This window comes from Flavobacterium sp. CFS9 (genome assembly GCF_041154745.1).
Classification (GTDB): domain Bacteria; phylum Bacteroidota; class Bacteroidia; order Flavobacteriales; family Flavobacteriaceae; genus Flavobacterium.
In genome coordinates this window covers 57,672-980,417 of record NZ_AP031573.1, presented here as the reverse complement: position 1 = coordinate 980,417, position 922,746 = coordinate 57,672, and the positions used below count along the sequence as shown (strand labels likewise).

Annotated in this window: 791 protein-coding genes, 23 tRNA genes, 6 rRNA genes, 3 other RNA genes and 2 riboswitches (2 of these 825 running past the window's edge); of the genes, 376 read left to right on the top strand and 447 right to left on the bottom strand. The window is 36.1% G+C overall.

Annotation, left to right across the window (positions count from 1 at the left end; all coding sequences use genetic code 11):
• The 4 genes from ACAM30_RS04245 to ACAM30_RS04230 all read left to right on the top strand — a co-directional run.
• A protein-coding gene (locus ACAM30_RS04245) for a DPP IV N-terminal domain-containing protein (RefSeq protein ID WP_369617376.1) crosses the window boundary here: on the top strand, positions 1 to 275 show its 3' end. Its footprint begins 1,888 nt before the window's first position; the window shows 275 of its 2,163 coding nt (coding positions 1,889–2,163); its start codon lies off the left edge, out of view; its stop codon occupies positions 273 to 275.
• A gap of 532 nt (positions 276 to 807) precedes the next feature.
• Positions 808 to 4,014 (top strand): SusC/RagA family TonB-linked outer membrane protein, encoded by a 3,207-nt coding sequence (locus tag ACAM30_RS04240; protein ID WP_369617375.1) that lies wholly within the window; start codon positions 808 to 810, stop codon positions 4,012 to 4,014.
• An 11-nt stretch (positions 4,015 to 4,025) separates the two neighbouring features.
• Positions 4,026 to 5,483, top strand: a complete 1,458-nt coding sequence (locus ACAM30_RS04235) for a SusD/RagB family nutrient-binding outer membrane lipoprotein (RefSeq protein ID WP_369617374.1) — start codon at positions 4,026 to 4,028, stop codon at positions 5,481 to 5,483.
• A gap of 409 nt (positions 5,484 to 5,892) precedes the next feature.
• Positions 5,893 to 9,741, top strand: coding sequence for a M43 family zinc metalloprotease (locus ACAM30_RS04230; protein WP_369617373.1), 3,849 nt, complete (start codon positions 5,893 to 5,895; stop codon positions 9,739 to 9,741).
• 75 nt (positions 9,742 to 9,816) lie between these two features.
• On the opposite strand, the gene ACAM30_RS04225 is transcribed toward ACAM30_RS04230, so the two are convergent.
• Positions 9,817 to 11,037: a M24 family metallopeptidase gene (locus ACAM30_RS04225; RefSeq protein ID WP_369617372.1), complete on the bottom strand. Its 1,221-nt coding sequence runs from the start codon at positions 11,035 to 11,037 to the stop codon at positions 9,817 to 9,819.
• A gap of 179 nt (positions 11,038 to 11,216) precedes the next feature.
• On the opposite strand from ACAM30_RS04225, the gene ACAM30_RS04220 reads away from it, so the two are divergent.
• Positions 11,217 to 12,527, top strand: coding sequence for a S28 family serine protease (locus ACAM30_RS04220; protein ID WP_369617371.1), 1,311 nt, complete (start codon positions 11,217 to 11,219; stop codon positions 12,525 to 12,527).
• A gap of 397 nt (positions 12,528 to 12,924) precedes the next feature.
• Here the strand turns inward: ACAM30_RS04220 and ACAM30_RS04215 are convergent, their stop codons facing one another.
• The 6 genes from ACAM30_RS04215 to ACAM30_RS04190 form a co-directional block, all read right to left on the bottom strand.
• A complete protein-coding gene (locus tag ACAM30_RS04215; protein ID WP_369617370.1) occupies positions 12,925 to 13,542 on the bottom strand; it encodes a WbqC family protein in 618 nt (205 codons plus the stop codon).
• Between the two features lie 90 nt (positions 13,543 to 13,632).
• Positions 13,633 to 15,186 (bottom strand): signal peptidase I, encoded by a 1,554-nt coding sequence (lepB, locus tag ACAM30_RS04210; RefSeq protein WP_070907763.1) that lies wholly within the window; start codon positions 15,184 to 15,186, stop codon positions 13,633 to 13,635.
• 66 nt (positions 15,187 to 15,252) lie between these two features.
• On the bottom strand, positions 15,253 to 15,954 hold the full coding sequence (gene dapB / locus ACAM30_RS04205) for a 4-hydroxy-tetrahydrodipicolinate reductase (RefSeq protein WP_369617369.1): 702 nt from the start codon (positions 15,952 to 15,954) through the stop codon (positions 15,253 to 15,255).
• A gap of 39 nt (positions 15,955 to 15,993) precedes the next feature.
• Positions 15,994 to 16,554 carry a DUF5683 domain-containing protein gene (locus tag ACAM30_RS04200; RefSeq protein WP_369617368.1) on the bottom strand — a complete coding sequence of 187 codons (561 nt, stop codon included), beginning with the start codon at positions 16,552 to 16,554 and terminating at the stop codon, positions 15,994 to 15,996.
• Positions 16,554 to 17,456 (bottom strand): ParB/RepB/Spo0J family partition protein, encoded by a 903-nt coding sequence (locus ACAM30_RS04195; protein ID WP_369617367.1) that lies wholly within the window; start codon positions 17,454 to 17,456, stop codon positions 16,554 to 16,556. Before ACAM30_RS04195 ends, ACAM30_RS04200 begins: the two co-directional genes overlap by 1 nt.
• A 5-nt stretch (positions 17,457 to 17,461) precedes the next feature.
• The gene (locus tag ACAM30_RS04190; RefSeq protein ID WP_369617366.1) at positions 17,462 to 18,229 is read right to left on the bottom strand and encodes a ParA family protein; all 768 of its coding nucleotides are present in this window, start codon (positions 18,227 to 18,229) and stop codon (positions 17,462 to 17,464) included.
• Positions 18,230 to 18,561: 332 nt separating this feature from the next.
• Between ACAM30_RS04190 and ACAM30_RS04185 the strand changes: the two genes are divergently transcribed.
• From ACAM30_RS04185 to ACAM30_RS04175, 3 genes are all read left to right on the top strand, one after another.
• Positions 18,562 to 18,636, top strand: a tRNA-Pro gene (locus tag ACAM30_RS04185).
• 407 nt (positions 18,637 to 19,043) lie between these two features.
• Positions 19,044 to 20,741, top strand: a complete 1,698-nt coding sequence (locus ACAM30_RS04180; protein ID WP_369617365.1) for a cadherin-like beta sandwich domain-containing protein — start codon at positions 19,044 to 19,046, stop codon at positions 20,739 to 20,741.
• A 404-nt stretch (positions 20,742 to 21,145) separates the two neighbouring features.
• Positions 21,146 to 22,087 carry a pentapeptide repeat-containing protein gene (locus tag ACAM30_RS04175; RefSeq protein WP_369617364.1) on the top strand — a complete coding sequence of 314 codons (942 nt, stop codon included), beginning with the start codon at positions 21,146 to 21,148 and terminating at the stop codon, positions 22,085 to 22,087.
• A gap of 65 nt (positions 22,088 to 22,152) precedes the next feature.
• On the opposite strand, the gene ACAM30_RS04170 is transcribed toward ACAM30_RS04175, so the two are convergent.
• The gene (locus ACAM30_RS04170; protein WP_369617363.1) at positions 22,153 to 24,042 is read right to left on the bottom strand and encodes a prolyl oligopeptidase family serine peptidase; all 1,890 of its coding nucleotides are present in this window, start codon (positions 24,040 to 24,042) and stop codon (positions 22,153 to 22,155) included.
• A 327-nt stretch (positions 24,043 to 24,369) separates the two neighbouring features.
• On the opposite strand from ACAM30_RS04170, the gene trxB reads away from it, so the two are divergent.
• A complete protein-coding gene (gene trxB / locus ACAM30_RS04165) occupies positions 24,370 to 25,317 on the top strand; it encodes a thioredoxin-disulfide reductase (protein ID WP_017494826.1) in 948 nt (315 codons plus the stop codon).
• 264 nt (positions 25,318 to 25,581) lie between these two features.
• On the opposite strand, the gene ACAM30_RS04160 is transcribed toward trxB, so the two are convergent.
• From ACAM30_RS04160 to ACAM30_RS04140, 5 genes are all read right to left on the bottom strand, one after another.
• Complete coding sequence (locus ACAM30_RS04160; protein ID WP_369617362.1) at positions 25,582 to 26,457, bottom strand: DUF2807 domain-containing protein; 876 nt, start codon at positions 26,455 to 26,457, stop codon at positions 25,582 to 25,584.
• Between the two features lie 87 nt (positions 26,458 to 26,544).
• Positions 26,545 to 27,279, bottom strand: a complete 735-nt coding sequence (locus ACAM30_RS04155; protein ID WP_369617361.1) for a head GIN domain-containing protein — start codon at positions 27,277 to 27,279, stop codon at positions 26,545 to 26,547.
• 3 nt (positions 27,280 to 27,282) lie between these two features.
• A complete protein-coding gene (locus ACAM30_RS04150) occupies positions 27,283 to 29,040 on the bottom strand; it encodes a PspC domain-containing protein (RefSeq protein WP_369617360.1) in 1,758 nt (585 codons plus the stop codon).
• A gap of 3 nt (positions 29,041 to 29,043) precedes the next feature.
• A complete protein-coding gene (locus tag ACAM30_RS04145) occupies positions 29,044 to 29,376 on the bottom strand; it encodes a PadR family transcriptional regulator (RefSeq protein WP_017498072.1) in 333 nt (110 codons plus the stop codon).
• 256 nt (positions 29,377 to 29,632) lie between these two features.
• Positions 29,633 to 30,112, bottom strand: coding sequence for a DUF4870 domain-containing protein (locus ACAM30_RS04140; RefSeq protein WP_369617359.1), 480 nt, complete (start codon positions 30,110 to 30,112; stop codon positions 29,633 to 29,635).
• A 232-nt stretch (positions 30,113 to 30,344) separates the two neighbouring features.
• Here ACAM30_RS04140 and ACAM30_RS04135 point away from each other — a divergent pair, with 232 nt between their 5' ends.
• Together ACAM30_RS04135 and ACAM30_RS04130 are read left to right on the top strand one after the other, a co-directional pair.
• Positions 30,345 to 30,797, top strand: a complete 453-nt coding sequence (locus ACAM30_RS04135) for a DUF4442 domain-containing protein (protein WP_369617358.1) — start codon at positions 30,345 to 30,347, stop codon at positions 30,795 to 30,797.
• 615 nt (positions 30,798 to 31,412) lie between these two features.
• Positions 31,413 to 31,649: a hypothetical protein gene (locus ACAM30_RS04130; RefSeq protein ID WP_369617357.1), complete on the top strand. Its 237-nt coding sequence runs from the start codon at positions 31,413 to 31,415 to the stop codon at positions 31,647 to 31,649.
• A 147-nt stretch (positions 31,650 to 31,796) separates the two neighbouring features.
• On the opposite strand, the gene ACAM30_RS04125 is transcribed toward ACAM30_RS04130, so the two are convergent.
• The 6 genes from ACAM30_RS04125 to ACAM30_RS04100 form a co-directional block, all read right to left on the bottom strand.
• Positions 31,797 to 31,991: a hypothetical protein gene (locus tag ACAM30_RS04125; RefSeq protein ID WP_369617356.1), complete on the bottom strand. Its 195-nt coding sequence runs from the start codon at positions 31,989 to 31,991 to the stop codon at positions 31,797 to 31,799.
• Between the two features lie 198 nt (positions 31,992 to 32,189).
• On the bottom strand, positions 32,190 to 34,427 hold the full coding sequence (locus tag ACAM30_RS04120; protein ID WP_369617355.1) for a multicopper oxidase family protein: 2,238 nt from the start codon (positions 34,425 to 34,427) through the stop codon (positions 32,190 to 32,192).
• 317 nt (positions 34,428 to 34,744) lie between these two features.
• A complete protein-coding gene (locus ACAM30_RS04115; protein ID WP_369617354.1) occupies positions 34,745 to 35,305 on the bottom strand; it encodes a helix-turn-helix domain-containing protein in 561 nt (186 codons plus the stop codon).
• A 2-nt stretch (positions 35,306 to 35,307) separates the two neighbouring features.
• On the bottom strand, positions 35,308 to 35,838 hold the full coding sequence (locus ACAM30_RS04110; protein WP_369617353.1) for a DUF3347 domain-containing protein: 531 nt from the start codon (positions 35,836 to 35,838) through the stop codon (positions 35,308 to 35,310).
• A gap of 165 nt (positions 35,839 to 36,003) precedes the next feature.
• The gene (locus ACAM30_RS04105; protein WP_369617352.1) at positions 36,004 to 36,390 is read right to left on the bottom strand and encodes a hypothetical protein; all 387 of its coding nucleotides are present in this window, start codon (positions 36,388 to 36,390) and stop codon (positions 36,004 to 36,006) included.
• A 67-nt stretch (positions 36,391 to 36,457) separates the two neighbouring features.
• The gene (locus tag ACAM30_RS04100; protein ID WP_369617351.1) at positions 36,458 to 37,291 is read right to left on the bottom strand and encodes an AraC family transcriptional regulator; all 834 of its coding nucleotides are present in this window, start codon (positions 37,289 to 37,291) and stop codon (positions 36,458 to 36,460) included.
• A 102-nt stretch (positions 37,292 to 37,393) separates the two neighbouring features.
• Between ACAM30_RS04100 and ACAM30_RS04095 the strand changes: the two genes are divergently transcribed.
• From ACAM30_RS04095 to ACAM30_RS04080, 4 genes are all read left to right on the top strand, one after another.
• Positions 37,394 to 38,560 (top strand): MFS transporter, encoded by a 1,167-nt coding sequence (locus ACAM30_RS04095; protein WP_369617350.1) that lies wholly within the window; start codon positions 37,394 to 37,396, stop codon positions 38,558 to 38,560.
• Positions 38,561 to 39,271: 711 nt separating this feature from the next.
• Entirely contained in the window at positions 39,272 to 42,502 is a 3,231-nt protein-coding gene (locus ACAM30_RS04090) for a SusC/RagA family TonB-linked outer membrane protein (protein ID WP_369617349.1), read from the top strand.
• Positions 42,503 to 42,520: 18 nt separating this feature from the next.
• Positions 42,521 to 44,317, top strand: coding sequence for a RagB/SusD family nutrient uptake outer membrane protein (locus ACAM30_RS04085; RefSeq protein ID WP_369617348.1), 1,797 nt, complete (start codon positions 42,521 to 42,523; stop codon positions 44,315 to 44,317).
• Positions 44,318 to 44,351: 34 nt separating this feature from the next.
• On the top strand, positions 44,352 to 45,905 hold the full coding sequence (locus ACAM30_RS04080; protein WP_369617347.1) for a DUF5123 domain-containing protein: 1,554 nt from the start codon (positions 44,352 to 44,354) through the stop codon (positions 45,903 to 45,905).
• 145 nt (positions 45,906 to 46,050) lie between these two features.
• On the opposite strand, the gene ACAM30_RS04075 is transcribed toward ACAM30_RS04080, so the two are convergent.
• From ACAM30_RS04075 to ACAM30_RS04050, 6 genes are all read right to left on the bottom strand, one after another.
• Positions 46,051 to 46,251, bottom strand: a complete 201-nt coding sequence (locus ACAM30_RS04075; protein WP_369617346.1) for a hypothetical protein — start codon at positions 46,249 to 46,251, stop codon at positions 46,051 to 46,053.
• 69 nt (positions 46,252 to 46,320) lie between these two features.
• Positions 46,321 to 47,241: a helix-turn-helix domain-containing protein gene (locus ACAM30_RS04070; RefSeq protein ID WP_369617345.1), complete on the bottom strand. Its 921-nt coding sequence runs from the start codon at positions 47,239 to 47,241 to the stop codon at positions 46,321 to 46,323.
• A gap of 3 nt (positions 47,242 to 47,244) precedes the next feature.
• Positions 47,245 to 47,808: a DUF6642 family protein gene (locus tag ACAM30_RS04065; protein ID WP_369618636.1), complete on the bottom strand. Its 564-nt coding sequence runs from the start codon at positions 47,806 to 47,808 to the stop codon at positions 47,245 to 47,247.
• A 178-nt stretch (positions 47,809 to 47,986) separates the two neighbouring features.
• Positions 47,987 to 48,385 (bottom strand): hypothetical protein, encoded by a 399-nt coding sequence (locus ACAM30_RS04060; RefSeq protein ID WP_369617344.1) that lies wholly within the window; start codon positions 48,383 to 48,385, stop codon positions 47,987 to 47,989.
• A gap of 442 nt (positions 48,386 to 48,827) precedes the next feature.
• A complete protein-coding gene (locus ACAM30_RS04055) occupies positions 48,828 to 49,085 on the bottom strand; it encodes a hypothetical protein (protein WP_369617343.1) in 258 nt (85 codons plus the stop codon).
• 225 nt (positions 49,086 to 49,310) lie between these two features.
• Positions 49,311 to 49,384 (bottom strand) — tRNA-Met (locus ACAM30_RS04050).
• Between the two features lie 155 nt (positions 49,385 to 49,539).
• Here ACAM30_RS04050 and ACAM30_RS04045 point away from each other — a divergent pair.
• Positions 49,540 to 49,932 (top strand): START-like domain-containing protein, encoded by a 393-nt coding sequence (locus ACAM30_RS04045; RefSeq protein ID WP_017498093.1) that lies wholly within the window; start codon positions 49,540 to 49,542, stop codon positions 49,930 to 49,932.
• Between the two features lie 54 nt (positions 49,933 to 49,986).
• The gene (locus ACAM30_RS04040; protein ID WP_369617342.1) at positions 49,987 to 50,826 is read left to right on the top strand and encodes an aminotransferase class IV; all 840 of its coding nucleotides are present in this window, start codon (positions 49,987 to 49,989) and stop codon (positions 50,824 to 50,826) included.
• Here ACAM30_RS04040 and ACAM30_RS04035 read toward each other — a convergent pair.
• From ACAM30_RS04035 to ACAM30_RS04010, 6 genes are all read right to left on the bottom strand, one after another.
• Positions 50,823 to 51,383, bottom strand: a complete 561-nt coding sequence (locus ACAM30_RS04035; RefSeq protein WP_026110149.1) for a YqgE/AlgH family protein — start codon at positions 51,381 to 51,383, stop codon at positions 50,823 to 50,825. The two genes, ACAM30_RS04040 and ACAM30_RS04035, sit on opposite strands and share 4 nt — an antisense overlap.
• Positions 51,384 to 51,511: 128 nt before the next feature.
• Positions 51,512 to 51,784 carry an HU family DNA-binding protein gene (locus tag ACAM30_RS04030; RefSeq protein ID WP_017498096.1) on the bottom strand — a complete coding sequence of 91 codons (273 nt, stop codon included), beginning with the start codon at positions 51,782 to 51,784 and terminating at the stop codon, positions 51,512 to 51,514.
• A 179-nt stretch (positions 51,785 to 51,963) separates the two neighbouring features.
• Entirely contained in the window at positions 51,964 to 52,911 is a 948-nt protein-coding gene (fmt, locus tag ACAM30_RS04025; RefSeq protein ID WP_369617341.1) for a methionyl-tRNA formyltransferase, read from the bottom strand.
• A complete protein-coding gene (locus tag ACAM30_RS04020) occupies positions 52,911 to 54,806 on the bottom strand; it encodes an ATP-dependent DNA helicase RecQ (RefSeq protein ID WP_369617340.1) in 1,896 nt (631 codons plus the stop codon). Before ACAM30_RS04020 ends, fmt begins: the two co-directional genes overlap by 1 nt.
• A 65-nt stretch (positions 54,807 to 54,871) precedes the next feature.
• Entirely contained in the window at positions 54,872 to 55,405 is a 534-nt protein-coding gene (locus ACAM30_RS04015) for an AAA family ATPase (protein WP_369617339.1), read from the bottom strand.
• 219 nt (positions 55,406 to 55,624) lie between these two features.
• Positions 55,625 to 56,536 (bottom strand): alpha/beta hydrolase, encoded by a 912-nt coding sequence (locus ACAM30_RS04010; RefSeq protein ID WP_369617338.1) that lies wholly within the window; start codon positions 56,534 to 56,536, stop codon positions 55,625 to 55,627.
• 253 nt (positions 56,537 to 56,789) lie between these two features.
• Between ACAM30_RS04010 and ACAM30_RS04005 the strand changes: the two genes are divergently transcribed.
• The 4 genes from ACAM30_RS04005 to ACAM30_RS03990 all read left to right on the top strand — a co-directional run bounded on the left by ACAM30_RS04005 (position 56,790) and on the right by ACAM30_RS03990 (position 60,242).
• Positions 56,790 to 57,086, top strand: coding sequence for a DUF493 family protein (locus tag ACAM30_RS04005; protein ID WP_369617337.1), 297 nt, complete (start codon positions 56,790 to 56,792; stop codon positions 57,084 to 57,086).
• A 3-nt stretch (positions 57,087 to 57,089) separates the two neighbouring features.
• Positions 57,090 to 57,812 carry a DUF4290 domain-containing protein gene (locus ACAM30_RS04000; protein ID WP_369617336.1) on the top strand — a complete coding sequence of 241 codons (723 nt, stop codon included), beginning with the start codon at positions 57,090 to 57,092 and terminating at the stop codon, positions 57,810 to 57,812.
• 90 nt (positions 57,813 to 57,902) lie between these two features.
• Complete coding sequence (gene murA / locus ACAM30_RS03995; protein ID WP_017498103.1) at positions 57,903 to 59,216, top strand: UDP-N-acetylglucosamine 1-carboxyvinyltransferase; 1,314 nt, start codon at positions 57,903 to 57,905, stop codon at positions 59,214 to 59,216.
• Positions 59,217 to 59,366: 150 nt separating this feature from the next.
• Complete coding sequence (locus ACAM30_RS03990) at positions 59,367 to 60,242, top strand: cation diffusion facilitator family transporter (protein WP_369617335.1); 876 nt, start codon at positions 59,367 to 59,369, stop codon at positions 60,240 to 60,242.
• 93 nt (positions 60,243 to 60,335) lie between these two features.
• Here ACAM30_RS03990 and ACAM30_RS03985 read toward each other — a convergent pair whose 3' ends face one another.
• The 3 genes from ACAM30_RS03985 to ACAM30_RS03975 all read right to left on the bottom strand — a co-directional run bounded on the left by ACAM30_RS03985 (position 60,336) and on the right by ACAM30_RS03975 (position 64,258).
• Positions 60,336 to 62,825 carry a DUF5686 and carboxypeptidase regulatory-like domain-containing protein gene (locus ACAM30_RS03985; RefSeq protein ID WP_369617334.1) on the bottom strand — a complete coding sequence of 830 codons (2,490 nt, stop codon included), beginning with the start codon at positions 62,823 to 62,825 and terminating at the stop codon, positions 60,336 to 60,338.
• Positions 62,826 to 63,143: 318 nt separating this feature from the next.
• On the bottom strand, positions 63,144 to 63,557 hold the full coding sequence (gene aroQ, locus ACAM30_RS03980) for a type II 3-dehydroquinate dehydratase (RefSeq protein ID WP_369617333.1): 414 nt from the start codon (positions 63,555 to 63,557) through the stop codon (positions 63,144 to 63,146).
• Between the two features lie 140 nt (positions 63,558 to 63,697).
• The gene (locus ACAM30_RS03975; protein ID WP_017498107.1) at positions 63,698 to 64,258 is read right to left on the bottom strand and encodes a porin family protein; all 561 of its coding nucleotides are present in this window, start codon (positions 64,256 to 64,258) and stop codon (positions 63,698 to 63,700) included.
• Between the two features lie 403 nt (positions 64,259 to 64,661).
• Here ACAM30_RS03975 and ACAM30_RS03970 point away from each other — a divergent pair, with 403 nt between their 5' ends.
• From ACAM30_RS03970 to ACAM30_RS03960, 3 genes are all read left to right on the top strand, one after another.
• A complete protein-coding gene (locus tag ACAM30_RS03970) occupies positions 64,662 to 65,243 on the top strand; it encodes a porin family protein (RefSeq protein WP_369617332.1) in 582 nt (193 codons plus the stop codon).
• A 79-nt stretch (positions 65,244 to 65,322) separates the two neighbouring features.
• Positions 65,323 to 66,219, top strand: a complete 897-nt coding sequence (gene xerD, locus ACAM30_RS03965; RefSeq protein ID WP_369617331.1) for a site-specific tyrosine recombinase XerD — start codon at positions 65,323 to 65,325, stop codon at positions 66,217 to 66,219.
• Between the two features lie 152 nt (positions 66,220 to 66,371).
• A complete protein-coding gene (locus tag ACAM30_RS03960) occupies positions 66,372 to 67,892 on the top strand; it encodes a PAS domain-containing protein (protein WP_369617330.1) in 1,521 nt (506 codons plus the stop codon).
• Positions 67,893 to 68,301: 409 nt separating this feature from the next.
• Here ACAM30_RS03960 and rny read toward each other — a convergent pair whose 3' ends face one another.
• The 3 genes from rny to ACAM30_RS03945 all read right to left on the bottom strand — a co-directional run bounded on the left by rny (position 68,302) and on the right by ACAM30_RS03945 (position 70,668).
• On the bottom strand, positions 68,302 to 69,864 hold the full coding sequence (gene rny, locus ACAM30_RS03955; protein WP_369617329.1) for a ribonuclease Y: 1,563 nt from the start codon (positions 69,862 to 69,864) through the stop codon (positions 68,302 to 68,304).
• A gap of 209 nt (positions 69,865 to 70,073) precedes the next feature.
• Complete coding sequence (locus ACAM30_RS03950; RefSeq protein ID WP_369617328.1) at positions 70,074 to 70,367, bottom strand: cell division protein ZapA; 294 nt, start codon at positions 70,365 to 70,367, stop codon at positions 70,074 to 70,076.
• A gap of 10 nt (positions 70,368 to 70,377) precedes the next feature.
• On the bottom strand, positions 70,378 to 70,668 hold the full coding sequence (locus ACAM30_RS03945; RefSeq protein WP_369617327.1) for a hypothetical protein: 291 nt from the start codon (positions 70,666 to 70,668) through the stop codon (positions 70,378 to 70,380).
• A 179-nt stretch (positions 70,669 to 70,847) separates the two neighbouring features.
• Between ACAM30_RS03945 and ACAM30_RS03940 the strand changes: the two genes are divergently transcribed.
• The 3 genes from ACAM30_RS03940 (at position 70,848) to ACAM30_RS03930 (ending at position 75,831) form a co-directional block, all read left to right on the top strand.
• The gene (locus ACAM30_RS03940) at positions 70,848 to 72,542 is read left to right on the top strand and encodes a M23 family metallopeptidase (protein ID WP_369617326.1); all 1,695 of its coding nucleotides are present in this window, start codon (positions 70,848 to 70,850) and stop codon (positions 72,540 to 72,542) included.
• A gap of 53 nt (positions 72,543 to 72,595) precedes the next feature.
• Positions 72,596 to 75,013, top strand: coding sequence for a TonB-dependent receptor plug domain-containing protein (locus ACAM30_RS03935; protein ID WP_369618635.1), 2,418 nt, complete (start codon positions 72,596 to 72,598; stop codon positions 75,011 to 75,013).
• Between the two features lie 95 nt (positions 75,014 to 75,108).
• Positions 75,109 to 75,831, top strand: a complete 723-nt coding sequence (locus tag ACAM30_RS03930) for a hypothetical protein (protein ID WP_369617325.1) — start codon at positions 75,109 to 75,111, stop codon at positions 75,829 to 75,831.
• Positions 75,832 to 76,003: 172 nt separating this feature from the next.
• Here the strand turns inward: ACAM30_RS03930 and ACAM30_RS03925 are convergent, their stop codons facing one another.
• The 6 genes from ACAM30_RS03925 to ACAM30_RS03900 all read right to left on the bottom strand — a co-directional run bounded on the left by ACAM30_RS03925 (position 76,004) and on the right by ACAM30_RS03900 (position 82,504).
• A complete protein-coding gene (locus ACAM30_RS03925) occupies positions 76,004 to 76,705 on the bottom strand; it encodes a hypothetical protein (protein ID WP_369617324.1) in 702 nt (233 codons plus the stop codon).
• 132 nt (positions 76,706 to 76,837) lie between these two features.
• On the bottom strand, positions 76,838 to 78,667 hold the full coding sequence (locus ACAM30_RS03920; protein ID WP_369617323.1) for an ABC transporter ATP-binding protein: 1,830 nt from the start codon (positions 78,665 to 78,667) through the stop codon (positions 76,838 to 76,840).
• A 49-nt stretch (positions 78,668 to 78,716) separates the two neighbouring features.
• Positions 78,717 to 79,148, bottom strand: a complete 432-nt coding sequence (locus ACAM30_RS03915) for a DUF1016 N-terminal domain-containing protein (RefSeq protein ID WP_369617322.1) — start codon at positions 79,146 to 79,148, stop codon at positions 78,717 to 78,719.
• Positions 79,149 to 79,152: 4 nt separating this feature from the next.
• Positions 79,153 to 80,880, bottom strand: a complete 1,728-nt coding sequence (locus ACAM30_RS03910; RefSeq protein WP_369618634.1) for a phospho-sugar mutase — start codon at positions 80,878 to 80,880, stop codon at positions 79,153 to 79,155.
• Positions 80,881 to 81,009: 129 nt separating this feature from the next.
• Positions 81,010 to 81,966 (bottom strand): glycosyltransferase family 2 protein, encoded by a 957-nt coding sequence (locus tag ACAM30_RS03905; RefSeq protein WP_070907617.1) that lies wholly within the window; start codon positions 81,964 to 81,966, stop codon positions 81,010 to 81,012.
• A 7-nt stretch (positions 81,967 to 81,973) separates the two neighbouring features.
• Positions 81,974 to 82,504, bottom strand: coding sequence for a DUF4199 domain-containing protein (locus ACAM30_RS03900; RefSeq protein ID WP_369617321.1), 531 nt, complete (start codon positions 82,502 to 82,504; stop codon positions 81,974 to 81,976).
• A gap of 261 nt (positions 82,505 to 82,765) precedes the next feature.
• Between ACAM30_RS03900 and ACAM30_RS03895 the strand changes: the two genes are divergently transcribed.
• The 3 genes from ACAM30_RS03895 (at position 82,766) to ACAM30_RS03885 (ending at position 86,295) form a co-directional block, all read left to right on the top strand.
• Positions 82,766 to 83,020 (top strand): type B 50S ribosomal protein L31, encoded by a 255-nt coding sequence (locus ACAM30_RS03895; protein WP_008464817.1) that lies wholly within the window; start codon positions 82,766 to 82,768, stop codon positions 83,018 to 83,020.
• A gap of 201 nt (positions 83,021 to 83,221) precedes the next feature.
• Entirely contained in the window at positions 83,222 to 84,397 is a 1,176-nt protein-coding gene (locus ACAM30_RS03890) for a GlmU family protein (protein WP_369617320.1), read from the top strand.
• Between the two features lie 263 nt (positions 84,398 to 84,660).
• Complete coding sequence (locus ACAM30_RS03885) at positions 84,661 to 86,295, top strand: ABC-F family ATP-binding cassette domain-containing protein (protein ID WP_369617319.1); 1,635 nt, start codon at positions 84,661 to 84,663, stop codon at positions 86,293 to 86,295.
• A 76-nt stretch (positions 86,296 to 86,371) separates the two neighbouring features.
• Here the strand turns inward: ACAM30_RS03885 and ACAM30_RS03880 are convergent, their stop codons facing one another.
• The 3 genes from ACAM30_RS03880 to ACAM30_RS03870 are packed head-to-tail and all read right to left on the bottom strand — an operon-like array spanning position 86,372 to position 89,880.
• A complete protein-coding gene (locus tag ACAM30_RS03880; RefSeq protein WP_369617318.1) occupies positions 86,372 to 87,529 on the bottom strand; it encodes an ABC transporter permease in 1,158 nt (385 codons plus the stop codon).
• A gap of 2 nt (positions 87,530 to 87,531) precedes the next feature.
• Complete coding sequence (locus ACAM30_RS03875; RefSeq protein WP_369617317.1) at positions 87,532 to 88,485, bottom strand: HlyD family secretion protein; 954 nt, start codon at positions 88,483 to 88,485, stop codon at positions 87,532 to 87,534.
• A 12-nt stretch (positions 88,486 to 88,497) separates the two neighbouring features.
• Positions 88,498 to 89,880, bottom strand: a complete 1,383-nt coding sequence (locus ACAM30_RS03870) for a TolC family protein (RefSeq protein WP_369617316.1) — start codon at positions 89,878 to 89,880, stop codon at positions 88,498 to 88,500.
• Positions 89,881 to 90,147: 267 nt separating this feature from the next.
• Here ACAM30_RS03870 and ACAM30_RS03865 point away from each other — a divergent pair, with 267 nt between their 5' ends.
• From ACAM30_RS03865 to ACAM30_RS03855, 3 genes are all read left to right on the top strand, one after another.
• Positions 90,148 to 91,296 carry a hypothetical protein gene (locus ACAM30_RS03865; protein WP_369617315.1) on the top strand — a complete coding sequence of 383 codons (1,149 nt, stop codon included), beginning with the start codon at positions 90,148 to 90,150 and terminating at the stop codon, positions 91,294 to 91,296.
• 98 nt (positions 91,297 to 91,394) lie between these two features.
• Positions 91,395 to 92,474, top strand: coding sequence for a porin (locus ACAM30_RS03860; protein ID WP_369617314.1), 1,080 nt, complete (start codon positions 91,395 to 91,397; stop codon positions 92,472 to 92,474).
• 20 nt (positions 92,475 to 92,494) lie between these two features.
• Positions 92,495 to 93,925, top strand: a complete 1,431-nt coding sequence (locus ACAM30_RS03855) for an anion permease (RefSeq protein WP_369617313.1) — start codon at positions 92,495 to 92,497, stop codon at positions 93,923 to 93,925.
• On the opposite strand, the gene ACAM30_RS03850 is transcribed toward ACAM30_RS03855, so the two are convergent.
• Positions 93,922 to 94,233, bottom strand: coding sequence for a GNAT family N-acetyltransferase (locus tag ACAM30_RS03850; protein ID WP_369617312.1), 312 nt, complete (start codon positions 94,231 to 94,233; stop codon positions 93,922 to 93,924). The genes ACAM30_RS03855 and ACAM30_RS03850 overlap by 4 nt on opposite strands.
• A 288-nt stretch (positions 94,234 to 94,521) precedes the next feature.
• Here ACAM30_RS03850 and ACAM30_RS03845 point away from each other — a divergent pair, with 288 nt between their 5' ends.
• Positions 94,522 to 95,181 carry an alpha/beta hydrolase gene (locus ACAM30_RS03845; protein WP_369617311.1) on the top strand — a complete coding sequence of 220 codons (660 nt, stop codon included), beginning with the start codon at positions 94,522 to 94,524 and terminating at the stop codon, positions 95,179 to 95,181.
• A 200-nt stretch (positions 95,182 to 95,381) separates the two neighbouring features.
• On the opposite strand, the gene ACAM30_RS03840 is transcribed toward ACAM30_RS03845, so the two are convergent.
• The gene (locus tag ACAM30_RS03840; protein ID WP_202701444.1) at positions 95,382 to 95,897 is read right to left on the bottom strand and encodes a DUF2892 domain-containing protein; all 516 of its coding nucleotides are present in this window, start codon (positions 95,895 to 95,897) and stop codon (positions 95,382 to 95,384) included.
• A gap of 165 nt (positions 95,898 to 96,062) precedes the next feature.
• Here ACAM30_RS03840 and rpmH point away from each other — a divergent pair, with 165 nt between their 5' ends.
• A complete protein-coding gene (gene rpmH, locus ACAM30_RS03835; RefSeq protein ID WP_008464848.1) occupies positions 96,063 to 96,224 on the top strand; it encodes a 50S ribosomal protein L34 in 162 nt (53 codons plus the stop codon).
• Between the two features lie 148 nt (positions 96,225 to 96,372).
• A complete protein-coding gene (gene carB, locus ACAM30_RS03830; RefSeq protein WP_369617310.1) occupies positions 96,373 to 99,228 on the top strand; it encodes a carbamoyl-phosphate synthase large subunit in 2,856 nt (951 codons plus the stop codon).
• A gap of 62 nt (positions 99,229 to 99,290) precedes the next feature.
• Here the strand turns inward: carB and ACAM30_RS03825 are convergent, their stop codons facing one another.
• The 6 genes from ACAM30_RS03825 to ACAM30_RS03800 all read right to left on the bottom strand — a co-directional run bounded on the left by ACAM30_RS03825 (position 99,291) and on the right by ACAM30_RS03800 (position 103,260).
• A complete protein-coding gene (locus ACAM30_RS03825) occupies positions 99,291 to 100,418 on the bottom strand; it encodes a T9SS type A sorting domain-containing protein (RefSeq protein ID WP_369617309.1) in 1,128 nt (375 codons plus the stop codon).
• A 241-nt stretch (positions 100,419 to 100,659) separates the two neighbouring features.
• Complete coding sequence (gene yiaA / locus ACAM30_RS03820) at positions 100,660 to 101,058, bottom strand: inner membrane protein YiaA (protein WP_017498692.1); 399 nt, start codon at positions 101,056 to 101,058, stop codon at positions 100,660 to 100,662.
• 162 nt (positions 101,059 to 101,220) lie between these two features.
• On the bottom strand, positions 101,221 to 101,760 hold the full coding sequence (locus ACAM30_RS03815; protein ID WP_369617308.1) for a DUF4252 domain-containing protein: 540 nt from the start codon (positions 101,758 to 101,760) through the stop codon (positions 101,221 to 101,223).
• Between the two features lies 1 nt (position 101,761).
• The gene (locus ACAM30_RS03810) at positions 101,762 to 102,289 is read right to left on the bottom strand and encodes a DUF4252 domain-containing protein (RefSeq protein ID WP_369617307.1); all 528 of its coding nucleotides are present in this window, start codon (positions 102,287 to 102,289) and stop codon (positions 101,762 to 101,764) included.
• A 16-nt stretch (positions 102,290 to 102,305) separates the two neighbouring features.
• Positions 102,306 to 102,764: a hypothetical protein gene (locus ACAM30_RS03805; protein WP_369617306.1), complete on the bottom strand. Its 459-nt coding sequence runs from the start codon at positions 102,762 to 102,764 to the stop codon at positions 102,306 to 102,308.
• Positions 102,751 to 103,260 (bottom strand): RNA polymerase sigma factor, encoded by a 510-nt coding sequence (locus ACAM30_RS03800; RefSeq protein ID WP_202701435.1) that lies wholly within the window; start codon positions 103,258 to 103,260, stop codon positions 102,751 to 102,753. Before ACAM30_RS03800 ends, ACAM30_RS03805 begins: the two co-directional genes overlap by 14 nt.
• A 163-nt stretch (positions 103,261 to 103,423) precedes the next feature.
• Here ACAM30_RS03800 and ACAM30_RS03795 point away from each other — a divergent pair, with 163 nt between their 5' ends.
• The gene (locus ACAM30_RS03795; RefSeq protein ID WP_369617305.1) at positions 103,424 to 104,896 is read left to right on the top strand and encodes a S41 family peptidase; all 1,473 of its coding nucleotides are present in this window, start codon (positions 103,424 to 103,426) and stop codon (positions 104,894 to 104,896) included.
• Between the two features lie 152 nt (positions 104,897 to 105,048).
• Here the strand turns inward: ACAM30_RS03795 and ACAM30_RS03790 are convergent, their stop codons facing one another.
• Positions 105,049 to 105,918 (bottom strand): pirin family protein, encoded by an 870-nt coding sequence (locus tag ACAM30_RS03790; RefSeq protein WP_369617304.1) that lies wholly within the window; start codon positions 105,916 to 105,918, stop codon positions 105,049 to 105,051.
• A 291-nt stretch (positions 105,919 to 106,209) separates the two neighbouring features.
• On the opposite strand from ACAM30_RS03790, the gene ACAM30_RS03785 reads away from it, so the two are divergent.
• Positions 106,210 to 106,572, top strand: a complete 363-nt coding sequence (locus ACAM30_RS03785) for a winged helix-turn-helix transcriptional regulator (protein WP_369617303.1) — start codon at positions 106,210 to 106,212, stop codon at positions 106,570 to 106,572.
• 154 nt (positions 106,573 to 106,726) lie between these two features.
• Here the strand turns inward: ACAM30_RS03785 and ACAM30_RS03780 are convergent, their stop codons facing one another.
• The 7 genes from ACAM30_RS03780 to ACAM30_RS03750 all read right to left on the bottom strand — a co-directional run bounded on the left by ACAM30_RS03780 (position 106,727) and on the right by ACAM30_RS03750 (position 114,144).
• Positions 106,727 to 107,782, bottom strand: coding sequence for a YncE family protein (locus tag ACAM30_RS03780; protein WP_369617302.1), 1,056 nt, complete (start codon positions 107,780 to 107,782; stop codon positions 106,727 to 106,729).
• A gap of 4 nt (positions 107,783 to 107,786) precedes the next feature.
• Positions 107,787 to 109,640, bottom strand: coding sequence for a TonB-dependent receptor plug domain-containing protein (locus ACAM30_RS03775; RefSeq protein WP_369617301.1), 1,854 nt, complete (start codon positions 109,638 to 109,640; stop codon positions 107,787 to 107,789).
• Positions 109,641 to 109,666: 26 nt separating this feature from the next.
• Positions 109,667 to 109,870, bottom strand: a riboswitch (cobalamin riboswitch).
• Positions 109,871 to 109,937: 67 nt separating this feature from the next.
• The gene (cobC, locus tag ACAM30_RS03770; RefSeq protein ID WP_369617300.1) at positions 109,938 to 110,471 is read right to left on the bottom strand and encodes an alpha-ribazole phosphatase; all 534 of its coding nucleotides are present in this window, start codon (positions 110,469 to 110,471) and stop codon (positions 109,938 to 109,940) included.
• Positions 110,456 to 111,241: an adenosylcobinamide-GDP ribazoletransferase gene (locus ACAM30_RS03765; RefSeq protein ID WP_369617299.1), complete on the bottom strand. Its 786-nt coding sequence runs from the start codon at positions 111,239 to 111,241 to the stop codon at positions 110,456 to 110,458. Before ACAM30_RS03765 ends, cobC begins: the two co-directional genes overlap by 16 nt.
• 71 nt (positions 111,242 to 111,312) lie before the next feature.
• The gene (gene cobT / locus ACAM30_RS03760; RefSeq protein WP_369617298.1) at positions 111,313 to 112,992 is read right to left on the bottom strand and encodes a nicotinate-nucleotide--dimethylbenzimidazole phosphoribosyltransferase; all 1,680 of its coding nucleotides are present in this window, start codon (positions 112,990 to 112,992) and stop codon (positions 111,313 to 111,315) included.
• A gap of 124 nt (positions 112,993 to 113,116) precedes the next feature.
• The gene (cobU, locus tag ACAM30_RS03755) at positions 113,117 to 113,626 is read right to left on the bottom strand and encodes a bifunctional adenosylcobinamide kinase/adenosylcobinamide-phosphate guanylyltransferase (RefSeq protein WP_369617297.1); all 510 of its coding nucleotides are present in this window, start codon (positions 113,624 to 113,626) and stop codon (positions 113,117 to 113,119) included.
• 155 nt (positions 113,627 to 113,781) lie between these two features.
• On the bottom strand, positions 113,782 to 114,144 hold the full coding sequence (locus ACAM30_RS03750) for a DUF5522 domain-containing protein (protein WP_017498679.1): 363 nt from the start codon (positions 114,142 to 114,144) through the stop codon (positions 113,782 to 113,784).
• A 178-nt stretch (positions 114,145 to 114,322) separates the two neighbouring features.
• On the opposite strand from ACAM30_RS03750, the gene ACAM30_RS03745 reads away from it, so the two are divergent.
• The 3 genes from ACAM30_RS03745 (at position 114,323) to ACAM30_RS03735 (ending at position 117,396) form a co-directional block, all read left to right on the top strand.
• Positions 114,323 to 115,465, top strand: a complete 1,143-nt coding sequence (locus ACAM30_RS03745) for an ABC transporter substrate-binding protein (protein ID WP_369617296.1) — start codon at positions 114,323 to 114,325, stop codon at positions 115,463 to 115,465.
• Positions 115,466 to 115,530: 65 nt separating this feature from the next.
• A complete protein-coding gene (locus ACAM30_RS03740; protein WP_369618633.1) occupies positions 115,531 to 116,499 on the top strand; it encodes an iron chelate uptake ABC transporter family permease subunit in 969 nt (322 codons plus the stop codon).
• A 120-nt stretch (positions 116,500 to 116,619) separates the two neighbouring features.
• A complete protein-coding gene (locus tag ACAM30_RS03735; protein ID WP_369617295.1) occupies positions 116,620 to 117,396 on the top strand; it encodes an ABC transporter ATP-binding protein in 777 nt (258 codons plus the stop codon).
• Positions 117,397 to 117,458: 62 nt separating this feature from the next.
• Here ACAM30_RS03735 and ACAM30_RS03730 read toward each other — a convergent pair whose 3' ends face one another.
• The 4 genes from ACAM30_RS03730 to ACAM30_RS03715 all read right to left on the bottom strand — a co-directional run bounded on the left by ACAM30_RS03730 (position 117,459) and on the right by ACAM30_RS03715 (position 119,390).
• Positions 117,459 to 117,917 (bottom strand): tRNA (cytidine(34)-2'-O)-methyltransferase, encoded by a 459-nt coding sequence (locus ACAM30_RS03730; protein WP_369617294.1) that lies wholly within the window; start codon positions 117,915 to 117,917, stop codon positions 117,459 to 117,461.
• A gap of 109 nt (positions 117,918 to 118,026) precedes the next feature.
• A complete protein-coding gene (locus ACAM30_RS03725; protein WP_369617293.1) occupies positions 118,027 to 118,608 on the bottom strand; it encodes a pseudouridine synthase in 582 nt (193 codons plus the stop codon).
• A 53-nt stretch (positions 118,609 to 118,661) separates the two neighbouring features.
• Positions 118,662 to 118,874, bottom strand: a complete 213-nt coding sequence (locus tag ACAM30_RS03720; protein ID WP_369617292.1) for a hypothetical protein — start codon at positions 118,872 to 118,874, stop codon at positions 118,662 to 118,664.
• 39 nt (positions 118,875 to 118,913) lie between these two features.
• A complete protein-coding gene (locus ACAM30_RS03715; protein ID WP_264531155.1) occupies positions 118,914 to 119,390 on the bottom strand; it encodes a copper resistance protein NlpE in 477 nt (158 codons plus the stop codon).
• 419 nt (positions 119,391 to 119,809) lie between these two features.
• Between ACAM30_RS03715 and ACAM30_RS03710 the strand changes: the two genes are divergently transcribed.
• Positions 119,810 to 123,253: a T9SS type A sorting domain-containing protein gene (locus tag ACAM30_RS03710; RefSeq protein ID WP_369617291.1), complete on the top strand. Its 3,444-nt coding sequence runs from the start codon at positions 119,810 to 119,812 to the stop codon at positions 123,251 to 123,253.
• 73 nt (positions 123,254 to 123,326) lie between these two features.
• On the opposite strand, the gene ACAM30_RS03705 is transcribed toward ACAM30_RS03710, so the two are convergent.
• Genes ACAM30_RS03705 through ACAM30_RS03685 form a run of 5 tightly spaced genes read right to left on the bottom strand, consistent with a single transcriptional unit; the run spans position 123,327 to position 127,577 of the window.
• Complete coding sequence (locus ACAM30_RS03705; RefSeq protein ID WP_369617290.1) at positions 123,327 to 123,848, bottom strand: MepB family protein; 522 nt, start codon at positions 123,846 to 123,848, stop codon at positions 123,327 to 123,329.
• A gap of 51 nt (positions 123,849 to 123,899) precedes the next feature.
• Entirely contained in the window at positions 123,900 to 125,696 is a 1,797-nt protein-coding gene (locus ACAM30_RS03700) for a hypothetical protein (protein WP_369617289.1), read from the bottom strand.
• Positions 125,693 to 126,244 carry an RNA polymerase sigma factor gene (locus ACAM30_RS03695; RefSeq protein WP_202702918.1) on the bottom strand — a complete coding sequence of 184 codons (552 nt, stop codon included), beginning with the start codon at positions 126,242 to 126,244 and terminating at the stop codon, positions 125,693 to 125,695. The genes ACAM30_RS03700 and ACAM30_RS03695 overlap by 4 nt, the downstream gene beginning before the upstream one ends.
• Before the next feature lie 50 nt (positions 126,245 to 126,294).
• Entirely contained in the window at positions 126,295 to 126,693 is a 399-nt protein-coding gene (locus ACAM30_RS03690; protein ID WP_369617288.1) for a hypothetical protein, read from the bottom strand.
• A gap of 8 nt (positions 126,694 to 126,701) precedes the next feature.
• Positions 126,702 to 127,577, bottom strand: a complete 876-nt coding sequence (locus tag ACAM30_RS03685) for a protease complex subunit PrcB family protein (RefSeq protein ID WP_369617287.1) — start codon at positions 127,575 to 127,577, stop codon at positions 126,702 to 126,704.
• Between the two features lie 179 nt (positions 127,578 to 127,756).
• Between ACAM30_RS03685 and rmuC the strand changes: the two genes are divergently transcribed.
• The 4 genes from rmuC to ACAM30_RS03665 all read left to right on the top strand — a co-directional run bounded on the left by rmuC (position 127,757) and on the right by ACAM30_RS03665 (position 131,080).
• The gene (gene rmuC, locus ACAM30_RS03680; RefSeq protein ID WP_369617286.1) at positions 127,757 to 129,130 is read left to right on the top strand and encodes a DNA recombination protein RmuC; all 1,374 of its coding nucleotides are present in this window, start codon (positions 127,757 to 127,759) and stop codon (positions 129,128 to 129,130) included.
• Between the two features lie 63 nt (positions 129,131 to 129,193).
• A complete protein-coding gene (locus ACAM30_RS03675; protein ID WP_369617285.1) occupies positions 129,194 to 129,742 on the top strand; it encodes an acyl-CoA thioesterase in 549 nt (182 codons plus the stop codon).
• A 121-nt stretch (positions 129,743 to 129,863) separates the two neighbouring features.
• Positions 129,864 to 130,256, top strand: coding sequence for a VOC family protein (locus tag ACAM30_RS03670; protein ID WP_369617284.1), 393 nt, complete (start codon positions 129,864 to 129,866; stop codon positions 130,254 to 130,256).
• Between the two features lie 254 nt (positions 130,257 to 130,510).
• On the top strand, positions 130,511 to 131,080 hold the full coding sequence (locus ACAM30_RS03665) for a YceI family protein (RefSeq protein WP_369617283.1): 570 nt from the start codon (positions 130,511 to 130,513) through the stop codon (positions 131,078 to 131,080).
• On the opposite strand, the gene ACAM30_RS03660 is transcribed toward ACAM30_RS03665, so the two are convergent.
• On the bottom strand, positions 131,081 to 131,992 hold the full coding sequence (locus ACAM30_RS03660) for a TIGR01777 family oxidoreductase (protein WP_369617282.1): 912 nt from the start codon (positions 131,990 to 131,992) through the stop codon (positions 131,081 to 131,083).
• A 98-nt stretch (positions 131,993 to 132,090) separates the two neighbouring features.
• Here ACAM30_RS03660 and ACAM30_RS03655 point away from each other — a divergent pair, with 98 nt between their 5' ends.
• Together ACAM30_RS03655 and ACAM30_RS03650 are read left to right on the top strand one after the other, a co-directional pair.
• Positions 132,091 to 132,750: a TetR/AcrR family transcriptional regulator gene (locus tag ACAM30_RS03655; RefSeq protein WP_369617281.1), complete on the top strand. Its 660-nt coding sequence runs from the start codon at positions 132,091 to 132,093 to the stop codon at positions 132,748 to 132,750.
• Positions 132,750 to 134,054 (top strand): ABC1 kinase family protein, encoded by a 1,305-nt coding sequence (locus ACAM30_RS03650; protein WP_369617280.1) that lies wholly within the window; start codon positions 132,750 to 132,752, stop codon positions 134,052 to 134,054. The genes ACAM30_RS03655 and ACAM30_RS03650 overlap by 1 nt, the downstream gene beginning before the upstream one ends.
• Positions 134,055 to 134,113: 59 nt before the next feature.
• On the opposite strand, the gene ACAM30_RS03645 is transcribed toward ACAM30_RS03650, so the two are convergent.
• The 14 genes from ACAM30_RS03645 to ACAM30_RS03580 all read right to left on the bottom strand — a co-directional run bounded on the left by ACAM30_RS03645 (position 134,114) and on the right by ACAM30_RS03580 (position 143,529).
• Positions 134,114 to 135,409 (bottom strand): deoxyribodipyrimidine photo-lyase, encoded by a 1,296-nt coding sequence (locus tag ACAM30_RS03645; protein ID WP_369617279.1) that lies wholly within the window; start codon positions 135,407 to 135,409, stop codon positions 134,114 to 134,116.
• 45 nt (positions 135,410 to 135,454) lie between these two features.
• Complete coding sequence (locus tag ACAM30_RS03640) at positions 135,455 to 135,919, bottom strand: hypothetical protein (protein ID WP_369617278.1); 465 nt, start codon at positions 135,917 to 135,919, stop codon at positions 135,455 to 135,457.
• A 199-nt stretch (positions 135,920 to 136,118) separates the two neighbouring features.
• Positions 136,119 to 136,559 carry a carotene hydroxylase gene (locus tag ACAM30_RS03635; RefSeq protein WP_369617277.1) on the bottom strand — a complete coding sequence of 147 codons (441 nt, stop codon included), beginning with the start codon at positions 136,557 to 136,559 and terminating at the stop codon, positions 136,119 to 136,121.
• A 65-nt stretch (positions 136,560 to 136,624) separates the two neighbouring features.
• Positions 136,625 to 137,464 (bottom strand): phytoene/squalene synthase family protein, encoded by an 840-nt coding sequence (locus tag ACAM30_RS03630; protein WP_369617276.1) that lies wholly within the window; start codon positions 137,462 to 137,464, stop codon positions 136,625 to 136,627.
• Between the two features lie 3 nt (positions 137,465 to 137,467).
• Complete coding sequence (locus tag ACAM30_RS03625; RefSeq protein ID WP_369617275.1) at positions 137,468 to 138,934, bottom strand: phytoene desaturase family protein; 1,467 nt, start codon at positions 138,932 to 138,934, stop codon at positions 137,468 to 137,470.
• Between the two features lie 37 nt (positions 138,935 to 138,971).
• Positions 138,972 to 139,871: a MerR family transcriptional regulator gene (locus tag ACAM30_RS03620; protein WP_017498457.1), complete on the bottom strand. Its 900-nt coding sequence runs from the start codon at positions 139,869 to 139,871 to the stop codon at positions 138,972 to 138,974.
• A gap of 72 nt (positions 139,872 to 139,943) precedes the next feature.
• The gene (locus ACAM30_RS03615) at positions 139,944 to 140,906 is read right to left on the bottom strand and encodes an ion channel (protein ID WP_369617274.1); all 963 of its coding nucleotides are present in this window, start codon (positions 140,904 to 140,906) and stop codon (positions 139,944 to 139,946) included.
• Between the two features lie 127 nt (positions 140,907 to 141,033).
• The gene (locus ACAM30_RS03610) at positions 141,034 to 141,534 is read right to left on the bottom strand and encodes a tetratricopeptide repeat protein (protein WP_369617273.1); all 501 of its coding nucleotides are present in this window, start codon (positions 141,532 to 141,534) and stop codon (positions 141,034 to 141,036) included.
• A 125-nt stretch (positions 141,535 to 141,659) separates the two neighbouring features.
• On the bottom strand, positions 141,660 to 142,604 hold the full coding sequence (locus tag ACAM30_RS03605) for a DUF4421 family protein (protein ID WP_369617272.1): 945 nt from the start codon (positions 142,602 to 142,604) through the stop codon (positions 141,660 to 141,662).
• A gap of 273 nt (positions 142,605 to 142,877) precedes the next feature.
• Positions 142,878 to 142,953 (bottom strand) — tRNA-Lys (locus ACAM30_RS03600).
• A gap of 38 nt (positions 142,954 to 142,991) precedes the next feature.
• Positions 142,992 to 143,064: transfer RNA gene (locus tag ACAM30_RS03595), tRNA-Lys, on the bottom strand.
• Between the two features lie 156 nt (positions 143,065 to 143,220).
• Positions 143,221 to 143,303: transfer RNA gene (locus tag ACAM30_RS03590), tRNA-Leu, on the bottom strand.
• 42 nt (positions 143,304 to 143,345) lie between these two features.
• A tRNA-Lys gene (locus tag ACAM30_RS03585) sits at positions 143,346 to 143,418 on the bottom strand.
• Positions 143,419 to 143,456: 38 nt separating this feature from the next.
• Positions 143,457 to 143,529, bottom strand: a tRNA-Lys gene (locus ACAM30_RS03580).
• 127 nt (positions 143,530 to 143,656) lie between these two features.
• Between ACAM30_RS03580 and ACAM30_RS03575 the strand changes: the two genes are divergently transcribed.
• Positions 143,657 to 144,175 carry a shikimate kinase gene (locus tag ACAM30_RS03575; RefSeq protein ID WP_369617271.1) on the top strand — a complete coding sequence of 173 codons (519 nt, stop codon included), beginning with the start codon at positions 143,657 to 143,659 and terminating at the stop codon, positions 144,173 to 144,175.
• Here the strand turns inward: ACAM30_RS03575 and ACAM30_RS03570 are convergent.
• The gene (locus tag ACAM30_RS03570; RefSeq protein ID WP_369617270.1) at positions 144,167 to 144,667 is read right to left on the bottom strand and encodes a phosphoribosyltransferase family protein; all 501 of its coding nucleotides are present in this window, start codon (positions 144,665 to 144,667) and stop codon (positions 144,167 to 144,169) included. The two genes, ACAM30_RS03575 and ACAM30_RS03570, sit on opposite strands and share 9 nt — an antisense overlap.
• A gap of 146 nt (positions 144,668 to 144,813) precedes the next feature.
• On the bottom strand, positions 144,814 to 145,203 hold the full coding sequence (locus tag ACAM30_RS03565; RefSeq protein ID WP_017498451.1) for an RNA-binding S4 domain-containing protein: 390 nt from the start codon (positions 145,201 to 145,203) through the stop codon (positions 144,814 to 144,816).
• Between the two features lie 79 nt (positions 145,204 to 145,282).
• On the opposite strand from ACAM30_RS03565, the gene ACAM30_RS03560 reads away from it, so the two are divergent.
• Positions 145,283 to 146,470 carry an FKBP-type peptidyl-prolyl cis-trans isomerase gene (locus ACAM30_RS03560; RefSeq protein WP_369617269.1) on the top strand — a complete coding sequence of 396 codons (1,188 nt, stop codon included), beginning with the start codon at positions 145,283 to 145,285 and terminating at the stop codon, positions 146,468 to 146,470.
• Positions 146,471 to 146,938: 468 nt separating this feature from the next.
• Here ACAM30_RS03560 and ACAM30_RS03555 read toward each other — a convergent pair whose 3' ends face one another.
• The 3 genes from ACAM30_RS03555 to ACAM30_RS03545 form a co-directional block, all read right to left on the bottom strand.
• On the bottom strand, positions 146,939 to 147,892 hold the full coding sequence (locus ACAM30_RS03555; RefSeq protein ID WP_039120506.1) for a transketolase family protein: 954 nt from the start codon (positions 147,890 to 147,892) through the stop codon (positions 146,939 to 146,941).
• 75 nt (positions 147,893 to 147,967) lie between these two features.
• A complete protein-coding gene (locus ACAM30_RS03550) occupies positions 147,968 to 148,816 on the bottom strand; it encodes a transketolase (RefSeq protein WP_369617268.1) in 849 nt (282 codons plus the stop codon).
• Positions 148,817 to 149,065: 249 nt separating this feature from the next.
• Entirely contained in the window at positions 149,066 to 149,926 is an 861-nt protein-coding gene (locus ACAM30_RS03545; protein WP_369617267.1) for a polysaccharide deacetylase family protein, read from the bottom strand.
• Between the two features lie 257 nt (positions 149,927 to 150,183).
• Between ACAM30_RS03545 and tgt the strand changes: the two genes are divergently transcribed.
• The 10 genes from tgt (at position 150,184) to ACAM30_RS03495 (ending at position 160,421) form a co-directional block, all read left to right on the top strand.
• Positions 150,184 to 151,314 carry a tRNA guanosine(34) transglycosylase Tgt gene (gene tgt, locus ACAM30_RS03540; RefSeq protein WP_369617266.1) on the top strand — a complete coding sequence of 377 codons (1,131 nt, stop codon included), beginning with the start codon at positions 150,184 to 150,186 and terminating at the stop codon, positions 151,312 to 151,314.
• A gap of 67 nt (positions 151,315 to 151,381) precedes the next feature.
• Entirely contained in the window at positions 151,382 to 152,470 is a 1,089-nt protein-coding gene (locus ACAM30_RS03535) for an LptF/LptG family permease (protein ID WP_369617265.1), read from the top strand.
• Entirely contained in the window at positions 152,457 to 153,344 is an 888-nt protein-coding gene (locus ACAM30_RS03530; protein ID WP_369617264.1) for a DMT family transporter, read from the top strand. The genes ACAM30_RS03535 and ACAM30_RS03530 overlap by 14 nt, the downstream gene beginning before the upstream one ends.
• 112 nt (positions 153,345 to 153,456) lie before the next feature.
• Positions 153,457 to 154,410, top strand: coding sequence for an acetyl-CoA carboxylase carboxyltransferase subunit alpha (locus ACAM30_RS03525; protein ID WP_369617263.1), 954 nt, complete (start codon positions 153,457 to 153,459; stop codon positions 154,408 to 154,410).
• A 140-nt stretch (positions 154,411 to 154,550) separates the two neighbouring features.
• A complete protein-coding gene (dnaB, locus tag ACAM30_RS03520; protein ID WP_369617262.1) occupies positions 154,551 to 156,095 on the top strand; it encodes a replicative DNA helicase in 1,545 nt (514 codons plus the stop codon).
• Between the two features lie 138 nt (positions 156,096 to 156,233).
• Complete coding sequence (locus ACAM30_RS03515; protein WP_369617261.1) at positions 156,234 to 156,611, top strand: hypothetical protein; 378 nt, start codon at positions 156,234 to 156,236, stop codon at positions 156,609 to 156,611.
• 144 nt (positions 156,612 to 156,755) lie between these two features.
• Positions 156,756 to 157,256, top strand: coding sequence for a hypothetical protein (locus tag ACAM30_RS03510; protein ID WP_369617260.1), 501 nt, complete (start codon positions 156,756 to 156,758; stop codon positions 157,254 to 157,256).
• Positions 157,253 to 158,044, top strand: a complete 792-nt coding sequence (locus ACAM30_RS03505; protein ID WP_369617259.1) for a sensor histidine kinase — start codon at positions 157,253 to 157,255, stop codon at positions 158,042 to 158,044. The genes ACAM30_RS03510 and ACAM30_RS03505 overlap by 4 nt, the downstream gene beginning before the upstream one ends.
• A 114-nt stretch (positions 158,045 to 158,158) precedes the next feature.
• Positions 158,159 to 158,824: a response regulator transcription factor gene (locus tag ACAM30_RS03500; protein ID WP_017498438.1), complete on the top strand. Its 666-nt coding sequence runs from the start codon at positions 158,159 to 158,161 to the stop codon at positions 158,822 to 158,824.
• 337 nt (positions 158,825 to 159,161) lie between these two features.
• Positions 159,162 to 160,421: an asparagine synthetase B gene (locus ACAM30_RS03495; RefSeq protein ID WP_369617258.1), complete on the top strand. Its 1,260-nt coding sequence runs from the start codon at positions 159,162 to 159,164 to the stop codon at positions 160,419 to 160,421.
• Position 160,422: 1 nt separating this feature from the next.
• Here the strand turns inward: ACAM30_RS03495 and ACAM30_RS03490 are convergent, their stop codons facing one another.
• The 11 genes from ACAM30_RS03490 to thrS all read right to left on the bottom strand — a co-directional run bounded on the left by ACAM30_RS03490 (position 160,423) and on the right by thrS (position 170,751).
• On the bottom strand, positions 160,423 to 161,226 hold the full coding sequence (locus tag ACAM30_RS03490; RefSeq protein ID WP_369617257.1) for an endonuclease/exonuclease/phosphatase family protein: 804 nt from the start codon (positions 161,224 to 161,226) through the stop codon (positions 160,423 to 160,425).
• Positions 161,227 to 161,360: 134 nt separating this feature from the next.
• Complete coding sequence (locus ACAM30_RS03485) at positions 161,361 to 161,615, bottom strand: hypothetical protein (protein WP_017498435.1); 255 nt, start codon at positions 161,613 to 161,615, stop codon at positions 161,361 to 161,363.
• Positions 161,616 to 161,694: 79 nt separating this feature from the next.
• A complete protein-coding gene (locus ACAM30_RS03480; protein ID WP_369617256.1) occupies positions 161,695 to 162,363 on the bottom strand; it encodes a response regulator in 669 nt (222 codons plus the stop codon).
• 10 nt (positions 162,364 to 162,373) lie between these two features.
• Positions 162,374 to 164,152, bottom strand: coding sequence for a tetratricopeptide repeat protein (locus tag ACAM30_RS03475; RefSeq protein WP_369617255.1), 1,779 nt, complete (start codon positions 164,150 to 164,152; stop codon positions 162,374 to 162,376).
• A gap of 2 nt (positions 164,153 to 164,154) precedes the next feature.
• Positions 164,155 to 165,753 (bottom strand): tetratricopeptide repeat protein, encoded by a 1,599-nt coding sequence (locus ACAM30_RS03470; protein ID WP_369617254.1) that lies wholly within the window; start codon positions 165,751 to 165,753, stop codon positions 164,155 to 164,157.
• A 290-nt stretch (positions 165,754 to 166,043) separates the two neighbouring features.
• Entirely contained in the window at positions 166,044 to 166,478 is a 435-nt protein-coding gene (locus ACAM30_RS03465; protein ID WP_369617253.1) for a carboxymuconolactone decarboxylase family protein, read from the bottom strand.
• A gap of 220 nt (positions 166,479 to 166,698) precedes the next feature.
• Positions 166,699 to 167,271 carry a Crp/Fnr family transcriptional regulator gene (locus ACAM30_RS03460; RefSeq protein WP_369617252.1) on the bottom strand — a complete coding sequence of 191 codons (573 nt, stop codon included), beginning with the start codon at positions 167,269 to 167,271 and terminating at the stop codon, positions 166,699 to 166,701.
• 134 nt (positions 167,272 to 167,405) lie between these two features.
• On the bottom strand, positions 167,406 to 167,750 hold the full coding sequence (gene rplT, locus ACAM30_RS03455; protein ID WP_017498429.1) for a 50S ribosomal protein L20: 345 nt from the start codon (positions 167,748 to 167,750) through the stop codon (positions 167,406 to 167,408).
• Positions 167,751 to 167,927: 177 nt separating this feature from the next.
• Complete coding sequence (gene rpmI / locus ACAM30_RS03450) at positions 167,928 to 168,125, bottom strand: 50S ribosomal protein L35 (protein ID WP_007810722.1); 198 nt, start codon at positions 168,123 to 168,125, stop codon at positions 167,928 to 167,930.
• A 105-nt stretch (positions 168,126 to 168,230) separates the two neighbouring features.
• A complete protein-coding gene (gene infC / locus ACAM30_RS03445; protein ID WP_072974136.1) occupies positions 168,231 to 168,782 on the bottom strand; it encodes a translation initiation factor IF-3 in 552 nt (183 codons plus the stop codon).
• Positions 168,783 to 168,804: 22 nt separating this feature from the next.
• Positions 168,805 to 170,751: a threonine--tRNA ligase gene (thrS, locus tag ACAM30_RS03440; protein ID WP_369617251.1), complete on the bottom strand. Its 1,947-nt coding sequence runs from the start codon at positions 170,749 to 170,751 to the stop codon at positions 168,805 to 168,807.
• A 911-nt stretch (positions 170,752 to 171,662) separates the two neighbouring features.
• On the opposite strand from thrS, the gene ACAM30_RS03435 reads away from it, so the two are divergent.
• From ACAM30_RS03435 to pafA, 6 genes are all read left to right on the top strand, one after another.
• Positions 171,663 to 173,176, top strand: a 16S ribosomal RNA gene (locus ACAM30_RS03435).
• A gap of 128 nt (positions 173,177 to 173,304) precedes the next feature.
• Positions 173,305 to 173,378 (top strand) — tRNA-Ile (locus ACAM30_RS03430).
• 142 nt (positions 173,379 to 173,520) lie between these two features.
• Positions 173,521 to 173,594: transfer RNA gene (locus ACAM30_RS03425), tRNA-Ala, on the top strand.
• A gap of 187 nt (positions 173,595 to 173,781) precedes the next feature.
• A 23S ribosomal RNA gene (locus tag ACAM30_RS03420) occupies positions 173,782 to 176,663 on the top strand.
• Between the two features lie 175 nt (positions 176,664 to 176,838).
• Positions 176,839 to 176,948 (top strand): 5S ribosomal RNA (rrf, locus tag ACAM30_RS03415).
• The 16S, 23S and 5S rRNA genes sit together here with 2 tRNA genes alongside, the layout of an rRNA operon.
• A 534-nt stretch (positions 176,949 to 177,482) precedes the next feature.
• On the top strand, positions 177,483 to 179,099 hold the full coding sequence (gene pafA / locus ACAM30_RS03410; RefSeq protein ID WP_369617250.1) for an alkaline phosphatase PafA: 1,617 nt from the start codon (positions 177,483 to 177,485) through the stop codon (positions 179,097 to 179,099).
• Positions 179,100 to 179,228: 129 nt separating this feature from the next.
• On the opposite strand, the gene ald is transcribed toward pafA, so the two are convergent.
• A complete protein-coding gene (ald, locus tag ACAM30_RS03405; protein WP_369617249.1) occupies positions 179,229 to 180,347 on the bottom strand; it encodes an alanine dehydrogenase in 1,119 nt (372 codons plus the stop codon).
• A 200-nt stretch (positions 180,348 to 180,547) separates the two neighbouring features.
• Here ald and ACAM30_RS03400 point away from each other — a divergent pair, with 200 nt between their 5' ends.
• Positions 180,548 to 181,006, top strand: coding sequence for an Lrp/AsnC family transcriptional regulator (locus ACAM30_RS03400; RefSeq protein WP_017498637.1), 459 nt, complete (start codon positions 180,548 to 180,550; stop codon positions 181,004 to 181,006).
• Positions 181,007 to 181,076: 70 nt separating this feature from the next.
• Here the strand turns inward: ACAM30_RS03400 and ACAM30_RS03395 are convergent, their stop codons facing one another.
• Positions 181,077 to 182,525, bottom strand: a complete 1,449-nt coding sequence (locus ACAM30_RS03395; RefSeq protein WP_369617248.1) for a glyceraldehyde-3-phosphate dehydrogenase — start codon at positions 182,523 to 182,525, stop codon at positions 181,077 to 181,079.
• A gap of 290 nt (positions 182,526 to 182,815) precedes the next feature.
• Positions 182,816 to 184,216 (bottom strand): trypsin-like peptidase domain-containing protein, encoded by a 1,401-nt coding sequence (locus ACAM30_RS03390; protein WP_369617247.1) that lies wholly within the window; start codon positions 184,214 to 184,216, stop codon positions 182,816 to 182,818.
• A 140-nt stretch (positions 184,217 to 184,356) separates the two neighbouring features.
• Between ACAM30_RS03390 and dapF the strand changes: the two genes are divergently transcribed.
• From dapF to ACAM30_RS03365, 5 genes are all read left to right on the top strand, one after another.
• A complete protein-coding gene (gene dapF, locus ACAM30_RS03385) occupies positions 184,357 to 185,139 on the top strand; it encodes a diaminopimelate epimerase (RefSeq protein WP_369617246.1) in 783 nt (260 codons plus the stop codon).
• A gap of 84 nt (positions 185,140 to 185,223) precedes the next feature.
• Positions 185,224 to 185,757, top strand: a complete 534-nt coding sequence (locus tag ACAM30_RS03380) for a GNAT family N-acetyltransferase (protein ID WP_369617245.1) — start codon at positions 185,224 to 185,226, stop codon at positions 185,755 to 185,757.
• 10 nt (positions 185,758 to 185,767) lie between these two features.
• The gene (gene mltG / locus ACAM30_RS03375) at positions 185,768 to 186,808 is read left to right on the top strand and encodes an endolytic transglycosylase MltG (RefSeq protein ID WP_369617244.1); all 1,041 of its coding nucleotides are present in this window, start codon (positions 185,768 to 185,770) and stop codon (positions 186,806 to 186,808) included.
• Positions 186,809 to 186,810: 2 nt separating this feature from the next.
• Entirely contained in the window at positions 186,811 to 187,731 is a 921-nt protein-coding gene (locus tag ACAM30_RS03370; protein WP_369617243.1) for a DUF2279 domain-containing protein, read from the top strand.
• A gap of 99 nt (positions 187,732 to 187,830) precedes the next feature.
• The gene (locus ACAM30_RS03365) at positions 187,831 to 188,478 is read left to right on the top strand and encodes a peptidoglycan-binding protein LysM (protein WP_369617242.1); all 648 of its coding nucleotides are present in this window, start codon (positions 187,831 to 187,833) and stop codon (positions 188,476 to 188,478) included.
• Positions 188,479 to 188,697: 219 nt separating this feature from the next.
• Here the strand turns inward: ACAM30_RS03365 and scpA are convergent, their stop codons facing one another.
• The 10 genes from scpA to dnaA form a co-directional block, all read right to left on the bottom strand.
• Positions 188,698 to 190,839, bottom strand: coding sequence for a methylmalonyl-CoA mutase (gene scpA, locus ACAM30_RS03360; protein WP_369617241.1), 2,142 nt, complete (start codon positions 190,837 to 190,839; stop codon positions 188,698 to 188,700).
• Positions 190,840 to 190,882: 43 nt separating this feature from the next.
• Complete coding sequence (locus ACAM30_RS03355) at positions 190,883 to 192,247, bottom strand: methylmalonyl-CoA mutase subunit beta (protein ID WP_369617240.1); 1,365 nt, start codon at positions 192,245 to 192,247, stop codon at positions 190,883 to 190,885.
• A gap of 16 nt (positions 192,248 to 192,263) precedes the next feature.
• Entirely contained in the window at positions 192,264 to 192,596 is a 333-nt protein-coding gene (locus tag ACAM30_RS03350) for a septum formation initiator family protein (RefSeq protein WP_017498627.1), read from the bottom strand.
• Between the two features lie 132 nt (positions 192,597 to 192,728).
• Complete coding sequence (gene udk / locus ACAM30_RS03345; protein ID WP_017498626.1) at positions 192,729 to 193,337, bottom strand: uridine kinase; 609 nt, start codon at positions 193,335 to 193,337, stop codon at positions 192,729 to 192,731.
• A 218-nt stretch (positions 193,338 to 193,555) separates the two neighbouring features.
• Positions 193,556 to 194,437, bottom strand: coding sequence for an SDR family oxidoreductase (locus ACAM30_RS03340; RefSeq protein ID WP_369617239.1), 882 nt, complete (start codon positions 194,435 to 194,437; stop codon positions 193,556 to 193,558).
• Between the two features lie 77 nt (positions 194,438 to 194,514).
• Positions 194,515 to 195,642: a methionine aminotransferase gene (locus ACAM30_RS03335; protein WP_369617238.1), complete on the bottom strand. Its 1,128-nt coding sequence runs from the start codon at positions 195,640 to 195,642 to the stop codon at positions 194,515 to 194,517.
• 49 nt (positions 195,643 to 195,691) lie between these two features.
• Positions 195,692 to 196,108, bottom strand: coding sequence for an energy transducer TonB (locus tag ACAM30_RS03330; RefSeq protein ID WP_369617237.1), 417 nt, complete (start codon positions 196,106 to 196,108; stop codon positions 195,692 to 195,694).
• A 5-nt stretch (positions 196,109 to 196,113) separates the two neighbouring features.
• Positions 196,114 to 196,827: an SAM-dependent methyltransferase gene (locus ACAM30_RS03325; protein ID WP_369617236.1), complete on the bottom strand. Its 714-nt coding sequence runs from the start codon at positions 196,825 to 196,827 to the stop codon at positions 196,114 to 196,116.
• Positions 196,828 to 196,861: 34 nt separating this feature from the next.
• Complete coding sequence (locus tag ACAM30_RS03320) at positions 196,862 to 197,329, bottom strand: low molecular weight protein-tyrosine-phosphatase (RefSeq protein ID WP_369617235.1); 468 nt, start codon at positions 197,327 to 197,329, stop codon at positions 196,862 to 196,864.
• 9 nt (positions 197,330 to 197,338) lie between these two features.
• Positions 197,339 to 198,766: a chromosomal replication initiator protein DnaA gene (dnaA, locus tag ACAM30_RS03315; RefSeq protein WP_017498620.1), complete on the bottom strand. Its 1,428-nt coding sequence runs from the start codon at positions 198,764 to 198,766 to the stop codon at positions 197,339 to 197,341.
• A gap of 187 nt (positions 198,767 to 198,953) precedes the next feature.
• Here dnaA and ACAM30_RS03310 point away from each other — a divergent pair, with 187 nt between their 5' ends.
• Positions 198,954 to 199,358, top strand: a complete 405-nt coding sequence (locus ACAM30_RS03310) for an acyl-CoA thioesterase (protein ID WP_369617234.1) — start codon at positions 198,954 to 198,956, stop codon at positions 199,356 to 199,358.
• A 31-nt stretch (positions 199,359 to 199,389) separates the two neighbouring features.
• On the opposite strand, the gene ACAM30_RS03305 is transcribed toward ACAM30_RS03310, so the two are convergent.
• Genes ACAM30_RS03305 through ribD form a run of 3 tightly spaced genes read right to left on the bottom strand, consistent with a single transcriptional unit; the run spans position 199,390 to position 201,714 of the window.
• A complete protein-coding gene (locus ACAM30_RS03305) occupies positions 199,390 to 200,022 on the bottom strand; it encodes a YigZ family protein (protein ID WP_369617233.1) in 633 nt (210 codons plus the stop codon).
• 47 nt (positions 200,023 to 200,069) lie between these two features.
• Complete coding sequence (locus ACAM30_RS03300; protein WP_369617232.1) at positions 200,070 to 200,672, bottom strand: HAD family hydrolase; 603 nt, start codon at positions 200,670 to 200,672, stop codon at positions 200,070 to 200,072.
• Positions 200,665 to 201,714, bottom strand: a complete 1,050-nt coding sequence (ribD, locus tag ACAM30_RS03295; protein ID WP_369617231.1) for a bifunctional diaminohydroxyphosphoribosylaminopyrimidine deaminase/5-amino-6-(5-phosphoribosylamino)uracil reductase RibD — start codon at positions 201,712 to 201,714, stop codon at positions 200,665 to 200,667. The genes ACAM30_RS03300 and ribD overlap by 8 nt, the downstream gene beginning before the upstream one ends.
• A 109-nt stretch (positions 201,715 to 201,823) precedes the next feature.
• Here ribD and ACAM30_RS03290 point away from each other — a divergent pair, with 109 nt between their 5' ends.
• Complete coding sequence (locus ACAM30_RS03290) at positions 201,824 to 202,309, top strand: GNAT family N-acetyltransferase (protein ID WP_369617230.1); 486 nt, start codon at positions 201,824 to 201,826, stop codon at positions 202,307 to 202,309.
• Positions 202,310 to 202,394: 85 nt separating this feature from the next.
• Complete coding sequence (gene prmC / locus ACAM30_RS03285) at positions 202,395 to 203,249, top strand: peptide chain release factor N(5)-glutamine methyltransferase (RefSeq protein ID WP_369617229.1); 855 nt, start codon at positions 202,395 to 202,397, stop codon at positions 203,247 to 203,249.
• A gap of 85 nt (positions 203,250 to 203,334) precedes the next feature.
• On the opposite strand, the gene ACAM30_RS03280 is transcribed toward prmC, so the two are convergent.
• Positions 203,335 to 204,579, bottom strand: coding sequence for an ABC transporter permease (locus ACAM30_RS03280; protein ID WP_369617228.1), 1,245 nt, complete (start codon positions 204,577 to 204,579; stop codon positions 203,335 to 203,337).
• A 209-nt stretch (positions 204,580 to 204,788) separates the two neighbouring features.
• Between ACAM30_RS03280 and hisS the strand changes: the two genes are divergently transcribed.
• From hisS to ACAM30_RS03220, 12 genes are all read left to right on the top strand, one after another.
• The gene (gene hisS, locus ACAM30_RS03275) at positions 204,789 to 206,216 is read left to right on the top strand and encodes a histidine--tRNA ligase (RefSeq protein WP_369617227.1); all 1,428 of its coding nucleotides are present in this window, start codon (positions 204,789 to 204,791) and stop codon (positions 206,214 to 206,216) included.
• A 422-nt stretch (positions 206,217 to 206,638) separates the two neighbouring features.
• Positions 206,639 to 206,709: transfer RNA gene (locus ACAM30_RS03270), tRNA-Trp, on the top strand.
• A gap of 486 nt (positions 206,710 to 207,195) precedes the next feature.
• Positions 207,196 to 207,774, top strand: coding sequence for a nucleotide exchange factor GrpE (locus ACAM30_RS03265; RefSeq protein WP_017495096.1), 579 nt, complete (start codon positions 207,196 to 207,198; stop codon positions 207,772 to 207,774).
• 107 nt (positions 207,775 to 207,881) lie between these two features.
• The gene (gene dnaJ / locus ACAM30_RS03260; protein WP_369617226.1) at positions 207,882 to 208,994 is read left to right on the top strand and encodes a molecular chaperone DnaJ; all 1,113 of its coding nucleotides are present in this window, start codon (positions 207,882 to 207,884) and stop codon (positions 208,992 to 208,994) included.
• A gap of 169 nt (positions 208,995 to 209,163) precedes the next feature.
• The gene (locus ACAM30_RS03255; protein WP_369617225.1) at positions 209,164 to 210,084 is read left to right on the top strand and encodes an ABC transporter ATP-binding protein; all 921 of its coding nucleotides are present in this window, start codon (positions 209,164 to 209,166) and stop codon (positions 210,082 to 210,084) included.
• A 99-nt stretch (positions 210,085 to 210,183) separates the two neighbouring features.
• On the top strand, positions 210,184 to 211,500 hold the full coding sequence (locus ACAM30_RS03250; RefSeq protein WP_369617224.1) for an ABC transporter permease: 1,317 nt from the start codon (positions 210,184 to 210,186) through the stop codon (positions 211,498 to 211,500).
• 111 nt (positions 211,501 to 211,611) lie between these two features.
• Entirely contained in the window at positions 211,612 to 212,775 is a 1,164-nt protein-coding gene (locus tag ACAM30_RS03245; protein WP_369617223.1) for a sigma-54-dependent transcriptional regulator, read from the top strand.
• Between the two features lie 101 nt (positions 212,776 to 212,876).
• Positions 212,877 to 213,539, top strand: a complete 663-nt coding sequence (locus ACAM30_RS03240; protein WP_369617222.1) for a DEAD/DEAH box helicase — start codon at positions 212,877 to 212,879, stop codon at positions 213,537 to 213,539.
• A 53-nt stretch (positions 213,540 to 213,592) separates the two neighbouring features.
• Positions 213,593 to 214,378 carry an alpha/beta hydrolase gene (locus ACAM30_RS03235; protein ID WP_369617221.1) on the top strand — a complete coding sequence of 262 codons (786 nt, stop codon included), beginning with the start codon at positions 213,593 to 213,595 and terminating at the stop codon, positions 214,376 to 214,378.
• A gap of 30 nt (positions 214,379 to 214,408) precedes the next feature.
• Entirely contained in the window at positions 214,409 to 214,630 is a 222-nt protein-coding gene (locus ACAM30_RS03230) for a DUF2007 domain-containing protein (RefSeq protein WP_369617220.1), read from the top strand.
• Positions 214,631 to 214,720: 90 nt separating this feature from the next.
• On the top strand, positions 214,721 to 215,524 hold the full coding sequence (locus ACAM30_RS03225) for a Cof-type HAD-IIB family hydrolase (protein ID WP_369617219.1): 804 nt from the start codon (positions 214,721 to 214,723) through the stop codon (positions 215,522 to 215,524).
• Between the two features lie 5 nt (positions 215,525 to 215,529).
• Positions 215,530 to 216,057 carry a GNAT family N-acetyltransferase gene (locus ACAM30_RS03220; protein ID WP_369617218.1) on the top strand — a complete coding sequence of 176 codons (528 nt, stop codon included), beginning with the start codon at positions 215,530 to 215,532 and terminating at the stop codon, positions 216,055 to 216,057.
• A gap of 112 nt (positions 216,058 to 216,169) precedes the next feature.
• Here ACAM30_RS03220 and ACAM30_RS03215 read toward each other — a convergent pair whose 3' ends face one another.
• On the bottom strand, positions 216,170 to 216,685 hold the full coding sequence (locus tag ACAM30_RS03215; RefSeq protein ID WP_026109828.1) for a hypothetical protein: 516 nt from the start codon (positions 216,683 to 216,685) through the stop codon (positions 216,170 to 216,172).
• Positions 216,686 to 217,187: 502 nt separating this feature from the next.
• Here ACAM30_RS03215 and mtaB point away from each other — a divergent pair.
• Positions 217,188 to 218,522, top strand: coding sequence for a tRNA (N(6)-L-threonylcarbamoyladenosine(37)-C(2))-methylthiotransferase MtaB (gene mtaB, locus ACAM30_RS03210; RefSeq protein ID WP_369617217.1), 1,335 nt, complete (start codon positions 217,188 to 217,190; stop codon positions 218,520 to 218,522).
• Between the two features lie 190 nt (positions 218,523 to 218,712).
• Here mtaB and ACAM30_RS03205 read toward each other — a convergent pair whose 3' ends face one another.
• From ACAM30_RS03205 to ACAM30_RS03165, 9 genes are all read right to left on the bottom strand, one after another.
• Positions 218,713 to 219,219 carry a hypothetical protein gene (locus ACAM30_RS03205; RefSeq protein WP_369617216.1) on the bottom strand — a complete coding sequence of 169 codons (507 nt, stop codon included), beginning with the start codon at positions 219,217 to 219,219 and terminating at the stop codon, positions 218,713 to 218,715.
• A 93-nt stretch (positions 219,220 to 219,312) separates the two neighbouring features.
• Positions 219,313 to 220,029: a 3-ketoacyl-ACP reductase gene (locus tag ACAM30_RS03200; protein WP_369617215.1), complete on the bottom strand. Its 717-nt coding sequence runs from the start codon at positions 220,027 to 220,029 to the stop codon at positions 219,313 to 219,315.
• A gap of 111 nt (positions 220,030 to 220,140) precedes the next feature.
• Positions 220,141 to 220,728 carry a phospholipid scramblase-related protein gene (locus tag ACAM30_RS03195; protein WP_369617214.1) on the bottom strand — a complete coding sequence of 196 codons (588 nt, stop codon included), beginning with the start codon at positions 220,726 to 220,728 and terminating at the stop codon, positions 220,141 to 220,143.
• Between the two features lie 130 nt (positions 220,729 to 220,858).
• Positions 220,859 to 221,182, bottom strand: a complete 324-nt coding sequence (locus ACAM30_RS03190) for a TonB-dependent receptor plug domain-containing protein (protein ID WP_369617213.1) — start codon at positions 221,180 to 221,182, stop codon at positions 220,859 to 220,861.
• Positions 221,183 to 221,187: 5 nt separating this feature from the next.
• Positions 221,188 to 223,353 carry a von Willebrand factor type A domain-containing protein gene (locus ACAM30_RS03185; RefSeq protein WP_369617212.1) on the bottom strand — a complete coding sequence of 722 codons (2,166 nt, stop codon included), beginning with the start codon at positions 223,351 to 223,353 and terminating at the stop codon, positions 221,188 to 221,190.
• Positions 223,354 to 223,446: 93 nt separating this feature from the next.
• A complete protein-coding gene (locus ACAM30_RS03180) occupies positions 223,447 to 224,412 on the bottom strand; it encodes a hypothetical protein (protein WP_369617211.1) in 966 nt (321 codons plus the stop codon).
• Between the two features lie 2 nt (positions 224,413 to 224,414).
• Positions 224,415 to 224,915: an RNA polymerase sigma factor gene (locus ACAM30_RS03175; RefSeq protein ID WP_369617210.1), complete on the bottom strand. Its 501-nt coding sequence runs from the start codon at positions 224,913 to 224,915 to the stop codon at positions 224,415 to 224,417.
• A gap of 311 nt (positions 224,916 to 225,226) precedes the next feature.
• The gene (locus ACAM30_RS03170) at positions 225,227 to 227,380 is read right to left on the bottom strand and encodes a prolyl oligopeptidase family serine peptidase (RefSeq protein WP_369617209.1); all 2,154 of its coding nucleotides are present in this window, start codon (positions 227,378 to 227,380) and stop codon (positions 225,227 to 225,229) included.
• Positions 227,381 to 227,393: 13 nt separating this feature from the next.
• The gene (locus ACAM30_RS03165) at positions 227,394 to 228,233 is read right to left on the bottom strand and encodes a hypothetical protein (RefSeq protein WP_369617208.1); all 840 of its coding nucleotides are present in this window, start codon (positions 228,231 to 228,233) and stop codon (positions 227,394 to 227,396) included.
• Positions 228,234 to 228,340: 107 nt separating this feature from the next.
• Here ACAM30_RS03165 and ACAM30_RS03160 point away from each other — a divergent pair, with 107 nt between their 5' ends.
• The 6 genes from ACAM30_RS03160 (at position 228,341) to ACAM30_RS03135 (ending at position 235,846) form a co-directional block, all read left to right on the top strand.
• Positions 228,341 to 229,222, top strand: a complete 882-nt coding sequence (locus tag ACAM30_RS03160) for a PPK2 family polyphosphate kinase (protein WP_369617207.1) — start codon at positions 228,341 to 228,343, stop codon at positions 229,220 to 229,222.
• Positions 229,223 to 229,579: 357 nt separating this feature from the next.
• Complete coding sequence (locus tag ACAM30_RS03155) at positions 229,580 to 231,031, top strand: hypothetical protein (RefSeq protein WP_369617206.1); 1,452 nt, start codon at positions 229,580 to 229,582, stop codon at positions 231,029 to 231,031.
• A gap of 94 nt (positions 231,032 to 231,125) precedes the next feature.
• Positions 231,126 to 232,898, top strand: a complete 1,773-nt coding sequence (locus tag ACAM30_RS03150; RefSeq protein ID WP_369617205.1) for a cytochrome-c peroxidase — start codon at positions 231,126 to 231,128, stop codon at positions 232,896 to 232,898.
• Positions 232,899 to 233,071: 173 nt separating this feature from the next.
• The gene (locus ACAM30_RS03145) at positions 233,072 to 233,665 is read left to right on the top strand and encodes a porin family protein (RefSeq protein WP_369617204.1); all 594 of its coding nucleotides are present in this window, start codon (positions 233,072 to 233,074) and stop codon (positions 233,663 to 233,665) included.
• Positions 233,666 to 233,870: 205 nt separating this feature from the next.
• Positions 233,871 to 234,839 carry a sensor histidine kinase gene (locus ACAM30_RS03140; RefSeq protein WP_369617203.1) on the top strand — a complete coding sequence of 323 codons (969 nt, stop codon included), beginning with the start codon at positions 233,871 to 233,873 and terminating at the stop codon, positions 234,837 to 234,839.
• 293 nt (positions 234,840 to 235,132) lie between these two features.
• Entirely contained in the window at positions 235,133 to 235,846 is a 714-nt protein-coding gene (locus ACAM30_RS03135; RefSeq protein ID WP_369617202.1) for a LytR/AlgR family response regulator transcription factor, read from the top strand.
• A 2-nt stretch (positions 235,847 to 235,848) separates the two neighbouring features.
• Here the strand turns inward: ACAM30_RS03135 and ACAM30_RS03130 are convergent, their stop codons facing one another.
• Together ACAM30_RS03130 and ACAM30_RS03125 are read right to left on the bottom strand one after the other, a co-directional pair.
• A complete protein-coding gene (locus tag ACAM30_RS03130) occupies positions 235,849 to 236,784 on the bottom strand; it encodes a DUF6268 family outer membrane beta-barrel protein (protein ID WP_369617201.1) in 936 nt (311 codons plus the stop codon).
• Between the two features lie 168 nt (positions 236,785 to 236,952).
• Positions 236,953 to 237,456: a hypothetical protein gene (locus ACAM30_RS03125; protein ID WP_083342548.1), complete on the bottom strand. Its 504-nt coding sequence runs from the start codon at positions 237,454 to 237,456 to the stop codon at positions 236,953 to 236,955.
• A gap of 189 nt (positions 237,457 to 237,645) precedes the next feature.
• On the opposite strand from ACAM30_RS03125, the gene ACAM30_RS03120 reads away from it, so the two are divergent.
• The 4 genes from ACAM30_RS03120 to ACAM30_RS03105 all read left to right on the top strand — a co-directional run bounded on the left by ACAM30_RS03120 (position 237,646) and on the right by ACAM30_RS03105 (position 242,151).
• Entirely contained in the window at positions 237,646 to 239,031 is a 1,386-nt protein-coding gene (locus ACAM30_RS03120) for an MATE family efflux transporter (RefSeq protein ID WP_369617200.1), read from the top strand.
• 93 nt (positions 239,032 to 239,124) lie between these two features.
• Entirely contained in the window at positions 239,125 to 239,352 is a 228-nt protein-coding gene (locus tag ACAM30_RS03115; protein ID WP_017495128.1) for a hypothetical protein, read from the top strand.
• 60 nt (positions 239,353 to 239,412) lie between these two features.
• The gene (locus ACAM30_RS03110) at positions 239,413 to 241,353 is read left to right on the top strand and encodes an LTA synthase family protein (protein WP_369617199.1); all 1,941 of its coding nucleotides are present in this window, start codon (positions 239,413 to 239,415) and stop codon (positions 241,351 to 241,353) included.
• Between the two features lie 252 nt (positions 241,354 to 241,605).
• Complete coding sequence (locus ACAM30_RS03105) at positions 241,606 to 242,151, top strand: hypothetical protein (RefSeq protein ID WP_369617198.1); 546 nt, start codon at positions 241,606 to 241,608, stop codon at positions 242,149 to 242,151.
• Between the two features lie 16 nt (positions 242,152 to 242,167).
• On the opposite strand, the gene meaB is transcribed toward ACAM30_RS03105, so the two are convergent.
• The 5 genes from meaB to ACAM30_RS03080 all read right to left on the bottom strand — a co-directional run bounded on the left by meaB (position 242,168) and on the right by ACAM30_RS03080 (position 245,744).
• Positions 242,168 to 243,259 carry a methylmalonyl Co-A mutase-associated GTPase MeaB gene (gene meaB, locus ACAM30_RS03100; protein WP_369617197.1) on the bottom strand — a complete coding sequence of 364 codons (1,092 nt, stop codon included), beginning with the start codon at positions 243,257 to 243,259 and terminating at the stop codon, positions 242,168 to 242,170.
• Positions 243,260 to 243,409: 150 nt separating this feature from the next.
• The gene (locus ACAM30_RS03095) at positions 243,410 to 244,051 is read right to left on the bottom strand and encodes an NAD(P)-dependent oxidoreductase (protein WP_369617196.1); all 642 of its coding nucleotides are present in this window, start codon (positions 244,049 to 244,051) and stop codon (positions 243,410 to 243,412) included.
• Between the two features lie 57 nt (positions 244,052 to 244,108).
• Positions 244,109 to 244,516 (bottom strand): Rrf2 family transcriptional regulator, encoded by a 408-nt coding sequence (locus ACAM30_RS03090; protein ID WP_017495133.1) that lies wholly within the window; start codon positions 244,514 to 244,516, stop codon positions 244,109 to 244,111.
• Between the two features lie 128 nt (positions 244,517 to 244,644).
• A complete protein-coding gene (locus ACAM30_RS03085; RefSeq protein WP_369617195.1) occupies positions 244,645 to 245,124 on the bottom strand; it encodes a hypothetical protein in 480 nt (159 codons plus the stop codon).
• Positions 245,125 to 245,177: 53 nt separating this feature from the next.
• Positions 245,178 to 245,744 (bottom strand): Crp/Fnr family transcriptional regulator, encoded by a 567-nt coding sequence (locus ACAM30_RS03080; protein ID WP_369617194.1) that lies wholly within the window; start codon positions 245,742 to 245,744, stop codon positions 245,178 to 245,180.
• A gap of 108 nt (positions 245,745 to 245,852) precedes the next feature.
• Here ACAM30_RS03080 and ACAM30_RS03075 point away from each other — a divergent pair, with 108 nt between their 5' ends.
• The 4 genes from ACAM30_RS03075 (at position 245,853) to ACAM30_RS03060 (ending at position 249,946) form a co-directional block, all read left to right on the top strand.
• Positions 245,853 to 246,764 carry an AEC family transporter gene (locus ACAM30_RS03075; protein ID WP_369617193.1) on the top strand — a complete coding sequence of 304 codons (912 nt, stop codon included), beginning with the start codon at positions 245,853 to 245,855 and terminating at the stop codon, positions 246,762 to 246,764.
• A 112-nt stretch (positions 246,765 to 246,876) separates the two neighbouring features.
• Positions 246,877 to 247,515: a peroxiredoxin gene (locus tag ACAM30_RS03070; protein ID WP_017495137.1), complete on the top strand. Its 639-nt coding sequence runs from the start codon at positions 246,877 to 246,879 to the stop codon at positions 247,513 to 247,515.
• 310 nt (positions 247,516 to 247,825) lie between these two features.
• Complete coding sequence (locus ACAM30_RS03065; protein WP_369617192.1) at positions 247,826 to 248,773, top strand: hypothetical protein; 948 nt, start codon at positions 247,826 to 247,828, stop codon at positions 248,771 to 248,773.
• Between the two features lie 9 nt (positions 248,774 to 248,782).
• Entirely contained in the window at positions 248,783 to 249,946 is a 1,164-nt protein-coding gene (locus ACAM30_RS03060; protein WP_369617191.1) for a chitinase, read from the top strand.
• A 90-nt stretch (positions 249,947 to 250,036) separates the two neighbouring features.
• Here the strand turns inward: ACAM30_RS03060 and ACAM30_RS03055 are convergent, their stop codons facing one another.
• From ACAM30_RS03055 to ACAM30_RS03045, 3 genes are all read right to left on the bottom strand, one after another.
• Entirely contained in the window at positions 250,037 to 252,271 is a 2,235-nt protein-coding gene (locus tag ACAM30_RS03055) for a cation:proton antiporter (RefSeq protein ID WP_369617190.1), read from the bottom strand.
• A 229-nt stretch (positions 252,272 to 252,500) separates the two neighbouring features.
• The gene (gene purB / locus ACAM30_RS03050) at positions 252,501 to 253,847 is read right to left on the bottom strand and encodes an adenylosuccinate lyase (protein WP_369617189.1); all 1,347 of its coding nucleotides are present in this window, start codon (positions 253,845 to 253,847) and stop codon (positions 252,501 to 252,503) included.
• A 197-nt stretch (positions 253,848 to 254,044) separates the two neighbouring features.
• Positions 254,045 to 254,743 (bottom strand): NAD-dependent deacetylase, encoded by a 699-nt coding sequence (locus ACAM30_RS03045; protein ID WP_369617188.1) that lies wholly within the window; start codon positions 254,741 to 254,743, stop codon positions 254,045 to 254,047.
• Between the two features lie 174 nt (positions 254,744 to 254,917).
• On the opposite strand from ACAM30_RS03045, the gene cysC reads away from it, so the two are divergent.
• The 4 genes from cysC (at position 254,918) to ACAM30_RS03025 (ending at position 257,964) form a co-directional block, all read left to right on the top strand.
• A complete protein-coding gene (gene cysC, locus ACAM30_RS03040) occupies positions 254,918 to 255,451 on the top strand; it encodes an adenylyl-sulfate kinase (protein WP_369617187.1) in 534 nt (177 codons plus the stop codon).
• 122 nt (positions 255,452 to 255,573) lie between these two features.
• Entirely contained in the window at positions 255,574 to 256,254 is a 681-nt protein-coding gene (locus tag ACAM30_RS03035; protein ID WP_369617186.1) for an aspartyl/asparaginyl beta-hydroxylase domain-containing protein, read from the top strand.
• A 13-nt stretch (positions 256,255 to 256,267) separates the two neighbouring features.
• On the top strand, positions 256,268 to 257,236 hold the full coding sequence (locus tag ACAM30_RS03030) for a sulfotransferase family protein (protein WP_369617185.1): 969 nt from the start codon (positions 256,268 to 256,270) through the stop codon (positions 257,234 to 257,236).
• Positions 257,237 to 257,301: 65 nt separating this feature from the next.
• Complete coding sequence (locus ACAM30_RS03025) at positions 257,302 to 257,964, top strand: TrmH family RNA methyltransferase (protein WP_369617184.1); 663 nt, start codon at positions 257,302 to 257,304, stop codon at positions 257,962 to 257,964.
• A 298-nt stretch (positions 257,965 to 258,262) separates the two neighbouring features.
• Here the strand turns inward: ACAM30_RS03025 and ACAM30_RS03020 are convergent, their stop codons facing one another.
• The 8 genes from ACAM30_RS03020 to ACAM30_RS02985 all read right to left on the bottom strand — a co-directional run bounded on the left by ACAM30_RS03020 (position 258,263) and on the right by ACAM30_RS02985 (position 267,287).
• The gene (locus ACAM30_RS03020; RefSeq protein WP_369617183.1) at positions 258,263 to 259,222 is read right to left on the bottom strand and encodes a transporter; all 960 of its coding nucleotides are present in this window, start codon (positions 259,220 to 259,222) and stop codon (positions 258,263 to 258,265) included.
• Between the two features lie 166 nt (positions 259,223 to 259,388).
• A complete protein-coding gene (locus tag ACAM30_RS03015) occupies positions 259,389 to 260,429 on the bottom strand; it encodes a cytochrome-c peroxidase (protein ID WP_369617182.1) in 1,041 nt (346 codons plus the stop codon).
• A gap of 229 nt (positions 260,430 to 260,658) precedes the next feature.
• Positions 260,659 to 261,462 (bottom strand): MbnP family protein, encoded by an 804-nt coding sequence (locus tag ACAM30_RS03010; RefSeq protein ID WP_369617181.1) that lies wholly within the window; start codon positions 261,460 to 261,462, stop codon positions 260,659 to 260,661.
• A gap of 118 nt (positions 261,463 to 261,580) precedes the next feature.
• Positions 261,581 to 261,925 (bottom strand): hypothetical protein, encoded by a 345-nt coding sequence (locus ACAM30_RS03005; protein ID WP_369617180.1) that lies wholly within the window; start codon positions 261,923 to 261,925, stop codon positions 261,581 to 261,583.
• Positions 261,926 to 262,098: 173 nt separating this feature from the next.
• A complete protein-coding gene (gene secA / locus ACAM30_RS03000; protein WP_369617179.1) occupies positions 262,099 to 265,440 on the bottom strand; it encodes a preprotein translocase subunit SecA in 3,342 nt (1,113 codons plus the stop codon).
• An 87-nt stretch (positions 265,441 to 265,527) separates the two neighbouring features.
• Entirely contained in the window at positions 265,528 to 265,749 is a 222-nt protein-coding gene (locus ACAM30_RS02995) for a DUF2795 domain-containing protein (protein ID WP_007138072.1), read from the bottom strand.
• 196 nt (positions 265,750 to 265,945) lie between these two features.
• Positions 265,946 to 266,515, bottom strand: a complete 570-nt coding sequence (locus ACAM30_RS02990; protein ID WP_369617178.1) for a cob(I)yrinic acid a,c-diamide adenosyltransferase — start codon at positions 266,513 to 266,515, stop codon at positions 265,946 to 265,948.
• 67 nt (positions 266,516 to 266,582) lie between these two features.
• Positions 266,583 to 267,287, bottom strand: coding sequence for an ABC transporter ATP-binding protein (locus ACAM30_RS02985; protein WP_369617177.1), 705 nt, complete (start codon positions 267,285 to 267,287; stop codon positions 266,583 to 266,585).
• Between the two features lie 303 nt (positions 267,288 to 267,590).
• On the opposite strand from ACAM30_RS02985, the gene ACAM30_RS02980 reads away from it, so the two are divergent.
• Positions 267,591 to 268,250, top strand: coding sequence for a DUF6565 domain-containing protein (locus ACAM30_RS02980; RefSeq protein ID WP_017495158.1), 660 nt, complete (start codon positions 267,591 to 267,593; stop codon positions 268,248 to 268,250).
• A gap of 77 nt (positions 268,251 to 268,327) precedes the next feature.
• On the opposite strand, the gene ACAM30_RS02975 is transcribed toward ACAM30_RS02980, so the two are convergent.
• From ACAM30_RS02975 to ACAM30_RS02960, 4 genes are all read right to left on the bottom strand, one after another.
• Positions 268,328 to 269,179 carry an alpha/beta fold hydrolase gene (locus tag ACAM30_RS02975; protein WP_369617176.1) on the bottom strand — a complete coding sequence of 284 codons (852 nt, stop codon included), beginning with the start codon at positions 269,177 to 269,179 and terminating at the stop codon, positions 268,328 to 268,330.
• 49 nt (positions 269,180 to 269,228) lie between these two features.
• Entirely contained in the window at positions 269,229 to 270,020 is a 792-nt protein-coding gene (locus ACAM30_RS02970; RefSeq protein ID WP_369617175.1) for a class I SAM-dependent methyltransferase, read from the bottom strand.
• A 164-nt stretch (positions 270,021 to 270,184) separates the two neighbouring features.
• A complete protein-coding gene (locus ACAM30_RS02965) occupies positions 270,185 to 270,643 on the bottom strand; it encodes an FKBP-type peptidyl-prolyl cis-trans isomerase (RefSeq protein ID WP_369617174.1) in 459 nt (152 codons plus the stop codon).
• A 152-nt stretch (positions 270,644 to 270,795) separates the two neighbouring features.
• Positions 270,796 to 272,658, bottom strand: a complete 1,863-nt coding sequence (locus tag ACAM30_RS02960) for an ABC-F family ATP-binding cassette domain-containing protein (RefSeq protein ID WP_369617173.1) — start codon at positions 272,656 to 272,658, stop codon at positions 270,796 to 270,798.
• 158 nt (positions 272,659 to 272,816) lie between these two features.
• On the opposite strand from ACAM30_RS02960, the gene ACAM30_RS02955 reads away from it, so the two are divergent.
• Entirely contained in the window at positions 272,817 to 273,959 is a 1,143-nt protein-coding gene (locus tag ACAM30_RS02955; protein ID WP_369617172.1) for a helix-turn-helix domain-containing protein, read from the top strand.
• A 60-nt stretch (positions 273,960 to 274,019) separates the two neighbouring features.
• Complete coding sequence (locus tag ACAM30_RS02950; RefSeq protein ID WP_369617171.1) at positions 274,020 to 274,865, top strand: alpha/beta fold hydrolase; 846 nt, start codon at positions 274,020 to 274,022, stop codon at positions 274,863 to 274,865.
• A gap of 50 nt (positions 274,866 to 274,915) precedes the next feature.
• Here ACAM30_RS02950 and ACAM30_RS02945 read toward each other — a convergent pair whose 3' ends face one another.
• The gene (locus tag ACAM30_RS02945; protein WP_369617170.1) at positions 274,916 to 275,881 is read right to left on the bottom strand and encodes a T9SS C-terminal target domain-containing protein; all 966 of its coding nucleotides are present in this window, start codon (positions 275,879 to 275,881) and stop codon (positions 274,916 to 274,918) included.
• 158 nt (positions 275,882 to 276,039) lie between these two features.
• On the opposite strand from ACAM30_RS02945, the gene ACAM30_RS02940 reads away from it, so the two are divergent.
• Positions 276,040 to 277,458, top strand: coding sequence for an undecaprenyl-phosphate glucose phosphotransferase (locus ACAM30_RS02940; protein WP_369617169.1), 1,419 nt, complete (start codon positions 276,040 to 276,042; stop codon positions 277,456 to 277,458).
• A 6-nt stretch (positions 277,459 to 277,464) separates the two neighbouring features.
• Here ACAM30_RS02940 and ACAM30_RS02935 read toward each other — a convergent pair whose 3' ends face one another.
• Positions 277,465 to 278,202, bottom strand: a complete 738-nt coding sequence (locus tag ACAM30_RS02935; protein ID WP_369617168.1) for a tyrosine-protein phosphatase — start codon at positions 278,200 to 278,202, stop codon at positions 277,465 to 277,467.
• 115 nt (positions 278,203 to 278,317) lie between these two features.
• On the opposite strand from ACAM30_RS02935, the gene ACAM30_RS02930 reads away from it, so the two are divergent.
• A complete protein-coding gene (locus tag ACAM30_RS02930; protein ID WP_369617167.1) occupies positions 278,318 to 279,502 on the top strand; it encodes a DUF5009 domain-containing protein in 1,185 nt (394 codons plus the stop codon).
• Positions 279,503 to 279,572: 70 nt separating this feature from the next.
• On the opposite strand, the gene ACAM30_RS02925 is transcribed toward ACAM30_RS02930, so the two are convergent.
• Together ACAM30_RS02925 and ACAM30_RS02920 are read right to left on the bottom strand one after the other, a co-directional pair.
• Positions 279,573 to 279,974 (bottom strand): hypothetical protein, encoded by a 402-nt coding sequence (locus tag ACAM30_RS02925; protein WP_369617166.1) that lies wholly within the window; start codon positions 279,972 to 279,974, stop codon positions 279,573 to 279,575.
• Between the two features lie 11 nt (positions 279,975 to 279,985).
• On the bottom strand, positions 279,986 to 280,567 hold the full coding sequence (locus ACAM30_RS02920) for a hypothetical protein (RefSeq protein WP_369617165.1): 582 nt from the start codon (positions 280,565 to 280,567) through the stop codon (positions 279,986 to 279,988).
• 218 nt (positions 280,568 to 280,785) lie between these two features.
• On the opposite strand from ACAM30_RS02920, the gene ACAM30_RS02915 reads away from it, so the two are divergent.
• From ACAM30_RS02915 to ACAM30_RS02865, 11 genes are all read left to right on the top strand, one after another.
• Complete coding sequence (locus tag ACAM30_RS02915; protein WP_369617164.1) at positions 280,786 to 281,949, top strand: glycosyltransferase family 2 protein; 1,164 nt, start codon at positions 280,786 to 280,788, stop codon at positions 281,947 to 281,949.
• 84 nt (positions 281,950 to 282,033) lie between these two features.
• A complete protein-coding gene (locus ACAM30_RS02910) occupies positions 282,034 to 283,347 on the top strand; it encodes a dihydrolipoamide acetyltransferase family protein (RefSeq protein WP_369617163.1) in 1,314 nt (437 codons plus the stop codon).
• A gap of 217 nt (positions 283,348 to 283,564) precedes the next feature.
• Positions 283,565 to 284,335 (top strand): 3'-5' exonuclease, encoded by a 771-nt coding sequence (locus ACAM30_RS02905; RefSeq protein ID WP_017495175.1) that lies wholly within the window; start codon positions 283,565 to 283,567, stop codon positions 284,333 to 284,335.
• A 92-nt stretch (positions 284,336 to 284,427) separates the two neighbouring features.
• Positions 284,428 to 285,039 carry a fumarylacetoacetate hydrolase family protein gene (locus tag ACAM30_RS02900; RefSeq protein WP_369617162.1) on the top strand — a complete coding sequence of 204 codons (612 nt, stop codon included), beginning with the start codon at positions 284,428 to 284,430 and terminating at the stop codon, positions 285,037 to 285,039.
• The gene (locus tag ACAM30_RS02895) at positions 285,039 to 285,383 is read left to right on the top strand and encodes an Hpt domain-containing protein (RefSeq protein WP_369617161.1); all 345 of its coding nucleotides are present in this window, start codon (positions 285,039 to 285,041) and stop codon (positions 285,381 to 285,383) included. Before ACAM30_RS02900 ends, ACAM30_RS02895 begins: the two co-directional genes overlap by 1 nt.
• A gap of 120 nt (positions 285,384 to 285,503) precedes the next feature.
• A complete protein-coding gene (locus ACAM30_RS02890; RefSeq protein WP_369617160.1) occupies positions 285,504 to 286,757 on the top strand; it encodes a CinA family nicotinamide mononucleotide deamidase-related protein in 1,254 nt (417 codons plus the stop codon).
• A gap of 71 nt (positions 286,758 to 286,828) precedes the next feature.
• The gene (gene rpmB / locus ACAM30_RS02885; protein WP_008468080.1) at positions 286,829 to 287,065 is read left to right on the top strand and encodes a 50S ribosomal protein L28; all 237 of its coding nucleotides are present in this window, start codon (positions 286,829 to 286,831) and stop codon (positions 287,063 to 287,065) included.
• A 27-nt stretch (positions 287,066 to 287,092) separates the two neighbouring features.
• Entirely contained in the window at positions 287,093 to 287,275 is a 183-nt protein-coding gene (rpmG, locus tag ACAM30_RS02880) for a 50S ribosomal protein L33 (protein ID WP_007805817.1), read from the top strand.
• Between the two features lie 50 nt (positions 287,276 to 287,325).
• Positions 287,326 to 287,478, top strand: coding sequence for a DUF4295 domain-containing protein (locus tag ACAM30_RS02875; RefSeq protein WP_008468081.1), 153 nt, complete (start codon positions 287,326 to 287,328; stop codon positions 287,476 to 287,478).
• A gap of 168 nt (positions 287,479 to 287,646) precedes the next feature.
• Positions 287,647 to 288,600: a signal recognition particle-docking protein FtsY gene (gene ftsY, locus ACAM30_RS02870; RefSeq protein WP_369617159.1), complete on the top strand. Its 954-nt coding sequence runs from the start codon at positions 287,647 to 287,649 to the stop codon at positions 288,598 to 288,600.
• A gap of 6 nt (positions 288,601 to 288,606) precedes the next feature.
• A complete protein-coding gene (locus ACAM30_RS02865) occupies positions 288,607 to 288,786 on the top strand; it encodes a hypothetical protein (RefSeq protein WP_369617158.1) in 180 nt (59 codons plus the stop codon).
• Between the two features lie 87 nt (positions 288,787 to 288,873).
• Here ACAM30_RS02865 and ACAM30_RS02860 read toward each other — a convergent pair whose 3' ends face one another.
• Entirely contained in the window at positions 288,874 to 289,944 is a 1,071-nt protein-coding gene (locus tag ACAM30_RS02860; RefSeq protein ID WP_369617157.1) for a serine hydrolase domain-containing protein, read from the bottom strand.
• Positions 289,945 to 290,207: 263 nt separating this feature from the next.
• Here ACAM30_RS02860 and ACAM30_RS02855 point away from each other — a divergent pair, with 263 nt between their 5' ends.
• From ACAM30_RS02855 to ACAM30_RS02845, 3 genes are read left to right on the top strand one after another with little or no spacing between them, the layout of a single operon-like run.
• Positions 290,208 to 290,648 (top strand): hypothetical protein, encoded by a 441-nt coding sequence (locus ACAM30_RS02855; protein WP_369617156.1) that lies wholly within the window; start codon positions 290,208 to 290,210, stop codon positions 290,646 to 290,648.
• Positions 290,629 to 290,925: a DUF721 domain-containing protein gene (locus ACAM30_RS02850; protein ID WP_369618632.1), complete on the top strand. Its 297-nt coding sequence runs from the start codon at positions 290,629 to 290,631 to the stop codon at positions 290,923 to 290,925. The genes ACAM30_RS02855 and ACAM30_RS02850 overlap by 20 nt, the downstream gene beginning before the upstream one ends.
• A gap of 25 nt (positions 290,926 to 290,950) precedes the next feature.
• Entirely contained in the window at positions 290,951 to 291,424 is a 474-nt protein-coding gene (locus ACAM30_RS02845; protein WP_369617155.1) for a hypothetical protein, read from the top strand.
• A gap of 109 nt (positions 291,425 to 291,533) precedes the next feature.
• Here ACAM30_RS02845 and ACAM30_RS02840 read toward each other — a convergent pair whose 3' ends face one another.
• From ACAM30_RS02840 to bshC, 3 genes are all read right to left on the bottom strand, one after another.
• Positions 291,534 to 291,953 carry a nucleoside-diphosphate kinase gene (locus tag ACAM30_RS02840; RefSeq protein WP_369617154.1) on the bottom strand — a complete coding sequence of 140 codons (420 nt, stop codon included), beginning with the start codon at positions 291,951 to 291,953 and terminating at the stop codon, positions 291,534 to 291,536.
• Positions 291,954 to 292,163: 210 nt separating this feature from the next.
• Positions 292,164 to 293,435: an acyltransferase family protein gene (locus ACAM30_RS02835; protein WP_369617153.1), complete on the bottom strand. Its 1,272-nt coding sequence runs from the start codon at positions 293,433 to 293,435 to the stop codon at positions 292,164 to 292,166.
• Positions 293,436 to 293,542: 107 nt separating this feature from the next.
• Positions 293,543 to 295,132, bottom strand: a complete 1,590-nt coding sequence (gene bshC / locus ACAM30_RS02830) for a bacillithiol biosynthesis cysteine-adding enzyme BshC (RefSeq protein ID WP_369617152.1) — start codon at positions 295,130 to 295,132, stop codon at positions 293,543 to 293,545.
• Positions 295,133 to 295,475: 343 nt separating this feature from the next.
• Here bshC and ACAM30_RS02825 point away from each other — a divergent pair, with 343 nt between their 5' ends.
• Entirely contained in the window at positions 295,476 to 296,753 is a 1,278-nt protein-coding gene (locus ACAM30_RS02825) for an MFS transporter (protein ID WP_369617151.1), read from the top strand.
• Positions 296,754 to 296,832: 79 nt separating this feature from the next.
• On the opposite strand, the gene ACAM30_RS02820 is transcribed toward ACAM30_RS02825, so the two are convergent.
• Complete coding sequence (locus tag ACAM30_RS02820) at positions 296,833 to 300,435, bottom strand: T9SS type B sorting domain-containing protein (protein ID WP_369617150.1); 3,603 nt, start codon at positions 300,433 to 300,435, stop codon at positions 296,833 to 296,835.
• A gap of 135 nt (positions 300,436 to 300,570) precedes the next feature.
• Here ACAM30_RS02820 and ACAM30_RS02815 point away from each other — a divergent pair, with 135 nt between their 5' ends.
• Complete coding sequence (locus tag ACAM30_RS02815; RefSeq protein ID WP_369617149.1) at positions 300,571 to 302,805, top strand: radical SAM protein; 2,235 nt, start codon at positions 300,571 to 300,573, stop codon at positions 302,803 to 302,805.
• A 24-nt stretch (positions 302,806 to 302,829) separates the two neighbouring features.
• Here ACAM30_RS02815 and ACAM30_RS02810 read toward each other — a convergent pair whose 3' ends face one another.
• The 3 genes from ACAM30_RS02810 to ACAM30_RS02800 are packed head-to-tail and all read right to left on the bottom strand — an operon-like array spanning position 302,830 to position 305,591.
• Positions 302,830 to 303,594: an MBL fold metallo-hydrolase gene (locus ACAM30_RS02810; protein WP_369617148.1), complete on the bottom strand. Its 765-nt coding sequence runs from the start codon at positions 303,592 to 303,594 to the stop codon at positions 302,830 to 302,832.
• Between the two features lie 54 nt (positions 303,595 to 303,648).
• Positions 303,649 to 304,332, bottom strand: coding sequence for a response regulator transcription factor (locus ACAM30_RS02805; protein ID WP_369617147.1), 684 nt, complete (start codon positions 304,330 to 304,332; stop codon positions 303,649 to 303,651).
• Positions 304,329 to 305,591 (bottom strand): sensor histidine kinase, encoded by a 1,263-nt coding sequence (locus ACAM30_RS02800; RefSeq protein WP_369617146.1) that lies wholly within the window; start codon positions 305,589 to 305,591, stop codon positions 304,329 to 304,331. Before ACAM30_RS02800 ends, ACAM30_RS02805 begins: the two co-directional genes overlap by 4 nt.
• Before the next feature lie 151 nt (positions 305,592 to 305,742).
• On the opposite strand from ACAM30_RS02800, the gene ACAM30_RS02795 reads away from it, so the two are divergent.
• From ACAM30_RS02795 to ACAM30_RS02780, 4 genes are all read left to right on the top strand, one after another.
• The gene (locus tag ACAM30_RS02795; RefSeq protein ID WP_369617145.1) at positions 305,743 to 306,159 is read left to right on the top strand and encodes a DUF1573 domain-containing protein; all 417 of its coding nucleotides are present in this window, start codon (positions 305,743 to 305,745) and stop codon (positions 306,157 to 306,159) included.
• Positions 306,160 to 306,409: 250 nt separating this feature from the next.
• Positions 306,410 to 307,792: a sialate O-acetylesterase gene (locus ACAM30_RS02790; RefSeq protein WP_369617144.1), complete on the top strand. Its 1,383-nt coding sequence runs from the start codon at positions 306,410 to 306,412 to the stop codon at positions 307,790 to 307,792.
• A 71-nt stretch (positions 307,793 to 307,863) separates the two neighbouring features.
• Positions 307,864 to 308,820: an aldo/keto reductase gene (locus ACAM30_RS02785; protein WP_369617143.1), complete on the top strand. Its 957-nt coding sequence runs from the start codon at positions 307,864 to 307,866 to the stop codon at positions 308,818 to 308,820.
• A 723-nt stretch (positions 308,821 to 309,543) separates the two neighbouring features.
• Entirely contained in the window at positions 309,544 to 310,617 is a 1,074-nt protein-coding gene (locus tag ACAM30_RS02780) for an outer membrane beta-barrel protein (RefSeq protein ID WP_369617142.1), read from the top strand.
• A 285-nt stretch (positions 310,618 to 310,902) separates the two neighbouring features.
• Here ACAM30_RS02780 and ACAM30_RS02775 read toward each other — a convergent pair whose 3' ends face one another.
• The 5 genes from ACAM30_RS02775 to ACAM30_RS02755 all read right to left on the bottom strand — a co-directional run bounded on the left by ACAM30_RS02775 (position 310,903) and on the right by ACAM30_RS02755 (position 316,554).
• Positions 310,903 to 311,808, bottom strand: a complete 906-nt coding sequence (locus ACAM30_RS02775) for an N-acetylmuramoyl-L-alanine amidase (RefSeq protein ID WP_369617141.1) — start codon at positions 311,806 to 311,808, stop codon at positions 310,903 to 310,905.
• Positions 311,809 to 311,844: 36 nt separating this feature from the next.
• A complete protein-coding gene (locus ACAM30_RS02770) occupies positions 311,845 to 312,402 on the bottom strand; it encodes a hypothetical protein (RefSeq protein WP_369617140.1) in 558 nt (185 codons plus the stop codon).
• Positions 312,403 to 312,445: 43 nt separating this feature from the next.
• A complete protein-coding gene (rimO, locus tag ACAM30_RS02765; RefSeq protein WP_369617139.1) occupies positions 312,446 to 313,759 on the bottom strand; it encodes a 30S ribosomal protein S12 methylthiotransferase RimO in 1,314 nt (437 codons plus the stop codon).
• 213 nt (positions 313,760 to 313,972) lie between these two features.
• On the bottom strand, positions 313,973 to 315,475 hold the full coding sequence (locus ACAM30_RS02760; RefSeq protein ID WP_369617138.1) for an OmpP1/FadL family transporter: 1,503 nt from the start codon (positions 315,473 to 315,475) through the stop codon (positions 313,973 to 313,975).
• 44 nt (positions 315,476 to 315,519) lie between these two features.
• On the bottom strand, positions 315,520 to 316,554 hold the full coding sequence (locus tag ACAM30_RS02755; protein ID WP_369617137.1) for a hypothetical protein: 1,035 nt from the start codon (positions 316,552 to 316,554) through the stop codon (positions 315,520 to 315,522).
• A gap of 101 nt (positions 316,555 to 316,655) precedes the next feature.
• On the opposite strand from ACAM30_RS02755, the gene proS reads away from it, so the two are divergent.
• The 5 genes from proS to rpsT all read left to right on the top strand — a co-directional run bounded on the left by proS (position 316,656) and on the right by rpsT (position 318,920).
• Complete coding sequence (gene proS / locus ACAM30_RS02750; RefSeq protein ID WP_369617136.1) at positions 316,656 to 318,134, top strand: proline--tRNA ligase; 1,479 nt, start codon at positions 316,656 to 316,658, stop codon at positions 318,132 to 318,134.
• An 80-nt stretch (positions 318,135 to 318,214) separates the two neighbouring features.
• Positions 318,215 to 318,286 (top strand) — tRNA-Glu (locus tag ACAM30_RS02745).
• A gap of 38 nt (positions 318,287 to 318,324) precedes the next feature.
• A tRNA-Glu gene (locus ACAM30_RS02740) sits at positions 318,325 to 318,396 on the top strand.
• A gap of 44 nt (positions 318,397 to 318,440) precedes the next feature.
• Positions 318,441 to 318,512: transfer RNA gene (locus ACAM30_RS02735), tRNA-Glu, on the top strand.
• 156 nt (positions 318,513 to 318,668) lie between these two features.
• Positions 318,669 to 318,920 carry a 30S ribosomal protein S20 gene (rpsT, locus tag ACAM30_RS02730; protein ID WP_017495211.1) on the top strand — a complete coding sequence of 84 codons (252 nt, stop codon included), beginning with the start codon at positions 318,669 to 318,671 and terminating at the stop codon, positions 318,918 to 318,920.
• A gap of 137 nt (positions 318,921 to 319,057) precedes the next feature.
• Here rpsT and ACAM30_RS02725 read toward each other — a convergent pair whose 3' ends face one another.
• Positions 319,058 to 319,471: a response regulator gene (locus ACAM30_RS02725; RefSeq protein WP_369617135.1), complete on the bottom strand. Its 414-nt coding sequence runs from the start codon at positions 319,469 to 319,471 to the stop codon at positions 319,058 to 319,060.
• 5 nt (positions 319,472 to 319,476) lie between these two features.
• Positions 319,477 to 321,186, bottom strand: a complete 1,710-nt coding sequence (locus ACAM30_RS02720) for a PAS domain-containing protein (RefSeq protein ID WP_369617134.1) — start codon at positions 321,184 to 321,186, stop codon at positions 319,477 to 319,479.
• Between the two features lie 168 nt (positions 321,187 to 321,354).
• On the opposite strand from ACAM30_RS02720, the gene typA reads away from it, so the two are divergent.
• Complete coding sequence (gene typA, locus ACAM30_RS02715; protein WP_369617133.1) at positions 321,355 to 323,151, top strand: translational GTPase TypA; 1,797 nt, start codon at positions 321,355 to 321,357, stop codon at positions 323,149 to 323,151.
• 116 nt (positions 323,152 to 323,267) lie between these two features.
• Here typA and ACAM30_RS02710 read toward each other — a convergent pair whose 3' ends face one another.
• Genes ACAM30_RS02710 through ACAM30_RS02700 form a run of 3 tightly spaced genes read right to left on the bottom strand, consistent with a single transcriptional unit; the run spans position 323,268 to position 327,389 of the window.
• Complete coding sequence (locus ACAM30_RS02710) at positions 323,268 to 325,622, bottom strand: choice-of-anchor L domain-containing protein (RefSeq protein ID WP_369617132.1); 2,355 nt, start codon at positions 325,620 to 325,622, stop codon at positions 323,268 to 323,270.
• A 15-nt stretch (positions 325,623 to 325,637) separates the two neighbouring features.
• The gene (locus ACAM30_RS02705; RefSeq protein WP_369617131.1) at positions 325,638 to 326,474 is read right to left on the bottom strand and encodes an ABC transporter permease; all 837 of its coding nucleotides are present in this window, start codon (positions 326,472 to 326,474) and stop codon (positions 325,638 to 325,640) included.
• A 3-nt stretch (positions 326,475 to 326,477) separates the two neighbouring features.
• Complete coding sequence (locus ACAM30_RS02700; protein ID WP_369617130.1) at positions 326,478 to 327,389, bottom strand: ABC transporter ATP-binding protein; 912 nt, start codon at positions 327,387 to 327,389, stop codon at positions 326,478 to 326,480.
• A 110-nt stretch (positions 327,390 to 327,499) separates the two neighbouring features.
• On the opposite strand from ACAM30_RS02700, the gene ACAM30_RS02695 reads away from it, so the two are divergent.
• Together ACAM30_RS02695 and ACAM30_RS02690 are read left to right on the top strand one after the other, a co-directional pair.
• Positions 327,500 to 328,552, top strand: coding sequence for a hypothetical protein (locus ACAM30_RS02695; RefSeq protein ID WP_369617129.1), 1,053 nt, complete (start codon positions 327,500 to 327,502; stop codon positions 328,550 to 328,552).
• A 70-nt stretch (positions 328,553 to 328,622) separates the two neighbouring features.
• On the top strand, positions 328,623 to 329,483 hold the full coding sequence (locus ACAM30_RS02690; protein WP_369617128.1) for an SdiA-regulated domain-containing protein: 861 nt from the start codon (positions 328,623 to 328,625) through the stop codon (positions 329,481 to 329,483).
• Positions 329,484 to 329,729: 246 nt separating this feature from the next.
• Here the strand turns inward: ACAM30_RS02690 and ACAM30_RS02685 are convergent, their stop codons facing one another.
• On the bottom strand, positions 329,730 to 333,464 hold the full coding sequence (locus ACAM30_RS02685; RefSeq protein WP_369617127.1) for a metallophosphoesterase: 3,735 nt from the start codon (positions 333,462 to 333,464) through the stop codon (positions 329,730 to 329,732).
• Positions 333,465 to 333,490: 26 nt separating this feature from the next.
• On the opposite strand from ACAM30_RS02685, the gene ACAM30_RS02680 reads away from it, so the two are divergent.
• The gene (locus tag ACAM30_RS02680; protein ID WP_369617126.1) at positions 333,491 to 334,669 is read left to right on the top strand and encodes a Pycsar system effector family protein; all 1,179 of its coding nucleotides are present in this window, start codon (positions 333,491 to 333,493) and stop codon (positions 334,667 to 334,669) included.
• 15 nt (positions 334,670 to 334,684) lie between these two features.
• Here the strand turns inward: ACAM30_RS02680 and ACAM30_RS02675 are convergent, their stop codons facing one another.
• A complete protein-coding gene (locus ACAM30_RS02675; RefSeq protein ID WP_369617125.1) occupies positions 334,685 to 337,054 on the bottom strand; it encodes a GAF domain-containing protein in 2,370 nt (789 codons plus the stop codon).
• 226 nt (positions 337,055 to 337,280) lie between these two features.
• Here ACAM30_RS02675 and ACAM30_RS02670 point away from each other — a divergent pair, with 226 nt between their 5' ends.
• Both ACAM30_RS02670 and ACAM30_RS02665 read left to right on the top strand, forming a co-directional pair.
• The gene (locus ACAM30_RS02670; RefSeq protein ID WP_369617124.1) at positions 337,281 to 338,033 is read left to right on the top strand and encodes an SDR family oxidoreductase; all 753 of its coding nucleotides are present in this window, start codon (positions 337,281 to 337,283) and stop codon (positions 338,031 to 338,033) included.
• 73 nt (positions 338,034 to 338,106) lie between these two features.
• Positions 338,107 to 338,688 (top strand): TetR/AcrR family transcriptional regulator, encoded by a 582-nt coding sequence (locus ACAM30_RS02665; protein ID WP_369617123.1) that lies wholly within the window; start codon positions 338,107 to 338,109, stop codon positions 338,686 to 338,688.
• An 85-nt stretch (positions 338,689 to 338,773) separates the two neighbouring features.
• On the opposite strand, the gene ACAM30_RS02660 is transcribed toward ACAM30_RS02665, so the two are convergent.
• The 9 genes from ACAM30_RS02660 to ACAM30_RS02620 all read right to left on the bottom strand — a co-directional run bounded on the left by ACAM30_RS02660 (position 338,774) and on the right by ACAM30_RS02620 (position 344,917).
• Complete coding sequence (locus ACAM30_RS02660; protein WP_369617122.1) at positions 338,774 to 339,832, bottom strand: nucleoid-associated protein; 1,059 nt, start codon at positions 339,830 to 339,832, stop codon at positions 338,774 to 338,776.
• Between the two features lie 44 nt (positions 339,833 to 339,876).
• The gene (locus tag ACAM30_RS02655; RefSeq protein WP_369617121.1) at positions 339,877 to 340,236 is read right to left on the bottom strand and encodes a four helix bundle protein; all 360 of its coding nucleotides are present in this window, start codon (positions 340,234 to 340,236) and stop codon (positions 339,877 to 339,879) included.
• Between the two features lie 94 nt (positions 340,237 to 340,330).
• Complete coding sequence (locus ACAM30_RS02650; RefSeq protein ID WP_369617120.1) at positions 340,331 to 340,870, bottom strand: hypothetical protein; 540 nt, start codon at positions 340,868 to 340,870, stop codon at positions 340,331 to 340,333.
• 114 nt (positions 340,871 to 340,984) lie between these two features.
• Complete coding sequence (locus ACAM30_RS02645) at positions 340,985 to 341,590, bottom strand: HPP family protein (RefSeq protein ID WP_369617119.1); 606 nt, start codon at positions 341,588 to 341,590, stop codon at positions 340,985 to 340,987.
• Between the two features lie 6 nt (positions 341,591 to 341,596).
• Entirely contained in the window at positions 341,597 to 342,877 is a 1,281-nt protein-coding gene (locus tag ACAM30_RS02640) for a chloride channel protein (protein WP_369617118.1), read from the bottom strand.
• A 137-nt stretch (positions 342,878 to 343,014) separates the two neighbouring features.
• Positions 343,015 to 343,404, bottom strand: a complete 390-nt coding sequence (locus ACAM30_RS02635) for a VOC family protein (protein WP_369617117.1) — start codon at positions 343,402 to 343,404, stop codon at positions 343,015 to 343,017.
• Positions 343,405 to 343,411: 7 nt separating this feature from the next.
• Positions 343,412 to 343,978 carry a sugar O-acetyltransferase gene (locus ACAM30_RS02630; protein WP_017495231.1) on the bottom strand — a complete coding sequence of 189 codons (567 nt, stop codon included), beginning with the start codon at positions 343,976 to 343,978 and terminating at the stop codon, positions 343,412 to 343,414.
• Positions 343,979 to 343,987: 9 nt separating this feature from the next.
• The gene (locus ACAM30_RS02625; protein WP_369617116.1) at positions 343,988 to 344,446 is read right to left on the bottom strand and encodes a YciI family protein; all 459 of its coding nucleotides are present in this window, start codon (positions 344,444 to 344,446) and stop codon (positions 343,988 to 343,990) included.
• A gap of 12 nt (positions 344,447 to 344,458) precedes the next feature.
• Positions 344,459 to 344,917, bottom strand: a complete 459-nt coding sequence (locus ACAM30_RS02620) for a DinB family protein (RefSeq protein ID WP_369617115.1) — start codon at positions 344,915 to 344,917, stop codon at positions 344,459 to 344,461.
• Positions 344,918 to 345,054: 137 nt separating this feature from the next.
• Here ACAM30_RS02620 and ACAM30_RS02615 point away from each other — a divergent pair, with 137 nt between their 5' ends.
• From ACAM30_RS02615 to ACAM30_RS02570, 10 genes are all read left to right on the top strand, one after another.
• Positions 345,055 to 347,214, top strand: coding sequence for a TonB-dependent receptor (locus tag ACAM30_RS02615; RefSeq protein ID WP_369617114.1), 2,160 nt, complete (start codon positions 345,055 to 345,057; stop codon positions 347,212 to 347,214).
• 299 nt (positions 347,215 to 347,513) lie between these two features.
• The gene (locus tag ACAM30_RS02610) at positions 347,514 to 347,921 is read left to right on the top strand and encodes a DUF2141 domain-containing protein (protein WP_369617113.1); all 408 of its coding nucleotides are present in this window, start codon (positions 347,514 to 347,516) and stop codon (positions 347,919 to 347,921) included.
• Between the two features lie 43 nt (positions 347,922 to 347,964).
• Positions 347,965 to 348,588 carry a hypothetical protein gene (locus ACAM30_RS02605; protein WP_369617112.1) on the top strand — a complete coding sequence of 208 codons (624 nt, stop codon included), beginning with the start codon at positions 347,965 to 347,967 and terminating at the stop codon, positions 348,586 to 348,588.
• Between the two features lie 21 nt (positions 348,589 to 348,609).
• Positions 348,610 to 349,968, top strand: a complete 1,359-nt coding sequence (locus tag ACAM30_RS02600; protein ID WP_369617111.1) for a 2TM domain-containing protein — start codon at positions 348,610 to 348,612, stop codon at positions 349,966 to 349,968.
• A gap of 2 nt (positions 349,969 to 349,970) precedes the next feature.
• Positions 349,971 to 350,285: a 2TM domain-containing protein gene (locus ACAM30_RS02595; RefSeq protein ID WP_369617110.1), complete on the top strand. Its 315-nt coding sequence runs from the start codon at positions 349,971 to 349,973 to the stop codon at positions 350,283 to 350,285.
• Positions 350,275 to 350,604 carry a 2TM domain-containing protein gene (locus ACAM30_RS02590; protein ID WP_369617109.1) on the top strand — a complete coding sequence of 110 codons (330 nt, stop codon included), beginning with the start codon at positions 350,275 to 350,277 and terminating at the stop codon, positions 350,602 to 350,604. Before ACAM30_RS02595 ends, ACAM30_RS02590 begins: the two co-directional genes overlap by 11 nt.
• Before the next feature lie 2 nt (positions 350,605 to 350,606).
• Positions 350,607 to 350,912: a 2TM domain-containing protein gene (locus ACAM30_RS02585; protein WP_369617108.1), complete on the top strand. Its 306-nt coding sequence runs from the start codon at positions 350,607 to 350,609 to the stop codon at positions 350,910 to 350,912.
• Between the two features lie 10 nt (positions 350,913 to 350,922).
• Complete coding sequence (locus ACAM30_RS02580; protein ID WP_369617107.1) at positions 350,923 to 351,294, top strand: 2TM domain-containing protein; 372 nt, start codon at positions 350,923 to 350,925, stop codon at positions 351,292 to 351,294.
• A gap of 18 nt (positions 351,295 to 351,312) precedes the next feature.
• A complete protein-coding gene (locus ACAM30_RS02575; RefSeq protein ID WP_369617106.1) occupies positions 351,313 to 351,681 on the top strand; it encodes a 2TM domain-containing protein in 369 nt (122 codons plus the stop codon).
• Positions 351,682 to 351,718: 37 nt separating this feature from the next.
• Positions 351,719 to 352,486: a LytR/AlgR family response regulator transcription factor gene (locus tag ACAM30_RS02570; protein ID WP_369617105.1), complete on the top strand. Its 768-nt coding sequence runs from the start codon at positions 351,719 to 351,721 to the stop codon at positions 352,484 to 352,486.
• A 435-nt stretch (positions 352,487 to 352,921) separates the two neighbouring features.
• On the opposite strand, the gene ACAM30_RS02565 is transcribed toward ACAM30_RS02570, so the two are convergent.
• On the bottom strand, positions 352,922 to 353,947 hold the full coding sequence (locus ACAM30_RS02565) for a COX15/CtaA family protein (RefSeq protein ID WP_369617104.1): 1,026 nt from the start codon (positions 353,945 to 353,947) through the stop codon (positions 352,922 to 352,924).
• 23 nt (positions 353,948 to 353,970) lie between these two features.
• Entirely contained in the window at positions 353,971 to 355,398 is a 1,428-nt protein-coding gene (locus ACAM30_RS02560; protein WP_369617103.1) for a CCA tRNA nucleotidyltransferase, read from the bottom strand.
• Between the two features lie 328 nt (positions 355,399 to 355,726).
• Here ACAM30_RS02560 and yaaA point away from each other — a divergent pair, with 328 nt between their 5' ends.
• On the top strand, positions 355,727 to 356,485 hold the full coding sequence (yaaA, locus tag ACAM30_RS02555) for a peroxide stress protein YaaA (RefSeq protein ID WP_369617102.1): 759 nt from the start codon (positions 355,727 to 355,729) through the stop codon (positions 356,483 to 356,485).
• A 245-nt stretch (positions 356,486 to 356,730) separates the two neighbouring features.
• Here the strand turns inward: yaaA and ACAM30_RS02550 are convergent, their stop codons facing one another.
• The 27 genes from ACAM30_RS02550 to ACAM30_RS02420 all read right to left on the bottom strand — a co-directional run bounded on the left by ACAM30_RS02550 (position 356,731) and on the right by ACAM30_RS02420 (position 383,187).
• Entirely contained in the window at positions 356,731 to 358,317 is a 1,587-nt protein-coding gene (locus ACAM30_RS02550) for an MDR family MFS transporter (RefSeq protein ID WP_369617101.1), read from the bottom strand.
• 4 nt (positions 358,318 to 358,321) lie between these two features.
• Positions 358,322 to 359,401, bottom strand: coding sequence for an HlyD family secretion protein (locus ACAM30_RS02545; protein ID WP_369617100.1), 1,080 nt, complete (start codon positions 359,399 to 359,401; stop codon positions 358,322 to 358,324).
• A 12-nt stretch (positions 359,402 to 359,413) separates the two neighbouring features.
• Positions 359,414 to 360,733 (bottom strand): TolC family protein, encoded by a 1,320-nt coding sequence (locus tag ACAM30_RS02540; protein ID WP_369617099.1) that lies wholly within the window; start codon positions 360,731 to 360,733, stop codon positions 359,414 to 359,416.
• Positions 360,723 to 361,352, bottom strand: coding sequence for a TetR/AcrR family transcriptional regulator (locus tag ACAM30_RS02535; RefSeq protein ID WP_369617098.1), 630 nt, complete (start codon positions 361,350 to 361,352; stop codon positions 360,723 to 360,725). The genes ACAM30_RS02540 and ACAM30_RS02535 overlap by 11 nt, the downstream gene beginning before the upstream one ends.
• A gap of 129 nt (positions 361,353 to 361,481) precedes the next feature.
• Positions 361,482 to 363,161: a M1 family metallopeptidase gene (locus ACAM30_RS02530; RefSeq protein ID WP_369617097.1), complete on the bottom strand. Its 1,680-nt coding sequence runs from the start codon at positions 363,159 to 363,161 to the stop codon at positions 361,482 to 361,484.
• 43 nt (positions 363,162 to 363,204) lie between these two features.
• Positions 363,205 to 363,966: a tryptophan synthase subunit alpha gene (trpA, locus tag ACAM30_RS02525; protein ID WP_369617096.1), complete on the bottom strand. Its 762-nt coding sequence runs from the start codon at positions 363,964 to 363,966 to the stop codon at positions 363,205 to 363,207.
• Between the two features lie 80 nt (positions 363,967 to 364,046).
• On the bottom strand, positions 364,047 to 364,784 hold the full coding sequence (locus tag ACAM30_RS02520; protein WP_369617095.1) for a carbon-nitrogen hydrolase family protein: 738 nt from the start codon (positions 364,782 to 364,784) through the stop codon (positions 364,047 to 364,049).
• A 9-nt stretch (positions 364,785 to 364,793) separates the two neighbouring features.
• On the bottom strand, positions 364,794 to 365,114 hold the full coding sequence (locus tag ACAM30_RS02515) for a gamma-glutamylcyclotransferase family protein (protein ID WP_369617094.1): 321 nt from the start codon (positions 365,112 to 365,114) through the stop codon (positions 364,794 to 364,796).
• A gap of 13 nt (positions 365,115 to 365,127) precedes the next feature.
• A complete protein-coding gene (gene trpB / locus ACAM30_RS02510; protein ID WP_369617093.1) occupies positions 365,128 to 366,309 on the bottom strand; it encodes a tryptophan synthase subunit beta in 1,182 nt (393 codons plus the stop codon).
• Positions 366,299 to 366,961 carry a phosphoribosylanthranilate isomerase gene (locus ACAM30_RS02505; protein ID WP_369617092.1) on the bottom strand — a complete coding sequence of 221 codons (663 nt, stop codon included), beginning with the start codon at positions 366,959 to 366,961 and terminating at the stop codon, positions 366,299 to 366,301. The genes trpB and ACAM30_RS02505 overlap by 11 nt, the downstream gene beginning before the upstream one ends.
• Before the next feature lie 100 nt (positions 366,962 to 367,061).
• A complete protein-coding gene (trpC, locus tag ACAM30_RS02500) occupies positions 367,062 to 367,841 on the bottom strand; it encodes an indole-3-glycerol phosphate synthase TrpC (protein ID WP_369617091.1) in 780 nt (259 codons plus the stop codon).
• A 70-nt stretch (positions 367,842 to 367,911) separates the two neighbouring features.
• Positions 367,912 to 368,904 carry an anthranilate phosphoribosyltransferase gene (gene trpD, locus ACAM30_RS02495; protein ID WP_369617090.1) on the bottom strand — a complete coding sequence of 331 codons (993 nt, stop codon included), beginning with the start codon at positions 368,902 to 368,904 and terminating at the stop codon, positions 367,912 to 367,914.
• 86 nt (positions 368,905 to 368,990) lie between these two features.
• Positions 368,991 to 369,398, bottom strand: coding sequence for a GNAT family N-acetyltransferase (locus tag ACAM30_RS02490; protein WP_369617089.1), 408 nt, complete (start codon positions 369,396 to 369,398; stop codon positions 368,991 to 368,993).
• Between the two features lie 72 nt (positions 369,399 to 369,470).
• Entirely contained in the window at positions 369,471 to 370,037 is a 567-nt protein-coding gene (locus ACAM30_RS02485) for an aminodeoxychorismate/anthranilate synthase component II (RefSeq protein ID WP_369617088.1), read from the bottom strand.
• A 79-nt stretch (positions 370,038 to 370,116) separates the two neighbouring features.
• Positions 370,117 to 370,566 (bottom strand): hypothetical protein, encoded by a 450-nt coding sequence (locus ACAM30_RS02480; RefSeq protein WP_089076425.1) that lies wholly within the window; start codon positions 370,564 to 370,566, stop codon positions 370,117 to 370,119.
• Positions 370,567 to 370,686: 120 nt separating this feature from the next.
• Positions 370,687 to 372,087, bottom strand: coding sequence for an anthranilate synthase component I family protein (locus ACAM30_RS02475; RefSeq protein ID WP_369617087.1), 1,401 nt, complete (start codon positions 372,085 to 372,087; stop codon positions 370,687 to 370,689).
• A 299-nt stretch (positions 372,088 to 372,386) separates the two neighbouring features.
• Positions 372,387 to 373,667: a hypothetical protein gene (locus ACAM30_RS02470; RefSeq protein WP_369617086.1), complete on the bottom strand. Its 1,281-nt coding sequence runs from the start codon at positions 373,665 to 373,667 to the stop codon at positions 372,387 to 372,389.
• Between the two features lie 209 nt (positions 373,668 to 373,876).
• Positions 373,877 to 374,443: a YceI family protein gene (locus ACAM30_RS02465; RefSeq protein ID WP_369617085.1), complete on the bottom strand. Its 567-nt coding sequence runs from the start codon at positions 374,441 to 374,443 to the stop codon at positions 373,877 to 373,879.
• Positions 374,444 to 374,473: 30 nt separating this feature from the next.
• On the bottom strand, positions 374,474 to 375,106 hold the full coding sequence (locus tag ACAM30_RS02460) for an NAD(P)H-dependent oxidoreductase (protein ID WP_369617084.1): 633 nt from the start codon (positions 375,104 to 375,106) through the stop codon (positions 374,474 to 374,476).
• A 4-nt stretch (positions 375,107 to 375,110) separates the two neighbouring features.
• Positions 375,111 to 375,572, bottom strand: a complete 462-nt coding sequence (locus ACAM30_RS02455) for a MarR family winged helix-turn-helix transcriptional regulator (protein ID WP_369617083.1) — start codon at positions 375,570 to 375,572, stop codon at positions 375,111 to 375,113.
• A 435-nt stretch (positions 375,573 to 376,007) separates the two neighbouring features.
• The gene (locus tag ACAM30_RS02450) at positions 376,008 to 376,739 is read right to left on the bottom strand and encodes an MIP/aquaporin family protein (RefSeq protein WP_369617082.1); all 732 of its coding nucleotides are present in this window, start codon (positions 376,737 to 376,739) and stop codon (positions 376,008 to 376,010) included.
• Between the two features lie 28 nt (positions 376,740 to 376,767).
• Positions 376,768 to 378,264, bottom strand: a complete 1,497-nt coding sequence (glpK, locus tag ACAM30_RS02445; RefSeq protein WP_369617081.1) for a glycerol kinase GlpK — start codon at positions 378,262 to 378,264, stop codon at positions 376,768 to 376,770.
• Positions 378,265 to 378,292: 28 nt separating this feature from the next.
• A complete protein-coding gene (locus tag ACAM30_RS02440) occupies positions 378,293 to 379,870 on the bottom strand; it encodes an FAD-dependent oxidoreductase (RefSeq protein WP_369617080.1) in 1,578 nt (525 codons plus the stop codon).
• Between the two features lie 157 nt (positions 379,871 to 380,027).
• Complete coding sequence (locus tag ACAM30_RS02435) at positions 380,028 to 380,549, bottom strand: N-acetyltransferase family protein (protein WP_369617079.1); 522 nt, start codon at positions 380,547 to 380,549, stop codon at positions 380,028 to 380,030.
• Between the two features lie 74 nt (positions 380,550 to 380,623).
• Positions 380,624 to 381,100, bottom strand: coding sequence for a DUF6691 family protein (locus ACAM30_RS02430; protein ID WP_369617078.1), 477 nt, complete (start codon positions 381,098 to 381,100; stop codon positions 380,624 to 380,626).
• Positions 381,101 to 381,110: 10 nt separating this feature from the next.
• Complete coding sequence (locus ACAM30_RS02425) at positions 381,111 to 381,674, bottom strand: YeeE/YedE family protein (protein WP_369617077.1); 564 nt, start codon at positions 381,672 to 381,674, stop codon at positions 381,111 to 381,113.
• A gap of 97 nt (positions 381,675 to 381,771) precedes the next feature.
• Positions 381,772 to 383,187 (bottom strand): rhodanese-like domain-containing protein, encoded by a 1,416-nt coding sequence (locus tag ACAM30_RS02420; protein ID WP_369617076.1) that lies wholly within the window; start codon positions 383,185 to 383,187, stop codon positions 381,772 to 381,774.
• 210 nt (positions 383,188 to 383,397) lie between these two features.
• Here ACAM30_RS02420 and ACAM30_RS02415 point away from each other — a divergent pair, with 210 nt between their 5' ends.
• From ACAM30_RS02415 to ACAM30_RS02400, 4 genes are all read left to right on the top strand, one after another.
• Entirely contained in the window at positions 383,398 to 383,991 is a 594-nt protein-coding gene (locus ACAM30_RS02415) for an HD family hydrolase (protein ID WP_369617075.1), read from the top strand.
• A 299-nt stretch (positions 383,992 to 384,290) separates the two neighbouring features.
• Positions 384,291 to 385,634, top strand: a complete 1,344-nt coding sequence (locus ACAM30_RS02410; RefSeq protein ID WP_369617074.1) for a cytochrome ubiquinol oxidase subunit I — start codon at positions 384,291 to 384,293, stop codon at positions 385,632 to 385,634.
• 2 nt (positions 385,635 to 385,636) lie between these two features.
• On the top strand, positions 385,637 to 386,713 hold the full coding sequence (cydB, locus tag ACAM30_RS02405; protein WP_369617073.1) for a cytochrome d ubiquinol oxidase subunit II: 1,077 nt from the start codon (positions 385,637 to 385,639) through the stop codon (positions 386,711 to 386,713).
• A 1,087-nt stretch (positions 386,714 to 387,800) separates the two neighbouring features.
• On the top strand, positions 387,801 to 388,247 hold the full coding sequence (locus tag ACAM30_RS02400; protein ID WP_369617072.1) for a GNAT family N-acetyltransferase: 447 nt from the start codon (positions 387,801 to 387,803) through the stop codon (positions 388,245 to 388,247).
• Positions 388,248 to 388,524: 277 nt separating this feature from the next.
• On the opposite strand, the gene ACAM30_RS02395 is transcribed toward ACAM30_RS02400, so the two are convergent.
• Both ACAM30_RS02395 and ACAM30_RS02390 read right to left on the bottom strand, forming a co-directional pair.
• Positions 388,525 to 389,310, bottom strand: coding sequence for a sulfite exporter TauE/SafE family protein (locus tag ACAM30_RS02395; RefSeq protein WP_369617071.1), 786 nt, complete (start codon positions 389,308 to 389,310; stop codon positions 388,525 to 388,527).
• Between the two features lie 391 nt (positions 389,311 to 389,701).
• Positions 389,702 to 390,319: a Crp/Fnr family transcriptional regulator gene (locus ACAM30_RS02390; RefSeq protein ID WP_369617070.1), complete on the bottom strand. Its 618-nt coding sequence runs from the start codon at positions 390,317 to 390,319 to the stop codon at positions 389,702 to 389,704.
• Between the two features lie 453 nt (positions 390,320 to 390,772).
• On the opposite strand from ACAM30_RS02390, the gene ACAM30_RS02385 reads away from it, so the two are divergent.
• The 11 genes from ACAM30_RS02385 to ACAM30_RS02335 all read left to right on the top strand — a co-directional run bounded on the left by ACAM30_RS02385 (position 390,773) and on the right by ACAM30_RS02335 (position 404,403).
• Positions 390,773 to 391,084 carry a rhodanese-like domain-containing protein gene (locus tag ACAM30_RS02385; protein WP_017495279.1) on the top strand — a complete coding sequence of 104 codons (312 nt, stop codon included), beginning with the start codon at positions 390,773 to 390,775 and terminating at the stop codon, positions 391,082 to 391,084.
• Positions 391,085 to 391,161: 77 nt separating this feature from the next.
• Positions 391,162 to 392,742 carry an NADP-dependent glyceraldehyde-3-phosphate dehydrogenase gene (locus tag ACAM30_RS02380; RefSeq protein WP_369617069.1) on the top strand — a complete coding sequence of 527 codons (1,581 nt, stop codon included), beginning with the start codon at positions 391,162 to 391,164 and terminating at the stop codon, positions 392,740 to 392,742.
• Positions 392,743 to 392,942: 200 nt separating this feature from the next.
• A complete protein-coding gene (locus tag ACAM30_RS02375; RefSeq protein ID WP_369617068.1) occupies positions 392,943 to 394,814 on the top strand; it encodes a M1 family metallopeptidase in 1,872 nt (623 codons plus the stop codon).
• Between the two features lie 106 nt (positions 394,815 to 394,920).
• Positions 394,921 to 396,177 (top strand): alpha/beta hydrolase-fold protein, encoded by a 1,257-nt coding sequence (locus tag ACAM30_RS02370; protein WP_369617067.1) that lies wholly within the window; start codon positions 394,921 to 394,923, stop codon positions 396,175 to 396,177.
• A gap of 12 nt (positions 396,178 to 396,189) precedes the next feature.
• On the top strand, positions 396,190 to 396,582 hold the full coding sequence (locus ACAM30_RS02365; protein WP_369617066.1) for an ACT domain-containing protein: 393 nt from the start codon (positions 396,190 to 396,192) through the stop codon (positions 396,580 to 396,582).
• 176 nt (positions 396,583 to 396,758) lie between these two features.
• Positions 396,759 to 397,379, top strand: coding sequence for a tol-pal system YbgF family protein (locus ACAM30_RS02360; RefSeq protein WP_369617065.1), 621 nt, complete (start codon positions 396,759 to 396,761; stop codon positions 397,377 to 397,379).
• Between the two features lie 85 nt (positions 397,380 to 397,464).
• On the top strand, positions 397,465 to 397,869 hold the full coding sequence (locus ACAM30_RS02355; protein WP_369617064.1) for a GNAT family N-acetyltransferase: 405 nt from the start codon (positions 397,465 to 397,467) through the stop codon (positions 397,867 to 397,869).
• Positions 397,870 to 398,129: 260 nt separating this feature from the next.
• Positions 398,130 to 398,513 (top strand): hypothetical protein, encoded by a 384-nt coding sequence (locus tag ACAM30_RS02350; protein ID WP_369617063.1) that lies wholly within the window; start codon positions 398,130 to 398,132, stop codon positions 398,511 to 398,513.
• A gap of 173 nt (positions 398,514 to 398,686) precedes the next feature.
• Complete coding sequence (locus tag ACAM30_RS02345) at positions 398,687 to 399,769, top strand: efflux RND transporter periplasmic adaptor subunit (RefSeq protein WP_369617062.1); 1,083 nt, start codon at positions 398,687 to 398,689, stop codon at positions 399,767 to 399,769.
• Positions 399,770 to 399,794: 25 nt separating this feature from the next.
• On the top strand, positions 399,795 to 402,962 hold the full coding sequence (locus tag ACAM30_RS02340) for an efflux RND transporter permease subunit (protein WP_369617061.1): 3,168 nt from the start codon (positions 399,795 to 399,797) through the stop codon (positions 402,960 to 402,962).
• Entirely contained in the window at positions 402,955 to 404,403 is a 1,449-nt protein-coding gene (locus tag ACAM30_RS02335; protein ID WP_369617060.1) for a TolC family protein, read from the top strand. Before ACAM30_RS02340 ends, ACAM30_RS02335 begins: the two co-directional genes overlap by 8 nt.
• Positions 404,404 to 404,498: 95 nt before the next feature.
• Here ACAM30_RS02335 and ACAM30_RS02330 read toward each other — a convergent pair whose 3' ends face one another.
• From ACAM30_RS02330 to ACAM30_RS02320, 3 genes are all read right to left on the bottom strand, one after another.
• Positions 404,499 to 405,056 carry a hypothetical protein gene (locus ACAM30_RS02330; protein WP_369617059.1) on the bottom strand — a complete coding sequence of 186 codons (558 nt, stop codon included), beginning with the start codon at positions 405,054 to 405,056 and terminating at the stop codon, positions 404,499 to 404,501.
• 170 nt (positions 405,057 to 405,226) lie between these two features.
• Positions 405,227 to 406,036 carry a DUF6597 domain-containing transcriptional factor gene (locus ACAM30_RS02325; RefSeq protein ID WP_369617058.1) on the bottom strand — a complete coding sequence of 270 codons (810 nt, stop codon included), beginning with the start codon at positions 406,034 to 406,036 and terminating at the stop codon, positions 405,227 to 405,229.
• A gap of 170 nt (positions 406,037 to 406,206) precedes the next feature.
• Complete coding sequence (locus ACAM30_RS02320) at positions 406,207 to 406,956, bottom strand: DeoR/GlpR family DNA-binding transcription regulator (protein ID WP_369617057.1); 750 nt, start codon at positions 406,954 to 406,956, stop codon at positions 406,207 to 406,209.
• Between the two features lie 84 nt (positions 406,957 to 407,040).
• Here ACAM30_RS02320 and ACAM30_RS02315 point away from each other — a divergent pair, with 84 nt between their 5' ends.
• Positions 407,041 to 407,589, top strand: coding sequence for a 5'(3')-deoxyribonucleotidase (locus ACAM30_RS02315; protein ID WP_369617056.1), 549 nt, complete (start codon positions 407,041 to 407,043; stop codon positions 407,587 to 407,589).
• Between the two features lie 147 nt (positions 407,590 to 407,736).
• On the opposite strand, the gene ACAM30_RS02310 is transcribed toward ACAM30_RS02315, so the two are convergent.
• Positions 407,737 to 409,446, bottom strand: a complete 1,710-nt coding sequence (locus ACAM30_RS02310; RefSeq protein ID WP_369617055.1) for an ATP-binding protein — start codon at positions 409,444 to 409,446, stop codon at positions 407,737 to 407,739.
• A 56-nt stretch (positions 409,447 to 409,502) separates the two neighbouring features.
• A complete protein-coding gene (locus ACAM30_RS02305) occupies positions 409,503 to 409,685 on the bottom strand; it encodes a hypothetical protein (protein WP_369617054.1) in 183 nt (60 codons plus the stop codon).
• 258 nt (positions 409,686 to 409,943) lie between these two features.
• On the opposite strand from ACAM30_RS02305, the gene ACAM30_RS02300 reads away from it, so the two are divergent.
• Positions 409,944 to 410,636 (top strand): hypothetical protein, encoded by a 693-nt coding sequence (locus ACAM30_RS02300; protein WP_369617053.1) that lies wholly within the window; start codon positions 409,944 to 409,946, stop codon positions 410,634 to 410,636.
• Between the two features lie 313 nt (positions 410,637 to 410,949).
• Here the strand turns inward: ACAM30_RS02300 and ACAM30_RS02295 are convergent, their stop codons facing one another.
• The 12 genes from ACAM30_RS02295 to ACAM30_RS02240 form a co-directional block, all read right to left on the bottom strand.
• Complete coding sequence (locus ACAM30_RS02295; protein ID WP_369617052.1) at positions 410,950 to 412,302, bottom strand: GH1 family beta-glucosidase; 1,353 nt, start codon at positions 412,300 to 412,302, stop codon at positions 410,950 to 410,952.
• Between the two features lie 215 nt (positions 412,303 to 412,517).
• On the bottom strand, positions 412,518 to 412,751 hold the full coding sequence (locus ACAM30_RS02290) for a hypothetical protein (protein ID WP_369617051.1): 234 nt from the start codon (positions 412,749 to 412,751) through the stop codon (positions 412,518 to 412,520).
• Positions 412,738 to 413,793, bottom strand: coding sequence for a type I restriction endonuclease (locus ACAM30_RS02285; protein WP_369617050.1), 1,056 nt, complete (start codon positions 413,791 to 413,793; stop codon positions 412,738 to 412,740). Before ACAM30_RS02285 ends, ACAM30_RS02290 begins: the two co-directional genes overlap by 14 nt.
• A 164-nt stretch (positions 413,794 to 413,957) precedes the next feature.
• A complete protein-coding gene (locus ACAM30_RS02280) occupies positions 413,958 to 414,857 on the bottom strand; it encodes a hypothetical protein (protein ID WP_369617049.1) in 900 nt (299 codons plus the stop codon).
• Positions 414,858 to 414,862: 5 nt separating this feature from the next.
• Positions 414,863 to 416,131 carry an ABC transporter permease gene (locus ACAM30_RS02275; RefSeq protein ID WP_369617048.1) on the bottom strand — a complete coding sequence of 423 codons (1,269 nt, stop codon included), beginning with the start codon at positions 416,129 to 416,131 and terminating at the stop codon, positions 414,863 to 414,865.
• Between the two features lie 3 nt (positions 416,132 to 416,134).
• On the bottom strand, positions 416,135 to 416,530 hold the full coding sequence (locus tag ACAM30_RS02270) for a hypothetical protein (protein WP_369617047.1): 396 nt from the start codon (positions 416,528 to 416,530) through the stop codon (positions 416,135 to 416,137).
• Between the two features lie 13 nt (positions 416,531 to 416,543).
• Positions 416,544 to 416,807, bottom strand: a complete 264-nt coding sequence (locus tag ACAM30_RS02265; protein WP_369617046.1) for an excalibur calcium-binding domain-containing protein — start codon at positions 416,805 to 416,807, stop codon at positions 416,544 to 416,546.
• Positions 416,808 to 416,911: 104 nt separating this feature from the next.
• The gene (locus tag ACAM30_RS02260; protein WP_369617045.1) at positions 416,912 to 417,142 is read right to left on the bottom strand and encodes a DUF4236 domain-containing protein; all 231 of its coding nucleotides are present in this window, start codon (positions 417,140 to 417,142) and stop codon (positions 416,912 to 416,914) included.
• Positions 417,143 to 417,148: 6 nt separating this feature from the next.
• A complete protein-coding gene (locus tag ACAM30_RS02255; RefSeq protein WP_369617044.1) occupies positions 417,149 to 417,355 on the bottom strand; it encodes a hypothetical protein in 207 nt (68 codons plus the stop codon).
• A 158-nt stretch (positions 417,356 to 417,513) separates the two neighbouring features.
• Entirely contained in the window at positions 417,514 to 418,182 is a 669-nt protein-coding gene (locus tag ACAM30_RS02250) for a response regulator transcription factor (RefSeq protein WP_369617043.1), read from the bottom strand.
• Between the two features lie 7 nt (positions 418,183 to 418,189).
• Entirely contained in the window at positions 418,190 to 419,893 is a 1,704-nt protein-coding gene (locus tag ACAM30_RS02245) for an ATP-binding protein (RefSeq protein ID WP_369617042.1), read from the bottom strand.
• A gap of 58 nt (positions 419,894 to 419,951) precedes the next feature.
• Positions 419,952 to 420,131, bottom strand: coding sequence for a hypothetical protein (locus ACAM30_RS02240; RefSeq protein ID WP_369617041.1), 180 nt, complete (start codon positions 420,129 to 420,131; stop codon positions 419,952 to 419,954).
• Positions 420,132 to 420,487: 356 nt separating this feature from the next.
• Here ACAM30_RS02240 and ACAM30_RS02235 point away from each other — a divergent pair, with 356 nt between their 5' ends.
• Positions 420,488 to 421,495, top strand: a complete 1,008-nt coding sequence (locus ACAM30_RS02235) for a hypothetical protein (protein WP_369617040.1) — start codon at positions 420,488 to 420,490, stop codon at positions 421,493 to 421,495.
• 96 nt (positions 421,496 to 421,591) lie between these two features.
• Here ACAM30_RS02235 and ACAM30_RS02230 read toward each other — a convergent pair whose 3' ends face one another.
• Entirely contained in the window at positions 421,592 to 423,940 is a 2,349-nt protein-coding gene (locus tag ACAM30_RS02230) for a mechanosensitive ion channel family protein (protein WP_369617039.1), read from the bottom strand.
• A gap of 118 nt (positions 423,941 to 424,058) precedes the next feature.
• The gene (locus tag ACAM30_RS02225) at positions 424,059 to 424,874 is read right to left on the bottom strand and encodes a helix-turn-helix domain-containing protein (RefSeq protein WP_369617038.1); all 816 of its coding nucleotides are present in this window, start codon (positions 424,872 to 424,874) and stop codon (positions 424,059 to 424,061) included.
• 285 nt (positions 424,875 to 425,159) lie between these two features.
• Between ACAM30_RS02225 and ACAM30_RS02220 the strand changes: the two genes are divergently transcribed.
• From ACAM30_RS02220 to ACAM30_RS02165, 12 genes are all read left to right on the top strand, one after another.
• Entirely contained in the window at positions 425,160 to 425,288 is a 129-nt protein-coding gene (locus ACAM30_RS02220; RefSeq protein WP_369617037.1) for a class IIb bacteriocin, lactobin A/cerein 7B family, read from the top strand.
• A 14-nt stretch (positions 425,289 to 425,302) separates the two neighbouring features.
• Positions 425,303 to 425,437 carry a hypothetical protein gene (locus tag ACAM30_RS02215; protein WP_369617036.1) on the top strand — a complete coding sequence of 45 codons (135 nt, stop codon included), beginning with the start codon at positions 425,303 to 425,305 and terminating at the stop codon, positions 425,435 to 425,437.
• A 174-nt stretch (positions 425,438 to 425,611) separates the two neighbouring features.
• Positions 425,612 to 426,853, top strand: coding sequence for a hypothetical protein (locus tag ACAM30_RS02210; protein ID WP_369617035.1), 1,242 nt, complete (start codon positions 425,612 to 425,614; stop codon positions 426,851 to 426,853).
• 155 nt (positions 426,854 to 427,008) lie between these two features.
• Positions 427,009 to 427,167 (top strand): hypothetical protein, encoded by a 159-nt coding sequence (locus ACAM30_RS02205; RefSeq protein WP_369617034.1) that lies wholly within the window; start codon positions 427,009 to 427,011, stop codon positions 427,165 to 427,167.
• Between the two features lie 15 nt (positions 427,168 to 427,182).
• A complete protein-coding gene (locus tag ACAM30_RS02200; RefSeq protein ID WP_369617033.1) occupies positions 427,183 to 427,335 on the top strand; it encodes a hypothetical protein in 153 nt (50 codons plus the stop codon).
• Positions 427,336 to 428,130: 795 nt separating this feature from the next.
• Positions 428,131 to 428,295, top strand: a complete 165-nt coding sequence (locus ACAM30_RS02195; protein ID WP_369617032.1) for a hypothetical protein — start codon at positions 428,131 to 428,133, stop codon at positions 428,293 to 428,295.
• Between the two features lie 23 nt (positions 428,296 to 428,318).
• The gene (locus ACAM30_RS02190; RefSeq protein ID WP_369617031.1) at positions 428,319 to 428,486 is read left to right on the top strand and encodes a hypothetical protein; all 168 of its coding nucleotides are present in this window, start codon (positions 428,319 to 428,321) and stop codon (positions 428,484 to 428,486) included.
• 84 nt (positions 428,487 to 428,570) lie between these two features.
• Positions 428,571 to 429,038: a lysostaphin resistance A-like protein gene (locus ACAM30_RS02185; protein ID WP_369617030.1), complete on the top strand. Its 468-nt coding sequence runs from the start codon at positions 428,571 to 428,573 to the stop codon at positions 429,036 to 429,038.
• 42 nt (positions 429,039 to 429,080) lie between these two features.
• Positions 429,081 to 429,890 (top strand): lysostaphin resistance A-like protein, encoded by an 810-nt coding sequence (locus ACAM30_RS02180; protein ID WP_369617029.1) that lies wholly within the window; start codon positions 429,081 to 429,083, stop codon positions 429,888 to 429,890.
• Between the two features lie 704 nt (positions 429,891 to 430,594).
• Positions 430,595 to 431,737 carry an HlyD family secretion protein gene (locus ACAM30_RS02175; RefSeq protein WP_369617028.1) on the top strand — a complete coding sequence of 381 codons (1,143 nt, stop codon included), beginning with the start codon at positions 430,595 to 430,597 and terminating at the stop codon, positions 431,735 to 431,737.
• A gap of 1 nt (position 431,738) precedes the next feature.
• On the top strand, positions 431,739 to 433,889 hold the full coding sequence (locus ACAM30_RS02170; protein WP_369617027.1) for a peptidase domain-containing ABC transporter: 2,151 nt from the start codon (positions 431,739 to 431,741) through the stop codon (positions 433,887 to 433,889).
• A 489-nt stretch (positions 433,890 to 434,378) separates the two neighbouring features.
• On the top strand, positions 434,379 to 435,833 hold the full coding sequence (locus ACAM30_RS02165) for a glycosyltransferase family 2 protein (protein ID WP_369617026.1): 1,455 nt from the start codon (positions 434,379 to 434,381) through the stop codon (positions 435,831 to 435,833).
• Between the two features lie 324 nt (positions 435,834 to 436,157).
• Here the strand turns inward: ACAM30_RS02165 and ACAM30_RS02160 are convergent, their stop codons facing one another.
• The gene (locus ACAM30_RS02160; RefSeq protein ID WP_369617025.1) at positions 436,158 to 437,192 is read right to left on the bottom strand and encodes a hypothetical protein; all 1,035 of its coding nucleotides are present in this window, start codon (positions 437,190 to 437,192) and stop codon (positions 436,158 to 436,160) included.
• Positions 437,183 to 438,409, bottom strand: a complete 1,227-nt coding sequence (locus ACAM30_RS02155) for a hypothetical protein (RefSeq protein WP_369617024.1) — start codon at positions 438,407 to 438,409, stop codon at positions 437,183 to 437,185. The genes ACAM30_RS02160 and ACAM30_RS02155 overlap by 10 nt, the downstream gene beginning before the upstream one ends.
• Before the next feature lie 400 nt (positions 438,410 to 438,809).
• Between ACAM30_RS02155 and ACAM30_RS02150 the strand changes: the two genes are divergently transcribed.
• The 3 genes from ACAM30_RS02150 to ACAM30_RS02140 are packed head-to-tail and all read left to right on the top strand — an operon-like array spanning position 438,810 to position 440,938.
• On the top strand, positions 438,810 to 439,406 hold the full coding sequence (locus ACAM30_RS02150; RefSeq protein WP_369617023.1) for a TetR/AcrR family transcriptional regulator: 597 nt from the start codon (positions 438,810 to 438,812) through the stop codon (positions 439,404 to 439,406).
• A 6-nt stretch (positions 439,407 to 439,412) separates the two neighbouring features.
• Positions 439,413 to 439,640: a hypothetical protein gene (locus ACAM30_RS02145; protein ID WP_369617022.1), complete on the top strand. Its 228-nt coding sequence runs from the start codon at positions 439,413 to 439,415 to the stop codon at positions 439,638 to 439,640.
• 20 nt (positions 439,641 to 439,660) lie between these two features.
• Positions 439,661 to 440,938 (top strand): MFS transporter, encoded by a 1,278-nt coding sequence (locus ACAM30_RS02140; RefSeq protein WP_369617021.1) that lies wholly within the window; start codon positions 439,661 to 439,663, stop codon positions 440,936 to 440,938.
• A 330-nt stretch (positions 440,939 to 441,268) separates the two neighbouring features.
• Here the strand turns inward: ACAM30_RS02140 and ACAM30_RS02135 are convergent, their stop codons facing one another.
• The 16 genes from ACAM30_RS02135 to ACAM30_RS02060 all read right to left on the bottom strand — a co-directional run bounded on the left by ACAM30_RS02135 (position 441,269) and on the right by ACAM30_RS02060 (position 470,292).
• Positions 441,269 to 441,649 (bottom strand): DUF5367 family protein, encoded by a 381-nt coding sequence (locus ACAM30_RS02135; RefSeq protein WP_369617020.1) that lies wholly within the window; start codon positions 441,647 to 441,649, stop codon positions 441,269 to 441,271.
• A gap of 10 nt (positions 441,650 to 441,659) precedes the next feature.
• Complete coding sequence (locus ACAM30_RS02130; protein ID WP_369617019.1) at positions 441,660 to 442,487, bottom strand: SDR family oxidoreductase; 828 nt, start codon at positions 442,485 to 442,487, stop codon at positions 441,660 to 441,662.
• Positions 442,488 to 442,559: 72 nt separating this feature from the next.
• A complete protein-coding gene (locus ACAM30_RS02125; RefSeq protein ID WP_369617018.1) occupies positions 442,560 to 443,438 on the bottom strand; it encodes a helix-turn-helix domain-containing protein in 879 nt (292 codons plus the stop codon).
• 461 nt (positions 443,439 to 443,899) lie between these two features.
• Entirely contained in the window at positions 443,900 to 445,828 is a 1,929-nt protein-coding gene (gene nagB, locus ACAM30_RS02120) for a glucosamine-6-phosphate deaminase (RefSeq protein ID WP_369617017.1), read from the bottom strand.
• A 46-nt stretch (positions 445,829 to 445,874) separates the two neighbouring features.
• Positions 445,875 to 446,669 carry a gluconate 5-dehydrogenase gene (locus ACAM30_RS02115; RefSeq protein WP_369617016.1) on the bottom strand — a complete coding sequence of 265 codons (795 nt, stop codon included), beginning with the start codon at positions 446,667 to 446,669 and terminating at the stop codon, positions 445,875 to 445,877.
• Between the two features lie 214 nt (positions 446,670 to 446,883).
• Entirely contained in the window at positions 446,884 to 448,020 is a 1,137-nt protein-coding gene (locus ACAM30_RS02110) for a DUF4861 family protein (protein ID WP_369617015.1), read from the bottom strand.
• 236 nt (positions 448,021 to 448,256) lie between these two features.
• Entirely contained in the window at positions 448,257 to 452,300 is a 4,044-nt protein-coding gene (locus ACAM30_RS02105) for a two-component regulator propeller domain-containing protein (protein ID WP_369617014.1), read from the bottom strand.
• Between the two features lie 119 nt (positions 452,301 to 452,419).
• The gene (locus ACAM30_RS02100) at positions 452,420 to 455,104 is read right to left on the bottom strand and encodes a DUF4962 domain-containing protein (protein WP_369617013.1); all 2,685 of its coding nucleotides are present in this window, start codon (positions 455,102 to 455,104) and stop codon (positions 452,420 to 452,422) included.
• Positions 455,105 to 455,126: 22 nt separating this feature from the next.
• Entirely contained in the window at positions 455,127 to 456,503 is a 1,377-nt protein-coding gene (locus ACAM30_RS02095; protein ID WP_369617012.1) for a sulfatase, read from the bottom strand.
• A gap of 334 nt (positions 456,504 to 456,837) precedes the next feature.
• Positions 456,838 to 457,803 carry an ROK family protein gene (locus tag ACAM30_RS02090; RefSeq protein WP_369617011.1) on the bottom strand — a complete coding sequence of 322 codons (966 nt, stop codon included), beginning with the start codon at positions 457,801 to 457,803 and terminating at the stop codon, positions 456,838 to 456,840.
• Positions 457,804 to 458,049: 246 nt separating this feature from the next.
• Entirely contained in the window at positions 458,050 to 459,936 is a 1,887-nt protein-coding gene (locus ACAM30_RS02085; protein ID WP_369617010.1) for a RagB/SusD family nutrient uptake outer membrane protein, read from the bottom strand.
• A gap of 16 nt (positions 459,937 to 459,952) precedes the next feature.
• A complete protein-coding gene (locus ACAM30_RS02080; RefSeq protein ID WP_369617009.1) occupies positions 459,953 to 463,105 on the bottom strand; it encodes a SusC/RagA family TonB-linked outer membrane protein in 3,153 nt (1,050 codons plus the stop codon).
• A 646-nt stretch (positions 463,106 to 463,751) separates the two neighbouring features.
• The gene (locus tag ACAM30_RS02075; RefSeq protein WP_369617008.1) at positions 463,752 to 464,012 is read right to left on the bottom strand and encodes a hypothetical protein; all 261 of its coding nucleotides are present in this window, start codon (positions 464,010 to 464,012) and stop codon (positions 463,752 to 463,754) included.
• A 31-nt stretch (positions 464,013 to 464,043) separates the two neighbouring features.
• The gene (hepC, locus tag ACAM30_RS02070; RefSeq protein ID WP_369617007.1) at positions 464,044 to 466,026 is read right to left on the bottom strand and encodes a heparin-sulfate lyase HepC; all 1,983 of its coding nucleotides are present in this window, start codon (positions 466,024 to 466,026) and stop codon (positions 464,044 to 464,046) included.
• A 9-nt stretch (positions 466,027 to 466,035) separates the two neighbouring features.
• A complete protein-coding gene (locus ACAM30_RS02065) occupies positions 466,036 to 468,819 on the bottom strand; it encodes a polysaccharide lyase family 8 super-sandwich domain-containing protein (protein ID WP_369617006.1) in 2,784 nt (927 codons plus the stop codon).
• Between the two features lie 270 nt (positions 468,820 to 469,089).
• A complete protein-coding gene (locus ACAM30_RS02060; protein WP_369617005.1) occupies positions 469,090 to 470,292 on the bottom strand; it encodes a glycoside hydrolase family 88 protein in 1,203 nt (400 codons plus the stop codon).
• A gap of 366 nt (positions 470,293 to 470,658) precedes the next feature.
• Between ACAM30_RS02060 and ACAM30_RS02055 the strand changes: the two genes are divergently transcribed.
• Together ACAM30_RS02055 and ACAM30_RS02050 are read left to right on the top strand one after the other, a co-directional pair.
• Positions 470,659 to 471,531, top strand: a complete 873-nt coding sequence (locus ACAM30_RS02055; RefSeq protein WP_369617004.1) for a helix-turn-helix domain-containing protein — start codon at positions 470,659 to 470,661, stop codon at positions 471,529 to 471,531.
• A 96-nt stretch (positions 471,532 to 471,627) separates the two neighbouring features.
• Complete coding sequence (locus ACAM30_RS02050) at positions 471,628 to 472,995, top strand: amidohydrolase (RefSeq protein WP_369617003.1); 1,368 nt, start codon at positions 471,628 to 471,630, stop codon at positions 472,993 to 472,995.
• 136 nt (positions 472,996 to 473,131) lie between these two features.
• Here the strand turns inward: ACAM30_RS02050 and ACAM30_RS02045 are convergent, their stop codons facing one another.
• Positions 473,132 to 474,115, bottom strand: coding sequence for a beta-ketoacyl-ACP synthase III (locus ACAM30_RS02045; RefSeq protein WP_369617002.1), 984 nt, complete (start codon positions 474,113 to 474,115; stop codon positions 473,132 to 473,134).
• A 425-nt stretch (positions 474,116 to 474,540) separates the two neighbouring features.
• A riboswitch (cobalamin riboswitch) is annotated at positions 474,541 to 474,741 on the top strand.
• A gap of 114 nt (positions 474,742 to 474,855) precedes the next feature.
• Here ACAM30_RS02045 and ACAM30_RS02040 point away from each other — a divergent pair.
• A complete protein-coding gene (locus ACAM30_RS02040; protein ID WP_369617001.1) occupies positions 474,856 to 476,904 on the top strand; it encodes a TonB-dependent receptor in 2,049 nt (682 codons plus the stop codon).
• On the top strand, positions 476,901 to 478,046 hold the full coding sequence (locus ACAM30_RS02035) for a YncE family protein (protein WP_369617000.1): 1,146 nt from the start codon (positions 476,901 to 476,903) through the stop codon (positions 478,044 to 478,046). The genes ACAM30_RS02040 and ACAM30_RS02035 overlap by 4 nt, the downstream gene beginning before the upstream one ends.
• A 168-nt stretch (positions 478,047 to 478,214) precedes the next feature.
• Here ACAM30_RS02035 and ACAM30_RS02030 read toward each other — a convergent pair whose 3' ends face one another.
• The 21 genes from ACAM30_RS02030 to ACAM30_RS01930 all read right to left on the bottom strand — a co-directional run bounded on the left by ACAM30_RS02030 (position 478,215) and on the right by ACAM30_RS01930 (position 494,154).
• Positions 478,215 to 478,406 (bottom strand): hypothetical protein, encoded by a 192-nt coding sequence (locus ACAM30_RS02030; protein WP_369616999.1) that lies wholly within the window; start codon positions 478,404 to 478,406, stop codon positions 478,215 to 478,217.
• Positions 478,407 to 478,442: 36 nt separating this feature from the next.
• A complete protein-coding gene (locus ACAM30_RS02025) occupies positions 478,443 to 479,954 on the bottom strand; it encodes a hypothetical protein (RefSeq protein WP_369616998.1) in 1,512 nt (503 codons plus the stop codon).
• 79 nt (positions 479,955 to 480,033) lie between these two features.
• The gene (locus ACAM30_RS02020; protein ID WP_369616997.1) at positions 480,034 to 480,444 is read right to left on the bottom strand and encodes a hypothetical protein; all 411 of its coding nucleotides are present in this window, start codon (positions 480,442 to 480,444) and stop codon (positions 480,034 to 480,036) included.
• A gap of 41 nt (positions 480,445 to 480,485) precedes the next feature.
• A complete protein-coding gene (locus ACAM30_RS02015; protein ID WP_369616996.1) occupies positions 480,486 to 480,959 on the bottom strand; it encodes a phage holin family protein in 474 nt (157 codons plus the stop codon).
• A 15-nt stretch (positions 480,960 to 480,974) separates the two neighbouring features.
• The gene (locus ACAM30_RS02010; protein ID WP_369616995.1) at positions 480,975 to 481,439 is read right to left on the bottom strand and encodes a hypothetical protein; all 465 of its coding nucleotides are present in this window, start codon (positions 481,437 to 481,439) and stop codon (positions 480,975 to 480,977) included.
• 72 nt (positions 481,440 to 481,511) lie between these two features.
• Entirely contained in the window at positions 481,512 to 483,755 is a 2,244-nt protein-coding gene (locus ACAM30_RS02005) for a fibronectin type III domain-containing protein (protein ID WP_369616994.1), read from the bottom strand.
• A gap of 84 nt (positions 483,756 to 483,839) precedes the next feature.
• Positions 483,840 to 484,505 carry a hypothetical protein gene (locus tag ACAM30_RS02000; RefSeq protein ID WP_369616993.1) on the bottom strand — a complete coding sequence of 222 codons (666 nt, stop codon included), beginning with the start codon at positions 484,503 to 484,505 and terminating at the stop codon, positions 483,840 to 483,842.
• 15 nt (positions 484,506 to 484,520) lie between these two features.
• Positions 484,521 to 485,495: a hypothetical protein gene (locus ACAM30_RS01995; protein ID WP_369616992.1), complete on the bottom strand. Its 975-nt coding sequence runs from the start codon at positions 485,493 to 485,495 to the stop codon at positions 484,521 to 484,523.
• A gap of 198 nt (positions 485,496 to 485,693) precedes the next feature.
• Complete coding sequence (locus tag ACAM30_RS01990) at positions 485,694 to 485,996, bottom strand: hypothetical protein (protein WP_369616991.1); 303 nt, start codon at positions 485,994 to 485,996, stop codon at positions 485,694 to 485,696.
• Positions 485,983 to 486,270 carry a hypothetical protein gene (locus ACAM30_RS01985; protein WP_264530896.1) on the bottom strand — a complete coding sequence of 96 codons (288 nt, stop codon included), beginning with the start codon at positions 486,268 to 486,270 and terminating at the stop codon, positions 485,983 to 485,985. Before ACAM30_RS01985 ends, ACAM30_RS01990 begins: the two co-directional genes overlap by 14 nt.
• Positions 486,271 to 486,491: 221 nt before the next feature.
• Positions 486,492 to 486,824: a hypothetical protein gene (locus tag ACAM30_RS01980; protein WP_369616990.1), complete on the bottom strand. Its 333-nt coding sequence runs from the start codon at positions 486,822 to 486,824 to the stop codon at positions 486,492 to 486,494.
• A gap of 4 nt (positions 486,825 to 486,828) precedes the next feature.
• Positions 486,829 to 487,299 (bottom strand): hypothetical protein, encoded by a 471-nt coding sequence (locus ACAM30_RS01975; protein WP_369616989.1) that lies wholly within the window; start codon positions 487,297 to 487,299, stop codon positions 486,829 to 486,831.
• 5 nt (positions 487,300 to 487,304) lie between these two features.
• On the bottom strand, positions 487,305 to 487,787 hold the full coding sequence (locus tag ACAM30_RS01970) for a M15 family metallopeptidase (RefSeq protein WP_369616988.1): 483 nt from the start codon (positions 487,785 to 487,787) through the stop codon (positions 487,305 to 487,307).
• Positions 487,788 to 488,238: 451 nt separating this feature from the next.
• A complete protein-coding gene (locus ACAM30_RS01965; protein WP_369616987.1) occupies positions 488,239 to 488,709 on the bottom strand; it encodes a hypothetical protein in 471 nt (156 codons plus the stop codon).
• A gap of 103 nt (positions 488,710 to 488,812) precedes the next feature.
• Complete coding sequence (locus ACAM30_RS01960; RefSeq protein ID WP_369616986.1) at positions 488,813 to 489,544, bottom strand: hypothetical protein; 732 nt, start codon at positions 489,542 to 489,544, stop codon at positions 488,813 to 488,815.
• A 3-nt stretch (positions 489,545 to 489,547) separates the two neighbouring features.
• Complete coding sequence (locus ACAM30_RS01955) at positions 489,548 to 490,492, bottom strand: hypothetical protein (protein WP_369616985.1); 945 nt, start codon at positions 490,490 to 490,492, stop codon at positions 489,548 to 489,550.
• A 35-nt stretch (positions 490,493 to 490,527) separates the two neighbouring features.
• On the bottom strand, positions 490,528 to 490,872 hold the full coding sequence (locus ACAM30_RS01950) for a hypothetical protein (protein ID WP_369616984.1): 345 nt from the start codon (positions 490,870 to 490,872) through the stop codon (positions 490,528 to 490,530).
• 249 nt (positions 490,873 to 491,121) lie between these two features.
• On the bottom strand, positions 491,122 to 491,547 hold the full coding sequence (locus ACAM30_RS01945) for a hypothetical protein (protein WP_008461938.1): 426 nt from the start codon (positions 491,545 to 491,547) through the stop codon (positions 491,122 to 491,124).
• A gap of 140 nt (positions 491,548 to 491,687) precedes the next feature.
• Complete coding sequence (locus ACAM30_RS01940; RefSeq protein WP_369616983.1) at positions 491,688 to 493,016, bottom strand: DUF2586 domain-containing protein; 1,329 nt, start codon at positions 493,014 to 493,016, stop codon at positions 491,688 to 491,690.
• 286 nt (positions 493,017 to 493,302) lie between these two features.
• Entirely contained in the window at positions 493,303 to 493,482 is a 180-nt protein-coding gene (locus ACAM30_RS01935; protein ID WP_017498028.1) for a hypothetical protein, read from the bottom strand.
• 96 nt (positions 493,483 to 493,578) lie between these two features.
• The gene (locus ACAM30_RS01930) at positions 493,579 to 494,154 is read right to left on the bottom strand and encodes a hypothetical protein (protein WP_369616982.1); all 576 of its coding nucleotides are present in this window, start codon (positions 494,152 to 494,154) and stop codon (positions 493,579 to 493,581) included.
• Between the two features lie 284 nt (positions 494,155 to 494,438).
• On the opposite strand from ACAM30_RS01930, the gene ACAM30_RS01925 reads away from it, so the two are divergent.
• Entirely contained in the window at positions 494,439 to 495,239 is an 801-nt protein-coding gene (locus ACAM30_RS01925) for an XRE family transcriptional regulator (protein WP_369616981.1), read from the top strand.
• 108 nt (positions 495,240 to 495,347) lie between these two features.
• On the opposite strand, the gene ACAM30_RS01920 is transcribed toward ACAM30_RS01925, so the two are convergent.
• From ACAM30_RS01920 to ACAM30_RS01880, 9 genes are all read right to left on the bottom strand, one after another.
• A complete protein-coding gene (locus tag ACAM30_RS01920) occupies positions 495,348 to 495,596 on the bottom strand; it encodes a hypothetical protein (RefSeq protein ID WP_369616980.1) in 249 nt (82 codons plus the stop codon).
• Positions 495,597 to 495,600: 4 nt separating this feature from the next.
• Positions 495,601 to 496,449 carry a hypothetical protein gene (locus tag ACAM30_RS01915; RefSeq protein ID WP_369616979.1) on the bottom strand — a complete coding sequence of 283 codons (849 nt, stop codon included), beginning with the start codon at positions 496,447 to 496,449 and terminating at the stop codon, positions 495,601 to 495,603.
• A gap of 12 nt (positions 496,450 to 496,461) precedes the next feature.
• On the bottom strand, positions 496,462 to 497,760 hold the full coding sequence (locus tag ACAM30_RS01910; protein WP_369616978.1) for a hypothetical protein: 1,299 nt from the start codon (positions 497,758 to 497,760) through the stop codon (positions 496,462 to 496,464).
• Positions 497,753 to 498,310: a DUF6046 domain-containing protein gene (locus tag ACAM30_RS01905; protein WP_369616977.1), complete on the bottom strand. Its 558-nt coding sequence runs from the start codon at positions 498,308 to 498,310 to the stop codon at positions 497,753 to 497,755. The genes ACAM30_RS01910 and ACAM30_RS01905 overlap by 8 nt, the downstream gene beginning before the upstream one ends.
• A 13-nt stretch (positions 498,311 to 498,323) precedes the next feature.
• Positions 498,324 to 498,794 (bottom strand): hypothetical protein, encoded by a 471-nt coding sequence (locus tag ACAM30_RS01900; RefSeq protein ID WP_369616976.1) that lies wholly within the window; start codon positions 498,792 to 498,794, stop codon positions 498,324 to 498,326.
• A gap of 27 nt (positions 498,795 to 498,821) precedes the next feature.
• Entirely contained in the window at positions 498,822 to 499,016 is a 195-nt protein-coding gene (locus tag ACAM30_RS01895; protein WP_369616975.1) for a hypothetical protein, read from the bottom strand.
• A gap of 382 nt (positions 499,017 to 499,398) precedes the next feature.
• On the bottom strand, positions 499,399 to 501,468 hold the full coding sequence (locus ACAM30_RS01890; protein WP_369616974.1) for a hypothetical protein: 2,070 nt from the start codon (positions 501,466 to 501,468) through the stop codon (positions 499,399 to 499,401).
• Positions 501,469 to 501,551: 83 nt separating this feature from the next.
• Positions 501,552 to 502,241: a hypothetical protein gene (locus ACAM30_RS01885; protein ID WP_369616973.1), complete on the bottom strand. Its 690-nt coding sequence runs from the start codon at positions 502,239 to 502,241 to the stop codon at positions 501,552 to 501,554.
• Between the two features lie 100 nt (positions 502,242 to 502,341).
• Positions 502,342 to 502,956 carry a hypothetical protein gene (locus ACAM30_RS01880; protein ID WP_369616972.1) on the bottom strand — a complete coding sequence of 205 codons (615 nt, stop codon included), beginning with the start codon at positions 502,954 to 502,956 and terminating at the stop codon, positions 502,342 to 502,344.
• 338 nt (positions 502,957 to 503,294) lie between these two features.
• Here ACAM30_RS01880 and ACAM30_RS01875 point away from each other — a divergent pair, with 338 nt between their 5' ends.
• Both ACAM30_RS01875 and ACAM30_RS01870 read left to right on the top strand, forming a co-directional pair.
• Positions 503,295 to 507,134 (top strand): peptidoglycan DD-metalloendopeptidase family protein, encoded by a 3,840-nt coding sequence (locus ACAM30_RS01875; RefSeq protein WP_369616971.1) that lies wholly within the window; start codon positions 503,295 to 503,297, stop codon positions 507,132 to 507,134.
• Between the two features lie 41 nt (positions 507,135 to 507,175).
• Positions 507,176 to 508,048 (top strand): hypothetical protein, encoded by an 873-nt coding sequence (locus ACAM30_RS01870; protein ID WP_369616970.1) that lies wholly within the window; start codon positions 507,176 to 507,178, stop codon positions 508,046 to 508,048.
• Between the two features lie 128 nt (positions 508,049 to 508,176).
• Here the strand turns inward: ACAM30_RS01870 and ACAM30_RS01865 are convergent, their stop codons facing one another.
• The 11 genes from ACAM30_RS01865 to ACAM30_RS01815 all read right to left on the bottom strand — a co-directional run bounded on the left by ACAM30_RS01865 (position 508,177) and on the right by ACAM30_RS01815 (position 523,071).
• Positions 508,177 to 508,923 (bottom strand): ThiF family adenylyltransferase, encoded by a 747-nt coding sequence (locus ACAM30_RS01865; protein ID WP_369616969.1) that lies wholly within the window; start codon positions 508,921 to 508,923, stop codon positions 508,177 to 508,179.
• A 314-nt stretch (positions 508,924 to 509,237) separates the two neighbouring features.
• Positions 509,238 to 511,211, bottom strand: coding sequence for a cytochrome c biogenesis protein CcdA (locus ACAM30_RS01860; RefSeq protein ID WP_369616968.1), 1,974 nt, complete (start codon positions 511,209 to 511,211; stop codon positions 509,238 to 509,240).
• Positions 511,212 to 511,259: 48 nt separating this feature from the next.
• Positions 511,260 to 512,066: a hypothetical protein gene (locus ACAM30_RS01855; RefSeq protein WP_369616967.1), complete on the bottom strand. Its 807-nt coding sequence runs from the start codon at positions 512,064 to 512,066 to the stop codon at positions 511,260 to 511,262.
• Positions 512,067 to 512,068: 2 nt separating this feature from the next.
• On the bottom strand, positions 512,069 to 512,596 hold the full coding sequence (locus tag ACAM30_RS01850; protein ID WP_369616966.1) for a heavy-metal-associated domain-containing protein: 528 nt from the start codon (positions 512,594 to 512,596) through the stop codon (positions 512,069 to 512,071).
• A 1-nt stretch (position 512,597) separates the two neighbouring features.
• Positions 512,598 to 513,086, bottom strand: coding sequence for a TlpA family protein disulfide reductase (locus ACAM30_RS01845; RefSeq protein WP_369616965.1), 489 nt, complete (start codon positions 513,084 to 513,086; stop codon positions 512,598 to 512,600).
• Between the two features lie 63 nt (positions 513,087 to 513,149).
• Positions 513,150 to 513,530 (bottom strand): heavy-metal-associated domain-containing protein, encoded by a 381-nt coding sequence (locus ACAM30_RS01840; RefSeq protein ID WP_369616964.1) that lies wholly within the window; start codon positions 513,528 to 513,530, stop codon positions 513,150 to 513,152.
• A 158-nt stretch (positions 513,531 to 513,688) separates the two neighbouring features.
• Positions 513,689 to 514,042, bottom strand: a complete 354-nt coding sequence (locus ACAM30_RS01835; RefSeq protein WP_369616963.1) for a hypothetical protein — start codon at positions 514,040 to 514,042, stop codon at positions 513,689 to 513,691.
• A 385-nt stretch (positions 514,043 to 514,427) separates the two neighbouring features.
• Positions 514,428 to 516,440, bottom strand: a complete 2,013-nt coding sequence (locus ACAM30_RS01830; RefSeq protein ID WP_369616962.1) for a hypothetical protein — start codon at positions 516,438 to 516,440, stop codon at positions 514,428 to 514,430.
• 106 nt (positions 516,441 to 516,546) lie between these two features.
• The gene (locus tag ACAM30_RS01825) at positions 516,547 to 517,980 is read right to left on the bottom strand and encodes a hypothetical protein (RefSeq protein WP_369616961.1); all 1,434 of its coding nucleotides are present in this window, start codon (positions 517,978 to 517,980) and stop codon (positions 516,547 to 516,549) included.
• Positions 517,981 to 518,133: 153 nt separating this feature from the next.
• Positions 518,134 to 519,834, bottom strand: coding sequence for a RagB/SusD family nutrient uptake outer membrane protein (locus ACAM30_RS01820; protein ID WP_369616960.1), 1,701 nt, complete (start codon positions 519,832 to 519,834; stop codon positions 518,134 to 518,136).
• 24 nt (positions 519,835 to 519,858) lie between these two features.
• Complete coding sequence (locus ACAM30_RS01815; protein WP_369616959.1) at positions 519,859 to 523,071, bottom strand: SusC/RagA family TonB-linked outer membrane protein; 3,213 nt, start codon at positions 523,069 to 523,071, stop codon at positions 519,859 to 519,861.
• Between the two features lie 760 nt (positions 523,072 to 523,831).
• On the opposite strand from ACAM30_RS01815, the gene ACAM30_RS01810 reads away from it, so the two are divergent.
• On the top strand, positions 523,832 to 526,030 hold the full coding sequence (locus ACAM30_RS01810; RefSeq protein ID WP_369616958.1) for an alpha-galactosidase: 2,199 nt from the start codon (positions 523,832 to 523,834) through the stop codon (positions 526,028 to 526,030).
• A gap of 290 nt (positions 526,031 to 526,320) precedes the next feature.
• Here the strand turns inward: ACAM30_RS01810 and ACAM30_RS01805 are convergent, their stop codons facing one another.
• Positions 526,321 to 529,035: a S8 family peptidase gene (locus ACAM30_RS01805; RefSeq protein ID WP_369616957.1), complete on the bottom strand. Its 2,715-nt coding sequence runs from the start codon at positions 529,033 to 529,035 to the stop codon at positions 526,321 to 526,323.
• Positions 529,036 to 529,604: 569 nt separating this feature from the next.
• On the opposite strand from ACAM30_RS01805, the gene ACAM30_RS01800 reads away from it, so the two are divergent.
• The 7 genes from ACAM30_RS01800 to ACAM30_RS01770 all read left to right on the top strand — a co-directional run bounded on the left by ACAM30_RS01800 (position 529,605) and on the right by ACAM30_RS01770 (position 536,259).
• The gene (locus ACAM30_RS01800; RefSeq protein WP_369616956.1) at positions 529,605 to 530,435 is read left to right on the top strand and encodes a M57 family metalloprotease; all 831 of its coding nucleotides are present in this window, start codon (positions 529,605 to 529,607) and stop codon (positions 530,433 to 530,435) included.
• A 244-nt stretch (positions 530,436 to 530,679) separates the two neighbouring features.
• Complete coding sequence (locus tag ACAM30_RS01795; protein ID WP_369616955.1) at positions 530,680 to 531,663, top strand: hypothetical protein; 984 nt, start codon at positions 530,680 to 530,682, stop codon at positions 531,661 to 531,663.
• Positions 531,664 to 532,361: 698 nt separating this feature from the next.
• The gene (locus ACAM30_RS01790) at positions 532,362 to 533,150 is read left to right on the top strand and encodes an SDR family NAD(P)-dependent oxidoreductase (protein ID WP_369616954.1); all 789 of its coding nucleotides are present in this window, start codon (positions 532,362 to 532,364) and stop codon (positions 533,148 to 533,150) included.
• Positions 533,151 to 533,376: 226 nt separating this feature from the next.
• Positions 533,377 to 534,183, top strand: coding sequence for a phytanoyl-CoA dioxygenase family protein (locus ACAM30_RS01785; protein ID WP_369616953.1), 807 nt, complete (start codon positions 533,377 to 533,379; stop codon positions 534,181 to 534,183).
• Between the two features lie 153 nt (positions 534,184 to 534,336).
• Positions 534,337 to 535,023: a CDP-alcohol phosphatidyltransferase family protein gene (locus tag ACAM30_RS01780; RefSeq protein WP_369616952.1), complete on the top strand. Its 687-nt coding sequence runs from the start codon at positions 534,337 to 534,339 to the stop codon at positions 535,021 to 535,023.
• A gap of 1 nt (position 535,024) precedes the next feature.
• Positions 535,025 to 535,456 (top strand): GtrA family protein, encoded by a 432-nt coding sequence (locus tag ACAM30_RS01775; protein ID WP_369616951.1) that lies wholly within the window; start codon positions 535,025 to 535,027, stop codon positions 535,454 to 535,456.
• A gap of 224 nt (positions 535,457 to 535,680) precedes the next feature.
• Complete coding sequence (locus ACAM30_RS01770) at positions 535,681 to 536,259, top strand: DUF4833 domain-containing protein (protein WP_369616950.1); 579 nt, start codon at positions 535,681 to 535,683, stop codon at positions 536,257 to 536,259.
• A 719-nt stretch (positions 536,260 to 536,978) separates the two neighbouring features.
• Here the strand turns inward: ACAM30_RS01770 and ACAM30_RS01765 are convergent.
• Both ACAM30_RS01765 and ACAM30_RS01760 read right to left on the bottom strand, forming a co-directional pair.
• Positions 536,979 to 537,344, bottom strand: a complete 366-nt coding sequence (locus ACAM30_RS01765) for a hypothetical protein (protein WP_369616949.1) — start codon at positions 537,342 to 537,344, stop codon at positions 536,979 to 536,981.
• A 37-nt stretch (positions 537,345 to 537,381) separates the two neighbouring features.
• On the bottom strand, positions 537,382 to 537,774 hold the full coding sequence (locus tag ACAM30_RS01760; protein ID WP_369616948.1) for a helix-turn-helix transcriptional regulator: 393 nt from the start codon (positions 537,772 to 537,774) through the stop codon (positions 537,382 to 537,384).
• Between the two features lie 164 nt (positions 537,775 to 537,938).
• Here ACAM30_RS01760 and ACAM30_RS01755 point away from each other — a divergent pair, with 164 nt between their 5' ends.
• From ACAM30_RS01755 to ACAM30_RS01520, 48 genes are all read left to right on the top strand, one after another.
• The gene (locus tag ACAM30_RS01755) at positions 537,939 to 538,196 is read left to right on the top strand and encodes a hypothetical protein (RefSeq protein WP_369616947.1); all 258 of its coding nucleotides are present in this window, start codon (positions 537,939 to 537,941) and stop codon (positions 538,194 to 538,196) included.
• Between the two features lie 11 nt (positions 538,197 to 538,207).
• Positions 538,208 to 538,435, top strand: coding sequence for a hypothetical protein (locus ACAM30_RS01750; protein ID WP_369616946.1), 228 nt, complete (start codon positions 538,208 to 538,210; stop codon positions 538,433 to 538,435).
• Between the two features lie 287 nt (positions 538,436 to 538,722).
• Positions 538,723 to 538,890 carry a hypothetical protein gene (locus ACAM30_RS01745; protein WP_369616945.1) on the top strand — a complete coding sequence of 56 codons (168 nt, stop codon included), beginning with the start codon at positions 538,723 to 538,725 and terminating at the stop codon, positions 538,888 to 538,890.
• Between the two features lie 9 nt (positions 538,891 to 538,899).
• On the top strand, positions 538,900 to 539,385 hold the full coding sequence (locus tag ACAM30_RS01740; RefSeq protein WP_369616944.1) for a hypothetical protein: 486 nt from the start codon (positions 538,900 to 538,902) through the stop codon (positions 539,383 to 539,385).
• 1 nt (position 539,386) lies between these two features.
• Entirely contained in the window at positions 539,387 to 539,869 is a 483-nt protein-coding gene (locus tag ACAM30_RS01735) for a hypothetical protein (protein WP_369616943.1), read from the top strand.
• Positions 539,870 to 539,880: 11 nt separating this feature from the next.
• A complete protein-coding gene (locus ACAM30_RS01730) occupies positions 539,881 to 540,258 on the top strand; it encodes a hypothetical protein (RefSeq protein WP_369616942.1) in 378 nt (125 codons plus the stop codon).
• Positions 540,259 to 540,385: 127 nt separating this feature from the next.
• Positions 540,386 to 541,432, top strand: coding sequence for a reverse transcriptase domain-containing protein (locus ACAM30_RS01725; RefSeq protein WP_369616941.1), 1,047 nt, complete (start codon positions 540,386 to 540,388; stop codon positions 541,430 to 541,432).
• Positions 541,419 to 541,715 (top strand): hypothetical protein, encoded by a 297-nt coding sequence (locus ACAM30_RS01720; RefSeq protein ID WP_369616940.1) that lies wholly within the window; start codon positions 541,419 to 541,421, stop codon positions 541,713 to 541,715. The genes ACAM30_RS01725 and ACAM30_RS01720 overlap by 14 nt, the downstream gene beginning before the upstream one ends.
• A gap of 11 nt (positions 541,716 to 541,726) precedes the next feature.
• Complete coding sequence (locus ACAM30_RS01715) at positions 541,727 to 542,146, top strand: hypothetical protein (protein WP_369616939.1); 420 nt, start codon at positions 541,727 to 541,729, stop codon at positions 542,144 to 542,146.
• 14 nt (positions 542,147 to 542,160) lie between these two features.
• Positions 542,161 to 542,859 carry a hypothetical protein gene (locus ACAM30_RS01710; protein ID WP_369616938.1) on the top strand — a complete coding sequence of 233 codons (699 nt, stop codon included), beginning with the start codon at positions 542,161 to 542,163 and terminating at the stop codon, positions 542,857 to 542,859.
• A gap of 10 nt (positions 542,860 to 542,869) precedes the next feature.
• Positions 542,870 to 543,166 (top strand): hypothetical protein, encoded by a 297-nt coding sequence (locus ACAM30_RS01705; RefSeq protein WP_369616937.1) that lies wholly within the window; start codon positions 542,870 to 542,872, stop codon positions 543,164 to 543,166.
• Positions 543,144 to 543,863: an HNH endonuclease signature motif containing protein gene (locus ACAM30_RS01700; RefSeq protein ID WP_369616936.1), complete on the top strand. Its 720-nt coding sequence runs from the start codon at positions 543,144 to 543,146 to the stop codon at positions 543,861 to 543,863. Before ACAM30_RS01705 ends, ACAM30_RS01700 begins: the two co-directional genes overlap by 23 nt.
• Entirely contained in the window at positions 543,850 to 544,305 is a 456-nt protein-coding gene (locus ACAM30_RS01695) for a hypothetical protein (protein ID WP_369616935.1), read from the top strand. Before ACAM30_RS01700 ends, ACAM30_RS01695 begins: the two co-directional genes overlap by 14 nt.
• 44 nt (positions 544,306 to 544,349) lie before the next feature.
• The gene (locus ACAM30_RS01690; protein WP_369616934.1) at positions 544,350 to 545,021 is read left to right on the top strand and encodes a helix-turn-helix domain-containing protein; all 672 of its coding nucleotides are present in this window, start codon (positions 544,350 to 544,352) and stop codon (positions 545,019 to 545,021) included.
• Positions 545,021 to 546,544: a replicative DNA helicase gene (gene dnaB / locus ACAM30_RS01685; protein ID WP_369616933.1), complete on the top strand. Its 1,524-nt coding sequence runs from the start codon at positions 545,021 to 545,023 to the stop codon at positions 546,542 to 546,544. The genes ACAM30_RS01690 and dnaB (ACAM30_RS01685) overlap by 1 nt, the downstream gene beginning before the upstream one ends.
• Before the next feature lie 2 nt (positions 546,545 to 546,546).
• Positions 546,547 to 546,873 carry a hypothetical protein gene (locus ACAM30_RS01680; RefSeq protein ID WP_369616932.1) on the top strand — a complete coding sequence of 109 codons (327 nt, stop codon included), beginning with the start codon at positions 546,547 to 546,549 and terminating at the stop codon, positions 546,871 to 546,873.
• Positions 546,874 to 546,986: 113 nt separating this feature from the next.
• Entirely contained in the window at positions 546,987 to 547,448 is a 462-nt protein-coding gene (locus ACAM30_RS01675) for a P27 family phage terminase small subunit (RefSeq protein WP_369616931.1), read from the top strand.
• An 11-nt stretch (positions 547,449 to 547,459) separates the two neighbouring features.
• A complete protein-coding gene (locus ACAM30_RS01670; RefSeq protein WP_369616930.1) occupies positions 547,460 to 548,332 on the top strand; it encodes a DNA cytosine methyltransferase in 873 nt (290 codons plus the stop codon).
• Between the two features lie 18 nt (positions 548,333 to 548,350).
• A complete protein-coding gene (locus ACAM30_RS01665) occupies positions 548,351 to 548,560 on the top strand; it encodes an AP2 domain-containing protein (RefSeq protein ID WP_369616929.1) in 210 nt (69 codons plus the stop codon).
• Entirely contained in the window at positions 548,557 to 549,378 is an 822-nt protein-coding gene (locus tag ACAM30_RS01660; RefSeq protein ID WP_369616928.1) for a phosphoadenosine phosphosulfate reductase, read from the top strand. The genes ACAM30_RS01665 and ACAM30_RS01660 overlap by 4 nt, the downstream gene beginning before the upstream one ends.
• Positions 549,379 to 549,551: 173 nt before the next feature.
• The gene (locus ACAM30_RS01655; RefSeq protein ID WP_369616927.1) at positions 549,552 to 549,797 is read left to right on the top strand and encodes a hypothetical protein; all 246 of its coding nucleotides are present in this window, start codon (positions 549,552 to 549,554) and stop codon (positions 549,795 to 549,797) included.
• 9 nt (positions 549,798 to 549,806) lie between these two features.
• The gene (locus tag ACAM30_RS01650) at positions 549,807 to 551,540 is read left to right on the top strand and encodes a terminase large subunit (protein WP_369616926.1); all 1,734 of its coding nucleotides are present in this window, start codon (positions 549,807 to 549,809) and stop codon (positions 551,538 to 551,540) included.
• 16 nt (positions 551,541 to 551,556) lie between these two features.
• Positions 551,557 to 551,817, top strand: a complete 261-nt coding sequence (locus ACAM30_RS01645) for a hypothetical protein (protein ID WP_369616925.1) — start codon at positions 551,557 to 551,559, stop codon at positions 551,815 to 551,817.
• Positions 551,814 to 552,002 (top strand): hypothetical protein, encoded by a 189-nt coding sequence (locus ACAM30_RS01640; protein ID WP_369616924.1) that lies wholly within the window; start codon positions 551,814 to 551,816, stop codon positions 552,000 to 552,002. The genes ACAM30_RS01645 and ACAM30_RS01640 overlap by 4 nt, the downstream gene beginning before the upstream one ends.
• Positions 551,995 to 552,147, top strand: a complete 153-nt coding sequence (locus tag ACAM30_RS01635) for a hypothetical protein (RefSeq protein WP_369616923.1) — start codon at positions 551,995 to 551,997, stop codon at positions 552,145 to 552,147. Before ACAM30_RS01640 ends, ACAM30_RS01635 begins: the two co-directional genes overlap by 8 nt.
• 243 nt (positions 552,148 to 552,390) lie before the next feature.
• Positions 552,391 to 553,602: a phage portal protein gene (locus ACAM30_RS01630; protein ID WP_369616922.1), complete on the top strand. Its 1,212-nt coding sequence runs from the start codon at positions 552,391 to 552,393 to the stop codon at positions 553,600 to 553,602.
• Complete coding sequence (locus ACAM30_RS01625) at positions 553,602 to 554,273, top strand: HK97 family phage prohead protease (protein WP_369616921.1); 672 nt, start codon at positions 553,602 to 553,604, stop codon at positions 554,271 to 554,273. The genes ACAM30_RS01630 and ACAM30_RS01625 overlap by 1 nt, the downstream gene beginning before the upstream one ends.
• 1 nt (position 554,274) lies before the next feature.
• Positions 554,275 to 555,585: a phage major capsid protein gene (locus tag ACAM30_RS01620; protein WP_369616920.1), complete on the top strand. Its 1,311-nt coding sequence runs from the start codon at positions 554,275 to 554,277 to the stop codon at positions 555,583 to 555,585.
• Positions 555,586 to 555,615: 30 nt separating this feature from the next.
• Positions 555,616 to 555,969, top strand: a complete 354-nt coding sequence (locus ACAM30_RS01615) for a hypothetical protein (protein ID WP_369616919.1) — start codon at positions 555,616 to 555,618, stop codon at positions 555,967 to 555,969.
• A 25-nt stretch (positions 555,970 to 555,994) separates the two neighbouring features.
• Entirely contained in the window at positions 555,995 to 556,555 is a 561-nt protein-coding gene (locus ACAM30_RS01610) for a head-tail connector protein (protein ID WP_369616918.1), read from the top strand.
• A 4-nt stretch (positions 556,556 to 556,559) separates the two neighbouring features.
• Positions 556,560 to 556,892 (top strand): head-tail adaptor protein, encoded by a 333-nt coding sequence (locus ACAM30_RS01605; RefSeq protein WP_369616917.1) that lies wholly within the window; start codon positions 556,560 to 556,562, stop codon positions 556,890 to 556,892.
• On the top strand, positions 556,885 to 557,391 hold the full coding sequence (locus ACAM30_RS01600; RefSeq protein WP_369616916.1) for an HK97-gp10 family putative phage morphogenesis protein: 507 nt from the start codon (positions 556,885 to 556,887) through the stop codon (positions 557,389 to 557,391). The genes ACAM30_RS01605 and ACAM30_RS01600 overlap by 8 nt, the downstream gene beginning before the upstream one ends.
• Positions 557,392 to 557,460: 69 nt before the next feature.
• Entirely contained in the window at positions 557,461 to 557,763 is a 303-nt protein-coding gene (locus ACAM30_RS01595) for a hypothetical protein (RefSeq protein WP_369616915.1), read from the top strand.
• 13 nt (positions 557,764 to 557,776) lie between these two features.
• Entirely contained in the window at positions 557,777 to 558,196 is a 420-nt protein-coding gene (locus ACAM30_RS01590) for a hypothetical protein (protein WP_369616914.1), read from the top strand.
• Entirely contained in the window at positions 558,196 to 558,555 is a 360-nt protein-coding gene (locus ACAM30_RS01585; RefSeq protein ID WP_369616913.1) for a hypothetical protein, read from the top strand. Before ACAM30_RS01590 ends, ACAM30_RS01585 begins: the two co-directional genes overlap by 1 nt.
• A gap of 194 nt (positions 558,556 to 558,749) precedes the next feature.
• Complete coding sequence (locus ACAM30_RS01580) at positions 558,750 to 558,935, top strand: hypothetical protein (RefSeq protein ID WP_369616912.1); 186 nt, start codon at positions 558,750 to 558,752, stop codon at positions 558,933 to 558,935.
• Positions 558,936 to 559,071: 136 nt separating this feature from the next.
• Positions 559,072 to 561,699: a hypothetical protein gene (locus tag ACAM30_RS01575; protein ID WP_369616911.1), complete on the top strand. Its 2,628-nt coding sequence runs from the start codon at positions 559,072 to 559,074 to the stop codon at positions 561,697 to 561,699.
• Positions 561,699 to 564,485, top strand: coding sequence for a hypothetical protein (locus ACAM30_RS01570; protein ID WP_369616910.1), 2,787 nt, complete (start codon positions 561,699 to 561,701; stop codon positions 564,483 to 564,485). Before ACAM30_RS01575 ends, ACAM30_RS01570 begins: the two co-directional genes overlap by 1 nt.
• Before the next feature lie 10 nt (positions 564,486 to 564,495).
• Complete coding sequence (locus ACAM30_RS01565) at positions 564,496 to 564,708, top strand: hypothetical protein (RefSeq protein ID WP_369616909.1); 213 nt, start codon at positions 564,496 to 564,498, stop codon at positions 564,706 to 564,708.
• A gap of 4 nt (positions 564,709 to 564,712) precedes the next feature.
• Positions 564,713 to 565,228: a hypothetical protein gene (locus tag ACAM30_RS01560; protein WP_369616908.1), complete on the top strand. Its 516-nt coding sequence runs from the start codon at positions 564,713 to 564,715 to the stop codon at positions 565,226 to 565,228.
• Between the two features lie 8 nt (positions 565,229 to 565,236).
• On the top strand, positions 565,237 to 567,132 hold the full coding sequence (locus tag ACAM30_RS01555) for a hypothetical protein (protein WP_369616907.1): 1,896 nt from the start codon (positions 565,237 to 565,239) through the stop codon (positions 567,130 to 567,132).
• A 41-nt stretch (positions 567,133 to 567,173) separates the two neighbouring features.
• Positions 567,174 to 567,593, top strand: a complete 420-nt coding sequence (locus tag ACAM30_RS01550; protein WP_369616906.1) for a phage holin family protein — start codon at positions 567,174 to 567,176, stop codon at positions 567,591 to 567,593.
• 3 nt (positions 567,594 to 567,596) lie between these two features.
• Complete coding sequence (locus ACAM30_RS01545; RefSeq protein ID WP_369616905.1) at positions 567,597 to 568,073, top strand: M15 family metallopeptidase; 477 nt, start codon at positions 567,597 to 567,599, stop codon at positions 568,071 to 568,073.
• A gap of 1 nt (position 568,074) precedes the next feature.
• Positions 568,075 to 568,692, top strand: coding sequence for a hypothetical protein (locus tag ACAM30_RS01540; RefSeq protein WP_369616904.1), 618 nt, complete (start codon positions 568,075 to 568,077; stop codon positions 568,690 to 568,692).
• A 209-nt stretch (positions 568,693 to 568,901) separates the two neighbouring features.
• Entirely contained in the window at positions 568,902 to 569,207 is a 306-nt protein-coding gene (locus ACAM30_RS01535) for a hypothetical protein (protein ID WP_369616903.1), read from the top strand.
• Positions 569,208 to 569,259: 52 nt separating this feature from the next.
• Positions 569,260 to 569,544 (top strand): hypothetical protein, encoded by a 285-nt coding sequence (locus tag ACAM30_RS01530; protein WP_369616902.1) that lies wholly within the window; start codon positions 569,260 to 569,262, stop codon positions 569,542 to 569,544.
• Positions 569,545 to 569,641: 97 nt separating this feature from the next.
• The gene (locus ACAM30_RS01525) at positions 569,642 to 569,842 is read left to right on the top strand and encodes a helix-turn-helix domain-containing protein (protein ID WP_369616901.1); all 201 of its coding nucleotides are present in this window, start codon (positions 569,642 to 569,644) and stop codon (positions 569,840 to 569,842) included.
• Between the two features lie 118 nt (positions 569,843 to 569,960).
• Positions 569,961 to 570,356: a hypothetical protein gene (locus ACAM30_RS01520; RefSeq protein WP_369616900.1), complete on the top strand. Its 396-nt coding sequence runs from the start codon at positions 569,961 to 569,963 to the stop codon at positions 570,354 to 570,356.
• A 51-nt stretch (positions 570,357 to 570,407) separates the two neighbouring features.
• Here the strand turns inward: ACAM30_RS01520 and ACAM30_RS01515 are convergent, their stop codons facing one another.
• The 3 genes from ACAM30_RS01515 to ACAM30_RS01505 all read right to left on the bottom strand — a co-directional run bounded on the left by ACAM30_RS01515 (position 570,408) and on the right by ACAM30_RS01505 (position 573,513).
• Entirely contained in the window at positions 570,408 to 571,568 is a 1,161-nt protein-coding gene (locus ACAM30_RS01515; RefSeq protein WP_369616899.1) for a tyrosine-type recombinase/integrase, read from the bottom strand.
• A 120-nt stretch (positions 571,569 to 571,688) separates the two neighbouring features.
• Positions 571,689 to 572,086, bottom strand: a transfer-messenger RNA (tmRNA) gene (ssrA, locus tag ACAM30_RS01510).
• 224 nt (positions 572,087 to 572,310) lie between these two features.
• Positions 572,311 to 573,513: a serine hydrolase domain-containing protein gene (locus ACAM30_RS01505; protein WP_369618631.1), complete on the bottom strand. Its 1,203-nt coding sequence runs from the start codon at positions 573,511 to 573,513 to the stop codon at positions 572,311 to 572,313.
• Between the two features lie 240 nt (positions 573,514 to 573,753).
• Here ACAM30_RS01505 and ACAM30_RS01500 point away from each other — a divergent pair, with 240 nt between their 5' ends.
• Positions 573,754 to 574,956, top strand: a complete 1,203-nt coding sequence (locus tag ACAM30_RS01500; RefSeq protein ID WP_369616898.1) for an NAD(P)-dependent oxidoreductase — start codon at positions 573,754 to 573,756, stop codon at positions 574,954 to 574,956.
• A 121-nt stretch (positions 574,957 to 575,077) separates the two neighbouring features.
• Here the strand turns inward: ACAM30_RS01500 and fumC are convergent, their stop codons facing one another.
• The 3 genes from fumC to arsC all read right to left on the bottom strand — a co-directional run bounded on the left by fumC (position 575,078) and on the right by arsC (position 580,066).
• A complete protein-coding gene (gene fumC / locus ACAM30_RS01495; RefSeq protein WP_369616897.1) occupies positions 575,078 to 576,463 on the bottom strand; it encodes a class II fumarate hydratase in 1,386 nt (461 codons plus the stop codon).
• 691 nt (positions 576,464 to 577,154) lie between these two features.
• Positions 577,155 to 579,626 (bottom strand): TonB-dependent receptor, encoded by a 2,472-nt coding sequence (locus tag ACAM30_RS01490; protein WP_369616896.1) that lies wholly within the window; start codon positions 579,624 to 579,626, stop codon positions 577,155 to 577,157.
• A gap of 89 nt (positions 579,627 to 579,715) precedes the next feature.
• Positions 579,716 to 580,066: an arsenate reductase (glutaredoxin) gene (gene arsC / locus ACAM30_RS01485; RefSeq protein WP_369616895.1), complete on the bottom strand. Its 351-nt coding sequence runs from the start codon at positions 580,064 to 580,066 to the stop codon at positions 579,716 to 579,718.
• Positions 580,067 to 580,179: 113 nt separating this feature from the next.
• On the opposite strand from arsC, the gene ACAM30_RS01480 reads away from it, so the two are divergent.
• The 3 genes from ACAM30_RS01480 to ACAM30_RS01470 all read left to right on the top strand — a co-directional run bounded on the left by ACAM30_RS01480 (position 580,180) and on the right by ACAM30_RS01470 (position 582,615).
• Positions 580,180 to 581,112 (top strand): lysostaphin resistance A-like protein, encoded by a 933-nt coding sequence (locus ACAM30_RS01480; RefSeq protein WP_369616894.1) that lies wholly within the window; start codon positions 580,180 to 580,182, stop codon positions 581,110 to 581,112.
• An 11-nt stretch (positions 581,113 to 581,123) separates the two neighbouring features.
• Positions 581,124 to 582,164 (top strand): AMP-binding protein, encoded by a 1,041-nt coding sequence (locus ACAM30_RS01475; RefSeq protein WP_369616893.1) that lies wholly within the window; start codon positions 581,124 to 581,126, stop codon positions 582,162 to 582,164.
• A gap of 250 nt (positions 582,165 to 582,414) precedes the next feature.
• Positions 582,415 to 582,615: a bacteriocin gene (locus ACAM30_RS01470; protein ID WP_369616892.1), complete on the top strand. Its 201-nt coding sequence runs from the start codon at positions 582,415 to 582,417 to the stop codon at positions 582,613 to 582,615.
• Positions 582,616 to 582,703: 88 nt separating this feature from the next.
• Here the strand turns inward: ACAM30_RS01470 and ACAM30_RS01465 are convergent, their stop codons facing one another.
• The 3 genes from ACAM30_RS01465 to ACAM30_RS01455 all read right to left on the bottom strand — a co-directional run bounded on the left by ACAM30_RS01465 (position 582,704) and on the right by ACAM30_RS01455 (position 587,386).
• Positions 582,704 to 583,924, bottom strand: a complete 1,221-nt coding sequence (locus ACAM30_RS01465) for an RsmB/NOP family class I SAM-dependent RNA methyltransferase (RefSeq protein ID WP_369616891.1) — start codon at positions 583,922 to 583,924, stop codon at positions 582,704 to 582,706.
• Positions 583,925 to 584,067: 143 nt separating this feature from the next.
• Positions 584,068 to 586,041, bottom strand: a complete 1,974-nt coding sequence (locus ACAM30_RS01460) for a KUP/HAK/KT family potassium transporter (protein ID WP_369616890.1) — start codon at positions 586,039 to 586,041, stop codon at positions 584,068 to 584,070.
• A gap of 133 nt (positions 586,042 to 586,174) precedes the next feature.
• A complete protein-coding gene (locus ACAM30_RS01455; protein WP_369616889.1) occupies positions 586,175 to 587,386 on the bottom strand; it encodes a hypothetical protein in 1,212 nt (403 codons plus the stop codon).
• A gap of 117 nt (positions 587,387 to 587,503) precedes the next feature.
• Here ACAM30_RS01455 and ACAM30_RS01450 point away from each other — a divergent pair, with 117 nt between their 5' ends.
• Positions 587,504 to 588,565 (top strand): oxidoreductase, encoded by a 1,062-nt coding sequence (locus tag ACAM30_RS01450; RefSeq protein ID WP_369616888.1) that lies wholly within the window; start codon positions 587,504 to 587,506, stop codon positions 588,563 to 588,565.
• A gap of 65 nt (positions 588,566 to 588,630) precedes the next feature.
• Here ACAM30_RS01450 and ACAM30_RS01445 read toward each other — a convergent pair whose 3' ends face one another.
• The 5 genes from ACAM30_RS01445 to ACAM30_RS01425 form a co-directional block, all read right to left on the bottom strand.
• On the bottom strand, positions 588,631 to 589,089 hold the full coding sequence (locus ACAM30_RS01445) for a sensor of ECF-type sigma factor (RefSeq protein WP_369616887.1): 459 nt from the start codon (positions 589,087 to 589,089) through the stop codon (positions 588,631 to 588,633).
• Positions 589,090 to 589,106: 17 nt separating this feature from the next.
• Positions 589,107 to 589,520: a hypothetical protein gene (locus tag ACAM30_RS01440; protein WP_369616886.1), complete on the bottom strand. Its 414-nt coding sequence runs from the start codon at positions 589,518 to 589,520 to the stop codon at positions 589,107 to 589,109.
• A gap of 33 nt (positions 589,521 to 589,553) precedes the next feature.
• A complete protein-coding gene (locus ACAM30_RS01435; RefSeq protein WP_369616885.1) occupies positions 589,554 to 590,096 on the bottom strand; it encodes an RNA polymerase sigma factor in 543 nt (180 codons plus the stop codon).
• Between the two features lie 61 nt (positions 590,097 to 590,157).
• Positions 590,158 to 591,291 (bottom strand): transcriptional regulator, encoded by a 1,134-nt coding sequence (locus ACAM30_RS01430; protein WP_369616884.1) that lies wholly within the window; start codon positions 591,289 to 591,291, stop codon positions 590,158 to 590,160.
• Positions 591,292 to 591,449: 158 nt separating this feature from the next.
• Positions 591,450 to 591,638: a hypothetical protein gene (locus tag ACAM30_RS01425; protein WP_369616883.1), complete on the bottom strand. Its 189-nt coding sequence runs from the start codon at positions 591,636 to 591,638 to the stop codon at positions 591,450 to 591,452.
• A gap of 83 nt (positions 591,639 to 591,721) precedes the next feature.
• On the opposite strand from ACAM30_RS01425, the gene ACAM30_RS01420 reads away from it, so the two are divergent.
• Entirely contained in the window at positions 591,722 to 592,102 is a 381-nt protein-coding gene (locus ACAM30_RS01420; RefSeq protein ID WP_369616882.1) for a hypothetical protein, read from the top strand.
• A gap of 58 nt (positions 592,103 to 592,160) precedes the next feature.
• On the opposite strand, the gene ACAM30_RS01415 is transcribed toward ACAM30_RS01420, so the two are convergent.
• Positions 592,161 to 593,231 carry a branched-chain amino acid aminotransferase gene (locus tag ACAM30_RS01415; protein WP_017496119.1) on the bottom strand — a complete coding sequence of 357 codons (1,071 nt, stop codon included), beginning with the start codon at positions 593,229 to 593,231 and terminating at the stop codon, positions 592,161 to 592,163.
• Between the two features lie 317 nt (positions 593,232 to 593,548).
• Here ACAM30_RS01415 and mnmD point away from each other — a divergent pair, with 317 nt between their 5' ends.
• Together mnmD and ACAM30_RS01405 are read left to right on the top strand one after the other, a co-directional pair.
• Positions 593,549 to 594,214, top strand: a complete 666-nt coding sequence (gene mnmD / locus ACAM30_RS01410; RefSeq protein WP_369616881.1) for a tRNA (5-methylaminomethyl-2-thiouridine)(34)-methyltransferase MnmD — start codon at positions 593,549 to 593,551, stop codon at positions 594,212 to 594,214.
• A 166-nt stretch (positions 594,215 to 594,380) separates the two neighbouring features.
• Positions 594,381 to 594,578, top strand: coding sequence for a hypothetical protein (locus ACAM30_RS01405; protein WP_017496117.1), 198 nt, complete (start codon positions 594,381 to 594,383; stop codon positions 594,576 to 594,578).
• 34 nt (positions 594,579 to 594,612) lie between these two features.
• On the opposite strand, the gene ACAM30_RS01400 is transcribed toward ACAM30_RS01405, so the two are convergent.
• Positions 594,613 to 595,554, bottom strand: a complete 942-nt coding sequence (locus ACAM30_RS01400; RefSeq protein ID WP_369616880.1) for a LysR substrate-binding domain-containing protein — start codon at positions 595,552 to 595,554, stop codon at positions 594,613 to 594,615.
• A gap of 107 nt (positions 595,555 to 595,661) precedes the next feature.
• Between ACAM30_RS01400 and ACAM30_RS01395 the strand changes: the two genes are divergently transcribed.
• From ACAM30_RS01395 to can, 4 genes are all read left to right on the top strand, one after another.
• Positions 595,662 to 596,141 carry a Dps family protein gene (locus ACAM30_RS01395; RefSeq protein WP_264530826.1) on the top strand — a complete coding sequence of 160 codons (480 nt, stop codon included), beginning with the start codon at positions 595,662 to 595,664 and terminating at the stop codon, positions 596,139 to 596,141.
• A 133-nt stretch (positions 596,142 to 596,274) separates the two neighbouring features.
• Positions 596,275 to 596,559: a hypothetical protein gene (locus ACAM30_RS01390; protein ID WP_070907274.1), complete on the top strand. Its 285-nt coding sequence runs from the start codon at positions 596,275 to 596,277 to the stop codon at positions 596,557 to 596,559.
• Positions 596,560 to 596,638: 79 nt separating this feature from the next.
• Positions 596,639 to 598,279, top strand: a complete 1,641-nt coding sequence (locus ACAM30_RS01385) for a SulP family inorganic anion transporter (protein ID WP_369616879.1) — start codon at positions 596,639 to 596,641, stop codon at positions 598,277 to 598,279.
• A 128-nt stretch (positions 598,280 to 598,407) separates the two neighbouring features.
• Entirely contained in the window at positions 598,408 to 599,043 is a 636-nt protein-coding gene (can, locus tag ACAM30_RS01380) for a carbonate dehydratase (RefSeq protein WP_264530823.1), read from the top strand.
• A 33-nt stretch (positions 599,044 to 599,076) separates the two neighbouring features.
• Here the strand turns inward: can and ACAM30_RS01375 are convergent, their stop codons facing one another.
• Positions 599,077 to 600,279, bottom strand: a complete 1,203-nt coding sequence (locus tag ACAM30_RS01375; protein ID WP_369616878.1) for an LETM1-related biofilm-associated protein — start codon at positions 600,277 to 600,279, stop codon at positions 599,077 to 599,079.
• Between the two features lie 116 nt (positions 600,280 to 600,395).
• Complete coding sequence (locus ACAM30_RS01370; RefSeq protein WP_369616877.1) at positions 600,396 to 600,923, bottom strand: superoxide dismutase family protein; 528 nt, start codon at positions 600,921 to 600,923, stop codon at positions 600,396 to 600,398.
• A gap of 208 nt (positions 600,924 to 601,131) precedes the next feature.
• On the opposite strand from ACAM30_RS01370, the gene ACAM30_RS01365 reads away from it, so the two are divergent.
• Genes ACAM30_RS01365 through ACAM30_RS01355 form a run of 3 tightly spaced genes read left to right on the top strand, consistent with a single transcriptional unit; the run spans position 601,132 to position 602,643 of the window.
• A complete protein-coding gene (locus ACAM30_RS01365; RefSeq protein WP_369616876.1) occupies positions 601,132 to 601,569 on the top strand; it encodes an META domain-containing protein in 438 nt (145 codons plus the stop codon).
• Positions 601,570 to 601,605: 36 nt separating this feature from the next.
• Positions 601,606 to 602,124 carry a DUF4251 domain-containing protein gene (locus ACAM30_RS01360; RefSeq protein ID WP_369616875.1) on the top strand — a complete coding sequence of 173 codons (519 nt, stop codon included), beginning with the start codon at positions 601,606 to 601,608 and terminating at the stop codon, positions 602,122 to 602,124.
• Between the two features lie 30 nt (positions 602,125 to 602,154).
• Positions 602,155 to 602,643: a hypothetical protein gene (locus tag ACAM30_RS01355; RefSeq protein WP_369616874.1), complete on the top strand. Its 489-nt coding sequence runs from the start codon at positions 602,155 to 602,157 to the stop codon at positions 602,641 to 602,643.
• A gap of 73 nt (positions 602,644 to 602,716) precedes the next feature.
• On the opposite strand, the gene ACAM30_RS01350 is transcribed toward ACAM30_RS01355, so the two are convergent.
• The 7 genes from ACAM30_RS01350 to ACAM30_RS01320 all read right to left on the bottom strand — a co-directional run bounded on the left by ACAM30_RS01350 (position 602,717) and on the right by ACAM30_RS01320 (position 612,176).
• Positions 602,717 to 603,811, bottom strand: a complete 1,095-nt coding sequence (locus tag ACAM30_RS01350) for a glycoside hydrolase family 18 protein (RefSeq protein WP_369616873.1) — start codon at positions 603,809 to 603,811, stop codon at positions 602,717 to 602,719.
• A 228-nt stretch (positions 603,812 to 604,039) separates the two neighbouring features.
• On the bottom strand, positions 604,040 to 605,845 hold the full coding sequence (locus ACAM30_RS01345; RefSeq protein WP_369616872.1) for an acyl-CoA dehydrogenase family protein: 1,806 nt from the start codon (positions 605,843 to 605,845) through the stop codon (positions 604,040 to 604,042).
• Positions 605,846 to 606,025: 180 nt separating this feature from the next.
• A complete protein-coding gene (locus tag ACAM30_RS01340) occupies positions 606,026 to 607,207 on the bottom strand; it encodes an acetyl-CoA C-acyltransferase (RefSeq protein ID WP_369616871.1) in 1,182 nt (393 codons plus the stop codon).
• A gap of 93 nt (positions 607,208 to 607,300) precedes the next feature.
• A complete protein-coding gene (locus tag ACAM30_RS01335; protein ID WP_369616870.1) occupies positions 607,301 to 609,691 on the bottom strand; it encodes a 3-hydroxyacyl-CoA dehydrogenase NAD-binding domain-containing protein in 2,391 nt (796 codons plus the stop codon).
• A gap of 50 nt (positions 609,692 to 609,741) precedes the next feature.
• On the bottom strand, positions 609,742 to 610,200 hold the full coding sequence (locus ACAM30_RS01330; protein WP_017496101.1) for a MarR family winged helix-turn-helix transcriptional regulator: 459 nt from the start codon (positions 610,198 to 610,200) through the stop codon (positions 609,742 to 609,744).
• Positions 610,201 to 610,421: 221 nt separating this feature from the next.
• Positions 610,422 to 611,459 (bottom strand): helix-turn-helix transcriptional regulator, encoded by a 1,038-nt coding sequence (locus ACAM30_RS01325; protein ID WP_369616869.1) that lies wholly within the window; start codon positions 611,457 to 611,459, stop codon positions 610,422 to 610,424.
• A gap of 102 nt (positions 611,460 to 611,561) precedes the next feature.
• Positions 611,562 to 612,176 (bottom strand): hypothetical protein, encoded by a 615-nt coding sequence (locus tag ACAM30_RS01320; protein ID WP_369616868.1) that lies wholly within the window; start codon positions 612,174 to 612,176, stop codon positions 611,562 to 611,564.
• A gap of 399 nt (positions 612,177 to 612,575) precedes the next feature.
• Here ACAM30_RS01320 and ACAM30_RS01315 point away from each other — a divergent pair.
• The 7 genes from ACAM30_RS01315 to ACAM30_RS01285 all read left to right on the top strand — a co-directional run bounded on the left by ACAM30_RS01315 (position 612,576) and on the right by ACAM30_RS01285 (position 620,737).
• Positions 612,576 to 612,693, top strand: a tRNA-OTHER gene (locus ACAM30_RS01315).
• Between the two features lie 239 nt (positions 612,694 to 612,932).
• Positions 612,933 to 615,173 (top strand): hypothetical protein, encoded by a 2,241-nt coding sequence (locus tag ACAM30_RS01310; protein ID WP_369616867.1) that lies wholly within the window; start codon positions 612,933 to 612,935, stop codon positions 615,171 to 615,173.
• A 341-nt stretch (positions 615,174 to 615,514) separates the two neighbouring features.
• A complete protein-coding gene (locus ACAM30_RS01305) occupies positions 615,515 to 616,075 on the top strand; it encodes a hypothetical protein (protein WP_369616866.1) in 561 nt (186 codons plus the stop codon).
• A 72-nt stretch (positions 616,076 to 616,147) separates the two neighbouring features.
• Positions 616,148 to 617,569, top strand: coding sequence for an RtcB family protein (locus ACAM30_RS01300; protein WP_369616865.1), 1,422 nt, complete (start codon positions 616,148 to 616,150; stop codon positions 617,567 to 617,569).
• 459 nt (positions 617,570 to 618,028) lie between these two features.
• On the top strand, positions 618,029 to 618,829 hold the full coding sequence (locus ACAM30_RS01295) for a TatD family hydrolase (protein WP_369616864.1): 801 nt from the start codon (positions 618,029 to 618,031) through the stop codon (positions 618,827 to 618,829).
• A gap of 91 nt (positions 618,830 to 618,920) precedes the next feature.
• Positions 618,921 to 619,682: a nucleotidyltransferase domain-containing protein gene (locus ACAM30_RS01290; RefSeq protein ID WP_369616863.1), complete on the top strand. Its 762-nt coding sequence runs from the start codon at positions 618,921 to 618,923 to the stop codon at positions 619,680 to 619,682.
• Positions 619,679 to 620,737, top strand: coding sequence for a nucleotidyltransferase domain-containing protein (locus tag ACAM30_RS01285; RefSeq protein ID WP_369616862.1), 1,059 nt, complete (start codon positions 619,679 to 619,681; stop codon positions 620,735 to 620,737). The genes ACAM30_RS01290 and ACAM30_RS01285 overlap by 4 nt, the downstream gene beginning before the upstream one ends.
• A gap of 22 nt (positions 620,738 to 620,759) precedes the next feature.
• Here the strand turns inward: ACAM30_RS01285 and ACAM30_RS01280 are convergent, their stop codons facing one another.
• The 4 genes from ACAM30_RS01280 to ACAM30_RS01265 are packed head-to-tail and all read right to left on the bottom strand — an operon-like array spanning position 620,760 to position 623,578.
• On the bottom strand, positions 620,760 to 621,587 hold the full coding sequence (locus ACAM30_RS01280; RefSeq protein WP_369616861.1) for a sensor histidine kinase: 828 nt from the start codon (positions 621,585 to 621,587) through the stop codon (positions 620,760 to 620,762).
• Positions 621,584 to 622,231, bottom strand: a complete 648-nt coding sequence (locus ACAM30_RS01275) for a hypothetical protein (RefSeq protein ID WP_369616860.1) — start codon at positions 622,229 to 622,231, stop codon at positions 621,584 to 621,586. The genes ACAM30_RS01280 and ACAM30_RS01275 overlap by 4 nt, the downstream gene beginning before the upstream one ends.
• Before the next feature lie 4 nt (positions 622,232 to 622,235).
• Complete coding sequence (locus ACAM30_RS01270) at positions 622,236 to 622,943, bottom strand: hypothetical protein (protein ID WP_369616859.1); 708 nt, start codon at positions 622,941 to 622,943, stop codon at positions 622,236 to 622,238.
• Positions 622,944 to 622,948: 5 nt separating this feature from the next.
• The gene (locus tag ACAM30_RS01265) at positions 622,949 to 623,578 is read right to left on the bottom strand and encodes a response regulator transcription factor (protein ID WP_017496092.1); all 630 of its coding nucleotides are present in this window, start codon (positions 623,576 to 623,578) and stop codon (positions 622,949 to 622,951) included.
• Positions 623,579 to 623,803: 225 nt separating this feature from the next.
• Between ACAM30_RS01265 and ACAM30_RS01260 the strand changes: the two genes are divergently transcribed.
• The 4 genes from ACAM30_RS01260 (at position 623,804) to ACAM30_RS01245 (ending at position 629,908) form a co-directional block, all read left to right on the top strand.
• Entirely contained in the window at positions 623,804 to 624,100 is a 297-nt protein-coding gene (locus ACAM30_RS01260) for a hypothetical protein (protein ID WP_369616858.1), read from the top strand.
• 11 nt (positions 624,101 to 624,111) lie between these two features.
• Complete coding sequence (locus ACAM30_RS01255; RefSeq protein WP_369616857.1) at positions 624,112 to 625,272, top strand: hypothetical protein; 1,161 nt, start codon at positions 624,112 to 624,114, stop codon at positions 625,270 to 625,272.
• Positions 625,273 to 625,580: 308 nt separating this feature from the next.
• On the top strand, positions 625,581 to 627,776 hold the full coding sequence (locus ACAM30_RS01250) for an ATP-dependent endonuclease (RefSeq protein ID WP_369616856.1): 2,196 nt from the start codon (positions 625,581 to 625,583) through the stop codon (positions 627,774 to 627,776).
• Positions 627,758 to 629,908 (top strand): UvrD-helicase domain-containing protein, encoded by a 2,151-nt coding sequence (locus ACAM30_RS01245; protein ID WP_369616855.1) that lies wholly within the window; start codon positions 627,758 to 627,760, stop codon positions 629,906 to 629,908. The genes ACAM30_RS01250 and ACAM30_RS01245 overlap by 19 nt, the downstream gene beginning before the upstream one ends.
• 494 nt (positions 629,909 to 630,402) lie before the next feature.
• On the opposite strand, the gene ACAM30_RS01240 is transcribed toward ACAM30_RS01245, so the two are convergent.
• Positions 630,403 to 630,804: a helix-turn-helix domain-containing protein gene (locus ACAM30_RS01240; protein ID WP_369616854.1), complete on the bottom strand. Its 402-nt coding sequence runs from the start codon at positions 630,802 to 630,804 to the stop codon at positions 630,403 to 630,405.
• A gap of 184 nt (positions 630,805 to 630,988) precedes the next feature.
• Between ACAM30_RS01240 and ACAM30_RS01235 the strand changes: the two genes are divergently transcribed.
• From ACAM30_RS01235 to ACAM30_RS01200, 8 genes are all read left to right on the top strand, one after another.
• The gene (locus ACAM30_RS01235) at positions 630,989 to 631,615 is read left to right on the top strand and encodes a hypothetical protein (RefSeq protein WP_369616853.1); all 627 of its coding nucleotides are present in this window, start codon (positions 630,989 to 630,991) and stop codon (positions 631,613 to 631,615) included.
• A 150-nt stretch (positions 631,616 to 631,765) separates the two neighbouring features.
• The gene (locus ACAM30_RS01230; RefSeq protein ID WP_369616852.1) at positions 631,766 to 632,728 is read left to right on the top strand and encodes a multicopper oxidase domain-containing protein; all 963 of its coding nucleotides are present in this window, start codon (positions 631,766 to 631,768) and stop codon (positions 632,726 to 632,728) included.
• Between the two features lie 17 nt (positions 632,729 to 632,745).
• A complete protein-coding gene (locus tag ACAM30_RS01225) occupies positions 632,746 to 633,174 on the top strand; it encodes a hypothetical protein (RefSeq protein WP_089078027.1) in 429 nt (142 codons plus the stop codon).
• 40 nt (positions 633,175 to 633,214) lie between these two features.
• Positions 633,215 to 634,678, top strand: coding sequence for a tyrosinase family protein (locus tag ACAM30_RS01220; RefSeq protein ID WP_369616851.1), 1,464 nt, complete (start codon positions 633,215 to 633,217; stop codon positions 634,676 to 634,678).
• A gap of 343 nt (positions 634,679 to 635,021) precedes the next feature.
• Positions 635,022 to 638,114 carry a DUF6493 family protein gene (locus tag ACAM30_RS01215; protein WP_369616850.1) on the top strand — a complete coding sequence of 1,031 codons (3,093 nt, stop codon included), beginning with the start codon at positions 635,022 to 635,024 and terminating at the stop codon, positions 638,112 to 638,114.
• Positions 638,115 to 638,119: 5 nt separating this feature from the next.
• Positions 638,120 to 639,448 carry an SWIM zinc finger family protein gene (locus tag ACAM30_RS01210; RefSeq protein WP_369616849.1) on the top strand — a complete coding sequence of 443 codons (1,329 nt, stop codon included), beginning with the start codon at positions 638,120 to 638,122 and terminating at the stop codon, positions 639,446 to 639,448.
• A gap of 1,225 nt (positions 639,449 to 640,673) precedes the next feature.
• On the top strand, positions 640,674 to 641,177 hold the full coding sequence (locus ACAM30_RS01205) for a hypothetical protein (RefSeq protein WP_369616848.1): 504 nt from the start codon (positions 640,674 to 640,676) through the stop codon (positions 641,175 to 641,177).
• Between the two features lie 53 nt (positions 641,178 to 641,230).
• Positions 641,231 to 641,383 (top strand): hypothetical protein, encoded by a 153-nt coding sequence (locus tag ACAM30_RS01200; protein ID WP_369616847.1) that lies wholly within the window; start codon positions 641,231 to 641,233, stop codon positions 641,381 to 641,383.
• Positions 641,384 to 641,515: 132 nt separating this feature from the next.
• Here the strand turns inward: ACAM30_RS01200 and ACAM30_RS01195 are convergent, their stop codons facing one another.
• The 3 genes from ACAM30_RS01195 to ACAM30_RS01185 all read right to left on the bottom strand — a co-directional run bounded on the left by ACAM30_RS01195 (position 641,516) and on the right by ACAM30_RS01185 (position 646,427).
• Complete coding sequence (locus ACAM30_RS01195; RefSeq protein ID WP_369616846.1) at positions 641,516 to 643,294, bottom strand: long-chain fatty acid--CoA ligase; 1,779 nt, start codon at positions 643,292 to 643,294, stop codon at positions 641,516 to 641,518.
• 167 nt (positions 643,295 to 643,461) lie between these two features.
• Complete coding sequence (locus tag ACAM30_RS01190; protein WP_369616845.1) at positions 643,462 to 643,893, bottom strand: hypothetical protein; 432 nt, start codon at positions 643,891 to 643,893, stop codon at positions 643,462 to 643,464.
• Positions 643,894 to 644,024: 131 nt separating this feature from the next.
• Positions 644,025 to 646,427 (bottom strand): TonB-dependent receptor, encoded by a 2,403-nt coding sequence (locus ACAM30_RS01185; RefSeq protein WP_369616844.1) that lies wholly within the window; start codon positions 646,425 to 646,427, stop codon positions 644,025 to 644,027.
• 479 nt (positions 646,428 to 646,906) lie between these two features.
• Here ACAM30_RS01185 and ACAM30_RS01180 point away from each other — a divergent pair, with 479 nt between their 5' ends.
• Positions 646,907 to 648,322 (top strand): hypothetical protein, encoded by a 1,416-nt coding sequence (locus ACAM30_RS01180; protein WP_369616843.1) that lies wholly within the window; start codon positions 646,907 to 646,909, stop codon positions 648,320 to 648,322.
• Between the two features lie 123 nt (positions 648,323 to 648,445).
• Here the strand turns inward: ACAM30_RS01180 and purL are convergent, their stop codons facing one another.
• The 3 genes from purL to ACAM30_RS01165 form a co-directional block, all read right to left on the bottom strand.
• On the bottom strand, positions 648,446 to 652,099 hold the full coding sequence (gene purL / locus ACAM30_RS01175; RefSeq protein ID WP_369616842.1) for a phosphoribosylformylglycinamidine synthase: 3,654 nt from the start codon (positions 652,097 to 652,099) through the stop codon (positions 648,446 to 648,448).
• A 247-nt stretch (positions 652,100 to 652,346) separates the two neighbouring features.
• Complete coding sequence (locus ACAM30_RS01170) at positions 652,347 to 654,200, bottom strand: endonuclease (RefSeq protein ID WP_369616841.1); 1,854 nt, start codon at positions 654,198 to 654,200, stop codon at positions 652,347 to 652,349.
• Positions 654,201 to 654,563: 363 nt separating this feature from the next.
• Positions 654,564 to 656,081: a hypothetical protein gene (locus ACAM30_RS01165; RefSeq protein ID WP_369616840.1), complete on the bottom strand. Its 1,518-nt coding sequence runs from the start codon at positions 656,079 to 656,081 to the stop codon at positions 654,564 to 654,566.
• Positions 656,082 to 656,329: 248 nt separating this feature from the next.
• On the opposite strand from ACAM30_RS01165, the gene ACAM30_RS01160 reads away from it, so the two are divergent.
• The 4 genes from ACAM30_RS01160 to ACAM30_RS01145 all read left to right on the top strand — a co-directional run bounded on the left by ACAM30_RS01160 (position 656,330) and on the right by ACAM30_RS01145 (position 658,830).
• The gene (locus ACAM30_RS01160) at positions 656,330 to 656,761 is read left to right on the top strand and encodes a PaaI family thioesterase (protein ID WP_017496067.1); all 432 of its coding nucleotides are present in this window, start codon (positions 656,330 to 656,332) and stop codon (positions 656,759 to 656,761) included.
• A gap of 3 nt (positions 656,762 to 656,764) precedes the next feature.
• Positions 656,765 to 657,844, top strand: a complete 1,080-nt coding sequence (locus ACAM30_RS01155; RefSeq protein ID WP_369616839.1) for a chorismate-binding protein — start codon at positions 656,765 to 656,767, stop codon at positions 657,842 to 657,844.
• A 127-nt stretch (positions 657,845 to 657,971) separates the two neighbouring features.
• Positions 657,972 to 658,688: a bacillithiol biosynthesis deacetylase BshB1 gene (bshB1, locus tag ACAM30_RS01150; RefSeq protein WP_369616838.1), complete on the top strand. Its 717-nt coding sequence runs from the start codon at positions 657,972 to 657,974 to the stop codon at positions 658,686 to 658,688.
• Between the two features lie 68 nt (positions 658,689 to 658,756).
• A tRNA-His gene (locus ACAM30_RS01145) sits at positions 658,757 to 658,830 on the top strand.
• Between the two features lie 1,011 nt (positions 658,831 to 659,841).
• Here ACAM30_RS01145 and ACAM30_RS01140 read toward each other — a convergent pair.
• The 9 genes from ACAM30_RS01140 to ACAM30_RS01100 all read right to left on the bottom strand — a co-directional run bounded on the left by ACAM30_RS01140 (position 659,842) and on the right by ACAM30_RS01100 (position 672,139).
• Positions 659,842 to 660,690 (bottom strand): neutral zinc metallopeptidase, encoded by an 849-nt coding sequence (locus tag ACAM30_RS01140; protein WP_369616837.1) that lies wholly within the window; start codon positions 660,688 to 660,690, stop codon positions 659,842 to 659,844.
• Between the two features lie 92 nt (positions 660,691 to 660,782).
• Positions 660,783 to 664,835 (bottom strand): PAS domain S-box protein, encoded by a 4,053-nt coding sequence (locus ACAM30_RS01135; protein ID WP_369616836.1) that lies wholly within the window; start codon positions 664,833 to 664,835, stop codon positions 660,783 to 660,785.
• Positions 664,836 to 664,930: 95 nt separating this feature from the next.
• The gene (locus ACAM30_RS01130; protein ID WP_369616835.1) at positions 664,931 to 665,719 is read right to left on the bottom strand and encodes a hypothetical protein; all 789 of its coding nucleotides are present in this window, start codon (positions 665,717 to 665,719) and stop codon (positions 664,931 to 664,933) included.
• 126 nt (positions 665,720 to 665,845) lie between these two features.
• Positions 665,846 to 667,174: an aldehyde dehydrogenase gene (locus ACAM30_RS01125; RefSeq protein WP_369616834.1), complete on the bottom strand. Its 1,329-nt coding sequence runs from the start codon at positions 667,172 to 667,174 to the stop codon at positions 665,846 to 665,848.
• 77 nt (positions 667,175 to 667,251) lie between these two features.
• Positions 667,252 to 667,941 carry an RluA family pseudouridine synthase gene (locus ACAM30_RS01120; protein WP_369616833.1) on the bottom strand — a complete coding sequence of 230 codons (690 nt, stop codon included), beginning with the start codon at positions 667,939 to 667,941 and terminating at the stop codon, positions 667,252 to 667,254.
• A gap of 64 nt (positions 667,942 to 668,005) precedes the next feature.
• A complete protein-coding gene (locus ACAM30_RS01115) occupies positions 668,006 to 668,356 on the bottom strand; it encodes a four helix bundle protein (RefSeq protein ID WP_369616832.1) in 351 nt (116 codons plus the stop codon).
• A 137-nt stretch (positions 668,357 to 668,493) separates the two neighbouring features.
• Positions 668,494 to 669,312: a 3-methyl-2-oxobutanoate hydroxymethyltransferase gene (gene panB / locus ACAM30_RS01110; protein ID WP_369616831.1), complete on the bottom strand. Its 819-nt coding sequence runs from the start codon at positions 669,310 to 669,312 to the stop codon at positions 668,494 to 668,496.
• Between the two features lie 50 nt (positions 669,313 to 669,362).
• Positions 669,363 to 670,562, bottom strand: a complete 1,200-nt coding sequence (locus ACAM30_RS01105; protein WP_369616830.1) for an SH3 domain-containing protein — start codon at positions 670,560 to 670,562, stop codon at positions 669,363 to 669,365.
• 149 nt (positions 670,563 to 670,711) lie between these two features.
• Positions 670,712 to 672,139, bottom strand: a complete 1,428-nt coding sequence (locus tag ACAM30_RS01100; RefSeq protein WP_369616829.1) for an L-serine ammonia-lyase — start codon at positions 672,137 to 672,139, stop codon at positions 670,712 to 670,714.
• Between the two features lie 318 nt (positions 672,140 to 672,457).
• Between ACAM30_RS01100 and ACAM30_RS01095 the strand changes: the two genes are divergently transcribed.
• From ACAM30_RS01095 to ACAM30_RS01085, 3 genes are read left to right on the top strand one after another with little or no spacing between them, the layout of a single operon-like run.
• Positions 672,458 to 674,605, top strand: a complete 2,148-nt coding sequence (locus ACAM30_RS01095) for a cation:proton antiporter (protein WP_369616828.1) — start codon at positions 672,458 to 672,460, stop codon at positions 674,603 to 674,605.
• A 23-nt stretch (positions 674,606 to 674,628) separates the two neighbouring features.
• Positions 674,629 to 675,372 (top strand): DUF2625 domain-containing protein, encoded by a 744-nt coding sequence (locus ACAM30_RS01090; RefSeq protein ID WP_369616827.1) that lies wholly within the window; start codon positions 674,629 to 674,631, stop codon positions 675,370 to 675,372.
• A 35-nt stretch (positions 675,373 to 675,407) separates the two neighbouring features.
• Positions 675,408 to 675,770, top strand: coding sequence for a glyoxalase (locus tag ACAM30_RS01085; RefSeq protein WP_369616826.1), 363 nt, complete (start codon positions 675,408 to 675,410; stop codon positions 675,768 to 675,770).
• 26 nt (positions 675,771 to 675,796) lie between these two features.
• Here the strand turns inward: ACAM30_RS01085 and ACAM30_RS01080 are convergent, their stop codons facing one another.
• From ACAM30_RS01080 to ACAM30_RS01020, 13 genes are all read right to left on the bottom strand, one after another.
• Positions 675,797 to 676,165, bottom strand: a complete 369-nt coding sequence (locus ACAM30_RS01080) for an iron chaperone (RefSeq protein ID WP_369616825.1) — start codon at positions 676,163 to 676,165, stop codon at positions 675,797 to 675,799.
• 49 nt (positions 676,166 to 676,214) lie between these two features.
• On the bottom strand, positions 676,215 to 676,682 hold the full coding sequence (locus tag ACAM30_RS01075) for an SRPBCC family protein (RefSeq protein WP_369616824.1): 468 nt from the start codon (positions 676,680 to 676,682) through the stop codon (positions 676,215 to 676,217).
• A gap of 97 nt (positions 676,683 to 676,779) precedes the next feature.
• The gene (locus tag ACAM30_RS01070; protein WP_369616823.1) at positions 676,780 to 677,286 is read right to left on the bottom strand and encodes a DUF1772 domain-containing protein; all 507 of its coding nucleotides are present in this window, start codon (positions 677,284 to 677,286) and stop codon (positions 676,780 to 676,782) included.
• A gap of 114 nt (positions 677,287 to 677,400) precedes the next feature.
• Entirely contained in the window at positions 677,401 to 677,982 is a 582-nt protein-coding gene (locus ACAM30_RS01065) for a TIGR00730 family Rossman fold protein (protein WP_369616822.1), read from the bottom strand.
• Positions 677,982 to 678,509, bottom strand: coding sequence for a GNAT family N-acetyltransferase (locus ACAM30_RS01060; RefSeq protein ID WP_369616821.1), 528 nt, complete (start codon positions 678,507 to 678,509; stop codon positions 677,982 to 677,984). The genes ACAM30_RS01065 and ACAM30_RS01060 overlap by 1 nt, the downstream gene beginning before the upstream one ends.
• Positions 678,510 to 678,536: 27 nt before the next feature.
• The gene (locus ACAM30_RS01055; protein ID WP_369616820.1) at positions 678,537 to 679,067 is read right to left on the bottom strand and encodes a GNAT family N-acetyltransferase; all 531 of its coding nucleotides are present in this window, start codon (positions 679,065 to 679,067) and stop codon (positions 678,537 to 678,539) included.
• A 29-nt stretch (positions 679,068 to 679,096) separates the two neighbouring features.
• Positions 679,097 to 680,203 (bottom strand): MBL fold metallo-hydrolase, encoded by a 1,107-nt coding sequence (locus ACAM30_RS01050; RefSeq protein WP_369616819.1) that lies wholly within the window; start codon positions 680,201 to 680,203, stop codon positions 679,097 to 679,099.
• 1 nt (position 680,204) lies between these two features.
• On the bottom strand, positions 680,205 to 680,627 hold the full coding sequence (locus ACAM30_RS01045) for a DUF1801 domain-containing protein (protein ID WP_369616818.1): 423 nt from the start codon (positions 680,625 to 680,627) through the stop codon (positions 680,205 to 680,207).
• Between the two features lie 70 nt (positions 680,628 to 680,697).
• Positions 680,698 to 681,066: an ester cyclase gene (locus ACAM30_RS01040; RefSeq protein WP_369616817.1), complete on the bottom strand. Its 369-nt coding sequence runs from the start codon at positions 681,064 to 681,066 to the stop codon at positions 680,698 to 680,700.
• A gap of 66 nt (positions 681,067 to 681,132) precedes the next feature.
• A complete protein-coding gene (locus ACAM30_RS01035) occupies positions 681,133 to 681,813 on the bottom strand; it encodes an aspartate/glutamate racemase family protein (RefSeq protein ID WP_369616816.1) in 681 nt (226 codons plus the stop codon).
• 19 nt (positions 681,814 to 681,832) lie between these two features.
• Positions 681,833 to 682,255 carry a hypothetical protein gene (locus tag ACAM30_RS01030; protein ID WP_369616815.1) on the bottom strand — a complete coding sequence of 141 codons (423 nt, stop codon included), beginning with the start codon at positions 682,253 to 682,255 and terminating at the stop codon, positions 681,833 to 681,835.
• A 76-nt stretch (positions 682,256 to 682,331) separates the two neighbouring features.
• Entirely contained in the window at positions 682,332 to 682,820 is a 489-nt protein-coding gene (locus ACAM30_RS01025) for an SRPBCC domain-containing protein (RefSeq protein ID WP_369616814.1), read from the bottom strand.
• Positions 682,821 to 683,040: 220 nt separating this feature from the next.
• Positions 683,041 to 683,826, bottom strand: a complete 786-nt coding sequence (locus tag ACAM30_RS01020; protein ID WP_369616813.1) for a hypothetical protein — start codon at positions 683,824 to 683,826, stop codon at positions 683,041 to 683,043.
• Positions 683,827 to 684,202: 376 nt separating this feature from the next.
• Here ACAM30_RS01020 and ACAM30_RS01015 point away from each other — a divergent pair, with 376 nt between their 5' ends.
• On the top strand, positions 684,203 to 686,710 hold the full coding sequence (locus ACAM30_RS01015) for a M14 family zinc carboxypeptidase (protein ID WP_369616812.1): 2,508 nt from the start codon (positions 684,203 to 684,205) through the stop codon (positions 686,708 to 686,710).
• 101 nt (positions 686,711 to 686,811) lie between these two features.
• On the opposite strand, the gene ACAM30_RS01010 is transcribed toward ACAM30_RS01015, so the two are convergent.
• The 15 genes from ACAM30_RS01010 to truA form a co-directional block, all read right to left on the bottom strand.
• A complete protein-coding gene (locus ACAM30_RS01010; protein WP_369616811.1) occupies positions 686,812 to 687,243 on the bottom strand; it encodes a GNAT family N-acetyltransferase in 432 nt (143 codons plus the stop codon).
• Positions 687,240 to 687,899: a DUF2306 domain-containing protein gene (locus ACAM30_RS01005; RefSeq protein ID WP_369616810.1), complete on the bottom strand. Its 660-nt coding sequence runs from the start codon at positions 687,897 to 687,899 to the stop codon at positions 687,240 to 687,242. Before ACAM30_RS01005 ends, ACAM30_RS01010 begins: the two co-directional genes overlap by 4 nt.
• Positions 687,900 to 687,964: 65 nt before the next feature.
• Positions 687,965 to 688,354 carry a DUF1801 domain-containing protein gene (locus ACAM30_RS01000; RefSeq protein ID WP_369616809.1) on the bottom strand — a complete coding sequence of 130 codons (390 nt, stop codon included), beginning with the start codon at positions 688,352 to 688,354 and terminating at the stop codon, positions 687,965 to 687,967.
• Positions 688,355 to 688,417: 63 nt separating this feature from the next.
• A complete protein-coding gene (locus ACAM30_RS00995; RefSeq protein ID WP_369616808.1) occupies positions 688,418 to 689,326 on the bottom strand; it encodes an arginase family protein in 909 nt (302 codons plus the stop codon).
• A 192-nt stretch (positions 689,327 to 689,518) separates the two neighbouring features.
• Complete coding sequence (locus ACAM30_RS00990; protein WP_369616807.1) at positions 689,519 to 690,010, bottom strand: YgcG family protein; 492 nt, start codon at positions 690,008 to 690,010, stop codon at positions 689,519 to 689,521.
• 260 nt (positions 690,011 to 690,270) lie between these two features.
• Positions 690,271 to 691,020 (bottom strand): DUF2314 domain-containing protein, encoded by a 750-nt coding sequence (locus ACAM30_RS00985; RefSeq protein ID WP_369616806.1) that lies wholly within the window; start codon positions 691,018 to 691,020, stop codon positions 690,271 to 690,273.
• Positions 691,021 to 691,124: 104 nt separating this feature from the next.
• On the bottom strand, positions 691,125 to 692,084 hold the full coding sequence (locus ACAM30_RS00980; RefSeq protein WP_369616805.1) for a DUF6620 family protein: 960 nt from the start codon (positions 692,082 to 692,084) through the stop codon (positions 691,125 to 691,127).
• Positions 692,085 to 692,111: 27 nt separating this feature from the next.
• Positions 692,112 to 693,044, bottom strand: coding sequence for a hypothetical protein (locus tag ACAM30_RS00975; protein ID WP_369616804.1), 933 nt, complete (start codon positions 693,042 to 693,044; stop codon positions 692,112 to 692,114).
• A 12-nt stretch (positions 693,045 to 693,056) separates the two neighbouring features.
• Positions 693,057 to 693,299: a hypothetical protein gene (locus ACAM30_RS00970; RefSeq protein WP_369616803.1), complete on the bottom strand. Its 243-nt coding sequence runs from the start codon at positions 693,297 to 693,299 to the stop codon at positions 693,057 to 693,059.
• Positions 693,299 to 694,252, bottom strand: coding sequence for an SPFH domain-containing protein (locus ACAM30_RS00965; RefSeq protein WP_369616802.1), 954 nt, complete (start codon positions 694,250 to 694,252; stop codon positions 693,299 to 693,301). The genes ACAM30_RS00970 and ACAM30_RS00965 overlap by 1 nt, the downstream gene beginning before the upstream one ends.
• A 294-nt stretch (positions 694,253 to 694,546) precedes the next feature.
• On the bottom strand, positions 694,547 to 695,527 hold the full coding sequence (locus ACAM30_RS00960) for a hypothetical protein (RefSeq protein ID WP_369616801.1): 981 nt from the start codon (positions 695,525 to 695,527) through the stop codon (positions 694,547 to 694,549).
• Between the two features lie 175 nt (positions 695,528 to 695,702).
• Positions 695,703 to 697,091, bottom strand: coding sequence for a dihydrolipoyl dehydrogenase (lpdA, locus tag ACAM30_RS00955; protein WP_369616800.1), 1,389 nt, complete (start codon positions 697,089 to 697,091; stop codon positions 695,703 to 695,705).
• A gap of 348 nt (positions 697,092 to 697,439) precedes the next feature.
• A complete protein-coding gene (locus tag ACAM30_RS00950; protein ID WP_369616799.1) occupies positions 697,440 to 698,024 on the bottom strand; it encodes an NUMOD4 domain-containing protein in 585 nt (194 codons plus the stop codon).
• Between the two features lie 143 nt (positions 698,025 to 698,167).
• A complete protein-coding gene (locus ACAM30_RS00945; protein WP_369616798.1) occupies positions 698,168 to 699,922 on the bottom strand; it encodes an ABC transporter ATP-binding protein in 1,755 nt (584 codons plus the stop codon).
• 91 nt (positions 699,923 to 700,013) lie between these two features.
• Positions 700,014 to 700,748, bottom strand: a complete 735-nt coding sequence (gene truA, locus ACAM30_RS00940; protein ID WP_369616797.1) for a tRNA pseudouridine(38-40) synthase TruA — start codon at positions 700,746 to 700,748, stop codon at positions 700,014 to 700,016.
• A 299-nt stretch (positions 700,749 to 701,047) separates the two neighbouring features.
• Between truA and ACAM30_RS00935 the strand changes: the two genes are divergently transcribed.
• Complete coding sequence (locus ACAM30_RS00935; protein ID WP_369616796.1) at positions 701,048 to 701,542, top strand: metallophosphoesterase; 495 nt, start codon at positions 701,048 to 701,050, stop codon at positions 701,540 to 701,542.
• A gap of 7 nt (positions 701,543 to 701,549) precedes the next feature.
• Here the strand turns inward: ACAM30_RS00935 and ACAM30_RS00930 are convergent, their stop codons facing one another.
• The 3 genes from ACAM30_RS00930 to ACAM30_RS00920 all read right to left on the bottom strand — a co-directional run bounded on the left by ACAM30_RS00930 (position 701,550) and on the right by ACAM30_RS00920 (position 703,732).
• A complete protein-coding gene (locus ACAM30_RS00930; protein WP_369616795.1) occupies positions 701,550 to 702,461 on the bottom strand; it encodes a sensor histidine kinase in 912 nt (303 codons plus the stop codon).
• Between the two features lie 24 nt (positions 702,462 to 702,485).
• Positions 702,486 to 703,148 (bottom strand): response regulator, encoded by a 663-nt coding sequence (locus ACAM30_RS00925; protein WP_369616794.1) that lies wholly within the window; start codon positions 703,146 to 703,148, stop codon positions 702,486 to 702,488.
• Positions 703,149 to 703,315: 167 nt separating this feature from the next.
• Entirely contained in the window at positions 703,316 to 703,732 is a 417-nt protein-coding gene (locus tag ACAM30_RS00920) for a DUF4293 domain-containing protein (RefSeq protein ID WP_369616793.1), read from the bottom strand.
• A gap of 183 nt (positions 703,733 to 703,915) precedes the next feature.
• Between ACAM30_RS00920 and rho the strand changes: the two genes are divergently transcribed.
• The 3 genes from rho (at position 703,916) to ACAM30_RS00905 (ending at position 707,143) form a co-directional block, all read left to right on the top strand.
• Positions 703,916 to 705,820, top strand: a complete 1,905-nt coding sequence (rho, locus tag ACAM30_RS00915; protein ID WP_369616792.1) for a transcription termination factor Rho — start codon at positions 703,916 to 703,918, stop codon at positions 705,818 to 705,820.
• A 192-nt stretch (positions 705,821 to 706,012) separates the two neighbouring features.
• A complete protein-coding gene (locus tag ACAM30_RS00910; protein WP_369616791.1) occupies positions 706,013 to 706,597 on the top strand; it encodes a TetR/AcrR family transcriptional regulator in 585 nt (194 codons plus the stop codon).
• Positions 706,598 to 706,651: 54 nt separating this feature from the next.
• Complete coding sequence (locus ACAM30_RS00905) at positions 706,652 to 707,143, top strand: acyl-CoA thioesterase (protein ID WP_369616790.1); 492 nt, start codon at positions 706,652 to 706,654, stop codon at positions 707,141 to 707,143.
• Positions 707,144 to 707,353: 210 nt separating this feature from the next.
• Here the strand turns inward: ACAM30_RS00905 and ACAM30_RS00900 are convergent, their stop codons facing one another.
• From ACAM30_RS00900 to ACAM30_RS00870, 7 genes are all read right to left on the bottom strand, one after another.
• Positions 707,354 to 708,376, bottom strand: coding sequence for a M28 family peptidase (locus ACAM30_RS00900; protein ID WP_369616789.1), 1,023 nt, complete (start codon positions 708,374 to 708,376; stop codon positions 707,354 to 707,356).
• A gap of 7 nt (positions 708,377 to 708,383) precedes the next feature.
• Positions 708,384 to 709,361 (bottom strand): DUF3667 domain-containing protein, encoded by a 978-nt coding sequence (locus ACAM30_RS00895; protein ID WP_369616788.1) that lies wholly within the window; start codon positions 709,359 to 709,361, stop codon positions 708,384 to 708,386.
• 220 nt (positions 709,362 to 709,581) lie between these two features.
• The gene (locus ACAM30_RS00890) at positions 709,582 to 710,355 is read right to left on the bottom strand and encodes a dienelactone hydrolase family protein (RefSeq protein ID WP_369616787.1); all 774 of its coding nucleotides are present in this window, start codon (positions 710,353 to 710,355) and stop codon (positions 709,582 to 709,584) included.
• Positions 710,356 to 710,457: 102 nt separating this feature from the next.
• Positions 710,458 to 712,644 carry a penicillin acylase family protein gene (locus ACAM30_RS00885; RefSeq protein WP_369616786.1) on the bottom strand — a complete coding sequence of 729 codons (2,187 nt, stop codon included), beginning with the start codon at positions 712,642 to 712,644 and terminating at the stop codon, positions 710,458 to 710,460.
• A 2-nt stretch (positions 712,645 to 712,646) separates the two neighbouring features.
• Positions 712,647 to 713,510, bottom strand: coding sequence for a cyanophycinase (locus tag ACAM30_RS00880; protein ID WP_369616785.1), 864 nt, complete (start codon positions 713,508 to 713,510; stop codon positions 712,647 to 712,649).
• A 15-nt stretch (positions 713,511 to 713,525) separates the two neighbouring features.
• Entirely contained in the window at positions 713,526 to 715,019 is a 1,494-nt protein-coding gene (locus tag ACAM30_RS00875) for a M20/M25/M40 family metallo-hydrolase (protein WP_369616784.1), read from the bottom strand.
• Between the two features lie 21 nt (positions 715,020 to 715,040).
• Positions 715,041 to 715,493: an Lrp/AsnC family transcriptional regulator gene (locus ACAM30_RS00870; RefSeq protein WP_369616783.1), complete on the bottom strand. Its 453-nt coding sequence runs from the start codon at positions 715,491 to 715,493 to the stop codon at positions 715,041 to 715,043.
• Positions 715,494 to 715,789: 296 nt separating this feature from the next.
• Here ACAM30_RS00870 and rocD point away from each other — a divergent pair, with 296 nt between their 5' ends.
• On the top strand, positions 715,790 to 717,043 hold the full coding sequence (gene rocD / locus ACAM30_RS00865) for an ornithine--oxo-acid transaminase (protein WP_369616782.1): 1,254 nt from the start codon (positions 715,790 to 715,792) through the stop codon (positions 717,041 to 717,043).
• 63 nt (positions 717,044 to 717,106) lie between these two features.
• Here rocD and ACAM30_RS00860 read toward each other — a convergent pair whose 3' ends face one another.
• The 9 genes from ACAM30_RS00860 to ACAM30_RS00820 form a co-directional block, all read right to left on the bottom strand.
• Positions 717,107 to 718,504 (bottom strand): RagB/SusD family nutrient uptake outer membrane protein, encoded by a 1,398-nt coding sequence (locus tag ACAM30_RS00860; protein ID WP_369616781.1) that lies wholly within the window; start codon positions 718,502 to 718,504, stop codon positions 717,107 to 717,109.
• Between the two features lie 10 nt (positions 718,505 to 718,514).
• Entirely contained in the window at positions 718,515 to 721,523 is a 3,009-nt protein-coding gene (locus tag ACAM30_RS00855) for a SusC/RagA family TonB-linked outer membrane protein (RefSeq protein WP_369616780.1), read from the bottom strand.
• Between the two features lie 346 nt (positions 721,524 to 721,869).
• Entirely contained in the window at positions 721,870 to 723,525 is a 1,656-nt protein-coding gene (locus ACAM30_RS00850) for an arylsulfatase (protein ID WP_369616779.1), read from the bottom strand.
• Positions 723,526 to 723,718: 193 nt separating this feature from the next.
• Positions 723,719 to 724,981: a YeiH family protein gene (locus ACAM30_RS00845; protein ID WP_369616778.1), complete on the bottom strand. Its 1,263-nt coding sequence runs from the start codon at positions 724,979 to 724,981 to the stop codon at positions 723,719 to 723,721.
• 30 nt (positions 724,982 to 725,011) lie between these two features.
• On the bottom strand, positions 725,012 to 725,731 hold the full coding sequence (locus tag ACAM30_RS00840; protein ID WP_369616777.1) for a thioredoxin domain-containing protein: 720 nt from the start codon (positions 725,729 to 725,731) through the stop codon (positions 725,012 to 725,014).
• 5 nt (positions 725,732 to 725,736) lie between these two features.
• On the bottom strand, positions 725,737 to 726,807 hold the full coding sequence (locus ACAM30_RS00835; RefSeq protein WP_369616776.1) for a sterol desaturase family protein: 1,071 nt from the start codon (positions 726,805 to 726,807) through the stop codon (positions 725,737 to 725,739).
• Positions 726,808 to 727,002: 195 nt separating this feature from the next.
• Positions 727,003 to 728,922, bottom strand: a complete 1,920-nt coding sequence (locus tag ACAM30_RS00830; protein WP_369616775.1) for an arylsulfatase — start codon at positions 728,920 to 728,922, stop codon at positions 727,003 to 727,005.
• 27 nt (positions 728,923 to 728,949) lie between these two features.
• Positions 728,950 to 730,422, bottom strand: coding sequence for a RagB/SusD family nutrient uptake outer membrane protein (locus tag ACAM30_RS00825; protein WP_369616774.1), 1,473 nt, complete (start codon positions 730,420 to 730,422; stop codon positions 728,950 to 728,952).
• Between the two features lie 15 nt (positions 730,423 to 730,437).
• Positions 730,438 to 733,569, bottom strand: a complete 3,132-nt coding sequence (locus ACAM30_RS00820) for a SusC/RagA family TonB-linked outer membrane protein (RefSeq protein ID WP_369616773.1) — start codon at positions 733,567 to 733,569, stop codon at positions 730,438 to 730,440.
• Between the two features lie 1,031 nt (positions 733,570 to 734,600).
• Between ACAM30_RS00820 and ACAM30_RS00815 the strand changes: the two genes are divergently transcribed.
• Together ACAM30_RS00815 and cobA are read left to right on the top strand one after the other, a co-directional pair.
• Complete coding sequence (locus tag ACAM30_RS00815; RefSeq protein ID WP_369616772.1) at positions 734,601 to 735,173, top strand: molybdenum cofactor guanylyltransferase; 573 nt, start codon at positions 734,601 to 734,603, stop codon at positions 735,171 to 735,173.
• Positions 735,174 to 735,179: 6 nt separating this feature from the next.
• Complete coding sequence (gene cobA, locus ACAM30_RS00810; protein ID WP_369616771.1) at positions 735,180 to 735,968, top strand: uroporphyrinogen-III C-methyltransferase; 789 nt, start codon at positions 735,180 to 735,182, stop codon at positions 735,966 to 735,968.
• Positions 735,969 to 736,824: 856 nt separating this feature from the next.
• Here cobA and ACAM30_RS00805 read toward each other — a convergent pair.
• Positions 736,825 to 737,046, bottom strand: coding sequence for a hypothetical protein (locus ACAM30_RS00805; RefSeq protein WP_369616770.1), 222 nt, complete (start codon positions 737,044 to 737,046; stop codon positions 736,825 to 736,827).
• A 4-nt stretch (positions 737,047 to 737,050) separates the two neighbouring features.
• On the opposite strand from ACAM30_RS00805, the gene ACAM30_RS00800 reads away from it, so the two are divergent.
• Complete coding sequence (locus ACAM30_RS00800; protein ID WP_369616769.1) at positions 737,051 to 737,548, top strand: hypothetical protein; 498 nt, start codon at positions 737,051 to 737,053, stop codon at positions 737,546 to 737,548.
• A 301-nt stretch (positions 737,549 to 737,849) separates the two neighbouring features.
• Here ACAM30_RS00800 and ACAM30_RS00795 read toward each other — a convergent pair whose 3' ends face one another.
• The 4 genes from ACAM30_RS00795 to ACAM30_RS00780 form a co-directional block, all read right to left on the bottom strand.
• A complete protein-coding gene (locus ACAM30_RS00795) occupies positions 737,850 to 738,473 on the bottom strand; it encodes a class I SAM-dependent methyltransferase (protein ID WP_369616768.1) in 624 nt (207 codons plus the stop codon).
• Between the two features lie 3 nt (positions 738,474 to 738,476).
• Positions 738,477 to 739,190, bottom strand: coding sequence for an endonuclease/exonuclease/phosphatase family protein (locus tag ACAM30_RS00790; RefSeq protein WP_369616767.1), 714 nt, complete (start codon positions 739,188 to 739,190; stop codon positions 738,477 to 738,479).
• Positions 739,191 to 739,352: 162 nt separating this feature from the next.
• The gene (locus tag ACAM30_RS00785; protein WP_369616766.1) at positions 739,353 to 740,012 is read right to left on the bottom strand and encodes a response regulator; all 660 of its coding nucleotides are present in this window, start codon (positions 740,010 to 740,012) and stop codon (positions 739,353 to 739,355) included.
• Between the two features lie 127 nt (positions 740,013 to 740,139).
• Positions 740,140 to 740,724, bottom strand: a complete 585-nt coding sequence (locus tag ACAM30_RS00780) for a DUF4202 domain-containing protein (protein ID WP_369616765.1) — start codon at positions 740,722 to 740,724, stop codon at positions 740,140 to 740,142.
• Positions 740,725 to 740,994: 270 nt separating this feature from the next.
• Between ACAM30_RS00780 and ACAM30_RS00775 the strand changes: the two genes are divergently transcribed.
• Complete coding sequence (locus tag ACAM30_RS00775; RefSeq protein ID WP_369616764.1) at positions 740,995 to 741,759, top strand: META domain-containing protein; 765 nt, start codon at positions 740,995 to 740,997, stop codon at positions 741,757 to 741,759.
• A gap of 182 nt (positions 741,760 to 741,941) precedes the next feature.
• On the opposite strand, the gene ACAM30_RS00770 is transcribed toward ACAM30_RS00775, so the two are convergent.
• Entirely contained in the window at positions 741,942 to 743,222 is a 1,281-nt protein-coding gene (locus tag ACAM30_RS00770; protein ID WP_369616763.1) for a DUF2130 domain-containing protein, read from the bottom strand.
• A gap of 550 nt (positions 743,223 to 743,772) precedes the next feature.
• Here ACAM30_RS00770 and ACAM30_RS00765 point away from each other — a divergent pair.
• A complete protein-coding gene (locus ACAM30_RS00765) occupies positions 743,773 to 747,456 on the top strand; it encodes a PKD domain-containing protein (protein WP_369616762.1) in 3,684 nt (1,227 codons plus the stop codon).
• 180 nt (positions 747,457 to 747,636) lie between these two features.
• Here the strand turns inward: ACAM30_RS00765 and ACAM30_RS00760 are convergent, their stop codons facing one another.
• The 4 genes from ACAM30_RS00760 to ACAM30_RS00745 all read right to left on the bottom strand — a co-directional run bounded on the left by ACAM30_RS00760 (position 747,637) and on the right by ACAM30_RS00745 (position 750,606).
• Positions 747,637 to 748,617, bottom strand: a complete 981-nt coding sequence (locus tag ACAM30_RS00760; protein ID WP_369616761.1) for a zinc-dependent alcohol dehydrogenase family protein — start codon at positions 748,615 to 748,617, stop codon at positions 747,637 to 747,639.
• Positions 748,618 to 748,629: 12 nt separating this feature from the next.
• Positions 748,630 to 748,908: a putative quinol monooxygenase gene (locus ACAM30_RS00755; RefSeq protein ID WP_369616760.1), complete on the bottom strand. Its 279-nt coding sequence runs from the start codon at positions 748,906 to 748,908 to the stop codon at positions 748,630 to 748,632.
• Between the two features lie 2 nt (positions 748,909 to 748,910).
• Complete coding sequence (locus ACAM30_RS00750; protein WP_369616759.1) at positions 748,911 to 749,516, bottom strand: NAD(P)H-dependent oxidoreductase; 606 nt, start codon at positions 749,514 to 749,516, stop codon at positions 748,911 to 748,913.
• 103 nt (positions 749,517 to 749,619) lie between these two features.
• Complete coding sequence (locus ACAM30_RS00745; RefSeq protein ID WP_369616758.1) at positions 749,620 to 750,606, bottom strand: aldo/keto reductase; 987 nt, start codon at positions 750,604 to 750,606, stop codon at positions 749,620 to 749,622.
• A gap of 119 nt (positions 750,607 to 750,725) precedes the next feature.
• Between ACAM30_RS00745 and ACAM30_RS00740 the strand changes: the two genes are divergently transcribed.
• A complete protein-coding gene (locus tag ACAM30_RS00740) occupies positions 750,726 to 751,571 on the top strand; it encodes an AraC family transcriptional regulator (protein WP_369616757.1) in 846 nt (281 codons plus the stop codon).
• Positions 751,572 to 751,767: 196 nt separating this feature from the next.
• Here ACAM30_RS00740 and ACAM30_RS00735 read toward each other — a convergent pair whose 3' ends face one another.
• The 4 genes from ACAM30_RS00735 to ACAM30_RS00720 all read right to left on the bottom strand — a co-directional run bounded on the left by ACAM30_RS00735 (position 751,768) and on the right by ACAM30_RS00720 (position 754,835).
• Complete coding sequence (locus ACAM30_RS00735) at positions 751,768 to 752,238, bottom strand: RES family NAD+ phosphorylase (protein WP_369616756.1); 471 nt, start codon at positions 752,236 to 752,238, stop codon at positions 751,768 to 751,770.
• Complete coding sequence (locus ACAM30_RS00730; RefSeq protein WP_369616755.1) at positions 752,238 to 752,738, bottom strand: antitoxin Xre/MbcA/ParS toxin-binding domain-containing protein; 501 nt, start codon at positions 752,736 to 752,738, stop codon at positions 752,238 to 752,240. The genes ACAM30_RS00735 and ACAM30_RS00730 overlap by 1 nt, the downstream gene beginning before the upstream one ends.
• Positions 752,739 to 752,826: 88 nt before the next feature.
• Entirely contained in the window at positions 752,827 to 753,588 is a 762-nt protein-coding gene (locus tag ACAM30_RS00725) for an NlpC/P60 family protein (RefSeq protein WP_369616754.1), read from the bottom strand.
• Between the two features lie 68 nt (positions 753,589 to 753,656).
• A complete protein-coding gene (locus ACAM30_RS00720; protein ID WP_369616753.1) occupies positions 753,657 to 754,835 on the bottom strand; it encodes an acetyl-CoA C-acyltransferase in 1,179 nt (392 codons plus the stop codon).
• 239 nt (positions 754,836 to 755,074) lie between these two features.
• Between ACAM30_RS00720 and ACAM30_RS00715 the strand changes: the two genes are divergently transcribed.
• The 13 genes from ACAM30_RS00715 (at position 755,075) to ACAM30_RS00655 (ending at position 764,006) form a co-directional block, all read left to right on the top strand.
• Positions 755,075 to 755,158, top strand: a tRNA-Ser gene (locus tag ACAM30_RS00715).
• Between the two features lie 14 nt (positions 755,159 to 755,172).
• Positions 755,173 to 755,247, top strand: a tRNA-Pro gene (locus ACAM30_RS00710).
• Positions 755,248 to 755,277: 30 nt separating this feature from the next.
• Positions 755,278 to 755,351, top strand: a tRNA-Arg gene (locus tag ACAM30_RS00705).
• A 1,193-nt stretch (positions 755,352 to 756,544) separates the two neighbouring features.
• A 16S ribosomal RNA gene (locus ACAM30_RS00700) occupies positions 756,545 to 758,058 on the top strand.
• Positions 758,059 to 758,186: 128 nt separating this feature from the next.
• A tRNA-Ile gene (locus ACAM30_RS00695) sits at positions 758,187 to 758,260 on the top strand.
• Positions 758,261 to 758,402: 142 nt separating this feature from the next.
• A tRNA-Ala gene (locus ACAM30_RS00690) sits at positions 758,403 to 758,476 on the top strand.
• A 187-nt stretch (positions 758,477 to 758,663) separates the two neighbouring features.
• Positions 758,664 to 761,545, top strand: a 23S ribosomal RNA gene (locus tag ACAM30_RS00685).
• A gap of 175 nt (positions 761,546 to 761,720) precedes the next feature.
• Positions 761,721 to 761,830, top strand: a 5S ribosomal RNA gene (gene rrf, locus ACAM30_RS00680).
• A 74-nt stretch (positions 761,831 to 761,904) separates the two neighbouring features.
• Positions 761,905 to 761,977: transfer RNA gene (locus ACAM30_RS00675), tRNA-Phe, on the top strand.
• A 6-nt stretch (positions 761,978 to 761,983) separates the two neighbouring features.
• Positions 761,984 to 762,069, top strand: a tRNA-Leu gene (locus tag ACAM30_RS00670).
• Between the two features lie 162 nt (positions 762,070 to 762,231).
• Positions 762,232 to 762,305: transfer RNA gene (locus tag ACAM30_RS00665), tRNA-Arg, on the top strand.
• Between the two features lie 332 nt (positions 762,306 to 762,637).
• On the top strand, positions 762,638 to 763,234 hold the full coding sequence (locus ACAM30_RS00660) for a hypothetical protein (protein WP_369616752.1): 597 nt from the start codon (positions 762,638 to 762,640) through the stop codon (positions 763,232 to 763,234).
• A 106-nt stretch (positions 763,235 to 763,340) separates the two neighbouring features.
• The gene (locus ACAM30_RS00655; RefSeq protein WP_369616751.1) at positions 763,341 to 764,006 is read left to right on the top strand and encodes a M15 family metallopeptidase; all 666 of its coding nucleotides are present in this window, start codon (positions 763,341 to 763,343) and stop codon (positions 764,004 to 764,006) included.
• Here the strand turns inward: ACAM30_RS00655 and ACAM30_RS00650 are convergent, their stop codons facing one another.
• From ACAM30_RS00650 to tsaD, 8 genes are all read right to left on the bottom strand, one after another.
• On the bottom strand, positions 764,007 to 764,573 hold the full coding sequence (locus ACAM30_RS00650) for a hypothetical protein (protein WP_369616750.1): 567 nt from the start codon (positions 764,571 to 764,573) through the stop codon (positions 764,007 to 764,009).
• A 2-nt stretch (positions 764,574 to 764,575) separates the two neighbouring features.
• A complete protein-coding gene (locus tag ACAM30_RS00645) occupies positions 764,576 to 765,757 on the bottom strand; it encodes a class I SAM-dependent methyltransferase (RefSeq protein WP_369616749.1) in 1,182 nt (393 codons plus the stop codon).
• Positions 765,758 to 765,759: 2 nt separating this feature from the next.
• Positions 765,760 to 766,851, bottom strand: a complete 1,092-nt coding sequence (locus tag ACAM30_RS00640) for an AI-2E family transporter (protein WP_369616748.1) — start codon at positions 766,849 to 766,851, stop codon at positions 765,760 to 765,762.
• Between the two features lie 114 nt (positions 766,852 to 766,965).
• The gene (locus ACAM30_RS00635) at positions 766,966 to 767,916 is read right to left on the bottom strand and encodes a zinc metalloprotease (RefSeq protein WP_369616747.1); all 951 of its coding nucleotides are present in this window, start codon (positions 767,914 to 767,916) and stop codon (positions 766,966 to 766,968) included.
• Positions 767,917 to 768,372: 456 nt separating this feature from the next.
• Complete coding sequence (locus tag ACAM30_RS00630) at positions 768,373 to 768,870, bottom strand: TrmH family RNA methyltransferase (RefSeq protein ID WP_369616746.1); 498 nt, start codon at positions 768,868 to 768,870, stop codon at positions 768,373 to 768,375.
• Between the two features lie 109 nt (positions 768,871 to 768,979).
• The gene (locus ACAM30_RS00625) at positions 768,980 to 769,618 is read right to left on the bottom strand and encodes a DUF4159 domain-containing protein (RefSeq protein ID WP_369616745.1); all 639 of its coding nucleotides are present in this window, start codon (positions 769,616 to 769,618) and stop codon (positions 768,980 to 768,982) included.
• A 128-nt stretch (positions 769,619 to 769,746) separates the two neighbouring features.
• Entirely contained in the window at positions 769,747 to 770,454 is a 708-nt protein-coding gene (locus tag ACAM30_RS00620; protein ID WP_369616744.1) for a 16S rRNA (uracil(1498)-N(3))-methyltransferase, read from the bottom strand.
• A 2-nt stretch (positions 770,455 to 770,456) separates the two neighbouring features.
• On the bottom strand, positions 770,457 to 771,479 hold the full coding sequence (tsaD, locus tag ACAM30_RS00615) for a tRNA (adenosine(37)-N6)-threonylcarbamoyltransferase complex transferase subunit TsaD (protein ID WP_369616743.1): 1,023 nt from the start codon (positions 771,477 to 771,479) through the stop codon (positions 770,457 to 770,459).
• Between the two features lie 206 nt (positions 771,480 to 771,685).
• Between tsaD and ACAM30_RS00610 the strand changes: the two genes are divergently transcribed.
• From ACAM30_RS00610 to ACAM30_RS00590, 5 genes are all read left to right on the top strand, one after another.
• On the top strand, positions 771,686 to 776,182 hold the full coding sequence (locus tag ACAM30_RS00610) for a translocation/assembly module TamB domain-containing protein (RefSeq protein ID WP_369616742.1): 4,497 nt from the start codon (positions 771,686 to 771,688) through the stop codon (positions 776,180 to 776,182).
• Between the two features lie 310 nt (positions 776,183 to 776,492).
• Positions 776,493 to 777,479: a 6-phosphofructokinase gene (gene pfkA / locus ACAM30_RS00605; protein ID WP_070908891.1), complete on the top strand. Its 987-nt coding sequence runs from the start codon at positions 776,493 to 776,495 to the stop codon at positions 777,477 to 777,479.
• A gap of 83 nt (positions 777,480 to 777,562) precedes the next feature.
• Complete coding sequence (gene gap / locus ACAM30_RS00600) at positions 777,563 to 778,567, top strand: type I glyceraldehyde-3-phosphate dehydrogenase (protein WP_017497660.1); 1,005 nt, start codon at positions 777,563 to 777,565, stop codon at positions 778,565 to 778,567.
• A 129-nt stretch (positions 778,568 to 778,696) separates the two neighbouring features.
• Positions 778,697 to 779,548, top strand: a complete 852-nt coding sequence (locus tag ACAM30_RS00595; RefSeq protein WP_070908889.1) for an N-acetylglucosamine kinase — start codon at positions 778,697 to 778,699, stop codon at positions 779,546 to 779,548.
• A gap of 12 nt (positions 779,549 to 779,560) precedes the next feature.
• Positions 779,561 to 779,935: a methylglyoxal synthase gene (locus ACAM30_RS00590; RefSeq protein WP_369616741.1), complete on the top strand. Its 375-nt coding sequence runs from the start codon at positions 779,561 to 779,563 to the stop codon at positions 779,933 to 779,935.
• Between the two features lie 123 nt (positions 779,936 to 780,058).
• Here ACAM30_RS00590 and ACAM30_RS00585 read toward each other — a convergent pair whose 3' ends face one another.
• Positions 780,059 to 780,439, bottom strand: coding sequence for a RidA family protein (locus ACAM30_RS00585; protein ID WP_369616740.1), 381 nt, complete (start codon positions 780,437 to 780,439; stop codon positions 780,059 to 780,061).
• 24 nt (positions 780,440 to 780,463) lie between these two features.
• Positions 780,464 to 783,220 (bottom strand): putative LPS assembly protein LptD, encoded by a 2,757-nt coding sequence (locus ACAM30_RS00580; protein ID WP_369616739.1) that lies wholly within the window; start codon positions 783,218 to 783,220, stop codon positions 780,464 to 780,466.
• Positions 783,221 to 783,269: 49 nt separating this feature from the next.
• Here ACAM30_RS00580 and ACAM30_RS00575 point away from each other — a divergent pair, with 49 nt between their 5' ends.
• The 7 genes from ACAM30_RS00575 to ACAM30_RS00545 all read left to right on the top strand — a co-directional run bounded on the left by ACAM30_RS00575 (position 783,270) and on the right by ACAM30_RS00545 (position 790,118).
• Positions 783,270 to 784,397, top strand: coding sequence for an N-acetylmuramoyl-L-alanine amidase (locus tag ACAM30_RS00575; RefSeq protein WP_369616738.1), 1,128 nt, complete (start codon positions 783,270 to 783,272; stop codon positions 784,395 to 784,397).
• Positions 784,398 to 784,447: 50 nt separating this feature from the next.
• A complete protein-coding gene (locus ACAM30_RS00570; protein WP_369616737.1) occupies positions 784,448 to 785,413 on the top strand; it encodes an MlaD family protein in 966 nt (321 codons plus the stop codon).
• A gap of 5 nt (positions 785,414 to 785,418) precedes the next feature.
• Complete coding sequence (locus ACAM30_RS00565; protein ID WP_369616736.1) at positions 785,419 to 786,750, top strand: 4Fe-4S dicluster domain-containing protein; 1,332 nt, start codon at positions 785,419 to 785,421, stop codon at positions 786,748 to 786,750.
• A 129-nt stretch (positions 786,751 to 786,879) separates the two neighbouring features.
• Entirely contained in the window at positions 786,880 to 787,671 is a 792-nt protein-coding gene (locus ACAM30_RS00560; RefSeq protein ID WP_017497653.1) for a (Fe-S)-binding protein, read from the top strand.
• A gap of 107 nt (positions 787,672 to 787,778) precedes the next feature.
• Entirely contained in the window at positions 787,779 to 788,261 is a 483-nt protein-coding gene (locus ACAM30_RS00555; RefSeq protein ID WP_369616735.1) for an ABC transporter ATPase, read from the top strand.
• Positions 788,262 to 788,516: 255 nt separating this feature from the next.
• Positions 788,517 to 789,671, top strand: a complete 1,155-nt coding sequence (gene bshA, locus ACAM30_RS00550; RefSeq protein ID WP_369616734.1) for an N-acetyl-alpha-D-glucosaminyl L-malate synthase BshA — start codon at positions 788,517 to 788,519, stop codon at positions 789,669 to 789,671.
• Between the two features lie 18 nt (positions 789,672 to 789,689).
• Complete coding sequence (locus ACAM30_RS00545) at positions 789,690 to 790,118, top strand: protease complex subunit PrcB family protein (RefSeq protein WP_369616733.1); 429 nt, start codon at positions 789,690 to 789,692, stop codon at positions 790,116 to 790,118.
• 212 nt (positions 790,119 to 790,330) lie between these two features.
• On the opposite strand, the gene ACAM30_RS00540 is transcribed toward ACAM30_RS00545, so the two are convergent.
• Both ACAM30_RS00540 and ACAM30_RS00535 read right to left on the bottom strand, forming a co-directional pair.
• Positions 790,331 to 790,828, bottom strand: coding sequence for a hypothetical protein (locus ACAM30_RS00540; RefSeq protein ID WP_369616732.1), 498 nt, complete (start codon positions 790,826 to 790,828; stop codon positions 790,331 to 790,333).
• A gap of 152 nt (positions 790,829 to 790,980) precedes the next feature.
• Positions 790,981 to 791,805, bottom strand: coding sequence for a UDP-2,3-diacylglucosamine diphosphatase (locus ACAM30_RS00535; protein ID WP_017497648.1), 825 nt, complete (start codon positions 791,803 to 791,805; stop codon positions 790,981 to 790,983).
• A 188-nt stretch (positions 791,806 to 791,993) separates the two neighbouring features.
• On the opposite strand from ACAM30_RS00535, the gene aroC reads away from it, so the two are divergent.
• From aroC to ACAM30_RS00520, 3 genes are all read left to right on the top strand, one after another.
• Positions 791,994 to 793,055: a chorismate synthase gene (gene aroC / locus ACAM30_RS00530; protein ID WP_017497647.1), complete on the top strand. Its 1,062-nt coding sequence runs from the start codon at positions 791,994 to 791,996 to the stop codon at positions 793,053 to 793,055.
• A 50-nt stretch (positions 793,056 to 793,105) separates the two neighbouring features.
• Positions 793,106 to 794,392, top strand: a complete 1,287-nt coding sequence (locus tag ACAM30_RS00525; protein ID WP_369616731.1) for a dicarboxylate/amino acid:cation symporter — start codon at positions 793,106 to 793,108, stop codon at positions 794,390 to 794,392.
• 127 nt (positions 794,393 to 794,519) lie between these two features.
• Positions 794,520 to 796,706, top strand: coding sequence for a response regulator (locus ACAM30_RS00520; protein ID WP_369616730.1), 2,187 nt, complete (start codon positions 794,520 to 794,522; stop codon positions 796,704 to 796,706).
• Here the strand turns inward: ACAM30_RS00520 and ACAM30_RS00515 are convergent.
• Both ACAM30_RS00515 and ACAM30_RS00510 read right to left on the bottom strand, forming a co-directional pair.
• Positions 796,703 to 797,953 (bottom strand): DEAD/DEAH box helicase, encoded by a 1,251-nt coding sequence (locus tag ACAM30_RS00515; protein ID WP_369616729.1) that lies wholly within the window; start codon positions 797,951 to 797,953, stop codon positions 796,703 to 796,705. The genes ACAM30_RS00520 and ACAM30_RS00515 overlap by 4 nt on opposite strands.
• A 137-nt stretch (positions 797,954 to 798,090) precedes the next feature.
• Positions 798,091 to 799,128 carry a formimidoylglutamase gene (locus tag ACAM30_RS00510; protein ID WP_369616728.1) on the bottom strand — a complete coding sequence of 346 codons (1,038 nt, stop codon included), beginning with the start codon at positions 799,126 to 799,128 and terminating at the stop codon, positions 798,091 to 798,093.
• 97 nt (positions 799,129 to 799,225) lie between these two features.
• Here ACAM30_RS00510 and ACAM30_RS00505 point away from each other — a divergent pair, with 97 nt between their 5' ends.
• Entirely contained in the window at positions 799,226 to 800,104 is an 879-nt protein-coding gene (locus ACAM30_RS00505; RefSeq protein WP_017497642.1) for a hypothetical protein, read from the top strand.
• A 74-nt stretch (positions 800,105 to 800,178) separates the two neighbouring features.
• Here ACAM30_RS00505 and hutI read toward each other — a convergent pair whose 3' ends face one another.
• Both hutI and ACAM30_RS00495 read right to left on the bottom strand, forming a co-directional pair.
• Positions 800,179 to 801,417: an imidazolonepropionase gene (gene hutI / locus ACAM30_RS00500; protein ID WP_369616727.1), complete on the bottom strand. Its 1,239-nt coding sequence runs from the start codon at positions 801,415 to 801,417 to the stop codon at positions 800,179 to 800,181.
• 100 nt (positions 801,418 to 801,517) lie between these two features.
• Positions 801,518 to 802,570, bottom strand: coding sequence for a glutaminyl-peptide cyclotransferase (locus ACAM30_RS00495; protein WP_369616726.1), 1,053 nt, complete (start codon positions 802,568 to 802,570; stop codon positions 801,518 to 801,520).
• Positions 802,571 to 802,658: 88 nt separating this feature from the next.
• Between ACAM30_RS00495 and ffs the strand changes: the two genes are divergently transcribed.
• The 3 genes from ffs to fsa all read left to right on the top strand — a co-directional run bounded on the left by ffs (position 802,659) and on the right by fsa (position 804,546).
• An RNA gene (ffs, locus tag ACAM30_RS00490) (signal recognition particle sRNA small type) lies at positions 802,659 to 802,756 on the top strand.
• Positions 802,757 to 803,041: 285 nt separating this feature from the next.
• Complete coding sequence (locus ACAM30_RS00485) at positions 803,042 to 803,845, top strand: SDR family oxidoreductase (RefSeq protein WP_369616725.1); 804 nt, start codon at positions 803,042 to 803,044, stop codon at positions 803,843 to 803,845.
• A 44-nt stretch (positions 803,846 to 803,889) separates the two neighbouring features.
• Entirely contained in the window at positions 803,890 to 804,546 is a 657-nt protein-coding gene (fsa, locus tag ACAM30_RS00480; RefSeq protein ID WP_017497638.1) for a fructose-6-phosphate aldolase, read from the top strand.
• Positions 804,547 to 804,744: 198 nt separating this feature from the next.
• On the opposite strand, the gene ACAM30_RS00475 is transcribed toward fsa, so the two are convergent.
• The 3 genes from ACAM30_RS00475 to ACAM30_RS00465 form a co-directional block, all read right to left on the bottom strand.
• Positions 804,745 to 806,214 (bottom strand): MFS transporter, encoded by a 1,470-nt coding sequence (locus ACAM30_RS00475; RefSeq protein ID WP_369616724.1) that lies wholly within the window; start codon positions 806,212 to 806,214, stop codon positions 804,745 to 804,747.
• 176 nt (positions 806,215 to 806,390) lie between these two features.
• Positions 806,391 to 807,092: a LytR/AlgR family response regulator transcription factor gene (locus ACAM30_RS00470; RefSeq protein WP_369616723.1), complete on the bottom strand. Its 702-nt coding sequence runs from the start codon at positions 807,090 to 807,092 to the stop codon at positions 806,391 to 806,393.
• Complete coding sequence (locus ACAM30_RS00465; RefSeq protein WP_369616722.1) at positions 807,082 to 808,134, bottom strand: sensor histidine kinase; 1,053 nt, start codon at positions 808,132 to 808,134, stop codon at positions 807,082 to 807,084. The genes ACAM30_RS00470 and ACAM30_RS00465 overlap by 11 nt, the downstream gene beginning before the upstream one ends.
• Before the next feature lie 421 nt (positions 808,135 to 808,555).
• On the opposite strand from ACAM30_RS00465, the gene ACAM30_RS00460 reads away from it, so the two are divergent.
• The 9 genes from ACAM30_RS00460 to ACAM30_RS00420 all read left to right on the top strand — a co-directional run bounded on the left by ACAM30_RS00460 (position 808,556) and on the right by ACAM30_RS00420 (position 829,600).
• The gene (locus ACAM30_RS00460; protein WP_369616721.1) at positions 808,556 to 811,588 is read left to right on the top strand and encodes a SusC/RagA family TonB-linked outer membrane protein; all 3,033 of its coding nucleotides are present in this window, start codon (positions 808,556 to 808,558) and stop codon (positions 811,586 to 811,588) included.
• A 10-nt stretch (positions 811,589 to 811,598) separates the two neighbouring features.
• Positions 811,599 to 813,182 carry a RagB/SusD family nutrient uptake outer membrane protein gene (locus tag ACAM30_RS00455; protein ID WP_369616720.1) on the top strand — a complete coding sequence of 528 codons (1,584 nt, stop codon included), beginning with the start codon at positions 811,599 to 811,601 and terminating at the stop codon, positions 813,180 to 813,182.
• A 116-nt stretch (positions 813,183 to 813,298) separates the two neighbouring features.
• Entirely contained in the window at positions 813,299 to 815,236 is a 1,938-nt protein-coding gene (nagB, locus tag ACAM30_RS00450) for a glucosamine-6-phosphate deaminase (protein ID WP_369616719.1), read from the top strand.
• Between the two features lie 159 nt (positions 815,237 to 815,395).
• On the top strand, positions 815,396 to 817,462 hold the full coding sequence (locus tag ACAM30_RS00445) for a beta-N-acetylhexosaminidase (protein ID WP_369616718.1): 2,067 nt from the start codon (positions 815,396 to 815,398) through the stop codon (positions 817,460 to 817,462).
• Positions 817,463 to 817,963: 501 nt separating this feature from the next.
• Positions 817,964 to 822,940, top strand: coding sequence for a glycosyl hydrolase family 18 protein (locus ACAM30_RS00440; RefSeq protein WP_369616717.1), 4,977 nt, complete (start codon positions 817,964 to 817,966; stop codon positions 822,938 to 822,940).
• A 291-nt stretch (positions 822,941 to 823,231) separates the two neighbouring features.
• Positions 823,232 to 823,597, top strand: a complete 366-nt coding sequence (locus ACAM30_RS00435; protein WP_369616716.1) for a helix-turn-helix domain-containing protein — start codon at positions 823,232 to 823,234, stop codon at positions 823,595 to 823,597.
• Positions 823,598 to 823,718: 121 nt separating this feature from the next.
• Entirely contained in the window at positions 823,719 to 824,486 is a 768-nt protein-coding gene (locus ACAM30_RS00430) for a TlpA family protein disulfide reductase (protein ID WP_369616715.1), read from the top strand.
• Between the two features lie 197 nt (positions 824,487 to 824,683).
• A complete protein-coding gene (locus tag ACAM30_RS00425) occupies positions 824,684 to 826,303 on the top strand; it encodes an ABC-F family ATP-binding cassette domain-containing protein (RefSeq protein ID WP_369616714.1) in 1,620 nt (539 codons plus the stop codon).
• A 549-nt stretch (positions 826,304 to 826,852) separates the two neighbouring features.
• Entirely contained in the window at positions 826,853 to 829,600 is a 2,748-nt protein-coding gene (locus tag ACAM30_RS00420; RefSeq protein WP_369616713.1) for a fibronectin type III domain-containing protein, read from the top strand.
• A 61-nt stretch (positions 829,601 to 829,661) separates the two neighbouring features.
• Here ACAM30_RS00420 and ACAM30_RS00415 read toward each other — a convergent pair whose 3' ends face one another.
• From ACAM30_RS00415 to ACAM30_RS00395, 5 genes are all read right to left on the bottom strand, one after another.
• A complete protein-coding gene (locus ACAM30_RS00415; RefSeq protein ID WP_369616712.1) occupies positions 829,662 to 830,234 on the bottom strand; it encodes a DinB family protein in 573 nt (190 codons plus the stop codon).
• A gap of 57 nt (positions 830,235 to 830,291) precedes the next feature.
• Positions 830,292 to 830,801 (bottom strand): Crp/Fnr family transcriptional regulator, encoded by a 510-nt coding sequence (locus ACAM30_RS00410; protein WP_369616711.1) that lies wholly within the window; start codon positions 830,799 to 830,801, stop codon positions 830,292 to 830,294.
• Positions 830,785 to 831,426: a class I SAM-dependent methyltransferase gene (locus ACAM30_RS00405; protein ID WP_369616710.1), complete on the bottom strand. Its 642-nt coding sequence runs from the start codon at positions 831,424 to 831,426 to the stop codon at positions 830,785 to 830,787. The genes ACAM30_RS00410 and ACAM30_RS00405 overlap by 17 nt, the downstream gene beginning before the upstream one ends.
• A 207-nt stretch (positions 831,427 to 831,633) precedes the next feature.
• On the bottom strand, positions 831,634 to 832,710 hold the full coding sequence (locus ACAM30_RS00400) for a DUF418 domain-containing protein (protein WP_369616709.1): 1,077 nt from the start codon (positions 832,708 to 832,710) through the stop codon (positions 831,634 to 831,636).
• A 72-nt stretch (positions 832,711 to 832,782) separates the two neighbouring features.
• The gene (locus ACAM30_RS00395) at positions 832,783 to 833,349 is read right to left on the bottom strand and encodes a Crp/Fnr family transcriptional regulator (protein ID WP_369616708.1); all 567 of its coding nucleotides are present in this window, start codon (positions 833,347 to 833,349) and stop codon (positions 832,783 to 832,785) included.
• A 326-nt stretch (positions 833,350 to 833,675) separates the two neighbouring features.
• Between ACAM30_RS00395 and pyrR the strand changes: the two genes are divergently transcribed.
• The 6 genes from pyrR to ACAM30_RS00365 all read left to right on the top strand — a co-directional run bounded on the left by pyrR (position 833,676) and on the right by ACAM30_RS00365 (position 838,235).
• The gene (gene pyrR, locus ACAM30_RS00390) at positions 833,676 to 834,215 is read left to right on the top strand and encodes a bifunctional pyr operon transcriptional regulator/uracil phosphoribosyltransferase PyrR (RefSeq protein WP_099708618.1); all 540 of its coding nucleotides are present in this window, start codon (positions 833,676 to 833,678) and stop codon (positions 834,213 to 834,215) included.
• A gap of 185 nt (positions 834,216 to 834,400) precedes the next feature.
• The gene (locus tag ACAM30_RS00385; protein ID WP_017497616.1) at positions 834,401 to 835,330 is read left to right on the top strand and encodes an aspartate carbamoyltransferase catalytic subunit; all 930 of its coding nucleotides are present in this window, start codon (positions 834,401 to 834,403) and stop codon (positions 835,328 to 835,330) included.
• 165 nt (positions 835,331 to 835,495) lie between these two features.
• Positions 835,496 to 835,828: a ribonuclease Z gene (locus ACAM30_RS00380; protein WP_369616707.1), complete on the top strand. Its 333-nt coding sequence runs from the start codon at positions 835,496 to 835,498 to the stop codon at positions 835,826 to 835,828.
• Positions 835,829 to 835,923: 95 nt separating this feature from the next.
• Complete coding sequence (locus tag ACAM30_RS00375) at positions 835,924 to 836,829, top strand: ribonuclease Z (RefSeq protein WP_369616706.1); 906 nt, start codon at positions 835,924 to 835,926, stop codon at positions 836,827 to 836,829.
• Positions 836,830 to 836,906: 77 nt separating this feature from the next.
• Positions 836,907 to 837,551 (top strand): pyridoxamine 5'-phosphate oxidase, encoded by a 645-nt coding sequence (pdxH, locus tag ACAM30_RS00370; protein WP_369616705.1) that lies wholly within the window; start codon positions 836,907 to 836,909, stop codon positions 837,549 to 837,551.
• A gap of 171 nt (positions 837,552 to 837,722) precedes the next feature.
• Positions 837,723 to 838,235: a CAP domain-containing protein gene (locus tag ACAM30_RS00365; RefSeq protein ID WP_369616704.1), complete on the top strand. Its 513-nt coding sequence runs from the start codon at positions 837,723 to 837,725 to the stop codon at positions 838,233 to 838,235.
• 283 nt (positions 838,236 to 838,518) lie between these two features.
• Here the strand turns inward: ACAM30_RS00365 and ACAM30_RS00360 are convergent, their stop codons facing one another.
• The 3 genes from ACAM30_RS00360 to ACAM30_RS00350 all read right to left on the bottom strand — a co-directional run bounded on the left by ACAM30_RS00360 (position 838,519) and on the right by ACAM30_RS00350 (position 849,941).
• Complete coding sequence (locus tag ACAM30_RS00360; RefSeq protein WP_369616703.1) at positions 838,519 to 840,459, bottom strand: OmpA family protein; 1,941 nt, start codon at positions 840,457 to 840,459, stop codon at positions 838,519 to 838,521.
• 11 nt (positions 840,460 to 840,470) lie between these two features.
• On the bottom strand, positions 840,471 to 841,388 hold the full coding sequence (locus ACAM30_RS00355) for a type IX secretion system membrane protein PorP/SprF (RefSeq protein ID WP_369618630.1): 918 nt from the start codon (positions 841,386 to 841,388) through the stop codon (positions 840,471 to 840,473).
• A gap of 156 nt (positions 841,389 to 841,544) precedes the next feature.
• Positions 841,545 to 849,941 (bottom strand): choice-of-anchor L domain-containing protein, encoded by an 8,397-nt coding sequence (locus ACAM30_RS00350; RefSeq protein WP_369616702.1) that lies wholly within the window; start codon positions 849,939 to 849,941, stop codon positions 841,545 to 841,547.
• 501 nt (positions 849,942 to 850,442) lie between these two features.
• Between ACAM30_RS00350 and ACAM30_RS00345 the strand changes: the two genes are divergently transcribed.
• From ACAM30_RS00345 to ACAM30_RS00315, 7 genes are all read left to right on the top strand, one after another.
• Positions 850,443 to 850,928, top strand: a complete 486-nt coding sequence (locus tag ACAM30_RS00345; protein WP_017496680.1) for a histidine phosphatase family protein — start codon at positions 850,443 to 850,445, stop codon at positions 850,926 to 850,928.
• A 5-nt stretch (positions 850,929 to 850,933) separates the two neighbouring features.
• Positions 850,934 to 853,003 (top strand): polyphosphate kinase 1, encoded by a 2,070-nt coding sequence (ppk1, locus tag ACAM30_RS00340; protein ID WP_369616701.1) that lies wholly within the window; start codon positions 850,934 to 850,936, stop codon positions 853,001 to 853,003.
• 49 nt (positions 853,004 to 853,052) lie between these two features.
• The gene (locus ACAM30_RS00335) at positions 853,053 to 853,943 is read left to right on the top strand and encodes a Ppx/GppA phosphatase family protein (RefSeq protein ID WP_026110010.1); all 891 of its coding nucleotides are present in this window, start codon (positions 853,053 to 853,055) and stop codon (positions 853,941 to 853,943) included.
• Positions 853,944 to 854,071: 128 nt separating this feature from the next.
• The gene (locus tag ACAM30_RS00330; protein ID WP_369616700.1) at positions 854,072 to 854,653 is read left to right on the top strand and encodes a TMEM175 family protein; all 582 of its coding nucleotides are present in this window, start codon (positions 854,072 to 854,074) and stop codon (positions 854,651 to 854,653) included.
• A 17-nt stretch (positions 854,654 to 854,670) separates the two neighbouring features.
• On the top strand, positions 854,671 to 855,231 hold the full coding sequence (locus tag ACAM30_RS00325) for a Crp/Fnr family transcriptional regulator (protein ID WP_369616699.1): 561 nt from the start codon (positions 854,671 to 854,673) through the stop codon (positions 855,229 to 855,231).
• A gap of 61 nt (positions 855,232 to 855,292) precedes the next feature.
• Positions 855,293 to 856,321, top strand: a complete 1,029-nt coding sequence (locus tag ACAM30_RS00320; protein ID WP_369616698.1) for a saccharopine dehydrogenase — start codon at positions 855,293 to 855,295, stop codon at positions 856,319 to 856,321.
• 6 nt (positions 856,322 to 856,327) lie between these two features.
• The gene (locus tag ACAM30_RS00315; RefSeq protein WP_369616697.1) at positions 856,328 to 856,906 is read left to right on the top strand and encodes an NAD(P)H-dependent oxidoreductase; all 579 of its coding nucleotides are present in this window, start codon (positions 856,328 to 856,330) and stop codon (positions 856,904 to 856,906) included.
• Positions 856,907 to 856,910: 4 nt separating this feature from the next.
• Here the strand turns inward: ACAM30_RS00315 and ACAM30_RS00310 are convergent, their stop codons facing one another.
• A complete protein-coding gene (locus tag ACAM30_RS00310; protein ID WP_264530646.1) occupies positions 856,911 to 857,255 on the bottom strand; it encodes a DNA polymerase III in 345 nt (114 codons plus the stop codon).
• A 287-nt stretch (positions 857,256 to 857,542) separates the two neighbouring features.
• A complete protein-coding gene (dnaX, locus tag ACAM30_RS00305; protein WP_369616696.1) occupies positions 857,543 to 858,628 on the bottom strand; it encodes a DNA polymerase III subunit gamma/tau in 1,086 nt (361 codons plus the stop codon).
• A 187-nt stretch (positions 858,629 to 858,815) separates the two neighbouring features.
• On the opposite strand from dnaX, the gene ACAM30_RS00300 reads away from it, so the two are divergent.
• The gene (locus tag ACAM30_RS00300) at positions 858,816 to 859,280 is read left to right on the top strand and encodes a nuclear transport factor 2 family protein (RefSeq protein ID WP_369616695.1); all 465 of its coding nucleotides are present in this window, start codon (positions 858,816 to 858,818) and stop codon (positions 859,278 to 859,280) included.
• A gap of 105 nt (positions 859,281 to 859,385) precedes the next feature.
• On the opposite strand, the gene ACAM30_RS00295 is transcribed toward ACAM30_RS00300, so the two are convergent.
• On the bottom strand, positions 859,386 to 859,679 hold the full coding sequence (locus ACAM30_RS00295) for a hypothetical protein (protein WP_369616694.1): 294 nt from the start codon (positions 859,677 to 859,679) through the stop codon (positions 859,386 to 859,388).
• A 124-nt stretch (positions 859,680 to 859,803) separates the two neighbouring features.
• Here ACAM30_RS00295 and rnpB point away from each other — a divergent pair.
• From rnpB to ACAM30_RS00280, 3 genes are all read left to right on the top strand, one after another.
• An RNA gene (gene rnpB / locus ACAM30_RS00290) (RNase P RNA component class A) lies at positions 859,804 to 860,123 on the top strand.
• A 31-nt stretch (positions 860,124 to 860,154) separates the two neighbouring features.
• Entirely contained in the window at positions 860,155 to 861,405 is a 1,251-nt protein-coding gene (locus ACAM30_RS00285; protein ID WP_369616693.1) for a cation:dicarboxylase symporter family transporter, read from the top strand.
• A gap of 112 nt (positions 861,406 to 861,517) precedes the next feature.
• A complete protein-coding gene (locus tag ACAM30_RS00280; RefSeq protein WP_369616692.1) occupies positions 861,518 to 862,441 on the top strand; it encodes a ketopantoate reductase family protein in 924 nt (307 codons plus the stop codon).
• A gap of 125 nt (positions 862,442 to 862,566) precedes the next feature.
• Here ACAM30_RS00280 and ACAM30_RS00275 read toward each other — a convergent pair whose 3' ends face one another.
• The gene (locus ACAM30_RS00275; protein ID WP_369616691.1) at positions 862,567 to 863,172 is read right to left on the bottom strand and encodes an RsmD family RNA methyltransferase; all 606 of its coding nucleotides are present in this window, start codon (positions 863,170 to 863,172) and stop codon (positions 862,567 to 862,569) included.
• Positions 863,169 to 863,990 (bottom strand): DUF3822 family protein, encoded by an 822-nt coding sequence (locus tag ACAM30_RS00270; RefSeq protein WP_369616690.1) that lies wholly within the window; start codon positions 863,988 to 863,990, stop codon positions 863,169 to 863,171. The genes ACAM30_RS00275 and ACAM30_RS00270 overlap by 4 nt, the downstream gene beginning before the upstream one ends.
• A 245-nt stretch (positions 863,991 to 864,235) precedes the next feature.
• On the opposite strand from ACAM30_RS00270, the gene ACAM30_RS00265 reads away from it, so the two are divergent.
• Positions 864,236 to 865,660, top strand: a complete 1,425-nt coding sequence (locus ACAM30_RS00265; protein WP_369616689.1) for an ATP-dependent RecD-like DNA helicase — start codon at positions 864,236 to 864,238, stop codon at positions 865,658 to 865,660.
• A gap of 82 nt (positions 865,661 to 865,742) precedes the next feature.
• Positions 865,743 to 866,573 carry a 4,5-DOPA dioxygenase extradiol gene (ygiD, locus tag ACAM30_RS00260; protein ID WP_369616688.1) on the top strand — a complete coding sequence of 277 codons (831 nt, stop codon included), beginning with the start codon at positions 865,743 to 865,745 and terminating at the stop codon, positions 866,571 to 866,573.
• 274 nt (positions 866,574 to 866,847) lie between these two features.
• On the opposite strand, the gene ACAM30_RS00255 is transcribed toward ygiD, so the two are convergent.
• Positions 866,848 to 868,254 carry a PQQ-binding-like beta-propeller repeat protein gene (locus ACAM30_RS00255; protein ID WP_369616687.1) on the bottom strand — a complete coding sequence of 469 codons (1,407 nt, stop codon included), beginning with the start codon at positions 868,252 to 868,254 and terminating at the stop codon, positions 866,848 to 866,850.
• A 71-nt stretch (positions 868,255 to 868,325) separates the two neighbouring features.
• Here ACAM30_RS00255 and kdsB point away from each other — a divergent pair, with 71 nt between their 5' ends.
• Entirely contained in the window at positions 868,326 to 869,060 is a 735-nt protein-coding gene (gene kdsB / locus ACAM30_RS00250) for a 3-deoxy-manno-octulosonate cytidylyltransferase (protein ID WP_369616686.1), read from the top strand.
• Positions 869,061 to 869,274: 214 nt separating this feature from the next.
• On the opposite strand, the gene ACAM30_RS00245 is transcribed toward kdsB, so the two are convergent.
• The 8 genes from ACAM30_RS00245 to ACAM30_RS00210 form a co-directional block, all read right to left on the bottom strand.
• Positions 869,275 to 871,686: a thiamine pyrophosphate-dependent enzyme gene (locus ACAM30_RS00245; RefSeq protein WP_369616685.1), complete on the bottom strand. Its 2,412-nt coding sequence runs from the start codon at positions 871,684 to 871,686 to the stop codon at positions 869,275 to 869,277.
• Between the two features lie 188 nt (positions 871,687 to 871,874).
• Complete coding sequence (locus tag ACAM30_RS00240) at positions 871,875 to 874,625, bottom strand: aminopeptidase (protein ID WP_369616684.1); 2,751 nt, start codon at positions 874,623 to 874,625, stop codon at positions 871,875 to 871,877.
• 301 nt (positions 874,626 to 874,926) lie between these two features.
• A complete protein-coding gene (locus ACAM30_RS00235; protein WP_017496653.1) occupies positions 874,927 to 875,655 on the bottom strand; it encodes a TIGR00730 family Rossman fold protein in 729 nt (242 codons plus the stop codon).
• A gap of 668 nt (positions 875,656 to 876,323) precedes the next feature.
• A complete protein-coding gene (uvrA, locus tag ACAM30_RS00230; RefSeq protein ID WP_369616683.1) occupies positions 876,324 to 879,155 on the bottom strand; it encodes an excinuclease ABC subunit UvrA in 2,832 nt (943 codons plus the stop codon).
• 100 nt (positions 879,156 to 879,255) lie between these two features.
• Positions 879,256 to 880,209: a Fic family protein gene (locus tag ACAM30_RS00225; protein ID WP_369616682.1), complete on the bottom strand. Its 954-nt coding sequence runs from the start codon at positions 880,207 to 880,209 to the stop codon at positions 879,256 to 879,258.
• A 62-nt stretch (positions 880,210 to 880,271) separates the two neighbouring features.
• Complete coding sequence (locus tag ACAM30_RS00220; RefSeq protein ID WP_369616681.1) at positions 880,272 to 882,056, bottom strand: chloride channel protein; 1,785 nt, start codon at positions 882,054 to 882,056, stop codon at positions 880,272 to 880,274.
• 65 nt (positions 882,057 to 882,121) lie between these two features.
• Positions 882,122 to 883,807: a gamma-glutamyltransferase gene (ggt, locus tag ACAM30_RS00215; protein WP_369616680.1), complete on the bottom strand. Its 1,686-nt coding sequence runs from the start codon at positions 883,805 to 883,807 to the stop codon at positions 882,122 to 882,124.
• A gap of 55 nt (positions 883,808 to 883,862) precedes the next feature.
• On the bottom strand, positions 883,863 to 884,447 hold the full coding sequence (locus ACAM30_RS00210; protein WP_369616679.1) for an ACP phosphodiesterase: 585 nt from the start codon (positions 884,445 to 884,447) through the stop codon (positions 883,863 to 883,865).
• Positions 884,448 to 884,643: 196 nt separating this feature from the next.
• On the opposite strand from ACAM30_RS00210, the gene glmM reads away from it, so the two are divergent.
• Positions 884,644 to 886,032 carry a phosphoglucosamine mutase gene (gene glmM / locus ACAM30_RS00205; protein WP_369616678.1) on the top strand — a complete coding sequence of 463 codons (1,389 nt, stop codon included), beginning with the start codon at positions 884,644 to 884,646 and terminating at the stop codon, positions 886,030 to 886,032.
• 145 nt (positions 886,033 to 886,177) lie between these two features.
• On the opposite strand, the gene ACAM30_RS00200 is transcribed toward glmM, so the two are convergent.
• The gene (locus ACAM30_RS00200) at positions 886,178 to 887,050 is read right to left on the bottom strand and encodes a lysophospholipid acyltransferase family protein (RefSeq protein ID WP_369616677.1); all 873 of its coding nucleotides are present in this window, start codon (positions 887,048 to 887,050) and stop codon (positions 886,178 to 886,180) included.
• A 113-nt stretch (positions 887,051 to 887,163) separates the two neighbouring features.
• On the opposite strand from ACAM30_RS00200, the gene ACAM30_RS00195 reads away from it, so the two are divergent.
• Together ACAM30_RS00195 and ACAM30_RS00190 are read left to right on the top strand one after the other, a co-directional pair.
• Entirely contained in the window at positions 887,164 to 887,802 is a 639-nt protein-coding gene (locus tag ACAM30_RS00195) for a rhomboid family intramembrane serine protease (RefSeq protein WP_369616676.1), read from the top strand.
• A 53-nt stretch (positions 887,803 to 887,855) separates the two neighbouring features.
• Entirely contained in the window at positions 887,856 to 888,548 is a 693-nt protein-coding gene (locus ACAM30_RS00190; RefSeq protein ID WP_369616675.1) for an SIMPL domain-containing protein, read from the top strand.
• 170 nt (positions 888,549 to 888,718) lie between these two features.
• On the opposite strand, the gene ACAM30_RS00185 is transcribed toward ACAM30_RS00190, so the two are convergent.
• Positions 888,719 to 889,135, bottom strand: a complete 417-nt coding sequence (locus ACAM30_RS00185; RefSeq protein ID WP_369616674.1) for an acyl-CoA thioesterase — start codon at positions 889,133 to 889,135, stop codon at positions 888,719 to 888,721.
• A 419-nt stretch (positions 889,136 to 889,554) separates the two neighbouring features.
• Here ACAM30_RS00185 and ACAM30_RS00180 point away from each other — a divergent pair, with 419 nt between their 5' ends.
• On the top strand, positions 889,555 to 894,063 hold the full coding sequence (locus ACAM30_RS00180; RefSeq protein WP_369616673.1) for a zinc-dependent metalloprotease: 4,509 nt from the start codon (positions 889,555 to 889,557) through the stop codon (positions 894,061 to 894,063).
• Between the two features lie 301 nt (positions 894,064 to 894,364).
• Here ACAM30_RS00180 and ACAM30_RS00175 read toward each other — a convergent pair whose 3' ends face one another.
• A complete protein-coding gene (locus ACAM30_RS00175) occupies positions 894,365 to 895,033 on the bottom strand; it encodes a response regulator (protein WP_369616672.1) in 669 nt (222 codons plus the stop codon).
• A 218-nt stretch (positions 895,034 to 895,251) separates the two neighbouring features.
• Between ACAM30_RS00175 and ACAM30_RS00170 the strand changes: the two genes are divergently transcribed.
• The 8 genes from ACAM30_RS00170 to ACAM30_RS00135 form a co-directional block, all read left to right on the top strand.
• The gene (locus tag ACAM30_RS00170) at positions 895,252 to 895,485 is read left to right on the top strand and encodes a hypothetical protein (RefSeq protein WP_369616671.1); all 234 of its coding nucleotides are present in this window, start codon (positions 895,252 to 895,254) and stop codon (positions 895,483 to 895,485) included.
• Positions 895,486 to 895,589: 104 nt separating this feature from the next.
• A complete protein-coding gene (locus ACAM30_RS00165) occupies positions 895,590 to 897,614 on the top strand; it encodes an ATP-binding protein (protein ID WP_369616670.1) in 2,025 nt (674 codons plus the stop codon).
• A 338-nt stretch (positions 897,615 to 897,952) separates the two neighbouring features.
• Entirely contained in the window at positions 897,953 to 898,462 is a 510-nt protein-coding gene (locus ACAM30_RS00160; protein WP_369616669.1) for a UpxY family transcription antiterminator, read from the top strand.
• 250 nt (positions 898,463 to 898,712) lie between these two features.
• Positions 898,713 to 905,597, top strand: coding sequence for an amino acid adenylation domain-containing protein (locus ACAM30_RS00155; RefSeq protein WP_369616668.1), 6,885 nt, complete (start codon positions 898,713 to 898,715; stop codon positions 905,595 to 905,597).
• A 70-nt stretch (positions 905,598 to 905,667) separates the two neighbouring features.
• Positions 905,668 to 911,391 carry an amino acid adenylation domain-containing protein gene (locus ACAM30_RS00150; protein ID WP_369616667.1) on the top strand — a complete coding sequence of 1,908 codons (5,724 nt, stop codon included), beginning with the start codon at positions 905,668 to 905,670 and terminating at the stop codon, positions 911,389 to 911,391.
• Between the two features lie 54 nt (positions 911,392 to 911,445).
• Positions 911,446 to 917,958: an amino acid adenylation domain-containing protein gene (locus ACAM30_RS00145; RefSeq protein ID WP_369616666.1), complete on the top strand. Its 6,513-nt coding sequence runs from the start codon at positions 911,446 to 911,448 to the stop codon at positions 917,956 to 917,958.
• A 37-nt stretch (positions 917,959 to 917,995) separates the two neighbouring features.
• Positions 917,996 to 919,612, top strand: coding sequence for an MBL fold metallo-hydrolase (locus tag ACAM30_RS00140; protein ID WP_369616665.1), 1,617 nt, complete (start codon positions 917,996 to 917,998; stop codon positions 919,610 to 919,612).
• A gap of 62 nt (positions 919,613 to 919,674) precedes the next feature.
• Positions 919,675 to 922,746 carry the 5' portion of an amino acid adenylation domain-containing protein gene (locus ACAM30_RS00135; protein ID WP_369616664.1) on the top strand. The gene runs 1,665 nt beyond the window's last position, so only the first 3,072 of its 4,737 coding nucleotides appear in the window; its start codon is at positions 919,675 to 919,677; its stop codon lies beyond the right edge, outside the window.

Genomic DNA, 922,746 nt, shown 5'->3' with positions numbered 1-922,746 from the left:
AGAGTGAAGCTGCTTACATTCAGGCTTCACCTGTAACACACGCAAAGAACTTAAAAGGAAATCTGCTTTACATTCACGGAACCGGCGACGATAATGTGCATTATAAAAATGCAGAAGTTTTGATTGATGAACTGATAAAATACGACAAAGTTTTTAATTTAATGATCTACCCAAATCGTACCCACAGCATTCATGAAGGCGAAGGAACCCGAAAACATTTAGTGGATACTTTTATAAAATTTATTGAAGAAAAATGTCCTCCGGGAGCAAAATAGTTTAATATCAAAATCTCAAATTTTAAATTCCAAATTCCAAACTTCGATGAACGTTTGGGATTTGGAATTTTTTTATTGGAATTTTAGCACTCTCTTTCGTGTTTTGGAGCTGCTTATTCGGAATCAAAAAAACGCAACAAATAATGAAGACGAAGAAAGCTGAAAATCTTTAATCTATATTTTGATAAAATTTATTGAAGAAAAATATCCTCCGGGAGTGAAATAGTTTAATATCAAAATCTCAAATTTTGAATTCCAAATTCCAAACTTCGATGAACGTTTGGGATTTGGAATTTTTTTATTGGATTTTTTAACACTCTCTTTAGTGTTTTGAAGTTTATTTAGAAGCTAAAGATATTAAAAGTAAGAAAATAAATACATATGTTGCACGAATTTGAAAGGGTAAGATAATACATGTAAAATATTAAATGTGTAACAAAAGGGTAATATAATAGGTTTTTGCGATAATATATTATCATAAAAATTATCAAAAAAGCAAAACATTTGCCAATACTAATTATAAAACCTTTTTATGAAATTCAAGTTTTTTCAAAGAAAAACGGTAGTACTTTTTTTTGTACTGCTAGCACAATTTGCGCTCGCACAAGAGCGGGTTGTATCGGGAATTGTTTCAGATAATGCAGGGCTGCCTTTGCCGGGTGCGAGTGTATTGATCAAAGGAACAAAAACAGGAGCTCAAACTGATTTTGACGGTAAGTATTCTATAAAGACAAGTCAAAACGCTGTTTTAATCTTTAATTATATCGGGATGAAGGCTGTAGAGGTAACCGTTACAGGGAACACTGCCAACGTTTCTTTATCCCCTGCTTCAGAGCAGCTGCAGGAAATTGTCGTTACCGCTCTGGGGTTAAAAAGAGAAAAGAAATCTTTAGGATATGCCACTCAGGAGATTAAAGGAGAAGATCTGACTAAAGTAAACAATGGTAACGTAGCCAATGCGATTTCAGGTAAAATTGCCGGTGTACAAATCAGACGTAACAACAATATTGGAGGTTCAACGAATGTCGTGATTCGTGGTACTACTTCTTTGACGGGAAACAATCAGGCTTTATGGATTGTAGATGGTATTCCGTTGAATAATGACAATACCAATAGTGCCGATCAGAAAAGCGGAGGTAACACAGGAGGATACGATTACGGAAATGCCGCTTCGGATATCAATCCTGACGATATCGAGACGATGAACGTACTAAAAGGAGCTGCGGCTTCGGCGCTGTATGGTTCAAGAGCTTCAAATGGGGTAATCCTTGTAACTTTAAAAAAAGGAAGTAAATCTAAAGGAGGTTTAGGTGTAAGTTTTAGCTCCGGAGTTACCGTTGGTGTAGTCGATAAAAAAACGTTACCGGAGTATCAAAATCAATACGGTGGAGGATATGGTGATTTCTATGGAACAGTAGATTTAGGTAGTGGAGTACATCCGTATGCTGCTACTGATGATGCATCATGGGGACCTAAATTTGATCCTAATTTGTTAGTGTACAACTGGAGTTCTTTCTATCCTGAGTTACCGGGTTATGGAAAAGCGACTCCTTGGACGGCAGTAAAGAAAAATCCAAATGATTTTTACCAAAAGAGCTTAACGTTCATTAATAATATTGCTTTTACCGGATCAGGTGAAAAAGGAGATTTCAGATTTGGTTATACAAACTATAACATGAATCAGGGAATTTTGCCAAACAGTAACAACCGTAAAGACAATTTCAACTTTTCAGGAACCTATAACATTCTGCCTAAAACTAAAATTTCGGCATCTGCGAATTATTTAAAAGCAAATGCGAAAGGAATGAATGAAACTGGTTATGGTGACGGTGGAAATAACTATTTGAGCAGTATCAGACAATGGTATTCTACAAGTGTAGATTTTCAGGATTTAAAAGATGCTTATAACCTTACAGGAGAAAATACAACCTGGAGTGTTGGCGGACCAAATGATTTAACGATTCAGTTTCATGACAACCCGTATTTTCAAAGATATAACAACTACAATACTTTAAATCGTGATCGTTTTTTTGGAAATTTTGCTTTGAATACACAAATCACCGATTGGTTTGATATTACAGGTAAAGGTGCTGTAGATACCTATAGTCAGTTACAGGAGGAGCGCATTGCCGTGGGATCAAAGAGAACACCAAATGCACTTGGACAGTATACCAGATTTGATAAAACGTTCAGAGAGATCAACTTCGATTTAATCATGAACTTTAAAACGAATATTACAGACGGAATTAAGTTCAACGGAATGCTTGGAGCTAATTCAAGACGTTCAGTGAGTAAATCAATTTTTGCAGCAACAAATGGCGGACTGGTAGTGCCTGGGATTTATGCTTTGAGTAATTCTATTGATAAAATCAACAGCCCTGGTGAGTCAGAAGTGACCATCGGAACAAACAGTGTTTATGCTAATGCAAGTTTCAATTTTATGGAAACTTATTTCTTAGAAGGAAGTTATCGTGTAGACAAGTCTTCTACGTTACCATCAAGCAATAGTACTTATACGTATCCTTCGATTACAGGAACTTATATTTTTAGTAATCATATTAAAACAAATTGGTTGTCTTTTGGAAAACTGCGTTTGAATTATGCAGAAACAGGTAATGATGCTCCGTTTGCTGTAATTGCATCAACTTATCCTAAAGGTGATAATTTTGGACCTGACGGAATTCGTTTCTCTACAGAAAACAATAAAAGTAATGCTAATTTAAAAAGTGAGCTGACCAAAGGTCTTGAAGCTGGTATAGAACTTAAATTGTTCAATAATCGTGTAGGTCTTGATTTCTCTTACTACAAAAGCAATACAACCAATCAGATTCTTTCAGTTGAAACACCTACACAAACCGGATACACCAGAGCCTGGATAAACGGAGGGGATGTTCAGAATAAAGGATATGAGGTAACCTTGTCTGTAATTCCGGTGAAGACAGCAAATTTCAGCTGGGAAGCAAAAGTTAACTGGTCTACCAATAAAAATGAAGTGATTTCATTAGGAGGAGCTGACAGAATTTCGTTAGGATCTTTCCAGGGAGTTGGATATGTTGCTGAGGTTGGAAAACCAATTGGACAGCTGATAGGTTCAGGATTTACCTATTTAAACGGAGAAAAAGTAATTCGTTCAAACGGAAGATATCAGCAAACTGCCGGAGCTACAATCGGAGATATAAATCCGGACTGGATTGGTGGTTTGAATAACGTAATTACCTATAAAAATTTCTCATTGAACTTCCTGATTGATGTGAAAAAAGGCGGAGATGTTTACTCATTAGATCAACGTTACGGACATACTACAGGTATTTACGAAAGTACAGTTTCCAACAACCATTTAGGTGTTCCGCAAAGAGAGCCGCTGGCAAATGGAGGAGGTGTTTTGTTGGCAGGTGTTAAGGCAGACGGAACTCCAAACGACAAAATTGTAAGTGTAGAAGGAGCAAATGGATATTCTTTTTATAATTCCATGCCGGAACAGCAATATGTTTACGATGCTTCTTATGTGAAATTACGTGAGTTAGGATTAAGCTACAGATTGCCATCAAAATTCCTTGCAAAGACTTTTATCACCAATATGATTTTGTCAGTTAATGGGAGCAACTTATGGATCATTCATAAAAATTTACCTTATGCTGATCCGGAAGCGGGACTTTCTTCAGGAAACCTTCAGGGCTTTCAAACCGGAGTTTTGCCTACATCAAAAGAGTATAACTTTAATATGAAAGTTCAATTCTAAAAACAAAAAAAATGAAAATAGTAAAAACGATATTTTTTGCAGGAGCCATTTTACTTTCAGTAGCCTCTTGTGATAACTTAGAAGATTTAAATCAGGATAAAAAAGCGTATACCACTATTTTGCCGGGGGCACTCATGACCAATGCACAGGTAAATTATGCTTACTTTCTGACCAATGCTTCGGTAAACAGTAACAATTTTAGAGGATATGCTCAATATTGGTCTACCACAACTTATACAGATGAGGTAAACTACAATATGGAGAGAAGGAATTTAGGAAGTTCCCTGTCAACTTTATTATACAGAGACGTTTTGCAGGATTTGGTAAACGCTCAAAAAGCCATAAAGAGCAAAGAAGCTTTAGGGGCTGTTGATACAGCCATTAAAAAAAACAAAATCGCAATACTTGACGTTCAGATTGTGATGGCTTATCAGGCACTTGTAGATTTATTTGGGAATGTACCTTACAGTGAAGCTTTGGATATCAATCTGTATCCTTATCCTAAATACGATGATGCCAAAACCATTTATTTAGATCTGGCTGCGAGATTAGATACGGCTATTGCAGCTATGGACGGCAGTAAAGAGAGCTTTGGTAAAGCTGATTTAATTTACAAAGGCGATGTAGCAAAATGGAAAACATTAGCCAATAGTGTGAAATTGAAACTAGGATTACACCTTGCTGATATTGAGCCTGCCAAAGCAAAAGCAATAGTAGAAAGTGCTTACAATTCAGGAGTAATGACCAATGAAGATGAAACCGCATTGTTTCAGTATTTTTCATCACTTGTTGATATGAATCCGTTGTATGATACTCTGGTAAACGAAAGTCAAACCATTCCGACTGAATATTTTGTGAATGAGTTAAATGGAAAAAGTGATCCTAGACGTGATATATTCTTTAATCCAAGCTCTAAAAAAGGCGGTAGCTATAAAGGAGCTCCTTATGCCAAACAAGTAAGTTATGGCGATTTTTCAAACATGGGATCAAGATTGAAAGAGAGAACAAATCCGGGAGTAATTTTTGATTACACCGAAACCTGTTTCCTTTTGGCGGATGCTGCAAACAGAGGATTTAGCGTAGGAGGAACTCCGGAAGAATATTATAAAAAAGGAATTTTGGCGAGCATGAACTTTTGGGGAGTTGCGAATGCCGATGTACAAACTTATGTAAACAGAACAGATGTTGACTTTGCAACCGCTGCCGGAACGACTAAAGAAAAAATCGCCTACCAGCTTTGGATCGCTTATTACAACAGAGGATTTGAAGCCTGGACAGAATACAGAAGGTTAGATTTCCCTGTATTGGTAGCTCCTTCAACTGCTGTTGATGCAGCGAAAGGAAAAGTACCGGTTCGTAATATTTACTCTCTTTTTGATAAAACCTTAAATAAAGAAAATTATGAAGCGGCCTCTGCTGCCATAGGAGGAGATTTAATGACTACAAAAATTTTCTGGGATAAATTTTAATTTGAATTAGTTTTCCTGTTTTTAACCGGGGCCTTTAATTAGGTTCCGGTTTTTTTTGTTTAATCCTACTGCCCGACTGAGCAAAGCCTGGTCTTTATTTTGAACCGCATGGTCAGACTGAGCAAAGTCCAATTTTTATTTTGAATCACAATGTCAGACTGAGCGAAGTCGAAGTTCTGGTTTCGCTTATAGAGCTATATAGTCAGACTGAGCGAAGTCGAAGTCTTGGTTTTGTTTAATAAATACTCTATTTTGTTTGTGAATGCGCTGTTTATTTGGTTTATTTTTTAATTATGTGTTTTTTTAAAGTTAAAAAGTTGTTAATTATATATTATTTTTAAATAACATAGTATCAATAAAATAGAAGCTATGCTGGTAATTTTGGTGGCAACAAATTAACCCAAAAAAAATGAAAACAAAACTACTAGTATTAATGCTCGTTTTTTCGATAGGGAAAATGAGCGCGCAGGGACTTCCTTGCCGGACGACAGAAGAAAACGCCAAAGTGTATCGGAATAGCCCCAAATCACTTCAGGAAAAAAAAGATTTTGAAGCCTTTACCAAAACATTTACCCTCCAGCGTAAAAGCAAAACTTCAAAAACAGCAGCAACACCTACTTATGTTATCCCCGTGGTTTTCCATATTTATGGAGACGTGCAAAGCGGAAAAACCATTACCTACGAAAAAATCGTCAATCATCTGGCTCAACTAAATGACGATTTTAATGGCAGGAATGCCGACTATCAAACAGTTGAACCCTTTTTTCAAGCGAGAAGAGGAACACTAAACATCGAATTTAAACTGGCAAAAAAAGACCCTAATGGTGGATGTACCACAGGAGTTGTTTTCCATGCGGCCAAAAACGGTTACGGAAATGGCGGTGGCTACGACGATCAGATTGCTGCCGATGCCTGGGACAATAAAAAATATATGAACGTTTATATTCAGAACGATTTGTATAACGAAGGAGTTTTTAACAACTCAGGGGTTGCGTGGTATCCTGATTCAGGTATGACAGCCAATAACACAGCACGTGTGGTTTTTAACGGAGCTTACCTTTATGACAACTCCTACAGCAAAGAATTTTCAGCAACCCTTACACATGAATTTGGACATTTCTTAAACCTGATTCACACTTTTGAAGGAGGCTGCTCCGGCACAGATGAAGTTGCCGACACCCCTGCAGAAGACGGACAGCATACCCTGGCCTGTACACCGGGAACCAATTGTACTGGAGACAAAGTAAATATTGAAAACTACATGGGGTACAATGGCGCACAAGGCTGTTATAAAATGTACACCCAGGGTCAGATTGACAGAATGCTGGCAGCTTTACAGCATCCGGCAAGAATAACACTCTGGCAGCCACAAAACTTAATTGATACCGGAGTGAACACAACGGAAAGCAGTTTAGTGGCAACCGGAACTACTTTTAAAGAAGCTGTTATTAATGATGGATCTTTCGATACAGCCTCAGTGGTAACCTTAAGCGGAGGAAAAACTTTTGCACTAAGTTCAGGAACTTTAGCAGCAGGAACCCATTTTACACATACTTTTCCAGCCGGAATCACACCAGTTGTTACTGTAAATTCAAATGGTCAGGTGACGGTAACACTTTCAGGAAAAGCAACAAATCATGCGGCAGCGCAAAATACAACTGCCGGAATTACATTCTTGCCTGCGGCATTTACAGGAGGAACCACAGGATTGTCTTGTACTGCTCTGTTTTACAATTTAAGATTTACAGATCCTTATGGAATCTTCTTTGTAGACATGCCGGATATTAACATCTCTTCAAATTTGACATGGAAGTTTTTTGATATTGCAAAAGGAGACGACACTTCATTCGGAGGGTGGCGTTATGCAGCTAATGCATTAAAAATTGAAACGTACGGCAAAAGATTAACTTGCGAGAGCGGCAGCCGAAACATTACCTTATTAGCTCAAAACACTGCAGTTGGTCCGACAAGTAATATGACCGTTCCGGGAGCATACCCAAATCAATTAGATCTTAGAACTGCGAGTTATACCGCCTGGGATGGAAAATCCGGATATGTAGGTTTTGAATACAAAATCGATGGATTGCCTTGCTATGGCTGGTTCAAAATAAGTGTTGCGGCAAATGGAGACGGTTACACCATTTCTGAATATGCCTATAATACACAACCTAATGCACCTATTTATACCGGTGTAACTAACAAAACGGCCGTTGTTTTATCAGAAAGTATACTCTATGAAGCAGAGGCAAATGACGGTGGTGTTACTACTACCAGTACAATTTCGTTATCGACTAACAACGGAACTTTTACGAAAAGCACAGGAACCTTAACTGCGGGAACTGATTATACGATTACAGGAGTTCCTTCGGGATTAACAGCTGTATTGACACTTCAGGGAAATAATAAAGTAGTGGTTTCCTTTACCGGAAAAGCAACCGCACATCTTCCTGCAAATGATGCTGCTGTGACGATTACCTTCAAAGATGCTGCAATCACAGGAGGAATTGCAACTCTTGATATGGCATCAAAAACAATCAATTTGAAATTTGATGCACCTTATGGAGTTTTCTATGTAAACAATCCTGATTATGTAGCTTCAGCAGTCCAAACCTGGCAATATTTTGATTTAGGAATCGGAGACAATACGGAGTATGGAGCGTGGCAGTTTGCTGCTGCAGCTTTAAAAGTAGAAACTTATGGCAAAAGACTGGTTGGACCTGCAGGTACACGTAACATTAGTTTAATTACAGAGGGAACTACAATTGGTGCCTCAAGTAATTTTGTAACCCCTGGAGCGGCATATCCGGATCAGTTAGATTTAAGAACGGCAAGTTATACAGCTTGGGACAATCAAACAGGTTATATCGGTTTTGAATATAAAAGCAGAGGGCGTACTTGCTACGGGTGGATGCATGTTAAAGTAGAAGCAGGTGGAGTTGGTTATTCCGTTTTGGACTATGCTTACAATACAAAGCCAAACGAATCCATTCAGGCCGGAACTCAGGCATCTGTAACCGTTTTGGCACCTACAAGTCTGACAGCTACAGTGAACAACACCAGTTTGCAAGCACAATTGACATGGGTAAACAACGCAACTAATGCGACAAACATTGTAGTAGAAAGAGCAGGAGCTGATAACGTTTTTGCCGAGATTACAACATTAGCAAGTACAGCAGTTACTTATACCAACACAGGTTTGACAGCCGGAAGTACTTATAAATACAGAGTACGTGCAAAAGCAAATAGTATTTACTCAGCCTATTCTAATGAGGTTACAGCCACTCTTACGGCAGGATCAGCGTATTGTACTGCTCAGGGGAATAATAATTACGAATACATCAATTCAGTAACTATTGGAAGTTTTACCAATACATCCGGTAAAGATGCAGGCGGTTATGCGAACCTTACTTCTAAAACTATAACCGTAACTCCGGGTACAGCTACAAGTGTTAGTCTGGCGGCAGGTTTTTCAGGCGGATCTTATTTAGAATATTGGGGAGTTTGGATCGATTACAATAAAAACAATGTTTTTGATGCTTCTGAAAAAGTGATTGACGGAATCTCTTCTACCGGAACAGCGACAGGCAGTTTTACGCCAGTTGCATTTACCGGAACAACCAGAATGCGTATTGTAATGAAATATTATTCGAACCCATCAGCTTGTGGAAACATTGGAGATGGTGATGTAGAAGATTATACAGTTGTTGCGGGTACAGCACCTAATCCGACAACTTTGCCAACACCGACAAATATTGGAAATTCAGGAGTATATTCATCAGGATTTTATGCTTCATGGGGCACAGTGGCGAATGCAACAAGTTATGAAGTACAGTTGAACAATGCTACTACAGGCTGGACCACTTTCGGAACTTCAACGACTTATTATTTATGGATTCCGAAACAAGGTACGCAAACGGTTTATCAGTTTAGAGTTAGAGCGAAAAATGCAACTGACACAAGTAACTGGAGCGCTCCGTTGACTATTGATTTGCAAAATGGAAGTGCAGGAGCAGATCAGACTGATTTTACGAAATCATTTACGATGTATCCTAATCCGGCTTCAGATGTGGTTAATTTTAACTTCGCTAATTTAAACCTGACGGATATTAAAATCACCATCTACGACACTACAGGAAATGTTGTTGATGTTGTAAAAAACACAGTTTCTTATCCGGTAAACCGTCTTAGAAAAGGAGTTTATATAGTGGTAGCTACAGATGGAAGCTTCACAGATACGAAAAAGTTATTGGTTAAATAAATAATTTGGTTTGTAAAGAAGAAAAGGGAAACGATATTGTTTCCCTTTTTTTATGCTTTTAAAATTAAATTCAGTTTAATTGACGTCAATGCCAAATGGATTGTCAATACTGTGCATTGGAGTCGTGAACCATTTTGGACCTTCAGCCGTCATGTAAAAATGATCTTCATGACGAATTCCAAATTGACCCGGAATACAAAGCATAGGTTCGTTACTAACCACCATTCCTTCTTGCAGAATAGTAGGATTGCCTCTTACTAAATAGGGGTGTTCGTGAATATCCAGTCCCGTTCCGTGGCCAACGCGATGAGGTAAGCCCGGCAATTCGTAATCGGCACTCAAACCGCCTGCTGCAATTACTTTGCGTGCGGCATCATCGACAGAACCACAAGTTGCTCCTAGTTGTGCAGCGTCAAAAGCGGCTTTTTGTGCAGCCTTTTCTAAATTCCAGATTTTGATGTGTGCTTCCGTTGGAGTTCCGTACACATAAGTTCGGGTGATATCGGACAGATAGCCTTCAAGACGACAGCCAGTGTCAATAAGTACAACATCATTATCTTTTAAATCCTGAGGAGTGGTAACCCCATGTGGATATTGAGAGTCATCGGCAAAGAGTACAATACAAAAGTAAGATCCCGAAGAAATTCCCGCTTTAATATGTGCCTGATTGATGAAATCGACAACCGTTTCGGCTTTTATACCCGGATACAAAATACGTGCTGCGGCACGCTGAACCACCATTGTAATTTCTTTGGCTTGTTGGATGATGGCAATTTCATTTGCTGACTTCTGTATACGACAACCGGTTGTAACGGATTGAGAATTTTCGAATTCATAATTTGGATTGGCTTTTACAATAGCATCTGCTAAAAAATAACCCGCAGATTCGTCCAGTGCAATTTTACCGCTATTGACACCTTTCTCCTGAAGTATTTTTCCAAATAAAACAGAAGGCGATTCATGTTCCTCCCAGCAATTCAAATGGCCTTCAATTTTCATGAATTTTCTGAAAGTACCTTCTTCAAATTTTGGAACAATATATTCCAGACTGCCGTCTTCAAATAGTAAGGCGCCAACCATTCTTTCAGAAGGATTCCATTTAGTTCCGGTGAAGTAGTATAAATTGGTTCCTGCGTTCACGAATAAGGACTTAAATCCTGCTGTTTTCATAAGCGACACTGCCTTCTGAATACGCATTTGATATTCCTCCGGCTGAATGGGCTTTACATTCAGGGTCATGTTTTGTATTTTTTCTAATTCTGCAATTGCGTTAGATCCGCCAACTCCAATGGTCATATTTGTTGTTTTAAGGTTAATAGTTTTTTGTTGTTTTTCTGGATTAAAAATAAGCCAATATTTTGGGATAGTGTTATTTTAACTTAAAGTAGATAAAATAGAATAATTTAAGGGTAATATACTATTGGATTTTGGATTGCAATGCCTGTATTTTTAAAAGATCAATTAAAACTTAAAAAATGAAAAGTATACAGCGTTTAGTATTGGTTCTGGGGGTTGTTCTGAGTTCGTATTTTGTATCAGCACAGGGTAAATCAGATTTGTACCAGAAGCTCACGGTATTGTTTCCGAAAGCCGAAATCACTACAATAGAAAATTTAGAAGGTTATGCAGAATCCTATCAATTGATTTTAGACGAACCTTTAGATCATAAAAACCCGCAGAAAGGAACTTTCAAGCATTATGTTTACCTCTCGCATCTGAATTTTAATAATCCTACGGTGATTGAAACTCATGGTTACAATACCAATAATATCAAAAGCGAGGTGAGTAAATTGTTAAACGCAAATCAGATTGCAGTCGAATACCGATTCTACGGAAAGTCACGACCGGAACCGCTTCCATGGGAATATTTAACAAATGATCAGGCCATTGCGGATTACCATGATCTTGTGACAAAACTGAAACAGCTGTACACCGGAAAATGGATTTCGACCGGAATAAGCAAAGGCGGAGAAACAGCTTTGATTTACAAATCAAAATATCCAAATGATGTTGATGTGGCCATGCCTTATGTTGCTCCGCTAATTAATACGCAGGAAGATCCCCGAACAGTAGAGCATACTAAAATAGTGGGGACGGCAGAATGCAGGGATAAAATTACAGCCTTTCAGAGAGCGGTTTTAGAAAACAGAGTAGCTGTTTTAAAGGAGTTCAAACAATATGCAGAAGAGAAGAAAATGACTTTTACAGAAGTGCCTCTTGCTGAAGCATTAGAATATGCGGTTTTAGAATTCCCTTTTTCTTTCTGGCAATGGGGAGGGAAATGCGAGGCTATCCCGGCAGTAACGGCAAGCCCGAAAGAATTGTTTGCTTATTTGGATGAGGTTTCAGGTGTGAGAACTTATAATGATAAGATGTATTTTCATTATCTGCCGTCTTATTACCAGCATTTAAAAGAATTGGGATACTATGGTTTTGATTTTTCTCCGGTTGCCGATTTGCTTCAAGTGGTAAAAAGTACTTCCAATGATCGATTTGCGCCTAAAGGAGTAGTGATCAAATACAATCCAAAATACATCAAAGAAGTGCGAAAATATGTAGAAAACAAAGGAAGCAAAATTTTGTACATCTACGGTGGTTATGACACCTGGTATTCTTGTGCTCCAGCACCTGATTCCAAATTGGATGCGTTAAAAATGGTTCTCCCTGGAGGAAGTCATACTACGAGAGTAAAAGATTTTCCGGAGAGCGATAAGAAGCGAATCATGGAAACATTGTCAAGATGGCTCGATTTAAAAACACCTAATGATAAAGCTGAAATAAATTAAAAAGAAAAGTTGTGATGGGGCGTTCTTGTTAGTTTAACCGCAAAGTACGCCAGGATTTTTAATTTTAGATGCTGTACAAACGCAAAGTTCGCAAAGCTATGTAGATAAACTCTGCGAACTTTGCATAAACCCTTGCGTGCTTTGCGGTTAAGTTTATCACAAGGAGTACGCCAGGATTTTTAATTTTAGACGCTTTACAAACGCAAAGTTTGCAAAGCTATGATAATAAACTCTGCGAACTTTGTGTAAACCCTTGCGTGCTTTGCGGTTAAGTTTATCACAAGGAGTACGTCAGGATTTTTAATTTTAGATGCTGTACAAACGCAAAGTTCGCAAAGCTATAATAAATAAACTTTGCGAACTTTGCGTAAAACCTTGCGTGCTTTGCGGTTAAGCTTTAAACCAGTAATTTTTGTGTTTTCAAATAATCCATAGCAAATTTCCCCTCATTAAAAAGCAAATCCAAAACACTTAAATTGTTGATAAAGCCATGTTTGTCGTCAAAAACCTGAGTGTATTTTTCAAACGAATTGAGGTCTTTTTTTCCGTTAGCCAAAATTCTGAAATCGGAGATATTTTCTACTTCATGGAAATACTCTGTGGTTTTGCCAAATTCTAATTTCATACGCAAACACTTAGTGGTGATGTCCAGAACTTCCAGATTCAAATCCATTAAAAAAGTGTATTGCTTTTCAAAAATCGGGTAGATGTCATCTTCAAAAAACTCAAAAAAAGGAGAGCTTCTGTAGGCAGCTTCCAGCGATTTGAAATGCTGTTTTTGCCAGTCAAATTCATTTTCGATGATAACATCCTTGGTTTTCTGATGACCTGATTTCGAATGTTTAACGGGGATATTTAATAACTGAATTCCGTTCGGACTATAAATGTATGTACGGTTTCTGTTGGTTTGTTTCTGAAAATTATCTTCCATCTCAAAAGTAATATTTTCAGATTGTGCCATAACTGCAAAGTGGCTGATCGATGGAAAATAAGTAGGAAGTAATAGAGAGTTCATCTTTAATTGCTTTAAAAGTTTCAGGTTTCAAGTTTCAGGTTGTGAATGAACCTGAAACTTGAAACCTGAAACAAAAATAACTTTTTTTATTTATGCTTTGTTTTGTTTTCTTTTTTTCCAGAAATATTCTCCAACAAAGTATGCTGCAAGAATAAATAAGAAGTATTTAAAGTAAGATTGAGGTTGTCCTTCACCATCAACGGTAGTGAAAACTCTGCTCCAACGAATTTTGTTGATTCCTTTACCGTTGGTATCCCAGCTCATCCAGATGAAAACCGGTTTTCCTACGATGTGATTTTCAGGAACGTAGCCCCAGTAGCGGCTGTCTTCAGAGTTGTGACGGTTGTCTCCCATCATCCAATAGTAATTCTGCTTAAAAGTATAAGTTGTAGCGGGTTTACCATTGATTAAGAATTTAGAACCATCCAGCTGTAAAGTGTTTCCTTCGTAAGTGGTGATAATGTCTTTGTAAAATGGTAATGATTCATTGGTTAAAGCAACTGTTTTTCCTGCTTCCGGAATATAAATCGGACCAAAATTATCCTGATTCCATTTGTTGATGTGCGGGAAAATAGCGTTGTCATTTCCGTGGTCAATTTCTCTTGTAACGGCAGTAATACCAGGAGTGTTTTTCAAACGTTCTGCACTGGCTTCAGTCAAAGCTCTGAAATAAAGAGTGTCTCTTTTTTCACTTTTAAATCCTGCTCCGTCCGTAATATCAAGTTCTCTTACCAAAGATTCAAAATCAATAGGAATTTTTGGGTCTATGGCTACTGAATAGGAGTATTGTGGTTTTGCTCTTTCCGGTAAAACTAATTTCTTTCCATTAATGAAAACAAATCCGTCTTTAATCGATAAGCTGTCTCCGGGAATACCTACGCATCTTTTTACATAATTTGATTTTTTATCAATTGGTTTGATAACACCCGGTCTTCCTTTTGGTTCGTAAAAATAGTGAACCGTATCTACCGGCCAGTTGAAAACGACAATATCAGTTCGTTTGATTTTTTCTAAAGCAGGCAATCTGAAATAAGGCAATTGGGGCCATTTCAAATACGATCTTTGTTTTACAAATGGAATAGAGTCATGTACCATTGGTAATGCAACCGTGGTCATAGGGACTCTTGGGCCATAATTTACTTTGCTTACAAATAGGAAATCTCCAATCAATAAAGATTTTTCTAAAGAAGAAGTAGGAATTGTATAAGGCTGTACTAAATATGTGTGTACCAATGTTGCCACAATAACTGCAAAAAGTAAAGAACTTAGAGTGTCTCCCGCTTTATTTTCAGAAGTTAATTTTCTGTCAGCATTGTATACTAATTTTTGAGTATAGCTAACATAATAGATGTAGAAACCTAAAGTAAAAATACCTAAAAGAGTATCTAAAGTTGTTTTTTTGCCAAACGTTCTTAAAGTTTCTACCCATACAACCGGAAACATAATCAGATTAATAATAGGAATGAAAAGTAACAAAGTCCACCAGGTTGGTCGGCTGATTATTTTCATTAAAACGATTGAATTGTATACCGGAATTGCAGCTTCCCAGCTTTTTCTTCCGGCAGCCTGATATAATTTCCAGGTTCCGATAAAATGAATAACCTGAACGGCTAAGAAAAATACAAACCAAAGATATAGTGTCATAATATTTTATTTAAAGTTTTAGATTCAGGATTTAATTCGAAATAGGGCCTAAACCTTTATAACTGTTTATTTTAAATTTAATACGTCTTTCATAGAATAGATTCCTGTTTTTCCGGCAAGCCACTCTGCCGCGATTACCGCTCCAAGAGCAAACCCTTCTCGGTTGTGCGCAGTGTGTTTTAATTCGATGCTGTCTACAGGGGAATCGTAAGTTACAGTATGAGTTCCCGGTACCTCGCCAATTCTTTTAGCTTCAATATGAATTTCGTTATTTTTTGCTTCGTCTAGAGTCCAATTAGTGTATTGACTGTTTTCGATAACTCCTTTGGCTAAGGAAATTGCCGTACCACTTGGAGCATCCAGTTTGTGTATATGGTGAATTTCTTCCATTGTAACTTTGTACGAATCCAGTTGAGACATGATTTTGGCTAAGTATTCGTTCAGTTCGAAGAAAATGTTAACCCCTAAACTAAAGTTAGAGCTCGAAATAAAAGCGCCTTTCTTTTCGTTGCAAAGCGATATCATTTCGTCATAGTGTTCTAGCCATCCTGTAGTTCCTGAAACCACAGGGACATTAGCATGAAAGCAATTGGAAATATTGTCAACGGCAGCAGTAGGGACGCTGAAATCGATCGCAACATCAGCTGTTGAAAGTCCGTCGTAAGTACTGAATTCGTCTTTTTTCAAAACAATTTCATGACCTCTTTCCAAAGCAATTCGCTCGATTACTTTACCCATTTTTCCGTATCCTAAAAGCGCAATTTTCATTTCGTGTATTTTTTTTAAAATTCAAGTAACCGGAGTTACTTAAAAGTGGTAGTTAAAAGTTAGTCCAACATTAGGTCTGAAAGTTACAGCGTCAGGATAAATTTCCGGACGTAATGATAATCTTTCGTTTACGTTAAACTGAATCAGTGCAGCGTCAACATTGGCATCAATAATATTTAAGGCATAAAAACCAACGACAAATAATAGTGATAAATCTCTGTTTCGCTGATAAAATTTCTGACCGGCAATAAGTCTGCTGTCGTCCAGGAATTTATAGTTATCGTCGTTGTAGCCTTCCAGTCTTCGTTTGTAGGCGTCACGATAATTGTGGTATTTTTTATTATTGTCAAGATAGAAGTATAAACTCGTACCAATCGCTCCGTAGACCAAAGGGATTTTCCAGTACTTTTTATTGTATGCCTGACCTAAACCCGGTAAAATTGCCGAGTAGAATGCTGCTTTTGCAGGTGTAAGCGGATCGATTTCCTGCAATTTGCTAGTGTCTTTAACAACCAAAACCGTGTCTTTTTTTACCTGAGCAAAAAGAGAAACGGTTCCTATGAGAAAGAACAATAGACTTATGGGGACAATTTTATTCACTATCCGTTTATTAATTTTATTATTCTGTTAAAGTCGGCTTCAGAATCAAAAGGAATGGTGATTTTTCCTTTACCCGAACCAGCGACTTTGATATCAACTTTCGAACCAAAATAATCGTTGAAAGTATTTTTTTGTGTTTCTCTAACCACAAAAGAAGACTCTGCTTTAGGTTTTCCTTCCGCTTTTGGTTTCAAACTTTCGTGATAGTTTTTTACCAGAGTTTCAGTTTCACGAACCGATAGATTCTGACTTACTATTTTTTGGTAGATATCAGTCTGAATATCTAAGTCTTCAATATTAATGATCGCTCTACCGTGTCCCATACTGATAAAACCGTCACGAATACCCGTTTGAATGATCGGATCCAGTTTTAAAAGACGTAAATAATTGGCAATTGTAGAACGTTTTTTTCCAACACGCTCACTCATTTGCTCCTGTGTCAGTTGAATTTCGTCAATTAGACGTTGGTAGGAAAGTGCGATCTCGATTGGGTCTAAGTCATGACGCTGGATGTTTTCAACCAAGGCCATAACCAATGATTCGTTGTCATTGGCAATACGAATATAAGCAGGAACATGCGTTAAGCCTACTAAAGTAGAAGCGCGTAAACGACGCTCTCCTGATATTAACTGATATTTGTTGAAATCTAATTTACGAACAGTAATAGGTTGAATTACACCAAGTTCTTTAATAGAAGTGGCTAATTCGCGTAACGATTCTTCATTAAAATTGCTTCGGGGCTGAAACGGATTTATTTCGATAGCACTTATTTCAAGCTCAATGATATTTCCAACAACCTTGTCAGCATTTTTGTCTTCTACTGATGTAATGTCGTTTTCCGGATCTTTTAATAACGCTGATAATCCTCTTCCTAAGGCTTGTTTTTTAATTGCTTTTGTCATAAAAACTATTTGCTGTTTTTCTTTATAATCTCCTGAGCTAAATTAATGTAATTAACAGCTCCTTTACTGGTTGCGTCATAATTTATGATGCTTTCTCCAAAACTTGGTGCTTCGCTCAGTTTAACATTTCGTTGAATAACGGTATCAAAAACCATATCATTAAAGTGTTTTTGAACCTCTTCTACAACCTGATTAGATAAACGTAATCTCGAATCGTACATGGTTAGTAACAATCCTTCAATGTCAAGATCCGGGTTGTGTATTTTTTGAATACTTTTTATGGTGTTCAATAATTTTCCTAATCCTTCAAGTGCAAAATATTCACATTGAATAGGAATAACTACAGAATCAGAAGCAGTTAAGGCATTCAGGGTTAATAAACCCAGAGAAGGAGCACAGTCGATAATGATATAATCATATTCGTCTCTTACACTTTCTAATGCTTTTTTAAGCATGTACTCTCTGTTTTCTTTGTCAACCAATTCGATTTCGATGGCAACAAGGTCAATGTGTGCAGGTATCACATCGACATTTGGAGATGTACATTTTAATACAGCTTCTTTTGGTGTTATACTGTGTTCCAGGATTTGATAAGTTCCGGCTTCAACTGATTCTACGTCAATCCCAAGGCCAGATGTAGCATTGGCTTGTGGATCGGCATCGATCAATAATACTTTTTTTTCTAAAACACCTAATGAGGCTGCAAGATTTACAGATGTTGTAGTCTTTCCAACGCCTCCTTTTTGATTAGCAATCGCAATGATTTTGCCCATTTATTTTCTGAATTTTGAACCGTAAAAATACAATTATTTATGGTTTCTGAAAATCTATTTTGTTAACATTTGTGAATCTTCGGTTAATCGTTGTATGGTGCGTGTTTTGCCAGATTTAAATGTTAAAGTAAATCGATAGAACTGCGAAATTTCGCTCTCTTTTATGGTAGGCTCTGCAACAAAATGCGCAGTTTTAAAAAAAATGTTCTAAAAATATTAAGTTTATATACGCTGATTTTCTCTCAATTAGGATTTACAGGAAATATTTTTTGTGATATTTCGCAAATTGTTTTTGGATAAGCGAAAAATAGTTCTATCTTTGCACCCGCTTACGGGGTGTAGCGTAGCCCGGTTATCGCGCCTGCTTTGGGAGCAGGAGGCCGCAGGTTCGAATCCTGCCACCCCGACAAAAGTCTTTTCATATTTTGGAAAGACTTTTTTTTTGCTTTAAACTTAAATCATACATCAGAACAGTAATCGGGAAGGCCGCAGGTTCGAATCGGGGCACCCCGATAAAATTCCTCCCATTTTTTTGTTTTTTACAAATAAGCATCTCAAGATAGCCAGTACTCCAAACCTTCTTCATTACTCACTTTCCCGTTTATTACATGAATCACCCAATTATTACATCTGGGGTTGTGTTTATTGAATTGCGAACTCTTCCTTTTTTTTTACTTCTTACTTTGTTTTTTATTGTAATAATTTAACTATTAAATAAAACGGAGTTGCATTGTCAAAAGTGCCAAAAGTATTAAAAATGGCACTGCAGGAAATTTCGATTATAGATTAAAAATTTAAAAAAAAACATTTTGACATGAATCGTATTTTTACTTTCTTATTTCTGAAAAGGTCATCTTTAGTTTATATGATCACTTTTTTGTGGGTTTTTCAAACGGTGGTAGCACAGAAGACCACGCCTACTATACAATGTTCTAATCTTGTTGTTACGAATACTACAGGAACATCAGCGACTATTAGTTGGCAATCTGGGGATGGACTATATAGTACAGTATTTATCCGTAAAGGAACAAGTACCAGCCCCAATGCAATTCCGCTAGATAATGTTAATTACGTACCTAATAGTTTTTTTGGTTCAGGAGACCAAATTGGGACATCTGGCTGGTATTGTGTAGCAGATACTAGGTCGAATAATAGTTTAAGAATAAACGATCTGACTCCTGAGACTACCTATCAGGTACAGGTGTTCGCTAGTAACTACTATATAAGTAGTAACCATACATTTTATTTAAGAACAATCAACTCTGGTAATTCTGTAACATTGACGACACCAAAAAAAAGCAATGTGGCTACTTTGAGCAATTTGAGTAGTAGTGACGGAACGCTGGATCCGGTTTTTTCATCAGAAACTACAGATTACAAAGTGAGAGTGTCTAACGAAGTCAGCAGCATAAAAGTAACACCGGTTGCTACCAATGCTAATGCGGCGATAAAAGTAAATGGGCTAACAGAGTATAGTGGAATACCTTCAGATAGAATAGATTTGATCGAGGGAGAGAATACGATTGGCATAGAAGTCACAGCTGAGGATGGTACTGTGAAAAAGTATAGTATAAGTGTTTTTAGATTTTTGCCGCAACCTACGATTCAGGCCAGAGACCTTAATTTTACTAATACAACAGCAACAGGTACGACCTTGAACTGGACCAATGGTAATGGAAAAGGGAGGATAGTTTTTATGCGCGAAGGAGCAAATTCCGGTTCTGCTCCTGTACCGGATAATATTTATTTTGCAGAGAATAAGGTTTTCGGTTTAGGAGATCAGATAGGTACAACAGGCTGGTATGCCATTTGCAAGATTAATACCGATAATAAGATAGAGATAACTGGTTTGACCACAGGAAAGACTTATCAGGCAATCGTGATGGAGTTTAATGGCTTCCCAGACTATCCTTCCTATTTAACCACAACAAGTACCGGTAATCCCGCAGCAGTTACTACAATAAGTAATATCGCTAGTTTGAGTAATTTGAGTTGTAGTGTCGGAACTCTGGATCCGTTTTTTTCATCAGAAACTAAAGATTACAAAGCGAGAGTGTCTAACGAAGTCAGTAGCATAACAGTAACACCGGTTGCCACCAATGCTAATGCGACGATAAAAGTAAATGAGGTAGCAGTGGTTAGTGGAAGCCCTTCGCAAAAAATAGATTTGGTCGCCGGTGCCAGTACCGTTGTTAAGATAGAAGTTACCTCTCAGGATGGTACCGTAAAAACCTATACGGTAACGGTCGAAAAAAGTAGTTTAGGAGTAGTCAATAATAAAATTGAAGGTTTTGTAGTGTACCCCAATCCTGTACAACATGGAAAAGTTTATATAGAAACTAAATCAACTTTTATAAAGGATATAAAAATATTTGATGTGTCAGGAAAAAAGGTTTTATCTGTTCAGACAACAGACAGGGAAGTAAATATTGGGGACTTGCAGAAAGGAGTTTATATCATGAAAGTAAATCAGGATGGAGCTGAATCAACTGAGAAACTTGTTGTTCAATAAGATTGAGTTTGTTTATTGAATTCTGTTTGGTAAGAAAAACTGGCGTCGAATTCTGAATTCTTTATTAGGTCGTGTATTTTCAGGAACTAAAAATGAATTGGTTTAGAATCCCGACAAAAGTCTTTTTTGTTTTTTACCCGTTTTGTTTTATTGTGGAAAATATTCAAACGCTTTTATGTCTAGTGTACTTTGTTATTAGGACAAAAAAATATTCTTTAATTGCTTCTTATTTTTTTCTGAGATTACAGTTTGTTTGGAGGGTATAGTCTTTAAATTTGTTACCGGCTACCGTCAGTTGCGAAATACAACTATAAGTAGTGTGATAACAACTATAAGGAGCGGTATTTTTAAGGCTTCAGAGAATAAGTCAAACTAATTTTGCGGTATCACAAAAGATAGTATTTATGAAAGCTAACAAAATCGGCAACAAGATTGCCAAAGCACGAAAAGAGCAAAACATGTCTCAGGCGCAACTTGCTCAACTTTTATTTATCAGTCCGCAGGCAGTAGGGAAATGGGAACGAGGAGAATCCTTTCCGGATATTGCTACTTTAGACCGACTTGCAGAAATTTTAAACGTAGATCTTAATTATTTTTCAGAAAATCTTCAATCTTCTGAAAGTATGCCAATTTCTAAGATAATTAATGATACTAACGTACAGGAACAAAAAGGATCTAAAGAAGTGGATGCTTCTGACAGACCGGAGCGGCCATTATTGATCAATTTTAGTGGCAGTGCCCTTGCAAAAACGGACTTAGCGGGAGTTAGTCTGGTCAACAGAAGATTTGTTGGAAGTGATTTGCGTGACAGCGACTTTTCGAATGCCGATCTAACCGGTAGTGTATTTAAAGGTAGTGATGTGCGTGAAGCTAATTTTACCGGAGCGAATCTGACAGATTGTACTTTTTCTGCACTTGATCTTTCCAATGCCAGTTTCATCAAGGCGACTCTCGTGCGCACCGAATTCAGTGCTTCAGAGTTGAGCGGAGTAAAGTTTATGGATACAGAACTGGTAGATGTAAAGCTAACCAGAGCTGATCTTCGTAAAATAACCTTTATAGATTGTATTTTTAATGGGGTCGATTTTAAATATTCAGATTTGTCGGGGCTTTGTCTTGATGGACATATTTTTATGGATGTGAACTTTTCTAATGCGGCATTGAATAAAGTTTCATTTAAGGGAGCAGTCTTCAGAAATGTTTCGTTCCGTCCGACGTTTGCATTGACAAACAGATATTACAAAACGCTTCAGACCATCTGTTTTGAAGGGGCAGTGATGGATAAATTAACTTATGCAGCACTCAAAGGTGTTGGAGTCGATTTGTCGAAGGTAACCACGATTTAGTTTAAAAATTTTAAAATCCGTAAAGTTTGATTGAAGCTTTACGGATTTTATGTACATCTCAATGACTACTTTTCTGTGATCTTAGTCAGCCATTCAAAGTAGATTTTATTGGTTTCCGCGTCAGGGTATTCGTGGGTTTTGTCTTCAATTATTCTTCTGATGACAGGAACTCCATTCGAATTTAGTTTTTGTATTAATTTTTCTGCGACCGATACGGGTAAAGCTCCATCTTTTTTTCCATGATAAACAAAAACAGGAGTTTTTAAAAAGGGAACCAGAAATTGATCCTCTAAAAAATTCGGATGTCCTGTGCCCAGCCACTCATTTGCCAAATCGGGATGCCCTGCAAAAACGGCTACTCCTTTATAAAGTTCAGGATGCTGGTAGTAGGTTCGCAAGGCACCATAGCCACCCATCGAAAATCCGGCAATAACGATTTTGCTTTTATCACCTGAAAAGTGCAGCACTACATCTTCAATGGCTTCCATAATGTCATTTTGCGAACTTTCAGAATCATAACAGTTATACCTATCTCTGGCAAACGGAGCAATCTCAATAAAATTACCACCGCTTCTGGCCTGGCTTAAGACGGTCTGTTCATCTTGCCCGCTGCCATGAAGAAAAACCAGTAGAGGGTATTTTTTTTCAGGGTTGTAATCTTGTGGTAATTTTATAGTGTAAGGTTGAAAAGTAGCATCGTATTTTGATTGGAAGGCTCTTCGATAAGGTTTTGCAATTCCCTTGTAAGGATCGCCGCCTTTTAAAAAGGAATTCAATTCCGTTTCAAATTGGAGATATTCTTTCAATACATTTTTCCCGTTTTCGTAGGATTTCAAATTGTTGAAATGCTGTTGGACCTCGTTTGTTTTAAACAACAGGGTATTTATAGTACCTTGCTGTAAATGGTATGGATTTCTGGTAATTTGTGAACGAATGCTGTCGAAGTTAAACTTAGGGAAAATAACAAAATCATATGGTGCAATTGTATCAGAGGCTGAACGAATGAGAAAATTATAATGACCCGGTTTTAAATTATGGGAATCAAAGGGAATTGATTCTCGCTGTAGTTTATTTTTAAAACTGACTTTTATTTTTTTATCAAGAAATATTCTGGAAGAATCATTTTGGATTGTAACGTCAATAGTTTTATTCAGAACTGTTTTTGCTATTGTTATTAGATTTAATTGCAGAGGTTCGTCAGCCTGAATATTTCTTTTGAATAGCTGAGCTACTATAATGGGTTGGTTTACCTTTTTAGGTTCTTCAAAAGCGATTGGCATGAAATTCCTTTTTGGAATTTCTTCGTCCCAGATGCCTTCATCCTTAACAACCGAGTAGCCATTTGCAGCATTGTTTGGTATGGCTTTTGCAAAATACAGATTATATCCTAATGGGTTAGAAAACCAGGGATGATAAGGGTATGCGTCTTTCCATGTCAGCAGTACTTCGAAACCGCATTTCCCATTATGAGAAATCTCTTCGAAGCGGGTTTCGCGGCTTAATTTTTTACCATGGTTTTGGTTTCGATTGTAGTCCCAGATTCTTTTTCGGGCCCAGTATTTTTTGTCTTTAGAAGGAGAGAAGACAATGTCATAGTATTCATCTGTAAGCGAATCATTTTGACGTTTTGCCAGTAATAATTTAAAGCCGTCACCATTAATAAATCCTCTATCGCGATAAGTAATACTATCCGCTTTAGCTTCGATATATAAATAAAGATGTGTTGCGGTATATCCCAACAGATAATTTACTTTAGTGGGTGTGACCGCAGGATTGTCAAACTGAAAAAAATGATTGAATTCTTTTTTCTTAAGATTTAGTAGTTTGTCGTCCAGCTTTCCGTCAATAACAGGAGTGAAATCCAGAAAGCGTATCTCTTCTGATTTCGAAGATTGTGCCTGCATCAGTTGAAAAATAAACAGTACCAGACATATCAGTTTTTCTTTTGTTCCCATATCCTGAAGGTATAATTTGTGAATTAACGTTACATTTTATAAGGATTTAAGATAGAATAAATGGGGTTGAGGTTTGTTAAGGCGTTGAAATGGATTGGTTAAGTTTTTGAAAATGAGTATTATTGGTGGTCAAATATAGTCAAAAGAAGAAAGTCTTCTGTAATTAGAGGGTGGCTTTTTAAAGCAGTAGTATTCTGTTTCCATTTTTAATTTTTCTTGGAAGGTTAAAACCTCTATTGAGAAATAGTTAAAACTGATTTAATCTGTTCCGTTTTCCAACAATAAAAACTTATTTTTGTGACCATTAATTAATAATACAATCATATTATGTCAGATACAATCGAAAAAATTAAATGCCTTATTATTGGTTCAGGTCCGGCGGGTTACACTGCTGCTATTTATGCTGCCAGAGCAAATATGAATCCGGTTTTATATCAGGGAATGCAGCCAGGGGGGCAATTGACTACAACTAATGAAGTAGAAAATTTCCCGGGTTATGTGGATGGAGTTACAGGACCGGAGATGATGATTCAATTACAAGAACAAGCAAAACGTTTTGGTGCTGATATTCGTGACGGATGGGCTACTAAAGTTGATTTTTCGGGAGATATTCATAAAGTTTGGATTAACGATACGATAGAATTACACTGTGAAACTGTTATTATTTCTACAGGAGCTTCGGCTAAATATTTAGGATTGCCTTCAGAGCAGCATTATTTACAAATGGGTGGAGGAGTTTCTGCTTGTGCTGTTTGTGATGGATTCTTCTACCGCAATCAGGAAGTGGTTATTGTAGGAGCCGGAGACTCAGCTTGTGAAGAAGCACATTACCTGTCTAAACTTTGTAAAAAAGTAACGATGTTGGTAAGAAGCGAGAAATTCAGAGCTTCAAAAATTATGGAAGAACGCGTTCGTAAAACCGAAAATATCGAGATTTTGATGAACCACGATACCGTTGAAGTTTTAGGTGACGATAATGTAGTACACGCTATAAAAGCAAAAAACAAAACGACTGGTGAAATTTTCGACATTCCGGCAACCGGATTTTTCGTTGCCATTGGTCATAAACCGAATACAGATATTTTTGCAGATTACATCACACTTGATGAAACCGGTTATATCGTAAATGTTCCGGGAACTTCTAAAACTAATGTAGAAGGTGTTTTTGTAGCCGGAGATGCTGCTGATCATGTATACCGTCAGGCCATTACTGCTGCAGGTACAGGATGTATGGCTGCTTTGGATGCTGAGAGATATCTTGCTGCGAAAGAGTAGAGGAAAGGTTCTAAGGAGCTAAGGCTCTGAGGTTCTGAGCTGTAGAGGAGCTTCAAGTCTGAAAGTTTCAAGTTGTTGGAACTCTGATAAGAGAAAAGTCCATTCGTTTTTGCGAATGGACTTTTTGTTTTTGTTTACGAGTTAATCAGTTCGGTATATTTTAGAAAGTAAAAACTTTGAGTCTTTGTGCTTCTCCGAGATTAGTAGGTTGGGTAGGTGTTCATTATCGTTTTATCAATTCCCCTCATTCCAACCATATAAGCTCTATCCTTGTAATGGTGTCGTTGCTTTAGCTTTTACAGGGACAGGACTTGGTTTTTTGATGAGTTTTGCTTCCTCGCTAAAACGGGTTAGTTCGATTTTAGGATTTCCAAACAGTGATACCTCCGACTTATCTCCGGCAGCAATTGCTAAATTGTTCTCCGCTAAAATTGTAGCCACAGAATAGCCTTCTGTGGTAACGTTAGCATCTTTTAAAGTAAATTTTATTCCGGTAAAAACAGAGTTGTTGTCTAAACGGATTGTTGCTTTTTCGGCAATACCTTCAATGGCAGCAGTTGTTTTTTGGTACAAATCACATTTGAATTTTATGGCAGAAACTAATGTTTTAATCGAAGAGTTTTTACTTAGTTGTAAGGAAGCGTCTTCTGATTTTAAGTTTAGCTCGGTTTTGGATCTGTCATCTGCAAACAAACTGAACTTTTTTGAATTTACGTTGAGTAATAATTTAGCGTAATCGAAGCTATGAAAAGTGATATCGTCTAATTTAAGCTCCTGAATAGCATAGACTACAGTCTCGTTTTTGGCAATTACGGTTTTTAATGTACCGGTATAAATAACGTGAACGACCAGTTTTTTGAAGATCGTACTTTCTTTGGCAGTATAGAGACGAAGTACTTTTTCTCTTAAATCCGTTCCAATGATTTCATGCAGATTGTCATCGGCTTCAATTCTGATTTCGTTTTTTTCTCCTGGTTCCAGGTAAACTTCCAGATTATCATCGGCTTCAATACCGTCAAATTCACCAACTTCTTTTACCGAGGTGGTTACAATTTTAGATCCTTTTATTTTTTCTCTTCGCTGGGCAAAAGTTAAGGTCGTAACCAATAATAATAGAAGAAGGGCCGTATTCTTTTTCATTAATTCTAAGATTTGATTTGGACAAATATAAAAAAATCATCCACTTTTGATGAATGATTTTTCTATATTTTAACAGATTAATAAGGTTTATCCCTGACTGATTGTTCCTCCTGAACTTGAAGTCTTTTCAATTGTTTTAGGAGTATTGTCGTAATTGATACTTCCACCACTGCTGGCTGAAGCTTTCAGACTTATTATTGGGTGAACGTTTACGCTGCCTCCGCTTGAAGCTTCAGCGTGAATTTCATTTGCCCATAGTTTGTGTGCATTGATGCTGCCGCCGCTTGAAGCTGAAACCTGAGTTTTTAACGCTTTCCCTTCCATTCCAATAGAGCTTCCACTGTCTGAATCACAAGTAATATTGTCAGATTCAATATTCACTGAAATAGTAGCGGCACTTGAAGCTTCCAGACTAATGTCCTGGCCCTGAATCAAATCTTTGCCCACGATAGATGCCGCAGTTGAGGCTTCTAATTTATCTATAATTGGCATTTTTACAGTTACCCTTTTCTTGGTGATATCCTGAAAACTATTGAATTTACATTTGATGTATAGTGTTCCATTTTCCACCTTTGTGATAATTTCCTTTTGGATGTTATCATCTGCTTCCACAACAATTTCGGTAGAATCAGATTGGATAATATCCAAATCTATTGCATTGCTCACCGCTACTTTTGTAAAATTGCCTTGTACGGTTCTTTTTTCAGTAGTAACATTTCCACTTCCTTTAATCGTATTTACATTAAAGTTACAAGAGGCGAACAGTAGTGCGGTAACAGTTGCAATAATGAATTTTGTAATGTGAATGATTATTTTTATCATGGCTTAGTTAATTTTGATTATAACTCCGTTTTGATCAGTGGTTAATTTTCCTTTGGTTTTCTTTCCGTTTAAAACTTCTTTTCCGTTAATTTTAATCGAAACTTCTTTTACAGTATCGTTTTCAATGCGGTTTCCCTCATTGTCATACTCATAGTTGTTTTCGTAGTCATTCTCGTAATTATTCTCGTCGTCATTCTCGTCTGCCGGGCAGTTCAAACATTTTACTTTTGAACCTGCTACTTTGTAATTGTAGTTGCCGCTATAATGCAAGTTGAAAAAATCATCGTCAGAATCGTCATAATCTTGTACAGATGAATCCGGCTTGAACAATTGTCCTTCAGGTAAGTACAAATATACATCAACTTCCTGTCCTCTGAATTTATTTTTTACATCTGTCAGAAAATAATTGTCTAAAATCAAATGGTTTCCGTTAAGCTGAAATTTATAGTTGATTTTTTCTGCTCTTTGTTTGGCATTGATAAACGAGTTCCCTCTGGCTGTTTTTTCAATTTGAATGTAAGGAGCAGCTTCATCTGTACGTAAAACATGTAAGCGAACATCGTTAGAATAGATTAACTGATTGTTGGCAGAATCTTGTACAAACTCAAAATCACTACGGTGGTTCAGGTCTTTAGCGTAATAATCATTGTATCTGAATTTTACGAAAAGAGTATCTTTTGGAGTAATGTTGATTGCTTTTTTCTCGACCATTTTGTTGTCGTATGAAAGCTCTGTCGCTTGTTTGATTCCGATGCTGATCGCGATAGCAACCGCTATAATCCAAATTGCTAACAAAGTATATTTGGTGATATTTCCAATGGACTTCAGATTTGGAGATAACAATTTGAAACCTAAAAGTGTCAAGAAGAAAAATGGAATTCCAACAGCAAAGAACATTAACAAACCAAATGACCAAAGCGGATAATCTGTAAAGTTTCCGGCATCTACAAAGTTTTGCCAAGGGAAATCAACAAAAACATTAGTTCCTAAAGTAAAAACTCCAATCAATAACATAATCAAAGTACTGATTCCGGATATGATTAAAATGACTCCTAAAAATTTAGCGAATATTTTGAAAATCGTCATGATAAAGTCTCCAAATGAACTACTTATTCTCTCAGCTCCCGACTTTACCTGGTTTCCCATCGCATCATAATTGGCATTTTTAAATTTATCCGATAAGTTTTCAATTTCTTCACGAACTTTTTTTTCAATGTTCGAGATCGTTACCGGCTCTCCAGTCATTTCCAGTTTCTCCGAAGTGGTAACCGCTTCAGGAGTAACAATCCAAAGAACGAAGTACGCTAAGATTCCCGTTCCAAAACCTGCGAAAACAAATACCAGGAAGATAATTTTGATCCACACAGCATCAATCCCAAAATAATGTCCCAAACCGGTTGCTACACCACCAATCATCCCTTTTTCTTTGTCACGATACAATTTTTTGTGCTTTCTTGTTCCGTAATCATTAAAAGACTGACTTGTTTTTTCTTCATCTTCCAGAATATAGTCTTCAGGCTGTCCCATAACGGCAATCACCTCATCAACATCTTTCAGTCCTACAACATGTTTATCGCTTTTTTGTTTCTCAATTAATAATTCAGAGATACGCATTTCGATATCTTTAATGATTTCATCCTGTCCGGACGAATTAGTAAGAGATCGTTTTATGGCGTCAAAATAGCGTGTCAGTTTTAGATATGCATCTTCATCGATGTGAAAAACCATACCGCCTAAGTTAATATTTACTGTTTTGTTCATGACTTATTGATTTTGATTGGTGATTAGTTTTACGGCGTCAGACAATTCTGTCCAGGTACCGCTAAGTTCGTTTAAAAATGTTTGTCCTATTTCGGTTAATCCATAATATTTTCTTGGTGGTCCTGACGTAGATTCTTCCCATCGATAATTAAGCAAACCGTCGTTTTTCAGCCTAGTCAAAAGTGGATAAACTGTTCCCTCAACAACTAGTAATTTTGCGTTTTTTAAAGTGTCTAATATTTCTGATGTGTAGGCATCTTTTTCTTTTAATACAGATAGGATGCAAAACTCAAGAACACCTTTGCGCATCTGTGCTTTTGTGTTTTCAATGTTCATAATTTCATTTTGTTTTTTTTTGATTGAACAATTCGTTTTTTGATTGATGATTGATTGATGATTGATGATTGATTTGCCGGTTTACCCTTCCGGCCTGGGTGATTGATGATTGATTTTTTTAAAGGAGCTGGTTCCTGCTATCCGTTTCAATCTTTTGTGCCGAACCCCGACACAAAAGGATTTTCACTTCTATCAGGGCTAGATCCTTTTAACCTATAACTTTTAATTTTTATGTCAGGCTGAGCGAAGCCGAGGCCTACTTAATAAAAGGAATCGTAATTGGATATTTGTATAATTCTCCGTTTGAAGCTTTTATTGAAGCGTAAATCACTAAAAAGAACTCAACAAATTTTAATAATCCAAAAAGTAAAACTGCCGTTGCTCCAACTGTTAGTAAACCAATATTACCTTCGAAGTTGAAATTGCGAATCACATAATTGTCATCATACATTAAAGCTTCGATTGGAATATTTTGCAGTACGACAGTAATGAAAATCGGAATAGCGATTAGAGCCAAAACAAGCGTGTAAAGCAAAAGACTCAGTTGAAAGTTTAAAGTCTGTTTTCCGTGGTGGTTTACAAATTCTGATTTGTCTTTGTAAGTCGTCCAGATTAATATCGGGAAGATGTAATTTCCAAACGGAATGATGTACTGACTTAATGTACTTAAATGTGTGAACGTTGCAGTGTTCTTTTCTGATGAAGTTTCCATGATGAGTGGTGTTGTTGTTTCCATGATTAAAAGTATATAGTAATTTCTTATGCAAATATATATCTAAAAGACAGTATCTTGTTTTGCACAGTACCATATATTAACAAAATTTTAACAAGTTTAAAATTGTTTGAATGGATATAAAACGCTGAAAATCATCCGGAGTGCCTGATTTTATTGGTAGTCCTTGAAAGTAGCTGTAATTTATTGTGCGTGCATAGTTTTTTTGTATTTTTACATAAAAAAAACAAATACCATGGCATTATCCGTTTCCAAACTCAACAAATTTGTATTATTCAAACTGCCGTCGGCCTACATTTGTGGCGTGCGTGTAAAGGCAATCGACAAAGACAGATGTGTCGTAAGCGTAAAGCACCGATGGATCAATCAGAATCCGTTCAATTCGATGTATTTTGCCGTTCAGGCAATGGCGGCAGAGTTAACTACCGGAGCATTAGTAATCTCTCAGATTCAACAAAGCGGGAAGAAGATTTCGATGTTGGTCGCCAATAATAAAGGGAACTTCACCAAAAAGGCCACGGGAAGAATAACATTTGTTTGTAATGACGGACACTTAATTGCTGATGCAATAAAAAAGACAATCAAAACCGGTGAGGGGCAAACCTTCTGGATGAAATCAATTGGAACAGACGAAAGCGGTACTCAGGTTTCTGAAATGGACTTTGAGTGGAGCGTTCGCGTTAAATAGTTTTTCGCCAAATTCCGCCAAAGGGAACGCACGAAGTGATTTCGCAAATTATTTTTTGCAAATGTTCAGATATCTGGGAGGAGCAATGATGGCCTTTGATGAAATTTAGAGCTTGGTTAAGGGAATAGAGACAGACATTTGATCATGAATTAGTATGCAATTTAAAGTCAAATGATAAATGTCGAATGTAGTTTATGACAATCACTTTACGCGTTCCCTTTGGTTGGGGCGTTTTTTTTACACGAAGATTGCTTCGCCTGTTCGCTATCGCTCGGGTTAGCGGATTTCGCAGATTTTTTCTTTTAGTCTCAATCTTGTTATTTTCGACCGAAGGGAGATTTAAGAGATAGTGAACAAACGAAACAAATCACATCTATCGTCAGGCTGAGCGGAGTCGAAGCCCCTCTCAATCAAAGTTATTAAGTTAAAAACTAAGAAAACTACTGCTGGTTTTTTCTGTTTTCGTATGTTTGCAGTCCTAAATGCAAGAACTTATGATCTCAGAAAAACTTTGTGCCCGTGTGGCATGGTGGCGGTATTGGAAACAACTGCAACGCTCTTGCAGCGTAGGACACCTAACCTGCGCGGGTTTTTATAATTCCTAAATGCAAGATTATGAGTACAAACACCTTTTCCAAAGAAACCGAATTACGGTTAGCTGATTTTTTCAACAATTCAATTGATCCGAGAAGTATGGCGAAAACTATTCGTCAGGCAAATTATGTGCTTGCTTTGCATGCAATGCAAGAAAATCAAGCCCTTCAATCTGAAACAATAAATCTTGAAGATTGTTTCTATTGGCTCAATCAATTAGCCGAAACTTTAAATCCGTATCTGGATTTGAATGATTAATAAAAATGAAAAGCCACTGTAAAAAGTGGCTTTTTTTTGCACGCAGATTTAGTAGATTTTTTACTGTTATCGTTAGTCTTAGTCGAAATGACAGGAAACAAAAAAGAGGCTGTTATTAGCCTCTTTTTGTTTGAAATTAAGTTTCAATTATTTTTTTGCGCAACAAGATTTTTTATCTGCTTTTGCTGTATCATTCTTAGCAGTATCTGTTTTCGCATTATCCAATTTTTTGCAGCAGGATTCTTTTTTAGCTTTTTCTTTTTTTGGAGCTGGTTTAGTGTCTTGAGCCTGAACACCAATTGTAAATAAAGCTACTGCTAAAACGGCAAATAAGTTTTTCATTTTTGTTTAATTTAAGGTTTTACGATTTTGTTTTTTAATTGAAGATAGAAGTTCAAATATAGAAAGACTTTCTAAAGTTAACTCCTACGGTTTAGTTAATGTTTTTGTAATAATTCGTTCTCAAGTGTACTGAAAAGAGAAGATTATTTCATGTTTTTAATCCCGTAAATGGTGATGAAAATAAAAGAGGTGTTTTGTTTAATAGTTCAGACCAATACCAAAACCAACTCCCATATCACTGTCATAATGCGTTGTGATTCCGAAGTTTCGTCCAACGATGTATTTCAAACCTGCCATGTACTCCTTATCTGTATTCCACATCAAATTCATGCGCAGACGTCTGGACAGGGGAATGTCTTTTCGTTCAAACTGAATTCGGACATTTCCATCAGTAAAAACCTCAACCTGTGCTTTTACCAGCATAGGTAAGGTATACTCGATACCCGCGCTTAAAACCGAACGATTGTCTTTGGTGTTTTTTTGTCCGAACATATTTTGTTCCTGTTCGTCGATTCCCATTTTTCTGTAACGCCAGTCAAAACCAATGAAGGGCATAAACCATTGCATTTTTCCTATGTAGCGCCCAATGTGTGTCTCCGTCTCGAAACCGTTTTTGTTGTTATAACCCAATCTCCATTCGGTACCAATGCTCCAACGCGTACTGCTTAAAAGAGCTTCTCCGTCATTTCCGTTAGAGGCAAAGTCATTTTCGGCTCTAAAATGAAACATACGATCGTCCATCTTTAGCATCTTATCCGCCATTTTTTTGTCGTGAATTAACGGATTAGGTGCCTGATTCTCGTACGTAAAAATACGTCCCATTCCGGCCATCATGTGGTACAGAATATGACAATGAAAAAACCAGTCTCCTTCGGCATTGGCCTGAAATTCGATCGTATCGGTTTCCATCGGCATAATATCGATCACATTTTTTAACGGAGAATAATCGCCATGTTCGTTCAAAATTCTGAAATCGTGTCCGTGTAAATGCATCGGGTGACGCATCATGGATCCGTTGTACAATACAATTCGGACGTTTTCGCCTTTTTTGATCAGGATTTTATCGGTTTCAGAAATAACTTTATTGTCTAAACTCCAAACATAACGGTTCATGTTTCCGGACAACTCAAAGCGCAGTTCTTTTACCGGTGCATCTTTAGGCAGTGTTGTTACAGTTGGCGATTTCAGCATTCCGTAATTTAGAGTAGTGATTCCGGCAGTTTCGGTCGTATCTGCAGCCATGTTCATGCCTTCCATGTTGTGACCGGAATGATCTTCCATTTTCATAGGTTCGCCACCTCCTGTAATTTCGGGATACATAACAGCATTCATGTCCATTTTGTTCAGAGACATTTGCATGCCCATATCGTTCATGTCGCCGTTCATCTTCATCATATCATTCATCATTTTCATCCCTTCGAAATATTTTAATTTCGGAAGATGTTTTACAGGCTGTTTTGTTCCTGCTCCTAAAAACAGTGAAGCCGATCCGGTTCTGTCTTCGGCTGTAGCCAAAAAGGCAAAAGATTTTTTATCTTCCGGAATGGTAACCACCACATCATAAGTTTCCGAAACCGAGATAATCAGTCGGTCCACTTCTACGGGTTCAACATCATTTCCGTCACTCGCCACAACGGTTATTTTTCCACCGCCGTAAGTCAGCCAGAAATAACTCGAAGCCCCTCCGTTTGCAATTCGCAGTCTGACTTTATCGCCTGCTTTAAATTGTGAAAGCTGTTGTTCGTTTTTACCGTTGATCAGAAACTTTTCGTAATAAATATCACTAACGTCCATGGCATTCATACGTTTCCATTCGTTGGTTACCTTTGTTACAAAGTGACCTTGTTTAATGGCTTCCGCATAACTTTGTGTCGTTCCTTTTTTTATGGCAAACCAATCGTCGGCATTGTGCAGCATTCGCTGTACATTTTCAGGTTTCAGATCCGTCCATTCGCTTAGAATAACGGGAATTGTCGGTAAATCATCAATTCCTTTTCTAATGGTTGGATCGTCTTTCTTTTTGTTGATGATAAAAAGACCGTACAAACCAATTTGCTCCTGCAATCCCGAGTGGCTGTGGTACCAATACGTTCCGTTTTGAATAATAGGAAAACTGTATTTGTGCGTTGTTCCGGGTTTTATAGGCATTTGGGTTAAATAAGGAACACCATCTTCCTTATTCGGAAGGAATAATCCATGCCAGTGCAGTGCGGTGTTTTCTTTTTTTAAGTCGTTGTGGACGTAAATTTCGGCTATATCGCCTTCTGTAAAAGTCAGAGTAGGCATCGGAATTTGTCCATTGACCGTAAGGGCTCTTTTTTCTTTTCCGGAAAAATTCACAATAGTGTCCCGAACATGCAGATCGTAACGAACCACTTTTTGTGCTTTTGCACTTAAAGTGATTAAAAAGAGTAGTATAATAGTATGTAGTTTCATATTGATTTTTTAAAGGTTTGGATTTCGTAATCGTAAAGTGTACAATTACTAAAGCCGAACTTGATTTTTACCTGCGTTATTTTGGTGCTCTCGATTTCCGCTTCGGCTCAGATTCCCATTGCTGTAATTTTTTCCTCGGGCTGTAAATGTCATTTTTTCAATGTTTTAAGTATTACAATGCAAATTTCCGAAGTAAAGATTACTTAGGGGTTGTACAATTTTGAGAATGATTTGTAAGATTTCAAAATCTAATCGTAAAGCCTGCAAATACTCTCGTGTATTTACGTAAGCAGCCCGTATAACCACATCAAAGTGTTTTACAGATCCTTAATCTGAGTACTTTTTTTATCCTTCAATTGTTTAAAACCAGTAGGAGTAAAGCCTGTGATTTTCTTGAATTGATTGCTTAGATGTGCTGCATTACTATAGTTTAGAGCATCCGCAATCTCACCTAACGACAGTTCGTTACAAAGGAGCAGCTCCTTTACTTTTTCTATTTTTTGGCTGATAAAGTATTTTTCGATAGTTGTGTTTTCAACTTCTGAGAATAAATTGCTTAGTGTGCTGTAATCCTGGCTGAGGTTTTTAATTAAGTGATCAGACAAGTTGACTTTGGGGTCGTTGTTTTTAGAATGAATCAGGTCAGCGATGCCTTTTTTTATGTTCTCAACCGTCTTGCTTTTTTTGTCATCAATAAAATCAAAACCCAGAGCCTGCAAGCTTTTGAGCAGTATTTCTTTTTGATTTTTGGAAATAGAGTTCTCTAGTTTGACTTCGCCTAAGGCAACAGAAATTGGATGAAGTCCGAGTTTTTTAAACTCAGACTCCACAACCATTATACATCGTCTGCACACCATGTTTTTGATGCAGAGTGTCATATTTATTGGATCGTTTCTACCACACTTCCACAAGTTAACATTGACGAACCGTAATAAGGATTTTTAATCGTCTTTTCTTTGCTCAGCCAGTCGGCATCGACCATCGGGCAGTGTTGTTTGTATACAGCCTGATTTGATTTTGACACTTTAATAAGTTCGTAAGTGTTTTTGGAGAGCGATTTGAAAGTTTCGCGCTGTTTTTTAAGATCTGTTGTAGTCGAAATACTTTTAGCGTCAGCTGTTATTTTTTTCATGACTTTCATCCAGGCATTGTGTTCGTCACCCTTTAATTGGTCCATTTTTATAGCTGTAATGGCGTCCAGTAAATCTTTGGCTTTTGCCGAAGTAAGTTTGGCATCGCTTTTAATTAAGGCATCTTTTACCGTAAAATAAGCGTCATAAACAGTTTGTAACTGACTTGAATCGGCAACTTCTATTGCAGTGGTTTCTCTTTTTATGGAAGTGGCCAGAATAATATTAGCAGAAAAAGCGACTAAGATTACTATAACTATGGTTAAAATTGATTTTTTCATTGTATCTGATTTTATTAGAGCGTTAAATTCCCTCTAAGTTAAATAATTTAAAATTGTTATTGCTAATTATAATCTCATAAATAATCTGAAGCACAGTGTGTTAGTTTTTTTTATGAGAAATAAAAGCTTCGTTACAAGGCGTAACTTTGGCTGTCAGAAATACAATTATTTTATTTTTGGGGGTGACCAGATAGAAGTAAAACCATCAGAAATACTGATGTTTTTGTAGTAAGGAATTGTTTTCTCCAAAGAGAAATTGAATAGATTTTCAGTGAATTCAAATTCATTTTTTATCATTAAGCTGAATTGAAGTCCCGATGGGGTACAGCCCGAATGGTCACATTTTCGGTTGCAGCCGTGCTCGTCATTTTTGGAGCCGTTGTCTTTTTGGCAACAGTTTTTTTGAGAAGCATTTGAAGTTTCCGGTTTTGAAACCGCTTTCTTTTCGCAGGAGCTTTTTTCATTCGTTTTTCCGCAGGCATAACCTTCACTTGGCATCAGTAAGAAGCCAAAGGTCATGATTAGAAACACTATGTAGATTTTTCCTGTCAACGAAAATGCTTTAGAGTTACAAATTTAGGTATTTTTTTTTACTCTTGAGTTTTTTGAATTTCAATCCTCACAGTTTTTTATAATCGGTAGGTTTCATGTTTTTCCTTTTTTTAAAATAATTGGAAAGGTGGCTTTCATCAGTAAAGCCAAATTCATGAGCAATTTGTTTAATCGGGAGCTGATTGTTGTGAATTCGTTTTTCGATTAAAGTAGTTCTCAGGTTGTGAATGTACTCGCGATAGCTTATGGCAAAAGTTCTTTTAAAGTATGCGCTGAAATAAGTCTGGGCAATATTAAAATGATCTGCAATAACTTTAATCTGAACCAATTTGGGGTTGTAAATGTTTTGATGGATATAAGTTGCGATTTGCTCGGTATCAATATGAGTCGATTTCAGTTGCAGATTCATACAGCGGATGGTTTCTTTGATCAATCCAAAAATGGAAAGAATCTGATAAAAAACAATAGGAGAACTCGAAACATCGGTTTTGCAATTGTAAGCGGTAATGTTTTCGATGGTGTTTTTTAAGATGGTTTTACAAGGATCGTCTACTTTTAAAACCATTTCCTTCAAGAGTTTGTTCCGCATAAAATCCTCCGGGCTATTCAGCAGTAAATCATCACAAAAAAGATTCCTGTTTGAATCAAAATAGTTGTCAGTGAACTTGATGTAAACAAAACGCGTTCTTTTTTTAATATCGAAATAATGTTCGTCTTCCGGAGAAATCACAAACAGATCTCCCGCTTTATAAGAAAGTAGATTGTTGTTAAGATGATGAATTCCGCTGCCTCTTTTGATGTAAATAATCTCATAATAGGTGTGAGTGTGCGGAACATGAGGAAATACGTCATCTTCGAACTCATGAATGACAAGCTTTTCAAACTGATTGAATTTAGGCATAACTTAAATTTACAAGTTTATGTCGCAAATGTACAATTTATTTTCCGCTTAACGGTGTTAAATTTGCAGCATAGAAATTCTATTCCTTTCTATTACAAACAAATGAAAAAAAGTCTTATTGCACTCTCATTAGGAGGTTTGACTATCGGAATTACCGAATTTGTCATGATGGGTTTGCTGCCTGATATTGCTTCAGATATGAAAGTTTCGATTCCGGTTGCCGGATATTTAATCTCTGCTTATGCACTTGGTGTTGTCATTGGTGCGCCTTTACTGGTTATTCTGGGAAGAAATTTTGCACCCAAAAAAATGCTTTTAATTTTGGCTTTGATGCTGACGGTATTTAATGCTCTTTCGATTATTGCGCCTGACTATAATTTTCTATTCGCTTCAAGATTTCTATCGGGATTACCGCACGGAGCTTTTTTTGGCGTAGGAGCTGTAGTCGCGAGCCGTTTGGCCGATAAGGGTAAAGAAGCTCAGGCGATCGCCATTATGTTTTCGGGTTTAACACTGGCGAATTTAATCGGTGTGCCTATTGGTACTTATATTGGACATAACTTTATCTGGCGCTATACATTTGTTTTAATTGCCGCTGTAGGTTTGTTAACGTTTTTATTTATTTCGCTATGGATGCCAAATCTGGAAAAGAGCGGAAGTGTCAATATGAAAACCCAGTTATTGTTCTTTAAGAAAACAGAAGCCTGGTTAATTATTGGAATTACAGCTATTGGATTTGGAGGTCTTTTTGCATGGATTAGCTATATCGCACCTCTAATGACAAATGTTTCGAAGTTTGCACCTGAGGATGTGTCCTATATTTTGATTCTAGCCGGTTTAGGAATGCTGGTAGGTAATTTTGCCGGAGGTAAACTGGCGGATAAATATTCTCCTGCACCCACTGTATTGGCATTGCTTTTTGTGATGGCGATTGATTTAATTATGGTGTACTTCTTCTCATTCAATCAATATGTGTCCTTATTCCTGACTTTTTTAACGGGTGCTGTTTCTTTTTCGGTGATTGCTCCAATCCAAATGTTAATGATCAAAACAGCCAAGGATGCCGAAATGATTGCTTCGGCCGCGCTGCAGGGAAGTTTTAATATTGGAAATGCGTTGGGAGCCTTTTTAGGAGGTTTGCCTTTGTCTGCTGGGTACAGCTATGCTTCGCCAAATTTAATTGGTTTGGTTATGGCGTTAAGCGGTATGGTGATTACATTTGCTTTAATGCAGAAACATAAAGGGAATTTACAGTTGCAAAAAGCGTAATGCTCCTGTTATAACTAGTCAGATTTAGGCTATGTGAAAGAAGAATAAGCAGTAAAAAGTTAGCTGATATTAATTTTTGCAAATTATATGAAAAGAGTCTTTGAACTTATCGGGTTCAAAGACTCTTTTTTTTGCCTTTTATTGTTTTTGGATTCATTCTAACCAGGGTTGTGGTATGTAGTGTTTCTTTTTAGTAAGAATATGGTGTCTTTGTAGCGGTGGCGTGACTTCGGAAGTAATAATTTTTGTGACAGGAATTCGGTTTTTTGTTATTTTTTTTGAAAAAACGGCCATTAAAAAAGCAGGAAAAAGAAGTTAACAATATGGCAATGAGTTTTCTTGTAATCGATTATTTTTTTTGTGAAACCGCAGGAATTCACTAAAAAAATAAAAATATATTTACTATTTATATCAAGCTTAAATTGCATTTGTGATATAAAAAGGCGGTTTTATTTTTGGTATGTTATTTATTTTGGGAATTTTTTGTGATTTTTAGTTTTTTATGTCAAAAAAAGATTTATGTTTGTGTAATCGATTACAAATTTTTTATTGATGAAAAAAAGACTCCGAAAAGGATACGTAAAAACAACTGAAAAAATGATATTGCAGTTGAAGAAGAACGGTTTTCTAAATTGAGAGGAAAGTACACCGTAAAAAAAATGAATAACCACAAATAGTACCTAAAACAATTAATCACTTAAACCATTAACCATGAATTTTAAAGATTTATTTAACAAAGGAGCAAATTGTTGCTTTGCAGTTGTTTTCTTATTGTGCTTACTGGCCGGCAATCAAATGCATGCGCAAAGTATTACACTCGAAGGAACCGTTAAGGATGCTGCAGGACTTACGTTGCCGGGTGTTAATATAGTAGAGAAAGGAACCAAAAACGGAACTTCTTCAGATTTTGACGGACGCTATAAGTTAAAATTGACCAATCCTAAAGCGGTTGTAACTTATTCCTTTATAGGTTTTAAAACTAAAGAAGTCAATGCTACCGGAAAAACGAAAGTTGATGTTGTTTTGCTCGAAGATTCAAATGCTTTAAATGAAGTGGTGGTAGTGGGTTACGGTACGGTTAAAAAATCAGATCTGACAGGGGCAGTTTCTTCCATTTCAGGAAATGATCTGAAAAAAGTTCCGGTTTCTAATATTGCTGAAGCTTTAACAGGTAGAATTGCCGGAGTTCAGGTTACTTCAAGCGAAGGTTCACCGGATGCCGATATTAAAATCAGAGTACGTGGTGGCGGGTCGTTAACACAAGATGCTTCTCCATTAATTATTGTAGATGGTTTTCCGGTAAACAGCATGAGTGATATTGCGGCTTCTAATGTCGAATCGATGACGGTGTTGAAAGATGCGTCTTCTACTGCAATCTACGGATCTAGAGGAGCAAACGGGGTTATTATTATTACGACTAAAACAGGTAAAGACGGAAAAATGGCTGTGAGCTATAATATGTTTTACGGAATGAAAACCATGGCCAAAGAAATTGAGGTTCTTCCGGTTGATGATTTTGTAAAATGGCAATACGAGTATGCTTTATTGGATCAGACGGATAAAACGATTTTGAGTAATCCAAGTTCTTATACCAAGTATTTTGGGAACTGGCAGGATCGCGATTTGTATAACGGTTTAAAAGGAACGGATTGGCAAAAGCAGGTTTACGGCCGTCGCGGTGAAGTAAACAGCCGTGATTTAGGAATTCGTGGAGGGAATGAAAAGCTTAGTTACAACTTCAACTATGCGTATTACGATGAAAAAGCAATTATGGCAGGTTCGAATTTTAAAAGAAATAACCTTTCATTGGCCTTAAAAAATAAAGCAAGCGAAAAAATTGACCTTGGATTTACAGTGCGTTACTCTGATACTGATATAAATGGTGGTGGTGCAAACGATCAGAATCAGGCTTCGTCATTAGACAGCCGTTTGCGTCATAGTGTTGGTTACGCACCAATTCCAATGCCGGGATTAACTACAGATAATGACGACCAGTCGGTGAACAGTTATCTGGTAAATCCATTTTTAGCCATAACAGACAATGACCGTCAGCAGTACCGAAAAAATTACAATTTATTGGGAAGCTTTGGTTGGAAACTGGCCAAAGACTTAAAATTTCAAAGTGATTTAGGATTGGATAATTCTAATTATTCGGATTATCGTTTTTACGGTTCTTCTACTTATTTTTCCAGTACTGCCAAGATTGGTGCAGGAAAACCGGGTATGGTCATGAGCGATCGTAAAGACGTACGTTTCAGAAATGCGAATACTTTAAACTATGATTTTAAAAATATTCTTGGAGACAATCATCATTTAACAGCGCTTTTAGGAGAAGAGATGATTACGACAACCTCAAACACCGTAACCACCACGATTTTAAATTACCCGGAATTTTTTGATTTAGATCAGGCCAAGAAATTAACGACACAGGGAACCCCTTTTTCGGTGGATAATTTTTACAGTCCGGACGATAAATTACTGTCCTTTTTCGGGCGTTTAAATTATGATTTTAAAGATCGTTATTTATTAACGGCTTCTTTCCGTGCAGACGGTTCCAGCAGATTTTTAGGAGACAACCGTTGGGGGTATTTCCCGGCAGCAGCGGCAGCATGGAAAATTTCTGAAGAGAATTTCCTGAAAAATGCTTCGTGGTTAAATCTTCTAAAGCTAAGACTTAGTTATGGTGAGGCGGGTAACAATAACATTCCTGTGGGGCAAACGGTTCAGAGTTATTTGTCCAGTACAAATGGGTTCATCAACGGTTTCGACAGCTATTGGTCTCCATCGAGTGTTTTGGCAAATCCGGATTTGAAGTGGGAGACTACCGTAACGCAAAATATTGGTCTTGATTTCGGGTTTTTCAAAAATCGTCTGAACGGAACTTTTGACGTGTACAAAAATGTAACGAAGGACTTACTGATCGAATTCCCGGTAGGAGGTACAGGATACAAAACCCAGTTTAGAAATATGGGTGAAACACAAAATACCGGTTTTGAAGCCACCCTGAATTTTATCGCCCTTGAAAAGAAAAATTATGGTTTGAGTTTTTCTGTGAATATTGGAATGAATAAAAACCGAATCAACTCTCTTGGAGTAATGGATAATTTTGGGACCAATACCAATTGGGCGTCTACTGATGTTGGGAATGATTATGTGGTAAATGTAGGTTCTCCAATGGGATTAATGTACGGGTATCAAAGTGACGGACGCTATGAAGTTTCAGATTTTGATTATGCAGGAGGAAAGTACACCTTAAAAGCCGGAGTTGTTGATGCAAGCAGTGTAGTAGGTGCTTTACAGCCGGGGATGATGAAGCTGAAAAATACAGATGGTTCTGCTGATAATAAAGTGACAGCATCGGATCAAAAAGTAATAGGGAATTCTAACCCTAAACATACCGGAGGTTTGGTTGTTAATGCAAATGCTTACGGTTTTGATCTTTCTGCAGCTTTTAACTGGAGTGTGGGTAATGATATTTACAATGCCAATAAAGCCGAGTTTTCAACAGCAAACCGAAACGGGCAATACAAGAATTTAAGCACCGAGATGGCAGATGGTAAAAGATGGACCAATTTAGATCCTGCTTCGGGACAATTGGTAACAGATCCTGCTGCTTTAGAAGCGCTGAATGCCAATACTACGATGTGGTCTCCTTACATGCAAAAATTCATGTTTACAGACTGGGCGGTAGAAGATGGTTCGTTCTTCAGACTGAATACGCTGACTTTAGGTTATAGTACACCGCAAGCCTTAACGTCTAAGCTGGGAGTAAGTAAATTGAGATTTTATTTTACAGCAACGAACGTGTTTGTAATTACAAATTACTCCGGTCCGGATCCTGAAGTATCAACAAGAAGGAAAACTCCGTTAACACCGGGAGTTGATTATTCGGCTTATCCGCGCAGCAGGCAGTTGGTTTTTGGTTTAAACCTTAATTTCTAATTTAAAACGTATCACAAAATGAAATATAAAGTAATAATAGCAGGATTGATAATCTCAGGTTTGTTGACTTCTTGTCAGGATTTTGGGGAGGAATATTTTGACACGCCGGCACAGTCAACCTTAGACGAACAGCTTATTTTTTCTACTGCCGGATTAGCTCAGGGTGCTGTCGATGGAATAAAAGTTTCCTTTGGAGAGGAGCAATCTTATCGAGGAAGACTTTTGACTTATCAAGGATTAAATACCGATACAGAATGGCTTTTGACTTCTTCAAGTGATAATGTCAAATCGGATCTCGTAGTTTATGACGCAAAAGCGGATAATACGGAAATGAACTCGCCAAAGAATGCCTGGGCCATGATGTATGAAGGAATTGAACGTGCTAATTTGTGTATCAGAGGGCTGCGAAAGTACGGCAATCCATTACCCAATACAGAGATGGGGCAGCTGCTGGGAGAAGCACTGACTTTACGTGCGGTTTATTATGCCGATCTGATCAGAAACTGGGGAGATGTCCCTGCTCGTTTTGAGCCTGTTTCTACTTCGACAATCTATGTGCCTAAAACAAGTCGTGACGAAATTTACAAACAGTTAATTGCCGATTTAGGCGAAGCTTCAACTTTAGTCGCATGGCCTAATGAAACTGCTGCAACAACAAGCACAGAGCGTGTAAACAAAGCTTTTGTAAAAGGATTAAGAGCCCGTTTGGCTTTGATGGCCAGTGGTTTTCAGCAATATCCGGATGGAGTGAGAAGAAGTACGGCTCCGGAGCTTTCGGTAGCTGCGATGTATAAATTGGCGTTAGACGAATGCCGTTCCGTAATTGCCAGTGGTTCTGCGCGATTAGAGCCTACTTTTGAAGGTTTATGGAGAAAATACAATCAGGAAAGTGTAACAGCCGGAGGAGAATCTCTTTGGGAAATTCCTTTTGCAGCGACACGTGGCAGAATGTTGTTCACTTTTGCGGTGCGACATGATGCATCCGATCAGTTTCAGCAGATGGGAACCAATAAAGGAGGGGTAAACGGACCATTACCGTTTGTTTTTTATGACTACGATCAGGCCGACAGCCGCAGAGATGTTACCTGTGTGCCTTACAAATGGGGAGCTGCGGTAAATGGTAAATCCAAACAGGAACTTACAGATTTACAAACTTGGTATTTTGGTAAATATCGTTTCGAATGGATGAATCGTATCGTTTCGGCACCAAATGACGATGGGGTAAATAAGATTTACATGCGTTATGCCGAGGTGCTTTTAATGGCCGCTGAAACGGCAAATGAATTAGAAGGCCCGGGATCTGCCGCAGTCTACTTAAAAGAAATCCGCCGCAGAGCGTTTGCTTCGCAAAATCAGGCAGTAAAAGTAGAGGCGTATGTAGACGGTCTGAGCAGTAAGCAGGCCATGATGAACGGTATTGTCGAGGAGAATAAATATGAGTTTACCGGAGAAATGGAACGTAAGTTTGCGCTGATTCGCTGGAATTTATTGAAAACAAAATTAGACGAAGCAAAAGTTAAAATGACCCGTTTAAAAGCACGCACTGATGAATATGCTAATGTGCCTTCAACCCTTTATTACAAATACAAAGCAGATAATACGACACTGGAGATTTATGGTTTAAACCGTGGAGAAACTCAGGCGCAGGGTGCAGATTATACCTCAAAAAGCTGGGATAAGCTGGACGATAACAAAATAAGTACACTCTACAAAGCGGGAGTTAATCCTGATAAAAGACAATTTTGGCCAATCTGGCAAACGTTTATTGACGGAAGTAATGGCCAGTTAGCAAATGACTGGGTTTTCGGAAACTAAAAACAATTTACAAATAAACTATAGTTTTAGAATTATGAACGCAAAATATACATTTAAAGGATTGCTGGCTATGTTTTTATTGGTAATTGCCGGTTGCGAAAGTTACAATGAAGCAGTGCTGGAAGATATAGGAGCCAATAGAGTATTCTCTCCAATCGAACTGAAAGCGGCAGTTAAAAATCAAACCACGGTCGAATTAAACTGGACAACAAAAGAGGATGTTGATCATTATACGGTAGAATTCAGTGCTGATGATCCCGATTTTAAAACAATTTACAAAACGATTAATGTTACCGCCAAAGAGCTTCCCGTAAAAGTAGCATTGGAAGGTGAAACCGTTTATTCGATAAGAGTAAAAGCAGTCAGTGCTTCAGGGCTAGCCGATTCGAAATGGTCCGTAACAACGGCAGCAACATTAACAGAGCAAATCTTCTTCCCTGTGCAGCCTGCCGATATCGAAGCGAAACAAGTGACGTTAAGATGGACGCCTAATAGTTCGGTTACCCAAATTACTGCGGGTCCGGGCGGAATTACTCATACGATCACAGCAGCTGAAAAAACTGCCGGTGCAGCGATAGTTTCAGGACTTACAGGAGAAACGGCCTATACCGCCACTTTGTTTAACGGATCCAAAAAGAGAGGAGTGGTTACTTTTACAACAGGAATTGATATTGGAACCGCTACTTTGGTTAAGCCTACGGATGACCTGAATGCAAAAATCGCAGCCGCAGATCCTGATGCAGTATTGGTATTGATGCCGGGAGAATACAATGTTTTTGTGGGTGAAATTATTTTGAATAAATCAATTACGATTAGAGGTCTAAGAAGCGATAATAAACCCTTGCTTCATAATAAGTTTACGCTCAACGCAGGAGCTAAAAATGTTAGTTTAATTGATTTGGATATCAATGGAGACAAAACTCAAAGTGATGCGGTGAAATACAATGAAGTAAGTACTGCTTACGGTGCACTTTTAATTAGTGGTTGTAATGTTCATGATTTTGTGAAATCATTTATAACACAAACGGCAACCGGGATTACTAAAATTGTTTTGGTGACGGTTGAAAATAGTGTTGTGACAAATATATTAACGGTACAAGGAGATTGTATCGATTTTAGAACCTCGCATTTGGCATCGTTGACTCTTAAGAATAGTACTTTTAATAATTGTGCTACAGGCCGTGATTTTATTCGTATCGATAACGCGCCTAACATTACCGGAACAGGTTTAACAACTACGGTATTGGTAGATGCCTGTACCATTTCAAATAAAGCGATGACAGCTTCTAACAGAATTTTGTACGTGCGTTTTGCCAGTAATGCTTCAACAATTCGCAACACGCTTTTTGAAACACCATTAGCGATGTATACCAATCAGACCTCGACAACAGCACCTACTTTCTTAAATAACAACTATTTTAATTCGGCTGCATTGTATACGGCCGGTGTTGCTGCGGTAAAATATGATGCTTCGGGAACTTACGGAACGTTAGATCCTCAGTTTGCGAATAGTGCGACTGGAAATTTTACTCTTAAGAATCAAATGTTAATCGATAAAAACGTAGGAGATCCACGCTGGAGACAATAGTCAGTTTATAAATGGTTTAAAAAGAAACAGGGATGTAATTAGTTTTGTATCCCTGTTTTTTGGTATAGAGGAGAAAATTGGGTACTATTCAAATTAAGTTTTTCTAACAAACAGGCAAGTGTTGTATGATGTACTTTTTTTGAATTTATTCTAATTCGACACAATCGAAAATCTCATTCCTGAGAATGTTTTCATTGATTTCGGCCTCACTGTCAATTCTTAAAATATTATCACAGTCTTCAAGGTCAAAATTCCATATCGCATTTGGTATCAGTTCATCAAGTAATGCACTTGCGAATTCCAGCTTTGATGGTGTGTCAACGGATGTTTTGAAAACGTAAATCATAATTTGCTTTTTTAACGGAACAAATTTCAATAAACGTTTTTCAAGTTTATAGGATGCAGGAAGCAATAATTAGGACTTATCAATCAATTTTCGATATTGAATAGGAGTGATTCCTTCGTGTTTTTTAAAGAAACGGCTAAAGTAAGAATGATCCTCGTGTCCTACCTGCATAGCGATTTCACTTACAGAAAGGGTAGTTTGATACAGCAGGTATTTTGCTTCTGTTAAAATGGTTTCATCAATCCATTTTACTGCAGACTTGCCGGTTGCCGATTTGACCGATTTGTTTAAATGATTGGGAGTGATATTAAGCAAAGAGGCGTAATAATTTACCTGATGATGCGTCCTGATATTAGCGTAAATGAGTTTTTTGAACTTAGCAAAAATAACAGCTGCAGCGGTATTACTTTTGGATGTTTTGGGAGCATTTTTATTCATCTCAAAGAACAGAGCCATTAAATAAGCCTGAACAATATCAGAATTATCAATTTCAGTTTCAAGATAAGCGGCCTGTAAACGCTCAAAAAGATTAACTATAAAAGGGAAGTTGTCCGGAGCGATTATAATTTTTGGATTTCCTCCAATTTTAAGAAAGTCGAAATCATTTAGCATTTCACTGTTGCCGTATTTGCCGATCAAAACATCCGGATGAAACTGGCAAATAAAACCAATATGCTTCGTATTAATGTGCTCAATAGAGAAAATCTGCCCGGCCGGAACAATAAGCATTTCATTTGGACTGGTTTGATATTCTTCGAAACCAACCTTTGCAATGTGAACTCCGGAAGTCACAAAAAGTATAGTATGACAACTGTGTTTTGAAGGAGGAACAGCATAACGAAGCTGCATCATTTCTTCCATTTCCAGACAAAAAAAATGATCAGAGCTGGATTTAAATAACAAATGCATTGGATTTTCCTGTCCCAGAAATTTTTCACGAAACACTTTCGCGCCATAGGTTTTTATCTCTCCGTCGGCATTGCTTTTCATAATTTAATAATACAGTCTAAAATCTAGTAATTTGCAAAGAGCATAATGTTTCTGATAAAGCTCTTCTACCACTTCTGTAATGTCATCATTTTCCTGATACAGACTAAAAAAAGCTTTGTCGATTGTACTGCAGCTGGCGATCTTATTATAAGTAGAGCCGTAACCCGAAATCGCCCGTGCACCGGTAATGTCCAAAAAGTACTGCGCTTCTTCGTCGTTTAAATCAAGTACTTTTAAATTGGCAAAATGAATAATTTTTCCTTTCATCTTTCCTTCAAAAAGTTCTGCGATTTCTTCCAGACTATAATAGTAATCGTGCAGACAGATGTTGTTGGGCTCACCCGGCATTACCAAATATATAATTTCGTAATCCTTAAAATTGTGATCTTCATAAAGCAAAACATTCAGGCTTTCTTCCAGGCCCTCAATCGTGTCGCAAGTTTTGTAAATACTGGCAATACCCTGATCAATAGCGATTTCTTCCAGGTTTTTTACGACCTGGGTAACAGAGTGGTTTTCGATGTCGGGAACGCCTTCGAGGCAGAAGATGAATTTTTCGGAATCCATACCAATGTGTGTTTTCGTTCTCACAAAAGTATTTTTAATTGTCGAAGAATTGCTGTCCGAAAGCTATTTTAACGCATTTTTTACATTAAAGAAACAGCTGCATATTCCTGAAAGCAGAAAATCCACTTTTAGTACAACTAAAAATGGATTCCAGGATTGAGTTCGTTTTTTTTGATTTTTATAAATTTAAATCCAGTTTTGCCATTAAAGCACTAACAGCAAGCACTGGCTGGCTAAAGGTGTTTGATTCCAATAATTTTTGCCACCATTTTTGTTCCTCTTCTGTAAAAGTGTGATCACTGTTGGTTACTGTCGTTGTTCTTTTGTGTCCGCAGGCTGCGCAGAATGTTGCCTGAGGAGTTCGGTAAGGTTTAGAACAACATTCGCAAGGAGGGCCGTAAAGATCAATTCGATGATGCATAATCGCATTGGGATTGGTTTCTTTAAATCCGGTTAGTTGCTTATAGTAATTAAGTAGTTCACTGAATCGCTCTGTTCTGGTCATATTACATTTCCCATGTTCAAAGCCATTACGATAGAGTTTAGTTGCAATTTGATATTCTTCTGGATGTAACATAGGAACTTCTGTTTTGCAACGCCAACACCAAAGTTTTTCCATGGTTCGTTTTTTTTTGGTTTTTATTTTATGGTTAAGTGTTATAGTTTTCTTTTTGTGATTTTTGCTACGCTAAGTTATATCAGTTTTCAGAGAATAACTTACGGTTTCACGTAATTTGAAACAAAAATCGTTTTTTAATGGATTAATTCACTAAGTAGAAATACCTGATTTTAGTCTGGATTTTGAAGTAAATTTTTGATTTTGGTCCCGTGAAAGACGGTGTGGGCCTCAGATTAAGGTTTTAGAGAAGTTATTTTTGAAAACAAAAATTGTAGATTGGAATTTTGTTTTACTAAAATTGTTTAGAATCTAACAAAAAAATAAAAAAAAGAGAAAATCTCATGTTGCGGAGACTTCCTCTTTTTGAGAAATAAATTTCCAACGATAAACTAACGATGGTTTATTTTTCCTGCTCCAGATTATCAGCAGCAGAAATCTGATCCAAAATGTTAGTTTGATTGGGTGAAATATAGTTTTTAATCTCAGGATGAGTTTCTTTTTTAAAAAGAAGGTCCAACGCATTGTACAGTCTTAATAAAACGTCTCTGTCTTCTTTTTCAATCTCTAAAGCAGTGTTGAAATTAAAAACGTAGTTATTCGAATTGCGTACTTCTACTTTTATCGTTTTTGACGTGATTTTAAATTTAACTATATCCATGTTTTTATAAATGATTTAGCTTATAAAATACTATTCTGACCTGTCCGCATACTTTTCTTATAAAAAAGAAGAAGTACAAAGTCTGAAGTCCGCTGTCGTATTGTTTACATTGTTCGAATTCCAGTTGCTTTTTTTTTAATTTCCTCATTCTAATTAGCTGGTTAGAGTGAGTGTAAATTTAAATAAAAACCCCTAATCAATTGATGATTAGGGGTTTATTTTTTGTAGCGAGGACGGGAGTTGAACCCGTGACCTCAGGGTTATGAATCCTGCGCTCTAACCAACTGAGCTACCTCGCCAAGACTGCAAGTAGAACCGTGTTCCTCATTGCGGGTGCAAAGATAGAAATAATATTAAAGCATGCAAGCATAAAATGAAGAAAAAAAAATATTTTTAAAAACGTGTTGTTTTTGGACATATATTCTTATATTTCCAAAAAAATTAAAAGTAGCACATGGATCCAAAAATACGTTACGAAATCGAGTTTCCGATCAATTCTTCGCCGCAACTATTGTATCAATATATATCAACTCCGTCAGGATTATCAGAATGGTTTGCTGATAATGTAAATTCAAGAGGAGAATTTTTTACTTTTATCTGGAACGACTCACAGGAAAAAGCACGTTTGGCTTCCAAAAAAACAGGTGAAAAAGTCAAATTCAAATGGGTGGATGAAAGTAGTAAAGACACTGAGTATTTTTTTGAATTGCACATTTTGGTTGATGAACTTACCAAAGACGTGTCGTTAATGGTAGTAGATTTTGCTGATAAAGAGGAAGTGGGAGAAGCTAAACAACTGTGGGAGAATCAGATCTCAGACCTGAAACATCTTATCGGATCTGTTTAGTAAAATTCTATTTTATACCTTATATTTGCCCTGAACAAAATTCAGGGTTTTTTTATGATTAATTTTAACGGAAATATAGTAGCAGAAGAAGATAATATATTAACTCAAAACCGCGCATTTTTATACGGAGATGGTGTTTTTGAAACAGTAAAAATTATCAATAATAAAATCTTGTTCCTTGAAGATCATTATTTCAGATTAATGGCTTCTATGCGTGTGGTTCGAATGGAAATTCCAATGAATTTTACGATGGAATATTTTGAAGAACAAATTTTAAGTCTGGTTCAGCAAAAAGGTATTTCGGCATCTGCCAGAGCCAGAATTACTGTTTTTAGAAAAGAGGGCGGACTTTACTTGCCTAAAACAAATGAGGTTTCGTATTTGATTCATGCGACAGTACTTGAAGAAGTTTTATATTCCTTAAATTCAGTTGAATACGAAGTGGATTTGTATAAGGATTTCTATGTGACCAAGCAATTGTTATCGTCTATCAAAACTACTAATAAGATGATAAATGTTACCGGAAGTATTTTTGCTCACGAAAATGGCTTGGCCAATTGTATTTTGCTTAACGATACTAAAAATGTTGTTGAGGTATTGCAGGGGAATTTGTTTATGGTAATGGGGAAGAAATTAATTACCCCGCCAATTTCTGAAGGTTGTTTGAACGGTGTGATGCGCAAGCAGATTTTAGCTTTGGCTAAAAAAGTAGAGGGCATAGAAGCAGTGGAAGAAATAATTTCACCATTTGATCTTCAAAAAGCAGATGAATTATTTCTGACTAATGTAATCATGGGGATACAGCCGATTACGAAATATCGAAAAAAGGACTTTACAAGTAATTTGGCTCATCTGTTATTACAAAAGCTGAACGAATCCATTTCTGAAAATTAATTCAGATATGGATTTTCAGGTGCATTTGACCAAATAAGATAGTCACCTCCAAGTTCAATGATTTGCTCTTTCCAGAAATGAGTGGTCGATTTTCCGATAATTTTGTTTTTATAACTATTATCGGCAATGATCCAGGAGTTTCCCTGCATTTCATTCTCAAGCTGATTTTCATCCCAACCGGTATAGCCTAAGAAAAAACGAATGTTATTTTTACTGATAGATCCGTTGTTTATTAAGTCTTTGGTCGATTCAAAATCACCTCCCCAATAAATTCCATTAGAAATCTCAACACTATTCGGGATTAACTCTGGAATATTGTGAATAAAATAAAGGTTATCCTGTTCAACAGGACCTCCGTTATATATCTTGAAAGAGGCTTCAATCTCAGGAATCAGGTCATTAATAGTATACTTTAAAGGTTTATTAATGATAAATCCTATTGATCCTTCTTTGTTATGGTCTGCTAATAAAATTACCGATCTATTAAATGATAAATCTCCAATTATAGAAGGCTCGGCAATAAGCAGGTGTCCTTTTTTTAATTTTTCTGAAATCATACGGCTACAATTTTTATTAAATTTAATCATAAAATTTCTAAAATCCCAAATAAAATCGTTGAAGCGCAAAAAAAAACCCTTCATAAGAAGGGTTTTGATTATATTATTAGTTTAGAGAACTTTCTTACTTAGTTCACTGCACCTTCTAATTCAGCTCCAGCTTTGAATTTTACAACATTTTTCGCAGCGATTTGAATAGTTTTTCCTGTTTGCGGGTTTCTACCGTCTCTTGCAGCTCTAGCAGATACAGACCATGATCCAAAACCTACTAATGAAACTCTCCCACCTTTCTTTAGAGTAGCTCCTACGTTCCCTAAAAATGACTCTAAAGCTAATTTTGCCGCAGCTTTTGTGATTCCTGCATCAGCAGCGATAGCATCGATTAATTCTGATTTGTTCATAATATTAGTTATTAATTGTTGGTTAAAAAAAATTGTTAATACACAAATTTAGTAGGAAATCCGTTCCTTGCAAGTGTTTTCTTTAATTTTAGCAAAAATTGTTAATAACTTGCTTTTTTTGTTCATAAAGCAGAGTGTTAGATGGTCAAAATCAGGTAGAAACCCCTGTTTTATTGACCTTAATAGACTTTGGCGCTTTCAGAAAAAGTGATTCCATTTAGTAATTCTGTCACCTGCATTCTTTTTTTTCCGGGCAGCTGTAAACTTAAAATTTGAATATAGCCGTCGTGAACTGCAATTTTGATTTCTTTTTTACTGCAAATCAGACTTCCTGCTTCATGAGAATGTGTATCGGAAAGCAGTTTTGCTTCATATATTTTGATGGTTTGTTCTTCCTCTTTGTCTTTTAAAAAGCACCAGGATGCAGGATACGGACTTAAACCTCGAATGAGATTGTTGATTTCTGCACCGGATTTGGTCCAGTCGATTTTGCAGTTTTCTTTGTTTAATTTGTAAGCGGTTTTTATTTCGGCATTGTCTTCCTGAATGGTAGTTTTTACATTTCCGCTTTCGATAACTTTTAAAGTATCAATAACCGTTTCGCTTCCTAATACCATAAGTCGGTCGTGTAATTGTCCGGCATTTTCTTCCGGTTCAATTGCAATTTCTGAATTCAGAATCATTGCTCCGGTATCTATTTTATCGTCTATAAAGAAGGTGGTTACTCCGGTTTTGGTTTCTCCGTTAATAATGGCCCAGTTAATTGGTGCAGCACCGCGGTAATTTGGTAATAAGGAAGCATGGAGGTTAAATGTTCCAAATTCCGGCATTTCCCAGACTACTTTTGGAAGCATTCTGAAGGCAACTACAATTTGTAAGTTGGCGTTTAAAGCTTTTAATTCCGCTAAGAAACTTTCGTCTTTTAAGTTTGTAGGCTGAAGTAAGGTAAGATTGTTTGCCAGTGCATATTCTTTTACTGCAGAGTATTTTATTTTTTGTCCGCGTCCTGCAGGTTTGTCTGCTGCAGTAATTACGCCAACGACATTGTAGTTGTTTTTAAGAATGGTGTCCAAAATGCCAACAGCAAATTCGGGAGTCCCCATGAAAATAATTCTCAATTTTTCCATTATGATTTTAAAGTGTATTTATTGTTCCCCAGTATGGTGATATGATTGTTTTCTAATAATTCCTGAAGTACCAAAATAATATCGTTGGCATCCAGTTTAATTTGTGACTGAATTTCTCTGGAAGTCAGAGCGGTTGATTTTAATAAATACAGAATTTTATCTGCAATCGAATCGGCTTCAGTGATTTTTCCTTTTAGCGTAATGCAATAGGAGCAAACACCACAGTTTTCATTGGTTTCTTCTCCAAAATAATCCAGAATCAATCTGTTTTTACAAGTTTTGTTTTCCTTTATATAATATAGGACAGAGGAAAGTTGTTCTTTTTTAAGTTCATTCTGCTTTTCCAGGTATTTAGAAACACGATTTATGGTTAACTCGTCTTCACGTACTTCATTAAATAGTACAGTCGAATCGTTGTTTTTGGCTTTGTATTCGATAATTTCTTTCTCTTTTAATTTTTCTAAAAGAGATAAAACCTGTTCTTCTGTGTGATGTGATTTTTTTGCAATTAGCGAAAGATTAAAAGGAGTTTTAATTTCGTACACTCCGGGGTAAGTTCTTAGAATTGCTAATATAATTTCCTCGTCGTTTGGATTGAGGCTCATGTATCGAATTACTTCTTTGGATTCAATGATAAATTGTAAAGTAATTTTTTCTGAAAATTCCTGCGACAAGGTAATGATTCCCTGCTGGTTTAAAAATTGCAATGCATTGTATGTCTTTAAGGTAGGGAAATCGTATTTGTTGCAAAAATTATTTAGTTTAAAAGAAAAGGACTCGTCTAAACCTTCTCCGTAAGCGATTTGAAAATAGTTACAGAGTTTGATGTACATCGTTTTTAAAAACTTTTTATCGGGCAGAATACTTAAAAACTGCTGTTCAGTCTGCGTGGCGTCTGAATTATTAAAAAGCAATACTGAAAAAGCTTTTTCTCCATTTCGTCCCGCTCTTCCGGATTCCTGATAATAGTTTTCTAAGTTTTCCGGTAGTTGTGTATGAATAACCGTTTTTACATTGTCTTTGTCGATTCCCATTCCAAACGCATTAGTTGCTACAATAACCTGTGCTTGTTCTGACATCCAAAGCTGCATGTTTTTGTCTTTTTCTTTAGCTGAAAGTCCGCCGTGGTAATAGGTCGCAGTAAAACCTAATGATTGTAATTGAGTGGAAAGGTTGATGCACGATTTTCTGTTTCGTACATATATAATAGAAGGCTGCGGGTTTTTCTTTAAGATTTGTTCGGTGCGGTACAATTTGTCTTCGACTTCAAAAACCATGTAGGCAATATTTTTTCTTTCAAAAGATTGCTGAAAAAGTACGGGTTCTTTTAATCCCAATTCTGTTTTAATGTCTTCGATGACTCTGGGTGTTGCTGTTGCGGTTAAAGCTAAAAACGGAATCTTTGGAAAATGCTTTTTAAGTTCTGAAATTTTCAGGTAAGCTGGACGAAAATCGTGTCCCCATTGCGAAACACAATGCGCTTCGTCGATTGCAATTAAATTAATCGGAAGGTTTTTAATGCGCTCCAGTATCCAGTCTGATTGCAGTCTTTCGGGAGAAAGATAAAGAAACTTGTAATTTCCGTATTGACAATTGTCAAGAAGATCTATAATTTCTTCGGTATGAATGCCTCCGGTGAGTGCAATGGCTTTTATGTTGCGTTTCTGCAGGTTGGCAACCTGATCTTTCATAAGAGCAACTAAAGGTGAAATGACTAAGCAAATGCCTTCCAGCATCATGCTTGGCACTTGAAAACAAATCGATTTTCCTCCACCTGTTGGCAGCAGGGCAAAGGTATCCTGACCGTCCAAAACAGAGTCAATAATCTCCTTTTGCAACGGTCTGAAACTGTCGTGTTTCCAGTATTTCGAAAGAATTTCCTGCGCTTGTGGCATTGGTCGTGTTTTAAAGTTAAAAAATTTAGAAATCAGTTTCTAGTTTTGCAACTTTAAACGCCTGCCTAAATTTTATCTAAGATATAAAGAATTCTGTTTTCAACCGTATCTTTAGGTACTTCAATTAAGTCGTAGCCGTATTTTTTATAGGTATCAACAAGATGTTTCTGAATTTTTTCGGCCTGCTCAAAATTTTCGTAGCGCTCAGTGTCGCTTTCGTAAATTTCTTCCCATGGCGGTAAAATGAAAGTTTTTGAATATTTGTAATCCTCACAGGCTTTTACAAAACTCTCAGGATAATCATCATTAATGTAATCCATGTAAGCTGTTACATCAGGAATTCCGCGATCTATAAAGACTACTTCATGTGGTTCTTCAACTGCGTCTTTATATTGTTTAATTCGACCGTTCAATAACATTTCACTAAACAGTAAAGGTTGTTCTAGGAACAATTGTTCGATGCCTCTTTGTTGGGCTTCGAGTGTAACTTGTCTTGAAATTTCAGGGTAACAGCAGTAGCCACGAGCTACCAATTCGTTGATGAGAGTAGATTTTCCCGTTCCCGGGCCTCCAATGAGAACTATAATTTGTTTTTGCACTTTCTAAAAATAAAGCGCAAATTTACCTAAACTTATTGGTATTTAAAAAGATTATTTTGTCTTAACCGGATGATTTTGCCATTTAAAATAAATATAAGGTTCAGGAAACTGTTGGAAAAGTAAATATGTTTTAGAAAATATTGATAAGTCCCATCAGGACGCAATATTTATAGAACCCCATTCGGGCGTAATATTTATAACCCCATCGGGGTAAAATGATTATTCACAAAATAAATAATTTCCAGAGCTTTTCTTTTGGGAAGGAATAATCAAATGTGATTCGAATTTTTTGCCTTTCAAAACGTTATTTGCAAAATCCAGAACGTATTGCTGTCCTTCATGAAATAAATATCCGGAAAATTCATGTCCGCCTCCGCAAAAAGTAATCAATTCTATATTTTTATGCAAGTCCGTCATATGATTGTATACAGCATAAGATCCGAATAAAATCAGCCAGCCGGAGGCATTTGTTGGACAGGAGCGATGCGAGCCTGCATTGTAAGGAACCGTTTCGTCATTGTTTCCGTGTGCTAACAGCATCGGAATGGCTTTTTCTTTGGAAATTAAATTAATATCCATGATTGCACCCGAGCCTCCAATGAAACCGGCATATTTGAAATCAGGAGCTAAATTGTTTTGGTACAAATTCATCAATTTGTAATCCCAAAACGAAGCATGAAAACCAATTTCGGCACCTGCACTAATTCCGGAAATAAAGAATTTTGAAGTGTCGAGGTTGTATTGATCTGCACTTTTAATTAAAAAGGAGGTAGCCTGCCACATATCACTAACGCCAATTTGAATGGCTTTTATCTTTTCGGTTAAAGTTCCTTTGCATCCAAAATCTTTTCCTTTCATGTACAGGCTGTAGGAGATGCTGGCAACCGCGTATCCGTTTTTCGCCATAAAAAGCCCAAAATCTTTTTCACTGGTTCGTTCTCCACCAGAGAATCCTCCTCCAAATGCGAATATAATTAATGGAGTTTTCTCATTTGCTTTTTTCTTAGGCAGGTATAAATCTAAATCCAGTTTGAGTGTGTCGTTTTGGAAATAGGTTAAAGTTTTGATTTCTTGCGCGTGAATATTGTGAAAAGCGAGAGTGGTAAAAAGTAAGAGGATAATTTTTTTCATTATGGTATGGTTCAATCTTGCAGCGCTATAAGAAAATGATCTGAGTTAAAAAACTTTGTGGCTCTGTAACTTTGTGATGAATTTCGCTGTATTCTTTTTTTCAAATATAGGAGTAAAGTTTACAATGAAATAATCTTCAGTTGCTTTTTTCTCTGCACCTTTATGCCTTTGTTGCTTTGAAGCTTTTTTCAAAAGAAAAAATCTAAAAAGTCTGAAATCAAAACCGTATATTTGCGTTTATTTTTAATTACGAATGGAGAACGATAAAGAAAAAAACACCGCTGAATTTTACGAAAGATTAAAAGTTGAGTTAGACAATTCAAATACCTGGCCAGCAGAATATTTGTATAAATTCATAGTACCTTCAGTAGACGATAATGTTGAGCGAGTTGAAAAAGCTTTTGACAGTATGGGAGCGGTTATCAAAACCACAAAATCTAAAACCGGTAAATTTACCAGTGTTTCGGTTGATGTTACCATGCATAGTGCCGATGAAGTGATTGGCAAATACAAAGAAGTTTCTACTATAGAAGGTATAGTTTCATTATAACTTATGAACGAAAAATATAAAAAAGAAAGTGCGAGTGACGTTGTTTTTAATTTGGAATACAATTCTGAAAGACAACGATTAATCATTCCGGAATACGGTCGTCATTTGCAAAAACTGATCGATCAGGCTACTGCAATTGAAGATGCTGAAACACGCAACAAGGCTGCCAAGTACATTATTCAGGTAATGGGAAGTCTGAATCCGCATTTGCGTGATGTGCCGGATTTTCAGCATAAATTATGGGATCAGCTTTTTATTATGTCTGATTTTAAATTGAATGTTGATTCACCATATCCGATTCCGTCTCGCGATGTTTTACAATTAAAACCAGATGCTTTACAGTATCCGCAGAATTTTCCAAAATACAGATTTTACGGAAACAATATCAAGTACATGATCGACGTTGCCAATAAATGGGAAGATGGCGAGATGAAAAATGCTTTGGTAATGGTGATTGCCAATCACATGAAAAAGTCTTATTTAAGCTGGAACAAAGATACGGTTAAGGACGACGTGATTTTTGAGCATCTGTATGAGTTGTCGGGTGGCAAAATCAATTTGCTTCAAAGTTCGGAAGAGCTTTTAAATACAACCGATTTATTGCGTACCAATAAGCGTATGTCAAATAAAATTACACCGGCAGGACAGCCAAAAATCCAAAGCAATAAAAACAATAAAGGTTCAGGAAAATCGAAACCTTTTCAGAAAAATAATAATCAGAAGTAAAAAAAAGGAGCTAAGATGCTTAGGGGCTAAGATGTTAAGTTTTTTCTTAAATCCTCAGAATCTCAGAACCTTAGAACCTAAAATATATATATGGGAATTTTTAAAATCGAAGGAGGAACACCTTTAAAAGGAGAAATCACTCCGCAAGGAGCAAAAAATGAAGCGTTACAAATTTTATGCGCCGTGCTTTTGACGGGGGATAAAGTAAGAATTAATAATATTCCCGATATTATTGACATTAATAAATTAATTACTTTATTGGGTAATTTAGGTGTAAAAATCCAACGAAATGAGCCGGGTTCGATTACGTTTCAGGCTGATGAAGTTAATGTTGGTTATTTAGAAACTGAAGCTTTCAAAAAAGAAGGAGGAGCTCTTCGTGGTTCTATTATGATTGTTGGACCGCTTTTAGCACGTTTTGGTAAAGGATACATTCCAAAGCCGGGGGGAGATAAAATTGGACGTCGCAGATTGGATACACATTTCGAAGGATTCATTAATCTTGGAGCAAAATTCAGATACAACAGAGAAGATCATTTTTACGGGGTGGAATCTCCAGAAGAAGGTCTTACCGGAACAGATATGCTGCTTGATGAAGCATCAGTTACCGGAACAGCAAATATCGTAATGGCTGCTGTTTTGGCAAAAGGAACAACAACTGTTTACAATGCTGCGTGTGAGCCTTACTTACAACAGTTGTGTAAAATGTTAAACTCTATGGGAGCTAAAATTACCGGAGTTGGTTCGAATCTTTTAACTATCGAGGGTGTTGAAAGCCTTGGTGGATGTGAGCACAGAATTCTTCCGGATATGATCGAGATTGGTTCGTGGATTGGTCTTGCGGCTATGACAAAAAGCGAAATTACGATCAAAAATGTAAGCTGGGAAAATCTAGGTTTGATTCCAAATACATTTAGAAAACTGGGAATTACTATTGAAAAACGCAATGATGATATTTACATTCCTGCTCATAAAGACGGGTACGAAGTAAAAACAGATATTGATGGTTCTATTTTAACGATTGCTGATGCACCATGGCCAGGATTTACTCCAGATTTATTGAGTATCGTTTTGGTTGTAGCAACACAAGCTAAAGGGGATGTTTTAATTCACCAGAAAATGTTTGAAAGTCGTTTGTTCTTCGTAGATAAATTAATCGACATGGGAGCAAAAATTATGTTATGCGATCCGCACAGAGCGGTGGTTATGGGACATAATTTTGAGTCTCAATTGAAAGCGACAACCATGTCATCTCCTGATATTCGTGCAGGAATCTCATTATTGATTGCAGCTCTTTCAGCAAAGGGAACAAGTACGATTCAAAATATCGAACAAATTGACCGTGGATACGAGCGTATCGACGAGCGTTTGAGAGCGATTGGCGCAAAAATCGTAAGAGCGTAGAAAAGGTTAGCCACGAATTTCACGAATTATACGAATATTAAGATCGTGTTTTATTGCACAAATTTCTTAAAATAAAATTTGTGACATTGAATTTTGAAATCTGAAATTAGTGTAATTCGTGAAATTCGTGGCGAAAAAAAAATAGTCTAAATGACAGATGAACAAAAAGCTGTAAAAGCTACTTATTTCAGTATTATAGGGAACACCTGCTTAGCCATTTTAAAAGGGCTGGCAGGTTTTTTTGGCAATTCTTATGCCCTAATTGCCGATGCAATCGAATCAACAACCGATATATTTTCGTCATTTTTGGTTCTGTTCGGAATCAAGTATTCGAATAAACCGGCAGACGAGAATCATCCTTATGGTCACGGTCGCGCAGAACCTTTAATTACTTTTTTGGTGGTTGGTTTTTTGATTACCTCGGCTACTATTATCGGCTATGAGAGTATTGCTAATATTCAGACTCCGCATGATTTGCCAAAATCCTGGACACTTTATGTTCTGGGAGGGATTATTATATGGAAAGAATATTCGTTTCGTTTGGTGATGAAACGAAGTAAACAAACCAACAGCTCTTCATTGGCGGCAGATGCCTGGCACCATCGTAGTGACGCGATCACTTCGGTAGCGGCATTTACCGGAATTTCGATAGCGTTGATCATGGGGCAGGGGTATGAATCAGCAGATGATTGGGCGGCACTTTTTGCTGCTTTTTTTATCTTATACAACAGTTACAAAATTTTCAGACCGGCCTTAGGTGAAATAATGGACGAAAATCTGAACGATGATTTAGTTGAAGAAATCCGCGTAAAAGCTTTAACTGTTCCCGGTATTTTGGGTACCGAAAAATGTTTTATCCGCAAAGCTGGTATGCGATATCATGTAGATCTTCATGCCATAGTTTCAGCGAAAATTTCGGTGAAAGAAGGGCATGAATTATCACACAAACTACAAGATACTTTAAAAGAAAAAATTCCGCAATTAGGCAATGTGCTGATTCATATTGAACCGGATGATTATCATTGAGAAAAAAGGCTCTAAGAGGCTAAGGTTCTAAGGTACTAGGTGCTAAGGGAAAAAACTTAGCATCTTAGAGCCTTAGTTTCTCAGTAACTTCTTCTAATCTAACACATTCAGAATCTTCAATCCGAAAACGACACCATTCTGCTGGATTCCTCCCTGATACGAATGTACATAATCTACTCTGAAGATTTTAAATTTACCAAACCCCAGATTGTCCAGGCCGGCAGTAAATTCGGTATAAGGCTTTCTTTGAGGTATGGCCAACGAGTGAAAACCAATATTCAGAGTTGATTTTAAAAGATTTAACACGGGTATTTTATTCATAATATAGCCTTTGTCGTTGTGTTCCAAATGCATTTCTAAATAACGATCATTAGTACTGTTGGAATAGTAAGGCATTAGGTTGAATACATTCAGGTAACGGCCGCTTGTACCAATGTGAGTCTGGTTTCCGTTAAAATGTTTGTAATCGATAAACGAAATGTTATCGGCATTAAAGAATTTGGCGGCTTTGAAGCTCATTCCCAAAACGCCTTTATTCCCTAAAGATAAATCGTAAAGTACAGCCGCGCCAACTTTTTCAAACTCATATTTCTTTTTACTTGCTGCAAATGTTTTTTCAACATTTAAGAAGAGTGTTGGAAATTTGTCGTTTTTGAAATTATATCTTCCATCTGGTCTCGAAATGTATTTGTTTCCAAAGTTAATTCGGGCACTTAAGGCTGTTTTGAACAAATGATGCTTTTCAAATGCCGGAGTGGTAAAATCGTTTGGAGCTAATGGATTATTGGAAGAGTATAAGTCATCCTTTTTAAAGAAAGAATAATCGGTGGTATTAAAAAGTGGTTTTCGCTGTTCATAACCCAATTTGGCATTGAGGTTGACACCATTCAGTACGTTTTGTGAATAGTTGATCTGTGCAAATTCTAAATTATACAGTTTCATGTAATTGTCTTTGAAAAATAAAGAACTAATAGAATTGACTAACTTGGTTATGGGTTCGGCACTATTGAATTGTGCTACTTTAGTCCCTCCTGAGGTGCTGATCGTAGCATGATTTATATTGTTAAATTTATGACTGAATTCTCCGGTAACTCTAAAGCGTTGATCTGAAAAACCATAATTAAAAGTGGTGCTTAGCGAAGTTGTTTTGCTTTCGTCTTCATTCCATTTCTTAAAAGAGAACCCGGAATCCAGATTAAATCCCTGTACGGTATTAAAACTTAGAGAAGCCAAATTTAGTAATCCTTTATATTCGAAAGAATGTCTTTTGTAGGTGTTTTTGTAATCGTAACCCATTAAGATATCCGGAACTTTAAATTTGTTGTTTTTTGCATCAACGGAGTCAGTATATTTTTGAGATTTTCGGATAACCTGAAGGCTGTCTTTTTTAGTATAATCGTTACTTTCTTCTATGGTTAGAGGAATTGGACGGATGTTGTTCCAGAAAGCATCGTCTTTTTTGTTTGCGTTGAGTTCAAAAGAGACAATTTCATTCCCGAATGTCTTCTTTTCAAACGAAGCAGGAAATTCATAATTGGAATATACATAAGCGAATTTCCCGGAGAATTTAATGCCAAAAAGACCCGCAGTGAAATCTAAGGTTTGTGCGTTTTTAATCCAGATTTTATTTTGTGTATTGTAACTAAAATTTTGTTTTAGGTTCATTACCTCCGTGAATTCGTTTTTCATACTATAGCCTTTGATGTCCAAATCGATGGCATAAATGGCAAAACTGTCATCAACAATGTAAATGTAGCCTTCAAAAACGGGCTCCTTATCACGTTTTGGGATTACTTTGATTTTGTAAATCTGCTGTTTGTTGTCATCATAAAAAGTACCTTCGAGTTTGTATTTGTAATAAGCGAAAGCATTGTCGGCAATAGGCGATATGAGTTTGGTATCGAAGTCTATCGTGTTTTCATAAAAATCGTAAGTCGATCGTGAGGCAGTATTGTAGCTGTATCCTCTGTTGTTGCCTGAGATTTTAGAAGCGATAATGCGTTCTTTTAATTTGTTGGGTTTTTCAAAAGTAACCTTAGAAATGGTTTCGGATAAATATAAAATACCGGTTCCGGTAGAATCTAAATTCGATGCAAGATCGTCGCCCAGATCTACTTTTTGTCCCAGAATCTTTTTCGGTAAATCTTTTACTTTAAACATTCCTTTGGAGTAGAAATCGGCTGTGTATCGGGCAATTTTGTCAGAGTTGTCTTTTTTGACCGCAATAGCACTTTTAATAATGGTGTTGGCAGGATTATTTTTCGGGTCAATCACTACTTCGTTTAAAGCAAAGCTTTCCTCAGTCATTTTTACATCTGGCAATGTCGCTTTTGTGTCAGCTGGAATTGTTATTTTTTGAGTTTTATAGCCCAGATATTGAAAAACGATTTTGTTTTTGCCCGGCTCTTTTACGGTAAGCTGATATTTTCCCTGCTCATTAGAAGTAGTTCCGCTATAAGTATTCTCTTCAAAGATGGATACAAAGGGCAAAGGAGTTCCTTTATCATCGGTTACAGTTCCCTTAATTTGGGCGAAATTTGAAATGGAGAAAAATAAAAAGGCAAGTAAAGTATAGTTTTTCATGAGAATAGTATCTCTCACAAAAATAGAATAAGTTAAAAATGAGGCTATTAATTATTTGTTAAATGTAAGGGGGGAATGTAAGATGTGAAATGTAAGATGTGAAATGTAAGATGTGAAATGTGAGATGAGAAATGTGTAGGATAGGTTAATTGTATCGATAAAGAATTTTTATTACCGATTTTTGATTCTTATAACGGGACCAAATGGATTAAGTTTTTGGATTTACAATCTAAACAAATGAAACACTTGAGATGGAATCTCACATCTTAACATTTCACATCTTAACATTTCACATTTTACATTTCACACCTAAACATTTTACAAAAAAGACTGAATAGCCAGTTCGTAACTTTTTAAGCCAAAACCAAGGATAACCCCTTTAGCATTTCCTGATAAATACGACTGATGTCTGAAACTTTCACGGGCATAGGTGTTTGAAATGTGTACTTCGATTACCGGAGTTGTAACCGCTTTCATGGCATCGCCTAATCCTATAGAAGTATGAGTGTAAGCTCCTGCATTCAGAATAATTCCATCAAAACTAAAACCGCATTCCTGAATTTTTCCGATCAGTTCGCCTTCAATATTACTTTGATAATAAGAAAGTTCAATGTGTGGGAATTTTGCCTGTAACGTTTCGAAATAATCTTCAAAAGTCTGACTTCCGTAAACTTCAGGCTCTCTTTTTCCTAAAAGATTCAAATTGGGTCCATTGATGATGCAGATTTTCATAAGTAGTGATTTGTGAGATGTAAAATGTAAAACAATTGGTAGTGGCATTGATTTTTGACTTTGCCCTTGAATAGTTGTAAAAATAAAAAAAACCGCTCTAATTAATAGAACGGTTTTGGTAAAAGTATGTGATATATTTTTTAGAACAAGAATCCGGCAGAGATCTGGAAAGTTGAGTTTTTAACATCAGCATTTTTAGAAGCTTCAGTTAATCCTAGACCATAACGGCCCTGAACAAAAATGCTTTTAGTAAGTTTTACTCCTAATCCGGCATTAAGTCCAAATTCAAAAGTCTGTGCATCTTTAACATCAAACTTATTTTTTTCACTTAATAAAAAGGAAGCCTGAGGACCTACTTCTAAGCTAAAAGTATCGTTTAGGTAAAACTTAGCCATTACTGGAATAGATAAGTAGCCTAATTCATTTTTAAATTCATTTACAGCATTCTTGTAAGTTGCTCCCTGAGTAGAGTATAAAAGCTCCGGTTGAATAGCAAATTTGTCTAATAATTTAAGTTCTGCAACAACCCCTACGTGATAGCTAGTGATTCCTTCTTTGTCAAATGCTACACCTTGAAGACCTGCATCTCCGGTTTGGCTTGCAAAGTTAACCCCTGCTTTAACTCCAAATTGTACTAATTGTGCCTGAATTGTAGCTGAAGTTGCGATAAACAATACAGCTGCTAAGATTATCTTTTTCATAAAAGTGTTTTTAAAATTTGATTTTTTTAAATGTTATTTATTAGTCAAAACTACAGAATTAGGAATTTATTGTTTTATATTTTGCTTTAAATAATTACTAAAATTCTCATTTTTGTTGATTTTAGGCCTGTAATTGGCTCTATTTAAGAAGTTTATTTGTGATCGGTTTTTTAGGTTGTATTTATTATTTAATCAGATTTATAGTTCAAAATTGATTTTATAACTTTTTTATTTTGTACGTTTATTTTGATATTCTAGATTTAAAAGTATGCTAAAATGTAGAAGAAAGGTCTGCTGATCATAACATAAAGCTGTATTTACCAATTTATTAATTAGCATCCAAGTTCTTTTTTAATAAGGATATCTTTATATTTGTTTTGAATAACACAAAAAACAAATTGTAATGAAAAAAATAATTTTGGCTGCTATGGCAGTAATGGTATTTGGTTTTGCTAATGCACAAAAGACCAGATTTGGAGTAAAAGGAGGTCTTAATATTTCGACAGTAGTTGGAGGAGATGTGGATCATGTTAAATCTCTTGTAGGTTTTCACGTTGGAGGTTTTGCAGAAATTCATGTGATTCAAAGATTTTTTATTCAGCCGGAGCTTTTGTTTTCTGCTCAGGGAACTAAAGTAGACGGACCTGTTGGTAATGATACTGATATTAAATTGAATTATTTGAATATTCCTGTATTAGCAAAGTATTATATTGTTGATAAAAAATTCAGCGTTGAAGCTGGTCCGCAATTAGGTGTTTTATTGTCAGCTAAAGCAGATAGTCAGAATATTAAAGATTTTACCAGATCAGCAGATTTAGGATTTAATCTTGGAGCCGGATATAATTTCACAGATAACCTTTCAGTAGGTCTTCGTTACACAATCGGATTATCTCCGCTTTCTGATAAAGATATTGATAATTCAGATGATTACTATGACAGTGCTAAAAACAGTAACCTTGCGTTATCTTTAGCATACAAATTCTAATTTTATCCAACAATAAATTTTAGAACCTTCCCTAACCCGGAAGGTTTTTTTATGCCTGAAAATGTTTTACTTTGTAGCTATGAATTGGAACCGTTACATAAAAGATTATCAGTCGTATTTACGCATCGAGAGAGGTTTGTCTAAAAACACGATCGAAAACTATGGTTTTGATATCGAGCGTTTGTGTCTTTTTCTGGAAACAAACAGAATAGAAATTTCTCCCGTAAAGATTGATGACGAAACGGTTCAGCAGTTTATTTATGCGGTAGCTAAAGAAGTCAATCCACGCTCACAGGCAAGAATTATTTCGGGCCTGAAAAGTTTTTTTAATTATCTGGTTTTTGAAGATTACAGAAACGATAATCCGATGGAACTGATCGAAACTCCCAAAACAGGACGGAAATTGCCTGATACGCTGTCTTTAGATGAAATTGATGCTCTTATTGCGGCAATTGATCTGAGTACCAATGAAGGCGAACGGAATCGGGCAATGTTGGAAACTTTGTACGGTTGCGGACTTCGGGTTTCGGAATTGGTTTCCTTAAAAATTTCTGATCTATTTTTTGAAGAAGGGTTTGTTAAAATTACCGGAAAAGGAAATAAAGAACGTTTTGTTCCGGTGGGTAAGTTCGCTCAGAAATACATTCAGATTTATCAGAAGGAAATTCGGGTAAATCTTAAAATAAAAAAAGGCTGTGAAGATACTTTATTTTTGAACAGGAGAGGAAATCAGCTTACACGTGCCATGATTTTTACCATTATAAAAGATTTGGCAGTAAAGATTAATCTTCAAAAAAGTATTAGTCCGCATACCCTGAGACATTCTTTTGCAACCCATTTACTTGAAAATGGTGCTGATTTAAGATCGATTCAGTTGATGTTAGGACACGAATCGATCACTACGACCGAAATTTATGTGCATTTAGACAGACGCTTTTTGAAAGAAGTAATGTTATCTTTTCATCCAAGGAAGTAATTTTTGAAGCAGGAAGTCGTTTTTAAGTCAAAAAAGTAATATATTGTATCATATTTTGTGGTTATTAGGGAATAAAAGAGCCAGTTTCAGCTTTTGTTTTTTACTATTGAGATCATTGTTTTAATATTTCAATCTACATAAATAAGTGATATATGGTTTTTGATTTATATGGAAATGAGAATTGCTTAGAGGTAAATAATTTTTATAAAAAATTGCTTGCCGAAATGCCGGACTTGCTGTTTCAGTTTGTTGTTGACAGCGAAAACAGGTATACTTTCCCTCTGGTCAGTAAATCAGCTGACGATATTTTTGAAATTAGTGTAAAAGAGTTTACCAATGATATTAAATTGGTAATTTACGACCGAATTTTTCCTCAGGACCGTGATCTGTTTTTTCAGTCTTTAGTCAAAGCACGCAAAGAAATAAAACCCTGGAATGTCGAATTTAGAGCTGTTTTGCCTATAAAAGGATTGCGATGGTTTAAGGTTTCTGCAAAAACAGAGCAGTCCGCTGACGGGCATGTTAGCTTTTTTGGACATGTTTCGGATATTACGGAACTAAAAGATAAGGAAGAAAAATTGCGTATTTCTGAAGAACGATTTCAATTTGCTCTTGAAGCTTCTACTGCCGGAATTTGGGATTGGGATATGGTAACCAATAGAGTTTTCTATTCGTCATTGTCGTTAAAGATTCTGGAATTGGATTCTACTGATATTTTTGATGATCCGGAACGTTGGGATAAGATTGTGCATCCTGAAGACCTTCCAAAGTACTATTCGGATATACAGGAGCATTTTGATAATAAGATCCCATATTACGAAAACTACCATCGTGTCATGACTTCAAGCGGTAATTATAAGTGGATTCTGGATCGTGGAAAGGTTATTGAAAGGGATGAAAATGGAAAGCCGTTGCGTGTGATCGGAACGCATACCGACGTTTCTTTGCAAAAAGAGAAGGAGTTGGAGCTCTTAAAAACGATGAAATTGTACAGTGATCAAAATAGCCGATTGGTGAATTTCTCGCATATTGTTTCGCATAATCTGAATACACAGGCTGGAAATATAAAGTCGATTCTGGATTTTATTGATGCGGATGTTGATAAACAAACGGTAAACGAAATGCTGGAACATTTGCGAACTGTTTCTAATGATCTGAATGATACGATTGCAAATTTAACCCAAATTGTAAAGACGCAAAGTAATATCAATATTGCTGTGGCGCCGTTAAAGCTTTCAGAATACATCGAGAAAACGATTTCAACGATTAAAGGCTACGACAAGGACAAGAAGGTCACAATTGTAAATAATGTTCCAAAGTATCTTACAATTAACTTTAATCCGGCTTATCTGGAAAGTGTTTTGTTGAATCTTACAACAAACGCTATAAAGTACGCGCATCCGGACAGAGATCCTGTTATTGTTTTTGATTTTTCAATCGAACCGGACGGTTACAAGTCATTAAAAATTACAGATAATGGTTTGGGAATCGATTTGGCGGTGTATGGTGATTTGTTATTTGGGATGTATAAAACTTTTCACAAAAATCAGGAAGCAAGAGGAATTGGACTCTATATTACCAGAAATCAAATTGAGGCTATGAAAGGAAGTATTTCGGTAGAAAGTAAGGTGGGAGTAGGAACGAGTTTTAAAATTATTTTTAACGATATTTAACGATGGTGTTGTAGATAGAGTTTGGTTTGTACGAGGAGCTGTAATCACGGTTTTCAGTTATAGTGGTAGTCTCAGTCTCGGTCTCCAATATCTATGATGGTTTTAGTCGTTGTTGCAGTTTTATTGGTAGTTATAATCTCTGCATTTGGGAAGGTTTGTCATGATTTGTCGTCCTGAGCGAAGTCGAAGGACTTTCATAATATAAAGATCTTAATGTCGGTTTTGGCGAAGTTCAGAATGTCAGTCTGAGTGAAGTCGAAAATGTCAGTCTAAACGAAGATGCGAATGTCAGTCTGAGCGAAGCCGAAGACTGATGAGCTAAGTGTAAATCGCCAGACCGTAGTGTTATAAAAAAACAAAGGCTATCTTGTTTTAAGATAGCCTTTGTTTTATGAATAGAATGAGAAGATTACTTCGCGATATTTACCGCTCTGGTTTCTCTAATTACAGTAACTTTTACTTGACCCGGATAAGTCATTTCAGTTTGAATTTTTTGTGAAATCTCGAAAGATAAATTCGCAGCATTGTCGTCAGAAACTTTTTCGCTTTCTACAATTACACGAAGTTCTCTACCAGCCTGAATTGCATATGCATTTTTTACACCGCTAAACCCGTAAGCAACATCTTCAAGGTCTTTCAAACGTTGAATGTATGAATCTAAAACCTGACGTCTTGCGCCTGGTCTTGCACCTGAAATAGCATCACAAACCTGAACAATCGGAGAAAGTAAAGACTTCATTTCGATCTCGTCGTGGTGAGCTCCAATAGCGTTGCAAACTTCATCTTTTTCGCCGTATTTCTCTGCCCACTGCATACCTAATAACGCGTGAGGTAAATCACTTTCAGTATCCGGAACTTTACCAATATCGTGAAGTAAACCGGCTCTTTTGGCCAATTTTACGTTTAAACCTAATTCGGCAGCCATGATACCACAAAGTTTAGAAACTTCTCTCGAGTGCTGCAATAAGTTTTGTCCGTAAGAAGAACGGTATTTCATTCTACCTACAACTTTGATCAATTCAGGGTGTAAACCGTGAATTCCTAAGTCGATAACAGTACGTTTACCAACTTCGATAATTTCGTCGTCAATCTGTTTAGCAGTTTTAGCCACTACTTCTTCAATTCTTGCAGGGTGAATACGTCCGTCTGTAACCAGTTTATGCAAAGATAAACGAGCAATTTCTCTACGAACAGGATCAAAACAAGAAAGGATGATCGCTTCAGGTGTGTCGTCAACGATGATTTCAACTCCTGTAGCTGCTTCAAGGGCTCTAATGTTACGTCCTTCACGTCCAATGATTCTACCTTTTACATCGTCAGATTCAATGTTGAATACTGAAACGCAATTTTCAACTGCTTCCTCAGTTCCAACTCTCTGGATCGTATTGATAATAATTTTCTTAGCTTCCTGCTGAGCGGTAAGTTTAGCCTCTTCAATGGTTTCCTGAATGTGAGACATTGCTTTACTTTTAGCTTCGGCTTTTAATCCTTCCACTAATTGCTCTTTTGCCTCTTCGGCAGAAAGCCCTGAAATTACTTCAAGCTGCTGTAGCTGGCTTTTGTGTAATTTGTCAACTTCAGTTTGTTTTTTGTCTAAAACTTCAATTTTATTGTTGTATTCCTGTGTTTTAGATTCAAACTCGTCGTTTACTTTTTTAGCTTTCGAAAGTTCGTTAGAAACTTGTGATTCTTTATCGCGTACTCTTTTTTCTACCTCCGCTACTTTTTTGTCTCTTGCTAAAATAACTTGTTCATGCTCTGATTTTAGTTCGATAAAACGCTCTTTTGCCTGAAGAATTTTATCTTTTTTGATATTTTCTGCTTCTAAATTGGCATCTTTTAAAATGGAAGCTGCTTCTTTTTTGGCATTTTTAATGAGGTTAGAAATATTGCTTTTTTCGATAATTTTAGCAATTGCAAAACCTACCGCAATTCCTATAATACCTGAAATAATGATTGTTATTATGTCCATGTTTGTAAAAATTTATATATAAAAAAAGCCTACATTAATTGCTTGAATAAACTCGTAAAGACAAGTTTTGAGCTAACTCACTGTTCAAGTTTCCAAGCCGAAGCATGGCATACTATAGTAGCGACGATTTGCTCATTCTAAATTGTTAGTGTTGAGTTTACCAATTGTGAACTAATGTAGGCAGTATCTTAGTTGTTGTAAAAGAACGTTTAATTTTCGAGATATTGATCTAATAGCGAATTTAATCTTTTAATTCTTTCGATAGTTTCTTCGCCATCGATTGCGTTGTCAATTTGTTTTTGTTCGACTTGCGATGCAAATTGCAGGGCACACATCGCCAGAACATCTTGTTTGTCACGAACCGCGTAACTTTCTTCGAATTGCTTAATCATAGCATCAATTTTTTTAGAAGCACTTCTTAGTCCTTCTTCCTGAGCAGGTTCAACCGTTAAAGGATAAACTCTGTCTGCAACTGATATTTTAATTTTAAGCTTTCCGTCCATGTCGTCTTTGTTAATCTGATAACTGTGCTATACAGTAGTCAATTTCGCGAATTAATGAATTTATTTTAAGCTTTGTCTCTCTCTTGTTGTTGTCACTGCCGAGTAACGAATTGGCGATCTTAAGTGTTTCATGTTGCTTTTTCAAAGCTTCAATTTCTTCAGATTGTTTCCGGATAATTTGCGCAGCTTTGGCTAATTCTAATTGTAAAGCCTGATTATTATGCTCCAAGCCTTTCGATTTCTCAAAAAGCTTTTCGACTTTATATTCAAGAGTATCAATTATTTCGGCAATTACACTCATTATAAATCCTATTCATTACTTAATCCTACAAAGTTAATATTCCTTTTTATTAATGCAATTTTTTATCGATTTTTTTACATTAAAAATAAACAAACCGATGAAATTCAATCGATTGTATTTTTGTGGCGTTATGCTCGGTTTTCGCCTCTTAATTTTTTATCTTAGCAAAAATGTTACTTATGAGATTTTCGTTACTTGCCCTGCTTTTTAGTCCGTTTATTTTTGCGCAGACGCAATATCCAAAAGATTATTTTCGTCCGCCGCTGGATATCCCGATGCAACTTTCCGGTAATTTCGGGGAGTTGAGGCCGAATCATTTCCATGCGGGGTTTGATTTGAAAACGAATCAGAGAGAAGGATTAAATGTGTATGCTATTGCCGACGGATATGTGTCGAGAATTAAAATTTCGACTTTTGGGAACGGTAAATGCATCTACATTACGCATCCAAATGGATACACTTCGGTATACGGACATTTACAAACTCCGGTTGGGCCAATTCTGGATTATGTAAAAAAAACGCATTACAAAGAAAAGGCCTATGAAATTGAAATGTTTCCAAAACCCAACGAACTGCCAGTTATAAAAGGTGATCTGATTGGGCTTTCCGGAAATACAGGTTCATCAGAGGGACCGCATCTTCATTTTGAAATTCGGGACACTAAAACAGAATTCGTAATTAATCCTATATTTTTTGGCTTCGATAAAAATCTAAAAGACACTAAAAAGCCAAATATCTCAAGTGTTTACGTTTATCCTATGGATAATGCGACAGTAAATCAGTCCAAGCAGCCTCTATTGTTAAATGTTGCCTTGCAAAAGGACGGGACTTATCTGGCGAGTAAAGTAAAAGCTAATGGTAGAATTGGTTTCGGAATTTCCGCTGTAGATTATGATGATGTTTCGTTTAATAAAAATGGGGTTTTTAATGTTGCTACTTTTCTAAACGGAAATCAAAATTATAATTACCAGTTCAATACCTATTCCTTCGATGAGATGCGATATATAAATGCTTTTATTGATTATGGTAAATATAAAAAGTCGGGTCAGCGGGTTCAGAAACTCTTCATGAAAACACCTTATGCGTTGAGCATCATCAAGACCGATTCTTTGCGAGGAATTGTTTCGGCCGAACCTAATTTAGCATCGACTTACAGAATCGAGGTTTCGGATTACTTTGGAAATTTAAGCACGGTTACTGTACCCATTGAATACGATGCCGCGACACCAATAGTAAAAGAAGTGCCGGTAGCTTCGAAGTATTTTGTTAAAGCCAATAAAGATTCAAATTTTGAAAAAGACAATATGTCTGTGTTTTTCCCGGCTGGAACTTTTTATGACGATTTTAATTTAAATTTTGATGTTAAAAACAATCGTATTTATGTTCATGACGATACTGTTCCGGTGCATTCGAATTTTACCATTACGATTAAAGACAGTTCGTTTCCGGAAACTTTAAAGGATAAAGTTTTTATTGGAAGATTAAGCGGAAACTCCGCCAGTTATAACGGAACGGTGAGAAAAGGTGATGTTTTTACTGCCAAATCAAAAATATTAGGACAGTTCGGATTAGTGCTGGATACTATCGCACCGACAATTAAAATCGCAAAACCAATTCAGGACAAGTGGATTACCGGAGTTAAAAAGATAGAATTTACTATTAATGATGCTTCTTCCGGAATTAAATCGTACAACGGTTATCTGAATGGAAACTGGATTCTGTTTGAATATGAAAGTAAATCGAGAAAAATAACACATACTTTTGATGATACTCTCCTTGCCGAAGGAGCAAATGATTTAAAAATTGAAGTGATTGATAATGTAGGAAATTCTGCTATCTTTGAGACTCATTTTTTTAGAAGCCAACAAAAATAAAACCCAAGCACTTGAATCAAATTAAGTTAATAGCCGTTTTTCTTTTTTTATGCATGACCTGTATTTCATTTGCTCAGAAAGCTCATGTGAAAGGTCTTATTCTGGATGAGCAGAAACGTCCTGTTGCTGGAGTAAATATCAGTTCTTCCGGAAATGTTTCTCAATCTGATTCAAATGGTTTTTATGAAATTGTAGTGCCATCCGATAAAAAGATTTCATTGATTTTTACCCACGTTTCTTTAAAAATGATGAGTCTGACGGTGCATTTAACCTCAAATGAGATTTTTGTTTTTAATCCACTAATGAGTAGTTCCGAAGAACAGATGGGAGAAGTTTTTGTTTCTTCTAAAAACAAAAAAAGGATTCAGGGTATTGCAAATGTTGATGTCGCTACTATTAAGAAAATACCCGGAGCCAATGCCGGAATTGAAAATATTTTGAAAACACTGCCGGGTGTAAATTCCAATAATGAACTGAGTACGCAATATGCGGTTCGGGGTGGAAATTACGATGAAAATCTGGTTTATGTGAACGAGGTCGAAGTCTACCGCCCGTTTTTAATTCGTTCCGGACAACAGGAAGGATTAAGTTTTACCAATACCGATTTGGTACAGAATGTTGACTTTTCGGCAGGAGGATTTCAAGCAAAGTTTGGAGATAAATTATCCTCTGTTTTAGACATCACTTACAGAAGACCAACGCAGTTTGGAGCTTCACTTGAAGCCAGTTTGCTTGGAGGAAGCGTATCGGTCGATGCTGTTTCTAAAAATAAAAAATGGTCGGCCGTAACCGGAGTTCGTTATAGAAATAACAGCTTGCTGGTGAATAGTCAGGATACGCAGACAAATTATACGCCAACTTTTGCGGATATTCAGACCAATGTTAATTATGATATTTCTGCAAAATGGCAAGTGAGTTTTTTAGGGAATATCTCTCAAAACAAATATTTGTATCAGCCTTTAATCCGTGAGACAAAATTTGGAACTATAGATCAGCCTATGGCGCTTGCCGTGTATTATGAAGGCAGGGAACGCGATCAGTACAATACCTATTTTGGTGCCTTGAAAACAACTTATAAAGCTTCGTCAACTTTGACTTTTAAATTAATTGGCTCTCTCTTTCATACCATAGAGCAGGAGCATTTTGATATTTTGGCACAATATCGTTTGGGAAGTATAGAAAATGAAGATACCTCAAATGTTGATTTTACACGCGGAATAGGTTCACAACTGAGCCATGCCCGAAATGATCTCGATGCTTTGATCGCCAATGCAGAAATCAAAGGTTTTAAAGAATGGAAAAATGACAGCCAGCTGGAATTTGGGTTGAAATATACCCGTGAATCGATTCGGGATCGAATTGTAGAGTGGGAGATGATTGATTCGGCTGGATTCTCGATTAATCCGCCAATCGCTTTTTTACCGAAGAACAATCAGCCATACGAACCTTATGCCGGGCCTTTACTGCCGTATCAGGAGGTACGAGCGACTAACTTTAATAACATAAATAGGTTTTCGGGATATGCGCAATGGAATAAAAAATCAGAAATAGGATCCAGTCAGGTTTGGTATAATCTTGGTGCTCGTTTTCAGAGTTGGAATGTTTCCGGTGCCGCTGTAGAGGGTAAAACTCAAACGGTTTTTAGTCCGCGTGCTCAGTTTGCTTTAAAGCCGGATTGGGATATGGACATGCTTTTCCGACTTTCCGGTGGATTGTATCATCAGCCCCCTTTTTATAGAGAGCTTAGGGATTTAAATGGTGTGGTAAATCCAAATGTGAAAGCGCAGGAATCGGTTCATATCGTTTTGGGGAACGATTATAATTTTAAAATGTGGAGCCGTCCTTTCAAATGGGTTACGGAACTTTATTATAAATCACTATCAGACGTAAATGTGTATTCGATTGATAATGTCAGAATTCGATATGTTGCCAATAATAATGCAAAAGCCTATGCACAAGGAATTGATTTCAGACTGAATGGGGAGTTTGTACCCGGAACAGAATCATGGATTAGCTTTGGATATTTAAAAACCGAAGAAAACTATGAAAATAAAGGGTATATCGCAAGGCCGACAGATCAGCGATTGAAATTTGCGATGCTGTTTCAGGATTATATGCCAAGTATTCCAAGTGTAAAATTGTATTTGAATCTGGTTTACAATACCGGTTTACCCGGAGGAGCGCCTGCTTATTCAGATCCATATCTGTACCAAAGAAGACTGAATGATTATCGCAGAGCCGATGTGGGTTTTGCAAAAGTTTTTGTAGATGGAAATACGAAAGTGGCTAAGGCAAAATGGTTGAAGAATTTTAAAGAATTGTCTGTTGGAGTTGAAATTTTCAATCTTTTCAATAACCAAAATGCAATTACCAATACCTGGGTACGCGATGTATATTCCAAAAATCAATACGCAATTCCAAATTATATGACCTCGAGGGTTTTTAATGTGAAGCTGAATGCGAGATTGTAAAGGGAGCTCGTAGGTATAGCTGACAGTAAAATTCAATAAAAGTAGATAATACAATCAAAAATACTATATTTGATATTCTAATATAATGAGCATACATGAAAAAATCCTTAACCTATATAGCTCTGGCAATCATTGGGACACTAGTGAGTTGTAAAGATGAAGTGAAGAAACCTAAAGTAATTTACGATACTGCCAGTAAAACGAATACTGTCGCAAAAACAGATTCCACACAGATAGAGATTGCCGATTTGCCTATTCAGATGGAAGGAACGAGTTATTTGATTCATCCGGTTGGAGATCTGCGCGTTTTTGAAAAAGGTTCGAAAGCCCGTTATGGTTCTTCAAGTGTAAATGATGTAAGCTTTACCATTTCTAATTTGGGAGAATTTGAAATCACCGGTTATTTGCAGAACCTGAAATTCCAGAAAGTTGATTCAGATTCCATACGTCCTTTGACAGATAAACCAGCCCTGATTTTAACGGCTACTTATTTAAAAACGGTTGCTGATAAAACACAGAATCAGATTATGGTATATACTCTGGCGGATTCAGATACCAATAAAGATGGTAAAATTGACACCAGTGATATTAAGACCTTGTATTTAAGTAATATCAGCGGTGAGCGTTTTACTAAAATTTCAGAAGATTTTCAGGAGTTGGTAGACTGGAATTTAATCGAATCAAGAAATCGTTTGTATTTCAGAACGATTGAAGATACTAACCAAAACGGACAGTTTGATAAAAATGATGTTTTGCATTACAATTATATTGACTTAGCTTCAAAAAAGTGGGAGGTTAAAAGTTATAAGCCTATTTAGAGGTTCTAAGACGCTAAGGCACTAAGGTGCTAAGGTTTTGGAATTTGTACGAATAAAAAGGACTTTAAAAATTGTTGATCAATTTTAAAGTCCTTTTTATTTTAATCGGTAGAATTTGTGGTGAAAAAACTCAGAACCTTAGTGCCTCAGTACCTTAGCCCCTTTAAAAAACCTATATCAAAATATCACTTTCCAGATCCGATTTCTCGATATCCAGATCAAATCCCAGGCGTTCCGTTAAATCGATTACTAATTTTTTGTACCAGTTTTCAGATTTTGGATGAATGTAGATCTTTTCGATCAATTGCTTGAGATCAACGTTGATTTTTAGGCCATCGTTTAGTTTAATGTCGCTTTTTGAAGTATCGGTAAGAATTCTAACTTCGCGCTCATACTGAAAACTTTTACGCTTGAATAAAAAGGGAAAAAATAAATCTTCAAAGGGAATGTACTCTTTTTTGTAGTCGATGTAGTTTACCTCGCCAATGTATTGATCGAAATTGTTTTCCGGTTTTACAGCATTCTGTAATCTTCCAATGGTAGACTGAATGGCTAAGCCCTCGTTGTTTTTGGTGAAAATCTGCCACATTGCAAACGATTCATATTCGTTAATGTGCCAGCTGCTTATGGCTACCTGTTCGCGATGAGTTTTGTAGTAATTTAAGAAATCCGGATTGTCGATGGCCAGTTTTTTAATCTCTTCAAATGTAGGCTCGCTAAAAGTACCTTCGTACTGATCCTCAAACTTGTCAGAACGGGACATGAATAGCTTTTTGGACATTAATAAATCAAGGAATTTAGATAAGTCTAAGTATTTCCAGACAATGGTATCCGGATCATCCGGAAGTTTTATGTTTGAATTATTAAGGTACATCTTTTCGGATTTAAGATTATTCGAAATAAAAAAGCCACAAATTATACAGATAAATATAAGATTTTAATTCGTTGAGAGAAAAATAATCTGTGGTAATCTGTATAATTTGTGGCTAAGCCTGTCTTCTTATGTCTATGATTCGAAAGACTGCATGGTCACCAGTTTGTTGTAGGTTCCGTTATGGGCAATCAGTTCGTCATGTGTGCCTTGCTCTACGATTTTTCCTTTTTGCATGACTACAATCAGATCTGCTTTTTGAATGGTTGAAAGTCGGTGGGCAATTACAATCGAAGTTCTGTTTTGCATCATGTTCTCTAAAGCCACCTGAACAAATTTCTCGCTTTCTGTATCCAATGCTGATGTAGCTTCATCCAGAATCATAATTGGCGGGTTTTTCAGAACTGCTCTGGCAATCGATAAACGTTGTTTTTGTCCACCTGAGAGCTTGTTTCCGCTGTCGCCAATGTTAGTGTAAATTCCTAAAGGAAGTTCTTTTACAAATTCAAAAGCATTTGCGATTTTTAATGCCTCGATAATTTCATCGTCTGTAGCATCAAGTTTTCCTAAAGCAATATTAGCTTTGATGGTATCGTTGAATAAGATACTGTCCTGCGTTACCAATCCCATTAAACTGCGAAGTGATTGCAGATTCATGTCTTTAATATTGATGCCGTCAATCGAAATTGTTCCGTCGTTCACATCATAAAAACGGGTTAATAAATTGGCAATCGTACTTTTTCCACTTCCGGATTGCCCAACAAGTGCAACAGTTTGTCCTTTTTGAATGTCAAGAGAAAAGTCTTTCAGAACCGTTTCGTCTTCGTATTTAAAGTTGATGTTCTGAACGCTAATGTTACTGTCGAATGTTGTTTTTTCAACTGCTTTGTCTTTAGAGGTAATAGTGTTTTCCTGCTCTAAAATTTCAAGAACACGTTCTGCAGCGGCATTTCCTCTTTTTACTCCGTAAGAAGCTTTAGAAATCGCTTTTGCGGGAGTTAGAATGTTATAAGCTAATCCCATGTAGGCAATAAAAGAAGGACCGTCAAGTGTTTTCTCAATTAAAACCATTTGACCTCCGTACCAAAGTAATATCGCAATTACAGTAATTCCCATGAACTCACTGGCAGGGGACGCCAGATTCTGACGATTTCCAATACTGTTGGAGAGTTTGAAAAAACGCTCCGTTGAATTCTGGAAAATAGTATTAAAGTAGTTTTCAGCATTGTATCCTTTTACGACTTTTAAACCGCCAATTGTTTCTTCAATAGTCGATAAAAAGCTGCCTTGTTCCTGTTGTGCTTTACCCGATTGTTTTTTTAATTGTTTTCCGATTAATGAGATAATATATCCGGAAACAGGAATAAAAATAAAGACAAACAGAGTAAGTTTTGCGCTGATGATCAACATGGCGCCAATGGTGAAAATAATCGTTAAAGGTTCTTTTACGATAAGTTCTAAGATGGCTAAAAAGGAAGTCTGAACTTCATTTACGTCAGCGGAAATTCGGGAAATGACATCTCCTTTTCTTTTTTCAGAATAAAAGGCCAGAGGAAGTTCCAGTGTTTTTTTATACAATGCATTTCGCATGTCTCTCAATACGCCATTTCGTAAAAAATTGATGAAAAACATGGCGAGATAATCGGCTAAATTTTTCAATAAGAAAATCGAAATAATTAATGCGACCATTACCGAAAGTATAAATCCCGGATTATTGGGATCTGCATTTGTTGTGATGTAATAGCTCAGATAATTTTCTCCGAATTCTTTTATGTGTGCAATCCCTTCGTAAGTGGGCATAACATAATTCTTCTTCGTTTTGTCAAACAAAACCTGAAGCATCGGAATTAATGCCATGAAAGAAAGTGTGCTAAAAAGTGCATACAAAATATTAAAAAAGATATTTAAGAATGCATATCTTTTGTACGGATATATAAAAGGAACTATTTTTTTGAAATTACTCATTTATTTTTGATGTTATTTTCTGCTATAGGAAAGATGTTTTGAGCTTTTTTTAGCAATAATTTGTTTTAGGTAATTGATAAGATAGGTTTTTTAGATCTTTCTTGGAGTACCTTTTTATATCATCTTCAATGTAAATTAATGATCTGATATGAGACCAAGTCAATTTTGCACACAGTGTGTGCAAAATTTCAAAGTCCTGTATTTCAGAGTTTAGCTTGATAAAGCTTTGTAGGTTTCTTTTATTGAAACCTATTCCATATCTTTTGGTTAAAGCTTCGTTTAATGAAGGAATTATTTTTTTTCCATAATCGGCCCGATCATTTTTTAGAATCTCTTCATTAATCGTTTTTCCGATTTTCCAATATAAGAGTGTTAATTCCTGATTAACCGTTTTGGCAACAGAATGACGCGTCTGATCTATTAGTCCAATTATCGAGTCTAATAGTTCAGGTTTGTCATTTGTGTCAGGTTTGTCACTCATTTTTTTAGTTCAATTGCATACCTGCAATAATGCTTTGTATCTTTTCGTCCAGGTAGCTTTCTGCCGCATCAAAATCCTCAACAGAATCCAACTGTGCATTAACACTAATGTAGAATTTGATTTTTGGTTCAGTTCCGCTTGGTCTTGCACAAATTTTAGAACCGTCTTCGGTATAATAAATCAATACATTTGATTTTGGAATATCCATTACAGATTCTTCTCCGGTCAATAAATTCAAGGCAATTGAAGACTGATAGTCTTCCATCACGATCACACGTTGTCCGCTGATTTCTTTCAAAGGATTTTCACGTAAACTGATCATCATCTGATTGATTTCTTCCAGACCTTGCATTCCTTTTTTGGTTAAAGAAATCAGATGTTCTTTATAGAAACCGTTTTCAACATAAAGCTGTTGAAGTTCTTTGTAAACACTGCTTCCTGCTGCTTTTGCCTGAGCGGCTACTTCGCAGATTAATAAGGTTGCAGCAACAGCATCTTTGTCTCTTACGGCATCGCCAACCATGAAACCAAAGCTTTCTTCACCGCCTCCAATAAATTGAAGTTGAGGAAAATCTTTAATCATTTTGGCAATCCATTTAAAACCGGTTAATCCTATTTTACATTCAACGCCATAATTGGTGGCTAATTCCATCATCATCGGAGTTGAAACAATGGTAGATCCAATGAATTGTTTTCCGTTAATTTTGCCTGCTTTTTTCCATTGTTTCAATAAGAAAGCAGTCATCATAACCATGGTTTGATTTCCGTTCAGTAAAATCAGTTTGCCTTCGTTGTTTCTAACAGCAACCCCAAGACGGTCACAATCAGGATCCGTTCCAACTACAATATCCGAATTTGTTTTATCAGCCAAAGCCAAAGCCATAGTTAAAGCTTCAGGTTCTTCAGGATTTGGAGATTTTACCGTTGGGAAATTTCCATCAGGAATAGCCTGCTCCGGTACGATGTGTACGTTTTTATAACCTGCCTGAGATAAAGTATCAGGAATAGATTTTATAGAGGTTCCGTGCAAAGAAGTAAAAACAATATGTAAGTTGTCTTTTGCTTTAGCAGGAGTATTGAAGCTTGCGTTTTCGATAGACGATTTTACAAAAGCTTTGTCAAGTTCAGTGTCGATATACTCGATCAGACTTTCGTTAGCTTTAAATTTAATTTTATCGTAACTTAAGTTTTCGATCGTGTCGATGATTGCGTTATCTTGTGGAGGTACAATTTGTCCGCCATCTTCCCAGTACACTTTATAACCGTTATATTCCGGTGGATTGTGAGAAGCAGTTAATACAATTCCGCATTGGCAGCCTAAATATTTAAGTGCAAACGATAATTCCGGAGTTGGTCGTAAATCTGAAAATAAATACACGTGAATTCCGTTTGCCGAAAAAACATCCGCAACAACCTTTGCCAGGGTATTACTGTTGTGACGGCAATCGTAAGCGATAACCACTTTTAAAGGTTGGTTTGGGAACGCAATATGTAAATAATCAGATAAACCCTGTGTGTTTTTTCCCAGAGTGTATTTGTTAATTCGGTTGCTTCCAACACCCATCACACCACGCATTCCACCAGTTCCAAATTCCAGATTTTTATAAAAACTTTCCTCCAGTTCCTTTGGTGAGGTTGTCATTAATTCTTTAACAGCAGCTTGCGTTTCGCTGTCAAATGTAGGGGTTAGCCATTCGTTTACTGCATTTAGAATATTAGGTGCTATATTCATCATTCGTGTCTTTTTGTATTAAAATAATAAGTTTTTTATAGAGCTTATTCCCGCTATTCGTTTCAATCTTTTTCTTTTTAAAGGAAAAAGAAAAAGGATTTTCACTGCTATCGGGGCTAGGGTTTTACGTTAAAAATTAACCTCTCGGGCTACTTTATAACGAGCTTCGTTATTTTTGGTTCTCAGGATAATTTCACCCAGAAAACCTGCCAGAAACAATTGTGTTCCCAGTATCATGGTAGTCAAAGCAATGAAAAACCATGGATTATTGGTGATTAGGCTGTATTTCATTCCATTATACATATGGTATAATTTTGAAATTCCGATATAACCCGCCAGTAAAAAACCAATGATAAACATCAAAGATCCAATGGCACCAAACAAGTGCATAGGTCTTTTCCCGAATCGGGACAAGAACCAAATGGTAATTAAATCCAGAAAGCCGTTTATAAAACGTTCCATTCCAAATTTAGTTTCTCCATATTTGCGGGCCTGATGAATAACCACTTTTTCTCCGATTTTATTAAAACCGGCATTTTTAGCCAAAACCGGAATGTAACGGTGCATTTCGCCCGAAACTTCAACGTTTTTAACTACTGCATTTTTATAAGCTTTTAATCCGCAGTTGAAATCATTTAACTCGACACCTGAAGTTTTTCTGGCGGCCCAGTTGAATAGTTTTGAAGGAAGGTTTTTAGCTACTACAGAATCGTAGCGTTTCTTTTTCCATCCTGAAACCAAATCAAATTTCTGAACTGTGATCATTTCATATAAACCCGGAATTTCGTCCGGGCTATCTTGTAAATCAGCATCCATGGTGATGATAACATCTCCTTGTGCTTTGGCAAAACCGGCATGCAGAGCCTGCGATTTTCCGAAGTTTTTCATAAAACGAATTCCTTTGACATTCGGATTTTCGTTAGAGAAACTTTCAATAATATTCCAAGAATCATCCGTACTTCCATCATCCACAAAAATGATTTCATAAGAGTAATTGTTAGATTGCATCACTTTAATAATCCACGAATAGAGTTCTTTTAGTGATTCCTCCTCATTAAGAAGCGGTATAAGTATAGATAAATTCATTTATTTTTTATTCTTGTGTAGTTTTGCTTTTAAAAAATGCTGCGAAAATTAATCCAAAAATGGCACTGATAACGATTGCAAAAACAGATCCTTTTAATAATTCAAAAGTCGAATAAGGACTGCTGTCTTTCATTTTGGTAATAGCCTCATTAATTGCTGAAGCCGGAGCTCCAAATTTTTGCATCATGTTAGCAGTATATTTGATCATGATTTCGTTTAAAGTATCTTTTGCGCCCGGATCAATAACATTAAATAAAACAATATTAAATAAGGTAGAAATTAGAACTCCAATTACTGCAGCTATAAAGTAAGTGGTAAAAGCATCTTTGAAAGGGAAAACTCCTTTTAATTCTTTCTTGGTTTTAGAAAGTAAAACAATGCTGATTGTCAGACTGATTACAATACCGATGATACCCATCCACCAGGCTGTGAACAGATTTAGATCAATCGCGTATATCGTAGCAGTAAATAATGCAGATGCAATTCCAATCATTACACCGTAAGTAATTCCATTCTTTTTAATAACTTCATTGATCATATTTCTATATGTTTTAAAATTAATCCACAAATATAGTAATTACGAGTACACAGCAGATAGATATTAAAAATTTTAATGCAAATCGCCGACTCGTTAAAAATATTGATTAAAAGATTTGTTAATTCGAAAAAAGTTGTAAATTTGCGCACTTAAAAATAATTAAAAGTTTTAAACAAAAAAGAGTATTGTTGTTTACACCTTTTTCTAACCATGGAAAAGCTTCAAAATAAAAATGCTCTAAACAATAAATAAAATAAAAAGATGAAAAAAGGAATTCACCCAGAAAATTACAGATTAGTTGCATTTAAAGACATGTCAAATGACGAAGTTTTTATCACTAAATCTACTGCAGATACAAAAGAAACAATTGAAGTTGACGGAGTTGAGTATCCAGTTGTAAAAATGGAGATTTCTAGAACATCTCACCCATTTTATACTGGTAAATCTAAACTTATCGATACTGCAGGACGTATTGATAAATTCAAAACTAAATATGCAAAACACGCTAAAAAATAATAGCGGTTTAAAATCATACAAAAGCCTTCCATTCGGGAGGCTTTTTTTATGGAATAATTTTATTTAAGGAAGAGTTATAGAAAAATAATTCGTGAATTCGCGGTTATCAGAAAAAACATATTTAACGGAACACATAAATATTTGTAACTTTGATCCCGATAACCAAATCAAGATTTTAACAAGTATCAAATTTAATTATTTATGAATTACATTCTTTTTGACGGTCCCGTCCGGAATGCATTATTACCTTTTACTTTTACACGACCTGTTGCCGACATATTAATTGGAATTATGACGATTCGCCAGAAATGGGAAGCACGTTTAGGTTCGACTATAACTACGATTACCGAAGACTATTTGTCGGAAAAATTTCCGATGGTAGAAATGGAGGAAAATGTAATGATCAATGCAGCGTATTTGCCAAATGATACACTTGCTGAGATGGTTTCGAATTTGACGACTAATCAGGCTATTTTTAAAGGGGATGATGTAATTGCTTTTTTTACCAATGAAAATCAGGAAGAAGTTGATTTTGATTCGTATGAAATCATTCAATACAATGATGCTTGTCTGACCGTAGAACATACCTGGGATATTTTTTCTAAAAACGATGCTGCGATCCGTGAAGATTTTCAGTATTTGACCGAAGACAGAAAATCGCAGCCAATCCCAAAAAGTGTAAACGTTATTGCTTCTGAAAACATATTTCTGGAAGAAGGCGCAAAATTAGAGTTCGTAACATTGAATGCTTCTAATGGACCAATATATATAGGTAAGAATGCAGAAATTATGGAAGGAACCGTAATTCGCGGACCTTTTGCTTTATGCGAGAATGCACAGGTAAAACTAAATGCTAAAGTTTACGGAGCAACAACAGTGGGTCCGGGATCAAGAATTGGCGGAGAAGTGAAGAATTCGGTGCTTTTTGCGAATTCTAACAAAGGTCATGACGGGTTTTTAGGAGATTCTGTTTTGGGTGAATGGTGTAACATTGGTGCCGACAGTAACAATTCGAACCTGAAGAACAACTACGAAGAAGTAAAATTATGGAGCTACGAAACCGAGGGGTTTGCGAAAACCGGACTTCAGTTTTGTGGGTTAATGATGGGAGATCACAGTAAATGTGGTATCAATACCATGTTCAACACCGGAACGGTAGTTGGAGTAAGTGCTAATATCTTCGGAAGCGGTTTTCCACGCAATTTTGTTCCAAGTTTTTCCTGGGGCGGGGCAGCTGGTTTTACCACTTATGTGACTAAAAAAGCTTTTGAAACAGCGAAATTAGTTATGGGACGTCGAAATATTGAATTTGATGCAACAGAGGCTTCAATTTTAGAACACATTTTTGAAGAAACTAAAAAATGGAGGAAAGATTAAATTTAGACTTCTTGGATTTTTAGATCTTTAGAATGTTTAGATTTTATGACTATAAGATAATTTATTTAAAAGCTTCGCAGATTTATACTCTGCGAAGCTTTTCTTTTAATTTGAAATTGGAGAAACCAAAGGTCTAATAGTCTAAGAAGTCTAAAAATCCAACAATCTAATTGCCTAATTATCTAATTAATCTATCTTTGCACCACGAAAAAAATGGGTTATCAAATAAACGATTAACCGATTAAACAAATTCACAGAAGATAATGATTACAGTTAACGATATTTCGGTTCAGTTTGGTGGAACTACATTATTTAGCGATGTTTCTTTTGCTATCAATGAAAATGATAAAATTGCCCTTATGGGTAAAAATGGTGCGGGAAAATCGACACTTTTAAAAATAATTGCCGGTCAAAGCAAACCTTCTACCGGAAGTGTTTCGACTCCGAAAGATGCTGTTGTGGCTTATCTGCCGCAGCACTTGTTAACGAAAGACGGCTCAACTGTAATGGAAGAAGCTTCTAAGGCTTTTGGAGAAATTTTTAAAATGAAAGCTGAAATCGATGAAATCAATGAGCAATTAACCGTTCGTACCGATTATGAAAGTGATGCTTACATGAAGTTAATCGAGAGAGTTTCAGACTTAAGCGAGAAATATTATGCAATTGAAGAGGTAAACTACGAAGCTGAAGTTGAAAAAATATTAACAGGTTTAGGTTTTGAACGCGAAGATTTTACGCGTCAGACATCTGAATTTTCAGGAGGATGGAGAATGCGTATCGAATTGGCTAAAATTCTTCTTCAAAAACCGGATTTGATTTTACTGGATGAGCCAACCAATCACATGGATATTGAAAGTATTCAATGGTTGGAAGAGTTTTTGGTTAATTCGGCAAAAGCAGTAGTTGTGATTTCGCACGATAGAGCATTCGTAGATAATATCACCAATCGTACTATTGAAGTGACGATGGGAAGGATTTACGATTACAAAGCAAAATATTCTCATTATTTAGAATTGAGAAAAGACCGTCGTATACACCAGCAAAAAGCATACGATGAGCAGCAAAAAATGATTGCTGATAACAGAGCTTTTATTGAGCGTTTTAAAGGAACATTCTCGAAAACAGACGCAGTTCAGTCTCGTGTAAAAATGCTGGAGAAACTTGAAATTGTTCAGGTGGATGAAGTAGATACTTCTGCATTACGTTTGAAATTCCCGCCAGCGGCACGTTCCGGACAATACCCTGTTATTGTAAAAGAAATGTCTAAGACTTACGGAGATCACGTGGTGTTTAAAGATGCTAATATCGTAATCGAACGCGGTCAGAAAGTAGCATTTGTGGGGAAAAATGGAGAAGGAAAATCGACTATGATCAAAGCGATCATGAAAGAAATTGGTGTTGATTCCGGAAGTGTTGAGATTGGACATAACGCGCAAATTGGATATTTTGCACAAAATCAGGCATCATTACTAGATGAAAATGCTACTATTTTTGAAACGATTGATGCTATTGCGGTAGGAGATATCCGTACTCAGATTAAAAATATTCTGGGAGCGTTTATGTTTCAGGGAGATGATATTACCAAAAAGGTAAAAGTACTTTCAGGAGGAGAAAAAACTCGTCTGGCAATGATTAAATTATTGTTGGAACCGGTAAACTTATTGATACTGGATGAGCCTTCGAATCACCTGGACATGAAAACCAAAGATATTATTAAAGATGCCTTACGTGATTTTGACGGAACTTTAATTTTAGTTTCTCACGACCGTGACTTCCTTGACGGCTTGGCAACTAAGGTATTTGAGTTTGGAAACAAACGTGTAAAAGAACACTTTGAAGATGTTGCTGGATTCCTGGCACATAAGAAAATGGATTCTATGCGAGAAATTGAAAAGTAATTTTCGTTTACGCTTAAGATACAAAAGCACAGAAATTGAATTTTCTGTGCTTTTTTTATGTCTCCTAGTGAAGGAACTAAATTTCTTTAAGTGCTTCTTTCTTTTTAAAGTATAAGGCAATATAGGAAGCTATGCCACATATGAGTCCGATGATGATCATGTTGCGGATTGAGGCTGTGGTTTGTGAAAATGTACCATTCTCTATAATTAATATTCTGAAAGCTTTTAAAAAATGGGTGAGCGGAATTATATTGGCAATGGCTTGTATGGCTTGTGGCATCTGACTTAGTGGCCAGGTAAAACCGCTTAGGATAAAGCTTGGTGTGGCTATTACCATTAAAATCTCGGTTGCTTTTAACTGATTCGGAACTACGATGCTGACCAGAATTCCGATGAAAGAAGCCGCCAGAACAAAAATTCCGGCAATAAAAGTAAGAGCGGCTAAGTTTTCGTAAAAGGGAAGTCGGAACCACAAAGTGAAAAGCCAGTAAATGATCCAGACTCCAAAGCTCATGATCAGGTAGGGGATTATTTTTACTGCCAGCATTTTCAGAACAGAAGGGCATTTTTTTACAAGTTCTTTAAAAGTTCCATTTTCAAATTCTGATGCAAAAGAAAGGGCTAGTCCCAGGAGTAAAACCTGTTGCAGAACAGTAGCGAGAACCCCCGGCCAAAGAAAGTACATATAATTGGTACTTCGGTTGTATTTTTTGATAAACGTAGTTTTGAAAGGTTCGTATTGTGAGGCAAGCAAGTTTTCCGGAACACCTTGTTTTCTTAAGGTTTCGATCTGAACGCCAGCCTTTAGAGTACCCAGACAAATTTGTATGGCTGTTGAGGCATAGTTAGCAGTGAGTACGTTCGAGGTGTTAACGATAGTCGTAATTTCAGGATATTTTTTAGTGAGCGTCATTTTCTCAAAATCTTTCGGAATGATAACAACACAAGTGGCATCTTTTTGTATGGCAAGTTGAGAAAGATTGTTTTGATCGTATAAGACAGATGAAACGGATAGTACTTCATTATCTTCAAACATCTGAATGGCTTTTGAGCTTAGTTCAGAACGGTCCTGATCGACTACAAGAATAGGTAAGTCGGTCACTTTGCCCTTTCCGTAAACATAACCTAATAAAACACCGTATAAAATTGGTGCACCGATAAAAAGAATTCTCAGGACTTTGTTTTTCCAGAACAATTGAAATTCCCGTTTAAGCAATGAAAAGAAATTTTGCATAGTTAATGAGATAAGGTGACAGTTGTTTTCGTAATCAGATCCTTGGTTTGTTCAACATTAATAGGGGTTATTTTTATTTCGAACAAGCTTTCCTGCATTTCATAGTCAGGATAGGCTGTAGCAATATTTCCATAGGCTCCCAGTTGTTTTATCGTTGAAATTTTTCCTTTAATGTCCTCTTTTTTATAAGGAACATGAACCGTAATTTCCTGTCCTTTTTTAAAATTTCCTAATTGGTTTTCGGGAATCGTAAAACGAAAATAAATACTGTTATCGATATACCCATTGAATAAAGTATAACCGGGCAGGGCCAGTTCTCCCAAATTTAAGGTGATAGTTTCGATACTCATATTTTGTGGTGCAATGATATAACGTTCTTTGTTGGCAGTTTCTACTTCCTGTAAAGCTCCAAGTGCCCGGTCCTGTTGTCCGAGTGCCATGGTTTGCTGTTCGATTCGGGCTCCTTTTTTGGCATCGTCTAATTCTGCGACAACAGCATTGTATTGTGCTTGTGCGCCTTGGTATTTAGCAAAAGTTTCATCATAAGTTTGCTGTGATACGAGAGAATCTTTAAGCATGCTGGTCAGTCGTCTGATTGATTTTTGAGCAAATTCATATTGTTCTTTCAGTCCCGTTTTTTTAGCTTCCAATTGCTTGATCTGGTTTTCTGTGGCCCCTTTTACGGCCATTTTGTATTGGGCTTTTGCGGAGACCACAGCTCCTTCTGCCTGACTTTTTTTAGCGTCTACTTCGGGAATATCCAGAACAGCGAGTGTGTCTCCTTTTTGAACCAAATCACCTTCTTTGACCAATATTTTTAAAATCTTGCCCGGAATTTTACTAACAACGGCAATTTGTTCTTTTTCGATTTTTCCCTGAATTAAATTTCCTTTTTCTGTCTTTTGACAGGCTGTGAAAAGAAAAATGATTGCGGTGCTAAGGATTGCTTTTTTCATAAAACAGAACTTTTATTTGGATATTTTTTTCGACAGATCGCCAGTGGCAATTATGGTTTCAATAGCGGCAAGTCTCTGCTCGATTAAAGTGGTGGTTTTATTAACTGCCGCTTTATAAGAATCGTTTTCTGCTTCAAGCCGTTCCGATATGTTGATGAGACCTTCTTTGTATTGTTTTATAGCCAGATTCAAATTATTACTGGCGACTTTTTCCTGTTGTTGAGTGATGTCTATTTTTTGAGTTAGTACGGTATAATCGACAAGATTTTTTTCAAGAAGCAGTTCCAGTTTTTCTTTTGTATCATCAATTTGATTTTGGACCTGTTCAATATTAATCTTCGCTTCGTGAACTTTGTGCTTTCTTTCAAAACCGGAAAAGACTTCCCATTTCATAGCGGCTCCCACAATCCAGTTCTGACTTATGGTCAGTTCATTGAGACCTAAATATAGGGCCTGATTGATTCCTGTAACAATGGGAGTTGTAGCATTAGCATTGAACAAACTTGAATAAGATACACCTCCAAAGGCTCCGAGCGTGGGTAAGTAAGTTCCTTTTTCCTTCTTTAATAAATATTCATAAGCCGATTTGAAAGATTCCAAAGCTTTTATTTCCTGCTTGTTTTGTGTACTCAATTTCTCGTCAGTGATCAGATAAGGAGTTAAGGTATATTGAACTTGATCTATTTCGCTAATTGAATAACCGGTTAAATATTGAATTTTTTTATAAATCAGTTTTCGTTTTCCATCCAGTTCAATTTTTTTGGAGGAAAGTTCCAGTGCCGCTAGTTTGATCTTATCCCGGTCATACGGAATAGCAAGTCCTTGTTCAATTGCTTTTGTAACACGTTTGGTTTCCGTGTCCAGTCGGTTTTCGCTTTCTTTAATGAGTTTGTCTACTACTTTTAGTAGTTCCAGTTGATCAAAAGTGTTGATGACCTCTTTTGTGATGGCATCTTTTTCGGATTCTTTTAAAAATATGGTTCCTTTTGTTTTCTCTTCGATGGCTTTCGCTCCGTTTGGAATTTGCATGCCGCTGAATAAAACGGTTTTGGCCATGACACTTCCTGTAAAAATGTTGCCGTAATTTTTAAAAGCGGTTTTTCCGTCAAACAAAGGATAGTTTACAATCGGAATGGTAGCTGTAGGAAGATCGACTGTAAGTTTGTTATCAAAATAAGAATATAATGCACTGGCTTCAACGGTTGGAATGTATTTGTTCCAGATGCCTTTCTCCTGAAGATTTAATTTTTCAATATCTAAATCTTTATTTTTTAAAGAAGTGCTTTTTTCAATAGCCTTCTGAATGGCTTCTTCCAGAGTTGAAGAAACTGCAATCTGACTTTGTACAGAGTGGAGAGAAAGAAAAAATAGAAAATGGAATAAGTGTTTTTTCATTGCAATTTTTATTTCTGTTATTGGACAAATCATGAAACAGGTTTTGTAAGACAGTACAGGAGATGGGAGGGAATCGAAAGAGCGATTGTTACAAAGTTAAGAATATAAGTCTTACATTATATAGGTTAAAGCGATTAAAAAGCAAACAGTGATTGAAACTTTTTTAGTAATTTATACTTGGTTAACAGAAAGTTACAATGTTGTGTTGAAGTTTGTCCGTTTTTTCATATCTTAGTAGATGTGTTTTTAAATTAACTTATTTTTAACATGAAAAGAGGTCTTTTGTTTTTGACGGTTTTGCTAACTCATTTGTTTAGTTTTTCGTTGTTTTCACAAAATGATAACGAACCGGTTGCTCTGGGTTTGCCTGGAGATAATCTTAATTTGTACGCTGTTTTAGATGTTTTTCAGAAATCAAAAACTTTAGAAGAATTTGAAAAAGTCTTAAATGAACAGGATAGTAAGGTAAATAATCTGGACTTGAATAATGACGGCGAGATTGATTATATCGAAATCGAAAGTCAAAAGAAAGGGAATACGCATGTGATTGTACTTCAGGTAGCGGTAAACAGCAAAGAAAAGCAGGACGTTGCTGTTATTGAGGTGGATAAGGATAAAAAGAATAACGTACATGTTCAGATCATAGGAGATAAGGATTTGTACGGCAAAAATTATATTGTAGAACCTTCAGATACTACAGCCGGAACACCTAATCCCGGATATAAAGGAGATGCTCCCGTAATTGTAAATAATAACACAGTCAATAATTATAATACAACAGCCGGTAATCCGGGTTATGTGACAACAAACATAAACGTGTGGCCGGTAGTATTATATTTGTTTTCTCCTGTATATGTAGTGTATCGATCTCCTTGGTATTGGGGATATTATCCTCCTTATTGGCGTCCGTGGCGTCCGGTTTATTATCATGATTATTGGGGATATCATGGACATTATTATAGAAATCCTTATTATAGAAGGACTATCATTATAAGAAACGAGCGATATTATAACAATTATACAACCAGAAGGAATTCGTCTACTGTAGTTCGAAATTATAGAACCAGCGGCCGTTACAATACAACTTACAACGGAAGGGATTATAAGAGACCTGCTCCGGTTACCAATACAAGACCAACGAGACCCGTTACCACCCGTCCCGTCAATCCGTCAACAAGACCGGTAACACGCCCGACAAATCCGTCAGCGACGAGACCAACAACGCGGCCGGTGACCCCAACAAATCCATCAACCCGACCAGTGACGAGACCATCTCAGCCCGTGAATCGGCCAACAAATCCAACTACAAGACCAACGACCCGACCGATAACACGTCCTGCGACCCGACCGGCAGGTAATAGAAGTACAGCAGCGCCACCAAATTCCAATCGGGGTTCTGGTGCCAATAGAAGGTAAAGTTAAATTATAAATATTAGACTAATTTCTGATTTACAGCATTTATGAATAAAACTCTACTACTAAAAATTATTTTTTTCTTTATAATGTCATTTTTTATGAATGCGCAAACAGCCGCTGATAAGGAAAGTGATGTTAAATACCCACAATTTCAGTTAAAAGGGCTTTTTCAAGCGCGTTATTTGGAAAGTACTGGTAAAAATGTTGATGTTTTGGGAGCTCATCATTCTACAGGTCAAGTAACACAAAGCTCCTTTGATATTAAAAGAATGCGTGTTGGGCTCAATACCAAATTAAGCGAAGCTACAGAAGTCGTAATTCTGGTAAATCTTGCCGATTTTAAATCTGATCCAAAATCTAAAGTGCTGGAAAATGCCTACGGGAAATATACTTTTAGCAAATATTTAGTCTTAACAGGAGGGCAGTTTCGTCCTGCATTCGGTATAGAAGAGCTGGTACCTGTTGATATTATAAAGTCATTTGATTTTTCCAATCAGTACTATGAGTTTGGTAAAAACGGATGGACGAGTTTTCAAATCGGAGCTTCGGCGACGGGAGCATTTGATATTGGAAAGATTCCTGTTAACTATGCAGTTTCTGTTTTAAATGGTAACGGGAAAAATCAGGAAATGGATAACGATAATGGAAAATTGTACACGACCAGATGGGGTTTTGGTCTGTCTAAAGAACACAAGATCAATCTGGGGCTAAATGGCGGAATCGGGAAAAGATCCAATCAGAAAGTTTTCGCTTTAGGGATTGATATTACCAGTGATTTTAAGCTTACTGACAGACTGACTTTTGATTTACAGATTGAATACAAGCAGGGAACCAATCATAATTTGTATTTTTCCTTACCTGCAGATGCCAGAACGCCAAATGTTGACGATTATCAAATGCGGGGAATTTATTTTTTACCTAACTTGAGATATCTGGTCGATTATAAAAAATTGACTTCACTGGAACTATCCTGTCGTTTTGAATCATTTGATAATAACTATAAAGTCAATTCAAATGTACGTCAAACGTATACACCTATGTTGAGTCTGGAGTTTGGAAAAGCTTATACAGGACGAATAGAATTGGGATTTGAAATTGATCGTTTCGACAAAAATATTCCGGATACCACATTCTATAATGATAATTTATTCCTGCTTCAGTTACAACTTCGTCTATAACACAATTTAATTTCTCTTTTATGAAAGAAGTACAAATACCTCAAACCCTGATTACCCTCGCTGTTGGACTTGCAATTTGGTTTATTCCGGCACCGGAAGGTGTTGTTGCAGAAGCCTGGTATTTGTTTGCGATTTTTGTGGCAACCATTCTTGGAATCATTTTAAAAGCAGCTCCCATGGGGACTATGTGTATGATTGCGATTGCATTAACTGCTTTTACACAGGTACTGGCTCCCGGAGATGCCGGAAAATCAATCACTCTGGCTTTGAAAGGGTTTGGAGATAAAGTAATTTGGCTTATCGGAATTTCGTTTTTTATTGCGAGAGGATTTATAAAAACAGGTTTGGGGAACAGAATTGCGTTTTTGTTTATCAGGATATTCGGGAAGAGTTCGCTTGGACTTGCTTATGGACTTGGGCTTGCTGATTTAGTTTTGGCTCCGGCAGTACCAAGTAATACAGCAAGAGGAGGAGGGATTATTTATCCTATTATGAAATCAATGTCGATGAGCTTTGGTTCGATGCCGGATCAACCCGAAACACACCGAAAATTAGGATCGTATCTTACCCTGAGCAGTTATAATGCAAATCTGATTGCATCATCAATGTTTTTAACAGGAACGGCAAGTAACCCGATGTGCCAGAAGTTTGCACTGAATTTGGGAATTAAAATAAGCTGGATTTCGTGGGCAACAGCAGCGATAGTTCCGGGTCTGGTAGCTTTTTTTGTAATTCCTTTAGTACTGTACAGGATTTATCCGCCTGAACTGAAAAAAACGGGAGATGCTCCGCAAATTGCAGCTCAGAAACTAAAAGAAATGGGAGCAATCACCCGTAACGAATGGATGATGCTGTTGACCTTTTTTATCCTGTTGTTTCTTTGGATGACCGGCGATCTGTTTTCTATTGATGCCACAACTACCGCTTTTATTGGATTGGTTATTTTATTATTGACTTCAGTTTTAACCTGGGATGATGTAAAAGCCGAAAAAGGAGCCTGGGATACCATAGTGTGGTTCTCGGTCTTGGTGATGATGGCAAGCTCGCTTAATGAACTTGGATTTATTGGTTGGTTTAGCGATGTGGTAAAAGCTGAAATAGGAGGTTTGAGCTGGCAAATGGCATTTCCTATTATTGTATTAGTATACTTTTTTAGTCATTACCTTTTTGCAAGTGCAACAGCTCACGTGGCTGCTATGTATGCTGCATTATTAGGTGTTGGAATTTCGCTTGGAATTCCGGGCTTGTTATTGGCTTTTATGCTGGGGTTTGTGGGCTCTCTTTACGGAACGTTAACCCATTACGGACACGGGCCGGCACCAGTTTTCTTCGGAAGCGGTTATGTCGACCTGAAAAGCTGGTGGGTCAAAGGTTTGATAACCGGTTTGGTTATGCTCTTTATTTATATGGTAATAGGAGGCTTATGGCTCCGATTAATTGGTGATTTCTAAATACGGATTCCCGGAGGAAGTAATTCTTTATATTCCGGATTTTTTTTAATAAACAATACAATTTTTGGGTGGATAGGCATTATTCGGAATTTCTTTTCACTAACCACTTCCATGATACCTTTTAGTAAAGCGTCGATCGTGCTTTGATTGTCAAAGCCTTCAGGGGTATTGATTTTGGTTAAGAAAATTTTCTTTTCCTGAAAAGAATACTCCACAGAAAGTAAGCCTTCAGGGACTATGGTTTCAAATTGTCTTGCAAAAGTATTGTCTTTGATTTCCATAGTTTCAATGTGTTCCATATTTGTCATGTTTTGGGGATTGAATTAAAAAAATAATAGAAAAGAACATTTGGTAACTTTATAAAGAACATTGTGGAAAAAATGTTTCGATATAAGTTAACGGGATTGCAAAGTTAATCAATTGATTTTCAATATAAAATTATTTTTTAATCCCTTAGAATAGTTCTGAATTGCGCATGTTTGCTGCTTTTGTTTCGTTAGGGGAGTAATTTATGGTGTGAGATTTGTATTGGATATTGCTAAAAAAAGTAATTTTAGCTTAAAAAAAGCGGTAACCTTAAATTCTCTTGTAATCAAATGAGTAAAATTCCAGTATACTTTATGCCCGGCCTTGCGGCAAGTCCCGCTATTTTTGAGAGAATCAGTTTAGACGAATCTGTTTTTGAAATGTGTTTGCTGGAATGGGAAATTCCGCAGCCAAAAGAATTGTTATCAGATTATGCTCTTCGAATTTCTAAAAATATTAAGCATGAGAATCCGGTTTTGGTAGGGGTTTCATTCGGAGGAGTTTTAGTTCAGGAAATAGCCAGACATATTAACGCCCGTAAAGTAATTATTATTTCGAGTGTAAGAAGTAATAAAGAATTTCCAAGGCGAATGAAAATCGGAAAAACAACAAAAGCCTATAAGCTTATTCCGATGAAGTTAATTTTGAATATCGAAAATCTGGCGAAATATTCTTTTGGAGAAAAAGTAAACAAACGTATTAAGTTGTATGAAAAGTTTCTTGCGGTACGGGATCTCAATTATTTGCAATGGGCTGTCGAATCGATTATTTTATGGAACAGAAGTGAAATCGATCCTAAAGTGATTCATATTCACGGAGATCAGGATGATGTTTTTCCTATAAAGTATATTAACAGCTGTATTGTAGTCAAAGGAGGAACACATATTATGATTCTTAACAAATACAAATGGCTGAATGAAAATCTGCCTGCGATTATATTGGAGTCTTAAAACCCAAATTGTAAAAAATCCAAATTCCAAGTATACCTGATCTTGTCATACCGAGGCATACGGATGGCTCATTTAATCATAAATTAAGCTTCCATCTCACATTTCACATCTCACATCTTACACTTTACCCAGAAATAAAAAAAATCCCAAACTCTTGTCGAATTTGGGATTTGGAATTTCCAATATTGGAATTTGAAAAATTAGATTTTTTTCATTTGCTCTTTCATCATTGAGATTTGCTCTTTTAGCATTCCCTGTTTGTCTAATTTTTTAGCTTCGTTTAATAAATTAGTCGCTTCAAGTTTTCTCCTGCGTGACATGGCAACTCCGGCAAGGTTTAATTTTGCAACGGCAAGATCCATATCCATTGATAATCCAAGTTCGATTGCTTTTTTGAAATGTTTCTCAGCCAGATTGATATTGGTTTGAGATAACATGATACCGTGCAGGTAATTGAAGTATCCTTGTTGCTTTCTTACTAAGGCTGCTTCCGGGTTTTTGATATAGGCAAGCCATTTTTTAGCTCCTTCAAAGTCCTGTTTTCTTAATTTAAGGAAAGCCAAAAGGATAAATTCGTTTTTGAAGTAAAGAAAAATTGGAATTGCAGTTAATAATATAAGGAAAATACCATTCCCGATGTTGCTCTCTGTAAATTGCCAAATACCAGCGACTACAAGAAGTCCGGCTAAAATAAGTTTAATATTTTTGTGAAACATAATTATTGTAAATTTGTGATTGCAAAGATAGCAAAAGGAATTAAAAATATTTTTATAAAACTACTTGCCAGAAAAAAAAGTCTTTGTATATTTGCACTCGGTTTTGGAATAATGATATTCAAAAACAGAAAAAGATATTAGATACCATTTTAAAGATACAAAACAATGAGCAAAAGAACATTTCAACCATCGAAAAGAAAAAGAAGAAATAAGCACGGATTTATGGACAGAATGGCTTCAGCGAATGGAAGAAAAGTTCTGGCGCGTAGAAGAGCTAAAGGAAGACATAAATTAACTGTTTCTAGCGAACCTAGACACAAGAAATAATGTTTCTATAAACATAAATAAGGCGTTACTTTTTTAGTATCGCCTTTTTTTATACCTTGTCGGTAAAAAAATCCGCAACGTTCTAGTTTAGAATACACTACGAATGTTTTTTAAAGTACTTTTATAATAACTACACAATACAAATAAAATGCCTAAAGACACATCAATAAAATCAGTTTTAATAATAGGGTCAGGACCTATTGTTATTGGCCAAGCTTGCGAATTTGACTATGCAGGTTCTCAATCTGCACGTTCTATTCGTGAAGAAGGGATTGAAGTTATCTTGATAAACTCGAATCCAGCGACAATTATGACCGATCCAAGTATGGCCGATCATATTTACCTGAAGCCATTAACTACAAAATCGATTATTGAAATTCTGAAAGAACATCCACAAATTGATGCTGTTTTGCCTACAATGGGAGGACAGACTGCACTGAATTTGTGTTTGGAAGCTGAAGAAAAAGGAATTTGGCAGGATTTCGGAGTGAAATTAATTGGAGTTGACGTTAATGCAATTAATATTACAGAAGACAGAGAGCAGTTCAAGCAGCTTTTAGAAAGAATAAATGTACCAACAGCACCTGCAAAAACGGCTACTTCTTATTTAGAAGGTAAAGAAATTGCACAGGAGTTTGGTTTTCCGTTAGTAATTCGTCCTTCTTTTACTCTTGGAGGAACCGGAGCTGCGGTAGTTTATAAAAAAGAAGATTTTGATGAGCTTTTAACCAGAGGTCTTGAGGCTTCTCCAATACATGAGGTTTTAATTGATAAAGCTTTAATGGGATGGAAAGAATACGAGTTAGAGCTTTTAAGAGATAAAAATGATAACGTTGTGATCATCTGTTCAATTGAAAATATGGACCCAATGGGAATTCATACCGGAGATTCGATTACAGTGGCACCGGCGATGACATTATCAGATACAACATTCCAAAAATTACGTGACTATGCAATCCTGATGATGCGTAGTATCGGAAATTTTGCAGGAGGCTGTAACGTACAATTCGCAGTTTCACCGGACGAAAAAGAAGATATAGTAGCGATCGAGATCAATCCTCGTGTGTCGCGTTCATCAGCTTTAGCATCAAAAGCAACAGGATACCCAATTGCTAAAATCGCTTCTAAACTGGCTTTAGGATACAACTTAGACGAATTACAAAATCAGATTACAAAATCAACTTCGGCTCTTTTTGAACCAACTTTAGATTATGTAATCGTAAAAATACCACGTTGGAACTTCGATAAATTTGAAGGTGCCGACAGAACTCTAGGACTTCAGATGAAATCTGTTGGAGAGGTAATGGGAATCGGACGTTCGTTCCAGGAAGCATTACACAAAGCTACCCAGTCTTTAGAAATTAAAAGAAATGGTTTAGGTGCTGACGGAAAAGGATATAAAAACTACGAGCAGATTATCGAAAAACTGACTTATGCAAGTTGGGATCGTGTTTTCGTAATTTATGATGCAATTGCAATGGGAATCCCATTGAGCCGTATTCATGAAATCACAAAAATCGATATGTGGTTCCTGAAACAATACGAAGAGCTTTATACTTTAGAGAAAGAAATTTCAAATTATAAAGTAGCGACTCTTCCGAAAGAGCTTTTGCTTGAAGCCAAACAAAAAGGTTTCGCTGACAGACAAATTGCTCATATGATGAATTGTCTGGAAAGTGAAGTACATACTTTGCGTATGGACCAGAATATCAACCGCGTGTTTAAACTGGTAGATACTTGTGCGGCGGAGTTTAAAGCTAAAACACCTTATTACTACTCGACTTTTGAGGCAGAAATTGAAAAAGCAAACGGTGAGCGTTATGTAGATAACGAAAGTATCGTAACAGAGAAAAAGAAAATCATCGTTTTAGGTTCAGGACCAAACAGAATCGGACAAGGAATCGAGTTTGATTATTCTTGTGTGCACGGAGTTTTAGCTGCGAAAGAATGCGGTTACGAAACCATCATGATCAACTGTAATCCTGAAACGGTTTCAACTGATTTTGACACGGCGGATAAATTATACTTCGAACCGGTTTTCTGGGAGCATATTTACGACATCATTCAGCATGAGAAACCGGAAGGTGTTATCGTACAGTTAGGCGGGCAGACTGCTTTGAAACTGGCTGAAAAATTATCTAAATACGGTGTAAAAATCATCGGAACCAGTTTTGATGCACTTGATTTAGCCGAAGACAGAGGAAGATTCTCAGATTTGTTGAGAGAATTACACATTCCTTTCCCACAATTCGGAATTGCAGAAACTGCTGACGAAGCTTCTGCACTGGCAGATCAGTTGGATTTCCCACTATTAATTCGTCCTTCTTATGTATTAGGAGGTCAGGGAATGAAAATCGTAATCAACAAGAAAGAGTTAGAGGAGCATGTGATCAATTTATTGAAAACTATTCCAGGAAATAAACTGCTTTTAGACCACTATTTGGCCGGAGCAATTGAAGCGGAAGCGGATGCGATTTGTGATGCAGACGGAAACGTTTACATTATCGGAATTATGGAGCATATCGAACCTTGTGGAGTTCACTCCGGAGACAGTAATGCTACATTACCTCCTTTTAACTTAGGAGAATTCGTAATGCAGCAAATCAAAGATCACACGAAGAAAATTGCCAGAGCTTTAAAAACAGTGGGTCTGATCAATATTCAGTTTGCGATAAAAGACGATACTGTTTACATTATCGAAGCCAATCCAAGAGCTTCCAGAACAGTACCGTTTATTGCTAAAGCGTATGGTGAACCTTATGTGAACTATGCTACAAAAGTAATGTTAGGGCACAATAAAGTAACTGATTTTGATTTTAATCCACAGTTGAAAGGATACGCGATTAAACAACCGGTCTTCTCCTTCAGTAAATTCCACAATGTAAACAAAGCATTAGGACCTGAAATGAAATCGACAGGAGAGAGTATCTTGTTTATTGATGACTTAAAAGACGATCAGTTCTACGAATTGTATTCCAGAAGAAAAATGTACCTGAGTAAATAATCTCAAGTCTTACTATAAAAAAAGCTCCAGTTATGGAGCTTTTTTTTAGTTTAATAGGTATATTAATTGATTATAATCTTTTTAGAAGTATTGTTAATTTTTAAAATATAATTTCCGGAAGTTAAAGCCGGTAAAGCGATTTTATCCTCTTTGACTTCAAAAGGTTTGTAGCTTTTAAGTAGGTGTCCGGTAAGGTCGAATAATTGGATTGATTCAACAACTTCGTTTTTACTGTCAATAGACAAATAGTCGATTGCAGGATTTGGGTAGACTATAATGTCTTTGGTAATAGATTTGGTTGCGTTTTCAACTCCCAGAATTTTATCTGTTATTTTTACTACTTTACTTTCGGCGTTTACATATAAACTTGCATAAAGATTTCCATTGTAAATAGTTATTCCATTAATGCTACCATAAGAAAAATCGTAAAATAGTATTGGCTTATCACTTACATCAGCAGCAGGTAAACGAAAAATTTTAGCCTTATAATCATTTGTAATTGCAGAAATGTATAAGTCGCCATTTGAAGCAAAAGAGAGGTATCCATTTCCTTTTATTTGTGATGTATTTTCAAAAGTCGCAGGAATTTTTGTAAGGACACCGGCTGGATTTATTTTTCTAAGGGGATTATTACCATCACCTTCATCAATAACGAATAAATTTCCGGCCTTATCAAAAGTTAATCCTGATGGGGATTTAAGAGTAGCAGGATCTGAAAAAAAGGTGCTAATTTCTCCTGTTGTACTTATTTTTTGAATTTTCCCGGTCCTTTCTGAATAAAAAACGTTTCCCGTTGCATCGATAGCAATTCCCCATATGTCTGCAGGAGTAGTATAACTTGTTACATCGCCGTCAGGGGTTATTTTTGTAACTTCGTTTTCACCTGAAAAAGTTTTATAACCATTACTAGTACGACTGATTACCCAAAAATTTTTGTTAGTATCAAGAGCTATTTGCCTAGGAAATTTTTTTAATAAAATAAAAGTACTTTGAACCAGATTTGGAGTTATTTTGGTAATTCCTAAAGAATTATTATAATCATTATTAGCAACATATAAGTTTCCAGTTGAATCAAACACAAGACCATATGGGATGGGGTATACATCTTGACGAAATGTCGAATAATCTGAGACGGTTTGTGCATTAAGGCCAAAGGCTGATAATAATGCTAAGAGGAGAATTTTTTTCATAAAAGAAAGTATTTACTTATAAAAATAGTTTTATCAGGAATAATCTTTTATTTATTTGTAATAAATGGAGGTAATGATGTAATTTCCGGCAAGAAAACGGATTTATCTGGTAGCTGAAATTGTTTAGTGAAACAATAGTAAAAGATGTTGTAAATAATTTTAACCACAAAAAAAAGCTTCAATTAAGAAGCTTTTTATGGTTAATTTTGGAAGTTGTTTTTGATTAATTCTAGTTAAAATATTATTCATTTGAAGAGTACGCCATATTGTCTCTCGTGTTTTTTTGTACCGAAATAGCTCCAAAAAGAGCCAATAAAAAAGCAAAAGCATAAAAACCTTTTTCACTTGGTAAGATCGTAGCATTCCATAGGCCAACGATTAGTAATACAATAGATAAAAGAGTTCCGAACCAGCAGATTCCATAATACATATCGGTTACCGGAAGTTTTTCCAGTCTGTCTCTCACACTTTTTTGTAAGGAGACAACGGCAAAAAGGCCAAACATTAAAACGGTGAAATAATATCCTTTTTCGTTTAAAAGCATTTCGGCTCTTGCAAGTCCTACTATAAATCCAACTGTTCCTGCTCCAAGAGCTACCCATGATGCCGCTATAAAGGCATTCGATGTTTTTTGTACCATACTTAGTTTAATAATTTTGTTTTGGTTGATAAACAAATATAAATAAATTCGGGTCATCTCAAAACAAACGCAAGCGATATTATTCAGTATAATCTTCTAAAAATGTTAAATAAAAAAAGCCCCGGATTACGGAGCTCTCTTGTTTTAATATAAAGTAAGATGTTATGGTTTCATTAATTGCTGCAAAGGTTTTAATTGATCCATATTAATATTGGATTGTTTCATAACCGACATCAAGGTCATAATGTTATTAGGGTTCATGTTTTTTCCTAACACGCGCACTACTACAAAACCACTTTCTTTTTTGTTGGCAAAAACCACAAATTCTTCGATGTTGTCGTCAGCTCCTACATAACTTATCGATGCTCCGTCTTTACCTGAACCGACCTTCATTAATTCCTGATATTTTGGATTTTTTAGGATCTCTTTCAGTTTGCTGCGTTCTGTTTCAAATTGTGCCTGATTTTTAGACGTTTCTTTGAAAGCCAGAATATTCATTTTATCGAATGATTTTAAAGCTTCATTTTGCTCTGCAGATAATTTTGCTTTCTCTACATTTAGAATCGATGATGAAATGTCAAGTGCAATAAAATCTTTGTTGTCTGTGTTCTCAACAAAATACTTCTGCAATGAAGGGGTAGAATTACAACTTACTAAAGTCAGTAAAACTAACAGGGCTGAGGTAATAACGGTTGCTTTCATCTTATTTTCTGCCTTTAGAAGCTTTTTTTAAGTCAGAACCACCAGGAAGCTGCATCTTGTCTGTCAGTACTGAGATTTCGTTTAAGTCAAAGTTACCAATAAGAGACAGTAATACAGTTTCACTGCCCTTAGCTCCGTCGATGTACATAAGCAATTCTTTTACCTGTGTATCACTTGATCCGGATTTGATTAGGATTCTAACATTTTTACCGCCATCGTTTACTCTCATAAGTTCCTCTAAACCGGCAGTTTTTACATATTTGTCTGCAGAAGCTTTCATATCAGCTTCAATTTTAGGGTTTTTAGTGGTAAACACTTTTAAGTAGTCTAATTTTTTAATCAGATTAATGTACTGTTGTGTTTCTTTATCAGAAGTATCGGCCTTTACCTTGCTCATTAAATCAAACATTTTTTTGTTTACGATTACTGAGGTTACATCGTCCTGACCATCATATTTATCAAATGCTCCCTGAGCATAAAAAGTGTGGCTAATGAATGCTAAAACTAGTGTTATGATGAAATTTTTCATTTTGATTGAGATTTAATTACTGTTTAAAAATTTTGTTTTTTGAATGTTCGTATTCTTTAATGTATTGTACACTTTCGATACCTACATTAACATTATTTGATAACAAGGCCAAAGCTTTTTGCGTTGCTGCAAGTGCTTCTTCCGGATCATCGTAGGTTCCTAGTTCTGATTGAGCTGTAACCGGAGCTGCATTTTTTTCGCTCGTATAGAAATAGGTTCCAATTCCCAGTAAAACAACAGCTGAAGCTGCAATCGATAACCACGCCACATTTCGTTTTTTAGTTTTTAGTGGGATCGTCTGCGTCGATTTCTGTTCTTTTACCTGAGAGAAATAACCAAACATTGGTTTGTATTGCTCCAAATGCTGCGCAACATCCGGTGAAGAAAAATATTCTTTTAATTGATTTTCTTCGGCAATCGTGGTTTCTCCCTGAAAGTATTTTTCTAATATATCTTCTATTTTATTGAATTCCATAACTGTGTGTATTAACCATTGATTCTCTTATTTTTTTTCTCGCTCTTGAAAGGGCTACACGTATAGCCGTTTCGTTCATGTTGACAATTTTCGCAATTTCATCAAATTCATATTGCTCGACATCCCGCAACTGAATTAATATTTGTAATTGTTCAGGTAATTGGCTTATAATTTTTTCAACCCATTCTAAACTATTCGAATCCTCCAGTTTTTTGTCCAGTTGAGGTTCCCGGTCTGTATAATTATTATGTACAATTTTAAGATTTCCGGCCCTTTTCGATTTCAACTGATCCAGACAATAATTTTTGGTCATTGTCATTGCAACAGCTTCAACACTATTATAGGAGTCCAGAGTATCTTTTTTGTTCCATAACTTTACCATAACTTCCTGAGTGGCATCTTCAGCCTCTTCGGTGCTGGTTAATAATCTTTTTGCCAGACGAAAAACTTTGTCTTTGAAAGGATTTATTAATTCTATAAACACATTCTGATTCATAAAATTTGTTGGTTATTCGTTAGCTTATATAGTGAAGACGAGACACTATTATTTTTGTTACACGGGATATTAAATTTTTTTTACAATAAAAAAAGCAATAAAATTCTTAGAGTTAAAACTAAAGATAGTATTTTTACGTTACTACTACATAGATATTTACTATATGAAGACAATATTAAGAAGTGTACTGTTATTATTTTTGCTTGCTTTTTCTTTGCAATCTTGTGAAGATCAGGATGATGTAGCGGCTCCGGCCTCGTTGCAGGTTAATGATTTTGTTTGGAAAGGACTGAATCAGTTTTATTTATGGCAAGCTGATGTTCCTACTTTGGCAGATGACCGTTTTAGCAATCAGGAAGCATTAAATGCTTTTTTGAGAGGATATTCTAAACCGGAGGATTTATTTCAGGATTTATTGAACAAACCTATAAGCAAATTTCCAAAAGGTCAGGCAATTGATCGTTTTAGCTGGATTGTGGACGATTATACAGTTTTAGAACAGGAACTTCAGGGAACTTCTAAAAATAATGGTGTAGACTTCAGACTTAGTTACAAACCGGGAAGTACTACAGATTTAGTGGGCTATGTACGTTATATTATTCCGAATTCTGATGCTTCTAAAAAAGACATCAAAAGAGGGGATCTTTTTACCGGTATTAACGGAACTTCTTTGACGGTTTCAAATTATCAGTCGCTATTGGCGGCAGATAGTTATACACTGAATATGGCTACTTTTAACGGTACTGGTTTTGATAGTAACGGAAAAACAGTTGCATTAGTAAAAACAACTTTAGACGAAAATCCTGTTTTTATCAATAAAGTGATTACATCCGGAAGCCGCAAAATAGGTTATTTGATGTACAATGGTTTTTATGCTAATTATGATGCACAGCTTAATGCGGCTTTCGCAGAACTAAAAGCGCAGGGGGTTACTGATTTGGTTTTAGATTTAAGATATAACGGAGGAGGCTCAATACAAACTTCAACGCGTTTAGCCAGTATGATTACCGGACAGTTTACCGGCAAAGTTTTTTCGAAAGAGAAATGGAATGCAAAAATCAACGAATATTATCAAAGTGAAGACCCTGAGTCGCTGCTTAACAAATTTGTTGACAAAATGGACGGTGCTGCGATTAATAGTCTGAACATGACTAAAGTTTATATTATAACCACAAGTGGTACAGCATCGGCAAGTGAATTGGTTATAAATGGTTTGGTACCTTATATTTCTGTAGTTCAGGTGGGAGAGACTACTGTTGGTAAAAATGTGGGATCGGTAACTTTATATGATTCTCCGACTTTTGGAAAAACGAACCGTAATCCAAATCATAAATATGCGATGCAGCCTTTGGTTTTAAAAATTGTAAATGCATCTGATTTTGGAGAATACACAGACGGTTTGAAACCAACGTATGAAAAATTAGAGCGTATTACGAATTTAGGAGTTCTGGGAGATCCAAATGAACCTTTGCTGAGTGTAGCAATATCTCAAATAACAGGAATCAGTGCGAAAAAAGCAGGGGATGACAGTGGAATAGCGTTGAAAGCGTTTACAGATGCTAAAGCAATGGACGGAATTAAAAATCAGATGTATCTTGAAAAAGCTCCGGAAGGACTTTTACGAGCATTGAAATAAAAAGAGAGGAGCTTATTGATTACATCTAAGAATTAAACAAATTTATAATTTATCAAAAGGAATGAGCCCGATCTATATCGGGCTCATTCCTTTTAGTGAAGTTTTATTCTGTTGGTATACTTACTTTACGAAGATAATACTGATACTTTGTTTTATAAAGTACCAAATTTTCCGGACTTGTATTCTTCGAAAGCTTTTGTCAATTGTTCCTGCGTGTTCATTAAAAAGGGGCCGTAATGAGCAATAGGTTCGTTTAAAGGTTCACCACTCATTACTAGTACAATTGTGTTGTTTTCTAAAGCTTGGATCGTAAAGTTTTCGGCACCATCATTTTCAAACATGGCAAAACTGTCAGTGGCCAATGTTTCAGTATCATTTACTTTTATGCTACCTTCTATAACCAGAAGAGCGGTATTGAACTGATTGGAAAATCGAAAGTCGGCATAACCATCTTTATTCAAATAGGTATTGTATAAATGGATTGGAGAATAGGTAGTGGCAGTTCCTTTTTGTCCTTCGTACTCACCAGCTATCACATTAATAAAGCCGGCATTATTTTCAAGGGTAACCCGGGTCATTTTGTCGAAAGCTAAATCCTGATAATGTGGTGTTGTTTCCTTGTCTTTTGCTGGCAGGTTTACCCACATCTGCACCATTTGAAAAGTGCCTCCCTGTTGAGAAAATTCTTTTTCATGAAACTCTTCGTGCAAAATACCTGCCCCGGCTGTCATCCATTGTGCATCACCGGTACCAATTATTCCCTGATTGCCCCGACTGTCGCGATGTGCGATTTTTCCTTTGTAGGCAATCGTAACAGTTTCAAAACCTTTATGCGGATGTGGACCAATACCTCTTTGATGATCACCGGGCTCAAATTCATAATCAGGGCTATATCCCACGGCAAAAAAAGGGCTCATTCTTCGTCTGCTGATTTCTGTACCTATAAATGAAGAGGTATAAAATCCGTCACCTACCCAAACAAATGTTTCTGGGGTAAGCGTTTTTTCTATTTTTCTGTTCATAATTTCTTTTTTATTGTTTTTAATTAGATTCGTGTCTTCCGGATGCTACGAAGGGGAATCGTTATGCGTAAAATTCGATTAGCATAGGAGGTTGTTCGCAGGCTCTTGAAACTAAAAGTCTATTTCTCACTATGCCTGTCTATTTATTTTTTGTAACTTTCTGAAAGGTATATCGTATTTGTAAGGAATATAAGATTCTTGAATTACTTTTCTGATAACAAAGTTCAAAGAAATAATCGGTATATCTGCTATGGGTTAATAAGAGGTTACTAGTAACTAAAAGGTAAGTTGATGATTAAGAAACCAAAAACAGATCCTGAGGGATGTACTGGCGATATTCGTTCGATGCAGGATGCGATAGATATATTGAGCAGCAAATGGAGTCTGTTGATTGTTCATTACTTAATAACGCGTCAGGGGGATAACAATACATTTAAAAAAATGGAAAAGGATATCGAAGGCATTTCAGCAAAGATGTTGTCGAAGGAGTTAAAGAACCTTGAAATCAATAAAATTGTTCATCGGGAAGTGATGGATACCAAACCGGTTACGGTCCAATATTCAGTTACCCCATATGGTCTGGAAACAAAATCTGTAATCGCGGCATTGGTGTCTTGGGGCAGAAAGCATAGAGGGATGATGTTTGAACAGTAAAAGTACGATGATTGTTGAAGCCGATACATTTTTCTAATCCTGATGTTTCTTTTTTGTATCACTAATTTGCATTCCGGTGAATAAAATAAAAAAGGGATTGCCCTTTAAGACAATCCCTTTTTTATGAAGGTAAAAATCAAATGAATTCTAAAAATTAATCATTGAAATAGAAACCGTTTGGTCCAACACCAACTGTTAATTCCTTTTGTAATGTTCCGCTTAAATTGTAGATGTAAGCTTTGCTGTTTGATTTGAAATCACCTCCGTCAGCAATAAAAATTCGGTCGTCATTTACTGCAAAACCATACATTTTACCGTACTCAGAAGTTGAGCTGTATTCAAAAATTGGAGTAGTTGAAGCTGTAGTTGCAGTATAATCTATTGCATAAACTGCAGTGTTTAAAGTGTAGTATATCTTGTTATTGTAAATGTCTAAGTTCTTAACCCCGTCAAGTGACTCCGGGAAAGTGATTTTTGTGATAGAGTTGTCCGATAACTTTACTTTTACAATTTCGCTTCTTTCCCCATAAGAGCTTCTGATAGTGTACAAAATACCATCTTTTACTTCCATAGTATCTGCGCCATATCCAATCGTTACAGGAGTTTCCAGTTTATTTGTAGTTGGATTAATCACAAGTAATTTATCGTTGTTGTAAGGCTCTGTTACATAAAGTTTGTTGTTGAAAATTTCAATATGATTTCCGGTTGTATTTAACGGTATGGTAGTTTCGACTTTGTTTGTAGACAAGTTGATTACAGCGATGAAATCGTCGGTGTTACCGGCCGGGTTTGTTTTAGACCAATAGGTATTTGCATTGGTTACATAAGCTTTTCCGTCTTTTACAACCCCATATCTTGGCGCTGCTAAACCAGTTTCAACTTTAGCAATCAATTTAAAACTATAGCGGTCGACTACATTAATAACATTTGAACCACCGGCAATAATATATGCCTTGTCTCCGTCAAAAAAGATGTTTTGAAGATATTTTCCAACGAAATCACTGCTGTTTACTGTTTTATAAACATCTTTCGTGAAAGTATTTAAATCGTCAGATATGAAAGAAACGGAGCCACCGTCAGTAAAGTTACCTTCATTTAAGATGAAAACGCCATTATCATAAACTCCCTTAGGTCCGTCAGAGTCGTCATTAGAGCAAGAAACAAAAAGCGATGCGCTTAATGCTAATAAGAATAATCTAGTTAGTTTCATTATATTAAAATTTAAAGTTTAAGTACAAGTTGTAATTTCTTCCCGGCATTGGTCGGTGTTCCAGACTTTGGTAAAATGTATTCCATACATTCAGAACCTGAAAACCTACTTTGAAAGAAGATAAAAGTTTAAAATCGTAATCTATGCCAATGTTTGAAACAGTGTAAGCTGATACAGTTTTTTCAGGATCATTGTCAGCTTGTGTGTAAACAAATCCATTATAAAGAAATTGATAATGAGCTGAAAAGTTGTTTCTTGTGTAAGCGATGGCAGCAGTTACTTTATGAAAAGGAACAAAAAATAATTGCTTTTTAGTTTCTACATTTTCTGAAACAGAATAAGCATAAGTAGCATTTGCCGTCAGGTTGTTTTTACCAAAATTCTTCTTCCAGCTTAATAATGTTTCAGCACCATAACTGTTTACTTTATCTGTGTTTTGAGGCATCCAGATCCCATTTGTTCCGGGAACCCATTGCAATAGATCTTTTATTTTGATGTAGTAAAAAGTTTGAGTCAAAGAAAAATTCTGAACGGTAAAAACATTTCCAATTTCGGCCTGATAAGAACTTTCCGGTTTTAAATTACGATTTCCGCCTTCTTCCCAATACAAATCATTGAAAGTTGGGATTCTGAAATTTCGAGACACATTCAATTTCAAATTGTACAGTTTCCCAAATTGATAAGAAGTACCTGCCGAAAACAGAACCGGTGATTTATAATTGTCTGTAAATTCTTTTCGAACCCCGAATTCGTTTTTCCAGTTTGGGGAAACATCTTGTTTGATAAGTAAAGCTGCAGAACTTATTTCTCTCACATTATCGCCAAAACCACTTCCGTATCCTTTAGTTCGATTGTAGTCCAGGATACCATTTACTTGCAGTGATTCCAGTAGTTGATATCCTAAATCGGCTTTTGTAGTCAGGCTTTCTGTTTTTCCGTACGTATAAATATTGCTCGAATTGTCGGCATAATATTTATAGTTCTCAAAAATATAGGCTGTTTTTAAATTGGTTTTGAATCTGCCAAAATCACCATCATATTCCAATAAGTTCCGATTAAAACCATTGACATATTTGCTTTTAGTTTCAGATTCCGAAACTAATGAGGTATTTCGGTCTGTGTTTGAAGTTTGGGTGTATAGCTTTAAACTGTTTTTGGCATCGATTTTATATCCTGCATTTGCGCTTAGGGTAATAACATCATATTGGCCGTTTTGATTCCAGCGCTGTTCGCCTTTCCAGTTGTATTGGTTCAGGTATTTATAATCGTTTGTAGAGCTGTTTTTAGAAAAACCAATTTGAGTACTCCATTTTTTATTGGAGATACTTGTTTTGTAATTGATTCCGATAGTATTGAAGCTTCCGTAATCCAATCTTAAGCTGTTTTCAAACTTATTGTAAAAGGCGAGATCCGTATTCAGGTGTACGGTTCCTCCAACGGCTCCACTGCCGTAAATAACACTTCCTCCACCTGCTTTTACACTGATAGAATTGTAATCGGATCCGGAAATGGTATTAAAATCGGTACTTCCGTTCATCTGAGAGTTAATGTTGATTCCGTTCCAAATCACCGCCGTTTGTGAGGCTGTTGTACCTCTAAACGCTACGGTAGAAAGCATTCCACGACCGTATTCTTTAAAATAAATGGTTGAATTAAAGTTTAATAAATCCGTTAGTAAGGCTTCATTTTTACCAATAACAGAGTCATTTAATTTTAAAACCGATTGTGAATTGGAGTATTTTTTAAGATTGGCGTCAGAAACGACGACCGTTTTAAGTTTCGTAATAGAATCGTTCTGCGCCACGGTAATCTGGCACAACAATAAGAAACAAAGAGCAAAAAGTTTTTTTAAAGTCATAATTTCTACACTCTTTTTCCCGAGAGCTCGATATTGATTACAAAGGCAGGTCTCCTGGCTTGCGTCTTATTGTTTACCTTCCCATTCGTCAGAGCGAGCAGTGGTTTTGTAGTTAACAACAAGCATTCTTTTCAGAACAAAGCTTACAGTTGCGGGTACAGCTCAAGATTTATGACTTGATTCCCTTTTAATGTGTATGAATGAACACAACCTTAATTTTGTGCAAAGATAAAGTTAAAATTATTGAATTTTCAAATTTGTTTTCGTTTTAGGGAGTGATTCTGAAGAAATGATAATTTAAATCACTATTTTAATAACCTGTCCGAACGCTACTTTATTGGTAAAAGCGTCTTTTAGTGGTAATCCGGACTGATGACATAAAATACTTCTGATCACACCTGCATGTGAGACAATGACTACAGGACCAGTTTGGTTGGAAACAGAATCCTGTAAAAATGTACCTACTCTTTCATGAAGTGCTGTAAAGGACTCCCCATTTGGGACTTGCGTGGTAACAAAATCTTCCATCCAGGGATTAAGTTCTTCCGCCGGAATTGTATCCCAGTTTTTCAATTCCCAATTGCCAAAATTCATTTCCATCAGACGATCGTCAGTAATAAAGGAAACGGGTTTTATAGTATTCTGAATGTATTCTGCCAGTATAGTACAACGCTTCAATGGACTTGAAAAGAGTAAGGCTCCGTGAGGTAATTGCGAGACAATATCCTTAAAGATTTCTTCGAATGGAATAGCCAAATCTACATCAGTCTGACCGTAGCAGATTCCTTTTTCACAGGTTGTTTCCGTATGACGAATTAGATAAATTTCCATATCAACAGAATGCTTAAATAGTAAACAACTTCACAAACCTGTTGCGTTGCTCCCAAACAGTCGCCTGTGTAACCATCAATCCATTTTTGGAAATAGCGGGCTAGAAAATAACGCATGATAAATACCGGAAGAATCGCTAAAAGAAATTGGTGCTGAAAAAAAGAAAGTACCAGTATTGGAATCAATCCGAAGAAGAACGAGCCTGTAATTTCTTTCCAACTGTGTTTCTTGGCTATAGGTTTGCTTTTACTCGTAGCATCATCACGGGAATATTCATGTGTGAAAATAATAGATATTGCTGCGAGACGGCTTAAGGAATGGGCCGAAATGAATAAGAGGAAAATTAGAAAAATGTTAGTAGTAAAAAGTGAAATGGATTCAGAAAGCAGTTTGAATTTCAATAGAAATAATAAAACTAAACCAATGGCTCCGTAAGCACCAATTGCACTGTCTTTCATAATAAGAAGGATTTTTTCTTTGGTCCACCCGCCTCCGAAACCATCACAGACATCAGCGAAACCGTCTTCATGAAAAGCTCCCGTGGTTAATATTGAGGCGATAATAGCCAAAAGAACGGCACTTTCAATAGATAGAAAAAGAGAGAAAAGATAAAAAGCCAGAAAGGAAATGCTCCCAACAATCCAGCCAATAAAAGGAAAATAACGTGTTGCCTTATTTAAATAGTCAGGATCATGATTGATGTTTTTAGGACACGGGATTCTGGTGTAAAACATTAAACAGGTAAAGAAAATATGCAGTTCTTTTTTCATTTAAGATAATTGATTAGGGCAAAATTAAAGGATAAAATTATAAACTGAGATTGTAATCAGAGACTGAAAACTTATTTCCTGCTCACTCCCGCGCTTTCAAAACTGGCCATTTCATTCAGAAAAACTTCAGCTGATTTCAGAATTGGAAAGGCGATCGCGCAGCCTGTACCTTCACCCAACCGTAAATCCAGATTCAGAATAGGTTTAGCATTTAAATAATCTAATAATTTCTGATGCGCTTTTTCAGCGGAACAATGACAGAAGATTGCATTTTTATGAATAGCAGGATTTATTTTTGAAGCGATTAAAAAGGCCGTACTGCAAATAAAGCCATCCACCAGAAGGAGCATGTTGTTCTCAAAAGCAGTTAACATTCCGCTGGCAATTTGTATAATTTCAAAACCTCCAAAATAAGCCAGCTGTTGTTTTAACTCGGCCGGACCGGTATAATTTTCAATAGCTTTTCGCAGTAAGTTTTGTTTTTGAAGTAATTTTTCATCTTCAACACCCGTTCCTTTTCCAACACATTCTTCGATAGAGAATCCGGTTAGAAGACTCATCAATACCGAGGCGGTAGAGGTGTTTCCAATTCCCATTTCGCCAAAACCAATACAATTGGAGCCTTTTCTTGCAAGGTCTTCCACAATCGTTTTTCCTTTTTCAAAACACAATTGTAACTCTGCTTCACTCATTGCGGGAAGGTGTAGAAAGGATTGCGTTCCTTTGGCTATTTTGGCGTTAATCAGGTTGGCATTGGTTGGAAAATCATAATTAACACCAGCATCAACAATGGATAACTGAATGTCATTTTGCTTACAGAAGACATTAATAGCAGCTCCGCCTTCCAGAAAATTAGTCACCATTTGTCTTGTGACATCCTGCGGGTAAGCGCTTACGCCATGATTGGCAATGCCATGATCGGCAGCAAAAACGACGATAGCAGGATTTATGATTTTTGGGTTTAACGTTTCAAAAACAGTTCCCATCTGAAAGGCTAAAGTCTCAAGAGTTCCCAGAGCGCCAATGGGTTTGGTCTTCGAATCTATTTTGTCTTGTAGCTGAGTGCTGAAATTAAAATCTTTTGACTGTTCTGTTTTTGGACTTAAATTTAAATCCGGAATTAGATTTTCAACGGTAGTTTTGATTTCTGTACAATCCGGAGCCTCTGATTTTTGTTTCCAGTGCAATTGCTGCAGCATGGGTTGATTATCATAATTCGTAGCAGGTTTTCCGATGCAGAAGTACCCTAACGGCTCAATATTTTCAGGTAAATCGAGAATCTTTTTAAATTGATAATAGTTTAGAATAGACACCCAGCCCATTCCGTAACCCTGCTCAGTGAGAGAGAGCCAAATATTTTGAGCAGCACAAACCGAACTGAATTTTACCGCTTCATTGCTGCCAACCGTTCCAATGGTAAATTGGTTCAGTACAGATCGGTCATAGGCAATAATGAGCCCGATTGGAGCTTCTTCGATTGCCTCCAGTTTTAAGGATTTATAGTGCTCCTTTTGTTCGTGACTGTCAGTAAGTTCCTCGGCCTTTTTGTTATAATCTAAAAAAAGATTTTTGATGGCACTTTTAACAGCAGGAGACTTAATAAGATAATATCGGGTAGCATCTGTTAATCCAACTGACGGTGCCCAATGTCCGGCCTGAAGTGCTTTCTGAATGACTTCATCAGGAACTTCGTCATTTGTAAAATGGCGGGTATCACGACGTGATTTTAGGATATCGTCTAAATGGCTCATAAAAAGATTATTTTACAAATTTTAAATTCCAAATTCCAAAACTCTGGGGTTGGAAAATAGTAACCGTAAAGATAAAGTATCGTATTGGAATTTGGAATTTAAAATTTGGAATTTCTTTTCATCACTATCCTTTTATCTTAACCGGAATTCCGGAAACCATGAGAACCACTTCATCTGCTTGTGAGGCTAAAAACTGATTCATCCAGCCCTGTAATTCTGTAAATTTTCTGCCAATATGAGTTTCGGCATGGACACCCATTCCGATTTCATTGGTGACAATAATCAGAGTAGTATTTTCCTGTTGCGATATGGATAGGAACTCTTTTTTTGCTTCCTCTAAACTTAAAGTAACGTCATTTTTATGGTCGACAAAAAAGTTGGTCAGCCAGAGGGTAACGCAATCGATTAAAGCCACTTTTCCGGAAAAATCAATTTCGCTTAAGTATTTTTCTTTTTCAATATTGGTCCAGCGTTCGTCACGTTCCTGTTGGTGTCTGTCGATTCTGTTTTGAAAATCAGAGTCCCATTTTCGGGCTGTCGCTACATATATAGGTGTATCTGAAAGTTGTAAGGCCAGATTTTGAGCGTAACTGCTCTTTCCTGATCGTTCGCCTCCGGTAATTAGGTAGATCATTTTTAGTTATGAGTTATGAGTTGTAAATTGTGAGTTGTTTGGGTTAGTCGAATGTCAGGCTGAGCGAAGTCGAAGCTTTTGTTGAGTTATGAGTTGTGAGTTATGGTTTTAAGATTTTAAGGGATCTGTATGTAATAACTCACAACTCATAACTGTTAATAAGGGCAATGCCGGCATTCGTTTCCGCAGCAGCTTCCTCTTTTTAAGTGAAACCAGGCTTTAAAAACATAATTTCCGTCTTCTAAATAATAATCAATTCCCTCGATTAGCTTTTCTTGTTTGGGTAAAGATATGGCTTTATTTTTAAGTGCTTTTTGCGGGGTAAGCGTTTCTACGTAAGCGTCAATTTTATCTTCACAGGCTTCTTTAAAGCAAACGGGGCAAAGGCAATCGCCTCCTTCGGAAAGATTAAAAATAGGGGGGAAATCATTACACCAACACTTGTTTTCATTTGAAGTATCTCCACAGCTGAAAGAAGATTCACAGCTCGAGCAGACTTTGGTTTTTATGGGATTCATTAGGGAAAAATGATGTTTATTTGATTTTGTAGGAATAAAGGTAGATAAAAAAAATAGAAATTGCGTTACCTTTGTCAGTAATGAAATTGTAAAATTTATAAGGAAGACGAGTCAAATTATGTGCCATAAAAGCAGCGTGATGAAACTGAGCCCTTTAAAAAAATAATAGAACTTATATATGAGACATTTACTGCCAAAAATGATTTTTGTTTTACCTTTTTTTCTTCTAATCGGATGCAAAAAAAAGGAATCTTCGGAGATTGTAAAAACAGAAACTGAAAAAAATAGTATCGAATATGCATCGGGACTTTCGATTATAAAGCACGAAGGATATTCGGTAGTAACTGTTTCAGATCCCTGGCCGGATGCCCATACAAAGTTTACTTATGTACTGAAAGAGAAAGAAGCGAAAGTACCGGACAGTTTACAAAAGTATACCACTATCAAAGTTCCTTTGGAGTCAATCGTGGTGACCTCAACTACTAACATTCCGTTTTTGGAAATGTTGGAAGTAGAAAATAAATTGGTCGGTTTTCCGCATACCGATTACATTTCCTCAGAAAAAACCAGAGTATTAATAGACAAAGGTACCGTTAAAAATGTGGGGCAAAATGAAAAATTAAATATCGAGCAGTTGATAGAGCTTTCTCCGGATTTAATAGTGACTTTTGGAGTAGACAATAACAATGCGATGCTTGATAATTTGAAAAAAAGCGGTCTAAATGTTTTGATTCAGGCCGACTGGATGGAGCAATCTCCTCTTGGAAAAGCAGAGTGGATCAAACTTTATGGTGCTTTATTTGGAAAAGAAGAGCAGGCGAAAGAGTTGTTTGATAAAATTGTTTTGAGTTATGACCAGGCTAAAAAATTAGTAGCGGGCAAACGGGCAACTTCAAGTGTTTTATACGGTTCTATGTACGAAGATATCTGGTATGTGGCCAAAGGGAACAGCTGGGTGGCGCAGTTTATGAAAGATGCTCAGGCGAATTATTTATGGGCCGATTTGAAAGGTACAGGAAGCGAAGGCTTGTCTTTTGAAAAAGTTTTAGTGAAAGCCAAAACAGCCAATTTTTGGATTGCTTCAGGTTCTTTTAAGAGTTTAGATGAATTTGGAAAAATTAACCCGCATTATGCTGAGTTTGATGCTTTCAAATCTAAAAATGTGTATACTTTTGAAGGTAAGGTTGGCGCGACCGGTGGAACAGTTTATTATGAGCTGGCACCAAGCCGTCCTGATTTAGTACTGAAAGATTATATCAAGATTTTTCACCCGGAGTTACTGCCAAGTTACGAATTCACTTTTGCCTCTAAATTAAACTAAGTTCATTGATTCATAAAAAACGAAATATAATACTGTTTTCGGTACTTGGTCTGGCATTAGTGTTTATGTTCTTTTTAGACATTAGCTTGGGATCCGTAATCATACCTTTTAAGGAAGTGTATAACAGTATGACGGGAAGCCATGCCAGTAAATCGACTTGGGAATATATTATTGTCAATTATCGTCTGCCTAAGGCTATTACAGCCATGTTGGTGGGTATTGGTTTATCGGTGAGCGGTTTGCTGATGCAGACTTTGTTTAGAAACCCGTTGGCAGGACCAGATGTTTTAGGTTTAAGTTCGGGAGCAATTCTGGCAGTTGCGATAGTGATTTTAGGGGCAGGTTTTCTGCCTTCATTTTTAAACTCGATTTTATTGTCGCCGTATGCAATTGTACTGGCTTCGACAATAGGAAGTGTTTTGGTTTTATTACTCGTTTTACTGGTAGCACAGCGTTTACGAAATACGATGGCAATTTTAATTGTCGGATTAATGTTTGGGAGTTTTACCAGTGCTATTGTTGGGGTGCTGACCTATTTTAGTTCGGCAGAACAATTACAAAAATTTACCTTCTGGTCTTTGGGAAGTCTTGGAAATCTTTCGTGGACTTCAATTTCGATTTTGGCGGTTTGTGTTGCTTTTGGTCTGTTTTTGAGTGCCGGAAGTATTAAACCTTTAAATGCCTTGCTTTTAGGGGAAAATTATGCCAAAAGTATGGGGTTGAATTACAAGAGAGCCCGATTGATAATTATTTTCGCTACAAGTATTCTGGCCGGAAGTGTCACTGCTTTTGCAGGACCGGTTGCTTTTATTGGTCTGGCAGTGCCACACATTGCAAAACTCACTTTTCAGACGAGTAACCACACGGTTTTATACTGGAGTACATTTTTTTACGGAGGAATAATTATGTTGTTTTGCGATATGGCCTCACAAATGCCGGGACTAGAAACCACACTGCCTATTAATGCAATTACTTCTATAATTGGTGCTCCAATTGTTGTTTGGCTGCTCATGCGTAAAAGAAATTTCCAGTAAATAAATTAGCCACAGATTAAGCGGATTCAACGGATTTTCGCAGATTGATTTTTAAAAATTAAAGGAGGTGAAGAAGAAACTCAGAACCTTAGCAGCTTAGAACCTTAGTACCTTTAAACAATGACTACTATTTTAAAAACAAAAGATCTCGATATCGGCTACAAGTCCAAGAAAGGAACTGTAACCATTGCCGAAAATTTAAATTTGAATTTAAGTTCGGGAAAACTCATCTCGTTAATTGGTGCAAACGGAATTGGGAAATCGACTTTGCTTCGCACGATTACCGGAATTCAACAGCCGTTAAAAGGACATGTTTTTCTAAATGAAAAAAATATAAGTGCCTATAAGCCTTTGGAATTGGCTCAAAATTTAAGCTTAGTTTTAACCGAAAAGCTACCGCCAAGTAATTTGTCTGTTTTCGAATTAGTAGCTTTAGGACGTCAGCCTTACACTAATTGGATTGGTACTTTAAGTCAGACTGATATCGAGAAAGTTCAGGAAGCTTTAGAGTTGACTCAAATCGAGCATCTGGCTCGGAAAAAACATTTCGAAATTAGTGACGGACAATTACAGAAGGTTTTAATTGCGCGAGCTTTGGCACAGGATACTCCGTTGATTATTCTGGACGAGCCGACAACACATCTTGATTTACTGCACAAAGTTTCGCTGTTCAAACTCCTCAAAAAACTAACAGAGGAAACTCAGAAATGTATTTTATTTTCGACTCATGATATCGATCTGGCAATTCAGTTGAGTGACGAAATGATTATCATGACTCCTGAAATGGTAGTACAGGATGCACCATGCAATTTAATTTCAAAAGGGAGTTTTGCAACGCTATTCAAAGACGAGCATATTATTTTTGATGCCGAAAAAGGAAAGTTCGTAATTACGTAGCAGACTCGTTGAATACTTTACAAAGTGACCGGAATAACGTTTAAAACTAAAGGAATTACCGATTAGCTATTTTTTAGTCCGATTTGTCTTTTTGCTTCTCCCACCACAAAAGCCACAGAATTGGCAATATTAAAGCTTCGGATTAATTTTGACATGGGAATGGTTAGGTGATTCTCAAAACGTGCCAGAACTTCTTTACTTAAACCTACACTTTCTTTACCAAATACCAGCCAGTCTCCATCCTGAAAATCGGTTTCGAGATATGATTTTTCGGCATGGGAACTCATCAGAAAAACACGTGACTGATCCGGAATCTGCTGAATCCATTCTTCTATATTTTGGTATTCGGTAACGTCAAGATGTACCCAGTAATCCAGTCCCGAACGCTTCAGGTTTTTATCGTTAATTACAAATCCGAAAGGGTGAATTAAATGTAATCTGCTTTCTGTACCCACACACAAACGTCCAATGTTTCCGGTGTTATTAGGGATTTCAGGCTCTACAAGAACTATGTTTAGCATTTTTTTGAGTTATGAGTTATGAGTTATGAGTTGTGAAATGTGAGTTTTGGGCAAGTGTTTTGTTTTTTTAATAATTATCACATTATCTAATTATCGAATTGTCTGATTTTCAAATTACCCCATTATCTAAGTTAAAATCAGTCACTTCCAGTACTTCTCCAGCTTTTAAGTTTTGCAAAGATACATTTCCTATGCGAACACGAACCAGTCTTAAAGTTGGAAACCCAACCGCCGCGGTCATTTTTCGAACCTGACGAAATTTTCCTTCTCTTATCGTAATCGAAGCCCAGGAAGTTGGGCCATGACGTTCATCTCTGATTTTTTTGGCTCTTGGACCAAAGTCAGGAATTTCAGTAACGATAAAAGCAGTGCAGGGTCTGGTTTTGTATTTACCGCCATCAAAACCTATTTCAACGCCTTTTTGTAAGGCCTCGATTGCTTCTGGAGTGATGATTCCGTCGACCTGAACATAATATTCTTTGTCTACTTTTTTGCTTCTTACCAGTTCGCTTACCATACCGTCTGTCGTCAATAATAGTAAACCTTCAGAATCTTCGTCTAGTCTTCCGATGGCCATAGTACCTTCAGGGAAATGGTATAATTCACCTAAAAGCTTTTTCTTTCTCTTCAATTCATAAATAAACTGACTTAGATAGCCGTAAGGTTTAAAAAGAATGAAATGATGATGCATATTTGTTTTTTGACTGCAAAGATAACTTTGTTTGCAGAGTTTAAAAGGAAATCTTAAGATTTAGATTTTTCATGCTTCATTTTTTTTAGCCATTGCAGGACAAACCAGATTGCCGTAATTGCAAATAGGACTAGAATTGGGAAATAATAATTTTTGAAAAAATCATGAAAGTAACTTCCGATTAATACGTAAGCTGAAGCGATGCACAATTTGATTCCAATAAATTCAGCATTAGACCAGGAAGTTTTGATTTTGAAGAAGTTCATAATTCTGTATTGAATCGTTAGTAACTATTGTTAAAGAAATTATTTCTTTAAAGTCAAAAAGTAATTTAGATTAGATTTAATCCTTTTTCTGTCTTTATCCAGTAGATAGATCTTTTCAGGATTTGAACTATAATAGCCATAGTACAGTTGTTTTTCCTCCGGCTGATCCCAGTTTAAGACATAAATTGTACCGTCCGGATCTTTATCTAATCCTCTTTCGGTATTAAAATTACCTTTCTGGGTAAAGACATTTCCGGGTTCTTTTCCCTGATAGACACTTATTAGTTCAAATTTATTGTTCTGTGAAACGCTATAATCGGTGTAGATTTTCAAGGTCATTTGAATTCCGCTACAATCAGCGCACGGAATTATTCCTTCATAGATTGCTGTTTTGCTGAAACTGTTGTTGGTTTTAGTGACCGTTTCCTTGTTTGTAGTGTTGTTTTCTTTAGTTGTTTTTGTATTGCAGGACAGTAGCAGAGAAAATAGAGCCGAAAAGATAAATAACTTTTTCATGTTGTATCATATTAGTTAAACCTAAAACGATTTAATGGTGAAGAAAATTGTATAAATAGAAAGCGAAATTAAATGATTCATTTTTCAGTCTTAGATGCTCTAATAGTTTAGACTAATGAGACAAAGTAATATTGTTAGAATACTTAGCAGGTAAATCAAGCCGTATAGATTTTTCAGACAAAGAAATTTAAAAAAGAAATAACGTGTTAAATTTTAATAACCTCTTAATTCGTACAAAAACAAAATGTCTTGTGAAGCCCCGTTAGTTCTGAGGATAATTAGAATAATAAACGGATAATTTGTTTTTTGTTTGAAAATTTTCACAAAACTGCAATACAATAAGTTTAAGTTTTCACAATATTCTGTTAACTTTAAAGAATATAAATTTGACTTCTAAAAACACTATTTTATTAAGACGTATGAAAAAACTTTACCTTTCTCGCCAGCTTCTGGCTTTTTTATGTTTTTTTGGTTGTTGTTCGCTAAGTCTTGTTGCGCAGACAATGCCGGCAGCTCAGACCTTGCCTTACACACAAAATTTTGATGCTTTAGTTGCCGGCTCAACAGCATACCCGGCAGGATTTCAGGGATGGTCAGCTGCCTCTACTCAGAATACAGGAGTATACAATACTACCTTAGTTGGTGACAAAAATTTAACAGCAAACGGTACAGCGGCTGTCAATGGCGGAAACATCTACAATTACAATGGCAAAATAGGTTTCTTAAATACAACTTCCGTTGATTTAACAATAGGATTTGCATTTTCGAGTCTTAATAATAAAGCTATAAAAGTGGAGTACGACGCGATGATAATTCGTAATGTTTTTGACGGTACAACTAACAATCGTCTTCAGGAACTGGCTTTGCAATATCGAGTTGGAACTACTGGTGCTTTTGTTACTGTATCCTCATCCTCTCAAGTTTATTCTAATAGCAGTACGACACAGCAGACTTCAGCTGTTACAACTCCTTTGGATAATAAAACAACAAGAATTATAGTAACCTTGCCTTCAGATTGTGATAATCAGGCGATAGTTCAGATAAGATGGATTGCAAGATTGAAGTCAGGTTCAACAGGATCGCGTCAGTCTTTTGCGATTGATAATATTGATGTCAGAAGTGATATTGTTGCGCCTATAAATGGGGTGGGGTATCCTAAGACAGATACTGTTTTGTCAGACAGTTTTAATTTTTTAAATCAATTAAATGAAACAGGGAAAACTTATTTTGTTTTATTGCCTTCAGGAAGTGCTGAACCGACAGCCGCTCAGATAAAATTGGGTCTTGATGCCAACGGAACTGCTGCTTTGCAGTCTGGTATTTTAGATGTTACAGATGCTTCTCAGGTATATACAAAAAGTTTTACCGGCTTGACAAGTAATACTTCTTATTCGGTTTACTCTGTTTCAGAGGATACTGCAGGGAACATTCAGGCGACAGTAAATAAAATAGATGTAACCACTTCAAATGTTGTAGTTCCTGTTTTATCCACTTCAAGCAGTACACTTGATTTAGGATTTTCGGAGTCAAATTTTGACTCCGATAATTTTAGTTATCAAATTCAGGGAACCAATATCTCGACTCCGGTTACAGTAACAGCTACTGGAAAATTTACCATTTCAAAAGACGGAACTACATTTGGCACTTCGGTTTCTTACCCTGCGGTTGATTTTGCTTCCGGAGCTACACCAACGGTTTATGTGAGGTTTACACCGGATGCTATTGGAAGTTTTTCAGGACAAATAACACATGACGCGACCGGAGCCACAACTAAAACAGTGACGCTTACAGGAGTAGGAATTGATCCGTACCAACAAGGTTTTAACGATGCAAATGTTTTAAGCAATAGCGGGTGGACGCAATACAATGTTGCCGGTACTGCAAATAAATGGACTTCAACGACTGTGGCGAGAAACATAAATTCGGGAACAGGAGCGGTAATCATGAATGGCTATTCCGATAGCGGAGCTAGTAAAGACTGGCTGATTTCTCCAAAATTGCGTTTAGATAATACTGCTAAATTTGATAAAGCAATTTTACTTTCTTTTTACTCCCGTAAATTTTATGCGGGTACTGATCTGAAATTAATGGTTTCTACCGATTATGATGGAAAAAGTAATCCTGAAAATGCAACCTGGACCGTAATTGACGGTAAATTTCCGACTATAACAGGAACCTATACACAATCGCAATACATTAAATTAGACAGTTACAAAACAAGTCATACTTATCTGGCCTGGGTGTATGAAACTACAGCCGGAGGAGCAAACAATGCTGCAGAATGGTCATTTGATGATTTTGCTATCACCAATGCAACGGGTTATATAGATGCAAATCCTGTTTTAGATTTTGGAGATGTAAATGTAAATGGAGTTTCGGGAACTGAAGCTTTTTCACTTAAGGCCGAAGGCTATGGAGATATTACCGTTACTGCTCCCGCAGATTTTCAGTTGTCCTTAGACGGTACTTCGTTTCAATCGACTGTAGTAGTAAGTTCAGCTGATGCTGCAACAAACAAAAAGATTTATGCGAGGTTTGTACCATCTGTAAAAGCATTAACAATTTCAGGTGTGTTAACAGTTACAGGAACTGCTTTAAACAAGCAAATTGGTTCGTTTACCGGTTCTTCTATTCCAAAAGCAGATACGTTTGATATCGTAACCTATAATTTAGAGTTTTTTGGTACAGATGTAAAAGACAAGTCTAATAAAGAATTTGGTCCTATTGATGATGCTTTGCAAATTGAGAATGTGGCTAAAGTAATGAACAAATTAAATGCCGATGTTTATGTAGTTCAGGAGGTTTCTGATGAGCCGGCTTTAGATGCTTTAGTGCAAAAAATTAGCGTTAACGGGAAAACGTTCGACAAAGTAATTTCACCTTCATGGTCCTATTCGTTTAATCCCGCAGATCCAAATTTTCCACCTCAGAAATTGGTAGTGATTTATAATACACAGACAGCAACGGTAAAAAATACCAAAGTGATGTTTAAAGATTTATACGATCAACTACGTGCTAAAACGGTTACACTAAACAATTATCCAAGTCCTGATGGTGATAATGGAGATTTTTTCTCATCAGGTCGTTTGCCTTACATGGTACAAATTGAAACAAACATTGGTGGTGTAAAAAAGCTGCTTAATTTAGTAGATCTTCACGCACGTGCCAACAGCGGATCTGATATGAATAAATACAATATGCGTAAATACGATGCGCAAGTATTGAAAGACAGTTTGGATCGTTACTATGCCAACTCTAATCTGATTATTTTGGGAGACTATAACGATGATGTAAGTAAATCAGTTATTAGTCCAAATCCTTCTTCTTATAAGATGTTTGTTGACGATCAGACCAATTATAATGCGCTTACTTTAGAAATCAGTAAAGCAGGAGCCTACAGTTATTTAAGCTCAGGCGGATTTTTAGATCATATTATGATTTCAAATGAATTAAATGACCAGTACATTGCAAATTCAACTGCCGTTTATGATCCGCGTAATGATATTAACAATTATACGAATACCACTTCAGATCACGGTCCGGTAATTGCCCGTTTTGAATTGAAAGCGTCGAATCTGTCGACTATCGATTTTGAGACCAAAAACGGTTATGCGGTTCACGCTTATCCGAATCCAACTACTGATGTGGTGAATGTGGTTGTAAAAACGAATACAGATAAAAAACTAAAGTTGAAATTCTACGATGTTTCAGGTCATTTACTGGGAAATCCGGTTGACATTAATGCTACACAGGATGCAAGTACTACGGCTGTTCCGGTAAGTTATTTGCAAACGGGGATTTACTTTTATACCCTAACTGAGAACAATAAAGTAGTTTATAAAGGGAAGATTATTAAAAAGTAAAACGTAATGTAAAATGTAAAAAGTAAGAAGTAAGAAGCAGTCCAGAATTAAATTTGGACTGCTTTTTTTATATTTAAAATACCGCTTTGAATTGTGACAGATTGGCTTCGGGTGTAATAGAGTAAAAATAATTCAATTGCCATTGCTGAGTTTTCTGAGCTTGTTTGTTTGTTGTTTCATCCCATGGTGGATATACTCTTGTGGCTCTTTTGCCTTCTTTTGTCGGAGTGGTAAAAATACCTTTCTCTAATAAAACAGCTTTCGGAAAAACAAATTGCCCAAAGAATTCGTTCTTTCGAACACTGACAATTACAAAGTCAATAGCGTCTGTGAAATCAAAGGGCTCAATAATTCCTGCCGTATTGCGTTTCCATAAAGTTACAAATTGCCCTGTTTTGGTGGGCGTGATTTTCGCTTTCCTGTAACAAATGTTTTTCTGATTCAATCGAAAACGGTAAGCATCGTACTCGCTACTTTCTTCTTCCGGTTCAGGTTGAGTGACATCAAAATTGCAACAATCGTAAAGTATTTCTTTGGCAATAGTAAGATCTTTCGGTAATGACTCCGGATCAGTCCATTTGTTTTTGAGGATCATTTTTTTGTTTCTTTTTAAGTAATTGTTGGTAAAACTACCACAAAAAGAACTCTAAAAAGTAACATTCAATCCAAAATTTAATCCCCATTGAAACTGATTAAAAGATTGATTGTTTAACGGATTGATATAATAATTCATGGCCGGCTCTACAAAAACACTCGTTTTCTTGTAAACACGATATTGTAAAGTACTGCTCAGGGTAGAACCGTAAATAAAATCATTAGCATCAACATTCTGACCGATCGAATTTCCGTTTAAAGCCATGTTGTTGGAAATCAGTTTGCCCACAAAACCACCTGTATTGATGTTGATATTGGCTCTGTTTTTACTGAAAACAGAATAAGAAACCTCCAAAGGCATTTCGATATATCTTAAGTTTTGGTCCAGTTTTCCGCTTTCAATAGTATTACTTTCAATATTGTTTTGCTTTAATGCATTCGTAGTGGCTTTAGAAACAAATATATAACCGGAATTAGTACTAATTTGAGGGGATGCCGCAACTACGGTTGCATTTTGATTGAAATAGTCATTAGATGTCAAAGCAGCATTCGACGGACCATTACTTATATACGAAACATCAGCAACACTTTGTCCCAGTTCGTTGATTTTAAAACCTGAACCAACAGCCCATTTTTTGTTGATTTTATATTTTGTTTTAACACCGTAAGTGCTTCCCTGTTTCGAGTCGTTTACATTACCCAGCGTTTTGTCATTTTTATAATTCTCCGAGTTAGCTAATCCGGCAAAAACTTCAACTGCCCATCTTTCTCCTTTTGAAAGGACTGTTTTCTTTTCTTTCTCGTTTTTCCCCTCCGGATTAATAATGCCTTTTTCTAAGTTTTGAAGTTCTGCCAGCTGAACCGAATCCTGCTTGCTTAAAACCGTACTGAATTTCGAATTGTTTTTTGAATTACCCGTTAACTCTCTGCCGGGAAATGCATTTTCAGTAGCAGTTTTTTGATGCTTGTCAGAAAGCGGGTTCACAGTGCTTAAAGCGGTACTAAAGTTATTTTTAGTGGTCAATGGCGTTTCGAAAACAGAACCAGAAACCTTGTTTTTTGAATTTGAATGGAAAGGATTTGTCTTTCCTGCGTTAAAAGTTTGTTCCGCTAATATTTGATTAGCAGCTTTTTTGTCAGCACTTAAAGGTTGATTTTTTGAATAAGAACCAAATCCATTGTTTTTACTGACAGTATATACTTTCTCAGCCACATTTTGATTTGAATTTTTTGGTTCTGTATTTAAAAATTGATTTGATGAAGCAGAATTGAATGCATTTAACGGATTTGACTGAGCCGTATTTGTTTTTGCAGAAACCATTACTTTTTGGGTTGTAGTAGGATCTTCATTTCTCTTTTGAAGAGTTGAGTTCAGATTCGCATTCCCTGAATTAGCTTTATTAGTTACATCAGAATGAGCAACTGCCGTTTTTTGATTGTGATTTTTGATGGTAAGCTCAGGCGAATTAGTACTGTTCTTCAGAGAAGAATTACTAACTGTATTGTTTGATTTTTCCTGAGGGGTATTTACAACAGGGTTTTTTTCTTTACTTTGAATTGTTCTGTTAGAGTTTTCATTGTCTTCTTTCTCGTCAAGAACCACACTATTGTTTTCTATCGAGCCATTTTTTACTGTTTTGATTGCCGACGTTGAGGTAAAATGTAAAACAGAAGGAAGTAGTAAGCCCAATAATAAGCATGCAGCAGCCGACCACCAAAGAATAGCTTTCTTCTTTTTCTTTTTGGGTTGGTCTAATTTTTCTTCAATCTGACTCCATAATTCAGGAGGCGGAACACTTGAAAAGTTTTCCATTGATGAAAAAAGATCTTCTATATTTTGCTTTTTCATGCTATTTTAAAATTTTTTATGCTCATTATTTTTTTTTGCAAAATGCTTTTGGCCCGATTTAGATTTGATTTTGATGTTCCTTCAGAGATTTTTAAAAGTTCGGCTATTTCTTTATGCTTTAGTTTTTCAAAAACATACAGGTTGAAAACGGTGCGGTACTGATCCGGCAGATCCCGAATGTATTCCAGTAGTTTCTCCTGTTCGACCGGAGCAATATCCAATTCTTCCTCTTCAACAAAATCAGTATCCGGATCAAAAACATCCAAAAAGAAACTCTCTTTTTTCTTCTTGTTCAGGGTTTCAATCAACTTGTTAATGAAAATACGTTTTAGCCAGCCTTCAAAACTTCCTTCAAATTTATATTGGCCGATTTTCTGAAAAACGATGACAAAAGCCTCCTGAAATACATCTTTGGCATCGTCTTCATTTCTCATATACTTCAGGCATATACCATATAAAACAGGAGAGAACAACTGATAGATTTTCAGTTGTCCTTCTCTGTCATTTTTGATGCACAGTCGTATGTATTTTTCTAAATCGTCTTTCAAAAAAGTGGTTTATTTGGTTTTGCAAAAATAGTTTTTATAAGCGTATAAAACTATCTTTTGTAAATAGTACGAGATGCATCGGTATTATTGCTGACAATGGTTAGGTTTTGATTGTCAAGGTTTTCTATGATGTAAGTCTTGCCTTCAAAAGTGATTAAGTCATGTTGGGCCTGATCAAAGTAACCTATACCTTTTTCAATGGTATAGGAACTATTTCTTATTTCAACATTGTTTTTGTACGTGATTACTCTTCCGTTTGGTGTAAAAACGACTTTTTTGTTAAATCCGATTGTTTTAGGAGTTGCCGTATAAGGATTACTGCTTCCTCCAATCGATTTTTCCCAAATCCAGGTGTTTACAATCGAACCCGAATTCATACCCGTAGATTCTACTGAATAGGCCGATGAAAAGAGACCGCATGCGATGATAAATAAGAAATATTTTTTCATAAATCAGATTATTTTAGACTTGTTATTTTATCCTGAATAGCCTTTTTGAATGCTTTTATTTCGGCACTTTGATCGGCAGTATCTTTGTTGTCGATTGTAATTTTAGTAACCGTTATACCCTGACGCAATTCAAAATATACTCCTCCCTGATCTGCAACGTCCGGTGAACCATACGTTTTAGTTTTTCCTTTTAAAGCTAAAATTTCAGCAGGTACCGATTTTAGGAATAGTGTGTAATCTCCTTTTTTAGTAGTTGCCGTATATCGGTATTGATCGAAATCGTAAGCACCGGCTTTAACGTTTAAGAATTTTTGAATATTAAAATCGTTGATCTGATAGAATTTTTGACAGTCAGCACCTGTACACTGACCGCTGAAACTTCCAATTACGATATTGTCACGGTTGTCTGCTACTTTATTGAACAGTATTGTTTTTGTCGTTTTTGGTATCAAAATGAAATCTGACGGATACGTTGCCCCGGGAGCAACTGTCTCGCCTACTTCAGGTTCTTTTTCGTAGTAATTAACCAGAATCTGACATTTGTTTTGAATAATACTGGTTATTTTAATTTTAAAACCGCCTGTAGGTTTAAGTCCTGAGAAAATACCAACGATCATTTCTTTATTAAAATCGATTGGTGTAATAGTAGCGTTTGGACATGTATTCTCTTTTTTGGTGAAGTAAGCATTCAATCTTTCTTCAGAGGCTGCTAAAAATGCAACAGGATTGGTAGGTAAAGATTTAACACTATAGTTGCATAAAAGTGGTATTCCTGTAAAAGCTAAGTCTTCACTTTCTCCGCAAACCACATTCATATCTTCATTATTAAGGGAGCAGGCACTGAATCCAAAAGCTATAAACAAGCTTAGCATTAATTTTTTCATAACAATATTTTAATAGTTTATAATTAGTAGATGTCTTCTTTTGGAAATGGTTGCGTGATTTTTTTAATTTATTTTAAATAATGATTTAATTTTTCGGGATTAGGGATTCGTGAAATTTCTAATTTAGAATAAAGCACTGCGTATTATTGTGTACTTTTACTTTATATAAAAATGTAATTATGTTTGAATTTCTTCCGTATTTGTTAGCCTTTGTAGCCGCATTATTTTTAGGGATATATTTAGGAAAGACGTTGTTTGCTGCACGATTTCAATCTGAAAGAGTGAGTTTGGAAGAAAGGCTGAATGCCATCACAAATCAATTGCAAATTCAGAAAGAGCAGTTTGAAAACGAAAGAAGAAGTTTCGAAAAACAGCTTCATCTGAGCAGTTCTGAAAAAGAGAATATCCGAACCGAAAAAGACAGTCTCGCGATTCAGCTTTCTAAAAAAGAAGTCGATTTTGAAAACTTGTGGGAACGTCATAAAGAACAAAAGAATGAAGTAAGCGAACTTCAGGAGAAATTTACCAAAGAATTTGAAAACCTGGCGAATAAAATTCTGGAAGAGAAATCGGCAAAGTTTACGGAGCAGAATAGTGAAAATATGAAAAATATCCTGCTGCCTTTGCAGGATAAAATTCAGGGATTTGAAAAAAAGGTAGAGCAAACTCACAAAGAAAGTATTGATTATCATGCTGCTTTGCGTCAGCAGATTTTGGGATTGAGCGAAATGAACGCCCAAATGAGTAAAGAAACTTTGAATTTGACCAAGGCACTGAAAGGTGACAGTAAAATGCAGGGGAACTGGGGTGAATTGGTTCTAGAACGTGTTTTAGAAAAATCTGGTTTAGAAAAAGGAAGAGAATACGAAGTACAGCAAAGTTTTACAAATGCTGAAGGAAATAGAGTTTTGCCCGATGTTGTAATCAATTTACCCGACGGTAAAAAGATGATCGTCGATTCGAAAGTTTCTCTGGTTGCTTATGAAAAATGGATTAACGAAGAATCTGAAATCCTTAAAATTGACTTTCTGAAAGAGCATGTAAACTCTATTAAAAGACATGTCGAGCAGTTGGGAAGCAAAAATTATCATGATTTGTATCAAATCGAAAGTCCGGATTTTGTTTTATTGTTTATCCCGATTGAACCCGCATTCGCGATTGCTTTAAATGAAGATTCGACGCTGTACAATAAAGCATTTGACCGCAATATCGTTATTGTAACTCCTACAACCTTATTGGCGACTTTAAGAACTATTGATAGTATGTGGACCAATCAAAAGCAACAGGAAAATGCTTTTGAAATTGCCAGACAGGCAGGAGCACTTTACGATAAATTTGAAGGCTTTGTTACCGATTTGGTGCGCATTGGAAATAAAATAAAAGACACAAAAACGGAATATGAAAATGCCATGAGCAAGTTGGTAGACGGAAGAGGAAATCTGATTTCAAGTGTTGAGAAATTGAAAAAAATGGGAGCGAAGGCTAAAAAATCACTTCCTGAAAATATTATCACCAGAGCTTCTAATTCAGATGAAAATCAATCTTTAAATTAAAAACGGAGTTTCATCAAGGCAGTTTGAAAAGAAACTTTCCCATTCAAATACAAATAAATAATTATGACCGCAGATTTCAAACACGTTTCTTCATCGAAAATAAGTATATCAGAATTAATGCTGCCTTCACATACTAACTTTAGTGGAAAAATTCACGGAGGGTATATTTTACAGCTGTTAGACCAGATTGCTTTTGCATCGGCCTCAAAATTTAGCGGCAACTATTGCGTGACGGCTTCGGTGGATACTGTAAACTTTTTAAAACCTATTGAGGTTGGAGAATTAGTAACCATGAAAGCATCAGTAAATTATGTAGGAAGAAGTTCTATGATTGTGGGTATTCGTGTAGAAGCAGAAAACATTCAGACCGGAGCTGTCAAACATTGCAACTCTTCTTATTTTACCATGGTGGCCAAAGATAATGAAGGGAAAAGCGTACCGGTTCCGGGGCTTATTTTATCCAATTTAGAGGAGGTGAGACGCTTTAGAAAATGCATCAAACAAATCGAATCTAAAAAAGAAGTTGAAGAACACGCAAGAATGACAGATGTTAATTCTATCGAAGATCTGGCAAGTTTAAATCAGTATAATGTGCTTTTAGAAATTCATTAAGAGATTTGGAATGTAAAATGTGAGATGTGAAACGTCCTTTCAGTGAAAAATTTTGTGTTCCTGTTTTGTTGTTAATTACCCCCAACAGATTAAGTTATTTTACAATTAAATCAAAAAGACAATGGTAAAGTTTGGCTATACAATTCTATATGTTGACGATGTAGAAAAATCAATTTCGTTTTATGAAGCGGCATTTGGGTTTTCAAGAAAATTTGTAACTCCCGAGGCTGATTATGGTGAATTGAGTACAGGTGAAACCACCATTTCGTTTGCTTCAAAAGAATTAGCAGCTCAAAATCTAAAAGACGGCTTCATCGAAAGTAAACAGGAGCAGAAACCTTTTGCAATCGAATTGGGGTTTATAACCGATAATGTCGAAGAATTAGTGAAGAAAGCAATTGCTGCGGGAGCAACACTGGTCAAAGAACCTACTCCAAAACCATGGGGGCAAGTAGTTGCCTATGTACGTGACCCGGATGGGTTTTTGATTGAAATCTGTACACCAGTGCAATAAGATATTGTAAATTTCGGGTGGTATAATCCTTATCAAAATCAGATTCTCCACTGGGTAAAACATTCACAAATATTTAGCAATAAATCGGCAACCGTAATGCTGAAAAAATCGTAACTTTAAGTATAAATGATTGGGTTACTGTTTTTTCACGGAGTACTGCCATTCTATTTTTTAAACTTATCTTAAGTCCAGTTATTTCTCTTCTTAAAAATAGAAAAAGATCGAATGACATAATTGTTTAATGGTTAACGATTATGAAAAAAATTACATTACTTATTTTACTGTTTACATTTTATTCCGCTATGGCCCAGGATAAATTTTTTACCAGTACGGGAACCATAAATTTTGAAGCATCAGTGCCCCTTTTTGAAGATGTAAAAGCTGTAAACAGACAGGTCACAATTATTGTTGAGCCCAAAACGAGTACTTTTATCTGTACCGTTTTTATTAAAGATTTTCGTTTTAAATTAGACCTGATGCAGGAGCATTTTAACGAAAATTATATGGAAAGCCATCGTTATCCGAAAGCTGTTTTTAAAGGAAAAATTCAAAAATTTGATCTCAAAAACATAGACGAAATCGAAAAGCAATATCAAATTAAAGGAAAACTTTCGATGAAGGGAAAATCAAGAGAAATTCTGGTCAATGCACTCATTAAAAAAGTGGGTGACGGAATCCAGATCATTTCCGATTTTCCGATCTTGATTTCTGATTATAATATTGAAATTCCAAACAGAATAGCCGCTAAGATTGCTAAAACGGTGAATACCGAATTAACCGGAATAATCAAAAGTGATGATCCGGTATATCTAACGCTAAAATGACTAATTAAGGCAGTTGACCAGCGCGCCTTCTAAATCGGTAAATTGAAACTCAAATCCTGTCTTTTGGATTTTTTCAGAGGAAACCCTTTGTCCTTTTAAGACAGCCTCGCTCATTTCGCCTAAAACAATTTTAAGAATAAAGGCGGGTACTTTTGGGAGCCAGATTTTGTAACCGTATAAGTTGGCAAGCGTTTTTGAAAAACTAAGGTTCGTAGTATTGTCTGTCACGCAGGCATTGTACGGACCTTTTATCGTTTCATCAGTAAGTGCTTTTAAATAGATCTGACATAAATCGTCAATATGAATCCAGGGAAGGTATTGTTTACCTGTACCCAAAATGGCACCAAAGCCGGCTTTGAAACCAGGTCCCAGTTTTTTGAGAAAACCTTCATTTCTTCCCAAAACAATCCCCGTTCTGATTTTAGCAGTCCGGATTCCTAATGAACTAATTTTATCTACGGCCTGTTCCCATTTCACGCAGGTTGTTCCTAAAAAATCAGTCGCAGGGGACAAGTCTTCTGTACAAATAACAGAACTGGTAACAGCTCCGTAAATTCCAACTGCCGAAGCTGAGATAAAAGCATCGGGAACTTTATTGTTTTTCTTTAAGATCGAGTAAATAAGATCGATGGGCTGTACACGACTTTCTAAAATGATTTTTTTACGTCTTTTAGTCCATCTTTTCTCTACAATTCCTTCACCTGCTAAATGGATAATATAATCAGCCTGAAGAATTGCTTCTTCGTTGATATAATTCGTTTTTAAGTTCCATTTATAATAAGTGATTAATGAGGTGTTTTCTCGTGCGCTACGGCTCAAAATTGATACCGTAAAACCACTGTCAGTGAGTAGATCGGTAAGTTGTTTTCCAACAAATCCAGTGCCTCCGGTTAATAAAACATTTTTTGCCATGATAGTTTATAATATATTTAACAGTGCATTTTGTTTAAGGCAAAGTAAAGGTACTTAAACATTCCTTACCTTTAAGGCAAATTCTAAATTTTAATGAAATGGCAACTAAAAATAAGGCTATCACAAGAGAGGATATCGTTTCAAAATACATGGATGAAGTTTTAGAAAAGGGGCAAAAACCAAAATCGGTTTATCATTTTGCAAAAGAAAATGGTCTTACGGAAGCGGAGTTTTATACTTTTTTTGGAACATTAGAAGGTTTAGAAAAAGAAATATTCAGATTGTTTTTTGCGAATACAGTTGATTTGCTGCACAAAAATGCAGATTATCAGGAGTATGATATGAAAAACAAGATATTAAGTTTCTATTATACTTTTTTTGAGATTTTAACGGCCAACAGAAGTTATGTGCTGCAGTCTCTTAAAATAGACAGGAATCCCCTTAAAAATTTAGTACAGCTGACTTCGCTTCGCGAGGCGTTTAAAGAATATGTTTCGGAAATATTGACTGACGATTACAGACTGGAACAGGAGAAATTTCAAAAATTTCAGGAAAAAGCTCTTCAGGAATCGGCCTGGCTGCAATTAATGATGACCATAAAATTCTGGATGGAGGATTCTTCGGCGGCATTTGAAAAAACGGATATTTTTATCGAAAAATCGGTTAATGCATCTTTCGAATTGATGAATGTAGCCCCAATGAATCATTTAATTGATTTTGGAAAATTTCTGTTTAAAGAAAAAATATACAGTAAGTAATGAAAACGATCGATTATATACCTACCTCAAAAATAGAAAGAGCCAGTAAATTAGTCCAAACCGGTGCAAAGATCGGAGTCAACTATATCAAGCATTATGCGGAGAAGATGGTAAACTCAGATTTGACCCGTGATAAGTTGAATGAAAACAATGCGGAAGATATTTACGACGGACTTAAAAGTTTGAAAGGAAGCGCTCTTAAAGTGGCTCAAATGCTGAGCATGGACAAGAACTTTCTGCCTCAGGCTTATGTAGAGAAATTTTCATTATCGCAGTTTTCAGTTCCGCCGCTTTCGGCACCTCTGGTTTTGAAAACGTTTAAAACCAATTTCGGAAAAACACCCTATGAAATCTTTGATGAATTCAATGCCAATTCTGTCAATGCGGCTAGTATTGGTCAGGTACATTTGGCGGTTAAAGACGGTAAAAAATTAGCCGTTAAAATTCAATATCCGGGTGTCGCCAACAGTATTTCGTCAGATTTAGCACTGGTAAAACCCATTGCGATCAGAATGTTCAATTTGCAGGGAAAAGATTCTGATAAATACTTTAAAGAAGTCGAAGATAAACTGATTGAAGAAACCAATTATTTATTGGAACTTCAACAAAGTCAGGAAGTGGTACAGGCCTGCAGCAAAATCGAAAACATACTTTTTCCGAATTATTATCCTGAGTTTTCGTCAGAGAAAATCATTACTATGGACTGGATGAGCGGTCTGCATCTTTCGGAGTTTACCGCTAAAAATACAGATCAGGCAGTGGGTGACCAATTGGGTCAGGCGCTTTGGGATTTTTATATGTACCAGATTCATGTTTTAAGAAAAGTGCATGCCGATCCGCATCCGGGAAATTTTCTGGTGGATGAAAACAATCAGTTAATTGCATTGGATTTTGGCTGTATGAAACAAATTCCGGATGATTTTTATGTACCTTACTTTGAATTGATCAATAAAAATGTAATCACAGACGAAACACTTTTCAATCAGAAATTATTTGAACTGGAAATCCTTCGTCCTGATGATTCGGCTTCTGAGATTACCTATTTTACCGAAATGTTTCATGATTTATTGTCTCTTTTTACTCAGCCTTTTCAGAAGGAGACTTTCGATTTTTCAGACGAGACTTTCTTTGACAATATTGCTAAATTAGGAGAGCGCTTTACCAATGATACGAATCTCAAAAAAATGAATGGGAATAGAGGTTCCAAGCATTTTATTTACATGAACAGAACTTTCTTCGGATTGTACAATCTGATGTTTGATTTGAAAGCGAAGATTGTTGTGGAAAATTATGTGAAATATTAAGATAGAGTTTCAGGTTTCAGGTTTTATTGCAACGTGAAACCTGAAACCTGAAAAAAAAACTATTTCAAAATCCCTTTTTTATAAGTTTCAATCGCGCGATCTCGTGCAAACGCATGATCTACCATCGGTTCGTTATAGCCCAAATCAAATTCCGGAATCCATTTGCGGATGTAGATTCCTTTTTCGTCAAACTTCTTTTGTTGAATTTCGGGATTGAAAACTCTGAAATAAGGTGCGGCATCACAGCCTGTTCCTGCTGCCCACTGCCAGTTGCCTACATTGGAAGCCAATTCGAAATCCAATAATTTTTCAGCAAAATAAGCTTCACCCCATTGCCAGTTGATGAGTAAATGTTTGCATAAAAAACTCGCCACCACCATACGAACCCGATTGTGCATATACCCCGTTTCGTTCAGCTGACGCATTCCGGCATCGACCATTGGGTAACCCGTAGTTCCTGTACACCAGCGTTTAAAATCTTCTTCGTTATTGCGCCATTGAATGCCGTCGTAAGCCGATTTAAAATTATGATTCACAACTTTTGGAAAGCTGAATAGAATCTGGATGAAGAATTCTCTCCAAATCAGTTCGCTTAAAAAGGTTTGGTTTTTTCGATTGGCCCAATTAACCAGTTTACGAATGCTAACCGTTCCAAAACGCAAATGTGGTGAAAGGTAGGAAGTACTGTCTTCAGCAGGAAAATCACGTGTTTCTTTATAATTAGAAATTTGACTAAGATCCGGAGGGAGTACTTTTATAGGGCTTTTTTCAAAACCAATTTCGGCTAATTCCGGAAAAGTAAATTGATTTTTACTGAAGTTTTCATAACCAATTTTGGTGTCAAATTCCGGAGCCTGTCCTGAAAGATGGTATTTTTCCAGCCACTTGTTTTTGTAGGGTGTATAAACGGTGTAAGGAAGTCCGTCCGCTTTTGTAATTTCTTTTTCTTCAAAAATCACATGATCTTTGAATGAGGTAGCTGTGATATGGTGTTGTGCTAATAATTGCTGAATAGCAGCATCCCGTTTGATGGCAAAAGGTTCGTAGTCTTTATTGAAAAAAACCTGCTGAATGTCAAATTCCGTTCTAAGTGATTCCCAAACCTTACTTGTAGTTCCTTTTTTAATCAGAAGTGAAGAACCAATTGCTTTTAGCTGCTCGTTTATCTTTTGAAGTGACTCAAAAATAAACTGAACGCGTGCGTCATTTTTGGGTAGATTCTCCAGAATTTCATCGTCAAAAATAAATAGCGGAATTACCGGAAAATCCGATTGCAGGGCATGGAACAGTCCGGTATTGTCTTCTAAACGCAAATCGCGTCGGAACCAGAATAAGGAAACTTTTTGTTTTGTCATTGTATGATGTGCAGCTTGATTTTTTATCAAAGCCAAAAGATTTATTTAAGCCTTAGAATTGAATAGCTCTTCGATTTTATTGTAGCGATAATCAAAAATAGTTTTGAGTTTATTTTTAACAATAAGTGTGTTCATGATTCTGCCCAGATACCCCAATGGTAAAGCGTAGTGCACCACATCAACCATTTTTGTTCCGGTTGCTGTGGGCTCGAAAAAGTGCTTGTGATGCCATAAAGCGTAAGGGCCAAATCGTTGTTCATCGACAAAGTATTGGTTCTCTTTTGAAACCGTGATGATGGTCATCCAGTTGATTTTAATACCCAAAAGAGGTTTTAAAGTATAGGTGATAATTTGTCCGGGATACATACGTTTGTTGTCAAAATCCTGAATTTCGAAACTCATATTGTCCAGTGTTATCGTTTGGAGATTTTTTGGACTTGAAAAAAAATCCCAGCATTCTTCAACAGTAGCGTTTACATGCTGTACGGTTTCTATTTTGTATACTTTCATAAAATTAGGTTTAATTTTAACTCGTTGAATGCAATTTATTTAAACACATAGAGACATAGATTTAGCTATCTAAAAAAGGCGTTCCACTTATTTTTAAAAACACCTTAGCTATGTGAGAGAAAAATAGTTCTTTTTGTATTCTTTTTACATTAAAACTATGTTTCTATGTGTTGAATTTTATTTGTTTACACCCGATGGGTTAAATTTTATAATATTTAAAAGGAACAAACAACATTCCGAAACATTCCCCGTCTTCTTTGCCTAAGTGCTTGTGGTGTATTTTATGTGCTTTTCGCAAGCCAATCAGGTATTTGTTTTTGGTATTTTTAAACCATTTAAAACGCTGATGAATCAAAACATCGTGAATCAAAAAATAACAAGCGCCATAGAGTGTTACGCCACAGGCAATAAAAAACAAGTAGTTGAATCCGCCCTCAACACCAAAATAAAATAGAATAATGCTGGGGATGGCAAATAGGACAAAGAAAATATCGTTGCGTTCAAAAGTGTTTTCGTATTTGGGTTGGTGGTGATCCGCATGAAAATACCACATCAGCCCGTGCATGATGTACTTGTGTGTAAACCAGGTAACACATTCCATGAATAAAAAAACACCTAAAAAAATTAAAAAAGAAATCATTTTGTATGTTTTGAATTTATGTTTTAGCTTGTAAAAGTTAATTTTCGCTGTATTAGAAATTGATTTTAAACTAACTTTAATTTGTAGGTTACAAAAGACTGTGCTAAAAGTCCGGCTTTGGTATAATTAGAAACTCTGATTCTCGAATTTCCAATTTCGTAATAAGGAGTGTTCTTAAGCTTCTGAAGCAGTTTTCGGTAATAAATGTAAGCGGTATAAACACCAAATTTAGCGTCGATAGGCAGTTTTACAATGCCCTGAAAAGCGATTCTGAAATCTTCTTCGATTTCAGCAATAATACTGGTTTTAGCTTCTTCGTCAAAAGAGTTTAAATCAATTCCCGGAAAGTAATTTCGGTTTAAGACCAAATTGTCTTCTTTTAGGTCTCTCAGGAAATTAACCTTCTGAAAGGCCGATCCCAATCGCATGGCTTCATTTTTGAGCTGTACGTATTTTTGTTCGTTTCCTTTTACAAAAACCTTGAGACACATTAAACCAACTACATCTGCCGATCCGTAAATGTAATCTTCATATTCCGTATGGGTAGGATAACTTGACTTCACAAGATCGAGCTTCATACTTTTTAAAAAGGCCTGAATCAGATCATCCGTGATGTTATACTGCTTTACAGTATGCTGAAAGGAGTTAAGAATAGGGTTAAGACTGATACCCGTTTGCATCGCTTTGTAATATTCTTTTTCAAAATCATTGATGAGGTTCTCTTTTTCAAAGTCATGAAAAGAATCGACAATCTCGTCAGCAAAACGCACAAATCCGTAAATGCTGTAAATCGCATCACGAATACCCGGTGACAGCATTTTAACGGCCAGAGAAAATGAGGTGCTGTAACTCTGAGTAACCAGTTTGCTGCATTTGAAAGAAACAGTGTCGAATAGTGATTTCATTGGTTAAGATCTAAAAGATTTCTGAATTAACTCAGCTGCCAATTTTCCTGAAATTAAAGCAGGCGGAACACCGGGACCGGGAACGGTTAATTGTCCCGTAAAATATAAATTACGAACTTTTTTACTTTTTAGTTTGGGTCTGAGAAAAGCGGTTTGCAATAATGTATTGGCCATTCCGTAAGCATTGCCTTTAAAGGCATTGTAATCGTCAACAAAATCGTTCTTACAAAATGATCTCTTAAATATAATGCTATTTTTTATTTGTTGATCGGTTAATTGTTCAAATCTGGAGATTATTTTTTCGAAATAGACTTCACGAAGTTGTTCGTTGTCTTGTATTCCGGGAGCTAACGGAATGAGGAAAAATCCGCTTTCCATTCCTTCCGGAGCAGCGGTTGCATCTGTTTTAGAGGGGAAATTGGCATAAAACAAAGGTTGTTCGGGCCATTTCGGATCGTCGTAGATGTCGGCTGCATGTTGGTTAAAATCAACGTCAAAAAACAAAGAGTGATGTGTGACGTTGGCTATCTTTTTATTGAATCCCACAAAAAAGAGAAGAGAAGAAGGAGCAAAAGTCCGGCTCTCCCAATATTTTTCTGAATAAGCGCGGTGTTCAGTATCCAGCAAAGTTTCTGTGTGATGATAGTCGGCACCACTCAAAATAATATCCGCTTCTATCGTTTTTCCGTCTATTAAAAGTCCTGTGGCTTTTTTGTCTTTAACGATAATCTTTTCAATAGGAGAGTTGGTTTTAAACGTAACTCCTAATTCCAATGCCAGTTTTTCGATGCCGCGTACGACATCGTACATTCCGGTTTTAGGATGCCAGGTTCCTAAGCCAAAATCGGCATAATTCATAAAGTTGTAAAAAGACGGGGTTTTTGTTGGTTTTGCACCTAAAAACAAAACGGGAAACTCCAGTATCTGGATGAGTTTTTGATTCTTAAACTGCTTTCGGATATCGGCGCTAACAGTACTGATAAACTGATTGAGTTTGAAAGCTGTTTCGACTGTGATTAATTCCAGTGCCGAAACTCCGGGACGATAGACTAAATCTTTGATGGCAATGTCATAATTGCTTTTGGCGTGATTGATGAATTTTTGAAGTTTCTCACCACTTCCTGTTTCGATCTCTTCAAAAGTGTTTTTTATTTCTTCTAAATTGTCATAAATACTAATGAAGTCATTCAAACCAAAATACACCCGGTAAGCCGGATTCAGTTTGATGAGTTCATAATAATCGGAAGAGTTTTTGTTGAAATCCTGAAAAAAACGTTCGAAAACATCCGGCATCCAATACCAGCTTGGTCCCATGTCGAAAGTAAAGCCTCCTTTTTTAAATTGTCTGGCTCTGCCTCCAATAGTTTCGTTTTTCTCATAAATAGTTACCGTATTACCTTGCTGTGCGAGATAACATGAAGCGGCTAGAGAAGAAAAGCCTGAACCTATTATTGCTATAGTTTTTTTCATTTGTTTAACAAATATACAAAAACTTTAAACAAAAATATTACAGCATACTGATTGTTTCGTCCATAGAATCAAAAACGCGTATTCTTTCTGATAAAATTTTCTGATCGATATGTTCGACCATGTTTCCCATAAGCCAAATCTCGTTGTTCTTTTGAAGCAGCTTTTGTCCCATCGATTTGACATATTGGTTGATTACATTGCGATCCGGTTGAACCGTCATGAAAGATACAAAGGTAATGTTCTCGAAATGTTTGGTTAAATCTTGCAAGTTTTCAATAGGCATGCTTTCGCCCAGATAAATGGTTTTGTATCCTTTTAATAAAATCTCGTACTGCAAATAAAGTAAGCCTATTTTATGAATTTCATTTAAAGGAAGAGAAAGTACAAAAATTCGATCAGTTTTCGTGGGTTTTAGAATCTGCAGGCTTTCGGTATAAATTAATATCTTCTGTTTGATCAGATGGCTCATAAAATGCTCGTTCGCCGGAGTTATGGTTTCGGATTGCCATAGTAAACCTAATTCTTTTAACAGGGGAAGAAAATTGTCTTTGAAAACTTCTCGAAATGATTTTTCAGAAATAAGCCAGTCGAAAGTATTGAAGAAGATTTCCTGATCAAAATTCATCATTGCCATTTTGAACGAAGTGATGGCGTAATTTTGTGAGTTTTTCTTTGAGATGATTTCGCGAACTAATTGTGGAATTTTTTCTTCAGGATAGGTCGCTATTTTAGATATTTTATAACCGTATTCGTGTAATAATGTGATGTTTAAAAGTTTCTGAAGATTCTGCAGATTATAAAGCCTGATGTTGGTGTCAGTACGCATGGGTTCTAAGATATTGTATCTTTTTTCCCAGATGCGAATGGTATGTGCTTTTATTCCGGATAAGTTTTCAAGATCTTTTATGCTGAAAACAGTTTTAATATTGTTTATCATTTTTCGCTAATTGGTGAACAAAAATAGAATAAAATCTCAAATTACCTTTATAACTTGGCTGAAATCCACAGGTTACGAGAGATTTACAGATTGGTAATGGTTTAATTTGTCTAAATGAAGGATCGTTTTGGAGCCATCCTTACTTCTGTTATACATGGTCTCAAATTTAGCGCCATAAATTACTTCATCAAAAGTATAAGAAGTTCTTGCAGCTACAGTATTGCTGTACATATCGTCGAAAGTGGTAATAAAAACCAATATTTCGCCATGTACTTTTTTAAAATCTTCTTCTGTAAAATTATAGAGAGGGCTGTTTTCTGTAATGGGGTGTACCAATGTCCAGCTTAAAGAAAGAGCATTTATGCGTTCCAGTTCAAGGTCTAAGTTGTAGAATTTATTGGTTTTTTGGCCATTTTCCTCCAAACCTAATCCCAGAGTCATTCTGGCGGTAGCATCCGTAAAATTGGTGTTTTTAAAAGGAACAAGACGCACCATGAGGCCTCTCTTGTCCTGGTAAGGTGAAATTAAAGCATGATCGGCAAACTTTAAAAAAGCGGTTGGTTTGCTAAATCTTCCAAAGAATAAACCGGTGGCTATGGCAAAGCTCAGTAATCCAATCAAAGCTTCGGCGGCAGAAAGAGCACTCGTTAAAAATCCGGTAGGGCTAATATGTCCGTATCCTACAGTCGTAAAAGTCTGCGCACTAAAAAAGTAAGCCTGTCCGAATTGAATTAGTATGCCCTCTGATTGCTTAATTCCGTCAAGATGTTCAATTCCGATGGCATAATAAGCAAGTGCAAAAATGAAATTGATGCCAATATAAAACGTGAAAAGGATAAACATGAATTTCCAGTTGGGCATATCGATCATGGTATGGTACCAGCTGATGCGACGAAGTACATGCATTCCTCTTTTTTCGATGTTAGGAGTTCCGTTTTTGTTCACAAAACGATTTCCGTAGCTGTTTGCATTTGATCCGAAACCGGAATTAATATCGGGTTGAGCTTTCTGGTTTATTTTTTTGAGAAGCGCCATTACAGATTGGTTTAAACAACAAATGTAAAAATATCTGCGAGATCAGGAAATGGGCTGTAAAGAAAAAGCAATCTGTGAGTTGGAACTCTACAGATTGCTTTTGTATGTATTGCTTTAAGATTTTACTCTATTTGCAAAAAGTTGATTTGTTTTTGATTGCGCTTTGGCTGCCTAATTCTATTGCTTTTGTGAAGTCTTTGCAGGCATTTTTCTGATCTCCGATTTTGTTATAAGCCAAACCTCTCAGGTTGTAAGCGATATAATCTTTTGGATTTAAGCCCAGAGATGAGGTGCAGTCCGCAACCGTTTCTTTAAAGTTTGTTAATTTGTAGTTTACGTTTGCTCTTCCGGTATAGGCGTCGGCATTCATGCTGTCTAAATCGATGGTTTTGCTAAAATCAGCAAGGGCACCTTTAAGATCATTGAGTTTTAGTTTTGCAACACCGCGATTTTGATAGGCCTCTACAAATTTAGAATTCATGCTGATGGCTTTTGTGTAATCGGCGATCGCTCCTTTTGTATTGCCGGCTTCAGCTTTTTTAAGGGCTTTATCAAAATAGCCGGTTGCAGATTGTGCCCAGGTAGAGCAGGTGATCATAATAAATGATACTAATAGAAATTTTTTCATAAACCAATTTGGGATTAGTTAGTAGGTTAATAATTCAGGAAACGAATTTAATGAAGTTTTGTTTTGTAAGAGAAGTACTTTTGTCAAATATTTATTATTTTTTTTCGAAGAGAAGTAGAGCTATTTTATTCCGATTGCTTCTTGCTTAAAAAAGGATTGGTGTTTAACCTCCAGATGGCACCAATCTGGAAGTTTCCCGAAGACAAACCAATGTTATTTTTGTTGTTGTCAGAGAAAGCGGAGAATGTAGAATTATTTAAATATGACAGACCAAGTGACCATCTCTCTTTGTTATAGCCCAAAGCTATTCTGGGGAAAAATGTGGGGTAAATTTCGATTTTTTGTTTTCCGAAGTCATTTATTCTTTCGGTGCCAACGTTTGCGCCTACGGTCACTGATCCGCTGGTAAACCATCTTTTGCTAATTGCCCAGGTGTAGGCATAGCCTCCGCTAATTCCAAATTGAAAATTACGCAGTGAATTTTTAGATTTATGTACAAAAGAACTGTCAGAACCTATTTTCGAAAAATAAACGCCTCCGCCCACCAAGAAGCTTCCGGCCGATTTTAATTGTCTTTCGTTTTGAACAAAGGCGGCTTTATAGGAGAATTTCTTGTTGTTAAAAACATATTGTCCAAAAGCGCCATATTGCTGGATTTTTAAATCAGGGTACAGTTGTATGTTTTTATCAGCATCATCAGCAGTATAGAAACCATGATATTTTTGAATGAAAAGATCAATTATGAATTTTCTTCCATAGTTATGAATTTGAAAATCGAGTGCTTTGGTTCTTCCTTTTTCCTTGTCTTTCAGAAAGCTTAGTCCGTAACCGTAACTAAAGTCGATTATAGTATTTTTTACAGAAACACCAAAACCTAAGCTCATAGGGGTATTGGGCATGAATCTTTTCATATCTCCTTCTGTTTCCTGTTGCAGTGAAATGAATTTCATAGACAAATAGGTTCTTACGGAAGCCTTATTCTCAAAAGGTTTGATGTAAGATGTGTCAATCTGGGCAGTGCCGAAATACGGAAAAACAAAAATAAGCAGCAGTGAAAAATAGAATTTCATTAGATTCTCGGAAAGTAGATAATTAAGGTTGTGCTTTTTTTTAATTTGTTTTTGGTTGTGTTGATGTGTTTGTAGTTCAAAGATATTTAAAACATTCTATCTTTTATTAAGTTTTCTGGCTTCACATCGGGATTTGTTGATTTCAAGGTTGTAATGTTGAAAGGCTTTAAATGATTGTAAACTTTTGGTTTAATCTGTCGTTATATAGGCTAACGTTTTAAGGTAAGAGCTGGAAATAAAAAAAAGGTCAAGTAAATTAATACTTGACCTCTTTGGTGACCCGACTGGGGCTCGAACCCAGGACCCCATCATTAAAAGTGATGTGCTCTACCGACTGAGCTATCGAGTCATTGCTTTCAGGAAAATTTTATTGTGAATCACAGTTTGTGACCCGACTGGGGCTCGAACCCAGGACCCCATCATTAAAAGTGATGTGCTCTACCGACTGAGCTATCGAGTCATATTCTTTTCTTGAACGCGGGTGCAAATATAAGAAGTTATTTTGGATATATCCTACCTTATTTCAAGTAAAATTTAATAAAGAATTAATGTGCTGAAACAGAGGTTGTAAATAAAAAAAAGGTAAATTACAATTTGCGTAATTTACCTTTTTTAGTGACCATGGAGGGATTTGAACCCTCACGCCCTTACGAGCACCACCCCCTCAAGATGGCGAGTCTACCGTTTCTCCACATGGCCGAAAATTAAAAAAGGTCAAGTAAATTAATACTCGACCTTTTGTGACCCGACTGGGGCTCGAACCCAGGACCCCATCATTAAAAGTGATGTGCTCTACCGACTGAGCTATCGAGTCTTTGCTGTCAAGAAACTTGTATTGTGAGTCACAATTTGTGACCCGACTGGGGCTCGAACCCAGGACCCCATCATTAAAAGTGATGTGCTCTACCGACTGAGCTATCGAGTCATGTTCGTTTCTTGAACGCGGGTGCAAATATAAGAAGTTTTTTTTATTATTTCCAAGCTTATTTATTATAAATTTGTCTTTTTTTAAGTAAAATTTACAACCTCTTAGTTTATAAGGTATTATTAAAATGAAAAAAATTATATTGTTAGGTTATATGGGGTGCGGGAAGTCAACGATTGCCCAAAATATGTCAAAAATTACAAATATTCCGTTTCTGGATTTGGACAAATGTATCGAAGACAGAGCCAATTTATCAATAAATGAGATTTTCGAGAAACATGGAGAGATTTATTTTAGAAAACTGGAACATGAAATGTTTGTAGAATTACTCCAGTCTCCTGGAAAAAGTGTAATAGGTTTAGGAGGAGGGACACCTTGTTATGCCAATAACCACGAATTATTAAAAGGAGAAGATGTTATTTCAATCTATTTAAAGGCTTCTATTGAAACTTTATATGGAAGATTGGTACATAATAAAAGTAAACGTCCTTTGATTGCTGAGATGAGTGAAGAGGAAATGAAAGAATTTATCGCGAAACATTTGTTCGACAGGAGCTTTTATTACAACCAGGCTCAATATAAGGTTACGGTTGATGATAAAACTGTCGAAGAAACGGTTCAGGATATCTTAGCTATTTTAGCTTAAAAAAGCATAGTTGTCGCCGTTATCGTCAAAAACAACCTGTACGTGCTCTAATAAGGAAGTAGATAAAGAGATTCCTTTGAAATCGGCTTTTACCGGATACTTCTTGTGATTTCTGTCAACCAATACTGCTGTTTTGAATTTCTTAAGCGGAACATCCAGGAAATGACGAACAGCATATATTAAAGTAGTACCGGAATTTAAAACGTCGTCTACTAGTACGAGACCTTTATTTTCGTACTCTTCTTTGGTTAATGATGTGTGTATAGGTAATTGCGGATTTTGTTTGTCGATTTTAACTTCGCAAAGGGAGACCTTAAGAGTTGAAATACTTGCTAAAGATAAAGCAAGCTTTTGAGCAAAAACAGAACCATTTGAAGCGATTCCCGCAATTACAACTTCATCTTCATCAACAAAAGTTTCGTATATCTGATAAGCGATACGCTTTATTTTGTGTTCGATTTCCTGATTGGTTAAAATGATATTTTTGCTCATGATTTATTTTTTTTGCTAATATAATTAATTTAAATTCCAATATGAAAAATCCAAATTCCAATTTTGATAATGGAATTTTATGATTTTATCTGTTTGAAATTTTTAGGAATGTAAGTTTTGGAATTTGGGATTTAAAAAATTGGAATTTAAACGTCTTCTTCCTCATCAAATATTTCGTTGCCGTATTCGTCAATATCACGACGGTCTTTTTTGGTAGGCCTTCCGGTACCGCTTTTGCGATAATGTTCTTTTGATAGTTTTAGTAATTCCAGATGAGCATACGCTTCAGGCGGAGTTTCGTTTTTTCGGTATATATCAACCAGTTTTGCTCCAACACGGCTTTCGGGGATATCAAGTACAGTTATAATTTGTGTAATCTGATCCTTTCTAAAAGTAATTCTGTCAGTTGGAAAAACTTCTTTGGATGGTTTGGCAACCTGCCCATTTACAGTGATATGGTTCTTTTTGCAGGCCTCCGTAACCATGTTTCTGGTCTTGTAATATCGTACACACCAGAGGTATTTATCTATTCTCATAATTTTTCTAAAATCGAAGTTAAAATCTTTACAAAAATAAATCAATATTGTATCTTGCGCACCTAAAAAATTAACAATAATGAATAAATTTAAATATTATTTTATTTTATTGCTTGCAGGTATTTCGTTTGTTTCTTGTAGTAAAAAGGATGATGATGAGGTGGTGGTTACTCCGTTAAGAGATTATGCTACGCAATATAAAGCTGATAATGATTCTATTGTCAAATATTTAAAGACAAATTATATCATTGTTACGAATAGTCCGGGTAATCCTCAGGATCAGGATGTAGTAATAAAGAAAATAGTTCCCGGTGACGGAAATGTTTCCATTTGGGATCAGAAAACGTATGTTTTAGATACAAGAGACGTATATAGTAATGATGTTACTTATAAAGTCTATTATTTAACCTTGAGAAAAGGAGTTGGTAGTTCTCCAACAAATACAGATAAAATTGTAGCTTCTTATTCTGGTAATTTATTGAATGGGACAGTTTTTGATACTTCTAACAATAATCAGGTAGTTTTTAACTTGTTTCCATATGCGGTTGAAAAGACAGTAATTGAAGGCTGGTCAGAGATTTTTCCGAAGTTTAAAACGGGTACTTCAAGTACAGATAACAATGGAGTTATTACCTATAGTGGTTTTGGTGCAGGAGTAATGTTTTTGCCTTCAGGACTGGCGTATTATGGAGATGTTAAAGATGCTATTCCTGCATATTCTCCAATAGTTTTTAGTTTTAAATTATACGATCTTCAAAGAATGGATAACGAGGTTACTACTTCAGCAAATGGTGACAGACTTGTAGTTGGAGATGGTATTCCGGATTATTTAGAAGATCTTAATGGCGATGGTTATTTGTATGATTTTGGTATCAATAAAACAAAATATCCAAATCCTCCAGCCGGATTAGCAGATGATACAGATGGTGACGGAATTTCAGACTTCCTTGATCTGGACGATGATGGAGACGGTTTTACAACCCGATATGAAATCACAAAACCAGCTACTGAGGTAGGGATCGTAAATGGAATTAATTACGGTGCCAGTAAATATTACCCTTGGGAGCCAACTGTAGATAATCCTCTGACTCCAAATGTTGATGAAACAGAACCGAGAGGTATTCCCAGAAGGCCAACAGGAGCGCTTACTGATCCTAGTAAGCCGGAATCGTATACAAATTCCAGGAAATTTATAGAAGCAGATTATACAGACAAGCCAAGATTAAAGATTCATTTGGATAAAACGTACCCTTTTAAACAGAACTAATTTTTAGCTTGTATAAAAGATAAAACCTCGAAAGTGATTTCGAGGTTTTTTTATGACTTGAAAGACGATGCTTTTTATCTGCTTAATCAGGGAATTGAAGATTTGTTTTCAATCAGATTTTGCAGATTCGGCAGATTTTTGCTTAAAAAATATAAATCAGTTTTGATATTTGGTCTGAATCTCTGTGAAAATATATTTGAAATAAAAGCGTATTACAAAGTGTTGTAAACTTTAATTTCAATAGATACAGAGTCTTTTTTGTGCTATACAGATTTAGAAAGAGACATTACGAGTTTCAAAAAATAAAATCTACTGAATCTGCAAAATCTGCGTGAAGTAAAAAGAAATTTTATAAAGATGGAGGTAAGATGAAATATGTTCTAATTCTCTCTTAAGGAGAGGTCTTAAAATGAAAGACCCCGAAAATTGCTTTTCGGGGTCTTTTTATAAAGTAAGAAAATGAAATAATTATTTTCTTTTGATTACTCTTTCTACAGCTTCAACGATCGCCTGATTGTTTAATTTGTATTTTTCCATTAGCTGCTCCGGAGTTCCGGATTCACCAAAACTGTCATTAACGGCTACAAATTCCTGTGGTGCAGGATTGTTTAGGGCTAATACTCTTGAAACGCTTTCTCCAAGACCTCCAAGAATGTTGTGCTCTTCAGCAGTTACAATGCATTTTGTTTTAGCTAATGATTTTAGAATAGCTTCTTCGTCAAGAGGTTTAATGGTGTGGATGTTGATTACTTCAGCAGAGATCCCTTTTGCTTCAAGAGCTTCAGCAGCGATAAGAGCTTCCCAAACTAAGTGTCCTGTTGCAACGATAGTTACATCAGTTCCTTCGTTTAATAAAATGGCTTTTCCAATTACGAAAGGCTCATCAGCAGGAGTGAAGTTAGGTACTACCGGACGACCGAAACGTAAGTAAGCCGGTCCGTGGTGATCTGCTAATGCTAAAGTAGCTGCTTTAGTCTGATTGTAATCACAAGTATTGATTACAGTCATTCCTGGCAACATTTTCATTAATCCGATATCTTCAAGAATTTGGTGTGTTGCTCCGTCTTCACCTAGTGTTAAACCGGCGTGAGAAGCACAAATTTTTACGTTTTTGTCAGAATAAGCAACTGATTGACGGATTTGGTCATAAACTCTTCCTGTAGAGAAGTTGGCGAAAGTTCCTGTAAAAGGAATTTTTCCTCCAATAGTTAAACCTGCAGCGATTCCAATCATGTTCGCTTCAGCGATTCCGATTTGAAAGAAACGTTCCGGGTGGTTTTTTTTGAAATCATCAAATTTTAATGATCCAATTAAATCAGCACATAATGCCACAACATTTTCGTTTTTTTGACCTAGTTCAGTCATTCCCGCTCCAAAACCCGAACGAGTATCTTTACTTCCTGTATTTGTATATTTTTTCATTTTTGTTTTTTTGCTGTACGCAATAGGCTGTGGGCAATAGGCGTAAAGCTTACTGCTTAAAGCTTAAAGCTGTTTTTAATAGTCTGCTAAAGTTGATGTATTTTGAGCCAGAGCACTTGCCAACTGATCGTTGTTTGGTGCTTTACCATGCCATGCATGTGTGTGCATCATAAAATCAACTCCGTTACCCATTTCTGTATATAGCAAAATACAAACTGGCTTTCCTTTTCCGGTTCTTGATTTTGCATCGTTTAAACCTGCAATAATAGCTTCGATATTGTTTCCTTCTTTAATTTCAAGAACGTCCCAGTCAAAAGCTTCAAATTTTGCACGAAGGCTTCCCATTGCTAAAACTTCGTCAGTTGTTCCGTCAATTTGTTTTCCGTTAACGTCTACAGTTGCAATAAGGTTGTCTACTTTTTTGGCAGAAGCATACATGATCGCTTCCCAGTTTTGACCTTCCTGTAATTCACCGTCTCCGTGTAAGCTGTAAATTAAATGATTGTCTTTGTTTAGTTTTTTTGCTTCAGCAGCACCAATAGCTACAGATAAACCTTGTCCTAATGAACCAGAAGCCATGCGAATTCCAGGTAATCCTTCATGAGTGGTTGGATGTCCTTGCAAACGAGAGTTTAGTAATCTGAAAGTGGCAAGTTCTGAAACAGGGAAATAACCGCTACGTGCTAATACGCTATAAAAAACAGGAGAAATATGTCCGTTTGAAAGGAAGAAAATGTCTTCTCCAATTCCGTTCATATCAAAACCTTCTTTGCGTTCCATAATGTTTTGGTAAAGTGTTACCAAAAATTCAGTACAACCTAATGAACCACCTGGGTGACCTGAGTTGACAGCATGTACCATTCGAAGAATGTCTCTTCTTACTTGGATAGTTAAATCGCTTAATTGTTGTGTGTTAGGCTTCATTTTATGTGTAAAAGTTAAACTGGTGCAAAAGTAATTTTTATTTTGCGGGGAGACAAATGATTTTTCGCTTTAGTTTCCGGTAAAAACGAAAATTTCGCCTTTTTTTGACCAAATATTGCGAAAAGCTGATTGTTTTGGGTTTATGAAATCAAAAAGACCTGTGATCTGAATTTGTAAGGTCATTTTTTTTGCGGTCAGGATCTTTCTGAGAGTTGGAAAAATAATTGACTAATTGCCGAATTTTCTAATTTATAGAATTGATCCAATCTCTCGCCAGGTTACCAGTTGAATGTTATTTTCTTTCAGTTTTGCACCGCATTCTTCACTGGTAAAAAAGTCAAAGTCGATTTGTCGCCAAACTGAACCAAAATTAGGGTGATTTAGAGTGATACCCTGCATTTCGAAATCGTCAAAAGCGGGATGAAGAAGAAATACATTCAAACCTGGGATAGCATTGTCCAACGCCTTGGAGTATGAATCTCTTAATTCTCCTTTTTCAAAGTCCGAAAAATATCCAATCAATAAATGATCGGCAAGAAGAATGTCTTCAAAATTGTATTTTTCGGAAGATAAACTGATGGATTCAACAAATTGTTTGTTGATAAAAACCGGAAGATTGTACTGTCTTCCAAGTTCTGTATAAATTTCTAAAATTTCGGGAGTTACACCGACGTTGCACATGTGTGAATCAAGATGAGTAGGCTGTATTCCGAATTGGAGAGCTTTTTCGATTTGAGCAGTAAGTTCTTTCCTGATTTCAGGAAGTTTGGCATTGTTTTTAAAATCAGTTCTGTTTTTGTAGAAATGACCATTCTGATCTGTTAAACTTGAAACCTCAGAAAGCGGAAGAACCGGACCAAATTTGTAATTCTCCCATTCGCAGGTTAATGTGAGGTGAATGCCACAATCGTATTGCGGATTGTCTTTGGCAAAATTAGCCATTTCGTAAAACCATGGACAGGGTACCATTATGCTGTAAGAGTTTACAAAGCCATTTTGCAGCGTTTTTATGGTTGCCTGATTTTCAGAATGTGATAATCCGGCATCATCAGCATGTATAATTAATAGTTTGGTGTTTTCAGGATATCCAAGTTTTTGTGCTAGGTTCATTTTTTATTGTCTTTTTGTAGAGAGGAGATTAAGAGGCTTTTCTATTTTATCAAATTTAGACTTTTTTTTATGATAAATTGGTAATATGGTTTCAAGTTTCAGGTTTCTTTCGCGTTAAAAATAAAGTTATCTAAAATTCCAGCAATCTAACAATCCAGTAATCCAAGAATCTAAATGATCTAATTTTCTAATTGCCAAATTATCTAATTAATTTTCTCTGAAATTAGCTTATCTTTGCCGACTGAAAAAAGAAACAGATGAAGTTTGATTTATTACAAAGAGATCCGCAATCTAAAGCAAGAGCGGGAAGTATTACTACAGATCACGGCGTAATCGAAACGCCTATTTTTATGCCAGTCGGAACGGTGGCTTCGGTAAAAGGAGTACATCAGCGAGAACTTAAAGATGATATCAATCCGGATATTATTCTTGGAAATACCTATCATTTGTATTTACGTCCGCAGACTGAAATTCTGGAGAAAGCAGGTGGATTGCATAAATTTATGAATTGGGATCGTAATATTTTAACAGATTCTGGAGGATATCAAGTGTATTCCCTTTCTAATAACAGAAAGATTAAAGAAGAAGGAGTAAAGTTCAAATCTCACATTGACGGTTCATACCACTTTTTTTCGCCGGAAAGCGTAATGGAAATTCAACGTACCATTGGAGCTGATATTATTATGGCTTTTGATGAATGTACGCCCTACCCATGCGATTACAGATATGCGCAGCGTTCGATGCACATGACTCACCGTTGGTTAGATCGTTGTATTACTCATTTGGATAAAGTACCATACAAATATGGATACGAGCAAACCTTTTTTCCAATTGTTCAGGGAAGTACTTATAAAGATTTACGTCGTCAGTCGGCAGAATATATTGCAAATGCTGGACAGCAAGGAAATGCAATTGGAGGTTTGTCTGTAGGGGAACCTGCAGAAGAAATGTATGCCATGACCGAAGTAGTTTGCGAAATTTTACCTGAGGACAAACCACGTTACTTAATGGGAGTTGGAACTCCGGTTAATATCTTAGAAAATATTGCTTTAGGGATTGATATGTTCGATTGTGTAATGCCAACGCGTAATGCCAGAAACGGTATGTTGTTTACAGCAAACGGAACCATCAACATCAAGAATAAAAAATGGGAAGCAGATTTTTCCCCCATCGATGAAATGGGACATACTTTTGTAGATACAGAATATACAAAAGCGTATTTACGTCACTTGTTTGCGGCTAACGAGTATTTAGGAAAACAAATTGCGACTATTCACAATCTTGGTTTTTACATGTGGTTGGTTCGTGAAGCCAGAAAACATATCTTAGCAGGCGATTTCAGACCATGGAAAGAAATGATGGTTAAAAATATGAGTCAAAGACTTTAAAATAGGTTTATTTGTTTAATCGTTTATTCGGTTAAACGATTAAACAAATGAACAATTAAATTTTACTATGCTCTCGATAATAGATAAGTATATTTTAAAAAGATATTTAGCCACTTTCTCGGTGATGATTTTGTTATTTATTCCAATTGGAATTGTAATTGACGTCTCTGAAAAGGTGAATAAGATGCTGGAAAATAAAATTCCATTTACCGCAATTGCGATCTATTATTACAATTTTACGGTTTATTTTGCGAATTCCTTATTTCCGATCTTTTTGTTTTTATCTGTAATTTGGTTTACTTCAAAACTGGCCAATAATACAGAAATTATTGCCGTTTTGAGTTCCGGAATTTCATTTACCCGTTTTTTAAGACCTTATATTATAGGTGCCTCGATCGTTTCGGTTTTTGTACTTCTAATGGGGTTTTTTATTGTTCCTGCGGCCAGTGAAGGTTTTAATAATTTTAGGTATACCTACCTGAAAGGAAACGGAAAGCAGCTGATGCGCGGTGAGAATACCAACGTTTACCGTCAGATTAACGATAACGATTTTATTTTTGTAAATAGTTTTAATGAAGAGTCTAAGACAGCTTTTAATTTTACATTAGAGCATTTCGAAAATGAAAAGCTGACTTATAAAATTACTGCCAGCCGTATCAAATGGGATCCTAAATCTAAGACTTATGCGTTGTATGATTATACCAAAAGAACTCTTGGAGAATTAAACGATCAGATAGAAAAAAGCCCTGAGAAAAGAGTCGCTTTCAAATTTGAACTAGCCGATTTAACTCCTGTAGTGTACATCGCAGAAACCTTACCGTTGGGAAAACTGATCGATTTTATTGAAAAAGAACGCAAAAGAGGTTCGGGGAATATCAATACCTATTTGGTTGTACTTTATAAAAAATACAGTGTACCCGTTTCTGCTTTTATCCTTACTATTATTGCTGTAGCAGTTTCGTCGATGAAGCGCCGTGGAGGTATGGGAATGAATCTGGCGATTGGAATTGCAATTGCCTTCTCCTTTGTGTTTTTTGATAAAATATTCGGAACATTAGCCGAAAAATCTACCTTCTCACCTTTATTTGCTGTCTGGTTCCCGAATATAGTTTTCGGAATTCTGGCGGTTTACCTATTACGTAATGCGAAACGATAATTTAAAAAGTTATTTAAATCTTCATTTAATTGTTTTTATCTGGGGTTTTACAGCCATTTTGGGCGCTTTAATAACCATTGACGCCGAAAATTTGGTTTGGTTCAGAATGCTTCTTGCAGGGGTTTTTCTGGCGGCATTTATTGTGTACAAAAAGCAATCTTTTATCATTTCAGCTACTTCCTTCGCAAAACTGATTTTTGTGGGATTACTGATTGCGCTTCACTGGATTTTCTTTTTTCGGGCGATACACGTTTCCAACGTTTCTATAACACTCTCGATATTTTCACTTGGTGCATTTTTTGCGTCGTTGCTGGAACCCCTTTTTTACGGAAGAAAGATCTTATTCTACGAAGTTTTTTTCGGATTGATTATTATTGCCGGTTTAGCATTGATTATGCAGGTCGAGGTAAAGTATCTGCACGGGATGTATTATGCATTGGCAGCTATTATTCTGGGAGTTTTATTTACTTTAATGAATGGGAAATTAATAACAGAACACGATCCTTCAGTAATTACTTTTTATGAGTTCGCTGCCGGAGTTTTCTTTATTTCAATTTATTTTTTAGTACAGGGAAAATTTACTGCCGACTTTTTTACAATGTCATTAAACAACTGGGCTTTATTACTTGTTTTGGCTTCGGTTTGTACGGCTTATGCCTTTACAGCTTCGGTAAAAGTGATGCAGAAATTAACACCTTATACCGTGATGTTAACGACTAATTTAGAGCCTGTTTACGGAATTATGCTGGCTTATTTTATACTTGGCGGAAAAGAAAAAATGAGTACAGAGTTTTATATTGGCGCCCTGATAATTGTGATTACGGTTATTTTAAATGGCGTTTTGAAACATTATAAAAACAAGAAACAAGTGTAATAATTTCCTTATTTTTAAATTACATTTTTATATTTTAAATACGATTTAATTCAACCAATGGTATAATATTTTTATATTTGCGGTTCGATTTACAAACAAAATTCAAAAATCCATGGAATATTTAGATTTTGAGCTTCCAATAAAAGAACTTGAAGAACAGTTAGAAAAGTGTGTCATAATTGGAAAAGAATCTGATGTTGATGTAACACCAACCTGCAAGGAAATCAATAAAAAATTAGAGCAGACTAAGAAAGAAATATACAAAAATCTTACAGCCTGGCAACGTGTTCAGCTGTCAAGACATCCAAATAGACCTTATACTTTAGATTATATCAAAGCACTTTGCGGAGATACATTTTTAGAGCTTCACGGAGACAGAAGTTTTAAAGACGATAAAGCAATGGTGGGCGGATTAGGGAAAATAAACGGACAGTCGTTTATGATCGTAGGTCAGCAAAAAGGGTTCAATACTAAAACCCGTCAGTACCGTAATTTTGGTATGGCAAATCCTGAAGGATATCGTAAAGCTTTGCGTTTGATGAAAATGGCAGAGAAGTTTGGAATCCCGGTTTTAACTTTAGTAGACACTCCGGGTGCATATCCTGGACTTGAAGCTGAAGAAAGAGGACAAGGAGAGGCAATCGCCAGAAACATTTTTGAAATGGTTCGTTTGCAAGTGCCAATTATTACCATTATTGTGGGTGAAGGAGCTTCAGGAGGAGCATTAGGAATTGGTGTGGGAGATAAAGTATATATGTTAGAGAATACCTGGTATTCTGTAATTTCTCCAGAATCTTGTTCTTCAATTTTATGGAAAAGCTGGGAGTACAAAGAACGTGCTGCCGACGCTTTAAAATTGACTTCATCTGATATGAAAAAACAAAAATTAGTGGATGATGTGATTCCTGAACCATTAGGAGGAGCACACTACGACCGCGAAACAACTTTTAAAACAGTGGCGGAGTACATCACTAAAGGATATAATGAATTGAAAGATTTATCAACACACGATCTGATTGCCCAAAGAATGGACAAATACAGTAACATGGGGGAGTATAAAGAGTAAATTCTTACAAAACGAATTAAAATCCGAAGCCTTACAGTTTCGGATTTTTTTTTGGTTATGAACAATGAAATCTTATTTATAAACAATTTTTAGTTATAACTCAATAGCAATTTTTTTTTAAATTTTGTTACTTTCGCTATATGGAAAATTTCAAAAATGTAAATCCTGTAAAGGTAGATAAAACCACGATTATTAATTTAGAAAAGGGGAAACTTCCGCCGCAAGTGCTTGATTTGGAGGAGGCTGTTCTTGGGGCGATGATGATTGATAAAAAGGGGGTTGATGATGTAATTGACATTTTGCAGGCTGATGCTTTTTATAAAGATGCACATAAATTTATTTTTGAAGCGATCGTTCAGCTTTTTACCGAAACACAGCCAATCGACTTGCTGACGGTTTCGGCCCAATTGAAGAAGAATGGAAAATTAGAATTAGCCGGAGGAGATTTTTATTTGATTCAGCTTACTCAAAAAATTGCTTCTTCTGCGCATATCGAATTCCACTCTCGTATTATCCTCCAAAAATTCATTCAAAGAAGTTTGATTCGAATTTCGTCCGAAATTATCGAAGCGTCTTATGATGAAACTGCGGACGTGTTTGATCTTTTGGATCAGGCCGAATCCAAACTGTATGAAGTAACACAAGGAAATATCAAACGTAGTTCTGAAACAGCTCAGAGTTTAGTACTTCAGGCTAAAAAGAAGATTGAAGAGATTGCGAAAAAGGAGGGATTAAGTGGTGTTGAAACCGGTTTTCATAATCTGGATAAACTAACTTCAGGATGGCAGCCGAGTGATTTAATTATTATCGCGGCGAGACCTGCGATGGGTAAAACAGCCTTCGTACTTTCAATGGCGAGAAATATTGCCATTCAGTACGGACATGGGGTGGCTTTGTTCTCTCTGGAGATGGCATCCGTACAGTTGATTACCAGGTTAATTTCGTCAGAAACAGGATTGTCATCCGAAAAACTTCGTACCGGTAAATTAGAACCCCACGAATGGGAAATGTTGAGTACCAAAGTAAAAGATCTGGAAAAAGCGCCTTTGTTTATTGATGATACGCCTTCGCTTTCGATTTTTGACTTGCGAGCAAAATGCCGTCGTTTGGCTTCACAGCACGGAATTAAAATTATTATTATTGATTATTTGCAGCTGATGACTGCCGGAGGAAATAATAAAGGAGGAGGAAATCGTGAGCAGGAGATTTCTACCATTTCCCGAAACTTAAAAGCCCTGGCAAAAGAGCTAAACGTTCCGGTAATTGCACTTTCGCAGTTATCGCGTGCCGTTGAAACGCGTGGATCCAGTAAACGTCCGTTGCTTTCGGATCTTCGTGAATCCGGAGCTATTGAGCAGGATGCCGATATCGTTTCGTTCTTGTACCGACCGGAATACTACAAAATTGAAGAATGGGATGACGATGAAGCATCGCCAACTACTGGTCAGGCAGAGATTATGATCGCAAAACACCGTAACGGGGGTATCGAAAACATCAGATTGAAATTCTTAGGACACCTTGGAAAGTTTGATAACCTCGATGACTTTTCAGGTAGTTATGACGATTTACCGTCTAAAATGAATCATGACGATAATGCTTTTATAACCAAAAGCCTGCCTTCGGCCAATGAAGCTTTCGGCAGTAATTTAAATGACGACGATGACGACAACGATGTTCCGTTTTAATAAAACAATTTAGCCTCATTTCGAGGCTTTTTTTATGCCTTTATATTAATACTTTTCCTAGAAAATTCTGTAGTTTAGCTAAACGATTGCGCAAAGCGATTAATAAATTAAACTTTAACCCAAAAACAAATTTTAATTATGTCAGAAGAGAAAAAATTAGGATCAGTAGAAGTCAGTTTGGCTGTTGGTCAGGAATGGGCTCGGAAATTTAGAAAGTCCGAGGCAGGTAAAGGAAAAGTAGATGCCTATCTAATTCCGTTAGAGAGTATAAAATTAGTATTGGATCAGGATATTGATGCCGTACGTGCTTATGTAGGGATTAATAATGCCGGAGAGCAAAACTTAATGCTTGTGGGTACAAAACTAGACCCAAAAACGGGTATTTATGTAGATGTTTTCAAACAACAGCAAGCTGCAGCAGGAGCAAGAACTGCCGGTGACGGAGAAGAAGTACTTTACGATGCTTCTCGCCCTTGCCCACCATACACCGACCCAAATAGTCCAATGAACCAATAATTGATGGATAATTTTCTAATATATTCAGGTTATTTTGTGCTCTTACTTAACCTGATTTTATATACATATAGCTTTTTCCTACGGGAAAAAGCTAATGTTTTTTTTACGGCTTATGTGGTGTTTTTATTTGTTATTCAATTCACCATGGAGCTGTTATACCGTTTGCATATTAAAAATTTACTGTGTGTAAATGTCTATTTTATTGGTCAGATGGTTTTATTAGGATTGTTTTACAAATCAATTTTAGGAATTAAAAGACAAAAAGCATTTGTAGACTGGAGTCTGACTTTAATGTTGTTAGTTTTAGTCGTTCAGTGTTTTATCAATACAGAACAATTTTTTAAGTTTAATTTGTTCGCTATTACAGCGACTTCCTTGTTGAGCGTAGTATATGCGTTGTTGCATTTTTATAATATGCTGACTGATGACAGGAAGTACTATTATTTTACAGTCGGATTGTCTTCCTATTTACTGGTTAGTACAGTCCTTTTTTTAGTGGGTAATCTTACCCTCGGATTAAGCGATGATTTAAAATATTTTACCTGGAGACTAAACGCTTTTTTCGTAGTGTTGTTTTATTTATTTATTTTGTATGAATGGAAAGTAAGTTTTAATCCAAAAAAGAAAATTAATAATCAGATATGAGTGGAAGCCCGGTTTACGAAAAAGAGATAGTTGCCATAATCCTGTACACATCATGTTTTTTTATGGTTGTGGCATTCTTTCTGGTGGCCTTCTTTTATTTTTCCCGAAAGAAAATTATTCAGAAGGAAGTAGAAAAAAGAGATTTGGAAATTCAGTATCGAAAGGAACAATTGCATGCGGTTATTGTTACTCAGGAAGAGGAGCGAAAAAGAATTGCTCAGGATTTGCATGATGACATCAGTTCTAAACTCAATATAGTTTCATTAAATTCACATTTATTATCATCCCCAAATTTAACAGAAGCCGAGACAAATGAAATTACGGATACAATTATAAGTCTAACGGCAAAAGCATTAGAGAATTCCCGAAAAATTGCCCATAATTTATTGCCCCCGGTTTTTGAAAAGTTTGGTTTGAATGCCGGAGTCCGGGAACTTTGTGATGAATTTGAAAGTTCTAAGGCGGTAAAAGTGCATTATCATAACGGAATTGATTTTGACTCGAATCATAATGACCGGCATTTGCATATTTTTCGAATCCTGCAGGAATTAATGAACAATTCTTTGCGCCATGGAAAAGCGACTGAAATTTGGATTGATTTTAAAGTAGAAGACGAAATTCAGACTTGCTATTATAAAGATAATGGAATTGGTTTTGACAGCGAAAATGCCGAAAATCAGAAAGGATTGGGTATGAAAAATATAGATAGCCGTATTTCGTTTTTGAAAGGAACAATCGAAATTCATTCGGAAATTGGTAAAGGGATTAACGTAGTTTTTACTTTTTAAGTTAAAAAAGGACAATAAATTACGTTTTTACCTAATATATTGTGGTTGTAGTACTTTTTTCTGATTCATATTTTGTAATTTCGGTGTACCAAAAAGACCAAAAACAAAAATCAAATGAGTGCCGCTATTAAAATTGCTTTAGTAGATGACGAAGTTTTGTTCCGTAAAGGAATTTCTTTTTTGTTGCAAAGAGAAGATAATATCGATATTATTTTTGAAGCATCAAACGGAGAAGAACTTCTGTTGAATTTAGACAACAGCGTAATCAAACCTGATATTATTATCATGGATTTGAAAATGCCTATTTTGAATGGTGTCGAGGCTACAAAAATTATCCGGAAATCATTTCCCGAAATCAAAATTATTGCTTTGACCAGCTATGATACTAAATCATTTATTGCCAACATGATTCAGGTGGGAGCTGTAGCTTATTTGATAAAAAATACTACTCCAAAAGATTTAATTCATACCATCAATCAAGTAGCAAAGAAAGGTTTTTATTATAATGAAAGCGTACTGCAAACTATTCAGGAAACCATTATCTCCAGTAAAACTTCAAAAGGAAATCTGGAAACCGGTTTTCTTTCACAACGGGAAATAGAAATACTTCAGCTTATTTGCCAGCAAAAAACAACTTCAGAAATTGCAGATCATCTTTACTTGAGTCCCAGAACTGTAGAAGGGCATCGTAACAATTTATTGCTTAAAACAGAATCCAAGAATATTGCCGGTTTAGTAGTATATGCGATTCAGAATGAAATCGCTGTTTTAACGCTTTAAATCTAAGCTTGCTAAATATTGAATGGAGAGTACGTAGTATAAAATTATAATTAGCACGAGTATAACTATTCCTATTTTTTGTATCATACTTAATCCCTTAGGTTCTTGGTTGCTGTCATTAAGCTTCATGCCTTTGTCTTTTTCATTGATTAAATTTACGCCCGGGGGACAGCAAATGTAAGAATAATGTGCTGTTACAAAATAGGTGTTTCTACGTGATTTTAGACGTGTATTTAATTATTTTCAGGTATTTTTTAACATTTATCTATCTATAAAAGGGAAAGAACAGTGGTGTTTTTTGAAGGTTCCTTTATATCTTTACTAAAATAATTTTCTAATGAAGAAGTGCTTAGTTTATATTTTCATATTGCTACTTTCATTCACGGCAAAAGCCTCGTTTATCTTACTTCCGATGGACGAAACCACACAGCAGAATCATCTTAAAGCATACGGAATTACCTATTGGTGTTTAAGCAGAGACTATAAAGCAAGTTGGTTGTTAAATTACCGCGGAGGTTCATTTTTACTGCCGGATGCAGATGAAATTCGTAAAGAATGTAAAATTAGAGGAGTAAGCTTTGAAGTTCTTTCAGATGCTGAAGAGGCTTCAATATTAAATGATATTTCAAGTCCGTCCCAAAATATGGAATCTGTTATTTTAGAAAAAGCACCTAAAATTGCTGTCTATACACCAAAAGGGAAGCAACCTTGGGACGATGCCGTAACTTTAGTTTTGACTTATGCCGAAATTCCTTTTACGCCAATTTACGATGAAGAGGTTTTAAGTGATCAGCTGCTTCTTTATGACTGGCTTCATTTGCACCATGAAGATTTTACCGGACAATACGGTAAATTTTACTCTGCTTATAAAAATACACCCTGGTACATTGAACAAAAAAAAGATGCTGAGGCGTTGGCAGCAAAATTAGGGTATCCTAAAGTGTCTCAGGAAAAAGGAGCAGTGGCAAAAAAGATCAGAGATTTTGTGATTGGTGGTGGATTCATGTTTGCCATGTGTTCTGCAACAGATAGTTTTGATATTGCACTTTCGGCAGATGGAGTTGATATCTGCGAAGCCATGTTTGACGGAGATGCGAGTGAATCCAATTATCAGTCAAAATTGAATTATGGAAATTCGTTTGCCTTTAAAGATTTTACTTTAGAGAGAAGACCGGAGGTATATGAATTTTCAGATATTGATATGACTGGAAAACGTAGAGTTCCTATGGAGAAAGATTATTTTACTTTAATGGAGTTTTCAGCAAAATGGGACCCGATTCCTAGTATGTTGTGCCAGAATCATACACAATTGGTGAAAGGTTTTATGGGACAGACTACTGCATTTGATACCAATTTGGTAAAATCAAATGTACTGATAATGGGTACTTGTGAATTGAATGGAGAATCAAGATACATTCATGGTGAAAAAGGAAAAGGAATGTTTACTTTTTTTGGAGGACATGATCCTGAAGATTTTCAGCATCAGGTTGGAGATCCGCCAACCGTTTTAGATTTACACCCCAACTCCCCGGGTTATCGTCTCATTTTAAATAATGTTTTGTTTCCGGCAGCAAGAAAGAAGAAGCTGAAAACATAATTTAGTTCAGTGAAAATTCAATCCAGATTGGAATATGATCGGATATTTTTCGGGCTTCCTGTAGCGAGTTAAAGTTTTTATAGAAAGAAACAATGCCGGAGTTTATATAATTAATAGACTTTTTGTGATAAAAAATATTGTCAAATTCTGATGCCAGACAAACTGTTTCTTTACATTGTTGTTTTAAAGTAGTCTTTTGATTCTGTAAAGTAGAGTTGTACCCCATTTTTTTTAATGGAGTAAATACAGAGTGAGATTGCGGACAGTTGAAATCGCCAACAAACACCAAATTTAAATTTGAATACTGCTCAGGCAGAAATTTAAAATATTTAATTTCCTTCTCAGGCTGCTTCGTCTTAGTGATAGCATGAAAATTGACTAAAGTAATGCTCTTTTTATTGATTTCAAAAGTGCCCAGATAAGGTTCACGGTCAATTTCTGAATGGTATTTTTTTTCCAGCCAGGCACTTCCTTTCAATTTTACCTTACTGGTTTTCCAGATATAAGCGTATCGTTCGGTTTTATAACTGTTTCCGCTTGTTGGATTACTTATCGTATAATCCCATTTTGATCCCTTATTGTTTAAAATTGCGGCAAGTTTGGCAACAGCCTGCGAACCGCCATATCCGGCAACAACTTCCTGAATTGCAATAATATCATAAGCAAGAACAGTATTTGCAATGAAATTCAGTTCTGATTCGGATTTTGATTTTCCTAAGTTTTCAATATTCCAGGATAGAATTTTAGTTTGTGAGTACGTGAGAACAGAAAAAAGGAGGAAAGTAAGACTTAATAAGTATTTCATGCTGTATTTAAAAATTCAAATATAGGCATTTCAAAATTCGATTATTGTGGGATCGGATTCTGTTTTTAATTTCAATGAGAACCTGTCTTTAAAAAAAGATTCTCATTGAAATTTCAGCATTAATACATTTAAAACTAATGCTTTTTATACCTGTTTTTTAGAGCGGTACCAATTATAATGATTTGCAGAACAAGCAGAGCCGGAATAAATATAATTTTCCAGTCTACTTCCAGCCATCCTGTTTTTTCAGAAACGAAAGCAAAACTTAAGGATAGAAAAAGACAAAGTAACATTGTTTTCATTATGATTTTGTTTTTAGTTGTATTAATCTTCGAAACAAAAATCTGTAGAAAATTTCTTTTAGAGCTATTTTTGTATTTGATTTTCATTAGTTGACTAATAGATTACAGACAAAAATAGATTTATAAAAAAACATTTCCTTACGGGAAACCGTAAAACAGTTAAAAATTAAATCAGTCCAAAATCTTTTGCAATAGCAATCAAATGAACATTGTTATTTGCCTTAAAATAAATCTTTAGTTTATTAATGCGTTTTTCGATACTGCTTGTTCCGTTTGGAGTGATCGAAGTTGCTTTAAATTCGTTTGAGATGTTGTCTAAAATATAGCCTTGTGCCAAAAGCTTTAAGATTGAAATGTCGTAGGATTCGATTTCAAATAATGCTTTTTCGTTGAAACTAAAAGACAAATCAGAAGAAAGTATTTTTTCTTCATTTCTAAAAGTTCCTTCAATTGCTTTTTTTAATTCGACGATACTATTACGTCCTTTAGAAACATAAGCACTAATGCCTAAATCATAAAAAAGAGATTTTATACGATAAGATTTGTCTTCTATAGAAAATACTATCTTTTTTATTGCAGGCTGAACTTCATTAACGGCTTCGATTAATTCTTCGCCACCGTTTAAGGTAGTTTTGCGATGATCTTTTTTAAAAGACAAATCAGTGATTAATAAATCATATGGTTCATTATCCATGATGGCTTTTTTTACTTTATTTAATCCGTCGTCGCAATATTTGACATGGTCAATTACAGGAACGTTTAGTTCTTCAAGTGCTTGAATTACGGCAATACTGATGCTGTCTAAATCTTCGGCAACTAAAACTTTTTTGAACATATTATTTTGTTTATTTGGGGAAATTGAAACTTAATTTAAAACCTGTTTTAGAATTAGAGTCAAAAATAATATTTCCATTAATGGTTTTAATACGGTTTTCCACATTTTGTAGTCCATTTTTTAAAATTATTGATCTGTTATAGGCTCCAACCCCGTTGTCACTGTAAATTATAATTATTTTTTTTTCAAAATTTTTAAAAGTCAGACTAACTAATGTGGCCTGACTGTGTTTTTTCATGTTTACAAATAGTTCCTGAAGGATTCTGTAAAGTATAATTTTTTTACTTTTTTCAAGTTCGTTCCAGGCAATTGCATCAAAACCATTGAGAATAATATTTAATTCGGCAGTTTTAAATCCTGAAACCATTTCTTTTAAAGAAGCAGGGTAGTTTTCATTTGTGGGTACCGAGCCATTTTCTTTTGAAATGTTTCGGGTTTTGGTGTAAATCGCATGTAAATTATTTAAAAGCCTTTCTTTATTTTCGCGTTTTTCCAAATCGACAGTTTCAGCAAACGTTAAGCTGTGATAAACATCATTGGTAAGTTCATCTTTCAATTTTTGCGATATCCGTATTTCACTCTCAAAAACAGCATCGTCTTTTTGTTTTGTTCCTTTTGATTTGAGATAGAAGTAAACAAATGCAATAAGACTCAGAATAAGTACGATGATCATATACAAATAGATGTTACGTCTTTTTTGCCTTGCCAGTTCCAGTTCGTTTTCTGCTTTTTGTGCTTTAAGCTGTAGGTTTTCTGTTTTGTCTATTCGGGAAATGTATTTAATATTGGTGAATTGATTCTTTGTTTTGCACCTTGCATGAGTAATGCTGTCTATAAGTTTAATATAGGACAAGGAATATTTTTTTAGATCCGATCCTTCGCTGGTTTTAATTAATAGTGATAAAGAACTAATTCTGTCCGTTAGTATTTTGATTTTTGTTGCTATTTTATGTGATTTTAGAGCATATTCTTTTGCTAATTTAAGATTGGTTTTCATGTAAAAAAGGCAAAGATGTCTGTAAATTCCAACCAATGAGTATTCGTATTCTGACGAAAGTGAGAGTCGGATCTTTAAGGCCTCATTTACATATCTGAGTGCTTTTTCAGGATCTCCCAATCTGAAGTAACACAGGCCTAAATTATCAATTGCCCGGGCATAATTATCTTTATCAATATCCTCATATTTTGAAGTCCTTTTTTGTGTCGATAAGATAAATAAAATTTGTTCCGCTTCCTTATATCGATGTTGATCCATATAAACTGTGGCCAGATTGTTTAAAGCCATATATCTTCTCCAGGTACTTGATTTTAGATGTATCGCTTTTGTTAGATAAAGAATAGCATCACTATAATTATAGGTATTAGAGTAGTTAATTCCTAGTTGATTATAAAGAATTGACGCATGTTTGGGATCTCTAATGTGTTTTAAGTACGGCAAAGCTTCGGTTGCATGTGCTTCACTGGTAATATAATCTCCCTGATCGTATTTGATTTGAGACATCGAGTATAAAGCGTAAACATAATCGGTAGTGTTAATTTTAGGATTGCAAAGAAGCTTAGCTCTATTGTAGTAATAGTAGGAGCTGTCTAATTTATAAGCATCATACAAAGAGTCGGCAAGATCTGAAAATTTTAGAATTTCTGTTGAATTATCTTTTTGGACAGAATTTGATGGTGTGTCGAATTCGTCGGATTGTAATAATGTTATACCGGCAATTGCTATTGATAATAGCAGTATCAAACGCTGTAAAAAAGCTCTTCTATGAAGAAAGTAAAGTGTTTTCTTCATTTTTAAGCCGGAAAATTAATAGAAACTTTAAAACCTCTTTCAGGGGTAGAGTCAATAATGATTTCTCCTTTTATGGAGAGAATTTTGTTTTCTATATTATAAAGGCCATTTTGAAATTTTATGGCAGCAAGGTCAATTCCTATTCCATTGTCAGTATAGGTTATCATTACATTATGATCTGTTTTTTTAAAGGTGATAGTAACAAGAGTTGCAGCACTATGTTTTTTCATATTTACAAGTAACTCCTGCACAGTTCTGTAAACAGTCATTTTTTTATTCTTTTCAATTTCATCCCAATCTATAGTTTCTAAGCCATTTATCAAAATATGGATGAGGGGAGTATTAAATCCTTCAATCATTTCCTCTAAATTAAGAATGAAATCTTCTGAAGTTATAGTTCGATCACTCTCTTTAGATATATCTCGCGTGCGGGAATATATGGCTTCCAGATTGTTTAATAATTGTATTTTATTCTCTTTTACAGAAAGGTTTTTACTTTCAGTAAAAGCCATCGTGTGGTAAATGTCGTTAGCTAATTCGTCATGAAGTTTTTTTGCAATCCTGGTTTCGCTTTTATAAGCAGCTTCTATTTTTTCTTTATTTCCTTTTGAGGACAGGTAGAAATAAAGTACCGTAACTAAACTTAAACTAAGGGTGATTATGATATAGGAAATTATATTTCTGTTTCGTTGCTTTTCTATCTGTATTTCATTTTCGACTTTATATGTTTTTAGTCTTAAATTTTCATTCTTCTCTTTTGTCGAGTCGTATTTAATTTTGGCATATTGATTTTTAGCTTTTTGTTTGACTTCGAAAATACTGTCGATTAGATTCACATAAACAATAGAATATTTCTTTAATTCACGATCGGAACTATTTTTGATAATTAGTTTTAAAGAAATCAGACGCTCGTCGATAATATTGGCAAGACTAAATTTCTCATAGCTTAAGTGCATGTATTTTTTGGCTAGTAAAGGATTGCTTTCTTCGTAAAATTTAGCAAAGTGCAGATAGCTTTTTCCCAGGCCGAAAGAATCGTTTTGTTTATGTCTTATTTCAAGACTTTTTTGAAAATAATACAGAGCCTTATCTGAGTTGTGTATTTTAAAGTAGCAGTATCCAATATTGTCTAGTGCTTTCCCTTGAAATTCATCGTTAGTAAGAACTTCTTTCTTTGTAATTAAAGAAAGAAAGATCTGGAGAGCCTCATTGTATTTTCCTTCTTCCATTAAGATCACAGCAATGTTGTTTCTTGCAGCTAGTTTTCGCCACTCTTCTGTTTGTAACTTCAATGCCTTTTGATTGTAGCGTATAGCATTTTCATAATCGTAGGTATTCAAATAATTGATACTTAAAATTACGTATGCGTTCCATATCTGAGATTGTTTTTTTGCATATCTCAAATAAGGAAGTGTTTCTTTAATAGTGTTTTCACTGCCTGCATAATCTGCGTGATCTTGCTGTATCTCTGCCATTCGGTTCAGAGAAGTAATGTAGTTTTCCGGATCTGTTACCGGATTGCAGATCGATCGTAGTTTGTTGTAATAAAAAAAAGCGCTGTCAAATTCTTTCTGATTGTAAAAGCGATTTGCGGTTATCATCGCTTGTTCAATTATGGGTTTTGTGTTTTTTAAATTGAGAGTATTTGAGGTTTTTTTCTGACAGGATTGCAAGGATAAAAAAGTGAATATAATAAATAGGAAAGCTCGCATTCTGTAAGGTATCATGCGCCAAAAGTAAAGAATTAAAGTTCTTAAAAAAGCGTATAAATACCTGTTTTTTGATAAATTTTAATTTTATTTTTTAGGATTGATTTCCAGGTAGATACAAAGAAAGCCTTCAGTTATTAAAGCTTTCTTTGTATTGTGGTAATTAAGTGTTTTGTATTTAATTACGAGACTCTTAATCCTGTTGTGATAGCGATTCTGTTCCAGGAGTTAATTGTAATAATAGTCAGGATAATTTCGGCAAGGTATTGATCGTTGAATAGACTTGCGGCATTTTGATAGGTTTCATCAGAAACGTGATGGCTTATTAGTGTTACTTCTTCGGTCAGAGCTAAAATTGCCTTTTCCTCCTCAGTATAAATATCCGTATCACGCCAGGCGCTTAATAAATAAATGTACTGTTCTGATATGCCATGTTTTCGGGCGTCGGTTGTGTGCATGTTAATGCAGTGTGCACAGCCGTTTATTTGAGAAGCACGAATTTTAATTAGTTCTTTGTGTACTGGTGTAAGCGAAGTAGAAGAAATGTATTTTTCTAAATTAAGTAATGCTTGGTAAGCCTGCGGAGCAACTGTTGGGATAACGATTCTTGGTTTCATTTGAAGTGTTTTTAAAAGTTTGATACAAAGATCATATATATCACTTTTGAAAAACTTGAACTACTTCAAGAAAACTATTGAGCTGCTGAGTTTTTGAGATACTTAGGTTCTGAGTTCGCTAACGATGTATAAAAAAATAAAGGACTTGATGTTTTTTTGATACTCTAAAAACCAAAAGAAGCTTAGTGACTTAGTATCTGATAATCTTAGTTTCTCTGAATTAGACTTTACCTGCTCTGATTTTACTCATAAATTCAGCCGAAAAGTCAAGATAGGAGGCAAGCATGTATTGCGGAACACGCTGAACAAATTCGGGATTAAGATTGTTGAAATGATGGTATCGTTCTTCTGCAGACATGGTGAATAGAAATTTAATTCGCATTTGTGCCGCCCCAAATGATTTCTGAGAAACGATACGAAAATAACGTTCCAATTTCGGAACCTGAATTAATACAGACTCCAATACAGACTGTTCTAAGGCAATAACCTCAGAGTTCTCTACAGCCTGAATATAAAAATGAGAAGGTACGTGGTTGTGGTAACTTAAGTAATCAGTAATCCACCAGCTTTCTATTCCAAATTGAAGCGTTTGTTCGGTCCCTTTCGAATTAATGATATATTGACGCATGCATCCTTTAATGATAAAATAAAGAGTGTTGCATACCTGACCTTCCTGAAGTACATGATCTTTTTTTTTGATACTTGATAAACTTAGAACAGATTCTAAGAGATCAATCTCAGAAGCTTCCAGAGTTACAAATTTTTCGATGTGTGCAAAAAGAGCAGTGTACATTGCTATAAGTTTTATACAAATGTACCTTTAAAAATTAGAATTTAGCAAATGGGTATAAAGTAAAAAACCATCCCGTTTAAGCGGGATGGTTTTTCTATGATAAGTAAGTAATCTAAATTGAGTTTATAAAACGTTTATTTTACTTTATTAAGTATTGCTTTGAAAGCTTCAGGGTGGTTCATCGCTAAATCTGCAAGAACTTTACGGTTCAATTCGATTCCGTTAGCTTTTACTTTCCCCATGAATTGAGAATATGACATTCCTTCTAATCTAGCTCCAGCGTTGATACGTTGAATCCATAAAGCACGGAAATTTCTTTTATTCTGTTTTCTGTCACGGTAAGCGTAGCTCATCGCTTTCTCTACCGCGTTCTTAGCAACTGTCCAAACGTTTTTACGTCTACCAAAGAAACCTTTGGCTTGCTTCATTATTTTTTTTCTTCTTGCTCTTTTAGCAACTGAATTTACCGATCTTGGCATAATTTTAATGTGTTTTTGTAGCAGGCGTCCTGAATTAAATCAAAGGAACTTAAAAGCCATACTCCAAGGTTATATAAATAATTTTAAACCTAAAGAATTCTTTATGTTGTATAGTGTAGTTTGTATAGTGTACAATGTACCAGACATTTTACTATATACATTTTACATTTTACAATATTAGATAATTCTTAATTGTTGTTTGATGCTTTTCATATCTGTTGAGTGAACTAGCGCTGAGTGTGTCAAAGCTAATTTACGTTTTTTAGATTTTTTAGTCAAGATGTGACTTTTAAAAGCATGCTTTCTTTTAATCTTTCCAGAACCAGTAACTTTGAAACGTTTCTTGGCGCTAGATTTTGTTTTCATTTTAGGCATTTTTCCTAGTGTTTTAATTTATTCTTACTTACTTATATTTTTTAGTTTCAGGTTTCAAGTCTCAGATTAAGTGATACACTGTTCACCGATACCGTAAACTGAAGACTATTTCTTTTTCTTCGGAGCAATGAACATAATCATTCTCTTTCCTTCTAAAACAGGCATCGCTTCAACTTTACCGTGCTCTTCAAGGTCTGTCGCCAAACGTAAAAGCAAGATCTGACCTTGATCTTTATAGATGATAGAACGTCCTTTAAAGAATACAAATGCTTTTAGTTTAGCACCTTCTTTAAGGAACTTTTCAGCATTTTTTCTTTTAAATTCGTAATCATGCTCATCCGTCTGAGGACCAAATCGAATTTCTTTTACGACAACTTGCGTAGACTTAGCTTTTAACACCTTATCACGTTTCTTTTGTTCGTACACGAATTTCTTGTAATCCATGATTTTACAAACCGGTGGCTCAGCGTTCGGCGAGATCTCAACTAAATCAAGTTCAAATTGATCTGCTAATCGTAAAGCTTCAGCAAGCTTAAATACACCTGGTTCGATGTTTTCGCCTACTAATCTTACTTCTTGTACGCCACGAATATTATTGTTTATTCTGTGGGCATCCTTTTTTTCTACTCGAGGTTGGTAACCTCTGTTGCTTCTTATTGCTATGACTTTATAATTTAAGTTAAACTGTAAAAACTTTTAATGTCTTTTTTATTTCTTCGTTTACAATAGCGACAAATTCATCGATTGTAACTGTAATATTACCTTTTCCTTCTTGCCCGTGACGACGGATAGAAACAGTTCCGTTTTTCTCCTCTTCCTCACCTACAATTAGCATAAATGGAGTTTTTTGCATCTCAGCATCTCTAATTTTCTTACCGATAGTCTCGTTTCGGTTGTCAATTAGGGCGCGAATTTCGTGATTTTCTAGCAAATCTAAAACTTTTTTAGCATATATTTCGTATTTCTCGCTCAAAGACAAGATTATAGCTTGTTCAGGCATTAGCCAAAGCGGGAAATTTCCTGCAGTATGTTCTAGTAAAATTGCTATAAAACGTTCCATTGATCCAAAAGGAGCTCTGTGAATCATAACCGGACGGTGTAATTCATTATCGGCACCTTTATAAGTCAATTCAAAACGTTCCGGAAGGTTGTAATCTACCTGAATAGTTCCTAATTGCCATTGTCTGCCTAAAGCATCTTTAACCATGAAGTCAAGTTTCGGACCATAGAAAGCAGCTTCACCATATTCTACAACAGTATTTAATCCTTTGTCGGCTGCTGCATTGATAATAGCGTTTTCAGCTTTTTCCCAGTTCTCGTCAGTACCAATATATTTCTCTCTGTTTTCCTGATCTCTTAATGAAATCTGAGCTGTAAAGTTTTCAAAACCTAAAGAACCGAATACATAAAGTACCAGATCGATTACCTTTTTGAATTCTTCGTCCAACTGTTCCGGAGTACAGAAAATATGTGCGTCATCCTGAGTAAATCCTCTCACGCGAGTTAGTCCGTGTAACTCACCAGATTGTTCGTATCTGTAAACTGTACCAAATTCTGCGTAACGTTTTGGTAAATCTTTGTAAGACCATGGTCGTACATTGTAGATTTCACAGTGGTGAGGACAGTTCATTGGTTTCAATAAGAATTCTTCACCTTCAGCAGGAGTGTGTATAGGCTGAAAACTGTCAGCTCCATATTTTGCATAGTGTCCGGAAGTAACATAAAGCTCTTTTTGGCCAATATGAGGGCTGACAACTTGTTCGTAACCGGCTTTCTTTTGAGCTCTCTTTAAAAACTGTTCCAGACGATCTCTAAGAGCAGCGCCTTTTGGTAACCACAATGGTAAACCTTGTCCGACTTTCTGAGAGAAAGCAAACAGCTCAAGTTCTTTACCTAATTTACGGTGATCGCGGCGTTTTGCTTCTTCTAAGAGTTCAAGATATTCAGTCAGGTCTTTTTGTTTAGGGAAAGAAGTTCCGTAAACACGCGTTAACTGTTTGTTTTTTTCATCACCTCTCCAGTAAGCACCGGCCACACTCATCACTTTCATGGCTTTGATAATTCCTGTGTTCGGAATATGTCCACCACGGCATAAGTCAGTAAAAGTAGCATGATCGCAAAATGTAATTGTTCCGTCTTCAAGATTTGAAATCAATTCAGTTTTGTAAACGTTGTCTTTGTATATTTCTAAAGCATCAGCTTTGCTAACCGGGCGCATTTTGAATTCGTGTTTTCCTCTTGCAATTTCAAGAACACGATCTTCAATCTTTTTGAAATCAGCGTCAGTGATTTTTTGATCTTCAAAATCAACATCGTAATAAAAACCATTTGCAATTGCAGGCCCTAGAGTTAGTTTAATTCCAGGGTACAATTCTTCAAGGGCTTGCGCCATTACGTGTGAAGTGGAGTGCCAAAAAGCCTTTTTCCCTTCTGCATCATTCCATGTATATAAAGTAAGACTACCGTCGGTCGTCAATTGGGTTTCGGTTTCAATTGTTGTACCATTAAAAGATGCAGAAATCACGTTTCTTGCAAATCCTTCACTAATGCTTTTTGCAACCTCCATCGGAGTTACGCCTGAAGCGAACTCTCTAATTGACCCGTCGGGTAAAGTAATCTTAATCATTGTTTATAATTTTGTGAATGCAAATATAGCGCATTAGGTAAATACATACAATATATAAGTGCATGTTTGTACTATAATATATATGTAGTTGTGGGGTGGGGTGGTTTTCTTTGTGTTTTAGGTCCTATTATATATGGTGTCTTTAATTAGTTGAATGGTGATAATTATGATTTGAGTGGTTTTAAAATCTGTTTTGTTTGGTTTAAGGCGGGTTTTAGTTATTAATTGGTGAAGGAGGTTGGTAAAAGGAGGTGGGTTGTTGTTGTGTGTGGATGGAATTTTGGCAATAAATGATGGAATATATTGAAGAAGGTGTAGAAATGAAGTAGTGTGGAGGGGTGAAATTATGATAAATAGGTGTGTTTGGAGAAAAATCTTATAATTGTAAAAGAAATAAGAAATCGTAAAGCTTGTGTTATCAGAAGGTTAAGTAAAAATTTGGAAAAATTTCAAAAATAAGTTTAGAAAAAGCTTGTAAAAGCGAATAAAGTGACTACTTTTGCACCCGCAACAGCGATAAACGTTCACAGAGATACTGATAAGCAAAACGAATCAAAACGAAAATTTATTTTCAAAAAAAGATTCCAAAAAGCTTGCGAGATTTAAAAACGGGTATTACATTTGCACCCCGCAAAACATGGGAAGTTCATTGAAAAATTGGTAAGGATAGAGGTTGAAAAGGAAAAGAAATTTTCTAAAAAAACTTCAAAAATCTTTTGCCAGTTTGAAATAAGTTTTCTACTTTTGCACCCGCTTTGAGAAACAAGCGATAATAAGAAAAAAGAATACGTTCGTAGACATATTGAATTGACAGCCGTCCCGATTAATCGGGACAAAAGAATAAGAGTAATAGAGTCGTAAGATTCGAAAAGAACCGATAGATATTCGTCGCGATATAATATAAAAAATATACGATGAAGAGTTTGATCCTGGCTCAGGATGAACGCTAGCGGCAGGCTTAACACATGCAAGTCGAGGGGTATATGTCTTCGGATATAGAGACCGGCGCACGGGTGCGTAACGCGTATGCAATCTACCTTTTACAGAGGGATAGCCCAGAGAAATTTGGATTAATACCTCATAGTATAACACAATCGCATGATTGAGTTATTAAAGTCACAACGGTAAAAGATGAGCATGCGTCCCATTAGCTAGTTGGTAAGGTAACGGCTTACCAAGGCTACGATGGGTAGGGGTCCTGAGAGGGAGATCCCCCACACTGGTACTGAGACACGGACCAGACTCCTACGGGAGGCAGCAGTGAGGAATATTGGACAATGGGCGCAAGCCTGATCCAGCCATGCCGCGTGCAGGATGACGGTCCTATGGATTGTAAACTGCTTTTGTACGAGAAGAAACACCTCTACGTGTAGAGGCTTGACGGTATCGTAAGAATAAGGATCGGCTAACTCCGTGCCAGCAGCCGCGGTAATACGGAGGATCCAAGCGTTATCCGGAATCATTGGGTTTAAAGGGTCCGTAGGCGGTTTAGTAAGTCAGTGGTGAAAGCCCATCGCTCAACGGTGGAACGGCCATTGATACTGCTGAACTTGAATTATTAGGAAGTAACTAGAATATGTAGTGTAGCGGTGAAATGCTTAGAGATTACATGGAATACCAATTGCGAAGGCAGGTTACTACTAATGGATTGACGCTGATGGACGAAAGCGTGGGTAGCGAACAGGATTAGATACCCTGGTAGTCCACGCCGTAAACGATGGATACTAGCTGTTGGGAGCAATTTCAGTGGCTAAGCGAAAGTGATAAGTATCCCACCTGGGGAGTACGTTCGCAAGAATGAAACTCAAAGGAATTGACGGGGGCCCGCACAAGCGGTGGAGCATGTGGTTTAATTCGATGATACGCGAGGAACCTTACCAAGGCTTAAATGTAGTTTGACCGATTTGGAAACAGATCTTTCGCAAGACAAATTACAAGGTGCTGCATGGTTGTCGTCAGCTCGTGCCGTGAGGTGTCAGGTTAAGTCCTATAACGAGCGCAACCCCTGTTGTTAGTTGCCAGCGAGTAGTGTCGGGAACTCTAACAAGACTGCCAGTGCAAACTGTGAGGAAGGTGGGGATGACGTCAAATCATCACGGCCCTTACGCCTTGGGCTACACACGTGCTACAATGGCCGGTACAGAGAGCAGCCACTGTGTGAGCAGGAGCGAATCTATAAAGCCGGTCACAGTTCGGATCGGAGTCTGCAACTCGACTCCGTGAAGCTGGAATCGCTAGTAATCGGATATCAGCCATGATCCGGTGAATACGTTCCCGGGCCTTGTACACACCGCCCGTCAAGCCATGGAAGCTGGGGGTGCCTGAAGTCGGTGACCGCAAGGAGCTGCCTAGGGTAAAACTGGTAACTAGGGCTAAGTCGTAACAAGGTAGCCGTACCGGAAGGTGCGGCTGGAACACCTCCTTTCTAGAGCCTTAGTGTTAGTTTTCGGACACGCTAAGGAAAAAAGATGATTATTTATAGGATTCTGAATTGGAGATTGTATTACTCTTGCTGTTAATTTAAAAAATGAAAAAAGAATTAAGTAAAAACAGAGTCTCGTAGCTCAGCTGGTTAGAGTACTACACTGATAATGTAGGGGTCGGCAGTTCGAGTCTGCCCGGGACTACTTTTTTAAAGAGTTATAAGTTATGAATTATAAGTTATAAGTTTAAAAAGGCTGAAAAACTTGATTTAAAAGGAAATTTTAGAGGTTGAGTAACCGTTTTAAGTAGTGTTAACTGAAAACTGTTAACTGACAACTAAAAAATGGGGGATTAGCTCAGCTGGCTAGAGCGCCTGCCTTGCACGCAGGAGGTCAACGGTTCGACTCCGTTATTCTCCACAAGGCCTAAAGCTTTAAGCTATAGGCAAAGGCTAAGAAAGCTTAAAGTGTATTGCTTAAAGCCTAAAGCGAAACAAAGTTCATTGACATATTGAGATAAGAAAATAATAAGAAAGTAGAAAGCGTTTTTTATTAGCAATAATAAGAAACAAAAAAAACGGTCTTGTTTTAAATAACAAGATTGGTACAATAAGCAAAATAAGGGCGTATGGGGGATGCCTAGGCTCTCAGAGGCGAAGAAGGACGTGATAAGCTGCGAAAAGCTACGGGGACGAGCACACATCGATTGATCCGTAGATATCCGAATGGGGCAACCCACTATGTTGAAGACATAGTACACCGATAGGTGGGCAAACCCGCTGAACTGAAACATCTAAGTAGGCGGAGGAGAAGAAAACAAAAGTGATTCCGTAAGTAGTGGCGAGCGAACGCGGATTAGCCCAAACCAATGATGTTACGGCATTGTTGGGGTTGTAGGACCACGACATTTCATGTACAAGGAACCGGAATTGACTGGAAAGTCGAGCCATAGAGAGTGATAGCCTCGTATGGGTAACAAGTATAATGGATAGTGGTATCCTGAGTAGGGCGGGGCACGTGAAACCCTGTCTGAATTTGGCGGGACCATCCGCTAAGGCTAAATACTCCTGAGAGACCGATAGTGAACCAGTACCGTGAGGGAAAGGTGAAAAGAACCGTGAATAACGGAGTGAAATAGATCCTGAAACCATACGCTTACAAGCGGTCGGAGCCCTTTAGTGGGGTGACGGCGTGCCTTTTGCATAATGAGCCTACGAGTTAACGTTGCTGGCAAGGTTAAGTGATTAAGTCACGGATCCGTAGCGAAAGCGAGTCTGAATAGGGCGCTTTAGTCAGTAGTGTTAGACGCGAAACCGTGTGATCTACCCATGGGCAGGATGAAGCGCTGGTAACACAGTGTGGAGGTCCGAACCGGTTGACGTTGAAAAGTCTTCGGATGACCTGTGGGTAGGGGTGAAAGGCCAATCAAACTCGGAAATAGCTCGTACTCCCCGAAATGCATTTAGGTGCAGCGCTGATAATAGTTATATAGAGGTAGAGCTACTGATTGGATGCGGGGGCTTCACCGCCTACCAATTCCTGACAAACTCCGAATGCTATATAATGTTTTACAGCAGTGAGGGCTTGGGTGCTAAGGTCCAAGTCCGAGAGGGAAAGAACCCAGACCATCAGCTAAGGTCCCCAAATATATGCTAAGTTGAAAGAACGAGGTTTGTCTGCCCAGACAGCTAGGATGTTGGCTTGGAAGCAGCCATTCATTTAAAGAGTGCGTAACAGCTCACTAGTCGAGCGGACGAGCATGGATAATAATCGGGCATAAGCATATTACCGAAGCTATGGATTTTGCAGCAATGCAAAGTGGTAGGGGAGCATTCCAGCAGGGTTGAAGGTGTATCGTAAGGTATGCTGGACTGGCTGGAAAAGAAAATGTAGGCATAAGTAACGATAATGCGGGCGAGAAACCCGCACACCGAAAAACTAAGGTTTCCACAGCTATGCTAATCAGCTGTGGGTTAGTCTGGTCCTAAGGCGAACCCGAAAGGGACAGTCGATGGCCAACGGGTTAATATTCCCGTACTACTAATTACTGTGATGGGGTGACGGAGTGATGAAAGCGCCGCGAACTGACGGAATAGTTCGTTGAAGTACCTAGCTATATTCTCTATAGGCAAATCCGTAGAGAATGGTGAAATACGATAGTACTCGGAGTCTTCGGACAAAGAGATAGTGCGCCTAAGGGCTTCCAAGAAAAACCTCTAAACTTCAGGTAATTAGTACCAGTACCGTAAACCGACACAGGTAGTTGAGGAGAGAATCCTAAGGTGCTCGAGAGATTCATGGCTAAGGAATTAGGCAAAATAGACCTGTAACTTCGGGAGAAAGGTCGCCCCGAGCAATCGGGGCCGCAGTGAAGAGGTCCAGGCGACTGTTTATCAAAAACACAGGGCTCTGCAAAATCGTAAGATGACGTATAGGGCCTGACACCTGCCCGGTGCTGGAAGGTTAAGAGGAGATGTTATCTTCGGAGAAGCATTGAATTGAAGCCCCAGTAAACGGCGGCCGTAACTATAACGGTCCTAAGGTAGCGAAATTCCTTGTCGGGTAAGTTCCGACCTGCACGAATGGTGTAACGATCTGGACACTGTCTCAGCCATGAGCTCGGTGAAATTGTAGTAACGGTGAAGATGCCGTTTACCCGCAGTGGGACGAAAAGACCCTGTGCACCTTTACTATAGCTTAGTATTGACCTTGGATAAATGATGTGTAGGATAGGTTGGAGACTGTGAAGTGGCGTCGCCAGGCGTTGTGGAGTCATTGTTGAAATACAACCCTTTGTTTATCTGAGGCCTAACCCCGTGTTGCGGGGGACAGTGCTTGGTGGGTAGTTTGACTGGGGTGGTCGCCTCCAAAAGAGTAACGGAGGCTTCTAAAGGTTCCCTCAGTACGCTTGGTAACCGTGCGTAGAGTGCAATGGCATAAGGGAGCTTGACTGAGAGACATACAGGTCGATCAGGTACGAAAGTAGAGCATAGTGATCCGGTGGTTCCGCATGGAAGGGCCATCGCTCAAAGGATAAAAGGTACGCCGGGGATAACAGGCTGATCTCCCCCAAGAGCTCATATCGACGGGGGGGTTTGGCACCTCGATGTCGGCTCGTCACATCCTGGGGCTGGAGAAGGTCCCAAGGGTTGGGCTGTTCGCCCATTAAAGTGGCACGCGAGCTGGGTTCAGAACGTCGTGAGACAGTTCGGTCTCTATCTACTGTGGGCGTTAGAAATTTGAGTGGATCTGATTCTAGTACGAGAGGACCGAATTGGACAAACCTCTAGTGTATCTGTTGTCCCGCCAGGGGCACCGCAGAGTAGCTACGTTTGGAAGGGATAAGCGCTGAAAGCATATAAGCGCGAAACCCACCACAAGATGAGATTTCTTTTAAGGATCGTGGAAGATGACCACGTTGATAGGCTATAGATGTAAAGGCAGTAATGTCATAGTCGAGTAGTACTAATAATCCGTAAGCTTATGTACGCACTTTTCCCTCCGAGCAATCGGAGGGAGGAAACTTTCTAAAACTTAAAATACTTATTTGTTTCTTTATCTCAGTATGTTAAAATATTTGCAGCGAAGCTGCAGTTGAAAGTTGAAGGTTGGTAGTTGATGGAAACACCAACAACCATAAACCAACAACCGCCAACAATAATCTTAAGGTGGTTATTGCGGCGGGGCTCACCTCTTCCCATCCCGAACAGAGAAGTTAAGCCCGCCTGCGCAGATGGTACTGCAGTTATGTGGGAGAGTATGTCGTCGCCTTTCTTTTGAAAACCCTATCCAAATCGGATAGGGTTTTTTGTTTTTATATCTTTTTGAGAAATCCTTGCGTCCTTTGTGTAAATCCTCGCGCTCGTCGCGGTTAGAAATAGTCCACAGATCAAACGTTTTTTTTGATTTACAGGAGTGAGAATGGCTTTTGCCCTTTCAGGGCGGTTTTACACTAGGTATTATCAGTCATAGCGCTACGCACCATGCTGATGTCTTTCGGGCTTTCAGCCCTTTTACTTTAGGGTGTTTTTGAATGTCTCTGAGTAGTTTTTCTTTAAATATTTTTTTGTCGTGGATCGCGTTAGGGATGGGAGCGGTATCCTTTTGCGATAACCGTGCTCTTAAAAATTCCCCTGGAACTTCTATCGCAAAAGATTTAGCGGACAGCCCGACCCGGAGGGGAACGCCATAATTACTCTATTAATTTTGTTTTTGTTAAAATACAGTCATTTTTTGTTTTTTAAGATAGTGTGATAACCTTTATTGAATGCTATTGAGTATTTTTGTTTGAAACATTATAATTTAAGTATGAAAAAAACTATTGTATTGTTGACACTGTTTGTGATCTCAAATTTAAGTGCTCAGCAGCGCCCTAAGTTGGTGGTAGGTATTGTGGTAGACCAGATGAAAATGGAATATTTGTATCGGTTCTCAGATGATTTTTCGTCTAATGGATTTAAAAGATTGATGAATAATGGATATATTTTTCAGAATATGCATTATAATTATATGCCTACTTATACTGCTCCTGGTCATGCGTCTATTTATACAGGTACTACACCGGCAACTCATGGAATTGTGGGAAATGAATGGTTTAGCAGAACACTTGGTAAAGATACCTATTGTACGGATGATGCTGGTGTGAAAACAGTTGGCGATGGTACTGCTGAAGAAGGCGCAATGTCTCCTAAAAACTTGTTAAGTACTACTATTACTGATGAAGTAAGAATGGGGACTAATTTTGAAGGTAAGGTGATTGGGATGAGTTTGAAAGATCGTGGTGCGATTTTGCCAGCGGGACATTTTGCGAACTGGGCTTTCTGGTACAGTAAAACTGGTTCTTTTATTTCGAGTACTTTTTACGGTGAAAAGTTGCCGGAATGGGTTTCTGAATTCAATAATGAGAAGCGTTATATGACGTATATCAATAAAGGATGGGATTTGTATAAGCCACTTTCAGTTTATAATGAAAGCTTACCGGATAATAATCCATACGAAGGGAAGTTGTACGGAAGTGCTGCGCCAGTTTTTCCTTATGATTTAAAGAGTATGTATGAGAAAAATGATGCCGGGGTTTTAAGAGCAACTCCTTATGGAAATGACTTGTTGGCAGAATTTGCGATGAAAGCTATTGAGAAGGAAGAGTTAGGAAAAGATAGTATAACTGATTTTTTAACGGTTAGTTTTTCTTCTACAGATTATGTGGGGCATTTACTTGGGCCTAGATCGATGGAACTTCAGGACACTTATTTAAGATTGGATCAGACAATTGCTGACTTTTTAAATTATTTAGATAAGACAGTTGGGAAAGATAATTATCTGTTGTTCTTGACTGCTGATCATGCTGGGGCTGAGAATGTGATCTATTTAAAGGACCGAAAATATAATGTAAACAATTATCCGGTTAAGGATGTTAGAAAGAGTCTTCAGGATTTTTCAGTGAAAACATTTGGTGTGGATTTGATTTTAAATTACTCAAACTTTAATGTGTTTTTGAATAAACCGGTTCTTAAGAAAAAAGGACTTGATTTGGTAAAAGTGAAGCAGAGTTTTAAAGAGTTTTTAATGGCGCAGCCACAAGTTAAGAGGGTATATACAGAAGAGGAAATTTTAGCAAATTCCGGAAAGGATTATTACCTTGATTTTATAGCGAAAGGTTATGATGTAACTCAAAACGGAGATTTGATTATCCTTGATAAGCCTGGAAATATTGAATATTCTACTACGGGAACATCACATGGAACTCCTTATAGTTATGATACTCATGTGCCGGCTATTTTTTATGGATGGCATATTAAGAAAGGAGAGTCATATGACAAAAAGGCTATAACTGAAATTGCTCCGACAATAGCGCAAAAGATTAAAGTAACTTTTCCAAATGGAACAGAAGCAAAAGTATTGCAGGAAGTTCTGGATGAAAAATAGTTATTTGTTAGATAACGATAAAGAACCTGTCATGTTTTGTGACAGGTTTTTTTATGCGTAAAAAAAGGCTTTTCAATTAAGAAAAGCCTTTTGATAGTGATTTAGTAAGCACTTATTTTAATGTTAGCATTATGCGTTCGCTAACACTATTTCTTCGTTGAAAGGTAAATTCCAAGCTTCTGCAACTCCTTTGTAAAGGATTTTTCCATTAGCGATGTTTAATCCTTTTTTCAATTCTTCGTTTTCGTTACAAGCTGTTTCCCATCCTTTGTTTGCTAATTGTACAGCATAAGGTAAAGTAGCGTTTGTTAATGCTAAAGTAGAAGTGTATGGAACAGCTCCCGGCATATTTGCTACACAATAGTGAACAATATCGTCAATAATGAAAGTTGGGTTTTCGTGAGTTGTTGGAGTACAAGTTTCGATACATCCACCTTGATCTACAGCTACGTCAACAACAACAGTTCCCGGACGCATTAATTTTAACATATCGCGAGTGATCAAGTGAGGTGCTTTTGCTCCTGGGATCAAAACAGCACCAACAATTAAATCAGCTGTAGCAATTGCTTTAGTGATGTTGTAGTGGTTAGACATTTCCGTGTTCACGTTAGCTGGCATGATATCATCTAAATAACGTAAACGTGGTAAGCTTAGATCCATGATAGTAACCTGAGCACCTAAACCAGCAGCCATTTTAGCAGCCTGAGTTCCTACGATTCCTCCTCCTAAAATCAATACTTTTGCCGGTGGAACACCTGGAACACCTCCTAAAAGAATTCCTCTTCCTTTTAATGGTTTTTCAAGGTATTTTGCCCCTTGTTGGATAGCCATACGACCTGCAACTTCAGACATTGGTACTAATAATGGTAAACTACGGTCTGCTTTTTCAACAGTTTCGTAAGCTAAACATACGGCACCTTTTTCAAGCATAGCATGAGTTAATGGCTCTGATGAAGCAAAGTGGAAGTACGTGAATAATAATTGATCTTTTTTGATTAATGGGTATTCAGAAGCAATAGGCTCTTTTACTTTAATAATCATTTCGGCAATTGCATATACTTCTTCAATAGTTCCTAAAACTACCGCACCTGCATTTGCATATTCATCATCACTGAAACCACTTCCTAAACCGGCTGTAGCTTGTACGTAAACAGTATGTCCGTGTTTTTTCATTTCAGAAACTCCGGCAGGAGTTAATGCTACACGGTTCTCATTGTTTTTGATTTCTTTTGGAACACCTATTATCATTTTGTTATCTTTTTTATTTTTTGTTGAAATTGTTTTACAAAACTACAGATAGAGAATATATTATTGATTAATGTGGAATAAATAAGAAAATATTATTTTATTTGATACTTTTACAGAAAAATATACTGTTTGAGGAAAGTAAATTGCCTTTAAAAAGAAAAAATGACTAAAATTTATAAATCAATGAAAACGTTTTCGCTATGGCTTTAGATGAAATTGACAAGAAAATCTTACGACTTTTGCAGGAAAATGCACACTATACTTTAAAAGACATCGCAAACAAAATTAATCTGTCTCTTACACCAGTGCATGACAGAGTGAAACGTCTTGAAAAAGAAGGTGTTATAGAAAAATATGTTTCTATTTTAAACAAGAAAAAACTCGGAAATAATTTAACGGTGTATTGTCAGGTCACGCTTACGAAGCAGACTTATGATACTTCGGAAGGATTCAATCAGTCGATTTTGAATTTACCGGAAGTGGTGGAATGTAATTATGTTTCCGGAAATTTTGATTATATGTTGAAGGTTGTCATTCCAGATATGGAAAGCTTTCATCATTTTCATCAAAAAAAATTGGCGGTTCTGCCTGAAGTTTCTCTTATCAATACGGTCTTTGTGATTTCTGAAGTGAAGAGTACGACAGTTCTACCGATATAATTTGAAATTAAAAAGAAAAGCCACCAAGAAAAACTTGATGGCTTTACAGTATTAGCGGTTTTGATGTATCCTAGTAGTAAGTAAAACGTCTTACTTTGGCAATGTATTTTGCCAGACGAATTACCTGGTGACTATAGCCGTACTCATTATCGTACCAAATGTATAATACAATGTTTTTTCCGTCTTTAGAAACAATTGTAGCGTTACTGTCATAGATTGAAGGAGCAGAAGTTCCTACGATATCAGATGAAACCAATTCGTTGTTCAGTGAATATTTAATTTGCTCAACTAATTCGCCTTCCAGAGCATATTTCTTCATGATCTTGTTGATCGCCGGGATCGAAGTTGCTTTGTTAACTTCTAAGTTTAAAACTACCAATGAACCGTTTGGAACAGGAACTCTGATGGCGTTAGAAGTTAATTTTCCTTCTAATGATGGTAATGCTTTTGCAACGGCACTTCCTGCACCGGTTTCAGTAATAACCATGTTTAAAGCAGCAGCTCTTCCACGACGGTATTTTTTATGCATATTATCAACCAAATTCTGGTCGTTGGTGTAGGCATGGATAGTTTCTAAGTGTCCTTTTACTACTCCTAGAGTATCTTCAACAGCTTTTAATACTGGTGTGATAGCATTTGTCGTGCAGGATGCAGCAGAGAAAATATCAATTTCGTCAGGATTGTACTCGTTGTGGTTTACTCCGTGTACGATATTTGGAACTCCTTTTCCAGGTGCAGTCAATAAAACTTTGCTTGCTCCTTTAGAAGTTAAGTGTCTTTTTAAAGCTTCTTCTGTTGTAAAAGCTCCGGTATTGTCAATAACTAAGGCGTCATTGATTCCGTATTGTGTATAATCAATTTCTTCCGGAGAATTTGCTGTAATGATATGAACGGTAGTTCCGTTGATAATTAATGCATTGTTCTTTGGGTCAGCAGTAACAGATCCTTGAAAATCTCCGTGGATAGAATCGTATCTTAAAAGAGAAGCTCTTTTCTCTAATGTTGAAGCATCGTTTTTGTCTCTGGTCACAATTGCTCTCAGTCGCAATTGATTTCCTTTACCGGTTTTAGACATTAATTCTCTCGCTAATAAACGGCCAATTCTTCCGAAACCATATAAAACAACATCTTTTGGCTGAATTTCTTCTGAAGATTTTGCTTCTTTCAATTTATCGATTACAAAATATCGCGCATCAGGATACTTTTCATCTTCTAAACGATACTCGTAAGTCAGTTTTCCAAGATCTAATTTTGCAGGCGGAAGATCTAAAGATAAAATAACTCTAGCGATTTCAACTGAATCAAAAATGGTGATAGGCTTGCCTACGAATTCACCTGCGTATTGATGTAAATTGATAATATCGCTGACATTTTGATCCAGTAATTGGTTTTTGAAAAGAACCATTTCGATGGATTTGTCATACCATAAATCGCTTATGATTTTGATTAATTCGACACCAGCTCTTCTTCGGTCGACTTGTAATGATACCTCTTTTTGGTACAAAGATTTTTTGCTCATAATTGATTAAATTGAAAAAATAAATAGACAACTATTTTTAAATTTTGCGCAAAAGTATCCATTTCAATCGATTTCGTAAGCTATTTTATGATTTATTTTTGAAATTTATATAAAAAATAATTTTTCCCAATTAGTTAAAAATTGAGCTAATGATAATGAAAATGGGAGCTCATTTGGGATGGAAAATAAAAAAAGTCACCTTATTTCTAAGATGACTTTTTTAGGCGTTTTCAGTTTTCGGTCGCAGTTTTCATCAAGAAAAACTGAAAACTGCGACCGTAAGGAGAGGCTTAAATAATAATTCTAAGAATTTCTCCCTGCTTACTGATCATTTCAAGACGTACACTTTGTCCGTCATTTTTTCTGTTTAAAAGTTTGGAAACAGTTTCAATATTGGTTGCTTTAACATTATCAATGCTTAGAATGATATTGCCCTGTAATTCATTTTGATACTGCATTAAGTTTTCATTAGTGATACTTCTGATTTTTACCCCATAGTCAATTTTGAATTTCTTTTTATCAGAGGCATCGATGTTTTCCAGCTCGATTCCTTTAAACTCAGTACTAAAAAATTCATTTTTGCTTAAAGTTACAGGAACTGTTTTTGTTTTCCCATCTTTAATATAAGTTACTTTTACAACATCATTTGGACGTTTGGTGTTAATATAACCGGACAAATCTGCATAAGTGGCAATGTTCTGGTCGTCAAGTTTGATAATAATATCTCCTTTACCCAATCCCGCTTTTTCGGCTCCGGAATTTTTAGAAACTTTACTAATATAGAAACCTTGTGTTTCGGTAATTCCCAGTTCTTTAGATGCGGTGCTGTTTAATTCTCCTCCTTCAACACCTAAAATACCTCTTTGTACATTTCCGAATTCCATAATGTCTTCGATTATTTTTCGGGCAATATTAGAAGGAACGGCAAATGAATATCCAACATAAGAACCGGTCATAGAGGAGATCATAGTATTGATTCCAATCAATTCGCCTCTTGTGTTTACTAACGCACCACCACTATTACCCGGGTTTACGGCTGCATCTGTCTGAATGAATGACTGAATTCCGTTCGTGTCCAGATTTCGGGCTTTTGCCGAAACAATTCCGGCAGTAACCGTAGAAGTTAAATTATACGGATTTCCTACTGCCAAAACCCACTCTCCGATTTTTACAGAATCAGAATTGGCAAAAGCGGTATAAGGCAATTTTTCATCAGCATTAATTTTCAGTAAAGCGATGTCCATTTTAGAATCAGTACCGATTAATTTCGCTTTGTATGATTTTTTATTGTTTAAAGTAATTTCGATTTCTGTAGCATCTTTAATCACGTGATTGTTGGTTACAATGTATCCGTCTTCCGAAATAATAACTCCGGATCCGGTTCCAACTTGTTCCTGCTGCTGTTGACCTCCATAACCGTAGAAAAATTCCATCATAGGATTGCTGACGGTTCTTCGAGAGACATTTTTTACGTGAACAACAGTGTGAATGGTTTTGTCTGCGGCTGCTGTAAAATCAACCGTTTCAGCAGATAATGCTACGTTTCTTCCAAAGGAGTTGGGGGCAAGAGTAACAACAGAATTTCCTCTTCCAAAAAAAGAATTGCTGCTTTCAAATAATAATTTGTAAGCACCAAGGGTAGTTGCACCGCTAAGCAGTGAAACTAAAAATAAGGTTGAAAATCTTTTCATATTACAGTTTATATTATTGGTTATTTTAACGTAAAAATACTTCAAAAAATTATCTGAGAAAATGGTTTAACGCTCTTTAACAATGATTAACATTTCATTAATTATTTGTTCGTACTTTTGTGTCAGTTAATGTAAAAAAAATGCAAATAGAATTTTATAAATATCAGGGTACCGGTAACGATTTTGTTATGATTGACAACCGTTCGGAGTTCTTTCCAAAAGACAATATTAAATTGATTGAACGACTGTGCGACAGACGTTTCGGGATAGGTGCTGACGGACTTATCTTGCTCGAAAATGATACTGAAACTGACTTCAGAATGGTCTATTATAATTCAGACGGAAACCAAAGTTCGATGTGCGGAAATGGCGGCCGTTGTTTGGTAGCTTTTGCCAATCAGTTGGGTGTTATTGACAACAAAACTACCTTTATAGCAACAGATGGATTGCATCATGCTTCGGTGGGAGAAGATGCTATTATTTCGTTACAGATGATTGATGTGGATGAAGTAAAAAAATACGATTCTTATACTTTTTTAAATACAGGTTCACCGCATCATGTGCAGCTTGTAGAGGATTTAGAGCATTATAATGTGAAAGAGAATGGAGCCGCAATTCGTTATGGGGAATTATATGGTGAAAAAGGAAGTAACGTTAATTTTGTAAAAAAAGTAGACGATAGTACTTTTTCATTGCGTACTTATGAAAGAGGAGTTGAAGATGAAACTTTGGCTTGCGGGACCGGAGCGACGGCTGTGGCAATTGCAATGAATGCTATTGGTTTGACCGATAAAACGTCAATTGATCTGAATGTTGAAGGCGGAAAATTGGTGGTTTCTTTTGACAAGTCAGATGACCATTTTACCAATGTTTTTTTAACCGGACCAGCTAAATTTGTTTTCAAGGGAACTATTACAGTTTAAAGTGAAATGTAGCATGTCAAATGTAAAAAGTTGAAAGATCAAAAATGAACAATTGACAATATACAATCAAAAATCTACAATCAAATGATAACACTCAAAGGCGATTCGATTTATCTGCGGGCACTGGAGCCTGACGATCTGGAATTTGTATATGAGATGGAGAATGATGAGAACATTTGGGAAGTCAGTAACACGCAAACACCCTACAGCAGGTTTCTGATTCGCCAGTATCTCGAAAATGCACAGCAGGATATTTATGAGGCCAAGCAATTACGTCTGGCGATCTGCCAGGATCAGGACTTTCCGGCGATCGGATTAATTGATTTGTTTGAATTTGATCCAAAAAATAACAGAGCAGGCATTGGGATAGTCATTCAAAAAGACGAAAACAGAAATCAAAAAGTTGGATCTGAGGCATTAGGGCTTTTAATTAAGTATGCATTTCATAATTTAAATTTGCACCAATTGTATGCAAATATTGCTATGGGAAATGTAGCAAGTGTAGCTCTTTTTACTAAATTTGGCTTTGAGAAAATAGGAATTAAGAAGGACTGGGTTTTGCTCCATAACCAGTATCAGGACGAAGCAATGTTTCAGTTAATTAATAAACACATTTAAATTTAAAACTTTGAGCATAAAAAAAATCATCACGTTAACTGCTGTTGCCGTAATTTCAGTTTTATTGGTTTACGGATTTATTTTAATTAGTAAAATCTTCAGCGCCAATACTAAATTCGAGGAGAAAGAATTGTACGTGTATGTTCCGACAGGAGCAAATTATACAGATGTTAAAAAAATATTAGAGCCTTATATCAAGAATTTTGAAGATTTCGAGATGGTGGCCAGTAAAAGAAGTTATCCTGAAAATGTAAAGTCTGGTCGTTTTTTGCTTAAAAAAGACATGAATAATATGGATTTGGTTCGTGCTATGCGTTCGAATGTTCCTGTAAAATTAGCTTTTAATAATCAGGAACGTCTGGAAAATTTTGCCGGTAGAGTGGGATCTGAGATCGAGGCAGACAGTTTATCACTATTGAAAGCCTTTAGAGATCCGCAATTTTTGGCAGCAAATGGTTTTAATGAAGAAAACGTCTTCGCTATGTTTATTCCAAATACTTATGAAATTTACTGGAATACTTCAGCAGAGAAGTTTCGTGATAAAATGATCAAAGAATATCACAAATTCTGGACTTCTGAGAGAATCGAAAAGGCAAAAAAACAAGGATTAACTCCGGTTCAGGTTACTATTTTAGCTTCTATCGTTCATAAAGAGTCAGTAAAGAAAGATGAAAGACCTCGTATTGCAGGTGTTTATTTGAACCGTCTGCGTTTAGAAATGCCATTACAGGCAGATCCAACGGTAATTTACGCTTTAAAATTGAGAGACAATAATTTCGATCAGGTAATCAAAAGAGTTTTTTACAACGATTTGATTATGAAATCACCTTACAATACTTACGTGAATATCGGACTTCCCCCGGGACCTATTGCAATGCCTGATATTACAGCCCTTGATGCCGTTTTAAACCCGGAGAAAAACGATTATATTTATTTTTGTGCGAGCGTTGAACGTTTCGGATACCATGAATTCGCTGCTACTTTGGCAGAACACAATGTAAATGCAAAAAAATACTCAGACTGGATTGCTAGTCAGGGTGTAACAAGATAGTTTTGAATTTTAAAAGCCTATTTTTTTTATCGGTTTTAGGGTTATGGAGTGTTTTTTCTGTGAATGCTCAAAGTAGGGTTGAACGTTTTTTAACACCTTCGGATACTTTAAATAAAAAAAGACAAAATACAGTTATATTTACCGAAGCTGCTTTGGCTTCGGTAACTTTACTGGGTTTGAATCAGCTTTGGTATGCTGATTATCCTCGTTCGAATTTCCACTTTATAAATGACAATAACGAATGGCTTCAGATGGATAAGGTGGGGCATATGTATTCGGCTTATCATTTGGGAAGATTTGGTGCTGAAATGATGAAATGGAGCGGAGCTGATCAAAAAAATCAATTAATTTACGGAGCAGGTTTCGGTTTTGCCTTTTTGACGGCTGTCGAAGTATTGGATGGATTTTCATCAGAATGGGGTGCTTCTTCAGGAGATGTTATTGCTAATGCCACCGGTACTGCCTTATATGTTTCTCAGGAATTACTTTGGAAAGAACAGCGTATCGTTCCAAAATTCTCTTTTCATACGACACAATATGCGAATTTAAGACCTAAAGTATTGGGAAGTTCGTTAAACGAACAGCTTTTGAAAGATTATAATGGACAAACCTATTGGCTCTCTGTAAATCTTCATTCCTTCGCAAAAGAAAGTAAAATTCCAAAGTGGTTAAATTTGGCTTTTGGATATGGAGCCGATGGAATGTTAACCGGAAATTTACAAAATGATAATCCTGATTTCACACAAAACCCGAAAAGATTTCGTAAGATTTATCTTAGTTTTGACGTAAATTTGACGAAAATTGAAACAAAATCACATTTTTTAAAGACTATTTTTTCCGTTTTTAACACGATAAAAATTCCGGCGCCAACGCTCGAATACTCCGCCAATAAAGGGCTTAAAGCACATGCCTTCTATTTTTAGAAAACATTAACTTGTTGATTATCAGTGTAATTTGTTTTTTATTACCTTTGCACCGTAGAAATTTCAAAAAGGTGACAGCGTTTTGAAGAAAAACAATTTATGATAAAGAAGTGGTATTTTTATGCGAGTTTGATCGTTATTATTACATTTTTGACTTTGGGTTTTAAACCCTTTAATCTGGAAACCAAACCGTGGTTTCTAATAGAAAAAACAGATGGATCTGAATACGTATATCCATCATTAGAAGAGGATGATTATCCTACCTTACACAAATTAAACACCCCATTTACCGGAAAACGCCTTATTGGATTCAAAGAAGCTGTAGCTTTTAAGGAATCTCAAGGGAAATATCGTTTGGTAAATTCACTTGGTTACATGGGGAAATATCAATTTGGGACTCAGGCACTGAGAGCTATTGGTGTTCAAAACAACAAAGCCTTTTTAAAAGACCCTGCCTTACAGGAAAAAGCATTTCTGGTGTTATTGTCTAAAAACAAATGGATTTTGCGCAATGAGATCGAGAAGTATGAAGGGAAAATTATTAACGGTATTGAAATTACAGAGTCTGGTATTTTAGCTGCCGCGCATCTTGGTGGTGCAGGTTCAGTTAAAAACTTTTTTAAGAACAAAGGAGGTCAGCACTTTAGAGATGCCTATGGGACTTCGTTGAAAAGCTACCTGAAAGCCTTTGGAGGTTATGATCTTTCTTATATTGAAGCGGATAGTAACGCTACAATACACAATTAATAAGGTGTAAACTTTATGAAGAAACCTGCTGTAAAAAGCAGGTTTTTTTGTGGCTGTTTTTAATCGATAATAGGGCATGATATTTTAGATGTCAATTGAAGCGCCTGTTAATGTCATTTCGAAGAAGGAGAAATCACAAATTAAAGGTTTTCTCTGTTGGAGTGAAGATAGCGTATAAAAAAAGAGAGGCAATTGCCTCTCTCCTAATGAATTTATCTTTTAATCAATTAAAATTTCTAAGATTTTAATGGCTGCTTCACTAATTTTGGTTCCCGGACCAAACACTGCTACTGCTCCGGCATCAAAGAGAAATTGGTAATCCTGAGCAGGAATTACTCCTCCCACAATAACCATAATATCTTCTCGTCCGTGTTTTTTAAGCTCTTCAATCACCTGAGGGACTAAAGTTTTATGTCCGGCTGCGAGCGATGAAACTCCTAAGATGTGTACGTCATTTTCAACCGCTTGTTTGGCAGCCTCGGCGGGAGTCTGGAAAAGCGGACCTATGTCTACGTCGAAACCTACATCGGCATAACCGGTAGCGACCACTTTTGCACCACGGTCATGTCCGTCCTGTCCCATTTTGGCAATCATAATTCTGGGACGTCTTCCTTCTTGTTTGGCAAAAACGTCTGCTAGTTGTTTTGCCTTTTCAAAATTCTCGTCGTTTTTTATTGCTGCACTATACACACCGCTAAAGGATTTAATTTGTGCTTTGAATCTGCCGAATACACTTTCAAGGGCATCGCTAATCTCTCCTAAAGTTGCTCTGTATCGGGCAGCTTCAGTGGCGATTGCTAGTAAGTTACCTTCTCCGGTTTTTGCACAATGAATTAATTTTTCGAGTGATTGATTTACTTTTTCAGTATCTCTGGTTTCTTTAATTTTTTTAAGCTGATCCACTTGCTGCTTGCGAACCATTTGGTTGTCAACATCCAGAATGTGTAGCGGATCTTCTTTTTCTAATCTAAATTGATTTACACCTACAATGATATCCTGCCCGCTGTCTATTCTGGCCTGTTTTCTTGCTGCAGCTTCTTCGATTCTTAATTTCGGAATTCCGGCTTCAATGGCTTTGGTCATTCCGCCTAATTCTTCCACTTCTTCGATAAGTTTCCAGGTACTTTTGAGAATTTCGTCCGTTAAGCTTTCCACATAATAACTTCCTCCCCACGGATCAACAGTCTTGGTAATTTTAGTTTCTTCCTGTAAAAAGATCTGAGTATTTCGGGCGATTCTTGCCGAGAAGTCAGTTGGCAAAGCAATAGCCTCATCTAATGCGTTTGTATGCAGTGACTGTGTTCCTCCAAAAGCAGCTGCTGTGGCTTCGATACAGGTTCTGGCAACATTATTAAACGGATCTTGTTCGGTTAAACTCCATCCACTGGTTTGACAATGAGTTCTAAGCGCCAAAGACTTGTCACTTTTAGGATTGAATTGCTGTACCAGTTTTGCCCAGATCATTCGACCTGCTCTCATTTTGGCAATTTCCATAAAATGATTCATTCCGATAGCCCAAAAGAAAGACAATCGGGGAGCAAAATCATCAATACTCATTCCGGTGGAGAGACCGGTTCTAATGTATTCCAGACCGTCGGCTAAGGTGTAGGCCAATTCGATATCGGCAGTGGCACCCGCCTCCTGCATGTGGTATCCTGAAATAGAAATAGAATTGAATTTAGGCATCTTTTGACTTGTAAATTCGAAGATGTCTGCAATGATTTTCATCGAAGGAGTCGGAGGGTAAATATAAGTATTACGCACCATGAATTCTTTTAGAATATCGTTTTGGATAGTTCCGGATAACTTTCCAATAGGTACGCCTTGTTCTTCGGCCGCAACGATATAAAAAGCCATAATAGGTAAAACGGCTCCATTCATAGTCATTGAAACGGACATTTCATCCAATGGAATCTGATCGAATAATATTTTCATGTCTTCAACAGAATCGATGGCTACTCCGGCTTTTCCAACATCACCAACCACTCTTTCATGATCGGAATCGTAACCACGGTGGGTAGGTAAATCGAAGGCAATCGAAAGTCCTTTTTGTCCTGCAGCTAAATTTCTTCTGTAAAAAGCATTACTCTCTTCAGCGGTCGAAAATCCGGCATATTGACGAATAGTCCATGGACGTCTCACATACATGGTAGCATAAGGTCCGCGCAAGTTGGGTGTAAAACCGGCTCCAAAATCAAGAAATTCTAAATCTTCAAGATCCTTTTCGGAATATCTTTTTTTGAGTTCAATTCCTTCGGCCGTGCTGAAGTTATGAGTTACGGATTCTGAGCTATGTGTCAGTTCGTCTAACTCTTCACGGTTAACATCTAACTTAATATGTGTAAGGTCTTTTCTAATCATGGAGACTCTTCGTTGTATAGTTTAATTAATTACTTTAAAAAGATTATTCAAGTTCTAAACGTTCCTGCTCCAGTTTTTCGGCTAATCTTTTTTCTATTATTGGAGTAATTAATGTTTTTCTTGGTTTTATTTTTACGAAAGGAAACAATTCTAAATCATGTTTCATTTTGTCTTCTTTGTTCGGATGTTTGTTGGTGCCTAACAGGATTTCTTTTTTAGAATCGAATAATTCCTGTTCTTTTGCGGCACTTTCCTGAATTTTCTTCTTGATCGTTCCGTCATTCAAAAGTTTTAAGAAACCTCCGTTTGCTTCAATGTCTTTAAACAACGTTAAACTTTTTTCGGCTAGCTGCATCGTTAGACTTTCAATGTAATAACTTCCGTCTGCCGGATTATCTACCTTGTCAAAGTAACTTTCGTGTTTTAAAACCAGTAACTGATTGCGGGCAATACGATCGCCAAATTCATTGTCTTTATGATACAAAGCATCGTAAGGCAAGTTGGCTACAGCATCTGCACCGCCTAAAATAGCCGACATGCATTCTGTGGTTGTACGCAACATGTTGACATTGTAATCGTAAATCGTTTTATTTCGTTTGGTAGGAGTTACCAATAAATGACATTCTAAGTCAGAATTATATTCGGCAGCAATTAGTTTGAAAAGCATACGCAATGCACGAAGCTTGGCAATTTCAAAGAAATAATTAGTTCCTACTGAAACTTCAAAAACAATTGGTTTTGATGTATTCGGAAAGCGATTCAGGTATTCATTGGCATGTGCCAGGCTATAAGCAATTTGCTGCGTAATATTAGCACCTGCATTTTGATACAAACCGGAGTCGATACTTAAGAATGAAACATTGGCTGTTGCTTTTGAAATTTTTTCCAGTGTTTCAAAATTGTTTTTATCTGGCGTGGAAAACCAGTTTCCTTCTCTTGCCAATTGTCCAATAGGGTCAATATTGCAATAAAAAGTAGCCTTCTTCTGAATTGAAATCTGGTCCAGTAATTTTACGAAATCGATTGAAATGAAATTCAAATTAAAGTAAACAATTCTGTTTTCTAAAGGAAGTGTTTCCAGTAATTTTTGAACATCAGTGGTTTTGTCTTCAATGGTGAAACGCAGGCTTTCAGCACCTCTTTCAAGTGTATTGATGGCTCTTTGAATTGATTTCTCAACATCATAAACAAAAATGTTCTGGCAAATTTTAAAGTTGGATACCTGAGTTTTTACTGTTACAGCCTTTGAAGCTTCATCAATGTGGTAAAATGGTTTTACCTGAATGTCTTCGGGAGAATTCCAAATTACAGTTTGGTTGTAATCGGCTCCATCTAATTCAAACTGAATTTTTTGTTTCCATTGTTTGGATGAAATCGGACTAAAATCGTCGAACAGGGTAGTGGCCATTGCGTATTTTTTCGGGTTATTCTTTATCTTGAATGGTATCTCCTTCAAAATGTATGATGTAAATATCTTCGCTGTCTTTTTTCATAAAGTACTTTTCGCGGGCATATTTTTCAATTTGTTCAGGATTTTTGAGCTGTTTGATCTGTTCCTGATCTTTTTTTATTTCGTCCTGATAGTATTTTTTATTGTCTTGTAATTCGTGGATCTGGTTGTCCAGAAAACGATGATCAAAATAAGAATAATTATCTAAGAATAACATCCATATTACAAAAAAGAGTAGCACCCAAACGTATTTGTTGCCTAGGAGTTTGAACCATTTTTTGTCTTTATATGGGTTTTTTATTTTCATTTAACCGATTGCGTTTTATAATTTCGATTGGTGTTTTGATTTTGATAGAAGTTATTATCCTTTTGTGCCATTGTCAGGCACAAAAGGTGAAATGGATCTTCTAACTTTGATGCATTAAAATTACAATAAAAATTATAAAATTCTCTGATTAATTACAGCCCGGACTACATCAATTGCCACAGTATTGTATTTGTCGTTTGGAATTATAATGTCGGCGAAAGCTTTAGAAGGTTCTATAAACTGTTCGTGCATTGGTTTTAAAGTGTTTTGATAACGTGTTAAAACCTCGTCAATATCACGTCCGCGTTCTGAGATGTCTCTTTTTAAACGACGGATTAATCTTTCGTCTGAATCGGCATGAACAAAAATTTTGATGTCAAAAAGATCACGTAACTCCGGATTGGTTAGAATTAAAATTCCCTCAACAATCATTACTTTTCTTGGGTGAGTTGAAACCGTATCGTCGGTTCTGTTGTGCTGTATGAAAGAATATACAGGCTGGTCGATGGTTTCACCTGCTTTTAACGCTTTAAGGTGTTTTACCAGTAATTCAAAATCGATAGCACGAGGGTGGTCAAAATTGATTAATGCTCTTTCGTCAAATGACAAATTGTTAGTCTCTTTATAATACGAATCCTGAGAAATTACACCCACTTCTGTGTCCGGTAATTCATTCATGATTTGGTGTACTACTGTTGTTTTTCCACTTCCTGTTCCTCCTGCAAGTCCAATAATGAGCATAAAATTTGTGTTATATATTTGTTTGGCAAAAATAATAATTTAAGTGGATTCATAATGGTATCCGAACTTTAAAATTGAATTTATGAGGATAAGTTTAACTAAGGTTTCGAGAGGATTACAGGAACTATTCAAAAAAAATCCCGGTAGCAATGCCATCGGGATTTGGTGCAATCAGTATAGTTTTAATAAAATATTCTGAATTTAGTAAGCACTTGTAATTATTTATTCTTTTTTGCTTTAATCATCATTTCAAGCTGATCCCAAAGTTCTTCCGGGATGGCTTCCAGTAGATTAAACTGTCCGGCACCTTTTAACCACTCTCCACCATCAATGGTAATAACGTCTCCGTTGATATAAGCTGAAAAATCTGAAACTAAATAAGCAGCCAGATTAGCTAATTCCTGATGATCTCCAACACGTTTCAACGGCACTTTTTTGGCCATATCGAATTTTTGGGCAAGATCCCCCGGTAATAATCGGTCCCAGGCTCCTTTTGTTGGGAATGGTCCCGGAGCAATGGCGTTAGAGCGGATTCCATATTTTGCCCATTCAACAGCTAAGCTGCGGGTCATTGCCAGTACTCCGGCTTTTGCAGTTGCGCTAGGTACTACATAGGCTGAACCTGTCCAGGCATAAGTCGTTACAATATTTAAAATCGTAGCAGAGGTTTGTTTAGTATCGATCCAGTGTTTTCCAAAGGCAAGTGTACAGTTTTTAGTACCTTTCAATACAATATCAATAACCGTATCAAAAGCATTTGCAGATAAACGTTCTGTTGGTGAGATGAAATTTCCGGCAGCATTGTTCAATAGAACATCAACCTTTCCAAAAGTTTTTAAAACTTCCTGAAGCATGTTTTCAACTTCTTCGTAATGACGAACGTCACATTGAAGCGGTAAACATTTTCCTCCTGTTTCAGTTTCAAGTTCAGCGGCAGTGTTTTTAAGCTTTTCTAAATCTCTAGAAGTAATGGCTACCTGAGCCCCTAATTCTAAGAAGTATTTGGTCATGGCTTTCCCTAAACCGCTTCCTCCACCTGTAACAACAATGACTTTGCCTTTTAAAGCATCATCTCTTAACATTTTATCTGTATAGCTCATATGTATTTCTTTTTATTACAATATTAATTAAATAAATAGGATGCACGCATAATAATGTTATAAAATTTTAATAAACTTTAAATATTGCCCAATTTTTTTGCGGCTGCTTCCAGTGTAAAATTGTCTTTAGCAAAGCAGAAGCGGATTAGCTTTTGATCTTTGTGATCAGAATAAAAAGTAGAAATCGGAATTGTGGCAACGCCATGTTCTGTGATTAATTTTTTACAGAAAGTGACATCGTCATCGTTTGAAATAGTAGCATAAGAAGCCACCTGAAAATAAGTGCCTTCGCAGGGTTTCAATTCAAATCGACTATTTTGAAGAAGTTTTTGAAAATAATCCCTTTTTTCCTGATAGAACTTTCCAAGTAAATTGACATCAACGATCTCCAGATATTGGCTAATGGCAGCCTGTGAAATGCTATTCACACTGAAAACCAAAAATTGATGTACTTTTTTGATTTCTTTCATTAAATATTCGGGAGCAACAGTGTAGCCAATTTTCCAACCCGTAATATGAAATGATTTCCCAAAAGAAGAAACCATGATACAACGGTTTAAAAGAAAATCTTTGGTATGGGCTGAAATATGTTTTTCCTCGAAAGTAATGTATTCATAAACTTCATCAGAAAGAACAAGAAGATCAGGATATTTGGATAATAGTTTTTCTAAGTGAGAAAAATCATCCTGAGTTAAAATTTTACCTGTTGGATTATGTGGATTGTTGATGATAATCATCTTCGTTTTTGAAGAACAGGTTTTTTCTATCGTTTCCCAGTTTGGGGTATAATCGTCGTTTAAAGCAACACGAACAGGTTTTGCGTTACACAATAAAACAGGAGACTCATACGAATCATAGCTCGGATCCAGAATGATGACTTCGTCACCGGTTTTGACCAAAGCCAAAATGGTAGTGAAAATTCCCTGAGTGGCTCCCGCGGTTACCAGAATTTCAGTTTCCGGGCGAATGGTTCTGTCATAGGATTTTTGAACCAATTGCGCTATCTGCTCCATCAATGGAGGAAATCCGGCCATTGGAGTATATTGATGCACGTTTTCTTTTGCTAATCTCGCAATGATATTGGTCAGTCTTTCATCAACTGGAAAATTTGGAAATCCTTGTGAAAGATTTATTGCGTTGTATTCCGTTGCCATTTTTGACATGACAGTGAAAATGCTGGTGGTTACATTGGGTAGTTTACTCATGATAAAGTTTGATTAGGGAAAACTTGTGAGTGATGTAAAAAAGTGCTGTCTAGTTGATACTTATCTTGCCAGTATTCAGAGTTCTTATTACTTTATTTTGATGCTTGCCGGGTGTCCATTTTGGAGCTGATTTTAAAACACGTATTGCCTCATCTCCAGTTTTAAATCCCAGATCTCTTATAATCTTTATGTCACTTATTGATCCGTCTTTTTCAATGATGAAGGTGAAATAGATCGTTCCTTTGAGAGTTGGTTTTTCAGCAGGGTTTATAAAATTTTTGCTCAGGAAAGTATTAAATTGAATGATACCGCCCGGGAATTCAGGTTTAACATCTATGCCTGCAATGTTGTAGATTTCATTGTTGTCTGAAACAGAATTTGTTGTGGTCTGCTCAGATTCTTTATTGGTCTGTGAAAATGTAACTTGTGCAAAGCAGATCAGAAGTAAAAGGAAAAATTTATTCATTATGATTACATTTTATGAATGATAAAAATCGTAGGACGTTTGTCTATATCAATTTTTAGTTTTTTCCAATCCGAAACCCGCATCGTTTTAATGAACTCGGTTGGCAATGTAATGTCTGTTGCAATACAAAGATGTGTTGACGGATTTAAAATCTGTAAAAGATCTTCGATTAATTTGTTGTTTCTATACGGAGTTTCAATAAAAAGCTGCGATTGGTTTTTATCTTGCGATAATCTTTCGAAATGACGAATCGCTGATTTTTTTTCGTCTTTGTCAATCGGTAAATACCCGTTAAAAGTAAAACTTTGTCCGTTCATTCCCGAAGCCATCATCGCCAGTAAAATAGAAGACGGACCTACTAAAGGGACTACCTGAATTCCTTTTTCATGAGCCAGTTTTACAATTACAGCGCCGGGATCAGCAACACCGGGACAGCCGGCTTCGCTCATTAATCCAACATTTTTTCCTTCTAGCAAAGGTTTGATAAAGTCTAAATGTTCGCTTGGTTCCGTACGTTTATTAAGGGTAAAAAGAATCAGTTCAGATTGTTTTTTCTCCGGCGAGACCGCTTTTATGGATTTACGGGCTGTTTTTTCGTTTTCAACGATATAGTGATCTATAAAATCGATACTTCTTTTTACTGTTTGAGGTAAAACATCCATAGGGTCGCTTTCGCCCATTGTTGTTGGAATTAAATATAGTTTTCCCAGAAGTTTCATAGATGTCTTTTTATTTTGTTAGGAAAAGAAGAACTTATGAATGTTTTTCGATAAGTTTCTTCGAGATGATATCGGTTACTTCATCTAACATTTGATATACATTTTCAAATCCGTTGGTAACGCCAAAGTAAGGATCCGGAACATCTACGTTTTCATCGGGAAATAATTCGTCTAAAATCAGACGGACTTTGTTTTTATGTTCTTCAGTCTGAGCCAGTTTTATAACGTCGTCATAATTAGAAGAATCCATCACATAGATGTAATCAAAAGTATTGAAGTCAGCAGGTTTGAATTGTCTTCCTTTTTGGTTTCCAATGTCTATGCCGTTTTTTTGGGCTACTGCTATAGATCGTTTATCAGGGGAGTGTCCTACATGCCAGGATCCGGTTCCGGCTGAGTCAACGATGAAATTATTTTTGGGTAATTTTGAAGCTAAAATACCTTCAGCTAAAGGTGATCTGCAAATGTTTCCCAAACAAACCATTAAAATTTTTACTGGCATGATGCGCGTTTATAGCGTTAGTTTTTTGTTGATGTCTTCGACAAATTTTTTGAATTGTTTGTCTGTAGAAACTAAATTGTCAACTGTTTTGCAAGCGTGTAATACGGTAGCGTGGTCGCGATCTCCAATTTGTGAACCAATGTTTGCCAAAGAAGCTTTTGTGAATTTCTTTGCAAAAAACATGGCCAATTGTCTCGCCTGTACCACGTGCCTCTTTCGGGTTTTCGATTGAAGTGTTTCAACATCCAACTGGAAATAATCAGACACAATTTTTTGAATATAATCGATAGAGATTTCTCTTTTTACGTTCTTAACAAATTTTTCTACTACGCTTTTGGCTAACTCAATAGTAACTTCTTTTTTGTTGAAAGAAGACTGAGCAATTAAGGAAATAATAGCGCCCTCTAATTCTCTAACGTTACTCTTGATGTTACGTGCCACATATTCGATAATATCTTCCGGCATTTCAACACCATCACGATACAATATGTTTTTTAAGATAGAAATACGGGTTTCGTAATCCGGTTGGTGCAGTTCGGCAGAAAGACCCCATTTGAAACGGGATAATAAACGCTGCTCGATATCCTGCATATCAACAGGTGCCTTGTCGGAAGTAAGGATTACCTGTTTTCCGTTTTGATGCAAATAATTGAAAATATGGAAGAATACATCCTGAGTTCCTGATTTTCCTGATAAGAACTGAACATCGTCAATAATTAAAACATCGATTAACTGATAAAAATGAATAAAATCATTACGATTGTTCTTTTTTACAGAATCAATATATTGCTGTGTGAAAATTTCGGCAGAAATGTATAAAACCGTTTTTTCAGGATATTTGTCTTTTACTTCTACTCCTATAGCATGTGCTAAGTGGGTTTTTCCTAATCCAACTCCTCCAAAGATCAATAACGGATTAAAGGAAGTTCCTCCAGGCTTGTTGGCAACTGCCATACCCGCAGAACGGGCCAAACGGTTTGAATCTCCTTCAAGGAAATTATCAAAACTGTAATTTGGATTTAACTGAGATTCAATTTTTAAATTTCGGATTCCCGGAATTACAAACGGATTCTTAAGTTCAGGATTTAGGTTTTTAAACGGAGCATCAACCTCTTGCGGTTTCATTGGAACTCTGTTGGAACTTGGCAGCTGCTCGGTAAACGGCTGTTTATTTCCATAAGTGTTCTCCATTTTAATTTTATAGAGTAACTTTGCGTTTTTTCCCAGTTCTTTGGTAAGTGCAACTTTCAATAATTTTACGTAATGCTCTTCGAGCCATTCGTAGAAAAATTTACTTGGTACTTGAATGTATAACGCGTTATCGGTTAGTTCAACTGACTTGATTGGCTCAAACCAAGTTTTGTATGCTTGATCTTGAATATTGTCCTTTATAAAAGACAAACAGTTTTCCCATACCGATTGAGCAGTTTTAGTCATAGATTCAAATAAATTTTCTTATTATTGATAAAGATTCTCCTAATAAAAAAGGAGCAGTTTTATTCCGTATTTCGGGATAACAAATATGTGAACAAATTTCTGTAAAAAAAAATATTTTGAAGTCTAATTTTATAAAAAAAAGTTGTAAGTAAACTTTTTAAACTTAATTTTTTTTAATCTGAAAATAATGAAAAATCATCAAACGCAAGTGCGTGTTCGTTACTCGGAAACCGATCAAATGGGGGTTGTTTATCACGGAAATTATGTGCCATATTTTGAGATTGGACGCGTGGAATGGCTTAGAAATAAAGGGATTTCATATAAAAGCATGGAAGAAAGCGGTATCGGATTGCCAATTGTTTCAATGCAGATAAATTATAAAAAATCGGCACGTTACGATGAGCTTCTTACCATTCATACAACTTTCAAAAGTCAAACATCTGTTAAGATTGAATTTGATTGCGCAATCTACAATGAAGAAGATGAGTTATTAACAACTGCCGTGTTTGTTTTAGTATTTATTTCGTTAAAAACGGGTCGTCCTACAGCACCTCCGGATTACATTTTAGAATTATTTAAAACGCTGGTATAATTGTTAAAATGTGATGGCTTTTAATGTCAAATTATATAATTTTAATATCGATTTCAAACATTAAATTAAAAATGTCGAATATTGTTTCGGCATTTTTTTTACGTGTTTTGGTTATTATTTTGCCAATTGGAAGCCCTGAGTCTTCATTAATCTCCATTTCCTGAGCTGTAATTTCCAGTTTTTTTTCTTTTATAACCCGCATTACCCGATTCATATTTTTGTAATCAAAGGAGATTAGAAAGTGAACGTCTATTGTCTTTTCTATAATCTCACAGGCTTCCAGCGCCATTTGTGCTGTTGTTTTGTAAGCCGTGATCAGGCCGCCAACGCCCAGTTTAATTCCTCCGTAAATCCGAACTACTACTATTAAAACGTTGGTTACGCCAAAAGATTGTATCTGTCCGTAAATTGGTGCGCCTGCTGTGTTGCCGGGTTCTCCGTCGTCATTGGCACGGTAGGAGATTTTAGGCGCGGTTCCTAGTTGATAGGCATAACAATAGTGGACCGCATGGGGATGCTGTTTTTTTAGGTTCTCAATAATAGGTTTTACCTCGTCTTCACTTTCGATAGGATAGGCATAGCCGAAGAATTTGCTGCTTTTTTCTTTTAAAAGCACTTCTTCAGATTCGAAAGCAATGGTTTGGTAAGTATCGTTAATTTCCAAAAGTTAATTTCTAAAATTATTTTTTTAATCTGTGGCTAAAACAATAGCTAAAGTATTTGTTTGTCAAATAAATCAATAACATCTTCTTGTCCAACTTGTAAATTCCAGACATGAAATCCCAGTGCTGCGGCTGAATCTGTATTTTCTTTTTTGTCGTCTACAAACAAAGTTCTTTTTGGAGATAACTCGTGTTTGTTAATGAGATATTGAAAAACTTCTGCATTTGGTTTCCGCATCCCAATTTCAAATGAAAAATAAACTTTTTCGAAGCATTGGTAAAAATCACTGTAAAACGAAATGCCACTTTTGTTTTCGAAAGTTTCGATGTGAATAGAATCGGTATTGCTCAATAGAAACAATCGGTATTTTTGGGATAGCAGTTGTAAAAATTCCAGTCGGTATAAGGGGAAATCTGCTAAAATAGCGTTCCATGCTTCCAAAATTTGTTCGGTAGTGGCGTTTGGAAGTTGTTTTTGAAAGCCTGACAGAAAATCCTCTCGTGAAATATCTCCGGTTTCAAACAAAAGATTCAATTGATTCAATTCTGCATTCCATTCTTTTAGTCCTAATTTCTGCAATCCCGAAATAGTTGCCTGTTTGTCCAGATTGATGAAAATATCTCCAAAGTCAAAAATTATAGTATCAATCATGATTTCTAATGTTTAGTAATTCGTCGTCGAGAATATTGGTTCTTGTTGCATTTTTTTTGGGAATAAGTGGTGCTTTAGTTCCGTTTTTGAAAGAAGTTTTTCCGATGAAAATGCGGGCTTCATCCCAAATATTCTGGTCGATAAAGGATTGCAAAGTCTGAGTACCTCCTTCAATGATAACAGACTGAATTTGATTTTGATACAGAGCAGCTGCAATCTGCGGTACAATGCTATGATTAAAATCAATTATTATAAAGGTAGTGTTTTCTGTTGAAAGGCTGGTTTCAGATTTCGTAAATACAATGGTTTTTACAGTGTCGTCAAAGACAGAACTATCTTTTGGTATACGGTTATTTTGATCCAAAACTACTCTCACGGGATTGTTTCCTGACCAGTCTCTGGTATTTAATTTCGGATTATCATCAATAACGGTTTGCGTACCCACTAAAATGGCCTGTTCTTCACTTCTCCATTTGTGAACCAATTGTCTGGAATAAGAATTGGTGATCCAAATTGGTTCTCGTTCTGCATTTTTCTGTTTTTCAGGGGATAAAAAGCCATCCTGACTTTCGGCCCATTTTAATAATATATAAGGTCTCTGTTTTTGATGAAAAGTAAAAAAGCGTTTGTTAAGCTCGAAGCATTCTTTTTCTAAAACTCCAACAGTAACATTTGCTCCGGATTCGATTAGTTTTTTAATACCGTTTCCTGCCACTTTTTCATTGGGATCAACAGTTCCAACCACCACGTGTGGAATTTTATGTTCTATAATTAAGTCACAGCAGGGAGGTGTCTTCCCAAAATGGCTGCAAGGTTCTAAACTAACGTATATTGTCGCTTTGCTTAACAGCGATTTGTCTTTTACAGAACGTACAGCATTAACCTCTGCGTGTGGTTCTCCCGCTTTTTTGTGCCAGCCTTCTCCGATGATCTGATTGTCGTAAACAATTACGCTTCCAACCATTGGGTTCGGATAAGTAGTCCCAAAACCATTTTGAGCCAGTTCGATGCAGCGTTTTATGTATTTTTCATGTATATTCACGATACAAAAGTAGTTAATTTTGAGTTTAGTCTCGATAGTTTTGGGGTAGTTACCCCACTATCGAAAAAGTATTTTTACTTTTGTAATGATATTTAAGCAGTAATAGAATATGGAAAATTGGACTATAAGAGTCATTAAAAAAGAAGACAATCAGGCAGTTGCGCAGTTAATACGATCTGTATTTGATGAAATGGAAATACCGAAAGTAGGGACTGCTTATGAAGATCCGTATTTAGATTTAATGTTTGAAGAATACAATAAGCCAAAATCGGTTTATTATGTGGTTGAAAAGGAAGGTGAAATTATAGGCTGCTGTGGAGTTGCGCCTTTGGAAAATGGTGCTCCGGAGATTTGTGAGCTGCAGAAAATGTACTTTTTGCCAAAAACTCGTGGCTTGGGAATTGGAAGTGTGATGATGGAGAAGTGTTTAGAGCAGGCGCGAATTTTTGGTTTTGAAAAATGTTATATCGAAACGATGCCTTTTATGCACGCCGCGCAAAAGCTATATGTAAAATCTGGTTTTGAATATTTAGAAGCTCCTATGGGGAATACCGGGCACAGTTCTTGCCCAGTCTGGATGCTGAAAAAATTATAGGAGAATAGTGTAGTGAATTTACTTTACAATGTTTACCTTGTAGTACAGTTGCCCTTGACTGAAAATTAATGTTCAAATACCCAAAATGAAAATCAAACAATATCGGACTCAGTTCATTAAAGATTTATCGCCCTTTTACGATGCGTATGAAGCAGAGAGTTTTTTTTATTTAATTTTAGAAGATAAGCATCAATTACGACAAATTGATTTGGCATTAAATCATGAATTGGCTTTTTCGGAAGATGATTTTCTGATTTGGGATTTTTTAGTACTGCAATTAAAGAAAGAAGTTCCAATACAGTATTTATTAGGTAAAACTCATTTTTACGGCTTAGATTTCGAGGTCAATGAGAATGTTCTGATTCCTCGTCCGGAAACGGAAGAATTGGTGGAATGGATTATTAATGAGAATTCAGGAGGAACTAAATCAAAAAAAATCAAGATCCTTGATATCGGAACCGGCAGTGGCTGCATTGCAATTTCTTTGGCAAAAAATCTTCCCCATGCAGAAGTATATGCAATCGACGTTTCAAAAAAAGCAATAGCAACAGCTAAAAGAAATGCAGTCAGAAATAAAGTTGATGTTACTTTTATGCTTCAGGATATTTTAGAGGCAGAAGAATTGAAGCAAAACTTTGATGTCATTGTTTCAAATCCGCCTTATGTACGGAATTTAGAAAAACAAGAGATTAAAAAGAATGTTTTGGACTATGAGCCGCATCTTGCTCTTTTTGTAGACGATAATGATGCCTTGATTTTTTACAGAAAAATTGCTGAACTGGCAAAGAAAAATCTCTCGGAAAAAGGACAATTGTACTTCGAAATTAATCAGTATCTGGGGAAAGAGATGATTGATTTATTAGAAAAAATGAATTTCAAAAATATTGAACTGAAAAAAGATATTTACGATAATGATCGTATGATTAAGGGAATTGTTTGAGTTTGCAGTCGCAGTCTCAATTTTTAGTCTCAGTCTCAGTTTTCAGTCTTACAACTAACTGCAAACTGTAACTGTAAACTAGAAATTATTCATATCGTAATGCTTCAATAGGATCCAGTTGTGATGCTTTTATGGCCGGATACAAACCGGAAACAATGGCGACCATAAAACTGGTAGCAAAAGCAGCAAAGATGGCCACCCACGGAATTACAAAAGCAAAACTCATTGCAGCTGCGAAAGCAAAACCAACAAGAATTCCTAATACAATACCGACCAAACCGCCTATTTGACCAATTAATAGGGTTTCGATGAAAAACTGTACTGAAATTGTTACTTTGGTAGCTCCCAGAGCTTTTCGTACGCCAATTTCGCGGGTTCGTTCTGTAACCGAAACAATCATGATGTTCATCAAAGCAATTGATGATCCTAAGATGGTGATGATACTGATGATCCAGGAAGCCCATCCTAAATATTTGGTGATCCCTAAAATACGGTTAATTAAATCGTCACTTCTTCCAATACCAAAATTGTTGTCGCGAACAGGGCTTAATTTACGAACCCTGCGCATCGTACTTGTGGCATTATCTATAGCTTCGTCCAAAAGTTCTTTTTTTGAAACCATCACACTAATGGTATAGTTGATTTTCGGAGTCGTAAACAAAGATCGTGCGACCTGAATTGGAATTAAAACACGTAAGTCCTGACTGTTCCCAAAGGTCGAGCCTTTTTCCTTTAGAACACCGATCACTTTGAATCGGGCACCACGGATAGAGATAATTTTATCGATTGGGTTAACGTCTTTTAGTAAGCCTTTTTCAAAATCAGAACCTACAACGCAGGAGTAAGTGTTGTTTTCAATATCGAATTGGTTGAACGAACGTCCTAAAGTGGTTTCAAGACCTGAGTTAGCGATAAAATGCTCGTCGACACCAACAATCGTAATTTCCGGATCGGTTTTTTGATCTGAATATTTTACTTCAGCTTTGGAGGTGGCAGTAAAAGAAAGTGAAGTTTCGGTAAAAGGATATTTGTATTTGTTTTTGAAGGCTACAGCCTCAGGGTAAGAAATAATCGGATTGATGATTTCACGTTCATTTCCTCCACGATTTTTAAGGTTGTTTTCGTATTGATTGATGTTAAAGGTGTTGGCACCCATTGATGCAAAATTGGTCGAAACCGTATTTTCAAGAGCCGTAACGACCGTGAGGATTCCCACCAGAGCAGTAATTCCGATAGCAATAATTAAAACGGTAAGAATGGTACGCAGCAATTGAGTTTTGATAGAACCAAAAGCAATTCGGATATTTTCTTTAAATAATTTTAGCATCATGATCTATTTGTCACGAAAATACGTTTTTTGTTACAAGTTTGTTTTCGAAGTGGTATTATTTATTTTAAAAAGTAAGATATTTGCAGTCGTTCAGAATCTGAGAAAAAGAAGTTCTGAAAAGACAGTAATTCATAAGGAGATTTTTAAATTTTAAGATTTAAAAAAAAATCTAATAATCTAAAGATCCAAAAAACTAATAATCTAAAAAAATGGCTTCAAAACCGAGCATACCACAAGGAACAAGAGATTTTTCACCAGCGGAGGTGTCAAAACGTCAATATATTATTCAGGTTATCAAACATAATTTTGAGAAATTTGGCTTTCAGCCGATTGAAACTCCTTCATTTGAAAATTCAGATACTTTGATGGGGAAGTATGGAGAAGAAGGAGATCGTTTGATTTTTAAAATATTAAATTCAGGAAATTTTTTCTACAATAAAAGTAAAATTGAACTGCCAAAATCTATTGAGCAGCTTCAGGCTGTTTCTGCTGATAAAATTACTATTGCAGAAAGAGTTGAATTAAATTCGTTTACAAAACAAATTTCTGAAAAAGCGTTGCGTTATGACTTAACAGTTCCGTTTGCGAGATATGTGGTGCAACACCAGAATGAAATCGAATTTCCGTTTAAAAGATATCAGATTCAGCCGGTTTGGAGAGCTGATCGTCCACAGAAAGGACGTTTTAGAGAGTTTTTTCAATGTGATGCCGATGTGGTTGGCTCAAAATCGTTATGGCAGGAAGTGGAACTGGTACAATTGTACGATACCGTTTTTACAGCATTAGGTTTAGAAGGAGTGACCATTAAAATCAATAACAGAAAAATATTATCAGGAATTGCTGAGGTGATCGGTGCTTCTGATAAATTAATTGATTTTACTGTGGCTCTTGATAAACTGGATAAAATTGGTGAAGATGGCGTGAAAAAAGAAATGATCGAGAATGGTATTTCTGAAGAAGCATTGGTAAAAGTACAGCCTCTTTTTAGTTTTAGCGGAACTTTTGCAGATAAAATCAATCAGCTTTCCCATTTATTAGCAGCGTCAGAAGAAGGAATGAAAGGTGTGGAGGAGCTTAAATTTATTTGTGACAATGTGGCAACTTTAGGATTGTCGACAGCTACTTTAGATTTAGATGTGACACTTGCCCGTGGATTAAATTATTATACCGGAGCTATATTTGAAGTAGCGGCTCCAAAATCAGTTTCGATGGGTTCTATCGGAGGTGGTGGAAGATACGATGATTTGACGGGTATTTTTGGTTTGAAAAATATGAGCGGCGTTGGAATTTCTTTTGGACTGGATCGTATTTATTTGGTTTTAGAAGAACTTCAGTTGTTTCCTGAAACCGTTTCTGCGACTTCAAAAGCATTGTTTATTAATTACGGAGATGCAGAGGCTTTGTATGCGTCACAGGCTATTCAGAAATTACGTCAGGAAAATATAAAAGTAGAGCTTTATCCGGATAACGTAAAAGTTGGAAAGCAGTTTCAATATGCTGATAAAAGATTGATTCCTTTTGCCGTAATTGCTGGAGATCAGGAAATTGCTTCGAATTCGTATTCACTTAAAAATCTGGTAACAGGCGAGCAGATTACGGTAGATTTTGAAGGATTGAAAAATGCTTTGCTAGCTTAGATTTTTATTCTGAAATAAAATGTTTTTTGCGCAGATTCAGCAGCCGAATCTGCGCATTTTTTTTGTGTAAGCTTGTAAAGAATTAATTCGCGAATTAGGGGCAAAAAAAAGATAAGCTTGGTGTGGTTTTGTTTTACGCAGATTCGGCAGATTTAGCAGATTTTTTGGTTTTTATATAAGCTCATTAAGAAATAATTCGGGAATTCGTGGCAAAAAAAGATGAATGCAGCGTGATTTTTACTCTAAACACATTTGTTTTTAAATCCGATGCCAAATAGTTCGTTCAAAGAATGTTTTCTGTAATTCATTGCAGAAGAAAATGTTAGGTGAATAGCTGTAGAGTTGCTGTTTTTTTATTGAATTAAAAGCGATGAAATAGTTGCCGGAAGAGAAAAAAAGCGTTTAATTTGCCACTTCAAAATACGGGCGTAGTTCAAGGGTAGAATAGCGGTCTCCAAAACCGTTGATGGGGGTTCGAATCCCTCCGCCCGTGCAATAATAGTCTTGCTTCCTCTGTTGAAGATTATTGCTTTACTGACTTAGTTCTTTATGTCAGTTGGATAAGTTGGAGGTTTTTTGTCTCTCATAGATTCTGTAAATTTATTTTGGTTGAAAAGCTGCATTAGAAATAATTCGCGAATTCGAGGCAATCAAAAAAATGTTCCAAGACAATCACAAAAGAAATCATAAAAAAAAAGCTTCGTCTCATAAGGCGAAGCTTTTTTTAATATAAGGTAAACTTGAATTAATAATTATTTATAAAGCCGAGGCTAACCCTTAAATTCAATTTTGATAGGTAATAATTTAGTTTTCAATTGGATTTCAAATATACTATAATCTATATCGTGATAGTCTTAAAATTATACTAAATTTTAAATGGTGGTTTTAGCTTTTTAAATGACTCAGTCTTAAGAAAGTGACAATTTGACATTTTAGAAGATTTGGCAGTACTTTTGCAATCCAAAAGAAAGAATAAAAAATGAAGTTTAAGAATATTTTTAAAAATAAAAGTAATATGACTACGGAAAATACAGAATTCGATCAGGAATTAGATGATGTAACGTTAGAGAACAACGCCAACGGTGAGCAGTTAATTGTTGAAGAATTAAGTGTTGAAGAGCAATTGGCTCAAGACTTGGCAAAAGAAAAAGATAAGTTTTTGAGACTATTTGCTGAATTCGAAAATTACAAAAAAAGAACTTCAAAAGAGCGTATCGATTTGTTTAAAACTGCAAATCAAGATGTTTTATTGGCGATGTTGCCAGTTTTAGATGATTTTGACAGAGCTATAGTAGAGATCAATAAATCGGAAGATGAAACTTTGACAAAAGGAGTTGAATTGATTCACGAAAAATTAAAAAATACTTTAGTTTCTAAAGGTTTAGAGCAAGTTGAATTAAAAGCAGGTGATGCTTTTGATGCTGATTTTGCTGAGGCAATTACCCAAATCCCGGCTCCGTCTGAGAAATTAAAAGGGAAAATTGTTGACGTTATCGAAAAAGGTTACAAATTAGGAGACAAAATTATTCGTTTCCCTAAAGTTGTTATCGGGAACTAAGAAAGCAAATGACATATTCTGAAAGTCAATTTTTAAAGTATTGGAATTCGGAATTTTAAATTTGGATACAAGCGCTGGCAAACTGGCGAAGCAATTTAACCTAAATTATGAAAAAAGATTTTTACGAAATACTAGGCATTTCAAAAAATGCTGACGCTGCCGAAATTAAAAAAGCTTATAGAAAAAGTGCATTGAAATATCATCCGGACAAAAATCCGGGCGACAAAGAGGCAGAAGAAAACTTTAAATTAGCGGCAGAAGCTTATGAAGTACTAAGCGATCCTAATAAAAAAGCGAAATACGATCAATACGGACATCAGGCTTTTGATGGTTCTGGCGGATTTGGCGGTGGTCACGGTGGTATGAATATGGATGACATTTTTAGCCAGTTTGGTGATATTTTTGGCGGTGGATTTGGTGGCTTCGGTGGAGGCGGAGGCGGTGGCCCTCGTCGTGCTAAAGGAAGCAATCTTCGAATTAAAGTTAAACTGACTTTAGAAGAGATTGCAAATGGTGTTGAGAAAAAAGTAAAAGTAAAACGTAAAGTTCAGGCTAAAGGAGTTACCTACAAAACATGTTCGACTTGTAACGGTCAGGGACAGGTAATGCGTGTAACCAACACTATTTTAGGAAGAATGCAATCTGCGTCAACTTGTCCTACTTGTGGCGGGTCTGGTCAGATTTTAGATAAACGACCATCTGAAGCAGATGCTCAGGGAATGATTTTAGAAGACGAAACCGTTTCAATCAAAATTCCTGCGGGAGTGGTAGACGGCATGCAGTTAAAAGTTTCTAATAAAGGAAATGATGCTCCGGGAAACAGCGTTCCTGGTGATTTAATTGTGGCTATTGAAGAATTGGAACACGAGTTTCTGAAACGTGAAGGCGAAAACATTCATTATGATTTATACATCAGTTTCCCGGAAGCCGTTTTAGGAGTTTCTAAAGACATCGAAGCAATTAATGGAAAAGTTCGTATTAAATTAGAAGAAGGGATTCAGTCCGGAAAAATCTTAAGATTAAAAGGAAAAGGTATTCCAAGCATCAATGGTTACGGAAGTGGAGACTTGTTGGTTCATGTAAATGTGTGGACACCAAAAACGCTGAACAAAGAGCAAAAACAATTTTTTGAAAATGCACTTAACGACGATCACTTTATTCCGAGCCCTGAAAAATCAGAAAAATCATTTTTTGAAAAGGTAAAAGATATGTTTTCATAAACCGGACTTTTTTGAAAAGGAATCCATAATAAATTTAAGAAACCCATTCTATAGCAAATTGTAGAATGGGTTTTTTGTGTGAATAGTACAAGATTTCGATACTATTTATTTACTTTTACATCCATAATGCCACAATGGTCAAACTGACGCAGAAAATCTTAATTATAGCATGAGCAACTTACTCGAAGTACATAAAGTCGTAAAACAGTACGGTGATTATGTAGCGCTTAACGAAGTTTCATTAAACGTACCAAAAGGTAGTATTTATGGACTACTAGGTCCCAATGGAGCCGGAAAAACTTCCCTGATCCGAATTATAAATCAAATTACTTTACCTGATGGCGGTGAAGTGATTTTGGATGGAGAAAAATTACAGCCCAAACACATACAGAATATAGGTTATCTTCCCGAAGAAAGAGGATTGTATACTTCGATGAAAGTTGGAGAACAATGTTTGTATCTGGCTCAAATGAAAGGGCTTTCTAAAGCTGAGGCAAAATTACAATTGGAATACTGGTTTGATCGTCTTGGAATTCAGGGCTGGTGGAACAAGAAAATTCAGGAACTTTCTAAAGGAATGGCGCAAAAAATTCAGTTTGTAGTTTGTGTGCTGCACAAGCCTAAATTGCTAATTTTTGATGAGCCTTTCTCCGGATTTGATCCTGTGAATGCAAACGTAATTAAAGATGAAATTCTGGCGCTTAAAGAACAGGGAGCTACAATTATTTTCTCGACACACCGCATGGAAAGTGTAGAAGAATTATGTGATCATATTGCTTTAATTCATAAATCGAATAAACTGATTGAAGGAAAAGTAAGCGATGTAAAGCGTCAATTTCGAACCAATAGTTTTGAAGTGGGGATTCTAACGGATAATGTAGAAGGCCTGATGTATGACATTACACAAAAATTCACCGTGTCGCCGGCAAGTTTTAAATCCTTAAATGACGATCTGAAACTGGATATTCAAATTGGAGACGCAGCGCCAAATGAGCTATTGCATTTACTAACGCAGCGTGGACAAGTAACCCATTTTGTAGAAAAAATACCAAGCATAAACGATATTTTTATTCAAACAGTAACCGGATAGATTGTTGGATATTTAGATTTCAGGATTCTATGAATGAATCCGGATCTAAAAAAAAAATCTAATAATTTAAGAAGTCTAAAAATCTTATAATCTAAATAAATGAGTATAATTTCATTAATTATAAAAAGAGAGTTTATTGCAAAAGTGCGCAATAAGTCTTTTGTTGTCATGACCTTTTTGAGTCCGTTATTGTTTGTGGCAATCGCAGGATTCATTGGGTATCTGAGTTCAATGAAAGCAGAGACGAAAAGAATTGCCATTCATGACGAAACAGGTTTGTTTGCACAGGATTTTCTAAAACAGAATAAAGAAGAAGCTGAGTTTAAATACCTCAATTTGTCTGAAATTGATACAAAAGCCCTAAAAGACAGTATTACTAACGAAAGCTTTGATGGTTTAATTGTTATTCCAAAAACAGGTAATTTATCAGATTTAGAAAGTAAAATTGAGTTTATTTCGAATAACAGTCCCAGTATTTCTTTTATTGAAAAAACGCAGGATGTAATCGCATCAAAAATTACCAGAATAAATCTTGAAACGGCAAAACTGGACACCTTGGCCATTCAAAAAGCGCAGTCAGATGTGAATATTCATTTGGTAAAAGCATCCGGAGAAGAGAGTTTAAAAGGACTGAATGAGATCAAAATAGGAATAGGAGGTGCTTTTGGTTATCTGATTATGATGTTTATTATCATTTACGGTAATATGGTCATGCGAAGTGTGATTGAAGAAAAAACCAACCGAATCATCGAAATCATTATTTCTTCGGTAAAACCATTTCAGTTGATGATTGGTAAAATTGTGGGAACTTCACTTGCAGGATTACTTCAGTTTATGATTTGGGCCATCATAGGTTTGGGATTAATGTTTGCGGCATCGGCTTTTTTTGGAGTGAATGTTGGTCCAACAGCCAGAATTTCGCCGGAATTAATGCAGTCTGCTCAGCATGAAATGTCAGGAACAGCCCAAATGTACATTCGCGAATTATGGAATTTACCAATTGCCAGTATCATAATTGGCTTTGTAATTTATTTCATTGGAGGATATTTTTTATACAGTTCGTTTTACGCAGCGATTGGTGCTGCAGTGGACAACCAAACGGATTCGCAGCAATTTCTTTTGCCAATCATTATGCCATTGATTTTGAGTGTCTATGTTGGTTTTTTTACCGTTGTGAATGATCCTCACGGAACCATTGCAGTAGTATTCTCGATGATTCCGTTAACATCGCCAATTGTTATGTTGATGAGACTTCCGTTTGGTGTGCCGTGGTGGCAAATTGCAATTTCGGTATCATTATTGTTTGCTAGCTTTTTCCTTGTAGTATGGTTCGCTGCCAAAATTTACCGAATAGGGATTTTAATGTATGGCAAAAAACCAACCTGGAAAGAATTGTATAAATGGCTTAAATATTAATTTTTTAAGTTGCTAAGGTTCTGAGTCTATAAGTTGCTAAGGTTTCTTAGCTTCATAATAAAAAAAAACTCAGAACCTTAGCGACTCAGAACCTTAGCACCTTAAAAAAGAATGAGTAAAATACTAATTATAGAAGACGAAGCGTCCATCAGAAGAGTTTTGGTAAAAATTTTATCAGAAGAAAATGATACGTATCAGGTAGATGAAGCAGAAGATGGTGCGGCAGGTCTTGAGAAAATAAAAAACAACGATTATGATTTGGTTTTGTGTGATATCAAAATGCCAAAATTAGATGGAGTTGAGGTTTTAGAAGAAGTAAAAAAGATTAAGCCGGAAATTCCGATGGTCATGATCTCGGGGCATGGCGATATGGAAACCGCGATTCATACGATGCGTTTAGGGGCTTTTGATTATATTTCGAAACCACCTGATTTAAACCGATTGCTGAATACCGTTCGTAATGCTTTAGATAAAAAACAGCTCGTAGTAGAGAATAAGATTCTGAAGAAAAAGGTTAGTAAAAACTACGAAATGATAGGGGAAAGCGAAGCAATCAGTCATATTAAAGTAATGATTGATAAAGTAGCCCAAACCGAAGCCAGAGTTTTGATTACTGGACCAAACGGAACCGGAAAAGAGTTGGTAGCACATCAACTACATGAAAAGAGTGAGCGTTCCAATTTCCCTTTGATAGAAGTAAACTGTGCCGCTATTCCAAGCGAACTAATCGAAAGCGAATTGTTCGGACACGTAAAAGGAGCCTTTACGTCGGCAGTAAAAGATCGTGCAGGAAAGTTTGAAGCGGCAGACAAAGGGACTATTTTCCTGGATGAAATTGGAGACATGAGTCTTTCGGCACAAGCCAAAGTGCTGCGTGCATTACAGGAAAATATGATCACAAGAGTTGGGGCTGAAAAAGACATCAAAGTGGATGTACGTGTGGTAGCAGCGACCAATAAAGACCTGAAAACTGAAATTGCAGAAGGGCGTTTCCGTGAAGATTTGTACCATCGTTTGGCAGTAATCTTAATTAAAGTACCGCCATTGAACGAGAGACGTGATGATATTCCGGCATTGATTACTCATTTTACCGAGAAAATTGCATCAGAGCAAGGCAATTCGGTAAAAGTGTTTTCACCAAAAGCCATAAAACTATTACAGGAGTACGATTGGACTGGAAATATCCGTGAACTTCGAAATGTAGTGGAAAGATTAATCATTTTAGGAGGAAGTGAAATCTCGGAAACTGACGTGAAAATGTTTGCAAGCAAGTAGTGCTTCGCGCAATATGCTTTAAGCTACACGCTTTAAGCTTTTATAAAAATGAAATAAATTTTTGCTTGGAGCGTACAGCTTAAAGCTTAAAGCATAAAAAAATGAAACTAAAAAAAATAAACGAGAAATTACAAGACGCTTTAATTGAAAATGGTTTAACAGAGGCAAATGCGTTGCAGCAGGAAACTTTTTCGACCATTAAAAGTGGAGCCGATAGTGTCATTATTTCTCCGGCCGGGAGTGGAAAATCTACTACAATTGTATTAAATGTCATTCAGCAATTGGCAGGGAAAACCGAAGAATCGCCGCGGGCTTTGATCATTGTAGAAGATAAAGCCAAAGTGTTGGAAATGGAAGAACTTTTTGAAAAATACGGAAAGTATACCAACCTTGAAGTTTATGGGGTACACGATAAAGGTGATATGGATTACGATAAAAACTACGTTTCTACCGGAATTGACGTTTTAATCGGGACACCAAATAAATTGAGTGATATGTTTACAACAGCGGGCTACAACGTAAACCGACTGAAAATGTTTATTCTGGATGATGCTGATCCGATTCTGAAATTACGTCATGAAACTAAAATTATGCGTATTTCAAACAGTATCGCTAAAGTACAGCGAATCATTTTTGCTGAAGAACTGACAGAGCGTATTGAAATCCTGGCCGAAAAAATGTTAGTAGAACCTTATTTATTTGATATGGATGAAGAAGGAGAAGAGGAGCTTGATGAAGAAGAGGATGATATTGAAGAGGAATAAAATTCTGAAATAATAAGTTTTGTATGGAGATTCTCAAAACGCTTAAATTTTTAATGATTACACTTTTAGGATTTTTTGTTGTAATTTATGTTTTGGTTGTTTCTTATATTTATTTCAATCAGGTTGAAATGGTTTTTAAAAGCGCTTCACTTCCGAAAGATTATAAGTTTGATTATCAGCAAAAGTTTGAAGAATTGAATGTTAAATCTTTTGATGATGTGAATTTGAATGGTTTACTTTTTAAAACCGAAAATTCTAAAGGTTTAGTTTTTTATCTTCACGGAAATGCAGGAACATTAGAAACTTGGGGGAAAATTGCCAAAATCTATACTAATCTGGGATATGATATTTTTATTTTGGATTATAGAAGTTTTGGAAAAAGTGAAGGTGAAATAGAAGATGAAGATCAATTGAATAAGGATGTTGCAGTCGTTTATAAGGCTTTGTGCAAAAGATATCCTGAAAATAAAATAATTATTGCGGGCTATTCTATTGGTTCGGGATTGGCAACAATTTTAGCTTCTGAGAATAAACCAAAAGCCTTATTGCTTCAATCGCCTTATTTTAGTTTTACTGAATTATCAAGCAGTAAAGTGCCTTTTTTTCCAAATATTATGAAGAAGTTTCATTTAGAGACTTTTAAATATGTGACTAAAGTTAAAGCACCGATTTATATTTTTCACGGTATTGATGATGAATTAATTTCATGTGATAATTCTGTTAGGTTAAATAAATTGTTAGATTTTAAAGGGCATTTTTGCGGATTAAAAAATCAAGGGCATATTGGGATGAATGAAAATGAAGTTTTTCAAGAAAAGTTGAGAAAAATATTAGAATAAAAATATAATATAATAATAAAAAAAAATGTCATGGGATTAATGAAGGTGTTTTCAGGAAGTGAAGTCTTAGCAATTGCTTTGAAGGAAAGATTAGAAGAAGCCGGAGTGGATACAGTTAAAAAAGATAATATCCAGTCGGCTCGTATGGGAGGTTATGGCGGATCTGATTTAGCAGTAGAAGTTTTTATTCAGGAAACTGATTTTGCAAAGGCAAATCCGGTTATTGAAGAATTTAGAATGAATATTCAATAGTCTCATTTTTTTGTAAGATGTAAAATGTGAGATGTGAAAAGTTTTAGTGTAGAGAGACTGAACACTGAGACTGCAAACTGAAAAAAAAATATGCAATATAAAATGTTAGTGCTCGACATGGATGATACCTTGTTGACAGACGATCATAAAATTTCTGACCTTAATAAAAAAGTATTGTTGGAGGCACAGGCAAAAGGCGTATACGTCGTTCTGGCTTCAGGCAGACCAACATCGGCGATGACTGCTTATGCTAAGGAGTTAGAGCTGGATTTGAATGATTCGTATATGATTTCGTTTAATGGAGCGATCATCAGTACGGTTAAAGATGATGTTGTTTTGTTCGAACAAAAATTAACTGTTGAGCAAATTCATGAGTTGTATGACTACAGTGTAAAAAAGAATACCCATATCATTACGTATCTGGACGGTGAAATTATAAGCGAAACTGATTCGGAATATATTGACGTGGAGAAAGAAATTACCGGATTGCCGCATAATAAAGTGTCTGGTTTTAAAGAAGCGGTTACAGAACCTGCGGTAAAATGTATTTTGCTGGCAGAACCTTCTTATCTAAAAGAAGTAGAAGCTGACTTAAAAGCAGCAATGCCTCATTTAAGTGTTGCCATGTCAAAGCCTTTCTTTTTGGAAGCAGCACAGAACGGAATCGATAAGGCGGCCAGCTTAAAGCTTTTAGCCGAAAAACTAAACATTCATCAAAGTGAAATCATTGCCGTAGGAAATGCCGGAAATGACCTGACTATGATCGAATATGCAGGTTTAGGAGTTTGGGTCGATAATGTGACACCTGAATTAAGAGACAGAGCAGATGTAATCGTAGCTTCAAATAACAATGATGGAGTTGCTGAGGTGGTGCAGCGTTATATCTTAAATTAATTTGTATGAAAGAACCAATTGAAACAAAACGTCTAATTTTAAGAGAATTACTTCTTTCGGATGCTGATGGAATGTTTGAATTGGATTCGAATCCGAATGTGCATCTTTTTGTTGGAAAAAAGCCTGTAACAACTATTGAGCAAAGTATTGCTCAAATCGAAAATATTCGGCAGCAGTATAAGGATTTTGGAACGGGCCGCTGGGCTGTTGTGCTAAAAGAAACGAATGAGTTTTTGGGCTGGTCCGGAATAAAATTCATAAACTATGAAATTAATGGTCACAAAGAATTTTATGAAATAGGATATCGTTTCATCGAAAAACACTGGGGGAAAGGCTATGCTACGGAAGCCGGAAAAGCATTTGTTGATTATGCGTTTAACAAGATGAAAGTCAAAGCGCTTTACGCTTATGCCGATGAAGGAAATGAGGCCTCAAGAAAAGCGTTGGAAAAATTAGGTTTTCGCTACGTGAATTCTTTTGAATATGAAGGGGAGCTGGAAGTTTGGTACGAATTGAAGAATCCAGACTTGTAAAGAGATAAAATGAAATGTGTCCCAAATCTTTGTAAACTCAATTTGCTTAAGATTTGCAAAGATTTGGAAAACAGTTCTTGGTTTTTAATACTTTAGAAAGAAGTACTAAATATTATTTTTTAGCTACTGAAACAAAATACTTGTTTCCGTCACCCATTGTCAATTTTACACGTTCGTCGCAAAGATCGATAGCGAAATTAGCGCTTTCGTAGCAAGTACAAGTTGTGTTTTTGTCTTTAGACATTTCAGTTTTACAATTGTTGTTTTTAAAAGTAGACAATTGCGGAGTGTACAAGCTTACTAAATCAGTTGAAGCAGTTACTAACGAAATGATACTTGCTGAATTGTTGTTTGTAATTCTGTAAACGATTCTATCCGTGTAGTTTACTTCATTTACGGTTACTTTACGAATATAAGTGTAAGCCGTTGAGCCTTCACCCGGTTCTTTTACTTCAAATTTAAATCCAACCGCACGAATTGCAATATCAAATTGAGATTGAGAGTTTAAGCTCGCCCAGTTTGTCAATGTGCTGATAGATGGAAATGGATTAGCAGCCGGAGCAGTTTGAGCCTGAGCGCTAAAAAGGGTTAAGAACATCAAGCAGATTGTGGGTAAAAATGCTTTCATATGGAGTTTTAATTTTTAATTTTTGCCTACTCTTTATGGTTTTCGGCCTGCCCATTTTTATGATAACAAAACAACAACATAACGATGGAAAATCAAAATTGTTATGCGCTATTTATGATTTTGATGCTATAGTTTTCGTCTCCTGTTTTTTGACGAAGTGAAATTACTTCTAAAATTATTTCCAGCAAAGTTAAATGTAAGAAAATTTTAATTTAATAGCTTAAAAAACGCATTTAATCGATGTTATTTGCGTTTAATCGATCAATTTGTCGTTTTATTCTTATCGAATTGGGTTGTGTTTTTTTCAGATCAATTATTTTTTCCTGATGATTTGGTTTGATTTAACAGTTTTTTGAAACGAATTAAAATAGTAGGTTCTTGCAAAATATTGATATATAGTATATTATTGATTTTATTTTAAAGAATATTGTATGTAAATTTGCAAACTCTTCAAAAGAGATGTAAATATAATATCTTACTACTTAAAACGTAGTTTATTCCTATGGAAAATAGAAAAAAAGTTGCCTTTTATACGCTTGGTTGCAAACTGAATTTTTCAGAGACTTCAACTATTGCCCGAAATTTTAACGATGAAGGTTTTGATCGTGTTGATTTTGAGGAAATAGCCGATATCTATGTTATCAATACCTGTTCGGTTACAGAGAATGCTGATAAGCAGTTTAAGCAGGTGGTGAAAAAAGCAATGAAACTGAATGAGAAAGCTTTTGTAGCGGCGGTAGGCTGTTATGCCCAGTTGAAACCAGAGGAATTAGCGGCTGTTGATGGAGTTGATTTGGTTTTGGGAGCTACAGAAAAGTTTAAAATTACAGATTATATTCATGACCTGAGCAAGAATGACATGGGTGAAGTACACTCTTGTGAAATTGCTGAGGCCGATTTTTATGTTGGAAGTTATTCTATTGGAGACCGTACCCGCGCTTTTTTGAAAGTTCAGGACGGCTGTGATTATAAATGTACGTATTGTACCATTCCATTAGCTAGAGGGATTTCGAGAAGTGATGCTTTGGAAAATGTATTGAAAAATGCCAAAGAAATCTCTGCTCAGGACATCAAAGAAATTGTTTTAACGGGAGTTAATATCGGAGACTACGGAAAAGGGGAGTTTGGGAATAAAAAACACGAGCATACTTTTCTGGACTTAGTTCAGGCTTTGGATAAAGTCGACGGGATTGAGCGTTTGAGAATATCTTCTATCGAACCTAATCTGCTAAAGAATGAAACGATTGACTTTGTTTCTAAAAGCCGAACTTTTGTACCGCATTTTCATATTCCGTTACAATCCGGAAGTAATGATATTTTGAAATTAATGAAGCGCCGTTATTTGCGTGAAGTGTATACAGAACGTGTTCATAAAATTCGTGAAGTAATGCCACATGCCTGTATTGGTGTAGACGTGATTGTTGGATTTCCGGGTGAAACAGACGAACATTTTTTAGAAACCTATCATTTCCTTAACGAAATGGATATTTCATATCTACATGTGTTCACGTATTCCGAAAGAGACAATACAGAAGCTGCAAATATGCCGGGGATTGTTCCGGCAAATGTAAGAGCGAAACGCAGTAAAATGCTTCGTGGATTATCAGTTAAAAAACGTCGTGCTTTTTATGAAAGTCAGTTAGGATCTAACAGAACTGTTTTGTTCGAAGGAGAAAATAAAGAGGGATACATTCATGGCTTTACGGAGAATTACGTAAAAGTAAAAACACCTTGGAATCCTGAACTGGTAAATACCCTTCAGGAAATAAATCTGACAAAAATTGACGAAGATGGAAGTGTTCGTCTGGAGTTTTTAAATAAACTGACAGAGGCTTAAGTTTTTTGTTTCGCAGAGATACACAAAGATTAGCACGGAGATACACAAAGTTTAGAGATAAAGTTTGTCATTTATGACAAAAACGAAAAAAGCCTCATTAATGAGGCTTTTTTCGTTTTTATATGAGAAGTCTCTGTGAATCTCGGCGAGAAACTCAGCGTATCTTCGCGGAATATTTTCAAATTCAAAGTTAAAGATTCTCTCCAACCATTAATTTCAGAGAATTAATGTAATCGGTATCAAATTCAATTACCCTTATCTTTTGTGGATTAAAGCTTAATTCACCACCAAACTGACCTTTTGTGTCCAGGAAATCGATGATAAGTTCTTCATCCGTTAGTTCGATTAGTTTTCCCAAATAAGCTGATTTTGCTGATTTTTTAGCAATCTGGAAAATACCGTATTTGTTTGTGATATAATTGATGATTGAATTCAAATCACGTATTGGAATGATATCCTCGGCATTTGTTCTCAAACCTTTTAAACGGATTACTTTTTCGGTAAATTCCAAATCCTGATCTCTGTGAATGGCTTCAATGTTTTTATTTTTTAATAGTACAAAACCATCCAGAACAAAATCTACAGGATTGTTTCGCAATAAAATCCAATCATCCGAATAATCAATAAGAAATCCGGTGTAAAGTTCTTTCTTATCGGTAAATTCTATGGCAATTAATTGTCTTAAATAGTTTTCCATCGTATAAAATTTTTGAAATCCCAATACTAAAATCCCAAATTTCAATTTTAAAGTAACGGGAATTTGGAATTTCAAAAGATTGGAATTTATTTTTTAGGGATTAGTAGACCAGATACTGCTGTTTTTAATGAAAACGCGACGGCTTAGTTTCAGTTGTGCCACAATCAGTTCGGCAATATCTTCAGGCTGCATTACTTTTTCAGGATTTCCGTCCGTCAGATTCAAATCTTTAGCCATATCGGTAGCTACTGTACTTGGGGTTAAAGCAGTAACGCGGATATTGTGTTTTCTCATTTCCTGCATCAAAGAATCGGTTAGACCTAAAACGGCAAATTTTGAAGCGCTGTAAGCGCTGGTAAGGGCGTTTCCGTTTAAACCTGCTGTCGATGAAATATTGATGATGTCTCCTGTTTGTCTTTCGATCATATTCGGAATAACGGCGCGGGTGGTATAATAGGTTCCCATAAGGTTGATCTGAATGATTCTTTCCCAGTCGTTTGGTTCTAATTCCAGAAATTTCCCAAAAGCACCAATTCCCGCGTTGTTGATTAAAATATCAATATTTTTAAATTCAGCTAATGCTTTTTCTACAGCACTATTTATCGAATTAATATCAGAAACATCAGCAGCTAAAGCCAAAGATTTTACACCTAAATTATTGATTTCGATGGCCAGTTGGTCAACATCAGCCTGGGTTCTTGAAATTAAAATTACATTTACTCCCTCGTTGGCAAGTGCAAGTGCGATTGCTTTTCCTATTCCTTTTCCGGCTCCTGTAATTAGGGCATTTTTATTTTTTAAGTCTGTCATGATTGTCATATTAGAAATGCGAAAGCATCATTTTAGTACCACAAAAATAAGGTTTTTGCTTCCTAAAATGATGCTTTAGATGTTTTCTTAATCTAAGTTTAACAACTTTTTCTATTCTTTCAAAACCATGTCAATACACATTACAGCGGCCAGAATTAATTGTCTTTGCGGACTGTCCTGTGCTACAGTTTCTTCAATTTGAAGAACATAATTATCGGCACTGGTAAAAAGTTCTTTCCCCATTCCTGCCCACTTTTTACTTACCTGAGCCAGCTGCTTATTTTCGTGGGTAAATTTGAAATCCCAGCCTGTCCATTTTCCCTGAAGTGTAGCAACCGGTTTTTCGTTTTTATCTAAAATTTCAAATTTACCTCCAAAAGAAAAGAACTTTTGTTTAAAGGTTCCTATCAGTCTCTCTTTTTCGTCAAAAACTTCAACATTCGATCTGAAAACAGCAATACCTCTTTTTACTGAGATTAGTTTTTCACCTGAAGCTGCTGCGATTTCAACATTAAAAGGTGTCATTCTTTTGTAATCGGTGAAGCGTAACATTTTAGTGAAGAATCCCAGATTATTTTCTCTGCAGTTCAGGATGATCTGATTGCTTTCCGGATTATAAATGTCATAGTTGTTTGATGCTTTAAACATGCCAACATGCTCTTTTACAAGAAATAAATTCTGATTTAAAATAGGGCTCATTAATTGATTGTGTGAAAATGATTAAAAAATATGATTGATCTCCTTCTGAAAGGGTTTCAAAAGGAGATCAAATGTAAAAATAATTTTGTTAATAAACCGCTGTTAAAAATGAAATCTGTGTTATCAAATTTCATTTATTTTCCTTTGTTGTGATAATTATAGCACCATTTATTCCTTTATTTCCGTAGAGTGAAGCTGCTTCAGTTTCCTTTAAAACTTTCATCTCTTTGATAGTATTCGGGTTTACTTTAGGAAAATCTTTGAAATTGATTATAACTCCATCAAGAATTACCAAAGGTGGATTAATAATAGATTTTTTTGATGGTGCACATATTATGATCTGACTATCGGTATTTACAGGTTTTGTATGAGATACCTCTTTTTCCTGTGCATGTGTTACGAGACAGATAAACATAGAAAAAGCCAATGAAGCAAGTTTTACATTTTTCATCATAAAATTTAATCGAATTTTGCAGCCTCAATTAAACGGATAAATTCAGCTTTGTATCCTTCCGGATCATTAGAGAGTCCTTGTTTAGCTAATTTCAAAATGGCATAAGAAGATTTATCTGAAATTAATTTTGAATCTCTTAGCTTCAGACCGAACCAGGCCACTGAGGTACTGAATTTAAAATCATCAGAGGTTTTTTCCAATGCAACCGATTTGTTTTCGATTACCTGTACCAGTTCAATGCTTTTATCTCCGTCCGGTTTTTTATAACGGAATTTTATAGTTGCCAGTTCATTGCTGTAATTTGTTCCGCCTTCTTCGACTTTGGTATATTTTAAAGCATCTGGCTGTTCTGCCAAATAATCGCTTTTTACTCCGGCAGGAATAATTTCATAAAGCGCCGTAACGGTATGATTGCTTCCAAGTTCTCCCGCATCAATAGCGTCATTTTTGAAATCTTCCGGACGTAATTTTCTATTTTCGTAACCGATTAAACGATAAGCCTGAATTTGTTTCGGATTGAATTCGATTTGAATTTTTACATCTTTGGCGATTGCAAACATCGAACCTTTGAACTCTTTTCCTAAAAAACGATTGGCCTCCTGGATGTTGTCGATATAAGCGTAGTTTCCATTTCCTTTATCGGCTAAAGTTTCCATCTTACTGTCTTTGTAGTTTCCCATTCCGTAACCCAGACAGGTAAGGAAAACGCCGGTTTTTCTTTTGTCCTCAATTAGCTTTTCCATGTCAGCGTTAGAAGTCTCTCCCACATTAAAATCTCCGTCAGTAGCCAGAATTACTCTGTTGTTTCCATTTTTGATAAAGTTTTCTGTCGCAATTTTATAAGCCAGTTCAATTCCTGCTCCTCCTGCAGTACTTCCTCCTGCATTTAATTTTTCAAGAGCATCAATAATGGTTTTCTTCTCGTCACCGGAAGTTGGAGGTAAAACCATTCCTGCTGCCCCGGCATAAACGACCATGGCAACTTTGTCTTTCGGACGTAATTCATTTACCAGTATTTTTAATGATTGTTTTAGTAAAGGCAATTTATTCATGTCGCTCATTGATCCTGAAACATCAATTAAGAAAACTAAATTAGACGCAGGCAAATTTTCGGTTGGGATGTTTTTTCCCTGTAAACCAATTTTAAGCACCTTGTTTTTGGCATTCCATGGTGAATCGCTTACTTCAGTATTAATAGAGAACGGATTTTGATCTTTTGGCTGTGGATAATTGTATTTAAAGAAGTTAACCATTTCTTCTACGCGAACGGCATCTTTTGGAACTGCTTGTCCGTTATTGATAAAGCGTCTCACATTGGTGTACGAAGCATTGTCAACATCAATAGAAAATGTAGAAAGCGGTGCTGTTTTTGGGCTTTCGAAGGCATTTTCGACAAAAGTATCGTAATCTTCCTCATTAGGTTCTACCGGTTTCGGAACCGTTATTTTTTTCAGTTTAGCATTTAGTTCCTTTTCGGTAAGACCTTTGTAGATGCTGTTTTTGGTAGCAATAATTATCGCTCCGTTTGAGGCTTTGCTTCCGTAAAGTGCAGTAGCTTCTGCTTCTTTTGCAACTTTTACTTCCTCCACATCATTCGGATTGATTTTCGAAAATTGATCGGATTTAACCGGAACACCATCGACAATATACAAAGGTTCATCTTTAGAAGAAATAGGTGCAGTCCCTCTTATCAGCACGTTTTGATTGGGTGAAGGCTGGACATAATTAGGTGTAACGGATAACCCCATGACTCTTCCCTGAAGTGTTGAGGTAATAGTTTTGGCAGCCATTTTCTTGTCACGATGGCTGTAGCTGGAGCTTTCGTAATCAGCATTTGAAGATCCATAACCCACGACTACTACTTCGCTAAGGGATTGCTGTTGGCCAATTAGTTTAACATTAATCACATTTTTATGGCCCACAGTTTGGGTTTGCGAGTTGAATCCAATATAACTAAAGATCAAAATGTCGCCTTTTTGCGCCTTGATGGAATATTTTCCGTCAAAATCAGTTTGTGTTGTTTTTTGGGTATTTTTAATCACTATAGTTACCCCCGGAAGCGGTATGCTAGCCTCGTCTGTAACGTTTCCTGTAATGATTTTCTCCTGAGCTGATGCTATGAAACATATAAGCATAGATAGGGCTAATGAAATAAGTTTTACGTTTTTCATGATAGTAATTTTTAGATGAATAATCGGGTGGATCGTAGTCTAAACGTTAAGCTTTAGAAACGACTTCTTGAAATTAAATTTGAGTTTTTACCGTTAGTTTTTCGCGGCGGGTTTTCCTTTTCGGGTGGTGATAATTACGACTCCTTTTTTTTCTTTATCGCCATATTTAGAGGTGGCTTCAAGGTCCTGAAGAACGGTGATCGTCTTGATTTCCTGTTTGTTTAAAGGGGCATACGGACTGGTTGGATTATTGCCAAATAATTCACTTTCGGAATAATAAATACCGTCAATAATGTACAAAGGAGCATCCAGTACTACAAGAGAATCTACATTTTCGGGCTGTAAATTTGGAAGCTCTGTCTGCATCATTTTGTCTCTTTTTGCATCGTCATTGTGCGACATGGCATTTCCGTTTAAAACAATTAGCGGAGCACTTTTTTTAGCCATTTGTACTGGTTTTTCGGCATAAGCCATTTTGGCTGACTCTCTTCGCGCTGCTCCGGCATAACCATAGTTTTGAATAGCTTTGTCTTTGGCAATGTTGTTTTCTGCCTCTTCTTCCTTAAGATATTCAGATGACGCAGCTACCGGAGGGATTGCCTGAGTTGCTACAGGTGCAGGAGCAGCTTCTGTTATTATCGCATTGTCGGCAGCATATTGTATTTCCTGTACCGCTACTTTTTGCTGTTGTTTGATTTGCTGATCCAGGATTTTTACAGCTTCGGCTTTAGGTAGTATTGGAGAATCTGAAGAAACAATGGCTTCTTTTTTCTCTAAAATAGGCTGTGTTGCTTTTTCTTCTTCGTTCACTACAACTTTAGGAGCCAGAACAGGAACCGTTTTGTCAGATTTTAGAAATTGTGCTCCCAAAGAAAGAAGTAATAAAAGAGAAGCTGCGACCGCAATTTTTTTCCATAACGAAATGGTTTTTTTGTCTTCCTTTTTGTCCAGTTTGTCTTCAAGGCGTGACCAGACTTTTTCCATTCCTGGAAAATCTTTAGATTCCGAGTTGTGTGCGGCCTCTTTAAATTTATCGAATATTTTATCTTGATTGTCCATGACTATTTTGCTTTTTGGTAATACAATTTATTTACTAATTCCTTTAATTTGGTTTTAGCGGCATTCAATTGTGATTTCGATGTGCCCTCAGAAATGTTTAACATAGCGGCTATTTCTTTATGTCCGAAACCTTCGATAATAAAAAGATTAAAAACCGTTTTACAACCGTCCGGAATATGATTTAGTAAATTCAGCAAATCTTCTTCTTCCAATGCGTTCACTTCTTCGGTAAAAGGCTGCGAAAGCAATTTGACGTCATCAAGGTACATGTTGAAATTGGTGTTTTTCTTGATGGTTGCCAAACAATGGTTGACGGTAATTTTTCGCGCCCAGGCTTCAAAAGCTAAAAGTTCTTTAAGTTGATCCAGCTTTGTAAATATGGTATAGAAAGCATCAGCCATAGCTTCTTCAATTTCTTCTTCCTTCTTAAGGTATCGTTTGCAAACGCGATACAGTTTTGGAGCCATATGCTCATAAACCTGACGCTGAGCATCGCGGTTCATTTTTTTGCAGTTGGATATGAGAGTTTCGTTTATCACAATTGTTGTCTTTCTTATATAGAGGGATAAAAAGATAAAAAGGTTGGGAGAGAAATGAAAAAAAGTTTAAAAAAGGCTTTTATTTTCTTAATAGATGGTTTTAAAGGTACGATTTTCTTCGTAAAAAAGAATTTAGTCATATTGCATCGCTTTAGATCTTTGCAAGATTATGGTAAAAAAGAATTCCGCAGCGACACGATATTTTGTGTTGTTGCGGAATTCGTTTTTAGAGGATTTAAATATAGGAATCCCTTCCTTACGGAAAATAGTTGAGGTTATTTAATTTGAAATTTTGAGTTACCAACCTGCCACAACGCAAAAGCAAACATATCGGCATCATCACCGTAGGTAATATCTAAATCATTAGAAAAATGTCCGTTAGCATAATTGACATGTAATAAGACAGGTTTATCTGAACCAGTGCTATTTTGTAAAGTAGCGGCAAACTTTCCAGGCTCCCAAGGAGAAACTCTAGGATCATTGATTCCGGTACGAAGTAATATTGCTGGATATTTTTCTCCCTTTTTAACTTTATTCTGAGCATCCATTTCTAATATATGCTTGACATCTTCTTTATTTTTTAAAGAACCAATTTCTGGAATCTGATTGGGACCATTTGGAGTTGTTTCCATTCTTATGGCATTTGTACAGCCAACCTCAATAAGAGCCACTCTAAAAAGATCTGGGCGTTCTGTAACTGCCCTTCCAATCAATACGCCGCCCATACTAACTCCATTTCCAATAAGTTTATCCGGGGAGGTATATTTTTCTTTGATCAAATATTCTGAACAGGCAATAAAATCTTTCCAAGTGTTTGGTTTTGTAGCCTTCATGCCGCCTTTGTGCCACTCATTGCCTTTTTCGCCACCACCACGTACATGAGCGATTGCAATTACAACGTTTTGTTCTAACAACGTCATTAGCGAAGGGCCAATAAAATAAGGAGTTGAACTAGATCCGTATGCGCCGTAACCAGTAATATAGCATGGTGTAGAACCATTCATTTTTATGTTTTTTGGATATATAATAGATAGCGGAACCATTACACCGTCATGGCTTGGTACTTCTATTTCTTTTACGGCATATTGTTGCGAATAATCAGGATAAGCTTTACTCGATATAAACTGTTCCGCTTTTTTTAATTTACCCGATAAAGCATTATAGTCATAATCTGTGGAGGGAGTAATCCAGCCATTGTTGGAAAAACTCATATTGTCATTCTCACGGGGATTTAAGGCAGCTCCTCCATTAGAACCTTTTGGCAAAGGGATCATTTTGATTTGTAAAGTCTTTGCATTAATCTGATATTTGTCCTGATTGATTCCGTCACTCAATGAATAATAAATAAAGTTTTTAGATTTTTGCATTCTTCGAAGTACTTTGTTCGTTTCAGGAACGACAATTGTAGCTTTTTTAAAATCAGGGTTTTTAATGTCAATAAAACCTATTTTGTAATTTGGAGCATTTTTATGAGAAAGGAAAAAAACTTTGTCACCAATTATATGACTGCTTGTTACTTCGTCTTCGAATTTAATTAGAGGTTTCCAGTTTATTTTAATATTATTTAGTTCTGAGAACGGGGCATAAAAAGATAATTCTTCATTTTTTGTAGATCCAATACGAAGAATAATATATGAATAATTATCAGAAAAGGAGATGTCTGGAAACTGTTCCGAAAGAATATTCAAATTAGGATTATTATTTTTTGAGGCCAGAACTTTGTCGGTTTCCGGATTGGTACCAATAATATGAATCAAAGCTTTCATGTTTTTTAAAAAATCATCGCTATTACTGTCACCACTACTCATTTTTGTGTAGGTTATTGCTTTGCTGTCCGGAGTAAAATCAAAATTAAATTCGCTCCAAACGGGAGTCAGTTTATCTGAAAGAAATGTTTTTGATTCGAGATCCATGATTCGAAGTTCACAAACTTCACTGCCATTTTCGGCTAAAGTAATGGCTAATTTCTTTTGGTCAGGGCTTACCTCATAGTCCGTAATTGTTGCCCCTTTTTTGAAGGCTTCAGGGTCTAGTAATAGAATTTCGGCTCCATTAATTCCTTTTCTAAAGTACAATTTATAAATGCTTTCTCCTTTTTTGTTTTTGGTATAGTAATAGTTTTCACCTAGTTGACTAACAACGCCATAACTATCCCCGCCTAAAGACTGAATTTCTTTCATTCTGCTAAAAAGAGCATCACGTCCGGGAATCTTTTTAATAACAGTATTGGTGTAATCCCCCTGATCTTTGAACCATTTTTGAACCTCAGGGTTTTTCATGTCTTCAAGCCAGCGATATGAATCAGTTATCTTAGTGCCAAAATAATCATCCACTACAGGATGCTCGGGAGTAGCTGGATATTGGTATTGTGCCTGCGTAGTTTGACTTGTAATAAAAATTAGAAGAGCTAAAGTGGTTTTCCGGATCATTTTTTTTGGTAGTTTATAGTTTGTTTGGTAAAGTTAGTTTGTAAATCTTCGTTTCTAAAAGCTCCGTATCATTATCCTCGCATAGCAAAAACTCGATTGTATTGTTTTCTTTTTTATAGAAAGTCAAACCTTCAAATTTATTAGTTGAGGTAATTTTTTGAGTGAAATCAATTTTCATCGTTTTAAGATCAATTCTTCCAATGAAGCTCCCCAGAATTTCACCGTCATCATAAGTCGATTTGGTGTTTTCTACTGTAGAAAGGAAATAGATTTTATCTTCCACCAGAATAGCATCAGTAAAACTGGAGCGAATGCCTTTTATTTTTGGAAGTTTATAATTGGTTGCAACCAGAGCAAATTCTTCTCCCAGGCTTTTAGCATGGATGGTAAAAATGGTGTTTTTGTTAGAGATTCCGTTACCACGATTGAACAGGTACCAATTCTCACCATCAAAAATAGAACCTTCCAGATTAAAGTCTTCCGGTTTTATTTCGCCAAAACTTTGCATTAAAGCATATAAATCGACCAGATTGTTTTTTTGCAGTATGGCTTTCTTTTTAAGATCGAAGGCAATCATTTTGTTTCGGTTTTCGGTAGAACCGGAACCAAAAACATAAAGCGTATCGTTATGGTTGGTTAAAGACTCAAAATCAGGTTTAAGATTTTTGGCGATATTTTTCGTTGGATTGTCAATTAAAGGGTGTTCGTTCAATTGCTGATTCTGCATGTTGTATTCGTACAGGAAACCACTGTTATCCCCAACAAGGTAAAGTGAATTGTCAGTAAAAAATAATCCGGATGCCGATCCGATTCCGATGATTTGAAATAATATTTCTAAGGTAAATTTTTCCATGAATGCTGTTTTGTAAATAAAATCGCTGTCCCTGAAAGTATTAGAAGGGATAGCAGGGATATGCTTTGTAAAAATAGTATATTTACTAGTATAAAAACTCACAAATTATGAAATCGATAGATCCGAATGATTTTAAAGTTACAGAAAAAATAAGACTAGCAAAGATTCCAACTTTACTTGACATCGATGCTGATAGTGATGAAAAAGAAGCCAGACTGGATAAGGTACAGGCCAAACTAAGCAATTTGCAGGATGTAATGTATGCGCACAATAAGTACGCGGTTTTAATCTGCCTGCAGGGAATGGATACTTCAGGAAAAGACAGCCTGATCAGGGAAGTTTTTAAAGAGTTTAACCCGCGTGGGGTAGTGGTGCACAGTTTTAAAACTCCTAATTCGACTGAATTGGAACATGATTATCTTTGGAGACATTATATTGCTTTGCCGGAAAAAGGGAAGTTTGCAATTTTTAACCGTACGCATTACGAGAATGTTTTGGTTACGAGGGTGCATCCGGAATATATTTTGGGAGAAAATTTACCGGGAATCAACTCGGTGGAGGATATTACACCGAAGTTCTGGAAAAGGAGAATCGAGCAGATCAATAATTTTGAAAGGCATATTGCCGAAAATGGAACTATTGTGCTGAAGTTTTATCTTCATTTAAGTAAAGAAGAACAAAGACAGCGTTTGCTGCGTCGCTTGGAAGAGGAGAAGCACCACTGGAAATTTTCGCCTGGTGATTTAAAAGAACGCGAACATTGGGACGAATACCAACAATATTATGAAGAAGCGATCAACAGAACTTCGACTGAACACGCACCATGGTATGTTGTTCCGGCAGATGATAAGGAAATGGCACGTTACATAGTGGCCAAGACCATCTGGGAGGAAATGCAAAAACATACCGACATCAAAGAACCTGAATTAGACGATAAAATAAAAGCCAATATTGAGCTTTATAAACAACAGCTTAGAAAAGAGTCTTAGGGCTTGTTTAGAATTTATTTTTGAGATTTATTATCAAAGGATTTGTGAGCGAAACAAGGCAAATTTTTATAGAATAGCAGCGCTATTGTATAAAAATTTAACGAAGTTGCAGCCAGAAATCATCATAAGAAAGCCAATAAATAAATTCTAAACAAGCCCTTAAATAAGACTCTTTTTTTTGCACTAATGTTAATGGAAGTTTATGAGTGTTTTGTAGTACTAATTTAATGTTAACGTTTTTTTGTTTTATAACGCTTTTTAGGAAAACTGTTGATTTTTTGATAATATCTAAATCATTTTAAGTTAAAGAGCAGGGGGTTACTTTGTAAAAAAAATAAAAACCCAATTTTTAACTACATGAAAAGAATTATTTTACCTCTATTTGTGCTCGGTTCGTTGCTTACATCTTGTAATAACGATTCTAAAGACGAAGCAGAAACAACAAGTGTTGTACTGAAGGATCAATCTGTAACACCAAGTTTAATAAAAGCTCAGGCAGGATTTGAAAGTTTGAAAATTTACTCTCTTTTTAGTTCAGATGATGTTTTTGCAGACAGTCCTAAATTTGTTTTTGGAGGTTCTGCTGATGGTTCAGGTTTATTGAAAAACACAGACGGGACTTTTACCTTCTTAGTAAATAACGAAGACAATTTTGCAGTTTCGAGAATTACTTTAGACAAGACATTCAAACCTACAAAAGGAGAGTATTTACTAAACTCCAGCGGAGGAACATGGAGATTGTGTGGCGCTACTATGGCTACTCAGGCTGAACACGGTTTCGGACCTCTTTATCTTACTTGTGGAGAGTCTGGAGAAGAATCCCGTACACATGCTTTAGATCCTTACGCAAGTGCAGGAGGAGCATCGGTTTCTAAAGAATTGGCAGGATTTGGACGTTTAAGTGCTGAAAATGCTTTACCATTGCGTTCTACTGCTTACAAAGGAAAAACGGTTGTAGTAATTGGTGATGATGACTCAGGAACTTACGGAGGTCAGGTTTTCATGTATGTATCCAATACAGTTGGTGATTTGAGCGGAGGATCTTTGTACATGCTAAAAAGAAATGACAGCAATCAAAGAGAAAAAGACATGACTGTGGACCAAACCTATCCTGTTTCTTTTGTGAAAATTGACAACCACACTACTTTAACAGGAGCTCAGATCAATGCATCTGTAAATACTTTGAAAGCAATCAAATTTGGTCGTGTTGAAGATTTAGATTACCGCAAAGGAGGTAACAATGCTGACCGTGAATTGTATTTTAACGTAACCGGACAAGATATCACAGGAACAAATGCCGATGCTTCCAGAACAAAATACGGTAGAGTTTACCGATTAAATCTTGATGCTGCAGATCCGTTAAAAGGAACTTTAGAGCTGGTTTTAGATGGTGACAACCGTAGTGGAAAAGCAGGGAAATTTCAAAACCCGGATAATATCTGCGTAACTTCAAATTATGTTTATGTTCAGGAAGATGCAAACGGATACGGTGACGAAACACACGATGCTTATATCTATCAATACAATATCGCTACAAAAGAATTAAAAGTGGTATTGGAACTAGATCACCGTCGTACTCAGACTGATGCTGCCAAATACAACGTAGGGAAACTATCTAAATTTGGAGATTGGGAATACGGTGCTATGATCGATGTATCAGATCAGTTGGGTATTCCGGATACTTTCATGTTGAGCATCCAGCCTCATACCTGGACTGGTGAAAAATACAAAGGAGTTGACGGAGGAACAAATCGCCCGAACGAGCAACAAGCAAGTCAAATTGTAGTGATTAAAGGTTTAGCGAGATAAATTTTAAAGCATTATAAAAACAGTCATCCACTATCTCAATTTGAGGTAGTGGTTTCTGTTTTTCTGAATATTTCCCTTTTAATTTTTAAAACACATGAAAAAAATATACGGTTTGTTTTTCCTGCTGGCATTGGTAGCCTGTCAGAAAAAAGACAAACATCAGGAAGTAAATGAACTGTTTCAGTCTGATATTACTTTACTGATTGAGAAGGTTGCCAAGTTGAAATATTCCGTACAGTCGGATTCTACTGCAGTACAAATTCAGAGACAATTTCTTGAAGCACATCAGAGTTACAAAAGTGTCGAAATGATAAGTGAGTATTATTCGCCTGCGGTTTCTAAGGCAATAAACGGCCCTGCAATACCGGAGTTTGAAGAAAATGATAAAGTGACTGTTCCGCCGGAAGGATTTCAGGTTATTGAAGAATTGGTTTTCCCTAAATATGACAAAGAACATAAAAAAGAATTGCTTCAGGAGTTAGGTGTCTTGTCGGCTAATTTGACTCGTTTAGAGAAAGTTTCAAAAAACAATCAATTGACAGACGCGCATGTTTTTGATGCGATGCGATTGGAAGTATATCGAATGGTTACTTTAGGAATAACGGGATTTGATTCCCCTGTTGCACTGAACTCACTTCCTGAAGCTATGGCAGCTTTAGAAACTATCGAGAAATATTACAAAGTGTATGTCGAAGATAAAGCGGTTTCAAATTCGAATGAAGTGCTTGAAATATTGAAGAAAGGACAGCAATATTTAAAAACAAATACCAATTTTAATGCCTTTGACCGGGCGTATTTTATCAAAGAAATCGCCAATCCATTAAACAAAGGACTCTTTAAAACCAGATCAGAATTGGGTATTCCGCTGATGAAAGAACAACGAGGCTTAAAAGCAACAGCGCAGACTCTATTTGATTCAGCAGCATTTGATCCCGAGGCATTTTCAGGTTTCCCGGATTATGAAACAACGCCCGAGAAAATTGCGTTAGGAAAAAAGCTGTTCAATGATCCGGTTTTATCAGGAAACAACACCCGTTCCTGTGCTTCGTGTCATCATGCCGATAAAGCTTTTACCGACGGATTGGAAAGAGCCGTTTCATTAGACGGAAAATCGATGCTCCAGCGCAACACACCGACACTTAATCATATTGCTTTTCAGCGTGTATTTTTTGATGATTCCAGAGTCAGTTATCTCGAAGATCAGGCCATTGCTGTAATTAAAAATGAAAACGAAATGCACGGTTCGTTGGAGAAATCAGCTTTAGTGCTTCAAAAGAATCCGGACTATGTGCGAGATTTCAAAAAAGCTTTCCCAAAAGGCACTATCAATGAATTTGAGATCAAGAATGCTTTGGCTTCTTATATTCGGTCATTGAGTCAGTACGATTCAAAATTTGATGCTTATATGCAAAATAAAGAGAATTTCACGCCGGATGAAAAAGCAGGTTTTAATTTGTTTGCCGGAAAAGCTAAATGTGCGACCTGTCATTTTATTCCGTTAACCAACGGAACAGTTCCTCCTAATTTTGACCGATCGGAGAGTGAAATATTGGGTGTTCCGAATAAAAGCAAAAAGCTGGACGGAGATTTAGGAAAGTTTGTCATCACACAGGCGGCTATTCATAAACATTCTTTTAAAACGCCAACGATCCGAAACATTACACTTACCGCTCCTTACATGCACAATGGAGTTTACAACACTCTTGAAGAAGTAATCGACTTTTATAATGAAGGAGGAGGTTTAGGTTTAGGATTCGATCTTCCGAATCAAACTTTACCTGAAGACAAGTTAAACTTATCAGAGTTGGAGAAAAAACAGCTCATCGCCTTCATGAGAACTTTGACGGACAAAAAGTATCTGAAGTAATAGAATACTTTTAATTATATTCAAACCCGACAGGTTTCAAAAACCTGTCGGGTTTCTTTCGTAAAGTAGATTAGGAAGTCCGTTAGTCAAAACGTAACTACCGTTCATCAAACTAATTTTAATAGCGTTTCAGGTTTGTGCTCCTTTGTATCAAATTAATAAACACTATTATCATGAACACGTACAAATTATTATGGTTGACAGCTTTTTTTACATTAATCTCTTTTAAATTGCAGGCACAATCTCCGCTTCCTATTCATGTTGGAATAAAAGCAGGATCAAACTATTCCGAACTTCCGACTTCAAAAGGTCTAGATTCAAAGTATGCAGCAGGTTTTTTTGGAGGTGCGATGGCACGATTTGATTTCAAGCGCTTCTATATTCAAAATGAAATTCTCTACAGCGAGAAATCTTCGAAAATCGAAAAAACAGCTTCTTTACCCTCTAAAAATTTAAAATGGAGAAGCCTCGAAGTACCGTTGGTAATTGGTTACAAAATAATCGATCAATCGTTGCTCAACGTAAGAGTTTTTGGAGGAGGAGTTTATTCTTATGTGTTGGATGAAAATGTTTCCTCTGTAAGTCAGTTGAAAACTACCTATGGAAAATTTAACAAGTCCAATATAGGCTATCAGGTTGGAGCAGGAATCGAAATTTCGAAATTTACATTAGATATCACTTATCAGGGAGGGTTGAACAACGTAAGTAAGGAGTTTAGTTCGAAGCCAAATTCGTTTAACATTGGGGTTGGTTATTTCATATTTTAAACAGGCTTTTTTGGTTTGGCCTTGTCAGCAGCAAAGAATCTTTTTTGGTTCTTTGCTGTTTGTTTGAAAAATATAGGGCTATTTTTGAACAGGAAGCTTCTCATCAATTTTTTATTCTTTTAGAATGGTTGTACTAAATAAATACAGGCACCGAATATTTTTAGTTTTTTTCTGGTGCTTACTCGGAATAACGATCTGGTCGCAGATGATAGAGGCTTACGGTTTTCTATCGGCTGCTTTTCAGGCGTTTTTGATTTTACTGTGTTCGGGTCTTCTGGCACATTTTCTTAGTGATATGGTATTGCCTGTTGCATTGCGTGAAAGAAGAATGGCGCTATTTGCAGTGCAAAGTGTTATTATAGTTTTGATACTTTCATTTTGTCTGGCCGTTATTTATGCTGTCTTTTCAAATTCACATACCCGTGCACGATTGTATCCCGAAGAAGCAAACATGACCATGATTCAGTTTTTATTTGCACGATTTTTTGGCAGCATCCCCGCAGCTATTTTAATTTGCGGTACCGCTTGTGGGCTTCGTTTTTATCAGGAGCATAACGTAATCGAAAGAAACCATGCTCAGCTACAACAGGTTCATCTCGAGGCACAAATCAAGATTTTGCAGGATCAGATTAATCCACATCTCATGTTTAATGTGCTCAATCATATTCATATTTTGATGCAGAGTGACGTAAAACTGGCTTCGGATTTACTGATTCGGTTCTCGGATATTTTGAGGTATCAATTGTATGAATGTAACAAAGAATACGTACCGCTGCATCTTGAAATAAAATACCTGAAAGACTTAATTGGAGTCGAAGAAACGAGATGGGGCAATGAATTAAAAGTAAAATGCAAGTGGAGTATCGAAGATGCTCAGCTTCAGATCGCACCATTGCTTTTAGTTCCTCTAATAGAAAATGCATTCAAGCACGTTTCAAGGCTTCCGGGGCAAAAAGGATATGTGCATTTGTCGTGTAAGCAAGCTGAGAAACAATTGCATTTTAAGATCGAGAATTCTTATACAGAACAATACAAAATCCCTTCAAAGAATCAAGGACTCGGACTTGAAAATGTAAAAAAAAGACTGGCAATTCAATATCCCGACAAACACCAGTTAAACATCATTAAAACCGATTTTGATTTTACAGTAATTGTGGTTTTAGATCTGAAGTAAAAAGTTTTATTGTTTTTAGATAGTTTAATGTTATTATGTTAAGAGATTTTAGACTGAAGATTAACGATTGCAGATTTCTGACTTGGTATTGGTGAAAAGGAATATTATCTATTTTTAGACATCTGAAATTAAAAATCGTTAATCAAAAATCGACAATCATTTTTAGCTGTTTTTCTTTAACTTAAGGGCATGGCTCTGTAGTTATTGGTACATATTGAAGAAAAAAATAAAAAAAAAACTGTTTAATCTGCACAATCTGCGTGGCAAAATAAACCAGTAAAAAATATCAAAATATGAAAATGAAATGCCTTGTTATCGATGATGAACCTATTGCAAGAAACGGAATAGTAGATTTTGTTTCTAAAATTGATTTTCTTGAAGTGGCAGGTACCTGTGCCTCCGCATTAGAAGCTACTTCGTACATTCAGGAAAAAGAAGTTGATTTGTTGTTTCTGGATATTAATATGCCGTATCTCACGGGATTGGAGTTTCTGGAATCGCTGGACAATCCGCCTTTGGTTATTTTTACGACCGCTTATTCTGAGTATGCTCTTGAAGGATATCGTTTGCAGGTGGTCGATTATTTATTAAAACCCATTACGTTTCAGCGTTTCTATCAGGCAGCTTTAAAAGCGAAACAATGGCATCAGATGCTGGATACCCCAAAGCAGGATCAATTAGATCCCTATTTGTATGTGCGTCAGGAGGAAGGATTTCAGAAGATCTCCTGGCTTGATATTCTCTATATTGAAGGAATGCAGAATTATGCAAAGCTCCATTTTAAAGATAAGGTTCTCGTAATTCATCAAACAATGATCTCTTTAGAAGAAACGCTTCCAACGGAAATTTTCTTTAGAATTCATAAATCTTTCCTTGTAAATATTACCCATATTGACTCCGTTTCCGGTGGACGATTATTTGTAAAAGGACAAGAACTACCCATTTCAAGAACACGCCGCGAAGCATTACTGAAAGAGGTAGTCTATAAAAATTTATTAAGCCGATGATCTTAGAATTGCCATTTTAGGGCTACAGCTCCGTAAAATGTAGTGGTAAATCTGGGATTAGCCATGTCTTTTTCTCTGAAGATATCCTTAATTTTTCTGTTGGTACTGGAGAAGCTGCGTAAAAGTGTCGATCCTGCCGTTGGCTGCAGGGTCCAGTGTTTGCCAAGCTTAATTTCAGGCTGTATACCGGCAATAATTTGCTGATACCCCAATAGTGATGTTCTGTTATTCACTTTTGTTTCTGCTGTCATTCCGCTTAGTTCGACCACCGCTTTCAGGTCAAAATTTTCCGAGATTCGATATCCAAATTGCAGACTTTCCGGAAAGGTGATTTTAAAATGCCACGCACCTCTGGACTCCCAGTTGAAATAAATTCCCGGAAGCACCATCGGAACACCAAAACTATTGGTTAGTACAGGCCCCATACCAAATGCCATATTGGGATTGAAATGTTTGATGAAAAACACACCGCCCTGTAGCAATACATCATCTTTGTTGATCTCGACCATATCCGTGTAAACCCCCACAGAAGCCATTATCATTAACGACCAGGTTGGTGAGATAGAACGTAAATGTTTGACTCCGATTTGCGCATTCAGCATTTCATTAGGAAATCCACCCTGAAATTCTACCGGAAGAGATTGAATTTCATAATTCTTGTTTTCCATTTTGGCATAACTTCCGTTTGCAAAAAATGACCATAATTTTGGACGGTCGTATTGGTCCATTTCCAGAGAAAGAGGTATTTCAAAAGCAATTTGCGACCTTTTGAAATTACTTTCAGCGCTTGTTTTGGTACTGTCCATTGGACGGACATAATTGGAGAATGGAACGTAGTCAATTTTAAGTTCTCCTGCTATTTTGGATTGTGATTGTGCAGCAAGACTTGTTAATAAAAAAAGGAAAAGCTGCGATAGATAAAAGATTGTTTTGTTCATGATTTGATTAATTTTTCTGCGAATTACCGCGTTCTAAACCAATCACGAAAAATCATTTGACTACCGGCAGTTCTCTTTTGACCAATGGTATAAAAAACACCAAACCCGATAGATTTTGATCTCTACCGGGTTCATACCAAAAACAAAAAAATAAATTAAACTTAATCTTTATAAATCAAAACCATAGGCTAGACGTAAAGCAACCTGATTGGTTTTGAATTTATTATAATCTTCATAACGGACACTGATATCAATGTATTTGTTGGCATAACCAATTCCCGGTGCCCATAAAAAAGTAGTGTCGTCATATCCGTTTGTGACAGCAAAACCGGCACCTACTTCTCCCAAAACATAAAACTGATCTTCCCAGATAAAAGCTTTAAAACCTGCTTTCGCCGGAATGAATCCAAGATCTTTTGCGTCATTTTTCATAAACAGATTTGTAAAACCTGTTGTTAAGGTTAGCGATGTTTTTTTAGATAAATCGTACTGCAGACGAACATCTCCTCCAAGTGACCATTTATAGTCATTATCCGTCGGGATACCACCATTTAAACCAAAGCCTAATCTAAAACCCTGATTATAATTCTTAATGGTACTGTCCTGAGCGAAAGTTGTATTGGCGTATAAGAAAGCGAAAGCAGCGAGGCATAACATTTTTAAATTTCTCATGACAATCATTTTTGAATTTCTAATATTGTAAAAGTAGTTTCAGGATCTTAACATTCTGTTATATAATTTTTAGGATTTGTTATATAATATCAGGGTCTCTTAAAAAGCACTTAATATTAGCTTATGTTTTTAATCGTAACAAAGAATCCAAAGCTTCTGATTATCTTTGCCGACTAAAAAAGAATAGAAGTGAATTTTAAGCAGTATACCAAAGAGTTTTCATATAATTTAAGATTAGCATACCCTATTATATTAGGAATGGTTGGACATACCCTGATTGGAATTGTCGACAATATAATGGTAGGGAAGTTAGGAAGTACAGAATTGGCAGCAGTCTCTCTGGGAAACAGTTTGATTTTTATCGCCATGTCGTTAGGAATTGGTTTCTCTACCGCTATTACACCAATTGTAGCAGAAGGTGATGCCGAAAAAAATGATGGTAAAATTCGTTCTGCCTTTCACCATGGACTGTTTTTATGCATTTTGTTAGGACTAATACTTTTTGGAGTTATTGTTTTAGCCAAACCGTTAATGGAATTACTGGAACAGCCTGCTGATGTAATTGCTCTTGCGAAACCCTATCTGGATTGGGTAGCTTTTTCTTTGATCCCGTTAATTGTGTATCAGGGGTACAAACAATTTGCGGATGGACTTTCGCTGACTCAATATTCAATGTATGCCATGGTTATGGCCAATGTACTGCACGTTGGAATCAACTATATGCTGATCTACGGAATTTGGATTTTTCCAAAAATGGGAATTATCGGAGCAGCATTAGGGACTGTGATTTCAAGAATATTTTTAGTAATGTTCATGCACATCATGCTTTCGAGAAGAAACGATTTGAAACGGTTCTTTAAAAACTTCAGTTTCAATCAAATCAAAAAAGAGACTCTGAAAAAAATAATCAGTATCGGATTTCCTTCGGCAATGCAGATGCTTTTTGAAGTGGTTTTGTTTACTGCGTCGATCTGGCTTTGCGGAAACATTGGAAAAACCAGTCAGGCCGCCAATCAAATTGCTTTAAGTCTGGCGTCTATGACCTTTATGTTTGCTATGGGATTAAGTGTAACATCGATGATTAGAGTAAGCAATCAAAGAGGTTTGATGGACTATAAAAACTTAGTTGTGGTAGCGCGTTCGATTTTTTTATTGGCAATTATAATCGAAACATTCTTTGCGATTCTGTTTGTAGCGTTTCATGATTTCCTGCCTCATATGTTTTTGAATATGGAAAACGGAGGGCAGCTTCTGGACAACAACGAGGTAATCGGTATCGCGTCAAAATTACTTTTAATAGCAGCCGTTTTTCAAATTTCTGACGGAATTCAGGTAGTTGTTCTGGGAGCATTACGTGGATTGCAGGATGTGAAAATACCGATGTACATTACATTTGTAGCCTATTGGATTGTGGGTTTCCCGATTTCCTATTATCTGGCAGAATATACGGAACTAAAAGCACAGGGAGTTTGGATTGGACTTTTGGCAGGATTAACGACTGCTGCAATATTTCTTTATCTGAGATTTCATTACCTGACTAAAAAATTAATCAAAAATTCAGTTTCAAATACTTAAATTTGACAGCAAAAGAATCAGTTGCAGCTAAAAAGGATTTCTGAAACCGCTGCAATCTGTGAGCCAATACATAAAAATAATAAATCAATACAAATGGAATTACCTAAATTTTTACTCGGAGACAATACTGATTTTCCAGATGATATTTTCATCATTCACCTGGATTACCCAAGATTCATTATCAATTTAAAAGATGATGAGGTAGAATTCATGGAAGAAGCGGAAGATCTTGATGAAGCAGAATTAAATGCTGAAATGGAAGGTTTGATTGTTTTGGCAAACGAGTTTTACGATCGTGAAATAAACCGTTACGAAGAGTAAAGCCATCGAGAGGTATGTCTTAAGGATATGCCCCAATCTAAAAACATTTAAATCTTTCTAATGAAAAAATTAAGTTTTTTAAAACCTATCATCAACTTCATTGCAGTCGGATTGTTGATTACCACTTTAAGCCGATTGTTTTTGTTTTTTATTTTTAAAGACAGAGTAACGGAAACACCAAATTTCTGGTACATTTTTCCAATCGGACTTCGAATGGATTTGATTTTACTTTGTTATATGTCTTTCCTGCCGGCAGTTTTAATTACTTTTTTGCCTGATAAAGCATTGAAGTTTACCAATAAATTCCTTGTAATTTATAGTTTTTTATTGCTGTTTCTGATTCTGTTTGTAGAGTTGGCAACGCCCGATTTCGTAAAACAATACGACACCCGCCCCAATAAAATTTTCTTAGACTATCTGATTTATCCAAAAGAGGTAGTCGGAATGCTGCTTAAAAGCTATCTGACTTCAATCATCGTGACTTTTTTGATCTTAGGAGTAGTCTTGTATTTTGCTTTCAAAAAAGGAAAAAAATACTTCTACACGAGCAGTGCTGACTATAAATTTAAACTAATGGTTTTTCCATTATTGGCTTTTTTATTGTTTTTTGGAGCACGTTCAAGTCTTACCTCAAAACGTCCGATCAATGCCAGTAATGCTGTTTTCTCAACAGATCAGTTGACCAATACTTTGGGATTGAATTCTTTTTATACTGTTGCTTTTGCGGCATATTCTATTAAAAATGAAGGAAACACCAAGATGTACGGTAAAATGGAAGAAGCCGAGGCTATCGCCCGTGTTAAAAAATACATGATCGCAGGACCTCGTGATTTTACAGATGCCGAAATTCCGTTTCTGCATGTACAGCAGCCGGACACACTTTTGAAGAAACCTTATAATTTAGTTATTTTTCTGCAGGAGAGTTTAGGAGCAGAGTATGTTGGAATTTTAGGAGGAAAGCCTTTAACGCCTGAATTTGATAAGTTATCAAAAGAAGGTTTATTGTTTACCAACTTGTATTGCACAGGAACCCGAAGCGTACGTGGAATTGAAGCTGTAGTAACCGGATTTTTACCTTCACCTTCAGAAAGTGTTGTGAAATTAGGAAACTCCCAGCAAGGATTTTTTACACTGGCTGATGCTTTAAAACAAAAAGGATATGAAACCAGTTTTATTTACGGCGGAATGGCGAATTTCGACAATATGGCTTCCTTTTTTAATGGAAATGGATTTCAGGACATCGTAGATCAGGAAGATTTTGAATCAGACGGAAACAAATATGCTTTTAAAGGAACCTGGGGATATTCAGATGAAGATTTGGTAACCAAAGCCAATAATTATTTCAAAGCAAAAGGGGATAAGCCATTCTTTTCTTTGATGTTTTCGACTTCCAATCATGAGCCTTTCGAGTATCCTGCGGGACGTATCAAACCTTACGATGCCAAACCGGCTACGGTAAACAATGCTATGAAATATGCCGATTTCTCGATTGGTAAATTTTTCGAAATGGCTAAAAAAGAGCCTTATTTCAAGAACACCATTTTTATCGTAATCGCGGATCACAATACCAGAACCTACGGTAAAAATTTAGTACCAATTAATAAGTTTCATATTCCGGCATTAATTATGGGACCAGGAGTTAAAAAAGGAACTGTTTACAGTAAATTGGCAAGCCAGATTGATATTCCGCCAACTTTGTTGAGCTATTTGGGATTACCGTTTGAAACTCCGATGGTAGGAAGAAATCTAAACCAATTAGATCCAAAAACGCAAGGAAGATCGATTATGCAGTTTAATGATATCAATGCTTTTAGAGTCGAAAATCAGGTCGTAATTATGCAGCCTAATTTGAAACCGTTACAGTTTGAAATCAAAAACGACACCACTTTAGTTCCTGTTAAATTAAACGAAGAACTGGCAAAAGATGCTTTGGCACATGTGATTACAGCAGGAAATTTATATAAAGAAAATAAATATAAACTTAGGAATACAAAAAAATAATTTTTAGTTCATTTAAAAAAAAGCTGCTGGGTATGTAATTTCATATCCAGCAGCTTTTTTGTTTAAAAAATGATGTATTTGCTGACGGTTTAGACAGGTAGTGAATAAAAGAAATGTGATAATTCTGATTTTTTTTTGAAAAAAAAGCCAAACTATGGGGTAACAAAAAATAAATTTAATTGATCTGTACTAAACCAAAAGGCGTAACCTGAAAAGCCTGTGATAGAGTAGGGACAATTAAATTTATTTATTATGAAAAAATTACCACAAAAAAAATTAAAAAAATCTGAAGTGTTAAAAGTAATGTTAGTTTTTGTGTCTGCCGCTTTTTTTATGAGTTGCAGCAAAGAATCTATTGAAGATCAAAATGTTCAGTTATCCAACACTGAGCAGCAAAATCAACCCAATACTCAAAGAATCTACTACCACGATTCATTTATTGTACGAAATTGGGGATCACATAATGTTGACTGCAGTCAGCCAAACGGGTTCTGTCCTGATATTTATACCTTTGATTGGCACTACCTTAACCTTTTTAAGCCAGATGCTAAGGGAACACCAGTACGTGTTAGAAATGAAAAAGGAAATTTTGTTATGGAAATTCAAAAAAGTGCTTTAACCCCGGAACATAAAAAAGTATTATTACAAAATGGAGAAGTTTATGTAATACCTGAAGGTCAAATTATAGCTCCGGAATTAGTTAAAGATTTAAAATTCAATTCAGGCATTTTAGTTCCCGGTAAATACCCTATTCAAGAAAGTGAAGAAACTTATACAATTTCAATTAATGTAAAATAAAGATAGCTTTAAAAAGTTAAAGGCAATTTTTATATTCATTTAATAAGAACTGAGCGGCTGCAAAAGGTGATATTTCATTGTTTTGCACCGCTTTTTTGATTTGTACCAATTGCTGAATAATCTCAGGATGATTGTAAAAGTTTGATTTCAAATGTTCATCAATGGTTTCCATCATCCAGAATTGGTTTTGTTCTTTTCGTCTTTCCTGAAAGAAACCAGTTGTAGAGGTTGTTTCCGTATAATCTGAAATAGTATTCCAGATTTCTGAGATGCCTTCTTTGGTAATAGCACTGCAGGTAGTAACTTTTGGCTGCCAGTTTGATTTTTTGGGAGGGAATAAATGCAGAGCTCTGTTGAATTCCAGTTTGGCCTGATTGGCTTTTTTGATGTTATCGCCGTCCGCTTTGTTGATTACTATAGCATCTGCCATTTCCATGATTCCGCGTTTGATACCCTGAAGCTCGTCGCCCGCACCTGAAATTTTCAGTAGTAAGAAAAAGTCAACCATACTGTGAACAGCGGTTTCACTTTGTCCTACGCCAACTGTTTCTATAACAATCGTGTCAAAACCTGCGGCTTCGCATAAAATAATTGATTCTCGTGTTTTACGTGCTACACCACCCAAAGTATCTCCCGATGCGCTAGGTCTGATAAAAGCATTTTCGTCTTTTACCAATTCTTCCATGCGGGTTTTATCACCTAAAATACTACCATGTGAAATAGAACTGCTGGGATCAACTGCCAGAACTGCAACTTTTTTACCCAATTGAGTCAGGTAACTGCCAAAACTTTCAATAAAAGTACTTTTTCCAACACCGGGAACTCCCGTGATTCCAATTCGGATCGATTGATTGGCATGTGGCAGACAACCTTGTATAACCTCGTTTGCTTTTGCGGTATGTTCCGGATTGGTACTTTCAACCAGTGTGATAGCACGACTCAGAGCCGTAATGTTTCCGGATAGTATGCCATCAATTAACTCCGTTGAAGAAGGTTGTTGTCTTCTGTTTTTTTTAATTTGCTGAATAGCAGAAACATTGGTGATTTCTGGAGGAGAAATTCCGGCTTTTTCGTGTAAACTGCTTGATCGTTTTTTTGAACCTGACAAAGTATACTTTTTGGTAGTGTAAAAGTACAGAAAACAAAAACAGTTTCAAAAAGGATTTTCTTTTGTGGAGGTACAAAGGTACAAAGGGGCAGAGGTACAAAGAAGCAAAGTAATAAAACCTTTGCCACTCTGCACCTTTGCCTCTTAAGATTAATATGCCGCCGTAAACCTCACCTGATGATGTTTTGGAGTTTCAGCTTCATCAGCGATAACTACTGCTAAATCTTCTACTGAAAGGATACTTCTCTGCTCTTCATTAAAAACCGGATTTTCTAAACCTAAACGGTATTTTCCGGTTCTTCCGGTGGTGATTCCTTGGTGCATTTCAAAAGCAGGACTAAAGAAAGCCCAATCGAGTTCTTTTTCTTCTTTTAAAATATTCAGATAATCTCTTGCTGCTGTGGCTCCTGCATGGTATTCTTTTGGGAAATCAGGTGTGTCAACCGCTTGCAGTCCCGGAGCTACAAACAAACTTCCTGCTCCTCCAATAGTAATAAAACGTTTTACTCCCGATTTTTTCACCGCTTCCTGAATGGCTTTTGATCCGGCAATAAAATCATCATAGATATTTGGATTGGTCCATCCCGGATTGTAAGCATTGATAACGATGTCATTTCCTTTCAAAATTTCAGACAAAGCTTCTTCATTAAAAATGTCTGCACTTTTCCACGTTGCAGTAGAAGTATTCTTTGGGTTTCTGGCAATAGCCGTAAGGTCATGATTTCTGTTAGCCAGTTCATTTAAGATTGCGGTACCTACAAATCCGGTTGCTCCAATAATTGCGATTTTCATAATATATTAATTTATTTAGTAATAAAAAATGTTACAGTTTTGTGTAAAAAAATAGTTTTAGAATTGATTAGAAAAATCTTCCAATGAGACTCCATCTAATTGTAAACTAACTTTTTGATTCATTTCAGCATACAAAGAGCTCAAATTTTGATTGATCTTTTTTCCAACCGGACAATCCGGATTAGGCTGATTTTTGGCATAACCCAGATTGATCGTTTCAAAAGTCATTTCAAATATTTCTTTCAATGTAATTTTCGAGGGATCAACCGCCAGTCTTGTACCGCCGTTTTTACCTTCTTTACTTTCAACAACATGATGTGCTTTTAAATTGGCAATTTCTTTTCGCACCAAAACCGGATTCAGATTGATACTTCCTGCAATAAATTCCGACGACAAAAAATCGTTCGGGAATTTAGTGAGCAAAGTTAAAATGTGAATCGTTATGGCAAACTTACCTGAAATCATACTGTAATAAAATATGTTACAAATGTATGTTGATTTTTGAAATAAAAAAAAGTTTTAACTAAAAATTAATTCTATTTTGAATCTATCCTGCAAAAAAGTTCAGGTTAAAGTGATACAAAATACAGGTTTTAGTAAACTGTAATGCCTTTATTACCCGATTGTTTTTTGATGGAAGAGAAGTATACCCAGCTGATAAACAAAAGCTGCAGCGGTACTCTGAACCATAAGTAAGAAATCCCTTTTCCGCTATAATTGGCCGTTTGTAAATTGATACTGTGTACGGCTGCATAGATATTGGCAGGAAGTAAAACGATAAAAAATACAATCAGCAGTTTAGCGGTAAGCACTCTTGTTTTTGGAATCAATAAGCCCACTGCTGCCATAATTTCTATAATTCCTGTTGCATAAACTACCATCGTAGGCCAGGGCAAAAAAGAGATCATCATCGCCATTCCTTTGGTAAATACAAAATGACTCACGGCTGTAAATACAAGCATGACAGCCATAGCAATTCTGGCTGACTGAAAGATTTCAATTTTTTTTGAGATTAGTTTTATAAAAAGCAACGTAATCGCAAAAACACTTATTAATACAATTAAAGTTTCCATATCTTTTTTTAACAAAGTTGCACAGTAAAGAGATTGAAAACAATGAACCCAAGTTAATAAATACGTTTTCTGATTCTGCTCAAAGCTTGCGGAGTGATACCAATATAAGAGGCAAGATATTTTTGAGGAATCCGTTGTATAAGTTGAGGCTGTTCTGTAAACAGATTCAGATAACGCTGTTCGGCAGATTCGTTCAGCAATGAAAGCTCTCTTTTGGTTTTTTTAAGAAATAATCCTTCACTGGCAAAGCGTCCGATGGTATTGCCAATCTTAGTTTCGGCATAAATGTCCTGAAGATCTTCGTAAGATATGCGCCAAAGAACAGTTTCTGCGAGGGTTTCAATCGTATAAGTGACCGGTAGTCTTGTGATAAACGAATCGTAACCACTGGTGAATTCACCATCGAATACAAACGTAAAAGTACGGTCGTGATCCTCACCGGGAATGTAATATCTTACCAATCCCTTTTCGACAAATGAAAGATAATTTTCGATGGTACCCGCTTTCAGTATTGGATTTTTCTTTGGAAATTCTTCCCGAATGAGCTTAGATGAAAAAATATTCCATTCGGCATCTGAAAGTTTTACCATTCGTTCAAAATTGTCTCTTATCGATTGCATTTGTTTTTGTAATTAGATCTTAAAAGTAGCAAAAAAAAATGAGAGATGTGGCCTGAATTGTGTGACGCATCCCATAATAAATGTCTATTTTTGTGACTACTAAATGATATGAATAACTTTATACAAATATTTCTATTTCTTGCACTAGGTTTGATTTTGCAGCACATAAGGCAATTTCCAACTCACATTTATAAGGTTTTAAATAAGGTCGTTCTTTATGTCTGCCTGCCCGCAATTACCTTGTATCATATTCCCAAAATAAAATGGAGCAACGAATTACTCTTTCCCATACTATCGGGCTGGATTGGTTTTTTACTGGCGCTTGTCTTTTTTCATTTTCTGGGAAGAAGATTAGGCTGGTCAAACAAACTGATTGGCTGTTTGATTTTAACAGCGGGACTATGCAATTCCTCTTTTTTAGGTTTCCCTATAATTGAAGCTCTGTTTGGTAAAAAGGGCTTAGAAACGGCTATTCTTGTAGACCAGCCCGGCACGTTTGTGGTGGTTTCTACCCTTGGAGTCTTTGTAGCAGCTTTTTACTCTAAAGGAAGTGCAGATGCTCTAAGTATTTTGAAAAAGGTCATTTTATTCCCTCCGTTTATTACTTTTTTAGTAGCCTGTTTGCTGAATGTACTCCAATACGATTTAGAAACGAATGTTCAGTCTGTTTTACTCAAAGTGGGTAGCTTGGTAACACCTTTGGCCTTACTTTCGGTTGGATTACAGCTTACTTTTGATCGAAAAAGCCAGCATTGGCAATTTCTGCGTCTCGGACTTTTCTTTCGGCTTGTAGTAGTTCCGTTTGTCATTTTGTTTTTATACGTTTTTATCTTAAAGCAGCATTCCGAAGCCATTAAAATAACCATTATGGAAATGGCTATGGCCCCCATGATTACAGGTGCGATCTTGGCTTCGACTTACGGTTTGAAACCGAGACTGAGCAGTATGATGATTGGTTTCGGAATCCCGATTTCATTTATTACCCTTAGTATTTGGTACTGGATTCTGAGTTTAATTTAGTTTTAAATACTAATTAGATAGAGAATGTAGAACTTTAACTTTTTTTTAGAAAATCGGTGTTTTCTTTGTGGTTTTTTTGACTAATTTTAGAGAAACTAAAAAATATATTATTATGTCAACATTAAGATTAGGAGATATTGCTCCGGATTTTCATGCAGAAACCACTGAAGGACCAGTTAAATTTCATGAATGGCTGGGGGATTCCTGGGGTGTTTTATTCTCGCATCCTTCAGATTTTACTCCGGTTTGCACTACCGAGTTGGGAACAGTTGCCAATTATCTTCCGGAATTTACCAAAAGAAATACAAAAGTTATCGCGTTAAGTGTAGATGGTTTAGACTCGCATTTAGAATGGATCAAGGATATTAACGAAACTCAGAATACAACAGTCAATTTTCCGATCATTGCGGACGAGGATAAAAGAATTGCAACTTTATACGATATGCTGCATCCAAATGCAAGTGATAAATTCACGGTGCGCTCTGTGTTTGTAGTAGGTGCTGATAAAAAGATAAAACTCACTTTGACTTACCCGGCTTCAACCGGAAGAAATTTTGACGAGTTACTGCGTGTTATTGACAGTTTGCAATTAACAGCCAATTATAGTGTGGCCACTCCCGCTAACTGGAAAGACGGAGAAGATGTGGTGATCACACCGGCTGTTCCGGATAGTGATATCCCTGCGAAGTTTCCAAAAGGGTATACACCCATAAAACCTTATTTGCGTATTACTCCGCAGCCTAATAAGTAAGCGGCTAAGAGGCTAAGTTTCTTAGGTACTGAGTTTTTAATCATTAAGTTTTATTAAAGATTCCGAGTTTTTAAGAGTTTTTTCTTAAGGGTTCGGAATCTTTATTTTTGTAAGATTGGGAAGTAGAATAATAATTTTGGGATTATACTGTTTAGAGTAGACACAAAAAGTGATTAATTGTCCGCTTATGAAACGAAAGTTACCAGCTATTGAATTGCTTTTCGCCATAAAAGATTTGTATTGTAAGTTCGCTGTATGAATGCTAAATCTTTATGGTATTCAAAAAAATGTAATTAAACCCCAAACCAATATGATTTCTAAAACAAACCTCAAAACGATCAGTTCGCTCGTAATTATGCTATTTCTTTTCAATAGTTGTGATAAAGGAGATAGTCCGGTTGATTCTGAATCAAAGACACCTGAGACTACAAATCCCGGGACACAGACACCTCCACCAGCTGTTACCACAAACCTGAGTATAGAATCCTCCAATACGTTTGGAATTTTAAAATTATCACAAGACGATTTTAATTATTGGAACAGTCATACGGTAAGTGAAACAGCAACTGTCGAAAAACTTAAAACGCTTTGTAAAACTGAAATTTATCCGGTTTTGAAGGATGATTTTGATTTCATAGTGATCGTATTGAATAATGCAACAAGTACTCCTCCTACAGGAATGCCTTATGGTATTTATCAAAGTGTAAAAAATGATACGCAGGGTATCGGGCTTAATTTATCTGATAATACAAAAGATTATGGTTCTTCGGGTAAACTGCAAGGAGTTTATTTTCTTTATCTAAACAATATTCAGGGTGGGCCCATTTTACATGAGATGTTTCACCGATGGGCCAATTATGCTGTTCCGCAAGATTATGTATACCATTGGGATAAAGTAAAAGGAATACTTAGCGGAGTATCCAATAACATTGCCGATATTGAATTGTATCTAGCGGGAGCAATTCCTGCTTCAGAGATTAAAGATGCTGAGAGTCTGGCTATTTATAATGATCCCCGTTTTACCAATAAAACAAGAATTCCGAACAGTACTAATTCACAAAAAAGTTTTAAATCACTTTTGGTAGTCATGAATCCAACAACTCTGACAGATGCCGAAATAAAATCATACAAAGATCAAATTGCTAATGTCACCCGTACACCTGCACAAGGAGTCACTACAGGCTATCAGAATTTGTATAATAAAAGCAGAGGATTGCTAACGTTAACCATCGGTAATTTGGATAAATCCAAAAGATAAAATTGAATTATGATTAAAAAATACAATACGAATTGTAAAGGCAATGTTATAAAAAAACAAACCTTATTAATGAAGTATACGCCACTTGTCTTTTTACCTGTTTTATTTTGTTTTTCTTCTGTGCTGTTTTCTTGTAGTCATGATGATTTGGAAAAGAAGAAGGATCCCACGACAGAAAATCCTAAACCTGATGAAGGACCTCAGAATCCGGATACTCCAGGTACCCCGGGGAATAATGCAGGTGTTAAAGATCTTATAAGCAAACAGCAATTTCTGGAGTTGTTTCCTTATCGTTATGGAGCAGAGCAGAGCAATAACTGGATAGTGAACCCTTCAAAAGATTTTTATACCTACGATGCACTGATGAAAGCAGTTGATCTTATGGCAGACCTAAAGGTTGTTATCGAAAGAAAAGGATGGTTTCAGAAAATAACCCGTACTAAAAAATCGACTAACGAGACCAAAGTGATTAGAGAAGATGCTGATTTCAGTGCTTCCTGGAACAACAATGTAGTTGTTAGACAAGAAGTTGATTATGCAGATTTTATAAGCATTGGTTCTTTGGAAGTACGAAAAAGAGAACTGGCCGCTTTTCTTGCTAATATATCTCATGAAACTACGGGTGGCTGGTCAACGGCACCGGGAGGAGCCTATTCATGGGGCTTACACTTTCGTGAAGAGGTAGGATATGACGAAAATAGTACAACTGGTTACAGAGAGGAGAATAATGTGGATTATCCCCCAGTAGCAAAGAAATCCTACCACGGTAGGGGGCCTATACAGTTGAGTTGGAATTATAATTATGGACAGATCAGTGAATTTTTATATGCAGATAAAAACGTACTGCTTAAAAATCCTGAAAATGTAGTCAAAGATGCGGCTTTGGCGTTCCAGACTGCCATATGGTTTTGGATGACACCACAGGCTCCTAAACCTTCGTGTCATGCTGTAATGGCTGGTCTGTGGCTGCCTACCCAGCAGGATATTAATGAGGGACGTAAACCTGGTTTTGGAGCGACGATTAATATTATCAATGGTGCTTTAGAATGTAATAAAGCAGATAATGATAAAACACAATCAAGAAGAGGTTTTTATCAAAGATATTTAACTGTTCTCAACACCAGTGACCCTAATTGCGAATGTCAATGCGATAAAATGCAACCGTTTAAATAAAGTATTACTAAATAAAAAGCTCCATACAATTTTTTGTATGGAGCTTTTTATTTTCTTAGCATCTTAGTGCATTAGTATCTCAGCACCTTACTAACTTTTGACCAATTCGGCCATTTTCTTTTTATCTCCTACAACCCAAAGGATATCATTTTTTTCTAAGATTAAGCTTGATTCCGGATTCAGAACCCTATTTCCATTTCGCTCAATTCCAACCACCATGCCATTGGTTTTTGATCGGAACTGACTAATACTTTTTTGCACAAAATCTTCCTGAGAAACTTCGAATTGACGTAAAACAATATCCGTTTCTTCTACTTTTGCCGGAGCCTCGATTTCATTTTGATTGAGGTATTTATTAAATTCAGTCACCTGAGCATCGGTACCAATAACACAAATTTCATCACCCGGGAACAGACGTTCATTTTTAGTTGGAATTGGAATCGTAATATCTCCTCTTTTGATGTAAGCAATATTAATTCCCATTGATTCACGAATGCGCAGTTCTTCTAAAGTTTTGCCCACTAAATTAGATTCTGTTCCAATATCAAAAAAAGACATGTGACCGTCCCACGGCATTAAATTAGCGTAACGCCTGTCGATTTTTTTGTTTTCACGATCATTTAAATTTTTAAGAAAGTGACTTTCAATTTTATGGTATTGCTCGTTTAGTTTTTTAGGGAATATCTGATAGACCACGATGGCAATAACCAAAGCAATAAAGGCAACTAAAGGAGAGAAGAAGATGTTTAGTAAAAATCCGATTAAGAACAATCCGAGACTCATTCTAATCAGAATCAGCATCAATATTGCACCACGGTATTTACGTTCTTCCCATAAAGAATCTACTTCTTCTACTGCAACTCTGCGAAGAGAGAGTGCCCATAAGAACGGCGCAATAATTACCAGAGTGATTAGTGCCGCCAATGTATTTCCAAATCTTGTTTCAGCAACTAAAGGCGCAACAAATTTTACAGATAATAAAATAATAGCGGTAATAATAATAGTATGCAGAACGACTTGTATGATATAAGCATTAAGTACTTTTTGCCAAACACTTACTGATTTTATAGCCTGTGCATTGACACTGTAACGATTGATGTTTTTAACCCATCTTTTAGGAAGTTTTCGTTCCAGAAAATCAGAAAATGGTACGGCATATTTTACCATGAAGGGTGTTGTAAAAGTTGTAATGGCCGAAACGGCAACAACTACGGGATATAAAAAGGAGCTGGTTACATTGAGTGTCATTCCCAGTGTAGCAATGATAAAAGAGAATTCCCCGATTTGAGATAAACTCATCCCTGTTTGTACAGATTGTTTTAAAGGTTGTCCGGCCAGTAATGCACCAATAGTCGAACTGACAGACTGGCCAATGATTGTCACAAAAGTTAAAATAGCGACCGGCAGTGCATGTGTGTATAACATTTTAGGGTCGATAAGCATTCCCACTGATACAAAGAAAATAGCTCCAAATAAATCTTTTACAGGTTTTATAAGATGTTCGATGTGTTCAGCCTGAGTAGTTTCGGCAATGATAGATCCCATGATAAAAGCACCTAAAGCAGGTGAGAAACCAACATTTGCGGCAAAACTTACCATTGTTAAACAAAGGGCAAGCGAAATAATCAGCAACATTTCGTCTGTTAATAAATGCTTGGCTTTTTTAAGTAAGGTTGGGATAAAAAAGATTCCGCCCAGAAACCAGACTGTCAGGAAGAAAATCAGTTTTAGCACAGACATCATCAGTTCGCTTCCTGAAAATTGCTGACTTACTGCAATGGTAGAAAGTAACACCATCATCAAAATAGCCACAAGGTCCTGCACAATTAAAGACCCAATTACAATTCCGGCGAATTTTTGAGCTTTTACACCCAGTTCGTCAAAGGTTTTAAGGATAATAGTCGTCGAAGAAATAGAGAGGATGACACCTAAGAAGATACTGTCCATTTGTTCCCAGCCCATCCAGCGACCGACCATGTAACCCATGACGACCATGGTTATAATTTGAGTAATAGCTGTTATAGAAGCGGTTCCTCCAACTTTCATCAGCTTTTTAAAACTAAATTCAAGACCCAGGCTAAATAGTAGAACGATTACACCAATTTCTGCCCAGACTTCAACACTTTTCATTTCGGTAATGGTAGGAAAGAAATCAAAGTGATTCCCGGCCAGAAAACCGGCAATTAGATATCCTAAAACCAGAGGCTGCTTGATTAATCTAAATAACAGAACAGCAATCCCTGCAGTCAGAAGGATGAGACCTAAGTCGCTAATTAGAGGTTGTAAGTGGTGGGTAGATGCGGTGGCGGCGTTTAATGCGATCATAGAGTAGTGTTTTTTGTTAAGAAAATCATCCGGCTTTTTGTTTCAGTGTTTTGCTAAAAAAGATACGGCGTTTGGAAATAACAGTTTTTCATGGCAAATAAATTCACTGAACTCCTTTGAAAAATAAAAGTGGAGTGAATCAGCAGGACTAATTTTTTTAATACAATTTGTAAATAAAAAAAGCTATCGATAAAGATAGCTTTTTTTGAGAAAATATTCTAGGTTTTCTTTAAATACCCACATAATTACTAGGGGTAATGGCTAATAATTCAGCTCTGACAGCATCAGTAACCTCTAAAGTTGCAATAAAATTATGAATAGCGTTTTTGTCAATTGCTTCATTTGTTCTGGTCAAACCTTTCAAAGCTTCATACGGATTTGGATAAGCCTCACGACGAAGGATTGTTTGGATTGCTTCGGCTACAACAGCCCAGTTTTTCTCTAAATCTTCAGCAAATTTAGCTTCATTCAGCAATAGTTTGTTTAAACCTTTTAAAGAAGCTTCAAAAGCAATAATGGTGTGTCCCATTGGAACTCCGATGTTACGTAAAACAGTACTGTCTGTTAAATCACGCTGTAATCTTGAAACCGGTAATTTAGCGGCTAAATGTTCAAAAATAGCATTGGCGATTCCTAAGTTTCCTTCTGAATTTTCGAAATCAATAGGGTTTACTTTATGTGGCATAGCAGAGGAACCAATTTCTCCCGCTTTGATTTTTTGTTTGAAATAATCCATCGAAACGTACGTCCAGATATCACGATCTAAATCGATGATGATCGTATTGATTCTTTTTAAAGCATCAAAAAATGCAGCAAAATGATCATAATGTTCGATTTGAGTGGTAGGGAAGGAATGGTGTAAGCCAAGATCCGTTTCTACAAATTTATTACCAAACTGTTTCCAGTCGATTTGTGGGTAAGCTACGTGATGTGCGTTGTAATTTCCGGTTGCACCGCCAAATTTAGCAGCAAACGGAATATTAAATAACAAACGCATCTGCTCTTCTAAACGTTCTACAAAAACTAAAATTTCTTTTCCTAAACGAGTAGGCGAAGCTGGCTGTCCGTGCGTGCGTGCCAACATTGGAATAGCTGCCCATTCTACGCTTAGTTCTTTCAATTTAGAAATTAAAGCAATTAACGAAGGCATATAAACCTGTTCAAACGCTTCTTTTGTTGAAAGCGGAATAGCAGTGTTGTTAATATCCTGAGAAGTTAATCCGAAGTGAATGAATTCTTTGTATTGAGATAAACCCAGTTTTTCGAAAGCATCTTTGATAAAGTATTCTACGGCTTTTACGTCGTGATTGGTTACTTTTTCGGTTTCCTTAATCCAAAGAGCATCTTCAGTAGAGAAATTTTTATAGATGTTTCTTAAACTTTCAAATAGATCAGGATTTACGTCTGAAAGCTGTGGCAAAGGGACTTCGCATAAAGCGATGAAATATTCAATTTCAACCAGTACGCGGTATTTGATTAAAGCTTCTTCAGAGAAAAATGGTGCTAATGAAAGGGTTTTATTTCTATACCTTCCGTCAATTGGAGATATAGCATTCAATTCGTTTAAAGTAGTCATTGTTATGTTGTTTGTTCGAAAGGCACAAATATAAACAGAATTTGTGGATAAAAAAGAGTTAAAAGTTAGATGTTGGATGTGAGAAGTAAGATGCGATAAGTAAGATGTAAGAAGTTTGCTGGTTACATTTTGCGTTTTACTTCTAACATCTTACTTCTCACATCTAAATCTCACACTATTGATTAATCACTAAGAACTTAAAAACTAAGACCAGATTCTAAACGATTCCTTAAAGCTGCCACACCTTTTGAGGCTACTTCGGCAATTACTTCTACTTTATTACGGAGGTTTGGAATGCTGATTGGATTTGGATCAATATAGAAAACAGGGGTGACAGAGGGCGTGTATGAAATTAATCCTGCTGCGGGATATACCTGTAACGATGTTCCGATAACGGCAAAATAATCGGCTGTTTCGGTAATGTCGATGGCTTCTTCAAGAGCAGGAACCTCTTCGCCAAACCATACAATATGAGGACGCAGCTGATGTCCGTTTTGGTCCAGATCGCCTGTGTATAAATCTTCTGTCCAGTCTAAAATTAAATTGCGATTTTGAGTGCTTCGTACCTTTAGTAATTCTCCATGCAAATGCAGGACTTTGGTGCTTCCGGCGCGTTCGTGCAGATTGTCTACATTCTGAGTGATGATGTGCACATCAAAATCACGCTCTAATTCAGCCAGAATAGTATGTCCTGCATTGGGTTCTACTTCCTTAAGCTGTTGGCGTCTTTTGTTGTAAAAGTCCAGAACCAATTCCTGATTTTTTCTCCAGCCTTCAGGAGAGGCAACTTCCATCACGTCATGACCTTCCCATAAACCATCACTGTCGCGAAAAGTTTTGATGCCGCTTTCAGCACTGATTCCGGCTCCGGTTAAAACCACTAATTTCTTTTTCATTGTATTGTAATTAAAGGATAAAAATAGTGATTTCCTCATTTAGTTTCAGAAAAGCTATATTGCCTTTACCATTTTTTTTAATAGTTTAGATGACGGATAAAAGCGTATTTATACTTATTGTTTCAGTCTTGCAAATTATCTAGTTTTAGCGGGCAATAAAAAAAGAGTTTTTCAATGATTTTAATTCAATTTACAGGATTATCGGGTTCGGGTAAAACAACATTAGCTGAAAATGTTCGACATCTTTTAGTAGAAAAAAAGTATAAAGTCGAAATCATTGATGGTGATGTCTATCGGAAAACCATCTGTAAAGATTTGGGATTCTCCAAAGAAGACCGTTGTGAAAATGTCAGACGTCTTTTTAATGTCGGACGAAATTTTGTTATAGCGGACACGATCGTTCTGATGTCAGTTATAAATCCATACGAAAACCTGAGAAACGAATTGCGCAATCATGAATTTGTCAGAACCGTATATTTAGATTGTTCGATCGATAATTTAATTGAAAGAGATCCTAAAGGCTTGTATAAAAAGGCATTGTTATCGGACAATGATCCTGATAAGATAAAGAATTTTACGGGAATAAGCGATGTTTTTGAAACACCTTTAAAAGCAGATTTGGTGCTGAAAACCGATAGCGAAACCGTTCCTGTTTCAACTCATAAACTGTATGATTTTATTTTAAACAGTTTACCTGATTTGGCTTAGCCTTTAAAAATCAGATTTCCGATTTGGATTTATTTTACTTATTTCTTTGATGATAAAGCGTTTGTATTTTTTATATTTACAAACCCCAAAGAATACTGTCTAATTTAATTTTTTAAATGCCTATGAACCCTTCTTCCAGTAAACTTCCTGTTTCTTTTTCGATAGATAAACTGCAAAAAGATCTTGCAATATGTGAAAATGATTTGTGGACACCTCACTTTAACACAGGTGACTATAGCGGTAATTGGACAAGCGTGTCTTTAAGGTCACAGTCCGGTTTGGCAAACGATATTACTTCATTTGCCAATAAAGGTTACAAGAATACAGAATTGCTGGACAAATGTCATTATTTTAAAGAGGTGATGGATTGGTTTCAATGTGAAAAGGAAGCTGTGCGATTACTTCGATTAGGACCTAACAGCGAAATAAAAGAACATACCGATAACGATACTTCGTATGAAGAAGGTTTTTTTAGAATTCACGTTCCCATAATCACAAATCCTGAGGTACTTTTTTATGTAGACCAAAAATTGGTTCCGATGAAAACAGGGGAGTGCTGGTATGCTAATTTTCAGCTGTTGCATAGCGTAGAAAATAAAAGTTCTGAGGCACGTATCCATCTTACGCTTGATTGTGTGAGAAATGAGTGGTCTGATCAATTGTTTGCTGAAATGGGTTTTGATATTCATTATGCTCCAAAAAAAGAACCCTATTCTGATGAGGTAAAACAGCAGATTATCGCGGAACTCTCCAGAAACCCATCAGCAGCTGGAGCTCAGATTATTGCCGATTTACAATCATAATAAGTATTGAAGAATGGAAAACACTACTCATCCTTTACTCAATTGGATTCCTTATAAGTTAATCGAAAAAGAGAACGAAGTCTATATCGAATGGCTTTATCTGGACGACAAAAAGTATATCGATCCTTTTTTTGACGAAACCATTTCGAAATGTAAGAGTCATGCTTATAATTCAACATCATTTAAAATTGTTAGTACGGTAGAAAATTTAGTAGACTGGTCAGACGAATTAGTTTCGGCAGATTTAAAATCATTGGTATTTCACGTGTCCCGATGCGGTTCTACAATGCTGAGTCAGTCACTGGCAACTTCGAATGAGAATATTATGGTTTCGGAGGCCCCTCTTATCGATGAAATTTTAAGAAGTCATAATTTTGGGACAGATAAAAAAAGCGAACTTTTACGATCGGCTTTGAAATTCTTAGGTCAAAAAAGATTTCCGGAACAAAAGAATTTAATTGTAAAACTGGATGCCTGGCATATTTTTAAAGCCGGATTTCTGAGATCATTATTTCCCGAACTGCCTTTTGCTTTGTTATTTAGGAATCCGGGTGAAGTTTTAAAATCACATCAAAAAATGATGGGGATGCATATGGTTCCCAATTTATTGCCGCCTGATGTTTTTGGAATCTCTGCTACAGAAATAGGCGAGATCAGTTTTCAGCAATACGGAGCCTTGGTTTTAGGGAAGTATTTTCAGGGTTTTCTGGATTTTTATGAAACAGATCAAAATGTCGTAAAACTCAATTATAACGATGGTATGAAAAGCGTCATCGAAAAGTTTATATCCTTTATTAATATTGATTACAGTGCCAGTGAACTAGAAAAAATGTACGAACGACTCAACCGACACTCTAAAAATGAAAATGCCATTTTTAAAGGCGATTCGTTCAAAGAAGAAGTTCTGGAGATCGATTTGACATTGGTAAACAGTTTGCATGAAAAGCTGGAGAATATTCTTCTGGAGGATATAACAAATTGAAAATAGTTCTTAATTTTTCTTTCTGTTTTATTTAAAATGTATTTTTGTGGCAAATTAAGATTGAAATGATTGATTTAGATTACCTCGCTTTCCTTGAAAATATATTAACAGACAACCGCAAAGAACGATTTTTAGAGGTTCTGGCCAATCGTACCAAACATTTTACAGTTGCTGTAGAAGATGTTTTTCAGATGCACAATACAAGTGCCGTAATGCGCAGTTGTGAGGTTTTCGGGATTCAGGAACTTAACATTATTGAACAGCGTTTCGGAAAAAGAATCGATAAAGAAATCGCTTTGGGTGCACAAAAATGGGTTGATATCAATCGTTTTGATACCGTAGACGGCTGTGTAACTTCTTTGCGAAACCAAGGGTATCAAATTATTGCGACAACTCCGCATGAGAACGATTGTTTAATTCAGGATTTCGATATCACAAAACCAAGTGCCTTATTCTTTGGAACTGAAAAAGACGGATTATCTCCTGAAATTATGGAAAAAGCAGATGGTTTTCTTAAAATTCCAATGGTTGGTTTTACAGAAAGTTTAAACATCTCCGTTTCGGCAGCGATCATCATTCAAAATCTGACCAACCGATTGCGAAATTCAGATATCAAATGGCAGTTGTCAGATGAGGAAATCATGGAGAAACGTTTACTTTGGGCAAAAAATTCCATCAAAGATATTAAGCGTATCGAAGCCAGATATTATGAGGATAATCCCCGATAGAAAATAGTTAGCCACAAATTTCTAAAAAGTATTCATGAATTCGCGGTCAAAAACCTTTGTCCCTCTGAGCCTTTATTTCTTTGAACCTTTTGAAGATAATCCTGATGAGAAAAAAATAGCCACGAATTCACGAATTTTCTAAAAAGTATTCATGAATTCGCGGCCAAAAAAATTTGTCCCTCTGAACCTTTGCAACTTTGTGCCTCTACAAATTTATAAATGATCAAAAAACATTCATGAATTCGTAGCTAAAAACCTTTGCAGCTTAGAATCTTAGAGACTCAGAACCTTAGCGCCTTTATAAAGTATAATTCAAATTAATACTCCATCTGTAATTGGCCTCCATATTCCCATTGGAAAGGTTTTGAGTAATTGGCAGCATTGCATTTACACCAATCGAAAACTTATCTTTCCCGGCCTCCAGACCAAATTTTCCAAACAAAATGTCGCCGGCTGTATTCGGTAAATTCAGATTATGCTGTTTGTTGGTTTGGTAAAGTTCACCTGCCAGTCCTGCTTGAGGAACAATCTGAATTGATTTAGTATTAAACAAGTAAAAGAAAGTGGCAGCATAATTAAACTGGTCCCCGTATTGATAATTTTTGTTGTTTTGGGTTTTAAAGATATAATTTAAAGTAGTGTTTAATCCCAGATTTTTGCGTTTTACTACATATTCAGTGGCCAATGGAAAATCCCAGCTCCCGGTTCCCAATTGAAAACTCTGGTTGACACTTCCGGCGTTATTGGCTTCAGTAAATTTTCCGGTCGGAATTTTAACACCACCACCCAAGCTTACTTTATGCGTAAAAACAGTGCTGTCTTTTTGAGTTTCAAAAACCGTGTACAAAGCCATTACTGTAATATCACCCAAACCGGCAATACTTTCCGTTCCGGCAGTTAATTGTCTTTCATGAAAATGATACGGAATCAATGCCGAAATCTGTACTTTCTCCGTAATCGGTATACGTGCCCATGCCTGAATAGTGTTGAAATTTTCGTCAATCCATGGAGAGTTTGCAAAGATTCCGTCACGGCTGGTATAACTTTGTTTGAAATATCTCAAACCCACAAAATTATTGTTCAGCATCGAGCTAAATCCCATGCTTCCGCCACTTGCCGAACAGCCGCAGGCATCACAATCAAAATCTTCCATCAACGCCATACGTTGGAAAGTGAAGGCGGAAATACTATCTTTTGAAGTAAAACTAAAAGCTGATAAACCAGCTAGAAGGGTGAACATTACTATTATCTTTTTCATCTTAATTATTTTTAGAAGCTAATCCCGCTTTCGGCTTTATCTTTTTAGGTGAAGAAAAATCACCCAAAAAGGATACCGCCTCTATCGGGGCTAGGACTTCGGTTTTCATTATGTTTTTTGTCGTAGCTTATACATCTCTGAAAGGCAATAAGCTGCGTCCGTATTTTTAAAATTCTGCGAAACGTTTATCGGTTAAATATTCTGTATCGGTTAACGTTTTCAGGAAAGCTATGATTTGCTTTTTGTCGGTTTCGGAAAGTGTGATTCCAAATTTCCCGTTTTGTTTTAATATCGGATCCAGCGTTGGCGAAGATTCTATACCTCTTACATAGTGATCCAGAACGCCTTCCAGAGTTCCGAATCGGCCGTCGTGCATATAAGGTCCGGAAACTTCTACATTTCGTAAACTGGGTACTTTAAATTTGTAATAATCACTTGCCAGTTCGGTGACTTTATATCTCCCGACATCATTTACCGCTGGGTTCACAGCCAGGCCATTGTTTCGAAACGAATTGTCGGTTTGTAAATCAGTTGCATGGCAGGAAGCACATTTCGATTTGAATAAATCATATCCTGCCAATTCGTCTGTAGTTAAAGTTCCGCCGGCTTCCTTACGTCTGTATTTGTCAAATTTTGAATTAGAAGAAGTAACCATAACCATAAACTGCGAAAGCGCTTTCAGCATGTTTTCGGTTGAGATTTCTTTGTCAGCAAAAGCCTGTCCAAATAACTTTTGGTATTCCTTGTCGGCTTTCATCATTTTCAGAATAGCATTCAGATTCCCATTCATTTCTATAATACTCGTTAACGGAATTATAGGCTGCAGGTCTAAATGATCTGCGGAACCGTCGTACATAAACACAGACTGGTAAGCCAGATTTTGAATTGGTGGTGTATTTCGTGTTCCCTGAGCATCATTCACACCATGACTAACCGTGTGTCCGTGATGTGTAAAGGCATTGGCCTGTATGTGACAAAAGCCGCAGGAAACAACTCCGTCTGACGCTAAACGTCCGTCATAGAAAAGTTTTTTGCCCAGTTCGAACCCTTTTACTGTTGGAGGATTCTGAGCAATATTGTACGCTAAAGCGGGGAAATTAGAAGGGACTTTAAATTCTAAAGGAATATTTACATATTCTTCCTCCTCATTCGAGCAGCTCCATAGTAACGGGATTAATAGCCAAAGAAAGTATTTTATTTTCAGCATGATATTTTGAGTGTAAAAAGAGTAAAGAGTATTTTTTAGTACGACCTGCACTAGTCAGCACAAAGTAGAATCAATTATATTTTTACCGGGATTACTCTTTGATTTGCAGAAGTATCAATGTGTTTTGCATTACCAATATGCTCTTGTGTCCATTTTAGCGGACACAAAAGATACGGTATAGCGAATTATTTAGGGTTTGCCTAAAAATTTGTACTTCTAAAAAAATAAATTAATCGTTGTGTACGTGGTCAACTCTAAACATGGTCGAAATGTTCTGAGTGATTAATGGCAGTTTTGCACCACCCATAATCATGGCCCCCATACCACCCATGTTGTTATCGGAAAGTTTGATTTTGTTCTGACCGTCAATTATTTTTGAAAGATCTGTAATAATATGAACAGCCGGAGTAATGTTAGAACGAACCAAAGCTTTTGTTGGAAAATCTACCGTTACCTCAGTATAGTTATAGTCAGTTCCGGTTTTTCCGGTATGAATCATAAAAGGGGTAGCTTTTGTAACCGTTTCAGAGGTAAAAGTACCTTCGAAAGCAAGAAATTTATATCCTGCAGCCCATGACCACATCATGCCTGCTGCGTCTGCCTGTGCAAGAAAATCTCCCTGACCTGCAGCGCCCAGTTTCCATTGCGCTTCGTCAACTCCGATTCCGAATTTTACTTTCACATAATCACCTGCAGGAACATCCGTCAGTTTAAATTGTTGACCGGCAGCAGTAGATTCGTCAGCAATAAAATAGCTTTTGCTTTTTGGATAGGTAAAAGTCGTTCCGTCAGCTTTTGTGAAAACAACATTGCTCACGATATACTTTACAAGACTGATCTTTAGTACTTCGTTGTTTGAAGTTATATTGCCCTGTGTGTTTAAAATAAGATCGTTTGCACCATATGCATTGTCGAATTTTAAGGTGATGTTTCCGTTTCCTGAAACAGTTTCGTTATTGTCATCGTTTGAACAGGAAAATAAAGATATAGATAATGCTACAATAGCAAGGGCTTTGTATAAAGTATTTTTCATTTTAAGAATTTTATATAATTGTAATTTTAAATTTTTAGATGTGCGCAAGCACATGTTCATTGTCTTTTAGGTACAATGAAAAATCATTTCAATTGATATTGAAACGGGATTTAAAAAATTATATAAAATAGGAGGGAGGGTGAAAAGTAGCGATAGAAACCGAAATAGGTTTTTCGTCTAAAGAAGCATAAATTTTTGCTTTAGATTCTATTGGTGCTACTAATTTAAAATCGGCTGTGGTTGTATTTTGAATGTAAACGATCTCTGATTTTTCTTTCAGATTGTTTTGCATTTTTTTTTCGTTGTCGGCGTATTTTTTTAAACTTTTCTGAAGTTCGCATCGACCGTTACAGGTATTAAAAACTAATTTACGCTGCACACAAATCGTTTTTACTATCTCATCCTGATTTAATTTGAAAGAGGTATAAACAACAAAACTGCCGAATGAGGGCACTAAGAGCATACAGGAAAGAAATATGGTAAATAACTTCTTCAAGAGTAGATTTCGTTGTTTCGAATGCAAAAATACACTATAATCGTTTTTTGAACGAACAAATACTGGTTTTTTTTCAAAAAAAATAAACCCGACAGGTTTTTAAAACCTGTCGGGTTTGAGTTTTAACGATAGACGTTTTATTATTTAACGATAACCCATTCGCCTGAGGCTACTAAAGATTCCGCTTTTTTGTATTTCATAGATTCTGTTTTACCAGTTGCAACTTCCTGAACAGTTACGGTATCATTACGGTTGATTTTTGGCATATCTCTTACAATCGTTTCTGTAACCTGACGCTGTTGTGTTTCTCCAGCTTCACGGTTAATTTCTTCGCTGTTTACGATTTCGTCTTTGCTTAATTTGAAGTTTTCTTTTTGACGTACTTCTTTAGCTTCGTGAATTTCAGGAACGTTTTGAGCAGGTAAGTCACCTTTGAATAAGAATGAAATTACTTCTCTGTTAACGTTGTCTAACATTCCTCTGAACAAATTGAAAGCTTCTAATTTGTAAATAAGCAACGGATCTTTTTGCTCGTGAACGGCCAATTGAACAGATTGTTTCAATTCGTCCATTTTACGTAAGTGTTTTTTCCAGGCCTCATCAACGATAGAAAGCGTAATGTTTTTCTCGAAATCGGCAATTAACTGAGCTCCTTCGCTGTCGTATGCTTTTTTCAGATCAGTTACCACATTCAGTGTTTTGATACCGTCTGTAAACGGAACTACGATACGCTCAAAATGATTGTTTGGCTCTTCGTAAACTCCTTTAATGATTGGGAAAGCTTCTCTGGCACTTCTTTCTGTTTTTTCAGTATAGAAAGCTAAAGTCTCTTTGTATATTTTTCCTGTAATTTCGATGTCTGATAATTTCGTGAAATCAGCTTCAGAAATTGGAGAAGTGATAGAGAAATAACGGATCAGATCAAATTCGAAAGTTTTGAAATCATTAGCCGCTTTATTTTGACTTACGATTAGTTCGCAGGTATCATAAAGCATGTTGGCGATATCCAGTTTCAAACGCTCACCAAATAAAGCATGACGACGACGTTTGTATACTACTTCACGTTGAGAATTCATTACGTCATCATATTCTAATAAACGCTTACGAACACCAAAGTTGTTTTCTTCTACTTTCTTTTGTGCACGCTCAATAGATTTCGTCATCATAGAATGCTGAATTACTTCACCTTCCTGAAGTCCCATTCTGTCCATCACTTTAGCTACTCTTTCAGAACCAAATAAACGCATAAGGTTGTCTTCAAGAGAAACATAAAACTGAGAACTTCCCGGATCTCCCTGACGTCCTGCACGACCACGTAACTGTCTGTCTACACGACGAGAGTCATGACGCTCTGTACCCACGATGGCTAAACCTCCTGCTGCTTTTACTTCCGGAGATAATTTAATATCGGTACCACGACCGGCCATGTTGGTTGCAATTGTTACTACTCCTGCTTTACCTGCTTCTTCAACAATTTGAGCCTCTTGTTTGTGCATTTTAGCATTCAAAACGTTGTGTGTAACGCCTCTCATCTTCAACATACGGCTTAATAACTCTGAAATCTCTACAGATGTTGTTCCAATCAAAACAGGTCTTCCTGCATTTGATAATTGTGTTACGTCTTCAATAACCGCGTTGAATTTCTCACGTGTGGTTTTGTAGATATAATCTTCTTTGTCTTGTCTTGCAATCGGACGGTTGGTTGGAATTTCAACAACGTCTAATTTGTAAATCTGCCATAACTCGCCAGCTTCTGTAACAGCTGTTCCGGTCATACCACCTAGTTTGCTGTACATTCTGAAATAATTCTGTAATGTAACCGTTGCAAAAGTTTGTGTAGCCGCTTCGATTTTTACATTTTCTTTAGCTTCGATCGCCTGGTGTAAACCATCAGAATAACGACGGCCATCCATGATACGGCCAGTTTGCTCATCGACAATCATAATTTTGTTGTCCATGATTACGTATTCTACATCTTTTTCAAAAAGAGCGTATGCTTTCAAAAGTTGAGTAAGGGTGTGAATACGCTCGCTTTTTACTCCAAAATCCTGGAATAATCTTTCTTTAGCTTCTGCTTCACCGTCTTTGTCCAGTTTTTGCTTTTCGATAGCAGCAATTTCAGTTCCGATATCCGGAAGTACGAAAAAGTCAGGATCAGTATCTCCTGAAAGGTATTGGATACCATTATCCGTCAATTCAACCTGATTGTTTTTTTCTTCAATTACAAAATACAAAGCTTCGTCCACTTTGTGCATTTCGCGATTGTTATCCTGCATGTATTGATTTTCGGTTTTTTGAAGCAATTGTTTGATTCCTTCTTCACTCAAAAATTTAATTAATGCTTTATTTTTAGGTAAACTTCTGTAAGCTCTTAACAATAAGAATCCACCTTCTTTAGTGTTTCCTTCTTTGATTAATTTTTTAGCTTCTGCTAAGAAACCGTTTGCCAACTGACGTTGTTGCGCTACTAAGTTTTCGATTTTTGGTTTCAGCTCATTAAATTCATGACGATCTCCCTGAGGAACCGGTCCTGAAATAATAAGAGGTGTTCTGGCGTCATCAATCAATACAGAATCAACCTCATCGACAATAGCATAGTTGTGTTTTCTTTGTACTAAATCGCTTGGCGAATGTGCCATGTTATCTCTTAAATAGTCAAAACCAAATTCGTTGTTGGTTCCGTAAGTGATATCGGCGTCGTATGCTTTCTTTCTTTGTTCAGTACTTGGCTGGTGATTATCGATACAATCAACCGTTAAACCGTGGAATTCAAATAAAGGTGCTTTCCATGTACTATCACGTTTAGCAAGGTAATCATTCACCGTTACTAAGTGAACTCCGTTTCCGGTCAAAGCATTTAAGTAAAGTGGCAGGGTAGCTACTAAAGTTTTACCTTCTCCTGTTTGCATCTCGGCAACTTTACCTTCGTGCAATACCATACCACCAATTAACTGAACATCATAGTGAATCATGTCCCAGGTAATGTCTTTTCCGGCTGCATTCCATTTGTTAGCCCAGATCGATTTTTCGCCTTCTATAACAATGTATGGTTTTGTTGCCGAAAATTCGCGGTCTTTTGGAGTTGCAGTAACTTCGATATGAGAGTTTTCTTTGAAACGTCTTGCGGTTTCTTTTACTACAGAGAAAGCTTCAGGAAGAATTTCCATTAAAGTTTTTTCTGAGATTTCGTAAGCTTCTTTTTCAAGAGTGTCAATAGCATCATAAAGATCTTCTCTTTTGTCGATGTCTTCGATGTTTTCTACTTCTGCTTTAAGCGAAGCAATTTTAGCATCTTTATCAGCTCTGGCTTCTTTTATTCTTTCCTTAAAAAATACAGTTCTGGCCCTTAATTCGTCGTGAGACAAACTCATTAAGCTGGTTTCGAATGTTTTAATTTTGTTTAAGTAAGGCTGTAAAGCTTTGACATCTTTCTGTGATTTATCACCTACAAAGACTTTAATAATACTGTTTATGAAACTCATGATTTATTGTATTTCTATTTTATGTAAATGTGTATTTGAACCAAAAAAAAAGCCTCGGTGATGAGACTTTTTTCTTTGGTTTATTTTTTAATATTCATCCTCATTCCAAAGATAATCTTCGTCTGTTGGATAATCTGGCCAAATTTCTTCCATTGATTCATATATCTCGCCTTCATCTTCAATCGACTGAAGGTTTTCTACTACTTCTAACGGAGCACCAGCTCTAATAGCGTAGTCAATAAGTTCATCTTTGTTAGCAGGCCATGGCGCATCACTTAAATAAGATGCTAATTCTAATGTCCAATACATCTGTTATCTGTTTAGTTTTGTGCAAAAATAAATTTTTTACTGAAAAAGACAAGTAAAATTTAATTTATTTTAATAAAATTTAAGAACGTCGTCTTTAAATTCCAAAAGTTAAATTCCAAATACCAAAAAATGGAGATGAAATCTTGTTGCTTTTTGTTGGAATTTGGGATTTTAAGAATTGGAATTTCCAGAAAATTTATTTTCTGGGGATCCATTTTACTTCCTCCGCGTTTAGATCTGAGGACAACTTCCGTGCCAAGACAAAAAGGTAGTCAGAAAGTCGGTTTAAGTACTGAATTGCGATTTCAGGAACAGCTTCATTATGACTTAAATGTACTGCCAAACGCTCAGCGCGGCGACAAATACAACGTGCTATATGACAATGTGACACAGTGGGATGCCCTCCAGGTAAAACAAAATGAGTCATTTGTGGAAGACTTTCTTCCATTTGATCAATTTCATTTTCTAATAATTCGATATCTGTATCGATAATTCCGAGATTTTTTAAGCGAAGTTCTCCATTTTTAAGAACCTCTTTTTCTGCCGGAGTAGCCAAAATGGCACCAACGGTAAACAGACGATCCTGAATTTCGATTAAAATAGTCTTATAATGTGCATCCATTTCCTGATCGCGAATCAATCCTATATAAGAGTTTAGTTCGTCAACAGTGCCGTAACTGTCAATTCGGATATGGTCTTTGGGAACACGGTCACCGCCAAAAAGTGCGGTAGTTCCTTTGTCTCCCGTTTTTGTATATACTTTCATTTTTTTAAAGGTGCTAAGATGCTAAGGTTCTGAGGTACTAAGGTTTTTTTTGCGATTAAACAATTAATCAACTAAACGAGTTAATCTCTTTTTTGGTATCGCTTTCAATTAATCCGTCTCTTAAGCGTATTACGCGATGTGCATAGGCCGCAATGTCTTCCTCATGTGTTACCAGAATTACGGTGTTTCCCTGTGCGTGAATATCGCCAAAGAGCTTCATGATCTCAACAGAAGTTTTACTGTCTAAGTTTCCAGTTGGCTCATCGGCCAAAATAATAGAGGGTTTATTGACCAAAGCTCGTGCGATGGCAACACGCTGACGCTGTCCTCCCGATAGCTGGTTGGGCTGATGATCCATACGGTCGGCAAGATTTACCTGCTTTAAAACTTCTTCGGCTCTTTTAACGCGGTCGGCTTTTGAATAACCGGCATAAATCATAGGCAATGCAACATTGTCTAAAGCTGTAGTTCTCGGCAGCAGATTAAAAGTCTGAAATACAAAACCAATTTCTTTGTTTCGAATTTCAGCCAGCTCATCATCACGCATCTGACTGACATCTTTTCCGTTCAATACGTATTGTCCGGAAGTTGGCGTATCCAAACAACCCAGTAAATTCATTAAAGTTGATTTTCCGGATCCGGATGGGCCCATTAGAGCCACATATTCCCCTTTGTTGATTTGCAGGTCGATTCCTTTTAAAACATAAACAATTTCATTACCCAGAACGAAATCTCGTTTGATGTTGGTTATTTTAATTAATGGATTTGCCATTTCGATTTACAATTTTGGATTTAAATGTACAAAAGACTTTTCAATAAAAGTATGAGTAGTCGAGATTTGGTTTTTGTTACAAATTGTCTTTTGTTTTTTGTTCCTCTGAGAATAATCAAAAAACATATCTTTTTTTGACAGAAGAGCGTTATGTTATTTTTGATAAATTTTGCATAATTAACATTAAATCTTGTGTTTTATAGTTTTAATATGTTTTTAATGTTTAAAAGGTGATAATTGTGTAATTTTTTATAGCAGGTTTTAGGTAGATTTGTTAAGATAGTAACTAAAACAACTAAGATTATGAAAAATATATCATTATTATCCGGAATTGCGGTAATCGCATTAGGTTTTGTATCCTGTAAAGATGAAAAACAAGAACAGGCCGAAAAAACAATCGATTCTTATGTTGCCTATGTCGACTCTGTTAAAAATGTTAAGGCTGATGATTTAAAGGCTGATTGGAAAGCGGTTGAAGCCGAGTATGAAAAAAGAGCTGCGAACGCTCAACTGGCACTTGCTGATATTAAAGAAAATAATGCCGCGACAGAGAAAATAAATACGAGTAAGATCAAATATGAAGAATTTAGAAATAATATGGTGACAATTCTTGCTCCTCCGGCCCCAAGTCCAAAACAGCAATTGCGTAATGCTTTATTTGGTGAAGGAAAGATTGGAGAAGATATGAGTTTTGCCTGGGTGAATGCTAAAAATATTCATAGTGTTTACCAACAGTTTGTGCATACGGTAGAAAAAAATAAAGACAGTTACTCCCGTGAAGACTGGGACGAAATTAAATTGATGTATGAAGCACTTGACAGCCGAAAAAATACAGTAGAAAAAGAAGGCTTAACAGGCGAAGACAATCGTAAAATTGCCGGTCTGAAATTAAAATTTGCGCCAATGTATACTTTAAATAGAATGGGAGCAAAGTCTGAAGAAACGGCAGCGGCCAAGAAGTAAGTTTTAAAATTTTGAATTAGTAAAAAAATGGCAGCCGGAAATGGTTGCCATTTTTGTATCTACTATTTTGTAAATTATTAGGATTGAAATCTTTTTAAATCTTCTAAAAAAATAGGCCAGATAGTATTTTTAAACTGACTTCTGAAAAAACCAAAATGACCTATATCTTTTACGCCAAATTCTTCCGCTTTTAAATGAATTCTGCTTACTTCAGATTTTTTAAATTTGGAAGCAATCCAATCAATTGCCGATACAGTGGCATAAAAATCATTGTCGATACTATAAGATTTAATGCTGCAGTTTATTTTATCGTAATGTTCTTTTGCATTTTCGATGCAGTCAAAATGATAGTTGGGTTTCTTACACCATTTGGCCCATTCAATCGCCATTCCTTTTGGCAAATCTTCCATTCGGGTGAAGTGACTGGAAGGGAGATAATTGAAGATTTTGGTAAAAGAAGGTATAACGGCGTACCACAAAAACTGCATTTTTAATCGGTCAAATCCTTTCCAATGAATCCAGCTTCCGGATTGTGATGCGACCATTATAATGCCATCAAACAAATTATTAGAAGGGACTAAACCAATAAGCTGACCGCCAATGCTATGTGTAATGACAAATAATTTGCTGTCAGGATTTTTTTCTTTGACGTACTTGACTACGGTTTCGAAATCATTTTTTGCCCAATCAGAAGCGGTAGTTTTAAATTTAGAAAGCGGTACGGACTTTGAATCGCCAATTCCGCCATAATCAAAAGTAAAAACAGAATAATGGTTTTCGGAAAGATAGGTTGCGAAATTGTAATAATAATTTTGTTTAACACCAGTCGCCGAAGCTATAATCACACAATTGTTGCTTGGAGTTGCGGACTTAAATTCTGTTACAGCTATCGGGTATTGTAAAGGGGTGTTGATTTTTATTGCATTCATAAATGTATAATTATAGAATGTAATAAAAGTATCATTTTAAAGTCATTTGTCAAACGCGAATGACAAAATGTTCTTTTTCCTGTTCGTATCTGAAAAAGACAAATCCCCATTGAAAGGTGTCTATAGTGACTTTTACTTTTGGATGATTTTTGATTTTGTCCCAGGCTTCTTCCATTTCCGGAGACCAATGAATGTCGTCAAAGATCCAAACCGAATCATTGTTGATTGTTGGTAATAAAAGCTCAAAATAGGCTAAAGTCGCTTTTTCGGAATGATTTCCGTCGAAATAGATTAAATCGAAGTTTTCAGTCTCCGTTTTTAGTCTCCGTTGAATATCCTGAAGATAGTTTTCGAATTCTGTCACAATCGAATTGATATTCAAACAATCAAACTCCGTAAATTGATTTTGGGCAACATTTGCCGTATTCGGACAGCCTTCTAATGTAATAACTTTTGCTTTTGGATTTCCTAAAGCCAAAGCCGCAGTGGCCAAACCCAATGATGTTCCGATTTCTAAAACATTCTCAGGCTGAAAATAATTAGTGACACGAAATAATAACTCGGCTCGTTTTGGAGAAATTCCCGCTGTTGAAGCAATTTTTGAAATTTGTCTTCTGTTGGATTTAAAAACTTTCGAACCCGCTCCGAAATCCGTTACTTCAATGAAGTTTTTATTTTCTAAAAGTGATTTTCGGTACTTTTTAAGAACCTGATATTCTGGTTTTGGCTTTCTGTCGTAAAAACATTTTGTCAATAGATGGAATACAAACGGAGAATGAACAGCATGCTCGTTTTTAGAGTTCCAAAGAAATTTGAGATATGATTTTATTGAATGTACCATTTTTTTGTTTCGCAGAGATTCACAGAAATACGCAAAGATTCACCAAAAAAAAGCTTTGCGTGGCTCAGTGTTTTTTTAGTGAATCTCTGTGTAATTGTTTGAGTATTCGATTCTAAATTAAAGCCGTTAGTTGATCCTTACAAGATTATTTAGCCGACTTATTTTTACTTATTGATCTTTTGTAATTTAACATCAAAAATAAGAACAGCACCTCCCGGAATCCTTTGATTTCCTTTACTGCCATAGCCCAAATGTGAAGGAATAAGAAGAATTCCGCTTCCGCCTTCTTTGAAATAAGGAATACCTTCTGTCCAGCCTTTTATAACTTCATCTAAATAGAACGAAATTCCATCTGAATTACTTTGATCGAATACTGTTCCATTAGTAAAAGAGCCTCTGTAAGCTACAGTTACATTAGATTTTGCCGTTGGCTGAGCCCCGGTTCCCGGAACGTCAATAACATAGTATAGTCCAGTGCTGGTTTTTTGTGCTGTTAGTTTATTTTTTGCAATATAATCTGTAATCTCTTTTTCGTTTTGAGCGGTGTAATCTTTTTCTTTTTCATCTTTTGAGCAAGAAACAAAAAGGACTACAGCAAGTAGTGAAATTAAAAGGTATTTCATAGAATAATAATGTAATAGGGTGTTTATAAAGTCGCTAATATAAGGAAATACTATGCGTTTTGTTACACAGAGATTCGCAAAGAATTCACAAAGAAGAGGAAAAAAAATTTCGTGCGACTCTGTGAATTCTTTTGTGTAGCTCTGCGGAATAACTATCCTTCAATCTTAGCCGAAAGCTCAAACCAGCGTTCTTCTTTCTGATCTATTTTATTGATGATATTTTGCAGTTCATTAGCTTTTTTCTCGATATCAGTATCTGCAACTTTTCCGTCAGAGAATAATTGTTCGATTTTAGTTTTTTCGATTTCTAAATCTTTGATTTCTCTTTCCAGTTTCTGATATTCCTTTTGCTCGTTGAAACTTAGATTTCCGGTTGGATTATTTTGTTTCCAGTCTTTCTTTTCGGCTTTGTTTTCTTCTTTTTGAGCCACATCGGCACTGTCTTCGTAAGCTCTGAAATCAGAATAGTTTCCGGGGAAGTTTTCAATTTCACCTTGTCCTCTGAAGACAAATAAATGATCGACAATTTTATCCATGAAATAACGGTCGTGCGAAACTACCAGCAAGCATCCCGGATAATCCAAAAGAAAGCTTTCTAAAACGTTTAGCGTCACAATATCTAAATCGTTCGTAGGCTCATCTAAAATTAAAAAGTTAGGATTCTGAATCAGAACAGTACATAAATACAAACGTTTTAACTCTCCACCACTTAATTTGTCAACGTAATCATACTGTTTTTTGGCATCAAAAAGAAAACGCTCCAACAATTGAGAAGCCGATATAATTTTACCTTTGGCTAACGGAATATACTCTCCGTATTCTTTGATAACGTCAATAACTCTTTGTCCCGGTTTCGGATTGATTCCGCTTTGCGTGTAATAACCAATTTTGATGGTATCGCCTTTTACCACACGGCCACTGTCCGGAGGAATCGTTCCCGTAAGAAGATTTAGAAAAGTAGATTTTCCGGTTCCGTTTTTACCAATAATTCCAATTCTCTCGCCACGCTGGAAATCAAAACTTAAATTGTCCAGAATAACGCGATCTTTGAATTTTTTAGAAAGTTTGTGAAGCTCGATAATTTTGCTTCCCATACGCTCCATATTAATTTCAAGCTCTACCTTATTTTCTTTACGACGGCTTTGCGCTTTTTCTTTGATCACGTAAAAATCGTCCTGACGAGACTTTGATTTGGTTGTTCTCGCTTTTGGCTGACGGCGCATCCATTCTAATTCTTTAACGAATAAGTTTTTAGCCTTGTCAATACTGGCATTTTCAGAAGTAATTCGTTCCTCTTTTTTCTCTAAATAGTAAGAGTAATTTCCTTTGTACTGGTATAATTTTCCGTTGTCTAACTCGATGATTTCGTTACAAACACGTTCTAAAAAGAAACGGTCGTGCGTTACCATAAACAGTGTAATATTTTCTTTGGCAAAATAACTTTCCAGCCATTCGATCATTTCTAAATCAAGGTGGTTGGTTGGCTCATCCAGAATCAGTAAATCCGGACGATTGATTAAGATGATAGCCAAAGAAAGACGTTTTTTTTGTCCACCCGATAGATTTTTTACTTTTAGTTTAAAATCCTCCAGTTTTAATTTGAATAAAATCTGCTTGTATTGTGTTTCAAAATCCCATGCATTGTGCTGATCCATGGCATCAAAAGCTTTTTGGTAAGCTTCTTCGTCATTTGGATTCTCAAGCGCTTTTTCGTAAGCTTCAATTACTTTAAGCGTTTCATTATCAGAAGCAAAAATACTTTCTTCGATAGTCAATTCGCCCTGTAGGTTATTGTCCTGAGAAAGAAAAGCCATTCGGATGCCTTTTCTTAGAACTACCTGTCCTGTATCGGGTTCGTCCAAACCATTAATAATGCTCATAATGGTCGTTTTTCCGGAACCATTTTTTGCGATGAAGGCAATTTTTTGATCTTTATTGATTCCAAAAGAGATGTTTTCGAATAAGGTTTTTTCGCCAAATGATTTGGATATGTTTTCTACAGATAGGTAATTCACTTTGTATATTGTAAGTTATAAATTATGAGTTATGAGTATTTTAGAAAGCATAACTTTTTGCAAAAGTAAACTTTTATCTTACGATTTGCGAATTGTTAATCTTATTTAAGTTGAGTAAGACAAACTTAATTACTTAGATTTGTGATCAAAATTGTTTTATGTACTCGATATTCAATGCAATAATTTGCGGTGCAGCATTTTTACTGACATTTATAATATTTGTAAATCAAAATAAGATCAATATAAAAGCCAATCGCTGGTTTGGATCTTTTATCGGCTGTATTTTTTTAATCGTACTTGAAAATGTTGTTGTAGACGGCAAAGTACTCAGAGAAGATGATATTCTGAATCAATTAATAAACATCTCCAGTTTTGTTGTTGCTCCGGTATTTTATCTAAGTGTGAGCTATTATATCGAGCCCATTAGAAAATGGAAAGCAATGGATTATTTGCATTTTAGTTTCGCTTTCCTGGTCTTTATTCTTCTTATGAGTTCCTGGGTAATAGACGACAACCATAAACCCGAAGATATAAGTCCGGAAATTGTACAGAAAACCATAGCCATATTTAATTTTATTTTCAGCCTGTACGTTTTTATTTATTGTTTTCTGGCTTATCAAAAAATTGTTAAACATGAAAAAACGATTAAACTTTTAAATTCTACTTCTGAGAATCTGGATTTAAAATGGTTGAAAAATATTATTGTCGGCGTTATTTTTATCACGATTTTTTGGATTCTGGATATTGTGTTTCAAATTTCGGAGGGAAACAAAACTTTTGATATTCTAACAAGTTTGATTTATTTTTCAAGTATTCTTTACATCACGTATTACTGGCAGAAGCAAAAAGAAATTTTTCCTTATTCATTAAAAGAGAAAGAAGAAATAGAAAATATTATTGTTGAAACTTCTCTTCCGGAAAGCAAAAGAAAACAATTATTGACTCCTGAAGAATTGGAAGAACAAAAAAGCAGGTTGTTACAATTAATGAATACCGAAAAACCTTTTTTAGACTTTGATTTGAGCTTGGTAAAATTGGCTTCTTTTATGAATGTATCGACACATATTCTTTCCTATGTAATCAATAACGGATGTAATGAAAATTTCTATCAATTTGTAAACAGATATAGAATTGAAGAAGCAAAAAAACTTATGGCCAATTCTGAAATGGATCGTTTAAGTTTACTTGGAATTGGATTTTCTGTAGGTTTTAATTCAAAAACTGTTTTTAATACCACATTTAAAAAACTGACCGGACAAACTCCCTCAGAATATAAGAAACAAATAGGTTCTGCTTTATAAACCCGAACGACCAGCCTTTGTTTTTACGAGATTTTTGCTGAAAATTTTAATCTTAAAGAAATGAAATCAGCAAAAAACAGTATTGTAAAAATGAGTCTAAGTTTATTCTTTGTATTTACTTCCTGCGACAAAGACAATGACACTTTAAAGAATGACAACGGAACAGTAAAAGAAACAAAAGTCGATTTAGGGACTCATAAAGTAATGACTTATTCGATTATTCATAACACAAAATATTTGATTGTTTTTGAATCCGGACTTGGAGATGGACATTCGGTTTGGGACGAAAAAAAAATACCGGCACAATTAAACGCCAAATTAGATATTGTAAGTTATGACAGAGCCGGTTATGGGAAATCTGAAAAAGATACAAAACCAAGAAATATAAATCAATTAAGAAGTGAACTCGAAACTGTAATTAATAATTTTTCGAATGGTAGAAAAGTTATTCTTGTCGGACATTCGCTTGGTGGAATGATTATTAGAGATTATGCGGTTAAAAATCCTTCTAAAGTTGTCGGATTATTATTTATAGATCCATCACACGAATATTACAATCAGCCTTCGCAAGAGGAGGAGGATATGCTTTATAATCTTTTTAAGACCAATTTTGGAGAAAATTTTGGAGGAACACTCGAAGCCAGAGAAATAATAGAAGATTCTCAATATATGGCGACACTTCCACATTTGCCAAATATTCCTGTAATTGTAATTTCGAGCTTAAAAGTCGATGCCTCTACTTCTGAATCAGATAAACAAAAATGGTTTAAGGCGCATGAATTATTAAAAGAAGGAGTTTCTGATTTTACACACGTTTCGACTACAAAATCCGGACATTACATTATGTACGATGAGCCAAATTTGGTAATTGATAATTTTAATTTGCTTTTATCTAAAATTAAATAAAAAGATTTTGCGGGATTTGGTTTTAATACAAAATAAATTCCGCAAAAGTTTTATTGATGAATATAGGAATTCAGCAAAGAACTCAAATCAAAATAATGAAGCTGTTGAGGTACATAAAGGATTGGTTTTCGAACAAGGGATTCATTGGTTAGATAATAATGCAGACCGTCAAGAGTTGCAATTCCTTCTATTTGATGGAAGGGAAGTTTCAGCTTAATCCTTCGTTTGTTTCCTGAAAGAAAATCGGTGTTTTTGAAATCGTACAAAAGATACAAAAAGGGCTTTCCAAGTTTAGAGTACCCACAAAGAACAATTGTTTTTTTAGATTCTAAATATGTTGCTCCAGTTACTAAGCCTTTTGTATTTAAGGTATGTTTTAGCCGTGCAACGTGAGTACCTGATTGGTTAGGTAAAACATAAATATTGGTTTTAGAGGCTTTCCATTGTTTGATAAACAAATAAATACTGTCTTTGGACACGATGAATGCCTCGCAGTCAAAATTAGTGGTGTTTGGCTTTTTAGCTGAAAAATCAGTTTGGTCGGAGTATTGAAAGGAGATTTTTTCAATTGCCGGATTTCCTTCCAGGAACGATTTTTTCTCTATTTTTAAGATGTTCAGATCGGTTCTGTTACCAGAGTAGTTATTTCCAAAATCGCCAAGATACAGGAAAGAACTATCTTGTGAGATCTCTTCCCAGTCGTGATTGGTGACCTGTTTCAGAATCACTTTTTTTTGAATTTTCCCCAACGAATCCAATCCGTATATGGTGGTGTCATGATCGTCGTTGTGCGTCCAAAGTAACTTATTGAAAGCAATTAATCCCGAGGTTTCTTTGATAGAATCACTGAGGAGTTTAGAATACTGCGGTTTTAGATGGATATTTTTATAACTGCAGCTTCCGTCGTTAATTGTTGCGCTGGGGTTATAATTTTTAGAAAGTGGATCTGTACAGCCTAAAATCTGTGCATGGGCAAAAGATACAGTGAGGCAAAAACATAAAAAGGTCTTAATCATGGTCTGCAATATTAAATTTGCATGACATAAAAGTAAACTTTTAAAGATAGACTTTAAATAATGTTGGAAAATATAATTAAAAGACTATTTTGCACTACTAATTTTTAACTGATTTTTAATCAGGTTTTATTTCGTTTAAGTAAGAATAAATCCAAAGTATGGAAATTTTACAGAAACTGTCGCATTATCGTTTTTCGCGCTATTTCAAGCTTTTATTTGTTTGCGTTGATGTTGTATTGCTAAATTTAGCTACAGTACTTTCTGCGTTCACAAGGTTTGGTAGTTTAGATAAGCTTTTATTAAAAGAAGAGCGTACAGTTTCATTATTGGCAATTTTAATTTGGGTAGCCTTATTGTTTCAAAATGATTCTAATAGAAGTGTAAGAGTAGAACCCATAGAATCCATATTGGTCAGAACCGTTAAGAAATTAGTGATTCACGCGGCTTTGATTTCTATTTTTGTGGTGTATCTCAAATACAATGATATCTCAAGGCTCAGACTGCTTTCTTTTTATTTGATTTTTTTCGGATTGTTGATGATCTCCCGCTATTTGTCCATGAAACTTTTAAAATACATCAGGAGTCGCGGATATAATTTTAAAACATTTGTTATTGTCGGAGCAAACGAGTCTGGAGAAAGAATCCGTAAAATATTAGCAAAAGATTTGACTTACGGTTATAGATTTTTAGGCTTTTTTGATGAGAGGAAGAATACTTCAATTGTTGATCCTGCTGCTGTGTTAGGTGATTTTAATGCTATTCATAAATTTGTTGTCGAAAGAAAGGTCGACGAAATGTATGTGGCACTGCATATTGATCAGATTGAGATTATTAATAAACTGACACAGATTTGTGAGCAAAACATGGTGCGTATAAAGTTTATTCCGGATTTTCAATTGTACACAAAGTCCAGTAAAGTAGAAGTTACGTTTTATGAAAATACACCCGTTTTGATGTTTCGGACAGAACCTTTGGAGTTTGCCGTGAACCGACTGGTGAAAAAAGCATTTGATATTATTTTTTCACTTTCCGTAATCGTATTGGTATTTCCGTGGCTGTTTCCGATTATCATGCTGATCATTAAAATTGAATCGCCGGGACCTGTATTTTTCAAGCAGGAAAGATCGGGGCGAGATAACCGATCGTTTATGTGTTACAAGTTCAGGAGCATGCGGGTTAATGGTCTGGCCCATAAAAAACAAGCAGAAAGAGGAGATAGTCGTGTCACAAAATTCGGCTCTTTTATTCGTAAAACAAGTATTGATGAATTACCACAATTTTTCAATGTTTTTTTAGGCGACATGTCGGTGGTAGGACCAAGACCTCATATGGTAAATCTCGCTAAAGAATACAGCGATTTGATTAATAATTATTTAGTACGCCAGTATGCCAAACCGGGAATTACCGGTTGGGCACAGGTAAATGGTTACCGTGGAGAAACCAAAGAGTTAGTCGATATGGAAAACAGAGTCGAATACGACATTTGGTATATCGAAAACTGGAGCCTGATGCTGGATATTAAAATCATTATAAAAACAATCATCAATATCGTAAATGGAGAAGAAAACGCGTATTAGTATGCTCTAGAATTTAAAAAAATGATTGTTGGCAATTACTTCTTTTAAGTTGGCAATACTGTCGATTTTTATTTTCTGATCAAAAGCCCTGATGTGATTCATGTGATGCACGTCGGTTCCGGTAAAATCATACATTCCTTTTTTAAGAAGTTCTTCAGCGGTTTTACAAATGTACTCTCCATAATAACCCACTACAGCCAATAAGTTTAACTGAAACAGGCATCCGGCCTTTTTTAGTTTTTCATATTCATTGAAATCCTTTCGATAATACAAATAGCGTTCCGGATGTGCCAGAACCGGAATATATCCTGCTACCTGCAGCTCAAAAAGAGTTTTATACAGGTGGATAGGGGCATTTTGATACGAAATCTCTACCAGTACATAATTGTCTTTTAAAGTGAGAAGTTTTTCATTTTTAAAATGATTTTCAAACCAGTCATCGATAAAATATTCTGCAGCAGCCTGAAAAGGGATCTGAATGTGGTTTTCCTCCAATAAAAGTTTAGTTTCTTCCCGTTTTGCGGTAATAATTTGAGCCGAATTATTCCAGACATAATGATTGATATGCGGAGTGGTGGTAAATTGCGAAATTCCCATTTCCTGAAACGCACGGACAAGCTTTATGGTATCGGCTATGGTTTTTGCACCATCGTCAATTCCGTGTAATACATGTGAGTGAATATCAACGTAAGGATCAGAAAGCAGCTCTTTTAAAAGAGGTTTTGATTTAAAAAAGGATAACATGTTGCAAAAGTATGCAAATAAGAAGAATTTGTGATGGATTAATTTTAATGTAACTATTGCAATTGGTCATTTCATAAATATGTTATATTTGAGATTCCTAAAAATCTAACCATTTATGAAAGTAAAAGAGAATTTATACAATCAAAGGATTATTTCGATAGACGCTTTAAGAGGAATCACCATTTTTGTTATGATTTTTGTAAACGAACTGGCCAGCGTTGCGAATGTCCCTCAATGGATGAAACACATGCCGGCAGATGCTGATGCGATGACTTTTGTAGATTTGGTTTTTCCTGCTTTCTTATTTATTGTTGGAATGTCGGTTCCATTTGCATTTAATGCCCGACTGATAAAAGGAGATAGTGCAAAAACGATTTGGACACATACGTTAAAAAGAGCTTTGGCTCTCATTATTATGGGAGTCTTTATGGTTAATGCATCCGACGGTTATGATGCTGAACAAATGATAATCTCACCTGCATTTTGGGGATTTTTGGCTTTTGTCATGCCAATACCAATTTGGAATAAGTATGCCAAAGATTTTCCGGCTGGGTTAAAAAGTATACTTCAATATGGAGGAATATCGGTTCTGATAACCCTCTACTTTTTATATGTTCGGACTGATGGCAGCATAGGGATGACACCACAATGGTGGGGAATTCTGGGACTAATTGGATGGGCTTACCTTATTACAGTAATTTATTATTGGCTGGTTTCCGGGAAATTATGGGCAATGATTGTCTTTCTAATACTGTGTGTTTCCCTAAACTCGGCCAATTTGACCCAAAATTTGCATTTACCCGAATGGTTGCGTTTTATTGCCGGGCATTTAACTCATGCGACCTTGGTAACAGCAGGAATAATAATTTCACTATTGTTTTTTGATCGAAAAGTAGAAAAGAAAATCAACTGGCCTGTAATTGGGTTTATTGCATTGTTTTTCTCGTTCGGATTTTTTCTGCGTCAATACTATGGAATTTCAAAAATACAGGGAACTCCTGCCTGGACATTATTGTCAGCCGGAATTTGCACCGTTTTGTTCTATTTTCTGTTTTGGCTGATGGAAGTTAAAAAACAAACCCAATGGAGTAATTTCTTTATGCCCGCCGCTGCAAATCCGTTATTGATTTACATTTTACCGGGCGCTATTTATTATTTCTGCAAAGCGATGAATATTCATATTATTCCGGGGTATTTTCGTGAGGGAGTTCCCGGGATCATCTGGTCTTTAGTTTTTTCGACCATTATGCTGTTCGTGATGAAAATCTGTAACAAGTACAAAATTCAGCTGCATTTATAAGAAAGAAAAAGTTTCAGGTTTCAACTTAATTTTAAGTCTGAAACTTGAAACCTGAAACTTGAAACAATCCCTAGCGAACCCTTTTAAACGCAATCGGTCCCGTTCTTTTTTTGTTATCGATAAAAGTACCTTCCAGTGTATTTCCGTCTTCCGATAAGGTTAGAGTATGTGTTCCCTGAGTCGCCCATCCCTCGATAGGTAAGGTAACATCTACTGTGTAAACAATTGTATTTCCTATTCTTTTTCCGGTACCGCTTTCTACAAATTTCTGTCCTTTCCATTCAAGGTAATGCGAGAAAATAACTTTTCCGTTTTGTTCAGATACAATTGCAACGGCATTTTGTACCCCCGGATTGATGTCTTCCCAGACTCCGTTAATATCAATTGGTTTGGGCGGCTTATTATTGTTCTGGCTGTAATTAGTATTTAAAAAGAACACAGTGAGAAGTAAAAGATAGAACCTTGTTTTCATAGGGTTGATAATTAAAGAGAAACTGATTTTATTTGTAAATAGGCTCCTGAAACCGGTTGGTAATTTACAAAGTTGAATTTGCATAAATTATGAATGTTTAGAAGTTTTCCGTTTGGAAGACCGTCCTGTCTGAAATTTGTCCATTTAATTTTGACCGTTTTAAACTGATCAGGCGATGCAGGTAAATCAACTCTTGGGTGAGAACCGCCATGCATACAGCCGTTTCCTTCTTCGTTTCCTTCACGTGCCTGGAGTTTGACGAGGTGAGAAGATTTATACGTAATGGTTACAAATTTGGAAGCATCTGATAAATTTGTTGGAGGCCCGTCATTAGAATCAGAAGGCGTAATCAGAACATTCAGTTCAATTTCACCCAATGGATTGTCTTTGGCCGTAACTTTTACAATTCCTTTTTCCTGCCGAACCTGATTTATGGTTTCCTGACTCTCAACAGCAGGGCCGGCAATGTACCAGGTAGAGGTTTGTACTAAATTTATTTTCGGATCTTTAAAAAGGGTAAAGGCAGATAATAGAAAAACTATACTTGTTAGTATGAGTAAAGAAGGAACTTTAATTGGAGTTTTGATTTCCATAGAGAAGTTTTTTAACCAAAAATATGCTTTTTTGAATTGCGTTGCGGTTTTTCTTTCGCATTCAGTCAGAATGTTTCAGATTGTTTTTTACTCTGTTTTTAGTTTTTTGATTTAGAAACCTCATGCCATATTTTGATGTTCGTAAAAACGAGTGATCATTATCGTCAGGATTGGCTGAAAATTTCTAACTTTCCAAAAAATCTATTTCGTTATTTTTCATGCAATTATCGGTTATTATTCTCAATTATAATGTGCGTTACTTTCTGGAACAATGTGTTTTAAGTGTTCAGGAAGCTATTTCGTCACTTGATGCAGAAATCATTGTAGTCGATAATAATTCGTCAGATGAGAGTTGTTTGATGATGAAAAGCAAATTCCCAACTGTAAAATTGATTCAGAATGACACAAACTATGGTTTCCCAAAAGGGAACAATATTGGAGTGGCGCAGGCTCGGGGAAAATATGTCTGCATTCTAAATCCCGATACTGTTGTTGCTGAGAATACATTTGAGAAAATTTTGAATTTCGCTGACAGACAAGTCAATTTAGGAATTGTAGGATGTAAGCTTATTGATGGTACCGGAGCATTTTTGCCCGAAAGCAAGCGCGGAATTCCAACTCCCTGGGTCGCTTTTACCAAAATTTTCGGACTCTATAAAATCTTTCCAAATTGGAAATGGTTTAATCAGTATTACGCCCAGCATTTAGGAGAAGATGAAAGCGGAGAAGTTGCTGTTTTAGTGGGAGCCTTCATGTTAATGACTCGTGATTTGTATCTTGAATTAGAAGGTTTTGATGAAAAATGTTTCATGTATGCAGATGATATTGATTTGTCGTATCGGGCTTTGTTAAAAAAGAAATCCAATTACTATTTTCATGAAACGACTGTTTTGCATTATAAAGGAGAAAGTACGGTAAAAGACGAAAAATACATGAAACGTTTTCAGGAGGCAATGAATTTTTTCTATCAGAAGCATTTTAGGAAATCATGGTTTTTTGAATTTTTCATTCAAATTGGTATTTGGTTCTTTTCATTTGTAAAAATGTTTCAGGGAAAAACAAAATCAAAACCATTGCCTGATAGAGTCATTTTTTATTCTTCAAATCAAATTTTGTCTGAAAAATTACCTGAAATTCTAAAAAATAAAGTCGACTTTTTAGATTTCAAAAAAGAAAAAATGGTAAATTCGTGCCAGCTTTTTGAGGGTAAAAGAGTTGAGATTATTTTGGATAATCAGTATGTTTCATTCAAAAAATGTATCAAAATCATAGAAACTCTTAAAGATAAGACCATTACTTTTAAGATTTTCCCCAAAAATGCAAATTTTATTATTGGGAGTAATTCACGGAATGACAGGGGGCAAATCGTAAAAATCGAGTAAAAAATTATATTAAGTGTAATTTATATTCAAAATATTCAGTAATTTCGCAATCTGAAAATCAAAATCACCTTTTAGATTAACAATATGGCAAGATTTGAATTGAAACTTCCTAAAATGGGAGAAAGTGTCGCTGAAGCAACTATTACAAACTGGTTGAAAGAAGTTGGAGACAAAATTGAAGCTGATGAAGCAGTACTGGAAATTGCTACCGATAAGGTTGACAGTGAAGTGCCTAGCGAAGTATCAGGAGTTTTGATTGAGCAATTGTTCGGTAAAGACGATTTGGTTCAGGTAGGACAAACTATTGCAATCATTGAAACAGAAGGTGATGCACCGGCTGTGCAGGCAGTAGAGGCTAATGCTCCGGCAGAAGCTGCTGAAATCGAAAAAACAATCGAAGTTGCGAAAGATACTGTAGCTGCACCGCAGGATTTTTCAGGATCGGATAAATTCTTTTCTCCATTAGTAAAAAATATTGCTAAAGAAGAAGGTGTTTCTGTTGCTGAATTAGAAAGCATTGCCGGTTCAGGAAAAGACGGCCGCGTAACAAAAGAAGATATCTTAAAATATATTGAAACTCGTAAATCAGGTGTTCAGGCTCCGAAAGTAGTTGTAGAAGCTCCAAAAACCGTTCAGGCTGCAGCTCCGGTTCAAAAAAGCCAGCAAGCTGTTCCGGTATCTGTAAACGGAGGCGATGAAATCGTTGAAATGGACAGAATGCGTAAGCTGATTTCAGGTTACATGGTTGCTTCGGTACAAACTTCGGCACACGTGCAGTCGTTTATTGAAGTGGATGTAACTAATATTGTAAAATGGAGAGATAAAGTAAAAAGCGCTTTCGAAAAGAGAGAAGGCGAGAAGCTTACGTTTACTCCAATTATGATGGAAGCAGTGGCGAAAGCTTTAAAAGATTTCCCTGGAATGAATATTTCTGTTGATGGTGAGTATATCATCAAAAAGAAAAACATCAATTTAGGTATGGCAGCAGCTTTACCAAACGGAAACTTAATTGTTCCTGTAATTAAAAATGCAGATCAGCTGAATTTGGTTGGAATGGCAAAAGCGGTAAACGATTTAGGAAACCGTGCAAAAGCCGGAAAACTGAAACCGGACGATACACAAGGAGGAACTTATACGGTGACGAATGTTGGAACTTTCGGAAGTGTTTTCGGAACTCCAATTATCAATCAGCCTCAAGTTGGAATCCTGGCTTTAGGTGCTATTCGTAAAGTGCCTGCGGTTATCGAAACTCCGGAAGGAGATTTTATCGGAATCCGTCAGAAAATGTTCTTATCACATTCTTACGATCACAGAGTAGTAGATGGTGCTTTAGGTGGAAGTTTTGTAAAAAGAGTAGCTGAATATTTAGAAGCTTTTGATGTGAACAGAGATTTTTAAATGCTGTTTTAAAAATAATTTGAACCCGGGAATTTGGATAAATTCCCGGGTTTTTTGTTTTGTAAGAAAAGGTTAAGAAAAGAAACACGAGCTGGCTTTTAGAATCCATTTAAAAGTTAAAATCGCGGGATTACGGCGCTTTTTGTTTAAAAAAGTCAAGAATAGAAGAGGAATTTCGGCTTTAAAAATTACATTTGTAATCTTATAAAAATTAAAAATGGAACTCAAACTCAATAAACCAATTTGCTTTTTTGATCTTGAAACAACCGGAATTGATATCGGTAAGGATCGAATTGTAGAAATTTCGATATTCAAAGTTTTTCCAAACGGAAATAAAGAAAGTAAAACCTGGTTAGTGAATCCTACGATTCCAATTCCGCCACAAACAACTGCTGTTCATGGTATCACGGATGAAAAAGTAGCAAACGAACCTACTTTTGCAGAATTGGCACCACAGGTTTACAATATGATTAAAGACAGTGATTTGGGAGGTTTTAATTCAGATCGGTTTGATATTCCGTTATTGGCAGAAGAATTGCTGCGTGCCGGAGTCGATTTTGATATGAAAAATAAAGTTTCAGTAGATGTACAAACGATTTTTCATAAAATGGAAGAGCGTACCTTAAGTGCCGCATTGAAATTCTATTGTGGTAAAAGTTTGGAGAATGCGCATTCTGCAGAAGCCGATACAATGGCGACCTACGAAATTCTAAAAGCACAATTAGACCGTTATCCGGAATTGGAAAATGATATGAAATCATTGTCTGAATTTACAACCCGTAAAAAAATCGCCGATTTTGCCGGAATGATTGCATTTGATAAAGACAACGAAGAAATTTTTACCTTCGGGAAACACAAAGGTGCTAAAGTGGAGAAAGTTTTAGAGAGCGAGCCTGGCTATTTCAGCTGGATTCAAAATGCCGATTTTCCTCTGTATACCAAAAAAGTGCTTACGGCTATTAAATTAAGAAAGTTAAATACGAAGTAAAGGTGCTAAGTTGCTAAGGCTCTGAGATGCTAAGTTTTTTGTGCAGTTTTCTTAGAACCTTAGCGGCTTTGAATCTTAGAATCTATAGAAAAATGAAAATCATCTGTATCGGTAGAAATTATACCAATCATATTGAAGAGCTAAAAAACGAGCGTCCCGCAGAACCGGTGGTCTTTATGAAACCGGATTCGGCAGTTTTATTGAAACAGCATCCGTTTGTAATCCCTGAATTTTCTGAAGAAATTCATCACGAATTAGAAGTAATTGTTAAAATTAGCAAGGTTGGAAAATACATCGAGCCTAAATTTGCACACAAGTACTACGACGAGATTAGTGTTGGGATTGACTTTACGGCCAGAGATTTACAGGAAAAATTAAAAGCAAAAGGATTGCCGTGGGAAAAAGCAAAAGCTTTTGACGGTTCAGCGGTTATTGGAGAGTTTTTGCCAAAGACTGATTTTGTTTCGATGGAAAATCTTACTTTTGAATTAACGAAAAATTCTGAAACTGTTCAAAAAGGGAATACGAGTTTCATGCTTTGGAAAATTGACGAGCTTGTTTCCTATGTGTCTCAGTTTTTTACATTAAAAATTGGGGATATTATTTTTACAGGCACACCGGAAGGCGTTGCTGCGGTTAAACCAAACGATGTTTTAGAAGGCTTTTTAGAAGATAAAAAATTATTCAGAATACAAGTAAAGTAATGGCTTTAAAATACAACCTTTCGAAAGTATATGCGCTTTCAGACAATGATCCGGAATTTGTAAATGAAATTCTTAAATTATTTGTTACGGAAGTTCCTGAAGATTTAAAACAAATCAAAGAAGGAATTAAAAAGAAGGATCATAAGTATGCCTATTCATACGCGCACAAAATAAAACCTACATTGGACTTAATGGGGTTGAATGTCGCTTTTGAGGAAATTCTTCAGGTAGAAGCCTGGACCAAAGCCGAAGGCAAGAAAAAAGAAATTATCGAAACTTTTAAGAGTATTAGATTGCAGGTAAAAGAGGCGATCAAAGAAATTAAAAAAGACTTTGATTTGTAAGTCTTTGGTTTGATTCTTTTTTTGCAAAAGCGAGCCAAGTCTGGCATTCGTCTAAAATCACTGCAACAACAATTCATTTTATAATATCGGACTTACGATAAGTAAAAATAATTCACAGCTATGAAAGCAAGCATTATTACTATTGGAGATGAAATTTTAATAGGCCAGATTGTAGATACAAATTCAGGTTTTATTGCAAAATCGCTGGATCATATTGGTGTCGAAGTTCATGAAATGATTTCGATAAGCGACGATAAAAAACATATTTTAGACACATTTGCCCAGTTGCAGAACAAAGTTGATCTTGTAATTGTGACCGGTGGTTTAGGGCCTACAAAAGACGATGTCACAAGGAAAACATTTTGCGAGTACTTTGAGGATGAACTGGTCGTGGATGCTAAAGTTTTGGCTCATGTGACGGAGTTGATTGAAGGTTTTTACAAACGCCCAATTTCACAGTTGAATAAAGATCAGGCTCTGGTTCCGTCTAAATGTACCGTTTTGCACAACAAAGTGGGGACGGCTCCGGGCATGTGGATGAAGAAAGAGGATACCGTATTTGTTTCGCTTCCGGGAGTTCCGTATGAAATGAAATATTTGGTTGAAGAAGAAATAATTCCTAAAATAATTCGCGAGTACAAACGTCCATATATCCTTCATAAGACAATTTTGACTTATGGTCAGGGCGAGAGTCTAGTTGCAGAACGTATCGAAGACTGGGAGAATAATCTGCCGGAATTTATTAAGTTGGCGTATTTGCCAAATCCTGGGCGAGTGCGTTTGCGTTTATCGGCCAGAGGAACCAATAAAGAACTGCTTGAAGCGGCAATTGAAGAAAATGTAAAATCTTTAGATGCTATAATTCATGATATTATAGTGGGTTATGAGGATAATGAAACTATTGAAACGGTAGTTGGAAAAATCCTAACCAAACAAAATAAAACGATCTCAACAGCCGAAAGTTTTACCGGAGGAAAAATTGCTTCCGTCTTGTCTGCAATTCCCGGAGCGTCTACTTATTTTAAAGGCAGTGTGGTTTCCTATGCGACAGAGGCGAAGGTGAATGTTCTTGGGGTTTCACAAGATTTGGTTGACAAGTTTTCGGTGGTAAGTGCTGAGGTTGCGTCGGCTATGGCTTTGAATGTGAAGGAGATATTAAAAACAGATTATGCAATTGCAACAACTGGGAACGCCGGACCAATAAAAGGAGACTCTGAAGCAGAAATTGGAGCGGTTTTTATCGCTTTGGCCACTCCGGATGGTATAATCGTAGAAGAATTCAACTTTGGTCAACCACGTGAAAAAGTGATAGATAGAGCAGTGAATAAGAGTTTAGAGATTTTAAAGAAAGAAATTTTAAAAATTGTGCAATAATTTTTTGCTACAATGGTTTATTTTTCTTTTCTTTGCACCCTGATTTTGAATAACGATAAAAGTAAAGTATAATGTCAAGAGTTTGTGACCTTACAGGTAAAAGAGCGATGGTAGGAAATAACGTTTCTCACGCTATGAACAAAACTAAGAGAAAGTTTTCTGTAAACTTAGTTAAAAAGCGTTTTTATCTTCCAGAAGAAGATAGATGGATTACTCTTAGAGTAGCAGCATCTACGATAAAAACAATTAATAAAAATGGAATCACTGCTGTTTTGAAAAAAGCACAGTCAGAAGGATTTATCAAATAATCTTTTCCTAAATAAATATATAGCAAGATGGCAAAGAAAGGTAATAGAATCCAGGTGATTTTAGAATGTACTGAGCACAAGACTACTGGTGTTGCAGGTACTTCAAGATACATAACAACTAAGAACAAAAAAAATACTCCGGACAGATTAGAGATTAAAAAATTTAATCCAATCTTGAAGCGTGTAACTGTTCATAAAGAAATTAAGTAATTAATTAGAGATTTTTATTTAACGTAAAAATTTCAAATAACATTTGAATCATGGCAAAGAAAACCGTAGCATCGTTACAAACATCTTCTAAGAGATTATCAAAAGCCATCAAAATGGTAAAATCTCCTAAAACTGGTGCATATACATTCGTAGAATCTATTATGGCTCCTGAAGAAGTTGATGAGTTCTTGAAAAAGAAATAATAACAATCACAGTATATAGAAAAGCTACTTTCATTCGGAAGTAGCTTTTTTATTTTTTATATTTGTCTAAAATTTAAAGAAACATGACTAATTTTAGGTTTCTTTAAAGATTAAAGATTATTTGAGTTTTATTCTCCCATAATCTAAAAAACTAACAACCTATAAAAAATGAGTTTTTTTAAAAAATTATTCTCTACTGAGAAGAAGGAGACTTTAGACAAAGGTCTTGAAAAATCAAAAACTAGTTTTTTCTCAAAGTTAAGCAAAGCTGTCGCGGGAAAATCTAAAGTCGACGATGATGTTCTGGATGATCTGGAAGAGATTTTAGTAGCTTCTGATGTTGGAGTAAATACAACACTGAAAGTAATCTCCAGAATTGAGAAACGTGTTGCTGCAGATAAATATTTAGGAACAGACGAACTGAATCAGATTCTTCGCGAGGAAATCGGTGCTTTATTGTCTGAAACCAATACAGGTGAAGCGACGGAATTTGAGATTCCAAAAAATAAGAAGCCATACGTCTTAATGGTTGTAGGAGTGAACGGAGTAGGTAAGACTACAACAATTGGTAAATTGGCTTATCAGTTTAAAAAATCCGGTTATAAAGTCGTTTTAGGAGCTGCCGATACTTTTCGTGCTGCTGCTATCGATCAATTGCAGGTTTGGGCAGACCGTGTAGATGTTCCAATTGTACGACAAAATATGGGCAGTGATCCTGCTTCTGTTGCTTTTGACACGCTGCAATCTGCCGTAGCACAAAATGCTGATGTGGTGATTATAGATACAGCCGGACGTTTGCACAATAAAATCAATTTGATGAATGAGCTTACAAAAGTAAAACGTGTCATGCAAAAGGTTGTAGAAGATGCTCCTCATGATGTACTTTTAGTTTTAGACGGTTCTACAGGACAAAATGCTTTTGAACAAGCCAAGCAATTTACAGCGGCTACTGAAGTAACTTCTCTTGCTGTTACTAAACTGGACGGAACAGCAAAAGGAGGTGTGGTAATTGGTATTTCAGATCAGTTTCAGATTCCTGTAAAATACATTGGTGTTGGAGAAGGAATTGAAGACCTTCAGGTCTTTAATAAGTATGAATTTGTAGATAGTTTTTTTAAATAATTTATAATGGGTTTTGAATCTTTAAAAAATATATCAGCGATAGCTTTTTATTTTGCCAGTGTGATATGTTTTGTTTTAGCAAATGTGTTGAAAGATAGTAATCTCTCCGTTTATTATGCTTTGCTGGTAGTGGGTATCGTTTTGTTCTTTTTAGGAGTTTTTAAAAGAATACGCACTAATCGTTAATGGTATCTGACAGATAGTATTTCAAAAAAATATAACAAGCTTTAAATAGTAATGTTTTAGAAAGCATTTCTATTTAAAGCTTTTTTGTTATTGATACAAAGCGTTGATCTTCTCCCATAACGTTTTATCAAAATCTGATAGCGCCAGATTAACGCTGTCTGCAGCATCTCCCATTCTGATAACTACCATCTTTTTACTTGGAATGACATATATTTTCTGGTCATTTTTACCTAATGCCATAAACATGTCGGTTGGTCCGCTTGGGATTATACTTCCCTGAAAAGTAAGTTGTGATTGTGGTAAGTGATAAGAATTTTTTCCGTTTAGCCACCATAAATAGCCGTATCCTAAATTGATATTCTGAGAAGTTGTGGTTGCTTCATTAAAATAGGCTTCGTTAAGTATTGTGCTGTTTTCCCATTTTCCTTTGTTCAGCATTAAAAGTCCAAAACGTGCCATGCTTCTGGAGGTGCTGGTGTAAACGCTATTTGCACCAATCTGTATCCAATTTCCATTCATCCCGATTTTGTCTCTTAGTTTAGTGTTGAAATAATTGTCCCAGCTTTGCCCGCTTGTTTTTGCGACAACATCTTGTAGTTTTACGTACACATTATGATAGGCCCATCTTGTTCCTGCATCGGCTTTATAGATGAGATTGGCAGGATTCACATCGTCTGTACTGTCGTCCAGTCCGGAGGTCATAGTTAATAAATGTTTGCAGGTAATTAAATTTTCTTTGGCTAAGGCTTCACTTGTCCATCCTTCTCCCAAATACTGAGAAACTTTAGTGTTGATATTGAGTAAATTTTCTTGTTGAGCAATTCCTGTAACAGTAGAGGTTAACGTTTTACCGGCGCTGGCCCAATACCAATTAGTAGTTGGGGAGTGCCCGTTAAAATAGTTTTCTAAGACAATTCGACCGTTGATCAGTATGATGAACGACTTGGAATGTTTTAGTTCCAGATAATCTAAAAGCGGCTGAACAGCGGCCTGATTCCATTTAAGATCAGCAATCGACTTTGTTTCCCAGTTTGTTCCGGTTAATGGAGGGAAATACATGTTCTCTTCGGGAACTGTAATTGGTTCTGATTCGGATGAATCTTTGCTGCAAGCTGTTAAAAGAATTGCAGTAAGTAGTATGTAAAAAGCTTTGGTCATGGTTTTTTTATTTTGGTTTAGGGTTGGACTCGAAAGTTATAAAATAGTTTAAATGGTTTTGCGATTTTTTGTTTCTTATGAGCTTTTTAAGTTTAACTTTGCAGGTTCACATTTCTTTTGAAAAAGAAATTTTAGTCTATAGGAAAGCGGTGTTTTTTCGAAGTAATATTTACGGTGAAAATGAAAGAACATGGCCGATAATTGTTTTTTGGACAAGATTTTTTCAGAGGAAAAGAGAAGAATAGAATTTTAAAAATTATAGTATGAAAAACACTTTTATGATTTTGGTTTTATCGCTTTTGTTGGTAAGCTGTAAACAAGAAATTAAACCTGCTGATATTGCAAAACTGAATGGATACTGGGAAATTGAGAAAGTAGTTTTTGATAAGGGGGAGGACAAGGATTATGGAATGAACGAAAATTTCGATTATTTCAATATCAAAGGAACTAAAGGAACACGAACGAAGGTGATGGCGCAGCTGGATGGAACTTTTTTAACAACAGATACTTTTGAGGATGTATCCGTTCGATTTAAAGGCGATCAGGTTTTCCTGGATTATAAAACAGATTATGCCAAGTGGAGCGAAGAGCTAATTTCTGTTTCCGATGAGACTTTTGTAGTAAAGAATGACCAGAATAAAGAATATCATTATAAAAAAACCGGACCTGTAAATTTATTAAATGATGGCAAAAAGACTAAATAACGAAAGTACGATTGGAGCTGTTTTGCAACAGATCATTCAGGGGAATAAATTACAGCCCGGAATGGATCAAATCGATGTAAAAGAAGCCTGGAGGCAGTTAATGGGGAATGGTGTGAATACGTATACCAAAAATGTTGTTCTGAAAGGAAGTACATTGTATGTCGAGCTGGGATCGGCAGTGTTACGTGAGGAATTAAGTCATGGTAAAAGTAAAATTGTGAAAATGATTAATGAGGAGTTAGGTCGTGAGGTGATTAAAGAAGTTGTTTTGAGATAAAAGTTGTCAAAAAGTAAATGTTGTCATGCCGCAAATAAAATCGAGATTTAAAATTTTAGTACTCTTTTTGGTTTCTTATTTGACTTTGTTGCCTATTTTGGTTGTTTATCTTTCTTATGTTTCTCCGGTTGCAGGTATGGTTTTGCCAGTTTTATTCCTGCTGTTTATTGCTTTTTTCTGGTTGACCATATTTAGAACAAGAGCGTTTAAAGTAATTTTTACCGAATCTGGTCTTGAGGCTAGAAGTTATTTTGGGATTGGAAAGGGAAAAGTATATGGGTGGAGTGAACTGGATGGTTTTGTAACCGTTTTTGAATCTGGAAAACTTGGAATTTCAGAGTCTGTTTTTATTCTCGAAAAAGGAAAAAGAGTCGCGAGTATTTCGAGCTTTTATCATAGTAATTTCGATAAGCTAAAAATAAGTTTAAATGAGAATTTAGCTGATCTGGGGCTTGCAAAGAATACTTTTAAAGAGGCGAATCGGGAATTGTTTAAATAATATATCAAAAAAAAACCATTTCAATTGAAATGGTTTTTTTATATGCGGCATCTTCAAAGATCTAAGAAGTTTAAAATCTAATGATCTAAGAAATCTAATGATCTTAATATTAGAATTGCTCTCTTCCTGCAAAGTGGAATGCGCTTTCGATAGCTGCATTTTCGTCACTGTCAGAACCGTGTACTGCGTTTTCTCCGATTGAAGTCGCGTATGCTTTACGGATAGTTCCTTCAGCAGCTTCAGCTGGATTTGTAGCTCCAATTAAAGTTCTGAAATCTTCTACTGCATTGTCTTTTTCTAAAATTGCAGCAACAATTGGTCCGCGAGACATGAATTCAACTAATTCTCCGTAGAAAGGTCTTTCTGCGTGAACAGCGTAGAATGCCTGAGCATCAGCTACAGTAAGTTGAGTTAATTTTAATGAAACGATTTTGAAACCTCCATTAGTAATCATTGCTAAGATATTTCCGATGTGTCCGTTTTGAACTGCATCCGGCTTAATCATTGTAAAAGTTCTATTTGTTGCCATTTTATTGCTTATTTTTAATTTCGTGCAAAAGTATACTTTTTTTATGAATTGATTTTAATAAATTCATAATTAAAACTCTGGGAAATGATGTTTTGGTAAAGAAAAATGAAAAATAGTACATTATGTGATGTTGTCAATTTGTTTTAGAATGAGGAAGAAAAAAAGAGACGCGTTTTGCGTCTCTTGTAATCGAAATGAATATAGCTTATTTTAAACTTTAAAAATCAGTTTGTTTTTGTAGAAAATCCATAATATAAAAGTCCAGATTCCAACATAAATTAATGCTCCTGCTAACGAGGCTGTCATTGGATTGCTAAAGAAAGGAGCAATACCGAATTGGTACAGATAAGTTAAAAGATTGATCTGTTCTTCCGGATGATGTGGGTTCTTAAACTGAACCATCACCAAAGCCTGAGGGATGATCTGAGAGAAGAAAAATACAATCATTGGATTGACACCCCAGATTAAAAACAATTTTATACCCTTTTTGTATGCTGCAATATCAATCATGTAGTATAGGAATGCCAAACAAGCAGTTGCCAATCCAGTAGTGTATAAAACATAACTGCTGGTCCAAAGCGATTTGTTGATAGGGAAGAAAGCGTTCCAGATTAATCCTCCAATGATTAATGCAACACCTGCGGCTATCATTTTTACTGCTTTCTGTTTTGGTGTAATTCCACGCTGTAAAATCTGACCAATCAATAAACCAATGATTCCGTTCACGATTGACGGTATGGTGCTTAGAACTCCTTCAGGATCCCAAGTTATGGTTCCGCGATACATATGTCCTTCAAGTAAAACGCCATCGAGCCAGGAGGCTAAGTTGGTTTCTTTCTCTAAATTAGGCGCTCCGATTCCGGGAACGGGGATCAAAGTCATTATAGCCCAATAGCTCAGTAATAAAGTAATACCGGTTATGATTTGTGTTTTTTGAGTTGTTTTTAGGTACAATAAAGAAACGACAAAGTATACAATCGCAATTCGTTGTAAAACACCCGGTAATCGAACATCGTGATAGGCTTCGATTCCGCTATAAGCCAGAAACAGATAAATAAAAAGGATCGAAAACGCCAGTATGTTTTTGATTTTCGAACTGAAATTACCCATCAATGCATAGCCAACAGCCACAGTAATAATCAGTCGGCCGATAAGAAGCGGGATTCCTTCAAGACCGAAAAGCTGTATTTTTCCAAAATAATTAAAGAAAATTCCAAGTCCGAGCATGCGTAGTGAACGAACCATGATTTTGTTGAAGGTAGTGTTGTCCCAGGTTTTGGTTGGCATTGCCAGGGGGACTGCAACACCCATGATGAAAATAAAAAACGGAAACACTAAGTCGGTTGGCGTACAGCCATGCCATTCGGAGTGTAGTAACGGGGCGTAGACATTTCCCCAATCTCCGGGGTTGTTTACAATAGTCATTAATAAAATAGTCAATCCTCTAAAGACATCTAATGATATCAGGCGCTCTCTGGTCATAATTTTGGTAAATAGGTTAATTTTTTTTAAAGGTTACTATTTGGTTTGAGAGGCAATAATTTCAGAAGAGGCGGTTATTTATTCTGATGACTATTACTTTTTTATTTTTATATCGTGATAATATTAAAATTCGTTTCTAAAGGTTTTAAATTTTGTATTAAAAGCGGAATCAGCTCTTCTCCTTTTTCCAGATAAAATTCAGAAAAATTGGTTTGACGCTCCTGTAAACTCTGATTTGGAAACAATTCACATTGTAAATCAACAACGCGTTGTATTTCTGAATCCAGTTTTCGTTTTTGTGCTTTTAATAATCTTTTCTCAAGATTATCTAAACCTTTTTTCTGTTTTACTTCCTGAGCTTTTACAGCTCCCGTAAAGGATTTATCAGTTTGCTGTGCTAATTCGTAAAGATATTCAAATTGTTTGACCAACATCTCTTTTTGTGGCGTTAAATCAATCGGAAAACCAGATAATTTATGTGTGATTGCATTCACTAAATCTGCAGGTTTAGTAAATAAATCTTTCCAGTAAAGTCCAAGTTTATCTGCTTTTTTAGCTTGTTTCTCTGTGCTTAAAAGTACAGAATTACGAACTAGTAACATTGGGAAAGTAATGTTCACAGTATCAAAAAAGGATTTTAATTCCAGCCAGTAAGCAATTTCTCCTCCTCCGCCAATGTAGCATAAATTCGGAAGAATAATCTCCTGATACAAAGGACGCATGATTACATTCGGACTGAATTTTTCGGGATTGCTTCCGAGCAGATTGAAAATCTCTTCTTTCGAAAATGAGATTTTAGTATGGTTGACAACGTATCGGTCTTTTTCTAAAATAATACGTTCGCGCAGTTTATCCTCAATATAAAACAAATTGATTTCGCGAGGATTTACCTGAATGGTGTAATCATTAAATTTTGAAATTGTTTCCTGAACCGCTTTGAAAGAGGTTTGCTGTTCCAGTTCTTCTTTGATATACGGAATGAAAGCGCGCTTCAAATCTGCTGAATCTGCATCTATAATCACTAAACCGTATGATTCGAACAAACTGTTTGCGAGAAAGCGTGTGGCATCGGCAAGATTTTCATGTTTCAGATAGGCTTCTTCAAAGAGTTTTTTTAAGAAGCGGGCATTTGTACTTGAACCCAAATCTTTGGAGTAGATTTCAAAAAAATCTTCTAAACCTTCTGTAGAAAGTCTTCCAACCGGACCAGTGCTTTCTTTGTTCCAGCGGAATTTCTTTCCTTTAAAATTAAAATAATTAATCTCTTCAAAATCGTGATCTTCAGTAGCCATCCAATAAACAGGAACAAAATTATGAGCAGGATACTTTGATTTCAGTTCTGTAGTGAGATTAATGGTCGAAATGATTTTATATAAAAAGTACAAAGGACCGCTAAAAAGGTTTAGCTGGTGTCCGGTTGTAATCGTAAAAGTATTTGGAAGAGCTAAAAGCTCAATATTTTGTTTGGTCGAATCTGAAATTTTGATGTTTTCGTATTGCTTTTTTAAAGACTCAACAAGAGGAATACGGTTGGAATGGTCAAAATTAGCCTGCTTGTCATGAATTTGTTTCTCAAAGTTTTCAAGCGTAGGAAAGTGATTGTACAGTGATTGTAATTCGGGTTTCTGATCTAAATAATCTTGTATCAATTTAGTGAAATATCCTGAGTTTTGGTAGCTGATACAGTCGGTAGGCATAGTTTTAGGTTTATTTTTGATAGCTGTAAATTTAATCAAAATATGTACTTAAATCCTTTTTTAACGAATGCTTAAGATTTGATTTTTATGTTTTGAATCAAGTTGTTGTAAATCAATGTTTTGGTTTTAGTGTCTCTTTTTTAATTGTAAGAAATGTTTTGTGAATGATTTAAAAATCTGATTTGTTATTTTTGTTAAAATTTTGAGAGTAATTTAAAAGTATTGATTGTATGTTCGGGTTATTAATAATGAAATTCTATTTTTGCAAACGAATATTTGTTTTGTAAAAGAAGCTGATTTATTTTTTGCAATAGTTCATAAAAGAAAACAATAGTAAAGTCGAATGAAAAATAACCCGAAACAGAAGAACTCCTTAAAACATGTTCTCTTTGGTTCCTTGATTGGGACCACCATAGAATTTTTTGATTTCTATATTTATGCCAATGCTGCCGTATTGGTTTTTCCGCAACTATTTTTCCCCGGTTCAGATCCCACTATGGCAACTCTGGAATCTTTGGCTACCTTTTCAATTGCTTTTTTATCGCGCCCTTTGGGATCAGCTTTTTTTGGACATTATGGAGATAAAATCGGGCGTAAATTTACCTTGGTGGCAGCATTATTAACAATGGGGATTTCGACAGTTACGATCGGATTTTTACCCGGGTATGCCAGTATTGGGGTTGCTGCTCCTTTATTGTTAATGCTTTGTCGATTTGGGCAAGGTGTAGGTTTAGGAGGCGAATGGGGTGGTGCTGTTTTATTGGCAATCGAAAATGCACCTCCGGATAAACGTGCCTGGTATGGAATGTTTCCACAATTGGGCGCTCCTATTGGATTGCTGCTTTCGGGAGGAACTTTTTTAATTTTGACAGACACCATGACCAACGAAAATTTTATGGATTATGGCTGGAGAATTCCATTCATCGCAAGTTCACTTTTGGTTGTTGTGGGGTTTTATATCCGAACAAAAATTACTGAAACGCCTTCATTTGAAAGTGCTAAAAAAGAAAAAGAAGAGGTTAAAGTTCCTTTTTTAACTTTGATTAAGTCGTATCGAAATCAATTGATTTTTGGAACATTGGCAGCTGTTACCACTTTTTTAGTTTTTTATCTGATGACTGTTTTTACTTTAAGCTGGATCACTTCAGATTTAGGGATTACCAAAAGAGATGCGTTATTGGTTCAACTGTTCTCTGTTTTGTTTTTTGCCCTTTTTATTCCGGTTTCGGCAGTTGTTGCCGATAAGATCGGACGACGTAAAATGTTAGTTATTGCGACAACAGCCATAGCGCTTTTCGGATTTTTGTTTTCTTCTTTTTTAAGCAAAGGAAATATCATTCTAATTACCACTTTTGCCTGTACCGGAATGGCTCTGATGGGATTCACTTATGGACCTTTAGGAACTTTTCTCTCGGAATTATTTCCAACAAATGTTCGTTATTCCGGAGCATCTTTGACTTTTAATATGGCGGGAATCCTTGGTGCGGCATTTGCCCCCATGATCGCCATTTGGCTGGCCAGTACTTACGGTTTAAGTTATGTAGGTTTTTATTTGACAGGTGCCGCTCTAATTTCGTTGGTTTCCTTTTTGGTGATTAGTAAAGACGAACATAAGTTTTAGAGTTCTTACTATTATTTTCAAAAGAATTTATACAAAGTCCATAGGGGTTTACAATTAAGTCCTGTGGACTTTGCATTTTTTATCGTTTCAAAGTAAAATGACCTCTATATTCCTTACCGTTGGAACGTGTAGCGGTAAACCAGTAATCTGAAGTAGGTTCATTTTTCCCGAGGTACGTTCCATCCCAAAATGCATCCTTGGTTATTTCTTTGATGAATTTACCGTAACGGTCAAATATTTGAATCACTGTGTTAGGAGCGAGATACCCAAAATCTATTGTCCAGGTATCATTATAGCCATCATTATTCGGAGTGAAAAATTTAGGAAAAGGAAGTTCTTCGATCAAGTGGATACAATTTTGATTTGTAGCCTCAAGAATATTTATAGCAATTGAAATTCTGTCGCTTTCACAGTTTGCAATGGTTTGAGAGGCATAATAGGTACTGCCGTTTTTAAGCGGAGTTGATTCCAATAGTGTTGCCGTAGAAGAATTACTTTCAAACCATTTTATATTTTGCCCAATAATGTTGATGTTTTTTATGGAGGCATTCTGCTGGAAACAGAAGGTTTGTCGTGAATCGGCTATTGGTTTTTGGGTGTCCTGTATTTTTACAGTGATAGCAAGTCTTTCGCTTTCACAGTTGTCTAGTGTTTGTGTTACGTAATAAGTTTGGTTTTCTAATAATGTCGTTTCCTGTAAAATATTTCCATTTATAGGAGAATCATACCACTTCAAAGTTGTTCCTGTTATAGCTATATCTTCAATTGTTGAAATATCATCGATACAGAATTGTTGATTGTTATTTCCGGCTGGCAATGGAGTATTATGAATTTTTACTAAAATTGGAGTTCTGTCACTCTCACAGCCAATAGTTTGTGAGGCGTAGTAGGTTTTGTTGTTTTCCAATAAAGTTGAATTGGGTAAGGCAGTAGGAGAGAAACCGGTATCATACCATTTTATATTTTGCCCGGTTATTTGAAGATCATTAAGCGTTTTATTCTCCTTTTTACAAAATGATTGTTGATCAATAGCTGTTGGAGCTGTTGGGGTATCTACGAGGGAAACCGTAATTCCTAATCGCGGTCCTTCACAATTATTTACGGTTTGAGAGGCATAATAAGTTTTACCATTAACAAGATTTGTAGTTTCTACTAATGATGAACCATTATGTAACGAATCGTACCATTTTACATTATTTCCATTTACTTGGATGTTAGCAATCGTTGGATTCTGACCTGTACAAAATTGTTGATTTGCATCCCCTGTTGGGGGCTGAGTACTTTGAATGATAACATTAGTTTTTTTTGTTCCATTACATACATCAGTTCCTGAAATTACACAAATGTATTCTCCGCCATTAGCTGTTGTTGTATTTGTAATTGTTGGATTTTGATCTGTTGATGTAAATCCATTTGGGCCAGTCCATAGATAACTGGTTCCTCCTGATGCTTTTAATTCTAATGTTTTATCAATACAAACAGGAGAATTGCTTGTTATATTTGGAATACTATTTGTGGTTGATTCTTCAAATTTCATTAGAAAATAATTATGGAATCCGATAATGTTAGATTGATAAGAACTTGCATCTGCAATACCGTTATTTTCACTTGAGATTCCGCTGACAAATATGTTATTGTTTTTGTCTAATACTATTTTTGTTGGACTATGATGTGCATCTCCTCCAATATCTGTTCCCCATATAAAATCGGCTTCTTTCGAAAATTTAGCAATGTATCGTTCAAAATGTTTATTAGATCGATATGAGCAAGCATTTGTTAATTTTGAATTAGCAAACCCAAAGTTTGTGGCACCAAAATATATTGAGTTGTTTCTGAAAACTATTGAATAAATATGATTTTCACCTAAATAACTGCCCCAAATTCTTTGTCCATTAGTATTTAATTTTGCAAAGAAACCTTTATATGAAAAAGTATTACTGCTTTCAAAACTGCCAGAAGTTGTGATGTTATTATTGCTGGCAGTTTCTCCTCCGATATAAATGTTATCTTCATCATCAACTTCCACTGCATGTATTTCGTCAATTTGTTCTCCACCGTAATATGTTGACCATATTCTTTCCCCGGTAAGAGAAAATTTGTACAAAACTCCATCCGGATGGGTAATTGGATTGTGTAATTCTTGAAACACCCCTGCTGTTGAAATATTGTTAAAACTATATGTATATCCTCCGATAATCAAGTAATTGTTTTTTACTACTATATCATTAAATATATCACGATTTTCACCTCCCACATAAGAACTCCAAATTAAATTTCCTGAAGATTCAAATTTGGTTAGAAAACCATCAATTGTATTAGAGAAAGCGGGGTCTACATTTATATGTGTTTGAAATTTGCTATTTATAGCAATACCAGTTGTGCTGGTCGTAAGACCAATCATATAAATGTTATTGTTGTGATCAACATCTATCGCAAATCCAGAATCCTGATACTCGCCACCAAAATAGGTTCCCCATAACCTAACACCTGAACTATTAAATTTTACTAAAAAAGCATCTTGATAACCTCCTAAATTAGATTTATAGGATCCTGCAGTACTTATGTTAGTTTGATCTTGAGTTGTTCCCGTTACAATTACATTGTCCTGGAAATCTATTTTTATATCAGTTATACCACAATAATTTTGTCCACCATAATAAGTTCCCCATAAACGATTTCCATTAGGATCAAATTTTTCAATTATACCGTTTAAATATACTGATGATGGTATTGTTTGATGGGCGCCTGCTGAAGCATATGATGAATTTAAAGCATTTGTGCTTCCAGATACATATGCATTTCCAAAGGAGTCAGTGCTGATGCTTGAAGGGCTAAGTACTTGGGCTGAACCAGTGTGATCCCCATAAAAAGTCCCCCAAAGTCTCGTTGGCACGGGATCAATTACAATCGTTTTTCCATTAACAGGATCAGTTGAATCAAACCCGTAAACATTCTTCTTTATTTTTCTGTAGCCAACCGCAATCTCTTTCTTACTATTTCCATCTTCAATCCAACTAGCAGGAAGTGTTTCTTCCATTTTTCCAAAACGAACATTCATCTGGATTTTATTATCGACTAAATCAGTTTCGGCGCCATTAAATTTTAACTGAATGTCGGAGATTTTACCTTTTGGATGAATTACAAAATTGTATTCGACGACTTTTTTGGGATCATTCGGAATCGTAAAAACAACATCAATATTTGGATAGATATTTTTATAAGTAATTTGTTTGTATTGATAAACGCCAGTAATTCCTTCCGGTTTATTGGGAATATTATAGTAATTATCAAAATCGGTTGATTTTTTTTCAGTAACCAATTCAACTTTTGAGTTTGAATTTACAAAGTCAATATCAATTCTGTGAAAGGTGTATTCTAAGTCAAACTCCGGATTTTCTTCATTATCCTTTTCGGGAATTAGATGCGGAAGTGTTTTGGCTGTTTTTGGAGTTTGTCGACGCGGAGTTTTCTTAACTTCGTATACGTCGTATGAAAAGCCATTTTTCTTTAGCTGAACATTTAATCCGTTAGTGTTCAGTAAGTATTTTACAGCAGTATTTGGTTTTCCTTTTTGATCAATAATCTGGCCTTTATTTTCTTTAAACCCAATTGACGGACTTGTATTTTGTGAGAATAATTGAAAAGTAAATAAGAAAAAAAATAAAAGTAAACGTTGCTTCATCTGAATAAATTGAATAGTGGCAAATGTAATTAAATATTGATAAAACAGTAGTAAAAAATCAAAACGCGGACTAATAAAATCTTTTCCTCAAAAGTCTCTAAATATCCCGTATTTTTGCAAAAAAATAAATTCCTCTTGAAAACAAAACTTTTTGTAATTACGCCACCTTTTACGCAACTGAATACCCCGTATCCGGCAACAGCGTATATAAAAGGTTTTCTGAATACCATAAATATCGAATCGGTCCAGGCTGATTTGGGTATTGATGTGATTTTGGAATTGTTTTCGAAGAAAGGATTGATTGATTTGTTTCTTTATTCTGAAAATCTTTTTAAAGATTTGTCCTCCCGGGCGGAGTCGAGGGAAGACATTTCAGATAATTCTAAACGTATTTTTGCGTTGCAGGACGAATACATCAAAACAATTGATCCGGTAATTCAGTTTTTGCAAGGGAAAAATCCAACCCTGGCATTACAGATCTGTCAGGAAGATTTTCTGCCAGAAGCTTCTCGTTTTGCGCAGTTGGAAGAACTGGACTGGGCTTTCGGAACCATGGGAACGCAGGACAAAGCCAAGCATCTTGCTACCCTATATCTCGAGGATATTTCAGATTTTATTGTGGAATGTATCGATGAGAATTTTGGTTTCAGCCGATATGCCGAACGTTTAGGGCGAAGTGCCAATTCGTTTGATGAATTGTACGAAGCTTTACAGCAGGAACCAACCTACATTGATTCTATTTTAATTTCGATTTTAAAAGAAAGAATAGAAACTGTTCAGCCTACATTTTTTCTGATATCCGTTCCTTTTCCGGGGAATTTGTACAGTGCTTTCCGATGTGCACAGTGGGTAAAACAACATTATCCGGAAATTAAAATTTCGATGGGTGGAGGTTTCCCCAATACAGAATTGCGTTCACTTTCGGATCAACGTGTTTTTGAGTTTTTTGATTTTATCACTCTCGATGACGGAGAAGTTCCAATTGAAGAACTTGTTGAAAGCTTGTCCTCCCGAGCGGAGTCGAGGGAAGAGAAGAGATACAAAAGAACTTTTCTGCTGGAAAACGGAGAAGTAATCTATAAAAACAATTCCTTAAAACACGATTATAAGCAATCCCAAGTTGGAACTCCCGATTATTCGGATCTGCCTTTGGATAAATACATCTCCGTAATTGAGATTGTGAATCCCATGCACCGAATGTGGAGTGATGGACGTTGGAACAAACTCACCATGGCACATGGCTGTTATTGGGGAAAATGTACTTTTTGTGACATCTCATTAGATTATATAAAAGTTTACGAACCGGTAGCGGCTAATTTATTGTGCGATCGAATGGAAGAGATGATGCTGCAAACCGGTCAGAATGGATTCCATTTTGTAGATGAAGCAGCTCCGCCGGCATTGATGCGTGCTTTGGCTTTAGAGATTTTACGTCGAAAATTAGCCGTAACGTGGTGGACCAATATTCGATTTGAAAAAAGTTTTTCTAAAGATTTGTGTCTATTACTTAAAGCTTCGGGCTGTATTGCAGTTTCGGGAGGTTTGGAAGTCGCCTCAGACCGATTGTTAAAATTAATTGACAAAGGTGTAACGGTAGAACAGGTGGCAAGAGTAACCCGAAATTTTACTGAGGCCGGAATCATGGTGCATGCTTATTTAATGTATGGCTATCCAACTCAGACCATTCAGGAAACGGTGGATAGTCTCGAAATGGTACGTCAGTTATTCGAGGCAGGGATTCTGCAGTCGGGATTTTGGCACCAGTTTGCGATGACAGCTCACAGTCCGGTTGGATTGTATCCGGAAAAATTTGGTGTCACAAAAACAACAGAAGCTATCGGAACTTTTGCGAATAATGATATTGATTATACCGATTCTACAGGAATCAATCACGATAAATTTAGTTTCGGATTAAAAAAATCACTTTTTAATTTCATGCACGGAATCTGTTTTGATTACGAATTGCAGGATTGGTTTGATTTTAAAATTCCGAAGACCAAAATAGACCCCGATTTTATTTTCAATGCCCTTGAAGAAGGAAATGATTTCAATACAAAACCCAATGCAAAAGTAGTCTGGTTGGGCGGGAAACCATTTGTCGAGCATTTCACAAAATCTAAAAAAGGAAGAAGCTGGGAAATGATGAGCTTTACTTTTCATGATAAAAAAGAAAGTTTCAACATTCAGACGAATAAAGAGGAAGGAGAATGGCTGGTTGGAATTTTAAGTAAAATGGCCATTTCAAATACTAAAAATTACACTTTTCAGGAAGTGAAAAATGATTTTGAAACCAATTTAGACGATTTTGAATTGTTTTGGTATTCCAAACCTGTTAATACTTTGCGTGAGTTCGGATTATTGGTTTTGTAGTTTTTCTTTGTATTAAATGAAGAACTAGTATTCGACACAGGTACCGTCATTTGGAATCGAAACTTTATCCAAAAGATTATTATCCAAAAGCGCTTGTTTTAATGCTGATCTTTTTGTCGGACAGTGGTTCAGAGCTTCCAGATGATTGGCGAATACCTTTCCGGGAGCAAGTGCGGCAAATTTCAGAATATCGTTCATTCGCATCAATAAGGGCTGACCGAAATCTAACCTTGCAGTTCCGCAGGCAACAACCGAAATGTCGGGTTTAAATTCAATCAGGACTTTTTGTACGTGTTCTGTGAAAATAGTATCAGAGCTGATATAAATCGATTTTTGGTTAGGCAATTCGATATGAAACCCCATAACGTTTCCCATAAGTTTGGCAATAAAGCCGTAGCCGTGAATGGCGGGAATTCCGGTTATTTTGCCTCCCAAAAACTCCTGAGGTTCCCAATAGTTTAATGTTTGTACGATGCTTAAACCTCTTTTTGATAAAGCACTTTGATCCTTGCTGCTGCAAATGACCGGAATACTTTTGCGTCTTAAAAAAATCTCACCTGCTTTGTCAATATGGTCAGGATGTAAGTGAGTAATAAGGCAGACGGTTACTTTACTCAAAATATCCCTGCTGTTTTTGGGTAAAGCAATAAGTGGGTTTCTTTTGGGTTTGTAACGGAAAATAGTAAAAGGTGCAATCGTTTTCTTTTTCCCCAACATCGGATCAACCAATATAACATCGGTTTCAGTTTCTATAACTAAAGTGGCGTTGCGTAAATGATGTAATTTCATATCGGAGGAAATAAGTACTAAAATACAAAAAAAGGAGGAATTTAAGGTTATAAATTACATTGTAAATCGAAAACCAATTCCGTGAAGGTTCTCAATAGAAATGCCTTTTTCATTGCTTAAAATCTTACGAAGCCGCGAAATAAAAACGTCCAGACTGCGCCCCATAAAATAATCATCGGTTCCCCAGAGAGAGGTTAGGATTTGTTCTCTTTTTAAAACGGAGTTTTTATTGTCAAGGAATAATTTTAATAATTCGGCTTCGCGTTGCGTGAGGCTGATTTTTTCATTTTCGTTGAAAAGAACAAAGTTGTTCGTGTCAAATTGATACTTGCCAATTTCATAAACCGGCTTTTCAATTAGAATGTTTTTCTGTGAACGCTTTAGGAAAATTTCAATTTTTAAAAGCAATTCCTCAATGCTAAAAGGTTTTACGAGATAATCGTCGGCACCCAAACGCAACCCTTTAATGCGGTCTTCCTTTAATGTTTTGGCCGAAAGAAAGATAATCGGAATGTCGCTGTTGCATTTTCTGATTTGAGCAGCCAGTTCAAAACCATCCATTTTAGGCATCATGATATCAAGAATACAAATGTCAAAATTCTCTTTTTTAAAGCTTTCGAGTCCCATTTGTCCGTCACGGCAATGATTCACGTCATAGTTGTTCTGTTCCAGATTGTCTTTCGTCAGGAATGCAAGGGTTTCATCGTCTTCAGTATAAAGTATTTTGAATTGTTTCATTTTTTATATGGAATTGATAAAGTTATAGTGATGCCTTTTTCGGAATTGTTTTCGGCTTTTATTTTCCAGTTGTGCAAGTTGCAAATTTCTTTTACATAATACAAACCTAGTCCAAAACCGGTTACCTCATTGCTTTTTTCGTTTTGAGCACGGTAGAATTTATCAAAAATAAAGGAAAGATTTTTAGAAGAAATCCCAATTCCGTTGTCTCTGAAAGCTAGTTTTAAAACCGAATTCTCGGCCGTTATTCCAATTAGAATAAGGCATTTTCCGGAACAATATTTAACAGCATTATCAAGTAAATTATAAACCAAATTTGAGAAATGAAAAACGTCAGTTTCTATTTTGTACTCTTTGGAAAGAGTTTCAATTTTGATATTGGCTTCCGGATATTTTAAAAGTATGTTTTGGATTACTTCTTCAATAATCGGAACCACTAAAACCGTTTCCTTCTTTAATTCCAGTGGTGCATAATCTGATTTGGCAACATTTAGAATCTTTTCAATATGACCATTCAGTTTGTTGCTTTGATTGATAATGATGTCAGTGTACGTATGCAGTTTTTTGTCTTCTTTAATAGGTGTTTGCTCGATCAGATATTTAGATGCAATCAGAATAGAAGACAAAGGTGTTTTAAACTCATGGGTCATATTGTTGATGAAATCACGCTGCAGTTCGGAGTATTTTTTTTGCTGTAAAAGGGTAAAAATCGAGTACACATAAATTAGCAAGATAAGAATCAGAGCAATCGAAAGTATGAACCAAAATCGCATCGAACTAAACAAATAGGTCGTCTCATTTGGAAAACGTATGGCAAAATAATAAACCAGGTTCTTGTGCTTTGGAAAATAAACCGGTTGTTTGATTGTCTTTTTTTCAGTTAGCGAAATATAATTACCATACACCATTTCGTCACTCTGACAATTGTACATCGCATACTCAAAATCAGTTGTGATGTTCATTTTTTTGAATTCACTTTTAAGGTAAAATTCCAAAATATCAGCTTCAAAATCATTGTCAATATTTACGATATAATAATCGTTGGCAATCTTTTGAACAGGATTTTGTGCCGGAAGTTCGTGATTGGTTCCTTCGTATAGTTTTTTGGCGACTTCAAGCAAAGCGAGATGTGCTTTTTGGCTGAGTTTTTTTTGTTCTATGGTAAAAGCTTCTTTAGTCCAAAGCAGCTGTGTTACCAGTATACTGATAATAGCCACTAAGCCTAATAAAATGATGCTATTGAGTTTGTTGAGTTTCAAGAAAACAGTTTTTTAAAGTGTAATATTAATCAAATTTATAGTGAAAAACGCCAATTAACAAGTCGTTAACAAAGATTTGAAAGCGGTTAACAGCGATTTGATCCGTTCAGAAGTACTTTTGAAATATCATTAACCAATAAAATATTTAGCTATGAAAATGATTAAAATTTCGATGTTAGCTTTGGCACTAGGTTTAATGTCTTTTTCGGCAATCGCACCGTTAAAGTCATTAAATTCTGAAACAAAAGTTGCAGCAGCAGCGGCTTCAACTGTAGTATGGAAAGCTGAAACTATAGATGTGGGTGAAATTCCTCAGGGAACTCCAAAAGCAATTGTTTACGAATTTAAAAATACCGGAAAAACTGCTGTGGTTATTACAAACGTAGTAGGATCTTGCGGTTGTACAGCAACAGATTATACTAAAGAACCAGTTTTGCCTGGTAAATCAGCAAAAGTTACCGCTACTTATAATGCAGCAAATAAAGGCGGCTTTACAAAAACAGTTACGGTAACTACAAGTGCCGAAAGTACTCCAAAAGTCCTTACACTAAAAGGCACAGTGATTTAAGAGTTTTAAATATATTAGTTATAAAGCGAGAAGCTCCGGATATGTAATGTATCCGGAGTTTTTTTTATGATGTTTATTCTATCTTTTTTTAATTACTATCTTTAAGAACAATGTTTTATAGAAAACGTAAAGAACTTCTTTATAGAATATGACAGGACTAAGGAAACCGAAATTGTTAAAATACGCTAAGTGTTTAAGAATTAAGTTGGCAATAGTCAGATTAAGCAGGTTCTCTTAAAAAAGCGATACGATGAAAAATAATATGTTTAAGTTTGTTCTCTTTCTGTCGATTATTCCCGGTTTTATGATGGCAAATGTCTCTCTACCCAATATTTTTGGTGATAATATGGTTTTACAGCGCAATGCCGAAGTTAAGATTTGGGGATGGGCCAATCCACAGGAAGAAATCAGATTAATGGTTGGCTGGAGCAATACCGAATATAAAGTTAAAGCAAACAATCTGGCGCAGTGGGAATTGAAAATAAAAACACCCGAAGCGGGAGGCCCGTATGTAATTTCTATCAAAGGATATAATGAAATTATCCTTAAAAATATTTTGATTGGTGAAGTCTGGGTCTGTTCAGGGCAATCGAATATGGAAATGTCGTCAAGCTGGGGAATTGACAATGGCGAGGAAGAAACTAAAAATGCCTCAAATCCGAATATTCGATTTTTTAACGTTCCCAAATTAACCGCTGCAACCCAACAGAACAATTTGCTTGGCAACTGGACAGAATCGACTCCCGAAACCATGAAATATTTTAGTGCTGTCGGTTATTTTTTTGCCAAGCGCTTAAGAGAAGAATTAAAAAATGTTCCAATCGGGTTAATATCTTCCAACTGGGGAGGTACTCCGGCAGAAGTCTGGATGCCCGAAGAAGTCGTTCAGAACGATCCCGTTTTGTTGGAAAATGCTAGGAAATTAAATGAGCAGGAGTATGGACCCCGACAGCCGGGGCGTGCTTACAATGCGATGATCTATCCGTTTGTCGGATATAAGATTGCTGGTACCATTTGGTATCAGGGAGAATCGAATGTGGGTTCTTTGGTATACGACAAAACATTATCGGCTCTGATTGCCTCATGGCGAAAAATCTGGAACGATGAATTTCCATTTTATTACGCACAAATTGCCCCATTTAAAACCGGAAGTAATAATTTTCATAATGTCATCGTAAGAGATTCACAAAGGAAATTACTGAAAGAGGTCTCAAATGCCGGAATGATTGTAACCAGTGATATTTCAGATGTAAAAGAAATTCACCCAAAAGATAAGAAGACAGTAGGAGTCCGTTTAGCCAATCTGGCTTTGACGAATACTTATAAGATTGCTGTCGGTTTGGTCAATGGACCGCTTTTTAGGAGTTTTAAAGTTGATAAAGAGCTAGTAACTCTTTCTTTTGACTATGCTGATGGTTTGTATTTTAAAGATAAAGTGTCAAAGCAGTTTGAAGTTGCAGGAGCAGATGATATTTTCTACACAGCTGAAGCTTCTATTAAAAACAATCAGGTTGTAGTAAGCAGTAAAAAAGTTAAAAATCCGGTCAAGGTTCGTTTTGCCTGGGGTAATACCATCCAATCCGATCTGTTTAATGAAGCGAATTTGCCTGCTTCTTGTTTTAGTACTGAATGAAAATGATGAAAAAGAAATTTGTTTTTTCTTTACCTTTAAAATTATAAAAATAGAATCTTTAAATTACAACAATGAAATATAACAGATGTGGAAAAAGCGGATTATTACTGCCTCAGATTTCTTTAGGATTGTGGCATAATTTCGGATCGGTAGATAATTTTGATACTGCAGAATGTATTGCTGTTGAAGCTTTCGATAAAGGAATTACACATTATGATCTGGCTAATAATTATGGGCCGGTTCCGGGATCTGCAGAAACTAATTTTGGAAAGATTCTTTGGCATAACTTTCAGGGAAATTTAAGAGACGAAATTATTATCTCGACCAAAGCTGGTTACACCATGTGGGATGGACCTTATGGAGATTGGGGGTCTCGAAAATATTTACTGTCAAGTCTGGATCAGAGTTTAAAAAGAATGAAAGTAGATTATGTCGATATTTTTTATTCGCATCGTCCAGATCCTGAAACTCCAATTGAGGAAACAATGATGGCTTTAGATTATGCTGTAAGAAGCGGAAAAGCTTTGTACGTGGGAATAAGTAATTATTCGGCAGAACAAACCAGAGTAGCTGTGGATGTTTTGAAGCAATTGGGGACGCCATGTTTGATCCATCAGGCAAAATATTCTATGCTTGAGCGTTGGGTAGAAAATGGTTTATTAGATGTTCTCGAAGAAAAAGGAGTGGGGTGTATTGCCTTTTCTCCCTTGGCACAAGGACTTCTAACGGATAAATATCTAAACGGAATTCCGGAAAACTCAAGAGCGCATAATCCAAACGGACATTTGAGAGAAGATGAGGTTACACAGGAACGCATACAGAAATTAGTTCAGTTGAACGAAATTGCCACAAACAGAAACCAATCTTTGGCTCAAATGGCTTTGTCGTGGCTCCAAAAAGACAAACGAATTACTTCAGTTTTGATCGGAGCAAGTTCTGTAAAGCAATTGAACAATAATATCGAATGTTTACAGAATATTGATTTCACAGAAGACGAACTAAATGCCATTGAGAAAATTTTAGTGTAGATCGATTTTTATATACTTTAAAAAAAAGCTGACTCATTTTTTGAGTCAGCTTTTTTTTGGGTATAAATTTTTAAAAAAATCAGAAGGAGCACACCTTTTTTAGAAACTGCTCCAACGGAGCGAAACGTATTTTTTATGGAACGTTTATGGTTCAGTTTTTTAGTAAAGTTTATTCAGGATAGAATGGACTTTTGTGCTTTTAGCAATGAATGCTAAGCATTAAATTTTTGGTTTATAAGGGTGTGTTTTTTGTAAGAATTTTTTCTTTTCAAGATTGTGTTTTTGTATTTATTAGTTAGGAATGGTTAAATGAAGTTATTTTTGTTATTTTAAGTTTATTTGTTTTTTATTATGGGGTGTTGATTTTTTTTGTGTTGATTTTTGATTTTTTATGTTGTTTTTTTATTTTGTTTTTGATTAGTTAGTCTTTTTTTTTATGGGGTAATTGAAAATATTGTGTTGTTTATTTTTTAAAAATGAATAGTTAATAATGTCAAATAATGATTATGAAGAGGTTAATTTTTGTAATCCGTAATTCTTGCTTGAAAACGTCAAAAAAGTAGATTTGAATTCTTTTACTCATGTAAAAGTTAATAAATTCGCTACTGAAAATGAAGAGGTTTTAGAGGGAATAAGAGGTTTTAAAAGTGACTTATAGTATTCAATTACCTATATAAAAGATTAACTAACCAAAATCAATTAATAACCAAAACCAATTAAAACATGAAAAAAGTATTGCACATTTTAGCCGTGATGTTAACAAGTTCTTTTGCTTTTGCTCAGGATGAAACTGAAGTTGCGACTTCACCGGCGACCACTTGGGGAGGATCGGCAGATGCTTATTATAAATATGATTTTTCAAAACAAATGAATGGATTGACAAGTTTTACCAATTCTCAGGATTCATTCGAATTAGGGATGGCTTCTGTTCAGGCGGGACATACCTTTAAAAAAGCCTCAGTCTTTGTTGATTTGGGCTTTGGAAAAAGAGCAGGGGAGTTTTCTTATAATGAAACAACAGATAAAGACATAAATGCAAAATTTTTAATTAAACAATTATTTTTTACCTATCAGGTTACTGATAAATTTAAGTTTGTAGCCGGTAGTTTTGGGACGCATATAGGCTATGAAGTATTGGATGCAGTTGCGAATAAGAATTACAGTATGTCCTATGCTTTTTCTTATGGTCCGTTTTTTAATACCGGTCTGAAAGCACAATACACGTCAGGGAAGTTTACAGCTATGGTTGGTATTACCAATCCAACCGACTTTAAATCAGCAATGGATGCAGGTTCAAGTCAAAAAACATATATAGCACAAGTTGGGTATATAGGAGATACAGGAAGTGCGTACTTGAATTTTACTTCAGGAAGTACTAATCCGGCTTCTGACGAGAATAAAACACAGATTGATTTTGTAGCGTCTAAAACCATAACGGATGCTTTTTCTTTAGGGTTTAATGCTACATATGCTAAAACAAATAATGATATCGACAGTGCACTCGACGGCGATTGGTTTGCTTTGGTAGGATATGCAAATTACGCTTTCAAACCAAGTTTGAGTCTGGCTTACAGAATGGAGTATTTTGATGCGAAAAAGGCAGCTGCGAGTTTAGGGACTTTGACTGGATCAAATGTTTTTGCCAATACTGTTTCTTTGAATTATAAAGTAGGGAAATTGACAATTATCCCGGAGTTAAGATACGATGCTGCCTCTGAAGATATTTTTTTAGATAAAGATGCCACTCCAACCGGAGGATCATTCTACGGATTGGTAGCTACAACATACTCTTTCTAGAGATAAAGATTGATATTTTTTTTTTTTTTTTGGAGCTGTCGAAACATACTTATGTTTTGGCAGCTTTTTTATCTTTTTAGGTGAGATGCGTATTGTGAAATGTGAGTGGTGAGTTATAGGGTAATATTCTTAATGCGTAAGTTTGGCTTGTGCGATACTATAAAAGCTTAAATTTTTAACCGCAAGGAGTACAAAGAAAAAAACGCAAAGTTCGCAAAGCTGTGTATTAGCTTGCGAACTTTGCGTAAATCTTAGCGTTCATTACGGTTAGCCTTCAGTTCTAAATTACTGAAGCTGTTTTTTATAAATCGAATAAATCGTATCAATTGTTTTTCGATCCAAAGTCGGTGTTACATCAGTTTGAATGTAATGTAATTTGAAAGCCATAATAGCAGCTGAAAGATTCTTAGTGTTATATCCAATAATCCTTAGCGCCTGTTCAATTTTAAAATCGAAAGGAGCTTCCTCTAGAATTTCGTCCGACCAGATTCCAAATCCTTTTTCGGCCAGAGTTTTCCAGGGGAATAAAGCACTTGGGTCCTGTTTCCTTCCCGGAGCAATATCAGAATGTCCTAAGATATTTTGAGTTGGAATGTTGTAATCTTTCTTTAGTTTGGTTAAAAGCGCTACTAAACTGCTGATCTGAGCTTCCGTAAAAGGCTTAAAACCGTTGTTGTCAAGTTCTATTCCGATAGAAGAAGAGTTTAGATCTGTATTTTTCCCCCAGGTAGAGGCTCCTGCATGCCAGGCTCTCAAGTAATCGTTCAGCATTTGAACTACTTTTCCGTTTTCAGATATGACGTAGTGAGCACTTACCTGAGTTCTTGTTTTGGTAAAAGTATTGATCGTCTGTTGAAGCGAATCCTGAGCTGTATGGTGAATAATAATAAAACTAGGTTTTCTTAAGTTGAAGTTTACCGTTCCAATCCATTCTGTCTGTATGCCATTTAATAAAGAAGTTGATCCGGTTTTTGATAAAGTGTCTTTTATAATACCAAGCTGCTGTGCATAACTCGTGTCAATAACTATAGGTGGTACTACCGGAATTGGCTGAGCCTCTTTACTGGTAATTTGTCCTTCTAAGGTTTTAAGCTGCTGGTCGTAAACTTTTTCAGTGTTTTTGTACGGATTTGTAGAGCAAGAAGTAATAATAATTGCTAAAATCAGGTAACAAAAATGTTTTTTTGTCATGGTTAGTTGCATTTTTTTTAGATGAAGTTGAAACAATTATTCCTGAGCTTTCATCATTTCAGAGTCTTCTTTTACTTCTTTTGTATCTTTATCTTTTGAGTCTTTTTTCTTTTTAGATTTAGAGGTCTTTTTGATCTCTTTAAAATTATCCATAAAGGCAGTGTACTTTGGGACCTGATCCGGATTTAAGAAAGCGGTGATTTTTTTTGTGGTGCTTTCTCTTAAAGCTTTAATCTGTTCGATCTTTTGATCCTGACTGCTGCTCTCATTTTTTAGTAAAATTCCTTGTTCTCTCATGCTGTCCACTAAAACATTTGAAATAGCGATCACTTGCAGTTCGTCAAGATTTACTTCAGGTTTCATCTGTTCTACAATTTTACCAACAGTCTCCTCTACAGGTACTTCTTTCGGTTTACTGGTATTGGGTTGTGGGCCTCCCATCATACTTCTGTCCATGCCCATTCCGCCACCTCTTCCGTAGCCATTTCCATAACCACCGTAACCGTTATTGTATCCATTTCCGTATTGAGCAGAAACAGAGTTAAAACACAATAAGGTGAAAAACAAAATAAATAAAGATTGTATAGGTTTCATAAAAGTGTATTTTATCTAAAATTGATACTTGTTTAGCGTAAATTTAAGCAGGTTCTCCGTATAAATCAAATTCTGTCGCTTCTATTATTCTTATATTAACAAATTCCCCTGTTTTTACATAATGCTTAGAAGCATCAATTAAAACTTCGTTATCAACATCCGGACTGTCAAATTCAGTTCGCCCTACAAAATGAGCTCCCTCTTTTCGGTCGATAATACATTTGAAAACCTGTCCTACTTTTTCCTGGTTTAAGTCCCATGAAATTTGCGACTGTAATTCCATGATCTCGTTCGCGCGGGCCTGTTTTACATCGTCCGGAACATTATCTTCCAATAAATAAGCATGTGTGTTTTCTTCGTGAGAATAAGCAAAACATCCCATTCTGTCAAATTTCATTTCCTGAACAAAATCTTTCAGAATTTCAAAATCTTCCTGAGTTTCACCAGGATATCCAACAATTAAAGTTGTTCTGATCGCCATTCCCGGAACGGCAGCACGGAAATCTTTTAATAACTGTGTCGTTTTCGCCTGAGTAGTACCACGACGCATCGATTTTAAAATAGAATCCGATATATGTTGTAGTGGAATATCGATGTAATTACAGATTTTAGGTTCACGTTTCATTAATTCTAAAACATCCATTGGGAAACCTGTAGGGTAAGCATAATGAAGACGAATCCATTCAATGCCTTCAACAGCGGCTAATGCTTCCAGAAGTTCAGCAAGATTTCGTTTTTTATAAAGATCAAGACCGTAATACGTCAAATCCTGAGCAATCAGAATTAATTCTTTTACGCCATTTTTAGCTAAGCCCTGAGCTTCTTTAACCAGTTTTTCAATTGGCTGCGAAACATGTGAACCTCTCATTAACGGAATCGCACAAAAACTGCAAGGTCTGTCGCAGCCTTCAGCAATTTTCAAATAAGCATAATTCTTTGGAGTTGTAGTCAAACGCTCTCCCAGTAACTCGTGTTTGTAGTCGGCCCCAAGAGCTTTAAGAAGCTGAGGTAATTCAGTTGTACCAAAATATTGATCGACATTTGGGATTTCCTTTTCTAAATCCGGTCTGTAGCGTTCAGACAAACATCCGGTAACGAAAACTTTGTCTACTAATCCTTTGTCTTTTTTATCAGCATATTCCAAAATCATGTTTACCGACTCTGCTTTGGCGTTGTCAATAAAACCGCAAGTGTTGATCACGATAATGTTTCCTTCTTCTTTAGCAGGTGCCTCATGTTGTACTTCTTTGCCATTAGCACGAAGTTGTCCCATCAGCACTTCACTGTCATATACATTTTTCGAACACCCAAGAGTGATTACGTTAATTTTGTTCTTTTTTAAAGACTTGGTTCTCATACTTTTATAAATTGGAGTGCAAAATTACACTTTTTTATTCAAACACCGCGAGTTTCCGTTTCTTTTAGGTGATTTTTATGAAGCTTATCCTGCTGTCCGCTGTATCTTTTGTATCCGCGCGGCGGGCACAAAAGGATGTCGCTTCCATCAGGGCTAAAAAAAATCCGTCAAGTAAGAGCTTGACGGAGATTATTCATTCTATTTATTTTTTAATTACAATTCAAATAATAAAGTAAGCGTAACGTTGTTTAGTTTTGAAGTAACGTTTGCTCCATCAGTAAATCCGGTTGCAAAAAATCCCTGATTCGACTTTCTTTCCAAATAAGAATAGGCTAAATCTACTTTAGTACCTCCAAAATTATAACCTAAACCACCAGAGTAACTGTTTAAGTCTCCAATTGTAGTTCCGTTTTTGTAAGGGCTTTGTTCAAAACGATACCCACCACGTAAGCTTAATTGTTTTATTTTGTATTCAGCACCTACTCTTAGTTCGCCGGCATTCGTCAATTGATTGCTAATGTCGCTGTTTACTCCTCTGAAACCGGCATCGTTTGTTGGTTTGTATTTGGTATTTCCGTAGTCTTTAATGGCGTAATCAACACTGATAAGGCCTGATTTTCCAAATACATAAGCGGCACTGAAAGTAGTTTTTCCTGGTGTTTGTAAGGTGTAAGAATCATAAACATTTACGATTTTTGGATTTACCGTTTCGTTAATGTCTTGTCCGCCCTGAGCTTTTCTTGTGCTGTATAAACTTTGCGAAGTTTCGTCGTTTAGTTCGTACCAGGTATTGGATTCATAGGCTAAACCAAGTCGGAATGCATCAGTAACTTTAGCGATAGCTCCAAGTTGAAAAGAGAAGCCGTTACCATACGTATATAGTTCGTTGTTAAAACGTAGGCTTGAAATTGTTTCTCTCGTTTCTAAAGGATTGTCATTGTCTTCATAGAAGCTGGAAGATCTTCTGTAATCAGTAACGTGAACATTTAAGTTGGCTCCAAGGTAGATTCTGTCTTTGTAAGATGTTGCAATATTGAAGCTTACTTTACTATTGTATCCGCTGGTGAAAACTTCATTCTCATGGTAATAGTTACCGCCTGCTGGTACATTACTGATGTATTGTGTGTTGTTGCTGTTTGTGCTAACAGGGTCAATTACATGTCCCCAATATCCCATATAGGCTTGTTGTTCGTTATAAAACAAGTCTTTGTAGTTAAGTCCGTCTATTACGTTCAAAGGAATTCCGTTTGCAAATTTTAAGAAATACTTATCAATAGAATTTATTGGGTTTGTTCCTATTGAGACAATTCTGTTGTCGAAATTATTAGTGTTTTCGTAAGTGGCTCCAATCGTGATTTTTTTCCAGTTGTTGTTTGGGTTATGATCGTGAAAAACAAAAACAGCGCCTGCCTGATTGAGTATAAAAGAGTTTTTGCTTTCGCTAATTCCTGTTCCAAAATAGTTGGAATTGTTTTTGATGTTTTGATTGCTAAAACTTACTCCAACCTGGTTATTAGAGAATACTGCCGATCCTGCAGGGTTTACAGAAATAGCGGAGAAATCTCCTCCAACAGCTCCAAAAGCACCACCCATGGCTCTGAATCTTGCGGTTCCGGTTAAATTGTCTTGTGCATAACGTACAGCATCTGATATTTCCTGAGAGTGTGAGACGCTGACAGTTAGTCCTGTAATAAGTAGGAATAATATTTTTTTCATTTGGATAGTTTTTAGTATGATTTTGTGATTATTGAAAGAGGCGATTATCTTCTTCCGCCTCCTCCGCCACTGTATGATCTTCCGCCACCGCCACCGCCGCCGCTGTATGATCTTCCTCCGCCGCCACCGCCGCTATTCATAGAACGGGAAGGGCTAGGAGAGTAGCTTCTTGTTGGCGCAGAATTGTTATTGTTGTAGTTGTAGCTTCTGTTAGAGTTGTAATTGTAGTTGCTTGATGATCTTCTGTTACTGTAATCAGCACTATTGTATTGAGTTGTGTTTCCTCTGTTTGTAAAGGTTGGTGAGGAGTTGTTGTATGTTCTTCCGTTTACAGACGCATTTCTTCTTGAATCAGAGAAATCGCTTCTGTTTGTGCTATAAGTTCTGTTGCTGTTATAATTACGGTTAGTATTGGTGTAGTCTCTATTCGAGTTGTAAGTTCTGTTGGTGCTGTAGCCTCTGTTTGTGATGTAGTTTCCGGAAGAATAGTTTCTTCCTCCGTAATAAGCAGCAGAACCTCTTCTTCCGTAGTTATAAGAGTAGTTGTTGTATCCATATCTGTGACCAGGTCCCCAGTAGCCAGGGTAACCCCATCCTGGGTATCCCCATCCGCCACCCCAGTAGCCAGGGTATCCCCAATAGCCAGGATATCCCCAATAGTTGTCCCAGTATCCTCCGTAACCCCAACCATAGTAAGGGTATCCGAAGCCAAAACCAAATCCTAATGACCATGTAGGGTTAGAATAAACGTTTACAGAAACATCAGTGGTTGCACTTCCCCAGGCAGGGTAGTTGCTAACGGTTTTTGTGCTGTCATTTACGGCATAATTACCATAGTTGTCCACATCTGTAAAAATTTCAGTTGGCTGATTGTCGTCTTGTAATGATCTGAAGTAATCTTTATATTGATTATTTGTGGTATTTGCCTGAGCATACGTTCTTGGTGAACCTCCGTAAATTCCGTCATTGTCATGATAGGAAGTGTTTTGGTAAGAACCACACGATGCTAGTAGAAAACTCAATAATCCAATTAAGTAAAAATGACTTGAGTTTTGGCGAAAAGAAATAGAAGTTTTCATATCTGTGGTGTTTTTTATTGTTGCACATTACAAAAATAGTTAGTTTTGTCAAACTATTTAGTTAAAATTATTAAAACAAAATTTGTGCCAAACTATTCGATATGAGTAAGAACCTCACTACAAGATCAGAAGATTATTCAAAATGGTATAACGAGCTGGTTGTAAAAGCAGATCTAGCTGAAAATTCAGGAGTTAGAGGATGTATGGTTATTAAACCTTACGGATATGCTATATGGGAAAAAATGCAGGCGGAACTGGATCGAATGTTTAAAGAAACAGGACATCAGAATGCGTATTTTCCTTTATTTGTGCCTAAGAGCATGTTTGAAGCGGAAGAGAAAAATGCAGAAGGATTTGCGAAGGAGTGTGCCGTTGTAACACATTATAGATTAAAGAATGATCCGGAAAAACCCGGAAAGTTGATTGTAGATCCAAATGCGAGGCTGGAGGAAGAACTTATTGTTCGTCCAACGAGTGAAGCTATTATTTGGTCTACTTATAAGGGCTGGGTTCAGTCTTATAGAGATTTGCCTTTGTTGATTAATCAGTGGGCGAATGTAGTGCGTTGGGAAATGCGTACCCGTTTGTTTTTAAGAACCGCTGAGTTCTTGTGGCAGGAAGGGCATACGGCTCATGCTACAAAAGCGGAAGCGTTAGAGGAATCTGAAAAAATGATGCATGTGTATGCTGATTTTGCGGAAAATTTCATGGCAATTCCGGTTGTAAAAGGATTTAAAACCGAAACAGAACGTTTTGCAGGTGCTGATGAAACGTATTGTATTGAAGCTTTGATGCAGGATGGAAAAGCATTGCAGGCAGGAACTTCTCACTTTTTAGGGCAGAACTTTGCTAAAGCATTCGATGTTAAGTTTGCTAATGCAGAAGGAAAACAAGAGCATGTTTGGGGAACTTCATGGGGAGTTTCGACTCGTTTGATGGGAGCGTTGATTATGACGCATTCTGATGATCAGGGGTTGGTATTACCTCCAAATTTAGCACCAATACAAGTGGTGATTGTGCCAATTTATAAAACAGATGAGCAATTGGCTGAAATTACGGCTGCAGTTAATGAATTGACGGCTAAATTAAGAAAACTGAAGATTTCGGTTAAATATGACGACCGGACTACTCAGAAGCCGGGATTTAAGTTTGCAGAATGGGAATTGAAAGGGGTGCCGGTTAGAATCGCTGTTGGACCAAAGGATTTAGAAAATGGAACTTTTGAAGTTGCGAGACGTGATACGCTGACTAAAGAGGTTGTTTCTAGTGGTGAAATTGTGAATCATATAAATGATCTTTTGGAGCAGATTCAGATTGATTTATTTAATAGAGCATTGAACTATCGAGATACCCATATTACGGAAGTGAATAGCTTTGAGGAGTTTAAAGAAGTTCTGGAAGGAAAAGGTGGTTTTGTGTCGGCTCATTGGGATGGTACTGCGGCTACTGAAGAGAAGATAAAAGACCTGACAAAAGCGACGATTCGCTGCATTCCTTTGGATGCTGTTGAAGAGGCGGGAACCTGTGTGTTTACTGGGAATCCATCTTCTAAAAGAGTGCTTTTTGCTAAGGCATATTAAAAAAAAATAAAAAAAATTGCATCAGCTATTGTGCAACTAAAAAATAGATGTATCTTTGCATCCGCATTAGAGAAACACACGGTCCGTTCGTCTATCGGTTAGGACGCCAGGTTTTCATCCTGGTAAGGGGGGTTCGATTCCCCCACGGACTACTTTTTTTCTGCGATAAAGTTATTTAACTTGATGTAATGGTCCGTTCGTCTATCGGTTAGGACGCCAGGTTTTCATCCTGGTAAGGGGGGTTCGATTCCCCCACGGACTACAAATTTCAATTTCTTTAAATTGAAGAAAACTTAGTACGATGATGGTCTGTTCGTCTAGGGGTTAGGACTCCAGGCTTTCGTCCTGGTAACAGGGGTTCGATTCCCTTACAGACTACAAAAATTAGTTGTAAATAAGTTTTATAAAATAAAAATTGGTGTCTCGGTTTTTGTTTTATTAGTTAAAACCAAAGTGATTGTTTTATAATTGTGGGAGGTTTTTCTTTTTTAACTAGTATTTATAATAATTATTACATCTAAAAATTAAAAGAAAATGGCAAATCATAAGTCAGCATTAAAAAGAATCAGAAGCAACGAAAAAAGAAGAGTTCTTAACAGATACCAGCATAAAACTACTCGTAATGCTATTAAAGCGTTAAGATTAGCTACTGATAAAGCTGATGCATCTTCTAAATTATCAACTGTAATCTCTATGATTGATAAGTTAGCTAAAAAGAACATCATCCATGATAATAAAGCTTCTAACTTGAAGTCTAAATTAACTAAACATGTTGCTAAATTGTAATTAATTACAATTTGATAAAAATATAAAAGTCCTCATATGAGGACTTTTTTTTGTTTGTTTCATTCGGATGATTTTTAAAGTTTGATAGTATTTGATTGTGCTTTGGAATTTATGATTTAGAATTTGAAATTCTGGGATTAGATTCCGATTTTCTTTTTAAGATACTCCAGCATTGGCAGAGTAATTGGTTTTGAAAGGAAATCGATTATAATGGGGTATTTTTTAGCTTTGGCCAGATCCTCAGGATCGATAGTAGAGGAGAGGATGATTACGTTTGCGGTATTGAATTCTTTGTAAGCCGGAGAGGTAAAATGATCCAGAAATTCCCAACCGCCCATTACGGGCATATTTAAATCTAAAAAAATCAGTTCCGGTTTCTTGTTTGCTTTGTTTTTGTTGTTGGTGTATTTAAGTGTATTGAAATGGTGCAATGCTTCCTCGCCATTCTGAGCTGTGATGATTTCTTTTGAGAATGACGATTTCGAAATTACTTTTTTGCATAACATCAACGTGATTGGATCATCGTCTATACATAAAATTTGCTCGAGCATATGAGTTAGTTTTTGAATGTTATTGTAAATGTAGTGCCTTTGTTGACTTCACTATCAATACTGATGGTTCCTCCCATGGTTTCGACTTGCGATTTTACAAGATACAAACCCAGTCCTTTACTGTCGGGGTAGTTATGGAATCGTTGGTATAGTCCAAAGACTTTGTCGCGGTTTCTTTCTAAATCAATTCCAATTCCGTTGTCTTTGAAAGTTAGAACTGCTTTTTGGTCGATTTGGTCTGCTGTAATGGATATTTTTAGTTTTCTGTTTTCTGATTTGTATTTTATGGAATTGGTGAGTAGGTTTAGTAAAATGCTTTCGATATAGGCTTTGTTTGTGTTCAGCAACGGAACTTTATCGAATTTGAGTTTGATAATGGGTTTGTGCAGTTCGATTTGAAACGATAGTTGGTTGAATACATTCTCAAAAACTTCCTGTAGAGAGACTTCCTCTTTTTGCATGGAAGGGTTGTCTTTGATGATGATTACTTTTACTAAGTCGTTGATGGTTTCGTTTAACAAATGTGTTGATTTCGTAAAACCGGACAGAATTTCTTCGAGCTCTTCGTTTTCGACAGGTATGTCCTCAATAAGATTTAATAGTCCGATCAAATTGGATAACGGCGCACGTAAATTGTGTGAGGTGATGTAGGAGAATTGCTTTAAGTCTTTGTTATTTTGAGTTAATTCTCTAATTAAGTGTTCTTTTTCGGTCTCCAGTTTCTTCTCATCGGTAATGTCTCTCTGAATGGAAATCCAGTGTGAAATGATGCCTTCGGTGTTAAAAATAGGAATCATGGAGAATCTTACCCAGTATTCTTCTTTTGATTTGGTATAGGTTATAGTCTCAATTAAGCATTCTTCTTCATTTTTTATAGCTCTTAAGAGTTTTTTTAATTCTTCTGAATCGGATTTTGGGCCTTTGAAGATATTGGGTGATTTTCCAATTATTTCACTTGACATGTATCCTGACATTTGTGAAAAAGCGGGATTAACGTAAACAATTTTTGGTATTTTTCGATCCGGAGAATTGGCTTCTGTTATTAATATGGAATCTTTAGATTGTGTAATTACAGTTTCTAAAAGTCTTAAACGCTGTTCTTCTTCCTTTTGTTTGGTGATGTCCTGGATGGCTCCAATCATTCTGATGGCTCTTCCGTTTTCATCTTTTAGCAGAAAACCTCTGTCCAGAACATATTTGTAACTTCCGTCGGCACATTTAAAACGATACTGGTCTTGCCATTTTTCTGTTTTTTGTTCTATAAAAGAGTATAATTTGATAGACATTCTGATGCTGTCTTCGGGATGAATCTTGTCAAACCACCATTTGGATGTTTTTCCAACTTCTGCCGGATTGTACCCAAAAACGTTTTCTATTCCTTTGTTCCAATTGATGCTGTCTTCCTGAATTTTCCAATCCCAAATGGTATCACTTGTTGCTTTTGCTACAATGTCATATTTTTCGTTCGATTCCTTTATTTCTTCGTTTGTTTCCTTTAGTTTTTTGAAAATAGCAATGTTTTTTTTCTCGTTTTTAGAGAGTATGTATTTGAAAAACAGTGCGGTAGTGAGTATGAAAAAAATGTCCTTTAAAAAAAAAACAGTGTAGTAATCGCTCTTTGAAAAGTAAGTTGTAAGTAATTTATGGCAGATGATTGCCACAAATAACGATATGATAATATAAACCAGAGTAATTTGTAGAGTTTTACTTTTCATCACTCAAATATAGTTAAATTAACTATAATTAAACAATAAGAAAAGTTCAATTTAGACTTAAATTTACATTGTTTTTAAGTGACTAATCACTTGTCTCTACGCAAACTATCGCAGAAACGTTTTTTATATCAAAATAAAGTGTACCTTTGCACCCATTAAAAATCACAGATGGAATCTATTAGAAACATTGCAATTATTGCCCACGTCGATCACGGTAAAACCACTTTGGTTGATAAAATTATGTATCACTGTCAATTATTTCGTGACAACGAAAACACAGGTGATTTAATTCTTGATAATAACGATTTAGAGCGTGAGAGAGGTATTACTATTACTTCAAAGAACGTATCAGTTCAATATAAAGGAACAAAAATCAATATTATTGACACTCCTGGCCACGCGGATTTTGGAGGTGAAGTAGAACGTGTATTGAACATGGCCGATGGTGTATGTTTGCTAGTGGATGCTTTTGAAGGTCCAATGCCACAAACTCGTTTCGTATTGCAAAAAGCGATTGACTTAGGTCTTAAGCCTTGCGTAGTTATTAATAAAGTGGACAAAGAAAACTGTACTCCTGAAGAAGTTCATGAAAAAGTTTTTGATCTAATGTTTGAATTAGGAGCTACTGAAGAGCAATTGGATTTCCCAACTGTTTACGGTTCTGCTAAAAACAACTGGATGTCTGATGATTGGAAAAACCAAACAGCGAACATCGAGCCTTTATTAGACATGGTTATTGGTAATGTTCCTGCTCCTAAAGTTTCTGAAGGAACTCCACAGATGTTGATTACTTCTTTAGATTTCTCTTCATTTACAGGTCGTATCGCTATTGGTCGTCTTGAAAGAGGTGTTTTAAAAGAAGGTATGCCAATTTCCTTGGTAAAAAGAGACGGAAAAATTATAAAATCAAGAATTAAAGAATTACATACATTCGAAGGTTTAGGCCGTAGAAAAGTAGAGCAGGTTATCGCCGGTGATATCTGTGCTATTGTTGGAGTTGAAGGTTTTGAAATTGGAGATACAATCGCTGATTTTGAGAATCCTGAAGCTTTACAGACTATTGCAATTGATGAGCCGACAATGAGTATGTTGTTCACTATTAACGATTCACCTTTCTTTGGTAAAGAAGGTAAATTTGTTACTTCACGACACATCAGAGAGAGATTGACTAAAGAGTTAGAGAAAAACTTGGCGATGAAAGTTGGAGAAACTGATTCTGCTGATAAATTCATGGTTTTTGGTCGTGGTGTATTACACTTATCTGTTCTTATAGAAACAATGAGAAGAGAAGGTTACGAATTACAAATTGGTCAGCCACAGGTTATCATCAAAGAAATTGATGGTACAAAATGTGAGCCGATTGAGGAATTAACAATCGATTTGCCGGAGAATCTTTCAGGTAGAGCAGTTGAATTCGTTACTATTCGTAAAGGTGAAATGCTAAGTATGGAAGGTAAAGGAGATCGTATGATTATTAAATTTAATATTCCTTCTCGTGGAATTATTGGTTTAAGAAATCAATTGCTTACCGCTACTGCCGGTGAAGCTATTATGGCACACCGTTTCATAGGGTATGAACCATACAAAGGAGAAATTCCTGGACGTAACAACGGTTCATTAATTTCTATGGAGAACGGAAAAGCAATTCCTTATTCTATCGATAAATTACAGGATCGTGGTAAGTTTTTCGTTGATCCTAACGAAGATATTTATGAAGGTCAGGTTATTGGAGAGAACACTCGTAGCGACGATATGACTGTTAACGTTACTAAAACGAAAAAACTTTCTAACGTACGTTCTTCAGGAGCTGATGATAAAGCAAGAATTATCCCTGCTATCAAATTCTCTTTAGAAGAAGCTTTAGAGTATATTCAGAAAGATGAGTATGTAGAGGTAACTCCAAAATCACTTCGTTTAAGAAAAATTTATTTGACTGAAACTGACAGAAAAAGATTTAAAATCTAATATTCTAAGTTCAAAGTATAAAAGCCAAATTCCATTCACTGGGATTTGGCTTTTTTTGTTTTTGTAATCTAAAGGTGAGATTTCCTCATTCTATTTTTTTACCCGAATTTTGACGTTTATCTTTTTAGACTAAAATGGCCTTTAATAATTCTGCCATTCGTAAATTGAAGGCTGAACCAATAGTCATCTGATGGTAATTGCTGGTTATTAAACTGGCCGTTCCAGCCCAGAGTGTTTTTATCCAATTGTTTGAGTAGTTTTCCATAACGATCAAAAATGAAGATTTTAAAAGCCGGAAGCTGATCGGAATTTTTAATTAGCCATAAATCATTGTAACCATCTCCATTTGGAGTAAAGAATCTCGGGTAATCTGCAATGTAAATCTGATATTGGTTTGATGGTCCGCAGCCATTTTTGTCTCTTGCGATGACATTATAAACTCCTGGTCTTACGTTAGTGAATAACGGATCGTCCTGAAAAAAACTTCCGTCCAATGAAAATTCATAATTACCAACTCCTGTGTATTGAATTAAAACAGAATTCTCATCACCGGAGAAATCTTTTGTATCTGCACCGGTTATAAGTGCCGGTTCGGAGAGTATTACTTTGAATTTTTTGGTTTTTTCGCAGCCGTTAACGTCTTTTACAAGTACTGAATAATCTCCGACTGTATTTGCCGTAATAGAGTTCGAAGTAGCTCCCGTGTTCCATAAGTAGCTGGTAAAACCGCTCGCAACGCTTAATGTAATTTGTTCGTTTTTACATAAATATATTGATTCGTCTTGAAAATTTGGGGGATCAAAAGTATTTACAACAAGAGTTACGGGAAGAATATCGTAACAATCTGGTCCATTTACAGCTTTTGCATAAATGGTTTGGGTAAAAGCAGTAGTGTTTTTAAAAATAGTAGGTAACGTGTTTGTATCGGCTAAAGCATCATTGGTGTTTAAAAAGTAACTGAAAGTGATACCCGGAGGTAAACCTGTCGAAAGTTGAGGGGTGACCTGTGTATTCAAATCAAATTGATAAAATCCGTCTTGTTTGTCGTCTCCGTCGCAAGTCGCGAATGGATTTTGACTGGCAATTGCGGTGTTGGAAATTTGCAACGTCACTTCTGCAATTTTACTACAGCCATATTGGTTTTCAAGTCGGACGTAAATGACCTGATTTTGGGATTTATTATTGTACTTTTCCGGAGTTGGAATTGGATTTGCTTTAGTCTGAGCATCCGTTAATGATTCGTAGTATCCTTTGTTCAGCGTTTCGGCAACATTGTTTTTAACGATATTAGCGACCTTTGTCAGGTCGAAGATTGATACTCCGTCAGTATCATCGTCGCATTGTACTAATGAAGTGTTGGTAGATAGAATTTCCGGCGCAAACTCAATTTTAATTTTCCCGGTGGCAACACAGGTCGTACCGGTTAGTGTGGCTTCAACTTTATAATTGCCGGATGTTGTCACAGTATAGGCAGAACCGGTTTCTGCCGGAGAAATTTCTACATAGTTATCAGTGGTAGTCTCTTTAAACCATTTAAAAGTATATAGATTGCTGTCCAGATGTGTGTCTAATAGAATGCCTTCTCCAAAACAAGCCGGGTTTTTATCGGCAATTGTTCTGTTGGATCCAAGATTTATTCTAGAGATAAAACTCCCCGCTTCTATAAAAACTGCAGAGTTGAATTGCCCCGTCGGATCGTCAGCAATTACTAGTTTTAAGTGGTATTTTTTGTTTGGAATTACATCTGTATGAGCATTCATAACTACAGTTTGTCCAGCGTAATTTATGGGGCTATTAATGGTATTGTAGCCATTGAAGAAATTTTCATTTAAAGGTTCGCATCCCGGATAGTTGGTGCCATTGGCAAAAACGGGGTCGATTTTAGTATGAACGGTTGTAGAAGCGACAGGGGTTGTTGTATTGGGTAAGACGGCTAAATTTTTATAAGGATCGCTAGTGCCCACTTCTTTTATTAAAAAAGCAAAACCATCAGAATAGATGCACGGATAGTACGTTTGATACTCGTTTGAAGCAAAAATATAATTAAAGCTGATGGAATTGGCTAAAGCGATAAAATCAAATTCCAGAACAGTTGCCTGTTTACTCTCGTTATTGTTTAAGGCCTGATTTAAGTCTGAGTCACCCGGCCATTTATCATTAGTAACGCCTATAGAGTTTGATTTTATAAATGGACCTGAAGCATTTGTACTTGGTGATGTGCTTAAAACAATACCTCCTGAAAAGGGAAAACTGCCTCCTCCCGAATTAAAATACGCATAACTTTTGCCGGTATTAGCGGGGTTTCCGGTTGCATTAACACTGGTAACGTTGATACAAGCACTGTTTATTAAAACATTTTTGGCTAAATCGTCAGGAGTTCTGGTATCGTCTATACTAATATTTTGTGCGTTTACTTTTGAAGAGAGTAAACACACAAAATAGAGTAGTGATAAGATTTTAAAATAGTTCATAGTACAACAAATATACTACAAATCTCTCTTTTTTAATAGTTTGTAGGAGAAGTAAACAAATAAGAATGTCCAGATTAAAACGATTATAATCGAAGTATAGTGTACGCCATAATCTTTGGTATTTTCTACTCCTATTTGTGTCCCTATTGAACGAATTACTGATAATCTTGAAAAAGGCTCAATTATTAGATTGGACATGGCTTCAAGTGGGAAAAAATTCATGATCGTTTGACCCACCGAACTTTCAGGGAAAATTTTAAAGATCAGAACTCCTTTCGCAATTCCTTCTATGATACTCCACACCAAAAGAAAACCTAAAGCAAAAGCGGAACGTTTTACCAAAATCCCCAAAAACAAACAGAATGCGAAGAAGCCCGTTAGTTTTACGAAAAAGGCGAGAAGGTAATCCAAGTCCATCACAATCACATCAAATTCGGTATAGGATGAAAAGCACAATCCAAGAATTACACTCATAACAAATACGAAAATGGTAGAGGCTAATGCAAACAGTACGACTGTAAGAAATTTGGACAGAACGAATTCTTTTTTACTTAGACCGTCAATCAGGTTTTGTTTTAAAGTTCCGTAGCTGTATTCATTGGCCATCATAGAGACAATAACGATTGCAAGGAAAAGTTTAAGTAAGGCCGCAACATAAGTATTGAAATGCCAAATGAAAGGGAAGTTGAAAATACCCATTTCTGCCAAATGGAATTTAAAAGGACCTATGTCAAATTTGATCGAAGCCATTAGGGCTATGAAAGAAAGCAGTATGAAATAAGTTAGCGTTAAAATACGACTAGCTTTATTTATCCAGATTTTTTGTAGTTCTATAGAGAGTAGTCTGTTCATGGTTTAGTTGTTTTGGATAATGGCGTTTTTGGTTAATTCTAAAAATTGCGCTTCTAAGCTGTTTTTGCGTTTTACTAAATGGCTCAAGGCAATATTTTTAGAAAATAGAAAAAGATTGAGTTCCGAAGCGGATAAATCTGAATGCAGGTAAACCAGAATTTTACCATCTTCTTCAGTGATTTTTTCCACTGCCGGATGTGTTCCCAAAATGGTTTTCAGTGCCAGATTATCATCAGACTGAAGTTCAAAGAAACCTTCATTGGCAGACATTCCGTCTACTGTACCGGAGTACAAAATTTCTCCTTTTCGTAAAACCACTACATGCGAACACACTTTTTCAACTTCATCCAAAAGGTGAGAGGCCAGTAAAATTGTGGTTCCTTGCGATGCAATCTTTCTGATAATATCCCTGATCTGATGAATTCCCTGTGGATCTAAACCGTTTGTAGGTTCGTCTAAAATTAAAATTTCGGGATCATTCAAAAGTGCCGAAGCAATGGCCAGACGTTGTTTCATTCCCAATGAAAAGGTACTGAACTTGCTGTCTTTTCTCTCGGATAGCCCAACTAAATCAAGTTTTTCACTGATTTTAGAATAGTTGATGCTTTTTATTTTACAAACCAGTTTCAGGTTTTCTTCGGCAGTCATGTACGGGTAAAAGTTAGGTCTTTCGATGATAGCGCCTACTTTTTTTAGTGCTTCATGGGTTTGAACCTTTCCTCCAAACCAGGTATAGTTTCCTGAAGTTCTGTTCACCACATTCAGGACAATTCCTAAAGTGGTCGATTTACCGCTTCCGTTAGGTCCTAAGATGCCATAAACGTGGCCTTTTTGTATTTCAAAAGATACATTTTTTAAGGCCTGAATACGCCCGTATCTTTTGTTAAGATTCTCGATAGTAAGTATGGTTTCCAAATTTATTTCGGTTTTAGTTTTATGTAAGACGATTCAACTTTTATTTTGTTACGCTAAATTTATTTATATGATGCTATTCCTTTAAATTTGTAATAAAGATATTCAAAAATATGAGCGAACCTTTAATGGTTTTGAAAAAACCGACCTATCCTTTAATGCCGTCTCTTCTTAGTTATTTAGAACGATACGAACGTATTTCGAAAGTATCGGTATTCTATGATGATCTGTTACGATTTTCAGGTTCGGTTAATGTTTACGATAAAAATGAAACGGATACTTTGTGGATCAGAGTGTATTACAGCGAGTTTGAACGAAAGGAAATCGATCTGAATCTGAAAAAAATCTACTCCCTTTTACATTCTGATGGAAATAACGAGATCATTCAGTATTTGAATATTGATGCGATTGATTACTGTACTTTTGGTAATTCTAAACCTTTTCGAATAAAAGTTCGTAATATTCTCAATGATAATTATGTTCATTTTTATATCAAAAAAGCAGATGCTTCAAGAATTTACGGATTAGAGCTGGAGGATATTCTCTCACCGGATAAAATCAATTTTTTGGTTTTTAAGGATACTTTAATTGAAGAGCATATTATCGGAATCCCGGGTGACGTTTTTATGGATACTTTATTGGATAGTTGTACAGAAATGGAAAAGTCACAGATTGCAAAAGAATTTGTGAAGTTCAATGAGCGTTGCATGATCAGGCTTTTAGGTGACATGCGTGCTTATAATTATGTGATAGTGCCTATTCATGACTTCGATCAGGTAGTGTATAAAATCCGTCCAATTGATTTTGATCAGCAATGTTACGAAGGGAACTTTAAAGTGTATCGTCCGCAGTTTTTCAAAGAAAATTATCCGATGATTCAATTGATCAAAGAAAAATTAGAAGACCGGTCTATTATTCAGTACAAGGATGAGGAAAGAGCGATTTTGGCCAAGCGTATTCATTCTGCCGAAACCAGAATCAAAAAACTGCTGAGCATTATGTGTCACGATACAATTTCGACAGAAGAGCATCTGAATCAGCTAAAAATGGAGTTGTATCGTTATACCAATGATATGAAGTTCAAGAATGCTAAATCGATGGGACATATTATGTTTGCCGCTTTTGAATTTATTACACGTAATTTTAAAAATACAAACCTGCTTTAAGTACGACATTTAAAATAGATCTTTAGTCGTTAGTACGTTTTAGTCAGGTTAAACATTAAAAGAAGATATTATGAAAAAGTTTTTTTTACTCGGCACTTCTATAGCCTTACTGGCTTGTCAGCAACAATCCAATACCAATTTAAAGATGCTTTACGCACTTCCGAAGAAGTTGAAAGAAGTTTCGGGAATTACTTATTTTCCTGACACAAACTTAATTTATGCGGTAGAAGACAGTGGTAATAAAAACGAGATTTATGCTATAAAATCAGACGGAAAAATAGCCCGATCGATTGTTGTTTCAAATGCAACTAATGTAGATTGGGAAGATATTACCAAAGACAAAATCGGGAATGTTTATATCGGAGATTTCGGGAACAATGACAACGAGCGTAAAGATCTGTGTATTTATAAAGTCAATAAGAATCAATTGAACAAAAATTCAGCAGTGGCAGAGTATAAGGTTTCATTTTCTTATCCGGAACAAACGGAATTTCCTCCGAAGAAAAAGGAAATGTTCTACGATGTCGAAGGCTTTTTTGAACACGGGAATTATTTTTATCTGTTTACCAAAAACCGCAGTAAAAACTTCGATGGAACGGCCTTTATTTATAAAATTTTAAACGCTCCGGGAACTCAGAAAGCGACTAAAATAGGGGAGTTTAAGACTTGTGACAATTACAATCATTGTGTTTTAACAAGTGCAACCATTAGCCCTGATGGTAAAAAAGTAGCTTTGCTGAGTCATGATAAAATCGTTTTGTTTAAAGGGTATAAAAATGATTTGTTTCACAAGGGATCTCAAACGGAAATTAAACTGGATCACTTTTCGCAAAAAGAAGCTGTCGTTTTTAAAGACAACAACACTTTACTGATTGCCGATGAGAAGGCAAACAAGACTGGTGGGAATGTTTATGAGTTTAAGCTAAAATAAAAAGGGACTAAGGTACTGAGGAGCTGAGGCTCTAAGGTTTTTTGCCACGAATTCGCAAATTTTAGTTTACCGTATCATTTTTGAATACTGAGAAAGAAAGCTTAGGATCTTAGAACCTTATTAACTCAGTACCTTTAAAATAAAAAGTTAGCCACGAATTCACGAATTTTAAATTACAAAATCATTCGTGAATTCGTGGCAAAAAAAACTTAGAATCTTAGTAACTCAGCATCTCAGAACCTCCCATCAAAAACTATAAGCCGCTCCAAAAATGACTCTTCCGGTTTCGTCAGGTGATTTGAAATAAGTAATTCTTGCAGTTAGGACATTGATCGCATTCAGCCAAAATCCTCCGCCGTAATCCTGATGCCATTTTCGGGAATTTTCACCGTCAAGCCAGATTCTTCCATAGTCAAAACCGCCCAGTATTCCGTAGGTTAACGGAGCAATCGTTTTTTGAATTTTACCAATGCTAAGACGTAAATCAGTGCTTTGAGAAAAATAAGAGCTTCCCAGAAAACGTTCGTTTCGATAACCGCGTAAATCGGTATCGCCTCCTAAAGCTGCACCCTGATAAAATTCGTAATTGTTATTTAGGATTGCTTTCCCTTTTAAAAGTGTGGCCAAAACCAGCTTTCCGTTAGAATCAATTTTATGGGTAAATCCTAAAAGGCTTTCAAGAGTCGGGAAGTTTTGTTTGGTTTCATTTAGATTTGCTAACCACGCTGCCGAGATCATGAAAGTAACCCCCAAAGTAGGTTTTGCAGCGAAATCGGAATTTTTGAAATGGTATTTGATTTTTGCACCTCCAAAAACCTGACTTCCAAAAATAGCAGGATTGATGATGTTTGGGATGTCAATAAATCGGTTTTTAGTTTCTTCTACCCTCATTTGCTGTAACATCGGCTGTACGCTAAATTCGCTTCCATATCGCCCAACATGTCTGATGGCGACAGAAACATTAAATTTCTGAATGCGAACACGGTTGTAATCCATTCCGAATTGCTCTGTATTATTGATCGTTTCATTTCCATATCCGAAATAATTCACCGTAAAATTGGGAGTTGTATATTGGGATTCAACATCAATGACCCATTTACCAAGTAAGCCCGGGAAATGTGCTGCATAATCCAATTCGAAACCTTCTGTTGCGAAATAATAAAAACCGTTTAACACATGTTTTTGGGTGTAAGGGTTTTGTTTGAAATTGTTTACGGTATAATTTAGATTAAAACCGAGCTTTACACCATCGTCAGGATTGTAACCCATATTTGGGAGCCCTGAAATCACATTATACTTTGGCTTTTCGTAATTGTAAAGGTTAACATCGTAGTCATCTGTTAGTTGAGTTCCGGTTTTTGAATCCAGATTATAGGTGTTTTGTTTTGATTTAAAATCATAAACGATCACTCTTTTTCCGTTCTCAATGTTATACGTATCATTGTTTTGCCCGCCAATTAAACGAATTTTTATGTTTGATTTTTCATTACCGGTTACCTCAAAAGTATCATTATCGTCTAAGCCATAAATCCATAAGTTTGAAGTTTTGGCATCAGTAACGGTTTTGGTGTATACCAATTCGTCGCCCTCTTTCTTAACTCTGAAAACCTGAATTTCCAGTGTTTTTCTGGCGCTATGACGAATTACAAACTTATCTTTTTTATCTGTTCCGGCGATCATCACAGTATGACTTAGAACGTCAAAGTATTCCGAAGCATATTTTTGAAGGTCTTTTTTTCTGCTTTTTAATTTCTGTTGAATGTCTTTAATCGTCTCGTCCTGAACCTCTTTTGGTAAACTTTTAAAAGCATTGTCAATATCTGTATCCGATAAATTTTCCTGAATGTATTTTGCCTGAGCAATCCAGTCTTTTTCTTCGGCAGTTTTTAAAAAAGCTAAATCGAGAGGATAAGGCTCTCTGTTAAGCCATTTTACATTGTCGATTTTGTCTTTAAAAGTACGCATGTGACGCAATGCAGGAATGTTCATCAAGAGCGAAAGTAAAGTTCCGTCATATTTCGAAAAAGCCTGATCGCGATCTCTGGGAATCGGTTTGTAAATGACCTTTCCGTCTTTTTTATATTCGCCCCAGCGCCATTGATCGTCATGTCGGTCCCAGTCGCCAATAAGCATGTCAAACAAGCGGGCTTTTATATATTCGTTTTCGTCAACAGTATATTTTTCATCTTTATGAAGGTTTTTCATCATGTCAGATGTACTGATAATATTGGTTGGATTTCCAAAATTCTTGCCTTCCAGATGATTGTCGGCAGGTCTTTCTTCGACCATGTACAATTCATCTCCAAAATTCGAATTAAATTCCTTTAAGGTATTTTGTTTCGGAATGTAATATAAAATCGGGTTGCTGTGTGCCAGTCCTATTCTATCGGCCAGATTCCCCACTGCAAAAGGAGTGTAGGGGTGAGAAGTAGTATAAAAGTCCAATAAGAAATTCTCGGCGTAGGTATTTTCAAAATCATTAACAATGTACTGATCCTTAAAAGCAACAGATTGTAAAAACTGTGTGGCACTTTTTTTCATGGCACGCATCACATATTCACGGCCTTTTGGATCGGATAATCTTAAGGATATCGATTGATGCCCTCCGCCTTCACGAATTGGTTTCAGACCTCCCATTAAAGTGTCTAAAGTAGCTGTTTTTGCCTCAATGGGTAAACTATAATATTTTCTATAGTGGTTCCCAAAAAGAAATTTATGAAACAGACTTTTCTGAGTCATTTTTTGAGAATAGATAGAAGTGGTGATTTTAGAAGGGAAATTATTCGGAATATCAGCAGCCCAGTTGATTTCTTTGGCCTTTATGATTTCCTGCTCAAAAAGTAATTTTTCGTGATTGTTTTCATTTCCGAAGAAAGAAACTTTCGCATCTCCGCTTTTGAATAAAGTTAAGGTAGCATAACCGTTTCCTCCATAAGAGAAATCATTGGAGTTAATTGCCCTTGCAGCTTCAGATTTGGATCCCGCACCGCTGATAATCTGCTTAATATTTTCCTTGTTTATATACTGCAGATTATGATCGTGACCGGAAACTACAATCACATTTTTTTGTTTTTGCAGTAGTGTTTTAATACGCTTGGCATAAGCAGTATATTGTTTGTTTTGAATGTCTTGCGGACTGGCACCAGTGGTTTTTCGCAGTAAATTAATAAAGGATCCAATTACCGGAAGCGGAATTTTTTGCTCTAAAGGGAACAGTTGTTTTTCCAACGAATATTGGCCGCCATGCGATCCGTTGCTCATAAGTGGATGATGTATGGCAAGAATGACCGTTTTCTCCTGATTTTTATTCAGAATACTTTCCAGTTCATCAAAAAAATCTTCTCTGGTTTTAATATCACAATTGTCATTTATTGTAGGGTGGTTGTTCCAGTCTTCCAGAAACCATTCACTGTCAATCGTTACTAAAGCAGTTGTACTGTCTATTTTAACAGCTTCTATGGCACAGCTTTTTCGGGGTAAAAAAGCTTTTTTATCATTTAAATATTTAGTAACAAATTCAGCCTGAAGTTCAAGACCTTTGATACCGTTGTACCAATCGTGGTTTCCGGGAATGAGAATGGTTTTTCCTCTGAATCCTTCGGTAAGTTTTAATTGATTGGTCAGTTTGGTTTCGGCCAAAGCCTTTTCCGGACCCTCATTATTGGCGGGAAACCCTTTCGGATAAATATTATCTCCTAAAAAAAGTAAGGTCGATTTTTTACTCGCTTTTTTTAGCCTTTGATGCAGTAATTCAAGAGTTTGCTGTGCTTTTTCTTCGTCTGCGTTTCCGGCATCACCCACTAAATAAAAAGTGTGGGCAATTTTTATACTATCTGTTGCGTTTTCCGTTTCGTTGGCACTGACATTTTTACCATATTGTGCTTTATGAGTCGCACAGGAGTAGGTGAGCAGCAAGACAGCTATTGCCAAAGAAGAGGTTTTAATTTTCGCAATAAAATGATTATCCAAAAACAATTTCATAATTTAGTGGTGTAAAAATATTCTTTATGAATTTAATAGAACAATCCGAAGATTTTGTTAGTAATTTACTCAAAGATAAACTTTCTAATTTATATTCTTATCATAATTTCAACCATACTTTAACGGTAGTAAATGCTGTAAAAGAGCTTTGTAAAAAGGAAGATGTTACGCCTGAGGAGAAAGAGGTACTTTTAGTGGCGGCCTGGTTTCATGATAGCGGGTACATTAATGGTTATGAGAGACATGAAGAAGAGAGCGTGAATATTGCTACGTCTTTTTTGAAGGAAAAAGAAGTGTCGGATGAATTCATTGCACAGGTTTCAAGTCTGATTTTAGCAACCGTAAAAGAGCATATTCCTAAAACACATTTGGAGAAAATAATCAAGGATGCCGATTTTGCTCATCTTATGGGTACTGAGTATGCAACAACCTGCGAATTATTGCGAATTGAATTAAAGAATACCTGGAATTTAAACTTTTCAAATGCCGAATGGGCAAAAGAAAACCTGAATTTTCTAATGAACAAGCACCGTTTTTATACAGATTATGCGCTGAGAAAATGGCAGCCTTTAAAAGAGAAAAATCTGTTGATGGTTCAGAAAAAGATCGAAAAGCTGGAAAAGAAAGAGGCCGAAAAAATCGAAGAAGAAAACAGAAAGAAAGAGAAAATTGAAAAACCGGACCGTGGTATCGATACTCTGTTTCGTGTTACTTTAGGAAATCATACGCGTTTAAGCGGGATTGCCGATAGTAAAGCGAATATTTTATTGTCGGTAAATGCTATTATCATTTCGATCGCACTTTCTACCATTATCCCTAAATTAGACAGTCCGAAGAACGCGCATTTAGTTGTTCCTACTTTTATCATGTTGATCTCAAGTGTGGTCACCATTATTTTTGCCATTTTGTCTACACGGCCAAAAGTAACTACCGGTGTTTTTACACGCGAGGACATTGAGGCGAAGAAAATTAATTTATTATTCTTTGGAAACTTCTACAAAATGCCTCTGGAAGAATACGACTGGGCGATGAATGAAATGATGAAAGACAAGGATTACCTGTATTCGACCATGATCAAAGACTTGTATTATCTGGGATTGGTGCTGCAGCGCAAATATAATTTACTGCGTATTGCCTACAATCTTTTTATGATCGGTATCATTGTTACCGTAATTTCCTTTGTAATTGCTTTCAAATCTATATAAAAGCTCAACTAAAAATTAGTTGAGCTCATCTAGTAAGTCCTGATAGGTAATTTTTTTCGCTACGGGATTTGTATTATTGTTGATTACTTTCACACGAATGGCTCTTAGGCCCGAAACTCCCTGAAGGTCTTCAACTTCAAATTGTTCAATGGAAGGTTCGAGAATTTTTTTGTGCTGCAGGTATTTGATGTATTTCAAATATTCAGCCTCCTCACTGTTTTGAGAATAGACAATTGTAATTTTTTCTTTCTCTGTAATGCGGTCTTTTGTGCCTTTGATATTCGATTTGTCGATACGTTTTTTCACCACTTCGTATCTGGCATTGTAGGTTCCGTCTACATCAAAACGTTTTTCATCCATTCTGAAACGGATCGAAAGCGGAGAAGTAAACACTAAAATTAAAGAAGTCACATCCAGTTCGTACGGGAGTGATTCTTTAAGCTGATGATGTTCAAGTTCCATTTCGCACAAAGTTTGTAATTGCCACAAGCGCAAGTTGTGCAGATACATCATATCAAATGGTTGAGTAGGCGCAATAGAAGCCCCAATATAGAGGTTATGCTCAACGCCATCCGTTTTAAAACGTTCGTAATAGTGTGGATAAATCTGTTGTGCTTCGAGTTGTTTTTTGTCCAGAACCGAGGCTAGTTTCTTGTTGATAATAGACATCGCATTATCAAATTTCTTTCGCTCCTGATAAAACAATCCGCTCTTTGCATCCAGACTATCAAAATATTGTTTTTCGAGTTTTTCGCTTTTTTCTGTTTCTTTCGTGTTTTTTAAAAGAGGATGAATTTCTTCTTCAATATAACGCTGAATATATTGTTCCGTATCTGCTTTTAAAGGAGCGTCAAGTTCATCCCGAAAAGATTCCAGTTCAAATTTACGCTGTTCCAAAAGGACCAGATTGTGGTTTGCATTCTGAGATTCGAAAATCTTCAGCAAGGCAGTCAATTGATTTTTAAGGTCGATCTTAACTGTTTCATTTCGATGTTCCGAAGAACCTTTGATATCAATTTGCCCGTAAAGCGGATATACATTCTTAAATACAATTTCCTTAAAAATATAATCCTTGGTATGATTGATATTTTGGAAATAGTTTTGCGATTCTTTCTTGAATTTCCAGTACACACTTGGATGAATGGTGGTGTACTCACGCTGGATAATGGCTTCTATCTGATGCTGCATGTCCGTATTGTAACGATCGATAGTATCGGTTAAATATGGAAGTACCAGTTCCAGTTTGGTAGCATTAATCGTATTGAGTGCTTTCTTTTGAGAAGAAACCAGTTCGACAACGCCCAGTAACTGTCCGTCTTTTATGACCGGTGCAAAAACACAGCTTTGGATTCCCTGCTTTAATAAATGTTCTCCTAATTTGATATTCGGAGATTCTGCAATGAATTTTTCGACATTTGAAATTACCAATGGTTCTTTATTGCCTAATAATTTTTCGAAAGTACATCCAAAGAAAGCATTTTTACAATCGATCTCCTGATCTTTTGAAAGCAGAAAACTCTGTAGCTGAGTCTCGAATTTGACTGGTCGTATAAACTTTTCTTCCTCCGGATTATATACAATGAAACCGACTTTTAAATCAGGAATTTTGAAGATCGATTTAAAAATATTCGACACAATTTCATCAGTCGCAACAGTTTTTGAATCAGGTTTTAATAAGTTACTCTTTAAGTTCGAAATAGCACTTTCTGTAGTCGCATCAAACAGAGAAACAATTCCAAAACCTTTTAAAATCCAGCTTCCTTTAGGAAATTTTGATTTCCATAGTTCAAGATCATTGTAATTGTCCAGTAGTAAATCGATATCGTCCTGAGTTAAAGGTATCGCTTTTTCAGTCGGAGTAACGTCCATGAAATCGGCGTTGTACAGAATACGATAGTGTTTTTCTATTCCATTTTCATCCGGAATGTCATAGAAAAAAGGGTTATTAAAATCGATACGCTGTTTATAATGGGCGCCTAAAATAATACAGCAGTTGTTGACATAGAATTGATGATGATCGAAATCGCGAATTTCCATATCAAACTCAGATCCCGCATTGCTTAGAATTTTTTTGAAGCGTTCTGTATAGTTGAAATATAAATTCTGAAATGGTATGGTAACAGCCTTTATTTCATTATTGGTAAGGGCAGTTGGAAAGATATCAGCCAGCAGGTTTTTGATTAAAGCCTCATTGTCTTTGATCGTTGCGTATTCTTTAATTCCGCTCCTGAGTTCCGGAAGAGCTTCTATTTGTTTTAAAATGGCTTTTGCATAGTTAGCCCTGTAATCAACATCCGACAAAGCAATTTCTTCAAAAGATTTAATAAGCTTATGAAAGGAGATGATCGTTTCGAAAGGACTTTCGTTGTATAAATGAATATCCATCTGAATTGGTTTAGACTGTAAATTTAAGCATAAATTAAGAATTTTTAGCATTTCATCATTTCTTTCCTTTATGATAGCATAGAGCAAAAGCTTGTAAATAGAAGGGCTAAAAAGCAATCTGTTTTCTTTAACAAAATATTAACGTAACTAATAACGGAACGATCGTTCCGTTATTATATCTTTGTATCAGAATAATCAAATAATCAGTAATTTAAAAACAATTAAAATGAAAAAATTAGAGAATAAAGTAGCGATTGTAACAGGTGGAAATAGTGGAATAGGGTATGCGGCTGCAGCAGATTTGGCAGCAAATGGTGCAAAAGTAATTGTGACCGGAAGAAACAAAGATGCCTTAGCAAAAGCAGAAGCTGAATTGAAAGTAACCGGAATTGCATCAGATCAATCCGATTTAAAATCAATTGACGGTTTAGTTTCTGAAGTAAAAGATAAGTTTGGTAAAATTGATATCCTGTTTTTAAATGCCGGAATCGCTTCTTTTGCTCCTTTGGAATCTGCTTCAGAAGGTCATTATGATTCGATTATGGATGTGAACGTTAAGGGAGTTTATTTTACACTTCAAAAGTTGTTGCCTATTTTAAATGATGGAGGTTCTGTTGTTTTTAATACTTCTATAAATGCCAATGTTGGTATGGAAAATTCAGGAGTTTATGCGGCAAGTAAAGCGGCGCTGTTATCTTTAAACCGTGTTTTTGCAACTGAATTGGCACCAAGAAATATTAGAATTAATGCGATTTCACCGGGGCCTATTGAAACACCTATTTTTGGAAAATTAGGATTGGAAAAAGCAGAAATTGAAGGGTTTGGAGCAGCGTTAAGCGATAAAATTTTATTGAAACGTTTTGGTAAAGCTTCAGAGATTGCTAAGACAGTAACCTTCCTTGCTTCAGACGACGCTTCGTTTATTACAGGAACCGAAATTGTTGTAGACGGTGGGCTTACTGTAAACACAGTGGTTTAATTTTTTGCTCTAATTACGGAACAGTCGTTCCGTAATTTTTCGTATCTTTGTAAGAGAATTTAATTATGAAGTTATGGCCAGAACAAAAGAATTTGATGAGGATAAGGCTCTGGATAAAGCTATAGAAATTTTTTGGTGCAAAGGATATAATGGTACTTCAGCACAGGATCTGGTAACGCATTTGGGGTTAAGTCGTTCGAGTTTGTATGATACTTTTGGAGACAAACAGAAACTTTTTTCAAAAGCTTTAAGAAGGTATTTGGAACATGGGCAGGAAGCAACCAAGAGCCTTTTGAACCAATCAGAAGATATAAAAGAAACATTAACCCAAATTTTTAAACAAGCGGTTATTGAAAGTCTGGATGATCGAATGACAAAGGGCTGTTTCGTCGTGAATGCTGCTGTTGAACTCGCTATGCATGACGAAGAGATTGCTAAAATTGTGAGCGATAATCGGCAAACAGTGGAAGAGATTTTTTTGACAGCCGTAAAAAAAGGACAAGAAGCAGGGCAGATTTCAACGCAGTTAGAAGCAAAAACGCTGGCTCGTTTTATTTTTAATAATTATACCGGAATCAGGGTGCTGGCTCGTTCCGGAGAGAATGACAAGAAGGTTTACGATGATATTCTAAAAGCGATGTTTTCAGTATTATAACTTTGAAATGAAACAAAAAAAAACGGCAATTACCAGTGTAGTTGCCGTTTTTTGCTTTAAGTAAGTAATAGAAAATGAATGACTCTTAGCTTTTCTCTTCTTTATTGAAATACACTAAGTAGTAATACATTTGTTTTTCTTCATCCCAGCCTTTTTCAACAAATTTTTCAGCACTTTCCGGATTGATAAAATCCATTTTGATCTGAATGTGAGTGTCCAGATTAATCACGTTTTTGATTGATTTTCTGGCGTCTGAAACTGCTGCGTTGGCAATAGGGAATGAGGTTACATCTTCGATGCTGTATTTTTCTCCTTTATCTACTTTATAGTTTTTGAATTCAGGAATTAATTCAGGATTGTCCAGTACTTCGTTTAAGAAATTTTGTTCTTCAAACTGATCGTTTTTCGCGAAGTAATTCACAGATCGGTTCATGAACATTACTTCTTCTTTTTTGTCTTCTGCCGGTAAAACTACATCTTTGGCGAAGTTCTGACAGAATTTTAAGTATTTTTTAGTGATGAAGTTTTCATCTTCAAAAGCATCAACGGATAAAAAGTGCTCTAACCAGTAGCGAGCGTCATAACGGTTGCTGTCAACGGTTAGGATTTTGTATCCTTCTTCTTTTTTATAGTTGAAAATCAAACATCCTTTGTCTAATTTGCTTAAGTTGATACCTTGTTGAAGGATCATTTCAAGATTGCTCCCTTTTTCTTCAAATTGTAAAAAGTCGGCTTGTAACTCGCTTTTAAAGATTCCGATCGCATCTACGACATTATTATCGATACTCAGGTTGGTTAGGTACGTGATGTAAACCTCTCCGTTTTTAATGTGCGGGTGATTGGATTGTTCGAATAAGTGCGTCGTGATTTTTTTCGAAACCTCATGTAAATTCCCAGGGTTGCTAAAAATTTCTGTCGCATATTTAAACATGTCGTTGTAGTCCAGATCCACTTCGTGCGCAAACTGATAATAGTTTTCTTCTTTCTCTCTGAAAGGCTTAAAGAAGTACTCTTTGATCAAAGGAACAATTTCATCATTTAAATTAAATGGTTGTTCTGATAAAAAAATCGCTTCGTTTCTGCTTTTGTTTCCTACGCGGTGTATCGCAAGCGTATCGATGTGGGTGTTGAATAAGTTGATCATATTTTGAGTTGCTGAGATTCTAAGTTTCTAAGATTCTAAGTTTTTCAATTATTGTCTTTTAATTTTTTAATTAACGACGCTAACATCCTTTCAATCTCTCGACTGTCCTCGTATAAAAGGTTAAATTCTTCTTCGTTTATGTAAATTATATTTTTTGCAATTTCAAGCTGAGTCTGCATTTCAAATAGAGAACCTAGAGAAATAAATAAAAATCGCAAAAATTCTTTAGTACTTTCTCTACCTGATCCTTCTGCAATATTGCTCGGAACGGAAATTGAACTCCGACGTATTTGCGAAGTTAATCCAAACATTTCTTCTTTTGGAAACCTATTTGTTACTTTGTAAATTTTGGTAACTAAGGAAATTGATTTTTGCCAAACTAAAATTTTTCTAAAATGACTCATTATCTTGCTTTTAAAATAAATTATAAAAGTAAGAAAAATGCCTCAAATATAAAAACTTAGTATCTTAGCATCTAAGGAGCTTAGTACTTACGAACTAATTCCAATTCTCCTCAAATCCGTAATCTTCAAAGCTGTCGTCGCCTTCGAACATGTCAAGATCATCTTCGTCAAGATCGTCTTCAAATTCTCCGTAAATATCGTCGTGCATGTCGGCTTCAAAGTTCTTTTCGGTAGCTTCGTCCGGCATTTCTCCATGTGAGAATAGTGTTTCAGGATATGTAGCTCCCGCGATTTGATCTTCAATAGCAGCTAATTCAACTAAGAATGTCCACATATTGATGAAATCATATACATAGATAATTTTGGTATTTTGTTCGTCTAAAATAGAAGATAACGGATAATCGCCCATCGTTCTTTGCTCACCAGGCACGTCACCAGTGTCAAAAAGCGGAATCTCATCTTTCTGATTCCAGGTTTCATCACAGGTATAAAACGAAGCCACTTCCATTCCGTCAAAACCAAAAGCGTTGAAGATCGCATTGTGTAAATCCTCAAGAGTATCGTCTTCAAGAATAGCAATGTCTCTAAAAATATCTTCTTCGGCGTCTAGAATTACTCTAAATTTATAAACCATAATCGTTGTTTTTATTGAAAGGCCAAAGGTAAAGTATAATTAACGATTTACGAATTTTGATTTACGAATTGTTGAAAAGATTTTTCTTTAGCGATAGCGAAAGATTGAGAACTCTTATGATCGCTTTCTGCTCAGACGTTTTCTAATCTTATGATAGTGTTTGTGGTAGGTGCTGTGACTTGGATAAATTCTGCTGGAAGTCATGTTGTTGAAAATTAAGGCGGTCACAAATAAAATCAGTACTCCAACTAACACAGGAGACAGTACATACATATATCCCAGATTTTTTATTTGCGGGGAAGCAGTGACAGCGATAAGCGCAGTGGCTCCTCCGGGCGGGTGAAGTGTCTTGGTAATCTGCATGAAAATAATGGAAAGAGACACGGCCAGTGGTGCAGCGATCCATACAATATCCGGAACTAGTTTATTTACGGAAACTCCAATTATTGCTGAAATTAAATGACCTCCAATTAAATTTCTGGGCTGTGAAAACGGACTCTGTATGATTCCGTAAATCAAAACACTTGAAGCGCCAAAAGAACCAATCAGATAGACAAGGTCACTTCCTCCAAAATGTATTGACTCCAAATAAGCCAAAATTCCAATTCCGACAAAAGATCCCAGAAATGACCAAAAATGCTCTTTGAAGTCAATTAAAGTTTCTTTGTAAAGAATGTAACGTGTTTTGCGGTAACCTCTTTTTATGTTTGGAACGGGCATGATGTATTATTTTGAAATGCTGGGAGAATAAGAATATACGGTGTAAGGATATATCATTTTTGCGGTATATTTAGAAATCAGGCAAACCACAAGAATAGGCAGGAATAAGGTATAATCGTTTGTTAAACCGCAGACTAAGAATATTGCTGTAAAAGGGGCATGGATACTGGCGCTTAATACGGCCGCCATACCAATAATCATAAAGTTTATCGGAATTACGTGTACGTGAAAAAAGGTATTCAATACAGATGCCAATAGTAATCCTAAAAAAGCACCAATGAACAAACTCGGAGCAAATACACCGCCATCGCCCCCGGAGGCCAGTGTGATAGAGGTTACAATTGGTTTAAGAATCAATATACCAATCAGTGTCAGTGATAAAGTTATGGTTAATGGAATTTCAGAAGTAGTGCTGAATATTCCTTTTATAGCGTGATATCCTTCTCCATACAATTGAGGGAAAATAAAAAGAGAAACACTTAAAACCACAGAACCAATTAAGATTTTATAATAATGTGTATCGATTCGTGAGAATTGAGATTTAAAAAATAAAACGCAACGGGTCAGATAAACTGAATTTATTCCGGCCAGAATTCCTAAAAGGATGAAGTAAGGAATGGCTTTTAAATGCCAGGTGGTAATAGATACAGCAAATAAGGGTTCTTCTTTTAAGATAGTAAGCAAGCCAAAAGCAATGGAAACGGCAATAATATTCGAAATAATAAAAGCACGGGTTACTTTTCGTGAAATAACTTCGAAGGCAAATAAAATTCCTGCAATCGGACTGCTGAATAAAGCGGTTACTCCTGCTGCAACTCCTGCACATATTAGTTCGGTTTTGTATTGGCGAAACACATTTTCTTTTTGTTGTGCAACAGAACCAATGGTGGCGGTGGCTACTACGGTTGAAACCTCAATTCCGGTAGAGCCTCCAAAAATGACCGTCAGTAATCCGTTGATAAAGTGGGATGGAATTTTATAAGAAGGCAGGTTTTTGGAAGAGGATTTAGTACTCTCGAAAACTTCTTTAATGCCCTTGTTTTCTTTTTTCTTAAAGAGATATTGTCTCAGAAAGTAAATAACAGACAATCCGAAAACCGGGAATAGTATGTAAAAAATAGGATTTACAGAGACTTCATGAAAGAAGATTTCTTCGTAATACTCGGTGATTTTTTTGAGTGAGATTCCTAAAAAGGCAGAAAGAAAGCCAATTAATACCGAAACAATAACTAATTTTTTGAGGACAATAAATTGATGATTTTTTTTGATTTTCGCCGTTTTGTTCATCAGAGATCGATTTTGAAATCGCAATTTTTTATGCGGATTACAAAATTAGCTAATCAAATTCGGTTTTTAATACAAATCGCTCCCTATATTGTGTTAAAGTTGTCAGTTGAGTAGAACTCTTTCTGTTCGTTTAGTCTTTATCTCTCATAAAATTCAATAGGCAATTCGTCCGGATCGGCGATAAAAGTGAATCGTTTTTCGGTGAATTCATCGATTCGGATAGGTTCTGATTCGATGTTTTTAGTGTTTAAAAAAGCGATGGTTTCTTCTAAGTTAATGACTTCAAAAGCCAAGTGACGCAAGCCAACCGCTTCGGGTCTTGAAGGCCGTTTCGGTGGATTGGGAAATGAAAACAATTCGACTACATAAATGCCATTTAAGGACAGGTCAAGTTTATAAGACTGGCGCTCTTCGCGATAGACCTCTCTGATAATGTTCAGTCCTAAAATTTCAGTGTAGAAAGTTTTAGACTTTTGATAATCCGAGCATAAAATGGCAATATGATGAACTTTATTTAAGGTAAGCATTGGTTTTTTATTGGGGTTCCTGATTTAATTTTCGAATAATTTTTGCCGGATTTCCAACGGCCAGCGAGTTGTCCGGAATGTCTTTGGTCACTACTGATCCCGCACCAATCACACAGCCTTTCCCGATGGTGATACCCGGACAGATTACCGTATTTCCGCCAATCCAGCAATCGTCTCCGATAGAAATAGGTAAAGCATTTTCGAGTGTTTTTCGGAGTTCAGCGTCAAGCGGATGCGTGGCGGTATAAATTTGAACATTTGGTGCAAAAAATACATTTGACCCAATATTTACCGGAGCACAGTCCAAAACAACACAGTTTACATTAAAATAAACGTTATCGCCGCATGAAATATTGTAACCATAGTCGCAATGAAAAGGAGGTTCAATGTAAAAACTCTTGCCTGCATTTGGAATTAGTTCTGCCAGAATTTCCTTGGCTTTTTTGGTCATTCGGTATTCGGTGACGTTTAAGCGGTGCAGTAAGTTTTTGGCTTTTCGGCGTTCTTTTACTAAAATAGGGTCACCTGCCAGATAATATTCTCCGGCAATCATTTTTTCCTTTTCGGTTTTCATAAAGTGTTTTTATATTTTCTTTCGGGCAATTTTGTCGTGTATTTTTACAGTTTCCTGCAAAGCTGCTGTGGCGTACCAAGGGGTTAACTCAGCTTCCAGTAAGTTTGCTTTGATAGCGGGGTCAGTTGCCACCAATGCTTTTGCTTCCTCTATGGTTTCAACATTGAAAATATAAATGCCGCGATAATTTCGATCGTTTTTCATAAATGGTCCCGCAACAACCAGTTTTCCTTCTTTGGCTAATTTTCCGATATTCTCCATATGACCTTCAAACAGTTTTTTGCTTTCTTCTTTGGATGCGGTAGTGTTGGTTCCGGATTTTAAAAGACAGAAGACATATTTTTTCATTCCATACTCATCGGCATTCAGAGATTTGGCCAGTTTTTCATCGAATTTAGTTTCAGTTTCCTGAGCAAATCCAATGGCACAGAATAGTAGTAAAGCGAAAAATGATACTATTTTTTTCATAGCAGACTTATTTTAAAGAAGTTTTTTCAAGATAACAATCTGTCCTAAATGATAGACGTCATGCTGAATAATTCCGTGAAGATGTTCATAATAGGTATGACCATTATTTACATATATTTTAGTCAGATCCGCATCATCAAAATCCTGAAAGAAAGTATTCCATGCTTCCTGTGATTTTGCCAGACTTTGAAGCGATTGCTCCCAGGCTGCTTCTGACGGATCCAAAACTGGTACAAAATAGTTGTGATCCGGTGTTACTACTGCCTCTCCCTGCATTCGGTTCAGAATGTTTCTCCTCCATTGGATCAAATGGTTGGTAATTTCCCAAATGGTATTTAAGTTAGGATTTATTTTTCGGTAGGCCTGTGCGGCAGTTACATTTTCCAGAGTTTTGGTTAAGTTAACTTCCAGCCACGGATCTCCATCATAAATGGATTGATACAGATTTGAAATTCTTTTACTTTCTGACATAAGTGGAGATTTTAGAATTCATAGCTAAGATACAAATTAGATATTTACAACTCATCCTTAAAATTCTACAATTGGGTTATTTAATATTTTTTAACAGGAAATGTTAAAATACATTTGCTCTATCAAAAACCAAAATCATGAAAACCAAAATTACTCTTATTTTATTATTATTTACCATTTTTACTTTTGCCCAGAATACGATTTCAGGAAAAGTGGTTGATCAAAAAGGAAAACCGGTTCAGGGCGCTAATATTTACATAGACGGAACTTATGACGGAGCTACAAGTTCTGAAGACGGCAGCTTTTCATTCGAAACCAGCGAAAAAGGAAATAAATTTTTGGTGGTGAGTTTTTTGCTTTTCGAAACTTTCAAACAGGAAATAGACGTTGCCAATTATAAAGATCAAACGGTAAAACTAAGAGAGAACGTAAATGCACTTGATGCCGTTGTTATTACCGCGGGGACATTAGAATCAGGGGATAAAGCAAGAGTTTCAGTCTTAAAACCTCTGGATATTGTAACCACAGCCGGATCAGCCGGAAATATTATTGCAGCTTTGCAAACTTTACCGGGGACACAAAGCGTTGGCGAAGATGGACGTTTATTTGTTCGTGGAGGCGAGGCAAGCGAAACACAAACTTTTGTCGACGGACTTCGTGTCGCACAGCCTTATGGTGCAACGACTAATAATTTGCCCACCCGAAGCCGATTCTCTCCGTTTTTGTTTAGCGGAATTGCGTTTTCAACCGGAGGATATTCTGCCGAATATGGTGAAGCTCTATCAAGTGTTTTGTTGCTAAACACTCAGGATGAACCGGATCAGAATAAAACCGATATTGCTTTAATGACTGTAGGTTTGGGAGTAGGGAATACCCAAAAATGGAAAAAAAGCTCGTTCAGTATCAATACCAATTATATTAATCTGGCACCTTACCAGGCTGTAATTCCGCAGAACGTGGATTGGAATAATCCGTATCAGTCTTTGGGTGGTGAGGCCGTATATCGCTATAATTTTGAGAGAGGAATTTTTAAATTCTACGCTGCTTTTGATGCAGAGAAATTCGATTTGAATCAGAAAAATGTCAATTTTGCTAATCCTATCCGAACTGATCTGGACAACAATAACTTTTATCTGAATGCATCTTACAAGGGAGATTTCGGAACAGGCTGGCAGTTGACATCAGGAATTAGTTACGGGTACAGCAAAAACAAAATCAAATTTGATATTAATGATGTAGACAATAACGAAAATGCGGCACAGCTAAAATTGAAATTGAGAAAAAACATCTCGAATTATTTCAAATTGTCATTTGGAGCCGATTATTTCATCACAAAGTTTAATGAAAATTATACGGACAATAGCACTATAAACACAGCAAACGGTTACAATTCTAACATTGCCGCTTTTTATACGGAAGGAGACATTTTATTCTCGAAAAAACTGGCTGCAAAAGTAGGTTTCAGACTTTCGAATAACAGCTTGCTAAACGAAACCAATATTGCCCCAAGAGCTTCGCTGGCTTATAAAATTTCAAAAACCAGTCAGTTTTCATTTGCTTATGGAGACTTTACACAAACACCGGTAGTTGATTATATTAAATACTCCAAATACCACCAGTTTGAAAGTGAAAAAGCGAGACATTATATCTTAAATTATCAGTTTACAAAACCGGGACAAACTTTTAGAGCAGAGGCTTACTACAAAGATTACAGCAATTTAGTACAGTACAATACGAGAGATATTCAGTACAATTCGGTTTTCAACAACAACGGTTCGGGGTATGCAAAAGGATTGGATTTGTTTTGGAGAGACAGCAATCTGCATAAAAACCTGGAATACTGGATTTCTTATTCCTATATCGATTCAGAGAGACAGTACAAGAATTTCCCGGCGATGGTAACTCCTAGTTTTGTGGCTCATCATACCCTGTCTGTCGTAACAAAATATTTTATTACCGATTGGAAATCTCAAATTGGCTTTACGAACAGTTTCAGTTCCGGACGTCCGTACAATGATCCGAACCAGACTCAGTTCATGAATGGAAGAACAAAAGCGTATAATAGTTTGAGCTTCAACTGGGCTTATTTATTAACTACTCAAAAAATCCTGTATTTCTCTGTTTCGAATGTATTGGGAACTCAAAATGTTTTTGGATACGATTACGCCAGAAATCCAGATGCCAATGGAGTTTATAACAGACAAGCCATTATACCAACTGCAGATCGCTTTTTCTTCGTAGGTTTCTTTTGGACGATTAGTCAGAATAAGAATGAGAATCAGTTAAAGAATTTGTAAGTCGCTAAGGTTCTAAGAAACTAAGATGTTAAGCTATTCAGAATAAAACTTAGCACCTTAGCAACTCAGAACCTCAGTACCTCAAAAAAAAACAATTCAGTCACCAAAATCAACAACTCGGTATCATTTAATTTTAAAAGAATAAAATCCGATATACTTTTGAAGTGTAAATTAAAAGGAACAGAGATACAAAGGTTTACGGATAAGAAAAAAAACTTAGAACCTTAGAATCTAAAAAAAGAGTTTTAATCATCATCATCATCAAAACGCAGTCACTTAGAAACTTAAAAAAAGAAATCATGGTCAAAATTATCACTTTACTTATGCTGTTTATCTGCAGCTTGTTATCTGCCCAGAATGTCAATCTCACAGTTGCTGTTTCAGGGTTAAAAAACAATAAGGGAACCGTTAGAATAGGCTTGTACAATTCAGATAAAACATTTCTTAAGACGACTTATAAAAGTATTGTTTCCGAAATTAAAAATAATGAAGCTACGATAACTTTTGTTGGAATTCCCAAAGGAGAATACGGAATTTCAACTTATCATGACGAAAACGATAACGGAAAAATGGACCGTAATATGATGGGAATTCCTTCTGAAGATTATGCCTGTTCGAACAACGCGAAGGGATTTATGGGACCTCCGGCATATAACGATGCTAAATTTAACGTCAATAAGGATTCAAAAGCTAACATCGTATTTTAAAAAATCTAAAACTAAAAACAGTAACCAATTTAACACAATCAAAATGAAAAGAATTATTACTTCAATTGCATTATTTACCGTATTGCTAACTTCAGCACAAACACAATTTGAACAAGGAATGGGAAAAGCTTTCGGGCTTTGGAAAGAAGGAAAAAATACGGAGGCTTCGGCTATGTTTGAAAGAATCGCGGCAGCAGAAAAAAACAGTTACTTGCCAAATTATTATGTAGCCTTAATCAACACTACATCCGCATTTTCTGAAAAAGATAAAACGAAAATCGATTTGCTACTGACGAAAGCACAGGATGCACTGGATACAGAATTTATTAAAGATCAAAATAATGCCGAATTATATGCGATGCAGGCTTTAATCTATACAGCCTGGGTAGTAGCTGATCCAATGACAAACGGAATGAAATATTCGGCTAAGGTGATGGAAGCTTATGCAAAAGGAAAAGCGATAGACCCTAACAATCCAAGAATTGTTTTTGGTGAAGCGGATTATCAGATTGGAGGAGCAAAATGGTCAGGGGCTGATACCAAACCGTTGTGTGCACAAGTGGATAAAGCTGTCGAACTTTTTGCTACTTTTAAACCAGCCACGCCTTTTTCTCCAAAATGGGGATTAGAAAGAGCTTTGGAAACACAAAAAAATTGTAAAAAATAAATTTAATACCAAAAGAATAGAATGAAAGATCATAGAAACTCATTTGCCGATTTAAAAAGTGGAACCATTATGTGTTTCAAGATTTCTATGGTCTTTACCATTTTATTCTGCGCCTTTTTGGGTACCGATTTAAATGTTGAAAATGTATTGCTGACCTTCGGGATTAGCTGTCTTTACTCTTTTGGATTGGGCTTTGGCAACGGATTTATCAACGTTCTTTTAGATAAAAAGTGGGATTGGCTGGAACAAACCAATCTACGAGTGTACTACGGAATTTTGATTACCATATTGTATACCGTTCCGGTTGTTTTGGGAATCAATTATGTTGTTTGCGTATTTGTTCAGCATCTTCCGCCGGATCAGTTTTTTAGTGAAAGGATGATTTGGGCTCACCTTTTTTATGTGATTCTGTCTCTCGGAGTTTCAACTTTCATGCAGGCCCGAAGCTTTATGGTGAAGTGGAAACAGGCTTCCAAATTTGAAGTAACACAGCAAAAAATTATTGCAGGAACGGCAAATGCTAAATTCGAAAGTTTAAAAAATCAAATAGACCCGCATTTCCTTTTTAACAGTTTAAACGTTCTTAGTTCACTAATCGAAGAAAATCCGGATAATGCACAACGATTTACAACCTCATTGTCTAAAATATACCGTTATGTTTTAGAGCAGAAGGATAAAGAGTTAGTTTCTGTTGAAGATGAACTGTCGTTTGCTAAAACCTATATGAATTTGCTAAAAATGCGATTCGAGAACAGTTTGTTTTATGAATTACCAACGACAAATATTAATCCCGAGGCAAAAGTAGTTCCGTTATCCTTACAGCTTTTACTGGAGAATACGGTAAAACACAATATCGTCAGCGAGCAAAAACCGTTGCATATCAGGATTTTTGTGGATGGAGATTATCTGGCGATACAAAATGATTTTCAGAAAAAAGAAGTTTTACAGGACAGGCAGGGAGTAGGATTGCAGAACATTGTGAACCGATATTCAATTGTAACCAACAGAAAGGTTCTGATTGAACAAAACGAAGAAAATTTCACCGTTAAAATTCCAATTTTAACCAAACAAATTACAGTTATGGAAACAAGTGCAGAATATAGTGATGAGAATAAAGCTTATTTCAGAGCGAAGAAAAGAGTAGAGGAACTGAAAGGTTTTTACGGTAACGTAATTTCATATTGTTGTGTGGTACCATTTTTAATTTTTATAAATTTGAGGTACTCTCCTGGATTTCAATGGTTTTGGTTCTCGGCTTTAGGCTGGGGGTTTGGAGTTGTCATGCATGCTTTTAAAGTGTTTGGGTACAGCTCAGATTGGGAAGAACGAAAAATAAGAGAGATTTTGGAACGCGAAAACAAACAAAAAAACTGGAAATAGCCATGGAAAAGGATTTTATAGAAGCAGAACGTTTTTATCAGGCTAAGAAAAAAGTAAAAGAAATTAGAGAGTTTTACGAGCATTTGGCAGTTTTTATTATGGTAAACATTATTGTGATAGCCGTAAATCTTATAACTTCTCCCGGTTACTTATGGTTTGTCTGGTGTGTTTTGGGTTGGGGAGTTGGAGTAGTGATTCATGGGCTGACAGTGTTTAATATTCCGCCTTTTTTTAGTAAAGACTGGGAAGAGAGAAAAATCAAAGAAATTTTAGAAAAAGAAAGAACCGGCAAATCTGATCATAATTATGGAAACTAATTTTAATAGAGAACAGGAAGATTTCGAACTTCAAAAGATAGCGAGCAAAAAGGTTGTAAAGTTAAAGGCTTTTTATACCCATGTGATTTTCTATGTTGCTGGTCTTATACTTTATATTTTAAAAGATTATTTTGGACTTCCGCTTAATATTTTTCCTGTACAATATCTGAACGGATTTGTCATGTGTATCTGGACAACTGCTTTTGTGGTATCGGCGATAGATATATTTGCTTCTCTTAAAATTTTTGGAGAAGAGTGGGAAGAGCGTAAAATGAAGAGCATCTTAGAGAAAAAAGAAAAAAAACAAAAATGGGAGTAATCATGGAAGTAAATTTGAATGAAGAGGATAAATATTACCTTGCAAAAAAGAGAGTGAAGGAAATCAAAGGATTCTATGGCAATTTAACGGCATATGTTATTGTAAATCTTGTTCTGATTTTTATCAATCTCTATACATCACCAAGGTATTTATGGTTTTACTGGCCTTTAATGTGGTGGGGAATTGGAGTAGTTTTTCACGGTTTGAAAGTCTTTAAAGTATTTCCGGTTCTCGGAAAAGACTGGGAAGAGAAAAAGATTAAAGAACTGATGGAAAAGGAGAGAGAGAATAAAAATAAATGGCAATAATTATAGTGAAATGGGACGATATAGAAGAGACAGGTATGAAGCTTTCAGAGATGAAATTAGTACAGACGAAAGCTACAATTTAGCCTATAGAAAAGTAAAAAAGATAAAAGGTTTTTATACACATTTAAAAGTGTATTTGATTGTAAACGTAATCATTATAGTTTCTAATTTAAACCGGGATTATTTCAGTCATAGTGTTTCTGAAAACGAATTGTTAGACTGGCGTACCTATTCGACAGCGATATTTTGGGGAATAGCTTTAGTTATTCACGCTTTTACGGTATTCGGCCCTGACATTTTTTTCAGCAGGGAATGGGAGCAAAAAAAGATCCAAAAATATATGGAGAGAGATGCTCAGAACAATAACACAAAATGGCAATAATTTTTAAATTAAAATAATATGGGACAGTTTAGAAGACAGATGTACGAAGATTATTCACATGAGTTTAGTACAGATGAAAGTTTCAATTTAGCATACAAAAAAGTAAAACGAATTAAAGGTTTTTATTCGCATTTGAGAGTTTATATTATGGTGAATATTATCATCATTATTTCAAGTCTGAATAAACCTTATGTTAGCGGTGACTTTGTAATTAGGGGATTTAATGACTGGGAAATTTACTCGACTGCATTTTTTTGGGGAATTGCTTTAGTGATTCATGGAATTTCTGTTTTTGGCCCTGATGTTTTTTTCAATAGAGATTGGGAGCAAAAGAAAATTCAAAAAATAATGGAGAAAGAGGCTGAAAATAAAAATAAATGGAAGTAATTTTAAGCTGAATTTTTAATTTTTTGCATCTTACGAAATGACCACACTAATTATAGAAGACGAAAAACCGGCGGCAAGATTACTACAACGAAAACTTGAAAAGTTGGATATTGCTGTAAAGACCATGCTGCATTCTGTTGAAGAATCTGTTTATTGGTTTGAAAATAATGAACATCCGGATCTCATATTCCTGGATATTCAATTGTCTGATGGTTTATCGTTTGAAATTTTTGAAAAAATAAACATTCAGAGCGCCATTATTTTTACCACGGCTTATGATGAATACGCTTTAAAAGCATTCAAATTAAACAGTATCGATTATCTTTTAAAACCAATTGACGAAGATGATCTGGAAGTCGCTGTTGAAAAGTTCAGAACAAGATTGCCTAAAGCAAGTGCGGATACTTCAAATTTACAGCTTGATTTTGAACAAATTCGCCAAATGTTGTCGAATCCTTTTGAAAAGAATTATAAAAAACGGTTTACGGTTAAAATCGGACAGCATTTAAAAGTCATTACAACCGACGAAATTGAGTGTTTCTTTAGTGAAAATAAAGGAACCTATATTCATACTTTTGATAATAGAAATTATTTAATCGATTCGACTTTAGAAATCCTGGAGCAGGAAATCGATAAAAAAGATTTCTTCCGCGTGAGCCGAAAGTTCATTGTTCCGCTTACGGCGATAAAAGAAATTCAGGTGTACACCAATTCACGCTTAAAGGTAATTTTACCTACCTATAAAGAGGATGAGGTAATTGTGAGCCGCGAGAAAGTGCAGGACTTTAAAAACTGGTTGGGGTAGTTTTCTTGAGAGATGTAAGATGTATGATGTAAGATGTGAAATATTTAAAAGTGCTGTAGGCTTGACACTTTTTTTTCGACGGATTAAGAATCCTTACTGTATTATTTGTCATTCGGTTAGAATTTTTTGCTGTGTTTCATTAGGTTCAATAATTTGAACAAAGAGCATAGGCTCGACACATTTTTTTCGAAGAATTAATAATCCTTGCTGTATTATTTGTGATTCGTTCAGAATTTTTGCTGTGTTTCAATAGGTTTAATAATTTGAACAAAGAGCATAGGCTCGACATATTTATAGGCTCGGATTTTAATCCGATCAAAAATGATAAGTCCCCAGCATAGAAAACCGTAGGCTTGGCACATATTCTTAGCATATATATTGATATAAAAAAAAGCGCCGGAAATTTTCCGGCGCTTTTTTTTATAATTAAAAATATTATTTACTCAATCGGTGTAAAGTATAAGTCATGGCGCTTAAAAGGAAAAAAGCCATAATTTGATGAATTAATCCTAAAGCCAACGGTACGCTGTATAAAAGTGTAAAAACGCCCAGTAAGAACTGAATGAAAACAAAAACAAGAAGAACGTCGATTCCTTTAGATTGATTTCTGGTAAGAGAAAATTGGGTTCCTTTGTAATATAAGAAAAGAATTAGTGCCACTACTACATACGCAAAGGTTCTGTGTACAAACTGAACTCCGCTTTTCCCTTCGATTAAATTTTTAACCAACGTAGGTTGTTCAATAAAAACCGAATCGTGAATAAATTGCCCGTCACTCATTAAAGGCCAGTGATTGTGTATTAAACCGGCATTAAGACCTGCTACAAATCCACCGTAAATAATTTGAATCAGTAAAGCGACAAGAGCTATTCTTGCGATATTACGAAGCGGAATTATTTTATAAACATTGCGTTCCGGATAAATTAAATCTAAGGCAACCCAAAGAGTATAAGCAAAAGTAATAAAGGCAAAAGTAAGGTGCAGAGAAAGTCTGAAATGACTAACATCCGGATTGTCGATTAATCCGCTGCGTACCATAAACCATCCTAAGAATCCCTGAAAACCTCCCATTGCCAAAAGAACGATACATTTGTTTATAGTTGGACGATCTAGTTTTTTTCGAATTAAGAAATAAACAAAAGGAACAAAGAAAACCAGTCCGATAATGCGCCCTATGAAACGGTGAAACCATTCCCAGAAATAGATGAATTTATAGTCTGAAAGTTGAAAATCATTATGAATATTGATTTTTTGATACTCGGGAAATTTCTTGTATTGTTCAAAAGCTTCATTCCATTTTGCTTCTGTCAGTGGTGGGAAAGTGTCTGTCACTAAGTGCCAGTCGGTCATGGATAAACCTGAATTGGTCAAACGGGTAATTCCGCCAACGACCACCATTAAAAACAATAAAACACAACCCGATAGCAACCAGATGATTACTGATTTATTTTCTTTTTTCATTTTATAAAATAATACTTAATTCTCTATACTTTTTTTAAGCCTAATTTTTCAGCTCTTTTAATCACAAAATCATAAGCAGCCTGATATTCATTCGGAATGTCGCCTTCCAGAATTGCTTCTTTTACCGCTTCTTTCAGGATTCCGATTTCTCTCGAAGGTTTCAAATCAAAGATTTCCATAATTTCTTCACCCGAAATAGGCGGTTGAAAATTACGAACATGATCGCGCTCTTCGACTTCAACAATTTTTCTGCGGACGATTTCGAAGTTTTTATGGTATTTTTTAAACTTTGACGGATTTTTAGTGGTGATATCTGCCTCGCACAAAGTCATTAGATTTTCGACATCCTCACCGGCATCAAAAACCAAACGACGCACTGCGCTATCGGTTACAATGTCGTCAGCCAAAACAATAGGGCGTGAACTCATGATAACCATTTTTTGCACAAATTTCATTTTGTGATTCAGTGGCATGTGTAAACGTTCGAAGATTTTTTTGGTCATCTTTCCGCCTAAAAACTCGTGCCCGTGAAAAGTCCAGCCTTGTTTTTTATTGAAACGTTTTGTAGGCGCTTTTCCAATATCATGCAACAGTGCTGCCCAGCGCAACCAGACATCATCTGTATTCGGACAAATATTATCGACTACTTCCAGTGTGTGATAAAAGTTATTTTTATGGGTATGCCCTTCGATTTCTTCTACCTGATTCAATGCGGTTAATTCAGGTAAAATTAAATCTAAAAGCCCCGTTTTGTATAATAGTAAAAAGCCGGTTGAAGGTTTAGGAGTAGAGAGAATTTTGTTCAATTCATCAACAATTCTTTCACCCGAGATAATTTTAATGCGATCTGCATTTTTTGTGATGGCGTTTAATGAATTTTCTTCTATTTCGAAATTCAATTGTGTGGCAAAACGAATCGCACGAAGCATGCGCAACGGGTCATCAGAATAGGTGATGTCCGGATCCAAAGGAGTCTTGATGATTTTGCTCTCTAAATCAGACAAACCATTAAAAGGATCAGAAAGATCTCCAAAGTTTTCTTCGTTCAGCGATAAAGCCAAAGCATTAATGGTAAAGTCACGACGGTTTTGATCGTCTTCCAGAGTTCCGTTTTCAACAATCGGATTTCGGCTGTCGAAGTTGTAGGATTCTTTTCTTGCTCCGACAAATTCAATATCGGTATCTTCAAAACGAAGCATGGCTGTCCCGTAGGTCTTAAAAACCTGAACCTTTGGTTTGTTGGGCAATAATTCAGAAACTTTTAAAGCCAATTCGATTCCACTGCCCACAGCAACAACATCAATATCTTTTTTAGAACCTCTGTTTAAAAGTAAATCCCGAACAAAACCTCCAATGACATAGCTGTCAACGTTGAGTTCCCGGGATGCTTTCGAAATTATTTCGAAGATTCTATGTTGTAAAGCAGTTTTATAATTTGTTTGTATAGCCACGAATTCACTAATTTTTGAATGAAAAACATTTTCGATTTCTAAGAAATGAAATGCAGGCAAATTTACAACATAGAAAATGCCTTTTATAATCTAAGGGTCACTTTTTTGAATAAATTCACAGTTTAGAGCATCTATTTTTATCAAAGTAAAATTGACTGCCACAAAATGCATGAATTTTCACGAATCTCTTGGGATTTTTTAAAAAGAAATTAGTGGGAATTCGTGTAATTTGTGGCAAAAAAAACTATACCTCAATAAAACAAATCAATTAGGATCTCCTATTTTTAGAAATTCAATTTGTATTTTTGGAGTATATAAAAATGTACACATGAAAATTGTTATATCGCCTGCAAAGTCATTGAATTTCGAGAAAGAATTACCTACTACTCAATATACAGAACCTCATTTTTTAAAAGAAGCACGTGTGGTTCATAAAATCTTAAAGACTAAAAAACCTGCTGAGTTGTCTGAATTAATGTCAATTTCAGCTAAATTATCAGACTTGAACTGGAAAAGAAATCAGGAGTGGAAAACTCCATTTACACCTGAAAACGCCCGTCCGGCGGTCTATACTTTTGATGGAGACGTTTATACAGGTCTGGATGCTTATACCATTCCGGTAGAAAAACTGGACGTTCTTCAAAGTAAACTCCGAATTCTGTCAGGACTTTATGGGGTTTTGAAACCATTAGATTTAATGCAGGCTTACCGTTTAGAAATGGGTACAAAATTACCGGTAGAGGAGTATAAAAACCTACACGAATTTTGGAAACCAACCGTAACGAAAGCACTAAATAAAGAATTGTCTAAAGGAGAGTTGTTTGTGAATTTAGCAAGTAATGAGTACTTCTCAGCTGTAGATGTAAAAGCTCTAAAAGTTCCTGTAATCACACCGGATTTTAAAGATTACAAGGATGGGAAACTCAAAATGATTAGTTTCTTTGCCAAAAAAGCAAGAGGGATGATGGTGCGTTATATTATTGATACCAACGCCGAAACGATAGAGGACTTAAAAGGATTTAATTATGAAGGTTATCAGTTTGATGGTAATCTTTCGAAGGGAAATCATCTGGTTTTTACGAGATAGGTTTTTTTAAAGGTTCTAAGGGACTAAGATGCTAAGATACTTAGGCTTTTAACCGCAAAGAACACAATGATTTACGCAAAGTTCGCAAAGTTTTTACACAAAGCTTTGCGAACTTTGCATATTTAAAGCTTCTTAGAAATAAATTCTTTGCGCGCTTTGCGGTTAAATTATTATTGTTTGAAAAAAATAAACGCCGAGTTACAGGAATGAACTCGGCGTTTTTACGTATTATAAATCAATTATTATTAATGCATTGCATCAGCAGGATTAATCTTGTTTTTTCCTTTTTTGATTAAAAGAATAATTGGTATGCAGCATAAGAACATAATTCCTAAATACATGAAAATGTCCATATAGGCCATAACGGTACTTTGTTTCATTACAGAATATTCAATGGCCTGATAGGCTTTTTTCAGTGCAACATCGGCGCTATATCCTTTAGACATAAAAGCTCTTTGCATTCCTGCAATACGCTGCTGTACTTCATATTTCGCAGGATCTAAATTAGTTAGTAAGTTCACTCGGTGTTCCTGTCCTAAACGAGTAATAAACGTGGTAATAATGGCAATACCAAACGAACCTCCTAATTGTCTCATCATTCCGGTAAAAGCAGCTCCTTCACCAATATGTTTTCCTTTTAAAGTAGATAGAGAGAGTGTAGTAATAGGAACAAAAAGTAATCCCAAACCAATTCCTCGTAGAATTAAAGGCCAGTACATATGTTCAACTCCGGTATCAGGAGTCATACGGGTCTGCATCATAAAGGTAAAGAAAAAGAATACCAGAAATCCTACTCCAACCATATATCCCTGAGGAACTCCTCTCTGAATCATGTTCCCGACAAAAGGCATCATAACCGCTGTAGTGATAGACCCGGGAATCAATAATAATCCGGCATCTGTTGCTGTCCATCCTAAAATAGATTGCGTATAGATTGGGATAATTAAAGTCGATCCGTACAGACCGAAACCAAGGATGAAACACATTACAGTTCCTATTCTAAGATTTCCGTCCTTTAGAACACTTAAGTTTACGATTGGATATTTATAAGTAAGCTCTCTCCAGATAAATAAGACCAATCCTAAAACCGTAACCACACTTAAAGTTATGATAGTTGAATCGTTGAACCAATCGTCTTGTTGCCCATGCTCCAGAACGAATTGTAAAGATCCGATAAAGGCTGCCAGTAATATAATTCCCCACCAGTCAACCTGATTGGCTTTTAATTTTTCTCCATACTTAGGGCTTCTTACGAATGTTAGCGCTAAAATTGTAGCGATAATTCCTAAAGGAATATTAATATAAAAGATATAAGGCCATGAATAGTTGTCTACTAAATATCCTCCTAATGGCGGTCCTAAAGTTGGTCCAACAATTACCCCCATTCCGTAAATAGCCTGAGCCATTCCACGTTTTGCTATAGGATAACTTTCGGTGATAATGGTTTGTGCTGTTACCAGTAAGGCACCTCCACCCATACCCTGAACAAATCTAAAAGCTACCAGTTCCCAAATATTGGTGGCGTTTCCGCATAAAAAGGAACAGACCGTAAATATTATGATAGAAGCCACAAAATAATTACGCCTTCCAAATTGTTGCGAAAGCCAGCTCGTCATCGGAATTACAATCACATTCGCAATTGCGTATGCTGTAATTACCCAGGCCACATCAGTTAAAGTAGCACCAAGGCTACCTCGCATGTCTGTTAGTGCTACGTTTACAATTGTCGTATCTACAATTTCAAGCAAGGCACAAAGTACTGCCGTAATCGTAATGATGACACGTCTGTATCCGTATTCTACTAAATCTTCGTCTGCTTGTACTGCTGCCATTATTTTATTTTAAATGTACATCTACATCAACATTCATCCCTGGTCTTAGTAATTTTACTTTCTCCGGATCGTTTGATTCGTCTAAGCTAATTTTTACAGGCAATCTCTGAATTGTTTTTACGAAGTTACCTGTTGCATTATCAGGAGGTAATAAAGAAAAACGTGACCCTGTTGCAGGAGAAAAAGAAGTTACAGTTCCTTTAAATTCATAGTTTGGATAAGCATCCACTTTTAGACTTACTTTTTGTCCGGCAACCATTTTGTTCAATTGCGTTTCTTTAAAGTTAGCCACAACCCAAGCTTCATTGTTGTTGATGATGTAGAATAAAGATTGTCCCGGTTGAACTAATTGTCCCGGTTGGATATCTACTTTAGAAACCTGTCCGTCGATTGCAGCAGTTACAACCGTATAGCTAAGATTTAAGTGAGCAACATCCAACATTGTTTTCGCTTTTTTGATATTAGCGGAAGCTACTTCAGTTTGTTTGTCAGAAACTTTTGATTTTGATTGAATTACTGATTTTTGGTAAGAACTCGCTCTTTGTTGATCTTGTAAAACACGTACTTGATTTTCAGCTTCTTCTTTTGCAGATAGTGCCTGTTCGTATTGTTGTTTTGTAATCGTATGTGTTTTGTACAAATTATTGTAACGGTTATAATCGTTCGTAATTTGTCTTAATCTGATTTTTGCGCTTTCGATAGAACCTGTTGCCGATCTCATTTGTGCATCCGATACAGAGATGCTTGCATTAGCACTTCCAATGTCAGCTTTTGCAGCTTCGTATTGTCCTTCAGCACCTAATAAAGCAGCATTAGCCTCATCGATTTTTAACTGATAATCTCTTTTATCAATCGTAAACAACGTATCGCCTTTTTTTACAAAATCATTATCTTTTACGTATACTTTACTAATATATCCCGATACTCTTGGAATAATCGGATTCATTTTTTTCTCGATTTGAGCATCATCCGTTTCCTCGTGAGCTAAAGAGTGCATGTACTTAGTTATTCCGTAAGTTCCGCCCACTAAAACCAAAACGGCTAGTATAATGATGAATTTAGTATTTGTTTTTTTCTTTTCCATGAGAGCTGTCGATTATATTTTAGAAAGATTGAATGATTGTGATAATTGTCCGGATACCGAAAGTAATTCGTAATATTTTTGAATAATAGTCGCTTTAGATAAAGCGGTATTTATTTTAGCGCTTAATTGTTCAACGTCAGCTTCAACCAAATCATTAGTATCTGCTAAACCATTGTCAAACTTATCTTTTACAAGTCTGTAATTTTCACTTGCCTGTTGAAGAGCTTCATCATAAACTACACTTTGATTTATAGCCAAATCATAATCTTCAATTGATTTTTGAACTTCAACTTTAATACGATCCGTCATTAGAGCCTCACTATTTTTAACTTCCAGAGCTTTGCTTTCCGCTACTCGTACATGAGCACTGTTTTTGTAAATTCCGGATAAGTCATAAGTTAAACCTAATCCAAAGTTCATAGCATATCTTACCGTTATAATGTCTTTAAGGTCCAGAGCTGTATAACCGCCCAATAAGGCTAATGTAGGATAATAGGCTGCCTTTGCTACTTTGATATTTGACTCAGTAGCTTTTTGCTGTAAACGAATAGCTTCCAGATCTTTTCTGTTTTCAAGAGCTATTGCATCTGATGTTGGCGCATTGCTTGTTTTTAAGTTGAAAAAATCAGCTTCATTAACCTGAAGTTTCGTGTTAGGGTCTAACTTTAATAAAGTGGCTAGATAGAAATTGATATTATTAAGATTGTTAGTGGCTTCATCAATAGATAATTGCGTTTTTGAAACCAGTAATTGAGACTTTAATAAATCATTTCTGGGAATAATTCCATTCTTTTCCAATTCGGTAAAATCAGTAACACGTTGTTTCGCACTTTTTTGATTTTCATTTAAAACATCCAATGTTTTTTGAGCTTTATACAAAGCAGTGTAATAGGTAATTACTTTTAAAGCAACATCCTCTTTCGTTTTGGCAGCAGTAGCATTTTCTGCTTCGTATAAGTTATCGTAGGCCTCAATACTATTCTGAATTTTGAATCCTGAAAATAAAGGCAGGCTCAAAGTTGCCATTCCAAACATTGCTCTGTCCGGAGATGCTATAGATGCATTTTCACCCTGATTTGGCATACTAATCGATGCCTTTGTAAGACGTTGGTATTGACCGGAAATTTTAATATCCGGATATTGATTGTCTTTTACGCTTTTTAATTCGTATTTTTTTGTGTTTACCTTAGAGTTGGCAAGTGTAACTTCGTTACTTTTTTCCCAGGCCATTTGTACGGCCTCGCCTAAGGTTAAACTTGTTTTCTCTTGTGCTTCTATTGACGTAATTCCGATGAAGAAAATTCCAAAGAGCATTAATTGACTAATTTTCATAAACAAGTAGCGCTTTTATAGTTTGTTGAATGTGCTTTGTAAGACTGGTTTTGATGTACTCGTTGTACATCTCTTCCGTTTTTAAATTTAATAGCTCCTCAAAAAAAGGTCTATTCATGTGAAAGTGAAAAAAGGTTCCGATGATAGTAGGAGTAATAAGGGGGATGATTACATCTTTTCTGAATACACCCTGAGATTGTCCATGTCTGATAATGCTCTCCACAGATTTTAAGTTCTCTTTTTTGAGTTTTGTAAAAGCAATCATGCTTTTTTCTCTTTTTTTAGCGTTAAGTTCAAAGTGTAAGACTCTGAATATCCCTTTGTTACAGCTTATTCTCGTGATGTAAATTTCGATTAATTTATTGACTTTATCGAGAGGTTCGATACTTTCCTGTAATAAATTTTCAAGTTGAAGTTTTAAATCGGCAGTTTTGTAAATAATAAGAGCTTCAAGAAGTCTTTCTTTAGAGCCAAAGTAATACGAAACCATTGCAATATTAATTTTTGCATGTTTTGAGATATCCCGTATCGAAGTCCCTTCAAATCCTTTTTCAGAGAATAGCTTTTCAGCAACCTCCAAAATCTGAATTTTTTTATCGTTTAATTCGAAGTCTGACATGGTAGTGTTTCTAATTGGGTACAAAATTAAACAAGCGTTTAAATTAAACAGTTGTTTAATTTTATTTTAACAAAATATTAACACTAAGTGGTATACTGTTTTTGATTGTCGGATGCAGCGATTTTAGGTTTATTCTACTTTTTTAAGTGTGATGTAAAAGTTGAGATCGATTTTTAAATCAGTAGTGGCATCCTTATCGTTCACTGGTAACGATTGCCATGAAGTTGTAGGGTGTATCCAATTGTCTTTGGACCAGTTTGATTTAACAGGCATGGCAAAATTTTCATTGCAATGGGTGTAGCGATAACTTAGTGCACCGTTTTTGTATTTATATTCTAAAACCGGTACTTTATTGGTTCTTAGGTATTGATCGAATAAATAGTCAAAATTAATCCCGGATTTTGTGCTTATGTAAGTTTCGATTTCGTTTGTGGTCACAGTCTTATTATGGAAATCGTGATTTAAGCCGCGTAATATTTTTCGAAATTTATCATCATTGTCAATGATACTGCCAATCATGTGCATGATAGCCCATCCTTTTACATAGTTGTCATTACTGCCATCTTCATTTATCCCATATCTGCCAATAATTGGTTTGTCATTGTCTATAGTTCTAAATCTTCCTGCCATAAATTCGTTGCCGGCTTTCCTGCCGCACAAGTCTGCAATTACAAGTTCTTCTGCCAGACCTGCAAAACCTTCCTGAAGCCATCTGTCAGCAATATCTATTGCTGTAATGTTATTGCCGAACCATTCGTGTGCTATTTCATGTACAACGATTTTATCAGTTTTTTTACCCCAGCCTGTGTTCGAAATATCACCGCCTTTTCTGTTGGTTCCTTTTTTATAAGAACTGCCGTAAGCGATAGCACTTTGATGTTCCATACCAATATAGGGAGCGTCTACAATTTTAAATCCGTCTTCGTAAAAAGGATAGGGACCATACCAGTGTTCCAGGGACTTTAGAGTTGTAGTTACTTCCGGAATCAGATGTGATTTGGCTTTTTCCTTATTGTAATCTAATATCCAGTAATTCAGATCCAACGAGCCGTTTTCGCCATTAAAAGTTTGGCTGATGTTGCTATATTTTCCAACATAAAATGAGATTCCATAGTGACTCACAGGATTTTTTACTTCCCATTTATAAGTTGAAGTATTATCCTGATTTTTGATTTTACTCTTTAATCGGCCATTTCCAATTGCAATTAAAGTATCAGGAACCGAGATACTAATACCGGCTCCTTTATCAGGCTCGTCATACATAGTGTTTTTGCAGGGATACCATAAACTGGCACCTTTGTATTGGCAGGCTACAGAAATCCATGGACGCCCGAGGGAATCTTTTGCCCAAACGAAACCGCCATCCCAGGGTGGTTTAATAGATTCTGTTGGTTTACCTGAATAGTAAATGAGTACTTTGTTGCCTTTTTCGGATTGATTTTTCGGAAGTTTTAAATACCAGATGTTCTGATTTTGGGTGTATGCAATTTTTTTTCCTTTTTGAAAAACACTATCAATTTTAAGGGGACTCACTAAGTCAATCTGCATTAAATCAGAATGTTTTGAATGAATTACATTGTATTCAATTTCATTTTTTCCAGTAATACTTTTACGGAGATAATCGGGTTTTAAGGTGAGGTCGTAATGCTGAATATCCCACCAAATTCTTTCGGGAGTAATTGAACCGTTTAAGGTATCCTGTTTTGTAGGTGTTTTTAAAGATTCATTTTGCTGTGCCTGGAGTGACCCAAACAACAAATTTAGAAGAATAATAAATGCCGTTTTATTGATTGAAGAAGATAAATGCATACACGGATTTTTAAATTATAAAATCCGTGTAAAATACATTAAATTATCGAATTGCTCCAACAAATTCTGCAATTTTGCCGCTGCCATTCTCTGCCAGGTGTTTGATAAACGCGCTTCCGATAATGGCTCCTTTGGCAAATTTAGTAGCCTGATTGAAGGTTTCCTGGTTTGAAATTCCAAAACCGACAATTTGAGGGTTTTTCAGGTTCAGTTCTGCAATTCTTTCGAAATAGCTTTCCTGAGTATTTCCAAAACCGGCCTGAGAACCCGTTACGCTGGCTGAACTCACCATATAAATGAAACCGTTTGAAACGCTGTCGATAAAATGTATACGCTCTTCTGAGGTTTGTGGGGTAATCAGGAAGACATTGATTAAGCCGTATTTTTCGAAAATTGCTTTGTATTCGTCTGCGTAAACATCAACCGGTAAATCGGGAATAATTAAACCGTCGATACCAATTTCAGCACACTTTTTACAAAATGCTTCGATTCCGTATTGCAGCATTGGGTTGAAGTATCCCATAATGATTAACGGAATTTTTACGCTTTCGCGGATGTTTTTCAACTGATCAAAAAGAATTTGGGTAGTCATTCCATTGTGAAGTGCTTGTGTTGAACTCTCCTGAATGGTTGGCCCGTCAGCCAAAGGATCGCTGAAAGGCAAGCCAATTTCGATTAAGTCAACACCATTTTTTTCTAAATCCTGAATGATCTGAACGGTATCATTCAAATTTGGATATCCAGCTGAGAAATAAATAGAAAGGATCTTTTTATCTTCTTGTAATTTTTGAGTTATTCTGTTCATTGTTTTTATTTTTTCTCCTAACAAATGTTAGATAGGTTTAAAGTTTATCCTGCCCTGATTAGGACTTCTATATTGTATTTTTAATTTTTTACAACTTTACCGGTCCAGTTTTCGTTTTGATATTCCACCAATAAAAGGCCGGTATCTGTATCGTTCATCTGCCTAACAAGTTCACCTTTATTATTCCAGAAAGCACTTTGCCCGGCTGATGGTGATCCCCACGATTCTCCGCTGAAATTAGACATCAGCACATTCAATTGATGTTCCTCAGCATAACTTTGTAACTGCCTGTAAGCATTTGGAATTCCGTTTGGCGAAAAGAAAATGCTGGCAATATATAAGCTTGCTTTTCTCTTGCATGCATTTTGCGGATGCAGCGGATTGTCAAGATCAGCACAAATAGCAAATGAAATTTTTTGATTCTCTATTTCAATCATCGGATTATAATCAAACGAAGATTCAAAAAAATCGTCTTCTCCTTCGTGCAAAAATTGCTTAGTGTATATCGAAACAGAATTGTCCGGAGCAATAATAAATTCGCCGATAAATAATTCTGATTCAATTTGAATGGGAGCTCCCGCAATAATAACGATATTATTTTCTACAGCTAATTTTCTTAAATGATCCAATCTTGAATCGTCTTTTTGAAAAGCCAGTTTTTGGGCATATTCCCTTTCGTAACCCGTGATGGACATTTCAGGGAATGCAATTAATTGTGCTCCATTCTGAACGGCCAGATCAACAAGGCGATAGTGCTCTAATAAATTGGAATCAATATCCTCGCGGAATGGTTTGGTTTGTGCTGCTGTCAGAATCATGGTTTACGATTATTTGTTTTCGATATAAATCCAGGCAACTGTTCCGGAATTCAAGATTACCTGAACTCTTTTATAGGCGTTTGATTCGAATAGATCTACTTTAGCTAAATCAGCATTTGTGACGTCGAAAACAACACCGTGTATAGGATCCGTAGAGGCTGCGCTTGGTACGACTACAACATAATCGGCCATTCCAAACTCTTCTTCGATTTGCAGACTTTTTAGTTTGTGACCGTGAAGCTGATCCCGGGTTCCAATTAACACCTTATTAAAAAGGCGCATCTGAATTTCTTTTGATCGCAATGTTCCGTAAGAGAATAACTTTTCCATAGTTGCTATTTTATTACAATTTAAAATACTCAATATAATTGTCTAAATCCTTATCTCCACGACCGGAAAGACTGATAACGACAATATCGTTTGGTTTGAATTTCTTCTGATCTAAAACAGCAAAAGCATGTGCACTTTCAATGGCCGGAATAATTCCTTCCAGTTTGGTAAGCTGTAAACCTGCATTCATCGCATCATCGTCAGTAACAGAGAAGAATTCTCCGCGGCCGGTTTGTGCCAAATGTGCATGCATAGGGCCAACTCCCGGATAATCAAGGCCTGCAGAAATGGAATACGGTTCAGTGATTTGTCCGTCCGGAGTTTGCATCAATAGTGTTTTACAGCCGTGAATAATCCCCATTTTTCCTAATTTACTGGTGGCAGCGCTATGACCGCTGTCGACACCTTTTCCGGCAGCTTCTACGGCAATAATTCCAACTTCAGGTTCGTGCAGAAAGTGATAATAGGTTCCGGCTGCATTACTTCCTCCACCAATACAAGCCACTACATAATCAGGATTTTCACGCCCTTCTTTTGCTTTTAACTGCCATTTGATTTCTTCTGAAATAACACTTTGAAAACGGGTAACCATATCCGGATACGGATGCGGGCCAATTGCTGAACCTATAATGTAATGGGTGTCTACCGGATTATTGATCCAATCACGAATAGCTTCATTTGTAGCATCTTTTAATGTTTTGGAACCTGAAAGTGCCGGACGTACTTCTGCGCCTAACATTTTCATACGGGCTACGTTTGGTGCCTGACGTGCGATGTCAATTTCACCCATATACACAATACATTCCAATCCCATCAAGGCGCACACTGTAGCGGTTGCTACACCATGCTGACCGGCACCGGTTTCCGCAATAATTCTTTTTTTGCCCAGACGTTTGGCAACCAGAATCTGTCCAATCGTATTATTGACTTTGTGTGCTCCGGTGTGATTTAAATCTTCTCTTTTGAGATAGATTTTGGTATTGTATTTTTCTGATAAGCGTTTTGCGAAATAAAGCGGGCTTGGACGACCTACATAATCTCTCAGTAATTGGTCAAATTCTGCTTTAAAATCTGGTTCGCTTGTTATTTTTAGATAATTCTGACGTAATTCTTCTACATTCGGATAAAGCATTTCGGGAATGTAAGCCCCTCCAAATTCTCCGTAATATCCTTTTTCGTTAACGTTATAATTCATTGTATAGTTGTTTTGGGTTTAAAGTAGCAGGTTTTAGATTTTTCTGAAACTTTTTTAATAGACTTGTATTTTTTAATCCTGGTTCTATTTCAAATTTACTGTTTACATCGATAGCGTAAATAGGTACTTTGAGGTTCTTTATCGCAGGTATTTCTTCAATTCCGATGCCACCGCTCAAGAAGATTGGTTTTTCAGATTTATAATTTTCTAATATCTTCCAGTCAAAAGTAGTTCCGTTTCCGCCCGGTAATTTTCCTTTTGTATCAAACAGGAAATAATCGCAAACCTTTTCAAAAGGTGCCAGCACTTCAAAATCAAAACCGTCATCTATCGAGAATGTTTTTATGATTTCAATAGTCACATCAATTTTGGCATCGATCTTAGCTTTTAATTCCTGACAAAATTCTACGGTTTCTTTTCCGTGTAACTGAACGGCCTGTAAATGATATTTGTCTGCTGTTGATAGTACGTTATCAACTGTTTCATCTACAAAAACACCGGTTTTTTTGATGGTATGAATCAATTCCGGAATCGTTCCGTCAAAATAACGTGCGGATTTTTCCCAGAAAATAAATCCCATATAATCGGGCAGGAGGGCTCCTGTTTCGAGTATATTGTCGGGATATTTCATACCGCAGATTTTTAGTTTCATTTCTTTTATGCTTTAGGCAGTAGGCAATAAGCTTTAGGCTTTTTACTTTGTGCTGTTTATTTAATTTTTTGCTAAAAGCTTATTGCTTATAGGATATGGCTTACAGCCGATTAATAAATTCAGTTGCTGCCTGTCCGGCATTGTCTGTTTTCATAAAGTTTTCTCCAATTAGAAAACCACTGTAACCGTAAGGTCTTAATTCTGAAATTGCTTCAACAGACGAAATTCCGCTTTCTGAAACTTTTACAAAATCATTCGGGATCTGAGAGGCCAGCTGTTTGCTGAAGTCCAGACTTACTTCAAAAGTTTTTAGATTTCTGTTGTTCACACCAATCATATCTAAGGTTGGCATTATAGATTTCTCTAATTCTTCCTGATTGTGGACTTCCAGTAAAACTTCTAACCCTAATTGTTTGGCAAATTCGGATAAGGATTTAATTTCTTCTCGGGTTAAAACCGCTGCAATCAGTAAAATTAAATCGGCTCCATACGCTTTGGCTTCTAAGATCTGATATTCATCAACGATAAATTCTTTTCGCAAAAGCGGAATATTGACGCTCGCTCTCGCTAAAAGTAAATCGTCTAATGAGCCGCCAAAGTATTTTCCGTCAGTTAAAACCGAAATTCCACAGGCACCTGCATTTTCATATCCTTTGACAACTTCTTCCACGGTGAAGTTATGATTGATAACTGATTTAGATGGAGAACGGCGTTTGTGTTCGGCAATTATTCCTGTCGAACTTGTCTTTAGTTTTTGACTTAAAGAAATCGTTTCTTTTCCAAAAAAAATGGAACTTTCCAATTGTGAAACCGGAATGATTGATTTTTTAAGGACGACTTCTCGTTTTTTATCAATTATTATTTTATCGAGTATATTCATATCTTTTGTTTCAGGTTTCAAGTTTCAGGTTCGCTCCAATAACTTGAAACCTGAAACTTGAAACATTTTTTTATTTGCTTAATTCTTGTAATGTTTTTAGAACTTTTAAGCCTTTTCCGGAAAACAAACTTTCTTTAGCCTGCTTAAAACCTTCCTGAGGAGAGCATTTGGTTACCGTTGAAATAGCCATTGCCGCATTTGCACAAACCACATTATTCTGAGCCTCACTTCCTTTTCCGGAAATAATGCTCACAAACATATCTGCTGATTCTTCGATGGTTCTTCCTCCCTCAATTTCTCTTTGTGATAAAAGACGAACGTTAAAATCTTCGGGTTTCAGCATACCTTCCATATTACTTGTAATGATTTTTGTCGGACCGGTTAATGAGATTTCATCGTAACCGTCAAGCGAATGCAGGATGGTAAAATTAACATCGGTGTTTTGATACAAATAAGCGTACATTCGGGCTAGTTCTAAATTGAAAACACCTACCAACTGATTTTTAGGGAACGATGGGTTGACCATTGGACCTAACATGTTGAAAAATGTTTTTACAGCCAGCTCTTTTCTGATTGGTCCCACATGTTTCATGGCAGGGTGAAATAGGGGAGCGTGTAATACGCAAATTCCTGTCTGATCGATGCATTTTTCTAAAAATGACGGATCGTTACTGAATTTTATTCCCATTTTTTCCATTACGTTACTGGATCCCGAAATAGAGGAGACCCCATAATTTCCGTGCTTTGCGACCTTTATTCCCGCTCCGGCAGCTACGAAGGAAGCTAAAGTTGAAATGTTGAAAGTATCTTTTCCGTCACCACCCGTTCCGCACAAATCGATAGCGTTGTAGGCCGATAAATCGACACGAATGCACAATTCTAATAAGGCTTCACGAAATCCGGAAAGCTCATCAATTGTTATGCTTCGCATCATAAATACAGTCAAAAATGCCGAAATCTGACTTGGGTTGTAAGCCCCGCTTGAGATGTTAATCAACACGTCTTTGGCTTCCTCTTTCGAAAGCACTTCGTGATTGATTAATTTATTTAGTATGTTTTTCATTTTTTTTAAGTTGCTAAGGTTCTGAGATACTAAGATCCTAAGGTTTCACTAATACTGGATACTGGGACCGAGACTGTAAATTTTTTCTAATGTTCATTGCCTTGGTAAATCCACATGGGCTCCGTTTTTCCCGCGCGTTCAAATCCATTCTTTTTATAGAAGTCAACTGATTTTCCGTCAGCAGTCAGCATTTGCATATGAAAATGACGATATTTTTCGAGCATCTTATCCAAAATTAATTTTCCAATCCCTTTTCCCTGATATTCCGGAAGTACTAGTAAATGTGGATAATAAACGGTTAAATGCCCGTCAGAAATGGCATTTCCAAGTCCAATTAATTTTTTTCCTTCCCAGGCTGTTATTAAAGTTTCAGAGTTTAAAAGACCATTGTACAATTCATTTGGTTTGTGAGCAGAACTCCATTCGTTTGCTTTGTACAGTACTATTATTTCCTCAATATTAATATCTTTAGTTTCTTTGATTTGTATTTCCATCGTTATTCAGTTTCAGGTTTCAGGTTTCACGTTCCAATAACCTAAAACTTGAAACCTGAAACTATTTTTTTACTAACTCTTAATCCAATTCTCTAAAATCAGTTTTCCTTTTGGAGTCAGAACACTTTCCGGATGGAACTGAACGCCTCTAACATCAAAAGTTTTGTGTCTTAACGACATGATTTGTCCGTTTTCATCAATTGAAGTGGCTTCAAGAGCGTCAGGTAAATTACTGTCAACTACCCAGGAATGGTAACGTCCTACCTCAAATTCATTACCCAAACCTTCAAACAGAATTTCGTCTGAAACTACTGTTTTTACATTTGTAGCAACACCGTGATATACTTTGTCAAGGTTTGAAAGTGTTCCTCCAAAAACTTCTCCGATAGCCTGCTGTCCTAAGCAAACACCTAAAATACTTTTGGTTGGAGCATATTTCTGAATCACCGCTTTTAATAACCCTGCTTCATCCGGTATTCCGGGACCTGGAGAAAGTAATATTTTATCAAAAGAGGCGATTTCATCAATATCAAACTCATCGTTTCTGTATACCGTAACTTCACAGTTTAAATCTTCCAGATAGTGTACTAAATTATAAGTGAAACTATCGTAATTGTCTATAACTAATATTTTTTTCATTTCTTTTAAGGTTCTAAGTTGCTAAGATCCTCAGCTACTAAGTCTACTGAGACTGTACACTGAGACTGCTAACTAATTTTTATTTTTCCCGAACATACTTTTCAGTGATAATTCGATCGATTCCTAATTTTTCTAATTTTTCGATGCCCTTTTGAATCAGAGTATCGTTTTTAATTTTTACAACAAACTCAAACTTATTATTTTCCCATTGACGGTTATTAAAGTATTCCAGATTTTCGGTATAAATACTGTCTTTTAAAGTGTATTTTCCACCTCCGCCAAAGAATACTGCATTTGTTGAATCCTTACCGTTATTTAAATCATGATTGAAAAAAGCAAAATGGCTATCATTTATAATTTTAATCATTTTTGTTTTTGGATTGAAAGTCGAGAACGTAGAATCTTTTTCGGTGGTTTCAGCTGATATCAGACGCCAGGTTCCGCTTAAAGGAAGTGTGTTCGATTCTTTTTTAGCTTCACAGGAAGTAAATAATACAATAGCAATCAAAAATGGAATAATGTTCTTCATCGTCTTTTTAGTTTGTGTTTATGGTTGTTTTTAAGTTTTTAGTTTCAGGTTTCAGGTTTCAGGTTTGAGGTTTTGTTTGCATTTCAACAACGTGAAACCTGAAACCTGAAACAAAAAAAATTATATTTTCTCCGCCATCTCTAAAGCTGTATTCAATGCTCTCAGTTTATTGTAAACTTCCTGCATTTCGCTTTCTTCATCAGAACTGGCAACAATTCCGGCACCGGCCTGACAGTGTAATTGGTGGTTTTTACTCAGGAATGTTCGAATCATAATAGCGTGATTGAAATTACCTTCAAAGTCCATGAACCCAATAGCACCTCCATAGAAATTACGATTTGTTTTTTCATAATTTTCGATTAGTTGCATGGCTCTGTGTTTTGGGGCTCCACTTAAAGTTCCTGCGGGGAAAGTATCGGCTACTACCTGCATAGTGGTTGCTTTTTCATGTAAGTGCCCTGTTACTTTGGAAACCAAATGAATGACATGCGAGAAAAACTGAACTTCTCTGTATTTTTCGACATTTACATCATGTCCATTTCGGCTTAAATCATTTCTGGCCAAATCGACAAGCATCACGTGTTCGCTGTTCTCTTTTTTATCTTCTGAAAGTTGTTTGGCTAAAACAGCGTCCTGTTCGTCATTTCCGGTTCTTTTGAAAGTCCCGGCTATAGGATGAATTTCTGCTTTTCTGTTTTTTACAATGATTTGTGCTTCAGGTGAAGATCCGAATATTTTGAAATCGCCATAATCGAAGAAGAATAAATACGGAGAAGGATTTATACTTCGCAAAGCACGGTACACGTTGAATTCATCACCTTTGAAACCTTGCGTAAAACGACGTGAAAGTACCAGTTGAAAAACATCTCCACGGAAACAGTGTTTTTTGGCTAGAGCTACATTGTGTTTGAACTCTTCATCCGTTAAATTAGAGAAACCTTCACCTTCTTTAGTAAATTTATAAGAGGCTATATTTCTGGATTGTAATAATTGCTCAATCTCCGAAATATTGTTTCTTCCATCGACACTATGACAAAAAATGTACGCTTCATTTTTAAAGTGGTTGATGGCAATGATGTTTTGATAAACAGCATAAAATAAATCAGGAATTAAAGTAGCTCTGTCTTTTTTGGCAATCGAAACTTTTTCGAAATAACGAACAGCATCGTAAGAAATGTATCCAAATAAACCATTGTTGATGAATTTAAAATCATTTTTTTCTGATTGAAACTGGCTTGAAAATTCCTGAATAATTTCTGGAATATTCGTTGAGCTGTCGATGGAGATTCGTTCTTTAGTTCCGTCTGGAAAAGTTTTTGAAATGGTCTCGTTTTCGATTTTAATTGTTGCGATAGGGTTGCAGCAGATGTAAGAGAAACTGTTGTCATTTCCGTGATAGTCACTACTTTCCAATAACAAGCTGTTTGGGAATTTGTCCCGGATTTTAAAATAAACACTTACCGGCGTAATGGTATCTGCCAGAATTTGTTTGTAGTGTGTGTTGAGTGTAAATGGTTTCAAAGTATTTCGTTTTTTATTTTTAATAAATTTTTTTATCAGAGTTTAGACCAAAAAAAAAGGCTTGTCGTGATGACAAGCCTTTTATATTTATAGTTTTACAATACCATAGGAAGCTTTGTTCACGACGTTTGACGTAAATTCTTCCACCACCAAGTATTGTTCATTATTGTTCTCATATCTTATTTTGATTTCACAAATATATAAATGTAATTTGAATTAAAAGACATAAAAAGTCAAAAAAAACTTTTCTAAATTTTAAAATTTGTTAAATTTTTTTGTTGTTAGGTTGCTTTAAGGGCTTAATTACCAATGGCTATGGTGTTGTTTACGTTCATCCTAAAGTCCGGATTTCCTTTGATATTAGGAGTTGTAAACAATTCGCTGTTTTTGATTTTAGTAAAGTTAATGTCAAAAATGGGATTGTTGTAATAACTTTCAATTGCAGCATTAGCTCCGCCGGCTTCGCTTGTGATTCCACCATTACAGTTATTGACTATTAAGTTTTTGAAGGTAATTTTCCCCAAGTTAACCTCGCCGTTTCCAATATTTCCTTCCAGTAGAACAAAAGGTGTAAATCCGGAAACAATACTGTTCGTAAAATTAAAAAAAGTGTTTTCTCTGACGTAAACAGATTCTCTCACGAGTCCCTGATTGTTTTCTTCCAGATTTATAAGCGTAATATTACTGGCATTAATTTTAGTCAATTTTTTGCTCATGTCTGTATTTCCAATTTTGTCATAAGAATCAACTTCAAAACATCTTGAACCCGAAATGTCTGATGAAAAGGGATGACGAATAGCAATACTGTTGTTGATGTTGATTTGAGCGCCCTGAGTAAAGTCAAAATCATCATCGGTGGTGCGATAAGAAACCAGATTGTTCAGGTTTAAATCTCCGCCGTAACATTCAAAAGAATCATCGTTGGAGTAACTAATTTGAATATTGCTTAAAACTGTTTTTTTTCCAACTCCGGCAAGCGAAAGCCCGTTAAGTTCTTTGGCGGCACTTAGTTTTCGGCCGGAATATTCAATTCGTACATATTTTAAAACTCCAGAATTGTCTTCAGCATCCTGACCACCGTAGTGGTTTAGCATCGGTTCCAGATCGAAAGGCAGTGTATGTACTCCTCCAAGTGTATTGATTGGAGCTTTTCCCAAAATAATAATCCCACCCCAGTCTCCCGGTTTTCTTTGGGTAGTTTCTTTATTAGAGGTAAAAACAATAGGGTCAGTTTCTAAACCTTCGGCTACAATTTTTGATCCGTTTGTAATTACCAGAGTTCCACATGTTTTATCATCACCTCTTATTACAGTTCCCGGTTCGATAGATAATACGGCATTGTTGGTAACATAAACTACCCCGACTAATTGATATGTATTGCGTTTAAGAAGTTTGGTGTCCTTGTTGATGGTACCTGCAATAATGTTTGTGGCTTCGCTATATTCAGTATTGGCAGGTTTAAAATTGGTCCAGTTGTTCATCCAGTTTGAGGTACCAATAATACCTTTAGGCTGTTGTTGTGCCTGTAGAAAAAAAGTACTAAGAACCGTGACAACTATAAGATGTATTTTTGCTTTCATAACTATGATTTTGATTTCCAGTTTTTGATTTTTAATAAGTTCAAAAGTAGAAGGCCAATGTTAATCAAAGTCCAGTATGGTATTACGAAAGCGTTAGGGGAGTATTAAGAATGTTATTTTTTTGGAAAAAACGCAAAAATAAACCCCAACAGTGTTAAACTATTGAGGTTTTTCTTATAATAATAAGAATTGCTGTTTTTTTTGTGCTATTAGAATTTTAAAGCTACAGTCAATTCAAATTCGTCATTGATAGTTTTGTCTCCTAAGTTTTGGAAGAAGTTACCAGAGTTGTATTTGATATCGTATTTAGTTCTGTCCACTTTGAAAGCTGTTGTAGCAGTATTTCCTTTCACAGCGATATCAAAAGTTACAGGTTTAGTGATTCCTTTTATAGTTAAATCAGCAGTTACTGTGTAAACATCAGTTGATTTTGCTCCGATAGTTTTGAAAACTAATTTTGCAGTTGGGAATTTGTCAGTTCCAAAGAAATCGTCAGCTTTTAAGTGACCGTTTAATTTTCCTTGGTATTCTCCGGTGATATCAGTTGCTGTTAATGAAGTCATATCAACAGTGAAGCTACCACCTGTTAATTTTTTTCCTTTGAAAACTACTGCTCCTTCTTTGAAGTTTACAGTTCCTGAGTGCTCTCCGGTTACTTTTTTACCTACCCATTTGATCGTACTTGCTTTTACGTCGATTTTTTTAGTTTGTGCGTTTACTGAAATTCCAGCTACTGCTACGAATAATGCTATTGCAATTGTCTTTAAATTTTTCATTTTGTTAAAATTGATTTTGATTAATAATAATTATATAGTGATAAATAAATTCTCGTGTGATTTTCTAACTTTTTTGTAGTGTTGAGTTTCGTCCTCATCATGTCTGTATCCTACAGTTGCTATAACGGAAGTGTTTAAGCCTAATTTATCAAAGCCTAAGATTTCGTTAAATGCCGCCGCATTAAATCCTTCCATTGGAGTTGCATCGATTTTTAATTCAGAAGCAGCACTCAATAAAGTTCCTAAAGCGATGTAAGTTTGTTTTGCTGTCCAGATGTTTTTAGCTTCAACAGACAGATTTGAAATAGTTCCTTTCATCATGTCACTGAATCCGCCTAAAGCGTCAGCAGGAACACCTCTTGTTTCACTGATGTTGTTGATGTAAGCATCTACAGAATCTGCTCCAAGATTTAAATCGTTAGCGAAAATAAAAATTTGAGAAGCATCTGTAATTTGTGTCTGTCCGTAAGCAGCAGCTTTTAATTTTTCTCTGATTTCCGGATTTTCAACGATAATAACTTTGTAAGGTTGTAATCCGTATGAAGAAGCACTTAATCTAACAGCTTCTTTTAAAGTGTTTAAATCTTGCGAAGATATTTTTTTGGTAGCATCAAACTTCTTTGTTGCATATCTCCAGTTTAGATTGTCTAATAATGTACTCATAAATTTAATTTTGTTGGGTTCTGTATTTCTCTAATAATTGGTTTAATAATTCTAATTCTTCCGGACTTAAATTTGCAGCAAACAAACGCTCATGCTCGTCTACTTTCGGATCTAATTCTTTCAGTACATCCAATCCCTTTTGGGTGATTAGAACTTCAATTTTACGTCGATTACCGGGACAAACATTTCTGGTAACGAAATCTTTCAATAATAATTTGTCTACTAATCGGGTCGTGTTGCTCGTTTTGGCCAGCATTCGCTCCTGTATCACACACATATTAGCAGGGTTTCCTTTTTGTCCTCTTAATATACGCAGTACATTATATTGTTCTCCGGACAGATCATACGGTTTTATCAATTCGTTGAAATGATCCTGAATCACATTTTGCGTGTACATAATATTCAGAATAACTTTTCTCGCATTATCCATCTTAACTGTACTTTTTATAACCTCTTCAATTGTCATAGTCGTAAGTGTATAATTTGTATATACAAATGTATAACTTTTAATAGTTGTATATACAAATGTATCGTTAATTTTTTGTTAATTAAAAACAACACGAATTACAAACTTTATAAAGCCTATAGAATTAGAGTAAAAATACTATAAGTTTTTGATTTGATGTAAGATTTCTAAATTATTTAATGATTATTTAAAACGATCATAGCTTTATAAAAGATTAAAACCTTGATAAAATCTTATATTGAGAGAGAGCTTAATGGTTAGTAGGGCGTGCCACCATCCCGATAAGAGGGCAAAGTTACGTTGTGCTTATACGCCCTCTTATCAGGATGCTGTCGGGCTATCCGCACTGCTGCGGCAGATCGCTTCTATCCCTCACGCGAGTTCGCGACAGAAGAAACCCACGGGTAATAAATTTGAGAACTCTTATGTAAAGTATTAATTAATGGCCAGATATAGTGCTGCAGCCAATCCGGAACCAATGATGGGACCTACAATTGGAATCCAGGCATAACCCCAGTTACTGCTTCCTTTTATAGGTAAAACAGCATGCATGATTCTAGGTCCTAAATCTCTTGCCGGATTTATGGCATAACCCGTCGTACCTCCTAGTGAGAGACCAATTGCCCAGACCACTATGGCTACCGGAAGCGCTCCAATAGTACCTAAACCAATTGTAGCATTAGCATCTGTAGCGATTTGCAGACTTGGCCCGGCAATATAAAAGACAGAAAAAATTAAAACAAAGGTGGCAATGACTTCACTGATTAAGTTGGAGGGATTGTTTTTGATTGCGGGCGATGTAGAGAAACAGGCAAGTTTAATTCCTTCATCTTCTGTGGCGGAAAAATGATCTTTATGAGACAACCACACCAAAAAAGCACCTGACATAGCTCCAATCATTTGAGCAAGAATGTAAGCAGGAACCAGATTCCAGGTAAATTTTCCAATCAGGGCCAAACCTAATGTAACAATAGGATTTAAATGTGCACCGCTGATTGGTCCTGCGATAGTAACGCCCACAAAAACGGCAAACGCCCAGGCTGATGTAATCACCATCCAGCCGGAATTGTTTCCTTTGGTATCTTTAAGTAATACATTTGCCACAACGCCATTCCCTAATAGAATCATGATCATTGTGCCAAGAATTTCTGCTATAAAAGGAGTCATTTTTTACGGTTTAGTTAGTAATTAAAATTTATTCTTCAATCCAATGTGATGCGCGGCCGACAGCTCTGTCCCAGTTTTTAACCAGTAAGTCTACTTTTGTCTGATCCATTTTCGGAGAAAATACTTTGTCTATCGACCATTGTTCTTTTAGATCGTCCAAACCAGACCAATACCCCACAGCTAGTCCTGCCAGATAAGCCGCACCCAAAGCTGTAGTTTCTAAGGTGGTAGGTCGGGTTACATTAGAACTAAATATGTCTGATTGAAATTGCATTAATAAATTATTCGCGGCGGCACCACCGTCTACTCGCAGTTCGATCCCTTTGTATCCGGAATCTGCTTGCATAGCTTTGAGCAGATCGTTTACCTGATAGGCAATTCCTTCTAAAGTGGCTCTCGCAATATGCGCATTTGTTGTTCCTCTGGTGATTCCAACTATAGCGCCTCTCGCATATTGATCCCAATGTGGTGCTCCTAAACCGGTGAGAGCAGGAACAAAATAAATGCCGCCATTGTCAGGTACAGTTGCTGCGAGAGCCTCGATTTCATCTGATGAATTGATCATTTTGGCACCGTCACGTAACCATTGTACGGCTGCGCCTCCAACAAAAACACTGCCTTCCAAAGCATACGTAGTTTTTCCGTTGATTTTCCAGGCAATCGTAGTCAATAAATTATGTGATGAAAAAATAGGTTTTTCGCCTGTATTCATTAGCATAAAACAGCCTGTTCCATACGTATTTTTAATCATTCCAGAACTGGTACACAGCTGACCGAAAAGTGCCGCCTGCTGATCTCCGGCAACCCCACTAATTGGGATTTTGGTCGAGAATAGGGTAGTGCTTGTTTCTCCATAAATAGCGCTGCTCTCCTTTACCTCAGGCAACATCGCTCTCGGAATATCAAATAGTGTCAATAATTCGTCGTCCCAGTCTAAAGTATTTATGTTGAATAATAAAGTTCTGCTGGCATTAGAAACGTCCGTCATAAACAATTTACTTCGGGTTAGTTTCCAAATTAACCAGGTATCTACAGTTCCGAAGCAAAGTTTTCCCTGTTCTGCTTTTTCGCGTGCTCCCGGAACATTATCCAATATCCATTTTACTTTGGTTCCGGAGAAATAAGCATCGAGAATTAATCCGGTTTTTTTCTGGATCATTTCTGTATGTCCTTGGGCTTTTAGTTCGTCGCAGTATTTTGCTGTTCTGCGGTCTTGCCAGACAATAGCTTTGTAAACCGGTTCACTTGTTTCGCGATCCCAGACAATAGTCGTTTCCCGTTGATTGGTAATTCCAATGGCAGCAATTTCGCGGCCCGTAATCCCAACTTTTGCGATTACTTCAGCAGCGACACTTACTTGTGAAGACCAGATTTCGTTAGGATCATGTTCGACCCATCCCGGTTTTGGAAAAATTTGTTTAAATGGTTTTTGAGAAATACTGACAATTTCTCCTTTATGATTGAATACAATAGCCCTGGAAGAAGTGGTTCCCTGATCCAAAGCCAGAATTAATTTGTCCTGCATGATCGTATATTCTTAAGTTAATAAAAATCTATTGAAATTCTTTTAGGAGAAAACCTTTTGCAATTCCGTGGAAATTGGTAATCTCTCTAAGGATCCAGGTTTCATCATGTCCGAGTTCCTTTGCCAGAAGACGCGCTACTTTTTCAGATGAAGCTATGGCAGCTCTGGCATCTAAGAACAATAAGCGAACACGTCTTGCGAGAATGTCATCTACTGTTCTGGCCATTTCATATCGAATAGCCCAAACAACTTCAGCCATGGTGAATTCGTGATCCGGATGTAATTTTTCTTTCAGTTCAGGCTCCCTTTTCTGCAATTCTATTATTTCAGGAAGATCAGATCCATAAATATATAAATGATTTGTCCGGTCTGAATTTGTAGTCTCTTTGTTCCCGTGGATCGGAAGATGTTCGGTAATACAAGCTCTTTTAGGCAATTTACCTATTTTGATAGCCTTATCGATAATATCCTCAGAAATTTTTCTGTAAGTAGTCCATTTGCCTCCGGTAATGGTGATTAACCCGGTTTCTGAAACTATGATTTTATGGCTTCGGGAAACTTCCTTAGTACTTTTGCCTTCTTCTTCCGGAGCCGCCAAAGGACGCAAACCGGCAAAAACAGATAAGACATCGGCTCTCGTTGGTTTTTTAGCCAGAAAACGTTGAGCAGTTTCCAAAACAAATTCAATTTCACTTTCTAATGCAATGGGTTCGAGACTGTGTTTTCGGATTAAGGTATCAGTGGTTCCGACTACAATTCGATTGTGCCAGGGAACGGCAAACAAAACTCTTCCGTCACTTGTTTTAGGAATCATCAAAGCATGTTCACCCGGTAAAAAGGAGTGATCAAATACAAGATGAATTCCCTGACTTGGTACAATGTATTTTTTGTATACCGTGTCGTTAAGTTTCATGATGGCATTGGTGAAAACACCTGTTGCATTAATAATAGCCGACCCTTTAATTTCGTACTTCTTGCCCGTTTCATGATTTATGGCTTCAACACCGATGATTTGGTTCTGAGTATTCTTTAGCAAATGAAAAACTTTGAAATAATTTAAAAGACAGGCTCCTTTTTCAACAGCTGTTTGAGCAATGTTTATCGCTAGTCGGGAATCGTCAAATTGGCCGTCATGATAAATTACACCATTTGTTAGATTTTTTTCTGCTACAGCAGGAAGCATCTCAATTGTTTTTTTTCTCGAAAGGTATTTTGATCGTCCCAAACTTAAACGTCCCGCCAATAAATCATAAACAGTCAGTCCGATAGTGTAGAATAAACCGGCAAAGAAGTTGTAATTCGGGATTATAAAAGATTGATTCTTTACTAAATGACCTGCATTTTTTGCCAGTAGTCCTCTTTCTTTCAAGGCTTCGATGACCAGATGAATATTTCCCTGCTCTAAATAGCGAACACCGCCATGAACTAATTTCGTACTTCGGCTGGAAGTTCCCTTTGCAAAATCGACTGCTTCCAGCAGAATGGTTTTATAACCGCGGCTTGCAGCATCAAGAGCAGTTCCTAAACCGCTTGCTCCCCCGCCAATTATGATTACATCCCAGTGTTCAGTATTTTCTAATTTTGACAATTGTTCCGAGCGTTTCATATGACTGTGGTTAGTTCGCTTTTTGTAAGATTAAATCCGGTATTGTAAACTTAATGAAACTTAATGAAAGTAAAATGAAGATAGTTCTCTATTATATAAAAAAAGTAAACCCGACAGGTTTTAAAAACCTGTCGGGTTTGTTTGTTTGTTTTATTTTCTAAATCAGTTTTTTTTCAAAGGCTTTTCGTGCTCCTCCTCTGAAAAAAACTTCACCACAATAGGTGTATTTCAGTCGGTCTAAAATTTTTAACATTGGAATGTTGTCAAAATTTGTATCTACCTTTATACTGTGTATGTTGTGTTCAATAGAAAAACGCTCTATTTTTTCAAATAGCTTTGTGGCAATGCCTTTACCTTTTGCCAGTTTCGATACGGCTACCCGATGAATCGCAGTATAATCTCCATCAGTGAGCCATTGACCTTCTATGGCTTCGTAGGCCGGTTCTTTATCAAAAAGAATTGCGGCATAAGATAAGATAATGTCGTTTTCAGTAAGTACGTACCCATGATCGTTTTCGATATCGGTATGAATCGTAAGCTCATTAGGGTAACCGTCCTGCCATTGTGTGCTTCCGTCTAGTCTTCGCTGTTCAATAGCGTCTTGCAGAATTTCCCAGATGACAGGGACGTCAGAACTAACGGCTTTTCTTAATATTAAATTTTCTGTTGTGTGGTTCATCTGTTAGTTATTAGTAAGTCCGAGAGGTTTTTAAAACTTGTCGGATTTGATGTGTATAATAATAAGTAAGAATATTAATGAGGCAATTTATCTTTAATAAGACCATAAACCCAAGTTCCAAAGATGGCACTTATCAGGGTTACGATAATAACGGTGGCACCTGTCCCGATTTGAGCAAATAGGGGACCCGGACAAGCTCCAGTAATCGCCCATCCAAAACCAAATAACAATCCACCATAAATTTGCCCTTTGCTGAACGTTTTCGGCTGAATTTCGATTTTTTCGCCTTGTAATGTTTTTATGTTGAACTTTTTAATAAGAAATACGGAGATTACTCCAACAGCAACTGCACATCCGATTACGCCATACATATGAAACGATTCAAGATGGAACATTTCCTGAATACGGAACCAGCTGATGATTTCAGTTTTTACGAATAGGATTCCGAAAAAGATACCAACAATTAAATATTTAAGATTTCCAAATACGGTTTCTTTTTTCTGGCTTGCATTGATTCCTTCGCTGTCGATAGTTTTATTTTCTAAACTCATTTGTGAAATTTTAAAGTGAAAGAATATAAGGTAAGATCAAAAGTGTCATTACAAAACCGCCAATCATAAAGCAGATGGTCGCTACTAATGATGGCCATTGCAGATTTGATAATCCCATAATTGCGTGCCCGCTTGTACATCCGCCGGCATAACGCGTTCCGAAACCAACTAAGAATCCTCCCACTACAATCATAATGAATCCGCGAAGAGTTAATAAACTTTCCCAGGAAAATAATTGTGCAGGAACCGAACCGTTATAATCGGTGATTCCATAGACAGCTAATTTTGTTGATAACTCGGGACTAATTTCTATTGGATTTGGATTTGCCAGGAAGTAAGCCGCAATAACTCCACCCAGGAAAATTCCAAAAACGAAAAATAAATTCCAGCTTTCTTTTTTCCAGTCGTATTTAAAGAAAGAAATATTGGCGGGAATACAAGCCGCGCAAATGTGACGAAGTGAAGAACTGATTCCGAAAGATTTATTTCCGAGAATCAATAAAATAGGAACAGTTAATCCGATAAGCGGCCCGGAAACGTACCAAGGCCAAGGTTCTTTTAAGATTTCAAGCATTTTTTTAAGGTTCTAAGTTACTAAGATTCTGAGTTGCTAAGATATAAAGGTCAAAATTCTTAGAACCTTAGAATCTTAGCAACTCAGCGTCTTAAAATTATTTTAACACTTTACTTTGACAAACAAAATCTGATTTTGGAGTTTCTGTTTTAGAAATGGCTCCAAAGCCGCCTTCAATTTCGCTAAAATTTCTGAAACCGCGAGCCTGTAAAATCGAAGCAGCAATCATACTGCGATATCCTCCGGCGCAATGCAGATAAAAATGTTCGTTCGGGTTAATGTCTTTTACCCAGTCATTAATATATGCCAATGGTTTGCTGTAAGCGTCTTCGATGTGCTCTGCAGCATATTCCGTTTCTTTTCGAATGTCGATTACTTTATCTTCTCCGAATTTGAACTCATTTGAAAATTGTTGAGCAGTGATTCTGTTTACGGTGTCTACTTCGTAACCTGCTTTTTGCCAGGCTTCAAAACCGCCTTCTAAATGACCAATAATCGAGTCAAATCCTACACGGCTTAAACGGGTTACGGTTTCTTCTTCAAGACCGGTTTCGGTTACCAATATAATAGGCTGTTTTACATCACCAATTAAAGTTCCGACCCAAGGAGCAAAATCACCATTGATTCCAATATTAATAGATTGCGGAATGAATCCTTTGCTAAAATTAGCAGCACTTCTGGTATCCAGAATCAAAGCCCCAGTTTCTTCGGCTACGGCTTCAAATTCCTCTGCTTTTATGGTTTTCATTCCATTGTACAAAACCGTTTCAAAACTTTCGTAACCTTGTTTGTTCATCGCCACATTCATACTGAAATAGGCAGGAGGAGGTAATAATCCGTCGGTGACTTCTGTAATAAATTCGGCTTCGGTCATATTAGCACGCAAAGCATAGTTGTTTGCTTTTTGATTTCCTATAGTTGAAACCGTTTCTTTGCTCATGTTTTTTCCGCAAGCGCTTCCCGCACCATGCGCAGGATAAACGATTACATCATCAGCCAAAGTCATAATTTTATCACGTAACGAATGATATAAAATTCCGGCTAACTGGTCCTGTGTCATTCCGGCTGCTTTCTGAGCCAGATCAGGGCGTCCAACATCTCCGATAAATAAAGTATCTCCGGAGAAAATAGCATGATCTTTTCCGTTTTCATCAATCAGTAAATAAGTGGTACTTTCCATGGTATGACCCGGAGTGTGCAGCGCTTTGATGGTGATATTTCCAATTTTAAATTCTTGTCCGTCCTTTGCCGAAATACAGTCAAATTCGCAGGCAGCATTTGGTCCGTAAACGATTGGTGCCTGAGTTTCTTTGCTTAAATCAACATGTCCCGAAACAAAATCGGCGTGAAAATGCGTTTCAAAAATATATTTCAATTTTACCTGATCGCGCTCTAAACGGTCTAAGTAGGGCTGAATTTCTCTTAACGGATCAATAATTGCGGCTTCGCCATTTGAAGTAATATAATAGGCACCCTGCGCAAGGCATCCGGTGTAAATTTGTTCTATTTTCATGATTTGAAATCTAAAATAATGTGATACAAAGGTAAGTCTGTTTTTCGGGAAATTAAGTGACTATTGTTACAGAAATTTAATTTCGGTGTGAAATAAAAAGCGGATTTTATCATAGGAGTTATATTATTTGATTTAAACCCGTGCAATTAAGCTTTAACTTATAATTTTGCATATGACGAATGTCATTTTAAAACAATAAACAGTTACAAGATGAATACAGAAGATTTATTGCATCAGATTGCTTTTATAAAAGAAATTGATAAAGTGAAATACATTCAGCGAAAAACGAAGCTGTTTCATAGTGACCGAAATGAAAATGATGCAGAGCACAGCTGGCATTTGGCTTTAATGGCAATTGTTTTGGCAGAGTATTCAGATGCCCCGATTGATGTTTTGAAAGTCGTGAAAATGGTTTTGATACACGATATTGTAGAAATTGATGCTGGTGATACCTTTATATATGATTCACAAAAAAGTCATTCTAATACTGATGAAGAACGATTGGCAGCGAATCGTATTTTTGGTTTGCTTCCGAAAAAACAGGCGGAGGAATTAATTGCCATTTGGGAAGAATTTGAAGCAGGTGAAACCAACGAAGCTAAATTTGCGAGATCGATGGATCGTTTAGAACCTTTATTGCAGAATACTTCTAACAATGGCGGAACCTGGAAAGAGTTCGATGTAAGTTATGAAAAAGTATACGAGAAAAAGAGCGTGATAAAAGAAGGTTCTAAAACGCTATGGAATTATGCCGAAGGATTAATTAATGAAAGTGTTGAAAAAGGAATTTTGAAGAAAGACTAACACTGTTTTAGAGATAATCGTGTTATTTCGACGAAGGAGACCCGAGCGATAGCGAATAGGCGAAGCAAATCCTCACGAGAAACTCAACAAAGATTAGGTTTAAGTTGTGGAGTTATTTGCGGAGATTTCTCGTTCCTCAAAATGACAAATAATGACGAAGCAGCTAAATTCTAAGTATAACTTAAACTTTTCAACAACTTGAAAAGTTTAACAAATATCAGGCGATAAACTTTTTTTAAAGGCAGGAATTTCGGGTTTTAATGGGTAAATTTGTTGGACTTCATAAATAAATTACCACTATGGAAGAAATGCTTTTTTATGACCGAATGCAATTCGCCTTCACGATTACTTTTCACTATCTTTTTCCGCAACTTACAATGGGTCTTTCGCTGATCATTGTGTATTTCAAATGGAAATATCTTAAAACTAAAAAAGAACAATACAATCACGCCACCCATTTCTGGATGAAAATCTTCGCGTTGAATTTTGCGATGGGGGTGGTAACCGGAATTCCGATGGAGTTTCAATTTGGAACCAACTGGGCAAAATTCTCCGAGTTAACAGGAGGAATCGTTGGTCAGACATTAGCCATGGAAGGCATGTTTTCGTTTTTTCTGGAATCCTCTTTTTTAGGTCTGTTTTTGTTTGGAGAAAAATTACTGGGACATAAATGGCATTTTGTTACGGGATTACTAATCTGTATCGGTTCCTGGGCAAGTGGTTACTTAATTATTGCAACACATTCGTGGATGCAGAATCCGGTAGGGTATGAGATTCTGGAGAACGGGAAATTTGTACTGACCAATTTCAAAGCGCTGTTTTTAAATCCGTGGCTATGGCCGTCCTATCTGCACAATCAGGCAGCTTCTTTAATTACAAGTTCTTTTGTTGTGGCAGGAATTGGTTCTTTTTATATTTTAAGCAAAAAGAATATTGTTTTCGGAAAACTGTTTCTTAAAACAGGAGTAATCTTCGGATTGATTTCTAGTATGATTGTAGCTGTTCCAACGGGAGATTTACTGGCCAAAAATGTGGTGAAATACCAGCCGGTAACTTTTGCAGCAATGGAAGGAATTTTTCATACCGAGAAAAAAGGTTCCGAAATTGTTTTAATTGGTCAGCCCGATGTGAAAGACAAAAAACTGGACAATAAAATTGCCGTACCTAATATTTTAAGTTTCCTGACTTATGGAAATTGGGAGCAGGAAATAAAAGGTCTCGATCAGTTTGAAGAAGATCTTCATCCCACTAATATTTCAGGATTATACTATGCCTATCATATTATGGTAGGACTTGGAACGCTTTTTATTGGTTTGATGTCCCTAGCCTTGTTTCAATTGATCAGAGGTAAATTGTATGAAACCAAATGGATTCTCTGGTCCTTGCTCTTCATGATGCCATTTCCTTATATTGCCAATACTACCGGATGGTACACGGCCGAATTGGGAAGACAGCCATGGCTTGTTTATAATTTGATGCGAACGGCAGCCGGAGCATCTCCAACCGTATCTTCCGGAAACACACTGTTTACCTTACTGGGTTTTATAGGATTGTATCTTTTACTGGGAATGCTTTTTTTGCTTTTGATTGGAAAAATTATCAATAAAGGACCTCACACTGAAGTCTTAACTGAAAATATATAAGTATGGAATTTTTTTGGTACGTAGTTTTAATGGGAATTTTGGCTGTTTATATTGTATTAGACGGTTATGATTTTGGAGCAGGAATTATTCATTTATTTTTTGCCAAAACAGAAAAAGATAAAAAAGCAATTACCAACGCTATTGGTCCGTTTTGGGATGCCAACGAAGTTTGGATTATTGCTGCGGGAGGTGTTTTATTTTTTGCTTTTCCTACTTTGTATGCTTCTTCTTTTAGCGGATTTTATTTGCCTTTAATCATGATTTTATGGTTACTGATCTTTCGTGCCATTGGTTTGGAAATGCGCGGACAGGTGCATCATCCCATGTGGGAAGCAATCTGGGATAAGGCATTCGGAATGGCGAGTTTGCTTTTGGCTTTGTTCTTCGGAATTGCTTTAGGAAATATTGTACGCGGTGTCAATCTTGGAATGGTGACCAACGGTGTTTCCACTCAGGAAGCACATTATTTCTTTTTGCCTTTGTGGAATCCAACGTTTAGTCCACAGGCAAGTGAATTGGGGATTATCGACTGGTTTACACTTTTCCTCGGGATTGTGAGTGTAGTTTCCTTAACCATTCACGGTGCGAACTGGATTATTTTTAAAACCAATTCAGCTTTGAACCCGCAGCTTAAAAATGTAGTTTTTAAATTGAATATTGTCCTGCTGGTTTTGGTATGTATTTCATTGCAGATCTGGCACTTTATTGAGCCAAAGCCTTTTCATAATTTTGTAGAAAATCCAATTCTTTGGTTTTTTCCATTGATGACTTTTGTTGGAATTTTAGGATTATTCAAAGTACGTTCCTGGAAAAAAGACGGCTACGGATTTTTATTCTCCTCTTTGTTTTTGGTAGGTGGATTTGCTTCAACAGCCGTTTCGATTTTCCCGAATGTTTTGCCCTCTACGAATAATGTAAATCCGTCCTTAACCATTTACAACACTGCGGCTCATGAATACGGACTGAGTGCCGGGATGAGCTGGTTTTTCATTGCCTTGTTTTTAGTGATTGTCTATTTTGTTATTCAATATAAGGTTTTTAGTGGGAAGATGGATGATATTGGGTATGGGGAGCATTAGTTTTTTGCAACGAATGGCACAAATTTTCCCGAATTAATTATATCAAAAGCCGTTGGTTAAAACCAACGGCTTTTAAGTTTAAGTTAACGGTGGCTTTAAGAAAGACAGAATATAATCAGGAACCTTATAAAAATAGGCAGAAAGCCCTAAGGCACTAGAGTAGTGCATCGCACTACGAATTAAGAAGGAGCAAATATTGCCCTGAAAGGGCAAAAGCAAATGTCTAACAGATTAAAGAAGAATAAATGTCTCTCAAAAATATATAATAGATATTTTTTGCGATTAGGCTTTCGCCCTTTCAGGGCTTGCTATAGATGTTTTTTTTCATTCATAGTGCTTCGCACCATGTTGCTGCTAAGGCTCTTTCAGAGCGCATGGTTTCGAGCGCAGGTAACTTTTAAATTTGTACTTTCTTTGGGTTTTCGTCTTCAGTAAAATTCAGGGTTTAAAGGAATAGGCTGAAAGCCTCAAAGAATTAGAGTAGTGCATCGCACTACAAATTAAGAAAGAGCAATATTGCCCTGAAAGGGCAAAAGCAAATGAGTAATCGTCTAAAGAAGAATAAATGTTTCTCAAAAATATAAATAATAGATATTTTTTGCGATTAGGCTTTCGCCCTTTCAGGGCTTGCTATAGATGTTTTTTTTCATTCATAGTGCTTCGCACCATGTTGCTGCTAAGGCTCTTTCAGAGCGCATGGTTTCGAGCGCAGGTAACTTTTAAATTTGTACTTTCTTTGGGTTTTCGTCTTCAGTAAAATTCAGGGTTTAAAGGAATAGGCTGAAAGCCTCAAAGAATTAGAGTAGTGCATCGCACTACAAATTAAGAAAGAGCAATATTGCCCTGAAAGGGCAAAAGCAAATGAGTAATCGTCTAAAGAAGAATAAATGTTTCTTAAAAGTATAAATAATAGATGTTTTTTGCGATTAGGCTTTCGCCCTTTCAGGACTTGCTGTAGATCTTTTTTTGTTTAATTTAATCTCCTGAAAAGAATCAAGTTCTGGAGGATCTCGTTTTATGAAATCTGGACTATAAAAGAGTTTAAGTTTTATAATATTTTCGTTCTTTAATCTCAAAATTTTAAATAATGGATTACCAAATCAAAAAAGCAAGTATTGAAGATCTTAATGAAACAGCCCAACTTTTTGACCTTTACCGCGTTTTCTATCGTCAGAAATCAGATGTTGAAGCAGGCAAATCATTTCTTAAAGAACGATTGCTGCATAATGAGTCGGATATTTTTTTAGCAATTGCAGACGGAAAAGCAGTTGGTTTTGTGCAGCTCTATAAATTATTCAGCTCTACTAAAATGCAAAGACTATGGTTGTTAAATGATCTTTTTGTACATCCGGATTACAGAGGCAAAGGATTTTCTGTGGCATTGATTGATCGCAGTAAAGAATGGTGTGAGGAAACAAATGCTTGTGGTTTGATGCTGGAAACCGAAAAAACAAATGATATTGGCAACCAATTATATCCGCGTTGTGGTTTTGAATACGATGGCGGGCATAACTATTATTATTGGTGGAAGTAAAAAGGCTTAAGTGTAAAGTTAGCCTGCGCACTTTTGTCATTCCGAGGTACGAGGAAACTCCGCAAGTAACTCCGCAACGAAAGTCAATCTTTGTCGAGCTTCTCGCGGAGATTTGCTGCGCCTATTCGCTATCGCTCGAGTCTCCTTCGTCGAAATGACAATGATTGTGATTATTTGGCCTAAAAATAAAGTTTTTATGCTTTTTTTACATCTTTAGTAAAGATATTTTGCACTTAACTAAAATAAAAATCTGCTTTATCTGCGAGAAAAAATAAATTTAAAACAAAACTTCCTTTGTAATAATATAAAATCCCATTACGAGAACAAACCATCCAAAAATCGGTTTTAGTTTTGGACCATCGATTTTTTTAGAAAGCTGACTTCCTATAAACATTCCAAAGAGTGCCATTGCGGAAACCCCTAATAAAAAAGTATAATCGATAGGAGTTCCGATATACAAATCACCGCCAAAACCTATTGAAGAATTGATGGTAATAATTAGTAGAGAGGTTCCCACGGCTTGTTTCATGGGTAAATTGGCAAAGAAAAGCAGTGCAGGGATAATTAAAAAGCCACCTCCGGCACCTAAAAAGCCAGTCACAATTCCAACTAAAAAACCAATCAGGCTTAATTGAAGATAATTGGTTTCGGTTGCTTTTATTTCGGGTTTGTTTTTTCGGATCATCGAAATGGCTGCCGTAATCATCAATACCGAGAAGATAATCATGATGAGAAAATCTTTGGAAACCGAATACGAAGCGATAGAAAACAGAGTAGAAGCAATTTGAGGAAAAATAACTTCCCGAATAATTAGAATAGAAATTACCGAAGGAATCGCAAAATATAAGGCTGATTTAAGTTTAAGATTCCCCATTTTGTAATGACTGTAACTCCCAAACATTGCAGTTAATCCCACTATAAATAAAGAATAAGAAGTAGCCTGCTCCGGATTTACTTTGAACAAATACACCAAAATCGGAATAGTAAGTATAGACCCGCCACCGCCAATAAGGCCCAGTGAAATTCCGATAATAATCGAAGCAAAATATCCCAAATATTCCATTGCAGTTGTTTTAATGCAAAGATGCTTTGTTAGAAAGAAACCTACAGTAACATTTATCACAGAAGAGATGAAATAAATTTTACCATTAAGATATTAAGGTAATTAAGCTTAACTTTCTTTTTAAAGCATTATTAAAGAAAGTTAAGCACTATAGCTTAATTAATTTAATAGCTTAATGGTTCAAAAAAACTTCGTGTTCAACAATTTAATCTGGTTATATCTATCACATAAGTTTTTTTCTGCCACGAATTACACGAATTTATTTGTCAGTTCGAGCGGAGTCGAGAACACACAGCATTTCGATTTCGTTCAATGTGACAATCGTTGTCTTTAAATCTTAATTTTTCTTAATCCCTTAATGGTTAAGAACAAAAAATAAATGTTTTTACTTTTACTTCAACAACTCAATCTGATTACGATTCAGTTTAACCAGACCGCGTTGCTCCATTTTTTTGAGGAGTCGGGAGATTACCTCTCTGGACGTATTCAATTCGGTTGCAATTTCCTGATGAGACAGATTTACTTCAGAGCATCCGCAGGCATCAGAATGTCTTTTGAGATAAAATTCCAAACGCTCGTCCATAGATCGGAAAGCAATATTGTCAACGACTTCCAAAACTTCTTCAAAACGGCTTCGATAGGTATCAATTACAAACTCATACCAGGTTCTGTGTTCCATCATCCATTTGTCCATCAATTGCAGCGGAATCATGATAACCGAAACGTCTTCGACAACTTTTGCCATAATCTGACTCTTTTCGCTCTTGGCCGTGCAGATCATCGAAATGGCACAAGCTTGTCCGGGTTGTAAATAATACATCAAAAACTCACCGCCATCTTCCCCTTCGCGATAGATTTTAATTTTCCCTTTAGTAATTAACACCGTATTTTTAATGTACTGTCCGGTGCGCATTAAAATGGTTCCCGCTTCAAAATCCTGCGGACTTGCGTTGTTTTCAATTGCCGTAATAAGGTCGTTGGAAAAGTTAGGAAATATATCTTTTAACATGATTTTTTTGTTTAAACACATAGGAACATAGCGTTCAGATCTTTAAAAAAGGCATTTCACTTTTTATAAAAACATATAACTATGTGAAATAATAAATTATCTGCTTTAACTCTGAATTAAAGAAAAAATCTATGTTTCTATGTGTTAAAACTAATGACAACAGCTTGGATAGATTTTATCAAAAATAAATTAAAAGCTATAATTTTTTACAAAGATAGCGGATTGAAATGGTATAAATTGTCAGAAACTATTTTTAAGAGGCATTTTATGCAAATGAAAAAATCCTATTTTCTATCGAATTTATAGATTATATTTTTAAAAATAGTAAGTAAATTTGCTTTTCACTGATTATAGTACTTTCTCTAAAACGTTTTCTGAGAATAATAATCGAAATCGCATTTGGTACGTTTTTAATCACTAGAAACGTCGTAATTTTACAAAAACACATTTACTATGAATTTATCACAAGAAGATTGGGTTAATCAGCTGGCTGCTGACGAGAATGCAGTTATACTGGACGTAAGAACTGAAGACGAATTTAATGACGGCTACATTGAAAATGCCGTAAACATCGACATTAATAAAGGACAAGGGTTTATTTATGAAATCGAAGAACTTGATAAAAACAAAAATTATTATGTGTATTGCCGTTCTGGTGCCAGAAGCGCCAAAGCATGTCAGATTATGAATGAGTTAGGGATTAGTAATGCCTACAATTTGCTTGGTGGAATTCTGGATTGGGAAGGTGAAACCGTAAATCCATAAGACAGAAGAAGAGGCCTCAAAAGCCTCTTTTTTCGTTTTAAAATGCTATTAATAACCAAACTATAACAAACCAAATTATGAGTTTAATACCAGAAGAATTTCAAATTAAAAATTTGATCAATCAAGATACTTATCTTGTAAATGGAGAATTAAAGCCATGGACGGGGCAGACAACCCCGGTTTTTTCGACCATTTCCTCAACCGAAAAATACACCCCAACTTTATTAGGATCGATTCCGTTCATGGAAGAGAAAGAAGCTGCTGAAGTAGTAGAAGCAGCCAATGCTGCTTATAATAAAGGTCAGGGTTTATGGCCAACAATGAAAGTGGTTGACCGTATCAAATGCATGGAGAATTTCGTAAAACAAATGAAGGAAACCCGCGAAGAGGTGGTGAAACTTTTGATGTGGGAAATTGGAAAAAATCTGGGTGATTCGCAAAAAGAGTTTGACAGAACGGTTGAATATATTCAGGATACGATTGACAGTTATAAGGAATTGAACGGACGCAGTTCGCATTTTGAAAAAGTGCAGGGCGTAAATGCGATGATTCGTCGAGGTCCTTTGGGCGTAGTTTTATGTCTTGGACCTTACAACTATCCTTTGAATGAAACTTTCTCATTGTTGATTCCTGCATTGATTATGGGGAATACGGTGATTTTTAAACCTGCAAAACATGGTGTTTTATGTATTTCGCCTTTGTTGGAAGCGTTCAGAAGCAGTTTCCCAAAAGGAGTAATCAATATTGTTTACGGTCGAGGTCGTGAAGTAGCTTCGCCTATTATGAAATCGGGAAAAATTGACGTTTTGGCGTTAATAGGAAACAGTAAATCAGCAATAGCATTGCAGGATCAGCATCCAAATAAAAACAGACTTCGTTTGATTTTAGGTTTGGAAGCGAAGAACCCCGCTATTATTTTGCCCGATGCCGATTTAGATTTAGCGATTCAGGAATGTATTACCGGAAGTTTATCGTTTAACGGACAACGTTGTACGGCACTAAAAGTACTGTATGTACACGAATCTATTGCAGAAGAATTCAATAAACGTTTTGCTGAAAAAGTAGACAGTCTGGCATTTGGAAATCCGTGGGAAAAAGGAGTTTCTTTAACACCGCTTCCGGAAACCGACAAACCAAAATACATTCAGGGCTTAATCGATGATGCCCTACATAAGGGAGCAAAGGTATTGAATGAAAAAGGAGGGAAACACAGTGAGAATTATATTTTTCCCGCAGTTTTGTATCCGGTAAACAAAGAAATGCGCGTGTATCACGAAGAACAGTTTGGACCGGTCGTTCCTATTATTTCTTTCAAAGATATTAACGAACCGCTTGAAGATATGGCTGAATCCAATTACGGACAACAGGTGAGTCTGTTTGGGAAAGACATTAAAACTTTGGCACCGCTTATTGATGCCTTAGTCAATTTAGTATGCAGAGTAAACCTCAACAGTTCTTGTCAGCGTGGTCCGGATGCCTTCCCGTTTACAGGGCGTAAAGATTCTGCTGTAGGAACTTTAAGTATTCCGGATGCCTTGCGTTCTTTTTCTATCCGTACGTTTGTGGCTTCAAAAGATATCGCTTATAACAATGAAATTTTGCAGGAATTGCTAAACAGCAGGGAATCAAACTTTATTAATACCGATTATATTTTGTAGTTCCCAAAGTTATATATTAATTGTAGAGGCCGTCTTCTTCTTTTTGGAATGAGACGGTTTTTCTTTTTTGAAGCGACTAAAATTTTAAGATACTGAGGCTGTATGTTTTTTTAAAGTTTAATTTTACAAAATCGTGTAACATTAAGAAAAAAAAGCGGTCTAATATTCATCATTTAAATTCTCAAACCAAAAACCAGTTTATGAAAAAAGGATTATTTTATTTGGCATCAATTACATTTTTGTTTTTGGCACAGGAAAGCTTTGCACAAGAGCTTTATATGCCCAGAAATATAAAACAGGCTTACGCGAAAGGAACCCGATCAACAGATGGAAAACCAGGAAAAAACTACTGGCAAAATCATGGGAAGTATACCATGGACATTATGGTAGATCCGAAAACGCGATTAGTGAGCGGAACCGAAACAATCGTATATGAAAATAACAGTAAGGATAGTTTGAAAAATCTCGTCGTTAGATTTGTCAACAACCTGCATAAACCCTCATCTCCCAGAGGTGGAAGTGTGAGCAATGATTTTTTGAGTGAAGGACTTACTATTACTTCTCTGAACATCGCAGGACAGGCCTATAAAGAAGATGCTAAAGGCTGGGGAACGGTAGGCAATGTAAAATTAATGAAACCTATCGCACCAAACTCAAAAACAACTATTACAATCGATTGGAATTATCCTCTGTCTAAAGAGAGTGGAAGAGAAGGACAAATAGACGAGACTACTTTCTTTGTAGCCTATAGTTATCCGCGTGTGAGTGTTTTTGACGATTATAATGGCTGGGACAGATTACCACACACCGACCGTCAGGAATTTTACAATGACTTTAATGATTATAGTTTTAGCGTTAAGGCTCCTAAAAACTATGTGGTTTATGCTACCGGTGATTTTTTAAATCCGGACGAAGTTTTACAGCCGGAATTCTCGGCGCGTTTGAAAAAATCGTACACAACTGATGAAATTCTGCACATCGCCAATGAACAGGAATTAAAAAGTGGCGTGGTGACCAAACAGAATGATTGGAATACCTGGAAATTTGAAGCTAAAAATATTACAGATGTTTGTTTTGGTTTAAGTGATCACTATTTATGGGATGCGAGCAGTGTAGTGGTAGATAAAAAAACAAACCGTCGTGCTAGTGTTCAGGCAGCTTACGACATAAAAGGAACCGATTTTGTTGATTCGGTAAAAAACAATCAGTTTGCCTTAAGTTACTTTTCACACAGTTGGCCGGGTGTTCCTTATCCATTTTCTAAAATGACCGCTTTTCAGGGTTTTGCAGATATGGAGTACCCAATGATGTGTAATGACTCGCAAATGGGCGACCCTGTTTTTGCACAATTGGTTCAGGATCATGAGGTGGCTCATACGTATTTTCCTTTTTATATGGGAATCAACGAAACACGTTATGCTTTTATGGACGAAGGCTGGGCAACAACTTTTGAATACCTGATTGGAATTGCAGAACACGGAAAAGAATCCGCAGATAAGTTTTATAAAGATTTTAGAGTAAAGGGGTATATAAAAGATCCGTCTGCAGAAGAAGATCAGCCGATAATTTCAATGTCTACGCAGGTTTCAGGTGCGGGGTACGGGAATAACTCTTATGGAAAAGCGTCTCTGTCTTACCTTGCTTTAAAAGATCTGCTAGGGGATGATTTGTTCAAAAAATCATTACATGCATACATGGACAACTGGAACGGAAAGCACCCAATTCCGTGGGATTATTTTAATTCTATCAATACAGCTTCAGGGAAAAATCTGAATTGGTTTTTTAATAATTGGTTCTTCACCAATAATTATTTAGATCTCTCTGTGAAAAAGGTTGCTAAGAATGTGGTTACGGTTGCCAATATTGGTGGTTTTGCCGTTCCGTTTGATATGATTGTGACTTATACAGACAACACGACAGAAACAATTCATCATACGCCGGCTGTTTGGGAAGCGAACCAAAAATTGGCTACTATTGCAGTTAAGAACAGTAAGCCAATCAAAAAAGTATCTCTTGACGGAGGTATTTTTATGGATGCCAGTCCATTAGATAACAATTGGTCAGCAAATTAAAACCATAAAACAGAAGCCGCTTTTTTCAGTAGAAAAAGCGGCTTTTGTTTGTAATAAAAGTGAATGTTAAATTTTTAGTAACAAATTTTTAATCAGTTAAAAAGTGATGAATAGTTTGCAAATTGTTTTAAGAAAAAAGATAGTATTCCTAAGTTTATTCACATTGCTAACGGGTTCTGCCTTCTCCCAGAATAAAACTAAAATTGAAATAGGAACGATAGATAGTATTTCTTCTAAAGTTTTAAATGAAAATAGAAAAATATGGATTCATCTTCCTAAAAGTGCACGAAATACAGGTTTTGCAAAACAAAAATATCCGGTTGTTTATTTATTGGATGCGGAAGGGCACTTTAGTTCAGTTGTGGGAATTATTGAAGAATTAAGTGAGACTAACGGAAACACAAATTGTCCAGAAATGATTATAGTAGGTATTACAAACACCAACAGGAATCGTGATTTAACCCCAACACATTCAGATGTAGATCCTCCTTTTGTACCCCAAAGCCTGAGTGATCAGTCTGGAGGAGGAGAGAAATTCGTTGCCTTTCTCCAGAAAGAACTGATTCCATATATCGATAGTAAATACCCTACAGCACCTTTTAAAACCCTGATCGGACATTCTTTTGGAGGATTAACAGCTCTGAATATCCTCACCAATCATACCGAACTATTCAACTCTTATATTGCGATCGATCCAAGTTTGTGGTGGGATCGTCAGAAGTTTTTAGCAGATACTAAGAAAAAGTTAGCCAATAAAAACCTATCGAAAGTTTCCTTGTTTATGGCAGCTGCCAATACTATGGATGAGGGGATGACTATTGAAAAAGTTAGAGAAGACACAACACTTCTTACCAAACATATCCGTTCCATTTTAGATTTCAATGATTTTTTAGAAAACAATAAAAAAAACAATCTGAATTATGCGTACCGATATTACAGCGATGATAATCACGGATCTGTACCCTTGATAGCCACTTACGATGGTTTACGTTTTCTGTTTAAATTCAATCAATTGAAACTTTCCATTACGGAGCAGTTTAATTTTAATAAAGCTGTTTTTACTAAGATTGAAAAACACTTCGAGAATGTTTCAAAAAATTTGGGTTATACCGTTAATGTTCCTGAAAATACCGTAAATGCTTATGGTTATCAGTCTTTAGGAAAAAAAGATATGGATCTGGCCGGATATCTGTTTAAGTTAAATGTTGCCAATTATCCTAAAAGTGCAAACGTATACGATTCGCTGGGAGATTTTTATGAAGCAAACGGAGATAGAAAAAATGCTATTGTAAGTTATGAAAAAGCCCTGATTTTGGATGCAAATGCTTCGGAAACAAAAGTAAAACTGGAAAAGCTTAAATAAAACACGTAAAAAATGTCAGGAGAGAAAGATTTAGAAAAATTGCTGAAAAGCATGAAACCTCAGCATAATTCAGGAGATTATGTTTTTTGTAAAGTAGAAAATATCGAGAAAATAGCTATGGAGGATATCGTAATGTTCTTCAAAGAAAAAGAAGCAATTACTTTAATTCTGAAAAAAGAAACGGCAGAGGTTTTGAACTTGGATTATTCCGTTGTGATGTCCTGGATTACCCTTACCGTGCATTCTTCATTAGAAGCAGTTGGTTTAACGGCGGCTTTTTCGAAAGCACTTTCTAAAAATGGTATTAGCTGCAATGTTGTGGCTGCTTTTTATCACGATCATATCTTTGTGGCAAAAAAAGACACAGATAAAGCAATGGAGATTTTAAATTTATTTTCAGTCTAAATTAGAGTAAAATAGTAAAAAGTAGCAGTAAATATAAGGCAATCAGAGCTGTTGGATTTTCTCCTTAATAATTTATAGGTAAAATCTTATGTTTGAATTAAAAAAAAGTTAAAAAGGAGATGAAAGTCTGCGATTAAAAAACTAGGTTTGCAAAAAAATGAAAACCTACATTATTAATGAAAAAGAAACTATTTTTTATTGTTTTATTAATCTGTTTTAAAAACTTTGCTCAAAACAACCCCAAAATTGCATTTCAGAAAAGCAGATACGAATTAGCTTTAGATTACTATGAAAAAGCGGATTATAAGAAAGCAATTGACTTGTTTTACATTGCTTCGAAAATTAAACCTGATAATGAAATAGGTCAGGAATCTACAAAAAAGGTAGATACTTTAAAGGCAATTTTGAGAGAAAGTCTTTTGAAACAGGCTATAGGAATTTGGAAATTGGTTGGAGATAAACCGGTTTGGTCAGCCACTCAGAATGTTAAAGCATCGAAAGAGGGATTTGAAACTTTAATAGAAATTAAGGAGGATGAGATTGTGTCTTATGAGAAGAATATAAAGACACAAGAGAAAAAAGTTATTAAATCGGAGAAATTAGTGTACTACAGTGAGAATAAATCCGATGCAATGTATTCCGATATTATTTTATCAGACGGAACGGTTTGGAATTGTACGATAAATGATGGTTCGGATGAATTACATGTTATTAATATCGGACATATGGCAGATGGACATATCGAAAAAATAACCAGCAATAATACGGAGCGATTTTTCGTTAAAGTTGAAAAATAAGAAATGGAGTCACAATTGACTCCATTTTTGTTTTTATGAAATATCTTTGTGTGTAAAAGAGTAGTTTAGATTAATAAGCAGAACAATGAAAATCAAAATAATAGAAGCTTCGGAGACTTGGCAAATCAGGCATGAAGTAATGTGGCCCGATCAGCCGTTTGAGTTTGTACAGTTAGAAGAAGATGCTTTAGGATTACACCTTGGCGTTTATCTGCAGGATAACCTGGTTTCAATTGTTTCCTGTTTTATCAATGATGGCGAAATGCAGTTCAGAAAACTGGCGACACTGGAGGAATATCAGGGTAAAGGAATTGGTTCTGAACTTGTAAAATATATTTTGCAGTTAGCTAAAGAGAAAAAAATGAAAAAAGTTTGGTGCAACGCAAGAGTTAACAAAAAAGCTTTTTATGAGAAATTGGGCATGCAGGATACGGAGCATGTTTTTGAAAAAGCAGGACAGGAATTTACCATAATGGAAGTTTTAATTTAAAAATTGAAGTGAATTTTGAAGAATAAAGTATACATTATCAGATATTTGCGATTTTTATGCTTTTTTGATGATTTTTGAGACATTATCAATTTGATTCTCAATCAGACTCCGTTTTTTGTAATTTTTAAGCAAGAAAGACTATCTTTTTGTTTCAATTTCAGTCTGTTAAAACCCTGAAAACGTTTTCGTGTTTTATTAAATGTTAAAGCTTATAAAAAAATCTTTTTTTCTTTCAATACTTTCCTTACTTTCGCACCCAAATGAGAAAGTTAATAGTCTTTTTAGTATTTATGAATTTGCTTCTGCTTGGCGGAGGGCAATATCTTAATGCGGGTACTCCAAAAGATTCTCATTCTCACCATCTTGAGAAAAGACACCGTGTAAAATTCACCAATCAGGATCAGGGCAGTTCTATTATAGAAGATGCCGACTGTGATACTGAAGAAGAAGGTCTTGGAAGTGATGATCTTAAAGGCGGTCTTTCAAACCATTTGTTCGCAACAAACTACAGCTTACTTGACAGTTGGTATCTTTCTTTTGCCAGTCAGACTGCTGCAAACGATAACAATCGTTTTAAAATCTTCTTGCCATTCTGTGGCAACTCAAATCCTATCTACATTACTCAACGAGTACTAAGAATTTGATTCAACAATATACATCGGTTGCCTAAGTTGTGATCTGCATGTATTGTTGATGTATTTTTTTGTACCTCATCTTATGTGAAAGTTAAGTTCTGACTAAGGGTACCTGATGCATTTTTTCATCTAAAGGAATCACTGTATTCCAAGCACTCAATCGCTTAATTTCCATTAAAATCATGAAAAGAATTATCTTGTTCACAGGCTTAATTGCCCTGGTGTGCCTAACTAGTTGTACAACTAAAAAAGAAGAAAAAGAAGAAGTAGAAAAATTTGTTGTTACCAATCCGGTAAAAATAGACACTTCGTTTACGAAACAGTACGTTTCACAAATCAAATCAGTACGTAACATTGAAATCCGTGCTCAGGAAAAAGGTTTTTTACAAAACATCTTTGTGGATGAAGGACAATTTGTAAAAAAAGGGCAGCTGTTGTTCAAAATTATGCCAAATATGTATCAGGCAGAATTATTAAAAGCGCAGGCTGAACAAAAATCAGTAGAAATAGAACTTCAAAATGCCAAATTATTGGCAGATAAAAATATCGTTTCTAAAAACGAACTAAGTGTAGCGCAGGCAAAATTGCAATCTGCAAAAGCCGAAGTAGCACTGGCAAAACTTCATTTGTCATTTACAGAAATCAGAGCTCCGTTTGACGGAACGATCGACCGTATTCCATTAAAATTAGGAAGTCTTATTGATGAAGGTGAATTGATGACGAGTCTTTCAGACAACAGTCAGATGTTTGCTTATTTCAATGTTTCAGAACCGGAATATCTGCAATATCAAACCGATGTAAAGGACCGTGCAGACAACAGAGTAAGTCTGGTTTTGGCAAATGGTGAGACTTTTAAAGAAAAAGGAAATGTAGAAGTTATTGAAAGTGAATTTAATAATGAAACCGGAAATATTGCGTTCAGAGCACGTTTCCCTAATTCAGGAAAATTACTTAGAAATGGAGAAACAGGGCAGGTTCAGATGATTGTTCCGCTTAAGAATGCTATCGTAATCCCTCAAAAAGCGACTTACGAAATTCAGGATAAAAAATATGTTTTTGTGATCGATAAAAACAATAAAGTAAATTCAAGAGAAATCACCATAACAGGCGAAATCCCTGATTTGTACGTGATCAGAACCGGACTTTCCGATACTGATAAAATTTTACTTGAAGGAGTTCAGAAAGTAAAAGAGAACGACAAAATCAAATATGAATTCCAGTCTCCTAAAGCGGTAATGAACAATTTACGCTTAAAAGCAGAATAGGTTTAATCATTAAAAAACGGTAAGAATGTTTAATAAATTTATTCAAAGACCTGTACTGTCGATAGTGATATCGCTTATAATTGTCTTTTTAGGAGTATTGTCGGTATTGAATTTACCTATCACGCAATTCCCTACAATCTCACCACCAATGGTGAATGTTACTGCAGATTATCCGGGATCCAACGGTGAATTGATGATCAAGGCGGTTATTATTCCTTTAGAGAGAGCTTTAAATGGAGTTCCGGGAATGAAATACATGTCTTCTGATGCCGGAAATGATGGGGAAGCGACTATAAAAGTAGTTTTTAACTTAGGAACAGATCCCAATCAGGCCGCGGTTAATGTTCAGAACCGTGTAGCTTCGGTTACCAATAAATTACCTCCCTTGGTTATTAGAGAGGGGATTAAAATTACACGAGAAGTGCCGAGTATGTTAATGTACGTGAATCTTTACAGTACAGATAAAAATACCGACATGAAATTCTTGTACAACTATGCTGATATCAACGTACTTTCAGAATTGAAAAGGGTAAATGGTATTGGTTCCGGAGATATCCTGGGTACTCGTGAATATGCTATGCGTATCTGGCTGAAACCGGATCGTATGCTGGCTTACAAAATCTCTGCCGATGAGGTAATGGAAGCATTGTCAAGTCAAAGTTTGGAGGCTTCTCCAGGTAAAACAGGTGAAAGTTCCGGTAAACGTTCTCAGGCATTTGAGTATGTATTGAAATATTCCGGACGTTTTACCACAAAAGAACAATATGGGAATATTGTGGTAAAATCTAATGCTAACGGAGAACTTTTACGTTTAAAAGATATTGCGAATATTGAATTCGGAAGTTCGATGTATGATATTTACTCGAACTTAAATGGCAGGCCTTCTGCGGCGATTGTATTGAAACAATCTTTTGGAAGTAATGCCAATCAGGTTATTGAGGAAGTAAAAGCGAAATTGGAAAAAATCAAGCAAAAATTTCCAAAAGGAATGGATTATGAAATTTCATATGACGTTTCTAAATTTTTGGACGCCTCTATCGAGAAAGTAATTCACACTCTGGTGGAAGCTTTTATTTTGGTAGGACTAGTGGTATTTCTTTTCTTGGGAGACTGGCGTTCGACAGTTATTCCGGCAATTGCAGTACCGGTATCGCTGATTGGAACCTTCGTGTTCATGACTTTCTTAGATATTTCATTGAACTTAATTACTTTGTTCGCTTTAGTATTGGCCATTGGGGTCGTCGTCGATGATGCGATCGTTGTTATCGAAGCTGTTCACGCCAAGATGGAAGAAGAACATCTGTCGCCTTTTAAAGCGACTAAAAAAGCGATGCATGAAATTGCAGGAGCAATTATAGCAATTACATTCCTGATGGCGGCGGTATTTATTCCGGTGGCATTCATGTCCGGTCCTGTTGGGGTGTTTTACAGACAGTTCTCGGTTACTATGGCAACAGCGATTATACTTTCAGGTATTGTGGCGCTAACCTTAACACCGGCGCTTTGTGCCATGATGTTGAAAAATAATCATGCCTTACCTAAAAAGAAAACACCAATTAATGTTTTTATAGATGGTTTTAATAATAAGTTTAATCTGGCTCAGGGGAAATATCAAAATGTATTAGGTAAAATCGTAAACAGAAGAGCCGTTACTATAATTGCTTTGTTGGGATTTTGTGCCGGAACATGGTTGGTGAGCAGCACAGTTCCTTCCGGATTTATTCCGAATGAGGATCAGGGAATGTTCTATGCTGTAATTCAGACACCTCCGGGATCTTCATTAGAAAGAACGAATAATATTGCAGAGCGAGTTCAAAAAATTGCTGAAGGAATGGATGGAGTAAAATCAGTTTCTTCTTTGGCAGGTTACGAAATTCTTTCTGAAGGTACAGGAGCAAACTCAGGAACTTGTTTGGTTAACCTTAAGGACTGGAGCGAACGAAAAGAATCTGTTTTGGAGATCATGCATGAAATGGAGGAAAAGTGTAAAGATATTGCAGGAGCTAATATCGAATTTTTCCAACCGCCCGCTGTACCTGGATATGGTGCTGCCGGAGGATTTGAGCTTCGTTTATTGGACAAAACAGGTTCCGGAGACTACAAAAAAATGGAACAGGTTAATAACGACTTTGTTGCTGAATTGAACAAACATCCGGAATTGTCTAACGTGTTTAGTTTCTACAGCTCGAGTTTCCCTCAATACATGATGAAAGTCGACAATGATTTAGCACAGCAAAAAGGAGTTTCTATCGAAAACGCCATGAATACTTTGTCAACTCTTGTGGGAAGTAACTACGAAATTAGTTTTATTAAATTCGGAATTAACTACAAAGTAATTGTTCAGGCTTCTCCGGAATATCGTGCGCAGCCGGATGATATCTTAAAATTGTATGTAAAAAACAATCGCGATGAAATGGTACCTTATTCAGCTTTCATGAGACTTGAAAAGGTGTACGGACTTTCTGAGATTACCCGACATAATATGTACACTTCCACCCAAATTAGTGGATCTGCTGCAGCGGGTTATAGTTCAGGTACAGCAATTAAAATTGTTCAGGAAGTTGCCGCCAAAAAATTACCCAGAGGATATGACATCGACTGGGCAGGTATTTCTGCCGATGAGGTGGCACAGGGGAACCAGGCAATCTGGGTATTTCTGATCTGTTTAGGATTCGTGTATCTGGTTCTGGCAGCTCAATACGAGAGTTTCATTTTACCATTATCTGTAATTCTTTCTTTACCGGCAGGTATTTTTGGAGCTTTCCTTTTACTGAAATTTACGGGATTAGAGAACAACATTTATGCACAGGTAGCGATGGTAATGCTTATCGGTTTATTGGGTAAAAATGCCGTGTTGATTGTAGAGTTTGCAATCCAGCGACATGCCGCAGGTAAATCAGTTCTGGAAGCAGCAATGGAAGGAGCCAAAGCAAGGTTTCGTCCAATCCTGATGACTTCGTTTGCTTTTATTGCAGGTTTATTACCGCTTGCATTTGCTACCGGCCCCGGAAAAATTGGTAACCGTACGATTGGTACTGCTGCGGCAGGAGGTATGCTTATCGGAACGATTTGCGGAGTGTTTTTGATTCCTGGTTTGTATTACATCTTTGGAAAAATAGCAGAGAGATACAAATTAGTGAAACATGAAGAAGAGAATCCATTAACAGAAGAAATTGATAACAATCATGTATAAATTCAAATCATATCAATATAGCATTGCGTTGAGTGCATGTCTCATGGTTGCAGGGTGTAAAGCCCCTGCTCCTGAGACTTCAACAACAAGTACGCCGGTTCCTGAGTCATTTGGTACAACAACTCAGGTTCAGGATGCAAACAACAATACGGCAACATTAGCATGGAAAGATTACTTTAAAGATCAGAATCTGGTAGAGTTAATTGATGTTGCACTTAAGAACAATCAGGAATTAAACATTACTTTGCAGGAAATCGAAATTGCAAGAAATGACATTCGTGTAAAAAAAGGACTTCTATTACCAACCGTTGGTGTTCGCGCCGGAGCAGGGGTAGAGAAAGTAGGTCGTTACACCAGTCAGGGTGCAGGTGATGCCAATACAGACATTAAACCGGGTATAAAGACACCGGATCCGTTGGGTGATTTTACGATTTCAGCTTATGCAAACTGGGAAGTAGACATCTGGAAAAAACTGCGCAATTCTAAAAAAGCAGCTTTAAATCGATATTTAGCGACGGTTGAAGGGAAGAACTTTGTAATTACGAATCTTATTGCCGAAGTAGCTGATTCTTATTATGAATTACTGGCTTTGGATACCCAATTGGACATTGTAAAACAAACCATCAAATTGCAGAGCAATGCTTTGGAAATTGTAAAAATTCAGAAGCAGGCGGCAAGAGCGACCGAACTGGGAGTGAAGAAGTTTGAAGCAGAGGTTTTAACTTCAAAAAGTTTGGAATTTGGAATTCTTCAGCAAATAAAAGAAACAGAGAATAAAATCAACTTTTTATTGGGAAGATATCCGCAGGAAATCAAAAGAACCAATACAAACAACTTCCTGAGCTTATTACCGGCTGCAGTGAGTTCCGGAATTCCGTCTCAATTACTGGCAAATCGTCCTGATGTAAAACAGGCCGAACTAGAATTAGTTGCTTCAAAATTAGATGTAAAAGTGGCACGTGCCGAATTCTATCCTTCATTGGACATTTCGGCTGCGATAGGAGTACAGGCTTTTAAACCTTCTTATTTGTTAACATTTCCGGAATCACTTCTGTATTCATTAGCCGGAGATTTGGCAGCGCCTTTAATTAACAGAAATGCCATTAAAGCAGAATTCGCCAGCGCGAATGCGAGACAGCTTCAGGCTTTGTACAATTACGATCGTACCATTTTGAACGCTTATTTAGAAGTGTCTAACCAACTTTCGAAAATCGAAAACCTGCAAAAAGGTTATGATCTTAAATCGCAACAGGTAGATGCTCTGAATACTTCAATAGACGTCTCTAACGACTTGTTCAAATCAGCCAGAGTAGATTATTTTGAAGTTTTAATGACACAACGAGATGCATTAGAAGCAAAACTGGAATTGGTAGATACTAAAAAAGAACAATTGAATGCTGCAGTCCATGTTTACAGAGACTTAGGCGGAGGTTGGAAATAATATTGCTTTTTAATTTGTAGACAAAAGCCTTTCAGGATTTTAAATCTTGAAAGGCTTTTTTAATTGCTGGTAAAAGGAATTTGAAAGCTATTGATTTATTTAGCCTCACGATTACTGCTAAACGAATCTCTGAACATTTTCCAGCCTTTTGAAGTTTTCTTCCAGAGAACCAAAAATTTTCCATCATCCATTAATTCCCCTTTTGCGTTTAACGATTGCCACAAACCTTCTTCGGTAACATATTCTACGCCATCACCATAGACAGCCGTGGTGATAAACTTTCCGCCTCTTAAACCATATTCATCGTAGGCTTTTCTGAAAAATTTGGCAGCACCTTCTTTTCCATAAATTTGCGGAGCATTTGGGAGTAAAATAGAGGCATCATCAGCATATCGGTCTATGAATATGTCAGGATCATTGTTTTTAAAAGAATCAAAATAAATGGCATTGCTTTCCTGTATTGCTTTTTTAGCTTCGCTTAAATCGGCTATTTTATTTTTTGAAGACGAATTACAGCCAGAAAGCAATAGGACAATTGCAATGAATTTGAATGTCAGATAAATGAGATTTCGATTAAAAAATACGTTATAAAAACGTACTAAGAAAAAAGTTGATTTTGGATTCAATTCTGATGTACTAATATAAGAATTCATGTTAAAAAGTTTTTAGATTGACTATTATTTTTGTCAAAGATAGTCAGAGTAAAAACGTCTGAATTGTACAAATCGGAACAGAAGTTTTAATTAAGGGACTAAGGTTCTTAGTGGCTAAGGTACTGAGGAGTAGTATTGTGAAATAATTGTATAAATGCGGCGTATTATCTCTAGATAATTAATTGGTTGATTGGGAACTGATTCTCTAAATAGGAAGTAGGTGTAGTCCCTGTGAAGGATTTAAAATCTCTTATAAAATGGGACTGATCAAAATAACCGGAATCATAAGCAATAGAAGTAAAAGGCTGTTCGGTATCGTGAATGAGCTTTAAGCTATGTTGAAAGCGTTTGATTTTGTTGAATGCTTTTGGAGCGAGTCCCGTGTGCTGAAAGACTAGTTTATGAAGATAGCGGGGCGTTATACCATATTTTACTGAAATACTGTTGATATTGCTTTCGGTCGGGTCGTTGAGCAAACTGGATAAGATGTGAGCTACTTTTTCAATCTTATCCGATCTTTTATCGTTTGTTATGATTTTTTGAATCAGGAATGTTTCGATCAGTTCGATTCTTTTTTTAATATCGGAAGTTTCTAATAACTGCTCGTGTAAATTTTTTATGGGATTACCAATGATATCCTCCAGATCGAAAATCTGATTGTTGAATATTCCGATTTCATCCTTAAAAAAATAAGCTGCTGTGTGCGTATAAAACCGAATGCCTAACATCGTATGTTTGCCCTTTGATTTTATAGCAAGAGGTTTGGTGATCTGTCCCCATAATTCAATTTTTGGGGTTTTGTAGAAAGTCTGGTCAACCAATGATTCCCAAATACCATCGCCCAGATTGAAAATAATTTCCATTTCGCCACTGGGAAATACCGTATCTTCAAATTCCTTATCCGAATCTGATTCAAAAATATAGTAATGTTTGATATAAGGCTTCAGAATTTCTGATGGCAAAAAATATTGGAATTGCATTTTACTGACGTTTAATTCTCAACTAGTAAATGTATTTTTAGGATTAATTTATTGACAGTTGTAAAGTTATGAAAAATAGTAAGGCAAATTTTATAGTAAGATGCAGAAATAAAGATGCACTTTTAGTTTTACAATTCTGATATTATAACACATAGTGAAACCAAAAGTTTTTAAACAAGAATCACTCCTGCATTTTGATACGGTTTTAAAGTTTCATCCTTCGGATCAATATTGGTCACCAGTACGTCAATATCTTTAATCGGACAAACAAAATAAGATTCGGCAGTTCCTACTTTTTCAATAGAGCCCAGAGCGATAACAAAATTGGAGTGTTGAATCATGTTTCTTTTTATTTGAGAATCATCGTGTAATACCCCCGTAACACCGCGTTCGTGATGAATACTGCAAAGACCGAGAATACAAATGTCAGCTCTGAAATTTCGGAAAAAATCAATCGTCTCAATACTGGCGGTAGCAAAAGAAGTTTTGCACATTCTTCCTCCTGCAAAAATCAATTCGATATTGGGTAAATCTTCGATTAGGGCCGCTACGGGAAAACTGTTGGTAATAACCGTTATCTTTAAATCATATGGAAAATTGGCGACTAAAGCTAAAGAAGTGGTTCCGCCATCGATAAAAACAACCTGTCCGTCTTTTAGATACGAGATTGCTTTTTCGGCTATTATCTTTTTGTTTTCAAGGTCGTGTTTCTCCCTGTTTCTAAAATGCAGCGGAATTGGAGAGGGAGCAACTGCGCCTCCGCGAACAGCCTTTAATAATCCCTGATCTGAAAGTTCTTTTACATCGCGTCTTATCGTGTCTTCAGAAACATTCAAATAGACGCTAAGTTCTTGTAAAGTAAGTCGATGTTCTTTTGACAGGTATTCTAAAATTACTTTTTGGCGTTGCTCTTTTTTCATATCGTGCAAATTTATATTGCAAAAATAAGTTAATATTGCAATATTTTGCAATATTTGCGTAAATTTGTTGCAAAATTAATCAAGATGAAAAAGAAAACTATTGCCATAGACATGGATGGCGTACTCGCCGACATTGAAGCACATTTAATAAAACACTATAACGAAGAGAGTGGAGCTACACTTTCAAAAGAGAGTATTCAGGGATTAAGCGAAGAAGAAGCTTTTAGGGATAGAGTACTTTTGCGTAGCGTTTTAAATGCAGATCATTTTTTCAGAAATCTTCCGGTAATACCCGACGCAGTTGAAAGTTTACGCCGATTACAGGAAAATTTCGAAATATTTATTGTTTCTGCTGCAACAGAATTCCCGGTTTCACTGGCTGAAAAAGTAGCCTGGCTGGCAGAGCATTTTCCTTTTATCACATGGGAAAATATCATTTTATGTGGCAGCAAGCGAATTATCAATACCGATTATATGATTGATGATCACAGAAAGAATTTAGATCATTGCATGGGAAAACCGATCATGTTTACGGCATTTCATAATGTTAATCAAACGCATCATTTACGAGTAAACAACTGGAAAGAAGCCGTTGAAGTTTTGGAAAAAGATATTGTGTCTAATTTAAACTAAGGTTTATTTGCCCTAAAATGAAGAAATAGTATACAGGATTAGTATTTTATTAACCTGTTTTTTGAAGGGAAAGAGCCTTTTGAGAGTAATCTTGAAAGGCTTTTTTTATGTACCGGTTATTTGCAGGTCAAATTACAATTTTGAGTTTTATTTAGGCATGGATATGTTTACTTTAAATCCTTTATTCGGTGCTGTATCAAAAGTAATAGTTCCTTTAACAGCCTGAACACGATGCTCCATGTTTTGCAGACCATTTTTTGCAATAGTAGTTTTGTCAAAGCCTTTACCGTTATCAGTATAGTTGATAGCGATTGATTTCTCATGATTTTCAAACTTCACACCAACAATACTGGCGTTGCTGTGTTTTCTCATATTGACCATTAATTCCTGTAAAATTCGGCTAATGGTGATCTTTTTAGTATCGTTAACCGTTTCCCAGTTAATGCTTTCTAAATTGGTGACAATAATGTTTCTTTCGTTGGTTTTGTAAGTCGAAAGCATTTCTTTAATGCTGTAAGTGAAATCTGCACCGGTCTCAATTTTGTTATTTTCTCTGGAGATTCCTCTTACACGTCCGTAAATATCATCTAGTTTCTGGAGTAGATTCTCTCGGGTGTTTTCTTTAGATAAAGGTTGTGACTCGGCAAAAGCAATGACATTGTAAACATCGTTTGCCAGCTCATCATGAATTTTTTTAGCGATGCGGGCTTCGGTCATATACGAAGTTTTAAATTCGATTGCCCTGTTCTTGTTCTTATAGTAACGCACTACAATTAAAATTAGAACGATTAAGAAAAAGAAAATAATTGCTGATACAATTTTGAGATATTTAGCTCTCTGAAGCGACAATTGAGTTTCGGCTTTTTCTAAACGTAGTTTGGCATTTTCATCTTTTTCTACTTTAGCATCGTATTTAATTTTGGCAAACTTATTTTTGAAGTTATTTCGAACTTTAATGATACTGTCGTTTAGTTTGAAATATTTTTGTACGTATTGACCTTTTTTAGGGCTGTGATCGTTTGAGATTAAAATTTGGAGTGCTTCTAATCTTTCATCAACACTGTTAAGTTTTGTAGCTATATTATATGCCTCAAGGGCATTTTTATTAGATTTTTGATTGTCTTTTTTAGCGTAGTAATCGGCAAGGTGCAGATAACTTTCGATGCTTCCATATGTATCTTTAATTTTATTTCTTATTTGAAGAGCTTCGCTCATTAAACGAAATCCTTTTTCATTTATTCCTTTTTTGAAATATGCATAACCTAAGTTATCTAAAATTAAGGGCTTCTTAGTTGGTTGGGCTTTTTCGTTTAATAATTTTTTTCTTAAAAAAGATTCTAAAAGATTGATTGCTTCATCGTATTTTTTTTGCTGGATATAGATGGATGCAATATTGTTTAAAGGAGCTTGTTTTTCAACGGGATCTTTATAGTCTTTAGCTGCCTCTTTGTAGTAAAGAATGGCGTCATCATAAAGAGAGAGTTCTTTATCTGCAATACCTAGGGTATTATTTATGGCTGCGATATAGAGACTCTTTTTTTTTACATATGGTAATGCATCGGTAACTGTTTCCTTACTGCCATAGTAGTCTCCATTTACTTGTTGAATTGCCGCCATTTGAATAAGTATGTATCCAATATTGGCACTGTCTTTTAAATTTTCATAAAGGAGTTTTGATTTGTTAAACTGGTCAAAAGCAGTATTAAAGTTTTGTTCATTGAAATTTTGAATTGCTTTATTTCTTGTGCTAAGTGCCTCTTTTCGTTTAGATTCTATGTTGATATTAATAGTTTTTTTTTCTGTACAGGAAAACAGTAAAAAAAAGATAATAAAATAAAAAAACGGGGACCGTAACATATAAATTTACTTTCCCCGAAAGTAGTAATTAATTAGATACTACAAAGATATATTTATTAAATTTCCGGTGGAGGTGGTGGTTGATTTTTGTCATCACCTGGCCCGTCTGCAAAAGTTGGCTTTGCAGGAATGATTGCTTTTTCTTTTTCTTGTTTGGTTGGAGTTTCGTATTCATCAGGAGTACAAGAGAACATGGTGAATAGTATCGTGAAAGCGATAAAAATTATTAGCTTTTTCATATTATTTAGATTTAGAAATTAGACATGGGTATTGCTGACCGGAAATAGTCCGGAGGTTGGTTAGGGCAATACCAATATTGGTTTTTTGGGAAGTACAATGTGTAGAACTGTAAGACGTTATTTATACTTCCCGAATAAAATCGGTCTTACGGTTTTTTTTACACTGTTAATTTGAACTAGTTTTATATTTTTGTTTTAATCTGCAGATAAAACTTGAACTAATTTCTATGGCAAAGAAAAGACACTTTAAAGCCTTTAATGGCAGGGGATTCCCAGAATTCCCTCGTTTTCCTGAGATTCCCAAAAATTCCCGAAAATTCCCAAAAAAATACCATGCATAGCCAGACATTAGAAGATTATAAAAAAGCGATTAAGAGTAAATACGAGATCGAAAAAGAAGGTGAATACTTTGATTATTTGTACAACCCTTCGCGCGCAAAACTCCGCGACTTGTGTTGGATTATTTTTGAAAATAATCCGACCCAGGACGATTTAAATGTTTTCAGAAATTTATTGTGTTTGGATTTTGATCATACACGAAAAAATAAGTTTAACGAACAAAAGGACAAGTTCAGACCGATCGAAACTTTTTTTAAAGGAGAGACCGATCCATCAAATATTGATGCCATAAATCTGGCAGCCATTATGGTAGATTTTCAGCCACGTCCTTTTAAAAAGTACAACGAAAAGCACCGAATTAATGAGGTCAAACACATGATAAGTGTGGTCGAAATTAATGCAGCAGCTGAGGTCGAGATCATCGAAGAAGGCAACCTCGTGGAAAGTTATCCTGTAAAAGGAAATCGTTTCTATAATTTTAAGTACGTACTTTCTAAAAAAATAGTGAAGAAAATCTATCCGCGAAAAATAATTACTGCTACAGTTGGGGCGGTCGCTTTTGTGTCTTCTGCACGTTTATACTTTGTGAAGAAAAAAGATCAAACGGAATAGTTCTGAAATGAAGTGGGGAAGCATTTTGAAAAATAAAATGCAGGGAGAAGTAAAAAGAGTAATTTTTTGAAACATAATTTAGGCGTGTAAAGAGTGTGTTTTTCGGCATATATTGGCTGTTATTTATACTATAAAGATAAGAAAAAAACACCAGTAAACCTAATAAAATCAAGGGTTTTTGGTGTTTTTTTTGCTTTTTAACAGAGAAATTTTATACAATTTCGTGGTTGTATTTTTTACTTTTTGAGCCAATAAAATGGGGTCTTATTTTGCCAATTGAAGGAGAGAGAAAATTACTTTCTACATAGACATCTTAGGACAAGAAATCTTTGAACCACAATCCCGAATGTTTGATGGTTCTTTGTTGGGTATCGAAATCTACGTGTATCAATCCAAAACGGGCGTTGTAACCTTCGGCCCATTCAAAATTGTCAGTAAGCGTCCAGACAAAATAACCGTCAACTTGGAGGCCGTCTTTTTTGGCTTTCAGAATTTGCTCCAGATGATCCTGAATGTAGTGTGTGCGTTTGATGTCATATACCTTTCCATTTTTTAAAGTATCCGGAAAAGCGGCGCCATTTTCAGTGATAATGATCTTTTTGATGCCGTCGTACGCGTTAAATTTCTTGAGGACGTTGTAGAGAGCAGGAGGATAAACTTCCCATCCCATATCGGTTGAAATGACATTTCTCTTTTCGGCACTGATTAGTTCGGCCCCGATATACGGAATGAGTAAAGACGATTTAACAACTTCGCGTGTGTAACATTGCAGACCTATAAAATCAAAGTCGAAAGACAAATTATGGAGGTCATCTTCTATAATATAAGCATTAAGTTTCTTTAATACCGGTAAATCGGCCTGAGGATAACCCATCCCTAAAATAGGTTCGATAAAAGTTCTGTTTAATAAAGTGTCTACTCGTTTAGCTGCTTCAATATCTTTTGCGGACTGAGTTGCTGGTTCAATATGTGTACAGGAGAAAGTTGTTCCAATGTGGGCGTCCGGTATGTGATTTTGTATTATTTTGGCACCGGCTGCTGTAGCCATAGTGACATGGTGCATGGCTTTCAGGTAATTGGTGATACCTTTTTTTCCCGGAGCATGAATACCCAAAAAATATCCCGCACCTGTAAAAACCGAGGGTTCATTGATTACCATCCAGTTTTTAACCCGATCACCGAAATTTTGAACACAAACTTCAACGTAGGCTGAAAACCAGTTAACCGATTCGCGATTGGTCCAGCCGCCTTTTAATTCTAAATCATGAGGTAAGTCCCAATGGTATAGTGTAATCCAGGGTTCAATTCCGGCTAATAGCAGTGCGTCAATGATTTTGTTATAATAGGCTATTCCGGCCTGATTTATTGGAGGAACCCCGGTAGGCATGATACGGGGCCAGCTGATCGAAAATCGAAAGTTCGGAATATTCAGCTCGCGAATTAAATCGATATCATTTTGATACGAATTGTAAAAATCACAAGCAGTTGAAGCATGATGTCCGTTTTTTATTTTTCCTTTCTGAGAAGTAAAAACATCCCAAATAGAAGGACCTTTTCCGTCGGTATCATGTGCGCCTTCAATTTGGAAAGCGGCGGTTGAAACACCCCACAAGAAATCATCTCCAAATTGGTTTTTATGCAAAAATGAGGTCTCAACTTTATTCATTCAATTGTGCTTTCCTTTTTTAAATTGTTGCTTCTTAATGAAGGAAAGATGATTGCATCGCTCTTAAAAAAAGCCATTCTTTGAATGAAACCAGAAAATTTAGATTAAAGAATTTCATAACTTTTAGTTTTATTCAAATTAATAAAACTAATGTGATTTAATTGTAAAGTATTTGTTATCAAATGTTTAAACAATCTTTGATTGCCTTGCAGAGGTCAATCTTCCCATCCGCAAAGGGTGAGCCCAAGACCCTGCGCCCGTTTAATAGAAACTTTGGAAATTTCACTGCGACAGGAAGTCAGACCACGGCAGTTTTCATTGTAGTGGTATCTTTTGGCACCTGTCGGCCCACAGATGTATACTTTGGTTTCAAGTGGATGAAAAGAAGTTAATAGTACAATAAAGAACAGTAAAGTGTATTTCATAATAATAGTTTTATTCGGTTTCATAAAGTCCGACAGTATCGAGTAATTCCTTCCCAAACTGGTAAATGTCGTCGATTGATGAAATCGCGGTTTTTGTTTCATTTTTGTGATCATTAAAAAGACTAATGTATTTTTTTCCTCCGTTAAGATGAAGACGGCAGAGCGGTTTACGATTGTTATCGTCTAATAAAATCCCGAAATACGACTGGGTGTCACGATATACGATTCGGCTTGTCGGAAGTTTTTGTCTTAATATGGCAACTATAATGCGGTATCCTTCTAATTCTTCCTCGCTGGTGTAGATTTTACTTTCTTCTTCAAGGGGAACAGCCTGTTCTTCCTGTTGCTTGATTGTTTCTTTGGTCAGTGCAGCATTTAAGCGATCATTTATTCTCTCGTTAATATATTGACTAACGGATTTCTGAACCAGATCTTTAAATTCATCCATTACTTTTTCGGTTAATCTTCCGGTATAGACTTTACTGGCAAAAAGTTTGGTGAAATCGTTAGAAGGATTTTCAAGTTCAGCATTAATCTGTTTTTTGATTTCCTTGATGTATTTTAATGAACTGGCATTGCTAATAATATTATCAACATTAAAACTGCCCTTATGAAACTTTGAAATTTCGTTGATCGTGTTTTCTTTGAGGTTGGTAATGTCAAATTCCAGAAATGGTTTCTCATCCATTTTATTCTGATCGTCTAAATCAGTAAAAAACTGATAATTGATACCATTAGTTAAGAGAGCGAATCGGGTTTTGGTTACATGAAAGTAGCGGAACAATTGTGAGTTGTGTACCGTTAAGTTTTCTTTCCAGCTTTTGCATTCAACAATTATAATAGGTTCACCATTTTGAAAGATGGCATAATCTACTTTTTCTCCCTTTTTTAAGCCCAGGTCAGCAGTAAATTCCGGAACAACTTCCAGAGGATTAAATGCATCATATCCCAATGCATGAATGAAAGGCAGGACAAAGGCATGTTTGGTAGATTCCTCGGTTTCGATTTTGCTTTTAAGCTGTGTGATTTTGTCTGCTAATGATTTGAGTTGAAGATTAATTTCCATTGGTTCAATAGTTTAAATTAGATATTCAAATGTAGAACCATTCAGATCCGGTATTTTACGGAAAACCATAATCGGCATTGAAATTTCAGAGGAATTTGGCAGTTTTTGTAAATAGAAAAAAGAGGACGATAAAATTCCTCTTTAAACGTTTCAGTTTTGTTGCTTTATGATTTGTTCAGAATAAAGTTTTTAATGATTTGGTCCACGTTGGAAGGCAAATCAGCATTCTTGATTTCAAAACGGTTTATTTTCATTTCTGTGAACCATTTTGTCCAGTAAGCTTTAATCACTTTTTCTTCGTATGGATTATTTTTACCCGGATTAATACCAAGAACCAGTATTTCGAGATTGGGCAAGCTTTCTGCTATTTTAATAAAACCATAATCTTGTTCGTGTAGTTTTTTATTCCAGTCTTTGGTATTTAGTTTGTTTTTTCGGATGAATTCAGGTGTAACATAAGTGGTTCTGTTTCCTTCGGCTATTACAGTGTTTTCATGATACATATAGCCATCGGTCAATACAATTAATATGTTTCTATATCCGTTTTTGATACATTGATCTTTTACTTTGGTGTCAAAAAAGTTCCAAATATCAGAGCCAATAAAATGATTGTCTTTTATGGCAGAATTATAGATTTTAGAAGTTTGTGCTGTATAATTTGTATTTATGGAGTTCAATAAGTTTTTAGAAGCATTATTTTTATCCATAACAATTCTCAAATTTTTAGCCGTTGTATTGATTTCAGGATCCAGAGGCTCGGGATTGAAAAACAATTGCATTTTATCGTCAATCTGCCTTATTCTTTTAGATTTTAAATGTTGTGTAAAAGCTTCAGAAGCAGATTTTATATACCCCAGATCTCTTTGAAAATATTCCATTGTTGGATTTGGATTTTTCTCCAGACTGATTCTGTCTGATAAATCAAGAAGGATACTGATATTATAGTTTTCTGATACGGTATTTTTGGATGAGGTTTCCTTTTCGATTTTATCAGATTCCTGTTTGCAGGAGATAATCGAAATAAGCAATAATGAAATTGCAATTAAGTTGAGACTACTTTTCATCGTTATTAGTTTTTAGAATAGACTAATTGTTGAAAATCAGGATCAACTAAGTTTAATCTGTTTAAGTGTTCTTCAGAGGAAAGTTCACAGTTCTGTAATAACTCACTTTTTTCGTTGTAGGGAAGTGCTATTTCAGTACTAATAGCCTGAAACCATCCTTCTTTGTATTGATGATGATAATGAAGATATTCTTTTACTGGAAATACAAAACCATCTATTTTAGATTGTAACTCTGAAATTTTTCCGTTAATGGTAACGATCTGTTGTCTGAAATCATTGATTTTGTTCAGATATTCAGTTTTAAGTTTGTCTAAATCGAGAAGGTTCTCTTTTTTACCTCTGATGAAAGCTCTGATTTTATCAATGTTTTCAAATTCTTTCATGACAAAATCAAAAACAAGGCCCCAAATGATGTATACCACAAATCCGGCAAAGATGATCATCCAGAATTCTGCTTCACCTAATGCAATGTTCAGGTTGTAAGGAGCGGAATCTGTAGTTTTATTAAATTCATATATTTTCTTCTCAATCTGATAGGCCAATAAGGCATCAAATAAAAAGGTGGTGACAAATAAAGCGATCATTCTTAAGATGTTTTTTATCCCTTTTCCTTTTTGTATCATATGAATTACATATCCTAATCCCATAAAAACAAAGGGAATAGTAATGACCAAAACACCTTCGAGCCAGCTTGCTTCAAAAGAATTGGTTAAAGCGTTTGCATCAAAAATAGCAGCTGTGAGACTATCATTTGAAAACTCTTTGAAAAAAGCTGAGTAGGATGCCGAAATATAGAATACGAGTACATAAAGTGTAATTGGAAGTAATAGAAACAAACCAATATAGAATTGGGCTTTAAGGCCTTTTCCATCTTCAATTCCGTATTTATCCGGGTTGCGTTTTACTTCGATTATTTCCTCTTTTATCTGATCGATTTCATCATTGATATCCTGTTCTTTTTTTTCATAAATGCCAATGGCCGCTTCCGACTTTTTTAGTTCGGTTCTGTTTTTTTCCTGTTCTTCTTTGTACGGCTGCTTTAATCGGTCTTGCTCCAGTTTTTGTTTTCGGCACTGGTCTTCAAAACTCATATACAAATTTTGTAAACAGGCTTTGAGAACAATTGGTTTCCCCGTTGCTTTTATTGAGGCCGCAAACCCGCTTTGATAATACGTTATTCTAATTTGCTCGCGATCATTTTCATTTTCCTCAAGAGTATTCGTTTGAGTATCGTCTGCTTTTTTTAAACTAAATAGTTGTGTAAGTGATTTCATTAGTTAGGAATTTAGCTGATTAATAATTTCTTGTTTTCCGATGTTTTTTTGTACACAATCAATGAGATAATCGGAGAGTTCGTTAATGTTTTCATCCTGAAAATTAAATTTTCGGCAATATTTTTTGAGCATATTGAGCTCGTCTTCAGTAATTTTTCCATCAGCCCAAATGATTCTTGTAAAATCATACAGATATTCTATTCTTGTGTTTACTTCTTCAGGAACAATTAATTCTGTACTGATTGGATTTAAGAAAAGTTTGTCCAATTCCTCTCTGGGAATTCCGCGTTCGTCTGCGAAGTGATATAACATTTGCAGTTCTAATACGTTAAACTGATCGTCGGATAATGCCATTTGATACAATCTCAAAAAGTGGCTTTTAAGTTCTAATGTTATCATTGTTTATCGTTGTTTATTTTAAAGATTCGCAAGCTTTACCATTGCCGTCCCTATCGAGGTTTTTGTAACAGTTTCTGTTGCTTTCATAAGCAGCCTGAGCTTGTGCCCAAGTTTCAAAATCAGCACAAGTTTTAGTAGGACAGTTTGAGTTTGAGGAATTTCCGGTTGTACCTGGTAAATTCGATGATTCCAATGGCTCTGATGATTCCGATGATTCCGATGATTCTGAACAGGAGGCAGCTAATCCAAATGTCATTGACATAAGTAATATTAACATACATCCTTTATTCTTTTTTGAGTAAGATTTTGATCTTGTATTGGTGAAATGTGCCTGGACATATGTGCCGTCTTTTTTAAAGTAGCCTTTTCTGTACCCCATGATTATAAATGTTTTATGGTAAAAATTAAAAATGATATAATTCCTGTAAATGCAATTAGGGTAATGCATCCGCTATTTTGATATCGTAGTCCTGATATTCCGGTCTTCACAGAATAACCGTTTCTGCTAAAGGTTCCCATTTTTGTTTTTAAACTTGGAGAAATTCCGGATTTGCTGAGGTTTAAACCTAAACCTCCTCCAAGTTTTATCCTTTTTTGAAATCGAAAGCCCATGGTTCGTTAGCTTTGGTGGCACTCTTCAGCACACGTTTTACAGCCATTGGATTTTGAATATGTTTTTTTTGCTTCTTCTACAGCAGGTTTGCAGGAAGAAAATTGGCCTAAGTATTTTTTACTGACAATACTTTTAAAATAACGGCAATCAGCTGTGTGAACTTCATGATCTCCGTTTGACTGAGCGGTGTTGTTAACGTAATAATTTTTCATGATTTTAAAGGTTTTTAATGAGTACTAATGTTTAATATTTCAAAAGTAAAACCAATCAAAAACAGTATTTTACGGAAATCCATAATCCGTAAAATTTATCTTCAGGCAATAAAAAAAGCCCCCGAAGGAGCTTTTAAAAGGTTAGGAATCAAGTGTTTTTAAATGATTCCCATGTCTTTGGTGATGGTAACCAAATGAATTGTGTTATTGGCTTTGAAAAAATCTTTCAGTTTCGAAATTCTTTTTTCGATAGCACTTTTACTGTTAGGTTTCACCCCCATTTCTTTAAACGTTTCTATGATATCATCCTGAAGAGTTCCGAGCGATAAATGTTTTAGAATGAGTATGTCTAAATCATCGATTTCGAAATTATTTTTTTCCTGAAGTGCAGAAGCAACCTCAGGCGAAATAAACTTTTGATCTGAAGTAAAAATAAGGTGTATCGCTTTTTTCAATTCCTGGATGCTGTTGAGACCTTTTAATACAAAAGCGTCTACTTTGGCATCTTCAAAAAGTGATTTGATGCGGTAACTTTTATCTTCGACCGAATAAGCAATGATTTTAATATTGGGTTGTAATTCACGTACTTTTTGAACGAGTTCATCTCCGTTAGCAATTTTTACTTCGCGATGATCTGTCTTGAAAGAAAGATCACTAATTAACAAGTCATAAGGCTCATCATCCTGAATTGCTCTCCGTATTTTGAGAAAGGCTTCATCACAATATTTTGATTGTTGAAAATGATTGATATTTAAATCCTTCAGGACTTGTTCAATTCCTAAATTCATAGTATCAAGATCTTCGGCAACTAGTACTTTTTTAAACATAAGTTATTTATTTAGTCAATGTTATTTTTACTTTAAAACCTTTATGTGGCTCAGTGTCAAAAGTAATAGTTCCTTTTGTGGCCAGAATACGGTTTTCCATATTTTGAAGTCCATTTTTAATTATTTTGTCTTTTTCGCAGCCTTTACCATTGTCAGAGTATTCAATAAGTATTTTGTTGTTATTATTTTCAAATTTCAAAACGACTACTGATGCCTCGCTGTGCTTTTTCATATTGACCATTAATTCCTGCAAAACCCTATGCACAGCAACCTTTTTGATATCGTCAACCAAATCCCAGTTTATTTTTTCAATATTATTAATAATGACATTGGTACTGGGGCTGTTATAGGTGGAAAGCATTTCTTTTAAGTTAACAGCGTAATTTACTTTAGTATCAATTTCATTATTTTCCCTCGAAATTCCGCGTACTCTATTGTAGATCTGATCTAATTTTTGGATTAGATTTTCTTTTACATTGGCACTTTCCAAAGGTTGTGTTTGCGTAAAAGTGATAGTATTAAAAACATCATTTGCCAACTCATCGTGAATGTCTTTGGCAATTCGGGTTTCGGTATCGTATGCCGCTGTTATTTTTCCGATTCGATTTCTGTTTTGATAAAACTTTCTCAAATACAATAAGGAAAGCAATAGAACGATCATTCCAAGCATAAAAAACAAACGTTGGTATTTGGCTTCCTGGAGCGACAGTAAGTTTTCGGCTTTTTCTAAGCGTAGTTTCTGATTTTCATCTTTTTCTTTTTTAGAGTCGTATTTAATTTTGGCAAACTTATTCTTAAAGTTGTTCCGAATTTTTATGATACTGTCGTTTAAGAAAATGAACTTTTGGGCATATTGTGTGTTTTTAATTCCTGAATTATTGGAGATCAAAAAGGATAAAGCCCTTAAACGTTCATCAACACTATTGAAATGTGTAGCGAGCTGATATGCTGCCTGAGCATGCTGATTTGATTTTTCGGGTGCCGTTTTAGCGTAGATTTCGGCCAGATGTAAATTACTTTCAATACTCCTGTAGAGATCATTATTTTGTTTTCTAAGTTCAAATGCTTCATTTACAAACAAAATTCCTTTTTCAGTCATTCCTTTTTTAAAATAGGCAAAACCAAGATTATCCAGAATACCGGCTTTTTTGACAAGATCTTTGCCCAGTGTTTCATTTTGGAGTAAAGGCTCTAAAATTTGGATCGCTTTATCGTATTTTTTCTGTTGAATATAAACGACTGCAATATTATTTAAAGGAGACTGTTTGCAGCTATCATCCGTACAATCTTTTAAGGCCGCCTGATAATAAAAAATAGCATCATTATAAAGCGAAAGCTCTTTATCTGCAATTCCGAAAAAGTTGTTAATAGAAGCACTGTAGACATCTTTCTTTTTAATATAGGGTAAAGCTTCGGTCAGCGTTTCTTTGCTTCCATAATAATCTCCATTAATTTGTTGTATATAAGCCATTTGAATAAGGTTGTATACGACATTGGCACTATCTTTTAAAGCTTCGGAGGCAATTTTTGCTTTGTTAAATTGATAGAATGCCGTATTAAAGTTTTTGTTTTGAAAACTAACCATTCCTTTATTAAGATAATCTATGGCTTCTTTTCTGATGGATGAGGTATCAACAGCATTGATGTTTTTCTCTTGACAGGAAAGAAGAAAGAGGAAAAATATAAAACAAAAAAAAGGGGATCGTACCATAAAAGTTACTTTCCCCGAAAATACTAATTAATTGTAAATTAGATATTTTAATTTGTCATTATTTTGCCGGTGGCGGCGGTGGCGGCGGTACCACTATTGGTAAGTCACCAGGTCCGTCAGCATATGCAGGTATTGCAGGTTTATCATTCGTTTTTGCAGTATCGTATTCGTCAGCGGTGCAAGAATATAAAGAGGCACTAAGAAGCACAATTGCTCCCATCAAATATAAATTTTTCATGGTTTTTAGATTTAAAAATTATATGCGGCATGCCCGTTCAGAACTCTTCTGAATCTTGTTATGGCGATGCCAATTTTGGTGGGAAGTGAAGTGCGTAGGCCGTAAAATTTTCATTTATACTTCCCGGGATAAACTCCGTTTTACGGTTTTCCGCACTTTTTTAACTGAACTAGTTTTGTACATTTGTTCTAATCGCGAAATCGAACAGGAACTAATTTCTGAGGCAAAGTAACGACGCTTGTAAGCCTGTATTGACAAGGAATTCCGGGAATTCCGATGTATTTTTTAAAGTCCTTATAATTCCGTAAAAGTCCTTGAAATTCCAATTTAGAAATCCTTAAAAACCCTAAGATATCATGCCAAACAATACTTTTGAAGATTATAAAAAAGCGGTTAAAAAGAAATATGAGACAGAAAAAAAAGGCGAACATGCTGTTTTTTTGGAAAACCCTACCAGAGCCAAACTTCGCAGTTTATGTTGGGAATTATTTCAGCAACAAAACAGAAATCAGGATGATTTAACCGTTTTTAGTTCTTTGTTAGGACTGGCTTTTGATGTGAACAAAAAGAACAGCTTTGATAAGCAAATTGATAAATTCAGACCCATTGAAACTTTTTTTAAAGGAGAAACCGATCCTGCAAATGTGGATGCCGTAAATATGGCTGCAATTTTGGTCGATTTTAGGGAAAGACCTTTTATTAAATTTAGAATGCATGCGTTATTTAAAGAAGATGATCTAATTGAAGAGGGAGATCCAATTGAAGAGGAAGGCCAGATTGAAGAGGAAGAAAAAATAGAAGTATTGAATTCACAAAAGGAACTAAGTACGGACTCTGGAATTCTGGGGAAATTTCTGGATAGAAAGGAAAAAGAAAAGATAAGCGGAAAGGAAGAAGTAAATGGTATTGAAATAATAAAGCCATCAATTAATTCATTTGTTAATGTAAATGCGGAAAAAAATCGAAATTCTGTTTCAAAACTTGGGGTTAGAATACCAAGGACTGCTATAGGTATCGTTGCTGTTTTGTGTTTATTAGGTTTAATTACTTATTTCGCTTTTCAAGATAAGGAATGCATGCAGTGGTCAGGAGATCACTATGAAATGGTAGATTGTGATTTGAAAATACAAGGGTATGCGAAGTCTGCTAATATTGAAATACTAGATCCAACGCTTGTAAATCTTAAAAAGATTAAGGTTTGCGATACGACGACTTATTTTGATAAAAACGGAGTAGCGATTATATGGTATGCCAAGACGGCAAATGGAGTTGAGTTTTTTGATGCACACGGCAGACATCCGGAGACTAATAGTCCGTTGCGGCCTGTAACACGTTATATTTTGAACAAGTATGTAAATAAGTGAAATGCTTCACCGGAAGATTAAAAACAAAAACGGAAATAACTTTAAAAAGTCATTTCCGTTTTTTTATTCCTTTTGAATTTGAAAGTCGAATGATCTTTAGGTTGACAGCGTTAAACCTTTCTCTTTAAAATTACTGAAAAGAACCTGTCTCGCATTGCTGATCGTTTCTTCAGTACGGTAAATGCTGCACCAGAATTTTATTTGCAATTTGAATTTTCCATCTGAGATAGAACTGTAATAAATCTGAGGAACTTTTGTAGTATTGACCAATGCCATACCTTCAAGTGACTCTAGAATAATAGAATTGATTTTTTCGGGCAGTACATCAGCTGTAACCTCAGCGGTAATTTCTACCAGTTTAAAATTATCAGTATACGTCCAGTTGGTAATGTTTTGCGAGAGTAGATTACCATTCGGGATAATGATTTCGGCACCGTTTGGCGCATTGATTTTGGTGGTACGCAATCCCATTGATTTTACGCGGCCAGATTCAGAACTGATGTCGATGACATCTCCAACCTGAATGGGTTTATCAAAAATCAGGATAATGCCCGAAACGAAATTATTAACGACATTCTGAAGTCCAAGACCAACACCGACACCCAATGCTCCCAGTAAAATACTTAGTTTGTCTAATGGCATTCCCGAAGCAGCGACAGCCAAAAGATAACCGCTTATTAAAACCACAAGTCTTGTGATGAGTAATTTAGAATGCTGTCTTTTATTGATGGTTTCTTCGTTCTCATCGTCAATTTCTCCAAAAAAGTAGGCTACATAGTTTTGTAACAAGTGTGCAACCCAGATAATAATAAAGAACAACACTATATTCCCTAAAGTAAAAGTGACACTTCCAATTGTATTTGGATGGCTTAGTAAAGAACCCAAACCGGTACGCAAGGATTCCCAAATGTTTAAATTGGCCGCGATGACCACGATCCACATATAGCTGATTACAATAATGAAAGGTCTTTTTAGTGTATCGGACAAACTTTCGTGGTCAAAAATCTTTTCGATACCACGCTTAATTCGGGTGGTATAAATTTGTAAAAGAATGATCTCTAATACGATTTTTAAGAGTACGCTTAGTGCTACGATCTGTGTCAGCGATATAAAAGCGGTTAGGCTTAACATATTGGCAAGAGAAACTCTCCCCAAAAGATTATCGATAATGGATAAAACATTTAAACCAATAAAAATGATGGTGGCCCATTTAAAAAAGCCTTTGATATAAAGCTGTTCTTTTAACGTTTTAATTTGTACTAAACCGTATCGTATTCCTAAAATATTAATTATAATAAAGGCACTGCGCTGTAAAAAGCCAACCGGAATAAATAAGTCCAGAAAACATAACACAAAAAATAGCACTACCAGAAACAACCAGTTTCGCATCGCGATTGCTGACCATTTGTTTTTGAAAAGTACAGTTAAAAGTCCCAGAAGAACCAATTGAATTGACTCGATAAACAGAGCAGGAGCATATAAATTGCTTACGACAGCAATGTTAAGACCAATGACAGCGACCGGAACCACAACTCCGCGATTTAAGTATTTAAAATTAAACTGATTCAGGTTTTCGGCATGTGCATTACTGTTGAGGTATTTTAAATTGCGGGAAATATACCAGCCCAATAATCCCATCAGTAAAACCAGTGTAATTAAACCGCCCGCTCGGTAACTTAAGTAATACTCTGCAACGTTTTCTTCAATAATTATTTTGGCTTTAATGTTTTTACCTACAATCTTTTTTGCTACAGAATCGTTTGTACTCCATAAAACCGGGTATTCTTTTTTAAGCATACGGATTCCGGATTTTTCCAGTTTGCTTTCTACAGTAATTAAGGCATTTGATACGGCTATTTTTCTTTCAACTGTCAGACGTTTATTATGGTTTAAAATACTTTGATTTTTGGTCATCAGACTGTCGGTACTCAGATATCTTCTTTTCAGATTCGCAAACTCACTTTTAAATTGCTTTCGGCGAATGGTGTCTTTCAAAAGCCCCATCAAAGTTTTGTCCTTACGCAAATCAATTACTCTGCTTTTGATTTTTTCAAGTGCCAGATTTCGTGAGTTTATGGCTGTATTTTGTTCGTCAAGTTCCTGCTCAATTTCTTTAAGTACAATACGATACATTTGTTGATTGCGTACGTTTGGGTTTGCCCCTTTCAAACTGGCCAGAATAAGATCGAGTTTGCTTTGCGTTCCTTTAATTTCGCTAAATAACCGATGACTGTTTCCATCAAATTCAGTATCGTTATGAGCAGATTCCAAAACTTCTCCCGCTTTTTCAATAGCCATCAGATAATCACTATCTGTCGTGGTTTCTTCAAATAGTTTTGATTTGGTTTCTGTTTTTGGAGGAGTAGTTTGCGAATAGGCAGTTGGGATATAAAAAAAGACAGCCAGTAAAGCAAGTACACTGATAAGATTTCTGTTGCGAATCATAATTTGAGGCATAAATTAAGCTTCAAATGTAATTTTTTTTAGAGTATTTGCGATGTCGGATGTAATAAAATTTGGTTAGAGTAATTTTTATAAAATAAGGATTGGTCATTTTATGCATTTAACTATTAGTAGTTTTTTCCAATTGTTTGATAAAGTTAACAGGCTTAATACCTGATTTTTTATAAAAAGCGGTAGAAAATGATTCAGCGTTATTAAAGCCGAACTCAATAGCCAACGCTCGAATAGTATATTTCTGTAATTTAGGATCTTTTTCTAAAGATTCTAAAGCATGTTCGATTCTTAGATCATTAATATATTGAACAAATGTTTTTTCTTTATAGCTATTAACTACTTTGGAAATATATTTACTATTAGTTTCAAAAGTATAAGATAGGGACTGAACGGTAATGTTTGATCCTAAATATCCCTTTGTTAGTTCAAAATGAGTTAGTTTTTCTAATATTTGTTCAACTAATTCTTCATTAATACCAATACCTTCTATTCCAGGTTTAGTTGTTTTGGTTTCCTGTTTATTTATTTCAACGGTTTGTATTTCATTATTTGATGATTTATCCATTATTTTTTCAAATTGAGAGGACTGTCTCTTTTTGATTAAATACTGATAGATCCCAAAACTTAGTGCAATAATTACCAATAGAAATAATAACCCAATACTCCAATAGGATTTGGTTTGATCATTAGTGAGTGATTGTATCACATTCTCTTTTTCTAGAACTAAATAAGGAGTGATATAGGTAAGGTCTTTTTTTAGATTTTGTGCGTAGAGGGGTATTGTAAAGAGTAGTAAAAATTCGTGATTGTAGTGCGTATAAGAAATCATAACTATTTGGTTTCTTACAAAAGTATAGTTTATTGCTAAAAGGCTGAAACGAAACTCAATAAAACTTAATACGATTTGAATTTCGTAAAGCATTGATAATGATTTGTTTGTATTTTATTTTGTATAATATTTTTGATTTTGATATCGAAATTCAGGAATTTCGATATTCAATTTTTGTAAGTATTAATGTGTTTGTCTAGTTTTGAAAGTAAGAAAATAGAGATGATTTTTACAGTAAGACGTCACTGCAAGAATTAGATTGTATTCTTAAATGTAAATGACCATTACTACACCATAGATTCGAAAAGTAATGAATCTAAAAAAAAAGGACGCGGAAAAATAAACCGTATAATAATTAACATTTTAAATCATAATGTCATGAATTTAGAAAATTTAGGGTTAGTGGAGCTTAATGCTCAAGAAATGGAAGATATTGAAGGAGGGTTTCTTCTAGAAATTCTTGTAGGAGTTCTTATAGGGGCAATTGCGTATATGTTAACAACTTAAAAAAAATAAAGATTATGATAGACTTAGACAAAATTGGGGTTACAGAAATGCCTCTCCAAGAACAAACGGAAATCTCTGGAGGTTTTATATGGGGGTTAGTTTTTTTAGCAGCCTTGGGAACACGTTTCCTTCTTGATCTTTTGGATTAATGTTAAAAGAAACTTTTTTGCTTTTATACGGTTTATCATCGTAATAAGAGTCTAGTCAATAATATTTAATTAAAGAAATGACTATTTACTATTTGAATTTAATTTTTAATATTTTTTGGATCTAACTCAAATAGTGGTAGTCATTTTTATAGAAAAAGAATATTTTAATAATTTATGAAACATATACTTATTGTTTTTCTAGTGGTGCCTTTTATAAATAGTGCTCAATCAAAGTACTATAATTATAATTTATATGAAGGAAAGTCTTATTTATTTACGATGGATCAAAGCAATGATTTAATGCTAAATTCTATTCGTTTTATAGGTGGTCAAATAAATAATTCACAGAATACAAAAAAAGAAGAAAAATTATATACAGGAGGGTTATTGATCTTTACATCTTTAATCGGACAGGCAATTACCCATGAAGCAGGCCATCAGTCTGTACTTTCTGAACTTGGTATAGGAAGTATTAGTAAACCTTTTATGGATAAAAATTTAGTGGCTAAAGTAACAGGAGTAACTAATGAAACGCTTATCAATTTAAGGAATAACTCCTTTCCCAATTACATTAGGCTTCATACAGCCGGATTGGAGTCGGATTATGCTTATTTGAGAAAATCTGATAGTTACTTTAGTTTTAATGAAGAAGATTATAAAGTTCTTTATCCAGACTATGTAATAAGAAAATTGGCTACTCAATTTTATTATTTAACCAGTTTCTTTGATTCAAAAACAAAAATTAAAGAAGTTGACAGTAATGAACTTGATCGTGATATTGTTGGACATGATGTATATGGAATGATCCGGCATTTGCACAGACTTTCTATGGAATTTTATCGTTATACGCAAAGAGAGGATTTAACCAAAGAGGAGAAATCATATGCCAGAAGAATAGGTTATATGTCATTAGTTAATTTTTTAAATCCAAATCTTTGGAAGAGCAGAAATTATAGGATTTCAGATATTGTCACCGGAAATTTTTCGGTTAGTTATTCTTTGGCGCCTTTCGGCGATTTTATAGAACAAAACGCGTACTTAAAGATCAGCGATAAATATAAACTTAATCCTTATTTCAGACAGTACTTCAACAAAAGTTATACTTTTCTAGCAGGTGGTATTGGTTTGCATAATTATTCTTTCTTAGATGATAAATTTTTATTGAATTCGTCGATAGATTTTTGGGAGCAACCAAGAAATTTAGAATTTAGAACAAAAGAAAAAGAAGTCGGATTAGGTGTAAAATCTGAATTAGCGATGAGATTCTCTAAAGGAGAAAATGATACAAAACCATCAGCATATTTTAATTTAGGAATGTCCTATAAAACAAATGGATTTCTTCCTGAAGCGCCTTCTTTATCTAACGATTTTCAGATCTATTTAGGGATTATTATATCTATGAAAAATAAAAGTTAGAAAATATTGACTTCAATATTCCTGGAGTTATTCGAAAAATTAGTACTTCCCTCCAATGTTATTAGATATAAGTATAGTAAGTCTGTTCTTACAAAATAATTCTAGGGAAGATGATTTTGTTTAAATTATTAATTAACCGCTTAAATTTTAAAATTATGGATTTAGAAAAATTGAATTTAGTAGAGCTTAATGCTCAAGAAGTACAGTTAGTAGAAGGAGGAGTTTTGCCGTTTACAGGTGGTACAATATGGGCTGGTAGAGAAGCTTTAAGTTTTGCTAAGGGATTTATTAATGGATTTTTAGATAATCTTTAACTAAATTAAATAATTATGGAAAAGTTGATTGAATTAAATGAATTTGAATTGCTGAATATTGAAGGTGGGTCTTCTGAAGAATGGGGATATCGAATGGGAAGGGCATTGGCTACAACAGTTAAACAGTGTTCTACTTTATTTGGTGTTGTTGCGATTTTTGCACTTTAATTATAGATTATCTTAGAAATAGAGTTGTTTTGTTTTTTTAGAAAATAAAACAACTCTTAATATGTTAAAATGATTTAATAGTTAATAAAACTTAAAATTGAAAGCGAAAATAATTAAAATATTGTTACTCTTATTTTTGACAATGGCAGTTATTCATTTGATAAAATCTATAGTAGAACCAAAGTTAGTATATAATTTCTCTGGTTTTGTTGTAAATGTTTGGATTTATAGAATTTATGAGATTATACAAATACTAATATTTGCAATGATATATTTTAAAATAAGGAAAGAATGAACTTTTTAGCTCGAACTTGATTTGCTTGAAAGCAACTAGATAGGGAGTAGATAATTTAATAAAATATGAAATAATTAATTTAATCTAGTGCTTAAGAAGTATAAGAAATCATAATTATTTGGTTTCTTACAAAAGTATAGTTTATTGCTAAAAGGCTGAAACGAAACTCAATAAAACTTAAAATGGATCACACTGTTTAATGTGTTGACTTTGAATTATTTGTGTTTTTGGTTGTATGGTGTTTTTGATTTTGATATCGAAATTCAGGAATTTCGATATTCAATTTTTGTAAGTGTTAATGTGTTTGTCTAGTTTTGAAAGTAAGAAAAATAGAAATGATTTTTACAGTAAGACGTCACTGCAGGAATTAGATTATTTTCTTAAATGTAAGTGGCCATTACAAAACAATGATTCAAGATTTAATGAATCTAAAAAAGAACTTGATGATCGCGGTAAAAAAATAAACCGCATAAGTATTAATCAATTTAAAATAGAGAACTATGGATTTAAAAAAATTAAGATTAGAAGAGCTTAATACTCAAGAACTCCTTTCAATTGAAGCCGGCAGTAATGGTTGGGGGAAATGGGTTCTAGGTCAAGTTATTGATCATTGGGATGAAATTAAAAAAGGATTTAGAGAAGGTTGGGAAGCAGCCAGTCATTAGTAAATAATAAAAAAATAAAGAAAATGGAAAATTTAAATAATTTGAACTTAAACGAATTGACTTTTAGTGAAATGGTATCAATAGATGCGGGAGGATTTTGGGGAGATGTTGCCTATGGAATTGGCTACGCAGCCGGTTCTTTCTATCGTTCCTTACGAGATATTGAGCCGCAAGTTGCCCAAAGATGGTAGACAATAATAGCTTAAAAAACGATTTTTTATAAAATCTAAAGAGGCTGCTATACAAAACAGCCTCTTTATTGAATAAAATAATATATGATATTAAAAATAAAAGAAACTATTAAGAATCTTCACCAATGGCAACTTGCATTAATTGTAATTATTTTGAACTTTTTAAATAGTTATATTTTTTACGTTATTGCAAAGCTTTTTAATAGTGATTTAGGGAGAGGGTTTAATGAAAATTACACTATTAATGAAAAACTAGTTTTATTTGTTATTGTAGGTCCGCTTCTAGAAACTGTTTTATTTCAATACGCAGTTATTGAAATTTGCAAAAGTGGAAAAATGGCACTCAAGTATTGTTGTTTACTATCTGCTTTGGTTTTTGCCTCAACGCATCTCTATAATGTTTTTTATTTTTTATTTGCCTTTGTTGCTGGGATGTTATTAGCCATTTTGTATGTAAAGGGCAGAAGTGTAAAAAACGCATTCTTACTAACATTAATTGCACATACTATTTATAATGGTATAATATTTATCATGAATGTTTACTTTCCTTAACTAGTAACAAATCACAACATGATAATGCTATTTTGATAAAAAATGAAAAAAATAATAAACTTCTATATTCGTGCCTTTTTAATTGTATCTTTTATATCGATACCTTTTATATTCATTGCTTTTGAGGATTTTAAGACAAATAGTTTTAGTTATAAAATGTGGATCGCTACGTTTTTTCCTCAATTGATTTATACGGTATATTTATTTAAAACGCAAAAATGGTATGACGATTTTAAAAATAATTTTTTTGGTAAAAGTTGTAACTATTGGTTAGCTCTATTTAGCTGTTTGACGCCATTCATTGTATATTTTTCTCTAATTTTATTTAAATGGATTAAAGTAGAAAATGAAATAAATTGGGACATTGAAATTGTTGGTTATTTTATTTTGATATTTCTTTCGGCACTATTAGAGGAGATTCTATTCAGATATATTCCTTATAAAATACTGGTAAAAGAAGTTTCAGTTAAGAACATAATATTAGTTTCGGTATTTTTCAGTTTCTTTCATTTGTTTAACCCTAATGTTAATATTACAGGTTTAATCAATATTGTGGTAGCAGGAGTTTTTTTTAGTTTGATATATTTAAAGAGTAATTCAATCTTCTTCTGTAGCTTTATCCACGCTTTTTGGAACTTCGCAATTGGTTGTATATTGGGTAGTAATATAAGTGGTATTAAAACCATTAGTCTCTTGCAATACTATCCTGAGAAGCCTGACTTTTTAAGCGGAGGGGAATTTGGATTTGAAGGATCTATTGTAACGACTATAGTTTTTTTAATATCTGGTTTCTTTATATACCAGTTAAAAACTAACGAGATTTCTGAAGTGAATGGAAAAGAGTTTTTATAATAAAAAGTATGAGAGATAAATTTAAAAATATTCAAAAGAAAGAGTTTAAGATTGTGGCTAAAAAGTTAATTCTTTTCATTTTTCTTCTATGTATTTTTTACAAATGGAATAGTATTGAAGAATTTTTTAAACATTTATTTTAAATATGAAAAATAGAAATATGAAACCTATATATAACAAATGAGCCTTTTTTGAATAAAAAAGACAACGAAATAACGTACTTAATTTATGCACTAATAATCTTTCCGGTTGTATTCTACTTTGCAGGGATGGTATGTGGAGAGGCACTATATTATTTATTAAACTAATTATGCCTTATGAACCTCGATCTAAAATTATTAAAACGTATTAATATCGTCATTTCGATTGGAATAGCGATCTATTTCATTGGATATGTTGCGGGGTATATTCTAAAATAAACTTATAAACCTTAGACCAGAACTTTGATCATTTTTCATTTCAGATCATCGTATCATTGGCAGATAAATCAACAAGATAAAACTACTTTCAGTTTTAGAGTGAAAATTTATCGCTGAGGTTTTTCTGTACTTTAAATTTTTTCCCCCTATTTTTTATAAATGTCAAAAGACTTCTTTTTTCTGAAAAAAGAGGAAGGGGATGTCTATTGCCTTTTTGAAAATCTACAGCTTACTTTTTTAGACTAATTTTTACAGAACAATCTGTATGTAATACATCGATATCTCATGAACTTCAGTTCAGATCCAATAAACACCCTTGAAAATCTAATTGCTAAAAATAAAACAAAAAGTTTTTCAATTTATTTTGTTATCCTTTTATTTTTCATAGTTTTTTTAGCGCTTTTACCGGTTATTAAACTCGATATCAGCAGTCAGAGTCGTGGTATTGTTCGCAGTAAAACGGAGAATGTTCCTGTTGCAACAATGGTGAGCGGCCGGGTGAATTGGATCGATTTAAAGAATAATGCAGTTGTACAAAAAGGGGACACAATTTTAAAAATTGCCAAAGAAAATCTGGAGAGTGATAAAAGGACTCAGGATACCTTATCAAAATCCGTTTCAGCTTTGCTCAGAGATGTTTCGGACCTCTTACAGAATAAAACCAGTTATTTATTGACTACTGCGGCACGAGAGGATCTTTTGAAATTTCAGTCCGGAAAGAATGAATTGCAAAGTAAAATCTCGCAGGCACAAATCAATTATAACCGCAATAAAATTTTATACGATAAAGAAATTATTGCCAGAGCCGATTTTGAAAAACTTGAATATGAATTACGTCTGTCGAAACAGGCATTGCAAAGTTTCATTAGTCAGCAAAAATTAACCTGGGAAAATCAAAAGAGAGATTTAGTAGATCGTTTAAAGAACCTCAATGGAGCAGTCGCTAAGATAAATGCGGAATCAAACAATTATGTCGTTTTAGCTCCAGTTTCCGGAACTATAGAAAATTATTCAGGTATTCAAAAAGGCTCCTTTATAAATGCTTCACAGTCTATTGCAGCCATTTCGTCGGCAGATCATCTTATTGTTGAGTGCAATGTTTCTCCCAATGATATTGGTCTTATCAGGAAAAATCAGGAAGTAAAGTTTCAGTTAGACGCCTTCAACTACAATCAATGGGGTTTGTTAGAAGGAAAAGTGATTGATGTTGATCGTAATATTACGCTGCAAAACGATCAGGCTTTTTTTAAGGTGCGATGCGCCTTAAATTCAAGGACTTTACAACTTAAGTCAGGTTATAAGGCCAATATTTCTAAAGGAATGACCTTGACAGCCAGATACATCATTACCCGAAGAAGTTTGTTTGATTTGTTATTTGACAAAATAGACAATTGGCTAAATCCAAAACAAATAGCAAATAATAAGTAGAATGAGTTCAATAAAAATAAAACAACATGATGTTAAAGATTGTGGCGCTGCTTGTCTGTCTTCTATTGGAAGTCATTTCAAAGTTAATCTGCCTATAGCCAGAATACGTCAGTTTGCGAATACCGATAAACGAGGGACCAATATTCTGGGGATCATTGAAGGTGCCGAAAAAATGGGGTTTACCGCCAAAGGAGTTAAAGGCGGTTTAGATGCTTTAGATAAAATTCCACTTCCGGCAATTGCGCATGTTGTCATCAAAGAACAGTTACAGCACTATGTGGTAATTTATAAGGTAGAAAAATCTAAAATTACGGTCATGGATCCGGGTTTGGGCAAAATGGAAAACTATACCTTCGAAGAATTTCAGAAAATCTGGTCAGGGGTATTAATTCTCTTTGCTCCCAATGACGATTTTAAAACAGTAAATGAGAAAACAGCACCTTTAAAAAGGTTTTGGAATTTAATCCAACCCCATAAGACCATCTTACTTCAGGCTCTGGTTGGAGCTATTTTGTTTACCGTTTTAGGACTGGCGATGTCCATTTACATTCAAAAAATAACGGACTATGTTTTGGTAGATGGCAATAGAAAACTGCTTAATTTATTGAGCCTTTCTATGATTGTGATAATCTTGCTGCAAGCCTATATTGGATCGAAAAAAAGCATTTTTGTGATGAAAACCGGACAGCTAATTGACGCAAAATTAATTCTGGGGTATTATAAACATTTGCTGCATCTGCCACAGCGTTTTTTTGACACCATGCAAATAGGAGAAATTACTTCAAGAATAAGTGACGCCGTAAAAATTCGCTCGTTTATAAACGAAGTTGCCATTGAAATGATTGTCAATCTATTTATTGTCGTTTTCTCATTTGTATTAATGTTTACCTATTACTGGAAACTGGCTTTGGTAATTGTTCTGGTGATTCCGTTTTATGCTGTGATCTACTTTGTTTTAAATAAATTCAACAAAAAAGTGGAAAGGACTATTATGGAGAATGCTGCCGAACTTCAAACACAATTAGTAGAGAGTATTACCCATGTAAGGACTGTAAAAGAATTTGGAATCGAGGATTTCTCTAATTTAAAAACAGAAAACAAGTTTGTTAAACTGTTGTTTACAACCTACAAGTCAGGTTTAAACGGAATCTTTGCAGGAACTTCTACACAATTTTTAGCTTCGGCCTTTACTGTAGTTTTAATGTGGATTGGATCGGGTTATGTAATCGACAGATCCATTACTCCTGGAGAATTATTTTCTTTTTATGCGCTGATTGGGTATTTTACGTCTCCGGTTGCCTCTTTAATCAACATGAACAAAACAGCTCAGAATGCTTTAATTGCGGCAGATCGGCTCTTTGAAATTATGGATTTGGAAAGAGAAGAAACAGAAAATAAAATTGAATTGCAGAAAGAACATTTAGGAGATATCCGATTTGAAAATGTCTCTTTCAGATATGGATCCCGTCTGGAGGTATTTAAAAACTTTAATGCGGTTTTCAAAAAGAATCAAACAACGGCCATAGTAGGGGAAAGCGGCAGCGGAAAAACCACTTTAATTTCATTGCTTCAAAATTTGTATCCTGTTAAAGAAGGTAAGATTTATATTGGAGAATATGATTCACAGTTTGTTCATTATCAAAGCTTGCGTAAAGTGATAGGAGTTATTCCGCAACAGCTTAATTTATTTTCCGGAAATATTATTGAGAATATTGCCTTAGGCGATTCGTTTCCGAATATTCAAAGAATTTTGGACCTGTCCAAACAATTGGGAATAACGGATTTTGTTGAGAAATTACCCAATGGATTCGAAACACAGATTGGAGAAAATGGTGCGATGTTGTCAGGCGGGCAAAAACAAAGAATTGCCATTGCCAGAGCATTATACAAAAATCCGGATATTTTATTGATGGATGAAGCTACAGCATCATTAGACACAGCCTCTGAAAAAATGGTGAAAGAGGTTATTGACAATTTTAAAACTCAGGGAAAAACAATCATTGTGATTGCCCACCGTTTAAGTACAATTGCGAATGCAGATACGATATTGGTTATGAAAAACGGAACGATCGTCGAATCGGGAAATCATTTCGAATTGTTGGATCAGAGATTGGAATATTATAATCTTTGGAGTAAACAAAATTTGGTTTAGATGGTTTTTTAATTAGAACGATTGATTTCGTACCGTAAAACTTCTTGTACGCACAATTGCCCTAGCCCAGACAGGAGCGGCATCCTTTTTCTTGCTTCTTTAGCAAGGAAAAGATAGAGCAGATGGCTGGAAACGGCTTCGGAAAAGATATTCGAAAATTCCAAGATTTTAAAATTCCAAATTCCAAAAATCATTTAACTTCGGTCGGAACAACAATAATAAACTACGGAAAGCGTTATTTCCAAACTTCGTCACGTCCAAAGACTGCAAAAACTCCAATAAAACTGTATACTGTTTACTAAAACGTGTAATAATTACACACTTGAAAATGATATAAAACCGCTAATTATCTAGGAATCAGTAAAAGAATAATTATGGCATAACGCTTGCAAAATGGCATTAGTATAAATTCCCTCCATTAATCAAAATGTAGCATCGGAGGGAAGAATTAAATAAGAGCCATTAGAAAGCAATCAAAAGTAATGTCATATGAAAAGTGAAACCTTAACATCAGAACAGTTTTATACTTCAAATCCAGATCTTAATAACCAACAAGCCTTAAACAGTTCCATTTTTCGTATTAGTAATGCCAATGTAACTTCAAATAAAATAAGCGAGCGAACCAAAAGTAAGACGGGTTTGTTTGTACTGATAAGTACATTCATGCTATTGTTTATTGGTGCTTTTACTACTTATCAGCTGCAATCTGACTTTGATCAGTTTCAGATGGAGCGAATAAATTCAAGCTGGGGATTCCCTTTCCTGATACTGGCAGGTGTATTGTTTGTGTTTCAGGCCGGAGTTTTCTTGTACAATTTATACTTGTACTTTACCTATAAACCAATTGAATCTGTTTCGGATGAGCTGTTGCCAACTTGTACCGTGATTGTTCCTGCGTACAATGAAGGGAAATTGGTTTGGGATACTTTGATGAGCCTTGCTGACAGTGATTTTCCGGAACAAAAGATGCAAATATTAGCGGTTGATGACGGAAGTAAAGACGATACCTGGTACTGGATGCAGCAGGCAAAAATAAAATTGGGAGATCGTTTGACGATTTTTCAGCAACCTGAAAACAGAGGTAAACGTCACGCATTGCACCGTGGATTTGAATTGGGAACGGGAGAGATTTTTGTTACGGTTGATAGTGATTCGATCGTAAAAAAAGATACTTTAAGGAACTTGGTGAGTCCGTTTGTAGTAGATGAAAAATGTGGAGCAGTAGCCGGAAATGTTCATGTACTGAACAATAAAAAAGCAATTTTGCCAAAAATGCTGAATGTGAGTTTTGTAATGAGTTTTGAATTCATGCGTTCTGCCGAAAGTCAGTTAGGGTCTGTGCTTTGTACTCCGGGAGCAGCGGCTGCTTACAGAAAAACTTCGGTTTTTTCTTGTCTGGACGAATGGATCAATCAAACTTTTATGGGGCAGCCATCCGATATTGGTGAAGATCGTGCGATGACGAATATGATTTTGAAACAAGGACAGCACGTGTTGTTTCAGAGAAATGCATATGTACTTACGAATGTACCGGAAGAATATACGGGATTGTATAAGATGTTTATCAGATGGAGCAGAAGTAACGTACGTGAGAACATCGCAATGGCAAAATACGTTTTTACAGATTTTAGAAGTGAATCTAAATTTGGAGCACGTCTTTTATTTGTGAGTCAATCGATGAAAATGATTATGGCGTATCCGTTTATGTTTTTTATGTTCTTTTTCATTGCGGTACATCCGATATTGTTTTTAAGTTCTACACTTTTAGCGATTTTAATCGTATCGAGTTTTCCGGTATTATTTTACACCAAAAGATATAATTTTGCCGATTCACTTTGGGCTTATTCGTACAGTGTTTTTTATACCTTCAGTTTGTTTTGGATTACACCGTATGCTATCGTTACAGCCAATAAAAAAGGTTGGTTGACCCGTGGATTGGCTTAGAAAAAAATATTGTAATTAAAAAAATAGAAATTGCTTTGTTTTTTTAGGACTCCTTCTCATTTGAGTGGGAGTTTTTTATTTTTAGAATGTTAGGAATTGGGATATAAAAAGGAAAGAGTATGAAGTCGTATGATTCTTGTGCTGTTTTTTAACCGCCAGGTGCGCAAAGGTTTACGCGAAGATCACTGGAGAGTTGTAATAAAATGGACTTATCTGTATTATGGAGAATGGGAGAAGCAATTCTGATTATTATACTTTGTTTCAATAAAAAACCTCTAAAGTTTTTAAGTTTAGAGGTTTCGAATATTTTAAAAGCGAGAACGATTATGGCTGTTCTGCAATTGTTGCTTTATTAAGCTTTATAACTCTGATTTTTTTATTGGTGTTATCAGATAGATACAAACGATCGTTTAATTGGGCTACACCAACGATACTTCCAAATGGATTTTGTCCCATGATATCAAGAGCATTTACTCTTGGAGTGTAGATGCGATCCTTGAATTCTCCTTTTGGATACAAACGTAAGTAGTTATTGCTCCCTATATTTTCGGATGTAATAGCCCAGTCTTTAGAAAAACTTATGGCAATAGGTTCCGCAGCAGCAAAAACTGCTGTTACCGGTTTTATAGGCTCAGTCAAAGAGGCAGCAGCATTCGTTTTAATAGCCTCAATGTTGTAATACAAGTAACTTTTGGCATCTCTTCCGGCTACTACCAGATTGCCTGCATCTATATCCATCGAATACACCTCATCCCAGCCGTTTAAAGTATTTAGCTTGGCAATTGGCTTTAAATTCCAATCACTGCTATCGGTAATTTGGGTAGTTTGAAAAACTTTGATTGAGGTTTCTTTTTCTTTTACGAAGATTAAACCATCTTTAACCACAACACCAAAAACGTGTACAAAAGTATTCCACCACTGACCGTTTCCAACCGTATTGATTCCTGCATTGGTTACTTCATCCAGTACAAATAGTCTGGAATCGACACTCCCGATGTAAAGACGGCCGCTATCTACACAAACCGAAGTAAGTTTGGTAAACGGAATCGTAGTCGCTCCTTTAGTATAAGCCGAGATCGTTTTGATATAAGCCATCGAAACAGCATCAAAAACTTCCAGTACGTCACCATTACAAACGTATAGTTTATTGTTGGCAATTGTAATTCCTTTAGGATCTAAAGTTCCTGTTCCTGCTCCAATTTGAGCCGCTGTGATGGAAGCTTCTTCAGTTGGAAAGTAATAATCGTATTTGGTTGGTTCACTTCCGTTTGAAGAATCATCGCTACAAGCTGTAAAAAGACAGAGCAGGACTAATAAGAAAGGTATTTTGTTCATGATAGTTTTGTAGGTTATTTCCATTTTCCTTCTCCTTTATATTTTACTAAAAATGGGTTTTTAGGATCAATTTTAAAAACAGGCTTTTTATAAGATTGACTTAGATAGCTTGTTTTTGTATATCCTTTTAATATATCAGGATCTGTAAAAGGAAGGTCATTTAAATAAATCAAATACTTATAAAAAGCACTAAACATTCCCTGTTGACCACCACCTTCGCCACTGTTGCATAAATTACTGCTGTGGCTGTAACCTGAATGGTGAGAGTATTCGTGTGTCCAAACGTCCATGTCACCAGCCCAGTGTCCGGTAACAAAACCGGATTCCCATTGTGAGGCTAATGTGCCCCCACCCAGAGCAGCATCACCATTAACCATGGCTATGCTCAAAGTTCTGTTGTCAATATAAGTATTATAAGCCTGTTCAATTTGAGTTTTGGTCAAATAATCATAAACGCCATCTGTGTCTGTTGCATTCCCGTGCCAGTTTAAAGCACCGTTTATTGCCGTTCCCGCTGCATCTGCCTGCTCTTTTTTGAATCGATCAAAGTTCATGAACGTATCATAATACAAAGGATGACTTATAGCGTAAGAATAATTAATCATCATCGTGATTGCTTCTTTAGCCAAAACTGGATTCATTGGCGAGAATTTGTTAGGTTCATTTTTGTGAAATGCATCATTAAACTGAACAAATCTGGTTGATTTGATTTTTTTGAACATAGCAAATAAAGGATCAGTTGATTCTACCGAAAATTCAATTGCTCCTGACGAGAAGCCATCAATTTTATCAATAGTAACTGCCTTACCATTTTCAAGCTGATAGTCATGAGTTCCGTTTACTAAAGGAATTTGATGTGCGGAACGGTGAAAAGCAGGGACGGTTGTAAATTCAAAAAGTAAAAATCGCTTGTCGTAGTTAGGTAATTTTGCATACACTTTTACATCTTTAAGCCCCACTGGAGAATAAAGAGAAACTTGTACAGAATCTTTTCCTTTTTGAATTACTTGCATCAGCTGATTCATACGGAACCAACGGTCTTTGTTGTCATACATTTTTGAAGGATCTTCATTGTCTTCAAACATGGTCATTGGCCTATTTTCTTTAGGTAAAGTTGTCGCATCAATGGCGGGCAAATAATTTGCTTTGTAGCTGTCACCTTTTGAATCATCATCGCTGCATCCGAATAATATGCTTGCGAAAAAGACAAAAGGTAAAAAATAAGAAATGGGTTTTCTCATAGGATTAGTAGGTTAAATTTGGGTTTATATAAAAAAATGTTGTTGTTTACATAAATTTTTAAGTATTGTTTTTGGGGCAATTTCGGACAAAGTTAAAAAACTTATTCACATTTAGTTTCGGGAGTGTAACAATTGGTACTGTTTAGGGAATAATTGATTATTTTTTAAGTTAGATTTTGAGAAGTACAATCGTTACTGTTTTACAAGAATATGGTTGTTTGATCTTTTACTAAGTGACTTATGTGTTGAAAGTCGTTCCTTTTTTGATCTCGTATGAAATAGAATTTTTCGGAAAGAAAATTTTATTGGTATAACTATTTTTTTATGTGTCATAAAAATAATTTTAAATAAAAGAATGTTCATTCATTTATTATGCTATATTTGTTCTAAAATAATCAGTATGAGAGCAAGAGATGTCGACAAGGAAAAATTAGTAATCGAAATGGCAATTGACCAGATTGTCCAGGAAGGATTTCAGGGTTTTAGTATGAACAAGCTGGCGAAGGCCTGTTCTATTTCTGTTGGCACGCTCTACATCTATTACAAAGACAAAGATGATTTGATTCAAAAAATAGGTGCCATTATCGCGCTGAAGTTTTTTACCAGCACCGTGAAGAACTTTTCGCCTGAAATGTCATTTGAGGAAGGTTTATGGAAACAGTGGGAAAACCGCGCCAACTTTACCATGAAGTATCCCAAGGAAGTTGCATTTTTTGAAATTGTCAAACATTCCCCTCATTCAGAGATCATTCTGGATTCTATTCAGGAGTTTGCAGATTTTAGAAGGATTATGAAAACGTTTATAGACAACGGCTTGCGCAATAACGAGCTGATTCCTATGACATTTGAGGCTTTTTGGAGTGTTGCCTACGGGCCTTTGTACACTTTATTGAACTTACATACTGAAGGAAAGAGCATGGGGGGAAAGCCCTTTACTCTTACTAAGGAAATTATGAAAGAAGCCTTTCAGGTCACTGTAAAAGGACTAAAACCATGAAAAATTATGGAAACAAATTTAAGTACAATACATATTTTTAAAACTAACATTGGTGACAAAGACCCCAATTGTCCCATCCGTCAAAAACTTGACACTCATTCAGATATTCAGCAATGGAGCATTGACTGCGAAGATGTTGATTGCGTCCTCAGAGTTGTTTCAGAAACATTGCATCCTGAAACTATTATCAATATGGTCACATCATTTGGCCACGAATGCCAAGAGTTAGACTAAACTAATACATTTTATAAAGAATGAAAAAAAACACTACAGAAAGCCCGGCTTTCTCGACACATCAAAAAATCATTATTGCGATCTTAGCGCTTTTGCAGTTCACTGTGATACTCGATTTTATGGTTATTTCTCCCCTGGGAGATATTTTAATGAAAACCCTGAATATGACACCGGCAAATTTTGGTTTTACCGTTTCTGCCTACGCCTTTAGTGCGGGAGCTTCAGGATTACTCGCTGCAGGTTTTGCAGATAAGTTTGACCGAAAGAAACTTTTGATTTTCTTTTACATCGGATTTATTATTGGTACTGTTTTCTGTGCACTTTCAACCAGTTATATGATGCTTTTATTGGCAAGAATTGTAACCGGACTTTTTGGAGGAGTTATAGGATCTATTTCTTTGGCCATTGTAACCGATTTGTTTGTGATTCACCAACGCGGACGTGTGATGGGATTTATTCAAATGGCATTTGCTTCCAGTCAGATTTTAGGAATTCCGGTAGGCTTGTATTTTGCCAATCACTGGGGATGGCATTCGGCTTTTATTATGATTGCGGTTTTGGCCGTATTGATTCTTGTTGCAATCATGACTCAAATGGAACCAATCACCAAACATTTAGAAGTACAGTCAGACAAAAGTCCTTTTCTGCATCTTTGGCATACCCTAAGTAACAAACACTATCAGGTTGGTTTTATGTCTATTGCTTTTCTTTCGGTTGGAGGTTTTATGTTACAGCCGTTTGGAAGTGCCTTTTTAGTCAACAATATTCATATCAGCCAGCTTGAATTGCCAATGGTCTTTTTCTTTACCGGACTTTCGGTACTTTTCATCATGCCTTTGGTGGGTAAATTGAGTGATAAAGTGAGCAAATTTAAACTGTTTGCCGCCGGATCTGTACTTTCGGTTATTATGGTTATCATTTACACCAATCTTGGTCCGGTGCCATTATGGGAGATCGTAGTGCTTACTATGATTATGTTTATGGGTATCATGAGCCGAATGATTCCTGCCACAACTTTAAATACTGCTATTCCGGGGCTTGAGGATCGAGGTGCTTATATGTCGATTTCGTCTTCTTTGCAGCAAATTGCAGGTGGAATTGCCGCGGTTTGTGCCGGATTTATTGTGCATCAGAAAACAAAAACATCACCTCTCGAAAATTATGATATTTTAGGATATGTAATTGCGGTAATTACACTTTCGACTATATTTTTGATTTGGAGAGTCAATAAATTAGTGAAATCAAAAGATACAGATGTTCCAGTTCCTGCTCCGGTTCCGGAAATGGCAGAAGTTTAATTTTTAGATTTCAAATCATAAGAAAGCTTGTCTGTTAAGGACAAGCTTTTTTTGTGTATAAGCATTTTAGATGGAATTATAATTGAAAAGTAGTTTCCGCTTGATCAATAAAAATTCTGAATCTTAATTCAACGCTGATTTAACGGATTCGCTATCGCGAAGACACTGATGAAAACGGATTTTAAAATTAAAAATCTTTCAAATGCGGAAAGAATCCGTTTTCATCCCCGTTTTTACGAAGTAAACCCGTTTTATCCGCGTCGAATAAAAGGAAGTATTTAGAACCATACTACCTGCCTTTTGTTGTACTACTAAATTGGAAGTTGATGATCAAGGTTTAATTTTTCTCTTCCAATACAGATACACTGAAAAAGTGTTTATAAAAGCCAGTGCCCATAAAATTGGACTGGTGAAAAAGCTCTCGTAACTTCTTCCTTCGGGAATTTCAACAAAAGGAACGGTGATCAAAACGTCCAAAAACAAAGCTGTTCCCGACATTAATATTCCAAGTGAAAAACCGTTGATGTTGTGTTTTTTCTGATAATAGAATTTGGCAGCCGCAATCGCATAAAAAATAATAAGCACCATAACGATTAAGGCTTGTATCCAAAAGTGATTTTTTAGAAGAGCAATATTTCCTAAAAGATAAAAGGAACTACTGACGCACAACCAAACGATACAACCGGAAAGTATTCCTCTGAGATATTTCATAAATCTAGTTTTAGGAGTTCCAGATTTCGGTCTTGGCAGTTTCTTTCGCGTAGGCGGAAAAATCCTTTGCTTTTCGGCCTAAAATGGTTTCTATATCTGAGGTGATACTGGAATTGCGACCGTCTAAAACCTGTTCAAAAAGATAGTTGATGAGCCAGATATGATCTTCCGGAACCTGATATTCCTGCAAAAGCTGATTGTATTCTTCTAACGACAGTCCCTGAAAGGTGATATTTCGGCCACTGGCTTCGGCAATTTCATTTACAGCTTGTTGGAACGTCAATAACCTCGGACCGGTTAATTCATAAGTTTGTCCGTTGTGTTTGTCTTCTAAAAGAGCGGCAGTAACCACATCGGCAATATCATCGGCATCGGTAAAGGGTTCCAGTGCTTCAGCCCTTGGTAAGGCGACAACCCCAGCTAATATCGGATCTAAAAAGAAACTTTCGCTAAAGTTCTGATTGAACCAGCTGGCACGAATAATGGCCCAGTTTTTAGCAGTCGATTTTACGATTTCCTCACAAAGCTGTGCTTCTTTTTCACCTCTTCCCGAAAGTAAAACCATTTTCTGTACCCCAAGTTTTGTGGCAAGACCAGTAAAATTCTGAATCGTTTCCACCGCTGAAGGAATGGCCAGGTCGGGTTGAAAAGTAATATAAACCGTATCGATTCCCTGAAGAACAGCAGGCCAGGTTTCAGAGTCTTCCCAGTCAAAAGGTATTTTTTCGTTTCTGGATCCCAAACGAGTTTCAACGTTATCCATTTTTGCCAGTCTTTCGGCTACTCTGCGTCCTGTTTTTCCATTAGAACCCAGAACTAAAATTTTGGTATTTTTCATATCAGTATTTTTTTAAATGATTGCTGATACAAAGGTGTTCAGATTAAAACGGATTCATTTGTCGCAAAAGAATTATGATTTGTTTGAAAAGAATTGCTGCCGAACTTCATTTGGACGCATACCGAATTTTTTATGAAAGGCATTCGAAAACGAACTCAGACTGTCATAACCCACTTCCCAGGCCGATTCCTGAACTGTTTTTTCGTTGTCACGCAGCAATTCGTAAGCCTTGTGCAGTCTTTCTTCCTGAACGTATTTGAAAACAGGAATACCAAAAAGCTCTTTAAAATTCTTTTTTAGTTTGTTACTGTTCAAACCTACCATTTGCGACAATTGTGTGATTGATGGTGGTTTTGAATAGCTGTTGGTTACAATTTCTTTTGCTTTGAAAAGCTTGTTTTTATCAATTTCCGAAAGATCAATTTTGGTACCTGTCGCGAGCAATGCATAGAAGTGAGCCAAAAGTTCGTTGACCTGACTTCTTAAAAACAATAATCTCGTATTGCCGGTGTAGGTGGTATTGAAAATCTTTTGAACCGCTACCTGCATTTCCAAAGTCATATAAAAAGAAGGGCCTTGTACAAAATGTTCCTGCGGATTTAATAATTCGGGAAGGTAATTTTCGAAAATCTCTTTCTCGGCCTGAGGCAGGGAATGTAAATGTTTTGGTTTGGTGAAGATGCTAATGGATTGCAGCGGTTTGTCAGGTTCTATTTTATGAGAGAACTCGACCTTTTGATTGCCAAAAAAACAAATAGCGAGCCCGGTTGTATTGGTCAGATACTTAGTCTGATTGTTGTGTTTGATTTCCAGTTCGACATTTCCGGAGCCATAAAAGGCAAAGCCAACAGCATCTCCGTCAATTTCACATTGCTGTATGAAAGTCTTAGAGGTATTCGATTGTTCGATTAAAACAATAAAATCATTTAATTCTATAATATCTGTTGTCATTGGTTTTTAATAGGTTTGACTCGAAATGGTCTGAAAAGTTACCAATTATTTTTGATATGTGCCATTCCTACGGAATTCAAATGCTGTGTTGTCGATTTGTTTTCAACGGATTAAAATCCGTTGTTACAATATTTGCCGTTCCTCCGGAACTTTTTGGATTTTTGATGTTGTATTTTTTTCAACGGATCGAAACTCATTGTTGTGATATGTATTGCTCTTTTGAGTTTTCGAAAAGAGCCTTCGGCTCGATCCATTTTGTAGGGATGGATTTTAATCCGTCCAAAAATAGATCCATAACGCAACATTTGAATTCCGTAGGAATGGTATATATCAAAAGCATCATTATTTTTGAAAAATCAAAAAACCTCCCCAAAAATAATCTGAGAAGGCTTCTTTTTAAATTGACGATTTTATAATCTGTCAATTTTTGAACAAAATAAAGGTATGATTGAATTAGTAAGTTAAAACTGCCAGCGCACAAAAGCTTCCATTGCGGCATAACGCGACAAACCTAGCTGATTGTACAAGAGAGCCGTTTCGCTGTTACGGTCTTCGGCTCTTTGCCAAAATTCTCTGGCATCGCTTCCCTGAAAAACAACACCGTCTTTTTGCGACTGATGTTTGAAAATTCCATGGCGTTTTGCCAATACCTGATCGGGACTCATGGGTACGGCCATTTCTACCTCATCGATTCCCCATTCCTGCCACGCTCCACGGTAGAGCCACACCCAGCAATCGTTCATAAAAGTTTTGGGTTTTAATGTTTTTACAGCTTCAAAGATTGCGTCCAGACAAACCTTATGAGTTCCGTGCGGATCGGCTAAATCTCCTGCTGCATAGATTTGATGCGGTTTGATTTTTTCAATTAAATCTATGGTGAGTTGAATATCTTCACTACCCAAAGGCTTTTTTTCAATCGTTCCGGTTTCGTAAAAAGGTAGTTCCATAAAATGAATCTGTTCTTCCGGTAAACCTACAAATTGGCTGGTGGCACGCGCTTCTCCTTTTCGGATCAATCCTTTTAAATAGCGAACTTCCGGAATATCAATTTCACTGGCTTTTTTGTTTTTTAAAAAGTGTTCCGCTTTTTTGCAGATGTTTTCGGCTTCGGTACTTTGTATTTTAAATTTGTCATTGTAATCACAAACAAATTTGGCAAACCTCAAGGCTTCATCATCCGCAACAGCAATATTTCCGGAGGTTTGATAGGCCACATGTACCTCGTGTCCCTGTTCCTGCAAACGCATAAAAGTTCCGCCCATGCTGATAATATCATCATCCGGATGTGGACTAAAAAGCAATACTTTTTTTCGGATTGGTTCTGCTCTTTCCGGGCGGTGAGTGTCGTCAGCATTCGGTTTACCGCCGGGCCAACCTGTGATTGTATTTTGAAGTTTATTGAAAATCCTGATGTTGATATCATAAGCCGGACCTGAATCGGCCAGTAAATCGCTCATTCCGTTTTCAATATAGTCGGCATCGGTAAGCATTAAAATTGGTTTCTTTAAATCGAGAGCCAGCCCTAAAACCGCTTTTCGAATCAGTTTATCGGTCCAGATGATTTTTTCAACCAGCCAGGGTCTGTTGATACGCGTTAGTTTTGACGAAGCTTCTTTGTCCAGTACAAAAACGACATGGTTGTGTTCCTGTAAAAAAGAAGCAGGAATTTGATTGGTTACTTCTCCTTCAACCGATTTTTTAATGATGTTGGATTTTCCTTCTCCCCAGGCCATTAAAATAACCTGTTTGGCCTCCATTATTTTTTTAACTCCAAGTGTAATGGCAGTTCGGGGGGTATTACTCAATCCGGAAAAGTCTCCGCTGGCTGCTACTCTGGTAATGTGATCCAAAGCCACCAGACGCGTTTTTGAGTTTTGTAGTGATCCCGATTCGTTAAATCCAATATGACCGTTTCCTCCGATTCCAAGAATCTGCAGATCGATTCCGCCCAAAGCTTCAATTTTAGCTTCATATTCGTAGCAATAATCAGCGATTTCTTCTTTGGATAGTGTTCCGTCGGGAATGTGGCAGTTTTCGGGTAAGATGTCTATCTGATCCAACAGCAATTCTTTCATAAACCGAACATAACTGTTCACAGAATCCGGTTCCATTGGATAGTATTCGTCGAGATTGAAAGTAATTACGTTTTTGAAACTTAAACTTTCTTCTTTGTGCAAACGAACCAGTTCGGCATACAGTCCTTTTGGTGAAGAGCCGGTTGCCAGGCCTAATACACAAGATTCGTTGTTTTTTTGTTTGGATTGAATAAGTGCTGCAATTTGTTGAGCGACTGCTTTAGAAGCTTCGGTTGAATTTTCGAAAACAACCGTATCGATGTTTTCAAATCGTTTTTCAAAACCCGTCGCTTTATCAATATTACTTTTTATCATTTTAGTTTAGTTTTGACCTTTTAAGGGATTATCCAAAGGGAAAGTATTAGTCTTCGTTTGAAGGTTTTCCTATTGTTGCCAATATTCCGCCGTCAACATACACAATATGACCGTTTACAAAATCACTTGCTTTTGAACTTAAAAAGATGGCGGCTCCCTGTAAATCATCCGGATTTCCCCAACGGCCTGCAGGAGTTCTGCCTATAATAAATTCATTAAAAGGGTTTCCGTTTACTCTGATGGGCGCCGTTTGACTTGTGGCGAAATAACCTGGCCCAATCCCGTTGGTCTGAATGTTAAATTTAGCCCATTCGGTAGCCATATTTTTGGTTAGCATTTTTAGTCCGCCTTTTGCAGAAGCGTAAGCGCTCACGGAGTCTCTTCCCAGTTCGCTCATCATTGAACACATGTTGATGATTTTTCCTCCTCCGCGTGCGATCATGCCTTTTACTATATTTTTTGAAACAATAAAAGGACCGGTCAAATCTACTTTTACTACCGCTTCAAAATCGGCAACTTCCATTTCTATAATTGGGGTTCTTTTGATGATTCCGGCATTGTTGATTAAAATATCGATTGGTCCTGCTTCGGCCTCTATTTTGCTGATAGCGGCAATTACAGCAGCTTCATCTGTGACATCAAACAGATACCCGAAAGCCTCAATTCCTTCTGATTTGTATTCAGCAATTGCATCATCAACTGCTTGTTGTGAGGAATGATCGTTTACTACAATTTTTGCTCCTGCATGTCCCAGTCCTTTGGCCATTGCCATTCCTAAACCATGAACTCCTCCGGTAATGAGGGCTGTTTTTCCCGTTAAATCAAATAAGTTAATTGACATTTTTTGTTTGTTTTTGGTGATTAGTAATTTTAATTTATTATCGTCTTGTTCGTTTATTTAAACACATAGAGACATAGATTTTTTGAAACTAAAAGAATGCTAAAAAGAAATCCATTTCTTTCTCATAGTTCTTTGCGGTTTATTTGGAGTGTAACGTTTTTTATACGTCAAGTAAACTTATTTTTATGTGTTAAAGAATCTGCCTAAAGTTGTTTTAATATTTTTTTACACTGATCGTTAAAGGGTTTTTAAGCTCTTCATTAAAGTGCTCCAGGTAATTGAACCATTGTTTGGCCGAGGTAATTTTTCCCGCTTTATCCCAGACCGCACCGGTGTAGTACACTAAAGCTTCATTGCTTCTGACGGTGGTTTGGGTAAGTAATTGTTCTTTGGTGACCCACATGGCATTTGCAGGTGTTGTTAAGATTGAGGCCACTCCGGTGGTACCTTCTTTATCAAAAATTGGTTCCCAATAGCCCATAATACCTTGTTGTTCGTTTAAAGAAAGCACTCCGGCTTTTTCTCGTTTGATGATTCCAACTACAACCGCTAAAGGATTTTTATCCTCGAATGTATACGTATTTTCAATTCGGTTGAGTTGTGAACCGGCATCAATAGAAATGATTTTCGTTGCTTTAACGGGGATTCCACCGGCATTCCAGGAGTCATAAGTTAGTTGAAAAGTAGTGCGGAGGGGTCCGTTGTCTAAAATTTTCCATTGGTGATAATTGCCTGAATATCGAATAGTATCTTTTACGTATGGAGCCATGTTTCCTGCGCCTAGGGTGTGCCCAACATGATAATAATCCAGTCCGTCGCCATGATCGATATGATAATCGTTGCGTTTGTAGCGATCGTTCAGGACGAGTTTATCGGTTCGTTTTACCCAAACGTCATAACCATAAGCATCACCTTCTGTTTTTTCGAGCGCCTTTCCGTAAGCACGAAAGGCAATTTTATCATTTTCCCAGGCAAAATCGTCCAGACGTTCCGGGACATAACGCGCATAGGTTTTGACAGCAAAAGGTTCCGGTTTTCCCTTTTGTATTGTGAGATGTAGAGATGATTTAGCTTTTAGATCAACCTGTACCAACAGATTTTGAATGGCGCGATTGCCATGATGTTCCAGTTGATAAGGAATTTGTTTTTTGGTGCTGTTGTTCAGTACTATAAAATTGGCCGTATCTATTTGCGAATAGGAGGAAAGCAAAGATTTCCAATTGATGGATATCACAGTTTCTTTACGGTCTAAGGCTGATGTATTGTGAAGCGTAACTGTTGCTTTGGTTTGTGCGATGGCGGTAAAGGGTGCAATGAAAGCCAGTAAAAGAAAGAATTGAATTGTTTTCATAAAGGGCATTTTAATTTTTAAACGTTGTATGGCGGGCTGCTTTTTTCTAATAAATGTGTTCCGTTAAGACATAGTTTTGGCCGTCCCGTTCTAAAATGAAGGTTTCATCTGAACGAGATTTTGATTTCTAAAATTGAAATTCGGAAATGGCTTAAAGGATTTCTAATGCAATAACATTAGGGTTTTTAAGGGATAGTTTTTTCTTTTTGCATTTATAGTAGTTTGTGTCGTTTGAATTATTCTTTGGTATCGTCGATTTTGGCTAAGTACTCACTTGGCATACAGCCATAATGCTGTTTAAAGGCTGTTGAAAAATAAGAAGGAGAGTTAAAGCCGCACATATACGTGATTTGCGCAATCGTATAGCGTTTGCTCTGCATCAATTCGACTGCTTTTTTAAATCGGATTCGTTTGATAAAATCCATAGCCGATTCTCCGGTAATGGCTTTTAATTTTAAATACAGATTCGATCGGCTCATGCCAATTTCTCTGCTAAACTGATCCACTGAAAATTCAGAATTTGCCAGATGATCTTCCACGATACGAATAGCCTGTTTTAGAAATTCCTCATCAAGAGTATTAAAAGCAATATTTTCCGGAACCATTTCTTTTCCAACCGCATAATATTCTTTCAGTCTTTTACGGGAGCGCAACAGATTGGTGATTTTTGCGGCGAGCAAAGGTGTCGAAAAGGGTTTGGTAATATAATCATCGGCACCCATTTCGAGTCCTTTTATCTGCTGGCTGGTTTCGGTTCGTGCCGTTAGCAGCATCAGCGGAATGTGGGAAGTATTGATGTTTTGTTTGACGCGTTTGCAAAAGTGTAAACCATCCAGTTCGGGCATCATGACATCACTTATGATCAGGTCATAAGGCTGGATCTCCAAAAGTTCCAGTGCCATTTGTCCGTTATGAGCTACGGTAACCTCGTATATTTTACTGAAATAATCCTGCAGATAATCTAAAATTTCTTTGTTGTCGTCAACGATAAGAAGTTTAACCGGTTGATTTTTTTCAATGATTTCATTTTCTTCCGGCAGTAAGGCATCTTCATTTTCAAGGTCGTTGTCTGACAGGATTGCGAGGTCATAAGCAGATTCTTCCACATGCTGATCGTTTTTATAAACACTATCTGAAATTGGAATGGTGACCGTAAAACTGCTTCCTTCCTGCATTTTACTTTCGGCGGTAATTTCGCCGTGATGCAATTCGACCAGACGTTTGGTAAAGGCCAGACCAACACCGGAACCCAAATTCATTTCGCGATTGTTTACCTGATAAAAACGGTCGAAAACCTTCGATAAATCTTCAGCACTAATTCCGACCCCCGTGTCAGCGACTTTTATTTGTACTGTATCCTTTTTCTGTAATAGTGTCACAGCAATACTTTGCCCGGTTTTAGTATATTTAAAAGCGTTGGATAAAAGATTGAAGAGGATTTTTTCCATCGCATCTTTATCAAAATTGAACGACAATTGTGGTTCTTCGGAATGATAAGTATAATGAATGCTGTTTTTCTCTGAGAGCGGTTTGAAAGACTCAAAAATTTCTTGTGTAAAGCTTACAATATCCCCTTTGCCTACCTTTAATTGTCGGGTACCCATTTCGGTTTTTCGAAACTCAAAAAGCTGATCGACCAAATTGTACAGTCTTTTGGCATTGATAAACATGAGTTCATGTTTCTTTTTGGAGATCTTATCAGCAAAAGGCATTTTTAAAAGTTCTTCAAGAGGTGCTAAGATCAGGGTTAAAGGAGTTCTTAGTTCATGAGAAACATTGGTAAAGAAATCCATCTTAACCTGATTGATGTAGTTGGCGCGTTCTTTATCGATGCGTTCCAGTTTTAATTGCTGAACGGCTTTTATTCTTTCTTTTATAATTTTAAAACCAATATAAGCTGCGGTACCAATGATGGCTAGTAATAACAATGAAAACCAGATGGTTTTATACCAGGGCGGAAGTATAACAATTTTTAAGTTTCGAACAGCACTCATTTCTCCGTTCGGTCCAATGGCTTTGATCTGGAAGTTGTAGTTTCCTGCAGATAAGTTGCTGTAACTTACTTTAAGCTCATCTGTTCGCTGCCAGTCTTTGTCGATTCCTTCCAGTTTGTAGTAGTAATACGTTCGATTGGAAGAAATGTAATTAAACGTATTAAAAAAGAGGCTGAACTGTTTGTATTCAGGTCCAATTTCCAATTCGTCGGTTTGGTCAATATGTCCTTCGAGTATGTCGGTATCATCACCGGCGGCAACAGTTTTATTCAGTACTTCTAAAGCGGTAAAACTTAATTTTAAAGGGAGTAGCTGCTGCTTTACAATAGTCGGATAGAAATAAGAAAGTCCTTTGATTCCGCCAAAAAGCAGCATACCGTCTTTGGCTTTGCAAAAGGCATAATCGTTAAATTGTTTGTTCTGCAAACCATCACTTTCGTCAAAAGTCTGTACAGAACCTTTGTCGGGATTAAATTTGATTAAGCCGCTGTTGGTTGAAATCCATAAATTTCCTTCGTCGTCCGGAAGGATGCCGTAAATGTTTTCTTTAACGAAATCTTTTCGGGCTTTACTATTTTTGAAAGATTCCTGAGTTTCATCATACAATCGCAATCCTTCTCGGGTACCCATCCAGATTCGGTGTTTTGGATCTTCGGTTATGCAATTGATGATATCATCGCTTAATTTGCCGTGACCAATAGCGGCAAACAGATTAGTGTCCGGGTAAAAAAGCGTGACGCCATTGGTCGTTCCAATCCAGATTCGGTGTTTGCTGTCTTCAAAAAGAAAAGTAATATCATCTGATGCCAGCCGCTTTCCGGCTTTGTCCAAATGAAGGTGTGTAAACGATTTTGTTTCGGGATGAAACTGGTCCAATCCTGATCGCGTGCCCACCCAGATACGGCCTTTTGAATCTTTTAACAGGCTGTAAACCAAATCGCCTGCAATGGAATTGGGATTGTTTTCGTTGTGGCGAAAACGCTGTACAAAACCGGTATTAGGGTTAAGTAGATTCAATCCGCCGTTGTGGGTACCAATTAATACATTCCCAGTATCATCAAATTCAATGGCTTTGATATTGTTCGAACTTAAGCTGTTTGGGTTGTTTTCGCTATTTGAAAAATAGCTGATGGTATTGGCATTTTTTTTCCAGTAATTCACACCTTTGTCATTGCTTCCAATCCAGAAATTGCCTTTTGAATCTTGTTTGATTGCACCAATTACCTCATCATTCAAAGAAGGTTTTCCTGAGTTTTGACTTAACAGATTGAATTTAATATCGTTTTTATGATAATAATTTACACCTCCGTAATACGTTCCCAGCCAGATTCCGTTTTGTTTGTCTCTAAAGAAACAGCGAACTGAGTTTTGACTGATGGTATAAGGCTGTGCGATCTGATGGTAATAATTACTGAAAGAGTTGGTTTTAGCATTAAAAATGGTGAGTCCTTTAAAAGTACCGAGCCAGATGTTTCCTTCCGTATCTTTTCCAATACATCTGATGTTGTTGTCTGCAATACTCTTGGCTCCGGCGGTGTGGAGCAGAGAAGAGGTCTGACCATTTTCGGCATTGTAGCAAATTAGTCCTTCACCTTCGGTTGCGATCCATAGTTTTTTGCCGTCAACATAAACTGCATTGATATACGGCTTTTTTAGGCCTAAATTAATTTTTATAAGCTGATGTGTGTTAGGATTTAATTTAAACAGACCAACATCTGTTCCCAGAATGATTTGTTTTTGCCAAACGCCGATATAGGCAATTTTTTTGATTTCGTGTGAAGAGGCGTTAAATCGGAGGACTGAAAAATTCTGTCCTTCAGGATTCAGAACAAAGACTTCTCCGGTAATCGAGGTGGCCCAAATTCTATGCGCAGGATCTTCTGTGATCGACGAGATGTACCATTCGCCAATTGTTCGCGGAAGCTTGTAATTGGTAAAGCTGTCGGTACTGTAATTGTAAACACTAATCCCCTGATTACCGCCCACCCATAATCGTCCTTTATGATCGGTAAACAAGCTTCGGATGTAGTACGATTGCAAACTGTTTTTAACATTCCTTACGGGACGATACACTTTAAAACCTTTACTGTCATAACGATTCAGTCCGTCCTGAGTTCCTATCCAGACAAAACCCAGTGTATCCTGCTCAATGGCAAAAACAGAACTTTGAGACAGGCCTTTATCAACCGAAATGGTGCGGAAATAGCGGTCCTGTATCTGAGCCTCGTTTTTAGCAGTAAAAAGCATGAGATAGAAAAGCGCAAGGATAGCAATCGTTTTCTTCATGAAAGTTTCAATTATAATTATTTTTGTCTGTGTTTCTCTAAGCCGGAAAGAATTGTGTTTGACCTCCATTGGGTAATTCAACTCTAAAATTAAAGAAAATGCAAACGTCTTTTTCGTTTTTAATTCTTGTCGTATTTGGCTACATCAGGCAGTTCGTCTATTGCTTCCTGTTGGTCTATTTTGGAATCCTTCATTTCCAGTAAGACCGAACTTCCTGTAACTTTAGGCGAAAATGCTTTACCTTCAAACGTAATGGGTAAACTTCCATAGCTAAATAATGATTTTGCAGTTTTTCCGGTAACTTGTAAAGCAGCGGGTTTTTCGCCGTCCAATTGTACCTGTATGTCCCAGTCGCCCACCTGAAAATGTGATAAACCACCGTTGTCTGATCTTGTTTTGATTACTCCCGTTTTGCCGTCTTTTATTTGTATGATGGTTAAATATCTGAATTTTTGTTTGGCTTCAGAAGTGATTCCGGCATGCCATTGGTCTTTAAATTCTTTGATTTGACCTTCGTCGTTGGTTACCTTATTCCAGTTGACAGCGGCTTCGTAAAATTGATGGTGTACAGCCATTTTTAGCGGACTGTTGGCAAAAATACTGGCGTTTACATTTCCTAAATCTGTTTGTACCGTGAAGTTTTGCTGTTTGGCATTCGTCGAATTTTGCCCCTCGATGGTATAATACGGACAATGAAACTGAGTAGTCCATTTTACGGGATTTTTAGCTTCCAGTTCATCATACAAAAGAATATAGCCGCCTTCCAGTTGCAGCATATGTCTGCGGTACAAGGTCACACCCGATTCTCCGTAACCGTTTGCTTTATTGGGTACTACGTTTATTTGTTTGAATCTGTTCAGCCAGAAATCACTTTTGATGTCTCCATAAGCATTACTGGCATCTCCTAAAGCGTACTGAATGTGTTGACCGGAAAGAGCTCTTGGGATCCATCCGTAACCTTCTTCTCCAATTTTCTGATTCAGACTGTCGGCTAAAATAGTGTTATAAGCTTTTGAGGATCTGTAGTATAAAAGATTGTGTTTGTCGCTGAAATTACTGTAGTAGCCTGTTCCGCCAAAGAGGACTTTTCCTTTATAATTAATCGTAAAAGCATTTTGGGAAGCATGACCATGACCGGAAGAACCAAACGGACTGCTGAACAAATAACTGCTCAGGGTAGTATTGGCTTTTGACAGATTTTCGTGCATGGCTACGACGCCAACATCAGCAAATTTGCGTGTTTTAGGCAGTTTTTCCGGAGAGACAGCGGGTAAGTTTCTGTTCGGTTTGTAATTCAATAACCTGAAGAATAAAAAATCATCGGTGCCATGATAATAGGACGGATAGTCTCTTTTGATTTCTCCCACATACCAGTTCAGATAAGGATTATTCATTCGGTACGTCAGGGCATCAGCAAACCATGCTTCACCTTTTACGATATACGGAATGTTTTCCCACATGTCACCAATTGCGGTACTCGCGGCACCGTTTAGATGTGTGTACAGCATGTAATATGGAAGATTTTGCATCCAGGGCAGTTGAAAATAATCGACACCGCTAAAATCACCAAACATTTGCGAAAGGTAAACAATCGATTTAAAGTTGACTCTGAAATAACCGTTTCCTTCATGCCAGCCGCCATCGGTAGTGCCCAAGACCGGAAAACGCGCCGACCAGACTTCGTACATGTAGGCAAGCCATTCTTTGGCTTCCGGAACATCATTAATTACGGCTACGGTTGCGATGGCAAGGTTGCGTAAGGTGATTTGCCAAACATGATTGTCGCTTACATGCAGCTCAAAACGATTGGGCAAATGGTCGTAAACCCTTTTGGCTCTGATCGTAATGATGTTTTTGAAGGTTTCTTTTTCCTGAGGAGTTAAAAAATCATAACCGCTGTCGTAAAACCATCCCAAGGCTTCCAGTACGGCACCGCTTGTAAAATCATCACCGGTTGCTAATCCGTCAGGATTCATACCGGCGATGTTTAAGGCTCTGCGTTTGGCATCTAAAATGAAGCGTTTGTCTTTGGTGAGCTGATAGGCGATACATAAATTTCGAACAGGGTTTCCAACAGCATCTCCAAAACCGTGATACATTCTTTCTATAATAATTTTTTTCTCTAACGGATTTTTGCCTGTGGTATCAATTACTCTCTGCGGTTTCTCTGTGGGAAGAGGAGCCAGCATTAGCTTTTCTGCGAAAGCAATAAATTTTTTAGCTTCGGGATTGTTCAGATTGTTGCGGTAAAAGTCTTCTCCAATACGGTTCATGTCCCACAAAAGAGGGTGTGCGCCTTCGTTTCGTTTAAGGACTTCCGCAATTGGAGGCGATACTTTTTGGGAAGCATATTTCGCATCCACAACGAAATCATAAACCGGAGACCAGGTCCATTGATTGCTGCCCTTTAAAGCATAACCATACTTCCAGTACCATTTTCCGGCTTTTAAACTCTGATGCAGGGGATAAACTGCCCAGCGCTGTTCGGAACTGGTGAGCAGGTCTTTACTAAAGTTCGTATCGCTTGCCAGCATTACTTTGTAACGTATATTGCCAATATTAGGATCTTCAGGAATATCACTCCCACTTTCCATTGGGGTTACCATTTTTTTGCCGTTGGTTCCCGGCCAAAGCAGAGCGGGAGCATTGGTGGGTACCGTGATTCCGTTTACAGGATAGGGCCATTCGCGCACTCTTGAATGCAGCTTTTCGGCGGTCAGTTTTAGAATTGCCGATGGCTGTTGACTAAAAGCAGGCAACAATATAAGTGATGCGGCTAATGAGAATATTTTTTTCTGAATCATATTATTTTTTCTTTAGACCAATTTATAATCCGGATTGAAATGAATCTCCGTTCTCTCTGCACCATTTTTTTAAATAACGACGCATGGCCATTAGGTCTTTTTTGTATGCCTTGTTGACGGCCAGATTGGTGATTTCTCCGGGATCAGTGCTGAGATCGAAAAGCTGTTCTTTTAAGTCGCCTTTGTTGTACACTATGTATTTGAGATTTTGAGTAATGACAGCACGTCCGCTAATGTTTAAGAGCTCTTCGTTATCGGCAAAATCGGTTTCGATAACCAAAGTATCACGCAGATTTTCTGATGGATTGGTTATTCTTTTACTGAGGTCAATTCCTTTTAAATATTTTGGTTTTGGTATTTCGGTGAAGCCGCAAATGGTTGGAATAACGTCTGTGCCGTTGCAAACCAGAAGATTGTCGGTGCACGGTTTCCATTCGCCTATTTTTGAAATGATAAAAGGTATTTTGGCGGATTCTTCATATAGTATCTGTTTTTGGTTCCAACTGTGTCCGGCATATCCGTCACCGTGATCTGCTGTGAAAATAATAATCGTATTTTTTTCGATGTTGTATTTTTTCAAAGAGGCGAGTACCATTTCGATGTAACTGTCTACTTTTTCAACTAAGCGATTGTAAGCCCAGCGGTATTGGCGCCATTGATCTGCTGTCCAGTTTACGGTCGGGTAGGTTCTGAAACTTACTTTTTGCTGATCACGGACAATTTTAGGTTCGTAATCGGGGATTTTCCAGTTGGCCGGCAATTGCGGACACTGATCGGCTGGTGGCGCTTTTTCTAATACATCCATTTTCAGATCCTCGTTGCGCGCCCATTCGCAAATGTCATGGGGATTTAAAAAGGAGGCAACCAAAAGAAATGGGGTGTTTTTATTTTCCTTAATGAAACGAGCACAAAAGGAAGGTGTGGCAGCATCGTTGTAATCCTGAAAACTGGTGTTTTCGATGTACTCAAAACCATGCTGACTTTTCTTGGCAGAGGGAACGGGAAGGTGCCATTTGCCTACATAACCGGTTTTATATCCTCCGTTTTGAAAAATTTTCCCCATCATTAGTAAATCATCAGGCCATTGACCGTCTTTTTCGGGAGCGTTGCCTGTGAAGCCGGTTTCAAAAGGCATTTTTCCACTCATGAGGGCGGTGCGTGACGGAGTGCATAAAGGCTGGGCGCAATAGGCTTTGGTAAAACGGACTCCATTTTGCGCAAGTTTGTCCATGGCCGGGGTATAGAGATCTTTGTTTCCTGCAATACTCATAGCATCGGCAGTTTGCTGATCGGTCATGATGATCAGGATGTTCGGACGTGTGGTTTGGGCATCACTGAAAAAAGGAATGTTTATGATTCCCAATAGCCATACAAGTCCTATGCTTTTTCGAAACATCATATCTGCCTGATTTAAATAGATTATTTTATAGGTTGTTAATTCTTAAATACAAAAACGAATTTAAGGATCAGGCTTCAATTGGGGTTTTGAATTTGTTTAAAATGATATTAAATTTAGTTAAAACCTTTAATAATGGGCAATTAGTGAGGTGATTCTTAAAAATATTTGCTCGCAGAGACGCGAAGCCGCAAAGTTTCTTGCCACAGATTAAATGGATTAGAATGATACGTTGTTTGTGTGGATTTTGCTGGCAGAGACGCAAAGTCGGAAAGTTTTTTACGCAGTGCGTTTAGGCAATTTACTAAGATCTTTGCGCCTTCGCGAGTATATTCTTTTATGTCGTACTGCATTTCAGATTTTTAAATTTCTGAAAGGCATTGGCGCAGGCGCCCAATAATCCGGCTCTGTTGCCCAGATCGGCTGCAACTATACGGGTGTGTGCAAAGGCAATGGGGATGGCAAAGGTTTTGACTCTGTGGGTTAATTCGTCAATATAAAACTGACCTGCTTCGCTGATACCTCCTCCAATGATTACTTTTTGCGGACTGAAGATGTTGACAAAATTAACAATTCCGGCAGCCAGGTAATCAAAATGATGCTCCATGGTTTTTATCGCATGATTTTCTCCGGCAAGGTATTTTTCGATTATGGTTTTACCGTCAATATTTTCGTCTGCGGCAGGATTTTGAGATTGATAGTATTTGATTAAAGCGGTTACAGAAGCATAGGTTTCCAGACAGCCTCGTCCACCGCAATTGCAAGGAATACCATTTTGCTGAATGACCGTATGTCCTAATTCACCACCGCGATTTTTGAAACCGCTGTACAGACCTTTATTGATCATGATGGCACCGCCAATTCCGGTTCCAATGGTCAGAAAAACAGCATCGGTACTGTCTTTGGCTGCTCCGTAAATCAATTCGGCAAGCCCCATTAAGTTAGCATCACTATCAATTACAACAGCATGTCCTGTTAAATCATTTAGAATTTTCCCTAAAGCTAATTGTTCGAAACCGGGTAAGTTAACACCTCCGCCAATGATAATGTCATTTTCAATCAGACCCGGAAAACCAATTCCGATTCCGACAATGGGTTCGTTTAACTGATCGGTACATTGTGTGATCGCATCGACCATTAAGCTGATGATTTCTTTTTCGGTGCGGGCTTCTTTTAAGGATACTATAAATGAAAATAAAATTTCTCCGAGTTCATTCACAACGCCACATTTCAGTGAAGTACCGCCAATGTCTATTCCAATAGCGTACGATTTTGACATTTGTGCATCATTTTTGGTAACCATAATGTTCCTTTTTATTTTTAGTGTTTTCTTTTCTCTTACAAACAATTAATGCAGAACAAAGTTCTGCATTAACGGTTATAAACTTATTCATTTCTAAATAATGTTTCATCATTTATTTCTAATAATTTAAACGATTCAAAATAACTGTAATCTTTTTCATTATCATTTTGTTGTTGTGCATGATTTTTTACTTCATTGCGATGTGCTCAAATTAATTTTATCTAACGGTTTAGAAACAGTATTTGTTTAGTACTTGGGATTCTGACGTGTGATGCTTTTATTCACATCGGTTTCATTTTGCGGATAAGGGTATAATTCGTGCTTGCCCGCCACAAAGTTGGTAATGGCCGGGAAAAAGTAAGTCGATCGGATTTGCTTTACTGCAGCGCTTGTTTCGATTAGTTTATCAGATAAGATTCCCCATCGGATCAAATCGGCTCTTCGCATTCCTTCTCCCGAAAGTTCCCAGGCTCTTTCTTGCTGAACGGCTTTAAGGAAATTGTCTTTGTTTAGACCGGTTGCTAAATTCATTTCGGCTGTAGTTGGTTTCGCTAATAATCTTGCGGTTGCAGTTGCTCCGGTACCTTTTCCGTCTGTAGTGGTAATGGTTACCGTTGGAGCAGTGGTATAACCATCTCCGGAACGTAACATCCCGATGGTATTGATTCCTCCTGAAGAAAGATTGATTACTGCCGCTGCCGCATCGGTTCCGCCGCCACCTGTGATTTGTATTAAAACATTGGCTGCATTGGTATATCCGGAACCTTTTGTTTTTAAGTCAACAGCAATTCGGCTTCCCTGTATGTCGGCACCAAAGGCTCTTTTGCGAACCTGATTGATGGCATCGTAAGCAATGGTATTTGGGCCTTCGTTTAATTCGTTTTCTACCTCAGCACGCATCAGCAGCAAATCGGAATAGCGCATGATGACCCAATTGATGTGTGTGTAAACTCTTTCTGCCGTTGCATTGGTTTGATATTCTCTGCTCCATTTACCAACGGTCCATCTTTCATCCTGATTGGTGGTTAAAAGCGGAAGTTTGTTTCCTAAATTGTTGATGGAGTAGGTGGCAATTGAAAAGTCTCTGCGCTGATCGGCGGGATTAAAACTATTGTAGAACGGTTTTGGAACTAAACATCTCGAAATGTTGGAGGGATAAAAACCACTGGCTGTAGCGGGACCGTTGAAGTTACCCACCCAGGAAGCGTTTCCTAAGTTTCCTGACGGATTATAAAAAGCAACCTGAAAAATATTCTCGGTAGGTTCCAGTACATGCTGACACTGGTTTTTAAAAATTTTAGCGTAGGATGGGTTTAGTTTGTACGGATTCTGCGCCATAACCTCATTGATTTGCTGCTGAGCCAGTTTGTAATAGTCTTTATAGTTGGAAGGACGATTCATTGTTCCGTCTGCGTTTAAAGAATATCCTCCGGCAAATAAAGCTATTCTGGCCAGCATGGCTTTGGCTCCCCATTTGTTGATGCGCTCGTCTGTTGGCAGCTGTTCCGGAAGGAGAAGTGAGGCCTCGGTCATGTCTTTGATGATCTGGGTATAAATTTCCTGACGGTCTACAAGGGCTCCTTTTAAGTTATTGCCGGATTGTGAGCTTTTTGTTTTAAACGGAACATCTCCCCATAAACGCACGAGTTCTGAATAATAGAAACCACGAAGGAATTTCGCTTCACCCAGGTATCGGTTTAGCTGCTCTTTCTGAGTTGCATTGCCGTTTGAAAAAAGATCCATTTGCGGAATTCTTTCGATTACTACATTGGCTCTGTCTATTCCTTCATACAATTTACTCCAAACGGTGTAGAACGTATTGGTTTGAGAAATTCCCTGATAGTGTGCTATCGTTCTCCAGTCATCGGCACCAATTCCGCTCATTTGTTCGATATCCGTATCAGCATCAAAAATTAACGAAATGTTCCATCCATAACTGTCCATGGACGACATGGTTTCGTAAACTCCAAGCGTAGCCATGTTGGCTTCGTTGGTATTGGAGAAAAAGTTAGCCGTGGTAAAGTAAGAATAGGGGGTAACCTCAAGCTCTTTATCACAGGAATTAAGCGGTAATAAGAGGCAGGTAATACCGGCTGCTATAAGTGTTTTGCGGGAAAATATATTGTTTTTCATCTTTGTAAACTTTAAATTATAGCGAAATATTTAATCCTGTAATAAACGATTTGCTTCTAGGGTATGCACTAAAATCGACTCCTCGGGTAATGGCATTGTTGAGTACACTTACTTCGGGATCATAGCCTGAGTACTTGGTAAATACATAAAGATTGTAAGCTGTAAAATAAACTCTCAAATTAGAGATTTTAGATTTTTTAAGCCATTCTTTCGGCAAGGTGTATCCCAGACTAATATTGTTGATTCTTAAAAACGAACCGTCCTCAATAATATCGCTGTACAACCGTCCCGTAGTATTTCCGTTGAAGGCAGGATTGGTTTTTCCTTCGTTAAGTGCAGCCAGTTCAGTAGGATCGGTTACACGCTGTCCCGCTGCATTAATAGTAGTCCATCTGTCTGCATAAATTGCCAGTGTGTTTAAGTTGTCGAGATTCAGTCTTGAATTGTTTAATACGTTGGCGTTATAAATGTCGTTTCCTACTGTAAAATCAAGGAATATGCTCAAATCAATTCCTTTGTAACTAAACGTATTGTTCAGACCTCCTGTATATTTAGGATTGGCATCTCCTATGATGGTTCGGTCCAAGTCATTAATTACACCATCCGGGGTACCATTAGGACCGCTGATGTCTTTGAATTTAATAAAGCCGGGCTGTACCACAATATTATCACTTACTACACCCGGCTTTAGTGTGTACGTACTGGTTGTTGCATTGTAATCGAAATCATTTACCTGATACAAACCGTCTCTCACATAACCGTACATTACACCTACCGGTTTTCCAACTTGTAAAATGTAGTCGTTTCTGTCCGTATAACTGTTGGTAATAAGTGAATTTTCGCCCTCGCTCAGACTTAATACTTTGGTTTTATTAAAAGCAATATTAAGGGTGGAACTCCAATTAAAGCTATTGGTTTTTACGTTTATTGTATTTAATGTGAATTCGATACCGCGATTAGAAGTGGCTCCAATGTTCTGAAATTGTTTCTTAAAACCGGAACTTGCCGGAACGCGGGTGTTGTATAATAAATCTTTAGAACGGTTTTCATAGAGTTCTGTAGTAAGCGCTATTCTTTGCTTGAAAAAACCTAAGTCAAAACCGATGTTGGTCGATTTTGTGGCCTCCCATTTTAAGTAAGGATTAGGAAGATTGTTTTGAAATGCCGTAATGTTCATTTGATTGTTCAGAGGATAAGATCCTGAATTAAAGATCCCCAAAGCTGCATAATTGGCAATTCGGTTATTTCCGGCTTCACCATAACTCAAACGAAGTTTTAGATCAGAAAAGACAGGTAATTTCTCCATGAAAGGCTCTTCGATGATTCTCCAGGCTGCGGAAACCGAAGGGAAGTAACCCCATTGACTTTCTGTTCCGAATTTAGAAGATCCATCAGCTCTTAACGTGGCAGACAATAAATATTTGTTTTTGAACGAATAATTGGCTCTTCCAAAGAAGGACAGCATTTTGTCGTCTTCTGCATAAGTTGATGGAATTCCGGCAATTGTGCCCAGCTGTAATTTGTCCCAGCTTAAATTAACCTCCGGAAAGGCCGAGGCTGTAGCCGTAATTCCTTCGGCATAATTATAAATATATTCTTGTCCGAGAGAAGCATCAAATTTGTGTTTTTTGCCGAAAGTTTTGTTGTACGTCAGAACGTTGTTGTAATTTAATCGGGTACTTATATTGTGTGTCACCCCACCATTTGCACCACCGCTTCTGATGGCTTGTATACCTCTGGAATCATTAAAATATTTGCTTTTCATGCTGTTGTCTGTATAATTTACCAATCCGCGATAGATTAAACTGGGTGTGATATTGTATTGCAGCTGTAAGCTCATATTGATCGATCGGGTAATAGCTTCTCTTTCCTGGCTGTCGATTGTAATCAGCGGACTCTGGAATGTTGGAGAATCCTGATTGTCCAGCGGATCTACGGTTAGGGTTTTAAGATCTTCATCAGATCCTGTTTTTCCAATGGTCGGTCTGTACTGCAATAAATTCTGTAGCATGCTTAAACGCGCATTTCCTCCATCGTTTGTTGATAATCCGGTTATTTTTTGATTGGAGTAGTTGACAATAGCGGTGACAGTAAATTTTTTGCTGATGGAATTGGTTACGTTTAGTTTTGCAATATTTTTTACCGAAGCACTTCCCAACATAATTCCCTGATCATTATTCACCGAGTAAAAAGCATTGTATTTGGTATCATTCTCCCCACCGCTGATGCTTAGTTTGTGGTATTGACTTTCCACAGCGTTTCCAAAAACCTCATCCTGCCAGTTAATTCCCAGTCGGTTTTGGTAAAGACCTTCAAGCTGATCGTAAGTACCAAAAGCATTTACAAACTTTTGCATTCTGGCATCATCGGTTGCTGCTTCATACATTAATTGGGTGTATTGGTAAGGATTCATTACCGGAAGGGTTTTGGCAATAGTCTTTATCCCGGCATAAGTGTCATAACTTAAAGTGAGTTTTCCTCCCTTTGCTTTTTTGGTGGTTACCAACACCACTCCGTTAGCCCCTTGCGCACCATAAATAGAAGTCGAAGAAGCGTCTTTTAGCACATCGATTGATTCAATATCCATCGGATCTAAAAAGCTCAATCCTCCGGTTTGGGCTACACCGTCGACCACATACAAAGGCTCGTTGCTTTGTGTAATCGAAGTTCCGCCTCTGATTCTGAGAGAGGGTTCAGATCCGGGTGTACCATCAGACATCGTAACCTGCATACCGGCAATACGTCCCTGCAATGCCTGTGCCACATTTTGAACCGGAATTTTAGCAAGCTCCTGTCCTTTAACAGAAGAAATAGCTCCCGTAAGATCTTTTCTCGCTTTGGTTCCGTAACCTACTACAACTACCTCATCAAGATTGTTCGCGTCGTCGAGTAGTTTAATATTGATAAGCGTTCTGTTTCTCACAGGTTCTTCTTTAGATTTAGTTCCGATGAACGAAAAGACTAAGATCGCATTTGGTTTTACCTTAATTTGATAATCGCCGTCCATGGCAGTAACAGTGGCATTTTTGGTTCCTTTTTCAGAAACAGTTGCTCCGGGCATAGGCATGTTCTGAGCATCCGTTACCACACCTTTTACGGTAATAATATCCTGCCCGTACATTACTTTGCAGGTGGCAAACAGCAAAAATAAAAATAGAGTCCTTTTCATAATTTTTTTTAAACCGGAATAAGGGGAACCTTATTTCCTAATTGATGTTATATAAGTTGATATCAGATCTTGCTAAATGAATTTATCATCACTCTTTTGTCTTATTGTTCTTATGACTGTTGAGCGGGCTCGATCGAAATTCCGAATTACCGTTGTAATAAGTTTGGGATCAATTATTGGTGCATACTCTTGTTTGACAAATCGCCTTCATTATTTTATTGGGCGAAAATTATAACAATTTATTAACTCCTTAAATTCGCAACGGAATTTTCCGCCTGACAATTAAAAATAGATTCTGTAGTTTCTGGTTCATTTTTTTGGAATTGGTCATGTTTTTTTGATTTAATAAAAACAAATATATAAATCGACTATAGAGGACAGTTTTGAAAATGTCCAAATTACTATTGATTTTGATGAATGGAGTTTTTAAAACCCTTGTTATTACTGGTGTAATTGAAATTTTTGAATGTTTTTATGATTCTGTTTTTGGCACAAAAGCGCTGTTTTTACTGCGCTGTTCTGTGATTACCTGTGTTGGGTAAAAGTTAAATTAAAGACAATAACAGATTAACGAAAACGATGTAATTTTTAATGAATGTATGAAGGAAAGAAAGCAGTTTGTCACTCCCTTTTCAGATAAAACTGACTAAAGCAGTAAGGGTGTTTGTTTTTTTGTACAAGCAAAATAGCGGGTTGGGTTGTATTGGATAATCAGGGTGAAGGAATTTTTATTTGATGGCGCAAAAGATGTCGCTCCTTTGGAGCTTTGTTTGGGTGTTGTTTGTAAATATTCTTTTGCTATATAGATGTTGCTCCTTTGGGGCTTTACTTGATGTGCTGCTTCTATGAAGTGTTTTTTCGGTAGATTTTTCAGAAAAAAAGCGCCTAAATTTAGACGCCTTTGCATTACATAATATTTTTATGGGAATTAGAAAATCTTAATTATTCAGATTTGTTTTTACCTCGTTTACCTTACCATTAATTTGTAAACTGAGATCAAGAATGCCTTTTTCGAAATTATTGTTTGTGTTTAGTTTAAGGCTAATTTCAGGAGGTTTATTTCCTTCATAAGGATATACCACCGTAATAAAACTCTGTGTCACTCCATTGGTTTTAGCCTTTTCGAAAACAAAAGCCGGACGTGAAATTTCTTTTGCATATTGATAAGAAACTTTGCCTTCTTCTTCGTTTAAAGCCACTTTATTGGTGTTTAAGGATTGAATCAAAAGATTGTTGCCGTCTTCGTAAGTAGTCGTAACACTATTGTTTGTTTTGTTGAAAACAGGTTTGCTGTCTTCTTTTAATTGAAAATGAACCCCTAAGTTTCCGGTAGCTTTTCCAATCGCCTGATCAAGAATCAAAAAGTACTTCTGATCTATAAAAAGAACAGTACGTTGATGGTTTAAGTCAGTATAACTTGGATTAGTATAGGTTAATATATCCAGATTTTTTGAGGTACTCCATTTATTTTCAACAGCTTTGGTAATGACCATGTTCTGATTGTCGAGTGTTAACGTACTGTGTACCTTGGTTTGACGAAACCAGTTTCTCATTTTGGTTACCTCAGCATCTCCGCTGTAAATATAACAGCCGGTGTCCGGTGTAAAATTGCGTCCTTTTACCCAAAGTTCAAAAGTACCGTTATCCGGTTGTGCATGAAATTCAGCAGAAGGTCCCGCTTTAACAATCATAACAGTCGATTGTTCGTTCCATCCGTTTCTAAAAGTATAAAAACCTCCGTCTGGCAAGGCGTGGGATTTGTAATCGGGTAATTTTCCTTCGGCTCCGGCGGTACCAAAATAGTGAAGAAGTCCGTTTTCAGGGAACATTTTTGCCCAAGTCAGAAATTGTTTAATTCGCGCATTTTTATCAAACGTCCATGAATCGCCAAACATAGGCGTACTGTAATCAGGGAAAGAGAGGTTAGCGGTTGCAACTATCATTTTTTCGATGGTCTTGCTGTAAGATTCCGGAAATTCTTTTTCGACTCCGGCCATTTTAGCCGATTTATACGCTTTTAAAAAGATGTCAATACAGGCAACGTGATAAATGGGTGAGAGTTCCCATTGCATCCCGTCAGGAAGAACTTGTAATTTGATTTCACGATTGAGTATTTCAATGCCGCTTTTGCGCCATTCTTCCGCTGCTTTGAGTTCGGGAAAAGAAGCTCCTGCTCCCAAAACACGCTGTGCTTCAAATAATAAATGATTGCCTTCTTTGCTGTAGTTTTTAGGGATATAGGCCGTCTGCTTCGAAAAACTGTTCAGGAATTCCATAAGAAAAGCAGGGGTAAAATGTGCCGAAACCACAAATAAATTGAAGGTTCCCGGAAGGCTTTGTATGCGTTCTGATACTTCTAACGGACGCCAGGCAATCTGATCGTTTTCTTTTGAACGTCCTAAATAGTTTTTCTTCTCCCAATCGCGAAATTGAAAGATCCATTCTTTGGCGTATTTTTCGTCGGCGCTGCTTCTGTAAGCCATTCCCATGGGCTGCCACCAGGTAACGCGGTGAAGCTGCCAGCGTACTTCATTGTCTTTGACTGGCCAGAAATCCCAGTTAATATCGGTTCCGTAATCAAAATAGCCATAACCTTTGTGAGGCTGAAACTGATGCAATAAAGCATTATCGGCCTTTAATTGATTGGCTTTTCCGATATCTTTCCCTCTAAATCGGGCTTCATCACCCACATTAAAATCAGGATTTTTGATGTTTTTTCGCTCGCGGTAATACGTAAGCAAGGCTCTTGCGGCTTCATCGTATTTGCCGGAATTGTAAAGCTGATTTACTTTTTCTAAGCCCGGATAGTACAGGTTGACCACATTAAAACTTTCCTTGTTCACGGGATTTTCCTGAGCATGGGAAAAATAAAAGGTGGTGAACAGGAATAATAAGGTTATTGTTTTGGTTAGATTTTTCATTAGTGTTTGTTATTGTTTCATTAGTTTGACGGTTTTCTTTTGTTTGCCCTGACGTATTTCAGCTAGGTATATTCCCGGGCTCCAGTCACTTCCAAGACTGATTGTTTGTCCGTAATCTGATTTTAAGGTGTTGATACGTTTTCCCAAAGTATCGAATACATTTACAAAAATAGCCAGTCCCGGTTCACCTGTAACATTCATTTTGAAATCGGCCTTTGAAGGATTGGGAGCGACGATCACTTGTAACTCTTTTGAAGATTGTTCAGAAGGATCATTGATTCCTAAGGAGGATGTTTTTACCAATTCTGTTTGAATCGTTAATCCGTTTATGGTGTTGAAGGTCACTTCTGTATTTGTGCCATTAGTATTGGCGGTTACATTGGAAGAAGGTGTTGTAAGTTGCCACTGACCCGCCAACGTTAATTTTACCGGATCTGCTTGTGCGACTCTGTTTAAAATGGAATTTTGACTGCTAATCTGACTCCAGGTATAAGTTTCATTAGATGCCAACAATCCTAAATTTGGATTGGTAAGGCTAACTTTCAACTTATTCCCATTGTCCGTTTTCTGAGTCATCACAGCCGCCGGTTTGTTTACACTTACCACTACATCATAACTAAATACGGTTACCGGAGTAAAAATAACATAGCCAAATATAGCATCCGGCAAGTATTGTACAATGTGTGCCTGACTGTTTTGATGATAGATTTTAAAATAAGTAGCAAAATTACCAGCCACTTGCTGTGTACCGGTTTTGCCGCCTTGCAGCACCACAGCATATTGAAATTTGGCCGATACCGGTGCAACACCATGATTGATAAAAGCAGTAGTAAAATTGCCGCTCGTATTGGCTGTATTACTGTTGTTACGAGAGTTTTGTTCGAGTCGGTTAACAGTTATGGCATCCGCATTGCTTGAATTTGCGGGAAAAACGTAGCCATTGCCCAAGGCATCTGTTGCCCAGAAAGCCCCCGTTTGGGTCAGTGTAAACGTATTGCCCGTTGTAGAGGTGCCATTTATATAAGTTGCTGTTGCTGTGTTAGCAAGTGCTGTTTGAAACAAAGTGGTATGAATAGGGTAGGTTCCGTTTGTATCTCTAATATTGGAACCCAGACAAAGAATCATATTTTTAAAGAAAAAATTAGATTTTAGCGCCGTCATTCCGGTAGCCGAATTGTAATCTTTATAATCCATCCCAAAAACACCGTTGTGGTCTAAAGAACCGACTGCCAGAAACGATTTTCCGTTCATTTCCCTCATAGTACCCGTTTCAAGTACATGTAACGGAAGGTAAGCAACCGTTGTTCCGGGAAGATGAGACCAATCCCATCCGTTTTCGGTATAACCGTTTGAGCTTCGGGTCACAGGAGTTCCGCTGGTTAGTAATTCTAAAGCACCAGCGGAAGTATATCTTCCGAAAACATTTTCTGTGGCAGAATCCTCAAAATGCCAAATGTGTTTGCTCGTCCCTTTTACACTCGCCTGAAAACCATTGTATTTGTGGATGCTCAGACCGGCAAAAGGAAAATTAAACTGTCCTTCGGTTATTTCCGGAAGCGGGCTAAGTCCCGAGTTTAAAGTTTGCAGTAGGTCCATAACACCGCCGGGTGTATAGACCAATGTGATCGATAACGCATTTTGTCTTAGTAAATTGGTATTAGCGGTTGCAGAAAGCCCCCAAAGACGAACAAATTCTCTTCCTGCTTCCAGATTGGCTACGGGGTCGGCCACGTATAAAAATGCCAGTGCAGGTCGTAAATCGTTAAGCGCATCCGTGTTGGTGAAGAATCTTCCGGCAAGCCCCAAAGGCATTTCAAAACCTTTACTGAATTTACTGTAGTTTAAAATGGCACTTTTTAGATTGCTTTGTGCTTCACTGCTTAGTTCGTAAGCTGTATTTTTCAGCATCATATTCATAATCGAAGACTGATGTAGAGCATCTACTCCATACGAGTTCGAATAAGCGCCTCTGTGGTGATAGGTAATAAAATCAGGTTTAATACAGTCGTTCCAGCCATGGCTTATTTTGAGAGCATGGTCAATAAAACGTTTCAGAAAATCCATATCTGTAACTTTTGTGCCTGAAGTATCATCCTGAGCGAGTACATAACAAAGACGTTGCTGAACTGAAGATCGGATAATATCTGAATTGAAACCGGGATTGGTAAAATTAAAATTAGGATAATCCGGAGCAATAAAAGCGGTTAACGTTTTAAGCGCTCCCAAATGATGTGCAAATTCTCCCGCAGCTACCAGTTCGTCTTTCATTAAAAAAACGGCAGTAGCATAGCCCGAAGAACGAAGACACACCCCGTGGCCACTGCTGATAACCTCTTCGGTAGCGGGAATAGAGAGGTAAGCAAAATCAGTAGTACTGCTGATCCCTTTTGCTTTCATATAATTAAAAAGTGCTAAGATAGCATCTCGCAGTGCAGTACTGTGATAGTCAGGATTAGGACTGGTGGCTGATCCTTTCAACTGGTATAAAAAGACCAATCGGATGAGTTTTTGCTCCACCAATACCTGATAGGCATTTTGGTCTGCACTAACCGTAAAATTCCATGCCGGACCCGGATTAGTAAAGTCATATGCGGAAAGGTTTTTGGCGGCTATACCATTAGTGAGGTAACGACTGTATCTTTCGTTGACTTCTGTTTTAGAATAATCGAGATTCTCGCCCGTGAGCCAGTTTCTATATTTGACGGCAATCTCATTTACAACACTCAACTGAGCGTACGAAAAGTTAAAAACTAAGGCCATTAGCCCAACGGATAAAAGGAATTTTTTGTGCATAAGAGTGGTTATTAATAGATTAGTAGTTAGTAATTTATTGTATTCTTAGCAACTAACCCGCAAGACTTCTGATCGTTTAAATCAGAGGTTTCGCGGGTTCGTAATGAAGTCGATATGGTTAGGAAATTACTTTAAGAAAATACCAGTGAAAATATTGGTTGGCAAACTACTGATTATTTTTGTAAGTTTTTTCTTTTTTTAATATTTAACCATAAGGACTTCATGTTTTATTTCTTTTCGCAGACAGCTTATTGCATTAACCTCAACATCCTATATTTCAATCTTTTTGAGAGCTGCATATCTTTTTAAGGCTTCCAAATAATAGTAATCGGCATAGTCAAGCGGAGTGTCAATTTCTGAATTGTATAAAAAGGCTCCCACACTGTGTTTTAGCAAAAAGAAGCTGTTTTCTCCCGGTTTTGCCAGATAGGTGTCGGATGATAAGGATTTTAAAATGTCTTCGGCATAATCTATATATTTTTTGCCGTCTTTAACCTGAGTACTCAAATCGAGCAATGCCGAAGCAATTACAGCTGCTGCCGAAGCGTCTCTTGGTGCAAGGGCATCGGTATCCAGAGCATTGTGAACGTCAAAATCCCAAACCGGTATTTTGTCTTTTGGCATGCGGGGATGATTCATAATAAAAGAAGCAATATTTTCAGCCTGCTGTAAAAACCTAGGATTTTTGGTATTGGCATAACACATGGTATATCCGTATAATCCCCAAGCCTGACCGCGTGCCCAAGCCGATTCGTCGGTAACACCCTGATGCGTTCCTTTACGCAATACTTTACCCGTTTTCAGATCGTAATCGACCAAATGATACGAGCTGTAATCTTTTCTAAAATGGTTTTTTATGGTGGTCAGCGCATGGGTATTGGCCGCAGTGGTGTATTCAGGTTTGTTGAAAGCGTTGGCACTCCAATACAAATATTCCAGATTCATCATATTGTCGATAATCACCGGATAGTGCAGCCAGGTAAAATCCCAGGAGCGAATGGTTCCCACGGTTGGACTAAAACGGGCGTAAAGATTAGCGGCACCATCTGCTAATGCCGGAAGATAAATCTTGTCGTGAGTAATTCTGTAGGCATTTCCATAAGAACAATAGAGCATAAAACCTACGTCGTGTGTGTTTTTGATATTTCGAATAGAATCCAAAGCCAGTGTAAACTTTTTAGCTTCATCGGCCAGAATTTTGTCACCCGTAAGCTCGTAGCCGTACCATAAACTTCCCGGGAAAAAACCGGTTGTCCAGTCCGTCAAGCCCGCCAGTCTAACCGTTCCGTTAGGATTCACAGAACGTGGATTTTTTCCCGGCTGGTAAGTCTGTGCCGCTTTGTTTAACTGAAAGTGAATGGTTTGGGTTGCTTTTTTAAACCAAACCAAAGAAGGATCTTCCTGTTTTAGATTCGCGAAGGAGTTTATGGTAATAGCAGAAATTGCTAAAAACAGGCTTAGTTTTTTTTTCATTGTTTACTCTTTATAGATTTATAGTCTGTTTGTTCTAATGCTTTGATACAGCGAAGTTAGATTTGAGATTCAAAACCCTCTTTCAGTTTCTGTCATAAAACTTTCAAATTTGTGTAAAGAGTCTGTTTTTTGCAGGCTTAAGGCGTTTTTCAAAGATTTGATTCCTTTCAGAAGTTGATTTAAAAGGAATTTTTGAATCAGATTTAATTGTATAAAAGGACTTACCTTGAGTTAGAGAATGTATTTTCCTATGTGGTAAAAAGAACTATCACAGAAAAGAATGAGCAACAAATAATTTAGCACAATAGTTTACTTATCGATTAATTATATAATTTTGAAAATAGCAAATCAACACTATCGATTCCCTTGAGCAAAACTGCCATCCCCACTTTGTCTGTTTTAAATATACTTGGCGAGCAAACGTTTGGCATCACCCTGTTTCGACACAGTGTAAAAGGGCGTAACGAATTTGAACAGCCTCATAAACACGATTTCTATCTTGTTTTTTTCGTAGAGAACGGCTCCGGATTTCACAGTGTCGATTTTAAACAAACCAAAGTATCCGATTATCAGATTCATTTTGTGGGATCGGGACAGGTACACAATTGGTCGCTTGATGTCAATACCAATGGCTTTCAGTTGATGATTTCGCCCGAAATAATGACCGTTTTTTCCAATTTGTCGCAGCTGCCTTTTTTCGGACAGAGTTCACCATTTTGTCTTTCCTTAAATAAGAAGGACTTTCAGAAAGTTAAAAATCAGTTGGAGGAAATAGAATCAGATTTGCTTAAAGACGATCTATTGAACAAAGAAATAGTGTTATTAAGATTACACTTGCTGTTTAAATTATTGCAGAAAGAATATGTAGTTCATTTTCCCGATCATGATGTTGCTGCGAAATCAGAAAAAATTATAAAAAAATTCAAAGCACTGATTGAAGATCATTTTACCACAGAGTTTTCGGTGAATTTTTATGCCGGAGAATTGAATGTGACGTCCAATTATTTGAATATTCTTTCTCAAAAATTCTTGAACAAGTCTGCCGGAGATGTTATTAAAGAAAGGACCATTCTGGAAGCCAAACGATTACTGATCAGCACGGACTTATCTGTAAAAGAGATTGCTTATCAGTTAGGATTTAGCGATAATGGCTACTTTGCCAAAGTGTTTAAAAAATATATCGGAAAAACACCAACAGATTTTAAGGAAAATTATAATTTGTACCATTCTTATCATTAATCTTCCTGTTCCGGTTTTAAAAAATTAAGTGAATTTTGCAGTTCACCATTATTTCTTGAGAATCAGTTTCTTAGAAATATTACATATTAATAACCGATGAGCGACAACAAAATCAACCGAAAGCAATTTTTAAGAATGGGAGCGGCAGCAACAGGAGCCGCATTGTTTTCCGGAATAAGCAATACAGCAATGGCACATTCTCTCGAAGAGCCTGAAAATAGTACAGTGACTTCTAAAGAATATATTTTAACCAATGTAAGACTGGAAGACGGCTTTGAGTACAATGAAAAAAAAGAAGTAATTGCGACCAAAACAAGTTTGTATAATATACATATTGGTGATGGAAAAATAAAAAACATTACGACGGCTAAACCTGATGGGAAACTAAAAAAAGTAGATGCCAAAGGTCTTTTGATGCTTCCGGGATTGCGTGACATGCACATCCATATTGATAAAACTTTTTACGGCGGAAAATGGAATGCTGCACCTCGAAAAGGATTTACGGTAAAAGATATGATTACGCTGGAACAGAAGATTATTCCGGATTTGCTTGTAGATTCTCAGTACAAAGCAGAGCAGGCCATTCAGTTGATGAAAAGCCAAGGGAGTTATTTCGCCCGTTGCCAGTGTAATATTGATCCTGTGAGCGGATTAAAAAGTCTGGAGCATTTGTTGAAGGCTTTGGATAATAATAAAGACAGTTTTGGATGGGAGATTGTAGCTTTTCCGCAACATGGAATTTTATATTCGCAATCAGAACCTTTACTGAGAGAAGCTGCAAAAATGGGCGTAGATTTTATTGGGGGACTTGATCCTACCACAGTTGACGGAAATATGGAAAAATCGCTCGATACCATGTTTCAGATTGCAATAGACCACAATAAAGGAATCGATATTCATTTGCACGAATCGCCACCTTCAGGAAAGTCGGCCATCGAGTACATCATTAAAAAAACCGAAGAGAATAAACAATTACAAGGAAAAACCTATATCAGCCATGGTTTTGCACTGGCCAGAATGGATCCAAAAGATTTAGAGGGAATAGCCGAAAAAACGGGAGCACTGGGTATCGGAGTAATTTCTACAGTACCAATGGGAAAAACCATCATGCCTATTCCTACTTTGAAGAAATACGGTGTAAAACTGATGACCGGTACCGATAGTATTGTAGACCATTGGATGCCTTTTGGAACCTGTGATATGCTGGAAAAAGCAAAATTATGTGCACAATTATATGGCTGGACAGATGAATACAGCCTGAGCCGCGCTTTGCACATCGCGACAACAAATGAAATATTACCGCTTAACGATGCGGGCGCAAGAGTCTGGCCGGCGACAGGAGATGATGCACACTTTATTTTGGTAAAAGCAAGTTGTTCTGCCGAAGCAGTAGCCCGTCTGCCAAAAAGAGAAGGCGTATTTTTTAAGGGTAAAATGATAGCGGGACAGATCGGCGGATTGTAAATATATTTAATCTGAGTTAAAAACATAAAAAAACAATCAGGACAAAATGTACTGATTGTTTTTGTTTAAAATCGGTATTGAATTTATGATGAATTACCTCAGCATAAGGATATAGCGTAATTTTTTTATATACTATTTACCATTTGATGTACATACTGCCCCAGGAGAACCCTGCTCCAAAAGCTGTAATAACAAGATTATCTCCTTTTTTGAAATCGTTTTTGAAATCCCAAAGACATAACGGGATGGTTGCCGCTGTAGTGTTACCGTATCTTTGAATGTTTACTTTAAACTTTTCAATGTCAATTCCAATTTCCTCACTTACCGCCTGAATGATTCTTAAGTTAGCCTGATGAGGGATTACCCAGTCCACCATTTCAGGAGTCAATGAAGCTTTTTCCATTAGTTCTTTTGAAGTACCGCTCATGTTTCTCACAGCGTGTTTAAAAACGGTTCTTCCTTCCTGATGTACAAAGTGCTGTTTGTTTTGAATGGTTTCTTCAGTTGTGGTCAAAAGAGAACCTCCGGCACGTACAGAAAGGAATTCAGCACCTGTTCCGTCTGTTCTGAAAATGTTTTGATGAATACCACGACCATCTGTAGTAGGTTGTAAAAGTACAGCACCTGCACCATCACCAAATAAAATACAGCTGTTTCGGTCTTCATAATTAACGATCGAACTCATTTTATCGGCACCCACTACGATAACATTTTTGTATCTGCCGCTTTCAACAAAACTTGCACCTACTGAAAGTGCATATAAAAAGCCGCTGCAGGCAGCGTTAAGGTCAAATCCCCAGGCACTTTTTAGCCCTGCTTTTTCGCATACCAAACTGGCAGCGGGAGTAAGAATATGATCGGGTGTTGATGTTGCGAGGATAAGACAATCAATATCCAGAGGATTTATATCATAATTTTTTATTAAATCTTTAATGGCAAAAGAAGCCATGTCTGAGGTGGCCAGTGCCGGGTCATCTAATATTCTTCTTTCTTTTATGCCTGTTCGGGAGGTAATCCACTCATCTGTTGTATCTATTCTTTTTTCTAAATCAGTATTGCTTAAAACCGTTTCCGGTACATATCCTCCAATAGCAATAATGGAAGCTTTTGTTGTATTCATTGATTTTTTGTTTCTCTTTTAGTGTTTTTTTTATATTCTGACTTTCGGCCCAAAACCTTTCTTCAGTCCATTTTACAAGAGTTTTTCGAAGAATATGTAGTACGAGGGGCATCTTCATTTACAGGGGCGCAATTTAACAAATATAAAGATGCAAAAATCTCGGGATTTGTTAATTTACTTTTAATATTTCTATTTCACTTCATTATTAATAAAATCAAATCCTGTTTCGAATGATTTTGTTTCAGTTCTTCAATGTTTACCAAAAAGCAACCAAAACAGAACTTACAATTGGTCGCAAAAATGCTTTTTTGTTACGGTTCAGTTTAAAATCTCATTCTTTTAATAAATGAATGAGATTTGGTCTCAGTCATTGTCAAAAGTGCAATATGGATTAATTAACTCTTGTTTTTATAAAGATAATTCTATCTTTACGCTCAGATTCAGGTCTGTTTTTTCTTTAGAGAAAACAGTTAAAAGGGAATCAGGTGCAAATCCTGAACAGACCCGCTACTGTAAGTTCTGTAAAAGTCTTTAACGCTACTAATGCCATTGTTCGCCGCGGCGGATGAGAAGGCTGTTTAAAGATGGAACAAGTCAGGAGACCTGCCGGAATCACATAGTTTAAGACTTTCGTGGAGTAAAGTTGAACAACAATAAACGGACCTGTTATTTTTTAACGGGATCCTGCCTTATTGCTTTTTTGACGATCACATCCCGAAGTTTATTTAATTAAATCAGTGATGTGTAAGACCAGAAAATTACTTTTATTTCTTTTCGTATTGTTAGCTCCCATCGTGCTTCGATCGCAAACTACTAAGGATAGTCTGAGAGTTTTGAAAGAAGTACTTTTAAAAACAAAACCTTATCAGGAAGTAATTCCCGTACAAACTCTTTCAGGAGTACTGCTTGAAAATTTAGCCAGCCATAATGTTGCCGATGCACTTCGTTATTTTGCCGGAGTACAAATCAAGGATTACGGTGGTTTGGGCGGACTCAAAACGGTAGATGTACGTAATATGGGAACGCATCACGTAGGTGTTTTTTACGACGGAATTCAGTTGGGGAATGCCCAGAACGGAGTTACGGATTTAGGAAAATACTCCCTTGATGATATGGAATCCCTCACCATGTACAATGGTCAGAAGAGTGAAATATTTCAGTCGGCTAAAGACTTTGCAGCCGCTTCTACTATTTATTTGCGAACCAAACGACCAGTTTTTGAAAGTAACAGAAAGACCAATTTCTTATTGCGTTATAAAACCATGTCTATCAATTACAATGACCTTTCTTTTAGATTGGAGCAAAAATTAAGTGATAAAGTAAGTTGGAGTGCCAGTTCTGAATATATCAAATCTAATGGCGAATACAAATTCAGATACAAAAGAAACAATCTCGACGGTACTGTGGCCTACGATACCTCAGCCATGAGACACAATAGTGATATTGAAGCATTTCGTTTCGAGTCTGGTTTGTACGGGAAAATGAAGAACGGTACCTGGGACGCTAAAGTGTATTATTATGGTTCCGAAAGAGGAGCACCTGGAGCTATCGTAGAAAATAAGTTTTCGGATGGTTTCAGACAATACGATAAGAATTTTTTCGTGCAGGGGACTTTTATAAAAGATCTTAGCGACAGATATAAATTTCAGGCTAAAGCAAAGTATGCTTATGATTATACGCATTACGTAGCCCGAGACACCACCAGTGTATTGGGGGAAGTGGTTACCGAAGGCGCTCAATCTGACGATAGTTATTACCAACAGGAATATTATGTATCAGCAGTCAATTTGTACAAAATTTTACCTGCGTGGGATATTTCATTGTCAACGGATTTTCAGTACAACCGTCTTAATGCCAACAGAAAAGGGATAAAAACCTTGTTTTCTTATCCCGAGCGTTATACCGCTTTATTTGCACTGGCAAGTTCTTACAGACTGGATGGTTTTAAAGTTTTGGGAAGTGTCGTGGGTACGCATGTGCAGGAAGAAGTACGTTACAACGCCAAAGCTCCTGACAAAACAGAATTTACTCCCGCCGTATTTTTGGGTTACACTCCTTTTAAAGCGTATGATTTTAATGTAAGAGCTTTTGCAAAACGTATGTTCCGAATGCCCACTTTTAATGATTTGTATTATACGATGGTTGGTTCGAGCACTTTAAGACCCGAATACATGAATCAGTATGATGTTGGATTTACCTACAACATACCCGTGGAGAAAGGTTTCTTAGATCAGTTTTCTCTTCAGGTCGATGGGTATTACACCAATACTAAAGATAAAATAATTGCCGCACCAACCGGAAATTTATTCCGTTGGATGATGACCAATATCGGGCAGGTGAAAGGAAAAGGAATAGAGTCGGCTGTGGATATGAAAATGCATTTTGGCAAAGTAAATCTGACTACACATTTAACCTATACGTATTCAGAAAGCCGGGATTACACCAAGTTTGCCGGTTTGGAATTATCCTCTTATGGAGATCAGATTCCTTATACCCCCTGGCATAGCGGATCCGGAATATTAAATGCGGATTACAAGTCATGGAATTTTAATTATAGCTTTATATACGTAGGGAAACGATACAATGGAAATGTAAACAATATCAAAATTAATGAAGTGCAGCCTTGGTATACGCACGATTTGGCGGTTCAGAAGATGTTCACTTTTCATCAGTATAAAGTAAAAGGAACAATCGAATTGAACAACGCTCTAAATCAGCAGTACGAAGTAATTTATAATTATCCGATGCCGGGCCGTACTTTAAAATTTATAATCAGTATTGCACTATGAAAAAGAGAAGTATTCGATTCCTGTTTAGTTTATTTGTTGCTCTTCTTTTGGTTTCCTGTAGAGAAGAAGAAACTATTTTTTCCTCTTCAGATAAAAGTGTGGCCGCACCCAGAAGCGATGGTAACATAGAAGGATTTTATCTTTTAAACGAAGGCAATATGGGAATGAACCGCGCCAGTATTGACGTCTTCAATTACAGAACCGGAAATTATACCACTGATATTTATTCCGAACGCAATCCAACAGTCGTGAAAGAACTGGGTGATGTGGGCAACGACATAAAAATTTACGGAAACAAAGTGTATGCAGTGATTAACTGTTCTAATAAGGTTGAAGTAATCGATAAATGGTCCGCAAAACGAATCAAAAAAATAGACATTCCGAATTGCCGATATGTTACTTTTTACAAAAATAAAGCTTACGTAAGTTCGTATTCAGGCCCTGTCGCCATTGACCCCAATGCCGAAATTGGATTTGTAGCGGAGATCGATACGACTTCCTTAGAAATAAAACGCAAAGTGACCGTTGGTTATCAGCCTGAACAAATGGTGGTGTATAACGGGAAATTGTATGTTGCCAATTCAGGAGGTTACAGAGTGCCAAATTATGACAGAACAGTATCCGTTATCGATCTTGAAACTTTTACGGAAATCAAAAAAATTGATGTGGGGATTAACCTTCACAGCATGCAGGTAGACAGCAGAGGCGATATTTATGTAAGTTCCAGAGGTGATTATTACAACACACCATCTAATCTTTTTGTGATTGATACAAAGACGGATGAAAAGAAAATGCAGCTTGATATTCCTGTTTCAGCAACCTGTCTCGTAGATGATTTACTCTATTATTACAGTGTTTCGTGGAGTTATCTGACCAACAGTAATAAGGTTTCGTACGGAATATTAGATACAAAGACTAAAAAAGTGATTAACAACAAAATTATTACAGACGGTACCGATAAACATATCATGATTCCTTATGGCTTACAGGTAAATCCCGAAACGAAAGAAATATATATTACCGATGCCCAAAATTATGTGGTCACAGGCTACATCTACTGTTTCACTCCCGAAGGAAAATTAAAATGGAAAACTACGGCAGGTAATATTCCGGCACATATTACTTTTATAACTAAAAAGTGAGGTGTGAAAAGTGAGATATAAAAAGCGTTTCAAAAGCCCTCTTGCTGTTTTGTAAGAGGGCTATTTGTTTGAAGTTCAATACTTCGCTAGTGGTAATTTAATTAATGATTTTATAAAAATATCTCAATAATTGTTTTAGGTCACTTTTTTATGTCTCCGTAGATTTTTTTATTTTTCTTCTTTTGTAAGTAGAGGATTGATCCCTGGTAATACTGCTGACAAAATTAAACCAATGAGTTTAACTCTATTAATAACCATTAGTGACAATCCTGCATCTTGTAAAAGATCAAATTTTGTCTCAATGAAACCTGTTAAAATGATAAGTAAGCTTACAATTACTGCGATTTTTGATTTATTCATATAAAAAAATTAAAGTTATTTTTGAGGATCGTGTCTTTACCAAGTATTACCTGAAGTTCTAATCCATGAATTTGGAGCTATGCACCAGTAGATGTATCCGTTGGCTATTCGTATTTCACCAGTACTACCTGTATCTATGGCAGAGGCAGGAGCTATTTTTCCAATTCTAGCGTCTAAATATTCTTTTGTCAGCACAGCTTTTCCCGTAAGCTCAGCTTCGATAAGAGCATTCGTTACACTTGGGAGTGTAGCTAGACCGTTTTTTAAAACGGTAAGGGCATCTGATCTGGAAGGTGACCATTCAGTACTTGAATCACTTCTTCCATTTCCGATGTTAAAAATTCTATCAGTCCCAATATAACCAGAATTACTTCCAGGGGAATAATTGGTACTGTATTGCCCTAGTACTGTCTCAGCCAATGATTGCGCGATGTTGCCACTACCTGAGAGAACAGATGATGACTCACCTAAAGTTTTATTAGAATTTCCCCCTAAGATGACAGAACCATACGCTAGAGCTTCATTACTTTGTCCTCCAAGGACGTACGACCTTGAAATAGCTTTGTTTCCTTGTCCTCCTACAATAACAGCATAGTCTGCACCGTCTGTTGAATTACGATCACCTCCTCCAATATAAGAGTCATGTCCGCCAATCATTTTGTTATTGTGACCACCAGAAATAACACCGAAGCTATTCGCATTTGTGTTGTTGAAACCACCGCCAATAGTCGACCCAAAGCCAGTAGCTCCTACAGTTGAACTCTCTCCATAACTATTACTTAAATCTACAGCATCTTCGCCAATGTTTCCAAAATATGCTGCATTTCTGTCGGCTCTAATGATGCCAAAACCATTACCCTCATTTATTTTTATAAATGCAGGGGGTATCCCTGAATTTAAATCTATATCAAGATTACCATATTCATCGGCTGATTGTCCATTAATTACAAGAGGAATGTTTTTTTCTCGTTCAAGTGGATCAATCTGATCCCACATTGGAATAAGAATTTTTCTGTGAGGGTTTTCGATTTCACCGGCATAACTTAATTCAGCACTAAATCCATTGCCACTAAAAGTCAGGGATTTACTGTCTAAACTCATTTCTGAACCTTTATCACTCTGTACATAAATCCCTTTTCCATTAACTTGCGATTCTGACCCATAGTAATAGCTAGTCAATCTACCACGTTGAATCGTTGAATATTCCGAATCTTCTAAAGCAGGTCCAAATAGTATACCATCGGTAGGAGGATTTACCCCCGCAACAATCACATTCCCGATTTCAATCGTCCTGATTTTAACAATTGTATCAGTTGAATTGCCTGTTCCTAAAACCTGATCTAAATTTGGAGAACCTTTTAATGAGCTTTGAGGAATAAATTTTACAATATTATCACTGCCTCTAACAAGGACAGAATCTGCTTTTTTGCCAGGATTAACAGTGGCTAAACGTAAAGGTTTTTGAATAGTGTATTCTTGTGGTATTTGCACCTGCGCGAATGCTGTAAATGACAGAGCAAAGAGTAAAAATAAAAGTATTCTTTTCATAATTAAATGTGTTGATTAGTAATTTTTAGAGCTCTTTTTTCAAGAACTGTGAGGATTTTTTTTTTATGGGTATTTACATTTATGCATTTGTATTTACGCTAAAACTTTCAAGTAAATTTGTATCACCGCCAATATAATATCCATTTATCCAGGTTTTTTCAACAAAGCCCTGAACGAGATCATTTATTTCAAGTGTGTATTCTTTTGTAACATCAGTATTGTTGGGATGCTTGAAAACGGATAATTCCCCGGTTCTAATAAACTTAGATCTAATAAAAAATTCTGAGTGTGCGTTTGAATCAGTTTGGTGGTTTTGTAAAGCTTGCAAATTGGCTTTATTTTCTAAAATATCCTGTAAGCCATTGATTTTTTCTGTTGGGATCTGTTCATCCTTATGCCAAAAGCTTAACCATGTAGCGTGGAACTGCTTTTGCGTAGGTTTTGATCTGGTTTTGAACCAGCTCAGAATAGTATTTATATTTGTTGCCATTATTGCTTGTTTTAATTTTTTTTGTTTAAAAGTGTATTGGATTATTCTTCAATATGGTATTTGGGATCAATCGTGATGAGGATTCTTTTGAATAGCTGTATCAAACGATTTCTGATCGACTTCAAAATCAAAGTCATAGCATCGAAATTTTCTACTTCTTTTTTTGTCTTTATAGCTATAATATTACTGATGATTGAAATCCCGTCACTAACAATTAGCAAGTCCATTACAATGGTGACAAACCATTTGAAGTTGTAATTGAGTCCCTTGCTCATTAAGGCCAGAGCGGTTGGGATTAAAAGTACAGCCAGTTTGGAAACAAATCCCAGGGCCAATTTTTTAAAGCTAAAAGGATTATTCAATACGATGGTTTTGACAATGCCTAAAAAAGTATCCAATACCATTAAATAAAACAGCACTTTCACAATTTCCGCATCCATTTCCAGGTAAATAAAAATTCCGTAAAGCAATAATTTTAATTCATTTGAATATTCTGCAATTTTATGCATCATCATAGGTTTAGGGTTGAATTAATCTTCTACTATAGATTTTTTAGCGTGATCAAAATCAATTACGCTTAGCAGGTTGGTAAATCTCTTTCCGAAAACGGATAAGGTATTGTCTCTCTCGTTTTCGCCTAGATTGTCACTGATCGTTTCCTGTACAACACCAAATTTATGGACAGAAGAGTTGGTTATAAAATTGTCGTTAAGTAAGGCACCAGCGACCATATTTCCACTGATATCAATACTTAAGCTGAGTTTTCTTAAATAATTGAGAAAACCTTTCCATTTGATGGCGGCATAGATAAAAGAAATGGGGTAAACGCCAAAAGAGCAAATTAAGGCAAACAAAAAAAGGATCCATTCGGTGTAATGTTTTTTCGAAATAAAAAGGATTGGTATTATAAGAACGGCTATTTGGGCTATGATCAGGATGGTCATCAAAAGCCACAGCAGTGCTAGAGTGGTAAAAATAAATTTTACAATTTTCATAGAGTTTGTTTAGGTTAGAAAAGGGAGATAAGGAATCTTTTGGGGGATATTCCCCCAAAAGAGTAATAGAGTTTATTCTAGTGGAGTTTCTTTCGTATTGTGAGCAACGATCCCTGAAATAACGTAATTGTCTACATTTTCAACATCCAAAAGAGCAACTTCAAGAGGTTCTTCTCTGAATACAATCGATGCAATAGGTATAGTTTTTCCGAGTTTATCAATCAATAACATCGTTTGCTGTACATTTTTAGCAAGCATCCATTTTAGATTTTCACCATCTTCGGTTACCAAAAGCGGATGTTCTCCTGTAACTTTAATTGTGGTATCTGGGGTTTTAATTTCATAGAAATTGGGTTGAATACTTGTTTTTTTGTCGGTTACAGTTACCTCCGCCTTGGCTGCTTCAGTTAGTTTTCCGTTCCAAGTCATATAGTCGCCCTCAGACTCATCAATTTCATTTGGAAAAGAGAACCCTTGTAGTTTATCGCCAATGACAATATTTTTTAACTTTTTGGATTGCCCTGACGCCATTGTTACAAGAGATTCTATATCGAAACATTGAGGATCATACGGAGGTACAATTTTACTAGCTTCTTCACTAAATTCAGATTCATTCCCATCTTCACCTAATGCTTGTATTTTGTAATAATAGGTGTATACTTTTTGATTTCCACCATAAAAGTCTGTTTGGCTGGTAGACCTTATGTCAGCAAATTCTGCGGGAGAATCATCCGTTTTATCTCCTATTCTTCTAATCAATCTATAACTAATAGGGGTGTAACTTTCTACAGGTTTCCATTTAATAATAACCTCATTGCCTTGGATATCAATGGGTAAAATAAAAGTTGGTACAGGAATTACCTTAGGAGTAATTTTAGTAATTGTGCTGCCATTTGAAATATTTCCTGCAGCGTCTTGAGCAAAAACGGTAAAAGTATAGGAATTTTCTGCGGTTAGCCCTGTAGCAGTGTAAGTATCAATGTTACCTACTGAAATAGGATCACCCTCGTTTATAGATAATAAGTAGTTTGTCACCGTTACATTACCAGTAGCTTTTGTCCAGCTTAGAGATACATTGGAACTGGTAGCTTTTGTTATTGTTAGATTTGTTGGAGGAGCTGGTTTTGTTGTATTATTTGGAAGTCCTGTATATTCAATGAAATGAACTACACTATAAGGGTTAAGAATTGAAAACTGCTGACCTCCGCCTTCTGGAGCTGAATAATTACCTGCTCTTCGTGCGTCTTCTTCATAAGGCTCAGATATCCAGTCTTCACTACCAGTAGAACCTGTACCAGAAAAGAGTCCAACTGCATGTCTGTGACTTGGTATTTCATCAATTGTTAAGGTTTTATTTTTTGCACCTCCTGGCTTTTCAATTTGATTGAATTCTGACTGAGTGTGATCAAATCCTACAGGCATTCTTCCTCTCAAAGGAGCATATTCTTGCCAGCCTTCCGGGATTTGATTAGCAGGTCGCCCCCAGATAGCAATCATTCCTTTTGGTATTGCTGTCGCAGATTTGTTTTTTAAAGCTTCAATTTCGTTTAATATCGACTGGATTAATGTATTATTCTTAACAACCTGATTTGCATTATTTAATAATAACAAAGTGCCGCCATCTGTGAAGTCTACATTATTAAAATTTACTTTTCCTTGTACAGTTAAATTTCCCGTCATGGCTTTTGAGCCGTCAAGAGGAAGATAATCTTTTTTAATATTGATGACGTCTGACTTAAGAGTAGTTACGTCTGTTTTGATACCTGGAAAATATTTATTAATTTCTGCAATATCATCAGTTGCTTTTAGAATTTTTTCTTTATTCGCATCAATTTGATCCTGAAGTGTTTTCAAGATACGTTCGACAGCAGGAATATCCTTAATCGTTCTAAAATCTTTCAACTGATAATACCTTACTTTTAAGTCATCTCTGTCGATTTCAGGAGCTGCTTTGCCCGCAGTATATTCAGATAATTCAATGTACACGGCTTCAAAATCGAAATAAGCAGTTTGAGATTTTCCTGTTCCGTAAACCAGGTTTGTGCCTGTTCGAATTGTTTTTAGATAGCCTGTTATAGTAGTATTTCGGATAGGATATAAAACGCCTTCTTTTAAAAAATCTTTTTCATCATGTACTATAGCCCAACCGTCTCTATTGGTTGTTGGTTCGGTGATAATACAATTTTCGCCGATTGCAACGCCAAAATGAGCTTTTAAAGCTCCAAATAACTCCGTCCTGTAGGCGGTTTGAAGTCTTTCTAAAGTTTCCTGTTCAAGAGGAAAACCTCCTTCATGGCTAAAATTTATTTGTTTCATTTTTTATTTGTTTTAATATATGTTGTTTATTCGTTTTAATGCCAATGATTTAGTTAATCATTAATAGTTTTTTGAAGCGTTTTTTTAGTCCATGATTTCCTGTACGTAACAATAGCTTTCGTAACTTTTTCCGGCCAGTTTATAGAAATTGAGTAAGTTGTGGTATGCGGTGTCAGTCACCTGAATAGCTGCAGTTTTTGACATCCATACCTCTTCATTAGGCTGTATTTCTATAGTTCCGCTTTCTATTAAATGTTTAGGAATAAATACCCTAAAATTGGCATAATTTACTTTAGTATAATCTTTGCGATGCGCGAGAAAAACAGGTTTGTTATCTCTGTTTTTAAGTTCATTATTATTAAAAATGCTTAATTGCGGTCTCATTAAAGACCCTTTTATTACCTTTTTGTCGGGAGAAATAATATCCGGTTCGTAATATTCTTTATTTAGATACACATATTGTACAGTTGGTCTGACAGATTCGTCTATGTAGATTAACTCTTCTAACCTTTTTTGCTCCATACTCAGATTAGGATCATAATTTTTTGAGGAATTAAAAGCATCATTAAGCATTTTTTCCAGATAAATGACCTGTCCGGTATGCTGCATTTTGTATAATATCTCTTCATAAATTGTACGAAGCGGAGCCAGTAAAACATGGAGCCATTCCAGATGCGTTTTTTTTCTGACGACAGGGGGGATGAGCCATAATATTAGCTTCTCCCATTTTAAAACAGTATATTTATTCATAGTATAGGTATTAGGCTATTGTTTGTCTCGGTAAAATGTATAAGGAATGTAATTTACCTGTACCTCTAAGGCATCCAGATCAAAATAGCCTGAGTTAGGGATAAAGTATTCTGTTTTAGTAACATTTTCTAAAGGAGGGTTTACCTGATCATTTGGATTTTTGGCCCAGCTGGTTTCGACTTTATTTACAACCGGGATTTTAATACCCGGCGTATTTTGTAAAGCATCAACAAAATAGGTTTTTACAAAAGCGCCATTAAACTCAATACTTTTTAAATGTTCTTTAACGGCATCTTGTACCGGGTAGACATTCTCGTTTTGAATTAAGGATCCATTTTTTGGATTTGCAGGATTTGCAGGATCAATAAAAATAGTTAGCGGATCAACATAAACAGTTAAATTTAATTTTAAGATATCACCGTTATCAGAAGAGATAAAGATGTGGTTGCCGGCATCTTTAATTTTGGTCATGTATTCTTTGAAAGCGTAGAGTTCATTGGGAACATCAATTCTGGAAATTTTGTCCCCTTTTACAGTAGCTACTTTTAAAAATACGACCCCCACTTTGTTTCGGAAGTAATCAGAAAAAATAGCTTCCCGATCTTTCCTCTTTGTAGGATCGAGTACGGTTTCCAGATCAATTTCGCTTACTGCGCAATGTTTGATTATTTTTGATTTTTCGATCTCCGTTTCGTCAAGACCCGTGGTATCAAATTGATACGAACCATCTTTCCAGACGAGTGGTATTTTGTTTAAAGACAGACCATAATGAAAATTTAAGGCCTGGCTTCTGTACCAGTTTAAAGTATGCGGTCTTGAGATCAGCGCATTTTTTTCTACTATTTTTTCGTGAATCCAGATAGCGGTGGCGACTATGTTGATCCAAAGTTTCCAAATAGCAGTTTTTGAATCTGTTAAATTGTTTAAGGAAGATTGCTTTCCTTTCTCAATCAGAATTTCGTTCTGTATTTCAGCAATTGTACGTGCCATATTTTAATTTTTTGAAATAGTTTAGCCTGTAAGACATGTGTAATATGCTTAGAGATAATGGTTTATGTTTGTTTGTAAATACTACAGAGCAGTAGTTTTCTTTTAGAGATTTCTAAAAGGAGAAATGAATAGGTCTTGTTATTGGGTAATCTGAGTTTTTAGTACTATTGTTCGGCTTGTTTTATTCTAAACAAGTTGCTAATAAATGATAAAATCGTCTTCGATAATCATATAGTCGATTCCGGAGAAATTATCCAGTAAGTACTGTTCTTCTTCAGTAATAGCTGTGGCAGGCTTTAAGTTTCGGGTATTGTAATATTCGACAATATCTTTTTTGAAAGCTTCGCGGCCTATTTTTAAATCTTCGTAAACAGAAAGGTCTTCTGTAAGGTTAAATCTGTCGTTGTCGTCTAAAAGGTCGAATACTTTTTCAATACTCCCATATTCCTGTATCGAGACGTCAAAAATGTTTTGATTTTCTTGTGGTTTAATAGTTTCCATCGATTTTAATGTTTTGTAAATCGTTGACATCTAATGTTTTTACATGAAAGTTGTCATACGATAATTGTTTGTCTATTTCGTTTTCCAGTCTTAATCTGGAGGTTGCATCCGGGCTGTTGATGTATTTTTTTATTCCTACTCCAAGAATAGGAAACTCTTTATAACTTCCTTTTTGACTTAACAATAGATGTTCTATGTTTTGCTGATCTGCATTTTTAATAGAGAAATCTCCATTGGTGATCAGCAAGTCATCTTCTATGATAAAATCTTTCATATGTTGTTATTATTTGTTTTTTTGTTAATGAATAGCTTCTTTGAATCTGCGCGCCATACTCAAAAAATGCCCTTTATTTGATACTGTAAAAATACGCCCGAATTTGTCTTTTACCAAGATTTTAAGGCTGATGAATCAGTAGTTTCAGTAAGTTGATTTTTGGTTTTAACTTATTGTTTTTAAGTGTTTTATGTTTGTTTTTTTGAAAGAAATATAAGGTTTTAACTCCGTGGGATAACCATGTCAAGAAGGACTTTAAAAATCATTTTTAGAATGTTATTTTTAATAGCATTCAGTTTTATTTTTGATATTCCGGTCGTTTGAAGCATTTGAAATTCCATTAAATGGAACTGGCTTTTTAACAGCCATTCTAAATCCTCTTCAGTTAAATTTCCGGAGGAGAGAAGAAAAAGCCAGCGTTCCAATTTCTCTCCGGAGGTTTCTAAAAAAGTGTTCAGATCCTTCTCCAGTTCGAATTTGTTGTCTTTATAACTTTCTGTTATAATAATTTTCAGTTTGCTTTTTAATTGATCTAATAATGAATCGTTGTGCATTGTTTCAGGTATTGCTGTTGATTAAATCTAAAAGAGCATCTTTTGACTCTTTATCTTTTTTGGCTTCGTATTGAATCAGTAAATCCAGAGCTTGCAAAACTTGTTTTTCTGATTCTTGTATAAAAACGGGAGATAAAACTCCTTTTGTTTCCCATCGTTTGAAAAAACCGGCCACAAGATTCTTTTCTTTATCGTTCAGTATTTTCCACATCGAAAAAGTGATTTCGTTATGGAGTTTGTTTTTTTCGTATTCCGTCAATTTTTCAATGTCAAGTAGTAAAGTGTTTATTTCGACTTTATGAACCGCAAATGGAGTAGTGGCTTTCTCCATTAGTTTAACCGTTTCGATTTTTACTGCAATTGTTTTTTGATAGGAATAAAGGTCGAATGGAGCTGTTTTTGTGGAAGTGCAGGAGGTAATGGTAAAAGCCAGTACAAGTAGGAGAGCTGTATAGGTTAATTTGAAAGGTTTCATTTGCGTTATTTGTATAAGATTACGTAGTTTTTTCGGTCACGTTTTAATTTGCTAAGCACCTTCCAGTCGCTGTACCCTTTTTTGTCAAAGTGAGGGAGGTCTTTAAAAGTTTTCCAGTCCCCGCCCCAGTTCCAGTTATACTTTTTAAAAATTTCGACACATTCCTGCCAATCCGAAACCCGGTCGTTGTCCCAGTCTTTTACTGTATCCCAGGAAGCCGTTTTGCCGTCGATAATTAAACAGATATCGACTGCAAAACCATAATTGTGAATCGATTGCCCGCCTTTGGCATTCGTCACTTTTTTCCCGGGTTTGGTTCGGCCAAAAGCGTAAAGATCCTCCTGCTCCTGAAAAGATCTGAGTCCTTGGGTAATTCTGACTTTTGCTCTTCCATTCAGAGCCAAATCACATTCTTCAATGATTTTGGCCATTTCTTCCCTGACTGAAGGATGTAATAAATTAATGCGTTTTTTGGTAGTTTGATCCATATGTATAGGTATTAATGATTTTAGATTTTGGGCATAAAAATTCTATCCTGACTGTTCAGAAAAACTGTCAAGCTATTTTTTGCGGATAAAATGATGAGTGTGTTGAAATTTATTTACGATTAAAAACGAATCGTTGAATAAATTCTGAAGATGTACTTTTTATGTTTTTTGAAAAAGGAAAAATATTTTTTGTGATACTATAAAAATACGTCGAAATGACGAGCTTTAAAATTGATTTTTCTTTGTAAATCAGTAGTTTCAGTAGAGATGTTTATGCGTTTTTAGGATTTTATTTTGCAGATAAAAATGAAGACGAATGATGAAAAACACCCGTTTTTCGAAAATTGAAAACAGGTGTTTGTATTTGCAAATTAGATGCCTTTGGTTCTTGGGAAGCATTTGTTTCGGTAGAATCATTTCAACATCTTATGAATGAAGTTTATGTAAAGGTTTAATATTTAAACTCTGCCACATAGTCTCCATCTTCCCACTCTCTTTTTAACATTTTTATCATGATGTTAATAACACAAATCATGTCATCAGTGTATAAAGGAGCAGTCCATTCTACCTGAGTTTGCGGCCAGTCTTTTATTTCTTGCATTTTATTGAGTTTTTCAGGAAGTAGTTTTTCTCCTTCTTGTTCTATTAACTTTTTTGCTAATTCCAGTACCTCAATTACTTCAGATTCTCTTTCAGGGATAAAAGCTAAATGATAATTAAATAAAACATACATAACTTTTTGTTGATGTCCTCTCATGATTTCATCAAAATCTTCGAAAGTTTCTAAGTACCATTTCGGTTTATCTTTTAACCCAATTTGTTCGAAGGCATTTACAATAAATGTACTAATAATTTCAAATTTAGATTCTCTAATTCTAAATCCTTTGTTTTTTTCGTAGCTTATATATGTTGTACTTGGCATAGTGTTACATTTATTGTAGCTGTTAGTACTACAAAAAAGTGTTTTTTTATTACTTGTTTTTCTTGATTTATACTAGAGTTTATTTTAATTGAAGAAAATCTATCTATGATCTGTAGTTTTTATTTGACATGAGAGTTTCTCCATTATTGTACCTTAAAGAATAAGATATTCTATTAATCTTTTGTTTTGTATAAAAGTATTTTATTGTTAATATGCCATCATTAAAAGTTATCACTTCTTCAATTAAATATCCATCATCATTTAAGACGTATCTGAAATTATTAATAACAGAATTTTGAGGGATAAATCTTGTTATTGTTGATGGGGCAAATCTTACTTTTAAGTTTACATTTTTTGATTGGAAAATAGTTAGCTTTTCTTTCTTTATTTTTTGAAAACTCTCAATGTTGGCAAGCAAATTTTGGATATCACTTACTTCATTAGAAAGCATTAAAGGATTGTCAATTTTTATATTCTTACTAGTTAAAAAATCATTGTATTCTTCAATATTTGAATAGTAATTGGAAAACCAATCATCTTTAGAATCCTTATCTAATCCAATGGATGCGTAATTAAATTGATTATTCTTATAATTTAAATTAATTGTTTGATCTAATTTTTCATTTCTTAGATACTCTTCAATTTTAACTAGTTTTTTAGAGTCATTAAAATAATAATTACATTTTTTACTATTATCTATAATTAAACTAATTTTAGAATGATTTTCTACTGTAGACTTCTTGTCTAAAGATCTAGATTCATCTTTTTGCTTAGTCTTATTACAGCTTACTATCGTTATTAGTATAATAAGAAATAGATTTTTTTGAACTTTCATAAATTACTTTTTAAAATTGTCTAAGAATCCAGGTTGGACTGGGCGATTTGGAATATTCCACGGATAGGCTTTAATTATGTCTTTACCTTTTAAAGTTTTCCAAAAAATGGTTTTATTATATACGGCAGTAGATTTAAGATTAATTCTGCCTTCTTTGTAATATTTATTAAATTTTTCATCAGAATAAGGTGTAAAACTAATTTGAGGAGCATCAAAATTCTTGCCAACATTTGTTGCCCAAATTTTGTAATGTTCATCTGAAATTGTCCATCCAAGAGTGTTTTTATGTAACTCAAATGTTCCCGTTGAAAAGCGATAATCGCTAGAGTCAAACATTGCTTGTTCTTGGCCATCCCATGCATCAGCACCATAGCTGTAATCAAAACCATTTGTTAATACATTTATTTCTGCGGCTATTGCATATTGCATTTTTGTCCCGTTTCTTTTTTCTTTTGAAGTAGATCTAAAATTTTTAGCTAGCTCACTATTTTCGCCATAAGCAATACTATTTCGCTCAAGAACTGAAGCAATGGCAAACATTTCTTTCCTTAAATCTTCTGTCATGTTTGATTTGTAAGCAGAACTTTCACCATAGACAGTTGATGCTTTTAATATGAATTTGCTATGCTTGCCTTTTAATTGTTGAAGATTTTTAAACCCGCCCTTGCCATCATTCTCACCGATAAAAACTAAATCATTACCTTCAGAAATTCTCGAATTATTTCCTAAGTATTCGCCGTTTAATGAATATATGGGATTGTCTTCTTGTGAGCCTTTAATCCATGCGTTGGATGATTTATAATCATTATTGATAAACGTTTTCATATTGTCAGCATTTTTATCATCTAGAATCTGCTGATGCCAAATGCTAAGCATTATTTGTCTAAAACGTGCCATTTCAGAAACACTGGTGTTTTTTAGTTCTATAGTATGTTTTTTAATGATCATTTTTGATATTTTATGTGATGACAAAAAGGCAGGTGTTATAAAATCTCTACTTTTACAGGTTTCGGCTGGATATGATCTGAAAATGCAGTGGTAATGTTAAGGCGCAAATCGTCTTCTTGTTCGATTTTGCCATCGCCGCCCAAATAACAGTTTTTAAAAAGGACTTCAAGTGCTTTAAATTCATCCATTTTGGATGCTTGTAAAACGGCAGCACGAATACTCATATCGGGTTTTTTGAAATACGCAAACAAAGTGGTTTCATCATCGTCGGCAATGGTGAGTTTAACTACTTTTTTATGCTTGTATTTCCATTGGTTGAGCTGGGCCTGTGTAATATTCCCGTCCAGGACATCGGCAGTTTTGGTGTGGGGTGTTTCCATTTTGAGAGCTTGTTTTGGATTGAAAAAAAGCTGCCTGAGCTGTATTTCAGGATGAAAATGCCGAGGCAGCCTGTGAAGTAGATAATTACCTGCCCGAAAACGGACTCGCTAAGAGCTGTAGAAATAATTTGCGGACAGAAATCATGTTGCTTTTGAACTTCTTTTCTGCATAACGCTGTAAGATTGGGTTTCTCTTTTGAGTCGGTTTTTCAGACAGGAATTATTAAGGTTAAAGAATATTGGTAATGGTTAGTTCCATTCGATATGAGAGCAGATTAAGTCAAAAGAAACCGCAATTTTAGTATCTCCCTGACTAATTCCTCTGCTGTTGGAGTTGAATTCACAGTTTCTTACCGTGTGTGTAATTACTTCGTTGCTGTCATCTAAATAACTTACGATGATGCTAAACGGATTAATATCCTGCAATCTTTGTCCTTTTGGTAAAGCAGCTAAAATAGCTTCAACTTCGTAGTTGTATAAAGTGATAGAGGCCTTTGCTTCGTATTTTCCTCTACCTCTGTGTACCGGCATATCACCGGCTCCGTAGTGGTTTTCTTTTGATACTGAGTCGCTATAGTTGACAGCAGTAATACCGGTAACAATGTTACCTGCAATACTTACTTCAATTGATGACCAGCTGTGTTGTTGTCCGTTAATTAGGGGTAACTTATTCATATGTTTCTTGATTTTTTTTATTTTATAATTCTGATAACGCTTCAAGCCTATCATCGGATTCAATCACTATTTGAGACAATTGAAAGACGACAATATTCTGATGAGATTTTATTGTTTTTGAGAGATAAGAAAAGCTGAGATTATGCTTTGTCGATTCCGAACGGATTTTTGAATCCTAAATCAACTTTGATTTTACGGGCAGTTCCCACCGGAGTAATTTCGGCTTTCACTTTTAATTCTGAAGTCGCTAAAATGTTTTGTTTTGGATCTACGTACACATCAAAAGCAGATACTTCCTGATTGGCTACCATTCCCTCTAAAGCACTTCTGCATAATCCTTCAAAACTTTTAGAAACCGACTGCGGTAATTTACCATCGATATCGACTAAAACCGGAGAAGCTAGTTTTGGTAATAGAGCAGTACGTAACAAACGGGTTGCTTTATTGATCGTACGGTTGTTTTCGATATAAGCGAAGTCAGATGTTCCTGTTGTGCAAGTGTGGCTGTCATTGAAATAAATTCCGGCTAAACCTGTGTGTGTTTGGGTGAAGATGTATCTTTTTTCATTTAAAGTTCTTAAATCTGCAAGTGATTTGATTTCCTGGCCTCCAATGAACCCTGCTTTAGAAAAACCTTCACCGGTAAGATTGAATTTTTCGATCCAGGCGATGTTCTCTGATACTTTGGCTTTCGAAATAGCACCTAATGCTAATCCAACTGCTGCAGTATTCTTGTAAACGTCTTTGAAAGTGAATTGAAGATTCGCTCTATCATTATCGCTGCCATCAGTTTTCTCTACCTTGTAAAGATTAGACGAATTTGCTACGGCTACTAATTTTTCGTTAGGAGCCAAGGTGTAAAGTTTGTCATCTTTTGGGGTATCACCTTTTATAAACAATTTTTGCTCAAAAGCTTTTTCGGGATCCATAGCTACTACTACCGATACATTTTCAGAATTTAACTCCGTCATATTTGTAGCTGTGTCAATTTCAAAGCCTTTTCCTTCCAGAATAATTTCAAAAGGCATAAAGTCTTTATAGCCAAGAACAGTTTGAGTTTTCGCTTTTGTTACTGCAGCTTTTGTTTCCGTAAATGCTGTTTCGCCACTAAAAATTACTGCAAGTTGACGAATATTGCCATTTGCCTGCTCTTGCATATTCATTGCTTTTTCAACGATAGCAGAATATGAAGGAGCTGTGGTGGCCATAATGTATAAATCTCCGGACGGATTCATTCTGAAAAATTGTTGAATTTGGTAGTATGCCGATTGTCCGTTTACATCATAATCGGCTGTAATTCCTAATGCTTCAGCGTCTTCTAAGGAGGCCAAACGTTTTACCTGATCTAATGGTAGTTTTTCAGTAGCGACTCCGTCAAAAAGTAATCCCGAAACCATGTCTTGTTCCGGATTTCTTCTTCCTAATCCGCCTGATAATTTGGTAATCACTACATCGTTTAATGTACTCATAATATAAAATGTTTAAATGTTTAAAATTTGTTTTTTGCTTAAAAAAGGGCAAAAGAGGTATGTGGAAAGTTGTTAAACTTCTCGTTTTTAGTTAATTGTTGTTTTTAAAATGATATTCGTAATCTAAGATCCAAAAAGTAGAAAAGATGCTTTTTGAAGGTCAGTACAAGTAGGTTTGTTGCCTTAGATTAGGAGTGAATTTGTAGTCTGCCGGCGAGTACAAATTTAAGGTTCAAAGTGTGTTTTTCCAATTTTTTGAATGGTCAAAACCAGTAGTTTCAGTCTATTAAGCGCTGGCTTCCAAAGACAGCCCTTCATTGATAATGGTGTAAATAGTTCGTTCTGTAAGGAACAGAGTGTCGGAAAGTTCCGAAACCACAACTTTCATTTGTTTAGCCTGATTTCTATTTAGATAGTTAATAACATATTCTCTTCTTTTGTCTAATAGGGTTCTGCTTCTTTTCATCTGTGGAGTTTTAATGGTAAGGATTAGTTTTGTTTTTGGTAAGATGCTGCTTAATGATTTGATTGGGATTGACTTTCTTAAATATCCGGCTGGATTTTATGGAGTGGTGTCTAAATCGACTTTGCTTTTCACCTGGTTTGGATTTATGGAGATGATGTCAGTGGTTAAATTGTACCCCAAATCTTCCAGAGTTTCGTTACTTAATCCGTTATTGAAAAGGATGTATTTCTTTTTTAAAGTATTTTCGATCAGTGTGGTTTTGTAAGTGATCTCCCAAATGAAATAATCATTTTTATTCCAATAGGTATGTTCGTTTGTACATTGTTTTTCCCTTATTTTAAATGTTGAATTGGTATCAATATGAGCATTACTGTTGTTTTTAGATAATACCGCTTTGTCGATATGCTGTGCAAGATTAAATGCATTTGCATAACTTGTTGATGAAATAGTGTCTACCGGTAATACAATATAAAGGCAAAAAGATACATCGGCTTTATAGTTTTTTTCAGAGGATGTTTCCCAGTTGATGGTGTCGTATTTAAACATTACGATTGGTGTTTCGATAGCTGTTTTAAAAATAGCATCACTATAAAGTTGTACCGTTGGCGCATCAGAAGTAAACTCTGATTGAATTGCGTTTTTTTTCTCGTTATAAAAATCTTTTAAAATCATATGATGGATTATTTTTTGACAAATATACAACATATGTTTTAATAAATACAACATATTACGGTTTAAAATGCAATAGTTTCAGTAATATGATTTGTTTGTTTTCGCTTTATATTCGAGCAATACGATAGGAGACAACTCTCAAATGTCTTCATATTCGGTAGTTATGCAAAAAATAATTTAAAAATCGCGATTATTTGTTTTATATTTTTTAGTTTTGCAACATATAGTGGAATATGTGTTGGTGTTAAAACATATTACATATAATGAATAAATAGAAGTACAACATGGAAATACATGCTAAAATAAAACGTATTATAGACGAATTGAAGTTAAACAATAACTCATTCGCAAAGTTAATAGGAGTAACCAGTACTACAATTGATAGTATCACGATTGGAAGATTGCAATCTGATGGAGAAAGAAAAAGAACAAAACCTGGTTTTGATTTACTCCAAAGTATTATTACCCATTGCAATGTGAATCCGGAGTTTTTTTTTGGAGCAAGCGATGAAATTTTTGTGCAGAAAACCAATGATGCGGTTGGCTTAAATTTGCCGAAAATTATAACGGTAAATGAAGACGGAGAGGAAAATATCAATTTTGTCGGTGTTAAGGCACGTGCGGGTTATCTGGACGGTTATTCGGATCCGGAGTATATGGAAACCCTGCCTTCGTTTAGTATGCCAATGCTCAAAAATGGTACCTACAGATGCTTCGAAATCAAAGGAAATTCCATGTCAACAACCATACACGACGGCGATTATCTTTTTGGAAAATATGTCGATAATTTTGATGACATCTTAGACGGAAGAATTTATGTGATCATCAGTAAGAATGACGGCGTAGTGGTGAAAAGGGTTTTGAACAGAATTAGAGAAAGTGGAAAATTAATCCTGAAATCGGATAACAGAGATGGAAATTACCCAATGTATTCAATTTATGCCGAAGATATACTGGAGGTTTGGTACGCCAGTATGTATGCGTCTAAACAAATGCCGGATCCTGTTAATATCTATGAAAAAATTCATGATCTCGAAAGCAAATTTTATGAAATGGAAGAGACTTTAAGGAAAAAACTGAATTAAGATTTTCTGGAAAGAAATTTTATCTTTTTTACTAAGAATTTTGAAATAGAAAATGCCTCTTACTATAATTTATGGTAAGAGGCATTTTTCTATTGTTTTTAGAACGATTTACATAATATACCCGGTTCCGGTTCCGGTTTGTGCCGCTGCAGAACCAGTTGTAGTTACTGTAGTGGTTACAGTTCCTGATTTTACAAATTCTTCTATAGCGGTGGCTAATTTTTGGGCTGTTTTTTCTCTTTCGTTTTTTGACTGAGTTGCATTGTTTGTATTGCTATCTGTGTTTACTTCTATTTTTGAACTTTCTGTTAAGATTTCTAAGATTTTTTCTTCTAATTGTGATGTTGCTAGTGGCATTTTTTTATTTTTTTAGTAAGGTTTTCAAATTTGATTTGATTTTTAGTAGTTCACCTACGTTAGGTCCAACTCCTTGGATTACAGTAATTTTTGATACTTCTGTTATGAGATTTTCTAATTCGGTAAGCAGGGTTTTGTTACCGGCATTAATTTTAAATTGGCTATCCATTTCAAAAGATAAATCTCCTTTTTTAAATGAAGTTTTGGTATCGGAAATTATAGCTTCAAAACCATCTTTAATGGTTACTGTGATTTCTTTATCTTTTAAATTAAAAAGTGTACTGCCTTCATTAATGCTGACCTTTTGCTCATTTATATTGAAGCTGTTTGTCGAAATTTCTTTGCCTTCCGCATTATAAAAAGAGGTACTGATGTTTGGATTCTGAGTTCCACCAACAAACTCGATTTGGGCTATACTTTTGTATTGAGGTGCGGAAGTTGATGCGGAATCATTTTCTTTTTTTTCTTTGAATAATACTTGAAATTTATTTGCATTACTGTCTATTTCCAGGTATTTATTTTGCTCGTTTTTGAAACGTAAGAAGGTGCGTTCAATTTCAGAATATTGCGAAATAAACGCTCTGGTTTCAACTCCGCCAATGATAGAAGCCAAAACCCAACTGTTTTTTTTGGGAATGGTGATAATTCCCTGTTCCAGATCCTGAATAGAAGCTTTTAGTCTTACATTTTTAAGAATGGCGCCATCAGCACGCATAATGTTTACAGTATAAGCATCTTCAGGATTGTGAGATGATTCTATTTCATTATTTATTTCGATAACTTTTGCGGCAAAAGTTTCAATAATCTGATTTTTATCGGCAACATCTTTTATTAAATCGGTTATATTTCCCATGTTGTATCTTTATTAAATTTCTACTCTTCGACCTATATAAATCCTTTGCCTGTAGCCGTTTTCGCCATAACTTCGCACGACTTTTTCTACCTGAAAGGTTCCGTTTTTTTCTTTGTCTTTAGCATTTTCAAGAATTACTTTATCCGTTGGTCGAACAAACGGTTCTCCAAAAGTGAGAAAAGAACCTTCAAATCCGCTGGGCTTAGTTTCCATTGCCCTTAATGCGGCATATTGATACAGTTCTGAAGTTACTTTTGTCGCTGTATTTTTGAAAGTTGCTGCATCTTTAGGTAAGTCCTCATTATCACTGTGTAATACGTGGGTTTTTACTAATTGCCCGTTCGGATCACCTAATTCTATGTAAATTGGAGTATTTGAATTTTTGAAGTACTTTTCTACTCGTGTACGGGTATTTTTTGTCGATTCATTCACTACAACTAACTTATCTTCAATAATGTTGTAGCGGAATCTGAAACGTGCTTTCCCTAAAAAATTGCCTGAAGCAGCCTGGATCGTTTTGTTGAGTTGCATACTCAAAAGCTGAAGTCCCTGATGGATTAGTTTTTTCACAATTACTCCGGCCAAAGGACTTTGGATAAAATTACGATTGATAAAACTCCCTAATTCTCCAGCTGTATGGTGTTGCGGGTTATTGGTGATTGTAAGTACAGGTTGGGCATTTTCCATTTTAAAATAGGTGTAGATTCCTTTGTTCTTTAGCATTTCGAAAACCTGAGCCAATGTTTGTCCTCTGTTAATCATTAGATTTCCTAAATCTTCGTCAAGAGCATCTATCTTTAATGGAAGATTTAACGGTTTGATTCTTTTTTCAAAAAACGTTTTTGGATTAAAGTTTTCGACATTGGTGGTTGGATTAGTGGCTACAACATTCAAAGAATCATTTTTGTCCTGAGCATCAGTGTTATCTACTGCTTTTATTTTTTTGAAGGCATACATTAAGTCTTCACAGGTTATAGTGGCATTGGTATCGGATTGTACTCCTGTGATATAACCCCTAAAAGCCGGTTTGTAATCTCCGTCGTATCCTAAAAATATTTCTATGAAATTTTCAACTTTAAAAAAATCATGAATTGTTTTTTGTTCACCGCTTGCATTGGCAAATAAGTTCTGATCAAAGCCTTTGGTATCGGTATACACTTTTTGAGGCATAACAATCGTGGCGGTGTCGGTTAACGACTTGTAGGAGCTATTGATTTCTACGTTTTTGACATAGGTAAATTCATAAAATTTCGGACTGGGGATAAGCCTCACCGTTTCATAAACTTTAATTTTAGCATTTAGTTTAAGCATTGTCTCTGATTATTAGTTCTACAGTTTCGTCTGATGTGGCGCTGGCCGTGAATTTTTGAATGTTTTTTGTTCCGGAAATAGAAGGGATAGAGTAGGAGTCTATAACCAGTTCGTAAATACCAAATCGGTTCAGAATAGCGTGAGTTACTCTAAGGGCATAGGGAGCATTTAGATATTGTTTCAACAGAAAGAGTTTTTCTTTCGGGTATTCATCTCCACTTTCGTTGGCAATTAGTCCTTCGATTGAAATACTAAAATCACCATTTGTAATATGTTCTTTAATGGTTGAATCTCGGCCTTCTATTCCTTCTTTTCGAATAACTTTTGAGCGGTTTAAATTGACCGTCACAGCATCTACACGTAAACCAGGCAGATTGAGATCATTTTTTACCAGAGGTTCAAAAATTAGGGGAGCGAAAACTCTCAGGTTAAATTCACCTCCGGTTTTATCAATAATAAAATCTTTCGATTCAGATTCGTTATAGTTGATACCTGTATATTTAGTATCTTTTGAGTCTAAGATTTCGTTTACATTAAAATTGAATTTCATTATTTTTTATTTTTTAGTTGGAGAATGTTTTAGCGAAGGCTGTAATAAAGGTGTTTTCGAGTCTTGTTTCGTTGTGTTTCTGCAGCCAGAGTGCTTCTTCGATTAACTTGTAAAACTCCTCCATAGGTAATTGATAAGGATCTACCTGAAAAGCCTGGCGTATAAGTGCTGCCGATTTCTTGAATTCATCTTTTTGAGGTGTTGCATTGATGGTAAATTCACTTTCTGAGCGAATCATTGAGATGATTGAATTTCCTGCAGAAAGCATGAATTCGTCATCATAATTTTCTTTTTCAAGTACACATTCTTTGAACAGAAACAAAATTGCATCATGTGGATCATCATTGTATTGTTTTTGATAATTTAGAAATGTTGAGAGAGATGGTTTCTTGCAATATGCTGTTATAGATTGATCATCAGAGGTAAGTTTTAATACGTTACCATATTTCTCTTTTAGTTTTTCGATTGCTGTTTCGTCTAGCATTTTTTTGATTTTAAGAATTTTGATGTTTTAAATAGAACTGTCTGTGCTTTCTCTTTTCAGGATTTCGCTAAAACTTTCAGTGGTTTGTGACTGATTTAAAGGAGAAATATTAAAGTTTCCAATAATAATGCTGCCTTCGGACTGTTGTTTCAAAGGATTTTTAAAATTACTCAGATCGGGTGTCATAGGAATTTCTCCTAAATCTCTGGATGTAGAATTCATGATTGATTTGATGTTTAAAGGTTGGTAATACTGTTTAAGATATTCTCAATAGATGAGGTAGTTACTTTCAGGATATTCCCGTAAGCAAGCGGTGTTTTTATATTGATTTTGAGAGTGCTAAACGATTTTATTAGCAGATGTAAAAATAAGGCACTGGGAGCTGGAAAACGAAAAATCTGCTCCTCGTTTTCAGTAGTTTCAGTTGATAGCTGTTTTCTTTAAATGTAGATGTTTAGTAAATTGAGGTAGTTTAAAAAGTAGGGCGGAATGAAAAGAGTTAAGCCTAAAAGAGATTTTTTATTCTTTTAGGCTTAACATTATTATTCAAATGTAATCTGAGGTCAACAGAGATGAATATATTTATGAGTCTTTTTTTCTTCTTCTATAATAGAGGAGCAGCGTAAGTTTTAATGCTTAAAGTGTCTGAGGCATCTCGTTCCTCATAAAATAATTTATGATTAAATTTATTCATCTGGATTTTCATTTCATCTAAATCTATTGAATTGATGTAAACATCTCTTCCGGATGCAGAGGCAGGAATATAATTGACACTGCTTGTGATGCCGTTAAATATAGTATTGCCTAGTTTAGACCTATTGAAAATGGACATTGAAAATATTAAGCAGTTGTTGAATATTAATTTACTATAATTGGTATATATTGTTGAAGCTTCATTACGTAAGTTATTATAGAAATATAAAGTACTGTTTTCAATTATTGAGTTGTTAAAATTATAAGATGGTAATGCCCCACCCAGAAGGACCTTGTTTAAGGACGAACTTTGTATGTTTTCGATTTTGATCCATCTAACAGAAGGTTTGCTCCCACTACTGTAATTGTTAAGATTAACACCGATTACGGAATTGTTGATTTGAGAAAAAGATGATGCATCAATTGATAGTTGAGATAATGATTTCAGGTTATTAATTACAATTTTTGAATTAATATTATAAAGGGTATCTAAAAATAAGCTGTTGGATATCTGGCTAGAATTTCCGGTAATTACTACTGAGCATACAAATGTTGTATTTGATAATGTTTCGGCATCTATATTCGTGTCAAAATTAAGTTCTCCTAAATTATACTGAATTACTGTATTCTCAAATAACCCGGAAACTTTCATCATTTTTACATTAACAGGCTGATGATTCTGATCTAGTTTGAAAATCGTAAAATCTTTAGCGTAAGTGTTTGAGCTAACTTCCATTGTAAAATCAATAATCTTTGTATCGGCATCGATAGTTAAAGATTTATAATCTAAATCGTGGGCGACATAGAATCTTTCCGGTGTTGCAGTAGTTGATTTAGTTGCTGTAAATTGATAAACACCCGCAAATCCTGTTAAGGAAGTTACCGGTTGATCCTGGTTTAGTGTTTTTAAAATAGAATCAGCTGAAATTTTCCATCTGCGATAGCGCTGTACTCTCCAGTCGATTTTTAAATCAATACCAAGGGCTCTGTTGTATCGTCTTAAGATTGTGCCTTTAGTGGCAATACTTCCGGCGACAGGCAATTTATATTCGATAATATCGTCAGGATAGGTTAGTGATTTTCCTTCTAGTTCAAACTCTCTTGTTGATTTTGCTTTTAAAATAATGGATTCTATAGGAACGTTAAGATTCTCTTCTGCCGACATATCCATATAGGCTGTACCATTGTGTACTTCAGTATTTAATACTCCTCCGGGACGTATTACGGGTTTTCCATTCGCATCATTTATCACTAAATTGTCAGTAGTTCCATTGGAATATCTTGGCATTGAATATTCAAATTCTAATCCTATAATGGATTGCATTCCATTGGCAAAACGAAAATAATAGCCTTGAGAGGCAACGATAGCCACGGTTGTTGTTGAACCAACAAGTAATGGTCCTGTGTAGTCATTGGGAAGTTTAGTGATAACAACCGTTTTACCTACAGTTAAATTTAGATCATAACCAACATCGAGAGAAGCATACTTTGCGGGAAAAGAATTTATTCGTCTTTTAAATAGGGTTGGAGCAGAGTTTGATCCATTAATAGTATAAATGGTTTGAAAATCATTAATCAAATAATAATTGCCTGGAACTAATGAATTTGATTTGACTAAGTCGAGTATCTTTTCGGTATTTAAGTTATTTTCACTTTTTATTAAATCATTTACAAAGTTATAGACTGCTTTTGAAGATGGATAATCACTATTTGTTGATAATGATGAAATTGTCTGGCTTTTGTTATTGATGTTTTCTTTTTCCGCAAATAAAATTTCATGAGCTGTTTTATTCGTTTTATGGTCCTCAAATAGATCTTTTTCAACTTTGTCATTTAAAGTTTGTGGAAGATCCTGAATAGAATTTTGCGGAATCTGTTCCTCTTTATGCCAAAAGCTTTGCCAGGAATCCCAAAATTGTTTTTGTGTTGGTTTTTTGCCAGTTTTGAACCAGCTTAGAATGGTATTGATATTTGTTGCCATAGTATTGGAAAATGGTTATGTGATTAAAACATGAATTTGTTAAAGAGTAATATTCATATATTTATATTTTATTTATAGATCATTTATTGAGGATCATAAACAATTGAAGCTGATATTTCTAACCAACCAGTTGACATTTTTTCATAAATTAATGCACCAGTCGAAATGGATGGACAATGAACTCTAAAGCCATTGACAGCGTAGGGATATTTTGAATTTAAAGTGTTTGGAGATAATGATGTAGATGTAGGGTTATCTATGGCAAGATCAGAGGTCATAGCTACTGTGTAACTACCGGCTTCAGCGCGAGAAGGAAAGGTGAAGGTACTATGAGACATAGGTCTTTGAAATTCAATTCTACTCATGAAATTCTCGTGAATTAATTGAATTTCTAATGTACCATAGTTATAATTTAATTGACAAGAATTATTAGTTGCACGTGCTCCAATTGAAAAAGATCCGTTTGACAGGTTTAGTTCGGCAGATTTTAAGTAATCTTCATTGTGCGTAATAAATCCAATACTTTTTTCATACGGAGAAAATCCTGTTAATATCCCTGCATAACCTCCAGCAACAGTTGCAGTAGCCCCGTTTTCAGCCCCATTATTGAGAATGTTTTGGAAATTAATTTCTTCTTTAGGTACAAACTTTACAGTTTTGTCAATTCCTTGGACAAGTATATTGTATGCGGTGTTTTCACTTTTCGATACAGAATTTAACTGTAACGGTTTATTGATACAGTGTTTAGGTTCTTTAGAAAATTTATTATTCATTAGAGTTAGACTTTTATTGTGTTGACTTAGTTTCTTAATGACTCTAAGTTGTTGTTAATCTTTATGATGGAAAGAAACGTAATAGTGTTTAATAGTGTTTTTATTCTCGGTCTTCAAAATATGGGAGTATAAATTCTTCCGAATCTTCCAAATCACCAGTAGTATCTATTAATTTAATGATAGTACCAGAATCAAGTCCAAGCCATGATTTTGGGTATGTGCCATGAAATGTTCCGTCGGAAAATCCGAGTTCTTTTGGTTTTTTATACCTAAGTGTAATTCCGTTATAAACACCATTACTGTGAGATCTTAAGAATACTTCATTATTTAGTTCGTAAAGAAAGTAATGATCGTCAGTATTGTAAGATATAATTCTGCCTACTATATTGTCTGATTTTGTAAAGCTGCTCATCAAGTTTGTATCTCCACCATAGTAGGTAGCTTCGCAAAGGAAATTTCCTTCGCAATATCCTATTACGCTATCACCAATCTCTAGTTCATCAGCTGTATTGGGATTAACCTTAAAGATTATAAACTGTCCGGATGGAACAATTTTATTTCTGGTTAATAATTCACCAATCCCTTCAACATCTTTTACGGGAATTTTATCGTTTTTATGACGAAAAGAATCCCAGGTATCCCAAAATTGCTGTTGTGTTGGTTTAGCGCTGGTTTTAAACCAGTTTTTAATAGTGTTTAATGTTTGTATAGCCATATTTTTCTTTTTTAATGATGTAAGTAAGATTGATTTATCAAGTTTTTCAGGCTTTTCTTATCAGGTATTTTAGGTATTTTTTCCATGTTTTTTAATGATATTTAATAGAGTTGAGTAGTACATTTTAAAGTATTGAATGCTTACAGAAAATAGGATTACTTAATTTTTTTGAGGGTGTAAAAGTAGAACAGAAGAATGCCGAAAAAAGAAAAAATAACCTTTCCTATTCAGTAGTTTCAGGAAGTTCCCATTCTACTGAAACTACTGAATACAAACGCCTTGAAGTTTTAAAATGATAAACTAGGAGATTACTTTTACACTCTGAAAAATAGCTACCAATGAGTAAAAACGTAATTCACAATTTCGATATTTTAATACAAAATAGTGCTGATGTAAAAAGTGCTGAACATTTAACCGATGTCATGATAAAAGAACTGGCAAAAATTTCAAAAGAAATGAGCCAGCAAAAGGATATAGAACAATTATGGAAGGAGCAGAAGAGTCAAATTCCTTCTTTCAACAATTCTAACTTCTCGGCCGAAGGGGGCGTGAACGATACAAGTGCTAATACAGCATTATCGGTAAACAATACTCCTTCGGTTTTCGGAGAAACGGGGCAGACTTTTAATAATGTGTCAACGCTGTCCGGAACTATTCCTTTTGGAACTACAAATTTTAACACTTCAATCGGAGAAGGCGTTGCTGATCCTATCGACAGCACAATGATGAGTGCTGCTCTATTAGCTAACACTACTTCTCCGATATTCGGAGTTGAAGATGATGCTTTAAAGTTAAATAAAGGTTTAACAAGTCAGATTTATTCTGGTGTTGAGGCACTGCAAATGCTGACGATACCAGAAAAACTGCAGCCAAAAGGTGAGCCAACTCTGGAAGCTGTTAATGAAGCAATCAGAAAAAAATTAGAACTGGCCACTACTGCAAATGACACGGCAGCAGTAGAATATTGGACCAGAATTTCTAAGGCTTTTGATGAAGGAGCGTCTGTACAGGATTTTGAAGGTAAACCAAATCATGCATTATTTACAGAAATGTACGCCGCTCTAAAACAACTGAATTCCGTAGCGACAACCCAAAATTTTAATTGGGAAATCGTTCGTGAAAAAATGATTAAAGCAATTGATGCCAATATATTGTTTGGGAAAATTTCTGAAGGAAGTAAAAAACGCTGGAAAATAATCCAACAAGAATTACTGAAAGACAGCACCAATGTGGCTAATCTTTTTGAACAATATAATGAACTGTTTTTATTGCTAGGACAAGTAGAGGGACTGGATGACCTGCCTGGTACAATTACTATAACCACTAAAACCAAAATTTATCCTAATTTAAGCGCAGATAGACTTTATGGCAAGATTGGAAGAGAGGCTGTCTATGTATTCTTAAAAGAAATAAGTTATGAAGATGTTCAGGGAAATGCCGTAAAAAGAGGAGCGGTCAAAATAAAAAATACAGCGGCTTCTTCCTTTATTGTAGGAGAAACTTTGGAGTTTTTCCTTGACGAAACCCTGATCGTTCAAAATGGAAATAAAAACGAAGGTATTAACTGGATTGTTTACAAGGCGAGAAAAGGTAAAAAATACGAAGAAACTATTTTTGAAGATGAAGGGATATCCTTTAGTTATAATTTTGATACAGAAGGTGTTTTTATAATTGAAGCTTATGGGTATGAGCATGGAGCAAACAATAAGAAAAGTAAAAAGTCATTTGCGTTTGTAGAAATAAAAATAGTTACCCAGGAGCTTGTAATTTTGCCCCCTTCTACAGTTAAAGGAAGATTGGTAAGACCTTCTGCAAAAGAGTTTTTATTTAAAACAGCTTTAAAGCAGCCTAAGATTAAAACATTAAATCCGTTAAAATTCTATTACCAAATAGAGACTAAAATTAATAATAAAGGAACCTCAATTTCCGAGGAAAAAGAACTGGACTCAACAGGTAACATTAAGTTGATGATGCCAGATTTAGGAACTTATAAGATTAAAGTAATCAGTAAGGATCAGTATGCATTGACGCAGGAGTTTGAAGTTTCAGCAATTAAAAATGAAGTGACCAGCATTGGTCTTGCTCAGGGAGAATCCGATAAAAATGTCTTTTTATTGGGTGGCTCAAATAAGACTTTTAGGTTGGAAGCAAAAACTTTTAAAATACCTCCTACAGATGAAGAAAAAGAGGATGTAAAATGGATCGTTTATGATTCTAGTAATAAACCATACTTGCCATCAGGAGAGGTCTGGTTTACCGAAAAAGGTATTCCAAAAAGAAAGTATTTTCAGAAATGGGAGTCTTTTATTATGGCTATCCCCAATAAAGAAGGGCACTACACAGTAGAAGCTTTTAGCGACATAGCAAAAGGTGTCGATGCTAAAGCTACTTTCAAAATGGAAGTACAGCGTCCGCAGGTCACTGAGGCGTATTGGGCCTATAGTAATGGAGACAAGAAAGAAACTTCCGGTTTTTCAGGAGAAGTAAATCATGTAAAAGCAAAGATTCCGGGATATGACAATCAGAAAGTGAGAATTAGTTTTTACCTAAACGGCAGTAAAGAGCCTTCTTATTATAACGATACTACAACAGATGGAAGTGGGGAAATAAACAAGGTTATAACTTTTGATAATACTTTTCAGAGACGTTTTGGGATTCAGGAAGGAAAAACGGCGAAAATTAGTTTCAAGTTGATGGGGATACAAAATAATAGACTGTATGCATTTAAGAAAAATGCAAGTGTAAATACGGCAGTTTTAAATGTTGCAACGGATGCAAACATTACAGATGCCTATTTTCAGTACGACAGAAAAAGAGTTACAGCACAGGATGAAATTCCTCTTAGTTATAGCGGTGAATATGTAACCATTGTCGCCAAAACGCAAAACATGATCGGTAAAGAAATTGTACTAACATACCATAAAGCAAGTAAAGAACCAAATTTTAGAAGTAAAGTAAAAATAGATTCAGAAGGTACTGCTTCCGTAACTTTTAAAATAACACGTCGTAAAGGTGCAAAAATTGGCGAAAAAATGAGTTACTATGTGGGTATCGAAGGACATTCTACGATACATTTGGGTTATAAAGGATTGAATATGGTTGTGAGTGATAGTATTAAAAAGAAAGAAATTATTTTTCCATTAGTAGAAAAGCCTATAAATGATACTGGTTCAAAGTGGGGTAAAAATTATAATTGGACAGCTGCCGATGGACATAACCAAGCAACATTTGACTCTTACAGAGATAATAGAAAAAGAAAACACGCTGGAAGAGATTTATATACAGAACCTAAAGCCATAGTTGTTGCTATTGCGGATGGAGAAGTATTAGAAGCTAGATATTTTTATGCTGGAACAAATCAAGTAACGGTTCTACACAAGTTGAAAGATGGAAGGAAATTTATAGCTAGATATGGTGAATTAGACCCGAATAGTATTGAAGTTAAAAAAGGAGATAAAATCAAACAAAAGCAAATACTTGGTAAAACTGGTAATTTACTAGGAAAAAGTGTAATCAGTGGTGAAAAAATATATATGCTCCACTTTGAAATATTTTCTGCTGAAGAAGAAAATATAAATCATCCGTTAACAGATAAGTTAAATGGCTCTCCTTTTCAGCGTAGAAAAGATTTATTAGATTCAATCGATATCTTATTAGAAGGATATAAAAATACGTTTGAAAAAAATAAAGGAAACAGAATCGATATTAAGTCTTTAAAAATAAGTGAAAAAGGTAAGCAGTTTATAAAAGATTGGGAATTGTTTAAAATGAAAATGTATGACAATGATGGAGATGATGATAGTAAAGGAAATTGTACTATCGGATACGGGCATTTGATTCATACCGGTCAATGCGATGGTAGTTTTTCTGAAAAGAAATTTAAAAATGGTATTTCGGAGAAGGAGGCTAGTAAATTATTTGAGAATGATATTTTAATTTTTGAAAAAGCTGTAAGACGAAAAATAAAAACACCACTTTTTCAATATGAATTTGATGCTTTGGTAAGTTATGTTTATAATATTGGACAAGGATTTGAAGCTCCTAACTTAATAGAATATCTAAATTCTAAAAATTATTCGTTGGCTGTTAATGAAATAGAAACAGGTTCTCAAAATAAAAAAAGAAGAAAACAAGAAAGAGATATGTTTTTAAAAGGGATTTACGATTCAACACATTAATATTTTAAAAAAAAATGTATTTTCGTTTAAAATAAAAAAAAATGATTAAAGAGCTAAAAGTTTTATTAATAGTTATATTAGGTTTACTAATAAGTTGTAAACAACAAAAAGAGGAGAAGCAAAATGCAGATCTAAAACAAGTTAAAACTGATGACTCAAAATATCTTCTAAAAAAAGAAAATAACGTCGGCGTGTTTGCTTTATCGGATATTCAGGGAAAATGGGAATTGAAAAAAGCATCAAATCCAAATTCTGATAATCTTGATACTAGTAATTTTGAATTATTAGAGCGTGAATTTATTTTAGGAGATGAAAATTGTGATGCTTCCTTTGAAATCGACTCGATACATAATCTGGAATATCATATCGAAGGACATTTTTATAATCATTCGTTAGAAGAGGAGATGAAAAGCTTAGATAAAAAGATCTATGATCTCTTCAAAATTAAGTTGAATACATTTAAAGGAGTTATTATCACCAAGTGTTCGCCTCCATTTCATAAAATTTATAGGTTTGGGGATGATTTGCTTGTTTGGTATTCTGGCGATTACATGCAGTTTGTTAAAAGTAAGAATACGAAAGTACTACTTTTTAAGTGTAAAGAAAATGACAATGGGATTTCCAGATATGACGATCCTTTAAATAAAACTTGTGTTTGCAATGAAAGCACATTTAGTAAGGCTTATGAAATATTTTATAATGAGTCACCTAATTATCTAAAAAAGGATTTGCTAAAAAAATTACCACAAAGTAATTTTAAAACACGCTCTGAAGATGCTGAGGTTGAATATAAGTGGATTTTACAAGATACCTTAAAAATTGAGATGAGTTTTCAGGGAGGTGAAAATCGTTATATTTTCTATAAAAAGGATAATAATAAAATTGAATATAAAGAATATTTGTCCTTACCTTAATTTTTTTTCTTTAAAGAGTACTTCGAATTAATCTAAAATAGAGAAATAGTATTTAAAAGCTGCATTCAAAATAATTGAATGCAGCTTTTTTTAAATTTTATAATAAAGATGAAACTCTTTTAAATCCCCTATTTAAGTGAAGTCAGATAAAACTCCGGGAATGTTTTCACGGGAGTGTTGGTGGCGATGTCAAATGCAATGTGGGTGCACATTCCCGCTACCAGCCATGATGCAATTGGAAGTTGAGGAGGAGAGAGGTTTTTGTTTTCCTTTTTGTATTGGTCCAGAATTTCTTCCAGCCATTTTTGCGGGTTTTCCCAGTAGCGCATATATTCTAAAACATAGTCAACGACATTCACTTCGCTAAATTTTTCGTTTGGTTTTTTTAGAACTTCCAGGCCTTCATCGTTTGAAATGACTAAGACCAAAGCGCCCCATCCCAGATTGTAAGGATGTAAAACCGGAATGTTTTTTTTCTGGCAAATCGAATCAAATATAAGAGGAACATCAGAAGTAAAATCCAGAGCGTTGATGGCAATTTTATGATCTGTGATGTAATCACCAACATTTTCAGGTGTTAAAAAGCAGTTATGTATCGTGATTTTTGCCTGACTGTTTATCGATAATAATCGTTCTTTAAGCGCCTCTACTTTGGGTTGTGCGATATTGTTTTCGGTATAATTTTGTCGGTTTAAATTCGATAATTCGACAACATCACCGTCGATGATGGTCATGGTTTCAAAACCTAATCGCAATAAACATTCAGCAATAGCGCTTCCGATACCTGCTCCGCCTAATAATATCGGAGTGTTTTTGATTAATTCCTGCTCTTCAGGGCTAATGTAAAGCCTATTTCTGATGTGCCTTTCTTCCATATTTACTTTTTACAATCGTTAAAAATTTATCCTTTTGATAAAGAAAAATGAGCCAACAGGAATCCTGTGATTTCTCAGAACTGCTCGTTTTTTAATCTGTATCAGAGCTAAAGTATCGAAAATAATATTAATACCGAAATACCAAATCACTAAAAGTCATTACTTTAAAATGTGTTCGTGCACCACTCATTCTTTGTCCTAGGACAGAATAAAAAAAAGGAGATACCTAAATATCTCCCTCTTTTATGGACTTCAACAGTCCACGATTGTGCACAACGTTTAAAAAATGCACAGATGTAAAAAAAATGGTACTATTATTTCTGAAACTTAACAATACCGGATTTCAGCCATTGCTCGTATTCAGTGATATCAGGAGTGTATCCTGTAGGTTGGCTCAGCTTTTGCTCATTCGTATCCAATAAAATATAGTACGGCTGTGCATTTGCTTTATAACGGGTAATTTGAAAATCACTCCATTTATTTCCGATGGTTGTAATCTTTTTGCCGGTTTCTTTAGAGACATATTGTTCTTCAAGAGACAATTCTCTTTTGTCATCAACATACAAAGAAATCAAAACGACCTCATTATTTAAGATGGACAAAATACGAGGATCAGACCATACATAATCTTCCATTTTTCGGCAATTCACACAGGCAAATCCGGTAAAATCTAGAAGGATCGGTTTGTTTACACTTTTGGCGTAGGCCAGTCCTTTTTCATAATCGGTGAAAGCCATAATGTCGTGTGGACCTTTGTGTGCCCCATCTGGCAAAGCTTTTTCAGCTGATGAGGTATTTTTACCGGCTCCACCCACGCCATACGGAGATTCGCTGTAAGTCATCGGGGGAGGGAATCCACTAATTAGTTTCAAAGGAGCGCCCCATAATCCGGGAATCAGGTAAATGGTAAAGGTCAATAGGATTAATCCAACTCCTAAACGTCCTACTGAAATGGATGAGGTTGGAGAGTCATGCGGCAAGGTTATTTTTCCAAATAAATAGAAAGCCAGCGTACCAAATATAGCGATCCAAATGGCCAGGAAGATTTCTCTTTCAAACCAGTGCAGCTGTAACACTAAATCGGCATTGGATAAAAATTTAAATGCCAGAGCCAATTCCAGAAAGCCCAGAAAAACTTTTACGGTATTGAGCCAGCCGCCGGATTTTGGCAATGTATTCAACCAGCCCGGAAACATGGCAAAAAGCATAAAAGGCAATGCCAAAGCCGATGAGAAACCTAACATTCCCACAATAGGTGCGATTCCGCCTTTAGAAGCTGCTTCAACCAGTAGAGTTCCTATAATGGGTCCCGTGCAGGAAAAAGAAACAATTGCCAGAGCCAATGCCATAAACACGATTCCGATAATACCTCCTTTATCGGCCTGCTGATCGACTTTATTGGCCCATGAATTGGGTAACATGATTTCGAAGGCACCCAGAAACGATGCAGCGAACACAATCAGTAAGATAAAAAAGATGATATTAAACCAGACGTTGGTAGACAAGGCGTTCAACGCATCTGCACCAAAAATTAGCGTAATTACCGAGCCCAGAAATACATAAATCAGGATGATTGAAATACCGTAAATAATGGCGTTTTTAATTCCCTTAGCTTTGGTTTTGCTTTGTTTGGTAAAGAAACTTACCGTCATAGGAATCATCGGAAACACACAAGGAGTCAGCAATGCGGCAAAACCGGATAAGAACGCAATAATGAAAATCATGTACAAACTGGAATCTGATTTTTCAGCTTCCGGCTGTTTTTCTATGGCAGGATTCACTGTTGTTTTCCCGGTTTTTTCGTTTGAAATGTCAGCGGCCTGAATTTCTTTCGCTTCAAGCGTTTTAAGATTGAATTCAAAATACTTGGTTTCACTAATACAATTTTCTTTGCAAACCTGATAAGAAAGCTCTACCTGTATGACTTCTTTTTCCGGATTGGTTGGTTTGATTAATTGGGTAAAAACAGCTTTGTCTGAAAAGAAAATTTCGTCTACCCCGAAGATTTCATTAAATTTTCGGTGGGTTTCGCTTTCCGTTGTTTTTCCAATAAGTTCATAATTGTTTTTGGAATCATGAAAAAGAAATTCAGCCGGAAGCGGACCGTCTTCGGGAGTGAATTGCGAATAGACATGCCAGTCTTTTTCAATAGCTCCTTTAAAAGAAAGCTGATATTCCGATTCGGATTTTTTCTCGATCGAAGCTTCCCATTTCACAGGATTTATAATCTGTGCCTGAACTTTTACAAAAGCAAAGAACAGGAATAATAAATAAATTATTTTCTTCATTTTATAGGTTTAATCAGAACGATTTGTTCCGGTGATAATAGGATTTATTTACTTCGTTACATTGAAAAAAGTATATTCCAGTTTCAGAAAAACACCATCGGTTGCCATACGCTGCATAGAGCTGTACAATTCTTTTTTGTATGCCAAATCAATTCTCGCCTGACTGTTGATGATAAACTGAATTGAAGGAACTACATCCAGGTATGATCTGCCATTTTCAGTAATAGTTTGTCCGGTAAACTCCAGCATTGCATTAATGTTCGTTTGTTTGTAACTGGTGTATTTTTTAGGATGCATTAATCTGCCCACAGAAAAGGTATAATTAATGGCATTTTTACCCAGCATATCCGGAAAACTGTAATCGGCATTGTTAAGAGCGCGCACATAACTTACGGAAGAACTTATCGCTACTTTATGAAGTAACTGTGTGGCAACCAAACCGGCTTCGTAACCTGAATTTCCATTGGCTAAATCTATCGCTTCCTGATTGAAGTAAGAGTTATTGTAACTGTATCGTCCAAAGGCAGCCATCCTGAAATGACTTTGTAAATCGTCTGCCGAAAAGAATCGGTATTTGGCATAAAAACCACCACCTTTAAGACCTAGTCCATTGTCCTGGTTGCTTAAAAAAGCTGAGGTTCGAACCATCAGGTTTTTATTGATCCCCCAGGTCACTTCGGGAGTTAAATTGTACATGGATCCGCTTTCGAGTTTCTTTTCCATTAAGGATTGTCCAACACGAACTCCGATTGAACCCGCCGGAGCATTACTGGCAGGTTCAGTTACTACAAATAATTCTTGTGCTTCAATTTGATAAGAAACCAGAAATAAGAAGATTATGGATAAATATCTCATTTTTAAAGGGCTTTTAAATAATAATCATTCTCATTTTCTGTAGCGTAATCAGGATATTTTGAATACGATTTAAGGAGTTTTTTATACTCTTTCTGCGTTACAAAACCTTTATCCATAACTCTGTATTTCCCTTCGGCATGTGCTACAGGTTTCTTAATATCGATAAAAGTATAGGTAGCATCATCGACTTTCAGAGTGGTATTGTCCTCAATTTTGTCTACATGAAACTTCGCTGTTAAAACCAGCGACCCAACAAAAAAACCGGCTTTTTCCACTGCCTTTTTCAGGACTTTAGGCTCCAGAGAATTGTCTTTTTTAAAATAAACGGTAAACGTATTGGTATTTAAATCGGTACTGATACTGTCTACTTCTGTAAAAGCTTTTAATTGTTTGTTTATAGCATTCGAACACATCGAACAGGTTAGTCCTGTTGCAATTATTTCGGCTTTAGTAATTTGAGAGTAAGAGTTTGCACCTGTTAGTAATAGGATAAGTGTAAGGGCTATGAATTTTATATTTAGGGTTTTCATCTTATTTTTTGTTTTTTTTGATTTGAGCAATTATTTGAGCTTCTGTTGGATTGATAGCAACTAGTTTTCCTGATGCATCAAAAAGAAAAGCAGAAGGCAGTGCCTCAACTCCGAAAGTCAGAGCTGTTTTGGCTTCAAAACCTTTTGGATCTATTAATTGCTGATGTTTCATCTTATCTTTTTCAATGGCTTTTAACCATTTTGTTTTGTCGTTATCGATTGATATTCCAACGATTTCAAAATTCTGATCTTTATACTGTTCGTACATTTTAACGAGTTTTTTGTTGGCCAGTCGGCAAGGAGCACACCAGGATGCCCAGAAGTCTACTAAAACCGTTTTTCCTTTAAAAGAATTTAATTTGGTTGTAATATTCTTATTGTTTTGAAGCTGGACATCCGGAAAAGTATCTCCCACTTTTATTTGTGCAGTTGTCATAGAAACGGCTGCTACAAGAGTGAATAGCGTGATTATATTTTTTATTTTGAACATGATTTCTTTTTTAGGTTTACCAGTAATTGGTTTTAAATAAAAGTATTACGAGTAAATTGGTTTTTAATGATGTGACGACGAACTAGTTGGTTTTTTATCGCTTGGTTCTCTGTCGTATTGACAACATCCGTGCAGTTCGTCGTAAACGGCATTTGGAGCTTTAAATTTTTCGTTGTCGTATCCTGCATCTGCGATGCGTTTTAGAATGGTGTCAAGATTTGTCTTTTGAGCATCGTAAGTAATAGTAGCCATTTTAGTGTCTTCGTTCCAGATTACTTTGGCTTCTTTATTAACGTTTGCGGCAGTTTCGATCACTTTTTTGCACATGCTGCAGTTACCGTTGACTTTTACTTTTTCAGTTGTTTTATTTTTGATTTGAGCGCTGGCGAAAGTAACGGATAGCAAGAGAGACATTGCCATCAATAATTTTGTTATTGAGTTCATTGAATGTGTTTTTTTGGATGAATTAATCCTAAAGCACAGCAGAAACTATAGCAAATACAGCTATTTCTGACATAGAGTTAAGATTAAAAAATAGTTTTGAATTAAAGCCTTAAAAATGGCTTTGGATAAGACAGACCTCTGGCTGTCACAAAAGAAATCTAGCTTATTTTAGGTGGAAGCCAGATCGAACGGAAATCTGAAGAAATAAAGATTTCCGAGTAAAAGTAAGTTTGTTTTTTTTCAGAAAAACCAATTAGAGAGTGGTTTTCTGTTTGAAAAATTGCCATTGGCGAAAAGCCACAGCTACTGGTTGGCGTACAGGAATTTCCCATGCAGCTCTTATCACAGCCATGTTTTTTGTCTTTCGAATCTTTTTTGCTGCAACAATCTTTTGCAGCAGATTCGTTTTTGCAACATGACATTTCTTTTTTTGTTCCATGCGCATACGTAAACGTTGGCCCCATCAGGAAACCAATCGTAACGAATAGCAGTATGTAGAACTTTTTTGTCATAGTTGCGACAAAGATATTTTTATTTACCGGCTTAGCTTGTTAATTTTTTTGTAAATATTTTAGAAAAGATTCAATATTGCGGAAGTTTTTAATTGTTCTTTGAGGATTGCAAGTTAAATTGGATATAAAGTGGGTTCTTTATTTTGCTAAGTTCAATACAGTTTCGTTTTATAAAAAGTTTAGATTATTATTTTCTGCAAGCAGGAGTTTCACGTATGTGTTTTCGTAAAATTTTAATTCCGCTAGGAATGTTTTTTTGTAGCAACTGATTTTAATCCGTTGAAAAATAGTTTTTTTCATTTTGTAAAGTTCCATAGGAACGGAACATATTTATCGTGTTTATATGTTCCGAACCTCAGGTTCTTTATTTTGATTAAGTATTTTATTAAAAAACAATATTTACGGTATCTCCGTCTTTAATAACTTTTTTGACGATTATTTTTTTGCCTTCAGAGATTGTTATTTTTAGTTTTTTATCGGCTCTTTCCACCGTAATGTCAAAATCATGTTCGAATGCACTGATGTGGCGCAATTTCATGATGGGCCAGGATTTAGGAAGACGTGGAGTGAAGTCAAACGAGTTCAAAGCTGTAGGTCGGATACCAAACAATCCTTCGGTAAAAATTCGACAATACAATCCGCTTTCAGCTGAAAGATGACGCTGATCTCCTTCGGGATAAGCTTCTACAGGGTAGGGTACGTGATCTCCTAGTAAACGGCGGTTAGAATAGTAATGCAGAAAATCCAGTGCTTTGTCGGTTTCTCCCGCTGCGAGTACGCCTCTTAGGGCATACAAAGTCGAACGATCCCAGAAAATTTTGTCACCCGCTACGCTGGCAAGACCGTCCTTTGTCCATAATCTTGGTGAGAATAAGGCCTCAATGGTTCCATCTTTTCTATCGTAGATGCCCATCGTGAGCGGCGTACAGATCCAGGCTCTTAGAATATCATTCTCTTTGTAGTATTTGTACGTTTCAAAACCTTCTACTTTAGCACCAAAGTAGTTTTCAATGGCTGTTTTTAATTTTTGAGCCTGGGCTTTGTAAGCCTTAAGTTGTGCTTCGTTTTTCCCTAAAGCTTTACTCAAATAAACAGCAGAATTCAAAGCATCATAATATAAAGAAGAGGTGTTTAAATTGGCCTTTCCGGCAGGAAGACGGCCTTCAAGTTCATCAGAATCGGAAGTTACAATACCATCAGAATTTAATTTTCTATGGCAATACTCCAGGCACCATTCGATCAAGGGCCATAATTGTTTGGCTTCATCTGCATTTCCTCTCGAAAGTGCATAACGCGAAGCTCCATAAGCAATCATCGCACCATCGCCACGATCACCGGCTCCGGCCCAAATATCAGTTCCTTCGGCTACAATCGAACTCGGAATAGGTTGGTATTCTTTGTTCATAAATTTGGCAAATTGTAGATAAGCATTTAGTGAAGCCTGATTGCCATAGTCATAACCTAAGAAAGGAAAAAACGGACCTATATATTCGGCCTGATCATTGGCCCAGATAGCAGCATAGTAAGATTCTCCTCCCGGACCGTGCATAGGACCACCTTTGGTTTCAAAAATACTTTCAGAAGCTCTGATTTTGGCAAAAGCAAATTCAGTATTTAAAACGGGATCGGGGGTTTCTAAGATGAGTTTGTCCCAGATATTCTGAATTAGTTTAATGCGCTTTTCTTTTTCTTCTTCGACATTTACAACAGGAACCTGCTCGTTTGTTTTGACACCTGAATAGAAAACAGAAAAACGAATAGTTTCATTGGTCTTAAGAGTAAAGTTTCCGGAGTTGTAAAGATCAACATGTATGGCATAACTGCCTTCTGTGCCTTTTGCGGGATCTGTGGTGTAAACGGTATTCGATTTTGGAATTTCTACGACACAGTTTTTTTCAGAAATGTTTTTAAGAGTATAAATTTCACAATAACCCGCTAAAGTTGTTGACGGAAAAAATTGTCGGGTCAATTCCAGTGTATTGCCTGCTTTACTCTTCACAAGTAGTGTTCCGTCCAAAGTTAGTGAAGTCACTTTTTCTGCTGCAATAGGTTTGTAGTTCACAGTTACCAAATTAAAACCGTCTTGCGAAAACCTTCGTGTTAAACTGGCATGGGTATTATTAGGAATGGTTCGGAGCATGGGCCAGACCAAACTGCGGGTAGCACGGAACGAACCGTCTGCTGCAATGCCATACCTTAGAACAGTTGAAATCTTCTTGCCACTCATTTCGATATGATCGTCATGCGGAATGTTGTTGCCGATCTGCCACGAAATAGTGCCGTCCTGATTGATCTGCCAGCGACGGTCTTCCTGCGAAAATGTTTTCCACACTATGGAGAAAAAAGTGACAAGGGCCAATAGAATGTGTTTTTGTTTTTTCTGAAAGAATCTCTTCATTAGAATTGTTTTTTATAGGTTTTGGATAATTACCGCCAGCAGCTTTTATTTATCGTATTAGTAGTGTTTGTTTGTGTTGTTTTTAGATAAATTTTTTTGTGATTTATTATTTTAAAGATGCAGTTATTTTCTGTCCGGAATTTAAAGGGACATCAACAAATGTATAGGAATTTCCGTTAACATCTTTTTTGTGGCTGGCGGTAATTTTTTTATGGTTGAGAACTATTGTTTTATAATTTCCGGAAAACATAATGCGCGATTGTATCGGATGGGTTCCTTTGTTGTAAAGCGTCGTTTTTTGACTTTCTTGTTGGATAAATAAGAGGGTATTTAAAATGGGTAAATTGTCTAATTCAGCGGTGGTATTACTTTTTCCGCGGTATAAAGTAGTGATTGTTTTGGTGGCTGCATCAGGTTCTATACCCATGTAGCCGTGTACAATACCCTCGATTACTCCAAAAGAAACTTCGGGATATTCTCTTCTTTTGGTTGCAGGATCGGTTAGGTATAAGATGTATTCATAAGCTTTGTTTTCAAAACCGTATTTGTACAGTAAGAAAGGGAGATAAGATAAATTTTCGACATTGTTTTTCCCCGAAATAATATGTTCAATTGTTTTTTTAGTACGAGTAGAATCTGTTAAAGCATCAAACCATAACAAAAACAGTTCACCGGCATCTTTGCTAAAGTTTCCGTTGCTGGTGTAAATAACATTATAAGTTGAGGTTGTATTGTCCCACCAGGTTTGTTCAATCTGCTGCTTGTATTTTAGAGCTTTTTCTTTGAAGATTTTAGCCTTTTGGAAATCTCCCTTGTGTTCTAAAATGGCAGAATAGGTGAGTAGCCCCCGATAAATCGCGGCAACTAAATCGATACCCATTTTTAATCCCGGAATTCCTTCTGAGTAGGAGGCAAGACCACGGCATCTGTGAAAATCATCTTTGCTGTTAAAAGAGACAGGAGCGTTGGGAAATTCCGGTCTTGTTAATAGAGAGTCAGCATCGAGTGTCCAGCGTTCGATATAGCTGGTGGCTGATTTCTCGAAGAAGTTTTCAAATTCAGGATTTCTGATATAACTTTCATCGCCTGTCCATAAATACAATCTCCAACAGGCAAACAGTATATCAAAATTACTGTTGAGGTTGTACCAGAATTCTTTATCATTTCGATAATCCTCAGGTGCAGGTTTTCCGTATTTGTTAATTTCCCAATACGAACACCAGTCTTTGCTTTCTGAAATATTTTGAGCAAAGAGAGACAGCATGTTTTTATTTTCTTTATGCAATCCGAGTATTTCTGCGCCAATACTTTGATGTGCGACATCCCTCATGCAAAAAGCAGATCGGGAAGGCAGTGCGGCTTCATACCACGGTCCAACCGGATCATTTGAATCTCCTTTATAGCTTAGGGCCATATCTTTGGCACGATTAAAAGCAAGTTCTAAAGCAGGATCTGATGATTTGAAAGTTGTTGTATTTTGGGCACTTGTACTAAAAAAGAAACAACAATTTGCAACTATAAGTATAAATCGGTATTTCATGAGGCTGTTTTTTTATTTGAATTGGGTTTTAAAACCGGAGTAAAATTTTAAAAGCAAACCCACACAATTTACAGAGTGGGTTTGCAGCATTACCAGTTTGTTTGATCGACTATACCATGAGACTGATAATTTATTAAAGCGAAATAGTAAATTCTAATTGTAACCTGGGTTTTGAGTAAGATTTGTTCTGTTTACTTCATCTCTCGGAATTGGTAATAAGTAATGCTGAGGTTTGAAAAAACGATCCTGTACTTTAGTGTAGGTGTAGGTTTTTGACCCATCTCCGTTTTTGGTAATCACAACCCCCATCAAAGGTTTATTTTCGGTTTGCTCGGCAATTTTCCAACGACGAACATCATAATAGCGGAACCCTTCCAGACATAATTCGACTTGTCTTTCATTACGGATTTTGTTTTCTAAAGTCGTACCGGTTAAACCTGTCAACGGATTTGTTATTCCTGCACGATGTCTGATTGCATTTAAATATTGTATGGCGGTACCTTCATTACCCAATTTGAACTGTGCCTCGGCATAGTTTAGGTAAATTTCGCCTAAACGGGAAATAATCCAGGCTTTGTTGGTTTGTGTTTCATTGTTGTAGTTGTAGGTCGTGTCACAATATTTGCGGAAAGTGTAACGTGTTTTACTGGCATTCCAGGTATCCCATCCCTGAGGAGAATCTAATCCGCCTTCATAAAATTCAGCTTTGTTTGAACTTCCGGCATCATAACGGTCCTTGAAGAACTCAGGTTTTCCGTAAGCACGTCCATCATATACAATGTTCTTATAAAAACGCGGATCTCTGTTTACATAAGGTTTCTGAGGATCATAACCCGATGATGGATCAGTAATGTCCTTACCATCTGCTGTTCCGTAAGCATCAATATGGCTCTGGCTTGGTGCAAAATTAGCCCAGCCGTGAAAACCACTAGGCGAATTAAACATTTCTACACCGTTAAAAGCACTCCATTGAGGATCTTTACTGGATAAACGGGAACAAATAATTTCAGAATTATTGGTTGTAAAAAGATCTTCGTATTTTTTGTCATACAGCTGATAAATATTTAAATCAATAACGGCTTTTGCAGCATCGGATGCTTTTTTCCATTTCGAAATATCATTAGTCGTATTCCATTGCGGACTTGCAGCATAAAGTAATACTCTGGATTTGATTGCAAGAGCGGCACCTTTGGTAATTCTTCCAAGACTGGAAGTATTTAAAGGTAGTAAATCGGCAGATTTGTCTAACTCGGTAACAATAAAGTCTGTACATTGCTCGTAAGTGCTTCGCTCTACTTTGAAATTACTGTTAAGATCAAAAGGAACGGTTACAAGAGGGACTCCACCGTAATCGCTGGTTAATTTAAAATAAGCATAAGCTCTCAGAAAAATTACTTCACCCTTTAATCTGTTGCGGGTAGCCTCGTCACCCGGAACATTATCAATTCGGGATAAAAAAATGTTGCAATTCTGAATGGTAGCGTAGGTAGGTTTCCAAATATCAAAATCACTTGCATTATCCGGAGTAAGAGCACCTGAATTTAGTGTCCAAATGTCATAATCGTTAAAATTGTTAAAAGCTTCATCACAGGCAGTCGACAAAATCCAGCTGCGATTTGTTTTATTGTTCCAATTGTGCTGTGTGCTGGGTAAAACATTGTAGAGATTGTTTGCAAAAGCTTCAGCAAGCTTCAAATCATTCCACACAGTTGCATCTGTATAGGAATCTAAGGGAACTTTATCAAGAGGATCTTCACTGCAGGAAGTAAGTGAGGCAATGCTAATAAAAAGAGAGGCAAGAATGAATACCTTCTTTTTTATATTGATGAGTTTATGTTTTTTATAATTTTTCATGTCTGGAATTTTTTTGTTGTATGATTATAATTCAATACTTACACCTACTCTGTAGATACGGGTTTGTGGATAATTGATACCTGTGGTATTGTTTGTTTCAGGATCACGGTTGTACTTTTTCATCTGATCAATAGAGAAGAGGTTCGTTCCGCCGGCATAAATTCTCATGTTCAATACTCCAAATCTTGAAAGCGCTTTTTCCGGTAATACATACGATATCTCTAATGATTTTAGTCTGAAGAAAGAAGCATCTCTCAACCAAAAGTCAGCCGGAATATTATTTTTATTATCCGAATCGTTAAAGGCTACAGGGTATTTTGAATTCGGATTATCTGCTGTATATCTGTCATTGTACAGCCATGTTGGCGGTGCTACAATTGCTCCCTGCCCCTGTGGCAGAATCATTTGTTTGGCTTTTGATTGCCCTGTCCAGAGTACATCAACAGAAAAACCTTTGTACTCAGCTCTCATTGGAATACCATAAGCAATTTTTGGTGTCGCAGATTGTGGAATTCTAACTTTGTCATTAGAAGTTATATTTCCGTCTCCATCTGTATCTTTTACCCAAAGGTCACCCGGTTTCGCTCCTTCAAAATGAGCAGAACCATCAACTTCTGCCTGTGTGCGGTAGATACCGTTTGTTTGATAAACGAGCCAGGAATCGATCGCTTTTCCGGTTGATTTTTGCCATTCCGGAATGTTTGAAGCCTCATCGCGAAACAGTACTTCACTCTGCGCATAAGTAAGATTAAAACCAATACTGTATTTGAATTGATGGCTCGTATCGGCATAATTTAAAGACCAGTCAACCCCTCTGTTAACCGTTTCCCCAATATTTTCTTTAGGAAGTGCCAATCCAGTGTATAAAGGCACAGACGCATTTCTGGCAGTTAAAATATCAGATCTTTTGTTACTGAAATAATCAAAAGTAGCAGTTAGTTTGTTGTTTAAGAATCCAAAGTCAAGCCCTACGTTTGTCGAATGCTGCACTTCCCAGGTAATATTAGGGTTAGGAGTAGACGAAAGATAAATACTGTTGTTTAAGGTATAATCTGATCCAAAATAACTGTAATTCTGCTGATTGGTAGTCAATTGATATCGTGTTAAGAAAAGGTATTGGTTAGGATAAAACACACCATTAATCCATTCACTCAAATCATCGTTACCCATTTTTCCCCAGGAAGCTCTTATTTTAAGCTGGTCAATTGCTTTTATATTGTTCTTGAAAAATGATTCTTCGGATATTTTCCAGCCTGCAGATACTGCAGGAAATACTCCCCAGCGCGTTGAAGACGGAAAGTTAAAAGATCCGTTGTAGCGGGCAGAAACTTCAGCAAAATATTTATTATCAAAGTTATAGGCAATTCTTCCCAAGTAACTTTCTCTTCCGTCCTGGTAAGCGCTTCCGGTTGCATTCTGACCTTTGGTACCCCCTGTAAAAATCTGATCCAACTGATCACTCAGCAAATCTCTTCGGTAGGCATACGTTTCGGTTTTGTCAGTTGTAGTTTGTTCGTATCCCACAAAAGCATTAAAAGCGTGTTTATTGAATTTACGATCGTAAGCTAATTTTAAGAAATAAGTATTTTGATTCGTAATTTGCTCGTCCTGCATAATACTGGTTATGCTTGTACTGTTTTTTACATTGTTGTAGCTGTCATTTGCTTTGTCATACGAATAAGCATCCCATGGTTTGGTGAATCTTTTTTCGCTGCGGACATTATAGTCAAACGCAGCATATCCGTTCAGAGATAATCCTTCAGTAATCTTTGGTAATTTCAAATCAAATCCTATTTTCGGGTTAACAATCAGGTTGACTACTTTATCATAACCAGCCGCTGAAGAAGACATTAGGATTGGATTTCGTCCATTTGTAATTCCGGAAGATGGCAGGCCATTTTTCCAGTATGCCGGAATAAAAGGGTACATACTTACAGTTTCGTGCATAATACTTCCCATGCTAATCGCCGGATAATTTCGGTCTTCCTTACGGGTCGCAATGTCCAGATTCACTTTTAAGTTTGATGAAATATTTACATCGATATTCGATCTTAAGTTGAACTGTCTGTACCTTTCGTCGCTATACCTGAGATTACTTTCCTGATTTAAAAACTGACCGGAAAAGAAATACTTCACCTGTTCGTTACCTCCGTTTACAGAAAGAGAGACATTAGACTGAGGCGCATCTTTTCGATACACTTCTCTAAGCCAGTTGGTGCTTGTATAGTTAGGATCATTACCTGCTTTGTATTTGTCTATATCAGATTGCGTATAAGGAAGTGTCGTTCCTTTGTTGGCGTTTAATTCGTTATAATAAGTCATGTATTGCCAGGCATTCACTCGCTCATCCATTCGGGTTAATTGTTGAATGCCATAAGAACCGTCAATTTTGATGGTTGGTTTGCCCTCTTTTCCTCTTTTGGTGGTAACCAGAATTACCCCGTTAGCAGAACGCACTCCGTAGATGGCGGCCGATGCATCTTTCAAAATTGTAACTGACTCAATGTCATCCGGATTGATTCTGTTCAGGTCACGATCCGGAATACCGTCTACAACAACCAGAGGGCTGGTACCGCCTCCAAATGAGTTAAACCCTCTGATTAAAAGGCTGGAACTGTCATCACCGGGTCTCCCTGAACGGTTGTTGGCAATTACCCCCGATACACGTCCGGCAAGACCATTTGAAACGTTCGCTGAAGCATTTTGTGTCAGTGCCGATCCTTTGACAGAAGCAATTGCTCCGGTTGTAGAACCTTTTTTCTGTGTACCGTATCCTACCACAACTACCTCGTTTAGAGTTTGATTTTGTTCTTCAAGCTGAATAGTTACGGCATTGGCTGCAATGATTTCTCTGGTAACAAAACCGGTAAATGAAACAACCAGTATACTATTAGAGTCGGGAACTTCTATGGTGAAATTACCGTCGAAGTCTGTAGTTACTCCGGTCTTTGATCCTTTTACTACAATGTTAACTCCCGGTAAAGGCTCACCTTTTGTACCTGTTACTTTTCCTTTGATTGTTTTTTGTTCGGTAATAGATGACTTTCCGCTGCTTGCACTATTCTCAGTAAGAGGGATGTAATTCAGCTTCGAAGAAAGTCTGATGTCTTTAAATTCAGTTGCAGCAGAAACCTGCAAAGTCACAGCAAACAGAAATCCCGATGTTAGTTTGGTAACCTTCCAGATTTCGTTGCTAAGCCAGTCGATTTTTGGCTTGTCTTTGGTTAATAATTTCATGGTTTTCTTAGTGGTTTTGGTTAGTAATGAATTTTTTAATTTGTCAGATCTGCTCTCCTTTTTTCTTTTTAGAAGCAGACTGGATGTGTGGAATACTGATTTGTCTGTTTGTGAAAAAGAGATAAATGTGAAAATCAAAAGTATAAATGTTCTAAAATCTTGCATACCAGTACCTACCAGTTTTTTTGCGGTATATTTAATAAAATGGCGATAAATAATTAAAAATTAAAAATAAAACGGATAATATATGAATATAAAGCACAAAACCACGAACCATTTGTAATGGAAGAATTTTCTTGTATTTTGGAAAGTCAAAACTAAACGGACTGCCGGAATGGAAGAATAGAAAATGATTTTTTTTAGAAAACAGCAGGGAGGATAGATTTGCATGAAAATAGCAGAAATGCTTTTGCAAATAAGGTTTTTACCTGATTTTAGAGAGATTAATTAAGACAATTAAAAAAGTTACTTTTCTTATGGAAGGAAGTAAAAAGAGATTTTATCAGATTTTTTGCTTTAATGATCATGATGATCATTTTCATCCTTAAAAGTGGGTAATATAGTATCAGAATTAAAATAGTAGCAGAAGTGGTATAAAATTCATTTTACGCAAGATTAAAATAAACTGGTGGGTACTGGTATGGGTTATTGTTTGATTGTTATACTTTTGAAATTCATTTTTGACTAAATGAAAATAGAATAAGGAATACCACAAACCAAACATAAGAAGCAATCTCTTACTATTACCGAACCATTTTTTATGAAAAAAAAACTATTTCTATTGGTTTTTACAATGCTGCTTTGTAAAGCTAATGCACAGGGAGAACAAATTCAGATTGAGACTCAGAATACTGCTTTGATTTTAAAGGCAGGAAAGAACGGTGTGCTGTATCAGTCTTATTTAGGGACAAAACTTAGGGATAATTCCGGATACAATGTAGTTTCGAAAGAAAGTACAAAATCGTTTGTGGTTAACGATGGAAATCCGCTGGTTAATTTAAGACATCAGGCTTACCCGACTTTTGGAACTGAGAATTTGTTTGAACCCGCAATTCGAATGACGCATAATGATGGTAATCCTTCTTTGGAATTAAACTACGTGAATCATAGTACACAAAAATTAGATGCTAACACGACGGAAACTATTATCAAACTTAAAGACCCTGTGTATCCGGTAGAAGTTACACTGCATTATAAAGCCTTTTACAACGAGAATACAATAGAACAATGGACCGAAATTGTGCATCATGAAAAGAAACCGGTTATGTTGTACAATTACGCGTCATCGATGCTGCATTTTGATGCCGATCATTATTGGTTAACTCAATTTCACGGAGACTGGGCCAAAGAAGCTCGCATGCAGGAAAGTGAATTGACAAGTGGTACCAAGATAATTGACTCGAAATTAGGAGTTCGTACCGATATGTATCAAACTCCGGTTTTCTTTTTGTCTCTAAATGCTAAAGCCAATGAAAATTCAGGTGAACTTGTGGCGGGAACCATTGCCTGGTCCGGTAATTTTAAGTTTACTTTTGAATTAGACAATAAGAACTCGCTTCGAATCAGTTCCGGAATCAATCCGTTTGCTTCCGAATATAATCTTGAGCCTGGGAGAGTATTTACAACACCTTCTTTTATTTATACTTTTTCGAATAAAGGAAAAGGGCAGGCAAGTAGAAACCTGCATTCATGGGCTAAAAAATACGGAGTGAAAGATGGAGAAAAATCCCGTCTGACATTATTGAACAATTGGGAAACGACCTTCTTCAATTTTGATGAAAAGAAATTGACCGACATGTTTGCCGATTCTAAAACGTTGGGCGTTGATATGTTCTTATTGGATGATGGCTGGTTTGGAAACAAGTATCCAAGAAGCGGTGATAAATCAGGACTTGGAGATTGGCAGGCTACTAAAACCAAGCTGCCAAATGGTATTGGTTTCCTGATGCAGGAAGCTGAAAAGACAGGAATTAAGTTCGGAATCTGGATTGAGCCCGAAATGGTAAATCCGAAGAGTGAATTGTACGAGAAACATCCGGATTGGGTGCTGAAATTACCCAACCGACCGGAAAGCTATTATCGTACCCAATTGGTTTTAGATTTATGTAATCCGCAAGTGCAGGATTTCGTATTCAAAACAGTAGACGATATTATGCAGACCAAACAAGGAGTAGCTTTCTTTAAATGGGATTGCAACAGAATGATGACTAATGCTTATTCGGCCTATTTGAAAAATCAGCAGTCACATTTGTTTATTGAATACACCAGAGGTTTGTATAAAGTTTTGGATCGCATTAAAATGAAATATCCAAATTTACCTATGATGCTTTGCGCCGGTGGCGGAGGCAGAACCGATTACGGATTGCTTCAATATTTTACAGAATTTTGGGCAAGCGACAATACCGATCCTTTCAACAGAGTATTCATCCAATGGGGATATTCGCAGTTTTTTCCCGCCTTTTCGATTTGTAACCATGTAACTTCCTGGGGAAATCAATCGATTAAATTCAAGACTGATGTAGCGATGATGGGCAAATTAGGTTTTGATATTAATGTAAAAGAACTGAAAGAAAAAGAATTGAAATATTGTCAGGAGGCCGTAGCCAATTATAAGCGATTGAGTCCGGTAATTTGGCATGGTGACCTGTACCGAATGATTTCTCCTTATGACGAAAGCCGTGCTGTATTAATGTATGTGAACGAGTCAAAAAGCAAGGCTGTTTTGTTCTCTTATACGCTTCATCCGCTTTATGATCCGCAATACAATGCAGTTCGTTTCCAAGGGTTAGATCCAAATAAAACCTATAAAGTGGAAGAAATAAATCTGATGCCCGAAGCAAAGAAATCAGTCGAAGAATCCGGAGAATCTTTTACTGGAGATTATTTAATGAATGTGGGTTTACGCGTTTCTTCGTCTAAAGTCGAAAGCAGTGTTGTTCTCGAAATTACAGAATTGTAGTTAAATTAGTTTTTGTATAGACGAAAGGCCTTTCGATGGAAAATCTCCATTTGAAGGGCTTTTTTATTTTGAGAGTAAAGCAATATGCAGATAGTTTTAAATGGATAGTTATGACCTTTTGGGCATGTTGAAAAGTAATAGCCATAGATTAATGGATTGAAAAGATTAGAGAATCTGCGGAATCTGCGTGTGAAAAAAAATCTTAGACATAGAAACATTTAAACCCGACAGGTTTTTAATACCTGTCGGGTTTGAGTATCAAATGTAAAAAACGATTATAAGTAATCAGTTTAAAAAACCGCAATCTTTCCCGTTTGTACTCCACCTGAACTAGTTATTATTTTATAGAGGTAAATTCCCGAGGGCGTATTTTTTAAATTGATAGTATTGATTTTAGAAAGAAATGAAGAAGTAATAATATTTTGTCCGCTAACATTGTATAGGTAAAAAGTAGCGGCTTCCACTTTTTTTGCTTCAATATTTAATTCTTCATTTTTGCTTAATAGTGTTGGGTAAATCAGAAACAAATCATCACCTAAATAGTTAGCATCAATAATTTGGGAACTTACGGTAGTATTGCTCCCTAATATGATATTGATTTTATATTTGTTACTGCCTTTTATTGGAGTTGTATCCAGAAAAGAGAAGGTTTTCGATTGAACATCGTTGAGAGTACTAATGACACTTTCAGTTGAATTATTGATCTTTACTAAATCTATTCTTTTGATGTTGTACAAGCTAAAAACACTGGCACTGACCTTTATTTGGTCTTCTTCCAAAACTTCAGCCAAAGTCAATTCAAAGTAACAATTTGAGTTTGGATCATACTGTAAGGTCGACTCGCTTTTTATTCCTTCACTATCATTTATCACAGGAGTAACAGTGTAAATTTTTCCGTCAGTATAAGCATAATTGTTGTCAGTTACCTGTTCTTTAAATTCTAAATGATCACTTGTCAGTTGATAAATTCTAAACGAGGTAACATCTGCAGGTTTGTCCCAATTAATTTCTGTTGTGCCGTCGCATACTAAACTGGTTCTGATGTTTAAATCGTAGGAAACGGTGAAGGAATCCGATATATAATCTGTATTGCCAATGGTCATTTTTAGTTTTGCTTTCGAGAATTTTTTCTCTGCAGGAGCATAAGTAAATTGTTCGCTATCTAAATGGATACTATTTGCTATAATCTCCCAGGTCTGTCCATTATTATAACTGATCGACAATTGACCGGAGGCACCGGAAAAGGAAGAGCTCCATTTGAAAGGAGAAACTATTTTACCATCATAAGGGAAATTATCGTTAGCAAGAGGGTAGTTCCATTCAAATTGATTTTCCGGCTCATATTCGTAAGCGACACTGTAATCCTGAGAAGCATTTGAGACGTATGTACCGTTAACAGTAATAGTATAAGTCCCGGAAGTCGGATTTTCAACCGCTACCTGTTCGACAGTATTCAGTTTGTCTTTTCCTTTAGTGGCGGGCTGCTGAGGAACTTCAGGATTCAGAATCCAGGGCAAGAAAGTAGTATGGTCGGATGAAATGACTTCCAGATCTAAATCGTTTACCAGACTTATATTGCTGTTAATAGGAGCGGGTAAGTCGTTCCAGACTAAGGTTACTTTTAAGTTTTTCGCATTTGGAGGAAGTGTAATAGTATGTGAATTGGTTTGACCGGAGGCCAATTTATCGTTTATAAATCTGTTTTCACTGATTGTTTTCAGACATTTATCAGCATTGATATTACCGAAGCCATAGGTAAAATCAGGGCCAGTGTTGCCCAAATCTTTTGCACTATTAACGAGAATGGCTTTTGCTAAGGCATTAGACAAAGTAGTATTATGTATCGTTTTATACTGTTGCTTCATAAGAGTGATAATTCCAGTGGCCAATGCAGTAGAATTTGATGTCCCTTGCGAGCTGTAAGCAACTACTTCTGGTTTTATTCTGCCGTCATAAGCAGGGCCTTTTGATGAAAAAGACAGGATGACTTCATTCTGATCTACACAACCGAAGGCAATACTGTTTTTAGATTGTTTAAAATTACCGGTGATAGATTTATAGCCTTCCAATCCTTTATTACCGGATGAAAAGCAATGCGTCAAATCGGGATTTAAGGCCAATTGATTGTCGTAAGCATTTGCAAGTGAACCATAAAAATTCTCAATCACTGTACCATAAGAATGATTTTGAGTGGTGGCACCCTGTAAAGTGGCTATTTCATCGGGATAGAGATTTAAAAAGTCAGACGATTGTAACTTCGCTTTTATGGCAACCCCTTTTCCTAAAACAGAGCTATTTCCCAATCCCGAAACTATAGTGGCCATGGCGGTTGCGTGGCTTGATACCGTCGAAGATTGTGTTGAGGAAGGAATATGTTTGTTGAAGAGATCAACATCTTTTGTATCAAAAAGCTCATCTTTGATAGAGGTAATTTGATTTTCACCTGTGAGAAGAGGGAAATGAATAAGCGCTTTATTTATGGCATTGAGCGTAAAGTTTTGATCTGCTATTTTAGACTCGCTTTCAGGTTGCAGTGCTTCTTGTGAAACAGCAGTGACGCTGCTCAAGGAAATAATCTTATCAAGAATGGTTTTGGAATCACTTTCTATAATTACAAGATGATCATCAAGTATTTTAATAACAGAAATGTTTGCCAGCTTTAAATCAGTAAGGAGCGATTCAATAGTATTAGTGGCTATGATGTATTTTTTGTTTTCTTGATGATTTGAAAAATCCGAGGGCAATTTCCACAGATTATTAACGGGAAGTACCTCTTTCGACGACCGATTGTATTTTGAACTTTTATTTTCAACAATACAATAGGCAGCGTCTAATTTTTTTACAATAGTGTACTGATTGCGATGTGCATTTTCGATATCCGTAAGTGAGTATTTTTCAAATGTTCCGTCATTTTCTTTCTTTAAGTATTGCTCCCATTTTTTGGAGTTTTGCGACAAACAGATGGTCGTTGCCATAAAAAGGAGGGATGTAATTTTTATCTTCATTTACTATAGGTGTTAGGGCAATTGTAACCATTTTGATCAATATTATGACAAAAACTGACTTTTTTAGCGATGTATTACTTTTTAAGTTTACGATAGAAATCTTTTTTAAATACTTCTAATTGAATCGAATATCGTCGCTAAAAAATCAAAGTTATCAAAATATTTGTAAAAATTTTATTCGTTTTTATTTCGTTCGGAACCCCTGATTTTGGGAGGCTCGGTTAATTTTTAGGAACTTTCAACTGTATTTCGAAGCTGTTAAGCATTTATCAGATTTGTTTTCACCCGCGAAGTATACGAAATCTAAAATTAATTTTTTTTGAGATTTTGTTTTGGTGTAACATGTTGATTTATATTGTGTTGCTTGTTTTCGCTGGGCTTATACTAAATTTTATGCGATTATTGCATAAAAAATAGAAAAATAATTTAACAAAATACATTTAATTTGTTAAATTACTGCTTTTATAAGTATTTTAATACTAAATCTATGTAGTTTTGACAATAAAGTAGTAATATTTTGTAAAGACCCTAAAAATATCAACTTATTTAACTAACCAAAACACTTTTAAATGAAAACAATTAAAACAACCTTACTTTTGTCGTGTATAGCGCTATCGCTATTGTCTTGTAATAAAGAGGATGAGGTAACTCAACCAAACAAAGAAGCTCTAACAGTGTCACAAGATGTGTTAGATAAAATTAGCTCACTTGCATTGAACAACAATGATGTTCAGGTAATTAAAAATACCAAATTAGACGGTACCACTGAAGATGCTTACCTGGTTGAAGGTGACATCGTTATAACGGATGCACAATTGAAACAAATGGATCTTCACGGAGGTATCACTTCAGAGCAATATCGTACTACTAACTTGGTAGGTGCTCCAAGAACTATTAAAATTGTTGGATTAACCGGAACAGGTACAACAGCTCTTTCTGCTAATATGCAAGCCGGATTACGTGCAGCAGTAAACAGATACAATAGTTTAGGATTGACGATTAACTTTACACTAACTTTCGGATCAAGTACTACAGGTGCAAACATAGTAGTAAGAAGACAATCCGGAGGTGCCGGTGGAGTAGCCGGATTCCCTACTGGAGGAAATCCTTATAACTCAGTTACATTGTACTCTGGATTAGATACTTATTCAGTAAATGTAAACGCTCACGTAGCAGCGCACGAAATTGGTCACTGTATTGGTTTACGTCATACAGACTATTTTAGCCGTCAAAGCTGTGGACAAAATTCAAACGAAGGAGCTGCTGGTGTTGGAGCAATTCATATTCCGGGAACTCCTACAGGATATGATTCAACTTCATACATGAGAGCATGTTTCAGCTCAAATGAAACAGGAGCTTTCAATAGTAATGATATTACTGCTCTGAATTACCTATATTAGAAGTTGAATTAAAGCGTTCTTTGCAAAATATTCGAGGCTGTTCCGTAATTGGAGCAGCCTCACTTTGTTTTGGGTAATTGCTTCAGATTTTGTGTTTGCTGATAAGGTAGTTGAACACCTCATGTCAATCCTGATTTCTTTGGTTAAAAAACAGTAACTTAAAAGTAAAACGGGTAATTCTACGTAGCTGTAAGATTCTATTTTGTACTAGATTTATTACTTAAACCCTAATAATCGACAAATCATGCAAAACAATGAAAATTCACCTATTCCAACGGGATGGGTTGGCGGATTCCCGCCAGCAGGTTCACCTATGTTATATCCAACACGGGATCTTTCCTCTTTACCGATGTTGAGTAACATGGATAATATTAGTTTTTTACAACGTCAGCTTGGCGTAAGGTGGCCTGAATTTAGCTGGGAAACCCAAAAAGACAGTCCTAATAAGAGAAGATGTTACCAACAATTTGCACCTTACATTTCCAGAGCGGGTTATACTGATGAAGGTCGGGTGTATTCTGTTATCTGCCCGCAGCAGGGAGTCTGGCTTAAAGATGAAATTTGTATAAATGTTGAGGTTACGGTTACCGGACAAAGAGGCTGGGTTAACGAAGTAACAAAAGAGATCGCCATAGACATGACAGTGGAAGGTAAAATTTGGTTAACGCCAAATGAACAGCAAGGCGATAAGATCAAAGAGATTTGGCCGCTATTGGAATATAGCTTTCCAAAATTTCCATTGAATAAAGATAATGCCATAAGAGTTACTACACACAAGCAGAATGATCCTGATCAGCCTATCTTTGAAGTGATACATGGATTAAATCCTGAATTTGAAAATCCTCCGTTTGCATTACATGAGGGTAAAGCATTTGCTACCGCTTATCTGGCCGTTGAAATTGGAGATATTAAGTTAACCAAAGACAAAGTTGTTGATGATTTTAATCATTTAATCATGAAAGCTTTTAATATTGGTTCAGGAAACATGCTTCAGCCCGGAAATACCTTGTCATGGAATCTTTGGTTTACTGAACCCGCTTTGGTCAATAAAGAAGAGTGGAAAAATCACGCTAATTTTTGGAGAGAATCTATCGATGTACACCATTGCTCTCCTACCGGGAATGGTACTGATGCCCGATATTTTGACGGAAGTAAATTTAGCCCAGAAGCCAATGCAGTAGAGGAGATAATTAAGGAAATTATCAATTATGTTAGAAAGCATCTTTAGGCTTTTCGAGTTAGTTTAAAAGTCTTTGTTGTTATATTCCAATGTCATTCGGCTAAGGGGAAAAAGATAAAATGATTGCTGATTTTTGATTAACGATTTTTGATTTAAGATGGGGTAAATTTCTTAAAGCTAGTAGTTTACTGTTTAATCGGAAATCGTTAATCTTTAATCAAAAATTCTTACTTCTAAATTTACATTCCGAAATCCTTTTAATCTGTACTACTTTTTTTGATAAACCTTTAGGGGTTAAAAGCCTTCGACTCTGCTCAGGGTGACACTTGGTTCTGTAATAACGGTTGTCTGGCTGAGCGAAGTCGAAGCCTTCTTTTGATATTTAATGTTTAATCGGAAATCGTTAATCTTTAATCAAAAATTCTTACTTCTAAATTTACATTCCGAAATCCTTTTAATCTGTACTACTTTTTTTTGATAAACCTTTAGAGGTTACAAGTCTTCGACTCCGCTCAGGGTGACACTTGGTTCTGTAATAACGGTTGTCTGGCTGAGCGAAGTCGAAGCTTTTTTTTGATGTATTCAAACTAAGATAAATCATTGATTTATGTAGTGTACCATTGAATAAAAAAGAACGTACTTCTGAATGTACCAAATTATATTGTAAGAAAGGCGAGTATTTTTTTATTTAATGCGTTAATGGTGAGGTGCAATTAATTTTTATATTTGGGAATTAAATTAGTGAAATGAGCGAAAATAATAAACCGTATGCCTTAGTAACTGGTGCCAGCAAAGGCATTGGAAAATCGATTGTTTATGAATTGGCTAAACAAGGTTATCCGCTATTGCTAGTGGCAAGAGGTGAGGAGGAATTAAAAGCATTATCTGATGATCTTCAGACTAAATACAGTATCGCTGCTCCAATTTTACCAATTGATCTTTCAATAAATAGTGCCTCCCTAAAAGTAATCGATTGGATAAAAAGTAACAATTATCCGGTTGGTATTTTAGTTAACAATGCCGGTTATGGTGTGTGGGGCGATTTTAGTGCGTCTTCGCTGACCGATCAGCTTGGCATGATGCAGCTTAACATGCATGTAATTGTAGAGCTTTCACATTTATTAATGCCGATACTTTTACAGCAAAAGCAAGCTTACATTTTAAATATATCAAGTACTGCTGCCTATCAGGCCGTACCTACACTGGCTGTTTATTCTGCTACAAAGGCCTTTGTTTTATCGTTTACCCGTGCTTTGCGTTTCGAACTTGCTAAAACTTCCATTTCGGTAACCTGTTTTAGTCCGGGTCCGGTTGATACCGGTTTTGCTGCAAGAGCTGGCTTAAATCCACTTAACAAAATGGCCGAAAAGTTTAATATGCAGCCTGATGAGGTGGCGAAAATTGCCGTAAAAGCCATGTTCAGCAAAAAATCTGAAGTTATTCCGGGGTTTACAAATGTTATTTCAGTCTATGCTAATCGCTTACTGCCAAAGGGATTTATCGAGAAAACAGCCGCCGGAATTTATAAAGTTTAATTTTTTTTTCGAAAAAAAAGTAAGAAAATATGCTTTACGAAAGATAAATTGTATTATCTTCGCTTTAATATCTACTAATTCTATAGAATATGTATAATAAAAAGAACTTGTTTAATTTTTATAAAGAGCGAATGCACGCAAATATGCGAATGTGCTGTTGTTGCTGTTGCTGATCTTTTAGAAAAAAATATAAACACTATTCTTTCAATTATAAACTCTATTTATTATGATATCTTCTTATAAAACATTTACCCTTACTGAACAATTAACTACTGAGCAAATTGACTTTTTTAACGAATATGGTTTTATCCATTTCAAAAAATTTATAAATCCGGAAACGGTTTCATCAATTATTGATGCCTCAAAACAAGTAGAGCAAAAGTGGATTGACAATGACCTGAAAAAGGTAAACGGCGTTCCAATTAAATACGGAAAAGATTTAGATGGTTCTCCTATTGTACAGCGTTTTGCTTTTATCAATCAGCATCACCAAACCTTAAGCGGTCTTTTACTGGATCCAAGATTTAATGGTTTACTGCAATTAGCAGGCGATGACGCAAGATTAGGCACCGAAGAAAAAGACGGAATGGTTTTTAATCATTATATCAATGGACCGGAAAGTAAGTTTACCAAAATGGGCTGGCATACAGATGGGTTGAGAGATATTTTTTATGGGGCAAAATTAAACCCAATGTTAAATGTGGGGATTCACCTAAGTACTTTAAAACCCGAAAATGGAGGTCTTAAAATCATTCCCGGCACCCATAAGCAAAGTGTTTATCAAATGCTTTTTCGCAAAAAATACTTTTTAGATAATAAACCCGATTCAGAGGAAGTTTCCATCAATCCGGAAGCAGGAGATTTAACCATTCACGATGGCCGTTTGTGGCACAGAGTGGCAGAATCCTCTATCCGTGGCGAAGAAAGTAGAAGGAGAGTTATTTATGTTCCTATTATAGCAGGAAAATATGCTCCTAAAAACGAGAATAGCCCAACGGTTTTTTATCAACGTTTTGCAGGAATAGTTAAGTAATATGCTGTTTGTTATCGCATTTAGTTATCTGGTTAGATCAGGTAAGCTAAAAAGAACTGCCGATTTTTTTAAAAATACGCCAAGGAAAATAAAATTAAAAATGGTTAGACTGGAAGTAGCGATACTATCCGGCTTACAAATATTGCGCTATTAATGGGAAAAGAAACACAGACTGAAGAGCATAGCGCCATTGTACAAAGAGCATTTTCAGACCGTAAGCGAACTAATATTTTAAAAAAAGCAGAACAGTCAACGATTGTATTTTTACTTCCAAAGGTGCCTGAATTCATTTCGCCAAACGGTCTCACTTTAATTGGGACGCTTGGTTCCGGATTAATTTTTTTAGCTTTTGTTTTAGGAACTTATGTAACCGATTGGTATTTGCTTTTGGCGATTATCGGATTGGGAGTAAATTGGTTAGGCGATTCTTTAGATGGGAGATTGGCGTATTACAGAAATATTCCACGCCGTTGGTACGGTTTTGCACTCGATATTATTGCCGATTGGATTGGTATTGTACTCATAGGTTTTGGCTACTACATTTATGCTAAAAATGGCACACAAATAGTAGCCTTTGCTTTTGTCGCCTTGTATGGCTGGTCGATCATCATCAGTCAGTTGCGCTACAAAATTACAAATGAATACAGTATCGATTCCGGTTTTGTTGGTCCAACCGAGCTTCGATTTATCATTGCTTTAATTTTAATTATAGAAATTTTATTTCACGGATCAATCACCTATTTGGCAGGCTTAATTACTATTATATTGTTTGTAATTAATACGATAGACAGTGTAAGGCTTTTAAAACTGGGTGATTTAAAAGACAAGTACCAGGACTGATATGTTCAGTAAAAAATCCATTTTCACTTTTTTGCAGGCACAAGTCGCGGCATTTTTAGGAGGCATTACCGATTATGGCCTGATGATTTTATTAACAGAAATATTCAAGTTGCATTTTACCTTTTCTATTCTAATCTCCGGAACCGTTGGCGCAGTTATCAATTTCAGCATCAATAGATTTTGGGTATTTAAAAATCAGTCGGGCTATCAAAATCGCATCAATAGTCAGCTTTTTAAGTTTGCGTTAGTGGTTTTGGGAAGTATTTCTTTAAAATCGTTTGGGACGCTTATTTTTCAAAAAGCATTTCAAATCGATTATAAAATCGGAAGATTAATCACAGATAGTTTTGTCTCTTACGGATTTAATTATCCGCTGATAAAATATTGGGTTTTTAGAGCAAACAAAAAACAAAACGTAGTCGAATCAAATTAATATAGAAATAACCAGTCGGTTGTAAGTCATAGTTTTTCTATGTGTTGAAAAATACTAGCGACAGATTAACCAAATAGAGAGATTATAAAATCTGCAAACCCGAGCGATAGCGAACAGGCGTAGCAATCCGCTTAATCTGCGTGAAAAATGTTTCCAGCCTGCACTGAGCGGAGTCGAAGTGTGTTAAAACAATTACATCCAACAGCTTATATAAAATTTTCGTTATGAATAAATTATACTTTAAAGATTTTACAAAATCACTGATCGTAATAAGGATCTTAGTACTGATATTTTCAGGAAATCTGGCGGCACAATCTAAGAATCCGTCGCCATTAAATTTCCCAACACCTAAGAATATAGACAATATGCTATTTTATATTCAGCGGGACCCTAATATAAACACTGCTATTTATGCCATAAACTACCAGGAAAATGGAAAGATAAACAAAAGCAACCCTATAAAAACGTATTGGATTCGATATGCTGAGAAAGGAGAAAAAAAAGAGCTTAATTATTTACAACGCAAATTTGCCTATGGAATAGAGAGTAAAACGCTGGATAATGAGGAGTTCGAGTTTAAATTTGTTTCGTATAAAAAGTTGGCCTTAACCTTGAAAAAGATAGAGGCGGATCAAAAATACCATGTTTTTGCAAATGTAAACCAGAAAAAAATACAGGTAGAAAAAATATTTGTACGCATTGAAGGAGGTTCTTTCTGGTTACCCAACGTAAAGTATGCCGAAGTGACTGGAATTGAGGCGCTCTCCAATAAAACAATTACCGAAAGAATGTTGTTGAAATAAGATATCCTCGTTCTCCGAAGTTTTCTCATGAAAAGCTGCGCAAATGTCTCTGAATTTGCGCTTTTTTGTTCCTTAGAAATTATAAACGAGATAAAAGTCTCCCGACTTTTTACGTTTAGTTTTTTTTTATTGTTGTGGATTTTTTTACATTCAGGAGAAATATTCTAAGAAAGTTATTTTTAAAATCAGAGATTTTATGAAGTTTCTGTTTTTCAATTATATTTGTTTAAAATGGCGCAAAGTCAGAGACATTTGCGCAACGTAAAGAAGAACACTTCGGAGAGCGGGACATTTGCGCAGCGTAAAAAAGATGAACACTCCGGAGAGCGGGGGGGGGTGGTTCCGGTTCCTTTAGAATAATCTATAATGGTCAAGTGCGATCTTGATTCATGAATAATTACGTTGTATCTCATAAGTTAGTATAATTGAGTCTGATTATGTTTACTAAAAAAAATAATAGATGAAAGTTTTGATTGTGTTAGTTTTCCCGCTCTTCGAAAAGTTCTTAAAAACAAAAAATCGCAATGATCTAAGTTTAGATTATTGCGATTTTTTTGTGGAGTCGCCGGGAATCGAAAACTAAAACGTGAGTTTTTTAAAAAATAAGTAACTGAATTTATTGACTTTACAAACAAATTAAAATGGTTAAAAATTAGTTTTTGTTCACTTTTTTGTTCACTGTTTTATATTTGGAAATATGTGTTTTATGATGAGTCAGGTTATTTTAATTCGCCTGTTTCGAATGCAGATTCATAATCGATATAAACTGGAATCATGCCATATCCTTTGAAAAGTAGATAGGTTTTATAGCCTCTGTTTTTGTTACCGATTGTTTTTATTTTGGTTATTACTACTTTTGCATTTGCAATTACTGTTCCTGTTGGTTCGTTTCCTTGAGTTATAAACATGAATCTATCACCTGCTCTTGGGTAGCCAATATTTAAAGTGTCGCCAACTTTTATTGTGTTTCCTGCTTTTGACATGTACTCTTTAAAACTGCTTTCTGAATCAATTTTGTTGTATTGAGCCGTTTGAGCATTACAAAATACTGTAGTTAAAATCATTGTGAGAAGTAAATTTTTCATATCTAAAGTTTTACATTTTTCCAAATATAAGAATTTTCTACTCTTCTTTTTTATGGATTTCCTCAGCTTGTTTTATGATTTCTATTTGTTCTTTTAAAATTGAAATAATTTTTTCCTGATGGCTATAATCTTGTTTTTTATCCTTTAAAAGTTTTATTGTTTCAAGCCTGGCCTCTATTTCTTCTTCTTTTTCTGCGATTTTCTTGGTGTAACCAGTGATTGGTTTTGTGAAATATTCTACAGGTTCGGCTAATAAATTTATATGATCTGGTTGTAAAATATTGTACAGAATATCTCTTTTTGATTCAGGGATCACTTCGCCTTTTTCATAATTTACAATTGTCTGCCTGGAAACACCAATCTTTCGTGCTAATTCACTTTGTGATAACCCTTTCTGAGTACGTAATTCTTTGATATTTAAATCGTTCATAGATCTTGATTTGTAATAAAAAACATAAAACAATGTTAAAGTTTGTAAAATATTGTGCAACAATTGTGTTGTATGTAAAATATTGTACATATATTTGTCTTGTCAAATAATTTTGTTGTTGTATAACAATTCACATGCCAAACTTGACAAGACAAGACAAATATATGGAAAATATTATACAAATAATTCCGGTAAATGAAGAAATGGCTTTGCTGGTTAATGCTGTGCGTATTCTTAATAATTATAAGGCGCTCGGTTTTGTAAAAAGGGAAGGGTTTGTAGAGTTGATTATGGATGCAGATCATTCATATCATACTCGTGAAGGAATGAAAAAATTAGATAATTTTTGGGCGGGAAGGGTGAAAGATTCTGAACTGAACAAAGATTTAGAAAAGATTTACGACGGTTTGAAAACTTCCTGATTAATCCTTTTATGAAAATGATTCTTATACCTGAAAACGATTTAAATGTCTTGCGGGAGACGTTAGAAGTGGCCTTGAAAATTATTCGAGGTTATGGTGTGGCTGGGAATTTTAATATTCCCAGTACCACGCTAAAAGAAACTAAAAAGGATCGAGAGTTTAAGTATTCTAAAATGATTGACAATAAAATAAGGGGAACTAAGCCGGATTACTTAAAAAAATATCATGGAAAAAGTTAGCGTTGAACAACATAAAGTTATAAATGAAATAGAAGTGCAAGAGCCAATTGACTTGGTGTGCAATTCTGCTACTCGTGTTTGCTATCCTGAATCATATTTTGATATGATTGAACAATGTAAAAGCTGTGGAAGATGTGTTTAGATAATATTTTATACGCAATATTTATAGCGATGTTATGTGGTGCAAACGTGTTTTTGATATGGATTTTAATAATGGCTATAAATGTAAATCGCAGAGAGAAAAAGTATCACTATGCAATGTTTCCTGAATCTAAAATAAAGAAATCATGGTGGAGATAATTAAGGCTTTTGGCTGGCTGATTCTGGGTTGTTTTGGCTTTGCTGTAATATTTGTGATTCTGTGGTTTGCTGTTGGAATGTCGGTTTGTTTTTACAAAATCTACATCAAAAAGCAGAAGCCGAAATCTAATCAATTTGATGAATGCCTAAACTAAATATAAACTATGGAAACATTACAAATCAACAAAAAAGATGCGATTAAAGCGCATGATGAAGCTACCACAAAAGGGAAATCGCTTCTTGAAAACTTGCTGGGAAAAGCTGTTTTCTTAAAATCAATCAAAGAAAGAATCAAGTCGTTTGATGATGTTCTTTCAGAACTGAATATTGTGAAATCTGATTTTGATTTATCGTGTCATGGATTGGAATCTGATGAAGTTGCTTACAGAAAAGCAAAACTTGTGGCGAAATTATTCAATGAGGGCTGGATTCCTGATTGGACCAATGAAGATGAGTATAAGTATTTTGCTTATTTCAAAATGGGTTCTCCTTCGGGTGTCGGGTTTTCGTACTACGACTGCGATCGCTGGAGTGCGCGTTCGCTTGTCGGCTCCCGCCTTGCATTTAAATCAAGTGATTTGGCTGAGTATGCCGGAAAGCTTTTCGAGCAGGAAATTTACAAACCATTAATGATAACTGAATCTGCTTAATATGGAAACAATTCAGATAAATAAAACGGATGCTGTAAGAGCACATGGCCAGGCTACGCCTAAACAGAAAACAATGCTTGAAAACCTATTTGGTAAAAAAGTGTTTGTAAAAAATATCAGAGAAAGAATCCAAACGATTCAGGATGTTTTTGAATTGAACTATACTACTGAAGCAGATTTTTATCGTAAGTGGGATGGATTCGCAGATCATGAGATCGGGCAGGCTTTAGAGGTTCTTATTGTTGCGGCATATAATGAAAGTAGGTTTCCTGATTGGACCAATGAAGATGAGTATAAGTATTTTGCTTATTTCAAAATGGGTTCTCCTTCGGGTGTCGGGTTTTCGTGCGCCGACTACGTTGGCTGGAATGCGTATTCGGGTGTCGGCTCCCGCCTTGTATTTGTCGGTCCTGATGCTAAACTGAATCTGTTGGATGCAGTAAAGAAATTTTTACCAGAGTACCAAAAATCAAGAACTACATAAAACCAATTATCATGAAAAAAAATGCATCAATCGAAGAAATCTTCGAAAGTGAAAATTTAGACGTCAATGCAATAGTTGTAACGGGAATTCCTGAGAGACATGTTGAAGCTGTCAAGGCAATCGCAAAATTGATGGTTGCAACTGATTATCATAATCCGAATTTCAAGCCTGATTTTACAAATTATGATCAGTATAAATATTTTCCTATTGCCGAAATGGGTTCTCCTTCGGGTGTCGGGTTTTCGTACGCCGGCTACGGTGACCGGGTTACGTATTCGGCTGTCGGCTCCCGCCTTGTTTCTGAATCAAGAGAAGTCGCAAAACGAGTTTTTGACAATCATGAAGATCTTTATAAAGCATTCATGGTTTATGAAAGGGAAGTGAAATAAAGTAACAGGTTGTGCAGTGAGTTGCTGACAGTTCTCCTTCGGGTGTCGGGTTTTCGTACAACAACTACGATAACTGGAATACGAATTCGAATGTCAGCTCCCACCGAGCAAAGAAGATATTTAATCATTGCAAACCTTGCCAGCATGGCAAAAAATCACACAATTAAAAGGGCGTTGGTACTTATGGGAAAACGACCTGTTTAAGCAAGGCATGAAAAGAGTAAGTAATTTATACGAAAAGATAATAAGCTTAGAAAATCTTAGAAAAGCTGATGAAGTTGCTCAAAAAGGTAAACAGAAGCAATATGGGGTTGTGTTGCATAATCAGAATAAAGAAGCTGATATTTTGAAGCTTCATAAAATGCTGAAAAGCAAAACCTATAAAACTTCTGAATACCAAGTTTTCAAAGTGTTTGAGCCAAAAGAAAGGGATGTTTACAAGCTTCCATATTTTCCTGACAGAATAATGCATCATGCAATAATGATACATCTTGAGAAACTGTTTGTGTCGGTTTTTACGACTGATACTTACAGCTGCATAAAGGGAAAAGGAATACATGCTGCATCTGATAAATTGAAGCTCACTTTGAAAGATGTTCCAGGTACTAAGTACTGTTTGAAACTGGATATCAAAAAGTTCTATCCAAATATTGATCATGATGTTTTAAAAATGCTTCTGAGAAGAAAAATTAAAGATCAGGATCTTATTTGGTTGTTGGATGAAATTATTGACAGTGCCGATGGTTTACCGATAGGTAACTATTTAAGTCAGTATTTCGCTAACTACTTTTTGACCGGATTTGATCACTGGATAAAAGAGAATAAAAAAGTTAAGTACTATTTCCGATATGCAGATGATATTGTGATTCTGTCGGGTAATAAAAAGTATCTGCATTCTCTTTTAGGAGAAATTAAAGTGTATTTGAGCGAAAAATTAAAGCTTGATGTCAAGGAAAACTACCAGGTGTTTCCTGTTAGTGAGAGAGGGATCGATTTTTTAGGTTATAGGTTTTATCATGAGTATGTCTTGCTTCGAAAGTCAATTAAGAAACGATTTGCAAAAGCAGTGTCAAAAAATAAGGATAGGAGTGTTCTGGCAGCCTATTGGGGTTGGGCAAAACATTGCAATTCAAAACACCTAATTAAAAAATTAATACCAGATGAAAAGTTTTAAAGATTTCGAAATAACTCCGGTAATAGAAAATTTTGTCGGTGAAAAAATAAATACAGCTAAGATTTTAGATAAGGAGATAGTCGTAAAAGGTTATAAAATTCAACCGTCAAAATTTGAGAATCGTGGAGATCGTTTGGATATGCAAATAGAATACCGTGACGAGGATAGAGTTGTTTTTACGGGTGGTAAATATTTGATTCAAATGATTGAAAAAGTGCCTAAAGACGGTTTTCCTTTTAAAACTAAGATTATTAAAAATGGCGAACATTTAGAGTTTGCGTAAATAAATTAAGTATGGAGAAAAAGATTTTACAAAATGAAAGTCCTGAAAATCGTTTAGAACAATTGAAAAGCGTTGCCGATAAGATGGAAGATTTTTCGTATCCACGTGAATTGACAGTTGGAGAAATTCAGGAACTGCAATCTGGATTGTCTCAGGATATGATAATTGTGGATCGGGCTGAACAGGAGTTAAAAATTGCGAAAGAAGTTTTTAAGTCTGAAGTAAAGCCAATCAAACAGCAAATTGTTAAGAATTTACAAATGATTCGAACACAGGTTGAGGAAGTTAGGGAAAAGGTCTTTTTGCTGAAAGATTTGAGAGAGGAGAAAATGGGTTACTACTCAAAAGATGGAGTACTGGTATTTGAGAGAGAACTTCGACCAGATGAAAAACAATATAGTATAACAGATCATTTAAGAAAAGCTGAGTAATCATGAGTGAAAATTTGAAAATTACAGTTGAAAACGGGGTTAAAGAATTGACAATTCTAAATGGAACGGCAGAGCCTGTTTATCATAAAAAAGCTATTGAAGTAAAAGGGGGTTCGATTAATTCTGCTTTAGAATACTTGTCTAAAAAAGTTGTGAGTGCTGAAATTATTGAACATTCTAAACTTGAATTTTGTTATGATAAATTGTATTTAAAATTACTATACGATGCACGTGAGCGTAATCCAGATGTAATTGAAGGTTCGTTAAAACTTCATCCAGATTTAGAAAAATTCAACATAAATTCCGGAAAATCTTACAGCACTTTTGATTTGGCTGATTTCATAAAAATGAATCGTCATTACTTCGAAAACAAAGATTATGCAATGAAATTGGTTGCTGAGCTTAGAAATTTTGAAGGAAAGGTAAATCGTGACCTTGAAGCGAAAACAGATGAACGTGGTAATAAACGTGCGTTGATTAATCAGGTTGTGGAATCAAATATTCCTACTGGTTTTTTCTTAGAGCTGCCTGTTTTTGTTGGGCAGGAAAAACAGCGTCTTGAAGTTGAAATAAACATCACTGCTGATTTTAGCTGCTCTTTGATTTCTCCTGATTTGAAAGAATTTATCGATTTGGAGTCTAAAAAAGTTTTAGATAATCAATTGAATCAAATTAAAGCATTACATCCTGAATTAAAGGTTTTTGAATATTAAAACTTAAGATATGAAAACAGTCGCTTTTGATGATGAATATGCGGAAAAATTAGAATTAGCTATCAGTTTAGAATTTGGCTGTGAGCGTTCTGAAATAGTAAGGCTTCGTGACTCGTTGGTGAAAAAAGTGGCTGTTTTTATTATCTCAAAAACCAAAAATTACAGTACTCGTGTTATTGGGGCTTATTATCAAATTTCATGGTTGTATGTCCCCGCTGTAGTAAAGGAAATTGAGTGGATGTTGAAAGTTGTACCTGGGTTTGAAATTAAAATTAAGAATGTTTATGAGAAAATTTTGGACTACTGAAGAAACTGAAATTATGATTCAGAATTATCCAGATAAACCGACAATTGATCTTATTGAATTATTGCCTAATAGAACTGTCTCCGGAATTGCTGGACAGGCTTCAAAATTAGGTCTGCATAAAAGTGATGCTTTTATGAAAAGTCCAATGTCTGGACGTATTTCTAAGGATAATGACATCGGTTTTGATACTCGTTTTAAGCAAAATCAACCAGGTTGGAATAAGGGTTTAAAGCAAAAGGATTACATGTCTCCTGAAAAAATTGAAAATACAAAAAAAACACAATTTAAAAAAGGTTCTGACCCTCATAATACTCAGTCTATTGGTTATGAAAGGCTTTCTAAAGATGGATATATAGAAGTTAAAGTAAGGCATCTTAAAAATGGCAAATCAAACAATAAAAATTTTGAGTTTAAGCATAGGATTGTTTATGAGCAAAATTACGGATCAATACCTAAAGGGATGATTGTTGAGTTTTTAGATGGTGATAATCGGAATTTTGAGCCTGAAAATTTAGTTCTGAAGACACGGAAAGAAAATTTGCTTCAAAATAGTATGTGCGATACGTCTATCGTAAAAAGGTTTATAGGTATAAAAGAGCCTGAAGCTGTAAATAAAATTATTGAAGAAATGCCAAATCTAGTTGATTTGAGAAGAAAATTATTAATTAAAAAGAAAAGATTAAATGGACGTAATTGAAAAATTAACCGTATTGCTGACTGGGAAAACTTTTTCTCACAATGGCAAAAAATATTGTTTTCAAAGCTGTAAAAAGGTTGTTTCTAATATCATGATATTGACAAACAAAGAAACAATTCAGGTTCCGATGGATCGTTTTGTAGATTTCTATGAAAAAGTAGAAAAGAATTGTTTTGATACGAATAGTATTCCTGAAAAACAAACTTTTATGCCTACTGAATTGCTGGTAAAACAGCCTACTGTTTTTGTTCCAGAAATGTCGAGTACATATCAAAAATTGAATGTGTCTTTTGATGTTTTGATTGGTCAGATTGACAATGCAACCAATGAAGATATATCGTTTTTAGAGACAAAAGCAAAGATGCTTACATCTGTAGCTCAAACCGCTATTGGTATGGAAAATAGTCGAGTGAATTTGATTAAAATATTTCAAGGTAAATAAGTGGTTTTATGGCAAAACTAACCAAACAAAACGTTCCGTATGGAATGGTTCCGAATACGTTGTTAAACGATAATACAGTATCGTTAAAAGCAAAGGGTTTGTTTGCCTTTATGCAGTCTAAGCCTGAGGGTTGGAATTTCTCGGTGGATAAAATTGCATTTCAGTGTAAAGAGTCAAAATCGGCTATTTCTGAAGGTTTAAAAGAGTTGGAATTATTAGGTTATTTGGTAAGAAAAAAGCAACAATCTGGTAACGGTTTTGTGGTCGATTATCACCTTTATTTTGATGCTAACAATCAAAAACCAATTTCCTATTTCCAACCATTGGAAAACCAACTATTGGAAAATCCAATGTTGGAAAATCCAACTATTGGAAAATCGGTAAATATTAGTAAGAAAGATATAAGCAAGAAAGATAATAGTAATAAGGAAATAGAGGAAACTGCTCTCGCTTTTTTTGAAAAAAATTGTCCTTCTGATTGGGAAGTTTTTCAAATGAGGTTTAGAAAAGAATTTGATGTAACTGAGTGGGGGAAATTTAAAGAACTTTTTAATCTGAAAGTTGATGAAGAGTCTTTGGAGTTTACAACAAAAATAATTAATGCAAGGTTGACAAGGTTTGCTATAAATTATGTTGAAAATATGAAAAAGCCTGTTAAGCAATTGCGAAAAGAAGATTTAGAGATTGTTTCTCCTTCCAGAAAAAGAATATCGTAATGAATACTGAAAAAAAATATAAAGTTAATCCTGTTCAGCTCACGAAAATTATTTCGTTGGAAAAAGGAAAACTGCCTCCTCAGGCAATTGATTTGGAGGAGGCAATTTTAGGGGCTTTGATGGTGGATGTTAGAGGTATTGATGAATTGTTGCAGGTGTTTAATAATTCGGAAGTTTTTTATAAAGATTCTCATAAGGTGATTTTTGAAGCAATAATTGAACTTTCTGAAACTTCACAACCTATTGATTTATTAACAGTATCAAGTCAGTTAAAGAAAAAAAAGAGTTTGGATATTGCCGGTGGTGATTATTATTTAATTGGTTTAACTCAAAAAATAGCTTCGTCTGCACATATCGAATATCATGCAAGAGTTGTTTTGCAAATGTACATGAAAAGAAAAGCTATTGAAGTTGCATCATCGATAATTGAATTGGCTTATGATTCTGATTCAGATGTTTTTCAATTGTTTGACTACATGGATGTTGAAACATCAAAAGTTAATGAAATTGTTGACAAAGGAAGGTCTGAAATGACTTATGCAGATGCTTTAAATGCGGCTGTAGATCGTGTGAAGATGTTGACTGATAGCGATAGCAGTTTGACTGGTGTTGATACTGGATTTAAAAAATTAAACAAACATTTTGGAGGTTGGCAACCGACTGATTTTATTGTTGTTGGAGCACGTCCTGGAATGGGTAAAACAGCATTTGTAACAAATACTATGCTTGGTGCGGCTAAGTCTGGAAGTGCAGTGGGTTTTATATCACTTGAAATGAGTACTGAACAGTTGGCTACTAGAACTATTGCGAATGAAAGTAATTTCCATTTAAATCAATTAACTAAAACTGGATTTGAAAAGGCTGAGTACTTTCAAGGTTTATTGAAAACTGTAAATGAACTAAGGGGATTGCCAATATTTATTGATGATAGACCAGCTTTGACTATTGGTGAGATTAAAAGAAAAGCAAGGTTATATAAGCGTAAGCATGATATTAAGATGCTTATCGTAGATTATATTCAATTAGCTGGTAGTGATGGTAGTGAAGATATTAGAATTCGTGTTGGTAAGATCTCTAATGGATTAAAAGCTATTGCAAAAGAATTAGGTATAACTGTTATCGGTTTAGCGCAACTATCTCGTGAAGTTGAAAAGACTGCTTATAAGAGACCCGCGCTGCATCATTTAAAAGAGAGTGGTGATATTGAGCAGGATGCAGACGCTGTGTGTTTTATCTATCGTTCTGCTTACTATGGTTTAGAAGTTGATGACGAAGTGTTGGATATTGATTGTAATACTGAGTTTATTGTTGCAAAGTACAGGCATGGTGGAGTTGGTACAATCGGATTGTATTATGATGAAAATAAAACAAAGTTTTCAGATGGAAAAATACAGGATGATTCTGTTGAAGAGTGTGTCAGTGGTGTTCAGGATATTCCTAAAACAATGCCTAATGAAGCTTTCTATTCAATAGAAGATTTAAGTAGTAATAATGATTATGATGACAACGATAATCCTTTCTAATAATGGCAAATAAACCAAGAAAAGTTAAAAGAAGCTGGGTAAAAGAAAGAGTAGCTTTCGAGCGTGAAAGAACAGATAAGGACTTTAATTACAATGGAAGGAAGTGGAGAAATATTCGAAAGCTACAACTTGAATCTTTTCCGTTGTGTTGTGATTGTGAAGCTGATGGTCTTGTGGTTGCGGCCACTGTTGCAGACCACGATACACAAGCAAAGGTGTTGATGGCTCGGGGTGATGATCCGTATGATATGAAGTGGTTAAAGTCAAGATGTAAAAAACATCACGATTCTAAATCTGGAAAAGAACGTCACCGAGGGGGTATGGGGTAAAATCTCCAAAGGCTCTGAGGTGCGTACATCGCTGTTTAGCCTGAATTTTACTCGCAGCGTTATTTTTGATAGGGGGGTCTAACATATTAAATATTAGTGATATGTCTACAAATATGAAAATTATAAAAGGCGATGGCGAAATCGCTGAAGTTAATAAAAATCTTTATGAGGTTTTACCAAAATTGCCAAAACCAATTGCTGAATTAAATCTATCCAAAGAGCAACTTTTTTGGTATAAATTCTTTGGTCAGCAATTAGTTGATACCAAAAAATTAACAAAGCCGGATCTTATTCATTTACACCGTTTGGCGAAGTCTGTTAATTATTATGTTCAGGCTGAAAATAAAATTGCTGAATTAGGTTACGATGGCGGTTTGATTCAAACCTTCAAAGGTGGTGCAACGAATGTTTCCGGTCACATCACCGTTCGTGAAAAAATGATTAAAGAAATTGATGAACTATCCAAACATTTCGGATTTAGTTTCAAGGATCGCAGCAAGCTTGTAGAAATGAAAACAACTGATCCGGCTCAAGGCGATTTATTTACAGAATTCTTAAATGCAAAACACGGCTAAAAATTAAACTTATGAATTTAAAATCTTATTTCTCTGGTGGTGGTCTTTTCGATATTGGTTTAAGTATGTCTGGAATCGAAATAACAGAATCATTTGAAATCGATGAAACCTGTTGTAAAGTTCAGAAAAAAAATTTCAGTCATAAAGTAACCTGTGTCGATTTGAAAGAAAAGTTAGTTATTTCTGATATGGAAACTGATGTAATGGTTTTTACTTATCCATGTACAAAATACAGTACAATTTCAGACATACACGGATGCCGTACAGGCGACGAACTTTTTTTACATGCATTTCGTCACATGGCAATTGCTTTGCCTGAAGTATTTGTTATCGAAAACGTTCCGGGTATGCGTGCTTTTCCTGTTGTTATGGAGGCAATGACAAAATTGCCAGGATACTACGTTACAACCTTCTGCCCTATAAAAACCGAAACATGGTTGCCACAACGCCGTGATCGATTAATAATTATTGGAAGTAAAAAAAGTTTCAATTGGCGTGAACCAGAAAAAGGAAATGCCGTAAAATTAAAGCACATTGTCGAAAAGCATCCCAACGTTTCACTACCAAAAGCTATCTATCAAAGAATGAACGGTGTTTATAGAGATTTACCAATAATTTCTGATCCGGACAAAAATGATATTGCACCAACTGCTGTAGCGCATTATGCAAAAGATAAATCTACAAGGTTAATAGCTGATAAAAATTTCCCGTTGGGAGTTCGTCCTTACTCAGTTCGTGAGTATGCAAGATTACAGGGTGTGCCTGATAGTTTTGAATTTAATTGTTCTGATACTGCTGCTTATAGAATGATTGGAAATGGTGTCTCGTGTCCGGTTGGTTTGTGGGTTGGAAATGAACTAAAAAGATATTTTTCTAAAAATTAACCTAAAAAATATAAAAAAATGGAAAAACAAAACAACAGAGTTTCAGTCTACAAAGGCGTAGGCTGGCACAGAGAACAGCAAAAATGGCGCTCCAGTGTTTCACAAAGTGGAGTAAAATACGATTGTGGTTACCACGACTCAGAACGTGAAGCAGCAAAAGCACGTGACCGGAAAATATTAGCATTAGGACTAAGTAAATCTCTACAAATTTTAAAACCAGTAGAATGAGAAAATATTTAGCAGTTCTTGTTTCTGGTGGTAGGTCTTCAGCAAGAATGGCACGCCATATTCAAACAGATCCTAAATATGAAGAATACGAAAAGCTGTATGTCTTTTGTAATACTGGGCAAGAACGCCCTGAAACGATTCAGTTTTTAAAAGATATGGTTTACCATTGGAATATACCTCTTAACATTATTGAAGGTGTTTATAGTTTAGAAAAAGGATGCGGTGTAAAAAGTAAATTAGTCGATTTTGATACAATGGACATGAAAGGAAGAGTTTTTTCTGAAATGATAGCTCATGTAAATAAAAACAAATGGGTTGGAGTTCCTAATCAGGCTGTTCCTTATTGTTCGGATTATTTAAAAACTAGAGTATCTCATCATTTTAGTAAGTTGATCTTCGGAACTACAAAATATGTTAAGGCACTTGGGTATAGAAAAGAAGATATGCCTAAACGAATAACGTTTGCAGAATTGAAAGAAGATAAAACGCGTATTGCTCCAAATTTAACCGACTTTGAAACACCTATTGGGAATCTGGAATTAAATGTTTTTTTTGATAACGAACCTTTTAAGCTTGGGATTCATTCTAAACTAGGTAACTGTGAATTGTGTAATAAAAAATCGGATTTGAATCTTATCGAATCAATTAAATACGGGACAAGATTTATTGATTGGCATGTAAATGAAGAAGAAATTTATGGCAATATGTTTTTCAGAGGAAATTTATCAATTATGGATTTGGTTAATATGGCTAATAGCGGAACTCAATTAAAAATGTTTAGTTCATCAGGTGGTGATGGTTGTGTATGTAATTTTTAAACTTAATAATCATGTGGTCAAACGATGAAATTAAAGCTAGAAAATAGCAGATTTAGAAGCTCAGGAAAGAGCTGAAGCATTTGAAGAAAATGGAAGGGCAACTAAAAAAAAGAGAGAGAAAATTTCCGAACAATTTAGCTCCAAAAAAATAAAAAACGTAAACGATAATAACCATGGCACTAAAATCAGACAACCCAACCAATGCAATGATAAATCAAAACTTCATCATCTGTGTTTTAGAAAATCCGAAAGAAAATGCTTGCAAAAATAAAAAAATAACATCGGCAAACAAGCTTTCGAATTTCATAAAAGACGAACAACTTAAAATAAAGCTTTTTAAGAAGATATTAGAAGGTGGAGAAGATAAATATGTATTTAATATAAGAAATCGTCTTAAAATAGAAATTTGGTCAAAATAACTAACTATAATGGAAATCACTGAAAAAATGCTCTATTCCGTTCCTTTTCAGTACGCAAATGATGTGCGTACAGGGAAAATCGTGACTGGAAAAAGGATAAAACAAGCCGTAGAGCGTTTTTACAAGTGGATAGAAACCGCAGATCAGGACGGGTTTTATCTGGATCATAACAAAGGAATGCGGGTTATAAATTTCTTTCCCGAATTTTTAAATCATACAAAAGGAAAAATGGCAGGTCAGCCGTTCGTTTTGGCGCCTTTTCAGCAATTCACAATGTATAATGTGTTTGGCTGGATCAATGAAAAAAACGGATATCGCCGTATAAATACCGTTTACGACAAACGAGCCAAAAAAAACGGAAAAACCGCAGAAATGGCAGGATTAGCATTGTATTGCATGAGTTTTGATTTAGAAATGGAAGCTGAAATTTATGTTGCGGCAACGAAGGAAGATCAGGCGCGTTTATGTTGGAAACAGGCTAAAATGTACATCGAAAGTCCAGTTTCAAATTCTGCACTGAGAAAAATGGGTTTTTTTTGTCGTCAAAAAATAATCGGATTTACTAAAACAAACTCAACATTGATGGCTTTGGGTGGTGATTCCAATACACAGGATGGAATTAACTGCCATGTTGGAATTATTGACGAATATCACGCTCATAAAGATGATACGGTAAAAGAAAACTGCGAATCATCAACGGTGCAGAGAACACAGGCTTTAATCTATCATATCACAACAGCAGGTTCAAACGTGCAATCAGCCTGTAAAAATTATGAGGATTCAGTAATTGAAGTTTTAGAAGGTCGAAATGTCGATGATTCTCTATGGATAATGATTCATAACATCGATAAAGAAGATCTGGAAACAGAAGAATCTTGGATGAATGAAGGCCTTTGGATAAAAGCAAATCCTTTATTGTTTCAGGGATTGGCAATCGATGCAATTCGTAAAGAATTTACAAAAGCAATGAACCAGCCGTCTAAAAGGCGAAATTTCAAAACCAAAAATTTAAACATTTGGGTTGATGAATTGTCAGAGTGGATTTACAACGAAGACTGGATGAAAAATAAAGTAGATATCATCCCGGCTGTAAAATTTACACAATTCGGGTGTTTTGGTGGTTTAGATTTGTCAAAAACAATCGATTTAAGTGCTTATGTTCTGGTTTCTGAGCCTGACGAAAATGAGGAGCGTTATCTAAAATGTTGGTTTTTCTGTCCAAAAGATACGATCATCAAACGTTCAAAAGAAGATCGTGTTCCCTATCAATATTGGGCAGACAATGGATGGTTGATAGCTACGCCTGGTAATGTCATTGATTACAATGTTATACAAGATGTTATTAAGGATACATACTATAAATACAATGTTCAACGTTTAGAATTTGACCCCTATAATGCAACCAAACTTACACAGGATTTAGACGCTGAAGGTTACAATGTTTCCGAGTTCTCTCAGGCTATCGGAACAATATCAGCACCAACAAAAGAATTTGAAAAGCTTGTACTGTCAGGTAAACTAAAACATGATGGAAATCCGGTTTTAGCTTGGATGCTTGCATCGTGCGTAATCTATTACGATGCAAACGACAATATGAAAGTACATAAAGGACGTTCCGGAGCAAATGGCAGGCGTGTCGATGGAATAATTGCCACAATCAATGCAATTGGCGGTTCAATGTCAGAACCCGAAGAAACAAACGAAAGTTATTACAATAACCCTGATAATGTATTTGAATGCTAACCAAAAACAAACAAATATGATGACACCTGCCGAAGCAAATGTATTAAGAATTGAAATTGAAAAGTTACAAGAAAAAGTTGAACTTATGCGGAAATTAAGCACTGCATCAGGATTTTACAGTTATTATTTCAGCAAGATTTTAGAGTATCCGTCTAATAAAGCCTGTTTTCATAGCGTAAATGAACTTTATCACGAATTATTTGGACAGTATCGCTATAGCGATTACGATTACTTCAGGGTGTCATTAACAAGATTTAATAAAAAAGAAAAAAAATGAAACGAGCAATAACAGTAATAGTGATTTTCTTATTAGCCTTTGCAACCTCTTTGCTTTTAGATATTGATTTTATAGCAACAAACAATGTGAGATATACGCTCGTAGTTGGATTTATAGCTTTTGAATTTGTAATAGGCTGGAATATTTTAAAATCAATATCAACTCAAAAAAAAAAGAATGAGTAATAAATTAAGTGCAAAAAATCTAAAAGCAGCAATACAAAGATTGCCTGAACCAAAAACTTACGGAGCAGATACCGTAAATGTGGCAGTAGATAAAAATGTCTATACCTTTGAAAAAATAAATAAAGAATGGATTTTTAAATTTTAATATCATGAAAAGGCCTATAATTTCTCAACAAGAAAGAAGCTGTATGATTAATCCTAAATTAGAAGTTGCGAAACTTAAATTTAAGAGGGAAATTGATCGAAGTAGGTTTGGACAAATGCTTTATAAAATTGTACAAAGGTTGTCTAAGAAATTATCTCATTAAAATTAGCAACTACAGTTGTTATCAATGATAACAAATTAAAGTAAAGGCGCTATCTAATTTTACATAGAAATTTAAGTACTATGTCATTATTAGATAGCGCCTTTGATAATATGTTTGCTCCAAAAGAGCAGCGAAGCCAATCAGTATTGAGTGGCTTAGGTTCTTTTCTTTCGTTTGGTGGTGGTACAGCTTCAACCGGAATCAAAGTGAAAGAATCCTTAAAGCTTTCGGCTGTATACAATGCAGTTGAGCAAATATCAAACGATTTGGCGAAAACCCCTTTCGGGTTGTATCAGGATATAGACGGAAACAAAGAGCGTTTACGCTCGCATTCTGCGGATATTCTTATTTCTTCGGAGCCAAATTACTTAATGACGCCGTACAACTTCAAAAAGTTAATCGGTACATCACTACCATTACGTGGCAACTGTCTTTTCAAAACGATTTTAGATAATTCTGGTTATCCAGTTTCGGCTGAATACATTCCCTGGGATAATGTGTTTGATGTAAAATTAATTAAAGGCGAATTGTATTATTATGTAAATGGTATGGCAGATCCTTTAATGTCTTCAGAAGTTTTACATTTCAAACAATTCTCTCTTAACGGACTGGTAGGAATCCCGACAATCACTTTTGCAGCAATGCAATTGAATTTAGCATTAAAAACGCAGGAATTCGCAACCATGAATTTAGATAACAAAGGAGTTCGTCAGGGTGTAATTTCTACAGAAAAAGTAATCAAAGATAAATCTGGAATCATTCAGGGTTGGAGAACTGCAATGGCAGAAAAATCTGCGGATCGTGTGGTTGTATTGGATGAGGGTATGGAATTTAATCCTATTACCATCACGCCACAGGAATTGCAAATTATCGAACAGCAAAAATTTAGTATTGAAGATGTAGCTCGTTGGTTCAATATCGCGCCGCATAAAATAAAATCCTTACAGCAATCTACTAATAACAACATAGAGCAACAGTCATTAGATCATGTTAGTGATACAATTCAGCCTTTAGTTACAAATGTTGAACAGGAACTAACGAAAAAGCTTTTAACCCGAAAAGAAAGATCGACTTGTTATTTTAAAGGAAATATGAACGTATTGCTACGTGCTGATATTAAAAGCCGTGGTGAGTACTATTCAAAAATGGTGACTTCAGGAGTTTATAACCGTCAGGAAGTAAGGCGAAAAGAGGAAGAAAACAACGGTCCTGAATTCCTAAACGAACACTTAACTCCCGTAAACACTTACACGGAAAAACAGCTTGAAAATAATTTAAAAATGCCGAAATAATGGAAGGTGTAGACTACATAAAAAATATAGACGGAGCCGAACGTCGTTTCTTTTCTTCAGAAGTCAGAAAGGTAATGCCTGAAACTGAACCTACAGTTGAAAAAGATAATTTGCCAAATATTGAAGGATATGCGGCGAAATTCAATTCAACTACAGTGATAGGTCGTTACTGGCAGTTTGAAGAAGAAATTTTACCAGGTGCTTTTGATGATGTGTTAAACGATGATGTTCGTTGTCTTTATAACCACGATCCTAATTATGTTTTGGCACGTTCAAAAGCTGGAAAAGGTACGCTTACGTTAAGTGTTGACGGTGTGGGTTTAAAGTATGCGTACAAAACGCCAAACAGAGGTTTCGCAATCGATTTGGCTGATGCAATAGACGAAGGTGATGTTTCAGAATCTTCTTTCTCCTTTTTAGTGGCTGAAGAAATTTGGATTTACGGTGATGAGTCGAAAGGAATTTTAGACAAAAGGCAAATCGTAAAATTCAGTCGCTTATTTGATGTTGCTCCGGTAACATTTCCGGCTTATCCAGATACAGAAGTTGCACAAAGATGCTCAACAGCTTACAAAGAAAAAAACAATATAACCGAGCGTACTGCTCAAGATGAAAATAAAGGGCTATCAACCTTTGAGGCTCAAATATCAATTAATAAAAATTATTTATAAAATGAAAAAATCTGCAGAAATCAGACAAGAGCTTAATGGATTGGTAGGCTCGCAAGATGCCTTAATGGAGGCTGCAAAAAAAGAAAATCGTACTACTTTAAACGAAGCAGAAACGGCTAAATTCAATGAATTACAAGCTCAGATTGAAGAAAGAAAAGCAGCTTTAAAAGTAGCTGAAACTATGGAAGAAAATCAACGTGCTTTTGGTTCTAATCCTACACCTGCGGCTGGTCCTTCTGTTGTAGAAAAACCTGCTCCGGAAAATACAGAAAAAAGAGAAGGGTTGTCAATTCATGCAATTATTCGTTCGCAAATGGCAAACGGTACATTGGAGGGTGAATCACTAAGAATTCATCAGGAATGCAAGCGTGCGGCTGAGGCTCAGGGATTAATTGTTACAGGTGCTGTAATTCCATTTGGTGAATCCAGAGCGACACAACAAACCGTTACTGGTGATAGTGGTGAATATGGTGGAAATTTGGTTCCGAGAGAACAACAGCCTTTAATTGAGTTTTTACGACCTGAGCCATTAATTGAAAAAATGGGAATTGTGGTTGCTACCGGATTAAAAGGAAATTTAAGATATCCTGTAAACGAAGGTGGTATTATTGCTACTTGGGAAGGTGAAACAGATAAAACAGATGGGACTGCAAATAAATACGGTTATGTAGATTCTATTCCTAAGAGGCTTTCTGTTACCGTTCCAATTTCATTGTTAAACATCATGCAGTCTTCTATTGATTTAGAAAGACAAACAATGAATGATATTCTGTTAGCAGTCGGAAATGCAATTGATTTGGCTTTCGTAAATGGTTCTGGAACTGGTCAGCCGTTAGGGGTGTTAAATCACACGGGGGTTAATACAGTTGCAATCGGAACAAATGGCTCTGCTCCTACCTGGGATAACATTGTAGACATGGAGACTGGAATTTTTGTTGAAAATGCTTCAGGTGCAAAAATGAGTTATTTAGTGAATCCAAAAACTCGTGGGAAGTTGAAAAAAACAAAACATGAAGCGGGTGATCTTAATTATTTAATGGATAAATCAGGAGAAATCAACGGATATTCTTCTTTCACTTCGAATCACGTTCCTTCAAATCTTTCAAGAGGTACAGGTACAAATTTATCTGCCGGAATCTTTGGAGATTTTACACAAGGTAGAGTGAATATTTGGGGCTTTATGGATTTATCTGTTGATGATAAATCCCGCAAAAATGAAGGTTTAATTGAAGTTACTGCAAACGTTTTTGTAGATGTTGTAATTCGTCAGCCAAAATCTTTTTCAGTTGTCAAAGGCTGGATTACTGCTTAATTAGCTCCGTAAAATTTTAATTAAAAAGTTATGGCAACTACAAAAAAAATAGAGTTCGTTGTTTCACCAACTGGGAGATTCCAGTTGGCATACAATGTGGGTGAAAAAGCAACTTTTGACACAAGACAAGCAGATGAATTAATTGATGCTGGTTATGCGAAAGAATGCGGTAAAAAAGGTTCTGAAGACAAAGCAGCCGCTGACAAAGCAGCCGCTGACAAAGCAGCCGCTGACAAAGCAGCCGCTGACAAAGCAGCCGCTGACAAAGCAGCCGCTGACAAAGCAGCCGCTGACAAAGCAGCCGCTGACAAAGCAGCCGCTGACAAAGCAGCCGCTGACAAAGCAGCCGCTGACAAAGCAGCCGCTGACAAAGCAGCATCGTAAATAAACCTCTAATTGTTTAAAAAAAATGGTTACGGACAGTTATTATAAAAATCAGGAAGTTACAGTATGTGTAACTCTTGCAGAAGCAAAAAAACATTTACGACTAGGAACGGGTGTAAATCCTGAAGATGATTTGATTCAAACCTATATTGATGCAGCTAAAGAAGATAGGCAGAATTATATAAATCGTTCAATTGATACTCGTGATTTTGTTATGGAAGTTTCGCAGTTTGAAACTGTAAATTTTTCGGTTAATAATGATAACGACGAAGTTACCGAGGTAAAATGCTATAAACAGGGCGAAACTGTAGCGACTGTGCTTGACGTTGACAGTTACAAAGTTCGCCCTGGAATAGTAGTCGGAACAAAAACAATTACGTTTATAGATGTGCCTCAAACAGAAAAGCGACTAGATGCGGTTATTGTTACGGTAAGGCAAGGTTGGGTAACGACTGAAGTTCCAAAAGCTTTAAAACAGTCAATGTTATTGAAAATTGCAGACATGTATGAGCGACGTGAAGATCGTGGGGAAATTGGTTATAATGGTGCGGCTGACGCTTTAGCAAGAGCGTACCGAAAATATTAAAGTTATGCCAAAGAATCCTTTTATCGGTCAAATGAATCGATTGATCGATATTGTAGAAAAACAAACAGATCAGTCTGATAGCGGAGCGGAAATTGTTAATGAGATAACGATTTCAAATACTTGGGCTTTTATGCAGGATGTTTCAGGAACCGAAGAAACTGACGGAAAAATTAAGCATTTAGTAAATCGAACGTACACAATCAGGTTTGATGAGAATGTGAAATCAAAATCATCCAATTTAATTTTGATTGATGATTCGAAAAAGTATGAAGTGCTTCATATAATAGAAATTGGTAGGCGACAACATTTAGAAATCAGGGTTAAAAACTATGAATAATCCATTATTTGATGTTGAAGGTTTTTCGGAATTGAAAGCTAAAATTAGTCAGCTTGCAAACGACAAAGATAAAAAGCGGGAGGTTTTTATTATACTTCGGCAGATTGCGAATCCAACGCTTCAAGCGGCTAGAAGTTTTGTTCCGGTTTCTTCAAAAAAGCATAAGGCAAGAGGTAAATTAATTGAACCTGGGAACTTAAAAAAGTCCTTAGGGTATATTACAGGAAAACAGGAAAATCCAACAATTTATGTTGGTACTCGAGCAAAAGGTGTGAACAACGGTTGGTATGGTCACTTTGTAGAAAGGGGTGTTAATAAGTATCGTAAAGGTTTTAAGCGTAAGCGTAAAAGAGGTGTAAATGATCATGCTTCAATTGGAAAAACAAAAGCAACACCTTTTATGGCAATGGCATATCAAGCAACAAGTAGTCAAGTTACGAGTGAGGCAAAGCAGAAAATGGCAAAATTTATACAACGTAGAATAGATAAATTAAGTTAGGTAATGTTTGAGAATGTATCAAAACAATTGTATAGTTTCTTTTCGGGTTTACCGGAGTTTAATTCAGTTATGAAAAGAAATGAAGATGGAAAAGAAAAAACTTTTCTTTTCCCTATTGTGGCTTTAGAAGGTAATTCATTACCTATTTCAACATATTACTTGGGAGAAAGAACTCCGGAAACAAAAGATCGTACTCAGGTTGATATAGTAGTTATTTTTTGGTTTGATCAAAATAGTTATGATGCGTGTTGCGCTTTTACTGATGCAATGGTGGATCAGATAGATAACAAGTATAATTTTATTTCTGCATCGATAGATTACAATGAAGAAAGTTTTACTTATTCAGGAATGGTAAATTTTAAATTATTTTAAAAATATAAAAAAAATGGCAAGCGAAATTTATAACGGGAAATTATTACGATTAAAGTTCAACAATAAAAAGTTTTTACATGCGACTTCATGTAAGCTGGATTTTAATACCAAGTTGGAAGAAATTGCAACGAAAGACACAAATGGAACGATTTCTATTCCGTCAAATTATACTTGGACTGGTTCTACAGAGTCTTTGTTAGCAAACAAAGCTACAGGAGATACAACTCATGTGACTTTTGATGAAATTTTAGCATTGCAATTGGCAGGAACGCCAATTGATATTGACTTTACTACAGATGTAACTGGTGATTTTATTTACAGTGGTAAAGTTTTAATCGAAGGTGCAAGTATTACTGCAACAGTTGGTGAATCAGCAAAAGTTTCTATTTCATTCAAAGGTAATGGTGATTTAGAAAGAGATACAGTTGTATAATGGATATCCCTGTAAAAATAAAAGGGAATACTTTTAAGATGGCCTTTTCCTTAAAAGTATTCCGTGTTTTAGGTAAAGACTGGAATTTGCCTGGATTACCTGAAGTGATGCAAAGAGTAGCTTTGATTGAGCAAATTGAAACGGGTAATTTTGAAGTGTACGATGTTCTATACGATGTTCTTTTTCGAGCAATAGATTGTCATCCTGATAACCATACGAAAATTTCGAAAGAAGAAATTGAAGACTTGGAAATGGATGAACTGATGATTTTGGCACAAGGGATGACCGAAGGAATTTCCGCGGCGTTTCCTGATGAAGCAAAAGAGCCTGAAAAAAAGCGGAATGCTCCGAAGCGATAAACAGTGCCGATGCGGTTAATGAAACATGGGATCAATTAGAGGAACTAGCTTTGGGGCAAATCAGATTAGAAGTTAATTATTTCTACAGTCTGACATATCGGCAATTTGTAAATACTGTAAACGGCTTTCAAAAATATGAAGATGTTAAAAGTCGGGAGCGGTGGTTGATTACACGAAAATTAATGTACGGTTCCATGTCTCCTTATGCAAAAGAGAATTTTAAAGAAACTGATATTATTAAATTCCCGTGGGAAGAAAAAGCACTTATAGAATTATCGGAAAAAGAACATAATTTGATGCTGGAATATGAGCAAAAAAGTATAGCTTTTTTTGATAATTACGACAAGAAAAAAGCGCAAAAATTATTAAGTGAAAATTAGATAGGGTTGGTTAGTTTGTTTTGTTTTTTAGTTTAGATGGGAAAAAGTTCTGATTAATTTCAGGGCTTTTTTTTTGTTATCAATGATAACAATTTAGGGCTTTTCGAGGTGGTATTTTTACTAAAATATTACTTCAATGTTAGGTGGTTTAGCAAGTATCAATGTAAAGTTTCAGGTCGATTTATCTCAGTTTTCAACTGGGATGCAAAACGCATTGCGTAGTATAGATAAGTTTGGTCAGAAAATGCAACAAATGGGGCGTACGATGACAACATTTGTTACTGCTCCTCTCTTAGCGGCTGCCGGTGCGGCTGTGAAATTTGCTTCAGATTATCAAGAAAGTTTAAATAAGGTAGATGTTGCTTTTGATACATCTTCCGGTGCTGTCAAGGAGTTTGGAAAAACGGCTTTAGAAACCTATGGTATTGCCGAAGGTACTGCTTTGGATATGGCGGCGGCTTATGGCGATATGGGGACATCAATGGGGTTAACAACCGCTCAAGCGGGGAAAATGTCTACAGCTTTGGTTGGTTTGGCGGGTGATCTTTCTTCTTTTAAAAATATTGGTATAGATCAAGCTAATACTGCCTTATCTTCGATATTTACGGGTGAAACAGAATCTTTAAAGAAATTGGGTATTGTAATGACGGAGCAGAATTTGCAAGAGTTTGCTTTGTCAAAAGGTATTAAAACCCGAATTAAAGATATGGATCAGGCTTCTAAGGTAAATCTTAGGTATGCTTATGTAATGGAAGCTACTTCTAATGCTCATGGCGATTTTGCAAGGACTGGAGGGGGTGCGGCTAATCAATCAAGAATTTTTAAAGAGTCTCTTAAAGAGCTTGGTCAAATGTTTGGTCAGGTTATTTTACCATATTTTACAAAGGCAATTACCTCTGTGAACGGATTTCTGAAAGGATTGATGGGAATGTCTGAGGGGTCAAAAGTAACAATTGTAGCGGTGGCAGGTTTGGCGGCTGCTATTGGGCCATTGTTGATAGGAATAGGAGCTGTGGCTTCAACAATTCCTCTTTTAGTATCTGGTTTTATGGCGCTAAGAACTGCTGTTATGGCAACTTACGCTGTTATAGCTGCGAATCCTTTCGCCGTACTTGTCTTAGTTGCTCAAGCAGCAGCAATGGCAATGCTTGTATATGCCGTTAATACAAAAAAAGTTGCAACTGCTCAGGATGATTTAAATGAAGCTATAAAAAAAGGAGATCAAAATGCAGTTGCGGAAATAGCGACATTAGATAAGTTGTATGCGTCGGCAACAAATACAAAATTATCTACAATCGAAAGAAAAAAAGCTGTAGATGATTTGCAAGCGTTATATCCGGCTTACTTTAAAAATCTTAAAGACGAGATTGTTCTTAATGGTTATGCAAAAAATACTTACGATGAGCTTCGTGAAGCAATATTTAATAAAAGTAGGGCGACGGCAATTGATAATGAATTGCAAAAGCGTGCAAACGAGCGTGTAGAGCAGGAGATAAAACTTCGTAATAACATTGCTGCAACTGAAGCGGAAATTGTAAGGCTAAGAAGTGGTGCGAATGTAGTTGTAATTCAGGAAGCAAATGCGGCTGAAAAAACAGCTCGTATTACGATGACTAAATCGGAGTTGATTGCAAGACAAACGGAGTTGCTGAGAATTCAAAATGCAGAACTTAAGAAATTTAATGAAGATAATTTAAAAGCTGATGAAGTATTATTTTCAGCTAAAGAAGAATATTTGAAGAAAACGGGTAAGCTTGAAGAGAATGAAAAGCTTAAGCTTCAGGATATTAAAATAGGTACGGATGCCATTAAAGATAGTATCAGTGCTCTAAAGCCTGGTACTATTGCGTATTATGAAAGTCTTATAAAGCTTCAGCAAGAAGAACAGAAGAATAATGTTTTAAGTAATGCTGAATGGCTTAAAAAGCAAGCTATAATTGATTCTTATCAAAAGAAGATTGATGAGATAACTAAAAAACAGCAAGTTAAATTACCGCGCCCTGCTTTGCCTGATGCGACTAGTTTTGATGGAATTGTTCCTTCGTTCTCTTTAGAAGATTTAAAAGGTCAGTTATCTTACTTTGAAAAATTAAGGGAACAGTTTTCTACAACTGCCGAAGAGTACAAAAGGTTAACCACTCAAATAAATAATACTAAAATTAAAATTGATGCTATTGAAGGGGCTGAAGAGTTAAATACAAAAATAGTTAAGTTAACTGAAGCTCAAAAGAGGATGGCTGAAGTGGCTGAGTTAACAAGTAAAGGTGTAAGTGATGCTTTTTCGGGATTAGCGAGTTCTCTTGTTGAGTCTCTAGGGCTTGCTAAAAATGGCTTTGGTGGTTTTCTTGCTGGAATGATTCAAACCGTGACAAAGTTGATAGCTATGATGTTAGCTTCGGCTATTTCACAATCTATTGCAGGTGCTACTGCATCCGGTACGGCTACTGGTCCAGCAGCTGTTTTTACAACACCTGCATTTATTGCTACTGCTATAGGTGGAGTTTTGGCGGCTTTTGCTGCAATTCCAAAATTTGCAACTGGTGGCATTGTCGGAGGTTCTTCTTTTTTTGGTGATAAAATTTTGGCGCGTGTAAATAGTGGTGAGATGATTTTTAATAGTGATCAACAACGTAGTTTGTATAATATGTTGTCAGGTGCTGGGTCTAATGTTAACATTACATTGGGCGGGGGATTTGTTTTGGATGGTAATAAATTAAGATTGGTTCTTGATAGGACTGATAAACGTAATTCAAGAATTGGCTAATGAGTTATTATGTAGATATAATTGATACACTATCACCGGATACAAAACTTGTGATTGAATATGCTTCAGCATCTGGGATTGTATTGAGTTGGAATGGTTCTGATACAAAAGATGATTTATCAATTGTATCTAGTGATTTAAAATTTGATATGCTTACTAGAACTGCGGAGGATGGTGCTTTTATTAAACTTTTTACGGGTGATGAAAAGAGGTTTAAAGTTCTGATAAAAAGCTATGAAAGTGATGCTATAATTTGGCAAGGACATATTTTACCTGATTTATATTCAGAGCCGTATAAAGGAGTTTCATTTTTTGTTTCTTTTGGGGCTACTGATGGTTTGGGTAGACTAAAAGGGCGCTATTTGCCGGATGACTATTATAGTAAAGAAAAATCTTTGATAGAGATACTTTGTAAGATACTATCGTTAACAGGGCTTGATTTGGATTTATATTTTAGTCCGGCAATTGTAAATTTTGTAAATAAAGATTGGAATACAATCTATTTAGATACCATACATTTTTTAGATAAAAAGAAAAAAGATGCGTACAGTATTTTGGATATGTTGCTAAAGGATACAATGTGTGTGTGTTTTCAAGCTGATAATCGTTGGTATATCGAAGGTTTAAATGTTCGTCAGTTACGTAAAGTTAAGTACGAGGTATACAGTGTTACTAATGCTGTATATAAAGGTGTCTATGAGTTAAATCGATTATTAAAAAAAATCACTCCGTTAGCAGAACCATTTATTACAATGATTCCTCCTTACAATGAAATAGCTGTAACTCATAAGAAAGTAGTTCCAAATTTTCCTAAAACAATAGCTGCTGATGAAAATGCTGGTTGGGCTATAGTATCAGGCGTTGTAGGTGAAATCTATTCTACAGATTGGATTGGGCATGGTGGTATGTTGGAGAAGTGTGTTGCACCATCTTATGCTCCGCGAATCTATCACAGAGGAACGGAGGAAGGTGGAGCTTATAGACATACGGACTTTCCGCAGGATAACACTCGTTTTTTGTCTCTGAGAAAAAAAATTTATTATAAAAAAGGACAAAGGATAAATATTAATATTGAATTTGGTTTAAAAAGATATTATGAGGTTATTCCTCCTCCTGAAAATATTGAGACGTGGAAAAATGCATTCAAGTATGAAATTCTATTTAATGGTGATGTTATCTATGGAAATGCTGATTATAATATAATTTATTTTGAAGATCTAAATTTTGACACAGGAGGTAAGGCAACTTTAAGTATAGACCATATATTTCCATCTGAAGGTTTGTTTGATGTGAAAATTTATGGACTTACAGGTGTTTTACAGGAAACAAATTTAGAATGCATAATTATAAATAAAGCTGAGATTAAAGTTTTTGGATTTATCGAAGATCAAAGAGAAGTTGATTTAATAAGTGGTGAGTTTTCTATTGATAAAGAAGTCGAACTGACTTTTGCTGATGATAGTTCCGGTATGTCTGCTGGATTTAGATTAAGCAAATTAAATGGAGAAACAGATTTCTTTGTGATTATCGATGTTCCTGTTTTGCATTCATTTGAATTGAATAATAAAAAGTATTTGCAATTACAGTTAGCTGGGGTTAATCTTGTGGATGAAAATAGATATAATGTTTACTCTGTGCTGGATAATTCTTTGGTTGAAGTTATAGATGTGTTCTATAATTTTAAAGATGGTGAGCAGATGGTTATTGAGACGAATAAATTTTACAATGAAGGATTGTATGTAAAAAAATATGCGTCTGATGATATTGAGGAATCAAGATTAAATTGGGAGCAGTGGACTGATGTTGTTTACAAAATTGAGAAAAGTAATTATGCAAAAATTATAGCAAATATAAATCGTAGAATTTTTAATACAGCAGTTGAAAAAATTGATCTTGATGTGAAAAATTCTGTAAAATTCAACGATATAATATTGTTTAATTATGTTTTTGAAAAAGATTTTTTTGTTTTAAACTGTTCCTGGAATTTAGATGATAACCGAACTACTCTAGTGTTGGGGCGTAGTTTTTATAAAGACGTGGGAACTACTATTCCTGAAGATAAAAATATACCGCCTATAGTGTTGGCGGGTAATGATATTTACATGTCGGAAGATCAGAATTCAATAGTTTTAAACGCAACGGCCTATGATCCTGATGGTGATATTGTTAATGTTGTGTGGACTAAGGAGGTTGGGGGATTTGGGGATATAATCGTGTCTCCAAATAATCTTTCTACCGTTATAAAAAATTTAATAGAAGATTACTATAGATTTAAGATTGAAGTAACAGATAATGATGGTGATAAAGCGAGCGATTTTATTGATGTGTACAGAGTGAAAACATCTAATGTGGCTTTAGATTTAATTTCAGAAACTACAACTTCTCCTTTACAGAGCTATTACTTGTATAGGATCTATAAGTTAAATATTGATCCAAATTTACCTGTAAATGCTATTGTTTCGTTTTCCGGTCTTTTGAAAACAGAAGCTATTTATAGAAATGAAGCAGATTCTATTATTGCTGAATGTGGGGTGATAAAGAACGGGGTTGTTTTAACTCAATCTTATATTAAGCATGGTAATAATCCAAAAAAAGTAGAATTGAGCTTTTCTTTCAACTGTATCAGTACTGACGAAATTACTTTCTATACCAGAAATTCAATAAAAAATCATGGCAATAATTACTCTTACTCTGAAATAAACATTGGAACATTTGTAATTGTAAGTGGTGACCTTGTTATTACCGGATTACCAATACAAAAGATTTCGAATATAGGAACTGCTTAAATTTTGCATTATGGATATTAAAAGAATTGGTGTTGGGAGTCTAAAAGACCCAGGAATTGATCACAGTATTATTAATCCACAGCCGGGTTATTTCACTTTTGATAATAAAACGATAACATTTGATAGTTTGGTTGATACGTTTGATTTTGATATTGTCCTATTGCCTCCGGTTGTAAAAAGAGATTATTCAGAGAGAGATTATTTAGAAATAGATTATAAGTAAAAAAATGGCAGATATAACAGAAAATCAAGTTAGGGAGTTTATTGCTACCGAATTGTTGAGTGAATCCAAAATTACGGCTATGAGTCATCGTAGTGTTGAGAATAAGATAATGGATTTTGTGATTCAGGAGTTTGCTAAAGTTGCAAAATCAAAAGTTTTGATTTTGGATTCGTTTACTACAGATAGGAATTATTCAGTTTCTACAGGACTTCCGGTGAGTGCAGTGATTGATAGTGTGATTGTCATGTTAATGTGTAAAACTGCGATCAAAGGTTTTGTGCAGGGTGATGTTGTTACTGCGCCAACGCCTTATCCTGAAGATGGAGGTAGAACCTATGCGCAAGGAATAGGTGTGTTGTATAATAATACGAGTAACAGTACAATAAAAATAATGGTAAATGACCAGTTAACTATAATGGGGGCGTATAAATCAGCTTCTGGTGCGACAGCTGATCCGGTTATTTTTTCGGGAGGTGAAACGGCTAACTGGGTTATTAAATTAATCGTCGGATATAAATGATTTTTAATATGGTTATTAAGTATATAAATATTGGAGTATCTCCAAATGACAAAACAGGAACACCTGCAAGACAGGCAGGGCAAATTATAAACGATAACTTTGATTACTTGAACAATAGGATTGCAACTGTTCAAAATCCAGATATGGTTCTGAAAAAAGGAGATATCGAGACTAATGGATTGAACGTTCATGTAGATGCTGATGCCTTTGAATGGCGTATAAATCTTCTTGAGTTTGTTGATAATCCTGAGTATAATGCGGTATTGGATTCTGCGGAAGATGGCTACTATAGAAAGGATGTTTTACTTGGTAATGATACTGGTGGTTATCATATCTTTAAAGGTGTTGAAGATCCGGTTTCTGCTACTGAACCAAATTTATTTCCAAACGGAACAATTAAGCTTGGTGTTATTGATATTTATGGTGCAACCGTAATCGGGGTTGTTGTTCCTATAGATGATTTTGAGAAAGTTGTTAATAAAGCGACTGACTTCACTACGGTGAACAATGATTTGTATCCAACTGTAGAAGCTGTAAAAATGTATGCAGATAACCTGCTTGTTGGCGTTATAAATCTTAGAGGTACTTGGGATGCTTCAGCTAACTTATTTCCTATTAGTGGAGGAAGTGGCACATCAGGAGCGATACAAAAAGGAGATTTATGGTATGTTTCAGTAGCTGGAGTGTTGGCAGGGAAATCTGTAAATGTAGGCGATAGTTTTTTTGCACTTACAAATGTGCCAAATCAAACACCTGCTAATTGGAATGTTATCGAGTCTAATATTGGGTATGTTCCAGCAAACGATGCAAATGTGCTACACGCTATAGGTAATGAAAGTTTTTCAGGCTTAAAATCTTCAACAAATACAACTAATTCCCAATCTAGCGGATTAGATTTGACAAATAATGGAGGAGCTCCTGGATCTACTGTGTTTAAAATAACTAATTCATCGACAGGAAGAGGAGGGCAGGTTACTAATAGCGGCGGAGGATCTGGTTTTTTCATAATAAATAACAGTAATGGGAACGGTTTGGCTTCCGTTAACAATGGAATAGGAAACGCATTCACATCTGCAAATAACTCATCAGGTACGGGATTTGCTGCCTCTAACACCTCGACCGGAAGCGGTATATATTCTGTAAACGATTCTAGCGGTATAGGTATCATATCTAACGGGTCATCCGGCTCTACGGGATTTGTATTCGCAGGACAAAATAATGGATCAAACACATTCACCCTAACTAAAACGGGTGATGTAGTTTTGAATTCATTAACTGTCACTACATTGCCTCCTACGAGCGTTGGAGCTTATGATATATTGACTCGAAATAACACCACTGGCGTTTTGGAAAAAATATCTAGTTCTTCATTTGCATTGGACAGTAATGCCGTTCATAAAACTGGACCCGAAGGTATAGGTGGTGTAAAGACGTTCTCTGATTACATTCAATTTTCTACAGACGTTGGAATTGCTAGTGGTGGCGCATCTCCAATAATTATGAGATCAGGAAATCATATAGGTATAGCGTCGACTACATTATCGGGGGTGGCTAGATTAGATACGAAAGCAATAACAGGAACGCCTAAAACCTTTGCTTTCCCAAATAAAGACGGTGTGTTTGCTATGACGTCAGATTTACCCGTAATCTTAACGGGAACTGCTACTTTAGACTTTCCTAATACGGATGCAGGAACCTCTCAAGATTTAACTATTACTGTTGCTGGCGCTGCGATTGGAGATGTAGTATCTCTTGGTGTGCCTTTTGCCTCCGTCGAACCTAATACTGTATATACAGCCTTCGTTAGTGCGCCCAATACAGTAACTGTACGTTTCGGAAATTTAGATACATCAGTTGCAAGAAATCCCGCTTCAGGTGATTTTAAGATTAAAGTGTTCAAGTAGTAAACACTTTAATAAAGTGCAATTCTTAAATTAATTATCATATGATTTTAAAATACATACCAGACGGTTCCTTGCTTATTGGTTTACTTATTCTTTTTGTTTTGGACTTTGTTTTTGGTGTTACAAAAGCTACGATGACAAAGCAGATAAGAACTTCAGAGGGCTTTCGTAAGACATTTACAAAATTTATTCAGTATGGAGGATCAATAATAATTGGTATGGTTCTTTTAAACATCAGGAGCGTTAGCGATAGTAAATTAGGAAATCAGTACTCAGGTGTATTTGGTGATTTTATGATAGGAATTATGATCTATATCGAAGTCGTTTCTATTCTTGAAAATATGGAGGTAATTGGTAATAATAATGATTTTGTTAGATATTTTATCCGGCCAGTTCGCAGGCTAATCACTTTTCAAATTAAAAACTTATTCGCTGATTCAGGGAATGTAATAACTAAATAAAAAATGGACAAAGTAACAAAAGAAAGAATTAATCAGTTGCACCCAGCTGTGCGTGTGGAAATGACAAATATTGTTGATGAATGTAATAAAGTTCTAACCGGACGCGCTCAGATCAGAATCACACAAGGGTTGCGAACATTTGCTGAACAAGATGATTTGTATGCACAAGGAAGGACTAAGCCAGGTAAAAAATTGACTAATGCCAAAGGCGGGCAGTCTGTGCATAACTACGGTTTTGCGGTCGATGGGGTTTTGATTATTGATGGAAAAACAGCAAGTTGGGATTTTAAAAAAGATTTTGACGGAGATAGTGTAGCGGACTGGGATGAATGTGTTAAGATATTCGCGAAATATGGCTGGAGCTGGGGGGGTAACTGGACATCCTTTAAGGACATGCCACATTTCGAAAAGATCGGTTTTAATAACTGGCGAGTACTTCAGAATAAAAAAAGAGATAAAAACAATTATGTAATCATTTAGTATGCAACTATCATTATTTACCCAGAATTTAAAAACAATCGCGATTCTTGTGTTTGCTTTGGTGGCAGTTTGGTTTTATAAAGATTATACTTTTCAAAAAGCAGAAAATGAACGACAAACAGAAAATGCCAGTCAGTTAAGAAAGTTAGATAGTTTAAGATTCTCTAACCAGGTATTATCGCCTAAAGAAATTGATGATCATATTGCTTATAATGATCCTGAATTAAAGAAAAAGCTGGATGCTGCTAACATTAAAATTAACAGAATTGAAAGTCTGATTTCTCAAACCTTAAAATATCGTGATACAACAAAACGTGAAAGTGATGTTTCCGGATTGGTTGAAGCGATTAAGAACAGTATTCCAAGGGAGCAGGTTTGGATTGATACAACTAAATGTATGACAGTTGCCGGAGTTGCTTCTTTTGATGGTCAAAAGTTAAAGGTTGTAGTAAATGATCGTCAGTTTAAAAGTAAAACTGATGCTGTCGCTTACTGGGAGCGTAAGCAGTGGAGTTTTTTAGGTCTTAAGACTCGTTTTTTGGGAAAGAAACAATTTACTTCAAAAGTATTTGATGAGTGCGGAGAATCGAGAATAATGAAAATTGAAAAGAAGAAATAGTTTATTTGTGTTCAGGATGTAAAAGCAGTGCTATTAAGGTGCTGCTTTTTTTGTTTAAACCTCGCAAATCTATAGTGCTAAAATATTTGGTGCATTAGATAAATGTTAAAATTCAAAAATACTTACGCTTTTTGTGTAAGTATTGAAAGAATTGTTGTATATTTGTAGAGTAGAATTGAAACAATTATTAACAATTTAAATTTAAAACAATGATTTCACTAGAAGAGTACGAAAAAGCTCTCGGTATTGTACATAAGTACCATGAGCAAATTAGATTAGAATCGATAGAAATTAAAGAACTTATCGATCGAAGAACAGAAGAAACGTTCATAGAATTAAAAGATGTTCAACCAGGTGACTTTGTAAAATGCGTCAACGTACATGGCGCAAGTCACTTTACAAAAGACGAAAAGTATGAAGTACTAAGAGTCCAATGGACACAGTTTGAAATTTTGAACGATAAAGGGGTTAAGAAGTGGCACCGATTTTCAAATAAGCACTTCAAATTAATTTAACATTATTAACTGAGAGGGGTCAAAAGACCTCTCTTTAAAAACAAAACGCATCATGAAAAAAGCACATAATAGAAAAAGAAATATATTTCTAAATTGGTTAATGTACAGCTTCTTAGTTAAATTCATTGAAGCTGAGCTTACATTTCAAATTCAGTTTGTTGAAAACGGTAATACAGTATCAACTCAGCAAATGTACATTGTGCCACAAATAGGCTCAAAAGTAGAAGTTATTAGAGTTGAATTTGCTGAAGAAATCACCAGGTTATTTTTAGTAGAAGATGTGATTTATTCTTCTTTTGGATCTGCCAATAAAATAATTGGAAGATTTATCGCTTAATCTAATAAATAAAAAAAACCTCTCTTTTGAGAGGTTTTTACCTTTTGTAGAAAGGAAACTTAATTATTAAAATTAAATTTGCTGTAAATATAATCAAATGGAAACAGAAATTTTAATTTCGTTGATAGAGAAATCTGAACTTTCTCAACGGCAATTTGCGGCAAAGGTTAATGTTCCGGAAACTAGGATTTCGGAATGGCTAAAAGGCACACGTAATCCTAAAATGACTTCGTTAAGAAATTTTGCTGAAATTCTTGGTTTTGAAATAGTGGTTTCCTATGAGGTTAATAAAATATAGGTACTATGTATAACACAGTAGTTGCCACTGATTTTTAAATTGTTATGATTTGGATCAGAAGTTTTGATAAAAAATGGTTGATTCTGTTTTAATTTTGTCTTGGTGAATTTTTACTACAATGACTAAGAAGGAAGAATTATTAATTGATGCTCATATTTGGAAAAGGAAAGAATTTGCATTTATTACCTTGTGGGGCGTCTTGGAAAAGGATAAAACGTTCTATAATAATTCGTTGGAAGGGTTGATTCAGTATGGTAATGTGTTGTGTAAGATTGTTGGTAAAGATGATGTTGTGGGGTTGACAAAAATATTAAATCATCTCGGATTGAATTTTGAGTTTGTTGCTTCGGGACTAAAGCTTATGGAAAATTCTAAATTGGATTATAGAGAAAATGTAATGAATAAAAAAGCGTCTTTTGTTGATTATGGTTATGAGAAAAAATTTAATCGAATTGTAAAAGATGAGCCTGAAGATGATAAAATTGGGTGGTCTGATCGAAAATTAAAAAAATAATTGATAGTTTATTAATTATAGTAAAACCCGCTGTTATGGCGGGTTTTTTATTTAGAAATCAGGTGATTTTTCAATTATTTGTTGTCTATTAACCTCTTTTACAACCTTAGCATATCTTAAAGTCATCATTTTTGAGGTGTGGCCATAGAGTTCTCTTAGTGCATCAAGTTCAATTCCTGCCAGTATTTTCTTGTTTGCTCCGAGATGCTTTAATGAGTACATGTCTACATCGATATTGGATTCTGTTTTAATAAGCTTTCTCCATAATTTAGATGCTGTATCTCTGCTTAATCTTTTCGCTCCAGGAACGAAATCTAAATTCTTTTTTAAACCTCTGTTTGAATGTTCCCGTCTTGAACCGAATGCATAAAAGTTTGGGTTGTAAATATGTAGATGCATTTCCTCGAAAAATGATTTTAAGTAATGATTGATAGGTACGATTCTCTCTTTGTCGGTTTTTGTTATTTCGGGTGGTAAAATGATTTGAGAGTTTTTTAAGTCTATCATTTTTATTTGCAAAAAAAGTAATTCTTCGGGTCTTATTCCTGTGTGGAAAATTGAAATTATGTATGGATAAAAACTTGGGAAATCATTTAGTATTTTTTCTTTAATAATTTTTACTTGATCATCTGACGCTGGTTTAAATCCGGTAACTTCACTAACTCTTAAGGCTCTTATACCGTGTGCTGGATTATGGTCTATAATATCCCACTGTAACAACTCTGAAAGGATGGCTTTTAAATATCCTAAATTTTTGTTATAAGATTTGTTAGACCATTTTCGCTGTTTTTGTGTTTTTTCAAGAATTAATTTTATATGAACTCTTTTGGTTTCACAAATAAGAAGGTTTTTTGTATTTGTTGGGACTAAAGCGCTTTTTATGAATTTAACAGTGCTTTTGTAGCCGCATAATGTTTTTGCGCCAAGTGTTTGAGCTTTTTTTTCGATTGCAAAATCTAATGCTTCGCTAAATGTCATATTACTAAAGGTGTTTACAACGTCGGGAATGTTTGGATTCCAGCCGTTCCTTAGTTTTTCATGCAAAACATCTCTTATTGAATTTGCTTCAATAAGTCGTTTCTTGTAGTTATTAATGTAGTTGATTCCGAATTTATAACGGAAAAGTTTTTGGTTGTATCTAAAATAGACAAACCAAGATTTAGAAAGGTCTTCATATTTGACCACCTTTGGAGTAGAGTAAATTGATTTCATTTTAATTTGTTTTAAAATTAAAATGCTTGCGGGGACATTAAATCAATTACTTAAATTTTGTTCTCTTTTTGTTCTCTTTTTTTTAATTTTATAGATAACTGCCTGAAAATCAGGCAGTTATAGTGGAGTCGCCGGGAATCGAACCCGGGTCCAAACAAGCAACTAAAGAGCTTTCTACACGCTTATTTCCTGATTGAATTTTCGATGTTGAGCCAGGCCAGAAACAACCACCCAACACTTATCTTCTTAATTTTCGAAATCTACCCGAAGCTCATAGAAATCTAGGTTTATTTTTACGGTTCCCCTGAACGGAACGCCACAAACCAAGGCTTTCCAGGAGAATCCAGCTTCCCTACCTTGTAGAGACGTGGCGCAATCGTACTATGATTCGGATTAAGCAGCTAAAGCGTAATTATTTTCGCCGTGTAAAAGTTCGAGATCTTATATTTACGAGCAAGGTCTCAATGCTCGACGTGCTTACTTTTCAATTCGACTTGCTGTCAAAACCAGTCGACCCCAAAAATGAGTTTGCAAATTTATACTATTTGCAGTTAGTTTTGTAATAAATTTTTCAGAAAATTGTATTATTCAATTTAGTTGAAAGTCGAAAGTTGTAAAGTTTTTAAAGTCAAATGCTTACTACCGGTTTCTTCTTTTTGTTTTCTCGCAACTGATGGTGTTTAAAAAAGATTAAAACCAATATTGACAGCCGCTTTAGGACTTTTGATATTTAACTATTGTATCATTCTTCATCCTTGAAGTTAAACGGATAATCTCCAAAAATCGGTGCCAGTTTGCGAACCGCATAGGTATTTCGGGTCATTTTGTTTGACAAGGCAATAATGGTCACGTGCTCTTTCATTAAAGTAATATAAGAAGACGTATTACCGTGCCACCATCCATTGTGGAAATAAAAATTCTGTCCCGTTTCCCAATTGATCATTCTGATTCCTAAACCATAATTTTTGGTTCCTTTACGCTCATTACTGTATCCTGTGTAGACTTGTTTCAGTAAGGCAGGTTTTAGAAAATCAGGTGAATTTCTGGCGCGATCAAATTTTAATAGATCTCGCACTGTTGAAAAGATATTCTTGTCCCCGTAAACATTGTCCAGATAATCAAAACCAATTTCTACACCATTACCTTTATAAGAAGGAACAATTTTCTTTCTGTCCTTATCATCGTCAAAAACGTAGGTGTGTTTCATTCCCAAAGGTTTGAAAATCATCTGGTGCATGGCTTCTTTATACGTTAATCCCGTAATTTTTTCAATAATTAGCGCAAGCATTGCATAATTGGTGTTGCAATAGCTAAAACGCGTTCCGGTTCTGGATTCCAAACCAATGTTTTTGGTCGCCAGAATGTCCAGGATATCTTTATTGGTAAGCTGATTGTGCCTGTCCCAAACCGATTTGTCTCTGTCTGTAAAATAAGCATAATTACGCATTCCGGTACGGTGGTCCAGCAGCATTCTGATGGTACAGTCTTCGTACGGAAAGGTTTTTAGAATCGTATTTACCTTTTGATCTAAATCGATCTTACCGGCATTAACCAGTTTTAAAACAGCAGTAGCAGTCAGAACCTTACTCACAGAAGCGATCTGAACAGGAGTTTCTGCGGTAATTTTGGTGCCTTCGTTTTTATTGGCAAAACCATTATAGCGTTCGAAAATAATCTGACCGTTTCGGGCGACCAAAAAACTTCCGTTCATCGTATTGTTGGGCCAGTTTTTATTGTAAAAGTGATTTATTCTTCCTGCAACTGAATTGATATAGGCCTGCGAAATTCTTTTTTCAGGACCTAACGGTTTCATTTTTGGTAAAGTATCTTCTATTGTATTGGTAGTATCGGCGGTAGTTTTTTTATCATTACCACAAGAACTTAAAACTAATAACAGAAAAAGTATTTGTGGTATATTTGTTTTTTTAAGGAGGCTCATTTTCATCATTCTTTAAAAACAAATATATAGAATTCAATATTTATGTTTTGCTGTTTTGATATGCTTCAAAAGCATGATTTAACAAAAAATTAAGATTTTGTTTATTTATTTGGTTGTTTGTCAGCTTTTAACGGTTTTTGAACATTCTAAATTGTATTTTTTCAACAAAATTTTAACTAAATTTGTTATATTTGAAACAAATAAGATGTAAAAAGTTATATTAATAATTATTTTAAACCCGTTTAAATGAAATTTGGAATCATAAAAGAAAGAAAAAACCCGCCGGACCGCAGAGTTGTTTTTGCTCCTAATGAACTTACAAAATTGAAACAGCTTTATCACGAAGCAGTAGTTGAGGTAGAGAGTTCTGATATCAGGATTTTTTCGGATATACAATATAAAAGTATGGGAATCACCGTTACGGAAGATGTTTCGAATTGTGATGTATTATTTGGTGTAAAAGAAGTTCCGGTTGAGAATTTGATTCCGAACAAGGCTTATTTTTTCTTTTCGCATACTATTAAAAAACAGCCTTATAACCGAAAATTGTTACAGGCTATTTTGGAAAAAAATATCGATTTATACGATCATGAAACGATAGTAGATGCTCACAACCGCCGCTTAATTGGGTTTGGAAGATATGCGGGAATGGTTGGCGTTTACAACGGAATTCGCGCTTTCGGGATCAAGTTTGAGTTGTTTAAGCTGCCAAAAGCAGAATCACTTGACGGAAAAGAGGCTTTAATCAAACATTTGAAGCGTATTACCATGCCGGCTCTGAAATTTGTGATTACCGGAACGGGTAAAGTAGGGAGTGGTGCCAAAGAGATTCTGGATGCGATAAAAATAAAAGAGGTTACAGTTGACAATTATCTGACTAAAAATTATGCGCAGGCTGTTTATGTACAGTTAGACGTTTTAGAGTACAACAAACGTATTGACGGTCAGGTGGTTGATTTTAAAGATTTTGTAGCGCATCCGGAAGAATATGTTTCTGATTTTGAGAAATTTACAAAAGTAACCGATATTTATTTCGCAGGTCATTTTTATGCAACAGGAGCCCCGATGATCTTAACCCGTGAAATGCTGAATGCAAACGACTGCAAATTAAAAGTAGTGGCTGATATTTCCTGCGATGTAAACGGACCAATTGCCTGTACGTTAAGATCTTCGACAATTGCAGATCCTTTGTACGGTTATTTTCCTTTAGAAGATAAAGAAGTAGATCTTTTTCATCCTGCGGCAGTAGCAGTGATGGCGGTTGATAATTTACCGTGCGAAATTCCGAAAGATGCAAGTGAAGGTTTCGGAGAGCAATTTATGGAACATGTTATTCCGGCTTTCTTCAACGGTGATAAAGACGGCATCCTAAAACGTGCCAAAATAACCGAAAAAGGAAAACTAACAGAGCGATTCAGTTACCTCCAGGATTATGTAGACGGGAAATAGAAACTTTGTTTCAAGTTTCAGGTTATTAAAAAAAGGAGAAAATTTAAAATTTTCTCCTTTTTTTAATTAAACTCTTTTTTATTTGTTCAATACTTCAACCTGAAACTTGAAACAAAAAAAATTAAACCATTTCCTCAGGTTTCACCCAGGCATCAAAATCTTCCGGGCTAACGTATCCTAAGCGAACAGCTTCCTCTTTAAGTGTAGTTCCGTTTTTGTGAGCGGTTTGAGCAATTTCGGCAGCTTTGTAATAGCCTATTTTAGTGTTTAAAGCGGTAACCAGCATTAGTGAATTGTCAACCAATTCTTTTATACGCTTGTAATTCGGTTCGATTCCCTGTGCGCAATGTTCATCAAAGGAAACGCAGGCATCTCCTAATAATCTTGCCGATTGCAGGAAGTTGGCCGCCATAACCGGTTTGAAAACATTTAGTTCATAATGTCCCTGCATGCCGCCAACAGCGATTGCCATATCATTTCCAATCACCTGAGCACAAACCATAGTTAAAGCTTCACATTGGGTTGGATTTACTTTTCCGGGCATGATAGACGATCCAGGTTCGTTTTCCGGAATGTGAATTTCACCAATTCCCGAACGCGGTCCCGAAGCTAACATTCTGACATCGTTTGCAATTTTGTTCAGAGCTACGGCCAATTGTTTTAATGCTCCATGAGTCTCTACAATTGCATCGTGTGCTGCCAAAGCTTCAAATTTGTTCTCGGCAGTAACAAAAGGATGGTTGGTGAATTTTGCAATATACTCTGCTACTTTCACATCGTATCCTTTTGGAGTGTTCAATCCCGTGCCAACGGCTGTTCCGCCTAAAGCGATTTCAGATAAATGTGCCAAGGTGTTTTTCAGGGCTTTTAATCCAAAAGACAATTGAGCGGCGTAACCTGAAATTTCCTGTCCAAGAGTTAGAGGAGTAGCATCCATAAGATGTGTGCGGCCAATTTTTACAACGGAAGCAAATTCGGTTGCTTTTTTTACCAAAGTAGCGTGTAGTTGTTCAACTCCCGGAATGGTAGTTTCAACAATCATTTTGTAAGCAGCAATGTGCATTCCGGTTGGGAAAGTATCGTTAGACGACTGTGATTTATTTACATCATCGTTTGCTTTTATAAATTGTTCGCCTTCTCCGATGTTATGTCCTTGTAAAACTTGTGCACGATTGGCAATAACTTCATTGACATTCATGTTGCTTTGTGTTCCTGAACCAGTCTGCCAGATGACCAAAGGAAATTGATCGTCTAGTTTTCCTTCAAGAATTTCGTCACAAACTGCTGCTATAGCGTTTCTCTTTTCGATTGGTAAAACGCCCAGATCGTAATTGGCATACGCGGCTGCTTTTTTAAGATAAGCAAAGCCCTCAATGATTTCTTGTGGCATAGATCCTGCCGCACCAATTTTGAAGTTGTTTCTGGAACGTTCTGTTTGTGCTCCCCAATATTTATCTGCCGGAACCTGAACTTCACCCATCGTGTCTTTTTCTATTCTGTATTTCATTATGTTGTATGTAAAAAGTTATCTGTAAAAAGTAGAATGTTTCCTGAAAACTGAAATTTCTTATGAAAATCAATGCACTAGCCCTGATGGCAGCGGCATCCTTTTGTACCGGGGTTCGGGACAAAAGATATAGCGGACAGCAGGAATTAGCTTCTGAAGACTCTCATGTTCTTGTGCATGAGATTGTTCAGTAAAATGGCGGTTATCCATAAGAAAAAAAGCTTATTTAAAATGAGTATAAATATAAGCATAAATGTTATTTTCCGAAAATTGATTTGGATTTTATTGGTAACGAAAAATATAAGACTTACATTTGTCCTTACATTCAAAAATTCCGGAAAACATGTTTGAATTTTCACAGTACTTAGGTTTTTTACTTTTCTTGACCATACTAACTATAGGGTTTTGGTTGATGTTTTTCTTAGTAGGTTTCGTATCTTATTGGGTTACGGGTGCTAGCTGGGAAATGTTCAAAGAGAAAAGAGCAAAGAAAAAGCAAGAACAATCAGCTTAAATTTTAGTTGATTTCAATAAAAAGGACTCGTTTTGCGAGTCCTTTTTTTATGCTAAAAAATGAAGTTCCAATAAAAAGTATTCAAATTCCAAAATCCAAATTCCAAAAAAAATCCAAATTCCAATTTTGTAAAACTTAATTAGAATTTGGATTTTTTAATTTGGATTTTAAGTGAGATTATCCAGGAAATTCTCCTCCGCCGTCACCATCATTTTTAGGTGCGCCCGGTTTTTCTCTTTCACTTTTTGGCTTGTTGAAGCGGTAAGTAAACGATAGATTGAATTGACGTTTACGGAATTGCATTTCACTATATGATTTTTGACTTTCAAGGGTAGTGTCATTTTGAAGGTAAGTATACGATCTCATGATTCTTGAGTTAAAAATGTCACTGATGTTGAACGCAATTGTTGCTTTGTCTTTCAATATGTCTTTACTGAAAGCGGTATTCATCCCAAACTGATCTAAAATTTTACCCTGCGCTGTTTTTTGTGAACCATTGTAGGTACCGCTTAACTGCCAGTCAATTTTGTATGGTAAGGTAACTTTTGAACTGATTCTTGCAAACCAGGTGTTGGCCTGATTGTCCAGATTTTGTACAACTTCTTTATTATTGGTATCTATATACGTGTTCTCTCCCGTTGTTTTTACATTGTAAAGATTGAAGTTACTGTTTATTTTCCACCATTTATACGGACTATAATTGAAGGTGAATTCGAAACCATATTTTTGTTCTTTTCCTAAGTTGATAGGACGGCTTAGAATAACAGGAATTCCGTCTACTTTATCTCCATTCGGAGTTCTGACAAAGCTGAAAACATCTTTTGTATTTTCGAAATAAGCAGAAGAACTAAACGTTACTTTTTCCCATCTTTTAATATATCCTACATCAAATTTATCGGTTAAGGATGGATCTAAGTCAGGATTTCCCTGAAAAAGATTAATGTTACTGGCGTAATTAAGTGCCGGATTCATGAAACGTCCTCTCGGTCTTGATAAACGTTTGCTGTAACTGGCAGTGAAGTTACTCTGATCTGAAATTTCATAACTAACAAAAGCACTTGGGAACAAATTGTTGTATTTTTTGGTATTAAAAACACTATTGTCCAATAAGTTTACCTGAATATTAGTGTCTTCCCAGCGTAAACCGAATAAATAAGAGAATTTATTGACTTTCAGTCCGTACTGTGCATAAAGTGCATTGATGTTTTCTTTGTATTCTAAAGTGTTTGATTTTTTTGGATCGATAACGTATTCCCCATTTATAAAATTGGTGACGTTGTATTCGTTGTTTAAATCTCCAAAACTTCCTTTGTATCCTGCCTCAAACTGACTTCCTTTTCCTAATGGAAGAACATAATCTGCCTGAAGAAGTATTTGTTTTTGCACCTGATCATTCAAAGTAGTATTAGAAGTAGGTAAAGCGGTAATAAGACCGTCACTATCATCTGTATTTTTGGAAACCGATAAATCGGCAGTCAATTTGTGTCCTTTATCGTTGAAATTTTTGATTAAGTTCGAAGTAAATTCTACGTTTTCACTTCCGGTATCGGCATTATTTAAACGATTAGTTGTTCCTGTAAAAGCATGTGCGGCATCAAAATTATTGTAGTTGATATAATCTTTATCCTCACCCGAGTTCTTTTGATAATTAATGGCATTGGTCCAGAAGGTATTAGGAGCAACTGTCCATTCCACACCTGCTCTTGCATTAAAACCGTTACGGATTCTTTTGGTATCACGATCTTCATCTAAATAACCTTTTGGAGATCCATCAGCGTTATAATAAGAAGTATTCGTTAAACCCATACCTTCATTGGTCCTGTAGTTGTAACCTGCAGTAGTAAAATAGTTTAGTTTTTCGGTTTTATAATTTAAGTTAGCACTCAAACCATACGTTTCCGGAAGTCCTGTAGAAGCAATAAAAGTTCCGTTGAATCCTTGATTTTTTCCTTTTTTAAGAATGATATTGATAATTCCTGATCCTCCCTCTGCATCATAACGAGCCGATGGATTCGTAATTACTTCTACTTTGTCAATAGCATCAGCAGGAAGCTGACGTAAAGCCTCAGCTACATTGATCGCATTTGAAGGACGCCCATCAATTAAAATTCGGATATTATCACTGCCTCGTAAGCTTACGTTTCCTTCAGAGTCAACAGAAACAGAAGGAACATTGTCTAAAACATCGCTTACTGTTCCACCTTTCACCATCATATCCTGTCCAACATTGTAAACCTTTTTGTCCAGTTTTATTTCGACACTTGATTTTTCGGCACGAACGACAACTTCACTTAATTGTGCAGCGTCTTCTGATAAATTAACAACACCTAAAGCAGTGTCTCCGGAAATTGTTTTTCCTTTAATAAAAGTAGGTTTAAACGAAATAAATTCAACTTTTATATCGTAAGTACCCGGGGCAACAGCCACATCAAACTCTCCTTTTGGATTGGTAATTCCACCAGCTATAACTTTGGTGTCATTTGGGGCTGTGATCGAAATAGTAGCATACTCAAGAGGTTGTTTGCTTACTTTTTCGAGAACTTTTCCGGTAACCTTTACCTTGTTTCTGGCAGGAGGCGCCTGTTGTGCATAGTTGTACAAACTTGTAAATAGGCATACAAGTAATACAGCAAATTTGATTTTCTTCATTGTGATTTTTGGTTTCTTTTGTTCTTTAGACGGCAAATGTAACTTTTGGTTTAAAGAGAAAAATCACAAAAATTTGTTAATATGGTTCTTTATAATTGATCTAAAAAAGAAGCCACTAAATCAGGGTCTCTGCCAATGATTGCTTTACCGTCTTTTACAACAATCGGACGCTCGATCAAAATTGGATTTTCGACCATAGCTGTAATAATCTGGTCATCGGTCAGTTCTTTTCCTTTGTAGTTTTCAATCCAGATTTTTTCTTTGATTCTAACCAGTTGTAATGGCTTTAGATTTAATTGCTCCAGAAGTTTTTTTAAATCATTAAAGTCTGGCGTCTCGGTCAGATAAGGGATAATTTGATATTCCTGTTTGGTGTTTTCAATAAAAGCCAGGCAATTTCTTGATTTTCCGCAACGTGGGTTGTGATAAATTTGTATCATTTTGTTATATTTAAAATGTGTAAGATAATTAAACTGAAAATAGGTATTTTAGCAGTGCCAAAAATAAGATTTAGTTATTAAATCGAATTCTCATTTTTTAAATTATTATCAATATGTTTTTAGAACAAGGAATTAAACCCCATAATAAGTTCTGGTTGTATCTTTTAGGATCCGTTTTAATTATTATAGCATCTTTTATTGGTCAGATTCCTTTTTCTCTTGCGGTATTCTATAAGAGTTGGATTTCCGGAAAGGGGTTTCCTACTAATGATGCAGCAGTTATGAAAATGTTTGAACCCAATCTGACCTTGTTCCTGGTGATGATTTCCTTTGCTTTTGCTTTTGTAGGGATTTATTATGTGGTAAAATACATGCACCATCAAACCCTGTTATCCGTTACTACTTCAAGAGCTGAAGTAGATTGGAAACGAGTTGGTTTTTCTTTTTTATTATGGTCTTTGTTCTCTGTTTTGAGTTTTGTGGTATTGTATTTTACTTCTCCCGAGAGTTTTTTGTGGAATTTTAAATTGGTACCCTTTTTAATCTTAGTGGTAATAGGAACCGTATTAATACCCATACAAACCTCTACCGAAGAATACGTCTTTAGAGGGTATCTTATGCAGGGATTTGCCAATTTAGCACGAAACAGGTGGTTTCCTTTACTGATGACTTCGGTTATATTTGGTTCAATGCATGTTTTTAATCCCGAAGTTGTAAAGATGGGGTATATCGTGATGGTATACTATATCGGAACCGGTTTGTTTTTGGGAGTGATTACCTTAATGGATGAGGGAATGGAATTGGCACTGGGTTTTCACGCCGCAAATAATTTAGTCGGAGCTCTATTAGTGACTTCCGATTGGTCGGTTTTTCAAACGCATTCTCTTTTTATAGATATATCAGAACCTTCGGCTGGTGTAGATGTGCTATTGCCGGTGGTGGTAGTTTATCCTGTTCTGCTTTTTATTTTTAGTAAGAAATACAATTGGAGTAACTGGAAAGAGAAATTAACGGGGAAAATAAATGTTGTAGAATCTTTAAATTAATACACACAGTCATGTCAAAATTAACACATAAAAATGTCCATAATTACTTTAAGTTAAATGGTTATCATTTAAATGGGAAAGATTTATGCCGGATAGGTTATAGTTACATCAAAGAGGGAGATGTATACGAAAAAGCCATTGGTGAATTTTTATTGGATTGGTTCGATAAGAAAGAGTTTATTGAAATGACAACTTCAGGCACGACCGGACTTCCAAAATTAGTACGTCTCGAAAAACAGGCAATGATTCAGTCCGCTTTGGCAACAGGAGATTTTTTTGGATTAGAGCCCGGTAATAAGGCTTTGCTTTGTTTGCCTGTGCAATTTATAGCCGGAAAAATGATGCTCGTTCGAAGTCTGATTTTGGGTTTGGATATTGATGTTGTTTCACCAAGTACGACACCGTTGGCTTTGAACAGAAATAAATATGATTTTGTTGCGATGGTTCCTTTACAGGTACAAAGTTCTGTTGAAGAATTGAAAAATGTAAAGAAGCTTATTATTGGCGGTGCGAAGATCGATAGTGCGCTTGAAGAGCAATTACTTCCGTTAAAGACTGAGATTTACGAAACCTACGGGATGACAGAAACCATTACACATATCGCTGCCAAAAGAGTAGGGGAAAAGGTATTCTCGATTCTTCCGAATGTGAAAATTGCTAAAGATGATCGTGATTGTCTGGTGATTCATTTGCCTTCGGTTTCTGACGAGCCTATCGTGACAAATGACCTGGTGGAGCTGATTAATGAAAATCAGTTTGTGTTTTTAGGGAGAATTGACAATGTAGTGAATAGCGGAGGAGTAAAGTTAATTCCCGAACAAATAGAAAGTAAACTTATAGGGAAGATAAGTAACAGGTTTTTTGTGACCGGAGTTCCGGATACCGTTTTAGGAGAAAAACTAATTTTGGTGATTGAAGGAGAGAAACAAGAGTTTGCTCCAGATTTCTTTGATGTATTAGGGAAATACGAAAAACCAAAGGAGATTGTTTTTGTTCCAAAATTCAAAGAAAATGAAAATGGAAAGCTGTTACGAAAGCCTAGTTTGGTGTAGTTTTTTGTGAATCATTTTTCATTAATTTCAGGAAAAAGAATTTGAAATAAACGATTTTAAGGAAACAATCCGTTTACTCTTGGATTTGCTTATTTTGTCAGGCTGAGTGAAGTCGAAGCTTTGCGTATAGAGCTTCCCCTCCGTTCAGCCTGACAGTTGCTTCCAAAGGGACATTCAGAAAAAAGCACTTTGTTGAAAGTAAGAAAAATTAGCTATATTTATAAGGTATTAACTTTAAAACCTAATAATTATGAAATTTATCTTAAATCTGACAAATGTTGAGCAATTAAGTAAAAATGAATTAAAGCAAATTAAAGGCGGTGATTATATTTATTATTTAAATGGATATCAATTACGATGCGCCAAGCCACTAACACAACCGCCAACATGTGGCAATATTCCAACATTTTGTCTGATTTCACCAGATATGTGTCCAACTGGCCCGTTTTAAGCAATAGAAAAAAAGCAATAAAAAAATTCCAAATTCCAAACGATACATTTGGAATTTGGAATTTTATTCTTTTGGAATTTAAAAGAAATTAACTAGTTGCTTTTCTTTCCAATAATGCCATATAAAATCCGTCGAAACCAGATTCTGAGGCTAGTATTTTGTGATCTTTTACAAATGTAAATTGCTTTCCGATTTCAGTTTTTAGGAATTTTTCTACCTGCTCCTGATTTTCCGATGGTAAAATCGAACAAGTAGCATAAACTAATTTCCCTCCCGGTTTTACAATTTTCGAATAGCTTTCTAAAACTTCAGCCTGTACTTTTCGAATGTTATCAATAAATTCAGGTTGTAGTTTCCATTTAGAGTCGGGGTTTCTTTTTAAAACTCCTAAACCGCTACAAGGCGCATCAATTAAAACACGGTCTGCTCTTTCATGTAGTTTTTTGATCACTTTTGTAGTGTCAATAATGCGATACTCGATATTAAAAGCGCCATTTCTTTTGGCTCTTAATTTCAATTGTTTCAGTTTGCTTTCGTATAAATCCATCGCAATTAACTGCCCTTTGTTTTCCATTAAAGAAGCAATGTGCAATGTTTTTCCTCCCGCTCCTGCGCAGGTGTCTACCACACGCATTCCAGGTTTTACATCCAGAAAACCAGCCACTAATTGTGAATTGGCATCCTGAACTTCAAAAAGTCCTTGTTTAAAAGCATCTGTCAGGAACACATTGGCTCTTTCTTTCAAAACTAAAGCTTCAGGCTGATCTTTTAAATATTCAGTTTCAATATTTAAATCCATCAAGATGTTTCTCAGGTTTTCCTTGGTACCTTTAAGCGTATTGGTTCTTAAGATAACTTTAGCCGGCTGATTTTGAGCCGCAATTTCTTTAGCCCAAACTTTCTCTCCTAATTCTTTTACCCCTAATTCATCCATCCAGTCCGGAATAGATTCTTTTAAAGCTCTAACTTTAGAAAGCTCATCAAAACGGCCTTTTATTTTTCTCTCAGGAGTTCCTTCCAATTGTCTCCAATCCGGAATAGGATATCCTCTCAAAACTGCCCATACAGCAAACATTCTCCATAAGTTGTCTCTGTCGTATGGTTCTTTTACTTCTGCAATTTCTGCATATAGTCGTTTCCAGCGAACAATTTCGTATATCGTTTCAGCAACAAACTTCCTGTCGGAACTTCCCCAACGTTTGTCTTTTTTTAAGGCTCTGGCTACCACTTTGTCTGCATATTCTCCTTCATTGAAAATAGCATTTAAAGAATCGATGGTAGTATAAACTAAATTTCTGTGTAATCTCATTTTTATTATTTGAGTTGCAAAGGTACTATTAATTGATTGAAAGTTAAATTTTTAATTTTGATTGTTCATTTAACTTCTATTTAAAAGAAAAAACACTCTAATAAAGTTTAAAAGAGTGTTTCTTAATGTTATTTTGGAATGATTTATTTCGTAATACGTGTCAGTCCAATATTTTCAGGAGCGTGAAGCACCATTGGGAATTTCTCGATTTTTACCGAACTACTGTCTAAGCCAAAAGCTCTTTCTTCAGATAAACTCAGTTTTTTAATGAAGAAATAAGAACTCATGATAATGTTTTCATGCCATCTTAGATCATTGTCGTTAGATAAGAATTTCTCAGATAAAACAAATTTAAAGTCTCCGATAATATTGTTTTTGTTCAAAGACTCGTAACGGCTGGTGATGTCTACTTCGCCACGTTTTACCATATCGCGAATTACTTCTCTAAACATTAAATTGATTTTGGTAGGCTCTCTGAATCCCAAATTAAAATCAATTCTGTAGATATCGTCTTTAGCTATTTCGGTAACTTTGTATTGCGTTTTGTAAGGTTCCGTCAAGATGTTTACGTGTACAAACCAGTAAATATCAGCTCTTTTTGGACGCTTTTGTAAAATAGAATAGATTACTTTTTCTTCTAATTCATCAACACGATTTGCGTTCGTCATATACACCAGATGCGTTGCATATTTTGGTATAGATAAGTCTTCGCTCAGCTCCATTAATACCTTTTTATAATCGTCAATTTTGATGATTTTGGTGTAGCTTTTATTAATTTTCTTAGCCACGTACCAAATCGCCATGATAGAGATCAGAAGTATGGCGATGATTAATGTTACATAACCACCGTCTGCAAATTTTGTGATATTAGCAATCAGGAAACTAAACTCGATCAGTAAATAAATAGTGATTAACGGTACCATCAGGTATAGTTTTACACGTTTCATGATGAGGTAATAATTCAGTAAGATGGTCGTCATGATCATGCATAAGATAATGGCAAGACCATAAGCGTGCTCCATATTTCCTGATTCTTCAAAATGTAAAACGATTCCAACACAGCCAAAGAACAGCAACCAGTTGATTGATGGAATGTACAATTGTCCTTTTACTTCTGTAGGATATTTAATTTTAACTTTTGGCCAGAAATTCAATCGCATTGCCTCGTTAATCAAAGTAAACGATCCACTGATAAGTGCCTGAGAAGCAATTACAGCAGCTAAAGTGGCTACCACAATTCCGAAAGGAAGAAACCAGTGCGGCATGATTAAATAAAATGGATTTCCGTTTTCTCCGCCTAATTGTCTCAACGTACTGCCTTCATGATGAATTAAGTAAGCCGCTTGTCCGAAGTAGTTTAAAACCAGAGTAGTTTTTACAAATACCCAGCTGATTCTGATGTTTTTTCTTCCGCAGTGACCCATGTCAGAGTACAATGCTTCAGCACCTGTTGTACATAAGAATACAAAGCCAAGTACAAAGAAACCGTCAGGATGGATGGATAATAAATGGTATGCGTAATATGGATTAACCGCTTTGATCACTTCCGGGTATTTTAAAACCTGGATTGTTCCCAGCGTTCCCAGCATGGCAAACCAGATCAGCATCATTGGAGCGAAAAACTTTCCAACTAGCTTGGTACCAAATTGCTGAATGGTGAAAAGTACAAATAGAATTGCGATAACAATATAAACGATGGTCTCCGTTTGCATGGTAGGGTAGAACGCCCTGATTCCTTCTACAGCCGAAGAAATTGAAATGGGAGGTGTTATAATTCCATCAGCCAGTAAGGCACTTCCTCCAATAATAGCGGGGACAATGAGCCATTGAATTTTAGTTTTTTTGACCAGTGCATATAAGGCAAAAATTCCGCCTTCACCATGATTGTCAGCACTTAACGTAATAAGGACATACTTTATCGTGGTTTGCAAAGTCAAAGTCCAGAAAACGCATGAAATTCCACCAAGAACGATATCAGAATTAATGGCGTAATCACCAAGAATGGCTTTCATTACATACAATGGAGAAGTACCAATATCTCCGTAAATAATTCCTAATGTTACCAATAACCCCCCTATAGACAACTTACTATGTAAGTTTTTATGCGATGCGTTCATGAATATTTTTATAAAAGACGGTTGCAAATTTAACGTTTTATACTAAACTAACCTCAATTATAACTAAAAAGATAAAAAAAAGCACAATCGTTAAATTGCGCTTTTGATTTTTTATAAGAATAAGAATTTGATATTAAATTCGTCTGCCTCCGTAACTTCTTCCGTTGGAACCACTCTCTCTTTGTGGCGAACTGCCTCTGGATTCCTGACTTGCTCTTGGAGATTCGTAACGTTGCGTGTTTGGCGTACTCTGTCTCTCTGAATTCCCTCTGTTTTCAGAATAGCTTCTCGAAGACTCATTTCTTTGAGGAGTCGAAACCCTTTCTGTTGTTCCATAGTTTTGTGAATTTCCTCTGGAAGTATTCGAATTGTTTTGACCGTAATCTCTTCTGCCTGTATTTTCAACTCTTACAGGATTTGTACTTATACCTGAATTGTCTCTGTTGTTAGAATAGGTTCTGTTTGTAGTATAATTTCTGTCAGATGTAGTTCTGTTGTCTCCATAATTTCTGGTTGAGGTTCTGTTATCTGTAGTAGATACTCTATCCGAATTCGATCTGTTTGTCGTGTATGTATTTTGATTTCTTCCATAATCTCTGGTAGTAACACGTCTTTGATCTAAATCATATCTATTAGTAACATTCGAATTTCTTTGCGCAAAACTATAATCAGGACGTCTGGTTTCGTAACCGTATGTACGTCTTGTTTCATAGATAACTGGAGCTCTGTAACTTCTTCTTGTGTTTACATAGTTGTAGCTATTGTTGATATTAATACATAGGTTGATGTTGTTTCTGTATCTGTAAATTGGGTAAGGTCTCCAGGCAGAATAGTATCTTGGGTAATAATTCCAACTCCAGCTGGAATAATAAGGTCTGTAATTTGTTACCCAAAACGAAGTGTAAATTACCGGTACTACATGGTAAACAGGCTCGTAAATATAGTTGGCTCCATACAAGTAGCTGTTACCAACAATCTGTACATTTACCCTGTTGTAATTGTCTCTTTCTACATCAATTGTAGCAATGTCCTGATAAACATCACGATCCAAAACCGCCTGAATGATTACAACGTGAGTTCTGTTTTCTACAGATTCAATTACACGTAAATAATCGACCTGATTATCATCGTTTAAATCAAGATTTGAAATTTGATATTTGGAGTCGTTCAAACGTCTCTCGAAATCTTGCAGATTAGCTGATTCTCCAAAAATAGACGCAACAGCTCTTAAGTCCAGATTATCGCTGATATCTGAATTTTTTGCGTAAACAGTAGTTTGGCTTTGTACTGGTACAGAACTCAAACCTATTGCCAGGAGGGCTATAAAAAGTAGTTTCGTTTTCATTTTTAAATCGTATTAAGATTACTATTTTGAGGTATCCAATTACTGTGCCAGAAAAAAAAGCGAAACTTATTTCAAGTGTTATAAATAATTGTATTTTAGCGCAAAAAAACTAGTTTTATGAGAAAAGTAATATTCTTTTTTGGTGCTTTAATTTTTTTGATGTCTTTTAAAACATTGAATAATAGTGGTAAAGGGATTTTTAACACAGGTTTTACATCAATTCAGATAGATACTTTATTTCAGGATAAAATTAGTATCAGAGCCATCTCAATTGATAAAAATAAAATTTGGTACGGTGCAGATAATTCCCGTTTTGGATTTTATGATTTGGATAAAAAAGAAAAATTTGAAGACCATATTTATCGTGATACTTTGAATTTGGAATTTAGAAGTATTGCTCAGAATTCAAATAGTATTTTTTTATTGAGTGTTGGAAATCCTGCCTTACTTTACCAGGTTTCTAAAAAAACACAAAAAGTAAAATTAGTATACAAAGAAGTAAATTCGAAAGTGTTTTACGACAGTATGCAGTTTTGGAACGATAAGGAAGGAATTGCGATTGGCGATCCTACAGAAGATACTTTCTCTATTATCGTTACACGTGATGGTGGTGAAACCTGGACTAAAATTTTATCAGACAAATTACCTACAAATGCAGAGGGTGAAGCAGCTTTTGCAGCCAGTAATTCTAACATAGTAATAAAAGGAAATGATACCTGGTTGGTTTCAGGAGGAAAAAAGGCACGTGTTTTTTATTCACCGGACAAAGGAAGAACCTGGAAAGTAACTGAAACTCCAATTGTGCAGGGAAAAACGATGACTGGTATTTTTACAGCCGATTTTTACGATTCAAAACACGGATTTATTGCCGGTGGTGATTATGAATTTCCGGAACAAAAAAAGGATAATAAAGCCTTTACTACTGATGGAGGGAAAACCTGGCAGCTAATTGGTCAGGGTATGGGATTTGGATATGCTTCATGTGTGCAATATGTTCCGGGAGGAAATGGCAAAGAAATAATCTGTGTAGGTTCTGAAGGAATCCAGTATTCACAAAATGGAGGAGAGAACTGGACGCAATTATCTACAGATACAAAATTGTTTACGATTCGTTTTTTGAATAGAAATACTGCAATTGCAGCAGGACATAATAAAGTAATCAGGATCAGATTTAAATAATAAAAACCCCAAATAATAAAGCAAGTTATTATATGGGGTTTTCGCTGTTGTTACTTTTTGTTATTCTAGTTTTTTCCGGCTTTATCGCGGTATTGTTTTAATAGTTTACGATTAAAGTCGTCTTCTGATTTTTTAAGCTTTAGGATTTTCTTAGCAGAAAGAATCTTTTTTAAATTGCTGTTGTATTTGTCTCTTAGTGTATATAATTCTTTGTCTGCGCTTTCCATTTGTGATAGGAGTACTGCTGCTTCTTTTTCAGACATGGTACTGATGTTGTCATCGTCTAGTTTACGTAAATACATTTTCATTTTTTCGTGACGCAATTCATATTGTTTGTCGTCGTATGTATTGTAAATGGGCCAGAATTTCTCGGCTTCTGTCGAGGTGAGTTCCAATTCTGTTGTTAAAAAAGAAACTTTATAAGCTTTAATCTTTTCCCGCTTTTCGTCTGTTTTGTCATTTTGCGCGTAAAATGTGAATGTAATAAAGAATAGAAGTATTGGAAGTATATTTTTAATTTTCATCTTTTGAAATTTTAGTTTTATTCTGAAATTAAATTTTCAATATTGGGGTTGGTTGCCAGGATGTCTTCAAGAGTTTCCTGTTCAAGAGCAACATTTTTACCAAGCTTATCAATGTCTTTAGTGTCCAGTTCACGAATCAAATCGTATTGATTTAAGTTTGACTGATAGGATAAATACGTTTCCAGAGTGTCTTCGTCAAGATCTTTGGATTTATTGTAATTGTTGATAACAGGAATCAGTAAGGCTGCAAAAACAACTGCCGCCGCTGCAATCGAAAGCACTTTTTTACGTTTGTAAAGTGGTATTATTTTTATTTCTTTCTCTTCGTTTATTTGCTGTAAAACCTTTGTTGAAAAAGTATCAAAATAATTCTCCGGAGTTTTAAATCCGGTTTTTATTTTCGGTTCGTTTTCTAAATTAAATGTTTTCATAGTAGCTATAAGACAGTTATTGTTACAAAAGGTTTAATTTGAGGTAACATATATTTCAATTTTTTTTACTGCGTGATGATAAGATGCTTTTAAAGCGCCGACTGAAGTTCCCAGAATTTCAGCGATTTCTTCGTATTTTAATTCTTCAAAATATTTCATTTTAAAAACCAATTGCTGTTTTTCCGGTAAAGTCACAATTGCTTTTTGAAGTTTGATCTGAATTTCGTCCCCTTCAAAATACACATCGGCTTTTAAATTGTCGATGGCTTTGTTTTGCAGTGCTTCAGAAGTTAATCCGCTTAGTTTTGCTTTTTGACTTAAAAAGGTCAAAGCTTCATTGGTTGCAATTCGATACATCCAGGAAAAAAGCTTGCTTTCTCCCTTGAAGTTTTTTAAATACTGAAAGACTTTTACAAAAGTATTCTGTAAAACATCATCTGTATCATCGTGATTCAGAACAATGTTTCGAATATGGGAATACAGCGGTTTTTGATAATCAGATACGAGCTTTTGAAACGCGGTGTTTTGCGTTGCAGGATTTAATAATTGTTGAATAAATTCCTTCTCGTCTGCCAAATTCCGTTATTTATGGTGTTAGAATGAATTTTGAACAAAAGGTTTAATGAACCAAATTATTTTAGAATTCTGACTGTTCTTCTTCTTCAGGCTTTTTAGGTGTTTCTGTAGGTTTTACAGCTGCAGGATCGGTAGTGGCAGGTTTGTATACAGGAACTTTAGCCACCGGAACTACTTTAGGTTTTGTTGGATAGTAAATTTCAGTCATTAACTTAGACGGACTTTTTACATCCAGTTTACTCATGGTTAAGATTTCAAGATGTGACCAGCTTAAATCAGGTGTAATTTTTTCGTTGTTGATAAAAGCAGTTGTTTTTTTAAAGGCTTCGTTAAGGTGTGAGTAATCACCTTTTAAAGTGGTTTTTACCGCTTCAAATCCGTTTAATTTTCCTCCTGAAATATCACTTCCGGAAGTAGTTGCGATTTCTCGGTTGGTAGGTAAACAGATCGAGATTTTAGCCAGTCCGCTTGAAATGTCGTAGGTGTGGTAAATAATGAAAGGTTTTCCATTTGTCGCTAAACCATTATTTTTACTGAATTCAATTAGTTTCGGGATAACGATTCTGGCATTTTTACCAACTTTTCCAATTTCACTTGTAAAGGTTTGTCTGATATAAGGAGTTTCCGTCTTTCTTACTAATCCGTTAACTTTTATAGCGTATGTTTTGGTTTCGTAATCTAAGTTTTTGTCAATGTTTGCAAGACTTTTTTCGTAGATAGTTCCAATTACTTTATCTGAGCCTCCATTAAGAGCGGTATAAATTTTAAACAAAAAGCTCATCGTTCCGGATGCTTTCCAGGTCACTTTTGTTTTTCCAGTCAATGTATCTTTAAAAGTCCAGTTTACATCGGCCTCAGTTCCGTCATACTTCATTTTTTGTTGTATACTTTCTCCGTCCTTTGTTTTTAGTGTGATTGCGTTTCCATTTCCTTCAGCTCCTGTCCAGTAAAACGAGGCGCCATTCCCGACCGTTTTGTTAGGAAAGGTCATCTTCATCGTAGGATCTTCAACAGACCAGGATTCAAAATCTTCATAATTTCTAAAATCATTAAGGTAATTGTATACTGTAGCTTTTGGTGAGTTGATCACTTTGCTTCTTTCTACAGAAAAGATTCCTTTTTGTGTAGCAACAAAAACGGTAAGGGCAACAAGGCTTAGTAATAATAGAAGGAATAGATATTTAAGAATCTTCATTGGAATGGTTTATTTGGAGTCGTAAAGTTATAAATTTATTACTAGTCGCACTAATAACACTTTGGTAAAAGTACATTTTATACCATTATCGGAAGAGAAAATCAAATAAAACGTACTGAAAATGGTTTTATTTGAAATCGAAAACTTTCTTTTCGGTTTTATCTTTTGAAGAAAAATTTAATTACAAATAAAATGGCAATAAAAAGTAAAAAGACGAGTAGTACTTTGTAATTGCCTTTATAGAAAATCTTGTGTAAAGCAAGATCTTTTCGATAGGCGAATATCATTACGATTACGAATGCAATAAAAAAACAGAGTCCGAATATTAATTGTCCTTGACTAAACATAGTTGAAAATTATTTTTGGCAAATTTAGAGAATTGTATACGAATTGTTGCTAATTTGGTATTTCATTTAATCAAAATAATATCATGAAGAAACAACTTGATGCGGTGACTGAGTTTCATACTGCTTTTAGAATAGGACATAGTCTCGAGCCGATTGCTGATTTAGGAGAAACGAAAAAACTGCTTCGTTATAATTTAATGAAGGAGGAAAACGAAGAATATCTGGAAGCAGTTCAGAATAATGATTTGGTTGAGATTGCTGATGCGCTTGGGGATATGATGTATATTTTGTGCGGAACCATTATCGAGCACGGTCTGCAGGATAAAATTGAAGCTGTTTTTGATGAGATTCAACGCAGTAATATGAGTAAATTAGGAGAAGACGGCAAGCCAATTTACAGAGAGGACGGAAAAGTAATGAAAGGGCCAAACTATTTTAAGCCTGATTTTTCAAAATTGTTCTAGTATGAAAACCCGATAGGTTTCTGAAACCTGTCGGGTTTATATAATTTATATTTTTGGATTACTGAACTTTTACAGTCCAGCCAAAAGTATCTTCAGAAAGTTTGTTTTGAAGACTTGTTAGTTTTTCTTTTAGTAAAGAAGCATAAGAATTCTCAAGAGGAGCCATTTCGTAATAAGTATCCTGATAAGAGAAGCCTTTAATAACGCTAACTACAGCAGCAGTTCCCGCTCCGAAAATTTCTTTCAAAGATCCGTTTTTAGCCGCTTCTACCAATTCTGATACAATAACAGGACGAACTTCAACTTTAAGTCCTTCTTTTTCTGCGATAGCGATCAAACTTTTTCTGGTAATACCGTCTAAGATTCTTTCGCTTGTTGGAGCGGTTAATAAAGTATCATTGATTCTGAAGAAAACGTTCATAGTTCCTGCTTCTTCCAGTTTAGTATGTGTGGCATCATCTGTCCAGATTACCTGTTGGAAACCATCTTTGTTTGCCAGATTGGTTGGGTAAAATTGTGCAGCATAGTTTCCGGCAGCTTTGGCAGCTCCAATTCCTCCGTTTGCCGCTCTACTGTAATGTTCAGCGATAATTACTTTCACTTCACCTCCGTAATAAGATTGTGCAGGAGAAAGTAAAATCATGAATTTATATTCGTCAGAAGGATTTGCTACAACACCGGCACCGGTTGCAATCATAAAAGGACGGATGTACATGCTGCTTCCGTTTCCTTTTTGAATCCATTCCTGATCAATTTTTAATAATTCGTTCAAACCGTCCATAAAAACAGCTTCAGGAACTTCCGGCATAGCCATACGTACTGCTGAGTTGTTAAAACGCTTGAAGTTTTCATCCGGTCTGAACAACCAAACATCATTATTGTCATCTTTATAAGCTTTCATTCCTTCAAAAATAGCTTGTCCGTAGTGGAAGACTTTTGAAGACGGATCCATTAAAATTGGAGCATAAGGCTTAATGACAGGATTTTGCCATTCTCCATTTTTAAAATCACACTCGAATAAATGGTCTGTAAAAACAGAACCAAAGCTTAAATTTTGAAAGTCTACCCCGCTTATTTTTGACGAAGTTGCTTTTCTGATTTCAATTTTGTTGGTTTGAGTTGTACTCATAATTAATATGTAAAGTTTTTTTTATGTAATTAGCATTAATAATAAAGAAAATCTAAACCAATGATTTGGTGAGTAATAGATTTTTCTCAATGCAAAATTAAGTAAAAATATATAATTTGCTTAGTAAAACTGCATTATTTGCGGCCTTTAACTGAGATTTATACATCTTATAATAAAGTGAAAAAATTAAGACATTTTTATAAAGAATTTATGAAAAACGAACCGTTTTTTAAGGCTTTACGCATTTGTTTTGACTAAATTTGGCACTGAAAATACCTCATATATCAATAGAAAAAGATTGCTAATTCCGAAATAAGGTGAAAAGAGAAATAATTAAAACGCTAGATGGCTCAACAACAATTCATTTACACGAATGGAATGAGTCTTACCATTCAAAACATGGAGCTATTCAGGAAGCCAAACATGTATTTATAAAAAACGGGCTTTCGTTATTTGATGTTGCTCCGGTAAGTATTCTTGAGATAGGTTTCGGAACCGGTTTGAATGCGTTTATTACTTTTTTGGAATCCAACGAAAAGCAGCAGCAAATTGATTATGTTGGAGTAGAGGCTTACCCGGTGGATGCGAAAGAAGTTTTGGCGATGAATTATGTTGCTGAACTGGAGGCTGACAATTATAAAGATGTTTTTGCAAAAATGCACGAATGCGAGTGGAATCAGAAAGAGGTTATCAGTGCTGATTTCATGTTAACCAAAAGGAAACAATTTTTTGATGAAATTGACGATTTTGAAATTTTTGATTTGATTTACTTTGATGCCTTCGGATATAGGGTGCAGCCGGAGCTGTGGAGCACCGAAATTTTTCGAAAAATGTACCAAAGTTTAAAGCCAAATGGAGTTTTGGTAACATATGCTGCCCGCGGAGTTGTTAAAAGAAGTATGATGGAGGTTGGTTTTACTGTTGAAAAATTGGCAGGACCTCCCGGAAAAAGAGAAATGTTTAGAGCCTTTAAAAAGGTTTAAATGAGTTGTTTAGAATGATTCTATATTGATTTATGTTTAGTAAGAAATCGTATTCGCTGCTAAAGTTTTTAAAAAAATAAGTTAAAATCAGTACCAATGAATGATATTTGTTTAAATTTGTTGCGAGTTTAAAAATATAGATAACCCCAAAAAATCTTATTTTATTATGTCAAAAATGATGTTTGATTACACGAAATCAATACTTGAGAGAGTGAGTTTCGACCCGATACTTTTCTGCAAAGAATTAGAAAAAGCTATCAAAACACTGTTACCGTACGAAATGGAACAATTACAAGAATGGTTATTAAATTTCATTATTGAAAAACCAGAATTAAAGCAAAGTCTACTACTAATTAAAGTATAAAAGAAAAGGAGCCAAATTGGCTCCTTTTTTATTTTTATTTCTTTTGTAGCGGACTGATGATCTGAACGTTCTGAAAAACAATTGCTCCTTTTATAACTCCTGCAATTGTAGATCTGAGGGCGTCAATGATCTGCATTTTTAATTCGCTCTTTGGGTAAATCAAACTTACCTCACGAGCAGGTTTAGGTTCCTTAAAGTTACGCAGTTTTTGTTTGTCGGAATCTTTTAAATCCAGGGTGTGCAAATACGGAAGTAGCGTTGTACCCAAACCTTCGTCGGCTAATTTTATCAGAGTCTCGAAGCTTCCGCTTTGGATCTGAAAATTATTCTGATCAACGTCACTGGCATTTTTGCATAAATTCAAAATTCCGTCTCTAAAACAGTGCCCGTCCTGAAGAAGCAGGATTTCGTTAATGTTTAAGTCTGCAACTTCAATTTCTTCCTTTTGAAAACTGGCGTGATGTTCCGGGATATAAGCTACAAAAGGTTCGAAATACAATACGATTTCTTTTATTTTTTCGTCTTCAAGCGGAGTTGCGGCAATAGCGGCATCCAAATGACCATTTTTTAACTTCAGGATAATTTCATCCGTGTTAAGCTCTTCGATCAGGAGCTTTACTTTTGGGTATTTCTTGATGAAATTGTTTAAAAACATCGGTAAAAGTGTCGGCATAATGGTTGGGATAATTCCCAGACGGAATTCTCCTCCAATAAAACCTTTTTGCTGTTCTACAATATCCTTAATACGATCAGCTTCATTTACAATATTCTTAGCCTGGTTTACGATTTTCTGACCAATATCTGTAAGTTGAATAGGTTTTTTACTTCTGTCAAAAATTTGAATGCTAAGTTCTTCCTCGATCTTCTGAATCTGCATACTCAGTGTAGGCTGGGTAACGAAACATTTTTCGGCAGCAAGGGTGAAATTTTTATGCTCGGCAACAGCTAGTACATATTGCAATTGGGTTATAGTCATCTTGATAGTAATTTTTGATGCAAAAATAAGGAAATATAATTTTTTTTTATATTATTTTCAGAGAACTTATTTTAAATTTGTAGTAATCACATTATAAAATGAGAACTATGAAAACAAATATTTTAGGTTTACCAGTGAAGGAATCAGAGTTGTTAGTAAAAGAATTAAATGTTCTGTTGTCAAATTTTCAGGTATATTACCAGAATCTAAGGGGGTTGCATTGGAATATTCGTGGGAAACGTTTTTTTGATCTGCATGTAAAGTTTGAAGAATTGTATACAGATTCCCAGTTGAAAATTGATTTGATTGCAGAAAGGGTTTTAACTATCGGCGGAACTCCTTTACATACTTTTGAAGACTACATTAAAAATAACAAATTAACTGTTGGGAAAAATATTTCAAATGACGAAAAAGCGGTTCACTTAATTGTGAGCTCTTTAACGGATTTATTGAAAATTGAAAGAGGAATTTTAAAACAATCGGATGAAATTAACGATGAAGGGACAAATTCGATGATGAGTGACTTCATTGCAGAGCAGGAAAAAACAATTTGGATGATGAATGCATGGCTTGAAGAAGAGCTGTAATTTGTTGTTTCTAAAGTGATTACTATAGCGGAATGGTCGGGTTTGACCATTCTGTTTTTTATGATTGTTAAATTTGTTTAAATTTTTAGGCCTCTCGCTTTGATTTTAGCCGTTTAACACTATTTTTGTTCCAATGAAATTAGTCGCTCGCATATTATTATTCATCTTTATTGCCTTCTTATCTACCCCAACTATTGTGACGGTAATGAAGAAAAGCAATGATGCGTCGATATTTTTTAGTTTTTCTGAAGAGGAACATTCACACAAAGAACTTAAGGCTGCTGTTTATCCGGCAATACTTCAACATGAAGTTGTTATGCCAGTTTATATAGAAAAAAAGACCATAGTGTCTGAAAATATTGTAAAACTAGACAATATTTCTCCGAGCATTTTTGCTCCACCTCCTAATTTGGCATAATACTTCCGATTATTTTAAATTGAACTGCATTTTGTTAATTGCAGTAAGTCTTTAATGAATAATTTATTAGTATTGTGCTATGACAAAAAAAATCAATCTTTTTGCCAACCTTAAATCTGATTTTGCTTCAGGTTTAGTGGTTTTCTTGGTAGCTCTTCCATTGTGTTTAGGTATTGCAATGGCTTCCGGAGCACCTTTATTTTCGGGAATTATCGCAGGTGTTGTTGGGGGTATTGTGGTAGGTTATTTAAGCCAGTCCCATATTAGTGTCTCCGGGCCTGCAGCTGGACTGACCGCTATCATCTTGACCGCTATTACAGATTTAGGTGCTTTTGATGTGTTTTTAATGTCTGTTTTTATAGCTGGATTAATTCAATTAGCATTAGGATTTTTGAAGGCCGGAAGTATCTCCAATTATTTTCCGACCAACGTTATTGAAGGAATGTTGGCAGGTATCGGAATTATTATCATTCTGAAACAGTTGCCGCACGCTTTTGGTTACGATGCTGATTTTGAAGGAGATCAGGCGTTTATTCAAAACGACGGAAGCAATTCTTTTTCTTTTTTATTCGATGTTTTAAATCATATTCATTTAGGAGCGGTTGTAGTTTCACTTGTTTCGTTCGCGATCTTAATTTCATGGGAGAAAGTTCCTTTTTTAAAAAGATTGAAATTAATTCCGGGAGCACTTGTTGCGGTTATTACCGGAATAATTTTAAACGAGTTTTTTACTTCAACAGGGAGTTCACTGGCAATTGCAAATGAACATTTAGTTTCTTTGCCGGTTCCAAAATCTTTTGATGAATTTAAATCAATTATAATTCTGCCCAATTTTGCTGCGGTTACCAATCCGCAAGTTTGGGTGGTTGCTATTACAATCGCGATAGTTGCCTCTATTGAGACCTTGTTATGTATTGAGGCGTCTGATAGAATGGATGTTCAAAAACGTTACACCGATACCAATGTTGAGCTTAGAGCGCAGGGAATTGGTAATATAGTAAGTTCGCTTTTAGGTGGTTTGCCAATGACATCCGTTGTGGTAAGATCATCTGCGAATAATAACGCAGGAGCAAAATCAAAAATGTCGGCTATTATTCATGGTGTGCTTTTGCTGATCAGTGTTTTATCGATTCCGGCATTATTAAACAAAATTCCATTAGCAACTTTGGCAACGGTTTTAATTTTAGTAGGGTATAAACTGGCAAAACCTGCAACTTTCAAACATTTCTGGGAAAAAGGAAAATATCAGTTCGTACCGTTTATTGCCACTTTAGTATTTGTTGTAGCAACAGATTTACTTAAAGGAGTAGCTTTAGGAATTGTTATCAGTATTATTTTTGTATTGAGAGGAAATCTGAAAAGAGCCTACAGTTTCAAAAAAGAAGAGTACGAAGATGGTGATGTCATCCATATCGATTTAGCACAGGAAGTTTCATTTTTGAATAAGGCTGCTATTAAGTCGACCTTAAATGAAATTCCGGAAAATTCTAAAGTAATTATCAATGCTGCCGATACAGAGTATATTGCCCATGATGTTTTAGATTTGATTCGTGAGTTTAAAGAAACAAGAGCAATTGACGAAAATATTAAAGTAAAGCTGAAAGGGTTCAAGAAAGCATATGAGCTTGAGAATTCACCGGACATTAATAATCATGTGTCGATAGAGCATTATTATGATGTTGCCAAAAGAACTTTGGTTCAAAAAGAAAACGTAAAATAAATTTATAAATAAATTATATTAATTAAGGTATTTCCGGAGAGCGAGAAGTACTAAAAATTAGATAACTTTACGATAAGTTTTTTTTAGTAGATTTTAGCAAACAGGAATACCAAACAAAAAACAAAAAAATGAGAGAGTTTTATAAGCAATTACTTGAAAATAACAGACAGTGGGTTGAAAAATCATTAGCGTTAGATCCTAATTATTTTGCTGATCTGGCAAAAGGACAAACACCGCCATTGTTATGGATTGGATGTTCAGACAGTCGTGTTCCGGCAAATGAAATTATTGGAGCTAAACCGGGTGAGGTTTTCGTACACCGTAACATCGCCAATATGGTAGTACACTCTGATATGAATATGTTGAGTGTTTTGGATTATGCGGTAAATGTTTTAAAAGTGAAACACGTTATTGTTTGCGGACATTATGGCTGTGGTGGTGTGAAAGCTGCTATGGGCAATCAGTCTGTTGGAATTATCGATAACTGGATTCGTCACATTAAAGATGAATACCGTCTGCACGATAAGTACCTGAATTCAATTGAAGATGAGACAGAGCGTTTCAATACTTTCGTTGAAATCAATGCAAAAGAGCAAGTTTACAATTTAGCTAAAACCTCTATCGTTCAGGGAGCCTGGAAAAACGGACAGGATTTGATGCTTCACGGATGGGTTTACGGTTTAAATTCAGGTTTTGTAACCGATTTAAATGTGAATATTGCTTCAAATGAGGAGCTTGATGAAGTTTATCAGTTAGATCTATAATATAAAAAAAATCGCCTCAAAAGGGCGATTTTTTTATTCGTTTTCGTCCAGGTTTTCATTAAAAGCAGACGGGAGTAAAGTTGGAATAAATTTGATAAGAATCGGCAGTAATAAACTTCCTCCGGGCAGTAAAAATATGGTAAGCGACGGAATCGTTTTGCAGATGTCCAAAAGCTGTTTTTTTACTTTTTTCTTTTCTTTAGCGTCCAGATCTCTGGTGGTAGAATAAGCCAGCAGAACCATTAATTCTTTACTTTGAATAATTTCCTTAACTAATCTGTTTTTGTTTCTTACAATCAGCTTTACCACACTGTGGGTCATTTGGTCGTAAAAATGTTTTACAGGATTGGAGTAATTAAAGTAAGGAATCTTCTTTTTGTGAGTAGTAATGAACGTGTTGGTCGTTTCAATGCTTTTGGTCACAAAATCATCAGAAATTCCCATCATCGATCCTAAAGAGTACAAAAAGTAAGCTTCTTCGTTTTCTACAACACCATCGCTCCACAAAGCCATTCCGGCCATATCAATCAAATAATAGTGTTCGAGTTTATGGGTGTAAAAGTCCAATTGTAATGTTTCTAAAGTATCAACCGTAACCTTCGAAAATTTAGAATAACGTATAGAGGCCTCAAAAAGTTTAATCAGTAAGTCGTCATGCTGAGATTTTATGGTCTTGGTTTTTAAAGCCAGAGCCACGATACCCATAACGGTTTCTTCGATTCGTTTTAAGTATTTTTCAGGAATAGTTCCGTGTTCTAAATATTGTCTGAAAGCCAGTACATCAATAAACAAAAGCGCATTGGTTACTAAATGCGAAAAGTTTTTACTGATAATACTGTCATTGGTCTGAACACGCTGATCTATAATGTTTTCTAATGAAAGAGAAGGAGTGTCTTTTGGAAGCAGAATTTTAAAGATATTAAAACCTTCCGGACTCATTTCTTTATAGAATTTTAAAACTTCTGAAATAAAATTATTTGGTTCTGAACTTCTTTTTTCCAAACAAAAAACACCATACAAAGTATTTAATAAAGCTACTTTGGAAATTTCGGTTTTGAACCAGCCTTTTATTGGGATTGGAATCTGAGAATCTATAGCGATGATGTGACCGTAAATAAAACCGGTTTCTCTGACTTTATGGTAAAACGACTCAGGAGTCTCAAAAGGAATAGCCTCCGAAAACTTCTGTTCGCTAAAAAACTTATCTATCCAGCCTGGTGCCGATGGGTTAATCATTAACTTTATAATTTATAGCTGCAAAGCTATATCTTTTTCTTGTTTTAGTGTAAAATTAAAATGAAATAACCACTAGATTTTGTGAAAATGTAGTGGTTATTACGGTTTTATGTTTTTTATTTAATGATTCCGGCGCAGGCAACTCTTCCGCCCGCATTTCCTGTAGGCTGTGTTGTAAAATCATCAGATCCCTGATGAACAATTAATCCTTTTCCCAGAATATCTTTATTTTCATCTCCGCAGCCAATGCACCATTCATCAGTAGTTAGTGTTATCGTTCCGTTACCATTTGCATCAGCAGTAAAGTTTCCGATATCTCCTTTGTGGTATTCGGCAACACCCCATTTTCCGTGTTTTTTAAAAGTTGGATTCCAATGTCCTCCGGCCGAACTTCCATCAGCAGCACTACAATCTGCCTTTTCATGAATGTGAATAGCATGAACTCCCGGTTGCAGCCCCGTTATTTTGGCAACAAAAGTTACTTTTCCTTTTTTCTCGGTAAAAGTAGCTGTTCCGGCTACTGTGCTTTTGCTTTTTGGCTCTAAAGTTACCGTTAGGGTTTTGGCATCATTTGATTTTGTACTGGTTTTACAGCCAATGATTAAAGCTGTAATTATAGCGAAAGAAGCGATTATTTTTTTCATAGAAGAGGCTTTTTATTATAGTTTAAGTAAAATTAACATAAAATACTGACATGGATTGGTACCGATCGTTAAAAAAAACTAAAACTATTGATCGGAATTTAGGGCAACTTTAGCTGATGAACCAAAAAATATTACGTAAATTCGTGTAATTATGAGTTTATTCACTTGAAAATCAAGGGTTTTATTTTCTAACTTAATCTTAAATATTATGATCAAGAGTATTTTATCTTTCGTTTTTTTGGGAATTGTTCTGGTTTCCTGTAATTGCTCTAAAGGAGTAAAAGGGGATAATGCTTCTAAACTTGAAGGAAACTGGGAGCTTAATTACATCTCTGGTTCAGGTGTTGATTTTGATGCTTTATATCCCAACAATAAGCCAACCATTAACTTCAATCTGACTGAAAAAAGAGTATCGGGGAATAACGGATGTAATTCTTTCAACGGAGCACTTGTGGTTACTGGTTCTAAAATTGATCTGACACATCCAATGGCTACAACTAAAAAGATGTGTCCGCAAGCACAGGAAGGGGAACGTCTTTTTATGGGCACTTTGCCAAAAATTACCTCCTACGATATTACAGATGAAGGGAAAACACTGCATTTTATCTCGGCAGATATTGCATTGATGCGATTTACCAGAAAATAGTAACTTTCTTCTCTAATCTTTTAAAATTTGCACTTTATGAAAACTAAATTATCCATTTTATTGTTGCTATGCTGTTTTTTAAATGTTTCTGTTTTTGGACAGGAAAAGACAAAAAAAGAGCTAAGAGCTGAAAGAGATTTACAGCAACAAAAAGAAACGGAAGCATTAATTGATTCTAAAAAGTTCGATTTTGAAGCACAAAAAGTAAACCCGCAGGGCGGAAGAGTTATTATTCTGAATTCTAACAACTATCTCTTGAATTTTCGTCCAGATAAAACTACCTGTGATCTTCCTTTTTTTGGCCGTGCCTACAATGTTGCTTTTGGGGGAGACGGTGGAATAAAATTCGAAGGAATACCGGAAGATATTAAAATCGAAAAGAAAAAGAAAAATTACATTTTAAGAGCGACCGTTAAAGGAAAAGATGATGTGTATAATTTATTATTCACTATTTTCAATAATGGAAACACAACACTTACAGTCAATAGCAACAATAAAGCATCTATTTCTTATGATGGTTTGATTAGAGCGCCAAAAGAAGAGGAGAATAAGTAATTATAAAAACTAATTTAAAACCCCGGAACTATGAAAAAAATAAGCCTTATTCTTGTTTTGGCAATTGTCTCATTTTCTTCCTATGCTCAATCCACATTTAAAGAGGATATAGATGTTTTGCAAAGTTTTTACGGAAAATCAAAAGGAGATCTCGTAAAAGAGTACATGAATCTATCGGATAGTCAGGCTGCTGCATTTGCAAAAGTGTATGATAGTTATGAAGCGGATCGCAAAGGGCTTGGGCAAACGAAATTTCAATTGATTAACGATTATGCAGCAAACTATGCAACACTTACCGATGAAAAAGCCGATGAGTTGGCAAAAGCAACTTTACGAAATCACATTGGATATGAAAAGTTATATTCGAAAACCTATACTCAGGCCAAGAAAGTGATCGGTGCCATCAATGCTGCGAAGTTCATTCAATTGGAAGTATATCTGCAGACGATAATCAGAGCTGAAATTCTGGAGACAATTCCTTTTATAGGTGAATTGGATAAGAGTAAAGTTAAAATTTAGTTTTAAATTTTTGCGATAAGAAAAACGGCAGCTATTTTTTGAATAGGTGCCGTTTTTTATGATGTAAAGTTTTTTACTTAGCGGTTTTAACGTCGTAAATTGTATTGACCATTCCGTTGCGTGTGGCATCCAGAGGCAATTCCCAAAACATGATTCCACCTAAGTTTTTAGCTTTAGCATATTCCGCTTTAGCTTTTATTGAGGCCAGATTATCACCTGTAGCAAATGTTTTTTCTTTTTCATTGTACCAGTGAGGTGCTTTGGCTTTTTCATCCCAAAAGTATTTCCATCCATTGGCTTCTGTATAAAAAGTGCTGTAATCTTTAAAAGAAACGCCCTGAACATGCTCACCTGCCTGATACAAACCATTATTAATATTTTCTACATTTTTCCAGGTTCTGGTATAGAAGGCACCTCCTATAACCAGTTTTTCAGCAGGAATTCCCAGTTTCAATAAATATTCAACTGCTCGGTCTGTAGATTCTTCTTTTGGATTAGTGCTGTATAAAGGCGTATGGTGTCCGGTAACTTTTGAGTATCCGTTTACTAAATCATAACTCATTATGTTTACACGGTTTACCAAAGGCATAACCGTTTTCCAGTCAATGGATTCGTCCAGAAATTTTTGAAAACCTCCGGCAGCAAAGCTCAGTTCGTATTTTTTGCCTAAAGTGGAACGCAAAATTTTGATTAATTCGGTGAAATTTGGCTTGTCAGCCGGTTGAAACAAATGCCCTGGCAGTCCCTCAATTGCCGGATACTCCCAATCTAAATCTAGACCATCTACTTTAAAATAATTGCTCACTTCTTTTACCGATTTGGCAAAAGTAAGTCTTCCTTCGGGTGTTGAAAATGCTGCAGAACAAGGCTCACAACCTCCCCAACCTCCAAGTGAAAGAATAATTTTTAATTGTGGATTGGATGCTTTTAGCGAAACCAAATGTTTAATCGTAGTAGAGTCTTTTGCAGAATCAACGCTTAGTTTTCCCTCTTTTAAATGGCAAAAACTGAAGATAATTTGATTTAGTTTACTTACTTCATATTCGTTAATTAACTTGTCATCGCCGGTATAGTAAGCAATGATATCCATTTTTTTGCTTTTTTGCCCAAATGTACTTGTGGTAAAGTTGCACAATAGAATCAGGGCAAACAGGTTAATTTGTTTCATTTTATGTTTTTTAAAGTTTTTAGAATGCTAAATATAAAGTAATACCACCAATATTTAACTATTCTATAGGTGTCTAAGGGTTAATTTTAACGAATATTTTGCAAATCGTTGCAAAAATATTGCGAAGGTTCATTCCCTAGATTTAGTCAAAAAAATAAATAAATAAACCCGCACTGTTTCGGATTAGTGCGGGTTTAAACAAATTAAAAGCTAAAAACTATTTTTCTATTAGAAACAGTAAGAATCTTCTGCAACTAATTTAGCAGCAATTGTTTCCCTCAATGCTACCACGTTTGGTAAGTTTGTATATTTTGTGAAACGTTTAAGCCCCATTAACATCATACGTTGTTCGTCACCTTCAGCAAAAGAAGCAATTCCTTCTTTTCCGTTTAAGTTCACGATATCAACCGCTTTGTACAAGTATAATTTTGCCATAGCGATTTGTTCTTTTACTTTATCTTCACCTTCTTTTTTGGCTAATTTTTCAGTTCTAAGAATAGTACTTTCAGCCATGTAGATTTCGATAAGGATATTAGAAGCAGCCATCAATAATTGTTGGTGAGAATCTAATTCAGGACCATACTTTTGAACAGCGCTACCAGCAACCATTAAGAACACTTTTTTCAGGTTAGCGATGATTCCTTTTTCTTCTGCAAATAATTCAGAGAAATCCGGAGTATCAAAAGAAGGAATTCCCATTAATTCTTCCTGAACTTTCATTGCTGGTCCAAGTAAATCAACGTGACCTTTCATCGCTTTTTTGATCAACATACCCACAGAAAGCATTCTGTTGATTTCGTTTGTTCCTTCGTAGATACGAGCGATACGAGCATCTCTCCAGGCACTTTCCATTGGAGTATCTTCAGAGAATCCCATTCCGCCAAAAATTTGAATTCCTTCATCAGAACAAGATTGAACGTCCTCAGAAACGGCTACTTTCAAGATAGAACACTCGATAGCATATTCTTCAACACCTTTTAATTCAGCTTCCTGATGAGAAGTTCCTTCAGCCTCACGAGCAGCGATTCTGTCTTCGATGTCTTTTGCAGCACGGTAAGAAGCACTTTCTCCAGCGTAAGCGTTAGTTGCCATTTCAGCTAATTTAGAACGGATCGCTCCAAAAGTTGAAATAGAAGTATTGAACTGAATTCTTTCGTTAGCATATTTTACAGCTCCGGAAGTAACTCTTCTTTGCGCATCTAAACAAGCAGCAGCCAATTTAATACGACCAACGTTTAAAGCATTCATCGCGATTTTGAAACCGTTTCCTCTTTCAGATAACATGTTTTCAACCGGAACTTTTGTTTCGTTGAAGAAAACCTGACGAGTAGAAGAAGCACGAATTCCTAATTTATGCTCTTCTTCGTTCATAGAAATTCCGTTTGACGGATCGTTTTCTACGATGAAACCTGTGATATTTTTATCATCTCCGATACGGGCAAAAACGATGAAAACGCTACAGAAACCTGCATTCGAAATCCACATTTTTTGTCCTGTAATAGAGTAGTATTTTCCATCTTCAGATAAAACTGCTTTCGTTTTTCCTGAGTTAGCATCAGATCCTGCACCTGGCTCAGTTAAACAATAAGCACCAAACCATTCTCCTGAAGCCAATTTAGGAACGTATTTTTTCTTTTGCTCTTCAGATCCGTAAAGTGTAATTGGCATAGTTCCAATTCCGGTATGTGCACCAAAAGCAGTTGAGAAAGAACCTGTTGCTCCTGAAATGTAGTCACAAACCAACATGGTTGAAACAAATCCCATTCCTAATCCGCCATATTCTTCCGGAACAGCAACTCCAAGAAGTCCCAATTCACCTGCTTTACGCATAGAAGATTCTGTATAAGCGTAATCTTTCTTTTCGAAACGATCTTTATGCGCCCATAATTCTTTGTCTACGAACTCCTTTACAGAGTCACGCATCATCAATTGCTCTTCCGAAAAATCTTCCGGAGTGAAGATATCTTCGCATTTTGTTTCTTTAACTAAAAACTGACCACCACGAGTCACGTTTTTTTCGATTGTATCTGCCATTGCTTATGTTTTTTTATTTTTTATTTATGTTTTTTGTACACAATCTTGTCATTTCGACGAAGGAGAAATCTCTGTAAGCAGCTCTACAAAGTTTATCAGCTGTGTGGGAAATCGTCGCGGAGATTTCTCGTTCCTCGAAATGACAAACTGAACGTATATACTTTACTTAATAATGCTTTCTTATAACACCTCGTAAATCCCTGCAGAACCTTGCCCAGTTCCCACACACATACTCACGATTCCGTATTTGTTGCCTCTGCGTTTCATTTCGTCGAATAACTGAACAGAAAGTTTAGCTCCTGTACAACCCAGAGGGTGTCCTAATGAAATAGCTCCACCGTTTACGTTTACGATTTCCGGGTTGATGTTCAATTCGCGGGTAACAGCCAAAGCCTGAGAAGCAAAAGCTTCATTCAACTCGATTAATTCGATATCGTTAAGTGTTAATCCTGCTTGTTTCAAGGCTTTCGGAATTGCTTTTACAGGTCCGATACCCATGATTCTTGGCTCAACACCAGAAGAAGCAAAGTTTACCAAACGTGCGATAGGCTCAAGATTCAATTCTTTTACCATCTCTTCACTCATGATCAAAACGAAAGCCGCACCATCACTCATTTGAGAAGAGTTTCCGGCAGTTACACTTCCGTCTGCAGCAAAAACGGCTCTTAAACCTGCTAAAGCTTCTTTAGTTGTTCCGGCTCTTGGGCCTTCGTCTTTATTTACAACGTATGATGTGGTTTCTTTTTTACCATTTTCGTTGATGAAAGTCTGCTCAACAGTAATTGGAACGATTTGTTTGTCGAATTTTCCTTCCGCCTGCGCTTTTAAGGCTTTCATATGAGAATTGTAAGCAAACTCATCCTGATCTTCTCTGGAGATTTTGTATTGGTTGGCAACCGCTTCAGCTGTTAAACCCATTCCCCAATAGTAATCCTCATGACCTGCAGCAGCCACTTTATAATCCGGAGTTGGTTTGTAACCTCCCATCGGAATATAACTCATACTTTCTGCACCACCGGCGATGATACAATCTGCCATTCCTGACTGGATTTTAGCAGTTGCCATTCCGATCGTTTCTAATCCTGAAGCACAGTAACGGTTTACGGTAACTCCGGGAACGTCTTCTACTTTTAATCCCATAAGAGAGATTAAACGTCCAACGTTAAGACCTTGTTCTGCTTCCGGCATGGCATTTCCTACCATAACGTCATCGATACGTTTTTTGTCGAAATCAGGCAGTTCATCCATCATAAACTGAATGGTTTCAGCCGCTAATTCATCAGGTCTTTTGAATCTGAAAACCCCTTTTGGAGCTTTTCCAACTGCGGTTCTATATGCTTTTACTATATATGCTGTTTTCATTTGTTTCGTTTTTTAAGAGTATAGAAGATAGAGTATAGAAAATAGACTTTACTAAGTCTTAAAATCTATATTCTATTCTCTTTGTTCTATTTTCTAATTTCTAAGTGGTTTTCCTTTAGTTAACATATATTGGATTCTCTCCAAAGTTTTTCTTTCAGTACATAAACTCAAGAAAGCTTCACGTTCGATATCTAATAAATATTGTTCAGATACTAAAGTAGCTTCAGATAAATCACCACCTGCCATGACGTAAGCCAGTTTGTTTGCGATTTTTCTATCGTGCTCAGAAATGTATTTACCCGCTTGCATTTGATCCGTTCCTACTAAGAACATTCCAAGAGCTTGTTTTCCTAATACTTTCACGTCCGTTCTTCTGATAGGCTGTGTATAACCCGCTTCTGCCATTAACAAAGCGTGTTTCTTAGCTTCTGCAATCTGACGGTCTTTGTTGACTACGATAATATCTTTTCCGTGTTGTAAAAGTCCGGTATCAAAAGCTTCGTAACCGGAAGTCGAAACTTTAGCCATAGCGATAGTCAGGAAATACTCCTGAAGAACGTTTAATTCCACGTCGTTTTTACGGAATAAATCAGAAGCTCTTAAAGCCATTTCTTTAGATCCACCACCACCAGGAAGTACACCAACACCAAATTCCACTAATCCCATGTAAGTCTCAGCAGCAGCTACTACTTTATCAGCGTGTAAACTCATTTCGCATCCACCGCCAAAAGTCATTCCGTGAGGTGCTACGATAACCGGAATCGAAGAATAACGAACGCGCATCATTGTGTCCTGGAACAATTTGATCGCCATATTCAATTCGTCATATTCCTGTTCCACTGCCATCATGAAAATCATTCCGATATTAGCTCCAACAGAGAAATTCGCTGCCTGATTTCCAATAACCAAACCTTGGTATTCTTTTTCAGATAAGTCAATGGCTTTATTGATGGCCTGAAGTACATCTCCACCAATGGTATTCATTTTAGACTGGAATTCTAAGTTTAAGATTCCGTCTCCTAAATCTTCGATAATAGCTCCACTGTTGCTCCAGACTTTTTTGCTTTCGCGGATGTTGTTCAGGATAATGAATGAATCTTGTCCAGGAACTTTAGTTTGTGATTTTGTTGGAATATTATAGAAGAAAGTTGCTCCTTCTTTTACAGAATAGAAACTGTCACTTCCGGAAGCTAACATTTCAGTAACCCAGGCAGCAGGTGCTAAACCTTCGGCTTTCATGATTTCGATTCCGTTGGCAACACCAATAGCGTCCCAGATTTCGAACGGACCATTTTCCCACCCAAAACCAGCTTTCATGGCATCGTCAATTTTATATAATTCGTCTGAGATTTCAGGAATTCTGTTGGATACATAAGCAAACATTCCGGCGAAACTCTTACGGTAGAATTCTCCCGCTTTGTCTTTTCCTTTTACTAAAACTTTAAAACGATTGATCGGTTTATCGATAGTTTTAGTCAGTTCAAGAGTCGCAAAATTTGCTTTTTTAGCAGCGCGGTATTCTAAAGTCTCTAAGTCAAGAGAAAGAATATCCTTGTCTACTTTTTTGTAGAAACCTTGCCCGGTTTTACTTCCTAACCAGTTATTTTCCATCATTTTGTTGATGAAATCCGGAAGTTTGAACAATTCGTGTTGTTCGTCGTTCGGGCAGTTTTCGTAAATACCGTTGGCAACGTGTACCAAAGTATCTAAACCAACCACGTCAACGGTACGGAAAGTAGCCGATTTTGGACGGCCAATTACCGGTCCGGTTAATTTATCCACTTCTTCAATCGTTAATCCCATTTCTTTTACTAAATGGAATAAACTCTGAATTCCGTAAATACCAATTCTGTTTCCAATAAACGCCGGAGTATCTTTAGCAACAACCGAAGTTTTTCCTAAGAATTTAGATCCGTATTCGTTTAAGAAATCCAATACCTCAGTTGAAGTTTTTGGACCAGGAATAATTTCAAATAACTTTAAGTAACGCGCAGGGTTAAAAAAGTGAGTTCCGCAGAAGTGTTGTTGGAAATCTTCGCTTCTTCCTTCACTCATGAAGTGAATTGGAATACCGGAAGTATTCGAAGTAACTAAAGTTCCCGGTTTACGGAACTGCTCGATTTGTTCGAATACCAGTTTTTTAATATCCAGACGCTCCACAACTACTTCAATAATCCAATCCACATTGGCAATTTTTGCCATATCATCTGTTGTATTTCCAGTGGTGATTCGGTTTGCGAATTTTTGACTGTAAATAGGAGATGGTTTTGATTTTAATGAATTCGCCAGATGCTCATTTACTACTCGGTTGCGAACAGCTTTACTTTCAAGCGTTAATCCTTTTTTAGCTTCAGCTTCTGTCAACTCGCGTGGTACGATGTCAAGCAGTAAAACTTCAACACCAATATTGGCAAAATGGCAAGCTATTCCCGAACCCATAATTCCGGATCCAATTACAGCGACTTTTTTAATTGTGCGTTTCATAGTTAATATTTTGTTTTTTATTTGATTTGAATACTCCTTATAAACTAAGGCTATTCATTTTCTGATTTTTCTGTTTGATTGAATATGTTCTTATCCTGAATTAATTCGTTTATGATTTCAGAAACCTCGATAAAATGGTTTAGTTTCTCATCAGAAACATGTTTTCTTACCGTTTCATTAAATTTCAGAACTGTATTTTTAGATAAATCTCTTTTTTCTTTTCCAAATTCGGTCAGGTAAATCAAAACACCGCGACCATCCGTTGGGTTTTTTTTGCGAACAATCAAACCTTTATCTTCCATAGATTTCAATGTTCTGGTAAGGCTTGTGGCTTCCATGCCCATTCGGGGACCCAAAGCTGTCGATGGGGTTCCTTCTTCCTTATCTATACTCAAAAGGGCAAACCCGGTAGCCATTGTGGCATCGTACTTAGCAGCCTCTTCGTTGTACATTCTTGATACAGCTTGCCATGTAGCACGCAGAATATAATCTATTGTTTTCTCTTTCATATGTAACTATATCGATTTCAAATATAATTAAAAAATACTATGCATGCATATAATTTTTTAATAATTTTTTGGTTAGTTAAAAAATCCCTTTGATTTATAGGGGTTTACGATTAAAATTTAATTGAAATATACTATTCTTTTTTGATGTTTTAACAAAATTTATGCTGTAAAAATTGTTTTATGGTTTTATAATAAGATAAAATTCTGCATTTTGTAAAAAATTATGGCTTTAATTCAATGGCATTTTCAGGATCATATCGTGAAATTGCTTTTTGAAGTATAGTTTTTACTCTATTTCTCAGGTATTCGGGTTTAATAATTTCGATGCCGTCACCAAACCCTAAAAGAATACGTTCCATTTCGTAATTTGGAGAAATAAATAAATGAACGATGATGCTTTTGTCATCATTTTCTTTAATGAGCCGCTGCGTGTGATGCAGAGGTTTGGTTAACACATAAGGTGCGTTGGTTGCGTCTATCCAAAGTTCGATCTTTTTGGGTTGTAAACCTGTATTAACGGTTACCCCAATTACGTTTTTATAAAAGAGCTCTGCATCAAAGTTTTCTTCTAAATAGGGAATGTTGAAATCGTAATCTATGGCTATGATCCTGTCAAGCGCCAAATTGGTAATTGGCTGTGAACCTTTTTTCTTTCCCACCAGAAACCATCGGTTATTGAATTCCTTTAAAATAAAAGGGTGGAAGTGAAATTTGGTTTCTTCCTGAGATTTAAACGATTTATAGGTAATAACCAAAACTACCTTTTTGATAATGGCCTGATAAATCTCGTCCAGATAATGAAGTCCTTTAAGCTTTTCATTTTTGTCCAGATAGATAACAGGTTTGGTATGCGATTTTTCGGCGTAGATTTTATCCTCCAAACGCTGTAGAATGTCCGATACATCATTAAAAAGAGAGAAATCTTTAAACTGCTTCAACATCGAAACAGTTTCGGTGAGCACATTCATGTCTGTTTCGGTTAAAGGGATATCGGTTATCGTAAATTCGTCGTCTTCGTATTTATAATACTTTTTATCATATACCACAATTGGAGCATTGTACCCCAGTTTCTCACTTCGCATGAGCTGAATATCCATCTGAATGGTTCGTTTGCTGATGGGGTTAGCACGGCCTTCGTATTCAAACAAAGCATCAGAGCATTCTTCGATTAAGTCGTCTAAAGTCCATTGCCGGTATTTATTTTGAAGGCATTTGTCTATCGTTTTGTACCGAATTAAGGCATTTTTGTTTTGTGACATGGTTTGTTTTTTTGGGCGTGCCCCTCCGGGTCGGGCTTTCGGCTATATCTTTTGTTCCGTTTCTCTTCACAAAAGGATACCGCCTCAATCCCTCACGCGTATTTACGTTAATAATGAAATCTCTTTTTCAATATTTAATCTTGCTTTTTCCTCATACAAATCCCTGAATTCCTTAGTTTGAAAAATAAACTCGTTTTCCAGAAAATGTTTCAGCGCTTTGGCACGTCCGGGTTTGTAGAGAAAATCAGGGTAAATACGGTACTCTTTTCTAATTTGTTCCAAATAGATTTTATAATCTTCCCAATCTTTAGCAAGAATCTTCAAATTAAAATCGATTAACCAGTTAATGTCTTCATCGTTATTATGCAAATGTTGTTGTGTCGCACAGATCGCATCAAAAATGAATTGCTTATTTAGGCGGCTATTTTCGGGAAGAATCGATAAAGCAAACTCGGCACTTTTAAGTTCATTGTCTTTTTTGGAAGCCGAATAAATATAATCATGATAAAAAATTGAAAATAATACTTCATTCGGATTTTCAAGTTTATCGCGATAGACCTGAAAGCTCTCGATCATTTGTTTTAAATGAGTGAGATTGTGATAATGCCTTGATTTTTTGGAATAGGCCTTTTCTAAATCCATCCAGTTTTGCTGAATTTCATTTGCTGGAAAGTCAATATCGGAGAGTAATTCAGCATAAATTTCCTTTAAATCCATATGGTATTTTTTATTTTAATCTAATGAAAAGCTCTGGAGGAGCGAAATATTTACAGCTAGTTTATAGACGATGATTAAAAAGCTCCGGCGGAGTGGCACCTTTTACTTTCCTTTCATTGATCGAATATGTCGCCCCGCCGGGGCTCTTCAAATGTATCTATAGTTCTAACATCCCTCCGGGACTTACGCCCTTTTTAATATTAATATTTACTCAAATTTAAAATTCTTTTTTTACTGCGCAAAATAATTGCGTAGTGGTTTTGAAATCTTTGTTCAGAAATAAAAACAAACGTTCATAGAAATAGAATAAAGAATAAAACAGGTCAAGTTTGAGTTACTTCAGAAAACTTTCCAACGTACACACTTACACCATTACCTTTTTATTTTTCAATCATAATAGAGGCAGTAGCTCAACGGTTAGAGCAGGTAGTTTTGAAATTATCGGTAAAAGGTCAATCAAAACTTACTTCGTACACTTTTAATGTCCGGGTCGTGGGTTCGAATCCCATCTGCTTCTCTATTGATGATCAATTAAAACTTACTTCAGAATATCGGCATTTCCGGTTCGAATCCGGCAAGTTTTAAAATTATCATTAATAAACGAGGGTCAAGATTAACTTACTTCTTTCGCGGTCGCCCGCTCCATTTTAGCTTAGTTAGTCCATTATCCTCCAATTTCAGGTCAAGTGCTTCTTACTTCAAATCTTTTAGGTAGAATCAGAAGCACCATTATCTAAATTTTAAAAATTAAAAAAAATGAAAACAAAAGCATTATTAAAAATCAGTTTACGTCAGAACGCTATTTTCATTCCGTCAGAAATGATTGTGAATGACGTTACAAATTTATCAGGAACAACATCCGTTTTGTTAGCCAATGTTTCAAAATTGGGATTTACATTTTCAGAATCCTTGCTTCATGCTTTAAACAATGTGAATCCGACTTATAAAGTTGAGGTTTTAGAAGTTTTGAGAGAAGTTTTAGGAACCGATAAAAACTGGACACCATTGGTGAAAGAATGGAATGTTCCAACAGGAGAATCTGTTTTGGATCATATTATTACATATTTCGGAAATGTTTTCAAAACTAAAAACGGAACTACATTGCAATGCGGACATATTATCCTAGATAATACTTTTCCGTTAGAAAGATACAACGGTTGTCCATTCTGTGGAACTCCGTTTGAATTTGGGAAAATCGAAAAAGTAGGACAAGGAAGCAAGTTGAAAGTGCTTGAATTGTGGTCTGAAAAAGATTTAAATGAGTTCTATATTTCGTTATTGCAATCCAAAACTGCTTTAGACGCTACTCAGATAGACAGCTTAAAAATGGTGATGCAGTACTTGCCTTTAACAAAAACAGAAGTAGCAATGAAGGAAACTTTAATGCTGGTGATCGATCTTTTGATTGAAAACGGTAAAGAAGACGAGGCTTCGCAATTTTTGAAAACTCCAACGGATATTTTAAGATATTTATGGTTTAAGAATACAGGAATGCTTCAGATTATCGAGCCAAAAACGATTGTTAAAAGAGCTGCTAAAAATGGACAGCATTTTTACAGTGCTCTGGATACAAGCGTTCAGGCGAGAATAGCGTCTCAAAAAGAGTTGAAATTGAAATATTCCCGAAAAGAATGTTTGATGGTGGCCAACTGGTTGAATAATATGGATATGGAAGTTGAGGCTATGTGCGAAACCATGCATCCAAAAAGAGGAATGTGGGTTCGTTTTATCCGTGCCTTGCGTTTGGCAGAATACAGCAAAAGAAAAGGATTCGAGAAATTGAATTTTTTAATGGATGTATTTTACAATCAGGTATATGACGTTTGGCAGGGAAAAGTAAATTCGTTAAGGTTAAAGTTTGATGCCGATAAAACATTTGCGTTGTTAAAGCAACGTCCGGGGTTGTTTGCCCGTTCTTTATTTTCGAATATGCTTTGGTTTGGAGCAGACGAAACGATTGCTCATTTTTCTGAAATTATCGATAAAGTTCCGGCCAGACTGATCTTTACGCTGAACATGTATGCATCCAATTATTTTGATAAAAACATACAAAGAAGTGTAAAGCCTTTAGGAGGAACCAATAAAAGAGTGAATCCAAATGCATTGTTGAATTTATATGATGAATTGCAGTTAGAGGAGATGAAAAGTCAGATTGAGGATTTGTGTCTTTTGGCAATGAGAAAAAGATTCGCGGCGGTTAAAAACACCAATAAAACCATCTATATCGATCCGCAATTGTTTAACATTCCGGTTTCGATAGGAGATCGAAGTGATACTGTTCAGGATTTACCAGTTGCTTTAATGGGAACCCGTTTTCCGGTTGAAGGTAACGAAGTGCGATTGTTTATGCAGTGGGGTATAGATCTACCGGCACAACATCTGGATATGGATTTAAGCTGTCATATCGCTTACGAAGATCGTTCTGATATTTGCTCTTTCAGTCGATTGACGACAACCGGTTGCCAGCATAGTGGTGATATCAGAAGTATTCCGAATAAAATTGGAACTGCCGAATATATCAACATCAACATCGACGAATTGGCAAAAGCCAAAGCTAAATTTGTGACTTTTACCTGCAATGCGTATAGCAACGGAAGCATCACACCAAATTTGATAGTAGGTTGGATGAACAGTAAATACCCGATGAAAATCTCGGAAAGAACAGGTGTTGCCTACGATCCGTCATGTGTAGATCACCAGGTTAGTGTGACGCAGAATGTGGCGAAAGGTTTGGTCTTTGGAGTTTTGGATGTAGCCAAAAGAGAAATCGTTTGGTTGGAAATGACTTTCGGAGGTCAGGTTGTGGGTGGTTTGGATTTTAAAGGAGTTCAGGCGCTATTGTCAAAATTGAACAGCAAATTGAATATCGGAAGCTTGTTACAGCTTAAAGCGGAAGCTCAGGGATTAACAATCACCGAAGATGAAAATGCTGATGAGGTTTATACAGCTCAATGGGCAATGAATCCTGCGGTTGTGACGCAGTTGTTGGTTGATTAATGCTTTAGAGGTACAAAGGTTCAGAGCGGCAAAGGCTCAAAGGTTTAGTTTACAGGCACTATTTGTCATTTCGACGTAAGGAGAAATCTTCACGAGAAGCTCGACAAAGATTAGGCTTTCGTTATGGAATTACTTACGAAGATTTGCTTCGCCTGTTCGCTATCGCTCGAGTCTCCTTACGTCGAAATGACATAAAATGATAAAGAAAATCTTTTAATTCTCATAATCTGTGGCTTAAAAAAACAAATCCTTAGCGACTCCGCGACTTTGCGAGAAATAAAAAAACTACGCAAAATAACTGCGCAGTATTGTTTGAATCTTTGAAAAATAAATTAATAGTTATGAGAAATTTAGAATTTGAAATCCATCCTTTTAGTGAAGCTTTCTACGTTGAATCTTTATTTAATAAAACACGTTCAATTTTGAATGATGTTGAGTCATTAAATAAATTTTGGAAAAACGGAAATCATGATTGCAAAAATGACAATGCGATTCTAGATTTACTTCAAAATATTATTCTTAATGTAGGAGGAATTTCTCGTTTTTTTTGGCCTCCAAGCAAAGATGTATATCATAAAAGACGAGGAGAAAAGCTACGTGAGGTTTATCATGTAAGTGATTCAAGTATTTTAAAGAATAGAGATATGCGAAATCTTATGGAACATTTTGATGAGAAACTAGATGATTTTTTACAAAAAAACGAGAGATATAAAGTGATGCAAAAATACGTTGGACCACTTAGTTATGTAGATGATAATAGAACATTTTTTAGAGCATATTTTTATGATAAGCAAGTTTTTAAAATGCTCAATGTAGAATACAAAATAAAGCCAATAGTAGATGAAATTAGAAGAATTCATCAAATTTTATTACTGCAAAAAGAGAATCGTGGGAGATTTTAAAATAACTGCGCAGCAGTGCATAACCTTTGCACCTATGAACCTCCGGGCCTTTGTCCCTTAAAAAGAAAAACAATGAAAACACAAATAAACGGTACAGAAATATTAGAATTAGGATTCCCTGAAGGAAAAATAATCGGGATTGCCTTAAAAATAAACAGCAAAAGAAACGGATTTACAAGAGACGAAATGATTGCTCATTACAAAAACGTCTTAGAAACTCCGGAGAATTATATAGACGATAAAACCTTTAGCAAACTGGCTGTTGCTTTGATCGAAAAATCCAATGAAAAGCCGGAAGATTTTATTGCTTTAAATCAGAATCCGAATGTGTATTCGGCTTACGGATTGGATCATATCGAAGACGGTGCCAGAAAACAAATGGAAGTAGCCATGAAATTACCGGTTACCGTTGCCGGAGCGTTAATGCCCGACGCACATCAGGGTTACGGATTACCGATTGGCGGAGTTCTGGCTACCAAAAATGCCATTATCCCGTATGGTGTTGGTGTTGATATCGGGTGTAGAATGGCGTTGTCGGTTTATGATATTCCGGAAGCTTTTTACTTTGAAAACGAAGCCAAATTCAAAAAAGAATTAATTGCGAATTCTATTTTTGGAGCGGGACACGGATTTCACGGTCATTACAAATCAGAGCATGCGGTTTTGGAGAACGAAACGTTCAATATGAATCCGTTTGTAAAGAATTTGAAGGATAAAGCCTGGTCGCAATTAGGATCTTCGGGTGGTGGGAATCACTTTGTGGAATTCGGAATCATGGAGTTTGCTCAGGACGATGCGGTTTTGAACATTCCGAAAGGGAAATATGTCGCTTTGTTAACGCATTCCGGTTCACGTGGAATGGGAGCTACAATCGCTGGACATTATACTAAAATTGCAAAAGACGTTTGTAAACTTCCGGAAGTGGCTAAAAACTTAGCGTATCTGGATATGAACACACAATTGGGACAGGAATACTGGCTGGCGATGAATTTGGCGGGAGATTATGCTTCGGCATGCCATGAAGTTATCCATAACAAAATGGAACGCGCTTTAGGTGCAACGATTTTAGCCAAAGTTGAAAACCATCATAATTTTGCCTGGAAAGAAATCTGGAACGGAGAAGAGGTGATCGTGCATAGAAAAGGAGCAACTCCAGCCGGAAAAGGTGTGATGGGAATCATTCCGGGAAGTATGACCGCACCGGGGTTTTTGGTGAGAGGAAAAGGCGAGGAGAATGCTATTAATTCGGCTTCGCATGGAGCAGGAAGACAAATGAGCCGAACTCAGGCCATCAAAAACATCACGCCAACCGAGATGAAATCGATCCTGAGCGATCATGGCGTTACGCTTATCGGAGCAGGTCTGGACGAAGCGCCAATGGCTTATAAAGATATCCATCAGGTCATGGAAGCACAACAGGATTTAGTGGATGTTGTAGCTAAATTTACACCGAAACTGGTGAGAATGGCGGATGATGGAAGTCGTGAGGATTAGTTTCTTTAGAGATGCTGAGGTTCTAAGGTTTCTCATCACAGTGATTATTCTCATTTTATGTCATTTCGATCGAAGGGAGAAATCACACGCAGGATTCGACAAAGATTGGCAATTTTAACCGCAAGGAACGCTAGGATTTATGCAAGGCTCGCAAAGGTTCTTCCGCATTTTTGTCATTTCGACGTAAGGAGACTCGAGCGATAGCGAATAGGCGAAGCAAATCTTAGCAAGAAACTCTACAAAGATTAGACTCACGTTGCGGAGCTGCTTGTGGAGATTTCTCCTCCGTCGAAATGACAAATATTACGCTTAAAAAATAATTAAGCAAAGACTCAAAGAGAAGAAACCTTTGTCCTTCTGTCCCTTTGAGTCTTTGCAACTTAAAAAAAAATAATCGGTTCCAAAGAGGAAAAGCTTAGCATCTTAGTCTCTCAGAACCTTAGAAACTTTTAAAAAAAAATGAATACATACATAGACATAGGTATTAACCTAACCAATAAACAATTCCAAAACGACACAGACGATGTCGTACAAGACGCGCTCGATGCCGACGTATCACAGATGATACTCACAGGTACCAGCATACGAAATAGCGAAGAATCTGCAAAGATGGCAAGACAGTACCCGGGCGTACTGTATGCGACAGCAGGAATACACCCGCATGATGCGAAGAGTTTCGATGCGCAGAGTATTTCGAAACTTCGAAAACTATTAGAACTAAAACAGGTAGTTTCGGTTGGCGAATGCGGACTCGATTTTGATCGTGATTTTTCGCCCCGAAATGTACAGGAAACCTGCTATAAAGCCCAACTCGAATTGGCGATTGAAGTACAGAAACCTTTGTTTTTGCACGAAAGAGCTGCTTTTACAAAGTTTATGGACATTACCAAAGACTATTTACCGCAATTGCCCAAAGCCGTGGTGCATTGTTTTACGGGAACCTTGCAGGAAGCCAAAACCTATCTCGATCACGGATTTTACCTGGGTTTTACCGGAGCGATTTCAGATGTTAAACGTTTCGCTCATTTAAAAGAAGTGATTCAATACGTACCGCTCGACCGCCTGATGATCGAAACCGATGCGCCGTTTATGCTTCCTAAAAATGTCCCGAACAGCCTCTTGAAGAAATACCACGAACGTCGTTGCGAACCTGCTTTTCTGCCGTATGTGGCCGGAACCATTGCACAGTTTAAAGGAATTACTTTAGATAAGGTTGCAGAGGAAACGACTCGAAATGCTAAAAGCTTTTTTGGGATTTAGGTTTAATTCTAAAGATTATCTGTTGGCTTTTAAATCATGTGTTATTACTTGATTTAAAGCTTTCCTGTTTACTTAATATTTGAAAACAATCATGAAAGAAAAAATACTAGAAAAATTAAAAGAAATAGAAAAGCAGAAGGATGTAGAGATACTTTTTGCAGTAGAATCAGGAAGTCGTGCCTGGGGATTTGCTTCTCCGGATAGCGATTACGATATTCGTTTTATATACAAACACAAACCAGATTACTATTTGTCACTTTGGGAAAAATCCGATGTGATCGAATTTATGACCGAAGATGATCTTGATGGTTCTGGCTGGGATTTACGCAAATCCGTAAAGTTATTAGCAAAATCTAATACCGCTTTGATGGAGTGGTTGTTTTCGCCAGTTGTGTATTTTCAGAATGATGCTTTTGTAAAACAAATGCAGGATCTAGCTGTCGAATGTTTTTCACCAATAGCGGTTTTACACCACTATCTAGGAACAACGAAAAATTTCATGGAAGTCTGCGAAATGGAAGAAGTAAAACTAAAAAGTTATTTCTATGCTTTAAGAACGGCTTTAGCAGGAAAATGGATTATAGAAAAGAATACTTTTCCTCCCGTTGCTTTTGCCGATTTATTGCCAATTGCACCACAGAATATACAAGAGAAAATAATAGAGCTGCAAAATATAAAAGCCGATCAGGATGAAAAATATTTGCACACTAAAGAAACTTTAATAACCGATTTTTTATTGGAAACGATACAATTTAATCAAGAGAATGCGAGTAAGTTAGGAAGTGGGAAAAGATTGAGTGAAGAGCTGGAATTGTTTTTTAAAATAACTATAAAACAAGAATTAGTAAAATGACCATCCAAAACCTAAAATCTCAAAACCTTATCCTTTTCGAAGTCATTTCAGGGAGTAAATCTTTTGGATTGAATACTCCAACATCTGACACCGATATTAAGGGGGTTTATTATCTGCCTAAAGAAAGATTCTTTGGATTAGATTATATTCCGCAAGTTAGTAATGAAACGAATGATGAAGTGTATTACGAAATTGGTCGTTTTGTAGAGTTATTGCTTAAAAACAACCCCAATATACTTGAAATTTTGGCTTCTCCGGAAGATTGTATTTTGTACAAACATCCCTTAATGGAGTACTTGAAAATAGAAGATTTTCTGTCGAAACTTTGCAAAGATTCTTTTGCAGGTTATGCCGTAACTCAGATTAAAAAGGCGAGAGGTTTAAACAAGAAAATTGTAAATCCAATGCCAAAGGAAAAGAAAAACCTTTTGGACTTTTGTTATGTTTTAAATGGATACGAAACAGTTTCTTTATTGGCATTTTTAAAAGAGAATAACTGGAATCAGGAACAAATTGGTTTGGTAAATCTTCCTAATTCAAAAGGAATGTTTGCGATGTTTTATGACGAAAATAAAACTTTAGGCTATAAAGGAATTATTCAGAAAGAAACCTCCAATGAAGTTTCGCTTTCATCAATTCCAAAAGATGAAAAGCTAATGGGTTACTTGTCTTGTAATCAGGATGGCTATTCAAAGTATTGCAAAGAATATACTGAATACTGGAACTGGATTGAGAAGCGTAACGAAGATCGTTACAATACGAACCAACAACACGGAAAGAATTATGACAGTAAAAACATGATGCACACCATCAGGCTTTTACAAACTGCTGAGCAAATTTTGTCCACTGGAAAATTAAATATCAGAGTTTCTAATCGGGATGAATTATTAGATATAAAAGCAGGAAACAAAGAATACGATGATTTACTGGAAATGGCCGATCAATTAATTGCTTCAATAGAAAGTCATTACGTAACTTCAAATCTTCCTGACAAACCTGATGAAGAAAAGGCCGTTCAAACCATAATCAAAATTAGAGAAGAATTGTATAAATAAGGAAAGGCCTGCTTTTGATGTTTTAAAAAGATTCTTTGCTGTACTGTTCTAAAATTTGATCTTCTAAGGGGCACACAAACAATAAATGTGTCCCTTTTTGAGCAGGAACAATTTTAAAAGTGCCATTTATGGCTTCCATTCGAAGTGACATATTGTTCATACCATTTCCTTTTTGAATCGTATCAGAAAATCCAACTCCGTTATCATTAATCGTAATTTTAAGATCATCCTCAGTCTGTTCAAATTGAATTTGTAGAGTAGTTGCCTGACTGTGCTTGTAGACATTATGTACGGCTTCTTTTACTACCAGAAAAAGATTTCTTCTGGCTTTTACAGATAAATTGGTTTCTTTTTCAATAATATTCGAATCTAGCTGAAATGTTATAGTAGTCTTGTCTAAAAAACGTTTGACATAGAGACTTACATATTCTATAAAATTACCAATAGTATCATTTTGAGAATTCAGACTCCAGAGAATTTCTCTCATGGCTAAATTCATCTCTTCTGAAGTTGATATAATGACTTCCAGATCTTCCGAAAAACTTTCTTCAGGCATTTTATATTTTAAAAATTCTGCCTGAAGTTTTATGGCCGAAATTCCGGCACCAAGATCATCATGCATATCCTGTGAAATTCGCTCTCTTTCTACTTGAATCGCTTTTTGACGCTCTAGTTCTTTTTGGAGTAATTGGTTTTGAAACTCGCTTTCTTTGATTTGGTTTTCCTGCTGCTGAATAAGCTGTTTTTTGTTGTAAACAAATACAACCATAATTATAAAACAAACAAATAACAGCATCACCATGATGGCAATGATATAAGTAAGTTTTATTTCGTGAGGCAGCTCGCTCATTTAGTTGAGGTTTTTGTGATTCGCTCATATTTTATAAGGGCATAATAAAATAAAGCATACATGATAAAATTGACTACAGAGCTAATTTTTCTTAGAATTTCTAAGAAAAACAGATCTTCTTTTTCGAATAAATACATAGGTGTAAACCTAAAAATGATGTAAGTACTCCAGAAAAGTAAAGCGGTTGAAATCCAGAAATTCTGATCGTCGGTGATCTTACCTTCAACCGGAATTTGAAGTTTCTGATAAAACCACAAAATGGAATTAAAAATGTAGAATAAAGCGACCAATATTCCTAGTTGTGGTAAAAACTTTGTGCTTAGAATATCAATAAAAATGAAACAGTAAGATAAAAGGACGAATGAAACGAATAACCCCATTCGCTTAAAATTTCCGATAAAGATCTTTGAAAAGTAGATTCCAAAAAATAAAATGCAGAATACTGCATATATATTATAATAAACGGCAAAGTCAAATTGATTTAAGTAGGCTTTAATTTCTCCAAAGACTTCTAAACTTAAAGTCCCAATTAGATAAATACCTAAATAGTTTTGAGCCGGAAATGTATATTTCCAGCCCAAAACTATTGCTTTTAGTGCTGTTATGCTTAAACAACTTATGTAAACAATTTGTAATACTTCCATTTAGTTAAGGATAAACTCTTCCAAAGTCGTATGCCTGAGCTCTGCCTTTTGAAACACTTTGTGCACGAACGACTACACTCAATTTATTTTGATTTATAGACTCTTGAGCAGTTTCTTCAAATTTAATCATTTCAAAAAACAATTCTGAGTAACTAGATTCGGGTGTGGAATTAATTAAAAAATGCTTTAGAATATAAAAATAGAGGTCTTTAAGTTTATAACTAACTGCTTCCGTATTATTGATCTGAAGACCACCTATCCAGGTTTTTGAATTAATTGTTTGAAGTAATTTATTTTTATAATTGGTACTATATTTTATAAAGGCTTCTTTCTCAATTTTTTCTATTTTGTGAGTATTAATTTTGAAAAAGAAATCTTTATCTCCAATTTTTTCGGTTTCTACAGAAGATATAGAAAAACAAATTGAAAATTGATCATTATCATCTTGTATGAAGTATATTTTAAAGTAATCTAGTACCTTCTTTTCTTCTATGGGGGCATTATCATAAGAATTAAATATTTCAGAAATGAAATTTTCTGAATCGATAGAGAAATCATAAATCATATTATCGATTGCTAGTTTTCTTAAAGCTTCATTTCTTGAATCAACCTCTACATCCGGCATAATTTTAAGAACTATTGGTGCGAATGTTTCATAATTTTTTGAGATTGTTTTTTCAGTAACTTTTTCTTGTAGTTTTAGAGTGTCCATAATTTCTAGTTTTTGGTGTTAAACTTGTTAATTGCTTCAATTTTGTTACTTACTTGTAGTTTTCGGTAGATATTGCCAATGTGTTTTTTAATGGTGTCGATGGTGACATTTTTTTTATCGGCAATTTCTTTGTAGAGAAGTCCCTGCGCCAGCAAGTCAAGAACTTCTTTTTCGGTTACAGTCAGTAACGATAAGGTTTGTACTTGTACTTTTGTTTCCTGAAAATGTTGTAAAACGCGCTTCGCAATCGCAAAACTCATAGGGGCACCGCCTTTGTGAGCTTCCTGAATCGCCTGAATGATCTTGTCCAGCGGATCTCCTTTTACCAGATAACCGCTTGCACCTGCACGTAATGCCGAAAATATTTTTTCGTCATTTTCAAAACTGGTGCACATTACGAAGGTTGTGCCTGGCATTACATCTGTTAATTTAAAAACAAGATCAATACCTGATAAATCCTGCAGCTGAATATCCATTAAAACCACGTCTGGCTCTAAGGCTTCCAGTTTTTGCAAAGCATTTTTACCGTTAAAAAACTGAGCCACACATTCCATATCCTGCTGGAAATCGATGATATTTTTTAAGGCCTGATTGTAATTCTTATCATCCTCTACTATGGCTACTTGTATCTTCATGGCGTTACATTTTCTTTTACAAAGTTGTACAATAAGTTCATTGACCGCAATTACCCTTTTGGGTGATATTAGAAATTAACTCAAAAAAGACAAATGGTATTCATAGAATAAACTTACAAAAAATAAAGTGAGAATTGTAAAAAATAAAATATCACACAAAAGGGTAATTGATTGATATACTGTTATCAGGATACTTTTGAGATGTTAACTAAAAACATAGAAATCATGAAAACAATTAAGGTAAAAGTTAGAATTAGTAACGGATCAGCACCCGATTCAATTAGAGTTGAAATCAAAAACATGGATACTCGTAAAGAAATTGAGTATGAATCTGCAACTTCTTTTAATCAAGATTTTAATATAGAAAGCGGTCGCTATACCCTTAAACTATTTGGAATGAACGCTATAAATGGAAAAACAGAAATAGAAGTATTGGGTAGTTTTATCAGAGGACCATTTCATAATGCTAAAAGAGTGACAACGAAGCCATTCATTACTGAATTATTTTATTTCGAAATTTAAATAAACAGATCATGAAAAAATATTTTATAAGCTTGCTACTTTTAACGTCTGCTCATGTTGTGTTAGCGCAAGATGAAAAAGTACAAAAATTCAGAGAAGCTACGGATGATTCAAAATCAGGAAATTACAAAGAAGTTTTGTCTAATTTATTTCAATTAGGAACTAGTAATTTAACGGGGCCAAACAAAAGTGTCGAATTTAATTCTACCTTATACGGTATTAAATCTATTTTTTGGGATAATATCACAACAGATACAGTTTTTGCTAAACAGAAATTTTCAAGAAATTTAGAGTTCAATACGAAGCTTAATTTCGATGAACAGTTTAATTACAAAGGATTTTCCGGCGGAATTACTTACGCTTTGATTAATCAGAGAGACAAAGACGTTGCCAATTTTGCAAAAACTGCACTTGAACTTGAATATAAATTTTGGACTAGCAAATTATCTGAAATACAAGATAAACTTGTTAGTGAATTAGATAAAACAGGTGACAAGAAGTTTAGTGAAAAAATGGAAGCTATAAATATAGCAGCCTCTATACTGACAAATAAAGAATTTGATAAAATAGATGATTCAAATATTTATTTTGATAAAATCATTACTGAGTTTGAAAACCGAAACAAATCGATAAAATTGAAAGATTTTATCGAGAAAATTCATGAATTAAGAGAAAAAGAATATTCCAATCTTGAAAAAAAAGCATTATGGACGGTTTCTTTAAATGGAACTACTAACGATAAGGGGAATAATAAGAAACTTACTTTCGGGACTGTTTTTTTGCAAGGTTTTAAAAACCTGGAATTAGATATTAGATCAAATTTAATTTACTCCGACACTTTAATAGAGAAGAGTGTTCAAAGATTAGAATTGAGAAATTCTGCTGGTCTTAACTATAAAATGTTTAAAAGAAATGACCAAAGTGTATTTGAAATAAAATTATATATGGAGTATAATTCGATTTTGAAAAATAAATTAGCTGATGAAAAAAAGAATACTTTTTTAGCGAGTTCCGATTTCAGAATTCGTGTAACTAAAGATATTTGGATTCCTTTAACGATCAAGTATGATATTGAGAAATCTAACTTTCTTGGGTTTTTGAATATTACTTATAATTTTGGAAAAGAGGACAAAGAAGAACTCGTCTTAAATAATAAAAAAAATAATAAATAAATGGTATAGTTTTTCATTGAGTAAAACACTGCTGCGCAAAATAATTGTGCAGCAGTGTTTTTATTTTGGAACTTAAGAAAAGCTCTTGGTTAAATCAGGGGTTTGTACTTGGTTTGAAGGCTTTTTGTTTGTATATATTTGAAAACAAACAATAATTCAAAAATTATATTGATTATGGAAAACCGTAAAAAAGCTATAGAAATCTTCTGCATATTTGATCGATTTTATCTGATATAATTCAATCTATTCATTTAGATTAAGTTTAGGAGAAAATAGCTGTTAAGTTTAAAAAGAAATAAAATAAAAATATGATAATAGAATCTGTATTAATTAGAAATTTTAGACTTCTAAAAGATTTAAAATTAGATTTGGAGAATGATTTATCTCTACTCTTGGGAAAAAATAATTCAGGAAAGACCTCAATATTGAGCGCCTTAGATAAATTTATTAATCAATCTGAGAATAAAAAAATTTCATCGGATGATTTCAACATATCGTATAAGGAAGAGATTAGGAAGTTAATTGAATCTCCCAATGAATTAACTGAAAAAGATTATAATGACAATATTCATGGAATTATTTTAAGATTGGTAGTTTCTTATACCGACGAAGATGACTTTGAAAACATTTCAAAATTAATGATGGATTTAGACCCTGATAATAATTATTTGATTTTAGGATATGATTATTCTTTGCATTTTAATGATTACAAGCTGTTTAGGTCTGACTTTAAGACTTTTAAAATTGAAGAGAAAAGAAAATTAGATGAATCTATAAAAAAAGAAAAAGGTAAGCTTAAAAATGAAAGAAAATTATACAAACAGAAAGGTTTTGACATTTTTTTTAAGTTATATCAAGATAAATATTTTCATCATAGAAAGAAATCTATAGCATACGATTATAAAAATAAAGTTTTATTTGAAGATCAATTTATTGATTTAGATAATAATTCAACTAAAGTAAATTTAAAGAATGTTATAAATTTCAAATATATAAGTGCCAGAAGAAATGTTACTAATAAAGAAGCGGATAAAACTCTTTCTTCCCAAACATCACAAATTTATGAAAGAAGTGAAAAGAATGAAGAAGATAGTAAAAGTATAGAAGAATTTAAGGAAACATTAAGTGAAACAGACGAAACACTTACAAATGTTTATGCTTCACTTTTTGGAAGAATTGTAAAGAAAGTTGAACGATTTGGAGGTATTAAAAAAGGAGAATCCGTTATAAAGATTATTTCATCTTTGGAGAGAAGAGAACTACTCAAAGGTAACACCACAGTTATTTACGAGCATGATGAGTCCAGCTCTTTGCCTGAATTTTATAATGGTTTAGGTTACATGAATCTTATAAGTATGATTTTTGAAATTGAAATATTACTTCAAGAATTTAAGAGAAGTAAGGATGAAAAGCCAGCAGATATTAATTTGTTGTTTATTGAAGAACCGGAGGCTCATACTCATCCACAAATGCAGTATGTTTTTATCACTAATATTAAATCACTTCTAGAAGAGGGAATTGTAAAAAATGGATGTGTAGATAAGAAGCTTCAATATGTAATATCGACGCATTCATCACATATCGTTTCAAATTGTAAAGATTTTAATTCAATAAAATATCTAAAAAAAGAAAATCAAAATAGTATAAAATCAAAAAATCTAAAAGATTTAGAAAATGAATATTCTGAAGCAGGACAGGAGCAGAATTTTAGATTTTTGAAACAATATTTAACCCTCAATAGGTCTGAACTATTTTTTGCTGATAAAGCAATTTTTATTGAAGGTGATACAGAGAGAATACTTTTGCCTGCAATGATGAAAAAAATAGATTTAGAGGAATCATTACTTGAAAATGAATTAGAATTGCTTTCACAAAATATATCAATAGTAGAGGTAGGAAATTATGCAAACATCTTCGAAAGATTTATAAATTTTATAGGAGTAAAAAGTTTGATTGTTACTGATTTAGATTCTGTAAAAAAAGATTTTATTAGAAATGATAAAGGAGAGATAAAAAAAACGTCAAAAGGTAACGATAGACAAGCTGATTTTAGTTGTAGAGTTATAGAAGGGCAAAAAACAACAAATCCAACTTTAAATTTCTTTTTCCCAGGTTTGCATTTTTCTGAATTACTGTCCAAATCTGAAGAAGAAAAAAGATTTTTAAAAGATTCAAATTGGATTAATAGTAAGGACGGTTTTTTGCAGATAGCTTTTCAAATAAAAGATGTTAAGAATTATTGCCCTAGAAGTTTTGAAGATGCTTTTTTTAATATAGATGAAAACATCACTTTCATAAAAAATAATAGAAGTAAATTCAATGGATTAAAAAATATGGCATTATTTTATGATGCTACAAAGGACGCATATGATTTGGGTGAAAAATGTATTGAAAGTAAAGGCTCTTTTGCTCTAGATATTCTCCTGAATAGTGATGAAGATTACAGCGAATGGAAAATTCCTGCATATATAAAACAAGGGTTATTATGGTTACGAAAAGAGTAAATTTAGAGTTAGAGGTTCGAAAAATATTTGAACACATTGATAACGGGAATAATTTTTTGTTGAGTGGTGGTGCTGGAAGTGGTAAGACATATTCCTTAGTTCAGGTAATAAGACAAGTTATAGAAGAGAATCCGTTTGTTAAAGTTGCTTGTATGACTTATACAAATTCTGCGGTAAAAGAGATAGAAGAAAGGGTTAATCATAAAAACTTAAATGTAACAACTATTCATGATTTCCTGTGGGATTGTATAAGTAATTATCAAACCGATTTGAAAAGATATTTAATTGAATTGATAAACGATCCTAATTCAAAAATTAATACAGTAAATAATCAGAAAGTTGGGATCGATTATTATGACAAAGTAGAAAAAATTAAATATGATAATTTTCTAAGAATCGCTGATGGAATAATTTCACATGACGAAGTTATTTTATTGGCGGAAAAGATGTTTAAACACTCTGTAAAATTATGTTCCGTAATAAAAGATAAATTTCCCTTTATTTTTATTGATGAGTATCAAGATACTCAAAAAGAAGTAATAGAAATATTTTTAAATCATCTAAAAAATAGTAAAAAAAAATCTGTTGTAGGATTTTTTGGAGATGCAATGCAATCTATTTATGAAGGTGGAATTGGGAATTTAGATGGATATATTGGAGAAGGAGATAAGGTAAGGGAAGTACAAAAAACTCAAAATAGAAGAAATCCTAAACAAATTTATGATTTAGCAAATGAATTGCGAACTGATGGCTTAAAACAAAGTCATTCAGATGATCAGAGTGCACCAAACATGGATAAAAATTCTGGACAAGTAAAAAAAGGAAGCATAATTTTTTATTATAGCCAAGATGAAAAGAATGAAGTTGTTAAACAAGATTTGTTAAATACATATTCTTGGGATTTTACAAATACTAGAGAAACAAAAGAACTAAATCTTACTCATAATTTAATAGCGAAAAAAGCTGGTTTTCCTAGTCTTATTGAGATATATGATAAAGATCCAATTGTAAAACATCTACAAGCGATTAGAAAATATATACGTCTTACAAATTTCTCTTATGATAAAAATATTGTAGTTAAAGATTTAATTAGTACATTAAAGTTAGAGATAAAAACTAAAATAGAAAGTTTAGGTTTAAGTTCTTTTACTGTATTAAAATTTATAGAAAATTTAAAAAACACATATGCTTCAAATGAATCTGAAGTAATTACTTTATTAGAGAAAATTAAACCAATTGATGACAATACAATTAAAGAAGAACATAAAGTATTAATTCGTGAATTTAGGGAAGAAACTGGAATTACAGAGATTGATTTTATTTATGTAATTAAAGTAATGAAAGAGATAGATAAAGGGATTGATGGAAAGCATACTCATTTATATGATACAATAAAAGAAGAAAAGTATGAAAAAGTAAAATCTCTTTTTTTTGATAAAGATAACTTAATAGATGATAAAAAACAGAATGAGGAAGATGAAAGTAAAAAAGGTTCAAACAGAGACGTACTAATTAAGTTTTTGTATAAAATTCAATTTTGTGTAGATCTTTATGAGCAGAATAAATTCAACGAATTTTTACAAACAATTGATCTAAAGAAAAATGAAGGAGAAGGTATTCTAACTTTTAAAAATAGATTGAAAAAGATCATTGACGATTTAAAATCAAAGTCAAATGAAAAAATAGAGGATATACTATCTTTTGTTAATGAATCAGGATTTTTAAATAGCAATAGAGATGATAGATTTAATAGATTTAAAGATGAAAAAAAATATCTCTATGATAAAGTCAAAGAAGTAAGTTTTGCAGAGTTCATAAACTTGTATAATTATTTAGAAGGTAAAACACCGTTTTCGACTCAGCACAAAACTAAAGGTGACGAGTTTGACAATGTATTAGTCGTACTTGATAATGGTAAATGGAATGACTACAATTTCAAATATCTTTTTGAAAAGAATGGAAGTCAAAGTGTTTTAGAAAGAACACAAAAAATATTTTATGTATGCTGTACGAGAGCAAAAGAAGAGTTAGCGATTTACTATCATGGTATAAATGAAACGGAGAATGCTTTAATATTTGAAACTGCTAAAGAATGGTTCGGAGATAATTTAATTGATGCTGATAAATTATGATAGTTTAAAATAAAATTCTAACAAAAAACGCGCAAACCCTCAAAAGTTTGCGTTTTTTCAATTTTATATAAAAAAAAAGAAAACCTCTATTTCCCTTTCAGCCTGAACTCATTTTCAAATCGTCTTGACTTGGTGCCTAATGTTAAGTAATACCTCAAGAAAATAAAATTTCCTTCATCAACAAAAAGTTGTGGCAAATTTGATTTTTATTTTTGTTTTGCCACAACTTCTGTGGCAATTTTTTTGTGTTTTTTGTTTTTGCCACAAAACTGTGGCAAAAACATTTTTAATTTTCATTTTGCCACAAAAGTTGTGTCAAAATTGATTTTTATTTTTGTTTTGTCACAACTTCCGTGACAAAATTTCTGTGTCAAAGTTTTTATTTTTTTAAATTTTGACACAACTTTAAAAAAGAAAGGACAACAAAAAAAATGCGCAAAATCAAAAGGATGATTTGCGCATTTTGTTATCAGAAAGTTCTCTTGGTGAGACTGTTATTTCAATTTCATTAATTTTTCTAAGTATTCGACCTTTTCTTTTTCGGCCTGAACCAAACGTTCGTAAAGCTCGACCACTTTATCAAGAGGGTTGAAGGTGCAATGATTTGGATGATTGTTAAATGATGCAGACCCAGCAGTACTATTATCATAAAAGGTATTGAAATAATTAAAAACAGATTCTTCTGTAAAATTTTCGATCGCTTCTACCGTCACGCCAAGTGCTTTTGCAATTAGTACTAGTTTTTCTTTGTCAATATTTTCGCTGGCTTCAATATTCGAAACAGATTGCTGGCTTACTCCAATAGCTTCAGCAAGAATCTCTTGTTTCATTCCGCGAAGTTCTCTGATACGGCTGATATTTCGGCCAATATTTCTGGGTCTGGTTTCTGTGCTCATAATTCAAAGATATTTATTTTTTTTGATAAAAACAGCGATCCGTAAAATACAAGGCTAATTTGGTAATGTACTTTCGGGTGTTTTTTTATTTGTTGTAAATATATTCTTTTTCTTACTTTTATGATGTCTTATTTTGGCAGATAAGTAGTAATTTTAAAATATTTATATTTGCATTATAAACTTCATGAAAAATGAACTACAAAATATCATTTCAGGAAAGAGCCAGGTTAGGCATGGAGATACTATCCAAACAATCTCCCGTTACCTTAGAAAAGGCACGAGCACAGGCAGAGCGCTTAAGTCTGGCAAGCAAATCAAAAGTGAAGAAACAGCGTTAATAAAAGAATTCTGCGACAGAAATTCTTTTTGGATTACCGGAATTAATATCAACGCTTTCATATCTTCGGGGGCTGAGCAAAAAGTGTATCTTCAAAATAAGCATAAAGTGATCAAATTGAATGATAGTATCTATTATGAAACTTGGGAAGATTATTTGAATAATTTGTTGCTGCATAATTATTTTTTTTGGGATACTGCCTATCAATTAAATGGATTTTCTGAACAGGATACTATATTATATGCAGTTGTAGAACAAAGATTCGTAGATTCTAATAGTGATACGGAATTAGAAAATGTAAAAGTTTTTTTGACTTCAAATGGTTTTGTTAACACTAGAAACAATGATTATTTTAACTCTGAATTGGGTATTATTCTTGAAGATTTGCATGATGAAAATGTTTTGACGTTTCAAGGGAATCTGTTCTTTATCGATACCGTTTTTTACCTCACACCAAACTTCTACGAACCTTGATCCTTTAAACCCCGATTCGCATCAAAGAAGAATTGTATTCTTAAAAAATAAAACTCAAGGCAGATTTTTACTACAAAATCAGGTATTTCTACGGGGTCTCAAAACCGACATTAATTTTAAATTTGAATTGCATTGCTGAATGTATTGGCAATGAATGATTTAAGTTTAGAAATGAAAGGATGCCCCAAATCCATAGTGCTCTTTTGCTTTTTACTAAGCAATTTGTTTTTGTTCTCTCAAAACGAACATTTAGTGATCGGGAGAACAACAGGAAAACTACTGCTTAAAAATAACGTCTCTGTCCGGACTTTTGGTTTTACGAACTCTCTTTCGGGGCAGGTTACTTTGCCGGGATCGGAGATAAAGGCAAAGGTTGGCGATACTGTTCGGGTTGATTTTTGGAGCATTTCGCAGGGAAATCCGGTCTCTTTATTTTGCAAGGCAATTGATTTTGTTCAATGGGACAAAAACAATAAGGTGATGAAGAAAAAAGAGGCCATTCATCATATGGAGCATGGGTTTTATTCTTTTATAGCCGAAGAACCGGGTACCTATTTGTATTACAGTCCCGAAAATTACCCGTTCAACCTTCAGGCGGGAATGTTTGGTCTCATCATTATTGAACCGAAAGAAAAAGATCTTCTGGCGCCTGAGCCCTTGCGTGAAATGCTTTGGTGCAGCAACGAAATGGATACAAAATGGCACGCCGATGCCATCATGGGTACCGAATACGATCCCCGAAATAAACCTATTGTTCTTCCTCCCTACAAACCCAATTATTTCCTGATTAATGGCAAAGTTGCTTCCGATACCAAAGGTTTACAATCGTTAGACCGTAAACACGAAACGGTGCTGCTTCGATTGGTCAATTCGGGATTATATCTTCATGAAATTGTATTTCCGCCTAATGCAAAACTGAAGTTGAGGTTTGGAAGTGAGACTGCTCTAACAGAATCGGCTAACGGGTGTAAAGTTGCACTTCATGAGGGAGAAAGTCTGGAAATACTTGTTTTCCTGGAAAATGTAGGAGATGGGGAACAATTGATTTACTGTTTTACTGATCCTATTTCAAAAAAGAAAGTTTACGAAACGGCTATTGCTGTTTTTCATTAAAATTAAAATCAACGACCATGAAACAACTGTACTTTTATTGGATACTCCTTTTTTCGGTTTCTATTTCATTTGCGCAAAACAAACCTACATTTTCGGTAGTAGGAACTGCGGTCAATAAAGAAAGTGTACTGAAAAACAAACGGCTTGACATTTCGAAAATCAAGGTCGAAAATATTTCAAATAAACCCATTTATCTGGTTTGGGAAACCGTATCGAATACATTTCCAAAGGAGTGGGATTGCTCGATGTGCCAGCACGGTGCCTGCCAGATTGGGATTCCAAAAGGATCTTCTTTTAATAAACTTAATCCGGATCAGCAGGGATTTATTGCCATACATGTAATCCCAGCGAATAAAATAGGCAACGGAACGGTGAAATTTAAAATCTACGACAAAGCAAACCCCAAGTATGCTCAGATTTTAACTTTTGAAGTCGAAGTGCTTTAATGTGAACTACCAATTTATTAATAACCCAAAAACAAAAAAAATGAAAAAAATTACCATTTTAATCTGTATTATTTTGACTGCGGGGTTGTCCTATGGTCAGAATAGAAATAATGCGAAATACATTCGATGGAACGTTAATACGCCTCAGGGATTAGCGAATCTGGAAGCCATGAATGTGGCTTTTAAGAAAATGCGCGAAATGGGCTGTGATAATGGTCTGGCGTGGTATTATCAGGGAGCGATACACAGTATTCCGAGTGTGATAAACGGTAAAAACCAGCTTTGTCCGCAATATCAGACCATCAATGATAAGTTATGGGCATGGGCCGATTGTACGCATAACGGAACAGAAAATGCGAAACTGCATTTCTTATTATGGCACAGATTTTACATCTGGCATTTAGAAAAAATTATCCGTGAACTGTCCGGAAAAGCAGATTTTGCGCTTCCGTACTGGAATTATGGCAGTAAAGCAGTGTCTCAAAATGTTATGGCAGAACCTTTAAGAGTACAGTCCGGTTCTCTTTATACTGCGGCGCGATACAGCATTTTGAACAATGGAAAACCAATTTTGCCGGATCAGGTCAATCAGATTCAGCTGTCTTTGGAAGAATTAAAAACAAATCCTTCTTTTACCGGCGACGCGGGATTTAGCAGAAGCCTTGAGGGCGCCCCTCATGGTTATATGCACAATCTTATCGGAGGCGGATATGCACAGCCTAGTGAAACGTATTATAACGAAATCTACCAAAAAGAATATTCCGGTTTGATGGCAAATGTTCCTTCGGCAGGATTTGACCCTGTTTTCTGGCTGCATCATAGTATGGTTGACCGTATCTGGGATTCCTGGGACGTTTCGATTTATGGACAGCGCCCTACCTTAGAGCAACTAAAAGAAAACCCTTGGCAATATCAGTTTATAAATCCCGACGGAAGTCGTGTGACTTATACGATGGAAGAAGTATACAACACCGTTTACAACTTAGATTATAAATACGATGATTTGCTTTACGGATCTAAAATTCCTGTTGTAGCGGCTAATCAGGCAGCAAAAGCTAAAATTTCGTTTCAGGATTCAAAAGAAGAAGTGATCTGGGAACAAAAAGTGGGTAAAGTATTAGGAACTTCTGCTTTTACGCATAAAGTAAGCAATACTTTTGCGAAAAACACCAATAGAGTTTTTAAAACTGCCAATTCCAGAATCATACTAAATCTTGATGTAGTGGTTTACAAAGAACCAAAAGATTATTACACGGTTTATTTGCGTTATCCGGGGAAAAAAGATCAGTATGTAGGTACAATGACTTTCTTTGGAGTAGCTCATGACCACGGAACGGGAGAGAACCACGAAATTGGATCGGATGGTGTAAAATTGAGTTACTCTTATTACATTTCAGATGACTTAATCAATTCAGACTCTAACTATGATATTATTGTCAAAAAAACCGGAGGCGGAGATGCTAAAGTTACTCTGGAAAAAATTAGAGTGACAAAGGCAAATTAAGTCTTTTTTGATGTTCTGAAAACGACATCTCAACCATAATCCAAACCCTGCAAATACTGATTTGCAGGGTATTTTTTTGAAATCAAATACCACTTTTAATTCGTAAGATTTTTTAACATTTAAAAGATATTCTTTTAAGGGAATCTTGCTGTAAAATTCTTATTTTACGGGTTGAAAATAAAAGTCGATAAAGAGGAATAGAAGCACGCCAGTTCAGGATTTAGGCTTACAAAAGAGAGCTTCTTCAGTAAAAAAACGACGATTTTCATTACAAAGACATTTAATTACATTACCCAATTTATAGTATACATTTAGAAATAACGCTTGTTTTATACGATTACGAATGAAAAAAAGTCTCAAATACATTGATGGAAACTCCGATAAATTCTGGGATATCGAAGTTACCGGATTAGATTACACTGTAACTTACGGAAAAAATGGAACCTCAGGAACTTCTCAGACAAAAAGCTTCGCGACAGATGAGGAATGTTTGAAAATGGCAGAGAAAATACTTGCCGAAAAAATAAAAAAAGGATATTCTGAAAACGGAGAAGTTGCTGTTGCTGCTAAACCAAAATCAGCTAAGAGTAAAAATTCAGATGAAGTTTTAGAAGAATATGATGCAATTCTAAAATCTAAGAACATCAGTTTGATGCTGCCTCTGCTAAAAGAAAAAGCAAAAGGGAATATCGAAGCCTTAAAAAAGCACATTAAAAAATGTAAACGTTACTGGATGACGTATACTGATTTAACAAAAGATCCCGACTATGTAAAAAAAGGCAAACACGATTATGGCTGGGGAACTCGTGGCGACCGTACTCAAAGCGAGATTATTACACTCAGTGCGATTGCCTTGTTTGACAAAACCGACATTAATCCGTGGGATGAAGCTTTCCTTTTACTTGACGAAATCAACGAGAAACCGTATGTATTCGAAACTTTATTGTGGGCAAAACCAAACTGGATTGAAGCTTTTATTCTCGAAAAAGTAAAAAGACAGGATTGGAGAAGTTTTAATTATGAAAACCTTCAACGATTAGAAAATTCAGGACTAATAGCATTCAATCCCGAATTGTATGCTTCATGTCTGGCCGATACAAACGAATGGCGCAGCAAAACAAAGGCCCGAGTTTTTATTGCTAAAATCCTTGAAGATAAAACCACTTATCAAAGAGATATTCCGGAGTTGTTTAATTATGAAACAACGCTTCATAATAATTACTTTAGAGATAATGACAAACAAAAACACGATGAATTTCAAACCTGGAGCATCATTTACAAATCTTTATTAGAAAGTAAAAAAATGGATCGCAGTTTCTTTATTGAAAATGCCATCCAGATTCAAACCAAAGAATGGAACAACAATCTGAAATCGTTTTTCAGAAAAAGAATCGAAGAATTTAATGCGACTGAAGAAGAACTGATTGTTTATCAGGAAAATATATTTTCGTTCTTGCACAATGCCTATCCGCCCATTACAAGCTACGGAATTGAACTGGTGAAGAAAATTTATGCGCATCCGAAATTCAAAGCCAAATCATTTCTGGAATGGCTTGAACCTTTGATGATGCGTGGCGACTGCAAGGCAGCCATAAAAAGTGCGCTTCCGGTTTTAGAAAAAATAAGCAAAGCCAATCCGAAACTGAACAATCAGATTGCCGCGATTCTGGCAGACGTCTATGTGATTTCTGATTTGACTTTACAGGAAAAAGTGTCTAAAATTATTCTGAAAATCGGTTCCTCAAAAGATAAAGTACTGAAAGAAAAACTGAGTACTTATGTTACTTTGATGCAGGGAAATATCAAATCAGGTTTAAGTCAGTTTTTAGATGAAGATGCTTTGATGGCAGACGATGCGGGATTTGAAGAATATCAATTTCAACCTCAAAAAGAACTGGTATTAACCGAAGAAGTGCAACTGCCAAAGGATTGGAACGAAATTTTATTCCAGTTCGGAAACTTCATTGCTTCTGAAGAAGTTCTGGACACTGAAATCCTGATGAATACTTATATTCAGCAAAGAGATTTGTTTCCCGCCGATTACAGCGTGCAGTTACAGCCTTATCAAAAACAATTGAACAAATTCTATTTTGAAAGTGTTCATAAGAACTATATGAAATTGTTTTTGTTTCAGAAAATTGAAAACATCAACAATAAGTTAAGTACAAAAGATGGCCATTATTTAAAAATAAATACACTGGTTTTAATCCGACCATTATTAGAAAAAGTACAGCAGAAAATTGAGTCCAATTCAAAACTGCCACTGCTTTCTTTCCCAAGTCATAAACCGTATTGGGTCGCTCCTAAAGTTTTGCTGGAGCGTGTAATTGCTTATCAAAAAGCAAACGAAGAGATTGATTCTCTTGATTTGGCGATTGCCATTGCGCGAATGCCGCGAGAAAACACCCATGAAGCACTTCCTTTATTGAATGAGATTGAGGGTGAACTAAAAGCCTTATTGTCTTACTGTTTGGGAGCAGAAGATAAACTGACGATTGATTCGGGTTCATTAGTTTCAAAACTTTTGGCAACATTAGGCAAAACCACCAAAGAAAGTGGAATACTATCTCTATGGGCCGTTGCAGCCAGAACATTTTATCCGGACCATACTTTTAACGAATTTGAAAATACCTATTTAAAACAAGTTCCATTTGTGGTTTCGCCATTTCAGACTGAATTCTCCTTTAAGGAAAAATGGAACGAGTGGAACAATTATAAAACACACGAAAAAGAAAGATCGCCTTCGTGGTACGAACTTCGTTTTGAGCTGCCGCAATACATCAAAACGCCTAATTATTTATTGTACAGTCTTGATATTTACAAAAGATCGAACAGTTGGGATTACAATATAAACTATAGCGGAAATACCTATTACTGGCACAGTTTGACGCCACAAAATCCGGATGCTTTAGCGATGACTTTATTAAGTAACTGTACAGTTCCGGACGGTTCAAAACCAGAATTAAAAGGCTTTCTGGAGGTTTTAAACCGACCTGAAATGAGGTTCTCGGATCATGTTTTATTTTTATTCGCGCTTTGTTTCTTCCAGGAAAAGAAAGATTTACGCTTACTGGCTTCCGAAACTTTAATGAACCTGATTGAGAAGCAAGTAATCGATATAGAAAAGTTTGCAGAGAAAGCGGCTTTTACAGCAACAGGCAAGTATGGTGCTTTTTCGAGATTAACGGATGGAATAATTGCCTTAAAAGATATTTCACCTTTATGTAACAGCGCATTGCTGCAGTTCTTCAACACCTTTTTTGCTCGTTTAGAAGTGAACGATAAGCTGCCGACGAATTTTAAGAAAATGGTCGAAAATTATGTTGATGTTTTAATCAAAACCAATCAGAAACCATCAGAAAAGGCTATTGCGTTTTTTGAACAGTGGAAAGATAATGCTTCGCTTAAATCTTTGATTAAGCAAATTTTAAAATAAAGAAAATGACAGATTTAGAATATAATTATAAAGGAATTTCAACCTACAGTAAATCAAAGGGAATCAATAATTTGGTTTTGGCCCATCAAACCGAAATTGAGGAAGTCAATAATATTCCGTGTTTTTTCTGGGGAAGTTTAACAGATCCTTATGTTACGGCAAAATGCTGGAGCACGATTGCCAAAGTAGTGCGTTCGAGTTTTGGACCAATTCCGCCCAGCCTTCGCGATCCAATTGTTTCTGCAGGTTCAGAAAGACTTCGTTTTGAAGGATTTTCGTCCTGCAATGGCGTTTATGTAAGACTGGACATGAAACCCGAAGCTGTCGACGGCGAATTTATTGCAAATGGAACGACTAATGTCGATTTTAATGACCCCATGCTGAATGCGCTAAATGCGATTCAGAAAAACGAAAAAGTGACCCTTGCCGTTGGTCAGCAAGACGTTCAGATGATTACCAGCAAAGCAAAAGTGGTAGAGAAAAAAGTGACTTTGCCCATGCGATGGATAAAAGGTTTAACCAGTGTTCAGCTTTATTTGGCTGATATGTATCTGAAGTTTGAACTCAATAAAATACAAACCATTCAGCTTTTCCAAAGCCTGCCGAAAGGAAGTGTAAAAGGTGATTTTTTTATCACCAAAAGAGCCGGGAAATTTATGTTTTCGACTTTGGCAACTTCTGACAGTGTTAGAATTGGTGGCGTTCAAAGACTGCGTTTATTAGAAGGAATTCTGGCAATTGTAGATAAGATTTTTGTTTACGAATCTGATGATAAGCAGACTTGTGCCGTTGTATGCGAATTTGGTAAAATGCAGTTGTTGATGGCTTTTTCTCCCGATTCTTATCGCGGTTTTTCGGGCGAAGGAAATGTTCTGGAAACCATGACAGAAAATTTACCGATGGAATGGGTGTATGGATTAAACAGTTTGTTAAAATCGAATGAGATGTTTGACCCCACCATGCTTTCTATTGAAAATGATATCGATTTTGGTACGATGGATAATCTAACGTCCAATTTATCTTCCATGGGATTATTAGGCTATGATTTAAGCGAAAAGGCTCATTTTTACCGTCGTCTTCCTTTTAAAACGGAGCGTATTTTATCTTTAAACCCTAGATTGAAAAATGCGAAAAAACTAATCGATAAGGAAGAAGTTGAAATCACAGAACGCAGAGCCGATTATATAGAAGCTAAAGTAAAAGGTTCCAGTGTGGTACATAAAGTGATCATTGATACTGCTTCTCAAAAATGTACCTGCGACTGGTTTACAGCTTATCAGGGAAAGAGAGGAATCTGCAAGCATATTTTGGCGGTGAAAATGATACTTTCTTAAGCTGAAAATTAAAGACATGCTCTACAAATCTTAAAATAAAGTTAAATTAATTTCTAAAAATGCTATATTTGTACCTGAAATGGAAATGAAAAATAAAAATATTAATCTGTCAGTAGGACTATATAGTGATCGTTTAGCAGGATTTGCCCCTGTTAAGTGCTCAGGACGTGATCTGTATTTTTATGAATTGTATGGTAGCTAGTAATTGCAAACCCAAAATAAATATATAAAGCGTCCTCATTTAAGGGCGCTTTTTTTGTTTTTGAGACAATTCAGCAGGGTAAAAAATAACAGAAAATAAGTACAAATCAGTATGGACAAGAAAATAATTAAAAAAATAATGAATCAAATGTTTAATGATTACTAAAAAAAGCAAAATAAAGCCTTGAAAAGTAATTCGGTGAACAACAGTTATTTGGTCTGAAAGGAGAGCCGCTTCTATAAGCGGACAGGGATTTCTATGGCTTGACTCAAATGGTTAGTTATTTGTAAATCAATAAATTACATGTTAAAATGATTTGGAAGTATGATTTTTTTAACATTATCTTTGCCGAACAATATCGGGACATTGAGTTTCAGATAATAATAGATTTAAAAAATATAAAACAATATAAAATGAATTTCATTTTTAATACATATAACACAAAACTAGTAGACGCAAGTTCGGCCCTTGAAGGGACTTACATGCAGGTGCATCATTACAGGCAATATGATAATTATCGTATTTGTAATAAAGCACCTTTAATCGGGTGCTTTTTTTTACGGTTCAAAGTGACAGAGGCTCAGAGGAGCAAAGGTTAGTAAACTTTGGCTCTTAGAATTTTGAAGAAGGGTGTAAAATAATTGCGCAGTGCGATTGTACTATTGGTTTATTAAAAAATTGCCGTGAAGTAAAAAGGAGTGACTATCAATAGCAGCTGTTGATAGTTTTAGTTTAACAATAAAAAAATAAAGATGAATCAAGGAACAGGATTCGCGTTGGACCATAGTGCTGGTCAAACGGATACAACGGAGTTTGATGAGTCGTCATTTGCCTCAATTCAAAAGAGGAATTTGAAGCTCATTAAACGCGGGAATGAAAAGGTAAATTTTAGGAATCTTATATATCATTTGGAGATATTTCTCTGGTAGAGCAAGGGCGCTTTTAAACTTTTGTGATATTGGATTTCCCTGAAAAACCTTCGATTTCCTGAGATTCTCAAGAATTACAAAAAAGAAAAAGATCATGCAAAACAATACATTAGAAAAATACAAAAGAGCAATTAGAAAAAAATACGAGATCGAAAAAGAAGGGCAATACTTTGATTATTTGTACAAACCTTCTCGTGCAAAACTTCGTGATTTGTGCTGGCTCATTTTCGAAAACAACCCAACAAAAGAGGACTTGAATGTTTTTAGTAATCTCTTGGGATTAGATTTCGATCATACTCAAAAGAATAAGTTTAAGGAGAAGAAAGATAAGTTCAGACCTATTGAAACCTTTTTTAAAGGGGAAACAGATCCGTCCAGTATGGATGTCATCAATATGGCTGCAATTTTGGTTGATTTTCATCCTCGTCCTCTTAAAAAGTTTTACGAAAATTCTAAAAAGGAAGAAGCAAAACCAATCAGGAGAATTGAGAAAGCGAAAGAAGTTTTCGAAAAGAAGAATGCTGCTAAAAAGGAGAAACCTGAAAAGAAATCGAAGAAAAGAAATTTCTTTCTGGATTTTAAAAGTATGTTTTTCTAGAGAGCAGAATCGTGAGTTAAAGATTTAAACACAATTATTAAAAAGTAAAAATTATGGATAAAATTAGTATTTATTTAGAACAAAAGTATTGGAAGCACACTGTTGCTGAAGAACAGGAATGTACAATTATCGGATTTAGATTGGCTGTTTTAGAAGCGAAAAGTGGTAAGATTGCCCAAAATAATGGGTTTTTAATTCGACCATGACCTTAAAACGTAAGTCCGCTTGGTATAGAACTCACAACTGTTGTTCCGTATTTAAAGTGATGTTTGTATTATTAAAAAACGGCTATCCTTATGAGATAGCCGTTTTTCGTTGGTTAGTATTATGTTGGTTTATTAATTTTGTCCGTATATTTTAGCGTAAAGATCTTTGTAAATTTCTTTAATGATTTTACGTTTTAATTTTAGGGTAGGAGTAAGCTGCCCGCCATCAATCGACCAAACGTCCGGAGTAAGTTCAAAACGTTTGATTTTTTCCCAGTGTCCGAATTTCTCGTTAATAGTTTCTACTTCTTCATCAATACGTTTGATAACCTGTGCGTTCGTACTGATGTCTTTTTCGCTGTTTCCTAAAGTTATTTTGTGAATTTTAGCCCATTCTTTTACAAATTCAAAGTTAGGCTGAATGAAGGCAGCCGGCATTTTTTCTCCTTCACCAATCACCATAATCTGCTCGATAAAACGAGATTGTTTCATGGCATTTTCGATCAACTGAGGAGCAATGTATTTTCCTCCCGAAGTTTTGAACATTTCCTTTTTACGGTCTGTAATTTTAAGGAAACCTTCGCTGTCAATTTCTCCGATATCTCCGGTGTGGAAATAACCGTCTTGTAAAGCTTCGGCTGTTTTTTCAGGATCTTTATAGTATCCCATCATTATATTTGGTCCTTTACAAAGGATTTCACCGTCTTCGGCAATTTTAACTTCTACATTGCGAATTGGTTTTCCAACAGTTCCAATTTTAAAACCTCTGTTTCTTTGGTCGTTTACAGCAATTACCGGTGAAGTTTCAGATAAACCGTAACCTTCCATAACGGGAATTTCAGCAGCAGCAAAAACTCTCGCTAAACGTGGCTGTAGTGCAGCACTTCCTGAAACCATTAAATCTAAGTTTCCTCCCAAACCTTCTTTCCATTTACTGAAAATAAGTTTGCGGGCTATTTTTAACTGAAATTCGTACCAGGCACCGTTAGCTCCATAAGGCTGGTATCTTAGTCCTAAATCAATGGCCCAGAAAAATAGTTTTTTCTTAATACCGGTTAATTCAGCACCTTTTGCGTAGATTTTATCGTACACTTTTTCCAAAAGTCTTGGAACAGCTGTAATTACATTTGGTCGTACTTCTTTCAGGTTATCACTGATTTTATCAATCGATTCACCAAAATAAACCGAAATACCATAATATTGATAGATGTACAAAATCATTCTTTCAAAAATATGACAAATAGGAAGGAAGCTCAAAGCCGAACTTTTCCCCGGATCAAACGGGATTCTTGGCGCACTGTCTAAAACATTAGAGACAATGTTATGGTGAGACAGCATAACTCCTTTTGGTCTTCCTGTTGTTCCGGAAGTATAGATAATAGTAGCTAAATCTTCTGGTTTGATGCTGTCTTTTCTGGCTTCAACTTCACTTTGATTGCTGTCATCTTCTCCAAGAGTTAGCAATTCAGACCAGTGTTTACAGCCTTCAATTTCGTTAAAAGAATAGACTTCTTTTAAAGTAGGAACGTTTGCTTTGATCGCGTTTACTTTGTCAAGTACTTCTGTATCCGATACAAAACAGAAAATACTTCCACTGTGATTTAATATATATTCGTAATCTTCTTCGGCAATAGTTGGGTAAATAGGTACGTTTTGAGCACCGGTTTGCAGGATACCAATATCCATAATATTCCACTCCGTACGATTGTTAGAAGTGATTAATGCAATTTTGTCCTCTTTTTGAACACCCATACGCAATAATGCTCTCGAAATAGCATTTGCTTTTGCAATATATTCCTGGCTAGATGTCTTTTCCCAGACTCCGTTTTTTTTAGTTGCTAGTGCAACCTGAAGGTTATAAGTTTCTTGTTGATAATAGGGAAAATCAAAAAGGCGTGTGATTGAAACCATGTTAGTATATTGAATTTTATCGCAAATTAAATAAAAATTAGGTATAATTTTTATATTTATCGAAATTTATGGGAAAAATTATAAGTACTTTAAAAAATCTGCGAAAACGTTTTCTTTTTTGTAGTAAAATACGATATAATCAAGAAAAATTGACTAATATGTAGTATTTATTGTACATTATAATCTACATACTCTTTTACTCTTTCGCCCATCAGAAACATTCTTTTCTTGGCGAAATGTATAGAAAATTGTGTGTAATTCCACTCTTCACTGTCATTGGTACGGTACCAGAAAGTATAGGAGGCACTGTTGAAGCCTTCTTTAAAAACCGGAATACCTTCTTCGGTACATTCAATTCCCCAGTTGATCTTTTTCTTGCTTAGATCTTCATATTGAATAATTCCTGTTCCATCCGGATTTAAAATGGTAGAGGGTTCTTTTTTTCCAGCGGGTAAAAAAGTTCCGGGTACGGGATAACCAATCGTAGTGGTAATAAAATGATCACGGACTTTATAAGTGATTTTGTCTACGTGAATTTGAGAATGTAATTTTACGGCACTAAATAATAAAGTAAAAAGAAATACTTGCAGGGTTTTCATTCTATGTAGGTTTAAGGGTTCTTGGAGCTGCCAAAAAATTCGGGGCACGAATTTTTTGGCGAATATAGTTCAATTTTCTCTAGAAAAAGGAATCCCGATTACAAGAATGCTGTTTTTATTTTAATGCGATGCTACTCTGCGGAAAACTGATTTTCCAGTAATTTTTCTTTAAAATCAGATTTAAAAGTATAAGCAAAGGTAATCATGAAAGCACGTGTATCTGATTTCGAAGTACGATAGTTACTGAACAAAGCCGTATTGTTTTTAAAACCGCTTTCAAGTGTGTTGAGCATATCCGTAACGACTAAACCTAAACGAGCATTGCCTTTACCCAGTTTTTGCTGAAATCCCATGTCTACATTATAGATCGGAATCCTTTTTCCCTGTGCAGTAGCGAGCGCCGAATTGTAATTACCGATAATTTGCAGTTTTCCACCTTTCCAGGGAACAAAATTATTGATGATCTTTCCGTACCAGCTGAAGGCATTGTTGACTACGTTCTGTGCCAGATTGGAGGCGTTTATATTTTGCTGAAAAGCAGTAATACTGATATTGGCATCGTAGAATCCAATAGGTTTTAAGCTGAAAATAGTTTCAAGACCATAAGTAATGGTGCTTCCAATATTTCTGGGCTGTTGCAAAACCACTCCGTTGTCTTGTAATTCAGCGTATTGTCTGATCGTATTGGTTGCGTTTCTGTAAAAAGCATTGGTCGAAAGGGAATATTTGGACCATTCTTTAGAATAGCCTGTCTCAATAATATGAATGATTTCCGGTTTCAAATACGGATTTCCTCCATGTGGATTCAAGGCATCGGTAATATCAATAAATGGATTTAAGTTGTCTAAATCAGGACGATTGATACGTTTGCTGTAACCCATTTTTAGAAATTCGTCGGATGCTAAATTAAGCTGTAGTGAGGCAGAAGGGAAAAGTTTTACATAATGATTTGAAAAGTTATCACTGTTGTTTTGCGTTTTTCCGTTGTTTGAAACCTGTTCGGCACGCAATCCTACATTGTATTTCCATTTCGGAGTTTCTTTAGTACCCATATAAGAATTCAGCATTCCGTAAACCGCATTGATTTGCTCATTGAATTTGAAGCCGTTGCTGGCCAGAGGATTTACAACGTACTCTCCATTCGTTTGATCAGCACTTTGAAAATCGGAGTCGAAGAATCGAAAGGTTCCTTTGTAACCCGTCTCTAAAATTGTTCTTTCAGAAACCGGAAGGGCATAATTTACAATAGCGTTTGAGATATTTTCGTGCTCGTAATTGTGTGTTCTTTGCCATGCGGCATCACCAATCAGGTTGTAGTATTGATCGAATTGATAGGTGTCGATGTCGGTATTTTCTCTGTGTTTGTTAAAAGAGGAGGTAATACTAGTATTCAGGCTTTTTCGGTCATCGGCAAATTTTCGGTCGTAGCTAAAAGCAAGCTCGCCTACCTTAGATCGTTCGAGTTCCAGAGAATGTCTTTTATTGTTCGAGAAAAATTGGTTGGCACTGTTGTTCACCTGTGTGTATAAAGTTTCGTCATTGTCCTGACTTTCCAAATTCCCTAAGGCTTCGAAAGAGAAACTGTTGTTTTCGTTGGGTGAAAAATCAATGTTGAATTTTAAATTTTGCAGACCTTCCGTGCGTTGATCGCTTCTGTTTTGATTGATATAATGTTCATCATCAATCAGATAATTGATTCTTTCGCCTTTGATTTTTTTAGTTCTTCCGGCAAAACGGTTGTCGTACGCCAGTCCGAAATTCCATTTATCGGTTTTATGATTCAGGAGCACAGAGCTGTTTAATCTGCCTTTGGCTCCAAATCCGCTTCCTAAAACTACCGCACCATTCATGCCGCTTTGGTTGTTTTTTTTGAGTCTGATATTGATAATACCGCTTTCTGCATTGGCATCGTATTTCGCTGTAGGATTACTGATTACCTCGATACTTTCAATACTGCTCGCTGCAATCTGATCCATATTGGTAATGGCGGAGTTTTTTCCATTAATCAAAATCATTGGAGATTTTCCTCTTAAGGTAATCCCGCCGTCAGCATCCACAGCAACTGTAGGGATGTTTTTAAGCATATCAGTAGCAGTTCCGCCCGTTTGCGTCAGATTGGAAACGGCATTAAAAATGAAGCCTTCGTTGGTTTTTTGAATTTGCTTTTTATGAGAATTTACGACAACAGTATTTAACAGATTAGTGTCCGTTTTTAAAGTTATGGTTCCAATAGAAATTGGAGTTCCTGTAAATTTTACTTTTTGAGTAAGGGTTTTAAAACCGATTAATTTGAATTGAAGTTGATATTCACCTGCAGCTACATGATCTAAAGAAAAATTCCCGGAAGCATCTGTAACGGCATATCCGGCAACTTTTGTAGAATCGGCAGTGTTTTTTAAAACCACATCGACAAATTCGATGGCCAGTTTCCCGTCAGAAACCGTTCCTTTTACAGAAGAATTTTGGGCAAACGTGACTTGGCTTATAATAAATAAGAGGAGTAAAAGCGATAAATTTAATGTCCATTTTTTCATGAAACAAAGATATTTATAGCAGTAAAAACACAAGTGTAAGCTGGCTTAAGATAGTATTAAATTAGTCTTAGAGTCTTTTTAAATGGAAGTTTTTTGAAAAGGTGAGATGTGAGATTTAAAAAATGAATGGTTAAAAAAAGCAGCCGATAAATTCGGACGTTCTTAATTGAAATATATTTTTTAGCTTTTCTCAATTCTTTTTCCGGCATTTATAAAAGCGTGAAATGCTGTTGTTCCTGTCTTTTGTATTTCTGATTCTCATCGGAAGGTATTTTCCTGTGAATTTTATTCAGAAGTTTTGTGAATAATACTGTTTGTTGCAGGAATAATACCATTTGATACAAGTATAAAATGCATAAAAAACAGGTGTTATAACTTTGGTTTGAATTTAAAGAGGTGGAACACTTCTTAAGGGGTGTTGTAAATCGTCAAATGATGGCTAAAAAATGAATTACTATTATAAAACTAAAATAAATTTAATGAAACACATTTCTCAAAGCAAAATTTACGTCTTATTAGTTGTTGCCTTATTGTCGTTAGGAGCATGCAGTAAAAATGTAGAGGATCCGGTGGCTGATACTACAGGAAGTACGGGTGATAAAGAAGACAGTGATGTAAGTACAGGGCTCAACTATTCCACTTTTGAAGTAAACCTGCCTGAAAATCTTCGGTCGTTAACTGACGAGGCTTACGCTATTTATGCCGTAAAGCCAAGCATTCGTTTTTCTGTTAACGAAGATGGTAATCTGGATACTTATTGGGAAGGAGAATTGGCACCTACCGCTGACGGACACCGCCATTTAAGCAGAATCTCACTCAGTACTAAATCTATTGTTTCCGAAATTTCCTTTCCTAAAGAACTAAATTTGGGTAATACGACTTTCCTGGGTTACGAGTATTTTGGTAATAATCGTTACATGATGGGAGCATCGGAAGTGAACTCAGATGACATTGCAAGAAAGAGACCTGTGTATTATTGTTTTGACGGTTCAGGCAACGTAAAGTATTCAATAGATTTATGGCAGGCTCCTCCTAATCCCTCTGATACTCATGCAGCAGGAAGATCCGGACAGGGTATTATTGTTTACAATAAGAAACTGGATAATTTTGGTATATATTTAGCTCGCAGAGGAATGGGCGAGCATCAGGCAGCCTGGCTTAGCTTTCATGAAGCAGCTACAGGTAAATCAACTTTTATACGTCCCTGGTATATCTCCCATAACTTCGACCAGCGATTATTGCCTTTGAATGATGGACGTTATCTTGCCTCTGCCCACGCAGATGCGTTGCCCTCAAGAGGTCTTTTAATAGAAACCTGGAAATTTAATGATGATCCTTTTAATCGTACATGGTCAAATGTTTTTCCGCTTCCCAATTCTGCAACTTCAAATGATAATATTACCAATACAGCTACCGGTGATATATTAGAATTGCCTAATGGAAATATTGCTGTTCTTTATACTACACAACATGAGTTTACTGCTAATGATCTGCGTCGTGATCTTCGCTTGTCTATATTTTCCAGCGTAGGTGCCGGAATGGGAAGTGCAGTCAAAGTTAAGGATGTTTGGCTGACCAGTTATAAAGCTACAGAAACGGCTGGCTGGGGAGCACAGATGGCACATTATTCACAGGGTAAAATATTTGTAGCCTGGAATGTATTTGATATGTCCAACACTAGTAAAGTTTTAAAATCTTCACTTGCGATCGTAGATTATGATGCAAATGTACTTACAACCAAAGATGTCTCTTTACCTAATGGAAAGAATGATAATTCCCGCTTAGTACAGTCTTCTCAAATTATCAGAAAGACAAATGACGGAAAGTATTTGGTTTTTATGTCTGAAGGCTCTGCCCCAAACAAGCTTCGCGTCAATTTGGTAGGGATTAATTAATACAGATAAAAATAGTTTTAAGAGTTTTGAAAAAGCTTGATGATCGGTTAATTTGAGTTGTACTCTTTTTTTAAAACAAAAAAACGCCCAAATTTATCGGGCGTTTTTTATAGAAATATATTTTTAGTTTTTCTCAATCCATTTTCTGGCATTAACAAAAGCTTCGTGCCAAGGTGAAACCTCGTCGTTTCTGTCTTTTGGATAATGTGCCCAGTTCCATTGGAAAGTAGAACGCTCAATGTGTGGCATCATCACTAAATGTCTTCCGGTTTTGTCACATAACATTGCTGTGTTGTAATCAGATCCGTTAGGGTTGGCAGGATAACCTTCGTAAGCATATTTAGAAACAATGTTGTAGTTTTCTTCAGCTAAAGGCAATTTGAATTTACCTTCTCCGTGAGAAACCCATACTCCTAAAGTGCTTCCGGCTAATGTAGATAGCATTACCGAGTTGTTTTCCTGTATTTTTACAGAGGTAAAGATACTTTCGTGTTTCTGGCTTTCGTTGTGGAGCATTTTTCCGTGAACTTCATGCTCCGGATTGATCACTTCTAATTCCATGAACAATTGACATCCGTTACAAATTCCAACAGATAGAGTATCTTCTCTTTTAAAGAAATTATCGAGAGCGGTTTTTGCTTTTTCGTTGTACAAGAAAGCTCCGGCCCAACCTTTAGCAGAACCTAAAACATCCGAATTTGAGAAACCTCCAACAGCTCCAATAAACTGAATGTCTTCCAGTGTTTCGCGGCCTGAAATCAAATCAGTCATGTGAACGTCTTTTACATCAAAACCGGCTAAGTACATAGCATTTGCCATTTCACGTTCAGAATTACTTCCTTTTTCACGAATAATAGCCGCTTTTGGTCGTGGTTTAGAATTGTCAATTTCCGGTTTTTTGCCTGTGAAGTGTGCAGGGAAAGTATAATTTAAAACCTGATTTTTATAGTTTTCGAAACGAGCCTGCGCTCTTCCGTTTTTAGATTGCTTTTGATCTAATAAATAAGAAGTTTCAAACCAGATATCTCTATAAGTTTCAATATCCAAATTCCAAATTCCAAGATCTAAATTTGCTGTTTCCTGAACGGAACCAATTTTAAAGAATTCAATGTTGTTCGCATTTAATTTAGCTTCAACAGCGGCATCTGATTTCGCCTGGAAAACGATTCCGATGTTTTCTGCGAAAAGGATTTTCAATACGTCTTTTTCTGCGAAAGCCGAGAAGTCAATTTTAGCACCAAGGTTTACATCTGCAAAACACAATTCTAATAAAGTAGTAATTAGACCACCACTTCCGATATCGTGTCCTGCTAAAATTTGGTTGTCAGCAATTAAATCCTGAATGGTGTTAAAAGCATTTTTGAAGAAAGAAGCATTTTTAATCGTAGAAGTTTCTTTTCCGATTGTATTTCTGATTTGTGCAAAAGAAGAACCTCCTAATTTGAAATCATCCTGAGACAGATTGATATAATAGATTGAATCTCCGTTTCTTTGTAAAACAGGTTCTACTACTTTTCTAATATCGGTACAGTTTCCTGCTGCTGAAATAATAACCGTTCCCGGCGCGATTACTTCGTCGTTTGGATATTTTTGTTTCATCGAAAGGGAATCTTTTCCGGTTGGAATATTGATTCCTAATTCGATTGCAAATTCAGAACAGCCTTCTACGGCAGCATATAAACGAGCATCTTCACCTTCGTTTTTACAAGCCCACATCCAGTTGGCAGATAGTGAAATTCCTTTTAACTGATCTTTAATTGGTGCCCAGATAATGTTTGATAACGACTCGGCAATAGCGTTTCTGGATCCTGCAACCGGGTCGATCAAAGCTGCAATAGGAGCATGCCCGATAGAAGTAGCAATTCCTTCTTTTCCTAAATAATCCAGAGCCATTACTCCAACATTATTCAAAGGCAATTGTAACGGTCCTGCATTTTGCTGTTTGGCTACTTTTCCGCCCACACAACGATCCACTTTGTTCGTTAACCAGTCTTTTGAAGCTACGGCCTCTAAACGCAAAACGTCTTTTAAATAACTTTCGAAATCTGCTGCATTGTAAGCAACGTCAGCATATTTTCTGTCGATAGTTTTATCGGTCATAACCGTTTTTGGAGAGCTTCCGAAGAAATCTTCCAATGCATAATCCATCGGTTTTGAACCATTTGTTTTAGATTCGAATGTAAAACGGTGATCGCCCGTTACATCTCCAACCTGATACATTGGAGAGCGCTCTCTGTCGGCAATTCTTTGCAAAGTATCGATATCTTTTTGACCAATAACCAATCCCATTCTTTCCTGAGATTCGTTACCGATAATTTCTTTTGCAGAAAGAGTAGGGTCTCCAACCGGTAGTTTGTCTAAGTCGATTAATCCTCCTGTTTCTTCCACCAATTCAGAAAGACAGTTTAAGTGTCCTCCCGCTCCGTGATCGTGAATCGAAACAATTGGATTATTGTCGCTTTCGACTAATCCACGAATCGCATTGGCAGCACGTTTTTGCATTTCAGGATTCGAACGCTGAATGGCGTTTAACTCAATTCCTGAACCAAAAGCTCCTGTGTCTGCAGATGAAACTGCAGCTCCACCCATTCCGATTCTATAATTTTCTCCTCCAAGAATAACGATTTTATCGCCTTCCTGTGGTTTTTGTTTGATCGACTGGTTTAGTTTTCCATAACCAATTCCACCTGCCTGCATGATTACTTTGTCGTAACCAATTTTACGGTTGTTTTCTTCGTGCTCGAAAGTTAAAACAGAACCCGTAATTAGCGGCTGACCGAATTTATTTCCAAAATCAGAAGCTCCGTTGGAAGCTTTGATTAAAATGTCCATCGGAGTTTGATACAACCATTTTCTTTCTTCAACAGCATTTTCCCATTTTCTATCGTCATTCAAACGAGAATAAGAAGTCATATAAACCGCAGTTCCTGCTAATGGCAATGAACCCTGGCCACCGGCTAAACGGTCACGAATTTCTCCTCCGGATCCGGTTGCAGCCCCGTTGAAAGGCTCTACAGTGGTTGGAAAATTATGTGTTTCGGCTTTTAGCGAAATAACAGAATCGAACTCTTTAATTTCGTAAAAATCAGGTTTATCAGCTGTTTTTGGTGCAAACTGCTGCACTTTTGGTCCTTTTACAAAAGCAACATTGTCTTTGTAAGCAGAAACAATGTCGTTAGGATTTTCCTGTGATGTTTTTTTGATTAATTTGAATAAAGAAGTTTCTTTTTCTTCTCCGTCAATTACAAATGTTCCGTTGAAGATTTTGTGACGGCAGTGCTCTGAGTTTGCCTGTGAGAAAGCAAAAATCTCTGAGTCAGTTAGTTTTCTTCCTAATTTAGCAGAAAGATTGTTTAAGTAATCAACTTCTTCTTCGCTTAAAGCTAGTCCTTCTGTTGTATTGTAAGCGGCAATATCATCAATTTCCAGAATAGGTTCCGGCTGCACATTGATCGTGAAAATTTCCTGATCTAATTGGCTGAATTTCTGAAATAACATTGGGTCAAAATCTGAAAAATCAGCTGTTGCCGGATGAAATTCTTCAATTCTGATAATGCCTGTAATACCCATGTTTTGAGTGATTTCTACAGCATTTGTACTCCATGGAGTGATCATAGTGGCACGCGGACCAACAAAAAAATCCGTCAGTGCGGATTTTTCGATCTTATTGGAGTCGGCAAAAAGCCAGTTTAATTTTGAAATGTCTTGAGCCGAAATTTCGTTTTGCGTCTGTACTGCAAAAACAGTTTTGCTTTGGTTTTCAAAGAAATGGATCATTGTGATGTGTAGTTTGTTGTATTGAAGTGCAAATTTAGTTTAAATATCTAGCAAGCGCAAATTTGAAAACAAACTCTTTTAAAAAATATGATGCAGATTTGAAAGGTGTTTGTCGCGGGAGATGATTGCGACAGAAAGCTTTTAATTTCACGCAGATTTAGCAGATTTAGCAGATTCAAAAATGTTGAAACTCTTTTGTCTGTAGATCTGGCAAAAAAAAACTGCCAAATCTGCGTGAAAAAAAAAATTAGTTAATGATTATTTTCCTGATGGTAGTTTTTGAATCTTTAACGATTTTTAAAATATAAGTACCACTTGGTAAATGGCTTACTGAAAAAGTGTTCTCTGTTGTATTTTGTTTTTCAAAAACTTTCTGGCCTGAGAAAGAAATGATTTCCAGGGAGTAAGGAGAATCAGATTCGTTTAGACCGATATTAAAATTCCCGTCAGATGGATTTGGATAAACGATGATTCCGTTATAATCTGCAATGTTTTCTTTTGCTTCAGCTACAGTAGACTGTACTTTTTTGCTGCCTAAATTAGAGCAGGTATCTTGTGAAAACGAATCCCATTGCGCACTTAGATTAAAAGTAGTACTTGGTGAAGTAACAGTCGATTTTCTTCTTAAAGTAACATCAGCTCCAAAGTTAGCAGTTCCGCCATTGAAAGTTCCGATGATGTCGATTAAAACGCCATTTTTGAATAAACCGATTGGATCATTTCCGTTATAGGCCATTTCTGTAGCTGTTGTCGAGATGTTAGCAGCACTGGTCGAATAACAGCTTGAAGCTATGGAGCTGTTTACGATGACAAATTTACTTCCGGAGGCTAAAGTTCCGCTCAAAGCCAAGCCTGTACTCCAGGAACCTGAGCCGTTAGTTTGTTTTTTGATCGAGTATGAAGCTAAACTCACAGAACTTCCCGTGTTATTGGCAATTTCAATTGCTTTATTGTTTCCGGACCCTTCGACATATTCAGAGAAAAGGAGATCGGTTGTAGTTCCGGTTCCGCCACTGTCGGTTGTAACCGAAATGGTATTGCTTGAAGCAGAAACATTTCCTGCGGCATCTTTTGCTTTTACATAAATAGAATAAGCTGTTGCGGCAGTTAAACCTGTAATGGTTGCAGTTGCACCGGAAACAGTAGTTTTTAAAGCACTGTTTGCATAAACATCATAAGCGGTAACAGCCACATTATCGGTAGAAGCAGTCCAGGAAAGTGTAATGGAAGCTGCTGTTTTTGAAGTCGAAGCTAAACTTGTCGGTGCGGTTGGAGCCTGAGTGTCTGAAGAAGGTGCGCCTCCCCAAATTTGATTGACATATTCCGGATGATCGATGTAAGGGTTTCTGTTGTTCTGGCGGGCATAAATAGCATTGTTGCGGGCAATTTCCCTTGCGCTTACCGGATCTTGTGCGTGCCACGCGAGAAGTGTAGTCAAAAATGCGGTAGTAAATACTTTGTTGGCGGAACCGTCGAACATTGAGTAAGAGTAGCCTGCAACAGTATTTTCGTAACGGGTAGCAAAGTAAAAGTACATTCTGGCAATATCACCTTTGAATTCGTTTATAGGTTCGAAAACAGTTCCTGAGTATCCGGATTCTGAGCTTGAACCTAATTTCCCGCCATTTTGAGAAGTATAAGTGGCCGTGCTAACCGTTCCGTGAGGGTAATTAGATCTGATTCCGTTTACTTTTCCATCCGTTGGAGTAATAAAATGGGCATCGGATACCATTGGTGATTGCTCATTAAAAACCGATTGCGGAATGATGTGTTCTCGGTTGTAGCAATCGCCTTCTGCTACATAATTACCACATCTTTGGGCGGTTCCTGTGCTGTAATTATAGGGATCCGTTCCGGAAGGATTTTCAGAATACATGTCTAAAACAGTCCCGTCATTTTCGAAAAAATTGTCAACATCAGAGGTTTGATAAGTGGTGTACAATCCCGCATATCCGTTATCGGTATGACCTTTAATAATGTTGTACAATTGTGTTTTCAACGTATAACCTGTTCCTGTTGCGGTGTTGTAATAGCCGGTGGGAATTTGCGCAAATGCCGTCGCGGCAAACATCAATAACAGTAAAAAGTAGTTTTTTTTCATAATCAATAGTTTTAAGATTTGGTTGTTTTTTTGTTTTTAAAGCACTGAATTTTAGAATATTGAAAATCAGTTTTAACAAATCTACTATTTTTATGAATTACATAAGTTAAGTGATGTTTAATTTTGGATATATTTTCTTACGAGTGCTTTTTGGGTAGAGAATAGAGGGAGTACGGGGGCGTGAATTTAATTCAGTTTGTCATTTTCGACCGAAGGGAGACTCGAGCGATAGCGAATTGGCGAAGCAAATCACATGCGAAACTGCGTCCCAATTGTCGCCAATCTTTGTCGAATTCTGTTTGTGATTTCTCGTTCCTCGAAATGACAAAAAATCGTTGAACTTAAATTTTAGAGGATATAAAATTACTTAGGAAAACCGGCACTCTGATAAGCTCCTAAATCCGGTGGGGAAGTTCTCGTTTTTCCCATAATATCTAAAGGAATATTGTAGGCCTGATTTCCTTTCGCGAAAGCGGAAGAAGTATTGTCAATGTTGAACAGGTTTTTAGCAACATTAAAGAATTTCGGATTTTCGTTCAGAATGATCTGGTTGTAGTGTGCAGGATCTGTTTTGAACTGATAATCCGGATTGGTGGAAGAACTGCTGAATTTTAGCAAACAATTATTGAGTTGATACACAAAGGCGGCCGTGGTCTTTTTGTTTAAATTGAACTCGTTGGTCCCTGATCCGTAAATGATACAGTTGTTAAAAGTCGCCTGAGTAAGCGGATTTGTTTCCGGAACAGCATTGGCCAGACTGTTGCTGAGGTTCACCGCAAATTGAGAATTATTGGACCAGCTGTTGTTAAAAGTACAATGTGTGAATTTGTAATCTCCCCCATATACACAAGACAAACTGGCTATACCGGCATAATTGATCACAATGTTTTCTCCATTGATGCGGGCATTTTGTGCCAGTATTCCATATTCGACAGTGTTGTAAATCTGGGTGTTTTTGATTTGAATAGCCGAAGCAGGATTCGGATTCTTGAAATTTAAACCAATGACGGCATTTTTCAGGGTAAGATGATTGATGGAGTGGTTGGTACTTCCGTTAGCAAAAATGACGGAGTTCCATTGTCCCGGAATATTATCGTAAAGTGATTCCAGACGATCGCCTTCAAAAATAACTTCGTTTTCTAATTTTGGAGTTGCAGAATCAGTTCCGTTAATCTGTAAAGAAGCTTTATCGTCGACAAAAAGGCCTGAATTGGCATGAAAGTAGACGCGTGAACCCGCTTCAAAAGTGACTATTTTGTTTTTTGGAACACCGGCAAATCCGTAAATAACATAAGGTTTTTGTTTGGTGAAAAGCAGTTCGTTTCCATTGACAGGATCGTTATCATCCAAGTAGAAGCCATCTACATCTTTGCCTTCAATTTTGATTTTCTCTTTTGTTCCGTCAGGATTTTGTTGTGGATAAAGAAAAACAGCATCCTGAATCAGTGTAACCAAAGCGACTTGCTGAAGATTGGCGCCACTGTCAAATTGAATCTGATCAGTATATAAAAAATCGGTTGGGTTTGCATCGGTGATATCTGCAGTGGTTTCTATAAAAATGTATAAACTGTCTTTAGATAAAAGTGTTACATCTTTGAAAATTTTACCATTGTTTCCACTCATGCCGTCAACCGTCATTCGGTATTTTGAATTTAAGCCGTTTTTGAGCTGAATAACCGGAATCGAGATATCATTTTTGCTTCGATTGTACACTTTAAGTTGATAGGTAGCGGAGCCAATATTCTTGAAAACAGTGTCTAAATAAACGGTGTCTTTAGAAAACTTTAAATCTCCGGAGCTGGCAACGGTATCAAAATCAGTTCGGCAGGAACTAAAAGCCAGAATTATTCCAAAAATGAAGAGTATAAAGTATTGACGCATTTGAATGAGTTTTTTTTGCCACTGATTAAGAGGATTAGAATGATTTTTCTGTTTTGAAAAAATATTTAACCTGTAAAAATCTATGGAATCTGTGGCGAAAAAACTTCTCTGCGACAGATCAATAATTAATGTTTTTGTAAAAATAGCAAAAAACTTACACGTTTGAAGTTGATTTTTAATTTTAGAAAAGGATTTTCAAATTTGTATCTCATCTTTTCTTTAATTTTACGTTTTTAAAGACTATTTTAATGAATTATACAAAAGAGCAGATTTTAGCGCGCTGCAATGAGTTTTCGAAAAACACGTTAATGGAAACGCTAAAAATCGAATATATCGATGCAGGGCCTGATTTTTTAACTGCAAAAATGCCTGTAAATCCTTCTGTTCATCAGCCCATGGGCTTGTTACACGGCGGAGCTTCAGTAGCTCTTGCAGAAAGTGTAGGCAGTGCAGCCTCCTTCTTTTTTATCGATATGAAGGAACAGGAAGTACGCGGAATCGAAATTTCAGCAAATCATTTGAAAAGTATTCGGGAAGGCTGGGTTTTTGGAACAGCAAGAATCATTCACAAAGGAAGAAGTATCCACTTGTGGGAAATTAAGATTACTGATGAAGAAGGAAATCTGATTTCACTTTGCAAACTGACTAATATGGTTTTGGAAAAAAAGAAAACAGTATAGAGTATGGATGATTTTTTTTCTAAAATTAGAGTGCAGTACGAAAAGGGTTTGCCTTTTGTAATGTATTCTAAACCAAATTCTACTACTATTTTTGCACTTTTACAGCAAAATGATACGTTATATAAAATCTCCGATTATAAAGAGAAGGGTTTTGTTTTTGCTTCTTTTGATGAAAAACAACTGATATTGATTCCGGAGAATGAATCTGAAATTTTAGCCACAGAGCAGGAAGAAATTGCTTTTGAAACCGCTGAAATTGAAGATTCGATTAATGATAATGAAGCCAGATTACACTATGAAGCATTGGTTTTAAAAGGAATTCAGGCGATTAAGAATGACGAATTCAAAAAAGTAGTATTGTCCAGAAGCGAAAAAGTAACTTTAAGCGAGTTTGATTTTGTATCTACTTTTCAGCACCTGATTCAATTGTATCCTACGACTTTTTCATATGTTTTTTTTCATCCAAAAATTGGTTTGTGGATGGGAGCTACACCGGAACGATTGCTGAAAGCCAATGGAAATGTTTTTGAAACTGTGGCTTTGGCCGGAACACAAAAAGCAACCCTGGAAACGGATATTTTGTGGCAGCAAAAGGAAAAAGACGAGCAGCAATATGTAACAGATTTTATTGTAAAAAGATTACGTGAAGTAGCTTCTGCTGTTAATGTCACAGAACCTTATAGTGTGAAAGCAGGATCGATCTGGCACATCAAAACGGATATTTCAGGAGTATTGAATGATAATTCGACGCTTGAAGAAGTTATCGATACACTGCACCCAACACCTGCTGTTTGCGGTCTGCCAAAGAAAAAAGCAAAAGCCTTTATTATTGAAAATGAAAATTACGACAGAACTTTTTACACGGGATTTCTGGGTGAGTTAAACAGCAGTTTTGCTAACGATGAGATCAGCTCTGATTTCTATGTAAATTTACGCAGCATGCGAATTCAGGACAATACGGCAATTTTGTACATGGGCTGTGGTATCACAAAAGAAAGTGTTCCGGAAAAGGAATGGGAGGAAAGCGTGAACAAGTCGATGACAATGAAAAGAGTGTTGAGAGTTATGAGTTATGAGTTATGAGTTATCAGTCGCAGTCTCAGTTTTCAGTCTACTGACAAGAAAACTGAGACTGGGACTGGGACCGGGACTGCGACTGAAAACCTGAAACCTGAAACTAAAAAAACAAAAAGCAAAAAAACAAAAAAAGATGAAATTAGACATATTAGCATTTGGTGCACATCCTGATGATGTGGAATTGGGTTGTGCAGGAACAATTTTAAAGGAAGTATCACTGGGTAAAAAAGTGGGTATTGTCGATTTGACGCGCGGAGAATTAGGAACGCGTGGTACGGCGGAAATCAGAGATGAAGAAGCAAAAGAAGCAGCAAAGATATTAGGAGTTCTGGTTCGTGAAAATCTTGGCATGCGTGATGGTTTTTTTACGAATGATGAAAAACATCAGCTGGAGGTCATCAAAATGCTTCGAAAGTACAAACCGGAGATTGTATTGTGTAATGCAATTGACGATCGTCATATTGATCATGGGAAAGGAAGTAAATTAGTTTCGGATGCCTGCTTTTTGTCCGGACTGGTAAAGATCGAAACCTCAATAGACGGAGAGCCCCAGGAAGCCTGGCGACCAAAGGTAGTATATCATTATATTCAATGGAAAAACATCCAGCCAGATTTCGTTGTGGATATCACAGGTTTTGAAAAGAAAAAGGTTGAAGCGGTTTCAGCATATAAAACTCAGTTTTATGATCCGAATTCAAAAGAACCTGCTACGCCAATTACGAGTAAAAACTTCTTTGAAAGCTTAAATTATCGTGCGCAGGACTTAGGAAGACTTGTTGGGAAAGATTTTGCCGAAGGTTTTACTGTTGAAAGGTGTTTGGCAGTCAATAGCTTAGAAAATTTATTGTAAATTTTTCATTTTTTTCTTTGTAGAACTCAACATTAGTTATATATTTGCACTCGCTAAGCAGAAAAATGGTGGTTGTAGCTCAGCTGGTTAGAGTAGCGGTTTGTGGTGCCGCGGGTCGCCGGTTCGAACCCGGTCAGCCACCCAGAAATTAAAGCCTTGAAGAAATTCAAGGCTTTTTTTGTTTTTGTACAAAAATGAATCTTTATTATTTCTAAATTCCGAATTCCAAGTTTCAAGTTTCTAATTCCGGAAGCTAATACAGTAAGCAGCTCTGAAAGAGTTTTAGCAACAGCATAGTGCGTAGCACTATGAATGATGACGGTAATTATCGTTTTCGCCCTGAAAGGGCAGAAGCTTATACGCAAAAGTTGGATTTATACCATTTTGAGTTATATTTTCTAAAAGAGTGGTTTGTTCTTTATTTAAGATTATAAAGGTATAAGTTTGCTTTTGCCCCTTCAGGGCAATTTTTATGCCTTAATATTGCGCACGATGTTGTTGCTTTTCGGGTTTTCAGCCCTTTTTTCTTCAATTTTTGTTCTTGATCCATATTGAGGGTAAAAAAAATTGGTTTCTAATTTCTGGGTTTAACTTTCAAGTTTCAGGAGTTAATACCATATGCAGTTGCTCTGAAAGAGCTTAAGCAGCAGCATAGTGCGAAGCACTATGATTTGATTCATTAGTGGAGTATCGCCCTGAAGGGGCAAAAGCAGATTAGCTGCAGATTCTTATTATCAAATAAAAAAGATAATTTCTATGATTTTAATCATGTAACGGATTGAAATTCAATGCTACCTTTACAATGTAAAAAATAAAATACTTAACCTATAAGAGTATGGTCAAATAAAGTAAAAATGGTAGCACTGTAAGGTTGATCCTAGTATTTCTCCTGAGTCGAATGTAAAATTTGGAATTTGAATAGTTTGTAATAAACCCCAATAATTACAAAAAAAATCCAAAGGACAATTTCGATTCAGGAGTTTTTAATTTAAAAAGGTTGGTTATAAAATAATCAGAAATGAAACTTACAGCACTTAAGAGGATTCTTAAAGTTTTTTTTTATTGCATTTAGTGAATTGGTAAGGGAAAGAAACGAAAAAGCATGATTCTAAAAAAATCATGCTTTTTTGTTTATTACAATTTAGTTTGTGAACTATCTTATTTCATCAAAGGTATTCCCTTGTTTAATGTCTCCGGTTTGGAAACCTTTTTTGAACCAGAACATTCTTTGTGCGGATGTACCATGAGTAAAGGAATCCGGAACTACCTGTCCCTGCATTTTACTTTGGATGGCATCGTCACCAACGGCATTGGCAGCACTCAGGGCCTCTTCAATATCGCCAGCTTCTATATATTGTTGGTTGTCATGAGCCCATACACCGGCATAAAAGTCTGCTTGTAGTTCCAGTGCTACAGATAGCTTATTCGCTTCGGCTTCACTTTTTCCTTCCTGTGCTTCTCGCATTTTTGCCGAGGTCCCCAACAGTGTTTGTATATGATGGCCTATTTCGTGCGCTATAACGTACGCAATAGCAAAATCCCCACCTTGGGCACCAAATTTAGTTTTTAGTTCTTCAAAGAAGCCTAAATCCATATATACCTTTTGGTCTCCCGGGCAATAAAATGGTCCTGACGCTGATGATGCACCTCCACAGGCTGTGTTTACGGATCCTCTGAAAAGTACTAATTTTGGTTTTTCATAGGTAAGTCCTTCTGCTGCGAATTTTTTCTCCCAGGTGTCTTCGGTTTTAGCTAAAACAGATCTTACGAAATGTCCCATTTCTTCATCTTCTTTACTCAATGGGGCAGCAGTCTCAGTGGCTTGTTGTCCGCCTTGCATTTGCTCCAATACATTACCTACCGTTTGGCCGGTTTCTCCGCCAAAAACATTCAATAATAAAATGATAATACCAATAACGCCACCGCCAATGGCAACTTTACCGCCAGAGATTGATCTTCGGTCTTCAACGTTGTCGCTTTCTCTTGTTCCTTTCCATTTCATAGTAATTTGAATTTTAGTTCGTAAAGGTTTGTGTTGTACTAATTTATATTTTTTTTAGGAATAATGACGTAATAGCCGAATTTAGTTTTGTATTATTTTAGCCATTTTACCAAAGCTTCTTCGACACTGCCTTTCATGATGGGTTTAGAGATGTAGTCATTCATTCCTGCAGAAAGACATTTGTTGCGTTCCTCTTTTTCAGCACCGGCTGTTACGGCAATGATTGGGATGTCTTTTCCTATAATGGTATTTCTGATGGCTCTTGTAGTTTCGTAACCGTTCATAATAGGCATCTGAATATCCATAAAAACCAAATCAGGATTGATGTTTTCAAATTGACTTACGGCTTCGTAGCCATTTTCGCATTCGTGTATGTAGGCGCCGCTGTACAGATTTTTGATGATGGTTTTTAAAAGCAGCATGTTAACCTTATTGTCTTCCACAATCAGAAAAGTAATATTTTTTTGATCTGAAATCGGGTCTTCAGAATTTAGTTCGAGACCGGTATTTTGAAGTTCGGTATTGTATTTCTCGCTAATGCTTTGATTGCTTGTTTTTAAGTTCAGGTCAAAATAAAAATTACTTCCTTTGTCGATTTTACTTTCCAGCTGTAAACGGCTTTCCATTAAAGCGAGTAATTGATTTGAAATAGTCAGTCCTAATCCCGTACCTCCAAATTTTCTCGTCGTAGAGCTGTCTTCCTGAGAAAAGGCTTTGAAGATTTTCTTCTGATTTTTTTCGAGAATTCCAATTCCGGTATCCACTACTGAGAATCGGATAGTGCAATTGTTGTTGTCGCTTTTTTCTAAAACAGAAACATTGAGTTTGATAGAACCTTCGTTGGTAAACTTAACTGCGTTTGAAAGCAGATTGATTAAGATTTGTTTGATTCGCACAATATCGGTCCAGATGTATTTGGGCACATCGGGAGCAACATTCAATTCTAACTGCAGATTTTTTTGATTGGATTCGTATACGATTAGATCAAAAACCTGTCCGAGTACTTTTTTAATGTCGTATAAATCGATAAAAAGTTCCAGTTTTCCTGCTTCGATTTTCGAGAAATCAAGAATATCGTTTATGATATCCAACAGCGAATGTGCTGACTGGTTGATCGTGGTCATGTATTTTTCCTGAATTTCTTCAAGGCCGGTATTCATCAGTAAATGAGTGAAACCAATGATACCATTCAAAGGAGTCCTGATTTCATGCGACATATTGGCCAGAAAATCAGACTTGGATTTATTGGCTGCTTCGGCCAGCTGCTTGGCTTTTATAGCATCTTCGCTTTCTTTTTTGTTGGTAATGTCGAAATAAATTCCACCCACAAATTCAATTTCATCCCCTTTTTTAATCACGTCTCCAAATTCCTCTACCCAAATAAATTCACCTGTTTTCCGCCGTATGCGATAGACGTTGTGCAACGGCATTCCGCTCTGTAGATTGTCAATTTGGTTGTTGACCACTTCATCTTTGTCATCAGGGTGAATAAGAGATAGAAACGATAAATTGTTTTCAATAAACTCTGATTTGGAATAACCGGTAAGGTTTAAAATTTCATCATTGAGGAATATTTTGGTAGAGAAAGCATCAAATTTTGACAAGTATACCGTGCCGGGAATATTGTTGGCAATTAATTTGAATTTTTCCTCACTTTCGAGAATCCTGGTTTCGTTTCGGTTTCTTTCCAGTGCCGATGAGATGTTATTGGCCAGGACCTGAAAGATATAAATTTCTTCTTCAGACCATTTTCGTTCTTTGGTACAATCGTCAAAGCCTATGAATCCTGTAAAAATATCGTTGATGTACAGCGGTAATATCAGAATCGATTTGATTTCATTGGCAATCAGCAGCTGTTTGAAAAAAGTATCGTCTAGTTTACGGGTAAGCGTATTGACGATTTTTTTGTTCTGAGCAGCTTCGTAAATTTCGTGTAACTGGTCTTTTGTTAATCGTTGTAATTTTGTGATCTGATGCTCAATACCTTGTCTGGACCATTTGTATTTCTGACTTACAGTATTTGTTGTGAAATCTTTTTCGTAGTAGTACATATGATCTACTTTGGCAGCTTTTCCAATTAAATTGTAGGTCTCCTGAAACATTTCCTGAGTAGATTTACTCATCAGAAATTTCTCGGTACATAGGGAAAGTGCTGACAATAGCTGACTTTTGAATTCTAATTTTTTTTCGGCTTCCAAACGCATTTGTGAGGAGATGGCCAATGAGATTACATCCGAAATGGTACGGGCGTAATTGATATCCTCATTGTCCCAGTTTCTTTTTTCTTCGGTACTTTCAAAACAAACCACTCCTACAAGCTGTCCGTTTAAAAATATAGGTACATCCAGCATCGATTTGATGTGGTTTTTGGTAAAGTATAATTTTTGAAATTCGGATGTCTCGAGCTTATTGAAAACATCCGGAGCATTGATGATTGCTTTGCTTTTAAGTGTTTCAAAATAAATTGGATAAGATTGTTTGTCCAATATATTTTTGTCATTAAGATGCTGTTTGTCAATGCTGAAAAGATTCTTGCAGCTGATTAAGTCTTTATGACATTTCCAGAAGCTCACCCGATTGGTTTTGGTTACAATTGCTGCTTCTTTTATGATATAATCGATAACCGTATTTAAATTGTCGTATTGACTAAAATCGGTAGTCGAGAGTTTATTAATCGAATTGTTATACGACTCGATTTTTTTCAGACGTTTTCTTTTGTCGTTCTCAATATTTCTAATTTCGGTAATATCGCGGGCTATTCCGGCAAAACCAATTGTTTGCCCAAGGTCATTTTTTCGAACAATAATTTTTTGCGAAATCCAAAGTTTTTTCCCATTCTTCTTCAGAATAGGAATCTCAATGGTGGGGAAATTATTTTCATTCAATTCCAAATTTTCATAGAAATCTACGGCATTACGCTGATAGTTTTCATGAATGAAATTAGAATAATGCTGCGAGATAATTTCGTTCTCAGAATATCCTAATATCGAAAATCCAAAGTCATTGATAAAAGTAAAATAGCCATCAGAATCAATTTCAAAAATGATATCTGTAGCGGTTTGAATCAGGTTTTTGTATTGATCGCGTACGGTAATTTGTTCTGTAACATCCTGACCGATACTAATAATTAAACCTTGGGAAAATCTTTTGTCTTTCCACTGTATGTATTTGTATTCCCCGTTTTTGCTTCTTAATTTCCTGATGTAGAGCTTGTCTTCTTCATGAGTTATAGTGCTGAGGTTTTCAGAATAATCGGTCTCATTTGTTAACTTCCAAAATTTAGCTCCCATAACTTCTTCCGGTAAATATCCCAGAATAGAAGTGATGGTTTCGCTGCAAAATAAGACTTCGTTTTTTTCGTTCGTGGCAATGGTAAGCGAATTTCCTTTGTGTACAATTTCATTAGTGAATCGGAAATTATCGCTGTTGTTTAACAGTACAGCATATTTAACCTGGTTAAGAATGAAGATCAGAACGCAGTAGTTGATTAAGATAATGGATGATTTTACGGGAATTAATTGATAAACAACCGTTGTAATCAGAAAGGTAAAAACTAATCCGACAAAGAACCAGTATAATTTTATGGGTTTTAAGATGCTGTAGGAGAAGTAGAAGAAGATTAGAAAAGCAATTATAGGAATAATATCGTTGGTGCGATAGATGATATTGTATCCGATATAAAAGAGATAAACAAAGAAGGATAGAATAAATATCGACTGAACCCGCTCTCTTAAAAACTCAATTTTGCCAATTATGAAATAAAATAAAAGCATTGAGAAACCTATGCTTACATTTACTAAAAGTAGACTTTTTGGCCTGATTTTAAAAATTTCGTTGATGATTTCGATTACAATTAATGCAATACCAAAGAACAAAATATAGAGATGATACTCTTTGTTTACGGTCTCTGTTTCCGGTTTTCTTTCGATGAAGTAGCCAATTCTGGTCTTGATCCGGAAGAATTGGTATACGAGAAGGGTCAGAAAAGCAATCATCGACAATCCTAACATAATAAGCTTAGGGTTGTTGTAAAATATGATATCTGAATTGATGACATACCACTTCGTAATAATTGATTTCAGGGCATTACCAAGTATGGCAACTCCTGGGATCAACGAATTGAAAAGACTATAGTTCGCTACCATAGAATTCGGGGGTATGTTTGGTTTAGTAAATCTTTTATTTTGAAAATTTCAACAGAGCAGGTTAGACTCTTTTTTAGTTGAAATTTTATATTTTTTTAAAAATCAGACTGACCGATAGCGTCAATAGGATCTTCTTTATCCGTTTTTATAATAGCGCAATATATGGCATAAGTCATGGAGTAGCTAAAAGGAATGGTGAAGATTATCCCAATACAAAATGCACAAAGACCAACCAGCATAGCTCCAGCTATAGTAATCATCAGTGCTATAAACATCAATGGCTGCCTACTTATTAGGAGGAAACTTGATGAAATGGCATCAACTGCTTTTAAGTTCCCAAATACGATAAGCGGAATGGTTAAAAAGGTAAAAAAGGATAACACCAGTGAAAAAACTAATCCTAATGAATTTAATTTTTGAATTTCTAAAAAGGTAGTAACGATAACGCTAAACAATGAAATTAAAAATGTAGCGAGGAAAATCTGTGAAAAATGACGGCTTTTGTAATACGAAAAGATCGTAGAAACATTGAACTCCTGATCTTTTTCTGCACAATCAGCCATTTTTAAAAATCCGGCTGTAAAAGGGCTCATAATTGCCGATACTAAGGCTGTTGCCATAACATAAATGATTATGTTGATCTGAGACAGATTTTGAGGCTGAAAGTTAAGCAGGTATAATTTTGTCAATTTATCAACGCTAAAAATAGCATCTACTACAAGATAAGCGACAAGTCCAAAGAATACAGAAAAAACTAAAAGTATTAATCCCGCGTAGACGGCTATTTTTTTATAATTTTCAAAAGCATGATTGAAAACAGTTGAAAAATCTAAGGTATAACCATGATTTTTAATGTCTTTGATCTGATCGGATGTAGATTTCATTTTCAGTTGAGTAGAATTATTTTATATCGACGAAATTTTAAATAATTAATGCGCCGTAAATATAATATTTTTAATCAATTTGATATGAAAATCTGGAAAACAATGCGAAATTGTTTTTTTTAGACATTACAACCAGTTCAATAAACGTTTTAGGGATATCAGTTTGTCTTTGTAGGGGGCGTAACGCATTGGTAAATCGAGCCAGTTTGCTTTTTTAACGACAGCTTTGTGATGCGAAAAAATATCAAAGCTCAATTGACCATGATAAGCACCAATACCACTATGACCAACTCCTCCGAATGGTAATCTTTTGTTTGAGAAATGAACCACAGTATCATTGATACAGCCTCCTCCAAAGGAATGGGAAGTAATTAGTTTTTTAGCAAAATTTTTATTTTCACTGAAGACATAAAAGGCAAGAGGTTTTTCATAACGACTGATCACGTTGTGAATATCAGCTTCTGTTTCGTAAGTCAGAATAGGAAGGATAGGGCCAAATATTTCTTCTTTCATGACCGGACTGTCCAAAGCGGGTTCTTCAATTAAAGTAGGGGAGATATAGTTTTTTTCAGCAGCTGTTTCTCCTCCAAAAATAACCTTTTCACGTTCGATCATACTGTCTAGGCGTACCCAGTTTTTGGTATTGATGATGCGGGCAAAATCAGGAGATTTGTCTATTTTTTTACCGTAGGCTTTTAGAATTTCTTCTATTAGAAAAGAAATAAAATTGACTTTCATGTTTTTCTGAACCAGGATATAGTCCGGTGCAATACAGGTTTGTCCGGCATTCATGAATTTTCCCCATACGATTCGTTTTGCGGCCAGTTTTAAATTGGCAGTTTCGTCAATGATACATGGGTTTTTTCCACCTAGTTCTAAAGTTACGGGAGTTAAATTTTCGGCAGCAGCTTTGGCTACAATTTTTCCAACAGCAACACTTCCGGTGAAGAAAATATAATCCCAGCGCTGTGCCAGTAGTTTGTTAGAAACTTCAACACCGCCTTCAATAACTTCCACATGTTTGACATGAAAGGTCTTCTCAATAATTTTAGCAATTACTGCTGAGGTATGAGGCGTCAGTTCTGAAGGTTTCAAAACAACTCTGTTTCCGGCGGCTACAGCTGAAATTAAAGGACATAAAGCCAATTGAAACGGGTAATTCCACGGAGCAATTACCAAAACATTTCCATAAGGTTCTTTAAAAATATAATCGGTAGAAGGAAAATTGAGCAGAGAAGGCAAAACACGTTTTGGTTTTGCCCATTTATTAATGTTTTTAATGGTATCCTTTAGATCCGAAATTACATAGTTGGTTTCGGTTAAAACAGCTTCAAATTCAGGCTTTTTAAAATCATCGTACAAAGCTTTTACAATCAAATCCTCGCTTTTCTGAATGTTGTACAACAATTTCTTTAACGTTTCTTTCCTGTAGGCAATGTTGTTTTTATAGTCCATAGTGTATAATCCGATTGATTTTTTGCTTCTGCAAGTTAATCGATAAAACTTGAAATTTTAACAATTAAATCATAAAATCATATCGCATTCCAAATGGTCTCGTCGGGAACAGGAGCGATTATCGTGATATTTTCTTTAGAAACGGGATGTATAAAAACTAATTTTCGGGCATGAAGATGTATTCCTCCGTCAGGATTACTTCGATCAAAACCATATTTTAAATCACCTTTTATAGGAGAGCCAATCGCAGCCAACTGGGCACGAATCTGATGATGACGGCCGGTATGTAAATTGATTTCAAGTGCCACATAATTTTGAAGCTCTTTGAAAACAGTATAATCCAGACTGGCCAGTTTACTGTCCGGAACTTCCTTTAAATGTGCTTTTGAAGTATTGTTTTTCTCATTTCTTTTGAGATAATGAACGAGTTTCGCAGAGCTTTGCTGCGGTTTATTTTTAACAACAGCCCAATACGTCTTTTGAGTTTCACGATTACTGAACATTTCGTTCATACGTGACAATGCTTTACTGGTTCTGGCAAAAACAACAATTCCCGTTGTAGGCCTGTCCAGACGATGAATCACCCCCAGAAAAACGTCTCCGGGTTTATTGTATTTGTCCTTAATATATTCTTTTACAATATCAGATAAAGGTTTATCCCCTGTTTTATCTCCTTGTACAATATCACCCACACGTTTGTTGACCACAATGATGTGATTGTCTTCGTGAAGGATTTGGAGGTTGTTTTTATTAGAAACGATTTTCATTTTAGACTCTCTTAGACTTCTTAGATTTTAGACTTGCTTAGATTTGCTTGGATACTTTTGAACTTCACAATAAGGTTGTCCTGAATCTTGATGTCATTTTAATTATTTCTTCTAAAAGTGGGATTAATTCAGTTATGTCTTCTTCATTTATAAAACCTAAATCGGATGAAATAAGAAGTTGTGTTTCTACTTCGTATGCTGAACCAATTGCGATTTCTAAAAATTGTGCGAATTCTTTATTGGAATTTCTTGAAGAACCTTCAGCTATATTTGAAGCAATCGAAACAGAAGCCCTTCGTAATTGATTTGTTATCCCAAATTTCTCTTCACTTGGAAAATTAGCAGTTGCATTATAAATTTTTGAACAGAAGAGCCTGCTTTTCTTCCATATTAGAAGTTCTTTAAATTGATGCATACTTTATTGTTAATAATGTTTTATAAGACAAGCTTAGATTTTTAGATTTGCTTTTTTTTAATATTTAAATACACAGATTCTAAGAAGTCTAGCGTCTAAGCCGGTCTAAAAATCTAAGCAGTCTAAGTAAGTCTAAATTAATATTGTTCCCCTGAATTTGGAAAATCCTTTGATTTTACATCGGCAGCATATTGACTGATGGCTTGTGTCATTTCTTCGTATAAGTTTAAATAACGACGTAAGAAACGAGGACTGAATTCATTGTTCATTCCTAACATATCATGAATTACCAGAACTTGTCCGTCTACACCGCCACCGGCTCCGATTCCGATTACCGGAATAGAAATGCTTTTGGCTACCTGTTCGGCTAAATGTGCCGGTATTTTTTCTAAAACAATACCAAAACAACCAATTTTTTCCAGAAGTTTAGCATCTTCAATTAATTTTTCAGCTTCTTCATCTTCTTTTGCGCGAACGCTGTAGGTTCCGAATTTATAGATCGATTGAGGTGTTAAACCTAAATGCCCCATTACCGGAATTCCTGCGTTTAATATTTTTTTGATAGATTCTTTAATTTCTTTTCCTCCTTCAAGTTTTACAGCATGTCCGCCGCTTTCTTTCATGATTCTGATCGCAGAACGCAAAGCTTCTTTTGGATCTGACTGGTAACTTCCGAAAGGTAAATCCACCACTACTAAGGCTCTGTCTACAGCGCGAACTACAGACGAGGCATGGTAAATCATTTGATCTAAAGTAATAGGCAATGTCGTTTCGTGACCTGCCATAACGTTTGATGCAGAGTCGCCTACCAGAATGACATCGATTCCTGCGGTATCAACAATTTTTGCCATTGTAAAATCGTAAGCTGTAAGCATTGAGATTTTTTCTCCATTGCTTTTCATTTCGATTAATGACTTTGTGGTGATTTTTTTATAATCTTTTTTTGCTACTGACATTTTTGAGTTTTTTTGAATGTGTAAAAGTATTGAATAATTATAGATTGAAATCAGCAATAGAAGATTATTTCAATCGTAAATAATTTTTCGTCTCTGAATTCTATTCTAAATTCGCTGTCTTCCAGTTGTATAGCGTATAGATGTGGGTGTTTCATGGAAGCACCGATATAAGTTCCGTATTTTTCAATAAATGCTTTTTCGGTCAGAGTATGATCCAGAGAAGCTGTCGGGCTGAAAACAAGTTTGTTGTTTTCGTTGATAAAAACCTTTGTTATTTCGGCCTGATTTTTCTTTTCGTCTACTGATACTTCAAAATCCGGATAGTAGTAAAAGAGCTCACTGAGGTAAATGCCGCATTCGTCGCTTACTGTTGCTTTTTTAGGAGGTTTCCCAAAGCTTTTGACTAAATCTTTTTGCGAAAAAAAGAGTGATTTGGTTTTAATTCCTTTTAAAACAAATTCCGCTTTTTTACTGAAAGCTATAATTTCTTCTGGTTTTTTGGTTTTAGCTAATCCTTTGGCAATAGCGATATTCAGTTCCGTATCGGCCAGAAGTTTTGGGTCGTTTAATTGTTTTACAACTTCATAATATCTTTGATAAGCAGGCGCCAGTTTTGTATTTTCACTGTTCCAGGCCAATTCTACAATTCGTTCGCCAATTGTTTTGCGTTCTGCAACCGCATTGACATTCAGCTTATCAAAATCTTTGAGTAAAGAATTAAAATCGGGTCTTTTTCCAAGGAATTTCCCAAGTGTAAATTGTGCGTACTCGGGATCACTGTGACCTTGTATGTTTACCCATTCGTCCGGATTTTTAGGGAAATAATTTACCGCTACAGGATCTCCGGTGAACAGAATAGCTCTGATTTTTGAGTTTTTGTCCGGGAGCGCTCTTGCTTTTAAACCGGCGACTAAAACAAAAAGATGGCTGCTGCCGTAGTAATTGTCATTCCCTTCAATAATTGGATTTTCAGGGTCAATTATTTTAACATCTTTTGCGTTTAACCTTGTTGCAATAAATTGCTCAGGAACATAACCTTCAGAGAAATTGTCGGATTTTACTTTGTACCACCCATTTTTACTTTCAGAAAGAAGCTGAACTTCTGCACCATATTTAAAATAACCTAAAAAATCACCAGCCTCATTGGTTGAGGTATACAAACGGGTATCAGAATTAAGAAAGTAACGTTCCTGCGAATACATCAGAGCAGAGCAAAGTAGTATTGCCGTAAGTAAGAAGTGTTTTTTCATGAAGTTTACTTTAGAGTTTTGACGCGACACGAGCGATAGCGAACTGACGAAGTAATTCCACAAATTTACCGAATTTAAATAGGCATAAGATAAGCACTAAATAATGAAAATTCGGCAAATTTGTGGAATTTGAAGCAACTTTTTAAGATTTAGCAATCCGCCATGTTCACGGCAACTGCTAACCCACCCTCTGAGGTTTCTTTGTATTTGGAATTCATGTCTTTGGCAGTTTGCCACATGGTATTGATTACTTTATCTAAAGGCACTTTTGCATTTTTAGAATCGGTTTCAAGGGCCAGTTCAGCCGCATTGATAGCTTTTATGGCTCCCATTGTATTTCTTTCGATACACGGAATCTGAACCAAACCGCCAATAGGGTCACAAGTTAAGCCTAAGTGATGTTCCATAGCAATTTCGGCAGCCATTAAAACCTGAGCTGGAGTTCCGCCCATTAATTCGCAAAGTGCCGCTGCCGCCATCGATGACGAAACGCCAATTTCGGCCTGACAGCCTCCCATTGCTGCAGAAATAGTGGAGCCTTTCTTGAAAATACTTCCAATTTCTCCCGCAACCATTAAGAATTGTTTGATTTCTTTTTCGCCTGCATTATGGTTTTCAATTACCAAATAATACATTAAAACGGCAGGAATTACACCCGCACTTCCGTTTGTAGGAGCAGTAACTACACGTCCTAAAGAGGCATTTACCTCATTCACGGCAAGTGCAAAACAGCTTACCCATTTCAGGATCTGACGAAATTTAACCTCCGTTTTTCTGATTTCTTCCAACCAGCTTTGCGGATCTGTATAATTAGATAAACCGATTAAATTCTGATGCATGTCAAAGGCACGTCTGCGAACATTTAAACCGCCCGGCAGAATTCCTTCTGAATGACAGCCAATGTACATGCATTCTAACATGGTATGCCAAACACGCATTAATTCGGAGTGAATTTCAGCTTCGGGACGCATCGATTTTTCGTTTTCATAAACAATTTCAGAAATCGATTTATTTTCGGTCACCGTATAATTTAAAAGCTCAACAGCATTTTGAATCGGGAAAGGGAAGGCACATTTGATAACCTCGTTGTTTTTTGCATTTGTACGCTCTTCTTTAACCACAAATCCTCCTCCAATCGAATAAAAAGTAGATTCATATTCAGAATCATCAGCTTTATAGGCTGTAAATTTTAATCCATTAGCATGAAAAGGAAGGAAATCTTTATTGAAAACAATGTCCTGAAGAAAGTAAAACGGAATTTTATATTCATTTGCGAGAATAATTTCGTGTTGTTCTTCAATGTTTTTAATAATACCGGCTATATTTTCGACCGGAATATATTCGGGATCCTGCCCGCTTAATCCCAACATTACCGACAAGTCAGTAGCATGACCTTTTCCGGTTAAGGAAAGTGATCCGTACAAATCGACTTTTACACGTGTAATCTGGTCTAAAATTGATTCGTTTTTCAGCTCCTCCAAAAAACGTTCAGCGGCTCTCCATGGTCCTAAAGTGTGTGAACTTGAGGGACCAACGCCAATTTTAAGCATATCAAAAACAGAGATACATTCTTCCATTGTGCAATTTTTATTAAGACAAAGATAATTGAATAATGCAATCCCGCTCAATTTTCTATTGTTAATGTTGCAGTTTTGTTAAAATAAATATTAAATAATAATAATTTGGCAACGAAACAAAATTAATTACTTAATATGGCATTTTCGTAGAAAGTTCGCATTTTTTTTAGGTATTTTTGTAATGAAACAATCACTAAAGAAGCCGTTTTTTCTGCTTTTCGAAGAAACGACAAATAATAACTTCTGAGATTTTATTTTGCTTTTGGCGCTTTTTTTCTGCGGAAAACTAAAATATTGTTAAGAAGATAAAATTACATTATGATAGAATTTTTCAGGCATTTTTTACAAGAATTCGAATTACCACTCAGTAATCCGGTATTGATTTTTTCTTTGATCCTTTTCATTATTCTTTTATCACCGATTTTACTGAAAAAAATAAATATTCCGGGAATTATCGGACTTATAATTTCGGGAGTAATCATTGGACCTCACGGATTGAATATTCTCGCCAAGAATTCGGCGGTTGATTTGTTTTCGACAATCGGACTCTTATATATCATGTTTATTGCAGGTCTGGAATTGGACATGAATGAGTTTAAAGCCAATAGGAATAAGAGTTTATTATTTGGATTTTTCACCTTTATCTTACCCTTATCAATTGGATTTCCGGTTTGTTTTTATCTGTTGAAATATGATTTTAATGCCAGTTTTTTAACAGCGAGTATGTTTGCCACTCACACACTGGTGGCGTATCCGATTGTGAGTAAACTTGGAATCGCAAAAAATCAGGCAGTGGCTATTACGGTTGGAGGAACTATTTTAACAGATACTGCCGTTTTGATTATTTTGGCGGTGATTATGGGAAGCAGTCAGGGAAGTCTGAATCAGGCTTTCTGGATTAAACTGACGGTTTCACTGGCCATTTTCTCGGCCATCATGTTTTTGGTTATTCCAAGAATAGCGAAGTGGTTCTTTAAAAAATTAGAAAGCGAAAAACACGCCCACTATATATTTGTACTTTCAGTGGTATTTTTTGCAGCGTTTTTAGCAGAGGTAGCGGGAGTAGAACCTATTATTGGAGCATTCGTTGCCGGTTTAGCGTTAAACCCTTTAATTCCGCATTCATCAGCTTTGATGAACAGAATTGAGTTTATTGGGAATTCTCTATTTATTCCATTTTTCCTGATTTCAGTGGGAATGCTGGTAGACATCAGCGTGATCCTGAGCGGACCAACTGCTTTAATTGTAGCTGGAACTTTGAGCGTTGTGGCCATTTTTGGAAAATGGATCGCAGCCTTTTTTACGCAGATTGTATTTCGATATACCAAAACCGAAAGACAGCTTATTTTTGGATTGAGCAGTGCTCATGCTGCTGCAACTTTAGCCGTTATCTTGGTTGGATTTAAAGCCAAAATCTTAGACGAAAATATCCTGAACGGAACGATTATTTTAATTCTCATTACTTGTATTGTGGCTTCTTTTGCGACAGAAAAAGCAGCTAAAAAGATTGCGATTTGCGAAGAAGAAGTTTCAAATGAAGATGCCAATGGTGATCAGATTCTGGACGAGCATATCCTGATTCCGTTAGCCAAAACGTCGGCTACGGAAAGTTTGTTGGATTTTGCACTTTTGATAAAAGATAAAAAATCATCTAATCCGGTGACGCTTTTAACGATTGTACCGAATAACGATCAGGCAGAAATTAACATCTTAAAATATCGAAAAGCGGTTGATAAATTTGTCATTCAGGGTTCTGCTTCAGAAGTAAAAATCAATACGATTGCCAGAATCGACCACAATCCGGCAAGTGGAATTGCGAGAACGTCCAAAGAAATCATGTCGGATATTGTGATCGTGGGATGGCCTAGAAAAACTGGCTTTCTGGATAAAATTTTCGGTGAAAATGTAGACTCGATCATCAATAATGTCGATAAATGTTTATTCATCTGCAGGTTTCAAAGAACATTTATTGAGGAGAAAAGATTGGTTTTTATCTGTCCGCCTTTTTCTGAAAGAGGGGTTGGATTTCCCCTGCTGCTGCAAAAGATCTCCCGATTGTCTCAGGAATTAAGTATTCCGATCGTTATTTATTCAGAATACAAAACACATGAAGCTATTGTGCAGATTGCGGCTAAATTGAAATTAAATGCCAAACTAGGTTTTAAAAGTATTTTGAACTGGGATGATTTTGAATCGATTTCGGACGAAATTAAAGCTACTGACCTGATTGTTTTCAATCTGTCCAGAAAAGGGTCCGTTTCGTACCAATCCATTTTCGACAGATTACCGCAGAAATTTGAAAAATCATTTAGTGATAACAACCTGATTCTGGTTTATGCACAAGAAGACCGTAAAGAGACTGCTATGGATGCCTACGATGATTTCACAGCAACACCATTGACAAAAGGTTTGGAAGCTATAGAACAAATTGGTCGTGGTTTGGGTAATATTTTGAAAAAAGGTTAGAATAAATAAATTGTAATTCTAAGATGGTACTAAAATTTCCTTTAATTGTATTGACCTTTTTAACTCTTACAGTAACTGCGCAAAATAAAATGAAAAAAGCCGAAGAACTTATAGACAAAGCCGATCCGGGATGGACTCTGGTCGAAGACTGGATTAAAACAGCAAAGAATAAAGTAGAAATTTTACCTGTTGATGCCTTAAAAGCAAAAGAGGTTTTGTATAAAACTCAGGTTACCACGCGCTCGCCAATGGGAGCTATTGTGTACCATACAGGAGGTCTTTTGATCGACGATGGCTGGATTAGAATTTTAGGTTCGGGAAATGCAAAATTCAATCGCACGCTTCCGGATTGGAACAAAGGGAAATCTTTCAATGATTTTGGCGAAGCAGCACCTTTTTTATTGGTTGCTGATGATGCTATTGGAGGTTTCTACCTTTTAAATGGAGGAGGATTGGGCACTGATGTTGGAAAAATGTATTATTTCTCTCCTGATAATCTCGAGTACGAACAGCTGGATATTACGTATTCTGAGTTTTTAGGATTCTGTTTCGACAATGATCTGGATAAGTTCTATCAGGGCAACAGATGGAACGGATGGAGAGCCGAAGTATCAAAATTAAAAGGTGATGAAGTTTTTAACTTTTATCCTTTTTTATGGACAGCTGAAGGAAACGATATTAATAAAAATTCACGAAAGATAATTTCGGTTCAGGAACAATACGGACTGAATTTAGATTTGCGAAAACAACTGGGTTTTGATAAATAGGAACCTGATTTTTTAAACTTCTAAAAAGAGCAATTATGAATCATAAAGCGATATCGATCCGGCCTTTTATCGGAGCCAAAGATTTTGAGATTTCCAGAAGTTTCTATCAGGATTTAGGTTTTGAAGAAGGAGTTTTAGATCCTAAATTTTCTGTTTTTAAAACGGGAGATTTGGCCTTTTATCTTCAGGATTATTACGATAAAACCTGGAATGAAAACACCATGATTTTTTTAGAAGTAGAAGATGTCGATTACTATTACAATCAGCTTTTAGCCCTTAACTTAACGGAAAAATACGGAGTAAAACTAACACCTATCGTTCATCAGGATTGGGGAAGTGAATGTTTTTTGCACGATCCTTCAGGTGTTTTGTGGCATTTCGGGAAGTTTAATAAGTAAAATTAACCGACCGTCGTCTGACAGAATTATTTCGTTTTTGCTTTTTCCAGGTTTTCTTTTACCCTGAACTTTACAATTTTGGTAATTAAATCATAAGGCATAGGCTGATGTAAAGGAAACTGTACAGAGCCTTTTCCAGATTTGTATTTTGACAGTTCTTCTTTAAAAGCATCATGTCCGCTGGGCAAAGCATAAAGTCCGATATGATTTTTGAAAGCCGCAAAATAAACTACGATTCCGTTTTGCTCAAAAGCAGGCATGGAATAACTTATTTTTTCTTTGGCATCGGGAGCTGCGTGCTGAATGGTCATTCGAATCCTCTCTAAGACTTCCTGAACATCATTTGGAAAATTACCAATATATTCATCAATGTTTTCGGGCTTCTTTGTTTCCATACGATTGTCTTAAATTGTTTAAAGTTTCAGGTTTCAGGTTCTTGGCTGTTTATTCCAATCCTTTAGGGAATCGATCCAAAACTAAATTCAGCTGGATTTTATGTTCTAGATAAGCTTTTGCTCCGGCCAACACTAAAGTAAATCCTTCCGTAGAATTTCGTACCTGATCAATTATTTTGTCCAGATCGCCTTTTAAACCTGAATTGGTGATGCTTACAAAGGTGTCATTTTCGTTTAACGGACTAAATATCCATTCGACTATTGAGGTTTCGTTAGGGGCTCCCCATTCGATTACGATTTTTTTATTTTCTTCTAAAACATGAGTAGTCACCGTTAATGAAAATCCATACATTTCCCAGGTCCATTCAGTAGTAGTGTTTTGTTCCAGTTTTCCGGAACTTTTTGTAAACCAAAATTTACTGGTGATTTCCGGATCTGTAAAGGCCTGAAAAACTTCTGAGACAGGTTTTCTAATCAGCATTTCGGCTTTTGCGAAGTGGTTGTTTTCTGTTTTCATGTTTTCTGTGTGAGATGTGAGATGTTAGATGTTAGATGTGAAAAGTGAGATGTAAAAGTTTAAAATTTATCTTTTCAGGGCTTCTAATTTATGAAATTTATGGTTTAGTTTTTAGTAAACAGCTAATAATCAAAAGTAAAAAAGAGATTATGGAAGCCACGACCCGGAATAGGTGTAGATTGTTCCATTTTGCTTCAAATTTACTTCTTAGGAGAGCTGCTTCCTGAATTGAAATAGGAACCAGATCTGTTTTATCCAGCATTTCGTTAAGCGGAATGTTTCCTAAAATAGTAACCAGAATAACGCCGACAAAATAGATAATGGCAGCACTTGCAGTAAGACTTAAAAGAACCGTATTTGATTTATGAAAATATGCTGTTGCAAAAGAAAACAGTAAAGAACCAAAAAAGACCAGAAAGAAAGACGGGTTCTGAATGCTGCGATTCATGTTCTGAAAAGCCCTGAGATAACTGATGTCATCCAATTTTCCAATTCCCGGAGTCACAGTATTGCCCCAAGTAAAAAATATTCCGGCCAAAAGCCCTGTGAATAAAGTAGCCAGCAGTAAGGTAATTGTTTTAGTATCTGTAATAAAAGTGTCCATAATTTTTATTTTTTGTTTAATACTGTAAAATTAGAAGTACTGATTCGCTGATACTTGTTCTGAAAGCATTATGATTTGTCTGAAAAGAATTTCTCCGGAACTATTTTTCAGCCACTAGGATTGTGTTGCATCGATCCATTTTCCGGTGGTTGGCGGAACATAGTTTTTCATTTGATACAATAAATTCTCAATAGTATTGCTTACCAGAAGCATTTCCTGATTAACGGATTTTAACAAACCTTTCTCCACCATAACTTTGGTTAGTTCAATCAGAGAATCATAAAAGCCATCGATGTTCAGAATGCCGATTGGTTTTTTATGCAAACCTAATTGTCCCCAGGTGAGCATTTCAAAAAGTTCTTCCAAAGTTCCAAAACCACCCGGCAGTGCAATAACACCGTCACATAAATCATTCATTTTGGTTTTTCTTTCGTGCATACTTTCCACGACAATTAATTCGGTCAGACCTAAATGTGCAATTTCTTTTGATCTTAAAAAGTTTGGCAGTACACCAATTGCTTTTCCACCTGCGTTCAAAACTCCGTCGGCGACAGCGCCCATCAGACCAACATTTGCACCGCCGTAAACCAATTCGATATTTTGTTGTGCTAAAGTTTTTCCAAGCAAGGCTGCCTGTTCTTTGTAAATTGTGTCAGTTCCAAAACTGGAACCACAGAAAACAGTTATTCTTTTCATTATTTTTTTAATTCGTATACAAAATTATAACGTGATGGCTCATTGTAATAAGCAACGTTTATTTCTCCTATTTTTACTGCACCCAGTTTTTCTATGGCTTTTTGAGAACGGAAATTTTCCGCTCCAATATGAAACTGAACTTTGTCAACTGCTTTAAAAGCGTAATCCAGCATCATCTTTTTCACCTGAGCATTAAATCCTGTGCCCCAAAATTTTCTTCCGTAGAAAGTATACCCAATAAAAACCGTTTTGTTTTCAAGGTCATATTCATAAAATCGGGTGCTGCCTGCAATTTCTCCGGTTGATTTATCGATGATCAGAAAAGCACCTTTGCTTTCCATAGCACCTTCAAAGAAATTTTGAAAAACTTCTCTTTCATAACGGTTTTTATTCGGATGCTGTTCCCAAATTAAAGGATCTGAAGCGACTTTGTATAATTTTTCAAAATCATTTTCCTGAAGCGGAATTAATTGGACCAGATCATCCTCCAAAATTTCAGGCTGCAGATTTAAAAGCGGAGTATTCATTTTAATTTTTTTAGTTACACAATAGTTTTAGGAATTAAGCGGGAGGCGAAAGCCGAATACAGCGAGTTCTCCCTGCATAAAGTCTAAGTCTTCAGATCTTTTGAAGCCCAGTTTTTCATACATTTCCCAGGCCGTTTTCATGGCTAAAGTGGAATGAATGATCAATTGAGCACGTTTGTTTGCAGCAGCTTTTTGGATGCATTCCTGTGTTAGAAGCTTACCAATTCCTTTTCCGCGGGCAGTTGGCGCAACTCCCAGTAATCGAAATCCGGCTGAGTTTTGTTCCTGAGTAGCAATCCCGCCTGAACCATAGTTTTTCATATCATTAAAATAGACCACAGCACCAAGAATAGTATTGTGTTCGTCAGCAGCGACTAAAAGCTCGGTTTGCGGTTGAAGTGTAAAATCGCCAATATTAGCCAGCATTTTGTAATAGTTGGGCTGCTCATTTTCTTTAGGGAAACCTTCTAATTGTGAGTAAACACTAATAAGGATTTTTCCTATTTCTTCAAATTCGGAAGGGAGCGCATTGCGCAGGGTATAAGCTGAAGCAATCATTATTTATTTTATTAATTGAAGAATGAGGATTATTTTATGCCTTTCCACCATTGCTGAAATTGCTGTTTTTCATTTTTTAGTTCGACTAATTCCCCGATCATCGGAGTAATTAATGGAATTGGGTTTTCCGATAAATTATTTAATTCAGTTACTTTTTTCAAAGGTTCGTCCCAGGAATGAGGGGCTAGTGAAAACTTAGAAGAATGCACCGGAAATACTCTTTTGGCATTCAAATCTTTCATGGCCTTGATAACGTCTTCGGGTAAATTATGAATGTATTTCCATGCAGGATTGTATTGGCCGTTGTCGATAAGAGCGATATCAAAAGGCCCAAATTGATTGCCGATTTCTTTAAAGTGAGTATCATAGCCGCTATCGCCGCCCAGATACATTTTAAAATCTTTGGTTTCCAGTACAAACGAGGTCCAAAGCGTGTTGCATCGTTTAAAGCTTCTGCCTGAGAAATGCCTTGAAGGAGTGGTATAAAGCGTTAAATTCTGCTCGAGTTCTATTTTTTCAAACCAGTCTTTTTCGATTATGCTTTCAGTTGGAAATCCCCAAAACTCAAAGTGAGAACCTACCCCAAGAGAACAGATGATTTGTTTTGTTTTGGATTTTAATTGAAGAATGGTTTCATAATCAAGATGATCATAGTGATCGTGCGTGATCAATAAATAATCAATTTCCGGAAGGTCGTCGACCTTGTAAATATCAGTTCCTTTGAATGCTTTTGTAGTACCTGGAATCGGGGAGGCATTGCCGCTGAGAACAGGGTCAATTAAAAAGCGTTTCCCTTCAAGCTGGATGAAATACGAAGAGTGTCCAAACCAAATCAGTACCTCTTTTTCAAGAGGCAGTTCCAGTAAATTGGTTTTGATGGATGGGATTATGTCAGACGGGGTTTTCCTGTCTACTTTTTTAAGAAGAAAATCATATAAAACCTGAGGGTACCCGTAACCTTCAGCCAATTCCGGTGTAAAGTTTTGATTTTCGAATTTGCCGTTTTTAAACTGAGGTGATTTCTGAATCAATGCCAATCTTTCTCCTGAAGGTGCTTTACCAAATTTTGGATGCTGTAAAAAGAAGTATAGTGTAAGGCCTAAAACCAGAATTATAAGTAGAAAAGGTGTAATCATTTTATTGAGGGGGATATAGTTCTTGTATATGTTCGACTGACACAGAGATCAATTTTTTAAGAATTTCTGGGTCAATATCGCTTAATTTCTTGACATAAATGCAACCTTTTTCGGCTTTGTGTTTTCCAAATTTAGAGAGTAGCTCCTCTCTTTTTTCAGGTGACGCGTAAATATAAAGTGAAATGGCAGCTTTTCTTGGTGAAAAAGCCACCAATGGAGCATCACCTTCGCGACCACTGGCATATTTGTAATGATAACTGCCGAAACCAACGATGCCGGGTCCCCACATTTTGGCTTCAAAACCTGTTTGTTCCTGCATCAGTTTGATCAACTCAAAAGAATCATTTCGTTTGGTCGTATCTTCGACAGCATTGATAAAATCGGCAACACTGTTTTCTGTTTCTATAGTTTTATTTTGTGCCATTTTTTACAGATTTAAGACATTACTTTTAATCTTTAGATTTTTGAATCTGAATCCGGAAGAATAAAATTTTTTAGAACATCCCATTTTCATTAATCATTTCGGTAGGAATGGATTGCCCTAGATCCCAAAACTCCACAATTTTATCCAATTCAAAACGCAGGATATGCACGACAGCAAAACCAATATCAGAAGGAGTTTGTTTCAGATGCGAATGTACAGCGACAAGATCTTTATCTTCCAGAATATGGTGTATCGTCAAAGTTTTATTGGGATTCTTTCGTGTTGATTCTTCCATGGCTAGCATCAGCGTTTCAGCATCTCCTTTAAAATAAGCATTGTGATGTTTGAAATTCTCGCCGGCATGTAGACGAAAAGCTTCGTGTGAATGTCCGTTTGCAGCGAGTTTTAAAAAGTCGCGTGCGATTTCTTTCTTAGTCATGGTATTTAGATTTAAGCTAACTAAGTTATGAAATAAATTGCACTAAACAGACCTAAGTGTTTATTTTTAAGATAGTATATAATCTACAATGGCTTGAGAATGTATTCTTGTAGTGTCAAAAACTGGTACAGAAAAATCGGACTGATTAAGCAGAAGCGGAATTTCGGTACATCCTAAAATGATACCTTCGGCACCTTGCCGGATAAGTTCATTTGCAATTTGGATATAATTTTGCCTCGAATCAGGATTGATAATTCCTCTCCCAAGTTCTTCTTTTAGAACATATTGTACGTAGTCTCGCGTTTCCTGTTTTTCGGGTATCAGGACATTCAGTCCAAAACTTTTAAGACGATCTTTGTAAAAATCCATTTCCATCGAAAATGAAGTTCCTATAAGCCCAATGGTCGTGATTTTTTCTTTCGTAATAATTTTTGCGGTTTCCGTTCCGATATGAATTAGCGGCAGCCCAATTTCATGTTCGATTTCATTAGCAAACATATGTGCCGTATTTGCGCATAAAACAATCGCATCAACACCGCTGTTTTTCAAACTTAAGCAGGCATTCAGTAAAAGTTCATAGGAATGATTCCATGTTTTTTCCTGAACATCGCCAAAATTCAACGAATAAATCAGACATTCAGCAAATTGGAGACCTCCTAATTTTTTATTTACTCCTTCGTTGATCAATTTGTAATAATCGATGGTAGAAACCCAGCTGATTCCGCCTACAAGCCCAATTTTCTTCATTATTTTATAAAGCGGAATTTTATGATTTAGAATCTTTTTTCGCGAATAATTTTATAGCCAGATACGCTGTCGGTATATAAGCAAAGAAAAGATCGGCGATCGTAAACCAAACCGGTGAAGGTAATGAACATACATTTACAATTCCCCCAAGCAAAAAGAAAGCACCAATAACCAGTCCTAGTTTTGTTTTATTACTGATGGCAATTAAAACGGTTGTTCCGGCACCTGCAAACGTACCTATTGCATGTGCGAGAAAGGGAAACAGAAAATGTTTGGGTTCAAACAAATGCATAGTTGCTTTTAGCCCCTCCATAGTTGTAACGTCAGCACCATTGGGAGGTGGAATGACTGAACTGCTCATTAATATGATAGCCATATTGACAATGCTTCCAACAAAAAGTCCAAGTATAACTGCTAATGTATTTCTTAAAATGGGGTTCATAGTCATCGTTTTAGTAAAACGAATTTATGAAATTTATAGTTGGTATTGCAATTATTGAATCTTGTAATTGTATTTTTTATTCTTTTTCAGAAAGTTTTTTCTCGTTTTCTGTTTGAGGTTTTCCGGTGGCGTTTGGTTCCCCTTTTCCGGTTGTAATTAATTTAAGCAGACTGTTTCCGATATAATTGGTCCACGCACCTCTGCAAATTTCAAAACATTCGTATTCCGGTACTAAACCCACGTGGGTAAAACGAAGTTCCGTCTTACCGTTTTTTTGCGAAATCTCAAAAGTTGGGTGAGTTCCCGTCCATTCCGTTTTATCTTCCGTGAATTTGAAGTAGTTTTGCTCTACCAGCCAGACTATTTTCTGATTCGGAATTACTTCTATGATTTTTACTTTACAACGATGGATATCTTCGTAATGATAGTCAAATTCATCGTTTAGTTTCGCACTATTGCCTTCGATTTCTTCCGACCACCAGCCGCGAACATTCGTAACAGCATCGAAAACTTCCTGCGGAGACTCGTCTACAATTATAACTGTGGTAAAATTTGTTGTACTCATCTGATAATGTTTTAAACGTTATAATACAAATTTAGAATTTAATTATCAATGTGTTAGGGGTGTTAAGAGACAAAATTGAGGGGCGAATCAGACAAGGTTTTTTATAATTAGATAATTAGACAATTAGATAATTAGATTGTTAGGTTTTCGGCTTGCATCTTACATTTTATAAATCACATTTCATATCCCAAAGCGAGAGCAGTTCAGGAGCGCCTTAGGTCTACTCAATTCTTTTGACCACATTGTCGAGATCATTCACTACAAGTTTCAGAATGATTTTATGGTGTGGGAAATATTTTTGTATATCGTTTCTTAATACAACAAAAGGCTCAACGGTCGACGGGTCGTCTTTAACCGATTCGTTGCATGAAATAGAGATTTCGTAGTTGTTATTGATTTTTTCTAAGTAAACATACTTGGTTATGGCATCATCAAAAAAGGTTGTTTTTTGAAGGGCCTCAGCAATTTTATCTGCTTCGTTTTCATTAATATTGCTTTGATAGGCAATTTCATGATTCATAATGCCATATTTTTTAGTTGACTCTGTGAGGCCTCTGTTTGCTGTTTCGGTTAAAAAGGCAATACTGAATATTCCGCCAAGAAGAACTGAAATACCAATAACCGAAATGAGAATGATTCTCGGCCAGGCAAAATGTTCGCCGCCATTTTCGAGGTGTTTGCTAATTTGTTTTTCCTGATATTCTTTGGTGAAATAAGTGGCAATTGCCATATAAATTAAAGGGAAAACGATATTTGGAATCTTAGCACTGATGTGTTCCGGAATTAAGAATATCAGGGCAAAGATAAAAATAGTTGCAAGTATGGTTATAATCCAGGTTCTTTTAGCTTTGCCGGAATCACCAAAAACCTTAAAATTCTCCGCTAAAAAATACCCCGCAACCAAAGGCCCTCCTAAGAAAGTGCCAACACGGATTGCGTTGTCGGTATAGATTTTTTCGGTTGGTACTTCTTCAAAAACTGATTTTTCAATTGCTGTTTCTTCCATAATAGAGTTTTGGGGTATTTGTCTTTTTTAATTTGGTTTTGATGGGGTAAAAATAGGAATTACAAAGAGAATCTTGTCTAGTTGAAAAGTCTTTTATACTTTATATTCGGGTATTGTTTATCGTATGAGTATCTATTTTCATTTCATCAGATGTATTTTTGCAGTTTGCTGCGGACTGTTCTTTTAAATTGTAACAGGCTGTTTTTTTGATGAACAAAAATACAGATTTAATCCCGAAAGAAAAGAAGCAGAACAATTTTTAATAGTAAGCTAAATTGCGAAATAGCTTCTGTAAAATGATAATATTCCTGGTGATTTTAGAAAAGAGATGAAGTTAATTGTTATTTTTAACCAACCATCTAAAACCAAATTATTTATGAAGAAAATATTCTTTGTAGCAGTTCTGCTGTTTGTCATTACTTTTTCTGCCTTTGCACAATTAAAAGCACCTTCAGAATTTATTCCGAATTACGGAAAACAAATTAGTTATTACCATCAGGTTGAAGAGTATTTTAAATATCTGACGGAACAATCGCAATCGATCAAAAAACAAAAATACGGCACAACCAACGAGCAGCGGGATCTGAATGTTTATTATATTTCGGCTCCTGAGAATTTGGCCAATCTGGAACAAATCAGAAATAATAATTTAGCTGCAATCGGACTATCAGATAAAAAAACGAGTGGAGTTGAAAATAAAATTATTGTCTGGCTGAGTTTTAATGTTCACGGAAATGAGTTTGCCGGAACCGAAAGTGCCTTAACCGTGGCCTATGAACTTTTGAATTCCTCCAACGAAGCTACAAAGCAGTGGCTTAAAAATACCATTGTAATTCTTGATCCATGTATCAATCCCGACGGTTATTCAAGATATGGAAACTGGCTGAGAGAAATCTCCGGAAAAAAAACACATCCGGGTTTGTACGACAGAGAGCATATGGAAGTCTGGCCAGGCGGAAGATACAATCATTATCTTTTTGATTTGAACCGCGACTGGGCCTGGCAGACGCAAATTGAATCGCAGCAGCGCATTAAATTGTACAATCAATGGATGCCACAAGTGCATACTGATGTGCATGAAATGAGTTACAATTCCCCTTATTTTTTCCCGCCGGCTGCAGAACCTCTGCATGAATTTATTGAACAATATCAGAAGGATTTTTATACGGTTTTAGGTAAAAATATTTCGCAGAAGTTTGATAAGGAAAATTGGATGTACAACACCCGAGAACGATTTGATTTATTTTATCCGAGTTACGGAGATACTTATCCGACCTATAATGGAGCCGTGGGGCTTACATTGGAAAAAGGCGGAATAGGAGCAGGACGTGAAGTAACAATGGAAAACGGCTCGAATGTTACCATAAAAGACCGTTTGACGCAGCATGCAGCCGCAGTTTTGACGGTGGTAGAAAGCGCTGCTTCACAAAAAGAAGTATTACTGAAAGGTTTTAGGGATTTTCATATCAATGCTCGTAAAAAAGCCAAAGGGGTTTACAATACGTATGTTTTGAAAAATAATCCTAAACTGGAACAATTGGTGGAGCTGCTTCAAAAGAATGATGTTGAATATAGCTATGCGGACGCTTCAGGAAGTGCTTCGGGATTTCATTATCAAACCAAGAAGAATGAGAGTTTTAAGATCGAAGTCAATGATTTGATTATTAAAGCCGATCAGCCAAGATCGGTTTTAACGCAGGTTTTGTTTGAGCCCAATCAAAAGTTAAATGACAGTTTATCGTATGACATTACCGCCTGGGCGCTTCCTTTAGCTTATGGAGTTGACGGTTATGCGGTCAAAAATAGTGTTCAGATTAAAACAAAGAATACCATTGCGTCTGCAGAAAAAAACATCCCGGAATCCGTTTACGCTTTTTATGTTCCGTGGAATAACAGAACGTCCGCACAAGTCGTTTCTTTATTGCATCAGGCGGGAATAAAAGTACGTTCGGCCATGAAAAAAGCAGTTTTCGGAACGGTTACGGTTGAACCGGGAGGATTAATTGTCAGTAGGGCAGACAATCCAAAAATTACTGATTTTGAAAAGACAGTCAGTAATATTATCAAAATCAAAACCGATTTTAGTTTTATAACAACAGGATTTTCGACCAATTCTAAAGATATCGGAGGGGAGAATTTTACCTTACTTAAAGCGCCAAAAATATTAATGCTGTCCGGAAAAGGAGTGGTTTCAACTGAGTTTGGAGCGACCTGGTTTTATCTGGACGAAACGGTTGCTTATCCGGTGAGTATCGTAGAAACGGCAAATTTCAACAGAGTTAAATTGTACAATTATAATACTTTGATTCTCTCAGACGGTAGCTATGACCTGGGGGAAGATCAAAAAAAACAAATTGATGAATGGGTAAAAAATGGCGGAAAAGTTATTGCCATGGCCAATGCAATCTCATTGTTTCAGGATCGTGAAGGATATGCTTTGAGTATGTTTGCGAGTAAAGAGGATAAAGAAAAATCAGAAAAAGAAGAGAAAGAGATCGAACTTAAAAAGCGTTTTCTGGACTTTGAAGGTTCTGAACGAAGAGAAATCTCGGGTTCGATTCCCGGTGCCATTATCGAAAATAAACTCGATAAAACCTATCCGATGGCTTTCGGCTTAGGAAATACGTATTTCAGTCTTAAAAGTAACGAAAGATCATTCTCATTACTAAAAAAGGCAATCAACGTGGCATACATTCCGAAAGATTATGTGAGCTATGGATTTGTAGGTAACGATATTAGAAAAAAACTGAACGAAACGGTAAGTTTTGCTGTGGACAAAAGAGGCGACGGAGCCGTAATTTATATGATGGACAACCCGCTTTTCAGAGGTTTTTGGGAAAATGGAGTTTTATTGTTCAGCAATGCTCTTTTCTTAGTACGTTAAAAAACTAAAAGCTTTATTTCTGCTCTTCAAGTCTCTTTGAAGAGCGGATTTTTTTTTTGATGAACGTCAAAAATAGGTCAGGCAAATACTTCTTTCACGTTTTATTTTGTACTCTTTGTCAATTCAAACAAAATATAGGGGCCGTGTTCTGATAAGCCTCTCTCTTTGATGGTAAAACCTTTTTGCTGATAAAAAATAACAGCTTTAGTGTTGTTTTCAAGGCATTTGAGTGTAATTGGAAAATCGGTTTTCTGAATGGCGGCTTGTAACAAAGCGCTTCCGATACCTTTACTTTGATAGTCTTGATCTACATACAAATGATGTATGAAACGATTTTTCATCCAGATCGAAATAAATCCAACGACAGTTTCATCAATTCGCGCGACTAAAATTATTTCTCCTTTAGTTAAGGAATCAAAATCTTTGAGTTGAAATACTGACGAATCAAGCCAATAAAAAGTAGATCGCCTTTCTTGTAGGAATAAGGTTCTTAAGATGTCATAATCGTTTTTTTGAACCGGGGTTATTTTCATTCCAAATTTATTTTAGCCTGATTTTGTTTGTTATTGAGTTTTCTGATCCAATAAACAATATAGAAGCCGCCAATTGTTCCTGGAATAAACCATCCGTAGATGCTGGGAATAAATTGGTTTACTACAATAAAAGCAGTAGTCGCGGAGATATAACCGCCAATCATTTTTCCTAAATGTAATTTAAGCCAGACCCTTTGAAGCTTACTCTTGTTTTGGAACAGCAGAAAATCCCTGGTCGAAAAAATGAGCCCGACGAGACCCAGAACCGTAAGAACAATATTAATTTTTTGGTTTACAAGTGGATTGTATAAAATCATTAAAATTCCCGTGATGATCATAATTCCGGATATGATTTTATCCGTTTTTAAATTGATGCTTTTGTTTTTGAATTGTAAAGCCCGATAGCCTGTTATAGTGAAATAAGAGCTAAACAGACCAATTGAAAATAAAAAAGGACTCTCATGTTTAGGCAAGCTTGATATAATTAAAGCCGTTAGAGCCGATAAAAGCATTGTATAGTAAAAAAGCTTTCCGGATTTTTTATGGATATTTTTTCCTTTTTTAGATGCTAACGAAAGGAATCCCGAAAGAAGCGCAATGCCGCCAAACAGAGCATGAAAATAGATGAGTATTTGTATTAGTTGTTCTTTCTCCATTTAAAAAATTAAAGAGTTTTTAGGATTGCTTTTTAGTTCAAAGACTGAATATAATACTTTTTAAATTATTTCAATCGTATTAAAACTCCCTTACGCTTGACAATGTTTTTATAGTCCCACTGAATTTCTTTTGCTTTTTGAAGCCAGCGTTTTATATCTGACGGAACAATTTGATTGCTTGAGGTATAGCGGAATTCTGCAGCCTTGAAAGAACCTTCATTAACAAGTTGTTCTTCATCAAACGACTGACCGCTCCAAAACAATAACCGGACATCCCTTTTTAGTTTGCTGTAGCCTACAATAGGATTACCTTCTAAAAACCAAACCGGATGTGCGTGCCAGATTTTGTTTTCGGCATCCGGCAGATTTTCGTCGATTAAAGCAGCGAGCTGATTGCAGATTTCCTGATCAGAGCTGCTTTGTGCATGGTTATAATCTTGTACGGCTGTATTCATGATGATAAGAGGTTTTAAGTTTTATCGATGGAATGAGTTAAAATACGTTTTTTCAAATTTGATTTAAGTGCCTAAATGGATATGTTGATTAAAAGTAGCCGAAAAGTGATTTACAAACTCTTTGGTGTATTGTCCGGTGGGATCGAGATCAGGATCTAAAATGGTAATTTCAAGTCCGGTTAACAGATTACTCTGAAAAAGGAGAGAAGTCAGCTCGTTAAATTCGGCATAAGTAAGTCCGTCTGGAGTTCTGCTGTCGACGCAAGGCATTATGCTGTCATTCAAAACATCGACATCGATATGCAGCCAGAAACCATCGAGATTTTTATTTTCTATTTCTGAAAGAAATGATTGTACGCTTTTCAAAATACCTTGTTTTCGCAAGTGGCCCAGACTAACATAGGCAGCAGAAGAGTTGCGAATTTCATTTTCATACTCGTCGTCATATTCACGGTTTCCTACACACCAGAGATTTTCTTCTTTGATATAAGGACGCAGATTTAGAATATTGGTTAGTTTGTCTGCTCCGTTTCCGGTAACTATCGAGGCTGCCATTCCGCCAACTCCTCCGGTTTCGGATAGCGAGACATTCATAAAATCGGTATGACCATCAAGATAGAATAATCCGTAGTTTCCTTTTTGTTTTAAGGCTATAGCTGTTCCTAAAAGTATACTGCAGTCTCCGCCTAAGATAAAAGGAAATTTGTTCTGAGAAAGTAAATTGTTTATCAGATAAGCTTGCTCTCTGGCATAATCGATTAGTGAATTGCTATTGAGAATTTGAGTTTCAGGATCCCGCTTATTTGAATATTTTGGAGGATCAAGTCTAGTAATACTTTTAGGATGAATGATTTTATGAAGCTGGTGTTTCCATAACCAGTCAGGCAAGTTTTTTACGCCCGGTTCTTTTCCGGGTTGAGGTTCTTTTAAACCCAGATTCGACGGAAATTCAACAATGCATATTTCTTTCATAATCCTTTTTATTTAGTGATAAAGTTATGAAAATAAACTACGCACAAGGCCTTAAAGCCCCTAAGTTTATGGCTCATAATTGCAAGAGAACGAATGAATTTTTCTTTAAATAATAAATCCGACCTGCGATAACAAGTCGGATTTTAATACTTTAGGATAACAGTTTCTAATCGTAATAAGAATTAGATTTTATTATTCCAGTTTTTTAATAAGCTGAATCGAACCTTCCTGTAAGGCTTTATAATAATCACCTTTTTTCAATTCCGGTAATACATAAGTTGATACAATGTCTTTAATTTCCTGATCACTCATTTTAGGACGTAGTTTATTGACCCCCTGAATCTGAATTTGTCTCAATTGCTTGCTTAAAACAATTAAAATTGAAGAATCTATCTTTAATTTAGAAACCAGATATTGTTCTAAATCTGAAGAGTAATCTGTAAGGTTAGTGTATGGTGCTATTGAAGAGAGAGTTACAATAGTAATTTTAGTTTTAGTTTTTGTTTCACCGGCTTTTAAAAAGTCGCTCAAACTCTTGCTTTGGCTTGAAGTAAGTATTTTTTCAAAATCATTTACGTAATTAGTAGATTTTGCAAAAATATCGGGTGTTTCGGTTTTGGTTTGTGCAATAACCATTGCAGGTAAAAGAAGAGCGAATGTTACTATGAGCACTATTTTTTTCATGGCAGATTTGTTTTGGGTGCCGCAAAATTAGTGCTTTATTATTAAAAACAAGTCTTTAAATTGTTATGATAAATTTTTTTTTAAACAAAGTAATATCATTGCAGCCAAAGGGAGAAATCTCACAAGAAACTTCACTAAGTTAAGGTCTAATCTTTGTCGATTTACAATTGAGATTTGATTCACCTATTGGTTATCGTTTGAAAAGAAAGGGATAGAAAAAAATCCAACCTGTATTTACAAATCGGATTTTTAGGTATTGTTTATTGCAATAAAGGAATTAAATGTTCCCAGTTCAGTTGTTTTGCAAAGTCAAGCGCGGTCTTGCCGTTGCTGGTTTTAGCTTTTGTGTCTGCTCCCGATTGCAGTAAAACTTCAACAGAGGTTTTATTTCCTGCAATTGTTTCGCGATGTAAAAAAGTATAACCTAGTTCGTCTGCTACGCTAAGTTCTTCTGGATTATTTTTGACAAAATCAATAAGGCTTTCTTTCATGTTTTTGCTCATTGGGTGCTCTATGAGGTTTTCCGGTTTTTCTTTTTGATCTGAAACCACCAGAATATCGTTGTAATCTCCAAAATCTAATCCCCAGGCTTCGTCGTGGTCTTCCCTTTCTTCTTCATTCATTTCTGAACGCATCGCCTGTATTGTAAAGGCTCCGTAGGTCTTACCCTGAGTAGCAAATAGCCAGTCGCTTATTTGATTTACGGGAATTTGTACTTCATCGCCATTATTAACATTGGTTAAATCGTTTGGCTGATTGACTAAGATGCCATAAATAGTATCACCGTCAAAATTGATATCATTAATCCACATATGCTCTACTATAGTCTCGCCGTCTATTTCTTGCATAAAAGCCAGTTTTACACAGGCAACGTCCAGTCCCGGAATTATTCGGCGGTATTCCCATGATAATTCTCTCCAAAAATATTTAAAGGTTTCTTGTGCTTTTTGATAGGCTTCGATCATTTTTGGACTTTCTCCGTCGGCAAAGAATGTAGGTGTGTTTTCCATTGTGTATTATTTTATAGCTTTTAAAGAATTTTAAGAAATTTTAAAACGAATAAAAAACCGATTTGTTTTGCAAATCGGTTTTCTTGATCATCAAAAAAGTCAATTTAGAAATTTACATCGTCTGCGATGTTTCCACCTTGTTCTGCGGCAAATTTAGCGGCATACTCTTTTTGTTTTTCCTGTTGGTAATTGAAGAATTCATTAATGTCTTCGGAGTTCCAATTTTGATTTTGCTCCGTCATCCATTGCATGGCAACAGATTGGAAATCTGCTAAATTGATTCCGAAGTTTTCCAGAATCCACTGAGCACCATCAATTCCGTATTCGTAAGCTGCCTGTCTTGCTCCGGCAAGTTCTTCATAAAAATAACGATCTGTTCTGATTCTTTCAAGGTTAGCGGCTCCTTCTTCCGAAGTTTCGGCTTTCAGATTCTCTAATTGCGGAACGGTTACATTTTCAGCATAATATTGTCCAAACAAAGTCGTAACAGTAAACGAAGTATCCTCTCCCATGCGCTGTGGCCAGATAGTATTTAGCTCTTCCCAAACTGCCGGTTCAAATCCCATTGCTTTACATACTTCAAGATAATCAATTCCGGCGCTTATTTTAAGACACATTGCCGTATAAGTTCTTAAATCTACTCCATGTACTGGCTCTAAAAACGGATTGTTATCATCTACTTTTACAAATCCTGAAGTTTGAACTCCCGTATACTTTAATGAATTAGCATGTTCAAAACGAATCATTTGGTCTGAGTCACAGTTGTTCCATTCCTTATATACTTCTCTTCTGTAATTGAAGTAAATATTTTGAACGTCTTTTTCGTCAAGATTTTCTCCACTTGCACGCTCGTCTGCGATCCAGGCTTCAGATCTTTCCGCTACTTCATTGTCGAAATCCTCTACAGAATAATGTGTGCCGTGTAAAGTTTCGGGATCATATTCTGTTTCCTGATAATTATCTTCATAATCATTTTCATAATTATTGTTTGAAGTCTGAGCTTCATAATTTTGATTTTCCTGTTTGTTGTCTCCGGTTAAGGCTCCAAAAAGTTTTTTAAACATTTTTCTGTTTGTTTAAGGGTTAATAAATTATAAATGTTGTAATTGGTTTTGATACATTTTTTCGTTGTGTTCTTTCAAATCGGGAGTGATTTTGTTCCATTCGTCATACATCGCACGCAAATAGATCTGATGCAGTTTTGGCGCATTTTTAATCACAAACTGTCTTTGTTCTTCAAGTTCATCCATCTTTGCCAAAATTTGATTCAGTACTTTTTTATCCGATTCGTGAATTTTACTCAGACTTAATTCATGACGCTGATGGTACAATTCACGCTCTTTGTTATTTTCGATTTCAAAAGCTTCATATAGATGTGCTGTTCTTTGTTCAGCCAGACCTCTTGCAATATTTTGCAGATTTCTGGCTTGTGTGCTGGGAGCAAATGTATTTTGGGTATTGCAATACGGACACTGAATATAAGTTTCGATTAAAAAGATTTTTTCGATCTCAATATTCCCTCCACATTGTGTGCAGTTGAATTTATTTTTGATTGCTTCAAATTCGTCCAGTATTTTTTTGTACTCCATTTCAAGATCACGTTCCTGTGTTTTTTCAATCTGATTTCTCCAATATTCGTATTGATCTTCAAAATCATTATGACGATCTGAACAGACGTTTCTGAAATCTGATACTAAATTGTGATGTTTGCTTAGGACAGAAATTTGGGAACTGTAATGACTGTAAACGGCAATAATTTTTTCTTCATAAGTAACTCTCGCTTTTTCTCTGATATTTGACAATTGACCATTTACACCGGAATACACCCTGTGAAAAGCTCTTTTGTATAAATCATCATCATTTTGAAGAATCTCTTTCAATTCGGGAATTGCAGCAGTTGCAAATTCTTCCAGTTTGGCTTCGAGTTTTTCTAAAAAGTTAAACCATCTTTCCTGTGATTGCTGAAGCTCCGAATACCATTCCGGAAGAGCTTCGTCTTTTTGTTTGTTAAATAATCCGAACATTACTTTATAGGTTTAAATTGAATTGTCTTCTTTTTTGAGGTAAACGCCATCTGTAAGCTTTACGCTCAAAAACTCAAATCCGCAGTAGGCACAATGCGTTAGTCCGTCTTGTTTAGCTCTTCCTGCGCCACAGTTTGGACAGTCTTTTGCATTCATTTTGGCTTCGGTCATCTCCGTTTCTCCGCCATAATTCGTTTGCTTTTGTGCATTTTCTTTAAGCCTGCTCAAAAATGAATTTACTTTTTTCTCTTCCATTACAACTGACTTAATAATTCTGTTTTCTTCGATTTAAATTCCTCTTCGTCAATTAAACCGGCATCAAACAAAGATTTTAGTTTTTGAAGTTTTGAGGTCAGATCGTCTTTTATTTCTTCTTTTGGAATTTCCTTATTCTGCTGCAGCTGATTTAAAAGGATTCCCATGCTTAAGGCATTTTGAGTTGCCTGGTGAAGTGCCGTTCCTTTATCACCAATGGCAGTTGCGGTATTGAATTTGGTAAATTTATCCATATCGGTTACCATATTCATATTGGTGATTTTGTCGTAATGTGCTGTTACTTCTTCCGGTAAGGTTACGCTGGTAATAACAAACTGAGTCAGCTCAATTCCGAATTGCTCAAAATAGGGTTTGAGATAAGGTTCTATTTTTTTTCCCAGTTGCGTAATGTTTCCGGCAACATCGGTAACCGTTATATTTTCGTTTGCTAATACTTCTCCAAATTTTGGAGCGACAAAATCCCTTAGTTGATTTTGCAGTTCAAAAATGGTCAGCTGCTGGTATGTTCCTGCGTATTGGCGAAAGAATTTGGCAACATCTGTAATTTTAATATCAAAACTTCCAAAAGCACGAATTCTGATTTGTCCAAATTGAGGATCGTTTAGAAGAATTGGGGCAGGAGTTCCCCATTTGTTATTGATAAACTGATGTGTATTGAAAAAATAAACATCGACTTTAAACGGGCTTTCAAATCCGTATTTCCAGCCTTTTAGTTTGCTTAGAATTGGAATATTTTCTGTAGACAAAGTATGTAGTCCGGGTAAATAAACATCGGCAAGCTGACCTTCATTTAAAAGCATGACTTGCTGACTTTCGCGAACGGTTAATTTTGCGCCATTTTTGATTTCTTTGTCTTCGTCAGCGAATTTCCACATTAGTAAATTGGGATCACTGGTAGTGGCTTCTATTATTTCTATGAAAGGTAATGTCATGAATCTCTTATTTATAAGTAATAAAAATAAGAATTATAAGACGACTACAATACTTTTTTATGTCAAGTTTTTAACATTTTTTCGTTTGTTAAATTTTATGACTTTGTATTGTCCTTTCGACTGAAAGTTGAAATCGCCCAAGAAATTACGCATAGTAAAGTCCGGATCTTTGTCGATTATAGGAGTTTAATTTGCTTCTCTTATTCATTATCGCCCGAGTCTCCCTTTGATCAAAAGGAAAACGAATAGACGAAGCAAATCCGATCTGCTTTCGCAAATCGGATTTTATAAAGTTTAACTTGATTTCCATTTTGTTAGAATTTCTAAAAAATCATTTTGCATGCTTTCAAAATCATAACTGATTTTTTTCTTCTTAAGCTTTTCAATTGTTGCATTTAAAGAAACTAAAATATGTTCGGCTATAGCCTGTTTTTGTTTGATATAACTCAAATCACTTAATTCTTTCTCGAAATTTATTTCATTTACGATCTTCCCTTTTTGAGAATTAAAATTACCATATTCATATCGATTTCTTAGGAAATACCCGTGGCTTTCAATTTCTTGTTTTGAAAATATTTTGAGTAGTTCCGGATAAAAATCTTTTTGTTTTAATTTCAAACTTTCATCAGCGATTATATAATTTGTTTTACATGAATTATTATCATAAAAGCTATAAGAGCATGAAAATATTATTTGATTAATGGCTGTACCATATTTTTCAGGTTTCATTTTTAAATCTAATTCCGGCTGAAGCTCTTTATCTATACTCTCAATGACTGATTTAGAATTTTCATAGCAATTACTAATTGTCCGTGTAATCAAAATAGGGTTTTTAGGAATCCAGTTTCGTTGATTGGCTAAAGTCAAATCTTGTATATCTTCTTGAATATTATATTCATTTAAAATGGTCTTTTTTTCAGATAACATTGGGCTTTCAAAATAAGAAGTTCTGCCTTTTTCCATTGTAAAGCCATCTTTTCTTTTAGACCATATTGCATCCACAAATCTTGGTTCACGAAATTTGTTTATGAAACAGGTTTCGGGATTTCCATTAAAAAACATTCCTTTTACGGCTTGTAATGGTTCATGTTTTCCCCAACCAACTATGGCAAGGCTTTCACAAATTTTTACTGCATTGTTCCAATCACTTACATTTTTGTATTCTGCAAATTTTAAAAACTCATTAATTAATTCTTCTCTTAATAATTTTTGGTCTTGTTTCTCTAGATATTCTTTGAGTTCCTGAAGAGTATCTAAATTGTATATTGAATTCATAGATGAATGTGTGTTTTATAAAACAATAAGTTTTTATTAAAAGTATAAAATCGGTTATTAAGATGAAGGAATTCATTTTCATAAAAAATCCGATTTACTTTTAGCAAATCGGATTTTATAAATTGAAAATTATATATAACTCTGTATAGACATTACATCTTTACATTGTATATTTTTACAAGTGAATTACTTCGCCATAAGCATCAGCAACAGCTTCCATAACAGCCTCACTCATGGTTGGGTGAGGGTGGATAGATTTAAGAATTTCATGACCTGTAGTTTCAAGTTTACGGGCTACAACTGCTTCTGCAATCATATCGGTAACACCTGCACCAATCATGTGGCATCCTAACCATTCTCCGTATTTCGCATCAAAGATTACTTTTACGAATCCGTCAGCAGCACCGGCAGCTTTTGCTTTTCCTGAAGCTGAGAATGGGAATTTACCAATTTTTAACTCGTAACCTTTTTCTTTTGCTTGTTTCTCCGTTAAACCTACAGATGCGATTTCAGGAGTTGCATAAGTACAACCCGGAACGTTTCCGTAATCGATTGGGTCTACGTGTAAACCTGCAATTTTTTCTACACAGTTAATTCCTTCAGCAGAAGCTACGTGAGCCAAAGCTTGCCCTGGAGTAACATCTCCAATAGCGTAGTATCCGGGAATGTTAGTGGCGTTGTAAGCGTTTACTAAGATTTTATCTCTGTCAACAGCGATTCCAACTTCTTCTAAACCGATGTTTTCAATGTTAGTTTTGATTCCAACTGCCGAAAGTACGATGTCAGCTTCAAGAACTTCTTCTCCTTTTGCTGTTTTAACGAAAGCTTTTACTCCGGCACCTGTTGTATCAATACGTTCAACAGATGAGTTGGTCATTACTTTAATTCCTGATTTTTTCAAAGATCTTTCAAATTGTTTTGAGATATCTTCGTCTTCTACAGGAACTACATTTGGCATAAATTCTACGATAGTAACGTCAGTTCCCATTGAGTTGTAGAAGTGAGCGAACTCCACTCCAATTGCTCCTGAACCTACAATAATCATAGATTTTGGCTGAGTTGGTAAAGTCATTGCCTGACGGTAACCAATTACTTTTACGCCATCTTGTGGTAAGTTTGGTAACTCACGAGAACGAGCACCAGTTGCGATGATAATATGGTCAGCGCTATATTCAGTAACTTTATTGTCTTTGTCTGTAACGTCAAGTTTTTTACCTGGTTTTAGTTTTCCAAAACCTTCAATAACGTCAATTTTGTTTTTTTTCATTAAGAATTGAACTCCTTTGCTCATTCCTTCAGCAACACCACGGCTACGTTGAACCACTGCAGGGAAATCTTTGTCGAACTCAGAAACTTTCAATCCATAGTCAGAAGCATGTTTTAGATAATCAAAAACCTGAGCTGATTTTAAAAGTGCTTTTGTTGGGATACATCCCCAGTTTAAACATACACCACCTAAGTTTTCCTTTTCAACTACAGCTACTTTAAAGCCTAATTGTGAAGCTCTGATTGCTGTTACATATCCACCAGGACCGCTTCCTAAAACAATAACGTCGTATTTCATTTGTTTGGTTTTTAGTATTTATTGCCGATAATGAAGTTTAATTCCGAAACTCATTTATCGATTTCTTCTTTTGTTATTTGTGCTTGCGAATTTAAGGATTTATTTTAAAAAAATAGTAAGATGTAAAAAGTAAAAGTAAAAAGGTAAAATGTGGGATGTGAAATGTAAGATGTGAAATGTAAGATGTGAAATGTAAGATGTAAGATGTAAGATGTGAGATGTAAGATGTGAGATGTGAGATGTAAGATGTGAGATGTGAGATGTAAGATGTGAGATGTGAGATGCAAAAAGTAAAAAGGTGAAATGTAATACCTACGTTTCACCTTTCACCTTTTACAATAAAAAAAATTAAACCTTTACATGTCCCCAGTTTTCACCGCTGGCGATGCGTCTGATTTGCATTTCGCTGACACCAAATTGTTTGGCAATCATTTTTAGACGTGTTTTTTGCTCAGGACGCGCGAGAATCTTCTTGATTAACATGACTTTGGTAGTCGTTAATTTTCGCCCGTCGGCTTTTAAATTGTGTTCGATCAGATTCTTTTTTGCCTGAATAACGCGTGGACTTTTACGGCTGTGCGCCATCATTTCGACTTTTGTTGCCCAGCATAAATTTTTTACATCGTCATTGCTGCGGTTGTAATCCAGATGGAGTACATAAGTCTGTTCTTCTGATTCTTTTGGGATAAAATAATGAGCAACTAATTTGTACAGAAAAAGATATTTGTTGACAATTTTGTCACCATCTTTAACCTTAAATCTAAAAGTAGGATAACCATCGCTTAAACCGCCTTTTAGAATACGTCCGTTTTGAATTTCATCAGTAAAACTAATTAGTCGGCCTTTGTTTGAAATAGCATATTTAAGTTGTAATGAGGCGTTTATTTCTATTTCTTTGAATTCTTCGTTAGGATAAAATCTGTTTTGTGGCATTTTCTTTTGCATTTGAATTTTGTCTCTCAAAGATAAATAAATCAAAAAAAAAGAATGCTATCCTAAACTCTGTGAATCAGCAGATTTATGATTCTTATAACGCTAATTTAACTTTTTTAAGAACTTTTTTAGCATTTAGAAATCTAGTTCGCCACGGCAAATTGAGAGTCGTAAAGGTTTTTATAATAGCCGTCGGTTTTAAGGAGTAATTCCTGATGGGTTCCTTGTTCTACGATCAGACCTTTATCCATTACCACGATCTTATCAGCATTTACAATTGTGGCCAATCGGTGTGCGATGATAATCGAAGTTCTTCCTTTGGTAATCGTTTCGGTAGCACGCTGAATGAGTTCTTCTGAATAGGTATCTATTGAAGATGTGGCTTCATCTAAAATTAAGATACTCGGATTGCTGACATACGATCTTAAAAAAGCAATTAACTGACGCTGTCCTGACGAAAGCATAACGCCTCGTTCTTTTACATCAAAATCATAATTATCCGGCAGACTCATAATGAAATCGTGCACGCCAATTCTTTTAGCAGCCTCTAAAACCTGATCACGACTGATTTCGGGATTGTGTAAAGTGATATTGTTGTAAATCGTATCGGCAAACAAAAAGACATCCTGTAAAACCACGGCAATTTGTTTACGTAATGAAGCCAAAGTATAATTTTCGATATTATGGCCGTCAATGCAAATTGTACCGCTGTTAATTTCGTAGAAACGATTCAGTAAATTGATTATAGTCGATTTTCCAGCTCCGGTCGAACCTACAATAGCTACAGTTTGTCCTGAAGCGACTGACAAATCGATTCCTTTTATGACTTCTTCTTCCGGAATATAACTAAAACGTACGTCTTTAAATTCAATACTTCCTTCAAAAATAGGAGCTTCAATTGTTCCGGTATCCTGAATATGATCCTGAGTATCGATGATATCAAAAACACGATTGGCGGCAATCATCCCCAATTGCATTTCGTTGAATTTATCCGCAATCTGACGTAACGGATTAAACAGCATTCCGATAAACATGGTATAGGAGAACAAATCTCCAAAAGTTGTAAAATGATCTCCGTTGAGGATTTTAAATCCACCATAAACGACAACTACTCCTAAGGTTATAGAGGAAATAATATCGGCAATCGGGAAAAATATTGAGTTGTATAAAATGGTTTTGATCCAGGCAACTCTGTGTTTGTTATTGATTTCTTTAAAATTATCCGCTTCAATTTGTTCGCGATTGAAAAGCTGTACGATTTTCATTCCCGTAACACGTTCCTGTACAAAAGAGTTCATGTTGGCAATCTGCGTACGGACTTCTTCGAAAGCGACTTGCATTTTACGTTGGAATATTCGGGTTATGTACACTAAAATTGGCATAGCAACGACTACAATCCACGTTAATTTCCAGTTCATGTAAAACATAAAAATAAGGACTACAAGCATTTTCATCAAATCACTAATGATCATAAAAAGTCCCTGACTAAAAATTCTGGCAATCGATTCAATGTCTGAAACGGATCTTGTGACCAATTGTCCTACAGGAACCAGGTCAAAGTACTTCATTCTGAAGCTTAGGATGTGTTTGAAAAGTTTGGTACGGATGTCTTTTACGATATCCTGTCCAAGCCAGTTGGCCCAATAAACGAAATAGAACTGAGAGAAAACTTCCATTAAAAGTACCGCTCCCATTAACATGATATAAAGAAGTAAACCTTCCTTGTCATGTGTCTTGATATAGCCGTCGACCGTTTGTTTTAATAAGTACGGACGAAGGGCTGCAAATATGGAGAGCGAAACAGCAAAAATAATAACGCCATAGTAGCGCCATTTATAGGGTTTGGTATATTTTAAAATTCGTTTGAATAATCCGGTATCAAATGCTTTTGCTTTCATTTATTTTTTTTAATGCTTTAGGCTATAAGCTTTAGGCAATAGGCTTCCACTTAATGGGTAAAGCCTATAGCTTACGGCTTAAAGCGTACAGCTATAAGTAATCGTAATCAATTTCGGTTAAATACAATCCGTGTGCCGGTACTGAAAACCCAGCTTTTTCTCTGCTTTTGCTGGCGATGATCGCTTCAAAATCAGTTAGAGAAATTTTATGCAAGCCAATATTTACTAGCGTCCCAACAATTGAGCGAACCATATTTCTGAGAAAACGATTGGCCGAGATGGTAAAAATCAGTTTATTGTTTTCTTGTTTCCAATATGCCTCAAAAACCGTGCAATCAAAAGTATTGACATCGGTATTTACTTTCGAAAAGCATTGGAAGTCGGTGTGGTTGAGCAAAATTTTTGCCGCCTCATTCATTAAATCAACATCTAATTTTTGATTGAAATACCAGCTTAATTCTTGTAAAAAAGGATTTTTAACGGTGTTGATATGGTATTCGTAGGTTCTTCTGGTAGCATCAAATCGGCAATGAGCGTCATCGTGAACAGGAAGAATATTAAAAATAGCAATGTCTTTTGGTAAATAGGAGTTGAGTTTGTGTATTAAATTTGGAATATCTAACGACGTTTCAATATCAAAGTGGCCATACATCTCTTCCGCATGAACTCCGGTATCCGTTCTTCCTGCGCCCATCACGTTTATGGGAGAGTTCAATAAAATGGAAAGTGCTTTGTTTAAAGTCTCCTGAACAGAAGAGGCATTGGGCTGAAATTGCCAGCCATGATAATTAGTTCCGTTATAAGCAAATTGAATAAAATATCTCAAGGTAAAGGTGCAAAGGTTTTTAAAGGTATAAAAGCTCTAAGCTACAAAGGTACAAAGGTTTTTTTTAAAAAGATGTTAAGGTTCTGAGATACTAAGAGGCTAAGATGCTGAGGAACTAAGTTTTTTGTTTGGTAGGTTCAAAGGATCAAAGGTCCAAAGGTTCAAAGTGGCAAAGGAGCAGAGTTTTTTTATTAGATAAGAATAATTTAAAGAATCTTAGCATCTCAGAACCTTAGCGCCTTAGCCCCTTAAAAAAAACCTTTGTACCTTTGCATCTCTGCGCCCCAAAAAAAAAGATAATGAAAAGAATCCTCCTGCTTTCAGACACACACAGTCACATTGATGATACCATTTTAAAATATGTAGCTCAGGCCGATGAAGTCTGGCATGCCGGAGACATTGGTGATCTTAATGTTACGGATACAATCAAAAAGTTAAAGCCTCTGCGATGTGTATACGGTAATATTGACGATGCGCAGGCGAGATTGGAATTTCCTTTACACAATCGGTTTTTATGTGAAGATGTTTCCGTGTGGATTACACATATTGGAGGATATCCGGGGAAGTATAATCCTAATATAAGAGAAGAGATGGCGACCGATCCGCCTAAATTATTTATCTGTGGACATTCACATATACTGAAAGTGATGTTCGATAAAAAAAATAATCTGCTGCACATGAATCCCGGAGCGGCCGGAAAAAGTGGATTTCATCAGGTTCGAACAATGTTACGATTTGTAATTGAAGGTGATAAAATAAAGGATCTGGAAATAGTTGAAATTGGTAAAAAGTAAAACCAGATTAAAAGGGTAATGGAATCTTGATTTTGACAGTGGTTCCTTCGTTTGTCTTTGAAGTAATTGACATAGTTCCTTTGTATTTTTTGATTCTCGCCCTGATTCGGTTAATACCAAAACCTTCAAAATAGTTTAGTCTTTCGGTTTCAAAGCCCTTTCCATTGTCCTGAATTACAATGATAAACTGATTGTTTTTTTCGGATAGGAAAATGGTAGCTTTTTGGGCATCACTGTGTTTGATAATGTTGTTGAAAAGTTCCGAAACAATAAAGTAAAGTTTCATTTCAAATTTTTCGATGTATCTTTTTTCAGTTGAAATGGTACTCGAAAATTTAAAATTGATGTGGGAATTCGAGTTTCTTTCACATAAATCTTCCAAAGCATAAATTAATCCAAAACGTACCAAAAGAGTAGGGACTAAGTCGTGTGACATATCTCGTAAAAGATCGTGTGCTTCTTGTAGAATAGACTTTGCTTTCTGAATTTCGTCTGATTTTATATCGTTTTGTGTGGTGAAAGTTTTTAAATGCAGTCCGACAGAAGATAATAAGGAATTAATGTTGTCGTGTAAAAACGATGCGATTTTTTTACGTTCAGCTTCCTGACTGTCAATGCCGGCATTAATTACATTGAGTAATATTTTTTGTTTGGCATCTTTCCGTTTAATCTTTTGCCTTAGTTTGTGGTTTTGGTAGAAAAAATAAAACAAAAAGAATAAGAGAATTATCATTACAATTGATAAGCTGATTATTTGTTTGTTTCTTATTTTTTCAGGAAGACAAGTATTGTTTTTTTTTGTATTTCTAACGACGGTTGTAGTGTTCGTTTCAGGAACTGTTTTTTCTTGAGCAACAATGGGATAGCTGTTGAAAGTGGTTAAAAGAATGAAAAATATAAAGTATCTGAAAAAGGACATAGAATGTGTGTTTTCTTAGAATGATCAGGAATTTATCAAATTGTTTTTCAGGGCATATTTTACCAGACCAATAGAACCTTTTATCTGTAGTTTTTTCATGATGTTTTTTCGATGTGTTTCGACCGTGTTTGTACTGATAAAGAGCTGTTCGCCAATTTCTTTTCCACTGTATTCTAATGCAATTAAAGTGATAATTTCGATTTCACGGGCGCTTAGAATTGGGTTGTCTACTTTGATATTTTTATTGAGTTTTGGATTGTTATGAGAGAAAATATTAAAGATTTTTTCTCTAACAGCATCGCAATAATATTCCTGTTCCTGATAAACGGCTTCTACGGCTTCGATAATGTTTTCTCCGGCGCATTTTTTTGTGAGGTAACCTTTTACGCCCAGTTTCATAACTTCTTTAATAATTTTCAGATCGTCGTAACTGGAGAGAATAATGATTTTGCATGGAACATTTTTTTGCTGAAGTTCTTTAACTACTTCGATTCCATCTTTTTTAGGCATGCTAATGTCCAGAATCAGGATATCCGGATTGTTTAGAGTAATATTTTCATAAACTGTATTGCCATCGTATGATTTACCTACTACTTCAAAATTTTCGACCGTCTGTAGTAAGTTGCTAAGGCCATCAATAAGTACCTGATGATCATCTGCCAGGTGTATTCTTATTTTATCTTTCATAATTATTTGAGGGAACTGAAATGCAAATAAATGAAAAAATATCTTACAAAGGTTCTTTTTAAGTTTGTTTTGACTGTTATGCAGGAAATTACAAGAAATTTAGAGCACAAAAAAACCCGAATTTAAAATTCGGGTTCTCTTCGCACAAAAAATTTAAGTTTATAGGTTTACCTCAAACGGTCTACAGATTTTACAAGATCTTCATCCTTTTTGATGGCCTTATTAGCTAAAACTAATAATACGATAGCAACAATAGGTAGAAACATCCCAATACCTTTCTCTGATACAATGGTAGTAGTATCTCCAGATAAATTTAGAGAACGATATACAAATAATCCCAATAAAATTAAATTTAATATTATGTTCAGTCTGCCCATTACAAACTGATTTTGTCTTTTTTTGTATGAAATAATACTAATGATAGTTAGCATTGTACTTAGACCTAATAATATGGTGTAAAGCTTATCCTGCATAAAGTAAAAAGGCTTACCATTGTTTAAGGTCCAAAGCGGAGTGAAAAACAGTAATACCCCTGTAATTAAAAAGGTAAGAATTAAATATACAGTCTGAATTCGTTGTATCATGGTCTAAAATTGTTTTACAAAAATATATTTTCTTTTTTTAAAATACTATTGTATGATTAAATTTTATTCGTATTATTGCATCATAATACCGTAAGCACTTCATACTGCGGTCAATCGAAAAAAAATATCTACCTATTCTTTTTACAATATTTCCGTTAAAATAATTAAATTCATAGAACATTCATGTTTGATATTTCTGCATTAAAAGAAATGAAGCTTTCTGAGCTTCAAGAAATAGCTAAGTTAGCTAAAACTATAAAGTTTAATGGCGTTAAAAAAGAGACTTTAATCAGTCAGATTTTAGCACATCAGGAAGCGACTGTAGCGCCGCCGGCTAGTCCTGTGGCAGAAGCGGAAATAGTAGATGAAAAACCGAAAAGAGCAAGAATTGTTCCGGCAAAAAAAACAGCAGCAAACAAGAATACACCGGTTCTGGAATTTGATAAAGCAGAGGAAGCTCCTGATAAAGCAGAAGCTCCGATTGCAATAACTAAAACTCCGGCTATTAAAGCAAATCCTAAATCAAATCCGAAGATAAAAGGAAATGCAGCAGCAAAAGAAACAGGAGAAGTAAAGAGCGTTGAAACAACACCGGAAGTTCAGGAAAATATTGAGAATACTGAAAGTACTGAGAATACTGAGAATGCAGCAGTAGAAAAAAAAGGACCAAAAATTGTAAAGTTCAACAAATCAGCTTACGAGAAAAAGGTCGCTTTGAAAAAAGAAAAGGAAGCTACGAAAGAAGCAGTTCCTGAAAACGAAGTTACAGCAGAAGTTGCTACTGCTGAAAAAACAGAAGCACCGGTTCAGACCAAGAAGATTAATCCGAACCAGAATAAAAATCAAAATCAGAATCCCAACCAAAACCCTAATCAGAATCCAAATTCTAATCAAAACGGGAACGGAAACAACGGGAATCAAAATCCAAATCATAAAAATAAAAAGAATAATTTCAGAGATTCAGACTTTGAGTTTGACGGAATTATAGAAAGTGAAGGTGTTCTTGAAATGATGCCGGATGGTTACGGATTTTTACGTTCATCAGATTATAATTATTTAGCCTCTCCCGATGATATTTATTTGTCAACGTCACAAATCAGATTGTTCGGTCTTAAAACCGGAGATACTGTAAAAGGAGTGGTTCGTCCTCCAAAAGAAGGCGAAAAGTTTTTCCCTCTTGTTCGTGTACTTAAAATTAATGGTCACGATCCGCAAGTGGTTCGCGACAGAGTTTCTTTCGAACATCTTACCCCGGTTTTTCCTTCTGAAAAATTTAAATTAGCCGAAAAAGGCAGTTCAGTTTCAACCCGTATTATCGATTTGTTTTCTCCAATAGGAAAAGGACAGCGTGGTATGATTGTCGCTCAGCCTAAAACGGGAAAAACAATGTTACTAAAAGACATTGCAAACGCAATTGCGGCCAACCATCCCGAAGTTTACCTTATTGTTCTTTTGATTGATGAACGTCCTGAGGAGGTTACAGATATGCAGCGTAGTGTAAGAGGAGAAGTTATCGCTTCTACTTTTGACAGAGAACCACAAGAACACGTGAAGATTGCGAATATTGTTCTTGAAAAAGCAAAACGTTTGGTAGAATGCGGACACGATGTGGTAATTTTACTTGATTCGATTACGCGTTTAGCAAGAGCGTACAATACCGTTCAGCCTGCTTCAGGTAAAGTTTTAAGTGGAGGTGTTGATGCTAATGCATTGCAAAAACCAAAACGTTTCTTTGGAGCTGCCAGAAATGTAGAAAACGGAGGTTCATTAAGTATCATTGCAACGGCATTGACGGAAACTGGTTCTAAAATGGATGAGGTTATCTTTGAAGAATTTAAAGGTACCGGTAACATGGAACTTCAATTGGATCGTAAAATTGCCAACAAACGTATCTTCCCGGCTATCGATCTTACTTCATCAAGTACTCGTCGTGATGATTTATTACTGGATGAGAAAACATTACAAAGAATGTGGATCATGCGTAAGTATCTGTCTGATATGAATCCGGTAGAATCTATGGATTTTGTAAACGACCGTTTCAAGAAAACCAGAAACAATGAAGAGTTTTTGATTTCTATGAATGACTAAAGAAAGGGGCTAAGGTTCTGAGGAGCTGAGACTCTGAGTTTTTTCTTCTGAGATTTCTATTATATAAAAAAGGGATGAGTTCTTTGAATTCATCCCTTTCTTTTTATGTTTAGAAGAAAAAAGTTTCTTTATGAAATACCGATCGGTATTTGTGTTATATTTGTTTGGAGAATGATTATTGAAAACTGGAGAATGATGAATACTTCTGAATTTATATTGGATAAAGTGGCACCTGTTTTTAACAGGCAAGGATACGTTGGTACCAGTCTTACAGATATTACCAGAGCTACGGGACTTACTAAAGGGGCTATTTACTGCAATTTTGCCAATAAAGAAGAGTTAGCTTTAAAGTCTTTTCAATTGAATGTGGATGTAGCCATAACGCCTTTATTCAAAATCGTCGCGTCTACTACAGGAAGTTTGGAGAAACTTTATGCGATAACAAAATATCAAAGAAGTTATTATGATAGAGTCAAAGACAGAGGAGGTTGTCCAATGCTGCGTGTGGGAGTAGATACTAAATTTATCAATCCATTGTTGTTTAAGAGTGCTCAGAGTTTATCTGAAAGATTTATCACCGGACTTTCCAATATTATTAGCGAAGGCATTGTTAGTGGGGAAATCCAGAAGAATGTTGATCCGCTGCACTATGCAAAATTGCTATTGTCTTTGATAGAAGGAAGTTCTCTTTTGGCCTTTACGCATAATGATGGGACCTATATCACAACTGCTATGGATTTTATAGACCATGCAATAATCGAGAAAATTAGGAAATAAAAATTTTTTAACCCCTCAAATACCGATCGGTATTTGATAAAACAAAAGCAGAAAATGGAAAAAGTATTAAAAACAAAAAAGAAAATCAGGTTTCAGGATTGTGATCCTTTTAATCATTTAAACAATGCAAAGTATTTGGAGTACTTTATTAATACAAGAGAAGATCAGATTGCGGAACATTACGATCTGGATATTTTTAAATATATGAAGGAAACTGGCCTGAGCTGGGTAGTAGCATCCAGTCAGATTAGTTATATACGTCCTGCTTCTACAATGGAAACGACCCTTATTGAATCGCGATTGATTGACTATCGTGATAATGCTTTGCTGGTTGAAATGAAAATGTGGAATGAAAATGAAACGGAGTTAAAAGCAATTTTATGGATCAGGTTTATTCATTATAATATTGCGGCAAAAAAATCAGCAAATCATTCTGATGATTTAATGCAATTATTTCAATCGGTTGTCACACCTGTTGATCAGATGACTTTTGAAAACAGATGCCTGGAAGTTGTTCAAAGTCTAAAATCAGGAACAGTTGTTTAAGTAGGGAACGATGTTTATTGATTTTAAGAGGTACAAAGGTTCAGAGTCGCAAAGGCTCAAAGGTTTTAGCTGGATTTCAAGCTTAAAGAATGATTAGAAAGTATATAAAAAAACGAGGAGTTTTGGCTCCTCGTTTTTTGTTTCTTATTTTTAAAAGCCTTTGTGCCTCTGAACCTTTGCTGCTCTGAGTCTGCACAATCGAAGTTAACCTTATTTAATCGGTTTGTCAACTACCGGACGATCAGCTCTGTTCGCTAATTCCCAGGCGATGGAGAAGGCTAATTTTGTTCTTTTAGTCAAAGCATCATACTCAATTTTCTGAGGTTCGTCACCTTTTCTGTGGTAGTCTTCGTGAACTCCGTTAAAGAAGAAAACGGATGGAATTCCGAATTTTGCAAAGTTATAATGATCGGAACGCTCGTAAAAATGATTTGGATCTTTCGGATCGTTGAATTTAAAATCTAAGTCAATTTTAGTGTATTTTTCATTTTGTGCCACAACAATATTGTGTAAATCAGTGGAGAGTCTGTCAGCTCCAATTACATATACATAATTGTTTGTTTTTTCGTGTTCTACATCGCGACGGCCAATCATATCGATATTAATGTCGGCAATGGTATTGGCGATTGGAAATAAAGGATTTTCAGAATAATAACGAGAACCATGCAGGCCATGTTCTTCACCCGTAACGTGCAGGAACAGGATAGAGCGTTTTGGACCGTGTCCGTCTTTTTTGGCTTTTGCAAATGCTTTTGCCATTTCCATTACAGCTACAGTTCCCGAACCATCATCATCAGCACCATTATAAACGTCTCCATTTTTTACTCCTACGTGATCGTAATGTGCAGAAATAACCAAAACTTCATCCGGTTTTTCAGATCCTTCAATATAGGCCCAGATGTTTTCTGAATCCGGTAAGTTTTCATTTCGTCTGGCATTTAAAAATGAAGCAGGAATATGCTGGTAATAATCGGTTGCACCTTTAGGGAACGAAATTCCATGTTTTTTGTATTGCCCGATCATGTAAAGACCTGCTTTCTTTTGTCCTTTCGATCCGGTTTCTCGACCCTCCATTTCGTCAGAGGCCACAACATAAAGCATTGTTTTTAGGTCTTTTTCAGAAATAAAATCGATGTATTTAGACGGCTCTGAATTGTCTTTTAAGGTAACTGATTGTGTGTTTTTACACGAAAATGCAGTACCAATTAATAACAGGATTATGATTTTTTTCATATGATGTTTAGTGTAAATTGATAAAGGTATAGAAAATGTAGAAAACTAATAAAAATAAGATGACAGTAAAGTTTATAAACATCAATACGATGCTTTTAAAGAAGGAAATCCATCTGGTTTCGCCATAAAAGCGGTGGTGTGCCGGAAAAAAATAGTAAAACATCCAAAGGCCTCCCAAAAAATCAGTTATACTTGAAATAAAAGATAGTGGGCTGTCTTCTCCAAATAACCCAACCAATCTCCGGATAATAAATAAGATGGAGGTTACGAGAAGCAAAAATGAAAAATAATGTAAGGTGAATATTCCATGATCAAAATAATACCATCTTTTTTTACCGTGAAAGAGCCATAAAATGAAGGCAAATAGAGGCATTATAATGAAAAGTACTTTTGGAATGTTGTGTACAAAAGACTCTGTAAACTTGCTAATGAGTTCTTTTTTGGTATTGTGTTCTTTTACATATTTTACTTTTTGAATCATCCAGTAACTAAACGAATCTAATTTTTTTTCCTCCGGAGCATATTTTTGAACGGAATCAACTTCTCTTGTAAATTTGTCAAAACCATCTCCGGGTTTTAAATCATTAAGATCTCCTGTAAAAATGTTTTTTGGGACTTCTTTTTTGCGGCTTACGTTGAGATCAAAATCAGTCGGAGTTTCTTTTGAATGGCCGGGAAATAAAGCAATCATTAAAAAAGTAACAAAACTGATAAAGATGTATAAGCGTACAGGTGCCAAATAGGATAAACGTTTTCCGGCTAAATATTCTGAGGTTAATGCAGAGGGTTTAAACAAAAGGTATCTGATAGTACGCCAAAAAGTATTTTCATAATGTGTCAGATCTTCAAAAAAGTGAACGAACAGATAATGAAATGTTTTTCGGGATTCGGTGTTTTCCTGCCCACAATTGGGACAGTATTTTTGTTCAACAACATGTCTGCAGTTTAAGCAGGTTTTGTCTTTTCTAATCGGACTGTGTGACATTGATTGTAAATGGTATTGGTTTGGTTTTTTTGGTTTGTTTTTTTCTGCAACGAATAACGCGAATTTCCGTAAATTTTAAAAATAATTATCCAGAGTAATCCAGTTGTTTTTTTGCTGTAGATTAAAATGATTAAAAAGATCTTTTTCCTTTTTTTGCTATGAATTTTAAAATTATATAGTTGAGATTCGTTTTATTCTTTGGAAATCGCAGTTTTAAAGCTTATTTTTTTAATACTTCATTCAGGAAAAGCTGCAAATGTTCAAAAGCTCTTTTTGCTGCAACTGCGTTATAGGCTGCTCCTTTTGAGTTGTCATTTCCAGCTTCAGGATTGGTGAAAGAATGTACAGCATTGGCATAATAAATCATTTGCCAATCGGCTTTTGAATCTCTCATTTCCTGTTGAAAAGCTGTGATTTCTTCTTTTGATTCGTATGGATCGTCAGCTCCGTGGCAGACTAATACTTTAGTTGTGATGGGTTCAATTTTACGGGCGGCATCTCTGGCTAAACTTCCGTGAAAAGAAACCACTCCTTTTAGATTCAAATGTCCACGCGCAGCTTCAAGAACACCGGTTCCTCCAAAGCAGTACCCAATGGCTACAATATTGTCGGCGTTGGCTCCTGATTTGATCAATTCCTGTAATGCGGCATTGATGCGTTTTTGATATATTTCAAAGTTATTTTTGTAGTAACTGGATTGCTTTGCCGCTTCGGCGGTGTTTGCAGGTTTGTTTCCTTCGCCATAGATATCAGCAATGAAAACATTATAACCTAATTTGGATAAGTTTTCTGCAATATCTTTAGAAGCTTTGTCGATACCAAGCCAGGCCGGAATCAATAAAATACCGGGATTTTGAGCGCTTTTTTTAGCAGATTTTGCAAATAAGCCACTTAGAGCCTGAGAACCGTCAGTGTATTTTACAGCTTTTAGCTGCGCATTTATACCGTTGGAAAACAATAGGGTAGCAAATAAGAGAAAGGCCGAATTTTTCATAAGAGTACATTTTTTAACAAATATCAGAAATATTACGTTACAAAAAAACCTCGGAATGTATTTCTTCCGAGGTTTTTAAACGTTGTTTTCTTACAAGGAAAATCATTCACCGGGATGATAGGTTTTCTCAGCATTTTTGATCACATCTTCTTTGTAAAACAAGACTTCTTTAAAGCTTCCATTTCGATACATTTCGTTTTGATCGTTAAAATGTTTGGAGCCAGGATCTCCGCTATTGCCTCCGGCTAACAATGATTTTGCTTTTATTTTTGGACCAAATTCTACGGCACATACAAAACTGTTGCCATTGTAACCGTATCGTTTTTTGGAGTCTTTCTGATAACTGCTTTTGAAGGAAGGCAAACTTCCCCAGGAGCCAGGTCCAAAAGCGATTGGTAAGCTTGGCTGTGCGTCGTCATATTTTAAATCGATGTCACCGTTTGAACGCTGAAATCGGTTTATTTCTCCCCAGGCTACTTTCCAGGTTCCCCATTTTGAATTCAGTTCTTTTAAAACCGCCTGTAATTGCGGAAGCATTTGATTGGCTGTAGCATTGGAGGCAAATTTTTTAGTATTCTCGACCTGATCCGGTTCTCCTTCATCGATGTATGCTTTCAGTATAATCGGGTCTAATTTATAGGCCCATTCGACCGCTAAAGTTGTGGCTATTGAATTTTCTTTGGCATAATAATCCCAGTTTTTGAGTATTGAAATGGCTTCATTCAATTCGGGATATTCTGTTTTGTTTTTTTCGTAAACCGTAATCAGACTTGGAATTAAAATTTCAAAAATCGACAATTTAGTATCATATCCGTCAGCAATTACTTTGTCTAAAGTATACTGACTGCCTTTGCTGAAAATTCGAACGGCGTTTATTCCTCTGAAATTTTCTCCGTCAGGTGCCATATAAGGCAAGTAGTTTTCTCTTTTCGGACTGTTTTCTCCCGCAACAGTATAAGGTGTGGAGTTACAGTTTTGCAGCCATCCATTTGTTGGATTATACAAATGAACGGTTTCGTTTACTTCATGAAGACCTTTCCATTGCGTAGCCGAGACCGATCCGTCAATGACTTTCGACCAATTAAGGCCTTTGTCTCTGATGGGGATAAAATTTCCGTGCCAGTAGGCGATATTTCCTTTACTGTCTGCGTAAACAGTATTGTTCGAAGTATTGGCTTTTAAGTCCATCGCTTTTTTGTAATCTTCAAAACTGGTAGATTTGGTTCTGACCCAACTCTGAATTAAACTGGTCATCGAGCGATTGTTTGACTTTAGACTGATCCATTTTCCATCACGTTTGGCCATGATCGGACCGTTATTGGTAAAATAGGTTTTGAATTTTTTAGGGATTAATTTTCCGTTCTCTTTGTAACTTATTATAATTTCTTTTTCGATAACGGGGATTAGTTTTTGATCAAACTCATAAAATAATTTACCTTTTTTATCGACAATTTTTTCAGCATACATATCGGCAACATCAACGTTGGAGGAGGTGTGCATCCATCCGCAATGCTCATTGAAACCCTGATAGACGAAAAATTGCCCCCAGGTTACTGCTCCGTAAACATTTAAACCTTCTTCGCTGGTGACTTGTACTTCAGGTCTGAAATAAAAGGTGGTATGTGGATTGATGTACAAAATAGCGTTGCCGGCGGCTGTTTTTGATGGGGCAAATGCAAAACCATTAGAACCTGTCTGTACATTTTTTTCTCTTTCAACATAGGCTACTTTATCGCCGTTACCGGAATAAAAAGCTTTTAATTCTCCTGTTGTCAAATCGGCGGTACTGATGGCTCCGATACTTCCGTCGGTCCAAAGCAAAGGAAACCAGGGTTCGAAATGAGTTAAGAGCGCCGGTTTTACTTCGGGATGTTTGTAGAGATAAAAGTTAACAGCATCGGCATAACTGTTTAATAATTTTTTGAGCCATAAGGGCGCTTTTTTATAATCGGCTTTGGTTTCTTCGGTGTCTATTAATAATTTGATTTCTAAATCATTGTATAAGACTCCTTGCCCTTTTATTTCTGAAAGACGTCCCAGTTTTTCAATATAGTTCATTTCAATGCGTTTGAAATCATCTTCACATTGGGCGTACAGTAATCCAAAAACAGCATCGGCATCGGTTTTTCCATAAACATGCGGAATACCCCAGTTGTCTCTGATAATAGTAACCTGTTGGGCTAAATTTTCGAGACGAACGGCTTCTTTTGAATTGATTTTTTGTGCAGAAAGTGGAAGACTTGCGCAACAAAGTACAAGGGCTAATTTTATAGTTTTGGTAGTAAACATGTTTATTTGATGTTAAATTTTTGTCCGGCAGTATAAATGCTCATTTGCAGATTTTCGATTGAAATGAGATTGTTCTTTTTTGATCTCAGAATTCCTTTGGGATTTTTAACGACAATTACTTCACTTTCACCCGCAACTTCAATCTGATTGTTTCGGACGATGATGGCCGTGCTTTCGTCAATTCCGATTCCGGTTAAAGAAGGGAACTCGACTAATGCAGAAAGCAATCGGTTGTAACGATTTCTCTTTAAAAAGTGCTGATCGATGATTGCTGTTTTGAGTAATCCTAGACCTTCAGCAGTTTCGAGATTGTCGTAACGGATGTTGTCGAAAGTTCCGGAGTATTCTTTTTGCAGTTTCTGGTTTCCTGTAATCATTTTTTCAGACATTACTGCTGCTCCTGCGCTTGTTCCGGAAATGGTACTTCCGTTTTGATAGGCTTTTTGAATTGCCGTTTTAATGAGAGTATTTTGAACTATATTCATAAAACGCGTTTGATCTCCGCCGCTTATAAAAATCAGTTTTGCTTTTTGAAGTGAATCGGTTAACTTTTTGTTCTGAGCGGTTTCTTTATTGAAATTAAGCATCACAATTGGATTCGGAGTTAATTTTATCATTTGTGTTTTGAAAAAAATAAAGGAACTGTCCGGTTCTTCGCTGGACATGGGTAGAACGACAATGAAATCTTTTTTGGTTAATTCAGAAACACTTAAAACTTGTTTCATCAAAGCATCAGACCGATCGCCGCCGCCAATAATGAACAGTTTGCCTTTAGGGTTTTGTGCCTGAAGCAGACTAACCGTAAAAAGTAATATAACGATCAGGATTTTTTGATTCGAAAGATAGGAGGGAAATCGGTTTTTCATGGTTTTTTAATGGAGTTAATGCAGCTGGTTTATAAAATTTAAAAGAGAAGTATTGACGATGAAGAGAACATCTTTTATCTTATCTAAATCTACTTTTGAAGCGGTATCTCTGGTGGAGTGGTAATCGTCATGAAAGCCACTGAAGAAGGTCATGATGGGAATCCCTTTAGCAGTAAAAGAGGCATAATCACTTCCGGTATGTCCGTTGGTTTCCCAGAGATCAAGTGTAAAAGGTTTCGAAAGTTTTGTATTGCTGAGATTCGCAATTTCTTTTAGATAATCGTTTTCTTTTTGTGTTCCGATGCTTAGCATTCGATGTGTTTTGTCCTCGGGAGAATTTCTCGAAATCATGTCCATATTAATGGCGAGCAGTATTTTTTGCTTTTCGGAATCCAACTGCTGAACAAAATAGTCACTTCCCAAAAGTCCCATTTCTTCGGCAGTCCACGAAGCGAATAAAATAGTGAAAGGAGGTTTTATTTTGGTTTCGGACCATTTTTTTGCCAATGCCAGCATTCCGGAAACCCCTGATGCATTGTCGTCGGCCCCATTGTAAATAGAATCGTTTAGAATGCCTAAATGATCGTAATGAGCGGCAACAATAATAGTTTTAGTGGTGTCTTTCCCTGGAATCATTCCTAAAACATTGCGAACCGGAAAAGTTTGGGACTGCAATTCTATCGAGAAATTGATTTTTGTATTTTTTAGCAGAGCAGAAGCAAAGAATGGTTTTTGTGCCGCTTTTTTCTCTATACGTTCTAATGAAATGTTACTTCCGCTTAGCAGTTTTTCGGCAGCAGATTTACTTAGTTCAAAAACTGGAATGGAAGTGACAGCTGAATTTTCGATGGAATGAAAAGCAGTTTCTTTTTTAAATTTAACCCATCTTTTGCAATCAATAACAATCAATGCGCTGGCTCCTTTACTGATGGCAGTTTGAAGTTTGATTTCTTCCAGATTATTCTCTTCGGGATAGTACTTTTTGAATTTTTGATACGATACGGAAGTGCTGTCCGAATGTCCCGGATAGCCTTTTAGAACGATAACAATTTTATCTTTTGGATTCAGATTTTTGTAGTCATCATAGTTTTCTTTCGGTAGATTTAATCCATAACCTGCAAAAACGACTTCGGCTTCTTTTTGTAACGATTGTGCGATAGGGGTAACCTGAAAATCAGTATTTGGAGAAAGGAGAAAAGTTTCTTTACTGCCTTTTTTTATTTCAAGAGTAGTTTTCTTGACAGTGTGCTCCCCAATTTTGAAATGCTGATAATAACCTGATTTAGTGTCGTACGGAACTAATTGGTACAGTTCCATCATCGAAGCAATATATTCGGAGGCCATAAAAGCTCCTTTTTGTGTACTTCCGCGCCCCTCCATCCAATCGGAAGCCAGAAAAGAAAGGGTTGGGGAGAAATCACTTTTAGACGGACTGGGAACAACGATTTGCGAAAACAGGGCCGACTTACAGCAAAACAAAGTAAGTAAAAGCAATTTTCGTAACATCATTGTTTAAAATTTAAAAAGTAATTACAAAGAGATATTTCGTTTGAATGCACAGCCTAATTCAATAATAGAATCGGTTTTGGCGATGCCCGGAATACCATCGATTTTTTCATAAAGGATTCGGCGCATGTGTTCGTGATTTTTGGCTATGATTTTGATGTAAAGCGTAAAGGATCCCGTTACGTAATAACATTCTGTAATTTCCGGAATTTTTTTTAATTCTTCAATAATCCGGTCTGAATCAGAATCTTTATTCAGGGTTATTCCCGTAAAAGATGCCCAGTCATAACCTATGTTTTTTTCCTGGATGACAGGTTTGATTCCACCAATTACACCTTGTTCGATCATTCTGTTTATACGCTGATGCACCATGGTGTTTGATATTTTCAAATTAGCAGCAATTGCAGAAAAAGCCATTCTTCCGTCTTTTTCTAATTCTTTAATGATGCTAATATCAAATTCGTCTAATATATCCATTCTTCTAAATTGTGTTTAATCTTAATGCTAATGCCGTTGCAGCTGTTATTTGTTAAATTTTGAAAATGTCTTTAAATGAGCGGCAATACTTTCGCATTTATAAAAGTAATTCTTTTTTTTAATTAACAAGGAGGAATAAGGAATTATAGAGTAAGTAATATTTGTTTTTTTATTGTTAAAAAATATAGTTTTTGACTTTAAAATTGTTTTAAAAAGTCAAAAATGTGAATTTAAGGCTTGTTGATGAGAAATTTTTAATACTTTTGTGTTTTGAACAATTTTAAATAAATAAAATTATGATTCATACTGAAAATGCCCTGTCGTCAAAATCAGAAGTTTTGATTGAAAAAGAAAATAAATACGGAGCGCATAATTATCATCCACTTCCTGTTGTTTTAGAAAGAGGAGAAGGTGTTTATGTGTGGGATGTAGACGGAAAAAAATACTTTGATTTTTTATCTGCTTATTCAGCCGTAAATCAAGGACACTGCCATCCAAAGATTGTGAAGGCTATGGTGGATCAGGCTCAAAAACTTACACTGACTTCGCGTGCTTTTTACAATGATAAATTAGGTAATTATGAGGAATTTGTAACGAAGTATTTTGGTTTCGATAAAGTATTACCTATGAATACGGGTGCCGAAGCAGTTGAAACGGCTCTTAAAGTATGTAGAAAATGGGCTTATGAAGTAAAAGGAATTCCGGAAAATCAGGCACAGGTAATCGTGTGCGAAAACAACTTTCACGGAAGAACGACTACTATCATTTCGTTCTCAAATGATGAAGTAGCACGCAAAAATTTCGGACCTTTTACAGATGGATTTATAAAGATTGAATACGATAATCTGGCTGCTCTTGAAAAAGCATTGGAGTCGTCAAAAAATATTGCAGGATTTTTAGTAGAACCTATTCAGGGAGAAGCAGGAGTTTATGTTCCTTCTGAAGGATATTTAGCTAAAGCCAAAGAATTGTGCGAGAAACATAATGTTTTGTTCATTGCAGATGAGGTTCAGACAGGAATTGCGCGTACCGGAAAATTATTGGCGGTGCAGCATGAAAATGTACAGCCTGATATTTTAATTTTAGGAAAAGCGATTTCAGGCGGGGTGTATCCGGTATCGGCAGTTTTGTGTAATGATGAAATTATGAATGTAATCAAACCGGGACAACACGGATCTACTTTTGGAGGAAATCCTGTTGCTGCTGCGGTTGCAGTTGCAGCTCTTGAAGTAATCAAAGAAGAAAAACTTGCTGAAAATGCAGAACGTCTTGGAATTATTCTAAGAAAAGGGTTAAATGAAATTGCAGAACGTAATGACTTAATTACACTAGTTCGTGGTAAAGGGTTATTAAATGCAATTGTAATTAATTGTGGTGAAGATTCAGATTTGGCTTGGGAAATTTGTTTGAAATTCAGAGATAACGGATTATTGGCTAAGCCAACTCACGGAAATAAAATTAGACTGGCACCGCCTTTGGTGATGACAGAATCTCAAATTCAGGAATGTCTTGAGATTATCGAGAAATCATTGAATGCTTTCAAAAATTAATTTTTTTTGATTTTAGTATAAAAAAAACATCCCGCTGAACGGGATGTTTTTTTTGAGTTGTATTTACTTGCTGTAACCTGGATTCTGGGTTATTTTTTTGTTGGCATCCATTTCCAAGATTGGAATAGGAAATACCAGTACATCTGCATCATAAGATAATAATTCAGATCCGTCGCCGTCGACACTTACATCAATGGAGCCTTTTGTTCTTCGGATATCGTGAATGGAAAAGCCTTCCATAGCTAATTCGAATTGGCGTTCTAATAAAATGGCATCAAGTGTTACTGCGGTCAGTTTTTGTGCATTGGCTCTTGTTCTGATGATGTTGATATCGTCAATCGGAGTGTTGCCTACCACTGTTCCGGCGCGAAAGTTAGCTTCGGCTCTGATGAGGTACATTTCAGCCAGACGAATAATCCCTACATTAGCAAACTGATCGGTAAATTTCAGGGTTAGTATTCTGTCGTTTACAGGGTTTACATAATTGAATTTTGCACGATCGTCGTTAGGATCTGTAAATTTTTTCAGATAAGGATCCCTGATCGAAATATCACCTCCGCGTCCTCCATTATTCTCAGCTGAATAAAAGGTATTGGCATCGTTTACTCCGGTTTGTTTTGTAATTTGGATAGCAAATACGTCTTCAGCCTGATCGGTGTCATGATTAAAGGCATCTGCATATTTTGTAGACAAAGAGTGTCCGCTGTTTTTAATGACATCATCAGCAGCGTCTCTTGCCAAAGCGTAGTTGCCCTGTTGTAGATATACTCTCGCTAATAGGGCTTTTGCAGCATATTTATCCGCATAAAAACTATTGTCTTTTGGAAGATTAGTATAAGCGAGATTTAATCCGTCAATGATTACTTTATATACTTCAGCAACGGTACTTCTTTCTTTTGATAAATCGGCGTTGAAATCATAAATGGCTTTGTCTCTTATTACAATTCCTAATTGATTATTAGGCTGACCGCTAACGTATGGTTTCGCAAAAAAGCGCACTAAATCGAAATAAGCAAGCGATCTTAAAAAATTAGCTTCACCGATCATTCGGGCTTGTTTGGACGGATCTTTTACTTTGCTGATATTGTCGATAACGGTATTAGCCGCGTTTATGATTTCGTAACATCTCGAGTAAGTTCCGGTGATGATTACATTATCAGCAAGCATTTGTTTGATATACATTTGTCTTAATTCCCCGAAACTTCCTCTGAATCTAAATTCAGTAGTGGCAGTTGCACCTGTTGCTCCCAGTAAATCGGCGTAAACTAAGATTCTTCCTCCGTAAGCATTTCCTCTTGCAGCAAGAGCATAAGTTCCGGTGAGTACATTGGTAACCCCTTCTTCTGTACTTAACGTTACAGAAGCGTCTTCTCTTTGCTTTGGTTCTATGTTTAATTCATCTTGACAGCTTGTAAAAAAGACTGCAAAAAACATAAATAATAGTATAGTGTTTGATTTCATCTTGATCGATTTAAAAATTGATATTTACTCCCATCGCAATTGTTCTCGCTGGCGGAGCCGAATAAAATTCCTGCCCAATATTAGGATTTGCTCTTGTGATATCGTCTCTTCGTGACTCAGGATCAGAACCTTTATAATTGGTAAAAGTCAATAAATTTACAGCGGTCATGTATACTCTTAAATTGCTCATTCCCATATCGCTTACTGTCTTTTTAGGTAACGAATATCCTAAAGTCAGGTTTCTTAAACGGATAAAATCTGATTTGTCCAGATAGCGACTTGAATTTTGGGTACCATTTGAACCGCCAAATCTCGCTTGAGGTACATTGGTAATGTCTCCCGGTTTTTGCCAACGGTCTAACTGATCCAGAGTCTGGTTGTCAAAATAATCGGCTGCTGTAGACTGATAAATTCCTGCAGTGTTGTAAATACTGGCACCCCATTCTCCCTGGAAAGTAAATGAAAAATCAACTCCTTTGTACAGGATCGTATTGGTAAGTCCTGACATTAAGGTTGGAAACGGATTCCCAAGAATGGTTCTCTGTGCTTCACTGTAGTCATTAGTGGTACTTCTGTCAATGCTTCCATCGGCATTTTTTGTGTTTTTTACAAAAAGTGCATCTCCGTTTGCGGGATCAACCCCTGCGTACTCTACCAAATAGAAAGACGAAATGTTTTCACCCACTCTATTAATGGTATAACTGCTTATTACATCAGCATTGTTGTTGGGTAATGATTTTACTTTGGATTGATTGGTCGTTAAATTGAAACTTGTTGTCCAGGTAAAATTTTCGGTGGTGATATTTTTGGTGTTTAAAGTGAATTCGAAACCACTACTTCTGATCTTTCCAATATTTTTGCTAATGGTTCCTAAATCACCACCGCCGGCACTTTTAGGAAGCGGAACATCAAAAAGCAACCCGTCCGTATCTTTTTGGTAGTAATCGGCCTCGAAAGTAATTTTATCTAAAAAGCCTAGCTCGGCACCAAAATCAATTTGAGTCGATTTCTCCCAGGTTAAATTATCATTTCCTGGCTGATCAAAGGTAAGTCCTGATTTTAAATTATAGGGATTTGTCTGATACAACTGGCGTGAAGCAAAGTTCCCAATTTCGGCATTTCCTAATTTACCCCAGCTTCCTTTTATTTTCAAATACGTTAAAACCGGATTTTCTTTCAGGAAATTTTCCTTTGATATTACCCAACCGGCAGAAAGTGCAGGGAAAACACCATAGCGTTCGTTTTTTCCAAAACGGGAAGAGCCGTCACGACGAATACTGGCTTTAAACAGGTATTTGCCATCAAAAGCATAGCTTAATCTTCCAAATTGAGATACAAATGCATAATCGATTTCCCTACCATGCCCTTCATTAATTTCGGCTCCTCCGTCGATCGTCTGAAAACCGTCGTTAGGGAAGTAGATGCTATTTACATCCTGATATCTATTGTTGTACTTGTTAAGTTCCATACCGGCAACAAGATTCAGAGCGTGTTTTTCTGCAAATGTTTTGTCGTAGGTAAAGTAGTTACTGAAAATATAATTTTCGGTATTTACCGAGGTCGCAAATACAGCACCGTCTGTTGCCATAAAAGGAGCATTTTTTCCTTGCCAGTAGTCTTCTGTTTGAGTCATGTAGTCATAAGAAAAATCAGAATTGAACTTCAGACCTTTTACTATTTTAAGTTCGCCAAAAACTTTTCCGGTAAGTCTGCGCATGATGGTTTTCCAAAAAGTATTGTCTTTTGCCAATAAATAGTTAGCATATTCTGTATTTGGGTTTGCCGTTCCGTCTGCCAGTCTTGCCTGTGATATTGGAGCCTGCGCTACGGATTGTAAAGGTGATGTAAAAGAGTTATCATCCTGCACTCTGTTGATGATGGCTCTTGAAAAACCAATGTTCATTCCCACAGTAAAACGATCTGATAGTTTGTGAGATAAGTTAGATCTTCCGGTTATTCTCTCCAGACTGTTACTGTCGATAATTCCGGTAGTGTTGTTGTAAGCTCCTGAAAAGAAGTATCTGGTTTTGTCGTCTCCGCCGGAAACCGAAAAATCAGCATCGGTGGTATATCCCGTTTGAAAGGCGATATCCTGCCAGTCTGTATCAATTTCTCCGTTTCTCCAATCTGTTCCCTGAGCCAGACGATCCAGTTCTTCTTCTACCGAGGCCAAATCGTCAACATTTTTTCCGGCTTCGCGTATTAATTCAACATATTGTTTTGCATTAAGCCACTTTCTCTTGTGAGTAGCTTCGCTGACACCTTGCGAGAAATTAAGAGAGAAAGTTCCTTTTCCGTCTTTTCCTTTTTTGGTAGTGATGATTACTACTCCATTAGCACCACGTGCACCATAAATCGCTGCAGAAGAAGCATCTTTTAAGACGTCAATAGACTCGATTTCATTAGGGCTCAAAGTCAATAATGGATTTGTTGGCGCTCCGTTGCTGGATTCGTTGTCTGTAATCAAGGGAATTCCATCTAAAACATATAAAGGCTGTGTTCCCGCACTAATACTGGCAGCACCACGAACTCTAACATTTATACCGCCTTCAACTTTACCATTTGTCTGAGTGATTTGTACACCGGCAAGTTTACCCACCAGCGCATTTTGAACGTTTGAAACAGGTATTTGCTGGATATCTTTAGCCGTAACGCGGGCAATATTGTCCGTTAAATTCTTTTTAGTCTGTGTTCCGTAACCAACGACCAAAACAGCTTCCAGTTCATTTTGTGTTTCGACCAGTTGAACGGTCATTAAATTGGAGGCAGGGACGTGTACAGTTGCAAAACTGACATAACTTACTGTTAGTACGTCTCCTTTTTTTGCTGTTATTTTAAAATTTCCGTCAAAATCAGTTTGAGTACTGACTTTTGTTCCTTTTACAAGAATGTTAACTCCCGGAAGCGGAACTCGTTTTGAGTCAGTAACTTTCCCTGTAATAGATCCTTCCTGCGCATTGGCTATTTGTATAAATAATGTGATCAATAGCCCCAAAAAAAACTTAAAGTTGATTTTCATTTGTAAATATTTTTGGTTAGTTTCTCAAATGTCTTAATTTTCTGTTAATAAGTAGTCTTTATTTAACATTTAATATCACTAAAACAATTGTTTTTGTGATATTTATAACAAAATGGTTTTAATTTACTATTTTTAGAGAAAAACAAAACACTTTGTTGTTTATTATGTAATTAAATTGTTTTTATGGTGTTTTAAATCTTAATATTTAGCCAAAATTGTAATTTTATGTTTGGTATTTTATGTTTTGTTTGATTATTTTTTAAAGTTTAATTTTTCAAACAAAAAAAGCGATTGTGTTGAAACAATCGCTTTTGGAAATAACTACTCAAAATATTAAAAAAAGTAATTATTTTTTTAGAGATGCTCCGCCGGGCATTACTTCCGGTTTTAGCTTAAATTTGCTATACTCTATAACTCCTGTCTGATCGGCCCAGTCAAAATAGGCAGCCGATAGTTTATTCACAATACCGGGATTCTGTTTGGCTACATTATTAGTTTCACCACGATCTGTTTCGATATCATAGAGTTCCCATTCGTAAGAGGGGTAAATCGATACCAGTTTCCATTTTCCATCTCGTACGGCTCTGTTTCCGGCTCTTTCCCAAAATAACGGAGCTCCTCTGTTGACCTCGGAAGCATTGTCGAATAAAACCGGTAGAAGACTTTTCCCTGCAAGCGGGTTTGATTTTGCACCGTTGTATTCTTTTGGATATTCAATTCCCGCCAGTTCATAGAAAGTAGGAGCAAGGTCAATAATGTGTCCGGTTCCTTTATCGATGCGGCCTGCTTTTATTTTGGAAGGAAACCAGGCAATAAATGGGGAACTGAAACCGCCTTCATGCATATTGTTTTTGTATTGCTGTAAAGGAGTATTTGATAAATAGGCCCAGTTTTGCTCCTGATAATCGAAGGAACCTGAGGTTCCAATCGGGCCATCATTTCGTACCAAACCTCTGCCTAACGGATTGTAGGTATTGAAACCGCCCTGCGCACCATTATCTGAAATAAAAATAATAAGGGTGTTTTTATCTTTTTTTAGTGCTTTTAGTTTGTTCAGAACTTTACCCACATTCTGATCCATATTGTCTACCATTGCAGCATAAACTTCCATTTTGGCTTTCCAGAATTGTTTTTCGTCATAGGTAAGTTTGTTCCATTCCGGTACTTCGGGATCTCTTGGTGATATGGTTTGATTGGCGGATAAAATGCCATTTGCTTTTAGTTTTTCGATTCTTTTTTCTCTTAAAACATCCCAGCCTTCGTCAAATTTTCCTCTGTATTTGGCAATGTCTGCCGGTTTTGCCTGAAGTGGCCAGTGCGGAGCGGTAAAAGCTAAATACAGAAAGAACGGTTTATTTTCTTTGTTTTGTTCGTCGAGGAAAGTCACTGCATTGTTTCCGATCTCATCGGTAAAATAATACGAATCGTCTTTTGGATGCAGCTCTTCATTGTTTCGAAGTAATTTTACCGGATAAGGAGTTTTTCCGAAAGGCAAAGGTTTGCTGTCGAAATAACTCGCAGCTCCTTTCAGGATACCGTAAAATTTATCAAAACCTCTCTGATTCGGCCATTGCGACTGATCTTCGGAACCCACATGCCATTTTCCTGATAGCAAAGTACTGTAACCGCCGGAACGGAAAACTTCGCCAAGAGTCAAAGATTCTTTGTTGAGGTACCCCTGATAAGCTGGCAGTCCAAGGTTGATATCAAAAAATCCCATTCCGGCTTTGTGCTGGTATTGTCCCGTCAATAGAGAAGCTCTGGTTGGAGCACAAATCGAGTTGTTGTAAAATTCGCGAAGACGCAAACCTTCACTGGCCAATTGATCAAGATTGGGTGTTTTAATTTCGGAACCATAATTGCCTAAATCAGAATAACCCATATCGTCGACCAGAATCAGGATGATGTTTGGTTTTGAAGAAGTGGTAGTGGTTTTGTTTTGTGCGGAAACGAAAAGTACTGTCGAAAACAAGAGATGGAGTGTGAGTAGTGTTTTTTTCATTTTAATTCATGTTGTGAGTTGCTGAAACTGGTTTCATCTTTTATTGAATCGGTTTGAGACCTGGAAACATAGCTTTTAAAAAGTAGAGTAAATTATGATTTTTTAGAACAACTCTACGATTTATTTTTGACGAAATGTGTTTTAGGCACAATAAGTTACGTTTTAAAGTGTTCAAAAAAAAGGATTCAGATTGTTATTCTTTGAAAAGTATAAAAGCGATGATCAGTGTGACAATGATATTGAACAATTGTGCTATTAAAAAGGCATATAAAGGTTTTCGGCTGGTATTGCCCAGTAAATCTTTAAATTTGGTTTCCAGTCCGATACTGGTAAAGGCCAGGGCAAACCAAATACCTTGCAGATTCTTTAAGCTGTCTTTTACTTCGTCTCTCACTTCGTCAGTCAAAAGAAATGAAAAGAGGAGTGAAGCCGCAATGAATCCAATGATGAATTTTGGGAAACGTTCCCAGATAACAGCTAAGGTTGGTTTTGATGCAACAGCTTCTTCCGATTTGTTCTGAGTATAAGTCCAGTAAACGGATATGGCAAAAGCAGCTAGTCCTAACAGTACATTTTGAGAGAATTTAACAATTGTACTAATTTTTAGAGCGGTTTCACCAACTAAAGAACCTGAAGCCACAACGGCTCCCGAAGTATCAATACTACCGCCCAGCCACGCTCCGGTTACTTCTTCAGGAAAGTTGAAATGTGTAGCAATTATGGGCATGAAAATCATCATGGGGATTGCGGTGACCAAAACAATAGAAATCACATAAGACAGTTTTTTTGAATCGCCTTTGATGGCACCAGAAGTCGCAATTGCCGCAGAAACTCCACAAATGGAAACAGCACTTGAAATCATCATGGTCAACTCGTTGTCGACCTTTAGTTTTTTGCATAGCCAGAAGGCAAAGTACCAAACTGATAGTACAACGACTAATGCCTGAATAAGCCCGAGTGAACCGGCTTTTAGAATGTCTGAGAAAATCACAGTGGTCCCCAATAAAACCAAGCCAATTTTGACAAAAACTTCTGTCGAAAGTGAGGAACGAAACCATCGTGGAAGGATGAAAAAATTACCCAGACAGAGACCTATGATTAAACTGAAAATTACCGCTTCGAGATTTAGACCTTTGATGGCGGTATTTCCGGAGATCACCAAGGCAAATACGGTTAACAGATAAACGATCGGAAAACCCAATAAAAAGTTTTTGACTGATTTTCCAATCAAAAAAGTTCCCAATGTTCCCACTAGAATTAAATATATAAATTGAAATCCGAGGATTTTCAGGTTTCCGAAACTAAGTACATCCGCTGCTAAATCTGATCCAGTTGACCATTTGAAAGTTGGAACCTCAGGAAGAAATAGAAAAAGAGAAATTCCGATGATGATAAATCCGAGGATCACAACCGTCCAGTCCTCGTGAAGGGTAAATCGTTTTGTTTGGGTTGGCATTGTACTATTTATTTTATGAGAAAAAGTTTTTTATTTGGAAGCCAAAGCAACATCGACATCATTTTTTAAATCTCCGAGACCTTCTTTTTTGAAAACAATTTTGCCTTTTTTGTATAAAATCAAAGTAGGGAAAACTTTTACTGTTTTTAAGTCGGCAATTACTTGCGGACTGTCTTCCAGGTCAATTTCAACGATTTTTAAATTGGTTCCGTATTGTGCTCTGATGGTTTCCAGAACAGGTTTTACTTTTTTGCAGGCACCACAGTAAATGGAGCCAATATCAACCAAAACATCATTGTTTTCTGTAATGATTTTGTTGTATTCGGCTAAGGTTAATTTGCTTTTTGAATTGGTATAAAAAGGTTTTCCGTTTCCAATCCAATTGGCAATGCCGCCTTCTAAGCTATAAGCTTCTTTAAAACCATTTTTCAGTAATGCATCAGCAAGCCAGACACTTCTGCCTGCACCGATGGAGTAAGTGAAAACCGGTTTTGTTTTATCTAAAGCAGCAATGCGTTTGGCATAATCTTTCGATTCCAAATTAAAGTTTTGTGCTCCATTGATGTGGTTCAGCGCAAATTCTTCAGGGCCTCGGGCATCAATGATCTGCGGTTTTTTTTCGTTTTGAATTTTAGCGTAAAAAATGTCCAGAGAGACGGTGTTGGTTGATTTTTGCTGTGCGAAACCAATTCCGGATAAAAACAGTATCACGATGGCGATCCTGTTTTGGATTGTTTTATTTTTTATCATGATCGTTAAGATTGAATTTGTTCATAGTAAGTCGGATTAGGCAATGTGTTTTCTACTTTTTGTCGTAGTGGAACTGCCAGCACTCCTTCAGCCAAAGCACTTCCTTCTTTTTTGGATTTGAAGATGGGCCAAAGAAACTGTGCGTACCATTCTTCTTGTTTGTAAGATTTCATTCCGTATGATTTTGGAAATTTTCTGGTGATTAAACCTGTTCCGAAAATAATGTCCCAGATAAAAAACATATTTCCAAAGTTCCCTTTAAAATGTCCTACACCGTCACCGCTGGTATCCGCATGATGGGCGTGATGAGTTGCAGGAGTTGAAATTAAACGTTCCAGAACCCACGCAATCGGATGTAAAACTTTGTATTTGTAAAACGGTTTGTCCCAGGCAATACTGGAGTGAGCGCCTAAAGTGATGAAACTTTTGATGACCAATACAAATAAAGCGGGCAATCCTAAACCTAAAAAAGTTAAAGTTGCCGTTAAGTAAATTTGCGAAAAGAAAACGGTGTAAATAAAGTTTTGTCTGGATGCCATCGCCATTCCCATGTACGGAGCGGAGTGGTGCGTTCGGTGAAAGCGCCATAAAAAAGGAACCTGATGGTGCAGACGATGGTACCAATACTGTGTTAAATCATCGGCTACTGCGATCAGGAAAAAGCCTCCCCAAAACGGAACCCACGAAAGGGAGTTGGCAAGATTGGGAATTAAGTACGGTAATGCAGTAAGACTGAAAAAAGCAACTACCGGAGGTAAAAGCAATTTAGGCGCCAGAAAACAAATGATATCTACTTTGCGTTCCTGACCCGTCCATTGATCGTCGTATAAACCTGCCGTAAATTCGATAATACCCAGAACCACCATAAAAGCTGTTAGCCCCCAGGTTCTGATGTTTTCGAAAGCCGGTTTGATAAATTCTAAAAATGATGGCAAGGCAATGTGGGATTGAGCTATTACACCATTCGTTAATTTGAAGTACAGAAAGATTGCCAAAACAGGCAGTGCATAAATGAAGAGACTAATACTTAAATCTCTGGTTAGTTTACTTTTTGAATTATAAGCTGTTGCTGCCATGATTTTTATTTTAAAAAGTTGCTAATTAAAGTTAGACCTCCCGCCAGAATGAGTAACGGAACTAAAAAAATAATCGCTCCCACGAGTATTTTCTTTCCTATAATTTCATAATCTGCTTTTTTCATGTGGATTGGAATTAAAAGAGATTCAGGTCTTTAATACATTGACAAAAGACCTGAATCTTTATTGGGTTAATTATTTTGAATTTCCGGGTCTGGTGGCTTGTTGGATGAGATCCTGTAATGTTTTTCCTTTGTCGGCTGTGGTGTTGTGGATCCTTCTGTTGTACACATCCTGCCAGTCTATCAATGGGTAAACATTATTTTCTTTAGCTTGTTCGTCAAACAGTTTTTTAAGTTCGGCTAATTTTTCAGGGTATTTTTTAGCCAGATCGTTACGTTCGTTAAAATCTTCGTTCAGGTTGTACAATTCCCATACGTCTGTGTCAAAATTACTTTCGGTTGGTTTTTCGTTTTTACCCAGCGATTTTTTTACCGCAAAAGAATCCGGCAGGTGAGCGGCTCCTGCTTTCCAGCCATCTTTGTAGATGGCTCTGTTTCCGAAAATGTAATAGTATTGAACAGTATGCAATGAAGGTGCTTTGGCATCGTTTAAAGAAGCATAAAAGGTAGAACCCTGAATCGCATCCTGTTTGATCTCCCGGATATATTCCGGAGTTTTAATTCCGGCAATGTCTAAAGTTGTTGGCAACAGATCGGTTACGTGGCTGTATTGATTTCTGATTCCGCCTTTTTCTTTAATTCCTTTCGGATAAAAAACAATCAATGGGTTACGTGTTCCTCCTTCCGATTGTGCATCTTGTTTCCAGTTTTTAAACGGAACATTCGTAGCCTGAGCCCATCCCAACGGATAATTGGTGTTGAGTCCTTTTGCCGTTCCGATTTCACCAATATTGTTTAGGTTTTTCTGAAGGTTTTCTTCATCAGATCCTCCCTGAGCAAACAGACTTTGGTTGATGGTTCCTTGTGTAGTTCCTTCTTTACTGGCACCATTATCGCCAATGGCCACAAAAATCAAAGTATTCTCCAGTTGATTGGTTTGTTTTAAATGCTCAACGATACGTCCAATTTCATGATCGGTATAGGTAAGATATCCGGCATACACTTCCATGAATCGGGCGTACACTTTCTTTTGATCCGGAGTTAGTTTTTTCCAGTCGGTAATCAACGGATTGCGTTCCGGTAATACGGCATTGGCAGGAATTACACCTAATTTTTTCTGGTTGGCCAGTACTTTTTCGCGATAAGCATCCCAGCCTTCATCAAATTTTCCTTTGTAAGGGTCACTCCAGGATTCTGCTACCTGATGAGGTGCGTGTACAGCACCCGGCGCATAGTACAAAAAGAAAGGTTTGTCTGGCGCTGCTTTGTGCTGTTTGGTGATGTAGCTAATGGCTTTGTCTGTAATCTGATCGGTTAAATGTCTTCCGTCAGGAGTAACATGTGCGTTGTCTTCTACCAAATCCGGTTTGTACTGATCGGTTTGTGATCCTAAGAAGCCAAAGAAATGTTCGAAGCCTTTTCCGGTAGGCCATCTGTCAAAAGGCCCGGCATCAGTAGCTTCTTCGTCAGGAGTTAGACCGTATTTTCCCACTGCAAAAGTATTGTATCCTTTGTCTCTCAGAATTTCGGCAATGGTACCTTTATCCGATGGAATTCTTCCGTCCCAACCAGGGAAACCGGCCGATAAAACGGTATGAGAGAAGCCGCTTACGTGTACTTTCCCCGAATTTCTTCCCGTTAAAAGAGCAGAACGGGTAGGAGCACAAATAGCCGTGGTGTGAAAATTGGTGTAACGCAAACCATTATTGGCCAGATTGTCAAAAGTGGGTGTTTGAATAAGACCTCCAAAAGCACTTGAAGCTCCAAATCCAACATCATCCAGTAAGATCCAGACAATATTTGGGGCACCCGCGGGTGCTTTTACAGGCTCAGGCCAATATTCTTTCGAATCGGCTAAAGTTTTTCCAATAACGCCTTTGAAATCAGCATTCGGATTGTTTTGTGCAAAACTCAGTTGCGCTGCAAGCAACGCAGTAAATAAAAGTCCTTTTTGCGGACTTTTAATTTTACTATTGTGTTTAAAATTTTTCATAATGTATTAGTTTTTGGGTTGTGTTAATTAATATCCGGGGTTTTGTGGCAATCCAATTGGGTCGATGTTTCTTTCGCTTTGTGGAATTGGGTATAAATTATTTCGTTCGGAAACAGAATTTTTGGCCAGTACTTTTTTGACTTCGGTAACCAAAGTTCCCCAACGAACCAAATCAAACCAGCGTTGTCCTTCCTGAACGAATTCTTTTTTGCGTTCTTCCTGCAGGGCAGCCCTGAAAGTGGTTTGCGTTAATCCCGCTAAATCAACTGTTGGGTCGGGCGTATTGATTGGTTTTCCGAAAGCTCTTCTTCTTACCTGATTGATTAATTCGTAGGCCTCGGGAGTTGGTGCTCCCTGTTCGTTTATCGCTTCCGCTAAAGACAGTAAAATGTCAGCATAACGAATTATCGGAAAATTGATGGCTACGTTTGAAGGTGTGGCCAGATTCGTTAAGTCCAGATACTTTTTGAAGATCGGTTTCGGAAAAGTGTATACGTTTGCCGTACCGGGAATTGGTAATTGTTTGGCATAACTTACATCACGTCTGGTATCTCCGGCAGCATAAATATCATAAAACAAAGCAACATCCGAAATAATATCAGCAGGTTCCGTAGCAGTGAATCCGGTAAAAGAAGTAGCCTGAAAAGTACTTCCGCTGGAACCATTTCCGGCCTGATTGGGTTCAAACTGAACGGAGAAAATATGTTCTTTTCCGTTCTTTTTGGTTTTAGTAAAAATATCCTGGAAGTTTTCAAAAAGTGCATATCCATAGCCGCCATTAATTACTTCTCTGGCTTTTAAAATAGCATTCGGATAGTCTTTTCTCGTAAGGTAAACCTTGGTCAGAATGGCTTTTGCCGCTCCCGATGTAGCACGTCCGGCATCTGTGGCAGGATAAGTTGCTGGTAAAGCTTCAGCATCTTTTAAATCTGAAATAATTTGGGTATAAACTTCTGCTACAGAGGCTCTTTTTGATTTTAAACTTTCTAATTGAATAGAGGTCGGTTCGTGCAAAACAATCGGAACTCCGCCCCAAAGGCGTACTGCCTGAAAGTACAGTAAACCTCGAATGAATTTAGCCTCGAGAATCAATCTGTTTTTAACAGCGTCCGAACCGGCTACTTTTGGAATATTATCGATAGCAACATTGGCTCTGTTTATTCCGGCATAGATTTGACGCCACGCCACCTGAACACGATCAGAAGTGGCATCATGCGTGAGACTGCTTAAAGCTCTCACCTGCGGATTGGTTGCCGAAACTCCCGCCGCGGCATAATCAGAAGCCATGTCGGTCAGGAAATATAAATTTCGGCCAAATAAACTCTGTTCTCCCGGATCAAGACTCAATGAAGCATAAACAGCAGTTAAGCTGGCAACAGCATCGTCCTGAGTTTTAAAATAATTGTCTTCGGTTACAAATGAGGTTGGTGTGACCTCTAGATCGGTGCACGATACCAATAGTCCGGCACTCAATAGGAATGTTATAATATGCTTTTTCATTTTATATTTTTTTTCTTAAAAAGTTACGTTCAGGCCTGAGATGAATGTTTTTGAATTAGGATAAGAGCCAAAATCAATTCCCGGGTATAAGTTGTTTTGCTCGTAGGAGCTTACTTCAGGATCATATCCCGTGTATTTGGTCCATGTAATTAAGTTTTCGGCAGAGACATAAAATTTAACGCTCTTAGCACCCAGTCTTTTGGAAAGGCTTTTCGGTAAAGTATACCCCAGAGTAATTAATTTTAATCGTAAGAAAGAAGCGTCTTCAATGTAACGTTCTGAAACAATCCCTAGTGGAGAACTGGTAGCTCTTGGTACTTCGTTGCTTGGATTCGTTGGAGTCCAACGGTCTTCTAAAGTAACATTAGCATTGGTGCCCAGAGTCGAAATTTCTAATTGCTGATTTAAAGCATTGAATACTTTACCGCCATAAGATCCCTGAAAAGAAAAGTTAAGATCAAAGTCATGATACGAAATCGTGTTGCTGAAGCTTGCGACAAATTTAGGTTGCGAACTTCCAAGATTTCCTTTGTCAAGAGCTGTAATGACACCATCACCGTTAGTATCCACATATCTTCGGTCTCCAACTTTTGTATTGGCTAAACTGTTGATTTTAGGTTGAGTGTTGACTTCGTCCTGAGTTTGGAAAATGCCATTGGTTTTGTATCCCCAAAAAGTTCCCAGAGGCAATCCTACTTTTACGGTTACGGGCTGCTGCTGTAATAAAGAGCCGTTTGGTACTACAGGAAAAAATTGATCAACGCCGTTTCCGATAGCCACTACTTTGTTTTTATTGGCAGAAAAAACGAAATTAGAATTCCATGAAAAGTGTTCTGTTTTTAGATTTTCGGTGATCAGACCAATCTCGATACCTTTATTTTCAACACCTCCAATATTTTGCAATACAGACGCATATCCTGAAATCAGCGGCACAGGTACATTGATCAGTAAATCATTTGTTTTTTTGTAGTACGCATCAAATACAAAATTGATTTTGCGGTTTAATAAAGACAAATCCAATCCCACATTATATTGATTGGTTTTTTCCCATTTCAAATCCGGATTGGCCAGTCGGGTAGGAGCTAAACCGGTTTGCAGTGTTCCTCCGAAAGCATAATTTACAGAACCCATCTGAGCCAGAGAAAGATAATTTCCAATTTCCTGATTACCCGTAGTTCCGGCTGTTATTCTTAGTTTAGCTTCCGTTAAGCCTTTAATATTGTTGGCGAAAGATTCATCTGTAATATTCCATGAAAATCCTGCCGAAGGGAAATAACCCCATAACGATTTTGAACCGAATCTTGAAGATCCGTCTGCACGGCCGGAAAGCGTAAAGTTGTATTTTCCTTTATACGAATAATTCACTCTGGTCAGCCATGATTTTAAGACACTTTCGAAAGCATCTGTAGAAGGTTTTACCGGGACACCATCTTGTAAAGCATTGTAAGTATTGGCATCGTTTACAAAGAACTGGGCTCCTGCATTCACCACTTCACCTTGTGTGTATTGAAGTGTATATCCACCTAAGGCTGAAAATTTATGATGATCTCCGAAAGTTGTGTTATAATTCAAAGTGTTTTCATTCAATACAGAACTCACTAATCGGTCTCCAACAGAACCAAAACCTTTCGTTCCGGCTCCCGTAGTTGTTGTTGCCGGAGCGTAGTAATTTTGCTTGGTATTGATAACATCACCGCTGACAGCCACTTTTGCGGTAAGTTTTTTGGTGATTTTGTATTCACCGAATAAACTGGTCAGAATCCTGTTGATTTTAGTTTCATTGGTCGTACTCACCAGATCATTTATCGGATTGGCAATGATCCCGTTAACAGCTGTTGCGTACGGATTATTGGTCAGGTTATAGCTTCCGTCAGGATTTTTGATCGGAACTACGGGGGGCTGATACAAAGCAACTACTAACGGATTAGGCTGTCTTCCGGCAGAAGAACCGCCATTTGTGCCAATACCATTGGCAACAGAATTACTGTAGTTAGCATTCACACCAAATTTAAAATTCTGAGAATAGTTTCGTTCATAATTGACACGTAACGAAATACGTTTAAAATCGGAGGCAATTACAATTCCGTCCTGTTGAAAATACCCCGCCGAAATCGCATATCTTGAGCGGTCATCACCTCCTGAAAAGGACAATTGGTGATTTTGAATCGGTGCTGCAGTTCTAAAAACAGCTGACTGCCAGTCATATCCTCCCGAAGTTTTTAAAGCTTCGATTTGGGCAGCAGAAAAAGAGGGTGCCTGACCAATGCTGGCCTGAACATCGTTGCGCAGGCTTGCCCATTGACTGGCATTCATTAAGTTCAGCTTTTTTGACACATTCTGGAATCCAACATAGCCCTGATAAGAGATATTGTCCTGACCTTTTGTTCCCTTTTTAGTAGTGATAATCACCACTCCGTTTGCACCTCGTGATCCGTATATGGCAGTGGCAGAAGCATCTTTTAGTACTTCAATAGATTCGATATCACCGGGATTAATCGTCGACAAAACATTGACAGTAGCTCCCGCATTGGCAACTCCGGCCGTACTGTTGTTATTGTCGTTATAAATTAAAATTCCATCCACGACATAAAGAGGTTCGTTACCGGCTGTAATGGAGTTTCCACCTCTGATTCGAACACTGGATGAGGCACCGGGACGACCTGAACTTTGTGTAACTACCACTCCGGGAATAGCACCTCGAAGTAAATTATCTGCCGATGAGGTCACCTGACTTAAATTGGCTTTTGGAACTGAAGCTACAGAACCTGTAATGTCTTTTCGTTTCTGAGATCCGTAACCAACAACCACCAGTTCATCTAGTTCCTGACGTTCTTCTTTTAAATGGATAGTGACAGGATTTTTTTCAACTATGATCTCTGATTTTTTATATCCAATGTAGGTTACAATTAAGGTATAAGGAAATTTTTGTCCGGTTTGAAAGTAAAATTTTCCTTCGGCATCCGTCTGAACACCGTGTGTGGTTCCTTTAATTACTACTGAAGCACCAATAATGGGCTGATTAGTAATATCGTCTACGACCGTTCCGTCGAGTTTCGATTGTATAAGAGGTGTTGTATTTTGGGCATTAATTCCCGCCGATAACAGCAGGAGAAAGAGGAATGAGTATATTTTTAATTTTTTTTTCATTTCTTTGTACTGGTTTAATTAATGAACAAGAAGCCCTGAAAGTTGAATTTTCAACTCTCTGATCGTATTCTTGGTTTAGTGATAAATATTCTTTAAGCCTTGCCATTTCTGTTGCCGCAGAAATGGCTTTTTTTATTTACAGCAACAGCTATGCATTTTTTTCATTTTGTTTTTTTATTGGTTAGTTATTCTTTTTTAAGATATAGGTATAATTTCTGTGCTCTTTTTGACACAAATGAATGCATCAAACCGACTTTGAAATTTCAATATGGAATCTTGTGTGTATTTAAAAATTCGTTTTTAAAACAATTCGATGTAAAAGAGAAATCGAATGCAAACGAAAAAAAAGCGGAGGTTTAGCAACAGAAGCACATATAACAGAAAGTGTTATAAGTGTATTTTTTAGGAAGAATGTAATTCGATCTGTTTTCGGTTGTTTTCAAAATATGATTTTTTTGGTTTCAAATATTATTTTAAACTCTACTAATCCTATAGACAAAGTTAATTTTAATATAATAAAAACCAAAAATTTGTTTATTTTTTTTTGAAAAAGTACAAATTAAGAAGTTTTTGGTATGGATTTTTAGCTTGTAATATGTTGGTTTTTAGTGTTTTGTCTGTTTTGTTTGAAAGAGTGTAAAAAGAATCGCTTGTCTTTTATTAGGTTAAAAAATGTAGTACTTTATACTTAGTTTTCTAGTTTTTAATGTCTTACCACATTTTATACTAATGCAAAAACGTCTGAGAAAGTGATTTTAGTCTAAAAAGTTTCATGTACATTAATAAGAAGGTATCATTTTGAATCAGTCAAAATTTTTAAAATGGAGAAGTAAATCAATCAGTTATAAGTGCTAATCATTAAACCAAATTGATTTTTAAAGATGTATTCCAAAGAATTAAGCTAAATTTATAGGGTGAAAAAGGAGGTATTGTGAGTTATGAGTTTCGATCTTAGGACCAGACTAGGAGTAAACCTAAAATTTGGAAACTTGAAACTTTAAACTTTAAACCTGAAACAAAACAATAAAATCATGGAACAACTAACAGCATTTATTCTTTGTGGAGGAAAAAGTTCTCAGCTGCAGTCAGAGAAAGGATTGGTTTTGTTTCGGAAAAAACCGTTTATAGAGCACATTATTGGAGCCATTTTGCCCGTAACCCAAAAGATTGTTTTAATCACGGAATCTAAGAAATATGATTATCTCACTTATCCAAAAATACCGGATGTTATTGCAGATAAAGGTCCGTTAGGAGGAATTTATACAGCCTTATTACAATCGGAAACTGAATTTAACCTGATTTTGAGCTGTGATATTCCGTTAATTTCAACTGAATTATTACAGGAACTACTTTCTAAACATACAAAAGAAGCCGGAATTACAGTTTTTGCCTCAGAAAGCCGCATGCATCCGCTAATAGGAATTTATTCCAGAATAATGATTCCTTTTATAAAAAAAGCCATTGATAGGAATGAATTAAAAGTGATGGATTTGTTGGAAGGAATACCGCATCAAATTATTAATCTGGAAGAAAGTGAAACTTTTCACCTAAGCAGAATCAATTCGGCTGACGAATTAGACGATTTGAATGTCAATTTAAGTTAGACCATTATGCAAAGTTTGAAAATACCAAAGTTAACAATTGTTGGAGCAGGACCGGGTGATGTTGAACTGATTACCATGAAAGCCTTAAAAGTTTTAAAAAGTGCCGATGTGGTTTTATATGACGCATTAGTCAATGAAGAATTATTAGCATACGCTTCAAATGGCGAAATTATTTTTGTTGGAAAACGATTGGGCTGTCACGCTTACAGTCAGGATCAGATTAACGAACTGATTGTTTCGATGGCAAGACGTCACGGACATGTGGTTCGCTTAAAAGGAGGGGATCCGTTTGTTTTTGGAAGAGGAAGCGAAGAAATTGAATTTGCAGAACAGTTTGGAATTGAAACGGACATTGTTCCGGGTATTTCGTCTGCTTTAGGCGTTCCGGCTTCGGCTGGAATTAGCATAACTCAGCGTAAGGTAGCGGAAAGTTTTTGGGTCATTACCGGAACGACCTCCGATCACAAGTTGTCTAAGGATATACATTTGGCTTCTAAATCCGATGCGACTGTTATTATTTTGATGGGAATGCATAAACTAACAGAGATCATATCAATTTATCAGGAAAATAGAAAAGACAATCTGCCCATTGCCATTATCCAGAACGGTACAAAAGCATCGGAACAAAAAGTAGTCGGAACGATTGATACCATTGTAAAATTAGCCTCCGAAAAAAAGATGGCATCACCCGCTATTATTGTAATTGGTGAAGTAGTACGAAACACTTCAGACTGGATTTCCTATTTCCAGGAACATTTTGACGATGAATTTATTTTTCAGAATTTAAATTTATAAGGGAGACTGGAGTTAAATGGATCAGGTTAAAAAATGCTCTGAAAGAGCCTTAGCCGTAACATAGTGCGTTGCAAAATTTTTACATTGTTGGTTTTCAGTCTTTTTATTTACTTCTTGTTATGTAAAAAAGGTTGCTCTGAAAGGAGCTTTAGCCATAGCATAGTGAGAAGCGCTATGAGTAATAAAAAGATAGTTTACGCCCTGAAAGGGCAAAAGTCTGAACACCATGAAAAAAATACCTGTTGAGGTTGCTCTTGCCCTTTCAGGGCAATATTCTGTCTTGATTTAGATCATAGTGCGTTGCACTATGCTTGCGCTCTTAGGCTTTCAGCCCTTTATTTAATTATTGTTGTATATAAAAAACTTGCTCTGAAAGAGCTTTATCCATAGCATAGTGCGAAGCACTATGAAAAATGAAAGGATGTTTTACGCCCTGAAAGGGCAAAAGCCTGAGCACATGAAAAAAAAGATTTTGGTTGCTCTTGCCCTTTCAAGGCAATATTCTGTTTTGATTTAGATCATAGTGCGTTGCACTATGCTTGCGCTCTTGGGCTTTCAGCCCTTTATTTAATTATTGTTGTATATAAAAACTTGCTCTGAAAGAGCCTTGGCCGTAGCATGGCGCGAAGCGCTATGTATGAATGATGAAAAGATAGTTTACGCCCTGAAAGGGCAAAAGCCTGAGCACATGAAAAAAAACATTTTGGTTGCTCTTGCCCTTTCAGGGCAATATTCTTTCTTAACTTAGATCATAGTACGTTGAACTATGCTTGTGCTATTGAGCTTTCAGCCCTTTTATTGACTCTTTTTTAAATAGAAAAAGGTTTAACTTTTACAAAGTCAAACCTTTTGAGTATTATTTTTTCTTTTTAGCTTTTGCCTTTTTTTTAGCCTTTGCTTTCTTTTTTGCAATTTTTTTAGCTTTAGCTTTTTCTTTCGCTTTTTTGGCTTTTTCTTTTTTCTTAGCTGCTGCTTTTAGTTTTGCCTTTTTAGCTTTTTCTTTCTTTTTATCTTTTTTAGCTTTCTCTTTTTTCTTAGCCAGTTTCTTTTTGGTTTTCTCTTTTTCTTTGTCTTTCACTTTTTTGACTTTTTTAGCAGCTTTATCTTTTTCTGTATCTTCGATTTTAACTGCCTGGTTAGTATTTTCTTCTTTTGGCTTAGGAGCAGCTGTTAGGGTAGCAGCTTTCTCTTCTGGCTTAGCAGCTGGTGCTGCTGTGGTTTTTGCCGGTGATTTTTGTACGGCCGGTTTAGGTGTAGTTACTGCTGCCGGTTTTACAACAGCTTTAGCAGGTGCCTTTTCTGTGGGCGTCGTTGCTGCTTTTGTAACTGAAGCTGCCGGAGCTTTTACCGTTGTTGGTTTAGGTGCTGCTGGTTTAGGTGTAGCTGGCTTTGCTGCTGTTGTTCTGGTAGCAGGTGCTTTACGAACGGGTGCTTTTTTAACAGGAGCGGTAACAGGTTTTACAGTATCAGTAACAGGTGGAGTGGTTTCAGTTTTTGGTGAATCGATCTTCTCAGGATTCGTTTCTTCGGTCTTGTTTTCCATATTTAATACGCTTTTAGATAAGGTTAATTACTGGTAATGTAACCAAATGGTTAATTCAGTGTTAAGTAAAGATAACGATAAAACAAGTCTTGTAATGTTAAGTTTTTGAATAAATTTTAATATTAAATAACTGAAAACGAATAATTTGCGTTGACAATGAAAATTAAAGATTAAAATCTCTTAACAATTCTACCTGAAAAAATAGAGAAATTAAGGTGTAAAAAAGAATAGAGAGTGGAGTAATGGTAAGTTACAGAACGAGAACTTATTAATGAAGTGTGAGAAAAGGAGCAGGGCAGAGACGTAATAATACGTCCCTGCGAATTGTGGTAAAATAATTATTTTTTCTTTCCGATAAATCGGATTACGGAGCCTTTTCCGTTATGAAAGAGACCTTCATTCAGTTCAATTTCTTTTTCTTCCGGGGTAATGATTTCATAATTAGGAAAGTCAGATTGGATTTCTTCAATGGAGAACAGTGATGCAATATCTTTTGGTCCGCCTACTTTATCATTTATGGCGAGATATTCCAGGTGTTTTTTACTGAAAGCTTCAAAAATGATGAAGCCGCCCTTACGCAGGTATTGATCAAGTGTTTTGTGAATTGACGATTTAATTTCTGCGGGAAAGTGGGCATAAATTAAGGCAATAGCATCAAATTGCTCCGGCTGATATTTCAAGGTCTCAAGTTCTCCAACCTGATAATCCAGAATGACATTTTCGGATTTGGCTAGTTTAAGCGCTTTGTTCTTTCCTTCTGAACTAATATCAAATGCCGAGACCTTCCAGCCCAGTTTAGCTGCAAAGACGGCATTTCGGCCTTCTCCTTCAGCAGGAAAAAGAATCGTTCCGATGTCTTGTTTTTCTAATGATTCTTTTAAATAATTGTTGGGCGCGGTGCCATAGGCAAATTCTTCAGCGCTGTAACGGTCGTTCCACCGTTCGGTCCAGGAGTTGGTCATGATTTATATATTGAAATTAATGATTAAAGGGATGTGATCGCTGTGTACAATCCAATCGTGATAAGTACCCATTTCTACAGTTTCTAGAACTTCTATGAAATCATTCGAAGCAAAGCAGTAGTCAAGATGGTAAGGTTTATTTTCATGCCGGTAAAGATATAAAGTAGGATGCTCTTCTTTACCCTGCAGTTGATTGAAATATTTGTGATAGGTACTGAAAATTTGTTGTTGGGCTAGTTTATTTACAACGTTGGTATGATTGGCTTCTCTTCGGGGTTTGTCCCAAATCGTATTGCTGTTGAAGTCTCCCATTAAAATGGTTTTATTTTTAGTGATCAGTCCTTCGTAGTAATGAATCGCTTTCCAAACCTGAGTTACATATTGTCCGTCTTTGTCCTGAGGATTATTGGCCCAAATGGCGAACAAAGTAAAATCAACGTCCCCACCGGTTACTGCTATGGGTAAAATGTTTTTGAATAATGGATTGTGACAATCCAATAGCTCAAACTTATAGCTACTATAGGAGAAAACACCAAGTCCTTTGTGTGGATTGGTTCCGTACCAAAGCATGTCGTTCGGTAATTTTGTATTGGGACTGAATTTTAGATTTTCAGGATTTTCACATTCTGAAATGACAACAATATCAGCATTGTAAGCTTCCAGAAATGCTGCTTTTTTTCTGAAGGCCATATTACAATTCCATGCTATAATTTTCATACGCTAATTTTCCTGTTTCAGAAAAGATCCTCTCAAATATACCAAATTAATGAGTTTTTTCAGGGAATTTGCAGAACAAAAAAATACCCTTTTCAGAAATAGAAAAGGGCAGATCTAATATTGAATTTACGGATAAAATAGTTACGTAATTGTACGTAATTTTTATAGCAAAGAATACTCGGTTGCTTTGTTTGAAAGCTCCATAAGATTCTTTACTTTTAGTTTTTTCATTAAGTTAAAACGATGAACTTCGGCAGTACGTTTACTGATTTTAAGGGTTTCACCAATTTCCTTATTCCCTTTTCCGGACAATAAAAGAGACAGAATTTCTTTTTCTCTCTTGGTAATTGTAATTTCTTCGGCTAAAGCTTGTTTACGCCCTAATGAAACAGTACAATGTACAAAGTGATGAATCAGAATTCCCGAAACATCACCGCTGTAATATTTTCCTCCGTTTAAAACCGTATGTAAGGCTTTTAAAAATTCTTCTTTGCTGGAATCTTTTAATAAATACCCTTCGGCACCTGCTTTCAATGCACCCAATACGTATTCTTCAGATTCAAGTGTGGTAAGTATAATAATTTTAACCTTATTGTTTTCACTTCTAAGTTTTTCTACGACTTCAATACCGGTTAAATGTGGCATACGTATGTCTAGTATAAGTAAGTCTGGCTCACTTGCAATAACAGCTTCGAGTGTATCGACTCCATCTGCAGCTTCGCCTACAACTTCTATATTTACTTCGTTTTCCAACAAAGATTTTATTCCATCCCTTACAAAAACATGATTATCCGCGAGGACTACCCGAATCGTTTTATTCATTATTTATTTAATTGTTACTTCAGGACCCTACGTATATTGGTCTAAATTGACTAAGCAAATATACGTAATAGGAATGAAGAATTACGCAGAAGATACTGAAACGAATTTTTCTTAATTTAAAATTAAGTTACAGCCCTAAAGAGGCTTTTATCAGATTTAAGTTTTCTTCAGTATAATGAATCTTCAAGGCTTCCTGATGCCCTTTGTCTGACATTTTATCCCAGGTTTTTTTGATGATATTTTTGAGTTTTTCTTCATCGTGTTTGTGTACAAACGGATCCAGATAATATTCTAAGAAAACCAGACAGATTACATCTTCGAGTAATTGTGTTTCGGCATCTTTTTTTAGAAGCTTCTTTTCAATTAAAAAGGAAACCCGATCGATAAATTCAGTAGTATAGCCTGCTTTTTCCAGAATTCCGGCCGTGGTTTTTGCGTGAAATTTTTTAAGCTCTTCCCGCCATTTCAAATATCCCACACGATCCATTGGATACGATTCGCGTGCCACTTTCCATCGGCAGATGTGTTGTGCTTTAGAGGCAATCTGAATAGCTTCTGAAGCTTCAGGTTCAAACTGCATCAATCGTTTATACATTCGGTCTGAGTACAATAATTCTTTTGGGTACTCTGTATTTTGATCGATTTCAATATTAGGATCCTGAGCGTTCTCAGCATCAATCAACTGGCTGGCTTTTTGAAAAGGTGTATTCATTTTTTTAGTAAAATAATAGACTTCAAAGATACAGAAATTAGTTGTTTTGTAAATTTTTTCGACAATGGGAGAGGTGTATTTGTTTTATTCCACATTATAATATGGTGGTGTATGACAGTATTTTTTCGTTTTTAAGTTTATTTTAGCAATTGTGTTATTTTTCTTAAATTTAACATTAGACTCTGCTTAAAAAAATCATAAAAAACGGGCAATATTTATTTTTGGCTCGGTTTTTTCTAGTGTGAAGGCATAATAAAAAATTTTAATGATATGAAAAAAGTACTTTTACTATGCGCCCTAATGTCTGTGATCTTAAGTTGTAAGTCGGTTGCAGTTAAAAAAACAAACACAAAAGAAACAGCTTCTCAAACAACTTCAGAAGAAGAAGATCTAAATGTTTATTTTAAAGCTACTGGAAATGAACCGTTTTGGGGATTAAAATTTGGAAAGGATAAAATTGTTTTTACATCATTGATCGAAGGAATGGAGTCAATAAGTTTTGATGCCGTTGAACCAATCAGAGCAATGGATGCTAATGTAAAAATGTATAGAGTAAAAAACGGAAAAACAGAGGCTACTATTACCGTTCAGCAATTTGAGTGTACGGATTCAATGTCAGGTGACGTTTCGCCTTATACCGTTAAAGTAGAAATTAATGGTAAAACGTTAAACGGCTGTGGTAAGTATATTACTGATTATCGTTTGCATGACATCTGGGTTTTAGAGGAATTGAATGGAAGAAAAGTTACTTCTTCTGACTTCCAAAAAGAAATGCCACGTATTGAAATTAACTCAACTGAGAATACATTTTCAGGATTTGGAGGATGTAATAATATTGGAGGAAAAATTTTCTTCGAAAAAGGATTGTTAAGATTCTCTGATGTAATTTCGACTTTGATGGCTTGTATGCCGGCTAATAAAGAAGGTGAATTTGTAGAAACATTACAAAAAACAACTACGTACTCAGTCGGGAATTTAAGATTGACACTTTCTAATCCTGATGGAAAATTAATGGTTTTCAAAAAAGTAGACTAATTTCCGTCTTCTAAATAATATTAAAATTGCCATTCCGATTGCGATAAATTTTCAAAGATTAATGCTGAGATAAACAGTATTGTTCAGGAAAATTCGCTGATTGGAATGGCAAATTGTTTTTAGATAAACAGGAAGGGAGTAAAAAGTACACAAGTTGTGTAATTCTATCAATTTTACTTGTGTTACTCCAGTTCTTTTGTATTCGGTTCTTCTTCGTCTTCGATAAAATCAAGTTCTAAAGCTCTTACGGTCTGAACCGCATTTCCGGCAATACCGCGAATCGATCCGTACATTCCCAAAGTATTGTGAACCACTTTTTCAATTTGTTTTTCGCGTTGTTTCCAGATACGCTGCATGGCTCTTTTTTCAGATTCCAGATCACTTTGCATTTGTGTGAAACCCTCCACAATTCCTTCTACCTGTAATCGGAATTCATTGCTGGTTAAAAAATCATAGAGCATCGACATTTTATCTCCTTTGTTCTCCTGTGCCTGAACAGCATGGCTAACTTGTATTAAAGATTGACGTAAAACAGCACTTAGTCCTTTAAATTCTTCATAAGTACAAATCCAGATGCCGTCGCGCATTCCCATACGATCCATTCCGGCAGGCATCACCTCAGTGACCAAAACACCAATATTGGCTTTTTTGGTTCGAATATCATTTTTAAATTTTTCAATCCACGCAGGCTGGAAAGCTTTAGTACGCTTACTTTCATAATAAATAGAACCGCAATTTTGTACCTCTCGGGTATTGACAACCTGAAGACAATCGGCTCCATTGGCTCCTTTTTTTACTTCATCAATAGTATCTAACGGAAAATTACTGGCCAGCCATTCCTCAATTGCAAGCTCCATTACTTCACCCTGCAATTGCATAGAACCCTGTTCCTGCTTGCGTTTCATTTCCTCAATCAGCTTTTTCTGATCGTCAGATTGTTTTTGGTATTCTTTTATTTTTAATTCGTTTTTTTCTTCCTCTTGTTTTCGGATTTTGTCACGCTCCAGAATCAAAGTAGCATTAAGCTGTTTTTGAGCTTCCGTTTCGATAGCCTCCTTCATTTCCAGTTTCTCGCGTTGAAGTTTCGCAATTTCACCTTCCATTTTATTAAGTTCACGAAGTTTCTCTGATTTTTCAGAAAGCTCTTTTTCCATCAAAAGCAAACGATCTTTGTTTTCTTCTTCGAGTTTGGTTTTTAATTTTTCAGCAATTTCTTTTTCGGCTATTTTTCTTTCGCGCTCCAGTCTTTCTGCAAAAAGTTCGTTTTCCTGTTTTTTCTTGGCTTCAAATTCAGCTTTTGCTTTTTCGAATTGTTCGTTTTTAAGTTCCAGTTCTTTGGACTGAGCGCTGGCTTTTTGTTGAAATTCTTTACGGATACTATCTTCCAACTGATGTTTCAAAACATCATTTACATCGATTGGTGTGCCGCAATTAGGGCACTGGATTGAAGATTGCTCAGCCATTTTTGTTGATTTATTAAGGATGGTAATATTCTGCTAAGATATTTAAAAAGGAGGTTTTTTTGCTGTGAAATTTTATGAATTTTCAGAAACGGTAAATTTTTGAAAAGCAAAGAAAGCATGATGTAGCGTTTTTTATGTCGGAGATTGGAATGATTTTGTGGTTAAAGCAGTATAAATCAAACGCATTCAGACGATTCTGGAATCAGTGACTAAATAGTGGTATTTTTCTTATTTTTTGAAATAATGTGTTTCGAAGGCTGAAAGAGTTCTTTTACTTCTTTTTCAAAATAGTTTCAAATTGTGTAAAAAATACATTTTTAGAATGATGTTTTTTCTTTTTTGAATTAGTCGAAACAATAGAAACTAGATAACATACAATTATTTTACAATAAGATAATATCTTTTTTCGAGTTGTTAATTAAATATTTTTATAAAAAAAAACTACCAAATATTAATGATTGTGGATTTATTTGTTTTAAAAGTTAATATTTTTAACAAATTTTCTATTGATTGTGTATTTGAAATAACAATTAACAAAAAGACTATTATTTTGAAAAAAAACTACTTTATTGCTGCAGTTTTTCTGCTCCAATGCTGCATTTCCTTTGGGCAAAACCAGAATCCAATTGGCTGTGGAACCCAATTATCCCAAAAGGAAGAGACTGCATTTATGAAATCGCTTTCTAAAATTAAAACCTGGAAAAAAGGAACTACAAAGAAAGCCGCTACTGTTCCTTATATTATTCCGGTCGTGTTTCACATTCTGGCCGACGGAACTAATATTAATAATGTTTTTACTAAAGAGCAGATGAAATGCCGAATCGACGATGCATTGCTAACCGTGAACAAGGATTTTAATGGTTTGTTTCCGGAGTATGCCATGACCGATCCTCGTTTTGACGCCATTAAAAGTAAACTGAACATTCAGTTTGTTTTAGCCACCGTTGATCCTGACGGAAATCCTTTAGAGATACCCGGTTTAGACTGGCATCCTGAAGCTCATATTGCCGATGGTTATGATGCCAGAATCTACGATTATATATGGTATGGTAAAAATAACAGATATTATCTGGATGTTTTGGTGGTAGATGAACCTAATACTGGACAGGGATCTGTTGGTTCCGGACATGCTTTTTTGCCTATTCAGGATGCAATCCCTCGTGTTGCTTACAACCATAGATACATCGGAAGTACTTGCGGATCGAACGCCAGCGCTACTTTTGCAAAAGTTATGACGCATGAGTTTGGTCATTATTTCGGATTAAAACATACTTTTCAGGACGATTGTGATCCGGTAAATGACGGAATGGCCGATACTCCTCCAACGAAAGTTGCCGAAGGCTGTGCCAGAAATGTATTAAACAGCTGCGGAGTTTATGCCAATGCTGAAAATCATATGGATTATAACACCGACTGTCAGAATATGTATACCAGAGATCAGACAAATGCAATGACGTATTGGTTAGAAGATAAAACGGTTGCCAAATATCCGAGGGGAGTACTATGGGACCCGGCGAATCTTAGTGCAGTAGGAGCTATTGAAAGCAATCCGACGGCTAATTTTAGCAGCAGTACAACCGCCATTTGTTCCGGTAAAAGTATTGGTTTTAAAGATGTTTCTTTAGGATTGCCAAATTCAAGAGTCTGGACATTCGAAGGAGGAACTCCGGCAACCTCCACAGATCAGAATCCTGTCGTTACTTATAATACATCAGGAAAGTATAAAGTAACCCTGAAGGTGACCAATTCACTAGGAACAAACACCAAAGAAGTTGCAGATTATATAGAAGTAGATCAAAAATCGGCTGCTAATTTAACAGAAAGTTTTACAGGTGCTTTTCCGCCTTCGGGATGGGAAATTACAAATCCGGATAAAGGATTAGGCTGGGAAAAGCGAAAAGGAGTGGGGCATAATGACAGTTCGTGTATGATCATGAACAATGCCGATAATTCAGTATTAGGAGCTTTGGATTATATCAGATTGCCTTATTTTGATTTTACGGCAGGACAAAACAGTCAGCTGTTTTTTGACGTAGCCTATACAAAGTTTGATGATGTGAGTCCCGATGTTTTAAAAGTACAGGTTTCTACAGACTGTGGACAGACGTGGAATGATGTCTATTCTAAAACACATACATTATTAGAAACCACAGCCGTTCCTACAGCTCAGGCCAATAACTGGATACCTGTTACAGATGCCAATTGGCGAAAAGAAGTTGTAGATCTTAGTGCTTATGAGGGAAATAATAATGTTTCCATTCGTTTTGTAAATATTTCAGGTTATGGTACACGAATTTGGATTGACAATGTAAATGTTGCCGTTACGCAGGCTGGTACTCCGGTTTCAGATTTTACGTCTAACATTAGAGGAACAAGATGTACAAGTATCACGGCTCCGTTTTTAGATGTTTCAACCGGAAATCCTACCTCATGGAACTGGTCATTTCCGGGAGGTACACCGGCGACTTCTACAGATCAAAATCCGGTTGTAGTTTACAATTCCCCTGGTTCTTATGCTGTAACACTGACTACTAAAAATGCAGAAGGTATTGGAACAACACTTACCAGAAATAATTTTATTACCGTTGTTGATCCTTATAAAACCTCTTTTACCGAAGGTTTTGAAGGTTCTTTCCCACCTGAAGATTGGGAAATTGTAAATCCTGATAATAAATTAACCTGGGAACAGCGTATTGGAGTAGGTCATAATTCTACATCCTGTATGGTAATGAATAATGCGGATAATGATAAAGTTGGTGAAGTAGACGAAATAATTCTGAAACCGACAGATCTATCGGTTGGAATAACTGATTTTTCTTTTGATGTTGCTTACGCTAAATTTGATGAAGTAAGCCCCGATGTTCTCGAAGTTCTGGCTTCAAAAGATTGTGGTGTAACCTGGGAAAGTGTTTATAAAAAAACGCACATTGAATTGGAAACATTTGTCAGCAACGATGCAAACAACTGGATTCCAACTTCAGATTCACATTGGAGAACCGAACGAGTGATTTTGTCTGATTTTAAAGGAGAACCGAATGTTTTATTTAAATTCAAAAATACTTCAGGATATGGAGCGAGAATTTGGATTGATAATTTGAAATTCAATTTTGACAGTAAAGAAACTCCGTTTTCAGATTTTTTGATTAAGAATGAAAGACAGTGCAGTGATCTTCCGATTGCATTTAAAGACAACTCAACCGGAGAACCTACCGCCTGGGCATGGTCATTCCCGGGAGGTACACCTTCTTCTTCAACAAACAGACAGCCAGCTGTTGTTTATGATAGTCCGGGAACTTACAATGTGACTTTAACCGCTTCTAATGCAAATGGAACAGGATCTACAGTGACGAAAACCGGTGTTGTAGTGGTGAAAAGTAAAAACAGTCTTCCATACTTGGAAAATTTTGAAGAAAGTTTCCCTATTCAGGATTGGGAAGTTATTAACCCTGATAAAGATGCTATTGCATGGGAAAAACGTTCCGATGTGGGCAAAGGCGATTTGTCCTGTCTGGTAATCAATAATGCCGATAATCCAACAGATAAGATAGACGAACTCATTTTAAAAGCATTTGATTTATCTTCTGCAACAACACCATATTTATATTTTGATTTGGCTTATACGCAATATTTAAATGCTTATGACCCAACGCCGGCTCCGGATCATATTGATATATTGGTATCTTCAGATTGTGGAGTTACCTGGACGAATGTTTATTCTAAAAATCAAATACAACTACAAACTGTTTCGCCTGCAATTCAGGACGATCCTGTAACAACCGCATCAAACGAAACAAACGATTGGATTCCAACCAAAGATTCTGATTGGAGAGCCGAAAAAATTGATCTGAGTATCGTAAAACAGCAAAAAAATGTTTTAATCAAATTCAAAAATACCTCAGGATATGGTACCCGAATCTGGTTTGACAATTTAAAAATAGATAATGGACCTAATTTAGCTGTAACAAAACCAAGAGAAATAAATAGTTTGACAGGAATTCAGGTATATCCGAATCCATCCGCTAATGTTTTTCATGTAGTAACACCATCAACGACGGATAATTATACCATTACAGTGCATAGTACGGAAGGAAAAATGATTTATACTGAAAATTTTGCGGGAGGAAATAATGCAGAAAAAGCAATTAATTTATCCGGTAAAACAAAAGGAGTCTATTTTCTTAAGGTAACTTCTTCCGGCAAAAAAACGTACACACAGAAAATTATAAAACAGTAATTGATTTTCATCTATAAAAAAAGACTGTATCCATAAAGAGGGTACAGTCTTTTTTTTGCTTCATAAATTTAAGAAAGCATTTATTGTGAATCAAATTCTTTATTGGATAATGAAGATAATTCTATTAGATTTTCTATTGTGTTGGCGGAAACCATCCAAAAAATTACACCTATTTTGAAGCTAAGCGATATCCACCACAATTTTTCCGACAGAAGAACCATCACTAACCGCTTTATGAGCTTCCATGGCGTTATCTAAAGTAAAACTTCTGGGATCGATAAGAGGTTTTAATTTTCCTTGCTCAATAAATTTTGCAGCTTCTTTTAAAATATTCCCATGATGTTTTCTGCCCTCACCGCTAATCATCGGATGTAAAACAAAAACGCCATGTAAACTTGCAGATCGAAGTGATCCTACTGCCAATGCATGTGTTCCAAAAGCATAGCAGCTGGCAATTTGACCATAATGACGGATAGCGGCAAAAGAATCATCTAAAGATTGACCTCCAACCGTGTCGTAAATAATGTCAAAACCTTTTCCGTTTGTAAATTGCTTTACATAATCTTCAACTTTTACTGTTTTATAATCAATTGGAGTTGCTCCATACGATTCTACAGTGGCTGCTTTTTGAGGAGAAACCGTTGCATAAACATCGGCGCCAAAAATTTGGGCAAGCTGTACCACCATGTGACCAACACCTCCGGCTCCGGCATGAACCAGAACCTGATCCCCTTTTTTTACTTTTGCTCTGTCAATTAAACCTTCCCAGGCCGTTAGGAGTACCAGTGGAACAGCTGCAGCCTCTTTCATGCTTAAGTTCTTAGGTTTTATAGCCAGTAAATCGGCATCAACGGCGGTATACTCTGCTAAAGTTCCCTGAAGTCCCAAGACACCTCCGGCGAGTCCGTAAACTTCATCACCAATTTTAAAATCGGTAACATTTTTTCCAACAGCTTCAACAACGCCGGCAAGATCAGTTCCTAAAACGGCAGGCAAAACAGGCGAGGCATAAGGTGAAATCCCAATACGAATTTTGTTATCGATAGGATTAACGCCACTTGCATGGATTTTGATTAAAACTTCTCCGTCTTTCGGAGTTGGTTTTTCTATTTCAGTACTTACAAAATCAGATTCGTAAGCAGTGGTTAAAAGTGCTCTCATTGCTAATTTTGATTATAATATTTGTGCTGTTTTATAAACCTGAATGGGTGAGGAGATCAAAGCTTCACTTTGTTTAATAAAATCCTGCAGATACTGCTGATTGTTATGAATATCAAGGCCTGGCTGGTCTTTCCACTCTTCCCAAATAATAAAAACATTCTCGCTGTGATGCAGGTCATATCGAATACAAGCCTCTTCTTTTCTGGTCTCAGTAACCAAATGGGTTAACATGTTTTTGATTTGAGCTGTATTTTCCGGTTTACTTTTTAAAATAGCAGTTATTGAAATCATAATCATATAGTTTTAAAGATTTGTTTTAAATGGTTGGTATAGTTTTGCTTAAAGATACCAATATTTTCGTCAGTAGCCCCCTTTTCTACATCATGAAAATGAAAACCATCCAGTTTCTCCATTCCTACAAATTTATTCATTTTATGGAAACCAAACATAACCCCCTCGTCTACAGTAGTTTCTTCAAAAAATTCTCCCGGAAGTGTGAAAGCTGTTGCAGGAGCATTCCAGCTGGTAGTAAGCATGTATTTTCGCCCGTGTAAGAGTCCGCCTGTACCGTAATTGATGTCCGGATTCGTTCTTGTTCTACCGTCGTTTTTGTAAATTCCTTTTTGATGTCCGGCAGTAAAAACGTCATCAATATATTTTTTAAAAAGATTCGGTAACTGAAACCACCAGATCGGAGTGTGGTAGACCACTAAATCGGCCCAAACGAATTTTTCAACCTCTTTTTCAAGATCGATTTCATCCTGAATATTGGTTGTTTTTATTTCAAATTTTTTACTGTTTGTTAAGTATTCCAAAGTCCAGTCCGTAACGGTTTGATTGAACTTTCCGCCTGAGTGAGCAAAATTTTGCCCACCGTTGATAATAAATATTTTTTTCATACTATGAATTGCTCTTATGTGTTTGTTTAAGAGATAAGAGCGGTATCTCTTCGGTATAATTTATTTTTTTTGCTTTTAAAAGAAGGTAAAACTGCTCGGGGAACTATTTTAATTTTGAAATAGCCTGATTAATGAAATCTAATTCAGAACCGGATAGATCAAAATCCATTGTTTTAGCATTTGAAATGGCCTGCTCGGCATTTCTGGCTCCGGCCAGAACAATTGTAATTCCTTTTTGTAAAGTCGTCCAGCGCAAAACCAATTGTGAGATAGAAATGTGTTTGGCATTGGCTAATGAACTCAGTTCTTCCACCAAAGTTTTTACTTTTTGAAGATCAAACTGACCAAAATAGTCATTTCGATGATCGTTGTCCTTTAATTTACCATCGGTGAAATATTTACCGGTCAGCAAACCTCTTTCCATCGGACTGTAAGCAATAATGCCAATATTTTCCGCAAGTGTTAATGGAATCAGATCCGTTTCAATACTACGATTTAACATACTAAAAGGAACCTGATTAGAGGCCAATTGAATGGTTTTTTGTGCTTCCTGAACTTGCGATGCACTGTAATTGCTTACGCCGGCTGCTCTGATTTTTCCTTGTTGAATTAGGCTTTCCAATGCCTCCATTGTTTCGTGAATCGGAGTTGTAGCATCCGGCCAGTGAATTTGAAGCAAGTCGATATAATCGGTTTGAAGACGTTTTAGGCTTTCTTCAACTTCTTTAATAATATTATTTTTGGAAGCATATTTATAAATAGGGACTTTTTTTCCATTGTCTTCGGCATCGAAAAAAAATTCGCCCTTTCTGTTGGTACTTCCATCCCAAACCAGACCAAATTTTGTCAATACTTGTACTTTCGAACGATTTTGAGTTTTTAAAGCTTCTCCAATCATTATTTCGCTTAAACCAAATCCGTAAAAAGGAGCAGTATCAATTGTAGTAACACCATGATCGATTGAAGCATGAACAGAAGCAATTGAATCTGCTTTATCATTTCCGCCCCACATATTTCCGCCAATAGCAAATGCACCGTAAGTAATTGTGGATAATTCGAGTTCAGTATTGCCTAATTTTCTATATTCCATAAGTGATATTTTAGATCGTTTAAAATTATTTGACAAAATTATACCGTTTATATCTGTTTTAAATGGTATATATTTGTGTTTTTTAGGTATATTTGCAACCGTAATAAATAACAGACAAAATGAAAAAAGAAAATTTATACGAACCGTTTAGTGTTTCTTTTGAAACTTTAGAGGAATATCCGGATGTAGGAGACCGTCATAACTTTTTTGAGTTGGTTTATGTTTTGAAAGGAACGGGTTTGCAATGCATCAATAAAAATGTTTTTGAATACGATGAGGGACATTTATTTTTGCTGACACCCGAAGACTGTCATAATTTTACCATTGAGACCAAAACAACCTTTTTCTTTTTGAGATTTAATGATATTTATCTGAAAAATTCAAGCCTTCAAAATGAAAACATTCAACGTTTAGAGTATATTCTACAAAATGCAAATCATCAACCGGGTTGTATTTTAAAGAATGTTACAGATAAATGCCTTGTAAAAGTTATGGTAGAGGCTATTATCAGGGAGTATGAAGATAAAGATGTTTACAATCAGGAATTGATTCAGCAATTGGTAAATACACTTATTATCGTGGTTGCCCGTAACATTGCAAAATACCTGCCTGAGCAGGTTAACCTGGGCTGCGAGGCTAAAGCGATGGACATTTTGCAATACATTCAAAACAATATTTATTATCCTGAGAAAATCAAAGCAGAATCCATTAGTGAGTATTTTGGAATTTCAAGTACCTATTTAGGGCGTTATTTCAAAAAGCATGCAAGTGAAACCATGCAACAGTACATCAGTAACTATAAAACAAAATTGATAGAACATCGTCTGCAATTCAGTGATAAACGAATCAATGAAATTGCCTATGAATTTGGGTTTACCGATGAAAGCCATTTCAATAAATTCTTTAAGAAACAAAAAGGGAATAGTCCCTCAGAATTTCGAAAAACAATCAGAATTAGTGCTTAAACACAGATTACACGAATTAGCACTAATTTTTTTACCACAGATTAATAAGGATTAGATGGATTTTTAATTTGTGTTAATTAGTGAAATTAGTGTTTAGACAAGGTTTACATTGATTTGTGCTATTTTTTTTCGCCTAGGATTAAAGCGACATTGTATAGATTTTAATTTGTGTCAATTCGTGAAATTAGTGTTTGTTCTAATTTGTTTTAAATCTGGAATCAAAATTCATTCGGTTAGTGCTGACCACTTTGATTTTTTTACTGTCCGGATGAGCCGGATTGATTAGGTAATTGAATTCCTGCGGTACAATACAGCTCGGGACTTTTAAAACTGCGGCTTCATTGTAATCAATAAAGTCATCACCGATTGTTTGCGTTATCAGGATGGGTGGTTTGGAATCCCAATCTTCCGGTAAATCTTCCAGACGAACCTCCTGAATGGTAATTTCATCCGGGATTTCGATTTCCACATAAAAACGATCCAAAGGCAAATCTTCACTTAAATCCAAATGAACAGATACTTCAAGTGTAGCTAATGCGCGGCTTTCGGCCGTGTAAACCATACGGGTGTTAAGACTGTTCCATCGGAAACCTTCAGACATCGAGGCTCCGATTCCTGCTAAAGTAGAAGACAGGTATTTTTCTCTTTCAATCCTAAAAACCTTCATTAAGCTAAGTTTCCGTGCTCTAATCGATTTAAACTAAACTTCACCTCGTTAATTCCGGTTACAGTATCCAGCATGTTTTCGGGAGTACTTCCGCCAATAGATAAGTTAGGTTTTTTAAGCCACCTCTGAAATTTTTCTTCTTCATTATTGAAAACTTCCAGACCGTAATCGATCAGTTCGTTGATTAGAATAACCAATTCGCTGTCTCTGCTGTCTAAAAGTAAATGCTCGCTTTTTTTCTTATTGTAAGTAGTTTGAGGAATCCCTACAATTGCCAGCATAGATTTTACAGGATTGTTTAATCGCCTGCTGATGACTTCAATTGAATCATAAGGAATACCGGAACGGATAACTCCAACGCGTTCCATTTTGTTGCTCCAGCTGTATTCTTTCCCATCAGAACTTAAAGTTGATCTTTTAATAGAGATTACTTTTCCGGAAGCATTTCGAATACTTCTCTTGGTATCAAAAGGTTCTGTGTTTTGTTTTATCTTTTCCATGACACAACTATTTTGCTGTAAAGATACAATAATTTTGTTGTTCATGTCGAAGTTTAGAAAAAAATATTCCCAATTAACGATAAGAAACTTAAATGATCTTCTTGATTACGCGTAATTTGTGAGTGTGTTTGTTTGTTTCGGGATTGTAGATTCCCAAGTGATCCAAACGATCGATACGAACTTTACCGCTGGCATGAATGATGTAATTGTTGTCCATGATAATACCAACATGCGTTATATTTCCTTCGTCGTTATCAAAAAAGGCAAGATCACCGGCTTCGCTTTCTTCGATAAAGCTCAAAGGTTCTCCATCAAGAGCCTGTTGTGAGGCATCACGATGAATTTTATAGCCGTTTAATTTATAGACCATTTGAGTGAAACCCGAACAATCAATTCCAAAAGGAGTTTTGCCTCCCCAAAGATAAGGTGCGTTCAGATACATAAAAGCGGTACTGATGATAGCGCTCTTAGGTTTTATACCGCTGGTTTTGGTACCTTCAAAATCAAAATTGGAGATATTGATCTCACTGTTGTTTAAAAAAGACAAAGATGCACCAAGTGGAATGGGTAGTAGTAAATTGTTGGAAGATGTGATGTAATCAATCAAATCAGCATTGAGAATAATCGCGTCATTGCTTAATTGCTTGAAATTTGCTTCCGAAATAACCTGATATTGTTTGGAGTCTACCCAGCCTTCATAGTCGTCGTACTGAATTCGTATTCGGGCCCATTGATTTTGACGTTCCAAAATTTCGATATGTTCACCAAACAAAAGTTGAGTAACGATTTCACTTCTGTCACTTGGCTCAGATCGTACGGGTACTATGGCTAGATTGCAAATTCCGAACATTTAGGGTAATTTATAAGTTAAAAATAGGAGTTATCTGTAAAACAAATAACTCCTAATAAAATAGTATTTTAAGCTCTCTCGATAACAATTGCCGAAGCACCACCACCACCGTTGCAAATTGCTGCGGCTCCGGTTTTGGCATTGTTTTGTTCTAAAACACTTAGTAAAGTCACAATGATTCTTGCTCCCGAGCATCCCAGAGGATGACCTAATGAAACTGCACCACCGTTTACGTTTACTTTATTGTTGTCAAGATTAAGAATTTTTGAATTGGCTAATCCAACAACAGCAAATGCTTCGTTGAATTCGAAATAATCAACATCACTTACTGAAATTCCGGCTTTGTCTAAAGCTTTCGGTAATGCTTTTGCCGGACTTGTGGTAAACCATTTTGGCTCCTGAGCAGCATCAGCATATCCTTTTATATAAGCAAGAGGTTTTAATCCTAATGAAGTTGCTTTTTCTTCAGACATTAAAACTAAAGCGGCAGCTCCATCGTTTATTGTAGAAGCATTAGCGGCAGTAACTGTTCCGTCTTTAGTGAAAACAGCTCCAAGTGTAGGAATTTTATCCAGTTTTACATTGGTATATTCTTCATCTTTTGAAAAGATGATTGGTTCACCACGTCTTTGTGGAACCTCTACAGGAACAATTTCATTATCAAATTTTCCGGCATCCCAGGCTTTTGCACTTCTTTCATAAGATTGAATAGCAAAATTGTCCTGTTCTTCACGGCTGATGTTGTATTCAGAAGCACATAAGTCAGCGCAAACTCCCATTGCGTTGTTATCGTAAGCATCTGTCAAACCATCTTTTTGCATTCCGTCAAGCATAGAAGCCGGACCGAACTTAGTTCCGTTGCGCATTTGCACATAATGCGGAATCAAGCTCATGTTCTCCATTCCTCCGGCTACTACAATTTCAGCATCACCACAAGCGATAGCCTGTGCGGCAAACATAACAGCTTTCATTCCTGAAGCACAAACTTTGTTTACAGTTGTAGCGGCAACTTCTTCAGATAAACCGGCAAAAAGTGCAGCCTGACGCGCTGGTGCCTGACCAACTCCGGCTTGTACCACATTACCCATAAATACTTCATCAACTAATTTTGGGTCAAGGTTAATTTTTTGAAGTGCGCCTTTTATTGCGGCAGCACCTAATTTTGGGGCAGGTACAGTAGATAAACCTCCCATGAAACTTCCGATAGGTGTTCTAACGGCAGAAACGATAACAACTCTTTTGTTCATTTTCTGTTAATATTAGTTAATCAAGCAAATTTACTCTTTATTTAAATAAATTCAAATTTTGTGTCAATTCGATTGAATTTTAAATTTAATGTGAATTTTTAGTTAATTCTATTTATTTGATTGTGAAGTGTTTTGAAAAAAAGATTAAAAAAACTTAAAAAAAATCGCCAAAATAGTTGTGAGATATGGAATGTTGTTATACCTTTGCAACCGCAAAACAGAACACGTTTCTTGAGCTTGGAGAGGTGCCAGAGCGGTAATGGAGCAGATTGCTAATCTGTCGACGGGTAACCGTCGCCAGGGTTCGAGTCCCTGTCTCTCCGCTTAGATTTTGCCTCGGGGTGTAGCGTAGCCCGGTTATCGCGCCTGCTTTGGGAGCAGGAGGCCGCAGGTTCGAATCCTGCCACCCCGACAAGAACTTTGTCGGAAGTTTAATGAAAATGGACGCATAGCTCAGCTGGATAGAGCACCTGCCTTCTAAGCAGGCGGTCGAAGGTTCGAATCCTTCTGCGTTCACAAAAAGCCACTCAATTTGAGTGGCTTTTTTGTTTTTGGACTGTTTGTTGTTGAGGATGGGTTTGGAATGTCTGATTTTTTTAAATTAAGTTAATGGGGGATTTGAATTCTTCTGTGTTTGTGAAAAGTTGCTCAAATTGAGTGACTTTTTTTGTTTTAAGTTGTTGTTTATTGTAGGTGTGATCCGGTTAGGTGGACTGATGGGGTTTTAGGGTTGGGATTGTGGTTAGTGTGAAAGGGAAATGCATGGGTTGGGGGAATTGAGTAATGTGGGTTGAATGATTATGTGTATTATGGTGGATTTGTTTATTGTGCTTATGTGGTATACAGCCCGACAGTTTTTCAGAACCTGTCGGGTTTGCTTTTTCATCTATTCTATATATAAGAGTAGTTTTTGTTTAATAGAGACAAATGCCCGGCTGAGACGAATGTTTAGCAGAGACGAATGTCCGGCTGAGACAAATGCCCGGCTGGGGCGAATGTCCGGCTGAGCGAAGTCGAAGCCTTCAGGTTTGTAATTTAAGTATTGGGGAGCTTTATCCCGCTATCCGTTTGTATCTTTTGTGTCGAACCCCGCCACAAAAGGATGTCCACTTCTATCGGGGCTAGGAGGTGAGGTTATGATAAAGAGTCAAACCCGACAGTTTTTCAGAACCTGTCGGGTTTACTATTTACAACAACAAAAAAAGATTGCTTGTAAAAAACGCCAAACCAGTCATTTAAGAAAAACTTCAAAAATAAGTTTAAAAAAAGCTTGTGAAAGCGAATAAAGTGACTACTTTTGCACCCGCAACAGCGATAAACGTTCACAGAAATACTGATGAGTAAGACGAATCAAAACGAAAATTTATTTTCAAAAAAGATTAAAAAAAGCTTGTGAGTAAAGAAAGAAAGTTTTAAGTTTGCACCCCGCAAAACATGGGAAGTTCATTGAAAAATTGGTAAGGAGAGAGGTTGAAAAGGAAAAGAAATTTTCTAAAAAAAACTTCAAAAATCTTTTGCCAGTTTGAAATAAGTTTTCTACTTTTGCACCCGCTTTGAGAAACAAGCGATGATAAGAAAAAAGAATACGTTCGTAGACATATTGAATTGACAGCCGTCCCGATTAATCGGGACAAAAGAATAAGAGTAATAGAGTCGTAAGATTCGAAAAGAACCGATAGATATTCGTCGCGATATAATATAAAAAATATACGATGAAGAGTTTGATCCTGGCTCAGGATGAACGCTAGCGGCAGGCTTAACACATGCAAGTCGAGGGGTATATGTCTTCGGATATAGAGACCGGCGCACGGGTGCGTAACGCGTATGCAATCTACCTTTTACAGAGGGATAGCCCAGAGAAATTTGGATTAATACCTCATAGTATAACACAATCGCATGATTGAGTTATTAAAGTCACAACGGTAAAAGATGAGCATGCGTCCCATTAGCTAGTTGGTAAGGTAACGGCTTACCAAGGCTACGATGGGTAGGGGTCCTGAGAGGGAGATCCCCCACACTGGTACTGAGACACGGACCAGACTCCTACGGGAGGCAGCAGTGAGGAATATTGGACAATGGGCGCAAGCCTGATCCAGCCATGCCGCGTGCAGGATGACGGTCCTATGGATTGTAAACTGCTTTTGTACGAGAAGAAACACCTCTACGTGTAGAGGCTTGACGGTATCGTAAGAATAAGGATCGGCTAACTCCGTGCCAGCAGCCGCGGTAATACGGAGGATCCAAGCGTTATCCGGAATCATTGGGTTTAAAGGGTCCGTAGGCGGTTTAGTAAGTCAGTGGTGAAAGCCCATCGCTCAACGGTGGAACGGCCATTGATACTGCTGAACTTGAATTATTAGGAAGTAACTAGAATATGTAGTGTAGCGGTGAAATGCTTAGAGATTACATGGAATACCAATTGCGAAGGCAGGTTACTACTAATGGATTGACGCTGATGGACGAAAGCGTGGGTAGCGAACAGGATTAGATACCCTGGTAGTCCACGCCGTAAACGATGGATACTAGCTGTTGGGAGCAATTTCAGTGGCTAAGCGAAAGTGATAAGTATCCCACCTGGGGAGTACGTTCGCAAGAATGAAACTCAAAGGAATTGACGGGGGCCCGCACAAGCGGTGGAGCATGTGGTTTAATTCGATGATACGCGAGGAACCTTACCAAGGCTTAAATGTAGTTTGACCGATTTGGAAACAGATCTTTCGCAAGACAAATTACAAGGTGCTGCATGGTTGTCGTCAGCTCGTGCCGTGAGGTGTCAGGTTAAGTCCTATAACGAGCGCAACCCCTGTTGTTAGTTGCCAGCGAGTAGTGTCGGGAACTCTAACAAGACTGCCAGTGCAAACTGTGAGGAAGGTGGGGATGACGTCAAATCATCACGGCCCTTACGCCTTGGGCTACACACGTGCTACAATGGCCGGTACAGAGAGCAGCCACTGTGTGAGCAGGAGCGAATCTATAAAGCCGGTCATAGTTCGGATCGGAGTCTGCAACTCGACTCCGTGAAGCTGGAATCGCTAGTAATCGGATATCAGCCATGATCCGGTGAATACGTTCCCGGGCCTTGTACACACCGCCCGTCAAGCCATGGAAGCTGGGGGTGCCTGAAGTCGGTGACCGCAAGGAGCTGCCTAGGGTAAAACTGGTAACTAGGGCTAAGTCGTAACAAGGTAGCCGTACCGGAAGGTGCGGCTGGAACACCTCCTTTCTAGAGCCTTAGTGTTAGTTTTCGGACACGCTAAGGAAAAAAGATGATTATTTATAGGATTCTGAATTGAAGATTGTATTACTCTTGCTGTTAATTTAAAAAATGAAAAAAGAATTAAGTAAAAACAGAGTCTCGTAGCTCAGCTGGTTAGAGTACTACACTGATAATGTAGGGGTCGGCAGTTCGAGTCTGCCCGGGACTACTTTTTTAAAGAGTTATAAGTTATGAATTATAAGTTATAAGTTTAAAAAGGCTGAAAAACTTGATTTAAAAGGAAATTTTAGAGGTTGAGTAACCGTTTTAAGTAGTGTTAACTGAAAACTGTTAACTGACAACTAAAAAATGGGGGATTAGCTCAGCTGGCTAGAGCGCCTGCCTTGCACGCAGGAGGTCAACGGTTCGACTCCGTTATTCTCCACAAGGCCTAAAGCTTTAAGCTATAGGCAAAGGCTAAGAAAGCTTAAAGTGTATTGCTTAAAGCCTAAAGCGAAACAAAGTTCATTGACATATTGAGATAAGAAAATAATAAGAAAGTAGAAAGCGTTTTTTATTAGCAATAATAAGAAACAAAAAAAACGGTCTTGTTTTAAATAACAAGATTGGTACAATAAGCAAAATAAGGGCGTATGGGGGATGCCTAGGCTCTCAGAGGCGAAGAAGGACGTGATAAGCTGCGAAAAGCTACGGGGACGAGCACACATCGATTGATCCGTAGATATCCGAATGGGGCAACCCACTATGTTGAAGACATAGTACACCGATAGGTGGGCAAACCCGCTGAACTGAAACATCTAAGTAGGCGGAGGAGAAGAAAACAAAAGTGATTCCGTAAGTAGTGGCGAGCGAACGCGGATTAGCCCAAACCAATGATGTTACGGCATTGTTGGGGTTGTAGGACCACGACATTTCATGTACAAGGAACCGGAATTGACTGGAAAGTCGAGCCATAGAGAGTGATAGCCTCGTATGGGTAACAAGTATAATGGATAGTGGTATCCTGAGTAGGGCGGGGCACGTGAAACCCTGTCTGAATTTGGCGGGACCATCCGCTAAGGCTAAATACTCCTGAGAGACCGATAGTGAACCAGTACCGTGAGGGAAAGGTGAAAAGAACCGTGAATAACGGAGTGAAATAGATCCTGAAACCATACGCTTACAAGCGGTCGGAGCCCTTTAGTGGGGTGACGGCGTGCCTTTTGCATAATGAGCCTACGAGTTAACGTTGCTGGCAAGGTTAAGTGATTAAGTCACGGATCCGTAGCGAAAGCGAGTCTGAATAGGGCGCTTTAGTCAGTAGTGTTAGACGCGAAACCGTGTGATCTACCCATGGGCAGGATGAAGCGCTGGTAACACAGTGTGGAGGTCCGAACCGGTTGACGTTGAAAAGTCTTCGGATGACCTGTGGGTAGGGGTGAAAGGCCAATCAAACTCGGAAATAGCTCGTACTCCCCGAAATGCATTTAGGTGCAGCGCTGATAATAGTTATATAGAGGTAGAGCTACTGATTGGATGCGGGGGCTTCACCGCCTACCAATTCCTGACAAACTCCGAATGCTATATAATGTTTTACAGCAGTGAGGGCTTGGGTGCTAAGGTCCAAGTCCGAGAGGGAAAGAACCCAGACCATCAGCTAAGGTCCCCAAATATATGCTAAGTTGAAAGAACGAGGTTTGTCTGCCCAGACAGCTAGGATGTTGGCTTGGAAGCAGCCATTCATTTAAAGAGTGCGTAACAGCTCACTAGTCGAGCGGACGAGCATGGATAATAATCGGGCATAAGCATATTACCGAAGCTATGGATTTTGCAGCAATGCAAAGTGGTAGGGGAGCATTCCAGCAGGGTTGAAGGTGTATCGTAAGGTATGCTGGACTGGCTGGAAAAGAAAATGTAGGCATAAGTAACGATAATGCGGGCGAGAAACCCGCACACCGAAAAACTAAGGTTTCCACAGCTATGCTAATCAGCTGTGGGTTAGTCTGGTCCTAAGGCGAACCCGAAAGGGACAGTCGATGGCCAACGGGTTAATATTCCCGTACTACTAATTACTGTGATGGGGTGACGGAGTGATGAAAGCGCCGCGAACTGACGGAATAGTTCGTTGAAGTACCTAGCTATATTCTCTATAGGCAAATCCGTAGAGAATGGTGAAATACGATAGTACTCGGAGTCTTCGGACAAAGAGATAGTGCGCCTAAGGGCTTCCAAGAAAAACCTCTAAACTTCAGGTAATTAGTACCAGTACCGTAAACCGACACAGGTAGTTGAGGAGAGAATCCTAAGGTGCTCGAGAGATTCATGGCTAAGGAATTAGGCAAAATAGACCTGTAACTTCGGGAGAAAGGTCGCCCCGAGCAATCGGGGCCGCAGTGAAGAGGTCCAGGCGACTGTTTATCAAAAACACAGGGCTCTGCAAAATCGTAAGATGACGTATAGGGCCTGACACCTGCCCGGTGCTGGAAGGTTAAGAGGAGATGTTATCTTCGGAGAAGCATTGAATTGAAGCCCCAGTAAACGGCGGCCGTAACTATAACGGTCCTAAGGTAGCGAAATTCCTTGTCGGGTAAGTTCCGACCTGCACGAATGGTGTAACGATCTGGACACTGTCTCAGCCATGAGCTCGGTGAAATTGTAGTAACGGTGAAGATGCCGTTTACCCGCAGTGGGACGAAAAGACCCTGTGCACCTTTACTATAGCTTAGTATTGACCTTGGATAAATGATGTGTAGGATAGGTTGGAGACTGTGAAGTGGCGTCGCCAGGCGTTGTGGAGTCATTGTTGAAATACAACCCTTTGTTTATCTGAGGCCTAACCCCGTGTTGCGGGGGACAGTGCTTGGTGGGTAGTTTGACTGGGGTGGTCGCCTCCAAAAGAGTAACGGAGGCTTCTAAAGGTTCCCTCAGTACGCTTGGTAACCGTGCGTAGAGTGCAATGGCATAAGGGAGCTTGACTGAGAGACATACAGGTCGATCAGGTACGAAAGTAGAGCATAGTGATCCGGTGGTTCCGCATGGAAGGGCCATCGCTCAAAGGATAAAAGGTACGCCGGGGATAACAGGCTGATCTCCCCCAAGAGCTCATATCGACGGGGGGGTTTGGCACCTCGATGTCGGCTCGTCACATCCTGGGGCTGGAGAAGGTCCCAAGGGTTGGGCTGTTCGCCCATTAAAGTGGCACGCGAGCTGGGTTCAGAACGTCGTGAGACAGTTCGGTCTCTATCTACTGTGGGCGTTAGAAATTTGAGTGGATCTGATTCTAGTACGAGAGGACCGAATTGGACAAACCTCTAGTGTATCTGTTGTCCCGCCAGGGGCACCGCAGAGTAGCTACGTTTGGAAGGGATAAGCGCTGAAAGCATATAAGCGCGAAACCCACCACAAGATGAGATTTCTTTTAAGGATCGTGGAAGATGACCACGTTGATAGGCTATAGATGTAAAGGCAGTAATGTCATAGTCGAGTAGTACTAATAATCCGTAAGCTTATGTACGCACTTTTCCCTCCGAGCAATCGGAGGGAGGAAACTTTCTAAAACTTAAAATACTTATTTGTTTCTTTATCTCAGTATGTTAAAATATTTGCAGCGAAGCTGCAGTTGAAAGTTGAAGGTTGGTAGTTGATGGAAACACCAACAACCATAAACCAACAACCGCCAACAATAATCTTAAGGTGGTTATTGCGGCGGGGCTCACCTCTTCCCATCCCGAACAGAGAAGTTAAGCCCGCCTGCGCAGATGGTACTGCAGTTATGTGGGAGAGTATGTCGTCGCCTTTCTTTTGAAAACCCTGTTCGTAATAAAACGGGGTTTTTTATTCTAATTTTGATTAAATGAAAATTTAAACAAAAAAGGTACCTTAGCTCAGATGGTAGAGCAATGGACTGAAAATCCATGTGTCCCTGGTTCGATCCCTGGAGGTACCACATAATGCTCGGATGGTGAAATTGGTAGACACGCTGGACTTAAAATCCAGTGAACAGCAATGTTCGTGCGGGTTCAAGTCCCGCTCTGAGTACTAAAAACTTCAACTGGTTTTACTAGTTGAAGTTTTTTTTCGAATAAAAGTGAAGAATCCTGATCATTCGTAATGAATTTTATGAGTTGGGCATTGTTTTAATCGAAAAAAAAGTATTGATTAGCCTAAATTTTTGAAAGAGCCGGTTAATTAAAATATAATGGACGCATAGCTCAGCTGGATAGAGCACCTGCCTTCTAAGCAGGCGGTCGAAGGTTCGAATCCTTCTGCGTTCACAAAAGCCACTCAATTTGAGTGGCTTTTTTGTTTTATATAATTTTTGATAATCTAGTCCAGTTGGATGGAATAGTTTGATTTTTAATAGAGATGCTGAATCGCTTTGAATTTTATAGCTACTACAATAATCCACTCAAATAGAATGATTTTCCGTTTTAACTCCGTTTACATATTGTTTGTCAGGTAAGTTTAGCTTTACATGGAAATAAACAGGTGTTTATACTTGGCTATAAGAATTGAAGAATTCATATTTTTAAAACTTTCTTATGATAAACGAGATTGTCTCTACAGGATGAAGTGAAGGCACCATTTGAATAGTAAAACATAGATTATGATTGTTAAACCAGGTGACTTTTTTTTCGGCTTAATGGAATTTTTGGCATATATAGTTCCGGGTTTTGTCCTGTCTATAACGTTACCTATTTATCTAAATATTGGAATTCCTTGCTATTTGGATGTGAAAAGAGATGATCCTACAATATTTTCATGGATTGCATTTATTTTGATTTCATATATTGCCGGACATTTTATTCATCATTTGTGTGCGATGTTATTGAATCCGTTATATGAAATTAGCTACGCAAAAATCAAACAGAAAGAATATCATGAATTTTTAAATTTGGCAGAAAATGCAATTAAAGAGAGATTTTCTTTTCATTCTGATTATTTGAAAATAGCAGAAGGCTTCCTTAGGTTAAATCATTCCGGTTTGGTAGCCGAAATAGAGGTGTATGAAGCCAATTCTAAGCTGTTTAGGTCTCTTACTGTATTAGGGATATATTTGTGTTTTTTCCCAAAGATGCCCATAGCTGTAGTCGTAATTTTGGTGATTGCATCGTTTTTTTCATTTTTAAAATTTGCCAACCAGCGATGGACCTATCGGTTTGTTGTTTATGAATATTTCTTGCTTGAACAATCAGGTCAGTAAAACTTGTTGTTTGCATAGAAGTTTGTTGTGAAGTTTTTTCAAGATTCAATTAGTGTGTTAAGTAAATGGTTTTGTTTATATTTACTTCTTTCAACATATATTTATCATGAAATTAAATTCTTCTTCAGCTCATATTTTACTATTTCTGTTTTGTCTTTTCTTTTGTGGACTTTCTTCAAATGCTCAAAATGAATCCTATTCATCTGAGGATAATGAAGAAATTGCCGATACCACTTTTGTGAATTTAAGGGAATACAGTAGCGATTTTGTTTATGATATGAAATATGCTACTGAAGATAATTTTTTGAAAGCTAAAGTGTACGATTGTGCCGAATGTTTGTTACGGTATAAAACGGTAATAGCTCTTATAGCGGCAAATAGAGATTTTATGAAGGATGGGTGTAAAATAAAGATTTTTGATTGTTACAGGCCTTTATCGATTCAGAAAAAGATGTGGGAGATTGTATCGAATCCGGAGTATGTAGCTGATCCAAAAAAAGGCTCCATCCATAATAAAGGAGGAGCCGTTGATATAACTTTAGTGAATGCTAAAGGAGAGGAACTGGAAATGGGAACTAATTTTGACTTTTTTGGCATTGAGGCCAGTCATAATTATAAAAAATTTCCGGTTTCAGTTAAAGCAAATCGAAAATATTTGAAAAAAGTGATGTTGAAAAACGGATTCAATTCTTTTGATTCGGAGTGGTGGCATTATAATTTAAAGACAGGTTTAAATGATAAAGTCTCGAACCAAAAGTGGAAATGCGATTAATTATTCAACACATCTTATGTTCTCCATAAAATAAGTATTCGGGTGGTAAACTTTACCATTCAGTTCAGAGGTTAATTCTCTTTTTACAATGTAATCTTCTATATTGGTAAGATATTTTATACGCATAATTGAAACAGGAGATTTTTTGAGCTCTTCAAAACCTTCTTTCATGAACATAAAAATTCCGGTGTTGATACGATTGTCAAATCCTTTTTCATCACGAATAAGTGTACCGCAACTTTCTTTATCAATATGAATTAATGTTACGATTTTCCCGTTTTCTAGTTGCAAAAAGACTTTGGAATTTTTGTCAAAGCAGTTGGCTTTTATAAAATCTTTGCTTTTTTGGATAAGTTGTAAGTTTAAGGTCGGCAGACCGTCGGTTTGTGCCAGCGCGAAGAAGACATAATCAAAAGTACCTCCAAAGTATTTTTCGCTGATCATGTAATCGTTTGTTACTTTATAAGTTCCTATGGAATCGGTTACATTCGCACTGTATTCACATGGTTTTTGTGCAAAAGCGGTAAAGGTTAATAAAAAAAAGGTTAGTGTAATTAGTTGTTTCATTTTTAAGTTATTTTTCTGCAAATTAAAACTATTTTGTTATCATTTTTATCAGTTGTAAAAAAACAATACAAATTTCCGCCGTTTTTTATTTTCCATTTTTTTCGAATGTTTTCTACCGTGTCCGGAAAGTTTCGTGTGGTTATATTGGCCTGCTGATTGGCAAGTTCAGTTTTCATCTCTTTTTTGCTGTATGGGATTGCTTTTTCGATTTCAAAACGCCGTCCCGGAAACTCGATTAAAGCTTCTGATGTATAGAGATGAGAATGTTTATGAAGTTTGCTGATCTTAAAAATTGTACTCACTTCGTCGAATCCTCCCGATTTCATAATAGCCGAGTTTGGCTCATAAATGTATTTTTGAGGAAGTTCGTAAGAAGGAAGAGTAATTTCATTTCCTAAAATAAACTCAAAAGTTTCGATTTTATCTTTTAGAATATTGGCCGTTTTTATAGCGATTTCGCCGGAATAATTTTTATGAATCTCAAAAAGCAACTCTTTTACTTCATTTTCAAGGGCAATAATGTGAATGTTTTTGACAAATTGAAGTTCAGATAGTCCCGCAGAAAGATCTAATAACGGAGCCGTTTTTATTAGAATGGAATCTGTTTTCTCAAAATAAAAATTTAGTAAATCAGGAACATTGGGTAAGCAATCTTTCAACATGAAAACTTTACCCTTTGCATCATTCCTGCGGGACGGATCAATATAAATCCAATCCCATTTTTGGCTGGACTGATTTAAGACTGATGTAGAATCATCAGCATAGAAAGTACAGTTTTCGACTTTAAGCTGTTTGAAATTATGTTTTACAATTGCCGATAAATCGTCATTTATTTCGCAATGGGCTATGTTTTTGAATTTTTGAGAGAAATAGTAATCATCTACACCAAAACCTCCCGTAAGATCAATTAAACTTTCTCCGGAAAGCAGAGATGCTTTGTAAGCAGCCGTTTTTTCGGATGAAGTTTGTTCAACTGATATTTTAGAGGGATAAATAATATTTTCGGCAGCAAACCAGGTAGGTAATTTATCTTTTGCTTTCGATTTTGCCTCAATCTGATTTAAAATTACGATCCAGTCGATCTCAGGAAATGGATTTTTCTGAAGCGCTAATTTGGTAATCGAGACACCACTATTTTGAGTTATGAATTCCTGAATGTTTGGGTCTAAAATAGCAGTATTCAATGTTAAATTCTTTCGGTTAATACAGAGACAATTTTGTTGTCAGGAAAAAACTCCTTTAAAATTACTTTCACCATAGTAAATGCCGGTATAGCAATAATCATCCCAACAATTCCAAAAGTAATTCCACTGATTAAAGTAATCAGGAATATTTCTAACGGATGCGAATTTACGCTTTTTGATGAAATTATAGGCTGACTGATGTTGTTATCAATAGCCTGAACCAACAGAAAACCTATAAGTACATAGATTGTTTTAGGCAGTATTTCTGATTGAAAATCACTTCCGATCATGCTGATCATTGTTAGAAGTCCTGCCAGTATGGTTCCTATAATTGGTCCTATGTATGGAATAATATTTAAAATGGCACATAAAAAGGCAATAACAAAAGCATTTTTATTTCCGAAAATTATTAAGACGATAAAGTACAGAATGAAAACGACGGTTAATTGCAATAAAAGCCCGACAAAATAGCGGGTCAGAAAATGATTTATTTTGGTTATCGAATTTAAGATTTTGTCTTCATTAGTATCCGGAAGAATTTTTCGGGCACTAACTTTAAAGGCATCCTGATCTTTGATAAAGAAAAAGGTAATAAAAAATACAGATACCAATCCCATTCCCATATTGGCCATGAAACCAATAATAGAATTCAGGAAACCTGTAAAGTAGCTAAAATCGATTATTGATGTGATTTTAGATTCTTTTAAAACCTTATTGAGGTCCAGGTGCTGGATATTAAAATAATTTTCGATGCTGCGTTCTGTTTCCAGAAATTGCTGTTGCAGATTTTGAGTATCAAGCAATGATAAATTGTTGGCTTGAGAAATAATCAACGGTACAAACAGTAGTATAAATCCAACTATTGCAAGTATGAATAAGATCAATGCCGTAGTGGCGGCCAGTGAATTACTGAATTTTAATTTATTTTTTAAAAACTGGATTAACGGATTGGCAATTAAACACAATAACAGCGAAATGCACAGATAAACAATTACAGTCTGGATTTGGTATAGAAAATATAGGACAGCCGCGACAATCAGGATTGTGGTTAAAGCTCTTAAAATTCCGTTAGATATTGTTTTCGATGTTATCATGATTTGATTTTAGATGATAAATATAGGAAAAAGCTTTTGAAATTTTAAAGGAAACGAAAAAAAGCGGGATGTTGCCATCCCGCTTTTCACTTTGTCTTTTATACTTGTTTTGTATTAGATTCCAAAAGAAGCTCTTGGACCTCCGGTAACAAATATTGCAGCCATTCTGCTTTTTTGTCCTTGAGAGAACATATACATAGCGTTATCATCAACGTAATCCATATAGTTCATTGTCATTTCAACAGGAGTTCCTGAGCAAGTGCTATAGTGAGGGTAAGCCGGTACACCATAGTTTGCTGTATTGTGTGTAGGAGTATCTGAAACTAAATCGCTTCCACATGTAGCATCTCCCCAGATGTGACGTAAGTTCATCCAGTGTCCTACTTCGTGAGTAGCTGTTCTTCCTAAGTTAAACGGTGCATTTGCTGCTCCAGAAAGACCAAAATATTTTGGGTCAACAACAACTCCGTCTGTAGCAGAAGCTCCTCCAGGGAATTGAGCATAACCTAAAATACCTCCTCCAATAGTACAAGACCACATGTTTAATTTTGTTGTTGGAGAAGTTGGTGCAATACCACCCTGAGCAGTTTTTTTCATGGCGTCATTTGTTCCCCATGAAGTTTTGGTAGTAGATTTTCTAATTACCTGATCTAAAACGAATGTGATTCCAACATTTGCTTTAACACCAGAAAAAAGAGCTGGTACACTATTGTAATCTGAGTTTAATGCATTGAAATCTTTGTTTAAGACATCAATTTGGCTTTGAATTTGCGCATTAGAAATGTTTTCCGCTGTAGTTCTGTAAAGAACATTAACTACAACAGGAATTTCAATTTTACCGTTTACAAGACGTTTGGTAAGGATTGCATTTTCAGTGAAAGCGTTGATTTCGTTCATTCTGATTGCTAAAGTAGGATCAGCTTTCAGTTGAGCTTCCAGAACTTCCTGACTTGCGCATCCGCGGTGTGCAATTGCTTCAACTTTTGAATCCGCAGATTCTGATTGGTCATTTTGGCATGAAAACAGCACTAATGCTGTAAATGCGGTAACAATGATTTTTTTCATAATAACTTGGGTTTTTGTTATAAAAAATTTGTTTTGGTTAATTATAATGCAATTTTATAACAAAAAAATTATTGTAACAAAATATTTACATAATATTATTTGTGAGAATTTTACAAACCCTTGTATAATCTAGTTCTTACAAAAAAATAACGAAAATAATTAAGAAGTAAATTCGTACAATGCTGTTTTTGAGAATGTTATTATGTTATTTTTTGTCCGTTATGGAAGATTTTTTTGACAAATATTACAATGTGAAATTTTTATACGTATTTATACGTAAGAATAACTGTTAAAATAATTAAAATTTTAGCTGTAAGTAAGTGTGAAGTTTCATCCGATTGTTGCTTTGCATGTCTCACAATAATTCCTGGTTTTTCTTTATTTGAAAGTAGATCAGAAGAAAAACAAAGGAGGTATTTAATAAGCAGTATACTTACGATTTAAAATCTAAAAAGTTTAAAAAGAAGTAATTTCATAAAGTGCAATACTAGCCGCCTGAACAACATTCATACTGCTGTTTTTTCCAAACATATTGATGTGAACAATTTGGTTTGAAATTTTTAAAAGTTCTTCAGAGATTCCATTAATCTCACTGCCAATGATAAGCGCAATTTTTTGATTCTCAGGAATTAGAACTTCTTTTAGCGGTTTACTATTGCTTGTGATTTCTAAAGCAATAATTTCGAAATTATTTTGAAGCAGATAGTCCACAAGATTGGGTGTTTCTTCAATTATGGTATGAGCTACGTGAAGATGAGTGCTTCGTGAAGTTTTATTGATTTTTCGCGGAGTTAGTGGAATGTCTTTTCCTAAAAAGATGATATTCTCCACTCCAAATGCCTCACTGATTCTAAAAAGAGAACCAATATTTTGCTGAAAATAAATATGATCACAAATTAATGTGATCGGAAATGTTTTTCTTTCAAATTGATTTTCTTCGTGAGTAAGCTGCATTTTCGTTAGTAAAAAAGTGAAATGTGATTAGTAATAAGTGAATACTGTGGAGAGGTGACGTTTTTTTAGACTGATGAATTACTGGTTACTAATCACTTGGGACTAGTCACTAATTAGTAAAAATATAATTGATAATGTTCGCTCCCATTTTTAAGGCTTTGTCTCTAACCGGAGCAGGGTCATTGTGTACTTCGGGATCTTCCCAGCCATCTCCCAAATCACATTCATAAGTATAAAGTAATACCAGTTTGTTATCGACAAAAATACCAAAGGCCTGAGCACGTGTTCCGTCATGTTCGTGGATTTTTGGAAGACCATTCGGAAACGGGAAAGGTTTTTGAAATATGGGATGATTTGCGGGAATTTCGATTAAGTTATTGTTCGGAAATATTTTTTTTATTTCTTTTCGGATATATTGGTCCATTCCGTAATTGTCGTCAATATGAAGAAAACCACCGCCATTTAAATAATTTCTAAGATTATTTACATCTGCATCACTAAAAACAACATTTCCATGTCCTGTCATATGAACAAACGGATAGGAAAGTAAATCCGGATTACTCGGTTCAACGGTTGATGGTTTTGCTTTTATTCTCGTATTGATGTTCGCATTGCAAAACTTGATTAAATTGGGTAATGATGTTGGGTTGGCATACCAATCACCGCCACCGCTATATTTTAATAACGCAATTTCCTGTGAAAAGGAAGAGATTGAAATCATTAACAACAAGAGAAATACTTTTTTCATATCATTTGAGTCGTGAGATGTGAGTTGTGGGTTATGAGTTATGGGGATTAATTTAAATGATAAATTTCAAATAGTTTTAGATTTTCGGTTAAACCACAAAACAAATAAACAATTAAACATTACAAAGTCTAATTTTCATTAAAAAAGACAACACTATGACAGGCTACAACAGCAGCAGTCTCTGTTCGTAAACGGGTATTTCCTAAAGTAACAGGCTGGAAATGGTGTTCTAAAGCCAGTGCAATTTCTTTTTCGGAGAAATCTCCTTCAGGCCCAATAAGCAGGGTTACATTTTCGTTAGGCTTCAAAACTTCTTTTAAGGATTTTTTATCCGTTTCCTCGCAATGTGCTATCAATTGTAAGCCGTCATTCTTTTGTTTGATGAACTCTTTAAACGAAATCGGAGCATTCAATTTTGGCAAATAGGTTTCGTTAGATTGTTTCATTGCCGAAAGAATAATCTTTTCAAAACGTTCCGGGTTAATTACTTTCCGTTCCGAACGGTCACAAAAAATAGGGGTGATTTCCTGAATTCCAATTTCTGTTGCTTTTTCCAAAAACCATTCAAAACGATCATTCATTTTGGTTGGCGCAACTGCCAGATGCAATTTGAATTTCGGAGCAGGAGATTTTTTAATCGAAACAACCTCTACGATGCATTTATTGTCTGATGCTAAAGTAATTTCCGTTTCAAACAACAAACCCGAACCATTGGTTACGTGTAGAATATCGGAATCTTTTTTGCGTAAAACTTTTATAATATGACGGCTTTCTTCTTTGTCAAAAGAAAAGCGTTCGGTAGATTCGTCGATATCAGGATTGAAAAATAATTGCATAATTAAAATTGAATTCGCGCTTTTGAAACTACTGCTGAAGTTTCGAAACGTTTTGATAAATATTTTTGATACCCCACAATTCCGATCATGGCGGCATTGTCGGTCGTATATTCAAATTTCGGGATGAAGGTTTTCCATCCGTATTGGGCTTCGCTTTCTTTCAATCGGGTTCTGATGCCTGAATTAGCAGAAACTCCTCCGCCAATGGCAATTTGTTTGATTCCTGTTTCTTTTACCGCTAATTTCAATTTGTCCATCAAAATTTCGATAATGGTATGCTGAATGGAAGCACAAATATCATTCAGGTTCTCTTCGATAAAATTCGGATTTTCAAGTTTGTTTTTTTGAATAAAATACAAGATGGCGGTTTTTAGTCCGGAGAAGCTAAAGTCAAGTCCGGGAACTTTCGGTTTGGTAAACGTGAAAGCTTTCGGATTTCCTAATTTTGCATATTTATCGATCAGCGGTCCGCCCGGATAAGGAAGTCCAAGGATTTTGGCACTTTTGTCAAAAGCTTCACCAACGGCATCATCAGTAGTTTCTCCGATAATTTCCATATCGAAAAATCCGTTTACTTTAACGATTTGGGTATGACCTCCGCTAATGGTGAGCGCCAGAAAAGGAAATTCCGGTTTATCAAACCCTTCTTCATCGATAAAATGTGCTAAAATATGGGCATGCATATGATTTACAGCAATTAGCGGAATTTTTAATGCTAACGATAACGATTTGCTAAAAGAAGTGCCCACTAATAACGACCCCATTAAACCGGGACCTTGCGTAAAAGCAATAGCACTTAGTTGATCTTTTTGTACATTTGCCTTACGAAGTGCGGCATCAATTACCGGAACAATATTTTGTTGGTGTGCTCTTGAAGCTAATTCAGGAACTACACCCCCATATTGATTGTGAATTAACTGATTGGCCACAACATTTGAGAGTACTTTGTCGTTATGTAGAACCGCGGCAGCAGTATCATCGCATGAACTTTCGATGGCGAGAATAAAAACCTCTGAATTTTGCATATAAAAGCACGATTTTTGGATTATATTTGACAAATCAAATATTTGATTTTCTTTTATTATAAGGAGAAGCCAAAATTAAAGAATTTTTATCAAAAACAGCCGTTCTTTGTCTGTTCAAAGTAAATTTAAAAGAAAACTAAAATATAGCAGCTATCAGAAAAGTAAAGAAAATAATATCCCGAACCCTAATTGGTTTAATTTTACTTTTGTTAGCACTTGCTATCATCTTGGCTTTGCCAGTGGTTCAGACGAAAATAGCGAGATACGTCACAGAATCTTTAAACACTGATTTCAAGACTGATATTAGCGTTGAAAAAGTAGCCATAAATATTTTTGGAGGTGTAAAACTGAAGAAGGTTCTGATTCGTGACCATCATAAGAAGACTTTAATCTATTCTGACATAATTACCACTGATATTCTTAGCATCAAAAGATTATTAGATGGTGATTTGCTTTTTGGAGATATTCGGCTGACGGGGATGATTTTTAATCTCAAAACGTATAAAAACGAAGACGAGAATAATATCAACAAGTTTATTAAGCTGTTTGAAACAGGTAAAAAAACACCTAAATCCAACAAACACTTTTTGTTGACAGCTAAGAATGCTTACATCTCTCAGGGAGCTTTTTCTGTTGTGGATGAGAATAAAAACACGCCAAGATTTCTTGATTTTAAAAAATTGAATGCTTATATCAGCGAGTTTAAGTTATACGGACCGGATGTAAATACTAATATTCACCGATTTTCTTTCTTAGACCATCGTGGTTTATATGTATCAAATTTTGCCGGGAAATTCAGTTATACTAAAAAGCAAATCAAGGTTGAAAATCTGGCGATAAAGACCAAAAGATCGTCTATTTACGGAAAAGCGATTTTGAACTATAAAATAGAGGATTTTTTACATTTTACCGATAAAGTAAAATTTGATGTAGCCTTGGATTCTGCTTCCATTGCATCAAATGATATTCGTTATTTTTACGATGGTTTGGGGAAAAATCAGCATTTTAAAATTAGAACGAAAATAAAAGGAACTTTAAATGATCTGAATTTAAGACATCTTAGATTGAGTGATACTAATGGTTCAAGAATTTTCGGAACCCTTAACTTCAAGAATCTTTTGGGAAGCAAAACCCAGAAGTTTTCTATGGATGGCAAGTTCGAGAAACTGGTTTCGAGTTACGATAATCTTGTCGTTTTATTGCCGGGTATTTTAGGTAAAACACTTCCAAAAGAATTACGACGAATTGGTAAATTCAATATCGTTGGAAAAGCAAAAGTTTCGACTACAGCCTTAGAAACCGATTTTAAGATGATTACTGATTTAGGTAATGGTCAGGTCGATTTACATATGAATAATATCGATTTTATTGACAAAGCTTCTTACTCAGGAAATGTAGTTCTGGAGAATTTTAATATTGGTGCGGTACTGAATCGCAAAGATATTGGAAGAACGACTTTGAATGTAGATGTAGATGGAGTAGGGTTTACCGAAAAATACCTCAATACCATTGTTAAAGGAGATATCGCAAAATTAGATTACAATAAATACACCTATAACAATATTGTTTTAAACGGGAATTTTAAATTACCTTATTATAAAGGACAGGTTTCTGTAAATGATCCTAATTTAAGTTTACTGTTTGATGGAATGGTGGATCTGAGTAAACGTGAAAATCGTTATGATTTTCATATTAACGTAGACAATGCCGATTTGCGAAAGCTCAAATTTATAAGCGATTCTATTTCACATTTTAAAGGAGATGCCGTTGTAGCAGTGACCGGAAATTCGATAGAGAATTTACAGGGAACCATTTCGATCAAAGATGCTGTTTATCAAAATCCTCAGGATACCTATGTTTTTGAAGAGCTTACAGTCAATTCTCATTTTGATGCCGATAAACTGCGAACAATTACTATTGGTTCAAATGATGTAGTAAAGGGAGAGATAGTAGGTAAGTTTCAGTTTGCGCAACTGGACAAGCTGGTCATGAATTCAGTGGGAAGTTTGTACACCAATTACAAACCTTATAAACTTAAGAAAGGGCAATTTTTGCGTTTCAACTTTCATGTGTACGATAAGATAGTCGAGATGTTGTATCCGGACATCAAAATTGATTCAAGCACTACAGTTCGAGGGAAAATTGATTCGGATCTTCAGGAGTTTAAATTCAAATTTAATTCCGAAAAAATTGTCGCTGCCAAAAATACCTTTGACAATATTCGAATTACGATCGATAATAAAAATACGCTTTATAATGCTTATGTAGAGTTGGATAGTATTAAAACGCCATATTATAAAGTACGCGATTTTAATCTGATTAATGTTACCGCTAAAGATACCCTGTTTGTAAGATCCGAATTTAAAGGAGGGGATAAAGGAGAAGATTATTTTAATCTGGATCTCTATCATACCATCGATAAAAATAAAAACAATATCGTAGGGATTAAGAAGTCTGAGATGAAATTTAAAGACTATTTGTGGTATTTAAATGAAGATGCTGAAAAGGACAATCAGATAGTTTTTGATCAGTACTTTAAAAATTTCACTATTGATAATATTGTATTGTCTCACGAGAATCAGAAAATAGATTTGAATGGTGTCATAAAAGGGAAAGATTATAAAGATCTGGTGCTGAACTTTGAAGACGTTGATATTAATAAAATCACACCTTTTAATTCTAAGTTCGTGTTTAATGGTAATTTAAATGGAAATGTAAATTACAAACAGAATAAAGACGTTTATCAGCCTACGGCCTCTATTGTAATTGATCACCTGAATTTGAATAAAACAGATTTAGGGACACTTAATTTTGATATTGCGGGAGATGAAAGTTTTAAAAAATTCACTATCAATTCCTCTATCCAAAACGGATTTACAGAATCGTTTAAAGCAGAAGGAACTTTTGCAGTTGAAAACAAAGAGACTTTTTTAGATTTGAGTCTGAAGCTTGAAGGGTTTAACTTGGCTACCTTAGGAACAGTTGGAGGAGAGGTACTTTCTAATGTCAGAGGATCGGTTTCGGGAAATGCCGCCGTAGTAGGGAATTTGAAAAAGCCTGAAATTAACGGACGTTTGTACGTTGAGAAGGCGGGAATGACCATTCCGTACTTAAATACAGATTACGAATTAAGCGATCGTACCGTGATTGACTTAACAGATGAGAAATTTTTGTTTAGAAACAATCAGCTGACGGATACCAAATATGGAACAAAAGGGCTACTGAACGGAAGTATTGAGCATCATAATTTTGGTGACTGGAAGCTGGATTTAAATATTACTTCTAAGCGATTGTTGGCACTGGATACCAAAGACAGTGAAGATGCCGCTTATTTTGGTACGGCATTTATAAATGGTACCGCCAGTATTAAAGGTCCTACAGAAGCATTGTTTATAAAAGTAGAGGCGAAATCAGAAAAAGGAACTCAGGTAAAGATTCCAATAAACAATACACAGAGTGTTGGAGAGAGTAGCTGGATTCATTTTGTAACACCGCAGGAAAAGTACAATCTGGCCAATGGTATACTTGAAAAGACCAAAAATTACAATGGATTGGAACTGGAGTTTGATTTTGATATTACTCCCGATGCCGAGGTAGAGGTAATTTTAGACCGAAGTTCCGGACATGGTATGAAAGGAAAAGGATACGGATCGTTATTGTTTAAAATTAATACACTGGGTAAATTTAATATGTGGGGGGATTTCCAGGCTTATGAAGGAACTTACAATTTTAAATATGGTGGTTTAATTGATAAAAAATTCTCCGTTAAAAAAGGAGGGTCTATTATTTGGGAAGGAAACCCAATGAAAGCGCAGTTGAATTTGGAAGCGGTTTATAAAACAACCGCCAATCCGGCTGTATTGTTAGACAATACTTCTTCATTCAATAAAAAAGTACCGGTCGAAGTGGTAATTGGATTGCGTGGGGATTTGGCCAGTCCGGAGCCTAATTTTGACATACAGTTTCCTTCCGTTAGTACCGTGCTTAAATCGGAGATACAGTATAAGTTAGACGATAAAGACATTCGTCAGACTCAGGCCTTGTATCTATTGTCTACAGGTTCGTTTATGAGTACAGACGGATTTAGCCAGGGTGATTTTTCAGGAACTTTAACCGAAACGGCTTCCAGTTTGTTAGGAGGTATTATAAAATCAGATAATGATAAGGTCAATATCGATTTGAATTATATCTCTGCTGATAAGAGACTTGGACAGGAAGCTGATGGTCAGTTTGTAGCGAATATTTCTTCTCAGATCAATGAAAGAATTACTATCAACGGAAAACTGGGAGTTCCGGTAGGTGGAGTAAATGAATCTGCTATTGTTGGGGATATCGAAATCCTGTATCGAGTTAATGAGGACGGATCCATGAATCTTCGTTTGTTTAATAAAGAAAATGACATTAATTATATAGGACAAGGTATTGGTTATACACAAGGAGTTGGTATTTCGTATGAAGTAGATTTTGATACTTTTAGCGAGTTGGTGAATAAACTTTTCAAAAACCATAAGCTGGAAAGAGCTATTAAAAATTCCACAAACGATTTGCAGGACAATAACCTAAATCCTGATTTTGTTAATTTCTCTAATAAAAAGAACGCAGACAAGAACAAAAAGAAGGAGGAGAAGAAAGAGAAAAAAGAAGAGCCAAAAGTTCCTCCACCAATAAATAATGAAGGATTAATTCCTGACAATGACTTTTAAATGATTTGTTAAAAATAGAGTTATAAAAAACCATTCGTTGCTGCGAATGGTTTTTTTGTTTTAATTTTAGAGACTTGCTTATTTTTTAATAGAACAGGATTGCTATCAAATTTTATAACACTTCAGTAATGTATTGTTAATTTTAAAGATTCAATTTAAATAGGTGAGATTTATTATTGAGAATGAAATTTTTGCTTTAGAAAAACTTATTAACGAAAACGTTTGAATTTAACATATTTTGCTAATTTATTACAAAAATAACCCAACAAGTGGTGAATGTTTGCTAATTTTACACTTTAATACTTAAATAATGCCAAAAACAATAAAAAAAGTTGGTGTTCTTACATCAGGAGGTGACTCACCAGGAATGAATGCCGCAATACGATCAGTTGTTCGAACATGTGCTTATCATAATATAGAATGCATAGGGATTTATAGGGGATATCAAGGAATGATTGAAGGTGACTTCAAAGAAATGGGACCCCGTAGCGTAAATAATATTGTAAACAAAGGCGGAACGATTTTGAAATCAGCTCGTTCAGTTGATTTTAGAAGTCCGGAAGGTAGAAAGAAAGCACACGAAAATCTTTTAAAAGCCGGAGTAGATGCTTTGGTTGTTATTGGAGGAGACGGAAGTTTTACCGGAGGATTAATTTTTAATTCAGAATACGGTTTTCCTGTAATGGGAATTCCCGGAACAATTGATAATGATATTTTTGGAACCAGCCATACCTTAGGATATGATACGGCCTTAAATACTGTTGTGGATTGTATCGATAAAATTAGAGATACTGCAAGTTCACATAACCGTCTGTTTTTTGTAGAGGTAATGGGTAGAGATGCAGGTCACATTGCTCTTAATGCCGGAATTGGTGCCGGTGCAGAAGAAATTCTTATTCCTGAAGAAGATTTAGGTTTAGACCGATTATTAGACTCTCTTCAAAAAAGTAAAGCTTCAGGAAAATCATCAAGTATAGTTGTTATTGCCGAAGGAGATAAAATAGGTAAAAACGTTTTCGAATTAAAAGATTACGTTGAAGCCAATCTGCCGGAGTACGACGTTAGAGTATCTGTATTAGGACACATGCAGCGTGGTGGTTCTCCATCTTGCTTTGACCGTGTTTTAGCAAGCCGTTTGGGAGTAAAAGCGGTAGAATCTTTAATAGAAGGTAAATCAAATTATATGGTCGGTTTGCAGGCTGATAAAGTTGTTTTGACACCTCTTGAACAAGCAATTAAAGGTAAATCTGAGATTGATAGAGAATTGTTAAGAGTGTCCGACATCATGTCGACATAAAAAAAGTTTAAAAAAGGAAAGAAGTTTATTGTGAGGAAATTAGACTTTGAATTAGTGTAATAAAAAACAAAAAATTAAGTAAAATGTCAAAAGTAAAATTAGGAATAAACGGATTTGGACGTATCGGAAGAATCGTTTTTAGAGAAACTTTCAATAGAGATAATGTAGAAGTAGTAGCAATCAATGATTTGTTAGATGTAGATCACTTGGCTTACTTATTAAAATATGATTCAGTTCACGGACGTTTCAACGGAACTGTAGAAGTAATAGACGGAAAACTTTTCGTAAACGGAAGAAATATTCGTATCACAGCTGAAAGAAATCCTGCTGATTTAAAATGGAACGAAGTAGATGTAGATGTAGTTGCTGAATGTACTGGTATTTTTACAACAATCGAAACTGCAAACGAGCACATCAAAGGTGGTGCTAAAAAAGTAATTATCTCTGCTCCGTCTGCTGATGCACCAATGTTTGTAATGGGAGTAAACCATGAAACAGCAAAAGCTACAGATTTAGTAGTTTCTAACGCTTCTTGTACGACAAACTGTTTAGCTCCTTTAGCAAAAGTAATTCACGATAATTTCGAAATTGTTGAAGGTTTAATGACAACAGTTCACGCAACAACTTCAACTCAAATGACAGCTGATGGTCCTTCAAGAAAAGACTGGAGAGGCGGACGTGCTGCAAGCATCAACATCATTCCTTCTTCAACCGGAGCTGCAAAAGCAGTTGGAAAAGTAATTCCGGCTTTGAATGGAAAATTAACAGGAATGTCTTTCCGTGTTCCTACAGCTGACGTTTCTGTAGTAGATTTAACGGTAAAAGTGGCTAAAGAAACTTCTTATGAAGAAATTATGGCTGTTTTGAAAAATGCTTCTGAAACTACCATGAAAGGTATCTTAGGATATACAGAAGATGCAGTTGTTTCTCAGGATTTTATTTCTGATAAAAGAACTTCAGTAGTGGATGCCGGAGCAGGAATCGGTTTAAATTCAACTTTCTTTAAATTAGTATCCTGGTATGATAATGAGTACGGATATTCAAGTAAATTGATTGATTTGTCTGTGCATATCGCAGGTTTAAAATAATAATATATATTTTTGCAAAATCCCGTTATTGAATAGTAATGGGATTTTCTTATTTTGTTACTTCTTTAATTTAGGTAAAAACACATTTTTTATTTAGCTAAAGAAAAACTAATCCAAAAACTAAATAAAATGAAATTAATAGTTGATAGTGGATCTACTAAAGCCGATTGGATTGCAATTGATGATAATGGAAAAGTATTATTCACCACACAAACTTTAGGGTTAAATCCTGAAATTCTTGACGGTCCGGAGATAGTAGAAAGATTAAACGATCGTTTTGATATTCTGCAAAATAAAAAGAACGCCACGCATTTGTTTTTTTACGGAGCAGGTTGCGGTACCGAGAGGATGAAAATAGAACTTTCCAGAATATTTCAGGAATATTTTGAGAATGCAATCGTAGAAGTTCAGGAAGATACTTATGCGGCGGTATATGCAACTACTCCAAAAGGAGAAGCTGCGATTGTGAGTATCTTAGGTACCGGTTCTAATTGCAGTTTTTTTGATGGAAAAGTATTGCATCAAAAAGTACAGTCACTTGGGTTTATTGCAATGGACGACTGTAGCGGAAATGTTTTTGGAAAAGAATTAATCAGAAAGTATTATTTCAATAAAATGCCAAAAGAACTGGCAGTTGAATTTGAGAAGGAGTATAATTTAGATCCTGATTTTATCAAAAATAAGTTGTATAAAGAACCAAATCCAAATGCTTATTTAGCGACTTTTGCAAAGTTCCTGATCAAGCATAAAGATACTGAGTTTTGTAGAAAAATTATTTTCAAGGGAATGAAGTCTTTCGTGAAAAACTACATCAAGCAATTTGACAATTGCAAAGAAGTTCCTGTTCATTTTGTTGGTTCAATAGCTTTTTATCTAAAAGACGAATTACAGGAAACTTTCGATAAATACGGACTTCAATTGGGTAATGTTTTAAGAAGGCCTATTGATGGATTAATTGCTTATCACGTTGCAAATCAATAAATAAAATAGAATATGGAAATTGCTATCATAGCACATGATGGAAAAAAGGCAGACATGGTTCAGTTTTTGAATAAAAACAAGACCTTACTGCTTCAGGACAATATTAAATTAATCGCAACGGGAACTACAGGGAGTAAGGCTGTAAATGCAGGTTTTAAGGTGAAAAGAATGCTTTCGGGACCAATGGGAGGAGATGCGCAGATTGCAGCAAGAGTAGCCGAAGGGAAGACGAATATGGTTTTCTTTTTTAAAGATCCGCTGGCAAGTCATGCTCACGAAGTTGATATCAATATGCTGATTCGTGTTTGCGATGTTCATAATGTACCGTTGGCAACTAATGAAGCTTCGGCGCAGTTACTGCTAAATGCCATTGCCTTGCAATTATAGAATTTCTAAAAGATAAAAAAAACCGTTACAATTCTGTAACGGTTTTTTTGTTTCAAGTTTCAAGTTTTAGATTGTATTTGGTAATTGTACTCAAAGTGTCAAGCCTGAAACCTGAAACATTTTTTATTGTACAGCAATTATCGAAATTTCAACATTTACATTTTTAGGTAAACAGGCCACCTGAACAGTTTCACGTGCAGGAGCTGTTTTTTCGTCGAAATAAGAGCCGTAAACAGCATTTATAGCGGCGAAATTATTCATATCCATGATAAAGATGGTAGCTTTCACTACATTTTCAAAAGACATATTTGCAGCTTCTAAAATTGCGGCAATATTTTCCATTACCTGTTTGGTTTCATCATTGATATTGTCTGTTACAAGTTCGCCAGAGGTTGGATTGATTGCAATCTGACCTGATGCATAAAGTGTGTTTCCTGATAATACAGCCTGATTGTAAGGACCAATTGGAGCCGGCGCCTTTTCGGTAAAGATGATTTTTTTCATAATAAATTATTTTTATTCGATGGTTTATCGATTTAAAGTGCTACGCTTGTTCCATTTGATATCACTCAACATTCCGGATTTAATTCCGATAAAGAAGTTCCAGTTTGAGTTTGGACCAATTGGAGTCCAGTTAAAGGCCATTCTCCAGCTCAATAAGTCTCTTTCGAAACGAAATTGTGTAAAAGTGACTCCTTTTTGTACAAAATCGTAACCCGTAGAAACCCCGCCTTTCCATTTAGGAGTAATATCCATATTGGCAGATATCATGATCGAGTTTCCGGTAATTTTATTTTCTCTGGCAGCATTCGAGTACGTTAGAGAGTACGCCATAGTCATATCCCATGGAAGTTTAGAGCGGAAAAACTCAGTGATCACATCTTTATCATCATCTTTTTCGTTGGCAAATTGACTATTTCTGCTGTCGTTTAGATCTGTATTTGTTCCGAATAAGTCATCATTACGACCTCCATTTCGCTGGCTTTGCGTGTTCTTTTCCTGTGCACCGCCTCCCTTGTTCGAGAAGGAGTAGTTTACCGTAAGGTTGGCACTCGTTAATCGGAATAAACTTCCTCCATTATCGATGTTAAAAACATTCATTACGTGTCCTGCACCATCAATTGCATACGGATTTAAAACAGCCCCAAAGTTCACATTCATTTTGTTATCCAAAAGCTGAGTTCCACCGCTTACAATTACCGGCTGCCAGGCTAAAGTTTGCTTTCCGTCAGCATTGAAATTATAACTGGTACTGAAGTTTAAGTTGTTCAGCAACATGATCTTTTTCGGCTCTGTTTTTGTACTGTCACGGTCTCTTACTTTGGCTTCAAAAGTATTACTTAAAGCAAATGACACAATATTAGAGTTGCTGTTTCCGGGAGCGCCAAAAATACCATTATCAAATCTGGAGTATGTGCTAATTTTTCCGGATGCGTCTACCGTATAATTGTCGTAATATTGATCAAAACTAGGTGTATAAGAATACGTCATAGTTGGTCTCATGACGTGACGTATGGATTGAATTTTTTTGTCGTCACCAAAATTAAAAGTACCGTAAATGGTAGTTCCTAAGTTGGTGCTGAAATTGTAAGTTCTGTAAGCATCAAAACCATTAACAGTGGTAGTTACTGCTTGACCTTTAGTTGCATCGTATTGTCTGTTTTCAGTTTTGGTTACCCAGGTTTCCTGATAATTGGTAGAGGCTCCGGCACTAAAGTATTTAAATAATTTAAAGTTAGTACTAATAGGAATACTGTGCTGCATTCCAATCTTAGCATCTCTAAACATTTGTGGTTTGAAAAACAGGGAGTCTGTTGTTGAAATACTGTTTTTACCGCTTAAGTTATATTGTAAATTGATGTTTTTTATGAACCCTTTTTTAACGCCGTCTTTTCCAACAAAAGGATAAACACGATCCACACTTGCCTGTAAGGTTGGTAAGGTCATGTCGATTTTTTCCGTTTGGGTATTTTGCGAGTGCGTGGCAGTTAACGAAATACGTGCCTGTGGAATCGTATTGAATGTTTTACTATAGGAGATGGATGAATTTAAAGTGTTATTTAAATTAGATCCTGCGTTCGCCTGATTGATTGATCGCTTAAAGTACTTACTGCTACCCATGTTTACAGAGGCAGAAAATGTAGAGTTAGGATTCGATTTAGTATCTTTCGAATGCGACCACTGAATGTTGTAGATTTTTTCCTTAGAATAGTCAGGATAACCACGCTCACTGGTGATTAGGTTTTCATAACGGATATTAAGATTTCCTCTGTATTTGTACTTCGCAGCGTATGTCGATTCGAAACGCATGGCATAACTACCATTGGTGTAATAATCACCCAGCACTGTCAGATCATAATTGTCGCTTAATGCAAAATAATATCCTCCGTTTTGCAAAGAGAAGCCTCTTGTGTTAGAGTCGTTGTAACTAGGTAAAATAATACCCGAAACACTTTTTTCCTGACTCATTGGGAAATAGGCAAAAGGCAATGCCAAAGGAGTAGGAACGTCCGCAATAACCATATTTGTTAAACCGGTAATTACTTTTTTACCAGGTATGAACTTTACTTTATTAGTCTGAAAATAGTATTCCGGATTGTCAATGTCTTTTGCGGTTGTAAAACGGGCACCGCGTAAAAAGTAAACCGAGTCGTTTTCTTTTTTGGTAATGGCTGCTTTAATCTTAAATTCACCTTGTTCTGTTCTCGAATTATAGATCAGAGCCTTTTTGGTTTTAAAATTAAAACGAATAGAGTCCGGCTGTACTTCGCTGGCTCCTTGTTTGAAGTTTGGATATTGTATCAAAACACCTGCCGAATCCCGAATACGTCCGGCATAAACTTCTTCTTTTTCCATGTTTAAAACAATGATACCCGACTTTAATTCGACATCTTTGTAATAAAGTTCGGCTTCATTATATAAGGTAAGAGTTTTAGCTTTTTTGTCGTATTTAGCGTAATCTTTAGCTTTGTATTTGGTAACAGCATCAAGGAAATTCTTTTTTGCCTTAACCGTATCCAGCTTTATAGTGTCTGAAACGGGAGCCTCAGGTTTCTCTGTTGCAGTGCTTTTTTGTTTATCTGTTTGTTTTACAGTAGGTAAAGGCTTTTTTTTGTTTTTTATCTCTTGCGAATATAAATTACCACATCCTAAAGTTAGGAAAAATGATAATAAAACGATATTAAATAAGTTTGTATGCAAAGGTTTAAATGCTATTTTTGTAAAATTATGGCTTGTTTTTTGACATGTCAAACTTACATATAATTTTTTGTCAAAAATAATCAATTGTGAAAATTATAGCTGTTGCGTTTTATTAAAATTAACTTTTAGATTTATGAATGGATTTAACAAAATTAAAGTAATATTTACTTTTTTTCTAACGATATGGTCTTTTTGTGCTTATAGCCAGGCAAATGTTTTTAAGGTAACACTTGATGCTGGACATGGTGATCACGACTTTGGAGCTGTTTACAGTGGACGGATTGAAAAAAATATTGCTTTAGCTATTGTTTTAAAAGTGGGTAAAATCTTAGAAGCAAGTCCTAATGTTAATGTAATATATACTCGTAAAACGGATGTTTTTATTGATTTGGTCGAAAGAGCCAACATTGCAAACAGAGCAAATTCCAATATTTTTGTATCCATCCATTGTAATGCAAATAAAAACACAGCTGCCGACGGAACAGAAACCTATGTAATGGGTTTGAGTAAAGTAGCATCGAATCTTGAAGCTGCGAAAAAAGAGAACTCTGTAATTACTTTAGAAAAAGACTATAAACGTAAATACGAAGGTTTTGATCCAAATTCACCTGAATCGATGATCGGAATGACTTTAATGCAGGAAGAATATTTGGATAACAGTATTTCTTTGGCCAGTAAAATCGAAGACAATTTTGATAAATTGGGGAAAAAACTGAGACACGGAGGGGTGAAGCAAGCGCCTTTCATGGTACTTCATAAAGCATATATGCCCAGAGTTTTAGTAGAAACCGGGTTTGTATCCAATCCAACAGAAGGAAATATTCTAAATTCGGAAGAAGGACAAAATGATATTGCAAAAGCGATTGCTGAGGCAATTTTGAGCTATAAAAGCGAATATTTTGGTTCAGGTGTTCCGGAAATAATAGACTCAAAACCGGCAAAAGATACTTCAACTCCGGTAAAAACAAAGGAAGTTGAAGCTCCTGCAGCAGTTAAAAATGCTCCGAAAGGCACATTCTTTAAGGTACAGCTTATTGCCAGTATTAAAAAAACACCATTGGAGCCTAAAAATTTTAAAGGACTTAAAAACGTAACGATGCTGTACGAAAATAATATTTACAAATATTTCTATCAGGAAACTTCAAGTTACGATGCTGCCAAAAAATATTTGGAAGAAGCTAAAGATAAAGGATATGGAGCTGCCTTTTTGGTTGCAACCAAAGATGGAGAGAAGATCAGTATTCAAGACGCCATTAAATAATAGCTTCTAGTTCGAATATTTATATTAATTTTGTACAAACACTAAGAATTTTGAAACTAACAAGAGAAATTAAAACGGCTATTTTAGTCATCGCGTCAATTTTATTATTTATTTGGGGCTATAGTTTTTTAAAAGGCAAAGACCTTTTTACCAATTACAAAACATTATATGCAGAGTATGATAATGTTGAAGATTTATCAGCATCTGCTCCCGTAACCATAAACGGACTTACGATTGGTAAAGTAACTAAAATTACAATCAATGAAGTAACAGGGAAATTATTAGTTGAACTTCAATTAAAAACAGATTTTCCAATTTCTAAAACAAGTCAGGCATCTTTGTATTCTCCAAGTCTAATTGGAGGAAAACAGATCAAGATTGTTCCTAATTTTGCAGACAAAGAACTGGCAGCTGATGGTCAGACTTTGGCTTCGGTTGTTGAACCGGGACTGAAAGAATCTTTAGGCGGAAAAATTGAACCAATTCAGGTGAAATTAGAAAAAATGTTGGTCAATATTGATAATCTGGTTTCCGGATTAAACAACGTTTTAGATAAAAAAGGACAAGAAGATCTGAAGAAGACTTTAGCAGAATTGAGCCAGACTATGGAGCAATTCCATAAAGCTTCAGGAAGCATCAATACTATCTTAGATACCAACAAAGGACAGATTAACGGAGTGGTAAGCAACTTCAATAAAATGTCCAGTAATTTCAATAAAATCTCTGATTCTTTAAATAAAGCAGATTTAGGAAAAACAGTTCGAAACTTAAATCAGACTTTGGCTAAAGTGGATGGTATTATGAGTAATTTGAACTCAGGAAAAGGTACTGCAGGTAAATTATTGAATGATGATGCCTTGTATAATAATCTCGCGAAAACTTCAAAAGAGCTTGAATTGTTGTTACAGGATGTTCGTCTTTACCCAACACGTTATGTAAATGTTTCGCTTTTCGGAAAGAAAAACAAACCTTATGTAGCACCAACAGAAGACGCTAACACAACCACTAAAAAATAATCAGAATGAGTTATTTAGATAATATTTTATTCGCTATACTTCTTATTATAGGTTTTGGCTTTTTTGCATCGAGCGTAAAAAAGATCATCCGAAACATTAATTTGGGAGTAGATGTAAATCGAAAAGATAATTCTAAAGCACGTTGGAAAAACATGGCATTGATTGCTCTGGGGCAATCAAAAATGGTGAGACGCCCTGTAGCTGGAATACTTCATATTTTTGTATATGTAGGTTTCATTATTATCAACATCGAATTACTCGAAATTATTATTGATGGACTTTTTGGAACACATAGAATTTTTGCGCCTTATTTAGGTGTCGTTTATGATGTTTTAATTGCTTCATTTGAGATATTGGCAATATTGGTCATTTTTGCCGTTACGGTTTTTTGGATCAGAAGAAATGTAATCCGATTAAAGCGTTTTGTGAATAAAGACTTAGATGGATTTCCTAAAAGCGATGCGAATTACATTTTGTATTTCGAAACCGTTTTAATGCTGTTGTTTTTATTGATGAATGCTTCCGATCTTCATTTGCAAAATGTTCCGGGAGGTGTTTTTCATAAAGCAGGAAGTTTCCCGATCAGTCAGTTTATAGCGCCAATTTTTAACGGAATGTCGAATGAATTGGTAGTACTGTTATTTGAAGTATTTTGGTGGCTGCACATAGCGGGTATTTTGGTTTTTATGAACTATTTATATTTCTCTAAACACCTGCACATTCTTTTGGCTTTCCCGAATACTTATTTTGCGAACCTGAACCCGGAAGGTCAGTTTGATAATTTAGAGTCAGTAACCAAAGAGGTAAAGTTAATGATGGATCCAAATGCAGATCCGTTTGCTGCTGCTCCTGTGGATGAAACTGCTGCTCCTGCAAAATTTGGAGCAAGTGATGTTCAGGATTTAAACTGGGTACAGCTTTTAAATGCTTATACCTGTACAGAATGTGGTCGTTGTACATCATCATGTCCGGCAAATCAAACCGGTAAAAAATTGTCTCCTCGTAAAATTATGATGGACACAAGAGACCGTTTGCAGGAAGTGGGTAAAAACATCGATGCGAATAAAGGAGTTTTTGTTCCGGATAATAAAACATTATTGAACGATTATATTACACCGGAAGAATTGTGGGCTTGTACCTCATGTAACGCTTGTGTAGAAGAATGTCCGGTAAACATCAGTCCGTTGTCTATTATTATGGATATGCGTCGTTATTTAGTGATGGAACAAAGTGCTGCTCCAATGTCATTAAATGCAATGATGACGAATATTGAAAACAATGGAGCGCCTTGGCAGTACAGCCAACAGGATCGTTTGAACTGGAAGAATGAGAATTAAAAAAGTTTAATTGGTTATTTATTTAACCGCTTAATCGATTGAAATAAAATAGTAAGGTTTTTTAGTAGGGTTACAGCTAAGAGTGCGATTAACCAAATAAACGATTAACCGATTTAACAACAAAAGAAGATGTCAGAAAGTTTAGTAGTGCCAACAATGGCTGAAATGCTAGCCCAGGGAACACAGCCTGAAGTTTTATTTTGGGTAGGTTGCGCAGGGAGTTTTGATGATAGAGCAAAAAAAATTACAAAAGCATTTGTACGAATCTTAAATCGTACCAATGTTTCGTTTGCGGTTTTAGGTACTGAAGAGAGCTGTACCGGAGATCCTGCAAAACGTGCCGGAAATGAGTTTTTGTTTCAGATGCAGGCCATGATGAATATCGAGGTGCTGAATGCTTATGAAGCAAAGAAAATTGTTACTGCTTGTCCGCACTGTTTCAATACTTTAAAAAACGAATATCCGGAATTAGGAGGTCAGTACGATGTTATACATCATACAGAGTTTTTAAAATCATTAATTGATGATGGAAGACTGACTGTAGAAGGAGGTCAGTTTAAAGGAAAGAAAATTACGTTTCATGATCCTTGTTATTTAGGAAGAGCTAACAAAGTATATGAAGCACCGAGAGACTTGATTCAGAAACTGGATGTTGAACTAGTGGAAATGAAGCGCTCAAAAGCAAACGGACTTTGCTGTGGAGCGGGAGGAGCACAAATGTTTAAAGATGCTGAACCTGGAAACAAAGAAGTGAACGTTCTGCGCACCGAAGATGCCTTGGAAGTACAGCCGGATATTATTGCAGCCGGATGTCCGTTCTGTAATACCATGTTAACTGATGGTATCAAACATCAGGAGAAAGAAGGACAAGTGAAAGTAATGGATGTTGCAGAGCTAATTGCGAATGCACAAGATCTTTAAGAGAGGTTCTGTTATTAAGGTGCTAAGGTTCTGAGGTTTTTAGCTTGAAACCTGAAACTTGAAACCTGAAACTTGAAACCTGAAACAAAATAAAACAAAAAGAAAAAATGTATATACCTTTTGAAAATTTACCTGGTGAATCCAGAGTTTGGATTTATCAATCAAACAGAAAGTTTTCTGAGGAAGAATTTTCTGAAATAGAAAACGACCTGAAAGCTTTTGTAGAAGGATGGGCGGCACACGGAACAAGTTTGGAAGCTTCGTACCAGCTAAAATACAACCGATTTATTATTTTGGCTGTAAATCAGGAAGTACAGGCAGCAACAGGCTGTTCAATTGATAGTTCGGTGGAGTTTATCCAAAGTTTAGAGAAAAAGTACAACGTTGATTTGTTAGACAAAATGAACGTAACTTTTAAGCTGGGTGAGCATATTGCGCACAAACCTTTAATCGATTTCAAGAAGATGGTTAAAGATAAATCAGTATCCGAGAACACGATTGTTTTTAATAATCTTGTGAATAATATTGAAGAATTTAACGAATCATGGGAAGTTCCTGCTGCCGATAGCTGGCACAGCAGATTTTTCTAAAAGAATATTTCGAATAAAAGAAAGGCGTAAAATTTATATTTTACGCCTTTCTTTATTTTTTTATAAACCCGACAGGTTTTTAAAAATTGTCAGGTTTGAATAAATAGTTTTTTTGTTGTTATAACCTCTGAGGTTTCAAAAATCTATCCGGTTTGAATCGAAGAAACTGAAGCTTATTATTCACAAAAATCTAACATTTTAAAAGAACAATTAAAAGCTATTTTTAAGTACTTTCGTAGTTACTAAACTTAATACATGAAAATAGCAATAGTTTGTTATCCGACATTTGGTGGTAGTGGTGTAGTTGCTACGGAATTAGGCCTTGAATTAGCCAGACGCGGACACGAAATCCACTTTATTACCTACAGTCAGCCGGTTCGGTTGGCGCTTTTAAACCCTAATGTTCATTATCACGAAGTAAACGTTCCTGAATATCCTCTTTTTCACTATCAGCCTTATGAATTGGCACTGTCCAGTAAATTGGTTGATATGGTAAAATTGTATAAAATAGAAGTACTTCACGTGCATTATGCCATCCCTCATGCATATGCGGGCTATATGGCGAAGCAAATGCTGAAAAATGAAGGAATTAATCTCCCGATGATTACCACACTTCACGGAACAGATATTACATTGGTGGGGAATCACCCTTTTTATAAACCTGCGGTGACTTTTAGCATCAATAAATCAGATTATGTGACTTCAGTTTCTCAGAGTCTGAAAGATGATACTTTGAAACTCTTTAAAATCAAGAATAAAATTAAGGTCATTCCTAATTTTATTGAATTGGATAAAGTTAGAAAAGATCCTCATGCCCCTTGTCATCGTTATGTTATGGCGAAGGAGGACGAGCGTATTATCACGCACATTAGTAACTTTAGAAAAGTGAAGAGAATTCCGGATATCATTAAGATTTTCTATAATATTCAGAAAGAAATTCCGTCTAAGCTGATGATGGTAGGAGATGGTCCGGAAAAAGAAAAAGCTGAAATTTTATGCATGGAACTAGGTATTTACGACAAAGTGATTTTCTTCGGAAATAGTAACGAGATTGATAAAATTTTATGTTTTACTGATTTATTCCTGCTTCCATCAGAAACAGAGAGTTTCGGTTTGGCAGCCTTAGAGGCTATGTCAAGTGGGGTTCCGGTAATTTCGAGTAACTCAGGTGGTTTGCCGGAGGTTAATTTTGATGGTTTTTCAGGATATTTGAGCAATGTGGGTAATGTTGAAGAAATGGCTGCCAATGCGATTAAAATACTAAAAGATGACAACGTTTTGAATCAGTTTAAAGCAAATGCATTAGAGGTTGCTCGTAAGTTTGATATCAAAACAATATTGCCTAAATATGAGGCGTTGTATCAAAGGGCGATTGATGATTATAAGCATGAGAAACACGAGAAACAATAATCTTAAAAGTTAACGTAAATGAAAAAAGTAATTTCGGTACTGGTGATTCTGGTTTTAGTTTCTTGCGGGGTTAAGAAAAACTCTGACGGAAGTTCTAAAATTTTGTACGAAGTTCTCACAGAGCAATCTGACGGAGGAGGTAATATCAAGTTTTTTGAAATTCTGACGGAACCTAACGAAATCAGAATGCTGGAAAATGATCCTCATCTGAAAGCAAAAATGAAACAGGACGATATCAGTAATTCAAATTATGTAATTCTGAATATGGGAGAAAAGAATACTGGTGGTTATTCTATCGGTGTTGAAAAAGTGGAAGAAACAGATAAAAATATCATCATCACTGTTAAAGAAAATAATCCCGCTGCAGATGCTATGGTAACACAGGCTATTACATATCCGTACACTGTAATCAAAGTACATTCTAAGAAAGAGATTATCGTGAAGTGAGTTGTGAGTTGTGAGTTGTGAGTTGCGATTTTCTTCCGATTGTGAGGCTGAGCACTGTCAGACTAAGCGAAGTCAGACTGAACACTGTCAGGCTGAGCGAAGTCGAAGCCCGAAGCCCGAAGCCCTGTAACCGTTTTACATTTTAAAACATAAAAAGAAACCTGTCGCGTTAAAAACGACAGGTTTCTTTTTATAATTATTTTTGTCTTTAATTAGAATCTGAATTTCACTCCTAAACCAACGTCAAATCCAAAATTGTCATCGTCATAATATCCGGAACCAATTTCAGGTCTCGCGTCTAATGATAAAGTAATAGGTGCTTCTTTAAATCTGTATTCTATACCAATATCACCGGCCGCGAAAACATACGTTCCGTTGTCTTTGTATCTGTTGTTGTTGGTATAGTAGTCGTGATTCCAGGTTGCAAGACCTCCACCAACACCAGCATACCAGTTGAAACCGCCATCAATATTCCAAACCCATTGATAAAGCGCTACTCCTTTAATAGCATCAACGTTGCTGCTGTTTCTCCATCCTAAATCAAATTCCAGTCTGTTTTTTTGGTTTAATCCTAACTGATAAGATACTTCTCCTCCAAAACCGTTATTATCTCCTAAGCGGATACCAAGGGCATGTTTCGAAATTTCTTGTGATTGTGCCGTAAACGCTAAGCCTAATAGCATTAGGGCAGATAAAATGATTTTTTTCATAAAAAATGGTTATTAATTTTTGTCAAATTTAATCCTCACTATAATTTTGAAACGTATAGGATTATTAAAAATTGTTATATAATTCACATTTTTTAGAAACTAAAAAGGAGGTTGAAAGTAGTTTTTTGTGATAGGCAAGTGTGTTTAGAAGTTTATTTGTTTAGAATGATGGTAGAAATTAACTGCGAACTTAGTGTGTCCTCCATTTCAAAAAGATTTTCTTCCTCGGTAAAATTACTTTCGGCATAGGAGTATAATTTCCATCGCTTTTTATGGTATTCCAATGCGGTAAGATTTTCAACCCAATCTCCTGAATTAAGGTATAAAGTTGATCCGTGTTTGTTTTCTTTGGTGACGATTTTCGGTTCGTGTATGTGCCCGCAGATGACGTAATCGTATTTTTTTTCAATGGCCAGATCAGTAGCAGTAGTTTCGAAATCAGAGATAAATTTAACCGCTTTTTTCACACTGGCTTTTATCTTTTTAGAGAAGGAGTAAGGTTCGCGTCCCAGTTTTGCAAGGCACCAGTTAGCAAATCGATTGCTTAGAATCAGGTAATCGTATCCTAATCCTCCTAGTTTTGCGATCCATTTAGAGTGTTGCACAGAAGCATCAAAAACATCTCCATGGAAAATCCATGCTTTTTTATCGTCCAGTTCCAGTACTAATTTATCGACCAGGGCAAAATTTCCCATATTCATATCACTGAATTTTCGAAGAATTTCATCATGGTTTCCAGTGATGTAATATACTTTCGTTCCTTTAGAAGCCATGCCGATAATACGCTGAATGACTCTTAAATGTGCTTTTGGAAAGTATGATTTTCTAAACTGCCAGGCGTCAATAATGTCGCCGTTCAGGACTAATGTTTTAGGCTTTATGCTTGATAAATAGTTGTTTAGTTCTTTAGCGTGACTTCCGTAAGTTCCTAAATGGACATCTGATATAATGACCAATTCAACATTTCGTTTTTTCAATTTTTCTTTTTTTGAAGTTTAACAAATGAAAGAAACTCTTGTGAGAGAAGTTTTATGAAATGGTTACCAATTTGGCTGCAATTTTAATAAATTGTGATTTTTAATCCCCTTAACCTTTGCTTAATAATACCAATTTTAAATTTTTTAATTTAATTCATAAAACTTACATTTGCTCAAAACTAATTACAATGGCAGGAAATAGCTACGGCAATTTATATAAAGTTACCACATTTGGAGAATCTCATGGTGAAGCTTTAGGCGGAATTATAGATGGTTGTCCATCAGGAATTGAACTTGATTTAGATGCAATTGAAGTTGAAATGTCCAGAAGAAAGCCCGGACAATCGGCAATTGTAACACAACGTAAAGAACCGGATGCAGTTCAGTTTTTATCGGGTATTTTTGAAGGTAAAACTACCGGAACGCCTATTGGTTTTATTATTCCGAATACCAATCAAAAATCAGACGATTACTCGCACATCAAAGACAACTACAGACCTAGTCATGCTGATTATGTCTACGATCAGAAGTATGGTTTTCGTGACTACCGAGGCGGTGGAAGAAGTTCTGCAAGAGAAACGGCAAGCAGAGTAGTTGCGGGAGCGATAGCAAAACAAATGCTTCCCGAAATAAAAATTAATGCCTATGTTTCTTCGGTTGGTCCAATTCATTTAGATACACCTTATCAGGATTTGGATTTTTCTAAAATAGAGAGTAATCCTGTTCGTTGTCCGGATGAAAAATCGGCAGCGATTATGGAAGAATATATTCGTGATATCCGCAAACAAGGAGATACCGTTGGAGGTGTAGTTTCCTGTGTTATTCAAAATGTGCCGGTTGGATTAGGAGAACCGGTTTTTGATAAACTGCATGCTGAATTAGGAAAAGCAATGCTTTCTATCAATGCGGTTAAAGGTTTTGAATACGGAAGCGGATTTTCAGGTTCTGAGATGAAAGGAAGCGAACACAACGATTTATACAATCCTGACGGAACTACAAAAACAAATCTTTCCGGAGGAATTCAGGGTGGAATTAGCAACGGTATGGATATTTATTTCAGAGTAGCCTTCAAACCTGTTGCGACTATCATGCAGACTCAGGATTCATTAGACAATAAAGGAAATATTACACCTATGACCGGTAAAGGCCGTCATGATCCGTGTGTAGTGCCTCGCGCAGTGCCAATTGTTGAAGCAATGGCAGCGATTGTTTTGGCTGATTTTTATCTAATCAACAAAACATATTTATAAAAGTTAAGACAGTGAGGGTTTTAACATTTTAATTTAAAACAAACAAATTAATGCAAGAAGTTACAGAAACTAAAAAGAAATCTTTTCTTAAAGGATTAACAGGGCAGATTATTATTGCAATGGTTCTTGGAGCCGCTTTGGGAATAATTTTACACAATTCGATTTCGCCTGAGGCAGCACAATCTTTCAGCAATAAAATAAAAATGCTTGCAACGATCTTTATCAGATTGGTGCAGATGATTATTTCTCCACTAGTATTTACCACTTTAGTTGTAGGTATCGCAAAACTTGGAGATATCAAAACTGTGGGAAGAATTGGAGGAAAAGCCCTTGGATGGTTTTTTACTGCTTCTTTTATATCCTTATTGATTGGATTGTTTTATGTAAACATTCTGGAGCCGGGTGTAGGTTTAAAACTGGATCACGTTGATATGGCTGCAGCTTCGGAAGTAACGGCTAAAACAAAAACATTATCTGTTGAAAATTTTGTAGAACACATTGTCCCTAAAAGTATCTTTGAAGCAATGGCTACCAATGAAATTTTACAGATTGTAATATTCTCTATCTTCTTTGGATTGGCCGCTGCCTCTTTGGGAAGTACAGTAAAACCAGTGATTAATGCTTTGGATAAAGCGTCACATATCGTTTTAAAAATGGTAAACTATGTAATGAACTTTGCTCCAATTGGAGTTTTCGGAGCCATTGCAGGAGTATTCGCCATAAGGGATGCAGAAGAGTTGGTGATTACCTATTTTAAATTCTTTGGATCATTTTTAATTGGAATCGGAACTTTATGGGTGGTTTTAATTGCAGTAGGGTATCTTTTCCTGAAGGGAAGAATGAACGAGCTTTTAAAGCGTATTACAGGGCCATTGGCGATTGCTTTTGGAACAACCAGTAGTGAAGCTGTTTTTCCAAAATTAACCGAGGAATTGGAAGATTTTGGAGTTAAAGATAAAATTGTATCTTTTATGTTGCCGCTTGGGTATTCGTTTAACCTCGACGGAAGTATGATGTACATGACTTTTGCGAGTATTTTTATTGCTCAGTTTTATGGAGTACATCTGGATTTAGGGACTCAAATGGTGATGCTTTTGGTTTTAATGTTGACCAGTAAAGGTATTGCAGGTGTGCCAAGAGCGAGTTTGGTTGTAGTTGCGGCAACTTGCGGTATGTTTGATATACCGGTTGAAGGAATTGCATTAATTCTGCCAATCGATCACTTCTGCGATATGTTCAGAAGTGCTACGAACGTTTTAGGAAATGCTCTGGCAACATCAGTTGTGGGACAATGGGAGGATGATAAAGATCCTGAAATTGCTTCCGAAAACTTATAATTATTTTCATTCGGGTAAGAAAAAACTTTGAAAAGTTTTAAATTCCAAATAAAAAAGAAGCTGTATTTTTAATAGAAATACAGCTTTTTTTTATTTTTGATGTATATTTGGTCAAATTAGCCTGTTTATGCCCCGAATAAGGATTCTTTTACTGCTACTGGTGTGTCTGAATTGTTTTGCCAATTCGGCCATTGAGCAGTCAGAAACGGTGCCCGAGGCAAAGATCAGTAAGCTGGTTAAAGAGGCCTGGGAAGACTACAAGAAATCAAATTTTGAAAAGTCACTCATCACTTCGCGAATTGCATTAAACTACGCTACCGCAGCTAAGAATAATGATTTAATAGCAAAATCCTATAAAATAATTGCCGGGAATTACAACGAATTGTCGGAATTTGACAAAGCTATTTTCTTCTACAAAAAAGGATTATTTTACGCCGGTAAAACCAATAATGATTCCTTAAAATACAGTCTTCATAATAACCTTGGTAATATTTATTGTTTTGAAAAAAAGCAATTCAACCGGGGAATTAATTATTACAAAAAATCCATAGCCTATAGTTTAAAATTAAACGAGATGCCACAGGTGTATTTTACAAACGTAAATATTGCATGGGCCTATTTTGATATTGGAAAGTTTAGAGAAGGATATCCATTTCTAAAATTTGTCAACGGCAACAAGAGTAAATATGGTGACGAGTCCACAGAAATTGTGGTAAACATGCTAAACGGGATGTATTCGAGTTATCATAATGATTATGAGCTGGCCAATGTTTTTTTTCTAAAAGCAATTCAGGCGGGTAAAAACAGTGAGGAAAGATCGGATTTGTCCTATGCGCATCAGGAGTATTCTAAGTTTCTAAATAAAATAGGGAAGTATGAAGAGGCTTATGAGAATCTGGCTTCATACAATAAGATTACGGAAGAATTGTACAATGAGGAAAAACTTAAAAAAGCCTCTATTGCCGGTTTTAATTTAGAATTAGACGAGTACAAACGACAGATTGATAAGATTGAAAGTGAGAAAGATTCACAGTATCAAAGTCTTAAAAAATCAAGGATTATTGTGGTTTTATTTGTTCTGATTTCTCTGATTCTTTTAGTGCTCATTATTACTCTGATTAAAAATATCAGATTTAAGAAAAAACACAATGCAGAGCTTTTAGAAGCAAAAGAAATTGCAGAAGAAGCCTCGTTATTGAAGACTCAGTTTATTTCGACCATAAGCCATGAATTGCGTACGCCACTGTACGGAGTGGTTGGAATCACCAATATGCTGCTGGAAGAACACAAAGAACTGTCCAGAAGCCAGCATTTGAGTTCGCTGAAATTCTCAGCCCGTTATTTATTGTCATTGGTAAATGATATTCTTCAGATTAATAAGATTGAAGAAAATAAAGTGGTTTTAGAAAATATGACATTCAATATTTCAGATGAAATCATGATGATTAAAAATTCGCTGTCCTTTTTATCGCAAAAGAACAATGATAAAATCAATGTTTCTATTGATCCCTGCATTCCTGAGTATCTGATTGGTGATAAGTTGCGACTTGCTCAGATTTTGATGAATTTGGTTAGTAATGCGCTTAAGTTTACGAAAGACGGCGAAGTTGAAATTATCGTAAAACTCAATCGTTTTGAAGGAAAGATGTATTTTCTGGATTTTTGGGTAAAAGATAACGGAGTAGGAATAGCCGCTGTAGATCAGGATAAAATTTTTGAAAAATTCGTACAGGTTGGAAGAAAAGATGAAGATTATCAGGGAACAGGCTTAGGATTGAGTATTGTAAAGCGATTGTTGGGGCTATTTGGCAGCACGATCGATTTGAAAAGCGAAGTAGGTTTTGGAACTTCATTTTCCTTTACCATTCCGTTTGAATTCGATCCTCAAAAAACAAAACTGATTATTGAAGAAATAGAGGTTGATCTGAGTTCGAATGAGGTGTATAAGATTTTAATTGTAGAAGATAATCTCATCAATCAGCTGGTTACGAAAAAAATTATCGAAAAACACAATTATGTCTGTAAAGTAGTTGATGATGGTTTTGCGGCTTTAAAAATGCTGGAGGACGAAAATTTTGACCTGATTTTAATGGATATTAACATGCCTTTGATGAATGGTTTTGAAACCACGAGAAGGATTCGTTCAAAGGGGCTTAAAACTCCTGTTATAGCGCTTACCGCTTTTGATAAAGATGAGATTACAGATGAAGCGATTTCTTCCGGAATAAATGATATTATTATTAAGCCGTTTGAACCGGTGCGACTTTTTAAAATAATGAATTACTTAATATTGGAAACAAAAAACGCCGGTTAGTACCAGCGTTTTTTATTTTGTTTAGAAGCATTTGATTTTCTTGATTTATGAGCACCACCGCTTCGGTTTGAGTTTCTGGGTTTTTCATCCGTCGCTCCCGGACTTCCCGAATGCCATGGGTAAGGATGATCGGTAATGGTTTTTACATCTACCTTTATTAATTTTTGAATATCTTTCCAGTAAGGCTGCTCGTCTTTTCCGCAAAATGAAATGGCAATTCCTCCGTTTCCGGCACGACCCGTACGTCCAATTCTGTGCACATAAGTCTCCGGAATGTTAGGCAAATCAAAATTAATAACAAAAGGCAATTGGTCAATATCGATTCCTCTTGCAGCAATATCTGTCGCAACAAGCACACCAACTTCTTTGTTTTTAAACGCATCTAAAACACGCTGTCTGGCATTTTGAGATTTATCTCCGTGAATAGCCTCGGCAGGAATGTCTTTTTTGCGAAGCGCTTTTACCACATTGTCAGCACCATGTTTGGTTCTTGAAAAAACCAGAACATTAGACAGATTTTCATTTTTGATTAAATGATACAATAAATTTCTTTTCTCTGTTTTTTCTACAAAGTAAATGCGCTGCTCAACCGTTTCAGCTGTTGATGAAACAGGTGAAACTTCTACTTTTTCAGGGTCTTTCAAAAACATTTCAGCCAGTTCGCGGATGGCAAGCGGCATGGTGGCAGAGAACAATAAAGTTTGCCTGTTTTTAGGAGTCAGTTTTACAATTTTTTTGACATCATTGATAAAACCCATGTCCAGCATCTGATCGGCTTCATCCAGAACTAAAGTGTGTAAATGATCAAGATTCAGGAATCCCTGTTTGTGTAAATCAAGCAAACGGCCTGGGGTTGCAACTAAAATGTCAATTCCATTTTTTAGAGCGTCTACCTGAGGATTTTGTGAAACCCCTCCAAAAATGGTCAATTGTGTCAAGTTGGTATATTTGGCATAAGTGTCAAAACTTTGTCCAATCTGAACCGCTAATTCGCGTGTAGGAGTAACTATAAGAGCACGGACTTGTTTGGCTTTTTTGGATGAGCCTACAATTCGGTGTAATTGATGTATGATTGGAATAGCAAATGCTGCTGTTTTTCCGGTACCGGTTTGTGCACAGCCAATTAAATCTCTTCCTGACAAAACGATCGGGATCGATTGTTCCTGAATTGGGGTAGGATTTAAGTAACCTTCTTCAAATACGGCTTTTTGTATACTTTTTGAGAGTGACAGATCTTCGAATAACATATCTTAACTTATTAAGAATTTAGTTTTAAGTACTAAAATTCAGTACAAAGATAGGTTTATTCGTTTAATCCTTTATTTGAATATTGCTTTATTTGGCAAATGCCTATTTTTTTTGATTATAAAAGTTTCAGTTGAGATTAGATTTTTTCGTTATTCGCTTTAATAAAATCAGTTACTAAATAACCTATTAGCTTGCCAATTAAATTGTTGTTTGGAGAATCGGCTAAATCAGGAGCGCCTTCACAAATATGCAGATAGGTCGCGTTTTTATGCTGTCCGAAAAAGGAAATAAACTGACGTACTTGTTCTACCGAAAAGCCACTGATGGTCATAGCGCTGCTGGCAATGTTTGGAAGAGCATCCAAATCGATTTCGATTCCGAAAGAATCTGTTCTGATGAATTCTAAAGCCAGAGCCATTTCTCTGTCAAAATCTTTTTCCCTGCGAATGCCGACGCTGTCATACGTATTATAACGAACACGGTCTTCGAGTTTTTTGATAATATCTAAAACGCTTTTAGAAGTATAGTTTTCGTGCAGACCAAAAATGAAGTATTTTTTTAAGAAACCTTCTTCGTAGGCATACGAAAAACCGTTACCACTGTGACGTCCTTCAAGAATTCTAAAATCAGAATGCGCATCAAAATTGATAGCGTTAATTGGTTTTCCTTTGGCTAAAGCCGATCCCTTTATATTTCCGTAAGCATTGTTGTGTCCGCCTCCAATAATGATAGGTGTTTTTCCTGCTTTTATGAGGGTAAAGATAATGTGTGAAACCTCTTTGTCTATTTTTTCGACTAACTGACTAAGCTTTGATCGGTCGTCGATATCATTGAAGTCAAGATCTTTGACATCGCGCATTTCCGTAGCAACATCCAACTGTCCTAAAACGATAATCTGACTGCCTTTAGAAAAACGATTGTGCTGAATGTTAGCAATACTTTTCATGGCACTTTCCCATGCCGATGCTGCTCCCGGTCTGCCATAATTGGCACGTACGCCAATATCTTCAGGAATTCCGAAAAGGACATATTTAGCTTCACTTTCTTTAAGAAACTGGATCTTGTCAACTCCTTTAGGAATGACGATCATTTTCTCTCCGAATTTTATTTCACCACTTCTGTGATTGGTAATTTTTGCTAAATCATTAACAGTAAAAGGAATTAGTTTCTCCATGAAAAAAAAAATTTTTCAAAAATAATATAATTGTAGAAACTTACGTTAATACCTTTATATTAATTCTTAAATTTGTTTTAAAGAAAATTTTTTAAATATGGAAAACCCAAAGAACAACAACTCAAGTCTAAAGGCGGTAATCGCAGTTTTAGCAGTCCTACTGATTGGTAGCTTAGTGTATATTTTTAAATTATCATCTGATACAGATGTAGTTAAGACTGAACTTACCACGACAATGACAGAAAAAGAATCTGTTATGAAAGATTTACAGGAATTAAAAGCAACTTACGATGCTGCAATTGCTGAGAATACTTCAATGTCTGATGAGTTAATTCAGGAAAGAGATAAAGTAGTCGCTCTGATGGATGATTTAAATAAATCTAAAGGAGATGTGTCTAAGTACAGATCACAAGTTCAGGCAATGCAAGGTAAAATGAAAACTTTAGTTGCTGAAAACGATGAGTTGAAAAAACAAAATGGTGTTTTAACAGTTCAAAGAGACAGTACAATTGTAGTTTTAGGAGAGTCTAAAAAATACAATGAAGTTTTGGTTGGTCAGAACGAAGAATTAGCTAAAACAGTTGAAAAAGGAGCTAAATTATCAGTATTGAATACTAAAACAATTGCTTACAAAGTAAGAAGTTCGGGTAAACAAATTGAAACTGATAAAGCAAGCCGTGCTGATGTATTGAAAGTAAGCTTTACAATTGCTGAAAATCAAATCGCAAAATCAGGAGATAAAACGTATTATGTTCAGGTTATTGACTCTAAAAACAATGTTTTAGGAGAAAAGAGAACAGAAAGTTTTGGAGACAATACTTTAACGTACAGTTTTAAAACTACTGTTAAATATGAAAATAAAACAGTAAACGTTTCAGAAGATTTAATTGGTAAAGATTTCGAAAAAGGAACTTACTTTATTAACGTTTTTGACAATGACGAATTAGTTTCTAAAACTAGTTTTACTTTAAGATAATACGCCGTTTAGGACAAATACCACTAAAAGTAAAAAAGGTCTGTGATTTTTCACAGACCTTTTTTTATACTTTATTATTTTAGAATTTTTCCTTCAAGAAAAACACTTTCGATTAGATTGCTTCCAAAAGCATAAGGAATTTGATAGTAAGAGGAAACGGGTTTTGTAAGGATCAGATTGGCTTTTTTGCCTTTGGTTATACTTCCATGTGTTTCAGAAATTCCCATCGCGTAGGCACCATTTATGGTGGCGGCATTTATAGCTTCTTCGGGAGTCATTTTCATTTTAATACAAGCTGTTGCAACGACAAAGTTCATGTTTCCGGATGGAGTAGAGCCAGGGTTAAAGTCTGTAGCCAGCGCAATTGGCAGGCCAGCTTTTATCATTTCACGAGCCGGAGTGTAAGGAATGCTTAAAAAATAAGAACAGGATGGTAAAGCAACAGGCATCGTTTCGGTGTTTTTTAAAGCCTCAATGTCTTCCGGGTTCATAATTTCAAGATGATCCACTGAAAGGGCGTTGTATTTGATTCCAGCCTGTATTCCGCCAATAGAATTGAATTGGTTGACATGAATTTTAGGTTTTAATCCAAATTGAATTCCGGCCTCCATGATTTTTTCGGTTTCTTCAACAGAGAAATAGCCGGTTTCACAAAAGGCATCTACATAATCAGCCAGTTTATTTTTGGCAATTTCAGGCAGCATTTTGGTGATGATTTCATCAATATAACCCGCTTTGTTTTCTTTGTAGTGTAAAGGGAAGGCATGTGCTCCTAGAAACGTTGCTTTTATGGCAATTGGATAATTCTGAGCTAATTTTTGAATTACGCGAAGCATTTTGAGCTCACTTTCGACAGTTAGTCCGTAACCCGATTTAATTTCTACAGCTCCGGTTCCCAAATGCATGACTTCTTCTAAACGAAGTTTCGATTGTTCGTAGATTTCCTCTTCAGTGGTTTCATTGAGTTTTTTAGCCGAGTTCAGAATTCCGCCACCACGATTTGCAATTTCTTCATACGAAAATCCATTGATTCGGTCTACAAATTCCTGCTCGCGATTACCTGCGTATACAATGTGGGTATGACTGTCGCACCAAGTAGGCAATACAACTCGTCCAGTTGCATCTATTGTCAGATCGGCATTGGTTTCCGGAAGATTTTCCATCAGGCCGTAATCCTGAATCAGATCGTCTTTTAGAATTAAATAGGCATTTTTCAGCGTTGGAAGTATTGCCATTTCTGCTCCTGATACTTTGGCTATTGAAGTTTCACGAACCTGAAGCAGTTCTTTTATGTTTGTGATAAGAGTCGTCATTATTTTGAGGGATAAAGTAAAAAGCACAAATTTCACAATTATCACACAATAGATTAGTGAAATTCGTGAAATCTGTGTTTAAAAATTTGTTCTTATTGTCTTATTCTGAAACGGTAATTTCGAACATTTTGCTCCAGTTTTTACCGGTAACAAAAATAGTTTTAGTTTTTGGGTTGTAAGCAATTCCGTTTAAAACGTCATCTTTGGTAATGTCTGTCATAAGTTTACGTAATCCTGACATGTCCAGAATTCCTTCAACGGCTCCGGAAGCAGGGTTTACAACAGCAATAGCATCCTTAAACCAAACGTTGGTATAGATTTTTCCATTGATCCATTCCAATTCATTAATGGCTTTAATTTTTGAAGTTCCTGAGTATACGTTGACGTAATCTGTCATTTTTTGTGTTGCAGGGTCCATTTTCCAGATTTTTTCTGTTTTGTCCGTTTGATAAATATATTTCCCATCATTCGTCATTCCCCAGCCTTCGATATCTTTCTCGTAAGCAAAAGTTTTCTCCAGTTTTAAAGTGTTGGCATTATAGATGAAACCTGTTTTGTTTTGCCAGGTCAGCTGAAATAATTTGCCATTGATGAACGTAATTCCTTCTCCAAAGTATTTTTTATCTAAATCAATTTGTTTGAAAACTTTTCCGGTTTTATAATCGTATTTTCTTAAGTAAGAAGCTCCTTCCTGACCGGTACTTTCGTACAAAGTGTCTTTGTAAAACTCCAATCCTTCAGTAAAAGATTGTTTGTCGTGTGGATAGGTGTTGATTACTTTGTATTTTAATAATTTAGGTTCGATGTTAGAAACCAGTTCCACGCGTTTAGTAGCGTCTGAGAAATCCGATCCAAAATAAACGGTAGCTTTTAGGTACTGATATCCTAATCTTTGTTCTTTTAATTCAAATTTGAATTTTTCCGCACCTTTAGTGCTTCCCACTTTTTTATCGTTTACAAAGTAAGCAATGCTGTCGATTTCTTTCGAATTTGGGTTTAAAACACCGATCGAAATGGCTTCCTGAGGTAAAAAATGTGCCGGAAAAGCCGAATCATCGATCGTAAACAAAGAATTTTCACCTTTTTTTGTATCTCCACATCCAATTAATGTGATTCCTAATAAAATGAGAGTTAGGAAGTTATAATTTTTCATAGTTTAAAATTTGAATAAGCCAATATACGATGATAATTTTATAGCAGCAAAGCTCTTGCAAAAATATAAAAAGATTGTATATTTGCACCGGCAAGTCCTACACGACCAGCTCCTGCAGACTCCCCCAGGATGGGAACATAGCAAGGGTACGTGGTTGAGCGGTGCGATGTAGGTCGCTTGCCATTTTTTTTTTTTTTTAGTTCCCGATCTTTCGGGATTTTTTTTTAGAATTAATTTAAAAGTAGTCTTCCTTATGGAGGATTTTTTTATTTTTGACCCTTTTGAAAGTTAGATGTAAAATGTGAGATGTGAAAAGTGAAATGTTATATGCGAAAAGTTTGATGTTTTTTAACTCTCATGGCCTTTCGACTGTAGAAAGGCGTTTCACTTAGGCATTTTACATATAAGATATAACCTATAATGTATACCATTTTACATCTCACATTTTGCATCTCACATATAAATATAAAAATGAGTAAAGTTGTTTTAATTACCGGCGGATCTTCAGGAATTGGAAAGTCGATTGGAGAGTATTTACATCAAAGAGGTTTCGTGGTCTACGGAACAAGCCGTAATCCTGAAAAGGTACAAAACTCTGTCTTTCCTTTGGTCGCTTTAGACGTTCGTAATACAGATTCTATAAAGTCGGCAGTGGACTATATTATTGCAGCTTCCGGAAGACTGGATGTTGTAATTAATAATGCCGGGGTTGGAATTACCGGACCTTTAGAGGAGATTCCGACGGAGGAAATCAAAAATAATTTTGAAACCAATTTTTTTGGACCAATTGAAGTGATGAAAGCGGTTTTGCCTCAAATGCGAAAGCAAAAATCGGGTTTGATTATCAATGTAACTTCGATTGCAGGTTATATGGGATTGCCGTATCGTAGTGTATATTCGGCTTCAAAAGGAGCTTTAGAATTAATTACCGAAGCTTTACGTATGGAGGTGAAGTCGTTTGGAATTGAAATTACAAATGTGGCACCGGGTGATTTTGCTACAAATATTGCTGCAGGTCGTTATCATGCGCCGGTGGTGAAAGGTTCAGCTTACGAAAAAGTGTATGGCGATATTCTTGCAACGATGAACGAACATGTTGATGCAGGAGGGAATCCGAATGAAATGGCCGAAGCTGTTTATAAAATCATCCAACAGGAAAAACCAAAAGTACATTATAAAGTAGGGGCTTTTATGCAGAAGTTCTCGATTGTTTTAAAACGTGCCTTACCGGATAAAGTTTATGAAAAAATGCTGATGAATCATTATAAGTTGTAATTTTGCACGAAATTTTTAAACACACAATTAAATATAAATAGATTATGAAATTTTTTATTGACACGGCTAATTTAGCTCAGATTAAAGAAGCACAGGCTTTAGGAGTTTTGGATGGTGTAACCACTAACCCATCATTGATGGCTAAAGAAGGAATTACCGGAAAAAACAACATTTTGAAGCACTATGTTGATATCTGTAATTTGGTTGAAGGAGATGTAAGTGCTGAAGTAAATGCGCTGGATTTTGACGGAATGGTTAAGGAAGGTGAGGAGCTGGCTGAATTGCATGACCAAATCGTGGTAAAATTGCCTATGACGAAAGAGGGGGTTATGGCGGCAAAATATTTTTCTGATAAAGGAATTAAAACGAATGTAACTCTTGTGTTTTCAGTAGGACAAGCTATTCTGGCTGCAAAGGCTGGAGCAACTTATGTATCTCCGTTTGTGGGACGTTTAGATGATGTTTCAACTGACGGATTGAATTTAATCGAAGAGATTAGATTGGTATATGATAACTACGGTTACGAAACTCAAATTTTAGCAGCTTCTGTGCGTCACACTATGCACATTGTAAACTGTGCTAAAATTGGTGCTGATGTAATGACAGGGCCTCTTTCTGCAATTTACGGATTGTTGAAACACCCGTTAACAGATATTGGATTGGCTCAGTTTGTAGCTGATTTCGAAAAAGGAAACAAGTAGTCCTTAGCTAATAAAAACTTAAAAACGCCATTTTTCAATAGAAAGATGGCGCTTTTTTTATGAAAACCGAACAGGTTTCAAAAACCTGTCCGGTTTGTTGTGTATAGGGAAGTAGTACTAAAAAAAAACAAATCTCAAATTCCAAACGCTCACTAAAGGTTTGGAATTTGAGATTTGAAATTTAAAATTTTACTCAGTTTAGTGACCTCCGCCACCACCTTCAACGTGGTTGATTCCTTGTTGTTTTAAAATTTTAGGGCAATAGAAACCGTAGAATCCTAAATAAGCAAAACCAAGAAGAGGAACGATGTAGGAGAAGTGCGTCCATGTAATTCCAAAAATTCCGTTTGGATTTGTAAGGTCAATATCACAGATGCTTCCCTGAATTAAAGGAATAACTCCGCCTCCAAGAATCATCATGATTAAGAATGAAGATGCTTTTCCAGTGTTTTTACCTAAACCGGCAATCGCTAAATCGAAAATAGACGGCCACATGATAGATAAGAATAAACCTCCTGAAATAAAGAAGAATTTAGCAATTTGCGGATCTGGCCAAACCAATCCGGCCAACATCATCAATACACCGGAAATTCCGAAAAGCATTAATGTTTTACCGGCATTTTTACCTCCAACAAAACTTACTGCTATAAATAATAAAATCCAGATTGGGTAAATGTAGAAAGAAGATACGTCATGCGCTGCAAAAACATTAGCTCCAATGATTACTCCGAAAGCGGCTGCCGGAACAATAAATTTAAGAGCTGTATTTACTAAGTTTGAAGTGTTGAAAACGTTAACCCCGCCATTCCAGCGGCCGATCATTAAACTTCCCCAGTAAAGAGCTATAAATGGGGCAATAGCATCTTCCAGAATGTTGCCAAATTCATGTGTGTGTAATAAAGCAGGAAGGTTACTGATAATGGTTACCTCTGTACCTACGTAGATAAAGATCCCTAACATTCCCAGGTAAAGCTGTGGGTAGTCTAGTATGTTGAATTTTTCGTGAGCTACTTTAACTTCTTCTTCGTCTTCTTTTGCAGGATCTTCAATTTTGGAGAAGTTCATGAAAACGGCTACTATGATAAAAGCAAGTCCAAGAATAATAAAAGGCAGTTTAATGTCCTCTAAAGAAAGAGCTGTTTTTTTGTTGTCTCCCATTCCGAATAAAGCGATTCCCAGTAAGATAGCGCCAATTGTAGTCCCGAAAGAGTTAATCCCGCCTGCTAAAGTCAAACGGTGTGCACCTGTTGTAGGGCTTCCCATTTTAATGGCAAGAGGATTGGCAACAATTTGCTGGATGGAGAATCCTAATCCTACTGTAAATAAAGCAGTTAAGAAGAAAGGAAAGCTTTCCATTGATGCAGCGGGAACGAATAAAAATGATCCAACGGCAGATAAGAGTAAACCGGCAGAAAGTGTTTTTTTGTATCCAAATTTTTGGAGAACATCTAATTTTAGGGATACCAGAAAGAAAATCAATGATCCTACGAAGTACGCCGCATAAAAAGCCCAGGCTACTAATTGTGATTGTACTTGCGATAAGGTGAATACTTTCTTGAAAACAGGAATCAGGATGTCATTGGCAGAACCAACAAAACCCCAAAAGAAGAAAACAATTATCAACGAGATAAACTGTCCCCATTTGGTTTGAACATTTTCTGAACTCATAATTTAAGAGGTTAATTTTTTATTTTATTGTTTTTTGAAGACCGTAAATATATTTGTTAAGTGTATCAAAAAAAAATAAAAAGCCACAAATAATGTTAAATTTAAACCAACGACATTATTTTTTCAACAATGTGTTAGTTTTTACTGAGTTACAAAAACGATTTAGGAAGCTGAATTTATTCCAGAATTTTGTTTTTTACTTCTTTGCTGTAGTTTCTTCCAATTGGAATGGTGTAGGATTGTATCTGAATACGATTACCCTCGATGGATTTCACTTTGTTGAGTGCAATTACGTATGATTTGTGAATGCGCAGGAATCGGTCAGCCGGTAGTTCTTCTGATAAAGAAGTTAGAGATTTATGTGTGATATAAGTTTTGTCCGAAGTCACTACTTTTATATATTCTTTCATGCCTTCGACAAACAGAATTTCTTCAATATTAATTTTCATCATTTTTTTATCGACTTTAATAAAAATATGAGAGTCTCCTTTTACGGTTTCGACTTTAATATTGTTTTTTAAATTGTATTCTGTGGTGATTTTATTAATGCACTTTATAAATCTTGGCAGTGGGATTGGTTTTACTAAATAATCCAGAACATCCAAGTCGTAGCTTTCGGCGGCAAATTCTCTAAAGGCAGTTGTAATAATGACTTTGGTTTTGTTTTCGATCAGACTGATAAGTTCGAATCCTGTCATCATAGGCATGTTGATGTCTAAGAATACAGCATCGACAGTGGTACTGTTTATAAAATCAAGCGCTTCCAAAGAATTATTAAATGTGCCAATTATTTCAAAATCTGTAAAATTGGTAAAATAATTTTGCAGGACTTTGATTGCTAAAGGCTCATCATCAACCAACACACATTTAATTTTCATTATTAAGAGGTATTTGCAAACGGATTATATAGTAATTTAATTTGATTGTGTTTTTCAGACTAAAATCGTTTTTGTAAATCAGTTTTAATCTTTTTTTGGTATTTGCCAGGCCAATACCACCTTTCGAGTTAAGATTTTGTGAAATTACAAAATTATTTAAGATTTCAAAATCTAACATTTTATTGTCGATAACTTTACAGTTGATTTTGATCTTTATGTTGTTGTTATTGACTCCGCCATGTTTAAAGGCATTTTCTACCAATGAAATAAAGATTAACGGAGGCACTACAATATCCTCGATATTCGATTCCAGGTTGATTGTAACTTCAACATTTTCAAAACGTAACTTCTCGATTTCGATATAATTTTGAATATAATCAATTTCTTTAATCAAGGGAACAGATTTAGTTCCTTTGACATCATACAAAACATACTCCATCAAATTGGACAGTTTTAAGATTACGTCCGGAACTTTATCTGAAGATTCAAGTGACAAAGCATAGAGGTTATTCAATGTATTAAAAAAGAAATGAGGCTGAATTTGATTTTCCAAATATTTTAGTTTGATCTTAAACTGATTTTCTCTTAATGATCGGTTTCTTTCCCGTTCTCGCAACCAGGTTAGTGTTAGGTAAACAGACGATGCCATGGCAACAACATACAATTCTCCGATGCAGACTGCCAGTACGTGGTTAATGTCGAAGGTGTGATATTCACGGTTCGCTTCCGGCCATATATTTTCGGATATAATATAATAGGTAAGACCGGTTTTTATTAAATAGATAGCCAACAGGCTTGCAACCATCGAAAAGGTGTACTGAATGTACTTTTGTTTTAGCACCAGACGAGGAACCAGTACAAATAAATTAAAATAGACTAATGGAATGTGTAAAGAGAATTCGATCAGGTTTGATTTGAACGAATAGGAGTAGTCATTAAAGTAGGCTCCCCATCTTAAAAAGTTAAGAGTAAAATAGCAGCTCCAAAACCAAACATGATTTTTAAGTTTAATGTCAAATTTCAATTTTCGTATTTCGTTCAACTTTTGGCTACTAGTTAATAGGGATTTTCTTTAGCTTAAATATGATGCAACTTTAAACAATTACTTTTTAAAACGCAATTCTTTTAAATAAAATTTTATGAAAAAAGAGATGTGTTGAGTTTTTCTAATGAGGTAACGTTTTCGTAAAGCATATTTTGAAGTATTGGCTATAGTTTTGTTATAAATGACCTTAAGATGTTAATGATTATTAAATGATTGTTTAATAAAAGTGATTTTTTTTGTAGTAAATTTTTATTTTGTTGTAAAATTTTACCAGAAAATGGCTAGAAAACGTTTTCGAATAGCATATTATTGATTGTTTTATGTCGTTGGTTTAAATTTTAATGTTGTTTGTATAAAATATTTTTTTTAACAATCCCTTAAGAATAATTTTACCCTATAACTAACAAAATAAATTAACATGAAAAAAATTTTCTTAATCTTTATGATTGTTTTTACGGCGCAGGTTTCGCTTGCTCAGGTAAAAAATATTAAAGGTGTGATTACAGATTCTGATGGAATGCCATTGCCAGGGGCTTCCGTTGCAGTACAAGGAGGTCAAAAGGGAACTACTTCTGATTTTGACGGGGTGTACTCGATTGAAGTTCAAAAAGGACAGACTTTAGTTTTTACTTATGTTGGTCTTGAAACACAATCAATAGTTGTAGGTGATGCTGCTACAATTAATGTTAAAATGCTACAAGCGGCATCAAATGCACTTACAGAAGTTGTTGTAACTTCATTAGGTATTAAGAAAACAAGAAAATCTTTAACTTATGCGGCTCAGGAACTTAAAGGGGAAGAGCTAACACGTGTAAGAGATGCGAACGTTATCAATACAATTGCAGGTAAAATTGCGGGTGTTGCTGTAACAAAAAGTTCTGCGGGTACCGGTGGTTCTACAAAAGTAGATATTCGTGGAAGCTCTTCAGCAACAAACAACCAGCCTTTGTACGTTATTGATGGTATTCCGATGTTAAACTCGGGTTCAGGTCAGCCAAATGATACTTTTGGTAGTTTAAATGGTGGTAACCGTGATGGTGGAGATGTTGTGTCTTTAATTAATCCGGATGATTATGATGGAATGACGGTTCTTAAAGGAGCAGCTGCTTCTGTATTATATGGATCGCAAGGAGCAAATGGGGTAATTTTACTTTCATCTAAAAAAGGAAAAGCAGGACAGTCAAGTTTTTCAGGTTCGTCTGTAACTACTTTTGAATCGGCGGCTTATTTACCAAAGTTCCAAACAGATTATGCTGCAAGAAAAGGTGAAGATGAGTCTTGGGGAGCGAAGCAAAGCGTAAAAGATCATGTTAAAGATTTCTTTCAAACAGGAGTTACTCAGATTACATCTGTAGGATATTCTGCTGCAACTGAAAATTCTTCTACAGCATTGACTTATGCTAATACATCAGGATCAGGGATTATTCCAGGTAACGGAATTAAGAGAAATAACTTTGGAATTCGTCAAACGGCAAAGTTTTTTGATAATAAACTTACAGTAGGGGTAACTGGAAATTATACTACACAATCAATTGCAAATAAACCGGTAAATGGTCTTTATTTTAACCCGCTTACAGGAGTTTATTTAATGCCAAGAGGAAATGATTTCAATTATTATAAAAATAATTATGAAGTTTTTAATCCGACCAGAAATTTAATGGCTCAAAACTGGATGACGAACAGAGATATTATGCAAAACCCATATTGGGCTATTAACAGAAATAAATCTGAAGACACAAACACTTTCTTTAACGGAGCAATTTCAGCTTCATACAAAGCAAATGAATGGTTAACAATTGCTTCAAGATATAGTTATAACAGAGTTGACAGTGGATTTGAAAAGAGAATTTTTGCTACTACTCAAGGAACACTTTCTCACGCTAATGGTAGATACATTAGTAATGATGCTGTAAGTACTCAGCGTTATGGAGATTTAATTGCTACGATCAATACAAAATTCAGTGATGATTTTTCATTTAATGCTAACATTGGTACAAGTATAACAAATACGATGACGAATGACAGAACGATTTTAGATTCTGGAATTGGTGCCGGATTAAAAATTACAAACTGGTTTACACTTAACAATTTTGTAAACAATACAGGAAATTATCAGACTATTGATTCAAAAAGAGAAATACAGTCTGTATTTGCAGCTACTACATTGGGGTACAAAGAAATGTTATTCTTAGATGTTGCAGCTAGAAATGACTGGTCTTCTACTTTAGTGAATACTAATAAAGGATCTTATTTTTACCCGTCTGTAGGTTTGACAGGTATACTTAGCGAGATGTTCAAAATGCCGGAGTCAATTAGTTTTGCAAAAGTTCGTGCAACTTATGCTCAGGTTGGTAATGACGTTGCTGCTTTTGTTACTACTCCTGTAGATTTATATGTTCCGGGTAATAATAGTACACAACCTCAGGTTGGATTACAAAGAGGAACTACTTTAAAACCAGAATTAAAATCAGAGTATGAATTTGGTACAGAGTGGAGATTCCTTAACAACAGATTTGGTATTGAGCTTTCATACTACAATTCAACGACAAAAAATCAATATTTCCAATCTGCTGCGCCGGACGGAAGCCCTGAGGGGGTTAGATTTTATGGATTTAATGCCGGAAGTATCGAAAATAAAGGTTTTGAAGTTGTATTAAATGCTGGTATTGTTAAAGGAGATAAATTCTCATGGGATTCATCTGTGAACTTTTCTCAAAATAAAAATAAAGTAAAAGAACTTCCTGCATCATCTAAAGGAATCGTGAATTTGACTGTTCCTGGAGTTAATAACTACCAATACTCTTTAATTGAAGGAAGACCGTTTGGTGTTATCATGGGGAAAAATATCCTAAAAGATGATCAGGGTAGAATTTTATTAGATAAAGATGGTAAAATTCAAGGTACTGATGGTTTTACTGAAGTTGGTAATTCAAATCCTGATTTCATGTTAGGTTTCTCTAACACTTTCAAAGTTGGTTCTTTCTTTGCAAATGTTTTAATTGATGGACGTTTTGGTGGTAATGTTATGAGTATGACTGAAGCTCAAAATGATTTCTTCGGAGTTTCTAAAGCAACAGGTGATGCCAGAAACGCAGGAGGAGTTCCAGTAAATGCAATTAAACCAGACGGGACTGTAGTAACTAATATACCTGCGGAAGAATATTACAAAAAAGTTGGAGGTAGAGATGGAATTACAGGTGAATATGTGTATAAAGCGACAAATGTAAGTGTAAGAGAGATTTCTGTAGGATACACTTTCAATCCTAAAAAACTTCCTGTTTTCCAAACAGCTTCTATTTCATTAATTGCAAGAAACTTATTCTTTATATACAAAGACGCTCCTTTTGATCCAAACATTGCATTAAGTACAGGAGAGGGACTACAAGGTATTGATATCTATGGTTTACCTTCTACCAGAAGTATTGGTCTTAATTTAAATGTAACTTTCTAAATTAAAAAAAATGAAACTAAATAACATAAAAAAAACAGCTATCTGTATGTCATTTCTTGCTGCAGTAGGTTGTACAGGTAATTTTGATGAAATTAATACTAACCCTAATGGTTTCAGCAATGATCAATTAAAGGATGATTTTAATGACATCAAAAAAGGATTTGCTCCGATGTTTAACAACATTCAGGTTTTAGGGGATCAGCTTGAGTCTCAGTATCAATTACAACAGAATTTAAATGCAGATATTTGGTCAGGTTATATGGCTACTCCAACTCCTTTTAGAGGTGGAAGTAACAATACAACTTACGACTTAATTGACGGATGGAACAATGCCATTTGGACAAATGCTTATCCTACTGTAATGTTCAACGCATACGATATTGCAAATAAAACAAAAGGAAAATTTGACCATTTTTATGCACTTTCTCTTATTTTGAAAGTAGAGGGAATGCATCGTATTACAGACATTTTTGGGCCTATCATTTATTCGCAATATGGTAAAAATGCACCAATTGCTTATGATTCTCAGGAAGAAGTATACAACCAGATGTTTAGCGAGTTAGACTTTGCTGTAGATGAATTAACGAAAAGAGCAGATGCCGGAGAACCTTTTGTATTTAAAGATGCGGATTTGTCTGGTTACGAAGGAAATTACACTTCATGGGTAAAATTTGCCAATACTTTACGTCTGAGATTAGCAATGCGTATTGTAAAAGTGAAACCGGCTTTAGCAAAAGCTCAGGCTGAAAAAGCAGTAGCTCATAAGTTTGGAGTGTTTACTGCAAAGAAAGACGCGTTTAAAATTGTATCTCCAACTTTTACAAATCCTATCGCCACAATTAGTGGTTCATGGTTAGACATCAGAATGTCTGCTGATATGGAGTCTATTTTAAAAGGATACAACGATCCTAGAATGCCAATTTATTTTGATAAATCAAATCAGTTTGCGGGTCAGTTTAAAGGAATTCGTACTGGTATAGCTATTGGAGGAAAAGGAGATCGTGAGAATTTTTCAGGTATTGGAGAAGTTGTAAGATCGAAAACAATTTATTTAGTAACAACGGCTGAAGCTTATTTCTTAAGAGCAGAAGGAGCTTTAAGAGGCTGGAACATGGGAGGTGATGCTAAATCATTATACGAAGCAGGTATTCAGGCGTCATTTGACCAAAGAGAAGCTTCTGGTATTGCTAAATACTTAACGGATAATACGAGTTTACCTGTAGCATATGTTGATCCTGTTGCTGCTGTGAACAATTCAGCTCCGGTAAATAATATCACTATTGCATGGGATGATGCAGCTACAAATGAGGTGAAATTACAAAGAATTATTACTCAAAAATGGATTGCTGGTTTCCCGGAAGGTCAGGAAGCATGGTCTGATTACAGAAGAACAGGATATCCAAAACTATTCCCTGTAGTGGTAAATAATAGTGGAGGAAAAATTACTACAGAACTTGGACCTCGAAGAATCAACTTTACTTCAAATGAAGTCCTGAACAATAAAGAGGGAGTTGCAACTGGTGTAGCTAAGTTAGGTGGTCCGGATAACGGAGGAACCAGACTTTGGTGGGATGTTAATGCTCCAAATTTCTAAAAAAAATAATCAAAGAATTAAAAGAATTTAAGTTTGGTTAGTAAATGGCGTAGACAACGCGAGTTGTTTATGCCATTTCATAAACCAAAACTGTAATTATTATAAAAAGAAAAGAAATGAAAAGTGCTTTAGAAATAAAACCTGATATCAGCTATAAAAGCGCGGGGAAATTTGAAGAGACACGATTTGAGAAAATCCATAATGAAATCTTTAGAAATTCTGCAGAAGCTTCGGTAATTGTCGCACAAGAAATCGCACAATTGATCCGGTCTAAACAAGAAAAGAATAAATCTTGCGTATTAGGTTTAGCGACAGGTTCTTCTCCTATAAAAGTATATGAAGAGTTGGTAAGAATGCACAGAGAAGAAGGCTTAAGTTTTAGCAATGTAATCACTTTCAATCTGGATGAATATTATCCGATGAGCAAAGAGAACAATCAGAGCTATCATTATTTCATGCATCAGCATCTTTTTAATCATATTGACATCAATCCCGAAAATGTAAATATTCCCGATGGAACCGTTGCTATTGATGAACTGAATCAATACTGCATCGATTACGAAATGAATATTAAAAATGCAGGAGGATTAGATTTTCAATTACTGGGAATTGGCCGTACAGGTCACGTAGGTTTCAACGAACCTGGATCCCATATCAATTCCGGAACCAGAATCATTACACTGGATCATATTACCAGAGTCGATGCTTCTTCTGATTTTAACGGAATAGATAACGTTCCAAAAAGAGCGATCACCATGGGGGTTTCTACCATCATGAGATCCAAAAGAATCGTATTAATGGCTTGGGGACAAAACAAGGCCGATATCATTAAGAGAACCATTCAGGGTGATATCAGTTCAGAAGTTCCGGCTACATTTTTACAAAACCACCCTAATGCGACTTTCGTATTAGACCAGTCAGCAGCTTCAGAATTAACGCGTTTCAAAACGCCTTGGTTAGTGGGAGAATGCATCTGGACACAAGAATTAAAAAGCAAAGCAATTGTTTGGTTGTGCCAAAAAACGAAACAATCTATTTTAAAGTTAACAGACCGTGATTACAACAACAACGGAATGTCAGATCTTTTGGCGCAGGAAGGTTCTGCTTACGATTTGAACATCAATATGTTCAATGTTCTGCAGCATACCATCACCGGATGGCCAGGTGGAAAACCCAACACCGACGATTCACATCGTCCGGAAAGAGCTAATCCGGCAAAAAAACGAGTGATTCTTTTTAGTCCGCATCCTGATGATGATGTGATTTCTATGGGAGGAACTTTCTCAAAACTGATCAAACAAGGTCATGATGTACATGTGGTATATCAAACCTCCGGAAATATAGCCGTTACAGACGACGAGGCGCTTAAATTTGCCGAAGTGGCTAAGGATTTTCTTGGTGATGCTGCCTCGGGAATCAACTTTAAAGCTGTAATTGAATTTTTGAATAACAAATCAGAGAATCAAATTGATTCTTTGGAAGTTCGCAAATTAAAAGGACTTATCCGAAGAAGAGAGTCGTATGCAGCGACCCGCTACATTGGACTAAAAGATGAAAACACACACTTTTTAGATCTTCCGTTTTATGAAACCGGACAGGTGAAAAAGAATCCGCTGGGGCCTGAAGACATCGCTATTGTAAAGGACATCATTGCACAAATTAAACCGCATCAGGTATTTGCAGCGGGAGATTTGGCAGATCCACACGGTACACACGAAGTTTGTCTGAATGCCATCTTTGCAGCGATGAAACAACTGAAACCTGAAAAATATATGGACGATTGCTGGTTGTGGCTTTACCGAGGAGCCTGGCACGAATGGGACATACACGAAATTGATATGGCCGTTCCGCTTTCTCCATCAGAAGTATTGCTCAAACGTCATGCAATTTTGTACCACCAGTCACAAAAAGACCGTGTAATGTTCCAGGGTAATGACTCAAGAGAATTTTGGGTGAGAGCCGAAGACCGTAATAAAAACACAGCTGTTTTGTATGACGAATTAGGATTGGCAGAATACGAAGCAATTGAAGCTTTTAAACGTTTTGATTACTAAAAATACCTTATAAGATCTGGGTGAGAGCGGATCGCAATGCAAAATTCAGATTGATTTCATTAGAAGTAGTGAGGATTCAATCGGAGTCATTCTGAGTTTTGTTTCTATTATTTATTATTAATGTTGTCTAAAAGCAACATCTTTTCAAAAACAAAAAAAATGAAATATTTATTAGTCCTACTATTAGCGGGTGTAACAGCTAGTGCTCAGGTTAAAAAAGAGCAGCTAAACCTTATGCCCTGGCCCCAAAGCGTTGTGTTAAATGATGGTAATTTTGCATTAAATAAAAATTTTAAAGTAAACATTACCGGAAATCCAAATCCCCGAATTTTTGGTGGAGTAACCCGTTTTTTGCGTCGACTAGATGGTAGAACCGGTATTTTTTTCGAACAGGGATTTATTACCAAATTAAATGAAGTCCCGACTGCTGAACTTCAAATCAATTGTACCAAGAGTGGAAAAATTGGTTTGTATGAAGATGAAAGCTATCATTTAGACATCAAACCAAACAAAATTACAATCAATGCAACAAGCGATTTAGGGGCACTGCACGGTCTTGAAACGTTATTGCAAATGTTGCAAAGCACAAACAATTCATTTTATTTTCCGGTATCAAAAGTCTCAGATTTTCCAAGATTTACCTGGAGAGGTCTGATGGTCGATGCGGCAAGACATTTTCAGCCGGTAGATGTAATCAAAAGAAATATTGATGGATTGGCAGCTATGAAAATGAACGTTCTTCACTGGCATTTGGTCGACGATCAGGGTTGGAGAATTGAAATGAAAAAACATCCAAAACTCATTGAAAAAGCTTCGGATGGAATGTATTACACACAAGAGGAAATTAAAAATATCGTAAAATATGCTGATGAACGCGGTATTTTAATCGTTCCGGAAATAGATGTTCCTGGTCACGCATCTGCAATACTTACAGCTTATCCTGAGATAGGAAGTAAAGTAATCACACTGACAGGAGGAACTTCTGAAAAAAATATTCAGGGAACCGCAATTGCGACCTATGGAATTGAAAGAAATGCGGGTATTTTTTCACCAACATTAGATCCTTCAAATCCTAAAACATACCAATTATTAAGTGAGTTATTTGATGAGGTTTGCCCATTATTTCCAGGTGCTTATTTTCATATCGGAGGAGATGAAAACGAAGGAAAAGACTGGGATGCAAATCCAAAAATTCAAGAATTTAAAAAGAAAAATAAGTTAACTACCAATCATGAGCTGCAGACTTATTTTACCATGCAGTTGATTCCGATGCTTAAAAAACATGGAAAACAATTAATGGGTTGGGAAGAAATTTTGACTAAAAATATGTCAAAAGATGCCATTATTCATGCGTGGAGAGGTCCTAATGAAGGAGTAGTAGCAGGTCAGTCGCTGATTGAATCCGTAAAAAAAGGATATAAAACTGTAATGTCCAATGGGTATTATATTGATTTGATGTATCCGGTGGCAAGTCATTATTTGAACGACCCTATGCCAAAAGGAGCCGATTTATCTACTGAAGAAAAAGCGAGAGTATTGGGTGGTGAAGCAACAATGTGGACAGAACTTGTATCGCCAACAACAATTGATTCCAGACTTTGGCCAAGAACTGCCGCAATTGCAGAACGACTTTGGTCAGCCGAAGACATAACCGATTTGGCCAGTATGCGTAAACGTCTTGATGTAGTTTCTTTCAGATTGGAAGAACTAGGATTGACACACATTCGTAATAAGGATGTTATTTTGAGAAACATCTCAAATAATCAGAATACAGATTTCGTAGAAGAATTTACAAACGTTTGCGAGCCTTTAAAAGGTTACAAAAGAAACAAAGGAGGAACCGAATATCAAATGTACTCTCCGTTAACTCTTTTTGCAGATGCCTGTACACCGGATGCTAAAGACTCTTTGGCTTTTGATGATGCAGTAGCACAATATTTGGCAAACAAGACTCCGGAGAATAAAACAAAAGTAACAGCATTTTTAAACAAATGGATTGCTGTAAATAAAGGACTGGTTGAATTGAGTGCAAATGCACCTTTGATACAGCACTTTTTACCCCTGTCTAAAAAATTGAATGATGCATCACAAGAACTATTACTTGTTTTAGATAACAAATCAACTTTAAAAGGAGATGATCTGAAAAATTTAATAGAGCTATGTAACAGTAAAGACCACGCTGATGTTGAGTTGTCAGTATATGAAAGTCTTAAGAAATTAATTTAAAGATTTGTTTGAGTTAGTATTTAGTATGTTTTTTTTTACCATGATTATTTAGTAATTCGTTATCTCTGCCATATAGGTTTCTGGCAGAGATAATTATGGTAAACTTCACTGCAATCTTAACTCCGGACCAATTAATAAACATACAATTATAACCATAAAAAGAAGTATTAACATTTAAAAACCAAATAGTAAGTCGCATACCACAAACATGACAAAAAGTAAAGTATTTAGATTGATGAATCCCAAATTTATCTTCTGTGTTTAAACTAATTTTTTTTAAAATTAAATAAATATCAGTCACTACTATTCACTAATGATTATGGCTAGGATCAGTAATAGTAATATTTATTTTTAGAAGTAATGAATTAAAAATCCAGTGTGTCGTGATGTTATTTATTCGCGGTGTATTGAACCCCGGTTATCGTATTTATTTGCCGCATTTTGGCAGATAAGGTATTGTAATTGGAATATTTATTATCTATTAACCAATATTTATTAACTATGAAACATTATTACAGATTACTCTTTATGTTACTGTTTCCCTTACTTGTGTTGGCCCAACCAGCCCACAACAAAAAAGTAGTAGGGTATTATGCGCAATGGGCTATTTATGCCCGGGATTTCAATGTTCCCAAGATCGATGGGAGCAAGATAACCCATTTGAATTATTCTTTTTACGGGACAACTTTTGACCCTGCCCGTCCGGAGAATACAAAATTGAAATGTTTGGATACCTATGCTGATTATGAGCATACGGAAGGCGGAATTCCATGGGATGCTCCTGTAAAAGGGAATTTTTATGACTTAAAAAAGTTGAAAGAAAAGTATCCACATTTAAAAATTTTAATTTCTGTTGGAGGATGGACCAAAGGTCAGGATCTTTCTCCAATTGCCGCAAGTCCGGTGGCAAGAGCTGCTTTAGCTGCAGATATGGCAAACTTCATAGTCACTTATCCGTTTATTGACGGATTTGATATCGACTGGGAATATCCTCTTATGGGAGGAACAGACGGTACTGAAATTGTGAACGGAATCCCGGTTCCTCCACAAAAATACCACCCGGATGACAACAAAAACCTTGTACTTTTATTAAAAGCCATGCGTCAGGCGATGCCTAATAAACTGGTGACTATTGCCGCCGGAAACAATGTTCGAAATGTGCCTAAACAATATTTAGGACCAAACAACAGAGCGCAGTATGGCATGACGGAAGATATATCAACTTACTGTGATTACATTACTTACTTTGGATATGATTTTGGCGGAAACTGGTATGATAAAACATGCTATAATGCTCCTCTTTATGGAAGCGGAAATCCGAATGATCCATTATATGGTGCAACTCAGTCAGAATCACTTGATGAATTGACGAACATTTATCTGAATGTAGTTGGTTTTCCTGCCAATAAATTAATCATGGGATTGCCTTTTTACGGTAAAAAATTTGATAACGTTGCTAATAATGGAACCAATCCAAACTTTCCGGGCTTATTTGTTGCTGCACCAAGATATAATGTTGCAGGCTGTACAAATCCGCAAAACCCAACAGGAACCTGGGACGGACCGGCTGCTTGTGAAAAATCAGGCAGTATCGAAATTTGTGGTCTGGTTGGAAATCCGGTTACCAATTCACATGCTTTCTTAGATCCAAATACCATGTTAGTTACACCTTCGGCAGCTGCTGCAGGTTGGGTAAGGTATTTTGATAACACGACTAAAGTTCCGTATTTGTACAACAGTACTTTGAAACAGTTTATCAGTTATGAAGATAAACAATCAATGGATTTAAAAGTACAGTACATCAAATCTAAAAATCTGGCTGGGGGTATGATTTGGGAATTATCTCAGGATACCAGAGGTAGTATTCCAAATTCTTTACTGACTCAGGTAGATGTTTCATTTGGAAGTATTATGCCTGAAACAGTTAGTATTGGGGGTTCTGTGAAAAATGGAACTGCTTTGGTTACTAACGTTACTGTGGAAGTTAAAAATGCAAGTAACGTAGTTTTACAAAGTGTACTGTCTCCAACAGGGAATTTTACATTTTATAATTTGCCAAAAAATCAAAACTACACGCTCACAGCAACAAAGGCTGCTTATACTTTTACACCGGTTAGCTTAACAAATGTTGCCGTTGATCAGACAGGAGTTGTAATTCAGGGAACACAACCTTTGTATACAGTAAGTGGAACTGTTACAGTTGGCACTAGCACAACACCGGTTTCAGGAGTTACTGTTACAGCAACTTCCGGTACGACCGTTTTAACTGCTGTTTCTGGTACTAATGGAACTTACAGTATTACAGGTTTAACAGCAGGACTTAACTTTACAGTTACAGCTGCCAAAACAGGTTTCCCTTATACACCGGCTTCGACAGTGTATAACGCAATTGATAGTAATAAAACGTTAAATTTTGCTCAGGGAGCTCCGATTGTATATTACACCGTTAGTGGTACGATTCTAAATGGAACTACACCAGCTTCGGGAGTAACTGTTACAGCTACATCGGCAGGACCAACTGTGACAGCAGTTTCTACTGCAAATGGTACTTATTCACTAAGTCTTCCATCTGGTTTAGATTATACAATATCAGCCTCAGCTACAGGAAAAACTTATACGCCAGCTTCAACAATTTATACCAACTTAATAGCCAACAAAACTTTAAATTTAACGGAGTATAACGTTGGAACCAATAAGATTAGCGGTACGGTTAAAAACGGTACAGCTCCAGTTGCAGGAGCTAAAGTAGAAATCGTTTTACCTTGGACTGATAATGCTCATGGATGGAAAAGCGTTTTAGCGACTACGGATGCGCAAGGAAATTATAGCTTTGCCAATTCAGTTGTAGACGGATATACGACTATTTCAAGTTTGAAATTGAATGCGTGGCAAAATAACGACGTTAATTATTTTCCAAATAATCTGACTAGTTTTGCTGTTCCGGCAAGTCCTACAGTTTATAATTTCAATACGGCTGCTACTGCAAGAACGTCCTCTTATGCAATGAGCGGAAAAGTGCTAAACGGAACCACTCCGGTATCAGGAGCTACAGTTTCGGCAGTTTCAGGTACTACAGTTTTAACGGCTACAACAGATAAAAATGGAGCTTATTCTTTTGCAGGTTTAACTTCAGGATCAGATTATAAGGTATCTGTTGCTAAAACGAACCTGACATTTACTCCGGTTTCAGCAGTTTCAACAACAGAGTCTGGTAACAAAACACTTGACTTTACGCAAAATTTGGTAAGTGCTAATCTAATTAGCGGAACTGTTAAAAATGGTACAGCACCGGTTGCAAATGCAAAAGTAGAACTTGTTGTGCCTTGGACTGATAATACTCACCCATGGAAAAGCGTTTTAGCAACAACAGATGCTCAGGGGAATTTCAGTTATGACAATACCGTTACAGCGGGTTATACACAAGTTTTAAGTTTGAAATTAAATTCTTGGCAAAATGGTGAAGTGAGTTACTTCCCAAATAATCTGGCAAATTTTGCAATGCCAACAACACCAACGGTTTATAATTTCAACAAAAACGCGGTTACACCACCTCAGGTTACCATTACTGCGCCTTCAGCTGCGACAGTAGCTATTGCTCCGGGAACTGCTATACAGCTAAAAGCAACTGCAAGTGTAGATGCCAGCTTAACTATTTCGTCAGTGGTATTCAATATCAACGGACAAAATATTACAGCAGCGCTTTCTGGAACAGAATACGTAGCAAACTGGACACCGGTTTTAGCTGATTTCAACAAAAATTATACATTAAAAGCAACCGTAACTGCATCAAGTGGTACGACTGCCGAAAATACAAAAACGTTTGCTTTACAATGTTCAGGGACAAATTGCCCTAATTCATTGCCTGTAATTACCTGGAATGCACCGACGAACACTACTATTACGCAAGATCCTTTTCAGGTTGTGCCAATTACGGTTACAGCTGTAGATAGTGACGGTTCGGTTTCAGGTGTTACGATTACAATCAATGGAGGAACATTCAACATGACAGCTGGCACAAATAATACCTATACCTATAATTTTACACCAACTGCTTATCAGGATTATCCGGTTGTAATCAAAGCAACTGATAATAAAGCGGCTGTATCTACATTAAACAATACCATTAAAATAACTAAAACTGGAACTAGGTTTATTCCGCTTCCCTCCACTAATATTATTTTAGGATATGCACATTCCTGGGAAAATGCCGGTGCTCCGTTTTTATATTTTTCTCAAATGGTAGGAAGTAAGTTTAACGTAGTAGATTATGCTTTCGTAGAAACGGTTAATCGTGATGGTTATACTCCGGTATTAACTACAAATGATGCCAGATATTTGACCAATGGTGTTTTCAATAAACAATTATTGAAAAATGATATCAAATCCTTAAGAGATAGCGGCGTTCCTGTTATTGTTTCTATTGGAGGTCAAAACGGTCATGTTGTTTTAGAAAATGTAACTCAAAAAAATATTTTTGTTAATGGTCTGAAAGCAATTATTGACGAGTATCAATTTGATGGAGTTGATATCGATTTTGAAGGTGGATCGATGAATTTTAGTGCAGGAGGTTTAAGAGATATTTCTTATGCGGGTATTTCTGCTTATCCAAGATTAAAAAATGTAGTAGATGCTTTCAAAGAATTAAAAGCTCACTATGGACCTGGATTTTTATTAACTGCAGCTCCGGAAACACAATATGTACAAGGAGGATATTCTACTTATAATGATACTTTTGGTTCGTTCCTTCCAATCATTCAAAACTTACGTAATGAATTGGATTTGTTAGCCGTACAATTGTATAATACAGGAGGAGAAAACGGATTAGACGGTCAATATTATGGTTCAGCTAAAAAAGCAAACATGGTAACAGCACTAACCGATATGATAATAAAAGGGTACAACATTGGTACAACAGGAATGCGTTTTGACGGTTTACCACCTTCAAAAGTCCTTATTGCATTACCGGCTTGTCCAAGTGCAGCAGGAAGTGGTTTTTTAACGCCGACAGAAGGAATTAACGCAATGCATTATTTAAGAACCGGAACTACTTTCTCAGGAAGAACCTACACGATGCAGCCAGGCGGACCATATCCTGCTTTGAGAGGTTTAATGACTTGGTCTGTAAACTGGGATTTTTCTTCTTGTGGTAATTCAGCCGAATTATCTAAAGCGTATGCCGCTTATTTTGCAGGACAGACAGCTGCAAGGGCATTACCTGAAGGAATCGAAACGAAAAGCACGACTATCGCTTACTTTAAAAACGATGCTTTACTGGTGACAACTGACTCTGAAGATATTGCTAAGGTAGAAGTTTTCAATACCATCGGACAACCATTGGTAAGTCATAGAAATGTTCAGCAGAATAAAGAAGTTGTGCTTCATAATTACAGCTTTACTACCAAACAGCTATTTTTAGTAGTGGTGACGGATAAAGCAGGAAATAAAAAATCATTCAAAGTAATGAACTTTTTGAACTAAAAGGACAGTATGGAAGAATGAAAAAAACAGAAATAAAAAGTTGGAATGGTTAAAATTGAGTTTGGTTATTTATTTTTTAATCTAATTTTTATTTCGAATAAATGCTGCAAATTGAGGTGATTTGTTATTTGGTTTTCACCTGAAGGAAGCGCATTATAAACCCGACAATTGTATTGTCGGGTTTTTTTATTGTCTTTTGAATTTATAATTTATAAGCTTTATCGAATATTTAAAATTTATTCTCGCGAACCTGTATTGTAAATAATTTCTTATTTTTAAAGAAAAAAAATAATGATTGGGGAAAATGTAAGAAAGATTAGGGTTATTAAAGGTTATTCTCAGCAATATATGGCTGACTTGTTAGAGATATCTCAGGCAGCGTATTCAGATATGGAAACGGGGAAAACAAAAGTTAGTCTTGATAAATTGCAGAAAATTTCTTTAGTCTTAAATCTTGAAATGAGTTATGTGGTCAATTTTCATGAGAATGAATTATTTAGTTCCACTCAGGTTACTTTGATGAAAAGCGAAGAGGAATTAAATAATTTTAAAACTCATTTCGATAAAGAGAGGGCACTTTACAAAGAACAAATAAATGCTTTAAAAGATGAAGTTGCTTATTTGAGAAACAAACTTGATGAAAAGGATAAAGAATAATAGAGCGGTTAGGAATTTTTTTGAACAAATTTTCTATTGATAGATTTTAGTATTTAGTTTTTTTCTGATGTCAAAATTGAATTTTAAGTACTTTTGAATTTTATAAATTCATTAAAAAGTCATGCAAAAAATAATAGATCTCTTCGTTTTATTTATAATTTCGATTACAGTCACAGCTCAGACAAAATTCGGAGAACCCGAAGTTGATCCTATTCAAATTCAAAAAAACTTTAGTGACTGGTCTGCCTATCAAAGTAAAAAAATCATGCTTTCAAGAGATTTTATCGCTTTTGATTCTTCAAAAGAAATTTCAAAAGAAACTTTTTTAGATCAGCTGGCAAACGGAAGTTTCATTCCAATTCGATTAGAATCAGAACCCAGAATGTATGTTTATAAATTATTCGAAATTCAGCCCAATTCAGATACCAGTATAAAAGCAACGATGAACCAAATAGGTTTTGATGCTCTTAAAAACTATAAAATGGAAGGAACTGCTTTTCCACCATTTTCTTTTAAAGATTTAGAAGGCAATCTGGTTTCAAACGAATCGATGAAAGGAAAGATAGTTGTCATCAAATGCTGGTACATTCATTGCACACCCTGTATCAGAGAATTTCCGCAAGTCAACAAATTAGCCTCGGAATACAAAGACAGAAAAGACATCCTGTTTGTAAGTCTTGCAGAAGATTCTGCCACGCAGTTAAAAACATTTCTGGCAAGAAAACCATTGTCCTATTCCGTTATTCCTGATATGAAAGTATACATGAATGAAGCCTTGCAGTTAAATTCATTTCCAACACATTTTATTCTGAATAAAGAAGGTTTAATCGCTAAAGTGCTTCCTAATTTTGAGAGTTTAGAAGTTGCTCTGGCAAAAGAAAGCAGATAGTAAAATGTAATCTGTAAGTGGTAAGAGGTGAGAGGTGAGAAGTATTGCATTTTTTGTCATATTTCAGATTTCACATACTACATCTCACATTTTACATTTCACAGATTACTTTTCACATCTCACATTTCACTTTTATCCCCTTTGCATCTCTGAACCTTTTTTCATACTTTTGCACCAAATTAATTAAAAAGACATTCATGTTAACAGTCAATAATTTATCAGTTCAGTTTGGTAAACGAATTTTGTTCGACGAAGTAAATACTACTTTCACTCATGGGAATATTTACGGAGTTATTGGAGCCAATGGTGCTGGGAAATCTACTTTTCTAAAAATCTTAGCAGGAGATATTGATCCTACTTCAGGGCATATTCATTTAGAACCGGGAAAACGTATGTCGGTTTTGAACCAAAATCACAACATGTTCGATGAGCATACAGTTTTGGAAACTGTTTTGATGGGAAATAAAGTTTTGTATGCTGTTAAGAAAGAAATGGATGAACTTTATGCAGACTACAACGATAAAAACGCAGACAGAATTGGGGAACTTCAGGTTCAGTTTGAAGAAATGAACGGTTGGAATGCCGACTCTGATGCCGCTGCTATGTTGTCTAACTTAGGAATTACTGAGACAGATCATTATACGCTAATGAGTGATTTGGAAGGAAAAATTAAAGTACGTGTGCTTTTAGCGCAGGCACTTTTTGGAAATCCTGACTTGCTTATCATGGATGAGCCTACCAACGACCTGGACTTTGAAACCATTGCGTGGTTAGAGAATTTCCTTGCGAATTATGAAAATACTGTAATTGTAGTATCTCACGACCGTCACTTTTTAGATGCGGTTTGTACACATATTTCTGATATTGATTTTGGAAAAATAAACCATTACTCAGGAAACTATACTTTCTGGTACGAGTCTAGCCAATTAGCGGCAAAACAGCGTGCACAGCAGAATAAAAAAGCAGAAGAGAAGAAACAGGAGCTTGAAGAATTTATTCGTCGTTTTAGTGCTAACGTTGCAAAATCGAAACAAGCTACTTCCCGTAAAAAAATGATTTCGAAATTGAATATTTCTGAAATTAAACCTTCAAGCCGTCGTTATCCTGCGATTATTTTTGATCAGGATCGTGAAGCCGGAGATCAGATTTTGAATGTTGAAGGGCTGTCAGCTTCTATTGATGGAGATGTATTGTTTAAAGATGTTGATCTGAACATGGCAAAAGGCGATAAAATCGTTCTTTTCTCTAAAGATTCACGTGCTACAACAGCATTTTACGAAATTTTGAACAACGAACAAAAAGCAGATGCCGGAACTTTTGATTGGGGAATTACAACCAATCAGGCTTACTTACCGGCTGAGAATCATTCTTTCTTTGAAAATGATCTGACTTTGGTAGATTGGTTACGCCAGTATGCCAAAACAGAAGAAGAGCGTGATGAGGTTTTTATTAGAGGATTCTTAGGGAAAATGATTTTCTCAGGAGAAGAAGCTTTAAAAACAAGCCGCGTATTATCAGGAGGAGAAAAAGTACGTTGTATGCTGTCCCGAATGATGATGGAAAGAGCCAATATCCTAATGCTTGATGAGCCAACCAATCACTTAGATTTGGAATCCATTACAGCTTTTAATAACTCATTGAAAAATTTTAAAGGTTCCGTAATTTTCACCACACATGACCATGAGTTTGCACAAACTGTTGGTAACAGAGTAGTGGAGTTAACACCAAACGGAGTCATAGACCGTTACATGACATTTGACGAATACCTGGACGATGAAAAAATTCAGGAATTAAGAAAAAAAATGTACAACCTGTAATTTTATAATTTATAATAAGAGAAATCCCGTTCGCTAGCTGAACGGGATTTTTTTTGTTTATTTTTTACCAAACACTTTGGCGAGAATGAAGATAATTATCGCAATTATAAAAATGACGATAAAGATACCAAAGCCCATTCCGGCTTTAAAAATGTCGCCGATGACTTCACAGCTCGTAAATGAAAATAATAGTACAAATACCATTAACAAACGTTGGATTCTATTTTGCATGACCTTGATGTTTAAGTGTTTTTTAAAATAATCGAAAAGTTTTAATCGGTATAAGTTAAAATTACATCAACTAATAAAAAATACCTTACACAATTTAATGGAAAAGTTCTATGATTTAAGCTCTTAAAAACAATCATCGACTCAATTGATTCGGCATTTTGAGGGTATAAAATCTAAATTATAGTTGTTGAAAATAATGGAGTAAACAGTTGAATGAGTTAACAATAAAGAGAGGTAAAGATAAGGGAAAGGTAATGTTTTCTTAAAAGCTATTACGTTTTCGTACAATACTTTTGTTCGGTCTAAACAAAAAAACGTATGAAAAAACTTTACTTATTATTTATGTTGCTGCTGGGGTTCAGTTATACTTCAAAAGCACAAAATTTATTTCCTTATCTGCAAAATGCGACACCAACATCGATTTATGTGAACTGGAAAACAGAGAGTAATCCGGAATCTATTGTAGAGTACGGAACGACAGCATCTAGTCTAAATGTTACTGTAACCGGTAATACAAATGTTTTTACAGATTCGGGTTATCCGGGAAATTATTTCTATCATAGTGCGAAGCTGACGAACCTTTCGCCTAACACAAAATATTTCTACAGAATAAAAACCGGAGCAGATGTGTCTTCGGTTTATTCTTTTAAAACATTACCCAATCCGGGACAAGCTGCCACAGCTGATGGACATATTCGTTTTTTGATTATGGGGGACAATCAATTGAAAGCCGTTCCGCGTTACGATTCTTTAGTGTCAGCTGCCAAAAGAAAAATAAGACAGAAATGGGGGAAAAATTTATCTCCGGATGATAATATCTCGATGACTTTTATGGTGGGAGATCAGGTCGATGTGGGAACTTTAGATCATTATGAAAATGTTCATTTTAAGAAGAACAGAGGTTTATCGGGGAATATACCTATTCAGACCACAGTTGGAAACCATGAAACTTACGGAACCTTGGGAATGAACTCTTATTACGATCATTTTTACATCAGTGAACTTTCGTACAAAGGAATTTCGTCAGGAACAGAGAATTATTATGCACAGCAAGCGGGTAATGTTTTGTTTATCAGTTTGAGTTCAGAACATACGGGTGCAGCACAGCTAAGCTGGTTACAGCAGGTTATTACGGCAGCAAACGCCGATCCTACGGTAGACTGGATTTTCTCGTTAAGTCACAGACCTTATCAGGCAGAACAATACGTGGGCGATATTTCGACCTGGGTTCGTAATACAGCTGTACCGTTATTGGTAACTTCTCCAAAATATTCCATGCATATTGGAGCGCACCATCATTTGTATCACCGCGGACAATTGAAAAATACGCCTACCTATAATATTATTTCGGGAGGTACAGCCTGGGATCAATATTGGGGATCTTCGACAGAGCAGGATTTTGATGATGTGCAGAAAACCATCTGCAACTGGATTTACCAAATTGTGGATATTGACGTGACCAACGGAAAAATGGATATTGAAAGCTATTCTATCGGAAGTGTTGATAAATGGAAGAACAACCAGTTAATGGATGAATTTCATCGATACAAAAACAAAGCGGCACCGGCCAAACCTTCGATTACGAATACTTTTACTGCGACAAATACATTGCCGCTAACCGTGTCCGGATCGACTTATACTACAACTACAGATGAGAAGTTGAATACCAGTCAGTTTTTGATTTCTCAGACACCAACATTCGATATTGTAAAGAAAGAAGTGTATCGAGATTTCGAAAATTTATACGGAAAGTACGGCACTAAGAAAGATTCAACTGTAAATATTAATTTAGGCGTAGATATTACCAAAATGGATTTGGCATCTAATTCACTTCCAAATGGTAAATACTATGTGAAACTAAGATACAGAGATCGTAATCTTGAATGGTCGCCATGGAGTGATGTTCAGACTTTTACCATTACAGGAAGTAACAATGTAAATACAGCAATAGTTACAGATGCTTTGACCTATGCGTTGAACGCGCCTATCAAAGTTGATTTTACGGATGCTCCGTCCAGTACTTCAACCTGGATCGGATTGTACAAAGAAGGACAGACTCCGGGAGGTTCTTCGCCATCGCAGACCTGGAAATATACAGACGGAAGTGCCAGCGGATTTATCACTTTCTCTAGCGGATTGGCGACTAAAGGACGTTATTATGCCGCAATATTCTCAAATGGAGGCTATACAGAAATTGCACCTAGAAAGTACTTTTATGTAGGACCGGTTCCAACCTTAACAACGGATAAAACCGAGTATTCTGTTGGAACTCCTATTGTTATTAGTTACACAAATGGCCCACAATTGGCCAAAGACTGGATTGGTATTTACAGAATGGGAGTTAATCCCGGATCCGGAGTTACAGCAACAAGCTGGCAATATGTTACAACGGTTGCAGATGCTAAGTCTTTCACAGGATTACCAAAAGGCTACTATTATGCCGAGTATTATTTACAGGATGGATTCAATCCGATTGGAAACAAAGTATTTTTTAAAGTCGGTGCGGTTGTTACCGAATTATGGATCAATAAACCGGTTTATGATTTGGGCGAGCAGATTACGGCTTCATGGACAGATGCTCCTGGAATTGTAAAAGACTGGTTGGGGATTTATCATGATGGAGATAATCCGAATGAAAAACCACTGGTTAGTTACACCTATTTCGAAGGGCTTTCTGAAGGAACAAAGAATATTGCTGCTACTGAATTACCAACAGAAAAAGGGAAATACTTTTTGGTAATGTTTACCAACGATTCTTATAATGAAGTTTCAAACAGAGTTTCTTTTGAAGTTATCGATCCACATCTTAACAATGATGAATTTAAAATTGATAACGGTTTGAGAGTGTATCCAAATCCAACAAAGAATGATACAGAAACCTTTATTCAGTCCGAATATCCTATTGACGAAATAGAAATTTACAGCATGGAAGGAAAGCTGTTGTATGCTACGAAAAATGTGAACAATAATAAGTTTTCTCTAATCAATCAGGATTTACCAAAAGGAGTTTATATTCTAAAAATACATTCCCGTAAATTGTTTACGGCTAAACTAATTGTGAAGTAGATTTTTTTTTTTTTTTTTCGAAACCCCATTTGCGTTTGTAAGTGGGGTTTCGTTTTTTAGGCTATGAAAGTTCATGTACGGGAACGGTCTTTTTCATAGCCTCTTTTATAGTGTCGATTTGTTTCAGATGCCGCAGGATATGATGAATGAAAAACTGAAAAGTATCTCCCAGTTTTAGTCTTAGTAAACCGGATATAGAAGTAGGGATTTTAATGCGATTCAAACTCACATTTTTGGCTTGTTCCAGTAGTGTTAATAATTCAACTTGTTGGTTGATGAATGTATCGATTACACTCCTGTCCAGTTTAGAGTTTAATGGATTTTTGTCCTTGAAAGTTTTCATTTTGTTCAGCTTTTCTTTAGGAAGCATGCTTTTGGCAAAGTAGCCTCCCAAAAATCCGCTTTTAAAATGGGTGTCAGAAGAGGTTTTGGAGTTTTTTATTTTGTCTTTTATCTGAGGCAGGTAATAGTCACTGTACAAATTCAAATGCTCCATGCATTCCAAAATGTTCCATGATGTTGCCGCTTCTCTCCATGTCAAGGTTTGTATATCGTCATTCTTAAGTTTCTCTGCCTGATTGATACTATCTCTCGTTTGATCGATTAGTAATTGTATGAGTTTTTCTGATTGCATAGGTTTAATTTTTCAAACAAAGTTTCAAAATGTTTTGCTGAAAAATATTGATCGAAGTCAAGACTTTTTTAATCTTGATAAAGTCTCGGGTGTCATTCTTAGATAGTTGGCAATGTGTTTGTTCGGGACTTCCTGAAAAAGCTGCGGACTTCTCATTAAAACTCTTCGGTATCGTTCTTTTGGAGAGTTGGTTAAAATGTCAATTTCACGTTCCATTTGCTGCACTACTAAGTTTTCTAAAATAGAAATCCATAGGTTTTTATTGGCTTCAATTTTTAAAAACTGATCGATTTGTTTCTTTGTTATAACCTTTACAACTGTTTTTTTAATCGCCTGAATACACAAATTAGAAGGTTTTCCGGTTAAGAAAGAATCCAGCGACACAATTAAATTTTGCCGGTAGCCAAATCGAATGATTTGTTCCTCATCGTCATCATCCAGAACAAAAAGACGCAGACTGCCGCTTTCTACAAAGTAAATAGTATCGTCCATACTGCCTTTTACTTTAAGAAATTCATTTCTGTTTAGGGTTATTGTTTTTTCAGAAAGTTCAATGATTTCGTTCATTTTTTTGAGCAATTAGTATCGTATGGATTTCAGTATTTTCAGATTTTGGATATTTGATCTCAAACAATTGAATGATCTTGAAATTATTTGCAAAAAGTTGTTTTTCGATATACTTTAAACTATGATAGTAAAAATAGGTTCGGTCTCCAGTACTTCCCGAAATGAAACCTGATTCAGAGGATTGTCCTTCAACAAAACTAAGATAAAAAATACCGTTAGGACAAAGCATCTTCTCAGCGTCGCAGATTAGTTTCGAACAATCTTCCTCAGATAAATAGGGTAAACAAAAACCGCAGATGATAGCATTAAATTTTTGATTTACTTTGTTGAGGTTTCGCGTGTCCATTACTTCAAACCTGGCAGAAGGATTGTTCTTTTGTGCTAATTCAATCATGTTGGGTGCAATGTCAATACCCCAGATTTTTAAATTGGTTTTCTTTGATAATAAGTACTTTGTGATATTTCCGGGGCCACAACCAATTTCAAAGATATGGATCTGTTCGTTTTTTAAAACATCACAAAAAAAGTCATAAGTTTCATTGTACAGATTTAAATCCATGAATTTACTTTGATAAAGAGTCGCAATTTTATCCCAGGTTTCGAAAGTTTCCTTGTATTTATCCATCGTTTTAATTCTGTTTTTGCTCCATAAAGAATAAGTTTACGGGACTTTTTTAAGATGTTCTACTGCTAAAGTATAATTTTAAATTGAAGGAAGGAAAAAAGTTTTTTTGATGTAAACTTTTAGTTCAATCTCTAGCTTCAAAGGATGTTTTTTGGACAGTTTATGTCAGGTTCAAGATGATTGGGCGCTGGGTTCAGTAAAATTTAGTTAGTGGGTTATTTTTCGCATAAGGGCTTCAAATGGACCATTCTTAAAGTGTCTTGACCAAAGTTTACTAAAGTAGTAACTGATTACAAAATACGCAATTGAATATAGTAAAATGTAAATTGGCTTTGTTGCTTCCTGATCCGCCAGATTTTCAGCTAAATCTTTGTTCATCAACACAGCAAATAAAATGATTCCAATAGTAAGATGTGAAATATAGTGTGTTAGCGTCATTTGACCTGTTGGTGCAAAATTTTGGATATATCGATTGCTGATGTTTTTTTCTCCGATATACATAAAGAAGGCTATCACCATCAGAGCAAATCCGGATGTACTTAATATGAAAGGGAGGTATGGAGGGAGATAATCGGCGTTGATGAATAAATGTAAATTCTCTGAAAGCACAAATTGGCTTGAGAATAATTGTAATAATGCTATCGTTACATATATCAAAAGCCCAATCACAAACATTTTCTTCTGTATTTTGATGTTGGTCCAGTTTAGTCTTCCGAGATACATTCCTAAAAGAAAATAAGCAATCCAGGGGAATACAGCATTCCAGCCATTGTAAAAAGTATTTCTGATAAACCCGTTCACGGTATAAAAATCTTTGTATTGAAAAGTGGCAATGTTCCAGCCTGTTTCATAGGGGATGAAAAAAATTAAAAAGTGAAAACTAAGGACAGCCACAGTCGCCAGAAACAGAAAAAACCTTTTGTCTAAAAATATTATAAAAGCAGTTATGGACATGTAGCAACCGTAAAAATGCAAAATATCGGCAGGCCACACCAGGTTAAGCAAAAGTCCAATGACAAATAAAAAAACAGCTCGTTTGAGGATGGTATTTCTCAGCTTGTTTTTCTCGGCAGTAGTATATTCAAGTCTGTTGGTCATAAGTGCAATACCCATTCCGGCCAGTATTACAAAAACAGAGCTTGAGTTGCCGCTAAAAAGAGACATAAATTGTGCAATGGTACTTTGGTCGTTATGAGAACCAAAAACCATATTGAAATTAACAATAAACATTCCGAAGATGGCATATGCCCTTGCCAGGTCAAATCCTATAATTCTTTGTTTCATTTTTTTATATTTTATGAAACAAATGTCGAAATGATAAATCACGGGAAATTTGACTTAAGTCAAATAATAGATTTAAATTTTGGATCGGATTCTGCTTAGAGTTTCTAAAGATATTCCAAGATAAGAAGCAATATGCGTAAGCTGGATGTTTTTGATAATATGCGAATGTTCTTTAATTAATTTAAGATAGCGGGTCTTAGCATCCAGTGTGCGAAACTGAAACAAGCGGTCTTCCAGCCAAATTGCATAATATTCAGTAAGCATCAAATCTAATTCTGTCAATTTTGGGAATTGCTTTTTTGCATTCTGAAATCCTTTATAGTCAGTTTGTGAAATAGTGATGTCTGTGACGGCCTGAATGAATTCTTTACTTGGCTTTTGCAGACAATAACTATTAAAAGATACCGCGATATCATCTTTAAAATATAATTCTGTAGTGATTTCTTTTCCATCATCGAGATAGTACTTTCTGACAATCCCTTCTTCTATAAAGTAACTTTTACTGCAAATTTCATCTTGCTGTAATAAAAATTCTCCTTTTTTTAAAGTCCTGGTAGTTGAGATGCTATTTAAAACGGCTAAGGTTTCTTGATCAAGACTGCCTATAAAAGTATCTATTTTTGTGAGATAAGAATTCATTTTTTCGGTACGTATTCGATTTTTAAAGACGATATGGGGTGAGAAGAATAGGTAAGTTTGTTTTGGTTTGTCAAATATAATAAAATAGCAAAAAGTACTTGATTAAATTAAGTTACGCCGATCATGTTGTACGAAAGGTTTTCTTAACTTAATGTTGTTTCATGAGCAATGAATTTTAATTTATCGCTATTCATTCCTGCTGAATTTAAAAAGAATGCTTTGTGGTATTACAACGCTAAAAATTTATTCAAATATTTGTATTTAGAAAGAGACAACAAATAAATTCTGATTTTGTATATTTGCCCAACCAAACATTATACTTAATTATGAGCCAAAAAGTATTACTTAATTCAAAAGAAGTTACTATCATACTCCATCGTTTGGCTTGTCAGTTAATCGAAAAACATCTTGATTTTTCAGATACTATTTTAATCGGAATTCAGCCAAGAGGTGTTTTTTTAGCCGAACGTCTGAAACAGATATTAGAAAGCGAGTACAAGACACCCGAAATTTCTCTGGGTTATTTGGATATCACCTTTTTTAGAGACGATTTCCGCCGTACGGATAAACCGCTTGAAGCAAATAAAACCCAAATCAATTTTATAGTCGAAAATAAAAAAGTCATTTTTATTGATGACGTTTTGTTTACCGGACGAAGCATTCGTTCCGCATTAACAGCTATTCAGTCTTTTGGAAGACCTTCAGAAATTGAATTGTTAGTTTTAATTGACCGACGTTTTAGCCGTAATTTACCAATTCAACCCGATTATCGCGGCCGTCAGGTCGATGCTATTAATGGCGAAAAAGTAAAAGTGAGCTGGAAAGAGAATGATGGTGAAGATGTTGTTCATTTAGTGACAAATTAGTTTAATCGGTTAACCGGTTAATTGTTTAATCGGAAAACCCAAACGATTAAATGATTAAAGAAATTAAAAAAGTTGAACTGTTAAATCAGTTAAACGTTGGATCGCAAAGAAGACGATTAAACGGTTAAAAAAATAAACGATTGAACAGTAAAACGATTAAACAAATAAACAATTAAACAATAAAGATGAAAGAATTAAGCGTAGATCATTTATTAGGAATCAAATATATCAACGAGAATGATATTAACCTGATTTTTGAAACGGCCGATCATTTTAAAGAAGTCATTAACAGACCTATTAAAAAAGTTCCTTCATTACGAGATATTACCATTGCCAATATTTTCTTCGAAAACAGTACGAGAACAAAACTTTCCTTCGAATTGGCACAAAAAAGATTATCGGCTGATGTGATTAGTTTTTCGGCAGCCCAGTCTTCAGTTAAAAAAGGAGAGACTCTTATTGATACTGTAAATAATATCCTTTCGATGAAAGTGGATATGGTTGTAATGCGCCACTCCAATCCCGGAGCGGCTTATTTTTTATCCAAAAATGTCAAAGCCAGTATTGTGAATGCCGGAGACGGAGCACACGAACACCCAACTCAGGCTTTATTAGACAGTTATTCGATTAGAGAAAAATTAGGCGATGTAGCCGGAAAAAAAGTGGTTATCGTAGGAGATATTCTGCATTCGAGAGTAGCTTTGTCAAACATATATGCTTTGAAGATGCAAGGCGCTGAGGTAAAAGTTTGCGGACCAAAAACACTGATTCCAAGATACATTGAATCACTAGGTGTTACAGTTGAACCAAATTTACGTAAAGCTTTAGAGTGGTGCGATGTTGCTAACATGCTTCGTGTTCAGAACGAACGTATGGATGTGAACTTTTTTCCTTCTACACGTGAATATGCACAGCAATATGGAGTAGATAAACCCTTATTGGATTCTCTAGGAAAAGAAATCGTAATCATGCACCCTGGACCAATTAACAGGGGAGTGGAGATTACTTCTGAAGTGGCTGACTCTGATCATTCCGTGATTTTGAACCAGGTTGAAAACGGAGTAGCGATCAGAATGGCGGTGATTTATTTGCTGGCTTCTAAGATTCAGCAATAATTGATATAGTTTTCAGTTTTTGGTCGCAGTTTTCAAACCGTTCAGTTAAGACTGGATGCCGCGACTGAAAACTGAGAACTGTGACCGAAAACTGAGAACTGCTCCCGAGAACTAAAAAAACTTCGTACCTTAGCTTTTCAAATCAGAAGTGTATATAGTATAAAAATGAAAGTAGATCAAAAAGGACATACCGTTACAATTAAAGATACTCAGGGGGATTTTAATGCTTTTTTAGAAAGAGTAACGCAACAGTTTAAAACCTTTGAAAAGCAAAATATTATAATCGATTTATCAGCAGATAGTGATGTTTCGGAAAAAGAGGTGGAACTTTTTTTACCTCTGGCCAAGCAGCAGAAGAAAGCCAAAAAATCATTTGTAATAGTAGTTTCTGATCTTGACTTTAATGCCATTTCAGATAAATTAGTCGTTGTTCCGTCACTTTTGGAAGCACATGATATTATCGAAATGGAGGAAATCGAAAGAGACCTTGGTTTTTAAATAAGTTTAATTGTTTATTCGGTTAACTGTTTAATCGATTTAAATTAGTTTTAGCCGATTAAACGATTTATCAAATAAACGAATAAACAGTAAAATTGAAATTAACCATATTAGGCTGTTATGCCGCAACTCCCAGAACAATAACTAATCCTACTTCACAGGTTTTAGAAATACGAAATCGTTTATTTTTAATTGATTGTGGTGAAGGAACACAGGTTCAGCTTAGAAAGAATAAGATTAAATTCTCAAAAATAAATCACATCTTTATTTCGCATCTTCACGGAGATCATCTTTATGGATTAATCGGTACTATTTCTACTTTTTCTCTTTTGGGAAGAACGACCGATTTACATATTTACGGACCAAAAGGGATTAAGGAACTTATTCTGCTTCAATTAAAATTGACGGAATCCTGGACGACCTACAAATTGTTTTTTCATGAATTAGAGTCAACAGAAAGTGAAGTTATTTTTGAAGACAGTAAGGTTATTGTAAAAACAATTCCTTTGAAGCATCGCGTGTATACAAACGGATTTTTGTTTCAGGAAAAACCCGGTGATCGAAAATTAAATGTAGAAGCGGTTCAGCAATACAATATTCATACTGCCTATTTTCAAAAAATAAAAGGCGGCGGTGACGTTACACTTGATGATGGAACTGTAATAAAGAACAAAGAACTATCCTTTGATCCTATTCCGTCAATGAGTTATGCATTTTGTTCCGATACAATGTATCACGAAGACGTACTTCCTATAATTAAGGATGTTGACGTTTTGTATCACGAATCTACTTTTTTGGAATCAGAAGCCGCTTTGGCACTGAAAACGCTACACTCAACCGCAAAAGAAGCGGCAACAATTGCGCTTAAAGCAAATGCAAAGAAGTTAATTCTGGGGCATTATTCAACACGTTATGATGGTATCGAACGTTTTAAAGAAGAAGCCGAAACCGTTTTTTCAAACACACTTTTGGGAGATGACGGGAGGAGTTTTGAGTTTTAAGTTGTGAAATGTAAAATGTAATTTACGCGTTGTGTAAAAATCAGCAATCAACAGTCAGCAATCAAAAATCTAAAATCATGAACGATTTAAGTAATTATAGAAAATCTTACGAAAAGAGTGAATTATTAGAAACGAATATTCCCGAAGACCCAATTAATCTGTTTAACCGATGGTTTCATGAGGTAGAAGATTTTGGTGCAAGCGGAGAAGTTAATGCCATGACGGTATCGACAATTGGATTGGATGGTTTTCCAAAATCAAGAGTGGTTTTATTAAAGAGATTTTCAGAGGAAGGTTTTATTTTTTATACCAATTATGATTCGGAAAAAGGGAAGGCGATAGCCGCAAATCCACATGTTTGTTTGTCTTTTTTCTGGCAGGAGATGGAACGCCAGGTAATCATAAAAGGAATAGCTGTAAAAACATCAGAGAACATATCAGATGGTTATTTTGATTCTCGCCCCGATGGAAGTAAATTGGGAGCGATTGTTTCGAAGCAAAGCGAAGTGATTCCGTCTCGAACTTTTTTGGAAGAAAATTTGAAAAAACTGGAGAAAGAGTTCGAAGGAAAACACATTCCGAGACCTGAAAATTGGGGTGGTTTTTTAGTAACTCCTTTAGAGGTAGAATTTTGGCAGGGAAGACCAAATAGATTGCATGACAGAATTCGTTATCAAAGCCAATCTGACTTTTCATGGAAGATTGAAAGGTTATCTTCTTAGCTTGTAGGATAATTACATTTGATTATAAAATTATTGCGTATTTTGTCGATATTATTTGTAGTTTAACGATAAATTGAATAAGTTTGAGAAAGAAACAGATCAATTTATTTTAATAAATATTTAAAGGATTTGCCCCAACATCTACTTTAAAAATTAAACTACTATGTCATTATGAAAAAGATGATGCGTAACATGAGGTTCGTTGCAATAGTTGCCCTACTAGTTGCAATGAGCTCCTGTTCAGCGGACAGTGCAGAAGGTAGTGAAAATGCTACTACATCCCAGACTGTCGTTGCTAACTACAATTACAATGATTCGGAAATCGAATCGATGAAACTTATCAATAATTACCGGGTAAGTATTGGTCTAAATGCTCTGCAGGGAATCAATCACGTTTCATTTAAGTGCGAAGAGCACAATAAATACATGATCGAAAACAATGTGGTCGATCATAATGATTTTACTGCGCGTTCCAATAATATCATGAGTGTTTTAGGTGCTAAAAAAGTAGGTGAAAATGTTGCTTACAATTATAAAACTTCTGAGGCTGCTTTAAGAGCCTGGTTAGATAGCCCGGGACACAAGGCAAATATTGAAGGAGACTATACTCATTTTGGTTTGTCGGTTTCGATTGACCCTAAAAGCGGAAAGAAATACTATACTAACATCTTTGTGAAGATGTAGAGAAAATATTAGACTAGTTAGTTTTTATAGATCGTTGCAATTCCGGGAATTGCAACGATTTTTTTTGGAAGTATATGTAATAGTCAGTAAGGTATGCCTGATGTGAAAAATGGGTCAGTTGCTCTGAAAGAACCTCAACTGCAGCAAAGCGCTATGAGTCATGTTATGGTTTATGCCCTGAAAGGGAAAAAGCATTATCCCTAATAAAAAAAATCCAAATTCCAAGAACTGACTAGGTTCTGATTGGAATTTGGATTTTTCAGGAATATTTGAGTTTGGTTTTTTACAAAGCCGTAATTATAAATTCGCTTCTTCTGTTCATTTGATGTTGTTCTTCTGTACATGGTACACCGTCAGAACAGCCATTTACCAGTTGGGTTTCTCCATATCCTTTTCCGGTCAGTCTGTTTTTAGCGATTCCGTTTTTAACGAGCCAGTCAATCGTTGATTTAGCTCTTCTGCCGGATAAGGCTGCGTTGTACTGATGTGTAGCACGACTGTCTGTATGTGAGCGAATATCAAGTTTCATTGTTGGATGGCTGTTTAAGACATCAAGTATTTTTTCTAAATCCAGAGCAGCTTCTGTACGGATATTTGATTTATCCAGATCAAAGTAAATCATTTTGATACCAAAACATTTTCCTAAATCATCACCAATGGTGACTTTACAGGCGGATTTATCCAAAGCAATAGGAAGACTGGTTTTTCCGGTTAGTTTTCCAATGGTAATATTAATTTCCTTGGTTGTATATTCTTCTTTTTCTGCTCTTACATTATACGTTTTTCCACATTCGACAGGGAAACTGTAAAAACCGGTTGCATCTGAAATAGTAGTGTTTTTTATATTGCCCTGATTGTCATACAAGGTTAATTTTGTGTTTGGCAAAACGGCTAAGGTTTCAGCGTCTGTAATGATTCCGTTTAGCTCTTGTATGCATTGTAGTTTTCTTGTTTCGAGAAATTTGTAGATATCATCAGAACCTTGTCCGCCATCTTTATTAGAACTAAAATAGCCTCTTCTGGATGCAGGATCAATGATGTAGGCAAAATCATCTTTAGGTGAGTTAACATCCGCTCCAACATTCTGAATATTGCTTATGGTTCCGTTATCTTCGATTTGACCTACAAAAACGTCCAGACCACCTAATCCCGGATGTCCGTCAGAAGCAAAATAGATTTCATTATCGCTGGTAACGTATGGAAATGTTTCTTTTCCTTGTGTATTTATAGTTTTACCTAAATTCATAGGTGTGCCATAACTGCCGTTGCCATTGATGCTTACTTTATAAATATCAGACTGTCCTAATGTTCCGGGCATGTCTGAAGCGAAATAGAGTGTTTTTTCATCAGGACTAAGTGCAGGATGTGCTGTACTGTAATTATCACTGTCAAAAGGAAGTTCGGTTATGTTCGCCCATTTTCCGTTTTCAAGAGTGGCTCTGTATATTTTGATTAAAGTAATTTTGTTATCATCTTTTCCTTTTTTACCGTTTATATAATTGTTTCTGGTAAAGTAGACTGTCTGTCCGTCTTTCGTAAAAGCAGGGGAAGACTCGTGAAACTTTGTATTAAGAGATGTTTTAAATTTATTAACTTTCGCTGTACTGTTGGCAGCAGGATCTGTATCGGCAAAATACAAATTCGTAAAATACTCTCCGGTCCATTTGTGTTTGCGTTGCGAAAAGTTTCCGGTATCCCGGGCAGAGGCAAAGTATATTTTACCGTTGTACACAAAGGAACTGTAATCGGAGTATTTAGAATTGATTCCGGCATCTTCAATTTTGTATCGACCGGAATTGGCTTTGATTTTGTCCAGATAATTAACATCCTCGGCATATAATTTTGCTCTGTCGTCGTTTTTAGATTTAGCCAAAAATTCCGTCATAATTTTAGCGGCCTTATCTGTTTGTCCGGTTGATTTTAAACATTGTGCATATCGATAGTAATACTCTGGCTCGACAGCGGTGTTCATCGCAAATAATTCACCGTACCATTTTGCAGCAGCTTCAAAGTTCGAATTGAAGTAGTATGAGTTTCCGAGCTTCTTAAACAAATCTTCCGATTTGTATCCTTTATCAGCTACACGTTCATAGGTTTTAATAGCGTCGATATACGCATAATTATCGTAGTTTTTATCAGCACTATTAATTTTCGATTGTTGCGCATAGCTGCCGGTTGAAAAAGAACAGATAATTGTTAAGCAAAGGAGTATATAATTTTTCATAATCGTAATTTTTAGAAGAAACGTGGCGTTGTCATTTTACCATTGTTTTTGAAGAATTCGTAACGCAGGAATATCTCATGTGATCCTGAATTATAGTTGTTTAAACGTGTGGTTTCGCGATCGTACCCATAACCAAGGTAGAGACCGTCGGTAATCTGGAATCCTACCATAGCACTCAGTGAAGCGCTCCATCGGTAGGCTGCTCCAACCACAAGTTTATCCATGAACATAAAGTTGGCAGAAACATCTACCTGAAGCGGAGCTCCTTCGACCATTTTGGTCAGTAAAGCAGGTTTGAATTTGATGTATTGAAGTCTGTCAAGATCAAACACATATCCGGCTATTAAATAATAATTGATTTTATCTTTGTAAATGGCGTAATCATTATCATCGTATCGATTGGTTTCGATAAAATTAGGTACTGACAAACCAATGTATGCTTTATCAGAATGCCAATAAACTCCGGCTCCCACATTCGGTGAAAACTTATTGTTTAAATCCTGAAACTGTGGATCTCCCTGATTCTCCGGGTTTAATTTGCTGATATCCAGGTTGAACAGATTTGCTGTTCCTTTGATACCAAACGAAAGTTTAAAATCAGCTGAGGTTTGAACGGTATAGGAAAGGTCTACAGAAAAGTTATTTTCGTTAGTAGGGCCAATTTTATCATTTACCAAAGTGGCTCCGATTCCTAAATTACTATTATTTATAGGGCTATTGATTGAGAAAGCGCTGGTTTCCGGAGCCCCGTCGAGCCCAACCCATTGGGTGCGGTATAATCCAAAAACACTTAAAGCTCCTCGCGATCCCGCATAAGCCGGATTAATGTTTATGGTATTGTACATGTATTGCGTAAATTGTGCATCTTGCTGTGCATAGCTCGCAATTGTTACAAACATAATGACGAAGAAAAATAATTTTGTTCTCATAGTGGTATTTATTATTTTCATTAGTACTACTTTTTATCAATTTAAATTGTAAAAAAGTTTATGCATTTGTATATATCAAAAATAAGGATTTTTTTTATTAATTAATTGCAAAAGCTTCTTTATGTACTTGCTATGCAGTGAGATATGTTTTGTTTTTTATTTTGATAAATATAAGTAACCATCTTTTTTATTATTCTGAAGTACATTATTTCCGTCCAGTGATTTGTAGTTAATAATGTAGAAATAAGTTCCCGTTGGTAGCCCGTCAGATTGTTTCACTGTGGTTCGGCCCCTTGAAATTCCGTCGAAGGCATTGGTTTGATTGTTGTAATTATGTGTTTCAAATACCAATACTCCCCAGCGGTTATAGATTTCTACATCATTCTCAGGATAACAAGTGGTATCACCAATACTGTCTATAGTGAAGACATCGTTGATTCCGTCACCATTTGGAGAGAAAGCATTGTGAACTACTATACTTCCACAGGCAAGTACTTTGCAATCATCATTTATTACCATATTCAGTACAATACTTCTTGGACAGCTTGCGTCAGGTATATTGTATTCAAATGTATAATTTCCTATTGCCAGACCTAAAGGATTGAAATTGTTTCCTTGTATGCTGTTGGTATTATTGTTGTCTACCCAGATTCCATTAGTAGGAGTATTTTCAGGTAACAATGAAAGCAAGTTAATAATGGTCGAATCATCGTTACAGGCTGAACTGTTAACAACCGTTCTTTCGTTAGGAGTTGCTGTGATTGTAACAGTTGCAGTAGCAGTACATGATTGGTTTCCTTTGTTTACAGAAGATGTTGCTATTAGAGTATATGTACCAGCCGGTAAATTGGTATTTCCAACAGTTTCATTTTTTTCATTTTTAATGATAACGGTAGAACCAGGGCTACTAGTCACCAGGATTGAACCAGTTCTTCCGTTCGAACAGTTCACATTTGTAGCAACTCCGGATACTGAAACTTTGTTTTCTACCGTAAAGGTTTGAGTCAGTAGTGTTTTATTACCGGCACAATCTGTTAAAGTATAAGTTCGTGTTAGAATGTAAGGACTTCCATCACAACCGCTTCCTCCATTATCAGCGTCACTTACAGTAATGTTTACTGTACTGCTGCAATTATCCACAGCATTTGTTATGTCGCTCGGGTTTCCGGCAGGGATATCAGCAATAGTTTGCAGATTTGCTACATTTACCGGAGCTGTTCCTGTAGGCGGAGTGGTATCTTTAACGGTTATGATCTGAGTGTAAGAAATTGTATTTCCACTACAATCACTGGTGGTCCATTTACGGGTTAAAGTATAATTGGTACTACATTGATTCTCAGAATTGGTTTTTGTTTCGCTGAAAACGATTGGTAAGTTACCGCTACAATTATCGGAAGCCTCCATATTTGCCGGCTGAGGTACAGCATCACAAGAAACAGTAATATCGGCAGGCAATGTTCCGGTAAAGGTTGGTTTTGAAGTATCCTGAATAGTAATCACCTGAGTGAAAGTATCAGAAGTATTTCCACAATCGTCTTTCACCGTCCAGGTATTGGTATAGGTTCCGGCATTAGAGCAACCTTCAGAAGCTACAAATGAACCGCTTACTTTTACAATATTCGAAACATTGGTATCACAAGCATCTGTAGCGGTTGGGAATAAAGCCTGTGCGGCGGTTAAACCTGCTGTATCGCTACATTCTAATGTTTTGTCTAAAGAAGCAATCTGAGTAGACCATGTTGGTTTTGAAGTATCCTGAATAGTAATCACCTGAGTGAAAGTATCAGAAGTATTTCCACAATCGTCTTTTACGGTCCAGGTATTGGTATACGTTCCGGCATTAGAACAACCTTCAGAAGCTACAAATGAACCGCTTACTTTTACTATATTGGAAACATCGGTGTCACAAGCATCTGTAGCAGTTGGGAATAAAGCCTGTGCGGTGGTTAAACCTGCTGTATCGCTACATTCCAGTGTTTTGTTTAAAGAAGCAATCTGAGTAGACCATGTCGGTTTTGAAGTATCCTGAATGGTAATCACCTGAGTGAAAGTATCAGAAGTATTTCCACAATCGTCTTTTACGGTCCAGGTATTGGTATACGTTCCGGCATTAGAGCAACCTTCAGAAGCCACAAAAGCACCGCTTACTTTTACGATATTCGAAACATCGGTATCACAAGCATCTGTAGCGGTTGGGAATAAAGCCTGTGCGGCGGTTAAACCTGCTGTATCGCTACATTCCAGTGTTTTGTTTAAAGAAGCAATCTGAGTAGACCATGTCGGTTTTGAAGTATCCTGAATGGTAATCACCTGAGTGAAAGTATCAGAAGTATTTCCACAATCGTCTTTTACGGTCCAGATATTGGTATACGTTCCGGCATTTGCACAACCTTGTGAGGCCACAAAAGCACCGCTTACTTTTACAATATTGGAAACATCGGTGTCACAAGCATCTGTAGCGGTTGGGAATAAAGCCTGTGCGGCGGTTAAACCTGCTGTATCGCTGCATTCCAGTGTTTTGTTTAAAGAAGCAATCTGAGTAGACCATGTTGGTTTTGAAGTATCCTGAATGGTAATCACCTGAGTGAAAGTATCAGAAGTATTTCCACAATCGTCTTTTACCGTCCAGGTATTGGTATACGTTCCGGCATTTGCACAACCTTGAGAGGCTACAAAAGCACCGCTTACTTTTACGATATTCGAAACATCGGTATCACAAGCATCTGTAGCGGTTGGGAATAAAGCCTGTGCGGCGGTTAAACCTGCTGTATCGCTACATTCTAATGTTTTGTTTAAAGAAGCCGCTGCAGTAGACCAGGTAGGAGCAGTAATATCTTGTACAATTATCACTTGACTAACAGGAAGAGAGGTGTTTCCACAAGCATCAACAGCAGTCCAGGTTCTGGTTTGTGTATAAGAACCCGCACATGCACCAGGTGTAATAACATCTTGGTAAGTTAAAGATGAAATCACTCCATTATTATCTGTTGCGGTGGCAGTAGCAAATACTGGTGTCGCAGGACAGTTAATAGTAGAAGATTGCGGCAGAGGGTCAATTATTGGTTTAACAGAATCTCCATCAATAATAGTAACTGATTTAGATATGGTACAAGAGTTCGCATCTGTAACAGTTACGGTATAAGTTCCCGCAGTAAGATTACTTGCTGTAGCAGCTGTTCCACCAGAAGGGGACCATAAGTAAGTATAAGCTGGAGTTCCGCCGGAAACAGTTACAGTAGCTGATCCTGTATTGTCACCTCCACAACCTACATTCATTTGTGAAGTGGTAGCAGTTAGAACTGTTGGTTCAGTGATGGTAAAAGTTTTAGTAATGGTACAAAGATTAGCGTCTTTAATGGTCACAGTATACGTTCCGGCAGCTAAATTAGAAGCCGTTGCAGCAGATCCTCCGGATGGAGCCCAGGAGTACGTATAAGCTCCGGTTCCTCCTGAAACGGTTACCGTTGCAGAGCCATTTGTTCCAGCATTACAAGACACATTAGTTTGTGATGTTGTAGCAGTCAATGCAGCTGCAGGTTCGGTAATGGTTACAGTTTTAGTAATCGTACACAGATTAGCGTCTTTAATGGTCACAGTATACGTTCCGGCAGCTAAATTAGAAGCCGTTGCAGCAGATCCTCCGGATGGAGCCCAGGAATAAGTATAAGCTCCGGTACCTCCTGTAGGTGTTACTGTTGCGGAACCTGTTGTACCTGATTTACAAAGTACGTTGGTTTGTGAGGTGGTTGCAGTTATAGCAGTTGGTTCAGTGATGGTAAAAGTTTTAGTAATGGTACAAAGATTAGCGTCTTTAATGGTCACAGTATACGTTCCGGCAACTAAATTAGAAGCCGTTGCAGCAGATCCTCCGGATGGAGCCCAGGAGTACGTATAAGCTCCGGTTCCTCCTGAAACGGTTACCGTTGCAGAACCTGTTGTCCCTGCATTACAAGCTACATTGGTTTGTGAAGTAGTAGCTGTTAGAGCAGCTGCAGGTTCGGTAATGGTTACGGTTTTAGTGATACTACACAAATTAGCATCTTTTATGGTCACGGTATAAGTTCCTGCAGCTAAGTTAGAAGCCGTTGCAGCAGATCCTCCGGATGGAGCCCAAGAGTACGTATAAGCTCCGGTTCCTCCTGAAACGGTTACCGTTGCAGAACCTGTTGTCCCTGCATTACAAGCTACATTGGTTTGTGAAGTAGTAGCTGTTAAAGCAGCTGCAGGTTCAGTGATGGTAAAAGTTTTAGTGATAGTACACAGATTAGCATCTTTGATGGTCACAGTATAAGTTCCGGCAGCTAAGTTAGAAGCCGTTGCAGCAGTTCCTCCTGATGGCGACCAGGAATAAGTGTATGCTCCGGTTCCACCTGTAGGTGTCACTGTTGCAGAACCTGTTGCATCTGATTTACAAAGCACGTTGGTTTGTGAAGTAGTAGCCGTCAAAGCAGCTGCAGGTTCTGTGATCGTAAAAGTTTTAGTGATGGTACAAAGATTTGCATCTTTAATGGTCACGGTATAGGTTCCGGCAGCTAAGTTAGAAGCCGTTGCAGCAGTTCCTCCAGATGGTGACCAGGAGTACGTATAAGCTCCGGTTCCACCTGTAGGTGTCACTGTTGCAGAACCTGTTGTCCCTGCATTACAAGCTACATTGGTTTGTGAAGTAGTAGCTGTTAAAGCAGCTGCAGGTTCAGTGATGGTAAAAGTTTTAGTGATAGTACACAGATTAGCATCTTTGATGGTCACAGTATAAGTTCCGGCAGCTAAGTTAGAAGCCGTTGCAGCAGTTCCTCCAGATGGTGACCAGGAATAAGTATAAGCTCCCGTTCCTCCTGCAGGTGTAACTGTTGCAGAACCCGTTGCATCTGATTTACAAAGTACGTTGGTTTGCGTAGTAGTAGCAGTTAGAACTGTTGGTTCAGTGATGGTAAATGTTTTAGTGATGGTACACAGATTAGCGTCTTTAACGGTTACAGTATACGTTCCGGCAGCTAAATTAGAAGCCGTTGCAGCAGTTCCTCCAGATGGTGACCAGGAGTACGTATAGGCTCCGGTTCCTCCTGCAGGTGTAACTGTTGCAGAACCCGTTGCATCTGATTTACAAAGTACGTTGGTTTGCGTAGTAGTAGCAGTTAGAACTGTTGGTTCAGTGATGGTAAATGTTTTAGTGATGGTACACAGATTAGCGTCTTTAACGGTTACAGTATACGTTCCGGCAGCTAAATTAGAAGCCGTTGCCGCAGATCCTCCGGATGGAGCCCAGGAATAAGTATAAGCTCCCGTTCCTCCTGCAGGTGTAACTGTTGCAGAACCCGTTGCATCTGATTTACAAAGTACGTTGGTTTGCGTAGTAGTAGCAGTTAGAACTGTTGGTTCAGTGATGGTAAATGTTTTAGTGATGGTACACAGATTAGCGTCTTTAACGGTTACAGTATACGTTCCGGCAGCTAAATTAGAAGCCGTTGCCGCAGATCCTCCGGATGGAGCCCAGGAGTACGTATAGGCTCCGGTTCCTCCTGAAACTGTTACCGTTGCAGAACCTGTTGTCCCTGCATTACAAGCTACATTGGTTTGTGAAGTAGTAGCGGTTAGAGGCGCTGCAGGTTCGGTAATGGTTACGGTTTTAGTGATACTACACAAATTAGCATCTTTAATAGTCACAGTATAAGTTCCGGCAGTTAAGTTTGAAGCTGTTGCTGCTGTTCCTCCGGAAGGTGACCAGGAATACGTATAGGCTCCTGTTCCTCCTGCAGGTGTAACTGTTGCAGATCCCGTAGCATCTGATTTACAAAGCACGTTGGTTTGTGAAGTAGTAGCTGTTAAAGCAGCTGCAGGTTCTGTGATGGTAACAGTTTTAGTGATGGTACACAGATTAGCATCTTTGATGGTCACGGTATAGGTCCCAGCGGCTAAATTAGAAGCCGTTGCAGCAGTTCCTCCGGAAGGTGACCAGGAATACGTATAGGCTCCTGTTCCTCCCGAAACTGTTACTGTTGCAGAACCCGTTGTATCTGATTTACAAAGCACATTGGTTTGTGAAGTAGTAGCTGTTAAAGCAGCTGCAGGTTCTGTGATGGTAACAGTTTTAGTGATGGTACAAAGATTTGCATCTTTAATAGTCACAGTATAAGTTCCGGCAGCTAAGTTTGAAGCTGTTGCAGCAGTTCCTCCGGAAGGTGACCAGGAATACGTATAGGCTCCTGTTCCTCCCGAAACTGTTACTGTTGCAGAACCCGTTGTATCTGATTTACAAAGCACATTGGTTTGTGAAGTAGTAGCTGTTAAAGCAGCTGCAGGTTCTGTGATGGTAACAGTTTTAGTGATGGTACAAAGATTTGCATCTTTAATAGTCACAGTATAAGTTCCGGCAGCTAAGTTTGAAGCTGTTGCAGCAGTTCCTCCGGAAGGTGACCAGGAATACGTATAGGCTCCTGTTCCTCCCGAAACTGTTACTGTTGCAGAACCCGTTGTATCTGATTTACAAAGCACATTGGTTTGTGAAGTAGTAGCCGTCAAAGCAGCTGCAGGTTCTGTGATGGTAACAGTTTTAGTGATGGTACACAGATTAGCATCTTTGATGGTCACGGTATAGGTCCCAGCGGCTAAATTAGAAGCCGTTGCTGCTGATCCTCCGGAAGGTGACCAGGAATACGTATAGGCTCCTGTTCCTCCCGAAACTGTTACTGTTGCAGAACCCGTTGTATCTGATTTACAAAGCACGTTGGTTTGCGAAGTGGTGGCAGTTATAGCTGTTGGTTCTGTGATAGTGAAAGTTTTAGTAATCGTACACAGATTAGCATCTTTAATGGTTACGGTATAAGTTCCGGCAGCTAAGTTTGAAGCCGTAGCTGAAGTTTGTACCGGAGAGGTATTCCAGGAGTAGGTATAAGGCGAAGTTCCTCCGGCAGGAGTTACTGTTGCAGAACCTGTTGTTCCTGCATTACAGGTCACATTGGTTTGTGAAGTGGTAGCGGTTAAGACAGCACTCGGCTCCGTAATAATGATTTGTTTGGTACCGGTACATCCTTTGGAGTCGGTAGCGGTTACGGTGTAAGTTCCGGCAGCCAGGTTAGAAGCCGTTGCTGAGGTTTGTACCGGAGTGGTGTTCCAGGAGTAGGTATAAGGCGTACTTCCTCCCGAAGCAGTTACCGTTGCAGAACCTGTTGCTCCTCCTTTACATTTTACGTCAACATGCGAAGCCGCAGTTTCGGTTATCACAATGTTGGTTTGGCTTACAACAACTGGTTTTGTGTCAGAACAACCGGATTGTGTATTTTGACCTTTGATATAATAAGTTCCCACTGGCGCTGCAGTTGGTGTATTGTATGGAATAGTGGCAGCAGCATCTTGCCAATAGGTGTAAGTTAATCCCGAAGTACTTCCTGCGGTAACAGCTGGCAAAGTAAGGTCGGCAGTTCCATTTACGCATACAGGCGCAGGATTAGTGATAACTAAAGTGTTTGTAGCAAAACTTTTTGCTTTTAAAAATACACCGGCATCCCATTGCTGATCTGAGGCATCGGCAATGGCCATTTTTATTTTGTAAGTTTTTCCCGCTGTAACAGCATAAGTAGCAGTAAGAACTACTGTTGAACCATCGTACTCCATAGTGGTGGAACCAGGGGGATTGTTTGAATAATAGGTAGCATTTTTTGCCGGAAAAGCAACGTTATTTACGTTTGTCCCGGCAGAATGTATGTTGTTTATGGTTACGGCATCACCGTTTGGTAATTGTGCAAGATTGATAGCGTTATTGGTATAAGTTCCGGTAATTCCAAAACCACTTAAAAAGAAACCGAATGCATCATTAAAATCGGTATTTACGTATTCCAGATATTCTTCTGAAGCAAAAACGAATTTGAATTCTACAAGATTACCATCCGGAATAAAATTAAATTCTAATATAGAGGCATCATGCATCGTTTCTCCCGAAATTGCAGTTAAATCCTGATCACTTGCTGCACTTACCATTGCATCCGATTTGTTGGTATAGGTATTCGGCCCCATGGCAGAGCTAATTTTTCCTGTAGATAAAAGAAGTCCTTCGTCGATTGGAAAGGTTGAAGTACCCTTGCTGAAATAACCCAATTGACGATCTCCCGCAGTAGCAGACCAGGTGTGATCGACCCAGGTCCAGTTGTTGTTGTTATTTCTGTAATAACCGAAACGAACATTACTGATGGTCAAACAGCCGGAGGTTAGTATGTTACGAACCAGCTGATCCGCACTATAAGCATTATAGCCAGTAGAAGAATTGGCGACATCAATAGAGCCGGCAACAGCTGCCAGTGCACTAACAGCTTCTGTAGAAGCTGCTGTTTTTGCCGACTTTGAGGTTGCCTTGCTATAAGGAAGAGTATTTCCATATCTAACAGGGATTTCCTGAGCAACAACTGCAGAAGAGTACATGGCTAATCCTAAAATTAAAATTAAAAATGATTTTAAACTAATTTTGGAAAAGGCATCTTGATGAGCGTTTTTGTGAAACGGGAAAAAATAGGTACCACATTTAATGAAATTTCCCACTTCTGGTAGAGTAGTTTTAGTTTTCATATTTTAGGATTTTGTTTTTTGAAGTACTTGTGATATTTTAACAAAACCAAAGTTATAAGGTGTAATTAATTTTGTTTTTTTTTCTCCGTAACTAACCTAAAAACTCGTTGAAGTGTATTTTTTTTGTTAAATGAAGCGTTAAAAAACACTTTTTTTAGACATTTTTGACAAATAAAAAAGGGTCTAAAATTTATATTTCCCATTAAAAACCGAATTTTAAAAATGATTTAAATGTTTAATATTCAATTATTTAGATTGTTTTTTGAGAATAGTAATACTATCGACTAAGTGCTTGATTTAATAGATGAAGAGCACTTTTTGTTAAAAAGAGAGATTTTTCTTTTTTTGATTTTTGAGATTTTAGACGGCGGTGCTATCCGTTAAAATTTTGCTTAAATGTTAACAGAAGTAAAAAAATGAAAAGGTTTAGAATTTCTTTTGTAAATTAGAAGTTCAATAAAAAAATCATCTTCAGTAAAGAAGTTTGTAAACCTTTTGCTTATGAAAAACTTAATTTTAATACGCCATGCAAAATCAAGTTGGGAAGCTCCGTTAAAAGATTTCGATAGACCTTTAATGAAAAAAGGCATTTTAGACGCACACGACGTATCGTCTACAATTTTAGAGTTTCTTCCAAAAACCTATATAATGTGGAGTAGTACTGCTGCAAGGGCCCTGGAAACAGCGCTCATTTTTGCACAGAATATTTCATATCCTCTGGAAAGTATCATTTTTAAAGACGACCTTTATACTTTTGATGACAGACAACTCGAAAAAGTTATCAAATCATGTGATAATAGTTTTGAAAGCGTTATTCTTTTTGGACATAACGAGGCTATTACAAATTTTGTTAATAAATTTGGGGATGTTTTTATCGAAAATGTACCTACGTCAGGCTTTGTATCACTACAGTTTGATGCCGAAAGCTGGGACAGCATTCATAAAGGTAAAACTCATAAAACAATTTTCCCCAAAGATTTAAAATAGATAAAGTGTACGAACAGAAATATATCGATAGAGAAAAGAGTTGGTTAGCGTTTAATGCAAGAGTACTTCAGGAAGCCGGAGATAGTTCAGTTCCACTTTTAGACAGGTTGCGTTTTGTTGGAATTTTTTCCAACAATTTAGATGAATTTTTTAGAGTTCGTTATGCGGCAATTCGAAGATTAAGCCTTTCCGGAATTTCCGGTGAAAAATATTTAGGAGGAGTTTCAGCGCACCAATTAATTAAAGACATTACCGAAATTGTTATTCAGCAGCAATCTGAAAGTTTGCGCATTTTGGGAAATATCGAAGCAGAATTGGAAGCCGAAAATATCTTTATTATCAATGAAGATCAAATTACAAGAGATCAGGAGAGCTATCTGAAAGACTTTTTTGTTCAGAAGTTAAGCCCTGAATTGGTAACCATCATCTTAAATGATCTGGCAGAATTCCCTGTTCTTAAAGATACCTTGGGATATTTGGCAGTTCGCCTGGAAATGAATACCAACGACGAAGTTCGCTATGCTGTTATCGAAATTCCTAAAACAATAAACAGGTTTGTAGTTTTACCATCAGAAGATGATAAACAATATGTGATACTGATTGATGATGTAATTCGTTACAATCTGAAAAACATATTCAATATTTTTGATTACAAAAGTGTCTCGGCACATATGATCAAAATTACGCGTGATGCCCAGTTGGATATCGACAGCGATTTGAGTAAAAGTATGCTCGAAAAAATTGCATCATCTGTAAAAGACAGAAGAATAGGAGAGCCCGTTCGTTTTATTTATGATAATTTGATCGAGGAAGATACATTGCGTTTCTTTTTAGATAAAATGAAAATCGTTGAAACTGATAGTATAATTCCGGGAGGACGTTATCACAACAGACGTGATTATATGAGTTTTCCTAATTTGGGACGTTATGATTTACTATATAAACCAAATGAACCTTTGCCAATTCCGGGTTTGAGTCTGGAGGGAAGTATTTTAGAAAAGATTAATAAAAAAGATTATTTGCTGCATGCCCCGTACCAGTCATTTTCTTATCTGACAAAGTTTTTGCGTGAAGCTGCTTTAGATCCAAAAGTAACCAGTATAAAAATTACGTTATACCGTTTGGCAAAAAACTCACAGATTATCAGTTCCCTGATTAATGCTGCGAAAAATGGTAAGAAAGTAACGGTTCAGATTGAACTTCAGGCACGATTTGATGAGGCGTCCAATATTTCCTATGCCGAGCAAATGCAAACGGAAGGAATTGATTTGATTTTTGGAATAAAAGGCCTAAAAGTACACAGCAAAATTTGTGTGATCGAAAGAGTAGAAGAAGGAAAAACACGCCGCTACGGATTTATTTCAACCGGAAATTTTAACGAATCGACGGCTAAAATCTACACCGATGTAACCTTATTCACCTGTCATCAGCAAATTTTGAAAGACATTTCTAAAATATTCGAGTTCTTTGATATCAATTACCGAGTACACCGATACAAACATTTAATTGTATCCCCACATTATACCCGAACAAAATTCATCAAATTAATCGATCGTGAAATTCTGCATGCGCTGGCAGGTAGAAAAACACATATTAAGTTGAAAATGAATAGTTTATCTGATTTTAAAATGATCGATAAATTGTATGAAGCCAGTAATGCGGGAGTTAAAATTCAACTTCAGGTAAGAGGAATTTGTTCGCTGATTCCGGGAATTCCGGGAATGAGTGAAAATATCGAAGCCATAAGTATCGTAGACAATTATCTGGAACATTCAAGAGTTTATATTTTTGGAAATGCCGGGTTGACCGAAGTATACATTTCATCAGCCGATTTCATGACCCGAAATCTTGACGGAAGAGTCGAAGTCACCTGCCCGATTTATGATCTTCAAATAAAGAAAGAACTGATAGATAATTTCAATATAGCATGGAAAGGGAATGTCAAAGTGAGATATCATTCCTATAAATTGGATAATAAATACAAGCCTAGAAATCATCACGCCCCATTTAGAGCACAGTTAGAAACGTACAAATACTATCAGAATAAAATAACAGTTCAGGAAGAAGTGGTGTAGCGTAAGCGATTAATTAAAAACAATAAAAAAAATAAAATCATAAGTGAGCATGATTAATATAAGGAAATTTGCAGCGATAGATATTGGATCGAATGCCATGAGGCTTCTGATATCGAATGTTGTAGAACAAGATGGAAAAGAACCTCAATTTAACAAAAGTTCCCTTGTTCGTGTGCCAATTCGTTTGGGACAAGATGCCTTTACCGTAGGAGAAATTTCAGCAGAAAATATAGACCGAATGGTGGATGCCATGAAAGCATTCAACCTTTTGATGAAAGTACATAAAGTAGAACGTTATATGGCTTTTGCAACTTCTGCAATGCGAGAGGCCTATAATGCTAAGGAAGTTGTAGCACTAATCAAGAAAAAAGCCGATATAAAAATAGAAGTTATTGACGGTAAAAAAGAAGCCGCAATTATTGCTTCGACCGATTTACATCATCTCCTAAAAACAGACGAAACGTATCTTTTTGTAGATGTGGGTGGTGGAAGTACCGAGTTTACTTTGTTCTCAGACGGAAAAATGATCAATTCAAGATCTTTCAAAGCCGGAACCGTTCGTTTGTTAAACAATATGGTGCATGATGTGGTTTGGGATGAAATTGAAAAATGGATCAAAACGAACACGGCGGATTATGAAGAGGTAACGCTGATTGGTTCAGGTGGAAACATTAATAAATTGTTTAAAATGTCCGGGAAACAGCAGGAAAAACCACTTTCGTATATTTATATCAATTCACAATATGCTTTTCTGAACTCCTTAAGTTATGAGCAAAGAATTGCCGAATTAGGTTTGAACTCCGATCGTGCTGACGTAATTATTCACGCTACCAGAATTTATCTGAATGCCATGAAATGGAGTGGTGCACGTCAGATTTACGTTCCTAAAATCGGACTTTCTGACGGAATTGTAAAAGCGATGTATTACGGTAAAATTTAATTTTTAAAATATTTTTCTGCCACGAATTTTATGAATTAGAAAAAAATCTTTTTTATAATTGGAATAATAAATCGGAGAAGATCTTTTAATCTGCGGCAAAAATAAATGCTAACCAACAAATAAAATAAATGAATAAAACCAGACTTGAAGCTTTTAGTGATGGTGTTTTGGCTATTATCATTACCATCATGATTTTGGAAATTAAAGTACCTGCAGGTTCTGAATTTGCCGATTTAAAACCTTTGATTCCTAAGTTTTTGAGTTATGTGCTGAGTTTTATTTATGTGGGTATTTACTGGAACAATCACCATTATTTAATTCATAGCCTGGGTAAGGTAAATGGAAAAATTCTTTGGGCCAACTTGCATTTACTTTTTTGGCTTTCCCTAATTCCTGTTGCAACCGGATGGATGGGCGAACATAACTTTGCAAAAGCTTCTATGACTTTGTACGGAGCCGTATTACTACTGTGCTCTATTGCATACTTTATTTTACAGCGAATCATAATTGTAAGCGAAGGTGTAAATTCGACATTGGCAAAAGCGATCGGACGTGATTTAAAAGGACATGCTTCTTCATTGTTGTATATTTTAGGAATAGTATTTTCGTTTTTCAACGAATGGGCTTCGGGTGCGGCTTATTTCATTGTTGCTTTACTATGGCTCATTCCGGACAAGAGAATAGAAAAGATTTTTGCTCCTAAAAATTAATTTATTTTAAGTCTGTAATGAAAACCGTTTTTCAATCCATTAAGAATTTGCCGCAGGAAATATTAGATCAGCTGGATGAGTTAGTTACAGTCCGAAAACTTAAAAAAGGGGATCTTTTATTGAGAGAGGATCAGGTTTGTAACGAAATTGTACTGATTAAAAAAGGAATTTTAAGATCCTTCTTTTTCAACCATCAGGGCAATGAGATCACCAATTGTTTTGCTTTTGAGAACGATTTTATGGGATCGTTTTCAAGTTTTATCACGCAAAAAGTCGCCGAAGAAAATATTCAGGCACTTACCGATACTGAAATTGAAGTTATCAGTAAAGATGGAATAGAAAAACTGTATCAATCCAGTATTTATTGGCAGGAAGTTGGTCGTAAAATTGCAGAAATGGAGTATGTGACACTGCAAAAAAGAATGATTTCTTTTCAGAAACTTTCAGGAACTCAGCGGTATGAAGAACTTTATCAAAATCACAAAAATTACATTCAGCTGATTCCGCTTCAATATCTCGCTTCTTATCTGGGGGTTACTCCAAGACATTTAAGCCGAATCCGTAAAGCAATTTTATAGGACATTTGTCCGGTTCCTGAGAGAGGTTTCCATATTATTTTTGTTTCAAACAAATAGAATAATGAGGAAAAATATTTTAATAATCGGTGGAACAGGAATAGTAGGTAAAGTTATTTTGCGCATACTCAAAGGAAGAAATTCCGACTATAAAGTCTTTGTCGGCAGTCGTCATGCCGGAAAAAATGGAAGCACTTTAGTTGTAGATGTAAACAATCCAGAAACTTTTAATGCGATATTGGAACATAACATCGATATGATTGTGATGTGTACCAAAGATCGTGATAATGAAATCTTGCAATTTGCCATTCAAAACGGTTTGGACTATCTTGATATCACAAAACCAACTCCGGATTTAACTGCTGCATATAATTTTGCCAAAGCAAATAAACTTAAGATAAACAGTCGAATTGTTTTTGCGTCAGGCTGGATGGGGGGGATTGTAAGCAGTCTGGTGAATCATATAGAACCGGATAGTGCTAAAATTCAGGAAACAAATCTTTATATTTATTACTCTATCAGGGATTTGGCAGGAAAAAGTTCTGCTCATTTTTTGGCTGAAAACGTTTGTAAGCCCTTCGTAATTTATGAGAATGACAGCTCTAAAAATGTCAAACATTTTTCAGACTCACAAAACTTTAATTTTTCATTTGGAATAGGAAAACGGCAAGTGTATAACTTGGATGTTCCGGATTTATTTATTTTAAATCAGATCGAAAAAATACCAACTGTTTCGGTAAAAATGACTTATAATTCAAAAGTAGTTACCCGTTTAATGGGGTATCTTCAATCGCTTAAGGTTTTTAATATTATGTCTTTAAAAGAAAGGCAGCTGTTGTTTGGCTCCAGTGGGAAAGGAGATCAGGCTGTTTTTGAAGTCGTGATTAAAACGCAGTATAAAACAAAACGCATCAGTTTGCAGAGTACAAAAGGTCAGGCAGAATTGACGGCTTTTTCGGCAGTTTTACATATCGAAAAACTATTGAGTGAAAAAGTAGCTGACGGAATCTACTTTAGCCATCAGATACATTCTTCTGAAGAAATTTATGAAGAATTAACGGGGTACAACACCATTAATGTCAAAATAAGCTAATTGAAAATGAAAAATATTCTTATCATCAACGGCCATCCAAACTCATCCAGTTTTAATTTTGCGATTGCAGAATCTTATCTCAAAGGAACAATCGCATCGAAAGCCACGGTAGATACAATTACAATTGCAGAGCTAAATTTCAATCCGAGTTTACAATTTGGTTATCAAAAACGAACCGAGTTAGAACCTGATCTTCTGGCGTCTTGGGAGAAGATTAAAAAAGCAGACCATTTAGTATGGATTCATCCAGTTTGGTGGGGCGGTTTGCCGGCAATTACTAAAGGATTTATAGATCGGCTATTTTTACCAGGTATGGCTTTTCAATATCGTGAAAATTCAGTTTGGTGGGACAAATTGTTAAAAGGAAAAACCGCTCATATTATCACCACTTTAGACCAGCCTGGCTGGTATTACAGATTGTTTTACGGAAGACCCAGTGTCAATCAGCTTAAAAAAGCTACGCTCGAATTCTGTGGTATCAAGCCGGTGAAAGTGAGTTACATCGGAATTATAAAAACTGCTGATGAAGTGCAAAGAAAAAAATGGCTTCAAAAAGTATACAACTGGGGATTGTATACTAAATAAGAAGTTAAGAAGGCAAATCTAGTCCAAATGTTGAACGTAAAAGTTCGATGTTTGGATTGATTTCCACAAAGCGATTGTATCGGTCCTGATCGTTAAGACTGCGTTTAATTTCGATAGTTTCGTTAACCTGAACCTCAATGGTAATGTCATGATTGTGCAAATGACCTTTTAGATGACCTAAAAGTCCATATATCTGACCTTCAAAATCCAGCTTAGCGCCTTCGTTCGGAAGTTCAAAAGTAATTACAGTTCCGTTTAATTTAGGATCATTGATCAACAATAAAGACTGCATGATCTTATGACCTTTATCGCCCAGACGCTGTGCATATTTATTCCATTGCAGTAGCATTTCAGTTTCGGTAAATTCTTCCGTAGGCAGTTCAGTAGTCGGCTTTACAACAGTTTTACTGTTGGCTTCCAGTTCTTTTTTCTTGCGAATACTGGATAAGGAAAAGGCAGAAATTTTAGGCTCCGTACTGGTTTCAGGCTGAGGAGTTACAGGAACTTCTGTTTTTGGTGCTGAAGTTGTTTCTGCATTTTGAGAAGTTACCGTTTCAGATGTTTGAACAGTTTCTGTTTTTGGAGTTTTAACTTCTACTATAGAATATCCTCCATTTTTATAATAAGTAGGGGGAATTATGAATTGCTCAACTTTTTTTTTTCTCCATCAAAATTGATAGAGGCCAATTGCATCAAACAAAGTTCAACCAAAAGACGTTGGTTTTGACTTAGTTTATATTTTAAATCACAGTCGTTGGCAATATCAATACCTTTCAACAAAAAATCCTGAGAGCATTTTTGCGCCTGAACACCATACATTTGTTGTGCCTGTTCGCCTACTTCAAGTAAAGCGATTGTCGAAGGAGTTTTACTTACCAGTAAATCTCTGAAATGCGAAGCCAGTCCGGCGATAAAATGGTGTCCGTCGAAACCTTTTGCAAGGATATCGTTGTACGCCAGTAATAGATCCGGAATTTTATTTTCTAAAAGTAAATCGGTAATGCTAATATACGTTTCGTAATCTAGAACGTTTAGGTTTTCGGTTACCGCCTGACGCGTCAAATTAGTTCCGCAATACGAAACCACACGGTCAAAAATAGATAAAGCATCACGCATTGCACCATCAGCTTTTTGAGCAATAATGTGCAAGGCATCGTCTTCAAAATTGATCCCCTGACTTGCAGCAACATCCGCTAAATGTTCTTTAGCATCTTTTACTGTAATTCTTTTGAAATCAAAAATTTGACAACGGGATAAAATCGTTGGTATAATTTTATGCTTTTCTGTGGTTGCCAGAATGAAAATAGCGTGTTTTGGCGGTTCTTCTAATGTTTTAAGGAAAGCATTAAAAGCTGCTGAAGACAACATGTGTACCTCGTCAATGATATACACCTTATATTGTCCGGTTTGTGGTGGGATTCGAACCTGATCAATCAGATTACGAATGTCATCCACAGAGTTGTTGGAAGCGGCATCTAACTCAAAAACGTTAAAAGCAAAATCTTCATTGGGATCGTCATATCCGGGCTGATTTATTTTACGGGCCAGGATACGTGCACAAGTTGTTTTTCCAACACCACGCGGTCCGGTGAATAAAAGAGCAGAAGCAAGGTGATTGCTGTCAATAGCATTCAACAAAGTGTTGGTAATGGCTTTCTGTCCCACAACATCCTTAAAGGTTTGTGGACGATATTTACGTGCCGATACTACAAATTGTTCCATATTCTATTTTATTCGTTAGCAAATATAGGGTATAATTTAGTGAATTAAAAATTTAAAAATTCAAAGATTTTTAAGTGTTTGAGTGACTGTAAGTTTTATAAATTGCGGTTTATTAGATTAGAAAAATATACTATTTTTAATCCGAAAGAATATCGTTAGTTTATAACTCCTTTAAAACAAATAGTAAATGAATTTTTCAGAACGTTATCTTGCTTTGTCGTTTCTTGTGACGCTCTTTTGTTCATTAAATGGTAAAGCGCAAACCGCTCAGGATACACTTGATATCAAACGTGTTGCTTTAGCTTATATCGAGGCGCAGCACAATCCTAATCCGAAATTGATGGAAAGCGCTTTGCATCCCAGATTGGTAAAGAGATCGGTCTTTAAAAGTAAAGCCGCTCAAAAAGATTATGTCTCAGAATATTTTACGGAGAATATGGTGCTTCTTGCAGAAACCTATAATGCGAAAGGAGACAAATTCCCGAAAAACCCCAGAAAGGAAGTAAAGCTATTGGATGTTTCAGCACGAACTGCATCAGTAAAGTTACTGGCCGATGCCTGGATTGATTATATGCACATTGTAAAAACCAACGGAGAATGGAAGATTATAAACGTGCTTTGGCAGTACAATGATGTGTCGCAGCATGAATAAGTTAATCATTTGTAGATAGTAGTCCGGAAGGGATTTCCGTAAGAAACCAGAACGCATTTGACCAGTTGCTCACGGAAATCCTTCGGTAGGATTAGCTCCTGTAAATTACCTTCCCTTAATACTTAAATCCGATAAAAACTTTACCGTTTCCTGATCGGAGTCAGCAGAGAAACCTGCCACGTAAACCCCTTTTTTGCCTGAGATTGATTTAATTCCGTATACAACTGCCTCATCGCCGGGGTCTGAATTCCCTTCGTATCGATACACATGAACAATTTCAAATTTTTCAGGATTCTTTTTTATCATGTCTGAGTTTAAGTTAAAATCAAACGTAAATCCTTTTTCATTCAATTGATCTAAAGCTTTTGAAACAGTTGCGTAGTGATACATTCTAGTCATGATAATTGAATTTTAAAATTATGGGTTTTAAAGATAACCAATTTAAAATTAAATTGTTACGAATATGGAGTGAAAATCTAAAATTTAAAATCATTATTCTTAGTAGATAAAGTGTTACTTTTGCCCCGCAGACCGCCTTATCGTCGTTCCGATTGATCGGAAGGGAGGAAAGTCCGGACACCACAGAGAAGCATAGCGGGTAATACCCGTCGGTCCCGATTAATCGGGGCAAGGACAAGTGCAACAGAAAGTATGTACAGGTAATGCTGTAGTGAAACCAGGTAAACTCTATGCGGTGAAATACCAAGTATATCAGCATTTAAGGGCTTCTCGTCCGTTGTTGAAGGGTAGGTAGCTTGAGTTCCGCAGTAATGCGGAATCTAGATAAATGATAAGGCCCTGATTTATCGGGGACAGAATCCGGCTTATAGGTCTGCATTTTTTATATATTTGTGAAACTCTCTAATCTGCCTTCATGAATATTACTACTCCAAATTCTTCGAATCAACCTCCAAAAAGCACTTTCAGGCTTATCGTTACGAACCTTACTTTTTGGGTGCTAATTGCCATTATTGCCGGAATTTTGCTCGGTCATTTTTCGCCTGAAAATGGTGTGAAAATGGAAATACTGGGAGCTAAGTTTATTGCGCTGATTAAACTTTTTATAGGCCCGATTATATTTCTAACCATTGTTTTGGGGATTTCCGGAATGGGAAATCTGAAAAAAGTGGGTCGTATTGGAATTAAAGCACTAGGTTATTTTGAAGTGGTTTCAACTGTAGCATTGGCTATTGGTGTTGCTGTGGCTTATTTTTTTAAACCCGGTAAAATTGATAAATCCAGTTTGACTTTGGGAGATGCCAGTCAATATACAACGAATGCGGCTGAACATTTTTCATGGCTGCAGTTTTTCTTGTCCAATTTTACATTGCAAGTTTTATTAGCTGCTATTGTTTGTGGTATCGCGTTGAATTTTTATAAAAAAAGAGAACAGACGATTCTGGTTTTGGAACGTTTTTCTAATGTGGTTTTTTTAGGATTAAAATATGTGATGTATCTCGCTCCTGTCGGTGCTTTTGGAGGTATGGCTTACACTATTGGAAAGTTTGGTCTGCAGACACTTATTCCGCTTGGGAAATTGATGTTGTGTGTGTATCTGACGATGGCGCTTTTTGTTTTTCTGATTTTGGGAAGTATTTTGAAATATTATAAAATTAGTATTCTCTCTGTTTTGAAATACATAAAGGAAGAACTTTTACTGGTACTCGGAACTTCATCTTCTGAGGCGGCTTTACCCAGTATTATGGTGAAACTGGAACAAATGGGATGCAGTAAATCGGTTGTCGGATTGGTGATTCCAACGGGTTATTCTTTTAATCTGGACGGAACTTCGATTTATTTGTCGATGTCGGTAATATTTCTGGCGCAGTTGTATGACGTGCATTTGAGTTTCTTTGAGATTTTAAGCGTTATCGGAATCTTGATGATTACCTCAAAAGGGGCTGCCGGAGTAACCGGAAGCGGGTTTATTGTGCTGGCTTCGACTTTAACGGCCTTGCATAAAATTCCGGTTGAAGGTTTGGCTTTTTTACTGGGAGTTGATAAGTTTATGAGTGAAGCGAGAGCGATTACCAATTTGATTGGAAATACGGTAGCAACGATTATCATTTCGAAAACAGAACGCGATTTTACAGAGCTGAATCTGAACCCTGTTGTGGGGGAATAGTGTTGTGAGATGTGAGATGTGAGATGTTAAATGTGAGATGTGTGATGTCAAACTTGAAACTTGAAGCTTGGAATTTGGAATTTCAAATTTGAGTTTTTTTAAATAAGATTTTATGAAAAGAATTGGAATTTTAGGACTTGGTGGAGTAGGTGGTTATTTCGGCGGACTTTTGGCGAAAGCCTATTATAAATCGGATGAAGTTGAAGTAATTTTTATTGCTCGTGGCGCGACACAAAAAGCGATTGCCGATAGCGGATTGAAAATTGTAACCGATGAATCAGAAATGATTGTGCATCCAAAATTGGTTTCGAATAATCCGGAGGAAATTGGGGGACTGGATTACTTAATTTGTGCTACCAAAACCTATGATATTGAGGAAAGTTTGCTTTCGCTTCAAAGCTGTATTGTAGCTAAAACGGTTATTCTTCCATTGTATAATGGAGTTGACGCTCCGGAACGCATTCAGAAAATATTTCCTCAGAACGATATTCTGCAAGGCTGTGTCTATATCATTTCGATGATCACTTTACCCGGAACCATTCGTAAAATGGGCTTTTATGAAAAACTGTTTTTTGGTTCTAAGACGGTTTCGGCTTCAAAATTAGAAAAATTACAAAGGATTTTTCAGCAAGCCAGAATTGAAAGTTATTTGGTGGAAACTATTGAAGAAACAGTATGGGAGAAGTTTATTTTTATTTCGGCTTTAGCCACAACAACTTCTTATCTGAATCAGAATATTGGTGAAATTCGGGACAATCCGGATGCCATGTCGGTTTATGTGGGATTGGTACATGAAATTGATGCGGTTGCCAAAGCAAAAGGATTAAAACTGCCGGATGATATTGTAAATCAGACCGTACTTAAGTTGGAAAAATCACCACGCGAAGCTACATCATCGATGCACAGAGATTTATTAGCCGGCAAGAATACTGAGGCATTTTCGCTTACTAAGTTTGTGTTGAATGAAGGGATTAAGTATGGCGTAAAAACTCCGCTTTATGAGAAGATCTCTAAGATACTTGTGCCTTCTTTATAATTTGTTTTTTACCCAGGTTGAGCAGATGCTCAGATTGTTGTGACGATGTTTTAAAAGCAGAAAAACCTTGACGAATCAAGGTTTTTCTGCTTTTAAATTTTAATTCAGTATTTGAAGAGCGAGGTTTATCCTTCGTCTTCTTCCGTTATTTTAGTAGATGAATCGTCCGGTAATTCTTCGTCGTCATCGGTAGAGTTCAATTCGAAGAAACTGAAGAAAGAGCCTCCGTAACTTTTTTGAAAAGAAAAATTACTCAAATGATCCATTTTGGTGTATTTGGAATGCTCGATAATCATCATGCCATCTTCGTGAAGCAATTCTCTTTCGAAAACCGTTAGGACAATTTTTTCGAATGAGGCCTGGTCAAATCCATAAGGCGGATCGGCAAAAACAATATCGTAAGACGTTTTACAGTTTTCCAGAAATTTGTATACATCACTTTTAGTTGCCGCGATGTCAAAATCGTATTCTGACGAAACTTGTTTGATGAATTTTACGCATCCAAAATCGCCATCTACAGAGGTAATTGGAGCACTTCCGCGGGAAGCGAATTCAAAACTGATGTTACCGGTTCCTGAAAACAAATCTAAAACCTTTAAACTGTCAAAACTGAAATGATTGTTCAAAACATTAAATAATGCTTCTTTACTCATGTCGGTTGTTGGTCTTACAGGAAGGTTTTTTGGCGGAAAAATGCGACGTCCTTTGTATTTCCCTGAAATAATTCTCATGATTGGAATAAGATATAATGTTTTTGATTTTCGGCTGTGGTGAAGCTATTTCTTTGCTGTAAGGTGCTTACATCCAAAAAGGATATATGACGAATGTATTTATATGCAATCGCATAAAACGCATCGTTTTGGTCGATGGTGCCCAATAATTCAAGTGGAAAACTTTCAGGATTCAAACTTAATTGTTCGGCAGTAAAAAGCAAATAATAAATAAAATCTTCAGGTGTTTGATATTCAAACGAATTGAATAACAATAGTTTTTGATTTTGGACTACAATCACTTCAAAATGACCGGGGTTGAAATTAACCACCATTTTTTTATCGTCATTGTTTCGTGAAGCGTCCAGAATTTTTTCTACTAAAATACTGTTGGCATGTTTGTAATCGAAAGTACCAAACTGATCGATGAAAAAATTGTTGATATTGACATATGGTATGTAAACCGCATTCATTTGATATTTTGAAATTTGATCGTAAGCAAAAAAATCAGTTTCGAAAACTTTTGTGTTGTATTGCAGGTAACTTCCAAGGTAGTTTTCATCAAACAAAGCCGTTGGAACAAAAGTGGACAGGTTGTTATTATGAATTACTAAAACTTCATCATAAGTTTCCTTTAATTCAGGATGATTTTTAAAAACATCTCCAAACAATTCTTCAATTTTGGTCGTTTTGTGAAACGTATCGAAATGAATTTCTTTTAAAGAAGTAACGGTATTATTTAAAGTATCAAAACAGCAAAATGACAATCCGGTCAGAGAAACCTGAATAGAAAGCTTTTTGTAATTTTTTGAAGTGATGTTAGTGTTTTGTAATGACATATTGATTTACAATTCGTTACCTGTTTTACAAGAAGGAATTTTAGGCGACCACAAACTTACAAATTAAAAAGCAACAATAATAATTGCAATTTCAAAAAACAATTTCACATTCATTTTAAAAGAAAGTTAAGAATAGTTTTTTATGGAAAATAAATTTAAGGTTCGTTAATAAATCCCGTCGGGATTAAAATTTTAAATTGGCATTGCCATTTAAAAAGACGAACTTTGTATCTCAAATTTACCCTATGAATTCAGCATTGTTTTACGGCATTTTACAAAAGAGATTTCCATTTGCTCCAACGTATAAGCAGGATATTTTTTTTCAAAAAATCGCTATTTTTTTAACCGAACCGGCTAACGACACCATTTTTGTTCTGAAAGGATATGCAGGAACGGGAAAAACAACTGTGATTTCGACCATCGTGAACAATTTGGGTGATATTAATAAAAAGTATGTATTGTTAGCGCCAACGGGACGTGCAGCAAAGGTAATCGCTAATTATGCGAATACGCCCGCATTTACGATTCATAAAAAAATATATTTCCCCAAGAAATCTTCCGGTGGAGGTGTAGCTTTTACGAAACAGCAAAACAAACATAAAAATACCATTTTTATCGTCGATGAGGCCTCAATGATTTCGGATAATAATTCCGATTCAAAATTGTACGATAACGGATCACTGCTGGATGATTTGATTAATTATGTGTATTCGGGAACCAATTGTAAAATGATTCTTTTGGGAGATACTGCTCAGCTTCCGCCTGTAAATATGGATATTAGCCCGGCTTTGGATACGCATACTCTAGGGATTCACTATGGTAAAGAAGTCGAACATATCGAACTGGATGAAGTAATGCGTCAGGAAGAAAGTTCCGGAATTTTGTTCAATGCGACAGAACTAAGAGAGCTTTTGAAAGAGAGTTTTATTACCGAATTTAGGTTCAATGTTAGGGGATTTAAAGACATTGTCCGTTTGACGGACGGATATGATATTCAGGACGCTATTAATATGGCTTACAGCAATTATAGTATTGAAGATACTGCTTTTATTGTTCGCTCGAATAAAAGAGCTAATCAGTATAACGAACAGATTCGAACCAGAATTCTGTTTAAAGAAAGTGAACTTTCGGCAGGAGATTTCCTGATGGTGGTAAAGAACAATTATTTCTGGCTGAAAGAAACAGATGAAGCAGGATTTATTGCCAATGGAGATATTATCGAAGTTTTGGAGCTTTTTGGAATCAAGGAATTGTACGGGTTTAATTTTGCAAAAGTAAAAATCAGAATGGTCGATTATCCGGATCAAAAGCCCTTTGAAACGGTATTAATTTTAGATACTATTAAAAGTGAATCTCCATCTTTAACTTATGAAGAATCCAATCGTTTGTATGAGGAAGTGATGAAAGATTATGAAAACGAAAGTACCAAATACAAGAAGTTTCAGAAAGTAAAAGAAAACGAATATTTTAACGGTTTGCAGGTGAAATTTTCCTATGCAATCACCTGTCATAAATCACAGGGAGGGCAATGGAATACAGTTTTTATCGAACAGCCGTATTTGCCAAACGGAATTGATCGCGATTACATCAGATGGCTGTACACGGCTATGACGCGTGCTAAAAATAAGTTATATTTGATAGGTTTTAAAGACGAGAGTTTCGAGGAATAAAGTACGAATTTCACTAATTGTCACGAATTTTTTAGATTTAGTATTGGTAAGATCTGTGAAATTCGTGTGATAACCTTTTACTATGACAACACTAAACGATTTACATTCGATTTCATCTTCGTTTTCGAATACGGATAAAATGCCGGTTTTGTTTTTGGGACACGGGAGTCCGATGAATGCGATTGAGGAAAATCAGTTTGTAACCGGTTTTCGAAATCTGGCAAAAACACTTCCGCAGCCCAATGCTATTTTGTGTGTTTCTGCTCACTGGTTTACCAACGGAACTAAGGTGACTTCGATGCAAATGCCCAGAACGATTCATGATTTTGGAGGATTTCCACAAGCTCTTTTTGACGTACAATATCCTGCAAAAGGGAGCCCGGAACTGGCTCAGGAGACTAAAAAAATATTAGAACCTGTACTTGTAGATTTAGACGAGCACTGGGGACTGGATCATGGTGCCTGGAGTGTAATTAAACATCTGTATCCGGAAGCAAACGTTCCGGTGATTCAGTTGAGTATCAATTATACGAAGTCAGGACAATACCATTTTGAGTTGGCACAAAAGCTGCAATCGTTGCGCCGCAAAGGAGTTTTGATTATTGGAAGCGGAAACATTGTTCATAATTTACGATTGGTCGATTTCAGGAACTTTGATAAAGACAATTACGGTTACGATTGGGCAATTGAAGCACGAGAAACCATCAACGGTTACTTATTGGATGATAATTTCCAGCCTTTGATTGACTTTGAAAAAATGAATAAAGCAACCCAATTGGCAATTCCTACTCCTGAACATTATTTACCATTACTGTATACTTTAGGGTTAAAAGAAAAATCAGAAGAACTCAGTTTGTTTAATGATAAACTATTGGCTGGGTCTTTAAGTATGACATCGGTTAAAATAATGTAATGCGATTTTGTGAATCTCTACGGATTATTACGCAGAGATTCACAAAGATATCGCAGAGATTCACGGATTTTTTTACATGTTGTGTGATTTTTGTAACGCAGATTTTGCAGATTCAGTAGATTTTCTCGTAGAATTCTGAATACATTCGGCTAAATTTAATCTGCTGAATTTGCAAAATCTGCGTGAAACTCTTCTATATTATCTTCAGAAGCAAAAGAAAAAGAATCTTAGCGAATCTCCGTGGCATCTTTGTGAATCTCTGCGAAATCATAATTTATGATTCTTTTTCTAAGTTATACGCGTACAGATAACCGTCGGCACTTCCAAAATAAATAGTGTTCTTGTTGATAAATGGTGAAGAAACAATTGGTCCCAATTTGTATAATTCATCCATTGCCATTTTGTTATTTTTATATAGAGAAAGATCAGTATTGTGAGCGGCATGACCGGAATCTAAAAGATCATTTTTTAAGACAGTTGAAGCAAATTGTTTTCGATTTTCAGTACTTATAGTTTTCGATTTCTTTCCGTTAGAAAGCAGATCTAAACTGAAGAAATTCCCTGTAAAATCACCAAAATAAATAGTGCTTCCTGCTATAGCTGGAGAATTATAGACGTAACCATTGGTTTTGAATCGATATTTTTCTGCACCATTTCGGGCGTCCAAAGCCAGCAGAGCATAAGTGTCTGAGGTTCCTACATAAACCGTGTTATTCTGAATAACCGCAGTACTTAAAACCCAGGAATTTTCGGCATCGTATTTCCAAATCAATTTTCCGGTTTCGGCTTCAAGAGCAAAGAAGAATGGCTCTCTGGCTCCAAAAAAGACTTTTCCGTCAGCGACAGCTACAGCGGACTGGATTCCTTTAAAGCCTATTTTTGTACCCGTTGCAAAACGCCAGATTTCTTTACCGTTTTCTATGTTTAAGGCGTATAGAACTGCATCCCAACCGCCAACGTAAATTTTATTCTGATCGATTACCGGAGTTCCGTGTACAGGTCCGTTGGTTTTAAACTTCCATTTTAAACTTCCTGTTTTGGCATCCAGCGAATAAACATTTCCATCGCTGCTTCCAAATAGCACAACAGCTTTTTTTTCTTTTTCATAAACTACCGGAGATGACAGATAAAAACTCCATAAATCATCCATGTATTGGGTTTCCGGCTTTAATCCGAATATGCCTTTTTCTCCATACCAGTGTTCTCCACCGGTTTTAAATTTCCAGATTAATTTCCCGTTTTGAGTGTTTACCGCGTAATAATTTCCGTCAAAACTTCCAAAGAAAACAGAATTTCCAAAGATGCCCGGAGTACTGTGAATGGCTCCGTTGGTTTTGAATTTCCACTTTATTTTTCCTGAGTTTTCTTCAATAGCATAAAGAAAACCATCTTCACTGCCAATGTAAACTACACCGTTTCGTGCAACGGGAGAAGAGAAAATTTTACCGTTAGTTTTGAATTTCCATTTTAGACTGGAAGCTGGCTGATATCCCTGTCCGTCGAAAACGCGATCTGTAAAGGCATTGTTTATTGTAGTTTTGTTTTGGCAGAAGGCCGAGGGAATAAAAGTTAAGTTTAATAAAAGCAGGGGCAAAATCAGGTGTTTTTTCATGGTGGTTTTTTCTGATAAATATAATGCATTTTTTAAGGTGCTGCTCTTCAGATTTGTAAATTGCAGCATAGAATATTTTTTTTAAACTTATTAGTTTTGAATAGTTACATTTGTTTAGAAGTTTATAAAAGAAAAATAAAATGAAGATAATAGCTGTAATTCCGGCACGATATGCATCAACACGTTTTCCTGCTAAACTAATGCAGGATTTAGGAGGGAAAACGGTAATTTTAAGAACGTATGAAGCAACCGTTGCTACCAAATTGTTTGACGATGTATTTGTGGTAACGGATTCCGATTTAATTTATAACGAAATTGTAAATCAGGGCGGGAAAGCTATTATGAGTATTAAAGAACACGAATCCGGAAGTGATCGAATTGCAGAAGCAGTTGCGGGTCTTGATGTTGATATTGTGGTTAATGTACAAGGGGATGAACCTTTTACTGAAGCAGGACCTTTAGAGCAGGTTTTGTCTGTGTTTAAAGAGGATAGAGAACGCAAAATAGATCTGGCTTCTTTAATGCGTGAGATTACAGATGAAACAGAAATTAACAATCCGAATAATGTAAAAGTAGTGGTCGATCAGTCGCAGTTTGCTTTGTATTTTTCGAGATCGGTAATTCCGTATCCAAGAGATAAAGAGGTTGGGGTACGTTATTTTCAGCACATCGGAATTTATGCTTTTAGAAAACAAGCCTTACTGGATTTTTACAGTCTGCCGATGAAATCTTTAGAAGCTTCTGAGAAATTAGAGCAATTGCGTTATTTAGAATTCGGCAAACGCATTAAAATGGTAGAAACTACTCATGTCGGAATCGGAATTGATACTGCTGAGGATTTGGAAAAAGCAAGAGCAATTTTAAAGGATATTTAATTGAAGCAGGTTGGTTCTGGAATTGGTGAAATGTAAAATGTAAAATGTAAAATGTAAAATGTAAAATGTAAAATGTAAAATGTAAAATGTTAGAAGTTAGATGTGGAACCTGAAACCTGGAACCTGAAACTTGAAACTTGAAACTCGGAACAAAAAAAAACTCCCCAAACGAAATATTTTCTTTTGGGGAGTTTTTGTATAGTGAATTAAATTCTTAGTATAAAGCAGGGTATTTAGAAGGATTAGCTTCATGCATCATGCTGTAGACTTTTTCGAAAATATCTTCTGCGGAAGGTTTTGAGAAATAATCACCATCAGTTCCATAAGCCGGTCTGTGCTCTTTTGCAGCAAGCGTTTGCGGTTTACTGTCTAAATGGTGGTAAGCATCCTGTTCTTCCATGATTTGCTGTAAAATAAACGCAGAAGCTCCACCAGGAACATCTTCGTCAATTACTAACAAACGGTTGGTTTTAGCGATACTTTTTACAATGTCCTTATTGACGTCAAAAGGAAGAAGAGACTGAATGTCGATAACTTCACAGTCTATACCTAAATCTAACAATTCAACAGCAGCCTGCTCTACTAATCTTAGCGTCGATCCGTAAGAAACAAGTGTAATATCTGAACCTTCTTTTAGCGTTTCAACTACACCAATTGGTGTTTTGAATTCACCAAAGTTTAAAGGCGTTTTTTCTTTTAAACGGTAACCATTCAAACATTCAATTACTAAAGCCGGTTCATCACATTCTAAAAGGGTGTTGTAGAATCCTGCAGCCTGAGTCATGTTTCTCGGAACCAAAACGTGAATACCACGAATAGCATTGATAATCATTCCCATTGGTGAACCTGAATGCCAGATACCTTCTAAACGGTGTCCACGGGTTCTGATGATTAACGGTGCTTTTTGTTTTCCTACCGTTCTGTATTGCAATGTTGCCAAATCATCACTCATGATTTGGATAGCATATAGTAAATAATCTAAGTATTGAATTTCAGCAATTGGACGCAGACCTCTTAAAGCCATTCCAATTCCCTGACCAATGATGGTAGCTTCACGGATTCCGATATCGGCAACACGAAGTTCTCCATATTTTTCCTGCATCCCTTCTAATCCCTGATTTACGTCACCAATATTTCCAACATCCTCACCAAAAATTAAGGTTTCCGGATATTTAGTAAATAAAGCATCAAAGTTATCACGTAAAATCATTCTTCCGTCAAGGTCCGCTTTCGCGTCTTCGGCATATTTCGGAAGTACTTTTTCAACTGAAAATACATTTAATTCAGAATCAGAGTATAAGTTACTGCTGAATCTTGGCTGTGTAATTTTAATGTAGTTTGTAATCCAGTTCGATAATAAAACTTTACTGTTTGGCACTTCAATAAAACGCAATATCTTTCTTGCTATAGCAAGCATTTCCTTTTTTAAAGGTGATTTTATAGCGCTTAATTCCGAAATATATTTTTGTATTCTTTCTTTGTGATTGATGCTGGCTTCAGCAATTTGACCTAACAAAGCCAAAAGATTTTTCTGATCTTCAATAATTGGATTGATGAAAGAATTCCAAGCCTCTTTTTTAGCTTCAAGGACTTCTTTTTTCAATTCAAAATCAATTTCAGCTAATTCTTCAGGTGATGCAATGTTAATAGCAATCATCCACAAACGCATCTGACGGATACAGTCAAAATCTTTTTCCCAAGCCAGTCTCTCTGCGTTTTTATAACGTTCGTGTGAACCGGAAGTAGAATGTCCCTGAGGTTGTGTTAATTCGTTTACGTGAATTAAAACCGGAATGTGCTCTTCACGTGCAATAGCGCCCGCTCTTTCGTAAGTCGAAACCAACTCTGCATAATCCCAGCCTTTAACTCTGAAAATTTCATAACCTTTAGAATCTTCATCGCGTTGGTATCCTTTTAAAATCTCAGAGATGTTTTCTTTTGTAGTCTGATGTCTGGCGTGAACCGAAATTCCGTATTCATCATCCCAAACACTCATTACCATTGGAACTTGTAGAACTCCGGCAGCGTTTATAGTTTCAAAGAACAAGCCTTCAGATGTACTTGCATTTCCGATAGTTCCCCAGGCAACTTCGTTTCCGTCTACTGTAAATTTATCTTTAACAGTAATTCCGTCAACATTTCTATAAATTTTAGAAGCCTGTGCCAATCCTAATAATCTAGGCATTTGTCCGGCTGTAGGAGATATATCTGCGCTTGAATTTTTTTGTTTTGTTAAATCTTTCCAGGAGCCGTCTTCGTTTAAACTATGTGTTACAAAGTGTCCTCCCATTTGTCTTCCGGCAGACATTGGATCAAAATCTAAATCGGTATGACCGTATAAACCTGCGAAAAACTGTTTTGGAGTCAATTCGCCAATAGCCATCATAAAAGTCTGATCGCGGTAGTATCCGGAACGGAAATCACCATTTTTAAAGGCTTTCGCCATGGCAAGTTGTGGAACTTCTTTACCGTCTCCAAATATTCCAAATTTGGCTTTCCCTGTCAATACCTCTTTACGTCCTAAAAGACTACATTCACGGCTCGTAACCGCAATTTTGTAGTCGTTCATTACTTCAGTTTTGAAATCTTCGAAAGTAAGTGTAGTATTATTTTTTTCTTTAATCATAATCTCAAATGGGTAATGTTTCGGAGCAAAAATAATTAAAAAGTATCAATAATCATAATTCATTAAAGTAAATATAATTTAATTATCTGTAATTAAATTGCTAAAACAGGGTGTGTTTTTTAAGTGATATTTAGTGTTTTTGTTTTTTTTATGCGAATAACTTATGTTTTTATAACTAATTCATTCGATTAAAGCCATTTTCTAGTGAAAAGATTAAGTAATGTTTTTGGTGAAAATGTGACGATAAATCGTATTTTTTCGCTGTATTTATTTTGTGAAATCTCCCATCCGTTATTCGAATAAACCGGAAAGTACAATTCAAAATAGTCCGGAACTAAATTTAACCGAATACCACTATCATATCTGAAATCTTCGCTTTGATGCTTGCTTCTCATGAAGCCTACATCTCCGTAAATCTCAATCCAGTTCCATATAGCGTAGCTCGCATTTAGGGTAGCCATCCATTGATTGGCATATCTTGGTGCTATTTTAGATTTAAAACCACCTTCAGCTATTACGTATTGCTGACTGAAAATTCCGGTACTTTCTGATCTTCCGAAAAAATTGTAATCAAACATATAATCAGATGGTCGGTCTAAACCAAAACTGAAATAATCAGAGTTTGTTCGATTGTATAAAAAACTTCCGGCGTACAATCTTAAATTTAGTTTGCGATTGTTTTCAAAAAGTCTTCTGTATTCAATTTCTGCGGCTACTTTTCCAAATTTTCCCGAGAACTGAACATCCGTCATAAAATTAAAATGATTGACCAGTTCCGTTTTTGTATTAACGTAACGAGCATTGAAAACGGAGTAATTTGGTGTCGAATTGTCTGTGATGTAAGTGCTTGCTTCACGATTTACAATAACCTGCCTGAACATGATCAGTTGTTTTCGGTTATCTCTGAAGTTTTCTTCACGTATTCTAAACTGTACCATGGGATTCAGTCTCAAATAGGTCGCATCAGGAGCGTAGTGGTAATAGTTTTGGCTTAAAGAATAACGTACATTATATAAGGTACTGTTTCGGTAGTATTGATTCCAGGAAAATGAGGAAGAACCGGAAAAAGTTTTAGCATTAATCGAATAAGCCGGATTGATATCAAAAGTGAAAGGTTTGTCCAGAATTGTTTTGTTATGAAGACGCATACCGGGAGTTAAGCCGTCATAATAGTTATAGGTAAGCGTCGGGATATATAAAATCTGATTATAATATGGATCTTCGAGATCTTTGGCAAAATTAAATTTGATCGGACGATTAGTAATAACCAGGCTTTTTATGGATCTCCAGTTGTTTCTTTGGTTGTACTCCGGAACCTCATTGTCATAGTTGATAACAATCTTGTCGGCATTTTTTCGCTCAAAGATATAAGTAGAATCGGCTGTTTTTGGCTCAACCCATTCTTTAAAAACAACTTCATTTTTATTAATCCCATAGATAGGAATCGGAGCATAGATGCCGGTTCTGTTTTTTATTCGAAAAGCGACAGTGTCTTTCGTTCTCGAAACATGAGTGAACTTATAATCGATAATGTCGCGTGAACCTATAATGGTATTGAAAAACCAATCAATCTTTTTTGGACTTTTTTGGGTTAGTATTTTTTCTAAATCGTAACGGTTGGTTTGTTGGTTTTTGTTTAAATCGTAGAATTGCTGCACACTTTCGGGAACAATATTGTGATTTAAATAATCGTCTAAATAACTAAGACTTAAACCTGCACGATATTTACTCGCGATTTGTTCGTTGAATTTGATTAAAGTATTTTTCGGATCACCCAAAGGCTGATCCAGATTTTTACGAGCCATTAACATGTAGTAATAGCTGTATTGCTCGTTGAAAGTCAGATTAGTGATGTTGAAGCTTGAAAAAAGTTTCATATCAGAAAGTCTTCCCAGCATTTTTTGATCCAGATGATTTTCTTCGATGTACTTCATCATCGCATAAATCTGAATACCGTCGTAAACCCAGTTGTCCTTTCTGGGGTCCAGACGCAGACTATTTTTAAGATAGTTATTCAGATAAGTTTTCAGGAATGTAATTTCAAAAACAAATTCGTCTGAAAACGGACTGATAAAGGAAGGTAACTGATTCAGTCCGTAGAATGGATTTCGATCATAATCTACCTGAGAAACCGTGATTTTTTGATGGGGATATTTTCCAATAAAAGAGTTCGCAAAAGTGACCACTTTATTGATGATTATGGCGCTTTGAATTTCGGTTAGTCTTTTGTTTTTAAGATTGGTAACCACCTCAAGTGATCCGTTATCGTAACTTTTGAAACCATTTTGTTTTTCAATAAACAGACTAAAATCAGTTCTGTTTTTTCCCGAAAATTGGTAAGATTTAAAGGAAGAGTTAGTGTTATCTTCCGAAATCTGATTCAAATCAGTCGTTATAGAGTACTGATTGGGTATTTTTATTTCGAGTTGATAATCTGTACTTGCATTGGCTATATCGTCCAAATTGAAATTGTCGTATTTCATAAACCGGTGATTCTCAAAACGGGCGGGGGTTAAGAACCAGTCTTTTAAATTCATGCCTCCATTTTGATCAAAACCATAACGGGTAAATTTGTCACTCGGAATTTTAGTAATATAAATTAAGTGCAAGTCAATTTTTTCTCCCGGACGTAATTTTCGGTTTAGTTTTACGACAATATAATCGGGATTTTTTTCAGTTCTTTCCCATTCAAGTGCGGAATTGTCAGAGTCGGTAAGACTCAAAACAGTTGTGCTTCCTCTTTCAGAAGTTTTTGCCAGGTGAAAACCTCTGTAAAATTCATCAGAAAAACGTCTGGCTAATGGTGTGTTTTTATCGGAGAAAGCATTGTTCCAATCGTTAAGAACTATCGAAACCAAAGAATCATTCGAAGTATTATAATAAGTAATATCCTGTTTGATATTCAGGGTCTTGAGTTCAACATTAACAGCGACTTCCATCTTAGACTGATGTTGCGCGTATTGTTTTATTGAACTGAACAGAACAAAAAGATAGAATATAATTTTATAAAATGATTTCAAGGATAGGGTAAATGATTAAAATTATAAATAAACTCTTGAGAAAATAATAGTTCCGGTTTTTTGTAAAAATAGCATAAAAAAAGCTGTTTAAAAAACAGCTTTTAATTTTTGTAGTATTTTATTTAACTGAATCATACACAGTACTATATTTGTCTCAGTTTTTAGCGGCTAAGTGCGAAATTTAAATTTTCGTATTCGCTTAAAAAGACTAATATGTGTATTAGAAATTTGGACTTAAATCGTATTTTTTGTAGAATTTATCCAATACATCAACTACTTCGTCTTCAGTGTCTACTATTTTAAATAAGTTCAAATCTTCAGGGCTAACCGTGTGCATTTTTTCTACCAGTACTGTTTTAACCCATTCGATCAATCCTGACCAGAATTCAACTCCAACTAATATAATAGGGAATTTTCCAATTTTTTTAGTTTGAATCAAAGTGATCGCTTCAAACATTTCGTCAAGAGTTCCGAAACCTCCCGGCATTACCACAAAACCTTGCGAATATTTAACGAACATTACTTTTCTCACAAAGAAATAATCGAAATTCAGGTTTTTATCGTGGTCAATATAAGGATTGAAATGTTGCTCAAAAGGCAATTCGATGTTTAATCCAACCGAAGTTCCGCCTCCTAAGTGAGCTCCTTTGTTTCCAGCCTCCATGATTCCTGGTCCACCTCCTGTGATTACGCCGTAACCCGCTTTACTGATTTTATAAGCAATTTTCTCAGCTAATAAATAGTATTTGTCTTCTGGTTTTGTTCTTGCCGAACCGAAAATCGATACACATGGACCAATACGTCCCATGCTTTCGTAACCGTTTACAAATTCAGCCATGATTTTAAAAATCGCCCAGCTGTCATTCGTTCTGATTTCATTCCACGTTTTTTGTTTTAAACGGTCCTGAATTACTTTATCCTCATCATTATCAAAATCTTCTAATCTCATTTTAGGTATTTTATAATTTATATTTTTTTTAAAATTGGCCTCTTTTTAGCATGGATAAAAGAGTGGTGCCCGTTTGCTGATTTTTGGTCGAATTGTTGTTTTTCGATCAGAAAAAGTAGTGCCAAAATTTGAGATTTTGACAAAAAGGCTAGCTAAATTAAGCCTTTTTTTGTGATTTGATGCATAAAATGAAATTTATTAATTTAAATATAGCATCTAAATAAAAGGGTTTAATTAGTTGTTGTTCATTATCAGTAAATTAAAGAAGTTTTGTGTTGATTCTTTATCTTGTCTTGAAAGATTTAATTGAACCGCTCAATATGTGTCGTTCCGCTGGAACTTTTTGATGTGATGGATTCTTTATTTCAACGGATTAAAATCCGTTGCTATAACTATGTCGTTCCTTCGGAACTTGTTTTGTTGTGATTTTTTGTCTCAAAGAATTATAATTTGTTGTTATAGATTTGCCGTTCGTGCAGAATTTCTTTTCCCACGCAAGAAGAGCCATTGGCTCGATCCATTTTGTAACAACGGATTTTAATCCGTCATATAAATCAAACGAAGTAATGAATAGAACCGTAGGTTTGGTCAATATTGTTTACCGCAATTATATCAATTGACAAAAGAAAAAAACATTGTCAAAGCTTGCAACCTTGACAATGTTTTTGTTATTCTAATTCCTTTTTCAAGAACTTTGCGGTATAGCTTTTTTTGCTTTTGGCAACTTCTTCCGGAGTACCTTTGGCAACGAGCTGTCCACCGCCTTTTCCTCCTTCAGGGCCGATGTCGATAATATAATCGGCTAGTTTAATGACGTCCATATTGTGTTCGATTACCAAAATGGTGTTTCCTTTATCAACCAATTTGTTGATCACATCCATCAAAACACGTATGTCTTCGAAATGTAATCCCGTAGTAGGTTCGTCCAGGATATAAAAAGTGTTTCCGGTGTCTTTTTTTGATAATTCTCCAGCCAGTTTGATACGTTGTGCTTCACCACCTGACAGGGTTGTACTTTGGTGTCCGAGCGTAATATATCCTAATCCAACATCCTGAATCGTTTTTACTTTCCTGTAGATTTTAGGAATGTTTTCGAAAAACGGAACTGCCTCATCAACAGTCATGTTCAAAACATCTGAAATTGATTTTCCTTTGTATCGAATTTCAAGTGTTTCTCTGTTGAAACGCTTGCCCTGGCAGGTTTCGCATTCTACGTAAACATCCGGTAAGAAGTTCATTTCGATGGTTCTTACACCAGATCCTTCACAGGTTTCGCAACGTCCGCCTTTTACATTAAAACTAAAACGTCCTGCTTTATAACCGCGAATCATACTTTCGGAAGTCATGGTAAACAGGTTTCTGATCTCTGTGAAAACTTCTGTATAGGTAGCCGGATTCGAACGTGGAGTTCTTCCAATCGGACTTTGGTCGATATCAATTACTTTGTCGATATGTTCTAATCCCTCAATTTTTTTATACGGTTGCGGCTTTTTAACACCATTAAAATAGTAAGCGTTTAAAATAGGATAGAGTGTCTCGTTAATCAGAGTCGATTTTCCACTGCCTGAAACTCCCGTAACACAAATCAATTGTCCTAAAGGCAATTCGATAGAAACATTTTTTAAGTTGTTTCCTGTTGCTCCGGTTAGTTTAAGCGATTTTCCGTTTCCTTTGCGACGTTCCTTTGGAATATCGAGTTTCATTTTACCGTTCAGATATTGAGCCGTAATAGTATTGGATTTTAGTGTTTCTTTCGGAGTTCCAATACTGATGATTTCACCGCCATATTTACCCGCTTTTGGGCCAATGTCAATTACATAATCGGCAGTTTCGATCATGTCTTTATCATGTTCAACCACAATAACCGAGTTTCCGATATCACGTAACTGTTCTAATGATTGAATCAATTTTTCATTGTCTCTCTGATGTAAACCAATACTAGGTTCATCCAGAATATACAAAACGCCAACCAATTGTGATCCAATTTGAGTCGCCAGACGAATACGCTGCGCTTCACCTCCCGAAAGGGATTTTGAACTTCGGCTTAAAGCCAGATAATTCAAACCAACATTCGTCAGGAAGTTTAAACGATCCTTGATTTCTTTAACGACCTCCGAAGCAATCAAAAGTTGTTTGTCAGTCAGATGAGTGTGTAAATCCAGAAACCAGGTCGTTAAATCAGAAATATCCATATCACACAAATCAGTGATATTTTTTTCATTAATCTTGAAAAACAGAGCTTCTTTCTTCAAACGGGAGCCTTCACAAACCGGACAATTAACTTCGTCCATGAAATCTTTTGCCCAGCGTTTGATCGTGGTGGAGGCACTTTCGTCGTATTGATTTTTGATGAAATGGGAAATTCCCTCAAAATCTATTTTATAATCGCGGGTTACGCCAAGGTCTTTAGAGTTTACAGTGAATTTCTCTTTTCCGCCATGTAGAATTGTATTCATGGCTTCTTCTGAAATTTTCTCAATAGGATCCGTTATTTTAAAGCCGTATTTTTCACCAATTACTTCTAATTGTTTAAATATCCACGAAGATTTGTATTCTCCAAGCGGAGCAAAACCTCCGGCTTTAATAGATAATTTCGGATTTGGAATAATTTTTTTGACATTGATTTCATGTACCGTTCCTAAACCATTACAATGCGGACAAGCTCCCTTTGGGGAGTTAAATGAGAATAAGTTAGGTTCCGGATTTTGATAGGATATACCAGTCGTAGGACACATCAGATTTCTACTGAAATAACGTACCTCATTGGTGTCCTGATCCAAAATCATCAAAACATTTTCGCCGTGATGCATGGCTGTATTGATGCTTTGAGACAGACGTTTTTGGTTGTCTTCGGTGTTTTCGATCAGCATTCTGTCGACTACAATTTCAATGTCGTGCGTTTTGTAACGGTCTAGTTTCATTCCGGAAACTAAGTCCTGAACTTCACCATTTACACGTACTTTTAGAAAACCTTGTTTGGTAATTTGCTGGAATAATTCGGCATAATGACCTTTTCTGGCTTTAATAACCGGAGCTAGGATATTGATGCGTTTTCCACTAAAATCCTGAATAATCAAATCTTTGATTTGCTCATCAGAATAAGAAACCATTTTTTCTCCCGTATTGTAGCTGTACGCATCAGCACCTCTGGCATAAAGAAGCCTCAGAAAATCGTAGATTTCGGTAATAGTTCCAACAGTTGAACGCGGACTTTTACTGGTTGTTTTTTGTTCAATTGCAATTACGGGTGAAAGTCCGTCGATTTTATCTACATCGGGACGCTCCAGGCCTCCCAGGAACTGTCTGGCATAAGCCGAAAAAGTTTCTACATAACGACGCTGTCCTTCGGCATAGATAGTATCAAATGCCAAAGATGATTTTCCCGAGCCTGATAGTCCGGTAATAACTACCAGTTTTTCACGCGGAATTGAAATGTCTATATTTTTTAGATTATGAACTCTTGCACCAAGAACTTCAATAGTATTGTCTTTTTCTAACATAAATTTGAGCAAAACGCAAAGTTACCATTTTGATTTGTTCTTTTTATACTGGATTGCAAAAGTTTATGTTACAAATAGTAACAAAAAACGCTAATCAAAATTAGCGTTTTCTTTTGCGTGTGAGCATGTATTCTTCAATGGCTTCTTTGGTGGTGTACCAGTTTCGGCCTTCTTTATAAGCATCTATTTTACCTGTTCTGGCAAGTAGACTTACATATTCCTGGCCGTATGGAGTTTCAGGCTCGCTTACGATATCGGATATTTTTTGGTAATCGTAATCGCTGCCTGGCATTGCATTTAGATAGATGTTTAAAGTTCGCTCTAAAGCCTGACACATCAAAAGGGTTAACTTCTGATAGTTACCATTGTTGGCCTGATTAAGGGCTTCGTAATATTTCTTCCGATCATTTTTAAGGATAATTGCCGGAGGAAAACCACAACGCATTAGCAATAAATTCATACTTAAGCGCACTGTACGTCCATTTCCGTCAAAAAAGGGATGTATCCAAACCAGTTTATGATGATAAATCGTAGCCAGTTCAATATCGTTGAGCTCTAATGGATTTGTATTGATAAAATCGATTAGTTCATCAAGATAATCTGAAACCTTGTTGGCATTGGGCGGCATAAAATTGGCTCCCGAAATGCGGACACCTCCGTTACGCAAACGACCGGCAAAATCATCTTCAATAGAACGTAAAACCAATCCGTGGATCGACAAAATATCGATGCTTCGGAGTTTGTAAGTGTCATCTACTAAAGTATACAGATAATCAATAGCCTTATCGTGGTTATGGGTTTCAAAATGCTCACGTAATGATTTTCCTTTGATGGTAATACCTTCCTGAATGACCATTTGCGTTTCACGTAAACTCATGGTGTTGCCTTCGATGCTGTTCGAATTGTATGTCCATTCTAGGGACAAGCTCTCCTGAATTTTGTGCAAGGCGATATTGGGCAATGGTCTGCTGTTTTGCAAATCATGCCTTTTTTGGTACAATCGGTCAAATGTTGATTGAAACTCTGTTCTATATGTTAAATCAATATCCCACATTACCCCACAAAAATACTTTTTAATATCGGATATTCCAAATTTTCATCTATCCGATATTAAGCTTACTCTATTGTCATGGAACGCAATTTGGTTCTATAGGCTTCCAATGCTATTGATTTGGAAATGAAGCCGTAGTATTTTTCATTTCGGATAACGGGAAGAAAGGCTGTTTTGGATTGTTCGAATTTGCTCATCACAATTTCCATGCTGTCAGAAGAAGAAATAGTGACTGCCGGTGTTTTCATCACATCTTTAATGGAAGTGTATTTGACGCGATAAGCATTAAAGATAATTTCACGGATATCATTAAAATGAACGATACCAACAAGTTCTTTTTCATTGTTTACAACAGCAAAGACGACCTGGTTGGAATGCGAGATAAGATCGACCAGTTTACTTAAATTTTCATCCGGATGCACTGTTAAATAATCACATTGGATGATCGTATCGATGTCTAAAGTCGATAATATATTGGAATCTTTATTACTTGTAAAAGCGTGTCCTTTTTTAGCTAAGCCCTTAACGTCTAAGGAGTATTTTTCAAAACGTTTGGAAATGGCAAAACTGATTGAAGATACAATCATTAGTGGAATCATTAAACTGTAACCACCCGTAATTTCGGCAATTAAGAAAATGGCAGTTAGGGGAGCATGGAATAATCCGCTTAAGATTCCGGCCATTCCAACCATTGTAAAATTACTGATTGGAAGTTTTGACAGACCAATAAGACTAATGGACTTTGAGAAAAAGTACCCCAAATAGGACCCCAGAAATAGGGAGGGAGCAAAGTTACCACCATTTCCGCCGCTTCCAAGGGTAAGTGCCGAAGCAAAAACTTTAACCATCATGGTACATCCTACAAACAACAGTAAAACCCATTGATTGTTTCTGAAATCTTCAAATAAGGTATTGTTTAATATTTTCCCCGGATCAGTTTCAGAAAGTGTTTTGATACTCTCGTAACCTTCACCAAATAATGTTGGAAAAATAAAAATAAGTAAGGCCAATAATGAAGAACCTATTAAGGCTTTTTTATAAGCTCCAATTTTTAAACTGGCAAAATAATGCTCAATTCTTTGAAAATTACGAGCATAATAAACCGCCATGAAACCGGTTAGTATTCCTAAAAGAACGTAGAACGGAATATTATGATAATTAAAAGCTTCCTGCTTTTTGAAAGACAATAAAATAGTTTCATCTAAGACGATAGCTGAAACTAAAGCGCCTGTTGCAGCCGAAATCATGATAGGAGTAAAGGCAGAAATGCTTACGTCTACCAGTAAAACTTCGATGGCAAAGAGAACTCCGGCAATAGGAGCGTTAAAAGCCGCGGCAATTCCGGCGGCAACACCACATCCAATCAATAAAGTTCTATCCTTATAAGGGAGTCTGTAATTTTGGGCGAAATTCGATCCAAAAGCAGCTCCTGTAATCACAATAGGGCTTTCTAAACCTGCAGAACCTCCAAGACCAACCGTTAACGAGCTGGTAACGATTTGCGCGTACATTTGTTTTCTGGGAATAATACTTGCTTTTTTGGCAACGGCATAGAGTATTTGTGAAGTTCCTTTTTCGATGCTTCCGTTCAAAACTCTTTTGATCACAAAGACAGTAAGTACAATACCAATAATTGGCAGGATACTATTAATGAAACTTAGTTTTAAAATTCCGTTGATATAAGTGGCAAAAGAAAAAACACTATGGGCAAAAGTTTTTAAAACAATTACAGCCAAGGAGCAGGAAATACCAATTAAAACGCTTGACAGGAAAATAAATTGCTTTGGAGTCATTAATGATTGTCCTAAAGCGATAATGTTTTCTAGTTTTCTAAAATATTTTTTTAGCATGCCGTTTGTAAATGGTTAGGGAAATACAAATTTAGTTTATAATGTTATAAATTAATAGAAATAAATTAAAAACCTACCGCAGTATCGTCTCCACGAAAATCAGCTCCGCCTTCAAGAGAGTTGTTTGGAAGAACCAATATACAATCCAGTTTACCAATTACAGGAGCGTTTTTTTCATTGATCAGATACCCTTTGGCTTTTAACTTGTCAATTGTAACATTGCTAAAGGCACCAGGCTCAAATGTAATAAGATCCGGAAGCCACTGATGGTGAAAACGTGGAGCATTGACTGCTTCCTGCATGCTTAAATTATACTCATACACATTTAAAATTGCCTGTAATACCGAAGTGATAATAGTCGATCCGCCCGGAGTACCTACCACCATAAACAATTTACCGTTTTTTTCGACAATAGTCGGAGTCATCGAACTTAGCATTCTTTTTTGCGGAGCAATACTGTTCGCTTCATTTCCTACTAAACCAAACATATTAGGAGATCCCGGTTTTGCACTAAAATCGTCCATTTCATTATTTAAAAAGAAGCCCAGTTCATCACAATAATATTTAGATCCAAATGCATCATTTATAGTTGTAGTAGCAGCAACACCATTTCCTTGCGCATCCACGATCGAATAATGAGTGGTTTCGGTACTTTCATTGTAGGTTACTTTTCCTTCTTTGATTTCAGAAGACAAACTCGCTTTTTCGGCATTGAAATTCGACATTCTGTCTTTTAAATACGTATCAGATAATAAAGCATTCATCGGAATTTTTACAAAATCAGGATCTCCTAAAAACTGACTTCTGTCGGCATACGCTCTTCGCTCCGCTTCAACGATTACCTGAATGGATTCCGGAGTATTGTGTCCCATTTTAGATAAATAAAAAGGACTGATCATTTTCATAATTTGAGCCAGACAAATTCCACCGCTGCTTGGTGGCGCCATCGATGTTATTTTGAGTTCTTTATAATCAAACTGTAATGGTTTTCTCCATTTGGCTTCGTATTTTTCTAAATCTTTAAGCGTTATGATTCCTCCTTTTTTCTGAATATAATTTACTAAAGTTTTAGCAGTTTGTCCTTTGTAAAATTCATCTTTTCCGTTCTTTTGAATACGTTTCAAAGTACTGGCCAGAGCTGGATATTTAATAGTATCATTTTCTTTAAATTTTCCTGCCATAAGGGTATTTGGACCATTTACTTTTACAATGGCATCATGATAAGCTTCCAGTTGCTTTTGCTGTTTTAGGGTCACGACCACACCTTTTTCGGCAAGGGCAATAACAGGTTTTAGAATTTCGGACATTGGGAGAGAACCTAGTTTCTTATGAACTGCAAAAACTCCGGCAACAGTTCCCGGAACACCAATAGCCAAAGCCGTTTCGGTACTTTTTCCTTTAATGACATTTCCGTCTTTATCAAGGAACATGTCTTTTGTTGCGGCAAGTGGCGCCTTTTCACGATAATCCAATGATCCAACTTCGCCATTGGCTTTTCGGTAAACCATAAAACCGCCCCCGCCCAGATTTCCGGCGTACGGAAAAGCAACAGCCAGAGCCAGTTCGGTACCTACCATCGCATCAAAAGCATTACCGCCTTTTTTCATGATATCGGCCCCCACTTTAGAAGCTTCTGCACGTGCTGAAACCACCATCGCTTTTGAAACTACAAGCCCGGTTGGTATTATTGGGTTTTGCTGTGCAGTACAGCTAATATAGATTAGCGTAAATAAGAAAGTTATTTTTTTCATCTTGATGTAAAATTAAAAAGTATTATTTGGTGCTTTTGTTTGGTTAAAAGCAGTATTAAAGAGAAAGTAATTTTTGATTGGCCTGATTTTTCATATCCTCAAAAAAGAGAGTAAACTCACGTTCAAATTCCGGATAGAATTCCTTTAGTTCTGTGCTGGCAAATTGCATTTGGGATTGGTTTTTCGACCTTCGGTCCATTTGAGTTAAAATTCGATGAATCCCTTCAACTGTCTGATAGCTTACAAGCCAGTTGTGCTGAATCATATAAGGCATCAGATCTTGCGTTTTTTCAGTCAGTATAGGATAGTTTTCGTGTAGCGACCTGTAAAATCGGTTCACAAAACGGTCCAGTTTTTCATCGGAATATTTTTCCCAGTTTTTGGCTAAAAAATGATCGTAGACGATATCGACAATTACACCGGCATAATGATGGTATTTTTCATGTAAACGTTTGGTGCTTTGTCTGAAAACATCATGAGAATCCGTATAAGTATCTATAAAACGATGTAAAAGAATTCCTTTCTGAACATCTTCAGGAAAGTGTTCAAACTGTTTACCGCGAATTCCATCGGCCATAAAGTTGCCAATTTTAATCAGATCATTTTCACCTGAAAGATAGATATGGGCTAGGAAATTCATGTGTTTTTAAAGTTTGTGAGGTTCTTAGTTGTGAAGACACTGTGTAATTTTAGTAAAAGTATAAAAACTTTTTGACATCGTTTTAACGAATGACAGATAGCTTCATGTTTAAAATATGAAAACTTAGAATCTTAGCGCCTTAGAATCTTAGTAACTTTTTTATATTTGTACTTAAGAATAACCATAACTCACAAAAATGACTTTAATAAAATCAATTTCAGGTATACGAGGGACAATCGGTGGTAAAGTAGGAGATAACCTGACTCCTGTTGATGCTGTAAAATTTGCATCAGCATACGGTACCTTTCTGAAAAACAACACATCAAAAGAGAAATTAACGGTGGTAATTGGTCGTGATGCCAGAATTTCAGGACCAATGATTCACAATCTTGTAGTAAATACTCTAATAGGTTTAGGAATCGATGTAATTGATTTAGGACTTTCTACAACACCAACTGTAGAAGTTGCTGTTCCGTTAGAAAAAGCAGATGGAGGAATTATTTTAACAGCTTCTCACAATCCGAAACAATGGAACGCTTTGAAATTGTTGAACGCAAAAGGGGAATTTTTAAGCGGAGAAGAAGGAGCAAAAATTCTTGAAATCGCAGAAGCAGAAGCTTTTGATTTTTCCGATGTTGACAGTTTAGGTGAAATTACGGTGAATGACGCTTACATGGATATTCATATCGACGAGGTTTTAAACTTGCCTTTGGTGGATGTTGAAGCAGTAAAAGCCGCTAAGTTTAAAGTAGTAGTAGATGGAGTGAATTCTTCAGGAGGAATTATCATTCCAAAATTATTGGAACAAATGGGTGTTGAAGTCGTAAAATTATACTGCGAACCAAACGGACATTTTCCTCACAATCCGGAACCGTTGAAAGAGCATTTAACGGATATTTCTGAATTGGTAGTAAAAGAAAAAGCACACTTAGGAGTAGTTGTTGATCCGGATGTTGATCGTTTAGCTTTTATTTCTGAAGATGGAGAAATGTTTGGAGAAGAGTATACTTTAGTAGCTTGTGCCGATTATGTTTTGAGTAAAACTCCGGGAAATACCGTTTCAAACATGTCATCATCCCGTGCTTTACGCGATGTAACTTTAGCTCATGGCGGTAAATATGAAGCCAGCGCTGTTGGTGAAGTAAACGTGGTAGCGTTAATGAAAAAAAACAATGCTATTATTGGAGGAGAAGGTAACGGTGGAATCATTTATCCGGAATCTCATTACGGAAGAGATAGCTTGGTAGGAGTTGCTTTATTTCTGACACATTTGGCAAATAAAAAGATGTCAGTTTCGGCATTGCGTGCTTCTTATCCGGAATATTATATGAGTAAAAATAAAATTGAATTGACCCCACAAATTGATGTTGATGCGATTTTGGTAGCGATGACCGAAAAATATAAAAACGAAGACATTAGTACAATTGATGGTGTAAAAATTGATTTTGCTACAGAATGGGTTCATTTAAGAAAATCAAACACAGAGCCAATCATCAGAATTTATACAGAAGCTCCTTCTCAGGAAAAAGCGGATGTCTTGGCACTTCGAATCATTGACGAAATAAAAGCAATTGCAGGAATTTAATTTTGTATTGCAATACAAACAAAAAACACCTTTTTCAATTAGTGAAAAAGGTGTTTTTTTATTTTAAAGACTCGAAAGTGAATAGTGAATAGTGAGTTTTTGCTGTTGAAACCTGAAATACTTTTTCACATTTTACAACAAAAAATTACTCTACCCGATGTTTCCATCTTTTATGTGTCCACAAATAGAATTCAGGAGCTTCGTAAATTTGTTTTTCTACTTCTCTTAGATATTTCTCTGTAATGTCAAAATTTTCATAATCATTCGGATTGTCTGCAATCGGTACGAAGGTAGCCTCATAGTAACCTCTGGCTACTTTTTTTACTTTTACAAAAATGACACTCAGGCCGTATTTTTTGGCCAGCATTTCGGCTCCGGTGTGCACAGGAACTTCAATTCCCATAAATTTCATCGAGTGAAAAATTCGGTCCAGTTTAGGCGATTGGTCGCTTGCTAAACCGTACATGCTTAAAATTCCCTTTCGTTGGTTTTGAGCCATTGTCGGAATTGCTTTTCTGGTTTCGACCATTTCAGTATTGTATTTCGAGCGAATTTTTCGAACCAATTTGTCAAAGTACGGATTGGCTACTTTTTTATACACCGCAATACCCTTAAAAGCAAGCTTAGGATTAATCGTCAAAAGCCATTCGTAACTGGCGTAGTGTGCTGCTACCAGAATTGTGCTTTTTCCTTTTTCTGCATATTCGTTTACCAGGTCAAGATTGGTAGTTTTGAATCTTCTTTCCATTTCCTGAGGTGAAATACTCATGGTTTTGATCATTTCCAAAAACATATCGCACATGTGTTTGTAGAATTTTTTCTCGATTTCTTTTCGTTCAGCATCAGTTAAATGCGGTAAAGTAAGTCTTAAGTTTTCGCGTACCACTCTTTTGCGGTAGCCTACAATTCTGTAAATGATTAAATAGACAAAATCAGAAAACAAGTAAAATATTCGAAAAGGAAGAATAGATATAAGCCAAAGAAAAGGGAAGGCTATTATATAAACGAGAAATTGCATGTATTGTTTTTTTTACAAATATAAAGTAAAAATGAATTACCATTGATATTTTGAATTGATGCTAACATATGTTTAAGAATGATTATATTTACAATTCACATTAAAAGTTTTTTATGAATACCATTTTGATTGGAATTATAGTTGCCAATGTTTTGATTAGTTATCAGGGTTTCAACAATCTTGCTTTTTTTAGAAAATATGAGTTTCATGTAGGCAGTATTCGCTCAGGAGAACAAATCAGAATGTTATCATCCGGTTTTTTACATGCCGATACGATGCATTTACTTTTTAATATGCTTACCCTTTGGTTTTTTGCTCCGGTGGTATTGCAGTGGCTGGGTAATTTTTCCTTTTTGTTGATTTATTTCGGAAGTTTAATTTTCGGAAGTTTATTGACGATGCTGTTTCATAAGAACGATTACAGTTACCGTGCGGTAGGAGCATCGGGTGCAGTGACGGGAGTTTTATACTCCGCCATATTGTTACAGCCGGATATGATGCTGGGAATCTTTTTTGTCATACCAATGCCGGCTTATTTATTCGGAATTTTATATTTATTGTATTCGATATACGGAATGAAGGCTAAAAATGATAATATCGGACATACAGCACATTTTGGAGGTGCTATTGGAGGATATTTCATAACTTTGATCAAAGAGCCATCTTTATTTGTAGATCACAGCATGATGGTAATATTGTTAGCGATCCCGATTTTGATCCTTTTTGTAATGGCGAAATTGGGGAAATTGTAACAATGGCACAACTTTTGAAAGGTCACTAATCAAATAATTTAAATATAATAAAAATGAAGAAAGTAGTATTATTTTTAACAATCATGTTTATGACTATGTCTTACGCTCAAGAAGCCAAACAAATTCCTCAAATCAATGTAAGTGGTGAAGGAAAAGTAAAAATAGCACCAGATCAGGTTTGTATTTCAGCTACGGTGGAAACAAAAGGGAATAATGCTAAAGATGTCAAAAAACAAAACGACGAAAAAATTGACGCTGTTTTGAAATTTATTAAAAAAATGAATGTTCCTGTTGCTGATTACAAAACGAAACAAGTTTCGCTTAATCCGCAATACGATTACGAAAAAAAGAAAACAAGTTATAATGCTACTCAGACTGTAGAAATTGTATTGAAAGATTTATCTAAGTATGATGAAGTAATGGAAGGTTTGGTACAACAAGGAATCAATCGCATCGATAATGTTTCTTTTGAATCTTCTAAATTAGCACAGCACCAATCAGAAGCTCGTAAATTAGCTATTAAAGATGCTAAGGCAAAAGCAGAAGACTACGTTTCAGTTTTAGGTCAAAAAGTAGGTAAAGCGATTGCAATTTCAGACAATTCTCAGGTATACAATCCTAGACCAATGTATGCTATGAAATCAATGGCTATGGATAGTGCTGCAGGTGGTGCTGAACATGAAACTCTTGCAATTGGAGAAATTGAAATTACAGCAAACGTAAACGTAAGTTTCGTTTTAGATTAAATATAAGAAAGCATTTTTTGAAATCCCAAATTCCAATTAAAACTGGAGTTTGGGATTTTTTATTTGCTTTTGCCCTTTCAGGGCGCAGTGATTCTTGCTTTAATTCATAGTGCTTCGCACAATGTTAATGCTTTAGGGCTTTCAGCCCCTTTTTATGGTTACTTTTGAACCTATAGCTGTAAAGAAGGTGCATCAGCAAAATTAGCTTTCAATTCTTCGGGCAGATAAGGTCTGCCTCCGGTAGCGGGAATACAGGTTCCTGTAAATACTGCCGTCGCCATCGTTTTTCCGTTTTTTACAATCGATTGTTTGAAATGCAGTCGCGGTAATCCTTGAGCATCAGTATAAACAGCACAGGTAACATCAAAATTGTCATCTTTTTTTAGCGAACGGATAAATTTGATACTGTATTCAGATAAAACCATAAATACGCCATTTTCAGCCTGTTGCACAAAATCAAAACCTAAAACCTCTTTCACAAAGTCGTGACGGCATTCTTCCATATAAAAAGGGTAGTACAAACCGTCCATGATGCCTTGTATGTCTATGTGTGCGTCTGCAGCTGTGTAATTTTTTGAATATTCCATATTGTAATTAAAGTTAGAACTTATTGAACGTATTTTCTTATTTCATATTGTTGTGATTGAACTATTTTATCAGATTAGAATTCCGGATTTATAAAGGCGAAATTACAAAACATTCAAAACCAATTTGTAAACTTAGTTTAAGAGTTTTTTTTATGAAAAAATCTATTCCATTTTTAAACTAAACTTTCGAAAATAAAGATAAGTAGTGTTAAAAAACAGGATTTCACTGAAAAACAATAATATAATATCATTTCATACTAATATAGCATAAAGATAACATTTGGGTTAAAGTTAGATTTGAAAAGTTAATTCCTATAATAAGTTGAATATCTTGATTTAAATCGTAATAAATTAAGATTTAAATTATGTGTGTTGTAAATAATTAACAAAATAACAAAGCTAAACCAAAAACAAGTATTATGAAAAAACAACTACTTTTATTAGTATTGTGTTGTCTCTGGAGTATGCAGGGAGTTAAAGCACAGGATCTAATCGAGCCTTCACACAGCTGTCGCACAAAAGAGGTCAATGACTTACAATTAAAGAACCACCCCGGTTCCTTAAAAGAAAGTAAAGCGTTTAATTTTTTTAGTAAAGAATACGCTAAAAAGCTTAAGACCCATAAAAGTTCGGTAAATACTACTTATACGATACCGGTTGTTTTTCATGTGTACGGTACATCGTTTAATGGTAAAACAGTTACTCTTGAAAAAATACAAACAGCTTTACAACGTCTTAATGAGGATTTTCAGGGTTTGAATGATGACTTTAATACCGTAGAACCATTTTTTCAGGCCAGAAGGGGAACCTTAAATATTGAGTTTAAACTCGCGCAGATAGATCCTAATGGAAAATGTACGACCGGAGTAATTTTTGAAAGAAAAAAAGACGGATATGGTAACGGGAGCGGGTACGATAGCCAAATTCAGGCAGATGCCTGGGACAATTACAAGTATATGAACGTTTACATTCAGAATGATTTGTATGCTGATGGAGCTACCAATAATTCAGGAGTCTGCTGGTATCCGGATTCCTGGATGTCCGATAATAATTTGGCAAGATGTGTTTATAACGGAGCTTATCTGGGAGAAAATACGAATAAAGAATTTGCCTCGGTACTGACTCACGAGTTTGGGCATTTCCTGAATTTGATCCACACTTTTGATGGCGGCTGCACAGGTACTGATGAAGTGGATGATACTCCAAAAGAAGATGGAAAACATTCTTTGGGCTGTGTACCGGGAACGAATTGTGACGGTGACAAAGTGAATATAGAGAATTACATGGGGTATAATGCTGCTCAGGGATGCAGTAAGATGTTTACACAAGGGCAGGTAGCGAGAATGCTTGCCGCTTTACAGCACTCCGCAAGAAAAACATTATGGTCAGCACAAAATTTGATTGATACTGGTGTTAATTCAACCGGAAGCAGTGTAACCACAAATGTTACCAGTTTTAAAGAAGATATTGCTAATAACGGAACAGTCACGGGCAATGCTGTAATTACTTTAAATGGAGCTGTCTTTTCGAAATCGTCAGGAGCTTTAACTTCCGGAGTAGATTTCAGTTCTAATTTACCGGCTGGTTTAAGTGCTGCAATTGTTATAAACAGCAGTAATCAGGCTACCGTTACGATAAGCGGCACGGCAGCGAATCATAATGCCAGTAATACTACCAGCGGTGGAATTACATTTTTAGCCCCTGCATTAAATGGAGGAGTGAGTGGGATGCTTTGCGATGGTTTGAGTTGGAATTTTAAGTTTAGAGATCCTTACGGTATTTTCTATGTTGATATACCGGACATGACGGTTACACCAACTTCTACCTGGAAATACTTTGCTCTTGAAAAAGGGGATGATGTAAAATATGGTGCCTGGCGATTTGCAGCCAATCATTTAAAAGTTGAAACTTATGGAAAAAGACTGGTAACCAATAGCGGTACCAATAATATTATTCCTCTGGGTTTTAATGCCGCCATTAATGCAAGCAGTAATTTCACGGCACCGGGAGCATATCCCAACCAATTAGATTTAAGAACTTCCTCTTATAAGGCATGGGATGGCAAAACGGATTATTTAGGTTTTGAATACACCATTGATGGAGAAAAATGTTACGGTTGGTTAAAAGCAGTTGTTGCTGCAGACGGTTCAGGATACAGTATTGTAGAATATGCTTATAACACACAACCGGGCGGAACCATTTATACCGGAATAACGGATAAAGTGGCATTAAGTGTTTCTCCGGCTTCTCTTTCGGAAAGTGCTGTTAATAATGGAAGCATTTCTCAGATTTCGTCTTTTAAACTAACGACGAATAATGGAACTTTTGTCAAAAGTTCAGGAGTGCTGACTCCCGGAGTGGATTATACTATCGCTGGTGTTCCGGCTGGTTTGACCGCTAAATTAAATGTAATTAGCGCTACCGAAGTACAATTGGCGTTTACAGGAAATGCTGCCCTACATTTGAAAGAAAATAGTACTCAGGTAGCAGTAACATTTTTGAATCCTGCTATTACAGGCGGGACAGCAGTTTTATCAAATTCAGTTGCCACTGTCAAAATTAATTTCAGAGATCCATACGCGATTGTACATGTGAAAGATCTGAATTATACAGTAGATGCAGAAAATACCTGGAAATTCTTCAGAATTACTGCCGATGCGGATCAGCAGGATTATGGAGTTTTTGTGGATAAAGGTGATCTTAAATTAGAAACCTATACAAAATCTATAGTCTGTGAGGGTAATTCTCTAAACATGAGTCTGATCGGAGCTAATCAGCTTATTGATGGCAATAGTAACTTTGTTGAAGGGGGAAGTTATCCTAATCTGCACAATTTAAGAAATGCCGCGTACAAATCATGGGATGGAAAGACCGGTTATATTGGTTTTAAATTTACAATAGCGGATGAACCTTGTTACGGCTGGTTTAAGGTTAAAGTAAATGCCAAGGGAACTGCTTATACATTATTAGAATATGCCTATAATACAGAACCTCTGGCAGGTATACTCACTGAAGATATTCCGGCAGATCTTTCGGTTCATTTAGCCACTACACCGGATGAAATCAATGAAAATGCTTTAACTAATGATGGAAGTTTTGAAACAAAAATCGCCATTCAGTTAACAACCAATGGCGGGACTTTTACAAAAAGCTCAGGGAATTTAGTTTTGGGAACAGATTTTACTGTTACAGGATTGCCAGCAGGTTTGATTCCTGAAATTACTTTAATAAACAGTACAACAGCCGAGTTGAGTTATACAGGTAAAGCAACGGCCAATGAAGCTTCAAATACGACCACGGCTACGGTTACTTTTCTGAGTCCTGCCATTACCGGAGGAGCTGCGATTCTTGATACGGATTATTTTACAACTAAGCTTATTTTTAAGAATGCTTATAAAATTGTTTATGTTGATCTGCCAACTCCTTTAACAGTAGCTGTTACAGGTTCTAAATGGAATCCATTTAATATTACGGCAGAGGCAGATAATGCCAGTTATGGTTTATTTATTGACGGCAATGACCTAAAGCTGGAGAATTACGATAAGGATTTGGTTTGCGAACAAGGAATTAACAATATCTCGTACTTAGGCTATAACGTTACAATTGGGGCAGCAAGCAATTGGATTGGGACAAGAGTTCCTACTCTAAGAAGCAGTTCTTATACGGTTTGGGATGGTAAAACTGGTTTTATCGGTTTTAAATATACTAAGAATGGAATGCCTTATTATGGTTATTTCGAAGTAGTTGTAAGTGCCAATGGTCAGAGTTATACGATCAGCAAATATGCTTATAATACAGCTCCTATGACTTCAATTACTACGCCACTCCAGTTAGGTGTGGTTAAGATGACCAATACGCCAACAGTAATTACCGAAGATAAATTAACTAATGACGGAACTTTTACAACGACGGTTACGGTACAGCTGACAACAAATGGTGGTACTTTTACAAAAAGTTCAGGGAATTTAGTTCAGGGGACAGATTTTACTATAACAGGTTTACCATCGGGTTTAACGGCTAGTGTGAGTGTACTCAATAATACTACGGTTCAGGTAAGTTATCAGGGCAAAGCGATTGCTAATGAGGCCGCCAATGCTGCTACAGCCACAATTACCTTTTTAGATCCTGCTATAACCGGCGGAACAGCAGTTTTAGAGAATAAATCGTTCACTACTGATTTTACTTTTACAAATGCTTATGTTGTCGTTAAAGTAGATTTACCGACTCCGATAGTAGTTTCGACTGCCAGCCCTTCGGGTTCATTTAGAATTACTGCTGAGGTAGATGGAAACGATACCGAATTTAAATTGCTTTCCGGTGCTAATGGTTTGAAATTTTTAAGTAGTAATGGATTAGTTACCGAAACGGGAACAGCTAACATTGGTTACATAGGAACCAGTCAAATGATTGGAGGCAGCAGTAACTTAAATTCATCAGGTGATGCTGTTATGAGCGATACATCTTATAGCAGCTGGAATGGAAAAACTGGGTTTATTGGATTTGCATTTGCTAAAGGCGGAGCAGTGTATTACGGTTATTTTGAAGGAGCAGTAAGTGCAGACGGGAAAAGTTTTGCCATAATACGATATGCCTACAGCACAGAACCGCAAGCTTCAGTGAAAACTCCGGACACCGTTCAAAATTTCACTTTCCCTACTTTGAGTATTGTAGATTTTGAAAGTAAAGCAGCCTTTACAGCTTATCCAAATCCGTTTAATGATGTCATAAACATTAGTTCTGATTTATTTTCGGGGAAAAAAGTAGAGGTATTAATTTATAACAGTTTAGGACAAAATGTGTTTGCTCAATCCTATGATAGTAGCGACGATACTATAAATATTGATGGCAGTACTTTTGCCAGTGGCTTCTACTTTTTGAAGGTGAAAGTAGATGGTGCGGCACAGCCTGATAAAAAGATAATTAAATAATAAACTTTAACCGATTAAGTGCAGTTATTTTTAAACATATAGATACATAGAATTAATACTCTTGAATAAGACGTTTCACTCATTTCAAACACACAGAGGCAACTATGTGTAAAAAACATGTTTCTTTTTGTATTCTTTTACAGACATATAATCTATGTTTCTATGTGTTAAATGATTTTTTTTATTAGTTATACCCAACGGGTTAAATTTTAAATACAAATTGGTTGAATTGAAGGCTGTCTGAAAAGACAGCCTTCTTTTTTTAGTGTCTTTAAAGAAAAAAAGGAGAATACTAATCTTGTTACAATAATCCCAGTGTTTTAGCCTTTTCAATTAGATCTTTGTCGCTTCCTTTTCCTTTTAATAACTGATCTTTTATGTTGGCTTTCCTTTTCTCTATGGCACTCATCGAAAGAGGAATGTATTCGGGAAGATTTACTGTTTTTACCCCTTCAGAGATTAGAATTAAAATTTGATTGTCGTGATTGTCCCAATTAATATTTTTCTTAAACAGTTCCCTTTGAGATTCCACAATGGTATCGCTTCTGAAGATTTCGCCATTAATAATGTTTTTACAAATTACAGGAAATTGTTCAAAATTGATGTCGCTTTTGGATATGAAACCTTCAGGTCGAATCCCTTTTATTATTTTGTCAACAGTCAAAGGTTCACTGCGCATAGTAAGAAGCACTATTTTACAATTCGGGAATTTATCCTTGATTAAATAGGCCAGGTCTATACCGTCATTAATATTTGATTTTTTGTAGGGCGGCAGATTAATATCAAGTAAAGCAAAATCAATATTAATATTTTGCTTGTGATGAAGAATGATTTTATTGTAAGCATCTTCACAATTATGACTTTTAATAAAATTTGGTAAATTTTGCTGAAACTCACCATCAGATAAGAGATTGATATAGCTGTCCACCGTCATTGGATGGTCGTCGACGATCAAAATATTAAGATTCATAATTTGTTTAATTCTATTGAAAACAAATGTAAGAAAAACTACGGTTTTTCCGTAATGGAATTTTGATTGTTTTACAACTAAAAAGACCGGCTGAATGATTGATAATTAGTTTAAGTCTCATTTTTAACATGAATTAAATGAAATATTACGGATTTACCGTACATTTTAATCCACGGTTTGGCGTTTTTTTGTTTCAATAATCAATTAAAGTTATTTTTATGAAAACGAAGTTATTTATTCCGGGATTGCTAATTGCTGTAGCATTGTTAACTTTTTCATGTACAAATGATGATTACGAAACGCCGAAAACTCAGAGTAGTCAATCAAAAAATCTGCATGAAAAATTGGATCCAAAAGCAAATAATATGGTAAATGGAACGACTAATTCGGATATTGACTTGTTAAATACTGAGGGTGATCCCGAAATTACAAGACCGACCAGAAAAGACTAAATGTTTATGTGTTTATAAAAAAGACTATTTGATTTATTTTTAAATCTTATAGTCTTTTTGTTTCAAAACCCTATATTTGAAATTGTAAAATAATACTTAAACTTTTGACGACACCTTTTAAAATAGTTTGCTTATTACTTGTGCTGACTTTTTTTTCCTGCAGGAAAAATGAATTCGCGAATGCGAATGATAAAATCACTATTTCATTTGATGGCAAGCATTTAACTGGCAAGGAGAAAGAAAGATATTTAGATTCTATATTTACTTTGTTAAAGTATCATAATAATGATTCTGTTACCAGAAATCTTCATTTTAAGCTGTCCACAGAATACTACTACAATAAAAATCCGAAGAAATCTTTGGCAGCCAGTTTAGAGGCTTTGAGATTATCTAAGGAGGTTGATGACAAAGAGGGAATCGCAAAAGCATTCTATTATATTGGTGACAGCTATGGAAATGTAAAAAAGGACAGCGCTTATTTTTATTATTTGCAAGCCGAAAAAGTATATTCTACATTATCGGATTACGATAATACGGCACGCATGTTATTTAACAAAGCTTATGTTTTGTTTTATGACGGAAATTATATCGAATGCGAAGTTGAAATCTCTAAAGCTTTACAGTACTTAAAAGAATCTAAGGATCAGCAATTGCTTTATTGCTGTAATGCCTTAATGGGGAATTGTCTGGAAAAGCTGGTCAATTATGATAAAGCATTGTGGTATCATCGTATGGCTTTGAATAATCTGGAAAAGATAAAGCTGAATCATATTGACAAGGACGAAATCACCAATTATAATGTAACTGCTACCATTAATATTTGTAATCTATATGATTTAAAAGGGGAGTATTTAAAGTCTATAGCAAAGCTGCAAGGTTTACTTTCCAGTGATTTAGAGAAAAATTGGCCTCGTTTGTATGCTAATGTTTTGAGTAATCTGGCTTATTCTAAAATGAAAATCGGAGAATATGACAATGTTTATGAAATGTTCTCCAAATCATTAGAGATTTTGAAAAATAAAGGAGATGAAGCAGATATTTTATATAAGAAGATCCGCATTGGAGAGTATTTCCTCACGCAAAAAGATACTGCTAAAGCAATTGAAGTTTTAAAAGAAGCCAATTTGTTAGCCACACGAATTAAGAACAGTAATGAAATTTTAACGTCATTAAAACTGCTTTCTACTCTGGATAAGAAAAATAGCCTCTATTATGCAAATGAGTACATTAATTTGAGTGATAGCATCAATATTGTTCAAAAAAATGCACATAATAAATATGCAAGAATTGAGTACGAAACTTCCAGAATTGAAGATGAAAACAAGATTCTGACGAAGAAAAATTTCTATATTTTAATCCTCTCATTTGCGTCGATTTTTGTATTGCTGATTGTTGTTATTTTAAGATATTCCAAGTATAAAAATAAAGAATTTCAGTTCCTTAAAAAGCAAAAGTCAGCAAACGAGGAAATCTATTTATTGCTGATGGAACAGCATGAGAAGATAAATAATGCAAGAGATAATGAAAAATCCAAAATTGCAAAAGAACTTCATGACGGAATTATGAATAGAATTTATGGAGTCCGAATGAATCTGGGCTTTTTTAATTCTAAGGTGGAGAAGGAAATAATCGAAAAAAGGAAAGAGTACATTTTTGAACTGCAAAACATAGAAAATGAGGTTAGAATGGTCTCACATGATCTGAGTCATAGCTCTTTTCTGGATGGTAATGATTTCAATGTTTTACTGTTAAGTTTAGTCGAAGGTCAAAAGGGGATTAGTGATACTGAATTTACTTATACAACCAACGAGAATTTTGAATGGTCGGCCATTCAAAATATTTACAAGATCAATTTATACCGCATCATTCAGGAAGCGATTTTAAATATCAACAAGTATGCGAATGCCACAAAATGTGAAATTAAAATTCAGTTTGAGGCTAATAGTATCTTAAGAATGTCAATTACTGATAATGGTCAGGGGTTTGATACAACAACTAAAAAAGAGGGTATTGGTTTAAGCAATATGAAAGAAAGAACCAGTTCGCTAAAAGGTAAATTTAGTATTGAATCACAAATTGGAAAAGGAACCAAAATTGAAGTCCAGTTTAATATTCGGGAGCTTGCTTAATGCTCTGAAATGACAAAATTTTAACGATCTCTACAAAAGTCCTTAAACCCGACAGGTTTTAAAAACCTGTCGGGTTTGCTTTGTTTATTGGTTTTTAGAGGATTATGATCTTTTTCGCTTCCCACACAGAAAGAGCAAGTATTTGATTTATTATCAGTGTTTGACGCTTTTTAATATGAAAGCCCGTAGTTTTTATTTAAAAAGTCCGTAATTTTTATATAAAGACTACTACTATTTTAGCCGTAAATAAAATACGTTTTAATTTTTCAAATCCGTATTCAGAAGAGTATTCTCGTAACCGAGGACAGCGAAGCTATTAAATAAATTGAAGGTTATTTATGAAGTCAATTCACAATGGTTGGTACGTTTTATATGTTAAAAGTCATCATGAAAGAAAAGTATTTGATATGCTTGGATATCTGTCTATTAAAGCTTTTTTGCCAACCATTCAGGTACAGAGTACACGTACAGACAGAAAAAAAAGTATCCAGAAATTGCTTTTCCCTTCTTATGTTTTTGTGAAAATTAATTCGTCATTAGATTTTTATAAAACACTTTCGGTTAATGGGGCGTGCATGTACATCCGTTTTGGAATGGAGTATGCTAAAGTGAGTGATGAAGAAATGCGAAAAATTGAACTTTTGCTTCTAAATAATGATGTTACAGAGGTTCAAACAAATGTTGAAGAATTTAGTGTTGGAGATTTTAAAACGATCTCTTACGGTTCCTTAAAAGGATTAGAATGTGAAATACTAAATACAAACAACACCAATAAAATTGTGGTTAGAATTGATTCGCTGCAGAAAAATATCACCGCTACAATTCCATCCTATTATTTGCAAAATTAACATTATGGAGCGTAAAAAGCCCGGCTTTCGATTATGATGAACTTAAACTCTCAATAAGAACGAGCTTTTTTCTGCGGAAGAGTAATAATTTAAATATCTATAGCATCCATATAATTAGTGAAATTATATGCCGTAAATGCTTTCGATCTATTTTATTAAAAGACAGTTTTTTACAATTAAACGGGATTCTTATACTTCTTTCATCACATTTTGAAGAAGTAAATGTCCCTCAAATTATTAGATTTTTTAAATGACAACCATTGAACAAAAAAGTATTTCGAACTATTGGGTAACAAAAGTTAAGAATAAATCCCTGATTAATAGTGTTCCGGCAGAAAATACAAATAGTAAGAACATACAAGTTGATACTGAGAATCTTTCTTTTTTTAAAAAACTTACAGGTGAAAATGCCATAGCAGAATTAACTGTTTTAATTGCGGTTTACACTGCCTTATTGCAACGCTATTTTGAAGTGGAGAGTTTTATTTTCACGTCGAAACCTGATGATGCGGAAATTGCATTATTATTTAAAAATATTTCTGCATCTGGTCAATCATTTAAGGACTATTTTGGAGAAGTTAAAAAGGAGCTACAGGAAGTTTATAAACATTCGGACTATCAGGATACGTTACAGGAAAAGTATCCTTTTGCTGGATATGCGCTTTTTGGCTTTTTCTACAATTTAAAATCCGCTCAGACAAAAAATAGTTTTCCGTTTTCATTATCAGTAAATAAAAATGATACCGAATTTGAGCTATTTCTTTCCTATGATGTTTCGTTTGTAGAGGATCATGTGGCGGCTCATTTTTTAAGTACTTATGCAAACTGGCTGCTGCATCTTGAGGATTATTTGAACAATTCAGTTGATCAAATACCGGTTGTTACTCCGTTGGAGAAAGAAGAATTGTTAAACTCTTTTAATCCTTCTGTAAAAAAATATCCGACTAAAACGCTTATTGAGTTATTTGAGGAACAGGCAGCAAAAACACCAGAACATACAGCGATTATTTTTAAAGACATAGAATTAAAGTATAACGAACTGAATCAGCAGGCGAATCAGTTAGCTCATTATCTCAGACAAGAGTTTGACATTCAGCCTAATGATTTAGTTGGAATAAAGCTCGAACGAAGTGAATCTATAGCAGTAGTGATCTTAGGAATTCTTAAATCCGGTGCGGCTTATGTGCCTATCGATGTTAATTATCCTGAAGAGCGTATTACATATATTGAAAAAGACAGTCAGTGCAAAGTTGTAATTGATGAGAATGAATTTCAAGATTTTCTCAATCAAAAAGACAATTATAAAACAGATAATCCTGAAAGACTAAATCAGTCTAGTGACTTGGCTTATATCATTTATACTTCGGGAACTACCGGAAACCCGAAAGGGGTAATGATTAGACATCAGAATGCGGTAGTTTTACTTTATTGGTCTCAGGAGGAATTTAATGCTGCGGCTTTTGATGTGGTTTATGCGGCAACTTCTTATTGCTTTGATCTTTCGGTTTACGAATTGTTTTACCCTTTATCTATAGGAAAAAAAATACGGATTCTGGACAATGCACTCGAAATTGGAGAAGCGCTTCAATACGATAAAAAGGTATTAATTAATACCGTGCCGTCAAGTATTAGAAATATTATAGAAAGCGGATACAGTTTAGAAAATGCCGCGATAATAAATCTGGCAGGTGAACCTTTTCCGGTTGATATTGCTAAGAAATTATTACAGACTAATGCTGAGATAAGAAATCTATATGGTCCGTCTGAAGATACAACCTACAGTACGGTTTATAGATTATCACCACAAAAAGAATATACTGTTTCGATTTCGATAGGCAAACCGTTAGCCAATACACAGGTTTACATATTGGATAAAAATTTAGAATTAGTACCGGTTGGTGTAGCCGGTAAATTGTACATTTCGGGTGATGGATTGTCAAAAGGATACTTGAATCGTCCTGAACTGACTGCTGAAAAATTTATACCGAATCCGTTTAAAGAGGAATCTTTAATGTACGATACCGGTGACATGGCCAAATGGCTCCCGGACGGTACTATTGATTTCCTGGGAAGAAAAGATTATCAGGTAAAATTAAGAGGATACCGCATCGAATTAGGAGAAATTGAAAACGCGGTACTCTCTTTTTCAGAAAATATAACACAAGCCGTTGCTCTGGTAGTACAAAAAAACGGAGTACAAAATTTGGTGGTCTATTTCACTAAAAGTAAAGTGGTGGACCACGAGATTTTAAAAAGTTATCTTAAGGAAAAGCTACCGGCTTTTATGATACCGCATTATTTTATGGGTGTCGATAAAATTCCGCTGACACCAAACGGAAAAATTGACCGTAAGGTTCTTGAAAGTTTGCCGTTGACTCAGGTATCAAATGCAAATTATGTAGCCCCGGAAAGTGAAACGGAAAAAACGCTGACTCTTATTTGGCAGGAAATTTTAGGGATTGAAAAAGTAGGTATCGAAGACAACTTTTTTGATTTGGGAGGACACAGTTTAATGATCGGTCAGGTGATCAATCATATTTACAAACAGTTAGAGGGATCTATTTCTTACAAAGAGTTTTTCTTAACTCCTACTATTGCGCAAATAAGTCAAAAAATACAAAAAGGAGGTTATAAGGCAATTCCCAAAGCGCAGGCCAAGGGATATTACCCGTTAACCTCTTCACAACATAAAATTTGGGTGCTGAGCCAGTTCGAAGGTGGTCATAGTGCTTACAACATGCATGGAGCTTTAAAATTTAAAGGAGAATTGGAAGTCTCAAAATTGGAGAAAGCTTTCCTTCTTTTAATCGCTAAGTATGAAATTTTAAGAACCTATTTTAAAGCGGGCTATGATGGCGAAATAAGTCAGTACATCTTAGCAGAAGGCGAATGGAATTTTGCTCTTACTCACGAAAATTATCTGAATAAGAGCACAGAAGAGATTTCTCAATATTTAGAGGAACAGCAAGCCGTTATTTTTGATTTAACGAAAGCGCCATTATTAAAAGCATCATTACTAAAAACAGAAGAAAACGAACATATACTTTCTTTAACGGTACAGCACACCATAAGCGATGGCTGGTCGTTAGAACTGATGTTTTCTGAGATTGTTGCCGCTTACAATAATTTGGTTCAGGAAAAACCTGTTGATTTTTCACCTGCAGCAATTCAGTTTAAAGATTATGCGGCATGGTTACAGTCGCAGGAAAACGAAGGAACGGTTTTAGATTCAGAAAACTATTGGTTATCTGTATTTAAAGAAGATATTCCTGTTTTGGAATTGCCAAGTTACAGAAGCCGTCCGGTGAGACAAACGTATAATGGGAATACACTTTCCTATCAATTTTCGGAAACTTTTTTATCAAAATTAAAACATTTTTCTAAAACGAATAATGTTACTCCGTTCATGACACTAATGGCCGGAATCAATGCTCTGTTGTACCGCTACACGAATCAGAATACAATTGTTCTGGGTACTCCGATAGCCGGAAGGGAGCATCCGGAACTGGAAAATCAGCTTGGATTATTTTTAAACACTTTAGCAATTAAAACCGAAATAACCGGAACGGATAGTTTTACAACGTTACTGGAGCTGCAGAGAAAAATCTTAATCGAGGCTTATGAACATCAGAATTATTCCTTCAGCACTTTAGTCAACAAACTTAATTTAAAAAGAGACGCTTCGAGATCGGCCTTGTTTGATGTGTTGGTTGTACTGCAAAATCAGGCACAATTAAACACCCTATCGACCAATGTTCCAATGCTGGGTGTTGATGTCGAGCCTTATGAAGTGAAACGAAATACTGCTCAGTTTGATCTTAGCTTTATTTTCACAGAGCAGGAGGAAAGACTGTTATTGAGTCTGGAATACAATACCGATTTATACGATGCCTTTTGGATTAAGGCAATCTTCAAACATTTCGAGAATTTGTTGACGACCGTATTTACGGATGCAAACGTTACGATTGATGCTATTGGATATTTAGAGGAAACAGAAAAAGAATTGTTGCTGAAAAAATTCAATGCTACTGAAATTTACTTTCCAAAAGAAGCTACTATTGTTGATCTGCTGGAGTCTCAGGCAGCCCAAACACCAAATGATTGCGCTCTTATTTACAGGGATATACGACTAACTTATAAAGAACTCCACGAACAATCCAATCAATTTGGGGATTATCTGAGAGAAAATTATGCGATCAGCCCCAACGATTTAGTTGGTGTTCGTTTAAAAAGAGACGAGCGTTTGCTTATAAGCATTTTAGGAGTGCTTAAATCAGGTGCAGCTTATGTTCCGATGGATGTTAATTATCCTGAGGATCGCATAAAATATATTGTAGAAGATAGTAATTGCAAAGTGGTAATTGACGAAAACGAATGGAGCAAGTTTCAGGCAAAAAAACAACAATACAGTATCGAAAATCTTCCAAAAATAAACCAAGCCGAAGATTTGGCTTATGTTATCTATACTTCGGGAACAACAGGTAAACCAAAAGGAGTTCTGATTACCAATAAAAATGTTACAGCACTCTTGTATTGGGCCAAAAAAGAATTCAATACAGAACGTTTTGATTTGGTCTATGCGGTAACCTCACATTGTTTTGATCTTTCGGCTTATGAGATGTTTTTTACGTTATCAGTTGGAAAGACTATAAAACTGCTTAGCAATGCTTTGGAGATTAGTAAAGAATTAAAAACAGATAAAAAAGTTTTACTGAATACAGTTCCTTCCAGTATCCGAAGTCTGATTGAGGAAGATTTTTCTTCCTTAGAAAATGCCAGCATCATCAATTTGGCGGGTGAACCATTTCCGGTAGATATTGCCAGAGAATTGCTGTGCACTACAGCAGAAATCAGAAACCTGTACGGACCTTCTGAGGATACAACTTATAGCACGTATTACCAGTTAGAAAAAGACAAGACTTATAAAACAATTCCGGTTGGAAAACCTATTTCCAATACACAGGCTTATGTATTAGACCAAAATCTACAGCTTACACCAGTAGGAATTGCTGGGAAACTTTATTTAGGCGGTGAAGGAGTAGCGCTCGGATATTTGAACAAAGAAGAACTTACAGCAGCAAAATTTATCAGTAATCCATTTGTTGAGGGAAGCATTTTATACGATACGGGCGATATGGTCAAATGGTTTCCGGACGGGAATATTGAATTCCTGGGAAGAAAAGACCATCAGGTTAAATTAAGGGGCTATCGAATAGAGCTGGACGAAATAGAAAATGGTCTCCTGCAATTTTCAGCAGAGGTAAAACAAGTTGTGGTGGCGGTAAAACCGTTTAAAGCTGTTGATACTTTAGTGGCATATTACACAGTGGCTAATGCCATTTCTAAAGACGATTTGAAAGTATATCTGCAAAGCAAACTGCCGGCTTATATGGTGCCGCAATACTATGTTGAGGTTCCTTTTATTCCTTTATCTCCAAATGGAAAAACAGACAAAGAAGCACTTCCGAATATCGACGAAACTAACGAGACGAATAGTGGTTATGTGGAACCTAAAGGAAGGATTGAAAAGACAGTAGCACTTATCTGGAAAGATATTTTAGCAGTAGAGACCATCAGTGCATCCGATGATTTTTTCAATCTGGGAGGGCACAGTCTTAAGCTCGGGCAGTTGATTAATAAAATAAACGAACAATTACAGGTTACCGTTCCTTTTGAAAAGCTGTTTGAATATTCTGTTTTAAAAGATCAGGCTGAACTGATAAAGAGATCGTTCTCCAATAATTTTGAACCTATTACAGCAGTTCCTGCGGCCGCTTCATACGAAATGTCGTACGCACAAAAAAGCCTTTGGATGGTGAGTCAGTTTAAAGGTCAAGAGGTAGCTTATAATATTCCTGCCGTATATCATTTTTATGGAACGTTTGACATTATTGCTTTTAAAGAAGCCTTTTACCGCGTTATCAAAAAACATGAAATACTGAGAACGGTTTTTAAAGAAGATGAAGAAAAAAGTATCAGACAGTTCATTACACCATCAGAAGAATTTAAACTTTCAATCGGATGCGAAGATTTTAGCGACTTTAATGACAAAGAGCTGTTACTAAAGCAGGAAATTAAACAAATAAGCAATTTTGAATTTGATTTGTTCAAAGGACCTTTGTTCAAAGCAAAATTAGTTCACATCGATTCCCAACATCATGTTTTGTTATTTGTAATCCATCATATCATATCCGATGCCTGGTCATTGCAGTTATTGATAGAAGAGATCAGCAGTAATTACAACTCCATATTGAAAAAAGAAGCAGTTCTGCCTTCTTCTAAATTAGACATTCAGTACAAAGAATACAGTCATTGGTTAAAAACTCAGGTTGAATCGAATGCGATTACCAATGCTTATTGGATGAAGGAGCTGCAAGGGCATTTAAAACCGCTCCAGTACCAATACGATTATCTACTCTCGGATGATGTTGAAGATCAAGATAATAAAATCGATTTTTCTCTGAATGCTGAGGTCAATTCAATCCTAAAGAAAATCGCTAAAAAGCTTAATGTCACGGAATTTTCATTTCACCTGGCCGCATTTTTCAGTTTTTTACATGTACAAACAGAGCAATCGGATATCGTATTAGGAGTTCCGTTTGCGGGAAGGGCTCATGCGCATCTCGAAGATCAGCTGGGGTATTATGTTAACCTGCTTCCTATACGAGTTAAACTTCATCGAAATGAAAATTTCGAAACCATAATTAGATTGGTTCAGCACAAATTGTCCAAAGCTTTTGAGCATCAAATGTACCCAATTGATTTAATTCTGAGAGATTTAGAATTTGAGAGGGGAGACAGAGGAACCAATTTCATCAATACTGGTTTTACCTGGAATGAACTTACTCATGATGAATTTACAATCAATGAAAATCTTAAAGCAAAAGCACAAAATGTAGCCACAGAACAGGTTAAGTATGACTTGTGGGTGATTTCAAACGGTTCCAATTTCATCCTCGAATACAGAAAAGATGTTTTTAGCAAAGATACCGTAGACCTTTTTGCAGAACGTTATCTGGTATTTCTCGAAGAACTGTCAAAAGGCATAGAACATGAAATAGGAACCTACAGTTTTAAAACCGAACGTGAAAAACAACTGGAAGCTTCCAGAATCAATATCGAAATCAATTTTTAGTGATCCTGTAAAATCAATACAACATTCAAATAAACCTTTTGTAATCCCTACAATATAATCAGACTACAGCATGAAAGATAAGAAAATCATACAAGATTATTGGTTGAACAAAATAAAGCAATACAGTAACGAAAGCGGTTATTTACTTGGCAGATACGAGCAAGTTCCTTCCGGTGAGTATCGCATTTTATTAAAAAAGAATTGTCTGGATAAGATTGCTAAACTATCAGGAGGGAATGCCATTGCTGCGGCGACGATTTATTTGTCTGTTTTCAATACACTATTAAAAAGATATACCCATAACGAAAGTATCTGGGTAGCTTCATCACCTTTTATTTTGGAAGGAGTACAGCCGGAAAAAGAGGCCTTGTTGTTTTATAACACCATTATATCCAATATCTCTTCATTAAGAGATGCGATAAATACAACCAAACAGGAGATTGAAGAAACGCTGCTTTATGATACTATTGATTTTGAATTAATTGAAAAAGAATTTCTAAATATTGAAGTGACTTCTGAAGATTACCTTCAATATGCTTTTGTATATCAGAAATTAAATCACAGCAATAATCTATTGGCTCAGGCCAAACTTTGTCTGGACATTGACGACACCAAGGCAGGTGAGGAATCAATTACCATACATTTTGATGCGGTGAAATATGATGCGCTTTTCATCCAGAATATGGTGGAGCATTTTACGCATATACTTGAAAATATTAGTGATCTGATTGATGTTAAGGTTAATGATATTGAATTTATTACAGCCTCTGAAAAACAACAGTTGCTGGAGTTTTCAGGGGAATCAGAAAAGAAGATTGAGGCAAGTGTTATCGAGATTTTTGAACAGCAGGTAAAGGCGACGCCTGAGAACATTGCTTTAGTTTATAAAGGAAAAAAATACAGCTATGTGGAGGTAAACCGAAAAGTGAATCATCTGGCCAGTTTGTTGCAAAAAGAGTACGGAATTAAATCCGGAGATAGTATCGGGGTCATGACAGATTACTCGGCCAATACGGTTTTCTCTTTCGCAGCGGCATTAAAACAGGGCGCCACTTATTTGCCATTAGATTATAACCTTACTACGGAAAGACTTGATTATATCCTGTCGGACACACAGCCTAAAGTGATCATCACTCAAATCGAGTATCTGAACGATCTGCTTCATTACGATATTCCGCTGTTTAGTATTGATGTGATGCTAAATGAAGAAAATATTTCGGATGTAAACTGGGAAAGCAGCAACAAAGGAGATATCGCTTATATCATGTACACTTCAGGATCAACCGGAGTACCAAAAGGTGTTGTGGTAAAAGATAAAAGTATCGTGCGATTGGTGAAAGATACCAATTATATCGAAATTGATCCTCAGGATCGTATTCTGGCCATCTCAAATGCTTCATTCGACGGTTCTACTTTTGATATTTGGGGAGCACTATTAAACGGAGCGACTTTGCACATTCCGGAGAAAGATTTAGTACTCAATTTTGAACTGCTGTTTCAGGCCATTACGGCAAATGAAATTTCGGTTGTTTTTATGACAACGGCTTTGTTCAATTCTATGGTGGATACGGATATTGACAGTCTTAAGAATTTGAGAAAAATTCTTTTTGGCGGAGAAATGGTTTCTGTATCACATGTGCGCAAGTTTGTCAATCATTTCGGAAGCGGAAGGCTGATACACGTTTACGGGCCAACCGAGAATACCACTTTTTCCACTTTTTCCCCGGTTGATGAAGTTTCAGAAGAAGCATCAAGCATCCCGATTGGAAAACCAATTTCTTATACCCAATGTTACATTCTTAACGAGAGTATGAAATTACAGCCAGTTGGTATTGCCGGAGAATTGTATGTTTCCGGCGAAGGCGTTGCAGCAGGCTACTTAAACAAAGAAGAGCTTACCTCAAACAGTTTTGTTGAAAATCCTTATCACAAAAACGCTCTGCTGTATAAAACCGGAGACATCTGCAAATGGCTGCCTGACGGTACGATAGAAATTTTAGGCAGAAGAGACAGCCAGGTAAAGATTCGTGGTTTCAGAATAGAATTAGGAGAAATCGAACGAAAAATAACGAGTTACAATAACATTACCGAAGCTGTAATTCTGGTCAACAAAGACAGTCATGATGTGAAATTTTTAGCAGCCTTTTTTGTTGCCGATGCAACTATTAATACGGATGAGCTTCGTTCTTTCCTGGCACAAAAACTGCCTAATTATATGGTTCCGGCTCATATTACTCAGGTACCACAGATTCCATTGAACAGAAACGGAAAAGTAGATCAGAAAGAATTAAACAAACTGACAAAATCAAATACGGAAACCACCAGAGAACTTGTTTTACCCACTACTGAAATTCAAATAGCCCTGCACAACATCTGGAAAGAATTGTTTGATAAAGAAGACATCAGTATCACCGATGACTTTTTCGACATTGGCGGACACAGTATCAAGGCAATGAACCTGGTGTCGACTATTCATAAAAACTTAAATATAAAAATAGACATCGGAACCGTTTTTGAGGACCGAAATATTAAAGCACTTTCAGAAACGATACTACAGGCTCAGGAGAATGTATTTCAGGAAATAGAAGCCTTGGAAGAGCAGCCAAGTTATGCAGTGTCATCATCACAGCAGCGCTTTTGGGCATTGAGTCAGTTTCAGGAAGCCAACAAAGCTTATACCATTCCTAGTATCTACACCTTAACGGGTGATCTGGACAAAAAGGCCTTAGCTATAGCTTTTCAAACCATAACCCAACGACATGAAAGTTTCAGAACCACTTTTAAAGAAGATGAAAATCAGGAATTAAGACAATTCATTTTGCCTGAATCGGAAAGTAATTTTGAGATTGATTTCATTGATTTTCGCAATCGTTCAGAAAATGAATTAGAAGAGACTATTAACAATCTTATTGAGGTAGTATTTAATTTATCGGAAGGACCGCTTTTAAAAGTAAGTGTATTGCAGATCGAAGAATCCAAAGCGATACTGGTAGCCGTGATGCATCATATTATTAGCGATGGACTGTCTATGGAAGTTTTTATTGAAGAGCTCTTGCATTTGTACAAAGCCCATAAAAATAGACTTTCTGTAGATTTTAAACCGCTCAGAATACAATACAAAGATTTTGCTGCCTGGCAGAATCAACAACTGGAGAATGAATCACTGCAGACTCACAAAGCATACTGGATGGAGAAATTCTCAGGAGAGCTTCCGGTGCTGAACCTTCAGAAAAGTAAAATTCGTCCTAAAATTAAATCTTATAACGGCGAAACAATTACCATAAATATTGACAGCAGAACATTAAAAAATTTCAAAAATATACTGGAGCAGGAAAACCTGACTTTGTTCATGGGGCTGGTAACTGTAGTAAATGTTCTAATTTATAAATATACCAATCAGGAAGATATCGTATTGGGAACTACGATTAGCGGTAGAAATCATATCGATTTAGAGGGACAGATAGGCTGTTTTATTAACGTATTGCCATTACGCAGTCAGTTTTCACACAAAAATTCAATAATTGATTTATTCCGAAAGGTAAAAAAACTGACTCAGGAAGCTTACGAACATCAGATTTATCCTTTTGAACAATTAATTAATGATTTGAATCTGACGCATGATATCAGCAGAAACCCTTTATTTGATGCTACGGTCGTTTTACAAAATGCAGACTTAGATCAAAAATTAAATGCTCTTAATAATGAAGGCCTTGAAATAGCTTTGTACGAAAAAATCAAAGCAACCGTAAGCCGATTTGATATTTCATTCAATTTTGTAGAAACGGTAAAGGGACTGGAATTTAGCTTGGTCTACAATACGGACATTTTTGATACCATTTTTATTCGTCAGATTCAAAAGCATTTTCATAACCTGCTGAATGCCGTAATTGCAAATCCGCATAATTCTATTGCTTCCCTGCCTTATTTATCGGTTGGTGAGGTACAGCTTTTTACATCAGATTTTAGTGCCGGAACCTTTAACTCTCAGGTTTGTCCGGACATTGTCGATGCCTTTCAACAGCAGGTTAGTAAAACGCCCGCACAGATAGCCGTCGTGTATAAAAACCGACAATTGACTTATGAGGAATTAGATCGTAATGCAAACAAAATTGCTCATTTGTTAACCACAGCGTATGGAGTGACTAATGGAGAAAAAGTCGGAATCATTTTAGATAAATCAGAACTTTTGATCAGTACGATAATCGGGATTTTAAAAGCCGGCGGGGTATATGTTCCAATCGATGTGGAAAGTCCTAAGATCAGAAAAGAACTTATTATCAATGATATCGACACAAAAGTCATCATTACCCAGATGGATTATATGTTTGATCTTGACTTTTTTGAAGGAAGTATTATCGCCATCGATGTTCAGTTAGACGCTTTAGAGAACCATTCTCCGGCTCCACAAATTACAAACAGTCCTGATGCTCCGGCCTACATTATGTATACTTCCGGCTCGACCGGAAATCCAAAAGGTGTTTTGGTACCGCATAAAGGAGTTACCAGACTGGTTAAAAACACCAATTACATCGATTTTGATACTGTACACGCCATCTTGTCTACAGGTTCAGTCTCTTTTGATGCCTCAACGTTTGAGTTTTGGGGAGCATTGCTTAATGGTGGAAAATTGGTTTTATGTGATAAGGAAGATTTGTTAAACACAACAAAATTGGCTTCACTGATAAAAACAGAAAAAGTAGATACGATGTGGTTTACGTCGGGACTATTAAATCAGTTTACCGATCATGACGTATCTCTTTTTGAAGGATTAAACAATGTACTGGCGGGAGGTGAAAAATTATCCGCTAAGCACATCCGTAAATTACTGGAAGCCTATCCGGAACTGAACCTTATTAACGGTTATGGGCCTACTGAAAATACTACGTTTTCGGCAACTTATAAAATTACAGCACCGGTAGAAGAGGATATCCCAATTGGAAAACCGATCAATAATTCTAAAGCTTACATCTTAGATCAAAATTTAGAGCTATGTCCGTTAGGAGTTGTTGGAGAAATATATCTGGCAGGTGACGGACTTTCGTTAGGCTACTTAAATGCAGCAGAATTAAATGCTGAAAAATTCTTAAATCCGAGAAGTTTGAATAACGAACGGGTTTATAAAACAGGTGATTTAGGCTTGTGGCTGCCCAATGGGAATATCAAATTTTTCGGAAGAAAAGACAGTCAGATCAAACTTCGCGGTTACCGAATTGAACTAAACGATATTGAAAAAACTTTAGATGCACATCCGGATATCAATGGGACCGTAGTGGTATTGAAACAAGTATCTGAGGCAGCCGACGAAAAATTTATTGTGGCTTATGTTAAGTCCAATCAGACTATGAATCAGAAGGAGTTAAAAGCTTATTTGGCGGAAAGACTCCCTTTTTATATGATTCCAACCTATTTTATCGAAGTGGAAGATTTCATTTTGAATAAAAACGGAAAGATCGATAAAGACCTTCTTCCCGAAATTGATTTGTCCCAATTAGAAAGAGAATTCATATCCTACCGAAATGAAACGGAGAAAACCCTCTCTGAGATTTGGAGTGAAATATTGGTGATGGAAAAGATGAGTGTAACCGATGATTTCTTTGAAATAGGAGGACACAGTTTGAGAGCCGTAAAATTAGCCAATATGATTCAGGAAAGTTTTGGTGTTGAGGTGAGTATCGGACATGTATTTCAATTCAGAACTATCGAAACGATGGCCGAGCAGCTCAGGTTTATTCAGAAACAGGAAGAACTGACAGCAAACAAAAAAGACCTTCAGGAAATCGATATTGATTTATAATACAGCCATTTACTCTACTAATTGAAAATATCCTCTGAAAATTAAAATAAACCAATGAAAGACTTAATTGACAAACTACAGGGAGAAGGAATTTTACTTGAACTCATAGATAATAAACTGAAGGTTTTTGCCGAACAATCTACTATTGCTCCCGGTTTAATTGAAGAAATAAAAAAGCACAGAGAAGAGCTGACTCTTTTTTTAGCGAACAGTCAAAAGCTGCAGGCATCAAAACCTGCATGGCCTGAAATACAAAAAACAGCCGAATCTGAATACTACCCTTTATCTTCTTCACAATATAGAATGTGGGTTTTAAGTCAAATGGAAGAATCCAGTAAAGCCTATAATGTTCCGGCTTTGTACACTTTTGAAGGGAATCTGAATGTTAGAACATTGGAGCATGCTTTTCAGTTGATTATCGAACGTCATGAAATTCTGAGAACCAGGTTTGTCAATAACGAGAATACCGTTGTACAAAAAATAATCCCTGCCGAAGCAATAAAATTTAAGGTAGAAGAAATTGATCTCAGAAATCAAACAGCCAGTGCGGAAGAACTCATCAGCAAAGAAATGTCTTATTCTTTTGATTTGGAAAAGGAGCTGCTCCTAAAAAGTACTGTTTATCAAATAGAAGAGAATAAATGGATATTCTTCTTTATGATTCACCACATCATCAGCGATGGCTGGTCGATGGGGGTACTTATAAATGAATTATTAGAAAACTACACAGCACTTGAAAAAGGAGAAAATGTTGCAAAAGAACCTTTAACGATACAATACAAAGAATACGCAGTTTGGCAGCAAAAGCTATTGAGCGATGATTATTTTGCAGCGCACAAAGAATATTGGCTGTCACAGATTTCAGGTGAAATTCCTAAAATACAGCTTCCTTTCAGTAAAACAAGACCGGTTTTAAAAACCTATAATGGTGATACTGTTTACAGAACGATAAATAAAGAAGTAAACACAAAGTTCAAGAAAGTTTGTCTGGACAACGAGAGCACTTTGTTCATGGGATTATTGGCTACTTTAAAAATAGTACTTTACAAATATACCAATCAGACAGATGTAATTGTGGGGTCGCCAATAGCCGGGCGCGAATTGCAGGCGCTTCATAATCAGTTAGGTTTGTATTTAAACACCATTGCTTTAAGAGGAGTGATGAATCCGAAAGACAGTTTCGAATCCTTCTTAAAGAATAGTAAGGAGATTACGCTTAAAGCCTATAACTACCAATCGTATCCTTTTGATAAACTCATTGAAGAAGCACAGTTGGAGACTGATTTAAGCAGAAATCCATTGTTTGATATCTTCCTGATTTTACAAAACAACGAAAGTACGAACGTAAAAAACATAGGTGACCAGCTAACGGTTCAGGCTTTAGAAACAGAAAACAAAACCAGTAAGTTTGATTTGCTTTTCAATTTTGTTGAGGTTGACGAGAATTTAGAATTGAGTATTGTTTATAATACCGATTTATACGACGCCTTTTTTATCGAGCAAATCACGGTACATTTTGAGCATTTGTTAAGCTTAGTAAGCAACAATCCATCAGAAACAATTGAGAATCTGTCTCTGGTAACTGATGCCGAAAAGAAAAAACTGGTTTCAGATTTCAATGCTACACAGTTCAGCGATCAGGTTTGTGCTCCATTGAATGTGTTATTTGAAGAACAAGTGGAGAAACTAGCCAATCACACAGCACTTCGTTTCAAAGAAAAAGAATTTACCTTTCAGGAACTGAATGAAAAAGTGAATCAGTTAGCTCATTATTTACGTCAGGAAAAAAATATCAAACAAGGCGATTTTGTAGTTGTAAAACTTCCAAGAAGCGAGCAGATGATTATCGCTCTTATGGCCATCATAAAAGCAGGAGGCGCTTATATTCCGGTAGAACCACAATATCCCGAAGAAAGAATCAATTTCATTATAGCCGACAGTCAGTGCAAATTTTTGATTGATGAGAAAACTTTAGAAAGTTTCTCAGAACAATTGGCTTCTCTGTCTAAAAGCAATCCTGAAAATCACAATAAAGTGACCGATTTGGCTTATGTACTTTATACCTCCGGGTCAACCGGAAATCCGAAAGGCTGTATGATTACCCACGAAGGAGTGACCAACAGAATTGATTGGATGTGGAACGAATATAACTACTCTTCGGAGGACGTTATTTTGCAAAAAACCACATTTACTTTTGATGTTTCGGTATGGGAAATTTTTATGCCTTTATGTTGGGGAACCAAAATGGTACTTTGCGAACAGGACGACATTTCAGAACCGCATCGCATTCTGAATTTAATTCAAAACAATGGTGTAACCAGTCTGCATTTTGTTCCAAGTATGCTCAATACCTTTATTGCTTCGGTGACTGACACAGAACAATTAGCGGACAAATTATCTAGTCTCCGTGCTGTAATCACCAGCGGTGAAGCTTTAACACCCTTGACAGTTAAGGAATGGTACAGTAAAGTATCAGCTGCACCCATTTACAATCTTTACGGTCCAACAGAAGCTTCAATAGACGTTACTTACTTTAATACAGTAAAAGGCAACGAAATAATCCCGATTGGAAAACCGATATGGAACACGCAGATTTATATTTTAAGCGAATCAGATGCTGTTCAGCCTATTGGTGTAGCGGGAGAAATTTGTATTGCCGGAAAAGGACTGGCTCTTGGTTACCTAAACAATCCGGAGTTGACTCGTCAGAAGTTTGTACCAAATCCGTTTCAATCCGGAGCGAAAATGTATCGAACCGGAGATCTGGGCATGTGGTCGCCCGACGGGAATGTAGCCTATTTAGGAAGAAAAGATTTCCAGGTAAAAATCAGAGGATTCAGAATAGAGCTGGAAGAAATAGAAGCGGCATTACACCAGCATCCGCAAATACAAACGGCTGTGGTTTTAGACCATACCAATGAAAACAGCGGAGATAAATATCTGACAGGTTATATTGTAGCAAATGGTGAATTGGTGAAGGAAGAACTCAACTTATGGCTGGGAACAAAACTTCCTTCGTATATGATTCCGTCAAACTTTGTGGTGGTAGATGAAATTCCGTTAACCAACAGCGGTAAAGTAGACCGAAATAAACTACGAAATAGCAACGGATTGAGTTTAAAAACAACCATCGCTTATGTTCCTGCGCAGAACGAGCTGGAGCAAAAACTGGTAGTGATTTGGGAAGAAATTCTCAACCAGACCAAGGTCGGGATACTCGAAGACTTTTTTACACTGGGCGGTCACAGTTTGAGTGCTACGCATTTAGCGAATATCATCAACAGAGAATTCAATATAAAAATCAACCTGAGAGATATTTTCGAAAACAGAAACATTCAAAGTCTGGCCAAAAAAATAGCAGAGAGCAATACAACTGTTTATCAGGAAATTAAAAAAGTACCGGAAAGTACCAGTTATCTGCTTTCGTCAGGGCAAAGAAGACTATGGCTGCTGTCACATTTAGACGATGCAAGTATAGCGCTCAACATGTACAAGACCTTTACGTTTACCGGTGTATTGGACATTTCGGTATTTACCGCAGCTTTTCTGGCTATTCTGAAAAGACATGAAAGTCTGCGAACGGTTTTCAGACTGGACGAAAATGGTATCGTGAAGCAATATATTAAAGCATTTAATGAAAGTTTATTGAATGTAACGATTGAAGATTTCAGACCAAATCAATATGCTCAGGAGGTAATTGATGCCAAAATCAATCAGGAAATCGACAAACCTTTTAATCTGGAAGAAGATTCTTTGCTGCGATTGAAATTGTATCAGATCAAAGACGATCAATGGATGTTCTCTTTTGTAATGCATCATATTATCAGTGACGGATTGTCGATGAATATTTTGACGAAAGAATTTGTTTCGAATTATCAAAATCTATCGCAAGGAAAAGCAATTATAGCTTCTGATTTAAAAATTCAGTATAAAGATTATGCGCAATGGCAAACGGAGCAGTTTCAGTCTGACGAATATAAAAATCAGCTGCAGCACTGGTTGAAAAAGTTTGAAGGAGAAGTTCCGGTATTAGATTTTCCAACAGATAAATCAAGAGCGGCAATCAATGCGTATGACGGAGATTCAGTTGATTTTACCATTGAGAAAGAGACTTTTTCAAAATTTAAAAACTTCTGTGAGAGCCACTCAATTACCGTTTTCACCGGACTTTTATCATTGGTCAAAACTTTACTATACAAATATACCCAACAACAGGATATTACCGTTGGTACGCCTATCGGAGGCAGAATACATAGCGATTTAGAAGATCAGATCGGACTTTACATCAACACAGTTCCTTTGCGAACGGTATTCAATGAAAATCACGATTTCATAAGCTTACTGCATCAGGTAGAACAAAGTGTTATCGATGCACAGGAAAATCAAATGGTCGCTTTTGATGAATTGGTACTCAATTTAGATCTTCAATTAAGCCGTAACCGACATCCGTTGTTTGACGTTTGGTTTGTACTGAGAGACAATTCAATAGAAGCCGATAAACAAGCGCTCGAAATAGATAACCTGCAAATCGCTGAATACGATGAGGTAAGCCTGAAAAAATGTTTATTTGACTTAGTATTTAACTTTATCGAAAGCGAGGGACAGTTAGAAGGTAAAATCGAATATAAATCAGGATTGTACGTCAGAGAAACTATTGTGCGTTTAATCTCAAACTTAAAAGTGTTGTTGCATCAGGTACTGGTAAACTCAGATCAAAGTTTGTCGGCATTATCCTTCCTGAATCCGGAGGAAGAAAATTTACTGCTTCATGTCTTTAATAATACGACAAGAGATTATAGCGTACAGCCTGACACCTTAATTGGTCTGTTCCAAAAACAGGTGCTGCAAACACCGGAACAGACGGCACTTGTTTTCGAAGATAAAAAAATAAGCTATCAGGAATTGGATGAAGTATCCAATAAACTGGGGAATTATTTAAAGAAAAAATACGGCATAAAGCTAAATGAATTTGTTGGTGTTAAATTAAACCGAAGCGAGTGGAATGTCATTTCATTATTAGGGATTCTAAAAAGCGGAGGAGTTTATGTACCAATCGACATTGCTTATCCGGAGGAAAGAATCGATTATATCATTGAAAACAGCGAGTGCAAACTGGTTATCGATTCAGATGAAATTTATGATTTCAGATCGATGGAAAAGTTGTACAGCAGTGCGATGGAGGAATCGAATAGCAGTGCCGATGATTTGGCCTATTTGATTTATACGTCCGGTTCAACGGGTTTACCTAAGGGAGTTTCGATAAAGCAGGGTGCTATTTCGAATACGATTTTATCGCAGATTGAAATTTTTGGCAATGAAAACAAAGAAAAAGCCCTTCAGTTGGCCTCGTTTTCATTTGATGCTTCGATTTCAGAAATCTTTACGGTTTTGGCTTCGGGCGGAGAATTGCACATCATAACCGATGAGGTAAAAAAAGACACCGAAGAACTCGAAAATTACATCGAAGAACACGCCATTAATTTCGCAACTATTTCTCCTTCTTATTTAAAATTACTACAGCTGGATAAAATTAAAAGTTTGAAAAAGCTGGTAACGGCGGGAGAAGCAGCTCCAACCGAAGAAGTTAAAAAATACCTGACTTATGGCGGTACCTGTTTTAATGCTTACGGCCCTACAGAAACCAGTATTTGTGCTGCGATTTATAAGGTAAATGAAAATGAGGTACAGGAACTTACCAATATTCCGATCGGATTTCCAATTGCCAATACCAAAATTTACATCCTCGGAACCAATGAAAAACTGCTTCCTCTTGGAGCCATCGGTGAAATTTATGTCAGCGGAGCCGGTTTAGCCGAAGGGTATTTGAACAAGCCGGAATTAACCAATCAGAAGTTTATCGATAATCCGTTTGCGGAAGGCGAAAAACTATACAAAACCGGTGATTTAGGAAAATGGCTCCCTAACGGTACGATTGAATATGCCGGAAGAAATGACGATCAGGTAAAAGTGAGAGGATTCAGAATCGAACTGGGCGAAATAGAAACCGTAATCAAAGAACACGAAGCCATTGAAGATGCTGTAGTAGTGGTCAAAGAAGACAGTTTAGGAATTAAAGAAACCGTTGCCTTTTTTGTACTGAAATCCGATTCGGTTTCAGATAGCGAGGATATTAAAGAATTCCTGGAAGACAAACTGCCGGAGTATATGATTCCGTCGCACTTTATAAGTTTAAATGAATTTCCGCTGACCTTAAATGGAAAAACAGACAAAAAGAAATTGTTGCAGAACAAATCTTTAACCGAAAATTTTTCCCGAAACTATCTGGCACCCAGAGACGAAACAGAACGTCAACTTGCCGCATTGTGGGAAGAAGTGCTGGAAATCGATAAAGCAGGAGTACTGGACGACTTCTTTAAAATAGGAGGCCACAGTTTAAAAGCCACTTATTTAATCACAAGAATCAAAACAGAATTTAATGTAAAACTCGATCTGATTTCGATTTTCAATAATGCCACTTTGGGAGAAATGGCTGCCGAAATAAAAAAGGCACAGCTCGTGAATGCAGAAGTCGTGATTACAGATGATTTTGAAAATATCTCCCTATAACCTAATCCCATTTTTTAAAACTATAAAATAAATCTAAATGGCTACTCCAAAAATATATCTGAAAAATAACGTACAAGTTGAACCGTTAATTTCAAACTGGTATGCATGGCATCATATTATCCCGCCAATTCTAACGGGATTTAATGTGGTAAACCGATACATTCCGATTATGGAATCGTACATCAACGACCCAAGCATACACGAGACTGCCGTAAAAGATCCTGCGTTTAGAGGAGGTCCTTTTATCGATTTAGACAAAAAGCATGTTGATGAAGTAGCAGCTTTGCTGGAAAATACAAAGAAAATGGCAGCCCCGCTTTTTGAGTTTACCGATGCCGTAAAAGAACTGGACAAATTGCTTAAGAAAAAGGCAACCGGACATTTGATGCAGCCGTTGTACAAAGAAGTTCCGTCGGCCATCAGAGGGTATGTTGAATTGTATTATGACAGACATCACAGACCTGATTTCAGGTTTTATGAGCCTCTGATCTATGCCAGTCCTTATTATGTAGAGGATTTTCAGACCGTGAAGCTGTCTTTAATTAATAAGGACGCCGACCGGCCTTTTATCTTCTCCACGCCAAGATTGTCTAATCTGGAAGCCGCACTGGAATTAAAATTACCTTTTAAATCGAAAGAAATCGATGAGTTGTTTAAGATGAAACGCGAGCCACAAACTTTCGAATACATCACAGAACTTTTGAATATTGATAAAAATGATGAGGCACTTTTTAAAGATTTATTTACTACAGAAGAGCCTAAAAAGTATGAAAAATATACCGGAGACAGTATGCGAATCCGATATTTCGGGCATGCCTGCATCCTGATCGAAACCAAAGAACATTCGATCGTGCTCGATCCGGTTTTGAGTTATACTTACGAATCAGATGTGTCCAGATTTACCTATGATGATTTGCCGGACGAAATAGATTATGTATTGATCACCCACGGGCACCACGACCACATATTGATGGAAACGATGCTGCAAATACGACACAAAGTCAAAAATATAGTGGTTGGTAAAAGCATAGGCGGTGCGATCCAGGATCCGTCATTGAATTTACTGCTAAGAAATCTGGGCTTTGAGAATATTATTGAATTAGAAGAATTGCAAACCATTTCGGCTATCGATGGTATTAAAATTACCGGAATTCCGTTTATCGGAGAGCATCATGACATTCACATCAACAGTAAACTTTCGTATCACGTTGAATTAGACGGTTATTCTTTATTGGCAGTCGCAGATTCCTGCAACCAGTCGCCGGAATTGTACGAGCACGTTCATGAGATTATTGGCGATGTAGACGTGCTGTTCATGGGAATGGAATGCGACGGAGCACCGGCTTCATGGGTGTACGGTCCAATTTTTACCACCAAACAGGAACGTGAAAAAGACTTCAGCCGAAGAGGAAGAGGCAGTAATTATGAGGAAGGAATCAAAATGGTAAACTGTTTTAATGTCAAAGAAGTTTATGTGTATGCCATGGGAGAAGAACCGTGGGTGCGACACATTTTGGATGTTGAATACACAGACGAATCCAACCCGATAGTGCAATCGAACATGTTAATCGAAGACTGCAGAAACAGAGGTATCGTGGCAGAAAGACTATTTGCTGAAAAAGAACTGTTTAAACAAGGGGTACTGCTGTACTAATTCTGTTCAATCTCCCCAAAACAAAGACTACTATCCATTTATTTTCTTAAATAATTCATCTTATGGCATCAGATTTATATTTAAAATTAAAAGAACAAAACATTCACATTGACGTAAAAGACGAGAATCTTGACATTAAGGCTCCTGCGGGTGCATTGACTCCTGAGATTATTGACGAGATTAAAAGAAACAAAGCCGATTTAATTCGTTTTATCAATCAATACAAATACGATAAAGCGGTTGCCATTCCGGAAGCTGCCATAAGCCCTGATGCAAAATATGCCCTGTCGTCTTCCCAGTTGCGGCTTTGGATTTTAAGTCAGTCCGAAAAAGGAAATGTGGCGTATAATTCGGTTGGAGGATATATTTTTGAAGGAGAACTGGATCAGAATATTTTAAATGAATCTCTGAAGGAAATCGTATCGAGACATGAGAGTCTGAGAACGGTTTTTGAAGAAGACGGTAACGGAGGAGCAAATCAGATTGTTAAAGGAATAGAATCAATTGATTTTTCAATTGAACATGCAGATTTACAAAACGTTTCAAATGCCGATGAAGTTTTAAAAGAACAGGTTGCTAAAGAGGCTTTAATTCCTTTCCACTTGTCAAAAGGACCGCTTTTTAAAACGAAGCTTTACCAGTTAGCGCAGAACAAATGGGCCTTTATTTATACCATACATCACATTATAGTGGATGCTTTGTCCATGAATATTTTTATTGCCGAAATATTAGAACTCTACAATTCGAAAAAGCAAAACAGAGCCAATAGATTAAATCCGTTAAGAATACAATATAAAGACTACGCCAGTTGGGAGAACGAACAGCTTACCGGTAAAAAATACGAAGAGTTAAAAAACTATTGGCTCGATCAGTTTCAGGGTGAGCTGCCGGTGCTTACGATGCCGGTAGATAAAAAAAGACCAATTCTGCAAACATTCAATGGCGGAACAGTAGAAAAAAGAATCGACGCCAAAGTATCAGAAGACATTGAAAAACTGATAAGAGAAAACGGTGCCACCATGTTTATGGGATTAACCGCGGTAATTAATACGTTATTATACAAATTTTCTACCCAGGAAGATATCATTATCGGAACTCCGGTTTCCGGAAGGGAAGATGAAGATTTGCAAAACCAGATAGGGTATTATGGAAATACGCTGGCCATTCGAATGCAGTTTAAAAAAGAAAATACTTTTTTAGAATTGTTAGAATACACTAAGAAACAGGTAGTAGGGGCTTACGAGCATCAAATGTTTCCTTTTGCAACACTCGTGAAAGAGTTGAATTTAAAAAGAGATCCAAGCAGAAATCCGCTTTTTGATGTTCAGGTGATTTACGGAGAAAATGACAATTCCAAAAAAAGCGAAAGTCTGGAAGGCTTGCAAGTATGGGAATATGAATTTGAAGAAAAACTTAAAACCAGCCGTTTTGATATGGTTTTCAGTTTCTACAAAGACGGAAATAATTTAGTACAGAACATTCAGTACAATACCGATGTTTTCTCAGAAAAAATAGTGCATCAGATTGCAGATCATGTTTCGGTTATCATGAATTCGATTGTAAAGAATCCACAGGAACAAATCTGTAAACTGGAGCATATTGGAGAACAGCAAAAAGAAGCACTTCTGCAGCTTTCTAAAGGAGATGTTCTGGCTTACGATCAAAGCAAAACAATACTGGATTTATTTAAAAAGCAAGTACAGGAAAAGCCCGAAGCGATAGCAGTAGCTTTCAAAAATAAAAAAATCACCTATAAAGCTCTGGACGAAGAATCGAACCGGTTAGCCAATTATTTGTTAGCCAATCATACCCTCAAAAAGAACGATTTTATAGGATTAATGATTGATAATTCTGAAAATGTACTGGTCTGCATTCTGGGAATTTTGAAAACAGGATGTGCTTATGTGCCGATCGATCCGGAATATCCAAAACAAAGAATTCAGCATATTATTCAGGACAGCGGATTAAACGTGCTGCTCACGCAATCCGATTATCTTTTTGACCTCGACTTTTATACAGGAGAGTTTTTTGCCACGGACATTCAAATGGATTCGATTGCGGCTGAAAGCGCTGTATTCGAGACACAAGTAAATCCTGCTGATGCGGCCTACGTAATTTATACTTCAGGATCTACGGGTAATGCAAAAGGAGTGGTTATAAATCATGAAAATTTAATGTTTTCTACTATCGCAAGACTGGAGACTTATCCTGATGCAGCGGCATTTTTATTGCTGTCTTCGATCTCATTTGACAGTTCTATCGCCGGAATTTTCGGGACAATTACGGGAGGAGCCAAATTGGTCTTTGCCCCTAAAATCAGAGTTTCGGATGTCGATACGATAGTTGATATTCTTGTAGAGGAAGAGGTTTCTCACTTACTTACCGTTCCTTCTTATTATCAGTTATTGCTTAACCAGCTGGGAGAGCATCCAAATAAGTTAAAAACAGTAATTGTAGCAGGAGAAGAATGCACCAAACAGCTGGTTGATCTGCATCAGAATGTGACGACTCTTAAAAACTGTAAACTTTTTAACGAATACGGACCCACAGAATGTACCGTTTGGGCCAGTTATTATGTGTATGAACCGACTGTGGAATTTATCCCTTCTATCGGAAAACCTATTGCCAACAGCTCAGTTTATATTCTGAATGATAATAATGAATTGGCCATTGACGGTTTGATTGGAGAAATTCATATTGCCGGTAAAGGGCTTTCAAGCGGTTATTGGAACAATCCGGAGCTTTCTAAAGAAAAGTTTGTCGACAATCCGTTTGAACTTGGAACAAAAATGTACAAGACAGGAGATTTAGCCAAGAGATTTTCGGATGGTAACATTGAGTTTTTAGGTAGAAAAGACAATCAAATCAAGATAAGAGGAAATCGTCTGGAATTGGGCGAAATCGAAAATGCGCTTCTGAATTTTAGAGGTGTTGACGGAGCAGTTGTTACCTACAGTGAAGGTATTTTAGTAGGGCATCTGCTAACCGACATTACAGTAAATATTGACCATCTGAAAAAGCACCTGAAAGAACAATTACCGGTATACGCAGTACCAACAAGCTATACACAGTCCAATGAATTTCCGTTATTGCCGAATGGTAAAGTAGATAAAAAGACTTTAGTAGTTTTAGCC

What these genes read in the sequence shown, in the direction of transcription:
- ACAM30_RS04240 (WP_369617375.1), top strand. Translation starts at nt 808, where the DNA reads ATGAAATTCAAGTTTTTTCAAAGAAAAACGGTAGTACTTTTTTTTGTA.
- ACAM30_RS04235 (WP_369617374.1), top strand. Translation starts at nt 4,026, where the DNA reads ATGAAAATAGTAAAAACGATATTTTTTGCAGGAGCCATTTTACTTTCA.
- ACAM30_RS04230 (WP_369617373.1), top strand. Translation starts at nt 5,893, where the DNA reads ATGAAAACAAAACTACTAGTATTAATGCTCGTTTTTTCGATAGGGAAA.
- ACAM30_RS04225 (WP_369617372.1), bottom strand. Translation starts at nt 11,037, where the DNA reads ATGACCATTGGAGTTGGCGGATCTAACGCAATTGCAGAATTAGAAAAA.
- ACAM30_RS04220 (WP_369617371.1), top strand. Translation starts at nt 11,217, where the DNA reads ATGAAAAGTATACAGCGTTTAGTATTGGTTCTGGGGGTTGTTCTGAGT.
- ACAM30_RS04215 (WP_369617370.1), bottom strand. Translation starts at nt 13,542, where the DNA reads ATGAACTCTCTATTACTTCCTACTTATTTTCCATCGATCAGCCACTTT.
- lepB (WP_070907763.1), bottom strand. Translation starts at nt 15,186, where the DNA reads ATGACACTATATCTTTGGTTTGTATTTTTCTTAGCCGTTCAGGTTATT.
- dapB (WP_369617369.1), bottom strand. Translation starts at nt 15,954, where the DNA reads ATGAAAATTGCGCTTTTAGGATACGGAAAAATGGGTAAAGTAATCGAG.
- ACAM30_RS04195 (WP_369617367.1), bottom strand. Translation starts at nt 17,456, where the DNA reads ATGACAAAAGCAATTAAAAAACAAGCCTTAGGAAGAGGATTATCAGCG.
- ACAM30_RS04190 (WP_369617366.1), bottom strand. Translation starts at nt 18,229, where the DNA reads ATGGGCAAAATCATTGCGATTGCTAATCAAAAAGGAGGCGTTGGAAAG.
- ACAM30_RS04180 (WP_369617365.1), top strand. Translation starts at nt 19,044, where the DNA reads ATGAATCGTATTTTTACTTTCTTATTTCTGAAAAGGTCATCTTTAGTT.
- ACAM30_RS04175 (WP_369617364.1), top strand. Translation starts at nt 21,146, where the DNA reads ATGAAAGCTAACAAAATCGGCAACAAGATTGCCAAAGCACGAAAAGAG.
- ACAM30_RS04170 (WP_369617363.1), bottom strand. Translation starts at nt 24,042, where the DNA reads ATGGGAACAAAAGAAAAACTGATATGTCTGGTACTGTTTATTTTTCAA.
- trxB (WP_017494826.1), top strand. Translation starts at nt 24,370, where the DNA reads ATGTCAGATACAATCGAAAAAATTAAATGCCTTATTATTGGTTCAGGT.
- ACAM30_RS04160 (WP_369617362.1), bottom strand. Translation starts at nt 26,457, where the DNA reads ATGAAAAAGAATACGGCCCTTCTTCTATTATTATTGGTTACGACCTTA.
- ACAM30_RS04155 (WP_369617361.1), bottom strand. Translation starts at nt 27,279, where the DNA reads ATGATAAAAATAATCATTCACATTACAAAATTCATTATTGCAACTGTT.
- ACAM30_RS04150 (WP_369617360.1), bottom strand. Translation starts at nt 29,040, where the DNA reads ATGAACAAAACAGTAAATATTAACTTAGGCGGTATGGTTTTTCACATC.
- ACAM30_RS04145 (WP_017498072.1), bottom strand. Translation starts at nt 29,376, where the DNA reads ATGAACATTGAAAACACAAAAGCACAGATGCGCAAAGGTGTTCTTGAG.
- ACAM30_RS04140 (WP_369617359.1), bottom strand. Translation starts at nt 30,112, where the DNA reads ATGGAAACAACAACACCACTCATCATGGAAACTTCATCAGAAAAGAAC.
- ACAM30_RS04135 (WP_369617358.1), top strand. Translation starts at nt 30,345, where the DNA reads ATGGCATTATCCGTTTCCAAACTCAACAAATTTGTATTATTCAAACTG.
- ACAM30_RS04130 (WP_369617357.1), top strand. Translation starts at nt 31,413, where the DNA reads ATGAGTACAAACACCTTTTCCAAAGAAACCGAATTACGGTTAGCTGAT.
- ACAM30_RS04125 (WP_369617356.1), bottom strand. Translation starts at nt 31,991, where the DNA reads ATGAAAAACTTATTTGCCGTTTTAGCAGTAGCTTTATTTACAATTGGT.
- ACAM30_RS04120 (WP_369617355.1), bottom strand. Translation starts at nt 34,427, where the DNA reads ATGAAACTACATACTATTATACTACTCTTTTTAATCACTTTAAGTGCA.
- ACAM30_RS04115 (WP_369617354.1), bottom strand. Translation starts at nt 35,305, where the DNA reads ATGACACTCTGCATCAAAAACATGGTGTGCAGACGATGTATAATGGTT.
- ACAM30_RS04110 (WP_369617353.1), bottom strand. Translation starts at nt 35,838, where the DNA reads ATGAAAAAATCAATTTTAACCATAGTTATAGTAATCTTAGTCGCTTTT.
- ACAM30_RS04100 (WP_369617351.1), bottom strand. Translation starts at nt 37,291, where the DNA reads ATGCCTAAATTCAATCAGTTTGAAAAGCTTGTCATTCATGAGTTCGAA.
- ACAM30_RS04095 (WP_369617350.1), top strand. Translation starts at nt 37,394, where the DNA reads ATGAAAAAAAGTCTTATTGCACTCTCATTAGGAGGTTTGACTATCGGA.
- ACAM30_RS04090 (WP_369617349.1), top strand. Translation starts at nt 39,272, where the DNA reads ATGAATTTTAAAGATTTATTTAACAAAGGAGCAAATTGTTGCTTTGCA.
- ACAM30_RS04085 (WP_369617348.1), top strand. Translation starts at nt 42,521, where the DNA reads ATGAAATATAAAGTAATAATAGCAGGATTGATAATCTCAGGTTTGTTG.
- ACAM30_RS04080 (WP_369617347.1), top strand. Translation starts at nt 44,352, where the DNA reads ATGAACGCAAAATATACATTTAAAGGATTGCTGGCTATGTTTTTATTG.
- ACAM30_RS04075 (WP_369617346.1), bottom strand. Translation starts at nt 46,251, where the DNA reads ATGATTTACGTTTTCAAAACATCCGTTGACACACCATCAAAGCTGGAA.
- ACAM30_RS04070 (WP_369617345.1), bottom strand. Translation starts at nt 47,241, where the DNA reads ATGAAAAGCAATGCCGACGGAGAGATAAAAACCTATGGCGCGAAAGTG.
- ACAM30_RS04065 (WP_369618636.1), bottom strand. Translation starts at nt 47,808, where the DNA reads ATGGATTCCGAAAAATTCATCTTCTGCCTCGAAGGCGTTCCCGACATC.
- ACAM30_RS04060 (WP_369617344.1), bottom strand. Translation starts at nt 48,385, where the DNA reads ATGTTACATCCAGAAGAATATCAAATTGCAACTAAACTCTATCGTAAT.
- ACAM30_RS04055 (WP_369617343.1), bottom strand. Translation starts at nt 49,085, where the DNA reads ATGGATATAGTTAAATTTAAAATCACGTCAAAAACGATAAAAGTAGAA.
- ACAM30_RS04045 (WP_017498093.1), top strand. Translation starts at nt 49,540, where the DNA reads ATGGATCCAAAAATACGTTACGAAATCGAGTTTCCGATCAATTCTTCG.
- ACAM30_RS04040 (WP_369617342.1), top strand. Translation starts at nt 49,987, where the DNA reads ATGATTAATTTTAACGGAAATATAGTAGCAGAAGAAGATAATATATTA.
- ACAM30_RS04035 (WP_026110149.1), bottom strand. Translation starts at nt 51,383, where the DNA reads ATGATTTCAGAAAAATTAAAAAAAGGACACCTGCTTATTGCCGAGCCT.
- ACAM30_RS04030 (WP_017498096.1), bottom strand. Translation starts at nt 51,784, where the DNA reads ATGAACAAATCAGAATTAATCGATGCTATCGCTGCTGATGCAGGAATC.
- fmt (WP_369617341.1), bottom strand. Translation starts at nt 52,911, where the DNA reads ATGGAAAAATTGAGAATTATTTTCATGGGGACTCCCGAATTTGCTGTT.
- ACAM30_RS04020 (WP_369617340.1), bottom strand. Translation starts at nt 54,806, where the DNA reads ATGCCACAAGCGCAGGAAATTCTTTCGAAATACTGGAAACACGACAGT.
- ACAM30_RS04010 (WP_369617338.1), bottom strand. Translation starts at nt 56,536, where the DNA reads ATGAAAAAAATTATCCTCTTACTTTTTACCACTCTCGCTTTTCACAAT.
- ACAM30_RS04005 (WP_369617337.1), top strand. Translation starts at nt 56,790, where the DNA reads ATGGAGAACGATAAAGAAAAAAACACCGCTGAATTTTACGAAAGATTA.
- ACAM30_RS04000 (WP_369617336.1), top strand. Translation starts at nt 57,090, where the DNA reads ATGAACGAAAAATATAAAAAAGAAAGTGCGAGTGACGTTGTTTTTAAT.
- murA (WP_017498103.1), top strand. Translation starts at nt 57,903, where the DNA reads ATGGGAATTTTTAAAATCGAAGGAGGAACACCTTTAAAAGGAGAAATC.
- ACAM30_RS03990 (WP_369617335.1), top strand. Translation starts at nt 59,367, where the DNA reads ATGACAGATGAACAAAAAGCTGTAAAAGCTACTTATTTCAGTATTATA.
- ACAM30_RS03985 (WP_369617334.1), bottom strand. Translation starts at nt 62,825, where the DNA reads ATGAAAAACTATACTTTACTTGCCTTTTTATTTTTCTCCATTTCAAAT.
- aroQ (WP_369617333.1), bottom strand. Translation starts at nt 63,557, where the DNA reads ATGAAAATCTGCATCATCAATGGACCCAATTTGAATCTTTTAGGAAAA.
- ACAM30_RS03975 (WP_017498107.1), bottom strand. Translation starts at nt 64,258, where the DNA reads ATGAAAAAGATAATCTTAGCAGCTGTATTGTTTATCGCAACTTCAGCT.
- ACAM30_RS03970 (WP_369617332.1), top strand. Translation starts at nt 64,662, where the DNA reads ATGAAAAAAATAATTTTGGCTGCTATGGCAGTAATGGTATTTGGTTTT.
- xerD (WP_369617331.1), top strand. Translation starts at nt 65,323, where the DNA reads ATGAATTGGAACCGTTACATAAAAGATTATCAGTCGTATTTACGCATC.
- ACAM30_RS03960 (WP_369617330.1), top strand. Translation starts at nt 66,372, where the DNA reads ATGGTTTTTGATTTATATGGAAATGAGAATTGCTTAGAGGTAAATAAT.
- rny (WP_369617329.1), bottom strand. Translation starts at nt 69,864, where the DNA reads ATGGACATAATAACAATCATTATTTCAGGTATTATAGGAATTGCGGTA.
- ACAM30_RS03950 (WP_369617328.1), bottom strand. Translation starts at nt 70,367, where the DNA reads ATGGACGGAAAGCTTAAAATTAAAATATCAGTTGCAGACAGAGTTTAT.
- ACAM30_RS03945 (WP_369617327.1), bottom strand. Translation starts at nt 70,668, where the DNA reads ATGAGTGTAATTGCCGAAATAATTGATACTCTTGAATATAAAGTCGAA.
- ACAM30_RS03940 (WP_369617326.1), top strand. Translation starts at nt 70,848, where the DNA reads ATGAGATTTTCGTTACTTGCCCTGCTTTTTAGTCCGTTTATTTTTGCG.
- ACAM30_RS03935 (WP_369618635.1), top strand. Translation starts at nt 72,596, where the DNA reads ATGACCTGTATTTCATTTGCTCAGAAAGCTCATGTGAAAGGTCTTATT.
- ACAM30_RS03930 (WP_369617325.1), top strand. Translation starts at nt 75,109, where the DNA reads ATGAAAAAATCCTTAACCTATATAGCTCTGGCAATCATTGGGACACTA.
- ACAM30_RS03925 (WP_369617324.1), bottom strand. Translation starts at nt 76,705, where the DNA reads ATGTACCTTAATAATTCAAACATAAAACTTCCGGATGATCCGGATACC.
- ACAM30_RS03920 (WP_369617323.1), bottom strand. Translation starts at nt 78,667, where the DNA reads ATGAGTAATTTCAAAAAAATAGTTCCTTTTATATATCCGTACAAAAGA.
- ACAM30_RS03915 (WP_369617322.1), bottom strand. Translation starts at nt 79,148, where the DNA reads ATGAGTGACAAACCTGACACAAATGACAAACCTGAACTATTAGACTCG.
- ACAM30_RS03910 (WP_369618634.1), bottom strand. Translation starts at nt 80,880, where the DNA reads ATGAATATAGCACCTAATATTCTAAATGCAGTAAACGAATGGCTAACC.
- ACAM30_RS03905 (WP_070907617.1), bottom strand. Translation starts at nt 81,966, where the DNA reads ATGAATTTATCTATACTTATACCGCTTCTTAATGAGGAGGAATCACTA.
- ACAM30_RS03900 (WP_369617321.1), bottom strand. Translation starts at nt 82,504, where the DNA reads ATGATCAATGAAGTTATTAAAAAGAATGGAATTACTTACGGTGTAATG.
- ACAM30_RS03895 (WP_008464817.1), top strand. Translation starts at nt 82,766, where the DNA reads ATGAAAAAAGGAATTCACCCAGAAAATTACAGATTAGTTGCATTTAAA.
- ACAM30_RS03890 (WP_369617320.1), top strand. Translation starts at nt 83,222, where the DNA reads ATGAATTACATTCTTTTTGACGGTCCCGTCCGGAATGCATTATTACCT.
- ACAM30_RS03885 (WP_369617319.1), top strand. Translation starts at nt 84,661, where the DNA reads ATGATTACAGTTAACGATATTTCGGTTCAGTTTGGTGGAACTACATTA.
- ACAM30_RS03880 (WP_369617318.1), bottom strand. Translation starts at nt 87,529, where the DNA reads ATGCAAAATTTCTTTTCATTGCTTAAACGGGAATTTCAATTGTTCTGG.
- ACAM30_RS03875 (WP_369617317.1), bottom strand. Translation starts at nt 88,485, where the DNA reads ATGAAAAAAGCAATCCTTAGCACCGCAATCATTTTTCTTTTCACAGCC.
- ACAM30_RS03870 (WP_369617316.1), bottom strand. Translation starts at nt 89,880, where the DNA reads ATGAAAAAACACTTATTCCATTTTCTATTTTTTCTTTCTCTCCACTCT.
- ACAM30_RS03865 (WP_369617315.1), top strand. Translation starts at nt 90,148, where the DNA reads ATGAAAAGAGGTCTTTTGTTTTTGACGGTTTTGCTAACTCATTTGTTT.
- ACAM30_RS03860 (WP_369617314.1), top strand. Translation starts at nt 91,395, where the DNA reads ATGAATGCGCAAACAGCCGCTGATAAGGAAAGTGATGTTAAATACCCA.
- ACAM30_RS03855 (WP_369617313.1), top strand. Translation starts at nt 92,495, where the DNA reads ATGAAAGAAGTACAAATACCTCAAACCCTGATTACCCTCGCTGTTGGA.
- ACAM30_RS03850 (WP_369617312.1), bottom strand. Translation starts at nt 94,233, where the DNA reads ATGACAAATATGGAACACATTGAAACTATGGAAATCAAAGACAATACT.
- ACAM30_RS03845 (WP_369617311.1), top strand. Translation starts at nt 94,522, where the DNA reads ATGAGTAAAATTCCAGTATACTTTATGCCCGGCCTTGCGGCAAGTCCC.
- ACAM30_RS03840 (WP_202701444.1), bottom strand. Translation starts at nt 95,897, where the DNA reads ATGTTTCACAAAAATATTAAACTTATTTTAGCCGGACTTCTTGTAGTC.
- rpmH (WP_008464848.1), top strand. Translation starts at nt 96,063, where the DNA reads ATGAGCAAAAGAACATTTCAACCATCGAAAAGAAAAAGAAGAAATAAG.
- carB (WP_369617310.1), top strand. Translation starts at nt 96,373, where the DNA reads ATGCCTAAAGACACATCAATAAAATCAGTTTTAATAATAGGGTCAGGA.
- ACAM30_RS03825 (WP_369617309.1), bottom strand. Translation starts at nt 100,418, where the DNA reads ATGAAAAAAATTCTCCTCTTAGCATTATTATCAGCCTTTGGCCTTAAT.
- yiaA (WP_017498692.1), bottom strand. Translation starts at nt 101,058, where the DNA reads ATGGTACAAAAAACATCGAATGCCTTTATAGCGGCATCATGGGTAGCT.
- ACAM30_RS03815 (WP_369617308.1), bottom strand. Translation starts at nt 101,760, where the DNA reads ATGAAAGCAACCGTTATTACCTCAGCCCTGTTAGTTTTACTGACTTTA.
- ACAM30_RS03810 (WP_369617307.1), bottom strand. Translation starts at nt 102,289, where the DNA reads ATGAAAAATTTCATCATAACACTAGTTTTAGCATTCATTAGCCACACT.
- ACAM30_RS03805 (WP_369617306.1), bottom strand. Translation starts at nt 102,764, where the DNA reads ATGGAATTCAATAAAATAGAAGATATATTAGAAAAATACTTTCAGGGA.
- ACAM30_RS03800 (WP_202701435.1), bottom strand. Translation starts at nt 103,260, where the DNA reads ATGAATCAGAATGTGTTTATAGAATTAATAAATCCTTTCAAAGACAAA.
- ACAM30_RS03795 (WP_369617305.1), top strand. Translation starts at nt 103,424, where the DNA reads ATGAAGACAATATTAAGAAGTGTACTGTTATTATTTTTGCTTGCTTTT.
- ACAM30_RS03790 (WP_369617304.1), bottom strand. Translation starts at nt 105,918, where the DNA reads ATGAACAGAAAAATAGAAAAAACGCTTACCCCAGAAACATTTGTTTGG.
- ACAM30_RS03785 (WP_369617303.1), top strand. Translation starts at nt 106,210, where the DNA reads ATGATTAAGAAACCAAAAACAGATCCTGAGGGATGTACTGGCGATATT.
- ACAM30_RS03780 (WP_369617302.1), bottom strand. Translation starts at nt 107,782, where the DNA reads ATGAAACTAACTAGATTATTCTTATTAGCATTAAGCGCATCGCTTTTT.
- ACAM30_RS03775 (WP_369617301.1), bottom strand. Translation starts at nt 109,640, where the DNA reads ATGACTTTAAAAAAACTTTTTGCTCTTTGTTTCTTATTGTTGTGCCAG.
- cobC (WP_369617300.1), bottom strand. Translation starts at nt 110,471, where the DNA reads ATGGAAATTTATCTAATTCGTCATACGGAAACAACCTGTGAAAAAGGA.
- ACAM30_RS03765 (WP_369617299.1), bottom strand. Translation starts at nt 111,241, where the DNA reads ATGAAAAAAGAACTGCATATTTTCTTTACCTGTTTAATGTTTTACACC.
- cobT (WP_369617298.1), bottom strand. Translation starts at nt 112,992, where the DNA reads ATGAGCCATTTAGACGATATCCTAAAATCACGTCGTGATACCCGCCAT.
- cobU (WP_369617297.1), bottom strand. Translation starts at nt 113,626, where the DNA reads ATGATCTACCTAATTACCGGAGGCGAACGATCAGGAAAGAGCAGTTAC.
- ACAM30_RS03750 (WP_017498679.1), bottom strand. Translation starts at nt 114,144, where the DNA reads ATGAATCCCATAAAAACCAAAGTCTGCTCGAGCTGTGAATCTTCTTTC.
- ACAM30_RS03745 (WP_369617296.1), top strand. Translation starts at nt 114,323, where the DNA reads ATGAGACATTTACTGCCAAAAATGATTTTTGTTTTACCTTTTTTTCTT.
- ACAM30_RS03740 (WP_369618633.1), top strand. Translation starts at nt 115,531, where the DNA reads ATGTTCTTTTTAGACATTAGCTTGGGATCCGTAATCATACCTTTTAAG.
- ACAM30_RS03735 (WP_369617295.1), top strand. Translation starts at nt 116,620, where the DNA reads ATGACTACTATTTTAAAAACAAAAGATCTCGATATCGGCTACAAGTCC.
- ACAM30_RS03730 (WP_369617294.1), bottom strand. Translation starts at nt 117,917, where the DNA reads ATGCTAAACATAGTTCTTGTAGAGCCTGAAATCCCTAATAACACCGGA.
- ACAM30_RS03725 (WP_369617293.1), bottom strand. Translation starts at nt 118,608, where the DNA reads ATGCATCATCATTTCATTCTTTTTAAACCTTACGGCTATCTAAGTCAG.
- ACAM30_RS03720 (WP_369617292.1), bottom strand. Translation starts at nt 118,874, where the DNA reads ATGAACTTCTTCAAAATCAAAACTTCCTGGTCTAATGCTGAATTTATT.
- ACAM30_RS03715 (WP_264531155.1), bottom strand. Translation starts at nt 119,390, where the DNA reads ATGAAAAAGTTATTTATCTTTTCGGCTCTATTTTCTCTGCTACTGTCC.
- ACAM30_RS03710 (WP_369617291.1), top strand. Translation starts at nt 119,810, where the DNA reads ATGAAAAAACTTTACCTTTCTCGCCAGCTTCTGGCTTTTTTATGTTTT.
- ACAM30_RS03705 (WP_369617290.1), bottom strand. Translation starts at nt 123,848, where the DNA reads ATGATCCTCAAAAACAAATGGACTGATCCGGAGTCATTACCGAAAGAT.
- ACAM30_RS03700 (WP_369617289.1), bottom strand. Translation starts at nt 125,696, where the DNA reads ATGAAAAAGCAAAATATAGAAGATCTTTTTTCATCAATGGAAAACTTT.
- ACAM30_RS03690 (WP_369617288.1), bottom strand. Translation starts at nt 126,693, where the DNA reads ATGAAAAAATATTTCTTATTTATCATCGCATGCGGTCTCTTTTCATCG.
- ACAM30_RS03685 (WP_369617287.1), bottom strand. Translation starts at nt 127,577, where the DNA reads ATGAAAAAATTAATGCTAAGCTTGTTTATAGCTTTTGGATTCAGTGCC.
- rmuC (WP_369617286.1), top strand. Translation starts at nt 127,757, where the DNA reads ATGTTTGAATTTCTTCCGTATTTGTTAGCCTTTGTAGCCGCATTATTT.
- ACAM30_RS03675 (WP_369617285.1), top strand. Translation starts at nt 129,194, where the DNA reads ATGACCGCAGATTTCAAACACGTTTCTTCATCGAAAATAAGTATATCA.
- ACAM30_RS03670 (WP_369617284.1), top strand. Translation starts at nt 129,864, where the DNA reads ATGGTAAAGTTTGGCTATACAATTCTATATGTTGACGATGTAGAAAAA.
- ACAM30_RS03665 (WP_369617283.1), top strand. Translation starts at nt 130,511, where the DNA reads ATGAAAAAAATTACATTACTTATTTTACTGTTTACATTTTATTCCGCT.
- ACAM30_RS03660 (WP_369617282.1), bottom strand. Translation starts at nt 131,992, where the DNA reads ATGGCAAAAAATGTTTTATTAACCGGAGGCACTGGATTTGTTGGAAAA.
- ACAM30_RS03655 (WP_369617281.1), top strand. Translation starts at nt 132,091, where the DNA reads ATGGCAACTAAAAATAAGGCTATCACAAGAGAGGATATCGTTTCAAAA.
- ACAM30_RS03650 (WP_369617280.1), top strand. Translation starts at nt 132,750, where the DNA reads ATGAAAACGATCGATTATATACCTACCTCAAAAATAGAAAGAGCCAGT.
- ACAM30_RS03645 (WP_369617279.1), bottom strand. Translation starts at nt 135,409, where the DNA reads ATGACAAAACAAAAAGTTTCCTTATTCTGGTTCCGACGCGATTTGCGT.
- ACAM30_RS03640 (WP_369617278.1), bottom strand. Translation starts at nt 135,919, where the DNA reads ATGAAAGTATACAAAATAGAAACCGTACAGCATGTAAACGCTACTGTT.
- ACAM30_RS03635 (WP_369617277.1), bottom strand. Translation starts at nt 136,559, where the DNA reads ATGATTTCTTTTTTAATTTTTTTAGGTGTTTTTTTATTCATGGAATGT.
- ACAM30_RS03630 (WP_369617276.1), bottom strand. Translation starts at nt 137,464, where the DNA reads ATGAAATCACTATTCGACACTGTTTCTTTCAAATGCAGCAAACTGGTT.
- ACAM30_RS03625 (WP_369617275.1), bottom strand. Translation starts at nt 138,934, where the DNA reads ATGAAAAAAACTATAGCAATAATAGGTTCAGGCTTTTCTTCTCTAGCC.
- ACAM30_RS03620 (WP_017498457.1), bottom strand. Translation starts at nt 139,871, where the DNA reads ATGATAAACAATATTAAAACTGTTTTCAGCATAAAAGATCTTGAAAAC.
- ACAM30_RS03615 (WP_369617274.1), bottom strand. Translation starts at nt 140,906, where the DNA reads ATGGCGCTTCTCAAAAAAATAAACCAGAAAGCTCAACCCGATATTAAT.
- ACAM30_RS03610 (WP_369617273.1), bottom strand. Translation starts at nt 141,534, where the DNA reads ATGAAAAAATTTCTATTAGTATCATTTATTATGATCACCTGCTCTACC.
- ACAM30_RS03605 (WP_369617272.1), bottom strand. Translation starts at nt 142,604, where the DNA reads ATGAAATTCTATTTTTCACTGCTGCTTATTTTTGTTTTTCCGTATTTC.
- ACAM30_RS03575 (WP_369617271.1), top strand. Translation starts at nt 143,657, where the DNA reads ATGAAAAAAATTATATTGTTAGGTTATATGGGGTGCGGGAAGTCAACG.
- ACAM30_RS03570 (WP_369617270.1), bottom strand. Translation starts at nt 144,667, where the DNA reads ATGAGCAAAAATATCATTTTAACCAATCAGGAAATCGAACACAAAATA.
- ACAM30_RS03565 (WP_017498451.1), bottom strand. Translation starts at nt 145,203, where the DNA reads ATGAGAATAGATAAATACCTCTGGTGTGTACGATATTACAAGACCAGA.
- ACAM30_RS03560 (WP_369617269.1), top strand. Translation starts at nt 145,283, where the DNA reads ATGAATAAATTTAAATATTATTTTATTTTATTGCTTGCAGGTATTTCG.
- ACAM30_RS03555 (WP_039120506.1), bottom strand. Translation starts at nt 147,892, where the DNA reads ATGAAAAAATATACAAATACAGGAAGTAAAGATACTCGTTCGGGTTTT.
- ACAM30_RS03550 (WP_369617268.1), bottom strand. Translation starts at nt 148,816, where the DNA reads ATGAAGCCTAACACACAACAATTAAGCGATTTAACTATCCAAGTAAGA.
- ACAM30_RS03545 (WP_369617267.1), bottom strand. Translation starts at nt 149,926, where the DNA reads ATGAACCTAGCACAAAAACTTGGATATCCTGAAAACACCAAACTATTA.
- tgt (WP_369617266.1), top strand. Translation starts at nt 150,184, where the DNA reads ATGAAGTTTGATTTATTACAAAGAGATCCGCAATCTAAAGCAAGAGCG.
- ACAM30_RS03535 (WP_369617265.1), top strand. Translation starts at nt 151,382, where the DNA reads ATGCTCTCGATAATAGATAAGTATATTTTAAAAAGATATTTAGCCACT.
- ACAM30_RS03530 (WP_369617264.1), top strand. Translation starts at nt 152,457, where the DNA reads ATGCGAAACGATAATTTAAAAAGTTATTTAAATCTTCATTTAATTGTT.
- ACAM30_RS03525 (WP_369617263.1), top strand. Translation starts at nt 153,457, where the DNA reads ATGGAATATTTAGATTTTGAGCTTCCAATAAAAGAACTTGAAGAACAG.
- dnaB (WP_369617262.1), top strand. Translation starts at nt 154,551, where the DNA reads ATGGAAAATTTCAAAAATGTAAATCCTGTAAAGGTAGATAAAACCACG.
- ACAM30_RS03515 (WP_369617261.1), top strand. Translation starts at nt 156,234, where the DNA reads ATGTCAGAAGAGAAAAAATTAGGATCAGTAGAAGTCAGTTTGGCTGTT.
- ACAM30_RS03510 (WP_369617260.1), top strand. Translation starts at nt 156,756, where the DNA reads ATGGAGCTGTTATACCGTTTGCATATTAAAAATTTACTGTGTGTAAAT.
- ACAM30_RS03505 (WP_369617259.1), top strand. Translation starts at nt 157,253, where the DNA reads ATGAGTGGAAGCCCGGTTTACGAAAAAGAGATAGTTGCCATAATCCTG.
- ACAM30_RS03500 (WP_017498438.1), top strand. Translation starts at nt 158,159, where the DNA reads ATGAGTGCCGCTATTAAAATTGCTTTAGTAGATGACGAAGTTTTGTTC.
- ACAM30_RS03495 (WP_369617258.1), top strand. Translation starts at nt 159,162, where the DNA reads ATGAAGAAGTGCTTAGTTTATATTTTCATATTGCTACTTTCATTCACG.
- ACAM30_RS03490 (WP_369617257.1), bottom strand. Translation starts at nt 161,226, where the DNA reads ATGAAATACTTATTAAGTCTTACTTTCCTCCTTTTTTCTGTTCTCACG.
- ACAM30_RS03485 (WP_017498435.1), bottom strand. Translation starts at nt 161,615, where the DNA reads ATGAAAATCAAATACAAAAATAGCTCTAAAAGAAATTTTCTACAGATT.
- ACAM30_RS03480 (WP_369617256.1), bottom strand. Translation starts at nt 162,363, where the DNA reads ATGTTCAAAAAAGTTTTAGTTGCCGAAGATTTAGACAGCATCAGTATT.
- ACAM30_RS03475 (WP_369617255.1), bottom strand. Translation starts at nt 164,152, where the DNA reads ATGAAGAAAACACTTTACTTTCTTCATAGAAGAGCTTTTTTACAGCGT.
- ACAM30_RS03470 (WP_369617254.1), bottom strand. Translation starts at nt 165,753, where the DNA reads ATGATAACCGCAAATCGCTTTTACAATCAGAAAGAATTTGACAGCGCT.
- ACAM30_RS03465 (WP_369617253.1), bottom strand. Translation starts at nt 166,478, where the DNA reads ATGAAACCAAGAATCGTTATCCCAACAGTTGCTCCGCAGGCTTACCAA.
- ACAM30_RS03460 (WP_369617252.1), bottom strand. Translation starts at nt 167,271, where the DNA reads ATGTACACTGCTCTTTTTGCACACATCGAAAAATTTGTAACTCTGGAA.
- rplT (WP_017498429.1), bottom strand. Translation starts at nt 167,750, where the DNA reads ATGCCAAGATCGGTAAATTCAGTTGCTAAAAGAGCAAGAAGAAAAAAA.
- rpmI (WP_007810722.1), bottom strand. Translation starts at nt 168,125, where the DNA reads ATGCCTAAAATGAAAACAAAATCTAGCGCCAAGAAACGTTTCAAAGTT.
- thrS (WP_369617251.1), bottom strand. Translation starts at nt 170,751, where the DNA reads ATGATTAAGATTACTTTACCCGACGGGTCAATTAGAGAGTTCGCTTCA.
- pafA (WP_369617250.1), top strand. Translation starts at nt 177,483, where the DNA reads ATGAAAAAAACTATTGTATTGTTGACACTGTTTGTGATCTCAAATTTA.
- ald (WP_369617249.1), bottom strand. Translation starts at nt 180,347, where the DNA reads ATGATAATAGGTGTTCCAAAAGAAATCAAAAACAATGAGAACCGTGTA.
- ACAM30_RS03400 (WP_017498637.1), top strand. Translation starts at nt 180,548, where the DNA reads ATGGCTTTAGATGAAATTGACAAGAAAATCTTACGACTTTTGCAGGAA.
- ACAM30_RS03395 (WP_369617248.1), bottom strand. Translation starts at nt 182,525, where the DNA reads ATGAGCAAAAAATCTTTGTACCAAAAAGAGGTATCATTACAAGTCGAC.
- ACAM30_RS03390 (WP_369617247.1), bottom strand. Translation starts at nt 184,216, where the DNA reads ATGAAAAGATTTTCAACCTTATTTTTAGTTTCACTGCTTAGCGGTGCA.
- dapF (WP_369617246.1), top strand. Translation starts at nt 184,357, where the DNA reads ATGCAAATAGAATTTTATAAATATCAGGGTACCGGTAACGATTTTGTT.
- ACAM30_RS03380 (WP_369617245.1), top strand. Translation starts at nt 185,224, where the DNA reads ATGATAACACTCAAAGGCGATTCGATTTATCTGCGGGCACTGGAGCCT.
- ACAM30_RS03365 (WP_369617242.1), top strand. Translation starts at nt 187,831, where the DNA reads ATGATAAAGAAGTGGTATTTTTATGCGAGTTTGATCGTTATTATTACA.
- scpA (WP_369617241.1), bottom strand. Translation starts at nt 190,839, where the DNA reads ATGATTAGAAAAGACCTTACACATATTAAGTTAGATGTTAACCGTGAA.
- ACAM30_RS03355 (WP_369617240.1), bottom strand. Translation starts at nt 192,247, where the DNA reads ATGGCCACTACCCTGTTCGACGATTTTAGTCCGATTTCATCCAAACAA.
- ACAM30_RS03350 (WP_017498627.1), bottom strand. Translation starts at nt 192,596, where the DNA reads ATGAAAATAAAAAACCCATATAAAGACAAAAAATGGTTCAAACTCCTA.
- udk (WP_017498626.1), bottom strand. Translation starts at nt 193,337, where the DNA reads ATGCTCATTATTGGACTTGCAGGAGGAACAGGAAGTGGAAAAACAACA.
- ACAM30_RS03340 (WP_369617239.1), bottom strand. Translation starts at nt 194,437, where the DNA reads ATGAGCTATACAGATAAAATGTTAAGAGATGATGCTTTAAAAGGCAAA.
- ACAM30_RS03335 (WP_369617238.1), bottom strand. Translation starts at nt 195,642, where the DNA reads ATGAGTAAACTACCCAATGTAACCACCAGCATTTTCACTGTCATGTCA.
- ACAM30_RS03330 (WP_369617237.1), bottom strand. Translation starts at nt 196,108, where the DNA reads ATGAATAAATTTTTCCTTTTACTTCTGATCTGCTTTGCACAAGTTACA.
- ACAM30_RS03325 (WP_369617236.1), bottom strand. Translation starts at nt 196,827, where the DNA reads ATGAAACTTCTGGGAAAACTATATTTAATTCCAACAACAATGGGCGAA.
- ACAM30_RS03320 (WP_369617235.1), bottom strand. Translation starts at nt 197,329, where the DNA reads ATGCCAGTAAAAATTTTAATGGTTTGTTTGGGAAACATTTGCAGATCA.
- dnaA (WP_017498620.1), bottom strand. Translation starts at nt 198,766, where the DNA reads ATGACTAAAACTGCTCAATCGGTATGGGAAAACTGTTTGTCTTTTATA.
- ACAM30_RS03310 (WP_369617234.1), top strand. Translation starts at nt 198,954, where the DNA reads ATGAAAAATCATCAAACGCAAGTGCGTGTTCGTTACTCGGAAACCGAT.
- ACAM30_RS03300 (WP_369617232.1), bottom strand. Translation starts at nt 200,672, where the DNA reads ATGATTGATACTATAATTTTTGACTTTGGAGATATTTTCATCAATCTG.
- ACAM30_RS03290 (WP_369617230.1), top strand. Translation starts at nt 201,824, where the DNA reads ATGGAAAATTGGACTATAAGAGTCATTAAAAAAGAAGACAATCAGGCA.
- prmC (WP_369617229.1), top strand. Translation starts at nt 202,395, where the DNA reads ATGAAAATCAAACAATATCGGACTCAGTTCATTAAAGATTTATCGCCC.
- ACAM30_RS03280 (WP_369617228.1), bottom strand. Translation starts at nt 204,579, where the DNA reads ATGATGCTAAAATTATTTAAAGAAAATATCCGAATTGCTTTTGGTTCT.
- hisS (WP_369617227.1), top strand. Translation starts at nt 204,789, where the DNA reads ATGGCTTCAAAACCGAGCATACCACAAGGAACAAGAGATTTTTCACCA.
- ACAM30_RS03265 (WP_017495096.1), top strand. Translation starts at nt 207,196, where the DNA reads ATGAAGTTTAAGAATATTTTTAAAAATAAAAGTAATATGACTACGGAA.
- dnaJ (WP_369617226.1), top strand. Translation starts at nt 207,882, where the DNA reads ATGAAAAAAGATTTTTACGAAATACTAGGCATTTCAAAAAATGCTGAC.
- ACAM30_RS03255 (WP_369617225.1), top strand. Translation starts at nt 209,164, where the DNA reads ATGAGCAACTTACTCGAAGTACATAAAGTCGTAAAACAGTACGGTGAT.
- ACAM30_RS03250 (WP_369617224.1), top strand. Translation starts at nt 210,184, where the DNA reads ATGAGTATAATTTCATTAATTATAAAAAGAGAGTTTATTGCAAAAGTG.
- ACAM30_RS03245 (WP_369617223.1), top strand. Translation starts at nt 211,612, where the DNA reads ATGAGTAAAATACTAATTATAGAAGACGAAGCGTCCATCAGAAGAGTT.
- ACAM30_RS03240 (WP_369617222.1), top strand. Translation starts at nt 212,877, where the DNA reads ATGAAACTAAAAAAAATAAACGAGAAATTACAAGACGCTTTAATTGAA.
- ACAM30_RS03235 (WP_369617221.1), top strand. Translation starts at nt 213,593, where the DNA reads ATGATTACACTTTTAGGATTTTTTGTTGTAATTTATGTTTTGGTTGTT.
- ACAM30_RS03230 (WP_369617220.1), top strand. Translation starts at nt 214,409, where the DNA reads ATGGGATTAATGAAGGTGTTTTCAGGAAGTGAAGTCTTAGCAATTGCT.
- ACAM30_RS03225 (WP_369617219.1), top strand. Translation starts at nt 214,721, where the DNA reads ATGCAATATAAAATGTTAGTGCTCGACATGGATGATACCTTGTTGACA.
- ACAM30_RS03220 (WP_369617218.1), top strand. Translation starts at nt 215,530, where the DNA reads ATGAAAGAACCAATTGAAACAAAACGTCTAATTTTAAGAGAATTACTT.
- ACAM30_RS03215 (WP_026109828.1), bottom strand. Translation starts at nt 216,685, where the DNA reads ATGAAAGCATTTTTACCCACAATCTGCTTGATGTTCTTAACCCTTTTT.
- mtaB (WP_369617217.1), top strand. Translation starts at nt 217,188, where the DNA reads ATGGAAAATAGAAAAAAAGTTGCCTTTTATACGCTTGGTTGCAAACTG.
- ACAM30_RS03205 (WP_369617216.1), bottom strand. Translation starts at nt 219,219, where the DNA reads ATGGAAAACTATTTAAGACAATTAATTGCCATAGAATTTACCGATAAG.
- ACAM30_RS03200 (WP_369617215.1), bottom strand. Translation starts at nt 220,029, where the DNA reads ATGACAGACTTAAAAAATAAAAATGCCCTAATTACAGGAGCCGGAAAA.
- ACAM30_RS03195 (WP_369617214.1), bottom strand. Translation starts at nt 220,728, where the DNA reads ATGAGCCCTATTTTAAATCAGAATTTATTTCTTGTAAAAGAGCATGTT.
- ACAM30_RS03190 (WP_369617213.1), bottom strand. Translation starts at nt 221,182, where the DNA reads ATGATGAAAAATGTAAAACTTGCTTCATTGGCTTTTTCTATGTTTATC.
- ACAM30_RS03185 (WP_369617212.1), bottom strand. Translation starts at nt 223,353, where the DNA reads ATGAAAAACGTAAAACTTATTTCATTAGCCCTATCTATGCTTATATGT.
- ACAM30_RS03180 (WP_369617211.1), bottom strand. Translation starts at nt 224,412, where the DNA reads ATGGACAATCAAGATAAAATATTCGATAAATTTAAAGAGGCCGCACAC.
- ACAM30_RS03175 (WP_369617210.1), bottom strand. Translation starts at nt 224,915, where the DNA reads ATGAACCGCGATGCTCAGCGTCAGGTTTATGAGCATATGGCTCCAAAA.
- ACAM30_RS03170 (WP_369617209.1), bottom strand. Translation starts at nt 227,380, where the DNA reads ATGATCCGGAAAACCACTTTAGCTCTTCTAATTTTTATTACAAGTCAA.
- ACAM30_RS03165 (WP_369617208.1), bottom strand. Translation starts at nt 228,233, where the DNA reads ATGGAAAAATTTACCTTAGAAATATTATTTCAAATCATCGGAATCGGA.
- ACAM30_RS03160 (WP_369617207.1), top strand. Translation starts at nt 228,341, where the DNA reads ATGAAATCGATAGATCCGAATGATTTTAAAGTTACAGAAAAAATAAGA.
- ACAM30_RS03155 (WP_369617206.1), top strand. Translation starts at nt 229,580, where the DNA reads ATGAAAAGAATTATTTTACCTCTATTTGTGCTCGGTTCGTTGCTTACA.
- ACAM30_RS03150 (WP_369617205.1), top strand. Translation starts at nt 231,126, where the DNA reads ATGAAAAAAATATACGGTTTGTTTTTCCTGCTGGCATTGGTAGCCTGT.
- ACAM30_RS03145 (WP_369617204.1), top strand. Translation starts at nt 233,072, where the DNA reads ATGAACACGTACAAATTATTATGGTTGACAGCTTTTTTTACATTAATC.
- ACAM30_RS03140 (WP_369617203.1), top strand. Translation starts at nt 233,871, where the DNA reads ATGATAGAGGCTTACGGTTTTCTATCGGCTGCTTTTCAGGCGTTTTTG.
- ACAM30_RS03135 (WP_369617202.1), top strand. Translation starts at nt 235,133, where the DNA reads ATGAAAATGAAATGCCTTGTTATCGATGATGAACCTATTGCAAGAAAC.
- ACAM30_RS03130 (WP_369617201.1), bottom strand. Translation starts at nt 236,784, where the DNA reads ATGAACAAAACAATCTTTTATCTATCGCAGCTTTTCCTTTTTTTATTA.
- ACAM30_RS03125 (WP_083342548.1), bottom strand. Translation starts at nt 237,456, where the DNA reads ATGAGAAATTTAAAAATGTTATGCCTCGCTGCTTTCGCTTTCTTATAC.
- ACAM30_RS03115 (WP_017495128.1), top strand. Translation starts at nt 239,125, where the DNA reads ATGGAATTACCTAAATTTTTACTCGGAGACAATACTGATTTTCCAGAT.
- ACAM30_RS03110 (WP_369617199.1), top strand. Translation starts at nt 239,413, where the DNA reads ATGAAAAAATTAAGTTTTTTAAAACCTATCATCAACTTCATTGCAGTC.
- ACAM30_RS03105 (WP_369617198.1), top strand. Translation starts at nt 241,606, where the DNA reads ATGAAAAAATTACCACAAAAAAAATTAAAAAAATCTGAAGTGTTAAAA.
- ACAM30_RS03095 (WP_369617196.1), bottom strand. Translation starts at nt 244,051, where the DNA reads ATGAAAATCGCAATTATTGGAGCAACCGGATTTGTAGGTACCGCAATC.
- ACAM30_RS03090 (WP_017495133.1), bottom strand. Translation starts at nt 244,516, where the DNA reads ATGATTTCAGGTAAGTTTGCCATAACGATTCACATTTTAACTTTGCTC.
- ACAM30_RS03085 (WP_369617195.1), bottom strand. Translation starts at nt 245,124, where the DNA reads ATGGAAACTTTAATTGTATTAATAAGTGTTTTTGCGATTACGTTGCTT.
- ACAM30_RS03080 (WP_369617194.1), bottom strand. Translation starts at nt 245,744, where the DNA reads ATGCAATCGATAAGAGACAATTTTGAACGAATGGTAAAACTTTCAGAT.
- ACAM30_RS03075 (WP_369617193.1), top strand. Translation starts at nt 245,853, where the DNA reads ATGAATAACTTTATACAAATATTTCTATTTCTTGCACTAGGTTTGATT.
- ACAM30_RS03070 (WP_017495137.1), top strand. Translation starts at nt 246,877, where the DNA reads ATGTCAACATTAAGATTAGGAGATATTGCTCCGGATTTTCATGCAGAA.
- ACAM30_RS03065 (WP_369617192.1), top strand. Translation starts at nt 247,826, where the DNA reads ATGATTTCTAAAACAAACCTCAAAACGATCAGTTCGCTCGTAATTATG.
- ACAM30_RS03060 (WP_369617191.1), top strand. Translation starts at nt 248,783, where the DNA reads ATGATTAAAAAATACAATACGAATTGTAAAGGCAATGTTATAAAAAAA.
- ACAM30_RS03055 (WP_369617190.1), bottom strand. Translation starts at nt 252,271, where the DNA reads ATGATCGCATTAAACGCCGCCACCGCATCTACCCACCACTTACAACCT.
- purB (WP_369617189.1), bottom strand. Translation starts at nt 253,847, where the DNA reads ATGACTACTTTAAACGAATTGAATGCTATATCTCCAATTGACGGAAGG.
- ACAM30_RS03045 (WP_369617188.1), bottom strand. Translation starts at nt 254,743, where the DNA reads ATGAAAAAGAAATTAGTGGTTTTAACCGGAGCCGGAATCAGTGCTGAA.
- cysC (WP_369617187.1), top strand. Translation starts at nt 254,918, where the DNA reads ATGATTTTAATTCAATTTACAGGATTATCGGGTTCGGGTAAAACAACA.
- ACAM30_RS03035 (WP_369617186.1), top strand. Translation starts at nt 255,574, where the DNA reads ATGAACCCTTCTTCCAGTAAACTTCCTGTTTCTTTTTCGATAGATAAA.
- ACAM30_RS03030 (WP_369617185.1), top strand. Translation starts at nt 256,268, where the DNA reads ATGGAAAACACTACTCATCCTTTACTCAATTGGATTCCTTATAAGTTA.
- ACAM30_RS03025 (WP_369617184.1), top strand. Translation starts at nt 257,302, where the DNA reads ATGATTGATTTAGATTACCTCGCTTTCCTTGAAAATATATTAACAGAC.
- ACAM30_RS03020 (WP_369617183.1), bottom strand. Translation starts at nt 259,222, where the DNA reads ATGAAAAAGATAATAGTAATGTTCACCCTTCTAGCTGGTTTATCAGCT.
- ACAM30_RS03015 (WP_369617182.1), bottom strand. Translation starts at nt 260,429, where the DNA reads ATGCTGAAAATAAAATACTTTCTTTGGCTATTAATCCCGTTACTATGG.
- ACAM30_RS03010 (WP_369617181.1), bottom strand. Translation starts at nt 261,462, where the DNA reads ATGAAAAATACTTTATACAAAGCCCTTGCTATTGTAGCATTATCTATA.
- ACAM30_RS03005 (WP_369617180.1), bottom strand. Translation starts at nt 261,925, where the DNA reads ATGCTCTTAGTGCCCTCATTCGGCAGTTTTGTTGTTTATACCTCTTTC.
- secA (WP_369617179.1), bottom strand. Translation starts at nt 265,440, where the DNA reads ATGAGTTTCATAAACAGTATTATTAAAGTCTTTGTAGGTGATAAATCA.
- ACAM30_RS02995 (WP_007138072.1), bottom strand. Translation starts at nt 265,749, where the DNA reads ATGTATTGGACATTAGAATTAGCATCTTATTTAAGTGATGCGCCATGG.
- ACAM30_RS02990 (WP_369617178.1), bottom strand. Translation starts at nt 266,515, where the DNA reads ATGAAAGTATATACAAAAACGGGAGACAAAGGAACTACCGCACTTTTT.
- ACAM30_RS02985 (WP_369617177.1), bottom strand. Translation starts at nt 267,287, where the DNA reads ATGGCAAATCCATTAATTAAAATAACCAACATCAAACGAGATTTCGTT.
- ACAM30_RS02980 (WP_017495158.1), top strand. Translation starts at nt 267,591, where the DNA reads ATGAAAAATATATCATTATTATCCGGAATTGCGGTAATCGCATTAGGT.
- ACAM30_RS02975 (WP_369617176.1), bottom strand. Translation starts at nt 269,179, where the DNA reads ATGAATGCAATAAAAATCAACACCCCTTTACAATACCCGATAGCTGTA.
- ACAM30_RS02970 (WP_369617175.1), bottom strand. Translation starts at nt 270,020, where the DNA reads ATGGTACATTCAATAAAATCATATCTCAAATTTCTTTGGAACTCTAAA.
- ACAM30_RS02965 (WP_369617174.1), bottom strand. Translation starts at nt 270,643, where the DNA reads ATGAAATACCTTTTAATTTCACTACTTGCTGTAGTCCTTTTTGTTTCT.
- ACAM30_RS02955 (WP_369617172.1), top strand. Translation starts at nt 272,817, where the DNA reads ATGTACTCGATATTCAATGCAATAATTTGCGGTGCAGCATTTTTACTG.
- ACAM30_RS02950 (WP_369617171.1), top strand. Translation starts at nt 274,020, where the DNA reads ATGAAATCAGCAAAAAACAGTATTGTAAAAATGAGTCTAAGTTTATTC.
- ACAM30_RS02945 (WP_369617170.1), bottom strand. Translation starts at nt 275,881, where the DNA reads ATGATTAAGACCTTTTTATGTTTTTGCCTCACTGTATCTTTTGCCCAT.
- ACAM30_RS02940 (WP_369617169.1), top strand. Translation starts at nt 276,040, where the DNA reads ATGGAAATTTTACAGAAACTGTCGCATTATCGTTTTTCGCGCTATTTC.
- ACAM30_RS02935 (WP_369617168.1), bottom strand. Translation starts at nt 278,202, where the DNA reads ATGTTATCCTTTTTTAAATCAAAACCTCTTTTAAAAGAGCTGCTTTCT.
- ACAM30_RS02930 (WP_369617167.1), top strand. Translation starts at nt 278,318, where the DNA reads ATGAAAGTAAAAGAGAATTTATACAATCAAAGGATTATTTCGATAGAC.
- ACAM30_RS02925 (WP_369617166.1), bottom strand. Translation starts at nt 279,974, where the DNA reads ATGAAAACAAGGTTCTATCTTTTACTTCTCACTGTGTTCTTTTTAAAT.
- ACAM30_RS02920 (WP_369617165.1), bottom strand. Translation starts at nt 280,567, where the DNA reads ATGGAAATCAAAACTCCAATTAAAGTTCCTTCTTTACTCATACTAACA.
- ACAM30_RS02915 (WP_369617164.1), top strand. Translation starts at nt 280,786, where the DNA reads ATGCAATTATCGGTTATTATTCTCAATTATAATGTGCGTTACTTTCTG.
- ACAM30_RS02910 (WP_369617163.1), top strand. Translation starts at nt 282,034, where the DNA reads ATGGCAAGATTTGAATTGAAACTTCCTAAAATGGGAGAAAGTGTCGCT.
- ACAM30_RS02905 (WP_017495175.1), top strand. Translation starts at nt 283,565, where the DNA reads ATGGAACTCAAACTCAATAAACCAATTTGCTTTTTTGATCTTGAAACA.
- ACAM30_RS02900 (WP_369617162.1), top strand. Translation starts at nt 284,428, where the DNA reads ATGAAAATCATCTGTATCGGTAGAAATTATACCAATCATATTGAAGAG.
- ACAM30_RS02895 (WP_369617161.1), top strand. Translation starts at nt 285,039, where the DNA reads ATGGCTTTAAAATACAACCTTTCGAAAGTATATGCGCTTTCAGACAAT.
- ACAM30_RS02890 (WP_369617160.1), top strand. Translation starts at nt 285,504, where the DNA reads ATGAAAGCAAGCATTATTACTATTGGAGATGAAATTTTAATAGGCCAG.
- rpmB (WP_008468080.1), top strand. Translation starts at nt 286,829, where the DNA reads ATGTCAAGAGTTTGTGACCTTACAGGTAAAAGAGCGATGGTAGGAAAT.
- rpmG (WP_007805817.1), top strand. Translation starts at nt 287,093, where the DNA reads ATGGCAAAGAAAGGTAATAGAATCCAGGTGATTTTAGAATGTACTGAG.
- ACAM30_RS02875 (WP_008468081.1), top strand. Translation starts at nt 287,326, where the DNA reads ATGGCAAAGAAAACCGTAGCATCGTTACAAACATCTTCTAAGAGATTA.
- ftsY (WP_369617159.1), top strand. Translation starts at nt 287,647, where the DNA reads ATGAGTTTTTTTAAAAAATTATTCTCTACTGAGAAGAAGGAGACTTTA.
- ACAM30_RS02865 (WP_369617158.1), top strand. Translation starts at nt 288,607, where the DNA reads ATGGGTTTTGAATCTTTAAAAAATATATCAGCGATAGCTTTTTATTTT.
- ACAM30_RS02860 (WP_369617157.1), bottom strand. Translation starts at nt 289,944, where the DNA reads ATGACCAAAGCTTTTTACATACTACTTACTGCAATTCTTTTAACAGCT.
- ACAM30_RS02855 (WP_369617156.1), top strand. Translation starts at nt 290,208, where the DNA reads ATGAAAAACACTTTTATGATTTTGGTTTTATCGCTTTTGTTGGTAAGC.
- ACAM30_RS02850 (WP_369618632.1), top strand. Translation starts at nt 290,629, where the DNA reads ATGGCAAAAAGACTAAATAACGAAAGTACGATTGGAGCTGTTTTGCAA.
- ACAM30_RS02845 (WP_369617155.1), top strand. Translation starts at nt 290,951, where the DNA reads ATGCCGCAAATAAAATCGAGATTTAAAATTTTAGTACTCTTTTTGGTT.
- ACAM30_RS02840 (WP_369617154.1), bottom strand. Translation starts at nt 291,953, where the DNA reads ATGGCAACAAATAGAACTTTTACAATGATTAAGCCGGATGCAGTTCAA.
- ACAM30_RS02835 (WP_369617153.1), bottom strand. Translation starts at nt 293,435, where the DNA reads ATGACCAGAGAGCGCCTGATATCATTAGATGTCTTTAGAGGATTGACT.
- bshC (WP_369617152.1), bottom strand. Translation starts at nt 295,132, where the DNA reads ATGCCTACCGACTGTATCAGCTACCAAAACTCAGGATATTTCACTAAA.
- ACAM30_RS02825 (WP_369617151.1), top strand. Translation starts at nt 295,476, where the DNA reads ATGAAAAATAACCCGAAACAGAAGAACTCCTTAAAACATGTTCTCTTT.
- ACAM30_RS02820 (WP_369617150.1), bottom strand. Translation starts at nt 300,435, where the DNA reads ATGAAGCAACGTTTACTTTTATTTTTTTTCTTATTTACTTTTCAATTA.
- ACAM30_RS02810 (WP_369617148.1), bottom strand. Translation starts at nt 303,594, where the DNA reads ATGAAATTACATCATTTACGCAACGCCACTTTAGTTATAGAAACTGAA.
- ACAM30_RS02805 (WP_369617147.1), bottom strand. Translation starts at nt 304,332, where the DNA reads ATGAAACAATTCAAAATACTTTATACTGAAGACGATGAAACCCTTGCA.
- ACAM30_RS02795 (WP_369617145.1), top strand. Translation starts at nt 305,743, where the DNA reads ATGAAAATGATTAAAATTTCGATGTTAGCTTTGGCACTAGGTTTAATG.
- ACAM30_RS02790 (WP_369617144.1), top strand. Translation starts at nt 306,410, where the DNA reads ATGAAAAATAATATGTTTAAGTTTGTTCTCTTTCTGTCGATTATTCCC.
- ACAM30_RS02785 (WP_369617143.1), top strand. Translation starts at nt 307,864, where the DNA reads ATGAAATATAACAGATGTGGAAAAAGCGGATTATTACTGCCTCAGATT.
- ACAM30_RS02780 (WP_369617142.1), top strand. Translation starts at nt 309,544, where the DNA reads ATGAAAAAAGTATTGCACATTTTAGCCGTGATGTTAACAAGTTCTTTT.
- ACAM30_RS02775 (WP_369617141.1), bottom strand. Translation starts at nt 311,808, where the DNA reads ATGACAAAAAAACATTTTTGTTACCTGATTTTAGCAATTATTATTACT.
- ACAM30_RS02770 (WP_369617140.1), bottom strand. Translation starts at nt 312,402, where the DNA reads ATGAAACCTATACAATCTTTATTTATTTTGTTTTTCACCTTATTGTGT.
- rimO (WP_369617139.1), bottom strand. Translation starts at nt 313,759, where the DNA reads ATGAGAACCAAGTCTTTAAAAAAGAACAAAATTAACGTAATCACTCTT.
- ACAM30_RS02760 (WP_369617138.1), bottom strand. Translation starts at nt 315,475, where the DNA reads ATGAAAAAAATATTATTCCTACTTATTACAGGACTAACTGTCAGCGTC.
- ACAM30_RS02755 (WP_369617137.1), bottom strand. Translation starts at nt 316,554, where the DNA reads ATGAAAACTTCTATTTCTTTTCGCCAAAACTCAAGTCATTTTTACTTA.
- proS (WP_369617136.1), top strand. Translation starts at nt 316,656, where the DNA reads ATGAGTAAGAACCTCACTACAAGATCAGAAGATTATTCAAAATGGTAT.
- rpsT (WP_017495211.1), top strand. Translation starts at nt 318,669, where the DNA reads ATGGCAAATCATAAGTCAGCATTAAAAAGAATCAGAAGCAACGAAAAA.
- ACAM30_RS02725 (WP_369617135.1), bottom strand. Translation starts at nt 319,471, where the DNA reads ATGCTCGAGCAAATTTTATGTATAGACGATGATCCAATCACGTTGATG.
- ACAM30_RS02720 (WP_369617134.1), bottom strand. Translation starts at nt 321,186, where the DNA reads ATGAAAAGTAAAACTCTACAAATTACTCTGGTTTATATTATCATATCG.
- typA (WP_369617133.1), top strand. Translation starts at nt 321,355, where the DNA reads ATGGAATCTATTAGAAACATTGCAATTATTGCCCACGTCGATCACGGT.
- ACAM30_RS02710 (WP_369617132.1), bottom strand. Translation starts at nt 325,622, where the DNA reads ATGAACTATTTTAAAATCTTATCACTACTCTATTTTGTGTGTTTACTC.
- ACAM30_RS02705 (WP_369617131.1), bottom strand. Translation starts at nt 326,474, where the DNA reads ATGAACAGACTACTCTCTATAGAACTACAAAAAATCTGGATAAATAAA.
- ACAM30_RS02695 (WP_369617129.1), top strand. Translation starts at nt 327,500, where the DNA reads ATGAGCGAACCTTTAATGGTTTTGAAAAAACCGACCTATCCTTTAATG.
- ACAM30_RS02690 (WP_369617128.1), top strand. Translation starts at nt 328,623, where the DNA reads ATGAAAAAGTTTTTTTTACTCGGCACTTCTATAGCCTTACTGGCTTGT.
- ACAM30_RS02685 (WP_369617127.1), bottom strand. Translation starts at nt 333,464, where the DNA reads ATGAAATTGTTTTTGGATAATCATTTTATTGCGAAAATTAAAACCTCT.
- ACAM30_RS02680 (WP_369617126.1), top strand. Translation starts at nt 333,491, where the DNA reads ATGAATTTAATAGAACAATCCGAAGATTTTGTTAGTAATTTACTCAAA.
- ACAM30_RS02675 (WP_369617125.1), bottom strand. Translation starts at nt 337,054, where the DNA reads ATGGATATTCATTTATACAACGAAAGTCCTTTCGAAACGATCATCTCC.
- ACAM30_RS02670 (WP_369617124.1), top strand. Translation starts at nt 337,281, where the DNA reads ATGAAAAAATTAGAGAATAAAGTAGCGATTGTAACAGGTGGAAATAGT.
- ACAM30_RS02665 (WP_369617123.1), top strand. Translation starts at nt 338,107, where the DNA reads ATGGCCAGAACAAAAGAATTTGATGAGGATAAGGCTCTGGATAAAGCT.
- ACAM30_RS02660 (WP_369617122.1), bottom strand. Translation starts at nt 339,832, where the DNA reads ATGATCAACTTATTCAACACCCACATCGATACGCTTGCGATACACCGC.
- ACAM30_RS02655 (WP_369617121.1), bottom strand. Translation starts at nt 340,236, where the DNA reads ATGAGTCATTTTAGAAAAATTTTAGTTTGGCAAAAATCAATTTCCTTA.
- ACAM30_RS02650 (WP_369617120.1), bottom strand. Translation starts at nt 340,870, where the DNA reads ATGGTTTATAAATTTAGAGTAATTCTAGACGCCGAAGAAGATATTTTT.
- ACAM30_RS02645 (WP_369617119.1), bottom strand. Translation starts at nt 341,590, where the DNA reads ATGCCCGTTCCAAACATAAAAAGAGGTTACCGCAAAACACGTTACATT.
- ACAM30_RS02640 (WP_369617118.1), bottom strand. Translation starts at nt 342,877, where the DNA reads ATGAACAAAACGGCGAAAATCAAAAAAAATCATCAATTTATTGTCCTC.
- ACAM30_RS02635 (WP_369617117.1), bottom strand. Translation starts at nt 343,404, where the DNA reads ATGCTTACCTTAAATAAAGTTCATCATATTGCCATTTTATGCTCGGAT.
- ACAM30_RS02630 (WP_017495231.1), bottom strand. Translation starts at nt 343,978, where the DNA reads ATGAAAACCGAAAAGGAAAAAATGATTGCCGGAGAATATTATCTGGCA.
- ACAM30_RS02625 (WP_369617116.1), bottom strand. Translation starts at nt 344,446, where the DNA reads ATGAAAAAAATAGTATCATTTTTCGCTTTACTACTATTCTGTGCCATT.
- ACAM30_RS02620 (WP_369617115.1), bottom strand. Translation starts at nt 344,917, where the DNA reads ATGTCAGAAAGTAAAAGAATTTCAAATCTGTATCAATCCATTTATGAT.
- ACAM30_RS02615 (WP_369617114.1), top strand. Translation starts at nt 345,055, where the DNA reads ATGAAAACCAAAATTACTCTTATTTTATTATTATTTACCATTTTTACT.
- ACAM30_RS02610 (WP_369617113.1), top strand. Translation starts at nt 347,514, where the DNA reads ATGGTCAAAATTATCACTTTACTTATGCTGTTTATCTGCAGCTTGTTA.
- ACAM30_RS02605 (WP_369617112.1), top strand. Translation starts at nt 347,965, where the DNA reads ATGAAAAGAATTATTACTTCAATTGCATTATTTACCGTATTGCTAACT.
- ACAM30_RS02600 (WP_369617111.1), top strand. Translation starts at nt 348,610, where the DNA reads ATGAAAGATCATAGAAACTCATTTGCCGATTTAAAAAGTGGAACCATT.
- ACAM30_RS02595 (WP_369617110.1), top strand. Translation starts at nt 349,971, where the DNA reads ATGGAAAAGGATTTTATAGAAGCAGAACGTTTTTATCAGGCTAAGAAA.
- ACAM30_RS02590 (WP_369617109.1), top strand. Translation starts at nt 350,275, where the DNA reads ATGGAAACTAATTTTAATAGAGAACAGGAAGATTTCGAACTTCAAAAG.
- ACAM30_RS02585 (WP_369617108.1), top strand. Translation starts at nt 350,607, where the DNA reads ATGGAAGTAAATTTGAATGAAGAGGATAAATATTACCTTGCAAAAAAG.
- ACAM30_RS02580 (WP_369617107.1), top strand. Translation starts at nt 350,923, where the DNA reads ATGGGACGATATAGAAGAGACAGGTATGAAGCTTTCAGAGATGAAATT.
- ACAM30_RS02575 (WP_369617106.1), top strand. Translation starts at nt 351,313, where the DNA reads ATGGGACAGTTTAGAAGACAGATGTACGAAGATTATTCACATGAGTTT.
- ACAM30_RS02570 (WP_369617105.1), top strand. Translation starts at nt 351,719, where the DNA reads ATGACCACACTAATTATAGAAGACGAAAAACCGGCGGCAAGATTACTA.
- ACAM30_RS02565 (WP_369617104.1), bottom strand. Translation starts at nt 353,947, where the DNA reads ATGAAAAAAGAAAATAAATCAGTAATCATCTGGTTGCTATCGGGTTGT.
- yaaA (WP_369617102.1), top strand. Translation starts at nt 355,727, where the DNA reads ATGAAAATTGTTATATCGCCTGCAAAGTCATTGAATTTCGAGAAAGAA.
- ACAM30_RS02550 (WP_369617101.1), bottom strand. Translation starts at nt 358,317, where the DNA reads ATGGCAGCAGTACAAGCAGACGAAGATTTAGTAGAATACGGATACAGA.
- ACAM30_RS02545 (WP_369617100.1), bottom strand. Translation starts at nt 359,401, where the DNA reads ATGGAAAAGAAAAAAACAAATACTAAATTCATCATTATACTAGCCGTT.
- ACAM30_RS02540 (WP_369617099.1), bottom strand. Translation starts at nt 360,733, where the DNA reads ATGAAAATTAGTCAATTAATGCTCTTTGGAATTTTCTTCATCGGAATT.
- ACAM30_RS02535 (WP_369617098.1), bottom strand. Translation starts at nt 361,352, where the DNA reads ATGTCAGACTTCGAATTAAACGATAAAAAAATTCAGATTTTGGAGGTT.
- ACAM30_RS02530 (WP_369617097.1), bottom strand. Translation starts at nt 363,161, where the DNA reads ATGCATTTATCTTCTTCAATCAATAAAACGGCATTTATTATTCTTCTA.
- trpA (WP_369617096.1), bottom strand. Translation starts at nt 363,966, where the DNA reads ATGAACAGAATAACTCAAAAATTACAAGAAGATAAAAAGATCCTTTCT.
- ACAM30_RS02520 (WP_369617095.1), bottom strand. Translation starts at nt 364,784, where the DNA reads ATGATTCTGACAGCAGCACAAACCAAACCATTCCGCGAGGATATTGAT.
- ACAM30_RS02515 (WP_369617094.1), bottom strand. Translation starts at nt 365,114, where the DNA reads ATGGAAAAGTTATTCTCTTACGGAACATTGCGATCAAAAGAAATTCAG.
- trpB (WP_369617093.1), bottom strand. Translation starts at nt 366,309, where the DNA reads ATGAATTATAACGTTAACGAAAAAGGATATTACGGAGAATTTGGAGGG.
- ACAM30_RS02505 (WP_369617092.1), bottom strand. Translation starts at nt 366,961, where the DNA reads ATGAAACTAAAAATCTGCGGTATGAAATATCCCGACAATATACTCGAA.
- trpC (WP_369617091.1), bottom strand. Translation starts at nt 367,841, where the DNA reads ATGAATATACTCGATAAAATAATAATTGATAAAAAACGAGAAGTCGTC.
- trpD (WP_369617090.1), bottom strand. Translation starts at nt 368,904, where the DNA reads ATGAAAAACATACTAAATAAATTAATCAATCACGAAGTGCTTTCGAAA.
- ACAM30_RS02490 (WP_369617089.1), bottom strand. Translation starts at nt 369,398, where the DNA reads ATGGAAATACAAATCAAAGAAACTAAAGATATTAATATTGAGGAAATA.
- ACAM30_RS02485 (WP_369617088.1), bottom strand. Translation starts at nt 370,037, where the DNA reads ATGAAAAAAATATTAGTTATAGACAATTACGATAGTTTCACTTATAAT.
- ACAM30_RS02480 (WP_089076425.1), bottom strand. Translation starts at nt 370,566, where the DNA reads ATGAAGAACATTATTCCATTTTTGATTGCTATTGTATTATTTACTTCC.
- ACAM30_RS02470 (WP_369617086.1), bottom strand. Translation starts at nt 373,667, where the DNA reads ATGAAAGCAAAAATACATCTTATAGTTGTCACGGTTCTTAGTACTTTT.
- ACAM30_RS02465 (WP_369617085.1), bottom strand. Translation starts at nt 374,443, where the DNA reads ATGAAAAATTTAAAGACAATTGCAATAGCATTATTCGTAGCAGTAGCT.
- ACAM30_RS02460 (WP_369617084.1), bottom strand. Translation starts at nt 375,106, where the DNA reads ATGAGTACATTATTAGACAATCTAAACTGGAGATATGCAACAAAGAAG.
- ACAM30_RS02455 (WP_369617083.1), bottom strand. Translation starts at nt 375,572, where the DNA reads ATGACAATTGAAGAGGTTATAAAAAGTACAGTTAAGATGGATAATGCG.
- ACAM30_RS02450 (WP_369617082.1), bottom strand. Translation starts at nt 376,739, where the DNA reads ATGACTCCTTTTATAGCAGAAATTCTTGGCACAATGATCATGATTCTA.
- glpK (WP_369617081.1), bottom strand. Translation starts at nt 378,264, where the DNA reads ATGCAGGACAAATTAATTCTGGCTTTGGATCAGGGAACCACTTCTTCC.
- ACAM30_RS02440 (WP_369617080.1), bottom strand. Translation starts at nt 379,870, where the DNA reads ATGAAACGCTCGGAACAATTGTCAAAATTAGAAAATACTGAACACTGG.
- ACAM30_RS02435 (WP_369617079.1), bottom strand. Translation starts at nt 380,549, where the DNA reads ATGAACCACACAACAGAAAATTTAATATTAAGAAAAGCCGTTAGTTCT.
- ACAM30_RS02430 (WP_369617078.1), bottom strand. Translation starts at nt 381,100, where the DNA reads ATGAGTTTAGAAAATAAAACTATCGACAGCGAAGGAATCAATGCAAGC.
- ACAM30_RS02425 (WP_369617077.1), bottom strand. Translation starts at nt 381,674, where the DNA reads ATGCTTGAAATCTTAAAAGAACCTTGGCCTTGGTACGTTTCCGGGCCG.
- ACAM30_RS02420 (WP_369617076.1), bottom strand. Translation starts at nt 383,187, where the DNA reads ATGAAAATAGAACAAATTTACACCGGATGCCTTGCGCAGGGTGCCTAT.
- ACAM30_RS02415 (WP_369617075.1), top strand. Translation starts at nt 383,398, where the DNA reads ATGAATACAGAAGATTTATTGCATCAGATTGCTTTTATAAAAGAAATT.
- ACAM30_RS02410 (WP_369617074.1), top strand. Translation starts at nt 384,291, where the DNA reads ATGGAAGAAATGCTTTTTTATGACCGAATGCAATTCGCCTTCACGATT.
- cydB (WP_369617073.1), top strand. Translation starts at nt 385,637, where the DNA reads ATGGAATTTTTTTGGTACGTAGTTTTAATGGGAATTTTGGCTGTTTAT.
- ACAM30_RS02400 (WP_369617072.1), top strand. Translation starts at nt 387,801, where the DNA reads ATGGATTACCAAATCAAAAAAGCAAGTATTGAAGATCTTAATGAAACA.
- ACAM30_RS02395 (WP_369617071.1), bottom strand. Translation starts at nt 389,310, where the DNA reads ATGGAATATTTGGGATATTTTGCTTCGATTATTATCGGAATTTCACTG.
- ACAM30_RS02390 (WP_369617070.1), bottom strand. Translation starts at nt 390,319, where the DNA reads ATGTTAAAAGATATATTTCCTAACTTTTCCAACGACCTTATTACGGCA.
- ACAM30_RS02385 (WP_017495279.1), top strand. Translation starts at nt 390,773, where the DNA reads ATGAATTTATCACAAGAAGATTGGGTTAATCAGCTGGCTGCTGACGAG.
- ACAM30_RS02380 (WP_369617069.1), top strand. Translation starts at nt 391,162, where the DNA reads ATGAGTTTAATACCAGAAGAATTTCAAATTAAAAATTTGATCAATCAA.
- ACAM30_RS02375 (WP_369617068.1), top strand. Translation starts at nt 392,943, where the DNA reads ATGAAAAAAGGATTATTTTATTTGGCATCAATTACATTTTTGTTTTTG.
- ACAM30_RS02370 (WP_369617067.1), top strand. Translation starts at nt 394,921, where the DNA reads ATGAATAGTTTGCAAATTGTTTTAAGAAAAAAGATAGTATTCCTAAGT.
- ACAM30_RS02365 (WP_369617066.1), top strand. Translation starts at nt 396,190, where the DNA reads ATGTCAGGAGAGAAAGATTTAGAAAAATTGCTGAAAAGCATGAAACCT.
- ACAM30_RS02360 (WP_369617065.1), top strand. Translation starts at nt 396,759, where the DNA reads ATGAAAAAGAAACTATTTTTTATTGTTTTATTAATCTGTTTTAAAAAC.
- ACAM30_RS02355 (WP_369617064.1), top strand. Translation starts at nt 397,465, where the DNA reads ATGAAAATCAAAATAATAGAAGCTTCGGAGACTTGGCAAATCAGGCAT.
- ACAM30_RS02350 (WP_369617063.1), top strand. Translation starts at nt 398,130, where the DNA reads ATGAGAAAGTTAATAGTCTTTTTAGTATTTATGAATTTGCTTCTGCTT.
- ACAM30_RS02345 (WP_369617062.1), top strand. Translation starts at nt 398,687, where the DNA reads ATGAAAAGAATTATCTTGTTCACAGGCTTAATTGCCCTGGTGTGCCTA.
- ACAM30_RS02340 (WP_369617061.1), top strand. Translation starts at nt 399,795, where the DNA reads ATGTTTAATAAATTTATTCAAAGACCTGTACTGTCGATAGTGATATCG.
- ACAM30_RS02335 (WP_369617060.1), top strand. Translation starts at nt 402,955, where the DNA reads ATGTATAAATTCAAATCATATCAATATAGCATTGCGTTGAGTGCATGT.
- ACAM30_RS02330 (WP_369617059.1), bottom strand. Translation starts at nt 405,056, where the DNA reads ATGAATTCTTATATTAGTACATCAGAATTGAATCCAAAATCAACTTTT.
- ACAM30_RS02325 (WP_369617058.1), bottom strand. Translation starts at nt 406,036, where the DNA reads ATGCAATTCCAATATTTTTTGCCATCAGAAATTCTGAAGCCTTATATC.
- ACAM30_RS02320 (WP_369617057.1), bottom strand. Translation starts at nt 406,956, where the DNA reads ATGAAAAAAGAGCAACGCCAAAAAGTAATTTTAGAATACCTGTCAAAA.
- ACAM30_RS02315 (WP_369617056.1), top strand. Translation starts at nt 407,041, where the DNA reads ATGAAAAAGAAAACTATTGCCATAGACATGGATGGCGTACTCGCCGAC.
- ACAM30_RS02310 (WP_369617055.1), bottom strand. Translation starts at nt 409,446, where the DNA reads ATGTTACGGTCCCCGTTTTTTTATTTTATTATCTTTTTTTTACTGTTT.
- ACAM30_RS02305 (WP_369617054.1), bottom strand. Translation starts at nt 409,685, where the DNA reads ATGAAAAAGCTAATAATTTTTATCGCTTTCACGATACTATTCACCATG.
- ACAM30_RS02300 (WP_369617053.1), top strand. Translation starts at nt 409,944, where the DNA reads ATGGCAGGGGATTCCCAGAATTCCCTCGTTTTCCTGAGATTCCCAAAA.
- ACAM30_RS02295 (WP_369617052.1), bottom strand. Translation starts at nt 412,302, where the DNA reads ATGAATAAAGTTGAGACCTCATTTTTGCATAAAAACCAATTTGGAGAT.
- ACAM30_RS02290 (WP_369617051.1), bottom strand. Translation starts at nt 412,751, where the DNA reads ATGAAACCGAATAAAACTATTATTATGAAATACACTTTACTGTTCTTT.
- ACAM30_RS02285 (WP_369617050.1), bottom strand. Translation starts at nt 413,793, where the DNA reads ATGGAAATTAATCTTCAACTCAAATCATTAGCAGACAAAATCACACAG.
- ACAM30_RS02280 (WP_369617049.1), bottom strand. Translation starts at nt 414,857, where the DNA reads ATGAAAAGTAGTCTCAACTTAATTGCAATTTCATTATTGCTTATTTCG.
- ACAM30_RS02275 (WP_369617048.1), bottom strand. Translation starts at nt 416,131, where the DNA reads ATGAAATCACTTACACAACTATTTAGTTTAAAAAAAGCAGACGATACT.
- ACAM30_RS02270 (WP_369617047.1), bottom strand. Translation starts at nt 416,530, where the DNA reads ATGATAACATTAGAACTTAAAAGCCACTTTTTGAGATTGTATCAAATG.
- ACAM30_RS02265 (WP_369617046.1), bottom strand. Translation starts at nt 416,807, where the DNA reads ATGTTAATATTACTTATGTCAATGACATTTGGATTAGCTGCCTCCTGT.
- ACAM30_RS02260 (WP_369617045.1), bottom strand. Translation starts at nt 417,142, where the DNA reads ATGGGCTTTCGATTTCAAAAAAGGATAAAACTTGGAGGAGGTTTAGGT.
- ACAM30_RS02255 (WP_369617044.1), bottom strand. Translation starts at nt 417,355, where the DNA reads ATGAAAAATTATTACGTTAACAACACCGCTCAGTCAAACGGAGATCAT.
- ACAM30_RS02250 (WP_369617043.1), bottom strand. Translation starts at nt 418,182, where the DNA reads ATGTTTAAAAAAGTACTAGTTGCCGAAGATCTTGATACTATGAATTTA.
- ACAM30_RS02245 (WP_369617042.1), bottom strand. Translation starts at nt 419,893, where the DNA reads ATGGTACGATCCCCTTTTTTTTGTTTTATATTTTTCCTCTTTCTTCTT.
- ACAM30_RS02240 (WP_369617041.1), bottom strand. Translation starts at nt 420,131, where the DNA reads ATGAAAAATTTATATTTGATGGGAGCAATTGTGCTTCTTAGTGCCTCT.
- ACAM30_RS02235 (WP_369617040.1), top strand. Translation starts at nt 420,488, where the DNA reads ATGCCAAACAATACTTTTGAAGATTATAAAAAAGCGGTTAAAAAGAAA.
- ACAM30_RS02230 (WP_369617039.1), bottom strand. Translation starts at nt 423,940, where the DNA reads ATGATTCGCAACAGAAATCTTATCAGTGTACTTGCTTTACTGGCTGTC.
- ACAM30_RS02225 (WP_369617038.1), bottom strand. Translation starts at nt 424,874, where the DNA reads ATGCTTTACGAAATTCAAATCGTATTAAGTTTTATTGAGTTTCGTTTC.
- ACAM30_RS02220 (WP_369617037.1), top strand. Translation starts at nt 425,160, where the DNA reads ATGAATTTAGAAAATTTAGGGTTAGTGGAGCTTAATGCTCAAGAAATG.
- ACAM30_RS02215 (WP_369617036.1), top strand. Translation starts at nt 425,303, where the DNA reads ATGATAGACTTAGACAAAATTGGGGTTACAGAAATGCCTCTCCAAGAA.
- ACAM30_RS02210 (WP_369617035.1), top strand. Translation starts at nt 425,612, where the DNA reads ATGAAACATATACTTATTGTTTTTCTAGTGGTGCCTTTTATAAATAGT.
- ACAM30_RS02205 (WP_369617034.1), top strand. Translation starts at nt 427,009, where the DNA reads ATGGATTTAGAAAAATTGAATTTAGTAGAGCTTAATGCTCAAGAAGTA.
- ACAM30_RS02200 (WP_369617033.1), top strand. Translation starts at nt 427,183, where the DNA reads ATGGAAAAGTTGATTGAATTAAATGAATTTGAATTGCTGAATATTGAA.
- ACAM30_RS02195 (WP_369617032.1), top strand. Translation starts at nt 428,131, where the DNA reads ATGGATTTAAAAAAATTAAGATTAGAAGAGCTTAATACTCAAGAACTC.
- ACAM30_RS02190 (WP_369617031.1), top strand. Translation starts at nt 428,319, where the DNA reads ATGGAAAATTTAAATAATTTGAACTTAAACGAATTGACTTTTAGTGAA.
- ACAM30_RS02185 (WP_369617030.1), top strand. Translation starts at nt 428,571, where the DNA reads ATGATATTAAAAATAAAAGAAACTATTAAGAATCTTCACCAATGGCAA.
- ACAM30_RS02180 (WP_369617029.1), top strand. Translation starts at nt 429,081, where the DNA reads ATGAAAAAAATAATAAACTTCTATATTCGTGCCTTTTTAATTGTATCT.
- ACAM30_RS02175 (WP_369617028.1), top strand. Translation starts at nt 430,595, where the DNA reads ATGAACTTCAGTTCAGATCCAATAAACACCCTTGAAAATCTAATTGCT.
- ACAM30_RS02170 (WP_369617027.1), top strand. Translation starts at nt 431,739, where the DNA reads ATGAGTTCAATAAAAATAAAACAACATGATGTTAAAGATTGTGGCGCT.
- ACAM30_RS02165 (WP_369617026.1), top strand. Translation starts at nt 434,379, where the DNA reads ATGAAAAGTGAAACCTTAACATCAGAACAGTTTTATACTTCAAATCCA.
- ACAM30_RS02160 (WP_369617025.1), bottom strand. Translation starts at nt 437,192, where the DNA reads ATGGAAATAACCTACAAAACTATCATGAACAAAATACCTTTCTTATTA.
- ACAM30_RS02155 (WP_369617024.1), bottom strand. Translation starts at nt 438,409, where the DNA reads ATGAGAAAACCCATTTCTTATTTTTTACCTTTTGTCTTTTTCGCAAGC.
- ACAM30_RS02150 (WP_369617023.1), top strand. Translation starts at nt 438,810, where the DNA reads ATGAGAGCAAGAGATGTCGACAAGGAAAAATTAGTAATCGAAATGGCA.
- ACAM30_RS02145 (WP_369617022.1), top strand. Translation starts at nt 439,413, where the DNA reads ATGGAAACAAATTTAAGTACAATACATATTTTTAAAACTAACATTGGT.
- ACAM30_RS02140 (WP_369617021.1), top strand. Translation starts at nt 439,661, where the DNA reads ATGAAAAAAAACACTACAGAAAGCCCGGCTTTCTCGACACATCAAAAA.
- ACAM30_RS02135 (WP_369617020.1), bottom strand. Translation starts at nt 441,649, where the DNA reads ATGAAATATCTCAGAGGAATACTTTCCGGTTGTATCGTTTGGTTGTGC.
- ACAM30_RS02130 (WP_369617019.1), bottom strand. Translation starts at nt 442,487, where the DNA reads ATGAAAAATACCAAAATTTTAGTTCTGGGTTCTAATGGAAAAACAGGA.
- ACAM30_RS02125 (WP_369617018.1), bottom strand. Translation starts at nt 443,438, where the DNA reads ATGACAACAGATATTATAGAATTAAATGATTTTATTGTTTTAATCGAA.
- nagB (WP_369617017.1), bottom strand. Translation starts at nt 445,828, where the DNA reads ATGATAAAAAGTAATATTGATAAAGCGACGGGTTTTGAAAAACGATTT.
- ACAM30_RS02115 (WP_369617016.1), bottom strand. Translation starts at nt 446,669, where the DNA reads ATGTCAATTAACTTATTTGATTTAACGGGAAAAACAGCCCTCATTACC.
- ACAM30_RS02110 (WP_369617015.1), bottom strand. Translation starts at nt 448,020, where the DNA reads ATGAAAACAATTCAATTCTTTCTTTTACTGGCTTTCATTGCACCCTTT.
- ACAM30_RS02105 (WP_369617014.1), bottom strand. Translation starts at nt 452,300, where the DNA reads ATGAAGAAAACGATTGCTATCCTTGCGCTTTTCTATCTCATGCTTTTT.
- ACAM30_RS02100 (WP_369617013.1), bottom strand. Translation starts at nt 455,104, where the DNA reads ATGATTCAGAAAAAAATATTCTCATTAGCCGCATCACTTATATTGTTG.
- ACAM30_RS02095 (WP_369617012.1), bottom strand. Translation starts at nt 456,503, where the DNA reads ATGATGTTTCGAAAAAGCATAGGACTTGTATGGCTATTGGGAATCATA.
- ACAM30_RS02090 (WP_369617011.1), bottom strand. Translation starts at nt 457,803, where the DNA reads ATGGTTACCAAAAATGATGCACAAATGTCAAAATCGTACGCTATTGGA.
- ACAM30_RS02085 (WP_369617010.1), bottom strand. Translation starts at nt 459,936, where the DNA reads ATGAAAAACAATATATTTTCCCGCAAAACACTTATAGCAGCCGGTATT.
- ACAM30_RS02080 (WP_369617009.1), bottom strand. Translation starts at nt 463,105, where the DNA reads ATGAAAAGGACTCTATTTTTATTTTTGCTGTTTGCCACCTGCAAAGTA.
- ACAM30_RS02075 (WP_369617008.1), bottom strand. Translation starts at nt 464,012, where the DNA reads ATGCAAAGGCGTCTAAATTTAGGCGCTTTTTTTCTGAAAAATCTACCG.
- hepC (WP_369617007.1), bottom strand. Translation starts at nt 466,026, where the DNA reads ATGAAAAATCTAACCAAAACAATAACCTTATTATTCCTGTTCACCACC.
- ACAM30_RS02065 (WP_369617006.1), bottom strand. Translation starts at nt 468,819, where the DNA reads ATGCACAAAAAATTCCTTTTATCCGTTGGGCTAATGGCCTTAGTTTTT.
- ACAM30_RS02060 (WP_369617005.1), bottom strand. Translation starts at nt 470,292, where the DNA reads ATGAAAAAAAAACTAAGCCTGTTTTTAGCAATTTCTGCTATTACCATA.
- ACAM30_RS02050 (WP_369617003.1), top strand. Translation starts at nt 471,628, where the DNA reads ATGAGCGACAACAAAATCAACCGAAAGCAATTTTTAAGAATGGGAGCG.
- ACAM30_RS02045 (WP_369617002.1), bottom strand. Translation starts at nt 474,115, where the DNA reads ATGAATACAACAAAAGCTTCCATTATTGCTATTGGAGGATATGTACCG.
- ACAM30_RS02040 (WP_369617001.1), top strand. Translation starts at nt 474,856, where the DNA reads ATGTGTAAGACCAGAAAATTACTTTTATTTCTTTTCGTATTGTTAGCT.
- ACAM30_RS02035 (WP_369617000.1), top strand. Translation starts at nt 476,901, where the DNA reads ATGAAAAAGAGAAGTATTCGATTCCTGTTTAGTTTATTTGTTGCTCTT.
- ACAM30_RS02030 (WP_369616999.1), bottom strand. Translation starts at nt 478,406, where the DNA reads ATGAATAAATCAAAAATCGCAGTAATTGTAAGCTTACTTATCATTTTA.
- ACAM30_RS02025 (WP_369616998.1), bottom strand. Translation starts at nt 479,954, where the DNA reads ATGAAAAGAATACTTTTATTTTTACTCTTTGCTCTGTCATTTACAGCA.
- ACAM30_RS02020 (WP_369616997.1), bottom strand. Translation starts at nt 480,444, where the DNA reads ATGGCAACAAATATAAATACTATTCTGAGCTGGTTCAAAACCAGATCA.
- ACAM30_RS02015 (WP_369616996.1), bottom strand. Translation starts at nt 480,959, where the DNA reads ATGATGATGCATAAAATTGCAGAATATTCAAATGAATTAAAATTATTG.
- ACAM30_RS02010 (WP_369616995.1), bottom strand. Translation starts at nt 481,439, where the DNA reads ATGAAAATTGTAAAATTTATTTTTACCACTCTAGCACTGCTGTGGCTT.
- ACAM30_RS02005 (WP_369616994.1), bottom strand. Translation starts at nt 483,755, where the DNA reads ATGAAACAAATAAATTTTAGCCATGAAGGAGGTTTTCCTCTTGAACAG.
- ACAM30_RS02000 (WP_369616993.1), bottom strand. Translation starts at nt 484,505, where the DNA reads ATGAATAAATATACTGTTTTAAAATGGGAGAAGCTAATATTATGGCTC.
- ACAM30_RS01995 (WP_369616992.1), bottom strand. Translation starts at nt 485,495, where the DNA reads ATGGCACGTACAATTGCTGAAATACAGAACGAAATTCTGATTGAGAAA.
- ACAM30_RS01990 (WP_369616991.1), bottom strand. Translation starts at nt 485,996, where the DNA reads ATGGAAACTATTAAACCACAAGAAAATCAAAACATTTTTGACGTCTCG.
- ACAM30_RS01985 (WP_264530896.1), bottom strand. Translation starts at nt 486,270, where the DNA reads ATGAAAGATTTTATCATAGAAGATGACTTGCTGATCACCAATGGAGAT.
- ACAM30_RS01980 (WP_369616990.1), bottom strand. Translation starts at nt 486,824, where the DNA reads ATGCACAACGATTCATTATTAGATCAATTAAAAAGCAAACTGAAAATT.
- ACAM30_RS01975 (WP_369616989.1), bottom strand. Translation starts at nt 487,299, where the DNA reads ATGAAACCTTTCAAATTAACCTATACAGCTCTCCTACTTGTACTGGCT.
- ACAM30_RS01970 (WP_369616988.1), bottom strand. Translation starts at nt 487,787, where the DNA reads ATGGATCAAACTACCAAAAAACGCATTAATTTATTACATCCTTCAGTC.
- ACAM30_RS01965 (WP_369616987.1), bottom strand. Translation starts at nt 488,709, where the DNA reads ATGCCAAGTACAACATATATAAGCTACGAAAAAAACAAAGGATTTAGA.
- ACAM30_RS01960 (WP_369616986.1), bottom strand. Translation starts at nt 489,544, where the DNA reads ATGAAAGTTCAAAAAAATCTATTTCTTATTATACTAATAACGATAGTA.
- ACAM30_RS01955 (WP_369616985.1), bottom strand. Translation starts at nt 490,492, where the DNA reads ATGATCATTAAAAAACATACTATAGAACTAAAAAACACCAGTGTTTCT.
- ACAM30_RS01950 (WP_369616984.1), bottom strand. Translation starts at nt 490,872, where the DNA reads ATGGAAACACCCCACACCAAAACTGCCGATGTCCTGGACGGGAATATT.
- ACAM30_RS01945 (WP_008461938.1), bottom strand. Translation starts at nt 491,547, where the DNA reads ATGAATAAGTTACCCCTAATTAACGGACAACAACACAGCTGGTCATCA.
- ACAM30_RS01940 (WP_369616983.1), bottom strand. Translation starts at nt 493,016, where the DNA reads ATGAGTACATTAAACGATGTAGTGATTACCAAATTATCAGGCGGATTA.
- ACAM30_RS01935 (WP_017498028.1), bottom strand. Translation starts at nt 493,482, where the DNA reads ATGAAAAGAAGCAGAACCCTATTAGACAAAAGAAGAGAATATGTTATT.
- ACAM30_RS01930 (WP_369616982.1), bottom strand. Translation starts at nt 494,154, where the DNA reads ATGATTTTAAAAGATTTTTATAACGAGAAAAAAAACGCAATTCAATCA.
- ACAM30_RS01925 (WP_369616981.1), top strand. Translation starts at nt 494,439, where the DNA reads ATGGAAATACATGCTAAAATAAAACGTATTATAGACGAATTGAAGTTA.
- ACAM30_RS01920 (WP_369616980.1), bottom strand. Translation starts at nt 495,596, where the DNA reads ATGCCACTAGCAACATCACAATTAGAAGAAAAAATCTTAGAAATCTTA.
- ACAM30_RS01915 (WP_369616979.1), bottom strand. Translation starts at nt 496,449, where the DNA reads ATGGGAAATATAACCGATTTAATAAAAGATGTTGCCGATAAAAATCAG.
- ACAM30_RS01910 (WP_369616978.1), bottom strand. Translation starts at nt 497,760, where the DNA reads ATGCTTAAACTAAATGCTAAAATTAAAGTTTATGAAACGGTGAGGCTT.
- ACAM30_RS01905 (WP_369616977.1), bottom strand. Translation starts at nt 498,310, where the DNA reads ATGAAATTCAATTTTAATGTAAACGAAATCTTAGACTCAAAAGATACT.
- ACAM30_RS01900 (WP_369616976.1), bottom strand. Translation starts at nt 498,794, where the DNA reads ATGCTAGACGAAACAGCAATCGAAAAACTAAAAGAGAAATATGGTAAC.
- ACAM30_RS01895 (WP_369616975.1), bottom strand. Translation starts at nt 499,016, where the DNA reads ATGAATTCTACATCCAGAGATTTAGGAGAAATTCCTATGACACCCGAT.
- ACAM30_RS01890 (WP_369616974.1), bottom strand. Translation starts at nt 501,468, where the DNA reads ATGGCAACAAATATCAATACCATTCTAAGCTGGTTCAAAACTGGCAAA.
- ACAM30_RS01885 (WP_369616973.1), bottom strand. Translation starts at nt 502,241, where the DNA reads ATGAATAATAAATTTTCTAAAGAACCTAAACACTGTATCAATAAACCG.
- ACAM30_RS01880 (WP_369616972.1), bottom strand. Translation starts at nt 502,956, where the DNA reads ATGGCTATACAAACATTAAACACTATTAAAAACTGGTTTAAAACCAGC.
- ACAM30_RS01875 (WP_369616971.1), top strand. Translation starts at nt 503,295, where the DNA reads ATGAGTAAAAACGTAATTCACAATTTCGATATTTTAATACAAAATAGT.
- ACAM30_RS01870 (WP_369616970.1), top strand. Translation starts at nt 507,176, where the DNA reads ATGATTAAAGAGCTAAAAGTTTTATTAATAGTTATATTAGGTTTACTA.
- ACAM30_RS01865 (WP_369616969.1), bottom strand. Translation starts at nt 508,923, where the DNA reads ATGGAAGAAAGGCACATCAGAAATAGGCTTTACATTAGCCCTGAAGAG.
- ACAM30_RS01860 (WP_369616968.1), bottom strand. Translation starts at nt 511,211, where the DNA reads ATGAAGAAAATAATTTATTTATTATTCCTGTTCTTTGCTTTTGTAAAA.
- ACAM30_RS01855 (WP_369616967.1), bottom strand. Translation starts at nt 512,066, where the DNA reads ATGAGATATTTATCCATAATCTTCTTATTTCTGGTTTCTTATCAAATT.
- ACAM30_RS01850 (WP_369616966.1), bottom strand. Translation starts at nt 512,596, where the DNA reads ATGAAAACCCTAAATATAAAATTCATAGCCCTTACACTTATCCTATTA.
- ACAM30_RS01845 (WP_369616965.1), bottom strand. Translation starts at nt 513,086, where the DNA reads ATGTTCAAAATAAAAAATATAATCACGCTATTCACTCTTGTAGCAGCC.
- ACAM30_RS01840 (WP_369616964.1), bottom strand. Translation starts at nt 513,530, where the DNA reads ATGAACTCAATAACAAAATTATTGATGGCAATGTCTCTCTTGCTATCC.
- ACAM30_RS01835 (WP_369616963.1), bottom strand. Translation starts at nt 514,042, where the DNA reads ATGACAAAAAAGTTCTACATACTGCTATTCGTTACGATTGGTTTCCTG.
- ACAM30_RS01830 (WP_369616962.1), bottom strand. Translation starts at nt 516,440, where the DNA reads ATGAAGAGATTCTTTCAGAAAAAACAAAAACACATTCTATTGGCCCTT.
- ACAM30_RS01825 (WP_369616961.1), bottom strand. Translation starts at nt 517,980, where the DNA reads ATGAAATACCGATTTATACTTATAGTTGCAAATTGTTGTTTCTTTTTT.
- ACAM30_RS01820 (WP_369616960.1), bottom strand. Translation starts at nt 519,834, where the DNA reads ATGAAAAATTATAAAAAACATAAACTCATCAATATAAAAAAGAAGGTA.
- ACAM30_RS01815 (WP_369616959.1), bottom strand. Translation starts at nt 523,071, where the DNA reads ATGAAATTATTAACCAAAGACAAGCCAAAAATCGACTGGCTTAGCAAC.
- ACAM30_RS01810 (WP_369616958.1), top strand. Translation starts at nt 523,832, where the DNA reads ATGAAAAAAAAACTATTTCTATTGGTTTTTACAATGCTGCTTTGTAAA.
- ACAM30_RS01805 (WP_369616957.1), bottom strand. Translation starts at nt 529,035, where the DNA reads ATGAAGATAAAAATTACATCCCTCCTTTTTATGGCAACGACCATCTGT.
- ACAM30_RS01800 (WP_369616956.1), top strand. Translation starts at nt 529,605, where the DNA reads ATGAAAACAATTAAAACAACCTTACTTTTGTCGTGTATAGCGCTATCG.
- ACAM30_RS01795 (WP_369616955.1), top strand. Translation starts at nt 530,680, where the DNA reads ATGCAAAACAATGAAAATTCACCTATTCCAACGGGATGGGTTGGCGGA.
- ACAM30_RS01790 (WP_369616954.1), top strand. Translation starts at nt 532,362, where the DNA reads ATGAGCGAAAATAATAAACCGTATGCCTTAGTAACTGGTGCCAGCAAA.
- ACAM30_RS01785 (WP_369616953.1), top strand. Translation starts at nt 533,377, where the DNA reads ATGATATCTTCTTATAAAACATTTACCCTTACTGAACAATTAACTACT.
- ACAM30_RS01780 (WP_369616952.1), top strand. Translation starts at nt 534,337, where the DNA reads ATGGGAAAAGAAACACAGACTGAAGAGCATAGCGCCATTGTACAAAGA.
- ACAM30_RS01775 (WP_369616951.1), top strand. Translation starts at nt 535,025, where the DNA reads ATGTTCAGTAAAAAATCCATTTTCACTTTTTTGCAGGCACAAGTCGCG.
- ACAM30_RS01770 (WP_369616950.1), top strand. Translation starts at nt 535,681, where the DNA reads ATGAATAAATTATACTTTAAAGATTTTACAAAATCACTGATCGTAATA.
- ACAM30_RS01765 (WP_369616949.1), bottom strand. Translation starts at nt 537,344, where the DNA reads ATGAAAAATTTACTTCTCACAATGATTTTAACTACAGTATTTTGTAAT.
- ACAM30_RS01760 (WP_369616948.1), bottom strand. Translation starts at nt 537,774, where the DNA reads ATGAACGATTTAAATATCAAAGAATTACGTACTCAGAAAGGGTTATCA.
- ACAM30_RS01755 (WP_369616947.1), top strand. Translation starts at nt 537,939, where the DNA reads ATGGAAAATATTATACAAATAATTCCGGTAAATGAAGAAATGGCTTTG.
- ACAM30_RS01750 (WP_369616946.1), top strand. Translation starts at nt 538,208, where the DNA reads ATGAAAATGATTCTTATACCTGAAAACGATTTAAATGTCTTGCGGGAG.
- ACAM30_RS01745 (WP_369616945.1), top strand. Translation starts at nt 538,723, where the DNA reads ATGGTGGAGATAATTAAGGCTTTTGGCTGGCTGATTCTGGGTTGTTTT.
- ACAM30_RS01740 (WP_369616944.1), top strand. Translation starts at nt 538,900, where the DNA reads ATGGAAACATTACAAATCAACAAAAAAGATGCGATTAAAGCGCATGAT.
- ACAM30_RS01735 (WP_369616943.1), top strand. Translation starts at nt 539,387, where the DNA reads ATGGAAACAATTCAGATAAATAAAACGGATGCTGTAAGAGCACATGGC.
- ACAM30_RS01730 (WP_369616942.1), top strand. Translation starts at nt 539,881, where the DNA reads ATGAAAAAAAATGCATCAATCGAAGAAATCTTCGAAAGTGAAAATTTA.
- ACAM30_RS01720 (WP_369616940.1), top strand. Translation starts at nt 541,419, where the DNA reads ATGAAAAGTTTTAAAGATTTCGAAATAACTCCGGTAATAGAAAATTTT.
- ACAM30_RS01715 (WP_369616939.1), top strand. Translation starts at nt 541,727, where the DNA reads ATGGAGAAAAAGATTTTACAAAATGAAAGTCCTGAAAATCGTTTAGAA.
- ACAM30_RS01705 (WP_369616937.1), top strand. Translation starts at nt 542,870, where the DNA reads ATGAAAACAGTCGCTTTTGATGATGAATATGCGGAAAAATTAGAATTA.
- ACAM30_RS01700 (WP_369616936.1), top strand. Translation starts at nt 543,144, where the DNA reads ATGAGAAAATTTTGGACTACTGAAGAAACTGAAATTATGATTCAGAAT.
- ACAM30_RS01695 (WP_369616935.1), top strand. Translation starts at nt 543,850, where the DNA reads ATGGACGTAATTGAAAAATTAACCGTATTGCTGACTGGGAAAACTTTT.
- ACAM30_RS01690 (WP_369616934.1), top strand. Translation starts at nt 544,350, where the DNA reads ATGGTTCCGAATACGTTGTTAAACGATAATACAGTATCGTTAAAAGCA.
- dnaB (WP_369616933.1), top strand. Translation starts at nt 545,021, where the DNA reads ATGAATACTGAAAAAAAATATAAAGTTAATCCTGTTCAGCTCACGAAA.
- ACAM30_RS01680 (WP_369616932.1), top strand. Translation starts at nt 546,547, where the DNA reads ATGGCAAATAAACCAAGAAAAGTTAAAAGAAGCTGGGTAAAAGAAAGA.
- ACAM30_RS01675 (WP_369616931.1), top strand. Translation starts at nt 546,987, where the DNA reads ATGAAAATTATAAAAGGCGATGGCGAAATCGCTGAAGTTAATAAAAAT.
- ACAM30_RS01670 (WP_369616930.1), top strand. Translation starts at nt 547,460, where the DNA reads ATGAATTTAAAATCTTATTTCTCTGGTGGTGGTCTTTTCGATATTGGT.
- ACAM30_RS01665 (WP_369616929.1), top strand. Translation starts at nt 548,351, where the DNA reads ATGGAAAAACAAAACAACAGAGTTTCAGTCTACAAAGGCGTAGGCTGG.
- ACAM30_RS01660 (WP_369616928.1), top strand. Translation starts at nt 548,557, where the DNA reads ATGAGAAAATATTTAGCAGTTCTTGTTTCTGGTGGTAGGTCTTCAGCA.
- ACAM30_RS01655 (WP_369616927.1), top strand. Translation starts at nt 549,552, where the DNA reads ATGGCACTAAAATCAGACAACCCAACCAATGCAATGATAAATCAAAAC.
- ACAM30_RS01650 (WP_369616926.1), top strand. Translation starts at nt 549,807, where the DNA reads ATGGAAATCACTGAAAAAATGCTCTATTCCGTTCCTTTTCAGTACGCA.
- ACAM30_RS01645 (WP_369616925.1), top strand. Translation starts at nt 551,557, where the DNA reads ATGATGACACCTGCCGAAGCAAATGTATTAAGAATTGAAATTGAAAAG.
- ACAM30_RS01640 (WP_369616924.1), top strand. Translation starts at nt 551,814, where the DNA reads ATGAAACGAGCAATAACAGTAATAGTGATTTTCTTATTAGCCTTTGCA.
- ACAM30_RS01635 (WP_369616923.1), top strand. Translation starts at nt 551,995, where the DNA reads ATGAGTAATAAATTAAGTGCAAAAAATCTAAAAGCAGCAATACAAAGA.
- ACAM30_RS01630 (WP_369616922.1), top strand. Translation starts at nt 552,391, where the DNA reads ATGTCATTATTAGATAGCGCCTTTGATAATATGTTTGCTCCAAAAGAG.
- ACAM30_RS01625 (WP_369616921.1), top strand. Translation starts at nt 553,602, where the DNA reads ATGGAAGGTGTAGACTACATAAAAAATATAGACGGAGCCGAACGTCGT.
- ACAM30_RS01620 (WP_369616920.1), top strand. Translation starts at nt 554,275, where the DNA reads ATGAAAAAATCTGCAGAAATCAGACAAGAGCTTAATGGATTGGTAGGC.
- ACAM30_RS01615 (WP_369616919.1), top strand. Translation starts at nt 555,616, where the DNA reads ATGGCAACTACAAAAAAAATAGAGTTCGTTGTTTCACCAACTGGGAGA.
- ACAM30_RS01610 (WP_369616918.1), top strand. Translation starts at nt 555,995, where the DNA reads ATGGTTACGGACAGTTATTATAAAAATCAGGAAGTTACAGTATGTGTA.
- ACAM30_RS01605 (WP_369616917.1), top strand. Translation starts at nt 556,560, where the DNA reads ATGCCAAAGAATCCTTTTATCGGTCAAATGAATCGATTGATCGATATT.
- ACAM30_RS01600 (WP_369616916.1), top strand. Translation starts at nt 556,885, where the DNA reads ATGAATAATCCATTATTTGATGTTGAAGGTTTTTCGGAATTGAAAGCT.
- ACAM30_RS01595 (WP_369616915.1), top strand. Translation starts at nt 557,461, where the DNA reads ATGAAAAGAAATGAAGATGGAAAAGAAAAAACTTTTCTTTTCCCTATT.
- ACAM30_RS01590 (WP_369616914.1), top strand. Translation starts at nt 557,777, where the DNA reads ATGGCAAGCGAAATTTATAACGGGAAATTATTACGATTAAAGTTCAAC.
- ACAM30_RS01585 (WP_369616913.1), top strand. Translation starts at nt 558,196, where the DNA reads ATGGATATCCCTGTAAAAATAAAAGGGAATACTTTTAAGATGGCCTTT.
- ACAM30_RS01580 (WP_369616912.1), top strand. Translation starts at nt 558,750, where the DNA reads ATGTCTCCTTATGCAAAAGAGAATTTTAAAGAAACTGATATTATTAAA.
- ACAM30_RS01575 (WP_369616911.1), top strand. Translation starts at nt 559,072, where the DNA reads ATGTTAGGTGGTTTAGCAAGTATCAATGTAAAGTTTCAGGTCGATTTA.
- ACAM30_RS01570 (WP_369616910.1), top strand. Translation starts at nt 561,699, where the DNA reads ATGAGTTATTATGTAGATATAATTGATACACTATCACCGGATACAAAA.
- ACAM30_RS01565 (WP_369616909.1), top strand. Translation starts at nt 564,496, where the DNA reads ATGGATATTAAAAGAATTGGTGTTGGGAGTCTAAAAGACCCAGGAATT.
- ACAM30_RS01560 (WP_369616908.1), top strand. Translation starts at nt 564,713, where the DNA reads ATGGCAGATATAACAGAAAATCAAGTTAGGGAGTTTATTGCTACCGAA.
- ACAM30_RS01555 (WP_369616907.1), top strand. Translation starts at nt 565,237, where the DNA reads ATGGTTATTAAGTATATAAATATTGGAGTATCTCCAAATGACAAAACA.
- ACAM30_RS01550 (WP_369616906.1), top strand. Translation starts at nt 567,174, where the DNA reads ATGATTTTAAAATACATACCAGACGGTTCCTTGCTTATTGGTTTACTT.
- ACAM30_RS01545 (WP_369616905.1), top strand. Translation starts at nt 567,597, where the DNA reads ATGGACAAAGTAACAAAAGAAAGAATTAATCAGTTGCACCCAGCTGTG.
- ACAM30_RS01540 (WP_369616904.1), top strand. Translation starts at nt 568,075, where the DNA reads ATGCAACTATCATTATTTACCCAGAATTTAAAAACAATCGCGATTCTT.
- ACAM30_RS01535 (WP_369616903.1), top strand. Translation starts at nt 568,902, where the DNA reads ATGATTTCACTAGAAGAGTACGAAAAAGCTCTCGGTATTGTACATAAG.
- ACAM30_RS01530 (WP_369616902.1), top strand. Translation starts at nt 569,260, where the DNA reads ATGAAAAAAGCACATAATAGAAAAAGAAATATATTTCTAAATTGGTTA.
- ACAM30_RS01525 (WP_369616901.1), top strand. Translation starts at nt 569,642, where the DNA reads ATGGAAACAGAAATTTTAATTTCGTTGATAGAGAAATCTGAACTTTCT.
- ACAM30_RS01520 (WP_369616900.1), top strand. Translation starts at nt 569,961, where the DNA reads ATGACTAAGAAGGAAGAATTATTAATTGATGCTCATATTTGGAAAAGG.
- ACAM30_RS01515 (WP_369616899.1), bottom strand. Translation starts at nt 571,568, where the DNA reads ATGAAATCAATTTACTCTACTCCAAAGGTGGTCAAATATGAAGACCTT.
- ACAM30_RS01505 (WP_369618631.1), bottom strand. Translation starts at nt 573,513, where the DNA reads ATGAAAATGAGCCTCCTTAAAAAAACAAATATACCACAAATACTTTTT.
- ACAM30_RS01500 (WP_369616898.1), top strand. Translation starts at nt 573,754, where the DNA reads ATGAAATTTGGAATCATAAAAGAAAGAAAAAACCCGCCGGACCGCAGA.
- fumC (WP_369616897.1), bottom strand. Translation starts at nt 576,463, where the DNA reads ATGAAATACAGAATAGAAAAAGACACGATGGGTGAAGTTCAGGTTCCG.
- ACAM30_RS01490 (WP_369616896.1), bottom strand. Translation starts at nt 579,626, where the DNA reads ATGAAGAAAATCAAATTTGCTGTATTACTTGTATGCCTATTTACAAGT.
- arsC (WP_369616895.1), bottom strand. Translation starts at nt 580,066, where the DNA reads ATGATACAAATTTATCACAACCCACGTTGCGGAAAATCAAGAAATTGC.
- ACAM30_RS01480 (WP_369616894.1), top strand. Translation starts at nt 580,180, where the DNA reads ATGTTTTTAGAACAAGGAATTAAACCCCATAATAAGTTCTGGTTGTAT.
- ACAM30_RS01475 (WP_369616893.1), top strand. Translation starts at nt 581,124, where the DNA reads ATGTCAAAATTAACACATAAAAATGTCCATAATTACTTTAAGTTAAAT.
- ACAM30_RS01470 (WP_369616892.1), top strand. Translation starts at nt 582,415, where the DNA reads ATGAAATTTATCTTAAATCTGACAAATGTTGAGCAATTAAGTAAAAAT.
- ACAM30_RS01465 (WP_369616891.1), bottom strand. Translation starts at nt 583,924, where the DNA reads ATGAGATTACACAGAAATTTAGTTTATACTACCATCGATTCTTTAAAT.
- ACAM30_RS01460 (WP_369616890.1), bottom strand. Translation starts at nt 586,041, where the DNA reads ATGAACGCATCGCATAAAAACTTACATAGTAAGTTGTCTATAGGGGGG.
- ACAM30_RS01455 (WP_369616889.1), bottom strand. Translation starts at nt 587,386, where the DNA reads ATGAAAACGAAACTACTTTTTATAGCCCTCCTGGCAATAGGTTTGAGT.
- ACAM30_RS01450 (WP_369616888.1), top strand. Translation starts at nt 587,504, where the DNA reads ATGAGAAAAGTAATATTCTTTTTTGGTGCTTTAATTTTTTTGATGTCT.
- ACAM30_RS01445 (WP_369616887.1), bottom strand. Translation starts at nt 589,089, where the DNA reads ATGAAAATTAAAAATATACTTCCAATACTTCTATTCTTTATTACATTC.
- ACAM30_RS01440 (WP_369616886.1), bottom strand. Translation starts at nt 589,520, where the DNA reads ATGAAAACATTTAATTTAGAAAACGAACCGAAAATAAAAACCGGATTT.
- ACAM30_RS01430 (WP_369616884.1), bottom strand. Translation starts at nt 591,291, where the DNA reads ATGAAGATTCTTAAATATCTATTCCTTCTATTATTACTAAGCCTTGTT.
- ACAM30_RS01425 (WP_369616883.1), bottom strand. Translation starts at nt 591,638, where the DNA reads ATGTTTAGTCAAGGACAATTAATATTCGGACTCTGTTTTTTTATTGCA.
- ACAM30_RS01420 (WP_369616882.1), top strand. Translation starts at nt 591,722, where the DNA reads ATGAAGAAACAACTTGATGCGGTGACTGAGTTTCATACTGCTTTTAGA.
- ACAM30_RS01415 (WP_017496119.1), bottom strand. Translation starts at nt 593,231, where the DNA reads ATGAGTACAACTCAAACCAACAAAATTGAAATCAGAAAAGCAACTTCG.
- ACAM30_RS01405 (WP_017496117.1), top strand. Translation starts at nt 594,381, where the DNA reads ATGTCAAAAATGATGTTTGATTACACGAAATCAATACTTGAGAGAGTG.
- ACAM30_RS01400 (WP_369616880.1), bottom strand. Translation starts at nt 595,554, where the DNA reads ATGACTATAACCCAATTGCAATATGTACTAGCTGTTGCCGAGCATAAA.
- ACAM30_RS01395 (WP_264530826.1), top strand. Translation starts at nt 595,662, where the DNA reads ATGAAAACAAATATTTTAGGTTTACCAGTGAAGGAATCAGAGTTGTTA.
- ACAM30_RS01390 (WP_070907274.1), top strand. Translation starts at nt 596,275, where the DNA reads ATGAAATTAGTCGCTCGCATATTATTATTCATCTTTATTGCCTTCTTA.
- ACAM30_RS01385 (WP_369616879.1), top strand. Translation starts at nt 596,639, where the DNA reads ATGACAAAAAAAATCAATCTTTTTGCCAACCTTAAATCTGATTTTGCT.
- can (WP_264530823.1), top strand. Translation starts at nt 598,408, where the DNA reads ATGAGAGAGTTTTATAAGCAATTACTTGAAAATAACAGACAGTGGGTT.
- ACAM30_RS01375 (WP_369616878.1), bottom strand. Translation starts at nt 600,279, where the DNA reads ATGATTAACCCATCGGCACCAGGCTGGATAGATAAGTTTTTTAGCGAA.
- ACAM30_RS01370 (WP_369616877.1), bottom strand. Translation starts at nt 600,923, where the DNA reads ATGAAAAAAATAATCGCTTCTTTCGCTATAATTACAGCTTTAATCATT.
- ACAM30_RS01365 (WP_369616876.1), top strand. Translation starts at nt 601,132, where the DNA reads ATGATCAAGAGTATTTTATCTTTCGTTTTTTTGGGAATTGTTCTGGTT.
- ACAM30_RS01360 (WP_369616875.1), top strand. Translation starts at nt 601,606, where the DNA reads ATGAAAACTAAATTATCCATTTTATTGTTGCTATGCTGTTTTTTAAAT.
- ACAM30_RS01355 (WP_369616874.1), top strand. Translation starts at nt 602,155, where the DNA reads ATGAAAAAAATAAGCCTTATTCTTGTTTTGGCAATTGTCTCATTTTCT.
- ACAM30_RS01350 (WP_369616873.1), bottom strand. Translation starts at nt 603,811, where the DNA reads ATGAAACAAATTAACCTGTTTGCCCTGATTCTATTGTGCAACTTTACC.
- ACAM30_RS01345 (WP_369616872.1), bottom strand. Translation starts at nt 605,845, where the DNA reads ATGGCAGATACAATCGAAAAAAACGTGACTCGTGGTGGTCAGTTTTTA.
- ACAM30_RS01340 (WP_369616871.1), bottom strand. Translation starts at nt 607,207, where the DNA reads ATGAAAACAGCATATATAGTAAAAGCATATAGAACCGCAGTTGGAAAA.
- ACAM30_RS01335 (WP_369616870.1), bottom strand. Translation starts at nt 609,691, where the DNA reads ATGAAACGCACAATTAAAAAAGTCGCTGTAATTGGATCCGGAATTATG.
- ACAM30_RS01330 (WP_017496101.1), bottom strand. Translation starts at nt 610,200, where the DNA reads ATGAAAGAGAAAACAATAGATTATATTCTGCGTGCTACATGGCAAGCT.
- ACAM30_RS01325 (WP_369616869.1), bottom strand. Translation starts at nt 611,459, where the DNA reads ATGTCACAAAACAAAAATGCCTTAATTCGGTACAAAACGATAGACAAA.
- ACAM30_RS01320 (WP_369616868.1), bottom strand. Translation starts at nt 612,176, where the DNA reads ATGGATTTAAAGGAAATTTATGCTGAATTACTCTCCGATATTGACTTT.
- ACAM30_RS01310 (WP_369616867.1), top strand. Translation starts at nt 612,933, where the DNA reads ATGAAAACAAAAGCATTATTAAAAATCAGTTTACGTCAGAACGCTATT.
- ACAM30_RS01305 (WP_369616866.1), top strand. Translation starts at nt 615,515, where the DNA reads ATGAGAAATTTAGAATTTGAAATCCATCCTTTTAGTGAAGCTTTCTAC.
- ACAM30_RS01300 (WP_369616865.1), top strand. Translation starts at nt 616,148, where the DNA reads ATGAAAACACAAATAAACGGTACAGAAATATTAGAATTAGGATTCCCT.
- ACAM30_RS01295 (WP_369616864.1), top strand. Translation starts at nt 618,029, where the DNA reads ATGAATACATACATAGACATAGGTATTAACCTAACCAATAAACAATTC.
- ACAM30_RS01290 (WP_369616863.1), top strand. Translation starts at nt 618,921, where the DNA reads ATGAAAGAAAAAATACTAGAAAAATTAAAAGAAATAGAAAAGCAGAAG.
- ACAM30_RS01285 (WP_369616862.1), top strand. Translation starts at nt 619,679, where the DNA reads ATGACCATCCAAAACCTAAAATCTCAAAACCTTATCCTTTTCGAAGTC.
- ACAM30_RS01280 (WP_369616861.1), bottom strand. Translation starts at nt 621,587, where the DNA reads ATGAGCGAGCTGCCTCACGAAATAAAACTTACTTATATCATTGCCATC.
- ACAM30_RS01275 (WP_369616860.1), bottom strand. Translation starts at nt 622,231, where the DNA reads ATGGAAGTATTACAAATTGTTTACATAAGTTGTTTAAGCATAACAGCA.
- ACAM30_RS01270 (WP_369616859.1), bottom strand. Translation starts at nt 622,943, where the DNA reads ATGGACACTCTAAAACTACAAGAAAAAGTTACTGAAAAAACAATCTCA.
- ACAM30_RS01265 (WP_017496092.1), bottom strand. Translation starts at nt 623,578, where the DNA reads ATGAAGATACAAGTAGCCATAGTAGAGGATGATAAGAATTACAATCAG.
- ACAM30_RS01260 (WP_369616858.1), top strand. Translation starts at nt 623,804, where the DNA reads ATGAAAACAATTAAGGTAAAAGTTAGAATTAGTAACGGATCAGCACCC.
- ACAM30_RS01255 (WP_369616857.1), top strand. Translation starts at nt 624,112, where the DNA reads ATGAAAAAATATTTTATAAGCTTGCTACTTTTAACGTCTGCTCATGTT.
- ACAM30_RS01250 (WP_369616856.1), top strand. Translation starts at nt 625,581, where the DNA reads ATGATAATAGAATCTGTATTAATTAGAAATTTTAGACTTCTAAAAGAT.
- ACAM30_RS01245 (WP_369616855.1), top strand. Translation starts at nt 627,758, where the DNA reads ATGGTTACGAAAAGAGTAAATTTAGAGTTAGAGGTTCGAAAAATATTT.
- ACAM30_RS01240 (WP_369616854.1), bottom strand. Translation starts at nt 630,804, where the DNA reads ATGAGCACAGAAACCAGACCCAGAAATATTGGCCGAAATATCAGCCGT.
- ACAM30_RS01235 (WP_369616853.1), top strand. Translation starts at nt 630,989, where the DNA reads ATGAAAAATGAACTACAAAATATCATTTCAGGAAAGAGCCAGGTTAGG.
- ACAM30_RS01230 (WP_369616852.1), top strand. Translation starts at nt 631,766, where the DNA reads ATGAATGATTTAAGTTTAGAAATGAAAGGATGCCCCAAATCCATAGTG.
- ACAM30_RS01225 (WP_089078027.1), top strand. Translation starts at nt 632,746, where the DNA reads ATGAAACAACTGTACTTTTATTGGATACTCCTTTTTTCGGTTTCTATT.
- ACAM30_RS01220 (WP_369616851.1), top strand. Translation starts at nt 633,215, where the DNA reads ATGAAAAAAATTACCATTTTAATCTGTATTATTTTGACTGCGGGGTTG.
- ACAM30_RS01215 (WP_369616850.1), top strand. Translation starts at nt 635,022, where the DNA reads ATGAAAAAAAGTCTCAAATACATTGATGGAAACTCCGATAAATTCTGG.
- ACAM30_RS01210 (WP_369616849.1), top strand. Translation starts at nt 638,120, where the DNA reads ATGACAGATTTAGAATATAATTATAAAGGAATTTCAACCTACAGTAAA.
- ACAM30_RS01205 (WP_369616848.1), top strand. Translation starts at nt 640,674, where the DNA reads ATGCAAAACAATACATTAGAAAAATACAAAAGAGCAATTAGAAAAAAA.
- ACAM30_RS01200 (WP_369616847.1), top strand. Translation starts at nt 641,231, where the DNA reads ATGGATAAAATTAGTATTTATTTAGAACAAAAGTATTGGAAGCACACT.
- ACAM30_RS01195 (WP_369616846.1), bottom strand. Translation starts at nt 643,294, where the DNA reads ATGGTTTCAATCACACGCCTTTTTGATTTTCCCTATTATCAACAAGAA.
- ACAM30_RS01190 (WP_369616845.1), bottom strand. Translation starts at nt 643,893, where the DNA reads ATGAAAACCCTGCAAGTATTTCTTTTTACTTTATTATTTAGTGCCGTA.
- ACAM30_RS01185 (WP_369616844.1), bottom strand. Translation starts at nt 646,427, where the DNA reads ATGAAAAAATGGACATTAAATTTATCGCTTTTACTCCTCTTATTTATT.
- ACAM30_RS01180 (WP_369616843.1), top strand. Translation starts at nt 646,907, where the DNA reads ATGAAACACATTTCTCAAAGCAAAATTTACGTCTTATTAGTTGTTGCC.
- purL (WP_369616842.1), bottom strand. Translation starts at nt 652,099, where the DNA reads ATGATCCATTTCTTTGAAAACCAAAGCAAAACTGTTTTTGCAGTACAG.
- ACAM30_RS01170 (WP_369616841.1), bottom strand. Translation starts at nt 654,200, where the DNA reads ATGAAAAAAAACTACTTTTTACTGTTATTGATGTTTGCCGCGACGGCA.
- ACAM30_RS01165 (WP_369616840.1), bottom strand. Translation starts at nt 656,081, where the DNA reads ATGCGTCAATACTTTATACTCTTCATTTTTGGAATAATTCTGGCTTTT.
- ACAM30_RS01160 (WP_017496067.1), top strand. Translation starts at nt 656,330, where the DNA reads ATGAATTATACAAAAGAGCAGATTTTAGCGCGCTGCAATGAGTTTTCG.
- ACAM30_RS01155 (WP_369616839.1), top strand. Translation starts at nt 656,765, where the DNA reads ATGGATGATTTTTTTTCTAAAATTAGAGTGCAGTACGAAAAGGGTTTG.
- bshB1 (WP_369616838.1), top strand. Translation starts at nt 657,972, where the DNA reads ATGAAATTAGACATATTAGCATTTGGTGCACATCCTGATGATGTGGAA.
- ACAM30_RS01140 (WP_369616837.1), bottom strand. Translation starts at nt 660,690, where the DNA reads ATGAAATGGAAAGGAACAAGAGAAAGCGACAACGTTGAAGACCGAAGA.
- ACAM30_RS01135 (WP_369616836.1), bottom strand. Translation starts at nt 664,835, where the DNA reads ATGGTAGCGAACTATAGTCTTTTCAATTCGTTGATCCCAGGAGTTGCC.
- ACAM30_RS01130 (WP_369616835.1), bottom strand. Translation starts at nt 665,719, where the DNA reads ATGAAATCTACATCCGATCAGATCAAAGACATTAAAAATCATGGTTAT.
- ACAM30_RS01125 (WP_369616834.1), bottom strand. Translation starts at nt 667,174, where the DNA reads ATGGACTATAAAAACAACATTGCCTACAGGAAAGAAACGTTAAAGAAA.
- ACAM30_RS01120 (WP_369616833.1), bottom strand. Translation starts at nt 667,941, where the DNA reads ATGAAAATCGTTTCTAATAAAAACAACCTCCAAATCCTTCACGAAGAC.
- ACAM30_RS01115 (WP_369616832.1), bottom strand. Translation starts at nt 668,356, where the DNA reads ATGCATCAATTTAAAGAACTTCTAATATGGAAGAAAAGCAGGCTCTTC.
- panB (WP_369616831.1), bottom strand. Translation starts at nt 669,312, where the DNA reads ATGTCAGTAGCAAAAAAAGATTATAAAAAAATCACCACAAAGTCATTA.
- ACAM30_RS01105 (WP_369616830.1), bottom strand. Translation starts at nt 670,562, where the DNA reads ATGAAAAAACACTTCTTACTTACGGCAATACTACTTTGCTCTGCTCTG.
- ACAM30_RS01100 (WP_369616829.1), bottom strand. Translation starts at nt 672,139, where the DNA reads ATGGAAGAATGTATCTCTGTTTTTGATATGCTTAAAATTGGCGTTGGT.
- ACAM30_RS01095 (WP_369616828.1), top strand. Translation starts at nt 672,458, where the DNA reads ATGATAGAATTTTTCAGGCATTTTTTACAAGAATTCGAATTACCACTC.
- ACAM30_RS01090 (WP_369616827.1), top strand. Translation starts at nt 674,629, where the DNA reads ATGGTACTAAAATTTCCTTTAATTGTATTGACCTTTTTAACTCTTACA.
- ACAM30_RS01085 (WP_369616826.1), top strand. Translation starts at nt 675,408, where the DNA reads ATGAATCATAAAGCGATATCGATCCGGCCTTTTATCGGAGCCAAAGAT.
- ACAM30_RS01080 (WP_369616825.1), bottom strand. Translation starts at nt 676,165, where the DNA reads ATGGAAACAAAGAAGCCCGAAAACATTGATGAATATATTGGTAATTTT.
- ACAM30_RS01075 (WP_369616824.1), bottom strand. Translation starts at nt 676,682, where the DNA reads ATGAAAACAGAAAACAACCACTTCGCAAAAGCCGAAATGCTGATTAGA.
- ACAM30_RS01070 (WP_369616823.1), bottom strand. Translation starts at nt 677,286, where the DNA reads ATGGACACTTTTATTACAGATACTAAAACAATTACCTTACTGCTGGCT.
- ACAM30_RS01065 (WP_369616822.1), bottom strand. Translation starts at nt 677,982, where the DNA reads ATGAAAAGAATAACTGTTTTCTGTGGTTCCAGTTTTGGAACTGACACA.
- ACAM30_RS01060 (WP_369616821.1), bottom strand. Translation starts at nt 678,509, where the DNA reads ATGAATACTCCGCTTTTAAATCTGCAGCCTGAAATTTTGGAGGATGAT.
- ACAM30_RS01055 (WP_369616820.1), bottom strand. Translation starts at nt 679,067, where the DNA reads ATGATTGCTTCAGCTTATACCCTGCGCAATGCGCTCCCTTCCGAATTT.
- ACAM30_RS01050 (WP_369616819.1), bottom strand. Translation starts at nt 680,203, where the DNA reads ATGATTACACCTTTTCTACTTATAATTCTGGTTTTAGGCCTTACACTA.
- ACAM30_RS01045 (WP_369616818.1), bottom strand. Translation starts at nt 680,627, where the DNA reads ATGGCACAAAATAAAACTATAGAAACAGAAAACAGTGTTGCCGATTTT.
- ACAM30_RS01040 (WP_369616817.1), bottom strand. Translation starts at nt 681,066, where the DNA reads ATGACTAAGAAAGAAATCGCACGCGACTTTTTAAAACTCGCTGCAAAC.
- ACAM30_RS01035 (WP_369616816.1), bottom strand. Translation starts at nt 681,813, where the DNA reads ATGAAGAAAATTGGGCTTGTAGGCGGAATCAGCTGGGTTTCTACCATC.
- ACAM30_RS01030 (WP_369616815.1), bottom strand. Translation starts at nt 682,255, where the DNA reads ATGAACCCCATTTTAAGAAATACATTAGCAGTTATACTTGGACTTTTT.
- ACAM30_RS01025 (WP_369616814.1), bottom strand. Translation starts at nt 682,820, where the DNA reads ATGAGTACAACAAATTTTACCACAGTTATAATTGTAGACGAGTCTCCG.
- ACAM30_RS01020 (WP_369616813.1), bottom strand. Translation starts at nt 683,826, where the DNA reads ATGGAAGAAACAGCAATTGAAAAATCAGTTTTTGAAGAAGTACCAACC.
- ACAM30_RS01015 (WP_369616812.1), top strand. Translation starts at nt 684,203, where the DNA reads ATGAAGAAAATATTCTTTGTAGCAGTTCTGCTGTTTGTCATTACTTTT.
- ACAM30_RS01010 (WP_369616811.1), bottom strand. Translation starts at nt 687,243, where the DNA reads ATGAAAATAACCCCGGTTCAAAAAAACGATTATGACATCTTAAGAACC.
- ACAM30_RS01005 (WP_369616810.1), bottom strand. Translation starts at nt 687,899, where the DNA reads ATGGAGAAAGAACAACTAATACAAATACTCATCTATTTTCATGCTCTG.
- ACAM30_RS01000 (WP_369616809.1), bottom strand. Translation starts at nt 688,354, where the DNA reads ATGAATACAGCCGTACAAGATTATAACCATGCACAAAGCAGCTCTGAT.
- ACAM30_RS00995 (WP_369616808.1), bottom strand. Translation starts at nt 689,326, where the DNA reads ATGAAAGAAATATGCATTGTTGAATTTCCGTCGAATCTGGGTTTAAAA.
- ACAM30_RS00990 (WP_369616807.1), bottom strand. Translation starts at nt 690,010, where the DNA reads ATGAAAAAAATAGTGCTCATAGTAACATTCGCTCTTCTTTTACCTGCA.
- ACAM30_RS00985 (WP_369616806.1), bottom strand. Translation starts at nt 691,020, where the DNA reads ATGGAAAACACACCTACATTCTTTGCCGACGGAGAAAGTCCAAAAATG.
- ACAM30_RS00980 (WP_369616805.1), bottom strand. Translation starts at nt 692,084, where the DNA reads ATGTTTAAAAAACTTTTTGGAGCCTTAACCGGAGACAACAAACAGGAA.
- ACAM30_RS00975 (WP_369616804.1), bottom strand. Translation starts at nt 693,044, where the DNA reads ATGTTCGGATTATTTAACAAACAAAAAGACGAAGCTCTTCCGGAATGG.
- ACAM30_RS00970 (WP_369616803.1), bottom strand. Translation starts at nt 693,299, where the DNA reads ATGGAAGAGAAAAAAGTAAATTCATTTTTGAGCAGGCTTAAAGAAAAT.
- ACAM30_RS00965 (WP_369616802.1), bottom strand. Translation starts at nt 694,252, where the DNA reads ATGACATTACCTTTCATAGAAATAATAGAAGCCACTACCAGTGATCCC.
- ACAM30_RS00960 (WP_369616801.1), bottom strand. Translation starts at nt 695,527, where the DNA reads ATGAATTCAATATACAATTTAGATACTCTTCAGGAACTCAAAGAATAT.
- lpdA (WP_369616800.1), bottom strand. Translation starts at nt 697,091, where the DNA reads ATGAAATACGACGTTATTGTTTTAGGAAGCGGTCCTGGTGGATATGTA.
- ACAM30_RS00950 (WP_369616799.1), bottom strand. Translation starts at nt 698,024, where the DNA reads ATGCCACAAAACAGATTTTATCCTAACGAAGAATTCAAAGAAATAGAA.
- ACAM30_RS00945 (WP_369616798.1), bottom strand. Translation starts at nt 699,922, where the DNA reads ATGAAAGCAAAAGCATTTGATACCGGATTATTCAAACGAATTTTAAAA.
- ACAM30_RS00935 (WP_369616796.1), top strand. Translation starts at nt 701,048, where the DNA reads ATGAAAAGAATCCTCCTGCTTTCAGACACACACAGTCACATTGATGAT.
- ACAM30_RS00930 (WP_369616795.1), bottom strand. Translation starts at nt 702,461, where the DNA reads ATGTCCTTTTTCAGATACTTTATATTTTTCATTCTTTTAACCACTTTC.
- ACAM30_RS00925 (WP_369616794.1), bottom strand. Translation starts at nt 703,148, where the DNA reads ATGAAAGATAAAATAAGAATACACCTGGCAGATGATCATCAGGTACTT.
- ACAM30_RS00920 (WP_369616793.1), bottom strand. Translation starts at nt 703,732, where the DNA reads ATGATACAACGAATTCAGACTGTATATTTAATTCTTACCTTTTTAATT.
- rho (WP_369616792.1), top strand. Translation starts at nt 703,916, where the DNA reads ATGTTTGATATTTCTGCATTAAAAGAAATGAAGCTTTCTGAGCTTCAA.
- ACAM30_RS00910 (WP_369616791.1), top strand. Translation starts at nt 706,013, where the DNA reads ATGATGAATACTTCTGAATTTATATTGGATAAAGTGGCACCTGTTTTT.
- ACAM30_RS00905 (WP_369616790.1), top strand. Translation starts at nt 706,652, where the DNA reads ATGGAAAAAGTATTAAAAACAAAAAAGAAAATCAGGTTTCAGGATTGT.
- ACAM30_RS00900 (WP_369616789.1), bottom strand. Translation starts at nt 708,376, where the DNA reads ATGAAAAAAATCATAATCCTGTTATTAATTGGTACTGCATTTTCGTGT.
- ACAM30_RS00895 (WP_369616788.1), bottom strand. Translation starts at nt 709,361, where the DNA reads ATGTCACACAGTCCGATTAGAAAAGACAAAACCTGCTTAAACTGCAGA.
- ACAM30_RS00890 (WP_369616787.1), bottom strand. Translation starts at nt 710,355, where the DNA reads ATGAAAAATTCGGCCTTTCTCTTATTTGCTACCCTATTGTTTTCCAAC.
- ACAM30_RS00885 (WP_369616786.1), bottom strand. Translation starts at nt 712,644, where the DNA reads ATGTTTACTACCAAAACTATAAAATTAGCCCTTGTACTTTGTTGCGCA.
- ACAM30_RS00880 (WP_369616785.1), bottom strand. Translation starts at nt 713,510, where the DNA reads ATGAAAAACCGATTTCCCTCCTATCTTTCGAATCAAAAAATCCTGATC.
- ACAM30_RS00875 (WP_369616784.1), bottom strand. Translation starts at nt 715,019, where the DNA reads ATGATGTTACGAAAATTGCTTTTACTTACTTTGTTTTGCTGTAAGTCG.
- ACAM30_RS00870 (WP_369616783.1), bottom strand. Translation starts at nt 715,493, where the DNA reads ATGGATATATTAGACGAATTTGATATTAGCATCATTAAAGAATTAGAA.
- rocD (WP_369616782.1), top strand. Translation starts at nt 715,790, where the DNA reads ATGATTCATACTGAAAATGCCCTGTCGTCAAAATCAGAAGTTTTGATT.
- ACAM30_RS00860 (WP_369616781.1), bottom strand. Translation starts at nt 718,504, where the DNA reads ATGAAATCAAACACTATACTATTATTTATGTTTTTTGCAGTCTTTTTT.
- ACAM30_RS00855 (WP_369616780.1), bottom strand. Translation starts at nt 721,523, where the DNA reads ATGAAAATCAACTTTAAGTTTTTTTTGGGGCTATTGATCACATTATTT.
- ACAM30_RS00850 (WP_369616779.1), bottom strand. Translation starts at nt 723,525, where the DNA reads ATGAAAAAAACACTACTCACACTCCATCTCTTGTTTTCGACAGTACTT.
- ACAM30_RS00845 (WP_369616778.1), bottom strand. Translation starts at nt 724,981, where the DNA reads ATGCCAACCCAAACAAAACGATTTACCCTTCACGAGGACTGGACGGTT.
- ACAM30_RS00840 (WP_369616777.1), bottom strand. Translation starts at nt 725,731, where the DNA reads ATGATAAAAAATAAAACAATCCAAAACAGGATCGCCATCGTGATACTG.
- ACAM30_RS00835 (WP_369616776.1), bottom strand. Translation starts at nt 726,807, where the DNA reads ATGGCAGCAACAGCTTATAATTCAAAAAGTAAACTAACCAGAGATTTA.
- ACAM30_RS00830 (WP_369616775.1), bottom strand. Translation starts at nt 728,922, where the DNA reads ATGAAAAATTTTAAACACAATAGTAAAATTAAAAGTCCGCAAAAAGGA.
- ACAM30_RS00825 (WP_369616774.1), bottom strand. Translation starts at nt 730,422, where the DNA reads ATGAAAAAGCATATTATAACATTCCTATTGAGTGCCGGACTATTGGTA.
- ACAM30_RS00820 (WP_369616773.1), bottom strand. Translation starts at nt 733,569, where the DNA reads ATGAAAAAAAAATTAAAAATATACTCATTCCTCTTTCTCCTGCTGTTA.
- ACAM30_RS00815 (WP_369616772.1), top strand. Translation starts at nt 734,601, where the DNA reads ATGGAACAACTAACAGCATTTATTCTTTGTGGAGGAAAAAGTTCTCAG.
- cobA (WP_369616771.1), top strand. Translation starts at nt 735,180, where the DNA reads ATGCAAAGTTTGAAAATACCAAAGTTAACAATTGTTGGAGCAGGACCG.
- ACAM30_RS00795 (WP_369616768.1), bottom strand. Translation starts at nt 738,473, where the DNA reads ATGACCAACTCCTGGACCGAACGGTGGAACGACCGTTACAGCGCTGAA.
- ACAM30_RS00790 (WP_369616767.1), bottom strand. Translation starts at nt 739,190, where the DNA reads ATGAAAATTATAGCATGGAATTGTAATATGGCCTTCAGAAAAAAAGCA.
- ACAM30_RS00785 (WP_369616766.1), bottom strand. Translation starts at nt 740,012, where the DNA reads ATGAATAAAACGATTCGGGTAGTCCTCGCGGATAATCATGTTTTTGTA.
- ACAM30_RS00780 (WP_369616765.1), bottom strand. Translation starts at nt 740,724, where the DNA reads ATGAATACACCTTTTCAAAAAGCCAGCCAGTTGATTGATGCTGAGAAC.
- ACAM30_RS00775 (WP_369616764.1), top strand. Translation starts at nt 740,995, where the DNA reads ATGAAAAAAGTACTTTTACTATGCGCCCTAATGTCTGTGATCTTAAGT.
- ACAM30_RS00770 (WP_369616763.1), bottom strand. Translation starts at nt 743,222, where the DNA reads ATGGCTGAGCAATCTTCAATCCAGTGCCCTAATTGCGGCACACCAATC.
- ACAM30_RS00760 (WP_369616761.1), bottom strand. Translation starts at nt 748,617, where the DNA reads ATGAGAGCACTTTTAACCACTGCTTACGAATCTGATTTTGTAAGTACT.
- ACAM30_RS00755 (WP_369616760.1), bottom strand. Translation starts at nt 748,908, where the DNA reads ATGATTTCAATAACTGCTATTTTAAAAAGTAAACCGGAAAATACAGCT.
- ACAM30_RS00750 (WP_369616759.1), bottom strand. Translation starts at nt 749,516, where the DNA reads ATGAAAAAAATATTTATTATCAACGGTGGGCAAAATTTTGCTCACTCA.
- ACAM30_RS00745 (WP_369616758.1), bottom strand. Translation starts at nt 750,606, where the DNA reads ATGGAATATAGAAAATTAGGCAATACTGAACTCGAATTATCCACAATT.
- ACAM30_RS00740 (WP_369616757.1), top strand. Translation starts at nt 750,726, where the DNA reads ATGAAAAAAGAAAATTTATACGAACCGTTTAGTGTTTCTTTTGAAACT.
- ACAM30_RS00735 (WP_369616756.1), bottom strand. Translation starts at nt 752,238, where the DNA reads ATGAAGGTTTTTAGGATTGAAAGAGAAAAATACCTGTCTTCTACTTTA.
- ACAM30_RS00730 (WP_369616755.1), bottom strand. Translation starts at nt 752,738, where the DNA reads ATGGAAAAGATAAAACAAAACACAGAACCTTTTGATACCAAGAGAAGT.
- ACAM30_RS00725 (WP_369616754.1), bottom strand. Translation starts at nt 753,588, where the DNA reads ATGTTCGGAATTTGCAATCTAGCCATAGTACCCGTACGATCTGAGCCA.
- ACAM30_RS00720 (WP_369616753.1), bottom strand. Translation starts at nt 754,835, where the DNA reads ATGAACAAAAGAGTTGTTATCGTTTCTGCCGTTAGAACACCTATCGGA.
- ACAM30_RS00660 (WP_369616752.1), top strand. Translation starts at nt 762,638, where the DNA reads ATGATTGTTAAACCAGGTGACTTTTTTTTCGGCTTAATGGAATTTTTG.
- ACAM30_RS00655 (WP_369616751.1), top strand. Translation starts at nt 763,341, where the DNA reads ATGAAATTAAATTCTTCTTCAGCTCATATTTTACTATTTCTGTTTTGT.
- ACAM30_RS00650 (WP_369616750.1), bottom strand. Translation starts at nt 764,573, where the DNA reads ATGAAACAACTAATTACACTAACCTTTTTTTTATTAACCTTTACCGCT.
- ACAM30_RS00640 (WP_369616748.1), bottom strand. Translation starts at nt 766,851, where the DNA reads ATGATAACATCGAAAACAATATCTAACGGAATTTTAAGAGCTTTAACC.
- ACAM30_RS00635 (WP_369616747.1), bottom strand. Translation starts at nt 767,916, where the DNA reads ATGAAAAAAATCATTGTTACCGCATTTACAGCATTAGTGCTGTTTTCA.
- ACAM30_RS00630 (WP_369616746.1), bottom strand. Translation starts at nt 768,870, where the DNA reads ATGCAGCTTACTCACGAAGAAAATCAATTTGAAAGAAAAACATTTCCG.
- ACAM30_RS00625 (WP_369616745.1), bottom strand. Translation starts at nt 769,618, where the DNA reads ATGAAAAAAGTATTTCTCTTGTTGTTAATGATTTCAATCTCTTCCTTT.
- ACAM30_RS00620 (WP_369616744.1), bottom strand. Translation starts at nt 770,454, where the DNA reads ATGCAATTATTTTTCAATCCTGATATCGACGAATCTACCGAACGCTTT.
- tsaD (WP_369616743.1), bottom strand. Translation starts at nt 771,479, where the DNA reads ATGCAAAATTCAGAGGTTTTTATTCTCGCCATCGAAAGTTCATGCGAT.
- pfkA (WP_070908891.1), top strand. Translation starts at nt 776,493, where the DNA reads ATGCCAAAAACAATAAAAAAAGTTGGTGTTCTTACATCAGGAGGTGAC.
- gap (WP_017497660.1), top strand. Translation starts at nt 777,563, where the DNA reads ATGTCAAAAGTAAAATTAGGAATAAACGGATTTGGACGTATCGGAAGA.
- ACAM30_RS00595 (WP_070908889.1), top strand. Translation starts at nt 778,697, where the DNA reads ATGAAATTAATAGTTGATAGTGGATCTACTAAAGCCGATTGGATTGCA.
- ACAM30_RS00590 (WP_369616741.1), top strand. Translation starts at nt 779,561, where the DNA reads ATGGAAATTGCTATCATAGCACATGATGGAAAAAAGGCAGACATGGTT.
- ACAM30_RS00585 (WP_369616740.1), bottom strand. Translation starts at nt 780,439, where the DNA reads ATGAAAAAAATCATCTTTACCGAAAAGGCGCCGGCTCCAATTGGTCCT.
- ACAM30_RS00575 (WP_369616738.1), top strand. Translation starts at nt 783,270, where the DNA reads ATGAATGGATTTAACAAAATTAAAGTAATATTTACTTTTTTTCTAACG.
- ACAM30_RS00565 (WP_369616736.1), top strand. Translation starts at nt 785,419, where the DNA reads ATGAGTTATTTAGATAATATTTTATTCGCTATACTTCTTATTATAGGT.
- ACAM30_RS00560 (WP_017497653.1), top strand. Translation starts at nt 786,880, where the DNA reads ATGTCAGAAAGTTTAGTAGTGCCAACAATGGCTGAAATGCTAGCCCAG.
- ACAM30_RS00555 (WP_369616735.1), top strand. Translation starts at nt 787,779, where the DNA reads ATGTATATACCTTTTGAAAATTTACCTGGTGAATCCAGAGTTTGGATT.
- bshA (WP_369616734.1), top strand. Translation starts at nt 788,517, where the DNA reads ATGAAAATAGCAATAGTTTGTTATCCGACATTTGGTGGTAGTGGTGTA.
- ACAM30_RS00545 (WP_369616733.1), top strand. Translation starts at nt 789,690, where the DNA reads ATGAAAAAAGTAATTTCGGTACTGGTGATTCTGGTTTTAGTTTCTTGC.
- ACAM30_RS00540 (WP_369616732.1), bottom strand. Translation starts at nt 790,828, where the DNA reads ATGAAAAAAATCATTTTATCTGCCCTAATGCTATTAGGCTTAGCGTTT.
- aroC (WP_017497647.1), top strand. Translation starts at nt 791,994, where the DNA reads ATGGCAGGAAATAGCTACGGCAATTTATATAAAGTTACCACATTTGGA.
- ACAM30_RS00525 (WP_369616731.1), top strand. Translation starts at nt 793,106, where the DNA reads ATGCAAGAAGTTACAGAAACTAAAAAGAAATCTTTTCTTAAAGGATTA.
- ACAM30_RS00520 (WP_369616730.1), top strand. Translation starts at nt 794,520, where the DNA reads ATGCCCCGAATAAGGATTCTTTTACTGCTACTGGTGTGTCTGAATTGT.
- ACAM30_RS00515 (WP_369616729.1), bottom strand. Translation starts at nt 797,953, where the DNA reads ATGTTATTCGAAGATCTGTCACTCTCAAAAAGTATACAAAAAGCCGTA.
- ACAM30_RS00510 (WP_369616728.1), bottom strand. Translation starts at nt 799,128, where the DNA reads ATGGAGAAACTAATTCCTTTTACTGTTAATGATTTAGCAAAAATTACC.
- ACAM30_RS00505 (WP_017497642.1), top strand. Translation starts at nt 799,226, where the DNA reads ATGGAAAACCCAAAGAACAACAACTCAAGTCTAAAGGCGGTAATCGCA.
- hutI (WP_369616727.1), bottom strand. Translation starts at nt 801,417, where the DNA reads ATGACGACTCTTATCACAAACATAAAAGAACTGCTTCAGGTTCGTGAA.
- ACAM30_RS00495 (WP_369616726.1), bottom strand. Translation starts at nt 802,570, where the DNA reads ATGAAAAATTATAACTTCCTAACTCTCATTTTATTAGGAATCACATTA.
- ACAM30_RS00485 (WP_369616725.1), top strand. Translation starts at nt 803,042, where the DNA reads ATGAGTAAAGTTGTTTTAATTACCGGCGGATCTTCAGGAATTGGAAAG.
- fsa (WP_017497638.1), top strand. Translation starts at nt 803,890, where the DNA reads ATGAAATTTTTTATTGACACGGCTAATTTAGCTCAGATTAAAGAAGCA.
- ACAM30_RS00475 (WP_369616724.1), bottom strand. Translation starts at nt 806,214, where the DNA reads ATGAGTTCAGAAAATGTTCAAACCAAATGGGGACAGTTTATCTCGTTG.
- ACAM30_RS00470 (WP_369616723.1), bottom strand. Translation starts at nt 807,092, where the DNA reads ATGAAAATTAAATGTGTGTTGGTTGATGATGAGCCTTTAGCAATCAAA.
- ACAM30_RS00460 (WP_369616721.1), top strand. Translation starts at nt 808,556, where the DNA reads ATGAAAAAAATTTTCTTAATCTTTATGATTGTTTTTACGGCGCAGGTT.
- ACAM30_RS00455 (WP_369616720.1), top strand. Translation starts at nt 811,599, where the DNA reads ATGAAACTAAATAACATAAAAAAAACAGCTATCTGTATGTCATTTCTT.
- nagB (WP_369616719.1), top strand. Translation starts at nt 813,299, where the DNA reads ATGAAAAGTGCTTTAGAAATAAAACCTGATATCAGCTATAAAAGCGCG.
- ACAM30_RS00445 (WP_369616718.1), top strand. Translation starts at nt 815,396, where the DNA reads ATGAAATATTTATTAGTCCTACTATTAGCGGGTGTAACAGCTAGTGCT.
- ACAM30_RS00440 (WP_369616717.1), top strand. Translation starts at nt 817,964, where the DNA reads ATGAAACATTATTACAGATTACTCTTTATGTTACTGTTTCCCTTACTT.
- ACAM30_RS00435 (WP_369616716.1), top strand. Translation starts at nt 823,232, where the DNA reads ATGATTGGGGAAAATGTAAGAAAGATTAGGGTTATTAAAGGTTATTCT.
- ACAM30_RS00430 (WP_369616715.1), top strand. Translation starts at nt 823,719, where the DNA reads ATGCAAAAAATAATAGATCTCTTCGTTTTATTTATAATTTCGATTACA.
- ACAM30_RS00425 (WP_369616714.1), top strand. Translation starts at nt 824,684, where the DNA reads ATGTTAACAGTCAATAATTTATCAGTTCAGTTTGGTAAACGAATTTTG.
- ACAM30_RS00420 (WP_369616713.1), top strand. Translation starts at nt 826,853, where the DNA reads ATGAAAAAACTTTACTTATTATTTATGTTGCTGCTGGGGTTCAGTTAT.
- ACAM30_RS00415 (WP_369616712.1), bottom strand. Translation starts at nt 830,234, where the DNA reads ATGCAATCAGAAAAACTCATACAATTACTAATCGATCAAACGAGAGAT.
- ACAM30_RS00410 (WP_369616711.1), bottom strand. Translation starts at nt 830,801, where the DNA reads ATGAACGAAATCATTGAACTTTCTGAAAAAACAATAACCCTAAACAGA.
- ACAM30_RS00405 (WP_369616710.1), bottom strand. Translation starts at nt 831,426, where the DNA reads ATGGATAAATACAAGGAAACTTTCGAAACCTGGGATAAAATTGCGACT.
- ACAM30_RS00400 (WP_369616709.1), bottom strand. Translation starts at nt 832,710, where the DNA reads ATGAAACAAAGAATTATAGGATTTGACCTGGCAAGGGCATATGCCATC.
- ACAM30_RS00395 (WP_369616708.1), bottom strand. Translation starts at nt 833,349, where the DNA reads ATGAATTCTTATCTCACAAAAATAGATACTTTTATAGGCAGTCTTGAT.
- pyrR (WP_099708618.1), top strand. Translation starts at nt 833,676, where the DNA reads ATGAGCCAAAAAGTATTACTTAATTCAAAAGAAGTTACTATCATACTC.
- ACAM30_RS00385 (WP_017497616.1), top strand. Translation starts at nt 834,401, where the DNA reads ATGAAAGAATTAAGCGTAGATCATTTATTAGGAATCAAATATATCAAC.
- ACAM30_RS00380 (WP_369616707.1), top strand. Translation starts at nt 835,496, where the DNA reads ATGAAAGTAGATCAAAAAGGACATACCGTTACAATTAAAGATACTCAG.
- pdxH (WP_369616705.1), top strand. Translation starts at nt 836,907, where the DNA reads ATGAACGATTTAAGTAATTATAGAAAATCTTACGAAAAGAGTGAATTA.
- ACAM30_RS00365 (WP_369616704.1), top strand. Translation starts at nt 837,723, where the DNA reads ATGAAAAAGATGATGCGTAACATGAGGTTCGTTGCAATAGTTGCCCTA.
- ACAM30_RS00360 (WP_369616703.1), bottom strand. Translation starts at nt 840,459, where the DNA reads ATGAAAAATTATATACTCCTTTGCTTAACAATTATCTGTTCTTTTTCA.
- ACAM30_RS00355 (WP_369618630.1), bottom strand. Translation starts at nt 841,388, where the DNA reads ATGAGAACAAAATTATTTTTCTTCGTCATTATGTTTGTAACAATTGCG.
- ACAM30_RS00350 (WP_369616702.1), bottom strand. Translation starts at nt 849,941, where the DNA reads ATGAAAACTAAAACTACTCTACCAGAAGTGGGAAATTTCATTAAATGT.
- ACAM30_RS00345 (WP_017496680.1), top strand. Translation starts at nt 850,443, where the DNA reads ATGAAAAACTTAATTTTAATACGCCATGCAAAATCAAGTTGGGAAGCT.
- ACAM30_RS00335 (WP_026110010.1), top strand. Translation starts at nt 853,053, where the DNA reads ATGATTAATATAAGGAAATTTGCAGCGATAGATATTGGATCGAATGCC.
- ACAM30_RS00330 (WP_369616700.1), top strand. Translation starts at nt 854,072, where the DNA reads ATGAATAAAACCAGACTTGAAGCTTTTAGTGATGGTGTTTTGGCTATT.
- ACAM30_RS00325 (WP_369616699.1), top strand. Translation starts at nt 854,671, where the DNA reads ATGAAAACCGTTTTTCAATCCATTAAGAATTTGCCGCAGGAAATATTA.
- ACAM30_RS00320 (WP_369616698.1), top strand. Translation starts at nt 855,293, where the DNA reads ATGAGGAAAAATATTTTAATAATCGGTGGAACAGGAATAGTAGGTAAA.
- ACAM30_RS00315 (WP_369616697.1), top strand. Translation starts at nt 856,328, where the DNA reads ATGAAAAATATTCTTATCATCAACGGCCATCCAAACTCATCCAGTTTT.
- ACAM30_RS00310 (WP_264530646.1), bottom strand. Translation starts at nt 857,255, where the DNA reads ATGCTACTGCAATGGAATAAATATGCACAGCGTCTGGGCGATAAAGGT.
- dnaX (WP_369616696.1), bottom strand. Translation starts at nt 858,628, where the DNA reads ATGGAACAATTTGTAGTATCGGCACGTAAATATCGTCCACAAACCTTT.
- ACAM30_RS00300 (WP_369616695.1), top strand. Translation starts at nt 858,816, where the DNA reads ATGAATTTTTCAGAACGTTATCTTGCTTTGTCGTTTCTTGTGACGCTC.
- ACAM30_RS00295 (WP_369616694.1), bottom strand. Translation starts at nt 859,679, where the DNA reads ATGACTAGAATGTATCACTACGCAACTGTTTCAAAAGCTTTAGATCAA.
- ACAM30_RS00285 (WP_369616693.1), top strand. Translation starts at nt 860,155, where the DNA reads ATGAATATTACTACTCCAAATTCTTCGAATCAACCTCCAAAAAGCACT.
- ACAM30_RS00280 (WP_369616692.1), top strand. Translation starts at nt 861,518, where the DNA reads ATGAAAAGAATTGGAATTTTAGGACTTGGTGGAGTAGGTGGTTATTTC.
- ACAM30_RS00275 (WP_369616691.1), bottom strand. Translation starts at nt 863,172, where the DNA reads ATGAGAATTATTTCAGGGAAATACAAAGGACGTCGCATTTTTCCGCCA.
- ACAM30_RS00270 (WP_369616690.1), bottom strand. Translation starts at nt 863,990, where the DNA reads ATGTCATTACAAAACACTAACATCACTTCAAAAAATTACAAAAAGCTT.
- ACAM30_RS00265 (WP_369616689.1), top strand. Translation starts at nt 864,236, where the DNA reads ATGAATTCAGCATTGTTTTACGGCATTTTACAAAAGAGATTTCCATTT.
- ygiD (WP_369616688.1), top strand. Translation starts at nt 865,743, where the DNA reads ATGACAACACTAAACGATTTACATTCGATTTCATCTTCGTTTTCGAAT.
- ACAM30_RS00255 (WP_369616687.1), bottom strand. Translation starts at nt 868,254, where the DNA reads ATGCTGCAATTTACAAATCTGAAGAGCAGCACCTTAAAAAATGCATTA.
- kdsB (WP_369616686.1), top strand. Translation starts at nt 868,326, where the DNA reads ATGAAGATAATAGCTGTAATTCCGGCACGATATGCATCAACACGTTTT.
- ACAM30_RS00245 (WP_369616685.1), bottom strand. Translation starts at nt 871,686, where the DNA reads ATGATTAAAGAAAAAAATAATACTACACTTACTTTCGAAGATTTCAAA.
- ACAM30_RS00240 (WP_369616684.1), bottom strand. Translation starts at nt 874,625, where the DNA reads ATGGAAGTCGCTGTTAATGTTGAACTCAAGACCCTGAATATCAAACAG.
- ACAM30_RS00235 (WP_017496653.1), bottom strand. Translation starts at nt 875,655, where the DNA reads ATGAGATTAGAAGATTTTGATAATGATGAGGATAAAGTAATTCAGGAC.
- uvrA (WP_369616683.1), bottom strand. Translation starts at nt 879,155, where the DNA reads ATGTTAGAAAAAGACAATACTATTGAAGTTCTTGGTGCAAGAGTTCAT.
- ACAM30_RS00225 (WP_369616682.1), bottom strand. Translation starts at nt 880,209, where the DNA reads ATGTGGGATATTGATTTAACATATAGAACAGAGTTTCAATCAACATTT.
- ACAM30_RS00220 (WP_369616681.1), bottom strand. Translation starts at nt 882,056, where the DNA reads ATGCTAAAAAAATATTTTAGAAAACTAGAAAACATTATCGCTTTAGGA.
- ggt (WP_369616680.1), bottom strand. Translation starts at nt 883,807, where the DNA reads ATGAAAAAAATAACTTTCTTATTTACGCTAATCTATATTAGCTGTACT.
- ACAM30_RS00210 (WP_369616679.1), bottom strand. Translation starts at nt 884,447, where the DNA reads ATGAATTTCCTAGCCCATATCTATCTTTCAGGTGAAAATGATCTGATT.
- glmM (WP_369616678.1), top strand. Translation starts at nt 884,644, where the DNA reads ATGACTTTAATAAAATCAATTTCAGGTATACGAGGGACAATCGGTGGT.
- ACAM30_RS00200 (WP_369616677.1), bottom strand. Translation starts at nt 887,050, where the DNA reads ATGCAATTTCTCGTTTATATAATAGCCTTCCCTTTTCTTTGGCTTATA.
- ACAM30_RS00195 (WP_369616676.1), top strand. Translation starts at nt 887,164, where the DNA reads ATGAATACCATTTTGATTGGAATTATAGTTGCCAATGTTTTGATTAGT.
- ACAM30_RS00190 (WP_369616675.1), top strand. Translation starts at nt 887,856, where the DNA reads ATGAAGAAAGTAGTATTATTTTTAACAATCATGTTTATGACTATGTCT.
- ACAM30_RS00185 (WP_369616674.1), bottom strand. Translation starts at nt 889,135, where the DNA reads ATGGAATATTCAAAAAATTACACAGCTGCAGACGCACACATAGACATA.
- ACAM30_RS00180 (WP_369616673.1), top strand. Translation starts at nt 889,555, where the DNA reads ATGAAAAAACAACTACTTTTATTAGTATTGTGTTGTCTCTGGAGTATG.
- ACAM30_RS00175 (WP_369616672.1), bottom strand. Translation starts at nt 895,033, where the DNA reads ATGAATCTTAATATTTTGATCGTCGACGACCATCCAATGACGGTGGAC.
- ACAM30_RS00170 (WP_369616671.1), top strand. Translation starts at nt 895,252, where the DNA reads ATGAAAACGAAGTTATTTATTCCGGGATTGCTAATTGCTGTAGCATTG.
- ACAM30_RS00160 (WP_369616669.1), top strand. Translation starts at nt 897,953, where the DNA reads ATGAAGTCAATTCACAATGGTTGGTACGTTTTATATGTTAAAAGTCAT.
- ACAM30_RS00155 (WP_369616668.1), top strand. Translation starts at nt 898,713, where the DNA reads ATGACAACCATTGAACAAAAAAGTATTTCGAACTATTGGGTAACAAAA.
- ACAM30_RS00150 (WP_369616667.1), top strand. Translation starts at nt 905,668, where the DNA reads ATGAAAGATAAGAAAATCATACAAGATTATTGGTTGAACAAAATAAAG.
- ACAM30_RS00145 (WP_369616666.1), top strand. Translation starts at nt 911,446, where the DNA reads ATGAAAGACTTAATTGACAAACTACAGGGAGAAGGAATTTTACTTGAA.
- ACAM30_RS00140 (WP_369616665.1), top strand. Translation starts at nt 917,996, where the DNA reads ATGGCTACTCCAAAAATATATCTGAAAAATAACGTACAAGTTGAACCG.